Origin of the sequence: Streptomyces sp. NBC_00440, assembly GCF_036014215.1 — a bacterium.
GTDB lineage: Bacteria > Actinomycetota > Actinomycetes > Streptomycetales > Streptomycetaceae > Streptomyces.
In genome coordinates this window covers 4,770,765-5,693,510 of sequence record NZ_CP107921.1, presented here as the reverse complement: position 1 = coordinate 5,693,510, position 922,746 = coordinate 4,770,765, and the positions used below count along the sequence as shown (strand labels likewise).

At 70.3% G+C, this 922,746-nt stretch carries 810 protein-coding genes, 6 tRNA genes, 15 pseudogenes and 1 riboswitch (1 of these 832 cut by a window edge); of the genes and pseudogenes, 351 read left to right on the top strand and 480 right to left on the bottom strand.

Features of this window, described 5'->3' with window-relative positions; translation table 11 throughout:
- Window positions 1–4 precede the first annotated feature (4 nt).
- On the top strand, window positions 5–3,847 hold the full coding sequence (locus OHB13_RS25650) for a multifunctional oxoglutarate decarboxylase/oxoglutarate dehydrogenase thiamine pyrophosphate-binding subunit/dihydrolipoyllysine-residue succinyltransferase subunit (RefSeq protein WP_328378639.1): 3,843 nt from the start codon (window positions 5–7) through the stop codon (window positions 3,845–3,847).
- A 108-nt stretch (window positions 3,848–3,955) separates the two neighbouring features.
- Here the strand turns inward: OHB13_RS25650 and fxsT are convergent, their stop codons facing one another.
- From fxsT to OHB13_RS25615, 7 genes are all read right to left on the bottom strand, one after another.
- Window positions 3,956–6,922 carry an FxSxx-COOH system tetratricopeptide repeat protein gene (gene fxsT, locus OHB13_RS25645; RefSeq protein ID WP_328378638.1) on the bottom strand — a complete coding sequence of 989 codons (2,967 nt, stop codon included), beginning with the start codon at window positions 6,920–6,922 and terminating at the stop codon, window positions 3,956–3,958.
- Window positions 6,923–7,018: 96 nt separating this feature from the next.
- Entirely contained in the window at window positions 7,019–8,200 is a 1,182-nt protein-coding gene (locus OHB13_RS25640) for an FxsB family cyclophane-forming radical SAM/SPASM peptide maturase (RefSeq protein ID WP_266853146.1), read from the bottom strand.
- A complete protein-coding gene (locus tag OHB13_RS25635) occupies window positions 8,197–8,352 on the bottom strand; it encodes a hypothetical protein (protein WP_266853148.1) in 156 nt (51 codons plus the stop codon). Before OHB13_RS25635 ends, OHB13_RS25640 begins: the two co-directional genes overlap by 4 nt.
- The gene (locus OHB13_RS25630; RefSeq protein ID WP_328378637.1) at window positions 8,349–11,687 is read right to left on the bottom strand and encodes an SAV_2336 N-terminal domain-related protein; all 3,339 of its coding nucleotides are present in this window, start codon (window positions 11,685–11,687) and stop codon (window positions 8,349–8,351) included. Before OHB13_RS25630 ends, OHB13_RS25635 begins: the two co-directional genes overlap by 4 nt.
- A gap of 4 nt (window positions 11,688–11,691) precedes the next feature.
- Complete coding sequence (locus OHB13_RS25625) at window positions 11,692–12,747, bottom strand: AAA family ATPase (RefSeq protein ID WP_328378636.1); 1,056 nt, start codon at window positions 12,745–12,747, stop codon at window positions 11,692–11,694.
- A gap of 109 nt (window positions 12,748–12,856) precedes the next feature.
- Complete coding sequence (locus tag OHB13_RS25620; protein ID WP_328378635.1) at window positions 12,857–14,848, bottom strand: VMAP-C domain-containing protein; 1,992 nt, start codon at window positions 14,846–14,848, stop codon at window positions 12,857–12,859.
- Entirely contained in the window at window positions 14,841–15,251 is a 411-nt protein-coding gene (locus OHB13_RS25615; protein WP_266853156.1) for a CU044_2847 family protein, read from the bottom strand. The genes OHB13_RS25620 and OHB13_RS25615 overlap by 8 nt, the downstream gene beginning before the upstream one ends.
- Before the next feature lie 239 nt (window positions 15,252–15,490).
- Here OHB13_RS25615 and OHB13_RS25610 point away from each other — a divergent pair, with 239 nt between their 5' ends.
- On the top strand, window positions 15,491–15,676 hold the full coding sequence (locus tag OHB13_RS25610) for a DUF6104 family protein (RefSeq protein ID WP_164267593.1): 186 nt from the start codon (window positions 15,491–15,493) through the stop codon (window positions 15,674–15,676).
- Between the two features lie 40 nt (window positions 15,677–15,716).
- Here the strand turns inward: OHB13_RS25610 and OHB13_RS25605 are convergent, their stop codons facing one another.
- Entirely contained in the window at window positions 15,717–16,523 is an 807-nt protein-coding gene (locus OHB13_RS25605) for a hypothetical protein (protein ID WP_328378634.1), read from the bottom strand.
- 124 nt (window positions 16,524–16,647) lie between these two features.
- On the opposite strand from OHB13_RS25605, the gene OHB13_RS25600 reads away from it, so the two are divergent.
- Together OHB13_RS25600 and OHB13_RS25595 are read left to right on the top strand one after the other, a co-directional pair.
- Entirely contained in the window at window positions 16,648–17,499 is an 852-nt protein-coding gene (locus OHB13_RS25600) for a DUF4097 family beta strand repeat-containing protein (RefSeq protein WP_328378633.1), read from the top strand.
- Window position 17,500: 1 nt separating this feature from the next.
- Entirely contained in the window at window positions 17,501–18,715 is a 1,215-nt protein-coding gene (locus OHB13_RS25595; RefSeq protein WP_328378632.1) for a PadR family transcriptional regulator, read from the top strand.
- A gap of 73 nt (window positions 18,716–18,788) precedes the next feature.
- On the opposite strand, the gene OHB13_RS25590 is transcribed toward OHB13_RS25595, so the two are convergent.
- The 4 genes from OHB13_RS25590 to OHB13_RS25575 form a co-directional block, all read right to left on the bottom strand.
- A complete protein-coding gene (locus tag OHB13_RS25590; RefSeq protein ID WP_328378631.1) occupies window positions 18,789–19,361 on the bottom strand; it encodes a Clp protease N-terminal domain-containing protein in 573 nt (190 codons plus the stop codon).
- The gene (locus tag OHB13_RS25585) at window positions 19,361–19,570 is read right to left on the bottom strand and encodes a helix-turn-helix domain-containing protein (RefSeq protein WP_328331342.1); all 210 of its coding nucleotides are present in this window, start codon (window positions 19,568–19,570) and stop codon (window positions 19,361–19,363) included. Before OHB13_RS25585 ends, OHB13_RS25590 begins: the two co-directional genes overlap by 1 nt.
- A gap of 450 nt (window positions 19,571–20,020) precedes the next feature.
- Window positions 20,021–20,989 carry a zinc-binding dehydrogenase gene (locus OHB13_RS25580; RefSeq protein WP_328378630.1) on the bottom strand — a complete coding sequence of 323 codons (969 nt, stop codon included), beginning with the start codon at window positions 20,987–20,989 and terminating at the stop codon, window positions 20,021–20,023.
- Between the two features lie 111 nt (window positions 20,990–21,100).
- A complete protein-coding gene (locus OHB13_RS25575; RefSeq protein ID WP_328378629.1) occupies window positions 21,101–22,315 on the bottom strand; it encodes an NAD(P)-dependent malic enzyme in 1,215 nt (404 codons plus the stop codon).
- Window positions 22,316–22,873: 558 nt separating this feature from the next.
- On the opposite strand from OHB13_RS25575, the gene OHB13_RS25570 reads away from it, so the two are divergent.
- Genes OHB13_RS25570 through OHB13_RS25560 form a run of 3 tightly spaced genes read left to right on the top strand, consistent with a single transcriptional unit; the run spans window position 22,874 to window position 25,574 of the window.
- The gene (locus OHB13_RS25570; protein WP_328378628.1) at window positions 22,874–23,824 is read left to right on the top strand and encodes an ABC transporter substrate-binding protein; all 951 of its coding nucleotides are present in this window, start codon (window positions 22,874–22,876) and stop codon (window positions 23,822–23,824) included.
- Window positions 23,825–23,853: 29 nt separating this feature from the next.
- A complete protein-coding gene (locus OHB13_RS25565; RefSeq protein ID WP_266853170.1) occupies window positions 23,854–24,792 on the top strand; it encodes an amino acid ABC transporter permease in 939 nt (312 codons plus the stop codon).
- The gene (locus OHB13_RS25560) at window positions 24,789–25,574 is read left to right on the top strand and encodes an amino acid ABC transporter ATP-binding protein (protein ID WP_323183642.1); all 786 of its coding nucleotides are present in this window, start codon (window positions 24,789–24,791) and stop codon (window positions 25,572–25,574) included. Before OHB13_RS25565 ends, OHB13_RS25560 begins: the two co-directional genes overlap by 4 nt.
- Window positions 25,575–25,749: 175 nt before the next feature.
- Here the strand turns inward: OHB13_RS25560 and OHB13_RS25555 are convergent.
- Window positions 25,750–26,463, bottom strand: a pseudogene (locus OHB13_RS25555) (class I SAM-dependent methyltransferase).
- A gap of 147 nt (window positions 26,464–26,610) precedes the next feature.
- Between OHB13_RS25555 and OHB13_RS25550 the strand changes: the two are divergent.
- A complete protein-coding gene (locus tag OHB13_RS25550; protein ID WP_328378627.1) occupies window positions 26,611–27,240 on the top strand; it encodes a CGNR zinc finger domain-containing protein in 630 nt (209 codons plus the stop codon).
- Here OHB13_RS25550 and sodX read toward each other — a convergent pair.
- Entirely contained in the window at window positions 27,144–27,569 is a 426-nt protein-coding gene (sodX, locus tag OHB13_RS25545; RefSeq protein WP_266853173.1) for a nickel-type superoxide dismutase maturation protease, read from the bottom strand. The two genes, OHB13_RS25550 and sodX, sit on opposite strands and share 97 nt — an antisense overlap.
- A 142-nt stretch (window positions 27,570–27,711) precedes the next feature.
- Between sodX and sodN the strand changes: the two genes are divergently transcribed.
- Window positions 27,712–28,107: a superoxide dismutase, Ni gene (gene sodN, locus OHB13_RS25540; protein WP_266853175.1), complete on the top strand. Its 396-nt coding sequence runs from the start codon at window positions 27,712–27,714 to the stop codon at window positions 28,105–28,107.
- A gap of 103 nt (window positions 28,108–28,210) precedes the next feature.
- Here sodN and OHB13_RS25535 read toward each other — a convergent pair whose 3' ends face one another.
- A complete protein-coding gene (locus OHB13_RS25535; RefSeq protein ID WP_328378626.1) occupies window positions 28,211–28,966 on the bottom strand; it encodes a tyrosine-protein phosphatase in 756 nt (251 codons plus the stop codon).
- A 143-nt stretch (window positions 28,967–29,109) separates the two neighbouring features.
- Here OHB13_RS25535 and OHB13_RS25530 point away from each other — a divergent pair, with 143 nt between their 5' ends.
- Together OHB13_RS25530 and OHB13_RS25525 are read left to right on the top strand one after the other, a co-directional pair.
- Window positions 29,110–29,793: a helix-turn-helix domain-containing protein gene (locus tag OHB13_RS25530; RefSeq protein WP_328378625.1), complete on the top strand. Its 684-nt coding sequence runs from the start codon at window positions 29,110–29,112 to the stop codon at window positions 29,791–29,793.
- A complete protein-coding gene (locus OHB13_RS25525) occupies window positions 29,793–30,578 on the top strand; it encodes an MFS transporter (protein WP_443062968.1) in 786 nt (261 codons plus the stop codon). Before OHB13_RS25530 ends, OHB13_RS25525 begins: the two co-directional genes overlap by 1 nt.
- On the opposite strand, the pseudogene OHB13_RS25520 reads toward OHB13_RS25525, so the two are convergent.
- The 9 genes and pseudogenes from OHB13_RS25520 to OHB13_RS25480 form a co-directional block, all read right to left on the bottom strand.
- Window positions 30,532–31,023: pseudogene (locus OHB13_RS25520) on the bottom strand (DUF1349 domain-containing protein); the annotation flags it as partial. The gene OHB13_RS25525 and the pseudogene OHB13_RS25520 overlap by 47 nt on opposite strands.
- A 93-nt stretch (window positions 31,024–31,116) precedes the next feature.
- Window positions 31,117–31,455 (bottom strand): annotated as a pseudogene (locus tag OHB13_RS25515) (DUF952 domain-containing protein); the annotation flags it as partial.
- 9 nt (window positions 31,456–31,464) lie between these two features.
- Window positions 31,465–31,899, bottom strand: a complete 435-nt coding sequence (locus OHB13_RS25510) for a carboxymuconolactone decarboxylase family protein (RefSeq protein ID WP_266860711.1) — start codon at window positions 31,897–31,899, stop codon at window positions 31,465–31,467.
- Window positions 31,900–32,280: 381 nt separating this feature from the next.
- Window positions 32,281–32,631 carry a GntR family transcriptional regulator gene (locus OHB13_RS25505; RefSeq protein WP_266853205.1) on the bottom strand — a complete coding sequence of 117 codons (351 nt, stop codon included), beginning with the start codon at window positions 32,629–32,631 and terminating at the stop codon, window positions 32,281–32,283.
- Window positions 32,631–33,596: a DUF1648 domain-containing protein gene (locus OHB13_RS25500; RefSeq protein ID WP_328378624.1), complete on the bottom strand. Its 966-nt coding sequence runs from the start codon at window positions 33,594–33,596 to the stop codon at window positions 32,631–32,633. The genes OHB13_RS25505 and OHB13_RS25500 overlap by 1 nt, the downstream gene beginning before the upstream one ends.
- Window positions 33,597–33,820: 224 nt before the next feature.
- Entirely contained in the window at window positions 33,821–34,246 is a 426-nt protein-coding gene (locus OHB13_RS25495) for a DUF6304 family protein (protein WP_266853209.1), read from the bottom strand.
- 242 nt (window positions 34,247–34,488) lie between these two features.
- Entirely contained in the window at window positions 34,489–35,082 is a 594-nt protein-coding gene (locus OHB13_RS25490) for a GNAT family N-acetyltransferase (protein ID WP_328378623.1), read from the bottom strand.
- A gap of 114 nt (window positions 35,083–35,196) precedes the next feature.
- Window positions 35,197–36,237: a family 2 encapsulin nanocompartment cargo protein polyprenyl transferase gene (locus OHB13_RS25485; RefSeq protein ID WP_328378622.1), complete on the bottom strand. Its 1,041-nt coding sequence runs from the start codon at window positions 36,235–36,237 to the stop codon at window positions 35,197–35,199.
- 111 nt (window positions 36,238–36,348) lie between these two features.
- Window positions 36,349–37,755 carry a family 2B encapsulin nanocompartment shell protein gene (locus tag OHB13_RS25480; RefSeq protein WP_328378621.1) on the bottom strand — a complete coding sequence of 469 codons (1,407 nt, stop codon included), beginning with the start codon at window positions 37,753–37,755 and terminating at the stop codon, window positions 36,349–36,351.
- 177 nt (window positions 37,756–37,932) lie between these two features.
- Between OHB13_RS25480 and OHB13_RS25475 the strand changes: the two genes are divergently transcribed.
- From OHB13_RS25475 to OHB13_RS25465, 3 genes are all read left to right on the top strand, one after another.
- The gene (locus tag OHB13_RS25475; RefSeq protein ID WP_328378620.1) at window positions 37,933–38,379 is read left to right on the top strand and encodes an RrF2 family transcriptional regulator; all 447 of its coding nucleotides are present in this window, start codon (window positions 37,933–37,935) and stop codon (window positions 38,377–38,379) included.
- Window positions 38,380–38,574: 195 nt separating this feature from the next.
- On the top strand, window positions 38,575–39,813 hold the full coding sequence (locus tag OHB13_RS25470; protein ID WP_328378619.1) for a globin domain-containing protein: 1,239 nt from the start codon (window positions 38,575–38,577) through the stop codon (window positions 39,811–39,813).
- 67 nt (window positions 39,814–39,880) lie between these two features.
- On the top strand, window positions 39,881–40,774 hold the full coding sequence (locus OHB13_RS25465; protein ID WP_328378618.1) for a 1-aminocyclopropane-1-carboxylate deaminase/D-cysteine desulfhydrase: 894 nt from the start codon (window positions 39,881–39,883) through the stop codon (window positions 40,772–40,774).
- On the opposite strand, the gene OHB13_RS25460 is transcribed toward OHB13_RS25465, so the two are convergent.
- Window positions 40,750–42,348 (bottom strand): Na+/H+ antiporter, encoded by a 1,599-nt coding sequence (locus tag OHB13_RS25460; protein ID WP_328378617.1) that lies wholly within the window; start codon window positions 42,346–42,348, stop codon window positions 40,750–40,752. The two genes, OHB13_RS25465 and OHB13_RS25460, sit on opposite strands and share 25 nt — an antisense overlap.
- A gap of 44 nt (window positions 42,349–42,392) precedes the next feature.
- On the opposite strand from OHB13_RS25460, the gene OHB13_RS25455 reads away from it, so the two are divergent.
- From OHB13_RS25455 to OHB13_RS25445, 3 genes are all read left to right on the top strand, one after another.
- Window positions 42,393–42,653, top strand: a complete 261-nt coding sequence (locus tag OHB13_RS25455; protein WP_266853221.1) for a UBP-type zinc finger domain-containing protein — start codon at window positions 42,393–42,395, stop codon at window positions 42,651–42,653.
- Between the two features lie 299 nt (window positions 42,654–42,952).
- Window positions 42,953–43,366, top strand: a complete 414-nt coding sequence (locus tag OHB13_RS25450) for an anti-sigma regulatory factor (protein WP_327295308.1) — start codon at window positions 42,953–42,955, stop codon at window positions 43,364–43,366.
- Window positions 43,363–44,286, top strand: coding sequence for an RNA polymerase sigma factor SigF (locus tag OHB13_RS25445; protein ID WP_371535369.1), 924 nt, complete (start codon window positions 43,363–43,365; stop codon window positions 44,284–44,286). The genes OHB13_RS25450 and OHB13_RS25445 overlap by 4 nt, the downstream gene beginning before the upstream one ends.
- A gap of 199 nt (window positions 44,287–44,485) precedes the next feature.
- On the opposite strand, the gene OHB13_RS25440 is transcribed toward OHB13_RS25445, so the two are convergent.
- A complete protein-coding gene (locus OHB13_RS25440; RefSeq protein WP_323183646.1) occupies window positions 44,486–44,914 on the bottom strand; it encodes a hypothetical protein in 429 nt (142 codons plus the stop codon).
- Window positions 44,915–44,996: 82 nt separating this feature from the next.
- Here OHB13_RS25440 and OHB13_RS25435 point away from each other — a divergent pair, with 82 nt between their 5' ends.
- Complete coding sequence (locus OHB13_RS25435; RefSeq protein WP_266853225.1) at window positions 44,997–45,965, top strand: diacylglycerol/lipid kinase family protein; 969 nt, start codon at window positions 44,997–44,999, stop codon at window positions 45,963–45,965.
- A gap of 320 nt (window positions 45,966–46,285) precedes the next feature.
- Entirely contained in the window at window positions 46,286–46,543 is a 258-nt protein-coding gene (locus OHB13_RS25430) for a WhiB family transcriptional regulator (RefSeq protein ID WP_004937597.1), read from the top strand.
- 237 nt (window positions 46,544–46,780) lie between these two features.
- Here OHB13_RS25430 and OHB13_RS25425 read toward each other — a convergent pair whose 3' ends face one another.
- The gene (locus OHB13_RS25425; RefSeq protein WP_328380387.1) at window positions 46,781–48,247 is read right to left on the bottom strand and encodes a sensor histidine kinase; all 1,467 of its coding nucleotides are present in this window, start codon (window positions 48,245–48,247) and stop codon (window positions 46,781–46,783) included.
- Between the two features lie 476 nt (window positions 48,248–48,723).
- Between OHB13_RS25425 and nagB the strand changes: the two genes are divergently transcribed.
- Window positions 48,724–49,509, top strand: a complete 786-nt coding sequence (nagB, locus tag OHB13_RS25420; protein ID WP_266853226.1) for a glucosamine-6-phosphate deaminase — start codon at window positions 48,724–48,726, stop codon at window positions 49,507–49,509.
- An 85-nt stretch (window positions 49,510–49,594) separates the two neighbouring features.
- On the opposite strand, the gene OHB13_RS25415 is transcribed toward nagB, so the two are convergent.
- From OHB13_RS25415 to OHB13_RS25400, 4 genes are all read right to left on the bottom strand, one after another.
- Window positions 49,595–51,106: a glycoside hydrolase family 3 protein gene (locus tag OHB13_RS25415; protein WP_328378616.1), complete on the bottom strand. Its 1,512-nt coding sequence runs from the start codon at window positions 51,104–51,106 to the stop codon at window positions 49,595–49,597.
- 9 nt (window positions 51,107–51,115) lie between these two features.
- Window positions 51,116–51,946, bottom strand: a complete 831-nt coding sequence (locus OHB13_RS25410) for a carbohydrate ABC transporter permease (protein WP_328378615.1) — start codon at window positions 51,944–51,946, stop codon at window positions 51,116–51,118.
- Entirely contained in the window at window positions 51,943–52,929 is a 987-nt protein-coding gene (locus tag OHB13_RS25405) for a carbohydrate ABC transporter permease (RefSeq protein WP_266853231.1), read from the bottom strand. Before OHB13_RS25405 ends, OHB13_RS25410 begins: the two co-directional genes overlap by 4 nt.
- A gap of 81 nt (window positions 52,930–53,010) precedes the next feature.
- Entirely contained in the window at window positions 53,011–54,291 is a 1,281-nt protein-coding gene (locus tag OHB13_RS25400; protein ID WP_266853233.1) for an extracellular solute-binding protein, read from the bottom strand.
- Between the two features lie 304 nt (window positions 54,292–54,595).
- Between OHB13_RS25400 and OHB13_RS25395 the strand changes: the two genes are divergently transcribed.
- The 6 genes from OHB13_RS25395 (at window position 54,596) to OHB13_RS25370 (ending at window position 61,594) form a co-directional block, all read left to right on the top strand.
- The gene (locus OHB13_RS25395) at window positions 54,596–55,360 is read left to right on the top strand and encodes a GntR family transcriptional regulator (RefSeq protein WP_328380386.1); all 765 of its coding nucleotides are present in this window, start codon (window positions 54,596–54,598) and stop codon (window positions 55,358–55,360) included.
- Between the two features lie 255 nt (window positions 55,361–55,615).
- Window positions 55,616–55,858: a DUF3311 domain-containing protein gene (locus tag OHB13_RS25390; protein WP_266853235.1), complete on the top strand. Its 243-nt coding sequence runs from the start codon at window positions 55,616–55,618 to the stop codon at window positions 55,856–55,858.
- Window positions 55,855–57,486, top strand: coding sequence for a monocarboxylate uptake permease MctP (mctP, locus tag OHB13_RS25385; RefSeq protein WP_266853237.1), 1,632 nt, complete (start codon window positions 55,855–55,857; stop codon window positions 57,484–57,486). The genes OHB13_RS25390 and mctP overlap by 4 nt, the downstream gene beginning before the upstream one ends.
- A gap of 179 nt (window positions 57,487–57,665) precedes the next feature.
- A riboswitch (cobalamin riboswitch) is annotated at window positions 57,666–57,789 on the top strand.
- 128 nt (window positions 57,790–57,917) lie between these two features.
- Window positions 57,918–60,287, top strand: a complete 2,370-nt coding sequence (locus OHB13_RS25380; protein ID WP_328378614.1) for a ribonucleoside-diphosphate reductase subunit alpha — start codon at window positions 57,918–57,920, stop codon at window positions 60,285–60,287.
- Complete coding sequence (locus OHB13_RS25375; RefSeq protein WP_328378613.1) at window positions 60,287–61,312, top strand: ribonucleotide-diphosphate reductase subunit beta; 1,026 nt, start codon at window positions 60,287–60,289, stop codon at window positions 61,310–61,312. Before OHB13_RS25380 ends, OHB13_RS25375 begins: the two co-directional genes overlap by 1 nt.
- Window positions 61,313–61,372: 60 nt before the next feature.
- Window positions 61,373–61,594: a hypothetical protein gene (locus OHB13_RS25370; protein WP_328378612.1), complete on the top strand. Its 222-nt coding sequence runs from the start codon at window positions 61,373–61,375 to the stop codon at window positions 61,592–61,594.
- A 77-nt stretch (window positions 61,595–61,671) separates the two neighbouring features.
- Here OHB13_RS25370 and OHB13_RS25365 read toward each other — a convergent pair whose 3' ends face one another.
- Window positions 61,672–63,291: an MFS transporter gene (locus OHB13_RS25365; protein WP_328378611.1), complete on the bottom strand. Its 1,620-nt coding sequence runs from the start codon at window positions 63,289–63,291 to the stop codon at window positions 61,672–61,674.
- A 150-nt stretch (window positions 63,292–63,441) separates the two neighbouring features.
- Here OHB13_RS25365 and OHB13_RS25360 point away from each other — a divergent pair, with 150 nt between their 5' ends.
- Window positions 63,442–63,948 (top strand): MarR family winged helix-turn-helix transcriptional regulator, encoded by a 507-nt coding sequence (locus OHB13_RS25360; RefSeq protein ID WP_401601256.1) that lies wholly within the window; start codon window positions 63,442–63,444, stop codon window positions 63,946–63,948.
- Window positions 63,949–63,982: 34 nt separating this feature from the next.
- On the opposite strand, the gene OHB13_RS25355 is transcribed toward OHB13_RS25360, so the two are convergent.
- Complete coding sequence (locus OHB13_RS25355) at window positions 63,983–64,207, bottom strand: hypothetical protein (protein ID WP_328378610.1); 225 nt, start codon at window positions 64,205–64,207, stop codon at window positions 63,983–63,985.
- Between the two features lie 82 nt (window positions 64,208–64,289).
- Here OHB13_RS25355 and OHB13_RS25350 point away from each other — a divergent pair, with 82 nt between their 5' ends.
- Window positions 64,290–65,255, top strand: coding sequence for a helix-turn-helix domain-containing protein (locus OHB13_RS25350; protein ID WP_266853246.1), 966 nt, complete (start codon window positions 64,290–64,292; stop codon window positions 65,253–65,255).
- A 19-nt stretch (window positions 65,256–65,274) separates the two neighbouring features.
- On the opposite strand, the gene def is transcribed toward OHB13_RS25350, so the two are convergent.
- The 8 genes from def to OHB13_RS25310 all read right to left on the bottom strand — a co-directional run bounded on the left by def (window position 65,275) and on the right by OHB13_RS25310 (window position 72,723).
- A complete protein-coding gene (def, locus tag OHB13_RS25345; protein ID WP_266853248.1) occupies window positions 65,275–65,922 on the bottom strand; it encodes a peptide deformylase in 648 nt (215 codons plus the stop codon).
- A gap of 79 nt (window positions 65,923–66,001) precedes the next feature.
- Window positions 66,002–66,985: a tetratricopeptide repeat protein gene (locus OHB13_RS25340; RefSeq protein WP_266853249.1), complete on the bottom strand. Its 984-nt coding sequence runs from the start codon at window positions 66,983–66,985 to the stop codon at window positions 66,002–66,004.
- A gap of 155 nt (window positions 66,986–67,140) precedes the next feature.
- Window positions 67,141–68,430, bottom strand: coding sequence for an HD-GYP domain-containing protein (locus OHB13_RS25335; protein ID WP_266853251.1), 1,290 nt, complete (start codon window positions 68,428–68,430; stop codon window positions 67,141–67,143).
- On the bottom strand, window positions 68,427–69,764 hold the full coding sequence (locus OHB13_RS25330; RefSeq protein ID WP_328378609.1) for an HD-GYP domain-containing protein: 1,338 nt from the start codon (window positions 69,762–69,764) through the stop codon (window positions 68,427–68,429). Before OHB13_RS25330 ends, OHB13_RS25335 begins: the two co-directional genes overlap by 4 nt.
- A gap of 230 nt (window positions 69,765–69,994) precedes the next feature.
- Window positions 69,995–70,309 carry a mycothiol system anti-sigma-R factor gene (rsrA, locus tag OHB13_RS25325; protein ID WP_328378608.1) on the bottom strand — a complete coding sequence of 105 codons (315 nt, stop codon included), beginning with the start codon at window positions 70,307–70,309 and terminating at the stop codon, window positions 69,995–69,997.
- Window positions 70,306–70,962, bottom strand: coding sequence for a sigma-70 family RNA polymerase sigma factor (locus tag OHB13_RS25320; RefSeq protein WP_266853257.1), 657 nt, complete (start codon window positions 70,960–70,962; stop codon window positions 70,306–70,308). The genes rsrA and OHB13_RS25320 overlap by 4 nt, the downstream gene beginning before the upstream one ends.
- Window positions 70,963–71,207: 245 nt before the next feature.
- A complete protein-coding gene (locus OHB13_RS25315; protein ID WP_328380385.1) occupies window positions 71,208–71,861 on the bottom strand; it encodes an alpha/beta hydrolase family protein in 654 nt (217 codons plus the stop codon).
- A gap of 13 nt (window positions 71,862–71,874) precedes the next feature.
- Entirely contained in the window at window positions 71,875–72,723 is an 849-nt protein-coding gene (locus OHB13_RS25310) for an SOS response-associated peptidase (protein WP_328378607.1), read from the bottom strand.
- A gap of 49 nt (window positions 72,724–72,772) precedes the next feature.
- Here OHB13_RS25310 and OHB13_RS25305 point away from each other — a divergent pair, with 49 nt between their 5' ends.
- From OHB13_RS25305 to OHB13_RS25290, 4 genes are all read left to right on the top strand, one after another.
- Complete coding sequence (locus tag OHB13_RS25305; RefSeq protein ID WP_266853261.1) at window positions 72,773–73,459, top strand: M50 family metallopeptidase; 687 nt, start codon at window positions 72,773–72,775, stop codon at window positions 73,457–73,459.
- A gap of 44 nt (window positions 73,460–73,503) precedes the next feature.
- Window positions 73,504–74,844: a 3-phosphoshikimate 1-carboxyvinyltransferase gene (gene aroA, locus OHB13_RS25300; protein ID WP_266853262.1), complete on the top strand. Its 1,341-nt coding sequence runs from the start codon at window positions 73,504–73,506 to the stop codon at window positions 74,842–74,844.
- A gap of 4 nt (window positions 74,845–74,848) precedes the next feature.
- The gene (rsgA, locus tag OHB13_RS25295) at window positions 74,849–75,859 is read left to right on the top strand and encodes a ribosome small subunit-dependent GTPase A (RefSeq protein ID WP_266853264.1); all 1,011 of its coding nucleotides are present in this window, start codon (window positions 74,849–74,851) and stop codon (window positions 75,857–75,859) included.
- A gap of 103 nt (window positions 75,860–75,962) precedes the next feature.
- Window positions 75,963–76,286, top strand: coding sequence for a DMT family transporter (locus OHB13_RS25290; protein ID WP_266853266.1), 324 nt, complete (start codon window positions 75,963–75,965; stop codon window positions 76,284–76,286).
- Window positions 76,287–76,296: 10 nt separating this feature from the next.
- On the opposite strand, the gene OHB13_RS25285 is transcribed toward OHB13_RS25290, so the two are convergent.
- Genes OHB13_RS25285 through OHB13_RS25275 form a run of 3 tightly spaced genes read right to left on the bottom strand, consistent with a single transcriptional unit; the run spans window position 76,297 to window position 80,386 of the window.
- Window positions 76,297–78,456 carry an ABC transporter ATP-binding protein gene (locus tag OHB13_RS25285; protein WP_328378606.1) on the bottom strand — a complete coding sequence of 720 codons (2,160 nt, stop codon included), beginning with the start codon at window positions 78,454–78,456 and terminating at the stop codon, window positions 76,297–76,299.
- Window positions 78,453–79,388, bottom strand: a complete 936-nt coding sequence (locus OHB13_RS25280; RefSeq protein WP_266853269.1) for an ABC transporter permease — start codon at window positions 79,386–79,388, stop codon at window positions 78,453–78,455. The genes OHB13_RS25285 and OHB13_RS25280 overlap by 4 nt, the downstream gene beginning before the upstream one ends.
- A gap of 14 nt (window positions 79,389–79,402) precedes the next feature.
- Window positions 79,403–80,386 carry an ABC transporter permease gene (locus OHB13_RS25275; protein ID WP_266853270.1) on the bottom strand — a complete coding sequence of 328 codons (984 nt, stop codon included), beginning with the start codon at window positions 80,384–80,386 and terminating at the stop codon, window positions 79,403–79,405.
- A 291-nt stretch (window positions 80,387–80,677) separates the two neighbouring features.
- Here OHB13_RS25275 and OHB13_RS25270 point away from each other — a divergent pair, with 291 nt between their 5' ends.
- A complete protein-coding gene (locus tag OHB13_RS25270; protein WP_328378605.1) occupies window positions 80,678–82,369 on the top strand; it encodes an ABC transporter family substrate-binding protein in 1,692 nt (563 codons plus the stop codon).
- A gap of 10 nt (window positions 82,370–82,379) precedes the next feature.
- On the opposite strand, the gene OHB13_RS25265 is transcribed toward OHB13_RS25270, so the two are convergent.
- A complete protein-coding gene (locus OHB13_RS25265; protein ID WP_266853272.1) occupies window positions 82,380–82,988 on the bottom strand; it encodes a TetR/AcrR family transcriptional regulator in 609 nt (202 codons plus the stop codon).
- A 159-nt stretch (window positions 82,989–83,147) separates the two neighbouring features.
- Here OHB13_RS25265 and hisN point away from each other — a divergent pair, with 159 nt between their 5' ends.
- Window positions 83,148–83,948 (top strand): histidinol-phosphatase, encoded by an 801-nt coding sequence (gene hisN / locus OHB13_RS25260; RefSeq protein WP_266853274.1) that lies wholly within the window; start codon window positions 83,148–83,150, stop codon window positions 83,946–83,948.
- Between the two features lie 138 nt (window positions 83,949–84,086).
- Window positions 84,087–84,491 carry a CBS domain-containing protein gene (locus OHB13_RS25255; RefSeq protein WP_266853276.1) on the top strand — a complete coding sequence of 135 codons (405 nt, stop codon included), beginning with the start codon at window positions 84,087–84,089 and terminating at the stop codon, window positions 84,489–84,491.
- A 182-nt stretch (window positions 84,492–84,673) separates the two neighbouring features.
- Here OHB13_RS25255 and OHB13_RS25250 read toward each other — a convergent pair whose 3' ends face one another.
- Window positions 84,674–86,143 (bottom strand): catalase, encoded by a 1,470-nt coding sequence (locus tag OHB13_RS25250; protein ID WP_323183657.1) that lies wholly within the window; start codon window positions 86,141–86,143, stop codon window positions 84,674–84,676.
- 127 nt (window positions 86,144–86,270) lie between these two features.
- On the opposite strand from OHB13_RS25250, the gene OHB13_RS25245 reads away from it, so the two are divergent.
- The 4 genes from OHB13_RS25245 to OHB13_RS25230 all read left to right on the top strand — a co-directional run bounded on the left by OHB13_RS25245 (window position 86,271) and on the right by OHB13_RS25230 (window position 89,704).
- A complete protein-coding gene (locus OHB13_RS25245; RefSeq protein WP_266853279.1) occupies window positions 86,271–86,687 on the top strand; it encodes a Fur family transcriptional regulator in 417 nt (138 codons plus the stop codon).
- Between the two features lie 140 nt (window positions 86,688–86,827).
- Window positions 86,828–87,646, top strand: coding sequence for an ABC transporter ATP-binding protein (locus OHB13_RS25240; protein WP_401601232.1), 819 nt, complete (start codon window positions 86,828–86,830; stop codon window positions 87,644–87,646).
- Window positions 87,643–88,506 (top strand): ABC transporter permease, encoded by an 864-nt coding sequence (locus OHB13_RS25235; protein ID WP_266853281.1) that lies wholly within the window; start codon window positions 87,643–87,645, stop codon window positions 88,504–88,506. Before OHB13_RS25240 ends, OHB13_RS25235 begins: the two co-directional genes overlap by 4 nt.
- Window positions 88,507–88,570: 64 nt before the next feature.
- A complete protein-coding gene (locus tag OHB13_RS25230) occupies window positions 88,571–89,704 on the top strand; it encodes an ABC transporter substrate-binding protein (RefSeq protein WP_328378604.1) in 1,134 nt (377 codons plus the stop codon).
- Between the two features lie 85 nt (window positions 89,705–89,789).
- On the opposite strand, the gene OHB13_RS25225 is transcribed toward OHB13_RS25230, so the two are convergent.
- The 4 genes from OHB13_RS25225 to OHB13_RS25210 all read right to left on the bottom strand — a co-directional run bounded on the left by OHB13_RS25225 (window position 89,790) and on the right by OHB13_RS25210 (window position 95,095).
- Window positions 89,790–89,863, bottom strand: a tRNA-Met gene (locus tag OHB13_RS25225).
- 151 nt (window positions 89,864–90,014) lie between these two features.
- Complete coding sequence (locus tag OHB13_RS25220; RefSeq protein WP_328378603.1) at window positions 90,015–91,811, bottom strand: tetratricopeptide repeat protein; 1,797 nt, start codon at window positions 91,809–91,811, stop codon at window positions 90,015–90,017.
- 228 nt (window positions 91,812–92,039) lie between these two features.
- Window positions 92,040–92,113: transfer RNA gene (locus OHB13_RS25215), tRNA-Met, on the bottom strand.
- Window positions 92,114–92,218: 105 nt separating this feature from the next.
- Entirely contained in the window at window positions 92,219–95,095 is a 2,877-nt protein-coding gene (locus OHB13_RS25210; protein WP_328380384.1) for a UPF0182 family membrane protein, read from the bottom strand.
- 136 nt (window positions 95,096–95,231) lie between these two features.
- On the opposite strand from OHB13_RS25210, the gene OHB13_RS25205 reads away from it, so the two are divergent.
- Window positions 95,232–95,792, top strand: a complete 561-nt coding sequence (locus OHB13_RS25205) for a PPA1309 family protein (protein ID WP_266853286.1) — start codon at window positions 95,232–95,234, stop codon at window positions 95,790–95,792.
- Window positions 95,793–95,891: 99 nt separating this feature from the next.
- Here the strand turns inward: OHB13_RS25205 and OHB13_RS25200 are convergent, their stop codons facing one another.
- The 4 genes from OHB13_RS25200 to OHB13_RS25185 form a co-directional block, all read right to left on the bottom strand.
- Complete coding sequence (locus OHB13_RS25200) at window positions 95,892–96,986, bottom strand: YlbL family protein (RefSeq protein WP_328378602.1); 1,095 nt, start codon at window positions 96,984–96,986, stop codon at window positions 95,892–95,894.
- 69 nt (window positions 96,987–97,055) lie between these two features.
- Window positions 97,056–97,265: a hypothetical protein gene (locus tag OHB13_RS25195; protein WP_266853290.1), complete on the bottom strand. Its 210-nt coding sequence runs from the start codon at window positions 97,263–97,265 to the stop codon at window positions 97,056–97,058.
- A gap of 154 nt (window positions 97,266–97,419) precedes the next feature.
- A complete protein-coding gene (locus OHB13_RS25190; protein ID WP_266853292.1) occupies window positions 97,420–97,878 on the bottom strand; it encodes a molybdenum cofactor biosynthesis protein MoaE in 459 nt (152 codons plus the stop codon).
- A gap of 138 nt (window positions 97,879–98,016) precedes the next feature.
- Window positions 98,017–99,129 (bottom strand): SDR family oxidoreductase, encoded by a 1,113-nt coding sequence (locus tag OHB13_RS25185; RefSeq protein WP_266853294.1) that lies wholly within the window; start codon window positions 99,127–99,129, stop codon window positions 98,017–98,019.
- A 241-nt stretch (window positions 99,130–99,370) separates the two neighbouring features.
- Between OHB13_RS25185 and OHB13_RS25180 the strand changes: the two genes are divergently transcribed.
- Both OHB13_RS25180 and OHB13_RS25175 read left to right on the top strand, forming a co-directional pair.
- Entirely contained in the window at window positions 99,371–100,864 is a 1,494-nt protein-coding gene (locus OHB13_RS25180) for a zinc-dependent metalloprotease (protein WP_266853296.1), read from the top strand.
- On the top strand, window positions 100,861–101,409 hold the full coding sequence (locus OHB13_RS25175; protein WP_328378601.1) for an NUDIX hydrolase: 549 nt from the start codon (window positions 100,861–100,863) through the stop codon (window positions 101,407–101,409). The genes OHB13_RS25180 and OHB13_RS25175 overlap by 4 nt, the downstream gene beginning before the upstream one ends.
- Before the next feature lie 113 nt (window positions 101,410–101,522).
- On the opposite strand, the gene OHB13_RS25170 is transcribed toward OHB13_RS25175, so the two are convergent.
- The 4 genes from OHB13_RS25170 to OHB13_RS25155 form a co-directional block, all read right to left on the bottom strand.
- Window positions 101,523–102,278: an AIM24 family protein gene (locus OHB13_RS25170; RefSeq protein WP_328378600.1), complete on the bottom strand. Its 756-nt coding sequence runs from the start codon at window positions 102,276–102,278 to the stop codon at window positions 101,523–101,525.
- Window positions 102,279–102,294: 16 nt separating this feature from the next.
- Window positions 102,295–102,975 (bottom strand): AIM24 family protein, encoded by a 681-nt coding sequence (locus OHB13_RS25165; protein ID WP_266853300.1) that lies wholly within the window; start codon window positions 102,973–102,975, stop codon window positions 102,295–102,297.
- An 11-nt stretch (window positions 102,976–102,986) separates the two neighbouring features.
- Window positions 102,987–104,687 carry a TerD family protein gene (locus tag OHB13_RS25160; RefSeq protein ID WP_328378599.1) on the bottom strand — a complete coding sequence of 567 codons (1,701 nt, stop codon included), beginning with the start codon at window positions 104,685–104,687 and terminating at the stop codon, window positions 102,987–102,989.
- Between the two features lie 198 nt (window positions 104,688–104,885).
- Window positions 104,886–105,482: a M48 metallopeptidase family protein gene (locus tag OHB13_RS25155; protein ID WP_266853303.1), complete on the bottom strand. Its 597-nt coding sequence runs from the start codon at window positions 105,480–105,482 to the stop codon at window positions 104,886–104,888.
- Between the two features lie 197 nt (window positions 105,483–105,679).
- Here OHB13_RS25155 and OHB13_RS25150 point away from each other — a divergent pair, with 197 nt between their 5' ends.
- A complete protein-coding gene (locus OHB13_RS25150; RefSeq protein WP_328378598.1) occupies window positions 105,680–106,822 on the top strand; it encodes a TOMM precursor leader peptide-binding protein in 1,143 nt (380 codons plus the stop codon).
- A 41-nt stretch (window positions 106,823–106,863) separates the two neighbouring features.
- Complete coding sequence (locus OHB13_RS25145) at window positions 106,864–108,435, top strand: ABC1 kinase family protein (RefSeq protein ID WP_328378597.1); 1,572 nt, start codon at window positions 106,864–106,866, stop codon at window positions 108,433–108,435.
- A gap of 171 nt (window positions 108,436–108,606) precedes the next feature.
- Here OHB13_RS25145 and OHB13_RS25140 read toward each other — a convergent pair whose 3' ends face one another.
- The 4 genes from OHB13_RS25140 to OHB13_RS25125 all read right to left on the bottom strand — a co-directional run bounded on the left by OHB13_RS25140 (window position 108,607) and on the right by OHB13_RS25125 (window position 112,111).
- Entirely contained in the window at window positions 108,607–108,936 is a 330-nt protein-coding gene (locus tag OHB13_RS25140; RefSeq protein WP_266853309.1) for a hypothetical protein, read from the bottom strand.
- A complete protein-coding gene (locus tag OHB13_RS25135) occupies window positions 108,933–109,301 on the bottom strand; it encodes a WhiB family transcriptional regulator (protein WP_266853311.1) in 369 nt (122 codons plus the stop codon). Before OHB13_RS25135 ends, OHB13_RS25140 begins: the two co-directional genes overlap by 4 nt.
- Window positions 109,302–109,432: 131 nt before the next feature.
- On the bottom strand, window positions 109,433–109,711 hold the full coding sequence (locus OHB13_RS25130; protein WP_266860723.1) for a hypothetical protein: 279 nt from the start codon (window positions 109,709–109,711) through the stop codon (window positions 109,433–109,435).
- A 213-nt stretch (window positions 109,712–109,924) separates the two neighbouring features.
- Window positions 109,925–112,111: an ATP-dependent DNA helicase UvrD2 gene (locus tag OHB13_RS25125; protein ID WP_328378596.1), complete on the bottom strand. Its 2,187-nt coding sequence runs from the start codon at window positions 112,109–112,111 to the stop codon at window positions 109,925–109,927.
- A gap of 206 nt (window positions 112,112–112,317) precedes the next feature.
- On the opposite strand from OHB13_RS25125, the gene OHB13_RS25120 reads away from it, so the two are divergent.
- Window positions 112,318–112,575: a mycoredoxin gene (locus OHB13_RS25120; RefSeq protein ID WP_266853315.1), complete on the top strand. Its 258-nt coding sequence runs from the start codon at window positions 112,318–112,320 to the stop codon at window positions 112,573–112,575.
- 142 nt (window positions 112,576–112,717) lie between these two features.
- Here OHB13_RS25120 and OHB13_RS25115 read toward each other — a convergent pair whose 3' ends face one another.
- The 6 genes from OHB13_RS25115 to OHB13_RS25090 all read right to left on the bottom strand — a co-directional run bounded on the left by OHB13_RS25115 (window position 112,718) and on the right by OHB13_RS25090 (window position 121,569).
- Window positions 112,718–113,554, bottom strand: a complete 837-nt coding sequence (locus OHB13_RS25115; RefSeq protein WP_328378595.1) for a M55 family metallopeptidase — start codon at window positions 113,552–113,554, stop codon at window positions 112,718–112,720.
- A 63-nt stretch (window positions 113,555–113,617) separates the two neighbouring features.
- A complete protein-coding gene (locus OHB13_RS25110) occupies window positions 113,618–114,892 on the bottom strand; it encodes an extracellular solute-binding protein (protein ID WP_266853318.1) in 1,275 nt (424 codons plus the stop codon).
- A complete protein-coding gene (locus tag OHB13_RS25105) occupies window positions 114,889–116,028 on the bottom strand; it encodes a hypothetical protein (RefSeq protein WP_328378594.1) in 1,140 nt (379 codons plus the stop codon). Before OHB13_RS25105 ends, OHB13_RS25110 begins: the two co-directional genes overlap by 4 nt.
- Window positions 116,029–116,042: 14 nt before the next feature.
- On the bottom strand, window positions 116,043–117,482 hold the full coding sequence (locus OHB13_RS25100; RefSeq protein ID WP_328378593.1) for a VWA domain-containing protein: 1,440 nt from the start codon (window positions 117,480–117,482) through the stop codon (window positions 116,043–116,045).
- Window positions 117,416–119,755 (bottom strand): serine/threonine protein kinase, encoded by a 2,340-nt coding sequence (locus OHB13_RS25095; protein WP_328378592.1) that lies wholly within the window; start codon window positions 119,753–119,755, stop codon window positions 117,416–117,418. Before OHB13_RS25095 ends, OHB13_RS25100 begins: the two co-directional genes overlap by 67 nt.
- Complete coding sequence (locus tag OHB13_RS25090; protein WP_328378591.1) at window positions 119,752–121,569, bottom strand: trypsin-like peptidase domain-containing protein; 1,818 nt, start codon at window positions 121,567–121,569, stop codon at window positions 119,752–119,754. The genes OHB13_RS25095 and OHB13_RS25090 overlap by 4 nt, the downstream gene beginning before the upstream one ends.
- Window positions 121,570–121,662: 93 nt before the next feature.
- Between OHB13_RS25090 and OHB13_RS25085 the strand changes: the two genes are divergently transcribed.
- Window positions 121,663–121,971, top strand: a complete 309-nt coding sequence (locus OHB13_RS25085; protein WP_266853327.1) for a trypco2 family protein — start codon at window positions 121,663–121,665, stop codon at window positions 121,969–121,971.
- 297 nt (window positions 121,972–122,268) lie between these two features.
- Here OHB13_RS25085 and OHB13_RS25080 read toward each other — a convergent pair whose 3' ends face one another.
- The 6 genes from OHB13_RS25080 to OHB13_RS25055 all read right to left on the bottom strand — a co-directional run bounded on the left by OHB13_RS25080 (window position 122,269) and on the right by OHB13_RS25055 (window position 134,477).
- Window positions 122,269–124,392 carry a glycoside hydrolase gene (locus tag OHB13_RS25080; protein ID WP_328378590.1) on the bottom strand — a complete coding sequence of 708 codons (2,124 nt, stop codon included), beginning with the start codon at window positions 124,390–124,392 and terminating at the stop codon, window positions 122,269–122,271.
- 79 nt (window positions 124,393–124,471) lie between these two features.
- Entirely contained in the window at window positions 124,472–125,377 is a 906-nt protein-coding gene (nudC, locus tag OHB13_RS25075) for an NAD(+) diphosphatase (RefSeq protein ID WP_328380383.1), read from the bottom strand.
- Between the two features lie 181 nt (window positions 125,378–125,558).
- Window positions 125,559–126,953 (bottom strand): dipeptidase, encoded by a 1,395-nt coding sequence (locus OHB13_RS25070; protein ID WP_328378589.1) that lies wholly within the window; start codon window positions 126,951–126,953, stop codon window positions 125,559–125,561.
- Between the two features lie 10 nt (window positions 126,954–126,963).
- Window positions 126,964–130,443 (bottom strand): UvrD-helicase domain-containing protein, encoded by a 3,480-nt coding sequence (locus OHB13_RS25065; protein ID WP_328378588.1) that lies wholly within the window; start codon window positions 130,441–130,443, stop codon window positions 126,964–126,966.
- Between the two features lie 65 nt (window positions 130,444–130,508).
- Window positions 130,509–133,880: an ATP-dependent helicase gene (locus OHB13_RS25060; RefSeq protein WP_443062967.1), complete on the bottom strand. Its 3,372-nt coding sequence runs from the start codon at window positions 133,878–133,880 to the stop codon at window positions 130,509–130,511.
- A 237-nt stretch (window positions 133,881–134,117) separates the two neighbouring features.
- The gene (locus tag OHB13_RS25055; protein ID WP_328378587.1) at window positions 134,118–134,477 is read right to left on the bottom strand and encodes an MGMT family protein; all 360 of its coding nucleotides are present in this window, start codon (window positions 134,475–134,477) and stop codon (window positions 134,118–134,120) included.
- Window positions 134,478–134,698: 221 nt separating this feature from the next.
- Between OHB13_RS25055 and OHB13_RS25050 the strand changes: the two genes are divergently transcribed.
- Window positions 134,699–137,611, top strand: a complete 2,913-nt coding sequence (locus OHB13_RS25050) for a flippase-like domain-containing protein (RefSeq protein WP_328378586.1) — start codon at window positions 134,699–134,701, stop codon at window positions 137,609–137,611.
- 54 nt (window positions 137,612–137,665) lie between these two features.
- On the opposite strand, the gene OHB13_RS25045 is transcribed toward OHB13_RS25050, so the two are convergent.
- The 13 genes from OHB13_RS25045 to OHB13_RS24980 all read right to left on the bottom strand — a co-directional run bounded on the left by OHB13_RS25045 (window position 137,666) and on the right by OHB13_RS24980 (window position 154,555).
- Window positions 137,666–138,175: a hypothetical protein gene (locus OHB13_RS25045; protein WP_328378585.1), complete on the bottom strand. Its 510-nt coding sequence runs from the start codon at window positions 138,173–138,175 to the stop codon at window positions 137,666–137,668.
- Window positions 138,176–138,361: 186 nt separating this feature from the next.
- Window positions 138,362–139,486, bottom strand: a complete 1,125-nt coding sequence (locus OHB13_RS25040) for a PP2C family protein-serine/threonine phosphatase (RefSeq protein ID WP_328378584.1) — start codon at window positions 139,484–139,486, stop codon at window positions 138,362–138,364.
- A 220-nt stretch (window positions 139,487–139,706) separates the two neighbouring features.
- On the bottom strand, window positions 139,707–140,885 hold the full coding sequence (gene moeZ / locus OHB13_RS25035; RefSeq protein WP_266853343.1) for an adenylyltransferase/sulfurtransferase MoeZ: 1,179 nt from the start codon (window positions 140,883–140,885) through the stop codon (window positions 139,707–139,709).
- Window positions 140,886–140,947: 62 nt separating this feature from the next.
- Entirely contained in the window at window positions 140,948–141,766 is an 819-nt protein-coding gene (locus tag OHB13_RS25030) for a spherulation-specific family 4 protein (RefSeq protein WP_328378583.1), read from the bottom strand.
- On the bottom strand, window positions 141,754–142,716 hold the full coding sequence (locus OHB13_RS25025) for an NAD-dependent epimerase/dehydratase family protein (RefSeq protein WP_266853347.1): 963 nt from the start codon (window positions 142,714–142,716) through the stop codon (window positions 141,754–141,756). The genes OHB13_RS25030 and OHB13_RS25025 overlap by 13 nt, the downstream gene beginning before the upstream one ends.
- 181 nt (window positions 142,717–142,897) lie before the next feature.
- Entirely contained in the window at window positions 142,898–144,043 is a 1,146-nt protein-coding gene (locus OHB13_RS25020) for a hypothetical protein (RefSeq protein WP_328378582.1), read from the bottom strand.
- A gap of 403 nt (window positions 144,044–144,446) precedes the next feature.
- Complete coding sequence (locus OHB13_RS25015) at window positions 144,447–146,228, bottom strand: DUF3492 domain-containing protein (RefSeq protein ID WP_328378581.1); 1,782 nt, start codon at window positions 146,226–146,228, stop codon at window positions 144,447–144,449.
- Between the two features lie 209 nt (window positions 146,229–146,437).
- Window positions 146,438–148,156: a dipeptide ABC transporter ATP-binding protein gene (locus OHB13_RS25010; RefSeq protein WP_443062966.1), complete on the bottom strand. Its 1,719-nt coding sequence runs from the start codon at window positions 148,154–148,156 to the stop codon at window positions 146,438–146,440.
- A gap of 11 nt (window positions 148,157–148,167) precedes the next feature.
- A complete protein-coding gene (locus OHB13_RS25005) occupies window positions 148,168–149,157 on the bottom strand; it encodes an ABC transporter permease (protein WP_266860726.1) in 990 nt (329 codons plus the stop codon).
- 2 nt (window positions 149,158–149,159) lie between these two features.
- Entirely contained in the window at window positions 149,160–150,170 is a 1,011-nt protein-coding gene (locus tag OHB13_RS25000; RefSeq protein ID WP_328378579.1) for an ABC transporter permease, read from the bottom strand.
- A 2-nt stretch (window positions 150,171–150,172) separates the two neighbouring features.
- Window positions 150,173–151,906, bottom strand: a complete 1,734-nt coding sequence (locus OHB13_RS24995) for an ABC transporter substrate-binding protein (RefSeq protein WP_328378578.1) — start codon at window positions 151,904–151,906, stop codon at window positions 150,173–150,175.
- 328 nt (window positions 151,907–152,234) lie between these two features.
- Window positions 152,235–153,581: a DUF3152 domain-containing protein gene (locus tag OHB13_RS24985; RefSeq protein ID WP_328378577.1), complete on the bottom strand. Its 1,347-nt coding sequence runs from the start codon at window positions 153,579–153,581 to the stop codon at window positions 152,235–152,237.
- Window positions 153,582–153,589: 8 nt separating this feature from the next.
- Complete coding sequence (locus OHB13_RS24980) at window positions 153,590–154,555, bottom strand: alpha/beta fold hydrolase (RefSeq protein WP_328378576.1); 966 nt, start codon at window positions 154,553–154,555, stop codon at window positions 153,590–153,592.
- Window positions 154,556–154,762: 207 nt separating this feature from the next.
- On the opposite strand from OHB13_RS24980, the pseudogene OHB13_RS24975 reads away from it, so the two are divergent.
- The 4 genes and pseudogenes from OHB13_RS24975 to OHB13_RS24960 all read left to right on the top strand — a co-directional run.
- Window positions 154,763–154,954: pseudogene (locus tag OHB13_RS24975) on the top strand (hypothetical protein); the annotation flags it as partial.
- A 140-nt stretch (window positions 154,955–155,094) separates the two neighbouring features.
- Window positions 155,095–155,736, top strand: a complete 642-nt coding sequence (locus tag OHB13_RS24970) for a TetR/AcrR family transcriptional regulator (protein ID WP_266853360.1) — start codon at window positions 155,095–155,097, stop codon at window positions 155,734–155,736.
- A gap of 141 nt (window positions 155,737–155,877) precedes the next feature.
- On the top strand, window positions 155,878–156,105 hold the full coding sequence (locus tag OHB13_RS24965) for a DUF3107 domain-containing protein (protein ID WP_266853361.1): 228 nt from the start codon (window positions 155,878–155,880) through the stop codon (window positions 156,103–156,105).
- A gap of 196 nt (window positions 156,106–156,301) precedes the next feature.
- On the top strand, window positions 156,302–156,568 hold the full coding sequence (locus OHB13_RS24960; RefSeq protein ID WP_328378574.1) for a hypothetical protein: 267 nt from the start codon (window positions 156,302–156,304) through the stop codon (window positions 156,566–156,568).
- A gap of 44 nt (window positions 156,569–156,612) precedes the next feature.
- Here the strand turns inward: OHB13_RS24960 and OHB13_RS24955 are convergent, their stop codons facing one another.
- Window positions 156,613–157,338 (bottom strand): ferritin-like fold-containing protein, encoded by a 726-nt coding sequence (locus OHB13_RS24955; protein ID WP_266853365.1) that lies wholly within the window; start codon window positions 157,336–157,338, stop codon window positions 156,613–156,615.
- 555 nt (window positions 157,339–157,893) lie between these two features.
- On the opposite strand from OHB13_RS24955, the gene OHB13_RS24950 reads away from it, so the two are divergent.
- On the top strand, window positions 157,894–159,558 hold the full coding sequence (locus tag OHB13_RS24950) for a DEAD/DEAH box helicase (RefSeq protein ID WP_328378573.1): 1,665 nt from the start codon (window positions 157,894–157,896) through the stop codon (window positions 159,556–159,558).
- Window positions 159,559–159,703: 145 nt separating this feature from the next.
- Window positions 159,704–160,561: an alpha/beta fold hydrolase gene (locus OHB13_RS24945; RefSeq protein ID WP_328378572.1), complete on the top strand. Its 858-nt coding sequence runs from the start codon at window positions 159,704–159,706 to the stop codon at window positions 160,559–160,561.
- Between the two features lie 58 nt (window positions 160,562–160,619).
- Here the strand turns inward: OHB13_RS24945 and OHB13_RS24940 are convergent, their stop codons facing one another.
- Window positions 160,620–161,507, bottom strand: coding sequence for an NYN domain-containing protein (locus tag OHB13_RS24940; protein ID WP_266853370.1), 888 nt, complete (start codon window positions 161,505–161,507; stop codon window positions 160,620–160,622).
- A 262-nt stretch (window positions 161,508–161,769) separates the two neighbouring features.
- Here OHB13_RS24940 and OHB13_RS24935 point away from each other — a divergent pair, with 262 nt between their 5' ends.
- Complete coding sequence (locus tag OHB13_RS24935; protein WP_266853372.1) at window positions 161,770–161,922, top strand: hypothetical protein; 153 nt, start codon at window positions 161,770–161,772, stop codon at window positions 161,920–161,922.
- A gap of 82 nt (window positions 161,923–162,004) precedes the next feature.
- On the opposite strand, the gene OHB13_RS24930 is transcribed toward OHB13_RS24935, so the two are convergent.
- From OHB13_RS24930 to OHB13_RS24920, 3 genes are all read right to left on the bottom strand, one after another.
- On the bottom strand, window positions 162,005–162,610 hold the full coding sequence (locus OHB13_RS24930) for a MarC family protein (RefSeq protein ID WP_328378571.1): 606 nt from the start codon (window positions 162,608–162,610) through the stop codon (window positions 162,005–162,007).
- A 204-nt stretch (window positions 162,611–162,814) separates the two neighbouring features.
- Window positions 162,815–163,696, bottom strand: a complete 882-nt coding sequence (locus tag OHB13_RS24925) for a PHP domain-containing protein (protein WP_328378570.1) — start codon at window positions 163,694–163,696, stop codon at window positions 162,815–162,817.
- Between the two features lie 247 nt (window positions 163,697–163,943).
- Complete coding sequence (locus OHB13_RS24920; protein ID WP_266853377.1) at window positions 163,944–164,579, bottom strand: DUF6758 family protein; 636 nt, start codon at window positions 164,577–164,579, stop codon at window positions 163,944–163,946.
- 179 nt (window positions 164,580–164,758) lie between these two features.
- On the opposite strand from OHB13_RS24920, the gene OHB13_RS24915 reads away from it, so the two are divergent.
- Window positions 164,759–165,991, top strand: a complete 1,233-nt coding sequence (locus OHB13_RS24915; protein ID WP_328378569.1) for an MFS transporter — start codon at window positions 164,759–164,761, stop codon at window positions 165,989–165,991.
- A gap of 63 nt (window positions 165,992–166,054) precedes the next feature.
- On the opposite strand, the gene OHB13_RS24910 is transcribed toward OHB13_RS24915, so the two are convergent.
- Window positions 166,055–166,648, bottom strand: coding sequence for a suppressor of fused domain protein (locus OHB13_RS24910; RefSeq protein WP_266853381.1), 594 nt, complete (start codon window positions 166,646–166,648; stop codon window positions 166,055–166,057).
- Between the two features lie 434 nt (window positions 166,649–167,082).
- Between OHB13_RS24910 and OHB13_RS24905 the strand changes: the two genes are divergently transcribed.
- Together OHB13_RS24905 and OHB13_RS24900 are read left to right on the top strand one after the other, a co-directional pair.
- Window positions 167,083–168,198: a magnesium and cobalt transport protein CorA gene (locus OHB13_RS24905; RefSeq protein WP_328378568.1), complete on the top strand. Its 1,116-nt coding sequence runs from the start codon at window positions 167,083–167,085 to the stop codon at window positions 168,196–168,198.
- Between the two features lie 45 nt (window positions 168,199–168,243).
- A complete protein-coding gene (locus OHB13_RS24900) occupies window positions 168,244–168,753 on the top strand; it encodes a hypothetical protein (protein ID WP_328378567.1) in 510 nt (169 codons plus the stop codon).
- A gap of 123 nt (window positions 168,754–168,876) precedes the next feature.
- Here the strand turns inward: OHB13_RS24900 and OHB13_RS24895 are convergent, their stop codons facing one another.
- Window positions 168,877–169,617 carry a hypothetical protein gene (locus OHB13_RS24895; RefSeq protein WP_328378566.1) on the bottom strand — a complete coding sequence of 247 codons (741 nt, stop codon included), beginning with the start codon at window positions 169,615–169,617 and terminating at the stop codon, window positions 168,877–168,879.
- A gap of 195 nt (window positions 169,618–169,812) precedes the next feature.
- Between OHB13_RS24895 and OHB13_RS24890 the strand changes: the two genes are divergently transcribed.
- The 3 genes from OHB13_RS24890 to OHB13_RS24880 are packed head-to-tail and all read left to right on the top strand — an operon-like array spanning window position 169,813 to window position 172,850.
- Window positions 169,813–171,165, top strand: a complete 1,353-nt coding sequence (locus tag OHB13_RS24890) for a magnesium transporter MgtE N-terminal domain-containing protein (protein ID WP_328378565.1) — start codon at window positions 169,813–169,815, stop codon at window positions 171,163–171,165.
- Window positions 171,155–171,673: a DUF1003 domain-containing protein gene (locus OHB13_RS24885; RefSeq protein ID WP_266853390.1), complete on the top strand. Its 519-nt coding sequence runs from the start codon at window positions 171,155–171,157 to the stop codon at window positions 171,671–171,673. Before OHB13_RS24890 ends, OHB13_RS24885 begins: the two co-directional genes overlap by 11 nt.
- A gap of 43 nt (window positions 171,674–171,716) precedes the next feature.
- On the top strand, window positions 171,717–172,850 hold the full coding sequence (locus OHB13_RS24880; protein WP_266853391.1) for an Mrp/NBP35 family ATP-binding protein: 1,134 nt from the start codon (window positions 171,717–171,719) through the stop codon (window positions 172,848–172,850).
- 153 nt (window positions 172,851–173,003) lie between these two features.
- On the opposite strand, the gene OHB13_RS24875 is transcribed toward OHB13_RS24880, so the two are convergent.
- The 5 genes from OHB13_RS24875 to sigE all read right to left on the bottom strand — a co-directional run bounded on the left by OHB13_RS24875 (window position 173,004) and on the right by sigE (window position 178,061).
- Window positions 173,004–173,615, bottom strand: coding sequence for a hypothetical protein (locus tag OHB13_RS24875; RefSeq protein ID WP_328378564.1), 612 nt, complete (start codon window positions 173,613–173,615; stop codon window positions 173,004–173,006).
- An 82-nt stretch (window positions 173,616–173,697) separates the two neighbouring features.
- On the bottom strand, window positions 173,698–174,195 hold the full coding sequence (locus OHB13_RS24870; protein ID WP_266853395.1) for a sec-independent translocase: 498 nt from the start codon (window positions 174,193–174,195) through the stop codon (window positions 173,698–173,700).
- Window positions 174,196–174,297: 102 nt separating this feature from the next.
- Window positions 174,298–175,377 carry a S1C family serine protease gene (locus OHB13_RS24865; protein WP_328378563.1) on the bottom strand — a complete coding sequence of 360 codons (1,080 nt, stop codon included), beginning with the start codon at window positions 175,375–175,377 and terminating at the stop codon, window positions 174,298–174,300.
- 975 nt (window positions 175,378–176,352) lie between these two features.
- On the bottom strand, window positions 176,353–177,291 hold the full coding sequence (locus tag OHB13_RS24860; RefSeq protein ID WP_328378562.1) for an anti-sigma factor family protein: 939 nt from the start codon (window positions 177,289–177,291) through the stop codon (window positions 176,353–176,355).
- Window positions 177,288–178,061, bottom strand: coding sequence for an RNA polymerase sigma factor SigE (gene sigE, locus OHB13_RS24855; protein ID WP_203600723.1), 774 nt, complete (start codon window positions 178,059–178,061; stop codon window positions 177,288–177,290). The genes OHB13_RS24860 and sigE overlap by 4 nt, the downstream gene beginning before the upstream one ends.
- 139 nt (window positions 178,062–178,200) lie before the next feature.
- Between sigE and OHB13_RS24850 the strand changes: the two genes are divergently transcribed.
- Window positions 178,201–178,866 (top strand): O-methyltransferase, encoded by a 666-nt coding sequence (locus OHB13_RS24850; protein WP_266853401.1) that lies wholly within the window; start codon window positions 178,201–178,203, stop codon window positions 178,864–178,866.
- Window positions 178,867–179,027: 161 nt separating this feature from the next.
- Here the strand turns inward: OHB13_RS24850 and OHB13_RS24845 are convergent, their stop codons facing one another.
- Window positions 179,028–179,195, bottom strand: coding sequence for a DUF3117 domain-containing protein (locus OHB13_RS24845; protein WP_003966491.1), 168 nt, complete (start codon window positions 179,193–179,195; stop codon window positions 179,028–179,030).
- A gap of 318 nt (window positions 179,196–179,513) precedes the next feature.
- On the opposite strand from OHB13_RS24845, the gene OHB13_RS24840 reads away from it, so the two are divergent.
- Complete coding sequence (locus tag OHB13_RS24840) at window positions 179,514–180,314, top strand: enoyl-CoA hydratase/isomerase family protein (protein ID WP_328378561.1); 801 nt, start codon at window positions 179,514–179,516, stop codon at window positions 180,312–180,314.
- Window positions 180,315–180,422: 108 nt separating this feature from the next.
- Here OHB13_RS24840 and OHB13_RS24835 read toward each other — a convergent pair whose 3' ends face one another.
- Entirely contained in the window at window positions 180,423–181,016 is a 594-nt protein-coding gene (locus OHB13_RS24835; protein WP_328378560.1) for a DNA-3-methyladenine glycosylase I, read from the bottom strand.
- The gene (locus OHB13_RS24830) at window positions 181,013–181,342 is read right to left on the bottom strand and encodes a DivIVA domain-containing protein (RefSeq protein WP_266853407.1); all 330 of its coding nucleotides are present in this window, start codon (window positions 181,340–181,342) and stop codon (window positions 181,013–181,015) included. Before OHB13_RS24830 ends, OHB13_RS24835 begins: the two co-directional genes overlap by 4 nt.
- Window positions 181,343–181,457: 115 nt before the next feature.
- Between OHB13_RS24830 and folP the strand changes: the two genes are divergently transcribed.
- Window positions 181,458–182,318, top strand: a complete 861-nt coding sequence (gene folP, locus OHB13_RS24825) for a dihydropteroate synthase (protein WP_266853409.1) — start codon at window positions 181,458–181,460, stop codon at window positions 182,316–182,318.
- Window positions 182,319–182,409: 91 nt separating this feature from the next.
- Here the strand turns inward: folP and OHB13_RS24820 are convergent, their stop codons facing one another.
- The 4 genes from OHB13_RS24820 to dapE form a co-directional block, all read right to left on the bottom strand.
- A complete protein-coding gene (locus OHB13_RS24820) occupies window positions 182,410–184,326 on the bottom strand; it encodes an SMI1/KNR4 family protein (protein ID WP_328378559.1) in 1,917 nt (638 codons plus the stop codon).
- A gap of 83 nt (window positions 184,327–184,409) precedes the next feature.
- Complete coding sequence (locus tag OHB13_RS24815; RefSeq protein WP_328378558.1) at window positions 184,410–185,375, bottom strand: phosphatidylinositol-specific phospholipase C; 966 nt, start codon at window positions 185,373–185,375, stop codon at window positions 184,410–184,412.
- A 230-nt stretch (window positions 185,376–185,605) separates the two neighbouring features.
- A complete protein-coding gene (locus tag OHB13_RS24810; protein ID WP_328378557.1) occupies window positions 185,606–186,361 on the bottom strand; it encodes a TIGR00730 family Rossman fold protein in 756 nt (251 codons plus the stop codon).
- A gap of 65 nt (window positions 186,362–186,426) precedes the next feature.
- Window positions 186,427–187,506 (bottom strand): succinyl-diaminopimelate desuccinylase, encoded by a 1,080-nt coding sequence (dapE, locus tag OHB13_RS24805; protein WP_328378556.1) that lies wholly within the window; start codon window positions 187,504–187,506, stop codon window positions 186,427–186,429.
- 38 nt (window positions 187,507–187,544) lie between these two features.
- Here dapE and OHB13_RS24800 point away from each other — a divergent pair, with 38 nt between their 5' ends.
- Both OHB13_RS24800 and OHB13_RS24795 read left to right on the top strand, forming a co-directional pair.
- The gene (locus OHB13_RS24800; RefSeq protein WP_328378555.1) at window positions 187,545–188,483 is read left to right on the top strand and encodes a heavy metal transporter; all 939 of its coding nucleotides are present in this window, start codon (window positions 187,545–187,547) and stop codon (window positions 188,481–188,483) included.
- A 310-nt stretch (window positions 188,484–188,793) separates the two neighbouring features.
- Window positions 188,794–189,213 (top strand): ATP-binding protein, encoded by a 420-nt coding sequence (locus OHB13_RS24795; RefSeq protein WP_266853421.1) that lies wholly within the window; start codon window positions 188,794–188,796, stop codon window positions 189,211–189,213.
- Window positions 189,214–189,346: 133 nt separating this feature from the next.
- On the opposite strand, the gene dapC is transcribed toward OHB13_RS24795, so the two are convergent.
- Both dapC and fdxA read right to left on the bottom strand, forming a co-directional pair.
- A complete protein-coding gene (dapC, locus tag OHB13_RS24790) occupies window positions 189,347–190,459 on the bottom strand; it encodes a succinyldiaminopimelate transaminase (protein ID WP_328378554.1) in 1,113 nt (370 codons plus the stop codon).
- Window positions 190,460–190,544: 85 nt separating this feature from the next.
- Window positions 190,545–190,865, bottom strand: a complete 321-nt coding sequence (gene fdxA, locus OHB13_RS24785) for a ferredoxin (RefSeq protein ID WP_164267011.1) — start codon at window positions 190,863–190,865, stop codon at window positions 190,545–190,547.
- Window positions 190,866–190,978: 113 nt separating this feature from the next.
- Here fdxA and OHB13_RS24780 point away from each other — a divergent pair, with 113 nt between their 5' ends.
- On the top strand, window positions 190,979–192,067 hold the full coding sequence (locus tag OHB13_RS24780; RefSeq protein WP_328378553.1) for a GNAT family N-acetyltransferase: 1,089 nt from the start codon (window positions 190,979–190,981) through the stop codon (window positions 192,065–192,067).
- 17 nt (window positions 192,068–192,084) lie between these two features.
- The gene (locus OHB13_RS24775) at window positions 192,085–192,927 is read left to right on the top strand and encodes a transglutaminase-like domain-containing protein (RefSeq protein ID WP_266853428.1); all 843 of its coding nucleotides are present in this window, start codon (window positions 192,085–192,087) and stop codon (window positions 192,925–192,927) included.
- Here the strand turns inward: OHB13_RS24775 and OHB13_RS24770 are convergent.
- A complete protein-coding gene (locus OHB13_RS24770) occupies window positions 192,920–193,756 on the bottom strand; it encodes a helix-turn-helix transcriptional regulator (RefSeq protein ID WP_328378552.1) in 837 nt (278 codons plus the stop codon). The two genes, OHB13_RS24775 and OHB13_RS24770, sit on opposite strands and share 8 nt — an antisense overlap.
- Window positions 193,757–193,805: 49 nt before the next feature.
- Here OHB13_RS24770 and OHB13_RS24765 point away from each other — a divergent pair, with 49 nt between their 5' ends.
- Window positions 193,806–194,330, top strand: a complete 525-nt coding sequence (locus OHB13_RS24765; protein ID WP_328378551.1) for a DUF2000 domain-containing protein — start codon at window positions 193,806–193,808, stop codon at window positions 194,328–194,330.
- A 341-nt stretch (window positions 194,331–194,671) separates the two neighbouring features.
- The gene (locus OHB13_RS24760; protein ID WP_328380381.1) at window positions 194,672–196,072 is read left to right on the top strand and encodes a glycosyltransferase family 39 protein; all 1,401 of its coding nucleotides are present in this window, start codon (window positions 194,672–194,674) and stop codon (window positions 196,070–196,072) included.
- Between the two features lie 63 nt (window positions 196,073–196,135).
- Here the strand turns inward: OHB13_RS24760 and OHB13_RS24755 are convergent, their stop codons facing one another.
- From OHB13_RS24755 to OHB13_RS24720, 8 genes are all read right to left on the bottom strand, one after another.
- Window positions 196,136–196,741 (bottom strand): response regulator transcription factor, encoded by a 606-nt coding sequence (locus OHB13_RS24755; protein ID WP_401601105.1) that lies wholly within the window; start codon window positions 196,739–196,741, stop codon window positions 196,136–196,138.
- Window positions 196,738–197,901 (bottom strand): sensor histidine kinase, encoded by a 1,164-nt coding sequence (locus OHB13_RS24750; protein ID WP_328378550.1) that lies wholly within the window; start codon window positions 197,899–197,901, stop codon window positions 196,738–196,740. The genes OHB13_RS24755 and OHB13_RS24750 overlap by 4 nt, the downstream gene beginning before the upstream one ends.
- A complete protein-coding gene (locus OHB13_RS24745) occupies window positions 197,898–198,638 on the bottom strand; it encodes an ABC transporter permease (protein ID WP_328378549.1) in 741 nt (246 codons plus the stop codon). The genes OHB13_RS24750 and OHB13_RS24745 overlap by 4 nt, the downstream gene beginning before the upstream one ends.
- Window positions 198,635–199,558, bottom strand: a complete 924-nt coding sequence (locus tag OHB13_RS24740) for an ABC transporter ATP-binding protein (RefSeq protein WP_328378548.1) — start codon at window positions 199,556–199,558, stop codon at window positions 198,635–198,637. Before OHB13_RS24740 ends, OHB13_RS24745 begins: the two co-directional genes overlap by 4 nt.
- 172 nt (window positions 199,559–199,730) lie before the next feature.
- Window positions 199,731–201,773 carry a hypothetical protein gene (locus tag OHB13_RS24735; protein ID WP_328378547.1) on the bottom strand — a complete coding sequence of 681 codons (2,043 nt, stop codon included), beginning with the start codon at window positions 201,771–201,773 and terminating at the stop codon, window positions 199,731–199,733.
- A 164-nt stretch (window positions 201,774–201,937) separates the two neighbouring features.
- Window positions 201,938–202,345, bottom strand: a complete 408-nt coding sequence (locus OHB13_RS24730) for a DUF6113 family protein (protein ID WP_405753748.1) — start codon at window positions 202,343–202,345, stop codon at window positions 201,938–201,940.
- Window positions 202,342–203,283 (bottom strand): N-acetyl-1-D-myo-inositol-2-amino-2-deoxy-alpha-D-glucopyranoside deacetylase, encoded by a 942-nt coding sequence (gene mshB / locus OHB13_RS24725; RefSeq protein WP_328378546.1) that lies wholly within the window; start codon window positions 203,281–203,283, stop codon window positions 202,342–202,344. Before mshB ends, OHB13_RS24730 begins: the two co-directional genes overlap by 4 nt.
- Before the next feature lie 86 nt (window positions 203,284–203,369).
- Window positions 203,370–203,564, bottom strand: coding sequence for a hypothetical protein (locus OHB13_RS24720; protein WP_164263029.1), 195 nt, complete (start codon window positions 203,562–203,564; stop codon window positions 203,370–203,372).
- Window positions 203,565–203,798: 234 nt separating this feature from the next.
- Between OHB13_RS24720 and OHB13_RS24715 the strand changes: the two genes are divergently transcribed.
- The gene (locus OHB13_RS24715) at window positions 203,799–205,958 is read left to right on the top strand and encodes a S9 family peptidase (RefSeq protein WP_328378545.1); all 2,160 of its coding nucleotides are present in this window, start codon (window positions 203,799–203,801) and stop codon (window positions 205,956–205,958) included.
- A 430-nt stretch (window positions 205,959–206,388) separates the two neighbouring features.
- Window positions 206,389–207,549, top strand: a complete 1,161-nt coding sequence (locus OHB13_RS24710) for an ABC transporter ATP-binding protein (RefSeq protein WP_328378544.1) — start codon at window positions 206,389–206,391, stop codon at window positions 207,547–207,549.
- Between the two features lie 29 nt (window positions 207,550–207,578).
- Here OHB13_RS24710 and OHB13_RS24705 read toward each other — a convergent pair whose 3' ends face one another.
- The 5 genes from OHB13_RS24705 to OHB13_RS24685 all read right to left on the bottom strand — a co-directional run bounded on the left by OHB13_RS24705 (window position 207,579) and on the right by OHB13_RS24685 (window position 213,482).
- Window positions 207,579–208,901: an ABC transporter ATP-binding protein gene (locus OHB13_RS24705; protein ID WP_328378543.1), complete on the bottom strand. Its 1,323-nt coding sequence runs from the start codon at window positions 208,899–208,901 to the stop codon at window positions 207,579–207,581.
- On the bottom strand, window positions 208,891–209,868 hold the full coding sequence (locus OHB13_RS24700) for an ABC transporter ATP-binding protein (protein ID WP_266853449.1): 978 nt from the start codon (window positions 209,866–209,868) through the stop codon (window positions 208,891–208,893). Before OHB13_RS24700 ends, OHB13_RS24705 begins: the two co-directional genes overlap by 11 nt.
- Window positions 209,869–209,880: 12 nt before the next feature.
- Window positions 209,881–210,855, bottom strand: coding sequence for an ABC transporter permease (locus OHB13_RS24695; protein WP_266853450.1), 975 nt, complete (start codon window positions 210,853–210,855; stop codon window positions 209,881–209,883).
- Window positions 210,848–211,771 (bottom strand): ABC transporter permease, encoded by a 924-nt coding sequence (locus OHB13_RS24690; protein ID WP_266853452.1) that lies wholly within the window; start codon window positions 211,769–211,771, stop codon window positions 210,848–210,850. Before OHB13_RS24690 ends, OHB13_RS24695 begins: the two co-directional genes overlap by 8 nt.
- Before the next feature lie 79 nt (window positions 211,772–211,850).
- Window positions 211,851–213,482 (bottom strand): peptide ABC transporter substrate-binding protein, encoded by a 1,632-nt coding sequence (locus OHB13_RS24685; protein WP_328378542.1) that lies wholly within the window; start codon window positions 213,480–213,482, stop codon window positions 211,851–211,853.
- Window positions 213,483–213,850: 368 nt separating this feature from the next.
- On the opposite strand from OHB13_RS24685, the gene OHB13_RS24680 reads away from it, so the two are divergent.
- The 8 genes from OHB13_RS24680 (at window position 213,851) to OHB13_RS24645 (ending at window position 225,200) form a co-directional block, all read left to right on the top strand.
- The gene (locus tag OHB13_RS24680; RefSeq protein ID WP_266853456.1) at window positions 213,851–214,885 is read left to right on the top strand and encodes an ABC transporter permease; all 1,035 of its coding nucleotides are present in this window, start codon (window positions 213,851–213,853) and stop codon (window positions 214,883–214,885) included.
- 80 nt (window positions 214,886–214,965) lie between these two features.
- Complete coding sequence (locus OHB13_RS24675; RefSeq protein WP_266853458.1) at window positions 214,966–216,729, top strand: ABC transporter substrate-binding protein; 1,764 nt, start codon at window positions 214,966–214,968, stop codon at window positions 216,727–216,729.
- A gap of 108 nt (window positions 216,730–216,837) precedes the next feature.
- Complete coding sequence (locus tag OHB13_RS24670) at window positions 216,838–217,818, top strand: ABC transporter permease (RefSeq protein ID WP_266853460.1); 981 nt, start codon at window positions 216,838–216,840, stop codon at window positions 217,816–217,818.
- Window positions 217,819–217,877: 59 nt separating this feature from the next.
- On the top strand, window positions 217,878–218,915 hold the full coding sequence (locus OHB13_RS24665) for an ABC transporter ATP-binding protein (protein WP_328378541.1): 1,038 nt from the start codon (window positions 217,878–217,880) through the stop codon (window positions 218,913–218,915).
- A gap of 26 nt (window positions 218,916–218,941) precedes the next feature.
- Window positions 218,942–219,961: an ABC transporter ATP-binding protein gene (locus tag OHB13_RS24660; RefSeq protein ID WP_266853464.1), complete on the top strand. Its 1,020-nt coding sequence runs from the start codon at window positions 218,942–218,944 to the stop codon at window positions 219,959–219,961.
- 478 nt (window positions 219,962–220,439) lie between these two features.
- Entirely contained in the window at window positions 220,440–222,260 is a 1,821-nt protein-coding gene (locus OHB13_RS24655) for a M3 family metallopeptidase (protein WP_328378540.1), read from the top strand.
- A gap of 222 nt (window positions 222,261–222,482) precedes the next feature.
- Window positions 222,483–223,649 carry a HesA/MoeB/ThiF family protein gene (locus tag OHB13_RS24650; protein WP_328378539.1) on the top strand — a complete coding sequence of 389 codons (1,167 nt, stop codon included), beginning with the start codon at window positions 222,483–222,485 and terminating at the stop codon, window positions 223,647–223,649.
- A 282-nt stretch (window positions 223,650–223,931) separates the two neighbouring features.
- Complete coding sequence (locus tag OHB13_RS24645; RefSeq protein WP_328378538.1) at window positions 223,932–225,200, top strand: MFS transporter; 1,269 nt, start codon at window positions 223,932–223,934, stop codon at window positions 225,198–225,200.
- A gap of 21 nt (window positions 225,201–225,221) precedes the next feature.
- Here the strand turns inward: OHB13_RS24645 and OHB13_RS24640 are convergent, their stop codons facing one another.
- Window positions 225,222–225,827 carry a chloramphenicol phosphotransferase CPT family protein gene (locus OHB13_RS24640; RefSeq protein WP_328378537.1) on the bottom strand — a complete coding sequence of 202 codons (606 nt, stop codon included), beginning with the start codon at window positions 225,825–225,827 and terminating at the stop codon, window positions 225,222–225,224.
- Between the two features lie 58 nt (window positions 225,828–225,885).
- Between OHB13_RS24640 and OHB13_RS24635 the strand changes: the two genes are divergently transcribed.
- From OHB13_RS24635 to OHB13_RS24615, 5 genes are all read left to right on the top strand, one after another.
- A complete protein-coding gene (locus tag OHB13_RS24635; RefSeq protein WP_328378536.1) occupies window positions 225,886–226,347 on the top strand; it encodes a GNAT family N-acetyltransferase in 462 nt (153 codons plus the stop codon).
- A 154-nt stretch (window positions 226,348–226,501) separates the two neighbouring features.
- Window positions 226,502–227,221: a response regulator transcription factor gene (locus tag OHB13_RS24630; RefSeq protein ID WP_328378535.1), complete on the top strand. Its 720-nt coding sequence runs from the start codon at window positions 226,502–226,504 to the stop codon at window positions 227,219–227,221.
- On the top strand, window positions 227,218–228,717 hold the full coding sequence (locus OHB13_RS24625; RefSeq protein WP_328378534.1) for a sensor histidine kinase: 1,500 nt from the start codon (window positions 227,218–227,220) through the stop codon (window positions 228,715–228,717). Before OHB13_RS24630 ends, OHB13_RS24625 begins: the two co-directional genes overlap by 4 nt.
- A 204-nt stretch (window positions 228,718–228,921) precedes the next feature.
- Window positions 228,922–229,359: a hypothetical protein gene (locus OHB13_RS24620; RefSeq protein ID WP_328378533.1), complete on the top strand. Its 438-nt coding sequence runs from the start codon at window positions 228,922–228,924 to the stop codon at window positions 229,357–229,359.
- Window positions 229,356–229,592, top strand: a complete 237-nt coding sequence (locus OHB13_RS24615) for a hypothetical protein (protein ID WP_328378532.1) — start codon at window positions 229,356–229,358, stop codon at window positions 229,590–229,592. Before OHB13_RS24620 ends, OHB13_RS24615 begins: the two co-directional genes overlap by 4 nt.
- A gap of 161 nt (window positions 229,593–229,753) precedes the next feature.
- Here OHB13_RS24615 and typA read toward each other — a convergent pair whose 3' ends face one another.
- Both typA and OHB13_RS24605 read right to left on the bottom strand, forming a co-directional pair.
- A complete protein-coding gene (typA, locus tag OHB13_RS24610) occupies window positions 229,754–231,625 on the bottom strand; it encodes a translational GTPase TypA (protein WP_266853476.1) in 1,872 nt (623 codons plus the stop codon).
- 292 nt (window positions 231,626–231,917) lie between these two features.
- On the bottom strand, window positions 231,918–234,128 hold the full coding sequence (locus OHB13_RS24605; RefSeq protein WP_328378531.1) for an ABC transporter family substrate-binding protein: 2,211 nt from the start codon (window positions 234,126–234,128) through the stop codon (window positions 231,918–231,920).
- A 343-nt stretch (window positions 234,129–234,471) separates the two neighbouring features.
- Between OHB13_RS24605 and OHB13_RS24600 the strand changes: the two genes are divergently transcribed.
- From OHB13_RS24600 to OHB13_RS24585, 4 genes are read left to right on the top strand one after another with little or no spacing between them, the layout of a single operon-like run.
- Window positions 234,472–234,786: a hypothetical protein gene (locus OHB13_RS24600; RefSeq protein WP_328378530.1), complete on the top strand. Its 315-nt coding sequence runs from the start codon at window positions 234,472–234,474 to the stop codon at window positions 234,784–234,786.
- 31 nt (window positions 234,787–234,817) lie between these two features.
- Entirely contained in the window at window positions 234,818–235,642 is an 825-nt protein-coding gene (locus tag OHB13_RS24595) for a hypothetical protein (RefSeq protein WP_328378529.1), read from the top strand.
- A 14-nt stretch (window positions 235,643–235,656) separates the two neighbouring features.
- Window positions 235,657–237,693 (top strand): fumarate reductase/succinate dehydrogenase flavoprotein subunit, encoded by a 2,037-nt coding sequence (locus OHB13_RS24590; protein ID WP_328378528.1) that lies wholly within the window; start codon window positions 235,657–235,659, stop codon window positions 237,691–237,693.
- Window positions 237,690–238,460, top strand: a complete 771-nt coding sequence (locus OHB13_RS24585; RefSeq protein WP_266853485.1) for a succinate dehydrogenase/fumarate reductase iron-sulfur subunit — start codon at window positions 237,690–237,692, stop codon at window positions 238,458–238,460. Before OHB13_RS24590 ends, OHB13_RS24585 begins: the two co-directional genes overlap by 4 nt.
- A gap of 63 nt (window positions 238,461–238,523) precedes the next feature.
- On the opposite strand, the gene OHB13_RS24580 is transcribed toward OHB13_RS24585, so the two are convergent.
- Window positions 238,524–239,612 (bottom strand): hypothetical protein, encoded by a 1,089-nt coding sequence (locus OHB13_RS24580; protein ID WP_328378527.1) that lies wholly within the window; start codon window positions 239,610–239,612, stop codon window positions 238,524–238,526.
- Between the two features lie 84 nt (window positions 239,613–239,696).
- Between OHB13_RS24580 and OHB13_RS24575 the strand changes: the two genes are divergently transcribed.
- Window positions 239,697–241,721 (top strand): TPM domain-containing protein, encoded by a 2,025-nt coding sequence (locus OHB13_RS24575; RefSeq protein WP_328378526.1) that lies wholly within the window; start codon window positions 239,697–239,699, stop codon window positions 241,719–241,721.
- On the opposite strand, the gene OHB13_RS24570 is transcribed toward OHB13_RS24575, so the two are convergent.
- The 4 genes from OHB13_RS24570 to OHB13_RS24555 form a co-directional block, all read right to left on the bottom strand.
- On the bottom strand, window positions 241,722–241,928 hold the full coding sequence (locus OHB13_RS24570) for a DUF397 domain-containing protein (RefSeq protein ID WP_328378525.1): 207 nt from the start codon (window positions 241,926–241,928) through the stop codon (window positions 241,722–241,724).
- Between the two features lie 30 nt (window positions 241,929–241,958).
- A complete protein-coding gene (locus tag OHB13_RS24565; protein ID WP_328378524.1) occupies window positions 241,959–242,168 on the bottom strand; it encodes a DUF397 domain-containing protein in 210 nt (69 codons plus the stop codon).
- A complete protein-coding gene (locus OHB13_RS24560) occupies window positions 242,150–242,992 on the bottom strand; it encodes a helix-turn-helix domain-containing protein (protein ID WP_328378523.1) in 843 nt (280 codons plus the stop codon). Before OHB13_RS24560 ends, OHB13_RS24565 begins: the two co-directional genes overlap by 19 nt.
- Before the next feature lie 124 nt (window positions 242,993–243,116).
- Window positions 243,117–244,358 (bottom strand): MFS transporter, encoded by a 1,242-nt coding sequence (locus OHB13_RS24555; RefSeq protein WP_328378522.1) that lies wholly within the window; start codon window positions 244,356–244,358, stop codon window positions 243,117–243,119.
- A gap of 267 nt (window positions 244,359–244,625) precedes the next feature.
- Here OHB13_RS24555 and OHB13_RS24550 point away from each other — a divergent pair, with 267 nt between their 5' ends.
- Complete coding sequence (locus OHB13_RS24550; protein WP_328378521.1) at window positions 244,626–245,519, top strand: LysR family transcriptional regulator; 894 nt, start codon at window positions 244,626–244,628, stop codon at window positions 245,517–245,519.
- An 83-nt stretch (window positions 245,520–245,602) separates the two neighbouring features.
- Here the strand turns inward: OHB13_RS24550 and OHB13_RS24545 are convergent, their stop codons facing one another.
- The 8 genes from OHB13_RS24545 to OHB13_RS24510 form a co-directional block, all read right to left on the bottom strand.
- Window positions 245,603–248,116: a SpoIIE family protein phosphatase gene (locus OHB13_RS24545; RefSeq protein ID WP_328378520.1), complete on the bottom strand. Its 2,514-nt coding sequence runs from the start codon at window positions 248,114–248,116 to the stop codon at window positions 245,603–245,605.
- A 154-nt stretch (window positions 248,117–248,270) separates the two neighbouring features.
- Window positions 248,271–248,675, bottom strand: coding sequence for an ATP-binding protein (locus OHB13_RS24540; RefSeq protein ID WP_266853500.1), 405 nt, complete (start codon window positions 248,673–248,675; stop codon window positions 248,271–248,273).
- Between the two features lie 179 nt (window positions 248,676–248,854).
- Window positions 248,855–249,259 carry a (deoxy)nucleoside triphosphate pyrophosphohydrolase gene (locus OHB13_RS24535; protein ID WP_328378519.1) on the bottom strand — a complete coding sequence of 135 codons (405 nt, stop codon included), beginning with the start codon at window positions 249,257–249,259 and terminating at the stop codon, window positions 248,855–248,857.
- Window positions 249,260–249,339: 80 nt separating this feature from the next.
- On the bottom strand, window positions 249,340–249,522 hold the full coding sequence (locus tag OHB13_RS24530) for an SPOR domain-containing protein (RefSeq protein ID WP_266853503.1): 183 nt from the start codon (window positions 249,520–249,522) through the stop codon (window positions 249,340–249,342).
- Between the two features lie 321 nt (window positions 249,523–249,843).
- Window positions 249,844–250,596 (bottom strand): GntR family transcriptional regulator, encoded by a 753-nt coding sequence (locus OHB13_RS24525; protein ID WP_328378518.1) that lies wholly within the window; start codon window positions 250,594–250,596, stop codon window positions 249,844–249,846.
- A gap of 250 nt (window positions 250,597–250,846) precedes the next feature.
- Window positions 250,847–251,398 carry an isochorismatase family protein gene (locus OHB13_RS24520; protein WP_266853506.1) on the bottom strand — a complete coding sequence of 184 codons (552 nt, stop codon included), beginning with the start codon at window positions 251,396–251,398 and terminating at the stop codon, window positions 250,847–250,849.
- Between the two features lie 8 nt (window positions 251,399–251,406).
- On the bottom strand, window positions 251,407–252,942 hold the full coding sequence (locus OHB13_RS24515; RefSeq protein WP_443062965.1) for an MFS transporter: 1,536 nt from the start codon (window positions 252,940–252,942) through the stop codon (window positions 251,407–251,409).
- Complete coding sequence (locus OHB13_RS24510) at window positions 252,939–253,382, bottom strand: MarR family winged helix-turn-helix transcriptional regulator (protein WP_328378517.1); 444 nt, start codon at window positions 253,380–253,382, stop codon at window positions 252,939–252,941. Before OHB13_RS24510 ends, OHB13_RS24515 begins: the two co-directional genes overlap by 4 nt.
- A 141-nt stretch (window positions 253,383–253,523) precedes the next feature.
- Between OHB13_RS24510 and OHB13_RS24505 the strand changes: the two genes are divergently transcribed.
- Together OHB13_RS24505 and OHB13_RS24500 are read left to right on the top strand one after the other, a co-directional pair.
- Window positions 253,524–253,856 carry a YkvA family protein gene (locus tag OHB13_RS24505; RefSeq protein WP_266853512.1) on the top strand — a complete coding sequence of 111 codons (333 nt, stop codon included), beginning with the start codon at window positions 253,524–253,526 and terminating at the stop codon, window positions 253,854–253,856.
- A gap of 459 nt (window positions 253,857–254,315) precedes the next feature.
- A complete protein-coding gene (locus OHB13_RS24500; protein ID WP_328378516.1) occupies window positions 254,316–255,386 on the top strand; it encodes an alpha/beta hydrolase in 1,071 nt (356 codons plus the stop codon).
- A gap of 205 nt (window positions 255,387–255,591) precedes the next feature.
- Here OHB13_RS24500 and OHB13_RS24495 read toward each other — a convergent pair whose 3' ends face one another.
- From OHB13_RS24495 to OHB13_RS24485, 3 genes are read right to left on the bottom strand one after another with little or no spacing between them, the layout of a single operon-like run.
- On the bottom strand, window positions 255,592–255,861 hold the full coding sequence (locus tag OHB13_RS24495) for a ferredoxin (protein ID WP_328378515.1): 270 nt from the start codon (window positions 255,859–255,861) through the stop codon (window positions 255,592–255,594).
- Window positions 255,861–256,346 carry an aromatic-ring-hydroxylating dioxygenase subunit beta gene (locus OHB13_RS24490; protein WP_266853519.1) on the bottom strand — a complete coding sequence of 162 codons (486 nt, stop codon included), beginning with the start codon at window positions 256,344–256,346 and terminating at the stop codon, window positions 255,861–255,863. Before OHB13_RS24490 ends, OHB13_RS24495 begins: the two co-directional genes overlap by 1 nt.
- 35 nt (window positions 256,347–256,381) lie before the next feature.
- Window positions 256,382–257,656: an aromatic ring-hydroxylating oxygenase subunit alpha gene (locus OHB13_RS24485; RefSeq protein WP_328378514.1), complete on the bottom strand. Its 1,275-nt coding sequence runs from the start codon at window positions 257,654–257,656 to the stop codon at window positions 256,382–256,384.
- A gap of 326 nt (window positions 257,657–257,982) precedes the next feature.
- Between OHB13_RS24485 and OHB13_RS24480 the strand changes: the two genes are divergently transcribed.
- From OHB13_RS24480 to OHB13_RS24465, 4 genes are all read left to right on the top strand, one after another.
- On the top strand, window positions 257,983–258,642 hold the full coding sequence (locus OHB13_RS24480) for an FMN-dependent NADH-azoreductase (protein ID WP_328378513.1): 660 nt from the start codon (window positions 257,983–257,985) through the stop codon (window positions 258,640–258,642).
- 38 nt (window positions 258,643–258,680) lie between these two features.
- Window positions 258,681–260,243: a 4-hydroxyphenylacetate 3-hydroxylase family protein gene (locus tag OHB13_RS24475; protein ID WP_328378512.1), complete on the top strand. Its 1,563-nt coding sequence runs from the start codon at window positions 258,681–258,683 to the stop codon at window positions 260,241–260,243.
- Between the two features lie 164 nt (window positions 260,244–260,407).
- Window positions 260,408–260,899, top strand: coding sequence for a DoxX family protein (locus OHB13_RS24470; RefSeq protein ID WP_266853527.1), 492 nt, complete (start codon window positions 260,408–260,410; stop codon window positions 260,897–260,899).
- Between the two features lie 181 nt (window positions 260,900–261,080).
- Complete coding sequence (locus OHB13_RS24465) at window positions 261,081–261,911, top strand: class I SAM-dependent methyltransferase (protein WP_328378511.1); 831 nt, start codon at window positions 261,081–261,083, stop codon at window positions 261,909–261,911.
- 31 nt (window positions 261,912–261,942) lie between these two features.
- Here OHB13_RS24465 and OHB13_RS24460 read toward each other — a convergent pair whose 3' ends face one another.
- Window positions 261,943–263,505, bottom strand: a complete 1,563-nt coding sequence (locus tag OHB13_RS24460; RefSeq protein ID WP_328378510.1) for an MFS transporter — start codon at window positions 263,503–263,505, stop codon at window positions 261,943–261,945.
- A gap of 358 nt (window positions 263,506–263,863) precedes the next feature.
- On the opposite strand from OHB13_RS24460, the gene OHB13_RS24455 reads away from it, so the two are divergent.
- Window positions 263,864–265,447, top strand: a complete 1,584-nt coding sequence (locus tag OHB13_RS24455; protein WP_328378509.1) for a class I adenylate-forming enzyme family protein — start codon at window positions 263,864–263,866, stop codon at window positions 265,445–265,447.
- On the top strand, window positions 265,435–266,649 hold the full coding sequence (locus OHB13_RS24450) for an FAD-dependent monooxygenase (protein WP_328378508.1): 1,215 nt from the start codon (window positions 265,435–265,437) through the stop codon (window positions 266,647–266,649). Before OHB13_RS24455 ends, OHB13_RS24450 begins: the two co-directional genes overlap by 13 nt.
- 152 nt (window positions 266,650–266,801) lie before the next feature.
- Here the strand turns inward: OHB13_RS24450 and OHB13_RS24445 are convergent, their stop codons facing one another.
- From OHB13_RS24445 to OHB13_RS24430, 4 genes are all read right to left on the bottom strand, one after another.
- Window positions 266,802–268,688 carry an anthranilate synthase family protein gene (locus tag OHB13_RS24445; RefSeq protein ID WP_328378507.1) on the bottom strand — a complete coding sequence of 629 codons (1,887 nt, stop codon included), beginning with the start codon at window positions 268,686–268,688 and terminating at the stop codon, window positions 266,802–266,804.
- Entirely contained in the window at window positions 268,685–269,308 is a 624-nt protein-coding gene (locus OHB13_RS24440) for an isochorismatase family protein (protein ID WP_266853538.1), read from the bottom strand. The genes OHB13_RS24445 and OHB13_RS24440 overlap by 4 nt, the downstream gene beginning before the upstream one ends.
- Before the next feature lie 27 nt (window positions 269,309–269,335).
- Window positions 269,336–270,106: a 2,3-dihydro-2,3-dihydroxybenzoate dehydrogenase gene (locus OHB13_RS24435; protein ID WP_328378506.1), complete on the bottom strand. Its 771-nt coding sequence runs from the start codon at window positions 270,104–270,106 to the stop codon at window positions 269,336–269,338.
- Between the two features lie 74 nt (window positions 270,107–270,180).
- Window positions 270,181–271,383, bottom strand: a complete 1,203-nt coding sequence (locus OHB13_RS24430; protein WP_328378505.1) for a 3-deoxy-7-phosphoheptulonate synthase — start codon at window positions 271,381–271,383, stop codon at window positions 270,181–270,183.
- Window positions 271,384–272,343: 960 nt separating this feature from the next.
- Here OHB13_RS24430 and OHB13_RS24425 point away from each other — a divergent pair.
- The 8 genes from OHB13_RS24425 (at window position 272,344) to OHB13_RS24390 (ending at window position 280,755) form a co-directional block, all read left to right on the top strand.
- A complete protein-coding gene (locus OHB13_RS24425) occupies window positions 272,344–274,095 on the top strand; it encodes an IS701 family transposase (protein ID WP_328378504.1) in 1,752 nt (583 codons plus the stop codon).
- A 41-nt stretch (window positions 274,096–274,136) separates the two neighbouring features.
- Entirely contained in the window at window positions 274,137–275,243 is a 1,107-nt protein-coding gene (locus tag OHB13_RS24420) for an NAD(P)/FAD-dependent oxidoreductase (protein ID WP_328378503.1), read from the top strand.
- A gap of 257 nt (window positions 275,244–275,500) precedes the next feature.
- A complete protein-coding gene (locus OHB13_RS24415) occupies window positions 275,501–276,460 on the top strand; it encodes a hypothetical protein (RefSeq protein WP_266853546.1) in 960 nt (319 codons plus the stop codon).
- The gene (locus OHB13_RS24410) at window positions 276,453–277,571 is read left to right on the top strand and encodes an NAD(P)/FAD-dependent oxidoreductase (protein ID WP_328378502.1); all 1,119 of its coding nucleotides are present in this window, start codon (window positions 276,453–276,455) and stop codon (window positions 277,569–277,571) included. Before OHB13_RS24415 ends, OHB13_RS24410 begins: the two co-directional genes overlap by 8 nt.
- A 131-nt stretch (window positions 277,572–277,702) precedes the next feature.
- Entirely contained in the window at window positions 277,703–278,746 is a 1,044-nt protein-coding gene (locus OHB13_RS24405) for an SAM-dependent methyltransferase (protein WP_328378501.1), read from the top strand.
- Window positions 278,743–279,138: a cupin domain-containing protein gene (locus OHB13_RS24400; RefSeq protein WP_328378500.1), complete on the top strand. Its 396-nt coding sequence runs from the start codon at window positions 278,743–278,745 to the stop codon at window positions 279,136–279,138. The genes OHB13_RS24405 and OHB13_RS24400 overlap by 4 nt, the downstream gene beginning before the upstream one ends.
- A gap of 46 nt (window positions 279,139–279,184) precedes the next feature.
- Window positions 279,185–280,252: a pyridoxal phosphate-dependent aminotransferase gene (locus OHB13_RS24395; RefSeq protein ID WP_328378499.1), complete on the top strand. Its 1,068-nt coding sequence runs from the start codon at window positions 279,185–279,187 to the stop codon at window positions 280,250–280,252.
- Between the two features lie 38 nt (window positions 280,253–280,290).
- Window positions 280,291–280,755, top strand: coding sequence for a VOC family protein (locus OHB13_RS24390; RefSeq protein ID WP_328378498.1), 465 nt, complete (start codon window positions 280,291–280,293; stop codon window positions 280,753–280,755).
- Window positions 280,756–280,852: 97 nt separating this feature from the next.
- Here the strand turns inward: OHB13_RS24390 and OHB13_RS24385 are convergent, their stop codons facing one another.
- The 7 genes from OHB13_RS24385 to OHB13_RS24355 form a co-directional block, all read right to left on the bottom strand.
- Window positions 280,853–281,698 carry a class I SAM-dependent methyltransferase gene (locus OHB13_RS24385; protein ID WP_266853556.1) on the bottom strand — a complete coding sequence of 282 codons (846 nt, stop codon included), beginning with the start codon at window positions 281,696–281,698 and terminating at the stop codon, window positions 280,853–280,855.
- 78 nt (window positions 281,699–281,776) lie between these two features.
- On the bottom strand, window positions 281,777–282,547 hold the full coding sequence (locus OHB13_RS24380; RefSeq protein ID WP_328378497.1) for an O-methyltransferase: 771 nt from the start codon (window positions 282,545–282,547) through the stop codon (window positions 281,777–281,779).
- A 143-nt stretch (window positions 282,548–282,690) separates the two neighbouring features.
- A complete protein-coding gene (locus OHB13_RS24375; RefSeq protein ID WP_328378496.1) occupies window positions 282,691–283,488 on the bottom strand; it encodes an FAD-binding oxidoreductase in 798 nt (265 codons plus the stop codon).
- Between the two features lie 145 nt (window positions 283,489–283,633).
- Window positions 283,634–284,257: a response regulator gene (locus tag OHB13_RS24370; protein ID WP_266853561.1), complete on the bottom strand. Its 624-nt coding sequence runs from the start codon at window positions 284,255–284,257 to the stop codon at window positions 283,634–283,636.
- A gap of 127 nt (window positions 284,258–284,384) precedes the next feature.
- Entirely contained in the window at window positions 284,385–285,848 is a 1,464-nt protein-coding gene (locus OHB13_RS24365) for an MFS transporter (RefSeq protein ID WP_266853563.1), read from the bottom strand.
- A gap of 425 nt (window positions 285,849–286,273) precedes the next feature.
- Window positions 286,274–286,618, bottom strand: a complete 345-nt coding sequence (locus OHB13_RS24360; protein ID WP_328378495.1) for a VOC family protein — start codon at window positions 286,616–286,618, stop codon at window positions 286,274–286,276.
- A 13-nt stretch (window positions 286,619–286,631) separates the two neighbouring features.
- Window positions 286,632–286,805, bottom strand: a complete 174-nt coding sequence (locus OHB13_RS24355) for a CopG family transcriptional regulator (RefSeq protein WP_266853566.1) — start codon at window positions 286,803–286,805, stop codon at window positions 286,632–286,634.
- Window positions 286,806–287,289: 484 nt separating this feature from the next.
- Here OHB13_RS24355 and OHB13_RS24350 point away from each other — a divergent pair, with 484 nt between their 5' ends.
- The 4 genes from OHB13_RS24350 to OHB13_RS24335 all read left to right on the top strand — a co-directional run bounded on the left by OHB13_RS24350 (window position 287,290) and on the right by OHB13_RS24335 (window position 291,961).
- Complete coding sequence (locus OHB13_RS24350; protein ID WP_328378494.1) at window positions 287,290–287,919, top strand: RNA polymerase sigma factor; 630 nt, start codon at window positions 287,290–287,292, stop codon at window positions 287,917–287,919.
- Between the two features lie 200 nt (window positions 287,920–288,119).
- Window positions 288,120–289,265 (top strand): cytochrome P450, encoded by a 1,146-nt coding sequence (locus OHB13_RS24345; RefSeq protein WP_328378493.1) that lies wholly within the window; start codon window positions 288,120–288,122, stop codon window positions 289,263–289,265.
- 297 nt (window positions 289,266–289,562) lie between these two features.
- A complete protein-coding gene (locus OHB13_RS24340) occupies window positions 289,563–290,783 on the top strand; it encodes an MFS transporter (RefSeq protein WP_328378492.1) in 1,221 nt (406 codons plus the stop codon).
- Between the two features lie 131 nt (window positions 290,784–290,914).
- Window positions 290,915–291,961, top strand: a complete 1,047-nt coding sequence (locus OHB13_RS24335) for a class I SAM-dependent methyltransferase (protein WP_328378491.1) — start codon at window positions 290,915–290,917, stop codon at window positions 291,959–291,961.
- Between the two features lie 307 nt (window positions 291,962–292,268).
- On the opposite strand, the gene OHB13_RS24330 is transcribed toward OHB13_RS24335, so the two are convergent.
- Together OHB13_RS24330 and OHB13_RS24325 are read right to left on the bottom strand one after the other, a co-directional pair.
- Complete coding sequence (locus tag OHB13_RS24330; protein ID WP_328378490.1) at window positions 292,269–292,454, bottom strand: tautomerase family protein; 186 nt, start codon at window positions 292,452–292,454, stop codon at window positions 292,269–292,271.
- A gap of 147 nt (window positions 292,455–292,601) precedes the next feature.
- On the bottom strand, window positions 292,602–293,618 hold the full coding sequence (locus OHB13_RS24325; RefSeq protein ID WP_328378489.1) for a ParB N-terminal domain-containing protein: 1,017 nt from the start codon (window positions 293,616–293,618) through the stop codon (window positions 292,602–292,604).
- Between the two features lie 385 nt (window positions 293,619–294,003).
- Between OHB13_RS24325 and asnB the strand changes: the two genes are divergently transcribed.
- The 6 genes from asnB to OHB13_RS24295 are packed head-to-tail and all read left to right on the top strand — an operon-like array spanning window position 294,004 to window position 301,284.
- Window positions 294,004–295,812 carry an asparagine synthase (glutamine-hydrolyzing) gene (gene asnB / locus OHB13_RS24320; protein WP_328378488.1) on the top strand — a complete coding sequence of 603 codons (1,809 nt, stop codon included), beginning with the start codon at window positions 294,004–294,006 and terminating at the stop codon, window positions 295,810–295,812.
- The gene (locus tag OHB13_RS24315) at window positions 295,809–296,855 is read left to right on the top strand and encodes a PrpF domain-containing protein (RefSeq protein WP_266853580.1); all 1,047 of its coding nucleotides are present in this window, start codon (window positions 295,809–295,811) and stop codon (window positions 296,853–296,855) included. Before asnB ends, OHB13_RS24315 begins: the two co-directional genes overlap by 4 nt.
- Complete coding sequence (locus OHB13_RS24310) at window positions 296,834–297,964, top strand: acyl-CoA dehydrogenase family protein (RefSeq protein WP_328378487.1); 1,131 nt, start codon at window positions 296,834–296,836, stop codon at window positions 297,962–297,964. Before OHB13_RS24315 ends, OHB13_RS24310 begins: the two co-directional genes overlap by 22 nt.
- Entirely contained in the window at window positions 297,952–299,343 is a 1,392-nt protein-coding gene (locus tag OHB13_RS24305) for a dihydroorotase (protein ID WP_328378486.1), read from the top strand. Before OHB13_RS24310 ends, OHB13_RS24305 begins: the two co-directional genes overlap by 13 nt.
- A complete protein-coding gene (locus OHB13_RS24300; protein WP_328378485.1) occupies window positions 299,336–300,490 on the top strand; it encodes an FAD-dependent oxidoreductase in 1,155 nt (384 codons plus the stop codon). The genes OHB13_RS24305 and OHB13_RS24300 overlap by 8 nt, the downstream gene beginning before the upstream one ends.
- A 59-nt stretch (window positions 300,491–300,549) precedes the next feature.
- Complete coding sequence (locus OHB13_RS24295) at window positions 300,550–301,284, top strand: class I SAM-dependent methyltransferase (RefSeq protein ID WP_266853588.1); 735 nt, start codon at window positions 300,550–300,552, stop codon at window positions 301,282–301,284.
- A gap of 60 nt (window positions 301,285–301,344) precedes the next feature.
- Here the strand turns inward: OHB13_RS24295 and OHB13_RS24290 are convergent, their stop codons facing one another.
- Complete coding sequence (locus tag OHB13_RS24290; RefSeq protein WP_266853590.1) at window positions 301,345–302,019, bottom strand: LuxR C-terminal-related transcriptional regulator; 675 nt, start codon at window positions 302,017–302,019, stop codon at window positions 301,345–301,347.
- A gap of 532 nt (window positions 302,020–302,551) precedes the next feature.
- Between OHB13_RS24290 and OHB13_RS24285 the strand changes: the two genes are divergently transcribed.
- Genes OHB13_RS24285 through OHB13_RS24270 form a run of 4 tightly spaced genes read left to right on the top strand, consistent with a single transcriptional unit; the run spans window position 302,552 to window position 306,326 of the window.
- The gene (locus tag OHB13_RS24285) at window positions 302,552–303,709 is read left to right on the top strand and encodes an MFS transporter (RefSeq protein ID WP_328378484.1); all 1,158 of its coding nucleotides are present in this window, start codon (window positions 302,552–302,554) and stop codon (window positions 303,707–303,709) included.
- A gap of 7 nt (window positions 303,710–303,716) precedes the next feature.
- On the top strand, window positions 303,717–304,394 hold the full coding sequence (locus tag OHB13_RS24280) for an ArsR/SmtB family transcription factor (protein WP_328378483.1): 678 nt from the start codon (window positions 303,717–303,719) through the stop codon (window positions 304,392–304,394).
- Between the two features lie 37 nt (window positions 304,395–304,431).
- Window positions 304,432–305,631, top strand: a complete 1,200-nt coding sequence (locus OHB13_RS24275) for an FAD-dependent monooxygenase (protein WP_328378482.1) — start codon at window positions 304,432–304,434, stop codon at window positions 305,629–305,631.
- 53 nt (window positions 305,632–305,684) lie between these two features.
- Window positions 305,685–306,326, top strand: a complete 642-nt coding sequence (locus OHB13_RS24270) for an O-methyltransferase (protein ID WP_328378481.1) — start codon at window positions 305,685–305,687, stop codon at window positions 306,324–306,326.
- A gap of 30 nt (window positions 306,327–306,356) precedes the next feature.
- On the opposite strand, the gene OHB13_RS24265 is transcribed toward OHB13_RS24270, so the two are convergent.
- Window positions 306,357–306,758 (bottom strand): MmcQ/YjbR family DNA-binding protein, encoded by a 402-nt coding sequence (locus OHB13_RS24265; RefSeq protein ID WP_328378480.1) that lies wholly within the window; start codon window positions 306,756–306,758, stop codon window positions 306,357–306,359.
- Between the two features lie 233 nt (window positions 306,759–306,991).
- Window positions 306,992–308,080 carry a redox-regulated ATPase YchF gene (ychF, locus tag OHB13_RS24260; RefSeq protein WP_266853602.1) on the bottom strand — a complete coding sequence of 363 codons (1,089 nt, stop codon included), beginning with the start codon at window positions 308,078–308,080 and terminating at the stop codon, window positions 306,992–306,994.
- Between the two features lie 233 nt (window positions 308,081–308,313).
- Between ychF and OHB13_RS24255 the strand changes: the two are divergent.
- Window positions 308,314–308,775 (top strand): annotated as a pseudogene (locus OHB13_RS24255) (DUF6542 domain-containing protein); the annotation flags it as partial.
- A 101-nt stretch (window positions 308,776–308,876) separates the two neighbouring features.
- Here OHB13_RS24255 and ppgK read toward each other — a convergent pair.
- Both ppgK and OHB13_RS24245 read right to left on the bottom strand, forming a co-directional pair.
- Window positions 308,877–309,614: a polyphosphate--glucose phosphotransferase gene (gene ppgK, locus OHB13_RS24250; protein ID WP_328378479.1), complete on the bottom strand. Its 738-nt coding sequence runs from the start codon at window positions 309,612–309,614 to the stop codon at window positions 308,877–308,879.
- Between the two features lie 136 nt (window positions 309,615–309,750).
- Window positions 309,751–310,782, bottom strand: coding sequence for a 4-hydroxy-3-methylbut-2-enyl diphosphate reductase (locus OHB13_RS24245; protein WP_328378478.1), 1,032 nt, complete (start codon window positions 310,780–310,782; stop codon window positions 309,751–309,753).
- A 124-nt stretch (window positions 310,783–310,906) separates the two neighbouring features.
- On the opposite strand from OHB13_RS24245, the gene OHB13_RS24240 reads away from it, so the two are divergent.
- From OHB13_RS24240 to OHB13_RS24225, 4 genes are all read left to right on the top strand, one after another.
- The gene (locus tag OHB13_RS24240) at window positions 310,907–312,277 is read left to right on the top strand and encodes an APC family permease (protein ID WP_328378477.1); all 1,371 of its coding nucleotides are present in this window, start codon (window positions 310,907–310,909) and stop codon (window positions 312,275–312,277) included.
- A 43-nt stretch (window positions 312,278–312,320) separates the two neighbouring features.
- Window positions 312,321–313,565: an exodeoxyribonuclease VII large subunit gene (gene xseA / locus OHB13_RS24235; RefSeq protein ID WP_266853609.1), complete on the top strand. Its 1,245-nt coding sequence runs from the start codon at window positions 312,321–312,323 to the stop codon at window positions 313,563–313,565.
- Window positions 313,566–313,681: 116 nt separating this feature from the next.
- The gene (locus OHB13_RS24230; RefSeq protein ID WP_266853611.1) at window positions 313,682–313,909 is read left to right on the top strand and encodes an exodeoxyribonuclease VII small subunit; all 228 of its coding nucleotides are present in this window, start codon (window positions 313,682–313,684) and stop codon (window positions 313,907–313,909) included.
- A 260-nt stretch (window positions 313,910–314,169) separates the two neighbouring features.
- Window positions 314,170–314,760 (top strand): malonic semialdehyde reductase, encoded by a 591-nt coding sequence (locus OHB13_RS24225; protein ID WP_266853613.1) that lies wholly within the window; start codon window positions 314,170–314,172, stop codon window positions 314,758–314,760.
- Between the two features lie 99 nt (window positions 314,761–314,859).
- Here the strand turns inward: OHB13_RS24225 and OHB13_RS24220 are convergent, their stop codons facing one another.
- On the bottom strand, window positions 314,860–315,468 hold the full coding sequence (locus OHB13_RS24220; protein ID WP_266853615.1) for a DUF4245 domain-containing protein: 609 nt from the start codon (window positions 315,466–315,468) through the stop codon (window positions 314,860–314,862).
- A 126-nt stretch (window positions 315,469–315,594) separates the two neighbouring features.
- Here OHB13_RS24220 and glpX point away from each other — a divergent pair, with 126 nt between their 5' ends.
- On the top strand, window positions 315,595–316,626 hold the full coding sequence (gene glpX, locus OHB13_RS24215; RefSeq protein WP_266853617.1) for a class II fructose-bisphosphatase: 1,032 nt from the start codon (window positions 315,595–315,597) through the stop codon (window positions 316,624–316,626).
- A gap of 70 nt (window positions 316,627–316,696) precedes the next feature.
- Here glpX and OHB13_RS24210 read toward each other — a convergent pair whose 3' ends face one another.
- The gene (locus OHB13_RS24210; protein WP_266853618.1) at window positions 316,697–317,065 is read right to left on the bottom strand and encodes a WhiB family transcriptional regulator; all 369 of its coding nucleotides are present in this window, start codon (window positions 317,063–317,065) and stop codon (window positions 316,697–316,699) included.
- Window positions 317,066–317,234: 169 nt separating this feature from the next.
- Window positions 317,235–317,906 carry a DUF1707 SHOCT-like domain-containing protein gene (locus OHB13_RS24205; protein ID WP_266853620.1) on the bottom strand — a complete coding sequence of 224 codons (672 nt, stop codon included), beginning with the start codon at window positions 317,904–317,906 and terminating at the stop codon, window positions 317,235–317,237.
- A gap of 249 nt (window positions 317,907–318,155) precedes the next feature.
- Here OHB13_RS24205 and OHB13_RS24200 point away from each other — a divergent pair, with 249 nt between their 5' ends.
- The 5 genes from OHB13_RS24200 to OHB13_RS24180 all read left to right on the top strand — a co-directional run bounded on the left by OHB13_RS24200 (window position 318,156) and on the right by OHB13_RS24180 (window position 325,766).
- On the top strand, window positions 318,156–319,820 hold the full coding sequence (locus tag OHB13_RS24200) for a fumarate hydratase (protein ID WP_266853622.1): 1,665 nt from the start codon (window positions 318,156–318,158) through the stop codon (window positions 319,818–319,820).
- A gap of 119 nt (window positions 319,821–319,939) precedes the next feature.
- Window positions 319,940–321,328: a class II fumarate hydratase gene (locus OHB13_RS24195; RefSeq protein WP_328378476.1), complete on the top strand. Its 1,389-nt coding sequence runs from the start codon at window positions 319,940–319,942 to the stop codon at window positions 321,326–321,328.
- A gap of 85 nt (window positions 321,329–321,413) precedes the next feature.
- Window positions 321,414–322,079, top strand: coding sequence for a cytidylyl-2-hydroxypropylphosphonate hydrolase (gene fomD / locus OHB13_RS24190; RefSeq protein ID WP_266853625.1), 666 nt, complete (start codon window positions 321,414–321,416; stop codon window positions 322,077–322,079).
- Window positions 322,080–322,280: 201 nt separating this feature from the next.
- On the top strand, window positions 322,281–324,113 hold the full coding sequence (locus tag OHB13_RS24185; protein ID WP_328378475.1) for a SpoIIE family protein phosphatase: 1,833 nt from the start codon (window positions 322,281–322,283) through the stop codon (window positions 324,111–324,113).
- A 186-nt stretch (window positions 324,114–324,299) separates the two neighbouring features.
- Window positions 324,300–325,766: a catalase gene (locus OHB13_RS24180; RefSeq protein ID WP_328378474.1), complete on the top strand. Its 1,467-nt coding sequence runs from the start codon at window positions 324,300–324,302 to the stop codon at window positions 325,764–325,766.
- Between the two features lie 92 nt (window positions 325,767–325,858).
- Here OHB13_RS24180 and OHB13_RS24175 read toward each other — a convergent pair whose 3' ends face one another.
- Window positions 325,859–328,270 (bottom strand): transglycosylase domain-containing protein, encoded by a 2,412-nt coding sequence (locus tag OHB13_RS24175; protein WP_328378473.1) that lies wholly within the window; start codon window positions 328,268–328,270, stop codon window positions 325,859–325,861.
- Window positions 328,271–328,549: 279 nt separating this feature from the next.
- Between OHB13_RS24175 and OHB13_RS24170 the strand changes: the two genes are divergently transcribed.
- The 5 genes from OHB13_RS24170 to OHB13_RS24150 all read left to right on the top strand — a co-directional run bounded on the left by OHB13_RS24170 (window position 328,550) and on the right by OHB13_RS24150 (window position 335,145).
- Window positions 328,550–329,242 (top strand): ABC transporter ATP-binding protein, encoded by a 693-nt coding sequence (locus OHB13_RS24170; protein ID WP_328378472.1) that lies wholly within the window; start codon window positions 328,550–328,552, stop codon window positions 329,240–329,242.
- Window positions 329,239–331,572 carry an FtsX-like permease family protein gene (locus OHB13_RS24165; RefSeq protein WP_328378471.1) on the top strand — a complete coding sequence of 778 codons (2,334 nt, stop codon included), beginning with the start codon at window positions 329,239–329,241 and terminating at the stop codon, window positions 331,570–331,572. The genes OHB13_RS24170 and OHB13_RS24165 overlap by 4 nt, the downstream gene beginning before the upstream one ends.
- A gap of 65 nt (window positions 331,573–331,637) precedes the next feature.
- A complete protein-coding gene (locus OHB13_RS24160; RefSeq protein ID WP_328378470.1) occupies window positions 331,638–332,162 on the top strand; it encodes a PadR family transcriptional regulator in 525 nt (174 codons plus the stop codon).
- Window positions 332,159–332,845, top strand: coding sequence for an ABC transporter ATP-binding protein (locus tag OHB13_RS24155; RefSeq protein WP_266853637.1), 687 nt, complete (start codon window positions 332,159–332,161; stop codon window positions 332,843–332,845). Before OHB13_RS24160 ends, OHB13_RS24155 begins: the two co-directional genes overlap by 4 nt.
- Window positions 332,842–335,145 carry an FtsX-like permease family protein gene (locus tag OHB13_RS24150; RefSeq protein WP_328378469.1) on the top strand — a complete coding sequence of 768 codons (2,304 nt, stop codon included), beginning with the start codon at window positions 332,842–332,844 and terminating at the stop codon, window positions 335,143–335,145. The genes OHB13_RS24155 and OHB13_RS24150 overlap by 4 nt, the downstream gene beginning before the upstream one ends.
- A gap of 34 nt (window positions 335,146–335,179) precedes the next feature.
- Here the strand turns inward: OHB13_RS24150 and OHB13_RS24145 are convergent, their stop codons facing one another.
- On the bottom strand, window positions 335,180–336,139 hold the full coding sequence (locus tag OHB13_RS24145) for a hydrogen peroxide-inducible genes activator (protein WP_328378468.1): 960 nt from the start codon (window positions 336,137–336,139) through the stop codon (window positions 335,180–335,182).
- 130 nt (window positions 336,140–336,269) lie between these two features.
- On the opposite strand from OHB13_RS24145, the gene OHB13_RS24140 reads away from it, so the two are divergent.
- Together OHB13_RS24140 and OHB13_RS24135 are read left to right on the top strand one after the other, a co-directional pair.
- Window positions 336,270–336,824, top strand: a complete 555-nt coding sequence (locus OHB13_RS24140; RefSeq protein WP_266853641.1) for a peroxiredoxin — start codon at window positions 336,270–336,272, stop codon at window positions 336,822–336,824.
- A 12-nt stretch (window positions 336,825–336,836) separates the two neighbouring features.
- Window positions 336,837–337,370 carry an alkyl hydroperoxide reductase gene (locus OHB13_RS24135; protein WP_266853643.1) on the top strand — a complete coding sequence of 178 codons (534 nt, stop codon included), beginning with the start codon at window positions 336,837–336,839 and terminating at the stop codon, window positions 337,368–337,370.
- Window positions 337,371–337,488: 118 nt separating this feature from the next.
- Here the strand turns inward: OHB13_RS24135 and OHB13_RS24130 are convergent, their stop codons facing one another.
- The 4 genes from OHB13_RS24130 to OHB13_RS24115 all read right to left on the bottom strand — a co-directional run bounded on the left by OHB13_RS24130 (window position 337,489) and on the right by OHB13_RS24115 (window position 342,746).
- Window positions 337,489–338,931, bottom strand: coding sequence for an AI-2E family transporter (locus OHB13_RS24130; RefSeq protein WP_328378467.1), 1,443 nt, complete (start codon window positions 338,929–338,931; stop codon window positions 337,489–337,491).
- A 111-nt stretch (window positions 338,932–339,042) separates the two neighbouring features.
- A complete protein-coding gene (locus OHB13_RS24125) occupies window positions 339,043–339,753 on the bottom strand; it encodes a transglycosylase SLT domain-containing protein (protein ID WP_266853647.1) in 711 nt (236 codons plus the stop codon).
- A 461-nt stretch (window positions 339,754–340,214) separates the two neighbouring features.
- Window positions 340,215–341,537, bottom strand: a complete 1,323-nt coding sequence (locus OHB13_RS24120; protein WP_266853649.1) for a PhoH family protein — start codon at window positions 341,535–341,537, stop codon at window positions 340,215–340,217.
- A gap of 447 nt (window positions 341,538–341,984) precedes the next feature.
- The gene (locus OHB13_RS24115) at window positions 341,985–342,746 is read right to left on the bottom strand and encodes an isoprenyl transferase (protein ID WP_266853651.1); all 762 of its coding nucleotides are present in this window, start codon (window positions 342,744–342,746) and stop codon (window positions 341,985–341,987) included.
- Window positions 342,747–342,947: 201 nt separating this feature from the next.
- Between OHB13_RS24115 and mgrA the strand changes: the two genes are divergently transcribed.
- On the top strand, window positions 342,948–343,985 hold the full coding sequence (mgrA, locus tag OHB13_RS24110) for an L-glyceraldehyde 3-phosphate reductase (protein ID WP_328378466.1): 1,038 nt from the start codon (window positions 342,948–342,950) through the stop codon (window positions 343,983–343,985).
- A gap of 164 nt (window positions 343,986–344,149) precedes the next feature.
- On the opposite strand, the gene OHB13_RS24105 is transcribed toward mgrA, so the two are convergent.
- The 3 genes from OHB13_RS24105 to leuA form a co-directional block, all read right to left on the bottom strand.
- The gene (locus OHB13_RS24105) at window positions 344,150–344,869 is read right to left on the bottom strand and encodes an A24 family peptidase (protein ID WP_328378465.1); all 720 of its coding nucleotides are present in this window, start codon (window positions 344,867–344,869) and stop codon (window positions 344,150–344,152) included.
- A gap of 168 nt (window positions 344,870–345,037) precedes the next feature.
- Window positions 345,038–345,796, bottom strand: coding sequence for a class I SAM-dependent methyltransferase (locus OHB13_RS24100; RefSeq protein ID WP_328378464.1), 759 nt, complete (start codon window positions 345,794–345,796; stop codon window positions 345,038–345,040).
- A 44-nt stretch (window positions 345,797–345,840) separates the two neighbouring features.
- Window positions 345,841–347,586 (bottom strand): 2-isopropylmalate synthase, encoded by a 1,746-nt coding sequence (leuA, locus tag OHB13_RS24095; RefSeq protein ID WP_328378463.1) that lies wholly within the window; start codon window positions 347,584–347,586, stop codon window positions 345,841–345,843.
- A gap of 2 nt (window positions 347,587–347,588) precedes the next feature.
- Between leuA and OHB13_RS24090 the strand changes: the two are divergent.
- Window positions 347,589–348,125, top strand: a pseudogene (locus OHB13_RS24090) (FadR/GntR family transcriptional regulator); the annotation flags it as partial.
- On the opposite strand, the gene OHB13_RS24085 reads toward OHB13_RS24090, so the two are convergent.
- Complete coding sequence (locus OHB13_RS24085; RefSeq protein WP_266853657.1) at window positions 348,083–348,472, bottom strand: STAS domain-containing protein; 390 nt, start codon at window positions 348,470–348,472, stop codon at window positions 348,083–348,085. The pseudogene OHB13_RS24090 and the gene OHB13_RS24085 overlap by 43 nt on opposite strands.
- Before the next feature lie 471 nt (window positions 348,473–348,943).
- On the opposite strand from OHB13_RS24085, the gene OHB13_RS24080 reads away from it, so the two are divergent.
- A complete protein-coding gene (locus tag OHB13_RS24080) occupies window positions 348,944–349,321 on the top strand; it encodes a VOC family protein (RefSeq protein ID WP_328380379.1) in 378 nt (125 codons plus the stop codon).
- Between the two features lie 98 nt (window positions 349,322–349,419).
- Here the strand turns inward: OHB13_RS24080 and OHB13_RS24075 are convergent, their stop codons facing one another.
- Window positions 349,420–350,667, bottom strand: coding sequence for a cytochrome P450 (locus OHB13_RS24075; RefSeq protein WP_328378462.1), 1,248 nt, complete (start codon window positions 350,665–350,667; stop codon window positions 349,420–349,422).
- A 260-nt stretch (window positions 350,668–350,927) separates the two neighbouring features.
- Between OHB13_RS24075 and OHB13_RS24070 the strand changes: the two genes are divergently transcribed.
- A complete protein-coding gene (locus OHB13_RS24070; RefSeq protein WP_328378461.1) occupies window positions 350,928–354,224 on the top strand; it encodes a right-handed parallel beta-helix repeat-containing protein in 3,297 nt (1,098 codons plus the stop codon).
- Window positions 354,225–354,455: 231 nt separating this feature from the next.
- The gene (locus tag OHB13_RS24065; RefSeq protein WP_266853662.1) at window positions 354,456–355,799 is read left to right on the top strand and encodes an erythromycin esterase family protein; all 1,344 of its coding nucleotides are present in this window, start codon (window positions 354,456–354,458) and stop codon (window positions 355,797–355,799) included.
- Between the two features lie 29 nt (window positions 355,800–355,828).
- Here OHB13_RS24065 and OHB13_RS24060 read toward each other — a convergent pair.
- Window positions 355,829–356,080 (bottom strand): annotated as a pseudogene (locus OHB13_RS24060) (PaaI family thioesterase); the annotation flags it as partial.
- 113 nt (window positions 356,081–356,193) lie between these two features.
- On the opposite strand from OHB13_RS24060, the gene OHB13_RS24055 reads away from it, so the two are divergent.
- Window positions 356,194–357,408, top strand: a complete 1,215-nt coding sequence (locus tag OHB13_RS24055) for a S8 family serine peptidase (protein ID WP_328378460.1) — start codon at window positions 356,194–356,196, stop codon at window positions 357,406–357,408.
- 175 nt (window positions 357,409–357,583) lie between these two features.
- On the opposite strand, the gene OHB13_RS24050 is transcribed toward OHB13_RS24055, so the two are convergent.
- On the bottom strand, window positions 357,584–359,407 hold the full coding sequence (locus OHB13_RS24050) for an alkyl/aryl-sulfatase (protein WP_328378459.1): 1,824 nt from the start codon (window positions 359,405–359,407) through the stop codon (window positions 357,584–357,586).
- Window positions 359,408–359,631: 224 nt separating this feature from the next.
- Between OHB13_RS24050 and OHB13_RS24045 the strand changes: the two genes are divergently transcribed.
- On the top strand, window positions 359,632–360,042 hold the full coding sequence (locus OHB13_RS24045) for a DUF3592 domain-containing protein (RefSeq protein WP_328378458.1): 411 nt from the start codon (window positions 359,632–359,634) through the stop codon (window positions 360,040–360,042).
- 35 nt (window positions 360,043–360,077) lie between these two features.
- Here OHB13_RS24045 and OHB13_RS24040 read toward each other — a convergent pair whose 3' ends face one another.
- Window positions 360,078–360,812, bottom strand: coding sequence for an SDR family oxidoreductase (locus OHB13_RS24040; RefSeq protein ID WP_266853669.1), 735 nt, complete (start codon window positions 360,810–360,812; stop codon window positions 360,078–360,080).
- A 141-nt stretch (window positions 360,813–360,953) separates the two neighbouring features.
- Between OHB13_RS24040 and OHB13_RS24035 the strand changes: the two genes are divergently transcribed.
- Window positions 360,954–361,541 carry a TetR/AcrR family transcriptional regulator gene (locus OHB13_RS24035; RefSeq protein WP_328378457.1) on the top strand — a complete coding sequence of 196 codons (588 nt, stop codon included), beginning with the start codon at window positions 360,954–360,956 and terminating at the stop codon, window positions 361,539–361,541.
- A 66-nt stretch (window positions 361,542–361,607) separates the two neighbouring features.
- Here OHB13_RS24035 and OHB13_RS24030 read toward each other — a convergent pair whose 3' ends face one another.
- Both OHB13_RS24030 and eccCa read right to left on the bottom strand, forming a co-directional pair.
- Entirely contained in the window at window positions 361,608–362,186 is a 579-nt protein-coding gene (locus tag OHB13_RS24030; protein WP_266853672.1) for a dihydrofolate reductase family protein, read from the bottom strand.
- 145 nt (window positions 362,187–362,331) lie between these two features.
- Window positions 362,332–366,357 (bottom strand): type VII secretion protein EccCa, encoded by a 4,026-nt coding sequence (eccCa, locus tag OHB13_RS24025; protein WP_328378456.1) that lies wholly within the window; start codon window positions 366,355–366,357, stop codon window positions 362,332–362,334.
- A gap of 218 nt (window positions 366,358–366,575) precedes the next feature.
- On the opposite strand from eccCa, the gene eccD reads away from it, so the two are divergent.
- The 10 genes from eccD (at window position 366,576) to OHB13_RS23975 (ending at window position 402,510) form a co-directional block, all read left to right on the top strand.
- Window positions 366,576–367,964, top strand: a complete 1,389-nt coding sequence (gene eccD / locus OHB13_RS24020; RefSeq protein WP_328378455.1) for a type VII secretion integral membrane protein EccD — start codon at window positions 366,576–366,578, stop codon at window positions 367,962–367,964.
- A 52-nt stretch (window positions 367,965–368,016) separates the two neighbouring features.
- Window positions 368,017–369,522 carry a type VII secretion protein EccB gene (gene eccB, locus OHB13_RS24015; protein ID WP_328378454.1) on the top strand — a complete coding sequence of 502 codons (1,506 nt, stop codon included), beginning with the start codon at window positions 368,017–368,019 and terminating at the stop codon, window positions 369,520–369,522.
- A 119-nt stretch (window positions 369,523–369,641) separates the two neighbouring features.
- Window positions 369,642–369,989 carry a hypothetical protein gene (locus tag OHB13_RS24010; RefSeq protein ID WP_266853680.1) on the top strand — a complete coding sequence of 116 codons (348 nt, stop codon included), beginning with the start codon at window positions 369,642–369,644 and terminating at the stop codon, window positions 369,987–369,989.
- Between the two features lie 73 nt (window positions 369,990–370,062).
- Complete coding sequence (locus tag OHB13_RS24005) at window positions 370,063–370,347, top strand: WXG100 family type VII secretion target (RefSeq protein ID WP_266853682.1); 285 nt, start codon at window positions 370,063–370,065, stop codon at window positions 370,345–370,347.
- 2 nt (window positions 370,348–370,349) lie between these two features.
- Window positions 370,350–370,778 (top strand): hypothetical protein, encoded by a 429-nt coding sequence (locus OHB13_RS24000; RefSeq protein WP_266853683.1) that lies wholly within the window; start codon window positions 370,350–370,352, stop codon window positions 370,776–370,778.
- 123 nt (window positions 370,779–370,901) lie between these two features.
- The gene (locus OHB13_RS23995) at window positions 370,902–372,950 is read left to right on the top strand and encodes a hypothetical protein (RefSeq protein ID WP_328378453.1); all 2,049 of its coding nucleotides are present in this window, start codon (window positions 370,902–370,904) and stop codon (window positions 372,948–372,950) included.
- Window positions 372,950–373,411, top strand: a complete 462-nt coding sequence (locus OHB13_RS23990) for a YbaB/EbfC family nucleoid-associated protein (protein WP_328378452.1) — start codon at window positions 372,950–372,952, stop codon at window positions 373,409–373,411. Before OHB13_RS23995 ends, OHB13_RS23990 begins: the two co-directional genes overlap by 1 nt.
- A complete protein-coding gene (locus tag OHB13_RS23985; protein ID WP_328378451.1) occupies window positions 373,404–373,730 on the top strand; it encodes a hypothetical protein in 327 nt (108 codons plus the stop codon). The genes OHB13_RS23990 and OHB13_RS23985 overlap by 8 nt, the downstream gene beginning before the upstream one ends.
- A 13-nt stretch (window positions 373,731–373,743) precedes the next feature.
- Complete coding sequence (locus tag OHB13_RS23980; RefSeq protein WP_328378450.1) at window positions 373,744–400,866, top strand: EndoU domain-containing protein; 27,123 nt, start codon at window positions 373,744–373,746, stop codon at window positions 400,864–400,866.
- A gap of 90 nt (window positions 400,867–400,956) precedes the next feature.
- Window positions 400,957–402,510 (top strand): hypothetical protein, encoded by a 1,554-nt coding sequence (locus tag OHB13_RS23975; RefSeq protein WP_328378449.1) that lies wholly within the window; start codon window positions 400,957–400,959, stop codon window positions 402,508–402,510.
- 24 nt (window positions 402,511–402,534) lie between these two features.
- Here the strand turns inward: OHB13_RS23975 and OHB13_RS23970 are convergent, their stop codons facing one another.
- The 12 genes from OHB13_RS23970 to OHB13_RS23915 all read right to left on the bottom strand — a co-directional run bounded on the left by OHB13_RS23970 (window position 402,535) and on the right by OHB13_RS23915 (window position 413,091).
- The gene (locus OHB13_RS23970) at window positions 402,535–403,407 is read right to left on the bottom strand and encodes a DMT family transporter (protein WP_328378448.1); all 873 of its coding nucleotides are present in this window, start codon (window positions 403,405–403,407) and stop codon (window positions 402,535–402,537) included.
- A 369-nt stretch (window positions 403,408–403,776) separates the two neighbouring features.
- Window positions 403,777–404,421, bottom strand: coding sequence for an OmpA family protein (locus OHB13_RS23965; protein ID WP_328378447.1), 645 nt, complete (start codon window positions 404,419–404,421; stop codon window positions 403,777–403,779).
- Between the two features lie 3 nt (window positions 404,422–404,424).
- Window positions 404,425–405,018 (bottom strand): hypothetical protein, encoded by a 594-nt coding sequence (locus OHB13_RS23960; RefSeq protein WP_266853697.1) that lies wholly within the window; start codon window positions 405,016–405,018, stop codon window positions 404,425–404,427.
- Window positions 405,019–405,031: 13 nt separating this feature from the next.
- On the bottom strand, window positions 405,032–405,595 hold the full coding sequence (locus OHB13_RS23955; RefSeq protein ID WP_328380378.1) for a pilus assembly protein TadG-related protein: 564 nt from the start codon (window positions 405,593–405,595) through the stop codon (window positions 405,032–405,034).
- A 41-nt stretch (window positions 405,596–405,636) separates the two neighbouring features.
- On the bottom strand, window positions 405,637–405,864 hold the full coding sequence (locus OHB13_RS23950; protein ID WP_266860742.1) for a hypothetical protein: 228 nt from the start codon (window positions 405,862–405,864) through the stop codon (window positions 405,637–405,639).
- Between the two features lie 365 nt (window positions 405,865–406,229).
- Window positions 406,230–407,120 carry a DUF5936 domain-containing protein gene (locus tag OHB13_RS23945; RefSeq protein WP_328378446.1) on the bottom strand — a complete coding sequence of 297 codons (891 nt, stop codon included), beginning with the start codon at window positions 407,118–407,120 and terminating at the stop codon, window positions 406,230–406,232.
- An 18-nt stretch (window positions 407,121–407,138) separates the two neighbouring features.
- A complete protein-coding gene (locus OHB13_RS23940) occupies window positions 407,139–408,077 on the bottom strand; it encodes a type II secretion system F family protein (protein ID WP_328378445.1) in 939 nt (312 codons plus the stop codon).
- Window positions 408,078–408,086: 9 nt separating this feature from the next.
- Complete coding sequence (locus OHB13_RS23935) at window positions 408,087–409,424, bottom strand: CpaF family protein (RefSeq protein WP_328378444.1); 1,338 nt, start codon at window positions 409,422–409,424, stop codon at window positions 408,087–408,089.
- On the bottom strand, window positions 409,421–409,765 hold the full coding sequence (locus OHB13_RS23930) for a TadE/TadG family type IV pilus assembly protein (RefSeq protein ID WP_328378443.1): 345 nt from the start codon (window positions 409,763–409,765) through the stop codon (window positions 409,421–409,423). The genes OHB13_RS23935 and OHB13_RS23930 overlap by 4 nt, the downstream gene beginning before the upstream one ends.
- A 143-nt stretch (window positions 409,766–409,908) precedes the next feature.
- Window positions 409,909–411,519, bottom strand: coding sequence for an AAA family ATPase (locus OHB13_RS23925; protein WP_328378442.1), 1,611 nt, complete (start codon window positions 411,517–411,519; stop codon window positions 409,909–409,911).
- 7 nt (window positions 411,520–411,526) lie between these two features.
- Window positions 411,527–412,240 carry a Flp pilus assembly protein CpaB gene (gene cpaB / locus OHB13_RS23920; RefSeq protein WP_328378441.1) on the bottom strand — a complete coding sequence of 238 codons (714 nt, stop codon included), beginning with the start codon at window positions 412,238–412,240 and terminating at the stop codon, window positions 411,527–411,529.
- On the bottom strand, window positions 412,237–413,091 hold the full coding sequence (locus tag OHB13_RS23915; protein WP_328378440.1) for a hypothetical protein: 855 nt from the start codon (window positions 413,089–413,091) through the stop codon (window positions 412,237–412,239). The genes cpaB and OHB13_RS23915 overlap by 4 nt, the downstream gene beginning before the upstream one ends.
- Before the next feature lie 297 nt (window positions 413,092–413,388).
- Between OHB13_RS23915 and OHB13_RS23910 the strand changes: the two are divergent.
- Window positions 413,389–414,393: pseudogene (locus tag OHB13_RS23910) on the top strand (chitinase); the annotation flags it as partial.
- Between the two features lie 106 nt (window positions 414,394–414,499).
- Here OHB13_RS23910 and OHB13_RS23905 read toward each other — a convergent pair.
- Both OHB13_RS23905 and OHB13_RS23900 read right to left on the bottom strand, forming a co-directional pair.
- Window positions 414,500–414,937, bottom strand: coding sequence for a hypothetical protein (locus OHB13_RS23905; RefSeq protein WP_328378439.1), 438 nt, complete (start codon window positions 414,935–414,937; stop codon window positions 414,500–414,502).
- A gap of 103 nt (window positions 414,938–415,040) precedes the next feature.
- Window positions 415,041–415,868, bottom strand: coding sequence for a S1 family peptidase (locus tag OHB13_RS23900; protein WP_266853708.1), 828 nt, complete (start codon window positions 415,866–415,868; stop codon window positions 415,041–415,043).
- A 240-nt stretch (window positions 415,869–416,108) separates the two neighbouring features.
- Between OHB13_RS23900 and OHB13_RS23895 the strand changes: the two are divergent.
- Window positions 416,109–416,333 (top strand): annotated as a pseudogene (locus OHB13_RS23895) (transposase); the annotation flags it as partial.
- A gap of 80 nt (window positions 416,334–416,413) precedes the next feature.
- Here the strand turns inward: OHB13_RS23895 and OHB13_RS23890 are convergent.
- Window positions 416,414–417,289: a LysR family transcriptional regulator gene (locus tag OHB13_RS23890; RefSeq protein WP_328378438.1), complete on the bottom strand. Its 876-nt coding sequence runs from the start codon at window positions 417,287–417,289 to the stop codon at window positions 416,414–416,416.
- A gap of 93 nt (window positions 417,290–417,382) precedes the next feature.
- On the opposite strand from OHB13_RS23890, the gene OHB13_RS23885 reads away from it, so the two are divergent.
- The 3 genes from OHB13_RS23885 to OHB13_RS23875 all read left to right on the top strand — a co-directional run bounded on the left by OHB13_RS23885 (window position 417,383) and on the right by OHB13_RS23875 (window position 420,743).
- Complete coding sequence (locus OHB13_RS23885; protein WP_328378437.1) at window positions 417,383–418,414, top strand: hydroxyacid dehydrogenase; 1,032 nt, start codon at window positions 417,383–417,385, stop codon at window positions 418,412–418,414.
- A gap of 11 nt (window positions 418,415–418,425) precedes the next feature.
- Window positions 418,426–419,568: a mandelate racemase/muconate lactonizing enzyme family protein gene (locus OHB13_RS23880; RefSeq protein ID WP_328378436.1), complete on the top strand. Its 1,143-nt coding sequence runs from the start codon at window positions 418,426–418,428 to the stop codon at window positions 419,566–419,568.
- Window positions 419,569–419,930: 362 nt separating this feature from the next.
- Entirely contained in the window at window positions 419,931–420,743 is an 813-nt protein-coding gene (locus OHB13_RS23875; protein WP_266853712.1) for a sugar phosphate isomerase/epimerase family protein, read from the top strand.
- A gap of 36 nt (window positions 420,744–420,779) precedes the next feature.
- Here OHB13_RS23875 and OHB13_RS23870 read toward each other — a convergent pair whose 3' ends face one another.
- Window positions 420,780–422,192, bottom strand: a complete 1,413-nt coding sequence (locus OHB13_RS23870; protein WP_266853713.1) for an aminopeptidase P family protein — start codon at window positions 422,190–422,192, stop codon at window positions 420,780–420,782.
- Window positions 422,193–422,335: 143 nt separating this feature from the next.
- Between OHB13_RS23870 and OHB13_RS23865 the strand changes: the two genes are divergently transcribed.
- The 7 genes from OHB13_RS23865 (at window position 422,336) to OHB13_RS23835 (ending at window position 430,874) form a co-directional block, all read left to right on the top strand.
- Window positions 422,336–423,319 (top strand): LuxR family transcriptional regulator, encoded by a 984-nt coding sequence (locus OHB13_RS23865; RefSeq protein WP_328378435.1) that lies wholly within the window; start codon window positions 422,336–422,338, stop codon window positions 423,317–423,319.
- A 404-nt stretch (window positions 423,320–423,723) separates the two neighbouring features.
- On the top strand, window positions 423,724–423,951 hold the full coding sequence (locus OHB13_RS23860; RefSeq protein WP_266853715.1) for a type A2 lantipeptide: 228 nt from the start codon (window positions 423,724–423,726) through the stop codon (window positions 423,949–423,951).
- A 106-nt stretch (window positions 423,952–424,057) separates the two neighbouring features.
- Window positions 424,058–424,864, top strand: a complete 807-nt coding sequence (locus OHB13_RS23855; RefSeq protein ID WP_266853716.1) for an HlyD family efflux transporter periplasmic adaptor subunit — start codon at window positions 424,058–424,060, stop codon at window positions 424,862–424,864.
- On the top strand, window positions 424,861–427,119 hold the full coding sequence (locus OHB13_RS23850; RefSeq protein ID WP_328378434.1) for an NHLP family bacteriocin export ABC transporter peptidase/permease/ATPase subunit: 2,259 nt from the start codon (window positions 424,861–424,863) through the stop codon (window positions 427,117–427,119). Before OHB13_RS23855 ends, OHB13_RS23850 begins: the two co-directional genes overlap by 4 nt.
- A 1-nt stretch (window position 427,120) precedes the next feature.
- Window positions 427,121–429,976, top strand: a complete 2,856-nt coding sequence (locus OHB13_RS23845; protein ID WP_266853718.1) for an NHLP bacteriocin export ABC transporter permease/ATPase subunit — start codon at window positions 427,121–427,123, stop codon at window positions 429,974–429,976.
- 101 nt (window positions 429,977–430,077) lie between these two features.
- On the top strand, window positions 430,078–430,377 hold the full coding sequence (locus OHB13_RS23840; protein WP_266853719.1) for a hypothetical protein: 300 nt from the start codon (window positions 430,078–430,080) through the stop codon (window positions 430,375–430,377).
- Complete coding sequence (locus tag OHB13_RS23835; RefSeq protein ID WP_266853720.1) at window positions 430,374–430,874, top strand: hypothetical protein; 501 nt, start codon at window positions 430,374–430,376, stop codon at window positions 430,872–430,874. The genes OHB13_RS23840 and OHB13_RS23835 overlap by 4 nt, the downstream gene beginning before the upstream one ends.
- A 93-nt stretch (window positions 430,875–430,967) precedes the next feature.
- Here OHB13_RS23835 and OHB13_RS23830 read toward each other — a convergent pair whose 3' ends face one another.
- From OHB13_RS23830 to OHB13_RS23815, 4 genes are all read right to left on the bottom strand, one after another.
- On the bottom strand, window positions 430,968–432,437 hold the full coding sequence (locus tag OHB13_RS23830; protein ID WP_328378433.1) for a GntP family permease: 1,470 nt from the start codon (window positions 432,435–432,437) through the stop codon (window positions 430,968–430,970).
- Window positions 432,438–432,606: 169 nt separating this feature from the next.
- Entirely contained in the window at window positions 432,607–433,017 is a 411-nt protein-coding gene (locus OHB13_RS23825; RefSeq protein ID WP_266853723.1) for a RidA family protein, read from the bottom strand.
- Window positions 433,014–433,808, bottom strand: a complete 795-nt coding sequence (locus tag OHB13_RS23820) for an IclR family transcriptional regulator (protein ID WP_266853724.1) — start codon at window positions 433,806–433,808, stop codon at window positions 433,014–433,016. The genes OHB13_RS23825 and OHB13_RS23820 overlap by 4 nt, the downstream gene beginning before the upstream one ends.
- Complete coding sequence (locus OHB13_RS23815; RefSeq protein WP_443062964.1) at window positions 433,805–434,977, bottom strand: sugar kinase; 1,173 nt, start codon at window positions 434,975–434,977, stop codon at window positions 433,805–433,807. The genes OHB13_RS23820 and OHB13_RS23815 overlap by 4 nt, the downstream gene beginning before the upstream one ends.
- A gap of 29 nt (window positions 434,978–435,006) precedes the next feature.
- Here OHB13_RS23815 and OHB13_RS23810 point away from each other — a divergent pair, with 29 nt between their 5' ends.
- The 4 genes from OHB13_RS23810 to OHB13_RS23795 all read left to right on the top strand — a co-directional run bounded on the left by OHB13_RS23810 (window position 435,007) and on the right by OHB13_RS23795 (window position 439,862).
- Window positions 435,007–436,311: an amino acid deaminase gene (locus OHB13_RS23810; protein WP_328378431.1), complete on the top strand. Its 1,305-nt coding sequence runs from the start codon at window positions 435,007–435,009 to the stop codon at window positions 436,309–436,311.
- A gap of 74 nt (window positions 436,312–436,385) precedes the next feature.
- Window positions 436,386–437,990 (top strand): N-acyl-D-amino-acid deacylase family protein, encoded by a 1,605-nt coding sequence (locus OHB13_RS23805; RefSeq protein ID WP_328378430.1) that lies wholly within the window; start codon window positions 436,386–436,388, stop codon window positions 437,988–437,990.
- A 146-nt stretch (window positions 437,991–438,136) separates the two neighbouring features.
- On the top strand, window positions 438,137–439,348 hold the full coding sequence (locus OHB13_RS23800; protein ID WP_164262923.1) for a pyridoxal phosphate-dependent aminotransferase: 1,212 nt from the start codon (window positions 438,137–438,139) through the stop codon (window positions 439,346–439,348).
- A 127-nt stretch (window positions 439,349–439,475) separates the two neighbouring features.
- Entirely contained in the window at window positions 439,476–439,862 is a 387-nt protein-coding gene (locus OHB13_RS23795) for an SCO4983 family protein (protein ID WP_266853729.1), read from the top strand.
- A 235-nt stretch (window positions 439,863–440,097) separates the two neighbouring features.
- On the opposite strand, the gene OHB13_RS23790 is transcribed toward OHB13_RS23795, so the two are convergent.
- Complete coding sequence (locus OHB13_RS23790; RefSeq protein ID WP_266853731.1) at window positions 440,098–441,930, bottom strand: phosphoenolpyruvate carboxykinase (GTP); 1,833 nt, start codon at window positions 441,928–441,930, stop codon at window positions 440,098–440,100.
- A gap of 296 nt (window positions 441,931–442,226) precedes the next feature.
- Here OHB13_RS23790 and trhA point away from each other — a divergent pair, with 296 nt between their 5' ends.
- The gene (trhA, locus tag OHB13_RS23785) at window positions 442,227–442,904 is read left to right on the top strand and encodes a PAQR family membrane homeostasis protein TrhA (protein WP_266853732.1); all 678 of its coding nucleotides are present in this window, start codon (window positions 442,227–442,229) and stop codon (window positions 442,902–442,904) included.
- Window positions 442,905–442,996: 92 nt separating this feature from the next.
- Here the strand turns inward: trhA and OHB13_RS23780 are convergent, their stop codons facing one another.
- The 3 genes from OHB13_RS23780 to OHB13_RS23770 all read right to left on the bottom strand — a co-directional run bounded on the left by OHB13_RS23780 (window position 442,997) and on the right by OHB13_RS23770 (window position 446,308).
- Window positions 442,997–445,021, bottom strand: a complete 2,025-nt coding sequence (locus tag OHB13_RS23780) for a thioredoxin domain-containing protein (protein WP_328378429.1) — start codon at window positions 445,019–445,021, stop codon at window positions 442,997–442,999.
- 71 nt (window positions 445,022–445,092) lie between these two features.
- The gene (locus OHB13_RS23775) at window positions 445,093–445,839 is read right to left on the bottom strand and encodes a TMEM175 family protein (RefSeq protein ID WP_328378428.1); all 747 of its coding nucleotides are present in this window, start codon (window positions 445,837–445,839) and stop codon (window positions 445,093–445,095) included.
- Between the two features lie 64 nt (window positions 445,840–445,903).
- Window positions 445,904–446,308 (bottom strand): hypothetical protein, encoded by a 405-nt coding sequence (locus OHB13_RS23770; RefSeq protein ID WP_266853741.1) that lies wholly within the window; start codon window positions 446,306–446,308, stop codon window positions 445,904–445,906.
- Between the two features lie 102 nt (window positions 446,309–446,410).
- Between OHB13_RS23770 and OHB13_RS23765 the strand changes: the two genes are divergently transcribed.
- Window positions 446,411–447,445, top strand: coding sequence for a helix-turn-helix transcriptional regulator (locus OHB13_RS23765; RefSeq protein WP_328378427.1), 1,035 nt, complete (start codon window positions 446,411–446,413; stop codon window positions 447,443–447,445).
- A gap of 97 nt (window positions 447,446–447,542) precedes the next feature.
- On the opposite strand, the gene OHB13_RS23760 is transcribed toward OHB13_RS23765, so the two are convergent.
- Window positions 447,543–448,157 (bottom strand): TetR/AcrR family transcriptional regulator, encoded by a 615-nt coding sequence (locus OHB13_RS23760; RefSeq protein WP_328378426.1) that lies wholly within the window; start codon window positions 448,155–448,157, stop codon window positions 447,543–447,545.
- Between the two features lie 135 nt (window positions 448,158–448,292).
- Here OHB13_RS23760 and OHB13_RS23755 point away from each other — a divergent pair, with 135 nt between their 5' ends.
- From OHB13_RS23755 to OHB13_RS23745, 3 genes are all read left to right on the top strand, one after another.
- Entirely contained in the window at window positions 448,293–449,792 is a 1,500-nt protein-coding gene (locus tag OHB13_RS23755) for an APC family permease (RefSeq protein ID WP_328380377.1), read from the top strand.
- A 7-nt stretch (window positions 449,793–449,799) separates the two neighbouring features.
- On the top strand, window positions 449,800–450,681 hold the full coding sequence (locus OHB13_RS23750; protein ID WP_328378425.1) for a carbon-nitrogen hydrolase family protein: 882 nt from the start codon (window positions 449,800–449,802) through the stop codon (window positions 450,679–450,681).
- Between the two features lie 178 nt (window positions 450,682–450,859).
- Window positions 450,860–454,075 (top strand): tetratricopeptide repeat protein, encoded by a 3,216-nt coding sequence (locus OHB13_RS23745; RefSeq protein WP_328378424.1) that lies wholly within the window; start codon window positions 450,860–450,862, stop codon window positions 454,073–454,075.
- 108 nt (window positions 454,076–454,183) lie between these two features.
- On the opposite strand, the gene OHB13_RS23740 is transcribed toward OHB13_RS23745, so the two are convergent.
- Complete coding sequence (locus OHB13_RS23740; RefSeq protein ID WP_328378423.1) at window positions 454,184–454,420, bottom strand: hypothetical protein; 237 nt, start codon at window positions 454,418–454,420, stop codon at window positions 454,184–454,186.
- A gap of 2 nt (window positions 454,421–454,422) precedes the next feature.
- The gene (gene mca, locus OHB13_RS23735) at window positions 454,423–455,304 is read right to left on the bottom strand and encodes a mycothiol conjugate amidase Mca (RefSeq protein ID WP_328378422.1); all 882 of its coding nucleotides are present in this window, start codon (window positions 455,302–455,304) and stop codon (window positions 454,423–454,425) included.
- A 97-nt stretch (window positions 455,305–455,401) separates the two neighbouring features.
- Between mca and OHB13_RS23730 the strand changes: the two genes are divergently transcribed.
- Both OHB13_RS23730 and greA read left to right on the top strand, forming a co-directional pair.
- Window positions 455,402–455,806, top strand: coding sequence for a DUF4307 domain-containing protein (locus tag OHB13_RS23730; protein WP_266853763.1), 405 nt, complete (start codon window positions 455,402–455,404; stop codon window positions 455,804–455,806).
- Window positions 455,807–456,042: 236 nt separating this feature from the next.
- Entirely contained in the window at window positions 456,043–456,540 is a 498-nt protein-coding gene (greA, locus tag OHB13_RS23725; protein WP_266853765.1) for a transcription elongation factor GreA, read from the top strand.
- Window positions 456,541–456,671: 131 nt separating this feature from the next.
- Here greA and OHB13_RS23720 read toward each other — a convergent pair whose 3' ends face one another.
- The 4 genes from OHB13_RS23720 to ilvA form a co-directional block, all read right to left on the bottom strand.
- Window positions 456,672–457,526, bottom strand: a complete 855-nt coding sequence (locus tag OHB13_RS23720; RefSeq protein ID WP_266853767.1) for an ABC transporter permease — start codon at window positions 457,524–457,526, stop codon at window positions 456,672–456,674.
- The gene (locus OHB13_RS23715; protein WP_328378421.1) at window positions 457,523–458,584 is read right to left on the bottom strand and encodes an ATP-binding cassette domain-containing protein; all 1,062 of its coding nucleotides are present in this window, start codon (window positions 458,582–458,584) and stop codon (window positions 457,523–457,525) included. The genes OHB13_RS23720 and OHB13_RS23715 overlap by 4 nt, the downstream gene beginning before the upstream one ends.
- A 230-nt stretch (window positions 458,585–458,814) precedes the next feature.
- The gene (locus OHB13_RS23710) at window positions 458,815–459,672 is read right to left on the bottom strand and encodes an alkaline phosphatase family protein (RefSeq protein ID WP_328378420.1); all 858 of its coding nucleotides are present in this window, start codon (window positions 459,670–459,672) and stop codon (window positions 458,815–458,817) included.
- A gap of 212 nt (window positions 459,673–459,884) precedes the next feature.
- Entirely contained in the window at window positions 459,885–461,114 is a 1,230-nt protein-coding gene (gene ilvA, locus OHB13_RS23705; protein ID WP_266853773.1) for a threonine ammonia-lyase, read from the bottom strand.
- A gap of 168 nt (window positions 461,115–461,282) precedes the next feature.
- Between ilvA and OHB13_RS23700 the strand changes: the two genes are divergently transcribed.
- Genes OHB13_RS23700 through OHB13_RS23690 form a run of 3 tightly spaced genes read left to right on the top strand, consistent with a single transcriptional unit; the run spans window position 461,283 to window position 462,611 of the window.
- Complete coding sequence (locus tag OHB13_RS23700; RefSeq protein WP_266853774.1) at window positions 461,283–461,786, top strand: MarR family winged helix-turn-helix transcriptional regulator; 504 nt, start codon at window positions 461,283–461,285, stop codon at window positions 461,784–461,786.
- 43 nt (window positions 461,787–461,829) lie between these two features.
- Complete coding sequence (locus OHB13_RS23695; protein ID WP_328378419.1) at window positions 461,830–462,363, top strand: sigma factor-like helix-turn-helix DNA-binding protein; 534 nt, start codon at window positions 461,830–461,832, stop codon at window positions 462,361–462,363.
- Window positions 462,360–462,611 carry a hypothetical protein gene (locus tag OHB13_RS23690; protein WP_266853777.1) on the top strand — a complete coding sequence of 84 codons (252 nt, stop codon included), beginning with the start codon at window positions 462,360–462,362 and terminating at the stop codon, window positions 462,609–462,611. The genes OHB13_RS23695 and OHB13_RS23690 overlap by 4 nt, the downstream gene beginning before the upstream one ends.
- Window positions 462,612–462,729: 118 nt before the next feature.
- Here the strand turns inward: OHB13_RS23690 and OHB13_RS23685 are convergent, their stop codons facing one another.
- Window positions 462,730–463,887 (bottom strand): cystathionine gamma-synthase, encoded by a 1,158-nt coding sequence (locus OHB13_RS23685; protein WP_266853779.1) that lies wholly within the window; start codon window positions 463,885–463,887, stop codon window positions 462,730–462,732.
- Between the two features lie 51 nt (window positions 463,888–463,938).
- Here OHB13_RS23685 and OHB13_RS23680 point away from each other — a divergent pair, with 51 nt between their 5' ends.
- The 3 genes from OHB13_RS23680 (at window position 463,939) to msrA (ending at window position 466,046) form a co-directional block, all read left to right on the top strand.
- Window positions 463,939–465,051: a hypothetical protein gene (locus tag OHB13_RS23680; RefSeq protein WP_328378418.1), complete on the top strand. Its 1,113-nt coding sequence runs from the start codon at window positions 463,939–463,941 to the stop codon at window positions 465,049–465,051.
- 151 nt (window positions 465,052–465,202) lie between these two features.
- Window positions 465,203–465,325, top strand: coding sequence for a hypothetical protein (locus OHB13_RS23675; protein WP_266853782.1), 123 nt, complete (start codon window positions 465,203–465,205; stop codon window positions 465,323–465,325).
- 55 nt (window positions 465,326–465,380) lie between these two features.
- Window positions 465,381–466,046 carry a peptide-methionine (S)-S-oxide reductase MsrA gene (gene msrA / locus OHB13_RS23670; protein ID WP_328378417.1) on the top strand — a complete coding sequence of 222 codons (666 nt, stop codon included), beginning with the start codon at window positions 465,381–465,383 and terminating at the stop codon, window positions 466,044–466,046.
- Between the two features lie 234 nt (window positions 466,047–466,280).
- On the opposite strand, the gene OHB13_RS23665 is transcribed toward msrA, so the two are convergent.
- Together OHB13_RS23665 and OHB13_RS23660 are read right to left on the bottom strand one after the other, a co-directional pair.
- Window positions 466,281–466,877 carry a glutamate racemase gene (locus OHB13_RS23665; protein ID WP_328378416.1) on the bottom strand — a complete coding sequence of 199 codons (597 nt, stop codon included), beginning with the start codon at window positions 466,875–466,877 and terminating at the stop codon, window positions 466,281–466,283.
- A 279-nt stretch (window positions 466,878–467,156) separates the two neighbouring features.
- Entirely contained in the window at window positions 467,157–468,641 is a 1,485-nt protein-coding gene (locus OHB13_RS23660; protein WP_328378415.1) for a recombinase family protein, read from the bottom strand.
- Window positions 468,642–468,985: 344 nt separating this feature from the next.
- Between OHB13_RS23660 and OHB13_RS23655 the strand changes: the two genes are divergently transcribed.
- A complete protein-coding gene (locus OHB13_RS23655; RefSeq protein WP_328378414.1) occupies window positions 468,986–469,402 on the top strand; it encodes a hypothetical protein in 417 nt (138 codons plus the stop codon).
- Window positions 469,403–469,572: 170 nt separating this feature from the next.
- A complete protein-coding gene (locus OHB13_RS23650; protein WP_328378413.1) occupies window positions 469,573–470,376 on the top strand; it encodes an SAVMC3_10250 family protein in 804 nt (267 codons plus the stop codon).
- A gap of 289 nt (window positions 470,377–470,665) precedes the next feature.
- On the opposite strand, the gene OHB13_RS23645 is transcribed toward OHB13_RS23650, so the two are convergent.
- Window positions 470,666–471,562 carry an MBL fold metallo-hydrolase gene (locus OHB13_RS23645; protein WP_328378412.1) on the bottom strand — a complete coding sequence of 299 codons (897 nt, stop codon included), beginning with the start codon at window positions 471,560–471,562 and terminating at the stop codon, window positions 470,666–470,668.
- Between the two features lie 174 nt (window positions 471,563–471,736).
- Between OHB13_RS23645 and OHB13_RS23640 the strand changes: the two genes are divergently transcribed.
- Window positions 471,737–472,099, top strand: coding sequence for a MerR family transcriptional regulator (locus tag OHB13_RS23640; protein ID WP_266853787.1), 363 nt, complete (start codon window positions 471,737–471,739; stop codon window positions 472,097–472,099).
- Between the two features lie 156 nt (window positions 472,100–472,255).
- On the opposite strand, the gene dnaN is transcribed toward OHB13_RS23640, so the two are convergent.
- A complete protein-coding gene (gene dnaN, locus OHB13_RS23635; RefSeq protein ID WP_328378411.1) occupies window positions 472,256–473,371 on the bottom strand; it encodes a DNA polymerase III subunit beta in 1,116 nt (371 codons plus the stop codon).
- A gap of 324 nt (window positions 473,372–473,695) precedes the next feature.
- On the opposite strand from dnaN, the gene OHB13_RS23630 reads away from it, so the two are divergent.
- Both OHB13_RS23630 and OHB13_RS23625 read left to right on the top strand, forming a co-directional pair.
- Window positions 473,696–474,928, top strand: coding sequence for a L,D-transpeptidase (locus tag OHB13_RS23630; RefSeq protein WP_266853791.1), 1,233 nt, complete (start codon window positions 473,696–473,698; stop codon window positions 474,926–474,928).
- Window positions 474,929–475,104: 176 nt separating this feature from the next.
- Window positions 475,105–476,607 (top strand): hypothetical protein, encoded by a 1,503-nt coding sequence (locus OHB13_RS23625; protein ID WP_328378410.1) that lies wholly within the window; start codon window positions 475,105–475,107, stop codon window positions 476,605–476,607.
- Window positions 476,608–476,635: 28 nt separating this feature from the next.
- Here OHB13_RS23625 and OHB13_RS23620 read toward each other — a convergent pair whose 3' ends face one another.
- Window positions 476,636–476,983, bottom strand: coding sequence for a DUF1330 domain-containing protein (locus OHB13_RS23620; protein ID WP_266853795.1), 348 nt, complete (start codon window positions 476,981–476,983; stop codon window positions 476,636–476,638).
- Between the two features lie 140 nt (window positions 476,984–477,123).
- Entirely contained in the window at window positions 477,124–478,170 is a 1,047-nt protein-coding gene (locus tag OHB13_RS23615) for an NAD(P)-dependent alcohol dehydrogenase (RefSeq protein WP_266853796.1), read from the bottom strand.
- Between the two features lie 161 nt (window positions 478,171–478,331).
- On the opposite strand from OHB13_RS23615, the gene OHB13_RS23610 reads away from it, so the two are divergent.
- Window positions 478,332–479,192, top strand: a complete 861-nt coding sequence (locus OHB13_RS23610; RefSeq protein WP_266853798.1) for a helix-turn-helix domain-containing protein — start codon at window positions 478,332–478,334, stop codon at window positions 479,190–479,192.
- Window positions 479,193–479,254: 62 nt separating this feature from the next.
- Here OHB13_RS23610 and OHB13_RS23605 read toward each other — a convergent pair whose 3' ends face one another.
- The 5 genes from OHB13_RS23605 to OHB13_RS23585 all read right to left on the bottom strand — a co-directional run bounded on the left by OHB13_RS23605 (window position 479,255) and on the right by OHB13_RS23585 (window position 484,563).
- Window positions 479,255–480,016: a group II truncated hemoglobin gene (locus OHB13_RS23605; RefSeq protein ID WP_328378409.1), complete on the bottom strand. Its 762-nt coding sequence runs from the start codon at window positions 480,014–480,016 to the stop codon at window positions 479,255–479,257.
- 273 nt (window positions 480,017–480,289) lie between these two features.
- Window positions 480,290–480,973 carry an ABC transporter ATP-binding protein gene (locus OHB13_RS23600; RefSeq protein WP_266853800.1) on the bottom strand — a complete coding sequence of 228 codons (684 nt, stop codon included), beginning with the start codon at window positions 480,971–480,973 and terminating at the stop codon, window positions 480,290–480,292.
- Window positions 480,974–481,028: 55 nt separating this feature from the next.
- Window positions 481,029–482,510: an ABC transporter permease gene (locus tag OHB13_RS23595; RefSeq protein ID WP_328378408.1), complete on the bottom strand. Its 1,482-nt coding sequence runs from the start codon at window positions 482,508–482,510 to the stop codon at window positions 481,029–481,031.
- A gap of 165 nt (window positions 482,511–482,675) precedes the next feature.
- Window positions 482,676–483,941: a L,D-transpeptidase gene (locus OHB13_RS23590; RefSeq protein ID WP_328378407.1), complete on the bottom strand. Its 1,266-nt coding sequence runs from the start codon at window positions 483,939–483,941 to the stop codon at window positions 482,676–482,678.
- Between the two features lie 262 nt (window positions 483,942–484,203).
- The gene (locus OHB13_RS23585) at window positions 484,204–484,563 is read right to left on the bottom strand and encodes a hypothetical protein (protein WP_266853806.1); all 360 of its coding nucleotides are present in this window, start codon (window positions 484,561–484,563) and stop codon (window positions 484,204–484,206) included.
- Between the two features lie 111 nt (window positions 484,564–484,674).
- Here OHB13_RS23585 and OHB13_RS23580 point away from each other — a divergent pair, with 111 nt between their 5' ends.
- A complete protein-coding gene (locus OHB13_RS23580) occupies window positions 484,675–484,932 on the top strand; it encodes a hypothetical protein (protein ID WP_266853808.1) in 258 nt (85 codons plus the stop codon).
- A 110-nt stretch (window positions 484,933–485,042) separates the two neighbouring features.
- Here OHB13_RS23580 and OHB13_RS23575 read toward each other — a convergent pair whose 3' ends face one another.
- The 4 genes from OHB13_RS23575 to OHB13_RS23560 all read right to left on the bottom strand — a co-directional run bounded on the left by OHB13_RS23575 (window position 485,043) and on the right by OHB13_RS23560 (window position 489,434).
- Window positions 485,043–486,194, bottom strand: coding sequence for a GGDEF domain-containing protein (locus OHB13_RS23575; RefSeq protein WP_328378406.1), 1,152 nt, complete (start codon window positions 486,192–486,194; stop codon window positions 485,043–485,045).
- A 118-nt stretch (window positions 486,195–486,312) separates the two neighbouring features.
- Window positions 486,313–487,137, bottom strand: coding sequence for an enoyl-CoA hydratase/isomerase family protein (locus OHB13_RS23570; RefSeq protein WP_266853812.1), 825 nt, complete (start codon window positions 487,135–487,137; stop codon window positions 486,313–486,315).
- A 49-nt stretch (window positions 487,138–487,186) separates the two neighbouring features.
- Window positions 487,187–488,362, bottom strand: a complete 1,176-nt coding sequence (locus tag OHB13_RS23565; RefSeq protein ID WP_401601871.1) for an adenylate/guanylate cyclase domain-containing protein — start codon at window positions 488,360–488,362, stop codon at window positions 487,187–487,189.
- A gap of 127 nt (window positions 488,363–488,489) precedes the next feature.
- A complete protein-coding gene (locus OHB13_RS23560; protein ID WP_328378405.1) occupies window positions 488,490–489,434 on the bottom strand; it encodes a biotin--[acetyl-CoA-carboxylase] ligase in 945 nt (314 codons plus the stop codon).
- Window positions 489,435–489,566: 132 nt separating this feature from the next.
- Between OHB13_RS23560 and OHB13_RS23555 the strand changes: the two genes are divergently transcribed.
- The gene (locus OHB13_RS23555) at window positions 489,567–491,150 is read left to right on the top strand and encodes an acyl-CoA carboxylase subunit beta (RefSeq protein WP_266853818.1); all 1,584 of its coding nucleotides are present in this window, start codon (window positions 489,567–489,569) and stop codon (window positions 491,148–491,150) included.
- A 34-nt stretch (window positions 491,151–491,184) separates the two neighbouring features.
- Window positions 491,185–491,391, top strand: coding sequence for an acyl-CoA carboxylase epsilon subunit (locus OHB13_RS23550; protein WP_328378404.1), 207 nt, complete (start codon window positions 491,185–491,187; stop codon window positions 491,389–491,391).
- Between the two features lie 131 nt (window positions 491,392–491,522).
- Here the strand turns inward: OHB13_RS23550 and OHB13_RS23545 are convergent, their stop codons facing one another.
- Window positions 491,523–492,935 (bottom strand): amidohydrolase family protein, encoded by a 1,413-nt coding sequence (locus tag OHB13_RS23545; RefSeq protein WP_328378403.1) that lies wholly within the window; start codon window positions 492,933–492,935, stop codon window positions 491,523–491,525.
- Window positions 492,936–493,089: 154 nt separating this feature from the next.
- Here OHB13_RS23545 and mmpB point away from each other — a divergent pair, with 154 nt between their 5' ends.
- Both mmpB and OHB13_RS23535 read left to right on the top strand, forming a co-directional pair.
- Window positions 493,090–493,218: a morphogenic membrane protein MmpB gene (gene mmpB / locus OHB13_RS23540; protein ID WP_266853824.1), complete on the top strand. Its 129-nt coding sequence runs from the start codon at window positions 493,090–493,092 to the stop codon at window positions 493,216–493,218.
- Between the two features lie 82 nt (window positions 493,219–493,300).
- On the top strand, window positions 493,301–493,903 hold the full coding sequence (locus OHB13_RS23535; protein ID WP_328378402.1) for a Maf family protein: 603 nt from the start codon (window positions 493,301–493,303) through the stop codon (window positions 493,901–493,903).
- 19 nt (window positions 493,904–493,922) lie between these two features.
- Here the strand turns inward: OHB13_RS23535 and OHB13_RS23530 are convergent, their stop codons facing one another.
- A complete protein-coding gene (locus OHB13_RS23530; protein WP_328378401.1) occupies window positions 493,923–495,206 on the bottom strand; it encodes a carboxylesterase family protein in 1,284 nt (427 codons plus the stop codon).
- A gap of 408 nt (window positions 495,207–495,614) precedes the next feature.
- Window positions 495,615–496,070: a hypothetical protein gene (locus tag OHB13_RS23525; protein WP_328378400.1), complete on the bottom strand. Its 456-nt coding sequence runs from the start codon at window positions 496,068–496,070 to the stop codon at window positions 495,615–495,617.
- Window positions 496,071–496,591: 521 nt separating this feature from the next.
- Here OHB13_RS23525 and OHB13_RS23520 point away from each other — a divergent pair.
- Window positions 496,592–498,346, top strand: coding sequence for an acetyl/propionyl/methylcrotonyl-CoA carboxylase subunit alpha (locus OHB13_RS23520; RefSeq protein WP_328378399.1), 1,755 nt, complete (start codon window positions 496,592–496,594; stop codon window positions 498,344–498,346).
- Window positions 498,347–498,503: 157 nt separating this feature from the next.
- On the opposite strand, the gene OHB13_RS23515 is transcribed toward OHB13_RS23520, so the two are convergent.
- Window positions 498,504–499,472 carry a DeoR/GlpR family DNA-binding transcription regulator gene (locus OHB13_RS23515; RefSeq protein ID WP_266853849.1) on the bottom strand — a complete coding sequence of 323 codons (969 nt, stop codon included), beginning with the start codon at window positions 499,470–499,472 and terminating at the stop codon, window positions 498,504–498,506.
- Between the two features lie 134 nt (window positions 499,473–499,606).
- Entirely contained in the window at window positions 499,607–501,046 is a 1,440-nt protein-coding gene (locus OHB13_RS23510; RefSeq protein WP_266853851.1) for an NAD(P)H-quinone dehydrogenase, read from the bottom strand.
- A 226-nt stretch (window positions 501,047–501,272) separates the two neighbouring features.
- Here OHB13_RS23510 and OHB13_RS23505 point away from each other — a divergent pair, with 226 nt between their 5' ends.
- The 4 genes from OHB13_RS23505 (at window position 501,273) to pip (ending at window position 505,637) form a co-directional block, all read left to right on the top strand.
- Complete coding sequence (locus OHB13_RS23505) at window positions 501,273–501,710, top strand: gamma-glutamylcyclotransferase (RefSeq protein ID WP_266853853.1); 438 nt, start codon at window positions 501,273–501,275, stop codon at window positions 501,708–501,710.
- 179 nt (window positions 501,711–501,889) lie between these two features.
- Window positions 501,890–502,720, top strand: coding sequence for a purine-nucleoside phosphorylase (locus OHB13_RS23500; RefSeq protein WP_266853855.1), 831 nt, complete (start codon window positions 501,890–501,892; stop codon window positions 502,718–502,720).
- A 170-nt stretch (window positions 502,721–502,890) separates the two neighbouring features.
- Complete coding sequence (locus OHB13_RS23495; protein WP_328378398.1) at window positions 502,891–504,558, top strand: phospho-sugar mutase; 1,668 nt, start codon at window positions 502,891–502,893, stop codon at window positions 504,556–504,558.
- Window positions 504,559–504,674: 116 nt separating this feature from the next.
- The gene (gene pip / locus OHB13_RS23490; RefSeq protein WP_328378397.1) at window positions 504,675–505,637 is read left to right on the top strand and encodes a prolyl aminopeptidase; all 963 of its coding nucleotides are present in this window, start codon (window positions 504,675–504,677) and stop codon (window positions 505,635–505,637) included.
- A 93-nt stretch (window positions 505,638–505,730) separates the two neighbouring features.
- Here pip and OHB13_RS23485 read toward each other — a convergent pair whose 3' ends face one another.
- The gene (locus tag OHB13_RS23485; RefSeq protein ID WP_328378396.1) at window positions 505,731–506,438 is read right to left on the bottom strand and encodes an SDR family NAD(P)-dependent oxidoreductase; all 708 of its coding nucleotides are present in this window, start codon (window positions 506,436–506,438) and stop codon (window positions 505,731–505,733) included.
- A 101-nt stretch (window positions 506,439–506,539) separates the two neighbouring features.
- On the opposite strand from OHB13_RS23485, the gene OHB13_RS23480 reads away from it, so the two are divergent.
- Window positions 506,540–507,373: a helix-turn-helix transcriptional regulator gene (locus OHB13_RS23480; protein WP_266853864.1), complete on the top strand. Its 834-nt coding sequence runs from the start codon at window positions 506,540–506,542 to the stop codon at window positions 507,371–507,373.
- 118 nt (window positions 507,374–507,491) lie between these two features.
- On the opposite strand, the gene OHB13_RS23475 is transcribed toward OHB13_RS23480, so the two are convergent.
- Together OHB13_RS23475 and OHB13_RS23470 are read right to left on the bottom strand one after the other, a co-directional pair.
- A complete protein-coding gene (locus OHB13_RS23475; protein WP_328378395.1) occupies window positions 507,492–509,042 on the bottom strand; it encodes an ArnT family glycosyltransferase in 1,551 nt (516 codons plus the stop codon).
- Window positions 509,043–509,249: 207 nt separating this feature from the next.
- Window positions 509,250–510,203 carry an SDR family NAD(P)-dependent oxidoreductase gene (locus OHB13_RS23470; protein ID WP_328378394.1) on the bottom strand — a complete coding sequence of 318 codons (954 nt, stop codon included), beginning with the start codon at window positions 510,201–510,203 and terminating at the stop codon, window positions 509,250–509,252.
- A 350-nt stretch (window positions 510,204–510,553) separates the two neighbouring features.
- On the opposite strand from OHB13_RS23470, the gene OHB13_RS23465 reads away from it, so the two are divergent.
- Window positions 510,554–511,321: an alpha/beta hydrolase gene (locus tag OHB13_RS23465; RefSeq protein WP_328378393.1), complete on the top strand. Its 768-nt coding sequence runs from the start codon at window positions 510,554–510,556 to the stop codon at window positions 511,319–511,321.
- Between the two features lie 128 nt (window positions 511,322–511,449).
- On the opposite strand, the gene OHB13_RS23460 is transcribed toward OHB13_RS23465, so the two are convergent.
- Window positions 511,450–511,923: a MarR family winged helix-turn-helix transcriptional regulator gene (locus tag OHB13_RS23460; RefSeq protein ID WP_328378392.1), complete on the bottom strand. Its 474-nt coding sequence runs from the start codon at window positions 511,921–511,923 to the stop codon at window positions 511,450–511,452.
- A 67-nt stretch (window positions 511,924–511,990) separates the two neighbouring features.
- Between OHB13_RS23460 and OHB13_RS23455 the strand changes: the two genes are divergently transcribed.
- Window positions 511,991–512,914, top strand: a complete 924-nt coding sequence (locus OHB13_RS23455; protein WP_328378391.1) for an alpha/beta hydrolase — start codon at window positions 511,991–511,993, stop codon at window positions 512,912–512,914.
- Between the two features lie 61 nt (window positions 512,915–512,975).
- On the opposite strand, the gene OHB13_RS23450 is transcribed toward OHB13_RS23455, so the two are convergent.
- The 4 genes from OHB13_RS23450 to OHB13_RS23435 form a co-directional block, all read right to left on the bottom strand.
- Window positions 512,976–513,569 carry a TetR/AcrR family transcriptional regulator gene (locus OHB13_RS23450; RefSeq protein WP_328378390.1) on the bottom strand — a complete coding sequence of 198 codons (594 nt, stop codon included), beginning with the start codon at window positions 513,567–513,569 and terminating at the stop codon, window positions 512,976–512,978.
- Between the two features lie 95 nt (window positions 513,570–513,664).
- A complete protein-coding gene (locus OHB13_RS23445; RefSeq protein WP_328378389.1) occupies window positions 513,665–514,990 on the bottom strand; it encodes an MFS transporter in 1,326 nt (441 codons plus the stop codon).
- Between the two features lie 124 nt (window positions 514,991–515,114).
- Window positions 515,115–515,753 (bottom strand): hypothetical protein, encoded by a 639-nt coding sequence (locus tag OHB13_RS23440; RefSeq protein ID WP_328378388.1) that lies wholly within the window; start codon window positions 515,751–515,753, stop codon window positions 515,115–515,117.
- Entirely contained in the window at window positions 515,750–516,328 is a 579-nt protein-coding gene (locus OHB13_RS23435; protein WP_266853882.1) for an RNA polymerase sigma factor, read from the bottom strand. The genes OHB13_RS23440 and OHB13_RS23435 overlap by 4 nt, the downstream gene beginning before the upstream one ends.
- 216 nt (window positions 516,329–516,544) lie before the next feature.
- On the opposite strand from OHB13_RS23435, the gene OHB13_RS23430 reads away from it, so the two are divergent.
- Window positions 516,545–517,291: a class I SAM-dependent methyltransferase gene (locus tag OHB13_RS23430; protein WP_328378387.1), complete on the top strand. Its 747-nt coding sequence runs from the start codon at window positions 516,545–516,547 to the stop codon at window positions 517,289–517,291.
- A gap of 143 nt (window positions 517,292–517,434) precedes the next feature.
- On the opposite strand, the gene OHB13_RS23425 is transcribed toward OHB13_RS23430, so the two are convergent.
- The 5 genes from OHB13_RS23425 to OHB13_RS23405 form a co-directional block, all read right to left on the bottom strand.
- Window positions 517,435–518,709, bottom strand: coding sequence for an ABC transporter permease (locus OHB13_RS23425; protein ID WP_328378386.1), 1,275 nt, complete (start codon window positions 518,707–518,709; stop codon window positions 517,435–517,437).
- Window positions 518,706–519,428 carry an ABC transporter ATP-binding protein gene (locus OHB13_RS23420; RefSeq protein ID WP_328378385.1) on the bottom strand — a complete coding sequence of 241 codons (723 nt, stop codon included), beginning with the start codon at window positions 519,426–519,428 and terminating at the stop codon, window positions 518,706–518,708. The genes OHB13_RS23425 and OHB13_RS23420 overlap by 4 nt, the downstream gene beginning before the upstream one ends.
- Window positions 519,425–520,870, bottom strand: a complete 1,446-nt coding sequence (locus tag OHB13_RS23415) for a peptidoglycan-binding protein (protein WP_328378384.1) — start codon at window positions 520,868–520,870, stop codon at window positions 519,425–519,427. The genes OHB13_RS23420 and OHB13_RS23415 overlap by 4 nt, the downstream gene beginning before the upstream one ends.
- On the bottom strand, window positions 520,867–521,805 hold the full coding sequence (locus tag OHB13_RS23410; RefSeq protein ID WP_328378383.1) for a hypothetical protein: 939 nt from the start codon (window positions 521,803–521,805) through the stop codon (window positions 520,867–520,869). Before OHB13_RS23410 ends, OHB13_RS23415 begins: the two co-directional genes overlap by 4 nt.
- Before the next feature lie 153 nt (window positions 521,806–521,958).
- On the bottom strand, window positions 521,959–522,711 hold the full coding sequence (locus OHB13_RS23405) for a DUF3152 domain-containing protein (RefSeq protein WP_328378382.1): 753 nt from the start codon (window positions 522,709–522,711) through the stop codon (window positions 521,959–521,961).
- Between the two features lie 342 nt (window positions 522,712–523,053).
- Here OHB13_RS23405 and OHB13_RS23400 point away from each other — a divergent pair, with 342 nt between their 5' ends.
- From OHB13_RS23400 to OHB13_RS23390, 3 genes are read left to right on the top strand one after another with little or no spacing between them, the layout of a single operon-like run.
- Complete coding sequence (locus OHB13_RS23400) at window positions 523,054–523,740, top strand: response regulator transcription factor (protein WP_266853896.1); 687 nt, start codon at window positions 523,054–523,056, stop codon at window positions 523,738–523,740.
- Window positions 523,737–525,386 carry a sensor histidine kinase gene (locus OHB13_RS23395; protein WP_328378381.1) on the top strand — a complete coding sequence of 550 codons (1,650 nt, stop codon included), beginning with the start codon at window positions 523,737–523,739 and terminating at the stop codon, window positions 525,384–525,386. Before OHB13_RS23400 ends, OHB13_RS23395 begins: the two co-directional genes overlap by 4 nt.
- Before the next feature lie 11 nt (window positions 525,387–525,397).
- Window positions 525,398–525,970, top strand: a complete 573-nt coding sequence (locus OHB13_RS23390) for a hypothetical protein (RefSeq protein ID WP_328378380.1) — start codon at window positions 525,398–525,400, stop codon at window positions 525,968–525,970.
- A 128-nt stretch (window positions 525,971–526,098) separates the two neighbouring features.
- Here the strand turns inward: OHB13_RS23390 and OHB13_RS23385 are convergent, their stop codons facing one another.
- The 3 genes from OHB13_RS23385 to OHB13_RS23375 are packed head-to-tail and all read right to left on the bottom strand — an operon-like array spanning window position 526,099 to window position 527,419.
- Window positions 526,099–526,308, bottom strand: a complete 210-nt coding sequence (locus OHB13_RS23385; protein WP_328378379.1) for a DUF397 domain-containing protein — start codon at window positions 526,306–526,308, stop codon at window positions 526,099–526,101.
- 59 nt (window positions 526,309–526,367) lie between these two features.
- Entirely contained in the window at window positions 526,368–526,583 is a 216-nt protein-coding gene (locus tag OHB13_RS23380; RefSeq protein ID WP_328378378.1) for a DUF397 domain-containing protein, read from the bottom strand.
- The gene (locus OHB13_RS23375) at window positions 526,580–527,419 is read right to left on the bottom strand and encodes a helix-turn-helix domain-containing protein (RefSeq protein WP_266853906.1); all 840 of its coding nucleotides are present in this window, start codon (window positions 527,417–527,419) and stop codon (window positions 526,580–526,582) included. Before OHB13_RS23375 ends, OHB13_RS23380 begins: the two co-directional genes overlap by 4 nt.
- 93 nt (window positions 527,420–527,512) lie before the next feature.
- Between OHB13_RS23375 and OHB13_RS23370 the strand changes: the two genes are divergently transcribed.
- Genes OHB13_RS23370 through OHB13_RS23360 form a run of 3 tightly spaced genes read left to right on the top strand, consistent with a single transcriptional unit; the run spans window position 527,513 to window position 528,254 of the window.
- Window positions 527,513–527,779 (top strand): hypothetical protein, encoded by a 267-nt coding sequence (locus OHB13_RS23370; protein WP_266853908.1) that lies wholly within the window; start codon window positions 527,513–527,515, stop codon window positions 527,777–527,779.
- Complete coding sequence (locus tag OHB13_RS23365; RefSeq protein ID WP_328378377.1) at window positions 527,776–527,955, top strand: hypothetical protein; 180 nt, start codon at window positions 527,776–527,778, stop codon at window positions 527,953–527,955. Before OHB13_RS23370 ends, OHB13_RS23365 begins: the two co-directional genes overlap by 4 nt.
- Window positions 527,952–528,254 (top strand): hypothetical protein, encoded by a 303-nt coding sequence (locus OHB13_RS23360; RefSeq protein ID WP_328378376.1) that lies wholly within the window; start codon window positions 527,952–527,954, stop codon window positions 528,252–528,254. Before OHB13_RS23365 ends, OHB13_RS23360 begins: the two co-directional genes overlap by 4 nt.
- A 438-nt stretch (window positions 528,255–528,692) precedes the next feature.
- On the opposite strand, the gene OHB13_RS23355 is transcribed toward OHB13_RS23360, so the two are convergent.
- The 3 genes from OHB13_RS23355 to OHB13_RS23345 all read right to left on the bottom strand — a co-directional run bounded on the left by OHB13_RS23355 (window position 528,693) and on the right by OHB13_RS23345 (window position 533,375).
- Window positions 528,693–529,751: a phosphotransferase family protein gene (locus tag OHB13_RS23355; protein ID WP_328378375.1), complete on the bottom strand. Its 1,059-nt coding sequence runs from the start codon at window positions 529,749–529,751 to the stop codon at window positions 528,693–528,695.
- Window positions 529,752–529,978: 227 nt separating this feature from the next.
- Entirely contained in the window at window positions 529,979–531,931 is a 1,953-nt protein-coding gene (locus OHB13_RS23350; protein ID WP_328378374.1) for a serine/threonine-protein kinase, read from the bottom strand.
- A 157-nt stretch (window positions 531,932–532,088) separates the two neighbouring features.
- Window positions 532,089–533,375 (bottom strand): amidohydrolase, encoded by a 1,287-nt coding sequence (locus OHB13_RS23345; RefSeq protein ID WP_328378373.1) that lies wholly within the window; start codon window positions 533,373–533,375, stop codon window positions 532,089–532,091.
- Window positions 533,376–533,636: 261 nt separating this feature from the next.
- On the opposite strand from OHB13_RS23345, the gene OHB13_RS23340 reads away from it, so the two are divergent.
- The 5 genes from OHB13_RS23340 (at window position 533,637) to OHB13_RS23320 (ending at window position 538,491) form a co-directional block, all read left to right on the top strand.
- The gene (locus OHB13_RS23340; protein WP_328378372.1) at window positions 533,637–534,284 is read left to right on the top strand and encodes a PH domain-containing protein; all 648 of its coding nucleotides are present in this window, start codon (window positions 533,637–533,639) and stop codon (window positions 534,282–534,284) included.
- 80 nt (window positions 534,285–534,364) lie between these two features.
- Entirely contained in the window at window positions 534,365–534,829 is a 465-nt protein-coding gene (locus OHB13_RS23335) for a hypothetical protein (protein ID WP_328378371.1), read from the top strand.
- A gap of 271 nt (window positions 534,830–535,100) precedes the next feature.
- Window positions 535,101–536,123 carry a deoxyribose-phosphate aldolase gene (deoC, locus tag OHB13_RS23330; RefSeq protein WP_328380376.1) on the top strand — a complete coding sequence of 341 codons (1,023 nt, stop codon included), beginning with the start codon at window positions 535,101–535,103 and terminating at the stop codon, window positions 536,121–536,123.
- A gap of 5 nt (window positions 536,124–536,128) precedes the next feature.
- Window positions 536,129–537,592, top strand: coding sequence for an aldehyde dehydrogenase family protein (locus tag OHB13_RS23325; RefSeq protein WP_328378370.1), 1,464 nt, complete (start codon window positions 536,129–536,131; stop codon window positions 537,590–537,592).
- A complete protein-coding gene (locus OHB13_RS23320; RefSeq protein WP_266853921.1) occupies window positions 537,592–538,491 on the top strand; it encodes an aldehyde dehydrogenase family protein in 900 nt (299 codons plus the stop codon). Before OHB13_RS23325 ends, OHB13_RS23320 begins: the two co-directional genes overlap by 1 nt.
- A gap of 143 nt (window positions 538,492–538,634) precedes the next feature.
- On the opposite strand, the gene OHB13_RS23315 is transcribed toward OHB13_RS23320, so the two are convergent.
- Entirely contained in the window at window positions 538,635–539,015 is a 381-nt protein-coding gene (locus OHB13_RS23315) for a hypothetical protein (RefSeq protein WP_266853923.1), read from the bottom strand.
- A gap of 130 nt (window positions 539,016–539,145) precedes the next feature.
- On the opposite strand from OHB13_RS23315, the gene OHB13_RS23310 reads away from it, so the two are divergent.
- A complete protein-coding gene (locus OHB13_RS23310) occupies window positions 539,146–539,811 on the top strand; it encodes a uridine kinase family protein (RefSeq protein WP_401603203.1) in 666 nt (221 codons plus the stop codon).
- A gap of 31 nt (window positions 539,812–539,842) precedes the next feature.
- Here OHB13_RS23310 and OHB13_RS23305 read toward each other — a convergent pair whose 3' ends face one another.
- Together OHB13_RS23305 and OHB13_RS23300 are read right to left on the bottom strand one after the other, a co-directional pair.
- Window positions 539,843–540,826 (bottom strand): quinone oxidoreductase family protein, encoded by a 984-nt coding sequence (locus OHB13_RS23305; RefSeq protein ID WP_328378369.1) that lies wholly within the window; start codon window positions 540,824–540,826, stop codon window positions 539,843–539,845.
- Between the two features lie 167 nt (window positions 540,827–540,993).
- Complete coding sequence (locus tag OHB13_RS23300) at window positions 540,994–541,605, bottom strand: ATP-binding protein (RefSeq protein WP_328378368.1); 612 nt, start codon at window positions 541,603–541,605, stop codon at window positions 540,994–540,996.
- Between the two features lie 191 nt (window positions 541,606–541,796).
- Between OHB13_RS23300 and OHB13_RS23295 the strand changes: the two genes are divergently transcribed.
- Window positions 541,797–542,033, top strand: coding sequence for a DUF397 domain-containing protein (locus tag OHB13_RS23295; protein ID WP_266853928.1), 237 nt, complete (start codon window positions 541,797–541,799; stop codon window positions 542,031–542,033).
- A gap of 101 nt (window positions 542,034–542,134) precedes the next feature.
- A complete protein-coding gene (locus OHB13_RS23290; protein WP_328378367.1) occupies window positions 542,135–543,046 on the top strand; it encodes a helix-turn-helix domain-containing protein in 912 nt (303 codons plus the stop codon).
- Between the two features lie 234 nt (window positions 543,047–543,280).
- On the opposite strand, the gene OHB13_RS23285 is transcribed toward OHB13_RS23290, so the two are convergent.
- On the bottom strand, window positions 543,281–544,039 hold the full coding sequence (locus OHB13_RS23285) for a SigE family RNA polymerase sigma factor (protein WP_266853932.1): 759 nt from the start codon (window positions 544,037–544,039) through the stop codon (window positions 543,281–543,283).
- A gap of 329 nt (window positions 544,040–544,368) precedes the next feature.
- On the opposite strand from OHB13_RS23285, the gene afsQ1 reads away from it, so the two are divergent.
- From afsQ1 to OHB13_RS23260, 5 genes are all read left to right on the top strand, one after another.
- The gene (gene afsQ1, locus OHB13_RS23280) at window positions 544,369–545,046 is read left to right on the top strand and encodes a two-component system response regulator AfsQ1 (protein ID WP_266853934.1); all 678 of its coding nucleotides are present in this window, start codon (window positions 544,369–544,371) and stop codon (window positions 545,044–545,046) included.
- Window positions 545,043–546,542 (top strand): sensor histidine kinase, encoded by a 1,500-nt coding sequence (locus OHB13_RS23275; RefSeq protein WP_266853936.1) that lies wholly within the window; start codon window positions 545,043–545,045, stop codon window positions 546,540–546,542. Before afsQ1 ends, OHB13_RS23275 begins: the two co-directional genes overlap by 4 nt.
- Window positions 546,539–547,150, top strand: a complete 612-nt coding sequence (locus OHB13_RS23270) for a hypothetical protein (RefSeq protein WP_266853938.1) — start codon at window positions 546,539–546,541, stop codon at window positions 547,148–547,150. The genes OHB13_RS23275 and OHB13_RS23270 overlap by 4 nt, the downstream gene beginning before the upstream one ends.
- Before the next feature lie 115 nt (window positions 547,151–547,265).
- A complete protein-coding gene (locus tag OHB13_RS23265) occupies window positions 547,266–547,814 on the top strand; it encodes a VanZ family protein (protein WP_328378366.1) in 549 nt (182 codons plus the stop codon).
- Between the two features lie 90 nt (window positions 547,815–547,904).
- Window positions 547,905–548,105, top strand: a complete 201-nt coding sequence (locus OHB13_RS23260; RefSeq protein ID WP_164258416.1) for a PspC domain-containing protein — start codon at window positions 547,905–547,907, stop codon at window positions 548,103–548,105.
- Window positions 548,106–548,213: 108 nt separating this feature from the next.
- On the opposite strand, the gene OHB13_RS23255 is transcribed toward OHB13_RS23260, so the two are convergent.
- Complete coding sequence (locus OHB13_RS23255) at window positions 548,214–548,534, bottom strand: ATP-binding protein (protein ID WP_266853945.1); 321 nt, start codon at window positions 548,532–548,534, stop codon at window positions 548,214–548,216.
- Between the two features lie 133 nt (window positions 548,535–548,667).
- The gene (locus tag OHB13_RS23250) at window positions 548,668–549,822 is read right to left on the bottom strand and encodes an adenosine deaminase (RefSeq protein ID WP_266853946.1); all 1,155 of its coding nucleotides are present in this window, start codon (window positions 549,820–549,822) and stop codon (window positions 548,668–548,670) included.
- Window positions 549,823–549,925: 103 nt separating this feature from the next.
- Between OHB13_RS23250 and OHB13_RS23245 the strand changes: the two genes are divergently transcribed.
- On the top strand, window positions 549,926–550,687 hold the full coding sequence (locus OHB13_RS23245) for an alpha/beta hydrolase (protein WP_328378365.1): 762 nt from the start codon (window positions 549,926–549,928) through the stop codon (window positions 550,685–550,687).
- 40 nt (window positions 550,688–550,727) lie between these two features.
- Here the strand turns inward: OHB13_RS23245 and OHB13_RS23240 are convergent, their stop codons facing one another.
- Window positions 550,728–551,681, bottom strand: a complete 954-nt coding sequence (locus tag OHB13_RS23240; protein ID WP_266853950.1) for a LysR family transcriptional regulator — start codon at window positions 551,679–551,681, stop codon at window positions 550,728–550,730.
- A 62-nt stretch (window positions 551,682–551,743) separates the two neighbouring features.
- Between OHB13_RS23240 and OHB13_RS23235 the strand changes: the two genes are divergently transcribed.
- Both OHB13_RS23235 and OHB13_RS23230 read left to right on the top strand, forming a co-directional pair.
- Entirely contained in the window at window positions 551,744–553,054 is a 1,311-nt protein-coding gene (locus OHB13_RS23235) for an MFS transporter (protein ID WP_328378364.1), read from the top strand.
- Between the two features lie 125 nt (window positions 553,055–553,179).
- Complete coding sequence (locus OHB13_RS23230) at window positions 553,180–554,157, top strand: sigma-70 family RNA polymerase sigma factor (RefSeq protein ID WP_266853953.1); 978 nt, start codon at window positions 553,180–553,182, stop codon at window positions 554,155–554,157.
- A gap of 57 nt (window positions 554,158–554,214) precedes the next feature.
- Here the strand turns inward: OHB13_RS23230 and OHB13_RS23225 are convergent, their stop codons facing one another.
- The 12 genes from OHB13_RS23225 to OHB13_RS23170 all read right to left on the bottom strand — a co-directional run bounded on the left by OHB13_RS23225 (window position 554,215) and on the right by OHB13_RS23170 (window position 567,546).
- Window positions 554,215–555,579: an MFS transporter gene (locus tag OHB13_RS23225; protein WP_328378363.1), complete on the bottom strand. Its 1,365-nt coding sequence runs from the start codon at window positions 555,577–555,579 to the stop codon at window positions 554,215–554,217.
- Window positions 555,576–556,583 (bottom strand): hypothetical protein, encoded by a 1,008-nt coding sequence (locus OHB13_RS23220; RefSeq protein ID WP_328378362.1) that lies wholly within the window; start codon window positions 556,581–556,583, stop codon window positions 555,576–555,578. Before OHB13_RS23220 ends, OHB13_RS23225 begins: the two co-directional genes overlap by 4 nt.
- A 203-nt stretch (window positions 556,584–556,786) precedes the next feature.
- Window positions 556,787–557,437 (bottom strand): GNAT family N-acetyltransferase, encoded by a 651-nt coding sequence (locus OHB13_RS23215; RefSeq protein WP_328378361.1) that lies wholly within the window; start codon window positions 557,435–557,437, stop codon window positions 556,787–556,789.
- Between the two features lie 152 nt (window positions 557,438–557,589).
- On the bottom strand, window positions 557,590–558,294 hold the full coding sequence (locus OHB13_RS23210) for a DUF4232 domain-containing protein (protein ID WP_266853961.1): 705 nt from the start codon (window positions 558,292–558,294) through the stop codon (window positions 557,590–557,592).
- A gap of 215 nt (window positions 558,295–558,509) precedes the next feature.
- Window positions 558,510–558,839, bottom strand: coding sequence for an STAS domain-containing protein (locus tag OHB13_RS23205; protein WP_266853963.1), 330 nt, complete (start codon window positions 558,837–558,839; stop codon window positions 558,510–558,512).
- Window positions 558,840–558,870: 31 nt separating this feature from the next.
- On the bottom strand, window positions 558,871–560,148 hold the full coding sequence (locus OHB13_RS23200) for a thymidine phosphorylase (RefSeq protein ID WP_266853964.1): 1,278 nt from the start codon (window positions 560,146–560,148) through the stop codon (window positions 558,871–558,873).
- A 125-nt stretch (window positions 560,149–560,273) separates the two neighbouring features.
- Window positions 560,274–560,663 carry a cytidine deaminase gene (locus tag OHB13_RS23195; RefSeq protein WP_266853965.1) on the bottom strand — a complete coding sequence of 130 codons (390 nt, stop codon included), beginning with the start codon at window positions 560,661–560,663 and terminating at the stop codon, window positions 560,274–560,276.
- On the bottom strand, window positions 560,660–561,949 hold the full coding sequence (locus tag OHB13_RS23190; protein WP_266853967.1) for an ABC transporter permease: 1,290 nt from the start codon (window positions 561,947–561,949) through the stop codon (window positions 560,660–560,662). Before OHB13_RS23190 ends, OHB13_RS23195 begins: the two co-directional genes overlap by 4 nt.
- Complete coding sequence (locus tag OHB13_RS23185) at window positions 561,946–563,076, bottom strand: ABC transporter permease (RefSeq protein ID WP_266853969.1); 1,131 nt, start codon at window positions 563,074–563,076, stop codon at window positions 561,946–561,948. The genes OHB13_RS23190 and OHB13_RS23185 overlap by 4 nt, the downstream gene beginning before the upstream one ends.
- Window positions 563,073–564,746 (bottom strand): ABC transporter ATP-binding protein, encoded by a 1,674-nt coding sequence (locus OHB13_RS23180; RefSeq protein WP_328380375.1) that lies wholly within the window; start codon window positions 564,744–564,746, stop codon window positions 563,073–563,075. The genes OHB13_RS23185 and OHB13_RS23180 overlap by 4 nt, the downstream gene beginning before the upstream one ends.
- Before the next feature lie 194 nt (window positions 564,747–564,940).
- A complete protein-coding gene (locus tag OHB13_RS23175; protein ID WP_266853971.1) occupies window positions 564,941–565,999 on the bottom strand; it encodes a BMP family lipoprotein in 1,059 nt (352 codons plus the stop codon).
- 152 nt (window positions 566,000–566,151) lie between these two features.
- Complete coding sequence (locus OHB13_RS23170) at window positions 566,152–567,546, bottom strand: amidohydrolase (RefSeq protein ID WP_406070277.1); 1,395 nt, start codon at window positions 567,544–567,546, stop codon at window positions 566,152–566,154.
- Window positions 567,547–567,810: 264 nt separating this feature from the next.
- On the opposite strand from OHB13_RS23170, the gene lspA reads away from it, so the two are divergent.
- Window positions 567,811–568,365 carry a signal peptidase II gene (gene lspA / locus OHB13_RS23165; protein WP_443062963.1) on the top strand — a complete coding sequence of 185 codons (555 nt, stop codon included), beginning with the start codon at window positions 567,811–567,813 and terminating at the stop codon, window positions 568,363–568,365.
- A 9-nt stretch (window positions 568,366–568,374) separates the two neighbouring features.
- On the opposite strand, the gene OHB13_RS23160 is transcribed toward lspA, so the two are convergent.
- The 4 genes from OHB13_RS23160 to OHB13_RS23145 all read right to left on the bottom strand — a co-directional run bounded on the left by OHB13_RS23160 (window position 568,375) and on the right by OHB13_RS23145 (window position 573,108).
- Window positions 568,375–569,409, bottom strand: coding sequence for a hypothetical protein (locus OHB13_RS23160; RefSeq protein WP_266853985.1), 1,035 nt, complete (start codon window positions 569,407–569,409; stop codon window positions 568,375–568,377).
- A 52-nt stretch (window positions 569,410–569,461) separates the two neighbouring features.
- On the bottom strand, window positions 569,462–570,385 hold the full coding sequence (locus OHB13_RS23155) for an N-acetylneuraminate synthase family protein (RefSeq protein ID WP_266853987.1): 924 nt from the start codon (window positions 570,383–570,385) through the stop codon (window positions 569,462–569,464).
- Window positions 570,386–570,397: 12 nt separating this feature from the next.
- Entirely contained in the window at window positions 570,398–571,567 is a 1,170-nt protein-coding gene (locus tag OHB13_RS23150) for an acylneuraminate cytidylyltransferase (RefSeq protein WP_328380373.1), read from the bottom strand.
- A gap of 131 nt (window positions 571,568–571,698) precedes the next feature.
- Window positions 571,699–573,108 carry a DUF6716 putative glycosyltransferase gene (locus tag OHB13_RS23145; protein ID WP_328378359.1) on the bottom strand — a complete coding sequence of 470 codons (1,410 nt, stop codon included), beginning with the start codon at window positions 573,106–573,108 and terminating at the stop codon, window positions 571,699–571,701.
- Between the two features lie 187 nt (window positions 573,109–573,295).
- Here OHB13_RS23145 and OHB13_RS23140 point away from each other — a divergent pair, with 187 nt between their 5' ends.
- From OHB13_RS23140 to OHB13_RS23125, 4 genes are all read left to right on the top strand, one after another.
- Window positions 573,296–574,279 (top strand): glycosyltransferase family 2 protein, encoded by a 984-nt coding sequence (locus tag OHB13_RS23140; protein ID WP_266853991.1) that lies wholly within the window; start codon window positions 573,296–573,298, stop codon window positions 574,277–574,279.
- Entirely contained in the window at window positions 574,276–575,649 is a 1,374-nt protein-coding gene (locus tag OHB13_RS23135; RefSeq protein WP_328378358.1) for an alpha-2,8-polysialyltransferase family protein, read from the top strand. Before OHB13_RS23140 ends, OHB13_RS23135 begins: the two co-directional genes overlap by 4 nt.
- A complete protein-coding gene (locus tag OHB13_RS23130; RefSeq protein ID WP_328378357.1) occupies window positions 575,646–576,944 on the top strand; it encodes an acyltransferase family protein in 1,299 nt (432 codons plus the stop codon). The genes OHB13_RS23135 and OHB13_RS23130 overlap by 4 nt, the downstream gene beginning before the upstream one ends.
- A 283-nt stretch (window positions 576,945–577,227) precedes the next feature.
- A complete protein-coding gene (locus OHB13_RS23125; RefSeq protein WP_328378356.1) occupies window positions 577,228–578,316 on the top strand; it encodes a hypothetical protein in 1,089 nt (362 codons plus the stop codon).
- A gap of 52 nt (window positions 578,317–578,368) precedes the next feature.
- On the opposite strand, the gene OHB13_RS23120 is transcribed toward OHB13_RS23125, so the two are convergent.
- Window positions 578,369–579,031 (bottom strand): TetR/AcrR family transcriptional regulator, encoded by a 663-nt coding sequence (locus tag OHB13_RS23120; RefSeq protein WP_266853999.1) that lies wholly within the window; start codon window positions 579,029–579,031, stop codon window positions 578,369–578,371.
- A gap of 38 nt (window positions 579,032–579,069) precedes the next feature.
- Here OHB13_RS23120 and OHB13_RS23115 point away from each other — a divergent pair, with 38 nt between their 5' ends.
- Window positions 579,070–580,497: an FAD-dependent oxidoreductase gene (locus tag OHB13_RS23115; RefSeq protein ID WP_328378355.1), complete on the top strand. Its 1,428-nt coding sequence runs from the start codon at window positions 579,070–579,072 to the stop codon at window positions 580,495–580,497.
- Here the strand turns inward: OHB13_RS23115 and leuE are convergent.
- From leuE to OHB13_RS23065, 10 genes are all read right to left on the bottom strand, one after another.
- Window positions 580,484–581,152: a leucine efflux protein LeuE gene (leuE, locus tag OHB13_RS23110; RefSeq protein ID WP_328378354.1), complete on the bottom strand. Its 669-nt coding sequence runs from the start codon at window positions 581,150–581,152 to the stop codon at window positions 580,484–580,486. The genes OHB13_RS23115 and leuE overlap by 14 nt on opposite strands.
- 194 nt (window positions 581,153–581,346) lie before the next feature.
- On the bottom strand, window positions 581,347–582,945 hold the full coding sequence (locus OHB13_RS23105; protein WP_328378353.1) for an acyl-CoA mutase large subunit family protein: 1,599 nt from the start codon (window positions 582,943–582,945) through the stop codon (window positions 581,347–581,349).
- Window positions 582,946–583,624: 679 nt separating this feature from the next.
- A complete protein-coding gene (locus OHB13_RS23100) occupies window positions 583,625–584,701 on the bottom strand; it encodes a hypothetical protein (protein ID WP_328378352.1) in 1,077 nt (358 codons plus the stop codon).
- On the bottom strand, window positions 584,680–585,339 hold the full coding sequence (locus OHB13_RS23095; RefSeq protein WP_266854009.1) for an RNA polymerase sigma factor: 660 nt from the start codon (window positions 585,337–585,339) through the stop codon (window positions 584,680–584,682). Before OHB13_RS23095 ends, OHB13_RS23100 begins: the two co-directional genes overlap by 22 nt.
- 760 nt (window positions 585,340–586,099) lie before the next feature.
- A complete protein-coding gene (locus OHB13_RS23090) occupies window positions 586,100–586,411 on the bottom strand; it encodes an SCO5918 family protein (RefSeq protein ID WP_328378351.1) in 312 nt (103 codons plus the stop codon).
- A 50-nt stretch (window positions 586,412–586,461) separates the two neighbouring features.
- The gene (locus OHB13_RS23085; RefSeq protein WP_328378350.1) at window positions 586,462–586,869 is read right to left on the bottom strand and encodes a hypothetical protein; all 408 of its coding nucleotides are present in this window, start codon (window positions 586,867–586,869) and stop codon (window positions 586,462–586,464) included.
- 89 nt (window positions 586,870–586,958) lie between these two features.
- Complete coding sequence (locus OHB13_RS23080; RefSeq protein WP_328378349.1) at window positions 586,959–588,473, bottom strand: DEAD/DEAH box helicase; 1,515 nt, start codon at window positions 588,471–588,473, stop codon at window positions 586,959–586,961.
- Between the two features lie 319 nt (window positions 588,474–588,792).
- Window positions 588,793–588,996, bottom strand: a complete 204-nt coding sequence (locus OHB13_RS23075) for a cold-shock protein (RefSeq protein WP_266854017.1) — start codon at window positions 588,994–588,996, stop codon at window positions 588,793–588,795.
- 580 nt (window positions 588,997–589,576) lie between these two features.
- Entirely contained in the window at window positions 589,577–589,915 is a 339-nt protein-coding gene (locus tag OHB13_RS23070) for a MerR family transcriptional regulator (RefSeq protein ID WP_328378348.1), read from the bottom strand.
- A 1,417-nt stretch (window positions 589,916–591,332) separates the two neighbouring features.
- Window positions 591,333–591,902, bottom strand: a complete 570-nt coding sequence (locus OHB13_RS23065; protein ID WP_328378347.1) for a MepB family protein — start codon at window positions 591,900–591,902, stop codon at window positions 591,333–591,335.
- Between the two features lie 121 nt (window positions 591,903–592,023).
- Here OHB13_RS23065 and OHB13_RS23060 point away from each other — a divergent pair, with 121 nt between their 5' ends.
- Window positions 592,024–592,917 (top strand): IS982 family transposase, encoded by an 894-nt coding sequence (locus OHB13_RS23060; protein WP_328378346.1) that lies wholly within the window; start codon window positions 592,024–592,026, stop codon window positions 592,915–592,917.
- Window positions 592,918–592,936: 19 nt separating this feature from the next.
- Here OHB13_RS23060 and OHB13_RS23055 read toward each other — a convergent pair whose 3' ends face one another.
- The 3 genes and pseudogenes from OHB13_RS23055 to OHB13_RS23045 all read right to left on the bottom strand — a co-directional run bounded on the left by OHB13_RS23055 (window position 592,937) and on the right by OHB13_RS23045 (window position 594,099).
- Window positions 592,937–593,191, bottom strand: coding sequence for a Txe/YoeB family addiction module toxin (locus OHB13_RS23055; protein WP_328378345.1), 255 nt, complete (start codon window positions 593,189–593,191; stop codon window positions 592,937–592,939).
- Window positions 593,188–593,316 (bottom strand): annotated as a pseudogene (locus tag OHB13_RS23050) (type II toxin-antitoxin system prevent-host-death family antitoxin); the annotation flags it as partial. The gene OHB13_RS23055 and the pseudogene OHB13_RS23050, both read right to left, overlap by 4 nt.
- Before the next feature lie 309 nt (window positions 593,317–593,625).
- Window positions 593,626–594,099: a winged helix-turn-helix transcriptional regulator gene (locus OHB13_RS23045; protein WP_405943999.1), complete on the bottom strand. Its 474-nt coding sequence runs from the start codon at window positions 594,097–594,099 to the stop codon at window positions 593,626–593,628.
- 236 nt (window positions 594,100–594,335) lie between these two features.
- On the opposite strand from OHB13_RS23045, the gene OHB13_RS23040 reads away from it, so the two are divergent.
- Together OHB13_RS23040 and OHB13_RS23035 are read left to right on the top strand one after the other, a co-directional pair.
- Window positions 594,336–594,977, top strand: coding sequence for an FMN-dependent NADH-azoreductase (locus OHB13_RS23040; RefSeq protein WP_266854025.1), 642 nt, complete (start codon window positions 594,336–594,338; stop codon window positions 594,975–594,977).
- 257 nt (window positions 594,978–595,234) lie between these two features.
- Entirely contained in the window at window positions 595,235–596,728 is a 1,494-nt protein-coding gene (locus OHB13_RS23035) for a methyltransferase domain-containing protein (protein WP_328378343.1), read from the top strand.
- A 137-nt stretch (window positions 596,729–596,865) separates the two neighbouring features.
- Here the strand turns inward: OHB13_RS23035 and OHB13_RS23030 are convergent, their stop codons facing one another.
- Window positions 596,866–597,813 carry an asparaginase gene (locus tag OHB13_RS23030; RefSeq protein WP_328378342.1) on the bottom strand — a complete coding sequence of 316 codons (948 nt, stop codon included), beginning with the start codon at window positions 597,811–597,813 and terminating at the stop codon, window positions 596,866–596,868.
- Window positions 597,814–597,985: 172 nt separating this feature from the next.
- Between OHB13_RS23030 and OHB13_RS23025 the strand changes: the two genes are divergently transcribed.
- Together OHB13_RS23025 and nhaC are read left to right on the top strand one after the other, a co-directional pair.
- Complete coding sequence (locus tag OHB13_RS23025) at window positions 597,986–598,633, top strand: GntR family transcriptional regulator (protein WP_266854031.1); 648 nt, start codon at window positions 597,986–597,988, stop codon at window positions 598,631–598,633.
- Window positions 598,634–598,970: 337 nt separating this feature from the next.
- Complete coding sequence (gene nhaC, locus OHB13_RS23020) at window positions 598,971–600,452, top strand: Na+/H+ antiporter NhaC (RefSeq protein WP_328378341.1); 1,482 nt, start codon at window positions 598,971–598,973, stop codon at window positions 600,450–600,452.
- Window positions 600,453–600,566: 114 nt separating this feature from the next.
- On the opposite strand, the gene OHB13_RS23015 is transcribed toward nhaC, so the two are convergent.
- Window positions 600,567–601,448 (bottom strand): SDR family oxidoreductase, encoded by an 882-nt coding sequence (locus OHB13_RS23015; protein ID WP_328378340.1) that lies wholly within the window; start codon window positions 601,446–601,448, stop codon window positions 600,567–600,569.
- 95 nt (window positions 601,449–601,543) lie between these two features.
- Between OHB13_RS23015 and OHB13_RS23010 the strand changes: the two genes are divergently transcribed.
- A complete protein-coding gene (locus OHB13_RS23010; RefSeq protein ID WP_328378339.1) occupies window positions 601,544–602,122 on the top strand; it encodes a TetR/AcrR family transcriptional regulator in 579 nt (192 codons plus the stop codon).
- Window positions 602,123–602,190: 68 nt separating this feature from the next.
- Here OHB13_RS23010 and OHB13_RS23005 read toward each other — a convergent pair whose 3' ends face one another.
- Together OHB13_RS23005 and OHB13_RS23000 are read right to left on the bottom strand one after the other, a co-directional pair.
- The gene (locus tag OHB13_RS23005) at window positions 602,191–604,212 is read right to left on the bottom strand and encodes an outer membrane protein assembly factor BamB family protein (RefSeq protein WP_328378338.1); all 2,022 of its coding nucleotides are present in this window, start codon (window positions 604,210–604,212) and stop codon (window positions 602,191–602,193) included.
- Between the two features lie 569 nt (window positions 604,213–604,781).
- Window positions 604,782–605,366 carry a helix-turn-helix domain-containing protein gene (locus OHB13_RS23000; protein ID WP_328378337.1) on the bottom strand — a complete coding sequence of 195 codons (585 nt, stop codon included), beginning with the start codon at window positions 605,364–605,366 and terminating at the stop codon, window positions 604,782–604,784.
- 118 nt (window positions 605,367–605,484) lie between these two features.
- Here OHB13_RS23000 and OHB13_RS22995 point away from each other — a divergent pair.
- Window positions 605,485–606,320: pseudogene (locus tag OHB13_RS22995) on the top strand (EamA family transporter).
- A 77-nt stretch (window positions 606,321–606,397) separates the two neighbouring features.
- Here OHB13_RS22995 and OHB13_RS22990 read toward each other — a convergent pair.
- The gene (locus OHB13_RS22990; protein ID WP_328378336.1) at window positions 606,398–607,291 is read right to left on the bottom strand and encodes a dihydrodipicolinate synthase family protein; all 894 of its coding nucleotides are present in this window, start codon (window positions 607,289–607,291) and stop codon (window positions 606,398–606,400) included.
- Window positions 607,292–607,710: 419 nt separating this feature from the next.
- Here OHB13_RS22990 and OHB13_RS22985 point away from each other — a divergent pair, with 419 nt between their 5' ends.
- From OHB13_RS22985 to OHB13_RS22970, 4 genes are all read left to right on the top strand, one after another.
- Entirely contained in the window at window positions 607,711–608,208 is a 498-nt protein-coding gene (locus tag OHB13_RS22985; protein WP_266854043.1) for a sigma-70 family RNA polymerase sigma factor, read from the top strand.
- Window positions 608,193–608,861 carry a hypothetical protein gene (locus OHB13_RS22980; RefSeq protein WP_328378335.1) on the top strand — a complete coding sequence of 223 codons (669 nt, stop codon included), beginning with the start codon at window positions 608,193–608,195 and terminating at the stop codon, window positions 608,859–608,861. Before OHB13_RS22985 ends, OHB13_RS22980 begins: the two co-directional genes overlap by 16 nt.
- 105 nt (window positions 608,862–608,966) lie before the next feature.
- On the top strand, window positions 608,967–610,583 hold the full coding sequence (locus OHB13_RS22975) for a beta-propeller fold lactonase family protein (protein ID WP_328378334.1): 1,617 nt from the start codon (window positions 608,967–608,969) through the stop codon (window positions 610,581–610,583).
- Window positions 610,584–610,610: 27 nt separating this feature from the next.
- On the top strand, window positions 610,611–611,375 hold the full coding sequence (locus tag OHB13_RS22970) for a YcnI family copper-binding membrane protein (RefSeq protein WP_328378333.1): 765 nt from the start codon (window positions 610,611–610,613) through the stop codon (window positions 611,373–611,375).
- A 143-nt stretch (window positions 611,376–611,518) separates the two neighbouring features.
- On the opposite strand, the gene OHB13_RS22965 is transcribed toward OHB13_RS22970, so the two are convergent.
- Window positions 611,519–611,992 carry a lamin tail domain-containing protein gene (locus OHB13_RS22965; protein ID WP_401603290.1) on the bottom strand — a complete coding sequence of 158 codons (474 nt, stop codon included), beginning with the start codon at window positions 611,990–611,992 and terminating at the stop codon, window positions 611,519–611,521.
- 428 nt (window positions 611,993–612,420) lie between these two features.
- On the opposite strand from OHB13_RS22965, the gene OHB13_RS22960 reads away from it, so the two are divergent.
- A complete protein-coding gene (locus OHB13_RS22960) occupies window positions 612,421–613,113 on the top strand; it encodes a TNT domain-containing protein (RefSeq protein WP_266854053.1) in 693 nt (230 codons plus the stop codon).
- A gap of 7 nt (window positions 613,114–613,120) precedes the next feature.
- Window positions 613,121–613,357 (top strand): hypothetical protein, encoded by a 237-nt coding sequence (locus tag OHB13_RS22955; protein WP_328378332.1) that lies wholly within the window; start codon window positions 613,121–613,123, stop codon window positions 613,355–613,357.
- Window positions 613,358–613,417: 60 nt separating this feature from the next.
- Here the strand turns inward: OHB13_RS22955 and OHB13_RS22950 are convergent, their stop codons facing one another.
- The 3 genes from OHB13_RS22950 to OHB13_RS22940 all read right to left on the bottom strand — a co-directional run bounded on the left by OHB13_RS22950 (window position 613,418) and on the right by OHB13_RS22940 (window position 616,409).
- A complete protein-coding gene (locus OHB13_RS22950; RefSeq protein ID WP_266854057.1) occupies window positions 613,418–613,672 on the bottom strand; it encodes a hypothetical protein in 255 nt (84 codons plus the stop codon).
- A 233-nt stretch (window positions 613,673–613,905) separates the two neighbouring features.
- A complete protein-coding gene (locus OHB13_RS22945; protein WP_328378331.1) occupies window positions 613,906–614,553 on the bottom strand; it encodes a hypothetical protein in 648 nt (215 codons plus the stop codon).
- Between the two features lie 257 nt (window positions 614,554–614,810).
- Complete coding sequence (locus OHB13_RS22940; RefSeq protein ID WP_328378330.1) at window positions 614,811–616,409, bottom strand: beta-N-acetylhexosaminidase; 1,599 nt, start codon at window positions 616,407–616,409, stop codon at window positions 614,811–614,813.
- Between the two features lie 232 nt (window positions 616,410–616,641).
- Between OHB13_RS22940 and OHB13_RS22935 the strand changes: the two genes are divergently transcribed.
- The 8 genes from OHB13_RS22935 (at window position 616,642) to OHB13_RS22900 (ending at window position 622,499) form a co-directional block, all read left to right on the top strand.
- Entirely contained in the window at window positions 616,642–617,208 is a 567-nt protein-coding gene (locus OHB13_RS22935) for a 2-oxo-4-hydroxy-4-carboxy-5-ureidoimidazoline decarboxylase (RefSeq protein ID WP_401603628.1), read from the top strand.
- A 168-nt stretch (window positions 617,209–617,376) separates the two neighbouring features.
- Window positions 617,377–617,757, top strand: coding sequence for a succinate dehydrogenase, cytochrome b556 subunit (gene sdhC / locus OHB13_RS22930; protein ID WP_164258559.1), 381 nt, complete (start codon window positions 617,377–617,379; stop codon window positions 617,755–617,757).
- A 7-nt stretch (window positions 617,758–617,764) separates the two neighbouring features.
- Window positions 617,765–618,241: a succinate dehydrogenase hydrophobic membrane anchor subunit gene (locus OHB13_RS22925; protein ID WP_266854066.1), complete on the top strand. Its 477-nt coding sequence runs from the start codon at window positions 617,765–617,767 to the stop codon at window positions 618,239–618,241.
- 26 nt (window positions 618,242–618,267) lie between these two features.
- Window positions 618,268–620,022, top strand: a complete 1,755-nt coding sequence (sdhA, locus tag OHB13_RS22920) for a succinate dehydrogenase flavoprotein subunit (protein ID WP_266854068.1) — start codon at window positions 618,268–618,270, stop codon at window positions 620,020–620,022.
- A complete protein-coding gene (locus OHB13_RS22915) occupies window positions 620,022–620,798 on the top strand; it encodes a succinate dehydrogenase iron-sulfur subunit (protein WP_164258566.1) in 777 nt (258 codons plus the stop codon). The genes sdhA and OHB13_RS22915 overlap by 1 nt, the downstream gene beginning before the upstream one ends.
- 178 nt (window positions 620,799–620,976) lie before the next feature.
- Window positions 620,977–621,384, top strand: coding sequence for a hypothetical protein (locus OHB13_RS22910; RefSeq protein ID WP_266854072.1), 408 nt, complete (start codon window positions 620,977–620,979; stop codon window positions 621,382–621,384).
- A gap of 6 nt (window positions 621,385–621,390) precedes the next feature.
- Complete coding sequence (locus tag OHB13_RS22905) at window positions 621,391–621,783, top strand: thiol-disulfide oxidoreductase DCC family protein (RefSeq protein WP_328378328.1); 393 nt, start codon at window positions 621,391–621,393, stop codon at window positions 621,781–621,783.
- Window positions 621,753–622,499 carry a TetR/AcrR family transcriptional regulator gene (locus tag OHB13_RS22900; protein ID WP_405945315.1) on the top strand — a complete coding sequence of 249 codons (747 nt, stop codon included), beginning with the start codon at window positions 621,753–621,755 and terminating at the stop codon, window positions 622,497–622,499. The genes OHB13_RS22905 and OHB13_RS22900 overlap by 31 nt, the downstream gene beginning before the upstream one ends.
- Window positions 622,500–622,565: 66 nt before the next feature.
- On the opposite strand, the gene OHB13_RS22895 is transcribed toward OHB13_RS22900, so the two are convergent.
- Window positions 622,566–624,119, bottom strand: a complete 1,554-nt coding sequence (locus OHB13_RS22895; protein WP_328378326.1) for an ABC transporter substrate-binding protein — start codon at window positions 624,117–624,119, stop codon at window positions 622,566–622,568.
- Between the two features lie 353 nt (window positions 624,120–624,472).
- Here OHB13_RS22895 and OHB13_RS22890 point away from each other — a divergent pair, with 353 nt between their 5' ends.
- Together OHB13_RS22890 and OHB13_RS22885 are read left to right on the top strand one after the other, a co-directional pair.
- Complete coding sequence (locus OHB13_RS22890) at window positions 624,473–624,715, top strand: SCO4848 family membrane protein (protein WP_266854080.1); 243 nt, start codon at window positions 624,473–624,475, stop codon at window positions 624,713–624,715.
- A 112-nt stretch (window positions 624,716–624,827) separates the two neighbouring features.
- Entirely contained in the window at window positions 624,828–626,198 is a 1,371-nt protein-coding gene (locus tag OHB13_RS22885; protein WP_328378325.1) for a D-alanyl-D-alanine carboxypeptidase family protein, read from the top strand.
- Here the strand turns inward: OHB13_RS22885 and OHB13_RS22880 are convergent.
- From OHB13_RS22880 to OHB13_RS22865, 4 genes are all read right to left on the bottom strand, one after another.
- On the bottom strand, window positions 626,101–627,060 hold the full coding sequence (locus OHB13_RS22880; RefSeq protein ID WP_328378324.1) for a YihY/virulence factor BrkB family protein: 960 nt from the start codon (window positions 627,058–627,060) through the stop codon (window positions 626,101–626,103). The two genes, OHB13_RS22885 and OHB13_RS22880, sit on opposite strands and share 98 nt — an antisense overlap.
- The gene (locus OHB13_RS22875) at window positions 627,048–627,497 is read right to left on the bottom strand and encodes a GtrA family protein (protein WP_328378323.1); all 450 of its coding nucleotides are present in this window, start codon (window positions 627,495–627,497) and stop codon (window positions 627,048–627,050) included. Before OHB13_RS22875 ends, OHB13_RS22880 begins: the two co-directional genes overlap by 13 nt.
- A 33-nt stretch (window positions 627,498–627,530) precedes the next feature.
- Window positions 627,531–628,412, bottom strand: coding sequence for a decaprenyl-phosphate phosphoribosyltransferase (locus OHB13_RS22870; protein ID WP_328380372.1), 882 nt, complete (start codon window positions 628,410–628,412; stop codon window positions 627,531–627,533).
- A 157-nt stretch (window positions 628,413–628,569) separates the two neighbouring features.
- Window positions 628,570–629,058 carry a phosphatase PAP2 family protein gene (locus OHB13_RS22865; protein WP_328378322.1) on the bottom strand — a complete coding sequence of 163 codons (489 nt, stop codon included), beginning with the start codon at window positions 629,056–629,058 and terminating at the stop codon, window positions 628,570–628,572.
- A gap of 422 nt (window positions 629,059–629,480) precedes the next feature.
- Between OHB13_RS22865 and OHB13_RS22860 the strand changes: the two genes are divergently transcribed.
- Together OHB13_RS22860 and OHB13_RS22855 are read left to right on the top strand one after the other, a co-directional pair.
- Window positions 629,481–630,827, top strand: a complete 1,347-nt coding sequence (locus OHB13_RS22860; RefSeq protein ID WP_328380371.1) for an FAD-binding oxidoreductase — start codon at window positions 629,481–629,483, stop codon at window positions 630,825–630,827.
- A 103-nt stretch (window positions 630,828–630,930) separates the two neighbouring features.
- Window positions 630,931–631,686, top strand: coding sequence for a decaprenylphospho-beta-D-erythro-pentofuranosid-2-ulose 2-reductase (locus OHB13_RS22855; protein WP_328378321.1), 756 nt, complete (start codon window positions 630,931–630,933; stop codon window positions 631,684–631,686).
- 112 nt (window positions 631,687–631,798) lie between these two features.
- Here the strand turns inward: OHB13_RS22855 and OHB13_RS22850 are convergent, their stop codons facing one another.
- Together OHB13_RS22850 and trpS are read right to left on the bottom strand one after the other, a co-directional pair.
- Window positions 631,799–632,386 carry a 2'-5' RNA ligase family protein gene (locus OHB13_RS22850; protein WP_266854094.1) on the bottom strand — a complete coding sequence of 196 codons (588 nt, stop codon included), beginning with the start codon at window positions 632,384–632,386 and terminating at the stop codon, window positions 631,799–631,801.
- Between the two features lie 109 nt (window positions 632,387–632,495).
- The gene (gene trpS, locus OHB13_RS22845) at window positions 632,496–633,509 is read right to left on the bottom strand and encodes a tryptophan--tRNA ligase (RefSeq protein ID WP_266854096.1); all 1,014 of its coding nucleotides are present in this window, start codon (window positions 633,507–633,509) and stop codon (window positions 632,496–632,498) included.
- A 253-nt stretch (window positions 633,510–633,762) separates the two neighbouring features.
- On the opposite strand from trpS, the pseudogene OHB13_RS22840 reads away from it, so the two are divergent.
- Window positions 633,763–634,311: pseudogene (locus tag OHB13_RS22840) on the top strand (RNA polymerase sigma factor); the annotation flags it as partial.
- 710 nt (window positions 634,312–635,021) lie between these two features.
- Window positions 635,022–636,227, top strand: coding sequence for an ornithine--oxo-acid transaminase (gene rocD / locus OHB13_RS22835; RefSeq protein ID WP_328378319.1), 1,206 nt, complete (start codon window positions 635,022–635,024; stop codon window positions 636,225–636,227).
- A 16-nt stretch (window positions 636,228–636,243) separates the two neighbouring features.
- Here the strand turns inward: rocD and OHB13_RS22830 are convergent, their stop codons facing one another.
- The gene (locus OHB13_RS22830) at window positions 636,244–637,527 is read right to left on the bottom strand and encodes a glutathionylspermidine synthase family protein (RefSeq protein WP_328378318.1); all 1,284 of its coding nucleotides are present in this window, start codon (window positions 637,525–637,527) and stop codon (window positions 636,244–636,246) included.
- Window positions 637,528–637,581: 54 nt separating this feature from the next.
- On the bottom strand, window positions 637,582–637,890 hold the full coding sequence (locus OHB13_RS22825) for a hypothetical protein (RefSeq protein ID WP_328378317.1): 309 nt from the start codon (window positions 637,888–637,890) through the stop codon (window positions 637,582–637,584).
- 208 nt (window positions 637,891–638,098) lie between these two features.
- On the opposite strand from OHB13_RS22825, the gene OHB13_RS22820 reads away from it, so the two are divergent.
- Complete coding sequence (locus OHB13_RS22820; protein WP_328380370.1) at window positions 638,099–638,953, top strand: hypothetical protein; 855 nt, start codon at window positions 638,099–638,101, stop codon at window positions 638,951–638,953.
- A gap of 50 nt (window positions 638,954–639,003) precedes the next feature.
- On the opposite strand, the gene pdxR is transcribed toward OHB13_RS22820, so the two are convergent.
- Window positions 639,004–640,395 carry a MocR-like pyridoxine biosynthesis transcription factor PdxR gene (gene pdxR, locus OHB13_RS22815; protein WP_328378316.1) on the bottom strand — a complete coding sequence of 464 codons (1,392 nt, stop codon included), beginning with the start codon at window positions 640,393–640,395 and terminating at the stop codon, window positions 639,004–639,006.
- An 82-nt stretch (window positions 640,396–640,477) separates the two neighbouring features.
- On the opposite strand from pdxR, the gene OHB13_RS22810 reads away from it, so the two are divergent.
- Both OHB13_RS22810 and OHB13_RS22805 read left to right on the top strand, forming a co-directional pair.
- Window positions 640,478–640,993 (top strand): carboxymuconolactone decarboxylase family protein, encoded by a 516-nt coding sequence (locus tag OHB13_RS22810; RefSeq protein WP_266854108.1) that lies wholly within the window; start codon window positions 640,478–640,480, stop codon window positions 640,991–640,993.
- 122 nt (window positions 640,994–641,115) lie between these two features.
- Window positions 641,116–641,832 (top strand): isocitrate lyase/PEP mutase family protein, encoded by a 717-nt coding sequence (locus tag OHB13_RS22805; protein WP_328378315.1) that lies wholly within the window; start codon window positions 641,116–641,118, stop codon window positions 641,830–641,832.
- Window positions 641,833–642,005: 173 nt separating this feature from the next.
- Here OHB13_RS22805 and OHB13_RS22800 read toward each other — a convergent pair whose 3' ends face one another.
- From OHB13_RS22800 to OHB13_RS22790, 3 genes are all read right to left on the bottom strand, one after another.
- Window positions 642,006–642,995 carry a malate dehydrogenase gene (locus tag OHB13_RS22800; RefSeq protein WP_266854112.1) on the bottom strand — a complete coding sequence of 330 codons (990 nt, stop codon included), beginning with the start codon at window positions 642,993–642,995 and terminating at the stop codon, window positions 642,006–642,008.
- Between the two features lie 455 nt (window positions 642,996–643,450).
- Entirely contained in the window at window positions 643,451–643,813 is a 363-nt protein-coding gene (locus OHB13_RS22795; RefSeq protein WP_405944011.1) for a DUF3017 domain-containing protein, read from the bottom strand.
- 406 nt (window positions 643,814–644,219) lie between these two features.
- Entirely contained in the window at window positions 644,220–645,074 is an 855-nt protein-coding gene (locus OHB13_RS22790) for a bifunctional methylenetetrahydrofolate dehydrogenase/methenyltetrahydrofolate cyclohydrolase (protein WP_266854114.1), read from the bottom strand.
- Between the two features lie 213 nt (window positions 645,075–645,287).
- Here OHB13_RS22790 and OHB13_RS22785 point away from each other — a divergent pair, with 213 nt between their 5' ends.
- Window positions 645,288–645,911, top strand: a complete 624-nt coding sequence (locus OHB13_RS22785) for an RDD family protein (protein ID WP_266854116.1) — start codon at window positions 645,288–645,290, stop codon at window positions 645,909–645,911.
- Between the two features lie 169 nt (window positions 645,912–646,080).
- Here the strand turns inward: OHB13_RS22785 and purH are convergent, their stop codons facing one another.
- Together purH and purN are read right to left on the bottom strand one after the other, a co-directional pair.
- Window positions 646,081–647,709: a bifunctional phosphoribosylaminoimidazolecarboxamide formyltransferase/IMP cyclohydrolase gene (gene purH / locus OHB13_RS22780; protein ID WP_328378314.1), complete on the bottom strand. Its 1,629-nt coding sequence runs from the start codon at window positions 647,707–647,709 to the stop codon at window positions 646,081–646,083.
- On the bottom strand, window positions 647,621–648,322 hold the full coding sequence (gene purN / locus OHB13_RS22775; RefSeq protein ID WP_401603345.1) for a phosphoribosylglycinamide formyltransferase: 702 nt from the start codon (window positions 648,320–648,322) through the stop codon (window positions 647,621–647,623). The genes purH and purN overlap by 89 nt, the downstream gene beginning before the upstream one ends.
- Window positions 648,323–648,479: 157 nt before the next feature.
- On the opposite strand from purN, the gene OHB13_RS22770 reads away from it, so the two are divergent.
- Window positions 648,480–649,403 carry a hypothetical protein gene (locus OHB13_RS22770; protein ID WP_328378313.1) on the top strand — a complete coding sequence of 308 codons (924 nt, stop codon included), beginning with the start codon at window positions 648,480–648,482 and terminating at the stop codon, window positions 649,401–649,403.
- Window positions 649,404–649,435: 32 nt separating this feature from the next.
- Here the strand turns inward: OHB13_RS22770 and OHB13_RS22765 are convergent, their stop codons facing one another.
- Entirely contained in the window at window positions 649,436–651,472 is a 2,037-nt protein-coding gene (locus OHB13_RS22765) for a cell division protein PerM (RefSeq protein ID WP_328378312.1), read from the bottom strand.
- Between the two features lie 131 nt (window positions 651,473–651,603).
- Between OHB13_RS22765 and OHB13_RS22760 the strand changes: the two genes are divergently transcribed.
- Window positions 651,604–652,656: a DNA-directed RNA polymerase sigma-70 factor gene (locus tag OHB13_RS22760; RefSeq protein ID WP_328378311.1), complete on the top strand. Its 1,053-nt coding sequence runs from the start codon at window positions 651,604–651,606 to the stop codon at window positions 652,654–652,656.
- A gap of 191 nt (window positions 652,657–652,847) precedes the next feature.
- Here the strand turns inward: OHB13_RS22760 and sucD are convergent, their stop codons facing one another.
- The 5 genes from sucD to OHB13_RS22735 form a co-directional block, all read right to left on the bottom strand.
- Window positions 652,848–653,735, bottom strand: a complete 888-nt coding sequence (sucD, locus tag OHB13_RS22755; RefSeq protein ID WP_328378310.1) for a succinate--CoA ligase subunit alpha — start codon at window positions 653,733–653,735, stop codon at window positions 652,848–652,850.
- Between the two features lie 20 nt (window positions 653,736–653,755).
- Complete coding sequence (sucC, locus tag OHB13_RS22750) at window positions 653,756–654,934, bottom strand: ADP-forming succinate--CoA ligase subunit beta (RefSeq protein WP_266854128.1); 1,179 nt, start codon at window positions 654,932–654,934, stop codon at window positions 653,756–653,758.
- 592 nt (window positions 654,935–655,526) lie between these two features.
- Window positions 655,527–656,687, bottom strand: a complete 1,161-nt coding sequence (locus tag OHB13_RS22745; protein WP_328378309.1) for a VWA domain-containing protein — start codon at window positions 656,685–656,687, stop codon at window positions 655,527–655,529.
- Window positions 656,684–659,323 carry a DUF5682 family protein gene (locus OHB13_RS22740; RefSeq protein ID WP_405753605.1) on the bottom strand — a complete coding sequence of 880 codons (2,640 nt, stop codon included), beginning with the start codon at window positions 659,321–659,323 and terminating at the stop codon, window positions 656,684–656,686. Before OHB13_RS22740 ends, OHB13_RS22745 begins: the two co-directional genes overlap by 4 nt.
- Complete coding sequence (locus OHB13_RS22735; protein WP_328378308.1) at window positions 659,320–660,423, bottom strand: ATP-binding protein; 1,104 nt, start codon at window positions 660,421–660,423, stop codon at window positions 659,320–659,322. The genes OHB13_RS22740 and OHB13_RS22735 overlap by 4 nt, the downstream gene beginning before the upstream one ends.
- A gap of 118 nt (window positions 660,424–660,541) precedes the next feature.
- Here OHB13_RS22735 and OHB13_RS22730 point away from each other — a divergent pair, with 118 nt between their 5' ends.
- A complete protein-coding gene (locus OHB13_RS22730; RefSeq protein ID WP_328378307.1) occupies window positions 660,542–661,945 on the top strand; it encodes an SWIM zinc finger family protein in 1,404 nt (467 codons plus the stop codon).
- A gap of 211 nt (window positions 661,946–662,156) precedes the next feature.
- Complete coding sequence (locus OHB13_RS22725) at window positions 662,157–663,761, top strand: DUF5691 domain-containing protein (RefSeq protein WP_328378306.1); 1,605 nt, start codon at window positions 662,157–662,159, stop codon at window positions 663,759–663,761.
- A gap of 464 nt (window positions 663,762–664,225) precedes the next feature.
- Here OHB13_RS22725 and OHB13_RS22720 read toward each other — a convergent pair whose 3' ends face one another.
- On the bottom strand, window positions 664,226–664,639 hold the full coding sequence (locus OHB13_RS22720) for a cobalamin B12-binding domain-containing protein (RefSeq protein ID WP_266854138.1): 414 nt from the start codon (window positions 664,637–664,639) through the stop codon (window positions 664,226–664,228).
- 351 nt (window positions 664,640–664,990) lie between these two features.
- On the opposite strand from OHB13_RS22720, the gene OHB13_RS22715 reads away from it, so the two are divergent.
- A complete protein-coding gene (locus OHB13_RS22715) occupies window positions 664,991–666,004 on the top strand; it encodes an esterase/lipase family protein (RefSeq protein ID WP_328378305.1) in 1,014 nt (337 codons plus the stop codon).
- Between the two features lie 265 nt (window positions 666,005–666,269).
- On the top strand, window positions 666,270–667,877 hold the full coding sequence (locus OHB13_RS22710) for a M23 family metallopeptidase (RefSeq protein ID WP_328378304.1): 1,608 nt from the start codon (window positions 666,270–666,272) through the stop codon (window positions 667,875–667,877).
- Window positions 667,878–667,945: 68 nt separating this feature from the next.
- Here the strand turns inward: OHB13_RS22710 and pcrA are convergent, their stop codons facing one another.
- Complete coding sequence (gene pcrA, locus OHB13_RS22705) at window positions 667,946–670,468, bottom strand: DNA helicase PcrA (RefSeq protein WP_328378303.1); 2,523 nt, start codon at window positions 670,466–670,468, stop codon at window positions 667,946–667,948.
- 565 nt (window positions 670,469–671,033) lie between these two features.
- Here pcrA and OHB13_RS22700 point away from each other — a divergent pair.
- A complete protein-coding gene (locus OHB13_RS22700) occupies window positions 671,034–672,170 on the top strand; it encodes a C40 family peptidase (protein WP_328378302.1) in 1,137 nt (378 codons plus the stop codon).
- A gap of 207 nt (window positions 672,171–672,377) precedes the next feature.
- Here the strand turns inward: OHB13_RS22700 and OHB13_RS22695 are convergent, their stop codons facing one another.
- Window positions 672,378–672,731, bottom strand: a complete 354-nt coding sequence (locus tag OHB13_RS22695) for a hypothetical protein (protein ID WP_266854148.1) — start codon at window positions 672,729–672,731, stop codon at window positions 672,378–672,380.
- Between the two features lie 456 nt (window positions 672,732–673,187).
- On the opposite strand from OHB13_RS22695, the gene OHB13_RS22690 reads away from it, so the two are divergent.
- Window positions 673,188–674,249 carry a C40 family peptidase gene (locus OHB13_RS22690; RefSeq protein ID WP_328378301.1) on the top strand — a complete coding sequence of 354 codons (1,062 nt, stop codon included), beginning with the start codon at window positions 673,188–673,190 and terminating at the stop codon, window positions 674,247–674,249.
- Here the strand turns inward: OHB13_RS22690 and OHB13_RS22685 are convergent.
- On the bottom strand, window positions 674,204–675,379 hold the full coding sequence (locus OHB13_RS22685; RefSeq protein ID WP_328380368.1) for an alpha/beta hydrolase: 1,176 nt from the start codon (window positions 675,377–675,379) through the stop codon (window positions 674,204–674,206). The genes OHB13_RS22690 and OHB13_RS22685 overlap by 46 nt on opposite strands.
- A gap of 362 nt (window positions 675,380–675,741) precedes the next feature.
- On the opposite strand from OHB13_RS22685, the gene OHB13_RS22680 reads away from it, so the two are divergent.
- Entirely contained in the window at window positions 675,742–676,671 is a 930-nt protein-coding gene (locus OHB13_RS22680) for an SPFH domain-containing protein (RefSeq protein ID WP_328380367.1), read from the top strand.
- Window positions 676,672–676,762: 91 nt separating this feature from the next.
- Complete coding sequence (locus OHB13_RS22675) at window positions 676,763–677,035, top strand: hypothetical protein (protein WP_328378300.1); 273 nt, start codon at window positions 676,763–676,765, stop codon at window positions 677,033–677,035.
- 92 nt (window positions 677,036–677,127) lie between these two features.
- Here OHB13_RS22675 and OHB13_RS22670 read toward each other — a convergent pair whose 3' ends face one another.
- Together OHB13_RS22670 and OHB13_RS22665 are read right to left on the bottom strand one after the other, a co-directional pair.
- The gene (locus tag OHB13_RS22670) at window positions 677,128–677,877 is read right to left on the bottom strand and encodes a response regulator transcription factor (protein ID WP_328378299.1); all 750 of its coding nucleotides are present in this window, start codon (window positions 677,875–677,877) and stop codon (window positions 677,128–677,130) included.
- Window positions 677,874–679,160, bottom strand: a complete 1,287-nt coding sequence (locus tag OHB13_RS22665) for an ATP-binding protein (protein WP_266854158.1) — start codon at window positions 679,158–679,160, stop codon at window positions 677,874–677,876. Before OHB13_RS22665 ends, OHB13_RS22670 begins: the two co-directional genes overlap by 4 nt.
- Before the next feature lie 130 nt (window positions 679,161–679,290).
- Between OHB13_RS22665 and OHB13_RS22660 the strand changes: the two genes are divergently transcribed.
- Window positions 679,291–680,580 carry a PspC domain-containing protein gene (locus tag OHB13_RS22660; protein WP_328378298.1) on the top strand — a complete coding sequence of 430 codons (1,290 nt, stop codon included), beginning with the start codon at window positions 679,291–679,293 and terminating at the stop codon, window positions 680,578–680,580.
- A 348-nt stretch (window positions 680,581–680,928) separates the two neighbouring features.
- On the opposite strand, the gene OHB13_RS22655 is transcribed toward OHB13_RS22660, so the two are convergent.
- Together OHB13_RS22655 and OHB13_RS22650 are read right to left on the bottom strand one after the other, a co-directional pair.
- Window positions 680,929–681,471: a DoxX family protein gene (locus OHB13_RS22655; RefSeq protein WP_328378297.1), complete on the bottom strand. Its 543-nt coding sequence runs from the start codon at window positions 681,469–681,471 to the stop codon at window positions 680,929–680,931.
- 194 nt (window positions 681,472–681,665) lie between these two features.
- Entirely contained in the window at window positions 681,666–682,799 is a 1,134-nt protein-coding gene (locus OHB13_RS22650) for a helix-turn-helix transcriptional regulator (RefSeq protein WP_328378296.1), read from the bottom strand.
- A 101-nt stretch (window positions 682,800–682,900) separates the two neighbouring features.
- Between OHB13_RS22650 and OHB13_RS22645 the strand changes: the two genes are divergently transcribed.
- Complete coding sequence (locus OHB13_RS22645; RefSeq protein WP_266854166.1) at window positions 682,901–683,299, top strand: VOC family protein; 399 nt, start codon at window positions 682,901–682,903, stop codon at window positions 683,297–683,299.
- Between the two features lie 69 nt (window positions 683,300–683,368).
- Here OHB13_RS22645 and OHB13_RS22640 read toward each other — a convergent pair whose 3' ends face one another.
- From OHB13_RS22640 to guaA, 3 genes are all read right to left on the bottom strand, one after another.
- A complete protein-coding gene (locus OHB13_RS22640) occupies window positions 683,369–684,652 on the bottom strand; it encodes a hypothetical protein (RefSeq protein WP_328378295.1) in 1,284 nt (427 codons plus the stop codon).
- A 190-nt stretch (window positions 684,653–684,842) separates the two neighbouring features.
- Window positions 684,843–685,733: a class II aldolase/adducin family protein gene (locus OHB13_RS22635; protein WP_328378294.1), complete on the bottom strand. Its 891-nt coding sequence runs from the start codon at window positions 685,731–685,733 to the stop codon at window positions 684,843–684,845.
- A gap of 214 nt (window positions 685,734–685,947) precedes the next feature.
- A complete protein-coding gene (guaA, locus tag OHB13_RS22630; protein WP_266854172.1) occupies window positions 685,948–687,522 on the bottom strand; it encodes a glutamine-hydrolyzing GMP synthase in 1,575 nt (524 codons plus the stop codon).
- 365 nt (window positions 687,523–687,887) lie between these two features.
- Here guaA and OHB13_RS22625 point away from each other — a divergent pair, with 365 nt between their 5' ends.
- Window positions 687,888–688,205, top strand: a complete 318-nt coding sequence (locus tag OHB13_RS22625; RefSeq protein WP_443063006.1) for a chorismate mutase — start codon at window positions 687,888–687,890, stop codon at window positions 688,203–688,205.
- Between the two features lie 696 nt (window positions 688,206–688,901).
- On the opposite strand, the gene OHB13_RS22620 is transcribed toward OHB13_RS22625, so the two are convergent.
- The 7 genes from OHB13_RS22620 to OHB13_RS22590 form a co-directional block, all read right to left on the bottom strand.
- Window positions 688,902–690,737 carry a GMC family oxidoreductase gene (locus OHB13_RS22620; RefSeq protein WP_328378293.1) on the bottom strand — a complete coding sequence of 612 codons (1,836 nt, stop codon included), beginning with the start codon at window positions 690,735–690,737 and terminating at the stop codon, window positions 688,902–688,904.
- A 118-nt stretch (window positions 690,738–690,855) separates the two neighbouring features.
- Window positions 690,856–692,478: a succinic semialdehyde dehydrogenase gene (locus tag OHB13_RS22615; protein ID WP_328378292.1), complete on the bottom strand. Its 1,623-nt coding sequence runs from the start codon at window positions 692,476–692,478 to the stop codon at window positions 690,856–690,858.
- A gap of 188 nt (window positions 692,479–692,666) precedes the next feature.
- The gene (locus tag OHB13_RS22610) at window positions 692,667–694,532 is read right to left on the bottom strand and encodes a protein kinase domain-containing protein (protein ID WP_328378291.1); all 1,866 of its coding nucleotides are present in this window, start codon (window positions 694,530–694,532) and stop codon (window positions 692,667–692,669) included.
- A 244-nt stretch (window positions 694,533–694,776) separates the two neighbouring features.
- Complete coding sequence (locus tag OHB13_RS22605) at window positions 694,777–696,501, bottom strand: serine/threonine-protein kinase (RefSeq protein ID WP_405756036.1); 1,725 nt, start codon at window positions 696,499–696,501, stop codon at window positions 694,777–694,779.
- Between the two features lie 133 nt (window positions 696,502–696,634).
- A complete protein-coding gene (locus OHB13_RS22600; protein ID WP_328378289.1) occupies window positions 696,635–699,712 on the bottom strand; it encodes a protein kinase in 3,078 nt (1,025 codons plus the stop codon).
- A 173-nt stretch (window positions 699,713–699,885) separates the two neighbouring features.
- Window positions 699,886–701,799: a serine/threonine-protein kinase gene (locus tag OHB13_RS22595; RefSeq protein ID WP_328378288.1), complete on the bottom strand. Its 1,914-nt coding sequence runs from the start codon at window positions 701,797–701,799 to the stop codon at window positions 699,886–699,888.
- Window positions 701,800–702,391: 592 nt separating this feature from the next.
- Window positions 702,392–704,101, bottom strand: coding sequence for a glycerol-3-phosphate dehydrogenase/oxidase (locus tag OHB13_RS22590; protein WP_328378287.1), 1,710 nt, complete (start codon window positions 704,099–704,101; stop codon window positions 702,392–702,394).
- A gap of 217 nt (window positions 704,102–704,318) precedes the next feature.
- On the opposite strand from OHB13_RS22590, the gene OHB13_RS22585 reads away from it, so the two are divergent.
- Both OHB13_RS22585 and OHB13_RS22580 read left to right on the top strand, forming a co-directional pair.
- A complete protein-coding gene (locus OHB13_RS22585) occupies window positions 704,319–705,569 on the top strand; it encodes a nucleotide sugar dehydrogenase (RefSeq protein WP_266854183.1) in 1,251 nt (416 codons plus the stop codon).
- A 237-nt stretch (window positions 705,570–705,806) separates the two neighbouring features.
- On the top strand, window positions 705,807–706,301 hold the full coding sequence (locus OHB13_RS22580) for a hypothetical protein (protein WP_328378286.1): 495 nt from the start codon (window positions 705,807–705,809) through the stop codon (window positions 706,299–706,301).
- A 162-nt stretch (window positions 706,302–706,463) separates the two neighbouring features.
- Here OHB13_RS22580 and OHB13_RS22575 read toward each other — a convergent pair whose 3' ends face one another.
- The 4 genes from OHB13_RS22575 to OHB13_RS22560 form a co-directional block, all read right to left on the bottom strand.
- Window positions 706,464–707,588: a GuaB3 family IMP dehydrogenase-related protein gene (locus OHB13_RS22575; RefSeq protein WP_266854185.1), complete on the bottom strand. Its 1,125-nt coding sequence runs from the start codon at window positions 707,586–707,588 to the stop codon at window positions 706,464–706,466.
- A gap of 105 nt (window positions 707,589–707,693) precedes the next feature.
- Complete coding sequence (guaB, locus tag OHB13_RS22570; RefSeq protein ID WP_266854186.1) at window positions 707,694–709,196, bottom strand: IMP dehydrogenase; 1,503 nt, start codon at window positions 709,194–709,196, stop codon at window positions 707,694–707,696.
- 343 nt (window positions 709,197–709,539) lie between these two features.
- On the bottom strand, window positions 709,540–710,127 hold the full coding sequence (locus OHB13_RS22565) for a sigma-70 family RNA polymerase sigma factor (protein ID WP_266854188.1): 588 nt from the start codon (window positions 710,125–710,127) through the stop codon (window positions 709,540–709,542).
- 234 nt (window positions 710,128–710,361) lie between these two features.
- Window positions 710,362–710,973, bottom strand: coding sequence for a response regulator transcription factor (locus tag OHB13_RS22560; RefSeq protein ID WP_003948568.1), 612 nt, complete (start codon window positions 710,971–710,973; stop codon window positions 710,362–710,364).
- 393 nt (window positions 710,974–711,366) lie between these two features.
- Here OHB13_RS22560 and OHB13_RS22555 point away from each other — a divergent pair, with 393 nt between their 5' ends.
- Window positions 711,367–711,690 (top strand): WhiB family transcriptional regulator, encoded by a 324-nt coding sequence (locus tag OHB13_RS22555; protein ID WP_164262592.1) that lies wholly within the window; start codon window positions 711,367–711,369, stop codon window positions 711,688–711,690.
- A 227-nt stretch (window positions 711,691–711,917) separates the two neighbouring features.
- On the opposite strand, the gene OHB13_RS22550 is transcribed toward OHB13_RS22555, so the two are convergent.
- Complete coding sequence (locus tag OHB13_RS22550) at window positions 711,918–712,808, bottom strand: LysR family transcriptional regulator (protein ID WP_328378285.1); 891 nt, start codon at window positions 712,806–712,808, stop codon at window positions 711,918–711,920.
- A gap of 238 nt (window positions 712,809–713,046) precedes the next feature.
- On the opposite strand from OHB13_RS22550, the gene OHB13_RS22545 reads away from it, so the two are divergent.
- Entirely contained in the window at window positions 713,047–713,721 is a 675-nt protein-coding gene (locus tag OHB13_RS22545; protein WP_328378284.1) for an MOSC domain-containing protein, read from the top strand.
- 189 nt (window positions 713,722–713,910) lie between these two features.
- Window positions 713,911–714,684: an SDR family NAD(P)-dependent oxidoreductase gene (locus OHB13_RS22540; RefSeq protein ID WP_266854193.1), complete on the top strand. Its 774-nt coding sequence runs from the start codon at window positions 713,911–713,913 to the stop codon at window positions 714,682–714,684.
- Between the two features lie 113 nt (window positions 714,685–714,797).
- Here OHB13_RS22540 and OHB13_RS22535 read toward each other — a convergent pair whose 3' ends face one another.
- Window positions 714,798–716,423 (bottom strand): right-handed parallel beta-helix repeat-containing protein, encoded by a 1,626-nt coding sequence (locus OHB13_RS22535; RefSeq protein WP_328378283.1) that lies wholly within the window; start codon window positions 716,421–716,423, stop codon window positions 714,798–714,800.
- On the bottom strand, window positions 716,420–718,741 hold the full coding sequence (locus OHB13_RS22530) for a DUF2264 domain-containing protein (protein WP_328378282.1): 2,322 nt from the start codon (window positions 718,739–718,741) through the stop codon (window positions 716,420–716,422). Before OHB13_RS22530 ends, OHB13_RS22535 begins: the two co-directional genes overlap by 4 nt.
- Window positions 718,742–719,011: 270 nt before the next feature.
- Between OHB13_RS22530 and OHB13_RS22525 the strand changes: the two genes are divergently transcribed.
- From OHB13_RS22525 to OHB13_RS22505, 5 genes are all read left to right on the top strand, one after another.
- Window positions 719,012–720,136, top strand: coding sequence for a substrate-binding domain-containing protein (locus OHB13_RS22525; protein WP_328378281.1), 1,125 nt, complete (start codon window positions 719,012–719,014; stop codon window positions 720,134–720,136).
- Window positions 720,137–720,294: 158 nt separating this feature from the next.
- The gene (locus OHB13_RS22520) at window positions 720,295–721,614 is read left to right on the top strand and encodes an ABC transporter substrate-binding protein (RefSeq protein ID WP_328378280.1); all 1,320 of its coding nucleotides are present in this window, start codon (window positions 720,295–720,297) and stop codon (window positions 721,612–721,614) included.
- Between the two features lie 6 nt (window positions 721,615–721,620).
- Window positions 721,621–722,508 carry a carbohydrate ABC transporter permease gene (locus OHB13_RS22515; protein WP_328378279.1) on the top strand — a complete coding sequence of 296 codons (888 nt, stop codon included), beginning with the start codon at window positions 721,621–721,623 and terminating at the stop codon, window positions 722,506–722,508.
- Window positions 722,505–723,362 carry a carbohydrate ABC transporter permease gene (locus tag OHB13_RS22510; RefSeq protein WP_266854202.1) on the top strand — a complete coding sequence of 286 codons (858 nt, stop codon included), beginning with the start codon at window positions 722,505–722,507 and terminating at the stop codon, window positions 723,360–723,362. The genes OHB13_RS22515 and OHB13_RS22510 overlap by 4 nt, the downstream gene beginning before the upstream one ends.
- A 285-nt stretch (window positions 723,363–723,647) precedes the next feature.
- Window positions 723,648–724,676, top strand: a complete 1,029-nt coding sequence (locus tag OHB13_RS22505) for a hydroxyacid dehydrogenase (protein ID WP_328378278.1) — start codon at window positions 723,648–723,650, stop codon at window positions 724,674–724,676.
- Window positions 724,677–724,788: 112 nt separating this feature from the next.
- Here the strand turns inward: OHB13_RS22505 and groL are convergent, their stop codons facing one another.
- Window positions 724,789–726,411: a chaperonin GroEL gene (groL, locus tag OHB13_RS22500; RefSeq protein ID WP_266854206.1), complete on the bottom strand. Its 1,623-nt coding sequence runs from the start codon at window positions 726,409–726,411 to the stop codon at window positions 724,789–724,791.
- A 126-nt stretch (window positions 726,412–726,537) separates the two neighbouring features.
- On the bottom strand, window positions 726,538–726,846 hold the full coding sequence (groES, locus tag OHB13_RS22495; RefSeq protein WP_164262571.1) for a co-chaperone GroES: 309 nt from the start codon (window positions 726,844–726,846) through the stop codon (window positions 726,538–726,540).
- 324 nt (window positions 726,847–727,170) lie between these two features.
- Between groES and OHB13_RS22490 the strand changes: the two genes are divergently transcribed.
- Window positions 727,171–728,403, top strand: a complete 1,233-nt coding sequence (locus OHB13_RS22490) for a THUMP-like domain-containing protein (RefSeq protein WP_328378277.1) — start codon at window positions 727,171–727,173, stop codon at window positions 728,401–728,403.
- A gap of 144 nt (window positions 728,404–728,547) precedes the next feature.
- Here the strand turns inward: OHB13_RS22490 and OHB13_RS22485 are convergent, their stop codons facing one another.
- Complete coding sequence (locus OHB13_RS22485; protein ID WP_328378276.1) at window positions 728,548–728,913, bottom strand: hypothetical protein; 366 nt, start codon at window positions 728,911–728,913, stop codon at window positions 728,548–728,550.
- A 262-nt stretch (window positions 728,914–729,175) separates the two neighbouring features.
- Between OHB13_RS22485 and OHB13_RS22480 the strand changes: the two genes are divergently transcribed.
- On the top strand, window positions 729,176–730,882 hold the full coding sequence (locus OHB13_RS22480; protein WP_328378275.1) for an alpha/beta hydrolase: 1,707 nt from the start codon (window positions 729,176–729,178) through the stop codon (window positions 730,880–730,882).
- A 168-nt stretch (window positions 730,883–731,050) separates the two neighbouring features.
- Here OHB13_RS22480 and OHB13_RS22475 read toward each other — a convergent pair whose 3' ends face one another.
- Window positions 731,051–731,773 (bottom strand): nucleotidyltransferase domain-containing protein, encoded by a 723-nt coding sequence (locus OHB13_RS22475; RefSeq protein ID WP_328378274.1) that lies wholly within the window; start codon window positions 731,771–731,773, stop codon window positions 731,051–731,053.
- Between the two features lie 968 nt (window positions 731,774–732,741).
- Between OHB13_RS22475 and OHB13_RS22470 the strand changes: the two genes are divergently transcribed.
- Window positions 732,742–733,905, top strand: coding sequence for an HNH endonuclease signature motif containing protein (locus OHB13_RS22470; RefSeq protein ID WP_406070175.1), 1,164 nt, complete (start codon window positions 732,742–732,744; stop codon window positions 733,903–733,905).
- 138 nt (window positions 733,906–734,043) lie between these two features.
- Here OHB13_RS22470 and OHB13_RS22465 read toward each other — a convergent pair whose 3' ends face one another.
- Genes OHB13_RS22465 through tsaB form a run of 4 tightly spaced genes read right to left on the bottom strand, consistent with a single transcriptional unit; the run spans window position 734,044 to window position 736,751 of the window.
- Window positions 734,044–734,331: a hypothetical protein gene (locus OHB13_RS22465; protein ID WP_328378273.1), complete on the bottom strand. Its 288-nt coding sequence runs from the start codon at window positions 734,329–734,331 to the stop codon at window positions 734,044–734,046.
- The gene (tsaD, locus tag OHB13_RS22460; protein WP_266854218.1) at window positions 734,328–735,515 is read right to left on the bottom strand and encodes a tRNA (adenosine(37)-N6)-threonylcarbamoyltransferase complex transferase subunit TsaD; all 1,188 of its coding nucleotides are present in this window, start codon (window positions 735,513–735,515) and stop codon (window positions 734,328–734,330) included. Before tsaD ends, OHB13_RS22465 begins: the two co-directional genes overlap by 4 nt.
- The gene (rimI, locus tag OHB13_RS22455) at window positions 735,508–735,987 is read right to left on the bottom strand and encodes a ribosomal protein S18-alanine N-acetyltransferase (protein ID WP_266860771.1); all 480 of its coding nucleotides are present in this window, start codon (window positions 735,985–735,987) and stop codon (window positions 735,508–735,510) included. The genes tsaD and rimI overlap by 8 nt, the downstream gene beginning before the upstream one ends.
- A 17-nt stretch (window positions 735,988–736,004) precedes the next feature.
- Window positions 736,005–736,751, bottom strand: coding sequence for a tRNA (adenosine(37)-N6)-threonylcarbamoyltransferase complex dimerization subunit type 1 TsaB (tsaB, locus tag OHB13_RS22450; protein ID WP_328378272.1), 747 nt, complete (start codon window positions 736,749–736,751; stop codon window positions 736,005–736,007).
- Between the two features lie 107 nt (window positions 736,752–736,858).
- Between tsaB and OHB13_RS22445 the strand changes: the two genes are divergently transcribed.
- Entirely contained in the window at window positions 736,859–737,425 is a 567-nt protein-coding gene (locus OHB13_RS22445) for a hypothetical protein (RefSeq protein ID WP_328378271.1), read from the top strand.
- Between the two features lie 260 nt (window positions 737,426–737,685).
- Here OHB13_RS22445 and OHB13_RS22440 read toward each other — a convergent pair whose 3' ends face one another.
- The 7 genes from OHB13_RS22440 to glmS form a co-directional block, all read right to left on the bottom strand.
- Window positions 737,686–737,850: a hypothetical protein gene (locus OHB13_RS22440; protein WP_266854223.1), complete on the bottom strand. Its 165-nt coding sequence runs from the start codon at window positions 737,848–737,850 to the stop codon at window positions 737,686–737,688.
- A gap of 340 nt (window positions 737,851–738,190) precedes the next feature.
- Window positions 738,191–738,739, bottom strand: a complete 549-nt coding sequence (tsaE, locus tag OHB13_RS22435; RefSeq protein ID WP_328378270.1) for a tRNA (adenosine(37)-N6)-threonylcarbamoyltransferase complex ATPase subunit type 1 TsaE — start codon at window positions 738,737–738,739, stop codon at window positions 738,191–738,193.
- Window positions 738,711–740,117: an alpha/beta fold hydrolase gene (locus tag OHB13_RS22430; protein WP_328378269.1), complete on the bottom strand. Its 1,407-nt coding sequence runs from the start codon at window positions 740,115–740,117 to the stop codon at window positions 738,711–738,713. Before OHB13_RS22430 ends, tsaE begins: the two co-directional genes overlap by 29 nt.
- Before the next feature lie 143 nt (window positions 740,118–740,260).
- Complete coding sequence (alr, locus tag OHB13_RS22425) at window positions 740,261–741,397, bottom strand: alanine racemase (protein WP_328378268.1); 1,137 nt, start codon at window positions 741,395–741,397, stop codon at window positions 740,261–740,263.
- A gap of 429 nt (window positions 741,398–741,826) precedes the next feature.
- Window positions 741,827–743,248: an NAD(P)H-hydrate dehydratase gene (locus tag OHB13_RS22420; protein WP_266854229.1), complete on the bottom strand. Its 1,422-nt coding sequence runs from the start codon at window positions 743,246–743,248 to the stop codon at window positions 741,827–741,829.
- Window positions 743,249–743,435: 187 nt separating this feature from the next.
- The gene (locus OHB13_RS22415) at window positions 743,436–743,804 is read right to left on the bottom strand and encodes a holo-ACP synthase (RefSeq protein ID WP_328378267.1); all 369 of its coding nucleotides are present in this window, start codon (window positions 743,802–743,804) and stop codon (window positions 743,436–743,438) included.
- Window positions 743,805–743,865: 61 nt separating this feature from the next.
- On the bottom strand, window positions 743,866–745,713 hold the full coding sequence (gene glmS / locus OHB13_RS22410) for a glutamine--fructose-6-phosphate transaminase (isomerizing) (protein WP_328378266.1): 1,848 nt from the start codon (window positions 745,711–745,713) through the stop codon (window positions 743,866–743,868).
- Window positions 745,714–745,834: 121 nt separating this feature from the next.
- Here glmS and coaA point away from each other — a divergent pair, with 121 nt between their 5' ends.
- On the top strand, window positions 745,835–746,836 hold the full coding sequence (coaA, locus tag OHB13_RS22405) for a type I pantothenate kinase (RefSeq protein WP_328378265.1): 1,002 nt from the start codon (window positions 745,835–745,837) through the stop codon (window positions 746,834–746,836).
- A gap of 18 nt (window positions 746,837–746,854) precedes the next feature.
- Entirely contained in the window at window positions 746,855–747,805 is a 951-nt protein-coding gene (locus tag OHB13_RS22400) for a DUF389 domain-containing protein (RefSeq protein WP_328378264.1), read from the top strand.
- Between the two features lie 164 nt (window positions 747,806–747,969).
- Here OHB13_RS22400 and glmM read toward each other — a convergent pair whose 3' ends face one another.
- The 4 genes from glmM to OHB13_RS22380 form a co-directional block, all read right to left on the bottom strand.
- Window positions 747,970–749,328: a phosphoglucosamine mutase gene (gene glmM / locus OHB13_RS22395; protein ID WP_266854238.1), complete on the bottom strand. Its 1,359-nt coding sequence runs from the start codon at window positions 749,326–749,328 to the stop codon at window positions 747,970–747,972.
- Window positions 749,329–749,511: 183 nt separating this feature from the next.
- The gene (rpsI, locus tag OHB13_RS22390; protein WP_371535952.1) at window positions 749,512–750,048 is read right to left on the bottom strand and encodes a 30S ribosomal protein S9; all 537 of its coding nucleotides are present in this window, start codon (window positions 750,046–750,048) and stop codon (window positions 749,512–749,514) included.
- 44 nt (window positions 750,049–750,092) lie between these two features.
- Window positions 750,093–750,536, bottom strand: coding sequence for a 50S ribosomal protein L13 (gene rplM / locus OHB13_RS22385; protein ID WP_250299329.1), 444 nt, complete (start codon window positions 750,534–750,536; stop codon window positions 750,093–750,095).
- 365 nt (window positions 750,537–750,901) lie between these two features.
- Window positions 750,902–752,521, bottom strand: a complete 1,620-nt coding sequence (locus tag OHB13_RS22380; protein WP_328378263.1) for an ABC-F family ATP-binding cassette domain-containing protein — start codon at window positions 752,519–752,521, stop codon at window positions 750,902–750,904.
- A gap of 109 nt (window positions 752,522–752,630) precedes the next feature.
- Here OHB13_RS22380 and OHB13_RS22375 point away from each other — a divergent pair, with 109 nt between their 5' ends.
- Window positions 752,631–753,533, top strand: coding sequence for a hypothetical protein (locus OHB13_RS22375; protein ID WP_328378262.1), 903 nt, complete (start codon window positions 752,631–752,633; stop codon window positions 753,531–753,533).
- Between the two features lie 32 nt (window positions 753,534–753,565).
- On the opposite strand, the gene OHB13_RS22370 is transcribed toward OHB13_RS22375, so the two are convergent.
- The 32 genes from OHB13_RS22370 to rpsJ all read right to left on the bottom strand — a co-directional run bounded on the left by OHB13_RS22370 (window position 753,566) and on the right by rpsJ (window position 771,906).
- On the bottom strand, window positions 753,566–754,387 hold the full coding sequence (locus tag OHB13_RS22370) for a polyprenol monophosphomannose synthase (RefSeq protein WP_266854244.1): 822 nt from the start codon (window positions 754,385–754,387) through the stop codon (window positions 753,566–753,568).
- Between the two features lie 114 nt (window positions 754,388–754,501).
- Window positions 754,502–755,356, bottom strand: coding sequence for a tRNA pseudouridine(38-40) synthase TruA (gene truA / locus OHB13_RS22365; protein ID WP_266854245.1), 855 nt, complete (start codon window positions 755,354–755,356; stop codon window positions 754,502–754,504).
- A gap of 150 nt (window positions 755,357–755,506) precedes the next feature.
- Complete coding sequence (rplQ, locus tag OHB13_RS22360; RefSeq protein ID WP_164264461.1) at window positions 755,507–756,001, bottom strand: 50S ribosomal protein L17; 495 nt, start codon at window positions 755,999–756,001, stop codon at window positions 755,507–755,509.
- Window positions 756,002–756,126: 125 nt separating this feature from the next.
- Complete coding sequence (locus OHB13_RS22355) at window positions 756,127–757,149, bottom strand: DNA-directed RNA polymerase subunit alpha (RefSeq protein ID WP_164264460.1); 1,023 nt, start codon at window positions 757,147–757,149, stop codon at window positions 756,127–756,129.
- A gap of 233 nt (window positions 757,150–757,382) precedes the next feature.
- Complete coding sequence (rpsK, locus tag OHB13_RS22350) at window positions 757,383–757,787, bottom strand: 30S ribosomal protein S11 (protein ID WP_125496499.1); 405 nt, start codon at window positions 757,785–757,787, stop codon at window positions 757,383–757,385.
- Window positions 757,788–757,859: 72 nt separating this feature from the next.
- The gene (gene rpsM / locus OHB13_RS22345; protein WP_164264459.1) at window positions 757,860–758,240 is read right to left on the bottom strand and encodes a 30S ribosomal protein S13; all 381 of its coding nucleotides are present in this window, start codon (window positions 758,238–758,240) and stop codon (window positions 757,860–757,862) included.
- A 191-nt stretch (window positions 758,241–758,431) separates the two neighbouring features.
- Window positions 758,432–758,545, bottom strand: a complete 114-nt coding sequence (gene rpmJ, locus OHB13_RS22340) for a 50S ribosomal protein L36 (protein WP_003956441.1) — start codon at window positions 758,543–758,545, stop codon at window positions 758,432–758,434.
- A gap of 62 nt (window positions 758,546–758,607) precedes the next feature.
- Window positions 758,608–758,829 carry a translation initiation factor IF-1 gene (gene infA / locus OHB13_RS22335; protein WP_003956442.1) on the bottom strand — a complete coding sequence of 74 codons (222 nt, stop codon included), beginning with the start codon at window positions 758,827–758,829 and terminating at the stop codon, window positions 758,608–758,610.
- Between the two features lie 216 nt (window positions 758,830–759,045).
- On the bottom strand, window positions 759,046–759,891 hold the full coding sequence (gene map, locus OHB13_RS22330; protein WP_266860776.1) for a type I methionyl aminopeptidase: 846 nt from the start codon (window positions 759,889–759,891) through the stop codon (window positions 759,046–759,048).
- A gap of 114 nt (window positions 759,892–760,005) precedes the next feature.
- Window positions 760,006–760,662: an adenylate kinase gene (locus OHB13_RS22325; protein WP_328378261.1), complete on the bottom strand. Its 657-nt coding sequence runs from the start codon at window positions 760,660–760,662 to the stop codon at window positions 760,006–760,008.
- Window positions 760,662–761,975 carry a preprotein translocase subunit SecY gene (gene secY, locus OHB13_RS22320; RefSeq protein ID WP_266854250.1) on the bottom strand — a complete coding sequence of 438 codons (1,314 nt, stop codon included), beginning with the start codon at window positions 761,973–761,975 and terminating at the stop codon, window positions 760,662–760,664. Before secY ends, OHB13_RS22325 begins: the two co-directional genes overlap by 1 nt.
- A 221-nt stretch (window positions 761,976–762,196) precedes the next feature.
- Window positions 762,197–762,652 (bottom strand): 50S ribosomal protein L15, encoded by a 456-nt coding sequence (gene rplO / locus OHB13_RS22315; RefSeq protein ID WP_266854252.1) that lies wholly within the window; start codon window positions 762,650–762,652, stop codon window positions 762,197–762,199.
- 1 nt (window position 762,653) lies between these two features.
- Window positions 762,654–762,836, bottom strand: a complete 183-nt coding sequence (gene rpmD / locus OHB13_RS22310) for a 50S ribosomal protein L30 (RefSeq protein WP_024491595.1) — start codon at window positions 762,834–762,836, stop codon at window positions 762,654–762,656.
- Window positions 762,836–763,438, bottom strand: a complete 603-nt coding sequence (rpsE, locus tag OHB13_RS22305) for a 30S ribosomal protein S5 (protein WP_164264455.1) — start codon at window positions 763,436–763,438, stop codon at window positions 762,836–762,838. Before rpsE ends, rpmD begins: the two co-directional genes overlap by 1 nt.
- 46 nt (window positions 763,439–763,484) lie before the next feature.
- Complete coding sequence (gene rplR, locus OHB13_RS22300; protein WP_164264454.1) at window positions 763,485–763,868, bottom strand: 50S ribosomal protein L18; 384 nt, start codon at window positions 763,866–763,868, stop codon at window positions 763,485–763,487.
- A 3-nt stretch (window positions 763,869–763,871) separates the two neighbouring features.
- Window positions 763,872–764,411, bottom strand: a complete 540-nt coding sequence (gene rplF, locus OHB13_RS22295; RefSeq protein WP_266854255.1) for a 50S ribosomal protein L6 — start codon at window positions 764,409–764,411, stop codon at window positions 763,872–763,874.
- 21 nt (window positions 764,412–764,432) lie between these two features.
- Complete coding sequence (rpsH, locus tag OHB13_RS22290; protein ID WP_266854257.1) at window positions 764,433–764,831, bottom strand: 30S ribosomal protein S8; 399 nt, start codon at window positions 764,829–764,831, stop codon at window positions 764,433–764,435.
- A gap of 236 nt (window positions 764,832–765,067) precedes the next feature.
- Window positions 765,068–765,253, bottom strand: coding sequence for a type Z 30S ribosomal protein S14 (locus OHB13_RS22285; RefSeq protein WP_024491590.1), 186 nt, complete (start codon window positions 765,251–765,253; stop codon window positions 765,068–765,070).
- A gap of 2 nt (window positions 765,254–765,255) precedes the next feature.
- A complete protein-coding gene (gene rplE, locus OHB13_RS22280; RefSeq protein WP_164264451.1) occupies window positions 765,256–765,813 on the bottom strand; it encodes a 50S ribosomal protein L5 in 558 nt (185 codons plus the stop codon).
- Entirely contained in the window at window positions 765,813–766,136 is a 324-nt protein-coding gene (gene rplX, locus OHB13_RS22275; protein ID WP_164264450.1) for a 50S ribosomal protein L24, read from the bottom strand. Before rplX ends, rplE begins: the two co-directional genes overlap by 1 nt.
- 2 nt (window positions 766,137–766,138) lie before the next feature.
- Window positions 766,139–766,507, bottom strand: coding sequence for a 50S ribosomal protein L14 (gene rplN / locus OHB13_RS22270; RefSeq protein ID WP_003966950.1), 369 nt, complete (start codon window positions 766,505–766,507; stop codon window positions 766,139–766,141).
- 111 nt (window positions 766,508–766,618) lie between these two features.
- Complete coding sequence (rpsQ, locus tag OHB13_RS22265) at window positions 766,619–766,903, bottom strand: 30S ribosomal protein S17 (protein WP_266854259.1); 285 nt, start codon at window positions 766,901–766,903, stop codon at window positions 766,619–766,621.
- Window positions 766,903–767,127 (bottom strand): 50S ribosomal protein L29, encoded by a 225-nt coding sequence (rpmC, locus tag OHB13_RS22260; protein WP_030368408.1) that lies wholly within the window; start codon window positions 767,125–767,127, stop codon window positions 766,903–766,905. Before rpmC ends, rpsQ begins: the two co-directional genes overlap by 1 nt.
- Window positions 767,127–767,546: a 50S ribosomal protein L16 gene (rplP, locus tag OHB13_RS22255; protein WP_164264448.1), complete on the bottom strand. Its 420-nt coding sequence runs from the start codon at window positions 767,544–767,546 to the stop codon at window positions 767,127–767,129. The genes rpmC and rplP overlap by 1 nt, the downstream gene beginning before the upstream one ends.
- Before the next feature lie 5 nt (window positions 767,547–767,551).
- Complete coding sequence (rpsC, locus tag OHB13_RS22250) at window positions 767,552–768,397, bottom strand: 30S ribosomal protein S3 (RefSeq protein WP_266854264.1); 846 nt, start codon at window positions 768,395–768,397, stop codon at window positions 767,552–767,554.
- Entirely contained in the window at window positions 768,397–768,744 is a 348-nt protein-coding gene (rplV, locus tag OHB13_RS22245) for a 50S ribosomal protein L22 (RefSeq protein WP_006604878.1), read from the bottom strand. The genes rpsC and rplV overlap by 1 nt, the downstream gene beginning before the upstream one ends.
- A gap of 41 nt (window positions 768,745–768,785) precedes the next feature.
- On the bottom strand, window positions 768,786–769,067 hold the full coding sequence (gene rpsS / locus OHB13_RS22240) for a 30S ribosomal protein S19 (RefSeq protein ID WP_164264446.1): 282 nt from the start codon (window positions 769,065–769,067) through the stop codon (window positions 768,786–768,788).
- 12 nt (window positions 769,068–769,079) lie between these two features.
- Window positions 769,080–769,916, bottom strand: a complete 837-nt coding sequence (gene rplB, locus OHB13_RS22235; protein ID WP_164264445.1) for a 50S ribosomal protein L2 — start codon at window positions 769,914–769,916, stop codon at window positions 769,080–769,082.
- 39 nt (window positions 769,917–769,955) lie between these two features.
- Window positions 769,956–770,279 carry a 50S ribosomal protein L23 gene (gene rplW, locus OHB13_RS22230; protein ID WP_327295858.1) on the bottom strand — a complete coding sequence of 108 codons (324 nt, stop codon included), beginning with the start codon at window positions 770,277–770,279 and terminating at the stop codon, window positions 769,956–769,958.
- Window positions 770,279–770,932 (bottom strand): 50S ribosomal protein L4, encoded by a 654-nt coding sequence (gene rplD / locus OHB13_RS22225; protein ID WP_164264443.1) that lies wholly within the window; start codon window positions 770,930–770,932, stop codon window positions 770,279–770,281. Before rplD ends, rplW begins: the two co-directional genes overlap by 1 nt.
- 7 nt (window positions 770,933–770,939) lie before the next feature.
- The gene (rplC, locus tag OHB13_RS22220; RefSeq protein ID WP_250299280.1) at window positions 770,940–771,584 is read right to left on the bottom strand and encodes a 50S ribosomal protein L3; all 645 of its coding nucleotides are present in this window, start codon (window positions 771,582–771,584) and stop codon (window positions 770,940–770,942) included.
- Window positions 771,585–771,597: 13 nt separating this feature from the next.
- Complete coding sequence (rpsJ, locus tag OHB13_RS22215; protein ID WP_003948644.1) at window positions 771,598–771,906, bottom strand: 30S ribosomal protein S10; 309 nt, start codon at window positions 771,904–771,906, stop codon at window positions 771,598–771,600.
- Window positions 771,907–772,426: 520 nt separating this feature from the next.
- Between rpsJ and OHB13_RS22210 the strand changes: the two genes are divergently transcribed.
- Window positions 772,427–772,672, top strand: coding sequence for a hypothetical protein (locus OHB13_RS22210; RefSeq protein ID WP_266854270.1), 246 nt, complete (start codon window positions 772,427–772,429; stop codon window positions 772,670–772,672).
- Window positions 772,673–772,764: 92 nt separating this feature from the next.
- On the opposite strand, the gene gdhA is transcribed toward OHB13_RS22210, so the two are convergent.
- The gene (gene gdhA, locus OHB13_RS22205; RefSeq protein ID WP_266854271.1) at window positions 772,765–774,129 is read right to left on the bottom strand and encodes an NADP-specific glutamate dehydrogenase; all 1,365 of its coding nucleotides are present in this window, start codon (window positions 774,127–774,129) and stop codon (window positions 772,765–772,767) included.
- Between the two features lie 814 nt (window positions 774,130–774,943).
- Complete coding sequence (locus OHB13_RS22200; RefSeq protein ID WP_328378260.1) at window positions 774,944–775,072, bottom strand: hypothetical protein; 129 nt, start codon at window positions 775,070–775,072, stop codon at window positions 774,944–774,946.
- 29 nt (window positions 775,073–775,101) lie between these two features.
- Here OHB13_RS22200 and OHB13_RS22195 point away from each other — a divergent pair.
- Both OHB13_RS22195 and OHB13_RS22190 read left to right on the top strand, forming a co-directional pair.
- Window positions 775,102–775,413, top strand: a pseudogene (locus OHB13_RS22195) (galactose oxidase early set domain-containing protein); the annotation flags it as partial.
- Window positions 775,414–775,734: 321 nt separating this feature from the next.
- Entirely contained in the window at window positions 775,735–777,828 is a 2,094-nt protein-coding gene (locus OHB13_RS22190) for a PIG-L family deacetylase (protein WP_328378259.1), read from the top strand.
- Window positions 777,829–777,971: 143 nt separating this feature from the next.
- Here the strand turns inward: OHB13_RS22190 and tuf are convergent, their stop codons facing one another.
- From tuf to rpsL, 4 genes are all read right to left on the bottom strand, one after another.
- Entirely contained in the window at window positions 777,972–779,165 is a 1,194-nt protein-coding gene (tuf, locus tag OHB13_RS22185; RefSeq protein ID WP_266854275.1) for an elongation factor Tu, read from the bottom strand.
- Between the two features lie 157 nt (window positions 779,166–779,322).
- Window positions 779,323–781,452, bottom strand: coding sequence for an elongation factor G (fusA, locus tag OHB13_RS22180; protein WP_266854277.1), 2,130 nt, complete (start codon window positions 781,450–781,452; stop codon window positions 779,323–779,325).
- Window positions 781,453–781,490: 38 nt separating this feature from the next.
- Complete coding sequence (gene rpsG, locus OHB13_RS22175) at window positions 781,491–781,961, bottom strand: 30S ribosomal protein S7 (protein WP_164264073.1); 471 nt, start codon at window positions 781,959–781,961, stop codon at window positions 781,491–781,493.
- 2 nt (window positions 781,962–781,963) lie between these two features.
- Window positions 781,964–782,335 carry a 30S ribosomal protein S12 gene (gene rpsL / locus OHB13_RS22170; protein WP_003948652.1) on the bottom strand — a complete coding sequence of 124 codons (372 nt, stop codon included), beginning with the start codon at window positions 782,333–782,335 and terminating at the stop codon, window positions 781,964–781,966.
- 384 nt (window positions 782,336–782,719) lie between these two features.
- Between rpsL and OHB13_RS22165 the strand changes: the two genes are divergently transcribed.
- From OHB13_RS22165 to OHB13_RS22140, 6 genes are all read left to right on the top strand, one after another.
- Window positions 782,720–783,463, top strand: coding sequence for a Crp/Fnr family transcriptional regulator (locus OHB13_RS22165; RefSeq protein ID WP_328378258.1), 744 nt, complete (start codon window positions 782,720–782,722; stop codon window positions 783,461–783,463).
- A gap of 132 nt (window positions 783,464–783,595) precedes the next feature.
- On the top strand, window positions 783,596–784,489 hold the full coding sequence (locus OHB13_RS22160) for a hypothetical protein (protein ID WP_328378257.1): 894 nt from the start codon (window positions 783,596–783,598) through the stop codon (window positions 784,487–784,489).
- Window positions 784,486–786,663 (top strand): hypothetical protein, encoded by a 2,178-nt coding sequence (locus tag OHB13_RS22155; RefSeq protein ID WP_328378256.1) that lies wholly within the window; start codon window positions 784,486–784,488, stop codon window positions 786,661–786,663. Before OHB13_RS22160 ends, OHB13_RS22155 begins: the two co-directional genes overlap by 4 nt.
- A 47-nt stretch (window positions 786,664–786,710) precedes the next feature.
- Window positions 786,711–787,862: an SPFH domain-containing protein gene (locus OHB13_RS22150; protein ID WP_328378255.1), complete on the top strand. Its 1,152-nt coding sequence runs from the start codon at window positions 786,711–786,713 to the stop codon at window positions 787,860–787,862.
- A gap of 227 nt (window positions 787,863–788,089) precedes the next feature.
- Window positions 788,090–788,617, top strand: a complete 528-nt coding sequence (locus OHB13_RS22145) for a Pycsar system effector family protein (RefSeq protein ID WP_328380364.1) — start codon at window positions 788,090–788,092, stop codon at window positions 788,615–788,617.
- Window positions 788,618–789,128: 511 nt separating this feature from the next.
- On the top strand, window positions 789,129–790,103 hold the full coding sequence (locus OHB13_RS22140) for a M48 family metalloprotease (protein WP_328378254.1): 975 nt from the start codon (window positions 789,129–789,131) through the stop codon (window positions 790,101–790,103).
- A 100-nt stretch (window positions 790,104–790,203) separates the two neighbouring features.
- Here the strand turns inward: OHB13_RS22140 and OHB13_RS22135 are convergent, their stop codons facing one another.
- The 9 genes from OHB13_RS22135 to OHB13_RS22095 all read right to left on the bottom strand — a co-directional run bounded on the left by OHB13_RS22135 (window position 790,204) and on the right by OHB13_RS22095 (window position 802,707).
- Window positions 790,204–794,103 (bottom strand): DNA-directed RNA polymerase subunit beta', encoded by a 3,900-nt coding sequence (locus OHB13_RS22135; protein WP_164264067.1) that lies wholly within the window; start codon window positions 794,101–794,103, stop codon window positions 790,204–790,206.
- 127 nt (window positions 794,104–794,230) lie between these two features.
- Window positions 794,231–797,713: a DNA-directed RNA polymerase subunit beta gene (gene rpoB / locus OHB13_RS22130; RefSeq protein ID WP_266854288.1), complete on the bottom strand. Its 3,483-nt coding sequence runs from the start codon at window positions 797,711–797,713 to the stop codon at window positions 794,231–794,233.
- Between the two features lie 551 nt (window positions 797,714–798,264).
- On the bottom strand, window positions 798,265–798,651 hold the full coding sequence (rplL, locus tag OHB13_RS22125) for a 50S ribosomal protein L7/L12 (RefSeq protein ID WP_266854290.1): 387 nt from the start codon (window positions 798,649–798,651) through the stop codon (window positions 798,265–798,267).
- Between the two features lie 81 nt (window positions 798,652–798,732).
- Window positions 798,733–799,290: a 50S ribosomal protein L10 gene (gene rplJ / locus OHB13_RS22120; protein WP_266854292.1), complete on the bottom strand. Its 558-nt coding sequence runs from the start codon at window positions 799,288–799,290 to the stop codon at window positions 798,733–798,735.
- 560 nt (window positions 799,291–799,850) lie between these two features.
- The gene (rplA, locus tag OHB13_RS22115; RefSeq protein ID WP_164264063.1) at window positions 799,851–800,573 is read right to left on the bottom strand and encodes a 50S ribosomal protein L1; all 723 of its coding nucleotides are present in this window, start codon (window positions 800,571–800,573) and stop codon (window positions 799,851–799,853) included.
- A 79-nt stretch (window positions 800,574–800,652) separates the two neighbouring features.
- Window positions 800,653–801,087 (bottom strand): 50S ribosomal protein L11, encoded by a 435-nt coding sequence (gene rplK / locus OHB13_RS22110; protein ID WP_164264062.1) that lies wholly within the window; start codon window positions 801,085–801,087, stop codon window positions 800,653–800,655.
- A gap of 175 nt (window positions 801,088–801,262) precedes the next feature.
- Window positions 801,263–802,168, bottom strand: a complete 906-nt coding sequence (gene nusG, locus OHB13_RS22105) for a transcription termination/antitermination protein NusG (RefSeq protein ID WP_328378253.1) — start codon at window positions 802,166–802,168, stop codon at window positions 801,263–801,265.
- Between the two features lie 74 nt (window positions 802,169–802,242).
- Window positions 802,243–802,527, bottom strand: coding sequence for a preprotein translocase subunit SecE (gene secE, locus OHB13_RS22100; protein WP_266854299.1), 285 nt, complete (start codon window positions 802,525–802,527; stop codon window positions 802,243–802,245).
- A gap of 107 nt (window positions 802,528–802,634) precedes the next feature.
- Window positions 802,635–802,707 (bottom strand) — tRNA-Trp (locus tag OHB13_RS22095).
- A 293-nt stretch (window positions 802,708–803,000) separates the two neighbouring features.
- Here OHB13_RS22095 and OHB13_RS22090 point away from each other — a divergent pair.
- Window positions 803,001–804,227: a pyridoxal phosphate-dependent aminotransferase gene (locus OHB13_RS22090; protein WP_328378252.1), complete on the top strand. Its 1,227-nt coding sequence runs from the start codon at window positions 803,001–803,003 to the stop codon at window positions 804,225–804,227.
- Between the two features lie 156 nt (window positions 804,228–804,383).
- On the top strand, window positions 804,384–805,400 hold the full coding sequence (locus OHB13_RS22085) for an adenosine deaminase (RefSeq protein WP_266854302.1): 1,017 nt from the start codon (window positions 804,384–804,386) through the stop codon (window positions 805,398–805,400).
- On the opposite strand, the gene OHB13_RS22080 is transcribed toward OHB13_RS22085, so the two are convergent.
- Window positions 805,390–806,013, bottom strand: a complete 624-nt coding sequence (locus OHB13_RS22080; protein ID WP_328378251.1) for a TetR/AcrR family transcriptional regulator — start codon at window positions 806,011–806,013, stop codon at window positions 805,390–805,392. The genes OHB13_RS22085 and OHB13_RS22080 overlap by 11 nt on opposite strands.
- A 115-nt stretch (window positions 806,014–806,128) precedes the next feature.
- On the opposite strand from OHB13_RS22080, the gene OHB13_RS22075 reads away from it, so the two are divergent.
- Window positions 806,129–806,758 carry an NAD(P)-dependent oxidoreductase gene (locus OHB13_RS22075; RefSeq protein ID WP_328378250.1) on the top strand — a complete coding sequence of 210 codons (630 nt, stop codon included), beginning with the start codon at window positions 806,129–806,131 and terminating at the stop codon, window positions 806,756–806,758.
- A 128-nt stretch (window positions 806,759–806,886) separates the two neighbouring features.
- Here OHB13_RS22075 and OHB13_RS22070 read toward each other — a convergent pair whose 3' ends face one another.
- From OHB13_RS22070 to OHB13_RS22035, 8 genes are all read right to left on the bottom strand, one after another.
- A complete protein-coding gene (locus tag OHB13_RS22070; RefSeq protein WP_328378249.1) occupies window positions 806,887–807,942 on the bottom strand; it encodes a UDP-N-acetylmuramate dehydrogenase in 1,056 nt (351 codons plus the stop codon).
- A gap of 95 nt (window positions 807,943–808,037) precedes the next feature.
- Window positions 808,038–809,474 carry an MFS transporter gene (locus OHB13_RS22065; RefSeq protein ID WP_328378248.1) on the bottom strand — a complete coding sequence of 479 codons (1,437 nt, stop codon included), beginning with the start codon at window positions 809,472–809,474 and terminating at the stop codon, window positions 808,038–808,040.
- Between the two features lie 155 nt (window positions 809,475–809,629).
- Window positions 809,630–810,178 (bottom strand): TetR/AcrR family transcriptional regulator, encoded by a 549-nt coding sequence (locus tag OHB13_RS22060; protein WP_266854309.1) that lies wholly within the window; start codon window positions 810,176–810,178, stop codon window positions 809,630–809,632.
- 200 nt (window positions 810,179–810,378) lie between these two features.
- Entirely contained in the window at window positions 810,379–810,816 is a 438-nt protein-coding gene (locus OHB13_RS22055) for a MaoC family dehydratase (RefSeq protein ID WP_328378247.1), read from the bottom strand.
- 2 nt (window positions 810,817–810,818) lie between these two features.
- Window positions 810,819–811,271, bottom strand: coding sequence for a MaoC family dehydratase N-terminal domain-containing protein (locus OHB13_RS22050; RefSeq protein WP_328378246.1), 453 nt, complete (start codon window positions 811,269–811,271; stop codon window positions 810,819–810,821).
- Between the two features lie 168 nt (window positions 811,272–811,439).
- Window positions 811,440–811,604, bottom strand: a complete 165-nt coding sequence (gene rpmG / locus OHB13_RS22045) for a 50S ribosomal protein L33 (RefSeq protein WP_006604855.1) — start codon at window positions 811,602–811,604, stop codon at window positions 811,440–811,442.
- Between the two features lie 85 nt (window positions 811,605–811,689).
- Window positions 811,690–811,762 (bottom strand) — tRNA-Met (locus OHB13_RS22040).
- Between the two features lie 44 nt (window positions 811,763–811,806).
- Window positions 811,807–811,879, bottom strand: a tRNA-Thr gene (locus OHB13_RS22035).
- Window positions 811,880–812,174: 295 nt separating this feature from the next.
- Here OHB13_RS22035 and OHB13_RS22030 point away from each other — a divergent pair.
- The 4 genes from OHB13_RS22030 (at window position 812,175) to OHB13_RS22015 (ending at window position 816,564) form a co-directional block, all read left to right on the top strand.
- Window positions 812,175–813,434 carry an amidohydrolase family protein gene (locus tag OHB13_RS22030; protein WP_266854315.1) on the top strand — a complete coding sequence of 420 codons (1,260 nt, stop codon included), beginning with the start codon at window positions 812,175–812,177 and terminating at the stop codon, window positions 813,432–813,434.
- A gap of 232 nt (window positions 813,435–813,666) precedes the next feature.
- On the top strand, window positions 813,667–815,013 hold the full coding sequence (locus tag OHB13_RS22025; RefSeq protein WP_266854316.1) for an MFS transporter: 1,347 nt from the start codon (window positions 813,667–813,669) through the stop codon (window positions 815,011–815,013).
- Window positions 815,014–815,362: 349 nt separating this feature from the next.
- On the top strand, window positions 815,363–816,019 hold the full coding sequence (locus OHB13_RS22020; protein ID WP_266854318.1) for an SDR family oxidoreductase: 657 nt from the start codon (window positions 815,363–815,365) through the stop codon (window positions 816,017–816,019).
- Entirely contained in the window at window positions 816,019–816,564 is a 546-nt protein-coding gene (locus tag OHB13_RS22015; RefSeq protein WP_328378245.1) for a GyrI-like domain-containing protein, read from the top strand. The genes OHB13_RS22020 and OHB13_RS22015 overlap by 1 nt, the downstream gene beginning before the upstream one ends.
- Before the next feature lie 106 nt (window positions 816,565–816,670).
- On the opposite strand, the gene OHB13_RS22010 is transcribed toward OHB13_RS22015, so the two are convergent.
- Window positions 816,671–816,752: transfer RNA gene (locus tag OHB13_RS22010), tRNA-Tyr, on the bottom strand.
- Window positions 816,753–816,952: 200 nt separating this feature from the next.
- On the opposite strand from OHB13_RS22010, the gene OHB13_RS22005 reads away from it, so the two are divergent.
- The 3 genes from OHB13_RS22005 (at window position 816,953) to OHB13_RS21995 (ending at window position 819,030) form a co-directional block, all read left to right on the top strand.
- On the top strand, window positions 816,953–817,441 hold the full coding sequence (locus OHB13_RS22005; RefSeq protein WP_266854321.1) for a YajQ family cyclic di-GMP-binding protein: 489 nt from the start codon (window positions 816,953–816,955) through the stop codon (window positions 817,439–817,441).
- Between the two features lie 295 nt (window positions 817,442–817,736).
- Window positions 817,737–818,264, top strand: coding sequence for a methylated-DNA--[protein]-cysteine S-methyltransferase (locus tag OHB13_RS22000; protein WP_328378244.1), 528 nt, complete (start codon window positions 817,737–817,739; stop codon window positions 818,262–818,264).
- Window positions 818,265–818,307: 43 nt separating this feature from the next.
- Window positions 818,308–819,030: an alpha-ketoglutarate-dependent dioxygenase AlkB family protein gene (locus OHB13_RS21995; RefSeq protein ID WP_328378243.1), complete on the top strand. Its 723-nt coding sequence runs from the start codon at window positions 818,308–818,310 to the stop codon at window positions 819,028–819,030.
- A 110-nt stretch (window positions 819,031–819,140) separates the two neighbouring features.
- Here the strand turns inward: OHB13_RS21995 and OHB13_RS21990 are convergent, their stop codons facing one another.
- The 14 genes from OHB13_RS21990 to OHB13_RS21925 all read right to left on the bottom strand — a co-directional run bounded on the left by OHB13_RS21990 (window position 819,141) and on the right by OHB13_RS21925 (window position 831,899).
- Window positions 819,141–819,413, bottom strand: a complete 273-nt coding sequence (locus OHB13_RS21990) for a GlsB/YeaQ/YmgE family stress response membrane protein (RefSeq protein WP_266854326.1) — start codon at window positions 819,411–819,413, stop codon at window positions 819,141–819,143.
- A 136-nt stretch (window positions 819,414–819,549) separates the two neighbouring features.
- The gene (locus tag OHB13_RS21985) at window positions 819,550–819,942 is read right to left on the bottom strand and encodes a YccF domain-containing protein (RefSeq protein ID WP_266854328.1); all 393 of its coding nucleotides are present in this window, start codon (window positions 819,940–819,942) and stop codon (window positions 819,550–819,552) included.
- Window positions 819,939–820,802, bottom strand: a complete 864-nt coding sequence (htpX, locus tag OHB13_RS21980; RefSeq protein WP_266854330.1) for a zinc metalloprotease HtpX — start codon at window positions 820,800–820,802, stop codon at window positions 819,939–819,941. The genes OHB13_RS21985 and htpX overlap by 4 nt, the downstream gene beginning before the upstream one ends.
- A gap of 154 nt (window positions 820,803–820,956) precedes the next feature.
- Window positions 820,957–821,415: an MscL family protein gene (locus OHB13_RS21975; protein WP_266854331.1), complete on the bottom strand. Its 459-nt coding sequence runs from the start codon at window positions 821,413–821,415 to the stop codon at window positions 820,957–820,959.
- A gap of 160 nt (window positions 821,416–821,575) precedes the next feature.
- The gene (locus OHB13_RS21970) at window positions 821,576–823,090 is read right to left on the bottom strand and encodes an NADH-quinone oxidoreductase subunit N (protein ID WP_328378242.1); all 1,515 of its coding nucleotides are present in this window, start codon (window positions 823,088–823,090) and stop codon (window positions 821,576–821,578) included.
- Window positions 823,087–824,823 (bottom strand): complex I subunit 4 family protein, encoded by a 1,737-nt coding sequence (locus OHB13_RS21965; RefSeq protein WP_328380363.1) that lies wholly within the window; start codon window positions 824,821–824,823, stop codon window positions 823,087–823,089. The genes OHB13_RS21970 and OHB13_RS21965 overlap by 4 nt, the downstream gene beginning before the upstream one ends.
- Before the next feature lie 27 nt (window positions 824,824–824,850).
- Window positions 824,851–826,851: an NADH-quinone oxidoreductase subunit 5 family protein gene (locus OHB13_RS21960; RefSeq protein ID WP_328378241.1), complete on the bottom strand. Its 2,001-nt coding sequence runs from the start codon at window positions 826,849–826,851 to the stop codon at window positions 824,851–824,853.
- A complete protein-coding gene (nuoK, locus tag OHB13_RS21955; RefSeq protein ID WP_328378240.1) occupies window positions 826,848–827,306 on the bottom strand; it encodes an NADH-quinone oxidoreductase subunit NuoK in 459 nt (152 codons plus the stop codon). Before nuoK (OHB13_RS21955) ends, OHB13_RS21960 begins: the two co-directional genes overlap by 4 nt.
- Complete coding sequence (locus OHB13_RS21950; RefSeq protein ID WP_328378239.1) at window positions 827,306–827,968, bottom strand: NADH-quinone oxidoreductase subunit J family protein; 663 nt, start codon at window positions 827,966–827,968, stop codon at window positions 827,306–827,308. The genes nuoK (OHB13_RS21955) and OHB13_RS21950 overlap by 1 nt, the downstream gene beginning before the upstream one ends.
- Complete coding sequence (locus OHB13_RS21945) at window positions 827,965–828,615, bottom strand: NuoI/complex I 23 kDa subunit family protein (protein ID WP_328378238.1); 651 nt, start codon at window positions 828,613–828,615, stop codon at window positions 827,965–827,967. Before OHB13_RS21945 ends, OHB13_RS21950 begins: the two co-directional genes overlap by 4 nt.
- Window positions 828,615–829,583 carry a complex I subunit 1/NuoH family protein gene (locus tag OHB13_RS21940; RefSeq protein WP_266854342.1) on the bottom strand — a complete coding sequence of 323 codons (969 nt, stop codon included), beginning with the start codon at window positions 829,581–829,583 and terminating at the stop codon, window positions 828,615–828,617. Before OHB13_RS21940 ends, OHB13_RS21945 begins: the two co-directional genes overlap by 1 nt.
- Window positions 829,580–830,920, bottom strand: coding sequence for an NADH-quinone oxidoreductase subunit C (locus tag OHB13_RS21935; protein WP_328378237.1), 1,341 nt, complete (start codon window positions 830,918–830,920; stop codon window positions 829,580–829,582). Before OHB13_RS21935 ends, OHB13_RS21940 begins: the two co-directional genes overlap by 4 nt.
- Window positions 830,920–831,555: an NADH-quinone oxidoreductase subunit B gene (locus OHB13_RS21930; protein ID WP_328378236.1), complete on the bottom strand. Its 636-nt coding sequence runs from the start codon at window positions 831,553–831,555 to the stop codon at window positions 830,920–830,922. Before OHB13_RS21930 ends, OHB13_RS21935 begins: the two co-directional genes overlap by 1 nt.
- Window positions 831,546–831,899: an NADH-quinone oxidoreductase subunit A gene (locus OHB13_RS21925; protein ID WP_266854348.1), complete on the bottom strand. Its 354-nt coding sequence runs from the start codon at window positions 831,897–831,899 to the stop codon at window positions 831,546–831,548. The genes OHB13_RS21930 and OHB13_RS21925 overlap by 10 nt, the downstream gene beginning before the upstream one ends.
- Window positions 831,900–832,272: 373 nt before the next feature.
- Between OHB13_RS21925 and OHB13_RS21920 the strand changes: the two genes are divergently transcribed.
- The 5 genes from OHB13_RS21920 (at window position 832,273) to OHB13_RS21900 (ending at window position 839,265) form a co-directional block, all read left to right on the top strand.
- Window positions 832,273–833,442, top strand: coding sequence for a sensor histidine kinase (locus tag OHB13_RS21920; RefSeq protein WP_266854349.1), 1,170 nt, complete (start codon window positions 832,273–832,275; stop codon window positions 833,440–833,442).
- A gap of 285 nt (window positions 833,443–833,727) precedes the next feature.
- Window positions 833,728–835,062: a sensor histidine kinase gene (locus tag OHB13_RS21915; protein ID WP_328378235.1), complete on the top strand. Its 1,335-nt coding sequence runs from the start codon at window positions 833,728–833,730 to the stop codon at window positions 835,060–835,062.
- Between the two features lie 195 nt (window positions 835,063–835,257).
- Window positions 835,258–835,917 carry a response regulator transcription factor gene (locus OHB13_RS21910; RefSeq protein ID WP_266860782.1) on the top strand — a complete coding sequence of 220 codons (660 nt, stop codon included), beginning with the start codon at window positions 835,258–835,260 and terminating at the stop codon, window positions 835,915–835,917.
- Window positions 835,918–836,201: 284 nt separating this feature from the next.
- On the top strand, window positions 836,202–838,211 hold the full coding sequence (locus tag OHB13_RS21905; protein WP_328378234.1) for a 2-oxoacid:acceptor oxidoreductase subunit alpha: 2,010 nt from the start codon (window positions 836,202–836,204) through the stop codon (window positions 838,209–838,211).
- The gene (locus OHB13_RS21900; protein WP_328378233.1) at window positions 838,204–839,265 is read left to right on the top strand and encodes a 2-oxoacid:ferredoxin oxidoreductase subunit beta; all 1,062 of its coding nucleotides are present in this window, start codon (window positions 838,204–838,206) and stop codon (window positions 839,263–839,265) included. The genes OHB13_RS21905 and OHB13_RS21900 overlap by 8 nt, the downstream gene beginning before the upstream one ends.
- 117 nt (window positions 839,266–839,382) lie before the next feature.
- On the opposite strand, the gene OHB13_RS21895 is transcribed toward OHB13_RS21900, so the two are convergent.
- Window positions 839,383–839,784: a winged helix-turn-helix transcriptional regulator gene (locus OHB13_RS21895; RefSeq protein ID WP_328378232.1), complete on the bottom strand. Its 402-nt coding sequence runs from the start codon at window positions 839,782–839,784 to the stop codon at window positions 839,383–839,385.
- A 116-nt stretch (window positions 839,785–839,900) separates the two neighbouring features.
- Here OHB13_RS21895 and OHB13_RS21890 point away from each other — a divergent pair, with 116 nt between their 5' ends.
- Both OHB13_RS21890 and rarD read left to right on the top strand, forming a co-directional pair.
- Window positions 839,901–840,755: an SDR family oxidoreductase gene (locus OHB13_RS21890; RefSeq protein ID WP_328378231.1), complete on the top strand. Its 855-nt coding sequence runs from the start codon at window positions 839,901–839,903 to the stop codon at window positions 840,753–840,755.
- Between the two features lie 121 nt (window positions 840,756–840,876).
- Window positions 840,877–841,905, top strand: a complete 1,029-nt coding sequence (gene rarD, locus OHB13_RS21885; RefSeq protein WP_266854359.1) for an EamA family transporter RarD — start codon at window positions 840,877–840,879, stop codon at window positions 841,903–841,905.
- A gap of 38 nt (window positions 841,906–841,943) precedes the next feature.
- Here rarD and OHB13_RS21880 read toward each other — a convergent pair whose 3' ends face one another.
- From OHB13_RS21880 to OHB13_RS21860, 5 genes are all read right to left on the bottom strand, one after another.
- The gene (locus OHB13_RS21880; protein ID WP_266854361.1) at window positions 841,944–842,525 is read right to left on the bottom strand and encodes a TetR/AcrR family transcriptional regulator; all 582 of its coding nucleotides are present in this window, start codon (window positions 842,523–842,525) and stop codon (window positions 841,944–841,946) included.
- A gap of 231 nt (window positions 842,526–842,756) precedes the next feature.
- Entirely contained in the window at window positions 842,757–843,752 is a 996-nt protein-coding gene (locus OHB13_RS21875; RefSeq protein ID WP_328378230.1) for an ABC transporter permease, read from the bottom strand.
- Entirely contained in the window at window positions 843,739–844,674 is a 936-nt protein-coding gene (locus OHB13_RS21870) for an ABC transporter ATP-binding protein (protein WP_328378229.1), read from the bottom strand. The genes OHB13_RS21875 and OHB13_RS21870 overlap by 14 nt, the downstream gene beginning before the upstream one ends.
- Before the next feature lie 149 nt (window positions 844,675–844,823).
- Entirely contained in the window at window positions 844,824–846,101 is a 1,278-nt protein-coding gene (locus OHB13_RS21865; RefSeq protein WP_328378228.1) for a LolA family protein, read from the bottom strand.
- A 398-nt stretch (window positions 846,102–846,499) separates the two neighbouring features.
- The gene (locus tag OHB13_RS21860) at window positions 846,500–847,510 is read right to left on the bottom strand and encodes a polyprenyl synthetase family protein (protein ID WP_266854366.1); all 1,011 of its coding nucleotides are present in this window, start codon (window positions 847,508–847,510) and stop codon (window positions 846,500–846,502) included.
- Window positions 847,511–847,687: 177 nt separating this feature from the next.
- On the opposite strand from OHB13_RS21860, the gene OHB13_RS21855 reads away from it, so the two are divergent.
- The 4 genes from OHB13_RS21855 to OHB13_RS21840 all read left to right on the top strand — a co-directional run bounded on the left by OHB13_RS21855 (window position 847,688) and on the right by OHB13_RS21840 (window position 853,228).
- Complete coding sequence (locus OHB13_RS21855) at window positions 847,688–849,202, top strand: peptide MFS transporter (protein ID WP_328378227.1); 1,515 nt, start codon at window positions 847,688–847,690, stop codon at window positions 849,200–849,202.
- 12 nt (window positions 849,203–849,214) lie between these two features.
- Window positions 849,215–851,212: a CocE/NonD family hydrolase gene (locus OHB13_RS21850; RefSeq protein ID WP_328378226.1), complete on the top strand. Its 1,998-nt coding sequence runs from the start codon at window positions 849,215–849,217 to the stop codon at window positions 851,210–851,212.
- 148 nt (window positions 851,213–851,360) lie between these two features.
- Window positions 851,361–852,587 carry a fumarylacetoacetase gene (fahA, locus tag OHB13_RS21845; protein ID WP_328378225.1) on the top strand — a complete coding sequence of 409 codons (1,227 nt, stop codon included), beginning with the start codon at window positions 851,361–851,363 and terminating at the stop codon, window positions 852,585–852,587.
- Window positions 852,584–853,228, top strand: coding sequence for a GOLPH3/VPS74 family protein (locus OHB13_RS21840; RefSeq protein ID WP_266854370.1), 645 nt, complete (start codon window positions 852,584–852,586; stop codon window positions 853,226–853,228). Before fahA ends, OHB13_RS21840 begins: the two co-directional genes overlap by 4 nt.
- Before the next feature lie 267 nt (window positions 853,229–853,495).
- Here the strand turns inward: OHB13_RS21840 and recQ are convergent, their stop codons facing one another.
- The 15 genes from recQ to OHB13_RS21765 form a co-directional block, all read right to left on the bottom strand.
- The gene (recQ, locus tag OHB13_RS21835; RefSeq protein ID WP_328378224.1) at window positions 853,496–855,634 is read right to left on the bottom strand and encodes a DNA helicase RecQ; all 2,139 of its coding nucleotides are present in this window, start codon (window positions 855,632–855,634) and stop codon (window positions 853,496–853,498) included.
- 412 nt (window positions 855,635–856,046) lie between these two features.
- On the bottom strand, window positions 856,047–857,699 hold the full coding sequence (nuoN, locus tag OHB13_RS21830) for an NADH-quinone oxidoreductase subunit NuoN (protein WP_266854373.1): 1,653 nt from the start codon (window positions 857,697–857,699) through the stop codon (window positions 856,047–856,049).
- Window positions 857,696–859,267 carry an NADH-quinone oxidoreductase subunit M gene (locus OHB13_RS21825; protein ID WP_266854375.1) on the bottom strand — a complete coding sequence of 524 codons (1,572 nt, stop codon included), beginning with the start codon at window positions 859,265–859,267 and terminating at the stop codon, window positions 857,696–857,698. The genes nuoN and OHB13_RS21825 overlap by 4 nt, the downstream gene beginning before the upstream one ends.
- A gap of 5 nt (window positions 859,268–859,272) precedes the next feature.
- Window positions 859,273–861,168, bottom strand: coding sequence for an NADH-quinone oxidoreductase subunit L (gene nuoL, locus OHB13_RS21820; RefSeq protein WP_266854377.1), 1,896 nt, complete (start codon window positions 861,166–861,168; stop codon window positions 859,273–859,275).
- A gap of 14 nt (window positions 861,169–861,182) precedes the next feature.
- The gene (gene nuoK, locus OHB13_RS21815) at window positions 861,183–861,482 is read right to left on the bottom strand and encodes an NADH-quinone oxidoreductase subunit NuoK (protein ID WP_266854378.1); all 300 of its coding nucleotides are present in this window, start codon (window positions 861,480–861,482) and stop codon (window positions 861,183–861,185) included.
- A complete protein-coding gene (locus OHB13_RS21810; RefSeq protein ID WP_266854380.1) occupies window positions 861,479–862,363 on the bottom strand; it encodes an NADH-quinone oxidoreductase subunit J in 885 nt (294 codons plus the stop codon). Before OHB13_RS21810 ends, nuoK (OHB13_RS21815) begins: the two co-directional genes overlap by 4 nt.
- On the bottom strand, window positions 862,360–863,040 hold the full coding sequence (gene nuoI / locus OHB13_RS21805) for an NADH-quinone oxidoreductase subunit NuoI (protein ID WP_328378223.1): 681 nt from the start codon (window positions 863,038–863,040) through the stop codon (window positions 862,360–862,362). Before nuoI ends, OHB13_RS21810 begins: the two co-directional genes overlap by 4 nt.
- Complete coding sequence (gene nuoH, locus OHB13_RS21800) at window positions 863,033–864,364, bottom strand: NADH-quinone oxidoreductase subunit NuoH (protein ID WP_266860784.1); 1,332 nt, start codon at window positions 864,362–864,364, stop codon at window positions 863,033–863,035. Before nuoH ends, nuoI begins: the two co-directional genes overlap by 8 nt.
- A 35-nt stretch (window positions 864,365–864,399) precedes the next feature.
- Complete coding sequence (locus tag OHB13_RS21795; protein WP_328378222.1) at window positions 864,400–866,916, bottom strand: NADH-quinone oxidoreductase subunit G; 2,517 nt, start codon at window positions 866,914–866,916, stop codon at window positions 864,400–864,402.
- Window positions 866,913–868,298 carry an NADH-quinone oxidoreductase subunit NuoF gene (nuoF, locus tag OHB13_RS21790; protein ID WP_266854386.1) on the bottom strand — a complete coding sequence of 462 codons (1,386 nt, stop codon included), beginning with the start codon at window positions 868,296–868,298 and terminating at the stop codon, window positions 866,913–866,915. Before nuoF ends, OHB13_RS21795 begins: the two co-directional genes overlap by 4 nt.
- Entirely contained in the window at window positions 868,298–869,110 is an 813-nt protein-coding gene (gene nuoE / locus OHB13_RS21785) for an NADH-quinone oxidoreductase subunit NuoE (protein ID WP_328380362.1), read from the bottom strand. The genes nuoF and nuoE overlap by 1 nt, the downstream gene beginning before the upstream one ends.
- A gap of 53 nt (window positions 869,111–869,163) precedes the next feature.
- Window positions 869,164–870,507 carry an NADH-quinone oxidoreductase subunit D gene (locus OHB13_RS21780; protein ID WP_266854388.1) on the bottom strand — a complete coding sequence of 448 codons (1,344 nt, stop codon included), beginning with the start codon at window positions 870,505–870,507 and terminating at the stop codon, window positions 869,164–869,166.
- On the bottom strand, window positions 870,507–871,229 hold the full coding sequence (locus OHB13_RS21775) for an NADH-quinone oxidoreductase subunit C (protein ID WP_328378221.1): 723 nt from the start codon (window positions 871,227–871,229) through the stop codon (window positions 870,507–870,509). The genes OHB13_RS21780 and OHB13_RS21775 overlap by 1 nt, the downstream gene beginning before the upstream one ends.
- Complete coding sequence (locus tag OHB13_RS21770; protein WP_266854392.1) at window positions 871,226–871,780, bottom strand: NuoB/complex I 20 kDa subunit family protein; 555 nt, start codon at window positions 871,778–871,780, stop codon at window positions 871,226–871,228. The genes OHB13_RS21775 and OHB13_RS21770 overlap by 4 nt, the downstream gene beginning before the upstream one ends.
- 18 nt (window positions 871,781–871,798) lie before the next feature.
- On the bottom strand, window positions 871,799–872,158 hold the full coding sequence (locus tag OHB13_RS21765) for an NADH-quinone oxidoreductase subunit A (protein ID WP_250299117.1): 360 nt from the start codon (window positions 872,156–872,158) through the stop codon (window positions 871,799–871,801).
- Between the two features lie 775 nt (window positions 872,159–872,933).
- Here OHB13_RS21765 and OHB13_RS21760 point away from each other — a divergent pair.
- From OHB13_RS21760 to OHB13_RS21745, 4 genes are all read left to right on the top strand, one after another.
- On the top strand, window positions 872,934–873,749 hold the full coding sequence (locus tag OHB13_RS21760) for a C40 family peptidase (protein ID WP_328378220.1): 816 nt from the start codon (window positions 872,934–872,936) through the stop codon (window positions 873,747–873,749).
- Window positions 873,750–873,990: 241 nt separating this feature from the next.
- Window positions 873,991–874,512, top strand: coding sequence for a nuclear transport factor 2 family protein (locus tag OHB13_RS21755; protein ID WP_266854396.1), 522 nt, complete (start codon window positions 873,991–873,993; stop codon window positions 874,510–874,512).
- Between the two features lie 32 nt (window positions 874,513–874,544).
- Complete coding sequence (locus OHB13_RS21750) at window positions 874,545–875,408, top strand: SDR family NAD(P)-dependent oxidoreductase (protein ID WP_328378219.1); 864 nt, start codon at window positions 874,545–874,547, stop codon at window positions 875,406–875,408.
- A gap of 255 nt (window positions 875,409–875,663) precedes the next feature.
- On the top strand, window positions 875,664–877,100 hold the full coding sequence (locus OHB13_RS21745) for an RICIN domain-containing protein (RefSeq protein ID WP_328378218.1): 1,437 nt from the start codon (window positions 875,664–875,666) through the stop codon (window positions 877,098–877,100).
- 92 nt (window positions 877,101–877,192) lie between these two features.
- Here the strand turns inward: OHB13_RS21745 and OHB13_RS21740 are convergent, their stop codons facing one another.
- The 5 genes from OHB13_RS21740 to OHB13_RS21720 form a co-directional block, all read right to left on the bottom strand.
- Window positions 877,193–878,236: an alpha/beta hydrolase gene (locus OHB13_RS21740; RefSeq protein WP_328378217.1), complete on the bottom strand. Its 1,044-nt coding sequence runs from the start codon at window positions 878,234–878,236 to the stop codon at window positions 877,193–877,195.
- 42 nt (window positions 878,237–878,278) lie between these two features.
- The gene (locus tag OHB13_RS21735) at window positions 878,279–879,196 is read right to left on the bottom strand and encodes a hypothetical protein (RefSeq protein WP_328378216.1); all 918 of its coding nucleotides are present in this window, start codon (window positions 879,194–879,196) and stop codon (window positions 878,279–878,281) included.
- Window positions 879,193–879,465 carry a hypothetical protein gene (locus OHB13_RS21730; RefSeq protein WP_328378215.1) on the bottom strand — a complete coding sequence of 91 codons (273 nt, stop codon included), beginning with the start codon at window positions 879,463–879,465 and terminating at the stop codon, window positions 879,193–879,195. The genes OHB13_RS21735 and OHB13_RS21730 overlap by 4 nt, the downstream gene beginning before the upstream one ends.
- A gap of 11 nt (window positions 879,466–879,476) precedes the next feature.
- Window positions 879,477–881,945 (bottom strand): ATP-binding protein, encoded by a 2,469-nt coding sequence (locus tag OHB13_RS21725; protein ID WP_328378214.1) that lies wholly within the window; start codon window positions 881,943–881,945, stop codon window positions 879,477–879,479.
- Between the two features lie 194 nt (window positions 881,946–882,139).
- On the bottom strand, window positions 882,140–882,859 hold the full coding sequence (locus OHB13_RS21720) for a Crp/Fnr family transcriptional regulator (protein ID WP_266854406.1): 720 nt from the start codon (window positions 882,857–882,859) through the stop codon (window positions 882,140–882,142).
- Window positions 882,860–883,025: 166 nt separating this feature from the next.
- On the opposite strand from OHB13_RS21720, the gene OHB13_RS21715 reads away from it, so the two are divergent.
- The 3 genes from OHB13_RS21715 to OHB13_RS21705 all read left to right on the top strand — a co-directional run bounded on the left by OHB13_RS21715 (window position 883,026) and on the right by OHB13_RS21705 (window position 885,503).
- Complete coding sequence (locus tag OHB13_RS21715) at window positions 883,026–883,766, top strand: hypothetical protein (protein WP_328378213.1); 741 nt, start codon at window positions 883,026–883,028, stop codon at window positions 883,764–883,766.
- Window positions 883,763–884,230, top strand: a complete 468-nt coding sequence (locus OHB13_RS21710; RefSeq protein WP_328378212.1) for a hypothetical protein — start codon at window positions 883,763–883,765, stop codon at window positions 884,228–884,230. The genes OHB13_RS21715 and OHB13_RS21710 overlap by 4 nt, the downstream gene beginning before the upstream one ends.
- Window positions 884,231–884,327: 97 nt before the next feature.
- Window positions 884,328–885,503, top strand: coding sequence for a saccharopine dehydrogenase family protein (locus tag OHB13_RS21705; protein ID WP_328378211.1), 1,176 nt, complete (start codon window positions 884,328–884,330; stop codon window positions 885,501–885,503).
- Between the two features lie 25 nt (window positions 885,504–885,528).
- Here the strand turns inward: OHB13_RS21705 and OHB13_RS21700 are convergent, their stop codons facing one another.
- Window positions 885,529–886,011, bottom strand: a complete 483-nt coding sequence (locus tag OHB13_RS21700) for an ATP-binding protein (protein WP_328378210.1) — start codon at window positions 886,009–886,011, stop codon at window positions 885,529–885,531.
- Window positions 886,012–886,269: 258 nt separating this feature from the next.
- On the opposite strand from OHB13_RS21700, the gene OHB13_RS21695 reads away from it, so the two are divergent.
- The 3 genes from OHB13_RS21695 (at window position 886,270) to OHB13_RS21685 (ending at window position 887,970) form a co-directional block, all read left to right on the top strand.
- Window positions 886,270–887,118 carry a helix-turn-helix domain-containing protein gene (locus tag OHB13_RS21695; protein ID WP_328378209.1) on the top strand — a complete coding sequence of 283 codons (849 nt, stop codon included), beginning with the start codon at window positions 886,270–886,272 and terminating at the stop codon, window positions 887,116–887,118.
- A 10-nt stretch (window positions 887,119–887,128) separates the two neighbouring features.
- Entirely contained in the window at window positions 887,129–887,329 is a 201-nt protein-coding gene (locus tag OHB13_RS21690) for a DUF397 domain-containing protein (RefSeq protein ID WP_328378208.1), read from the top strand.
- A gap of 239 nt (window positions 887,330–887,568) precedes the next feature.
- A complete protein-coding gene (locus tag OHB13_RS21685) occupies window positions 887,569–887,970 on the top strand; it encodes a hypothetical protein (protein WP_328378207.1) in 402 nt (133 codons plus the stop codon).
- Here the strand turns inward: OHB13_RS21685 and OHB13_RS21680 are convergent.
- Window positions 887,927–889,096 carry a Cmx/CmrA family chloramphenicol efflux MFS transporter gene (locus OHB13_RS21680; protein WP_328378206.1) on the bottom strand — a complete coding sequence of 390 codons (1,170 nt, stop codon included), beginning with the start codon at window positions 889,094–889,096 and terminating at the stop codon, window positions 887,927–887,929. The genes OHB13_RS21685 and OHB13_RS21680 overlap by 44 nt on opposite strands.
- 502 nt (window positions 889,097–889,598) lie before the next feature.
- Complete coding sequence (locus tag OHB13_RS21675; protein WP_266854418.1) at window positions 889,599–889,790, bottom strand: DUF1059 domain-containing protein; 192 nt, start codon at window positions 889,788–889,790, stop codon at window positions 889,599–889,601.
- Window positions 889,791–890,158: 368 nt separating this feature from the next.
- Here OHB13_RS21675 and OHB13_RS21670 point away from each other — a divergent pair, with 368 nt between their 5' ends.
- Window positions 890,159–890,839, top strand: a complete 681-nt coding sequence (locus OHB13_RS21670; RefSeq protein ID WP_266854419.1) for a DUF4232 domain-containing protein — start codon at window positions 890,159–890,161, stop codon at window positions 890,837–890,839.
- A 34-nt stretch (window positions 890,840–890,873) separates the two neighbouring features.
- On the opposite strand, the gene OHB13_RS21665 is transcribed toward OHB13_RS21670, so the two are convergent.
- Entirely contained in the window at window positions 890,874–891,482 is a 609-nt protein-coding gene (locus OHB13_RS21665) for a TetR/AcrR family transcriptional regulator (protein ID WP_266854421.1), read from the bottom strand.
- Between the two features lie 92 nt (window positions 891,483–891,574).
- Between OHB13_RS21665 and OHB13_RS21660 the strand changes: the two genes are divergently transcribed.
- From OHB13_RS21660 to OHB13_RS21650, 3 genes are all read left to right on the top strand, one after another.
- Window positions 891,575–892,336 carry an SDR family NAD(P)-dependent oxidoreductase gene (locus OHB13_RS21660; RefSeq protein WP_328378205.1) on the top strand — a complete coding sequence of 254 codons (762 nt, stop codon included), beginning with the start codon at window positions 891,575–891,577 and terminating at the stop codon, window positions 892,334–892,336.
- A 269-nt stretch (window positions 892,337–892,605) separates the two neighbouring features.
- Entirely contained in the window at window positions 892,606–893,883 is a 1,278-nt protein-coding gene (locus OHB13_RS21655; protein WP_328378204.1) for an MFS transporter, read from the top strand.
- 107 nt (window positions 893,884–893,990) lie between these two features.
- A complete protein-coding gene (locus OHB13_RS21650) occupies window positions 893,991–894,992 on the top strand; it encodes a hypothetical protein (RefSeq protein ID WP_328378203.1) in 1,002 nt (333 codons plus the stop codon).
- A 153-nt stretch (window positions 894,993–895,145) separates the two neighbouring features.
- On the opposite strand, the gene OHB13_RS21645 is transcribed toward OHB13_RS21650, so the two are convergent.
- Window positions 895,146–896,429 (bottom strand): geranylgeranyl reductase family protein, encoded by a 1,284-nt coding sequence (locus tag OHB13_RS21645; protein WP_266854427.1) that lies wholly within the window; start codon window positions 896,427–896,429, stop codon window positions 895,146–895,148.
- A gap of 100 nt (window positions 896,430–896,529) precedes the next feature.
- On the opposite strand from OHB13_RS21645, the gene OHB13_RS21640 reads away from it, so the two are divergent.
- The gene (locus OHB13_RS21640) at window positions 896,530–897,054 is read left to right on the top strand and encodes a GNAT family N-acetyltransferase (protein ID WP_266854429.1); all 525 of its coding nucleotides are present in this window, start codon (window positions 896,530–896,532) and stop codon (window positions 897,052–897,054) included.
- 71 nt (window positions 897,055–897,125) lie between these two features.
- On the opposite strand, the gene OHB13_RS21635 is transcribed toward OHB13_RS21640, so the two are convergent.
- From OHB13_RS21635 to OHB13_RS21620, 4 genes are all read right to left on the bottom strand, one after another.
- Window positions 897,126–897,824, bottom strand: a complete 699-nt coding sequence (locus OHB13_RS21635) for a demethylmenaquinone methyltransferase (RefSeq protein WP_266854430.1) — start codon at window positions 897,822–897,824, stop codon at window positions 897,126–897,128.
- A gap of 107 nt (window positions 897,825–897,931) precedes the next feature.
- A complete protein-coding gene (locus OHB13_RS21630; RefSeq protein WP_328378202.1) occupies window positions 897,932–898,444 on the bottom strand; it encodes an imidazolonepropionase-like domain-containing protein in 513 nt (170 codons plus the stop codon).
- 7 nt (window positions 898,445–898,451) lie between these two features.
- A complete protein-coding gene (mqnC, locus tag OHB13_RS21625) occupies window positions 898,452–899,666 on the bottom strand; it encodes a cyclic dehypoxanthinyl futalosine synthase (RefSeq protein WP_266854434.1) in 1,215 nt (404 codons plus the stop codon).
- A gap of 231 nt (window positions 899,667–899,897) precedes the next feature.
- Window positions 899,898–902,837, bottom strand: coding sequence for a BTAD domain-containing putative transcriptional regulator (locus tag OHB13_RS21620; protein WP_328378201.1), 2,940 nt, complete (start codon window positions 902,835–902,837; stop codon window positions 899,898–899,900).
- Window positions 902,838–903,242: 405 nt separating this feature from the next.
- On the opposite strand from OHB13_RS21620, the gene OHB13_RS21615 reads away from it, so the two are divergent.
- The 3 genes from OHB13_RS21615 (at window position 903,243) to OHB13_RS21605 (ending at window position 905,054) form a co-directional block, all read left to right on the top strand.
- Window positions 903,243–904,187, top strand: coding sequence for a Vgb family protein (locus OHB13_RS21615; protein ID WP_328378200.1), 945 nt, complete (start codon window positions 903,243–903,245; stop codon window positions 904,185–904,187).
- Window positions 904,184–904,531: a YciI family protein gene (locus OHB13_RS21610; protein ID WP_328378199.1), complete on the top strand. Its 348-nt coding sequence runs from the start codon at window positions 904,184–904,186 to the stop codon at window positions 904,529–904,531. The genes OHB13_RS21615 and OHB13_RS21610 overlap by 4 nt, the downstream gene beginning before the upstream one ends.
- Window positions 904,532–904,598: 67 nt before the next feature.
- Window positions 904,599–905,054: a VOC family protein gene (locus tag OHB13_RS21605; protein WP_328378198.1), complete on the top strand. Its 456-nt coding sequence runs from the start codon at window positions 904,599–904,601 to the stop codon at window positions 905,052–905,054.
- A gap of 74 nt (window positions 905,055–905,128) precedes the next feature.
- On the opposite strand, the gene OHB13_RS21600 is transcribed toward OHB13_RS21605, so the two are convergent.
- The 3 genes and pseudogenes from OHB13_RS21600 to OHB13_RS21590 form a co-directional block, all read right to left on the bottom strand.
- Entirely contained in the window at window positions 905,129–905,980 is an 852-nt protein-coding gene (locus tag OHB13_RS21600) for an aldo/keto reductase (protein WP_328380361.1), read from the bottom strand.
- Window positions 905,981–906,163: 183 nt separating this feature from the next.
- The gene (galE, locus tag OHB13_RS21595) at window positions 906,164–907,168 is read right to left on the bottom strand and encodes a UDP-glucose 4-epimerase GalE (protein WP_328378197.1); all 1,005 of its coding nucleotides are present in this window, start codon (window positions 907,166–907,168) and stop codon (window positions 906,164–906,166) included.
- A 74-nt stretch (window positions 907,169–907,242) separates the two neighbouring features.
- Window positions 907,243–908,279, bottom strand: a pseudogene (locus OHB13_RS21590) (helix-turn-helix domain-containing protein).
- A gap of 386 nt (window positions 908,280–908,665) precedes the next feature.
- On the opposite strand from OHB13_RS21590, the pseudogene OHB13_RS21585 reads away from it, so the two are divergent.
- The 9 genes and pseudogenes from OHB13_RS21585 to OHB13_RS21545 form a co-directional block, all read left to right on the top strand.
- Window positions 908,666–908,839 (top strand): annotated as a pseudogene (locus OHB13_RS21585) (DUF397 domain-containing protein); the annotation flags it as partial.
- 311 nt (window positions 908,840–909,150) lie between these two features.
- Entirely contained in the window at window positions 909,151–909,804 is a 654-nt protein-coding gene (locus OHB13_RS21580; RefSeq protein WP_328378196.1) for a hypothetical protein, read from the top strand.
- A 14-nt stretch (window positions 909,805–909,818) separates the two neighbouring features.
- Window positions 909,819–910,853 carry a hypothetical protein gene (locus tag OHB13_RS21575; protein WP_328378195.1) on the top strand — a complete coding sequence of 345 codons (1,035 nt, stop codon included), beginning with the start codon at window positions 909,819–909,821 and terminating at the stop codon, window positions 910,851–910,853.
- A gap of 151 nt (window positions 910,854–911,004) precedes the next feature.
- The gene (locus OHB13_RS21570) at window positions 911,005–912,021 is read left to right on the top strand and encodes a hypothetical protein (protein WP_328378194.1); all 1,017 of its coding nucleotides are present in this window, start codon (window positions 911,005–911,007) and stop codon (window positions 912,019–912,021) included.
- 77 nt (window positions 912,022–912,098) lie between these two features.
- Window positions 912,099–912,383: a hypothetical protein gene (locus OHB13_RS21565; RefSeq protein ID WP_266854450.1), complete on the top strand. Its 285-nt coding sequence runs from the start codon at window positions 912,099–912,101 to the stop codon at window positions 912,381–912,383.
- A gap of 392 nt (window positions 912,384–912,775) precedes the next feature.
- Window positions 912,776–913,003 carry a hypothetical protein gene (locus OHB13_RS21560; RefSeq protein ID WP_266854452.1) on the top strand — a complete coding sequence of 76 codons (228 nt, stop codon included), beginning with the start codon at window positions 912,776–912,778 and terminating at the stop codon, window positions 913,001–913,003.
- The gene (locus OHB13_RS21555; protein ID WP_266854454.1) at window positions 913,000–914,235 is read left to right on the top strand and encodes a WXG100 family type VII secretion target; all 1,236 of its coding nucleotides are present in this window, start codon (window positions 913,000–913,002) and stop codon (window positions 914,233–914,235) included. Before OHB13_RS21560 ends, OHB13_RS21555 begins: the two co-directional genes overlap by 4 nt.
- Window positions 914,236–914,258: 23 nt before the next feature.
- The gene (locus OHB13_RS21550; RefSeq protein ID WP_328378193.1) at window positions 914,259–915,074 is read left to right on the top strand and encodes a hypothetical protein; all 816 of its coding nucleotides are present in this window, start codon (window positions 914,259–914,261) and stop codon (window positions 915,072–915,074) included.
- An 11-nt stretch (window positions 915,075–915,085) separates the two neighbouring features.
- Window positions 915,086–915,769: a hypothetical protein gene (locus OHB13_RS21545; protein WP_328378192.1), complete on the top strand. Its 684-nt coding sequence runs from the start codon at window positions 915,086–915,088 to the stop codon at window positions 915,767–915,769.
- 116 nt (window positions 915,770–915,885) lie between these two features.
- On the opposite strand, the gene OHB13_RS21540 is transcribed toward OHB13_RS21545, so the two are convergent.
- The 10 genes from OHB13_RS21540 to OHB13_RS21495 all read right to left on the bottom strand — a co-directional run.
- Entirely contained in the window at window positions 915,886–916,605 is a 720-nt protein-coding gene (locus OHB13_RS21540; RefSeq protein WP_328378191.1) for a hypothetical protein, read from the bottom strand.
- Between the two features lie 32 nt (window positions 916,606–916,637).
- A complete protein-coding gene (locus tag OHB13_RS21535; RefSeq protein ID WP_266854460.1) occupies window positions 916,638–917,330 on the bottom strand; it encodes a hypothetical protein in 693 nt (230 codons plus the stop codon).
- Between the two features lie 326 nt (window positions 917,331–917,656).
- Window positions 917,657–918,343, bottom strand: coding sequence for a hypothetical protein (locus OHB13_RS21530; RefSeq protein WP_328378190.1), 687 nt, complete (start codon window positions 918,341–918,343; stop codon window positions 917,657–917,659).
- Window positions 918,344–918,436: 93 nt separating this feature from the next.
- Entirely contained in the window at window positions 918,437–918,895 is a 459-nt protein-coding gene (locus OHB13_RS21525; RefSeq protein ID WP_266854464.1) for a TadE/TadG family type IV pilus assembly protein, read from the bottom strand.
- Window positions 918,892–919,302, bottom strand: coding sequence for a TadE/TadG family type IV pilus assembly protein (locus OHB13_RS21520; RefSeq protein ID WP_266860796.1), 411 nt, complete (start codon window positions 919,300–919,302; stop codon window positions 918,892–918,894). Before OHB13_RS21520 ends, OHB13_RS21525 begins: the two co-directional genes overlap by 4 nt.
- 107 nt (window positions 919,303–919,409) lie before the next feature.
- Entirely contained in the window at window positions 919,410–919,781 is a 372-nt protein-coding gene (locus OHB13_RS21515) for a TadE family protein (protein ID WP_405944078.1), read from the bottom strand.
- 155 nt (window positions 919,782–919,936) lie between these two features.
- Window positions 919,937–920,182, bottom strand: coding sequence for a hypothetical protein (locus OHB13_RS21510; protein ID WP_164259321.1), 246 nt, complete (start codon window positions 920,180–920,182; stop codon window positions 919,937–919,939).
- A gap of 35 nt (window positions 920,183–920,217) precedes the next feature.
- A complete protein-coding gene (locus tag OHB13_RS21505; protein ID WP_266854468.1) occupies window positions 920,218–921,147 on the bottom strand; it encodes a type II secretion system F family protein in 930 nt (309 codons plus the stop codon).
- Window positions 921,144–922,283, bottom strand: a complete 1,140-nt coding sequence (locus OHB13_RS21500) for a type II secretion system F family protein (RefSeq protein ID WP_328378188.1) — start codon at window positions 922,281–922,283, stop codon at window positions 921,144–921,146. The genes OHB13_RS21505 and OHB13_RS21500 overlap by 4 nt, the downstream gene beginning before the upstream one ends.
- Before the next feature lie 10 nt (window positions 922,284–922,293).
- Window positions 922,294–922,746: the final stretch of a CpaF family protein gene (locus OHB13_RS21495; RefSeq protein ID WP_164259316.1), read on the bottom strand. The gene runs 858 nt beyond the window's last position; the window shows 453 of its 1,311 coding nt (coding positions 859–1,311); its start codon lies beyond the right edge, outside the window — the gene reads right to left on this strand; its stop codon occupies window positions 922,294–922,296.

The following is a 922,746-nucleotide window of genomic DNA, read 5'->3' as shown; positions in this document are numbered from 1 at the left end:
CGCCGTGTCGTCTCAGTCCCCCAGTAATTCGAGCATCTCGACCGACCAGGAGGGGCAGGACAAGAGTCCTGCTGACGCTTTTGGTCCCAATGAGTGGCTCGTCGACGAGATCTACCAGCAGTACCTCCAGGACCCGAATTCGGTTGACCGTGCCTGGTGGGACTTCTTCGCCGACTACAAGCCAGGTTCTGCCGGTGCTCCCACCGCGGGTGCGGACCCGGTGAGCCCGAATCCTCCCCACCAGTCGGGCGTGAGCGGCCGGACGGCCACCGCGCAGGGTGGCGCAGCCGCGGGGGCTGCTCCCACCACGGCCGCGCCCGCCACTCCCAGTACTCCCCCGGCTGCCGCGCCCGCAGCGCCGCAGGCCCCGGCTCCGGCCGCGCCTGCCGCCGCGAAGCCCGCGGCCGCCGCGAAGCCCGCACCGGCCGCCAAGGCCGCTGCGAAGGCCGAGCCCGCCGCCGAGCCCGAGGCGCCCGCCGGCCCCGAGCTGGTCACACTGCGCGGCCCGTCCGCCGCGGTCGCGAAGAACATGAACGCCTCCCTCGAACTGCCGACGGCCACGTCCGTCCGCGCGGTCCCGGTGAAGCTGCTCTTCGACAACCGCATCGTCATCAACAACCACCTGAAGCGCGCCAGGGGCGGGAAGGTCTCCTTCACCCACCTCATCGGCTTCGCGATGGTGCAGGCCCTCAAGGCCATGCCGTCGATGAACCACTCCTTCGCGGTGAAGGACGGCAAGCCGACGCTGGTCAAGCCGGCGCACGTGAACCTCGGCCTCGCCATCGACCTGGTGAAGCCGAACGGCGACCGCCAGCTCGTCGTCGCGGCCATCAAGAAGGCCGAGACGCTCAACTTCTTCGAGTTCTGGCAGGCCTACGAGGACATCGTCCGCCGCGCCCGCGCGAACAAGCTGACGATGGACGACTTCACCGGGGTCACCGCGTCGCTCACCAACCCCGGCGGTATCGGCACCGTCCACTCCGTGCCCCGTCTGATGCCCGGCCAGGGCCTCATCATGGGTGTCGGCGCGATGGACTACCCGGCCGAGTTCCAGGGCACCTCGCAGGACACCCTGAACAAGCTGGGCATCTCGAAGGTCATGACCCTGACCTCGACCTACGACCACCGGGTCATCCAGGGTGCCGCCTCCGGCGAGTTCCTGCGGATCCTCGCCAACCTGCTGCTCGGCGAGAACGGCTTCTACGACGACCTGTTCGAGGCGCTGCGCATCCCGTACGAGCCGGTCCGCTGGCTCAAGGACATCGACGTCTCGCACGACAATGACGTCACCAAGGCCGCCCGCGTCTTCGAGCTGATCCACTCCTACCGGGTCCGCGGCCATGTCATGGCCGACACCGACCCGCTGGAGTACAAGCAGCGCAAGCACCCCGATCTGGACATCATCGAGCACGGGCTCACCCTCTGGGACCTGGAGCGCGAGTTCGCCGTCGGCGGCTTCGCCGGCAAGTCGATGATGAAGCTGCGCGACATCCTGGGCGTGCTGCGCGACTCGTACTGCCGCACCACCGGCGTCGAGTTCATGCACATCCAGGACCCCAAGCAGCGCAAGTGGATCCAGGACCGCATCGAGCGCGGCGCGCACGCCAAGCCCGAGCGCGAGGAGCAGCTGCGCATCCTGCGCCGGCTGAACTCGGCGGAGGCGTTCGAGACCTTCCTGCAGACCAAGTACGTCGGCCAGAAGCGCTTCTCGCTCGAAGGCGGCGAGTCCGTCATCCCGCTGCTCGACGCGGTCATCGACTCGGCCGCCGAGTCGCGCCTCGACGAGGTCGTCATCGGGATGGCCCACCGCGGCCGTCTCAACGTGCTGGCCAACATCGTCGGCAAGTCGTACGCGCAGATCTTCCGCGAGTTCGAGGGCAACCTCGACCCGAAGTCGATGCACGGTTCGGGCGACGTGAAGTACCACCTCGGCTCCGAGGGCACCTTCACCGGTCTGGACGGCGAGCAGATCAAGGTCTCGCTGGCCGCCAACCCGTCCCACCTGGAGACCGTCGACCCGGTCGTCGAGGGCATCGCGCGCGCCAAGCAGGACATCATCAACAAGGGCGGCACGGACTTCACCGTGCTGCCGGTGGCGCTGCACGGCGACGCGGCCTTCGCGGGCCAGGGCGTCGTCGCCGAGACGCTCAACATGTCGCAACTGCGCGGCTACCGCACCGGCGGCACCGTGCACATCGTGATCAACAACCAGGTCGGCTTCACCGCCGCTCCGGAGTCGTCGCGCTCGTCGATGTACGCCACCGATGTGGCCCGCATGATCGAGGCGCCGATCTTCCATGTGAACGGCGACGACCCGGAGGCCGTGGTGCGTGTCGCGCGCCTCGCCTTCGAGTTCCGCCAGGCGTTCAACAAGGACGTCGTCATCGACCTGATCTGCTACCGCCGCCGCGGTCACAACGAGGCCGACAACCCCTCGTTCACGCAGCCGCTGATGTACGACCTGATCGACAAGAAGCGCTCGGTGCGCAAGCTCTACACCGAGTCCCTCATCGGTCGCGGCGACATCACGCTGGAAGAGGCGGAGCAGGCGCTCCAGGACTTCCAGGGCCAGCTGGAGAAGGTCTTCGCGGAGGTCCGCGAGGCCACGGCGGAGCCCGCCGAGGCCACGGTGCCGGTCCCGCAGGCCGAGTTCCCGGTCGCCGTGGACACCTCGATCTCCCAGGAGGTCGTGAAGCGGATCGCCGAGTCGCAGGTCAACATCCCGGACCGGATCACCGTGCACCCGCGGCTGCTGCCGCAGGTGCAGCGCCGGGCCGCGATGATCGACGAGGGCACGATCGACTGGGCGATGGGCGAGACCCTCGCCATCGGCTCGCTGCTCCTGGAGGGCACCCCGGTCCGCCTCTCCGGCCAGGACTCGCGCCGCGGGACCTTCGGCCAGCGGCACGCGGTGCTCATCGACCGCAAGACCGGCGAGGACTTCACCCCGCTGCTCTACCTCTCCGACGACCAGGCGCGTTACAACGTCTACGACTCGCTGCTCAGCGAGTACGCGGTGATGGGCTTCGAGTACGGCTACTCGCTGGCCCGCCCGGAGTCGCTGGTCATGTGGGAAGCGCAGTTCGGTGACTTCGTCAACGGCGCGCAGACCGTGGTGGACGAGTACATCTCGGCCGCCGAGCAGAAGTGGGGCCAGACGTCCGGCGTCACCCTGCTCCTCCCGCACGGCTACGAGGGCCAGGGCCCGGACCACTCGTCCGCCCGCCCGGAGCGCTTCCTCCAGCTGTGCGCGCAGAACAACATGACGGTCGCCATGCCGACGCTCCCGTCGAACTACTTCCACCTCCTGCGGTGGCAGGTGCACAACCCGCACCACAAGCCGCTGGTCGTCTTCACCCCGAAGTCGATGCTCCGCCTCAAGGCGGCCGCGTCGAAGGCGGAGGAGTTCACCACGGGCGGCTTCCGTCCGGTCATCGGGGACGACAGTGTCGACCCGAGCGCCGTGCGCAAGGTCGTCTTCACGGCCGGCAAGGTCTACTACGACCTGGACGCGGAGCGCACCAAGCGCGGCGTCACGGACACCGCGATCATCCGTCTTGAGCGCCTGTACCCGCTGCCGGGTGCCGAACTCCAGGCGGAGATCGCCAAGTTCCCGAACGCCGAGAAGTACCTCTGGGCGCAGGAGGAGCCGGCGAACCAGGGTGCGTGGCCATTCATCGCGCTCAACCTGATCGACCACCTGGACCTGGCGGTCGGCGCCGACGTCCCGCACGGTGAGCGCCTGCGCCGCATCTCGCGGCCGCACGGCTCGTCGCCCGCGGTCGGCTCCGCCAAGCGCCACCAGGCCGAGCAGGCCCAGCTGGTCGCCGAGGTCTTCGAGGCCTAGGCAGTACCGGCAGGTTCATCCCTGGGGCCCGTACGCATCGTGTGATGCGTACGGGCCCCACGGCGTACCGCGGCCGGCTCACGACCGGACCGCGGCCGGCCCCGTGGCTCAGACGAACTGCGGCTCGAAGTCCCAGTACCGCACCGCGCCGTCCCGGATGCTCCGGGTGTGCTGGTGGTCGTCCCCGAGCAGTTCGGTGATCCGGGCCAGCGCCTCCGCGTGCAGCCGGCCGGCGAGCGCCGTATCGCCGGCCGCCCGCAGATCACGGGCGAGCGCGGTCTGGGCGGTGGTGGTCAGCGGGTGTCCCGGGCCGAGCGACCGCACGGACCGGTCCAGCAGGTCGTGTCCCAGCCGTACGGCGCCTTCGGCGTCTCCCGCCCGCTGCCGTGCCGTCGCGGTGTTGAAGGCGCAGCCCAGCGTCCACGGGTGGTCAGCGCCCACCGCGTCCGTCATCTGCTCCAGGGTCTGTTCGGCGAGTTCCAGGGCGCCGTCGTGGTCTCCCGCGTCGCCCTGCAGCAGTGCCAGGTTCGCCCGGGTGCCCACCGCGTACGGGTGCAGCTCGCCGAGTTGCAGCGCGTACAGCGAGGCCGTCTCGTCCGCGAGGTCGTAGGCCTCACGGAACTCGCCCGCCTCGCGCAGCAGCATCGCGAAGTCGGCGCCCGCCCGCAGGGTGTCGGGGTGGCGGCGGCCGCGCCGGGCGACCCGGCGTTTGCGGACGCTGAGCAGCAGCGCTCTGGCCTGGAGGAGCTTCCCGTCGCGGCGCAGGCACAGGGCGAGGTTGTGGTCGGCGTTCAGGGTCTGCCCGTGGTTGCGGTCCAGCTCCTGGCCGTGCAGCCGCGAGTTGTGCTGCTGGATCTCCAGGGCCTCCCGGTAGCGCCCGAGCAGCCGCAGCATGGTCGCGGTGCGCAGCGCCGAGTGCAGGGTGAGCGGATTGCGCCCGCCGAGCAGGGCGACCCGCGCGGTCAGGATGTCCCGGTGCAGGTCCAGCGACGCCTGGTACTTCCCCTGGAGGCCCATCGCCTCGGCCAGGTTGTTCCGTATGGACAGGGTGCGCGGCACCTCGGCGTCGCCCAGCGAGGTGACGGCCTCCCGGTCCGCCTGCTCGAAGAGCGTCCTGGCCTCGTCGTAGCGGCCGAGCGCCAGCAGGGTGCCGCCGAGCCCGTCCCTGGCCCTGATCACTTCGATGGGTTCGGCTCCGGGGCTGCTCAGCAGCCGTTCGAGCACCTCACGTCCGACCGCCTCGGCCTCGGCGTAACGGCCCAGCCTGCGCTCCATGTTGGCGCGCTGGTGGACGGCGACCAGGACGGAAGTGCTGGTGGCGCCGGACACCCGCTCCCAGTGCTCGACGGCCGCCCGGCTGAGCCGCCCGCCCTCCTCGTACTCGCCGCGCATCCGCAGGTACTCGATGCAGTTGAGCACCAGCCTGCGCACGTCCTCGTCGGCCGACTCCAGGGCGCCCGCGATCTCCAGATGCGGAATCAGTTCGGCGTAGCGGGACCAGTTGCGGGACGACGCCGGGTCCCTCGGGTCGGCGGTGACGAGCACCTTGAGCGCGGCCTCGGTCAGCTCCGCCCGCTCACCGGGTGTCTGGGCGTGCCGTACGAAGGAGTGAAAGATCCGGTGCATCCGCAGGGCGGCGACGGTGACGGAGCCGCCCATCCGCGGGACGGGGTCGTACTCCAGCCGCATGGAGGTCACTTCGGAGAGCCGGCGCAGGGCGGAGTTCCAGCTGCTCGGTTCCGGGACGACCCGGTCCAGGGGTTTGGGGAGGTCGGTGGCGCGCGCCGACTGGAGCAGCCGCAGCGGCAGCATCCCCGGGGAGAAGCGGGCGAGCAGATTGAGCAGTTTCCAGGCGCCCGGGTCCTGTTCGCGCAGGCTGCCGAGGGTCCTGGCCCAGGCAATCTGGAAGGACACCGGGTAGTCCTGGGAGGCCAGCACCCCGAAGCGGTCGGGGTTGCTCTCCGTCAGCTCCCTGATGTACTCGGGGATGTCGACGGTGGGGTTGATGTCGAGCCAGGCCGCCGTCTGGTCGAGCAGCAGCGGCAGGTCCTCGACGGCTTCGGCGAGCAGCCCGGCCTCGTACGGGGAGAGCCGCTGGGAGCGGCGGCCCGCGAAGGCCACGGACTCCTCCCGCTCGAAGTGCCCCACCTGGAACAGCTCGGCCAGGGCCGACCACTCCTGGTGGTTGGTGGTGACCAGGATGTCGCCCGCCCCTTCGGGCAGCAGGGCGGCCAGCTTCTCGGGGTCTCCGGCGCCGTCGAGGACGATCAGCCAGCTGTCGCCGGTGGCGCGCAGCTTTCCGGCGGCCGCGGCTATGGACTGGTCGAGCTTGCTGCCGACTCCTGCGCCGAGGGCTTCGGCGAGCGTGCCGAACTGCTCACGGGCGGTGCCGGTGGTGGTCGCGTCCAGCCACCAGACGATGTCGTACTCGCCCTTGAAGCGGTGGACGTACTCCAGCGCGATCTGGGTCTTGCCGATCCCGCCCGGCCCGCACAGCGCGAGTACCGCACCCTCGCCGCGGCCGGCGGCGAAGGTGTCGTGGATGTGGTCGAGCAGGGTTCCGCGGCCGGTGAACCTGCGGTTGCGGCGCGGTACGTTCTGGATGTCCGGCGGGTCGTCGGGGAACCGCGGGACGCGGTCCAGGGTGACCGGGCGGACCGCGCCGTCCGGTGCGCCGGCGACTTCGAGCACCCGCCTGCGGGCCGCGTCGGCGCTCAGGCCGCGCAGCGCGACCGGCCCCAGGGCGATGATGGCCTCGGGCAGCGGGCGGGTGGTGACGCTGACTCCGGCGATCCGTTCGGGGTGGTCGGCGAGCATCTGGCGCAGCGCGTCGGCCCACGCCGTGCGGAGGCCGTCGTCGAACCGCTCGAACCAGTCGTCGATGACGAGCAGGACCCGCCCGGGTGCGGTCAGCATTCCGGTGAGGGCGTCGGCGGTCGGCGAGCTCCGGGCCGGGTTCCAGCGGACCAGGGCGGTGGCGGTCCCCACCTCCGTGAGCTGCCGGGCCATCCAGTGGGCCCAGGGCTCGCTCTGCCCGGCGAAGACCACCGTGACGTGGGGAGTCGGCTCCGCCATCGTCACTCCCTCAACCAGTTGCGTCACTGTCGTGCACCTACCACTCAAGTGTGAACAGAAGTCGCCATGTTGACGGCCAGTCGGCGCCACGATACGTCACGTGACGAAAGCGCTCAGCCGGTGGGCGATATACCGGATGAGGTACTCCAAATCGGCGCAGTAGACGCTGGGGTGCCGGAAGCCGGCCCCGGCCGCGTACCGGTGGACGTAGTTGCCGCCGCCGCACACCCGGAGCACCGGGCAGCGCAGGCAGACTCCGGGGAGCGCCTTCTCACCGAGTTGTCTGGCGGCGATCCCGGGGTGTGCGAGCGCGGTGTCGAAGGGGTCGCTGAAGACGTCGAGGCCGGTCGAAGGGGCTCCCTCGTAGGCGGACTTGAGCGCGTCGACCTGCTCGATGGCGCCGTCGGTGTCCACGACGACGACGGCCAGCGGGGCCAGCCCCACCGCCTCGGCCGCGGCCGGTTCGCCGAACAGCAGGGCGACGAGGGTGTGGAAGAGCCGGATGCGCGGCTGGCCGGGACCGCCGTCCCACCAGCGGTCGAAGACGGTGGCGAGCCAGTGGCCGTACGGGGTGGGGCGCGGCCGGTGCCGGCCCGGTTCCCCCGGCTCGGTCCCCGGTGGCGGCACGGACCAGTTGCCGTGCGGCAGCAGCAGGTCGAGCCCCGGCGGGCGCAGCGCGCGCAGGCTGTCGTACACCTCGACCGGGTCGGCCGCGAGGTCGATGGTGCAGAGGATCCCGGCGTACGTGCCGGGGTGCCGGCACGCGGCGAGCAGCCGGGCGGCCCGGTGGGCGGCGGGCCAGGAGGGCCGGCCCGCGTGGTCCCTGCGGCGGGAGTTGAGCGCCGCGGTGCCGCCGTCGAGGGAGAGCCCGACGCGGATCCGGGCGGCGGCGAGCGCGTCGAGCGTACGGGCGGTCAGCAGGGTCCCGTTGGTCTGCACGGTCGCGGTGACCTCGCACCCCGCGGGCACCGCGTCCCGTACGGCGCGGGCGTACTCGATCACCGGGCCCGGCCCGGACAGTAGCGGTTCGCCGCCGTGCAGTTCGATCCGGATACGCGGGAGCCGGTGCGCGGTGACGTGCTCGGCGATCCGCGCCGCGGTCCTGCGGACGGTCTCGCCGGTGGCGCGGCGCGGGCGCTCCCGCCAGCTGCTGTCCTGGCCGCGGTAGACGTAGCAGTAGGAGCAGCCCAGGTTGCAGCGGCTGTGCACCTTCAGGACGAACTGCCGGAACGGCACGGGGTGTTGAGCGACGGGCCGGTCGCGGACCGCGGGGGTCATGGCGCGTCCTCGTAGTAGGCGATGAGCGGTTCGTGCGGATCGCGCTGCCGGGTCTCGGCGAGTACGGCGGCGAGCACCGGGTGGCCGGTGTCCCACGGCGGGGTCAGCCGGGGCAGCGGGTCGCCGGGCAGTGCTTCTGTGTCGTGGGTCAACGGCCGGCCGCCCCGTCCGTCAGCCGGGCGACGGCGTCCCGGACACCGGCCGCGGCACTGTCCCCTGCGGGCCCGGCGGACTCCAGCAGCGCCAGGGCCGCCCGGTACTCGCGGAGGGCTTCCGGCGGGCCCGCGAGCTCCTCCAGCACAGCGGCGCGCGCCGCCCGCGCCGCACCGGCCCGCCCGTCGTCGTCCACGTCGGTGGCGCGCAGATAGTGCTCGGCGGCCTGCTGGAGCCGGTCGGGGGTGCCGGTGTGCCGGGCGAGGAGCACCGCGATGTCGCCCCGGGCCTGCCAGGCGCGCGAGGCCGCGTACGGGTCGGGGGCCCCGCGCGCGGCGGCTCCTTGGGCCCAGTCGGCCTCGTAGAGGTCGGTGAGCCCGCCGGTGGCCCGGTAGCGCGCCAGATACAGCGCCCCGAGCAGCGCCCGGCGCGCGGCCAGTTCGCGGTCCGACTCGGCCGTCTCGTCGACGGCCTCGCGCAGCCGGCGTACGGCGGCGTCGAGATCGCCGGGCGCGCCGTCCCGCGCCGCACGGTGTCCCAGCGCCCGGCCCAGCCGGGTGAGGAGCCTGGCCGGCCGGTCCGGGGTCCCGGTGGCGAGGGCGGCGGCCCAGTGCTCGATGGCACCGTCCAGATGTGTGCCGGGCCGGGGGGCCGGCCCCTGGCCGTGTCCGGGGGCGCCCCCGTGGGCGCTGTCCGGGCGGGCGCTCTCCCCCCGGCTGCCCTCCGGGCGGGCGCTCTCCGGATGAACGCTGTCCGGATGGGCGCTCTCCAAATGGACACTGTCCGGGCGGGCGGCCGCCGGGAGAGCGGGAGCAGCGGGGTCGATGTGCCCCTGCCAGTGCACGTCCCCCATGCGCAGGTGGCAGTGGTGGCGTACGGCGTCGTCATCGGCGGCCGTCAGGGCCGCGGCGAGCGCGTCCAGCACCTCCCGCCGCCACGACGCGTCGCCGCCCTCCAGGTGGGCCAGCTCCAGCGCACTGGCGATCTTCAGCCAGATGTCGGCCCGTTCGGCGCCCCCGGTGGCCTCGGCGGCGGGGCGCAGCGCCCGGAGCGCACGCAGGGCGTAGTGCCGTACGACGTCGTCACTCACCACGTGGCGGGCCAGATCCAGTTCCAGGGTGCCGTGCAGCACCCGCGCCCCGACCCCGTCCGCCGCGTCCGCCAGCCGCTCGGCGAGCGCCGCCGCCGCGTACAGGGGCGTGGTGTCCACCGCCGGCCCGCCCGCCCTGGACAGCCGCCGCAGCACCTCGATGTGGAGTGCGGCGGCCGCCTGCCACTCCTCCGACGGCCGTACGGCCTCCGTCACCCCGCGGAGCCGGTCGGACGCCGCGGACAGCAGCTCGGCCGCGGTGTCCGCGTCATCGAGAGGGGCGTCGCCGGGGTACGGGCCGCGGACCTCGCGCAGTACCTTCCCGGCCAGCTCCTGGCCGAGTTGCCCTTCATCGGCCGCCACCGCCATGGCGTGCAGCACCTCGGCGGCCGCGAACCCGTCGGAGGACTTCGCGGATTCCCAGGCCTCCGCCAGGTCCTCGTCCAGCGCACGCAGCCGCCAGCGCAGCAGCAGCGCCCGGGACAGCTCCGCCCTGCGGGCCGGCACCGACTCACGGCGCCGCTCCCCTGCCGCGGCCAGGCGCAGCAGCCCGATCGCGCTGTCGAGGTCCCGTACGCCGCCGTACCGCTCGTACCGCTGGATGAACTCGTCCGCCTGCGCGGTGAGTTCGCCCGGGGTGCCGGGGCCGGGCGGCGCGACGGGAGGCCCGCCGCGGCGTCTGATGGTGTCCGCCGCGACCTCGGCGAAGACGCGCAGCCCGGCGGGCATCGCACCGCCGCCCGCCGGGACGGGCAGCCGCTCGCCGAGCGCGACGGCGGCCATGGCGGGGAAGTTGCGCGCGCTGCGGCCGAAGCGCCGCTGGACATAGCTCGAACTGTGCCGCAGCACGAGCCGCTCGTCCCCCCGGTCGAGCCGGGCGGCGAGCAACACCTTCACCCCGTCGAGGAATTCGTAGTACGGACCGTCGGAGGGGCCGATGTCGGGCCGCTCGGCGCGCCGTACGATGCCGCCGAGCAGCACCTCGGCCAGCGCCTCGGGGCCGGTGCCCGCCAGCATCGTGTGCTGGACGAGCCGCATCACCGGCAGCACCAGCGGCACCGCCGTCAGATACTCGGCAAGCCGCTGCGCGGTGGGGGACGCGGTCCGCCGGAACGCGCCGACCCGCTCCTGCCCGGTGAGCGCGGCCTCGGCCCGTACCGGTGCGCGGGAGGGCGGTTGGTCACGGCGCACCCAGGCGGCCGCGGTGGACACCGACTGGCCGGTGCCGCCCGAGACCAGCCCGGCCCAGCCCTCCACGGAGGTGCGCCGCAGCGCGAGCACCGGGACCGGTCTGCCGTCGCGCGGGTCGGAGCCGTGCGGCACTGCGCTGAACTCCAGCCGCCCCAGGGGGCCTTCGTGCCGCCGCAGCACCCCTCCGTACGCGGGCAGATGGGTCCGCCGCCACAGCCGCTGCGGCAGCGGCTGGACGACTGCGACCGGGGTGGTGGCCGACCAGTGGTACAGCAGCCGCTGCAGGACACCGGACCGCCACATGGGTCCTGAGCAGTCCGAGAGCAGCAGGATGATCCGGCGGCCGGTGGGGTCGCCGAGCTGGGCTGCGCGGCGCAGCGGTCCCGCCGGGACGCGTCCGGCCGCGTATCCGGCGCCCGATTCGCCGTCCGGGTGCAGATAGCGCAGCTGGACGTCCTGGAAGACTCCGGCGCCGGCGCAGATGCCGGCCAGCTCCTCCAGTGCGCTCTCCCAGGCGACCGTCGACGTGGAGACGTCCATGAGGAGCAGCAGCCGCGCCTTCTGCCGGCGCGCCGCGCGCAGTACCGGAATGACCAGTCCGGTGTCGGCCGCCCGGCCGGCGGTGGCCTCCTCGTCGAGCCTGCGGCCCGGCGGGATGGCCGGTGACCGGTAGCGGCTCAGCGGCCGTAACGCGCGCTGGAGCGCGTGCGGATCGGCGAGCGCGGGCGCCGCGGGCACCAGGACCGGCGAAGCCTCCACGGCGGCGGGCGCGCCTTCCGGGTCCGGCGCGGTCAGCAGGGCGGCGGGCGCGCCGGGCGTGTCCCCGGGCGGCTCGACGGGGCGGGTGGGGGCGGCCGGCGGAGCGGCGGGGGTCTCCTGCGGGAGACCGGCCGGAAGGCCGGGCCCGGCGGGGGCGGGGGCTCCGGTGCGGGCGGCCAGCCACAGCGCGTCCGCGAGTTCCCGCGCGTCGACATCGCGGCCGGACTCCCGCAGCCGGGCGACCAGAGTGGTCAGTGCCACACCCCGGCCGCTCTCGTCCCGCCCGTCGCCCACCGGGTCACCTGGGCCCGTTGTCGAGGGGCCGCATCAGGAGATCGGCGACGGCCTCCTGGTCCGCGGGGTGGCGGCCCGCGGTGTGCTGGACGAGGTAGATCGCGTTCAGCAGCTGGTCGGTCGGGCGCACTCCGCCGTCCGCCTCGGTACGGACGAACCGGTCGACGAGGCCTATGTACTCGTCGTAGGATCCGGCGCCGAAGTGCGCCTGGACCATGGCGGCGAGCCGTTCGTCCCGGGGCGCCGCCAGGTCGAGGTGGATGCACCGGCGCAGCAGGGGGGCGGGGAAGTCCCGCTCGCGGTTGCTGGTCATGACGACCACCGGGAAGGCCCGGCAGCGCACCCGGCCGCCGGTGACGGGGGCGCGCAGCCCGTCGTCGGTGAGGACCTGGACGGTCTGCTGCCCCGGCCGGTCGGCGACCCGCTCCAGTTCGGGCAGGGTGAACTCGCCCTCCTCCAGCACGTTCAGCAGGTCGTTGGGGAGGTCGATGTCGCTCTTGTCCAGCTCGTCGATGAGCAGCACCCGGGGCCGCTCGGCGGCGAGCAGCGCGGTGCCGAGCGGGCCCAGCCGCAGATAGCGCCCAATGTCCCCGGCCGGGTGCGGTCCGCCGGCCGGACCGTTCCCGCCGTTCCCGCCGCCCTCGCCGTCCTCCAGCCGGGCGAGCTGGGCGTCCTGGAGGCGGCCGATGGCGTCGTAGGAGTAGAGGCCGTCGCGGAGTTCGCTGCGGCTGACGACCGGCCACTGGAGGACGCGGCCGAGGCCGAGTTCGAAGGCGAGGTCGTGGGCGAGCGTGCTCTTGCCCGAGCCCGGCTCTCCGGTGATCAGCAGCGGGCGGCGCAGATACAGCGCGGCGTTGATGAGCCGCAGCGCCTCGCTGCCGGGCACCGCGAGGGGGACGGCCCGGGTACCCAGCCGCCGCGTGGTCGCGGAGTCGGCTTCCGGCACCCGGTAGTCGATGGGCGGGGCGCCGAAGTCACGCCAGGGCGGTGGCGCGGGCCTGCGGTCGATACGCTCCGGATCGGGGTCGCCGGTGCCGCGGTAGATGAACCATTCGCTCATCGCTGGTTCGCTCCTCATCGGCGCCGGGCGTTCCGGGATACGTACCCGTCCGGCGCATCGTCAAAGTCGTTTTCAGGCCATTGCCGTGGAACGGTCCGCGGGGTCCCGGTCACGGGGAGTCCAGGGTGTGTTCGTCATCGGTGGGCAGGGGCCGCCCCGGGTCGTCGTACAGCAGCATCAGCGGTTCCGGCCAGTGGGTCTCGGGGCGCCGGCGGTCGATGTCCTCCCGCAGATGGCGCAGCCGGTCCGGGAGTTCCGCCGTTCCGCCGGCCGCGTCGAACAACTTCTGTACCCGCGCCCGCAGTTCGGCGCAGTCCTCTCCGCAACTGTGCCCGGCACCACGGCCGATGTGCCACAGCGCGATGCCGTGGCCGGCCCGCAGCGTCAGTTCCATGGCGGCGGCTCCGGCGCCCCGGCCCGCGGGGCGGCACAGCACGGGGACGGCGCCGGGCGGAAGCGACTCGTAGTACGCGGGCCGCTGGGCGGTGCCCGGTTCCGGGATCCGCGCCACGGTCAGCCGCTGGGCCCCGGCGGCGGCCTGCCAGCGGGTGTCCCGCCCGGCCTCGTCGTGCCACTGGCCGCGGCGCCCGAGATCGCGCACCACCAGACGTCGCTGCGCCCCCAGGTGGGTGAGCCCGTCCATCGGCGGGGCGTCCTGGAGCTGCCAGCGGTGGACGGGGGTGTCGAACCGGCCGAGCGGCAGGGCGATCTCCACCGGCACCGGACGGTCCCCGTCGGGGTCCTCGGCGTGCAGCACCTCATGGAGCCTGCGCCGCAGCGTCTGGTGGTTGTGCCAGACCGCGTCGCCGCCCTGCGTACGAGGGGCCGGCCCCTCGTACGCGCCGATCTGCTCGCTGCCCCCTTCTCCGCTGAAGAGGTGGATCGTCCACTCGAAGAGCGCGGGGTCGTCGTGCAGCGGATCCATCACGACCGTGACCACCGGCCCCTCCTTGGGGCCCGGGTACGGCAGGACGATGCGTTCCGGACGTACGGGGTCGGGGAGCAGCGCGGAGGGCAGCCCGATCCCGGTGACCAGCTCGTGCAGGAGCGGGTCCGTCACCTGCTCCAGTCTGCGGTCGATCCAGTCGGAGAGCGGGCCCGTCGCGCCGCCGCGCGCGCCGACGTACTGGGCGGCCAGCCGGAGGTAGCTGAGCTGGACGAGCGGGCCGAGCGGCTGCTCGCCGTCGTACAGCAGGCCGTGACCGTCCCGCCAGCCGCGCAGTACGGCCCTGGTCGGAGGCAGCAGATCGCGGGCGGCCTTGCGCGCGAGAACCGCGACGGGCGCTCCGGTGGCGGGGCCGGGCAGTTCGGCGAGGAGCGCCAGCGCATCGCGCCGGTCGCGCGGCGTCCAGTCGCCGCCTCCGCCGGGCCCTGCGGAGGCCGCCACCGGTTGTCTGGCGGTCCAGGTGTGGTGTCCCTTCCGTGCGGCGTGCCAGCGGTCGTGTGCGGCCATCACCTCCCGGTAGCGGTCGCCGAATCCGCGCAGCGCCCCGGCCGCGACGGCGAGGCCACCTTCCTTGTCCTTCCTGCGGGACTTGATGATGCCGACGACCTCGCCGGTGAGCGGGTCGAGGAGCGGGCCGCCGGACACGCCCTTGGGGTATTCGGCACCGGGCTCGATCAGCAGTCCGTGGTCTCCGCTGAGCACGTTGATACCGGCCCTTGCCGTGAAGGACACCGGGCCGCCCCCGGGCGCCGCCTGGGGTTCGGGGCGGTAGCCGTGCACGACGACCGTGTGCATCGGCCGTACGTCACGGTCGGTGAACCAGACGCATTCGTGCTCCGCCTCCGGGTCCAGCAGCCGGACGAGGGCGAGGTCCCGCTCCGGCGGGATCGCGGCCCCCTCCTTCTCGGCCAGCTGCCAGGCCACCACCTCGGCGGGGACGGGGATCCCGTCGTTGAAGTCGTCGCCGCGTACCGCGAGGTGCCCGCCGGGCCCGGCCGGCAGATGCGGGCGCAGCACATGGGCGCAGGTCAGCACCCAGCCGGGGGCGATGAAGAAGCCGCTGCCCCAGAAGTCAGCGGCGGCCCCGCCGGCGGGCAGCAGGTGGACGGTCGCGGCAGCCGTGAGGGAGTTGACGACGGGGTCGGGCTCATTCATCGGCGGGCTGGGGCACGGCGGGCGGAGGCGTGGCGGGCGGAGGCGCGAGGGGCGCGGCTGCGGCGGGCTGCTGCGCGGCGTTCTCGGCGAGTTTCCAGGTGAGGGACACCTGGAGGGCAGTCTTCGCCTCGGCCCCCGCCAGGACGGAGATGACCTTCCCCTCCTTGACGCTGAACTCAAGGCCGAAGGTGACGGTGGCCTCGTCGGGACAGGCGGCGCGCGCCGCGTCCAGCACGGAGCCTCCGACGCCGGCGATCACCCGCCGCAGATCGTCCACCCGGTTCTGCAGCACCTCCGCGACGCCGACGTCCTCGTAGCCGTCGCCGTGCGCGCCGGATGTGGTCAGCCGGGCGTGCACGACCGCACCTCCCGGCAGGACGATTTCCTGTACCTCGGCCGCCATGACTCCCCCGTATCGCTCAAGTCACCTCACGTACAGGTTACTTGGACCATGACGAGGGTACTGGCCCGGCCGGTTGCGGAGGAGGCCGGAACCCGCCACTCAGCGGCCGGTCCTGCGCCGCGCTCAAGACCGACCGGCAATTGGGGGGCGGGTGAAGGAGCGGGGCTGGGGCACGCACCTCGCAATTACCGGTCGGTCTAATCTGAAAGGGACCATCCGGAACGCATCAGGAGCGACACGTGTACTTCACCGACCGCGGCATCGAGGAACTGGAGAAGCGGCGGGGCGAGGAGGAGGTCACCTTCGAGTGGCTCGCCGAGCAGCTGCGTACCTTCGTCGACCTGAACCCGGACTTCGAGGTTCCGGTCGAGCGCCTGGCGACCTGGCTGGCCCGGCTGGACGACGAGGACGAGGACGACGACTGACGCGTAGGGGGCGGCAGGAACGCGGGAGCCGGGCGCCGGCTCAGGCGCCCGCCCGCATCCGGTCGTACGCGAGGCCCAGCACCCCGTGCGCCATCAGCAGGGCGGCCGCCACCGTCCAGCCTCCCCTGCGGCGGCTGAAGCCCCAGAGCGCGAGCGGGACACCGGCGGCCAGCTGCGCCGCGCCGAGTGCGCGGGCCCGCGGGCCGCGCAGCCAGGGGCCGAGCGTGCCGTCCTCGAAGGCGGCGAGTTCCGCCCGCACGGCCTCCCGCAGGCCCGTCGGGTCGATCCGCCCGGTGGCGGGGTGGACCCTGGCCACCTCGCGCAGCCGGTCGGCGGGGTCACCGGGGGTGAGGCCGGTGGGCAGGGCGAGGCCGGCCCGGGCGAGGACAGCGGTGAGTCCGGTCAGCCGGGAGCGTGAGTCGGCGAGCGGGTCCGGGAGGGTGAGCTCGGTCAGCGCCTGGAGGTCCAGTACGGGATCGAGCCGCAGCCGTGCGCCGAACGTGCGCATCGCCCCGTCCTCACCGACCGGCGTGCCGTCCGCGCGCCACACATAGCCGACCGGCCGCCGGAAGCCGGAGGCCAGCGTGAGACCCGACCGGTCGTGGTCCCACCAGAGGGCGAGCACCGGCCAGTCCGACGCGACCGCGAGCGTGGTGACCCAGCCGCCGGCCACCCGGTCGACCGGTTCCTCCGTGTGCAGCCAGGGCTTCGCATCGGGGACGAGCACGCTCCACCGCTCCCCCGCCGGTGCGAGAAGCAGCTGCTCCCCCAGCACCCGGGCCGCGGTCCGTACGGCGGCCGGGTCAGCCCGGCAGAGCAGCAAGGCGCCTGTGGCGTTCTCTGACATGGCCCCACGCTAGGACAGATCCACGCATTCCACCCGCGCGCTTGACTTCACCGATCCGCGATATATCGTGTTCTTCAGAAGACGCGATATGTTGCGTTGTAGCCGACCGGTGGAGGTCAGTTCCATGTCCGAGAGGTCAGTGTCGGAGCCACAGAAACTCTCCTTCGACGAACCCGTGACGGCGCTGAACGTGCGCATCGTCAACGGCACGGTCAATGTCGTGGGCACCGACGACGCCGTACTGAACGAGCAGGGCGGCGCCCGGCTGGAGATCTCCGGGATCGACGGGCCGCCGCTGGTCGTGACGCTGGAGAACGGCACGCTGACCGTGGCCTACGAGGACCTGCCCTGGAAGGGCTTCCTGAAGTGGCTGGACCGCAGGGGCTGGCACCGCAACGCCGTCGTCTCGGTCGCGGTGCCCGCGTCGGCGCGGGTCGAGGTCGGCGTGGTCGGCGCGGGCGCGGTGGTCTCCGGGATCCGGGGGCGTACGGAGGTGCGCGGGGTCTCCGGTGACACCACCCTGGTCGGCCTCTCCGGCACCGTTCTCGCCGGGACCGTGTCGGGGAACGTGGAGGCTCAGGCCGTCAGCGGCGATCTGCGCTTCCACTCGGTCTCCGGGGACCTCACCGTGATCGAGGGGACCGGCTCGTCCGTACGGGGAGAATCGGTCAGCGGCGACATGGTCGTCGACCTCGACGCGACCGGCGGGCCGACCGACATCGCGCTCACCACCGTCTCCGGCGAGGTCGCCATCCGGCTGGCCCAGCTGACGGACGCCGAGGTCAGCGCGAACACCACGAGCGGCGCCGTGTCGAACGCCTTCGAGGATCTGCGGGTCAGCGGCCAGTGGGGTGCCAAGAAGATCACCGGTACCCTCGGCGCGGGCACCGGCAGCCTCCGGGCGACCACCGTGAGCGGGGCCATCGCCCTGCTGCGCAGGCCCGCACAGGACGACATCGCCGAGAAGGTGCTCTGACATGGCCCCCGTTTTCGCACACGGCCGACTGCGGCTCTACCTCCTCAAGCTTCTGGACGAGGCGCCGCGCCACGGCTACGAGGTGATCAGGCTCCTGGAGGAGCGCTTCCAGGGGCTGTACGCACCGAGCGCGGGCACCGTGTATCCGCGCCTGGCCAAGCTGGAGGCGGAGGGACTGGTCACCCACGCTTCGGAGGGCGGCCGGAAGGTGTACTCGATCACCGAGGCCGGCCGCGCCGAACTGGCGGGCCGCAGCGGTGAACTGGCCGACCTGGAGATGGAGATCCGCGAGTCGGTCTCCGAACTCGCCGCGGAGATCCGGGCCGACGTCAGCGGCTCGGCGAACGACCTGCGGCGCGAGATCCGCCAGGCGGCGAAGGAGGCACGCAGGACGTCGGCCGGTGCGGCGGACGGCGGACGGACGGCCGACGCGGGTCCGGACAGCGGTTCGGGTTCGGGTTCGGGTTCCGGCTCGGGGAAGCCGTTCCCCGGATTCCCGGACGCCTCCGACTTCTTCGACGGGAACTGGACCGACAAGGAGGGCTGGCGCCAGGCCAAGGAGGACTTCAAGCGCGCCAAGCAGGAGTGGAAGGAGCAGGCGCGCCGGGCGAAGGACGAGTCGCGCCGCGCCCGCGAGGACGCCCAGCAGGCGCGCCGCCAGGCCAGGGAGGCCCAGGACTACGCCCGCGAGCAGATGCAGCGGGTCGCCGAGCAGGTCCAGGACCACTTCGCACGTGGTGACTGGCCCGCCGGAGTGCGCGAGGGTCTCGCCGAATTCACCCGGGAACTGGGCCGTTTCGGACGGGCCGCGGAGCCGGGGGCGGGAAGCCGTACGGACACGGATTCCGGCGCGCGCACGACGGCCGGCACAGAACCCGGTTCCGGCACGGATCACGATTCCGGCACAGCTCCCGGTTCCGGTACGGGCACAGCCCCCGGTTCCGGTACGGAGACGACCGCCGGCACGGACACCACGGCCCCCGTCGACCTGGGCAAGGGGGACGGCCGCCCGGCGCCCGAGCCGGAGTGGGCACACGAGGAGCCTTCCGGCAATCCGGCCCGCGACCTGGACCGGCTGCTCGACCGTTTCCGCGACGACATCCGGGACGCGGCACGCGATCACGGAGTCACGGACAGCCAGCTCCGGGACGCCAGGCGGCATCTGTCGGCTGCGGCAGCCCACATCGGCGCCGCACTGCGCGACCCCGGGGCGTAACGGCCCCGGGACGAGAGGCCCCAGGCCCGCGCCCGCTCCCCCGGCAACCGCCGGAGGGGCGGGCGCGCTCCCGTCACACGGCGCCCGGCAAACCGTCGCCCCGCCGCCCGCTCCCCCTCAGTACGCGCTCCACGCCCTCGTACGACACCCCGCACGCCGCCAGCGTGTCCGCGGCCACCCCGCGCCGCTCGATGAGGGCCAGCAACAGGTGCTCGTCGCCGAGATGGCGCTCCCGGTGCGCCACCGCGGTCCGCAGGGCGATCCGCAGCGTCTCCTTCGCGCCGGGCGTGAGCGTCCGGCGCAGTGTCCTGACCGTGGCGCCGCCCGCCGCCAGCGCGCCGCGGCCGTGCTCCTCCTCGATCCGCCCGACGATCTCGTCGACGTCGATCCCCAGACCCGCCAGCGCGTCCGTGTCCGCCTGCGACATCCCGCCCCGGCGCCGGGCGTCGGCCAGCGCCCCGGTCAGCTGCTCGCGCCGGCCGGTGACACCGAGCGAGGAGAGCACGAAGGACGCCTTCGTGCCGCGCGCGTCGAGCAGCGCCATCAGCAGGTGTTCCTCGGTGATCCGGGGGTCGCCCGCGCTCCCGGCGTACCCCGCCGCGCCGCTGACCACGTCCCTGGCCCCCTGGGTGAAGCGTTCGAACATCACTGCCTCCCGTGCTTCTTGTGGACCGCCTGCCTGCTGACACCGAGCTCCGCGGCGATGTCCTGCCACGACCAGCCCTGATTGCGGGCACTGCGCACCTGTACGGATTCGAGCCGTTCGAGCAGCCGCCGCAGCGCGGCCACCGCCCGCAGCCCGACTCGCGGGTCACTGTCGCTCGCCCGGGCGGCGAGTTCCGTTGCCTCGGTCATGGTGTCAATTTACGTTGACGCCGCATCCACTGTCAACCTTCATTGACAGGTACGGAGGCGGGCCGCGCAGAAACGCACAGCGCCCCAACGACGAACGGGGCTACGGCGCCGCCGTGATCGACTGCCCCGGTGGAGCCCCCGGTCCCCGGCAGCCTCGATGCCGACCGGCACCGCGGCCGGCCCTCCCCGGAACACGACCTCGCACCGGACACCCGGGTCCACGCCTGTACCGAACACACCCTGCTCCTGCGGCAGAACAAGTCCGTGCACGTCGAAGCGCCCTCCCGCTTCCCGCTGTTCGGGGACGAGAGGGCGCTGCTTCTGGACACCGGCGCTTCGGAGGACGGACGGACAGCCCCCAGGGCGAGTTCATCGTGGTCACCCGCTCCTGACGGTCAGGAGCGGGTAGGACCCAACCCGGCGCCGGTCCGGAGCGGGGCCGGGCCGGAGTCAGGAGCCGGCGGTCAGCACGATCTTGCCGAAGAGTTCGCCCGACGCCATCTTCTCGAAGCCCTCGCGGGCCCGGTCGAGCGGCAGTACCTCGTCGATGACCGGCCGCACCCCGGTGGCCGCGCAGAACGAGAGCAGGTCCTCCAGCTCGTCCTTGGACCCCATGGTCGAGCCGACGACCTTCAGCTCCAGGAAGAAGATCCGGGTGAGCTCGGCCGACACCGGATCGGAGCCGCTGGTGGCACCCGAGATCACCAGAGTGCCGCCCGGCTTGAGCGACTTGACGGAGTGTGACCAGGTGGCGGCCCCCACCGTCTCGATGACGGCGTCCACCCGCTGGGGCAGCCGAGCACCCGGCTCGAAGGCGTCCACCGCGCCGAGTTCGACGGCCCGTCGGCGCTTGGCCTCGTCCCGGCTGGTGGCGTAGACGCGCAGGCCCGCCGCCTTCCCGAGCACGATGGCGGCCGTCGCCACACCGCCGCCCGCTCCCTGGACGAGTACGGAGTCACCGGGCCGCACACCGGCGTTGGTGAAGAGCATCCGGTACGCCGTGAGCCAGGCGGTCGGCAGACAGGCGGCCTCCTCGAAGCTCAGCTCCTTCGGCTTGCGGAGCACGTTCCACTCGGGGACGGTGACCCGCTCGGCGAACGTGCCCTGGTACTTCTCCGTCAGGATGGACCGCCCCTCCTTCGGACCGACCCCGTACCCGGTCTGCCCGATGACGGAGTGCAGGACGACCTCGTTGCCGTCCTGGTCGGTCCCGGCGGCGTCGCAGCCGAGGATCATCGGCAGCTTGTCGGCGGTGAGCCCCACGCCGCGGAGCGACCAGAGATCGTGGTGGTTGAGGGAGGCGGCTCTGACGTCGACCGTCGTCCAGCCCGGCCGGGCCTCGGGGGCCGGACGCTCCCCCAGTTCAAGGCCGTTGAGAGGGTGGTCGCGGTCGATGCGGGCTGCGTAGGCGGCGAACATGCCCCGACCATAGGCGTGGCCGGTTCCGTACGGAACCGGCCACAGGTGTGACGCTGCCTGCACTGGCCGGGGCGGAGGGGCCTCGCCGGCCCCTCACTCCCCGGGGAGGCCTCAGCGCCTGGCCACGCCCTCCGCGCGGGCCGCGGCGGCCACGGCCGCGGTGACCGCCGGAGCGACCCGCTCGTCGAACGGCGACGGGATCACACAGTCCGCGCTCAGCTCATCGGCCACCACGGCCGCCAGCGCCTCGGCCGCGGCGAGCTTCATGCCCTCCGTGACCCGCGAGGCCCGCACCTGGAGCGCCCCGGCGAAGATCCCCGGGAACGCCAGCACGTTGTTGATCTGGTTCGGGAAGTCGCTGCGCCCGGTGGCGACGACCGCCGCGTACTTGGCGGCGACCGTGGGGTGGATCTCCGGGTTCGGGTTGGCCATCGCGAAGATGAACGAGCCCTCGGCCATCGAGGCGACCGCGGGCTCGGGGACCGTACCGCCCGAAACCCCGATGAAGACGTCCGCACCGGACATCGCGGTCTCCAGCGAACCGGTCAGGCCCGCCTTGTTGGTGAAGCCCGCGACCTCCCGCTTGATCTCGGTCAGGTCCTCGCGGTCCGCCGAGACGATGCCCTTGCGGTCGCACACCGCGACATCGCCGATTCCGGCCTCGATGAGGATCTTCGCGATGGCGACACCCGCCGCGCCCGCACCCGAGATGACCGCGCGCAGCTGCCCCAGCGAGCGTCCGGTGAGGGTGGCCGCGTTCCGCAGGGCCGCCAGGGTGACGACGGCGGTGCCGTGCTGGTCGTCGTGGAAGACCGGGATGTCGAGCTGCTCCTGGAGCCTGCGCTCGATCTCGAAGCAGCGCGGTGCCGAGATGTCCTCCAGGTTCACGCCGCCGAAGGACGGGGCGAGCCGCACGACGGTCTCGATGATCTCGTCCGTGTCGGTGGTCGCCAGCGCGATCGGAACGGCGTCGACGCCGCCGAACTGCTTGAAGAGGATCGCTTTGCCCTCCATCACCGGAAGGGACGCCTCCGGGCCGATGTCACCCAGCCCCAGCACTGCCGTACCGTCCGTCACGACGGCCACGACCTGCGACTTCCAGGTGTAGTCGTGGACCAGCTCCGGCTTCTCGGCGATGGCGCTGCACACCTTCGCGACGCCGGGCGTGTACGCGAGGGACAGGTCGTCCCGGTCGCGCACCGGCACCGTGGCCTGGACGGCCATCTTGCCACCGCGGTGCAGCGCGAACACCGGGTCGAAGGTGTCCTCGTCCTGCGAGGGCGTGCTGAAACTTTCGCTGCGAGGATTGACGATCTCCGCTGCCATTGGTTGTTACCCCTTAAGTCTTCATCAGTTGAGGGTGGCCACTCCTGGTTGAGGAGGGGTGGGCGGGCACCGCGTATGTGCCCCGCCCGGCCGGTTGGCCCGGCGGGCGGGGGGAGGTACATACGCGCGGGCGCGCCGCACACGCGCCCTGAGCCCCGGATGAGGGGTGTAACCGTCTGTTCTACCGGATGGACCGCACATCGGACGAGTCCATATCGAGTCCGCACCGACACGGTGAGATGGCTCATAGCGGGATATCCGGGCAGGTGAGCCCGGTACCGCGATTCGAGTCCATCCTTCGAGACGCGCCCCGGAACGGCGCGGGGCGGACCGGAGATCCTCCGGCGGAAGGTGCGTTTGCCAGCAGATGGTCCGGTCGTGCCGTACCGGCCAAGTGGAGAACGGGGGTGACCCGTTACCCGATTTTGACATGCCCAGCCGCCTGTTTGGACCAGTCCGGCTGGCAAGATGCCGTCATCCACACATGGTCGTGGCACCGGAACACCGTGTGCCGCGGCGCCAGCATTCAGCTGTCCGATCCGCCGGAGGACCACCACCATGACCGCACGCTCCACGCGCCGCACGGCCGCAATGAAGTCCCGGACAGCCGCGGTCGGCGCGATCGCGGTCGCCGGCGCACTGCTGCTGACCGGCTGCGGCGACCAGACCAAGAACGGGCCCAAGAGCGACGGCACGGGTTCGGGCTCCGCACCGCTCGCGCATCTGCTGCCGCAGGCCGTCCGGTCCCAGGGCACCATCAAGGTCGGCTCCGACATCGCGTACGCGCCCGTCGAGTTCAAGGACAGTTCGGGCAAGGTCGCCGGGATCGACCCCGACCTGGGCGCGGCGCTCGGCAAGGAGCTCGGGGTGACGTTCCAGTTCGAGAACGGCACGTTCGACACCCTGGTCACCGGCCTGCGGGCCAAGCGCTACGACATCGCGATGTCCGCGATGACGGACACCAAGGACCGGCAGAACGGTGTGGAGAACGGCAAGAAGGTCGGCACCGGCGTCGACTTCGTCGACTACTACTCCGCCGGTGTGTCGATCTACACGCGGAAGGGCAAGGACGAGGGCATCAAGAACTGGGCCGACCTCTGCGGCAAGACGATCGTCATGGAGCGCGGCACGGTCTCCAACGACCTCGCCAAGGCCCAGGCGAAGAAGTGTCCGGCCGGCAAGAAGCTGACCATCCAGGCCTTCGACGACGACCAGCAGGCCCAGACCCGGCTGCGCTCGGGCGGCGCCGACGCCGGTTCCGCCGACTCCCCCATCGCCGCGTACGCGGTGAAGACCTCGGGCGGCGGCAAGGACTTCCAGATCGTCGGCCCGACGGTCCAGGCCGCCCCGTACGGCATCGCGGTCGCCAAGGGGAACGACCAGCTCACCAAGGCCCTCCAGCAGGCGTTGGACGCCATCATCAAGAACGGCACGTACGACAAGATCCTGGCCAAGTGGGGCGCCGAGCAGGGCGCGATCACCGCGGCCAAGGTCAACGGCGGATCCTGACCGGACGCCGGCGCTGAGAGGTATCACCTATGACTGCTGACATGGAAAAGGTGAGCGGCGCGGTCGACGCGCCGCCCACCGGACCGCAGGCCATCAGGGCCATCCCGGTCAGGCACTTCGGACGGTACGTCGCCGCGGTGGTGGCCGTGGCCCTGCTGGCCTCGATCGTCTACGCGTTCTCCCAGGGCAAGATCAACTGGGGTGCGATCCCGGACTACTTCTTCGACCACCGGATCATCCACGGTGTGGGCCAGACGCTGCTGCTCACCGTGCTCTCCATGGCGATCGGCATCGTCGGGGGCATCATCCTCGCGGTGATGCGGCTGTCGAAGAACCCGGTGACCTCGTCGATCGCGTGGTTCTACATCTGGTTCTTCCGGGGCACTCCGGTCCTGGTCCAGCTGATGGTCTGGTTCAACCTGGGCCTGGTCTTCACGTACATCAACCTCGGTCCGATCTACAAGGACTACTGGTCGAGCTTTATGACGCCGCTGCTGACGGCGCTGCTCGGTCTCGGCCTGAACGAGGCCGCGTACATGGCGGAGATCTGCCGGGCCGGGCTGCTCGCGGTCGACGAGGGCCAGACGGAGGCCGCTCACGCGCTCGGCATGAGCCATGCCAGGACGCTGCGGCGCATCGTGGTCCCGCAGGCGATGCGGGTCATCGTGCCGCCGACCGGCAACGAGGTCATCAACATGCTGAAGACCACCTCTCTGGTGGCCGCGGTGCAGTTCTACGAACTGCTGCGGACGGCCCAGGACATCGGGCAGACGTCCGGGGCCGCGGTGGAGATGCTGTTCCTGGCCGCCGCCTGGTATCTGGTGCTCACGACGATCTTCTCCATCGGCCAGTTCTACCTGGAGCGCTACTACGCGCGCGGCTCCAGCCGCAGCCTGCCGCTGACCCCGTTCCAGCGGGTCAGGGCGAACCTGGCTTCCTTCAGCAACCGCTCGGGGGTGTCCGCATGACGGCGACGGTGAAGGCCGGGAAGACGGCGATGGTGAAGGCCGAGGGCGTCCACAAGTCCTTCGGACCGACTCAGGTGCTCAAGGGGATCGACCTGGAGGTCGCCCCGCGCGAGGTGTTCTGCCTCATCGGCCCGTCGGGCTCCGGCAAGTCGACGTTCCTGCGGTGCATCAACCACCTGGAGAAGGTCAACGCCGGACGGCTGTACGTCGACGGGGACCTGGTCGGCTACCGCCAGAAGGGCGAGAAGCTCTACGAGCTGAAGGACAGCGAAGTCGCTCTGAAGCGCCGGGACATCGGCATGGTCTTCCAGCGCTTCAACCTCTTCCCGCACATGACCGCCATCGAGAACGTGATGGAGGCACCGGTCCAGGTGCGCGGTGAGGCCAAGGCCGTCGCGCGCGCCCGCGCCGAGCGGCTGCTGGACCGGGTCGGGCTCTCCGACAAGGCCGGCAGCTATCCGACGCAACTCTCCGGCGGTCAGCAGCAGCGGGTGGCCATCGCCCGCGCGCTGGCGATGGAGCCGAAGCTGATGCTCTTCGACGAGCCGACGTCGGCGCTCGACCCGGAGCTGGTGGGTGACGTACTGGACGTGATGCGCGGCCTCGCGGACGACGGCATGACGATGATCGTCGTGACCCACGAGATGGGCTTCGCCCGGGAGGTCGGCGATGCGCTGGTCTTCATGGACGACGGCGTGGTGGTCGAGTCGGGCCACCCGCGGGACGTCCTGACCGACCCGCAGCACGAGCGGACGAAGTCGTTCCTGTCGAAGGTGCTGTGAGCGGTCGCACCAGGCGTACGTGAAGGGGGGTACGGGCGCGTCGGCCCGTACCCCCCTTCACGTTCCGCACGCCCGCCGGACGCACGCGGGGCCTTCCGCACGCGTACCGGACGCACGCCGGGCCTTCCGCACGCCCGCCGGGCCGTCGGGGACCGTCGGAGCCTCCGGTTCCCGGCTACTTCACGGCGAGCACCAGGGTGTCGGACGGGGAGGCCCCCAGACAGGCCGCGCCTCCGCGAAGCCCGCCGCGCGCCGGGTGTCCGCGTGCCACCGGGCGGACGGCGTGTCCCCCTCCGCGTGCTCGCCGTAGATCCGGTACCGCTCGGCGGTCGGTCCCGCGAGGACGGGGTCCTTGGCGGCGAGGGCCCACCAGTCCGCCCAGTCGAGGGCGCCCGCGGCCCTGGCGCGGTCCATGGCGGCGTGCCGGTGGGCACGCTCGGCCGTGTTGATCCGCGGCGTCCCGTCGTCGGGTCATGTGGTCGGCGTTCATGTACACGCCGCCGTCCACGACGAGGGAGCCGATCTGCCCGTAGAGCGCGGCGAGCGGCTCGGTGTGCAGCCAGTGCAGCGCGGTCGCGGTCGTCACCGGCGAAGCAGCCCTCCGCGATGGCGAGCAGCGCAGGATCGAGATCCACGCCCGTACTGGTGGCTCCGGGGAACCGCTTCAGCAGCCGATCCGTGATACTTCCCGTACCGCATGCGAGATCCAGCACCCGGGGAGCAGGTCCCACCAGCGCCTCGACCTCCCCCATGGCCTTAAGGGCATGGGGGGACCCCCATCCAGCATGACCCGGAACCGCTCCTCGCGGTCGGGCATGTACCACTCCTGCTGCCGGTCCCAGCTCTCCTGCCAGGACTGCCAGTCCGTACCCGCCACCGACTCCGCCACCGCTTCCTCCACTGATCCGAAAACTGATCCGACCGCTGCGAACCCGTCCACAGCACCACTCAGGTACCCAGGTAATACCCTCGAAGGATGAGCAGCCATTACGGCCGCCCGCTCGTCGACACTAGACCGCCTCCGTAAGGACTACAAGTGGAACTGGCCTATTACTCGGACTACGCCGTGCGCCTGGTGAACACCGAGGAGCCGGCCCGCAACAGGGACTCCCTCACCTCGGTCGAAGCGGTACGCGAGCTCTTCGGCGCGAACTCGTCCGCGGCCCGGCGCGCCACGGACGCCGACGTCACCCGCTTCCGCTCGGTAAGGGGCAGGCTGCGCGCCGTGTTCAAGGCGGCGGACGAAGGGGACGAGACACTCGCGGTGGACCTGCTGAACTCACTGCTGCTGGAGTTCCCGGTCTCACCGCAGATCTCGGGCCACGACCACCGGGACGACGACGACCGGCCGCTGTGGCACATGCACCTGGCCGACCACCCGTCCAACGCGACATCCGGCTACGCCGCCATCGCCTCGATGGGGCTCGCCTTCCATCTCACCGAGTACGGGGTGGACCGGCTCGGCCTGTGCGAGGCAGCGCCGTGCCGCAACGCCTATCTCGACACATCGACAAACCGATCCCGGCGCTACTGCTCGGACCGCTGCGCGACCCGCGCCAACGTGGCCGCCTACCGCGCGCGCAAGCGCCTGGAGACGTCACGGTCCGCCAGCACCGGCCGCACCGCCGACGCCAGCCAGGAGAGCAGCACAGCGGCCGAGCGCTGACGGCCCGGCATGATGGGCCGGTACCTGGCCCGCACCCTCCCGAGCAGCAACTCCTCCGGTACGGTGCCGAACGCGCGGCTGTCCACGCCCTCGGCGTGCGTGTTGTCCCCCAGCACCCACCAGCCGCCCTCACGCCGCTCGATCAGCCGCTTCACGATCAGCAGATCCTGCTGCAGCGGATGGCGCAGCACAGCCACGTCGCCCGGCCTGAGCCCGGCGCCGTAATGCACCAGCAGCTGGTCACCGTGGAGCAGGGTGGGCACCATGGACGGCCCCGTCACCTCCGCCACACCCAACGGAGCCCGCGTCTCCCGCCCCTGATCCGTCATCCGGCACCTCCCGGTCCGATCGTCCACCAGTCCCATACTGACCCTGGACTTTTGTCCTAAGCCCCAGGGGGCACTCGCGAAATCGGGCCTCTCACGGAGTAATGTCCCACCCGAGAAGACGATCACGAGGAAGGACAGCTCCATGCTTTCCCGCCTGTTTGCCCCCAAGGTGAAGGTCAGCGCCCACTGCGACCTCCCCTGCGGCGTGTACGACCCGGCCCAGGCCCGCATCGAGGCCGAGTCGGTCAAGGCCGTACAGGAGAAGTACCAGGCCAACGAGGACCCGCACTTCCGGGCCCGCGCCACGGTCATCAAGGAAGAGCGCGCGGAGCTCGCCAAGCACCACGTGTCGGTGCTGTGGAGCGACTACTTCAAGCCGCCGCACTTCGAGAAGTACCCCGAGCTCCACCAGCTCGTCAATGACACCCTCAAGGCGCTGTCGGCTGCCAAGGGCTCGACGGACCCGGCCACGGGCCAGAAGGCGCTTGACTACATCGCCCAGATCGACAAGATCTTCTGGGAGACCAAGAAGGCCTGATCGCGGTGTTCGCACCCGACGGTCCGCAATGCGGACCGGAGCAGAAATCCGTGGGGCCCGACCGGCGCGACCGGTCGGGCCCCACGGTCGTTCAGGATCCCGCTCAAGCGGGCATGCGCTCCGGCCCTGGGGCCGGTTCCAGCAGGTTCCGCCGCAGCGCGGCAACCACCTCGTCCTGGATGTCCAGTTGGTCCGCGATGTAGCCGCGCACGGACCCGTACCGCTCGGTCAGGGCGGCCAGGAAGAGGCGCATCACGTCCTCGGGCGCGCGGCCGTAGCCGGGCCAGATCGGTCCCCGGCCGGGGTGTTCGGCCCGCCAGTCGGCGAGCAGGCGCTCGCTGGCCAGTCCGGTGAGGGTGAAGTCCTCGACGATGTCGGCCTCGGAGACCCCCAGGAGCGTCAGCACGAGCGCCGCCAGCAGGCCGGTGCGGTCCTTCCCCGATGTGCAGTGGAAGACGGCGGGCCGGTCCCCGGCGGCGATCACCTCGATGGCCCGGCTCAGTTCCCTGACGCCGTCATGAGCGACCTCCAGGTACCGCTCGGCGAGGTACGGGCCGGTCGCGATGTCCGGGCCGAGGCTCGGCTGGTCGTAGGGGCGGTGCTCGACGCTGAGGTGGTGGTAGGTGAACGACGGGTGCTCGGGGACGCGGCCCTTGGCGTCGATCTCCCAGGAGTAGCGCAGGTCGATGACGGTACCGATGTCCAGGGTGAGGAAGCGTTCCCAGTCCGCGCCGCCGAGCTTGGCCAGCGAGTCGGCACGGAACAGCCTCCCCGTGCGTACAGTGCTGCCTCCGTCGGCCGAACAGCCGCCCAGGTCACGGAAGTTGTGCAGCCGCTGGAAAGGCAGGGGTGCGTTCATAGCGCGGCAGCCTATGCCGTGGACCACGGGACGGGCGCGGCGGCCGCCAGTCGAGCGGAACGCGAACCGGAACCAGAAGCAGAAGCAGAAGCAGAAGCAGAAGAACTCTTCCGGAACAACTCTTCTGGTTCTACGGTGTCGTCATGGCCGAAGCACCCGCCCCGCCTGCATCCGAGCTGCCGGCACCCGACCCCCTCGCACCCGATCCCGCGCACGACGTCACGCTCGACGCCGCCGCCCTGCGGGTTCTCGCCCACCCGGTGCGGCTCAACCTGCTGAGCCGGCTGCGGCAGTACGGGCCCGCCACCGCCCGGCAGCTCGCCGCGCACTTCGCGCTCGACCCAGGGTCGGCCAGCTACCATCTGCGCCGCCTGGCTGCGGGCGGGCTGATCGAGGAGGACTCCGGCCGCGGCACCCGCCGGGACCGCTGGTGGCAGGCGCGGCACCGGACCTCCTTCCACGATCCCGGCACCAACAGACCGTCGGAGCAGGCGGACAGCCGCGCCTACGCCCAGGCACTGCTGCTCGCCTACAGCGACCAGCTGCGCAGGCTGGCGGGTACAGTGCCGCTGCTGCCCGACGACTGGTACGCCGCCTCGGTCTTCAGCGACTACACGCTGCTTCTGACGCCGGATGAACTCAATGCGATGAAAGCCGAGTTGGCGGACGTCGTCGGACGCTACCGGGAGCTCGGTCACGACAGGCCGCAGCGCGGCGCGGACAGCAAGAACAGCACGGACAGCGCGGACGGTACGGAAGGCACTGGCGGCCCCGTCCCCACCCCCGTCTCGGTCCAGTTGCAGTCGTTCCCGCTGCTCGACCGCTGATGACCGCCGCCCAGCGGGACGCCAACGTCCTGCGCTGGCTGGGGGCCTACACCGCGTCCGTGACCGGAGACGTGACCTACTTCCTCGCCCTGACCTGGGCCGCGACCCGTACCGCCGGCCCCGCGCAGGCCGGTGCGGTGCTGGCCGCCGGAGCTGTGCCGCGGGCTCTCCTGATGCTCGGCGGCGGTGTCGTCGCCGACCGGTTCGGGGCGCGCCGTGTGGTCGTCGTCAGCGATCTGGTGCGGTGCGCGGTCATCCTCACCGCCGCCGCGTTCATCTGGCTCGCGGGCGCCCAGCTCTGGCTGCTCTACGTCCTGGCGGTCGTCTTCGGCACCGTGGACGCGCTGTTCATGCCCGCTGTCGGGGCACTGCCGCCGCAGCTCACAGGGCCGGACCAGCTCGCCCGGGTGCAGGGTATGCGCAGCCTGTCCATCCGGTTCAGCAACGCCGTGGGGCCGATGGCCGGCGCCCTGGTGCTGGCCGCCGGTGGTGCGGCCGGTGCCTTCGGGGCGTCGGGGCTGCTCTTCTGCGGGTCGCTGGTGCTGCTCATCGCCGTACGCGTACGCCCGGTGCCGCACGCCCCGGCCGGGCCCGGCCGCACGACCGCCCGGCAGGACTTCCGGGCCGGTCTGCGCTACCTGCGGGAGAATACGTCCTGCCGTATGTCCCGCACGTCCCGCGCATCCCGCACGTCCTGCTCGCGCCGACAGCCTTCAGCCGCCTCGGTCAGCGGCCCCGTCAGCCGTGCAGCCGCCGGTCGGCGGGGCCGACCGCGAACCGGGTGAAGCGGACCCGCAGTCCCGCACGCTGCGGTGAGCAGCAGTACGGGCCCGCCGACGCCTTCGCTGCGGGGTCGAGCGGCGTCAGCCGGATCATCCGCCACGGGTCGCCGTCGGCGCGCGCCCGTACCGTCACCGCGTCACCCGAGCGGCTGGCCCGGACCGTGACCGGCCGGCCCGACCACTCCGGGACCGGCGCCATGGACCAGTCCGACACACCGCGGGTGGCCACCGCGCCGACCTGCGGTGCGCCGTCCGTCATCTCGACGCCCGCCTTGATCCAGTTCTCCTCGTCGGTGCGGATCAGGACGCCCGCCTGGTCGTAGAGCGTGTCGAAATCGGCCAGGAAGGTCACCTCGACCGCCGATCCCGCACTCAGCTCGGTCAGCAGCGCGTGTCCGTCGTCACGGACGAAGCCGTAGCTGGTCGTACGCCAGAAGTCGGTCCTGTCGCGGGTGGTCACCACCAGCTCCGCGCCGTCCGTCGTGGCGTGTGCGGGCGGGTTGAGCCAGGTCCCGTCCGACCAGTCGAGCGCGTAACCGTCCTGCCAGGGAACGACTTTGGTGACCGCGTCCACCGGGAGCGGCCCGTAGATGTGCGGGAAGGCGTCGGCGCCGGGCGCGGGGACCTCGTAGCGCAGCGGTACGGAGAGCAGCTCGCTGTCGATGACGAGCACGACCAGCTCACCGTGGCCCCTGTCGCTCCCCGTCCCGCCCCCGCCCCCGTAGAGGAAGTCGGCGACCGCGATGAGCTGGCCGCGCGTCGAGCAGTGGATGAAGCCCTCCTCCTGGAGGGTGCGGCCGCGGGTCGACATCTCGTACGTGCCGGCCGCGCGGGCCGCCTCCCACAGGGAGCGCTCGGTGATGTGCAGCAGTTCCGTCATGGTCCAACGCTATGCCTGCCCGGGAACGCCCCGGCCGGGGAAACGCTGCTCCGGAACGCCGTGCGCCGACCCGCCCGGCTTCTCCGGGTCGGTGAGCAGACCGTGTTCGGCGAAGACCTTCTTCGCCACGGCGGTGGCGTTGAGCGCCTTGGGCATCCCGCAGTAGACCGCGGAGTGCAGCAGCGCCTCGACGATCTCCTCCGCACTGAGACCGACGTTGAGCGCGGCGTTGATGTGGACGTCGAGCTGCGGTTCGCAGCCGCCGAGGGCGGTGAGCATCCCCAGGGTGACCAACTGCCGGTCGCGCAGCGCCAGCTGGGGCCTGGTGTAGATGTCGCCGAAGGCCCAGGCGACGATGTGATGCCCCAGGTCGGGCGAGATGTCGGCCAGGGAGTCGATCACCTGCCGGCCGCCCTCACCGACGACGCGGTCGAGCATCCCCATCCCCCGCTGCAGACGGTCCTGCCGGGTCTCGGCAACGGTGTCGGACGAGAGTGCCGTGGCGGCCTCCGGGGTGGCCGGATCGCTCGGGGTACTCATGGCTGCTCCGTTCCGGACTGCCCGTCGGGTATCGGGCAGCCGCGCAAAGTGACCGTACGAAGTAGGTGTACGGGTGGACGCGAACGGGGTGACCGTACGAGATGGCCGTACGGGTCGGCCGTACAAGGTGGTTGAACATTCGCCGTTCGTAGAGAGACGGTAAATGGTGGGCCTTGTACGGGACCCCGCCGGGGCCGGACAGAATGTGCGGGACGGGCAGACGGCAGTGGGTGTACGGCAGCGGGTGTACGGCGCGGCAGGGGTGGTGGTCGCCGCCGCGCAGCCTCAGAGAGCCTCGCGTACGAGGGCCAGTACGGCTTCGTCCGTGAGGCCCAGCTCCCTTGCCTCCGCAGCGAGTTCCCGTACCCGTACGAGCAGTCGCGCCCGCGCCCGGGAGGGCCCGCCGACGACCACCGCGCCCCTCCCCCTGCGCAGTTCGATCAGGCCCTCTTCCCGCAGCCGCTGGTAACCGCGCAGCACCGTATGGACGTTGACCCCGAGCGAGTCCGCGAGGACGCGGGCGGCGGGCAGCCGCTCGCCCGCGTCCACCCGGCCGTCCGCGACGGCGCCCCTGACGCACGCGGCGATCTGGTCCGCGAGCGGGATCGCTGATGACGGGTCGATCCGGAAGAGCATCAGCCGTTCGCCTGCCGCTCGGCCAGGGTGTTGAGCAGCGCGGCGGCGTCGGACGAGCCGTCGATGGTGACGGCGAAGTCGCGGCCGTTCGTGCGCCGGACCACGATGGCCTCCCCCGAGCGGAGGATGAGCCCGGAGCGGCCCGCGCGGAACCGATAGCCCCAGCCGCCGAAGTCCTTCAGGGCGTCTATGTCGCGGCTGGTGGCCTGCTCGACCTGGTCCAGCGGCACCCGGATACGCGGCCACGGCAGCCACCCGGTGGAGATGGTCAGGCCCCGGCGGTCCACGGTGACGTACGGCCTGGCAAAGGCCATCAGCACCAGGCCGACCACGACAGGCGCCACGGCGGCCTGGGGGCCCGAGACGGTCAGCGCGACGGCTCCGGCGACGACGACGGTCACCGCGAGCACCAGAAGCGGGCGGGCGCCCGCGTGGCGCGCCCAGCCGGCGGTCTCGCCTGCCGCGAGGTCGATCCGCTCGACGGGCCCTTCGGCGGGCGGCGGCAGCACGGACGGTACGAAACGGGCCAGCCACCAGCCGGCCCCGCCCGCCAGGACCGCCACCCCGACGGCGGCCGCGACCCGCCAGAACGGGAAGTCGACGGGGGTGTGCAGGTTGGCGTACAGGATCTCGGCCATGAGTGCGCCGATGAAGCCGGCGAGCGCCCAGCCCGTGACGATCAGACCCCGCGCCCCGCGGGCGATCAGCATCCAGATCGCCCCGAGGCCGATCAGGAGCCCGGTGGTGACGAGTACGTACTCCAGGTGCCCCGCCATGTCGTCCGGCCGGCCGCCGCTCCCGAAGTGGCTCGCCAGGCGGTGCGGCAGCCGGTTACGGAGCTGACTGAAGACCGCAAGATCGACGGCGTAGGCGAGCAGGAAGGGCATCCCGGCGACTGTCGCGCGCCGGATACGGCCGGATCGACGGCCGGACCCCATCGCGGCCCCTGTGGTGTTCTCCATCATTCCCGCATTCCCCCGTTCCTCCTATTGTTCGCATGCAAGTAGAATAATGCGCCGACGGGACCGTCAAGAGGAGGGGCGACGGGAATGGGGCGAGGCGAGGTGACAGCGCAGTGGGCACAGTCGTCACAGGGCAGCGGCCCCTCGCCGGCACATGAGGTGAGCATGTGTGCCGATGAGGGGTCGCTTACCGGGAACGGACGGGAGCCGGCCGGAGCTGAAAGACCCTAGACGGCTGCGGAGAAGGGTGCCTGGAGGGTGGAACCGGGCGGAAGTTGCTCCTGGATCAGGGCGACCGCGGCGCCGAAGTCGCCCTGGTCGTTGCCCGATACGTAACTCGTGCCGCCGTAGTGCAGTGTGACGCCGAGATCGGTGGCCGGGCGGCGCAAAGCCAGCAGGCAGCTCAGCGTGGCCTGCTGGGCCGTACTGTCGCCGGCGACGACCGGCAACGGCATGTCCCACTCCAGGACGCAGTCACTCAACGGCTCGGCCCCCTCAGGCACTTCACCCACCGGCTCGAACGAGTCGAACGAAGCTCCGGCGTAGTCGACTCCCCTGATCCGGGTGCGGAGTTGACGCTCTACGGCGCTGATCACTAGGGCATCTGATCCATGGCTGTCCCGGTACCAGCCGGCCCATGACTGTGGTGTCATGAGCGCGACTGTAGCGCCGCCACCAGCTCGGCGTCACCAAGAGTGATCAAGTCCGGAATTACTGGTTCCTGGTGCACTTCGCGCCCGGCATCCCTTTCCTGACGGGCCGAAAGGTCCTGTAACGTACCCGCCCGCACCACCCGACGAGCGCACGTACGAGCGCACATACGAGTGACCGGCCGGACCACCGAACAGGTGAGCCACCACCACGGTCGCCGCACCCCCTCGCCCTGCCCCGTGGATCAGCCGCGCGGCTCGCGCCACATCGGCCACATCTGCGGACCGTCGGGCAGCTGGACCGCGGTACCCATGAACACGAACCCGAGCCGCTCGTAGAGCCCGCGGCTGCGCGCGCTGCTCGCCTCCAGATACGCCGGAACACCTTCCCGGTCGCAGCGCTCCAGTACGGGCGCCATCAGTGCGGTCCCCAGTCCCTCACCCTGCCGTTCCGGCGTCACACCGATCATCAGCAGGTAGACGTGCGCCCGGTCGTGCGGATGGAGTTCGCCCGTCAACCGCCCCACCAGTTCGGCCCGTTCGTTCTCCGGGTCGGCGGCCTCCCGCATCCGGGCGGGTGTGTCGTCCTCCTCCTCCGGTACGCCGGCGGGAATGTCGAGCCAGAGCGCCATCGCCGTGTGGTCCTCGGCGAGGTCGACCCGGCCCTCGGCGAGAGCCACGTCGATGAAGACCCCGAGGAACTTGCCGTGCACCTCCCTGCGGTGGGCTTCCTCCGGGAACACCCATTTGCTCACCGGGTCCCGCATGAAGGAGTCGTCAAGAAGCCGTACGAGCACCTCGCGGTCGGCCTCGCCCGCCTGTCGTATCGCCACGCCCATGGTCCGGTCCTCTTCTCTCGCCGTTCACGTCGCTCGATAACTCGCAGACGTGATCCTAGAGTTGGCCGGACCGGACCATGGGCGTACAGCGGCACAGCGGCACAGCGGTACGGATCAGCGGCTGCGCCGCGTCACATACTCCGCGAGGGAGAGCAGGCCTCCCGCCGCCGCGAGATCGGGAACCGCGCGGGAGAGATGGCCGACGGCTCTGGCCATCCGGTCGGCCGCCTCGGTCTGCGCCCAGTCCCGGCCGCCGGCCCGGTCGACGGCGTCGGCGGCCCGTCTGATGCCGTCCGCGTCGAGCGGGCCGCCGTACAGCTCAGCCAGCTCCGCCGCCGCCGCGGTGCCCGAGCTCAGCGCGGCCACCACCGGCAGCGACTTCTTGTGGGCGGCGAGATCCGCACCGGCCGGCTTGCCGGTGTGGGACGGCTCGCCCCAGATGCCGATCAGGTCGTCGATCAGCTGGAAGGCGAGCCCGGCCTCCCGGCCGAACGCGTCCATCGCCGCCGCTGCTTCGGGTCCGGCGCCCGCGTAGAGCGCACCCATCGCGCAGGCGCAGCCGAGCAGTGCCCCGGTCTTGGCCTCGGCCATGCTCAGGCATTCGTCCAGGGTGACCTCCGCACGGGTCTCGAAGGCGCAGTCCGCCTGCTGTCCCGCGCAGAGCTCGATGACGCAGGCCGTGAGCCGGCCGCTGGCCGCCTTCGCCGCGGGGTGCGGGTCCTCCGCGAGCAACCGCAGGGCCAGTGCCTGCATCGCGTCCCCAGCTATGACCGCGTCGGGTATGCCGAAGACGGTCCAGGCGGTCGCCCTATGCCTCCGGGTGGCATCCCGGTCGATGACGTCGTCGTGCAGCAGGGTGAAGTTGTGCACCAGCTCCACGGCGGTGGCCGCCCGTACCGCCTGCGGGATGTCTCCGTTCAGCGCCTGGACAGCGGCCAGGACGAGCGCGGGTCGGATCGCCTTGCCCGCCTGCCCCGCGGCCGGCGAGCCGTCCGACTGCTCCCAACCGAAGTGGTACATCCCGATGTTCCGCATGGGGCCGGGCAGGGACTCCAGCGCCGAGCGGAGTTCCGGGTCGACGACGGTGCGGGTGTGTTCCAGGAGCGCTGCGGCCTCATGCCCTCCGGTCGCAGCGTCCGTTCTGGTCATGGTCATGGTTCGCTTCCTCTGCGGCGTGCGTACGGCTCGGTCGCCACGAGCGCCCCGGACGCACCGGTCCCCGCAGCGGTCTGGCCGCCGTCCGGGCCGGCCGTCCGGGGCGTCACCTCACCGCCAGCGGCTGACTTCGACGTTCTCCAGCACTCCCAGGGCGTCGGGTACCAGCACGGCAGCGGAGTAGTAGGCCGTCACCAGGTAGGAGATGATCGCCTTCTCGTCGATGCCCATGAAGCGGACCGACAGGCTCGGCTCGATCTCGTCGGGGATGCCGCTCTGCTGGAGTCCGATGACGCCCTGTTCGGACTCGCCGGTCCTCATGCAGATGATCGATGTGGTGCGGGCGTCGCTGACCGGGATCTTGTTGCACGGGAAGATCGGCACCCCGCGCCAGGCGGGCACCTGGTGGCCCCCCATGTCGACGCTCTCCGGTACGAGGCCGCGCTTGTTGCACTCGCGGCCGAACGCGGCGATGGCCTTCGGGTGGGCGAGGAAGAGCTTCGATCCGCGTCGGCGCGAGAGGAGTTCGTCCATGTCGTCCGGGCTGGGCACTCCGTCGTGCGGCTGGATCCGCTGGCCGTAGTCGCAGTTGTTGAGCAGGCCGAACTCGCGGTTGTTGACGAGCTCGTGCTCCTGGCGCTCCCGCAGCGCCTCGACGGTGAGCCGCAACTGGTGCTCGGTCTGGTTCATCGGCTGGTTGTAGAGGTCGGCGACCCTGCTGTGGACCTTCAGCACGGTCTGGGCGACGCTCAGTTCGTACTCGCGGGGCGCGCCCTCGTAGTCGACGTACGTGTGCGGGAGGACCGCCTCACCGCGGTGGTCCGCGGAGAGGTCGATCGCCGCTTCGCCGTAGCTGTTGGTGCGCTGTGCGGGCAGCGAGGCCAGCCCGGCGAGATGGTCGCGCAGCGAGTCGGCGCGCTCCGCGAGGTTCAGCACGTCCGCCCTGGTCAGTTCAAGTGCGACGCACGCGGTGTCGGCGCGGGCCGTGTAGTCCCAGGTCGCATCCTCGTCCAGCAGCGCCTGGTCGCCGAAGTACGCACCGTCGGCCAGCGAACCGAGGACGGTCTCCTCCCCGTAGGGCCCCGTGCCGACCTTCTGGACCCGGCCGTGGGCCAGCAGGAACACCCGGTCCGCCGTGTCGCCCTCGGCGGCCAGCACATCGCCCTCCGCGAACTCCCGCTGAGTGCAGCGCTGCGCCAGCTCGGCCAGGGCCGCCTCGTCCGCGTAGTCCCGCAGGGCGGGCAGCTCACCGAGCTCGGCCGGGATGACCTGGACACGGTCGCCGGTCTGCACGAACGTCACGCGGCCGTCACCGACCGAGTAGCTCAGCCGCCGGTTCACCCGGTACGTACCACCCTGGACCTGGACCCACGGGAGCATCTTCAGCAGCCACCGTGAGGTGATCTCCTGCATCTGCGGCGCGGACTTGGTGGTCGTTGCGAGGTTCCGCGCAGCTGCCGTGCCCAGACTCTGCTGCGGCGGTGCCTGCGTGTCGCGAACCTCTTCACCAACGGACATCTGACGCCCCTTCAATCATCGACTGACGTGCGTTGAAGAGCCTTTCAGCGGAGACCGGCGGCGCGCCATTACACAAAAGAGTGTGACTAATAGGGCTTTGAGGTGGGCACAGGGTCGTTCGTTGCCCAGGACGGTCATAACTTGCATCCTCTATGCAAGTTATCTACCGTGACGCCCATGCGGCTGACCAGATTCACCGACGTGGCACTGCGCGTACTGATGCGCCTCGCCGTCACGGAGGACGGCGAGGCGCCGGCGACCCGGGAGGTCGCGGCGGCCATGCGCGTGCCGTACAGCCACACCGCGAAGATCGTCGCCCGCCTCCAGCACCTCGGCCTGGTCGAGGCGCGCCGGGGTCGCGGCGGCGGCCTCAGTCTCACCGGAACAGGCCGCTCCGCCTCCATCGGCGGGCTGGTCCGTGAACTCGAAGGACCCGGCGACGTCGTGGAGTGCGAGGGTGCCACCCCGTGCCCGCTCCGTTCGGCCTGCCTGCTGCGGGGCGCTCTGAGCCGGGCACAGGAGGCGTTCTACGCGTCACTGGACCCGCTGACCGTGACCGACCTGGTCGCCTCCCCCACCGGACCGCTGCTGATCGGTATCGGCAGCCGCCCCGACGACGGCTGACCGCGCCGGCACCGCACCGCACCGCACCAACTCCGCAACCCTGGACCACCACTCACCGGTACAGCCGCGCAGCCACTCATACGTCGTTCGTAGCCAAAAATACGCATCTCACATACCAATTCAAGAGCGACACCCAGAGCAGGACCCAGAGCCAGAAACCAGAGCAGGAACCAGAGCAGGAACCAGGAGTCCCCGATGCTCAGCGAGCCGTCGACCGCCACCGTCCGAGCCACTCTCCCCGCCGTCGGCGCGGCCATCGGGGACATCGCCGATCTCTTCTACCGCAAGCTGTTCGACGCCCACCCGGAGCTGCTGCGCGACCTCTTCAACCGTGGCAACCAGGCATCCGGCGCCCAGCGGCAGGCACTCGCCGGCTCCATCGCCGCCTTCGCCACCCAGCTGGTGGAGCACCCGGACACCCGCCCCGACGTCATGCTCGGCCGTATCGCCCACAAGCACGCCTCACTCGGGATCACCCCCGACCAGTACGGCGTCGTGCACACCCATCTCTTCGCCGCCGTCGCCGAGGTGCTGGGCGACGCGGTCACCCCGGAGGTCGCCGCCGCCTGGGACGAGGTCTACTGGCTGATGGCCAACGCCCTGATCGCCCTGGAGGCCCGGCTCTACGCGGAGCGGGAGGCCGTCGCGGGCGACGTCTGGCGCGAGTGGGACGTGGTGTCCAGGACCGAGGAGACCGCCGACACCGCCACCTTCCGGCTCCGCCCCGCCGACGGCTCGCCCGCCCCCGGCTTCCGGCCCGGCCAGTACGTCTCCGTCCAGGCCCGGCTCCCCGACGGGGCCCGCCAGATCCGCCAGTACAGCCTCTCCGGCGCCCCCGGCGGACAGCTCCACTCGATCACCGTGAAGCGCGTGAGCGACGACGCTTCCCCGGACGGCGCTTCTCCCCACAGCCGCAGCGCTTCCCCGGACGGCGAGGTCTCGCACCACCTCCACGCACACGTGCGGACCGGCGACCGGCTCCGGGTCTCCCTCCCGTACGGCGACCTCGTCATCGGCCCGGACGCGGCGGACGCCCCGCTCGTGCTCGCATCGGCCGGAATCGGCTGCACCCCGATGCTGGCGATGCTGGAACACCTCGCGGGCGCCGGACACCCCGCCCCGGTCACCGTCGTGCACGGCGACCGCACCCCGGCGGACCACGCCCTGCGCGCCGAACACGCCCTCCTCGCCGAGAAGCTGCCGGACGCCGCCGCGCACTTCTGGTATGAGCACCCCGGGCCGGAGCACCCGGCCGACCGCACCGGTCTGGTCGATCTGAGCGGCCTCCCCTTCGCGCCCGGGACCCACGCGTACCTCTGCGGGCCGCTGCCCTTCATGCGCTCCGTGCGGGCCCAGCTGCTGGCCGGCGGCGTGCGGGCCGCCGACATCCACTACGAGGTGTTCGGCCCGGACCTCTGGCTCGCCGCGAGCTGACGGACGGACCGGACGGACCGGACGGACCGGCCCCGCGCGCCGGACCCCCGGGGCGGACAATGGGCCCATGCCCCCTGGAGACCCCGGCCACGACCGGCTGCGACCGCTGCTGCCGTCGCCGCTGGAGCCGCTCGACGACGAGCGCTTCGCCCGGCACGGCGTACAGCTGCTGCTCAAACGTGACGACCTGATCCACCCCGATCTGCCGGGCAACAAATGGCGGAAACTCGCACCCAATCTGACGGCAGCAGCCGGGCGGACCGTGCTGACGTTCGGTGGCGCGTACTCCAACCATCTGCGGGCCACCGCCGCCGCGGGCCGGCTGCTCGGCTTCCCGACCGTCGGTGTCGTACGCGGGGACGAGCTGGCCCACCGCCCGCTCAACCCGTCCCTCGCGCAGTGCGCGGCCGACGGTATGCGGCTGCACTTCGTGGACCGCACGGCCTACCGGGCCAAGGCGGTCCCGGCCGGTCTCGACACCACCGGGATGTACGTCATACCCGAGGGCGGCAGCAACACCGCGGCTGTGCACGGCTGCGGCGCGCTCGGCCGGGAACTGCACGGGCTCGCCGACACCGTCGCGGTGGCCGTAGGCACGGGCGGCACACTCGCGGGACTGGCGGCCGGCCTCACGGCGGACCAGCGCGCCATCGGTTTCCCCGTCCTGAAGGGCGGCTTCCTCCCCACTGAGGTCGCGACGCTCCAGCAGGCCACTTTCGGGGCCCGGACCGGTGACTGGCGGCTGGACGACCGGTTCCACTTCGGCGGTTACGCCCGCACGCCACCGGAACTCGAAGCCTTCGCCATCGGATTCGAGGAGCGGCACGGAGTCCCCGTCGAGCGGGTCTACGTCGCCAAGATGCTGTACGGGCTGACGGAGCTGGCCGCCGACGGCGCCTTCCCGCCGGGCACCCGGGTGGCCGCCGTCATCACAGGTCAGCCCGTCTCCTCCTCGCGGTAGGCGGCCGCCTCCTCCAGATCCAGCCTGCGCAGCAGCGTCCTGAGGAGTTCGTCGTCGATGCTCCTCCGGTCGCGCAGTTCGACGAAGACCTCGCGCTCGGCGCCGATCATCGCCCGTGCGAGCCGCCGGTAGGTGTCGTCGGCGCTCTCGCCGGTGTGCTCGTTCACCGTGCCGAGCCGTTCCCAGACCGCGTTCCTACGCCGCGCCATCACGGTGCGCAACCGGTCGGCGAGCGGTTCCGGGAGGCCGTTGTCCTCTTCGGCGAGCATCGAGTTCAGCAGGTTCTCGGCCGCCTGCGACGCCTCGTTCTGCGCCTCGGCCTCGGCGAGCGTCTCGGCGTGCGCGTCACGGCCCGGGATCTTCAGCAGCCGGATCAGCGGCGGCAGGGAGAGCCCCTGGACGACCAGGGTCGCGATCACCGTCGTGAAGGTCAGGAAGAGCACCAGGTTCCGGGACGGGAAGGGTGCGCCGTGCGCGGTCAGCGGGATCGAGAAAGCGATGGCGAGCGAGACCACGCCGCGCATTCCCGCCCAGCCGATGACGACCGGCGCGGTCCAGTCCGTATCGGGTTCGCGTTCCCGGATCCCGCTGAAGAGCATGCGCGGCAGGAAAGTGGCGGGAAAGACCCAGACGAAGCGCACCACCACGACGATCACGAAAACGACCGCCGCATACCAGGCGGCCTCCCCTGCACCGTAAGCGCCGAGTCTCCGGAGCACAAAGGGCAATTGCAGGCCGATCAGCGCGAAGACCGTCGATTCCAGAATGAAGGAAACCATTTTCCAAACGGCCTCCTCCTGGAGCCTGGTGGCGAAGTCGACCTGCCAGGAACGGTGTCCCAGATAGAGCGCGACGACCACCACGGCGAGCACCCCCGAAGCGTGCACCCGCTCCGCCGCCGCATAGGCGACGAAGGGAATGAGCAGCGAGAGGGTGTTCTGCAGCAGCGCTTCCTTGAGGTGGGTGCGCAGCCAGTGCAGCGGCACCATCAGGACCAGGCCGACACCGATTCCGCCGACCGACGCCAGAGCGAATTCGCCGAGCCCCTCCGCCCAGGAGACCCCGGCGCCGACCGCGGCCGCCAGCGCCACCTTGTAGGCGGTGATCGCGGTCGCGTCGTTGACGAGCGATTCGCCCTGCAGGATCGTCGTGAGCCGGGAGGGCAGCCCGAGGCGCCGGGCGATGGCGGTGGCCGCCACCGCGTCGGGCGGCGCGACCACCGCACCGAGCACCAGGGCCGCGGTGAGCGAGAGATCCGGCACGATCAGATAGGCGAGCCAGCCCACCACCACGGTCGCGAACAGCACATAGCCGACCGAGAGCAGCGCGACGGGCCGCAGATTGGCCCGCAGATCCAGGTACGAGGAGTCGACGGCCGCGGTGTGGAGCAGCGGCGGCAGCACCAGCGGCAGGACGACCCCGGGATCCAGCGTGTACTCGGGCACCCATGGCAGATACGCGGCGCCGAGCCCGACCGCGACCAGCAGCAGCGGCGCCGCCACCGGTGTCCGGCGTGCGATGCCCGCCACCGCCGCGCTGCCCGCCACCAGTGCCACCAGCGGCAATGCGTCCATGGGTCTCCCCGCCCTCGGTCCCGGTCCGTCGTAACCTGGCAATCATGAGCGAGTGCCAGCATGTTGCAGAACTGCCGCGCCCCCAGCCGGTCCCGTCGAGTGACACCTGTCCCGAGTGCCTGGCCATCGGGAGCCATCCCGTACAGCTGCGCCTGTGCCTGGAGTGCGGGCATGTGGGCTGCTGCGACTCGTCCCCGTACCAGCACGCCACCGGGCACTTCAAGGAGACCGGGCACGCGGTGATGCGGAGTTTCGAGCCGGGAGAGAGCTGGCGGTGGTGCTTTGTCGACGGTTCGATCGTCTGAGCTCTGGGTACGTCAACCGTTCGCTGCGTCTTTCCAGTTGGCCGAAGCACCCCGGGAACCCCGCGGAGCCGCCGGACATTCCGGAGAATCACAGCGCCCGTAATCGGATGTGCACACCCCTGGCGACCGTATGTACTCATGGGCTTACCATGAGTGACAGTCGTGGGGTGGGGGTCCTGGCGACAGGGAACCTTGGATCGCGATAGCGTCACGGCGTCAGGAAGCGACCATGTCACGCACGGTCGCGGGAGCAGAATTTCCCCGACCATGAACGAGCTTGTGCCACCTTGGAGGTGAGGGTGTCCCAGATCGCAGGCGAGCCCGGGACCCAGGACTTCGTGGAAGTCCGGCTGCCCGCTGCGGGTGCCTACCTGTCTGTGCTGCGTACGGCCACGGCCGGCCTCGCAGCACGTTTGGACTTCACCCTCGACGAGATCGAGGATCTGCGCATCGCGGTCGATGAGGCCTGCGCGATCCTGCTTCAGCAGGCCGTGCCGGGCTCCGTACTGAGCTGCGTGTTCCGCCTCGTCGAGGACTCCCTCGAAGTGACGGTGTCCGCACCCACCACGGACGGCCGCGCACCGGAGCGCGACACCTTCGCCTGGACAGTGCTCTCGGCGCTGGCGGGCAAGGTCGAGTCGACGGTGGCCGACGACCGTACGGTCAGCATCAGTCTGTACAAACAGCGCGGCGCTGGACCTGGACCGGCGTGAACGGGGACGGACCGGTGCGGGACGACGAGCGCGGCGCGCGGGCGCTGGGCACGGGGGACATCCCGGAGCAACAGGCCCGGCCGCATCCGGTGGAAGGCCTTTTGGAGTCGGCGGATCAGGCGGGCCTCATGAGCGAGCATCACGAGCACCACGAGCAGCACAACCCGCGGGACCGCAGCGGGGCGCGGGCGCTCTTCATCGAGCTGCGCGAGCTCCCGGACGGTTCGCCCGCGAAGGCCGAACTGCGCAACAGGCTGGTGCGGATGCATCTGCCGCTGGTCGAGCATCTGGCCCGCCGCTTCCGTAACCGCGGAGAGCCGCTGGACGATCTGACCCAGGTCGCCACGATCGGTCTGATCAAGTCGGTGGACCGGTTCGACCCGGACCGCGGGGTGGAGTTCTCCACGTACGCGACACCGACGGTGGTCGGCGAGATCAAGCGGCACTTCCGCGACAAGGGCTGGGCGGTCCGGGTGCCGCGCCGCCTCCAGGAGTTGCGGCTCTCGCTGACCACGGCCACCGCGGAGCTCTCCCAGCAGCACGGACGGGCTCCCACGGTCCATGAGCTGGCGGAGCGGCTGGGCATCTCGGAGGAAGAGGTCCTGGAGGGCCTGGAATCCGCGAACGCGTACTCGACCCTGTCACTGGACGTTCCCGACACGGATGACGAGTCGCCCGCGGTGGCGGACACCCTGGGCTCGGAGGACGAGGCGCTCGAAGGCGTCGAGTACCGCGAGTCGCTCAAGCCGCTGCTGGAGGATCTGCCCCCGCGAGAGAAGCGGATTCTGCTACTCCGGTTCTTCGGGAACATGACGCAGTCGCAGATCGCCCAGGAAGTCGGGATCTCACAGATGCACGTCTCGCGGCTGCTGGCCAGGACACTGGCGCAGCTGCGGGAGCGCCTGCTCGTCGAGGAGTAGACACAGCAGCCGGGGGGCATGGGCGTCGCCTAGGGCCTGTCGTCAAAGTGCCGTCGTTGCCCGAAGGGCGGCCGCGCGGCGTCTGGTGCGTGCGATCGCAAGGCGCCGGAATGTTCTCGTAGCGGAGCTACTAGGGCATTTCGGCAACGCCGCGAGCGTGCCAGACGCCGCGCGGCAGGCGGCACTTTGACGACAGGCCCTACGCCCCCCGCGCTCCCCTGATCCCCAGCGCCTTGGCCGTCGTCGGGTTCACCAGCAGGACGAGCGCCGCCAGGGCCACCACCGCGAGCACCGCACCCGCCGGGATCAGCGCACCCTGCGCGGAGAGCAGCGTCCAGGCCACGGGCAGCGCGATGATCTGGGTGACGATCGCGGGGCCCCGGCTCCAGCTGCGGCGGAGCAGCAGTCCACGGGCAGCGATCAGCGGGATGAGGGCGAGCACGATCAGCGTCAGACCGGCCAGTGCGGACTGCCCGGGGCTGTCGCCGTCGGCGAACACTCCCTGCCCGATCACATAGAGCCCCCCGGCGGCCAGCGCCGCCCCTTCCAGCGCGGCCAGCGCCGCGGCGGCGGTCAGACGGGTGGGGCGGGGTCCGCTGGGCTGCTCTGCGGTCTGGTCGGTACTCACCCCTGCAGGGTAGCGGGCACCGTGGGGGCCGGATCGAGGCCGGGGCTCGGCCCGGTTCCGTGCGGTAGGTAATCTTCTGGTCATGCGCGCACTCCTCGTGGTCAATCCGGCAGCAACCACCACCAGTGCCCGCACACGTGACGTACTGCTCCACGCACTCGCCAGCGAGATGAAGCTGGAGGCGGTCACGACCGAGTACCGGGGGCACGCCCGTGACCTGGGCAGGCGGGCCGCGGAGAGCGACGACATCGACCTCGTCGTCGCGCTCGGCGGTGACGGCACGGTCAACGAGGTGGTCAACGGACTGCTCCACCACGGCCCCGACCTCGAAGGGCTGCCCGGCCTCGCGGTCGTCCCCGGCGGCTCCACCAATGTCTTCGCCCGCGCGCTCGGCCTGCCCAACGACGCGGTGGAGGCCACCGGCGCACTTCTGGACGCGCTGCGTGAGCGCCGCGAGCGGACGGTCGGCCTGGGCCTGGCGGCCGGCACCCCGGGCACGGCGGACGAAGGGGTCCCCTCGCGCTGGTTCACGTTCTGTGCCGGACTCGGGTTCGACGCGGGTGTCGTCGGCCGGGTCGAACAGCAAAGGGAACGCGGAAAGCGGTCCACGCACGCCCTCTATGTGCGTCAGGTCGTCCGCCAGTTCCTCGACGAGCCCAGCCGCAGGCACGGCGCGATCACCCTGGAACGCCCGGGTGAGGACCCGGTCACGGATCTCGTGATGTCCATAATCTGCAACACGTCCCCCTATACCTACCTGGGCAATCGCCCGATGTACGCATCCCCCGAGGCCTCCTTCGACACCGCGCTCGATGTGCTGGGACTGTCGAAAATGTCACCCGCTCATGTGGCACGTTTCGCTACTCAATTGCTCACTTCGACGCCCGAACGAGGCCCCCACGGAAAGCACGCGGTTTCACTGCACGACCTGACCGACTTCTCCTTGCATTCCAAGGTCCGGCTCCCCTTCCAGATGGACGGCGACCACCTGGGACTGCGTACGAGCGTGACGTTCACAGGCGTACGCCGTGCACTGCGTGTGATTGTGTGAGTGGAAGGACCCAAAGTCCTTTAACTCGAACGTTTGGGCTGGGATCCACCCCATGGAAGTACGGCTGTGACCTAGCCGACACCGAGGAATCAAAAAAAACTTTCCAGAAGGGGTTGTATCCGCCGCTGAGGTTTGCGAATCTCTACATGGCGCTCGGGACGGCCCGCAACACCGGCCTCCCTGAAAGCCAGAACCCCTCCTCAACACACAGGACCGCAACCAGGTCATCTGGAAGCCGGCCCTTCACTTGTCGGGGGATTCGTGAAAGCGTTCACATTCACAAGCAACCAGCACGCAACACCCTAAGAGAGGTAGCAGCCATGGACTGGCGTCACAACGCCGTTTGTCGTGAGGAAGACCCGGAGCTGTTCTTCCCCATCGGCAACACCGGTCCCGCGCTGCTGCAGATCGAGGAAGCCAAGGCCGTCTGCCGCCGCTGCCCCGTCATGGAGCAGTGCCTGCAGTGGGCGCTTGAGTCCGGCCAGGACTCCGGCGTCTGGGGTGGCCTCAGCGAGGACGAGCGCCGCGCGATGAAGCGCCGTGCCGCTCGCAACCGGGCGCGTAACGCGACCGCCTGACCACCCTGTTACACGAGCTTGAGCCAGGCGGCGCGCGTACAGCGAGTACGCACCACCGTCGCCCCCGAACCGCAGCGCGCAGTACCCCCGATGCGCACGCAGTAAGAGAACACCGGGAGAGTTCCTCTCCCCCAGCACACAGAGATGAGCCCCGGACCGAAGTGGTCCGGGGCTCATCTCCGTGTGCTGGTTGTGTCGGTGGGCGCTGTGCCGGTGGGGCGCCCGTCCCGGGCGGGCCTACGCGTCGCCCGGGACCGGTATGTCGAGTACCACATGGGTGCCGCGCCCGGGAGCCGGGACCATGTCGAACGAGCCGCCCAACTCCCCCTCCACCAGCGTCCGTACGATCTGGAGCCCCAGGTTCCCCGCCGTCTTCGCGTCGAACCCGTCCGGCAGTCCGCGGCCGTCGTCCTGCACCGTGATGAGCAGCCTGGCGTCCTCGCGCAGCCCTCCCCGGACGGCGGAGACCTCGACGGTGCCCAGCTCGCCCGGCCCGAAGGCGTGCTCCAGCGCGTTCTGCAGGACTTCGGTCAGCACCATGGCGAGCGGGGTGGCGACCTCGGCGTCCAGGATGCCGAAGCGGCCGGTACGACGGCAGTCGACCTTGCCCGGTGAGATCTCGGACACCATCGCGATGACGCGATCGGCGATCTCGTCGAACTCGACGCGTTCGTCCAGATTCTGGGAGAGCGTCTCGTGGACGATCGCGATGGAACCGACCCGCCGCACCGCCTCGTTGAGCGCTTCCCTGCCGCGGTCCGAGTCCATCCGCCTGGCCTGGAGGCGCAGAAGTGCCGCCACCGTCTGGAGGTTGTTCTTCACCCGGTGGTGGATCTCCCGGATGGTGGCGTCCTTGGTGATCAACTCGCGTTCGCGACGGCGCAGTTCCGTGACGTCCCGCAGCAGCACCAGCGAGCCGATCCGGGTGCCCTTCGGGGAGAGCGGGATGGCGCGGAGCTGGATCACCCCGTCGTTCCCCTCGACCTCGGTCTCCCTCGGTGCGTAGCCGCTGGCCAGTTTGACCATGGCCTCGTCCACCGGGCCGCGGGACGGCGCGAGGTCGGTGGTCAGCTGGCCGAGGTGCTGGCCCACCAGGTCGGACGCGAGCCCGAGACGGTGGTAGGCGGAGAGGCCGTTGGGGCTGGCGTACAGCACCACCCCGTCCGCGTCGAGCCTTATCATCCCGTCCCCGACCCGGGGGGACGCGTCCATGTCGACCTGCTGGCCCGGGAAGGGGAACGATCCCGCAGCGATCATCTGGGCCAGGTCGGACGCCGACTGGAGGTAGGTGAGTTCGAGGCGCGAAGGGGTACGGACGGTGAGGAGATTGGTGTTGCGGGCGATCACCCCGAGCACCCGGCCCTCCCGGCGTACGGGGATGGACTCGACCCGTACCGGCACCTCCTCGCGCCACTCCGGGTCGCCCTCGCGCACGATCCGCCCCTCGTCGAGCGCGGCGTCGAGCAGCGGACGCCGGCCGCGTGGAACGAGATGGCCGACCATGTCGTCCTGATAGGAGGTGGGGCCGGTGTTCGGCCGCATCTGGGCCACGGACACATAGCGGGTGCCGTCGCGGGTGGGCACCCACAGCACCAGATCGGCGAAGGACAGGTCGGAGAGCAGCTGCCACTCCGAGACCAGCAGGTGCAGCCACTCAAGGTCGGTGTCACCCAGAGCGGTGTGCTGGCGTACGAGATCGTTCATGGAGGGCACGTGTGTGAGCGTACCCGCCGGATTCTTTCTGCCGTACGCATGGACATGAGCAAATGGTCTAGTCCACAATGTGCGTGCAAAGACTTCCACTCTCCCCGCACAGGAGAGTGGAGACGAGGTACGCGGCGCTCTCTGCCCTGACTGCGCCAAGTCCTCCCCACGGCCGCCGGGCACCGCACACCTGACGGCCGATGCAGCTGAGGGCTGCGGTGCCGTACGGCCGGGCTGAGGGTCCCGACCGCACCGGCGCCGCGGCCCGCAGTCGTTTCCGGACGATGCCCGCGCGCATCGTCCCCCGCCGCCCGCCCGCGCCCGCCCGCGCCCCGCGATCCACATGCGGCCCACGCCCCTTCGGCCGAACATGAGATGAGGGCATGAGGTGAGGGGGGAACCCCTGGCGGGAAGGGCACGCTCTGCTAGATTGGTCTATACCACTTGTTTGCACTCTCCAGATCGGCAGGCTCAGCGTGGAAGTTGTCATCGTCCCGGACGCCAAGGCAGGCGGCGAAGTCATCGCGGAGGCCATGGCCGGCCTGCTGCGCCGCAAGCCCGACGCTCTGCTCGGTGTCGCCACCGGATCGACCCCGCTGCCCGTCTACGAGGCACTGACCGCCAAGGTGCGCGCGCGGGCCGTCGACCCGGGGAGGGCCCGGATCTGCCAGCTCGACGAGTACGTGGGACTGCCGGCCGGGCACCCCGAGTCGTACCGGTCGGTGGTGCTGCGCGAGGTCGTGGAACCGCTCGGGCTGACCGAGGCCTCGTTCATGGGCCCCGACGGTTCGGCCGAGGACATCCCAGCGGCCTGCGCTGCCTACGACAGGGCGCTCGCCGAGGCCGGCGGGGTCGACCTCCAGCTCCTGGGCATCGGTACCGACGGGCACATAGGCTTCAACGAGCCCTGCTCCTCGCTCGCCTCCCGTACCCGGATCAAGACGCTCACCGAGCAGACCCGGGTCGACAACGCCCGGTTCTTCGACGGTGACATCGACCAGGTGCCGCACCACGTCATCACCCAGGGCATCGGGACGATCCTGGAGGCCCGCCATGTGGTGCTGCTGGCCACCGGTGAGGGCAAGGCCGAAGCCGTGGCGCAGACCGTCGAAGGGCCGGTGGCCGCCGTGGTGCCCGCCTCCGCGCTCCAGCTGCACCGGCACGCGACGGTCGTCGTGGACGAGGCGGCGGCGTCCAAGCTGAAGCTGGCCGACTACTTCCGTGCGACGTACGCCTCGAAGCCGGAGTGGCAGGGCCTGTAGCGGGACAGCCGGGCAAGCGGGACGAACCAGAAGGGCCGGGCACCTCGCGGGTGCCCGGCCCTTCTGGTTCGCTCCGCCCGGTCCGTTACCGCCCGGCGCCCGCGATGAACTCGGCCGCCGCACGGCCGCAGACCCGCGCCGCGCCGTGCGTCGCCAAATACAGCGCCCCGCGCGGCTCCGCCCGCGGCACGCCCATCTCGACCACGACGGTGTCGGGCCGGGCCGCGAGCAGCGCGTCCAGCGCGGCCGTCATCCACGGGTGGCGGTGGGCGTCGCGGACGACCGCGACGATGGTGCGCTCCCCTGCCGCCGCGAGCACGTCGGCCGGTGCGCTGTCGGCTCCGTACCCGCCGGTCCCGGTGCCGGGCAGCAGCGCGCCCAGCTCGGCGGCGATGCCCCACGGGGTCTCGTCGCCGACGGCGATGTTCGCCCCCGGGGTGAAGGCGGCGACATACGGGGCCATGGTCAGCGGCGGGTGGTCCGACGGGGTGGCGCGGAGCGCCCTGCGGGCCGCGACCAGCCCGATATCGGTGCCGGGCGCGGTCCCCTCCTGCGACGCCGCGCCCGGCTCCGAAGCCCCCCTGGCCCGGCGTGTCCACCCCGCGAGCGCACGTACGCGCGCGGCGGCGTCCGCCAGCCGTTCCTCGGGCAGTTCGCCCGTCCGTACCGCCGCCACCAGTGCGTCGCGCAGCCGCAGTACGGTGCCCTCGTCCGAGAGGCCGCCGCCCACGCAGATGGCGTCGGCGCCCGCCGCGACGGCGAGGACGCTGCCGCGCTCGATGCCGTACGTCGACGCGATGGCGCGCATCTCCATACCGTCGGTGACGATCAGCCCCTCGTAACCGAGCTCGCGGCGCAGCAGCCCGGTGAGGATCTGCGGGCTCAGCGTCGCCGGGCGCTCACGATCGAGTGCGGGAAGCAGGATATGCGCACTCATGACCGACTTGGAACCTGCGGCGATCGCGGCCCTGAACGGCACGAGTTCGCGGGCGTGCAGCGTCGCGAGGTCCACGTCGATCCGGGGCATCGCGTGGTGCGAGTCGACGGCGGTGTCGCCGTGGCCGGGGAAGTGCTTGGTGCAGGCCGCGACTCCGGCGGCCTGGAGCCCCTCGACGTACGCGGCGGTGTGCCGGGCGACCAGCGCGGTGTCGGCGCCGAAGGACCGTACGCCGATGACCGGGTTGTCCGGATTGGAGTTGACGTCGGCCGACGGGGCCCAGTTGAGGTTGACCCCGCAGTCGGCCAGCCGCCGGCCCAGTTCGCGCGCGACGGCCCGGGTCAGCTCCGGGTCGTCGACCGCGCCGAGCGCGAGATTGCCCGGAAAGGAGGACCCGGTGCGCACTTCGAGGCGGGTGACGTCGCCGCCCTCCTCGTCGATCGCGACGAGGATGTCGTCCCGCTCGGCCCGCAGCTGGGCGGTGAGCGCGGCGACCTGGGGCGCGCTGGTGACGTTGCGGCCGAACAGGCCGACGGAGGCGAGCCCTTCGCCGATCCTGCGCAGCAGCCAGTCGGGGGCCGTGGTGCCGGCGAAGCCGGGCTGGAGGACGGCGAGGGCGTCGCGGGTGAGCTTGTCCGTGCCCGTGGTGGTGGTCGTCATGGAGCGCCGTTATCCCTTCACTGCACCGGAGGTGAGACCACTGACCGCCTTGCGCTGCAAGTAGACGAAGAGGATCAGGATCGGGATGGCGAAGAGCGAGGAGGCCGCCATGGTCGCGCCCCAGTCGTCGCCGAACGCCGTCTGGAACTGGGAGAGCCACAGCGGAAGCGTCTGCGACCCGATGTCCTTGTTGAGAATGAGCACCAGCGGGAACTCGTTCCACGCGGTGATGAAGCCGAAGAGCGAGGTGGCCATCAGTCCGGGGCCGAGCAGCGGGAGGATCACCTTCACGAACGCCTGGGGGCGGGTACAGCCGTCGACCATGGCGGACTCCTCCAGCTCCTTGGGCACCGCGGCCACATAGCCCCGCAGCGTGAGGATCGTGAAGGGCAGCACCATCATCATGTAGAAGACCGTCAGCGGGACCAGGCTGTCCAGCATGTCCGCGTCCCGGACCAGCATGTAGACCGCGATGACCATGACCTCCCAGGGCGCCATCTGCGCGATCATGAAGGTCAGCAGCACCCCGCGCTTGCCCTTGAAGCGCATCCGCGCCATGGCGAACGAGGCGAGCAGCGCGATCACCAGCGACGAGAGCACCGAAATGACGGTGACCAGCACGGAGTTGCGCACCAGCGTCCAGAAGTGGTCCGCGCCGAGGACCTTGCTGAAGTGCGAGAAGGTGAAGTCCGTGGGGAACCACACGGGGGTGTCGGTGATGATGTCGCCGGTCGGCTTGAAGGCCGTGCTGAACATCCAGTAGACGGGGAAGGCGAAGCCCACGAAGAGGATGATCGCCGTCGCGTTGGGCCAGAACCGGCCGAACAGTGAGCGCCTCACAGCTCGTCCTCCTCTTGCTTCAGTACGGTGCGAAGGTAGTAGCCGGTCAGCACGAGCAGCACGATGATCGTCAGGAACGAGATGGCCGCGCCCATGCCGAAGTGCTGGTTCCCGACGCCCTCGACGAAGGCGTACACGGGCAGGGTCTCGGTGAGCCGGTCGGGGCCGCCGCCGTTGATCGCGAAGAGCTGGGCGAAGGACTTGAAGACCCAGATGACTTCGAGGAACGTCGTGGCCAGCAGGAACGGCTTGAGGAACGGGAACGTCACCGAGGTGAAGCTCTTCCAGGCCCCGGCGCCGTCGAGCGACGCGGCCTCGTACAGCTCCTTCGGGATGGTCGTCGACGCGGCGTAGAGGTTGATCGCCACGAAGGGGATCGACTGCCAGACGATCAGCAGCGTCACGACCGAGAAGGTGGAGAGCTGGCTGCCGGTCCAGTTGAAGGCGGCCATCGAGTGCCAGCCGAGGCTGTCCAGTACGTAGTTGACGACACCGAAGCGCTGGGCGAACAGCCACTGGTAGACGGTGGTGGCCGCGATGATCGGCATGGCCCAGGCGAGCACCAGGCCGAGCATCAGGAGCAGCCTCATCTTCTTGCCGAGGCGGGCGAGCAGCAGGCCGATCAGCGCGCCGAGGATCATGATCAGCACGACGTTCGCGGCGGTGAAGAAGATCGACCGCTCGACGACCTTCCAGAAGTCCGAGCCGCCCAGGACGTCCTGGTAGTTGGAGAAGCCGTTCCACTCGGTCAGGTGGAGGATCAGCTGGCGCGGGTTGAGGTTCTGGAACGACAGCATGCCGTTCTTGACCAGCGGGTATCCCAGCAGCACCGCGGTGGCGAGCAGTGCGGGCAGCAGGAGCAGATAGGGCCCCGCGCTCCCGGCTCTCCTCCTGGGCGCCGCCGCCGGGCCGCCGGGCGGCGCGTCTTCCTTGCGGGGGCCGGCCTTGGGGACCGAGTCCGCTTGATCGGTCTGCACTGACATGCTCGCCATCTCTTCTTGGGCCGTACGGTCGAGATCCGTGCGGGGACGCCGGGGGCGGTGGCCCGCCCCCGGCGTCTGCGGTCAGCTCTTCTGCGCCAGGCGCTTGTTGATCTCGCCCTCGACGGAGGCCGCGGCGGCGGCCGGCGACTTCCCGGTGAGGACCGAGGTCATATAGCTCTTGATCGGGTTGGGCTCGTTCTCCACGGCGGCCCACTGCGGGATGAGCGGGGTGGTGCCGCCCGACGTCGCGGCGGCGGGGGCAGCGGCCTCACCGGCGGCGTTGCCCTTGAGGTTGGAGTCGAGCGACGCCTTGTTCGGGACGATGCCGCTCTCCTTGGCGAGCGCGCCCTCGAACTTGTCCCCGAGCGCCATCTTCAGGAACTCCTTGGCGAGGTCCTGCTTCTTGCTGGCCGCGGCCACCGCGAAGTTCGAGCCGCCGAGGAAGACGCCCTCGGGCTTGGCGGCCGTCTCACCGGGGATGGTGAAGTAGCCGATGTCCTTCTCGATCTTCTTGTTGGCCGCGATGGCCGTAGCGGCCTCCCAGCCCATGCCGACGAAGGCGCCGACGTTGCCCTTGGCGAAGACCTCGGCCTGCTGCGGGGTGGCCTCGTCCTTGTCCTTGGGCGCCTTGGAGTACGACTGGTACTTCTTGTAGAGCTCCATGGCGGCGGAGACCTTGGGGTCGGCGAGGTTGGAGACGTACTTGTCGCCTTCCTTCTTGACGAGGTCCGCGCCCTGGCCGATGGTGAGGCCGTCGAAGAAGTACCAGTTCTGGCCGGGCAGGTAGATGGGCTCGGCCTGGCCCTTCTTCTTGATCGCGTCGAGGTCCTTGAAGAACTCGGCGCGGGTCTTCGGGGTGCCGGTGATGCCGGCGTCCGCCCAGACCTTCTTGTTGTAGATGACCACGCGGTCGGCGAAGTACCAGGGCGCGGCGTACGACTTGCCCTGGTAGACCGAGGACTTGCTGAGCGACGGCGTCCAGTCGGCGCCGATCTCGCTCTTCAGGTCGCTGAGGTCGGCGAGGCCGCCGGTCGCCGCGTACGCCGGGGTCTGGGTGTTGCCGACCTCGATGACGTCCGGAGGGGTCGACTCGGAGAGAGCGGTGGTGATCTTCTGCTGGATCCCGTCCCACTTCTGCGTCTGGAACTGGACCGTGGCGCCGGTCTTCTTCTTGAAGGCGGCCTTGAGGTCCTTCGTCCAGCCGGGAGGCGTGGAGCCGTCCATCGCCCAGACGGTCAGGGTCTGCCCCTTGTAGCCGTCGGCCCCCGCCTTCTTGCTGTCCTTACTGTCGTCCGAGCCACAGGCCGCGACGCTTGCCAGCATTGCCGCCACACCGATCGCCGCGATGAGTCCGCGCTTCACGACACCCTCCTCAGGGATGCAAAAAACATTCCCCCCACCACCCGAGAACGCCGTTCTGCCGCAACCAGTGCGACCGGTACTGCCCGTGGGGCTGGGACCTGGTCTTTAATGGTTTAGACCAGTACCGGGAGCTTGGCCTAGACCTATTGGGGTGTCAAGGGTGTATAAGAAAGGCTGTCGTGTCCGTTATCGGACCGACACCTGAGGGAGGGCGTCGTCCCATGACCGGACCGTGCCACCATGTGAGCCGCGACAGACGGAGGAGCCGGTGACGGCAGCAGCGCAGCACTCGGGAAGGCAGGCCATGGGCACCGGCGGGGGGACGACCGAGACGGAGAACGCGGCGCCCGGCCGCACCGCGCGGGTGCCCAAGTACTACCGGCTCAAGCGTCACTTGCTCGACATGACGGAGACGCTGCCGCCGGGCACACCGGTGCCACCGGAGCGGACTCTGGCCGCCGAGTTCGACACCTCGCGCACGACAGTGCGGCAGGCGCTCCAGGAGCTGGTCGTGGAGGGCCGGCTGGAACGCATCCAGGGCAAGGGCACCTTTGTGGCCAAGCCCAAGGTCTCGCAGGCCCTGCAGCTCACCTCGTACACCGAGGACATGCGGGCGCAGGGTCTTGAGCCCACGTCCCAGCTGCTCGACATCGGCTATGTCACCGCGGACGACACCCTCGCGGGACTGCTCGACATCACGGCCGGCGGACGGGTGTTGCGCATCGAGCGGCTGCGGCTCGCGAGCGGTGAGCCGATGGCCATCGAGACGACGCACCTGTCGGCCAAGCGCTTCCCCGCACTGCGCCGCTCGCTCGTGAAGTACGCCTCGCTCTACACCGCGCTGTCCGAGGTGTACGACGTCCGGCTGGGCGAGGCCGAGGAGACGATCGAGACGTCACTGGCCACCCCGCGGGAGGCCGGGCTGCTCGGTACGGACGTGGGGCTCCCGATGCTGATGCTCTCGCGCCACTCGGTCGACGAGCGGGGCGAACCCGTGGAGTGGGTGCGTTCGGTCTACCGCGGCGACCGCTACAAGTTCGTCGCACGGCTGCGGCGGCCGACCGACTGAGGCCGCCTGAGGCCGGGGGTCCGGGGGTCGCCCCCCGGGCAGGCACAGCGTCGCACGGCTGCGGCGGCCGACCGACTGAGGCGAAGGGGACTGGTCCGGTCCAACACCCAGCGGAAACGGCACTCTCCGCCCAAATCCCCCAGGAGGAACGGTGTTGCCGTTCCGGTATGCGGATAGGGCTTCCGCCGCATGAGCATCCTCGCCTAGATTTCCTGCGCGTTGTACCAGGTGCTCAGTGAGGGGACGGACCGCACCATGCCCGAGAAAAGACCGGTGATCACGCCGGTGCGCGTGATCATCGCGGTATGCCTGATCGCACCCTTTGTCGCCATGCTCTGGGTGAGTTCGTACGCGAAGGTGGACCCGGCCTTCATCGGTATCCCGTTCTTCTACTGGTACCAGATGCTCTGGGTGCTCATCTCGACGGCGCTCACGATGACCGCGTACAAGCTGTGGCAGCGTGACCAGCGCTCCCGCAAGGGGGGTGCGTCCGCATGAAGGACGGTGTGAACGGCGTCGCGCTCGGCGTCTTCATCTTCTTCTTCGTGGCCGTCACGGTCGTCGGCTTCCTGGCCGCCCGCTGGCGCCGCGCCGACAACGCGGCCACCCTCGACGAATGGGGCCTGGGCGGACGGTCGTTCGGCACCTGGGTCACCTGGTTCCTGCTCGGCGGCGACCTCTACACGGCGTACACCTTCGTCGCCGTCCCCGCCGCCATCTACGCGGCGGGTGCGGCCGGGTTCTTCGCCGTGCCGTACACGATCCTGGTCTACCCGCTGATCTTCACCTTCCTGCCGCGGCTCTGGTCGGTCTCGCACAAGCACGGGTACGTGACGACGTCGGACTTCGTCCGGGGGCGGTTCGGCTCGAAGGGGCTCTCGCTGGCCGTCGCGGTCACCGGCATCCTCGCCACGATGCCGTACATCGCCCTCCAACTGGTCGGCATCCAGGCAGTGCTCGACGTCATGGGCGTCGGCGGTGAGGGCAGCAACTGGTTCGTCAAGGACCTCCCGCTGCTGATCGCGTTCGCGGTGCTCGCCGCGTACACGTACTCGTCGGGGCTGCGGGCCCCGGCCCTGATCGCGTTCGTCAAGGACGGCCTGATCTACATCGTCATCCTGGTGGCGATCATCTACATCCCCATCAAGCTCGGCGGCTTCGACGACATCTTCGCCAAGGCGGGCCACGCGTTCTCGCAGACCAACCCGGCGACGGGCAAGCCGCGCGGGGCGCTCGCACCGGGCGCGGCGGGCCAGTGGGGTTACGCCACGCTGGCACTCGGGTCGGCGCTCGCGCTGTTCATGTACCCGCACTCGATCACGGCGACGCTCTCCTCGCGCAGCCGCAACGTGATCCGCCGCAACACCGCGATCCTGCCGCTGTACTCGCTGATGCTGGGGCTGCTCGCGCTGCTCGGCTTCATGGCGATCGCCGCGGGCATCAAGGTGAAGAACGGCCAGCTGGCGATCCCGCAGCTGTTCGAGAACATGTTCCCCGACTGGTTCGCGGGCGTGGCCTTCGCGGCCATCGGCATCGGTGCGCTGGTACCGGCCGCGATCATGTCCATCGCTGCGGCGAACCTCTTCACCCGCAACATCTACAAGGACTTCATCAAACCGGGCGCGACCCCTGCCCAGGAGGCCAAGGTCTCCAAGCTGGTCTCGCTCGTGGTGAAGGTCGGCGCGCTGCTCTTCGTGCTCGCCATGGACCCGACGGTGGCGATCAACTTCCAGCTGCTGGGCGGCATCTGGATCCTCCAGACGATGCCGGCGCTGGTCGGCGGGCTCTTCACCCGCTGGTTCCACCGCTGGGCGCTGCTCGCGGGCTGGGCGGTCGGCATGGTGTACGGCACGCTCGCCGCATACGGTGTGGCGAGCCCGACCCAGGCGCACTTCGGCGGCTCCTCCAAGGAGATCCCGGGCATCGGGCAGATCGGCTACATCGGTCTGACGGCGTTCGTGCTGAACGTCGTGGTGACGCTGGTGCTCACCGTCGTGCTCAACGCGGTGAAGGCACCGGCCGGAATCGACGAGACCTCCCCGGAGGACTACACGGCGGACGCCGGTGACGAGGGCGTCCAGGTGGAGCTCCCGCCGGCCACAGAAGCCGCCCCGGCAGCCCACTGAGCCCGCACGCCCACCCACTGAGCCGTAGGGCCTGCCACTGAGCCGCAGGCTCCGCCAGGGGCCGCCGCGCCTCCCTCCCGGGAGCTGCGGCGGCCCCTCGCCATGCCGCCCCCGCCCCTCCCTTCCGTCCTCCACGACACAACATATGGGGGGTGCTTTCCGGCGGGCACCCCACATGTATGCTCATGCTCGCTGTCGCCGCAGGGGAATCCGGTGCGAATCCGGAACTGTCCCGCAACGGTGTGATCAGTGCGCTTTCGCGCACCGTGGAGTCCGAGGACCTGCCGACGGCGCATCCGGCTCGACCGAACCGGATGGGAAACGTCCGGGCCTCGCGGTTGGGCTTGCGGATGCTGTGCGGTGTGCTGCTCTGCTGTGCCCGTACGCACCCGTGCCCCCGCCGGCCCCAGCCGAGCGAGGGAGAGCGCACCGTGACCATCGCGCCCACCGCACCTGTCTCCGAGCAGGTGTCGGATGCCCCGGGAACCGTACTTCTGCGGACCCTGACCGACCTCACCGCCGATCTCACCGACACCGACCCCGGCAAGGTCGCCGCTGCCGCCCTGCGCGGGCGCAACGCGGCGTCGGACGAGGCCGAGTTGCGGGAGCTGGCCACCGAGGCGGCCGCCGGTCTCATCTCCGAGGACCCCGCGTACTCACGGCTCGCCGCCAGGCTGCTCACCCGGACCATCGCGGACGAGGCGGCCGGACAGGGCGCGGTGTCGTTCTCCTCATCGGTCGCCGTCGGACACCGCGAGGGCCTGATCGCCGACCGTACGGCCGACTTCGTACGGCTGCACGCCGAGCGGCTCGACGCGACCATCGACACCGGGGCCGACGACCGCTTCGGATACTTCGGGCTGCGCACTCTCTACAGCCGCTATCTGCTGCGCCACCCGCTCACCCGCCAGGTCATCGAGACGCCCCAGCACTTCATGCTCCGGGTCGCCTGCGGTCTCGCCGCCGACGAGTCCGCGGCCGCACTGGACGAGGTGGCCGCGCTGTACGGGCTGATGAGCCGTCTCGACTATCTGCCCTCCTCCCCCACGCTCTTCAACTCGGGCACCCGCCACCCGCAGATGTCCTCGTGCTATCTGCTGGACTCGCCGCTCGACCAGCTGGACTCGATCTACGGGCGCTACCACGAGGTGGCGCGGCTGTCGAAGCACGCGGGCGGCATCGGCCTCTCGTACTCCCGTATCCGCTCCCGCGGTTCGCTGATCCGCGGCACCAACGGGCACTCCAACGGCATCGTCCCCTTCCTCAAGACCCTCGACGCCTCGGTCGCCGCGGTGAACCAGGGCGGCCGGCGCAAGGGCGCCGCCGCCGTCTACCTGGAGACCTGGCACTCGGACATCGAGGAGTTCCTGGAGCTGCGTGACAACACCGGTGAGGACGCCCGGCGTACGCACAACCTCAACCTGGCCCACTGGGTGCCCGACGAGTTCATGCGCCGGGTCGACGCGGACGGCACCTGGTCGCTGTTCTCGCCCGCCGACGTGCCGGAGCTGACCGATCTGTGGGGCGACGCCTTCGACGCCGCCTACCGCAAGGCCGAGGCCGACGGGCTGGCCAGGAAGACCATCCCCGCGCGGGAGCTGTACGGGCGGATGATGCGCACCCTCGCGCAGACCGGCCAGGGCTGGATGACCTTCAAGGACGCGTCGAACCGTACGGCCAACCAGACCGCCGAGCCCGGCTCGGTCGTCCACTCGTCGAACCTGTGCACCGAGATCCTGGAGGTGACGGACGACGGCGAGACCGCGGTCTGCAACCTGGGCTCGGTCAACGTCGGCGCGTTCGTCTCGGGCGACTCGCTCGACTGGGAGCGCCTCGACGCGACCGTTCGCACCGCGGTCACCTTCCTCGACCGTGTCGTGGACATCAACTTCTACCCGACCGAGCAGGCGGGCCGCTCCAACGCCAAGTGGCGGCCGGTGGGCCTGGGCCTGATGGGGCTCCAGGACGTCTTCTTCCAGCTGCGGCTGCCCTTCGACTCGCCACAGGCGAAGGCGCTCTCCACCCGGATCTCCGAGCGGATCATGCTCGCCGCCTACGAGGCGTCCTGCGACCTCGCCGAGGCCGCGGGCCCCCTGCCGGCCTGGGAGAAGACCCGTGCGGCGCGCGGGGTCCTGCACCCCGACCACTACGCGACCGAGCTGACCTGGCCGGAGCGCTGGGACGCACTGCGCGCCCGGATCGCGAAGACCGGGATGCGCAACTCGCTGCTCCTCGCCATCGCGCCGACCGCCACCATCGCCTCGATCGCCGGGGTGTACGAGTGCATCGAGCCGCAGGTCTCCAACCTCTTCAAGCGCGAGACGCTCTCGGGTGAATTCCTCCAGGTCAACGCGTACTTGGTGAACGAGCTGAAGGAATTGGGCGTCTGGGACGCGCAGTCCCGTGAGGCGCTGCGCGAGGCCAGCGGGTCGGTGCAGGGCTTCAGCTGGATCCCCGAGGAGGTCCGGGCGCTGTACCGCACGGCGTGGGAGATCCCGCAGCGCGGTCTGATCGACATGGCGGCGGCCCGTACTCCGTACATCGACCAGAGCCAGTCGCTGAACCTCTTCCTGGAGACGCCCACCATCGGGAAGCTCTCCTCGATGTACGCGTACGCGTGGAAGCAGGGCATCAAGACCACGTACTACCTGCGTTCGCGTCCGGCGACACGCATCGCGCGGGCGGCGCGCTCCGCCACCGCCGCAGCCACCATCCCCGCACAGCAGGATCCGGCCGCCGCCGACGCGGACGCCATCGCCTGCTCCCTTGAGAACCCCGAGTCCTGCGAGGCCTGCCAGTAATGAGTGACGACACCCTGAAGACCGCGAAGAACCTGCTGGACCCGGGCTTCGAGCTGACCCTGCGTCCGATGCGCTACCCGGACTTCTACGAGCGCTACCGCGACGCGATCAAGAACACCTGGACGGTCGAGGAGGTCGACCTCCACTCGGACGTGAGCGACCTGGCCAAGCTGTCGCCGGGTGAGCAGCACATGATCGGCCGGCTGGTCGCGTTCTTCGCGACGGGCGACTCGATCGTCTCCAACAACCTGGTGCTGACGCTCTACAAGCACATCAACTCCCCCGAGGCGCGGCTGTATCTCTCCCGCCAGCTGTTCGAGGAGGCCGTGCACGTCCAGTTCTATCTGACGCTGCTCGACACCTATCTGCCCGACCCGGAGGACCGCGCGGCGGCCTTCGACGCGGTCGAGGAGATCCCCTCCATCCGCGAGAAGGCGCAGTTCTGCTTCCGGTGGATGGACTCGGTGGAGAAGATCGAACGGCTGGAGACGCAGGCGGACCGCCGCCGCTTCCTGCTGAACCTGATCTGCTTCGCCGCCTGCATCGAGGGGCTGTTCTTCTACGGCGCCTTCGCGTACGTGTACTGGTTCCGCTCGCGGGGGCTGCTGCACGGCCTGGCGACCGGCACCAACTGGGTGTTCCGTGACGAGACCATGCACATGAACTTCGCGTTCGAGGTGGTCGACACGGTCCGCAAGGAGGAGCCCGAGCTCTTCGACGACGCGCTGCGCCAGCAGGTCACCGACATGATGCGCGAAGCGGTCGAGGCGGAGCTGCAGTTCGGCCGGGACCTGTGCGGCGACGGGCTGCCGGGGATGAACACGGAGTCGATGCGCGAGTACCTCCAGTGCGTCGCCGACCAGCGGCTGACCCGGCTGGGCTTCGCCCCGGTGTACGGCTCGGAGAACCCGTTCTCCTTCATGGAGCTGCAGGGCGTGCAGGAGCTGACGAACTTCTTCGAGCGGCGCCCTTCGGCGTACCAGGTCGCGGTCGAGGGCTCGGTCTCCTTCGACGACGACTTCTGAGCCCGTCCGGTCACCGGATACTCCTCACCGGACCCGGCCGGACACCCGGCCGGGCAGGGAGTGCTGTACCACGGTGGGCGCTACTACTTCTCCACCTCCCACGCCGACGACTACGGCACCCTCTACAGCTGGGACGGGAATCCCCGGCACCAGAAGAAGCGCACTCCGTGGGCCAAGGACGCCGAGAACCTGACCTATTGGGGCGGCGGTTCCCTGTGGGGTCTGACCGAACTCCAGGGCCACCGCACCGTGTTCGAGGTGCCCCTGTCGCACTTCTCGTAGCCGGACGGCGCGCGGGCCTCTCTCCCCGGCCCGCGCGCCGATCGGTGTTCGCGGCAGCGGGTGCGCCGACGTGACCGCTACACCGGGCCGGAGCGGCCGTGCACCGGTGCGGAGGATGGTGCCAAGGCACCGCCGGACAGGCCCTGGACACCGGTGTCGGCGGTGGACGCTTCCGTGGGGCGTGGCCGCGGCGCCGGGGCACGGTCCTGGCGCGGGTGGCGCGGGATGAGCACGAGTGCCAGCAGGGCCGCGACGAGGGCGATCCCGGAGCAGGTCAGGAGCATGTCGTTCATGCCATGGACGAAGGCGCCGCGGGTCGAGTCCAGAAGGGCGGCGCTGCCGCTCCGGTGGGCGATCTGCACGCCGGAGGCCGCGCTGTCACGGACGGCACCGGCTGTCCTCGGGGGCAGGTGGCCGACGTCGACGCCACCGCGGTAGCCCGAGGTGAGGACGGTGCCCAGGATCGCGATGCCGATGGTGCCGCCGGCCTGGCGCAGCGCTTGCAGGAGGCCGGACCCCGAGCCCGCGCGTTCGGTGCTCAGCACGCCGAGGGCGGAGTTCATGGCCAGGGGCAGGGTCATGCCCACGCCTGTCCCGAGAGCCGCGGTCCACAGGGCGGTGACGGCGTACGGGGTGTGGACGGTGGTGGTGGCCCCGGCCGCCAGGGCCGCGGCGGCCAGCAGGAGTCCGGCGGTGAGGGCCGGCCGGTCACCGGTACGCCGGGCGATCCGTCCGGCGCACCGGGTGCCGGCGGTCATACCGAGGAGCATGGGCAGCAGCTTGAGGCCGGTGGCCAGGGCGCTGCTCCCCTGGACCGCCTGGAAGTACTGCGGGAGGGCATAGAGCAGGCCGAACAGCGCGAAGCTGGAGAGGGTGGCCATGAGGACGCCGACGTTGAAGGTGCGGCTGCGGAAGAGCGCGAGGTCGATCAGCGGGTGGCTGGTCCGCCGCTGCCATCCGGCGAACGCGGCGAGCAGAAGGGCACCGGCGGCTGCGGGCAGCCACAGGTCCGGGGAGAGCCAGCCGTGCGAGCCGGCCTGGATGAACCCGTAGGTGACGGCGGTGAGTCCGGCGGCCGACAGAGCCGCTCCCGGAAGGTCGACCGGATGGGCGACGGTGCTGCGGGATTCGGGGACGAAGCGCGCGATGGCGAAGGCGCCGAGTGCGACCAGGGGCAGATTGACCAGAAAGACCGAGCCCCACCAGAAGTGGCTCAGGAGCAGTCCGCCGAGGATCGGACCGAGCGGCAGCCCCATGGCGGTGGCGGTCACCTGCAGGGTCCTGGCCCGGGCACGTTCCGCGGGGTCCGGGAAGAGCGCGGGCAGCACGGACAGGGACAGCGGCATCATGAAGGCCGCCGCCGCACCCAGCAGGCACCGGCCCGCGATCAGCAGGGCCGGAGTGGTGGCCACGGCGCACAGGGCCGAGGCCACGCCGAACAGCAGGAGGGCGGCGATGAGGAGCTTCTTGCGGCCGAAGCGGTCGCCGAGACCGCCGGCCGGGATCATCAGGGCGGCCAGCACCAGGGTGTAGGAGCTGCCGGTCCACTGGAGCTGCCCGGAGGTCATGTGCAGGTCGGTGGCGATCTCGGGCAGAGCCACATTGAGAATGGTGGTGTCGAGTCCGATGGTGAGCATGGCGAGCACCAGGGCGCTCAGGGCGAACCAGCTGCCGCGGTGGGTCGTGGTCGTGGACACGGCGGGCCTCCGTTCGTGGGGGCGTGATGCCCTGGGGTGTGCCGCACAGCCCCAGGTACGTAACTCAGGTACCCTTTTATTGGGCACCATGCCCCGCGGTCCGCGGGGTGGATGAGACCAAGCATATACCTAAGGTAGGTAGTTTTCGACATGGCGGATCCGGCACCCGACGATGCGGCTCGGGATGCGCTCATCCAGGAGATGCTCAGCGGCCTGCTGCCGCGGCTCAACAGGCTCAGCCGCGCCATCACCCGCGGCCGTCTGCCGGAGCGGGCGATCGAGGCCACCGGCCTGTCGCTGGACAGGCCGGGCGTGACCGTCCTGCTCACGCTCCACAGCGCCGACGCCCCTCTGCGGGTCGGTGAGATCGCCGACCGTATGCAAGTGGTCGGGCCGCACGTCACCCGTCACGTCACCGCGCTGGAGAAGCGCGGGCTCGTACGCCGCGTCGCCGACCCGAGCGACCAGCGCGCCCGGCTGGTCGAACTGACCGGCTCCGGATCGGAAGCGGCCGACGCCTACAAGCGGAACCTGTTCGGCTGGATCGCCGGCGTTCTGGCCGACTGGCCCGCACAGGACCGCGAGGGCCTCGCACGGCTCCTGGGGCGTCTCGCCGACGACACGGCCGCGCATCTCGACGCGCTCGACCAGGACTGACCGGAGCGCCGCCCCGGCCGTCCGCGCGGCAGGGTCAGGCGCCGCGCATCACCTCGCTCCGGGCCGCCCGGCCCCGGACGGCGGGGCGGTTGAGCGCCCGCCCCTCCGGCTCTCTTGCGGGAGCGCCCGGTTCGGGGTCCCCCCGGCGCTGGGCGAGCTGCCGGTCGATGCGGCGCTCGCGGGCGTGCCAGATCAGTGAGGGCAGCGCCAGGATGACGAAGACGGCGAGCACGGTCAGGTAGTCCAGGAAGGTGTTCATGCCGTCAACTGTGGCGCCGGACGGCCGGAAGAATCAGTGGCAGGACTGACATGCACCGTCGAATTGCTGCCACACTTGGTCCATGATGAAGAACGTCGTCGTGGTCCTGATGAACGGCGTCAACCCGTTCGAACTCGGCGTGGTCTGCGAGGTGTTCGGCCTCGACCGGAGCGACGAGGGGCTGCCGGTGTACGACTTCGCGGTGGCGTCCGCCGAAGGGCCCGTGCTGGAGACGCACGCCGGGTTCACGCTCAGCACCGAACACGGCCTGGAACGGCTCGAAGAGGCCGATCTGATCGCGGTGCCGGCCGCCGAGTCGCGGGGGAACCGCGACTACCCGCCGGCCCTCCTCGACGCGCTGCGCCGGGCGGTGGACCGCGGGGCCCGGGTGCTCAGCGTCTGCTCCGGTGTCTTCGTGCTCGGTTCGGCGGGGCTGCTCGACGGCCGTCGCTGCGCCGCGCACTGGCGCCACGCGGACGAACTGGCCCGTGCCTTCCCCCTGGCCAGGGTCGAACCCGATGTGCTGTACGTGGACGAGGACCCCGTCATCACATCGGCCGGGACAGCAGCCGGCATCGACGCCTGCCTCCACATCGTCCGCAAGGAGCACGGCCCGCACGTCGCCAACAGGATCGCCCGGCGGATGGTGGTCCCGCCCCATCGCGACGGCGGCCAGGCCCAGTTCGTCGAGCGCCCGGTGAGCCCCGAGCGGGCGGACAGCGTCGCCGAAGTCCTCGGCTGGATGGAACAGCATCTGGACGAGGAGCAGACCGTCGAGCAGCTGGCGGCCCGCGCCCTGATGTCACCGCGCACCTTCGCCCGCCGCTTCCAGCAGGAGACGGGGACGACGCCGTACCGCTGGCTGCTGCGCCAACGGGTGCTGCTGGCACAGGAGTTGCTGGAGGCCTCCGACGAGACGGTGGACTCGATCGCGGGGCGGGTCGGCTTCGGTACGGGTGCGGGGCTGCGCCACCACTTCCTCCGTACGCTCGGCACCACCCCGAACGCCTACCGGCGGACGTTCCGGGGCCCGGTCGGCACGGCCTGACCGGGCCCGGCCGGTCAGGTCAGAGGTTGGGGACGGTCTCGTAGCGCGGCGTGCCCTCTTCCATCTGCCGGAGCGCGTCCTTGCGGTCGCGCTTCGACAGGCGGTCGATGTACAGGTAGCCGTACAGGTGGTCCGTCTCGTGCTGGAGGCAGCGGGCGAAGTAGCCGGTGCCGCGCACCTTCACCGGGTTGCCTCCGGCGTCCTGGCCGGTGACCTCCGCGTAGTCCGGGCGGGCCAGCTCGGCGTACGCGGTCGGGACGGAGAGGCAGCCCTCGTTGGACTCGTCGAGCCGGCGGCGCTCGGCCGGGGTCTCGGTGAGCACCGGGTTGCAGACGGCTCCGACGTGGCGCCTGCCGTCGTCGTCGAGGCAGTCGTAGACGAAGACCTTGAGGTCGACACCGATCTGGTTCGCGGCCAGGCCCACACCCTCGGCGGCCTTCTGGCTGGCGAACATGTCGTCGATCAGCTGGGCCAGCTCGGCGTCGAACGAGGTGACGTCCTTGCACTCCCGGTGGAGCACCGGGTTGCCCACGACGGTGATGGGGCGGGCGGTGCCACGGGCGCGGTGGGCCTCCTCGCGCTCCTCGCAGTCCTCGGTGTCCACGACGAAACCGTCATTGACCTGCTGGTCCGTATCGACCTGCTGGTCCGTCTGCTCCTGCGACATGTCCGCCGTACGCCTTCCTCAAAAAAACCTGGAACGATCCCGTACAGCCTAACGGGCTGTTCCACAGGAGGAAGCGGGGTCAGCAGACCTCTTCGAGGTCCCGCCACTCCCGGCTGTCCGGGCTGTCGGCGACCCAGCCGTCGAGCAGTCCGCGCACCAGTCCCGCGGGGGCGGCTATGCCGCACTCGCGCTCCGCGACCCAGAGACCGCCCGCCGTGCGGTGGCCGAGCGGGCCGGGGTGGCCGGGCTCGCTGTGGTCGTGCGGATCGGGGGGCTGCTCGCCTTCGCCCTCGTCGCTCTCCATCTGCGACTCGGAGCAGGCGCGGCAGAGCAGCCGGACGGAGGACGACCAGTCCTCGGCGGCGAACCCGGCGTCGGCCGCCAGCTGCTCCAGGGCGTCCCGGTCGGCCTCGGTCGCCGCTTCGAGCAGCACCACCCAGGTCGGCACCGGCGAGGGCGCCCACAGCTCGATCTCGTCGAAGACGGGGTAGGAGGGCCCGGCGGCGGTGACGCGCTCGCCGTGCGGGACGCCGTCGTGCAGGACGACCTCGCCCCAGCGCCTGCCGGACGACGGCAGCGGGATGGAGAGCACCTCGACGCGGGCGGGGTCGAGCCGGCGGCCCCAGACCACCTCGGCCTCTCCCTCCGGGGAGAGCCGCACGGCGGCGGAGCCGAGGTCCATACCGACCGGCTCACCGCTGGCCGCGGGCTCGCCCGGGACCCGCAGCCCGTACGCCTGCCAGGCCCGGCGGGCCAGCGGCCAGTCCTGCAGCGCGGTGGCCGCGATCCCGACGTTCCACCAGTCGGGGGCGCCCGCCTCGCGGTCCAGGAGCGCCACGGCGCGCAGCCCCGCGGTCCGTGCCCGGTCCCAGTCGTGCCGGAACTTGTGCAGCAGGGCCAGATTGAACCAGGACTCGGACAGCCACGGTTCGAGATCGGCCGCGCGCGTGAGCAGCGCTCCCGCGTCGTCGTACCGACCGTCGCCGATCAGCGTGAACGCGCGGTCCGTGGCCTGCCGCCAGGATGCGGAGGGCCGATGCCGTACCTTCCCGAAGATCCTCACGATTCCCGCCTGCCGGTAGCTGAAAGGTCTCTGCTTCCCGGGCTCCGATTCCCCCGGACGCCCTCTCTTCGCATCCAACCATGCCCGGTCGGAGCGGCGCTCATTACCCACTGGTTACCCGCTCCGGGGCCCGGATTCCGCCCCCCGGGGCAACGTCAGGCGACACCGCCCCGGGAGAGCACACGGGCGAGGGATTCCACGACTTCCGGCTGGTAGTCGTGGCCGGTTCCCAGGCGCAGCCGCTCCAGCGCGCCGAGCGGTCCGCCCGCACCCCTCACTCCTTCACTTTCCCCGGCCAGGTCCTCGTACGCATTGACGGCCCGGACAATCCGGGCGGTGAGCGGCTGCTCCCGATACGGATCCGCCTGCCGCTCCACGATGACGGCGACCTTCGCGTCGACTCCGGTCTGGCGGACCACGGCGCCGCCGAGCAGCGCGATCCGGCGCTGCTCGGCGGGCGGCAGCGGCGCGGTGGCGCCGCCGGGGACCGGGTCGACGAGGGAGAGCTGGCCGATGTCGTGCATCAGGGCCGCGTACTCAAGGACGGTCAGCGCCGGTTCGGAGAGACCCAGCTCCCGGCCGACGGCCCGGCTGAGCCCGGCGACCCTGCGGGCATGGCCGTGCGGGGTGTATCCGGCGATCTCGGTGGCGCGGGCGAGCGAGGTGATGGTCTGGCGGTAGGTCGTGCGTACCAGCGCGTGGCGGCGCAGCGAGAGCTGGGTGAGCAGCAGCGGTACGGAGAAGACGGGCAGCGCCCACAGCCCGGCGACCGCGACGCCCAGCGCCATCACCACACCGGTGGCGCAGACGGCCGAGCCGATGCCGGCGAGTGCGCGCAGTTCGTCGCGGAGCAGCGGCCCGATGGGGACTCCCCCGGTCGGGCGGGACCGAGCGCCAGGGGCGGGGGAACGGGTGCGCGCGTGTGCCATCGCGGCGGCCAGGACGGCGTCGCAGAGGGCGGTGAGGCCGAGCAGCAGGAGCAGCACGACGGCGTACGAGGGGCCGCGCACCGCCCAGGCAGCTGTCCGCCCCGAGCCGCACAGGGGCTGGAAGCAGGCGGCGGCGAAGGCGACCGTGAGCACCCGGCGGGCCAGCTGGTCGGCGGTGGGGCCGCGGCCGCGCGGGACGTGCGGCGCGGTGCCGGCGAGCGTGCCCGCCACGACGACGGCGACGACCTGGGGGGCGCCGTGCACGGTGGGGTGGCCGCCGTTCTGGCCCAGCAGGGCGTAGGCGAGGGCTCCGGCGGCGCCGAGCGGTGCGGGTTCGCGCTCGCTGCCGGGGCCGGTGCGGCGGGTGAGTTCGCCCGCGGCGACGAGTATCCCGAAGGCGAGCGCGGTGTCCCGGTCGCCGACGCCGTGCCAGAGGGTCCAGCCGAGCCCGGCCGCGGCGACCAGGGCGGCGGCGCCGTGGACGAGGCACACGGCGCGGGGGGTACGGGCGCTCACGCGGGGTGCTCCGCGTCGGCGGGCGGGCCGGGCGCAGCGGCCGGGGCGCGGGCGGGCGGGACGGCGGGCGGGCAGGCGTCCGGTTCGTCGGCGGTGACGGCGGGGCGCCAGCCGCTGCGGGCGAGCGCCCGTACGAACGCCTGGACCATCAGCGGGTCGAACTGCGTCCCCGCGCACCGCACCAGCTCCCGGAGGGCGGCGTCGACGGGTCTGGCCCTGCGGTAGGAGCGGGTGGACGTCATGGCGTCGAAGGCGTCGGCGATGGCGACGACCCGGGCGAACTCGGGGATCTGCTGCCCGGAGAGCCCGTAGGGGTAGCCGGAGCCGTCGAGCCGTTCGTGGTGGTGGAGGATGGCGGCCCTGGCCTCGCCGAGGAAGCCGATGCCGCGGACCATCTCGTGTCCGTACTCGGGGTGCAGCTCGATGACGCGGCGCTCGTCGGGCGTCAGCGGCCCGTCCTTCCTGAGCAGCCTGGTGGGCACCCCGAGCTTCCCCACGTCATGGAGGATCCCGGCGAAGCGCAGCGCCTCCAGACGGTCGCCGGCCATGCCCAGCTCGCCGGCGATCATCGCCGACGCCTGCCCCACGCGTTCGCTGTGGCCGCGGGTGTACTGGTCCTTGATGTCGACGGCCTGCACGAGCGCCCGGATCGTCGCCCGGTGGGCGGCACGCTCGCGGTGGTACTGCGCGAAGACCCAGCTGGAGATGTACATGGGCAGCAGGACGAAGAGGGCGGCGGGCGGCCCGAAGGGGCTGCGCCACAGGACCGCCATCATGAGCCCGGCGAGCCCGTGCACGGTGTACGGGGCGAGTGAGCGCAGCAGCGCGTGACCCGCGGTGCGGACGGGCAGCCGCTCGGCGGTGGCCCGTACGGCGCCGTCCAGTGCGGTCAGGGCCAGGCAGAGGACCAGGGCGGCGGCGAGCGCGGGCAGCAGGGCGTACGGCAGGCCGGGTGTCCGGGACGGCCCGCCGAAGAGCGCGGAACCCCCGAGTTCCGCGGCGGCCCGCACCGCGAGGGCGAGCTGCGCGGCGTGCCAGACGCGCCGGATGCCGTACGGAGAGTGCTCGGCGGCGCCGAGCAGCGCCCCGGGCACGGCGGCGATGGCGGCGGCCGCGGGCGGCAGGAGCAGGGCGGCGGCGACGAGTACGGCGAAGAACGCCCCGGCCCCCGGCGATCTGCGGGCGAGCAGCTCGCACCCGGCGTAGACGGCGGCGAGCAGGGCCACGGCCGTCCAGGGCGTGGCGGGGTCGGTGACGGCGGGCAGCACACAGCCGGCGGCGCCCAGGACCGCGCACAGGATGCAGGCACGCGCAGTCCGCGGCAGTGCCCGCATGGCGGCCTCCTCCTCCGGGATCCGCACGGCTCCGGCGTCCGTACAGGTTGGGGAGAATAGGCGCGGGCGGGCGGCCGGGGGGCCGCATCGGCGGATCAGCAGCCCATCGGGTGACAGTCCCGGGGCGAAATCGGGCCGGGTACGGCAAACGCAGCGGGACCGCGGCACGTGCGCCGCGGTCCCGCTGTCTGTGTCTGTGCGCCGGGAGGCCCTGCCGTCCCCGCGGCCGGTCAGTCCTGGGCGGCCGCCGACCGGTCGGTGACGGTGATGTCCTGGTCGGGCACCGCCTGTCCCGAGCGGATCAGATCGATGCGCCCCATGACCTTGGACCGGAGGTCCGCCGGTACGTCGTCACTGCCGCAGCAGCGCTTCACCAGCTTCTTGACGGCCTGCTCCAGGCCGTACTTCTCCAGGCACGGGGAGCACTCCTCGAAGTGCACCTCGAACTTGGTGCAGTCGTTGTCCGGCATCTCGTGGTCGAGGAACTCGTACAGATGGTCCAGGACCTCGGAGCAGTCCGTTTCGTGCGGCTCTCCGCAGCTCATGAGCCCGAACCTTTCGCTTCGTTCGACTCTCCGGCGCCCGCGGGGACCAGCCCGCGGTCGCGTGCGTAGTCCTCCAGCATGCCGCGCAGCTGACGGCGGCCCCGGTGCAGCCGGGACATGACCGTCCCGATGGGTGTCCCCATGATGTCTGCGATCTCCTTGTACGCAAAGCCCTCGACATCGGCGAGATACACCGCGATGCGGAACTCCTCGGGGATCGCCTGGAGCGCGGACTTCACATCCGAGTCGGGCAGGTGGTCGAGCGCCTGCGACTCGGCGGAGCGCAGCCCCGTGGACATGTGCGACTCGGCCCGGGCGAGCTGCCAGTCCTCGATCTCCTCGGCGGCACTGCGCTGAGGCTCACGCTGCTTCTTGCGGTACGAGTTGATGAACGTGTTCGTGAGGATGCGGTACATCCACGCCTTGAGGTTGGTCCCCTCCCGGAACTGGTGGAACGAGCCGTACGCCTTCGCGTAGGTCTCCTGCACCAGGTCCTCGGCATCGGCCGGGTTGCGCGTCATGCGCAGCGCGGCCGAGTACATCTGGTCGAGGAAGCCGAGGGCATCCCGCTCGAAGCGGGCATTGCGCTCCGCGGCCGTCTCTTCCGCATGGCCGTCTTCGGTCCCTGTGTCGGTCCCAGTGACCGGACCCACCTCCTCCAACGCCTTGGCGGATCCGAAAGCGGACCCACTCGAATCGGAGGATAGACGACGATCCGGTCCGCCCGCCGCCCGGGAAGGAGCGCCCTGGGCTGCCGAAAGCACGGTCCACTCCAGGTCAGCGGCGTTCGGGCGGCGCGGGCAGATGGTCGAACCCATGCGACGGACTCCCTCTCCACGTACAAGCTTGTGTGTACCGGTGTCCAGCACCGATGTTCCCCACAACAGCGCTCCCCGACTCAGCATTCCCGCAGCCGCACGGCCCATCTGCCCACCGCGTCCGTGATGGTCCTGAGCGCCTGCTCCTGGCCGGTGGCGGCCCGCTTCGGTACGGCGAAGCCGTGATCGGCGTCCGCCACCTCCACCAGCTCGAAGTCCCCGGCGGTGAACTCGGCTGCGCCCGGGAACTCGGCCGGCCGGCCGAACGGATCCCTGGCGCCCTGTACGACCAGAGTGCTGACCCCGGTCCCGGTCAGCTCCCGCTGCCGGGACTTCTCCGGCTTCCCCGGCGGATGCAGCGGAAAGCTCAGCGCCAGGACACCGCGGGCGCCCAGCTCCCCCGCGGTCCGGCAGGCCACCCGGGCCCCGGCGCTGCGCCCGCCCGCGACCACCGGAAGTCCGGGTCTGCGGAGCGCGGGCCAGACCGCGCGCCAGCCGGTGTCCAGGGTCTTCGGCGCGGGCGCGACCTTCCGTCCCTCGACCCGCCAGGGCTGCTCGACGAGCGCGACGCCGACCCCGAGCGGCGGCAGCGCGGCGGCCAGCGCCTGGAGGTCGCGCGCCTCGATACCGCCGCCGGCGCCATGGCCTAGGGCGATCACGAGGTGCGGGCGGGCAGCGGGATGCCAGGTGATGCGGGCTTCACCGGCGGGGGTGTCGACACTCTCCACGATCATGCTCTGAGTCACATCAGAAGAGTGTGCCCTCCTCGGGTGCCTCCAGTGCGGTCAGCAGCTCCGGGCCGTTGTTGCGAACATTGCTGACCGCCGTGGACACCGGGTACGCCCGTACGAGTCCGGCGGGCGGCGGATCGAGCAGCGGGGCCAGCCGGTGAGGGTCCGTGTGCCCGGGATCCAGCCAGTCGTCCCAGCGGTCCGGGGGCAGTACGAGCGGCATCCGGGGATGGATCGCGGCCAGCGTCCGCGGGGCCCCGGACCCGTCCCCCTCCCCCTGCGCCTGCCCCTGTCCGGCGAGCGGGGTGGTCTCGGCCTCGGTCGTGAGGATCGTGCAGGTCGCCCACCATGCCTGCGGGTGGTCGCCGGGCAGCGCCGGGTCCCGCCAGAACTCGTACAGACCGGCGAAGGCCATCACCGAACCGTCGGCGGGCGTCACGAAGTAGGGCTGCTTACGTGCCCGCTTCTTCTTGCCCTCGACCTCCAGCCGACGCTCGTCCGGTTCCGTCATCCACTCGTAGTAGCCGTCGGCGGGGACGATGCAGCGGCGCGCGGCGAAGGCCCGGCGGAACGACGGCTTCTCCTGGACCGTCTCGGCCCGTGCGTTGATCATCCGGGCGGCGCCCTCGGGCGATTTCGCCCACGACGGCACCAGTCCCCACTTCAGATTCCGCAGCTGGCGAACCGGACGGCGCGATGCCGCGTCTTTCAACGGACGCTCCAGTACGACCTGGACCGTCTTCGTCGGTGCCACGTTCCAGTCGGGGACCACCGTCTCCGACCGGAACGGGGCATCCCCCTTCTCCACCCCGAAGACCCCTGCGAGATCCTCGGGTCCACGACTCGCTGCAAACCGTCCGCACATATGTGCCAGACTGCCACGCCCCCCGTCTCCCGAGGAGCCCCTCCCCACCATGGACCGCGTCTTCGCCGCTCAGTCCGACCCCGACCAGTGGCTGGTGATCGTCACCGGCGTCGTCGCACTGCTCGCGGTCCTCCCGCACCGCATATGGCGGCTCACCCGCAACGCCGTCACCATCGCCCACGAGGGCGGCCACGGGCTGATCGCCCTGGTCACCGGGCGCCGCCTGGACGGCATCCGGCTGCACTCCGACACCAGCGGCCTCACCGTCAGCCGCGGCAAGCCGCACGGCCTGGGCATGATCCTCACCGCGGGCGCCGGATACACCGCGCCGCCGCTGCTGGGGCTCGGCGGTGCCTGGCTGCTCGCCGCCGACCACATCACGCTCTTCCTCTGGGCCGCCTGCGTCCTCCTTCTCGCGATGCTCGTGATGATCCGCAACGCGTACGGGGCGCTCACCGTGATCGTCACGGGCGCCGCGTTCGTCCTGATCTCCTGGCTGACCAGCGCCGAGGTGCAGGCGGCGTTCGCGTACACGGCTGTCTGGTTCCTGCTCATCGGCGGTGTGCGCCCGGCCTTCGAGCTCCAGCGCAAGCGGGTGCGCGGCCATGCGGGCGATTCGGACGCCGACCAGCTCGGCCGGCTCACCCATCTCCCGCCGACGGTGTGGCTGCTGCTCTTCCACGTCGTCTCGCTCTGCTCGCTCATCGGCGGCGGGCGCTGGCTGCTGGGCCTGTGAGACGGGCGGCGCCCCGGTGGTCCGGCCATCAGTAAAGTGAGGCCATGACCGAAAGTTCCGTGCACACCGCTCACTGGCCCGCCCCGTACGCGTCCGGAGGCGTCGACGCGACGGTGACCGTGCCCGGATCGAAGTCGGTCACCAACCGTGGACTCGTCCTGGCCGCCCTGGCCGCCGAACCGGGCTGGCTACGCCGCCCGCTGCGCTCCCGCGACACGCTTCTGATGGCCGACGCCCTGCGGGCACTGGGCGTCCGTATCGAGGAGACCGTGTCGTCCAGCTCCGCCGCGGTGGGCGCGACGGGCGGTACGGGCGAGGCCTGGCGGGTGATCCCGGCGGGGCTGCACGGCCCGGCCACCATCGACGTCGGCAACGCCGGTACGGTCATGCGCTTCCTGCCGCCGGTCGCCGCACTCGCCGACGGTCCCGTCCGCTTCGACGGCGACCCCCGCTCGTACGAACGCCCGCTGCACGGCGTCGTCGACGCGCTGCGCGCGCTCGGTACCCGGATCGACGACGACGGGCGCGGGGCGCTCCCGCTGACGGTGCACGGCGGCGGGGCGCTCGACGGCGGCCGCGTCGAGATCGACGCGTCGTCCTCGTCCCAGTTCATCTCGGCGCTGCTGCTCTCCGCGCCGCGCTTCAACCAGGGCGTCGAGGTACGGCACACCGGAGCCACGCTGCCCTCGCTGCCGCACATCCGGATGACCGTGGACATGCTGCGCGCGGTCGGCGCCCAGGTGGACGAGCCGGAGACGGGCGGCGAGCCGAATGTCTGGCGGGTCTCCCCCAGCGCCCTGCTCGGCCGGGACCTGACCGTCGAACCCGACCTCTCCAACGCCCAGCCGTTCCTGGCGGCCGCCCTGGTCACCGGCGGCCGGGTCACCATCCCCGACTGGCCCGCGCGCACCACTCAGCCGGGGGACGCGCTGCGGGAGATCTTCACCACGATGGGTGGCGGCTGCGAACTGACCGAGAGCGGCCTGGTGTTCACCGGCTCCGGCCGGATCCACGGCATCGACGTGGATCTGAGCGAGGTCGGCGAGCTGACCCCGGGCATCGCGGCCGTCGCGGCCCTCGCGGACTCGCCGTCCACGCTGCGCGGCGTGGCCCATCTCCGGCTGCACGAGACCGACCGGCTGGCCGCGCTGACCGCGGAGATCAACGGGCTCGGCGGCGATGTCAGCGAGACCGCCGACGGTCTGCGGATCCGCCCGCGCCCGCTGCACGGCGGCGTCTTCCACACCTACGACGACCACCGCATGGCCACGGCCGGCGCGGTCATCGGGCTCGCCGTCGACGGCGTAAAGATTGAGAATGTGGCGACAACCGCCAAAACACTCCCCGACTTCACTGAGATGTGGACCGAAATGCTCAAGGCCTGACGCGATGCGCCGATACGGCAAGAACCCCGACGAGGACGACATCCGCGTCCGCCCCAACCCCAAGGGCAACCGCCCCCGTACGAACATCCGCCCCAAGCACGAGGAAGCCGCCGAGGGCATGGTCCTCACGGTCGACCGGGGCCGGCTCACCTGTCTGGTCGACGGGCGCGCGGTGACCGCCATGAAGGCCCGTGAGCTGGGCCGCAAGGCCGCCGTGGTGGGCGATCAGGTCATGATCGTCGGGGATCTCTCCGGCGCCAAGGACACCCTGGCGCGCATCGTGCGCATCCAGCCACGGACATCGGTGCTGCGCCGCACGGCCGACGACGACGACCCGTTCGAGCGGGTCGTGGTCGCCAACGCCGACCAGCTGGCGATCGTCACCGCCCTGGCCGACCCCGAACCGCGCCCCCGCATGATCGACCGCTGCCTGGTGGCCGCGTACGACGGCGGGCTGTCGCCGCTGCTCGTCCTCACCAAGTCCGATCTGGCCTCGCCGGACGAGCTGCTGGCCTCCTACGGGGCGCTCGACATCCCGTACGTGGTGACCAGTCGCGAGGAACTGGCGAAGGGTGAGGCGGCCGACCGGGTCAGGGACTTCCTCAACGACAAGGTCACCGCGTTCGTCGGGCACTCGGGCGTCGGCAAGACGACCCTGGTCAACGCGCTGGTGCCGGAGGACCGGCGGCGCAGCACCGGCCATGTCAACGCGGTCACCGGCCGCGGCCGGCACACCACGACCTCGGCCCTGGCGCTCCCGCTGCCGGACGATCGCGGCTGGGTCGTCGACACCCCGGGGGTGCGCTCCTTCGGACTGCACCATGTGGACCCCTCGCGGGTCATCCTCGCGTTCCCCGATCTGGTGCCGGGTACGGAGGAGTGCCCGCGCGGCTGCAGCCACGACGAGCCGGAGTGCGCCCTGGACGCCTGGGTCGCCGGGGGCCACGCCGACCCGGCGCGGCTGGACTCGCTGCGCAGGCTGCTGGCCACCCGGGAGCGGCGCGAGGGCGACTGATCCACCGGGTTTGCCGCCCGGCCGATCCGGCTGAATGCATAATCGCTGCAACTGAGACCGGACCCGGCATGATCGAACGACAGGCCCTATGGGGAGGCACTGAATGGCGTGGCTGCTGGTCGTGGTCGCGGGACTGCTGGAGACCGGCTTCGCCGTGTGTCTCAAGCTCTCGCACGGATTCACCCGGCTCTGGCCGACGGTCGCCTTCGCCGCGTTCGCGCTGGGCAGCTTCGGGCTGCTGACACTCTCGCTGCGGAAGCTGGACGTCGGGCCCGCCTACGCCGTGTGGACCGGCATCGGCGCGGCGGGCACCGCCATCTACGGGATGGTCTTCCTCGGCGACATCGTCTCGACCCTCAAGCTCGTCTCGATCGCGTTCGTGATCGTGGGCGTGATCGGGCTGCAGATCTCCGGGTCGGCGCACTGAGCACGGCGGCTCACACCACCGCGCGCACCGCGGGGAAGTGACAGGCCGCCACATGGTCGGCCGCGTGCTCCTGGTCCACCGGCACCTCGTTCTCGCAGCGCGCCCGCTCGTCCGCGCCGAGCTCCGCGAAGACGGGGCAGCGGGCCCGGAAGCGGCAGCCCTCGTAGCGGTGGGTGGGGCTGGGCGGGTCGCCGGGCAGCAGGATCCTGGTGCGCTGCCGCTCGCGTTCGCGCACCGGGTCGGGCAGCGGCACGGCGGAGAGCAGGGCCTGGGTGTACGGGTGTCTGGGCCGCTCGAAGACCTCGTCGACCGTCCCGGACTCGACGGTGCGCCCCAGGTAGACGACGCTCACCCGGTCCGCGATGTGCCGCACCACGGACAGGTCGTGCGAGACGAAGAGATAAGCGAGACCCAGCTCGGACTTGAGCCGCCGCAGCAGGTTGAGGACGCCCGCCTGCACGGACACGTCGAGCGCGGAGACCGGTTCGTCCAGGACCAGCAGCTTCGGCCCGACGGACAGGGCGCGCGCGATACCGATGCGCTGCCGCTGGCCGCCGGAGAACTCGTGCGGGAAGCGGGTGGCGTGCGCCGGGTCGAGGCCGACCTGTCCGAGCAGTCCGGGGACGCGTCCGGCCGCGGTCCTGCGGTCCGTGCCCTGGGCGCGCAGCGGCTCGGCGACGATGTCGCCGACCGTCATCCGGGGGTCGAGGCTGGCCATCGGGTCCTGGAAGACGATCTGCACCTGCCCGCGCAGCACCCGGCGGGCGGACGCGCCGAGCCCGCCGAGCGACTGCCCGAAGAGCTCGATCTCGCCGCCCTCGGGGCGGACCATGTTGAGCAGTTCGAAGAGCGTGGTGGACTTGCCGGAACCGGACTCCCCGACGAGCGCCAGGGTCTCGCCGCGGCTGATCCGCAGATCCACCCCGTCGACGGCGTGCACGGTGCCGACCCGCCGCTTGAAGGCGCTGCCCTTCAGCACGGGGAAGGTCTTGACGAGCCCGCGCACACTCAGCACGGTGGCGGCGCCGGTGTCTGCCTCGGCGCCGGCATCGGCCTCGGCGCCGGGGGCAGTGCCGGTGCCGGGCCGGCCGGCGCTCCGGTCCTCTTCGCCTGCGGCGCGGGCCTGCGGGATGTCCGGGACCGGGAACACATCGAGCGGACCCAGCCGCTTCGCCGCGATCTCGTCCGCCCGTACACACGCGACCGCGTGCCCGTCCACGGCCCGCAGGGCGGGCTCCTCCGTCAGACAGGGCTCCCCGGCCAGCGGGCAGCGCGGCGCGAACGGGCAGCCGGGGCCCGTGCTCCCGGCCGTTGGCGGTGAACCGGGGATCGGCACCAGCACCTCACCGGCGGTGTCCAGCCGGGGCACCGCGCCGATCAGGCCCAGCGTGTACGGCATCCGGGGCCGTTCGAAGAGGTCTTCGGCGGACGCGCTCTCCACGATCCGCCCGGCGTACATCACCGCCACCCGGTCCGCCGCGCCCGCGATCACCCCGAGGTCATGGCTGACCAGCACCAGCGCGGCGCCGGTCTCGCGCTGCGCGGTGCGCAGCACATCGAGCACCTGCGCCTGGATGGTGACGTCGAGTGCCGTGGTCGGCTCGTCGGCGAGGATCACGTCGGGGTCGTTCGCCATCGCCATCGCGATCATGGCGCGCTGGCGCATCCCGCCGGAGAACTCGTGCGGATACGACCGCGCCCTGAGCGCGGGCTCCGGGATGCCCACGAGGTCGAGCAGTTCGACGGCGCGCGCCCTGGCCGCGTCGCGCGAAACGTCCTGGTGGGCCCGGACCGCCTCGGCGATCTGGTCACCGATCCGGTAGACGGGGGTGAAGGCGGAGAGCGGGTCCTGGAAGACCATGCCGATCCGGCTGCCGCGCACCGCGGACAGCGTGCGGTCGGTGGCGCCGACCAGCTCCGTGCCGTCGAGCCTGACCGATCCGCGTACGGCCGCGTTCCCGGGCAGCAGTCCGAGGACGGCGAGCGCGGTCGCGGACTTCCCCGACCCCGACTCCCCCACCAGACCGAGCACTTCACCGCGCCGGAGTGAGAAGCTCACACCGCGGACGGCCGGGACACCGTCGAAGTCGACCTCAAGGCCGCTCACTTCGAGCACCGGCGTACCGGGTTCCGCCGTGTCGCGTACCGAGGTGTCGGATACCGAGGTCATCGCTTTGCCCCCTTGCGGCTGCGGCGCCGGCGCGAGGTCGGGTCCAGCGCGTCGCGCAGCCCGTCGCCCACCAGGTTCACCGCGAGAACGAAAATGATCAGAAGCCCCGCTGCGAAGAAGAACATCCAGGGGTAGGTGACGGCCGCCCCCGTCGTGGAGGCGATGAGCGTGCCCAGCGAGACGTCGGGCGACTGGACGCCGAACCCGAAGTACGACAGCGCGGTCTCACTCATCACCGCGCCGCCCACCGCGACGGTCGCGTCGATGATGAGGAAGGAGGCGATGTTGGGCACCACATGGCGCCAGATGATCCGGAACGGCCCGACGCCCATGTACTGCGCGGCGCGCACGAATTCACGCTCCTTCAGCGACAGCGTCATCGACCTGACCACCCGTGCGGTGATCATCCAGCCGAAGACGGCGAGCAGCCCGACGAAGGCGAACCAGCCGCCGTCCTGCAACCGCGGCGAGATGATCGCGATGATGAGGAAGGAAGGGAAGATCAGCAGCAGATCGACGAAGAACATCAGGATCCGGTCGGTCCAGCCGCCGAAGTACCCGGCGCAGGCGCCGGTCAGCGAGGCGAGGACGGTGGAGAACAGGGCCACCAGCAGGCCGATCAGCAGGGACTTCTGGAGCCCCCTGATGGTCTGCGCGAAGACGTCCTGCCCGATGCGGTTGGTGCCCCACCAGTGCCGGGCGCTCGGTCCCTGCCGCAGTGCGGTGTAGTCGATGTGGCTGTAGTCCCAGCGGCTGATCAGCGGGCCCGCGAAGGCCAGCACGAAGAGCAGCAGCAGGACGACAGCTCCGGCGAGCGCACCCCGGTTGTGTACGAAACGGCGCAGCACCACACCGGCGCGCCCGGCGGGACGTATCGGCTCCGCACCCTGGCCGGCCGCGTCGGCGGCGGCGGTCTCTATGACAGCGGTCATGGTGTCCGTACTCCTCAGGCGTTCCGGATGCGCGGGTCGAGCGCGGCGTGCAGGACGTCCGCGAGGAAGCCGGAGAGCAGCACCAGCACGGCGGCGAACACATTGACGGCGACAACCGAGTTGACGTCGTTCTTGCCGATGGAGGAGACGAACCACTCGCCCATGCCGTGCCAGCCGAAGATCGTCTCGGTGAAGGTGGCGCCGGTGAATAGCGCCAGGAATCCGTAGCTGAAGTATGTCGACATGGGGATCAGCGCGGTCCGCAGCCCGTGTTTGAGCAGGGCCGTGCGCCGGGTGAGGCCCTTGGCCCGTGCGGTGCGCAGATAGTCCGAGCCGAGGACGTCGAGCATCGTGGAGCGCTGGTAGCGGCTGTAGCTGGCGATGGTGCCGAGCGCGATGGAGATGGTCGGCAGCAGCAGATGCACCGACCGGTCCTTCAGCACGGCCAGGAATCCGGAGTCCACGCCGGGGGTCTTCTCGCCGGTGAACTCGATGAAGTCGGTGCCGGTCTTCTGGTTGAACCAGATCGCGCCGATCTTCAGCAGCACCGCGAGCAGGAACACCGGTGTGGAGAGCAGTACGAAGGAGATCAGGGTGACCGTGCGGTCGGAGAGCCGGTACTGGCGTACGGCGGTCCAGGCCCCGGCCAGTACCCCGATGACCGTGCCGAGGATGCTGCCCAGGAGCAGCAGCCGCAGGCTGACCCCGATCCGGCGGCCGAACTCCGCGTCCACGGAGGTCCCGTCGATGGTCTTCCCCAGATCACCGCGCAGGGCGTGTCCGGCCCAGCTGGTGAAGCGGGTGAGGAGCGGCGTGCGGTCGTTGACGCCGAGCATGGTCAGGTGGTGGTCGACGGCGCTGGGCGAGAGGGGCGGCTGACGCCCCTCGTAGTACGCGCGCGGATCGAGCGCGAGTGATGCCAGCAGGTACGACAGGCAGATGGCGACAAGCAACAGGACGGCGTAGTAGCCGAGTCGCTTGGCCAGGAAGGCGGCCACAGGTGTTGGTCCTCCGCTGGGGTTCGGGCGCTGGGGATCGTGGTGGGATCACGGCCGCGGCAGGCCCCATCGGTGCCTTTGCCCGGTGTTGATCGGGTTCCGATCATCCGGTGCTGTTCATCGGGTGCTTTTCGTCGGCTTGTTGATCCAGCTTGACCATAAATTGTTGCGTGCACGCAAAGAATGCATAACAGCATCACCGTTGCTCTCCCGCTGGGCAACGGGATCGCCTTACCGTCTCGGAAGCCTGTGGCCTCGATCAGGTCACCTTGAACCGAAGGAAGAACACCGATGCGCAGAACCAGCGTTGTCGCCATCGCCGCAGCACTGTCGGCCACTCTGGCGGTGGCGGGCTGCAGTTCTTCCGACGACGGCGGCGACTCGGCCAAGAAGCAGGCCGCTCCGCAGGCGGACGGCCAGGACATCAACGCGCATCCGGTGAGCGACCTGAAGCAGGGCGGGTCGCTGCGGTTCGGGATCGACCAGTGGATCGACCAGTACAACGTCAACCAGGTCGACGGCCAGCAGAGCGACGGCGCGGACCTCGACGCGGCGATCCTGCCCGACCTGTTCGACCTGGACGCCAAGGGGGTCGGCCACCCCAACCCGAACTTCGTGGTCTCGGCGAAGGTCACGTCCACCAGCCCCCAGGTGGTGACCTACCAGCTGAACCCGAAGGCGAAGTGGTCCGACGGAAAGCCGCTGAGCTGGCAGGACTTCCACGCCCAGTGGAAGGCGCTGAACGGCACCGACAAGGCGTACGAGGCGGCCGACACCACCGGCTACAGCCAGATATCCAAGGTCGAGCAGGGCGCCGACGCGCATGGCGTGAAGATCACCTTCGCCACGCCGTACGCCGACTGGCAGCGCCTCTTCGACCCGCTGTACCCGGCCGCGTACATCGACACGCCCAAGAAGTTCAACACCGGCTGGACGCAGAAGGCCCCGGTCACCGGCGCCGCCTTCAAGGTCGGCTCGTACGACAGGACCGGACAGACCGTCACCCTGGTCCCGGACCCCAAGTGGTGGGGCAACAAGCCCAAGCTCGCCTCGATCGTCTACCGCGTCCTCGACCTCAGCGCGAACACGGAGGCCTACCTCAACAAGGAGGTGGACGAGGCCCCCGCACTGCTGCCCGAGGACTACAAGCGGCTGGTCAAGGACCCGGACACCGCCATCAGGCGCGGGGCGCGCTGGGACGAGGTGCACATCACGCTCAACGGCGGCCGTGGTCCGCTCAAGGACATCCGGGTGCGCCACGCCCTCCAGGCGGCGACCGACCGCAAGGGCATCAACGCGAGCTTCGCCAAGGACCTCGCCTTCGAACTCAAGCCGCTGGACAACCACTTCTACATGCCCAACCAGCAGGGCTACCGGGACAACACCAGCGAGTTCGACAAGTTCGACCCCGAGAAGGCGAAGAAGCTGCTGGACGAGGCGGGCTGGAAGAGCGCGGGCGAGGGCAAGCCGCGCACCAAGGACGGCAAGAAGCTCACCCTCGACTACATCCTGAGCGCGGGCGGCAGTTCGTCGCAGACGGACCAGGCCGAGCTGGTGCAGCAGATGTACGGCGCGGTGGGCGTACGGGTCGAGATCAAGAAGGTCCCGGCCAACGACTACTTCACCAGGTTCGTGGACACCGGCAACTTCGACCTCGTCAGCTTCCGCAATGTAGACGAGGTCTACACGAGCAGGATCTACCCGGTCTTCCAGCAGCCGAAGGGCAAGAACCTCTTCCAGAACTTCGGCTCGGTCGGCTCCCCGAAGATCGACGCACTGATGAAGCAGGCCGGCGAGACCACCGACCACGCCAAGGCCATCAAGCTCTACAACGAGGCCGACGTGGAGATCTGGAAGCTCGGCCACTCGATCGAGCTGTACCAGCGCCCGCAGATCTCGGCCATCCGCAAGGGCCTGGCCAACTACGGCGCGACCGGCCTCGCCGACGTGGACTACACCAAGGTCGGCTGGCTCAAGAAGTAGCCCGCGCCGCTCACGCCGCCCGCACCACGGCGTCGCGCACCAGGTGATCGAGGGTCAGATCACCTGGTGCGACGATGTGCGAGAGCGCAAGGCGTACGGCCACCTCGCAGCGGTACACGAGGTCGGCCGCCTCCGCGTCGAGGTGCCCGGCCGCCAGCACCAGGGCCGCCCGGTGCCGTACCGCCGCGATCAGCTCGCCGGGCGCGGGCGGCCCGGAGTCCGCACGGCGCTGCGCGGGGACGTACGGCCCGGCGGAGTGCCCGGCGCGGTGGGGTGCGGGGCCCGGCGCGGGCAGCCGCCCGGACCAGCAGCCGGTCAGCAGCGCCCGGACCAGCGGGTGCGAACGGGCGGCGGCGACCGTCCACTCGGCGACAGCCACCATCCGCTCGCGCTCCGCGGCCGGCCCGGCCAGCGCCCGGTCCACGCCCTGGAGGTACCGGTCGGCCTCCCGCCGCACCAGGGCGCGGGCCAGGCCGTCCTTGGTTCCGAACTCGTTGTAGAGGGTCTGCCGGGAGACCCCCGCCGCTGACGCCACATCCACCATGCGCACACCGGGCCAGTCGCGGTCGGCGAGGGCCGCGAGGGCGGAGTCGAGCAGGGATTCGCGCGCTGCGGGCATCGTCGCCTCCGGGGGCGGTACGGCTCTGCGCTCAGAGTTGACGGAGGCCGCGGGGGTGTCAATACCCAGCGCCGCGACGGGCCGGGTGGCCCTGGCGCCGCACCGCCGCCGACAGGGCCCTGTGGCTCGATCGGGGGCCCGGTGGATACTGTGACGACCATGCCCGACTACCACGATGATCTGCGCCTCGCCCATGTCCTCGCGGACGCCGCCGACGCGGCGACCATGGACCGGTTCAAGGCCCTCGACCTGAAGGTCGAGACGAAGCCGGACATGACCCCCGTGACGGAGGCCGACAAGGGCGCCGAGGAGCTGATCCGCGGACAGCTCCAGCGCGCCAGGCCCCGCGACGCGATCCTCGGTGAGGAGTTCGGCCTGTCGGGCACGGGCCCCCGTCGCTGGATCATCGACCCGATCGACGGCACCAAGAACTACGTACGCGGGGTCCCGGTCTGGGCCACCCTGATCTCCCTGGCCGTGGCGGGCGACGAGGGCCACGAACCGGTGGTCGGCGTGGTCTCCGCGCCGGCGCTCGGCCGCCGCTGGTGGGCCGCGAAGGGCGGCGGCGCGTACACCGGGCGCAGCCTGACCTCGGCCACCCGGCTGCACGTCTCCAAGGTCTCCAAGGTCTCGGACGCCTCGTTCGCGTACGCCTCGCTGGGCGGCTGGGAGGCGCAGGGGCGCCTCGACGGCTTCCTGGATCTGACCCGGGACTGCTGGCGGACCCGTGGGTACGGGGACTTCTGGCCGTACATGATGGTCGCCGAGGGCTCGGTGGACATCTGCGCCGAGCCGGAGCTCTCGCTCTGGGACATGGCGGCCACCGCCATCGTCGTCCAGGAGGCCGGCGGCGAGTTCACCAGCCTGGACGGGGTGCGCGGGGTCGAGGGCGGCAACGCGGCCGCGTCGAACGGGCTGCTCCACCAGGATCTGCTGGGCTATCTCAACCAGCGCTACTGAACGACGAACAACCGCCCAGGACTTCACCCTCCCGGACCCTTGCCGGGTTCACGAGCTGATGCGACTCTAAGAGTCCCCCCACTTGTGAACTTGTGAATTCAGGCGCATGCTGGATTCCCCCAGGAGGTGGCACTCCCCATGCTCGTCCGCGACGCCATGAGCACGGTGGTCCTCACCATCGGCCCCGCGCACACGCTCCGACAGTCCGCCACTCTGATGTCCGCACGCCGTATCGGCGCGGCTGTCGTCCTCGACCCCGACACCTGCGGGGTCGGCATTCTCACCGAGCGCGACATCCTCAACGCCGTCGGCGGCGGCCTCGACCCCGACCGGGAGACCGCGGGCGCCCACACGACCACGGACGTCGTCTTCGCGGCGCCCTCCTGGACCCTGGAGGAAGCGGCCGCGGCGATGTCGAACGGCGGCTTCCGCCATCTGATCGTGCTCGACGGTGTCGGCCCGGTCGGCGTCGTGTCGGTGCGCGACATCATCCGCTGCTGGGCGCCGGACAGGCGCGAGGCCGCGGCGCTGGTCTCCTCCTGATCCGTCCGACCGACCCGCCCGACGCCACCCGTCCGACCGACCTGCTCGGCTGACCCGTCCGTCCGACGCCGTCAACTCGTCGGCCCGGACGGGTCGATGCAGCCGGAAGGGCCGGACCCCCGCGGGGGTCCGGCCCTCATCCGGCTTGCTGCTCAGCCGGCGCGCCGGCCGGCCACCGCGGTTCAGGCGCGCAGGGCCTGGACCGCCGCCTCCAGCCGCTTGCCGAGGTCACCGTCGGCCTGGCGGAAGTTGTTGACCGCACGCTCGGCGATGTCGTCCCGCGAGACCTGCGAGATGAAGCCGGCCAGGTTCTCGACGAGCCTGCCCTTCTCGTCCTCGGTCATCTGACGGTAGAGGTTGCCGGGCTGGACGAAGTCGTCGTCCTCCGCGTGGCTCGGCGCCGGGTGGTTGCCCGTGGCGCCGCTGACCTGGGTGGACTTCCAGAGCGGCTGGTCCGTCTGGAAGGGGCCGCCGAAGCTGTTCGGCTCGTAGTTCTTGGTGCCCTTGTGACGGCCGTCGTACAGCACGCCGTCCCGGTAGTTGGTGTTCGCCTCGGCGGCGTGCGGGCGGTTCACCGGCAGGTGGTCGGCGTTGATGCCGACGCGGTAGCGGTGGGCGTCGCCGTACGCGAAGAGACGGCCCTGCAGCATCTTGTCGGGCGAAGGACCGATGCCCGGAACGAAGTTGGCCGGCGAGAAGGTGGACTGCTCGACCTCCGCGAAGATGTTCTCCGGGTTGCGGTTGAGCTCCAGCTTGCCGATCTCGATCGGCGGGTAGTCCTCGTGCGGCCAGACCTTGGTCAGGTCGAACGGGTTGAAGCGGTAGTTGGCCGCGTCGGCCGCCGGCATGACCTGGATCTGCACGGTCCAGGACGGGAACTCACCGCGCTCGATGGACTCACGCAGGTCGCGCTGGTGACTGTCGGGGTCCACACCCGAGAGGCGGTTGGCCTCGTCGGTGGTGAGGTTCTTGATCCCCTGGTCGGTCTTGAAGTGGTACTTGACCCAGAAGGCCTCGCCGGCCGCGTTGTTCCACTGGTACGTGTGCGAGCCGTACCCGTTCATGTGGCGGAACGACGCCGGGATACCGCGGTCACCGAAGAGCCACGTCACCTGGTGGGTCGACTCGGGGCTGAGGCCCCAGAAGTCCCAGACGTTGTCGGCCTCCTGCGAACCGGTGTACGGGTCGCGCTTCTGGGTGTGGATGAAGTCGGGGAACTTGATGGCGTCCTTGATGAAGAAGACGGGTGTGTTGTTCCCGACCAGGTCGTAGTTCCCCTCCTCCGTGTAGAACTTCAGCGCGAAGCCGCGGGGGTCGCGCACCGCGTCCGCCGAGCCGAGGTTGCCCGCCACGGTCGAGAAACGCAGGAAGGTCTCGGTCTGCTTGCCGACCTCGGAGAGGAACTTCGCGCGCGTCCACTGCGAGACGTCGCGGGTCAGCGTGAAGGTGCCGTACGCACCGGCACCGCGGGCGTGCACGATGCGCTCCGGGATGCGCTCACGGTTGAAGTGCGCGAGCTTTTCGAGGAGCAGCTGATCCTGAACCAGAACGGGACCGCCGGCGCCCGCGGTCTCGCTGTTCTGGTTGTCGCCTACCGGAGCTCCGGTCTCCGTGGTGAGTGGTCCCTGCGTCACGAGCGCCTCCTGCGTCATACCTGATAGGTCCTGTCCCTTGGCGTGTGCCGTTCCTGATCCTACGATGGACTTTGTCTAAGTCAAGTGATAGTCCAAAGTCACACCAGTTCGGGACTCGACCCTCTCTCCTGTTAGGCTGGGCCTTATGAGTGACCTGTTGGAACGCCTGCGCGACCGCGGCTGGCGGATGACCGCCCAGCGCCGCGTCGTGGCCGAGGTCCTCGACGGGGACCACGTGCATCTGACCGCCGACGAGGTGCACGCCCGCGCCGCGTCGAGGCTGCCGGAGATCTCCCGGGCAACGGTCTACAACACCCTGGGCGAGATGGTCGTCCTCGGCGAGGTGATCGAGGTCTCCACGGACCGCCGCGCCAAGCGGTACGACCCGAACGCACACCGGCCGCACCAGCACCTGGTCTGCGCCCAGTGCGGCTCCATCCGTGATGTGCACCCCGCGGGCAACCCCCTGACGGACCTCCCGGACGCGGAGCGCTTCGGCTTCACGATCTCCGACGTAGAGGTGACATACCGGGGCATCTGCCCGGCCTGCGCCGCAGCCTGACCCACACCCGCACCTCCAGCGAAGCCCCGGGGCGAACATCCCCCGGGGCTTCGTCGTGCGTGCACGCCCCTTCCGGTATCTGACGACCCGTCATATCCTGCGGCGATCATCCGTCCGCACCCTCCGCAAGGAGATATCCCGTGGGAGACCCGCACCCGCCCCCACTCACCCCCGAACCAGCACCCGACCGGTCCGTGAAACTCCACGCCCGGTCCCTCACCCGCGCCTTCGGCCGCGGCCGCACTGCCCTGGACGCCCTCGGACCCATCGATCTGGACATCGCCCCCGGCGAGTTCACCTGCATCGTCGGACCGTCGGGCTGCGGCAAGTCCACCCTGCTGCGGATCGCGGCCGGACTGCTGCGCCCCAGCACCGGTGAGCTGGCCATCCGCACCACGTCCGCCCGCCCGGCCGCGATGATCTTCCAGGACTACGGCATCTACGACTGGAAGAACGTCCTGGCCAACGTCCGGTTCGGCCTCGACATCCAGCGCGTACCGCGCAAGGAGGCCGACCGCCGCGCCCGCGACTGGCTGGCCCGTATCGGCCTTGCCGACTTCGCCGACGCCTACCCCGCGGCCCTCTCCGGCGGTATGCGCCAGCGCGTCGCCATCGCCCGCGCCCTGGCCGTGGAGCCCGAGATCCTGCTGATGGACGAGCCGTTCGCGGCGCTCGACGCACAGCTGCGCACCATCCTCCAGGACGAGCTGCTCGAACTCACCCAGACCACCCGCACCACGGCCCTCTTCATCACCCACAGCCTCGAAGAGGCCATCGTCCTGGGCGACCGCGTCCTGGTGATGTCGGCGCGCCCCGGCCGGATCATCGCCGAGCGCAGGCCGCCGTTCCCCCGGCCCCGGTCCGGCGACATGCGGTCGACGCCCGAGTTCACCGAGCTGAAGTCCGAGCTGTGGGAGCTGCTGCGCGGCGAGGTACGCGGAGAGGCGGTCCCCGCATGAGCACAGCGGTCAAGGTCCCGAAGGACGGGCTGCTGGTCAGACGGCCGGGCCCGCAGGAACTCCACCCCGTGCGCACCCACCGCAGGCGCCGCACCCTGGAGCTGGCACTCGCCGTCGCCGTACCCGTGGTCCTGATCCTGCTCTGGCAGCTGGCGGCGGACCGGTCCTGGATCGACGACCGGGTCTACCCCGCACCGTCCACCATCCTCTCCGACGGCTGGGACCGCGCCGCCCAGGGCGTGCTCTGGCCCGATGTGTGGGCCACGCTCAAGCGGGTGCTCGGCGGCTATGCGATCGGCACCGTTTCGGGGTACGTACTCGGCCTGCTGATGGGCTCGCTCGCACTCGTACGGGCAGCGCTGGAACCGCTGCTCGACGCGCTGTACGTGGTCCCGAAGCTCGCTCTGCTGCCGGTCTTCCTCAACATGTTCGGACTGGGCGAGGGACCGCAGATCGCGCTGGTCGCCGCCACGGTCTTCTTCTTCGTCTGGATCTCCACGATGGCGGCGGTGCTCGCCGTCCCCGCCGGGCACCGCGACGCGGGGCAGGTCTTCGGCGCGTCACCGTGGCAGATGTTCCGGCATGTCCTGCTGCCGGCCTCACTGCCCGCGGTGCTCGTCGGGGCCCGGATCGCGGCGGGGGTGGCGGTGCTCGTCATCGTCGCGTCCGAGCAGATCGCGGCGTCCAACGGCCTGGGGCATCTGATCTTCGACTCCCGCGCGCTCTTCCAGAACGACGTGATGTTCGTCGGGATCGTCTGTGTGGCCGTCCTCGGGGTGCTCTTCTCCGAACTGGTGCGGATCGCCGGCCGGTTGCTCACTCCCTGGGCTCCGCGCGACCGCGGTCGCAGCCAGTCCTGAACACCGGCCCGTCCGCCCGACCGGGTTCATCCGCAGCCCCCATGTCCGTACGTACGGAGGCTCCATGCGTATCAGCACGCTCTGCACGACCCTGTTCGTCGCCGGTTCCCTGCTCGTCTCCGCCGGGTGCGCGAAACACGACAGCAGCGGGCCGGCGCCCGCTGCGAAGCCCCGCCCGGTGAGAGCCGTCGCGGGCTGCGCCAAGGGCTGGACCGACCCGTCCGACCTCGCCCCCGGCCGGGCACCGGCCCGCTGTACGAAGGGCGCGCCCGCCCCCCGGCCGCTGGCGAAGAAACGCAAGCTGGTCGTCGCGACCGGAACACTGGCCGCGGAGTATGTCGCACCACTCGAAGTGGCCGTGGAGAAGGGCGAGTTCAAGAAGGAGGGACTGGACGTCCAGCTGAAGGTGCTGCCGACGCCGGACGGGCTCCCGCTCCTCGCCAAAGGCGATATCGACGCGCAGTGGGCGGCGCCCGAGGCAGCCGTGATGAACGGCATCCGAGGCGGGTTCGACATCAAGTGGGTCGCCGGGAACTTCTCCCCCGACCCGGCGTCCAAGAGCGGCCTGTGGGCGCGGGTGAAGGACGGTGAGTCCCCTTCGTCGGTGACCATGAAGGGCAGCAGGATGGGCACGATGATCGGCAAGGGGTCGGTCGTCACCTACGCGATGGAGAAGGCCCTCCAGAAGCACGGCGGCAGTCTCAACTCGATCGGCTTCCAGCAGCTCGGCTCGGCGGACGTCCTGACGGCGCTGCAGAACGGCGGGGTCGACTCGGCCTGGCTGCTCGACCCGGTCTGGCGCAAGGTCGACGGGAACGCGAAGTACACCTTCCTGGGCGGCCAGCCGCTGGGCGAACCGCTCGGCGGTCTGCTCTTCGGCCCGAATCTGCTGACCAAGGACCCGGACGCGGGTGTCGCCTTCCTGCGGGCGTACATCCGGACCGTGAACACGTACTTCGCCGGCGACTACAAGGCCGACAAGGGCTTCACGGCCTCACTGGCCGAGCTGCTGAAGACCGACAAGTCGGTGCTGACCGCGACACCGTCGCTCCGGATGGACTGGGAGATCCGCAAGGGCACGACGGACCGGCTGCAGAAGGCGTACCGGGACGCCGGGGTCGAGCAGGGCGACCCGCTGCCCGAGAACAAGGTGGTGGACCGCTCGCTCTACGGGGAGGCGGTGGGCCACAAGCCCTGATACGCGCGACGCACGGCTGACAGCCGTACATGCCGAAACATGCCGAAGGCCCGGACTCTTCCGAGTCCGGGCCTTCGGTCTTCAGTAGCGGGGACAGGATTTGAACCTGCGACCTCTGGGTTATGAGCCCAGCGAGCTACCGAGCTGCTCCACCCCGCGCCGTTGTGTTTGTAACCCTACGTGGGGACCGACGACCAGCGCAAATCCGTTCCCGCGGGCAGGACGGGACGGGCGGGGCAGGACGGGGCGGGCGGGACGGGGCCGGCCGGTGACAGCGGCGACCGGCCCCTGCGCACGACCGGCCGCGCTGTCACGCGGTGAGCTCCTGGCGCAGCGCCTCGCTGAGCCGCGCCGCGCGCTCGGCGACCTCGGCGGGGCCGAGCTCCACGGCACGGTTGCACCACTTCTGCCCTTCGCCCAGCTCACCCCGGCGGATGGCGAGCAGCGCGAGGCGCAGGGCGGCCCGGCCGTGCCCGGCGTTGGCTGCTCTGGCCCACCAGAGACCGGCCTCGCGCTCGTTCCCCTCGCGGGCCAGCAGCAGCCCGAGGTTGAAGGCACCGTTGCGGCTGCCCGCCTCGGCCGCCTCGCGGTACCAGCCCGCAGCGGCCTCGACGTCGTTGCGGGAGGCGGCGAGCATCCCGACCCGGACCTGGGCACGGCGGTGCCCCTGCTCGGCGGCGCGCTCGTACCACTCCTCGCACTCGCTCTTCTCGGTGACGGGCTCGCCGAGCACGGGCGGGCCCGGCGGCGGCATCCTGGCGTCGAGCAGCGCGCCGAGCCGGAAGGCCGCCTCGGTGCTGCCGCCGCCCGCGGCGCAGCGCAGGTGGCGCTCCGCGGTGTGCTCCTCGCCGTCCCTGAGCAGCGCTATGCCGACCTGGAGCGCGGCCTCGGTGTGCCCGGCCGCAGCCGCCCGCTCGTACCAGACGAAGGCGCCGCGGTCGTCGTCCCGGCCGGCGTGCAGGATGCCCAGGTTGAAGGCGGCGTCCACGCTGCCCGCCTCGGCCGCCTTGGAGAACCACGGCTCCGCGCCGGCCGGGTCGCCGTTCTGCAGGAGCAGGACGGCGAGCGCGTTGGCCGCCTCCCGGTGCCCGGCATAGGCGGCGCGGCGGTACCACTGCTCGGCCTGCGCCGTCCGCTCCTGGGCGGCGCAGAGCAGGGCCAGGTTGTACGCGCCGTTGACGTCGCCCGCGTCCATGGCGGCCCGGTACCAGCGCTCGGCGGTCTGCTGCTCGCCGCGGGCGGCGTGCAGCGCGCCCAGTGCGTTGGCCGCGTTCCCGTCACCGTCCTGGGCGGCACGCAGCCACCAGACGGCGGCGCTCTCCTCGTCGCCCGCGTCGCGCAGCAGGAAGCCGAGCGCGCAGGCCGCGCGGGCCTCGCCGTCCTTGGCGGACGTCAGGTACCAGCGGCCGGCCTCCTTGAGCTCGCCGCGCTTCTCCAGGATCACGCCGAGGTGCAGCGCGGCCCGGCGGTGGCCGCGCGCGGCGGCCTGCCGGTACCACCGCTCGGCCTCGGCCGCCGGGGCCTTGCCCGCGGCAGCGCGGTCCAGTGCGCGCGCAAGCCGGTAGGCGGCCTCCCGGTGGCCCTGCTCGGCGGCGGCGCGCAGCCAGCGCTCCGCGCCGATGTCACCGCGGTGCTCCAGCAGGTCCGCGAGGGCGTACGCCCCCAGCGCGTGGCCCGACTCGGCGGACTGGCGCAGCCAGTATTCGGCGGCGGGCTCGTCGCCGCGTTCCCGGTGGTGTCTGCCCAGCGCGTGGGCCGCGGCGGCGGAGCCCGCGACTGCGGCGATGCGCCACCAGCCGGCCGCCTCCTCGGCGTAACCGCGCTGGTGCAGCAGCACGCCCAGGTTGTTGGCCGCGGCCCGGTCCCCCTCCCCGGTGGCGGCGCGCAGCCAGCGCTCCGCGCCGTCGAGGTCCCCGCGGCGCAGCAGCAGCGCACCCAGTACGCTCATCGACACGGTTTCACCGCTCTCGGCACCGCTCCGGTGCCGTGCCTCCGTCTCGGCGTCAGCCGTTTCCTCCGCGTCGACGGCGTCGTGGTCGTCCTCGGCGTGCCTCTGCACAAACCGCCCTGTCTCCAACAGAGTTGCCCTGTCCCCCATAAGCACCATCGTCCCACTACGTGCAACTCGCGCACACCTGGTATATCGCAGTCGACTAGGTCACTACAGCGTTTTGTCGACTTCCCGCAGCGCGGTAAGTGAAACATGAACCAGTCCCAACTTCCCGTAGGCAACGCCTTCTTCACAGGAGTCGCACGCACGGGCAACCGGGCAGCCGCTTCGGACACGCATGAAGAAGGCCCGGATCTCTTTCGAGATCCGGGCCTTCGACTTCAGTAGCGGGGACAGGATTTGAACCTGCGACCTCTGGGTTATGAGCCCAGCGAGCTACCGAGCTGCTCCACCCCGCGCCGTTGTGTTGCAACCGTACCACGGCACGGGCGGCCGCTTTACCGCCCCGCGATCGGGCCTGATCAGGGCTTTTCCCCCTGATCAGGCCCGGTCCCGGCTACCGGTCAGCCACTCTTGCCGCTCGGCTTGACCTTGGCCCCTGCGTCGGACGCCCGCTGGAGGGCGTCCTGCAGGTCCTTCTGAGCCTTGCCGTAGGCCGTCCAGTCCTGCGGCTTCTTCGCCAGCGCGGCCTGACCGTCCTCGTACGCCTGCTGGGCGTCGGCGATGGCCTTCTTCACCGTGCCGTTCGCCGGCGGTCTCGTGGTGTTCCCGGTCGACGGCGGGTTCGTCTCCTGCCCGGCCACCCCGAAGACCTTGTCCAGCGCCTGGGGCAGGGTGTCCTCGAACGCCGTGGTGTCTCCGTCCGGTGAGTCGGCGTCCGCGTACGAGACGGCCACCTTCTTCAGCAGCGGATAGTGCGCGTTGTTGCCCTGGGCGTACACCGGCTCGACGTAGAGGAACCCTCCGTCCAGTGGCACCGTGAGCAGGTTCCCGTACTCGATGTCCGAGTCGGCGCCCTTCATGTCCCGGACGAAGTTGCCCACGCTCGCCAGGCCGTTGAGCTTGTTCTGCACCTGTTCGGGGCCCGGCACTTCGGAGTTGACTCTGAGGAGTCTGATCGTGCCGTAGTCAGGGCTCGCGGCGTCCGCGTCCACCGCCATGAAGCCGCCCAGGTTCGGGCGCCCGCTGGGGGTGAACGTCGTGGTGAGCGAGAACTGCTGTTTGTCGCCCTTCTGGCCCGGCATTCTCAGCGACAGATAGTAGGGCGGCACAGCCCTGTTGTCCCTGGTGGTCGGGTCGTTGGGCACCTGCCAGGCATCACTGCCGCTGTAGAACTGCTTCGGGTCCTCGACGTGGTAGAGCGCCAGCATCTCGCGCTGGACCTTGAACATGTCCTGCGGATAACGCAGATGGGCCTTCAGGTCGGCCGGGATGTCCGCCTTCGGCTTGACCGTGTGCGGGAACGCCTTCATCCAGGTCTTGAGGACCGGGTCCTTGGTGTCCCACTGGTATAGCTTCACCTGGCCGGTGTAGGCGTCGACCGTGGCCTTCACCGAGTTGCGGATGTAGTTGACCCGGTTCTGCTGGGCGACCACCGCCCGCTGGTTGTCGGTCAGCGAGTCGGCCGTGCTGTCACCGAGCGTCGTACGGGATGCGTACGGATATCCATTGGTGGTGGTGTATGCGTCGACAACCCACTGGATTTTCCCGTCCACCACCGCCGGATAGGAGTCGCCGTCGATGGTCAGCCAGGGGGCGACCGCCTCGACGCGCTGCTTCGGCGTGCGGTTGTAGAGGATCTTCGAACCCTTGCCGATCGCTCCCGAGTAGAGCATCTGCGGCTCGTTGAAGGCCACCGCGTACGCGGCGCGGTTCAGCGGGTTGGAGATGTCCACCCCGCTCTTGCCCTGGTAACTGGTGTTCTTCTCACCGTTGCTCTCGTAGTCGAGTTCCTTCTGCGGGCCCCCGACGATCGAGTACTGGGTGGTCTTCTCGCCGTAGTAGATCCGCTGCCGGTAGTCGGGGAGAGATCCCGAGGTCGGCAGGCCGGACTCGGTGAAGACCGGGGCTCCGTTGCTGTCCGTGGCCGTGCCCTTGGCCGCGATGGCGCCGTAGCCGTGGGTGTACGTGAAGTGGTCGTTGATCCAGTTGTGCTTCGGGATGCCCGCGATGTTCAGCTCGCGCAGCCCGATCACCGTGTCCTGGCCGTTGTACCGGTCCACGTCCAGCGTCGCCGGGAAGCCGTAGTACTTCCGCTTCTGTTCCTGCTGCTGGAAGGTCGGCGAGACGACGTTCGGGTCGATCAGCCGGTAGCTGGCCGCCGAGTTCGCGTCGTTGCGCTGCTTGGTCGTGTCCTTCGTGTTGCTCTTGCCCGAGTACTGGTCGACCTTGGTGTCGTCGATGTTGTACGCCTGGCGCGTGGCCTTGATGTTCTTCTGGATGTACGGCGCTTCCTTGGCCTGCTCGTTCGGCTGGACCGTGAACTTCTGCACGATCGCCGGGTAGAGCCCGCCGATCAGGATCGCCGAGAGCACCATCAGACCGAAGCCGATCACCGGCAGCTGCCAGGTGCGGCGCCAGAGCGTCGCGAAGAACAGCAGGGCGCAGATGACCGCGATGCAGAACAGGATCGTCTTCGCCGGGAGATAGGCGTTGGCGTCCACATACCGCAGGCCCGTCCAGTTGCCCGTGGCCTTGAAGTCGCTGGACTTGACCGCGAGTCCGTACCGGTCGAGCCAGTACGCCACGGCCTTGAACGCCACGAAGATACCGAGCAGCACCGACAGATGGCCGGTGGCCGCCGATGTGGCGCGCGCGCCGGGGCTCGTGACGCGCAGCCCTCCGTACAGGTAGTGCACCAGCGCGGCGGCGATCAGCGAGAGCACCGCGGCGGCGAAGCCGAAGCCCAGCAGGAAGCGGTACCAGGGCAGATCGAAGGTGTAGAAGGACACGTCCAGCTTGAACTGGGGGTCCTTCTGCCCGAACGGCACACCGTTGACGAACATCAGCCAGGTGCGCCACTGCCCGGAGGCGGAGGCACCGGCGATCAGCCCGACGACCGCCGTCACCCCGAGCAGCAGCCACTTCTTGTACGGGGCGATGCCCATCCGGTAGCGGTCGAGGTTCTGCTGCTCCAGCGACATCGCGCTCAGCGGCGGCCGGAGCCGGTGCGCCAGCCAGATGTTGAGGCCGACGGCGGCCCCCATCAGTACGCCGAAGACGAGGAAGAGCCCGATCTTCGTCCACAGGGTGGTGGTGAAGACGGATGAGTAGTCGACGGATCTGTACCAGAGCCAGTCGGTCCAGAACCCGGCGAACATGATGAACGCCATGGCCAGGACGATCAGCACGCCCAGTGTCATCAGCAGGGTCCGGGCGCCGCGGGACGGCCGTCCCACTCTGATCCGTGGCCCGGTCGGGCCTCCGCCGCGGTCCGGCATCTGGAAAGCCAACGTGCGCACCTCGAAGTTTGCGGTCGTGTGGAGCAGGCCCCGCGATCGTAGAGCCCACTCATGCAACTTACTGAGGCTTTACCCAGTTCCCGTTCCCGGGGTGGAAGAGGGCAGGATATTGCCCATGCCCAACCTTTCTTCGCCCTCAGGCCCTCCGATGGCCGCCAGTCCGCTCACCGTGGCAGTGCTCGAAATCGACGAGTACGCGTCCGGTCTCGGCTGGGACCAGCCCGCCCGACTCTTCGCACTCGTGGACACCGCGAAGCTCCGCACCCAGGAACCGGGCCTGGCCGCCCAGCTCGGTCTCGATGACGGCGAGCCCGCCGCGTCGCTGACCCCCGTCGAACAGGACGAGATCCCGGACACCACCCCGCTCGACGAGTTCCTCGCCACCATCGCCTGGCCCGACGCGGTCGCCGGCTGCGCCATGACAGTGGAGCGGCTGATGCTGCCGCCGTCGGCCGAGGCGTCCGTACCGGACGGGATGGACGAGGCGCAGCTGACGGCCTGGGTGGCCCAGCACCCGGACCGGCAGGAGGTCCGGATGACCGTGGCGGTACTGCGGGACGGCACCCGTGAGTCGGCGCTGCGGCTGCGCGCGAAGGACTCGCCGAACGAGGTGCTCACCGGCTCGGAGCTGGTCCCCGGCCTCGCCGAGGCGCTCTCGGTGACGTTCGAGGCGTAAGCGGCGGGACGGGGCGGCCGGGCTGCTCCGCCACGTGTCCATGCGGCTGTGTGCGTACCGCCTCTTCACGCGCGTACGTACACGAAGACGCCCGCGTGGCTACTTGGCAGAGCAGCTGGGCAGTCCGGCGGTGTCCCCGGAGCGGATCTTGTCCATCGCCTGCTTCGCGTCCTTCATCGCCTTCACCTTCACCAGGGTGAGGCCCGACGGGGTGTCGGCGGCGGCCGCAGCGCAGTTGTCGCTGGGGGTCAGGAAGTACCGGGCGCCCGCCTGACGCGCGGCGACGAGCTTCATCTCGATGCCGCCGATCGGCCCGACCACGCCCTTGTCGTCGATGGTGCCCGTACCGGCGACGAACTTGCCGCCGGTCAGGTCGCCCGGCGTCAGCTTGTCGACGAGGCCGAGGGAGAACATCAGCCCGGCGCTGGGGCCGCCCACATCGGCGAGCTTGATGTCGATGTGGAACGGGAAGGTGTGGTCGGTGCCCGCCTGGATGCCGACGATGGCCCGGCCCGGGTCCGGTGCGGGGGCCTTCTCGGTGACGATGGACACGTTCTTCGTGCCCTTCGGCTCGGCGCCCGCCTTCTCCGCGGCGGCCGCGGTACCGGCCGGCACGACGGTGAAGACGACCGACTGGCCCGGCTTGTGCTGGGTGACCAGCTTCGCCACGTCAGCGGGCTCGGTGACGGCCTTGCCGTCCACGTCCTTGATCACATCGCCCGCGTGCAGCTTGCCCTGCGCGGGGCTGCCCTTGACCACCGTGGAGACCACGGTCCGCGACTTCACGGGGATACCCAGCTCGTCCAGGGCGGCGACCTTGGCGCTCTCCTGGGACTGGCTGAACTCCTCGGCGTTCTGCTGCGTCGACTGCTGCTCGGTCGTGCCCTCCGGGTACAGGGTGTCGTGCGGAACGACCACGCTGTCGTGCGCGAGCCAGCCGTAGACGGCCTCGACCAGGTTCATGCGGTAGTCGGAGCGGGTGACCCTGACGGTCACCATGTTGAGGTGACCGCTCGTCGGGTACGTCTTGCGGCCGGCGATCTGCAGAACCGGCTGGCCGCCCGCCTTGCCGAGCGTGTTCACGGTCGGCCCCGGGCTCATCTCGGCGTACGGGACGGTGAGGAACACTCCGCCGCACAGCAGGGCGATCAGCACGAGAGTGGACGTGAGCAGCGTCAGGGTGCGGCGTGGCATGGAACGACAGTACGGGACCAGTCTGTGGCGCACCGCTCGGGGCCGGGGCCCGGATCAGGTCGGCCCGGATCAGGCCGCGCCGCCCGGTGCCGCGGCACCAGCAGCGTCAGAGGGCGTCTCCGAGTCGGCGCTCTCCTTCTCCATCGCCTCCCGGAACCGGGCGTAGCCGGCGAGTTCGGCTCCGTCACCGGCCGTGCGCTGCCGCGTGGCCCACTTGCCCCACAGGGCAGCTCCCACCGCGGCGAAGAGCGGAATCAGCAACCAGGCGAGCGCACCCATAACCGACCTCCGGACCCCCGTGAACAGTCGCGAACCGACTGATCAGCAGATTAGTCATCTGCTGCTCCAACGCTCACGGCAGGGGTGCGGTTACGCAAATCGATCACATGGCGGAAAGCGTCACCCGATAGAGGCGGCCCGGCCCGGAACGGGGTCAGATACCGACCCACTCCTCCGTGCCGTTCGAGAACGTCTGGTGCTTCCAGATCGGCACTTCGTGCTTCAGGTCGTCGATCAGCATCCGGCACGCCTCGAACGCCTCGTTGCGGTGCGCGCAGGACACCGCGGCCACCACGGCGAGGTCGCCCACCGCGAGATCGCCCACCCGGTGGATCGCGGCCAGCGCCCGCACCGGGAACTTCTCGGTGACCCGCTCGGCGACCCGGCGCATCTCGTCCTCGGCGGAGGGGTGGCAGGAGTAGCCGAGGGCGTCGACGTCGGTGCCGCCGTCGTGGTTGCGCACCGTACCGACGAAGAGCGCCGTGCCGCCGGCCGCCTCGTCACCCACGGCCTTGAACACCTCGTCGATGCTGAGCGGGGTGTCACGGATCGCCAGCAGCCGGATGGGGTCCTGAGCCGCGTGTTCGCCGGGGTGGTCGTCGGTGAGTGCCATGACGTCAATGGTGCCGTACGGGGCCGACAGCACGTAAGGGCGCTTTCGACCGGTAGCGGCGCCTGCCCCTTGGAGCGTCCTACAGGGCCGTGCTGCAGGACGGCCGGCCGCCCGGCCGTGCGGTCGGCCGGGGCACCGTCAGATACGGCCCCGACGCGCCCGGCGGGCCCGGCGCACCAGTGCCGCCGTACCGAGCAGGGCGACCGTCGCGCCCGCCGCGCCCGCGGCAGTGGCGTCCTTGCGGCCGAGCCTGCGGCCCGCGACGGTGTGCCGCCCGGCGACCTCCTCCAGGAGCTCCGCGAGGACGTCCTCGTTGGTCCACCGGGGCCGCCAGCCCGCGTCGTGCAGCCTGCCGACGCTGACCACCCAGGGGTGCATCGTGTACGCCAGGTCACCGGCGGGCGACGGAGTGAGGCCGATCCGGTGCAGCCGGGCGGCGGCGCCGAGGGCGACGGCGGACGGCAGTTCCATCCGGCGGATGCCGCTGAGCTCCTCGACCTCGTCCTGTTCCAGCCAGCCGTCGCAGCCGACCGCGAACTCCCCGTCGACCTTTTCGAGCGCGGCGTACTCCAGCGCGCTGACCAGGTCGTCCACATGGCAGAACTGCCAGGTGGGGCGGGTGCCCGCGACCACGAGCAGCCGGGGGGACTCGAAGTAGCGGGTCAGCGCGGTGTCCGTACCGCCCACCAGGACCGTGGGCCTGACCACGGTGACGTTCAGACCGGGGTGCGCACGCGGCGCGCGGCGGCCGAGCCGCTCGATCTCCAGCAGGTCACTGACACCGGTGGCCTCGGCGGTCGCCCGCAGTTCGGCGTCCTCGGAGAGCGGGATGTCGTTGTCCGGCAGGGCGCCGTAGACCATCGCCGACGTGCAGAGCACGACGCGGTGGACACCGGCGGCAGCGGCGGCCGTCAGGACCGTCTGGGTGCCGCGGACGTTGTAGGCGGAACGGGCGGCCGCGTCGGTCTCCAGATCGAGGTCGAGCGCGAGGTGCACCACGACGTCTGCGCCGCGCAGCTTCTCGGCGATCGCCGGGTCGCGCACGTCAAGGATGTGCCACTGGGCCTCGGCCACGTCGCCGCGCCGCTCGTCCATGGCCACGACCCGCTTGACCTCGTCGGACTCGGCCAGCCGCCGGGTCAGCAGGGCACCGGTACCGGAGGCGGCTCCGGTGACCGCGACGACGGGTCCTCGGGAGGGCTTGGTTGAGAGGTTTCGCGCTGCGCGAACCTGCGGATCTGGGGAACTCACCGGGCGTCTCCAGCGGTTGTCTTCAGTACGTACGCGAACTGACACGTACGGACCAGGTGGCGTCCATCCTGCCGCAGCCCATGCGTCAGCCAAGCACTGAGCCCTCATCGGGTACCGGTGTCTGTGGAGAGCCGCCCGGTCGGACCCGGCCTGACCGGGCGGTCACCCCCTACCCTGGGTGGTGTTGTCGGGCAATCGCTGTCGGCCAGTCGGCCGACGGCCCTACGAGCCGAGGAAACCCGTGAGTGACACTCCATTCGGATTCGGCCTTCCGCCGGAGGAGCCGGAGGACGGCGACGAGGGCAAGAGCAAGGGCAGCCAGGGCGGCGGAAGCTCCCCGCAGAATCCACTCGGGTTCGGTCCCGGCAGCGGTGGTGACAATCCGTTCGCGGCGATGTTCGGTTCGATGAACCCGAACGACCTCGGCGCAGCCTTCCAGCAGCTCGGCCAGATGCTGAGCTACGAGGGCGGCCCGGTCAACTGGGACATGGCCAAGGACATCGCACGGCAGACGGTCGCCCAGGGCACGTCCGACGGCACCAAGGACACCAGTGTGGGCCCGGCCGAGCGGTCGGCGGTCGAGGAGGCCGTACGTCTGGCCGACCTGTGGCTGGACGGCGCGACCTCGCTGCCCTCCGGGGCCACTACGGCCGTCGCCTGGAGCCGTGCCGAGTGGGTCGAGGCGACGCTGCCGGTGTGGAAGGACCTCGTCGACCCGGTCGCGGAGCGTGTCGGAGCGGCCATGGGCGGTGTACTGCCCGAGGAGATGCAGGCCATGGCGGGCCCGCTGCTCGGCATGATGCGGTCCATGGGCGGAGCCATGTTCGGCCAGCAGATCGGGCAGGCGGTCGGTGTCCTCGCCGGCGAGGTGGTCGGCTCCACCGACATCGGTCTGCCGCTCGGCCCGGCCGGCAAGGCCGCGCTGCTCCCGCTGAACATCGAGGCCTTCGGCAAGGACCTGGGCATCGACAAGAACGAGGTACGGCTCTACCTGGCGCTGCGCGAGGCCGCCCATCAGCGGCTCTTCGCACACGTGCCGTGGCTGCGCTCGCATCTGTTCGGCGCGGTGGAGGGGTACGCCCGCGGCATCAAGGTCGACACCTCGAAGCTGGAGGACGTCGTCGGCCAGCTCGACCCCTCGCACCCCGAGCAGCTGCAGGAAGCCCTTCAGCAGGGCATGTTCCAGCCGGAGGACACCCCGGAGCAGAAGGCCGCGCTGGCCCGTCTGGAGACGGCGCTCGCGCTGGTCGAGGGCTGGGTGGACGCCGTGGTCCACGAGGCCGCGAAGACCCGTCTGACCTCGGCGGACGCACTGCGCGAGACGCTGCGCCGGCGCCGGGCATCCGGTGGTCCGGCCGAGCAGACGTTCGCCACGCTGATCGGCCTTGAGCTCCGTCCGCGCCGGCTGCGGGACGCCTCGCGGCTGTGGGCCTCGCTCACGGACGCACGGGGTGTCGACGGCCGGGACGGCCTGTGGGAGCACCCGGACATGCTGCCGACCGCTTCCGACCTGGACGACCCGGACGGCTTCGTCCACCACGAGCACCTGGACTTCTCCGAGCTGGACAAGATGCTCGGTGAGGCCGCCGGCGGCAGCGGCAGGGCGAGCACCGGCAAGACCGATCTGACCAAGGACACCGGCGACACGAGCGCTGCCGGACCGGAGGACAGCACCGGCGGGCAGCCCGGCGCGAAGGACGACAACGACGAGAAGAAGGACGACTCCGGCCAGTGACTCACCAGGGCACCCTCCGGGACGACGCGGTCCGCGTACTGAAGGGTCACCAGGGCCAGGACGAGCTGCGCCAGAGCTATCTGGACCATCTGTCGGCCCACCCGGACGGGATGTGGAAGGCCTGCGGGTCCGGGCATCTCACCGCGAGCGCTCTGGTCCTGGCCCCGGAGCGCGGGCAGGTGCTGCTCACCCTGCACCGGAAGCTGCGGATGTGGCTCCAGATGGGCGGGCACTGCGAGCCGGGTGACGCGACGGTGGCGGGAGCCGCCCTGCGCGAGGCGACCGAGGAGTCAGGCATCGAGGGGCTGACGCTGCTGCCCGGCGGCCCGCTGAGGCTGGACCGGCACTCGATTCCGGCGCCCTGCACCCAGCACTTCGATGTGCAGTACGCGGCCCTGGTCCCGCCGGGAGCGGTGGAACTGATCAGCGACGAGTCGCTGGACCTCCGGTGGTTCGCCTACGACGAGGTGGCGGACGTCGCCGACCTGTCGGTCCGGCAGCTGGTGGACGCCGCCCGCACGGCGCTCGGAAAAGCGACCGTCTGAGCAGCGACGGCAACTGCTGACGGACGGGGGCGGTCTCCGAAGAGACCGCCCCCGTCCGGTTCCGCGCACCGTTCGCGGTGGTCAGTTTGCGCGGTGATCAGTTTGCGCGGTGATCAGTTCCAGACGTTGCCCTGGTTCTGGCCGTGCGCGCCCTGCTGTCCCATGCCGAACTGCGCCAGCACCCCGTCCCCGATGTTCGCGTGCTGAGGCGGCATCACCTCGCTGGGCTGGACCAGTGCGAAACCCTGGCCCAGGAAGCTGAGCTCCCAGCCCTCACCGGTGCTGCCGCGCCGACGCCGCACGCCCGACGAGTGCGTCTGCGCCTGCATCTGCACCCGCAGACCGGACGACCAGGCGACCACCGCGTCCGCATCGGCGTTGATGTACTTGTCCGGCGTGACCTGCATCATCAGCGGCTGGCCCGAGGTCATCAGCGCGACCCTGCCCCGGCCGGTGATGTGGAGCTGGTACTTGCCCGATCCCGAGATGCCGTACTGGCTGTCGACCGCGACGACCGTGTGGTTCAGGCTGGAGTCCATCGCGAGCACATAGGCGCTGTCCACGGTCAGCCCGTCCTGGTCGACGTCGACCAGATGCACGTGCTGCGCCAGGTTGGCGAAGTAGACCGTGCCCTGCCCGTGGCAGCGCATCAGGTCGAGCCCCTCGCCCGTGTACGCCCGCGCGCGCTGCTGCTGGTTCGACTGGTACTCACCGTCGAATTCGATCAGCCCCTGGTACGCGACCATGGCGCCCTTGCGGGCGAGTACATCGTCGTGTCCGGTCAGCGCGACCCGCAGCAACTGCGGGTTCTGCACCGTGTACCGATCCTGGGTCTGCTGTTCCGTGTAGCTGAAAAGCGGGCTCTGCATGGTGTTCTGGCTCCCCTCAGTTCCGGATCCGCAGACGGTCGGTGCTGTCCTCGCTCGGCTGTACGACGACGATGCCCTGCCCGGAGAAGGCCATCTGGTACGCCTCCCCGCTGCCCCGCCCGATCAGCGAACCGGCCTTGAAGCTGCGCTTGCCCTTCACCTTGAGATTCGGCGACCAGGCGACCAGGGCGTCCGGGTCGACATACGTCTCGTCCTCGCCCCTTCCGCAGTCGACGACGATCGGGGTGCCGCGCGAGGTGATGGCGACCCAGCCGCTGCCGGACACCTGGATGTTCCACAGGCCCTGGCCGGCGAACTTCGCCATGCCCTTGACCCGCTCCACCCCCCAGGTGAGGCTCGCGTCGAAGGCGAGCAGATTGCTGCCGTTGACCGACAGCGCGTCGTTGTCGAGGTTGATGATGACGACGTCCGCACCGTAGTCGGCGAGGTAGAGCAGGCCGTCGCCCGAGCACTTCATGAGGGGTGCGCCCTCGCCGGTGATCCAGTCACGGGCGATCTGGCGGACGGCAGGCGGATTCGGCTCGTACTGCACGAAGCCCTCGTACGCGACCATCGAACCGGTCCGTGCGAGCAGGTCCTGTCCTGTCTGCATGGCGACCTTCAGCATCTTGCTGCCGTGGTTCTCCATGCGGGCCGTGACGGGGGTCGGGGCGAAGCCCGCGAGCTGCTGGTTCATGACGGGCTCCCTCAGACCTCGTACGGCTGGACGATGATGAAGTTCCCGGGGGCGCCCCGGAACTGGAGGTTCACGCTCTCGCCGCTGTCGCCCGCATAGGCGTTCTGCCGCAGCCGCACCTGGCTGGAGACGATCACCTGCGAGGCGGACGACCAGGCGACGACCGCGTTGCAGTCGGCGAAGGTGGTCGGGGTGACCGGCAGGACCACCGGCACACCGTGCGTCTTGACGATCACCGTGCCGGTGCCCTGGAACTGCATGGTGAACAGCGCCCCGCCGGGAATGCCGTGGCCCTCGATCCTGCGGACCTCGTACTGCAGGGTCTCGTCGAAGGCGAGCACGTTCTCCGCGGAGACGCAGATGCCGTCGCCCTGGAGCTCGATGGGGTGCAGATGGGTGCTGTTCTCGGCGAAGAAGACCTGACCGCGGCCGGTGCAGCGCATCAGCTGCATCTCCTGGCCGGTGGCATGTCCCACGATCCGCCCGGCGAAGCCGGCTCCCTTGTAGCTGAAGTCGACCTTGCCCTGGTACATCACCATGCTGCCCTGACGGGCGAGGACGGGGGTATCACTGACGGTCAGGTCGGCCCGCATCAGGTACTTGTTCTGCGGGGTCCAGCGCTGCCCTGTGTCCGTTTCGCGGTACTTCTCGAAGGCGGCCTGCAGCCCGGGGCCCGCGAGGGTCGGCTGATGCTGCCCATAGGGGGCGGGCCCACCGTACGGAGCGGGCTGCCCGGGTGGCGGCTGCTGGCCGTAAGGGTCGGGGAGACCGGGCGGGAGGCCGCCGTACGGGGCCGGGGCGCCCGGCGGCTGGGCCTGGCCCGGGAACTGGCCGAACTGCGGCGGCTGTTGCTGCTGCGGAAGCTGGGGCGGCTGTGCGTACGGCGCAGGGGCGGGGGGCGGGGTGGCGGCCCCTTGCAGATGCATCGGCGCGGCCATGGTGGGCGCCGAGTGGATCGGCGGCGGGGTCGGCGCGGGCAGCGGGGGCGGGGTCGCCGCAGGCAGCGGAGGCGGGGTCGCCGCTCCCCCGGACGAGGGCTGGGGCGTCTGAGCCGGCGGGGCCTGGGGCGGAGCGGCCGGTGCGCCGAAGGAGGGGGCCGGGTCGGGAGCGGCGGCGGGCGGAGCGAAAGCGGGCGCGCCGAAAGCGGGTGGGGCGGCGGCCTGCTGCGGTGCGGCGGGCTCCTCTTCGGCGACCTCACCGCCGAAGTTCCTCAGCAGTGCGTCGAGTCCACCGTCGAAGCCCTGGCCTACGGCCGCGAACCGCCAGACGTCCTTCAGATAGAAGTCGCCCAGCATGACGGCGCGCTCCGTGGTGAACTCGGAGCCGGTGAAGGCGTATCTGACGACCTCGTCGCCACCGGCGACGATACGGATGTACCCGGGCCCGATCTGCGACATCTGGCCTGCGCCGTCGAGCGTCGCGGTGAACGAGAGCTTCTGGACGGTCGCGGGGATGCGGTCGAGCGTGACACGGAAGGATTCGGTGTCACCGGCCTGTGCGCCGAGGAGCTGGATCGACTCCTCCGGAGACTTCGGCTGGTTGAAGAAGATGAAATACCGGTCGTCCGAGAGCTGTTCGTCGGCGTCGAGCCCGAAGCAGCTGATGTCGAAGGTCAGTCCGGCGCCCGCGATCTGTACACCCACATACAGATCCGTGCCCGCTGTCAGGTCACTGATCCTGGCCTTGTGGCCGCGTTGGAATTGCCTGGCCATACGTAACGACCGTCCCCCATCCCGAATATGTTCCTTCGCGTCAGGCTAACGGCTGGGACCGACATCCGGCCAAGCCGGGACAGGCCCGGTACGCAGCCGGTACAGAATCGCCGGGGCAGCGGTACGGAGTCGCCCGGGGTCAGTCGCTGATCACGGCGGGTGTCACCCGGCGTCACGGGCGACAGGTGACCGGCGCTGTCACTCGCCGCGGGCGGCGGGCAGCTGCGGCAGCCGCTCGGCGGCCACCACCCCTTCGAGATACCCCCGGGCCCGCTCGGTTCGCGGATACGCCTCCAGGAGCTGCCAGAAGCGGGGGCCGTGCCCGGGCACCAGAAGATGGGCCAGTTCGTGGAGCAGCACATAGTCGACGACGTACTCCGGCATCCCCTGGAGCCGGTGCGAGAGCCGGATACTGCCCTCTGCCGGGGTGCAGGAGCCCCACCGGGTGTTCTGGTTGGTCACCCACCGCACGGAATCGGGGCGGGCCCGGCCCGCGAAGTACTGCTCGGACAGCCGCGCCGCGCGGTCGGCGAGCTCGGTGTCGCCGAGGACCCGCTTGCTCTCCTGGGCGGCGAGCTTGTCGAGCATCACGGTCACCCAGCGCCGTTCCTCGGCGTCCGACATCCGGGCGGGGATGAGCACGATGGTCCGGTCGCCCTCCCGGTAGGCGGAGACCGTTCTGTTGCGCCGGGAGCTCCTGCGGACCTCGACCGGGCTCGTCGCCGGGCCGCGGGGCGGCTGGCTCTTCGCGCTGCGCGGTGGACTTCCGGCGGTGTGCAGAGGGTCGACGGGCACGCCTCGACGTTACCCGCTGTCAGTGGGGGAAGTCCCGTGCCCATGGCGGTTGAACCTTGATCCATTCCACAGAGTGCAGCATTCGAATGATCAGCCCACCGGCCCTGTGGATAACTTTCCGCACCGTCCGCGACCTGAGGGCATTCTGACAACAGAGCCGCCGGGACAGCCCGGCGGACCGTGAACGGGGGCGTGCGATGCATCCGATGGTGAAGCCCGCGCTGCGGCGCGCATGGCGGGACCGGCAGGCCGTGCAGTTCGGGGTGACTCCCGCACAGGCGGTGGTGCTCGGCCCGGTGGACCCGGCGACCGGCTGCCTCCTCGGGCTGCTGGACGGCACTCGCGGGATGGAGCGGCTGCGGGAGGAGGCGCGGGCCATGCGGCTGCCGGACGGCCAGGTGGACAAGCTGGTCGACCGGTTGGCGAAGGCGGGGTTGATCGACGATGCGACAGCCGGGGGTGCGGCGGTCGACGCGTTACGGAAACGGCCCGGCACGCTGGACCGGCTCCGCCCCGATCTGGCGTCACTCTCGCTGGTCCATCCGGAACCGGGCGGCGGTACGGCCCGTCTCGCGGCCCGGCAGGCCATACGGGTCCGGGTGAGGGGCGCAGGCCGGGTCGGGGCCACCGTGGCGGCGCTGCTCTCGGCCTCCGGGGTGGGGCGGGTCGATGTGCTGGACGGCGGCTCTGTCACCTCGGGGGACGTGGCACCGGGCGGCCTTCCGGCGAATGCCGTCGGGGAGCGGCGGGACTCGGCGACGCGCCAGCTGATCCGGCGCGTCGCGCCCGGTCCGCCACCACGCGCCTCGGCCTCCGCACCCGGCGGCGACGGCGGACCGGGGCTGTCACTGATCGTCATCGCACCGCGCGACGGATTCGATGCCTACGTGCCCGACCCGGCACTCTCGGCGGAGTGGGTCGCGTCCGGCACGCCTCATCTCTATACGGGCGTGCTCGAAGGGACGGGAGTGGTGGGGCCGCTCGTCCTGCCGGGAGGCACAGCGTGCTCGGGCTGCCTTGCGCTGCGGCGGGGTGAGCGTGATCCGGGCTGGCCCCGGATGGTCGCGCAGTGGCGCTCGGGCAGACGCGGCTCCGTGCCGGCGTGCGATCTCGGCCTGGCCACAGCGGTGGCGGGGCTGGCGGCAGCGCACGCGCTGGCGTTTCTCGACGGCGAGCTGCCGGCGTCGACGGGGTCGCGGTGGGAGGCGTCCCTGCCGCTGCTCGACTGGCGATCGGCCCGTATCGCACCCCACCCCGACTGCCGCTGTGGTGCGGGTGGGCACACTGAAGGGGAGCGCGCCTCGGCGGCCGGGGCTCCGCACGACACAATGGCCGGGTAACCGCCGTACGCTCCACGGCAGTCTGGGATTTGGAGGGGCGCATGTCTGATCTTCCCCGGAAAGCGGTCACACGTACCGCCAAGCTGGCGGCACTCCCACTCGGTTTCGCCGGCCGCGCCACCTGGGGCCTGGGCAAGCGCATCGGCGGCAGATCCGCGGAGATCGTGGCACGCGAGGTGCAGCAGCGCACGGCCGAGCAGCTCTTCAAGGTCCTGGGCGAGCTGAAGGGCGGGGCCATGAAAATGGGGCAGGCCCTCTCGGTCTTCGAATCCGCCCTTCCCGAGGAGGTCGCGGGGCCCTACCGGGCGGCGCTGACCAAGCTCCAGGAATCCGCCCCTCCCATGCCGGTGCAGACCGTACATGCCGTGCTGGAGGCTCAGCTGGGGACGGGGTGGCGCGAGCTGTTCGTCGATTTCGACGACAAGCCGTCCGCCGCCGCGTCCATCGGTCAGGTGCACCGGGCGGTGTGGCACGACGGGCGCCGGGTGGCAGTCAAGGTGCAGTATCCGGGGGCGGGTGAGGCCCTGCTGTCGGATCTCACCCAGCTGAGCCGCTTCGCCCGGCTGCTCGGGCCGCTGATTCCCGGCATGGACATCAAGCCGCTCATCGCCGAACTGCGCGACCGGGTGTCGGAGGAGCTGGACTACGAACTGGAGGCGGAGGCTCAGCGGGAGCACGCGGAGGAGTTCGCCGGGGATCCGGATGTGGTGGTGCCCGATGTCGTGCACCAGAGCGACCAGGTGCTGGTGACCGACTGGATCGACGGAATCCCGCTGGCCGACGTGATCTCGGACGGCACGGACGAACAGCGGGACCGGGCCGGGCAGCTGCTCGCGAGGTTCCTCTTCTCGGGCCCGGCCCGCACGGGACTGCTGCATGCCGACCCGCATCCGGGCAACTTCCGGCTGCTGCCCGCAGAGGAGGACGGGACCGATACCGACGGGACCGATGAGGACGCGAGCACGGAGGACGGCGCTGAGGACGACGGCACCGTAGAGGGGGCCTCGGCGCAGTGGCGGCTGGGGGTGCTCGACTTCGGGACGGTGGACCGGCTGCCGGGCGGGCTCCCCGCCACGATCGGTCACGCCCTGCGGATGACCATCGAGGGTGAGGCCTCCGCCGTCTACGAGATGCTCTGCGATGAGGGGTTCGTCAAGGAGTCCATCGATCTCGATCCGGAGGCGGTGCTGGAGTATCTGGTACCGATCATCGAGCCGGTGCAGGCAGACGAGTTCACGTTCAGCCGGGGGTGGATGCGGGCGCAGGCGGCGAGGATCGCCGATCCCCGCTCCCCCGCCCACCAGTTGGGCAAGCAGCTCAATCTGCCGCCGTCCTATCTGCTGATCCACCGGGTGACACTGAGCACCATCGGGGTGCTCTGCCAGCTGGGTGCGACCGTGCGGCTCCGGGACGAACTCGAAGCCTGGATGCCCGGGTTCCTGCCGGAGACCACCGAAGCCGAGTTCCCGGACCAGGCCACAGGCCAACTCCCTGAACAGGTCAAGGAACAGGCCAAGGAACAAGTCGGGGAGCAAGCCGAGGAACACGTCGAGGAACGCGTCACGGACGAAGTCCCGGAGGAGGAACTGCCTCCCGCCCAGGCGCGTGCCTGACCGGACCGGTTCTGGTGGCTGCGGGACATGCCCGGGGGCCGGTCGCTCCGACCGGCCCCCGATGTCCTCCGCGCTTTCCGCGCATCCTCTGTGCTGCTGAGCTTGCCCAACTGCCCTGCTGCTCTGTTCCTTCTTCACCGCTGCGTGACGGCTGTTACTGCATGACCGCTGTTACTGCATGACGGCCATGGCGAGCGCACGGCGGGCGCGCAACGACACGCGCTCGGCGCGGCGTTGCATACGGCGGGCGGCCATCAGGCGCAGGGCCTGACGCTCGACGTCGGCCTCCCTGCGGCGCTCGTGCATATGAGCACGAGCCATGGCTTCTGGGATGAGTTGCATCTCACGGGTCCTGTTCTGACGCGACGCGGTCGCGCCGATGGTGGTGACGACTGGTGTGGCGGAGCCGGACGGCTCGCTGGTGGAAGAGGTCATCGGGTCCTGCTTCTGGGGATCGTGCTTGTGGGGGCGGTCAATCGTTCCGGGGCCGGTGAGATTCATGCCGCGACCGGGTTCTTGCGCGGACGTCCACGCGGCCTCTTGCGGGCGACGACGACGCCCTGGACGAAGAGCTCGCCACCCCAGACGCCCCACGGCTCGCGACGCTCCTTGGCGCCGGCGAGGCAGGCCTCGACGAGCGGGCAGGTACGGCAGAGCGACTTGGCGTACTCGACATCGGCCGGGGTCTCGGCGAAGAAGACCTCCGGGTCGTAGGCACGGCAGGGAACGGGCACATCGAGGTTCTCGATGGCGTCGTCGAGAACGGTGAGCGCGGTGAGCGGGAACACGGTGGGATCCTCCGGGGCAACAGGGGGCGAGAGCGTCTGTGAGGGCGGTACGGACGGGGCGTGCGCTTCGATTTGCACGGTGATTTCATTCCTCGTCTGGTCGTTCCGGTCTGTTTGACCGAAGGTCGTCTGGTGGCCCAGTACAAACAAAAGGGCCGCGGATCCCGGGTGGGGTTCCGCGGCCCTGAAGGCGCCTGCCTGATGCTGAATCAGACTGGATCACTCCAGGGTTCGAGCCCACGGAAGGCCCACATCGTGTGATGCTGCGTTGCCTGCGTCCCGAATTCGGCACCGGCTGCCTCAAACGCATAGGACGGCATCCCCGCGTTTGCTACTGCTGCTTCCGGTGCCTGGGTCGGTCGCTCATTACGGTCCCGAATGGGAAGGCCCGCCAGGGAAACAGGGCTGACGGCGGAGACGCCGGACAGACCGGTTCCACGGAGAGAGGAGCCGAGCAGGCAGGTGACGACGACCGAGCGGTCGGTCATTTTGGTCTTCGTGATGGTTGCCACTGGTCTCGCCTCCTCTCGGCGTCTCGGGGAGCTGGGCCCGGGGGCCTCGTCCCATTCGTATGTAGGTCAGGTACAGCTGTAGTGAAGTACAGCACAGAACCAGGGCTTCAGAGAAGTCGCTGTTCCCGTGGTTAAGAACCTAAGGGGGTTCCCGGGGCGTGCGCAAACTATTTTTTCAACGAGTTTCAGTCAGTCTTCTCCGCTGTCGCCCGTAGGCTCCTGACCTGCACAGATCTTCAGCACATCGGCCCCGAACCGCGCGATCTTCCGGGCCGGGACGCCGGCGATCCGCGTCAGCTCGGTCTCGCTGGACGGCACAGCCTCCGCGATGGCCATCAGAGTCTTGTCGGTGAACACGCAGAACGCGGGCTGTCCCGTCTCCGCCGCCTGGACCGAGCGCCACTCGTGCAGCCGCTCGTACAGCGCCTCGTCCATGTCGGAAGGGCAGTCCTCGCAGCGCATCAGTTTCATCTCGCCGCCGTCGGTCAGGCTCTTGCCGCAGACCCGGCACCGCACGGGCCCGCGGTGCTTGCGGCGGGCCGCCGCACCCCGCTCGATCCCGCCCGAGCCACCGGCGCCGCCGGGCAGTCCGGCGACAGGACCACCCGTCGAGCCCGGTCGCAGACCGCTGAGGAAGCGGCTGGGGCGGCGGGAGGCCCTGCCGCCGGGCGACCTGGACAGCGCCCAGGAGAGCGTGAGGTGCAGCCGGGCCCTGGTGACGCCCACATAGAGCAGCCGGCGCTCCTCCTCGACCTGCTCATCGGTCTTGGCGTAGGTGATCGGCATCATGCCCTCGGTCAGCCCGACCAGGAACACCGCGTCCCACTCCAGACCCTTCGCCGAGTGCAGCGAGGCCAGGGTGACGCCCTGGATGGTCGGGGCGTGCTGCGCGGCCGCCCGCTCGTCCAGCTCGGCGACGAGGTCCGAGAGGGTCGCTCCCTCCCTGGCCCTGGCGAAGTCCTCGGCCAGGCGCACCAGCGCGGCCAGCGACTCCCAGCGGTCCCGGACCGCCCCGGACCCGGCCGGGGCCTCCGCCCGCCACCCCTTGGTGCCGAGCACCGCCCGCACCTGGGACGGCAGATCCACCGCGTCGTCGAGCAGCGGGTCGTTGCCGCCGGCCCGGGCGGCTCCGCGCAGCGCGACGCCGGCCTCCCGCACCTCGGGCCGTTCGAAGAACCGCTCGGCGCCGCGCAGCTGGTAGGGCACCCCCGCGTCGGCCAGCGCCTGTTCGTACACCTCGGACTGGGCGTTGATCCGATACAGCACGGCGATCTCGGACGCGGGGACGCCCGCGGCGATGAGATCCCGGATCCGGCGCGCGGTGCCCTCGGCCTCGGTGGGCTCGTCCCCGTACTCCTTGTAGACGGGATCGGGCCCCGGGGAGCGCTGCGAGATCAGCTCCAGGCGGTGCTCGGCGGCGCGGCCGCGGGCCTGGGCCAGCAGCCCGTTGGCCAGGTGGACGACCTGCGGGGTCGAGCGGTAGTCCCGGACCAGCTTGACCACCGTGGCCTGCGGATGGCGGACCCGGAAGTTGAGCAGGTGGTCGGGGGTGGCGCCGGTGAAGGAGTAGATCGTCTGGCTGGCGTCGCCCACGACGCAGAGGTCCTCCCGGTCCCCCACCCACAGTTCGAGGAGCCGCTGCTGCAGCGGGCTGACGTCCTGGTACTCGTCGACCACGAAGTGCTGGTACTGACTGCGGATCCGGTCGGCGATGTCGTGCCGGTCCTGGAGGATGCCGACGGTCAGCAGCAGCACGTCCTCGAAGTCGATCACTCCGCGGTCGCGCTTGAGCTGCTCGTACATCGAGTAGATCTGGGAGATCTCGGCCGGGCTCCGGGGCGCCTCGCGGGCCGACTTCGCGATGACCGCCGGATAGTCGGCGGGCACGGTCTGGGTGACCTTGGACCACTCGATCTCGCCCGTCACGTCCCGCAGCTCGTTGCGGTCGAGCCGGACACCGCAGCGCGCCGCGGCCTCGGCGACCAGCTGGACCTTGCGCTCGACGAGCCGGGGCACCTCGCCGCCGACCGCCTTGGGCCAGAAGAACTGGAGCTGGCGCAGCGCCGCCGAGTGGAACGTACGCGCCTGGACACCGCCCGCGCCGAGCTGGCGCAGCCGCCCGCGCATCTCGCCGGCCGCGCGGTTGGTGAAGGTGACGGCGAGCACCGTGGAAGGCTGCAGGATCCCGGCGCGCACCCCGTAGGCGATGCGGTGCGTGATCGCGCGCGTCTTGCCCGTACCGGCTCCGGCCAGCACGCACACCGGACCGCGCAGGGCCGTCGCGACCTCGCGCTGCTCGGGGTCGAGACCGTCGAGCACCGCGTCGGCGGAGTCCGGAACCTGCGGGAAGAGAGAGGCGTGCGTTGCTGCTGTCACCCCGCCATGCTGCCAGGTCCCACGGGACCGGCGGGTCCGTTGTCCACAGGGGCCCGGTCGCAGTCGTACTAATGCGGGAATGGTGGCCGGGTCACTTACGTTCTACGGCATGTGACTTCCCGGGGCCGCGCCCCGGGAATCCCCATGTATCGGACGAAGCAGCACAGAAGCTGCGGGCGAAGCAGCAGCAGAGGAGCGCGAGAGACATGTCGGGCACTGTGACGATGTACAGCACCACGTGGTGCGGCTACTGCCGTCGGCTGAAGGGCCAGATGGACCGCGAGGGCATCGCGTACACCGAGGTGAACATCGAGCACGACGCCGACTCCGCGGCCTTTGTGGAGAAGGCGAACGGTGGCAACCAGACCGTCCCGACGGTTCAGGTGGTTCCGGCCGACGGTGGCGCCGAGGTCGTGATGACCAACCCGAGCCTTGCCCAGGTCAAGCAGGCGCTCGGCGTCTGACCCGGGAGCGACGCACGAGACCCCGCCCGCCCAGGAACCACGGGCGCGGGTCTCGTCTCTGTCCAGCCGCTCAGCTCTGCCCGGCGGCTCAGCTCTGTCCGGCTGCTCGGCTCTGTCCAGCTGCTCGTCTCTGTCCGGCTGCTCAGCAGTACGGCTGCTGGTCGGTCAGTGACGCCGCCACCCGCATGAAGACACCGAAGAGCCGGTAGAGCTGCGGAACAGCCCCGGCCACCTCGACAGTGCGCGAGTCCCGCAGGCTGACTCCGGGGATCACTTCGAGCTGGCTGGCGACGGTGGCCGACTGCCACCGCACCGCCAAGGTCGCTGCGGCTTCCGTGTACGGCGGCCGTGAGCGGGAGTCGGCACGGCGCACCCCCTCAGTGGCGGCTTCCTCGATGGCCTTGCGCGCTTCGGTCGCAGGCCTCATCCGAGCGCTGAAGCGATCCCTGGCGTACTTGACCGGAGCCGTGACGACCTGGGCGTCCCAGGCCGTCACCTCGTCGCAGGCCGCGTCATCACCGGAAAGCATCGCCACGGGTACCCCGAGTGCAGCGGCCGTGGCATGCGCGAATCCGATCTCGCCCATGGGCCGGCCGTCCAGCCACATGTCCTCGATCTCGTGACCCATATAACTGTGGCTGAGCACGCCCAGGGCACCGGCACGTGAGTGGTAGCCGACGCACAGCACCGCATCGAAGTCACCGTCCAGACCTTCGAGCATCCCCATCCGCTTGGGCTTGCCCCTCACCAACTCCGCCTCGGGGTGCATCTGATCCACCAGCAGGTTCCGCATCGATCCGTGTGCGTCATTGACCAGCACCCTCGTGGCACCGGCCGCGAGCGCGCCACGCACGGCCGCGTTCACGTCCTCGGTCATCATGACCCGACCGTGCTGGTAGTCCTGCCCGCCGATCTGCACGTCCTGGGCGCCCACCAATCCGGTGACGCCCTCCATGTCAGCACTGATGTACACCTGCACGCCGCTGCCTCCGCTCCGGCCCCGGCGACCGCCGAGACCCTGATGATCACCACACTGCCGGTTCTAGGATGCCGGGCTCCCGCACACGCCCGGCAGCAGGTCTGTGCCCGTCAGTCTGCGGCGTTCCTGTTCGAGCTGCGCCAGCAGTCTGTTCCGGGTGGCGCTGTCGGGTGTGCTGAGGAATTTCAGCACCGCGTGCTGGAAGGCGTCGCGCAGAGTGGGCGGCATGGTGTCCGAGGCGTCGAAGCACAGCTCGTGCGTCGGCGCCTCGCTCGTTCCGCCGGTGAGGAGCGTCGCCGCCCGCCGGCCGAGCGGGTCGGTGGGCTGGGGGTCCGACGCGCTGGGGAAGTGCGGTTTCAGCTTCGGTGCGGCCTGTGCCATCCAGATCCTGCGCCCCTCGGGGCCGGCCAGTTTGCTGAGCAGTTGCATCGCCGCCGGGCTGTCGCGGAACACAGCCGCCATGTCCGCCGACACCTCGTACGCGTCCTTGTGGCCGCCCAGCCCCGGAATCGTGTCGGCCGACGGCCTGAAGGTGATGTCGGGGCCGTAGAGATAGCGGATGAAGGTTCCCGCGTGCTCCTCCGTGCAGGTACCGGAGTTGAGCAGCCCCTTGCCGCCCTCCCCGGTGTACGGGATGTCGAGCGCGCTCCTGGTGTTCTGCCCGGCCATCAGCGACGCCCAGGTGCTCCACGCGTCCCGTACCTCGGGGCTGGTCCACGGCAGGACGCCGGTGGCCCACTGCTCGTACCGGTCGGGGCCGGACCTGTGCAGCAGGATGTCCTCGATCCAGTCGGTGCCCGGCCAGCCCGTGGTGGCCTGTGCGCTCATACCGAGGCACCAGCTGTGCGGCCTGACCGGTTGGGTCGTCCTGGTCCACACCAGGCTCTTGATGTCGACCTTGAGCGGGACCCAGTAGGTGTGCCTGGCGCCGTTGACGACCAGTTCGGGGGCCCAGGGCGGGTACGCCCTGCTCGCCAGGTCCCCGGTGAGCGGCGTCAGCGCACCCTCGCGTGCGTACTCCTGGAGCTCGCCCTGGCTGTTGAGGATCGCCACGTCCGGCGGTGCGTCCGCCTCCAGCTGCGCGACCAGCGTCTCGCGCAGCGAGCTGGTGCCCTGGTAGCTGTAGGTGTACGGGGTGCCGTTGTCCAGCAGGTCCAGCGTCCTGGTGAAGGCGGCCGCTTCGTTCCCGGTCCACGGTCCGAGGACGACGACCGTCTGCTTGCCGCCGCCGGAGCAGCCGCCGCCGAGCGCGGCGGCCAGCAGGGTCAGCGTGGCGGCCAGCAGCAGACGCAGCCGGCGCCGACGGCGCGGACCGCTGCCGTGAGTCGTCCGCGTCACTGGAAGTCCTCCCGCCTCGGGACCCGTACGTAGTCGCGCCGGTACGCCAGCAGCGCCCAGCCGGTGACCGCCGCGCCGAGCAGTCCGGCCGGCAGGATGAACCCCGTCACCGCCGCCCAGCCCGCGCAGTGCGCCCGGCGCATGGCGCCGGCGATCCGCTGCTGCAGTTCGTCGATCGAGCCCGGTGCGGCCGCCGTGCCGGCGGTCCGTGACAGCTGGACAGCCGGTGCGGCGGAGGACACCCGGGCCAGCTCCCCGTCCGCGATCCGCCGCACGGCCGCCTGTCCGTGCTGCACCTGCACGGTGCCGAGTACCAGCACCGGCACGGCGAACAGCGGCAGTACGGTCGCTGCCAGCGGCAGGCTCAGCAGCCGGAACCGCGCTTTCAGGAAGGTGAGCGTCCGGAACAGTCCGACCGCCAGCAGGGCGTACGCGACGCAGGCGACGGCGGCGAGGATCACCGGGCCGGTGCCCCAGCCCGCCTCGTGGTCCAGATCCGCGCGCAGGCTCCGCTCCAGCGAGCCGATGCGGTCCTGGATGGTGGTCGCCTCGTAGCCGCGTACGGTGCGGTCGGCGCAGCCCGCCGGGGTGCCCGCGCCGCCGGTACTGCCCGTGCTGCCCGTGCCGTCCGTCGTCTCGCAGAGCATGCTGAGCGCGTACGAGAGATACGCCTTCTTGAGCGTGGGGTCGTCCCTGTTGCGGTCGGCGGTGCCGATGTAGCCGTTGTAGTCGACCACCAGCCCCGACACCACCTGGAGGCCCTGCCGCTGGGCGGCGCTGAGCGCCGGTGACTGGGCGGCCTCGTTGAGGTTCTGGGTGGCCCTGGTGATCAGGGTCGGATAGGTCTGGCCGAGCCCGATCAGTTCCGGCCCCTGGAGGACCGAATCGGCTTCCTTCTGTGCCTGGTCCAGGGCGACTTCGGCCCGGGTCAGCTCCACCAGGGCCGGCCCTGTGCGGTCGGCGATCCGGGAGGAATCGCCGTGCACATCCCCGTACGCCAGGGACAGCGACCCGAACGCGATCACCGTGAGCAGGGGCAGCACGATCAGCCGGTCGCGGAGGAAGGCGGGGCTCTGCCCTGCCGGTACGGGAGCCAGGCAGAGCAGGCGGCGCAGCGCCCCGAGTGCCGGGGTCACCCGGCCCGTGCCTCTCACCGGTGGCTCGTCGTGTAACTGGTGCGGATCCGGGCGGTCTCGATGTCGAACCGTCTGATGCGGGCGTGCAGCTCCACCTCACCGTCCGCACGGGGCTCGACCATTTTCTCCAGGTGCTCCCGCATGGCGCCGTCGCCGACCTCCACCGCGAGTTGCCAGGCCCGGCCGAGGGCCCGGCGGGCGGTCCCGGGGTCATGGGCGCGCAGCGCGGCGCAGCCCTCCTCGAAGTACCGGACCAGGTCCTCCTGGTGCAGGAAGTGGCCGACGTCGGGGTGCACCCTGCTGTACAGCCCGTGGTCGCCCGACCAGCGGACCACCACGGGCCGGGACGGCGGCAGTCCGACAGGCGGCCGGGCGGCGCCGTCGCGCACCAGCTCCACCTCGGTGAGCATCAGCTCCGCGCCCTCGGCCCCGGCGGTGTGCCGGGCGCTGAGCGAGAGCAGGTAGGAGCGGGTCTCGTCGCCCCAGGGTTCGGTGGCGAACTCCCGCAGGAACTCGGTCTCCTCCACCGGCCGCAGCGTCCGCCGCGTCGGGTGGACCTGTGCGAAGGAGCGCAGTTCGGCGTTGTCACTGCGGTAGAGCCGCAGTCGCAGTCCGGTGAGGTCGCGCTCCGCCGCCTGTCTGGTGAGGTCGTGCAGCCTGGCGGGGAGCGGCCCCGTCGGGTCCGTCTCCTCGAAGGCGTGCGCCGTGCCGTTCAGCCCGGTGGTGATCAGGAGCAGTTCACCGGTGTCCCAGCCGTCGCCGATGCCGATCGCGTCGCAGGTGAACTGCCCTGTGCAGGACGCGACTACGGCGGCCAGCTCGTCGCGGGACTCGTAGCCCGGTTCGTTCCTGCCGTCGGTGAGCAGCAGGGCGTGGCGTACGAAGTCGGCGCCGCCGCCGGGGAGTCCGGCGAAGAGCTCCCGGGCCCGCCCCAGCCAGCTGCCGATCGCTGTGCCGCCGCCCGGGTGGCAGGCGCGCAGGGCGTCCTCCGCCGCCCGCCGGGTCACGTCGTCGGCGACAGCGAGGGTGCGGTGCCCGCCGGGCTGCTCCGGGTAGACGGTGGCGGGCCGGTCGCGGCCCGCGACGACCGCGAAGTACGCGCCGTCGGGCACGGCGTGTACGGCGGCGGCCGCCGCGTTCCTGGCGGCCGCCATCCGCGTGGGCGGGTTCACCATCGACGACGAGTGGTCGATGAGGAACACCACGGCGTGGCGCGGTCCCTGGTCCTGCACTGCGGCCGACCGGGCGGCCGGGGCGGTCGGGACAGCCGGGTCGGTCGGGGCAGTCGGGGCAGCCCGGACAGCCGGGCGCCGGACGGTCACGGTGACGACGGCGTACATCCGCGCCTCGTGTCCCGGTTCCGGCACCGGCAGTTCGGGGACCTGGCTCACTTCGAGGAGGACCGCGGGCTCAGCCGGTCCCGGATGCGCTGCCGGTGTGCCTTCCCCAGCCATGGGTGCCTCCTGTCGTGGCGGAAGCCCAGCGGGCGGACGCTGTTGGCCCGGTCGATGAGGGCTTCCGCGATCTCGTTGCTGTCCGGCAGGTCGGAGCGTCTGGCCTGGTCGGCGAGGCCGCGGTAGAGCAGGGAGAGCATCTCGGCCAGCTCCTGCGAGCTCTCCGGGGCGGCGAGGCGGCTGTCGAGCGCCGCGGTGAATTCGGCCAGCGGCCGGTGCGGGACGCGGGCGATGACCGTCTCCCAGAGCTCCGTCTCCAGGCGTTGGCGGCCCCGGTGGTCCGTCAGGCCGTGCTCGTGGAGGAGCGGTCCTAGCCGGTGCAGGGCGTCCTTGAGCGCATCGTCGTCGGGAGGCGAGTTCCGGGCCCGGGCCGCCTTGATGCGGACGATGGCGGTCCGGGCCGCGGTCAGATGGCGCGAGTGCGCCGGGACGAGTTCCAGCGCGGCCAGGGCCCCGGCCAGCCCTGCGCCCCGGTCCGCCGTGCCCGCCGTGCCGGTGCCGCCCTCGGTCCCCGTACCGCCCCCCGGCACGTCGTTCGCCGCGGCCAGCAGCACCCGGGCGCATCCGAAGGCCGCGCCGCCGAGGGAGTGGTTGCGGCGGCGGACCGCGTCGTAGAGCCGCAGCGCCTGCGGCCACTCCCGCCGCCGCTCCGCGCAGTAGCCGAGCGCGATCTTGGGCGCGTACTCGCCGGGGATCGCGTCGTAGATGGCGTCGAACCGCAGCCCCGCGCCATCGGTGTTCCCGGCCGCGAGCGCCAGCAGGCCCAGGTGCCAGTCGATCCGCCAGTCGTACGGGGCCCAGCCCGGGGCGATGAGGCGCCGGGCCCGGCTGATCTCCGCGTACGCCCGCCGCAGCGGCCGGGTGTCGCCGGCTGCGACCGCCAGCGCCAGGTACAGCCGGCAGCGCAGCAGATGGAGTTCGGCCGACGGCTCCCAGCCGCTGGTGCGCTGGAGCAGCGCGGTCGCGTCGTCCTCGGCGAGCCGGCCGAGCCGGGGCGCGTTCCGGTCCTGCGGGTCGGGCTTCGGTACGGGCAGCCCGCAGGCCATCTCGCCCGGTTCGGGCGGTACCGGACCGAGCGGGGCCGGGGGCGCGCCGCTCGCCCAGTGGCCGAGCGGTGGCGGTGAGCCGATCGCGCCGTCGAGTGCGTGGGCGGACTGGACGAAGACGGGGGACGGCTCGAAGGACTCCTGGGACGTACGGAGCGAGCGCAGCTCACGCAGCACCCCGCGGAGCTGGAGCGCCATCTCGTCGGCGGTGGCGAATCTGGCCCTGCGGTCGGCGTGCGTGGCGCGGTCCAGTGCCCTGCGCAGCGACTCGGGCCCAAGACCCTGCGCGGGCGGCGCGGCGGCGCTGAGTTCACGCAGGGTCACACCGAGGCTGAACAGGTCGTCCTGGAAGCGGGACTCCCCGTCCGGGCCGACGCCGGGCGCGAAGTAGCCGGGGGTCACCGGTCCTTCGGCCCGCTCCTGACGGACGCTCCCCACGTCGACGATCTTTATCTCGGTGCCGCAGTGCATGACGTTGTGCGGCTTGAGATCGCCGTACACCTTGCCCTTCTGCTGGTGGAGATAGCTGAGGGCGTTCAGGATCCGGATGCCGTAGCTGAGCACGAACTCGTGGAAGCGCACTCCGCCGAAGGCGCCCGGGTCGTTGACGACGCGGACCCTGACGTCCTCCAGGGTCAGCCCGTTCGCGTATTCGAGCACCAGGAACTCCCCTGCGGGGTCGTGGCTGCCGTAGTTGAACACCCGGATGAGATCCGGGTGGTTGAGGGCCACGAGCTCCTGGCGTTCGCTGCGCATCGCCTTCTCGTTGAGCCTGACCTCGCGGCGCCCGCCGGGCGGGTCCCCGTCGTCGTGCTGCTGGTGCAGGAACTTGACCGCCACGGGGCGGTTCTCCAGGCGGGTGTCCTCGGCGAGATGCACTTCGCCCATGCCCCCGTACCCGATGCTCCGGATCAGCCGGTACTGCCCGGCGAGCATCCGGTCGGGGCCGAGGCCCAGGCTCCGCAGCCGGCCGGTGTCGTACGTGCCGTCCGGCCGCGCCGCCACGGGCCGCACCTCGGGGAGCACCAGCGGGTCGTGGTCCTTCTCCGGGGGTGGGAGCAGCACAGCCGCGGCGGCCGGAGCCGTGGCCTGCTCCCGGCGCGGGCCGGGCGGCCGGGCGGCTCCGGCGTGCTGGCCGGTCGCCGGGTCGACGCGTCTGCCGCTGCGCTGGCAGTACCCGGCGGGGGTGACGCGGCTGCCGCAGCCGGGGTGGGGGCACGGGGTCAACGGGTCCGCTCCTCTCCGGCGACTGCGGCGGCGGCTGCCGCGTCGCCGTCGTCGCCGTTGCCACCGTCACCGTCGTAGCCGTCGCCGCCGTCACCCGGCCGAGGGGCATCTCCGGGGCCGGGGCCGCCGTCCAGCCGCCCGTGCACCGTCGTGACGAACGCCGCGACCGCCTGCTCCACCTCGTCGAGACTGCTCGGCCCCTCCGTCAGCAGCTGCTGCGCCCTCCGGTACTGGCCCGCCGCCACGGTGTCCTCGGCCCGCTGGTGGTCGGCGAGCCGGGCCTGCTCGGCGGCGAGCAGGCCGCGCAGGTCCAGCATCCGGTCGAGGGCGGCGCGCAACCGCTGCTCGACGTCCTCGGCCCGCAACAGCGCGCCCAGGACGGACTGTTCGGCGTACGACAGCATCTGCAGCAGCGCGGCCACGTCCACCCCGCCCTCGGAGCGCAGCGCCTCCTGCGCCTGGCCCAGCGCCCGATCCTGCGCCTGCCGCTGCGTCCGCTCCAGTTCGGCCGCGAGCTGCGTGGTCCACAACTGGGCCCGGGCTCCGTGCGGTTCGGGCGGGGCCGGCAGCCCGGTGACGCGCGGCTCCAGCCTCCGGAACAGGTCCCTGATGGTGCGTTCGGTGCCGGAGAGCCGGTTTGCGCGGTCCGTCAGCCGCTCAAGCCACTGCGCGGGGCGCCCGGCGGGCAGCAGGCCACCGGTGAGTACCGGCGCCGGGCCGTGAAGTACGAGCAGCAGCCTGGCCCCGCGGTCCGCCAGCCGCTGCAGCAGCCCGGCCGTCTCGCCAGGGTCCGCGGCCGCCCGGTCGGGCAGCGAGACGACGACGGAGGTCAACTGCCGTGGTGGCTGCGGTTCCAGGTCCTGGGCGAGCTGCTCCCGGGAACGCCCGGCCGCGGCCACCGCCAGGCTGATGCTGCCGCGGCGCGGGACCGCTGGACCGCCCGGCCGGCTGCTCCCCGTGGTCGAGAGCCCGGGTGAACGCTCCCGGTCGGCCAGACCCAGGGTCGTCCGGAGCGCTACATCGGCCTCCTCGTCGTCCTCGCGCAGGAAGACGGTCTCGATGTCCCAGCTGCCGGCGTCGCCGTTCAGCCAGCAGGTCAGGGTCTGCTGAAGGCCCAGCGGGCGGCCGGTCCGCTGGGATCCCGGTGCCACCGACAGCTGGGGCGGGATGACGTTGGGACCCGTCGTGTGGTGTTCCGCGACGATCGGGAGATAGCCGGCGATGGTCGCGGCCGGGATCATATAGAAGTGGAAGAACGGACTCCGGTCGGCCGGGGTGTCGTACACCGCGACCATGATCCCGAGCAGCCTGCCGGTCCCGGCCTCGGCGACTCCGGCGCCGCTGAAACCGCGGGGGTTCGGGTCGTGGAAGTCGACCGGGTTGATCTGCACCCACTCGTCGCCATGGCCCCCGGGCCCCTTGAGTACGGCGTCCACCCAGAGGCCGCCAGACCGGTACCTGGGGAACCCGTCGACCGTGACCCGGGTGTCGTACGGGGCGGGGGCGCGGTGGAGTACGGCCGTGGAGGTCACCGGGGCGGGCTCGGTGAGCCGCAGCAGCGCCAGATCCCCTTCGTCGCGCCCGTACCGTTCCACCCAGTGGCCTTCGACCACCCGCGCCGAGCGCGACACCCCGTTCGGCTCCCCGGCCAGGACCGGGAACTCGACCCGTACCGGCTCGGTGGGGCCGGGCACCACATGGGCACAGGTCAGCACCAGGTCCCGGCCGAGCAGGACCCCGGCGCCGAGCACGTCCCCCGGCTCGCCCCCGGGCAGCTCCGCACGCAGTCGCAGCCGCCAACTCTGTTGATCCATAAGCATGTTGAGCCGTATCGACTCCCCCTCCATGCTTCCCCACAGTAGGGGCAGGGCGCGACAATGGGACCCGGGCTGCACAAGGGGGAGCAAATGAGTGACGGGACGGGAGCCGCACCAGTGGCCGGTCTTGCGGACCTGATCAGCCAGGTGAGGACCGAGCTGGCCGAGGCGCAGCGCCGGATCGGCGACAGCACGCTGCGCCTCAGCGTGGAGCGGGTGACGCTGGAGATCGCGGTGCAGGTGAGCCGGGAGGTCGACGGCGAGGGGAAGCTGCGGATCGGCGTGGTCACCGTGGGCGGCAGTGGGTCGGTGACCCGGGACAACACGCACCACATCAAGGTCGAACTGCAGCCCCGCAACCAGGACGACACCCCGGGCTGGATCCCGGTGAGCCGCTAGGGCCCGTCGTCAAAGTGCCGTCGTTGCCCGAAGGGCGGCCGCGCGGCGTCTGGTGCGTGCGATCGCAAGGCGCCGGAATGTTCTCGTAGCGGAGCTACTAGGGCGTGTCCGGCCGGTCTTCGTGGATCAGGCCGCGGCGTCCGGTGCGGTGCCTCGCAAGGCGGAGGATCGCCCCCGTACTGGACGTACTGGGGTGACTCCGACAACGCGGCGAGGTGCCGTGCCGGGCGTCGCGGGCCCACGAAGACCGGCCGGACAGGTCCTGGGGTCTTCCGTCTGGATCAGGCCGGGGACCGGTCAGCCGTTGGCCGGGCAGAGCCGCCGGGCCTTCGGCTCGTCCTTCAGTTTCGCGTCCACACAGCCGCCCGGCAGACCGTCGTGCGCCGTGGTGCCGAAGTTGGCCGTCACCGTCAGGGTGCCGTCCCCGAAGACAGAGTGCTGGACGAGGTGATCCTCGGTCAGCCAGTGGAACGCCGTCATCCGCTCGGTACCGGCCGCCTTGTGCAGGGGCGCGAAGTAGTGCTGCAGTGCGGCCATCTCCTTGCCCGTGGAGGCCAGGTTCTGGTCCCCCAGGACGAAGTTGAGCGGCGTGTTGTAGAGGACCGACATCAGCGCACGGTCCTTCTTCTGCGCCGGGAGCTTGTCGTAGGGCATCTCCCAGCGGTCGGTGTTGACCAGCGAGTCGTGCAGTGCGGTCTCGTACAGCGGGACGCGGTAGGCGGGGTCGAACATCGACTTGGCCAGGGACGCGGGGAGCGTGGTCGGGTGGAAGAACTGGCCGGGAGCGTCCGCGGGGTAGTAGGCCCCCCACTTGGTCTTGTCCTTCTGGAAGGCCCACAGGCCGTCGTTGACGGGTGTCTGCGCGCCGTGGTCGAACGCGAGCGCCGAGGCCGACCAGGAGACGGCGGATTCCGACCCGACGACGAAGTGGTCCTTGTCGGCCAGCGTCCGCAGGCGGTCCATCCGGTTGTCGCGGTCCTGCCTCTTCGTCATCGGGTGGCTCCCGGTGAAGTCGCTGAACAGCTCACCCGCGGCATCGACGTCCACGAAGACGCTGTTGGCACCGTTCTTCGTCATCTCCTCCGTGTGCCGAGCCAGGTAGTGCTCGGTGGGCTCGGACTTCGCGAACGCTTCGGAGCTGAGGTAGCAGCCGCGTGCGCCGAAGCCCGTCGCGATGGTGCCCTTCGCGTCGCGCACGCAGAAGTCCGGGTAGACCCTGCCGGGCCACTTGGCGATGGGGGTGTCGGCGGTCTCCGGGTCCTGGCCGTTGTCGTACGAGTCGTACGGGCCGACCAGATAGCCCAGCTTCCTGGCCTCCGCCACCGCATCCCGGCTCATGGGGTGACCGTCGGCGTCGTAGCCGAGCCACAGCCGCGTGTTGCCCTGCTTGCGCAGGGTCCGCACCGCCTCGGCGTCACGGGCTCCGCCCCACAGATAGGCGTGCTCGGCTCCGAGCAGCTTTCCGACCTCGGGGTTCTCGGCGATCTTCTGCTTCAGCGTGTGCAGTTGCCCGTGTTCACCGAGCCAGCGGTGGTAGTCGGCGGCCGGCGCCACGGGAGAGGCGGAGGTGAGGGAGAAGGCGACCGTGTAGTCGAGGGTCCGCTCCCGGCGGGAGAACTCGTGCTTCGCCGTGGCGTTCAACCGCCCGTCGGCGGAGGCGAATCCGAGTGAGGTCCCGATGCTCTCCGGCACGAGGTAGCTGACGCCGTGCCCGTGCGAGGTGTAGCCCCACAGAGGCAAGGTGAGGGAACCGGTGGCCAGATCGTCATCGGTGCCGACAAGACCCGCCTGCCGGGAGTTCCAGAACCGGTCAGCGACCGGAACGGAGAGCCCCTCTCCCCTCGGGATCTGCAGCGAGGCGCCCCGCGCCCCCGTGCCGGCCCCCTTGCCGGTCACCGGCCACGCGAGGGTCCCGTCCTTCTCCGAGCGCACCGTCATCAGCAGCCGCCCGCTCTCGCCCGCCGCGGTCACGCGCAGCCCCCTGGCGGGGTACGACCAGGAGGCGTGCGAGCCGTGCACCTCGACCTTGCCCGGCCGACCGAATCCATCGGCGTCGGCGGCGGCGTCGGAGACCGGAACGGCCGTCCCGTGGCCCGTATGTCCCGTGACGCGCAGGGAGGCCGTGTCGACGGTGGTGGTGCCACCCGCCACGGGAAAGTCGACAGCGCCTGCGCGTACCCGGGGCTTCGTGTACTGCGGAGCGTCCTCCGCCGTTCGGGCGATGGCGGCGTACCCCGCCGAGGCAGTGGTCACGGTGACAGCGATGGCCGCCGCGATCCCCAGGGCCCGGTTGCGACGCCTGCGCGCGGCTCCCCCGGCGTCCCGGTGCCCACGCGGCCGGTCCGGCCCCCGGCTCGGGACGGCGTGCGCAGGCGTGGGCGACTGGCTCTCGGCGCGCGGGGAGTTCTCGGGTTCGTCCATGATCGTGAGGGTGGTGACCACGGATAAGAGGTTTCTAAGAACCCCCGGCGAAGCCGACCGGGAAGGCGCTGATGTCCTGTCAGGCCAGCGGCTTCGGCAGCGGCTTGCCGTACCAGAGCTCCACCAGCCGGGCCGCGATCGAGATGCCGGCCGGGGGCAGCACGTCCCCGGACTCGATCGCCGACCGCAGATCGTCCCGCGAGAACCAGCGGGCCTCGCTGATCTCCTCGCCGTCCACGGTGATCTCGGAGCTCGTGGCCTGCGCCATGAAGCCGAGCATCAGACTGGACGGGAAGGGCCAGGGCTGGCTGGCGATGTACTGCACCGAGCCGACCGTGACACCTGCCTCCTCGAACACCTCGCGCCCCACCGCGGCCTCGATGGACTCGCCCGGCTCGACAAAACCGGCGAGCGTGGAGAACCGGCCCTCGGGCCAGTGCACCTGCCGGCCGAGCAGCGCCCTGTCGTGCTCGTCGGTGACGAGCATGATCACGGCCGGGTCGGTACGCGGGTAGTGCTCCGCCCCGCAGGCCTGGCAGCGCCGGATGTGACCGGCCGCGGCGATGACGGTGCGCTCGCCGCAGCGGGAGCAGAACCGGTGCAGCCGCTGCCAGTTCTCCAGCGCCACCGCGTGCACCAGGAGCCCGGCGTCGAGCGGCGAGAGCAGCAGCCCCGCCTCGCGCAGCCCGGCCGGGCGGGCTGACTGGTCCATCCGGCCCGGGAGGGTGTCCTTCTGGAGCGCGAAGTACCGCACTCCGTCCGTGTCCGTGCCGAGGAAGTAGCGGTGCTCCTCGGTGAGGGGGGCCTCGAAGGACGGGGTCTTGAGCAGCTCGGTACGGCCGTCGGGCGTCTCGTCGATCAGCGCCTGGCCGCCGGAGACCACGAACACCCGGGTCGTCGGGTGGCTCCAGGCCGCCGCGAGCCACGCCTCGTCGAGGCGGTGGTGGGCGGCCCGGTCGACGCCGCTCGGGTCCGTCAGAGCGATCGGCCGGTGCGGATCCGTGGCGGTGCCGGCCCCGGCTGTGCCGTTATCGGCGGTACGGGCGTCGGCGGCCCGGCCATCAGTGGTTCCGCCTTCACTCGCGTGACCTTCGGTGGCATTGCTGAAGTTGCTCACAGGTGCTTCCAACTCCCCCTCATGGACTGGGTGGTTCGGTTCAGCGTTCTCATCGCAGGGCTGCGGCCATGTCGCCCCACAGATGGGCGGTGGTCTCCACACCCTTGAACAGCAGGGCGAGTTCGACCTTCTCGTTCGGTGCGTGCCAGCCGTCGGACGGCACGGAGATGCCCAGGAAGAGCACCGGGGCACCGAGGACGTCCTGGAGATCGGCGGCGGGGCCCGAGCCGCCCTCCCGGGTGAAGCGGATCTTCTCGCCGAACGCCCGGCCCATGGCCCGTACGACCGACTGGAGCGCCGGATGGTCCAGCGGGGTCAGACACGGGCGGGTGCCGGCGCTGAACGTGATCTCCTGGCGGATCCCGGGCTCCGCGCGGCCGGCCGCCCACTCGGTGACCAGCTTCTCGGTCCGGACCGGGTCCTGGCCCGCGACCAGCCGGAACGAGAGCTTCACCATGGCCGACGACGGGACGACCGTCTTGCCGCCCGCGCCCTGGTAGCCGCCGCCGATGCCGTTGACCTCGGCGGTCGGGCGGGCCCAGATCCGCTCCAGCGTGGTGTGACCCCGCTCACCGGCCGCCGCACGGGACTTGGCGGTACGCAGCCACTCGGCCTCGTCGAAGGGCAGCTCCGCGAAGAGCTCGCGCTCGGCGTCCGTGAGCTCCGCGACACCGTCGTAGAAACCCGGGATGGTGACGCGCCCTTCGGCGTCGTGCAGCGCGGCGACCAGCCGGGCCGCCGCGGTGGCCGGGTTCGGTACAGCGCCGCCGAACGAGCCCGAGTGGATGTCCTGGTCGGGACCCTCGAAGGTGATCTCGCACTCGGCGAGGCCGCGCATACCGGTGCAGACGGTCGGGGTCGTCTCGGACCACATACCGGTGTCCGAGACGATCACCACGTCGGCCGCGAAGCGCTCGGCCTGCTGCTCGACCAGCTCCCTGAAGTGCGGGGAGCCGGACTCCTCCTCGCCCTCGATGAGGAGCTTGAGGTTGACGGCGGGAGCGGTGCGGCCGGTGGCGGCGAGGTGGGCCCGGACCCCGAGTGTGTGGAAGAACACCTGGCCCTTGTCGTCGGCCGCGCCCCTGCCGTACATCCGGCCGTCCCTGACGACCGGCTCGAAGGGGTCGGTGCCCCAGCCGTCCTCGACCGCCGCGGGCTGGACGTCGTGGTGACCGTAGACGAGGACGGTCGGCGCTCCCGGGTCGCCCGAAGGCCACTCGGCGAACACCGCGGGGGCACCGGGCGTATCGAGGATCTCGGTGACCGGGAAGCCGGTCTCCCTGAGTTTGGCGGCCAGCCAGTCGGCGCTGCGGCGTACATCGGCTGCGTGATCCGGCTGCGCGGAGACAGACGGAATGCGCAGCCAGTCGGCCAGGTCTTCGAGGAAGGGCTCGCGGTGCTGGTCTATGTACGTGCGGACGGCGCTGTCCGGGGTGTCGCTCATGCCGTCGAGCCTAACCGGCCGGTCGGGGTGGCTCGCCCGGCGGATCACCCAGCAGGATCCGCTCAAGACCGGCCCGGCCCGGCAGCGGTGTGGGCCGGATCACTTCCCCGGTCCGTACGTAGAGGAACGCGGCCGTGACCGAGGTGAGCGGGATGTGGTGCTGCTCGGCCCAGGCCAGGCGGTAGACGGCCAGCTGGAGCGGGTCGGCGGTGTGGGCGCGGTGGGTCTTCCAGTCGACGATCTCGTAGGTGTCGCGGGAGGTGCGGTAGACGGCGTCCATCCGGCCGCGGATCACCCGGCCGGCGAGAGTGAGAGTGAAGGGAGCCTCGACCCGGTGGGGCGTGCGCCCGGCGTACGGGGTGCGCTCGAAGGCCGCCTTCAGTTCGGCCAGATCGCGCTCGTCGGCGATCTCCGGTTCGTCGTCGTCACCGCCGGGCAGCTCGTCGGGGCCGAGCATGGGCAGCGGCAGTTCCTCGAAACGTGACTCGACCCAGGCGTGGAAACGGGTGCCGCGGCGGGCGGCGGGCTGTGGGGGGCGCGGCATGGGCCGGGCCAGTTCGTGCGCGAACGCGTCGGGGTCGCCGGCGAGGCGCAGCAGCTGGGTGGCGGTGAGGGTGAGCGGTACGGGGACGTCGCGCACGGTGCGTCTGGCGCGGAGCAGTTCGCCCGTGAGGGCGTCGAGGTCGCGGTCCCAGGAGGTGATGGTGCGGGCGTCCTCGGGGGCGAGCGGGGACCGGGCGTGCGGCACGGATGGGGAGGCGGGAGCCTGAGTGCCGTGCGGGGTGGGGGCGTCGTGCGGGGCGGGCGCCACGGAGTGGTCCGGCTGGTCCGGCTCCTCCGGCCGGTCCGGCCGGCGCAGGTGATCCTGGTCGGCCATCTCGTTGAGCTGGTCCAGGACCAGTTCGGCCGCTGCCCTGCGGCGGTGCAGGGATGTCTCGTCCAGCGGCAGGGGCCAGGCGTGGTCCGCCGCCGCGTCCCGCAGCGCCGGGTTCTCCTCGTCCTCCTCCGGGGCGTCCGCCCAGACCTCCGTCTCTCCGTACCCCGCCGCGCAGTGCTCCTGGAGCGCGAGCAGGAAGTCCGACGGGCCGCGCGGGCGCTTCTGGCTCGGGCCCCACCAGTGGGCCGAGCCGAGCAGCAGCGAGCGCGGGCGGGTGAACGTGACGTAGCCGAGGCGGAGTTCCTCCGTGTGCTGGTGGGACTTCATCGCCGCCTTGAATGCGGCAAGCCCCTTGGCGTCCCACGCCCCCACCCCGGGGAGCGTCGCCGCGTCGCCGCGCAGCGCGTGCGGCAGCACCTTCGGCTGCGCCGTCCAGGACTCACGGGACTGCTCGCTCGGGAACTGCCTGGCCACCAGGGAGGGGACCGCGACCACATCCCATTCGAGGCCCTTGGACTTGTGGGCGGTGAGGACCTTCACGGTGTTCTCGCCGCCGGGCAGCGCGTTGTCCAGGCCCTTCTCGTACTGGGCCGCCGTCCGCAGAAAGGCCAGGAAGGCCAGCAGGCTCGCCTCGCCGTCCAGCGAGGCGAAGCCCGCCGCTATGTCCAGGAAGTGGGAGAGGGTCTCCCGCCGGCGGGCGGCCAGGGCGTGCGGGGAGGCCGAGAGCTCGACCTCCAGGCCGGTCGTGGCGAGCACCCGGTGCAGTACGTCCATCAGCGGGTCGGCCAGCGAGCGGCGCAGGTCGCGCAGTTCCGCGGCGAGGCGGGCGAACCTCACCCGGGCGTCGGCGGAGAACGGAAGCCCGTCGTCCGCCCGGCCGCCGCCCGGCCCGTCCACACCACCCTGGTCCGCGCCGCCCGCCAGAAACGTGTCCAGCGCGTCCGCCAGCGAGACCACCTCGGCCGGGTCGACCCCTTCGACGGCTTCGGCGAGCCGCTGGTCCGGGTCGGCGCCGTCGTCGCCCGCGCCGTCGTACCGCACGAGGAGCCGCGCCCGGCGGCCCAGCAGCGCCAGGTCGCGCGGGCCGATCCGCCAGCGCGGCCCGGTCAGCAGCCGGACCAGCGAGGCATTGGCCCCCGGGTCCTGGAGCACCTCGCAGACCGCGACCAGATCGGCGACCTCGGGCAGATGCAGCAGCCCCGAGAGGCCGACCACCTCGACCGGCACGTCCCGTGCCACCAGGGCGCCCTGGATCTCCGCGAAGTCACCTGCGGTACGGCAGAGCACCGCGATCTCGCCCGGGTCCTTGCCCGTACGCACCAGATGCGCGATCGAGTCGGCCAGCCAGCCGATCTCCTCCTCGTGCGTACGGAGCAGGGCGCACCGCACCATGCCGTCCCGCTCGGCGCCCGGCGCCGGCCGCAGCGCCTCGACGCCCGCGTGCATCGCACGCAGTGGCGCGGCCAGGCCGTTGGCCAGGTCGAGGAGGCGGCCGCCGCTGCGCCGGTTCTCGCTCAGCGAGAAGCGGGTGGCGGGGCTCCCGTCGGCGTACGGGAAGTGCTCGGGGAAGTCGTCCAGGTTGGCGACGGACGCGCCGCGCCAGCCGTAGATCGCCTGACAGGGGTCGCCCACGGCGGTCACCGCATGGCCGCTGCCGCCCCCGAAGAGGCCGGAGAGCAGCAGCCGCTGGGCGACGGAGGTGTCCTGGTACTCGTCGAGCAGGACCACCCGGAACTCGTCGCGCAGGATGGTGCCCACCTCGGGCCTGGTCAGCGCCAGTTCGGCGGAGAGCGCGATCTGGTCGCCGAAGTCCAGCAGGTCGCGGCTGCGCTTGGCCGCGCGGTAGCGGCTCACCAGGTCGAGCAGTTCACGGCGGGCCCCGGCGGCCTCCGGGACCTTGCGCAGCTCCGCGTTGGAGAGCCGGGCGCCCTCCAGGTCGGCCAGCAGCCCGGTGTCGTACGCGCGCAGCGCCTCCGGGGTCACCAGATGCTCGGCCAGCTCGCCGTCCAGCGCCAGCAGGTCGCTCACCAGCGAGGAGAAGGACTTCGTCAGCGCCGGATAGGGGCCCGGTGCCTCCTTGAGCACCCGCGCCGCCAGCTGGTAGCGGGTGGCGTCGGCGAGCAGCCGGGAGGACGGCTCCAGGCCAATCCGCAGCCCGTGGTCGGTGAGCAGTTGTCCGGCGAAGGCGTGGTACGTCGAGATGCGCGGCTCGCCCGGCGAGTAGTACGGGTCGGCGCTCGCCGTCGGCACGGAGGGGTGACGGACGGATGACGAGCGGTGCGGGCCGGGAGCGTCCGGGTCGGTGACGCCGGCGCGGACCAGTGCCTTGCGGACCCGCTCGGCCAGCTCGCCCGCCGCCTTGTTGGTGAAGGTCAGCCCGAGCACCTGCTCCGGCGCGACCTGCCCGGTCCCCACCAGCCACACCACCCGCGCGGCCATCACCGTGGTCTTCCCCGAACCGGCTCCGGCCACGATGACCTGCGGGGCGGGCGGCGCCGTGATGCAGGCCGTCTGCTCCGGGGTGAAGGGGATACCGAGCAGCTCCTTGAGCTGCTCGGGACCGGTGATGCGTGGGGTGGTCACCTCAGAAAGGCTAACGGCGCCCTGTGACATCCCCGCGTGACATCCCCGCGTGACATCCCCGCCCCGCCCGCTCGCGTACCGCTGTCGTACCGCCGTCACTCGACGATGTGGCGCCCCTCGGGCAGGGCGCTGCAGGAGGCGCGGAACGCGCAGTGCGTGCAGTGGCTGCCCGTCGTCGGGGTGAAGCGCTCGTCCAGCACCTTTCCGGCGGCGGTGGCCAGCAGGTCGCCGACCCACTCCCCCGCGAGCGGCTCCTGGGACTGGACCTTGGGCAGGGCGTCGCCGCCCTCCTTCTTCACGGCGGCCTGCCGCAGCTGTACGAGTTCGGCGCCGCCCGCCTCGGGGCGCCGGCCGCCGAAGACCTCGTCCACCGCGCCCTCGCGCACCGCGAGCTGGTAGACCGCCAGCTGTGGATGGCGGGCCACCTCGTCCTTCGTGGGCGCCTGCTTGCCGGTCTTGAAGTCGACCACGTACGCACGGCCCTCCGCGTCCCGCTCGACCCGGTCCATGGAGCCCCGGATCCGGACCTCGTACTCACCCGCCTCCAGGGTCACGTCGAAGGGGTGCTCGGTGGCGGCCGGGGTGCGGCCCGCGCGGTCCATGACGTGCCAGCGCAGGAAGCGTTCCAGCGCGGCGCGTGCGTTCTCCTTCTCCTGGCCGGACTTCCAGGGGGCGTCGAAGGCGAGCGAGTTCCAGACCGAGTCGAGGCGTTCCATCAGGACGGCCAGGTCGGCGGGGGTACGCCCGGACGCCACCTCGTCCGCGAGGACGTGCACCACGTTGCCGAAGCCCTGGGCGGCGGTGGCGGGCGCGTCCGCCTTCACCTCGCGGCCCAGGAACCACTGGAGCGAGCAGGTGTGGGCGAGCTGGTCCAGCGCACTGCCGGAGAGTGCGACCGGCTGCCCGGGGTCGCGCACCGGGACGGCGGAGTGCGTCGGCTCGTACAGCCCCCACCAGCGGTACGGGTGCGCGGCGGGCACCAGCGGCTGGCCCTCCTCGTCCGTGAGCGCGGCCAGCCGGGCGAGCCGGTGGGCGGCGGCCTCGCGCAGTTCGGGGGACGCCTTCGGGTCGACGGTCGTCGCGCGCAACTCCGCGACCAGCGGGGCCACCGCGAGGGGGCGCCGGGGGCGGCCCGTGACGTCCTTCGGCTCCACCCCCAGCTCGGTGAGGAAGCGCGACGGCTGGTCCCCGTCGTCGGCCGGTGCCTTCACCGCGGTCACGACGATCCGGTCGCGGGCGCGGGTGACCGCGACGTAGAAGAGCCTGCGTTCCTCGGCGAGCAGCGCACCGGGGCTGAGCGGTTCGGCGAGCCCGTCGCGCCCGATCCGGTCCGCCTCCAGCAGGGAGCCGCGCCGCCTGAGGTCGGGCCACAGCCCTTCCTGCACACCGGCGACGACGACCAGGCCCCATTCCAGGCCCTTGGCGCGGTGCGCGGTCATCAGCTGGACCGCCTCGGGGCGCACGGTCCGCTTCGACAGGGTGTCGGCGGCGATGTCCTGGGCGTCGATCTCTTCGAGGAAGTTCAGCGCGCCGCGCCCGCCGGTGCGCTCCTCGGCGCGGGCCGCGGTGTCGAAGAGCGCGCAGACGGCGTCCAGGTCGCGGTCGGCGTTGCGCCCGGCGGCGCCGCCCCGCAGCGTGGCGCGCTCCAGACGCCGGGGCCAGCCGGTACCGCTCCACAGCTCCCAGAGGGCCTGTTCGGCGGTGCCGCCGTTCTCCAGGAGCGCGCGGGTTCTGCTCAGTAGCTTGCCCAGCTGCTGGGCGCCCCTGGCGTACGCCGGGTCGTGCGCGATCAGCCGTGCGGGCTCGGCCAGCGCGCGGGCGAGCAGTTCGTCGGACGGCGCGGGCAGCCGGTTGCCGCCCGCCCGTTCCTCGTCGCGCAGGGCGCGGCCGAGCCGCCGCAGGTCGGCGGCGTCCATGCCGGCGAGCGGTGAGGTGAGGAGCGCGAGAGCCGCCTCGGTGGTCAGCCGGGCCGCGGGGGCCCCGGCCGCCGGGCCCTCGTCGCCGGTGTCCGGGCCGGCACCGGGACTGGTCCCGGTTTCGGTGCCGGGACCGGCGCCGGCACTGCCCAGCGCCGCTTCCGCCACCGCCCGCAGCGCCGTCAGCAGCGGGGTGACCGCGGGCTCGTGGCGCAGCGGTACGTCGTCGCCCGCGATGTCCAGCGGGACCCCGGCCGAGGTCAGCGCCCGGCGCACCGCCGGGATCGAGCGGCCGCCCGCACGGACCAGGACCGCCATGTCGTTCCACGGCACGCCCTCCTCCAGGTGGGCCCGGCGCAGGATGTCCGCGATGTTGTCCAGTTCGGTGCCGGCCGTCGGGTAGGTGTACGCCTCGACCCGGCCCCCGGCCCGTACCGCCGAGAGCTCCCGGTGTGCGCGGACCTTCGCGGCGGGGAGCCGGGGCAGCGGCATCCGCTGGGTGAGCAGCCGGGTCGCCGTCAGCAGGGCCGTGGCGGAGCGGCGTGAGGTGGTCAGCACCTCGACGGGGGCCGGGCGGCCGTCCGTGCGGGCGAACGTGTCGGGGAAGTCCAGGATGCCGTTCACGTCGGCGCCGCGGAACGCGTAGATCGACTGGTCCGGGTCGCCGAACGCGACCAGGGTCCGGCCGCCGCCCGCCAGCGCGTGCAACAGCCTGACCTGCGCCGGGTCCGTGTCCTGGTACTCGTCGACGAAGACCGCGTCGTAGCGGAGGTCGGCGCGTTCGGCCAGCGGCACCGCGCGGTGCACCAGCTCCGCGTAGTCGACGACGCCCTGCGCGTCGAGGACGTCCAGATACTCGGCGAGGAACCCGGCGGCCGCGTGCCAGTCGGGGCGCCCCGTGCGGTCCGCGAACGCGGCCAGGGTCTCCGGGCCGAGGCCCAGCTCCCGGCTGCGGGCGAGCACCGCGCGCACCTCGTCGGCGAAGCCACGCGTCGTCAGGCAGGCCCGCAGCTCGTCGGGCCAGCGGATCCGGCCCAGGTCGAGCTGTCCGGCCAGCAGCTCCCGAACCGCGACGTCCTGCTCGGGCCCCGACAGCAGCCGCAGCGGTTCGGCGAAGAGGTCGGCGTCCTGGTGGGCGCGGACCAGGGCGTAGCAGAAGGAGTGGAAGGTGGTCGCCTGCGGTCCGTACGTGCCGATCCTGGATCCGGCGCCGGACGCCCCGGCATCGGGGATCGGCCCCTGCCCGCCGCCCTGGATCCGTACGGCCATCCGGTCGCGCAGCTCCACCGCGGCCCGGCGGCTGAAGGTGAGGACCAGGATCCGTTCGGGGTCCGTCCCCTCGGCGATGCGCCGGGCCACCGCCTCCACCAGCGTGGTGGATTTGCCCGTGCCCGGCCCGGCCAGGACCAGCAGCGGCCCGGTGCCGTGATCAACCACCGCACGCTGCCGTGCGTCCAGTACGGGTGGATCCACCGTGCCCGGCGGGGTGCGCACCAGTCGGTACGCGCCCGGGGCCCGTTGCCGTACCCGGTGGGAAGTGGAGGTGCTCACGTGGATCGCCGGTCCTGGAAGGGGTGCGTGGATGTGCGGACGGGAAGGGTGGGTGCCGAGTATGTGCCGGGCCCGGCGGCTCCGCCGGGCCCGCGGTGCCCCGCCGACGCTACGCCGTCGGGCCGGGTGACCGGGACGACAGCGGCCGGGACGACAGCGGCCCGGACGGCCGTGCCGGTGGCCTGTACTCCGTACGGGTCTCAGACCACCCGTGGGAGGGCCGAATGGCGGAAGCTGTCAGACATGAGCCCCGTCGCCGCCGTCCCACCGCGCCCGCCGCATGTCCAGGCGCGGCAGGTGGCCGTCCGCTTCCCGTGCGGCCCGCGAGGCGTCCCGCAGCGGGGTGGACTCCGCGCGGTAGTGCTCCAGCGCCCGCAGTTCGTGGCCCGGGAGCAGCGCACCGTCCGAGCGCACCACACGCCACCACGGGGCTCCGCCGCCGTAGAGGGCCATCACCCGCCCCACCTGGCGCGGGCCCCCCTCTCCCAGCCATTCGGCGATGTCCCCGTACGTCATGACGCGGCCGGGCGGGATCAGCTCCGCGACGTCCAGCACCCGTTCCGCGTACTCCGGCAGCTCAGCACTCACCCGGCCCATCCTGCACCACAGCGCCGACAACGCGCCGGGCTCTCCGCAGACCGGGCCATTTTCCGCAAAGGGGCCCTGATGCCCTCCCGCACCGCCCGGACATGCCACCATCGTCCGGGCGGTGGCCGGGCTTCCCGCGAGCAGCGCCCGGCCGCTCTGCCCGCGGGCCCAGCACCCCGAGGTGGAGCGCAGTGATACGAGACAAAGAGGAACCGACGGAGGGGCCAGGCGTGCAGGAGCCACCGGAGGCGGCGAACGCCCCCGACTCCGAAACCCCTCCGGGCGGACCGGAGGCGGGCCCGGGGCCGGGCCGCGGTCCGGTCGCACCGGGCGGCCCTGACGCGGCCCCGGGTGCGGCCGACGGGACGGATTCCGGGCCCGGCTCACACCCGGAGGCGGGATCACAGCCCGCCACCGGATCCCACCCAGGCCCGGACACAGCACCCTCCACCGGATCACACCCCGGCCCGGACACACAGCCCGCCACGGGGTCCCGCCCCGGACCGGACGCAGGACCCGCCACCGGATCCCACCCCGGATCGCAGGAATCACCGCCCGAGTTCGGCGGGGCGACGCCCATCGACCGGGTCTCCGGGGACGAGCCGCTGCTCGCCGCCCGGGTGCACCGCCCGTCCGATCTGCTGCGCCTGCTCACCGGCATCCTGGCCATCGCGCTGGTCCTGGCCATCGCCGCCTTCGCCCACGGCACGACATCGGGGCTCGCCCAGGACATCCACAACGGCACCGTCCAGACACCCGATCTGCTCCTCAAGCTCGCCGGGCTCTTCTCGTCCATCGCCATACTGATCCTGCCGGTCGCCTTCGCGATCGAACGGCTGGTCAAACGGGACGGTCTGCGGATCGCGGACGGCGTGCTGGCCGCCGTACTCGCCCACGGCGCCGCGCTCGCCACCGACCTCTGGGTCGCCAAGGCCGCACCCAAGTCGATCACCGAGGCGCTCACCCAGTCGCTCGCCAACGGCACGCTCACCGACCCCGTGCACGGCTATCTCGCCCCCGTCATCGCGTATATGACGGCCGTCGGCATGGCCCGCAGGCCGCGCTGGCGGGTGGCGCTCTGGGTGGTGCTGCTGGTCAACGCCTTCGCTGTGCTGGTCGGCCGGCAGACCACCCCCTTCTCGATCATCGTGACGATCCTGCTGGGCTGGACCGTCGCGTACGGCACGCTGTACGCCGTCGGCTCGCCCAACGTCCGCCCGACCGGCCGCCAGCTGCTCGCCGGGCTGCGGCACGTCGGCTTCAACCCCGTCAGCGCGATGCGCGCCGAGGACATCCCCGACTCCGCCGAGCAGGGCGACCGCGGCCGCCGCTACTTCGTCACGCTGGAGGACGGCGGGCCGCTCGACGTCACCGTCGTCGACCGGGAGCAGCAGGCGCAGGGCTTCTTCTACCGGGTGTGGCGCCGCCTCACCCTGCGGTCCATCTCCACCGGCCGCTCCATCCAGTCGCTGCGCCAGGCCCTGGAGCAGGAGGCGCTCCTCGCGTACGCGGCCATCGCCGCCGGGGCCAACGCGCCGAAGCTGATCGCCACGTCCGAGCTCGGCCCCGACGCGGTGATGCTCGTGTACGAGCACACCGGCGGCCGCTCCCTCGACTCGCTGCCCGACGAGGAGTTCACCGACGAGCTGATGCGGAACGCCTGGCGGCAGATGCAGGCTCTGCAGTCCCGTCGCATCGCGCACCGCAGGCTCGTCGGCGACGCGATCCTGGTGGACCGGTCGGGCCGGGTGATCCTCACCGATCTGCGCGGCGGCGAGATCGCGGCGAGCGACATCGTGCTGCGCATGGACATCGCGCAGCTGCTCACCACGCTGGGACTGCGGGCCGGGGCGGAGCGCTCGGTCGCGTCAGCCGTGGCGGTCATCGGTCCCGACAAGGTGGCCGACAGCCTGCCGCTGCTCCAGCCGCTGGCGCTGAGCCGGTCGACCCGGGCGACTCTGCGCCAGCTGGCGCGCGAGCGGGCGCAGCGCGAGCGCGAAGCCGTGATCGAGGCGTCGGAGACGGCGAAGCGGGCGAAGGCCGGGCCCGAAGCGCCGGGCGACAGCCGCAAGGCCGCCCGTGCCGAGAAGAAGGCCGAGAAGGAGGCCATCGACGACGCGCTGGACGGGGCACGTGAGGAGGACCTGCTCTCGCAGATCCGCCACCAGGTGCTGCTGATCCGCCCGCAGGCGCACGCCGAACCGGTACGGCTCGAACGCGTCAAGTTGCGCACCCTGTTCACGGTCATCGCCGGGTCCGTCGCCGCGTACTTCCTGCTCTCTCAGCTCGCGAACATCCCGTACCACCAGCTGATCACCACCACCCGCTGGGGCTGGGTCGCCCTGGCGGTGCTGTTCTCCGCGGTGAGTTACGTGGCGGCGGCGATGAGCCTGCTCGGCTTCGTGCCGGAGAAGGTGCCGTTCCTGCGGGCCGTGTCGGCGCAGGTCGCCGGGTCCTTCGTGAAGCTGGTGGCGCCCGCGGCGGTCGGCGGTGTGGCGCTCAACACCCGTTTCCTGCAACGCGCGGGCGTGCGCCCCGGGCTCGCGGTGGCCAGTGTCGGTGCTTCGCAGCTCTTCGGGCTGGCCAGCCACATCCTGCTGCTGATGATCTTCGGCTATGTGACGGGCACCGAGCAGACCCCGTCGCTGACCCCGTCCCGCACGGTGATCGCCGGCCTGCTGACGGCAGCGGTGCTCGCGCTGGTGGTGACGGCGGTGCCGTTCCTGCGGAAGTTCGTTGTCACACGGGTGCGTTCGCTGTTCGCCGGGGTGGTGCCGCGGATGCTGGACGTGCTCCAGCAGCCCCGCAAGCTGCTCACCGGTATCGGCGGGATGCTGCTGCTGACCGGCACGTTCGTGATGTGCCTCGACGCGTCGATCCGGGCCTTCGGCGGCGGCTCGACCATAAGTTACGCCAGCATCGCGGTGGTCTTCCTGACCGCGAACGCGGTGGGATCCGCCGTACCGACGCCCGGTGGGGTCGGGGCCGTCGAGACGGCGCTGACCGGTGCGCTGATCATCGCCCGAGTCGACCCGGGGACTGCTGCCGCCGCGGTGCTGCTCTTCCGGCTGCTGACGTTCTGGCTTCCGGTGCTGCCCGGCTGGCTGTGCTTCAACTACCTGACGCGCAGAGGGGCTCTCTAGGGGCTGCCCCGGCCGGGCGCCCCGGGGATTGCCGGGGATTGACGCCCCCGCCGGTCAGGCGCCCGGCGCTGTCTCCGTACGGGTCCGGCTCCGCTCCAGCGTCCGCAGGATCAGCCACTGGTCGCCCCACGCCATCGCGGTGCCCAGTACGGCCATCACCACGCCGATCACTACGCTGCCGACGGCCGCCCCCACAGCGAATCCGGCGAGCCCCAGCGCACCGCGGACCGCGAACCGCAGCGCGACCAGGCCGACCGCGAGCAGCCGGGTGCGCTTGTTCTTCCAGAGCGCCCGCATGAAGCGCATCCGGGTCCGCAGGACCGTGAGCGAGAGCGTCAGGTTCACCGCGGCGACGACCGGGATCAGCCAGTACGCGACCGGGTAGGCCCGTGCGATGTCGAAGACGCCGGCGAAAGTGCCGACGATCGGGAAGTACCAGTTCGGCAGCGGCTTGATCTCCACCGGGGCCGGCGCGGCGACCGGTTCCGTGTCCTGGGTGGTGCTCCGGACGGTGCTCCGTGCGGTGCTCTGTGCGGTGCTCTGCTCCGTGCTCACTGCGGTCATTTCCGGTTCCCCCTGAGGCTTCGTTTCCGACACGAGAAGCTTCCCGCGCCGGGCACCTCCGGCGGCAGAGCGAAGCGTCCGTACTCCGGCAGGACAAATGTCCCGGCCCCGCGACGAGCGCCGTGCCCGAAGTGCGGCCCGTCCGGGCCCACTTGTGTCCCGCCCCTTCAGCCCGCCCGGACCGGCTCAGCGGGCGGTGATCACCATGATCGCGGCGTCGTCCTGGAGCCGCCCGCCGACGTACCGGTGGAGATCCTGCTCGATCTCCCGCACCAGAGCGGCCGGTTCCAGGCCGGTCCAGCCCTCCAGCCGCCGGGCCAGCGGGTAGAACACCCTGTGGCCGTCCCGGGCCTCCGTGACCCCGTCCGTGAACAGCAGCAGCCTGTCCCCGTACGGCAGTCGCGTCTCCACGACTGCGCGCGCCCGTTCCTCGTCGGGGACCAGGAAGCCGAGCCCCAGCGGCAGTCCCGCCTCCCCCAGAGCGACCTGCCGCGCACCGGAGTCGGAGACCGCGAACGGCTCCAGATGGCCGCAGTTCACCAGCCGCATCCGCTGCCGGTCCGGGGCGAACTCGACCAGCAGCGCGGTGACATGGCGCGGCTCCTGGCCGATGGTCTCGGCGTACACGTTGTAGCGGTCCAGTATGTTCTCCATGCGCCGGGTCAAGTCCGACAGGCCCGGCTCCTCGTACCCCGCCACCCGGAAGGCGCTGAGCACGGCCGCGCCCGCGTTGATGGCGTCGAGCCCCTTGCCGCGCACATCGGCGACGAGCACCCGGGTCCCGAACGGCGACTCGATCAGCTCGTACAGATCGCCGCCCACCCGCGCGTACTCCTCCGCCGCGAGGTAGACCCCGTAGGCCTCGAAGTCCTTGGTACGCAGGGGGAACGGCCGCAGCAACGCGAGCTGGACGGCCTCGGCGGCTCCGCGGGTCCGCTCCAGGAGTGACTGCCGCTGGGAGCCGAGCCGCGCGATGAGCAGCGCGAGCATCCCGACCGTCCAGGTCGAGGCGAGAACGACGGCCATCTGCCCGGGGTTGTGCTCGTGCGGTGCGAACAGGGGGTACGAGACGGCGATGCTGATACCGGCGAGGGTGGCGAGCGCGGCGGTGGCCAGGACGCTCAGCACGAGGGCGCCGACGAGCGGGACCAGACTCGCGAACAGCACCACCCGCAGGTCTCCGGGGGTGACGGACTCCACTCCCACGATCGCGGCCAGCACCACGAGCAGAAACACGAGGAACGCTGCGCGCTCCCTACGCGTCGTGTCCCGCTCCACGAGCAGACGCGTGAGGCTGCGTGCGAGCGGCATGGACAGATCCCATCTGGGCTGATATGCGAGATATGCGGCTTTTGCCGTCCCTCTTTCTCACAGTAGCGCCGTCCCGGCGGCGGCACAGCGGCACGGCCGCGCTCCTGGAGCCCCGGGAGAAGGGCGGGGCCGGAGCTGGAGCGCGCAGAGAAGGGGCGGCCCGCACATCGTGCGGGCCGCCCCTTCTGAGGCAGTGCTCCGGTCCGGCGGACCGGCTTCTCTAGTAGATCGGCTTCTCCGGCTCGATCTGGTTGACCCAGCCGATCACGCCGCCGCCCACGTGGACGGCGTCGGCGAAGCCCGCGGACTTCAGCACGGCCAGCACCTCGGCCGAGCGGACGCCCGTCTTGCAGTGCAGGACGATCTTCTTGTCCTGCGGAAGGTCCGAGAGGGCGGTGCCCATGATGAACTCGTTCTTCGGGATCAGCTTCGCGCCCGGGATCGAGACGATCTCGTACTCGTTCGGCTCGCGGACGTCGATGATCTCGATCTTCTCGTCGGTGTCGATCCACTCCTTGAGCTGCTTGGGAGTGATCGTCGAACCGGCCGCCGCCTCCTGGGCCTCCTCGGACACGACGCCGCAGAAGGCCTCGTAGTCGATGAGCTCGGTGACGGTGGGGTTCTCACCGCAGACCGCGCAGTCGGGGTCCTTGCGGACCTTGACCTGGCGGTACTGCATCTCCAGAGCGTCGTAGATCATCAGTCGGCCGACCAGCGGCTCACCGATGCCGGCGAGCAGCTTGATCGCCTCGTTGACCTGGATGGAGCCGATCGACGCGCAGAGCACGCCGAGCACGCCGCCCTCGGCGCAGGAGGGGACCATGCCGGGGGGCGGGGGCTCCGGGTAGAGGCAGCGGTAGCAGGGGCCGTGCTCGGACCAGAAGACCGACGCCTGGCCGTCGAAGCGGTAGATCGAGCCCCAGACGTACGGCTTGTTGAGCAGCACGCACGCGTCGTTGACCAGGTAGCGGGTGGCGAAGTTGTCCGTGCCGTCCACGATCAGGTCGTACTGGGAGAAGATGTCCATCACGTTCTCGGCTTCGAGCCGCTCCTCGTGAAGGATCACATTCACCAGGGGGTTGATCCCGAGGACCGTGTCCTTGGCCGACTGGGCCTTGGAACGGCCGATGTCGGCCTGGCTGTGGATGATCTGGCGCTGCAGGTTCGACTCGTCGACCTCGTCGAACTCCACAATGCCCAGCGTGCCCACACCGGCGGCGGCCAGGTACATGAGGGCGGGCGAACCGAGGCCGCCCGCACCCACGGCGAGCACCTTGGCGTTCTTCAGCCGCTTCTGCCCGTCCATCCCCACGTCGGGGATGATCAGGTGGCGGGAGTACCTGCGGACCTCGTCGACGGTGAGTTCAGCAGCTGGCTCGACCAGGGGTGGCAGCGACACGGGGACTCCGTTGGTCGGTATCTACGTACGATGGTTCTTCCGTAACACTGCCACGCCCCTTCTCATTCCGAGACACCAGGTCCGATCCGCGAGACGATTTCGTCCCAGTAGCCGGGCAGCGCCTCGAACGGCGCGCTCTCCTCCGGCCGGCCTGCGGCGGAGCCGTCAGTCCCACCCACAGGGTCGTCCCCGCCGGTGCGGTCGGTCCGGTCGGTCCGGTCGGTCCGGTCGGTCCGGTCGGTGAAGAAGATCGTGCCCGCGCCCTGCCAGCGGGCGATCCGGACGGCCTCCTCCAGATGCGTGCGCGGGACGCCGTGCACGAAGTGGGCGAACCGCGACGGGTCGTAATCGGCCGTCCACTCCGCCACCTGCGACCAGCGGTAGTCCGTCCAGGGGCCGCTGAAGGTGACCAACTGGTCGGCGGTCTCGGCGTATCCGGGGTACGGGTGCACACCGTGTCCGAGCACGAGACGGCCGCCGGGTCCCGTCACCGACCTGAGGGCAGCCGCGATCCGCCGGGTCTCGGGCAGGTCGGCGCGGTCGGCCGGGGCCCGGTCGAGGAAGAAGCCGTCGGTGCGGTACCAGTCGGTGAACCGGTGGGCCTCCGCGATCAGCTCCCCGAACGGACGGGTGCCGTGGGCCATGTCGAGATGGCCGAGCACGCGCGTCCCCGCAGTGCGGAGCCGCCCCGCCGCTGCCAGGCAGTGCGGGTCGGGCCGGGCGCCGGGGCCGTTGGCGACGTTGAGGACGACCCAGTGCAACGGCGTTCCCGGGCGCGCCAGTTCGGCCCATTCGACCGGCGCGACCAGCGGGTGCGCGTACCCCGGTACACCGAAGCCCAGCTCGGCCGAGAGGGTCGCGCCCGGGGTCAGATGCGACATGCCGCCTCCATCCAGATGTCGGCGAGCGACTCCTCCAGGTTGATGCGCGGGCGCCAGCCGAGCCGGTCGCGGGCGGTGCGTACGTCCGCCTGCTGCCAGCCGCCGCAGCCGTCCGGGTACGGGGACGGCGCGGCCAGATGGTCCATGACCGGCTCGGAGGGGCGCGGCGAGACCAGGCCCGAGTGGCGGTGCTGGGGCGCGTCGAGCTCGTGGAGCGTGCCGCCGAATCCGGCGACCCTGGCCAGGACGGCGGCGGCGTCGCGCAGCTTCACCGCGTGGCCCGTACCGATGTTGACGACGCCCTGGGCGGCGGAGAGCGACGCGGCGTGCACGGCGCGCGCCACGTCCCGTACGTCGACGAAGTCGCGCTGGACGCCGAGCCCGGAGAGCTTCAGCTCCTTGTCCCCTGCCTGCATCGCACGGCGCATGGCCTCGGCGAGCCGGCCCAGCGGGGAGCCCGCGGGGGTGCCGGGGCCGACCGGTGAGAAGACCCGCAGGACGATCGCGTCGAGCCCCGAGTTGAGCACCAGCTCGCTGGCGGCCAGCTTGGAGACCCCGTACGGACCGCCGGGGCGCGGGACCGCGTCCTCGGCTGTGGACGAACCGGGCTGGCTCGGTCCGTACTCGGCGGCGCAACCGAGCTGCACCATCCGCGCGTTGCAGGTGCTGCGGCGCAGCGCCTCGCAGACGGAGGCGACGGCGACGGTGTTGTGCCGGGTCAGATCGCGGGCGCCGCCACGGGTGGCTCCGGCGCAGTTGATGACGACGCCGGGGTGGACGGCGTCCAGGAAGCGGGTCAGCGCTCCTGGGCTGCCGCTGGCGAGGTCGAAGCGGACGTCGGCGTCGTCGCCGCGTCCGAGGGCCGTGAGGTGCACGGCGGGGTCGGCGAGCAGGCGGTCGGCCACATAGCGGCCGAGATATCCGTTGGCTCCGAGCAGCAGCACCCTCATCGCGCGGCCGCCTCTCGGTACCGACGGGACGGTGCTGGAAGGTCGGGGCTCATTTTTCGTTCTCCTTCTGAGGTGTTACGGGGTGGTCGGCCCGCGGCGTCGGCTCCGCGGGAGTTTCGGGGGCGGCGGTCCGGCGAGTGGCCGGCCGCCGCTTCAGGTGTGCCGCTTCAGGTCCGCCGCTTCAGGTGTGCGCCGAGGCGCGGGAGAGTGCGGCGGTGGCGTGCGCCAGCAGGGCGAGTGCCGCCACTCCGCAGACGACGGCGGATACGGCCGCCGCGCCCAGTGCGTCGACGGGCGCGGCGACGAAGCGGCAGCCGGGGAGGCGGCCGATGAGGACGGACGCCAGGGCGAGCGCCTCTCCCGTGCAGGCGGAGGCGAGCGCGGCGGCCGCGACGGCGGGGAGGCCGTGGACGGTGAGCAGCCGGGAGAGGAGGAGCAGGACGGCGAGGGCCGCCGCTCCCGGGCTGAAGCCGGGGACGAACAGCAGGGCCGCGGGCACCGCCGCGTACAGCAGGGTGACGGCGACCACGAGCGGCCTGGTGTGCGCCGCGAACTCCGCGGTCCCGCGGCTGGCCGCGAGCTTCCGCCCGGCCAGTTGCGCGAAGAGCCGGACACACCAGGCGGCGGGTGCGACGGCCACGGCGAGACCCACGACGGCGATCCCGGACAGCGGCCACGGGCCGTCGGGGCCGCCCCGCACGAACTGGTCGAGGAGCCCGTCCCCGCAGAGCGCGTAGCCGATCAGCCAGCAGACGTACAGGCGCGCGGCCGGCACCGTGCGCCCCCTGGCACGCAGCGGGCCCCGGCGCAGGGTGATCGCGAGGGCGAGTCCGGTGAGGGCTGCCCCGGCCGCTGTGGCCGCGAGCCTGCCGCCGCCCTGGGTCAGTCCGGCGCCGACGGCCGTCGCGACGGCGCAGGCGCCGGGCAGCAGTCCGTCGAAGGGGGCGCGCGGAACGGCGGGCGGAGTGCGCGCCGGTTCGGCGCCGTCGGCCTCCGCACCCCGGGGGACCCTGGCGTACAGCTCGTCGGCGAGCGAGAAGACGTCCCGGTGCCGGAAGCGGGCGGCCGTCCGGTCGGTGATCCCGTGCGCCTCAAGACCTGCGGCGATCTCCAGCGGGTCGACGGCCCGCTCGCACAGTTCGCGGTGGCGGTGCATCAGCGCCCGTACGGGGTCGGCTGGGCCGCGTACGCCTTTGCGCACCGGGGATCCCGGCAGCCCGGCGGCTTCGCCGAGCACGGCTTCGGAGCGGTCGTCCCAGGCGTCGGCAGCGACGGGCGGCCGCGGCCCGTCGAGAGGCTGGGGCTCGTTGGTACGGGGGGTGCTCATACGGCGACCTCTCGGCGCTGGCAGGTGAGTGGGGGCCGGAGACGGAGAACGGGGCCGGTGTGAACACGGGCGGCGGGCCGGGGTCCGGGGCCGGAGGGGTCAGAGGGGCCGGAGGGGCCGGAGGGGCCCGAGCGGCCAAAGGGGGCAGAGGGCCCGGGAACGGCGAACGGGGGTTGCGGGACCGCGCCCGTGCCGGGGTGCGTACCCGGGGCTGAACCCGAGCCGGAGCGTGCGCCGGAGCGGCGGGCAGGGCGGGCGAGGCGGGCAGGGCAGCTGGGGATCGGCTCCGACGGTGCCGCAGCAGCCATCCGTGCCCCGGCGTACGCCCGCGCGCTCGCGCTCTCGCCCCGGGCACCGCCCGGACTCCACCGGGACGCGGCTGCCGACACCGTCCGGCCCCGGCTCACCGGCGCACCTCCCCCGTCGCGGCCGCCGTACCGGCAGCCCGCGACACCGGCACGGCACCGGCCCGCACAACACTGGGCACGGCACCGGCCTGCGCAGCATCCGGCACGGCGCCTGCCCCGCCACCGGCAGCTCCGGCGCCAGAGCTCACCCCCGCACCCGCCGACTCCGGCTCCGCCCAGCTCGGGGTACGGGCGGCGCCTCCGCCCCCCGCCGCCCAGTTCCCCGGCACATGCGATTCCGCCGGATACGCGAACGGCCTGGGCTCCCCGGTGTCGTGCTCCGGCGCACGCCGGACCGGGCAGTGCGAGATCAGGTCGAGGTAAATGCCGTGAAATGCCGCGAGGTTCTGCTCGACCGTGAACAGTTCGAGCGCCCGCGCACGCGCCGCAGCCCCCAGCCGCTCCCGGCGCGCGGGGTCGCGCAGCAGTGCGAGACAGGCGTCGGCCAGGGCCCGGGGATTGCGCGGCGGCACCACGAGCCCCGTACCGCCGATGACTTCGACCACGGCGCCGACATCGGTGGAGACCGTCGCCCGGCCGCAGAACATCGCTTCCACCAGACTCACCGGGAACCCCTCCACCACGCTGGAGAGCACGACGACCGCGCCCCCCGCATAGGCGTCGGCCAGTTCGGGGGTCTCCGGGCCGCCGATCTCGTCGAAGGCGACCGGGTTGGAGCCGACGGCGTGCGCGCCGGCCGCCTCGTCGGGGAACAACTGCGCGGCCAGCGCCCGGCAGTGGGCGAGATAGGCCGCGCCCTCGGGGCCTTCGGCGGGGGCTCCGACGATCCGCAGCACCGCGCCCGGTTCCTCCCTGCGCACCTCGGCGAAGGCGTGCAGCAGCGAGATCAGATCCTTGGCCGGTTCGATGCGCCCGACCCAGACGAGGGTCGCCGGGTCGCCCGCGTCCGTGCCGTCCCCCACGGCGGCGAAGCGTGCGGCCTCCATGCCGGGATAGACCGTGCGCAGCTTCGCGGGGTCGGCGCCGCACTTCTCCTGCCAGCGGCGGGCGTGCGTGTTGCCCGGCGTGATCACCGCGGCCTGTCCGTAGACCTCGGCGGCGAGGGCGCGGTGGAAGGAGGCGAGCAGCGCCCGTACCGGCGCGCTCCGGTCGCCGCCCGCGAGGAAGTGCGAGCGGAGCTGGACCCCGTACTCGGTGACCAGCAGCGGCACCCCGAAGAAGCGTTTGGCCAGCAGCCCCGGCAGCGCGGCGGTGCCGCCCGCCGTGGCATGGCAGAGGTCCACCGCCCCCAGGCCGTCCTCGGTGTACCAGTCGAGGGAGAGCGGCCGCAGCGCGCGTTCGACGAGGCCGGCGAAGGCGAGGTGGTCGGGGACCCCGGCGGCCTGCACGGTGCGGTTGGCCCCGGGCGCACGGCAGGCGGACTCCAGGGTGCGCAGGGCGGTCTCGGAGCGGAGCGCCGTGTGCAGCCCGCCGCGCTCCCTGGCCAGTTCGGCCAGGCCGTAGAGTCCGGCCGCGAAGTCAGGTCCTCCGCCGCAGACGGCGGCCGCCAGTTCGCCGAAGTGTCCGGCGAAGCGGCGCCGGTCGCGGCGCCCGTAGGGGCGGCCCGCCACGGGCTCCGTCCACAGCGGGGCGGTGCGCACCCGCCTTACCTGGGGCGGGAGTTCGACCCGTCCGGCCGCCTCCTGGTGTGCGCTGCGGCTCAGGGCGTAGACATCGAACTCGTGCTGCTCAAGACCGCGCACCAGCCGGTCGCACCAGAGCCGTGACTCACCTGTCGCATACGGATAACCACCGTCCGTAAGCAGTCCTGTCCGCATGAGCACACCCCCGGTCTCCCTTCAGGCAGCCACCGTTGGTGACGGCGACTCGCAGCGGGACGACCGTAAGCGGACAGAGAGGTGGCGCGATGGACGGTTGTCCATCGCGCCACCAGAAGGGGTGAACCGTCGTAACTTTCTCCCCCTGGTAGCGTTCTGTGGCGCTACGGTGCCTCTCGGTCACCCGGGGGTCGGCCCCGTCAGCCCCGTCAGGGCACCACCAGCTCCGTACGGGCCGCGCGGCGCACCGCGGCGAGCACCGGGTCGAGCGTGGGGACCGCGGCCAGCAGCTGCTTGGTGTACGGGTCCTGCGGGGCGCCGTACACGGTGTCCACATCGCCCTCCTCGACGATCCGGCCCCGCCGCATCACGGCGACCCGGTCGCTGACCTGCCGTACCACCGCGAGGTCGTGCGCGACGAAGACCAGGGCGAGCCCCAGCTCCCGCTGCAACTCGGCGAGCAGGGCGGTGACCTGGGCCTGGGTCGTCACATCGAGCGCGGAGACCGCCTCGTCGCAGACGATCAGCTCCGGCTCGGCGGCGAGCGCCCGCGCGATCCCGACCCGCTGGCGCTGGCCGCCGCTGAACTCGTGCGGATAGCGGTCGTACTGGGCCGCGTCCAGACCGACCCGGCCCAGCAGATCGCGGACCCGGTCCCGGATCAGCGTCTCGTCCCGGTCGCCGCGCGCCCGCAGCGGGTCCGCGACCGATTCGCCGATCGAGCGGCGGGGGTTGAGCGAGGCCACCGGGTCCTGGAAGACCATCTGCACCCGGCCGGCGCGGTGCAGGCGCCCCGACGTGGGATCGAGCAGCCCGACGAGCATCCGTCCGAGTGTGGTCTTGCCGCTGCCGCTCTCGCCGACGATGCCCAGGGTCTCGCCGCGGTGGACGGCGAGGGACACCCCGTCGACCGCCGCGAGCGCGGACCTGCCACGGCCGAACACCCGCCGCAGGTCCACGGCTTCGACCAGCGGGGCGTCCCCGGCTCCGGGGGCCACCCGCTCCGGACCACCCGTCCGCGGTGTCTCCGTACGCCGAACCTCCCCGCCCTCCGCACGCCGATCCTCCACGCGCGGTACGTGCACCGGCCGATGAGCCTCCACCCGTGGCACCGCGGCCAGCAGCGCCCGGGTGTACGGCTCGCGCGGTGATCCCAGTACCCCGGCCACCGGACCGCGCTCGACCGCCCGCCCCTCCTTCATCACCAGCACCTCGTCGACCGACTCCGCCGCGACCCCCACGTCATGGGTGACAAGCAGCAGCCCCATCCCCGTCTCGTGCCGCAGCCCGTGCAGCAGATCGAGGATCTGCGCCTGCACGGTGACATCCAGCGCGGTCGTCGGCTCGTCCGCGATCAGCAGCTGCGGCTCGCAGGCCAGCGCCATCGCGATCAGTGCCCGCTGGCGCATCCCGCCGCTGAACTCGTGCGGGCGCGACCTGGCGCGCCGGGCGGCGTCCGGGATGCCCACCCGGTCGAGCACCTCGACCGCCCGCGCACGGGCGGCCCGGCGTGAGGTCTTCACCTGGACCCGGTACACCTCGGCGATCTGGTCGCCGATCGCGTAGTAGGGGTCCAGCGAGGACAGCGGGTCCTGGAAGACCATCGCGGCCTTCCCGCCGCGCAGCCCGCGCAACTCCGGTTCGGACGCGTTCTGCACATCCACCCCGGCCACCGTCACCGACCCGGTGACCTGCGCGCCGCTCCCCCGGTGCAGCCCGAGCAGGGCGTACGCGGACGCGCTCTTGCCGGAGCCGGACTCGCCGACGACGCCGAGCGCGCCGCCCGCCTCCAGCGTGAACGACAGTCCGTCGACGGCCCGTACGGACCCGTCGAAGGTGACCGAGAGGTCCCTGACATCGACCAGACTCGTGACAGGCCGGGAGACAGAACCATCCACGGCAGAACCATTCACGGCAGGCCCCTTCATGACCGGACCCCTCATGACAGGACCACCCGTCGGTCGGCCACCGCGTACAGCACGTCCGCCGCGGCATTGGCGAGCACTACGAAGAAGCCGGTGACCAGCACCATGCCGACCACCACCGGCAGGTCCACCACATTGACGGCGTGGACGAGTTCGCGCCCGATCCCGGGGATACCGAAGAGCGACTCGGTCAGTACGGCGCCCCCGAACATCGAACCGAAGTCATTGGCGTTGAGCGCGATGACGGGAGCGAGGGCCCCGCGCAGCGCGTGCCGCGCGATGATGCGGCGCTCGCTGACCCCGTACGCGCGGAAGGTCCGCACATGGTCGTCGGCCAGCGTCTCCAGCATCGAGGCCCGGGTCAGCCGTGCGTACTTGGCGGACTCGATCAGCGCGAGCGAGAGCCAGGGCAGCAGCAGGTTCCACGCCCACTGCTGCGGGTCGTCGGAGAACGGCACGTACTGCGGATACGGCAGCCAGCCCAGCGTCCCGCACACCACGATCATCAGCACCAGGCCGATGACGAAGACGGGTGTCGCGGTACCGGCCAGGGTGACTCCGGTGAGCAGCCGTTCGGTGGGCCGCCCGCGCCGCCAGGCGGAGAGCACCCCGGTGCCGACCCCGAGGATCAGCCACATCACCATCGCCCCGAGCGTGAGGGAGGCGGTGACCGGCAGCTTGGTGAGGATCAGCTGGGTGACCTGCTGGTCGGTGCGGTACGAGAGGCCGAGGCAGGGGGCCTTGCAGTGCAGCACCGAGGTGCCGGTGGAGAAGTCCCGCCCGGCGAAGATGCCCTGGAGGAAGTGCCCGTACTGCACATACAGCGGGTCGCCGAGGTGCAGTTGCTCGCTGACCTGGTGCACCTGGACCGGTGAGCAGCGCGGACCGCAGGTGATCTGCGCGACGTTGCCCGGTGCGACGTAGAAGACCGCGTAGATGATCACGGAGATCGCGAAGAGGGTGACCACGGCGCCGGTGAGGCGCCGCAGCAGGAAGCCGGCCATGTTCACGCCACCGCCCCCTTCTCCTGCCGGCGCCCGGTCTCGCGCTTGCGTCCGGTACCGATGCGCAGCCGGGAGGCGGCACGCGGGTCGAGTGCGGTCCGTACGCCGTCGCCGAGCACCGTCAGCGAGACGACGGTGAGGAAGAGCATCCCGGCCGGGAGCAGCAGATACTGCGGCGCGGCCTGGTACCAGACATCGGCCGATGTGAGCATCTGTCCCCAGGACGGGGTGGGCGGTTGGACGCCGACGCCGAGGAAGGACAGCGCGGCCTCGGCCGAGATGTTGGCGGGGAAGAGCAGCGCGGCGTAGGTGATGACGGGTGCGGCCAGCGACGGCAGCAGTTCGCGGCGGGCGATCTGCCACTGGTTCCAGCCGCTGAGCCGGGCCGCCGCGACATGGTCGAGCGACTTGAGGCTCAGCGTCGCGGCCCGGACGATCTTCGCCGTACCGCCCCAGGCGACGAGGCCGATGACGAGTGCGACCAGCACCGGACGCGGGAAGGTGTCGGGGACGATCGCCATCAGCGCGAGCGAGAGCACCATCAGCGGCATCGCCACGACGACGTCGGTGATCCGGCTGAGCACGTTGTCGACGAGCTTGTTGCCGAGTCCCGCCGCGACCCCGAAGGCGACGCCGAGCAGCACCTGGACGAGGGTCGCGGCGAAGGCGACGGAGAGTGAGACCCGGGCGCCGTAGACCAGCCGGGCGAAAAGGTCGCGGCCGGTCTGCGGTTCGATGCCGAGCCAGTGGTCCGCGCTCATGCCGCCGAGCGGGCCGACGGGGACGCCGCCGCGCGCCGAGTCGATCAGATCCGGGTGGTAGACGTTGGGATCCTGGCCCTCCAGGGCGGTGAGCAGCGGCGCGGCGAGCGCGGCCAGGACGAGCAGGGCGACGACGACCGCCGCGGTGGTGGCGGCGCGCTGTCCGCGCAGCCGCCGCCAGAACTGACGGGCCCCGGAGACGGGGACCGCGACCGCGACCCCCGCTCCGTCGGCCAACAGGGCTTCGGGCATGGTTACTTGACCGCTGTCTGGGAGATGTCGAGCACACCGGTCCAGTCGCTGATCACGACGTTCTTGATGTCCTGGCCGTAGAGCCGCTTGTAGACCGGGTGGAAGAGCGGCACGGTCAGCGCCCGTTCACCGATCTTCTTGTCGAGCGCGCCCCAGCGCCGGGCCGCCGCCTTCAGGTCGGTCAGCTTGTTGATCGCGTCGATCTCCTTGTTGACCGAAGGGTCGTTCAGGAAGCCGGTGTTGAAGTTGGCGCCGTCCCTGACGATCTGGCGGCCGTCGAAGATCGGGGCGAGGAAGGGCCCGCCGGACGGCCAGTCGGCGCCCCAGTGGGCGAGGAAGAAGCCCGGCTCGGTCTTCGCGTTCTTGGTCTTGTCCTTGTAGTCGTTGTCCTCAAGGCCCTGGAGCCTGACCGTGATGCCTGCCTTCTTCAGGGACTCCTGGAGGGCGGTGGCGATCTCCGGGCTGGTCTCGAAGTCCTTGGCGTTGGAGTGCGTCAGGGTGACGGTCAGCCCCTTGGCGTAGCCGGCCTCCTTCAGCAGCGCCTTCGCCTTGGCCGGGTTGCCCGTCGCGCCTGCCGGGAAGTGGTCGTACGGCGTGTAGCCGAAGGACTTCTGGTCGGGCAGATAGGTGGTGGCGGGCTCGGCGAGCGCGGAGCCGCCCGCCGCGTTGATCACCGACGAGCGGTCCACCGCGTACGAGATCGCCTGGCGCACCTTCGGGTTGTCGAAGGGCTTCACCTCCGGGTTGAAGGCGATGTAGTTGGTGTAGCCGAAGTGGCCGGTGCCGACCCGCGAGGCGAGCTTCTTGTCACCGGTGACCTTGGCCAGTTCGGCCGGGCCGAGGTTGGTGTCGGTGGTCACGGCGGCGGCGTCCGCGCCCTGGGAGCTGGCGAGCCGCTGGTTGATGACCGAGGAGTCGAGTCCGGAGCGGACGTCGATGGTGTCGGGGTAGGCCTTGCGCTCGCTGTCGGTCTTCGCCGACCAGTGGGGGTTGCGCGCGAGCGTGATCCGCTCACCGTCGTTCTCGTTCTTGACGACCTTGTACGGGCCCGACGAGAGCGGGTGCTCCTCGTACTTGGTCCCGGTGTCCTTGGCCTTCGGTACGGGGGTCGTCTGGGTCTGCGTCGCCAGATAGGGGAACTCGCCCTCGGGCTTGTTCAGATGGAAGACGATGGTGCGGTCGTCGGGCGTCACGATCGAGTCGAGGCCCTTGCCCTTCTTCCCGTCTGCCCCCGCCTTGTACGGGCCCTGGTACTGGGCCCCGCCTATCAGCCAGTCGCGCAGGTACGGCGCCCCGCCGGACAGTTCGGCCGCGAAGGACCGCTCGATGCCGTACTTGACGTCGCCGGACGTGATGGGGGTGCCGTCCTCGTACCGCAGCCCCTTCTTGAGGGTGTACGTCCAGACGGTGGCGTCCTTGCTGGGTCTGCCGGTGTCGGTCGCGAGGTCGGGGACGACCTTCGTACCGTCGGCGCCGTTGGCGCGGTGGCGGGTGGTGAGCGTACGGAACACCAGCGAGGGGACGTTGCCACCGCCCGATGTGTAGAGGCGCGCGGGGTCGAAGTCCGTCTGCGGCTGGCTGTTGAGGACGGTGAGCCTGCCGCCCTTGTGGGGCTTGCCCTGGGCTCCGGACGTGGCGCTGCCGCCGTCATCGGGCCCGGCGCAGGCGGCAGCGCCCAGGGCCAGAACCAGACTCGCGGCCGCCACGGACGCTGTGCGTGGGGACAGATGACGCATCGGAAAAGCACCTCTCGGTGTGCTGAACGCGGAAAGTGACAGGGATCCGCACAGGCAGCAGCGCCGGAAGAGAGCACCGGGGAAAACAGAAAATGCCGCGCCCGCGGGGTGGAAGAGGCCCGGGCGCGGCAGGGAAAAGGCCGACACGCGCCGGGACAGGCGGTGTCAGCGACAGAGAATGTCGGCGACGCAGTGCCCGGTCACGCCGAACAGCACCAGCTCAAAGGCGGTGTGATCGGAGGACTCGGGGCAGCGCGGCATGACGAGAAATATGAACGACCCACCGACCGATGTCAACGTGACTGGACGCCGGAACGAGACGGCCGTCTCAGCCGGTGGGATAGACCCAGGGATTGGCCCGGCACTTGATCCCGCCGATGTCCAGCGACTTGGTCTGCTGCTGCATGACCGGCGCGAGCGCACCGGGGGTGCGGCAGGACACATGGTTGTGTCCGAGCCGGTGGCCGACTTCGTGGTTGATCAGCATCTGCCGGTACGGATAGATCTTGCTGTCCCCGTAGGTCTTCGATCCCTGGGCCCAGCGGTAGGCATTGATCATCACGCGGTCGGTGGCCGCCGAATCGCAGGACACGTTCTCTTCGAGTGTGTCGAGACCGGATTTGGCGCACCAGTCGGCGGTGGTGACGGGGCTTGCCAGCGTAATCACGAAATCCGGGTGCCCGGAGGAAATACGCTCGAATGTCTTGGCCCCGTTGTGCGCCCAACTCCGTTTGTCGTTCAGGGTTTTCTGGACCGCGTCGGCGAACAGCGTGCCGTCGAGTCCCATTCCCTTCTCGATATCCACCCGGTAGCGGTATTTGTGCCCCTGGCCCGGCGCCTTCGCCGATCCCCCGACCACGGAGAAATCGCCTGACGCCTTGAGTTTCGGGGAGAGGGGATACAGCTTGGACATCTTCTGCATGTAGGTCAGCGGCACCGGAGCCGCCTTCGGCGTCACCCGGTTGTCGCCGCGCGAGGCGGCCCCTGCGCCGGTCTCCCGCTTGCCCGGGCCCGTGGCCCGGGTGTCGCCGTGGCTGTCGCCCCCGCCCATGACCTGGCCCGCGACCACGACCGCGAGGACGGTGACCACGGCGGCAGCGGCGATCCCGGCGAAGGCACGGCCCTTGCCGCCCTTGCCTCCGGGGCTGTCCTGCCCTGTTCCGGTGTCACTGGTTCCGGTGTCACCGGTTCCGTTGCCGCTGACTCCGGAGCCGTCGAGAGCCTCGGAGGTGTCCAGAGTCCGGGAGGAGGCGACAGGAGCGACAGGGGCGGCGCTGCCGGTCCCCGTCGCCGGGCCGCCGGCGCCGGTCCCGATCGTCGCGGCACCGGCACCGCCGGGACCCGGATCCGTACCGGAGAGGTCCTTGAACGCCTCGACGAACTCCTTGCGGGGGCCGGGGACCTGGGGGCGCCGCTGCTGGACGCCCTGCCAGGGCCCGTACCGCTCGGGGCCCGGCGCGTTCCACTCGGGCTGCTGGGGGTGACCGCCGCGCACCTGCGGCGGCGCCGTCTCCCCGGGGGCCCTCCTGCGGCGTCCGGTGCCCGCCCCGGCGGGTGCCTCGGCGGCGGTGTCCGCACCGTCACCGGCGGTGTCGCCGGAGTTGCCTTCCACACGCCGAGGCGCGCTCTGGGGCGCACCTTGCGGCGCACCGTCCCGACGGCTGTGACGTCCCACTCCCCGGATCAGCTCCCACTGCTGTTGTTGTCGTCCAGCAACTCCCGGAAGGCAGTAGCGACCAGCTCCGGGTACTCCATCATCGCCACATGCCCGGCATCGGGCAGTGACAGCAGCCGGGAACCGCGGAACGCGGCAGCCGCCTTGCGGGCCATACGGTACGAGACGAGCTGGTCCCGGACTCCGTACACCAGCAGCGTAGGGGCCAGCACCCGCTGCGCCTGACGCCACAGCCCGTGCTGCCCGCCCAGTGTGTACGCATCGACGATGCCACGCGCCGACCGGGTCATGGCATCCCAGAAGTACGGCAGCCCCAGGCGCCGTTCCATCTCCTCGACCGCGTTGCGCAGACCCTCGTCGCTGACGCGCGACGGGTCGCCGTAGCAGAGTCCGAGCATCCCGCGGGTGCGCATCTCGGGTGTCCAGTCCTTGGTGAGCCGCTGGAAGAGACCGGCGACACCGGGCACCGCGAGGAGCGCGGTGGGCGCGGCGGTGCGCTGGACGCGCAGGTCGGGCAGTGCGGGCGAGATCAGGGTGAGGGTGCGCACCAGATCCGGGCGCAGGGCGGCGACGCGGGTGGTGACCGCGCCGCCCAGCGAGTTGCCGACGAGGTGGACCGGGCCCCGGCCGCTCGCGTCGAGCATCCGGATCACCGCACGGGCGTGGCCGGTGACCGAGTAGTTCCCGTCGTCCGGCGGCGGCGAGTCGCCGAAACCGGGCAGGTCGAGCGCCTCACTGTCCACGATGTCGTCGATGAGGGGCATCAGCGCCGACCAGTTCTGCGAGGAGCCGCCGAGCCCGTGCACGAGGAGCGCGGGCGGCAGCCCGGCACGCGCCGGGGGCCGGGAGCGCACGGTCAGCGTCAGCCCGGGAAGCGTGACGGTCCGCAGCTCCTCTCCCGCCGCGATCCGTACGGTGCTCACCCCTGTGGCCGGGACGGCAGCCGCGATTCCCGGCAGCTCGGTCGAAGACATAAGGCGATGTTACGAGACGATCACGCGGGCATCTGTGTGTTCGCTGTCACAGACACATCGCGCTCAGGGGCGCGGGCTCCTACTCTCGGTAGGGAGGGAAGGGAAGCAATCATGCCGACCGAGCCGAGCGACAAGGCGGATCCCCGATACTCCGATGCCGGTACCGAGCACCCCGAGAGGGCCGCACACACGGGAAATCCCCGGAAGGACCCGGAGACCGAGAACAGCGAGGCCGTCGAGGACAGCGAGGCCGATCCGGCCGACGCCGCGGAGCAGCGGAAGGACCTCACTCCGCAGGAGGACGACCCGCTGACCGGCATCGATCCCGCGAAGGCCAATGAGGCGGACGCCAGCGAGCAGGCCCGGGTGGTTCCCGTCGACGAGGACGACTACCGCTGAAAGCGCTTCCCCACCGGTCCGGTCCGTGAAATTCTGCGTCCGCACCACACACAGCCGGGTTACCCAAAAGTACGATGGCAGGCAGCGACGCACCAGCGTGTGCTTGTTCAACTGAGCTTGTTCAATCATTGGGAGGCGGCGTGACAGCCATCGAGCAGACCGAGGCAGCGCGTCCGCGGGGTACGCGGCTGCCGCGCCGCGCACGACGGAATCAGCTGCTGGGCGCCGCCCAGGAGGTCTTTGTCGCGCAGGGCTACCACTCTGCGGCGATGGACGACATCGCCGAGCGTGCCGGTGTCAGCAAGCCCGTGCTCTACCAGCACTTCCCGGGCAAGCTCGATCTCTACCTGGCCCTGCTGGACCAGCACTGCGAGTCGCTGCTCCAGGCGGTCCGTACGGCGCTGGCGTCGACCACGGACAACAAACTGCGCGTGGCGGCGACCATGGACGCCTACTTCGCGTACGTCCAGGACGAGGGCGGCGCGTTCCGGCTGGTCTTCGAGTCCGACCTGACGAACGAGCCGGCCGTGCGCGAGCGCGTCGACCGGGTCTCGCTCCAGTGCGCCGAGGCGATCTCGGACGTCATCGCCGGGGACACCGGGCTCTCCAAGGACGAGTCGATGCTGCTGGCCGTGGGACTCGGCGGTGTCTCTCAGGTGGTGGCCCGTTACTGGCTCTCCAGCGATTCCGGCATCCCGCGCGACACCGCGGTGCAGCTGCTCACCTCGCTGGCCTGGCGCGGCATCGCGGGCTTCCCCCTGCACGGCAGCGACCAGAGCTGACCCGGCCGGGCCGCGCCCGGCACAGCTGTGTTCGCTGCGGGCGTGCGGTGCTGACGTCTTACGGGGCGCCGGGCCCGGCTAATGTGTGCTGCGTACGGCGCGGCTGACCGCGCACCGCACGACCGTCGGAGGGACATAGCCGTGGAGGTCAAGATCGGGGTTCAGCACGCACCCCGGGAGATCGTTCTGGAGAGCGGGCAGTCCGCCGAGGAGGTCGAGCGCTCGGTTGCCGACGCGCTGGCCGGCAAGGCGCAGCTGCTCAGCCTCACGGACGACAAGGGCCGCAAGGTCCTGGTCCCTGCGGACCGCATCGCCTACGTGGAGCTCGGCGAGCCCGCGACCCGCCGGGTCGGGTTCGGCGCTCTGTAGGCAGAGCTCCGCAGGCGGCACAGCAGCAGGACGGACGACGGGAACGGCCCGGCGGTCAACACGACCGCCGGGCCGTTCCCGTGCGTGTGGTCCGGCCGCGCCAAGGATTGCGTTCCGCGGCCACCGGGTAGGACCGACATCAGTAAAGGACCGGTCGGTTCACAGCCGGCTCACAGCGGCGCACGGAAGGGACGACATGCTCTGGGAAGCCCTCGCATCAGTACTGCTCGGCCTGGCGCTGGCCTGGTACGCGACACGCAAGCTGCCCACCCGCCTGCCGTCCCGGCACGTGGTCCTGGCCACCGGCCCGGTCGGCGCCCTCTTCGGCGCCTTCCTGACCCGCTCGGCACTCGGCCCCGGCCACGCCACCGTGGTCCTGCTGGGCGCGGTCGTGATCGGAGCGGTGGTGCTCTCCCTGCTGCTCCGCCCGGTCCACCGGATCCGGCGGTCAGCGGCGGTGTAGCCAGGACACCCTCTTCCCCGGGGCCACCGGCCCCGGGAGTCCGGTCAGGCGGCCAGGCCCAGTGCGGCCATCCGCTTGGTGTGTGCCTCGGTGATCCTCGTGAACATCCGGCCGACCTCCGCGAGGTCGAAGCCGTCGGAGACGCCGCCCACCAGCATCGTGGAGAGCGCGTCCCGGTCCGCCACCACCCGCTGGGCCTGGCTCAGGGCCTCGCCCATCAGCCGTCGCGCCCACAGCGCCAGGCGGCCGCCGACCCGGGGCTCCGCCTCGATCGCCGCGCGTACCTTCTCCACGGCGAAGTTGCCGTGGCCCGTGTCGTCGAGCACACCGAGCACCAGCTCGCGGGTGTCGGTGTCCAGCCGGGCCGCGACCTCGCGGTAGAAGTCACTCGCGATCGAGTCGCCGACGTACGCCTTGACCAGGCCCTCCAGCCAGTCCGACGGCGCGGTCTGGCGGTGGAAGTCGTCCAGGGCCTGGGCGAACGGCTCCATGGACGCCGTGGGCTCCACATCGATCGCGGACAGCCGCTCGGACAGCCGCTCGAAGTGGGAGAACTCGGCGGACGCCATCTTCGCCAGAGCCGCCTTGTCACCCAGCGTCGGCGCGAGCTTGGCATCCTCGGCGAGGCGCTCGAAGGCTGCCAGTTCGCCGTACGCGAGCGCGCCGAGCAGGTCGACGACCGCGGCGTGGTACCTGGGGTCGGCCGACGCCGTGTCCCAGTTCTGCGCGGCGATACCGGTCTGTTCCTTGGCGGTGTCAGGCGTCTGCATGGACCGCACAATAGCGCTCCGTCCGCCGGGGACGAATTGCCGAGCAGCAGTCCGAGCGGGATGTGAGCCGGGATGTGAGCGAGGTGTGCGTGCGCCCCGTGAGAATCGGGCGGAGACCGGGCGGGGGCCCTGTGACCGGGGGGAAAGCGGTAGCGGAAGAGACCGCTGCGGGAGCGTTCAACCAGTGTGGCCTTGGTCTCCTGATGAAATCACCCAACGCACCTGCGCGATTTGGGGGTACAGTGGTAATGCGCCTGTCGAATGTTCAGCATGTTCGGTGGGTCATCCGAATGAGGATGCCCGGTCGGTGGCCCGATCGGCTCCACCTGACCGCCCTCACCAATTCGATGTGAGGGGCCCCCTCAGCGGCACGAGCGCTTGAGCGAAGGCAGTGGTCCCGCGCCAGTCGGCACGGTACGACCCCCTTGTTCGCCTCGGTCCGCGTCTCACAGAAGAGGCAGCACCCTGACTACGTTCCGAGACCTCGGTATTCTCACCGAGACCGCCGAAGCCCTTGAGGCCGTCGGCATTACGTCCCCCTTTCCCATCCAGGAGATGACGCTCCCCGTCGCGCTCTCCGGCTCCGACGTCATCGGCCAGGCCAAGACCGGCACCGGCAAGACGCTCGGCTTCGGACTGCCGCTCCTGGAGCGCGTCACCGTCCCCGCGGACGTCGAGGCGGGCCGGGCCAAGCCCGACCAGCTGACCGACGCCCCCCAGGCGCTCGTCGTCGTCCCCACCCGCGAGCTGTGCCAGCAGGTCACCAACGACCTGCAGACCGCCGGCAAGGTCCGTAACGTCCGCGTCCTCGCCATCTACGGCGGCCGGGCCTACGAGCCGCAGGTCGAAGCGCTGAAGAAGGGCGTCGACATCATCGTCGGCACCCCGGGCCGGCTGCTCGACCTGGCGGGTCAGAAGAAGCTCAACCTCGGTCACATCCGCGCACTCGTCCTGGACGAGGCCGACGAGATGCTGGACCTGGGCTTCCTCCCCGATGTCGAGCGCATCATGAGCATGCTGCCGGCACGGCGCCAGACGATGCTGTTCTCGGCGACCATGCCCGGCGCGGTCATCGGACTGGCCCGGCGCTACATGTCGCAGCCCACGCACATCCGCGCCACCTCGCCGGACGGCGAGGGCCAGACGGTCGCGAACATCACGCAGCACATCTTCCGCGCGCACTCCATGGACAAGCCCGAGCTCGTCTCGCGCATCCTCCAGGCGGACGGCCGCGGTCTGGCGATGATCTTCTGCCGTACGAAGCGGACGGCCGCCGATATCGCCGAGCAGCTCGCCACCCGCGGTTTCGCTTCGGGCGCGGTCCACGGTGACCTCGGCCAGGGCGCCCGCGAGCAGGCGCTGCGCGCCTTCCGCAACGGCAAGGTCGACGTTCTGGTCTGCACCGACGTCGCGGCCCGCGGTATCGACGTCGACGATGTGACACACGTCATCAACTACCAGTCCCCCGAGGACGAGAAGACGTATCTGCACCGCATCGGCCGCACCGGCCGCGCGGGCAAGTCGGGTACGGCGATCACCCTGGTCGACTGGGACGACATCCCCCGCTGGAAGCTGATCAACAAGGCGCTGGACCTGCCGTTCGACGAGCCGGAGGAGACCTACTCCACCTCGGCCCACCTCTACGAGCTGCTGGGTATCCCCACCGGCACGAAGGGCGTCCTGCCGCGCGCGGACCGTACGCGCGCCGGGCTCGGCGCCGAAGCGGTCGAGGACCTGGGCGAGACCGGTGGCCGCGGCCGCAAGGCGTCCGTGCCCGCGCCCGCCGTGAAGGAGGAGCGTGCCCCGCGCACGCCCCGCCAGCGCAGGCGCACCCGCAACGGCGCGCCCCTCACGGAGTCCGGCGCCGCCGCACCCGCGGCGGAGGCCGTGACCGAGCAGTCCGCCCCGGCGGACCAGGCCGGCAGCGCCGACGAGGTACGCGCACCGCGCCGCCGCCGTCGTACGCGGTCGGCCGGCGCCGACGCGCGGCCCGCAGACCATCCCGTGGCCGAGGCAGCTGTGGTGGCTCCGGCCGCACCGGTGGCCGAGACCGAGACACTTGCCGCGGTCAAGCCGAAGCGGACCCGGACCCGGACGGCCAAGACCGCCACGAAGGCGGCCGAGGCCCCGGTGGCCGAGGCGGTTGAGCCCGAGGCGGCCGAGGCGAAGCCGAGGCGCCGCCGCACGCGGGCGCCGAAGGCGGCACAGCCCGAGAGCTGAGAACCGACAACAACCGGTGGCCCGGACCCTGCTGAAGGGGTCCGGGCCACCGGTGTGTCCGGCCCGGGGGCTGATCCGAACGACAGGCCACGGGCCTCCCCGGGGACGCTGGGAGTGCCGCCGCGGGAGACGCTAGCCTCGTGACATGAGCAGGCCTCTTACGTTCGCGCCGCCCCCCGGCACCCACGCCGGCCCCCTGCGGACCACCCGCGGCACCTTCGCATCGCTGGTGACTCCCGCCGCCGGGTCCGCAGCCCCGCGCCCCAGGTCCACCGTCCTCCTGCTCCCCGGGTTCACCGGGAGCAAGGAGGACTTCACCGCGATGCTCCAGCCGCTCGCTGCCGCGGGCTACCGGGCGGTCGCCGTCGACGGGCGCGGACAGTACGAGACCCCTGGCCCTGACAGCCAAGAGGCTTACGCTCAGGTCGAGTTGGCCCGGGACGTACTCGCTCAGGCAGCGGCGGTCGGCACCCCCGTACATCTGGTCGGGCACTCGCTCGGCGGCCAGATCGCCCGCGCGGCGGTGCTGCTCGATCCGGCGCCCTTCGCGTCACTGACACTGATCTCGTCCGGTCCCGCAGCGGTCACCACCGCCCAGCAGCAGAAGATCAAGCTGCTGAGCGACGCACTCGGCAAGTGGGGGATGGAGCAGGTGTGGGAGGCGATGCGCGCGATGGGTCCGCCGCAGGACGCCGAAGCGGGCGACGAACCGGCCCTGCGGCGACGCTGGTTGATGCACCATCCGGCCCAGCTCATAGCAACCGGGCGGCAGTTGGCGACCGAACCGGACCGGGTGGACGAGCTCGCCGCCCTCCCGCTCGCGCGGCATGTCGTGTCGGGCGAGAGCGACGACACCTGGCCGGTGCCGCTGCTGGACGAGATGGCCGTACGCCTCGGGGCGGTGCGGAGCGTCATCGCGGGCGCCGAACACTCCCCCAACACCGACCGGCCCGAGCGGACGGCCGAGGCACTGACCGCGTTCTGGGACGGGCACTGCGGCTGACCGGTACTGCGACCGGCCGACACCGCGGCTGACCGGCATCGCGGTACCGATCAGTGGATCAGTACTGCGACTGAAGGTGGTTCCAGAAGCCGTCCCGCAGCGCCCGCCGCAGGTCGCCGTGACCGCGCAGCGACTGCTGGAGCAGCCGTTCCGCGTCGACCAGCAGATCCTGGTCCACCGGCCCCGGCAGATAGGGGCGCCCCGGCAGCAGTTCGGCGAGCGTCTGACGGCCGCGCTCGGAGAGCCAGGTCGCCGCGATCTGCGCACCGACGAAGCGGACGTCCTCCCGGGACGGCGGGGGCGCCCCCTCCTCGTACACCGTGACGGGGCGGCGCCCCACGTACGGCTGCCAGAACTCCAGGTCGAAGGTCCGCTGGCTGTCGACCTCCCAGAGCAGCGGCTCGGCCTGATTGCGGCCCTCCCCCGCCTCGATGCCCCAGAGGTGGACCCGTGCCCCGTACCCCTGGGCGGCCTCGACGGCGGAGACCAGGTCCTCGTCGCCGCCGACCAGCGCGGCATCGCTGATCGCACGGTGCCTGGCGAGCGATTCCAGATCCGTGCGGATCAGGGAATCGACGCCCTTCTGCTGGTTGTTGGCGTTCAGATTACCGAGCCGGACCTTGACGTCCGGGAGCTCGGCGATGGACTGCTGTTCGGGGGTGTGGATACGGCGCCGGGCGCCGTCGTACCAGTACACCCGGAGCAGCCTGCTGTCCGCGAAGATGGTCCGCGCCTTGTCGATGAACGCCTCGATCAGGCCCTCCGCGTCCAGATCGAACGATCTGCGGTCCTCGTTCCCGGTGACCAGCAGGCCGGCCGCCGCGTACACATATCCGGCGTCGACGAAGATCGCGTGCGTGGAGGGTGTCTTGGACACCTCGGAGAGCACACGCTGGAGGAGCGCGTTGGTGCGCTCCAGCTGGGCACTGATATCTGGATCGTTCATACGGGGTTCATTCTCTGTGGCGTCACGGAGTGAGCACAACCTGCGGCCCGACCCATCGGTCGTTAGGCTCGCGAAAATTTTATTTAGCGTAGGGAATGTTTGCCGGGGGCAACTCGTTATCTCCTACGGAACGTGTGTTGCACGCTAACGACGCAATCACCTCTTAACGGACGGGCAACCGTCCGGACTCCGCGCGGGACGAGACTGTGAGAGCCCGCACCAGTAGTTCTCCTAGCAGGAGGATCAGACGAAGGGAGAAGCCTTGCGCTTCGAAATCATGCGACTCGATGATGTCGATGGCTCCGCCATGGACAGCACCGTCGTAGACGCCGCCTCCGTCAACCGGATCGTGCAGCAGGCTGCCGCAATCGGCCAGCGCATCTACATCCGCCCGGCCGAATCGTCGGCCTCGTAACACCGGAAGATTTTCCAGAGGAAGCGCCCCCGTGCAGACGCACGGGGGCGCTGTGCGTCCGGCCGCCGGGCGTGCGGCGCACTCAGCCGGCCTTGATGACCTGCGTGATGCCGTTGATGATCTGCTGCACCGCGATCGCGGACAGCATCATCCCGGCGAGCCGGGTCACCAGCACCACACCGCCGTCCTTGATGACCCGGATGATCAGCAGCGAGTACCGCATGGTCACCCAGAGCACCACGTGCATGGCGGCGATCGCGGCCCACACGGACACCTGCTGCGCCGCGGTGGACGCGTGCTGCACCGCGAGGATCACCGAGACGATCGCACCGGGCCCCGCCAGCAGCGGCATCCCCAGCGGCACGAGGGCGACGTTGACGTCCTTCGTCTGCGTCGGCTCGTCGGTCTTGCCGGTGAGCAGGTCGAGCGCGATGAGCAGCAGGAGCAGCCCGCCGGCGATCATCAGCGCCGGTACGGAGACATGCAGATAGTCCAGGATCTGCTGACCCAGCAGACCGAAGACGGTGATCACTCCGAGAGCCACCGCCACCGCCTGCCCGGCCATCCGGCGCTGGACCTTGGCGGGGCGGCCCGCGGTGAGGGCGAGGAAGATCGGGGTGATTCCCGGGGGGTCCATGATCACGAAAAGCGTGACAAAGAGGGATCCGAAAACGGCGACGTCGAACACAGTGAGGGCCTTGCTTGCGGGGAGAGAGTGAGCGGGGACGGTGGTACCGGAGCGCGGACGCGGCCCGGTACGGAGACGTCACCCGCGGAGCGCCGCCGGAACGCGGCACACCGGAAGGTGACAGAACGGAGGAGAGGGACAGAACGGGAGGGGCGGGCGCCACCTGGCACCGGACCCGCATACGGTCCGGCGGGCGACGCGGCGCTAGGCGGAGTGTCCGCCGGCGCCCGGCACCGGGAACGCCCCGGTCGCGCGCCGGGTGATCTCGCCGTAGACCTCGGGATGCGTCGTACACGCGCCGAGTTCCACGAACTTCCGGCTGCCGTGGTAATCGCTGGAGCCCGTGACCAGCAGTCCCAGATCGGCGGCGAGCCCCCGCAGCCTGGCGCGGGTGGGCTCGTCGTGGTCCATGTGGTCGACCTCGATGCCGTCGAGGCCGCAGGCGGCCAGCTCCGCCATCACGGACTCGGGCACCACCCTGCCCCGCTTGACGGCCTGCGGGTGGGCGAAGACGGTGACGCCGCCGGCCTGCTTGACCAGCCGGACCGCGGTGAAGGGGTCGAGTTCGTGCTTCCCGGCGTACGCGCGGCCACCGTCGGCCAGCCACTCGGCGGTGAAGGCGTCGGACACGGTCTCGACGACCCCCAGCTCCACCAGGGCGGTGGCGATGTGCGGACGGCCCAGCGAGGCGTCACCCGCGATGCGCGCCACCTGCTCCCAGGTGATCGGGACGCCCAGCTCCTGGAGCTTGTGGACCATGGTGCGCGCACGCGGGACCCGGTCGTCCCGTACGAGTTCGCGCTCGCGCAGGAACTCCGGCTCGTCGGGGTCGAAGAGGTACGCGAGCATGTGCAGACCGACGCCGTCGGCCTCCGCGGTGCCGCCGACCCGACAGGAGAGTTCGGCGCCCGTGACGAGGGTCAGCCCCGCGGGCAGTGCCGCGCGGGCCTCCGCGTGGCCGCGGGTCGAGTCGTGGTCGGTGAGCGCGACGACATCGAGTCCGGCTGCGGCCGCGTTGCGCACCAGCTCTGCCGGAGTATCCGTACCGTCCGATGCCGTGGAGTGGGTGTGCAGATCGATGCGCACGACGCGGGACTCCGGAGCTCGGGAACGTAAGACGGTCGGGGACGTAAGACGGTGTCCGCCAGGGGACGCTCAAGGGTAACCGGCATACGGAGCTGTCCGGGCCGGGCCCTTGGCGGCGGGGGATCGCAGCCGCGCCCGGCAGACCTCGACAGCGGGCCCGCTCGCACAAGCCCCGTGCCCACCCCACCGGGGAGCCCGGCCGCGCCACCGGAGAGCCCGGTCGCCCAGGACCGTCAGCCCAGGCCCGTCAGCCCAGGATGCGCGGGGAGAGCGCCCCGCACGGCAGCAGTTCCACTCCCGTGCCCACTTCGCGCAGGTCCGTCAGGACCAGCTCGTCGTACATCAGCAGCCCCGACTGCTCGGGCCAGAGGATCGCCCACAGCCAGAGCCCGCGTGCCTCCCCCGCGAAGACCGCACGGTCGGTGGGCGACTCGATGCGCCAGAGCGGGGTGGGGCGGCCCGCGGCGAGCACCTTGGCCTGCGGGGGTTTGTCCACGTCGATGTACCGACCGGGGTCGGGGCCCTCGATGCCCGCGTACCGCGCGCCGAGCCCGACGCCCAGCTCCTCGGCCACCAGCAGCAGCTCCCCCGGGCCTTCGAGCGGGCCGGGTCCCGAGCAGGCCACGGCGGTCGCACGGCCCCCGCTGCGCTCGTCGCCCGCGCTGACCACGCCGGTGAAGAGCCAGCCGACGGGCAGCGGCCACGGCATCCAGACGGGCACCCGCGCGCGCGAGGCCACCACTTCCAGTGCCTCGACGGTCGGCGGTAGAACCGGCTGCAGCGGATAGACCACGCCGTGCACGTCACACTGCCACGCGTCGGCGAAGAGGCCGGGTGCCCTGACCCGGCCGCCACACTTCGGGCAACTGGGTTCGCCCCTCATACCTCCCAACGGTCCTCCCCGGCGGTCACCACGTCAAGGACGATCACCCGTCCGCCGCGCACACGTGCGGAAACTAGATGCATCTTGCATTTATTAGCCTCACTAATTTATTATGTGTATAACGCAACGATCTGGCGCGACAGTCAGGCGCCAGGACCGACCGAGAGTGAGGGCGTCCCATGCCAGGAGAGGATCCGTTCGACGAAGGTGCCGGAAGCATCCTGCGCCAGCCGATGGCCGTCTGGGCCACGGCGGGAGCTTCGGTCGTGGCCTTCATGGGGATCGGGCTCGTCGACCCGATCCTGCCGTCCATCGCCAAGGGGCTGCAGGCGACACCGAGCCAGGTCTCGCTGCTCTTCACCTCCTACTTCCTGATCACCGCCGTCGCGATGCTGGTCACCGGCTGGGTCTCCAGCCGGATCGGCGGTAAGAAGACCCTGCTGGCCGGGCTCGCCCTGGTCGTGGTCTTCGCCGCCCTCTCGGGCACCTCGGGCTCCGTCGGTGAACTGGTCGGCTTCCGGGCCGGCTGGGGTCTTGGCAACGCGCTCTTCGTCTCCACCGCGCTCGCCGTCATCGTCGGCGCGGCGGCGGGCGGCAGCGCCGCCGCGATCCTGCTGTACGAATCGGCGCTCGGCCTCGGGATGGCCTGCGGGCCGCTGGTCGGCGCGCTGCTCGGAAACGCCAGCTGGCGCTACCCGTTCTTCGGCACCGCGGCCCTGATGGCCATCGGCTTCATCTGCATCTCGTTCCTGCTCAAGGAACAGCCCAAGCCGGCCAGGAAGACATCGCTGCTCGACCCCATCAGGGCGCTCGGCCACGGCGGGCTCGCCTCCGTCGCCGGATCGGCCTTCTTCTACAACTACGCGTTCTTCACGGTGCTGGCCTTCACGCCGTTCGTGCTGAACATGACGCCGTACAAGTCGGGCGCGGTCTTCTTCGGCTGGGGCCTGCTGCTCGCGGTGTTCTCCGTACTCGTGGCGCCCCGGCTCCAGAAGCGCTTCGGCACCCTCAAGGTGCTGGGTGCCTCACTGGTGCTGCTCGCCGCCGACCTGGTGGTCCTCGGCTACGGCAGCCACACGACGGCCATCGTCTGCACGATCCTGTCCGGCGCCTTCATCGGCCTCAACAACACCGTCTACACGGAGCTGGCGCTCGGCGTCTCGGACGCGCCGCGCCCGGTGGCGAGTGCGGGGTACAACTTCGTCCGCTGGTTCGCGGCGGCCGCGGCACCCTTCCTCGCCCCGCACATCGAGGGCTGGACCAACATCCACATCCCCTTCGTGGTGGCCGCGGCCGCCGCGGTGGTCGGTGCGCTGGTCGTCCGGGTACGGCGTACGGCGCTGACCCACGAGGCGGAGGAGCTGGAACCGGTCCACGCGACCGAGGACGGCGTGTCCGCCTTCGTGAACTGAACCGGACGGGCAGTCCAGCAGAACAGAACGGCCGGGTGGTCCGGCGGAACCGAACCGGACCGGTCAGTCCAGCGGAACGGACCTGCGCAGCGGATCGCGCAGGTCCGTTCCGCGTGCCAGCCAGCGTTCCTGGAGTTCCCCGGCGCCGTGCACCCGCTTCCACGCCGCCTCGTTGTCCGTCATCGGCAGCAGCGGCAGAAAGCGGACCGGGTCCAGCGGCGCGTCCAGCTCCAGATCCTCGACCAGCCCGCCGGGCTCGGCGACCAGCACCGAGCTGAACGGCGCGCCGCTCCACAGCGGTTCACCGACGTCGAGCGAGGCGCCCGGAGCCACGATGACGCCCTCCACCTGCGGCGAAGCGGCCAGGACCGCGAGCGGGCGGAGCACCTTGTCGGTGTCGGCGAGTCCGGCACGCACCGAGAGGACCAGCTCCGCGCGCGGCCCCTGCACCGGGTCCGCGAGGGTGGCCGTGGGGTCGGACATGGGGTGTGCGGACATCCCGAGCGTGGCGTAGCGGACGACGGCCGGATCGCGGGCGTCCACGAAGCGCAGCACCTCGATCCGGTCCGTACCGAGGAACGTCACGGCCGCGCGGGCGTCCGGCTCACCCAGCGCCGAGCGCAGTCGGGCTTCGACCAGAGCGAGAACATCTGCCATGAGCCCGAGCATAGAGCGCGTATCGAACGGGCAAAGTGGGGGCTTGACGCTTCAGTCGGCTGATAGTCTTGGCCGCTGGTCAGGGCAGCATCATTGTCCCCCACGGGGGACCGGCCGGAGGAGGTGGGACTGCGATGGATCGAGATCCGAGTCGACCGTGCAGTACAAGCCGCTCTTCCGCGCATTTTCCGTGTTCTCTGTGACCTGAGACCCTGCATACCCGGCCCCAACACCGGGAAACCTCCTGAGTCTCATGGCATTTCGCACGCCGGAAGAGCACCTCGCTTCTGTCTGATCCGTGTCTGTAGCGAACGCCGTCACAGCGACGCCGCGGTTCCGCCCGCTTTGCGGACGTATGAGACCAACACCTCGATACGCCCCCATTCCGGGCAGTGCCACGCCCGCCGACGGCCTCTCCGTGAAGGAGCCCCGCCATGTCGATGATCCGTGACCTGCGCGCAGCGGTCCGTCCCTCCCTGCGCAAGAGCAGCTCCACGCACAGCAATTACGACCCGACCCGCGACCCCTCGGCCAGCAGCGCGGTCGTGGACTGCGCGGTCTACCGGGACGGCGTGCGCGAAGCGGGCAAGAAGTGCCTGACGCCGCGTGAGGCGCTGAAGCGCGCCAACGAGTCCGGCGGTTTCACCTGGATCGGTCTCCATGAGCCGACCGAGGAGGAGTTCTCCGGTATCGCGGCCGAGTTCGGGCTGCACCCGCTCGCGGTCGAGGACGCCGTGCACGCACACCAGCGGCCGAAGCTGGAGCGGTACGACGACACCCTCTTCACCGTCTTCAAGACCATCCACTACGTCGAGCACGCCGAACTCACCTCCACCAGCGAGGTGGTCGAAACCGGCGAGGTGATGTGCTTCACCGGACGGGACTTCGTCATCACCGTCCGGCACGGCGGCCAGGGCTCGCTGCGCGCGCTGCGCCACCGGCTCCAGGAGGACACCGAACTGCTCGCCAAGGGCCCGTCGGCCGTACTGCACGCCATCGCCGACCAGGTGGTCGACGGCTATCTGGCGGTCGCGTCCGCTGTGCAGGACGACATCGACGAGGTCGAGATCGATGTCTTCTCCGAGCCCGCGAAGGGGACTTCGCGCGGCACCGACGCGGGGCGCATCTACCAGCTGAAGCGTGAGGTGCTGGAGTTCAAGCGGGCGGTCTCGCCGCTGCTGCGCCCGATGCAGCAGCTCAGCGAGCGGCCGATGCGGCTCGTCGACCCGGACATCCAGAAGTACTTCCGCGATGTCGCCGACCACCTGGCCCGGGTCCAGGAGCAGGTCGTCGGCTTCGACGACCTGCTCAACTCGATCCTCCAGGCGAACCTGGCGCAGGCGACGGTCGCGCAGAACGAGGACATGCGCAAGATCACCGCGTGGGCCGCCATCATCGCCGTGCCGACGATGATCACGGGCGTGTACGGCATGAACTTCCAGCACATGCCCGAACTCCGCTGGCGGTACGGCTACCCCATGGTGATGGTGGGGATCCTGGCCCTGTGTGTCGGCATCCACCGCACCCTGAAGCGGAACGGCTGGCTCTGAGGAGCCGCACCGTCGGCGCCTGCGCACCGCCCTTACGCTGGGCGCATGACACAGACCTTCCTTGAGCGGGCCCTCGTCGAGGAGGCCACCAAGAAGTCCGGCCTCATCTGGGTGCGGGGCAGCGGGCCGGAGCGGGCGCTCTGGCACGTCTGGCACGACGGCGCCGCGCTGCTCGTCGGGGACGGCCCCGGGGAGCAGCCGCTGCCGGGGCTGGCCGACGGCGCGGCAGCCGAGGTCACGGTGCGCAGCAAGGACAAGGGCGGCCGGCTGGTCGCCTGGAGCGCGGTGACGGCGGAGCTCGCGCCCCGCTCGGACGCGTGGGAGGCGGCCGTCGCCGAGCTCAAGGGCAAGCGGCTGAACGCGCCGGACGGCGAGGCGATGGTGGAGCGCTGGGCGCGGGAGTGCCGCGTGGTGCGGCTCGTGCCGCGCGGGTCGAGCACGGAGCTGCCGGACGGATCGCTCGCCGCCGTCCCCCTGCCCACACCGGCGACGACCCGTCAGGAGATCCCGGCGGGCCTCCCGAAGCTGCTGCTCAAGCGCAAACGCCGCCGGTGACGGGCGCGCCCCCGCGCGTGCCCTGCTGACGGCCCGGCCCGTGACGTCCTTCGCCCGGCCCCGCCACGGCCGGGACCCGGACGCCTCACGCCTCACGACTTACGACTTACGGCCAGGTCCGCCTCACGACGTGGGCAGCTCGTGTCCGTGGTCCACGGTGTCGTCCTTGCCCGGCGCCTTCAGCGTGACGCTCCTGTTCCACTCCGTCAGCCGGAGCGCACCCGCGCCGCCCGCCCGCTCGAACCGCAGCGGGTACGGGGTCCCCTTCAGCGACACATCGAGTGTGCCGCCCTGTCCGCCGCCCCCGGTGACCTGGACCGCCGGGACACCGCCCACCTTGGTCCGGTCGCCCTTGCCCAGCGAGCCGTGCAGCCCCAGCAGCCCGTCGAGCAGCGCGTGCATGTCGGTGAACCCGCGGAACTGCCCGTAGGCGGGGTCCTGCTTCGGCACCTTGACGTATTTGTCGTCGAGCTTGCCCGCGGCGGCGGCGCCGTCCTTGCCGTCGGTCTGCTTCCAGAAGCCCGCGCCGGCCTTCACATAGAGCGCGTCACCGATCCGCAGGAGCGCGAACGTACTGGTCTTCGAGGTGACCGAGCCGGTGCCGCCGTCGGTGGTGAGCCGCATGTTCAGCTGGTACGAGCCGCCCTTGCCGATCAGCGTGCCGGCGACCCGTACCGCCTTGGCCGCGTCCGCCGCCGTGCGCGCCCTGGTCTCGATCTCCTTCGCGGAGAGCTTGCCGACGCCGTTGGTCCCCGCGTCCGGGTCGTCGCCCGAGCAGGCCGCGAGCGAGACCGCCAGAGCGGCGCACAGCGCGCCTGCCAGTCCTGCCCTGCGGGCCCGGGCGGCCGGGGGAAATGCAGCCACGTGCACTGCCTCTCTTACGAGTGTCCTCACCAGGAGACCGCAGCGTACCCGGGTCCGCCGCCCCCACCGGAACAGAGCCATCCGGACCCGCTGCCGGGGCGGCTCGGAGCAGGACGGGCTAACGTGAGGCCCGGACAAGGCGCCGCAACGGCAGCGAAACGGGCACCGTACGGAGCGTACGAAGAGGAGGCGCGGATGGCGGCAGGCGTCCCCCGGATCTTCGTCTCGCACCTCGCCGGAGTCTCCGTCTTCGACCCGAACGGCGACCAGGTCGGCCGGGTGCGCGACCTCGTCGCGATGCTGCGCGTCGGCACCCGCCCGCCGCGGCTGCTCGGACTGGTCGTCGAGGTGGTCGGCCGCCGCCGGATCTTCCTGCCGATGACCCGGGTCACCGGTATCGAGTCGGGACAGGTCATCACCACCGGCGTGGTCAATGTGCGCCGCTTCGAACAGCGCCCCACCGAGCGGCTGGTCCTCGGCGAGCTGCTCGACCGGCGGGTGCGGCTGACCGGCACGGACGAGCAGGTGACCGTCCTCGACGTGTCCGTGCAGCAGCTCCCGGCCCGCCGCGACTGGGAGATCGACAAGGTCTTCGTACGGAAGGGGAAGGCCGGCGCGCTGCGGCGCAAGGGCGAGACCCTGACCGTCGAGTGGTCCGGCGTCACCGGCTTCTCGCTGGAGGAGGAGGGGCAGGGCGCGGAGAGCCTGGTCGCCACCTTCGAGGAGCTGCGCCCGGCCGACCTCGCCAATGTGATGCACCACCTCTCGCCCAAGCGCCGGGCGGAGGTGGCCGCCGCCCTCGACGACGACCGGCTCGCCGACGTACTGGAGGAACTGCCCGAGGACGACCAGGTGGAGATCCTCGGCAAGCTCCAGGAGGAGCGCGCCGCCGACGTGCTGGAGGCGATGGACCCGGACGACGCCGCCGACCTGCTGAGCGAGCTGCCCGAGGAGGACAAGGAGCGGCTGCTGACGCTGATGCGGCCGGACGACGCGGCCGATGTGCGGCGGCTCCTCTCCTACGAGGAGCGGACCGCGGGCGGTCTGATGACGACCGAGCCGATCGTGCTGCGCCCGGACGCGACGATCGCCGACGCGCTGGCCCGCGTACGCAAGGAGGACCTCTCCCCCGCGCTGGCCGCGCAGGTGTACGTGTGCAGGCCGCCGGACGAGACGCCGACGGGCAAGTACCTGGGCGCGGTGCACTTCCAGCGGCTGCTGCGCGATCCGCCGTTCACCCTGGTCGGCGCGATCGTCGACAGCGACCTGCCGCCGCTGCCGCCACAGGCCACGCTGCCGGTGCTGACCAGCTATCTCGCCGCGTACAACCTGCTCGCGGCGCCCGTCGTGGATGAGAGCGGCTCGCTGCTCGGGGTGGTCACCGTCGACGACGTGCTCGACCACCTGCTGCCGAGCGACTGGCGCGAGACCGACTTCCACCAGGAGTCCGGGGTGCCCGACGACCGGCCGGTGGAGGACGACCGGCCGGTGGAGGACGACCGCCCCGCCGAGGACGACCGCCCGGCGGAGGCCGCCGATGACCGCTGAGCCGACGTCCAGGGGCCGTCTCGACCAGCCGCTGCAACCGAAGCGGCGCTGGCTGCCGGAGTACGACCCGGAGTCCTTCGGGCGGACATCGGAGCGGGTCGCGCGGTTCCTGGGGACCGGGCGGTTCATCGTCTGGATGACGGTCGTCATCGTCATCTGGGTGGTGTGGAACACCTGGGCGCCGCACGCGCTGCGCTTCGACCCGTTCCCCTTCATCTTCCTGACCCTGGTGCTCTCGCTCCAGGCGTCGTACGCGGCCCCGCTGATCCTCCTCGCGCAGAACCGCCAGGACGACAGGGACCGGGTCAATCTGGAGCAGGACCGCAACCAGAACGAACGGTCCATCGCCGACACCGAGTACCTCACCCGGGAGATCGCCGCGCTCCGGATGGGCCTGGGCGAGGTCGCCACCCGTGACTGGATCCGGTCCGAACTCCAGGACCTGGTGAAGGACATGGCGGAGCGGCGTCAGATATTCCCGCGGGAAAGTGACGAAGCCGACCACTGACCGCTCTTTCCCGGGCCCGCTGTGGGCGCCGTACCATCGACGCATGGCTATGGAAGACGCGGTGCGTGAAGCACTGGCGACAGTGAACGACCCCGAGATCCACCGTCCGATCACCGAACTCGGCATGGTCAAATCGGTCGACATCGGAGCGGACGGGGCGGTCGCTGTCACGGTCTACCTCACCGTCTCCGGCTGCCCGATGCGCGAGACCATCACCACCAACGTCACCGACGCGGTCGCCCGTGTCGAGGGTGTGACAGCGGTCAGCGTCGAGCTGGACGTGATGAGCGACGAGCAGCGCAAGGAGCTCGCGACCTCGCTGCGCGGCGGCACAGCGGAGCGCGAGGTGCCCTTCGCCAAGCCCGGCTCGCTGACCCGGGTGTACGCGGTCGCCTCCGGGAAGGGCGGCGTCGGCAAGTCGTCGGTGACGGTCAACCTGGCCGCCGCGCTGGCCGCCGACGGCCTGAAGGTCGGCGTGGTCGACGCGGACATCTACGGACACAGCGTGCCGCGGATGCTCGGTGCGGACGGCCGGCCGACCCAGGTCGAGAACATGATCATGCCGCCGTCGGCGCACGGCGTGAAGGTCATCTCGATCGGCATGTTCACCCCGGGCAACGCCCCGGTGGTGTGGCGCGGGCCGATGCTGCACCGCGCGCTCCAGCAGTTCCTGGCGGACGTCTACTGGGGCGACCTCGACGTGCTCCTGCTCGACCTGCCGCCGGGCACCGGCGACATCGCGATCTCGGTGGCGCAGCTCGTGCCGAACGCCGAGATCCTGGTGGTCACCACCCCGCAGCAGGCCGCGGCCGAGGTGGCGGAGCGGGCCGGCTCCATCGCGGTGCAGACGCACCAGAAGATCGTCGGTGTCGTCGAGAACATGTCGGGCCTGCCCTGCCCGCACTGCGACGAGATGGTCGACGTCTTCGGTACGGGCGGCGGGCAGAAGGTCGCCGACGGCCTGACGAAGACCACCGGGGCGACCGTGCCGGTGCTCGGCTCCATCCCGATCGACGTACGGCTGCGCGAGGGCGGCGACGAGGGCAAGCCCGTCGTGCTGACCGACCCCGACTCCCCGGCGGGCACCGCGCTGCGCGAGATCGCCAACAAGCTGAGCAGCCGCCAGCGGGGTCTGGCGGGCATGTCGCTCGGGGTCACCCCGCGCAACAAGTTCTAGGTCCTGTCCGGCCGAAGGGGACACACACGCACACCCGGGGGCGGTCCGCTTCGGCGGCCGCCCCCGGGTGTGTTCCGCAGTCGCGGTGTACGGCCGGCTGTGGTGCGGTTCTGTCTCTTGTCCGGTCTGTCTCGTGTCCGGGCCGCTGTCGCGTCAGACGTACGTGGTGATGTCCTTGACCACGGCGAAGCCCAGCCCGTACGCGCTCATCCCGCGCCCGTACGCCCCCAGGTGGACCCCGGTCGCGGTGGCCCCGGCCAGCACCCAGCCGAACTCGGTCTCCCGGTAGGCGAACGGCGTCGGCACCCCGTCCACCGGCAGCGTCAGCTCCGACCACTCCGGGCCGGACAGGTCGTCCGCCAGCTCGAACGCGGCCTCGGTCTGCTGGTCGAGCCAGTCGTCGCGCAGGGAGTGGTCCAGCTGCGCGGGCCAGGTGCAGGCCAGCAGGCCGGAGCCCGCGAGCCAGGCCGCGGAGGAGACCGTGGTGGCCTCCAGCACGCCCGTACCGTCGCCGCTGCGCCGCACGGGGCTGGACGCGATGGTCACCACGGCTGCGAAGTGTTCCTTGTCCGGTTGTGCGTCCGGTCTGACAGCCGGCTCGTCACCGTGTCCCAGGGAGCCGTGCTGGACCGCGCGGTCCGCCGCGACGCCCACCTGCATCAGCCGCCGCGGGCCGGTGAACGCCTCGTCCAGTCCGTACCAGGAAAAGGGCGCCCTCAGATAGTCGTCGACCGCGTGGGTCCCTGTCCGACTCGTCGTCTCCATGTGCCGGCCGCCTCCTCGATCCTCAGCGTCCGAAGCGGCCCACCCCCACGGGCGCCCTCACTGCCGGACAGATGGAGAATACTCAGGTGGCGTCGGCGTCGAACGGCGGACGCACTTCGGTGTCGACCGTCACACTCTTCTTCTGCAGGTCAGGGCCGCTCTTCTTCAGCAGATCCGGGCCTGTCGATGAGCCATTGGCACTACTCGGGGCGATCTCGGCCGCGGTCTCCGTGTCACTCCCGTCGGCGATCGACCTGCCGTTCACCACGTCGGTGATCTCGGAGATCTCCTTCTTCAGGTCGAAGCTGCTGCGGATCTCCTTGAGCCCGAGCTCATCACTGCCGTCCATGAGCTGCTTGCGCACGAACGTCTTGGGGTTCAGGTCCTCGAACTCGAAGTCCTTGAACTCGGGGCCGAGTTCGGTGCGGATGTCCTCCTTGGCGCTCTCGGAGAACTCGCGGATCTTCCGGATCGTACGAGTGACGTCCTGGATGACCTTCGGCAGCTTGTCCGGGCCGAAAACAATCACGGCGAGGACCACGAGCGTCACGATCTCAAGGGGGCCTACGTCATTGAACACTTTTGCTCCTGGTGTTCTCCGCGGCCCGCAGGTCGGGGTGTGGTCCGGGCCCCGACCACGGTACCCGGCGAAGATGTCCGGACGGTACCTTCCGCCGGTCTTTCATGTGCCGTCGGCCGATCCAAGAGTCAAGGTCACAGGCCGGTCCCGGCCGTCCCGGCGGACGGTGAGGGCCAGCTTGTCGCCCGGCCGGTGCGCCCGGATCCTGACGATCAGATCCGGTGCGCTGTGCACCGGTTCACCGTCCACACCTGTGACGATGTCCCCCGCCTCGATGCCGGCGGCGGCCCCCGCACCCCCCGCTGCCACGGCCGCGCCGCCGTCGTTCGCCCGGTCCGCCACGCGGGCACCGTCACCCGCGTACTTCATGTCGAGTGTGACACCGATCACGGGGTGCGCGGCCCTGCCGTTGTTGATGAGCTCCTCCGCTACGCGCTTCGCCTGGTTGATGGGGATCGCGAACCCGAGCCCGATCGAGCCGCCCTGACCGCTCTCGGAGTCCGAGCTGCCGTCGGCGGCGCGGATGGCGCTGTTGATGCCGATGACCTGGGCCCTGGCGTCGACCAGCGGGCCCCCCGAGTTGCCCGGGTTGATCGGGGCGTCGGTCTGGAGCGCGTCGACATAGCTGACGTCGCTTCCGTCGTTCTTGCCGCCTCCCGAGGTGATCGGGCGGTCCTTGGCGCTGATGATGCCGGAGGTCACCGTGTTGGGGAGGTCGAAGGGGGCGCCGATGGCGACGACCGGGTCGCCGACCTGCACGTTGTCGGAGTTGCCCAACGGCAGCGGGGTGAGCCCGGCGACCCCGCTGACCTTGACCACGGCCAGGTCGTAACCGCTGTCCCGGCCGACGACCTGAGCCTTGGCGGTCTCGCCGCTGCTGAACGTGACGGTGATGTCGCCGGCGGATCCTGCGGGTTCGACCACGTGGTTGTTGGTGAGGATGCGCCCCTCACGGTCGAGGACGAAACCGGTACCGGTGTCCGCCTCGCTGCTTCCCCTCACATGCAGGGTGACGACGCTGGGCAGCGCGCTCGCCGCGATCCCGGCCACGGTGCCCCGCGCGCGGGCGGGGCTCTCCTTGGCGGCCTGCGGGAGCCGGACGTCCGCGAACGAGCCGTTCAGTACGGAGTACGCGCCGAGACCGCCGCCGATGACACCGGTGACCAGCGCGACCACCACCATGACCACGACCGTTCCGCGTCGGCGCCTCTCCCTGACCGGCGGCGGAGGCGGTGACGGGGGCGCGCCCCACGGGTCGTGGCGCAGCCACTGCGAGGGCTGCTGTACGGGGAACTGGACCGGCTGCTGCGCGGGCTGCTGCCCCGGCTGGTGCGGTGGTTGTGAGTGGGGCGGCTGTGGGTGGTGCGGTTGCGAGTGGGGTGGCTGTGGGTGGTGCGGTTGTTGTGGCGGGAGGGGCTGGTGATGCGTCTGCGGTATGTGGTGCTGCGGAGGCTGCACGGCACCCGTGTAGGGCGGTGGGATGTGAGTGCCACCGGCGGGGGTGGGGACGGGCCGCTGGACGGGCGGTGCGGGGGCCCAGGGGCCCGGACCACCGTAGGGCGGGGTGCCATAGGGGTCCGGGTCGTGCAGCGGGCGTGGGCGACCGGCAGGGCCGTCGCTCCGTACGGGCGGCGCGTGGGTACCGCTCGCCGGGGCCTCCGCGGATGGCAGGGGCTCCGCAGGTGCCGGCGGCTCCGCAGGTGCCGGCGGCTCCGCAGGTGCCGGCGGCTCCGCAGGTGCCGGCGGCTCCGCAGGTGCCGGGGCCTTCCCGGATATCAGGCGCTCCGCAGACGCCGGCGGCTCAGCAGATGCCGAGGCCTCATCGGATGCCCGCGGCTCGGCCAGGGGCAGCGGGTGGGCCGGCGACGGCTGGGGCTGGGCGCGAGGTTCGGACTCCAGCGGGGGCAGCGGCTCGCGCAGAGGCGATCCGGCCCCGGATATGTGGGGTGACACGACCCCGGCCGGAGTCCCGTCGGCCGGCGGGTGCGGCAACGGCGGCGCGGGACGTCCCGCCGCAGGGCTGCTCCACCACTTGACGTCCGGCCCGGTGGGCTTCCCGTCGTCCATGCTCTCCCCGCACCTGCCCCGCGCTCCGCGTGCCCTGTGGCGGGCAGCCTTTCAGGGATTCAACCAGGTTTCCAGGTGTCCGGAGCCCGCTCAGTGCCCGGCAGAAGCCGGCAGACCCGAGGCCCCCGGAGCGGCCAGCGGGGCCGGTGGCGGCGTGGTCGTGGGGCTTGCCTGCGCGCTCGGCCGGGCGGGCCCGGGCGGGGTGGCGGCCATCGGAGGACGTATGGCGGACAGCGACGACACGGTGACCAGGGGCGTCGTGAGCGAGTACAGGGACTGCCGGGCCGGACGGGCGCCGGATGCGGACGTCGAGTGCCGTCCGGCGAAGGCGGTGGGCAGGACCGGGGGCCGTCCATCGTTGGTCAGCCGGGCGCCGTCGCCGCTGCGGCGGCGGTTCAGGTCCGTCCCGATGCCGACCGGGTCGGTGGCACTCATCGGGGTCACGTTGTTGGGCGGGCCGTCCGTGTGCACCGGGGCTTCCGCGCCGTCGAACGGCAGCGTGCCGCCCAGTGCGATGGCGGCCAGCGAGAACGCGCTGGCGGCCGCGAACGCGAATCTCCGTCCCCGCCAGGCCGACCGCTCCTGATCGCTGCGGCCCACGGGGTGGACCCGGAATCCGCCGGCCGGGCCGCTGTCCGGAATCGTGGTGGCGTGCGGTCCGGCGGGCACATAGCCGAAGGTGTCGATCCGGGGGTCGGACGAGCGCCCGTCCGACGACCGGGCAGGTCCGAAGATCTCGTCGGCGAAGCGGCCGCCGAAAGGTCCACGCCGACCGGGGTCGTCGGCGCCGGGTCCGCCGGGCAGCCCCTGGAGGCGGGCGAGCAGTCCTTCGGAGGGCGGCGGGGGCGCGGTCTCGGCGAAGACGCTCTTCAGCCGGCGCTGCGCGTCAGCTTCGGTCTTGCACTTCGCGCAGGTGGCCAGGTGCGCGAGCACCCGCTCGCGGGCGTCGTGCTTCAGCTCACCGTCGACCAGTGCGGCGAGCCGGTCCCCGAGGTGCTGCTCGGCCGGGGTCGGACTGGATCCACTCACGCGGTCCCATCCTCTCCATCCAGGCCGGGAGCCACCCCGGCCAGCGCGCGCTGCTCGGCGCGACGGGCCTCGGGCGAACGGTGCTTGAGAGCCTTGCGCAGGTGGGAGCGGCCGCGGTGGATCCTGCTGCGTACGGTGCCGAGCTTGACGCCCAGCGTCGCGGCGATCTCCTCGTACGACAGCCCCTCGATGTCGCAGAGGACCACGGCCGCGCGGAACTCCGGAGCGAGGGTGTCCAGCGCCTGCTGGACGTCCGCGTCGAAGTGGGTGTCGTGGAAGACCTGCTGCGGCGACGGCTCACGGCTCGGCAGCCGCTCGGCAGCGTCGTCCCCGAGGGCGTCGAAGCGGATCCGCTGCTTGCGGCGGACCATGTCCAGGAAGAGGTTGGTGGTGATGCGGTGCAGCCAGCCCTCGAAGGTGCCCGGGGTGTACGTCGACAGCGAGCGGAAGACGCGGACGAAGACTTCCTGTGTGAGGTCCTCGGCGTCGTGCTGGTTGCCGGTCAGGCGGTAAGCGAGCCGGTAGACCCGGCCGCTGTGCGTACTGACGATCTCCTCCCACGAGGGCGGAGTCCATGTCTGCGCGTCCGCGTCTGAGGCGAAGGTCGCGGTCTGTACGGAGTCAGCAGCGCTGGAGCTGTCAGCAATGTCGGTCACGGATTTCGGCTCACCCGCCGACCTGAGAAAGCGCCGCAGCACTCCTCCCCGATCCACAGGCGCAGCCGCACCTCCCCTGTCGGCTCTGGTGGTGTCCAGTGGAGCCCCTACCATAGCCACCTCGCCCGTTAGCTCCGGATAAGCCTGATTGCCGGACTGATTGCCGGAATCCTCGTACATCCGCATCCCCCCTGCCCTCCTACAACGCCCGGTCCCATCTGCGGGTTCCCGGGCGCAGCGGATACAGTCACGAGTGCGCCAACTACGGGGACAGGAGAGGGCCATTACCGCCAACCGGCAGACGAGCTGGGCCTTCGCCGACGCTTTTGTCGCCGAGGACGAAGCCCTGCGCTGGGCCCGTGACCGGGCCCGCGACTCAGGCCTGCCCTCGGTCTCGCCAGGCACCGGAGCGGCGCTGCGGCTGCTCGCCGCCACCACGGACGCGAAATCGGTGGCCGAAATCGGTACGGGCACCGGCGTATCGGGCATCTATCTGCTGCAGGGAATGCGCCCGGACGGCGTGCTGACCACCGTCGACCCGGAGCCCGAGCGCCAGGGCTTCGCCCGGCAGGCGTTCCGCTCGGCCGGCTTCGCGGCGAACCGGTCGCGCTTCATCCCCGGCCGCGCTCTCGACGTACTGCCGCGCCTCGCGGACGGCGGGTACGACCTCGTGTTCTGCGACGGCGACCGGCTGGAGTCGCTCGACGTGCTCGCTGAATCGTTGCGTCTGCTGCGGCCCGGCGGACTGGTGTGCTTCGAGGGGGTCTTCGCGGACGGCCGCACCGTCGACTCCGCCGCCCAGCCCGCCGAAGTGCTGCATCTGCGGGACCTGCTGCGCACCGTGCGCGAGAGCCAGGAGCTGCTGCCCTCGCTGCTCCCGGTCGGCGACGGGCTGCTCTGCGCCGTACGCCTGGGCTGACCCGACGGCCGTCCCGGAAATCCGCCACCGCCGCAGACACCCGGACCGACGCGCCGCGAACACCACGCCGCGGAAGATCACGCCGCGGAAGATCACAGCGCCAAACACCACTGCCCCGGCCGGAGCCGGGGCAGTGGAGAGAACAATGGGGGGCGTCCGCGTCAGCCGACGACCTTCTTCAGCGCGTCGCCGAGTGCATCGGCCTCGTCCGGAGTCAGCTCGACAACGAGTCGTCCGCCGCCTTCGAGCGGAACGCGCATGACGATGCCCCGCCCCTCCTTGGTCACCTCGAGCGGGCCGTCGCCCGTCCGCGGCTTCATGGCCGCCATGCTCGTTCCCCTTCCTGAAACCAGCTCATCGCAGCCGACAACCCAGGTGTCACCGGCATCGAACATATTGCTTCCCAGCCATTATCCCGCATCCCAGGACCCGATGACCAACATCGGTCTGCATCGCTTGCGCAACGCACTTCCCCAAAACCACTCAATTCGGCGTTCCCCCTGCGATACTGCGCCGCCTCGTCCACCATTCTTGACCAGCATTGTTTGACGCAGGTCACATGTTCGCCGCTGATGATCTCCGGCATGCTGAGCTGCGGACGACGAATCAGCACCATCAGCAGCCGACAACCAGCAGCGGAGGGCCCCATGGCGGACACCGTGCTCTACGAGGTGACCGACGGACTCGCGACGGTCACCATCAACCGTCCCGACTCCATGAACGCGATGAACACCGAGGCGAAGGTCGCCCTGCGCGACGCGGTACGGACCGCGGCTGCGGCCTCCGACGTACGGGCCGTACTGCTCACCGCCACCGGGCGCGCCTTCTGCGTCGGGCAGGACCTCAAGGAGCACATCTCCTCGCTGACGGCCGACCGCGAGGCGGGCACCGGGCGCACCATGTCCACCGTGCAGGAGCACTACAACCCGATCGTGCGGGCCCTCACGGAGATGCCGAAGCCGGTCGTCGCCGGGGTCAACGGCGTCGCTGCGGGGGCAGGGCTCGGCTTCGCGCTCGCCGCCGATTACCGGGTCGTGGCCGACACCGCGAAATTCACCACGTCGTTCGCGGGTGTCGCGCTCACCGCGGACTCGGGCGTCTCCTGGACGCTCCCCCGGCTGATCGGCCAGAGCCGCGCAGCCGATCTGCTGCTGTTCCCGCGCTCGTTCGGCGCGCAGGAGGCGTACGAGCTGGGCATCGCCAACAAGCTGGTGCCGGAGGCCGATCTGGCGTCGGAGGCGCTGACCGTGGCCCGCGCGCTCGCCGACGGCCCGACGGTCGCGTATGCGGCGATCAAGGAGTCCCTCGCTTACGGAGCCGGCCACCCGCTCCGCGAGGCTCTGGAGAAGGAGGACGAACTCCAGACGCGTGCGGGGGCGTCGGAGGACCACCTGATCGCGGTCGAGGCCTTCGTCGGCAAGACGAAGCCGCGGTATCTGGGGCGCTGAGCACCGCCGCCGCGGGGCAGCCCTCGGTACGGGCCGGCCGGCCGCGCGGATCAGCCCGCCGGTACGCGCCGGCCGCACCCCCGGATCAGCCCGCCCCCGCCGGCGGTGTCAGCCGCCCGTGGAGGTCCGCCCGGCGAAGCAGTCCGCCAGGTGGTCGTCGACCAGGCCGCACGCCTGCATCAGGGCATAGGCCGTGGTCGGGCCGACGAAGCGCAGGCCGCGTTTTTTGAGTGCCCCGGCCAGCGCCGTGGACTCCGGCGTCACCGCGGGGATGTCGGCGATGCGGCGGGGCGCCCGGCGGGTGGCCGGATCCGGGGCGTACGACCAGATCAGCTCGTCGAGTACGCCGGGCTCCCAGCCGGCGAGCTCCCGGGCGTTGGCGAGGGTCGCGTCGATCTTGGCCCGATTACGGATGATCCCGGGGTCGGCGAGCAGCCGGCCCCGGTCTCCGTCGGTGAACGCGGCCACCGCGGCGATGGAGAACCCGGAGAAGGCCTTACGGAATCCCTCACGGCGGCGCAGGATGGTGATCCACGAGAGCCCCGACTGGAACGCCTCCAGGCAGAGCCGCTCGTACAGCGCGTCGTCGCCGTGGAGCGGACGGCCCCACTCGCTGTCGTGGTACTCGACGTAGTCCACGGTGGACACCCCCCACGGACAGCGCAGCTTCCCGTCGGCTCCCGGGACGGCGTCCGAGGTCATCGCCCCGGGTCCTCGTCGTTGACGGCCGCTGCCCGCGCACCGGCGAGCGCCGCTTCCAGCTCGGCGATCCGCGCGTCGCGCTCGGCCAGTTCGGCGCCCAGCCTGCCCAGCACGTCGTCCACGTCGGACATCCGGTAGCCGCGCACCACCATGGGCAGCCGCAGCGCCTCGATGTCCGCGCGGCCGACCGGGCGGGCGGCGGGCAGCGGATCGACGGGCAGTTCGGGGGAAGCATCGGACAGTACGGCGCCGTCACTGCCGCCGATCACCGCGAGAGTGACCGCGGCGACCACCACGACCATCGCGATCAGCAAGAACCAGAACACGAGTGAGCCTCTCCCCGGATAGCGGAACCGTGCGGATCCGATCGTGCCATGCGTACCTGGCCGTTAGGGTCGCAGGCGACTCAGCGGGTGAATTCAGAGGGTGAGGAGCAGGCGGATGCTGCGGTTGGGACGGCGCGAGTTCGACGCGCACGAACCGGTGATCATGGCGATCGTCAACCGGACCCCGGACTCGTTCTACGACCAGGGGGCGACCTTCCGCGACGAGCCGGCGCTCTCCCGGGTGGAGCAGGCGGTGTCCGAAGGGGCGGCCATCATCGACATCGGCGGGGTCAAGGCGGGCCCCGGCGAGGAGGTGACGGCCGAGGAGGAGGCGCGGCGTACGGTCGGTTTCGTCGCCGAGGTGCGGCGGCGCCACCCCGATGTGGTGATCAGCGTGGACACCTGGCGCCACGATGTCGGTGCGGCGGTGTGCGAGGCGGGCGCGGATGTGCTGAACGACGCGTGGGGCGGGGTCGATCCGGAACTGGCCGCTGTCGCCGCCCGGTTCGGCGCGGGCCTGGTCTGTACGCACGCGGGCGGCGCCGAACCGCGTACCCGGCCGCACCGGGTCACGTACGACGACGTCATGGACGACATCCTGCGGGTCACGGTCGGCCTCGCGGAGCGGGCGGTCGCGCTGGGCGTCAGGCCCGACGGGATCATGATCGACCCCGGCCACGACTTCGGGAAGAACACCCGGCACTCGCTGGAGGCCACCCGCAGGCTGGGCGAGATGACCGCGACGGGGTGGCCGGTGCTGGTCTCCCTGTCCAACAAGGACTTCGTGGGCGAGACGCTCGACAAGCCGGTCAAGGAACGGCTGCTCGGGACGCTGGCCACGACGGCGGTGTCGGCGTGGCTGGGGGCGCAGGTGTACCGGGTGCACGAAGTGGCCGAGACCCGGCAGGTGCTGGACATGGTGGCGACGATCGCGGGCCACCGGGCGCCGGCGGTGGCCCGGCGGGGGCTGGCCTAGGGACTGTCCGTCCTCTGCGACTGAGCGCTCTGCCCGGCCTGTCCGGCCGTGCAGAGCGCTCGGTCCACTCGTCATGTGCGCGGGCCGGACGTCAGCCCATCGTCACCGTCAGGTACGTCTCCCCGGAACCGGGCGGGCGTGTCCAGGACACCGACTCGAAGGAATGCAGTCGGCCCTCGGTCAAGGCGAGGCGTGGCAGTGTGACGCCGTACCCATCCGCGATGGCGTCCAGCGCACGAACCGCTGCGGCCGCATGGGCAGCCATGTCCGGGGGGCCGAAACCCAGGACGGCCGGGTCCAGTTCGGCCGGGATGGCGCCGGAGCTGTCCTCCACAGCTCCGGCCCGCACCGTGAACGCGTACAGCGGCGCCCCGCCCCGGGCGACCGAGACATGGAAGAGCGGGGCGGGCCGGTTCCACTCGCTCCACACCACGATCGCCCGGCCGCCGCCCGCGGAAGCTGCCTGCGCGGGAGAGACGAACCGGTCGCTGGAGAACCTGGCCGGGGACTCCTCCAATCCGAAGCTCCAGCCCGCTCCCGCCCGTCCGACGCTGAGCAGCGCCTTGTCGTCGTAACTGGAGAAACTCCGCTGACCGGGCCGGTGGTGACCGCTGACGTCCCAGCATCTCAGCGGTGGGGAGAGCGCGGTGCCGGGCGACGAGCCGAGGAGTCCGGGCAGCTCGTCCGGGGCGGCCCCTTCGACCAGGACCATGCGGTAGTCGCACGGCGACGACTGCCCCGGTCGCAGTCCTCCGCCGCGTACGAGCCAGGACAGGCCGCCCGGGTCCTGGTCGCGGGCGGGGACCGGAGCCGGCCCCTGCTCGCCGCCGCGCGGGGTTGCCAGCAGCTCCAGTCGCCGCTCGGCGGTGAGCACGGGAGCGAGCACGGGGTCGGCGAGCAGACCCACCGGGGCGATGTGGTCGGGGCCGAGCGGCTCCCACATCGGGACCACGGTGCGCAGGATCCGCCAGGCGGCGTCGGTGTCGCCCCAACGGGCCAGTTCGCGGGCCTCGTCGACCGCCTCGCCGAACGCGCCGCCCGGCCGGTAGCGGAACGTCCCCTCGGCCATCTCGCGCAGGATGTCCGCCGCGGCCCGCGCGGTCTCGGGGAAGCGGTCGGCGTCGGCGAAGGACAGGCCGTCCACGGAGCGGTGGCTGCCGAGCAGGTCGGCGGCGTGCAGGGGGAGCAACTCGGTGAGGAAGCGGGGGTCGCTGGGGTACGGTGGCCGCCGGCCCGCCCCGTACGGCCCGCCCAGCTGTCCGATCTGGTGCAGCAGCTCGGTCGCGCGCGGCCGGCCGTACCGCTGGGCCTCTCTCAGCAGTCCGGCCGCCTCTCCGTAACGGCCGCGCAGCGCCGCGATCCGGGCCCGGTCCACAGCGGCGTCCTGGGCGCGCGTCGTCCCGTTGACGAAGGCGGCGGCGCCCCGCTCCCCGTCCCGGCCTGCCTCCAGGTGGTGGAACTCCTGGTGCATGGCGACCATGAAGTCCGCGAACGACGGGTACCGCTCGGGGTCCGAGGCCCGCCAGGACGCCCACACCCGCACCGCCCACTCGCCGTCCGGCCCGACGTCCTCCGGGTCGAGCAGCACATAGGTGGCGTCCGACTGGACATCCAGCTGGAGCGCGCGGGACCACAGGCCGACCTGCGCGCGCGTCTCCTCCGGGTTGTCCTCGTCGCCCCAGAACTCGTCGTGGTCCTCACCGAGACCGCTCGCGTCCTCGTGCCAGTGGGCCTCGCGGGTGCCTGCCAGCATCCAGACGAAGCCGCCCGCATGCCGCCAGCCGTCACTGACCCGTAAGAACTCCCGGTAGGACGGCGGTATTTCGCATCCGAGCCGCGCCTCCATGCGGGCGATGTCCGTATCGGTGGCGGGCGCGGCCCCGAGCCATCTGCGCTGTTGGTCCTCCAGGTCGTCCGGGCTCAAGTCCACCGAGCTGCCCTGGGCGTCGGCCCACTCCTCGCTCCACCGGGTGAGGAACTGCCGCCAGTCGAAAGTCTTCGCATCCATGCCGGTGAATGCTTCCACCGGGCACTGACAGTCGGCCTGGCCGGCGTTCCGCGTACCCCACCGCGCGGTGCGGGAGCGTGCTGTCAGTGCCAGTTCCAGTCGATGAGGGTGCGCAGCGTGTCCGAGTGGAAGTCCGGGAAGTCCATGGGGACGACGCCGAGGTGCGTGGTGTCCGACAGCCGGCCGTTCAGATAGCTCTGCACTCCGGGCATGATCGCGTCCGCGTTGGTCTTGGGCCAGCCGCCGCCCGCGTAGCTGGTGAAGTTGATGTACATCAGCGCCGAATTCTGGTCGCCGGTGGCGTTGTCGAACTGCTGGGTGACCTTCGCGGTCTTCCGGGACGGCAGGGACAGCCCCTGGTAGATGTCCTGGAGCGAGAACCACTGGTTGGACAGGAAGTCGTTGTCGCCGCCCGGCCATTGCAGGATCGGCAGGTCGTTGTCGAACTGGGCGATCAGGACGATGCGGCCGCGCGCCTCGCCGAGCGTCGGCGCCCGGTCGGTGAGGAGGAACCAGGGGCGCCAGCCCTTGGTGTCGAGGTAGCCGTTCAGGACGTCCTTGAAGCCCGCGCCGACATCGTTGTTGGTGCCGTCCTCCTTCTTCAGCCGCATCACGATCGTCTCTCCGGGATGCTGCTGAAGGAAGTCGCGGCACTGGGTGAGCACCCCGTCGAAGGTGATGCCCTGGTAGAACCCGGCGTGGTAGATCCCGAACGAGTCGCCCATATGGTCCTGGAGGCCGTTGGCCCGGATGTCCAGGAACCGTATGCCGCGCTGGAGTTGCTCGGCGATCCCCCAGTTCTGGGTGTGCGACCACTCGGTGCCGTTGGCGGGATCGGTACAGCAGGAGTCGTGAGTACCGGGGATCGTCATCCGCAGCAGGGACAGCGCGTCGGGCAGCGCGCCCATCCAGTCGGCGGGAACCGCACTGCCGGTGGCGGCGGCCGCGTGCCGGGCGGTCGCGGCGTGCGCGGTGCCGCCGCCGGTCACGAGGGCGGCGGTGGTGACAGCGGCGGCGGAGCGTATGAGGGAGCGACGGCTCAGTGTCATGGGGCGGTTCCTGCCCCGCCGGAAGGCGTTCGCAACATCGGGCCGCGTTTGTTGCGCCTGCCCGCCGCTCAGGTCCTGTCCGGCCGGTCCTCATGGGCCGCGACCCGGCCTTCGGCACCGCGGTCCCGGCGCCCCGTTGCCTCGGCGCTCCGCGGCCGGCAGGCCGGGTCCGCGAAGTCGCTCCTGGCTCACGACTTTCGCGGACCCGGCCTGCCGGGAGGAGGAGCGGGCTACAGCCCCGTCTCCTTGGTCACCAGGGCCACCGCCTCGTCCACGTCGTCCGTGACGTGGAACAGCATCAGATCGCGTTCCGATGCCTTGCCCTGGGCGATCACCGTCCCGCGCAGCCAGTCGACCAGGCCGCCCCAGTACTCCGTACCGAAGAGCACGATCGGGAACCGGGTGACCTTCCGGGTCTGGACCAGGGTCAGTGCCTCGAACAGTTCGTCCAGGGTGCCGAGGCCGCCCGGCAGGACCACGAAGCCCTGCGCGTACTTCACGAACATCGTCTTGCGGACGAAGAAGTAGCGGAAGTTCACCCCGATGTCGACGTGCTGGTTGAGGCCCTGCTCGAAGGGCAGCTCGATCCCGAGCCCGACCGAGACGCCGTTGGCCTCCCTGGCGCCCTTGTTCGCCGCCTCCATCGCACCGGGGCCGCCGCCGGTGATGACCGCGAAGCCCGCGTCGACCAGCGCGCGGCCGATCCGTACCCCCGCCTCGTACTCCGGTGAACCCGGCGCGGTGCGGGCCGACCCGAAGACGCTGATCGCGCTGGGCAGTTCGGCCAGTGCGCCGAAGCCCTCCACGAACTCCGACTGGATGCGCATGACCCGCCAGGGGTCGGTGTGCAGCCAGTCGGCCGGGCCCTTCTCCGTGGTGTCGAGCAGCCGCTGGTCGGTGGTGCCGGGCTGGACCTGGTCCCGGCGGCGCACCACCGGGCCGAGCCGCTGTTCCTCCGGCGCCGGTGCTCCCTCAGGGTTGCCCATGTTGTGCTCCCTCCGCTGTACGTGTTCACACAGCCTAGGTCTGCACGTGTGACGAATGAGGAAATTCAGGCCGTCAGCCAGGCGCGGAGTCGTTCCTCGGTGTGCGAGATCCTGGTGATGTCGACCCGCTCGTCGCGCTTGTGCGCGAGCAGCGGGTTGCCGGGGCCGTAGTTCACCGCGGGGACCCCGAGCGCGCTGAAGCGCGACACGTCCGTCCAGCCGAACTTGGGGCGGGCCTCGCCACCGACCGCCGCCATGAAGGCCGCCGCCGCCGGGTGCGAGAGGCCGGGGAGCGCGCCGCCGGTGTGGTCGTCGACGATGAACTCGTCGATGTCGCAGTCGGCGAAGAACTCCTTCACGTACGCCAGTGCCTGCTCCTCGCTGCGGTCGGGCGCGTAACGGAAGTTGACCACCACCGTGCAGGCGTCCGGGATGACGTTGTTGGCCACGCCCCCCTCGATCCGTACGGCGTTGAGGCCCTCGTGGAACTCCAGGCCGTCGATCACCGGCCTGCGCGGCTCGTACGCGGCCAGCTTCGCCAGGATCGGGGCGGCGGAGTGGATCGCGTTGGACCCCATCCAGGCGCGCGCCGAGTGGGAACGCTCGCCCTTGGTGCGCAGGATGACCCGGAGCGTGCCCTGGCAGCCGCCCTCGACCTCGCCGTCGGAGGATTCGAGCAGGACGGCGAAGTCCGCCGCGAGCCAGTCGGGGTGCGCCTCGGACACGTGCTTGAGGCCGTTGAGTTCGGCCGCGACCTCTTCGTTGTCGTAGAAGACGAAGGTGAGGTCCCGGTTGGGCTCGGGCACGGTCGCCGCGATCCGCAGCTGTACCGCCACGCCCGACTTCATGTCACAACTGCCGCAGCCCCACAGGACGCCGTTCTCGTCGAGCCGCGACGGGACGTTGTCCGCGATCGGCACGGTGTCGAGGTGTCCGGCCAGCACGACCCGCTCGGCGCGGCCGAGGTGTGTCCGGGCGACGACGTTGTTGCCGTACCGGTCGACGGTCAGGTGCGGCAGCGCCCTCAGCGCCTCCTCCACAGCGTCGGCGAGGGGCTTCTCGGTGCCGCTCACGGACGGGAAGTCGACCAGCTGTGCGGTCAGGGCCGGGGCATCGAGTGCGAGGTCAAGCGGGGTCTCTGACATGGTTCTGACCCTAACCCGGCTCCAGTACGGTGGGCCTCGTGTCCCAGCCCACTGCCGCGCCACGCCGCGGCCGCTTCTTCCGGATCGTGGCCGCCGTCGCCGTGCTGCTGGCGCTGGCGGGCTATGTCCTGGTGCAGTACATCAGCGGTGGCGGCAGTGGTCCGCGCTGCACGGCTCAGGGCGGCGACGGGACCAGCTACCGGCTGAGCCCGGAGCAGGCCGTCAACGCGGCGACGATCTCCGCAGTGGGAACCTCGCGCGGAATGCCGGAGCGCGCGGTGACCATCGCGCTGGCGACCGCGCTCCAGGAGTCGGAGCTGCACAATCTCGACCACGGCGACCGCGACTCGCTCGGCCTCTTCCAGCAGCGGCCGTCGCAGGGCTGGGGCACGGCCAAGCAGGTCATGGATCCGGTCTACGCGTCGGGGAAGTTCTACGAGCACCTCGGGAAGATCCACGACTACTCACGGCTGCCGCTGACGGTCGCCGCGCAGGAGGTGCAGCGCAGCGGCTTCCCGCAGGCGTACGCGAAGCAGGAGCCGGACGCCCAGCTGCTCGCGGCCGCACTGACCGGCCGGTCGCCCGCCTCGTTCTCCTGCGCGGCGACGAAGAGCAGCCTGGCGGGCGATCCGGCCGCGGTGCGCGCCGCGCTGAAGCGGGACTTCGGGTCCGGGGTGCTGCCCTCCGGGAAGTCGGCGCAGCCGTCGGAGGTCCGGCTGCCGGTCCGTACGACCACGGCGCGGGCCGTCGGGGCGCCAGGCACCGGGTCCGTCCAGCAGCGCGGCTGGGAGCTCGCGTACTGGGCGGTGGCCAACTCGGCCGCCCTCCACATCCAGCAGGTCTCCTACGCGGGCCAGGAGTGGACCGCGGCGACAAACCACGCACCATGGCGCAGAACGGACACCACGCAGACCGTTTCGACGGGGCGGAGTGCGGGCCAGGGCGCCACCGAAGTCCGTATCGCCCTCACGAAATAGCGCCGGAAACGGACTCGTACGGGTACGCGATCCGTCACCCGGAAGCGGCTCCCCCGGCCCGCCGGGGGCGCCTTTCGCGGCCCCTCCGGGCGTTCTCGGCGAGCCTCCGGGGACCCCGTGGGAGGCAAGGGGAGTGACGGTTCAGCAGCCCCGCCGACGGGCCTCCGTTTGTCCGTTTTTATCCGAAACCGATAATGCGACGCATTGCAGACTCTTTACCTTGGTGCACCGCAACTTCCCCCTCCCCCTGAGCGGTTGTCACAGCGTCCGAACGCCGGACAGTCCAGTCCCCTCCCGCTCAAGGAGCACCATGTCCCTCTCCCTGACCCGTCGGATCGCCCGTACCGCGCTGCTGATCGCGGCGGGCGCGGCCCCCGTGGTCGGTGCGGCCGGCGTCGCAAGCGCCGCGGAACTCCCGCAGACCCCGAACCTGGGCGGCGTGACCGCCCTCGACGGCGCCGGCCTGGGCAACTCCGTCGACAGTGCGGCCCGGACGACCACCGGTATGGCCGGTGACACCGGCAGCAAGGCCGTCAAGAAGACCGTCCCGGCCGCGGGCAAGACCGTCGGCGCCGTCGGCAAGACCGCCGCTCCGGCCGCCCAGAAGGCCGCGGGCGACACCGCGGGCAGCGCGGGCACCCTGGTCGGCGGCACCGCGCAGAGCGCCGGCGGCACCCTGCCGTCCGCGGGCAAGCTGCCGGTCAACGGCGGCCTGCCGCTCGGCCAGTAGGACCCGGCCGGCATTCGGCCGGCAGGACCGGCCAGTACGACTCGGCCGACAGCAAGGGGCCCCGGGGAGTTCACAGCTCACTCCCCGGGGCCCCTTCCGCGTACGGACCGCGCTCTCGCAGCCGGCGGGCTGCTCAGTCGGTGGACTGCTTCTCGCCCAGCCGCTTCACCGCGGCGGCCACCCGCTCGTCCGTGGCCGTCAGTGCGACGCGGACGAAGCGCTCGCCCGCCACGCCGTAGAAGTCACCGGGCGCCACCAGGATGCCCAGCTCCGCGAGGTGGGCGACGGTGTCCCAGCACTCCTCGTCGCGGGTCGCCCACAGGTAGAGGCTGGCCTCGCTGTGCTCGATCCGGAAGCCGTGCGCCTCCAGCGCGGTCCGCAGCGCGGTGCGCCGGGCCAGGTACCGCTCCCGCTGCTCCGTCACATGGGCGTCGTCGCCGAGCGCGGCCACCACCGCGGCCTGTACGGGCGCGGCCGTCATCATCCCGCCGTGCTTGCGGATCTGGAGCAGCTCGCCGAGTACGGCGGAGTCGCCCGCGATGAACGCGGCACGGTAGCCGGCCAGGTTGGAGCGCTTGGAGAGCGAGTGGACGGCGATCAGACCCTCGTACGTACCGCCGCAGACATCGGGGTGGAGCACGGAGACCGGTTCGGCCTCCCAGCCCAGCTCGAAGTAGCACTCGTCGCTCGCGATCAGGATGCCGTGCTCACGCGCCCAGGCCAAAATCCGGACCAGCTCGTCCCGGCCGAGTACCTGGCCGGTCGGGTTCGACGGCGAGTTGAGCCAGAGCAGCCTGAGCCCCTCGGGGTCCAGCTCCGTCGGGTCGTCGTACACGACCGGCTCCGCGCCGCAGAGCCGCGCGCCCACCTCGTACGTCGGGTAGGCAAGCCGCGGGTACGCCACCCGGTCACCGGCGCCCAGGCCGAGCTGCGTGGGCAGCCAGGCCACCAGCTCCTTGGAGCCGACGACGGGCAGCACGTTGGTGTGCGCGACCTCGCTCGCGCCGAGCCTGCGCTCGCACCAGCCGCTGATCGCGTCCCGCAGCTCGCGGGTCCCCCACACCGTGGGATACCCCGGCGAGTCGGCCGCCGCGACGAGCGCCTCGCGCACGATCAGGGGGACCGGGTCGACCGGTGTGCCGACGGAGAGGTCCACGATGCCGTCCGGGTGGGCGGCGGCCGTCGCCTTGTACGGCTCCAGCTTGTCCCAGGGGAAGGCGGGGAGGCGCGATGAGAGTGCGGACACGGGCTTTCACTTTCTCGTACGGGCGGACAGCGAATGCCGCGGTCCCGTACGGCGAGAGTGCCGTACGGGACCGGGTCGCTACGGGTCAGCCGTTCTGCGGAGGCAGCGCCGCGATGAAGGGGTGGTCGCGCTCGATCAGGCCGAGCTTGGAGGCGCCACCGGGCGAGCCGAGCTCGTCGAAGTATTCGACGTTCGCCTTGTAGTAGTCCTTCCACTCCTCCGGGGTGTCGTCCTCGTAGAAGATCGCTTCCACCGGACAGACCGGCTCACAGGCACCACAGTCGACGCATTCGTCCGGGTGGATGTACAAGGACCGGGAGCCCTCGTAGATGCAGTCGACGGGGCACTCCTCGATGCACGCCTTGTCCTTGACGTCGACACAAGGCTGCGCGATGACGTAAGTCACGCTGTCGTTCCTCCTCGGTAGGGCTGCTCTGCGCGGGAGCGCGGCGTCGTCGATGCCCGCACCTAGTATCTCCGTTCCTGGGCGCGATCCGAACAGGAGGGGCGGAGAGAGCTGTGGAATTCACTACCGGCGGACGGCTCAAGGTCCGAATTACACCTGTTGACGTGGGCAAACGGGTATCAGTCAGGCAGCTGGCCAACGAGGCCGCACCAGGTGCGAAGTTCACCGACACGGTGGGTGTTCTCACATCATGGGACGACGGTGTGCTGTCCATCACACAACGGTCGGGCGTGTCGGTCCGCATCCCGGAATCGGCGCTCGTGGCGGGGAAGACGGTGCCCCCCGCGCCCGCGCGCCGGCGGGGCCCGTCGGCGACCTTCCCCGAACTGGCGCGGGCGGCGGCCCGCGCCTGGCAGCCGGTGGAGAGCGAGCAGCTCGGCGACTGGCAGCTGCGGGCCGCAGTCGAGGAGGTGCCGAGCGAAGCGCGTCGTCGGGGGGCGGAGGTCGGGCGACGGGAGGGATTCACCCGCCGCGCCAACTCCGTACTGCCGCTCGGCGATCCGGGCCGGCCGCTGGACGAGGCGCTGGAGCGGGTGACCGCCTGGTACGCGGAGCGCGGCCTGCCCGCGTACGTCCAGGTCTCCACCGGGCACGAGGGCACCCAGGAACTGCTCGCCGCCGCCCTCGAACAGCGCGGCTGGACCCGTGAGGTGAGCGCGCTCGTCCGGATCGGCGCACTGGCCCCCATCGGCGATCCGGTCCGCCCGCTGGACGATGCGGTCTCCCGGGTCGCGCTCTCCCGGACCTTCGACACGTCCTGGCTCGCCCGCTACCAGCGCTTCGGGACCGCGGATTCCGGGACCGCGGATCCGGCCGTCGCGAAGGTGCTCGGCAGCGGCCCTTCGACCTGGTTCGCCTCGGTCGCCGGTCCCGGCGATGTGCCCGCCGCCATCGGCCGCTGTGTGGTCGACGGGCGGTGGGCGGGGTTCATGGCGGTGGAGGTGGACCCGGCAGCCCGCCGCCAGGGGCTGGCGAGCGCCGTCATGACCGCACTGGCCCGCCGGGCGCTCGACGAGGGCGCGTCGGCGGCCTGGCTCCAGGTCGAGGAGGACAACACCGGGGCCCGCGCCCTCTACGACGGTATGGGCTTCCGGACCCACCACAGCTATCACCACTACCGGCAGCACATCCCCACGGCATAGGCGGGTACGAGACCGATATGGACGAGCAATCCACCGACTGGCGCCAGCAGTTCGCCGAGGAGGCCCGCGCCGAGCGGCCCGATCTCGCCCTGCTCTGCCTGCTGGTGGGCACGGAGGCCGATCCCTCACTCGGCCAGGTCGGCATCGACACGGCCCAGATCGAACTGGACCGGCTGGCCGGGATGGTGCCGTACGGGGTGACCGGTGCCCGCGCCTGGGCCACCGCGCTCGGTGAACTCCTCGGCGTACAGCACGACTTCAGAGGTGGCGCCGCCGACTACCAGCGGCTGGAGTCCTCGCTGCTGCACGAGGTGCTGCGGCGCAGGCGCGGGCTGCCGATCCTGCTCTCGGTGGTGTGGACCGAGGTCGCGCGGCGGGCCGGGGCCCCGGTGTACGGGGTGGCGCTGCCGGGCCACTTCGTGGTCGGCTTCGGCGATCCGTCGGGCCCGCCGGACGAGCAGGTGCTCGCCGATCCCTTCGGCGGCGGCCGGCTGCTCAGCGGCGAGGACGCGGGGGCCCTGGTAGCCGGAGCGACGGGGGCGCCCTTCGACCCGTCCATGCTCGCCCCGGCGGGTCCACTGGAGATCATCCTGCGGGTCCTGAACAACATCCGCGCCTGGGCGGCGGCCCGTCCGGAGCGCACGGACGTCCAGCTCTGGGCGATCGAACTCTCCCTGCTGCTGCCCGCCCACCCGGCGCGGCTGCGCTTCGAGCACGCCCAGCTGCTGGTCGAGCGGGGCGAATTCGTGCGCGGCGCGGTGGAGATGGAGGAGTACGCGGAGGTGGTCGCCGCGATCGACCCGGGAACGGCCGAGGCGGTCCGCGGGCAGGCGAGGTCGGCCCGCGCGATGCTCAACTGACGGTGGCCCGGGCCTTTCGTCCGGATGAGGCCGGTCCGTTACGGGCGTAGCGGCCCGGCGCGATGCCCACGACGCGCTTGAAGTGCCGGGTCAGATGGGACTGGTCGTAGAACCCGGTGGCCACGGCCACCTCACCGGGCTGCTGCCCTTCGAGCAGCAGCCCCCGGGCCCGGTCGACCCGGCGGGACGTCAGGTACTGGTGCGGGGTGATGCCGAAGGCGGCGCTGAACGCCCGTACCAGATGGGCGGGGTGGGCATGCACCTCCGCGGCTGCCTCCTGCAGCGTCACCCCCTGGACCAGCCGTGCGTCGAGCAGCTCCCGCAGCCGGTCCGCGACGGACCTGCCGTCGTCCTCCCGGCGGCGGGCCGCGGCGCCGGGCGCCAGGTGTCCGCGCAGCCGCTCGCTGATCAGGGCCAGCCGGCTCTCCGCCTCCAGCTCGTCGCCCCGGGAGGCCAGGGACATGTGCAACCGGCCGACGCGGCTGCGCAGCACCGGGTCGACGAGGTCGGGCCGGTCGACGGCGGCGCCGATGTACCCGGCGCCCAGCTGTGTCATGTCCAGATAGAGCACCCGTTTGCGGAAGCCCCGCGGGGTGGCGGGCGAACCGTTGTGGGGCACGTGCGGAGGCAGCAGCGAGACGGTGTCGTGCGGGGTGCCGTGCTCATGGCGGTCGAGGTCGTACCGCACCGCCCCGTCGTCGACGATCAGCAGGGTCCAGGCGTCATGGACATGCATCGGGTAGGCGTGCTCGGTGAAGTGCGCATGGAAGACCTCCACGACACCCGCCACGGGCGGGCGCCATGCGGAGACCTCCGGCCCGGACACCATGCAAAGAACGTACAAGACGGCGCGCGGGACCGGTCGGCAGTCTCGGAGCATGAGAACCGAGACCGCCCCCGACCGCGCCGTCCCCGGCCACACCACTCCCGACCCCGCCGTGCCCGGCCCCGCCGCCGACAGCCTCACGGGCAGCGCCCGCGACGGCGCACCGGTCCGCTTCGACACCAAGATCGCTGTACTGCTGCACGAGGACCTGGAGACCTGGCAGCGGCTGAATGTCACCGCGTTCCTGGTCAGCGGCCTGGGCCTGACGGTGCCCGAGGTGGTCGGCGAACCGTACGCCGACGCCGACGACACCGCCTATCTGCCGATGTTCCGGCAGCCCGTGCTGGTCTTCGAGGGCACTGGCGCGACGCTGACCACCGCGCACTCCCGGGTCCTGTCCCGCGCACTCCCCCGGGCCGTCTTCACCCGCGATCTGTTCCGTACGGGCAATGACCGGGACAACCGGGCGGCGGTCCGGGCGGTCGGGCGTGACCAGCTCGATCTGGTGGGGCTCGCGGTGTACGGCCCGCGCAACGCGGTGGACAAGGTATTGAAGGGGGCCCGGATGCACCCGTGAGCCGCTTCTCCGGTCCGTAGCGCCGGACAGGGCAGGGCCGTAGCGCCGGACAGGGCAGGGCCGTACTGCCGGGCAGGGCCGGACTGTACTGCCGGGCAGGGCCCGGGGCTTGTCCTCACAGGCGCCGCACAGGCGGATATCGCGGTTGCTTACGATGCGTGTCGGTGAGGCGCCCTCGCGGCTCCGACCCTCCGTCCTGTGCCGCAGCCGCTCCGGAAGCCTCCTTCATGTCCCTTGCCCACATATCGCGTCCGTCGCCCTGCTTCCCGGAGGCCGGACCGACGTCCGCCGCCGCTCCGGCCGGCCCGGACCGCCGCCGCGTTCTCGTCTGGTCGATACCGATGCTGTGGACCTTCTGTCTGGGGCTGTGGGGGCTGTCGCGACAGGGCAGTGTGTGGCGGGACGAGGCCGCGACCTGGCAGGTGGCCCAGCGCTCCACGGCTGAGATATGGCACATGCTGGGGAACGTCGACGTCGTGCACGGGTGCTACTACCTGCTGATGCACTGGCTGTTCGAGTGCTTCGGACCCAGCACCACCACGCTGCGGCTGCCCTCGGTACTGGCCACCGGGGTGGCGGCGGCCTGTGTGGCGGTTGTCGGCCGCCGGCTGGCCGGTATGTGGGCCGGCCTGGCGGGCGGGATGGCCTTCGGGCTGCTTCCGGCCGTGCAGTTCTATCTCCAGGAGGGTCGGCCGTACGCACTGGTCGCGGCCGGGGCCGGGATCTCCACGGCACTGCTGGTGACCCTGTTGCAGGGGCGGGGCCGGACGGCGTACTGGGCGGCCTACGGCGGCACCGTCCTGCTGGGCGGGCTCCTGAACTGGCTCTCGCTCATGATCCTCCCGGCCCATCTGGCGACTCTGGCCTGGAGCCGGGCCGGCCGCGCGGTGTGGAAACGCTGGGCGGCCGGCTCCGTGGCCGCCACGGTCTGTGTGCTGCCGTTGATCCTCTTCAGCCGGGGCCAGGCCGCGCAGGTGTCCTGGATACCGCCGCTGACCTGGCACATGATGATCGGCCCCGCCGTGCTGCTGGTGATCGGCGGAGTCTGCGTACTGTTCGACCGCCCCCGGGCGAGCCGGCTGTCGGTGACAGCCGTCGGGCTGCCGCTGCTGGTGGTGCCGCAGCTCGGCCTCATCGGTCTCTCGCTGATCCAGCCACTGTTCCTGGACCGGTACATCCTCTTCAGTCTGCTGGGTCTCGCGCTGCTGATCGGTGCGGGGATCGGCTCGGCGATACGGGCGGTGAGACCACGGCACCCGAGAGCGTCGATATGGGTCCTGCCCGCGGTGATCGCCGTGGCGACGGTGGCGTTACTGCCGCAGTCGCTGGCCAAGCGGTCCCCGTCGAGCCGGGTGGACGACGTCATGGCGGTGGCCTCGGACGTACGGCGGCTGAAGCAGAACGGGAACGCGGTGCTCTTCGTCCCGTCGGCGCGCCGGGACACCAAGTCCGTTTCCCCGAGCGCCTTTTCGGGGCTGCGGGACATAGCTCTGGTGCAGAGCCCGGAGAAGTCCGGGACCCTGAAGGGCCTGGAGGCCGACCCCGGCCGCATACGTGCGGCGATGTTGGCCCAGCAGTGGATCCTGCTGGTGACGGACACACCGGAGGTGGCGAAACCGGTGGCCGGCGAACGGGACAGGACGAAGACCGCCGTGCTGAAGAAGTACTTCAGGGCCGTTGCCGACCAGCAGGTCCATGGGCGCCGGGTGACGGTGTACGAGCGGCGGGCGACGGCTCACTGAGCCGCGGCTCCGGGGCCGTCCGGGCAGGCGACACCGCACTTCGCCACGACGGCGGAACAGCCCTCAGAGCCAGCCCTTCTCACGGGCGATCCGCACCGCCTCGGCCCGGTTGCGGGCCGTCAGTTTCTGGATCGCCGTCGAGAGGTAGTTGCGGACGGTCCCCTGCGACAGGTGCAGCGCCGCCGCCAGTTCCGCGTTGGTCGAGCCGTCCGCAGCCGCCCGCAGCACGTCGCGCTCGCGGTCCGTCAGCGGGTTCGCACCGTCCGAGAGGGCCGCGGCCGCCAGGGTGGGGTCGATGACCCGCTCGCCGTCGAGCACCTTCCGTACCGCGGTGGCCAGTTGGGCCGCCGGTGCGTCCTTGACCAGGAAGGCGTGGGCGCCCGACTCCATGGCCCGGCGCAGATAGCCGGGGCGGCCGAAGGTGGTCAGGACGACGACCTTGAGCGCGGGCAGTTCACGGTGGAGCTGGGCCGCGGCGTCGATGCCGGTCATGCCCGGCATCTCGATGTCGAGCAGCGCGACGTCCACGGAGTGGGTCCTGGCCGCGGCCAGGACCTCGTCGCCGCGGGCCACCTGGGCCACGACCTCGAAATCCGGCTCCAGGCCGAGCAGCGCGGCAAGGGCCTCCCGGACCATGGCCTGGTCCTCGGCGAGCAAGAGCCTGATCATGCCCCGGATCCTATGGGGACGCGGGCGGTGAGGGTGAAGCCGGGACCGGCCCGCGTATCGAGCGTGCCGCCGGCCTGGGCGAGGCGCTCGGCCAGGCCGGTGAGCCCGTTCCCGCGCGGTCCGGCCACGGCGTGCCTGCCGTCGTCACGCACCATGAGTTCGAGGCGGCGGCCGTCCAGGGTCTGCCGGGAGCTGAGCGCCACCGTGCAGTGGCGGGCCGCGCTGTGCCGGACGACGTTGGTGATGCCCTCGCGCAGCGCCCAGGCCAGGGCGGCCTCCTGGTCCTCGTCCAGGTCGCCGGTCCGGCAGTCCTCCGGCACATCGGTGGGCACATCGGCCGCGATGCCCGCGGCCGCCAGCGCGGTGCGGGCGCCCGCCAGTTCACCGGGCAGGGTGGGGCGGCGGTAGCCGGTGACCGCTTCCCGTACGTCCGCCAGCGCCTGTCTGCTGACCTGCTCGATGTCCGCGACCTGGGCGGCCGCCTGCCCCGGCCGGTCGGGGAGCATCCGGCCGGCCAGCTCGGACTTGAGGGTGATCAGCGACAGGGAGTGGCCGAGGAGGTCATGGAGGTCGCGGGCCATCCGCAGCCGCTCCTCGTTGGCGGCGAGCTGGGCGACCGTGGCGCGGGCCTGCTTCAGCTCGACCGTCGTACGGATCAGCTGCCGCACCCCGGTCATCGCGAACCCGCCGAGCAGCGCCGGGATGAGCAGTGGTCCCGCGAGCTCCAGCGGATGGTCGTCGCGGAGCGAGAGGAGGCACATCAGCGCCGTGGTCCCGAGGATCCCCCAGGTCGCCCTGCGCAGGGGCAGGACCGCACCGCAGTTGACCGCCACGTACACGAAGAGCACGAGCCAGGGGGAGCCGAGGGTGAGGTTGAGGCCGATGGCGAGGGCGCCGAGGACGGCCAGGGTGAGGTGGATCGTCCTCGTCGGGAGCGAGCGGCTGGTGTTGCGGAAGACCATGACGAGATACAGGCCGACGAAGACGGTCAGCCCGGTCCAGCCGAGCGCCTGCTCGGCAGCCGAGTAGCGGCCGTCGAGCAGCGCGTTCAGCGGGGTGCTCAGGAAGATCAGCCAGATGCCGATCCAGACCATCTTCCTGGCGGCCTCCCGGCGGTTCTCGGGTACTTTTCCGATACCGACCGCTCTTTCCTCGTTCACGCCTTCAGTGTGTCCTTCCGGTACAGCCAGGCGGCGCCGCCTGCGAAGATCACGAAGTACACGAACAGGATGGCGACGTCCTTGATGTGCGGGGCGTTGCCCACCTCGATGGCCTGGCCGAGGCCGGCGTACGCATGGGTGGGCAGCCACTCCGCGATGTTCTGCAGCCACTGCGGGAAGGACGTCGTGGGCAGCCACAGGCCGCCGAGGATCGACAGGCCGAAGTAGATGATCATCGTGATCGGGCGGACCGCGTCACCGCTCGCGATGTACCCGATGGCGACCCCCAGCGCGGCGAAGACCAGGCTGCCGGCCCAGATGACTCCGGTCAGGGCCAGCCACTGCCAGGCGTCGAACCGTACGTCCTTGGCGAGCGCCGCGACGATGAAGACCACGACGATGCAGGGCAGGGTGACCACCGCCGCACTGCCGATCTTCGCGAGGACATAGCCGCGGCCCGGCAGCGAGGTGAGGCGCAGCTGGCGCACCCAGCCCTTCTCGCGCTCCTTGGCGATGCGCTCGCTGTTGCCCATCAGGACTGCGGTGAGCGCGCCGAAGGAGGCCATCGCGACCACGTAGAAGTTCTGCAGCGTGAGGTTGGTGCCGCCCACCTTGTCCGACGAGGACGCGCCGCTCGCGATGATCAGATAGAGCATCGACGGGTAGAGGATCGAGAAGAACATGAACTTCTTGTTCCGCAGGGTCCGGGTGATTTCGAGCTTGACCAGGGTACTCATACTGCTTTGGCCTCCTCGGCCTCGGTGATGGCGACGAAGGCCTGCTCCAGGCCGAGCCCTGAGACTTCGAGGTTGCGGGGGAAGAGCCCGAGTCCGTACAGCGCGTGGACGGTGGCGTCGGCGTCGGACGACTGGATACGGACGGTGCGGCCCGAGACGTCGAAGGCCGTCAGGAACGGGAGACCGCGCAGCACGCCGTCGTCGATGGCGCCCTCCAGGTCGAAGGCGATCCGCCGGGCACCGGCCTTGGCCTTGATCTCGGACGCGGTCCCGTCGGCGAGCAGCCTGCCCTTGTGGAGGACCAGGACGCGGTCGGCGATGGCGTCCGCCTCCTCCAGGTAGTGCGTGGCGAAGAGGACCGTACGGCCCTGGTCGGCCTGTTCACGCATGGTGGCCCAGAAGGCGTGCCGCGCGGAGACGTCCATCCCGGTGGTCGGCTCGTCGAGGACGATCAGGTCGTTGTCCCCGGCCGTCGCCAGCGCGAAGCGGACGCGCTGCTCCTGGCCGCCGGAGAGCTTGTTGACCATGCGGTCGGCGATCTGTGTGATGCCCGCGCGGTCCAGTACGTCGGCGACCGGGCGCGGGTGGCGGTGCAGGTCGCAGGCCAGCTGGACCAGCTCGCGGACCTTGACGTCCTCCATCAGGCCACCGCTCTGCAGCATCGCGCCGACCCGGCCGTCCCTGATGGCCTGCTCGGGGGTGGTGCCGAAGACCCGGACGGTGCCCGAGTCGGCATTGCGCAGTCCGAGCAGCAGGTCGAGCGTCGATGACTTGCCCGCCCCGTTGGGGCCGAGGAGTGCGACGGTCTCGCCGGGGTGCAGGTCAAGGGTGAGACCGGCTACGGCGTGTACCTCGCCGTAGCTCTTGTTCACGTTCTCGAAGCTCACCACGGTGGTGGGCGGTGCTGTCGTCTTCGTCATGAGAACAGCGTCGCTCACCGGGCTGTGCGGCGGCAGAGCCGCCTGTCGTGAATCGTCGATGACAGATGTCATAGCGGGGCCCATGACACGGCCCCCGCCGATGTGGTGACGCCGCCGGTCGGCGTCAGGTGGTCGGCGGGGGCCGGGCGGTCCTGGTCGGACGCGGCTGCGGTCAGCTCGGGTTGAGGTTGATCGTGGCGACGCGCTCCGCCGGCGTCTTGCCGAGCAGCGCGGTCTGCATGGCCTGCGCCACGTCCGTCGCCGAGACCGGGTGCTTCTGCCCGTCGCCCTTGGTGATCATCACGCCGTCGAAGACGCCTTCCAGGAGCTGCGTGATGGCGGTCCGGTTGTAGACCTGTTCGAGCCGGCCGTTGACGGGCTTCATGGAGAGGATCTTGGGGAGCGACTTCTCCGGCCCGAACTGGATCTGCTTGCCACCCGCCTTGATCGTGATCAGACCGGACATCGCGGGCTGCGCGAAGTCCTTCATGGCCCGGTCGATCTCGGTCTGGGTGATCGTCGGCTGCCTGGCGGCGACGGGGAGTTGCACGGTGTGCGGCTTCCCGGTCTGGACCTGCGCGCGGAACGCGTCCCGGACGGCGACCATCGACTTGTTGACGTCCAGTGTCTTGCCCGCCTTGCCCGGTACGGCGACGGCCTTGCCGGGCTCGAACTTGATCGTGCCGTCGGACGCGGAGCCGGAGACACCCGCCAGATCGGTCAGCGCGACACCGAGCTTCTCGTTGTCGGTGGGCAGGACGGGCTCGACCTGGCGCCGGTCGCCGAAGAGCGAACCGATCACCGAGACGGGGTTGTAGTCGCTGCCCGCGGCACCGCGGACGGTCGCCTGGGTGTCCAGGGTGAGCCCCGCCGTGGCCGGCCTGAGCTCGGTCCTGCGGCCGTCGACGCTCAGCTGGATCGGGGAGTTGACCCGGGTGCCGAGCGTGCTGTCGAGCTTGTTGACGGCCTCGTCCCGGGTGCCGCCGCCGATGTCGACGCCGAGCACGGTGGTGCCCTTGGGCACGTCGGAGTGGTTCATCAGCAGTCCTGCGCCGTACGCCACACCGGCGAGCACGACGATACCGACGCCGATGAGGCCCAGCTTCGAGCGGCCCTTCCTGGCCGGTGCGGCCGGGCGGACCGGGGCCGGCGCCGGGGTGGGGACCACGCCGGGGTGCTCGGACGGGCTGTACGGAGAGGGGCCGCCGGAGAGCCGCGGCCCGTCGGGACCGTCCGTACCGGGACCCGGACCGCCGCCGGGACCGGGCGGGAACGGCGCACGGCGATCGGACGGGGCCACCGGGACCCCGCTGCTGAGCGTGGAGCCCGAGACGTTGCCGCCGGCCGGCGGGCCGCTCTGGCCGCCGGGGCCGGTGCCGAACTCCGGCGCGGGCTGCTGCGGTGTCAGTACGGCGGTGTCGTCCGACAGCGGCGTCCCGGCGCCCCCCAGAGGGGACGGGGCGTCGCCGAGCGGCGGAGTCAGCGGGCTGGTGCCGGTGACGGGTCCTGTGGTCGGCCCGGAGGGGCCGGCGAGCCCGGCGGCACCGAGCGGCCCGAGCGAGCCGAGGGCCCCAGGAGGACCGGGAGGACCGGAGAGACCTGATGTGCCGGGCGCACCGGGTCCGCCGGTGTTCCGCTGCGGCGGCTCGGAGAAGTAGGGCAGGTCGGAGCGTGGAGCGCCGCCGTCCTGCGCTCCGGATCCGCTCGGGGCGGACGGCCCCGACGCCCCCGGCAGGCCCGACAGCCCCGAGGATGCGGCGGAACGCGGCGCTCCGACCGCTCCGTTGGCCCCGGCCGGGGCAGAAGACGCGGAAGGCGCGGCGGGCTTGCGCGGCGCGAACCAGTCGCTGGTCGGCCGCTCGGCCGGCGGCTCATCGGCCTCCGGCTCAGGACCGGGCTCGGGCGGCAGCTGCATCGCCGCGGTGCGCTCCTGGTCGGCGCCACCGGCACCGCCGGCGCCACCGTTGATGGGCTCGCTCTCGCCCATCGGTGTCCGCATGACGACCGGCGGAATCGGCCGCGAGCCAGGGATGTTGATCCGGATACGCGTCGTCAGCGTGGTCTCGGTCCTGGGCTCGTCCGGCTGCGGCTCGGGGGCCGGCGCTGCGGCCTCCTCCGGAGACTGGCGGGTTCCGTACGGCGGCGTGCCCGAGGGGTACGCGGCCCCGCCACGCCCCTGGGGACCGGTGGACGAACTGTCAGTTTCACGACTCAAGGCAGGTTCTCCCGGTTGGCTCCGCCGCCCGTTCTTACTTGTGCGGGAGGTTCGGCGGCGCGCACCACCATACTGGCCACGGCGCGATCGCACCCCCCACCCAGTGGAATGCGAGGTTCCGACAACCCCGCAGCCGCGCCCGGTTCACCGGGCGAAGCGGCACATCACTTGCCAGGTCGGGCGGAATCCGGCTCAGGCCGCGGCACCTTGCGCACGGTGGCACAGATCACAGCGGCCGCCATCCCGCCCAGCAGGAAGACGTACGAACCCGTTCCCGCGCCGAAGACGAAGTCGCCCTCGGGGCGGGTGGCGGTCAGCAGTATGACGGCGACCAGCCAGCCGACGGCGGCGGCACCTGCCCCGATCGCCGTGCCGGTCGCCACCCGGCCGCCGTAGAAGACCGCCGCCGCGCCCAGCAGGGCGAGCACCAGGCCGCCGGGGAACCAGCCGGCCTGTACGAGCGCGCCCGCGAGACCGGTGAGCGCGCCGAGGACGGCCAGCCCGAAGTAGGCAGCGATACGGCGGGGGTTCGGCGGTGCCGCCATGCCCGTATAGCCCTGGTTCATACTCATTCGTCCGCTCCTGCAGTGCTCGTCGTGCTGTCCGCCGGGATGCCCGCGAAGAGGTCCGTCTCACGCTCGCCGGCCGGCGCTCCCGGCGTGCCCCGCACCAGTTCGTAGTACTCGCGCGTGAAGAGCGGCTGGCCCAGGTCGTTGGAGAGCGCGAAGAACGGGCCGTCCACCGCGATCTGGCTGGCGTGCGCGCGCATCGCGGCCGACTTGGCGGCGGCGTACGCGGTGCCGTCGATCTCCGCGGTGATGACCGCGTCGTCCACGACCCCCGGCACATCTCCGATGTCCGCGACCCCCGGGAACCCAGCACCGGCCGCCCGCAGCCGGGCGAAGCCCTCCTCGGCCACTGACCGCGGGACCCGGTTCCAGTAGATTTTCGCGATCGTGTGCGGCTCGCCGAGGTCCGCCCGGAAGGCCTTCTCGGCGGCGAGTTCGGCGGCGCGCATCGCGACACGGTGCGCCTGGATGTGGTCGGGGTGGCCGTAGCCGCCGTTGGTGTCGTACGTCACCAGGACCTGCGGCCGTACGGAGCGGATCACCTCGACGAGATACGCCGCCGCGTCATCCACCGCCGTGTTCCAGAAGGCGCCCTCGCGGTGGTTCTGCGCGACGCCCATCATCCCCGAGTCCCGGAAGCGGCCGGGACCGCCGAGGAAGCGGTGGTCCGTGACGCCCAGCTCCCGCATCGCGGCGGCCAGTTCGCCGATGCGATGGGCGCCCAGACCGTCCTCGCGGTCGGACGCCAGATGCGCGAGTCCGGGCGGGATGACCTCGCCCTCCTCGCCGAGAGTGCAGGTCACCAGGGCGACGTGGGCACCCTGGGCCGCATACGCGGCCATGGTGACGCCGTTGTTGATCGACTCGTCGTCGGGGTGCGCGTGCACCAGGAGCAGGCGCCGGCCGGGGAGGTCCGTCGGCCGGCCGGGAAGGTCCGTCATGGGAACAGCCTACGAGCCGCGCCCGCTCCCGGAGCCGCCCACCCGCTGCCTCCGGTGTCTCCGGTGTCTCCGGTGTCTCCGGTGTCTCAGAACTTGATACCGCCGATCATTCCGGCCACATTGGTCGTGAGCGAGTGAATGGTGGGCGCCACGGACGAGCTGGCCAGATAGAAGCCCAGGAGCGCACAGACCACCGCGTGCCCCGCTTTGAGCCCCGACTTCCTGACCATGAGCACGACGATGATCGTCAGCAGCACCACCGCCGAGATCGAGAGCGCCATGACGGTTCACCTCCACTTGCGTACGGTCCAGGGGCATGCCACAACTGCCGGTAGCGTCATACCCACCTAGCGCTACGGATCATAACTATCCGGCGGCGTGCATGATCGATGCACGGCAGCACGAGGGGCGCATGGACGTACGCCCCCGGCAGAACCGGTCGGCACATGCCCGCCGTCGGGGGCACTCCGCAGCACCTCCTCCGGTCCCGCCGGTCCCGCACTAGGTTCAGGCGCATGACATCGAACGAACACTCCTTTCCGCGCCGGTTCGCCAGGACCCAGCGCTTCACGCTCGGTGCCCCGCGCGCCTTCACGGTGTCGCCCGACGGCAACCGGGTCGTCTACCTGCGCTCCCCCACCGGAACGGACCGCGCGAACCGGCTCTGGGTGCTCGACCTCGCACAGGGCGCACAGGAGCGCGTCGCCGCCGACCCGGAGGCGCTGCTCGGCGGTGCGGCCGAGCAGCTCTCGGCCGGGGAGCGGGCCCGCCGTGAACGGAGCAGGGAGGGCTCGGCGGGCATCGTCGGGTACGCGGTCGACGGCGCGGCCGAACTGGCCGTATTCGCCCTGTCCGGGCGGCTGTTCACGGCCGGGCTGCGGACCGGCCCCGGCCCGAGCACCCGGGAGATCCCGGTGCCGGGGCCGGTCATCGACCCCAGGCCGTCCCCGGACGGCAGCCTCATCGCCTATGTGACCGGCGGCGCGCTGCGCATCGTGGGGGCGGACGACTCGGCCGGTACGGACGACAGGGCGCTCGCCGAGCCGGAGGACACGCACATCACGTACGGGCTCGCCGAGTTCGTCGCGGCCGAGGAGATGCAGCGCTCACGCGGCTTCTGGTGGGCGCCCGACTCGCGGAGCCTGCTGGTGACGCGGGCCGACGACAGCGCCGTACAGCGCTGGTGGATCGCCGATCCGGCGCATCCGGAACGGGAACCGGCGCAGGTCGGATATCCGGCGGCCGGCACCCCCAACGCCGAGGTGCGGCTCTTCCTCTACGCCCTCGACGGGACACGCACCGAGGTGGTCTGGGACCGCGCCCGCCACCCGTATCTGGCGGCCGTGCACTGGTCGTCCGACGGCGCCCCGCTGCTGCTCGTCCAGGCCCGTGACCAGCGCAGCCAGCGCTATCTGGGGGTCGACACGGAGTCCGGTACCACCAGGACCCTCCATGTCGACGAGGACCCGGTGTGGCTCGACCTCTTCCCCGGGGTGCCCGCCAGGTCGCCCGCGGGCGGTCTGGTCCGGATCGCCGACGAGGGCGGTGCCCGGGTGCTCGCGGTCGGCGACCGGCTGCTCACCGGACCGGAGTTGCACGTACGGGCGGTGCTGGACATCTCGGTTGACGACGTGCTGGTTTCCGCGTCGGCGGGCGAGGCTGCGGCCGACCCCGAGACCGGCGAAATCCACGTCTACCGGGTCAACGAGCTGGGGGTCGAGCGTCTTTCGGCGGGGCCCGGCGTGCACTCGGCGGTGCGCTCGGGCGGTGTCACGGTGCTCCTGTCGGCCCGTACGGAGCGGCCGGGCACGGACGTCCGGGTGCTGCGGGACGGCAAGGAGGTGGCGACGATCGCCTCCTACGCGGAGACGCCGGGCCTCACCCCCCGCGTGAAGTTCGCCGAGGGGGGCGCACGGAAAATTCCGTGCGCCGTCCTGCTCCCCAGCGGCCACCGGGAATCCGACGGCGCGCTCCCGGTGCTCCTCGACCCGTACGGCGGCCCGCACGGCCAGCGGGTGGTCGCGGCGCACAACGCGCACCTCACGTCACAGTGGTTCGCGGACCAGGGATTCGCGGTGGTCGTCGCGGACGGCCGGGGCACCCCGGGCCGCTCCCCCGCGTGGGAGAAGGCGATCAGGGACGACTTCACGCTCACGCTCGACGACCAGATCGACGCCCTGCACGGCCTGGCCGGCCAGGGCTTCCCGCTGGACCTGGACCGGGTGGCCATCCGCGGCTGGTCGTACGGCGGCTATCTCGCCGCGCTCGCGGTGCTGCGCCGCCCCGATGTGTTCCACGCGGGTGTCGCCGGCGCCCCGGTCACCGACTGGCGGCTGTACGACACGCACTACACCGAGCGCTATCTCGGCGACCCGGCCGAGCAGCCCGAGGTGTACGCGGCGAGCGCGCTCGTCACCGACGACGGCCTCTCGGCCCCGGAGAACCCCGCCCGGCCTCTGATGGTGATCCACGGACTGGCGGACGACAACGTGGTCGCGGCCCACACCCTGCGGCTCTCGTCGGCGCTGCTCGCCGCGGGCCGTCCGCACGAGGTGCTGCCGCTCTCCGGTGTCACGCACATGACGCCGCAGGAACAGGTGGCGGAGAATCTGCTGCTGCTCCAGGTCGACTTCATCAGGCGGTCCCTGGGCCTGGCACCGCGACAGGACCGGTGACCGACCGGTTGCACGACCGGCCGGGGCGACACCTCGCCCCGGCCGGTCCACGGCACCCGCACGCCGTACGCTCTTCAGTCTGATGGTTCCGCATATCGGTCTCACGACAGGCGAGTTGCCGCCTCGTTAAGGAATTCGATCGCGCTTTGTCGGCCTTTGTCGCCCGACCGGACAACACGTCAAGCACGTCCGCGCGTCAGTCTGCAAAACCTTCACCCAAGAAGCGCGGGGACTGCGCCCCGGACGCCGCCAGGCCCTTGACTCGCGTCGTCGGGCCGGGCCACGCTCCGCTCAGCTGCGATGATTCCGGACAGCGGGGGCGGAGCAACGAAGAGCCCATATCGCACCGCTGGCAAGGGAGTTGATGGATCAAGCCACGGCCGGACCCACCGGCCGGGGCCAGGGCACCACACCTAGGAAGCGATACGACATGGCGCACGAGGCCACCATTCCCGCTCCCCGCGACAAGGCGCCCCGCCAGGGTGAGGTTCTGCTCTCCGCCGAGGGGCTGACCAAGCACTTCCCCATCATGGGCGGCTTTCCCTTCAAGCGCAGGATCGGCGCCGTCCAGGCCGTCGACGGTATCGACCTCTCGTTGCACACCGGCGAGAGCTTCGGCCTGGTGGGCGAGTCGGGGTGCGGAAAGTCCACCACCGGACGGGTGTTGACCCGGCTGCTCGAACCGACCGCGGGCCGGCTGGTCTACCGGGGCCAGGACATCACCCGCGCGGGCCGCAGACAGCTCGCGCCGATCCGCCCCGAGATCCAGATGATCTTCCAGGACCCCTACTCGTCGCTCAACCCCCGTCAGACCGTCGGCAAGATCATCGGCGGGCCGATGGAGATCAACGGCATCCACCCCAAGGGCGGCCGGGAACACCGGATCCGTGAGCTCCTGGAGATCGTCGGCCTCAACCCGGAGCACTACAACCGCTTCCCGCACGAGTTCTCCGGCGGCCAGCGCCAGCGCATCGGCGTAGCCCGCGCCCTCGCGCTCGAACCGAAGCTCATCGTCGCCGACGAACCGGTCTCCGCGCTCGACGTCTCCATCCAGGCCCAGGTCGTCAACCTCCTCCAGGAGCTCCAGCGCGAGCTGGACATCGCGTTCCTCTTCATCGCCCACGACCTGGCGATCGTCCGGCACTTCTCGGACCGGGTCGCCGTGATGTACCTGGGCAAGATCGTCGAGGTGGGCGACCGGGACTCCATCTACCAGCAGCCGCGCCACCCGTACACGCACGCCCTGCTCTCGGCGGTCCCGGAGGCCGCGCTCGTCAGCGACGAGGAGCGCGCGGCCCATCAGCGCATCCGGCTCGCGGGCGATGTACCGTCCCCGATCTCGCCGCCTTCGGGCTGCCGCTTCCGTACCCGCTGCTGGAAGGCGCAGGACAAGTGCGCGGCCGAAGAACCCCCGCTGGTACGGATCGACGGCAGCCGGGACGGGCACCTGACGGCCTGCCACTTCCCGGAGGACCCGACGACCGAGCGCGAGGCGGAGATCATCCTCGACCCGGCGCTGCGGGACCTGGAGGATCTGGAGGACCAGACCGGTCCGGGCGCACCCGGGGTGGAGGCCCAGGGCCCCGCATAAGAGCCCAGGGCCCCTCGTAGGGACGGGCCCTAGGCGGGCGTCGCCCCGGACGGGGGCCCGGCCTGCCCTGTCGGCGTAGCGCCCGTGGCCGGTGCTGCGGGCGTCGCGCCGGTGGGCCCCGGCGTGCCACCGGACGGGCCCGGCGTGCCGCCACCGGAAGGCCCCGGGGCACCGCCCGTCGGCCCTGCCGGGCCGCCCTCGTCCGGTCCGCCGCCCGTGGTGTCCGGCACGACCTGGATCTCTTCGGCGAAGTGGCAGGCCGAGTCGTGGTGCACCGGTCCCTGCACGGTCCGGAACAGCGCGGGCACCGCGAGCGCCGGCACCTCCTGCGCACACCGCTCCTGCGCCTTCCAGCAGCGGGTACGGAAGCGGCAGCCTGACGGCGGGTTGGCGGGCGACGGCACATCGCCGGCCAGGATGATCCGCTCGCGCCGGTCCCGCGCCTCCGGGTCGGGCACCGGCACCGCCGAGAGCAGCGCCTGTGTGTACGGGTGGGTCGGGTGCTCGTAGATCTCCGCGTCCGAGCCGACCTCGACGATCCGCCCCAGATACATCACGCCGACCCGGCTGGAGATGTGCCGGACGATCGACAGATCGTGCGCGATGAACACGTACGCCAGGTCGAACTCCTTCTGGAGCCGCCCCAGCAGGTTGATGACCTGTGCCTGCACGGACACGTCGAGGGCCGATACCGGCTCGTCGGCCACGATGATCTCGGGGTTGAGGGCGAGGCCGCGCGCGATGCCGATGCGCTGGCGCTGGCCGCCGGAGAACTGGTGCGGATAGCGGTTGATGTACTCCGGGTTGAGCCCGACGACGTCCAGCAGGTCCTGGACCTTCCGGCGCCGGTCGCCCTTGGGCGCGACCTCGGGGTGGATCTCGTACGGCTCCCCGATGATGTCGCCGACCGTCATCCGGGGGTTGAGCGAGGTGTAGGGGTCCTGGAAGACCATCTGGATGTTCCGGCGTACGGCCTTGAGGGCGCGCCCGGACATCTTGGTGATGTCCTCGCCCTTGTAACGGATCGAACCGTGCGTCGGGGCCTCCAGGTTGACCAGCATCCTGGCCACGGTCGACTTGCCGCAGCCGGACTCGCCCACGATGCCGAGTGTCTCGCCCTGAGTGAGCGCGAACGACACCCCGTCGACGGCCTTGACCGCACCGACCTGCTTCTTGAACAGGATTCCCTGGGTGAGCGGGTAGTGCTTGACCAGGTCGCGGACTTCGAGGATGGGCTCCTTGTCGTGGAAGGCCATCTCCGCGTGCGACTTCTCCATCAGGTCGCGTTCCGCCTCGGCCTCCTCACGTGCCGCGTCACGTGCCGCGTTACGCCGCGAGTGGTCAGCGTGCATTGAGCGTCTCCTTCCAGAAGTGGCAGGCGCTCCGGCGCTCCGGGGACACTTCGTACAGCGGCGGCACGTCGGTGCGGCACACCTCCTGGGCCAGCGGGCAGCGGGGGTTGAAGGCGCACCCGGGCGGGATGTGCAGCAGGTTCGGGGGCAGGCCCTTGATCGCGTAGAGCTCCTGGCCCTTCTGGTCGAGGCGCGGGATCGATTCGAGGAGGCCCTTGGTGTACGGGTGCGCCGGGGCCTTGTAGATCTGGTGGACCGGCGATGTCTCGACGATCCTGCCCGCGTACATCACCGCGATCTTGTCCGCGACGTCCGCCACCACGCCCAGGTCATGGGTGATCAGGATCAGCCCCATGTTGAACTCCCGCTGGAGTTCGGCGAGCAGGTCCATCACCTGGGCCTGGACGGTCACATCCAGAGCGGTGGTCGGCTCGTCGGCGATGATCAGGTCGGGCTCCAGGGCCAGCGCCATGGCGATCATGATGCGCTGGCGCATCCCGCCGGAGAACTGGTGCGGGTACTGGCCGACCCGCTCCTTGGCCGCCGGGATCCGTACCGTGTCCATCAGCTCGACGGCCTTGGCCTTGGCCTCCTTGCGGGACATGCCCCGGTGGACGGTGAACATCTCACCGAGCTGCTCGCCCACGCTGAGCACCGGGTTGAGCGAGGAGAGGGCGTCCTGGAAGATCATCGCCATCCTGGCGCCACGGATCTTGCGCCGCTCCTCCTCCTTGAGCTTCAGCAGGTCCTGCCCCTGGAAGAGGATCTCGCCGCCGGCGATCCTGCCCGGTGGCACATCGAGGATGCCCATGATGGCCTGGGCGGTCACCGACTTGCCGGAGCCCGATTCACCGAGGACGGCGAGCGTCTCGCCGGAGTCCACCGTGTAGTCGACACCGTTCACCGCCTTCGCGACCCCGTCGCGGGTGTGGAACTCCACGTGCAGATCGCGTACTTCGAGCAGCATGGTCCGGACTCCTCAGCGCAGCTTGGGGTCGAGGGCGTCGCGCACCGCGTCGCCGAGCATGATGAAGGCGAGCACCGTGATCGCCAGCGCGCCGGCCGGCCAGAGCAGCATGTGCGGGGCGTTGCGGATGTACGGGGAGGCCGCGGAGATGTCGATGCCCCAGGAGACGGTGGGGGGCTTCAGGCCTACGCCGAGGAAGGACAGGGTCGCCTCCAGCGAGATGTACGTACCGAGTGCGATGGTCGCCACGACGATCACCGGGGCGACCGCGTTCGGCGCGATGTGGCGCAGCAGCATCCGGGAGTTGGAGGCGCCGAGCGCCCGCGCGGCCTGGACGTAGTCGTTCTGTTTGGCGGTGATGACGGAGCCGCGCGCGATCCGCGCGATCTGCGGCCAGCCGAGGAGCACCATGAAGCCGATCACCGGCCAGACGGTGCTGCTGGTGACCACGGACAGCAGCACCAGACCGCCGAGCACCACCGGGATGCCGAAGAAGATGTCGGTGACCCGGGAGAGGACCGCGTCGCCCGCGCCGCCGAAGAAGCCGGCGAGACCGCCCAGGACACTGCCGATGAGGGCCACTCCGACCGTCGCGCAGACACCGACCGTCACGGACTGCCGGGCGCCGTAGACCGTACGGGTGTAGACGTCGCAGCCCTGTCCGGTGAAGCCGAAGGGGTGGCCGGGCTGGGGGCCCTCCTGGGCCTTGTCCAGGTTGCAGGCGAGCGGGTTCTGGGTGGCGATGAGCTGGGGCCAGATCGAGATCACCACGAGGAAGATGATGATCAGCCCCGAGATGATGAAGATGGGGTTGCGGCGCAGGTCGCGCCAGGCGTCGGACCAGAGACTGCGGGCCGGTTCGTCGGGGCCGGGTCCGCCCCCGTCCTGCGGGTTCTCCAGCGTGACGCCCTCGCCCATGGCGAGGTCGGTGGCGCCGCCGGCCCCCGCGGCGGAGATCGCTTCGTCGGAATTCTGCGGCTCAGGCATACCGGATCCTCGGGTCGAGAACGGCGTAGAGGAGGTCGACGATGAGGTTCGCCACCAGGAAGACGATGACGAGGACGGTGACGAAGCCGACGACGGTCTGGCTGTTCTGGCGGACGATGCCCTGGTAGAGCTGGTAGCCGACGCCGTGGATGTTGAAGATGCGCTCGGTGACGATGGCACCGCCCATCAGGGCCCCGATGTCGGTCCCGATGAAGGTCACGACGGGGATCAGCGAGTTGCGCAGCAGGTGCCGGACGATGATGCGGCGCTTGCGGAGCCCTTTGGCGGTGGCCGTTCTGACGTAGTCGGCGCGTCGGTTCTCCGCGATCGAGGTCCTGGTCAGCCGGGTGACGTACGCGAGTGACACGGACGCGAGCACCAGCCCGGGAAGGATCAGCTCGTTGAACGGGGCCGCCGGTGAGACCGCGGGTTTGATGAGCCCCCACTGCACCCCGAACAGCAGCTGGGCCAGCAGGCCGGTGACGAAGGTCGGCACCGAGATGACGACCAGGGTGAGCAGCAGGACGGACGAGTCGACCGGATGTCCGCGCTTGAGCCCCGTGATCACACCGAAGGCGATGCCGATGATCACCTCGAAGATGATGGCGACGATGGTGAGCCGGATGGTGACCGGGAAGGCGCTGCCCATCAGGTCGGTGACCTTCTCACCGTTGAACGCGGTGCCGAAGTCGCCGGTGAAGACGTTGCCCATGTAGGTCAGGTACTGCTGCCACACGGGCTTGTCGAGGCCGAACTCGCTGCGCAGCTGGGCGGCGGTCGCCGGGTCGCAGGCGCGGTCGCCGCAGAGTCCCGCGACGGGGTCGCCCATCACGTTCACCATCAGGAAGATCAGCAGCGTCGCGCCGATGAAGACCGGGATCATCTGCAGCAGACGCCTGATCACATAACGTCCCATGAGGGGCTCCGGGGGTCGTCGTTCCGGGAAGGTGTGCGGCCCGGCGCGCTCGGCGCGCGGGGCCGTGCCTCCTCAGGCGTCAGTGGACCTTGATCTCGTTGTAGACCGGCACGCTGAACGGGTTCAGCGCGACGTTCGAGACGCGGTCGGAGTAGCCGGCGCTGCCGTTCTGGTACCAGAGCGGGATGGCCGCCATGTTGTCCCGGACCACACCTTCGGCGTCCTGGAACTTCTTGACGGCTGTCGCTTTGTCGGTCTCCGCGTTGGCCTGGTTGACGAGGTTGTCGAACGACTTGTTGGTCCAGTGGCCGTCGTTGGACGAGGCGTTGGTGTAGTACAGCGGCTGCAGGAAGTTCTGGATCAGCGGGTAGTCCATCTGCCAGCCGGCCCGGAAGGGGCCCGTCATCTTCTTCGCCGTGATCTGGTTGCGGAAGTCGGCGAAGGTACCGATCGGGTTGCCGACACACGCCTTGTCGTTGCCGAGGGTGTTGTTGATGTTGTTGCAGATGGCGTCGATCCACTCCTTGTGCGAGCCGGTGTCCGCGTTGTACGAGATCTTCAGCTGGCCGCCGGGGATGCCGCCGCCCTCCTTGACCAGCTTCTTCGCCTGGGTGGGGTTGTACGTGCAGGAGGCACCGCACAGGCCCGCCTTGTAACCGCCGGCGGCGCCGAGGACCGGGGACGTCCAGTCGGTGGCCGGGGTCCTGGTGTTCTGGAAGATCGTCTTCGTGATCTGCGGGCGGTTGATCGCCATCGACAGCCCGATCCGCACCTTCTTGGCGCCCGCGGTGTTCCACTCGGGGCGGTAGAAGGGGAACGCGAGTGTCTGGATGATGCCCGCGGGGGTGTTGATGTAGCGCCCGTTCAGGTCGGCCTTGACGTTCTTGAGCTGCGCGGCGGGGACGTCGTCGACCAGGTCGAGGTTGCCCGCGGTCAGGTCGGTGTAGGCGGTGTTGTTGTCCGTGTAGACCTTGAGGTCGACGCCGCCGTTCTGGGCCTTGTCGGGGCCCGGGTACTTGTCCCACTTGCGCAGGCTCATCTGCGAGCCCTTGGTGTACGACTTCACGGTGTACGGGCCGTTGCCGACCGGCTTGGACAGCCAGGCGGAGTGGTTCTTGTAGAACGCGGTGGGCAGCGGGGCGAAGGCCGGGTACCCGAGGGTGTCCGGGAAGGTGGAGAACTTCTGGTTCAGCTTCACCGTGAAGGTGTTGTCGTTGACCACCTTCAGCCCGGAGAGCGTGGAGGCCTTGGCGCTGCCGGAGTCCGGGTGGACCTTGTCGTAACCGTCGATGTAGGCGAAGAAGTAGGCGTCCTTCTGGTTGTGCTTCAGATCCGCGCCGTAGTTCCAGGCGTCGACGAAGGACTTGGCGGTGATCTTCTCGCCGTTGCTGAACGTCCAGCCCTTCTTGATCGTGATCTTGAAGTTGACCGAGTCGCTGGTCGTGACGCTGGAGGCCAGCATGTTCTCGGCCTTGCCGGTCTTCGGGTCGTACTTCTTGAGGCCCCGGAAGATCATGTCGAGGACCTTGCCGCCCTGGACCTCGTTGGTGTTCGCCGGCTCCAGCGGGTTCTGCGGATCACCCCAGGAGGAGCTGAGGACCCCGTTCGCCCCGCCACTTCCGCCACTGCTTCCGCCGCCGCCGCAGGCCGTCGCCGCGAGGGCGACGGCGACCGCGCATGCGGCCCACTTGGCGTGTGTGGCTCCGCGCATGGAGTGCCTCCTCTAGGTCCTAAATCCCACTTAGGGCCCAATATCACTGGATAGCACCACCAATGCACCTTCTCTGCGGCCGTCTGTGTCCATCCGTCACCAGAAACGCCCGGATGCCCCGCATAACGAAATGGACACACCTTTGACCGGACGCAGCTGTCCGTGATCACACGATTTGCGGTTTTCGGAAATCACCTGTCCACCTTGAGGACACCTTTTCTTTCCCAAGGCTGGGTCAAGAACCTAAAGACCAGGTGTGGAGTTGCTACGCGCATTGACCGTTGTCAACTCGATTGATTGGGTCCGTTCCAACCCCTTAGCTCCTCCTGCCCGGAGGATGCCGCTTTCCGTACGGGGACAGGAGTTCGATGACCACGCCATCCCCGGCCCCCCTCGTTCCGGTGGACACCACTTCCATCGGCATCGTTGAGGAGTCCCGGCAGCCCGACAGCCCCAACAAGGGCGCCGAAGCCCGGAGCCCGAGCCAACTGGCTTGGCGGCGATTCAAGCGCGACAAGACAGGCTTCGTGTCCGCCTGCATCGTCGTGTTCTTCTTCGTGATCGCCCTTGCCGCACCGCTGATCGCCAAGCTGTACGGGAAGAACCCGTACGACACGTACGGCCAGGACACCCCCGGGCTGCTCAACGGTTTCGGCTATCCGGTGAAGCCCAACGGCGGTATCAGCAGCGACTTCTGGTTCGGTCTTGAGCCGTCGCTCGGGCGGGACGTCTTCACGTTCCTGCTCTACGGGATACGCACCTCGCTGATGATCGCCAGCGCGATCACGATCCTCCTGACCCTCGTCGGTGTGGTCGTCGGCGTCACGGCCGGTTATCTGGGCGGCAAGACGGACTACTTCATCGGCCGGATCATCGACATCCTGCTGTCCTTCCCGTCGACGCTGTTCTTCATCGCCTTCATGCCGGTGATGTACGGGCTCTTCGTCGGCCCGGACGACGACATCCCGACCTCGCTGCGGGCGATCTCGCTGATCCTCGTCCTCGCGGGCTTCGGCTGGGCATCGATGGCACGTCTGCTGCGCGGTCAGGTACTGGCCCTGCGTGAACGTGAGTTCGTGGAAGCAGCGAAGGTGACCGGTGCGTCCCCCGCCCGGATCATCTTCAAGGAACTGCTTCCGAACCTCTGGACGCCGATCCTGATCCAGTCCACCCTGGCCCTGCCCGCCATGGTGACGGCAGAGGCGGGCCTCGCCTTCCTCGGTGTCGGCATGATCGACCCGACCCCGGACTGGGGCGTCATGATCGCGCGCGGTTCGTCCTACTACACGAACGACATCACCTTCATGCTCTTCCCGGGCATCTCCATGGTCATCTTCGTGCTCGCCTTCAATCTGCTCGGCGACTCGGTACGCGACGCGCTCGACCCCAAGTCGAGGCGCTGACCCTCCGCTCCAACAGCCCGGCCGCTGTGGTCCGGCCTGTCGCACCTGCCTCGTCCACCGATCCCAAGGACCGATACGCCATGTCTTTCTCCCGTAGAAACTTCCTCATCGCCACCGGAGTAGCAGCCGCCAGCTCCTCCGTCCTCAGCGCATGCAGCAGCGGCGGCGGTGGCGGCGACGGCAGCGACAAGGGCGCCCCGAACGTCAGCAAGGGCAAGGCCAGCAAGATCGTCATAGGCACCAAGGCCGACTCCGTCGGTCCCGCCCCCGAGGTTCCGGGCGCGGTCAAGGGCGGCACGATCTGGACGATGGACCAGCTCGACTGCGACCACCTGGACCCGGCGCAGATCTGGTCCAGCTACGAGGGCTGGATCACCCCGCTCTTCATGCGCGGTCTGGTCGGCTACAAGGTCTCCGCCGACGGCACGTCCACCCTGGTGGGCGACCTCGCCACGGACGCCGGCACGATGAAGGACGGCGGCAAGACCTGGTCCTTCACGCTGAAGGACGGCGGCAAGTGGGAGGACGGCTCCGACGTCACGATCGAGGACGTCCGCCACACCTTCGAGCGGCTCTTCGCCACCTTCATCACGTACGGTCCGCGCTACCCGCAGCAGTGGCTGGTCGGCGGCAAGGGCTACAAGGGCCCGTACGAAGGCAAGCACCTCGACTCGATCGAGATCAGCGGCAACACCGTCACCTTCCACCTCAACACGGCCCGCGCCGACTTCAACCTGTGTCTCGGTATGCGCGCCTTCTCCCTCGTGCCCAAGAAGCACGACACCAAGGCGGAGTACGACAAGAAGCCGTTCTCCTGCGGCCCGTACAAGATCGACGCCCGCCAGCCCGGCAAGTCGATGTCGATCTCCCGCAACCCGCACTGGGACCCGAAGACGGACCCGATCCGCAACGCGTACCCGGACAAGTGGCAGCTCCAGTTCGGCTTCCAGCTGCTCGCGTCCACGGACCGCTACATCGCCGACCAGGGCAACGACCAGCACACCGTGTCGATGTTCAACGAGGTCGCCCCCGAGCGCATGCAGAAGGTGCTCAGCGACCCGGCGATGAAGAAGCGTGTCTTCACGCACCTCGACAACGCGACGTACTACTACGCCATCAACACGACGCGGATCAAGGACGTCAAGGTCCGCCAGGCGCTCAACTACGCGTGGCCGTCGCAGCAGTGCCAGCTGATCCGCGGTGGCACCGCGTCCTCCGAGATCGCCACCACGATCATCAGCCCGCTCACCCCGGGCCACACCGACTTCGACCTCTACGGCAAGCGGAAGAAGCCGACCGGAGACCCGGAGAAGGCCAAGGCCATGCTCAAGGAGGCCGGCAAGCTCGGCCAGAAGGTCGTCATCGCCTTCCAGGCGTCGGACTACGCCGTCAAGACGGCCGTGGCCATCAAGAACGCCCTCACCAAGGCGGGCTTCAACCCGATCACCAAGCAGGTCGACAAGACGACCTTCTACACTCAGATCGCCCAGATCGACAACACCTACGACATGTTCGCGGCCGGCTGGTCCGCCGACTGGCCGGGCGGCTACACCGCCCTGCAGCCCACCTTCGACGGCCGCGTGATCGCCAACGGCGCCTCGAACTGGCCGCAGCTGAACAACGCGAGCGTCAACAAGGCCATCGACGCGGCGGCCCTGATCACCGATCAGAAGAAGGCCGACGCGGCCTTCGGCGCCATCGACCGCCAGATCATGGAACTCGCCGCGGTCGTCCCGGACTACTGGCCGATCCGTAACTGGTTCCACGGCTCCAAGGTCGGCGGCATGTTCTACGACGCCGGCGCGACCGGTATGGCGATCTGCAAGATGTACACCACGGCGTAGCACGTCACCCGGGGGCGGGCGGCCCGATCGGCTGCCCTCCCCCGGCCCCGGCCCTCCCCCGCTCCCTACACCTCGGCGACGGCGCCCCACCCGGAAAGTCACGACCCCATGCTTCGATTTCTTCTCCGCCGCGTGACCGGCGCTATCGTCATCCTGCTGGTCATCAGCGCCATCGTCTTCTACCTCTTCTACGCGATCCCCCGTGACCCGGCGCGCCTGGCCTGCGGCAAGACCTGCACGCCCGAGCTGCTCAAGCAGATCCGGCTGAACCTGGGGATAGCCGACCCGATGCCCGTCCAGTACTGGCACTGGCTCGAAGGCATCTTCATGGGGCGTGACTACGGCAACTACGGCCACTGCCCGGCCCCCTGCCTCGGTTACTCCTTCACCAACCGCCAGCCCGTCCTCGGCACGATCCTGGACCGGCTGCCGCTGACGATCTCGCTCGCGCTGGGCTCCGCCGTCTTCTTCCTGGTCATCGGCGTCGGCGCCGGCATGATCGCCGCCGTCAAGCAGGGCAAGGCGCTCGACAAGATCGCCAGCTCGATCTCGCTGCTCGGCTCCTCGCTGCAGATCTACTTCGTCGGCTACATCGCGATGTTCATCCTGGTCCAGCAGATGGGGCTGCTCGACCAGCCCTCGTACACACCGCTGACGGAGGACCCGGTCAAGTGGGCGTCCGGACTGCTGCTGCCGTGGCTGGTGCTCTCGATCATCTTCACGGCGAACTACACCCGTATGACCCGCTCGCAGCTGGTCGAACAGCTCACCGAGGACTACGTCCGCACAGCGCGTGCCAAGGGACTCTCCCGGGCCTCGGTCTTCTTCCGCTTCGCCTGGCGCGGTGCCATGGGACCGATCGTCACCATCTTCGGCATCGACCTGGGCACGCTGATCGGCGGCGCGATCATCACCGAACAGGTCTTCAGCATCCAGGGGATCGGCCGGCTCGCGGTGCAGTCCGTCGACACGAGCGACCTGCCCATGCTCCTCGGTGTCACGCTCGTGGCGGCCGCGGCGATCGTCTTCTTCAACATCTTCGTGGACGCCATCTACGGCCTCATCGACCCGCGGATCCGTCTCGCCTGACCCGCTCCCGCCGTCTCCGCCCCACCCCCGATCCCCGCAACACTTCCTGGAGCGTCCTCGTGACGAGCACCGATCAGCAGCCCTTCCTCTCTGTCAGGGACCTACAGGTCCACTTCTCGACCGAGGACGGCACAGTCAAGGCCGTCGACGGCCTCTCCTTCGACGTGGAGAAGGGCAAGACTCTCGGCATCGTCGGCGAGTCCGGCTCGGGCAAGTCCGTCACCAACCTGACGATCCTGGGCCTGCACGACCGGGAACGCACCCAGATCAACGGTGAGATCACGCTCGACGGCAAGGAGCTGCTCGGCGCCACCGAGCGGGAGCTGGAGCGGCTGCGCGGCAACAAGATGGCGATGATCTTCCAGGACGCCCTGGCCTCGCTGTCGCCGTTCCACACCGTCGGCCGGCAGATCAGCGAGACGTACCGGAAGCACACCGGCGCCTCCAAGCAGGAGGCCCGGAAGCGGGCCATCGAGATGCTCACCCGGGTCGGCATTCCGCAGCCGGACCTGCGGGTCGACGACTTCCCGCACCAGTTCTCCGGTGGTATGCGGCAGCGCGCGATGATCGCGATGGCGCTGGTCTGCGACCCCGAGCTGCTGATCGCCGACGAGCCGACGACCGCCCTGGACGTCACCGTCCAGGCGCAGATCATGGACCTCCTCAAGGATCTCCAGCAGGAGTTCGGCACGGCCATCGTCTTCATCACCCACGACCTCGGCGTGATCGCCGACATCGCGGACGACGTGCTGGTGATGTACGGCGGCCGCTGTGTGGAGCGCGGCACCAAGCGCGAGGTGCTGCGGGCGCCCCAGCACCCGTACACCTGGGGACTGCTCGGCTCGATGCCGAGCCTGACGGGTCCGGTCGACATCCCGCTGATGCCGATCCCGGGCACGCCGCCCAGCCTGCTGAACCCGCCGACGGGCTGCCGCTTCCACCCCCGGTGCACCTTCAAGGACCAGGTCGAGGGCGGCATCTGCTCCTCCGAGCAGCCGCCTCTGGAACTCGCCGCGGGGCGCGGTTCCGCCTGTCACCTCAGCCCAGCCCAGAAGAAGGACATCTTCGCCGACCAGATCCAGCCCCGGCTGAGCTGACCCAGAGCCAAAGGGAAAGAACGAACATGACCACCGACACCCCCCTGCTCGAAGTCACCGGCCTGACCAAGTACTTCCCGGTGATGGGCGGATTCCCGTTCAAGCGCAAGGTCGCGGACGTCCAAGCGGTCGACGGCCTCGACTTCGCCGTCCACCAGGGCGAGTCGCTCGGCCTGGTGGGCGAGTCCGGCTGCGGCAAGTCCACCACCGGACGGCTCATAACCCGCCTGATGGAGCCGACGGCCGGCAAGATCACGTACCAGGGCCAGGACATCACGCACGCCTCCCGCAAGGAACTGGCGCCGGTCCGCTCCGAGATCCAGATGATCTTCCAGGACCCCTACTCGTCGCTCAACCCCCGTCAGACCGTCGGCAAGATCGTCGGTGGTCCGATGGAGGTCAACAACATCAACCCCAAGGGCGGCCGGGAACACCGGATCCGTGAGCTCCTGGAGATCGTCGGCCTCAACCCGGAGCACTACAACCGCTTCCCGCACGAGTTCTCCGGCGGCCAGCGCCAGCGCATCGGCGTAGCCCGCGCCCTCGCCCTGGAGCCCAAGCTCATCGTCGCCGACGAGCCGGTCTCCGCGCTCGACGTCTCCATCCAGGCCCAGGTCGTCAACCTCCTTCAGAAGCTCCAGAAGGAGATGGGGATCTCCTTCCTCTTCATCGCCCACGACCTGGCGATCGTCCGGCACTTCTCGCACCGGGTCGCCGTGATGTACCTCGGCAAGATCGTCGAGATCGCCGACCGCGAGACGCTCTACAGCGCTCCGCGGCACCCGTACACGCGGGCGCTGCTCTCCGCCGTCCCGGAGGCCACGGTCTCCGACGAGGGCACGGAGAAGGAGGACACCCGCATCCGGCTGGTCGGTGACGTCCCGTCGCCGCTGAACCCGCCGAGCGGCTGCCGGTTCCGTACGCGCTGCTGGAAGGCCACCGAGAAGTGCGCGACCGACGAGCCGCCGCTCGTCCAGCTGACGGACAGCAAGCCCGGTCACCTCACGGCGTGCCACTTCCCCGAGGAGCCCCCGGCCGCTGCCTGACCCTCCTCCGCCCTGCACCCGGCCCTGCCCGGACCGCACGCGCGTCCTGGCGGCCCTTCCCGGCCACTCCCACAGCGCCCCGCACCCACCGTGCGGGGCGCTGTGCTGTGCTGTCGCCACACGGCTCACAAGCGCTGGGCCCGGCCAACTGCCCGGTCCCTCGCCGATCGGCCGGCATCCCTCGCCGTATGGCTGACACCGGCCGTTGCGGCACTACGTTCCGCAGTCAGAATACGGACATCCGGGAGATTACTCGCGAGGTATGACACTCGGTGAAATCAAAAGCCGGGCCATTGCAACCGGTCCAAGCCTTTCCGTGACGGGCACTTGACGCCCGCACAGACCGCTGCCTATTGTCCTCCTGCCGCCGGTTGATATTTCGGACACTCGTGCGGAGATCCTCCAAGTCACTCTTTTTGTTCTTCTGTTCTCGGCAATCGTCGGACGACCAGCACGGACAGGCTTGAAAGGAGGATCGATGTCGACGCACGGCAAAAAGACCCCGCTCGCCCAGGAATCCCTGCCGGATTCCGCTGTGCCGCGCTGGGACGTCTCATCCCTCTTTCCTGACCCGCAGTCCGCCGCCGTGGACGCATTACTCGACGGCCCGCTCCGCGAGGCGCGGTGCATGGCCGACGACTACGCCGGCACGCTGGCCGGCCTGGACGCGGAATCCTTACGGACCGCCATCCAGCGGTACGAGCACTGCGTCGCACGGATCCAGGAGGCCTCCTGCTACGGCGAGCTCCTGCGGACGGACGTCGAGCTGCGCCCACGAGCGATGGCCCTGCTCTCCCGCTGCGACCGGACCTGGGCGGAACTGGCCTCCACGCTGGCCTTCTTCGAAACGGAACTGGGCACCCGGGGACCCGAGGCACCGGACGGCCTGGGCCCCTACGCGAACTTCGTCGGCAAGGTGCGAGCCGGATCCACCGGACACCTCCCTGACGTGCAGGAATCCATTCTCGCCCAGCTGCTTCCGACGGGCGGGGAGGGCTGGGAACGGCTCTCCCAGCAGCTGCTGCACGACATCTCGGTCGACCTGAACGGCGCCTCGCACAGCATCGCGGAGACCGTCCCGGGTCTGTACGAGGCGGACCGCGACGCCCGGCGGGCGACCCACGCGGCCATCGGAGCCGCCCTCGCCGGCCAGGCCGGGCTGCGCGCCTTCGCCCTGTCGATGACGGTGGCGGACAGCGAGACCAGGGCCGGGCTCCGGGGGACGGACTGGCTGCGTGAACGGCTCCTGTTCGACCAGGTGACCCCGGCAGAGCTCGACGCGCTGCTGGCGGCATCGGATGAATGTCTTCCGCTTGTCCACTCCTATTACGCCCTGAAGCGAGAAATCCTGGGAGTCGGCGACTTCGCGGACTACGACAGGTACGCGCCCGTCGTAACGACCCCGCCCGAAATATCATGGCCGGCAGCCAAGAACACAGCCATAGCAGTCATGGAATCCATATCGCCGACGGTCGCCGATCTTTCCCGCACCATGTTCGACAGCGGAAGAATCGATGCGGCACCTCGCCCCGGAAAGGCCAGAAGCGCCTTCACCCAGGCAATTCCGGGACAGCTCCCCTGCATTTCCATGAATTTCCGCGGAAAGCCGAGGGACGTACTGACCCTCGTCCACGAGCTGGGGCACGCCGTCCACCTTCAGCTCGCTGCGGAGCAGCCCTACCTGGCGGCCACCCCGGCTCCCGTGATGGCCGAAACCTTCGCCTTGTTCTGCGAAGGGCTGGCCGTACGGCAGCTGCTGGCCGGCACCGCCGCCCCCGGGGCGCGGTTGCAGTGGCTGGCGCGCTGGCTGGAGGACCAGATGGTCGCGATCGGCCGGCATGCGGCGCTGCACCGGTTCGAGGTGGCCCTGCACGACCGGGCGCGCGACGGGCAGGCCCTCGACGCGGCGCACATCGGCGAGGTGTGGACCGAGGGGCAGCGCCGGCTCTACGGTCCCGCGGTGCGGCTGACCGAGGGGTACCGCCTGTGGTGGAGCTATCTGGATTCGCTCTTCACCGCCCCTGGTTCGAACTACGCCTATGTGTACGGCCAGTTGTCCGCGCTCACCCTGCTGCGCCACTTCGAGGCCGATCCGCAGGGCGTCGGCGCACGGCTGACGGCGACGCTGCGGCTGGGCGACACCCGGAAGCCGGCGGACCTGCTGACCCTGGCCACCGGTGACCCCGGCCGTACCTGGCACGACGCGGTCGCACAGCTCACGCTCTCCCTGGACGAGCTGCGCGGCCTCACAGACTTCCGCTCCCCGCATCTCGCGGGCAGCGGGAAATCCACGCCCTGAGGGGCCCCGAGGAGGTGATCACTATGTCCGTTGCCATGACGACCCGTAAGGCCAGCATCGCCGGCCAGGCGAACGAGGGCTGAGCCCTCGCGTAAGGGGCACCTGACCCCTTGCCGTACGCGACTCCGCGGGTGGGCGCGCCAATCGCCCACCCGCGGAGGTCCATTGGACGGTCCGGCAGCCGGTCCGTCCCAGCATCAGTATCGCGGAAGGAAGACGACCATGCCCCCCGCCGAGACACGCAGGCCCCAGCTCAAGCACACCTCGCCCACCTTCGGCTCGGGCGACACGGTCTTCATCGGCGGCTACGGCGAGGTGACCGAGATCGCCGACCCGACCGGAGCCATCCGCCGGCTGCTCGATCTGCTGGACGGCACGCGTACCACCGGCGAGGTGCATCAGGCGCTGACAGCCGACTTCCCCGAGGTCACGCGCCAGGACGTCGAAGAAGCGGTGGCCCAGTTCGACGAGGCACAGTTCCTGCTGGACGCCCAGCAGACCTCGGACGGTGTGCTCGAAGCACATGAACTGAAGCGCTGGGAACGCAATATCAACTTCTTCGGTTCGTTCGCGCGGATGGACGACAACAAGTACGACCAGCAGCGCAAGCTCCGCGACTGCCGGGTCACGCTGCTCGGCCTGGGCGGCCTGGGCTCCCACATCCTGCTGGACATGGCCGCGATGGGGATCGGGCATGTGCGGGCGGTGGAGTTCGACCGGGTGGAGCTGTCCAACCTCAACCGGCAGATCCTGTACCGGGAGGAGGACATCGGACAGCAGAAGCTGCACCTGGCGGTCGAGCGGGTGAAGCAGTTCAACCCGCACATCGACATCGAGCCGGTCGACATGAAGATCGGCTCCGTCGAGGACGTCATACGTGTGCTGGACGGGTCGGACGTGGTCATCTCCGTCGCGGACCGGCCCAAGATGGAGATCGCGAACTGGGTGAACGAAGCCTGTGTGCGCACCGGGGTACCACTGATCACCGGCGGTCTCGAAACCCAGCGCGCGGTGTACTTCACCATGCTGCCGGGCCGGACCGGCTGCATCGAGTGCTGGCGGCGCCAGACCTTCGCATCCGACGCGGTCGCCGGGCAGCTCCTTGAGGAGAAGCGGGAGCGGCAGATCGGCGGGGACAACGCGGCGTTCTGCCCGCTCGTCACGATGACCACCGGGTTCCTGATCGGTGAACTGACCAGGCTTGTCACGGGGATCGCTCCGCCGGTCGCCGCCGGGCGGCTGATGGAACTGCGGTTCGCGGACTACGCCATGGGCGAGAGCGAGCGCTGGGAGCGGCAGAGCGACTGCCCGGTGTGCGGCACGGCGGCCGACTCCGGTGCGCAGGGTACGCAAGGTGCGCAGGCGGCCGGTCTGACCGTATCCGGCTGAGCCGCCGTCCGCTCCCGACCCGACCGGTTCCTCAACCACCGTGTAATTGAGCCCTGTTGTCCCGCCCGTCCGCCGCGCCGTACAGGCGGCCCCGCTGCTCCCACTGCCGCAGCGGGCTGCCCTGGAGAGGGCCTTTCACCGCTGCCGGCGCCCGGAAAAATATAGAGTGTCGCCCGGCCCTCGCCGTCAGTTACCGCGGACGGGGCCCGGCTTCCCTGCCCAGAACTGGCTCAACCTCCTGCGCATCGGCGCCGATTCGACACGGACTCTGGAGAAGCGCCTGTGGGAAGTCGTTACTACACCCTGCTGACTGCCTACATCACGTCCTCGCTCGGCAACTGGCTCTACCGGCTCGCCCTGCCCCTGCTGGTGCTCAAACTCACCGGTTCGGCGCTCAGTACCGGCGCGGTCTACGCGATCGAGTACATCCCCTTCTTACTGCTGTCCCTGCCCGGCGGTGTGTTCGCCGACCGCTTCGACCGCCGCAAGATGCTCATCTTCGGTGACCTCACCGCGGCCGTCATCGCCACCGGGCTCGCCCTGGTGGTCTCGGCAGGCAGCCACGCCCTGTGGCCCATCTACCTCACGGCGTTCCTGCTGGCCTGCGTGGAGCCGGTCTACCACCCGGCGTTCCAGAGCTTCCTGCCGGAGATCGTGCCCGCTGACCGGCTCGGCCCCGCCAACAGCTGGATGCAGTCCGGCGACAACATCATGAGCATGATCGGCCCGGCCGCCGCGGGCGGTCTGGTGATGTTCCTCGGTTACGAGACCACGATCTACGTCAACGCGGCGACGTTCGTCGTCTCGGCGGGCGCCATCCTGCTCATCCGGAACACCGCGACCCCGGGCGAACGGCAGCAGCCGCCCCGCAAGGCCACCTTCGTCCAGGACATCCGGGTGGCCCTGCGCTATGTGTTCCGGCGGAACCGGGTGCTCGCCGCCGGCTCGCTGATGTTCACCGGCACCAACTTCGCGATCTGGCTGATCCAGGCGAACTTCGTCTTCTACCTGACCACTTACCGGCATCTGAGCCCGCAGGTGATCGGGGTGGTGCTGGCCGCCCAGGGCGTCGGCGCGGTGCTCGGCGCGGCGGTCGCGGGCCGTCTGGTGCAGAAGTTCCCGCCCGGCCGGATCCTGATCACCACCACGGCGCTGGCCGGTCTGGCCACCCTGCTGCTGATCCCACTGCGCGGAGCCTTCGCCATCGGAGTCGTCTGGGGGGTGCTGTACGCGCTGGGCTCCATCAACCCGGTGGCCTGGTTCACCCTGCGCCAGAAGATCGTTCCACGGGAACTGCTCGGCCGGGTGGTCGCCACCACCCGAATGCTGGCCTTCGCCTCCATCCCGGTCTCCGCCCTGCTGGCTGGCGCCCTGGAGTCCGCCTTCCACGACATGTATCTGATCATCGCGGTCGGCGCGGTGCTCCGCCTGGGCATCGCCGGGCTCGCGTATCTCTCCCCGCTGCGCACCCCGGTCGAGGGCGTGATCGAGGCCGACGGCACCGGCCCCCGGTCGGCGGCGGGAGCGGCGGGCGCGGAACAGGCGTCCTGACAGGGCAGGAGGGCTGCTGCGTCAGTGCTCGTAAGGACCGCGCCGGTCCAGCAGCCTCCGGAAGGCGGTCGGGCGCGGGCGGACCGGCAGGAGGTCCCTGATCCGCTCCGCGCACTCCAGTGGGGTCAGCACGCTGGTGTCGCATTCGATGTCGTAGACGCCGTGGGCGTGGACCTGGGCGAACTGCATCGCCGCCTGCCCCGGTGTGCGGTCCCCGCGCTCCCGCTCGCGCCGCTCCAGTTCGGGGAGCGGGCAGCGGACCCCGACGAGCAGGACGTCGTCCGGGGCGAAGACGGAGAGGCAGTCGTCCAGCCGCCAGCTCCGGCTGAGCACATGGTCCACGACGATGTCGTTCCCGCCGGCCGCCATGCCGGCCGCAGCGCGGTGGAAACCTCGGGCGGTGCTGTCGATGACGTCCTGGAGCTCGTGCGGCAGGATCTCCCGCTCCGAACGCATCGCGTGGAAGGCGTCCACCGGGAAGTGGAAGTACCGCCCGTCCAGGATGCACAGCAGCTCGGTGGCGATGCTCGACTTGCCCGAACTGGACGTCCCGTTCAGGAAGATGACGGTGCCGCCGGGTGGCGCGTGCGTACGGCCGGGGTTGCGCTGATCGATGCCGCTGTTCATCCGCTCACCCAACAGGGCGGGCTCCGGCCCCGCAAGCCGTCTGTGTTTCGATGCTCCGATGACTGCTCACATCCGCCTGCGCCGGGACGCGGACCTGGCTGCCTGCGTCCGGATCCTCACCGACGTACACACCAGGGACAGCTACCCCCTCAACTGGCCCGCCGACCCGGCCGGCTGGCTCACGCCGGACGGCCTGCTCGGTGCCTGGGTGGCCGAACTCGGCGGAGAGGTGACGGGGCACGCGGTGCTGTCACCGGGCGACGAGGCGGGCACCTGCCAGGTGAACAGGCTCTACGTGTCCCCGGCCGCACGCGGCCACCGCGTGGGTGAGCTGCTGATGGACCGTGTCACCTGCGCGGCAAGGAAGTCGGGGCTGCGCCCGGTCCTGGACGTGGTCACCACCAACACCGCGGCGGTCGCGCTCTACGAACGCCTGGGATGGATCCGTACGGCCACCGTGCACGCGCCCTGGAGCCGGGACCCGGCGGTCATGGTGCATCTGTACCGGAGCCCGGCCTGACGGGGTCCCAGACGGAGGCCGCCGGGGCCGAAGGTGCCTGGATCGCTGTCGCTACCCTTCGCGTAGGGACCGGCTTCCGGCGGCACGGGAAGCCGACGGGCCAGGTGCGCCGGCTGCCTTTCGGTGGTCGGTACGGCGGCGGGCGGAGGCGGTAATGGGTACGGCAGCCGGCTGTGGGCGGGTTCTGCTGGTGGACGACGACATCTCGATCCGGCGGTCGCTGGGGCGCGGCCTGCGGTTGAACGGGTTCACCGTCGACCTGGCGGACGGTGGCCGGAGCGCGCTGGCCAAGGTGGCGGACGAGACTCCGGATGTCGTGGTCCTGGATATCTCAATGCCGGACCTCGACGGCATCGAGGTCTGCCGGCATCTACGGACGGCCGGCAACGACATACCGGTGCTGATGCTCTCCGCCCTCGACGAGGTGGCGGACCGGGTGGCCGGCCTTCAGGCCGGCGCAGACGACTACCTCGTCAAGCCGTTCGCCCTGGATGAACTGGTACTGCGACTGCACGCGCTGCTTCGCCGCCGGCCGCCCGGCGCCACCGACTCCGTACGCGTCGGTGGCCTGCTGCTCGATGCCGCCGCGCGCACGGCCAGTCTGGACGGCAGGCCGGTGGAGCTGACCCGGCGAGAGTTCGAACTGCTCGAAGTCCTGGCCCGTAACGCCGGTCTGGTCCTCTCCCGCGAACAGCTGCTGGACAGGGTGTGGGGCTACGACTTCGAGGTCCGCAACGACGCGGTGGACACCTTCGTCAGCTATCTGCGCCGCAAGCTGGAAGCGGGCGCACGCCCTCGCATCGTGCACACCGTGCGGGGCGTCGGCTTCGTGCTGCGGGACAACGAGAACAGCGGGAAGAGGAACGGGTCGTGAGGCTGTCCACCCGGATCGCGATCGTGGTGGGTGCTGTGGTGCCGCTCCTGGTGGCGGCAGCGGGCTGGGTGCTGGTGGGCCTGGTCGGCCGGGATCTGCACGCGCAGGCCGACCGCCTGCTCAGTGAGCGTGCGCACAGTGTCGCGTCGGCGGCACGCGGTCTGCTCCGCGCCACCTCCAAGGACCATCCGCGCGCCGAACAGGCCCGCCAGCACGCGCTGTTCACCTCGGCTCTGGACATTGGTATCCGCCTGACCGGCCCGGACGGCACGGTCACGGACGGCCCGCAACCCGGCCCCGCCGTGCACCTGCCGGCCCCGACAGGCCATCCCGTCACGGTCCGCTCCCACGGCAGGACTTGGCGCGCCCTGACGGTCCCCGTGGCCGCCCCCCAGGACGGCGTCCGCGGAACACTGTGGCTCTTCTCGCCCGAAGCCGCGAGCCAGCGGCAACTCCAGCTCGTACGCAGCCGGGTGATCACCGTCTCGCTGCTCGCCGCCCCGCTGTCCGCGGCCCTGGCATGGGCGCTGGCCGCCGGAGCCGCGCGGCCGCTGCGGCGCCTTCAGCAGCGCACCAGCGGCCTTGACCCGCATTCCAGTGCTGCCCGCCTGGAACACACACCGACCCGGATCACCGAGGTCGATGAACTCGCGCGCACGCTGCAGACGTTTCTCGCACGCTACGACGAACAGGCGGCCCGCACCGCGGAGGCACTGGCCACAGCGCGTTCGTTCTCCGCCGCCGCGTCCCACGAGCTGCGGACCCCGCTGATGAGCATGCAGACCAACCTCGACATCCTCGACACGTTCCAGTACCTCGATCCCACCGACCGTGCCGAGACCGTGGCGGAACTACGGCAGGGGCACGCACGGTTGCTGGGCCTGCTGTTGATGCTGCGGGCCCTCGCTCAGGGAGACCTGGTCGAGGCGGACGCATTCACTCCGGTCGACCTGGCCGAGCTGACCGACGCGGCCGTGTCCGACCTGCGCCGCACGCATCCCGAGGCGGATGTGACGTTCGAGAGCGGTACGGGCCTGACGGTGCAGGGATGGCAGCCCGGGCTGCGTTCACTGCTGGACAACCTGCTCGCCAACACCCTGGTGCACGGCCGGTCCGCGGACGGCAGCGCACACGTGGCCGTGGCGCTGCGGGCAGCCGGTGACAGCGGCGCCCCGACGGTCGTTCTCACGGTGGACGACCAGGGGCCCGGCGTGCCGCCCGAGCAGCGGAAGGCGATCTTCCAGCGCTTTCACCGTCGCTCCGACAGCCCGGGGTCGGGTCTGGGCCTGACGTTGGTTGCCCAGCAGATCGACCTGCACCGCGCGCGTCTTGCGGTGCTGGACGGCCCCGACGGCCGCGGGGCCCGATTCGAGATCGCCTTTTCCCTCGCCCGCCCCGACGGGCCCGGCACGGTGGTGCCGCAGCGCCGGGACTGGTTGTCGGGCAGCACCACGGCGGGATCGGGAGCGGAGTGCGCGCAGCGACGCCCGGCCTGAGGCCGGCCCGGCCCGCCCCGCCCCGCCCCGCCCCGGGGATTCGCGGGCCCGGGCCGTGCCGGGCCTCCGGTCTGGAACTGATCCGGCTCACAAAGAAACCACAAGAACCGCTCCTACCTTCGCTCTCACGCAGCCCGCCGCTGTGTCCCACACCTGGGGCGGGCTCGGCCGTATCCGGGCAGTTGAAGAGAGTGGAGCCATCTCATGCAGCGTCGCACAGCAACCATGACCGCGGCCTTCGCCGGCCTCGTACTCGCCACGACGGCAGCCGCGGCGCCCTCGTACGCCGCCGGCAGCGCGGCCCCCGCCACGACGGGTTCCGCCGCCGCGCACGCCAAGGGCCCCAAGGGTGACGGGGCGAAGAAGCTCTGCCGTCGGGTCCCCCGGCTGGAGAAGCGGATCGACAAGCGCATCAAGCGGATGGAGGGCGCCGTCGGTACCCGCGGTTCCATCTCGTACCTGGAGCAGCGCATCGCCGATGCCAAGAAGGACAACCACACAGCCATCGCCAAGCTTCTCGGCGACCGCCTCACCACCCGCAAGGGCCTTCTGACGACCCTCAAGGAGAAGCAGCCCGACCTCAAGTCCGTCGCCACCTGGTGCGCGGCGAACAACGGCGGCAAGGCAGCACCCACCGCATGAACCGCCGACGTCTGTCCGTCCTGGTGACGGCTGCCGCCGTCGCGGTGCCGCTCCTGGCCACCACGGCCTGCTCGTCCGCCACCACACCGGTCAAGGCGGCCCCAGCCGCCTCCAGCAGCAGTACCCCGGCCGCTGGGGACCAGCTCCCGCAGATGCGCAAGAAGGTCGACGACGCCGAGCACGCCGCCGCTTCGGCCGACGCCAACGGCGACGCCGACAACTCCGGAAACTGACACCTGCCGCACCACCCGAACACGACGACGGCCTGTGTGCCCCCCCCCAACGGGGTCACACAGGCCGTCGTCACGTGGGCCCCGGAGCAACCGCCGCTGCGGACGCGGTGGGGGCGGGGCGAGGATCCGGCGCGGGCCGGATCCCCCTACGGAAGCAGGTGTCAGCGCTTGGCGCGCGAGGCGCTGCGGCCGCGCTCCTTCTGGTCCAGGACGACCTTGCGGATACGCACGGTCTCCGGGGTCACCTCGATGCACTCGTCGTCGCGGCAGAACTCCAGCGACTGCTCCAGCGACAGCTTCCTGGCCGGCACCACGTTCTCCGTGGTGTCCGCGGAGGCGGCACGCATGTTGGTGAGCTTCTTCTCCTTGGTGATGTTCACGTCCATGTCGTCGGCGCGCGAGTTCTCGCCGATGATCATGCCCTCGTAGACCTCCGTGGTGGCCTCGGTGAAGATGACACCGCGCTCCTGGAGGTTGACCATCGCGAACGGCGTCACGACGCCCGCGCGGTCCGCGACCAGCGAGCCGTTGTGGCGGGTGCGCAGGTCACCGAACCACGGCTCGTGGCCCTCGAAGATCGAGTGCGCGATGCCGGTGCCACGGGTCTGGGTGAGGAACTCCGTACGGAAGCCGATCAGGCCGCGGGACGGCACGATCCACTCCATGCGGACCCAGCCCGAACCGTGGTTCGTCATGGTCTCCATGCGGCCCTTGCGGGTCGCCATCAGCTGGGTGATGGCGCCGAGGTGCTCCTCGGGCGAGTCGATCGTCATGCGCTCGATCGGCTCGTGCGTCTTGCCGTCGATCTGCTTGGTGACGACCTCGGGCTTGCCGACGGTCAGCTCGAAGCCCTCGCGGCGCATCTGCTCGACCAGGATGGCCAGCGCCAGCTCGCCACGGCCCTGGACCTCCCAGGCGTCGGGGCGCTCGGTGTCCAGGACGCGGAGCGAGACGTTACCGACCAGCTCGCGGTCCAGACGGTCCTTGATTTGCCGGGCAGTGACCTTGTGGCCCTTGCCGCCCTTGCCGACGAGCGGCGAGGTGTTCGCACCGATGGTCATCGAGATGGCCGGCTCGTCCACCGTGATCAGCGGCAGCGCGATCGGGTTCTCGGGGTCGGCCAGGGTCTCGCCGATCATGATGTCCGGGATACCGGCGATGGCGCAGATGTCGCCGGGACCGGCCTTCTCGGCCGGCTTGCGGGTGAGCGCCTCGGTCATCAGCAGCTCGGTGATGCGGACGTTGGCGATCGTGCCGTCGCGCTTGATCCACGCGACGGTCTGCCCCTTGCGCAGCTCGCCCTGCTCGACGCGGCAGAGCGCGATACGGCCGAGGAAGTTGTCCGCGTCGAGGTTGGTGACGTGCGCCTGGAGCGGGGCGTCCTCGTCGTACTCCGGCGCCGGGACGCTGGAGAGGATGGTGGAGAAGAACGGCTCCAGGTTCTCGCTGTCCTGCGGGACGGTGCCGTCGTCGGGCTTGGTCAGCGAGGCGACGCCGTCACGGGCGCACGCGTAGACGATCGGGAACTCGATCTGGTCCTCGTCGGCGTCCAGGTCGAGGAAGAGGTCGTACGTCTCGTTGACGATCTCGTCGATCCGGGAGTCCGGGCGGTCCGTCTTGTTCACGCAGAGGATGACCGGCAGCTTGGCGTCCAGGGCCTTGCGGAGCACGAAGCGGGTCTGCGGCAGCGGTCCCTCGGAGGCGTCGACGAGGAGAACGACCGCGTCCACCATCGAGAGACCGCGCTCGACCTCACCACCGAAGTCGGCGTGGCCGGGGGTGTCGATGATGTTGATCGTGATGACGTCGCCGCCATCCTTCGGGTGGTACTTCACGGCCGTGTTCTTGGCCAGGATCGTGATGCCCTTCTCACGCTCCAGGTCGTTCGAGTCCATCATGCGGTCGTCGAGGTGCTCGGCGGCGTGCGCGGCGAAGGCGCCGGCCTGCTTGAGCATGGCGTCGACCAGGGTGGTCTTGCCGTGGTCGACGTGGGCGACGATGGCTACGTTACGGATGTCGTGGCGCGTGGGCATGGGTGGCTTGCGCTTCTCTCAGCTCGTGGGATGCGGCGTCTGTCCTGGTACGCCCGCCGGGCGGACGCGCCACGGCCAGTCCCATGGTACGGGGCCTGCGCGCCCGGGGCTTCCCGGGCGATGGTTACCGGCCCCCGGCCCTTGCGTACCAAGGGTCGTACGGGGGCGGGACGGTTTTCCCGGCGGCCTGTGAGGCGGCCTGCGGCGCGAGAACCCAGCTTGCCCGCCGACAGGGCCGGCGGGCAAGTGGAGGGGTTTGCTCCGGTAGGTGCTCAGGACCTCTTGTAGGTGCTCAGGACCTCTTGGCGGACTTCAGGAAGCCGATGTCCTGGTAGACGGGGGCGGCGAAACCGAAGGCTCCGGCGTTCGCGACGCCCCGCTTGGCCGCGACGAGTTCCGGGCGCTGATAGAGCGGAATCGATCCTGCGGTGGCCCAGATATGGGCGTCGGCCTGCTTCACCAGATCCCGCTCGGTCTTCTGGTTCAGCTCGCCCGACGCGCGGTCGAAGAGCTGGTCGATGCGCTCGGTGCCGACCCGGGTGTAGTTCTGGTCGACCAGGAGCGAGCCGTCGGACGCGACGGCCGGCTTGGCGTAGATCGGCCGGGCGTCGGTGGCCGGGTAGGCGCTGGCGGGCCAGGAGTAGAGGGCCAGGTCGTAGTCGCCGGACGCGATGTGGTCCTTGAAGTAACCGGCGCTGTCGACCTTGCTGACCACCGTGCGGATACCGACGGCGTCCAGCTCCTGCGTGATCTTGGCGCCGACGCTGTTGATCACCTCCGAGCCGGGTCCTGAGGGCAGCACGAACCGCAGGGTCAGCGACTTGCCGTTCTTGCCGAGCGCGGCGGCCGGTGCGGCGGCGGCCGGAGCCGCGGTGCCCTTGGGGGCGTACGCACCCGCCACCTGGTGCTTCTCGTCGCCGGACGCGGCACCGGACTTCGAGTCGCCGGACGTGGCACCGGGCTTCGAGTCGTCGAGGGAGCCCGCCGCGGGCTTGGCCGAGGCGTCGGACTTGGCGGACGCCTCGGGCTTGGCGGACGCATCCGGCTTCCCCGAAGCCTCCGGCTTGCCCGAGGCGGCAGGCTTGCCGGACGCATCCGGCTTGCTTCCCGCCTTGGTGCCCTGGTCCGTTTCGCGCGCGCCCTGGGCCGTCCAGCCCGCGTCGGCCAGCAGCGCCTGGGCCTGCCGCGCGTCATGGCCGCCGACGGCCCCGCTGTTGTCCGCGTAGTCCTCCTGGCCCGCCAGCGCCAGATGGCTGCCGGGCGGCAGGGCGGGCAGCCCCAGCGGCTTCAGTACGTCGGACGCGATCTCCTTGCGGTCCAGCGCCCTGGCGACCGCCCGGCGCACCCGCTCGTCCTGGAGCGGGCCCGAGCTGCCGTTCATGGCCAGCTGGGTGAAGGCCGGCTCCAGGGACTTGCGGACCACATAGCCGTGCAGGGCCGCCTGCTGCCGCGCGTACTCCTGGCGGTCCTTGCGGGTCTGCTCGGCGGCCCGGCTCGCGGCCTCCTGGGCCTCCGGGCCGTCAGCGCCGTGCGCCGCGGCCCAGTTCAGCAGGGCGTCGGCGGGCTGCACATCGCTGCCGGGGCCGTGGGTCAGCGGCTGCCCGTTGTGCCCGTCCTTGCCCGCGAGGGTGATCCGGCCTGCGGCCTGTCCGTCGATGTCCGCCAGGTCCAGGGACCCTGCCGTGAGGGCCGCGGTGCGCTCCTCGGCCGGTACGGCGGTCAGGACGAGCGAGTCGAGCTTGGCCTCCCGCCCCCACCAGTGCGGGTTGCGGACCAGCTTGACCTGCTTGGCGTCCGTGTCCACGCTCTTGATGCTGAACGGCCCCGCCGTCGCCGCGAGCGTCTTGCGCGCCCCGTCGTTGAAGGTGTCCGGGGTGCTCATGACCTCCTTCGGATACAGCGGCGTGAAGAGCGAACGCCAGTCCGCGTACGGCTTGTTGAAGGTGACCTGGACCTCCAGGTCGTTCTTGCCCTTCTCGATCTTCTCGATCCGGTCGTACCCGGCGTTGCGCGCGGTCCAGAACCCCGAGTCCCTGCCGCTGAGCGCCCGCCACTGGGCCACGAAGTCGGGCGCCCCGATCTCCCGGCCGTTGCTCCAGACCGCCTTCTGGTTGATCCGGTAGCGGACCACCTGCTTCGGCTCCTGCTTGATGACGTCGGCCGACTCCAGGTAGTCGCCGTTCAGCTTCGGCCGCCCCGAGCGGTCGAGCGTGAACAGCGAGGGCAGCGTCGCGCCCGCGATCCGCGAGGTGGACGCGTCGGCGTCGGCCTGGAAGGTGTTCAGCGTGGCGGGCATCGCGTCGACCGCCCAGCGCAGGGTGCCACCGTCGGCCACCCGGGAACGCGACGCCGTACCGATGTCCGGCGCCACCGCCTTCGCGTTACTGCTGTGGTCATCACTCGAACCGCACCCGGCCAGCACGGGCAGCGCGAGTACACCGGTGGCGAGGAGCGCGACGCTGCGACGCTTCGCTCTCCCGTGTGGGACGCCGACGTGGGACATGGCTGATACCTCCGGGGCCGACCCCCGCCCATCCCTGCTGGGAATTCCATCCCTGCTGCGAATGAACGTGGATCTTCGGGTTTGGTGGCATTTCATGTTGATCACACCTATGACCCCTTCACTGAAGGGGAGGCCCCGCAGCGTCCGTGGGAGACACGTCGGGACACCGCCCGAACCCCACCCGTGCGGAGCAATGGGGGGCGCTCGCCGGGGCCCGCGCCACCCGGTCGCACCCCTGACTCCTGGCGGATCCGTCCGTATCCCTTCCCAAGCGTGATGTGACGCGCGACACTCTCCGACGCGCGATCGTTTGCCGTCCGCACCGGCGGAAGTGAGGCAAGTCATGCCCCTGCACGACGATTTGACCGCCGCTCAGCGCTCTCTCGATGAGCTGGTCCGCTCGCTCGGTCTGCTGGAGGAGCGGCTCGGCAGCGGCCTGGAGGTCCGCCGGGTCCGCACGGACGCCGGCCATCTGCGCGAGAGCCTCGCCCTGCTGCGTGCAGCCGTACCGGCCGCCCGCCCCGCGGCCGGACCCGATCTGGTCACCATCTCCGACACCCCGTACGACACGGCCCTCTGGTCGTCCGCCGCGTCCTCCGCGACCGACGACTACGTGGACGACGAGGGGATCGGCGCTCGCGACCGGCACGCCCCCTGATCCCAGATCGGCCGACGAAGTGGAGTCCCCGTTGGCAACAGGTACGGAACCCCGGCCCCGTCCCGGCACGGGCGTGCACGACGCATCGCGCGCCGCCATCGCCGCCCGCCATCTGCGGACCGACCGCTGGTGGCTCTCGCCCGCGGCCACCGCCGCCGGACTGCTCGCCTTCGTCGTCTACTCGACCTGGCGGGCCTTCGCGAACGCCGACTACTACACGGCGCCCTACGTCTCGCCCTTCTACTCCCCCTGCCTGGCGCAGAAGTGCGTGCCCATGCGGCACGGACCGAACTGGGACCTCTTCGGCAGCTGGTGGGGCATCTCCCCCGCCATCCTGATCCTGGTCTTCCCGCTGGGCTTCCGGCTGACCTGCTACTACTACCGCAAGGCCTACTACCGGGGCTTCTGGGCGTCCCCGCCGGCCTGCGCGGTCGCCGAACCGCACAAGAAGTACAGCGGCGAGACCCGCTTCCCGCTGATCATGCAGAACATCCACCGGTACTTCTTCTACGCGGCCGTGGTCATCGCCGGGATCCTGACGTACGACACCGTGATGACCTTCCGCGACGAGCGGTACCACTGGGGCCATATGGGCCTCGGCTCCGTGGTCTTCCTGGTCAACGCCGCGCTGATCTGGGCGTACACCGCCTCCTGCCACTCCTGCCGGCACATCGTGGGCGGCCGGCTGAAGCACTTCTCCCGGCATCCGGTCCGCTACCGGCTCTGGGGCTGGGTCAGCGCGCTGAATGCCCGTCATATGCAGCTTGCCTGGGCGTCGTTGGTCAGCATCGCGGTCGCCGACTTCTACGTCTATCTGGTCGCTTCCGGTGTCTTCGACGATCCGAGGTTCTTCTAGATGAGGTTTTTTGGATGACGACTCAGCTCGACCGGCAGCAGTGGGACGTCGTGGTCGTGGGCGCGGGCGGCGCCGGGCTGCGCGCCGCCATCGCCGCCCGCGAACAGGGCGCCAGGACCGCCGTGATCTGCAAGTCGCTCTTCGGCAAGGCCCATACGGTCATGGCCGAGGGCGGGATCGCGGCCTCCATGGGCAATGTGAACTCGGGCGACAACTGGCAGGTGCACTTCCGCGACACCCTGCGCGGCGGGAAGTTCCTCAACCAGTGGCGGATGGCGGAGCTGCACGCCCAGGAGGCCCCCGACCGGGTCTGGGAGCTGGAGACCTGGGGCGCGCTCTTCGACCGGACGCCCGAGGGGAAGATCTCCCAGCGCAACTTCGGCGGCCACGAGTACCCGCGGCTCGCCCATGTCGGCGACCGGACCGGCCTTGAGCTCATCCGTACCCTCCAGCAGAAGATCGTCTCGCTCCAGCAGGAGGACGCGCGCGAATTCGGCGACCCCGAGGCGCGGTTGAAGGTCTTCCAGGAGTGCACGGTCACCCGCATCCTCACCTCGGCGCCGGACGGCGGCACGCCCACGACCGCCCCGGACGCCGCCTCCGCGGCCACGCCGGACGGCGGCTCCGCCACGGGCGAGCGGGTCGCCGGCACCTTCTGCTACCAGCGCGAGTCGGGCCGGTTCTTCGTCCTGGAGGCGCCCAGCGTGGTCCTCGCCACCGGCGGCATCGGCAAGTCCTTCAAGGTCACATCGAACTCCTGGGAGTACACCGGTGACGGCCACGCGCTGGCGCTGCTGGCGGGCGCACCGCTGCTGAACATGGAGTTCGTGCAGTTCCACCCGACCGGGATGATCTGGCCGCCCTCGGTGAAGGGGCTGCTTGTCACCGAGTCGGTGCGCGGCGACGGCGGGGTGCTGCGCAACAGCGAGGGCAAGCGGTTCATGTTCGACTACATCCCCGATGTCTTCAAGGAGAAGTACGCGGAGTCCGAGGAGGAGGGCGACCGCTGGTACGAGGACCCGGACAGCAACCGCCGCCCGCCCGAGCTGCTGCCGCGCGACGAGGTCGCCCGTGCCATCAACTCCGAGGTCAAGGCGGGCCGCGGCTCACCGCACGGCGGGGTCTACCTCGATGTGTCGACGCGGATGTCCGCCGAGGTCATCAAACGCCGACTGCCGTCGATGTACCACCAGTTCAGGGAGCTGGCCGATGTCGACATCACCGCGGAAGCGATGGAGGTCGGTCCGACCTGCCACTACGTGATGGGCGGTATCGCGGTCGACTCGGAGACCGCGGCCGCGCTCGGGGTGCCGGGGCTCTACGCGGCGGGCGAGGTCGCGGGCGGGATGCACGGGTCCAACAGGCTCGGCGGGAACTCCCTCTCCGACCTGCTGGTCTTCGGCCGCCGCGCCGGGCTCCACGCGGCGCGGCACTCGGCGTCGCTCACCGTACGGCCGCAGGTCGACGAGGAACGGATCGACGCGGCGGCCGCCGAGGCGTTGCGGCCCTTCAGCGCCGAGAGCCCCGATGCGGGGAGCCCGGACGCCGGTAGCGGGCCGGCAGCGGCGGCGGAGAACCCGTACACCCTCCACCAGGAGCTCCAGCAGACCATGAACGATCTGGTCGGCATCATCCGCCGCGAGGCCGAGATGGAACAGGCCCTGGAGAAACTGGCGGCGCTGCGGGTACGGGCCCGCCGGGCCGGGGTCGAGGGGCACCGGCAGTTCAACCCGGGCTGGCACCTCGCGCTGGACCTGCGGAACATGCTGCTGGTCAGCGAGTGCATCGCGCGCGCCGCGCTGGAGCGGACCGAGAGCCGCGGCGGGCACACCCGCGAGGACTGGCCCGCCATGGAGCGCACCTGGCGCGGGATCAATCTGCTGTGCCGGCTGGCCGCCCCGGCGGCGGCCGATCCGGCCCCGGCCGAGCCGGACACGGGCCAGATCGTGCTGGTCCGCAAGCAGACCGTGCCGATCCGTCAGGACCTGCTCGCCCTCTTCGAGCGGGATGAGCTGGTCAAGTACCTCGCCGAAGAGGAGTTGTACGAGTGAGTTCGTACGAAGCACGCTTCAGGGTCTGGCGCGGGGACACGGACGGCGGGGAGCTGCGGGACTTCACCGTCGAGGTGAACGACGGCGAGGTGGTCCTCGACATCATCCACCGCATCCAGGCGACCCAGGCATCCGATCTGGCGGTTCGCTGGAACTGCAAGGCCGGCAAGTGCGGTTCGTGCAGCGCGGAGGTGAACGGGCGGCCGCGCCTCATGTGCATGACGCGGATGTCCGTCTTCGCGCGGACGGACACGATCACGGTGACCCCGCTGCGGGCGTTCCCGGTCGTCCGGGACCTGGTGACGGACGTGTCCTTCAACTACGCGAAGGCCCGGGAGGTGCCGGCGTTCGTACCGCCGGAGGGGGTGAAGCCGGGCGAGTACCGGATGCAGCAGGTGGATGTGGAGCGCTCGCAGGAGTTCCGCAAGTGCATCGAGTGCTTCCTCTGCCAGGACACCTGCCATGTGGTGCGCGACCACGAGGAGAACAAGGCGGCCTTCGCAGGCCCGCGGTTCCTGATGCGGGTCGCCGAGCTGGACATGCACCCGCTGGACGCCGCGGCCGAGGCGGGGCTCGACCGGAAGCGGACCGCGCAGGAGGAGCACGGCCTTGGCTACTGCAACATCACCAAGTGCTGCACGGATGTCTGCCCCGAGGGCATCAAGATCACCGACAACGCCCTGATCCCCCTGAAGGAGCGGGCCGTGGACCGGAAGTACGACCCGCTGGTCTGGCTGGGAAACAAGATCGGCCGCCGCCGCGAGTGAGCGGGGTCCGGGGCCGGTGCCCGGGTCAGGCACCCGGGCGCAGACCCGCAGGCCCGGCGCCCCTCAGTTCCAGCCCTTCCGGTACGCCGTCCAGTCGGCCTCGGTCGCCGCGAAGTCGACGTACAGCGCGACCCCGAAGTGCTCCCGGTCGCGGTCCTGCCTGCCGAGCGCGAGCCGCACCCCGCGCACCGCTGCCGCAATCGTCTCCGCGGACGCCAGATGACCGGGCTTGGTCTCGTGGTAGAAGGGCAGCCCCATCAGCAAGTCCGTTGATTCCGGGGTGACTTCGAGGGCCAGCGTGGTCTGCTCGGCGACATACCCGCCGTACAGGCTCTGGAGCGGCAGCGCGGTGTCGTACGACATGACGGCTATCTGGTCCACCCGGCGGGCCACCTCGCCGAAGTACTTCTGCGACCAGTACTTGGGGTGCCCGGTGAGTGTGCCCGCGACGGTGTGCAGGGCGGGCAGCGGGTCGATCTGGTGGGAGGCCACCGAGAGCAGGACGCCCCGGTCCCTGGTGAGTGTGCGCAGGCGGTCGAGAAGTGCCAGATAGTCGCGGTCGCCCGAGTGCAGCGGCTCCAGGTCGAAGTGCGTCCCTTCGAACCCCGCGTCGATGATCCCCCGCGCGGAGCCGACGATGGCGCTGCGGGACGCGGCCCGGGTGAGGTCGAGGCCGTCCGGGGTCTCGGTGTTCAGCTGGTCGCCCAGCCAGGCCTGGACGCGTACGCCGGGGAGCTCGCGGTGCACGGCGGCGATGAGCCACTTCGCCCCGGCGTAGCGGGCGGGCGGCAGCGTGCCGTCGTGCTCCAGCGGGCCCGCGTGCACATAGAGGTCCCGCAGGCCGGTCCCCCGCAGCCGGGCCGCGAGTGCCTGCACGTCGGTGTCCTTCTTCCGGCCGTCGACCCAGGCGTGGCCGAGCCAGATGGCGTCCCGGCCGCGGGTGCGGGTGCCGTCGTGGTAGTCGCCCGCGTAGTTCGCGCGCAGGGCGACGCCCGCGGTGAGCGCGGGGACGAGAAGGAGTAGGGCGACCCCGAGTGCAGACCGCTTGAGCCAGGTGAGCCAGGTGCGGCTGGGTCCTCGCGGCGTTCGTCTGCTCCGGACGGCCCAGTTCCGGATGGCCCAGTTCCGGCCGCCGAAGTGTCGTACCTGCACCCATGCCCCCCACGAGCTCGTACGGTAGGCCCCACAGAGTAGCTGCGGTCGCGGGGCGCCCAGGACGGCCATACGCTCCCCCATGTGACGCCGCACGAGCCATCCGCACGGCCGCACACCGCCGTCATCGCCACGCTGGCCGCGGCGCTCACCGCGGTGTTCCTGCTGGTGGCCCCGGTACCGGCCGCGCGCGCGGCCGACCCGCCCGTCCTCTCGGCGAAGGGGCAGATCACCGACCAGGTCAACGCGCTCGGCGACCGCAGGGGCGCGGTGGCACGAGCCATCGACGCGCTGTACGAGAAGCGGCACATCCAGCTCTTCGTCGTCTACGTCGGGGACTTCTCCGGGCGGGCCGCGCAGGACTGGGTTCGGGCCACGGCGAACCGCAACGGCCTGGGCCAGGACGACATCCTGCTGGCGATCGGCACGCAGGCGCGCCAGTACGCGTACACGGGGCAGAGCGGCACCACCAAGTTCACCAATGCCCAGCTGGAGGCCGTCGCCCGTACGGCCATCGATCCGCCGCTCGCCCAGCACGACTGGGCGGGCACCGCGATCGGCGCAGCGAACGGATACAGCGCGGTCGTCGCCGGGCAGCCCGTCCCCACCCCGGCCATCACTCCGGGTGCGTCCGATCCCGGCGGCCACCACACCGTCGGCATGGGCAACGGCGCCCTGCTGGTGCCGCTCGCGCTGGTGGTCGTGGTCGGCGGCCTGGCGATCTACGCGTACACCCGCAGAAGGCGGCGCGCCGAGAGCAGGACCACCCCCGCGGGCAGCGCACAGCAGCAGGGCTGGAGCGGCGAGGCCGAGGGGATCGCACTGGCCCAGCTCGACACGGAGGCCGGGAAGCTGCTGGTCACCACGGACGACGCGGTCCGGACGAGTACGGAGGAGCTGGGCCTGGCCGCCGCCCGGTTCGGGGACGGAGCGGTGGAGCCGTACACGGCGGCGCTGACGTATGCCAGGAGCGAGCTGGCCACGGCGTTCCGGCTCCGCCAGCAGCTCGACGACTCGCATCCCGGGGACGAACCGGCCCGGCGGCAGATGCTGGAGGAGCTCGTCGCCCGGTGTACGGAGGCCGGCCGGCGCCTGGACGAGGAGTCCGAGGGCTTCGACCGGCTGCGCGCCCTGGAACAGGATGCCCCGCAGGCACTGGCAGCGGCGGAGACGGCCTTCCGGGCAACCGCCGGGCGTACCGGAGCCGCCGAGTCCACGCTTACGGCGCTGCGTGAGCGGTACGCGGAACAGGCATCGGCGCCGGTCGCCGGGAACGTCGAACAGGCCAAGGACCGGCTGCTCTTCGCGACGAACGCCCTCAACCGGGCCCGGCAGGCAGCGGACATCGGGGAGCACGCGGAGGCCGCGCTGTACGTACGGGCCGCGGAGAGCGCGGTGGGCCAGGCGGCCACGCTCATCGACGCGGTCGACCGGCTGGCCCGGGAGGTGGCCGAGGCGGAGGTCCGGCTGACCGGTGCGCTCACCGAGACGGAGGCGGACCTGACTGAGGCCCGCGGCCTTCCCGAGGCCACCGCCGCAGGGGCCGCGGGGGCCGATCTCCAGGGCCGGATCGCGCGCGCGGAAACGGTCACGGCCGGTGTACGGCAGGAGCAGCGGACGGGCCCGTACGATCCGGTCGACGCGCTGCGCCGGGTCGGGGAGGCCGACGCCTCACTGGACAAGGCGCTGGCGGGCGGGGCGCCCGGGACGGGCCCCCGCCGGGCCGCCGAACTCCTCGAAGCAGCCACCCTGACGGCACGTTCCACGACGGGGGTGGCGGCCGACTTCATCACGACCCACCGCGGCGCGGTCGGCAGCCAGGCCCGCACCCGGCTGGCGGAGGCCCAGCGCCATCTGGAGGAGTCCGGCACGCTCGCCGCCGCCGACGCCCGGCAGGCTCTGTCCGCCGCCCGGCAGGCCGACTCGCTGGCCGGACAGGCCCAGTACCTGGCCGAACAGGACGTACGGACTTACGGAAGCCACCACGCCGGGGACCCGGTCGGCGCGGCCCTGGGCGGCATCATCCTCGGCGGACCGCTCGGCGCGGGCGGCGTCCCGGGCCGCTTCGGCGGCGCCGGAACCCGCGAGCGGATGCGCGGCGACCGGTGATCAGGCGGGCAACTCGCCGTTCCTGACGGCGGAGACGAACGACGCCCAGCCACCTGCGGCGAACGCGAGCACCGGACCATGCGGGTCCTTGCTGTCGCGGACCGGCACGACTGCGCCGGAGCCCTCGGCGACCTCGACGCACTGGCCGCCGTCCGAGTTGCTGTAGCTGCTCTTGCGCCATGCAGCGGCGCTCAGGTCGGATCGCACGGCACTACCTCCAACACGTGCAGGATGCGGTCAGGCCCTCAACTCGCCGTCCCGCAGGGCGGATACGAACGACGACCAGCGGTCCGCAGCGAACGTGACCACAGGACCGTCCGGGTTCTTGCTGTCGCGGACCGGCACGAGTGCGCCACAGCCGTCGGCAACCTCAACGCACTCGCCGCCATCCTGATTGCTGTAGCTGCTCTTGCGCCATGCAGCGGCGCTCAGCTCGGTGGATCGCACGGCAGCTCCTCCAACATGCGCAGGATGAATTTCCGCGACTCGGCTGGTGTCAGGGCCAGGTCACGAACGGAATCGTACCTGAGCTGCAAGTTCTCAACGGTGCTGATTTCCTCGATGAGTTCGCCACCCAGCCCGTTCTCGACGTACGCAACCGTACGCCCCTCCGGCAGCCGGAGGAACATCACCGTCATGTTCGCCAGACCGTGCAGTCCGGCGCTCATCGGCAGCACCTGGAGCGCCACTTTGGGCCGCTCGGCCACCTCGGCCAGGTGCTCCAGCTGCTCCCTCCAGGCCTGCGCATCGCGGCATGGCGTACGCAGGACGACCTCGGAGAGAATCGTGCGGAACGGAGGGGCGACGGCTCCTTCCAGCAGGTCCTGCCGCCCCATCCGGGCCGTCACCTGTTGTTCCAGATCGCTGCCCCCGGAGCCGCCGCTCTCCAGAAGCTCGATGGCGTACCCCTGAGTTTGCAGAAGCCCCGGAACCACGCCCGGTGCGTAGTGCCACAGACTGCTCGCATCCGACTCCAGCGCCATGTACTGCCGGTACCGCTCCCGGAACTGCGTACGGTCCTTCATGGCCAGTTCCCACAGGACGAGCAACATCCCCTGAGTGCCGAAGTAATGGTCCAACGCCTGGACCACTTCGGGCCCACCCAGCGTCTCGCCCTTCTCCATCTTGCCGAACAACGAGTAGTCCCAGCCGAGCCGTTCACCGAGCTGCCGCAGGTTGACCCCACGCTGGGCGCGCAGTTTCCGTAACTCTTCTGCGAACCGCTGACGCGGCTCCTGGCTGCGGCTGGTGACAAGGCGTCGTTGCGGCATGGCGCTCCTTCCGGGGCGCCCGTCCCACCCGGACGGTTCTTCCCGTAACGCCCCGGCTACGCAGCGTAGTTCATGGCGGGAGGGGCCGTCAGCGGAACCGCGCAGCACCCGCGCCCGGACGGCGTCACCCGGGAAGGCGGACAGCGAGGGCGAGGAGCAGCAGCACACACATCGCCATGCACGCGGCCCCGGCGACCGCCCACAGTGCCCTCAGCCGGGGCTGACCGCGCCACCACTGCTGCACCTTGCTGGTACTGCACGCCCACACCAGGAACAGCAGGGAGGCCATCACGGCGCCCAGCACGCACACCCCGTTCCATCCGGCGTGCGCGTGGACCGTGCCGACCAGGGCCGAGCCGAGCGCGCCGCCGACGAAGTAGCACGTCATGTAGGCGGAGGTGATACGGCCACGGGAGTCCGGCCGCAGGGCGTAGATCAGTGACTGGTTGGTGATGTGTACGCCCTGGTGCGCCAGGTCGAGCAGCACGATCCCGGCGATCAGCGCGGCCAGGCTGTGGGCCCCCAGGGCCAGCAGCCCCCAGGAGCCGAGCAGCAGGAGGGCGCTCGCCACCGTGGTCAGGGTGGTCCGTCCGCGGTCGGCCAGCCGCCCGGCCAGCTGAGCGGCGATCGCTCCCGCCGCGCCTGCCAGGCCGAGCAGGCCGATCTCGGCGTCCGACCAGCCGTAGCCGGGCCCGGACAGCAGAAAGGCGAGGGACGTCCACAGCGCGCTGAAGCAGGCGAACGCCAGCAGTCCGATCAACGCCCGTGCGCGCAGCACCGGTTCGTCCGCGAGAAGGCGGGCGGTGGAGCGCAGCAGCTGTCCGTAGTTGAGGCCTGCGGACCCCCGGTACTGCGGGAGCGCCCGGTGGAGTGCCGCGGTCAGTACGAGCATCGCCAGGGCGGCGACCCAGTACACCGTGCGCCAGCCGCCGACCTCGGCCAGCGCACCGGACGCGGTGCGGGCGAGCAGCATCCCCAGGACCAGGCCGCTCATCACCGTGCCCACGGCGCGGCCGCGCTGGTGCGGGGCGGCCAGGTCCGCGGCGAACGGCACCAGGACCTGCGCCGTCACCGAGAGGAGCCCGGTGAGTGCGGTGCCCGCCAGGAGCAGTCCGGTGTTCGGCGCGATCGCGGTCAGTGCCAGCGAGCACGCCGTCGCCAGGGTCAGCCCGCAGACCAGCCGGCGGCGTTCCAGCAGGTCGCCCAGTGGCAGCAGCAGGACGAGGCCCAGGGCGTAACCGACCTGGGAGACCGTCACCACGAGCGAGGCACCGGTGGACGACAGGTGCAGATCGCGGGCGATGGTGTCGAGGAGCGGCTGGGCGTAGTAGTTGCTCGCCACGCACAGTCCCACGGCCACGGACATCAGCAGGAGCATGCCGCGTCCGGCGCCACCGGCGGTGTCCGTGCCCGGACGGAGGTCCTGAGTGCCTGACGGGGAAATCGGTTGCGGGGTCGGGGAGGAAGCTGGGGAGGAAGCCACGTCCGTTTCCTTCCGGGAGTGCTCGTACGCGGGCCCTCTCGGAGCACCTGCGGAGCGGGGCGGTTCCGGCTCCCGTTCATGCTGGCTGAGCAGTGTGCATGAGTCCAACAGATGGTTGCCATCACAGCGATCTCGTATCACGATGAATCCATGGAACTCCGCCAGCTCGCCTACGCCGTCGCCGTCGCCGAGACCGGCAGCTTCACCCGCGCGGCACACCGTTGTTTCGTGGTCCAGTCCGCGCTGAGCCACCAGATCGCCCGGCTTGAGGACGAGTTGGGAACCCGGCTGTTCGAACGCACCAGCCGACGGGTGCAGATCACTCCGGCCGGCGAGGTGTTCCTGGGCCCTGCCAGGGAAGCGCTGGCGGCCGTCGAGCGGGCGCGCAGCGAAGTGATCGCGTGCGGCAGCGAGGTGCGCGGCCGGCTGAGCATCGGCACCATCACACCGCTGGCCGCGGTGGACCTGCCGGACCTGCTCGGCGCCTACCGTGACCGGTATCCGGCGGTACGCGTCACACTCCGCGCCCGTCTGGTCAGGGACCTGCTGCGGGAGGTGCGCGAGCACGCCTGCGACATCGCCTTCGTCGACAGCAGGCCGGAGAGCACGGCCGGGCTCGCCGTGCGTGTCCTGGCGCACGAGGACCTGGTCGCGATCGTCCCGCGCGGGCACCGGCTGGCCGGGGCGGACCGGGTGGCTCCGGCCCGGCTGGCGGAGGAGCACATGGTCGACATGCCGCCCGGCTCCGGCCTCCGCCGCCACAACGACGCCGCTTTCGCCGCGGCCGGTGTCCCCCGCACGGTCGCTTTCGAGGCCGACACCATGGCGCTGCTGGAACAGCTGGTGGCACGCGGCTTCGGCATCGGACTGATCTCGGCGCCGACGGCCGCCGGGATGCCCGCGGTGAGCACGGTGGCGCTGACCGATGTGCCTCCCCGGACGGTCCAGGCGGTGTGGCGCGCCTCCGGGGCCTCGCCGGCGACGCGGGCCTTCCTCCAGCTCCTGCGGGAACGGACACCGGACGCGCCGGAGGTGTCGGAGTAGCGGCGGGGGCCGACCCGCCCGAAGGCCCCGAGGGGCCCTGCCCGCGCGGAACCCCTCTCCGTATCAGTACATGCTTCTCCGTCTCAGTACATGCTCAGCAGCTGCTCCACGCTCAGCTCCGGCGCCGACGCCCCGTCCGGCAGGGCCAGTTCGAACCAGACCGTCTTCCCGCGCGGAGTCCGCCGGGAGCCCCAGGCCGCGCTGAGCATTCCGACCAGCTGAAGCCCCCGGCCCCCCTCGTCCGTGTCGCGGGCGCGGCGCCGGCGGGGCTGGATCAGGCCCGCGTCCCAGACCTCGCAGACCAGGGTGCGGTCGAGCAGCAGCCGGAGCCTGATCTCACCCTCGCCGTACCGCAGGGCGTTGGTGACCAGCTCGCTGACCAGGAGTTCGGTCGTGTCGACCAGATCCTCCAGGCCCCAGGAGATCAGCTGCCCCCGGGCCAGTTCGCGGGCCCGGCCCACCGAGCGTGGTTCGCGGGGCAGTTGCCAGTCGCCGACCGCTTCGGACGGCAGGCCCTGGATACGCGCCATCAGCAGGGCGATGTCGTCCTCACCGTGCGAGGTGTCCAGCGTGTTGAGCACGTGGTCGCAGACGTCTTCGAGCGGGCGCTCCGAGTGGGCGAGGGCGTCGCGGAAGGCGCTCAGGCCCTCGTCCAGCGGATGTTCGCGGGACTCGACCAGGCCGTCGGTGTAGAGCGCGAGGAGTGCGCCCTCGGGGATCTCGACCTCGACCTCCTCGAACGGTTCGCCGCCGACGCCCAGCGGCATACCGGGCGGCACGTCGAGCAGCAGCGCCGGTTCGCCCGGTTCGACCAGGACGGGTGGCAGATGCCCGGCGTTGGCGAAGGTGCAGCGCCGGGTGACCGGGTCGTACACCGCGTAGACGGCGGTCGCGAGATAGACCTCGGAGAGGTCGGCCTCACGTGTCTTGTGCGCGGCGCGCGAGGCCTGCTGGGTACCGCTCGGGGTACCCAGGCCGCGGGCGATCTCGTCCAGCGCTTCGAGTACTTCGGCGGGCTCCAGGTCCAGCAGGGCCAGCGTCCGTACGGCGGTGCGCAGTTCGCCCATCGCGACGGCGGCCCGCAGCCCGTGGCCCATGACGTCGCCGACGACCAGCGCGGTGCGGTGACCGGGCAGCTCGATGACGTCGAACCAGTCGCCGCCGACCTCGCTCGCCGTGTTGCCGGGCAGATAGCGGCAGGCGATGTCGAGCCCGGCCGCCTCGGGGTCGCCGGGCGGCAGCAGGGAACGCTGGAGTATCAGGGCGCGTTCGTGTTCGCGCCGGTACAGCCGGGCGTTGTCCATACAGACGGCGGCGCGGGCGGCCAGCTCCACGGCCAGCGAACGGTCCCGCTCCCCGAACGGCTCGCTCCCCTTCGTACGGGAGAACTGCACCAGACCGACCACCGTGTCATGGGCCACCATCGGCACGGCGAGGGTGGACTGTACGTGGCTGCCCTGGGAGCCCGGTACGGAGCGCACCTTGCCGGTACGCAGGGCGCTCGCGCACGGCGAGTGGAAGGCGTAGCGGTGGACGGCGCCCAGCGCTGGACCGTCGTCCGCCTCCTTCAGCAGGACGTCGGAGACAGCGCTGGCATAGGCGACGCGGCGCAGCTCGGCGCTGCCGTCCGCGCTGCCCTTCGGGGACTCGTCACCGGCCAGCAGGCCCTGGTACAGGTCGACGGACGCCAGGTCGCAGAAGCCGGGGACGGACACGTCGAGGAGTTCCCGGGCGGTGGTCTCCAGATCGAGCGAGTTCCCTATCCGGGCGCCCGCCTCGTTGAGCAGGGCGAGATTGCGCCGGGCGTTGGCGGCCTCGCGGGCCGCGACATGACGGCGGGTGACATCGGTCCCCAGACCGGCGACACCGATGGGGAGGCCCGCCCCGCTGTGCACGCGGTAGAGGTTGACCGACCAGTGCCTGCGCTCGGAACTGCCCGGCGCCGAGCCGATCAGCTGGAGGTCGGTGACGGGACGTCCGGACTCCAGGACCCGCTTCAGCGCCGCCGTCATCCGGTCGGCCTCGGCGCGGGCGAGATAGTCGTGGACCGTACGGCCGCGGTGCTCCGCGACCTCGTCCCCGAAAAGCTCCGCGAACCGCTTGTTGACCCGGCGCACCGTGAGGTCGGTACCGAACAGCAGGAAGCCGAAAGGAGATTGGCCGAATATGGCCTGCGAGGACGCGAGGTCGGTTTCGATCCGGCGCAGCACCCTGACGTCAACGATGATGCAGACAGCGGCCCTTCCACCGTCGGCCGTCTCCGTGGGCATCACATAGAGCTCGGCGAGCCCCTGTGTCTCCGGCCGGTCCGGCATCCGGAAGGGGACCAGACCGGTCCACTCCTTGCCGTCGAGGATTTCGGTGACCGCGCCGTGCCCTCTGCCGCGCAACTCCACGGGCAGGAAGACCTCGACCGGGTCCACGCCCACGGCGTCGCGTGCGTCCACCCCGAACAGCTCTTCGGCCCGCTTGCTCCACTGCTCCACCAGCCCGTCGGCCCCGATCGAGAACGACGCAACCCTGATGTAGTCATAGATCGAACCGGGCGGACTGCTCTGCCATACGACATCGCCCGTCGCACCGGATATATCGCTCACGCGACCGTCCCCTCCAGCTCACCACGCACCGAACCGACCAAGGTGGCACCCGCAGTATTCAGCACTACGGACCCCAGCGACACGGCGTTCACGATCACAGCACGGTCTCAGTCACTTTCGGACACTTCGACCGCGATCGCGTCCCACCCTTCTCCTAACCAGGCTGGGCCAGCTCGAACCACACCGTCTTGCCCGATCTGCCGCGCGCCGTCCCCCAACGCTTCGCCGAACAGGCCACGAGCTGCATTCCCCGGCCACTCTCGTCGTCGGGCCCTGCCGTCCTCTCGCGGGGCGGATCCGGAATCGGATCGGAAACCTCCACCCGCAGCGTGGCTTGATCCAGTCGCGCGACCCTGACACCGATCGGGCCGGACGCGTGCCGCATGGAGTTGGTGACCAGCTCACTCACGAGCAGCGTGGCGACGTCACCGAAGGCACCGTCGAGCTCCCAGGTGCGCAGAGTGTCCCGAACCGCCCGGCGCGCGACGCGTACGGCATCGGGCTCGGCGGGGAAGGTCCACTCGGCGCATCCGCCTTCGGTGCCGATCAAGCCGATCACTTCCCCAGGCCGAGCACGGACATGCGTACTGCCGAAAAGGTACTAACCAGCACATACCCTGTATTACGCGCAGATATCGACAATGCCGTGCCATATGCCCTACAGGGCCACTAACGGCGCACATCGGCGCGCACCTACGCGCACCTGTCGGGCGCGGTACGCGCGGCTCCGTCCGCGCGTCACTCGTGGAGCCCGGCCCTCAGGCGGCGCGCCGCCTCGGCCACCGCGGGGCGGTCCTGGTCCAGCCAGTCCACGGTGCCGATCTCGTCCGGCCCGAGCCACCGCAGCTCGTCATGGTCCTCCAGCGGACGCACCTCACCGGAGATCAGCCGCGCGGTCCACACATGCAGCACGAAGCCCCGGCCGAGCGGCCATTCGCCGGGGATGCGCTCCAGCGGCTCCGTCTCGACGCCCAGTTCCTCGCGCAGCTCACGCACCAGCGCCTGCCCGGCACTCTCGCCCGGCTCCAGCTTCCCGCCGGGCAGCTCCCAGCGGCCCGCGAGCTCGGGCGGCGCGCTGCGGCGCGCGGCGAGCAGCCGCCCCTGGTCGTACAACGCTCCACCCACGACGACGCGATCAGCCATGGGGCGAGCCTACCGAGACCCCGGCGGGCGCCCCCGGCCCACCAGGGCCCGAACACCCGCCGCGGGGCCGCTACCGCGCTCTACTGCACACTCTGGCCGATGCGTTCGATCCAGTACATCTGCCGGTGCCCACGGGCACCGAGGGTGTCGGCGGTCTGCTGCGCCTCGTCCCTCGTCGCGTACCTTCCGACGCGATAGCGATTGCCGTTGTCGTCCTCTCGTATGACCTGCCACGGGAGCATGGCGTTCCCGCTGTCCGTCATCGCGTGCCCCCGTCGTACGCCGGCGTGCAGGCCATCTCTAATCCCCAGGAAACCGCAGTCTGCATATGCCCGAGCGTACGCCTGACCCTTACTGAGCGAATACGTGTTTTCACAAAGAGGTACGCATCAAGCCACTCTGCAATCTCCATTGAGTACACGACGGAGCACCAGGCACCGCCGGGCGCCCGCCCCGGGGCGCACCGCGGACACCCTTCAGTTACCCAAGAGAGCAGGTGCCGCAACGGATTCGGGCACGGCTCCGCCCAACTCCCGTTCAGGGAGCGGCATCCCCGGCCCGGCGGCGTCAACCGCCGCGGCGGATCACTTCACCGGCAGGTGGTACGCGACGCGGTAGCGGTCGGCCGGGACGACGATGTCCGCGGTCTCCACCGCACGCCCCGACGCGTAGTACGTACGGGAGATGACGACCACCACATGACCGGGCACCCCGCCGAGTGTCAGCAGTTCCTCGGCCAGACCGGGCCGGGCGCCGACCTCCTCGACGACGTTGTCCACGACGATGTCGATCGCGGCCATCCGTTCGACGACGCCGCAGCCGCCGAGCGGGCCCTCCTCGGGGAGCATCACCGGTGTGCGCCCGGTGATCCCCAGCGGCTCCCAGGAGGTGGACAGCATCATCGTTTCGCCTGCGTCGCGGTAGACGTACCGCGTGCGCATCACCCGCTCGCCCGGCGGGATGGCGAGCCGCAGGGCGATGTCGGTGTCCGCGACGTCCTGCTCGCTGCTGGACTCCCAGGTGCCGCGCACGCTCTCGTCGGCCTGCTCCTGACGGAACGGCGTCGCGCCCTCCGGCAGCCGGTAGCCGGAGCGGGCGATACGGCGCGGGACGAGCCGCTCCCGGACATACGTACCCGAACCGGAGCGGCCCTCGACCAGCCCCTCGGCCATCAGCACCTTGCGCGCTTCGAGAGCCACCGTGTCGGAGACCCCGTACTCCTCGCGGATGCGGGCCTGTGAGGGCAGTCTCGTGTGCGGTGGCAGCGAACCGTCGGTGATCTTCTGCCGAAGATCACTCGCGACGCGCAGATAGGCCGGCTGCTCACCGAAAGTCACTGGCCACTCCCCATGCAGGTTGACAGACCGCAACAGCGTGACAACCGTGGGTTGTTGGCCGCAAGCAGGGGCCAGGGTTTCACCCGAAGTGATGAAGGGTGCCCGGCGAAACCCGCCACCAGCACGACGGATGCGGCTGCGGCGCACGGCTCCCGGCCCCGGCTTCCGTACCGGGCGGGAAGAACAGCCGTGCGCCGCAACGGCGGTGAACGCCGGTGCGCCGTCACCGCGGCAGGTGAGCGGCAGGCGATCAGCCGAGCAGCTTGATGACCGCGTCCGTGGTGTCCGTCTCGCCGAGGCGCGGGAAGATCCGCTCGACGGCGTTGCGGTGGGCCTCCGGGTCCATGTCGGTGACGGCGTCGGTGGCGACGGTCACGTGGTACCCGTGCTCCTGCGCCGAGCGGGCCGTCGACTCGACGCCGATGGCCGTGGCGATCCCGGCCAGGACGACCTGGGTGATGCCCCGGCGACGGAGCTGCATGTCGAGGTCGGTTCCGTAGAAGGCGCCCCAGGTCTGCTTGGTGACGACGATGTCACTGTCCTGCTGGTTCAGCTCGGGGACCAGATCGGCCCAGTCCGCCGGGGGCGTGCCCTGCCCGGCGGGCGACTCGTTACGGCCGGGCGCACCGCCCGTGACGCGTACGAGGACGACCGGCAGGTCGTGCGCGCGGAAGGCGTCGGCCAGCCGCGCGGCACGCTCGACGATCTCGGCGGCGGGGTGCGCGGTCGGCAGGCCGACGATGCCCTTCTGGAGATCGACGAGGATCAGCGCGGTCCGGGTGTCGAGGGTGGTGGCTGTCATGGAGTGGCTCACTTTCGGTTACGGGCACGGAGCGCCCGGTCGGAGACGGTCAGTGCGACGAGCACCAGACCGAGGACAACGGAGACGGCGGCCATCAGGTGTAGTCCGCCGTCGCTCGCCCGCTGCCCGTAGGCGAGGGCGATGAGGCTGGAGGCCGTGATGGCGCCGATGTACTGGGCGGTCCGCTGGAGGCCGGCGGCCGAGCCGACTGCGTCGGCGGGGGCGTACTGATAGACGGCGGCCTGGTTACTGGTGCCGATCAGCCCCTGCGGGATGCCGAAGCAGGCGCCGGTGAGCAGCAGTACGGCGACCGGGGTGGCGCCGGTGGCGAGGATCAGCAGGGCGCTGCCCGCCGTGACCAGGACGGCGGCGGTGATGAGCGGGGCCCGGATCCCCTTCGTACGGGCTCCGAGCAGCGAACACACCAGCGCGGCCACCGACATGGGAAGCATCAGCAGACCGGTGTGCAGGGAGGAGAAGCCGCGGCCCTCCTCCAGCCACTGGGTGAATCCGTACATCACGCAGTAGATGACGAGATAGCTCAGGCCGTGGCGGAGGTAGGTGCGGGCGAGTGCGTGGTTGCGGCCGAGCATCCGCAGATCGATGAAGGGGTTCGGGCACCGCAGCTGCCACCAGGCGAGGGCGGCGGCGAGGACGGCGACGGGGCCGAGCAGCCACCACACCGGGTGGGCCAGGTCGAGGAGGAAGAAGACCAGGGCGGTGAGGGTGCCGGTGAAGAGCACGATGCCGAGCGGGTCGAGCCCGGCGGGTTCGCGCGTCGCGCGGTCGCCGGTGCCCGCGACCGCCCGCCGGCCGTCGTCCTTCGGGATCCACCACATGGCACAGACGAACGCGACGAACGCGAGCGGCACATTGACGGCGAAGATCGCCCGCCAGCCCCAGGTCGCGACGAGCAGCCCGCCGAGGGTGGGACCGACCGCCGCGCTGCCGAGCGCGGCGAAGGAGAGGCGGCCCAGGACGGTACGGGGGGTCGGGCGCCCGAGCCTGCGGGACTCGGAACGCAGTACGGCCATGGCAGCCGGATAGGCGGCGGACGTGCCGATTCCGAGGAGCAGCCGGGAGGCGATCAGCCAGCCGAAGCCGGGCGCGAAAGCACCGACGAGCCCGGAGGCGGCAACGACGGCCAGCCCGGCGAGGAACACCCTGCGCGGGCCGATCGAATCGGCGAGTCTGCCGAGCACGGGCTGGGCGACGGCGCTGGCCAGGTAGAGCACGGACACCAGCCAGACGGTGCTGGATGCGCCGATCCCGAAGTGGTGGCCGATCGACACCAGCGCGGTGGAGATCATGGTGGTGTTGAGCGGATTGAGCAACGAGCCGAGCAGCAGGGGGGCGGTGAGGCGGGCCCCGAACCCGGCTTCGGCGGCCGATCCGGTGGCGGCGGCCAATCCTGTGGCGGGGACCGGCCCGGTGGCTCGACGGGTGTCCGTGTCCGCGCCGGTGACTGCGTCCGTGCCTATGTGCGCATCGCCTGTGTCCGCATCGCCTGTGTCCGTGTCCGCGCCCATGTCCGCATCCGTCACCTCTGCACCAGCCGTTCGAGCAGCGCGACGGCGTCGGTGAGCGTGCGTCGCTCTGCCGGGTCCAGTTCGTCGCTGATGGCGAGCGCGAGCCAGCCCTGCTTGTCGGCGCGTACGCCTTCGAGCGTGCGGCGGCCGAGATCGGTGAGCGACATGACGGACTGCCGTCCGTCCCTCGGGTCGGGGGCGCGCCCCACCAGTTCCCGGGCCTCCAGGGCGGCGATGGTCAGTCGCATGGACTGCGGCCTGACCAGTTCGGCGCGCGCCAGTGCGGCCGTGGTCATCGGCCCCTCCCGGTCCAGCAGGGAGAGGGCCGACCGCTGCGAGTGCGTCAGCTCAAGCCCGGGCGACGTCTGCCGCAGCCGCCGTGCGACGTGCCCGAGAACGACCGCGAGTTCGGCTGCGATCTGCTCGGAGCTGGGGTCGTCGTGGGAGGTGGCCATGGCATCACCGTAAAAGATAGACAGGTAGCCTTGCAAGTTTCCCTGCCCATCTACTTCTGCCCATCTACTTCTGTCCACCTCGGCGCCCACCGCAGCACCCGCAGCAGCGTGGCGTTCCGGCCGCCGGGTACCCGTACCCCCATGGACTTCCACTCGAAGGCGCTGCTGGCACTCGTCGCGCTCGTACTCCTGGCAACGCTGGCAGTCACGGTCGTCCTCGCCGTACGCCTGTTCCGCGCCCGGCGCTTCCTGCGCGACGCGGGCATCCCCCTCCAGAACAAGCTCGCTTTCTGGGGTGCGCTGATCTACACCATCAGCCCGGTGGACCTGCTCCCCGATCCGGTCTACCTGGACGACATCGGCGTCCTGCTGTTCGCGCTGCACTCACTGGAGCGGGCGGCCCGCCGGGGAGTGCAGCGGAAGCCCGGACACCCGGCTGGAGAATTCGGCCCGGCAGGGCCGCAGGCCCCGTAACCGAACGACGGCCGGGCCTTCGCGGCCCCCGAGTTCGAGGTCATCGGCGCAGGAGCGCGGTACACGGGGCGCGGCACACCTGGTGCAAGCGGCGTCGGGTGCAGGCGCGTCGGGAATCCCGCCGGTCGGAATTCGTCCGCTGGAAAGGGTATCCGGGCGCGACATCGGGCGATTATGCTCGCGCAGTATCGCAGGCCCGATTGCGGCCGTCCCAGGGGGGATTCAACGCGTGCGCGATCCCATTTCCCCGTTCCTGCTCGCCAGCAGACCGACGCAGCACGAACGGGTTTTCGCGCCGACGCTGTGAGACTCGGTACCGGAAATGGACTTCCGGATACCTCCCTCCCTTTCTCCGAATACGGAACAGCGATATCGGCAATGGCCGGATCGATCCGGCCAGTCCGATCGGTCCGATCAGTCCGATCGGCACCTGCCGCCAGTCCCGACAGATTCGACTAAGTGAGGACGAACTCGATGAAGAAGCGGACGGTCTCCGCATTACAGCGCGTCGCGGCGCTATCTGCCGCGGTGACGCTTCTCTCGATCGGCGTCGCGGGTTCCGCTCCCGCCTCCGAACCCACCGCCCCCAACTGCCAGGCCACCACCGTCGACGTCCCGCTGGGCTCGGGCACCGGGCAGATGTGGGGCGAGCTGTGCCGTCCGGCCGGGACGTCACCGAGCACCGTGGTGACGATGGTGCACGGCGCCACCTACAACCACAACTACTGGGATTTCCCTTATAAGCCGGACACCTACTCGTTCAGCCGGATGCTGAACCGGGCCGGGTACGCCACCTTCGTCGTCGACCGGCTCGGCGCCGGCAAGAGCACCGTCCCGCCGAGCTCCGAGTTGAACCTGACCGTCGAGGCCGGCCAAATGCACAAGGTCGTACAGGACTTGCGGGCCGGCCGAATAGGCGGAACCGGCTTCAGCAAGGTGGTGATGGGCGGTTACTCCCTCGGCTCCGCGGTGTCGGAGATCGAGGCATCCACGTTCCACGACGTCGACGCGTTGCTGGTCACCGCCCTGGGCCACTACAACAACCCGGCGGGCACGCAGGCGATCATCGAGAACGGGCAGGACCCGAACACCGACCCGGTGACCGGTGGACGGCACCAGTACGACGCCGGCTACGCCACCACCAAGCCGGGCAGCCGCAAGACCATCTTCTACGCCGACCAGCCGATGGACGCGGGTGTGCTCGCCACGGACGAACTCACCAAGGACGCCAACGTCTTCGGTGAGGCGGGCGACCCGCTCATCTTGGATCCTTCGGTCAGCAAGGCGATCAACGTCCCGGTCATGTTCGCCCTCGGCGACCACGACCCGCTGATGTGCGGTGCCGGCTACGAGGACTGCACGTCGACGGCGGCTCTGCGCGCCCAGGAGGCGCCGTTCTGGAGCTCCGCGCCCAGCTTCGACGCACTGCTGCTCCCGCACTCCGGACACGGCCTGAACCTGGTGCCGAACACCGGCGTCTACCAGGCGGCGGCCAGGTCCTGGCTGGACCGAGTCGTCGGACACGGCTGACAGCCGGCCGGCCCCCGGAGCGCACGGGGAGCCCGCACGGAACAGCAGCCCCCGGTCCGCCGTGCCCCGAGGCGCGCGGCGGACCGGGGGCTTCGGTGCGGGCCCGTGCCGGATGTACGCGTGCCCGATGGCCCTCGTAGGGGCGCCATCGGGCACGCGTACGTCCGCCGGCTTCGAGCGAAGCTCAGGCAGCGGGGTCACCCGCTCAACCGGGCGGCCCGTCTCCGTCCGGGTCCGGCGGTCCGTCCTTGAACAGGAACACCGCGTTGGCCGGGCAGACCCGCGCCGCTTCGCGTACGGAGTCGGCCAGTTCGGGTCCGGGCCGGGGCCGCAGCACTTCGGCGACCTCCGCGACGTCGCTCATCCGGAAGACCTCGGGAGCGGCATCCACACAGTGGCCGTACCCCGCGCAACGGGTCAGGTCCACCTCGACGCGCGCCACCCGTCGCTGCCCGCCCTCCCGGCGCAGCGGCATCAGAGCAGCACGCCCATGTTGCCGGGCAGGGTCTCGGCGTCGAGGACGACGCGGTGCTCGACGAAGCGGAGCCCGCTGTCCGTCCGCGTGAGGAGGTCGTCGTAGCGACCGCAGACGTGGAAGCGGGACATTTCGATGCGGTCGGTGACGTACAGGACGACATACGCCTCGGCCTTGATCCGGCCGTCCTCGGTCTCCCGGGCGCGCACGTTGGTGACGGTGTGCAGGGTCCGGGTCGGGTTGTGGCGCAGATAGCCGTTCATATAGGCGGCGCGCTCCTTCAGAGCGCCCAGGCCCCGGTCGGTGTACCACCACATGCCGGTCGTCGAGACATTGTTGTGCGTGCCGACGGCGTACAGCCCGGTGCCGAGGAACAGGCCGACCCAGTCATTGGGGCGCTTGTCGTCCATCGTCAGGGCGTAGGACACGTAATGGTCCTCGACCTCGCTGCGCAGGCCGGGTGGGGTCGTGACCACTGTGGACATAGCGGCGTCGTGCCTTCCTTCCGTCGTCCGGCTGCTCACGACTCGTCCTGGAGGTACTGCTGGTAGACCCGGAAGAATTCGCGCTGCGAGTACTCGTCCCGTACGTCGGCGCCCTCACCGCCACGGCCGGGCTCGACCCCGCGGGTGAAGAGGTTGTACCGGCCGCCCTCGCCGCGCACGCCGATCTGGCAGCGGGCCGCCGCCTCGGTGTCGTCACAGCTGAGCTTGCCCCACGAGCCCTGGGTGTCGGCGAGGTTCTCCAGCAGTTCCTGCCGCGTCGCCTCGTCGTCCTCGATGTCCGAGTAGACGGTGATGTCGACGCGGGCGCGAGCGACGCTGATCGGGGTGACCGTCTGGATGTACCCCGCCTTCATGCCGCGCGGGGTGTCCTTGGGGCCGGGCTGGACGTCGAGGTTGGGGAAGAGCGCGAGCACTTCCTGCCGGATCTCCGGCGGTTCGCCGCCCTCGAAGCCCTCGGGCGGGCCGGGCGGCCCCTGGGCGAGCATGCTGCTCCAGCCGACCGGCATGGTGCCGTCCGAGAAGTCCACCCCGCTGAAGCGCTGCAGGGCGCGGGCGTACTTCGGCGGGTCGAGGGGCGGGAAGGCCCACTGGAGGACCGAGTGCCCCGGCGACGCACCCCAGTTCCAGCCTTGCGCGGTGGTGCCGGCCAGCAGGTCGCGGATGCTGCGGTGGGTGAATTCGGCGTGGTAGTCGTCCTGGAAGTTCTCGTGCCAGAACTTCCAGTTGCCCTCGTATATCCAGCTGTTGCGGCCGATCGGCTCGATGCCCTGCACATATGGCGCGAGGTGGTCGGTCATCTCGCCGAGGAAGTCGGTGAGTGACGGCACCGCCGGCCGGAGCGCGACGAAGACCAGGTCGTGGAAGGTGTCGCAGTGCACCGGCTTCAGACCGTGGGCGCCGCGGTCGAAGTCCGGTCCGTAGCCCTCCTCGTAGGGCACACCGGTGAGGTCGCCCTTCAGGTTGAACGACCAGGCGTGGTACATGCACTTGAGGACCTGACCCTGGTTGCCGCACCGCTCGCCGGTCAGGACCGCGCCGCGGTGGGTGCAGGCGTTGTGGAACGCGCGGATCTCCCCGTCATTGCCCCGCACCACGAGCACCGGCTGGTCGGCGATGGAAACCGTGAAGTAATCGCCGGGCTTTTTCAGATCGCGGGTCAAGCAGGCATAGTGCCAACTCCGGGCGAATATCCTGTCTTTCTCCAGCGCGAAGATCTTCTCGCTGGTGTAGATTTCCCGGTCCACCACCCCCGTGGCGAGATCGGTGCGAAAATCCGGGCTCAACTCCATGGTGCGACCTCCATATGGGCACGCGAACGTCGGCATACCCGCACAAGATTCGTGACGATTGTGGCAACCGCGTGAGTTCATCGTCAATGATCAGCGAAGCAGCGGCCCCCCTTGTCCGACTGGGGAAATTCCCCAGTCGGACAACTCCCTGGAACATTTCCCCTCTTCATTGACAGGCGACGGATTCCCGATGACCCTCGGACACGGCATCGACCTGCGCGGGAAAACACTGACCAGCCGTCTCCAGCCGTTCGAGGGCGCCGCCCGCAGGGGCGGGGGCTGATGTTCCCGGCGCGCCCGCACACACCCGACCTCCGGAGTACGTGATGTCTCTCTTCCGGCTGGACACCAGCATCCTCGGCACCCGGTCCAGCACCAGCACGCTCGCCGACCTCGTGGAGCAGGAGTGGCGCGCCGCGACCCCGGACGCACCGGTGGTCCGGCGCCACCTCGGTGAGGCCCCGCTGCCGCCGACCGCCTGGGCCGCCGCGGTCGCGACCCAGTTCGCTCCCCCGGACCGGCACACGCCCGAGCAGCGGGACGCCGTGGCGCTGGCCGCGTCGCTGGCCGACGAGCTGATCGCTGCCGACGCCGTGATCCTCGCGGCGCCGCTCTACAACTTCGGTGTCTCCCAGCACCTGAAGACCTGGGTGGACCTCGTCATCACCGATCCGAGGATGGCCCCGGGCGGGGAGAAACCACTGACGGGCAAGCCGGCGGTGCTGCTGACCGCCCGGGGCGGCGCCTACGGGCCGGGGACCCCGCGGGATGGCTGGGACCACGCCATCGGCTGGATGCGCCGCATCTTCAGCGATACCTGGAACCTGCAACTCACCGTTGTTGAGCGCGAGTTGACCCTTGTTGGTTTCGATCCGGCGCTGGACCGGTTCGCCGAGCCGGCCGCGCGGTCCCGGATCGCCGCCGAGGAACAGGCCCGCGCGGCCGGCCGGGACCTCGCCCTGCGCGAGAGCGCCTCCCTCAGCTGAGCCGCAACTCCCACCCACCGCCCGACAAGGAGGACATCGTGCCCGCACGCACGGGGAAGCAGTACCTCGACAATCTGAAGTCGCTCGACCCCGAGATCTATCTCAACGGCCGCCGCATCGCACACGTCACCGAGGAGCCGGTCTTCGCCGGTCCGCTGCGGACCGTCGCGGAGCAGTACGACCTCCAGCTGGACCCGCGGTACGTCGACGTATGCACCTATGTGTCCCCCACGACGGGTGAACGGCTTTCGCGCTCGTTCCAGCCGTGCCGGAGCAAGGAGGAACTGGTCGCCAAGCGGCGGCACTTCCAGCTCCGCGCCGGCCACACCTTCGGGATGATGGGCCGGACCCCGGACTTCATGAACGCCTTCGTCCTGGGCTGGAACACCAACGCCCCGGTGTTCGGTGAACTGGACGAGCGGTTCGGCGAGAACGCACGCCGCTACTACGAGCGGGTGCGGGACAACGACCTCTTCCTGACGCATGTGCTGATCAACCCGGCGATCGACCGGTCGAAGACCTCGTCCCAGCAGGAGGACCCGTTCCTGCACCTGGGGAAGGTACGGGAGACCGACGAGGGAATCGTCGTCCGCGGCGCGAAGATGCTCAGCACCATGGCGCCGTTCGCGGAGGAGCTCGTGGTCGTCCCCTTCGGGGGCATCGCCCCGGGCGACGACGACTACGCGGTGGTGTTCGCGATCCCCATCGACACACCCGGCCTGAAGTTCATCTGCCGCGAGCCGGTGGCTCCGGCCGGCCGGACGGAGTTCGACCACCCGCTCAGCAGCCGGTTCGAGGAGATGGACTGCATCGCCGTCTTCGACGACGTGCTGGTCCCGTGGGACCGGGTCGTCGTCGACGGCCGGCCCGGCAGCCGTGACCTGGTCAACCGGGTGCTCGGCAGTGACCCGAGCGTCCTGGTGGTCAACGGCGCCCGGAGCCTGGCCTCGCTGGAACTGCTCTGCGGCATCGCGACGAAGATCGCCGACGCGACCGGGATCGACACCTTCCTGCATGTCCAGGAGAAGCTCGGCGACCTGATCTCCCGGCTCGAAACCCTGCGGACGCTGTTCCACGGCGCCGAAGCCATGGCCGCGCCCCTGCCGGACGGCACCTGGGTGCCGTACCTGCCGGGGATCATGGCCTTCCATATGCAGACCGCGCCGACGCACCGCCGGATGGTCGAGGTCATCCAGATCCTGGCGGCGGGCAACTTCTTCTACGCGCCGTCCGGCGGGGACTTCGCCAACGAGGAGCTGCGCCCGTTCATCGACCGGTTCGTCCGGGGCCGTCCGGGCGTCCCGGCCGAGGAGCGGGTCCGGCTGTTCAAACTCGCCTGGGACGTGGCCGGCGACGGGTTCGGCCAGCGGCTCATGCAGTACGTGAACTACTACAGCGGCGATCCGGTGCGGCTGACCGCCGGGCTCTACCTCGGCGCGGACAAGACGGAGATCCACCGGGCGGTCGACCGGGCACTGGCCGGCTCGGACCGGAGCCTGGACATCCCGCTCCCGCCGGAGGTTCTGGAAATGGCGCCCCCTCCCCCGCCGACCAGGCCTCTCACCGGGATGTACCCGGCGAAGAGCCAGCCGTCGTCGTAGCGGCCGTGGCGGTGTGCGAGCGGGGAATCTCCCCACTCGCACACCGGGATCACCAGGCACTCCGGAGGCCGGAGGGCTAGCATTTACAGCCTCCGGCCCCTTCCCGGCCGGCGCACGGCGGACACCTCGATTCCCGGCGCGGCCGGGGACACGGAAGGACGACGATGGCGAGCACGGGCCGGTTGATCATCAGGGGCGTCGTCGGCGGACTGGCCATCGGCTTCGGCGGCCGGAAGCTGTTCGGCTGGTTCGGCGGAGCGGGCCATGAGCGGACGGCGGAGACCTTCGAGTCGTTCGGGTACCGCAACGGCCGGGTGATGGCCACCCTGGCCGGAGCCACCGAACTGGCCGCGGGCGTGGGCCTGGTGACCGGGACGGCCACCCCGCTGGCCGCGTCCGCCCTCATCGGGGAGATGGTCAACGCCGCGGCCGTGCACCGGCGGCAGGGCCTGTGGGCCGAGAACGGCGGCTACGAGTACCCACTGGTTCTGGCCACAGCCGCGGTCTGCCTGGCCTGGGACGGCCCGGGGCCGCTCTCCGTCGACAGCGCGCTCGGCCGCGAGCGGACGGGCCCCGCCTGGGGGCTGGGCGCTCTCGCGCTCGGCGTCACCACCGGAACGGCCGTGTGGCGCCTGTTCCGCGACGAAGAGAAGTGATCTCACGCGGCTCGGCTCCCGCACCGGAACCGAGCCGCATCATCCCATCGGGTGAACGCGGCACGGTGGTGCGGGCCGGCGGAACACCGGCCGGGCAGGGTGGGTCCGCCCCCTCACGGACGGCGCGGGCGCAGTGCCTGCCCTGACGTGATCGGTGACCCGAACCGAGAGCGAGTACGTCATGCCTGCCCAGCGAACAGTCGCGCCCGAGTCGACAGCCGCGCGAGTGGCCCTCTGGCGGGCCATGCACGTCCAGGTCGACGAGCCCCCGCATGTCCTTGAGGACGAGATCGGCCTGGAACTCGTCGCGCCGGGTGAGAACTGGCGCCGCCGTCCCGACATGGGCAAGAACGCCACCAGCGGGTTCCGCGCGGGCGTCGTCGCCCGGGCGCGGTTCGTGGAGGACCTGGTCGCCGAGCGGTTCGCCGACGGCGTGCGGCAGTACGTGATCCTCGGCGCCGGTCTGGACACCTTCGCCCAGCGGCATCCGGAACGCGCCGCCGAGATGCGGGTGTTCGAGATCGACCAGTACGGCCCGCAGGAGTGGAAGCGGAAGCGGCTGGACGAGCTCGGCTACGGCATGCCCGAATGGCTGCGGATGGTACCGGTCGACTTCGAGGCGGACGAGGACTGGTGGGAGCGGCTGGTCGAAGCCGGCTTCGACCAGGACCGGCCGGCGGTGCTGGCCAGCACCGGAGTCAGCATGTACCTCACCAAGGACGCGGTCGCGGACACCCTGGCCAAGGCGGCGAAGACGGCGCCGGGCTCCGCCTTCGCCATGACCTTCCTGCTGCCGCCCGACACGGTCACCGCCGGTGGCGAGAAGCCGCGCCACCCGATCCGGTTCCGCAGCTGCTTCACCGCCGACGAGATGCTGCAACTGGCGCGCGAGTCCGGGTTCCGCGAGGTCCGGCACCTCTCGACGGCGGACCTCACCGAGCGCTACTTCGCCGGGCGCCCGGACGGGCTGCTGCCGGAAGTCGGCGAGTCGTTCCTGCTGGCTGAGAGCTGAGGGCTGTCCCGTAATCCCTTGCGGGCAGCCCTCAGCGACCACCTGACACCCCGGTGCCCGGACGCTCCGCCGGTTCCGCCGGTGGCGGCTGGGGGGCGGCGAAGTCCCGGCTGCGGATCAGTACGGTGGCCAGCGCGCCGCCCACCAGCGCCAGCAGGCCGGCCGCGAGCAGCACGGCGTTGAGGGAGTCGGCGTATCCGGTACGGATCGCGTCGGCCAGCGCGCCCCGGACGTCCGGCGGCGCCAGTGCCACCGCCTGATCGGCGGCTCCCTGGTGCACCGCGCCAGTGATCTGCTCGACCCGGCCGCGCAGCGCCGGTACGCCGGCCAGCCGCTGCCGGAGCGTCGTGTGCAGGGACGCCACGAAGATGGTGCCGTAGCAGGCGACCCCGACCGCGATACCGATCTGCCGGAAGGTCTGGTTGGCTCCCGAGGCCATCCCGGACCGCTGCGGCGGCACAACGCCCACTGCCGTCGAGGCGAGCGGAGGGTTGACCAGACCGGCGCCGATACCGGAGACGACAAGCCCGGGGATCAGATGGGTCCAGTCGGACCCGGCGGTCAGGCCCCGCATCAGCAGCAGGCCGGCGCCCACCAGGCCCAGACCCGGGCCTATCAGCCACCGCACCGGGACCCGGCTGGTCAGCCGGCCCGCGGCGAAGGCGGCGACGAAGGTGAAGGCGGAGCCTGCCAGCAGCCGGACGCCGGTGGCCGTCGGGCTGCCACCCAGGCCGTTCTGGAGATAGAGCACGAGATAGAGGAAGACCGCGTACAGCGAGGCATTCATCGCGAAGGCCGCCACCGAGCCGCCGAGAAAGGTCGGGATGCGCAACAGCGACAGGCTGAACATCGGCTCCGGAACCCGCCGTTCGACCACCGCGAACGCCACCAGGCAGAGCACCGCCAGGCCGAGCCAGAGAGGCACGCCGTGTCCGCCCCAGCCGGCCTCGCTCGCCGTGATCAGCCCGTAGACCAGGCTGAACAGCCCGGCGGTCAGGGTCACCACACCCGGCCAGTCGATCCGGCCGCCCCGCGGGGCGCGGGACTCGTCCACCCTGCACACCGTGACGACCAGTGCGGCGATACCGACCGGCACGTTCACCAGGAAGATCCCCCGCCAACCGACGCTGCCGGTGAGCACGCCGCCGAGCAGCGGACCCAGGCCGGTCGCGATGCCCGCGACGGCGCCCCAGACGCCGAAGGCCACCCCCCGCTGCCTGCCCTGGAAGGAACCGGCGAGCAGGGCGAGGGAGGTGGCCGACAGGATGGCGCCGCCGATTCCCTGCACCGCGCGGCACAGGACCAGCACCGACGCGTTCGGCGCGAGGCCGCAGAGCAGTGAGCCACCGGTGAAGACCACCAGTCCGATGGCGAACACCCGCCGCCGGCCGTACTTGTCGGCGAGGAAACCTGCGGTGAGCAGCAGCGCGGCCAGCGTGAGGGCGTAGGCGTCCGTCATCCACTGCAGGCTGCCGAAGCTCGCGTCGAGCGCGTGCTGGATGTCCGGCAGGGCGACGACGACCACGTTGACGTCGATCAGCAGCATGAACATCGCCGCGCACACCACCAGCAGCGTCCACCATCGGCGTTCCATCGGGCGGCCCCCTCGATTCGCTCGCAGTAGCTGCCGCGCCGTGGCCGCGGCGATGTCCGGGATCAGCCGCTCGCCGCCGTAGTGCATCTCTTCAGGTGACCCGATTCGTCGGCACGGGCAGCGGCACCCTGCCGATTCTGGCACCGGCGCACCGCACACGGGAAAACAGCCTGAGGCTTCGTCAACTCGTATGGACAGCTCCGACTTGACGCACCCAGGGTCCCTGCTTTGACTGCGGGCGCCACCCCCGCGAAATTCAGAACCATGACCCCAACGAACACCGAGAGCCCGCTGTTGTGCGATGTCCGGGCGCGAACGCAGGCCGCCGAGAAGGCATGACCGGGAGGAGGGACGGAACATGCTGCTGCAACGAGTGGGAAATCGCGGAATCCGGCTGGGCACGCTTTTCGACCGGGCGGCCGCCCGCCACCCGGCCAACGTCGTGGCCCTCGACCACGATCTGGACCTGGCACCCGATCTGGGCCGCCGGCTGACCGTCGCTGAAATCGCGGACCTGGTCGCCGACTTCGCGTCCCGGCTGTGGGCGGCCGGGGTCCGCCCGGGGGACCGGGTGGTCGTCTACAAGACGAACAGCTTCGACATCACCCTGCTGGCATGTATGGCGTCCCGCATCGGCGCGGTGCCGGTACTGCTGTCGCCGAAGCTCGACGGCACGACCGTCGCCGAGCTGGTGCGCCGGGTCGACCGGCCGTATCTCATCACGGACCAGGCCAAGTTGGACGGCGAGCTGCCCGCCGCGGTCTTCGGCCATGCGCGCCGGGTGCTGCTCGCCGCGGGCGACCACCCCGACGCCCTGCGGCTGCACGACCTGGCCGGTGCGCCGCGGGTGGCCCCGGTCGCCATGTCCGCCCACCACCCGACGCTGATCACTCACACGTCCGGCACCACCGGCCTCCCGAAGCTTGCCGTGCACACCGGGTGGACACTGCAGGCCCGTTACCGGCCACAGGCCGCTGCGGTCGCCCCGGTCCGCAAGCGCCGCCCGGTGGCGATGCATGTGTCCTTCGTGCACTCCCGGCTCTTCACCGCGGTGGCCATCGCGCTGCTGCGCGGCTTCCCGCTCGTCCTGCTGGCCGACGACGACCCGCGGCGGACCGCCGACCTGTTCGCACGGCTGCGCCCGGGGGTGGTCGAGGCCCACCCCAACACGTTCATGCGGTGGGAGGAGCTGGTGGACGACCCGCGGCGGCCGCTGGCCCAGGTGAAGTACTTCAGCAGCACCTTCGACGCCATCCACCCCCGGACCGTGCAGCGGATGCTGCGGGCCTCCCGGCACCGGATGCCGGTCTTCGCCCAGCTCTACGGCCAGAGCGAGGCCGGGCCTGTGGTCGGTCGGATCTTCACCCGCTGGCGCGGCAAGGGCGCCGACGGCCGCTGCGTCGGGCATGCGTTCCCCGGCATGACCACGGTCCGGGTGGTCAGCCAGGACGGGCAGCCGGTGTCCGAGGCATCCCCCGGATACATCGAGGTCCGCACCAACGGCAGGGTCCTGACGTACCTGGGCGAAGCCGAGCGGTACGCGAGGCAGGAGCACGACACCTGGTGGCGGATGGGCGACGTGGGCTACCGCACCCGGTGGGGCTGTCTGCACCTGCTCGACCGCGAGGTCGATGTCATCCCCGGCTTCGGCAGCACGCTGGCCGCCGAGGACGCCCTCTTCTCCGCGCTGGACGAGCTGGTGGAGGTCATCATCGTGCCCGGCCCGGACGGCGCGCCGGTCCCGGTGGTGTGCACCCGGGACAACAAGCCGCTCGACATGGTCGCGTGGGCCCGCGCCACGGCCGGTCTGGCCCCGATGTCGGAGCCTGTCCAGTGGAGCCGGGCCGACCTGCCGCAGACCGCCACCACCAAGATCAAACGGCTGGAGCTGGCCGAGGCTCTGAGCAACGGGACCCGGGACCGGCAGACATGGCGAAGGTAGTGATCGCCGGCGGCGGCATCGGTGGGCTGGCCGCCGCGCTGAGCATCGCGCGACGGGGCCACTCCGTGGTGGTACTCGAACGCGGCGAGCACTTCGCCGAACTCGGCGCCGGACTCCAGCTGGCGCCGAACGGAATGCACGCCCTCGCCCGCCTCGGACTGGGCGCCGAGGTCCGGGCCCACGCGGTGCACGTCGACGAGCTGCGGTTCATGGACGGCGTCACCGGCGAGCACGTCACCAGCGTGCCTCTCACCGAGGGCTACCGGCAGCGGTTCCGCAACCCGTACGTGGTCGTGCACCGCGGCGAACTCCACGGGCTGCTGCTCGCGGCCTGCCGCGACACCGCGCGGATCGAGCTGTGCCCGAGCCGGTCGGTCGCCGGATACGAGCAGGACGGCACAAGTGCGACGGCCGTCCTCGACAACGGCGAGCGGATCACCGGCTCCGCGCTGATCGGGGCGGACGGCATCCACTCCGCGCTCCGCCGGCAGCTGGTCGGCGACGGTCCGCCGCGCGTCTCCGGCATCACCGTCTACCGCGCGGTCATCCCGATGGACCAGGTGCCGGAGCGGCTCCGGTGGAACGCCGTGACGTGGTGGGCAGGACCCAGGTGCCACTTCGTGCACTACGCGATCGCCGGGGGCAAGTACCTCAACCTGGCGGCCAGTTACGACGGTGGTGCCACCCGGGCGCTCGCCGGCGTCCCGGTGGGAGAGCACGTCATCCGTGACCTGTTCATGGTGCTCGACGAGACGCCGCGGCAGCTCCTCGGCCTCGGTGAGCAGTGGAAGTCCTGGGTGCTGATCGACCGGGCACCGGTCGACGACTGGACCGACGGCCCGGTCGCCCTGCTCGGGGACGCGGCCCATCCGATGCTGCACTACGCGGCCCAGGGCGCCTGCCAGGCGCTTGAGGACGCGGTGGTACTGGGCGACCTGCTGGACGGCAGCGGAACGGATTTCGCCCGGTGCTTCGCGGCGTACAACCGGCTGCGGCGCGACCGCACCGCCGCGGTGCAGCGGATCTCCCGCGCGAGCATCGCGCTGTGGCACCCGGCCGGGGCGGCGGCAGCGGCCAGGAACGCGGCGCTGTCCGGGATGTCGCCGACCGACCTGCACGACCAACTCGCGTGGATGCACGGTGCACGGGACTTCACCACGGACGTCCCGCCCGCCCTCCCCCACCGGGAAGCGGCACGGTGACCGGCCGGCGCCTGGGGCTGCGCGTCATCGAGGCCGGTCCCCCGCGGTCCGTCCGTCCTGGAGCGGCTGTGCGCCCGCGCCCGGCGTGATCCAGGACAGGGGCCCGCCTCGGCTCCCTTGCCGGGGCGGGCCCCTGCTGCTGTCTTCCTGCGTCACTGGCCCAGGACTTCACCGATCCGGTCGGCGGTGATGCGGACGCCGTCGACGGTGAGCACCGACTCCGCGTGGAACTGCACCGATGCGAACCGGGGCCCGCGCAGCGCGTGTACCTCCCCCGTCGCCGGATCGCGGCTGATCTCCACCACACCGGTCCCCGGGTACTCGATCTTGTCGTCGTCGCTGCGGGCGGCGAAGGAGTTGTAGAAGCCGACCCGTTCCGGGCGGCCGAACAGGTCGATCTCCCGCTGGAGGCCCTGGTTCGGCACTTCCTTGCGTATCACCTCCAGCCCGAGCCGGGCGCTGAGCACCTGGTGGCTGAGGCACACCGCGAGGAACGGCCGTCGCTCAGCCAGCAGCCGGTCGATCGCGTGGCGCAGCCGGTCGATCTTGGGGTGTCCGGCATCCAGCGGGTCACCGGGCCCCGGGCCCATGACGACCAGCTCGTATCCGTCGAAGGTGTACTGGTCGTCGAACCGGCGGACCGTCACCTCAAGGCCCAGAGCGCCGAGCTGGTGGTACAGCATGGCGGTGAAGGTGTCCTCGGCGTCGATGACCAGCACCCGGCGGCCGCGCATCGCGGGCCGGGGGCTCTTCCGCCGGTCCGCGTGGGTCAGCCAGAAGTCGGCGATGCCGGTGTTGCGGCGGGCCAGCGCGGCCTGGACGCGCGGGTCGTCGGCGAGGCGCGCGGGCCGGTCGGCCTGCAACGCGGCGAGCAGCCCCGCGGCCTTGGCCCGCGTTTCGGCGACCTCCGACGCCGGGTCGGAGTGGCGGACCAGGGTCGCCCCGACCCCGATCCGGAGCCGGCCGGCCCGGTCGATGTCGGCGGTGCGGATCAGGATGGCGGAGTCCAGCGTGCGGTCGCCGCCGGCGTCGCGGCCGATGAGCGCGACGGCCCCGCTGTAGTACCCGCGGCCTGCCGGCTCGTACCGGCTGATGATCCGGCAGGCGTTCTCCAGCGGGCTCCCGGTCACGGTGGGGGCGAACATCGTCTGCCGGAGGATCTCGCGCGGGTCGCGGTTGGTGCGTCCCTCGATGAAGTACTCGGTGTGCGCCAGCCGGGCCATCTCCTTGAGGTACGGGCCGACGACGCGGCCCCCGCCGTCGCAGATCCCGGCCATCATCTTGAGCTCCTCGTCGAGGACCATGTAGAGCTCGTCGGTCTCCTTGCGGTCGTCGAGGAAGGAGAGCACCTCCGGCAGGGCCGGGCCGCTCGGCGGGTAGCGGTAGGTGCCGCTGATCGGGTTCATCACGGCGGTGCCGCCGTGCACGCTGATGTGCCGCTCCGGGGTGGCACCTACGAACGTCCGGTCGCCGGTGTGCACGATGAACGTCCAGTACGCGCCGCTCTCCTGCTGGAGCAGCCGGCGGAACAGCGACAGGCCATGCCGGGGCGTGTAGTCGGTGATCTCCGCGACGTAGGAGCGCTTGAGGACGAAGTTGCCGCCCTCGCCCCGGCCGATCTCCTCGGTGACGACCGTCCGCACCAGGTCGGCGTAGGCGTCGTCGGAGATGTCGAAGTGCTGGCCGGAGAGCCCGGTCGGCAGGTCGGGCAGCTGTTCCAGCGCCTCGTGGCAGTCCACCGCGGCCTGTGCGGTGATGGTCATCGCCAGCAGCGGCTCGCCGTCGTCGGGGCAGGCGAAGCCTCGCTCGGCGAGCTGCCGGAACGGCACCATCACCAGCACGGAGTGCCCCGCGCCTTCGGCCCGTTCGGGCAGCGGAATGTCGGCCAGGGCGGCCACCTCGGACACCTCGCCGACGAGGACGTCCAGGACCGGGCCGCCGGTCCGCTCCGGGCGGTGGATCAGCGCGAACGCCGGTGGCCGCGGCGACAGGACCAGGTCGAGCAGGTCCGGCGCCGCGGGCGTGGTGGGCTCGGTCATGGGCAGATCTCCTTGACCGTGGTGACCACCGCGCAGCGCTGGGCGGCGTAGCTGAGGGTGAGCCGGTGGTGCTCCGCTGAGAAGTCCCCGATCGCGTCGGCGACGAGGAACGTCTGGAGGTCGTGGGTGAACGCCTCGACCGCGGTCATCAGCACCCCGACGTGTCCGTACACACCGCAGATGACGAGTTGGTCGCGGCCGTGCCGCGCCATGCGTTCGCGCAGGTCCGACCGGAAGAAGGCGCTGTAGCGCCACTTGGTGAACTGCCAGTCGTCCGGGGCCGCCGCCAGTTCGTCGACGATCCGGCGGTCGGCGGGGTCGACCTGCATACCGGGTCCCCAGAAGTCCTTGAGCAGGCCGCGGTCGTCGTCGGTCATCCCGCCCGGCTGGGCGGTGTAGGCGACCGGGATGCCGAGGCTCACGCAGTGCTCCCGGAGCTGCGCCGTGTTGCGCACCAGTTGTTTGCGGACGGTGTCCGGGAACGGGCGCAGGAAGTAGCGCTGCATGTCGTGGATGAGCAGCACCGCCCGGTCCGGGTCGGCTTCCCACCCGGCGACGTTCTCGGGCAGGTCGCCCGCGGCCGGCATCGGGTAGGGCTCAATGGGGGGTATTCCTGCCATGACCATCTCCTTCACGCCCAAGGTTCCTCACACGCCCAGAGTGGCGCCGCCGTCGACGGTCAGGTCGTGCATGGTGATGTGCCCGGCCTGTTCGGAGAGCAGGAAGACCACGGCGTCCGCGATGTCCGCGGGCCGGGCCAGCTTGCCCAGCGGGATGCCCAGCTTGTAGGCATCGGGCCGGCCGTCGATCGTCGCCTGCGGGCCGGACTCGTCGTGCCACATGGACCGGAGCATCGCGGTGTCGGTGGAGCCGGGGGCGACGACGTTGCAGCGGATGCCGTGGCGGGCTACTTCCAGGGCCAGGCACTTGGTGAACATCGTCGCCGCGGCCTTCGACGCGGCGTAGGCCGCCATCTCCGTACGGGGCGTACCGGCCGCGTTGGACGCCACGGTGACGATGGCGCCGCGGGAGCGCGGCACCATGCGTTTGACCACCGCGCGCGACACCTGCATCACGCCGGTGGTGTTGACGGCGAAGGTCGCGGCCCAGTCCTCGTCGGCCAGTTGGCTCACGGGGCTCATGCGCAGCACACCGGCGGCGTTGACCAGGTGGTCCACCGGCCCCAGCGCGCTCTCCACGCCGTCCACCAGTTCTTCCACCTCGGCGGCGCTGGTGACGTCGGCGGGGAACGCCTCGACGGAGTGTCCGTCGGCGACCATCTTGCCCACCACCTCGTCGAGCCGACCGGCGTCCCGGTCCACCGCGGCCACTCGCATGCCACGCCTGCCCAGCGCGCGGACGACGGCGGCGCCGATACCACCCGCTGCCCCGGTGACCAGGGCGATTGCGTCCTCCATTGTTCAGACCTCCATTGCTGGGTGGGCACGGATAAGTTCCGGTTCCTGCGGGCCTGTTGCGAGCCGGCCGGTGCTCACGCCCGCCATGCCGAGACCACCTCGACGGCCTGGTCCGGGTTGAGGCGCGGATCGCAGAGGCTGGTGTACTTGTCACCGACGTGCGGGATGTCCTCCCAGGTCCGGGCACATTCCGTGACGTCGTCCGGGGTGGTCTCAAGATGCAGGCCGCCGGCGATGCCGCCGCCGTCAGCGACCGCGTCCTGGAAGCGGGTCACCTCCTGCACGATCCTGTGCAGGAGCCGGGTCTTGAACCCGTCCGGTGTGGCGAAGGTGTTGCCGTGCATCGGGTCGCAGAGCCAGATCACCGGGTGCCCTGCGGCCCGCACCGCCGCGACGAGGGCGGGCAGCCGGCCACCGATCTCGTCGGCTCCCATCCGGGCGATCAGGGTGAGCCGGCCCGGCTCCCTGTGCGGGTCGAGCCGTGCGCACAGGGCCAGCAGCTCCCCGGTCGTCATGGTGGGGCCGACCTTGCAGGCCACCGGGTTGACGACCTGGGCGAGCAGCGCGACATGGGCCCCGTCGACCTGCCGGGTGCGCTCGCCGATCCACGGCCAGTGCGTGGACGACAGCCACGCCCGGCCCGACGCCGAGCGGCGCACCATCGGCAGCTCGTAGTCGAGCAGCAGGGCCTCGTGGCTGGTCCACACCTCGGGTGCGGTGCGCGGGCGCGTGCCCCGGTCTGCCCAGCCCAGGTACCGCATGACGGCGTCGGCGAGCCGGTAGCCGGAGAGGATCCGGGTCGGATCGGGGCGCCGGCGCTCCGGGGTGGGCTCCGGGCCGTTCACCATGTGCCCGCGGTACGGGGGCAGTTCGAGGCCGCCGACCTGTTCGGTCCGCACGGAACGGGGCTTGGCGAACTGGCCGGCCAGCCGGCCGGCCCGCAGCACCGGCCGGCCGGTGTTCTGCTCCATCCGGACCGCGAGGAGTTCCAGCAGATGGGACTTGCGGGCGACGTCGGCAGGGGTGCAGTCGGCGGGATCCTCCGCGCAGTCACCGGCCTGGACCACCTGGGCCGCACCGGTGGCGACCGCGGCGAGCCGGGTGCGCAGCGCGAGCACCTGCTGGGCTTCGAGGAGCCCCGGGAGGGTGGCCAGTTGGCCGCGGACCCGCCGGACGAGTGCCGCGTCGGGCCACTGGGGCTGCTGCCTCGCCGGACCCAGCTCCAGGTCGCATGCGGCGGCGGCCGGTGCGTCCTTGGGTGATGAACGAGTGAGCACGGTGATCTCCCGGACTTGCTCGACGGATGTCCGGCTGCGCGGGGGCAGCTGACATGTGGCCCGCACACGGCCACCCGGCGGCGGGAGGCGCACACGGTCTGATGGGGATGGACGGCATGGGGCGCCGGCGAAATCCACCTCGCCGGCGGGGCTACCCGGTCGATCTCCGTCGATCGGGCGGCCGGCTGACTGCGCCTCAGTCTTATGGCCCGTTCACGGCGGGGCCAATGTCCGTCGGGGAACTGTGTCAGGTGAGGTGCTTCCACATCAGGTCGGCCGCAGGCTGCGGATCCGGGGGGGGGCCGACAGGGAATCCGGGGGGGTGCCCGGCCGCCCCGATCGCCGTTCCGGAAATACTGCCGGGCTGTCCGGGCCGCCGCCCGACCTGGTTGCGGGCGGGGCCGGGCCGACGTAGCGTCCGGGACGGCGACCGACCGCCGCCGCACATTCCGTGGATTCAACATCTCCCGTCCGACTGGGTATTCAGGCACTCCGTCCGACTGGGGAGAAAAAAACCAGCAGCGCGCTCGACGCGGTGATCAACTCACACACTTGTTGTCCATCGAAGGCCTGTATAGCCTGACGACAATATCTGCTTATTCAGCATGAGCCGGGGATCCGACGGGGGAATCTCTCGAAATCCGTTATCGCGTGCCTGAGTTCCCTCGCGCGGCGGGTGTTCTGCACACCGGCCGGCCACCCCACCATGACGTTTTCTCCAGGTACACCGACACGGATTTACTGGATGAGGGGACACCGATGCGCTGGGAACAAGCTGCGGTCACTCAAGTCGACAGCCCGGGTGAGGCCCTTTCGCCACCCGAGCAGCCAACGGCCCTGCAGACCTGCACCATTCCCATTCGCATTCTGCGGCACGGGGAAAACCTCAGAGCGCGCGGGGAGAACAAAGAATACGTCACCACCCTGGCTCTTTCACCGGTCAAACTCCCGCCCATCTTCGTGCACCGCAAGACCATGCGGATCCTGGACGGAATGCACCGGCTGAAGGCCGCGGAACTACGCGGCGACCAGTCGATCGAAGTGGTCTTCTTCGACGGGGACGAGGAGGACGCGTTCGTCGCCGCGGTGTCGTCCAACGCCCGGCACGGAATGCCCCTCTCCTTCGACGACCGCACCGCGGCGGCCACCCGGATCCTCAACTCGCGCCCGCACTGGCCGGATCCCACGATCGCCGCGGTGACCGGACTCGACCCGAGGACCGTACGTGCGCTCCGCGGCCTCCTGGACGTCCCCGACCCGCAGCCGACCAATCTGGTCCCGCTGCAACGCCCCCGCCCGGCGGCGCCGCCGCGGTACACCGGACTCCCCGGGAAGACGCCGGCCTCGCGGCTCTCCACCCCGGTCCACCAGGTTGCGCAGGAATTCGAACTGGAGCCGCGCACCGTCGTCGACGTGCTGAACCGGCTGCGCCGGGGCCTGCGCGAGGTACCCGAAGTCCCTTACGGCGCCGGGCCGGAGAGCCCGTCCGTGGCACTGCCCGCCCCGGCGGCGCCGGCACCGCGCACCCCGGGCGACCGGCCGCCCCTGCTGGGGCACACCGGCCTGTCCGACGCGACGGAGATCCTCCTCGACCGGGTCTGCGACGAGTTGTTCGCCACCCTCACCCGGCGCGACCAACGGCTGAGGGCCCGCCAGTACCTGCGGGGGCTGCTGGGCACGCCCGGCCGGAAGAGCATCCGGAACATCGCGGCCTCCGTCGACGACCCGGGGATCGACCAGCGGTTGCACCACTTCATCAGCGACTCCACCTGGAACTGGGAACCCGTCCGCACCGCGCTCACCCGCTACGTGGCGCGGACCATGGAGCCCGAGGCATGGGTGATCCGCCCGGTGCTCATCCCCAAGGCGGGCCAGCAGGCGGTGGCGGTGAGCCGGCGGTTCTGCCCGACCCGGGGGAAGGCCGTCAACGGCCAGCAGGCGGTCGGCGTCCTCGCGGCGTCCGAGACGGCCAGCACCCCGGTGAGCTGGCGCCTCCAAGTGCCCAAGGACTGGGTCGAGGACCCGCACCGGCGCGGGCGGGCGGGGATGCCCGACGACATCAGCGCCGAGTCCCTCGGCGAGTGCACGGCCCACGCCCTTCTGCACGTACTGGCCCGCACCGGGGGCCCCGACCGTCCGGTGGTGCTCGACGGGCGCGACATGGAACACGTCCAGATCCTCCGGCCGCTGCACGCCGCGGAAGTGCCCCTGCTCGTACGGATCCCGGCGGCCATGCCCTTGCAGATCAACGACCCGGCGCTGGCCGGGCACCGCTCGCACGGGCCGCTCACCGCGCGCCGGATCGTGGAGGTGGCCCGGTTCCGCCGCCGGCCGGTCGACGGCCCCGATCCCGCGGTCGAGAAGGGCCACTTGATCACCACCGTCGGCGTCCAGTGGCCCGCCGGCTCCCAGCACCTCCACCCGGGCGCGGAGGCGCCGCTGCGGCTGATCGCGGTCAGCCCGGTGGGGGAGAACGTGTGCGAGGAGTTGTGGCTGACGACCTTGACGACGGTGCCGGCCGCGACCGTACTGAAATTGTCCAGGCTCGTGCGCCGGGTGGACCGAGATCTGGATTCGGTTTCCCAGCACGTCGGAATCTGGGATTTCAGCGGCCGGTCCTTTCCCGGCTGGCACCGGCACGTCACGCTCGCCTCCATTGCGAATCTCGTGCGTTTGCTGGCCCGGACCGATTACCGGGCCGACCTTGCGTAACACCATTGCACGGGGAAATTCTCATCGACAGGGGAGGGCATATGCCTCGCCAGGGGAACACCACTGACATGCTCATCGTCGGCGGCGGAGTGACGGCGCTTTCGATCGCATATCACTGCGCACGGGCGGACATCGATGTCGTCCTGCTCGGTCCTGACGCCGAGACCGCCGCCGCGCCGGCCGCCCGCCCGGTACGCACCTATCAACCGGGGAAGGTCCACAACTCCGAGCTGACGGTACGCAGCCTCGCGGACTACCGTGCGTTCACCCCGGCCGGGGGCGCCGACCTGGTGCTCTCGGACGTCGGGTGGCTGGTCGTGCCGAACGGCCGGCGGGAAGCCGCCGGGCTGGAGCGGGAGTTGACGGCCCAGCGCGCCGCAGGCGTGGAACTGGAGCCGCTGACCGCGGACCGGGCCCGCGCGTACAACCCCTGGCTGGACCCGGCCGGCGACGGGTCCGCGATCTGGTGCCCGCAGTCCTACCTCCTCGACGTGGACAAGGTGATGCGGGGCTATGCCGCCGGCGCGCGGGAACACGGCGCCCGGCTGCTGACCGGCCATACGGTGACCGGGCTGGACGCGAAGAGCGGCCGGGTCACCACCGCCCGCGGCGAGTTCACCGCGGAGACCGTCGTCCTCGCGGCCGAGGCCGGCAGCGGCGAACTCGCGGCCTCGGCCGGGCTGGAACTCCCGCTGTGGGCGCAGTCCGCCGAGCTGTTCCGCACCGACCCGGTCCTCGCCGACGGAGAGCTCGACGTCCCCTTCACCGTGCACCCGGCGACCGGGCTGAAGACGCTGGGCGCCGGCCGCTCCTTCCTGGTCGGTCTGGAGCGCATCTCCCGGCGGCAGGACATGCGGGACGTGTGGTTCAAGGAGGCCGCCGGTGAGCTGGCCACGCGGTATCCGAAGCTCAAGGGCGTCGGACTGCACACCGTGTGGACCGGGACGGTGGACGTCACCCCGGCCAGGACGGCGTGCATCGGCAGAGCGAGCGGCGTGCACGAGCGGATCTTCGTCGCGGCCGGGTACACGGGCCAGGATCTCGGCCAGGCGCCCGCCACCGGCCGGATCATCCGCGATCTGTACCTCGGCCGCTCCCCCGGTGTCGACCTCACGCCGTTCGCGCTCACGCCGTCCGCGCCGAATTAATCCGGTCCCGCCTGTGTCAGGTCGGCCCCCGAAATACCGACAAAGGCGCAGCGGAGCCCGGCAGACTGACAAACACCGAGTTTATCGCCGAGATATCGACGTGACAAAGTCAGCAGCTCTTCGGTGGTGTGGGCCTGTTTTCCCTACCGTGCGGTTCCGGCCGCTGATAACGTCCCGATGTCACTATCCGACCGACCCTCCAAACCTTTTGAACACATGCACGTAATTGGAGGAACGAGGAGAACGGGGTAGGAATAATGCGCCAAATTGAGATCGCCTGGCAGTCGATCGGCGCCAGGGTACGCATCACTCTGGACGAAGGCCGCAATGCCCAGATCGTCGAGCCGCTCTGGGCGTCACTTCCGTATCGGACCTTGCAGGGCCACGCACTCGTGGCCGGTGACTGCATTTATCACGTCCCGCCGGCGCACGACCTCCTCCATGCCGTGCCGGACTACAAGGTCGACCGCAAGATCCAGCCCGACGGCACGGTGTTCTGCTCCGCGGTGCAGCACCTCACCATCAAGTACGGCGACCTGACAGAACCGATGCCCACCGCGCCGATCGGTTCCGTCGTCCCGGAGGACCTCGACGCGCTGCCGAAGATCGGCCAGATGGTCTGGGACGCCGTGCACGGCAACGGCGCCCCGATCCTCGCGCAGGTGCGGCGGGTGGGCGGCGAGGCCGGCCACGCGGTGCGGCGTATGCCGGCCGAGTCCGCCCGGGCGCGCGACCTGATCGAGCGGATCGCCGCGGAGACCGAGCGGGTCCTGATCGAGCCGCCCGAGGAACTGATCGCCGCGCACGAGGGCCGCTTCGACAGCGGGGCCGGGACCAAGGGCTCGGTACTGACCTCGCTCGTCTGCATCAACGGGGAGACCCGGCCGCTGGGTTATGTGTCCCACACCGGACTGGTGCGGGCCGCCCGGCTGACCGATGTGCCGTTCTCCGCGCTGGTCGAGATGGCCAGGATCCTGCTCGTCAAGCCCACCGAATTCCTCGGCTACTGCGGGCTGAACACGCTGTGGGACCTCACCCGGGAGGTGGTCGCCGTCATCGAGGAGACCACCTCCAAAGAGGACTTCATCGCGCTGCTCTCCCACATGGCCACCTACACCAACGCCCTCGGTGCCTGGAACCTGCAGCTGTTCCCGTGGGAACTGGGGGGCGACACCTGGACGTTCCGTCCGACCATCACGAGGAGTGCGCATGCCTGACCGGAAGAACTCCACCGAACTGCTGATCATAGGCGGCGGCGTGATCGGCGTGTCGATCGCCTACCACTGCGCCAAGGCCGGCATCGACGTGCTCCTGCTGGAGAAGGACCAGTTCGGCACGGCCACCACGTCGCAGACCGCGCGGGCGTTCCGCACCTACTTCCCGAAGAAGCCGCACGACACCGAACTGGCCGTCCGGAGCCTGCCCGACTTCAACTCGTTCGCGGCGACGATGAACACCGACCTCGGGATGAAGCGCCTCGGGCTGCTCACGATCCTGACCAGCCCCGAGCAGACGGCCGAGATCGAGGCGCTGCTGCCGGCCCACCGCGAGGTGGGCGCCGACGTCCAGCTGCTCACCCCCGCCCAGGCCGTCGAGTACAACCCCTGGCTGGACGCCTCCACCATCGAGGCCGCGGTCTGGTCCCCGGAGTGCTACCGCATCAAGCCGGAAGCGATGGTCAAGGGGTACGCGGACGCGGCGACGAAGCTCGGCGCCCGGCTGCTGACCGGCACCGAGGTGACCGGCATCGATGCCCGTACCGGTGAAGTGACCACCACGGCAGGCGAGTTCACGGCGGACGCGATCGTCATCGCGGCCGGGCCGTGGGGTGGCGACGTCGCCAAGCTCGCCGGCATGGAGCTGCCGGTGTGGGGCCAGTTCGCCGAACTGCTCTACACCGACCCGATCTCCGACCAAGAGGTCGATACGCCCTTCACCTTCCACCCCGTCTCCGGCCTGAAGACGATGGGGCGCGGCAACGGCTTCCTGGTCGGCCTGGAGCGCATCTCCAAGCAGAAGGGGTTGCGGGACCTCTGGTTCGAGGCGGCCGTCGATGAGCTGCCGAAGTGGTACCCCAAGGCGGCGGGCGCCAAGCTGCACAGCGCCTGGACCGGGACACTGGACGTCACCCCGACGAAGTCGGCGCTGATGGGCCGGGGTGAGGGCGAGCACGAGCGGATCCTCTTCGCGGCCGGCTTCACCGGTCACGGCCTGGCCCACGCCCCGACCGCCGGCCGGATCGTCCGCGACCTGCACCGCGGCGTCAAGCCGGAGGTCGATCTGACCCCCTTCTCCCTCGCCACCAACCTGGCGCAGAAGCCGGCCTGAGCACGTTCCCGTGGCGGGCGGCCCATGCTGCCCGCCGCTCCCCCAGCCGCGGGACGGCGCCGGCGGGGGCGGGCCTCGGCACCGCCCCCGCCGCTGCACCGGTATCCGCGGTGAGATCTGAGAGGTGTGAATTGTCGTCGGCATACGCACTCCCTGCGGAATGGCAGGGCCAGGCGCTGACCCCGTTGAATCCGGACACCGCGTTCAACGGCTATATCTGCGCACACGTGGTGCACGCGCTGGAACAGCTCGGAGTTTTCCAGCAGTTGGCAGCTGACCGGACGCTCGACATTTCCTCGTTCTGCGAGAAGAACGCACTGGACGGCGCCGTTTTCCGGTCGCTCGTCCAGGCCGCGGAATCGTTCGGGTACCTCGATGTCCACGGTGACCGGGTCCAGGCGACCACCGTCAGCGAGGACATCGCCCGGGCCCTGGGTTTCTTCACCTGGGGCGTCGGCGGCTACCACGACGTGTTCGCCAACGCGGCGCCCCTCGCCCGCGGCGACCGCCGGTTCGGCGCCGATCTGCACCGCGACGAGGCCATGGTCGCGCTCGGCTCCGCCCAGGCCGACACCGCGCTGATGCGCCACATCCTCGACGAGGAGATCGCCGGCATCGACTTCCGTACCCTGGTCGACCTCGGCGCGGGCGTCAGCGAGCGGGTCTCCCGACTGGTCAAGAACCGGCCCGGCAGCCGTGGGGTCGGCATCGACATCAGCCGGCCCGCCACCGAGCTGGCGCACCGGACGGTCGCCAAGTACGGCCTGGACGGCACCGTGCAGCCGGTCTGCGCGGACGTACTCGACATCCTCTTCAAGGAGCACGAGGTCGACGGCAGCGGCGCGGCCGACATCGTGATGAGCTTCATGTTCCTGCACGACCTGCTGGCCGATCCGAAGCGCCGCGAAGAGGTCATCCCCCGGCTGCGCAAGGCGTTCCCGCAGGCGCACACCTTCCTGCTGGCCGACACCACGATCCGGCCGCGCAGCGACGGCGAGGACTCCCGGCTGCCGGTCTTCTCCAGCGGTTTCGAACTCGCCCACGCGCTGATGGGCGTGCCCATCTACACCCGCGAGGAGTACGAGCAGCTCTTCCAGCGCGGCGGGATGCAGTTGCGCCGCACGGTGCCGTTCGGCGCTCCGCACACGTATCTGTTCGTCCTGGAGGCGTCGTGACGGTACAGGACCCGTCGACCGCTGCGGATGCGGAGATCATCACCGCACTGCCCATCCCCCTCGCGATCGCCGGGCATCACCGGCCCGCGCCCTTCTACGTCACCGCGGACATGTTCGGCGGGCTGCCGGTGCAGCTCGCCGGCGGCGAGCTCAGCAAGCTCGTGGGCCGGCCCGTCGCCGCTCCGCACACCCATGACGTCGACGAGCTCTACTTCCTGGTCTCACCCGAGCCCGGCCAGGCCCGTATCGAGGTCCAACTCGACGGCGTGCGCCACACGCTGGCCTCACCGGCGGTGATGCGGATACCGGCCGGCAGTGAGCACTGCTTCCTCACCCTGGAGGCAGCGGTGGGGAGTTACTGCTTCGGGATCCTGGTGGGAGATCACCTGTGAGTTCCCCGGACCGGCCGCCCCGGCGTCAGGACAGGAGCGCCCGTCCATGAGCGCTCCGGCCCGGCAAGCGGCCCAGACCTACAACACCAGTGTGCCGTCGGCGGATTCGCTGGTGCGGTTGCACCTCAGCGAGAGTCCGTTCGGCGCGAGCCCGGCTGCGGTCGTGGCAGTGACCGGGGAACTGGACCGGATCAACCGCTATCCGTCGCCGGAGCGCGAGGGGCTCGTCCAACGCCTCAGCAGGTACTGGGAGGTTCCCGAGGAGCAGATCGCGGTGGCCAACGGCAGCGACGAGCTGGTGCTGGCGACCGCGCTCACCCTCGGCGACCTGGAGCGCCCCGGTCTCGTCACCGCCGGCACCTTCCCCGGCTACCCGGCGGCGCTGGAGCGCATCGGCCGGGGCGCCGTGCAGGTACCGCTCGACGGTCCCCGGATCGACTCCGCGGCGTTCGCGGAGCGGCTCCCCGAATGCGGCATCGGCTATGTGTGCAACCCGCACAACCCGTGCGGCACCGCGCTGCCTGGGTCTGCGCTCGACACGCTGGTCGCCGCGGCGCGCAGCAGCGGCACCCCGCTCGTTTTCGACGAGGCGTACCACGAGTTCTGCCCGCCGGACCAGCCGCAGGCCAGGAGCCGGCTGCGGGACGGCACCCCGGTGCTCGCCCTGCGCACCTTCTCCAAGGCCTACGGTCTCGCGGCCCTGCGCGTCGGCTATGCGCTCGGTCCCGCCGAGCTGATCGCCGAGGTGCGCCGGACGCTGACGGTGCTGCCGTTCAGCGTGAACCGTGCCGCGCAGGCCGCGGCGGTGGCGGCCCTCGCGGACCAGGAGTTCCTGGACCGCGTCCGGCAGGAGAGCACGGAGCGGCGCCGCTGGTTCTGCGCCGAGCTCGACCGACGCGGTTACCGCTATCTGCCCTCGGTCACCAACTTCGTTGCTGTCACGGTCGCCGCATCCGGCAAGGCCCAGGACATCCTTGCCAGGGACCACGGCATCCTCGTGCGCGACACCGGGATGTTCGGCTTCCCCGGTCATCTGCGGGTCTCCCTCGGCACCGAGGAGGAGCTGCGGACGTTCCTCGACGCGCTCGACCAGGTCACCGCAGGCGCGCGGTAGCCGCGCCCCAGCATCCGATCCATCTTTGGAGGTCAACCGTGGTCAAGCCGATTCCGGACGGCTACGCCGAACTGACGGCGTATCTGTCCGTGGCCGACGCGGACGAGGCGATCGCCTTCTACACCCGGGCTTTCGGGGCGAAGGAACTACAGCGGTACACCGCGCCCAACGGCACGGTGCCGCACGCGCAGATCCAGATCGGCGGCACCGTCGTGATGCTGTCCGACGAGTCCCCCGCGGCCGGACTGCCCGGCCCCAGGGCCCTCGGCGGCACGCCGGTCACCCTGTACCTGTTCGTGGCGGACGTGGACGCCGCCTTCGACCGGGCCGTGCAGGCCGGGGCGGAGGAGAAGCGCCCGGTCGAGAACCATTTCTTCGGCGAACGGACCGGGCAGGTCGTCGACCCGTTCGGCCACCGCTGGACGCTCGCCACCCGTATCGAGGACGTGAGCCCGGAGGAGTTCGAACGCCGCGCGAACGCGTACGTCCAGGGCAGGAGCTGACACCCCACCCTCACCCCCACAGACTCCGGGCCCGCCGCATCCGCGCGGCAGGCCCGGAGTCGTCTGCCGCACCCCGCAGGCCCGGCAGCCGTGCAGTTCAGGTGGTGGCGAGCAGCAGTTCCTCGATGGTCGACGGCCGGAGGCCGTCGGTCCGGCCGGCGAAGTAGCGCGCGGCGAGATCGCCCGCGGAGACATGCTCGGCGTCCCGGAACCCGGCTTCCTTGGCCAGCGCCAGGATGTCGTCCGGGCCGAAGAAGCTGTGGAACGGCGTCCCGTCGGCGCGCGCGGCGCGCTCCACGCCTTCCCGGGCGGCCCGCTCCTCCGGGTCGACCAGGCCGGCCGGCTGCATGAACGTGATGGCCACGGCGGAACCCTCGGCGAGGGCCGCGGCCTTGCGGAGTGTGGCGGCCACCGCGTCCCTGGTGAGGTACATGGTGACCCCGGAGCAGGCCAGCACCGCCGGCCGGCCGGGGTCGAAGCCGTTCTCGGTCAGGCGCTGCCACCAGTCGTCGTCCGCCTCGAAGTCGACAGGGACCATGCGGAGCCCCTCGGGGATCCCGTAGCCCAGCTCGTTCAGCCGCGCCCGCTTCCACGCCTGCGTCTCCGGCTGGTCCACCTCGAAGACCCGTACTCCCCCGGCGCCCTCCGGCCGCCGCTGCGCGAAGGTGTCGAGCCCGGCGCCGAGGATGACGTACTGGTCGATGCCCCGGGCGGCCTGCTCGACGACCAGGTCCTCGGTGAACCGGGCCCGGGCCACGATGGATGCGCGCGCCCGGGCGCTGCGCACCGGGTCCATGTCCGGCCGGGACCGCCAGTCGCCGCCCGGCGCCACCAGCCGTGCGCCGAGTTCGTCCTCGAAAACATGCGGCCCGGGATCGGCCTGGACGTGCAGAGCCCGCCACAACGCGGTCCGAATCGCGGTCTTGTCCGCCGTCGCCGTCACTGGTGGTTCCTTTCCGTTGGGGCCCGTCCGGGCCTCATGGTCGCGAGCTCCCGGTTGCGGCCGGGAGTCAGTCCGTCATCACGCGGGTGTGGGGCCGGTGCCGCCGGTTCCGGCGGCAACCTCGGATGGCAGGTACTCCGACTCCAGCACCAGGTCCTTGACCCACGACTGGTATTCGACGTGGGTGTGGCGCTCACGGGTGCGCCACTCCGTGCCCTCCCGCTCGCGCAGATACGCGCGGTAGCGCGGCGCGCCGGGCACCTTCATGTTGTCGGCGAGCACGGTCGAGCCCGGGTGCAGCCACCGCTGGCCGAGGATGCGTTGCAGGTCCGGCAGATAGGCCCGGGCGATGTGGTCGACGAAGACGAAGTCCAGCCGGCCGGGGCCGAAGCCGTGCTCGGTGGTGAGGCGCTCGATGGTGCGGCCGTCGTCCCCGAGCGTGCCGTGCAGCACGCTGACCCGGTCGCCCAACCCGGCGTGCTTCCAGATGCGTTCGGCCACCGAGGCGTTCGCCGCGCTGAACTCGATCGAGCAGAGTCGGGCCTCCGGCGGCATCACCCGGGCCATCCGCAGGGCGCTGTACCCGCAGTACGTACCGAGCTCCAGCAGCAGCCGGGGCTTGACCCGCCGCACCGCGGCGTCCAGCAGCAGCCCCTTCTCGTCGCCGATGTTGATCAGCGAGGCCTGCTGGTAGGCGTACTTGTCGATCAGCCGGATCGCGTCGTCGACGTCCCCGGGGACCGCGTGCGAGAGCACATAGTCGGCGAGCGCCTCCTCCCGCCCGTCACCGACCTGACCCGTCCGGGTCAGGTGCCCCATCCGCATCAGCATTCGCAGCCGTTTCGCCATCACCGATCTCCGATCCGGGTCCGCTCATAGGGGTACATGCCATCAGCGGCGGTGCGGGACGTCGCCGCCCGCCGGGCCGGCGGCTCGGCGTCACCGCGCGAGGTCCGCAGGAATCCGCACCGCGCCGGTGGTGGGCATACGCGTCAAGGCAGCATCATCTGAAGGCTTTTGACGCTCCGTGATGTCAGCGCCGACGGATCTCCGCCGGGCGACGGCTCCGGGAACGCAGTGCGGTTCGGCAGTCGGAATTGTTCCAGGTGGGTCCGCTCACGGGGAACCCCCAGCGCAGCCAGGGCGTCGACCGCACCGGCCACGAACGGCTCCGGGCCGCACACAAACGCGTCGCGGTCGCGGAACGGTGCGGCCGGCGCCCGCAGTCCGGCGGCGTCCGGCAGCCCGTGCCGGGACTCCAGCCAGTGCCGGAGGGTGAACCGGTCCGGATGGGTGGCGGCCAGTCCGGCCAGCTGCTTCCCGAAGATCACCGAACGCTCGTCGCGGTTGGCGTAGATCAGGGTGAGCCGGCCGGAACCGGCGGCCAGTACCGACTTGATGATCGACATCACCGGGGTGATACCGCTTCCGGCAGCCAGGAAGAGGAAGTCGCCGTCGAGCGAGGCAGGGGTGAACCGACCCTCCGGCGGCTGGACGTGCACCACACTGCCGACGCGCACGCCGCTGAGCAGCCAGTCGGAGCCGCGGCCGGCCGGCGTCCGCTTGACCGTCACCATCAAGGGATCCGCGGTGTGCGGTGAACTCGACAGCGAATAGCAGCGGGGGACGGACCCGTGCTCGGCATCGGGAATGCGCACCGTGAGGAACTGCCCAGGCCGGTAATGGAATTCCCCGGCGAGGTCGTCGGGAACGTCGAACACCAGCGAGCGGGCGTCCTCCGTCTCGACGATCACGTCGGCCACCCGTAACGCGTGGAAACGCTGGTTCATCGCCGTGCTCCTTCGTGAAGTGCGACGAGAAAGTGCTGGCAACGCTACCGTGCACGCCCCTGGCCGCGTACGCGTGTCCGACCGGGGATTCCGCCCAGTCGGACACCCGGATTTCCCGCTCGGCGTTCGCTTTCCGCCCCGTCCGTCAGAGCCGGTTGACGGGCTGGGCCCCGACTCGCGCGGGCGTACGGCGAGCGCCGGGAAGCCGGGATTCCGCCGACCCGGCCGGATCGGAGTGCCGGACCAGCCGGGGCAGGTCGTACCGGCCGCTCTCCGGCGCGGGGTAGCGCGCTCCGGACGACAGCGGCCGGCTGAGGTGTTCCAGCACCCACTCGGAAGCGCAGGAATCGAAGACCAGCCCGCCCGCGCGCACCATCTCCACCCCGAGCACCAGGTCCTGCCAGCGGGCGCCGTTGAGCAGATAGCCGCGGGCCCCGGCGCGCATCGCGGAGAGCAGGGCCTCCCGTTCGTCGAGCGGGCTGATGATGAGCACGGCCGTGTCCGGGCAGGAGCCGGTGATCGGGGTGATCACCTCGGCGATGCTCTGGCCCGGCTGGACGATGTCCATCACTACGACCTGGGGGCGCAGAGTGTGCGCCATCGCCACCGCGTCCGAACCCGTTCCGGACTCACCGACGACGTGGAACGACTCCACCTCGTCGAGCAGCATCCGCAACCCGGATCGGTAGATCGGGTGGTCACCTGCGAGCAGCACGGTGGTGCGCGTGACACCAGGTGGATTACGCGTGACGCCAGGTGAATTCAACATCGCTGTCCTGATCACCATTCTCCCGCGAACTAGTCGGTCGACAGTTGCCTTGCTGCCCGCCGCCGGGGGATGCGCGAGGCCCGGCACTCGGGACCGGGAGACGGTCCCCGGCGGCACAACGGCTCCGCTACAGACGGCTCTTGCGGCCCGTGCCACGGAGGGCCGAGAGGATCGCCGCGAGGATCATGATCCCCATCATCGTGTAGAAGGCCGCCCTGAGGCCCTCGGCGAAGGCGACCGCCAGCCGGCCGTCCAGCTTGCTGGTGCCGACGAAGATGGCGAACGCCATGTTCCGCGGGATCGAGTGCGAAGCCACGAGCATGGCCGTGGTGAAGGAGAAGACCATGCCGATGCTGGAGAAGGTGCGCAGCACACCGGAGGCGATACCCAGCCGGTCGGGCGGGGCCGCCTTCATCACGGCGGTGCTGTTGGCCGGGAAGAAGAAGCTGCCCCCGATCATGATCACGAGGTTGCCGATGGCGGCCAGCCACAGGCTGCTCGTCGCGGTCATCTGAGCGAAGATCGCCATCGCGACGACCGAGATGCCGAGCCCGATGGTCGCGGGGACGACAGAGCCGAGCTTGTCGGTGAGCCGCCCGGAGTAGGGCCCCACCACCGCCCCGACCACATAGCCCGGGACCAGCAGCAGCGAGGCGTCGATCGGATCCATCCCGCGGGTGCCCTGGAGATACATGATGACCAGGAAGAGCACCGCGAAGCTGCCGACGCCCTGGAGCATCGAGGCCAGCAGCGAGGGTGCCATCGTCGGGATGCGGAACAGGGACAGATCGAGGGTCGGCTCCTTCTGCTTCAGTTCGACGAAGACGAAGGCCACCAGGAGCACGATGCCGCCGACCAAGTATCCGATCAGGGTTCCGTCGAGCGGGTGGGACGCCAGTCCGGTCATCGCCCAGAGCACCCCGAAGAGGCCCAGGCCCAGCGTGATCATGCCGGCGAAGTCGAACTTCCGGCGCTGCCGCTCGCCGTGGTCGCGCAGCACCCGCTGGGCCAGCACCAGCGCGACGACGCCGATCGGCACGTTGATCCAGAAGATCCACTGCCACGACACATAGGTCACCACGACGCCGCCGAGCAGGACACCGAGGACCGAGCCGAACGAGAAGCCGAAGGCGTTGAAGCCGTAGGCGCGGCCGCGTTCCTGCGGCGGATAGAGCTCCGAGATGATCGCACCGCTGTTGGCCGCGATCAGTGCGGCGCCGACGCCCTGGACGAGCCGGAAGCCGATGAGGCTCGGCGCGTTCCAGGCCACCGCGCAGAGCACCGAGCCGATGGTGAACACCAGGAAGCCGGCTTTGTACATGCGCACCCGGCCGAACATGTCACCGAACCGGCCCAGCTGTGTGGCGAGCACGGTGACCACGAGCAGATAGCCGACGACCACCCACGTGACGGCGGCCAGGGTGATGTTCAGGTCCTCTTCGATCGCCGGCAGGGCGAGTACCACGATCGTGCCGTCGACCGCGGAGATGAGCACTCCGATCATCACGACGAACATGCCGAGACCACGCCGCGGCGGTGGGGACGGCGCCGAGGCGTCCGCCGCCCTGGTCGAGATCTTTTCGCTGACCATCGATAACCCCGCATCTCGTTTCGTGACTACTTCCCTAGATTGCTAGCATCCTCGCACAGAAGGGGCCACGCAACACAAGGTCGATAGTCGGCCATTTCCAGCGGTCCGCTTCCCGCGGTTTCCGCCGTTCCCGCCGTTCAGAAAATTCGCCAGCCCGTTCGAGAGCTTTCCGTTACGGATAAGCACCGAAAGGGGGCACCGCGCCGGTGGGCCGGGTTCGAAGCACAATGCTCGCAGCGCATTGCTTGCAGCGCATTCAGCGAATGCCGCCGCCGTTTCGGCCCTTTTCAGGGGCCGGAAAAAGGGAACGCCCCCGACCTCAGAAGGAATCGGGGGCGTTCGGCGAGACGGGAGCGCGCCGCACGTCAGGGGATACCACCGGGAGCCGGCGGCCGGCGGCCGCTCCCGCCTCGCGACAGACCCGCTCAGCCCTTGAGCGGCGCTTCGATGCTCCATTCGCGCCCGTCCGGGTCGCGCACCACCATCCGCTGGGTGCCGTAGTGGGTCTCCTCGAACGGGGAGACCACCTCGACGATCGGGTCGGGCTTGAAGGCCTCCGCGTCCTCGACGCGGAGGACGAGCTGCACCTGCGGCTCACGGTCCTCGGGGATCTCACCGACGACGAAGTACGGCCCGTCGTCGTTCTTGAGCATCCCGGAGCCGTGCTCGGTCGCGAACTCGACCTTGTAGCCCAACGACTCCAGGAATTTGGCCGTCTTCCCCCAGCTGCGGGTCTCAACGTAGACGCCTTCGACACCACGGGTCGTCATATCAGAACTCCTCTCACGAAACGGTTCCGTCTTGATCCTGCCTCGGGCGCTCGTCGAGATAAGCACGCAGCGCCTCGGCAACCAGCGCCGACAATGACAGTTCGCGGTCGATGGCGTGATGCTTCACCTGCCGAATGAGCTCTACCGGCAAGTAGACGTTGAACTGCCTAACCTCCTCAGCAGTCATGCTAGCAATCTAGCAGCCAGGGGGCAGGTTGCCAACCACCGCGTGCGGGGTGGCGGCGAAAGCCCTGACGACCGGGGGCAGGGGCCCTGACGACCGGGCGCCTCTCTCGCCGGTCCCGTACGTCCGCGCAGAGACCGGTTGAAATCGCCGCACCGACACGGGAGACTCCGGGTCGGCCGCGGTCGGCCCCGGAGCAGCGTTTCCCCCGCTGCCGGAGTCCGCGTGGTCCAATGTCCGCTCGGCACAAGCCCGTTGACACCCACGGGACACCGCACCCCGGGTTGCCGCGAGCTCTGCCGTGCCGGCCCCGGCTCCTTCCCCTTCACTCGGCTCGGGCCGCTCCGCGTGCCGGTGCGGCGCCGCCGCCGTGCAGCGGGCGCGCGTGACGCGCGCCCCGACCACCGCCGACAACCTTCGCTGACAGGCGCATTCGAGAGCACACAGCTGAACCGACTTCCGGCCCACAGGCCAAAAGGAGGCTCCCATGGGAGGCGGCAGGACTGGTCAGGCCGAGAACGTGGAAGGGGGCGGCGCGGGGATTACGGAGCAGCGCGCCACGACGGACCTCGATGCGCTGGTGGGCCGTTGCCGCGAACGCGACGCCGCCGCGTGGGAACGCCTCGTCCGCCTCTGCAGCCCTGTGGTGTGGACGGTGGCGCGCTCGCACGGCCTCAGCCACGCGGACTCGGAGGACGTCTGCCAGTTCACCTGGCAGCGCCTGGTCGAGCACATCGGCAGCCTCAAGCAGCCCGGCCGGGTGGCCTCCTGGCTGGTGACCGTGGCCAAGCGGGAGGCCATCCAGCACTCCCGGCAGAGCCGCCGCACCCTGAGCGTGTCCGACCCGGCCGAACTGACCGTGGCCGCCGCGCTGACCCCCGCGTCGCCGGAGGAACAGGCGCTCGCCCGGGTCGACAGTGCCCGGCTACGGGCCGCCGTCCGGAGCCTGCCGGACGACCACAAGGTGCTGCTGGGGCTGCTCTTCGCGGAGCCCGCGCTCAGTTACGACGCCATCGCCGCGGCGTCCGGGATGGCCCGCGGCTCCATCGGGCCGACGCGCAGCCGCATTCTGGCGAGCATCCGCGCCACGTTGAAAGCGCAGGCGGATCCCGATTAGGGGCTGTCGGGCCGCCTGGTGGTCAGCCGCAGGACGGGCCGCGGGTCGGCCCGCAGGACGGGCCGCGGGACGGCCGGGCCGGGAAAAGAAAATCCGCCCCTCGTGTATCCAGCGGCGCTCCCGCCCCTCTGTTCAGGCAAGAACGCGGCGCCACCACGAGGGGCTGCTGCGGGGAGCGACACGGGAAGGGAGCCAGACACATGGCCGGCGCCACCATCTGGAGTTTGCTCGAACCAAGTGCGCTGCTGAACCCTCACCCCATCTACCGCGAATGGTACGGACGTTCGCCAGTGCTGTGGGACCCGGACATCGAAGCCTGGCTCATCACCGGCTACGACGAGGCGTTCACCGTGCTGCGTGACGCCGACCGGTTCTGCCAGGACTGGCGCCGGGTGGGAGTGGACACCCCGCCCTCCCTGCTCAGCCTCCAGACCCTCGACCCGCCCGAGCACACCCGCATCCGCCACCTGATGCTGGAGGGGTTCAGGACCGCGGGCCTCGACGGCGTCGAACAGCGCACCCGGGCCAGGCTCGACGAGCTCCTCGCCGAGGCCGAGGGGGCCGCCGGCTTCGACTTCGTCACGAGGATCGCCGAACCACTCACCCTGTACGCCGTCACCGGGCTGCTCGGCGTCCCGGACATCGACCCCGCCTGGTTCGTCCCCCGCTCGCACACCATCGTCGACAGCATGGACTCCAGCCTGCGACCCGAGTGCTACGAGCCCGGAGTGGCGGCGCGCGCCGAACTCTCCGCGCTGGTCGGCGCATGGATCGACGCACCGCTGCCCGAGGGCTTCACCGCCCACGTGGTGCGCCGCGCCAAGGAGGTCGGCGTCGAACGGGACATACTGCACAACTCACTGCGTGTCGTGCTCCAGGCCGGGTTCCAGACCGCGAGCCGCTTCCTCACCACCGGACTGCACGCGCTGCTGCGCCTGCCGCCGGAGCAGCGCGGACCGGTCGACAACGATCTCGCCGTCAACGAACTCGTCCGCTACGCCGGCCCCGTGCACGTCGAGAGCCGCGCCTGCGTCGAGGACACCGTGCTCGGCGGCCGGCAGATCCGCAGGGGCCAGATCGTGTCCATGTTCCTCGGTGCCGCCAACCGGGACCCGAGGACGTTCGACGACTCCGCCACGGTGCGCTGGGACCGCACCCCCAACCGCCATCTCGCCTTCGGCCGCGGACCGCACGCCTGTCTGGGCGCCCAGGTGGCCACCGTGATCGCCCGGACCGTGTTCGGCACCATCGGACACCGCTACCCCGGCGCGCGCCTCCTCGCCGAGCCGCGCCCCCGGCCCAACGTCACCGAGCACGGGATGTTCGAGCTCCATGTGGCGCTCTGAGCCCCGGCCGCATCACCCCGAGTCTCGTCACGGGACCTCGTCCTCCGAGCAGGTCCCGCGGCGATGTCCCTGCCGCTCACACAGAGAGGAGACCATCATGCGTCACGCCCACTGACTCCACTGACGTCCGGGACGGCCCCGATGCCGGACCCGGACGGAAGCGACCGAGCACCGCTCGGCGCACCGCAACACCAGCACCAAGCACCACCCCCGAGCACAACCCGGGGAACACCTCGTGGGGCCCGGCGAACGGAGCCCCACGAGGCACCCCACGGACCCACCACAAGGGGCAGACACGTGGCCCGGACGCTACCGTCCACCCGGCGCACCACCGGAATGAGCGCGGTGCTGCGCGTCCCCGGTATGCCCGTCGTCCTCACCGCTCACGCGGTGTCCATGGCCGGCACCCTGGCCGCCGAAGTCGCCCTGTCCATCCTGATCTTCCAGCGCACCGGCTCCGCGTTCCTCTCCGCGCTGGTGCTGGTCTGCTCCTTCCTCCCCTACGCGGTCGGCGGCACCCTGCTGTCCTCCCTGGCCGACCGGTTCCCGCCCCGCCGCCTGCTGGTCTGCTGCGATCTGCTGAGCGCCGCCTGCATCGCCGCCATGCTCGTCCCCGGCCTGCCGGTTCTCGCACTGCTCGGGCTGCTCCTCGTCACCGGGTTCGTCGCCCCGCTCTTCCAAGGGGCCCGCGCGGCCAGCCTGTCCCATCTGCTCGACGCCGACCTCTTCCCGGTCGGCCGCTCGCTGCTGCGCACCATCAGCCAGACCGCCGTGGTCTCCGGCTTCGCCCTCGGCAGCGTCCTGGTCGCCGCCGTCGGCCCGCTGTGGCTGCTGGCAAGCGACGCGGCCAGCTTCCTGCTGTCCGCCGCGCTCATCGGCTGGGGCACCCGGGCCACCCCGGCCGCCGACCCCGACGGCGAACGCACCCTCCGTACCGTCGTCCGCGCCTCAGCCGACGGGCTGCGCCACCTGTGCGGCAACCCACCACTGCGCCGCCTCATCCTGCTGACCTGGGCCGTCCCCGGATTCTCCGCGGTGGGCGACGGGCTCGCCGTCGCCTACACCGCCCAGGCACACGCACCGGTCAGCACGGCAGGCGTCCTCTTCACCGGCTACGCGGTCGGCACGGTACTCGGCGAACTGCTCGTCGCCCGGCTGCGCCCCGAGACCCGCGGCCGTCTCGTCCTGCCTCTCGTACTGCTCTCCCAACTCCCCTTGCTCGTCTTTGTGTTCGCCCCGGCCCTCCCCCTCGCCGGAGCCCTTCTGCTGCTCTCCGGCGCCGGGTTCGCCTGCAACCAGGGCATCGACCCACTGATCCTCAGAGAGAGCGAACCGGCCCTGCGCGGACGGCTGTTCACCGTCCAGACGAGTGGGCTGATGACGGTCCAGGGGGTGGTCATCGCGGTGTCCGGGGCGCTGGGATCCCACGCCCGTCCGGGGCTCGTCATCGCCGCCTTCGGCGCGCTCGGCGCGTGCACCGTCCTCTGGCTGGCATTGCACAGCCCGGTGACCGAATAGGGGGGATCTCCCCCTGTCACGCGGAAATACGTGGCGGAAATGAAAGGGATAGCGCGAACAACCGCGCACAGAACGGCAATTCACCGACTCCATGAGTTACCCGGCAGGGCACCCCACGTTATGCTCGGACCATGCGATTCGGCTTAATGGCAAGCAATCCACTTGAATGGCTGCTGGTCAAGTTCAATTTGATCGCGCGGCCCGTCCTCGACACCCAGGTAGCGGGCACGTACGTCCACGTCATCATGGCGGCCGTCAAGGTCGGCCTGTTCGACGCACTGGCCGACGGCCCCGCCACCGCCGAAAAGATCGCGGCCGGCTGCGGCACCCACCCCGACAGCACCGCGAAACTACTGCCCGCGCTGGCGGCATCGGGATATCTGCGCGCCAGGGGCGATCAGTACGAGCTGAGCCCGCTGTCCCGCAAATGGCTGGTCACCACGAGCCCGCACGCGGTGAACGACAAGCTGCTGCTGCAGTTCTACGAGCTGGGGCTGATGCAGCGGGCCGACGAGTACCTGCGCAGCGGGAAGCCGCTGGACTTCCATACAGGTATGAGCGATGACGTGTGGGACTCCTACCAGCGCGGCATGAAGTGCCTGACGACAGGTCAGACCGATCTGGTGGCCAAGGCCATTCCGGTCCCCGAAGGGGCCACCGACATGCTCGACATCGGCGGTTCGCACGGGGCCTACTCGGTCGCGCTGTGCCGCCGCCACCCGTCGCTGAGCGCCGTCGTCCTCGACCTGCCCGACGCGGTGCGGCACGCCGCGCCGCTGCTGGCCGAGGAGGGGATGGGCGACCGGGTACGGCACCGTGCCGGGAACGCACTGACCGACGATTTCGGCGAGGAGTGCTACGACGCGGTGGTGATCATCGGTGTGGCGCACCACTTCAGCGACGAACAGAACCGCGAACTCGCCGCCAAGGTGGCCCGGGCGCTGCGACCCAACGGGGTCTACACGATCGCCGAGTTCCCCGCCGCCAGCGGCGGGGGAAAGACCCAGCAGCTGGCCGCGCTGCGGGACTTCTACTTCGCGCTGGCCAGCGAGTCCGGCACCTGGTCGCCTTCGCAGATGGCCTCCTGGCAGCGCGCCGCCGGCCTCCGGCCCGCCAAGACGGTACGGCTGGCCGCCGGCGGCGGCCTCAACGTCCAGTCGGGCCGCAAACCCCGGTGATATGACAGTTCCTGGCCCGGTCTCCACACGAACGGAGACCGGGCCAGGAACATGTCGCGGGGTGGGGATATCTCCCGGCCGGACAGGGGAATTCATCCCGGCCCGCCGGAAGACGGCATGTCGAAAGAGCCGTCGGAACAGTGGCCAACAGCCAGTTCCATTTATGTATGGCGCAGTTGACGGCCGTCAGGACAGAAGGGCTGAAGAAAAGCCCGGCTGTCCGACTGGGGAATCTTCCCAGCCCATCGGTGACTGCCGGGAAACGGGGGCGGAACGGCCGGACCGGGGGGGCGGCCCGGCCGCTCGATCAGAGGTCGGAGGCCAGCGTTCCGCCGCGGCCCCAATGGTCCGTCTCGACATCGTTGATGATCACGGTGACGGCGACCTCGGGACACTTCGCGATCCGCGCGACCGATTCCGTGACCTCTTCGACGAGCTGACGGCGTTCGGCCGCTCCGACGCCCTTCCACCAGTTCACTTGTACCAGGGGCATTGCTGCTTCCTCTCTGTTCGGTCCCGCTGTCCTCGCGGCGGCCGGCGCCATTGCCGACCGCCGCACCTGTCGGCGTCGCGGACGGTCCGCCCCGCCAAGATGTATGTGCCGGACCCCGGCCCTGATTCACCCGAAGGGCCCCGGTCCCTACGCCTCCACCGCCTGCCGCTGCTCCACCGCGGCCGCGAAGTTCTGCCATATCCGGCCGCACTCCCGGGCCAACTGCGCGATGTCGGAAGCCCGGTGGGCGGGCAGATCCCCGCTGATCCGGGCCCAGTCGTCCGGGTCCAGTGCGTACAGGTCCAGCAGGCGCAGCAGGATGCGCCCCGATTCGGAGAACCGCAGTGAGGGATCGCTGCGCAGGCTGCGCACCAGCATGGACCGGTCCGCCGGACCGGACGGCTGGATCCGTACGCAGGCGCTGGTCCGCTTGGGCGCCTCCTGCCGCTCGTGGTCCGCGCCCGGCACGCTCCGGGGTTCGGGCGCCGTCAGGGTCTCGGCACGGCGCGAGTCGTCCCGCACGTTCCGCACGGTGTCCGGGCTGACCCCGGCCTCCCTCGCGATTTCGCGCAGCGAAGCGCCCTGCCGGTCGGCGAGCAGGCTGCTCACTCTGGCCCGGGCCGCGGCACCGTTGACCGGCCGCAGTCTGCCGTCCCTGCCGCGGCGATGGGTGACCGGCTCGGAGTCCTTGCTGAAACGCCGGCGGATCGACCCCACCGTCTTGTGCGAGAGCCCCACGACCGCGGCGACCGCACGGTCGGACCACTCCGGGTAGGCGCCGAGGATCCGCTCGGTGGCCGCCGTCCGTTCGGCCCGCGACAGCGGCAGCCCGTGCGTCGCGTTCTTCTCGACGGCGAGTACGAACGCCTCGTCGTTGTCGCATTCGCAGAAGTCGACGTCGATGGACTCCTGGCCACGCAGTTTCGCCGCCAGGAGGCGATGGGCGCCGTCGACGACGCGCATCGTGCAGCGGTTGACGAGGATGGGCGGCAGCGCGGCATCGGAGTTCGCCAGCAGACGGGCATGCTCGTCGTTGAGTCCGGACAGGCGAGGGGAATCAGGCTGCAAGATGTCGGTGAGCGGCAGCCGGGTCAGGGCCGCCGAGGGCACGGACTCTCCACCATCACTCTTCTCGACCGCGCCGACAACGGGCTGAGCGTTCACATTGAGGCCTTCCTGCTCGAAGCGACCGGCGCTGCTGATGCAGCTGGTCCTGCGGACTTCCTGACTCGGTGAGCGGTGCTGCGCCTGCTGAATCTCCTTACCTCCGCTGTCGGTTCGCCCGGTGCGCTCCCTCCGCGGGAGCCGGATGCGCCGGCGCACGCCGGTGCCAGTGGGCGACGAGCGGCCTGATCGTCACCGACCTTCCCAGCACGCTGCCAGGTGAGTTGTCCTATCGCCATGAGTCAGATATCCCGACCCCTCCCGGGTCCTATGGGATTCATGGCGGGCCCGGAGTTCCCACGCCGCCCGGGCCAGATGACTCACGACACCGCGGCGCCACGCCCGGTTCGATGGCCACCGTGCCTACCGGACAGGAGGTAGCGGAATGTGCCGTATCTACGGCTCTTTCAACTCAGTTGTGCCGTCGGACGACCTGGCCCGAGTCAGCGAGCTGCAACGTCACGGCGGCCCCGACTCGCAGGGCTGCTCGACCGGCCCCACCTGGGCGCTGGGCAGCAACCGGCTCGCCGTCATGGATCCCGCCGGCGGACGCCAGCCCTACCGCTCCGCGTCCGGGGCCGTCCACGTCGTCCTCAACGGCGAGATCTACAACCACGCCGAACTGCGCAGCCGGCTGGGCGCGTTCGGCCACCGGTTCACCGACCACTGCGACGGTTCGGTCCTTCCGGCGCTCTACGAGCGGTACGGGGACGCGTTCGTCGACCACATCGACGGCATGTACGCCATCGCCGTCCTGGACCTGCGCGCCGAACCGCGGCTGGTGCTGGCCACCGACCACCTGGGCATGAAGCCCCTCTTCTACCACTGGGACGAGCGCCGGAGCGCGCTGTACTTCTCGTCCGAGATCCCGGCACTCCTCGCGTTCCCGCACGTGTCCACCAGCATCTGGACGCCGGGCCTCGATTCCTACCTCGCGACCAGGACGCCGTTCGGCGAACAGACGATGTTCCGGGATGTCGCGGTGCTGCCGCCTGCCGTCACGGCGGTCTTCGACCGCGCGGGAGGGCTGCGCGTCCACCGCCGCCCGTCGCCCGGTCCTGAGGCCGGCCACCGGCCCGGCGACCTGCGCGCGCTCCTGCACCGGGAGGTCGACGGGCTGCTGGAGGCGGACGTGCCGGTCGCGTCGATCACCTCCGGGGGCCTGGACTCCAGCCTGGTGACCACCCTCGCCACCGGCAAGGCGCCGGGGCTGCACACGTTCAACATGGCCTACACCGGCTCATGGCCCGACGACGAGCGGCACTTCGCGCGCCAGGTATCCGACCACGCAGGGACCCGGTACCACCAGGTCGAGCTGGATCCCGATGAGTTGCCCGAGCTGCTGCCGCGCGTCGTGTGGCACCTGGGCCAGCCCAACGCCGATCCGATCACGGTGAGCAGCTACGCCCTGTTCGCCGCGGTGCGGGAGGCCGGTTTCACCGTGGCGCTGACCGGAGACGGCGCGGACGAGGTGTTCGGCGGGTACCGGCGTATGCGGGCTGCGGCGGAGGCCGCCGAGATGGGCAAGGACTGGTACGAGGCGTATCTCGACGAGTTGGCCGTCCTGCCCGCCGCGCAGCGCAAGCGGCTCTACACCGCGGACTACGCCGCCGCTGTCGGCTCCGCGCCCGCGCTGCCCGAGCCGGCGACCGACGCGCTGCGGTCCGGGCCCGGCACCGTACTCGACCGGATCACCGCGTTCGAGATCGGCTACCGGCTCCCTGCGTACCACCTCCGGCGGGTCGACCACCTCAGCATGGCCAGCGCCGTCGAGGTCCGGCTGCCGTTCTGCCAGCAGAGCGTCGTCCGGCACGCGGTGCGGCTGCCCGACCGGGACCGTATCCACGGCGGGGCGGTCAAGCGCGCCCTGTACGCCGCCGCGCGCGGCCTCCTCCCCGATGCCGTAATGGCCCGCGAGAAGCAGCCGTTCACCCTGCCGGTCGCGGCCATGCTGACGCCCGGCCTGCGGCTCTGGGACTACGCCAGGGATCTGCTGGCCACCGACCGATTACGGCAGGCCGGCCAACTCGACCCCCGCGCGGTGGACCGGCTCTTCGCGGACCAGGCCGCCCGACCGGGCAACACCACCGCCGTCGCCCTGTGGGCCCTGCTGGTCCACGAGATCTGGCGCGAGCAGTTCAACGTCGCGCCGCCCGTCTCACCGCCCCGGGAACCCAAGGTCGTGGCGTCATGATCGGGCACGTCGTCTACGCGCACGGGAGCCCGTGCCCCACCCTCGTCCTCGACGCGCGCCGTCTGCCGCGCACCGACGACGCGCTGCTCGACCGACTCGCCGTGGCCCGGAAGTGGCTCGACGACATCGGCGCCGGGCACATCCTGAAGTTCGCGCTGGTCGAGCCCGCCGAGCACCCGCTGTTCGACCTGGACTACCGGTTCGTACAGGCGCTGCCGGCGGGGCCGGGCGCGTTCGACCTGCGCGGCTCGTGCGGGCACTCCATCCTCGCGTCCATCGTCGCCGGTGCCGAGTCGGGGTCGCTGCCGCGGCTGAGCCCGGGTCTGCGGGTGCGCGTCATGGTCCGCAACAACGGCGACCACATCGTGTGCGAGATCACCGAGGCCGGCCGGGATTCTGCGCTGTTCGACATCCACTTCGTCCAGCCGGCGCCGAAACCGCTCAGCGAACTGCTGCTGGCCGGCGCGGCCACCACGACGGTCGAGGTGGACGGCAGGCCGATACCGGTCTCGCTGGTGTCCATGGGCAATCCGTACGCCTTCGTCGCGGCCTCCACCCTGGGGCTGTCCCGCACGGAGGACCTGTTCGCCGATGACCAGGGGATGTTCGACCGGCTGGTGCGGATCAGGCGGGCGACCGCCGCTCTGCTCGGCTGGCCCGCCGACGGCGCCTTCCCCAAGGTGGCCGTGGTCATGGCCGCGGAGAGCGGCCGGCTCGCCGTCCGCGCGATCTCGGTGCCCACCTGGCACCCGACCATCGCGCTGACCGGGGCCGCCTGTCTCGCCGCGGCCGTCCGGATCGAGGGCACCGTGCCCTGGGTCGCCGCGCAGCAGGCAGGCGTGCCCGACGGCGCGGTCGACATCGTCACCTCCGGTGGAAGCTCGCGCGTCACCTCCACGGTGCGCGACGGCGCCGACGAGCCGGAACTCACCTGGATCACGGTCCGCGGCAAGCGCACCACCACTCTCGGTTCGTTTCCGATCGAGCCCCTCGCCGGCCTCCAGTCGAAGGAGATCACCGCATGTCTGTCGCTCTACAGGTGATCGACCCCGAAGGCGCGCTGCCGGCCGCTCTCGTCGAGCGCCTCGACGCGTCGGCGACACGCAGCGCGTCCAACGGCAGGCCCGACGAGACGCTCCTGGCCGAGCTGGACCAGACCGGCCTGCTCGGCATCGCCGTCCCCTCCGCGTACGGCGGGGCCGGCGGGGACGCCACGCTGACCAATCACGTCGTCGCCCAGGTGGCCCGGGTCAACCCGTCCGCCGCGATCATGCTGTTCCAGCACTACGCCGTCAGCGCGCGCATCGCCGAATGGGGCGACGCGGCACAGCAGGCCCGGTTGCTGCCCGCACTGGCCAAAGGCGATCTGCTCGCCGCGTCCGGGTGGAGCGAACCCGGCGCGGGCGCGGCCAAGAAGCGCCTGAACACCACCGCGGTCCGGCTGCCGGACGGCCGCTGGCGGCTCAACGGCGCCAAGTCCTTCACCACCAGCGCCGGCGTGGCAGGGCTCTACCTCATCCTCGCGCGGACCTCCGACAGCGTGGCCGAGCCGAGCGGCGGCTACGGCTCGGCCGGCCAGACGTTCTTCCTCGTACCGGCCGGCATCGAAGGGGTGCGCCCCGACCAGAGCCTCGACCTGATCGGTATGCGCGGCTCGGCGACCGGGTTCGTGTCACTGCATGACTGCGTCGTCGGCGACGAGGACCGGCTCGGCCCGGTCGGTGAGGCCACCCGCCTCATCGCCGGGGTCCGCCGGACCGGGGCGACGCTGGGCGCGGTCTCCCTCGGCATCGCGTCGGCGCTGCTGGACCTCGCGGTCGAACAGGTACACCGCCGTTCGCAACCACCCGACGCGGTCACCCGCTTCCGGCTCGTCGACCTGGCCACCCGGATCGAGGCGACGCGCGCCGTCATCGACCGGTCCGGACGGCGGGACGCGGCCGATCCGGGCCTGGCCACCCTCCACAGCAAGCTGTTCGCCTCGGAGACCGCCGAGCAGGTGGGCGTCGAGGTGGCGCGCCTGCTGGGTTCCGCGGGGTACGTGGTCACCAACGGCATCAACCGGCTGATGGCCGATGCCCGCGCGGTCGCCCACATGGGCCCCACCAACGACCTGTGCCGGGAGCTGGTGAGCGCCACATGGCTCGGGTGAACGTGCAGCTCGCGGTGGTCAACGGGCGTCTGGTGACCCCGTCCGGCGTTCGCCCGGGCGTGGTGCTCGTCGCGGACGGACGGATCCTCCGGATCGCCGACTCCGCGCCCGGCCACGTCCCCGTCCTGGACGCGGCGGGCCGGTATGTGCTCCCCGGGCTGATCGACTCGCACGTCCACTTCCGCACCCCCGGTCTGGAGCACAAGGAGGACTGGGAACACGGCAGCCGCGCCGCGGTCGCCGGTGGCGTGACCACCGTCATGGATATGCCGAACACGGTGCCCCCGGCCCTCCGTCCGGACGCGGTGGTCGCCAAGGCACAGCAGATCGCGAGCCGTTCACTGGTCGACTTCGCCTTCCACATCGGCGCGGACCCGCTGCACCCGGAGGTCCTGGCCGGCCTCGATCCGGCGATCGCCCGCAGCGCCAAGGTGTTCATGGCCGGGCATCACACCGCGCCCACGGTCTTCAGCGATCCCGCTGCCCTCGACACGGTGTTCGCCACCGCGGCCGCCTCCGGTGTACGCCTCGTCCTGCACGCGGAGGACCAGCGGCTGCACGACCTGCTGGATGCCTGGCGAGGCGGTCCCCCCAGCTCCTACCGGGATTACGAGCGGTGGCGGCCTCGCAGCAGTCCCATCTCGGCGGTCGTCCGGGTGCTGGAACTGGTCCGGCGCCACGGCACCATGGCGCACATCCTGCATCTGTCGAGCGCGGAGGAAGCCGACCTGGTAGCGGCGGCCGCCGCCGACGGACTCCCGGTCACCTTCGAACTCACCGCCCACCACCTCTCGTTCACCGACGCCGACACGGTGCGGGGCGGCGCGCGGACCCGGCTGGCCCCGGCGATCCGCGGTCCGCACGACCAGGACCGGCTGTGGGCGGCCCTGCGGGCGGGAGAAGTGGCCACGCTGGGCAGCGACCACGCGCCGCACACCAAGGCCGAGAAGGAACTCCCGGTCGCCGACGCGCCGCCGGGGCTGCCCGGTGTGCAGGAGCTGGCGACCGCGGTGTGGACCGGGATGCGGCGGCGCTGGCCCGACGAGGACCAGGACACCGCTGTCCGCCGGCTGGTGCGCCACCTGGGGGAAGTGCCGGCCGATCTGTTCGGGCTGACCGGCAAGGGACAGCTGGTCGCCGGGGCCGACGGCGACCTGGTGGTCTTCGACCCGGACCGCCGCTGGATGCTGTCCGCGCCGGACATCGCATCCAAGTGCGGCTGGTCCGCCTACGAGGGCTGGACGTTCACCGGCCAGGTGCAGGTGACGGTCAAGTCCGGGCAGATCGTCTACGACCGGGAGCGGGACATGTTCGGTGCCCCGGTGGGGCGTTGGCTGTCGCCGCTCGACCGACAGAAGGGACGCACCGGCAATGGCTGAACAGTCCGTGGTCATCGCGGGCGGCGGTATCGGCGGCCTCGCCCTCGGTATCGCACTCCGCCGCGGGGGCATACCCGTGACGGTCATCGAACGGACCGCGGCCCTGCGGGACGCGGGCGCGGGCCTCGTGCTGTACCCGAACGCGCTGCACGCACTGGCGGAGATCGACACCTCGCTCGCCTCGGCGGTGCGGGCCGCCGGGTACGTCCCGGAGGCGGACGAGGTCCGCCCGATCGTCAACACCCGCGGCGTGGTCGTCACCACCGACCGGGTGGGCGAACTGGCCCGGAAGTTCGGCGCGCCACAAGTGTCGCTGCTGCGCACGGCGTTGCAGTCCCTGCTGCTGCGGTACGCCTGCGAAGCCGGAGTGCGGATGCGGCGCGGGACCAGCGTGACCGGCTGCACCGACCTGGGTGACAGGGTCGAGGTCGGTCTGTCCGACGGGAACACGACGACGGCGGCGGCCCTCATCGGCGCGGACGGGCTGCATTCCGTGGTGCGGCGGTACCTGCTCGGCGTGGAGCCTCCCCGCTACTGCGGATACACGACCCTGCGAGGCCGCTCCCCCGCACCGGCGTTGTTCCCGCACGGGTTCATCGTGACCGCGGACGGCATCGGCGTCTTCGCCGCCCCGACCGGCTCCGGACGGCTGTACTGGACGGCGAAGGTGGCCGCACCGGCCGGCGTCTGGCCCGCCAAGTCCCCGAAGGAGGCATGGGCCGATCTTCTGACCCTGCTCAGCGGTTGGCACCCGGCGCTCGTGGACGTGGTGCGGTGCACCGATCCCGACGCGCCGGTCGTGGTCACCGACATCAACGACCGGGAACCCGTCACCGACTGGAGCCGGGGCCGGGTCAGCCTCCTCGGCGACGCCGCGCACCCGATGTCACCGGGTGCCGGGCAGGGGGCGGGCATGGCGCTGGAGGACGCGGCCGTACTGGGCGGACTGCTGTCCCGCACCGCGAACATCCCTGATGCCCTGAGGAGTTACGTCAGACACCGGGCGCCGCGGACCGCCGTCGTCGTCAACCAGTCACGCCACCGCGATCACGTCGTACGCGACGAGCGGGGCGAGTTCAGCACGCATGACACAGAACTGACCGATCTGTTCGGCTGGCGCGCGGATTTCGGCCAAGCCACTGAGTGACGCAGCGACCGCACCGGACCGGCACGGACACGTACCGGACGAATGAAGGGTGGACCGTTATGGCATCGGACACGACTCACTGGAACAACGTCAAGATCGACTACGACAAGGTACTCAGCACCGACGCGTCCAATGTGGCCCTGCTGTCCGCGGCCGTGGACCAACTGCCGTCGGACACCGCCGACATCCTGGACATCGGCTCGGGCACCGGGCGGCTCACCTCGCTGTGCCGCACAGCGCTGCCCAAGGCCAGGATCGTCGGGGTCGACCCCGCCCCGGCCATGGTCGAGGAGGCGGTGGCCAAGTTCGCCGCCGACCCGCTGGCCTCCTTCCAGGACGGAGTGGCCGAGGACCTGTCTGCCTTCCCCGACGAGAGCTTCGATGTGGCCATCAGCAGCTTCGCGCTGCACCACCTCGAACTCGACACCTACCCGAAGGCCGCGGCGGAGCTGCTGCGCGTGCTGCGCCCGGGGGGCGTGTTCATCAACGCCGACCAGTTCTGCCGGGTGATGGGGCCGGCCGGCAGCAAACCGCGGGCCACCGACGTCCTGGAGCTGCTGACCGACAAGGCCAAGTACTACATGCGGGAGGCGAGCTTCGAACGCATGCTGCTCCAGCTCGATCTGCTGCCCCGGTTCCTGCGGGAGGACGGGGAAATCCTCACCACACCGGAGTTCTGGCGCGACTGTCTCCTCGACGCGGGCTTCGACCGGGCCGAGATCGTCGCGACCGAACCCGAGGAGCTGTACAACCGGGTGATCGTGGCGCGGAAGGCACCCCGCGCGGATTCCTGACCGGCCGGCCGCGGTGGTGGGTGTCACCGGTGGACCCCCACCACCACGTCGCCGTCCGGTTCAGTGGCCGAGACCGGCCTGTCTGGCCCGGACTGCGGCTTCGGCACGGTCGACCAGGCGGAGCTTGGCGAATATTCGCGACAAGTAGTTGCGCACTGTCTTGATGGACAGGCCGAGCTGATGGGCGATCGCCGCCGTACCCAGGCCGTCGGCGACGAGTTCCAGCACTTCCAGTTCCCGGTCGGTCAACTCGGGGAACGGCTTGACCACCCTCGCGGGCTGGGCCAGATGCTCGGTGACCCACTCCGACGTGCTGGAGTCGAAGACCAGGCCGCCGGACTGGACGATCCTGATGGCCAGCACGAGATTTTGAGGGGGTGCGCCCCGGGACAGATAGCCACGTACGCCTGCTCGCATGGCGGCGAGGAAAGTCTCCCGGTCATGGGCGATGCTCACGATCAGCACGGCCGTATCCGGGCAGTGTCGCGCAATGGAGGTGATCATTTCGACAGTGGCGGCGCTCGACGGGGCCACGTGCAACAGCACCACGTCCGGGCGTAAGCGGTGAATTGCGGCCACCGTATCGGGCCCCGTGTCGACATCCTCGACCACTTCCAGTGCGTCGACACCGTCGAGCAGACTTCTCAGACTCGCTCTGTATACCGGTCGGTCTCCCGCGATCAGTACGGCGACTGAATCTGTGCGAGCAGACTTCATAGCCACTTGATCGAACACGTCAATCCCCCTGATGACAGCTCAGATAGCAGCCATCACAGTACCAAAGCAGGTTGCGCAGCACCGCTGATAAATACAACACAATCGAACATGATATTTCGGGCACTCAAAGACCTTGTCAAAAAAAGCACTTGCCTTCGAACTCGGACTTCCTGAACACCCCTTCATAAATCCCCCCGCAGTCATCCGCCACAACGACAGGAGCGGCGCACCCCCGAGCGGATTCCTCAGGTCACACCCGGCCCGGCCCCGCCCGTCGGGTGCCCGGCAGCTCACCCACCCGCCCTCCTTCCAAAAAAGGAGCCACACCATGCCGTACCTGGATAAATCAGCCGGGCGCACGGGGCGGCACATCCGCCGAAACCGTCAGCCTGTCGCCACTCCAGGGGTAGCCTTCTCATATTCCAAAGTCCTATAGAACTTGGGAGTGGTGAATGTGACGTCCCAATCTCGAACTCCGGCTTTATCCCCAGCGGCACTGGACGAACCCGCGTCGCGGGGGCGGCTGTGGTGGCTGCTGGCCGCGCTGGTCGTGGTTTCCCTGAATCTGCGGGCCCCGATCTCGGCGGTATCCGCACTCCTGACCCCCATCGCGTCCGAGCTGGGCCTTTCCGGCCTGAGCCGGACAGGTCTGACCGTGCTGCCCACGGTCTGTCTCGCCCTGTTCGCCTTCGCCGGGCCCGCGCTGGTCCGCCGGATGGGCGAGGAACGCCTGGTGGCGACCGGCCTGGTGGTGCTGCTCGTCGGCAACCTGGTCCGTACGGTGCGGAGCGAGGCCGGGCTCTTCCTCGGCACACTGCTGGCGGTCGCCGCGATCGGGGCGATCAATGGCACCATCCCCGGCCTGATCAAGCGGAGGTTCAGCAGCCGGCTCGCGCCGGTGATGACGCTCTACACGATCGTCCTGACGCTGGGCGCGGCAGGCGCCTCCGCGCTCGCCCCCCGGCTGAGCGGCGGCGGGGGTACGCACTGGCTGGCCTCGCTCGCCTGGATCACCGTCCCGGTGGCGGTCGTCGCCTGCGTGGCCTGGCTGCCCGTCCTGCGGCAGCGCACTGCGGCCGCCGGGCGGGCCCGGATCCCTGCCGCACTGTGGCGGGACGGGCTGGCCTGGCAGGTCACCGCCTTCTTCGGATTCATGGGCCTGTCCTTCTACTTCGTCCTCGGCTGGCTCCCCACGATCTGCCACCAGCGGGGCATGACGCTCGCCGAGGGCGGTCTTGTGCAGGCGGTCACCTCCCTGATCCAGGTGGCCGGCTCGCTCGCGGTTCCGGTACTGATCCGGCGGCTGCCCGACCAGCGGGGCATCGCAGTCGTCGTCGCCGTGCTCAACGCCGGCGGGCTGATCGCGCTGGTGCTGGCGCCGGTCTCCGCCGGCGCGTGGATCGCCGCGGTACTGCTCGGCCTGTCCCAGGGGGCCGGGTTCGCACTGGGGCTGACCTTCATCGGGCTGCGCGCCAAGGACGCGGACACAGCCGTCGGCCTCTCGGGCATGGCCCAGGGCGTCGGCTACCTCATCGCCATCCTGGGACCACTGATCGGCGGGATGCTGATCACCGCATCCGCCGGCCTCCCGGCAGCGCTCGTCCTGCTGCTCGTCGTCACGGCCGGTGAACTGATCGCCGGCCTGGGCGCCGGGCGCAACCGTCACGTCCTCGAACCGGCCGTGCCCCGGTCCGGCACCACACGATAGGTCTGTCATGTCCGAGCTGAACACGCAGAAGCTGAGCGCCCCGATCTACACCGAGCTGTCCCGGGTCGGCAAGGTGCTGGCCAGCCCCGTCCGGCTCCGTCTGCTCGACCTGCTCGACGGGCGCGAACGCACCGTCGAGCAGCTCTCCCAGGAGTCCGGCGTCCCGTTCAAGAACACTTCGGCCCAGTTGCAGCAGCTCCGTTCGGCCCACCTGGTCAGCAACCGGAAGGACGGCACCCGCGTCCTGTACCGCCTGGCCGACGACGAAGTGGCCCGGTTCATCGGCGTGTTCCAGGAGTTCGCCGAACGGCGCCTGGCCGACCTGCGCGACGTCATCAACGACCAGCTCGGCGACCTGAGCGAGCTGGAGCCGGTGACCGTGGACGAGCTGACCAGCCGGGTCGGCGGCGGGGCGCTGGTCGTCGACGTCCGCCCGAGCGACGACTACGCGATGGGGCACGTGCCCGGCGCTTTCTCCCTCCCGTCCGACCAGTTGCTGAGCAGACTCGGCGAACTACCGGACGACGCCGAGATCATCGCCTACTGCCACGGGCCCTTCTGCGTGACCTCGGCCGCATGCGTCCAGCTGCTCCGGGAGCAGAACCGCAACGCGCGTCACCTCGTGGGTGGCTTCACCCGCTGGCACCGCACCGGACACCCCGTACACACCGAGACCAGACCGTAGGGCCGAGCCGTTACGTCCCACCGAGGAGAGGGCAACCATGCGCATACGAGGAAGTCGGGTCGCCGTCGTGGGCGGCAGTATCGCCGGCTGTGCCACGGCCGTCGCCCTGGCGCGGGCAGGCTGCGAGGTCACCGTGCTGGAGCGCAGCCGGGGCGGCCTGCGCGACCGCGGCGCCGGGATCACGCTCCCTGCTTCGCTCTACGGTGAGCTGCTCGACGCGGGATACCTCGCTCCCGATATGCGGGTGCTGCAACGTCCCGAGCTGATCTGGCTCACCCGTGCGGGGCGGTCGGCCGAGGGCCGGGTGGTCGGCCGACAGCCGTACCCGTCGATCATGGCGAGCTGGGCACTGGTCTGGCGAGGGCTGCGCGGACAGGTACCCGACCGCGATTACCACGAGGGCGCGACGGTCACCGACGTCCGGCAGCGGGAGGACGGCGTCGGGCTCCGGATCAACGGCCGTCCCGCCGGAACGTACGACGCCGTCGTCGGCGCCGACGGCTATCGCTCCACGGTGCGTCCGGTCGTCGCACCGGAGGCCGCCGTGCAGTACGCCGGGTACGCCGTGTGGCGCGGCGACTACCCCGCCGACCGGGGGGCTGACGGCCCGCAGTCCCCGTTGCTCGACGACTTCGTCGCGGTGGGCTTCCGCGGCGGCCACGCCGTGTTCTACCGCATTCCCGACGCCGGCCCCGGCGGCTTCCGGCAGAACTGGGCGCTGTACGGCAGCGTGCCGCAGGACCTCTACCCGGGCGGGGCCGCCCCGATCCCCCGGGGGCAGGTCACCGAGACCGCCGCGGCCTACCTGGACGAGCTCATCGCCCGCGAACTGCCGCCCCTGTGGACCGACGCGATGCGGCGCACCGAGCGGCACGAACTGTCCATCAACCCCATGTACGACACCACGGTCTCCCGCTACGCCAAGGGCACTCTGCTGCTGGCCGGTGACGCCGGGGCGATCGCCCGCCCGCACACCGGCGCCGGCGCGGTGAAGGCGATCCAGGACGCCTGCGCCCTCGAACACGCCTGCCGGGAACACGGGACATGGGCGGAGGCACTGGCCGCCTTCGACACCGCGCGGCGCGGCGCCGGCAACGCCCTCACCGAACTCGGCAAGCACCTCGGAAGGATGCGCATCGCGGATTCCCCCGACTGGGCCGCCCTGACTCCGGCCGACTTCGATTCCTGGCTGCACGCGAACACGTACGGCTGGCAGAGCGCGTACGACCCGACCTGACCCGCCTGACCGCCCATAAGGAACGACGTCCACCACCCACCCAGGAGGAAGAGATGTTCACCCTGCCACCCATCACCCTGCCCGGCATCGACGAGTACGCGGAGGCCCACTCGGCCCCGGACCCGGCCCAGTTGGCCGGCGTCACCGGGAACGACCTGGGCATGGGCCACTTGGTCAGCGGCCAGCTCGTGAGCGGTCTGCTGCGGATGTTCATCCACACCCTCCAGCCGAAGCTGATCCTCGACATCGGCACCTTCACCGGCTATTCGGCGCTGTCCATGGCCGTCGCCCTGCCCGAGGACGCCCGGGTGATCAGTTGTGAGATCGACCCGGAGCGGGCCGAGGTCGCCCGGAAGAACATCGCGGAGGCCGGCTACGCCGACGTCGTCAGCGTGCGGGTCGGTCCCGCGCTCGACACGATCGCCGGGATCGAGGAGCCGCTGGACCTGGTCTTCATCGACGCGGACAAGCCGAACTACCACACGTACTACTCAGCGACGCTGCCCAAGCTCGCCCCCCGGGGACTGATCGCGTGCGACAACACGCTGTGGCGCGGGGAGATCATCGATGCGGACAGCACCGATTCCGATGTCCGGGCGCTCCGGCAGTTCAACGACGCCGTCGCCGCCGACCCGCGGTGCGAGTCCGTGATGCTCACCGTCCGGGACGGTGTCACGCTCATCCGCCGCGTCTGAGGCGGGTCGAACGGTCGTGGGCGACGGACCTCACGCCTCGCCCAGGCCGTCCACCAGCTTCCTGGGCGCGATGAGCCGGTACGCGTCGACAACGAGCTCGCGCACTTCCGCCCAGTCGACCGGCCCGTCGAGGTAGACGCCGACCCAGTCGCGTCCGCCGTAGGGCGGTGAGAAGAACCGGTCGGGTTCGGCGGCGACCATCGCCTCTTTGGCACCCGCCGGAGCCGGTACCCAGAAGCTCCGCCGCCCGGCCGGGTGCCGTTCCGAGATCTGGGCCAGGGTCCGCCGCCGGATCCGCCACGACGGCTCACCGTGGTGGTTGGTCCCCTCGACCACCTCCGGCAGGCCCAGACAGACTGCGCGCAGCCGGTCCTCCACCTCGTCCACATCGCCCTTGTCCATACTGTGTTCGTCACTGTGTTCGTCGGCCATACGTATTCGTCCCCTCTCCGCCACGACCGTTACCGCACACTTCCGGCCATTCCCGCGCCGGCGGCGCACGGGGTTCTGGACTTCCACCAGTTGTGTACCCGTCACTTCGGTCGGAGAGTATAAGCAGCGCACACCTCCGGAACCGCTCACCGCAAAAGGGGCCCGTCTCGAAAAGACGGACCCCTTTTTGGCCTGCACCTTCGCAGGGCGTTTCGCGTTAAGTTTAACTTTAATTAAACGTTGAAGCGGAACTCCACGACATCCCCGTCCTGCATCACGTACTCCTTGCCCTCCATCCGGGCCTTGCCCTTGGCCCGGGCCTCGGCCACCGAGCCCATGTCGACCAGGTCGGCGAACGAGATGACCTCGGCCTTGATGAAGCCCTTCTGGAAATCGGTGTGGATCACACCGGCCGCCTCCGGGGCCGTGGCGCCCTTCTTGATCGTCCAGGCGCGGGACTCCTTCGGGCCGGCCGTCAAGTAGGTCTGGAGGCCCAGCGTGGCGAAGCCGACACGGCCGAGGGTGGCCAGGCCCGGCTCCTCCTGGCCCATCGACTGGAGGAGTTCCAGCGCCTCCGCGTCGTCGAGCTCGATCAGTTCGGACTCGATCTTGGCGTTGAGGAAGATCGCCTCCGCCGGGGCGACCAGGGCGCGCTGCTCGTTCTTGAAGTCCTCGTCGACCAGTTCGTCCTCGTCGACGTTGAAGACGTACAGGAAGGGCTTGGTGGTGAGCAGGTGCAGCTCGTGGAGGAGGCGGCCCTTCTCGGTGTTGGCCGTGATGCCCGCCGCGAACAGCGTGGTGCCCGCTTCGAGGATCTTCTGGGCCTCCTCGACGGCCGCCAGCACCGCGACCTTCTCCTTCTGGAGACGGGACTCCTTCGTGAGGCGCGGGACCGCCTTCTCCACCGACTGGAGGTCGGCGAGGATCAGCTCGGTGTTGATCGTCTCGATGTCGTCCTTGGGCGAGACCTTGCCGTCGACGTGGACGACGTTCTCGTCCTTGAAGGCCCGGATGACCTGGCAGATCGCATCGGACTCGCGGATGTTGGCCAGGAACTTGTTGCCGAGCCCCTCGCCCTCGCTCGCGCCCCGGACGATGCCCGCGATGTCGACGAAGTCGACGGTCGCCGGGATGACCTTCTGCGAGCTGAAGACCTCGGCCAGCACGGCCAGCCGGCTGTCGGGGACCCCGACGACGCCGACGTTCGGCTCGATGGTGGCGAACGGGTAGTTGGCCGCCAGCACGTCGTTCTTGGTCAGGGCGTTGAACAGGGTCGACTTGCCGACATTCGGCAGACCGACGATTCCGATCGTGAGCGACACGTTGGCGACTTCCCGTAGCGAGAGCTGATGTAGCGGCCCGGGGGTGGGCCGATCCCCCAGTTTACGGGCGTGTCGTACGGGTCCCGGCGCCCCGTCGGGTCGAACTGATCGCCAAGCTCGCCCAAAGCGCGTGTCCAACGCCGGATTCCTCCCGCCTTGCGACCTACTTTGGTCACGTGGAGCAGCGACCCAGGATTCGTACGACTCAGGCCGACGGTCCTCCCGAGAGCAGCATCGCGGCGCCCGCGCCGGCGACCGTCTACCGGGCGGCCCCGGTACGGGCCGCCCGCCCGGCGCCGCCGGTGGTGATCGCGCTGCGCCGGTTCCCCAACCCCCGGCTGACCGGTCTCGGCGGCGGGATCTTCAGCGCGGCGGTGATGTTCCTGCTCGGCTGCCTGGACTCGCTGCTGTTCGACGGCGGGCCGCTGATGTACGGGCTGCTGTTCCTGCCGGTCGCGGCGCTGACCGCTCTCTGGGTGCGCCCCGCCGACCTGGTGACCGCGCCGATCAGCGTGCCGATCTCGTTCGCCTTCGGCTCGCTGCCGATCGCCGGGGGCACCGGCGGGACCGGCGGCCGCATCGTGGCCGTGATCACGACACTCGCGCTGAATGCCGGCTGGCTGTACGGCGGAACGCTCGTCGCCGGGGTGATCGCCACCGTACGGAAGATCCGGATGATCCGGCGGCGCTACCGCTGACCCTGGCGCCGGCCCGGGCGGGGAGGCCTGCTGCGGCTGACGGGGCGGGCGCCAGGGTCAGCGGTAGCGCCGCCCCGCTCCCGCCCCCACCTCCGTGCTCAGCGGCTGGACGCCGCCATCGCCGCGCCCACGATGCCCGCGTTGTTCTCCAGTTCGGCCGGCACGATCTCGGCCCGGACCCCCTCGATCAGGGGCAGGAACTTGTCGGCCTTGCGGCTCACGCCGCCCCCGATGATGAACAGCTCGGGCGAGAACAGCATCTCGACGTGCTCCAGGTACTTCTGCACCCGGTGCGCCCAGTGGTGCCAGCTCAGATCCTCGTCCTCCTTGGCCTTCGTCGACGCGCGCGTCTCGGCGTCGTGGCCGTGCAGTTCGAGATGGCCCAGCTCCGTGTTGGGGACCAGGCGGCCGTTGCGGAAGACCGCCGAACCGATACCCGTACCGAAGGTGAGCAGGATGACCGTGCCCTTGCGGTCCCGGCCCGCTCCGAAGGTCATCTCCGCGATGCCCGCGGCGTCGGCGTCGTTCAGCACGGTCACCGGGAGACCGATTCTGCCGCCGATCAGCGTGGCGGCGTCGACGTCGATCCAGCTCTTGTCGACATTGGCCGCGGTACGGACCGTGCCGTCGGTGACCACGCCGGGGAAAGTGATCCCCACCGTGCCCGACCAGTCGAAGTGCTTGACGACGTCGGCGACCCCGTCGGCCACACCGTCGGGCGTGGCCGGATGCGGGGTCAGCACTTTGTGGCGCTCCTGCGCCAGGTCTCCGCGGTCCAGGTCAACGGGAGCGCCCTTGATCCCGGATCCGCCGATATCCACACCGAAGATCTGCATGACTCCACGTTACGGCGTGGAGCCCTCCGTCACTTGTCGGAGCGGCTTCCGGGGCGCAGGAGCGTGAAAGCCCCCGGATACAAGCCCCTGGACACGAGCCCCCGGACGCTCCCGGACGCCCCCCGCTCCGCTGCGGCTAGTTGCCCGAACGGTCGGCGGCCTCGGCGCGCAGGTCGCGGCGGAGCTCCTTGGGCAGCGAGAAGGTGATCGACTCCTCGGCCGCCTTCACGATCTCCACGTCGCCGAAGCCCCGGGCGGCGAGCCACTCCAGTACGCCGTCGACCAGGATCTCCGGGACAGAGGCACCCGAGGTCACGCCGACCGTGGTGACGCCCTCCAGCCAGGCCTCGTCCAGTTCCTCGGCGAAGTCCACCAGGTGGGAGGCGCGGGCACCGGCGCCGAGGGCGACCTCGACCAGCCGTACCGAGTTGGACGAGTTCTTGGAGCCGACGACGATGACCAGGTCGGCGTCCGCGCCCATCTGCTTCACGGCGGTCTGGCGGTTCTGCGTGGCGTAGCAGATGTCGTCGCTGGGCGGCGAGATCAGCTGCGGGAACTTCTCCTTGAGCGCGTCGACCGTCTCCATCGTCTCGTCCACGGAGAGCGTGGTCTGGGAGAGCCAGACGACCTTGGACTCGTCACGCACGGAGACGTTGGCGACGTCCTCGGGGCCGTCGACGAGCGTGATGTGCTCGGGCGCCTCGCCGCTCGTGCCCACGACCTCCTCATGGCCTTCGTGGCCGATCAGCAGGATGTCGTAGTCGTCGTTCGCGAAGCGGACGGCTTCCTTGTGGACCTTCGTCACCAGGGGGCAGGTGGCATCGATGGTGGCGAGACTGCGCTGGGCGGCCTCGTCGTGGACGACGGGGGCCACACCGTGCGCGGAGAAGACGACGATGGAGCCCTCGGGGACCTCCTGCGTCTCGTCGACGAAGACGGCGCCCTTCTTCTCCAGGGTCTGTACGACGTACTTGTTGTGGACGATCTCCTTGCGGACGTAGACCGGCGCGCCGTACTGCTCAAGGGCCTTCTCGACGGCGATCACGGCGCGGTCCACACCCGCGCAGTACCCGCGCGGGGCGGCCAGCAGGACACGGCGGGCGCCGCTGCCCCGCGCGGCGTCTCCGGTCGGGGTGGCGGCGGGTGACGGGCTGGGCGTAGCAGTCATGCGGTCCATCGTAACGGCCGGGCCTGCGGCAGGCGGCGGGTCGGCGGGCCCACCGCCCGCAAGGGGGAACGCGCTGGGCCGTGTCAGGTGGGACGGGGTCCGCAGTTGTGGGAAGACTGATGCCATGACTTCTGACGAGACGGCTGCGGGCAGTGGTGTGAAGGCGCCTGAACTACACCGGAATCTAGGGTTCCGGGACCTGGTCGTGTACGGGCTGCTCTTCATCGCCCCGATGGCCCCGGTCGGCATCTTCGGCACCCTCGACGCCAAGTCGCACGGCGCCGTCGTACTCGTCTACATCGTGGCGACGATCGCGATGGGCTTCACCGCCTTCAGTTACGCACAGATGGTGCGGGTCGTCCCGCTGGCGGGATCGGTCTTCGCGTACGCGCGCAAGGGGCTCGGCCAGGGGCCCGGGTTCATCGCCGGGTGGATGGCGATGCTCGACTATCTGCTGATCCCGGCCGTCGCGTACCTCTTCTCGGGAATCGCGATGAACTCGCTGGTGCCCTCGGTCTCGCGGTGGGTGTGGACCGCGCTGGCCGTGGTGGTGACCACGGCGCTGAACCTGTGGGGCGTACGGGCGGCGGCCCGGGTCGGCTTCGCGGTGCTCTTGCTGGAGATCGCGGTCCTGGGGGTGTTCGTGGTGGCCGCCGTCGTGGTGCTCGTCCAGGACGGCTCGCAGCGCGGCTGGCTGACGCCCTTCACCGGCGACGGCGGATTCTCGCTGACGGCGGTGCTCGGGGCGGTGTCCGTGGCGGTGCTGTCCTATCTGGGCTTCGACGCGATCGCCTCGTTCGCCGAGGAGGTCACCGGCGGGTCGGCGAAGGTCGCCAGGGCGGTGCTGTTCTGCCTGGTGCTCGCGGGTGTGCTCTTCATCGTGCAGTCGTATCTGGCGGCGGTCCTGGAGCCGATGTCCTCCGCCCAGCTGGCCGCGAAGCCCGCCGCGCAGGGTTCGGCCTTCTACGACACGGTGGACGCGTCGGTCGGCAGCTGGCTGCACGACCTGGTCGCGGTGAGCAAGGCGATCGGTGCCGCCTTCGCCGCCCTCGCGGGTCAGGCGGCGGCGGGCCGGCTGCTCTTCGCGATGGGGCGCGACCGGCGGCTGCCGCACGTCCTGTCCAGGGTGAACGGCCCGTCCGGGGTGCCGCGGCTCGCGGTGCTGCTCGCGGCGGTGGTGACGCTGATCGCCGCGGTGTGGGCGGCGCGCCGCGACGACGGCCTGGACCGGCTGGTTTCGGTGGTCGACATCGGAGCGCTGACCGCGTTCCTGCTGCTGCACGCGTCGGTGGTGGGCTGGTTCGCGGTACGGAAGGCGGAGGGGCCGCCGGTCTGGTGGCGGCATGTGCTGATGCCGGTGCTGGGCGCGGCGGTGACGATCGCGGTGATCGTGGAGGCGACGAGCACGGCCCAGTGGGTCGGGCTGATCTGGCTGGTGGCGGGGCTCATGGTGTTCGGTGTGCAGCGGAGCCGCCGCGCCGACAGCGAGGTGTGAAACCGGCGGCCGGACTGTCAGTGGCACGGCTTAACCTGCGTACATGGCTCTGAATACGAGTGCGGACGCGCCGCTGCCCGTCGGCGAGGTGTCACGGCTCATCGGGGGGTGGATCGACCGGCTCGGCGCGGTGTGGGTCGAGGGGCAGATCACCCAGCTCTCGCGCCGGCCGGGCGCGGGGGTGGTGTTCCTGACGCTGCGCGACCCCTCGTACGACATCTCGGTGTCCGTGACGTGCTTCCGCCAGGTCTTCGACGCGGTCGCCGACGTGGTGTCGGAGGGTGCACGGGTCGTGGTCCACGCGAAGCCTGAGTGGTACGCGCCGCGCGGCCAGCTGTCGCTGCGGGCCGTGGAGATCAAACCGGTGGGAATCGGTGAACTGCTCGCGCGCCTTGAGCAGTTGAAGCGGACACTGGCCGCCGAGGGGCTCTTCGCCCCGGACCGCAAGAGGCCCGTCCCGTTTCTGCCGCAGCTGATCGGTCTGGTGACCGGCCGCGCGAGCGCGGCGGAACGGGACGTCCTGGAGAACGCACGGCGGCGCTGGCCCGCCGTCCGGTTCGAGGTGCGGAATGTGGCGGTGCAGGGGGTGCACGCGGTGCCCCAGGTGGTCGACGCCGTGCAGGAGCTGGACCGGCTGCCGGACGTGGACGTGATCATCGTGGCGCGGGGCGGGGGCAGCGTGGAGGACCTGCTCCCCTTCTCCGACGAACAGCTGATCCGCGCAGTGGCCGCGTGCGGTACGCCGGTGGTGTCGGCGATCGGCCATGAGCCGGACTCACCGCTGCTCGACCTGGTGGCCGATGTCCGGGCGTCCACACCGACGGACGCGGCGAAGAAGGCCGTACCGGACGTCGGGGAGGAACTGGAGCGTGTACGGCTGCTTCGGGACCGTTCCCTGCGGACCGTGCAGGGGCTGCTCGACCGGGAGCAGCGCGGGCTGGCCGCCGCGCTCGCCAGACCGTCGATGGAGCGGCCGCAGCGGATGGTCGAGGAGCGGGAGGAAGCCGTCGACGCCCTCGTGGAGCGCAGCCGGCGGACCCTGCGGCATCTGCTGGACCGCGCGGACTCGGAGCTCTCCCACACCCGCGCCCGCGTCGTGGCGCTCTCCCCGGCGGCGACGCTGGAGCGGGGGTACGCGGTGCTGCAACGGGAGAACGGGGCGGTGGTGCGCGCACCCGGCGAGGTCACGGACGGGGAGCCGCTGCGGGCCAGGGTCGCCGGGGGCGAGCTGGGCGTGACGGTGAGCCCGCAGCCTCCGCAGCCCCGGGAGCCCGAAGAGCCGCAGTAGCCGCAGCAGGTTCAGCGGCTTCCGGGCTTCCGGGGCTTGCTTCCGGGGCTTCCGGAGTGGGATTCAGTGTGGATGCGGCCCGAGTGAATGAGGCCGACGAGATCAGGGTGGATGAGATGGCAGAGGCGAAGACGGACGGAACGGCCCCCGGGTACGAGCAGGCGCGCGACGAGCTGATCGAAGTCGTACGGCGGCTGGAGACCGGGGGGACGACCCTGGAGGAGTCCCTGGCACTGTGGGAGCGAGGCGAGGAGCTGGCCAAGGTGTGCCGCGGCTGGCTGGAGGGGGCGCGGGCCCGGCTGGACGCGGCACTGGGGGAAGGTACGGAACCGGGCGAGGGGTGAGAGGCCGCCCGGCGCGACCCCTGCCGGCTCGATCCCTGCCTGCGCGATCCCTGCCTGCGCGATCTCCACGGCCCACATGCCGTCCCGGCCCGCTCACTGTCCCGGCCCGCATGCCGTGAGGCACAGATCGCTCACTGTGAGGCACGGCCCGCACGCTGTGAGGACGATCACGTCGGGCCAGATTTAGTTGAAACTTAATACATCCTGGTCGTACAGTCGGAGCATCCCTTGATCCACTGCATGTCCGGAAGGTACGAAAGATGTCGCTCGTTCTCGACCCCGCCGCCCAGGACCTCCTCTTCCGTGAGGCCCGCACCGCGAACACCTTCACCGACGAGCCGGTGACCGAGGAGCAGGTGCAGGCGATCTACGACCTGGTCAAGTACGGGCCGACCGCCTTCAACCAGTCGCCGCTGCGCATCACCCTGGTCCGCTCCCCCGAGGCCCGTGAGCGCCTGGTGCAGCACATGGCCGAGGGCAACCAGCCGAAGACCGCCACCGCCCCGCTGGTCGCGATCCTCTCCGCGGACAACGAGTTCCACGAGGAGCTCCCGCAGCTGTTCCCGCACTTCCCGCAGGCCAAGGACGCGTTCTTCTCGGAGCGCCCGGCCCGCGAGCAGGCCGCCCACCTCAACGCCACCCTGCAGGCCGGTTACTTCATCGTCGGCGTGCGCGCCGCCGGTCTGGCCGCGGGCCCGATGACGGGCTTCGACTTCGCCGGTGTCCAGAAGGAGTTCCTGGACGACGACCACACCCCGCTGATGATCGTCAACATCGGCAAGCCGGGCGAGGACGCCTGGTTCCCGCGCTCCCCGCGCCTCCCGCTCGACGAGGTCATCACGACCGTCTGAGCCACCCGCACGGCACATGGAGAGGCCGCCGCACCCCGAGGGGTGCGGCGGCCTCTCCATGTCTCCCGGGCCACGGGCCACTCGGACCCCGGGCCACGACTACGTCGCGGAACTCCCCGACTTGGCGGGGGTCGGCTTTGAGGAGCCCTCCGGCTTCGAGGAGTTCTCCGGCTTCGCGGGGGTGTCCGGCTTCTCGGCCTTCAGCGCCGCAGCCATCTGCGCCAGCTGCCCGTACGGCGCCGTCCCCGTCACCGCCGTCGTCGAGCCGTGGTCCCGGCGTACGAGCGCGTTGTACTTGGGGCCCTTCCAGCGCTGCCAGGTCTCGCCGCCCACCTGCTGGGTCTGCGACGTCTTCGACGCGCCCTTGCTGACGGTCGTGACGAACCCGCCCGAGGGCCCGGTGCTCTGCTCCACCGCGACGTACTGCTCCTCCGGGTCCAGGAACCCCAGGTGCCACGCATGGCCGCTGTCCTGGTCGTACGAGACCGAGGTCGCCTTCCAGCCCTTCGGCAGCCCCACCGGCGCCTGTACCGGATACGGTGCCGCGCGCTGCGCGGTGAGCTGTTCCACGCGGTAGTCGACGGTCTTCACCGGCTCCGAAGTCCCACCGTGCGGAACGAACACGTAGATGACCGCGACGGCGGCCAGGATGACCACCATCGACTGGATCATTCCGCGCACTGTCTGCTTGCTTCGCGTACCTGCCACGGACCCATGGTCTCAGGTGGCCGCGCTGCTCATGCGTGGGCCCCGGTGCTCATTTTGTCGACCGGACGATAGAATCGAACGAACCCTCTACATACGGCCGTCGTCGTATCAGAAAGGTGCGTGCCGATGACCGAGCATCATCTCCCTTCCCAGCTGGAGGTCTCCCCGGAGGCCCCCGACCGCAACCTCGCCCTGGAGCTCGTCCGGGTCACCGAGGCCGCCGCCATGGCCGCCGGCCGTTGGGTCGGGCGCGGCGACAAGATCGGCGCGGACGGTGCCGCGGTCAACGCGATGCGTACGCTCGTCTCCACCGTCTCCATGAACGGCGTCGTCGTCATCGGCGAGGGCGAGAAGGACGAAGCCCCGATGCTCTTCAACGGGGAGCACATCGGCGACGGCACCGGCCCGGAGGTCGACATCGCCGTCGACCCGATCGACGGCACCACGCTCAACGCCAAGGGCATGCCGAACGCCATCGCCGTACTGGCCGCCGCCGACCGCGGCTCCATGTTCGACCCGTCCGCCGTGTTCTACATGGACAAGCTGGTCACCGGCCCCGAGGCAGCCGACTTCGTCGACATCAACGCCCCCGTCTCGGTCAACATCCGCCGGGTCGCCAAGGCGAAGCACTCCTCGCCCGAGGACGTGACGGTGGTCATCCTCGACCGCCCCCGCCACGAGGGCATCGTCAAGGAGATCCGGGAGACCGGCGCCCGGATCAAGTTCATCTCGGACGGCGACGTCGCCGGCTCGATCATGGCCGTACGGGAAGGGACCGGCGTCGATCTGCTGATGGGCATCGGCGGTACGCCCGAGGGCATCATCAGCGCCTGCGCGATCAAGTGCCTCGGCGGCACGATCCAGGGCAAGCTCTGGCCCAAGGACGACGCCGAGCGCCAGCGCGCCATCGACGCGGGCCACGACCTGGACCGGGTGCTCTCCACGACCGACCTGGTCAGCGGCGACAACGTGTTCTTCGTGGCCACCGGCATCACCGACGGTGAACTGCTGCGCGGGGTGCGCTACCGGGCCGAGACCGCGACGACCCAGTCGCTGGTCATGCGCTCCAAGTCGGGCACGATCCGTCAGATCGACTCGACGCACCGGCTGTCGAAGCTGCGCGCCTACAGCACGGTGGACTTCGACCGCGCCAAGTAGGCCCGGGCAGGACCAAGCAGGAAGGGGCGCCCCCCGTGTGCGGCTGGGGGCGCCCCTTCCGTGTGCCCGGTCAGCCCGCCTGTGCCATCGGATCCTGGACCGTGCTCCTGAGCTCCACCTCGCGGCGCCTGCGCCGGGCCAGGACCACGCGGCGCTCGGCGGCCGTCAGCCCGCCCCAGACCCCGTACGGCTCGGGCTGCACCAGCGCGTGTTCGCGGCACTCCACGAGCACCGGGCAGCGGGCACAGACCCGCTTCGCCGCCTCTTCGCGGGCGAGTCTGGCGGCTGTCGGCTCCTTGGACGGGGCGAAGAAGAGCCCCGCCTCGTCCCGGCGGCACACCGCCTCCGAATGCCAGGGCCCTGCCTGATCCTCCCGTGCCGGAGCGCGCTGCGGCGGCACGGCAGCGGCCTGCAAGGACTGATGCGGCGGATGCAGCACGGTCTACTCCTGACGACGGATTCGCGAGCGAGAGACGATGCTGCAGTCCCTACCCGCTGTGCGCACGCCTATGCACTGAGTTCCGGCCGTCACGAACCCGTCCGCGGCGCCGGTATCGGCGCGCGCCCGGCCCGAAGCGCCCGGGCGGTCCCGGGCTGCCCGGCGCGTGCTACCCGAGGTGCTTGCGCAGCTTCTTGTCGACCATGGAGCGCAGGTCCGCCACCAGCTTGCCCCGCTTCGGCTTGGCCTCGATGTTGCTGAAGACCGCGCACCCGTTCACCACCACGACCGGTGCCTCCGGGTTCTCCGATTCGAGCGTGCTGACCTCGAAGTTGCCGAAGATCCCGGTGCCGCTGCCGCGCAGAGTGACGTTCTCCGGGACCTTGACCTCGATGTTCCCGAAGATCGCGGTGGCGTTGATGACGGTCAGCCGCTGCTCGAACAGCGCCTCGGTGAGGTCGATCTCGACAGAGCCGAAGAGCGAGAAGGCGTTCGTCCTGCGGCCGACGCGCCAACGGCCCTTCCGGGTCGAGCTGGAGAAGACCGCGACCAGGTTGTCCGCGGTGACCGGAGTGTCCGGGTCGTCCGCGACCGCGTACGCCGCTGCGCCCGGGTCGGGACGGCTCCCGGTGGTGGCGGCCGGCAGATCCTGCACCAGCGGCTCCAGCTCGGCGAGGGTCTTCGCGCGGTAGACCGACTCGATCCGCTCGGAGTGCTCATCGGCGTCGAGGCGCCCCTCTGCCAGGGCGTCCCTGAGGATGTCCGCGATCCGGTCGCGGTCGGCGTCGGACGCGCGGATGCCGACGGGCTGCGGCTGCTGGGGGTGCTTTTCGAGGTCCACCGGCCCAGCGTACCCAAACGCGATAGATCGCGACTAGTGCACGGGCCGCGCAACTCCGCCCCGGGCGCGGGGAAACCGCCGCCCCGGGGCCGGGAAAGCCGCCGCCCCGCGCGGGACGGTGCCCGGGTACGGCCCCTTCGCGGGAGGTGAGTCCTACCTCACCACCGCGGGCCCCTCCCGTGGTTCTACGCTGGTGAATGCTGTGCCGATGGAGGCCAGCCCGCGTCTGCCGAGTGAGGAATGGCCGTCATGCCAGAGTTTGCGTACTCCGATCTGCTTCCCGTGGGAGCGGACACCACGCCGTACCGGCTGGTGACCGCCGAGGGCGTCTCCACCTTCGAAGCCGACGGGCGTACGTTCCTCAAGGTCGAGCCCGAGGCGCTGCGCACGCTCGCCGCCGCGGCCATGCATGACATCTCGCACTATCTGCGCCCGGCCCACCTCACCCAGCTGCGCAAGATCATCGACGACCCCGAGGCCTCGTCCAACGACAAGTTCGTCGCGCTCGACCTGCTGAAGAACGCCAACATCGCGGCCGCGGGCGTCCTCCCGATGTGCCAGGACACCGGCACCGCGATCGTCATGGGCAAGCGCGGCCAGAACGTGCTGACCGCGGGCGGCGACGAGGAAGCCCTGTCCCACGGCATCTTCGACGCGTACACCAAGCTCAACCTGCGGTACTCGCAGATGGCCCCGCTCACCATGTGGGAGGAGAAGAACACCGGCTCGAACCTGCCCGCGCAGATCGAGCTGTACGCCACCGACGGCGGCGCGTACAAGTTCCTCTTCATGGCCAAGGGCGGCGGCTCCGCCAACAAGTCGTTCCTCTACCAGGAGACCAAGGCCGTCCTCAACGAGGCGTCCATGATGAAGTTCCTGGAGGAGAAGATCCGCTCGCTGGGGACGGCCGCGTGCCCGCCGTACCACCTGGCGATCACCGTGGGCGGCACGTCGGCCGAGTTCGCGCTGAAGACCGCCAAGTACGCCTCCGCGCACTACCTGGACGAGCTGCCCACCGAGGGCTCCCCGACCGGGCACGGCTTCCGTGACACGGAGCTGGAGCAGAAGGTCTTCGAGCTGACGCAGAAGATCGGCATCGGCGCGCAGTTCGGCGGGAAGTACTTCTGCCACGACGTCCGCGTAGTCCGGCTGCCCCGGCACGGCGCCTCGCTGCCCGTCGCCATCGCCGTATCGTGCTCGGCCGACCGGCAGGCCGTCGCGAAGATCACCGCCGAGGGCGTCTTCCTGGAACAGTTGGAGACCGACCCGGCGCGCTTCCTGCCCGACACCACGGACGAGCACCTGGAGGACGGCGACGTCGTATCCGTCGACCTGAACCGGCCGATGGACGACGTCCTCGCCGAGCTGACCAAGTTCCCGGTCAAGACCCGGCTCTCGCTGACCGGGCCGCTGGTCGTGGCGCGCGACATCGCGCACGCCAAGATCAAGGAGCGGCTGGACGCGGGCGAGGAGATGCCGCAGTACCTGAAGGACCACCCGGTCTACTACGCGGGCCCCGCCAAGACCCCCGAGGGCTACGCGTCCGGCTCGTTCGGCCCGACGACGGCGGGCCGGATGGACTCGTACGTGGAGCAGTTCCAGGCCGCGGGCGGCTCCAAGGTGATGCTCGCCAAGGGCAACCGCTCGAAGCAGGTCACCGACGCGTGCGGCAGCCACGGCGGCTTCTACCTCGGCTCGATCGGCGGCCCGGCGGCCCGGCTCGCCCAGGACTGCATCAAGAAGGTCGAGGTCCTGGAGTACGAGGAGCTGGGCATGGAGGCCGTGTGGAAGATCGAGGTCGAGGACTTCCCGGCGTTCATCGTGGTGGACGACAAGGGCAACGACTTCTTCCAGGCGCCCGCCGAGTCCCCGACCATCCTCAGCATCCCGGTCCGCGCCCCCGGCCAGGCGTAGCAGCGGCAGCAGATCACGGATCACCCCCTCACGGCCGGACGGCGGTGAGGGGTGATCTTCTCTCCGGGGCCGGGAACACCTCTCCGTCAGACGTTGCTGTCCGATGTGGAGGTACGACGATGACTGAGCAGTACCGGATCGAGCACGACTCCATGGGCGAGGTACGGGTGCCCGCCGGCGCCAAGTGGCGCGCCCAGACCCAGCGGGCCGTGGAGAACTTCCCCGTCTCGGGCCAGACCCTGGAGCGGGCGCACATCGAGGCGCTGGCCCGGATCAAGGCGGCGGCCGCGAAGGTCAACGCCGGGCTCGGGGTCATCGAGGACGATCTCGCGCAGGCGGTCCAGGACGCGGCGGCCGAGGTCGCCGACGGGCGGTGGGACGGCGAGTTCCCGGTGGACGTCTTCCAGACCGGGTCCGGCACGTCCTCCAACATGAACATGAACGAGGTCCTGGCCACGCTCGCCACCGAGCGGCTGGGGCGCCCGGTGCACCCCAACGACCATGTGAACGCCTCGCAGTCGTCCAACGACGTATTCCCGTCGTCGATCCACATCGCGGCGACGGCGGCCGTCACCCGTGATCTGATCCCGGCGCTCGACCACCTGGCAGAGGCGCTGGAGCGCAAGGCCGCGGAGTTCTCGGACGTGGTCAAGTCCGGGCGTACGCATCTGATGGACGCCACACCGGTGACGCTCGGCCAGGAGTTCGGCGGGTACGCGGCGCAGATCAGGTACGGCGTCGAGCGGCTCAACTCCTCGCTGCCCCGCCTCGCCGAACTGCCCCTGGGCGGTACGGCGGTGGGCACCGGCATCAACACCCCGCCCGGCTTCTCGGCCGCTGTCATCGCCGAGGTGGCCGGGGCGACGGGGCTCCCGCTGACCGAGGCCCGCAACCACTTCGAGGCGCAGAGCGCCCGGGACGGGATCGTCGAGACGTCCGGCCAGCTGCGGACGATCGGAGCCGGGCTGACGAAGATCTCCAACGATCTGCGCTGGATGGCCTCGGGCCCGCGCACCGGCCTCGCCGAGATCTCACTGCCCGACCTCCAGCCCGGTTCGTCCATCATGCCCGGCAAGGTCAATCCGGTGATCCCGGAGGCGGTGCTGATGGTGGCGGCGCAGGTCACGGGCAACGACGCGACGGTCGCCGCGGCCGGGGCCGCCGGCAACTTCGAGCTGAACGTGATGCTGCCGGTCATCGCCAAGAACGTCCTGGAGTCGGTGCGGCTGCTGGCCAACGTCTCCCGGCTGCTCGCGGACCGCACGGTCGACGGGATCACCGCGCACCCGGAGCGGGCCCGGGAGTACGCGGAGTCCTCGCCGTCGGTCGTCACGCCGCTGAACAAGTACATCGGGTACGAGGAGGCCGCGAAGGTCGCCAAGCGGGCGGTGGCCGAGCGCAGGACCATCCGGGACGTCGTGCTGGACGAGGGGTATGTCGAGCGGGGCGATCTGACGGCGGAGGAACTGGACGCGGCGCTGGACGTCCTGAGCATGACGCGGCCGTGAACAGCGGCCGTGAACAGGCGGTCACCCGGACATCCGGGTGACCCGCATCGCTGCGCCGCACCGTCCGTACTCCTAAGATCTCCGCATGACAGGTGCAGGAGGAACACAACGCTGGAAGCCCGGGGACCACATTCTCTGGCGTTACCGCGGCAACGCGTCCGACCACCTGCACATCTGCCGCCCGGTGACCGTCGTGCAGGACACGGACGACCTGCTCGCGGTCTGGCTGGCACCGGGTACCGAGTGCATGAAGCCCGCGCTCGCCGACGGGACCCCGGTGCACCGGGAGCCGCTCGCCACCCGGTACACCAAGCCGCGCACCGTCGTGCGGGACCACTGGTGGGGCATGGGTGTGCTGAAACTGGTGCGGCCCCGTGAGCCCTGGTCCGTATGGCTGTGGTGGGACCGCGGCTGGCACTTCAAGAGCTGGTACGTGAATCTGGAGGAACCGCACCTCCGGTGGGCCGGCGGCGTCGATTCCGAGGACCACTTCCTGGACATCTCGGTGCTGCCCGACCGCAGTTGGCAGTGGCTGGACGAGGACGAGTTCGCCCAGGCCCAGCAGGTCGGCCTGATGGGCGCCGGTCAGGCGCGGCGCGTGCGGCGGGCGGGCCGGGCGGCGGTCGGGCTGATCGAGTCCTGGGGGTCGCCGTTCACCGACGGCTGGGAGGCCTGGCGGCCCGATCCGCGGTGGACCGTGCCCGTCCTTCCGGACGACTGGGACCGCACGCCCGCGCACGTGCCGTCGTGAGACCCTTGATGCGCCCCCGGGGATCAAACGTAGGATCGTCCTCCGCAAGGCTGCGCCCTACAGCGATCCCATGACAACAAACCCGTGCAGCAGTTGAACTGACCGAATGTCACTACAGGGGGGTGCAGCCATGACAGCGGGTATACGACCCCTCGAAGCGGTTGCATCGCACACCTGCCTCGGACGGACGGAATCCCTCGCGTGACGGAGCACACCACCTCCCACGAAGGCCGGCAGCCCACAGCTGCCCGGCCGCACGAACCCACTCGCCCCCGGCAGCAGGACGCCGACGTGGCGGCCGCGGGGGCCATCCCCGCGCCCCCACCGGCGCCCGCGGTCTCACCCGGACGCAGCGAGGGCGACAGACTCCGGTTCGTGGGGGCTGCCACCCGGCGTATCGCCCGGGGCATAGACCTGGACGAGATCGTCCTCGGCCTGTGCAGAGCGACCGTGCCGACGTTCGCCGACGCGATACTCGTCTTCCTCCGCGATCCGCTGCCGGTGGGCGACGAGCGGCCGGTGGTCCCGTTCGTGCTGCGGCTGCGCCGCACCGACCGGCTCCGTTTAGTGGACGAGGAAGCCTCCGACGAGCAGCCGGAACCGCTCGCCGCCCAGCTGTGCGAGGTGGCCTCCGGGGGCGCACTCGCCGAAGTACTCCGGGGCGTGCGCCCGGTCTTCGGGGACTCAGCCGCGGCCCGCGCCGCGCTGCCCGAACTGCTGGGCCCCGACCGGACCGTACCGAACGGGCACCGCACGATCCTCGCCCCGCTGCGCGGCAGACGCCGGGTGATCGGCGCCGCCGTCTTCGTCCGCCGCCCCGACCGGTCCACGTTCGAGCCCAACGACCTGCTGGTCGCGGCCCAGCTGGCCACCCACACCGCGCTGGGCATCGACAAGGCCGTGCTGTACGGGCGCGAGGCGTACATCGCCGACGAGCTCCAGCGCACCATGCTGCCGGACTCGCTGCCCCAGCCGACCGGCGTCAAGCTGGCGTCCCGCTATCTGCCGGCGGCCGAGACCGCCCGGGTCGGCGGCGACTGGTACGACGCGATTCCGCTGCCCGGCAGCCGGGTCGCGCTGGTGGTGGGCGATGTGATGGGGCACTCCATGACATCGGCCGCGATCATGGGCCAGCTCAGGACGACGGCCCAGACGCTGGCGCAGCTGGACCTGCCGCCCGCCGAGGTGCTGCACCATCTGGACGAGCAGGCCCAGCGGCTCGGCTCGGACCGGATGGCGACCTGCCTGTACGCCGTGTACGACCCGGTGGCGCACCGGATCACCATCGCCAACGCGGGCCATCCGCCGCCCGTGCTGCTCCATCTGGGCGGCCGTGCGGAGGTCCTGGTGGTCCCGCCGGGCGCCCCGATCGGGGTGGGTGGCGTGGACTTCGAGGCGGTCGAGCTGGACGCGCCCGCCGGTGCCACCCTGCTGCTCTACACGGACGGACTGGTCGAGTCACGGCTGCGGGATGTCTGGACCGGGATCGAGCAGCTGCGGGAGCGGCTCGCGGCCACCGCCGAGCTCACGGGTCCCGACCACTCACCGCCGCTCGAAGCCCTCTGCGACGACGTGCTGGACATGCTGGGTCCCGGCGACCGGGACGACGACATCGCGCTGCTCGCGGCGCGCTTCGACGGGATCGCGCCGAGCGACGTCGCGTACTGGTTCCTCGACCCGGAGGAGCAGGCCCCGGGCCGCGCCCGGCGGCTGGTGCGCAGGGCGCTGGAGCGCTGGGGCCTGGAGGAGATGTCGGACGCGGTGGAGCTGCTGGTCAGTGAGGTCGTGACCAACGCCGTGCGGTACGCGGAGCGGCCGGTGACGCTGCGGCTGCTGCGTACCGACGTACTGCGCTGCGAGGTCGGTGACGACTCCCCGCAGCTGCCGCGCCAGCGCCGGGCCCGGGACACCGACGAGGGCGGCCGTGGCCTGTTCCTGGTGAACCGGCTGGCCCGGCGGTGGGGGGCGACCCGGCTCTCCACCGGCAAGGTGGTCTGGTTCGAGATCCAGGTGCCGGCCGCGCCGCCCGACTAGGCGCGGCGAGCAGGCCCGGCCACTGAACCCGGTGGGCCCCCGGAAGCTCCGGGGCCCCACCGGGTTCAGTGCTGTCCGGGCCCGTACCCCCAACGGAACCAAATGTTGCCGACCGGGTGTCGGGGCGGTTCACTGGGGCACGCGGACGAAGCGACCTCAACCCCCTCGAACGATGGGAAGACGCTCGTGAGCGAGGCATCCCAGAAGGCCACCTACACCACCACCAACGCGGGAATCCCGGTGGAGAGCGACGAACACTCGCTCACTGTCGGCGCCGACGGCCCGATCCTGTTGCAGGACGCCTATCTGATCGAGAAGATGGCGCAGTTCAACCGGGAGCGGGTCCCCGAGCGGGTGGTGCACGCCAAGGGCTCCGGCGCGTACGGGACCTTCGAAGTGACCAACGACGTCAGCCAGTTCACCAAGGCCGACGTCTTCCAGCCGGGCAAGCGCACCGAGATGCTGGCCCGCTTCTCGACGGTCGCCGGCGAGATGGGCTCCCCCGACACCTGGCGCGACCCGCGTGGTTTCGCGCTCAAGTTCTATACGGAGCACGGCAATTACGACCTGGTCGGCAACAACACGCCGGTCTTCTTCGTCCGTGACACGATCAAGTTCCAGGACTTCATCCGCAGCCAGAAGCGCCGTCCGGACAGCGGGCTGCGCGACAACGACATGCAGTGGGACTTCTGGACGCTCTCGCCCGAGTCCGCGCACCAGGTGACGTGGCTGATGGGTGACCGGGGCATCCCCAAGACCTGGCGCCATATGAACGGCTACGGCTCGCACACCTATATGTGGGTGAACGGCGCGGGCGAGAAGTTCTGGGTGAAGTACCACTTCAAGACCGACCAGGGCATCGACTTCCTGACGCAGGCCGACGCCGACGCGATGGCCGGGTGCGACACGGACTACCACCGCCGGGACCTCTTCGAGTCGATCAAGTCGGGGAACGCCCCTACGTGGACGCTCAAGGTCCAGGTCATGCCGTTCGAGGACGCCCCGGACTACCGCTTCAACCCGTTCGATCTCACCAAGGTGTGGCCGCACAGCGACTACCCGCTGATCGACGTCGGCCGGATGACGCTCGACAAGAACCCGGACGACCACTTCGTCCATATCGAGCAGGCGTCCTTCGAGCCGTCGAACATGGTGCCCGGCATCGGACCGTCGCCGGACAAGATGCTGCTGGGCCGGCTGTTCTCGTATCCGGACACGCACCGCTACCGGATCGGGCCGAACTACATGCAGCTGCCGCCCAACAGGCCGCGCTCGCCCGTCAACTCGTACGCGAAGGACGGGCCCATGCGGTACGAGCCGTCCGCGGCGTCCAGGCCGTACGCCCCCAACTCGTACGGCGGCCCGGCGGCCGACACCGCCCGCTACGGCGAGCCCGCCGGCTGGCAGACGGCTGCGGGCGAGATGGTCCGAGAGGCCTACACGCTGCATAGCGAGGACGACGACTGGGGCCAGCCGGGCACGATGGTGCGCGAGGTCCTCAACGACGAGCAGCGCGCACGGCTCGTCGACAATGTCGTCGGCCATCTGGCGCAGGGCGTCTCGGCTCCGGTCCTCGACCGGACGCTGCAGTACTGGCGCAACATCGACCAGGCGACCGGTGACCGGATCGCGGCGAAGGCCAAGCCGGCGTAGCCGGCAGCAGAGACGACGGAGCAGGACCGGCGAGGCCGGTCCTGCTCCGTCGTTGTCCGTCCTGCTCCGTGGTCCGTCCTGCTCCGTCGCCGTCAGTTCTGCCAGTCCAGCGGCCCACCGTTGGTGGTGCCGTTGTTCGTGCCGGCGTTGGTGCCGGCATTGGTGCCGGCGTTGGTACCGGCGTTCGTATTGCCCCCGGCAGCGTTGCCGCCTCCACCGCCCGTCGACGGCCCGGCGTTCGAACTGCCCCCGGCGGCGTTGCCGCCTCCACCGTCCGACGACGTACCGGCGTTCGAACTGCCCCCGGTGGACGAGTTGCCCCCTCCCCCGTCCGTCGTGCTGTGGCCCGGATCGGGGCTGCCCGGCGGAGACGCCGGCGGTGACGACGGCGGCGGGGCCGCGGGGCTGGACGGCGGCGGGGTCGACGGGGGCGGCGGCGTGTTCGAGGGCGGCGGAGCGGTCGGTGCGACCGCCGCGCCCTGGTCGGTGTCCAGGCTGAACTTGCTCGGCTTCATATCGAGACCGAAGGTGTACGCGGCCCAGATCTCGGCCGGGAAGCCACCACCGTTGACCCGGGTGCCACTGCCGGCCGCGCCGCTGATGGTGACCTGGGCGCCTGCCTGGACCTTCTTGCCGTCCTCCACGTGCGCCTTGGCAGCCTCACCGAACATGCCGACCGAGGTCACCAGGTTCGGGGTGTAGCCGGTGAACCAGGCGGACTTGTTGTTGTCCGATGTACCGGTCTTGCCCGCGACCGGCTGTGCCTTGTTCTTGACGACGGTGCCGGTTCCCTGGTCGACCACACCGGTCAGGACCGAGGTGACCGCGTCCGCCGTCTGCGGGCTGATCACCTGGTCGCCGATCGCCTTCTGCGGCTTGAACGGCTCCAGTCCGGGGTGCGTGGCCGACTTCACGATGGTCGGGGTGACCTTCTTGCCGTGGTTGTCGAAGGTCGCGTAGATCCCGGCCATCTCCATCGGGCTCGCGCCGTAGGAACCGAGGGTCATCGCGGGCACCGCCGGGGCGTTCTTCAGGGAGCTCATGCCCAGGTCGACACCGAGCTGCTTGACCTTGTCGAGGCCCACGTCCACGCCCATCTGGGCGAACACCGAGTTGACCGAGTTGTTCATGGCGGTCTGGACGTTGATCTGTCCGTAGCTCTGGTTGTCCTCGTTGGGCGGTGCGAAGCCCACCTTGTTGCCGTTGCTGTCGACCACCGGACGGCGGCTGTCACCGTCGTACATGGTGCTCGCCTTGATCGGCTGGTCCTCCTGCGTCTTCGCACCGGACTCCAGGGCGGCCGCCAGGATCAGCGGCTTGAAGGTGGAGGCGGGCTGGTAGTCGACGCGCTTGGCGTTGCTGTACTCGTGCTTGAGGTAGTCCTCGCCGCCGTAGAGCGCCTCGATGGCGCCGGTGTGCGGGTTGACCGAGACCGCGCCCGCCTGGGTGTCCGCGTCGACCGTACTGGTCTTGGGGTGCAGTTTGCTGGTCAGCTGCTGCCGCAGCGTCTTCTCCAGCTGGGCCTGCTTCTTCGGGTCGATGTTGAGCGTGACCGTCCAGCCGCCGGCGTCGATCTGCGCCTCGGAGATGCCCTGCGCCTCAAGCTCCTGGTTGGCGGCCTTGACCAGATACCCGGTCTGGCCCTTCAGGCCGCTTTCGGGCTTGGGCTTCTGCGGGATCGGGAACTTCTGCTCGGCTCGCTTGGTCGGGTCGATCCACTTCTTCTCGACCATGTTGTCCAGGGTGTAACCCCAGCGCGCCTTGACCAGCTTCTTGCCCTCGGCGGTCGCGGACGACCAGTCGTACTGGCTCGGCGCCTGGAGCAGCGAGGCGAGATACGCGCCCTGGCTCACATTCAGGTTCTTGGCGTCGATCCCGTAGTACGCCTGGGACGCGGCCTGGATACCGAAGGCGCCCCGGCCGTAGTAGCTGGTGTTGATGTACCCGGCGAGGATCTGCTGCTTGGAGAACTTCTGGTCGATCTTGAGGGAGACCACCAGCTCCTTGAGCTTCCGGGTGACCGTCTGGTCGGAGCTGAGGTAGTAGTTCTTCACGTACTGCTGGGTGATCGTCGAGCCACCCTGCTTCCGGCCCTGGACCGTGTTGTAGAGCCCTCGGGCAGTGCCCTTGAAGTCGACTCCGTGGTCCTGGTAGAAGGTCTTGTTCTCGGCGGCGACGAAGGTGTGCTGGACGTCCAGGGGGACCTCGGAGAGGTCGACCTTCTCCCGGTTGACCTTGCCCGTGCGGGCGATCACCTTGCCGTTGCTGAGCTTGTAGACGTTGCTCTGGAGCTCCGCGTCGGCGTTCGCCTTCGGCACCGGCACGTACATGTAGAACACGACGAACGCGCCCATCAGCAGCAGGCAGAAGACGAAGAACCCGCCGAGGACCTTCTTCCAGGTGAAGAGCCTGCGTATCCCGCTCTTCCCGCTCTGCTTGCTGTTCGTTGATTTGCCCCGGCGCGCCCCGCGCTGCCGGGCTCGTCGATCGTCCGCACGGCCCATCGCTCTGTGACTCCGCCTTCTCTCACCCAGTCCAGCTGTCGAAAGCTAACACCGCTTCCTGAGCACCTTTGGACAGGGACCACTCCCAAGGGGCCCTTTCCACACGTGACAATCAGCACCTGTGTCATAGGGAACCGACGAGCAGGAAGCCCACAAGGTTGCCACTCCCGGACGATCTCCCTCTCAAGTCGCCCTGATTGCCCGTGAATGTCATGATTCTGCGGCACTATGCACCCCGGGTATACACAGTGGGTATACGTAGTGCGTATAGTCCCGGTCATGCCATCCCAGTCTCCGTTGCTCAGCGCAACAGACCTTCACAAGGTCTACGGACCGACCCCCGCCCTGGCCGGCGCGGACTTCGCCATCGCATCCGGCGAGATCGTCGCGGTGATGGGCCCGTCCGGGTCCGGCAAGTCGACACTGCTGCACTGCCTGGCCGGAATAGTGAGCCCCGACACCGGCACCATCCGGTACGCGGACCACGACCTCACCGCGATGAACGACATGGGCCGCAGCGCTCTGCGCCGTACGGACTTCGGCTTCGTCTTCCAGTTCGGCCAGCTCGTACCCGAACTGTCCTGTGTGCAGAACGTCGCACTGCCGCTGCGGCTCAACGGCGTCCGGCGCAAGGAGGCCGAGCGCAGGGCGCTGGAGTGGATGGAGCGCCTGGAGGTCGCCGAGCTGGGGCACAAGCGCCCCGGCGAGGTCTCCGGTGGGCAGGGCCAGCGCGTCGCCATCGCCCGCTCGCTGGTGACCGGTCCGCGGGTGCTCTTCGCCGACGAGCCGACCGGCGCGCTCGACTCCCTCAACGGCGAGCGCGTCATGGAACTCTTCACCCAGGCCGCCCGCTCCACCGACGCCGCCGTCGTCCTCGTCACCCATGAAGCGCGCGTCGCCGCCTACTCGGACCGTGAAGTCGTCGTACGCGACGGCAAGTCCCGCGACCGCTTCGCGCAGAGCGCCGCATGAGCCGCGCGAGCCGCATCGACGACCTCGCCATGGGGGTCCGGTTCGCGGTGACCGGCGGCCGGGAGAGCTGGGTGCGCACCACGCTCACCGCCGTCGGTGTCGCGCTCGGGGTGGCGCTGCTGCTCGCCGCGTCCGCACTGCCCAACGCGGTGAGCACCCAGTCGGCGCGCGGAGCCGCCCGCACCTTCTCCGCAGCGGGGAATCCGGTCCCGCGCAGCGACACGACCCTGCTGTACGGGCAGGCCGGGAGCGAGTACCACGGCAACAGCCTGAACGGCTATCTGCTCCGCCCCGACGGCGGCCACCCGGTCGTCCCGCCCGGCATCGGCGCGATCCCCGCCCCCGGCACCATGGTGGTCTCGCCCGCCCTGAAGGACCTGCTGGGCTCGGCCGGCGGCAAGCTGCTGCGCGAGCGCCTTCCGTACCGGATCACCGGCACCATCGGCCAGTCCGGGCTGAGCGATCCGGGCGAGCTGTACTACTACGCGGGCAGCTCCACCCTCACTGTGGCGACCGGTGCCCACCGGATCGCGCACTTCGGCGGCGGTCCGCTGAGCCCGCCGCTCTCCTCCGCGCTCGTGGTGCTCACCATCCTGGGCTGTGTCGTCCTGCTCACCCCGGTGGCCATCTTCATCGCCACCGCGGTCCGCTTCGGCGGCGACCGCCGCGACCGGCGGCTCGCCTCGCTGCGGCTGGTCGGCGCGGACATCCGGATGACCCGGCGGATCGCGGCGGGCGAGGCGTTCGCGGGATCCGTCCTGGGGGTGCTGCTCGGCTGGGCGGTCTTCCTGGCCGGCCGGCAGTTCACCGGCGGAATCCGGCTCTGGAAGATGTCCGCGTTCCCGTCCGACCTGGCCCCGGTTCCCGCGCTGGCGGCGCTGATCTCGCTGGCCGTGCCGTTCTCGGCGGTGCTGGTCACCCTGTTCGCGATGCGGTCGGTCACCGTCGAACCGCTCGGTGTCGCCCGGCAGGGCGCCACCCGCCCCCGCCGCCTCTGGTGGCGTCTGGTGATGCCGGTCGCCGGCCTCGGCCTGCTGCTGCACACGGGCCGGATCACCGGCACGGCCGTCTCCGTCAATCCGTACCCCATCGCGATCGGCGCGATCCTGGTGCTGGCCGGGCTGACCACGCTGCTGCCGTGGGTCGTCGAGGCGGTCGTCGCCCGGCTGAGGGGCGGCCCCGTCCCGTTCCAGCTGGCCACCCGCAGACTCCAGCTGAGCAGCGGATCGGCTGCCCGCGCGGTCAGCGGCATCACGGTCGCCGTCGCCGGGGCGGTCGCGCTCCAGATGTACTTCGTCGGGCTGCACGACGACTTCGACAAGAACACGAACCAGGACCCGAGCCGCGCCCAGATGCACATCGACGCGGACTACCCCAGCGCCGCACGGGCCCGGCAGATGATCCACGCGTTCCAGGGCACCAAGGGCGTCGAGGCGGTCATCGGCACCATCGAGTCCTACGCCGACAAGCCCGGCGGCGACCCCGATCCGAACGCGATGGGCCCCTGGCCCACCACCATGATCACCATGGGTGACTGCCCGACCCTGCGCGAGCTGGCCCACCTCCCGTCCTGCGAGGACGGCGACACCTTCGTCGCCCACGTCGAGGGGCAGAAGGGGATGAACGCCTGGGTGGACAAGACCGTACGGCCGGGCGGCAAGCTCAACGTCGGCCGGGACGCCAAGCCCGTGCTGTGGACGCTCCCGAAGGACTCGCCCACGGTCATGGCCCGCCCCGACCCGATGGGCGAGAAGCGCAACGGCATCCTCGTCACACCGTCCGCGATCAGCGCGGACCGGCTCCCGCAGGCGCAGACCCGCGCCCTGGTCAAGGTCGACCAGTCAGTGCCGGACGCCGCCGAGTACGTACGGAACACCGCCGCCCGCATCGACCCGGCCATGCGCGTGTGGGACCTCACCCTGGTCGACCGCGACAAGCAGTACGCGAGCATCGAGAACGGGCTGCTCGCGGGCGCCGTCGCGACCATGGCGCTGATCGCCGCCTCCATGCTCGTGTCGCAGCTGGAGCAGCTGCGCGAGCGCCGGAAGCTGCTGTCGGTCCTGGTGGCCTTCGGCACCCGCCGGCCCACCCTGGGCTGGTCGGTGCTCTGGCAGACCGCGGTCCCCGTGGTCCTCGGCCTGGCGCTCGCCGTCGCCGGCGGTCTCGGGCTCGGCACCGCGCTGCTGTGGCTGGTCGGCAAGTCCGTGACGGACTGGTGGGGTTTCGTCCCGCTGGCCGGTGCCGGGGGCGCGCTGATCCTGCTCGTCACCCTGCTCAGCCTTCCTCCGCTGTGGCGCATGATGCGCCCCGACGGCCTCCGTACCGAGTAACACCGTCCGGCCCGAACAAGGCCGGCCGGCCCCACACGACCGTCCGGCGAAGAAAGGTCCTCCTCATGTCCATCGGTCACACCCTGCTCGGCATCCTGGAGTCGGGGCCGCGCCACGGTTACGACCTCAAGCGCGCCTTCGACGAGAAGTTCGGCCACGACCGGCCGCTGCACTACGGGCAGGTCTACTCGACCATGTCCCGGCTCCTGAAGAACGGTCTCGTCGAGGTCGACGCGATGGAGGCCGGGGGCGGTCCCGAGCGCAAGCGGTACGCGATCACCGACGCCGGCATCAGCGATGTCGACCAGTGGCTCGCCACACCCGAGAAGCCCGAGCCCTACCTCCAGTCGACGCTCTACACCAAGGTCGTCCTCGCGCTGCTCACCGGCCGCCCCGCGGCCGATCTGCTGGACACCCAGCGCGCGGAGCATCTGCGGCTGATGCGCGTCCTCACGGACCGCAAGCGCCGCGGGGACCTATCGGACCAACTGATCTGCGACCACGCCCTGTTCCACCTCGAAGCCGATCTGCGCTGGCTCGAACTGACCGCGGCGCGCCTCGGCCAGCTCGCCAAGGAGGTAAGCCCGTGACCCCCGCCGGTTCACTGCTGTACGCCGACGACCTGCACAAGGCGTACGGCCCGACCACCGCGCTCGACGGCGCCGCGTTCTCCGTCCACGCGGGCGAAGTGGTCGCGATCATGGGGCCTTCGGGCTCCGGCAAGTCGACGCTGCTGCACTGCCTCGCCGGTATCGTCCGCCCCGACTCGGGCTCCATCACGTACCAGGGGCAGGAGCTGTCCGCGCTGCCGGAAGCCGAGCGGAGCGCTCTGCGCCGTACGGACTTCGGCTTCGTCTTCCAGTTCGGTCAGCTCGTACCCGAGCTGACCTGCACGGAGAACGTCGCGCTGCCGCTGCGGCTCAACGGGACCAAGCGCAAGGAGGCGGAGCGCAGGGCGCTGGAGTGGATGGAGCGCCTGGAGGTCGCCGAGCTGGGGCACAAGCGCCCCGGCGAGGTCTCCGGCGGACAGGGCCAGCGGGTGGCCGTGGCACGGTCGCTGGTGACCGGCCCGCGGGTGCTCTTCGCCGACGAGCCGACCGGCGCACTCGACTCCCTCAACGGCGAGCGCGTCATGGAACTCCTGACCCAGGCCGCCCGCTCGACCAACGCCGCTGTCGTCCTCGTCACCCACGAGGCGCGCGTCGCCGCCTACTCGGACCGTGAAGTCGTCGTACGCGACGGCAAGTCCCGCGATCTGGAGCACCTGGTATGAGCTGGACCCAAGACCTCACGATGGGCATGAAGTTCGCTGTCGGCGGGGGCCGCGAGGGCTGGACCCGCACACTGCTGACCGCGGTCGGCGTCGGCCTCGGGGTGGCGCTGCTGCTGTTCACCACCGCGATACCGAGCGCGCTCGCCGCCCGCGACGCGCGGGAGGACAACCGCAACGACTTCGGCGCGACGATGATCGACAAGCCGGGCGACAACACGATGCTGCTGGGCGTCGTGGACACCGTGTACAAGGGCACCGATGTCCGCGGCCGGCTGGTCCGCGGCGAGGGCCCGAGAGCGCCGATACCGCCCGGCACGTCCGCACTGCCCGGCGACGGCGAGATGCTGGCGTCGCCGGCGCTGCGCAGGCTGCTGGGGTCGGACAAGGGCGCACTGCTGCGTGAGCGCCTCCCGTACCGGATCACCGGCACCATCACCGACGCCGGTCTGACCGGCCCGAACGAACTGGCCTACTACGCGGGCGACAAGCACCTCGCCCTGGACGAGACCGGCATGGTGCGGCGCATCACCTCCTTCGCGCATCTGCCGCCCCGCGAGGCCATGGACCCGGTCCTGAGACTGCTCGTCGTCATCATCTTCGTGGTGCTGCTGATGCCGGTGGGTGTCTTCATCGCGGCGGCCGTGCGCTTCGGCAGCGACAGCAGGGACCGCAGGCTGGCCGCACTGCGGCTGGTCGGTACGGATTCCCGGATGACCCGCCGTATCGCGGCCGGCGAGGCGCTGGCGGGCTCGCTGCTCGGGGTGCTCTTCGGCGCGGGTTTCTTCCTGATCGGCCGGGCGTTCGTCGGCGACATCGACGTGGCGGGGATCAACCTCTTCCCCGCTGACCTGGACCCGAGTGCGGTGCTGGCCGTCCTGGTCGCACTCGCGGTGCCCGCGGCGGCCATCGCGGTCACCCTGCTCGCCATGCGCGGTGTCGTCATCGAGCCGCTCGGTGTCGTCCGCACCTCGGTCCCGCGCCGCCGCCGGATCTGGTGGCGGGTGCTCCCGCCGGTCGCCGGACTCGCCCTGCTGGTGCCGATGCTGGGCAAGGGCCGCGACTCGGGCCACTTCAACAGCACGCTGGTGATCGGCGGCAGCGTGCTGCTGCTGGTCGGCGTGACGGCGCTGCTGCCCTGGCTGATCGAAGCCGTGGTGAACCGTCTGGGCGGCGGCAGCACCGCCTGGCAACTGGCCGTCCGCAGGCTCCAGATGACAAGCGGCACCGCCGCCCGGCTCGTCAACGGCATCGCCGTCGCGGTCGCCGGCGCCATCGCGCTCCAGATGCTGTTCGCGGGGATCGACGGCGACTACAGCAAGGAGACCGGGGCCGACACCTCACGTGCCCAGATGATCGTCCAGAGCGACCTCACGAAGACCCGGATGGTCGAAGCGCTGCGCTCCACGCACGGTGTGCGGAAGGTGCTCACGTTCGGCCGGGCCACCGCCGGGGGGACGAAGAACGCTGAGGAGACCAGCGACATGTACACCGGCGACTGCGCGTCGCTCCGGGTCCTGGCCGCGCTCCCGTCCTGCGAGAACGGCGACGCGTTCATCGCCACCGGTGGGTGGGACGAGAACCTCACGAAGATCGCCGCGCCCGGCAAACGGCTGTTCATCAAAGCGCCCTTCGGTGACCGGCAGGACCGCACCCTCACCTGGACCGTCCCGGCCAGGACCCACACGGTGCAGGTCCTGGCCGACCCGGCCGGCGGCCCCGCCTCGGGGGGCATCCTGCTCACACCGGGGGCCCTCCCCGCGCTGCGGCACCTCGCCCTGGTCAACACGGACTACATCTCGCTCGACCCTTCGGAGCCGGACGCCGTCGACCTGGTCCGTAACAGTGCGGCGAAGGTCACTCCGCTGACCTCGGTCGACGCCCTGCACGAGACACGCGAGGACAACCGCTTCGCGAGCGTCCGCAAGGGCCTGTACATCGGCGCCGCCGCGGTGCTGCTGCTGATCGGCGCGAGCCTGCTCGTCTCGGTCCTGGAGCAGCTGCGCGACCGCCGGAAGCTGCTGGCCGCCCTGACGGCCTTCGGCACCCGCCGCTCCACGATGAGCTGGTCGGTGCTGTGGCAGACGGCCGTCCCGGTCGCCCTGGGCCTGCTGCTCGCCACCGTGGTGGGCCTTGGGCTCGGCTCGGTCCTGCTCGACATGGTCGGCCACTCGGTCTCGGTCGACTGGACCGCGGTCGCGGCGATGGCCGGTATCGGCGGCGGCGTGGTCGTCCTCGTCACACTGCTGAGCCTGCCGCCGCTGTGGCGGCTGATGCGGCCGGAGGGACTGCGCACGGAGTAGCGGGGAGGGCTCCTGACGGTGCGGGCCCGCACCGTCAGGCCAGCCAGACCGGCAGCGGCCGGACCCCTTCCCGCAGCGCCGCGGCGAACGCGGTGAACTCCCCCTGGCGCGCCGCCCCGGCCCGCATCGCCAGTGCGATCCGCCGCATCGGCGCGGGCTCCGCGAAGTACGCCGTGGCCAGCTGCTCGTTGCGCCCGGTCTCCACCCGTACCGCCGTACGCGGCAGCAGCGTCACCCCGAGCCCGCCGGCCACCAGCTGGACCAGCGTGGAGAGCCCGGCGGCCGTGGTCGTCACCGGCACACCGCCGGCGCGCCCGGCCTCCCGGCAGATGTCCAGCGTCTGGTCCCGCAGGCAGTGCCCCTCGTCGAGCAGCAGCAGATCCAGCTCGCGAAGGGCGTCACGCGGGATGTCGGTGCGCCCGGCCAGCCAGTGCTCGCGCGGGGTGACCAGGACGAACTCCTCGTCGAACAGCGGCAGTTCCACCACCCCGGGCATCCCGAGCGGCACCGCGAGCAGCAGCAGGTCGAGCCGCCCCGCGGTCAGCCCGTCGAGGAGCGAGGACGTCTGCTCCTCGTGCACCTGGAGGTCGAGATCCGGGTACTCGCGGTGGACGAGCCGCAGCACGGTCGGCAGCAGATAGGGGGCGACGGTGGGGATCACCCCGAGCCGCAGCACCCCGGTGAAGGGCGCCCGTACCGCGTCGGCCTCGTCCATCAGCGCGCCGACCGCGTCGAGGACCGCCCCGGCCCGCGCCGCGAGCCGCTCCCCGGCGGGCGACAGCAGCACCCTGCGGGTGGTCCGCTCCAGGAGCTGTACGCCGAGGGCGTCCTCCAGCGCCGATACGGCACCCGACAGAGCGGGCTGGCTCATGCCGATCGCCGCCGCCGCGTCCCGGAAGTGCAGATGCTCCGCCACGGCCGCGAAGGCACGCAGCTGCGACAGAGTGGGCTGCTTCCCCTTGTGGACGGTTCCGCCCGTATATACGTGGGTCACTGATAGGTACCTCCGATCACGACAAGCAAGTCTAGCTATTTCTGTGATCAATAGATCCTGTGTCACTCTGTAACCCGTCCAACCCCCAGGAACGCCCCAAAAGGGAATTCCGCAGCTGCAAGGAGAGTACGTGCTCACTGTCGGTGACCAGTTCCCCCAGTTCGACCTGACTGCCTGTGTGTCGCTGGAGAGCGGCAAGGAGTTCGCGCAGATCGACCACAAGACCTACGAAGGCAAGTGGAAGATCGTCTTCGCGTGGCCCAAGGACTTCACCTTCGTGTGCCCGACCGAGATCGCCGCCTTCGGCAAGCTGAACGAGGAGTTCGCCGACCGCGACGCCCAGGTCCTCGGCTTCTCCGGTGACTCCGAGTTCGTGCACCACGCCTGGCGCAAGGACCACCCGGACCTCACCGACCTGCCCTTCCCGATGCTCGCCGACTCGAAGCACGAGCTGATGCGCGACCTCGGCATCGAGGGCGAGGACGGCTTCGCACAGCGCGCCGTCTTCATCGTCGACCAGAACAACGAGATCCAGTTCACGATGGTGACCGCCGGTTCCGTGGGCCGTAACCCCAAGGAGGTCCTGCGGGTCCTCGACGCCCTGCAGACCGACGAGCTGTGCCCCTGCAACTGGACCAAGGGCGAGAACACCCTGGACCCGGTCGCGCTCCTCTCGGGCGAGTGAGCTGATTCCACGATGTCACTCGACGAACTGAAGTCCGCAATACCGGACTACGCCAAGGACCTGAAGCTGAACCTCGGTTCGGTGATCGGCAACAGCGACCTGCCGAAGCAGCAGCTGTGGGGCACCGTCCTCGCCTGCGCCATCGCTTCGCGCTCCCCGCTGGTGCTGCGTGAGCTGGAGCCGGAGGCGAAGGCGAACCTCTCCCCCGAGGCGTACACCGCGGCCCGGTCCGCGGCGGCCGTCATGGCGATGAACAACGTCTTCTACCGGACCCGGCACCTGCTGTCGGACCCGGAGTACGGGACGCTCCGCGCCGGTCTGCGGATGAACGTGATCGGCAACCCCGGTGTGGAGAAGGCCGACTTCGAGCTCTGGTCGCTCGCCGTCTCCGCGATCAACGGCTGCGGCCAGTGCCTCGACTCGCACGAGCAGGTGCTCCGCAAGGCGGGCGTGGACCGCGAGACCATCCAGGAGGCCTTCAAGATCGCCTCCGTGCTGCAGGCGGTCGGCGTGACACTCGACGCCGAGGCCGTCCTGGCCGAGTAACGGTAACGGCATCCACGAAAGCCCCGGTGATGTGCGGAAACGCACCACCGGGGCTTTCTGCTGCCGTTGTGGGGCCGGCGGAGGACAGCTGTTCCTGACGCCGCCTCCGCCCCGGCTGTCACTCGGGCAGCTCGGTCCCGAGTGCCGGGCTCCCGACGTCGGGCTCCGGACCGGGCTCGGGCTCGGACTCCGGGGGCGCCGGAGCCTGAGCCGCTGCCTGGGGCGCTGTCCGGTCCGCTGCCTGAGCCGCCGCCTGGGCCTGGGTCTCCTTCTGCTGCTGGGGTGCGGCCCGCAGAGCGGTCTCCATGCTGTACGCACGGAGGTAGCCGACCACCGTGTTGGTCACCGCCACCAGCGGAACCGCCACCACCGCTCCGCCGATTCCGGCGATCATGCCGCCGGCGGCCACCGAGAGGACCACCGCCAGCGGATGGACCCGCACCGCTCGGCCGAGGATGAACGGCTGGAGCACATGGCCCTCGATCTGCTGTACGGCCAGTACCACGATCAGGACCATCAGCGCCGTGAACGGGCCCTGGGTCACCAGCGCGACGACCACCGCGAGCGCACCGGACATCACCGCGCCCACCAGCGGGATGAACGCGAACAGGAAGATGAAGACGGCCAGCGGCACGGCCAGCGGCACATCGAGGAAGAACAGCCCGAGCCCGATGAAGATCGCGTCGATCAGCGCCACTATCACCGTGCCGCGCACATACGCGGTCAGCGTCCGCCAGGCACGCGGCCCGGCGCCCGCCACCCCCGGACGGGCCTGCGCCGGGACGAGCTTGAGCATCCACTGCCAGATGCGCGCCCCGTCGTACAGCAGGAAGAGGGTCGAGAACATCGCCAGCAGCATCCCGGTGAGGAACTCCACCATGACCGTGACCCCTTGGAGGCCGGCCGACGTGATCTCGTTCGTGTTGGTGCCGACGGTGTCGCTGAGGTTCTTGGCGATCTCATTGATCTGCTTGTCCGTCACATGGAACGGGCTGTGCAGCAGCCAGCGCCGCAACTCCTGGATGCCCTCCTGGACCCGGCTGGAGACCGTGTCCAGGTTCTCCATCACCTGCCAGACCACGAACCAGCCGACCAGGCCCATGATGACGAAGCCCAGGATCGCGGTCAGCGCGGTGGCCAGCCCCCGTGGCAGGCCGGCCCGCCGGAGCCTGGCGACCGTCGGCTGGAGGAGCGCGGTGACGAGCAGCGCGCCGACGAACGCGAGGACGACCAGCTGGATGGTGCTGATGACCCGCATCAGCACCCAGAGGGTCCCCGCGAGGACGAGGAGACGCCAGCCCGCCTCGGCGGCCACCCGCATCCCCCACGGCACGGCGGCCACCGGGTCGGGGCGGGCCGCGACGGCCGGCGCGTAGTCCGGGGGCGGCGGCACCTGACCGGGCGCCGGATGGCCGGGCCCGCCGGGTCCGCCGTGCGACGCGGTCCCCGTTCCGTCGGCGGCGCCGTCCGCATCGTCCGCGGAACGGCGTTCCTCCAACCTTTCACCCATGTGGGTGAGTTCAGAGCCCACGCGTCCGAGCCAGTCCGGCAGTTTCGACATCCTTTTCCTCTTCCCCCGAACGCGCGCCCCATCCGGAGCCGACCGTACACGCATGGAGCCCCCCACCGAAGGACGGCGGGGGGCTCCATGGAGTTGAGCGGACAAGCCGCTCTAATACCAGCTGTTGGCCTGCCAGAACGACCACGCACCACAGGGGCTCTGGTAGCGGCTGTTCATGTAGTTCAGGCCCCACTTTATCTGCGTGGCCGGATTGGTCTGCCAGTCGGCACCCGCGCTCGACATCTTCGAGCCCGGGAGAGCCTGCACGAGACCGTAGGCGCCGGAACCGGGGTTGGTCGCCTTGTAGTTCCAGCCGGACTCATGGCTCACGATATTGCTGAAGCACTGGAACTGGTCGGACGGCATCATCTGCCGTGCCATGGCCTGGACCTGTGCGGCCGTGTACGAGCCCTGCGACGAGAAGCTGCTGGCGTCACGGACAGAAGAGCGGCTGGATTCCAGCTTCTTCTGCTCGGCACGCTTCTTCGCGGCCTCCTTGGCCTTGGCAACTGCCTCGTCAGCAGCTTCCTTCTTGGACTTCGCGTCCTTGGCGGCCTGGATACGGGCCGACTCCTCCGCGGACTTCTTCGCTGCCGCGTCGGCCTGCACCGCCTGGGTGTCTGCCTGCTCCGTCAGCGACGCGACCTGGGCCTGCTGACCATCAGGAATGTCTGCGAGAGTCGTCGTGTCCGCGGCGGAGGCTGCATCGATGTTGTCGCCTGCGGGCATCGTGCTGCCCGATGCGACGCCGACAACTGCTCCTACGGTGGTGACCGCAGTGGCTGACGCCACCGCGAATCCCCGGACCGAAATCCGGCTCACACGGTTTCCTTCCAGCAGCGACCGCTCGTGACCTCGCGGACGCAATCGTGCCCCTGGCGCGGGCCTCCCTGGCGTACAGGTCACGGGAGGCACTGACCCGGTGGGCAACTCCCTTACGGAAGTGCCGCGTGGTGCTCGGGCGGCATACGGCGGCAAGTGTTGAGTTGTGTGGTGCTACACCCCTGAGGGTGGACGTGTGCCGTATGCGGGGCCTGACGGAAGCAAGACTCTGCCCGAAGCCCACGCTTCAAGGCAAACGTCGGCCGAGTGTTAAAGCTCACACCCCGTTTGGCGCACGAGTTTTCTGGAGAACGCTGCGCAACAGAGAACCGCCCGGCTAGGCTCCTGCGCCTTGCCGGGCGGCTTCAACTGACCAGTACCGTACGGGCCGGTGTCTGGCAATACCTACTGGCCACACCTTCTGCCCATACCTTCTCCGGCCGTACCTTCCGGCAGTCCCTCTAGAGCTGTCCGTCCTCCAGCATTTCGGTCACCAGCGCGGCGATCTGCGAGCGCTCGGACCGGGTGAGGGTGACATGGGCGAAGAGCGGATGCCCCTTCAGTTTCTCCACTACAGCGACCACTCCGTCGTACCGGCCGACCCGCAGGTTGTCCCGCTGGGCGACGTCGTGGGTCAGTACGACCCGCGAGTTCGAGCCAATCCGGGAGAGCACCGTCAGCAGGACGTTCCGCTCCAGGGACTGGGCCTCGTCCACGATGACGAACGCGTCGTGCAGTGAGCGGCCCCGGATATGAGTGAGCGGCAGGACTTCGAGCATGCCCCGTCCGACCACTTCCTCGATCACGTCCCGGCTCGTCACCGAGGAGAGCGTGTCGAAGACCGCCTGCGCCCAGGGCCCCATCTTCTCGGACTCGGAGCCGGGCAGATAGCCGAGTTCCTGCCCGCCGACCGCGTACAGCGGACGGAAGACCATCACCTTCTGGTGCTGCCTGCGCTCCAGGACGGCCTCAAGCCCCGCGCAGAGCGCCAGTGCGGACTTGCCGGTGCCGGCCCTGCCGCCCATCGAGATGATGCCGATGTCCGGATCGAGGAGCAGATCGAGCGCGATGCGCTGCTCGGCGCTGCGACCGTGCAGCCCGAAGGCCTCGCGGTCGCCCCGTACGAGTTTCACATTGCCCTCGGCCGTGATCCGGCCCAGCGCCTTGCCGCGCTCGGACTGGAGCACCATGCCGGTGTGTACGGGCAGTTCGGCGGCCTCCGGTACATACAGGGTGTCCTCGGAGAAGAGCAGGTCCACCTGGTCGGGCGAGAGGGTCAGTTCACTCATCCCCGTGTAGCCGGAGTCCGTGATCGCCAGTTCGGCGCGGTACTCCTCGGCGAGGAGCCCCACGGACGAGGCCTTGATGCGCAGCGGCAGGTCCTTGGAGACGACGGTGACGTCGAATCCCTCGGCCTGGAGGTTGCGCGCGACCGCGAGGATGCGTGAGTCGTTGTCCCCGAGCCGGTAGCCGGCCGGGAGCACGCTGGGATCCGAGTGGTTGAGTTCGACACGGAGGGTCCCGCCGAGTTCGCCCATGGGAAGAGGGGCGTCGAGACGTCCGTACCTCACCCGGAAGTCGTCCAGCAGGCGCAGCGCCTGCCGGGCGAAGTATCCGAGCTCCGGATGGTGCCTCTTGGCCTCCAGTTCCGTGACCACGACGATCGGGAGCACGACCTCGTGCTCGTCGAACCGGGTCATGGCGTTGGGATCGGCCAGCAGGACGCTGGTGTCAAGAACATAAGTGCGCCTGTCGGGCATGCGGCGCTTAGTGCTGGTCACCACGGAAGGACGTACCCCCTTTGGACACAAGCCTGAGGTCGGGGAGCGACGGCGTCGCGGGCTGCTGGGACCGGGGCGGGCCCCCACCAGCGCGGAGGCCGGACCCGGCCCTCCACGTCGCCCGCGCTCACCGCACGGTCGTCCTGGTGCAAAGGGCCTCCCGGGCGAGCGGACCGGGCCGCTCACTGAGATACGACATCCGTGGACCGGACGTCGACCTGGAAGGGGTATTCCCGCGAACGCCCGTTGCCATGCCAAGGCGTACGACCGGTTCCTGCCAGCGGCGGTGCGTAACGGGAGGTTTTCATCCGGCCGTCACCCTTGGCTGACCGGCGCGACGTCTGCGCGCCACCGGGTGTCCACCCTCGGAAAGCGCATAGTTCAGGCCATAACCCGAAAGGGTGCAAAGAGAGCGCGAACGGGGGTGCGGCGGGCGCGGGCCGGGGAGGCTCAGGCGCCGTAGCGCCGGTGGCGGGCCGCGTAGTCGCGCAGCGCCCGCAGGAAGTCGACCTTGCGGAAAGCGGGCCAGAAAACTTCGCAGAAGTAATATTCGGAGTGCGCGCTCTGCCAGAGCATGAACCCGGAGAGGCGCTGCTCCCCGCTGGTGCGGATCACCAGATCCGGATCGGGCTGGCCGCGCGTGTAGAGGTGTTCCGAGATGCGCTCGACGTCGACGGTCTCGGCCAGCTCCTCGAAGGAGGTGCCCTTCTGGGCGTGCTCCAGCAGGAGCGAGCGGACCGCGTCGGCGATCTCCTGGCGCCCGCCGTAACCGACCGCGACATTGACGAGTATCCCGGTGTTGCCCGTGGTCGCCTCTTCGGCTTCCTTGAGGACGGCCTGGGTGTGCCCGGGGAGCAGGTCGAGCGCACCGACGTGGTGGACCCGCCAGCGGCCGTCCGCCGCGAGGCCCCTGACCGTGTCCTCGATGATGCCGAAGAGCGCGGTCAGCTCCTCCTGCGGGCGGTCGAAGTTGTCCGTCGACAGCAGCCAGAGCGTGGCGACCTCGACCTCGGTCTCGGCGCACCAGCCGAGGAACTCGGTGATCTTGTCGGCCCCGGCCTTGTGGCCCTCCGCGGCAGTGCCTCCGGACGCCTTGGCCCAGCGCCGGTTGCCGTCCAGAATGAGTCCGATGTGCTTGGGCACCTGGTCGTGGTCGAGGCGGCCTTCCACCCGACGTGCGTAGAGCCCGTACACCAGGTCGCGCAAGTTCACTGCGATTCACCTCGCGATGTCGTGCCGGACGCCCTGCCCGACGTGCTTTTCGGCTGGGGTCCCGGGAGGCGTACCCCCAGGACGGCACAGCACTGAGTCCGGACCTCCGTGCGGTGGCAATCGCCCGAGCCGCCACAGTACTGCGCAGGGGTCATGACAGCCCAACCCGGCCTGTCACAAGTCCGTGATAAGGAGGGGCCTGTGACTGATTCTCTTCGTTATTCCGCCGCTGATGACCGATACGACTCCATGGAGTACCGGCGCAGCGGTCGCAGCGGGCTGAAACTCCCCGCTGTCTCGCTCGGCCTGTGGCACAACTTCGGCGACGACCGGACGCTCGACTCGCAGCGTGCGATCCTCCGCCGCGCCTTCGACACCGGTGTGACCCATTTCGACCTTGCCAACAACTACGGCCCGCCGGCCGGCTCCGCCGAGCTCAACTTCGGCAAGCTCTTCGCCCAGGACTTCACCCCCTACCGGGACGAACTGGTCATTTCGACCAAGGCCGGCTATCTGATGCACCCCGGCCCGTACGGCGAGTGGGGCTCGCGCAAGTACCTGCTGTCCTCGCTGGACGCCTCGCTCACGCGAATGGGTCTCGACTACGTCGACATCTTCTACTCCCACCGCTTCGACCCGGACACTCCTCTTGAGGAGACGATGGGCGCGCTGGCCTCCGCCGTGCAGCAGGGCAAGGCGCTGTACGTCGGGGTCTCCTCGTACAACAGCGAGCAGACCGCGGAGGCCGCCCGCATCCTCAAGGAGATGGGCGTCCCCGCCCTGATCCACCAGCCCTCGTACTCCATGATCAACCGCTGGACCGAGGACGACGGGCTGCTCGACACCCTGGAGACGGCCGGAATGGGCTGCATCTCCTTCGTGCCGCTCGCGCAGGGCCTGCTCACCGGCAAGTATCTGAAGGGCATCCCGGAGGGTTCGCGTGCCACTCAGGGCAAGTCGCTCGACCCGGACCTGCTCTCGGACGAGGTCGTACGCCGGCTCAACGGGCTCAACGAGATCGCGAAGCGGCGGGGCCAGTCCCTGGCGCAGCTGGCACTGAACTGGGTGCTGCGCGATCCGCGGATGACCTCCGCGCTGATCGGCGCCTCCAGCGTGAAGCAGCTGGACGAGAACGTCGCGGCGCTCGCGGCGGCTCCGCTCTCCGCCGAGGAGCTGACCGAGATCGACTCGTTCGCCGTCGACACCGCGGGCACCAACATCTGGGCCGGCCGGAGCTGACCCCCGGAAGCGGCGCGGGGCGGGAAAGCGCGGCGCCGGGAATCGGGGCATAAAAAAACGGGCCGGTCCGTGGGGGGGGATACGGACCGGCCCGAGGGGGGGTTTCCACCATAACCCTTCATAAGTCGTGCTGGGGCCACGCCGTGCCCCCCGGCGCTCCGGGATTACGCTCCGAAGCCGCCGAGCAGCAGACCGGTGAGCGCGCCCGCCACCATGAAGGGGCCGAACGGCATCGCGGTCTTGCGGCCCGCGCGCCCCCGCAGGATCAGGCCGACGCCGTAGAGCGCGCCGTAGACGAACCCGGCGAAGGTGCCGAGCAGCAGCACCCCCCAGCCGTACCAGCCGAGGGCCACCCCGAGACCGGCCGCCAGTTTGACGTCGCCGAAGCCCATGCCGTTGGGGTTGATGAGGAAGAGCACGAAGTAACCGCCGCCCAGGGCGAGTCCGCCGAGCAGGGCGCCCGTCCACGAGCCCCGCGCGCCGGGCAGCAGCGCCGCGGCTCCCAGCAGGGCCGCGGTCGCCGCGACGATGGGCAGGGTGAGGACGTCGGGCAGCCGCTGCACGGCGCGGTCCACCAGGGCCAGCAGAACGAGGGCGGGCGCGAGCAGCACCCAGACGGCCGCTTCGGGGACCGGCCCCGCCGCCGCGGCGAGCGCGGCGCAGCACAGGGCGGTGACCGCGGCGGTCACCGGTGTACTGGGCCCGTACCAGCCGTCGGTCCCGCGCGCCGGGCCGAGCCAGCCGGCGATGGGCTGCCCCGACGGGGTGGCCCCGTGCCAGGGAGTCCCGGGGGCCACCGCGAGGCGGTAGGCGGGGCGCGGCAGCAGAGTCCCCACGGCGGCGCCGAAGCAGGCGGCGAGTACGACGATCAGCGCGGCAGACACCCGGCCGAGTTTAGACCGGCCGGGGGAACGGGGTCCGGGTCATGCGCCGCCCTCCCGGAAGGGGCGGGCACGGGCCGGGGAGGGGCGTGCGGGCGTGCGTGCGGGCGGGCGGGCGGGCGGGCGGGCCACTACAGCCGGTGGACACCGGGCCAAGGGATCAAAGGGGGGTCACTGCGGCTTGCGGGCCTCGATGAGGAAGCGCGTCGTGTGCGCGAGGAACGGTCCCTCGGCCTCGATCCGCTCGTGCAGGGCCCGGAGCTGCGGCAGATACGCCTCCGTGGTGAAACCGGGCACCATCCAGATCACCTTGCGCAGGAAGTAGATGACAGCGCCGATGTCGAAGAACTCGGTGCGCAGGCTCTCCAGCCGCAGATCGGTCACCTCCAGCCCCGCCGCCCGCGCCGCGGTGCGCGCCGCCTCCGGGTCGCGTCCCTTGCGCGCTTCGGGCTGCGGGCCGAGGAAGTACTCGACGAGCTCGAAGACGCTGGCCGGGCCGACCTCCTGGGAGAAGTACGTACCGCCGGGGGCCAGTACCCGGGCGATCTCCTCCCAGTGGGCCTTCACCGGATGGCGGCTGACGACCAGGTCGAAGGCCCCGTCAGCGAAGGGCAGCGGCGGCTCGTCCGGGTCGGCCACCACCGCCGCACCCAGCGGATGCAGCAGGGCGGTGGCCTTGGCCACGTTCGGCGGCCAGGCCTCGGTGGCCACCGCCAGCGGCGGCAGTTTCGCCACCCCGGCCAGCACCTCCCCGCCGCCGGTCTGGATGTCGAGGGCGGCCGATGCCCGGCCCATCCGCTCCCCCATCGCACGGGCGTACCCCCACGACGGGCGCTCCTCGGTGGCACGCCCGTCCAGCCAGGAGAAGTCCCAGCCGTCGACGGATACGGAGTCGGCCTCGGCCACCAGCTCTTCAAAGGTCCTAGACATGGGACCCGAGTCTGGCAGGCCCGGTGGCGGGCCCGCCGGCGCGTTTACGCCCTGGCGGGTTGCGGCGCGGCGCGGTTCACCGCGGCGAGCACCGCGCGCACCGATGCCGTCAGGACAGAGGTGTCCCGTCCCGCGCCCCAGTACGTCCGTCCGCCCACCCGGCACTCGGCGTACGCGACGGCGGGGCTGTCCGGGCCGGCGCCGGTGGCGTGCTCGGTGTAGTGCAGGATGCCTGCCTCCGTCCCCGCGTCGGCGAGGGCGGCGGTGAAGGCGGAGAGCGGCCCGTTGCCGGTGCCCCGGTACGGCACCCCGTTCAGGGTGCAGCTGAACTCGTGCTCTCCCCCGCCCACTTCGGCCGTACGCCAGTCACCGAGCACCAGCGGCCCGTCCTCACCCGGTGCGAGGTACACCGTGCTGAACAGCTCCCACAGCTGCTTGCCGCTGATCTCCTCGCCGCTGTCGTCGGTCTCGCGCTGGACCACCGACGAGAAGTCGATCTGGAGGCGGCGCGGCAGGTCGAGCCCGTACCCGGTCTGCAGCAGATACGCGATCCCGCCCTTGCCCGACTGGCTGTTGACCCGGATGACGGCCTCGTAGTCGCGGCCCACGTCGGCCGGGTCGATCGGCAGGTACGGCACGGTCCACAGCTCGCGGCCCGACTGGTGGGCCATCCCCTTCTTGATGGCGTCCTGGTGCGTACCGGAGAAGGCGGTGTAGACGAGATCGCCGCCGTACGGGTGGCGCTCGTGCACCGGGAGGCGGTTGCAGTACTCGACGGTGCGCCGGATCTCGTCGATGTCCGAGAAGTCCACCATCGGGTCGATGCCCTGGGCGTGCAGATTGAGGGCGAGGGTCACCAGGTCGACGTTGCCGGTCCGTTCGCCGTTGCCGAAGAGGCACCCCTCGACGCGCTGCGCCCCGGCCAGCACGGCCAGCTCCGCGCAGGCGACGCCGGTGCCCCGGTCGTTGTGCGGGTGCACGGAGAGGACGACCGAGCCGCGCCGCTCCAGGTGGCGGTGCATGTACTCGATCTGGTCGGCGTAGACGTTGGGGGTGGCGATCTCCACGGTGGCCGGGGGGTTGTGGATGACCGGCCGGTCCGGCGAGGCGTCCCACAGCTCGGTCAGGCCGTTGCAGATCTCCAGGATGAGGTCCGGCTCGGTGAGGTTGAAGACCTCGGGCGAGAACTCGAACCGCACGGAGCCGGCGGATGCGTCCGCGATGCGGGCCATCTGCTCGGCCGACTTCCGTACCAGCGCGACCAGTTCGCCCCTGGTCCGCCCCAGGACGATGTCGCGCCAGACGGGAGCGGTGGCGGTGTAGAGGTGCACGACGGCGCGCGGCAGCCCCTCGATGGAGGCGAAGGTCCGCTCGATGAGGTCGGGGCGGGCGGCGGTGAAGACGACGACAGTGACGTCTTCGGGGACGGCGCCGGGCTCCGCGAGCTGCCGTACGAAGTCGAAGTCCGTACGGCTGGCCGACGGGTAGCCGACCTCGATCTCCTTGAACCCCATGGTCACCAGCAGGTCGAACATCCGGCGCTCGCGGGCCGGGTCCATGGGTTCGGCGAGCGCCTGGTTGCCGTCGCGCAGATCCACGGGCACCCAGAGCGGAGCCTGCTCGAACCGGCGGGAGGGCCAGCCCCGGTCGGCGTCGGCCAGCGGCACGGAGACCCGCTCGTGTGCGGACCGGTAGCGGTGGGACGGCATGGCGCTGGCGCGCTGCGGGTTCCAGCCGGGGGCGCCGGGCGGCACCGGGCCCTGCGGCGTGCGGAGGGTGGGGAACTGCATGCCGGGAGGCGGTGCGCGCGCTGGCCGGGTCGGGGCTGCTCAGGTCCCGGCAGGGCGCGGGGGTCTTCGTCATCGCCACCGAAGCCGCGGAGGACTGGCCGGCACGGCTGCGCAGGGCCGCCGTCGCGGATGTGTACGAGGTCCGGTCGATGGTCGAGGTCCACGCGGCCCGGCTGGCCGCGGCCCGGCGTACGGACGGTGATCTGGCCGCGATGGACACAGCCCTGGAGGGCCGCCGGGCCGCGGCCTCAGGTGCGGACGACGCGGCTTTCGTGGACGCGGACATCGCCCTGCACGCGGCGGTGGTCGCCGCCGCGCACAACCCCGTGCTGACGGATCTCTTCGACCGGTTCGTCCCCGTGCTGCGGGAAGGGCTCATCGAGCTGGTGGCGCTGCTCGGCCTGCGCAGCCATGACCCGAACCACGGCGACGAACCGCACACCGCACTGGTGGCGGCGGTCCGCCGGGGCGACGCGGACGCCGCGGGCCGGATCCTTCAGGCCGAGATCTCGGCCACGGTGGGGCTGCTCGGGAAGTAACCGGCCAGGCCGGTGACCCGCAGCATCCGCAGATGCAGCGCGCGGGTGCAGACCAGGTCGATGGAGCCGCCGCGGTCGAGCACCCGCCGTCTGGCGCGGCAGAGCAACCCCAGCGCCGCGCAGTCGATGAAGGTCGCGGGGCGGAGGTCGACGATCACGCGCGCGCCCTGGGGCGCGGTGGCGGCGTCGGTGCACTCACGGATGTGACCCGCCGCGAGGAGATCGATCTCGCCACGCAGCTCGACCACGGTGAAACGGCCCGCGGTGTAACTGCGGGCGGCCGGGCCCGACGGCTCCGTGCGCTGTGACTTCTCTGTGTGTTCCGTGTGCTCGTCCTTCGTATCCATGACGGACCCCCGTTCGGTCGCTGTGGCATCGGTCCGGTCGGCGGCAACGGGCCGGCCTGCGAGGGCCTGGGCGACGTGACACACCTTAGGAAGCGCCGCGGTGCAGAAACGTGCATGCTTGCCCTGATTCACCTGGCTGGGTGAAGCAGCCGGTGAACCGCCGCCCGCCCGAGCCGAGTTGTCCGCACAGGTCCGAGTCCATGGGTGGCGCGAATGACCCCGTGCGGGTGGGCCGGACACGCCCTAGGGTGGTCCGTACGGCATCGCGCGTCGGTCACCGGCCGGGTGAGGCGTGGAGGTGGCCCGTGAGATGCCCGTTGGAGGCATTCCACAGTGTCGGAATCAGAAGCAGCAGCAACAACAGAAGCAGCAGTAGCGGTGGAGGAAACAACAGCGGGGCCAGGGGCAGTGGTACCGGGATCAGCATCACAGCCCGGGGCCGATCCGGCATCCCGGCCCTTCCCCGTCGAGCTGAACCACACCATCGTTCCCTCCCGGGACAACCGGGAGTCCGCCGAGTTCCTGGCCACCGTGCTCGGTCTGCGGGCCGGGGCCGAATGGGGCCCCTTCGTCCCGGTGGAGCTGAGCAACGGCGTGACCCTGGACTTCGCGACCGTACCGCCCGGGTCGCCGCTCCCCGTCCAGCACTATGCCTTCCTCGTCCCCGAGGAGGCTTTCGACGGGATCTTCGCCAGGATGCGGGCCACCGGTACGGACTTCTACGCCGACCCGTACAAGAAGCAGCCCGGCGAGATCAACCATCTGCACGGCGGCCGCGGGGTCTACTTCATGGATCCGTCGGGGCACGCCATGGAAGTCATCACCCAGCCTTACGGCAACGCGGGCTGAACCGCGCCCGCCGGCGGCCGGCCCACCGGGGCCGGTGAGCCGGCCACCGGTGAGTCGACCCCGGTGGGCGGGCCCCCGGTGGGCGGGCCGCCTGATGGTCAGGCGCCGTACCGTACGCGGACCTCCCGCGGCCCCCGGGTGAACACCCCCTGCTCGACGGGGACATAACCGTCCTCGAAGCGCATGTCCGGCAGGGCGTCCAGGAGTTGGCCGACCCCGGTCGACACCTCCGCCCTGGCGAGCAGGGCGCCCACACAGAAGTGCCGGCCCAGCGCGAAGGCCAGATGGTCGGCCGCCGCCGAGAACGCGGTGGCCGACGTCAGGTCCGTACGGAAGATGTCGAACGTGTCGGGGTCGGCGTACCGCTCGCCGTCGCGGTTGGCCGAGCCGATCAGACAGGTCACGGTGGCGCCTGCCGGGACCGTGCCGCCGCTCAGGGTGACCTCCTTCGCGGTCTGCCGCATGATCATGTGAACGGGCGGGGTGAAACGCAGGGTCTCGGCGAAGGCCCGGTCGATGAGGGCGCGGTCGGCCCGTACCGCGGCGAGCTGCTCCGGGTGGGCCAGCAGATTGGCGAAGATGCTCGCGATGGCCTTGTCGGTGGTCTCGCCGCCGGCCGCGAGGAGCAGGCTGCAGAAGGCCTTGATGTCCTCGTCACTCATCCGCACCCCGTCGACCTCGGCAGCGCAGAGCGCGGAGAGCAGGTCGTCGCCCGGGTGCTCCCTGCGGTGCTGGATCACCGGGATCATGTACGCGGCGAACTCCTGGCGGGTGCGCTCGCCCGCCGCAGCGACCTCCGGGTCCCCGGTCAGGTTCCCGAGGAACGCGATCACCGACGTGTACCAGCCGTGGAACTTGGCGTGGTCGGCCTTGTCCAGACCGAGCATGTCGGCGATGACGTTGACGGGGAAGCGCGTGGCGAACCCCTCCACGAGGTCCGCGGTCCCCGACCCTGTCCCCGGAGCGGCCCCGTCGAGCAGCGTGTCGATCAGCTCGCGGGCGTTGCGCTCGATGACCGGCAGGAACTTCTGCTCCAGGTCGCTGCCCCGGAAGGCCGGCGCGACCAGGGCCCGGCGGACCGCGTGCTCACGCCCGCTGAGCTGAAGAATCGTCCGGCCGTGTACCGGTTCGAGCTGCCAGTCGTAGTTGTCCGTGGCGAAGGCGGCCTCGCGGTCCTTGAAGACCCGCTCCACGTCCTCGTACCGCGAGACGACATAGCTCTGCATGGCCTCGTGCCAGAGCAACGGCTTGTGCTCGCGCAGAGCGCGGTAGACGGGGTACGGGTCCGCAGCGAACTCCGGCGAGAGGATGTCCGGGATGTTCGGGGTGTCCTGGGCGGTGGACATGGCACTCCTCGGGTGGGCGGACTCCCGGTCCGCGAGAGCGGGTCACCAGCACGGTAGTTGAAGGGCCGGGTCACGCTCAGGGGTGTCTCAGGACTGACCCGGAGCCGGGCGCAGGGCCGGGCTCGGGGCTTGTCATCGGATGGTCCGCGCCGGGCTCCGGCGGGTGCGGGCCGGAGATCACCCCGTCCGGTCCCTTGGCATGATGGTCTCCGGTCGGGCGGCCGTCGGCCGACCGGAGTACCGAGCATGAGGGAGCCCCTGTGGCGCGCCATCTGATCGTCGTGGACCCGGCAGGCGCGGGCGACCACCGCACCATCGGCGAGGCGCTGAACGCGGCGCGCGGCGGCTCGGTGATCAGCGTCAGGGCCGGGCGGTACGACGAGAACCTGGTCGTCACGAAGCTGGTCACCGTCGTGGCCCACGAGCCGGGCGGCACGGTCGAGATCGCACCGCGCAGCGGCAGCGCCGTACAGGTGCTCGCCGAGGCGGTGAAGCTCTCCGGGCTGCGGCTGGTCGCGGGCGGGGGCGGCGACGAGGACGAACCGGTGGTGGATGTGCCGCACGGTCAGGCGGCCCTGGAGGAGTGCGAGGTGTTCGGCAACTCCTGGGCCGCGCTGCTCTCCAGGGACGAGGGTTCGCTCGCCATCCGCGACACCACCGTGAGCAATCCGGCGGGCGCGGGGATCGTCGACCTGTCGTCGCGGACCAGCGTCGTCGAGGGCTGTGTGCTGGAGCGGCTGGGCAGTTCGGGCATCGTGCTGGGCGAGGACGCCGCTACCGAGGTGCGCGGCTGCACGGTCCGGGACGCCGGGGGCAACGGCGTCCTGGCCAACGGCCGGGCGCGCGGCTCGTTCACCGATGTCACCGTGGAGCGGACCGTCAAGCCCGGTGTCGCCGTGGAGGAGAACGCCACGACCAGGTTCACCGGTGTACGGGCCGTCGACTGCGTGATCGGCTTCCACATATCGACGGCCGCGCAGACCGTACTGACCGACTGCGCGGCCACCGGGTCCACCACCCACGGCGTCACCCTGTCGGGCGCCACGGATCCCGAGCTGACCGGGCTGCGGGTCGACCGGCCCGGCGGCCACGGCATCGCGGTCACCGGGCGCTCCCGCGGCACGTTCACCGACGCCCGTGTCACCGGGGCCCGTTCGGCCGGCGTACTCGTCCAGGACGGTTCGTCCACCGTGCTGGTCCGCACCGAGGTGGCCGAGGGCGCGGCGGACGGCATCCTGCTCACCGGCGCCAGCACCGCACGGCTTGACCGGGTCACCGTGACGGGGGCGGCCGGGCACGGGATCGTCGTCACGAACGGTGCGGATCCGGTGCTGCGCCGGGTCGAGGTGACGGACACCGGCGGGCACGGCATCGACGTACGGGACGGGGCCCGCGGGAAGGCCGAGGCGTGCACGGTCACGTCGGCGGGCGGCTGCGGCATCCGCGCCGGGGAGGCCAGGCCGTCCTTCCAGGGCACGGTCGTACGGTCCGCGGCACGGGCCGGTGTCTCGGTCCTGGCGGGCGGCGCAGTCACGCTCGTCGACTGCGAGATCGGGACACCCGGCACCGACGGGCTCGAAATGGAGGGCGCGGGGGCCGAGTTGACGGCCGTACGGGTACGGGTGCGCGGTGCGGGCCGGCACGGGGCGAGCATCGGGGCGGACGCGAGCGCCGAGCTGACCGAGTGCGTGTTCGCGGCGGGTGGCGGGGACGGACTGCGGACGGTGAGCGGGCTGCGGGTGCGCGCCGCCGGGTGCACGGTCACCGGGAACAAGGGCGCGGGCGTACGCCGCGGGTCCACCGCGGGCGAGCTGGTGCTCGACCGGCTGACCAGCGAGGAGAACGGCGAGCCCGACATCACGGGCGAGAGCGACGGGCAGGAGGGCGCCCCCGGTGACCCGCGCGGCCCGCTGGCGCGGTTGGACGAACTGGTCGGTCTGCGCGCCGTGAAGGAGCAGGTCGCCACCCTGGTCAACCTCAACCGGCTGGCCGAACGGCGCCGCGAGGCGGGGCTCCCCGTCCCGGCCACCGCCCGCCATCTGGTGTTCGCGGGCCCGCCCGGCACCGGCAAGACGTCGGTGGCCCGGCTGTACGGGAGCATCCTCGCGACGCTGGGGGTCCTGCGGTCCGGCCATCTGGTCGAGGTGGCCCGCGCCGACCTGGTGGCGAAGGTGGTCGGCGGTACCGCGATCAAGACCACCGAGGTCTTCGAAGAGGCCCTGGGCGGTGTGCTGTTCATCGACGAGGCCTATGCGCTGACCCAGGGCGGCCCTTCGGGCGGCGGCGCGGACTTCGGGCGGGAGGCCGTCGACACGCTGGTGAAGCTGATGGAGGACCACCGGGACGACGTGGTGGTCATCGCGGCCGGCTACTCCTCCGAGATGCACACCTTCCTGGCCTCCAACCCGGGCCTGGCGTCGCGTTTCAACCGTACGGTCGAGTTCGAGAACTACACGGTCCCCGAGCTGATCACCATCGTCCGGCTGCTGTGCGAGCAGAACCGCTACACGGTGGGCGAGGAGACCGAACGGGCGCTGGCCGTGCACTTCGAGCGGATGCACAAGGACACGTCGTTCGGCAACGCGCGCGCGGCCCGCAAGGTCTTCGAGGAGCTGATCGACCGGCAGGCGCTGCGGCTCGCCGTCATGCCTGAGGTCTCCGAGGAGGACCTCACGACGCTGCTCCCTTCGGACGTGGGCGAGCAGGCAGCGGCGGCGATCGGCGCGGGCGAGAGCGAGCCGGCCGACGCCGCCAGGCTCGACGCGATCATGGCGGAACTGGCCTCGCTGGTGGGTCTCGACGACGCCAAGTCGCAGGTGCAGGACCTGGTCAATCTGCTGGCGACGGCGCGCAGACGGCGGGCGGCCGGGCTGCCTGCCCCTTCGGTCGGCCACCATCTGGTCTTCACCGGCCCGCCCGGCACCGGCAAGACGTCGGTGGCCCGGCTGTACGGGGAACTGCTCGGTGCGCTCGGGGTGCTGCCGCGCGGCCAGCTGATCGAGGTGGCGCGGGCGGACCTGGTGGGCCGCTATGTGGGGCACACCGCCCAGCTCACCCAGGAGGTCTTCGCGCGGGCGCGCGGCGGTGTGCTCTTCGTCGACGAGGCGTACGCGCTGACCCCGGCGGGCGGCTCGGGCTCGGACTTCGGCCAGGAGGCGGTCGACACCCTGGTGAAGCTGATGGAGGACCACCGGGACGACACGGCGGTGGTGGTCGCGGGTTACGAGCGCGAGATGGACCGCTTCCTCGGCTCCAACCCCGGTCTGGGCTCGCGCTTCTCGCGCCGGGTGACGTTCGGCGCGTACTCGGCGGAAGATCTCGTGGAGATCGTGCGGCGCCAGTGCGAACGCGACGGGTACGACTGCGCACCGGAGACGGTGGTGCGGCTCGGGCGGCACTTCGACGAGGTGCCGCGCGACGCGAACTTCGGCAACGCGAGGTACGCGCGGCGGGTGCTGGAGTCGATGATGACGCGGCAGGCGGGCCGGCTGAGCGGGATGCCGGAGGCGGGGCCGCGGGAACTGCGGCTGCTGCTGCCGGAGGACCTGGTGGTGTGAGCTGATCCGGCCCGCCGCGAGCGGCAGCCACCTGTGATGGCGCATGAGGAAGCCCGGGACAGGACACTCCCGGCCCGCTCCTCCAGGGCCCAGGGCGCCGCACGCTGAATCCCGGGTCGGGGGGCTAGCCCCCGGGAAGGTGTCGGGCCGGCCCCAGCGCGCCCGGGCCGCTGCACGCGCGACGATCTTCTCGGCAGCGCTCGACAGCAAACACCTTGGGAGTGATCACACATGATCGGCAACGGGAAGCGGCTCGCGGCAGCGGCTCTCGCCCTGGCCGCGACGCTGGCCCCCGCGGCGGCCGCGTACGCAGCGCCGGCGGCGTCCGCACCGGCCGTCGCGTCGGCCCCCGTCCGCGCACTGGACCGGATCGCCCATCCGCTGCGGTCGACGGAGCCGGGCGCCGGCACGGCCGACCTGCACGCCCTGGGGGTGATGGCCGGCGACGCCAAGGTGGTCGGCGTGGGCGAGGCCACGCACGGCTCGCACGAGTTCTTCGCCCTGAAGGACCGGGTCTTCCGCTACCTCGTGGAGCAGAAGGGATTCACCACCTTCGCCCTGGAGATCAGCTGGTCGGCGGGTATGCGGATCGACGACTACCTCCAGCACGGCGACGGTGACCGCGACGCGCGGCAGGTCGTGCACGAGGTGATGGCCGGATCTCCCTGGGACCGCGAGGAGTTCGTGACCCTCGTCCGGTGGATGCGCGACCACAACCGCCGGCACCCCGACCGCCCGGTCCACTTCCTGGGCGACGACATCGGTGCGCCCAAGCTCGACGAGCAGGTCTTCGACAGCGTCACCGACTACGTACGGCGGACCCGTCCGGAGTCCCTGCCGCGCCTGAACGAGATCCTCACCGGTCTGCGCCCGCTCGACGACGCCATCGCCTATCTGAACCGGCCGCTCGCGGAGCGGCAGCAGAACGCGGCCAAGGCGCGGCAAGTACTCGAACTCGTACAAGGCCAGAGGTCGGGGGGCGGCGACAACTACGAGTTCGCCCTGCAGAACGCCCGTAACATCGCCCAGACCTACACCTTCCTGACCGTCGACCCCGGCGACCAGGAGTCGTTGACCGCCATGGAGCGCTACCGCGACCAGGTGATGGCCGAGACCACGGCATGGTGGCAGCGGCACACCGGCGGCAGGATCCTGCTGTCGGCCCACGACGACCACGCAGGCTACGTCGCCTCCGACCCCACGACGTACCCGAAGACCCAGGGCTCGTTCCTCCGCGACACCCTGGGCGCGGACTACCTCGCCATCGGCACCACCTTCGACCGGGGCGCGTTCCTCTCCAAGGACGAGGCGCTCGGCGGCGAGTGGAAGAAGTTCACCGTCGGCCCGGCCGGCCCCGGCACGAACGAGTACACGCTCGACCAGGTCCGGTACCGCGACTACTACGCCGACCTGCGCAAGGCCCCTGCCGCAGCCCGCAGCTGGCTGGACATCTCGCGGCCGACATACAACGTCGGCACGCAGTACCCGAACGACAAGACGCCCGAGATCGCCGTCGGCAGGGCCTACGACGTCCTGGTCCACCTCCACACCGTCCGGGAGGCAGGCAAGCTGTAGCGCCCCGGCGCGAACGGGGCGTCAGCCGGTCACCGGGCGGGCCGGCCGACGCCCATCAGCGTCTGCTGCCCGTTCGCGACGAGCTGGCGCGTACCGTCACCGTGCACGCCGTACACCTCCAACTGGCAGACGGTCAGCGTGCGTCCGGACTTCAGCACCGTCCCGATGGCCTCGATGTGCTCACCCACGGCGGGCGCCGGCAGGTTGATCTTGTACTCGACGGTGAGGATCTCGCTGTCCTCCCGCAACAGGGTCAGGCCCGCGTAGCCACCGGCCGGGTCACGCGGGCAATTCGTCCGCCGTCCACCGGGCGTCCACAACGGAGAGGCCGGGTGCGGCCCGGACCGCGGGACGCAGCACCGGCCCGCGCCGCACGGTCGATAGGATCACGCACATGCCGCCCCGCCTCGCTCAACTCCCGGCCACAGCCGCCCTCGTCACGCTCCTCGCGGGCGCGGCCACCGTCGCGGGGACGGCCGCTCCCGCGGTGGCCGACGACTCCCCGACGCTGCCCGCCGTCTCGTCCGCGCCGCCCGCGGCGGGCGGTTGTGTCCGGCCGTCGAAGAAGCACTCCGACCTGACTCCCTGGCCGCAGCGGTACATCGCGCCCTCCCGGGCCTGGCCCTCCGCGCGCGGCGCCGGGGTGACCGTCGCCGTGGTCGACACCGGGGTCGATGCCGGCGGGGCACCCGCGCTGGCGGGGCGGGTGACCGCCGGGCCCGATGTCGTGTCGGGCGGGACCGCGGGCAAGGACTGCGTCGGGCACGGCACCTTCGTGGCGGGGATCGTCGCGGCCGGGCAGAAGTCCGGCGTCGGGTTCGCAGGGGTCGCGCCCGACGCGCGGATCCTGGCGGTCCGGGTGACCGGCGCGGACGGGTCGGCGACCGCCGACAAGGTGGCCGCCGGAATCCGGGCGGCGGTGGCGGGCGGGGCCCGGGTGGTGGATGTGCCGCTCGCGCTGAACCGCGGCAGCGCCTCGCTCACCTCGGCGGTACGGGATGCGGTGCGGCACGACGCACTGGTCGTGGCCCCGGCGTACGGGCCGAGCAACTCGTCCGGGGAGGCGGCACCGGCCGCCTATCCGGCAGCGCTGCCGGGCGTGCTGGCCGTCGCCGCGCTCACCCCCGGGGGTGGCCCCGACCAGAGGGCCGCGCCCGCGACGGCCCCCGGCATCGCGGCCCCCGGCACCAGTCTCATGAGCATCGGCCCGGGCGGAGGCGGGCACTTCAGCGGCAGCGGCGCCGACCTGGCGACCGGTTTCGTGGCGGGTACGGCCGCACTGGTGGACAGCTACCGTCCCGGCCTGACCGCCCAGCAGCTCACGGACCGGCTGACGTCGACGGCGTACCCGGGGGCGGCTGGCACCCGGTCGCTGACGGGCGCCGGAACGGTCGACCCGGCGGGCGCGGTGACAGCCGTACTGCCCACGTCGGCGCCCCGCCCCGCACGCCCCGAACCCGCACCGCAGCTCGCGGCCAGTACCGGGCACAGCGCCCACGCGGGCGCGGTCGCTGTGGCCGGTGGCGCGGCGGGGCTCATCGCGCTGACGGCGTTCTTCGCGGTGGTGCTCCCGCGTGCACGGCGCCGGGGCTGGCGCGCGGGGGTCTGACTCCGGGGCCGCAGGGCTCCTGTACCCAGCCGTCCCGGGGCTGTCGTCCCGGGGGCCTGCCGTGCACGTGTCTGCCGTGCACGGGCCTGCCGTGTGGTCGCCGCGACCAGGTTGATGAGAGTGCCCCCGCCGGTGAATGCGAAAGATCCGAAACCGAGGGGGCCCACCGCGCCGGTCACGGCGTGACGATGGCGAAATCGGGGTCGGGGGTGTCGAGCAGGCCGACCAGGGTCGCGAGGACCTGGGGATCACCCTGGACGTGGACGCCGTCCAGTCCCTTGCCGGCCAGGACGGCGAGGAGTTGCGGTTTGGTCAGGGTCAAGGTCAGGTCGGCGGCCGGGACCGGGTCGCTCGCCTCCGGGCCGGTGCTGCGGTAGGTGAGGGCTCCGTTGGACAGCAGCAGGTGCCAGGTACGGCCCTCGTCCGTGACGTTCCAGCTCATCGTGAGCTTCTCGTTCCACGCGCGCGGGCCGTCGACGCGGATGGCGAGGGAGTCGATGAGCATGTCGACGGTGAGCGCCATCGCCATCTCGGGGTTGGTCGTCTCCAGCGCGGTGTGCGCGACGGTGCCGCGCAGTTCCTGGGCGCCCATCAGGTAGAAGTTGCGCCAGGTGCCGTTCTCCGCGCCGTAGCCGAGCTTTTCGTACACCGCGGCCAGTGCCTGCGTGGCGGTGGCGTCGTCGGGGGCGGCGAAGACGGCGTGCCCCAGCAGGGTCGCGGCGAAGCGCAGGTCCCCGGAGGCCGCGTACTCCTGGCCCTTGGCGACCAGCGCGGACACGCCGCCGTAGTCGGCGGCGAACCGCTTGGCCTGCTCGACCGGCGGGTGCTCCCACAGGTGGGCGGGGTTGCCGTCGAACCAGCCCATGTAGCGCTGGTAGATGGCCTTCACGTTGTGACTGACCGAGCCGTAGTAACCACGGTTGGCCCACCGGTTCGCGATCGCCGGCGGCAGCTCGATCCGCTCGGCGATCTCCATGCCGGTCAGTCCCTGGTTGGTCATGCGCAGGGTCTGGTCGTGCAGGTACGCCCACATGTCCCGCTGCCCCGCCAGATGTTCGACGATGCGGTCCCGGCCCCAGGTGGGCCAGTGGTGGGAGGCGAACGCGACCTCCGCCCGGTCGCCGAACAGGGTGATCGTCTCGCCCAGGTAGTGGGCCCAGATGCGGGTGTCGCGGACCACCGCGCCGCGCAGGGTCAGGATGTTGTGCATGTTGTGGGTCGCGTTCTCCGCCATGCACAGCGTGCGCCGGTCGGGGAAGTAGAAGTTCATCTCCGAGGGGGCCTCGGTGCCCGGCGTCATCTGGAAGACGATCCGCACCCCGTCGAGGGTCTCTTCCTGGCCGGTGCGGGTGATGTCCACCGTCGGCGGCACGAGGGTGATCGTGCCCTTGGACGTCGTCATCCCCAGCCCCGCGCCGATATGCCCGGCGGGGCCCTTGTCCAGTTCGGCGCCGTACATGTAGACCGCGCGGCGGGTCATCGCACCGCCCGCGTACACGTTCTCCGCGACCGCGTGCTCCAGGAACCCGGCCGGGGCGAGGACAGGCACCGGCGGGTGGCCGTGCGGCAGGATCCCGCGGGAGCCGCCGAAGTGGTCGCCGTGCGAGTGCGTGTAGATCATCCCCGTGACCGGGCGCTTCCCGCGGTGCTCGCGGTACAGGGCGAGCGCGGCGGCCGCGGTCTCGGCGGAAATCAGCGGGTCGATGACGATGACCCCGGTGTCGCCCTCGACCAGGGTCATGTTCGACAGGTCCAGGTTGCGGACCTGGTAGATCCCCTCGGTGACTTCGAACAGGCCCTGTTTGTTGCACAGTTGACTCTGCCGCCACAGGCTGGGGTGCGCGGTGCCGGGGCAGTCATCGCCGAGGAACGCGTACGCGTCGCTGTCCCAGATCACCCGGCGGTCGTCCGCCCGGACGACCGCCGGGGTGAGGGCGGCGACGAAGCCCCGCTCGGCGTCCTCGAAGTCGGACCTGTCTGCGTAGTCGAGTTCATCCATGGACAATGAATAGCCCAAAAGGCACATTTTTCCCCGTACGTGCGTCTCGCGCGCCATGCGCCCGCCGAAGCCGAGGAGGCCGCGGCGGACGGCGGCCTGCCGCTGCGGTCCGGGGCCGGTTGTGGAGAACCATGCATTCCGGTACCGCGTCTGTTCTTGGTGAGGGACCGGAACGGTCCCGGACCGATCCGCGCGGAACGCAGCCGAGAGGGAGATGAGAGTTCATGGGTCCAGAACAGGGGTCGATATCCGTCATGGCGTTCGGCTTGCTCTTCGGGGCCGTGGGCGGCGCGAGCCTGTTCAAGGCGCGTTGGCTGCGACGCCACGGGGCGCGGGCGTACGGCACCGTCATCCGGCTGGCCAGGACCTCCGGTGAAGGCGGGTCGAGCTACCACCCGGTGGTGCAGTATCAGACCGCCAACGGCCAGGTGATGGAGGTCAGGTCCTCGCAAGGGAAAAGCCGGCGGAGCAGCCTTCGAGCCGGCTCGCCTGTCACCGTCCACTACGACCCGGCCAAGCCGCAGCGGATGGCCATCGACGGCCACTCCGGCGGCGGTGGCATGGTCGTCTTCTGTGTCTTCGGAGCCGTGATCTTCCTGATTGGCGCGCGGGTGCTGTTGTCGACGGTGGCGTGACGGAGCGCCCCGTGTCCGGCGGGTGATCCGGCGAGCTAGCTCTGCGCCGTGGGGCGGACGACGATGTCGCCCACGTCGACACTGTCCGGCTGCTCGATGGCGAAGGCGATCGCGCGGGCGATGGCGTCCGGCGGGATGGCGATGTCGCCCATACGGGCCAGGGTTTCGGCCCTCATCTCCGGAGCCATGGAATCCGAGAACTCCGTGCGCGTGAACCCGGGCGAGACAACGGTGACGCGCAGACTGCCCCCGGCCTCCTGGCGCAGCCCCTCGGAGATGGTGCGTACGGCGTTCTTGGTGCCGGCGTACACCGACTGGAGCGGCACGATGCGCAGCCCGGCGGTGGAGACCGTGTTCACGAAGTGCCCGAAGCCCTGCTCCCGGAAGACAGGCAGCGCTGCGGCGATCCCGTACAGGACCCCCTTGAGGTTGACGTCGATCATCTCCTCCCAGTCCTCGACGCGCAGTTCGTCCAGCGGGGAGATCCGGCCGACCCCGGCATTGCTGACGAGGACATCGACCTTGCCGTAGCGGTCACGGGCCAGCGCGACCAGACCGGTCAGGTCCTCCCGGCGCTTCACGTCCGTGCGTGCGTGCGCGGCCTGGCCGCCGGCCTGCTCGATGCGGGCGGCCAGCGCCTCAAGACGCTCCGGCCGACGTGCGCCGAGCACCACTTTCGCCCCCCGCTCGGCCAGCAGCAGCGCGGTCGCCTCGCCGATCCCGCTGCTGGCGCCCGTGATCACAACGACCTTGCCTTCGATTCCCGACATGAGATCCTCCGAAGCTCCGACAGGGGCATGAGTACAGCGCACCGTCCACAGCGTCTACAGTGGAAGTGGAGGCGCCGCCGGTTAGCTGCACTGTAAGTGGACACGCCTCCACTTCGCAAACAGGCATGAGGGAGCGAGCCATTGACGGCACGGGATGCGGGACGGCCGCTGAGGGCTGACGCACAGCGCAACCGGGACAAGATCCTGGCCACCGCGGTGCGGGTGTTCACCGAAGAGGGACTGGACGCCCACCTCGAACGGATCGCCAGGGAGGCGGGCGTGGGGACCGGCACGCTCTACCGCAACTTCCCGACCCGGGAGGTCCTGATCGAGGCGGCCTACCGCAACGAAGTGGCGCGGCTGTGCGACGCCGTCCCCGAGCTCTTGGCGACGATGCCGCCACATGAGGCCCTGCGCGCCTGGACAGGTCGTTTCATCGACTACGTCACCGCCAAACTCGGCATGGCCGAAGCCCTGCGCGCCGTCGTCGCCTCGGGAGGCGACCCGTACGGCCACAGCCGCGACATGATCCAGGCCGCCATCACGACCCTCATGGAAGCCGGTACCGCCGCCGGCGCCCTGCGCTCCGACATCCGCCCGACCGACATGTTCGCCGCCCTCGCCGGCATCGCCGTCACTTCGGCGAAACCCGAGCAACGGGACCAGGCCGAACGTCTCCTCGACCTCATCCTGGACGGGCTGAAACCGCCACAGCACCCCGAAAGCTGACGGCACGCATCGCGGGCCTCGGTTCAGTACGGCCCGCGTCGTGAGGTCGGCTCCGTGCCCGCTGCGTCAGACATGCAGGGTGGGGCGGTAGGTGAGTTCCTGGATATGGCTGTCGAGCGTTCGGGACTCGATCAGTTCCAGGTCGAAGTCGGCCGCACCCCGGAAGATCGGGTTCTCTCCGGTGCGTCCGGTGACCACAGGGAAGAGCGTCACCTGTACGCGGTCGACCAGACCGGCGGCCATCAGCGCCCGGTTCATCGACAGGCTGCCGTGCGAGCGCAGCGGCACCCCGGACTCCTCCTTGAGCCGGGCGACGACGTCGACGGCGTCTCCGGCCACGACGGTCGCGTCCGGCCAGTCGAGGGGGCCTTCCAGAGTGCTCGACACCACCGTTGCGGGCAGGCTCCTCATCCGTGTCACCCAGGGGTCACGTACGTCCGACTCCTCGCTGCTCGCGGCCAGCAGCTGTGCGAACGCCCGGTAGGTGTTGGCCCCGAGGACCATCCGCTGCTCCTCGGCGTACAGGGCGAGGCGATGGGCCAGAAGCTCGGGGCCCTGCTTGCCCCAGTAGCCGCTCCACCCGCTGCTCGCGGTGCCGAAGCCGTCGAGGGTGGAAAAGACGTCGAAGGTGTAGGCAGCGGTCATGATGCGCTCCTCAGGTGCGGCCGATCGCGTGGTGGGGTGCCGAGGTTAGGGGCGCGGCGCCGCGCCTGCCGGTAGACCCGCAGGGCCGTTCGGATCGCGGCCCGCGGACTCCGGAGTCAGCCCCCACCTCGGCATCCCGCTCCGCCTACTCCCCCGCTTCCCGCTCCGCCCGCTCGTCGCGCAGCGCCGTCTGTACCTGCACCGTGCTGCGGCGCGTGATGTACAGACCCCGGCCGGGCGGGAGCAGCCTCGGCTTGGTGCCGGTGATGATCTGCCCCTCGGTGGGCGGGCAGGACAGCTGGAGCACCGGCGTGTTGGCCTCGACGAGGCGGCGCAGCAGCTGGTCGGTCATCATCGAGCGGGACGCGCCGTTGGCGCTGCGGGCCACGATGACGTGCAGCCCGACCTCGGTGCCCTGCGCCAGATACGGCAGCAGCGGGGCGAACGGGTCGGGTCCACCGCTGCCGATCAGCTCGTAGTCGTCGATGACGACGAACAGCCGCGGGCCCTTCCACCAGTCGCGCTTCGCCAGCCGCTCCGGTGCGATGTCCGGGCCCGGCACCCGGTCGGCCATGGCGCGGGCGGAGCCGCTGACCATCTCCTGGAGCTGGGCCGGGCCGACGGCGTACCCGAGGCGGTAGGGCTCCGGTACGGCTCCGGCCAGGCGGCGGCGGTAGTCGGTGACCATGACCCGGGCCTCGCCGGGGCCGTACCGCCGGGTGACGGCTTCGCAGACCATGGCGAGCAGGTTGGTCTTGCCGGACTCGGCGTCGCCGACCACGACCAGGTGCGGGTTCTCCTCGAAGTCGTGGCGGAAGGTGTCCAGTTGGACGTCCCGGAGGCCGATCGGGACGCGCAGGTCACCGTCCGGTTCGGGCAGTTCGGACGCGGGCAGGGTGAGCGGCAGCATCCGTACGGGCGGTGCCTTGGGCCCGTCCCAAGCGGCGGCCGTCTCGCGGACCAGGGCGTCCACGCCGTCCGAGAGGGTGTCGACCGAGGGTTCTCCGTCGATACGGGGCAGCGCGGCCAGGAAGTGCAGCCGCTCGTCGGTGAGCCCCCGGCCGGGGATCTTCGGCACGGTCGCGGCGGCCCGCATGTTGATCGCGGAGTCGACCGGGTCACCGAGCCGCAGTTCGAAGCGGGTGCCGAGCTGGTCGCGCAGGGCGCTGCCGATCTCGCCCCAGCGGGTGGCGGCGATGATCAGGTGGACGCCGAAGTTGAGCCCGCGGGACGCGATGAGGGTGAAGGTCGGCACCAGGTCCATGAAGTCCTGGCGGATCGTGCTCCAGCCGTCGACGACGAGGAAGACGTCACCGTAGGCGTCGTCGGCGAACTCACCGGCCGCACGCTTGCGCCGGAAGTCGGCCATGGAGGCCAGGCCGTGATCGGCGAACTGCCGCTCACGGCGAGCGATCAGCGCGGTGATCTCGGCGACGGTGCGGAGCAGCCGCTCCGGGTCGAGACGGCCGGTGACACCGCCGACGTGCGGGAGTCCGGAGAGCGCGGAGAGCCCGCCGCCTCCCAGGTCGAGGCAGTAGAACTGCACCTCGCGCGGGGTGTGGGTGCGGGCGACGGCGGTGATGAGCGTACGGACGAGGGTGCTCTTGCCGCTCTGCGGGCCACCCGCGATGCCGACGTGCCCGCCCGCACCGGAGAGATCCGCGGTCAGCTCGTCGCGCCGCTGGTCGAACGGCCGGTCCACGATGCCGACCGGCACGGTGAGCGGGCGGCGCGCTTCGGGCGATCCGGGCGGGGGCAGCAGCAGATCGAGCGTGGGCGGTTCGGCGAGCGGGGGCAGCCACACCTGGTGGGCGTGCGGGCCCGAGTCCTCCAGGCGCTCGACGGCGATGGTGAGCAGACTGGCGGTGGCCTCGTCGGCCGGAGCCGTCTCGGCGGGCGCGCCTTCCGGCTCGACTTCACTCTTCGGCAGTTGCCTCGGCGGAACCCAGCCGGCCTGGAACGGCACGACCTGTCCGGCGACGACCGCCTGGCGTACCGCGGGGCGGACGACCCGGTAGGGCCCGGAGACGAAGGCGGCCTTGAACCGGGTGAGCGTGCCGACGTCGTTCTTCAGCAGGCCGCTGCCCGGCTGCGGCGGCAGCTCGTAGGCGTCCGGGACGCCGAGCACGCCGCGGCTCTCCATCGCGGAGAAGGTCCGCAGCCCCACCCGGTAGGAGAGATGGGACTCCAGCTGGTGGATGCGGCCCTCGTCCAGGCGCTGCGATGCCAGCAGCAGATGCACCCCGAGGCTACGGCCGAGCCGTCCGATCATGACGAACAGGTCGAGGAAGTCCCGGTGGGCGGCGAGGAGTTCACTGAACTCGTCGACGACGACGAAGAGCGTGGGCAGCGGCGCGAGATCGGCGCCGCCTTCGCGGGCCTTCTCGTACTCAAGGAGCGAGGCGTAGTTGCCCGCCCTGCGCAGGAGTTCCTGGCGGCGCATCAGTTCACCGTGCAGGGCGTCCCGCATACGGTCCACGAGTGCTACCTCGTCGGCGAGGTTGGTGATGACGGCGGAGGTGTGCGGCAGCCGGTCGAGACCGAGGAAGGTCGCGCCGCCCTTGAAGTCGACGAGTACGAAGTTGAGCGTCTCGGACGAGTGGGTGAGCGCGAGGCCGAGCACCAGGGTGCGCAGCAGCTCCGACTTGCCCGATCCGGTGGCGCCGATGAGCATCCCGTGCGGGCCCATGCCGCCCTGCGCCGACTCCTTGATGTCCAGGACCACTTGGCTGCCGTCGGCGGCGAGACCGACGGGGACGCGCAGCCGGTCGCCGGACGCACGCCGTTCGTGCAGCCGGGTGAGGTCGGCGGAGTGCAGATCGTGGATGCCGAGCAGACCGGTCAGCTCCATGTCCTCCTGGAGCGGCTGCTCGGAGCGGGCGGTGGCGCCCAGCCGGTACGGGGCCACGGCCGCGGCCAGTGCGCGCGCGGCACGCGGGCCGAGGGTCTCGGGGCGGCCCACGGGCGTCTCAGCGGTCTTGCCGTCCGGGTCGGTGGTGACCATCGAGAGTTCGTCGGGGGTGACGCGGAAGCGTAGTGTGCCGCGCGCGGAGGCCCCGTCGAGGGCCCCGCGTACGTCGAGGACCAGGGCGTTGCGGTAGCCGGGCCCGGCTATCCGCGCGCCGGCGGGGACGGCGGCGGTGTCCAGGACGATGACGGTGTACGGCTCGTCGCGGCTCGGTTCGGCGCCCGGCTCGAACGCCGGGCGCCCGCCGAACTCCTCGCCCAGCAGCGGCTCCAGCTCGGAGACGGCCTCGGCGACGAGGCGGGAGGTGCCCGCGCCGTCGGTGTCGGACGGGTGCTGGGCGTGCGGCAGCCACTTCACCCACTCCCAGTCCGGGATCGCGCCGCCGTCGGCGACGACCACGACGGCGAGATCCTCCGGTGCGTGCAGCACGGCGAGCTGTCCGACCATGGCGCGGGCGGCGCCGCGGGCGGTCTCCAGATTGCGCGCGGCCGTCGCGGCGGCGTCCGCGCCATGGGGTCCGGTCTCCTCCCCGGCCTTGCTGCCGGACAGCAGGATCACCCGGGCGAAGGAGCGCATCCGGACGGCGATCGGCTGCCCCGGCACCGTCGAGTACGCCCGGATGAAGCGGCGCAGCGCGTGTGCGCAGAGCGGTTCGAGGTCTTCGACGGGCTTGGTGGAGAGCGGGTTGAGGGTGAGCGCGAGCTGACGGGTGCCGGTGGCGACCCGGATCTCGGCGAAGTCCTCATGAGTGGTGCGGCGTTCCCAGAGCCGCCCGCCGCGCACCAGCGAGACGAGCGAACCGGGCTCGGGGTGGTGCCAGGCATCGGCGCGCCGCTGCTCGTCGATGGCCTTGCGGATACGGCGGCGGCTGGTGGCCAGGTAGCGCAGGTAGTCGCGCCGTTCGCCGCGCAGCCGCCGTTTGCGGTCTCCGGCCGCGCGGATGAACTGGCTGATGAGCATGCCGACCGCGGACAGCAGCATCATCCCGATGGCGACCCACATCAGGATGCCGCTGCTCTCGCCGGGCCTGATGAAGATCAGTACCATGCCGAGCGAGCTCAGCGCCATGGGCAGATAGGTGATGACGCCGCTCATGGCGCTCTGGGACTCGGGCAGTGCGGGTGGTTCCTGGAGGGTCAGCTCGCCCTGCGGCAGCTGCGGGCCCGGCCGGCGCGGGGGGCGCCTGAACGTGACGGTGCTCAAGAGGGCAGGGCCTTCCTGGTCCAAGGAGACAGAGTTGAATTACCTGTGGGTTAACGGACGGATAAGAAACAGTTGTCCGTTGTGCCGCAGGAGAATTTCATCAACCACCCACCATTGACGGCCAGGTAGTTGATCCGATGATCGGTTCGAACTCACGATAGTGTTCGCCCCGTTCCCGGGTCGACCCGCACCCCCGGACGGGAGAGAATCGAAACGCCGTGAGCGACACCACCGTCGGATTGTGCCGAATAGCCGTAAGAGCGCCTGAAAATTCCTATGAGTTGGGCGTACCGGTCGACGTACCGCTGGCCGACCTCATCCCCGTCCTCGTCGAGTACGCCGGCGGGGAGCCGCACGAGCAGGGCGCCGCCCATGGCGGCTGGACCCTCCAGCGGCTGGGCGCCGCCCCCCTGGACGAGGAAGGGACCCCGCAGTCGCTGGAGTTGCGCGACGGCGAGACGCTGTACCTGCGGGCCCGTCACGAGACGCTTCCCGAAGTCGACTTCGATGATCTGGTCGACGGAATCGGCGAGACGCTGCGGGCCCGGCCCGACACCTGGCGTCCCGCGCTGACCAGACGGCTGCTGATCGGTCTTGCCGTGGCCGGTCTGACGGCGGCTCTGTTCACCGTCGCGCTGCCCGGCCCCACCGGCTGGCGGGCCGCCGCTGCCGCCGTACTCGCCGTACTGCTGCTCGCCGGGGCCACGGCCGCGTCGCGCGCTGTCGGGGACGCGGGGGCGGGCGCTGCTCTCGGGCTGATGGCCGTGCCCCATCTGGCGCTGGCCGGGGCGCTGTTGCCGACCGCCGGGCACGGCGAGTCCGTGTTCGGGCCGCGGCTGCTGGCAGGCGGCGCTGCCGCGGCGGGCGCCGCGGTCCTCGCGCTGGCCGCGGTCGGCGCGTTCGCCCCGCTGTTCCTGGGGGCCTTCACCGTCGCCCTGTTCGCTGCGGTCGGCGGCATCGTCTGCGCGGGCGGTGTGCCGCTGTCGCACACCGCCGGCTATCTCGCGGTGGGCGCGGTCGCCACCGGAAGCTTCGTACCGGGTCTGGCCTTCCGCCTGGCCGGGCTGCGGCTGCCACCACTGCCGTCCAGCGCCGACGAACTCCAGGAGGGCATCGAGCCCTTCGAGGCCGAGCGGGTCCGGGTGCGTGCCCGGTCCGCCGACGCCTACGCCACCGGCTGCTCCGCCGCGCTGGGGCTGATCCTCGCGGGCTGTGTGACGGCGCTGCTCACCGGGCCCGAATCCGACGGCTGGCCGGCGCCGGTCCTCGCGGTGACGCTCGGCCTGCTGCTGCTGCTGCACACCCGGACCGTCGGCGGTGCCTGGCAGCGTCTGGTCATGGCGGTGCCCGGGGCGTACGCCCTGGTACTCGCGGCCTGCACGGACGCGGTCGGTACCGGCCTGCCGGGGCGGCTGGAGGTCACCGGCATCCTGACGGCCGCAGCGGCGGTCACGGTGATCGCCGCCTGGACCGTGCCCGGCCGCAGGCTGGTGCCGTACTGGGGGCGCGCGGCCGACATGCTGCACAGCCTGACGGCGCTCGTGCTTCTGCCGCTCGCACTGCTGCTGGCCGGGGTGTTCGGCACGCTGCGCGGCATCTGGGGCTGACGGCCCCGCTCACGATCAGCACACTGAGGAAGCAGAGCAGTGAGGAACACCCATGCAGTCCAGGCGTGACCAGGTCCAGGCCCATTTGTTCGTCATGGGCCGGCTCTCCTCCGGTATGCAGCGCGCCGAACCGGACGCACCCGACACCCCGACCGCCCGGACCTGGCGCGGGATCATCTGGGGCCTGCTGGCCGCCTGTCTCGCCGCGCTGGTCACGACGTTGTACGGCCTGATCTCGCCCGGCGGCGCGACGTCCTGGCGCACCGACGGCGCACTGGTGGTGGTCAAGGACTCGGGGGCCCGGTACGTCTACGTCGGCGGCACGCTGCACCCCGTACTGAACGAGGCGTCGGCGCGGCTGCTGGCCGGGGACAAGCTGTCCGTCCAGCAGGTCGCAGCGGCCTCCCTCGGGGACACTCCGCGCGGGACGCCGCTCGGCATCGTGGGTGCGCCCGACGGGCTGCCGAAGGGCTCGCTCGACCGGGGCACCTGGTCGGTCTGTGCGGGCCGCAAGGACACCGGAACCGGCGGCACCAGCACGGTCACCTCCGCGGTGATCGGTGCCGAACCGGGCGGCAACGGACTGGGCGCCAAGGACGGCGTACTGGTGTCGTCACCCCATGGAGGGGTCCAACTCCTCTGGCAGGGAAGGCGGTTCGCGGTCGACACCAAGCACGGTGCGGCTGCGGCGCTCGGCTGGGCGGGGACCACCGCCCCGTACCCGGTCGGCGACGCCTTCCTCGCCTCGCTGGTGGCCGGGCCCGACCTGGCGGCCCCCGAGGTGCCGGGCCGTGGCGGGGCGGGTCCGCGGCTGGCGGGTGCGGCGAGCCGGACCGGCCAGCTGTTCACCGGCGACGGCGGCCAGCACTATCTGCTGCGCAAGGACGGGCTCGTACCGCTGACGGACACCCTGCACCGGCTGCTGCTCGGCGACCCGCGCACCCAGGCGCAGGCGTACGGCGGCGCCGCAGTGCGCGAACGCGCGGTGGGCCCGGCCGACCTGGCCGCCCATCAGGTCCCGGCGTCGGCAGGTGCGGCGCTCGCCGCCGACCTGCCCGCGACCGCACCGCATCCGGTGTCGGCCACCGCAGGTCAGGACGTGTGCGCCCGGGTCGCTCCCAGCGGCTCCGGGCACACCACGACGGTGGCACTGGTCGACGCCACACAGGTGCCGGGCGGGGCGCCGGACGCCGAACCGGGTGTACGAGCCGGGTGCCTGGCCGCGGACCGGGTCTGGGTGCGACCGGGCTCGGGCGCCCTGGTGACGGCCCACTCCACGGCGGGCACCGGTTCCACCCGTTATCTGGTCACTGATGCGGGCGCCGCGTACCCGGTGCCCGGCGACGATGCGCTCAAGCAGCTCGGCTACCCGGTGAGCGAGTCGGTACAGCTGCCCGCGCCGCTGCTGGACCTGCTGCCGACCGGACCGAGTCTCGACCCGCAGGCGCTGGCGCGGGGCGGAATAGTAGGGGCCGGCCAGCCCACTGCGGAAGGTACCGGTAAGGAAAGAGTTGCAGGCACCCCGAATCAATCCAATGAACGATGCAGCAACAATTGACGTCAAAGCTCAAGCGAAGATCAAATGTTGATCCAGCAGGGTCAGTTGAGCGCTTCTCATGAGTATCGTGACGACACATGTCCGAATCCTGATGTGACCTGATGTGAATGGGGCCGACCATGAGCGATAACGCGCCTGGACTGTTCAACCGGCAGCAAGTAGACGTCGACAAGGCCCGTACGGCCCTGGAGAACCACGTGGCCACCATGGCCCGCGCGGGTGCCACGGTATCGGCGATCCACGACGACGTACGGATGGCGTACGTCGCCGACTCCTCCAGCATCTTCAGCAGCAAGCTCCAGCAGTGGATGCAGTCGTACAACGACATCAAGGGCAAGGTCGACGCTCTGCACTCCTCGCTGACGGCGGCCGACTCCATCCACAACACCAGTGAGATGGACGCCTCCCAGTACGCGAGCGCCTGGGACGGCGGCGGCAGCGGCTACTACCAGGCCCTCTCCGGCTGATCCACGGCCAACTCGCCCACCAGCACGGCCCCTTCCCCTCCCTCTCCCACATCTCCCGAAAGGACGACCGGACATGGCGGACGTCACACTCGAAGTCCAGCGTGCCAACGCGGCCATCGACGACATGGTCAAGGCCAACACGGACATGGTGAACGCGCTCCAGGAACTGCTCAGTCAGCTCGGCCCGCTCAAGGCGTCCTTCTCCGGTCAGACCGCGGCGGTGTACGAGGACTTCCAGAACCAGGCCAACACCGCCATCCAGACGATGAACGCCCAGTTCGGCACCGGCCAGCAGGCCCTGAAGGAAATGGTCGACGGGCAGGTCGCGGGTGACAAGCGCGGCTCAGGGATGTTCTGACCATGGCCAAGGACGACGGCGACGACGGGGACACCGGCACCTTCAAGGTGACCGAGGGCTGGCTCAAGGGTGAGGCCCGTACCAGGGTCCTCGGGCTCCAGGGCTGGCTCCAGTCGGGCCCCGACTACGCGACGCTGGGCGAATACGCAACCGAGTCGGGCGTCCACAAGGGACTCCTCGCGGGCTCGGGCACCCTGGGCGCCGACGCGACTCTGCACAAGGTGTTCACTCAGCTCTGCTCAAGCCTCAAGACGCAGCTGGACGTCATCGGGGACGGTTTCACCACCCTGTCGATCGACATGGCGACCGTCGACACCATTCTCCAGAACAGCGAGGACGACGCCGCCCTGACGGCGGCGGAGATGGACATGGAGCTGGCGAACGCCCTCAAGGAGTTCGGCGGCGCTCCCACCGCTCCTCCCAGCCCGTAACTCCGGTACGCGGCACCGGCACCGTCCGACGCCAGCGTCGGGCGGTGCCGGACCGTCCTGCGCCTCCACCGCTCAGCCTCCGCACTGCGCAACTGTCTGCTTCACACCCGTAAGGAACCCGCCATGGCCACCCCCTCGAAGCCGGAGGACTCATTCCCCGACCGGAAGTGGGAGGACGCACTCGCGTTCGTCGCCCCCAAAGACGGCGATCTGGCCAAGGTGACCAACCGCACGGATGTGACCAAGGATCCGTGGTTCAAGACCGATCACGTGGCAGTCTCGGATACCAACGGCGACGCCGGCCCTCCCTCAGGTTATGACTACGGCTGGTCGCAGGGCTGGGCGGCCAGTGGCGGCAGCAGGTACACGTACCAGATCGGGTTCAGCCTGACGCCCGAGGTCGGAGATAACGGCTCGGACACCGCGCTGTCCAAGTTCATCCACGAACCCTGGGCCATCATCGGGCCGCCGTTGAACACCCTGATCGGCAACTCCTCGATCAGCGTCGGCAGTTTCGACGACGGGGCGATGATGCTGCGCAACGTTCTCAATCACATGGATTTCCTGGAGAACGACATCAAGGCGTGGGTCAAGGACATCAACGTGCCGGACTCCGAGATGCAGGGCACGGCGGCCGGGGCCTTCAAGCGGGTCCTCGTGGCCGTGCAGCAGCAGGTGGCGTACCTCCACCAGGAGGTGGTGAACCGCGGGGACATCCCGACTCTCATGGACAGTGCGCGTGTCAAGCTCCACGATGCGATGGCCGCGTTGGTCAACGCGGCCGACACCTTCCGCAACGCCCCGGGCGGCTGGCCCGCCACCCATGTCCACGACATTTTCTTCAACGCCATGGCCGGCGCGACACTCACGTTCAGCGCGGACAGGGGTTCCGTCACTCTCGACGTCCCAGGACTCGGAAATCCAGTCAAGCCGGAATTCTGGTCCACGCTGGAGCAGCAGTCGAAGGACGCCTGGTTGAAGGGGGTGGCGGATGTGCTGGACATCGTCGCCAAGCCCCAGATGGGCTACGTGCAAACCGCCTACCAGGCCGCAATCGACGTGATCCCGGCGGCCGCCCTCACCAAGCCGCCGTACCGCGATCTCAACGCACCGAAGCCGCCGGGCGACGACACCAACTCCGGCGACAAAAAACCCCCCGGCGACGACACCGACACCGGTGACAAAAATCCGCCCGGCGACGACACCGACACCGGCGACAAGAAGCCCCCCGGGGACGACACCAACACCGGTGACAAGCCGCCGGGTTCGGGCATCACCGGGCCGCCGAAGACCGAATCCAACGTCCCGCCCCCGCCGCCGCAGTCGAAGACGACCGGCCCCCCGCAGACCAACGAGGGTAACGGCGCCGGCAACACGCTGCTCGACAAGAACAACCAGTCGATCAAGGACTCGAAGGGCAACGAAACCCAGATCCCGCCCGGGTCCCACATCAACAAGGACGGCACGATCACCGGGCCCGACGGCAAACTGCTGTTGGGCGCCGACAAGAAGCCCCTCATGGCTCCGCCGAACTCCCACATCGGCCCCGGTACGACGACCGGCAACAGCAATAGCAACAGCAAGACCGGCCAGCAGCAGCTGAAGGAGCAGCAGGAGCTGGCGGAGAAGCAGATCAAGCAGCAGAAGGTCAACCAGCAGCAGCAGCTGAAGGACCAGCAGGATCTGCAGGAGAAGCAGCTCAAGCAGCGGAAGGCGCAGGAGGCCCAGGAGGTCGAGCAGGAGAAGGCCTACCAGAAGGCCCTCTCCCAGATTCGCGGTGACGCCCGTACCGAGACCAGCGGCAACGGGTACGGGAACAAGACCGGAGGCGGCGGCAAGAACAAACTGAACCTGGAGGAGCTGCCGCCCCGGGGCAACGAGCGGCTCCCCAACAGCCGGAGCATCGGCGACCCCAAGACCTCGGTCTCGGACCGCGTCCGGACCCGCACCTCGGCCGACGAGCCCAATCTGGCCGCGGAGGAGTCCGCGGTCAGGCAGTCCTCCGCGATGAACCGCACGTCGTCCAACGGCCAGCCGATGATGCCTCCCATGGGTGGCGGAGGCGGCGGCGGGGGCGGCGGCGAGCGGGACCGTGAGCGCCGCACCTGGCTGGCAGAGGACGAAGAGACCTGGGGCACCTCCCAGGCAGCAGCACCGGGAGTGATCGGCTGATGGGTAACGGATTCCAGGAACAGCTCGACGAGATGATGGGAAAGCTCGCCGAGCACCGCGATTCCCTCCTCGCGACCCAGCGGGAGCTGGCCAAGTACACGGTCACCGTGCAGTCGAAGGACCGGTTGCTGACGGTCGTCGCGGGCGCCCAGGGCGACGTGCGGGAGATCAAGTTCCATACGGACGCGTACCGCGACATGGCGCCTGCCGAGTTGGGCGCGGCGTTGGTCGAGGTCATCGGCAAGGCCAGGGAGCAGGCCGGGCAGAAGGTCCGCGAGACCATGTCGCCGTTCCAGGGGGCGGGCGCCGCCATGCGCAAGTCGATGACGGGCGGCAGCGAATTCGACGACCTGATGGGTCCGTTGCGGGAGATGTGGCCGGGCCCCGAGGGGCCGGGCGGCACACCGGGCGCCGGGCGGAACGGCACGGGCAAGGGGAAGGGCGGTACCTCGGGTGGCTGAGAAGATCACCACCATCGACCAGCTCAAGCAGCAGTTCGCCCAGTACCCGCAGATCGGGCAGCTGATCAAGCAGATCGGCGACTACCTGGCCCAGATCGACAAGATCAATATCGATGGCGGCGGCAAGGACGACGAGATCGCCAAGCAGTACCACGAGACCATCGACCCCGGTATGAAACACCTGCATGACCTGCTGACCCTGCTCAAGACCCTGGTCGAGCAGGTCGGGTACTCGGGATCCGACGTGATGGCCCTGTTCGACCGGGTAGAGGACGAAGCCAAGTCACTCGCGACCAGTTGGTCGAACGACTCCAAGTGATGAGAACCCACGGATGCTGACGCCCTCCCCCGCGATCGAGTGGATCATGCATGCCCTCACGGGCATGAAGTGGCCACAGGCCAACGAGGACGAGCTCCGCAACGCAGCGGATCTCTACGACTCCGTGGGCAACGACTACAAGCAGCTCGACGACCAGCTCGTACAGCTGCTCCAGAGCATCCGGCAGAACTTCGAGGGCGACGCGGCCACCGCGTTCCTCAATCTGGGACAGGTCATCGCGGGCGGCGACAACTCGTTCCTCGATGCGGCGGCGGAGCAGTCCCAGCAAATGGCGAAGACCGCCCGGGACACCGCGAACCAGGCCGAGTACACGAAATGGATGATGCTCGCCCAGCTCATCGAGCTGCTGGCCGAGTTCATGTACGCCATGGCGTTCTCGTGGGTGCCCGGCTTCGGTGAAGCACTGCTGGAGGGGCTGAGCTGGCGCACGCTCTTCACCCGGGTGTTCCTCAAGATGCTGATCAAGGAGCTGCTCAAGAGGATCGCCCAGCACGTCGCCCTCGGGGTCGGCATGGGCATCGCGATGGACCGCATCATCCAGCTGGTCCAGATCGGCCAGGGCAACCGGGACAAGTTCGACAACAAACTACTGCTGGACGCGGTCAAGTTCGGCGCGATCCAGGGCCTGGTCACCGGGCCGCTCAGCCTGCTCGCCCCGGGGATCGGCAAGTGGCTGGGCAACAAGCTCGGCAAGGGTCTGTCGAAGCTCCTCACCACGGAGCTGACGACGCTCTTCAAGACCCTGGAGAAGGTCGGGGGCAAGGGCGGAGCCAGTGACCTGGCCAAGAACGTGGCCAAGCTGCTGAGCGACCACGACCTCAGCCTCACCAAGGGCTTCACCAAGCTCGGTGGGAAGGAGGGCGCCAAGGCCACGACCGAGAACTTCATCAAGAACATGGGCAAGGAGTTCGCCAAATCCCCCATCAACGGGCTGACGAAGGAGGAGTCCCGTCAGATCGGCAAGACCTGGGCCAAGACCGTCACGGAGCACTGGTCGGGCCCGGCCAAGGGGGCGGCGGAAGCACTCAGCAAGGAACTCACCAGGGAACTGGGCAGCACGCTCGACAAGAACGCGCTGAAGGTGCTCGCCCACGACATGCCCCAGACCCTGATGCACATGGGTTTCCAGGGCAACAAGCGCTTCCGGCTGGGCATGGTCGGCAGTGGGCTGCTCGTCGAGTCCATAGGCCAGAACCTCGGTGAGGGTTTCTACAACCTGATCTACCAGGACGGCTTCTCCACGTCGTGGGACACCTTCGTCGCGGGCATGCTGACCGGCGGACTGAGTCACGGCGGGCACGTCTATCTCGTCCACCCCGTCGTGCATGCCATGTCCCACCACTTCGACACATCGGGACTCGACGGCGGGTTCGACAAGGGCCTGGACAAGAACTTCGACCTGGACCCGCCCAAGGGCCTGGACAAGAACCTGGACGGGCAGCTGGACGATCACCTCGACCATCTCGATGTGAGCGACACGGAGTCGCTGTACAGCCACAGCGACACCGACTCGCTGTACAGCAACACCACCGACGACACGTCCCATGACTCGGTGACGCCGGTGACACCTGTGCCGACGAGCTCCTCGAACACGACGGTCCACACGGTCAACCACTCGAACGACGTTCAGCACACGAACACTTCGGACTCCCGGAACGAGTCCGAGGCCCCGGTGACGCCGATCGCTCCCGTCTCGCAGGCAGCACCGGCCCCTTCCGTGCCCCACGCCAACACGGCATCGACCACCTCGCCGAACCTGTCGTCCACACCCTCGTCATCGCCCCACCTCCCCAATGCGGCGCCCCCGCCCCGCCGTCCGAACCAGTCCCCCCTTCTGCCGAACAACGGCGAAGGAAGCAGCAGTATCGAGCTGAAGCCCCTGCCGCGCCCGACTTCGACCCAGACCACTTCCACCGACTTCGACTCGTCGCTCACGCCGAACAACGAATTGGTCACGGCCCCGGAGTCGACGGCGAACAACGTCACGGAGACGGTGACCGAGACGGTCCATGTCAACGAGACGGTTGACGAGACGGTCTCGGAGACGCCCCCTCCGAGGCCGCTGTCCCACACCAACACCGTCTCCACCGAGCACCAGAACAACTCGGCACTCGACACGGATCAGCTCCAGAACAACCAGCACACCGATCAGCAGAACAACGACCAGGCCAACAACCAGATCACCGAACAGAACACCCAACAGGTCAATCAGCAGGTCAATCAGCAGGTCAATCAGCAGGTCAATCAGCAGGTCAATCAGCAGAACAACGAAGAAAGCCCGGCCGGCGGCCCCGAGCACGACGACACCCTGACGCCCCCCACCCCCGCGAACAGGCCCGGAGAGACCACCGCGGGCTCCCCCCGTCCTCCGCTCTGGCAGCATGACGTGAGTCAGTACGTCAAGCCGAACGCCACGCATCCCCGCCCCGCTGAGCGTCCGCTCCCCACCGGCTCCACCGCAGGCCACAGCAGCACCAAGCTGCTTCAGCCGGGCGGCAGGAGCATCGGTCGCACGCTCCACGACAAACTCAACGCCGCGCTCAATCTCAAGCGCACCGGCGACCGGGCCGATGAATCCGTGATCAAGGAGATCGACGACGAACTGGCCCGGCACCCGGGCTCGTTCCTCGGCGACGGCCGCCGGTTCGTCGTCAAGCACAGCGTCCCCTTCCTCGGGACGAGTCTCACCAAGGCGAAGCGGACCGTGATGACCGTCACGGCCGTCCCGTACGCCGACAGGTGGACCCACCACCCGGATTCCGACGCCCGCGACCCGCACAAGCTGGACACCTCCCAGCAGCTCCAGCAGCAGACCGGTACGAACACCGGCACGTCCCGGGGCACCGGTCTCCAGCTGGGACTCGCCGCCGGGGCGCTGCCCTCCGACGCCCGGATGCTGTTCGACCTCCGCGGGAGCGCCAGTCACAACCAGAAGCATGTGATCGGCAGCCACGACCAGCGTTCGTTCCAGCGTGAGACGCGCACGACGGGCGGCAGCGAGTCCTTCCACCAGGACGTCTACTACAAGGTCGAGTTCCACCCGGACGAGCGGATCGACGCCTTCGGAACGGGCGTCAAGAACGGGATGACGACCCGGGTCTCCAAGGACTCCGCCGTGCCCAAGGAGTCGGAGCTGCGCGTACCGCACAACTTCACCCCGCCGCCCGGCGCGCGCCCCGGCTCGCCGAGCACCGAGGGCTTCGGGCCGGTGAAGTCGGTCTTCGACTGGGCGGTCCAGAAGCTCGACGCCAGGCCCGGCGGGTACAAGCACAAGCAGCTCAGCGACTACTTCAGCTCGGACCACTTCCACAGCAGGTCCGACGAGATCGCCCGCGGACCGCTGGCACCACTCGACGTGCGCAGGCGCAACGGCCAGTCCGCAGGCACCTTCCAGGTGGGCAAGGCGATATCCGGCGAGCACCATCTGATCGAGGTCGTGGGCGACGCCGAGATGCGCATCACGGATGCCATCACCGTGAAGAACGAGGTCCTGGTCCAGGACAACCGGCGTTACGTGGTGGCCTTCTTCGGCGGTTCGCGGTTCGCCATCCCGACCGATCAGGCGCCGCACATCTTCATGCAGCTCGGGCTGACCCTGCACTACAGCCACGACTCCAGCGAGGTCTCGCTCCAGGGCGGCAACGTGGGCCGCAAGATCACCGGGCGGGTGAAGGGCAGCGACACGGCCCTCTACCTCCAGGAGCTCCAGGTCCCCGTCACCTTCGAGGGCGAGACGCACACCCTCGACACCTGGAGTCTCGTACGGCTGCCGGTGCGCGAGGCGCGCGAGCGGGCGGGCTGGGACCCCGACACGCATACCCGTCCCGAGGGGAGCGAGCCGCCGCTGCCCGCGCACTGGCGCAACGGCGACTACGACCTGACGCACACCAGGGCCACCGACCTCGTCATCGACAACACTCACGCCACGGACCCGACGTCCCCGAACGTACTCGTCGACCGGGTACTCGACTGGATCAACCGGACGCACGGCGACTCGGTGCTGGTCGCCCCGCGTCCGGACGGGAACAGCGCCGATCCACGCGGCCAACTGACGAAGTTCCTGCAGGCCATCAGCGGCGAACGGAGCCGGGCGCAGGCCAACACCCGCATCATCATGGCCAAGTTCGACGAACGGAACCTGGCGACGACGCTCAACGAACTCGCCCACGACGGGCTGTCCGTCAAGTTGTTCGGCCGCAACCTCACCAAGGAAAACCTCTTCTCGCTGAACCTGAAGGCCGAGCTCGACCGGCCGGTCTACCAGGGCACCGACCGTGACCGGATGACCCGCCAGAACAACAACGCCGGTGAGCGCGTGGGCAACGCCCACAGCACCACGCACACCTTCGGGGCCCAGGCGGGCGGCACTGTCGAACTGCGCTCGAACGAGACGTTCCGTAAGGGCACGCCGGACCATATCGGCGTGCTGGGGGCCAGGGCGGGGGCGAGCCGCCAGCACACCCGGAGCAACGGCACCGTGTTCACCGCCGGCCGCGAGGACGTGACGGCCTCCCCGGCCGGGGTGCATTCCTTCTCGGCGACCGGCCGGTTCACGGCCGAGCTGGTGGGTGTGCACCAGTGGCACGCGACGTACCGGGCCCTCACACTCGGCCGAGCGGGGCGCAAGATCCACGAGCCGGTCACCGTGGGCGGCCCCGGGGCCACGCTCGGGGACTTCAGCGTGATGCTCCATCTGTCGGAGCAGTACATGCCGAAGGTCGACCCGCATGCGGAGGGCGCGGCCAACCCGTACGCCGTCGAACACGCGACCACCACCAGGGAGCTGACACAGGACGAGACCGAGGACCTGTGGGCGCCGTCGGCGTGGCAGCGCGCGGACACGCTCAAGAACATCCCGGTGATCACCCAGTACGTGCCGACGGACCATCACATCCAGGAGGCGGGGCCGCTGGTCGCGAACCGTGCGACCCGCGGTGAGTGGTCGCTGACGACCGAGGGGACCAGCCAGCACCAGCGGATGAAGAACGCCCTCGGCTCGATGTCGCTGACCGCTGACTCCGACCAGGTGTTCTCCCCGACGGGCAAGCAGCTCAACGACGTACGCGCCCCCGGATTCCTGTACGGCGCGACGGGCGACATCCGCCTCGTCGGACGGCGTGGGAACCCGACCGCCGTGGGCGGCCCCGTCGATCTCAAGCCGGAGCTGAACAACAGCCTGGACCTGGCGGTGTCGGGAGGGGACGGCAAGGGCTGGGTGCTGTCGTTCGACCTGAACGCCGGGCACTTCCCCGCGCAGCACACGAGCGTGCCCACCACGACGCGTTACGGCTTCGGTGCCACTCCGTACTCGCGCTCCAGCATGACCTCGACGGGCGGCGGCCGGACCAACAGCCGGTCCGTCAACATCGTCCCGGAGAACGGTCAGTGGGTGCCGGTCGCTGCGAACGCCGAGTACCGGGTCGAGATGTCCGCCGACAAGCTCGGCGCCCTCACCCCGTTCCGCTCGAAGCTGCCCGCATGGACCGGGCAGCTGGTGGACAAGGCGAATGGCTGGCGCGGACTGGTCTCCGAACAGGCGGCCCACGCGCTGAACCTGTTCAACACCGGTATCGCGCAGGTGCCCAGGCTCGCCGAAGGGGCCGGGGCCTGGTCGCACTCCTCGTGGTTCAAGGAGAGTCCGCTCGGGGTCGTCCCGGTGTCGGCGCCGAGCGGTCCGGACGCGAACCGTGCGCAGTTCATGCGGAGCCTGCGCAATCTGCGGTTCACCCGCAACAGCCTGGAGTCCATCAGGACACTGCTGTCCGAACGACACGGGCAGGCCATGGTCGAGTCCGGTATTCCGCAGCAGTACCGGGGCCGTGCGCCCTGGCGCGGTTTCACCGAGAGTCTCCCGCTCGGGGGCAAGGAATACCGGGTGACGGTGAAGCAGGTCCCCGGCGCGCGGAGCGTCGAGGACTTCGGCTTCGGCGATGTGGAGAGCGGTCAGTCCGTCACCACCAGCACCACCGATTCGCGGGGCGTCACCCGTTCCCGCGGCCTTTCCGCGAACATCACCGAACGCATCACCGGGCCGAACGGTTCGTCGGGCGGCCCGCTGGGCAACTCCAGCGGCTCGACGGGAACGAGCGGTGGCCACAGCAGCTCGGAGTCGGACACCGTGGCACAGGTGACGGTCATCCCCGGCCCGCTCGCCACCGTCTCCACCTCGTACGACGTCGTGGTCACGGTCCTGGACAACAAGGGCGATGTCGTACTGGAACACACCTGGCCCGCGGGCAGCGCGAGGAGCCAGGAGCCACTGGCGCTGCTCAAGCCGGGCGGGGAGACCGAGGGCGATGTGTACACACCGCCGCCCGCCTCCGTGGACGTGTGGCAGTCGGCCAACGCGACGCCTGACAGGATCAGCCGGCACCTCGCCCAGCACGTGTCCGGCGACAACCGCCCCGCCGGGCTGGTCCCCAGCAACGGGGTGCACTTCACACGGGTACTCGGCTCGGAGAATGTCGAGGCGCTGGCTCACATCACCCTGGCGAAGGCCCAGACCCCGCACCTCAACGGCGGTCACGCGGGCAAGGGCCCGGAGACCCACGGGGTACTCACCGGTGACCAGCTGGCCCAGGCCCGCGCCAAGGCCGCGAACGTCAAGCTGCTGTCGCCCGGCAAGGGCGGCGGCGACACCCTGACCGCCGGCACCAACGAGCTGTCCCTGACCGGTTCGCTCATCGACGGTTCGGCACTCGGCGAGAACGGCTACCAGCCGCTCGGTCTGGTCGACGACACCCTCATCAGCGGCTCCACGGGCTCACTCCAACTCCACCCGGCCTTCGACCTGTCGGGGGCCAAACTGCTCGCGACGGCCGATGTGCGGATGGAGTTCGCCACCGGCACCGGTGAGAGCTTCGACGTGGGTGAGGGGCAGGTCCACGGCAAGAACGGCGGGCTGGGCGGTGACGCCATCGGGGCCGACTCGCACAACACGACCTACCAGATCACCCCGGTCATCGCGCCGGGCGTCGGCTCGTCGGAGGAGTACAAGTTCAACGAGGCGACCGCCGCCAAGATCAATATGAAGCCGGACACCGGGCGGGCCTTCCTCTTCTCCGTACCCACGAAGTGGCTGGCCGTCGCCGGGGTGCACCGCCACTTCAAGGACAGCTCGTTCGGCCAGGTGGCCACTCGCGGGCTGACCTGGGAAGGCTACGACCCGCCGGGCCTCCAGGCCGGTGAGACGGACACCGATGTGCTCGCCTGGATCCGCGAGGACGTGGCCCGGGATCTGGGGCTCATCACCGACCAGAACCACCCCGCGGCGCTGTCCAGCCAGTGGGACGACGTGGCCAAGGGGTGGAAGACCTGGAAGGCCAACCACGACGCGTACTGGAGCACCTACCGCCCGCTGACCGACCTGGCCTTCGTGGTGCAGGACGCGCAGCACCGGCTGGACGTGGCGACCACCCCCGAGGCCCGGCAAGCGGCCCAGCAGGCGCTGGACACGGCGAACGCCGAGCTGAACGCGGCACGGGAGACGGTCCGGCCGAAGCTGGAGTCGCTGACCCAGAAGCTGCGGGACGCGGGCGAGCACTACCGCAATCTGCGGTCGGCCGCCGACGCCCTCAACGACTGGCACCGGCTCCCGGAGAACGAGCGCACCGGCACGGCGCCCGAGTCGCTGGCGTACGACGCGACCGTGGAGCACGACCACGGTGTGGAGAAGCCCGAACACGGCGCCGAGTACGAGGAGTTCACGAACGAAGCCGGTGAAGTCACCAGCCTGAAGAACGTGGTGTCCGGGGAGATCCACGAGGTCGGTCCGACCACGAAGGACGGCAACGGCTTCTTCCACCACCTGGCCGCACACCTGGTCCGGATCGATCCGGACCTGCTGACCACGCAGGGCATCACCGTCCCGAAGGGCCACGATCTCACCGATACGGTGAACGAGCTGCGCACGCTGTTCGGCAAGAACCTCCGCGAGGACAGGGACAGTCCCGACCCCCTGGCGGACTACATCCACCCGGACCTCACCGACAAGTTCGAGCCCGACGAGATCCGAGCGGCCGGGCTGGACACCCTGCTGGACAGGTCCACCCCGCAGGGCCGGGAGTACACCGAGGGCAAGTGGATTCCGCACTCGGCGGGCCGCCCGACCGAGAACCACCGTGCGGTACTGACCCCGGAGCAGCGGACCTCGCTCGCCGCGTCGCAGACGACGCGGCCCGCCAACGAGGAGTCCGCTGCCAAGGACAGCGCGGGTGACCTGTATCCGCCGCTGGCTGCCCAGCTGTTCGGGGTTCCGGTGACGGTGATGGTGGGCGGCAGACGTCATACGTTCATGCCCAACGGCAGCGAGGCGACGGGCAACCCGGGCAACCGCGGCGTCGAACTGCTGCTGAAGGACGGCCACTACCGCTATGTGGACCAGACCCAGGACCTGAGGCCGCCACAGGACCCGCCGTCCGACAACGACTCGGTCTCCGACAACGACTCGGTCTCCGACGACGGGTCCGACCTCGAACCCGTGCCGGGTACGCCCCGCCCGGTGGTCAAGGTGCCGGACGACGGCTATTCGCAGCTCACTTCGCTGCTGGTCAGCGCGCCCTCGGCAGTCGCTCCGAAGCTCCCCCACCTCGGTCAGAAACTGCGGAACCTGGTCGGCTCCCCGGACGAGCTGCGCGCCACTGCCTCGGCCGCGTCCGGCGTCGAGCACCACCAGGACCTGCACACGCTGGTGCTCGGCATGAAGGAGGCCGTGCACGCCCATGTGGTGGAGCTGGGCGCCCGCGGGCTCGCCATGCGGATGCCCCACCTCGTCCCGCAGTTCACCCAGGGCAACCGACGCGCCATGTACCGGGCCGTGAACCTCATGTTCAAGGAGGTGAAGACGGCCGTCGCCGCGTGGGAACACAGCGGGGACTCCCCCTGGTCCCAGAGCTTCCTGCCGCTGCTGGCCGATACCTTCGGGGTGGACCTCACCGTGCACACCGCGCCGTCCGGCGGTAACCCCGGCGGGTCGGACCGGTTCCGGCCCCCGCCCGGGGGTGGTGCACCGCTCTCCGTACACCTCCAGCAGAACGGCTCGCACTTCGACGGGACGACGGAGCCGACCGCCCGTCCGCGGACCGAATCGTTCCGTGTCCCGGGTGCCTCGCCGAACGCCCCGCTCCACACGCGGCACACCGGCCCGCTGGAGGCCCCGGCACCCGTTCCCCTGCACAAGCCTGCCGCCACGCCCACGCTCACCGCCGACTACTCCGTCGTCGAAATCCCCCCGCACCGCTCGGCCACGGCCCCCCATCCGGTCGCCGACGTCAGTTCGCTGGGCACGGCCGAGATCCTGCCGCCCAGTGACCGGACCATGGACGAGGGCGGGGCCGCCGCGTCCGTCTGGGAGCGCGGGTTCGCCGTGGAGCGCACCCTGCTCAGCGACGGCAGTGTGCGCTCCGACGTCACGGTGCGCATCCATCTGGACGTACAGCCGGGTGCCAACGCGAACCACGTGGCGAACGCCAAAGCAATGGCGAAGCGCGGCATCGACACGTACTACAACGACCCGAAACACCGTCTCCCGAACGGTGATCTGCTCCAGGTGAAGCTGGAGTTCGTCTTCGATCCCGCAGACGCGCACCGAAAGGTGAAGCTGCACCCGGACCCGGGCGGCACGGGCCGCGACAACAGCGCCACCTGGTACGTCTCGGAGGGCGGGGCGGGCTCGATCGACAAGTCGTACGTCATCGCGCACGAGACCGGCCACCTCCTCGGCTTCCAGGACCAGTACCGCGAGGCCAAGCAGGGCCGTCCGTTCCGGCCGGTGTACGACGACCACTCGCTGATGTCCGGTTACGGCATCGACGCATCGGGACGCGTGCAGTTCGACATGGACCACATGACGTCCGACCACACCCTCTCGCCGTCGCTGCGGATCATGCCGCGAGATCTGCTGCTGCTCTCCACGGCCGTGGACGCCGCCTGGTCGCACACTCCGGGCGCGGGCGCGGCCCCGCACGACAAGGCCAGGGCACACATCCCGCTCGACGTACGCGAACGAGTGCTGCGTGGCAATGCCGGCACCGGCGCCAACGGTCTGCTCGCCCCACGCGGCCCGTCCGGACGCTTCCGCCCCGAAGCCACCGGACCGCTGAACCCCAACGGCACCTACCGGGCGGGCAAACGCCCCGACGGCACCGTCCAGACGATGTTCCCGGACCACTGGAGCCGCGACGAAGTCCTCCACGCGACCCGCCAGGTGTACCTCGACCATGTCAGGACCGGCAGCCTGAGGACGGACACCGAACGCTCAGGCCGCCAGACCTTCGACGGTGTGTACCAGGGCGTACGCATCAAGGGCACCGCCGACGCCATCGGCACCATCATCGACTTCGCACCCCACCCCGACCAGAGCGGCCTTCAGCCGCCCACCCACCTCGAACCGCCACCGCCCCGCAAGCTCACCGACGAGCCCGCGTTCAGCGACGCCTCCATGCGCTTCATGCTGCGCGGCGACGTCCCGACGCTGACCGGGGTGCAGTACGCGCACAGCGAGGACCGGCGCGAGCTGGCCCAGACGGACCGCGGAATCATCTTCGAGAAGCTGACGGACCCCGATTTCAACGGCGTGCGCCGGGCCGAGGTGTGGTTCCGGAACCCGCCGACGGGACCCGGGCCGAAGACTCTGAAGGTCGGCGACGGCGACTCGCCCGACGGGGTCGGCCAGGACGGCTGGGGCACCAATCCGCGGATGCTGTTCCCCGAGGAGTGGGCCCCCGGTGATCTGCGCGAGGCCGTACGGGACGCGCACAACAACGCCCTGGCCAACGGCCTCTTCGAAGTACTGCCCGACGGCGGCTACCTGTGGGAGGGCTCGGCGGGCGGCGTCCGGATGCAGGGGGTCGTGAAGGACGGCGAGCACCGCTGGTTCCGTCCGACCCGCTTCCAGCCGCACCCGGAGTGGGACGCGCACGACATCGCGGCGACCACCTCCGAGACCCCGATGACGTTCACCAGGGCGTCCGGCGGACTTGCCGAGTTCCGTGCGTCGCACGTGGTGTTCACCAACGGCGACCGCGGGCTGAACCTCACCCGGGTCGTCCGGTATTCGAAGGGCATGGACCCGGGGGCCCTCACCGAACTGCGCGAGAAGCTGTCCGACGTACAGGATCACATCGACGACACCTACAACTCCGGGGAGGAGAGCAAGGAGAACGGCCGGCTCCCCAAGACCCGGTTCACCGTGGAGCTCCGGCCGACGAGCAGGAACAACCCGTCGGAGGACGGCGCCGACATCGGAACGCTGTCCCTGCACAGCGCCGAAGACGCCGCGGCCCGGCTGCTGGGCTTCGACGTGGACCCGGACGCGGGCCGCCAGGACCTCGTACGCCAGGTCCTCGAACACCGCCGCCCGACGCCCCGGTCCACCCACTCCTGGAATCCCCCGAACCAGCAGCAGGGCGGGACACCGAGCCCGCTGCTCACAGCGGACGTCGAAGCCGCGCTGCGCCGCAACACGCACGCCGGGCTCTTCGACGAACCCGGTGTACTGGAACTGCTGGCCGCCCGCCGGTCCCAGGACCACGCCCCGCACGTCACCAAGGAATCGACCGAGGCAGCGCTCGCCGCCCTTACCGAGGGCGAATTCGCGCCCGGCTACACCCGGACCCCGGACGACCAGCTCCCGGGCGGTTGGACCCCGGACCGACTGCGACTGGCCGCACTGCGGGCAGCCCGCAGCAGCGCACCACGCACCCCCGACCCGCACCAGCCGGGCGCACTCACCATCGTCACCACGCCCGAACCGGGCGTACAGCTCACCACCCGCGTCAGCAGCACCTCGCTGGTCGTCCTCGGCGCCGAGATCGTCAGGGTGCCGCAGCCGGCAGCCCCGGCCGGGCACCCGCAGGCCCCGGCCCCTCAGCCGGGCAACCACGCCCCGGTCGACCTGAACAGCAACGTCACCCCGGTCAACCCGGTTTATCTGGCCGCCATATCAGGGGCGTTGGGCCTGCACCCCACATATCTGCGCAGCGTTCTGCCCGTACTGCACCAGTCCGCCACGCCGAGCGAGGCGCTGCACACCCTGCAAACGCTGGCGACGCGGCTCGACGCGGGACCGCAGCTCGGCGAGTTCGTCCGGCGGATGTCGGAACTCGGGGTCTCCGCCGACGACTGGTGGGACCTGTCGACCTTCCAGCACAGCCAGGGCGAGAGCATGCGCAGCCTGCTGGGCCCGGACCTGCAGCAGAGCCGGCAGCGCATCGACGAGTGGCAGCGCACCGAGGTGGTGGACACCGACGCCGTCACCGACGCCACCGCCCACGAGCTGGGCGTACATCCGCTCGCCCTGACCCGGCTCGCCGACGCCCTTCGGCTGTACTCCCCTTCGGACATCACCCGGCTGAACATGGACGCCGACTTCTGGCAGCGCCCCGCCACCCCCGAGGAACTGGCGCTGGAGTATCTGGCCGGGCACCGCACGGAGATCGAGGAGCTCCGCGCCGAGATCGACCGGGAGCGGTTCGACGAGATCGCCGACGACCTCCTCGGCGAGGACCGTAACGAGACCGGCGATCCCGACCTCGACTACCACGGCTTCCTGCACTGGAGCAGGATGTCTCTCGAAGGTCTGCGGCACTTCACGACAGCCGAGCTGGACTTCCTGATCGGCAACTGGTCGGCGGTCAGGGACATCGTGCCGCCCCCGCCCGGCTTCGATCTCGCTGACCACCGGAGCGAGCTGTACGAGGTGGAACACCAGCGCAACATGGCCGAGTTCGCGGTCATCAGGGCGAACCGGGCCCAGGACCCGGTGGCGCTCAGCAGCGCGCAGGAACGCCTGGCTCAGCTGGATCCCTACGTCACGGACCACCGCGCCGAGAGGGAGCAGCGGCTCGCCCAGCTGTGGTCCGAGAACCCCATGACCCCCGCCACTCCGGGCGCGCAGACCCCTTCCTCCCACCCGGCAACGCCGACGCACACGGTCTTCGACGAGGACATCGTGATGGGCGATGCCGACCAGATGGACTGGGACGGGGACATCGTGATGACCCCGAGCCCGCACCGGCCCCACTCGTCCCCGCACCTCACCACCCTGCACGAGACCACTGCACCCGTCCACGCCCCGGCACCCGGCGTCGACTACTCCGTCGCCGAGATCCCCCCGCGCCCCTCCGCCTCGGTCCCCCGCCCCGAAAGTTCCCTGGGCACGGCCGAGATCGAGCGGCCCAGTATGCGGACCATGGCGAAGGGCGGGGTCGCCGCGTCCGTCTGGGAGCGCGGTTTCGCCGTCGAACGCACCAAGCTGAGCGACGGCAGTGTGCGTTCCGACATCACGGTCCGTATCCATCTGGACCTCCAGACCGGTGCCAACGAGAAGCACGTCGCGAACGCCAAGGACATGGCGAAGCGCGGCATCGACACGTACTACAACGCCCCGAAACACCGTCTCCCCAACGGTGATCTCCTGCACGTGGAGCTGGAGTTCGTCGACAACGCCGCGCAGGCACACCGCAAGGTGGCGCTGCATCCGGACCCGGACGGCACGGGCCGCGACAACAGCGCCACCTGGTACGTGTCGGAGGGCGGGGCGGGCTCAGCCGACAAGTCACACGTCATCGCGCACGAGACCGGCCATCTCCTCGGCTTCCAGGACCAGTACCGCGAGGCCAGGACAGGCCGTCCGCTCCGACCGGTGCACGACGACCACTCGCTGATGTCCGGATACGGCACCGACGACGCGGGACTCATCCAGTTCAGCATGGACCACGGGATCCACTCCACCCATCCCCTCTCGCCGACGCTGCGGATCGTGCCGCGGGACCTGCTGCTGCTCTCCACCGCGGTCGACACCGCCTGGTCGCACGCCCCCGGCGTGGGCGCGGGACCGCTCGACAAGGCGAGGGCACACATCCCGCTCGAAGTACGGGACCGAGTCCTGCGCGGCAACGCCACCACCGGCGCCACCGGCCTTCTCGCCCCACGCGGTCCCTCGGGACGCGTACGCCCTGAGCCCACCACACCACGCAACCCCAACGGCACCTACCAGGCGGGCAAGCGCCCCGACGGCAGCGACCAGACGATGTTCCCCGACCACTGGAGCCCCGAAGAGGTCCTGCACGCCACCCGCCAGGTCTACCTCGACCACGTCAGGACCGGCAGCCTGACCACCGACCGCGAACGCTCGAACCGCCATACCTTCGACGGCGTCTACCAAGGCGTACGCATCAAGGGCACCGCCGGCACCACCGGCACCATCATCGACTTCGCGCCCCACCCCGACCAGAGCGGGCTGCTGCCCCCCACCCACCTCCAACCGCCACCGCCCCGCAAGCCCACCGACGAACCCGCGTTCGGGGACGTCGCCACGCGCTTCCTGACCTACGGCTCCACCGCCGACAGAACCGGCGTCCACTACACGCTGCCCGGCCCGAACGGGGTCCTCGCGCAGCGCCATCACGGCGTCTTCATCGAACCGCTGTGGCCCGCGCACCCGAACGGCACCCAGTGGGCCACCGTCTGGTTCAAGGACCCGAACCTGCGGGAGCAGACGGTACGGGCCCTCGCCAACGGCACCCCGCCGCCGCCCGCATTGCACCGCGGTGACCGGGAGAACGACGCCATGGTCGGCGTCGACGGCGAGGTGGCCACGCCCCATCTGCTCTTCCCCTCCGACTGGTCGACGCCCCAGCTCTTGGACTCGATCGTCGAGGCCCACCGCAACGCGCGCGGCAACGGTTCATGGGTGGAGGTCCCGGAGGGCGGCTACCTCTGGGAGGGCGTGCACGACGGCGTACGGATACACGGCCACGTCCGCGACGGCGAACACCTGTGGGCCCGGCCCTCGACGGACCAACCACCGTCCCCGGACCACTCGCCCAAGGTGTTCGCGGTCACCGCCCCGGTAGATTTCGAGATGCCCAGGCCGGGCAACACACCGGCACCGTTCCGTGTCCAGCGGGTAATCCACCTGGACGGCTCCCTGGGGATGCGCATCACCCGGGTGCTGTCGCATCCGGCGTTGTCCCCGGAGCAGAGCAACGAACTGGCCGGGCCGCTGCGCGAGGTACAGCTGCAAGTGGGCGCCGAACTCAACCGGCCCGACCCACTCGCACACCGCGAACTGAGCCTGATCACCTTTGCCGTGGAGCTGTCGCCGACGGACGACCCGGCGATGACCGAGTACAGCCCGGAGCTGTCGAACATCGCGACGGACTTCTTCAATCCGAACATGGTGCAGGACCTGATGGTGCTCGACCTCAACGACCAGGAGGCCGTGAACACCTTCCTGCGCGAGGCCGCCGACCGGCTGCCGCCGGTGTCGGAGCTACCGGCCGGCTGGCAGGGCCCGCAGGGGCAGCCGCACCACGAGCAGGACCCGGCCTGGACGTCGGACGTGACGACTTCGGTTCGCCGCAACACCCTGGCCGGACTGCTCGACGAGCCCGGAGTCAAGGCGTTGTTGGCGCAGCACCGAGGCCAGGAACCGCCCAGCCCGCTCACGAACACAGACACCAACACCACCGACACGGGCGCAGACACACACACCGTCGGCGCGGACGCGGGTGCAGGCACACACACCGACCGCATGGCCGCGGTGGCCGACGCCCTCGGACTGCAACCCTCCGACCTCACCAGCATCGAGAGCGCCCTGAAGGGCTCCGCCCTCATCCGCCCGGCCCTCGACGCACTCAACCAGCTGGCGGCCCGACTGGATGCCGGGCCCACAGGCCCCTTCGTGAAGCGGATGACAGAACTCGATGTGCCGCTCTCCGAGTGGTGGGACTTCTCCTCGTATCTGCACACCAAGAGGGCCTCGATGTCCGACATGGTCGCCCTGGACCGGACATGGGTCCAGCCGGTGCTCGACGACTCACGCGCCCATCCAGTGCCGAACGTCTCGGCCGAGACGTCGGACCAGGCGCACGCACTGGGCGTGCATCCGCGCTATCTCACGCGGTTGGCCGACGCCCTCAAAGTAGGCACGGAAGACGTCGCCCTCCTGGGCAAGCGCAAGCCTTTCTGGCAGCAACCCCTGTCACCCGAGACCCTGGGACAGAAGGTCCGAGCCGAACTCGACAGCGAGCGCGAAAAGCGGGAAGACGCCCGCCTGGCCCGTGACCACAGACGCTTCGACGACGCCGCCGACGAGCTGCTGGGCAGCCGATCCACCCGCACCGAGGAGGAGTTCCGCTCCTTCATGCACTGGTCCACGGTCGCGCACCTGGGCCTGGACGTCCTCCCGGATCAGCGACTGCGAGAGTTGGTGGGGCACTGGCGTCTGGAAACGAATGACGGCACCGACCCGGTGCCCGCGGACTTCGACCCGCGCAAGGCGGGGAAGCCCCAGGCCGAGCTGCTCCATATGGTGGCACTCGCCCATCGGTCGGGACCGCTACCCCAGAAACTGGAGAAGGCCCTGGCCAGGCGCGACGCGGACATCAAGGCGCAGTTGACGCTGCTGGACTTGTGGCACGAGGGGGACGTGCATCAGGACGACGGCCCGCCCGTGACGCTGCCCACGGCCCCGAACCCCGCCCAGTCGTCCTCCACTCAGCAGCACGCCTCGCAGAACGTCCCGCTCCGCACGCCGCACGCCAGCCCGCACAGGGCCCCGGCACCCACGCCCACACCCGCCGCCGTCCACGCCGTCACCGATGTCCCCACGGCCCCCGTCGCCCCGACCCCCATCGCCGAGATCCCCCCGCACTCCTCCGCCTCGGTCCCCCGCCCACCGGTCACCGACGTCCGTTCGCTGGGTACGGCGGAGGTGCTCCCGCCCAGTGACCGGGTCATGGACCTGGGCGGGGCCGCCGCGTCCGTCTGGGAGCGCGGGTTCTCCGTCGAGCGCACCGAGCTCAGCGACGGCAGTGTGCGCTCCGACATCACGGTCCGTATCCATCTGGACCGCCGGCCCGGCGCCACCGAGAACCACGTCGCGAACGCCAAGGACATGGCGAAGCGCGGCATCGACACGTACTACAACGCCCCGAAACACCGTCTCCCGAACGGGGATCTGCTGCGGGTGAAGGTGGAGTTCGTCGACACTCCCGCGCAGGCGCACCACACGGTGGAGCTGCACCCGGACCCGGACGGGGACGGCCGCGACAACAGTGGCACCTGGTACGTCTCCGAGATCGGGAAGGGCGCGGAGGACAAGTCGTACGTCATCGCACACGAGACCGGCCATCTCCTCGGCTTCCAGGACCAGTACCGCGAGGCCAAGGCGGGCATCCCGCTCCGACCGGTGCACGACGACCACTCGCTGATGTCCGGTCCCGACATCGACGAGTCGGGGCTCATCCAGTTCGACATGAACCTGCCTCCCTTCGATCGGCTCTCGCCGAACCTTCGGGTCGTGCCGCGGGACCTGCTGATGCTTTCCACGGCGGTCGACGCCGCCTGGGCACACACTCCCGGCGTGGGCACGGGCCCGCACGACAAGGCCAGGGCACACATCCCGCTCGACGTACGGGACCGGGTCCTGCGCGGCAATCCCAGCACCGGCGCCGCCGGCCTCCTCGCCCCGCGCGGCCCCGCCGGGCGGTTCCGCCCCGAAGCGACCGGACCGCGCAACCCCAACGGCACCTACCGGGCGGGCAAACGGCCCGACGGCAGCGACCAGACGATGTTCCCCGACCACTGGAGCCCCGAAGAAGCCCTGCACGCCACCCGCCAGGTCTACCTCGACCACGTCAGGACCAACAGCCTGACCACCGACTCCGAACGCTCAGGCCGCCAGACCTTCGACGGCGTCTACCAAGGCGTACGCATCAAGGGCACCGCCGACGCCATCGGCACCATCATCGACTTCGCACCCCACCCCGACCAGAACGGCCTTCAGCCGCCCACCCACCTCGAACCGCCACCACCCCGCAAGCCCACCGACGAACCCGCGATCGGGGACGTCGCACTGCGCTTCCTGACCTACGGCTCCACCGCCGACAGAACCGGCGTCCACCACTCGCTGCCGGAGGAGGCCGGGACCTTCGCGCAGCGCCATCACGGCGTCCACATCGAACCGCTGTGGCCCGCACACCCGAACGGCACCCAGTGGGCCACGGTCCTGTTCAAGGACCCGAACCTGCGGGGGCGGACGGCGCAGGCCGTCGCCAAGGGCTCCCCGCCCCCTCTCGAATGGCAGCTCGGCGACCGGGAGAACGGGACCGTGTTCAACCCCGACGGCTTGACCGCCGCCGGTCAGCTTCTCTTCCCCCACCACTGGTCGCTGCCCACTCTCCGGGACGCGATAGCCGGAGCCCACCGCACCGCGCGCAACGCCGGTTCGTGGGTGGAGGTCCCGGAGGGCGGCTACCTCTGGGAGGGCGTGCACGACGGCGTAAGGATGCACGGATACGTCCGCGACGGCGAACACCTGTGGGCCCGGCCCTCGACGGACCAACCGCTGATCTCGGCCATGTCTGCCAAGGTGCTCGCGGTCACCGATCCCGTACGGATCTCCTTGAACACACCGGACGGCACGCCGCTGCCGTTCCACGTCCAGCGGGTGATCCACGAGGACGGCACCCTGGGGCTCCACATCACCCGGGTCCTGGAGCGTCCCCCGCTGGCCGACGAGTTCCACGAATACCTGCGCGACGAGATGCTGCCGGACCTGCGTGAGCAGCTGGCCGCCGACTTCAATCGGCTCTCCCCCTACAGACACCGCGAGCTGAGCCTGGTCACCTTCGACATAGAACTGTCACCGACCGAAGACCCCGCGATGGAACTCGGGGACGACTCCGAGCTGGTCAAGATCGCACAGAACGACGGGGACCTGAGCTCCCTCCTGTCGGACCTGATGACGGTCGACTCCATCGACGAAGCGGGCATGGACGCCCTCCTGCAAAGCGTTCGAGGCATGCTGCCGCCGGTGTCGGAGCTACCGGCCGACTGGCAGGGCCCGCAGGGGCAGCCGCAGCACGAGCAGAACCCGGTCCTGAAATCGGTCTGGGAGTCGGACGTGACGACTTCCGTGCACCGCAACACCCCGGCCGGGATACTCGACGAGCCCGGCGTACGGGCGTTGTTGGCCCCATACCGAAGCCAGGAACCATCCAGCCCGCTCACGAACACCGGCACGGACACGGTCGTAAGCCCCCATCGCCTGGCGGCAGCGGCCGGGGTCCTCACACTGCGGCCCTCCGACCTCACCAGCATCACGGCCGCCCTGCAGGGGACCACCCCCCTCCGCACGGCCCTCGACTCACTCAACCAGTTGGCCGCCCGACTGGGCCTCGGGAGGTCCACGCGCCAGCTCGTGAAGCAGATGACGGACATTGGTGTGCCGCTCTCCGAGTGGTCGCACTTCTCGTCGTATCTGCACACCAAGGGGCACACGCTGTCCAGGGTGGCCTCCATGGATCCGGCCAGGGCCAAGAAGCTGTACGCAGACTCGCGCGCCCACCCGATGCCGCGGGTTCCGGACGACACACGCTTCTTCGCCTACACCCTGGGCATGCACCCGACCTATCTGCAACGGCTGGCCGACGCCCTCCACGTGCATCCGTCGGATGTCCTCAATCTGGGCGAGTACGAGACGTTCCGGCAGCAGCCCCACGCCCCTGAGGCCCTGGCGCGGAACTACTGGCTCGACAACCACCAGACGCTGGAGGATGTCCGCTTCGCCCGCAGTCACACACGGTTCAACACGGTCGCCGACGAACTGCTGGGCAGCGACCCCGACCTCGCATACGCGAGGTTCCGCTCCTTCATGCACTGGTCCGGGGTCGCGAGCGAGGGGCTGCACATCTTCACCGACCAGCGCCTGCGGGAGTTGGTGGGGCACTGGCGGGTGGAAACGAATGACGGCACCACCCACGTGCCCGAGGACTACGACCCGTTCGTGGAACGGGAGCAGCATGCCGATCTGCTCCATCTGGCCGACAAGTCGGCACCCCTGCTGGACCCGGCACGGGAGGAGGCCCTGGACAAGTACGAGCGGCACATACAGACCCGGCTGACCCAGCTGGACGAGCAGTACCCGGGGGGCGTGTCCCAGGGCGACGGGCCGCCCGTAACACCGTCCACGGCCCCGCCCGCGACTCAGCAGCCCGCGGCCCCGCGCCCGCACCTCCAGTCACCGCCCACCGTCCTCCCGCAGAGCCCCGCGAACCCCCCGCAGTCCTCTGCCGCCCCGCATGCCCCTGCCGCTCCACAGACCCCCGCCCCCACCGCCAGTTCCACTCCGGGCAGTGTCGAGATCCCCCGGCCCACCGCCGCCTTCAGGAACAGCGCGGGCTACACCGGACCCATCTGGATGCGCCAGTTCAGCGCCCGGCGCATCGAGCTGCCGAACGGTGTCAGCCGCTCGGAGATCACCGTACGCATCCACCTGGACGCCAAGGACGGTGTCACCCCGGAGGACATCGAAGCCACCAAGGACGTCACGGCCCGCAGCCTCACCAAGTACTTCAACGCGCCGCGCCACCGTCTGCCGAACGGCGATCTGCTGGTGGTGAAGGCCGAGTTCACCGACGACCCGGCCCAGGCGCACCACACCGTCGTGCTGCACCCCGACCCCAACGGCAACGGCCCGGACGACGCCGGAAACTGGTACGTCTCCGCGCAGTCCATCGAGTCCAAGCCGCACATGCCGGCCCACGAGATCGGCCATCTGATGGGCCTGTGGGACTACTACCGGCGCCACACCCCGGGGCTTGCCCACTGGCCGGTCTACGACGACCACGCGCTGATGGGCGGCAACTACGCCGACCCGCTCTTCGGCCGGATCTCGGTCGACAACCACTTCCCGCGCCCGATGACGTTGTCGCCGCATCTGCGTGTCATGCCCCGCGACCTGCTGGTGCTGGGCACCGCGATCAAGTCGGCGATGCCGCACGCGCCGTGGGGCACCGCCGACATCCCGCTCGACGTACGGGAACGCGTCCTGCGCGGCAACCCCCGCACCGGCACCCCCGGCCTCCTCGCCCCACAAGGCGCCACCGACCGGCTCCGCCCCACCCCCACCACAGAACGCAACCCGAACGGCACCTACCAGGCAGGCACCCACCCCGACGGCAGCGCACGGACCATGTTCCCCGACCACTGGACCCTCGAAGAGGCGCTCTACGCCACCCGCCAGGTCTACCTCCGCCAACAGAGCACCGGCGGCCTCGTGCCCACCACGGAAACCCCCGGGATCGAGCCGGGAAGCCACCACTTCGACGGTTACTACCAGGGCGTACGGATCAAGGGCACAGCCGACCTGACCGGCACCATTACGGACTTCGCGCCGCACTCCGACCAGGCCGACATCGTGCCGCCCGACCATCTCGTCATGCCGGCCCCGACCAGCAACGAGCCCGCGATCGGGGAAGGCACGCTGCGCTTCGTGACGTACGGCTCCACCCACAGCAGGACCGGCGTCCACTACGCGCTGCCCGGCCCGGACGGGGCCGCCGCGCAGCGTGGCCAGGGCGTCCAGATCGACCCACTGTGGAGCGCCCACCCGAACGGCACCCAGTGGGCCACGATCTGGTTCAAGGACCCGAATCTGCGCGGTCACACGGCACACGCGGTCGCCAACGGCGCCGCGCCCCCGCGCCCCTTGAAGCTCGGCGACGCGGAGAACGGGACCGCGCTCGGCGCGGACGGCACGGGGATCACCGCCCATCTGCTGTTCCCCTCCGACTGGTCGCCGCGCAAGCTCTGGACCGCGATGGTCATGGCTCACCGCAACGCGCTCGACACCGGTTCGCTGGTGCAGGTCCCGGAGGGCGGATACCTGTGGGAGGGCGTGCACGACGGCGTGCGGATGCACGGACACGTCCGCGACGGCGAACAGCTGTGGGTCCGGCCCTCCACCCACCAGCCGCCGGTCCCGCACAGCTCGCCCGAGATACTCGCGGTCACCGCTCCCCTGCAGGTCGGCGCGGCCAAACCCGATGGCTCGACGGCGCTGTTCCATATCCAGCGGGTGATCCACCAGGACGGCAACCTGGGGATGCGCGTCACCAGGGTCCTGCCGCATCCGCCGATGCTTGAGGAACGGCAGACCGAGCTGACCGAGCACCTGCTGCCTGAGGTCCGGAAGCAGCTGGCCGCCGGCTTCAACCGGCTCAGCCCGCAAGGACACCGGGAACTGAGTCAGGTCACCTTCGACGTGGAGCTGTCACTGACGGACGATCCGACGATGGTCGCGTTCAGCCCCGAGCTGATGAACATCCTGATCGGCTCCTCGGACACGAGCATCCTGAAGGACCTGACCCTGCTCGACCCCACCGACCAGCAGGGCCTGGACACCTTCCTGCACAACGTGGTCAACCTGCTGCCGCCGGTACCGCGGAAACCGGCCGGCTGGCAGCGACCGCAGGGGCTGCCGCACCACACACGACGCTCGGTCTGGGAGTCGGACGTGGCGACTTCGCTGCACCGCAACACCCCGGCCGGAATACTCGAAGAGCCCGGCGTGAAGGGGCTGTTGGAGCAGCACCGAAGCAGCCAGGACACGCCCGGCCCGCTCACCGACGCGGACGCGGGCGCGGACGCGGGCGCGGACGCGGGGACGGGCGCGGGGACGGGCGCGGGGACGGGCGCGGGGACGGGCGCCGACGGGAAGACAACAGCGAAGGCGAGCACGAGCACAGACACAGAAGCAGGCGCAGAAGCAGACACAGGCGCAGGCGCAGGCGCCGACCGTATGGCCGCGGCGGCGAAGGAGCTCGGCATACCCTCCTCCGCTCTCGCGAGCATCAAGGTCGCCCTGCGGGGCTCCACCCTCCTGGGCCCGACCCTCACCGAACTCGACCAGCTGGCCGCCCGCATGGAGGCCTGGAAGCACTCCACGGGCGCGCTCGTCCGGCGGATGACGGAACTCGGTGCGCCGCTCCCCGGGTGGTGGGACTTCTCGTCGTACCTGCACTCCAAGCAGCTGACGATGAACGACATGCTCGACATGGATCTGCCCCAGGCCTGGAAGCTGTACAAGGATTCGTTCGCCAACCCGCTGCCGCGCATCCCGCACGGGACGGCGGAACAGGCCTACGCACTGGGCGTGCACCCGGCCTATCTGCAACGGCTGGCGGACGCCCTCCAGGTGGACCCGGCGGACATCGTCGAACTGGGCGAGGACAAGTTCCGCTGGCAGCAGCCCCTCTCACCCGAGGCCGTGGCGCTGGACTACCGGATCAGCAAGCAGCAGAAGGTGGCGGATCTCCACTTCACCCGCGACCACGCACGGTTCGACAAGGTCGCCGACAGACTCCTCGGCAGCGACCCCACCGTCACGGAGCAGCGGTTCCGCTCCTTCATGCACTGGTCCACGGTCTCGGACGTGGGGCTGCACATCTTCACGGACGAGCGCCTGCAAGAGCTGGCCGAGCACTGGCGTGAGGACACGGAGGACGGCACCGACCCGGTCCCCGAGGACTTCGACCCGCGCAAGGAACGGGAGAAGCATGCCGCTCTCCTCCATGAGGTCGACCTCGCCGAGCAGTCGGGACACCTGTCCAAGGAACTGACGGAGACGCTGAACAAGTACAAGCGGTACATCCGGTCCAAGACGGAGCTGCTGGACCTCTGGTACGAGGGGGGCGTCGCCAAGGACGCCGTCCCGGGGGGCGTGGCCAAGGACGCCGTCGTGCCCGTGACACCGTCCACGGACCCGCACCCGCCCCACCGGTCCGCGCCCGCCGTCCTCCCGCAGCGGCCCACAACCCGCGGCCGGTCGGATTCGGCACCGCCTCCGCTCCCCGTCCCCCCGCAGACACCCGTGGACGCGAGCCTGCCGCATCCCGTAACGCCGCCCGCCCCTGCGCAGCCCAGCGCCGAGATCCCCCGCCCCTCGGCCCCGTTCATGAACAGCTCGGGCCACACGGGGCCCGCCTGGGAACGCAAGTTCAGCGCCCGGCGCACCGTGCTGCCGGACGGGGCCACCCAGGCGGAGATCACCGTACGCATCTACCTGGACCCGCAGGCCGGTGTCACCCCCGAGGTCGTCCAGGCCGCCAAGGACACGGCGGTCGGCGGTCTCAAGAAGTACTACAACGACCCGGACCACCGTCTGCCGAACGGCGATCTGCTGCGGGTGAGGGCCGAGTTCACGGACGACCCGAAACAGGCGCACCACACCATCGCGCTGCACCCCAACCCGGATGGCAACGGCCGGTCGAACAGCGCGAACTGGTACCTCTCCATGGAGACCATCGAAGCCCAGTCGCAGATGCCGGCCCATGAGATCGGTCATCTGCTGGGCCTGTGGGACTACTACCGGGATCACACCCCGGGGCTCGCCCACTGGCCGGTCTACGACGAGCACGCGCTGATGGGCGCCATCTACGCCGACCCGCTCTTCGGCCGGCCGGCGGTCGACTCCCAATTCCAGCGGCCGTCGGTTCGGTCGCCCTATCTGCGGATCATGCCCCGCGACCTCCTGGTCATGGGCACCGCGATCGGGGCGGCGATGCCCGGGGCGCCGCGGGCCACCGTCGACATCCCGCTCGACGTACGGGAACGCGTCCTGCGCGGCAACCCCCGCACCGGCATCCCCGGCCTCCTCGCCCCGCAAGGCACCACCGACCGGCCCCGCGCCATCGCCACCGAAGAACGCAACCCGAACGGCACCTACCAGGCAGGCACCCACCCCGACGGCAGCGCACGGACCATGTTCCCCGACCACTGGACCCTCGAAGAGGCGCTCTACGCCACCCGCCAGGTCTACCTCCGCCAGCAGAGCACCGACGGTCTGGTGCCCACCACGGGCGCCCACGGTATCGAGGCGGGCAACTACCACTTCACCGGCGACTACCAGGGCGTACGGATCAAGGGCACGGTCGACGGCAAGGGGACCATCACCGATTTCGCGCCGCACTCCGACCAGACCGGGCTCGTGACGCCCGTCCACCTCAGAACGCCCTCCGTTCCCGAACTTCCCCCTTATTTCGCCCATCTCGCACCGCCGCCCGGAGTCACCGGCGAACCCGCGATCGGGGAGGGCACGCTGCGCTTCGTGACGTACGGCTCCACCCACAACAGGACCGGCGTCCACTACGCACTGCCGGACCGGGCGGGGGTCGAGGCACAGTACGACCAGGGCGTCCTGATCAACCCGCTGTGGAGCGCCCACCCGAACGGCACCCAGTGGGCCACGGTCTGGTTCAGGGATCCCAACCTGCGGGGGCTGACCGAACAGGCCGCCGCCAAGGGCACCCCGCCCCCGCGCGAATGGCAGCTCGGCGACCGGGAGAACGGGGCCGTGCTCGGCGCCGACGGCACGGCGACCATCGGCCAGCTGCTCTTCCCCTCCTCCTGGTCGACGCACCAGGTCTGGGAAGCGATGGTCGTGGCCCACCGCAACGCGATCGGCTCGGGTTCGTGGGTCCAGGTCCCGGAGGGCGGTTACCTGTGGGAGGGCGTGTACAACGGCGTGCGGATGCACGGACACGTCCGGGGCGGCGAACAGCTGTGGGTCCGGCCCTCCGCGTACCAGCCGCCGGTCCCGCACAGCTCTTCCGAAGTGCTCGCGCTCACGGCTCCCGTGCATACCCAGGTGAACAAGCCGAATGGCACGGCGGCACAGTTCGCGGTCCGGCGCGTGATCCACCAGGACGGGGCGCTGGGGATACGCGTCACCCGGGTCCTGCCGTATCCGCCGCTGGACCCCGCGGAACACAGCCGTGTGACCGATGAGCTGCTGCCGCAGATACGTGCGCAGCTGACCGCCGGATTCCAGCACCCCGACCCCGCCGGACGCCGCGACCTGAGCCGGGTCACCTTCGACGTGGAGCTGGCACCGGCGGCCGACCCGACGATGAAGCTCACACGTCGCTCCGACATCTTCACAGTCCTGATGGGCGACGTGGACAACAGCACCCTGCCGGATCTGATGGCGGTCGACGCCTCCGACCCGTCAAGCCTGTACCACTTCCTGAACACCGTCGCCCCCACGCTGCCGCCGCTGTCCGAGCTGCCGGCCGGCTGGCAGGGCCCGCAGGGGCAGCCGCACCACGAGCAGGACCCGGTCTGGACGTCGGACGTGACGGCTTCGGTACGCCGCAACACCCCGTCCGGGCTGCTCGACGAGCCCGGCGTACGAGGGCTGTTGGAGCAGCACCGGAGCCTGGAGCCGACCGGCCCGCTCACGGACGCGACCACGAGCCCGAGCCCGAGCACGGACACGCATCCGGGCGGGACCGAGAACACCGGCACAGGAACCGGCACGAGCACCGCTGCCGACACCGGTACCGGCCTGGACCGTACGGCCGCGGCGGCCCAGGCCCTCGGACTGCACCCCACCGCCCTCGCCAGCATCAAGGTCGCCCTCCAGGGACCCGCCCCTCTCCGCTCCGCCCTCGACGCACTCGACCAACTGGCCACCCGGCTGGAAGCCCGGCCGCACACCACGAGCGCGCTCATCCGGCGGATGTCGGAGATCGGCGCGCCGCTCTCCGAGTGGTGGCACTTCGCGTCCTATCTGCACACCAAGCAGGGCCTGATGTCCGACGTGATCAGCATGGACCGGGCCGGGGCCCAGAAGCTGTTCAACGACTCGCGCATCCATCCGCTGCCGCAGGTCCCGAACGAGACCGAGCTCCATGCCTACGCGCTGGGCGTACACCCGAGATACCTGACACGGCTGGCGGACGCCCTCCGGGTGCCCACGGCGGACATCATCTCTCTGGGCGAGGACAAGTCCTTCTGGCAGCAGCCCCTTTCGCCCGAGGCGGTGGCGCAGAAGTACCGGGACAACGAACGTCAGCGGCAGGAAGAGGCCCGCATCGGCCGCGACCGCGCACGGTTCCTTGCCGCGGCCGACGAGCTGCTGGGCAGCGAACCCGGCCTCGCGGAGCAGCGGTTCCGCTCCTTCGTGCACTGGTCGGCGGAGGCGCAGCACCTGGGCCTGAACGTCTTCACGGATCAGCGCCTGCGAGAGTTGGTGGGGCACTGGCGCAGGAAGACCAACGACGGCACCGATCAGGTGCCTGCGGACTTCGACCCGCGCGAGAAGGGGAAGTTCCAGGCCGATCTGTTCCTGACAGTGGACCTCGCCCGGCGATCCGGGCCGCTGCCCACCAAGCTGGCGGAGGAACTGGCCCTCTACGAGCAGTTCGTCCAATTCCAGCTGACGCAGCTCAACGTGCGGTACCCGGGGGGTGTGTTCGAGGACGACGGTCCGCCCGTGACACTGTCCACGGACATCTTCGCCGCGCTGTCCGGCGCGGGCGACTGACACGCACCACTGCCGTACACGGCTGACGTACACGAACGAATGCACATGAGCAGTAAGAGCAGTACGAGAAGCAGGAGAGGCGAGGTGGCCATGGCGAGCACGGAACCCGAGTCGAACAGCGAGGTGTCCGCTGCTGCGGACACGTCCGATGAGGCGGCGCCGGGAGAGGGTACGCAGACCGGGACGGAGAAGGTGACGGAATCCGGCGGGGCTTCCCCGAAGGACGTCGCCGCGACGCTCGCCGGTGGCGTGATCGGTGCGGAGGTGCCTGCCGCCACCCGCGTGACGGAGAGCAAGGCAACGACGCTCGAATCGGCACCCGAGGCCGTGGCCGCCGAGAAGGCCGAGCCGCAGAAGGCCGAGAAGCCCCAGAAGCCCGAACCGGCCCCCGAACCGGCCTCGGAACCGGCTTCGGAACCGGCTTCGGATGCCACGGCGGCCCCCGCAACCGAGCCGGAAACCACGGCCACCCCCGCCAGCGCCACCGCGACCTCGACCTCGACCTCGACGGCCGCAGCCTCAACGTCCCGTGGGATACCGGCACTCACCGCCGTACTGGGCAGCCTCACCCGGAGCCGTACTCGCACCCGTACCTCCTCCGATGCCACCGCCGCCGTGAGCACCGCGGGCGGGAACGGCCCCGGCGGAACCGGTACGGAGGAGGAGGACTCGGCACCCGGCAAGGTCTCCCGACCGATGGTCGCGGCGGCCGCGATCGGGGGCGTGGTGCTGCTGTCCCTCCCGTTCGTCGTCGCCTCGTTCACCGGCGGGGACGGACCCAAGCACAACACCAGGAACGCCGCCGCCGGATACACCGACCCCGGCGCCGGGGCGGACGGCTACGTACCGCAGTCCGACGCCTCCAAGGCACCACTGGGCAAGGGCGGTTCGAAGGGGACCGGCGGATCGGGCCCGGCGGGCGGCGTGAACGCCCCGCCCATCCACGAAGCCGCGTCGGCGGACAGCGCCGACGGCCCCGGGGACACCAAGACGGACAGCCATCCCGGGAAGGGCACGACCGACTCGGACTCCTCCACGGGCAAGGGGAAGACCGACACCAAGACGGACTCCTCGTCGGGCAGCGGCGCCACCAACACGGCGAACAAGACGTCGTCCTCCCCCAAGGTGCTCTACTCCGCGATCGGCGGAATGCACTGCTCCAACAGTTCGGTCACGTACACCGAACGCGGCAAGTACACCGACGACCAGAAGGGCTGGACCACCCACGACGGCGCTTACGCCTCAGGTGGCTGCTCGGGCTGGTACCGCTCGATTCCCATGTCGGGCGACTCCAACGACAGCGACAACAGCGCGGTGTGGAACTTCCGGACCGGTGACGTGAAGTCCGGCAGTTGCAAGGTCAGCGTCTACATACCGAACGACAGCAACGTCGGACACGTCGGCGGCCAGCCCACGTACTACACCGTCCACGACGGCACCAGCACCGCGGGCTCCACCCAGCTCGGCCATTTCACGATCACCCAGGTGAGTCACCGCGGCGAGTGGATAGCAGCCCCCTCGTACAAGATCAACTCAGGTGTGCTGAGCGTGAAGCTCCACGACCGCGGCGACGACTGGAGTTCGTCGTCACGGGAGAACGCACACAATGCCTCGTCCGCGATCCGGGTGGAGTGCACGGCGTAACGCCCAACGGACCCGGCCCGCCGTTTATTTCACCCTGGACGGCGGGCCGGTGCTGCCGGAGGCCAGCGGGGAGCGGGCCAGCTCGACACAGCCGAGGCCGACCAGGGCGAGCGCGGCCAGCTCAGGCACCAGCCACCAGCCGGTGCGCAGCGTCTCACCGAACAGGGTCACGCCGTACAGGATGCTGATGAGCGCGTCGCCGAGGGTGAGCATCGGCTGGACCGCGACCAGGGTGCCCGCCTGGAGGGCGTTCTGCAGCAGGAAGAGCGAGCCCACGCCGGCTGCGGCCGTGCCGTAGAGCTGCCAGGACTTGAGGAGTTCCACCCATCCGTCGGCGTCGCTGAGCCGCGCCATGGCGTCCTTCATGAGTGCGGCGGTGAGTGCGTAGCCGCAGGCGGCGGCCAGCCCGAGGAGGGCCCCGCGGGAGTTGCCACGGGTCTTGAGGGCCGCACCGATCAGGACCGTCTCGAAGATCCCGGTGAGGATCAGCGCCGGGATCCACCGCAGCCCGTCCACGGTCTCGCCACCGCCGCCCGGAGCCGCGGTGGCCATCCCGAGAGCGAGGCCCACGGTGACGGCGGCCACGCCGTACCAGACTGTGCGGGGCAGCCGTACGCGCATGAGGTAGCCGGCGAGCAGCAGGGTCGCGGGGAGTTCGATGACGAAGATCGGCTGCACCACGGCGATCGGTCCGGTGGCCAGGGCGACGGCCTGGCAGACGGCTGCGACGATCACCAGACCGACCCCGGCCAGCCACACCCGCTGGCGGATCAGGTGGCCGAAGAGGGACACATGCATCGCCTCGGCGTCGGGCACCTTCGCGGCGGCACGGCGCTGGAACACGGATGCGGCGCCGTTACTGAGCGCGGTGAGCACGGCGAAGAGGACACTGATCACCGGTCCATGATGAAGGCCGGGGTATACGAAACGGGGATCTCCCCCCGTCCGGGCCGCGCCGCCGTGGCCCCGGGCGGCACGGGCCGGGCCGTGGAGCGCGGGGGTCCGGCCCCACCCCCGTAGGCGCAGGACCCCCGCACGACGCGGGTCGCCCGCCCAGAACGCACGTCTCGCATCGCGCGCCCCGGAACGCACGCCCCGGAGCCGAATGGCCTCGCGACACAGTGCCCGCACGCCCGTACGCGGGGCAACCGAATTCGGCCACCAGCAGAAGCCGTTGCTGCCGCGCCCCGGCGGAGCCAGATCGTCGTGTCCGGTCCTGTCCTGTCCTGCCCTGCCCTGCCCTGCCCGGTCCTGTCCTGCCCGGTCCTACGAGGCGGAGCCGGACCCGGGCTTCTCGCCACGGGGGAAGGAGATCTCGACGCGGCGGTTCTTCGTACGGCCCTCTTCGGTGGCGTTCGAGGCGATCGGGTAGTCCTCGCTGTATCCGCGGATGTCGAACGTGACATCGGAGCCGAGCGACTTGGCCAGCTCCTCCTGCACGGAGTCGGCGCGCCGCTTGGAGAGGACCTTGCCGTGCTCGTACGAGCCGAGGTTGTCGGTGAACCCGAAGACCCGGACCTTGGTGGCGTGCTGGGCGAGGGCTTCGTCGGCGATGGCCTTGATGCGCGCCCTGGCCTCCGGATTGAGCTTGGGGCTGTCCTTGGGGAAGAGGACTTCTGCCTGGAGCGCGAACGTCACATCGGCGTTGGTGTCCTCACGGCGCTCCTCACCGCCGAGGTCCTCGACGACGGACTTGATGTCGAGGACATGGGAGGGCGCGAGCGTCGCCCCGTCGCCGAGCCGGAGCCCGGGGGCGGCGGGGTCGATGGCGGGCGGTGGCGAGGACGTCGTGCTGTCCGGGGGCGCGCTGGGGCCGGGGCTGGGACCGGCGGCATGTGCCCCGGTGACGGTCAGCCCGGTGAGCAGGAGGGTGGCGGCGAGGGTGGCCGCGGGGCGGCGTGGTCGTCTCATCGGTCACTGCCCGTCGGAGATGTCGATGGTGGCAGGAGGCATGTCGCCGATCTGGAACTCCACGGACTTGGTACTGGCGGGCGGGGCGGGGAACTGGGCGTAGAACGGCTTCTCCTCGTCCGCCTGGATCCCGCCGCTGAACTTCGTGCAGAGGCAGCGTCCGTCGGTGTCCCGCAGGATGAGGTACTTCTTCTTGCCTGCCTGGTCGACGAGCGCGGCCCCGGCCATGGACGTGGAGTTGGCGGCCAGTTCCTTCTCGTCCCCCGCCCAGCTGGGTTCGAGCCAGTACTTGCCGCTTCCGTTCTTCACCGTTCCGCTGACGGTGAGGAAGCCACCGGTGTCGCGCACCGCCGAGGTGATGGTCAGGGTGATGTCAGCCCCGCCCTTGACCTGTGCCAGGGTCTTGTCGGCCGACGCGGACGGAGCCGGCTGTGCGGTGTCGCCGCTCCCCTTCGCACCGGCCGCGGGGGGCGACGCGCTCCCCTTGTCCGTTCCCCCGCCGTCGCCTCCGCAGCCCGCCACGGTGAGCGCCAGGCCCGCTGTGACTGCCACAGTGGCCAGCGCCCTGCGGGCCCTCAAGGTGCGACGCATGTTCATCTACTACTCATCCTCACTCGGCCAGGTGGACAGCGAACAGGTCCTTCGGCTGGGGCAGTTCAATCGTGTCCAGCTTCTTCGGGTCGATCTCCCAGTGCCGGCCGTCACAGTCGAATTCGACGAGCTTCGGGTCTCCGGACGGCGTGACAGAGCAGCGCGGCTCGATCATCGCGACGGCATGGGCCTTGGCGTGCCTGCCCTCCGTACCGGGGATGACGGACTTGCCGACGGTGAACCGGGTGGTGATGCTCGCCTCGAAGGCGGGATACCCCTTGACCGTCGTCGGCGCGAGCCCGTCGAGGGTGGCGTCGTTGTCGCCCGCGAGCCGGGCCGCTGCGGCACTCCCCGTACCGGCGACAGGGTGGTCGCCGAGCAGCCAGCCCGCCCATGCGTCCTTCTGCCCCAGCGAGCCGGTCAGGCCGTCGGCCATCTGGTCCCGGACGTCCTGGGCCGCCGCGAGTGCTGCGGCGTCCGCGGCCGACTGGGCACCGTTGCGGGCCACGGCGGCTTGCGCGAAGGCGAAGTAGGCGAAGGCCAGAAAGAGCAGTCCGCCCACCACGACGACGTAGATGAGGATGGTCTGGCCCCGGTCGTCCCCGGCGCGGGGCGCCCTCGCCCTCAGCCCCCGGTGATGGAGTTGACGGCAGTACCGATCGCCTTCGAGATGATGTTCTGCAGCCCCAGCCCCCGCACCGCCACCACGATCAGCGCCACGATCACCAGCAGCCCGCCGTACTCCACGATGCTCGCGCCGCTGTCGCCCGCGCGCCTCCGCATCCGGGAGACGACCGTGTCGCGCCAGGTGCCGAACGCCAGATACGCCTTGAGCGTGATGTCCTTCGCCATGCTCTGCCCCTTCGGGAACGTACGACTCCGTCTCTGCGGCCGGGCTGCCGTGCGCGGCGCCCCGCCTCCCCTCACCGCGCAGGGATTCAGCCATGGCGGCCGGGCTCCCGCGCGGACGTTCCCAGCCATATCGCTTCCGCTGTAAGGCTGTTGGTGCTGGTTCGGATGCTGCTGGCAGCGGCGAACTGCTGGTCGCTCCTGCCGGAGGCGGTACGGTGCATGACCTCCGCCTCCCTCGGACTCGGCCCGAAGTCATATCCCTGGGGAGAGGGTGGCACAAAGGGTTGCGGCCTCGAAGCAGCTGACAGAAAGTGGCCGGATCCCACCCTCCGTATCAACAGCCGCGCCCTCCGTGGTCTCATCGCTCAGTTCCCGAACAGCGAGCCGAAGTCGGTGGTGGAGCCCAGGAACATGTTCGTCACGATCAGGATGAGCGTCGCCGGGACCATGGTGATCAGCGTGACCACTGTGGCCTGCGGGATCGCCTTCGCCGCCCGGCGGCGGGAGTTCTGCGCGTCGGTACGTCGCATGTCGTTGGCGATCTGTATGAGGGTGTCCGCGATCGGCGCGCCCAGTTCCTCGCCCTGCTGGAGCGCGCTGACGAACTGCGAGACCTGCTCGGACTCGTTGCGCCTGCGCAGTTCGTCGAACGCCTGGCGGCGGCTGACACCCATGTCCATCTGGCGCAGGGTGATGCGCAGTTCGTCGGCCCAGGGCCCCTCGTACTTCTCGGCGACCCGCTCCAGTGCCTGCCGGAAGCCGAGTCCCGCACTGACGACCACGGCCAGGACATCCAGGAAGTCGGGCAGGGTCCGCTCGATGATGTCCCGGCGCTTGCGGATGGCCTGCCAGATCGTCGCGTCGGCTGCGAACGCCCCGTAGGCGAAGGCGAAGACAGCGAAGATCCAGCTGCCGTTGGTGAGGAGCGCGAGGCCCGCGAGGCCGCCGAAGATGCCGTACACCGCGCGGCGGGCCGCATAGCGGTCGACGGTCAGGCCGCCCGGATTGCCCGCCGAGTCGATCCTGCGGCGCTTCTTCTCCACCGCCCGGGGGCCCATCGCCCTCAGCACGGCGGGCGCGAAGCGCATCCCCGCCCGGTCGACCGCCGCCTCGGCGCCGCCCACCCGGGTGGCGCCGACTTCGAGTGCGACGGCGAGGTCGCTGGGAACCTTCACATCGGAGCGGTACATCCGGACGCCCAGGAACATCCCGGCGACGGCCGCGCCGAGTGCCAGTGCGAGCAGCAGTCCCACCATGGCGGTTGTCCCGTCCCCTCAGACGTCGATCTTGCCGAGGCGCCGCATCCCGATGAACCCGACGGCGTACAGAGCGAGGGCGATCAGCACGGCCGCCTGGCCCAGCGGGTGGCCGGTCATCCGGGCCAGCGAGCCGGAGTCCATCGAGTTGAGCATGATCATGGCGCCCAGGCCGAGCAACGGCAGCGTGTACGCGGTGGCGTTGACCTCGGAGAGCATCGTCACGACCTCGCGCCTGGTCTCCTTGCGCTCCTCCAGGGTCTCGGTGAGGTTGCGCAGGCTGCCGACGACCGTGCCGCCCGCACGGTTGGAGAGGACCAGGGTGGTGACGAGGACGACCAGTTCCCGGGAGGGCAGCCGGGCCGCCAGCTCGCCCAGGGTCTCGTCGATCGACCTGCCCAGCGCCAGCTGGGCGGTGACCGTGGCCAGTTCCTCGCCTGCGGGTGCCTCCAGCTCCTCCGCCGCCATGCCCAGTGCGGTACGGAGAGCGAGCCCGGCGGCCGTCGCGTTGGCCAGGATCCGGGACAGCTCGGGGAGCTGGTTGATGAACGCCTCGATGCGCTTCTGGCGCTGCCAGTTGAGGAAGGTGTTGCCCGCCCACAGGGCGACCAGGCCGGCGACCGGGCCGAAGAACGGGGCCAGCGCCGCGGAGGCGATCAGCCAGAGTGCGGCGAATCCCCCGACGACGTACACGGTGAACTCGCCCGCCGTCAGATCCAGTCCGGTCGCGGCCAGCCGCAGCTGGAGCCGCTTGCCGAAGGCCGTCCCGCGGAGCCTGCGGTCGACTCCGCCGAAGCGGCGGACGCGCAGCCCCTGCGGACGCGGTCCGCTGTACGAGAGCCGGTCGACCAGGGCTTCGCGCTGCGCCTTCCCGGTGGCGTACGTATGGATACCGGCGACGGCGAGCACACCGCAGAGCAGCGTGCCGCCGATCGCCAGCAGAGCGATGTTGGTCATGGTGCTGCCCTACCTCGCCTCTCTCGTGTTGAGCGGGTCGACGCCTTCCACCACACCGAACGCGGGCGGCAGCGCCTCGTTCGCGAGGTACAGCCGCTCCGCGATCCTGCGCGGCAGCGGCAGGTGCTCGAACCGGCCGTGCACGACCCGGTCCGCGGTCATCGGCCGGGCACGGAACCGCGAGACCGTGGAGATCTGGAAGCGCTCGCGCCCGTGACTGACGAGCAGCACCAGCTCGCTGACCTTGCGGGAGCCGTCGGCGTGCCGGGCCAGCTGGACGATGACATCGACCGCGCTGTTGATCTGGTCGCGCAGCGCCTCGAAGGGGATCTCCACCTCGGACATGGACCCCAGGGTCTGGAGTCGCATCAGCGCGTCCTCGGCGCTGTTGGAGTGCACGGTGGCGAGCGAGCCGTCGTGACCTGTCGACATCGCCTGGAGCATGTCGAGCGTCTCGCCGCCGCGCACCTCGCCGACGATGATCCGGTCGGGGCGCATCCGCAGCGAGTTGCGGACGAGGTCGCGGATGGTGATCTGGCCGTTGCCCTCGACATTGGCCGGCCGGGTCTCCAGGCGTACGACATGGGCCTGCTGGAGCTGGAGTTCGGCCGCGTCCTCGACGGTGATGATGCGCTCGTGGTCCGGGATGAGGCCGGAGAGCGCGTTGAGGAGCGTGGTCTTCCCCGATCCGGTGCCGCCGGAGACGATCACGTTGAAGCGGGCCCGGACGAACGCGGTGAGCAGCAGCAGCATCTGCTCGTCGAGCGTGCCGAGCGCGATCAGTTCCTGGAGGCGGTACGCGCGGGGGAAGCGGCGGATGGTGAGGGTGGGGCCGGTCAGGGAGAGCGGCGGGATGATGACGTTGACCCGTTCGCCGGAGGGCAGGCGGGCGTCGACCATCGGATTGGACTCGTCGACCCGGCGGTTGACGGTCGACACGATGCGCTCGATGGTCTGCATCAGCTGCTCGGTCGAGGCGAAGCGCATCGGGAGCTGCTCGACGCGTCCGGCCCGTTCCACGAAGATCGAGTCGGGGCCGTTGACCATGATCTCGGTGATGGACGCGTCTTCGAGGAGCGGTTCCAGTACGCCGAGGCCGAGCGCCTCGTCCACGACCCGGCGGATCAGCTGGGAGCGCTCGGCGGTGGAGAGTACGGGGCCCTCGCGGCTGATGATGTGGCCGAGTACGCGCTCCAGCCTGGCGCGCCGGTCGGCGGCGGCCAGCGAGGACATCTCCGCGAGGTCGATCTCCTCCAGGAGCTTGGCACGGTAGACGGCGACCTGGTGGCCGTCCTCCCGGCCGCCGCCGTGCTCCTCGGGGGCGGCGATGCGGGCCCGCAGACTCATGGTGCCTCCCTGTCGTTCCCGGCTGTGGCACTCGCGGCTGTGGTGTCGTTCGGCATGACGACGGTGCGGTGGACCGGGCCGAAGAGGTGGAAGCCCGGCAGCACGGACGGGACGGCGATGGTGGCGGTCGCGCTCACGGTGTCGCCGCCGCTGACACGGACGGTGGTGTTGCCCTGGAGCCAGCCGGACACGGCGTCCTGTCCGGCGGCGCTCCCCGTACCGGCCTCCAGGGCTTCGGTGCGGGCGGCGGCGCGGGCCGCGGTGCCTGCCTGGTTGGCGGTGTAGCCGACGATGCCGAGCTGGATGGCGGCCATGCCGATGAAGAGGAGGATCGGGAGCATGCCGGTGAATTCGAGGATGGCGGTGCCACGGTCGTCGCGGCGGCGGATGCGGGTTTCGGGGGCTCCGCCCCCGGACCCCCGGTCCTCAATTGCCCCCGGACTTCGTCCGGGGGGACCCCCAGGACGGGCTTGTTCTTGCCGCTTCATCCCCCGTCCCCCTCAAGCGCCGCCCCCGCGCTCCCGTCCACCGGCCACGGAAAGTTTCCGGCCCCCGGGAAGAGCACCGGGGTGCGCAGGTGGACCGTCGCCTTCATCAGGTTTCCCGACGCGCCGCAGGACACCGTCGCCGCCCCGCGCCAGTTGGCCGGCAACCGTTTCAGGCCCGCCTCCCGGCAGCCCGCCGTCGAGCCGTCGACCGCGTACGAGGACGTGGCCGTCCGTGCCGCCTCGTCCGCCGCGTTGCCCGCCAGGGAGAACGTGTAGCCCCACAGCACGCACTGCCACATCGCCACCAGGACGAAGGCGATCAGCGGGGCCATCCCGGCGAACTCGACCAGCACCGCGCCCCGGTCGCTGTCGAGCTTGCTGCCCCGGACGCGCAGCCGGCCTCCCCGGGCGCCCCTGCCGTGCGAGGCCGACGCGGGCGCCTTCACCAGGCCGAGTTCCCCGGCCAGGCCCCACATGGCCTGCTTGACCGTGGAGCGGCTGTCCAGGTCCTGCATCCGGCCCGCGTCCACCGCCCCCTGGAGTTCCTTGAACCCGGCCGGGATCGCGGCGCGGGCCGCCTTCGTGCCGGTGATGCGCTCCACCAGCGGCGGCTGGATCTCGGCGCTCCGGGTGGCCCGGTTGACGACGGTGACCGTCTCCTCCGCCTTGCGGACCTGGAGCCGGTCCCACATCCGCACCATCCGCTTGGCGGCCCGGACGGCCACCACGTCGGGGGTGACCAACAGCAGCGCGTGGTCGGCCATTTCGACCGCCGCCGCGTTGGCGCCGGTCAGCTGGGTGCCGCAGTCCACGACCACGATCTCGTACCGGTTGCGCAGCGCGCCGATCGCCTGCCGGGCGACCCGGTCGGTGACCTCTTCGCCGCGTTCGCCGTCGCCCGGCGCAAGCAGCAGTCCGATCCCGGTCGGGTGCGCGTACACCGCGTCCTGGATGACCCGGGGCGAGATGTCGGCGATGCCCGCCAGGTCGGCGATGGAGCGGCGGAACTGTACGTCGAGGTAGGAGGCGACGTCACCGGACTGGAGGTCGAGGTCGACCAGGGCGACGGACCTGCCGGACGCCTGGGCGGCCAGCGCGAGCTGGACCGCGGTGACGGTGGCGCCGACCCCGCCCTTCGCCCCGGTGACCGTGACGACCGTGCCGCCGGGTCCGGCGGCCGGGTCGGGCCCGCCGCCGAGGTGGCGGCGTACGCCGGTGGACCAGGAGGCCGCGTTCTGCACCCGGGCCGCCAGCTCCTCGTAGCCGAGGGGCAGTCCGATGAGGCCGCGGGCGCCCGCGTCCATCGCCGATGTGTAGAGCAGCGGGCTGATGTCGGCGGTGATGAGGACGACGCCGACCGCCGGGAAGCGCAGCGCGACCTCCCTGATCAGTTCCAGCGCGGGGGCCGGGCCGATCCGTTCGTGGACGAGGACGACCTCGGGCAGCTCGTCGAGCGACTCGGCGGCCAGCCGGGCGAGCAGGTCGAGCAGCGAGGTCGAGTCGGCGACCGGCGGGAAGGGTTCCGCGTCGGGGAGCTGGCTGAGCAGGGTGATCACCGCGCGCGCCGCGTCCGGGTCACCGGCCACGGGGAGGATACGAGTCGTCATCGGTCCCTCACTTGTCGCCGTCGAGGGTGTAGGTGCGGTCGCGCTGCGGGACGGCCGGGCTGCCGCCTGCCGCGACGAGCGCCAGCCGGACATGGGTCGCGAAGGACTCCGCGTACGCGACGCGCTGGGCGTCGAGCGTCTTGAGGGCGAAGGTGATCGGGACGGCGTCGGTGGCCTGCCGGGAGCGGTCGCTCTCGTTCTGACCGGGGTCGAGGGCGGTGAGCTTGCCGACGTCCACGACGCGCGCGTTGGAGACGATGACCTTGGAGGTGTCGGGGACGCCCTTGTCGTCGCCCTTGAACGTCGCGTAGATGTTGACGTCGGAGCCCGGTGTGATCTTGCCCGCCACCCCGGTGGAGGCGTCGATCATGATGGCGATCTCCTGCTCGCCCGCGCCGAGTTCGGGCTGCTGGACGATCATGTCGCTCTGCAGCAGTGAGCCCTTGCGCAGCTGGGTGACGGCGATCTTGCCGCGCACCTGGGCGAGATCGGTCACCGCGTTGCCGGAGAGCCACTTCCGTGGCATCCGCGTCTCCTCGAAGTCGCCCGGGGTGAGCTGCTTGTACGGGGCTATGTCGCTTCTGACGCGGTACGCCGTGACCTCGGGGCCGACTTTCGCATTCACGTCGCGGATGACCGAGAGCACACCGATGATCGCGGCGACGGCGCAGACGGCCGACAGGATCAGCAGGACGACGCCGCGGCGCTGGCGGGAGTTCACTGGGCGGGCCTCTCAAGCTGGGCGTGCGGATCGGCGAACGGCGCGGAGCAGAACCCGCAGCGGTCTCCTATGAGTTCGAGCCCGCACCAGCGGCACAGCTCGCGGCGTACGGAGGAGACCAGCTGGTGGAGGACGGAGAGCTCGGGGATGGCCGCGGCGAACTCCACGAGCCGGGGTGTCGCCCACCAGCCGGCCGAGTCGGCGGGCAGCGCGGTCTCCAGATGGCCCTGGACCCGCCAGGCCGGGGCGAGCACCGTGGTCACCCAGTCGGACTGGAGCTGGCCCCTGGCCACGAGCAGCCGGGTCGCGAACGACGGCCCTTCGAGCAGGCCGGGTTCGGCGCCGGTCACCTTGGCCAACTGCGGTACGGGCGAGGCCAGTACGGCGAACTGGGAGCCCGGCAGCCAGGACTTGGCGTGCGCCGTCAGGGAGACCGGTACGTGGTCGAGCCGGGTGACCGTCGGCAGCAGCGCCCCCGCGTAGATGTAGTGGGCGAGCAGCCGGGCCGCCGACGCGAGGACACCGGGGCTGAAGTCGCAGACGGAGAGCTGGCGCAGCTGCCGGACGAGCACCGCGACACCGAGCGGCGGCAGGTCGACGGGCAGCAGGGCGATGCGGTCGCTCTCCAGGACCGAGCGGACGGCGTGCAGCCGCTGGACGCAGTGCGCGGGCAGCGCCGCCGCGTACGGCACGATGACGTAGCCGTGCTGTTCGAGAAGCGCGTGCAGGTCGGCGACGGCGGCTTCGAGCGACTGCGCGGACGGCGGCTGGAGCACGGCGGCGAGCGGGGTGTGCCGGTCGGACGACGGCAGCACGAGGTCGCCGCTGGTGACAGCTATGGCGGTCGGCACGTCGTGGTCCCCCGTTCACAGCGAGTTGCTCCTGCCTCAGCACTGTATCCAGGGGACACGCCGGAAGAACCACAACTGCCCAAGATTCATTGGATCTTGGCCGGCGGGCAACCGGCCCGGAAGACGGAGAAACGGTGGAGAAGATGCCGCCGCCCGGACAGATCCCTTGACATTGCAATTGGTCTGGACCAGCTTGGTGGCATTCAGCGGTGGCCACCGTTCCGTATCCCAGCCCCCACCCCCCACACCTGGAGGCCGTACGTGAAATCCAGACGATCCACCCGCGCCTGGCTGGGCACCGCCGTAGCAGCGCTCGCGGCAGCAGCCCTCTCCTTCGCCGGGACGACGGCCCAGGCCGCCACCAACACGGCGGGCAAGGCTGCCACTTCCACCACGACCGCCCGGGTCGCCACAGCCGCCCCGCCCGCCCACGCCGTCACGGGCTACTGGCAGAACTTCAACAACGGCGCCGCCGTCCAGAAGCTCAGCGACGTACCGGCGGACTACGACATCATCGCGGTCGCCTTCGCCGACACCGGCAGCTCGCCGGGCGCCGTCACCTTCAACCTGGACTCGGCCGGGCTCGACGGCTACACCCCCGACCAGTTCAAGGCCGACATCAAGGCCAAGCAGGCGGCGGGCAAGTCCGTCGTCATCTCGATCGGCGGTCAGAACGGCACCGTCTCGGTCAGCGACTCGGCGTCGGCCGACAACTTCGCCAACTCCGTCTACGCGCTGATGCAGGAGTACGGCTTCAACGGCGTCGACATCGACCTGGAGAACGGCCTCAACTCCACCTATATGTCGCAGGCACTCAAGTCGCTCGCGTCGAAGGCCGGTTCGGGCCTGGTCGTCACGATGGCCCCGCAGACCATCGACATGCAGTCGACCTCGAACGAGTACTTCAAGACGGCGCTCGCCATCAAGGACATCCTGACCGTCGTCAATATGCAGTACTACAACAGCGGCTCCATGCTCGGCTGCGACGGCAAGGTCTACTCGCAGGGCACGGTGGACTTCCTCACCGCGCTCGCCTGCATCCAGCTGGAGGGCGGCCTCGACCCCTCGCAGGTCGGTCTCGGCGTCCCCGCGTCGTCGAGTGCGGCGGGCAGCGGCTATGTCGCACCGAGCGTCGTCAACAACGCGCTCGACTGCCTCACCAAGGGCAGCAACTGCGGCTCCTTCAAGCCCTCGAAGACCTATCCCGGACTGCGCGGCGCGATGACCTGGTCCACCAACTGGGACGCCACGGCCGGCAACGCCTGGTCCGGCGCGGTCGGACCGCACGTCCACAGCCTGTAGCCGGAACAGCCCGCAGCGATCGCAGCCCGTATCGACCGCTGCACCCAGCACGGCAGCGCCGCCGCTCCCCCGGCGGCGCTGCCGCCGTGCGTACGGGACCGGCCGGCTACTGCGGCCGTCCGCCGAGGTAGTACCCGAGCACCGGGGCCAGTTCGACGAACCACTGCTGAAGCGTGGCGCCGTTCCGGGCGTCCACGGCGCACTCGTAGTACAGGCCGTCGGCCAGCACCACCGCCACCATGAGCGTGGTGCCCCCGTAGGAACCCTTGTAGGGCACCGCCCGGATGTGGCTCCAGGCGAAATCGGCCGTCCGGCCGCCCCGTTCGAAGGAGACGCCTTCACTGTCGACGACCACGGCGTTCCGCCGGTCCGTGGCGAGGAAGTCGGGGCCGCCGTCCGCGAAGGACGCGGAGCCCGCGGGTTGTTGAGGCACGGGTGGCGGCGCCGGAGCGTACGGCGGGGGCGGCGGCCCGAAGCCCTGCGGCTGCTGGGCCGGGGAGTACGGCTCCGGGGCCGTGCCACCGTACTGTCCGGTCCCTGACATGTGCGGGCCCCCTCCTGCTCTCGGTTCACCGCCCAGTATGACCGGGCGCACGACGGCGCCCGCCGGTCCCCCGGCGGGCGCCGTCACCGATGCGGCCGGATCCCTACGGCTTGGGCAGGGTGCAGCCCGAGCGGCTCAGGTCGATCTTGCTGCCGGCGCCGACGCACGGCACGATCCCGTACGTCTCCTCGGCGTAGTTGATGCCCTGGTGGATGGTGACGTTGCCGTTCTCGTCCACCTCGCACGGGTTGTTCTCCGTGCAGCGCTCGCCGTCCTCGTTACCCGTGTTGTTCACCGCGACGACCTTGCCCGTCGCGGTGTCGACCACCGGCGATCCCGAGGTGCCACCGATGGTGTCGCAGGCCGAGGTGTAGCGGACCGAGTCCTTCCAGGTCCAGTCACCCTCCTTGAGGCGGTAGACGAAGCCGTCCACGTTGCAGCTGTAGATCTTCTTCCAGTACCCGGAGACCACACTGATCGCCGTGCCCTGCGTGGGATGGGCGGCGTTCAGCTCCAGCGCCGAAATCCCGTACTTGCTCTGTATCTGCGCGTACGTGGAGGTGAGCTGGTACAGCGAGATGTCCGTGTCGGTCATCGTCGCGTAGGCAACCTTGCTCGCCTTGAGCGTGGCGACCGAACTGCCCGCGGCATTGAGCAGCGAGAAGGTACGGCTGGACGGCTGGTCGGTGATGACCTGTCCGGCGGCCGGGAAGCCGGTCTCCAGGCAGTGACCGTTGGAGAGCACCAGCGCGGGGTCGTCCGGCTGGGAGTCCGGCGTGCGGACGACGGAGCCCGAGCAGTTGCTCAGCGCCACCGTTCCCGCGAAGTCGGCTGCTTTGACCGTGGGGCGGCTGGTGGCCGCCACCGCGGGTGTCGCTGCCGCGCCCATGAGGAAAAGGGCGAGCAGTGCGCCGACGAGAGGCTTCTTCATGTGGGGGGTCCCCTCTGTGACCGAAGTTCTTCCGGTTTGACATGCGCATTCTTAACGCAAGAGGGGGTTACGGGGAAGAGCACACCCCTGGGGACAACCCCCACCACCCGGTCCAGACCCCGCTCCATCACCCGCCCCCATTTGCCGGTCGGTCCGAGGACTGGCGTCATGCCGTGTTGCTTCAGGGGGAGTTGGGGGTGCGAGACGGCTACTGGAACGGTCAGGCGCAAGCCATAGGAGATGGGGGACGCGCTGTGGGAGCGGGTCGAGCCACTGCGGCCGGTGGTGGCGCGGCGTTTCCGTTACCCCGGTCGCAAGCGACTCGACCAGCGGAAGGTCAGGTGCGGGATCCCGTTCGTGCTGTACACAAGGATCCCGTGGGAGTTCCTGCCGCAGGAGCTGGGCTTCGGCTTCGGCTTCGGCTTCGGCTCAGGCATGACGTGCTGGCGGCGGCCGAGGGACTGGAGGGGCGGGAAACGCGAAACCGTCACGTAGACGGGTGGCGGGGCTTCGGTCGAGGTGGCGTGGCCGGTTTGCGGGTCCGGCTATTGCTCGCGCAGCGACTCCGCCAGCCGCTGCAGCGCCGGGTTCGGGTTGTCGGGGCTCCAGCAGGCATGCAGTGTCACCGAATGTGCTTCGGCTGTGTCGAGTTCGCGGTACCGGACACTCTCGACCTTCATCGCCGTGATCGACCGCGGGATCAGCGCGCATCCCAGTCCGGCCCGCACCAGCGCGAGCATCGTCGGTACTTGTGACGCCAGTTGGCTCACGGCGTACCGGTCCATCCCGATCATCGCCGCGCAGATGTCGTGCAGGTACTGGGATCCTTCCGGGCTGTACCCGATGTAGTCGTCGGTGACGTCGGTCAGCGACACCGGCCCCTCGCCGGACGCCAGCGGATGGGAGTCCGGTACGGCGAGCACCAGGTCCTCCGAGTGCACCAGCAGCGACTCGAACTTCTCCGGGATCGGCGGCCGCACCAGCCCGAGATCGATCTCGAGATTCGCCAGCGCCTCGAACTGCGCCGGACTCACCAGCTCCGTCAGCTCCGCCGTCACGCCCGGCGTCCGCTTGCCGACCATGGTCAGGAAATCCGCGAGTACGGCGTAGGCGCCGATCGCGGTGAACGCGAGCCGCAATGTCCCGGTCGTCCCGTCGGCCGCCCGCCGGGTCGCCTCCGGAGCGACCTCAAGCAGCGCGAGCACGCGGCGGGCGTGCTCCAGGAACACCGCGCCGGCCGCGGTCAGCCGGACACCGCGGCCGAGGCGGTCGAACAGGCGGACACCGAGTATCCGCTCAAGTCCCTGGATCTGCCGGGTCAGTGGCGGCTGGGTCAGGTTCAGACGCTGCGCCGCCCGCCCGAAGTGCAGTTCTTCGGCGACGGCGACGAACCCACGGAGTTGCTGAAGCGTGAAATCCATGCGCACACGGTATCGGTTGATGCGAAATCGGGCTTGGACCTGCATGACGGAGTGCACCTACCGTCAGATTCACGCCAACCCGAAGGAGTTCCCGTGCCGAATCCCAAACTCGCCGCCCTCATCTCCCCCGAACGTGCCGCTGAGGTCGTCGACGCCGGCACGCGACGGCTTCTCGAGGAACGTTTCGAGGTCGTCTGGGCGGAAGCCGGGCACGCGGCGGGTCCGGCCCAGCCGGGCCGGCCTCCTGCTCTCGACCCGGCCACCCTGCCCGAACTGGTCGCCGGCGCCGACGTCCTGCTGACCAGCTGGGGTACGCCGAAGCTCGGCAACGAGCTGTGGGCCGACGGCCAGGGCCCGAAGGTGGTCGCACACGCGGCCGGCACGGTGAAGCACCTGATCGACCCGGTCATCCTCGACCACGGCGTCGGCGTCTTCTCAGCCGGCCGGCGGATCGCGTGGTCGGTCGGCGAGTACTGCCTCGGCGCCCTGCTGACCCTCGCCCGCCGGCTTCCCCGGTTCGACGGCGCGATCCGCTCCGGCGGCTGGAAGCAGACGGAGTACCGCGGTCACGAGCTGGCCGGCGCCAAGGTCGGGATCATCGGCGCGAGCAGCACCGCCCGCGCACTGATCGCCATGCTCAAACCGTTCGGCTGCGACCTCGCCGTCTACGACCCGTACCTGTCGCACGCACACGCGCAGGAACTCGGCGTACGGACGACGACGCTCGAGGACGCCGCACGCAGTGCGCTCCTGAGCATCCACGTCCCGAACGTGCCCGAGACGAAAGGCATGATCACCCGCGAGCTGATCGAGACCCTGCCCGACGGCGCGGTCGTGGTCAACTCGTCGCGCGGCCCTGCGGTCGACCAGCAAGCACTCCTGGACCACGCGCTGGGTGGCCGGATCTACGCGGCCCTGGACGTCTACGACCCCGAGCCCTCGACGTTCGACGCGACGATCCTCCAAGCCCCGAACCTCCTGTTCACCCCGCACATCGCGGGCGACACCGCCGAAGGTCACCTCGCGCTCGCGGGCTATGTGCTGCGCGACGCCCTGCAGTGGTTGGCCGACGGCACCCGCGGACCGAGCTTCGTCGAGCCGGCCGCCTGGTCGATCACCGCCTGAAAGGACCACCGATGTCCCGCATCACCCAGGTCGAGGTCTTCCCGGTCGCCGTACCGTTCGCCCGCCGGTTCGTGCTCGGCAGCGGAGCTGTCGGCGCACCCGACGCCGCGCCGGACCAGTCCGCGGCGGTGATCTTCGTCAAGCTGACCACCGAGGACGGCGTGGTCGGCTGGGGAGAACAGCGCGCGCTCCCGAGCTGGAGCTACGAGACCGCCGAGACGATGGCCGTCATCATCCGCCGCCACCTCGCGCCGATCCTGCTCGAACTCACACCGTTCGATGTCGAGCTCTTCCAACGGCGCGCCGCCCAGCGCCTGAGTCCCGCGGTCTCGAACGGCTTCCCGTTCGCCCGCGCGGCGGTCGACGTCGCGATGCACGACGCGGCCGGCAAGCTCGCGGGCGTCCCCGTGCACGCGCTGCTCGGCGGCAAGGTGCACGACGAGATCCCGCTCTGCTCGGCGATCGGGGTCGGCGACCAGGACGCGGTCCGTGAGCACGCACTCCAGTCGTCGGACTATGCGGCGTACAAGATCAAGATCGGTGGTGATCTGGACGCCGACACGGCGGCGATCGAGACCGCCGCGGAAGTTGCCGGCGACAAACCGCTGTGGCTCGACGCGAACCAGTCGTACCGCCCGGCCGCCCTCAAGCGACTCCGCGACCGGACGGCGCACGTCCGCACGATCCACTGCGTCGAGCAGCCCGTGCCGAGCACCGACACGCTGGCGATGGGCCGGTTGCGTGAGCTGATCGACCTGCCGATCGCGATCGACGAGGGCAGCTTCTCCGCGCAGGACCTGGCGCGCGCGATCCGGCTGGACGCGGCGGACCTGGTCGTGATCAAGGTCTGCAAGTCCGGCGGACTGCGCAACGCCCTGAAGACCGCCCAGACCGCGCTGGCCGGCGGTCTCGAGATCCTGGCCAGCGGCCTCACCGACTGCGGAATCGCGTTCGCCGCCGCACTGCACGTCTTCAGCCAGCTCGAACTCGCCCTGCCCGCCGAACTCAACGGGCCGGAGCTGCTGACGGATCTGTACGTCGACGGGCTGACCATCACCAAGGCCGTCGCAACGGTCCCCACAGCCCCTGGACTGGGCGTCGAGGTCGACGAGGAGCGTATCCGGGCCGAGTCGCTCAACCTGCTCTATCGCTGAGGAGAACCATGATCAGCAAGTGTCCCGCCGCAGCTTCGTCGAGCTCAGCTCTTCGCCTGTTTCCTGGTCACCGCGGTCACGCTGATCATCTTGTTCTTCCTCACCCAACGCTGGTTCGTCCGCGGAATCACCATGAGTGGCCTGGGAGGCCGCTGATGCCGAATCCGCGGCCTTCACCAAACCCTGGGCGGCACTGCCCGGTGACCAGGCCGGGCGGCTGATCGCCGGGACCGGATCCGACACCGCCCAGGTGCCGGCGCCCGCCACGGCGTACCGCACGCTCGCGGACGGACGAACTGCCCACCCGCCTCGCAGTTGCGGAGTCAACCGCGCCGTGCCCCTTGAGAGAAAGGCAGCGCCAGATGCAAACGGTCCTGTTCACCAAGCTGTTCGGCGACCGCGAAGTCGCCGAGGTCGCCGACACGAGCGCCGATCTCGGCTTCGACGGCGTCGATCTCCTCATCCGGGACGGCTTCACCGCCTCCCCGACGAGCCCTGCCGACATCTCCACCGCGGTCTCCCGCTGCCGCGAAGGCGGATTGTCGGTGCCGCTGGCGACGACCGACCTCAGCGATCCCGCGGCCTACCCGGCCCAGTCCGTGCTCGACGCCTGCGCCGCGGCCGGGATCGGCACGGTTCGGCTCGGCTTCTGGAAGTACGACCCGCACACTCGGGTCACCGAGCAGATCGACCGAGCCAGGCGCGATCTCGACGTATTGGGCGAGATCGCAGAACGGGCCGGTGTCCGGCTCGCGCTGCAGCTGCACGGCGGCACCGTGCACAGCTCCGGCGCGCTCGCGCACCGGCTCCTCGACGGGCGTGATCCGGCCACGTTCGTCGCCTACCCGGACCCCGGGAACCAGGTGGTGCAGGAAGGCCGGGAGGACTGGCGGTTGACCTTCGACCTGCTGGCGACCTGGCTCGGCTGCGTGGGGGTGAAGAACGGCGGCTGGTACCCGGCCGCCCTCGACCCGAGCGGCCGGCGGGCATGGGCCTCCGACTGGTTCGGACTCGCCGACGGCATGGTCCCGTGGCCTGCGATCATCGCCCACCTTCGAGCAGCGGACTTCGGCGGCGTACTCACCCTGCACAGCCCGTACGCGCTGCCCTACGCCCAGGTGCTCGACCGGACCCGGACCGACGCGGCGTACATCCGGCGGCTGATGGCCGGATGAGCATCCCACCTTCACCGCAGGGCCCGCTGAGCGCACTCAGCCGGCGAAACGGGCCATCCACGCCTCGACCTCGTCCGCCGACCGGGGCAGACCGTCCGACAGGTTCTCGTTGCCGTCGTCGGTGACGAGCAGGTCGTCCTCGATGCGGACGCCGATGCCGCGCCACTCCTCGGGCACGGTGAGGTCGTCCGGCTGGAAGTACAGGCCGGGCTCGACGGTGAGCACCATGCCCGGCTCCATTACGCCGTCGACGTACTCCTCCTGCCTGGCCTGCGCGCAGTCGTGGACGTCCAGACCGAGCATGTGACCGGTACCGGCCATGGTGAAGCGGCGCTGGAGGCCGAGTTCGTACGCGCGGTCGGCCGGGCCTTCGATGAAGCCCCACTCGACCAGCCGGGTCGCCAGGTGGCGCTGCGACGCCTCGTGGAAGTCGCGGTACGCGGCGCCCGGCTTGACGGCGGCCATGCCCGCTTCCTGGGCCTCGTACACCGCGTCGTAGACCTTGCGCTGCACGGGCGTGAAGGTCCCGTTGATCGGGAGGGTGCGCGTGACGTCGGCCGTGTAGAGGGTGTTCGTCTCGACGCCCGCGTCGAGCAGGAGCAGGTCGCCGGGGCGCACCGGACCGTCGTTGTCCGTCCAGTGCATGATCGTGGCGTGCTCGCCCGCTGCGCAGATCGAGCCGTAGCCGACGGCGTTGCCCTCAAGGCGTGCGCGGCGGAAGAACGTGCCCTCGATCCACCGCTCGGACGACGCGATCGCCGTGGAGAGTTCACCGATCACATCGGTGAATCCGCGCACCGTGGAGTCCACGGCCTTGCGGAGCTCCGTGATCTCCCACTCGTCCTTGACGAGCCGGAGATCGCTGAGCGCCTCGTCGAGTTCGGCGTCGCGCACCTCATCGGTGGTGACGGCGGCCGTCAGGGCCGGGTCGACACCGCGGACGATCCGGGTCGGCGCGGCGGGGGCGGCGGCCAGGTCGTCGGCGGCCGTGCGGATGTCACGGCAGGGCAGGCCGAGCACGAGCTCCGACTCGGCGAGGGAGCGGCGGCGGCCCATCCACAGCTCGGCCGTGGGGCCGGTCCAGAACTCGTCGTTGTCCCTGCTGTCGCGCGGCAGCTGGTAGCAGTAGGCGTCGTGGCCGCCGTCCGCACGGGGTTCGAGGACGAGCGCGCCGTCCCGGACCTGGTCTCCGGTCATGTGCACATAGCCCGAGTACGGCCGGAAGGGGTAGGTGTCGTCGTTCGAACGGACCTTGAGGTTCCCGGAGGGAATCACGAGGCGTTCGCCCGGAAAGCGCGCGGAGAGCGCCGCTCGGCGGCGGGCCGCGTGCGGGGACTGCTCGGCGAGCGTCAGGTCGTGCCGCTCGGTGTCCGCCCAGCCCGTCCGCATCAGAGCGGACAGCTCATCGGAGATCCCTGAGTAGAGACCGTTCCTCCGGCCTTTCGCCACGTCGTACACCTTCCTCTGGATGGATCCCGCAGCCACTCGGCGGCTCCCGGACGCTACCTCGCACCGCGCGCGTTCGGGGCGGAAGAGTGCCAGTGGCACAGATCGGACAGACACCCCGGCGGGAGCCACCGATAATGGGGCATATGACGAACGCGAAGCTCGGTGAGGCCCTGCGGCTCCTGGGAATCGATCACTCGGCGGTCCGGGTCTATCTGGCGCTGCTCGAACTGGCCCCGGCCCCGCTGAGTGCTGTCGGCGCCGCGGCCGGTCTGGACGGTGCGGAACTGACCACGGCTTACGGCGCACTGGTCGACGCCGGTCTGGCCAGTGCCGCCGGGTCGGGCGGGGACGTGGTGGCGCCGGTTCCGCCGACCGCCGGTCTGGAGATCCTCGCCAGACACCGGGCGGCCGAGGTCGAGGAGTCGCGCATCAGCGTCGGGGGCGCGTTCGAGTCGTTCCGGCGTCAGCGGCTCGCCGCGTACAACGACCACCTGGTCGAGGTCGTGACCGGCGAGGCCGTCGGACCCAGGATCCGCCAGGCGTGGGCGAGCGCCCGCGAACAGATCCGGCAGTTCGAGTCACCGCCGTACTTCCCGCTGTCCGGCGCCACGGACGACGCGCTGGCGACGCTGGCCCGCGGTGTGACACAGCGTGTCGTGTACTCGCGGGCGTCGCTGGAGCACCCGGGCCATCTGGAGGAGGCCGTCGAACCGTGCATCAAGGCCGGTGAGCAGGCGAGGGTGCTGCCGTCGGTGCCGGTCAAGCTCGTGATCATCGACGAGGCGTACGGGCTCGTGTCGCTGTCGATCAAAGAGGCCGACGTGCACAACACGATGCTGGTCGTGCAGCCGTGCGGCCTGCTCTCCGCGCTCATGGCACTGTTCGAGCAGTCCTGGCAGAACGCCCTGCCGTTCCACGGCCGCACCGCCCGCCCGGGCGGCCTGCCGCCCGCCGACCGCCGGCTGCTGTGGCTCCTCGCGGGCGGCACGAGCGACGACGTCATCGCCCGCGAGCTCGGAATCAGCCGCCGCACGCTCTTCCGCCGCCTGCAGATCCTGATGGCCCAGCTGGGCGCCGCGAACCGCTTCCAGATGGCCTTGCAGGCACAGCGCTCCGGATGGCTGTGATCGGAGCGCTGTGAAGCGGGACCGAGCAGCCGGGAACCCCACCGGCCCCGGCCGCCCCATGAGCATCTCCAGTGAACCTGCACACCGACTGCGCAGTCCGGTCACTGCGTCCCGAGAACACGCACAACCCGCAGAATTGACGTTGGTCATTAATGCGGGAGTGTCCACTTTGGTGAATGTCACAGCGCCCCGGGTAATGCGAACCTATCGATCCCGTGAAGGGGCTGTCCCGGGTCGGTGAACAGACCTGCACTCCGCCGCAATTCTGTGACCACACAGCCCCTGAGCGGGGACGCTCCGAGTGGATGTGCGAGGGGCCATCGTGCTTTGATCCTCCGCACCGCGGGAGTTGCACCACTGATTCCCGTTTTCTCGAATTACCCCTGAGAAAGGCCGCTCACATCATGAACTCCGTCCCCCAGGTTCAGACCCTTGAGATCTCCGACGCCGACCTCGACAACGTCTCCGGCGGTCTCGTCGGTGGCCTCGTCAGCAACGTGACCGGCACGGCCGACTCCATCGCCCCGGTCTCGGGCCTCGTCGGCGGCGTCGCCGGCACGGTCGCGGGTCTGACCGGTGTCAACACCGGCGCCGTCACCGGCACGGTCACCGGCCTCATCGCCGGCGCCTGAGCCACGGCTCCACACAGGCCCCGGAACCTTCCCCAGGGTTCCGGGGCCTGACGGCGCCGTCAGGGCCTGTCGGTCCACCGGCTCCGCAACGTAAGGGAAGAATGTCGTGCAGTTCCGCCAACAGGCCCTGTCCAAGCTGCAGTCGCCCGAGGAACTCGACCTTCCCGTGCGGCTCGCCAGACCGCAGGGACTGCTCGCCCTGGTCGTGACGGTCGTCGTGATGGCCGCCGCGTCCGTGTGGGCGGTCACCGGGTCGGTGTCGTCGACCCTCCGCGCACCCGGCATCCTGACGCACGCGCAGGGCAGTTACGTCCTCCAGAGCCCCGTCACCGGTCAGGTCACGGGCGTGCTCGCCAAGGAAGGACAGCGCCTGGCCGCCGGCGCGCCCGTCCTCAAGGTCCGTACGGAGCAGGGCGACCGGCTCGTCCGCGCCATCGACGCGGGCCGGGTCACCACACTGTCGGCCGGGATCGGCACGGTCGTGACCACCGGCGCCGATGTCGCCACCGTGGAGAAGACCCGCAGCGCCGGGGATCCCCTCCTCGCCATGGTCTACGTCCCCGCGGACAGCGCGGGGACCGTGCCGGTCGGCGCTGACGTCGATCTCACCGTCCAGTCGGCGCCGGAACAGCAGTACGGGATGCTGCGGGGCCGCGTACAGGCCGTGGGGCACGGCGCGCAGACCCAGCAGCAGATAGCCGGCTTCCTCGGTGACAAACAGCTGGCCGGGCAGTTCACGAAGGGCGGCCCGACGGTCGCGGTCCTCGTGAAGCTGGTCAAGTCCTCCGCCACGAAGTCGGGTTACGCGTGGTCGTCCGCCGGCGGACCGCCGTACGCGCTCGACTCCATGACCCCGGCCTCGGGCGCCGTGCACCTCGCCGGGCAGCACCCGATCGATTGGCTGCTTCCGTGAGCCCCTCCCCCGCCGCCCAGCAGCAGCTGCCGCCGGCCGGCCACGGCCGCCGCAGGGCACGCCCCGCGCCCGCGCCGCAGCGCCGCCGCCACCGGACGGTCCGGACGCCCACCGTCCTCCAGATGGAGGCCGTCGAGTGCGGCGCCGCGTCCCTGGCCATGATCCTCGCCCACCACGGCCGCCATGTCCCCCTCGAAGAGCTCCGCATCGCCTGCGGCGTCTCGCGTGACGGCTCGCGGGCCAGCAGTCTCCTGAAAGCGGCGCGGAGTTACGGCCTGACCGCCAGGGGCATGCAGATGGAGCCGGCCGCCCTCGCCGAGGTCAAGGCGCCCGCGATCCTCTTCTGGGAGTTCAACCACTACGTCGTCTACGACGGCATGGGCCGGCGCTTCGGCCGGCGCGGCGTACACATCAACGACCCGGACAAGGGCCGCAGGTTCGTGCCCGCCGAGGACTTCGACACCAGTTTCACCGGCGTCGTCCTCGTACTCGAACCGGGCGAAGGATTCCGCGAGGGCGGCCGCAGGCCGGGCGTCCTGAGGGCGCTGCCCGCGCGCCTGCGCGGCACCACGGGCACGATGCTCGCCGCGCTCCTCGCCAGCCTGCTGCTGGTCGCGACCGGCGCGGCGCTGCCCGCGCTCAGCCGCACGTACATCGACATGTTCCTGCTCGGCCATCAGACATCGCTCCTGGGCGCGCTGTTCGCCTCGATGGCCACGATGGTGGCGCTCACCGGCGTCCTCACCTGGCTCCAGCAGGCGAACCTGCTGCACGGGCGCATCATCGCTTCGACGCTCAGCAGCGCCCGCTTCCTGGGGCATCTGCTGCGGCTTCCCGTGACGTTCTTCGCGCAGCGCAGCCCGGCCGACCTGGTGCAGCGTCTCCAGTCGAACGACGCGGTCGCCGAGACCCTCGCGCGCGATCTGGCCGCCGCCGGAGTCGACGGTGTGGTGGTGCTGCTGTACGCGGCGCTGCTGTGGACGTACGACCCGCAGCTGACGCTCGTCGGGGTGGGCATCGCGCTCGGGAACGTCGTCGCGATGCGGATCGTGATCCGGCTGCGCGCCACGCGTACGCAGAAGCTGCGCGCGGACACCGCCCGGCTCACCAACACCTCGTACACGGGCCTTCAGCTGATCGAGACGATGAAGGCGACGGGCGGCGAGAACGGCTACTTCCGGCGCTGGGCCGGGCAGCACGCCACCACGCTTGAGGAGCAGCAGCGCCTCGGGGTGCCGAGCGCGTGGCTGGGCATCGTGGCGCCGACCCTGGCGACGCTGAACAGCGCGCTGATCCTGTGGATCGGCGGTCTGCGCGCGGTCGAGGGGCATCTGTCGGTGGGGCTCCTGGTGGCGTTCCAGGCGCTCGTGGTCCGCTTCACCGCGCCGGTCACCCGTCTCAACGGCGTCGCGGGCCGCATCCAGGACTTCGCCGCCGACGTGACGCGGCTGAAGGACGTCGAGAACTTTCCGGTGGACTCCCTGTACGCCCGTTCCGACGATGCCCCGTCCGGAACAGCCGGGAGCACGCGCCGTCTGAAGGGGCACGTCACGCTGGACGACATCACGTTCGGCTACAGCCCGCTCGACAAGCCGCTCCTGACGGGTTTCTCGCTGACCGTCGGACCGGGGCAGCAGGTCGCCCTCGTGGGCGGTTCGGGCAGCGGCAAGTCGACGGTGTCGCGGCTGATCTCCGGTCTGTACACCCCCTGGGAGGGCACGATCCGGATCGACGGGCAGCGTCTGGACGACATCCCGCGCGGCGCGCTGACCGCGTCCGTGTCCTTCGTCGACCAGGACGTGTTCCTCTTCGAGGGCACGGTCCGTGACAACGTCGCGCTGTGGGATCCGTCGATCCCCGACGAGGCGGTCGTCGACGCGCTCAAGGACGCGGCGCTGTACGACGTGGTGGCGCGCAGGCCCGGCTCCATCCAGGGCCGTGTCGAGCAGGACGGACGGAACTTCTCCGGCGGGCAGCGCCAGCGGCTCGAAATCGCGCGTGCCCTGGTCCGGCGGCCGAGCGTCCTCGTGCTCGACGAGGTGACCAGCGCCCTGGACGCCGAGACCGAGCAGATCATCATCGACAATCTGCGGCGCCGCGGCTGCGCGTGCGTGGTGATCGCGCACCGCCTCAGCACGGTCCGCGACAGCGACGAGATCGTGGTGCTCGACCACGGCCAGGTCGTGGAGCGCGGCCGCCACGAGGAACTGGTCGCCGCCGGGGGGCCGTACGCCGACCTGGTCAGGGAGCACTGACGTGACGTACCCGCACCAGGAGCACACCGCGGGCGACCAGGTGACCGCCGCGTTCGGCGCGCTGGGCGTGCCGGTCGACTGCACCGGCCTGCGCAGCCTGCCGCTGGAGGGGCCGCAGGTCCTGTGGCTCGTCGTCGGGGGCGCGCTCGACCTGTTCGCGGTGGACGCCGCGGCGCAGGGGCACTGGCACTTCCTGGGCCGGCTGGAGGCGGGGACCCTGCTCCTCGGTCCGGTCGAGGGGCCGCAACACACGCTGGTGGGGCGGCCGTTGCAGGGCTGCGCGCTGCGCCGGATCGCGCTGCGGGAACTGCAGGGCCCCGACCACGGCGACGGCTCGTGGGCGTACGACCAGCAGTACCTCAGCCAGTACGACACCCAGGACGCGGCGCTGAGCCTCCTGGAGCACGCGTTCGCGCTGGGCGTGGGCCGCAGTCAGCGGGTGCTGTTCGAGGCCCCGCTCGACGGCAGGACCGCCGGCGACGACTCCGTGGGCGACGACGACATCCTGTGGCTGCCGGTCATGCCGGGCAGCGTGCAGTACGGGGCGTCGTACAGCGCGGACGCGGCCGGCGACCTGCTGGTCGACGGGTCGATGTGGCAGCGCATGGTCAACCAGCAGTTCCGGCTGCTTTCGGCCCTCGACCGGTGGATCGAGCGCCTGGAGAGCGCGCACGAGACCCGTACGGCGGCCGGTATCAAGGCGGGCGAGACCGTCCGCGAGAACGCCGACCGGACACTGCTCGCGTCCATCGGCAGCCAGAGCAGGGGAAGTTCACGGCGTACGTCCTCCGGATACGGTGACGACGCGACGTACGCCGCGTGCAAGCTGGTCGCCGACGCGGCCGGGATCACGCTCACCGAGCCCGCGCGCAGCGGCGCGGTCAGCGACCGGATCGACCCGGTCGAGCAGGTCGCGGTCGCCTCGCGGATCCGCAGCCGCGCGGTCCGGCTCGACGGCCGCTGGTGGCGCGAGAACACCGGCCCCCTGGTGGGACACCGGGCCGCGTCCGGCGCCCCGGTCGCGCTCCTGTGGCGGCGCGGCGGGTACGAGGCGGTGCACCCCTCCAGCGGACGGCCCACCCGGATCGACGAGGACAACGCGGACGAGTTCGAACCGCGGGCCGTGATGCTGTACCGGCCGCTACCCGACCGGCCGCTGAGCCCGCTGCGGCTGCTGCGGTTCAGTGCGCGCGGCACCAGGGGCGATCTGCGGAACCTGCTCGGCGCGGGCCTGGTGACGGTCGCGATCGGCGCCCTGGTGCCGGTGGCGACCGGGCGGGTCCTGGGCGAGTACGTGCCGAACGCCGAGTCGGACCTCATCGTCCAGGTGTCCGTCGCGGTGATGGTGACGAGCATCGTGTCGGCGGCGTTCATGCTGCTCCAGAACCTGACGATCCTGCGGATGGAGGGCCGGATCGAGAGCGCGCTCCAACCGGCCGTGTGGGACCGGCTGCTGCGGCTGCCGACGCGCTTCTTCGCCTCGCGCTCCACCGGCGAACTGGCCAGTGCGGCGATGGGCATCAGCTCGATCCGCCGGCTCCTGTCGGGGGTGGGCCCCGTGGTGGTGCAGGCGGGCACGGTCGGCACGCTCAACCTCGTCCTGCTGCTCTGCTACAGCGTGCCCCTCGCCCTGGCCGCTCTCGGGATGCTGGCGGTGATCGCGGCCGTGTTCCTCGCCCTCGGGCTGTGGGAGCTGCGCTGGCAGCGGCGCCTCGTGGTGCTCGGCAACAAGCTCAACAACCAGGCGTTCCAGACCCTGCGCGGACTGCCGAAGCTGCGTGTCGCGGGCGCGGAGAGCTTCGCGTACGCCGCGTGGGCCGGGGAGTTCGCGCGCAGCCGGGAACTCCAGCGGCGCGCGGGACGCGTCAAGAACCTCACCACGGTCCTCAACTCCGTCTATCTGCCGCTGTGCTCACTGGTGATGTTCATGCTGCTCGCGGGCCCGGCGCGGGGCAGCATGTCGGCGGGCGACTTCCTGACGTTCAGCACCGCGGTGACGATGCTGCTCACCGCGGTCACGCAGCTCACCGGCGCGGCGCTCTCGGCGGCGGCGGTCCTTCCGATGTTCGAGCAGATCAAGCCGGTGCTCGACGAGGCGCCCGAGGTACGCGCCGCCAGCACCCAGCCGGGCGCCCTGACGGGGGAGATCGAGGCGCGCGGGGTGTCCTTCCGGTACACGGACGACGGCCCGCTCGTCCTGGACGACGTGTCGCTGTCCGTCCGTCCTGGCGAGTTCGTGGCGGTCGTCGGCCCGAGCGGCTGCGGCAAGTCGACGCTGCTGCGGCTGCTCATCGGCTTCGACCGGCCGGTCTCGGGGGGCGTCCTGTACGACGGCCAGGACCTCACGGCACTCGACCAGGCGGCGGTGCGCAGGCAGTGCGGGGTGGTGCTGCAGAACGCCCAGCCGCTGACCGGTTCGATCCTGGACTGCATCTGCGGTGCTGAGGTGTTCACGCAGGAGGAGGCGTGGGAGGCGGCGGCGATGGCGGGTCTGGCCGAGGACATCAAACAGATGCCGATGGGCCTGCACACGATGATCGCCGGCGGCGGCGCGATCTCGGGCGGCCAGCGCCAGCGCCTGATGATCGCGCAGGCGCTGATCCGTCGCCCCCGCATCCTGTTCTTCGACGAGGCCACGAGCGCACTCGACAACGAGACCCAGCGCACGGTCATCGACAGCACGCGCGCACTGAACGCGACCCGGATCGTCATCGCACACCGCCTGTCGACGGTCATGGACGCGGACCGGGTGGTGGTCATGGCGGACGGCCACATCGTCCAGCAGGGCCCCCCGGCCCAGCTCCTCGCGGACACGGACGGCCGCCTGCACGAGCTGGTACGGCGGCAGATGGCATAGGGGCGGCCGGCCGGAGCAGGGCCGGCCTGGACTGCTTCCCCGGCACCTGAGGTCACGCGGTCGCACCCCATGGCCGTAACACGCAGTGCTACGCTTCTGTCATGGCGCCCAAGGAACGCTTCAGCATCAGCATGGACCCTGACCTCAAAGCCTCGCTCAAGGAGCACGCACGGGCGGCGGAGCTCGATGTGACGCGCTATGTGACCCTCGCCGTTCAGAAGCAGATGCAGGAGGACGCCGTCATCGCCCGTCGCTTCGCGACGATCGATGCGGACATCGCCGCGACCGAGGCCCTGCCCGCTCCGGAGGGCGCGGAGCTCGGGATCGACGACGCCGAGATCGCGGCAGCGCTCGCGGGTATCGCCCACGCTCTCGCACCTTCGTCGGAAGAAGCGGCGTGAGCCACCCGGCCTTCGTCTACGACGCAGGCATGCTCATCGCGCTCGACCACCAGGACCGCACAGCACACACCTTCCACCAGGCACTGATCCGGCTGGACCATCCGCCCGTGGTGCCCCTCCCGGTGCTGGCCCAGGTCTGGCGCCCGGGACGCTGGACACCGCTGAGCCGGTGTGTGCCCCAGTGCACGGTCTTCGGCACCCGGGAGGCCCGGGTCGCAGGGTGCGGCCCCTGCGACGTGGGGCATCTCGAAAGCGACGCGAAGCGCGCCGGGCAGCTGCTCGCGCTCGCCGCCATCCCCGCCGAGAAACGCCCCGACGCGGTGGACGCCCTCGCCATGGTCATCGCCGCCCGCCATGTCAGCAGCGTGGTCGTGACCTCGGACGTACGCGACCTCGTGGCCTACCGGGATGCCCTGCCCCAGGCGGAACAGAGCGTCCGCGTCCTCCCCGTCTCGGGCCTCGCGGAATTCATGTCCGGCAAGCGCGTCACTGTGTGATCCGCCTGCGGTCGACCGCGGTCGCCCACCGCTGCGTTCCCCGCCCCGAAACCCCGGCAGCGGTCACCGAGCACGTTGCCGGGGCGCGACCTGCTAGATCACCAGGCTGAGCAGCGCGGCGACCACGAAGCCCGCCACCGACAGGACCGATTCCAGCACCGTCCAGGACTTCAGCGTGTCGCGTTCCGATATGCCGAAGTACTTGGCGACCATCCAGAACCCGCCGTCGTTGACGTGCGAGGCGAAGATCGAGCCGGCCGAGATGGCCATGATGATCAGGGCGAGGTGGGGCTGCGAGAGGTGCTGGCCGTCGACCAGGGGCAGGACGATGCCCGCCGTGGTCACGATCGCCACCGTCGCGCTGCCCTGGGCCACCCGCAGCACCAGCGAGATCAGGTAGGCCAGCACGATGACCGGCAGACCCACGTCGTTGAAGGTCTTGGACAGGGCGCCCGCGATGCCGCTGCCGCTGAGGACCGCGCCGAAGATGCCGCCGGCGCCGACCACCAGCAGGATGTTGCCGACCGGCTTGAGCGAGGCGGTCGAGACCGCCTCCAGGGACTTGCGCGACCAGCCGCGGCGGATGCCCAGCAGGTAGTACGAGAGGAAGAGCGCGATCGTCAGGGCGACGAAGGGGTGGCCGAAGAACTCCAGGACCGAGCGGAGCGTCGAGGGGTCCAGCGCGATCGAGGAGAACGTCGCCAGCAGGATCAGGATCAGCGGGGTACCGATGATCGCGAGGACCGTGCCCAGCGGGACCGGCTTCTCCTGCGGCTCGACCCCCAGGGCCTGCTGCTCGGCGACGACCGCGGCCTTGGCCTCCTCGGCGGCCTCGACCATGTCCTGCGGCACCGGGACGAAGAGGCGCTTGCCGATCCACGCCGCGTACACCCAGGCGGCCAGCACGGCGGGGATACCGCAGGCGGCGCCGATCAGGATGACCCAGCCGAGCGAGACGTGGAAGAGCGCGGCGGCCGCGACCGGGCCGGGGTGCGGCGGCAGGAACGCGTGGGTCATCGACAGGCCCGCGAGCAGCGGCATCGCGTACAGGACGATGGACTTGCCGGACCGCTTGGCGGCCGCGTAGACGATCGGCGCGAGGACGAAGATGCCGACGTCGAAGAAGATCGGGATACCGAAGATGAGGCCGGTGAGACCCATCGCGAGCGGGGCGCGCTTCTCACCGAAGAGGTTCAGCAGCCGGGAGCTCAGCACCTCGGCGCCGCCCGAGACCTCAAGGATCGAGCCGAGCATCGTACCGAGGCCGATGATGATCGCGATGTGCCCGAGGATGCCGCCCATGCCCGACTCGATCATCGAGACCGACGACGACTTCTGGACCGTGCCGAAGAGTTCGGTGACGGAGAGTCCGGCACCGAGGCCGACGGCTATGGAGACGCCGAGCAGCGCGACGAACGGCTGCAGCCTGACCTTGATGATCAGGAAGAGGAGCAGTGCTATGCCCAGGACGGCGACGGTCAGCAGACCGGTGGTGCCGCCGACGACGGCGAGCAGTCCGCCGGTGTGGGGTGGCGCTGCGGGGGTGTCAGCGGCGAAGTACATGGGGGAACTCCGTTGTTTCCTCGGGGACTTCAGGGGCGGGGGGGCTGCCGGTGCACAAGGGGAGACTTCAGTGCACGGGAGATGCAGGGGTGCGGCGGAGCAGGGTGGTGCGCGGCACGGCGCCCCGGAAGGGGGAAGGGGCGCCGTGCCGGGTCGGGGTGAGGCGGTGTCAGCCGAGTACGGCGAGCGCGTCGATCTCGATGAGCAGGCCGGGCGGCAGGCCGACGTAGACGGTCGTACGGGCCGAGGCGGGCTGGGTGAGTCCCTGCTCCTCGAAGTACGCGTTGTAGATCTCGTTCAGCTCGGCGAAGTGCGCGACGTCCGTGAGGTAGACGCGCATCATCATCACGTCGTCCCAGGTCGCGCCACCCTCCTCCAGGATCGCCTTGACGTTGGCGAAGGTCTGGAGGGTCTGCTCGCGCAGGGTCGGGCCCGCCGGGGTGGGCGCCTGGCCCTCGACGGCCGGCAGGAAGCCGACCTGGCCGGCGACCTGGAGGATGTTGCCCTTGCGGACGCCGTGCGAGAACTTCGCGGGCGGCGTGGTGTGGGTGGCGGGGGTGAGAGCGGTCTTCTCGGTCATGCCCTTGCTTCCTTCGGGGGGTGGTGCGGGGAAACGGTCTTCGGCTGCGGTGCGGTGCCCGCGTACTCGCCGCTGATGGCGTCGGCCGTGCGGCGCACCAGCGGGAGCAGGGTGAGGAGTTCCTCTGCGGTCACGACCACATTGGGCGCCGACATCGACATGGCGGCGACAACCCGGCCGTCCACGCCCCGGATGGGGGCTCCGACGCAGTTGATGGACTCCTCGTGGCCACCGAGGTCGGTGGCCCAGCCCTGTTCGCGCACCGTGGCCAGCTCCTTGAGGAAGGCGCCGGCGTTCGGAGTCGAACGGGCCGTGTATGTGGGGTAGTCGAGCCGTTCGGCGACGCTGCGCCGCTCCGGCTCGGGGAGGTCGGCGAGCAGCAGTTTGGCGACGGCCGCCACGGTGATCGCGACGGGCCTGCCGATCCGCGAGTACATCCGGACCGGGTAGCGGCTCTCGACCTTGTCGATGTAGAGGACCTCGTTCTCCTCGTACACCGCGAGGTGCACGGTGTGCCCGCACTCCTCGTTGAGCCTGGCCAGATGGGGGTGCGCGATCTCCCGTACGTCGAGGTTCTCGACGGCCTCCTGGGCGAGCGCGAAGAGGCGGGTGCCCAGCCGGTAGCGCTGGTCCTGCTGGCGGTAGACGAGCCCGTGCTCGTGGAGGGTGCGCAGCAGCCGCAGCGCGGTCGACTTGTGGACGCCGAGGCTCTCCGAGACCTGGCCGAGGTCGGCCGGCCCCCGGGCGAGCAGCGGCAGGATGGACAGCGCGCGGTCCACGGTCTGGCTCATGGCGTACATGCCTCCTCTTCGGCGCCGGTCACGTCGGACACGGTCTCGGTCCAGCCGGGGCCGATGCGAAGTGTGCCCCAGGCGGTGTCGTCGAGAGCCGCGAGGCGGTCGGCCACACAACGGGACGGCGGGTCGGCCAGGTCGCCGTGGACGGTGAGGGCGGCGGCGGCCATCAGATGGCCGTGCCGGACGCGGTCGCGGACCGGGAGGCCGCGCAGCGTGCCGGAGAGGAAACCGGCGGCGAAGGCATCGCCCGCGCCCACGGGGGCCACGACGTCGACGCGCAGCGCGGGGACGGTGGTGACGGTGTCGCCCTGCGGACCGCCGGCGAAGACCGTCGCCCCCGCCGCCCCCCGCTTCACGACCAGCACGGCGGGCTCCGGCAGCGCCGCCCGGATCGCGGCAGCGCCCCGTACGTCCCAGGCCGCCGCCGCCTCGTCCTCGCCGACGAACACCACGTCCGCCCCGCGCGCCAGCTCCAGCAGCACCCGGGGGCCGGTCTCGTCTGCGTCGTCGCGCCACAGCCCCGGCCGGAAGTTCACGTCGAAGGAGACCAGCGGGCGGCCGGGCGCCGGCGCGGTCAGTTCGCGCATCAGGGCCAGGCAGCCGGGCGAGAGCGCGGCCGTGATCCCGGAGAGGTGGAGCACCTGCCCCGACCACAGCGCGGCGCGGTCCATCACGCCGGGCGCCATCGCGCTCGCGGCGGACCCGGCCCGGTAGTAGATGACCTCGTGGTGGTCGGCGTCACGGTCGTCGGCGGTACGGAAGTAGACACCGGTGGGCCGGTTCGGGTCGCGCTGGACGGCCGAGGTGTCGACCCCGTACGCCCCGACGGCCTCGGTCAGGTGGTCGCCGAAGCCGTCGGCGCCGACCCGGCTGATCCACCGCGCGGAGTGCCCGGCGGCGGCCAGCGCGCAGGCCACATTGGACTCGGCGCCGCCGATGCCCCGGTCGAAGGAGGGCACGTCGGCCAGTCGGCCGGGGCGGGAAGGCAGGAAGGTGACCATGGACTCGCCGAGACAGACGACGTCCACTGGGGGCCCTGGGGTGTACTGGGCGGTCACGATCGCTCTCGCTCCTCGGTGGTGGGTGGCCGGGGACTCCGTTGACCCGGCGATGGCTCGGATGTTAGACAGCGGTGAGCGATATACGCAATGAGCGTTGCGCATGTTGCAACGCACACTCTCTGGGAGGTTCCATGGCGGGCGCGGCAGGTACGGCGGGCGCGGCGAGTGCGGCGGACGCACGCGAGACCATCGGCGCGGAGGTGGCCGACCACCGCTTCAAGGGGCTGCCGCCCGGCGCCGACGGGCTGACCCTGGCCGCCCTCGCGGCGGAACGCCGCAACCTGTTCACCGGCGGGTTCACCACCCCCGTACTCGCGCTCTCGGCCGAGTCGGTCGAGCACAACCTCGCCCTCATGGAGACGTACTCCACACAGCACGGCCTCGCCTTCGCCCCGCACGGCAAGACGTCGATGGCCCCGCAGCTCTTCGACCGGCAGACCGAGCACGGCGCCTGGGGCATCACCCTCGCCGTCCCGCACCAGGTCCGCGTCGCCCGCGCCTTCGGCGTGCAGCGGATCTTCGTCGCCAACGAGATCGTGGACGCCCCCGCCCTCCAGTGGATCGCCGCCGAACTGGCCGCCGACCCGGACTTCCGCTTCATCTGCTACGTCGACTCCGTACGCGGGGTCGAGCTGATGGACGAGGCGCTGCGCGGCTCCGCCCGCCCGCTCGACGTGGTCGTGGAGCTGGGCGCGGGCGACGGCGCCCGGACCGGCGTACGGACCCCGGCCGATGGCGCTGCCGTCGCCGGAGCGGTGGCCGCGACGGACACGCTGCGCCTGGTCGGCGTCGCCGGTTACGAGGGCGAGGTGCCCGAAGCCGACAGCGAGCGGGTGCACGCCTGGCTGCGCCAACTGGTCGCGCTGGCCGCCGGACTCGACCGCGACGGCCACTTCGCGGGTCTGGACGAGATCGTGCTGAGCGCGGGCGGCAGCGCCTGGTTCGACGCGGTGGCCGACGTCTTCGCCGAGATCCCCGCGCTCTCGGCCCCCGTGCTGAAGCTGCTGCGCTCCGGCGCCTATGTCTCGCACGACGACGGCCACTACAAGCATCTGACGCCGTTCAACCGGGTGCCGTCCGAGGGCGCGCTCCAGCCGGCCTTCCGGCTCTGGGCGCAGGTCGTCTCGCAGCCCACCGGGGAGCAGGCGTTCGTCAACGCGGGCAAGCGGGACGCGGCGTACGACCTCGACCTGCCGCAGGCGCAGGTCGTCCGCGACGCGCGCACCGGCGAGGTACGCCCAGCCACCGGCATCACGCTCACCGGCCTCTCCGACCAGCACGGCTGGCTGCGCACCACGGCCGACGCGCGCCTCGAAGTCGGTGACTGGGTGGGGCTCGGGCTCTCGCACCCCTGCACCTCCTTCGACAAGTGGCAGCTGATCCCGCTCGTCGAGGCGGACGGCACGGTCACGGACTACATCCGTACGTATTTCTGACACAGCTTTCCGACACAGCGCCGGGCAGCGCCGGGAACAGGGCCAGAGGGAACAGGGCAAGGGAGCAAAGAGTCATGGATCTCGTCATCCGCGACGTCCGCGTCGTGGACGGGACCGGCGGGGCCTCGTACCGCGCCGACGTCGCCGTCGACGGCGGCCGCATCACATCCATCGTCCGCGAGGGTTCCGGCCAACGGCCGAGCGCTCCACGGGTGGTGGAGGCACACGGGCTCGCCCTGTCGCCCGGCTTCATCGACATGCACGCCCACTCCGACCTGGCGCTGCTGCGCGACCCCGGCCACGAGGCGAAGGCCGCGCAGGGCGTGACGCTGGAAGTGCTCGGCCAGGACGGCCTGTCGTACGCGCCGGTCGACGACCGCACCCGTACCGAGGTCCGCCGGGCCATCACCGGATGGAACGGCGACGGTTCGGACATCGACTTCGACTGGCACACCGTCGGCGGCTATCTGGACCGGCTCGACCGGGGCATCGCGGTGAACGCGGCGTATCTGATCCCGCAGGGCACCCTGCGGATGTACGCGATGGGCTGGGACGACCGGCCCGCCACCCCGGCCGAGACCGAGCGGATGAAGCAGCTGGTGGCCGAGGGCATGGAGCAGGGCGCCGTCGGCATGTCGTCGGGGCTCACCTACACGCCGGGCATGTACGCGGACGACGCCGAACTCACCGAACTGTGCCGGGTGGTGGCCTCCTACGGCGGCTACTACTGCCCGCACCACCGCAGTTACGGCGCGGGCGCGCTCCAGGCGTACCAGGAGATGATCGGCCTCACCCGGGCCGCGGGCTGCGCGCTCCACCTCGCCCACGCCACCATGAACTTCGGCGTGAACAAGGGGAAGGCACCCGAGCTGCTCGCCCTCCTCGACGAGGCGCTGGACGGCGGTGCGGACATCTCCCTCGACACCTACCCGTACACCCCGGGCTGTACGACGCTCGTCGCCATGCTGCCCAGCTGGGCGAGCGAGGGCGGGCCCGACGCGATCATGGGGCGGCTCAGGGACGAGGAGACGGTCCGGAAGATCCGCCAGGTCATGGAGGTCGAGGGCGCCGACGGCTGTCACGGGGTGCCCATCGAGTGGGACGCCATCGAGATCTCCGGGGTGTCCGATCCCGCGCTGAGCGGCTATGTCGGCCGGACCGTCGCGGCCAGTGCGCGCGAGCGCGGCGAGGAGCCGTGGGCGACCGCGCTGCGGCTGCTGATCGAGGACCGGCTCGGTTCGACGATCCTCCAGCACGTCGGCCACGAGGAGAACGTCCAGCAGATCATGCGCCACCGGGTGCACACCGGCGGCAGCGACGGGATCCTCCAGGGCGACAAGCCGCACCCGCGCGCGTACGGCACCTTCCCGCAGTACCTCGGCCGGTACGTACGGGAGCTGGGCGTGCTGTCCCTGGAGGAGTGCGTGGCGCATCTCACCTCGCGCCCGGCGGCCCGGCTGCGGCTGCCGGACCGCGGTCTGGTCCGCGAGGGCTACCGCGCCGACCTGGTGCTCTTCGACCCGGAGACGGTGGCGGCGGGCTCCACGTTCGAGGTCCCGCGCACCCTGCCGACCGGTATCCCGCATGTCCTGATCGACGGCCGCTTCGTGATCGAGGACGGCCGGCGCACGGATGTGCTCGCGGGGCGCTCGGTCCGCCGTACACCCGGCCGGCCCTGAGAGGCTCACCACTCTCCGGGACCGGGAGTCCCACCGGAACCGCGGCCCATCCTGCTTCCCCCGGCAGGGCGGGCCGCTTCCGTGCCGCTCCCCCTGTGGGGGAAAACACCAGGCCGTCCCCGTTATGTGACCGTAAGGTTGCGGACATGCAGGTGATCCAGTCAACGAAGCTCGCCAACGTCTGTTACGAGATCCGGGGCCCGGTTCTCGATGAGGCAATGCGGCTGGAGGCAGCAGGTCACCGCATCCTCAAGCTCAACACCGGCAATCCGGCCGCCTTCGGTTTCGAGTGCCCGCCGGAAATCCTGGAGGACATGCTCCGCAACCTCGGCGACGCGCACGGCTACGGCGACGCCAAGGGGCTGCTGTCCGCGCGCCGCGCGGTGATGCAGCACTACCAGACCAAGGGCATCGAGCTGGGCGTCGAGGACATCTACCTCGGCAACGGCGTCTCCGAGCTGATCCAGATGTCGATGCAGGCGCTGCTCGACGACGGCGACGAGGTGCTCGTACCCGCCCCGGACTATCCGCTGTGGACCGCGTCGGTCTCGCTGGCGGGCGGCACGGCCGTGCACTACCGCTGCGACGAGCAGGCGGACTGGATGCCGGACCTCGCCGACATCGAGCGGAAGGTCACCGACCGCACCAAGGCGATCGTGATCATCAACCCGAACAACCCGACGGGCGCGGTGTACGACGACGAGCTGCTGCGCGGCATCGCGGACATCGCCCGCCGCCACTCCCTGACCATCTGCTCGGACGAGATCTACGACCGGATCCTCTACGACGGCGCCACGCACACGCCGACGGCGGCCATCGCCCCCGATCTGATGGTCCTGACCTTCAACGGCCTCTCCAAGAACTACCGGGTGGCCGGGTTCCGCTCCGGCTGGATGGCGGTGTGCGGGCCGAAGGCGCACGCCTCCTCGTACATCGAGGGCCTGACGATCCTGGCGAACATGCGGCTCTGCGCCAACATGCCCTCGCAGCACGCGGTGGCCACGGCGCTCGGCGGGCGGCAGTCGATCGAGGACCTGGTGCTGCCGGGCGGGCGCATCCTGGAGCAGCGCGACACGGCGTACGAGCTGCTGACGCAGATCCCGGGGGTGACCTGCGTCAAGCCGAAGGGGGCGCTGTATCTCTTCCCGCGGCTGGACCCGAAGGTCTACAAGGTGAAGGACGACCGTCAGATGGTCCTCGACCTGCTGCGCGCCGAGAAGATCATGGTGGTGCACGGCACGGGGTTCAACTGGCCGGAGCCGGACCACTTCCGCATTGTGACGCTGCCCACGGCGAAGGAGCTGGAGGACGCGGTGACGCGGATCGGGACCTTCCTGGACGGCTACTCCCAGCGGTAGCCGGAGCCGCCGGGAGGCCGGACCGGCGGGGTCACGCCGTCGGCACATCGCGACCCGGCTCAACTTTAGACAGAATCTAATATAGGACGCTAGGATGGAGTCCTGCCCGCGAGGAGGAGGCCATCCCATGTACGAACCGATCCGCACCAAGTCGGTCCACACGGTGGCCGAGGAGTCCGCAGCCGCCGGCTACCCCCGCCGCAGCCGCGACGAGGAGCTGGACATCCAGCTCGCGGGCCATCTGGCCGCACTCCTCGCGGTGACGGACGAGCTGGGCCTGGCGGCCGAGGGCGACCGCATCGCGGAGCAGGTGGCCAGGTTGCGCGGCACCCCGCCGACCCGGCACGCGGGCCTCAGCAACGCCTCCCCCGCCGACCTGCACGCACGGGCCCACCACCTCGCCGGCCGCGCCCTTCTGGTGGCGGCCTCCCGCGCGGACACCGCGGTGGCGATCCTCGCGGCGGAGCGGATGGACGCCCACCAGGCAGCCCGGCACCTCGCCGGCGCCCACTGACAGGCCCCGGTTCGCGGGCCGCGGAGGCGCGCGGACCGGGTGCCATCAACCCACGCCGCTCCTCACGCGGACGAAGGGCTCCTCACGCAGACAGATGGCCCGGCCCCCGAAGCCGGATCTGGCTTCGGGGGCCGGGCCGTTACGCGGCGGGCCTGGGATGACCCCACAGGTCAGGGCGGATGTCGGGTGGACCCGCCGCGTGGCTTCAGCTCGGCTCCGGACGGAGCCGCCGGGATCAGCCCAGCCGCTTCACCAGCGACCGGTACTCGTCCCACAGCTCCTTCGGCGCGTGGTCGCCGAACGTGTTGAGGTGCTCGGGGATCAGCGCCGCCTCCTCGCGCCAGACCTCCTTGTCCACCGTGAGCAGGAAGTCCATGTCGGCCTCCGAGACGTCCAGGCCGTTGGTGTCGAGCGCACCCTTGGCCGGCAGGACGCCGATGGGGGTCTCGACGCCCTCGCCCTTGCCCTCCAGGCGCTCGACGATCCACTTCAGGACGCGGCTGTTCTCGCCGAATCCGGGCCAGACGAACTTGCCCGCGTCGTTCTTGCGGAACCAGTTGACGTAGTAGATCTTCGGCAGCTTCGCCGGGTCCTTGTCAGCACCGACCTTGACCCAGTGGCCCATGTAGTCGCCCATGTTGTAGCCGCAGAACGGCAGCATGGCGAAGGGGTCGCGGCGCAGCTCGCCGACCTTGCCCTCGGCGGCGGCCGTCTTCTCGGACGCGACGTTCGCACCGAGGAAGACGCCGTGGTTCCAGTCGAAGGACTCGGTGACCAGCGGCACGGCCGAGGCGCGGCGGCCACCGAAGAGGATCGCCGAGATCGGCACGCCCTTCGGGTCCTCCCACTCGGGCGCGATGATCGGGCACTGCCCGGCCGGGGTGGTGAAGCGGGCGTTGGGGTGGGCGGCGGGGGTGCCGGACTCGGGCGTCCAGTCGTTGCCCTTCCAGTCCGTGAGGTGCGCGGGCGTCTCCTCGGTCATGCCCTCCCACCAGACGTCGCCGTCGTCGGTCAGCGCGACGTTGGTGAAGACGGAGTTGCCCCACAGCGTCTTCATGGCGTTGGCGTTGGTCCGCTCGCCCGTGCCGGGCGCGACTCCGAAGAAACCGGCCTCCGGGTTGATCGCGTACAGCTGGCCGTCCTCGCCGAAGCGCATCCAGGCGATGTCGTCGCCGATGGTCTCCACGGTCCAGCCGGAGATCGTCGGCTCCAGCATGGCCAGGTTCGTCTTGCCGCAGGCCGAAGGGAACGCGGCGGCAACGTATTTGGACTCACCGCGCGGCGGCGTCAGCTTCAGTACGAGCATGTGCTCGGCCAGCCAGCCCTCGTCCCGCGCCATCACGGACGCGATGCGCAGCGCGTAGCACTTCTTGCCGAGCAGGGCGTTGCCGCCGTACCCGGAGCCGTAGGACCAGATCTCCCGGTCCTCGGGGAAGTGCGAGATGTACTTGGTGGAGTTGCACGGCCACGGGACGTCGGCCTCGCCCTCGGCGAGCGGGGCGCCCAGGGTGTGGACGGCCTTCACGAAGAAGCCGTCGGAGCCGAGCTCGTCCAGGACGTCCTGGCCCATGCGCGTCATCGTGCGCATCGAGACGGCGACGTAGGCGGAGTCGGTGATCTCCACGCCGATCGCGGAGAGCGGCGAGCCGACCGGGCCCATGCAGAACGGCACGACGTACATCGTGCGGCCGCGCATCGAGCCGCGGAAGACACCGCCCTGGCCGCCGGAGCCGGAGAAGATCTCGCGCATCTCCGCCGGGGCCTTCCAGCGGTTCGTCGGGCCGGCGTCCTCCTCCTTGGCGGAGCAGATGAACGTACGGTCCTCGACGCGCGCGACGTCCGACGGGTCGGATGCGGCGTAGTAGGAGTTCGGGCGCTTGATCGGGTCGAGTTTCTTGAACGTCCCCTTGGCCACGAGCTCGCCGCACAGGCGCTCGTACTCGGCTTCGGATCCGTCACACCAGACCACACTGTCCGGTTGCGTCAGCTCGGCGATCTCGTTGACCCACGAGATCAGTTCCTGGTGCTGGGTCGGGAGGACAGGGGGAGCCGCGATGTCGCGCGCCACGATTGCTCCAATGCACGTATGTGAAGGACTGAGGGTTGGTTTGCCCCTTGGGGGCTACGGCCCGGATGCTTCGTAGCCGCTCATCCGGTGCCGCTCGCACTCATCTGATGATCCGCGCAATCCGCCCATCTGTCCAGGGGGTCTCTCACGTGAGCGTCGCCACTCTCACCGCCGGCCTCGGCATCACTGCCGTCACTGCCGTCACTGCCGTCACTGCCGTCACTGCCGTCACTGCCGTCACCGGCCCGGCCTACCGCGCGGCCGGGAACCTACGGGTACGTAGGTAGCATCGCCATATGACTCCCGCCGCACCGGAAGCGACCGCGCTCACCCCGGAGAACATCCAGCCGGTGAAACCGCTGCTGCGCGGCTGGCTGCACGCCGGAATGTTCCCGGCCGTGATCGTCGCGGGGCTCGCGCTCGTGGCCCTCGCCGACTCCACCCGCGCCCGTATCGCCTGCGCGATCTACATCCTCACCGCCTGCATGCTCTTCGGGGTGAGCGCGGTGTACCACCGCGGCACCTGGGGCCGCACCGGCGAGGCCATCCTGCGCAGGCTCGACCACGCGAACATCTTCCTGATCATCGCGGGCACCTACACACCGCTGACGCTGCTCCTGCTCCCCGGGTCGACGGCGGCGCCGCTGCTCTGGGCGGTCTGGGGGGCGGCGTTCGCCGGAATAGCGTTCCGGGTCTTCTGGGTCGGCGCGCCGCGCTGGCTGTACACGCCCTGCTACATCGCGATGGGTTGGGCCGCGGTCTTCTTCCTGCCCGACTTCATGCGGGTGGGCGGGGTGGCCGTCCTCGTCTGCGTCGTCGTCGGCGGGCTGCTCTACAGCGCGGGCGGCGTGATCTACGCGCTCAAGCGCCCGGACCCGTCACCGCGCTGGTTCGGTTTCCACGAGGTGTTCCACTCACTGACGCTGGCCGCTTTCATCACGCAGTACGTGGCGATCTCGCTGGTCGCCTACTGACGGCCCGCACCGCACACGGCAGTGGCCGGGACCCGCCTCCTTCGCTCCGAAGGGGACGGGTCCCGGCCACAGTTGTCGCTACGCGTCTGCCGCTACGCGTCCTGCTGCGCACCGCCCAACTGCTCGGCCAGCACGGCCGGATCGGGAGTCGGCGCGCTACAGGTGAAGTTCCGGCAGACATACGCGGCGGCGCGCCCGTCGAGCAGCGGCCGGTCCACAAGCAGCGGGAACTCGTCACTGCCGCTCTCCCCCGCGGCGACCACCGCGCCCGGGGCGGTGGCCAAGAGCGCGGTGCGGTGCAGGGCCGACGTACCGGCGTCACCCGCGGGTCCCACGACCGCCACCTCGCGCGGCCCGTCGAGGGCGGCTTCCGCCACCGCCAGCCCCCAGCCGATGAAGCGCGGCGCACGCGGGCCGAGCGCCTTCACCACACCGAGCGCCCGTTCGGCGGCGCTGCGATGGGCCTCGGAGCCGGTGTGCGCGGCGTACGAGAGCAGCGCTCCGGCGGCGGCGGTCCAGCCCGAAGGGGTCGCGGTGTCCGTCGGGTCCTGGGGGCGGCGGATCAGCGGCTCGGCGTCGTGCGCGGTGTCGTAGAGCGTGCCGTCCGCACCGGTGAACTGGTCGAGTACGAGATCGAGCAGGAACCCGGCGAACTCCAGCCAGACCCCTTCCCCGGTGACCCCGGCCAGGGCGAGGAACCCCTCGGCGACATCGGCGTAGTCCTCAAGGACACCGGAGTTGGCGCCGGCCCGGCCGTCCCTGGACGTACGGGTGAGCCGGGCGCCCTCGTCCATGTGCAGCCGCACCAGCAGGTCGGCGGCCTCGGTGGCGCGCTCGACCAGGTCGGGGCGGTCGAAGTAGGCACCCGCCTCGGCGAGGGCCGCGACGGCCAGGCCGTTCCACGCCGCGACGACCTTGTCGTCCCTGCCCGGCCGGGCCCGCAGGCTCCGGGCGGCGAGCAGCCGTTCGCGCAGTTCAGCGGGTACGTCGTCGCCGGGCAGCTGGAGGACGGATGCGCCCTCCTCGAAGGTCCCCTCCTCGGTGACCCCGTACAGCTGCGCGGCCCGCTCGCCGTCCTGCTCGCCCAGCACCTCGCGCAGCTGGGCCGGGGTCCAGACGTAGTAGGCGCCCTCGACGTGCCGGCCGTCCGCGTCCTCGCTGTCGGCGTCCAGCGCGGAGGCGAACCCGCCCTCGGGGGTGCGCAGTTCGGTGGCGATGAAGTCGGCGGTCTCCAGGGCCACCCGGCGCGCCAGATCCGATCCGGTGGCCCGCCAGAGGTGCGCGTACACCCGGCAGAGCAGGGCGTTGTCGTAGAGCATCTTCTCGAAGTGGGGCACTCGCCACTCCCGGTCCACGGAGTACCGGGCGAACCCGCCACCGAGCTGGTCGTACATCCCGCCGCGTGCCATCGCCCCGCAGGTGTCGGCGGCCATCTGGAGGGCGCCGTCGGAGCCGGTACGTGCGTGGTGGCGCAGCAGGAACTCGACGGCCATGGACGGCGGGAACTTGGGCGCACCGCCGAACCCGGCGTTCTTGGCGTCGTATTCGCGGGTCAGCGCGAGCAGCGCCCGCGCGAGGTCGTCCGCGGCGGGTGGACCGGCCGCTTCGTGGGTGAGGGAGCGGCCGGCCAGATCCTCCACCACCTTGGCGGCGACCTCGTCCACCTCGCCGCGCCGGTCGGTCCAGGCACCCGTGACGCCTTCGAGCACCTGCCGGAAGGAGGGGCTGCCGTGCCGGGGCGCGGGCGGGAAGTACGTACCGAAGTAGAAGGGCTGGGCCTCGGCGTTGAGGAACACGGTCATGGGCCAGCCGCCCTGTCCGGTGGCGGCCTGGACGGCCTCCATATAGACGGCGTCGATGTCCGGGCGCTCCTCCCGGTCGACCTTGACCGGGACGAAGTGCTCGTTGAGGTAAGCGGCGGTCGGCCCGTCCTCGAAGGATTCGTGCGCCATGACGTGGCACCAGTGGCAGGACGAGTACCCGACGCTGAGCAGCACCGGCACCCCGCGCCTGCGCGCCTCCTCGAAGGCCTCGGCCGACCAGGGCCACCAGTCGACCGGATTGTCGGCGTGCTGGAGAAGGTAGGGGGACGTCTCGTGGGCCAGGCGATTCGGCATGGGGCCAACCCTCCCACGTCCCTCTCAGCAGCCCGGCGATTCAGGCCTCGGACAGCGAAAACGCCCGGCCGTCAGCGGGCGGTGCGCCGGCCTCGCAGACGCGCCAGCCTCGGCAGGACGGCGAGCAGCAACAGGCTGTAGTACTGCAGGACGGGTACGGCGAGCGCGATGGCGAAGGCGATGACCAGGGCGAGGACGTTGAGACAGCTCTCGGTGTACAGGTCCTCGGTCCTCCGGCGGGCCGCCTGGCCGTCTTCCTCCAGGAGTGCCGGGGTGGTTTTCAGGATCCTCAGCATCGCGAACCGGCAGACCATGCTGGTCAGGAGGGTCGAGTAGTAGAACGCCCCCACGAATCGGTCGCGGCCGAAGGCGCCGAGCATCTCCGTCGGCAGAGGAAGTACGACGACGGAGAGCAGCCACCCCATGTTCCACACCATCAGGGAGCGGGTGAACGTCGCGACCGATGAGAAGGTCCGGTGGTGCTCCCGCCAGATGTTCGCGATGACCGCGAAGCTGAGCAGGAAGCTCCAGATCTGGTCGAGGTGACCGGTGATCACCTCGCTGGCGCCCTCGTGGGCGGACGCGGCTTCCGGGACGAGGTCCACCAGCGGCAGGATCAGCAGGGTGATGGAGATCGCGGTGACCGCGTCGGTGAAGAGCACCAGGCGCTCCCCCGAGACGCCCCCCTCGATCCTGTCCGGCGCGGGAACCGACGGCTCTGCCGGGTCGGCCCCAGCTGTCTCGGTCCCTTCCTTCTCGGTCCCTTCCGTCTCGGTCCCTTCCGTCTCCGTCCCGTCGATGACGCCACTGGCATCCATGTGTTTGCACCTTCCCTTTGTCGTGTCCGCCGCGCCTGCGGACGCTCAGGGCTTGGGTCAAGTACTAGACCAGTGGCCTGCGTTCGGGCCACCACCGCTGGACGGCCTCGACGGTTGTCGATGGGCTCACGTTGAAACAGAGCTTCGCACCGGGTGCCAGTTCATGGGTGGTGTCCACCAACACCTCGAAGAGCGGGGTCAGCGCCGGGTCCAGCCGGATGCCGGCGCCGATCACCACGATGTCGTAGTCCTTCCTGGACAGCGCGGCGCGGTAGACCGCCTCGGCCGTGCGGCCGTAGTCGAGCGGGCAGACGTCGACCGCGAAGCCGAGTTCCTTGAGCCGGGCCCGCCCGGCGGCCACGCCGGCCCGGACCGCTTCGGCGTCGATCTCGGGGAACGCCGCCCGCGACGAGGGCGCGTCGTCCACCAGCGCGGGATCAAGCCCGACGATGAGCATGGACGGGGACATGCCGCGATACCTCCTGTGCTTTTGCCTTCCGCTTTCCGGACCGAGGGTAGCCACCGGGGCAACTGCCCGGCCCTCCCACACTTCTGGGGTATCGTCCGGCCGGTGAGTTCCCCGGTTGCCCAGCGCGAGACCGTGCGTGACATCGAGGCGATCTGCCGTCTCGACCTCGGCTCCCGGGAGCTGCGACGCCGGATCGCCGAGCGGCTGACGCGGCTCGTCCCGGCCGACTCCTACTGTTTCGGCACGATCGACCCCGCAACGTTGCTGATCACCGACGACGTGAGTGCCGGGCTCACGCCGGCCGCGGCCGCATCCGCCGCGCACAACGAGTACCTGGTGGACGACGTACTGAAGTTCGCGGCGCTCGCCCGTTCCGAGATGCCCGCAGGCACGCTCGGTGCGGCCACCGGCGGTGACCCGGAGTCCAGCCACCGGTACCGGGCCGTGCTCCCGATGATCGACGCGCGGCACGAGCTGCGGGCGAGCTTCGTGGTGGACCGCCGGTGCTGGGGCGCCATCGCCCTGTTCGGCGGCGGTGGGCGGCCCGACTTCACCCCGGCCGACGTCGACGTGCTGCGGCGGCTGTCCGCCCCGGTGGCTGCGGCCCTGCGCCGGGCCGTCCACCGGGCACCCGCCGACGCCGCTCCCGGCCCGGCCGAGGCAGGTGTGCTCCTGCTCGATCAGGACTTGCGGCTGCTCTCGGAGAATCCGGCCGCGAAACTCTGGCGGGACGAACTGGCCTCGTCCGGTTCGGAGCTGCCCATCGCGGTCCTGGAGGTCGCCGCGCGAGGGAGAGGCGCGGCGCTGCCGGCCTACGGGCGGATCCGTGGCCGGTCGGGCCGGTGGCTCTCGGTCCACGCCTCGCCGATGAGCGGTGGCCCGTACCCGGCGCCCGTCGCCGTGACGGTGCACCCGGCGCCGGCCGCCGACGTGGCCGAGGTGCTGCTGCTCGCGTACGGGCTCACGCCGCGCGAGCGGGACGTCCTGGCCCGGGTCGTCGCCGGCCTGCCCTCGCGGGCCATCGCCATGGAACTGCATATCACCACAGCCACCGTGCAGGACCACCTGAAGAGCGTCTTCGCGAAGGCCGGTGTCCGCAGCCGCCGCGAACTGGTGGCGACCATCCTGGACCTGTGAGCGAACGGTTTCCACGGTTCGGCTTGCCACGGCCCAACTCGCCTGAATCCTCCCCGTCACCGCGGACCTGGGAACCATCTGGCCGGTTGGTCAGTACTCAGCGCTCAGTGCCGCCGGCCAGGTCGTGGCCGGTGACGGCCCGTGCGTGGGCGTGCAGGGCGGTGATCACTTCGGCGCGGGTGCGGCGGCCGGCGAGAACCTCCATCTGATAGCCGTCCTCCATGGCGACGAAGTTGGCGGCGACAAGGCGGGGCGGGTCCTGGAGGGCGAAGTGGCCCTGGGCCTGGCCCAGCACCAGGATGCCTGCGTAGACAGAGATCTGACGTTCGGTCAGTGCACTGTCCAGGGCCGCGGCCCTGGCATCCCGCAGGCAGCGCGGCCAGTACTCGTAGAGCAGCCGGGTCAGAGCGTCGTCGGGGCCGCTGGCGACGCCGTTGTCGATGCAGGAGCGGAGCTTCTCGCGGGCGTCCGTGAAGCGGTCGGCGGCCTGCTCGCGCTCCTGGCTGTACCGCTCGATGGCCCGCTGATAGGTCTCGTGAACCAGGGCGTCCAGATCGCCGTAGTAGAGCACCGCGGCGGGTGTGACGCCGGCTTCCTCGGCGATGTCGCGCAGGCGCAGACCGTCCAGCCCGCGCGTCAGCAAGGCGCGCTGCACCGCTGCGCCCAGCTCGGCACGGCGGGCTTCCTTCCCGCCGCCCTTCTTCGCCGCCATGGTGTCCCCTTTCCCCGGTCCTGATCTCTCGCCGAGTTTAACAAACATCGACGCAGGCCTTGACGGTTCTGGCACAGCGCTCTTAAATCCAAATTTAACAACAGCCGTGCCCGTGTCAGGAGCGCCACCGTGACGATGAACCCGACCGACACCGCCGAAGCAACCGGCAGCCCGCCCCCTTCCACCGGTAAAGGGCTGCGATCGGGCTCGGTCGGCCTGCTCGCGGCCGTCGCCCTCGGTCTGTCCTCGGTGGCCCCGGCGTACAGCATCGCCGTCACACTCGGCCTGGTCACCCTGGTCGTCGGACACCTCGCCCCGGCCGCACTGCTGCTCGGCTTCGTGCCGATCCTGCTCACCGCCTTCGCCTTCCGCGAACTCAACCGGCAGATGCCGGACTGCGGAACCACCTTCGTGTGGACCACCCGCGCCTTCGGCCCCCTGACCGGCTGGCTCACCGGCGGCTGGGTGGTACAGATCGCCACCCTGATCGCGATGACGGCACTGTCCCAGGTCGGCGCCACCTACCTGCTCCAGGCGCTCGGCCTGCACGCGCTGGAGCAGAGCACCACCGCCGTGACCGCCACGGCCGTCCTGCTGCTGGCGGCCCTCACCGCTGTGGCCCGCAGGGGCCTGCAGATCGCCGCCCCGCTCCAGTACGTCCTGCTGGGACTGCAGCTCACCGCCCTGTTCGGGTTCGGCGCCGCCGCCCTCCTGCGGCATCACGCCGCCACCCCGTCCCTGGCCTGGCTCGACCCCCTGGCCTTCGGGGGCTTCGGACCCTGCGCCCAGGCGGTGCTGCTGTGCCTGTTCATCTACTGGGGATGGGACGCGCTGATCACCGTCAACGAGGAGACCAGCGACAGCGACCGCGTCCCCGGGCGGGCTGTGCTCGTCTCCACCTTCGTCCTGCTGGGCACCTACCTGTTCACCGCCTTCGCCGCGATCAGCTTCGCCGGCACCGCCCGCACCGGCAACGGACTGGGCAACCCCGCCAACGCCACCGACATCCTGGCCACCCTCGCCCCCTCCGTGCTCGGCACGGCCCTGACCAAGGCGGTCCAGCTCGCCGTCTGCCTCTCCGCCCTCTCCGCCCTGCTCACCAGCCTCATCAGCAGCTCCCGGGCCACCTTGTCCATGGCCTCGCACGGCGCCCTGCCCGCCCCGTTCGCCCGTATCCACCCGCGCCATCGCACACCCGCCTTCGGAACCGTCTTCTTCGGCGCCACCACCGCGGCCCTGCTGGTCATGCTCCAGCTGCTCTCGGCGAGGTTCCTGGGCGATGCCATCCTCTCCGTCGGCCTGCTGATCGCCGGCTACTACGGCACCACGGCGCTGGCGTGCGTCTGGCACTTCCGCAAGCAGTTGCGCGACTCGCCGCGCGACCTGTTGATGAAGGGTCTCTTTCCGCTGCTGGGCGCCGTGATGATGCTGGCGGCCTTCGCCCGGAGCGCCCACGACATGTACGCGCCCACCTACGGCAGTACCTCCTTCCACGGCGTGGGCGGGGTCTTCCTGCTCGGAGCAGGCTCCATCGCCCTGGGCGTGGCGGCCGTACTGATCGCCCGTTCCCGCTTCCCCCGCTTCTTCCGCGATGGCCGCACCGCCGTCGCCCGGCTCACCATCACCGAGGACTGACAACCCCATGCGCACACTCGCCGTCGCCGCACTCCAGACCGTCCCCGTTCCCCACGACCTCGAAGCCACCTGGCTCCGTTTCGCCGATCAGGTCCGCGCCACCCGTGACCTGTTCCCCCACGTCCAGCTGGTCACCGTTCCCGAACTGCACCTCGCCGCCGAAGGACCGCTGCTGGGGCCGGCGCCCGACGACTGGATGGAACAGGCCGCCGTCACCATCCCCGGCCCACTCACCGACCGGCTCCGCGCCCTCGCGGTGGAGACCGGGCTGTGGCTCGTCCCCGGCAGCGTCTTCGAACGCGCCGAGGACGGCCGTATCCACAACACCGCGCTCGCGGTCTCTCCCCAGGGCGAGATCGCAGCCCGCTACCGCAAGGTCTTCCCCTGGCAGCCGTACGAGAAGGCGGCCCCCGGGACGGGTTTCACCGTCTTCGACATCCCCGGGGTCGGCCGGGTGGGTCTGGCCATCTGCTACGACGGCTCCTTTCCCGAGACCGTGCGCCAACTCGCCTGGATGGGCGCCGAGATCGTCATCCAGCCCACGCTGACCACCACCCGGGACCGTGAGATGGAACTCGTCTGCGCACGCGCCAACGCCTGGACGAACCAGCTGTACGTCCTCAACGTGAACGCCGCCGACCCGGCCGGCGTCGGCACCAGCGCGTTGGTCGACCCGGAGGGCATCGTCCGCCAGCAGGCCGGGAGCGGTGAGGAGATCCTCGTCGACGTCCTGGACCTGGACACGGTCACCCGGGTGCGCCGTTACGGTTCCGCCGGGCTCAACCGCCCCTGGGCCCAGCTCGCCCGGTACGGATCGGCCATCGAACTTCCCATGTACGGCGGCACGTTCCACACTCCGCCCTGGCTGAACGACGAGAGCGCACAGTAGCCGCCCGGTACACCGCTCGTGCCGTCCGGATGTGGCCGGGTTCCTGTCACTGGGTCGCCACTTCGGACCCGTGCGGAACCGGTGCCGTTTCCCGGTACACGGCCCGGTTCCCTCGCGTTCGGGCGCCCCGCGCAGGACACTTGCATTCCGAACGGAGTATCCCGGAGGGGGAATGCATATGCGGGACGGCCATCGGGCGGAAGCAGAGCGGCTGTTGGCGCGCGCCGTGGAGGAAGAGGTGCGGCGGGCGGGCGGCCGGGCCGATGCGGGGACGCTGCTGGCGCGCGGGCGCGGTGCGCTCGATTCGCTGGCCGGGAGCGCCGCCGACGAGTACGCCGCGTACACCCGCGCACTCGACGCGGCGGAGGCCGAACAGCATCCGCTCTCCGCGCACTTCAACCGCGCGTCCCTCGCAACACCCGCACTGGTCACCGTGGTTGCCGCCATCGCCGCGTGCGGTGCGGACCTCGCCCTCGGCACCGGCGGCGGGACCGCGGTCGGGTCGGGCGTGGTCGTCGCCGTGGCCGGGGCCGCCGCCACCGTCGCCAGGGTGACCGCCGCGCACTGGCCCGCGGCCCACCGCAGAGCCGGGGCCCAGGGGCAGCCCGGCGGGACCGAGCAGCTGCGGCTCCAGTGGCTGACCGCGCTGGAGGTACGCGGCATCCGCCCGTACCTGGACCAGCAGCGGATGCTCGCGGTGCCCCAGAACCAGAAGAAGGCCAAGAGCACCGTGCCGCCGCAGTTGCGCGGCACCGACAAGAGCGCGGCGGCGCGCAGGCGGTCCACGCTCGACCAGTCGTTCAGCCATCTGCCCGAGGCGGACGGGCCGTTCGCGGGACGCCGGGCCGAGCTGGCGCAGATCGCCCAGTGGGTGCACGCCGCCCGCGCCTCCACCGAGACCCGGCCGACGGTCGTGGTGCTGCACGGTGCCCCCGGCTCGGGGCGCACCACGCTCGCCGTCCGCGCTGCGCACCAGCTCAAGGACCAGTTCCGCGGGGCCTGCGTGGTCGATCTGCGCGGCGCGACCCGCGACGAGGCCCTCCTGTCGACCAGGGACGCGCTGCTCCATCTGCTGAACCGGCTCGGTGCCCCGCGCGAGCAGCTGCTCTTCCGGGAACGCTCGTCGCCGGAACAGCAGTTGAAGCGGCTGAGCGAGTTGTACCACCAGCATCTGACCGAGCTGGCCGTCACCGTCGTACTGGACGACGCGTCGGACCCGGCGCAGGTGCGCGCCCTGGTGCCGGAGCGCTCGGACAGCCTGGTCCTGGTGACGTCGGGCGCCCCGCTCGAACTGCCCGGCGACATCCGGGCCTGGGTGCACCAGCTGCCGGTGGAGGCGCTGGACGCGGCGGGTGCGGAGGAGCTGCTGCGGGAGACCGCGGAGGAGCCGGAGAGCCCGTACGACGCCGAATCGACCGATCGGGTCACGGAGTTGTGCGGCGGACTGCCGCTGGCGCTGCGGGTCGCGGGCTCCTCGCTCGGCCGCCGCTCCACGCGTGAACTCGCCGCGCACCTCGGTACGTACCGGCAGCTCGACCCGGTGGAGCGGGCGCTCGCGCTGCGCTACAGCGACCAGCCCGATGAGGGGCGGCGGCTGCTGCGCCGGCTCGCGCTGGCCGGGCGCGCCAGCCTGGGCGCGGCCGCAGCGGCGGCGCTGCTGGGCGCCGACGACCAGGAGGCGCGGCGGCTGCTGACCCTGCTGTCCCGGGCCGGCCTGATCGACCACGTACGCGGCAGCCGCTACCGGCTGCACGACACGGTGCGCACCTTCGCGCAGGCCCGGCTGGAGGACGAGGAGCAGCCGCAGGAGCGCACGGCCGCGCAGGAGCGGCTGATCCAGAGCTACGCCGAGCTCGCGGACGCGGTGATCCGGCTGGTGGACGGCAAACTCTCCACCCGGGCGGGCCAGTTCGGGCCGCACGGCTTCGCCTCGCTGGACGCGGCGCTGCGCTGGCTGGACGAGGAGTCGAGCTTCATCACCTCCGCGCTGCGCCAGGCGGAGGGCGTCGACCAGGACGTGGTGCTGCATCTGCTGGGCGCCCTCTGCGACTACTGCCTGCTGCGCGGCGACCTCTACCGGCTGGGTGAGATCAGCGAGCTGACGCAGGCCGTCGGGAAGGGGCTGCTCGCCAGGTCGGTGCAGTGGCGTACGGGGATCGCGGCCCGCCAGCTCGGCGAGCTGGACAAGGCCCGCACGACCCTGACCTCGGTCGTCGACCTCTACCACGAGGCGCAGCACGGCGCGGGCGAGGCGCTGGCACTCTGCTCGCTCGGCATCACCCTGCACCACCAGGGGAATCTGACGGAGGCGGCGGCGCGGCTGCGGGAGGCGATCGCACTCCAGGCGGCGCCGGAGCTGGCCGCGGACCGCGCCTGGTCGCTGCACGCGCTGGCGGCGGTGGAGCGCGACCTGGGGAATCTGACGGAGGCACTGACACTGCTCTCGACGGCGCTCACCCTGCACCAGGAGAGCGACTCGCTGCACGGCGAGGCATGGACGCACTTCCAGCTGGGCCAGCTCTGCCTGCGCCTGGGCGAGGTGGTCCGGGCGGACGAGGAGCTGCGGACGGCGCTCGACGCGTACGGGCAGACCAGGGACGGCCGGGGCGAAGCCTGGGCGATGACCCAGCTGGCCCGGGCCAGGCTGGTCGAAGGTGACGCGTCGGTCGCGGTGGACCAGCTGCGCCAGGCGCTCTCCCGCCACCGGGACAACGAGGACGCCCGGGGCGAGGCCTGGACGCTCTACTACCTGGGCCAGGCCCTGGAGGAGCGCGGCGCCCGCGACCAGGCGGTACGGGAGCTGGAGCGGGCCCGGACGATGTTCTCGCGGATGCGCGACGGGTACGGGCTGGCCTGCGCCCGACACCACTCGGGGCGGGTCACCCGCGACCAGCGCGCGGCGCAGACGGGCAACCTCCGCAACAGCGGTTTCGCCCGCCAGCTGCTGGTCGACGCGCGCACCGACTTCCACCGGATCGGGGTGGCGCACGGCGAGGCGTGGACCTGTCTGGAGCTGGCCCTGATCGACGCGGGCAACGACCGCGCGGCCCAGGCGCTCCAGCTCTGCGACGAGGCGGCGGCGCTCTTCGCGACGTACGACGACGGGCGGGGCGGCGACTGGGCCCGTTTCCTGCGCTGCACGCTGCTGCCGTACGCGTCGCCCGGCGGCTCGGAGGTGGGCACCGCGGTGGCGGCGGAGGAGCTGTCCCGGCTGATCCGGGCGGAACACCCGGCCCGCGACCCCGGTCTCGCCGAATGCGCGGAGGCGTACGCCCTGATCCTGGAGCGCGGGGTGTCACTGGACGACGGCTGGCAGGCCTGGCTGCTCGGCATGGTGCCGGGCCGGAACGCCCGCGAGATCATGGGCGTACCGGTGCCGGTGGCACGGCCGTAGGCAGCGCGGCGCCACCGGACGGCGGCAGCCCGCTGGTGCGTACGGCCCGAGCCGTACGCACCAGCGGCCGTGCGCCCGCTCCGGGGCCGGGACGCGGCCCCGGAGGCGTCAGCCCTGCTTGCTCTCGGACCCGGACTGCCGGGCGGCGGGCTCCGGCTTCTGCTGCGGCTCCGGGGCCTCCTTGAAGGCCACCCGGCCCATGTGCCGGCTCATCGACTTCATCAGCAGCCACACCCCCACGGCCAGGGCCGCGAAGACGAGGAAGCCGAGAAGCCCGGGAGTCACCTTGTTGTCGTCGACCTCGGCCAGAGGGACGAGGTGCGTCAATGCCTGGCTAGCGCTCATAACTAGGCATTGTCGCGGATGCCCGCAAAGAGGTCGTCCTCGGGGAGGGATGTCGGCACGAGAGACTTCGCGAGCTCGTACTCCTCGGTCGGCCAGACCTCCTGCTGGATCTCCATCGGGACGTGGAACCAGCCGCCGTCGGGGTCGATCTGCGTGGCGTGCGCGATGAGCGCCTTGTCCCGGATCTCGAAGAAGTCCGCGCAGGGAACGTGCGTGGTCAGGGTGCGTTCGGCGCGCTCGAACGTCTTCCAGCGCTCCAGCCACTCCGCGTACGGCGACTCCAGGCCGCGCGCCAGCAGCGCCTCGTGCAGCGCCACGGTGCGCGGCTTGTTGAAGCCCTGGTTGTAGTAGAGCTTCTGCGGCTGGAAGGCCGGACCGAACTCGGCCTCGGGGTACCTCTCGGTGTCCGCCGCCGCATCGAACGCCACCATCGAGACCTGGTGGGTCATGATGTGGTCGGGGTGCGGGTATCCGCCGTTCTCGTCGTACGTGGTGATGACCTGCGGCCGGAATTCCCGGATCAGCCGCACCAGCCGTCCCGCGGCCACATCGACGTCCTCCAGTGCGAAGCAGCCCTCGGGCAGCGGAGGCAGCGGGTCGCCCTCGGGCAGGCCCGAGTCGACGAAGCCCAGCCAGGCCTGGTCGACCCCGAGGATCTCGCGCGCCTCGTCCATCTCCTTCTTGCGGACTTCGTGAATGTTCTCCTCGATGTAGGCGTCACCCTGGAGTTTGGGATTGAGGATGGAGCCGCGCTCGCCTCCGGTGCAGGTCACGACCAGCACGTCCACCCCCTCGGACACGTACTTGGCCATGGTCGCCGCACCCTTGCTCGACTCGTCGTCGGGGTGGGCGTGGACGGCCATCAGGCGAAGCTGCTCAGTCAAGACAGGATCCTCAGTGATTCGTCGCAATCGGCGGCTTCTATAGTGACCGACTGAGGGGACGGAAAATTCCGGGATCCCCTGCACTGGAGGAACGATCATGACGGCGGTTGGCGAACAGCTTCCCGAGGGCCGCTACGGCCGCTCCGCGGACCAGCGCGCGGACCGCAAGCTGAAGATCATCGGCGCGGTGCTCGGCGCCGTGGTGATCGGAGTCGTCGGCTGGTTCGGTTACCAGTCCGTCGGCGGCAAGTCCGTCAGCGGCGAGGTCATCGCCTGGGACATCGCGTCGGACCACGCGGTCGACGTCCATCTGGAGGTCCGCAAGGACGCCGGACTCCACGGGACCTGCACCCTGCGCCTGCGGGCCACCGACGGTGACGAGGTCGGCCGCAAGGACGCCAGGTTCGACGAGAAGAAGACCCGGATCGACCAGGTCGTCACCGTACGGACCACGTCCAGGGCCACCAGCGTCGAGCTCGTCGGCTGCCAGACCACCACCTGACCCGCCCGGCGGGTGCCTGCCTGCCGGACCAGCTCCTGCCCGGCCCGGCAGCCGGACGCGGCGCCCGCGGAGACGGCGCGGCACGCGGTTCCGGATCCGCCGGTGCACCTTCCTGACGCTTCGGTCCTCCCCCTTCGGCTCTTGAATTGTTAGGCTCGTGGTTTCGCCCGCCCCTGGAGGCACATCCTTCTGGGTAGGGCGATGCTTTGTATTTCCGGTACCTACGAGGAGCACCAGTGACCCAGACCAGCGAAAACGTCACCTGGCTGACCCAGGAGGCGTACAACCAGCTGAAGGCTGAGCTGGAGTATCTGTCGGGTCCCGCACGCTCGGAGATCGTCACCAAGATCGCGGCCGCCCGCGAGGAGGGTGACCTGCGCGAGAACGGCGGGTACCACGCGGCCAAGGAGGAGCAGGGCAAGCAGGAGCTGCGCGTACGCCAGCTGACCCAGCTGCTCGAACACGCGAAGGTCGGCGAGGCCCCCGCGGCCTCCGGCGAAGCGGCTCCCGGCATGGTCGTGACCATCGCCTTCGACGGCGACGAGGACGACACGATGACGTTCCTGCTCGCCTCCCGCGAGTACGCGAGCTCGGACTTCGAGACGTACTCCCCCCAGTCCCCACTGGGCACTGGTGTGATCGGCAAGAAGGTCGGCGAGAACGCCGACTACGAACTGCCGAACGGCAAGACGGCCACGGTGAAGATCCTCAAGGCCGAGCCGTTCCAGGGCTGACCCCGACCCGGACACACAGCACCGCATGAGCCCCCGGCCGCGCACCGCGGCCGGGGGCTCAGAGGTTGTGGGCTCAGAGGTTGTGGGCTCAGAGGTTGTGAGATCAGAGACTGTGGGCGGCCTGCCCGGTGTCAGGCCGCTGCCGAGCGGTACTTGCGGACCGCCAGGGTGCGGAAGATCGCGAAGATGACCAGCGACCAGATCAGCGAGGCCCAGACCGGGTGCTGCATGGGCCAGGCGTCCGACGTCGACACACCCGGGTTGCCGAAGAGGACGCGGCAGGCCTGGACGGTCGCGCTGAAGGGGTTCCACTCGGCGATCGGCTGCAGCCAGCCCGGCATCATGGACGTCGACACGAACGCGTTCGAGACAAAGGTCACCGGGAAGAGCCAGACGAGCCCGCCCGATGTGGCCGCTTCCGGTGTGCGGACCGAGAGGCCGATCAGCGCACCGATCCAGGAGAAGGCGTACCCGAGCAGCAGCAGCAGTCCGAAGCCGCCGAGCACCTTCCCGATGTTCTCGTGGGTGCGCCAGCCGACGAGCAGCGCCACGATCGCCAGCACCACCAGGGTGAGCGCCGTCTGGACCAGGTCGGCGATCGTACGTCCGGTGAGCACCGCGCCCCGGGCCATCGGCAGCGAGCGGAACCGGTCGATCAGGCCCTTGTGCATGTCGTCGGCGATACCGGCGCCCGCACCGGCCGTGGCGAACGTCACGGTCTGGGCGAAGATGCCCGCCATCAGGAAGTTGCGGTAACCCACAGCGCTGGTCGAGCCGTTGACGACCAGGGACCCGCCGAAGACGTAACTGAAGAGCACCACGAACATGATCGGCTGGACCAGGCCGAAGACCACGATCTCGGGGATGCGGGTCATCCTGATCAGATTGCGTTTGGCGATGACCAGGGAGTCGTTGACCGACTGGATGATCCCGCCGCGCGGCCGCGGGGCGAGCGGCTTGGGTGCGGCCTCCGTGACGGCGCTCATTCGCCGGCCTCCTCGGTGCTCGTGGTTGCGCTGCTGGTGGTTGCGGTGCCTGTTGTTGCGGTGCCTGTGGTCGCGGTGCCTGTGGGGGTGCCGCCACCGGCGTCGGGGTCGGCCTCCGCCTCGGCCACATGGCCGGTGAGTGAGAGGAACACGTCGTCGAGCGTGGGGCGGCGCAGCCCGATGTCGTCGATCTCCACGCCTCGCCCGTCCAGGTCCCTGATGACCTCGGCGAGCAGCTTGGCGCCGCCCGTCACCGGGACGGTCAGTTTCCGGGTGTGTTCCGCGACGGCGACCTCGCCCTTGCCCAGAGCGGCCAGCACCTCGCGGGCGGGGCCGATCTGGCCGGGCTGGTGGACGACGACCTCGACGCGCTCGCCACCCGTGCGGGCCTTGAGCTGGTCCGACGTACCGCGGGCGATGACCTTTCCGTGGTCGATGACGCAGATGTCATGGGCCAGGTGGTCGGCCTCTTCGAGGTACTGGGTGGTGAGCAGCAGCGTCGTACCCCCTGCCACCAGGTCCTGGATCACCTCCCAGAGCTGCTGACGGTTCCGGGGGTCGAGCCCGGTGGTCGGCTCGTCCATGAACATCACGGGCGGCGACACGACGAGGGCGGCGGCGAGGTCGAGCCGCCTGCGCATCCCGCCTGAGTACGTCTTGGCGGGGCGGTCGGCCGCGTCGGCGAGGTGGAAGCGGTCGAGCAGCTCGACCGCACGCCGCTTCGCGTCGCGTGCGGACATCTGGTAGAGCTGCCCGACCATCTGCAGGTTCTCCCGGCCGGTGAGGTACTCGTCGACCGCGGCGAACTGCCCGGACAGACCGATCGACCTGCGTACCTCCGTCGGGTGCGTGAGCACGTCGATCCCGGCCACGACCGCCCGCCCGGTGTCGGGCTGCAGCAGGGTCGTCAGGACCCGGACGGCCGTCGTCTTGCCGGCGCCGTTGGGCCCGAGCAGGCCGAGGACCGTGCCTTCCGGCACATCGAGATCCACGCCGTCCAGTGCTCGTACGTCGCCGAAGGTCTTCACCAGACCCTCGGCATAGATGGCGCCAGGCATGTGCGCTCCCCCATGTTGCATTTTTGGGTACTTTTACGGACACATCGTAGATTTGCCTCAGCCACACCGCCCCCCGGCGAGTGACGCAGGCCACACACTAACGCGATGTATCGCGTCTTCGCAGGGGGTTCCGCGAATCGGTGTCCGGGGCCCCGCATGACCACGGGCCGGCGGAGTCGCTCCGCCGGCCCGTGGTCATGCGTCGTACGCAGTCGCGATCAGGTGATGTCTCACGAGGTCCAGACGCCGCTGATGTCGGACGCCGAGGCCGACTTGCCGGCGTGCGGCAGGCCGTACATGTCCTCGACGCTGTGCAGCAGGTCGTAATGGCTGTACCGGGCCGACGAGCTGCTGCCTGCGGTGACCGGCTGGCCGTAGAGGACCGTCGGGATGTTGTTGCTGGTGGTGCCCTCGTCCTCGTCGGTGGTGATGGCCAGCACGCTGTTGTGGGTCTTGGCCCAGGTCGCGTACGCGCCGAGGTTGTTCCGCAACCAGGTGTCGCCCTGTTTCACGGTGCCGTCGTGCATGTCGTTCTGCAGGTTCGGGATGACGAACGACACCTGCGGCAGCTTCGTGAAGTCGGACGGGAACTGGGCGAACGTGTCGGCGGTCGAGGCCGGCACGTTGCTGAAGCCGAACCACGGGTTGTGCTTCTGCGCGTACGAGCCGCTTTTGCAGGTGGTGCTCCCCTGCGCCGGCAGTGACTCGTTGTAGCTGCCCCAGCTCCTGCCCGCGGCGATGAGTTCGGAGCCGAGGTTGTGCGCCGCGCTGAAGCCGGGGGTGACACAGGAGTCGTCGGTGATGCCCTGGGTGTCGCCCGAGAAGAGCGCGTAGTAGTTCGGCTGGCTCGGGTGGGTCTCGGCGTGCATGTTCGTCAGGTTCGCCCCACCGGCCACCAGAGAGTTGATGTATGGGGCGTCCGGGCTGCCGATGATCTGGTCGTACCCGTGGTTCTCCAGCACCACCACGATGACGTGGTCGGGAGTGGGAACGCCGGCGGCCTGCGCCGGGGTGGCTCCGGCCCAGGCGGCAGCGATGCCCACGGCGGATGCCAGGGCGACGAGGGTGCGGCGGGTGGTACGGAGCATGGTTCCAGGCACAGCGGTCCTCCGATGAGTGGGGGAAGTACGCGTGGTGCGGAGCCTCGCAAGAGTAGGAACCCGGCTGTCCCGTGGTCTGTCGTTGGACGGTGAACGTTCAGGGAACATTCTGGCCCCATGGTGACCACCCGGCCAGGCGTCGCCGCCCTCATGTGCCACCAGGCCTCATCCGCCACGCCTCACGCCCCAAGTCCCACACCTCACCCGATGGCGGTGTACCCCGCGTCCCGCAGCGCGGCGCTGACCTCCGTGCAGTGCTCGGGGCCCTTCGTCTCCACATGCAGCTCCACCTCGACCTCGGTCAGGCCGAGCCGCGGATCCGTCCGCACATGGCTCACATCGAGCACGTTGGCGTCGGCCGCCGAGAGCACGCGCAGCAGGGTCGCGAGCGCACCCGGGCGGTCGGTCAGCCGGAGCCGCAGCGACAGGAAGCGGCCCGCGGCCGCCATCCCGTGCGTGAGGATGCGCTGCATCAGCAACGGGTCCACATTGCCGCCCGACAGCACCGCGACCACCGGCCCCTCGAACGCCCCGGGGTCGCTCAGCAAGGCGGCGACCGGGCTGGCGCCGGCCGGCTCCACGACCATCTTGGCCCGCTCCAGGCAGAGCAGCAGCGCGCTGGACAGCTCGTCCTCGGAGACCGTGCGGACCTCGTCCACCAGCTCCCGGATGATCCCGAACGGCACGTCTCCGGGGCGGCCCACCTTGATGCCGTCGGCCATCGTCGCCTGCGCCTCGACCGACACCGGGCGCCCCTCGGCGAGCGAGGGCGGGTACGCGGCGGCGTTCGCCGCCTGCACACCGACCACCTTCACATCGGGCCGCAGCGCCTTCACCGCGACCGCGATGCCCGCGGCAAGACCCCCGCCGCCGATCCCGACGACGATCGTCCGCACCTCGGGGCACTGCTCCAGGATCTCCAGGCCCACCGTGCCCTGCCCGGCGATGATGTCGGCGTGGTCGAAGGGGTGGATGAAGACGGCGCCCGTCTCCTGCGCGTACTCCTGGGCGGCGGCGAGCGTCTCGTCGACGACCTGCCCCTGCAGCCGGACCTCGGCGCCGTACTCACGGGTCGCGGCGACCTTCGGCAGCGGGGCGCCCATCGGCATGAAGACCGTGGAGCGCACCCCCAGAAGGGACGAGGCGAGGGCGACGCCCTGCGCGTGGTTGCCCGCGCTGGCCGCGACGACCCCGGCGGCGCGCTCCTCGGGAGTCAGCCCGGCGATCCGGACATAGGCGCCGCGCAGCTTGAACGAACCGGTCCGCTGGAGGTTCTCGCACTTGAAGCGGACCGGTGACCCGACGAGACGCGAGAGATGTCTGCTGCCCTCGACAGGCGTCATCCGTGACACTCCGGAGAGCATCTTCTGCGCTCCGAGGACGTCGTCAAGGATCAGCGGCGGCAGGGGGTGTGACGTACCGAAGCTCATGGCGCCAAGTCTCGCAGCTCGGCGCCGTCCTGGCCGCCGGAGCCGACGGACAGGCAACGGCTGGACCGTCATGTTCACAACGGTTGAAGCAGCGCAGGTACGGGCCCGCTCCGGGCCGCGTACTCTGTCCCCCACTGTCCGCCCACCGTACGAAGAGAGCCCCCGGCCATGCCCCTTTCTCAGGACATGACTTCTGATATCGACCCCGGCTTCCTCGATGCCCTCCAGCACCAGGTGGCCCTCTTCGCCCGCCGCGCCGAGCAGACCCGGATGGGAGGCGTCGGCCAGGCGCGCAACTCGATGGACCGCGCGGCCTATCTGCTGCTCAACCGGCTGGACCGGGAGGGCCCGATGGGAGTGAAGGCCCTGGCCGCGAGCATGGGCATCGACTCCTCGACGGTGACCAGGCAGGTCGCCCCGCTCGTCGACACCGGGCTGGTCAAGCGCACCTCGCACCCCGAGGACGGGCGTGCGGTCGTCCTGCAGCTCTCCCCGCGCGGCCAGACCCGCCTGGAAGAGGTGCGCTCCTCACGGCGCGAGCTGATGGTCCAGGTCACCGAGGGCTGGACGCAGGAGGAGCGCGAAACCTTCTGCGCCCTGTTGACCCGCTTCAACTCGTCGCTCCCCACCCGTACGGCAGGCACCCAGGAGCCGGGCGCGCCGACCTCTTGACCGGGTGCCGCGGCCTGCTCTCAGATGAGAGCAGGGAGGCACTGTGCGGGAGCGGACAGCAGCACGGGAACGCCGCCGCGACGAGGAGTTCGAATCGTTCGTCGCGGGTGCGGCCGGACGGCTCCTCCATGCGGCCGTACTGCTGACGGCCGAGCCCACCGGAGACTCCCCACGGGCGCAGCGGCTGCTGCTGGCGGCGCTCTCCCGTACGTACGCGCACTGGGACCGGCTGCGCGGCGACGATCCGTACGAACACACCCGTCAGGAGCTGGCGGCCCACTTCGCCCACAGCGCCTGGCGCCACCACCGGCCGCAGCTGCCGGGCCGGCCGGGACGGACGGCAGGCGCAGGCCGTCCCTCGAACCCGGCGGGCGGCGGCGTACTGGGGCGGCTGACCCCGCAGGAGCGCCTCATCGTGGTGCTGCGGCTGTACGAGGGGATCCCCGAGGAGCAGGTCGCGGCGGCGGTCGGCCTGCCGGCGGAGCGGGTCCGTGCGATCTGCGGCCATGCGACGGCGACCCTGCGCAGCACCCCGCCGGAGGCCGCGCCCCGGCGGCCCGAGGTGGCGACGCCGTGAGCCTGCCGGACCGCAAGGAGGAGATGGTCCGCCGGATGCTGAAGGGCCCGCATCCGCCGGTCCCCGCCGACCTGGCGGTCCGTGCGGCGGAGCGCGGCACCCGGATACGGCGTCGCCGCACGGCGGGCCGGAGAGCGGCGTGGCTGCTGCTGGCGGCGGTGCTCGTGGGATTCGTGGTGTGGGCGACCCTGACCCAGCCGTGGGCGCCGCCCCCGGCCCGGATCACACCGCCGGTGGAGGGCTACTGAGCGGCGACGGATGACTGCGAGCCCGTCCGCAGCCATCCGCCGCCCCGACCGGACGGGCCTCAGCCCGGTTCTCGGCCCAGCCGTCAGCCCAGTTCCCGGTCCAGTTCCGGCCCGGCCGTCAGCCCAGCGCCTGCTGCAGATCCGCGAGCAGGTCGTCGGCCGACTCGATGCCCACCGAGAGCCGCACCAGATCCCCCGGAACCTCCAGCGCCGAACCGGCCACCGACGCGTGCGTCATCCGCCCCGGGTGCTCGATCAGCGACTCCACCCCACCGAGCGACTCACCCAGCGTGAACAGCTTCGCCCGGTCGCAGACCGCGACCGCCGCCTCCTCGCCGCCCCGGACCCGGAAGGAGACCATCCCGCCGAACGACCGCATCTGCTTGGCCGCGATCTCGTGGCCGGGGTGGTCGGGCAGCCCCGGGTAGAGGATGCTGCTGACCTTCGGGTGCCGGGTCAGCATCTCCGCGATCCGCGTGGCGTTCTCGCTGTGCCGGTCCATCCGTACGGCCAGCGTCTTGATCCCGCGCAGCACCAGCCAGGCGTCGAACGGCCCGCAGACCGCGCCCATCGCGTTCTGGTGGTACGCCAACTCCTCACCGAGGTCGTCGGAGTTGACGACCAGCGCACCGCCGACCACGTCCGAGTGGCCGCCCATGTACTTGGTCATCGAGTGCACGACGACGTCCGCGCCGAGCGCGAGCGGCTGCTGGAGGTAGGGGCTGGCGAAGGTGTTGTCGACGACGAGCTTCACGCCCGCCGTGCGCGCCACGTCGGCCACCGCCGCGATGTCCGTGATCCCGAGGAGCGGGTTGGAGGGGGTCTCCACCCAGATCACCTTGGTACGGGGCGTCATGGCGGCCCGCACCGATGCCGGGTCCGTGGTGTCCGCGACCGACCACTCGACGCCCCACCGGGACACGACCTTCGCGAACAGCCGGAAGGTGCCGCCGTACGCGTCGTTCGGGATGACCACGTGGTCCCCGGGCGTCAGCAGCGTACGGAGCAGGCAGTCCTCGGCGGCGAGGCCGGAGGCGAAGGCGAGCCCGCGCCGGCCGCCCTCCAGGGCCGCCAGGTTCTCCTCAAGGGCGGTACGGGTCGGGTTGCCGCTGCGGCTGTACTCGTAGCCGCCGCGCAGCCCGCCCACGCCGTCCTGCTTGTACGTGGAGACCTGGTAGATGGGGGGCACGACCGCGCCCGTGAGGGGGTCAGCGGTGTTGCCCGCATGAATCGCGAGGGTCTCGAAACTCTGGTGCACGCTGTGCTCGTCGCTCATGGGAACCGAGCGTAGTGGTCAGATGTCGGTCGTGTCTGGTTCGCTTGACTCATGGAGATTCTCTGGTTCCTGCTCGCGGTTGGCATGTTCGCGGCAGTGCTCGGCCCGTTGCTGCTGCGCAGACGCGGCGGCATCCACCAGGTGCTGCCCGGTTCCCCGGACGCCGCGGACCCCGATGACTACGGGTTCCTGCGCCAGGAGGAACTGGACATACGGCTGCCGGGCCCGGACCAGGATCTGCTCGATGTGCTGGAGGTGGTGCAGCACACCCAGAACTGGCGGCCCGCCGCCCAGCTGCTCGCCGGTACGCCCCGGCAGGGCGAGCTGCGCTGGCAGCGGGTGCAGGCCTTCGCGGGGGCGGCCTCACTGGAGCTGTCGCAGCGGCCGGGCGTCGGCGGGGCCTGGCTGCGCAACTGGCGCTCCGAGTCCCCCAAGGACGCGGGCGCGGCCCAGGTGCACGCCGCGTTCCTGGTGCAGCAGGCGTGGCGCTCCGAGTCGCCGGACGGCGCACGGACCGACGATTTCCGGATCATCCTGGAGGAGGCGCGCACCGTCTGCGGCGAAGCGGCGCTGCTCGCCCCGGGCGACCCCGTCCCGTACATCGTGGAGCTGGCCGTCGGACGTGGACTCGCCTACCCCGAGCCGCAGTTCGAGGAGTTGTGGGCGAAGGTGATCGACCGCGCGCCCGAGCACATGGGGGCGCATCTGGCCGCGCTGCACTACTGGTGCGAGAAGTGGCACGGGTCGCGCGACCGGGCGGACGAGTTCGCGCACGCGGCGGCGGCCCGCGCACCCCGTGGCTCGCTGCTCGCCGCGCTCCCGCTCTTCGCCGTGTACGAGCACCTGCCCGAGGTCACACTGGTGCGCAGCTTCTACCAGAGCGTCGTCGTCACCAGGGCGGTGGAGGGGGCGATGCACGCGGTGCACACGGCCCGCGCCGACGACCCGGTGCTCGCGCACGTACGGCATCTGCTGGTGCTCTTCCTGGTCCGGTCCGAACGCTGGTCGGAGGCGATGAACCAGCTGGTCCGCATCGACGGCCATGTGGGGGCGCTGCCGTGGACGCTCGACGAGGATCCGGCCGGGGTGTACGCGGTGTACCGGGCGCTGGCGGTCGCGGGGTACGAGGCGAACGGCGGCAGCCCGGCCACCCTGCCCCGTTGAACCCGCCGAGCCCGCCGAGCCCGCCGAGCCCGCTGAGCCCGCTGAGCCCGCTGAGCCCGCTGAGCCCGCTGAGTAGGCTGGCGGCACACCGCACGGCACCCCCGCACCGCATCCCCGCGGGCGGGAACCCGAAGAGGAACGAGCGAGCCCGATGACACGCCTCATACCGCTGGTCCTGATCGGCTTCGGCGCCTACTTCTGGCTCCGGTCCAGGAGGAAGACGGCGGCGTGGCTGGAGCGCCGGACGTCCTCCGGGGACCAGCAGGAATCCTGACCGGGACCCGTGCGTTGCACGGGGTGCACCCATACTCCCCGAGGAGCCGCAGCCGATGTTCCTGAACCGCACCCCCCAGCTCCCCACCCCGGACCAGGCCCTGAAGGGCCGGGACACCCCGGAATTCGAGCTGCCCGCCCGCCACACGGTCCTGGGCAATCCGCTGGCCGGCCCGTACCCGGCGCAGCTGGAGACCGCCGATTTCGCCCTGGGCTGTTTCTGGGGCGCCGAGCGCATCTTCTGGCAGACGGAGGGCGTCTGGACGACGCTCGTCGGCTACCAGGGCGGCTCCACGGTGAATCCGGCGTACGAGGAGGTCTGCTCGGGCCTCACCGGTCACACGGAGGCGGTCAGGGTGGTCTTCGACCCGGAGGTCGTCCCGTACACGACCCTGCTCAAGATCTTCTGGGAGTCCCACAACCCGACCCAGGGCTTCCGCCAGGGCAACGACGTGGGCACCCAGTACCGCTCGGCGATCTACACCCACTCCCCGGCCCAGGAAGCCGCGGCGACCGCGTCCCGCGAGGCGTACCAGCAGGTCCTGACGGGCTCGGGGTACGGCACGATCTCGACGGAGATCCAGCCGGCCGAGGGCCGCGAATTCTACGCCGCTGAGCCGTATCACCAGCAGTACCTGGACCGCAACGTTAACGGCTACTGCGGGATCGGCGGGACGGGCGTCTCGTGCCCGATCGGTGTGGCCCAAGCCGACGACGAATAAGCCCCCGGCTTCGCTGGAGTAGTCGTCGAGGCGCGTGTTGCGGCGGTGATGAGAATGTCGCGGGGCACCCATGCTGTTGCAGCAAGGGCACGACCCACCGGGTAGGCGTGGGCACCATCTGGGAGTGTTCCGCGGCGGCCGCTGACCACCACGTCGATGGAGCCCGTGGAACTGCGCGATTCCGTGGTCCGGCCCAATCGCCGCAGGGTCTGGCGGGCTACTGCTTCCGCACTGTCATACGGGCACGGTTCCGGCAGGCAGCCTCTGCAGAATCTCTGGCGCCACCAGGGGGTAGTGCGTGCATCCCAGCACCATGGAGGTGCATTTCTGGGTAGTGCGCTCGGCTGCGTCGGCGATCGCCTCCGCTGCTGCGGCCGTACCTCCGTGGTCGATAGCCTCGGCCAGTCCGGGGCATGCGACCCGTGCGACAGGCCGACCATTCGCGAAGTCTGCGATCAGGCGATTCTGGTAGTCACTCGCCGTGGTCCGGACGGTTGCCCACACTGCGAAGTCCTGGTCGGCCACGGCGTCGGACTTCACGGCGGGAACGGTCCCGATCACAGCCACGCCGGGTTCGAAACTCTCACGCAGAGCGTCGATCGCGGTGACGGTGGCGGTGTTGCAGGGGACCACGATGGCCTCCGCGCCACGCTGGACAGCCAACTGGGCGGCGCTGAGCAGGCGGTCCGTGACGAAGGAGGACGTTCTGGACCCCCAGGGGGCGCCGTCAGGGTCCAGAAGGAGAAGCAGATCGAGTTCCGGGGCGAGGGATCGAAGCCATCCTGCGGTCGAAAGGAGGCCAAGCCCTGAGTCGATCAACGCCACCGTCATGGGTGCCAAGCTACCGGCGGGATCACTGGCACGGACTGCGGTCCGTCACGTTCAACGTGCCGCCTCTGACGTGCCTGAAGGGGTGCCTTCTCGCCCTTGTGCTTCGATGCGGCCGTGCAAGGTGATCGGCAATCGCTCGGCGGAGCAACCGAACTGCAGGAGGTGCGGCAACTCCATGAAGCCCACTCGGTCGCGGTCGCCACCCACTCGGCTGGCGATAATCGCCCGAAGCACGGCGCCGGCCATTCAGCCGACGCCCCCGTATGCGGACTCAACTGGTCAGTCCCGCCACTTCGGTACCAGTAGATCAGGATTGAAGGGTCGCCTACCTCCGCCTCCCACAGGAAGCACAAGCACCGCTTGCAGTACCTCCCTGATCAACGTGCGCTTTTGTGCCAGGTCCAACCTGCCCGAGGTCCAGCGTTCGCGTACATCGCCAGTGACTTCGGCGGCCCGCTGCTGACTCAGGGCGTGACGCGTTCTGTCCGCTCGGAGTTCCTTGACGCGCGCCTCCATCCTCTGATTCTCAGGGAAGAACAGCTCATCCGAGACCTGGTCTTCCTGCCACGCCTGGAGAAGCTTGCGCTGCTTGGCCATCAGGCGGGCCAGCTCTTCCTCCCCTCCCCACACCGCATCGGCGCGCGTCTTCCCTGCCGCCCTCTCTTCCAGCTTCGAGAGCACGGCCTCCGTGATGGATTCATCGATCTTGGCACCGTTCCGTCCAGTGCCCCCACACCCGCCCATCTCTTTGCTGGGGCACTGGTAGAGATAGCCTCCGGAGAGGTCCGCTCTTGCGGTTGCCCTGAGGGGCGAGTTGCAGATCTGACCGTCCTCACGAGGCTTTCCGCACCGAAGGATTCCCGTCAGCAGGTACGAGGGAGTGCGGTAGTCCGTGACCGATCCGTCAGCCTTCGTGTTGGGACCGACACGGGCCGAGAAGATGGCGTCGATGGCCATCCATTCCTTGGGTGTGATGACGGTCTCCCAGAGACCAACAATCGGAATGCCGTTGGCATCACGCACCAACTCGCCATTGTGCTTCCGCCAGCCGCACAGCCGCGGGTTCCATAACGCGAGCTTGAGCGAACGGCTCGCCCATTCCTTGTCGTTGACCGTGCGGACGCCTGCCTCCCGCCACTCCCGGAGGATCGAGTGCAGGGACTTGCCCGCGATCACCTCGCGGGCGCCCTTCGCCAGCCACTCCGCTTCCTCGGGCTCCAGCCTGAGCTTGTCGCCCTGCCAGCCGAACGGACGCTTTCCACCGACCGGGATGCCCAGCTCCGCGCGAGCGCGATGCGAGCGGCGTGCACGCCGCTGCATCTTACGCACCTCCATCTTGGAGATAACGACGCCGAAGAGCCCCATGGACTCCACGTCCTCGCTGTAGAGGTTCTTCGAACCCCTGGCATCTGCGTACAGCCGCCCTTCCTCGTACGTGAGCGCGTCCACGAAACGCTCGTAGTCGCCCGCCCGGCGCGTGAGCCGGTCGTCGGCGACCACGATGACGCCGCGTACGAACTGCCCGTCCGGCATATGGCCCGACTTGAGCGCCTTCACCATCGCCTCGAAGTCCGGACGCACCACCGCCGCCTTTGCCGCCGACAGGTCGTTGTCGGTGTAGCGGTGCACGATCGTCCAGCCGAGACGGGCCGCCGTCTCCCGGTTCGCCTTGTGCTGGTCCTCGACGCCATGACCGTCCCTGGCCGTGTCGGCGGAGATACGCGCGTATGAGACAACCGGGATCACCGGTGCCGCTTCGTTCACTTCCCACCCCTTTACGAAGGGTAACTAATCCTACGCAAAAAGAATGAGTGCCACCAGCAATACCTGGACAAGAACCCGGCAGGATACTGCAGCATCGACGGGACGGGGGTCAAGCCAGGTGACCCCTTCGAGGCGAACTGGGGGCCGTCCCGCCCGAAGGAATCGCTCCGTCTCCGGAAATGGGCAAGAAGCCGCTGACTACCTCAGTAACCTCTGTGGCCATGGCCCCCACCCTGGGCCACAGCGGGTTGTCCGACATCGCTCATCGGCCACCTTCAGGTCCTTTTCAGCCAGGAAGCCAGGGCGGGCCGCTGGGACGCACACGTCTCGTCACGATGGAGACCATGGCGACTTCGGGGGCGAGAAGCAGTCGACTCGGCGGCTTGGGGCAATGGTGGGGCATTATCGCGGCGGTCTTGCTGATCGCCGCATGGATCAACAAGGCAGCGGGGCCGACGGTTGTCGCCACTCTGTCAGCTCTGGTCCTGATCTGGTCACTCTTCCAAGCGCCAGCGACATGCGGCGCCCCCGTCAGAGGACGGGAAGATGGTTGCCGCAACAACGCGGCCGGACTCCTTATGGGCTGCCACATCCGCCAGCATCGTTGGCAGAAGCTCAAGATGCTGATCTTGCGACGCCAGGTCCGCACCTTCTGCTCAGGACTTTTCACAGATGGCAAGGCCGCCCTCGTGACGCTAGCTGCGATCGGCAGCTTCCTCTCCGGCCTCGTGGCCTTCATCCCCAGTGCGGCTCTCAATTGAGCACAGCCGTGGCCACCCAACAGTTACTAGCGAAGCGCAACGGGTCGCGTGGGGGTGCAGGCTCACAGTTCCCCAAACAAATGCCTAGCTCAACGAGACTACAATTAATCGCCGAGAATGAGCACGAAATCCGTTAAATCTCAGCGAGAACGACTCAGAGGCTTAATAACATGCCAGACCTCGTATACATATCGGAGCGCAAGATCCGCGACGAGCTCTGTCGAGTTGGATTACCCACTTCAACACGATCTACATCTGGTGAACTTTCCCTGACTCCCAAGATCACCTTTTCCAAGGCTCCAGGGAAACCCGAAGATGCGGGCCTGCCAGAGCTCTTCAATCAAGCCCTCCGGTCTGTGAAGGAACTTGCCAAACCCTTCACGGATCCCGTGGTCGAACACCCGGGCTGGATCAGTTTTGATCTACCCATGGGCTACTCAACGGGTGGGCGAGATGGCCGCGTACCTGCCGTCCAGGACATCGCTCTCTTTGCGGGAGTAATGCCCGGGGAGACAGTAGGCCAGGACAAGCCTGTGAAGTTGCTCCTTTGCGGTGATGCGCGCCACCTGGTCGTCGGCGGTTGCAAGCCTGTCAGCCCTGGCGACCCGCTGGGGGCTGGCTGGATGGGCTCTGGCACCTCATGGCTTTACAAGCTCATCCGTCAGATCGAGGACTCAGACAGGTCCGGGAATGACGATCTGCCCCCGGTCCTTGGCAGCCCCGAAATCCACCGGTCAGGACTCAACGACCCCGAGCAGGTCTGCCAGTGGGTCTATCGACACATCGCTCGCGAGCATCCCGCTGAACAAGAGGGACGCCTCAGGGGACATGCGCGCGTGCTTCTCAGTACCCAACGAGAGTGGTCAGAGAGACTGATTTTAGCGACACCGCTGTACGTCGAGCGCTCGCACCGACGGCCCGATTCGTGGCTCGCACGCAGGCGCGACCGAACCTACCGACGCCAAACAGCCTAAGACCGCAACCTCTCTGCCGATAGATGCCCGCCGTGGGGGCACACGGCACCACAGGCTCGGCGGCACGGGCGTGAGCTGCCGATCCGTGTGGCCAAGGCCGACCGGCCGGCTACCCCGCGATGCGGGCGTGAGCAGGCTGGCTCCCCCACGACTGGCCTTCTCCTGGCAGCGTGTCGGGAGCCTCGTTTACGCCAGAGCGTCGATGCCCTCGCGCAGGTAGCGGTGGCCGGTGGCCCGGGAGATCCCGACGTCACGTGCCAGGCCACACAGCCGCCGCTACCGGGCTCGACTACCGGGCTCGATCGTGGCGTTCGTGCCCAGCGGTCCGCGGCTCGTTCTGCCGGCAGCGGTCAAGTTCGACCGGATCATGGGCGGAGAAGATGTCGATCTGATCGCCATGGTCTCTGGCCAGTTCGCGCAGCCGGGCCTGGTTGCGGTGGCGGGCCGGGCCGTCGGCCTGGACCAGGGTCTGGAAGAGGGCCAGTCCCGGGGTGGAGCGTGGAGCGAGTGGGTCGATCTCGCCGGGGGAGAAGTAGGCGTCCCCGGCGTGCAGCAGCCATTGGGGGCCGGTCGCGCTCTCCGTTCCCTCGTGGCGGCGCACCGCCACACCGGCGTGGCCGCGGGTGTGGCCGGGCAGCGGTATCAGCGCGATGTCGGCGGATATTCCCCGGAGTTGCCGTACGGCCTCGAAGCCGAACCAGCGGTCTCCGCCGGTGGGGTCGTAGGTGACCCAGTCGGGTCCATGGGCCAATTGACCGGCTCGGTAACGGAATCGTTCAGCCCGTGCGGTGGTTCCCATCGCGGCTCGGTGCTCGGTCGCGTGGAGGTGGACCTTTGCCTTGGGGAAGTCGGGCAGCCCGCCGGCGTGGTCGAGGTCGAGGTGGGTCAGGATGATGTGCCTGACGTCGTCGGCCGAGTATCCCAGCCCGGTCACTTGACGCACCGCTGTCTCGGCGAGGTCGAGGCGCGGACGGGTGAGGAACAGGAATTCGCGGCCCAGGGATCGCCTGGGGTCGGCGATGTCGCGCAGGCCGATCCCGGTGTCCACCAGCACCAGTCCCTGGTCGGTCTCGATCAGCAGGCAGTGGCAGATCATCCGGGCGGTCCGGAACGGCAGCCGGTTGCCGTTGATGAGCCGGCCGCCGACCGGCTGCATCGTGCCGCAGTTCAGGTGATGGATGCGCATCAGGTTCCCCTCCAGATATGCGGTTCGGGATCGGTGACGAACAGCCGGTTCGCGGCGCGGTGGGCCGCGCACCGGGTCACCGAGCGGACCGCGGTGGCGTCGTGCTGGGCAGCAACGCTTCACGCTAAACAGTGGAGTACGCTCCAAGGTCAAGCCGCGATCCGACGGAGGGGCATGCGTATCGGAGAGCTGGCCGCACAAGCGGGCGTCACGAAGGACGCCATTCGGTTCTACGAGAAGCTCGGCCTCGTCGCAGGCCGGCGGCTGGCCAACGGCTATCGCGACTTCCCGCCCGAGACGGTGACCTGGCTGCACTACATCCGCACCGCGCAGGCGCTCGGATTCTCACTGGCGGAGGTCGCACGGCACGGCGAGGCACTGCGCGACGCGCCGGATACCGCGGAAGCACTGTCCGCGTTGTTCGAGGAGAAGATCCACGTCATCGACGCGCGCATGGCCGAACTCGCCGCCCTGCGAGCCGATCTTGAGGTGCGCGTCGGCACCGGATGCCCGTTGCAGGCGGCTGATGGAGAGTAAGAGAAATTGCCAGACCCTGTGGATCGTGTGTTCTGCGATCCCGGGATGAGCGCTGAGCTTCCGCCGCGGTGCGCTCGACGGGCCGACCGCGTTCGGAGCGGGCACCGGGGCGGACCGGGGCGGTGCTCCGGACGCCGTACCGCCCCGCCCTTCCGCTCACATCAGCGGCTTCACCGACATCAGCAGATGCCGGTGGGACGGGTCCGGTTCGGCGTCCGGGGTGGACAGGCCGGTCAGCAGGGCCCGCTGGCCGGGGCCGAGCAGATCGAACCGTACGGAGTGGCTGTCCATGGCGCTCAACGCATCCGTCAGATAGGCCGGGTTGAAGGCGACCATGATGTCGTCGGCGCCTTCCAGGCGGGATGGCAGGCGCTGTGAGGCCACGTCGTCCTCGTACCCCGCGTGCAGGTGGACCGCTTCGGGTGAGAAGTCCAGGCGTACGGGGCTGTCGCCCTCGGCGACCACCGCGACGCGTCTGACCGCCTCCAGCAGCGGGGCCCGGTCCGTCACCGTGACGACCGGGCTCTCCATGGTGAACAGCTTGTCGTGGCGCGGCAGTCGGCCGTCGAGAAGACGCACCGTCGTCCGCATCCCGGCGTTGCCGAAGCCGATGGAACCGTCGCCCAGGGCCACCCGAACCATCCCCGTACGGCTGAGGGAGCGGGCGATCTCGGCCAGGCGGCGGGCCGGGACGACGACGTCGGCCGGGCCGGCGCCGGAGTCCGGCTTCCAACCGAGCGTGCGCACCGCGAAGCGGTAGCGGTCGGTGGCGGCCAGCGTCATCGTGCCGCCGTCCAGGCTCACCCTGATCCCGGTCAGCACCGGCAGGGCGTCGTCGCGGCCGGCGGCCACCACGACATGCGCGACCGCCGCCGCGAACTCGCCCGCGTCCACCGCCCCGCGCAGCTCGGGCAGGTCCGGCAGGGCCGGATAGTCGTCGAGCGGCAGCAGGGAGAGCCCGAAACTGGTTCCGGCACCGGTCACCGTGAAGCGGGAGGCCTCGATCGCGCACTCGACCGGCCCCTCGGGCAGCACCCGGCAGATGTCGAGCAGCCTGCGCCCCATGACGAGGGCCTTCCCCGGCCGCACGGTGTCCACCGGCACTTCGATGCACGCCGACGCCTCGTAGTCGAGGCCGGAGACGCGCAGCGTGGAGCCTTCCGCCGCCAGGAGCAGCCCGCCGAGCACGGGCATCGGCGATCTGGCCGGGAGCACCCGGGCCGCCCAGGTCACGGTCTCGGCGAATGTGCTGCGGTCGGTGCGGAACTCCATGGCGGGGCGCCTTCCTTGTCGGTGATGCGGGGCTCGTTCGGGCTGGCCGGGCCGGTCCGGGCCGGTCGGGCCCGTTGCGGTGGCTGGGCCGGCGTGCGCCCGAGGATCCGTGACCGTACCGGCTGCCACTGACAATCCGGCCCGTCACCGGCAGCCCCGCCCGGCCCCCGCACCCCCCGGTAAGCGCAATCAGAAGTGTCACTCCGCGTCGGCTGCCGCAGACTGCAGACAGAAAGCCAGCCGAAAGGCGACCGAACACCGACAGGACGTGCCAAGGCCGGGCAATCCGCCTGGCCCTTCCTCGTCGCAGTGGAGGCGAGAGCTTTGATACCGATCAGCCGCATTCGGATCCGATGGGCCGTCCTGCTGGCCCTGCTCAGCGTCGGGGCGCTGGCACTCGCCGCCTGCTCCGCGGGGTCCGGCGGCGGCAGCGGCGGTACGAAGACCCCGGTGCCCACCAGTACGAGTACGCCCCGGGCCCGGCTCACCACCACGCCCGGGGACGGCGCCAAGAACGTCGGCATCAACACCGGGGACATCCGGGCCGCCGTCGAGAACGGCACCCTGACCTCGGTCACTCTGACGGACCAGAACACCGGCCGGGCCGTGCCGGGTGCGATGGCCGGGTCCAAGGTCTCCTGGCGGCCGGACAAGGGCCTGGAGCGCGGCACGCCGTACGTGCTCACCGCGAAGGCCAAGGACCCGGGCGGCAAGACCCTGGCGAAGATCGCCCACTTCACCACCGTCTCCGAGGCCAATTCGGTGATCGCGTTCTTCACCCCGGAGGCCAGCACCAAGGTCGGTGTCGGCATGGAGGTCTCCTTCAACCTCGACAAGCCGGTGAAGAACGAGAAGGCCGTCGAATCGGCCGTCACCATCACGTCGAGCGGCGGCGAGCAGGCCGTGGGCCACTGGTTCAATCCGCAGCGGCTGGACTTCCGGCCGAAGGCGTACTGGACACCCGGGTCGGTCGTGGAAGTGCGGCTGAATCTGGCCGGCGTCGAGGTCTCCCCCGGTGTGTTCGGGGTGCAGGACAAGACGTTCACGTTCACCGTCGGGCGGTCGCAGATCTCCACGGTGGACGCGGCGAAGCAGTCGATGACCGTGGTGCGCGACGGCAGCCCGCTCAAGACCATCCCGGTCTCCAGCGGCTCCCCCGCCCACGGCACCTACAACGGCACGATGGTGATCTCGGAGAAGTACCAGCAGACCAAGATGGACAGCACGACGGTCGGGCTCGGCAGCGAGTACAACATCCCGGACGTGCCGCACGCGCAGCGCCTGACCCGTTCGGGAACCTTCATCCACGGCAACTACTGGGCCGCGCCGAGCACGTTCGGCGCGCAGGCGACCAGCCACGGCTGCGTCGGGATGCGGGACGCGCAGGGCGGTACGGACACCTCCACCCCGGCCGGCTGGTTCTACACCAACTCACTGATCGGTGACGTGGTCATCGTGAAGAACTCCGCGGGCGGCGGCAATGTCGCCCCGGACAACGGCATCAACGGCTGGAACCTCTCCTGGGACAAGTGGACGGCCGGCAGCGCCCTGAAGTGACCCGGAAACACTGGGGCTCGGCCTGCCGCACCCCCTAGGGTTTCCCCGTGGGGATGACTGAGAGCGTTGTTCGGCTGCGCGCCGGGGGGAACATACGGTCCGGACAGAGTTCCGGACAGAACTCCGGGCTCCGGTCCGGGCGGATATCCGGCCGGATATCCGGACGATGGTGGTTCGTGCCGCTGGTGGCCACCGGCTGCGTCCTTCCGCTGTACGCGGTGTGGGCGGCCGTGCTGGCCACCGGGGGCGGGGATCTGGCCGCCCAGTTCGCCTGGGCCGGTTTCGCGTCCCGGCATCCGGCTTCGGCGTACAACCTGTTCTGGTACGGCGGGACCCACACCGCCAACTACAGCCTGCTGACGCCGTATCTGATGGCCTGGTGCGGTGCCAGGACCGTCTCCGTACTGGCCGGAGCCGGCGGGACCTGGGTGCTCTCCTTTCTCGTCGTGCGCACCGGCGTGCGGTGGCCGCTCGCGCCCGCGGTGCTCGGTGCGCTAGCGCTCTGGTGCGACGTCGCGTCCGGCCGGACCACCTTCGCGGTGGGGGTGGCGATCGGCCTGCTCGCCGTGCTGTGGCTGGAACGCCGGGTCGCGGCGCCCGTGTGCGCGGCGCTGACGACCATGGCGAGTCCGGTGGCCGGGCTGTTCCTGCTGGTCATCGCGGGCGCCCTGCTGCTCGACCGGCAGTGGCGCCGGGCCCTGCGGCTCGCGCTGCCGCCGTGCGTGGTGGTCGGCGCGACGACGCTGGTCTTCCCGTTCCAGGGTGAGCAGCCGATGGCGGCCGGGAAGCTCTGGATGCCGCTGGCCGCGTGCGCCGCGCTGGGGATCGCCGCGCGGCCCCGGATCGTCCGGTACAGCGCGCTGGTGTACGGCGCCGGCGTCGTCCTGACGTATCTGATCCCCTCCCCCATCGGGACGAACGTGGAGCGGCTCGTCGGTCTGGTGGGTCCGGTCGTGCTGCTGGTCGCGGTCCTCTCCGAGCACGCCCGGATGCGGTGCGCGCTGCTCGCCGCCGCGCTCTGCCTGAACTGCTACTGGCTGGCCGACAAGACCGCCGACGATCTGCGGGTCTCCACCACCGTGCCCGCCTGGGCCTCCGACACGAAGGGCGTTGTGACCGCGCTGGACGGGCTGCGCGCCGACCGCACCCGGGTCGAGGTGGTGCCCGCCCGGAACCACCGCGAGGCCACCCTGCTCGCCCCGCACGTGAACATGGCCCGCGGCTGGAACCGCCAGCTCGACGTGGAGCGCGGGCGGCTCTTCTACGACGGGTCGCTGACGCCCGCCACGTACCGGGCGTGGCTGGACCGGTTCGCCGTCGGTTACGTCGTGCTGCACGACGGCCGCCCCGACGGCCCGGCGGAGGGCGAGGCCGCGCTCGTACGGTCGCGGCCGCGCTGGCTCCAGCCGGTCTGGCACGACGCGCACTGGCGGATCTACCGGGTACGCGGTGCGACGCCGCTGGTGGAAGCACCCGCGAGCGTCGTGAGCGGCGGCGACGCACGGCTGGTGGTGCATGTGCCGCGGCCGGGGACGGTGACGGTACGGATCGCGTACTCGCCCTGGCTGCGGTCGAGCGGCGGCGGGTCGGTGCACCGGAGCGGGAAGTGGACCGGGCTGACAGTGCGGCACCCGGGCGACTACCGGCTCGGCTCCGGATACCGCGCGCTGGTGGAGTGAGCGGGCCCGCCAGGGACAGAACAGGGCTCTACTTCTCCGCCGCGGCCCGGTAGCCGGCCGCTGTCGCTGCCGCGTCGTATCCGGGTGCCACACCCTCCACGAGTACGACGTCGCCCGGGATGTGGTCGGCGCGCAGCGGTATCAGCTCCCGGTAGGCCGGGGAGTCGTACCAGGCACGGGCCTCCACGATCCCGGGGAAGCCGATCATCACCAGTGCTCCCGGCCACTGGCCCTCGCGGACCTCCACCTGGGCGTCGTGGACGAGGAAGCGCCCGCCGAACGGGTCGAGGGTCGACTGGATCTTCTCGATGTAGACGAAGACATCCTCGACGAGCTGGTCGGTGGGGCGCAGATGGGCGACGGCGTACGCGGTCATGGGGGCTCCTCGGCAGGATCAGGCGCGGGTGGCGGATCGCGGTGGGCGATGCGCTCTGTGCCCGATCCTGCCGGGGTGGCGGCCAGGCGTCGATTACCCCGGAGGTAGTGGCCGGAGTGAGAGGGAAGCCCGACGACGCCTCAGATGGTCGCGGTGTCGATCACGAAGCGGTAGCGCACATCGCTGCTGATCACACGCTCGTACGCCTCGTTGATCCGGTCGGCGCCGATCACCTCGATCTCCGCGCCGAAGCCGTGCTCGGCGCAGAAGTCCAGCATCTCCTGGGTCTCGCGGATACCGCCGATGCCGGAGCCCGCGAGGGTCTTACGGCCGCCGATGACCGAGAACAGGTTGAGCGAGACGGGCTCCTCGGGGGCGCCGACGTTGACCATGGCGCCGTCCGTCTTGAGCAGGCTCAGATACGAGTCGAGCGGGAGCGGCGCGGAGACCGTGGAGACGATCAGGTCCAGGGTGCCCCGGAGCTCGTCGAAGGTCTTCGGGTCGCTGGTGGCGTAGTAGTGGTCGGCGCCCAGCTTCAGCCCGTCCTCCTGCTTGCGCAGCGACTGGCTCAGTACGGTCACCTCGGCGCCCATCGCGTGCGCGATCTTGACACCCATGTGACCGAGGCCGCCCAGGCCGACGATGGCGACCTTCTTGCCGGGGCCGGCGTTCCAGTGGGCGAGCGGCGAGTAGGTGGTTATCCCGGCGCAGAGCAGCGGCGCGGCCACGTCGAGCCCGATGCCCTCGGGGATGCGCAGGGTGTAGTTCTCGTCGACCACGATGTGCGTGGAGTAGCCGCCGTAGGTGGGCTCGCCCTGCTTGTCGAGGGCGTTGTACGTGCCGGTGTTGCCCTGGGCGCAGTACTGCTCAAGGCCGGCCTTGCAGTTGTCGCACTCCCGGCAGGAGTCGACCATGCAGCCGACACCGACCCGGTCGCCGACCGCGAACTTGGTGACCCCGGGGCCGACCTCCGCGACGATTCCGGCGATCTCGTGGCCGGGGACCATCGGGAAGATGCCCTCGCCCCAGCCGTCGCGGGCCTGGTGGATGTCGGAGTGGCAGATACCGGCGAACTTGATGTCGATCAGTACGTCGTGCTCGCCGACCGGCCGGCGCGGCACGGTGGTGCGCTCCAGCGGAGCCTTCGGTGCGGGGGCGGCGTACGCGGCGACGGTGGTGACAGTCATCCGGAAACGTTCTCCTCAGAAAAAAATGGGGTGGTCGCTCCAGCCTGCCTGATGGTTCAGCGTTCACACACCGTGGGCCGTCTCCCTGCTGTGCCTACGTCCACTGTGCGTACCACTGGCAGGGTCAGGATGGTCCGCGTACGACCACGGATACTGGACGTATGGACCAGCGTGCCGAACTCAGTGAATTCCTCCGTTCCCGCCGGGCCCGCCTCCAGCCCCAGGACGTGGGCCTGCCGGACCTGGGCAGGCACCGCAGGGTCCCCGGGCTGCGGCGCGAGGAGCTGGCGCAGCTCGCCGGGGTGTCCGTGGCGTACTACACCCGGCTCGAACAGGGTCACGGCAGCAATGTCTCCAGCGGGGTCCTGGATTCCGTGGCGCGGGCGCTGCGGCTCTCGGACGCGGAGAGCGCGCATCTGACGCACCTGGCGGGTCCGAAGCCGCGGAAGAAGCGGGCCGCCGCGGCCAGGCCGCAGCGGATGCGGCCCGAGCTCCAGCATCTGATGGACGCGATGGACAGTGTGCCGGCGTACGTCCTGGGGCGGCGGATGGACGTCCTCGGTTCGAACCGGCTGGCGCGGGCGCTGTTCGGCGACTTCACGGCGCTGCCGGCCGAGGAGCGCAATATGGCGCGGATCGTGTTCCTCGACCCCAACTCCCGTGACCTGTTCACCGAGTGGGAGTGTGTGGCCGCGGAGGTAGTGAGCACGCTCCGGCTGTTCGCGGGCTGCTTCCCCGACGATCCGCAGCTGTCCGCGCTGGTGGGTGAGCTGTCGGTCAAGAGCGACGAGTTCCGGGTGCTGTGGGCGGCGCACACCGTGCGGGACAAGGGCCACTGTGTGAAGCGGCTGCACCATCCGCTGGTGGGCGCGCTGACGCTGACGTACGAGACGCTGAATCTGCCGGGCGACCAGGATCAGAGCCTGATCGCCTACCACGCGGAGCCGGGCACGGACTCGGTGGAGGCGCTGCGGCTGCTGGCGTCCTGGGGTGTGGACGAGACGCCGCGCCTCACCCGGTAGGCCCGGCAGCGGGCCACCACAGGGCTGGAGGCCGCACCGCGACCGGGTCCGTGCGGCCCGGCTCACGGCTGGTACGGCGGCGCGGCCCCCCAGCCCCAGTGCGGTACGGGTGCGCGGCGCGGCGGTTCGGCGCCCGGCGCGGAGTTGGCGACGGCCAGCCGGGTGCCCCACTCGATATAGGCGGCGAACGCCGACCTGAACTCGGGGTCGTCCGGCAGCCCCACCTCGTCGGCCGCGTCCATCAGCAGCGAGACCCAGCGGCGGCGCTGCGGCTCGCTGATGTTCCGGCCCACGTGGTGGCCGAGCATCGCGGGGTAGCCGCCGTGGTGTTCGGTGTACTCGGCGGGGCCGCCGAAGACCTCACCGAGCCAGAGGGCCACATGGGCGGGATGGTCGGCGGACATCCCGGCGAAGAGGGGGCCGATGAGCCCGTCCTTGAGCACATGCACGTAGAACGCCTCGGTCAGCCGCCGCAGCGCCTCGCCACCGCCGGCCCACGCGTAGAGGGTGGGCACCGCGGCGCCCGTGCCGTGCACCGCCGTCGGCTCGTAGTGGCGCATCTCCTCGATCTGCTCGACGTAGGGCCGGATCTCGGCGAAGAAGGCCCGGAACTCCTCGCTTCCCCGGAAGCGGTCGATGTGGTCATCGGCCGAGGTCCAGGTGATGCGCAGGACGTAGGCGGCCGGCTCCTCGCTGCAGCGCGTCAGTTCGTAGTCGGTGCAGTACACGGACCGGGCGAGCGGGACGGCGGCTCGCGCGTAGGCCGCCTCGAACCCGGCGGTCCGGTCCTCGGGAATCAGGTAACGGATGTACTCGACGGTCATGCGACTCTCCCGGGCGGGTGCAGCAGCTGCGAGCGGATGCGGGGCCCCGCGCGCGGCCGGGCCCGCCGACACACTAGGTCCGGGGCGCGGGCGGAGGCCGGACCTGCCGCGCCGCCACGCGGACCCGGCCCCCGCACCCACGCCGACCCGGCCTGCGCCGCCACGCGGACCCGGAGCCCTGCCCGCACTCCGGACCGGACCGGAGCGCGGCCGCCGTGCTGGGGCCTTTCGTTCGGATCAGGCGCGAGCCCGGCCCGATCCGAACGAAAGGCCCTACGCCGCCGCGTTCTCGGTGATGGTGACCTTGCCCTTGCGGATGGTCGCGACCCGGGGAGCCCTGCGGGCGAGCGCCGTGTCGTGGGTGACCATGATGAACGTCAGCCCGTGCTCCTTCCAGAGCACTTCCAGCACCTCCATGATCTCGTCGCGCATCCCCTCGTCGAGGTTGCCCGTCGGCTCGTCGGCGAGCAGCACCTTGGGGTTCTTGACCAGCGCGCGGGCGATGGCGACACGCTGCTGCTGACCGCCGGACATCTCCGACGGGAGGTGCCCGAAGCGTTCGGCGAGGCCGACGGATTCCAGGGCGTCGGCGGCCCTCCCGCGCCGTACGGACGGCTTGAGGCCGAGCGGGACGAGCGCGGTCTCGACGTTCTCCTGGGCGGTGAGCGTCGGTATCAGGTTGAAGGACTGGAAGACGAAGCCGATGTTCTGGGCGCGCACCTTGGTGAGCTTGGCCTCGCTGAGCTTCCCGAGGTCCACCCCGTCCAGCACGACGCTGCCCCCGGTCGGCCGGTCGAGGCCGCCGAGCATCTGGAGGAGGGTGGACTTGCCACCGCCGGTGGGGCCCTGGATGACCAGCCGGCCGCCGTCCTCGATGGTCAGGTCGACGCCTGCGAGCGCGTCGATGGTCTTCTTGCCGCGCTGGTAGCGCTTGGTGACTCCGCTGAGTTCGTACATGGAACGGTCTCAACTCCTGCTGTACGGAGGGTGGATGGGGGTGGCGGCGGCGCTGCTACTCGACGCGGCGCAGGGCATCCGCGGGGCGCAGTCGTGCGGCACGCCAGCCGCCGAAGCCGCCCGCGATGAGCCCGCCGGCCACGGCGAGGGCGACCGCGAGGCCGATGACGGAGACCGAGACGGGCGCGGTGAGCGCGATGTCGAGGGCCTTCGACGCTGCCTGCCTGCCGCCGCCGAAGCCGCCCCTCATGCCGCCGCCGAAACCGCCGCCCCCGAAGCCGCCCCGCGCTCCGCCGGACGACGATCCCACCGATGCGGACAGGGTCGGGCTGATGGCGGTCACGATGTAGGCGCCCGCCAGCCCGAGCGCGATCCCGATGACACCGCCGAGCAACCCGTTGACCAGCGCCTCGCCGACGACCTGGCGGGTGACGCGGCTGCTCTTCCAGCCCAGCGCCTTCAGCGTGCCGAACTCCCGCACCCGGCGGCTGACGGCCGACGAGGTGAGCAGACCGGCCACCAGGAAGGCGGCGATCAGGACCGCGATCGACAGCCACTTGCCGACGTTGGTGGCGAGGTTGGATGCGGTGGACAGCGAGCCGGACACCGTGTCCGCGAGGTCGGCGGAGGTGGTGACCGTGGTGCCGGGGACGTTCTTCTGGATCGTCGACTTGACGCCGGAGATCTGCTTCGAGTCGGTGGCCTCGACGTACACCGTGGTGACCTTGTCCTTGGCACCGGCGAGCGTCTGGGCCTGCTTCAGCGGCAGATAGAGGTTGGCCGCCGAGTCCCCGCTGTCGGGGGTGGCGATGCCCACGATCTTGTACGTGACCGAGGAGATGGTCACGGTGGAGCCGACCTTGAGCTTCTTCTTCTTGGCGTAGGAGGCGTCGGCGACGGCGACCTTGGCGTCGGTCTCCGCGCTGGTGAACGTACGTCCGCTGCTGATCTTCGACGAGGTCAGCGGGCCGAGGCCGAGGTGGGCCACGTCCGTGCCGTACACGGTGTACGAGTCGACGTCGAAGTTGGCACCGCCGCCCTGGACCTCGCCCTGCGGGGCTCCGCCGCCCCCGCCCCGACGGCCGGTGGCGCCGCCGCCCGCCCGCTGCTTGTACTCGCCGCGCTTGAACTGGCCGTTGACCTTCAGCACGTTCAGGCTCAGCCCGCCGACGGCGCTGGAGACGCCGCTCTGCTCGCCGACCTTGCCGACGGTCGCCGACGACAGGGTCTGGAAGCCCTGCACCATCACCCGGTCGCTGCTCTGCTTGGAGTCGTCGCTGCTGCCCTTCGCACCGAACTGGAATTTGGGCCGCGCGTTGCCCCCGGTGGTCCCGGCGGGGGCCTCGGCCTTGGTGACGGTCATGTCCGTACCGAGGCCGTACAGGGACTGCAGGACCTTGTCCTGCGCCTGGCCCATCCCTGCGGAGACCGAGCTGACGACGATGACCAGCGCAATCCCGAGGGCCAGCCCGGAGGCGACGACGAGCGCCGCCTTTCTGCGTCGGCGCAGCTCGCGCCGGAGGTAGGTGAAGAACATGCGGTGAAACTAGGACCCGCCCGTGATGGCGGGATAAGGCCGGCGTGAGAGCCGGATGAGAAGGCCCCGGTGGGACCTGCGGTGCGCCGGAACGCCGACGGCGGCCCGTCCACAGGGGAGGGGCCGCCGTCGTACGGGGACGGGGTGGGCTCGCGCCCGGTCCGGTCAGGCCTGCGAACCGGCCTTCCACGCCGACCAGTTCATGTTCCAGCCGTTGAGGCCGTTGTCGGGCTGGATCGTCTTGTCGTGGGAGTTCTTCACCACGACCACGTCACCGATGAGCGAGTGGTTGTAGAACCACGCGGCCGAGGTGTTCGGGTCGTTGGCGCCCTTGGTGTCGGAGAGCCCCACACAGCCGTGGCTGGTGTTCGACGAGCCGAAGAGGGACTTGGCGCCCCAGTAGTTGCCGTGGATGAAGGTGCCGGAGCTGGACAGCCGCATGGCGTGCGGGACGTCCTTGATGTCGTACTCGCCCTTGCCGTCGGCGTTGGTGAAGCCGACCGTGGAGCCGTCCATCCGGGTCTGCTTGTACTTCTCCGAGATCACCATCTGGCCGTTGTACGTGGTGTGCTCGGGGGAGCCGGCCGAGATCGGGATGGTCTTGATCGTCTTGCCGTCCTGGGTGACCTTCATCGTGTGCGTGGCTGCGTCCACGATGGAGACCTGGTTGCGGCCGATCTTGAAGCTGACGGTCTTGTCCTGGACGCCGGTGACGCCGCTGGCGCCCTCGACCCCGTCCAGGGCCAGCTTCATCGTGACGGTCGACCCTTCCTTCCAGTACTGGTCGGGGCGGAGGTCCAGGCGGGTGGAGCTGAACCAGTGGCCGACGACCTGCTGGCCGCTGCTCGACGTCACCTTGACGGCGTCCTCGACGGCCTTCTTGTTGGTGATCGGCTTGTCGAAGTTGATCGAGACCGGCATACCGACGCCGACGGTCGAACCGTCCTCGGGCGTGAAGTTGCCGATGAAGCTGTGCGCAGGCGAGACCGTCGTGAACGACGAGTTCTCGTGGGCCTGCCGCCCCTTGGCGTCCTTCGCCGTGACAGCGATCTTGTACGTGGTCGAGCGCTCCAGCGGGGCGTCCGGCTTCCAGCTGGCGCCGTCGGCCGAGATGGTGCCCTTGACCGTGGTGCCCGTGGTGCTGGTCATCGCGACCTGGGTCAGCTTGCCCGAGGTGACGGCGACCTTGGCGTCCTTGTTGATGCCCGCGTTGTCGGCACCGCTCTTGGGCGTGATCGCTATTCGGGCGTCGGATGTGTCCTTCGCCGCGGCCTCGTCGACCGCACTCTGCGAGGACTTCGCACCGTCCGGGCCGCCGGCCTTGCTGTCGCCACCACTGCAGGCCGACAGCACCAGTACGCCGCCGAGCAGAGCGGACGCAGCCATCAGGCCCTTGCGCCGCCTACTTACCGTCATCACACGCTTCTCCATCGTTGCCGAATACCCCGAAAATCCCCGAGCAGGTCACCTTGAGCGCCGGGACTGTGTGCCCGCACTGTGCCCGTACCGCTCTTCAAGAACGTCTGCCCTTTAAGAACATCTGGACCGATGTGTCGGTTCCCCATCCAGTGAAGATGTGTGAAACAACACGTGCAGATCTGTGGTCCCCGCGGCCCCCGGAGTGCGGTGCCCGCACTCCGGGATCCCGTTCCACCGCCGTGTTCCCCCGTGGATGCCCTGTCACACAACGGAGTTACGGAGTCACTTCCGCCCCGTCGTCGTCCAGCTCATCCTCCTCGTCCAGGTCCCATTCCAGCGAATCGGGGTCGTAGTCGATCTGCTCGCTCGACCACCCGGCCTGGACGAGCTCGACCCCTGGCACATCGCCGAGCAGGTCGAGCGGGTCCACCAGGTGGGCGACCGCTTCTGCAGCGTCTTCCCTGACCGCGGCGTCGGCATGCACACGGTCCTCACCGAGCATGCCGGGCTGCGCCCCTTCCGCGTCGTCAGCGATCCGTTCGAGCGCGGCCTCACGGAGCGCGGGAGCGTCGTGCACCTCCAGCACCAATTCGACCTTCAGGCGCACATAGCGGGATGTTTCTTCGTTGGTCATGCGACGGAGCGTAAGGCTCCGCACGTCCACGACTTTCCTGCGACCCGCTGCTTTCACTAGCATCAGCGCGCAGAGCGCCAATTCACGTTTGCAGTAAGGGAGATCGATCCTGTGTCAGCCCGCCGGCCGCTGTTGACCGCCGCATCGGCGGGGGCCCTCCTCTGCGCCCTGTGGTTCGTGCCGTCGGCACACGCCACAGGCGATCAGCGGACCGGCGGCGCCCCCGCACACCAGGGTCAGCGGCACACCGCCGCTCTCCCGGCGACGGCCGGGAGAGCGGACACCACCGGGTATGTGGTCGGTGGATCGCTGTTCCTGGGACTCGGCGCGGCCTCCGTCGTCTACGCGCGCCGGACACACACCGGCTGACCTGCGGCCTCTCGTCCGGATCAGGACGGGGTGGGCCCCCTTGGCGTAAGGGCATCCGGCCGCGTATGCAGGTACGGGAATCCGGCCGTGTACCGGAAATCAGCCGCTTATCACGTACGGGAGTCCGGCCGCTTGCCCCGGAGGTGGCGCCGGTCGCCGGTCGGCGGAGGCGTGTCGGCGAGCCGCATCACCGCACCGTCCCGCCCCGCCACCACCGGCTTCACCGACCGTGCGGCCTTCGCCCGGTACTGCGCGGCGTCCGCCAGCCGGAACAGCCGGCGGGCGGACTTGAGCGGCCCGATCGGATCACCCGTGGACGCGACCCCGCACGCCACCCCGTCCCCGAGCTCCAGCTCGGCCGCCCGCACACAGAGATCGTCCGCGACCGCGATCACCGCGTCCGCCGAAGGGCCCACCGAGAGCAGGCAGAACTCGTCACCACCGAGCCGGGCCGCCAGCGCGCCGGGCAGCATCGCGCCGCAGACGGAGAGGACCGAGCCGAAGCGTTCGAGGAGGCGGTCGCCGGCCGCGTGGCCGTGGGTGTCGTTGACGCGCTTCAGGCCGTTGAGGTCGCAGACCATCAGGCTGACGACCGTCCCGTCGGCCAGGAACCGGTCCACCGCCGCATCCAGTCCGATGTCGACCGCGCGCCGGTTGGCGAGCCCGGTCAGCGGGTCCGTGAAGGCCAGCTTCCTGACCTCCTCCAGGCGCTCGGTCTGCGCGAGACCGGCCGCCACCACCGCGGCCAGCACGGTCGCGAAGTCCGCGTCGGACCGGTCGAAGACCGGCGTCCCCACCGGCCTGGCCACGTACAGCTCGCCCCAGGCCCGGCCGCGCAGCACTATCGGCGCGACCACACAGCTGCCGCGCCCCCGCCTGCGCAGCGCGGCCACCCGCTGGTGGCAGTAGCCGGCCGATGCCGCCGACGACTCCGCGGGCCCGTCGGCCGTCTCGACCCAGGCGTTGGGCTCGCCGCCGCTCGCCCACCGCTCGTGCAGGAATTCGGCGATCTCCGGGAAGTGGTTCACCGGGTAGGTCTCGGCATCGGGGAATTCGGCCTCGTCCTCGACCCGCTCCCCCACGTTGGCGAGCACCTTGAGCCGGCCCAGCTCCCGCTCCCAGACCGAGAGCGCGGCGAAACTGCCGCCCAGCGCCTCACAGGCACCGAGCGTCGCCGCCCGCCAGGACGCACGCGGCGTGTGCGCCGCAGCCATGCCCTGCGCCAGCGTCACCACGGCCCGCAGCCGCACATCGTCACCCATTGCTTCAGCTTAAGGACGATGTGCGGCTTTTGAGTAGTTATGTGTTACAGGCTGTGACATGCAGGCGTACGGATCCGGCCCCGGAGGCCCTCACCCTGGACGCCTGTGCCGGTCGGTCCTACTCCCCCGGCCACTGCGGCTTCCGCTTCTCGTTGAACGCCGCCACACCCTCCGCCCGGTCCCCGGAGAAGGCCACCGAACGCCAGGCCGCGTCCTCGACCTCAAGACCGGCGCGCAGATCAAGACCGTGCCCCAGCCGCAGCGCCCGCTTGGCCGCCCGCAGCCCGACCGGCGAGTTCGCCGCGATCCGCCCCGCGAGCTCCAGCGCCCCGGTCCTGGCGTCGTCGGCCAGGATGTCGATCAGGCCCAGCTCCCGCGCCTCGGCCGACTCCACCCGCCGGGCGCTGAACACCAGCTCGGCCGCGCGGGCTGCGCCGACCCGGCGCGGCAGCAGCTGCGTACCACCGCCGCCGGGGATCACACCGACGGACACCTCGGGCAGCCCCACCACGGCGGTGGCGTCGGCGACGATCAGATCGCAGGCCAGGGCCAGTTCGAAGCCGCCGCCCAGCGCGAAGCCGTGCACGGCGGCCACGGTGGGCATCGGCAGCTCCAGTACGCCGGTGTACGCGGCGCGCGCCGTGGGGCGCTGGCGCACCAGCTCGGCGTCCGTGAGGGAGTTGCGCTCCTTGAGGTCGGCGCCCACACAGAAGGCCCGGTCGTGGGTGGAGGTCACCACCACGGTCCGCGCCGACGGGTCGGCCGCCAGCGCGTCGCAGGCCGCCGCGATCGACCGTGCCATCGCGGTCGACACGGCGTTCATCGCTTTGGGCCGGTCCAGGACCAGTTCGGCGACATGGCCGTGCCGGCGCACGACGACGTACTCGCCGAACCGCTGCCCGGCCGCCGCGCCCGTTCCACTATCTGAGATTTCTGAGGTCATCCGCGCACGATAGCCAGCGGATCCGGCGGGCGTCAGCCCCCCGCAGCGGTCAGCCGGGTGCGCCCGTCGTACGGCGGGTGAGCAGCCACGGTTCGACCACGCCGAGCCCGCGCACCGGCCGCTGCCACATCGGCTGGAGGGCGAAGCGGTAGACGGGCGGCTCCTCGCCGCTCTTCTCGGCGCGCTCGGTCTCCGCCGCCGCCTCCGACTCGGAGACCGGGGCGTCACCGTGGCGCCCCAGCTCCTCGGCGAGCGCGCCGTCCACCAGGACCGTGTCCTTGGGAGCTATCGAGGTGAGCCGCGACGCCAGGTTCACCGTCGTGCCGAACACGTCGCCCATCCGGGTCGTGACGGTGCCGAAGGCGATGCCGACCCGCAGTTCCGGCATGGTCTCGTCGTTGCTCATGGTCTCGATGAGCCGCAGCGCGATCTCGGCCGCCGTGCCCGCGTCGTCCGCCGCGTACAGCACCTCGTCGCCGAGGGTCTTGATGAGCCGGCCGCCGTGCGCGGCGACCAGGTCGGCGCAGGTCGTCTCGAAGGCCTCGACCAGCTCGCCGAGCTCCTCCTCCTCCAGGCGCCGGGTCAGCCGGGTGAAACCGACGAGGTCGGCGAAGCCCACCGCGAGCCTGCGGTCGACCATCTCCTCGTCGTCGGCGGCCTGCACGACCCGGCCGGTGGCGGCCGCCAGCTGGCGCCGCCACACATAGCGCAGGAACTCCTCCAGCTCCGGCAGCAGCAGCTCCACCAGGGGGTACGTGACCTCGGTGCGGGTCATCCCCGGCTCGGGCGGCTCGGTCAGACCGGCCAGGAAGGAGTCGATCTGCCACTCGGCGAGCCGGGCGGTGGTCTGGCCGGTGGACCGCGCGACCTGTACGGCCATCGGCTCGCTCAGCAGCCCCGCCTCGACGAGTCCCGCCAGCCGGCGCAGCGCGAGGACGTCCGCCTCGGTGAGCGCCTTGGCCTGGCCGATGTCCGGGAAGCCCATCGCCCGCCAGAAGCGGGAGGCGAGCTCCATCGAGACGCCTGCCGTACGCGCGGCCTGGAAGGGGGTGTAGCGGCGGTCGGCGCCGAGGATCAGCTGCTCAAGGCGGATGGCGAGCGGATCGTTGGTCGGCTCCGCGGTGTGATCGACCTCATGGTGGGGGGTGCGGTACGGAGAGGAAGGGGGCTCCTCGTCCGCGCCCGACGAGATGTTGTCGACGGTCACCTGCCGCCTCCTGCCCATTCCCTGCGCACTGCCCTGCCGATCTGGCTGACGCTCCGTGCTGATCTGCCCGCGGATCGCCTCAACCATACGGCAGGTGTGCCGTAGCTCACGTGCCTGCCGCGGTTCGGACCCGCGCGGACGGGTCTCAGACCGGTCGCAGATGCACGATGTCACCGGCGCCGACCGGCTGCACCCCGTCCTCCGTGGCCAGCACCAGCCGGCCGTCACTGTCGACGGCGACGGCCTCCCCGGTCATCGAGGTGCCGCCGGGCAGCTCGGCCCGGACGGTGCGGCCCAGGGTCGAGCAGCCCGCCGCGTACGCCTCCTGGAGCCGTGAGGCGGCCGGGTCGCCCTCCGCCGCGCGCCACTCCCCGTACCACTGTTCGAGCGAACGCAGCACGGCCCGCAGCAGCGGGTCCCGGTCGGTGGAGACCGCACCGGCGAGGGCCAGCGAGCCCGCGGTGGGGACGGGCAGTTCCTCCGTGCGGAGCGAGACGTTGAGGCCGACACCGACCACGACCGCGCCGTCCGCGGTGCGTTCGGCGAGGATGCCGCCCGCCTTGCGCTCGGCGCCGGACGGGGCCTCCCCCGGACGGAGCCAGTCCGAGTCCTTGGGGTCCTCGGGCTCCTTGGGCTCCTTGGGCTCCTTGGGGTTCTCGGGCTCCTCGGGGACCGTGACCAGCAGGTCGTTCGGCCACTTCAGCGCGGTGTCGACGCCCGCCGCCCGGGAGAGACCGGTGGCCACGGCGACGCCCGTCAGCAGCGGCAGCCACCCCCAGCGCTCGACCGGGACCCGCGGGGCGGGCCGCAGGAGTACGGAGAAGAAGAGCCCGGAACGCGCGGGCGCCGACCATGTGCGGTCCAGCCGCCCGCGCGCCGCGGTCTGTTCCTCGGCGACCAGCACCGCCCCCTCGTCCAGTCCGGCGGCCCGCCCCACGAGGTCGGAGTTGGTGGACCCGGTGGTCGCGACCACGTCGAGCGAGGTCCACAGGGATTCCGGCCGCACCAGCGCGCGGCGCAGGGCCGTCGCGTTCAGCGGCGGGCGCTCCAGGTCCGACCAGCGGTTCTCAGGTACATCGGATGACGTCATGCAACCCACAGTAGGTGTGGCAAACGACGCACTGCCGAGGCGCACCCGCGCCGATACGCTTACGTGCCAGTAGCCGAACCAGTAGCCGAAACGCCCTGTCAGACGCCTGCACACCCAGGGAGCCGCATCCCGATGTCCGAGCCGGAAGAGATCAACGTCCACACCACCGCGGGCAAGCTCGCGGATCTCCAGCACCGCATCGAAGAGGCGACACACGCCGGTTCGGCGCGCGCGGTGGAGAAGCAGCATGCCAAGGGCAAGCTGACAGCCCGTGAGCGGGTGGAACTGCTCCTCGACGAGGGGTCGTTCACCGAGCTGGACGAGTTCGCCCGGCACCGCTCCACCAACTTCGGCATCGAGAAGAACCGCCCGTACGGCGACGGCGTGGTGACCGGCTACGGCACGGTCGACGGACGCCCGGTCTGCGTCTACTCGCAGGACTTCACCATCTTCGGCGGCTCGCTCGGCGAGGTGTACGGCGAGAAGATCATCAAGGTCATGGACTTCGCCATGAAGACCGGCTGCCCGGTCATCGGGATCAACGACGGCGGCGGCGCCCGAATCCAGGAGGGCGTGGCCGCGCTCGGCCTGTTCGGCGAGATCTTCCGCCGCAACGTGCACGCGTCGGGGGTGATCCCACAGATCAGCCTGATCGTCGGCCCGTGCGCCGGCGGCGCCGTGTACTCCCCCGCGATCACCGACTTCACGGTGATGGTCGACCAGACCTCGCACATGTTCATCACCGGGCCCGACGTCATCAAGACCGTCACCGGTGAGGACGTGGGCTTCGAGGAGCTGGGCGGCGCCCGGACGCACAACTCCACGTCCGGTGTGGCGCACCACATGGCGGGCGACGAGAAGGACGCGATCGAGTACGTCAAGTCGCTGCTCTCCTACCTCCCTTCGAACAACCTCTCCGAAGCGCCCGCCTTCCCGGAGGAGGCGGACCTGGAGACCTCGGACCTGGACCGGGAGCTGGACACGCTCGTCCCGGACTCCGCGAACCAGCCGTACGACATGCACACGGCCATCGAGCATGTGCTGGACGACGGTGAGTTCCTGGAGACCCAGGGCCTGTTCGCGCCGAACATCATCACCGGTTTCGGCCGGGTCGAGGGCCACCCGGTCGGCATCGTCGCCAACCAGCCGATGCAGTTCGCGGGCTGTCTGGACATCAACGCGTCGGAGAAGGCCGCCCGGTTCGTCCGCACCTGCGACGCGTTCAACGTCCCGGTCATCACCTTCGTGGACGTGCCCGGCTTCCTGCCGGGTGTCGACCAGGAGTACGGCGGCATCATCCGGCGCGGCGCCAAGCTGATCTACGCGTACGCGGAGGCCACGGTCCCGCTGATCACGGTGATCACCCGCAAGGCGTTCGGCGGCGCGTACGACGTGATGGGCTCCAAGCACCTGGGCGCCGATCTGAATGTCGCCTGGCCCACCGCGCAGATCGCGGTGATGGGCGCGCAGGGCGCGGTGAGCATCCTGCACCGCCGCACCATCGCGGCTGCGGACGATGCCGAAGCCACCCGCGCCGGGCTGATGTCCGAGTACGAGGACACGCTGCTCAACCCGTACGTGGCGGCCGAGCGCGGCTACATCGACGCGGTGATCATGCCGTCGGAGACCCGGCGGCACATCGTGCGGGGGCTGCGTCAGCTGCGTACGAAGCGGGAGTCCCTGCCGCCCAAGAAGCACGGCAACATCCCGCTGTAGACCGGGCTTCCGCCATCCCACGAAGGGCTCGACGATGATCAAGGTCGTACGGGGAAACCCGACCCCGGAGGAACTGGCCGCCGCACTGGCGGTGGTGCAGGCGCGGGCCGCCGCCGCGGTCTCCGCACCGTCAGGACCGCCGCTGCCGCCCGAGGAGTGGTCCGATCCGGCGCGTATCGCCCGGCACCGGATACAGCAGCCGGGACCGCGCGCGTGGGCGCGCACCTACTGGCCGGCGTAGGTCCTGTCCGGGCGCGGGGACTTCAGACCGCGGCAGGGTGCTCATCGGCGGGCGCCGATGAGCACCCTGCTGCCGCCCGGCCAGTCCCCGCCGCGGCGGCGGCCCTGCGGGGTTCGCCCGGACCGCGCGGGTCAGGCGGCGCGTACGTGCGCCGCGGCCCGCTCCGCTGCGCGGACCACCCGCTCGGTGTCCACGTTCACCAGCTCGCCGCCCGACTTGCGCAGACAGCCGTCGATGAAGACCTCACTGACGTTCGGGGGCTGGCCGTTGAGCACGATCTGGCTGATCCAGTCGAAGCGCGGCGCGAAGTTGAGGGTGCCGGGGTCCAGGACGAGGACATCGGCGCGCTTGCCCGGCGTCAGCGACCCGACCTGGTCCGCCATCCCGATGCACTCGGCGCCGCCCATCGTCGCCAGCCGCAGCACGGCCGGGATGGTCGGATGGATCTCGGCGTCCTGGTGGAGCGCCCGCTGCAGTCCGACGGCCGCTTTCATCACGTTGAACATGTCGGACGTGTCGTTGGTACCGCCGTCGTGGCCGAGCCCGGCCTTGACGCCGTGCCGGTGCATCGCGGGCAGCGGCATGATGCCGGAGGCCAGCCGCATGTTGCTGAGCGGGCAGTGCGCCACCCGCACATCGTGGTCACCGGTCAGCGCGATCTCGTCGTCGGTGAGGTGGATCGCGTGGTTCATCAGCAGTTGGGGGCCGAAGGCGCCGACCTCGCGCAGGGCGCGGATCTGCTCGTCCTTGCGGTCGGTCGCGGCCTCCAGCACATGGGAGTTGATCATCAGGCCGAGATCGCGTGAGACCTCGTGCAGCAGCCGCAGGTCCTTGATCCCGGACATGGCCGCGTGCACCGCCACCTGGGCGGAGGCCAGCGGCAGCGGGTCCAGGAAGTCCTTCTTGACCTCCGGGATCAGATGGCGGTCGGCCCCGCTCTGGGTCATCGCGTAGACGAACCGCAGTCCCGAGTCGTGCAGCGCCCTGACATAGCGCTCGCTGGTGTCGTACGGGATGGGGTGCACCCAGTCCACGACGGTGGTGACACCGGTCTGCAGGGCGTCGAGGGCCGCGAGGTGGACGAAGCCGTACATGTCCTGGGCGTCGATCTTCGGCAGGACGGCCCGGTTGCAGGCATCCAGCCAGCCGGTCACGTTCTGGTCGGAGCAGCCGCCGCGGATGCTCGACTGCCAGAGGTGGTTGTGGATGTCGACGAAGCCCGGCAGGACCAGCCTGCCGGTGGCGTCCACCACCCGCGCGCCGTGCGGCACGTCGAGCCCCTTCCCGACAGCGGCGATCTTCCCGTCCCGCAGCAGGACGTCGGTGCCGCCCTCCATCGTGCCGAGCACCCCCTTGCCGATGGCGGGATCCATCGTGAGGACGAGGTCGGCGCCGCGCAGCACCGTGGTCCGCCGCTCACCCGGGTTCTCGCTGTGGCCGCCCGGCCGTTCGCGGGCGGCGGCCGGTAACCCGGCGGCTGCCGCCAGCGGAACACTGCCCAGACCTGCGAGAACGCTGCGCCGGCTCATTTTCGGAAAGTTCATTCCATTTTTATACCGTGGCAACAACACGGCGCAGCAAGGCGGCTTCCGGCCAACTGACGGATCGTCACATACCGTCGGAGACCCGGATACGCCCGGCCGGCCTGAGTACCCGTACTCAGGCGCCGGACCCCTTCCCGGCCGCACCATCGAGTGCATGCTGTGGTCCGACCCGGAGAACAAACCGCCCAAGGAGCTGCGAGACGTACAGGCGATGCTGCGCCGTGCCGGTCTCGTGCTCGCCGCGGCGATGATTCTCGTGATGGCGGTCCTGAGCCTGCGTTGAACCGAGCCCGAGCTGAACGGGCCTGCGCCGAACCGCCCCGCACCGGTCCGGGCGCGCCGGGGCGCGGTCATACGATGACCCCATGACTGCTCAGCGCCGGCTCGTTCTCGGTTCCGCATCGCCCGCCCGTCTCGGACTGCTCCGCAACGCCGGTCTCGACCCCGAGGTGATCGTCAGCGGCGTGGACGAGGACGCGATCAGTGCGCCCACCCCCGCCGAGCTCGCTCTCGTACTGGCCGAGGCCAAGGCGCGCTCCGTCGCCGCCCGCGACACCGCGGCCGGCGCCCTCGTCATCGGCTGCGACTCCGTACTGGAGCTGGACGGTGAGGCGCTCGGCAAGCCCGCCGACGCCGAAGAGGCCACCGCACGCTGGCTGTCGATGCGCGGCCGGGCGGGCGTCCTGCAGACCGGCCACTGCGTCATCGACACCGCGAACGGCCGCAGCGCGTCGGCCACCGCCTCCACCACGGTCCGCTTCGGCGAGCCGACGGACGCCGAGATCGCCGCGTACGTGGCGAGCGGCGAACCGCTCCATGTCGCGGGGGCGTTCACCCTCGACGGCCGCTCGGCGCCGTTCATCGACTCCATCGAGGGCGACCCCGGCAACGTCATCGGCCTCTCACTGCCACTGCTGCGCAAGCTGCTGGCGGGCCTCGGCGTATCCCTGACGGACCTCTGGGTCTGACGGGTCCGAACTGCGGCGGTTACCGGCCCGGTACCGGCCCGTCGGAGCAGTGCAGCGGGCCGGGCGCCGCGCCGGGAACTCCGGTCCGTACGAAGCCGAGCCAGGTGGCGCGCAGTGCGGCGCCGAGCGCGTCGACCTCGTGCGAGGGCGTGCTGCCCAGCATCGGGGCACCCTGCCAGGCCGCCCTGCCGCCCAGCAGCAGCGGCAGTTCGACGCAGTGCGTCGCGCCGAATGCCGAGCCCGCCGGGCGCCAGTCGAGGCGGTAGGCGTGCACGCGGGCACCGGCCCGTACGAGCCGTTCGCCCAGCTCCGCGAGCGGGGCGGCGTACATCCGCGCGGTGAGTTCCGCCGGATCGCCCTCCACGCCGGGGAAGGCGGTCATGTCGTCGGCGTTCCAGCCGTACAGGACGTCCAGGCCGCGGACGTTCTCCGCGAAGGCCGCACCGTTCCGGGCGAGCACGCCGTCGACCGGGCTGAACGGAGGCTCCATCGCGCTGCCCGACCTGAGCAGATGGGCCACCGCGGTCTCCCGCTGCGCCTCCAGGAGCGCCGCGTGGCCCGCCGTCGAAGGGGACTCGCCCCGCGCGGCGAGGTGGTCCGCGAAGATCCGGCCGAGCTCAGCGGAATCGTCGCGGGACCGCTCAGTGAGCGCCAGCGGGGCGCTCTGCAGGATCGCCCGGCCGAAGAGCCCGCGGGCCTCGTCCATCTCCATGAGCAGCCGGATCGAGATCCCGCCCGCCGACTGGCCGAACACGGTGACGCTGCCGGGGTCGCCCCCGTACTCCGCGATGTGCTCCCGCACCCAGCGGAGCGCTTCGAGCTGGTCGTACAGGCCGAGGTTCCCCTCGCTGACACCGTCGAGGCAGAGGTAACCGAGGGCCCCGACACGGTAGTTGACGCCGACGACCACCACGTCGCCCTGGGCGGCGAGCGCGCTGCCGTCGTACCAGTCCATGAGCCCGGCACCACTGCTGAACCCGCCGCCGTGGAACCAGACCATCACGGGGCGCGCCCCGCCGTCGGCGGCCGGGGTGGTGACCGTCAGATTCAGGCAGTCCTCGCCCTGGGGGCGGCTGTCATGGGGCGGACCCATCACCGCGTCGAGCCGGGACGGCGGTTGCGGGCAGATCTCGCCGCTGGAGGGGCGGGTGTCACCCGCCGCCACGGGGCGCGGCCGCCCGAAGCGTTCGGCCGTCGCATAGCGGATGGGACCCGTCCGGACCGGCTCGGTGCCGGTCCGTCCTGCGCCGGCCGGTCCTGCGTCCGGTCCGGTCCGGGTCAGCCCTGCGCCGGAGCCCGTCATCTCGTACCTCCTGTATCGGTCACCGGCGGTCAGCCGGTGAGGGAGTCCGCGGCAACAGTGTCCGCCGGTTCCACCGTGGCGGGCGTGGACGTGGTGGCGTCGTCCGGGCTCTCCGCAGGGCGTGCCTGGTCCACAGGGAGTCGGTTCAAAGGGGGGTTCACTGGGAGGATGGGCCGACCGGATCAAGGCCCGCCTTCGGCGAGCGCGCGCGAGGCCCTGACGACCAGCTCGACCGACTCGTCGTGCAGCTTGCGGCGCACGGTGCGCTCGTCGGACGGTACGGTCAGCCGCCCCGCGACGAAGTCGACGCGCCCGGCGTCCAGTTCGAGGAGCAGGGTCTCAGGTGACGCCTCCCGGCCGACCCCAGGCCCCTTCGGACAGCGTTCGCCCGTCGGACATATGGCGGTGTCAGACAGCCGCGGGGGCGCCTCCGGACACGTCCGGCTCGCCTTCGGCCGCCTCCGGTTCCGGGCGGTCCCTGTCGTACGCCACCAGGGTCAGGACGATCAGCCCGAGCACCACGATCATCACGACGAAGGCCGGCCAGCCGACCAGGCCCCAGGTGAGCGCCCCCAGGACGCCGTGCACCACGGCGCAGGTGATCAGGAGGATCCGGCCGAAGCGGCCGGGCGCCCGGTCCGTGATCCCGGCGCGCAGCGGGAAGAACGCACAGAGCAGCAGATAGGCGCCGAAGACACCCCCGGCCACCCAGGAGCCGGTGCTTATCGCGCTCGGTTCCAGGCCCGCCATGGACATGTTCTGGTTGTCGGCGACCTTGCCGAGTATCAGGTTCACGAAGGCGATCCCGAACGCCTCAAGGAAGAGGACGATCGCGGCCACCAAGGCCACCGGCCTGCGCGCCATGAGCCACCCCCAGTCAGATGCCAGTCGGACCCCGGTCGGACCCCGGTCGAATCCGGTTCGGATCCCAGCCGGATCCGGGTCGAATCCGAGTCGAGTCCCTGTCAGATTCCGCTTGTTACCGCAAGTATGTGCGACACCGCGCAGGCTACTAACGGGTAGTCGCCGGGACAAGGGGTCTGAACGGTCCGAACGGGCGGCAAAAAAATCACCCGTCCGTTCGTAGGGACCCCACAAAGAAACGCGAGCCGCAGCGGTCCCGACTGACAGAGACCTAACCCGCATGGCGGGGCTACTGTGGGTTCTGAGAACCCTCCGTACCGTGGTGTGACAAGGGAATTCGCGGCACTGCCGAAGCTCGTGTCACACCGCGTGTGGGGAAGCTCACCTATGGGGACAGGTCGAAACGCGGTGTCGGCAGTCCCTAAACTCAGCTTGTTTCAGCGAACTCTTCGGCACGATGACCTGCCGAGTAAACCCGGCTCGGGTGCGAGCGGGGAAGACACAGCAAGGAGGGAGCCATCGTGCACAAGGTGCTCATCGCCAACCGTGGCGAGATCGCTGTCCGTGTCGCACGGGCCTGCCGGGACGCCGGGATCACGAGCGTAGCCGTCTACGCCGAGCCGGACCGGGACGCACCGCACGTACGCGCGGCCGACGAGGCGTTCGCCCTGGGCGGTGACACCCCGGGCACCAGCTACCTGGACATGGGCAAGGTCCTGCAGGCCGCGAAGGACTCGGGCGCCGACGCCATCCACCCCGGATACGGCTTCCTCTCCGAGAACGCCGAATTCGCCCAGGCCGTCCTCGACGCGGACCTCACCTGGATCGGCCCCCCGCCTCAGGCCATCCGCGACCTCGGCGACAAGGTCGCCGCCCGCCACATCGCGCAGCGCGCCGGCGCACCCCTGGTCGCCGGCACCCCGGACCCGGTCGAAGGCTCCGCCGAAGTCGTGGCGTTCGCCCAGGAGAACGGGCTGCCGATCGCGATCAAGGCGGCCTTCGGCGGCGGCGGGCGCGGCCTCAAAGTCGCCCGCACCCTCGAAGAGATCCCCGAGCTCTACGACTCCGCCGTACGCGAGGCCGTCGCCGCGTTCGGGCGCGGTGAGTGTTTCGTCGAGCGCTACCTCGACAAGCCCCGGCACGTGGAGACCCAGTGCCTGGCCGACCAGCACGGCAACGTCGTCGTCGTCTCCACCCGTGACTGCTCCCTCCAGCGCCGCCACCAGAAGCTCGTCGAGGAAGCCCCCGCCCCGTTCCTGAGCCAGGCGCAGAACGCCGAGCTGTACGCGGCGTCCAAGGCGATCCTCAAGGAAGCCGGCTACGTCGGCGCGGGCACCGTGGAGTTCCTGGTCGGCGTCGACGGCACGATCTCCTTCCTGGAGGTCAACACCCGCCTCCAGGTCGAGCACCCCGTCACCGAAGAGGTCTCGGGCATCGACCTGGTCCGTGAGATGTTCCGTATCGCCGACGGCGAGGAACTCGGCTACGACGACCCGAAGCTGCGCGGTCACTCCTTCGAGTTCCGTATCAACGGGGAAGACCCCGGCCGCGGGTTCCTGCCCGCCCCCGGCACCGTCACCACCTTCGCCCCGCCGACCGGCCCCGGTGTCCGCCTCGACGCGGGCGTCGAGTCCGGCTCGGTGATCGGCCCCGCCTGGGACTCCCTCCTCGCCAAGCTCATCGTCACCGGCGCCACCCGCCAGCAGGCCCTCCAGCGCGCCGCCCGCGCCCTGGAGGAGTTCACCGTCGAGGGCATGGCCACCGCCATCCCCTTCCACCGCGCGGTCGTCACCGACCCCGCCTTCACCTCCGACCCGTTCCGTATCCACACCCGGTGGATCGAGACCGAGTTCGTCAACGAGATCCCGCCCTTCGCCCCCGCCGGCGGCGACACGGACGAGGACGAAGCAGGACGCGAGACGATCGTCGTCGAGGTCGGCGGCAAACGCCTGGAAGTCTCCCTGCCCTCCTCGCTGGGCATGACCCTGGCCCGCACCGGTCTGGCCGCGGGCGCCAAGCCCAAGCGCAGGGCCGCGAAGAAAGCCGGCTCCGCCGCGTCCGGCGACTCCCTCGCCTCCCCCATGCAGGGCACCATCGTCAAGGTCGCCGTCGAAGAAGGCCAGGAAGTCAAGGAAGGCGACCTCGTCGTCGTCCTCGAAGCGATGAAGATGGAACAGCCCCTCAACGCCCACCGCTCCGGCACCATCAAGAGCCTCACCGCCGAAATCGGCGCCTCCGTCTCCTCCGGCGCCACGATCTGCGAAATCAAGGACTGACGCAGACAGGACCGACGCAGACAAGACCGACGCAGACAGGACCGGCCGGCCACGGAAGTGGCCGGCCAACAGCTACGGAGCGAGCCCCCGGCCGGACACACACCGGCCGGGGGCTCGCTCCGTGTACGGGCTTGCAAAGCCCTGGCGTCGGCAGCCTCTAGCGCCGGCGCATGTCGGCCACCCGCGCCTGCTGTTGCTGCTCGGCGAGCGAGACCGCGCTGCGCAGCGGCTGCGGCCCCGGTCCGCCCGGGTGCGTACGCCGCTGCCCGGGGAGCGGCATGTCCCTGCGGGGCGGTCGCCCGGCAGGGGTGGTCTCACCGCCCGCTCCGGAGCCCGCGCCACCTCCCGGCCCGGCCACCGCGATCTGCACGCCCTGGTCGGCCAGCGCCTGCAACTCCGTTGCCGCACGGTCGTCCTGGGCGGACGGCTCGTCGGTGACCAGCCGGGTGATCACATCTGTCGGCACGGTCTGGAACATGGTGTCGGTGCCCAGCTTGGTGTGGTCCGCGAGGACGACGACCTCCGCGGCGGCCTGGACCAGCGCCCGGTCGACGCTGGCCGAGAGCATGTTGGAGGTGGAAAGGCCGCGCTCGGCGGTCAGCCCGCTGCCGGAGAGGAAGGCGCGGGAGACCCGCAGCCCCTGGAGGGACTGCTCGGCTCCGCTTCCCACCAGCGCGTAGTTGGACCCGCGCAGCGTGCCACCGGTCATCACCACCTCGACCCGGTTGGCATGGGCCAACGCCTGGGCCACCAGGAGGGAGTTGGTGACCACCGTCAGTCCGGGGACGCGTGCGAGCCGGCGGGCCAGCTCCTGTGTGGTCGTCCCCGCGCCCACCACGATGGCTTCGCCTTCTTCGACGAGCCCGGCGGCGAGATCGGCGATGGCCGTCTTCTCGGCGGTCGCGAGATGGGATTTCTGCGGAAAGCCGGACTCTCGCGTAAAACCACCCGGCAGTACCGCACCGCCATGGCGGCGGTCGAGGAGTCCTTCTGCCTCCAGTGCCCGCACGTCCCGCCGTACGGTCACTTCGGAGGTCTGGACGACACGGGCGAGCTCACGGAGCGACACGGCCCCGTTGGCACGCACCATTTCAAGGATCAATTGGCGACGTTCAGCAGCGAACACGAAACAGACAGTAACCTGACCGGCCGATAGTTCTCAGCACTTTGCGCCGAAAAACAGAAGTTGCGCACAGATGGGGTCAGCAAGTGGTATAAGGGGCGCGGTCGCCGGCCGACCGACCACCGGCGCCCCTCGCGTCAGGCCTCGCCGGCCATCTTCCGGGTGTGCAACTGCCGTGCCACTTCGGCGATCGAGCCGGAGAGCGACGGGTACACGGTGAAGGCGTTCGCGATCTGCTCCACCGTCAGGTTGTTGTCGACCGCGATCGAGATCGGGTGGATCAGCTCGCTGGCCCGCGGGGACACGACCACCCCGCCGACCACGATGCCGGTACCGGGACGGCAGAAGATCTTGACGAAGCCGTCCCTGATGCCCTGCATCTTGGCGCGCGGGTTGCGCAGCAGCGGCAGCTTGACGGCCCGCGCCTCGATCTTGCCCGAGTCGACGTCGGCCTGGGTGTAACCGACGGTGGCGATCTCCGGGTCGGTGAAGACGTTGGAGGAGACCGTCTTGAGGTTCAGCGGCTGCACCGCGTCACCGAGGAAGTGGTACATCGCGATGCGGCCCTGCATGGCCGCGACCGAGGCGAGAGCGAAGATCCCGGTGACGTCACCGGCCGCGTAGACGCCGGGGGCGCTCGTACGGGAGACCTTGTCGGTCCAGATGTGGCCGGACTCCTTGAGCCGGACCCCGGCCTCGTCCAGGCCCATGCCCGCGCTGTTGGGGATGGCGCCGACCGCCATCAGGCAGTGCGTGCCGGAGATGACCCGGCCGTCGGCCAGGGTGACCTCGACCCGGTCCCCCACCCTCTTGGCGGCGGCGGCGCGCGAGCGGGCCATCACGTTCATGCCCCGGCGGCGGAACACGTCCTCCAGGACCGCGGCGGCGTCCGGGTCCTCGCCGGGGAGCACCCGGTCACGGCTGGAGACGAGCGTGACGCGCGAGCCGAGCGCCTGGTAGGCGCCCGCGAACTCGGCGCCGGTGACACCGGACCCGACCACGATGAGCTCCTCGGGGAGCTCGTCCAGGTCGTACACCTGTGTCCAGTTCAGGATGCGCTCGCCGTCCGGCTGCGCGTCCGGGATCTCCCGGGGGTGGCCGCCGGTCGCGAGCAGGACCGCGTCGGCCGTCAGCGTCTCCTCGGTGCCGTCCGCGGCGGTGACGACCACCTGGCGGGAACCGTCCATCGCCTGCTGCCCGACGAGCCGGCCGCGGCCGCGCATCACCCGGGCGCCGGCCCTGGTGACCGATGCGGTGATGTCGTGGGACTGGGCGAGCGCGAGCCGCTTGACCCGCCGGTTCACCTTGCCGAGGTCCACGCCGACCACCCGGGCCGCCTGTTCCAGCGGCGGGGTGTCGTCGGCGACGATGATGCCCAACTCCTCGTACGAAGAGTCGAAGGTCGTCATCACCTCGGCCGTGGCGATCAGAGTCTTGGAGGGCACGCAGTCGGTGAGCACGGATGCCCCGCCGAGACCGTCGCAGTCGACGACGGTCACCTCCGCGCCGAGCTGGGCGCCCACCAGGGCAGCCTCATATCCGCCAGGTCCGCCGCCGATGATCACGATCCGGGTCACGAAAAATCCGCCTCGCGTTGTCACCCCGGCCGCACTGCCGCCCCGGCCGGGGGTCCGGGGGGTGCCCCCGGGGAATGCAGTACGTGCCTCATTGTCCCGCACTCTTCAAGATGCTTCACCCCCGGGGGCACCCCGGCCCGTCGGACGCGCCCGGGGGTGCCCTTCCGGCCGGCTGTCGCGGCGAAGTGACCCGGCCCCGAAATGCCACTGTCGTACCCTCGACAGCATGTCGCTCTACGCCGCGTACGCCGGCAACCTCGACGCGCGGCTGATGAGTCGCCGCGCTCCGCACTCCCCCCTGCGCGGCACCGGCTGGCTCAACGGCTGGCGGCTGACCTTCGGCGGGGAGCAGATGGGCTGGGAGGGCGCGCTCGCCACGCTGGTGGAGGCCCCGCGCTCGCAGGTCTTCGTCGCTGTGTACGACATCGCCCCGATGGACCAGGACTCGATGGACCGCTGGGAGGGCGTCGGCCTCGACATATACCGGCGGATGCGGGTCCGGGTGGACACCCTGGAGGGCGAGGAGCCCGCCTGGATCTACGTACTGAACGGGTACGAGGGCGGGCTGCCGTCGGCGCGGTACCTGGGCGAGCTGGCCGACGCGGCCGAGTCCGCCGGCGCGCCGCACGACTATGTGATGGAGCTCCGCAAGCGCCCCTGCTGAGGGCCGCGGGGCCGCCCCGCACGGGCTCCCACCCGGCTCTCACCTGGCGCCCGCCGGGCGTCCGCCGGGCATTCGTGGGCTGTCCGCCGGGCATTCGTCGGAAACGACAAGACAACGATCCCAAGTCCGTCCACCGAGACATCTACGCGCGTAGGCCCAGAACGGTTACCCTCTTCGGCGTGAACGCTTCAGTTAACCCGGACATCCAGGGCGCCGCCGACAACCCCACTGTCGCCGCCGACGCCGCCGCCACCCGCCTCCGTGAACTCACCGGCGCAGAGACCCACGATGTGGCCCTCGTCATGGGCTCCGGCTGGGCGCCGGCCGTCGACGCACTGGGTACGCCCGTGGCCGATTTCGCCGTGACCGAACTGCCCGGGTTCCCGCCGCCCGTCGTCGAGGGCCACGGCGGCCGCATCCGCTCGTACGCCGTCGGAGGCAAGCGCGCGCTGGTCTTCCTGGGCCGTACCCACTACTACGAGGGCCGCGGTGTCGCCGCCGTCTCGCACGGCGTGCGTACCGCCGTCGCGGCAGGCTGCAAGACCGTCGTCCTGACCAACGGCTGCGGTGGTCTGCGCCCCGGGATGCGCCCCGGCCAGCCGGTCCTCATCAGTGACCACATCAACCTGACGGCCACCTCGCCGATCATCGGCGCCAACTTCGTGGACCTCACCGACCTGTACTCGCCGCGGCTGCGCGCGCTCTGCAAGGAGGTCGACAACACGCTGGAAGAGGGCGTGTACGTCCAGTTCCCCGGCCCGCACTACGAGACGCCCGCCGAGATCAACATGGTCCGGGTGCTCGGTGGCGACCTGGTCGGCATGTCCACGGTGCTGGAGGCCATCGCCGCACGCGAGGCCGGCGCCGAGGTGCTCGGCATCTCGCTGGTCACGAACCTGGCGGCCGGACTGACCGGCGAGCCGCTCAACCACGAAGAAGTACTGCAGGCCGGGCGGGACTCCGCCACGCGGATGGGTGCGCTGCTCTCGCAGGTGCTGGAGCGGATCTGAGGCACCTGTTTCCCTGTGGCCTCGATCTCCCCCAGCTACCGCTGGGAGGTGCCCCCAGGGGGCTGGATTCTGCCGACGCCGGGCACCTGTTCAGCCCCTCCGGCAATTGAGGAGCGGGGGCCCGGGGGCGGAGCCCCCACCCACCGTGAGGAACGAAAGGCAGAACCACCGTGCAGCAGGACCTGATCACCCGCGCCAAGACCTGGCAGGCGGAGGACCCCGACACCGACACCCGCGACGAGCTGGCACGGCTCATCGAGGCCGCCGCCTCCGGGGACACCGCCGAGCTGGCGGCGCGCTTCAGCGGCACCCTCCAGTTCGGCACGGCCGGTCTGCGCGGCGAGCTGGGCGCGGGGCCGATGCGGATGAACCGCGCCGTCGTCATACGCGCCGCGGCCGGCCTCGCCGCGTACCTCAAGGCACAGGGCCGGGCGGGCGGCCTGGTCGTCGTCGGTTACGACGCCCGCTACAAGTCCGCGGACTTCGCCAGGGACACCGCGGCCGTGATGACCGGCGCGGGTCTGCGCGCCGCCGTGCTGCCCCGCCCGCTGCCCACCCCGGTGCTCGCCTTCGCCGTCCGCCACCTCGGCGCGGTCGCGGGCGTCGAGGTCACCGCGAGCCACAACCCGCCGCGCGACAACGGCTACAAGGTCTACCTCGGGTGGGGGGACCCCGGGACGGAGTCTGGGGGAGGTTCACAGATCGTGCCGCCCGCGGACACCGAGATCGCCGCGCAGATCGACGCGGTGCGGAGCCTGCACGACGTACCGCGCCCCGAGAGCGGCTGGGAGATCCTCGGCGAGGACGTCCTGGAGGCCTATCTGGCCCGTACGGACGCCGTGCTGACCCCCGGCTCCCCCCGCACCGCCCGCACCGTCTACACGGCGATGCACGGCGTCGGCACGGAGACCCTGCTCGCCGCGTTCGCCAGGGCCGGCTTCCCGGAGCCGGTGCTCGTCACCGAGCAGGCCGAGCCCGACCCGGCGTTCCCGACGGTCGCCTTCCCCAACCCGGAGGAGCCGGGCGCGATGGACCTCTCCTTCGCGACCGCCCGCCGCGCCGCCCCCGACATCGTCATCGCCAACGACCCGGACGCGGACCGCTGCGCGGTGGCCGTCCCGTACGAGGGCGACTGGCGGATGCTGCGCGGCGACGAACTGGGCGCGCTGCTCGCGGCGCACCTGGTCCGCCGCGGGGTGACGGGCACGTTCGCCGAGTCGATCGTGTCGTCGTCGCTGCTCGGCCGGATCGCGGAGGCGGCCTCGCTCCCGTACGAGGAGACGCTGACCGGCTTCAAGTGGATCGCCCGCGTCGAGGGCCTGCGGTACGGGTACGAGGAGGCGCTCGGCTACTGCGTCGACCCCGACGGCGTACGCGACAAGGACGGCATCACGGCGGCCCTGCTCGTCGCCGAACTGGCCTCGGTGCTGAAGGCCGAGGGCCGCACACTGCTCGACCTGCTCGACGAACTCGCCGTCCAGCACGGGCTGCACGCGACGGACCAGCTCTCGGTGCGCGTCGAGGACCTGTCGGTGATCGCGGACGCGATGCGCCGGCTGCGCGAACAGCCGCCGACGGAACTGGCGGGCCTCAAGGTCACCAGCGCCGAGGACCTGTCCAACGGCACGGAGCACCTCCCGCCCACGGACGGCCTGCGTTACCACCTGGAGGGCGCCCGGGTGATCGTCCGCCCGAGCGGCACCGAGCCGAAGCTCAAGTGCTACCTGGAGGTGGTCGTCCCGGTGGACTCCATCGGCGAGGTCCCGGCAGCCAGGACCCGGGCGGACCGGGTCCTGACGGCGATCAAGGCGGACCTGTCACGGGCGGCGGGACTGTAGGAACGGGGATCCGGGTGGGGCGGGCCGGAGGGCCCGCCCCACCCGGCGAACTCCGGGGGCCATACTGCTTCTTGTTGCCAGGAGGCCGGGAAGCCAGCAGGCCAGGGGGTCCGGGAATGGGCGAGCTGTACGCACCGATCGAGCCGTACGACAAGGGAATGCTCGACGTCGGCGACGGCAACCTCGTGTACTGGGAGGTCTGCGGCAATCCGGCCGGGAAGCCGGCACTCGTCGTCCACGGCGGGCCGGGGTCGGGGTGCGGCCCGCAGGCACGCCAGTTCTTCGACCCGGACCGGTACCGGGTCGTCCTGTTCGACCAGCGCGGCTGCGGACGCAGCACACCGCACGCGAGCGACCCCGCGACCGACATGCGGCACAACACCACCCAGCACCTGATCTCCGACATGGAGCGGCTGCGCGAACACCTGGGTGTCGACCGGTGGTTGCTGTACGGCGGCTCATGGGGCTCCACGCTGATCCTGGCCTACGCCCAGGCGCACGCCCAGCGGGTGTCGGAGATCGTCATCCCCGCTGTCACCACCACCCGGCGTTCCGAGGTCGACTGGCTGTTCCGGGGCGTCGGCCGCTACTTCCCCGAGCAGTGGGAACGCTTCCTGGCAGGAGCTCCCGGCACACCGCGGGACGGCGACGTCGTCGCGGCCTACGCACGCCTCGCCGAGGACCCGGACGCCGCCGTACGGGAGAAGGCGACGGCCGACTGGTGTGCCTGGGAGGACACGGTCCTGTCCGGGGAGACGAAGGGCGCGTCCAACCCGTACGGCGACCGCCCGGCGGCAGCCCAGCTGGCCCTGGTACGCATCTGCTCGCGCTACTTCTCCCACGGCGCCTGGCTGGAGGAGGGGACGTTGCTGCGCAACGCCCACCGCCTGGCCGGTATCCCCGGCGTACTGATCCACGGCAGGCTGGACATGGGCGGCCCGCTCGACACGGCGTGGGAACTCGCGCGCGCCTGGCCCGACGCGGAGCTGATCGTCGTCAGCGACGCGGGCCATCTGGGCAGCGCGACCACACGCGGCCACATTCTCGAAGCCCTCAACCGGTTCGCCCGCCAGGAATGAGCCCGGTCCGCGCTCTCGGAGTCCGGACCGGACCGCGGACCGAGCCGCAGACCGGGCTGGAAACCGGCCCGGGGACTCGACCGCCCACCGGATCTACCAGGGCAGGGTGCCCTCGGCGTCGAAGAATCCCCCCGTCGGGCCGTCCGGCCCCACCTGGGCCATGCGCACGATGATCTCGGCGCCCTGCTCGACGGTCTGGGTGCCCGTGTTCCCGTTCAGGTCGGTCTTGGTGAAGCCGGGCTCCACCGAGTTGATCCGCAGGTCCGGGAAGGCCTTCGCGTACTGCGTGGTGAGCATGTTGACCGCCGTCTTCGACGCCGGGTAGGCGACACCCGGGTACGCGTACGCAGGGTCGTCCGGGGTGCTGACCCGGGTCAGTGAGGCAAGACCGCTGCTCACGTTGACCACCACCGGGGCAGCCGAGCGGCGCAGCAGGGGAAGGAAGGCGTGCAGGACCCGCACCGGACCGAAGACGTTCGTCTCGAACGTGGTGCGCATCGCGTCGGCTGTCACGTCCGCGGGGCCGAGCACGGTGTTGTTCTCGCCGCGCGTCTCGATCCCGGCGTTGTTGACCAGGACATCGAGCCCTCCCCCGGCCTCGACGACCTCGGCCGCTGCCGCCACGGACGCGTCATCGGTGACGTCGAGCTGGACGGCCCGCGCGCCCAGTTCCTCGGCGGCCCGGCGCCCGCGTTCGGCATTTCGGCTGCCCAGGTAGACGGTGTGGCCCGCGGCGATGAGGCGGCGGGCGGTCTCGTACCCGAGACCCTTGTTCGCTCCGGTGATCAGTGTTGTCGTCATGCCTCCACGATGCGGCGCGGGCGGGCGTACAGCCAGGCGTCCCGCCTTCCTGTGACTGCCAGTACCAGGACGATCCACGCGGGTGGGGGCACAGTGGTGGCATGGCGACCACGGAGTTCGGACAGGCGGTGCGGCGCTGGCGCGACCGGGTCTCCCCGGAGGCGGCCGGGCTCCCGGTCGGCGGCCACCGGCGCGCGGCCGGGCTCCGCCGCGAGGAGCTGGCCCTGCTGGCCGGAATCTCGGTCGACTACGTGACCCGCCTCGAACAGGGCCGGGCCGCCAACCCGTCGCTACAGGTCGTCGAGGCCCTGGGCCGGGCACTGCGCCTGTCCGGAGCCGAGCGCGAGCATCTGTTCGGCGCCGCCGGGCTCGTACCGCCGGGGCGGGGCACAGTGCCCGCGTACATCACGCCCGGCGTCCAGCGGATGCTGGACCGGCTGACCGGCACACCGGTCGCGGTCTACGACGCGGCGTGGACGCTGCTGCTGGCCAACCCGCTGTACACGGCGCTGATGGGCGAGTGGCACGGCAAGGACCGCAACGCGGTGTGGCGCAACTTCCTCGGCTCGGGCACCCGCGCCCGCCACACCCCGGAATCCCGGCACGCACTGGAGATCACGCAGGTTGCCGGGTTGCGTGCGACGGCGAGCCGGTATCCGGCGGACCAGCGGCTGCGGCGCCTGATCGCGGAGCTGCGCGCCGGGAGTGAGCGCTTCGCGGAGTTGTGGGATTCCGGGGCGGTGGATCAGCACGACGCGCCGCACAAGACCATCGATCACCCGCAGGTGGGCGAGCTGACGCTGGACTGCGACCTGCTCAGCGTCTCGGGCAGCGACCTGCGCATCATGATCTACACGACCGAACCGGACACCCCGGACGCCGAGAAGCTCGCGCTGCTCGCGGTCCTGGGTACGCAGGCGCTGGCCGGTCCGTGACCGAAGACGGTCACCGGGGCAGCGGTGTGATCGGGCCCGCGTCACAAGGCGGGGCACGTCACAAGGCGGGGCGCGTCACAAGCGGGCCCGCGTCACAAGGCGGGGGCGCGGCGGGGCGTCACCCGTAGTGGCGCAGTTCGGGCCACATCGTGCCCCAGGGGCGGCGTGGGCCGGTGCAGACGTAGACGTGGCCGCCCCATTCGACGTTGTGCACGCCGTCGGGGTTGGAGAGGGTGGCGGCCACGCGGACGTGCCGGAAGTACCGGCGCAGATGGGCGGTGTACCCGGGGGCGTGGTCGGGGCCAGGGGCGATGGCCACCACGGTCGTGGCGTGCGGGTTGCCGGGACCCCACCACCAGTCGGTGTTGTGGGCGCTCACGGCGGTGGGCAGCCCGGTACCGCGGCCGAGTTCGTTGACGGCGCCGGCCTCGCCGTAGTCATCCGCGAAAATCACCGCGTCGGCACGCTGCTCGGGCGGGAGCCCGGTCCATATCTGCCGTACGGTGCCGACCAGTTGGGGCCAGCCCAGGGTCTCCCCCGAATTCGCGCTGATGCCGTACGTCCAGGCCACGTCCGAGGGCGGCAGCACCGGCAGCACGATCACGGCGAACATCGCGGCCGAGACAGCGGTTCCGATCATCAGGTCGCGCAGCCGGCCCCGGCGGGAGTACAGCCACCCGTCGAGTCCCACCGCCCCGGCCGCCAGCAGGCACACGTACAGTCCGCCCAGGTAGTACACCTGCGCTCCGGTCGTCACGGCGAACAGCACGAACAGCACGGCGTACGCGGTCACCAGGCACCGCCACAGCGGCCGGCCGGACCGCCGGAGGAACCGCAGGCCCGCCACCCACAGAACCGTCATCACCAGGCAGGACATGCCGAGCTGCCCCACGATCCAGGTGGGGACGTTCCCCAGGCCTCCGTTCTCTCCGTTCAGCGCCCGCGTCATCGCGAACATGGCCCAGCCGTGCCGCGCCTGCCACCACACGTCGGGCAGCACGAGCAGCACGGCGATCGCTGCGCCCGCGAGCAGCCGGCGATCGGCCACGGTCCGCCGGGCCGGGCCGAGCAGCACGGCGGCCAGCAGGACGATCCCGAAAAAAGCCGCGAGGTGGTTGAATTCCGAGCCGAGGCCGACCAGCGCTCCCACGGCGAGCCACCACCGCGTGTCGCCCGTGCGGTCGATCCGCACGACCACGAGCGCGATCGCGGCCCACGCCAGCACCTCGTACGACGTGGTGTTGGCGACGTGCGCGCCGCCCAGCAGCACGGGCATGGTGCCGGTCGCGATCGCCGCGAGCAGCTGGGCCCGCCGCGCGCCGCCGAACTCCCGCGCGGTCAGCCCGCCCACGACCACCGTGCCCGCGGCGGCCAGCGCGGGCCACAGCCGCAGGCCCGCCTCCGAGACCCCGAACAGTGACAGCGAGACCCTGGCCAGCAACGGCGCCAGCGCAGGCTGGTCCACATAACTCGCCTGGAGGTGCCGGGCGGAGTCGAGGAAGTACAGCTCGTCGATGTGGAAGCCGTAGCGCGGGGACAGCGCCATCAGCACGGCGAAGACCGCCCCCGCGACGACGAACAGTCTCCGGTCCAGCGGTGCGATCCGCCCGTCGGCCTCCCCGGCCTCCCCGGCCTCGTCCGCACGTCCTGTGTCAGTCTTGTCCGCCATCCCCGCCGCCCCCGGTCTCTGCCCATCGGTCGCGCCGTCCGCACGGCCGGTGCGGCCGGTGTGCACGGCTCCTCCCGGGCCGCTCGTACCTTATGCACCCGGCCCGCGGGCAGCAACGCACCCCGGGCGGTGGGTTCGTGGCGGACCGGGACGGGCGGGGAGCGGCCGGGCGCTGAGCGCGAGGACGGTATCCCCGGAGCTCCGCGCCTACCGGAAGCCGAGGTGCGGATCGGTGCCGGTCAGCTCGCCGCTGGCGGCCCACAGACGAGCGGCGACGGCCCGGTCGGCCATGTGGGAGGGGACCGGCTCACGCCGTGGTGTGCCCCGCAGGCCGAAGACCCTCGGCCCCCACAACTGCCCTCCCCGCACCGCCGGATCGAGGGCGGCACGCACGGCGGGCCATGCTCCGGCGTCCTTGCCCTGCACCAGGAGCCCGGCGGGCAGGGCGCGCAGCCGCTCGCCGGGCGGTGTCACGCGTACCGGCGGGCGGGACGGGGTGAGGGAGTCCAGTGCGCCGCCGGGGTGGGCCACCACACTGAGCACCGTGCTGTCGAGGGCGCGCAGACGCCGGTCGAGTTCGAAGGCGAAGCTCATCTGCGCCAGTTTCGACCGGCCGTAGGTGCGCTTGGGCCGGTAGTCGTGGGCCGACTGCAGATCGTCCAGGTCCAGCCGCTCGGACCGCGCCGCGAAGCTTCCCACCGTTACGATGCGGCCGGCCGGCGCCGCGGACAGCAGGGGGGCCAGCCACTGGGTGAGAGCGAAGTGGCCGAGGTGGTTGGTGCCGAACATCAGCTCGTGGCCGTTCTCGGTTTCCCGACGCGGCGGGTCGTCGAGCGCGACCCCTGCGTTGAGGACCACCGCGTCGAGATGACCGAGGTCCAGCCTGTCCACGGCGGTTTTCAGCGAAGCCAGGTCGGCGAGGTCCAGTTGAAGGTGCCGTACGTGTGCTCCGGCGACGCGCGAGTGGATCGAGGCCATCGCGGCTTCGGCCTTGGCGGCGTCCCGGCTGCCGAGTACGACGAGGGCGCCCGTGGCGGCGAGCTGCTCGGCGACGAAGTAGCCGATCCCGGCGTTGCCCCCGGTGACCAGGAAAGTCCTGTCCTCGGCAGATGGCAGCCGGTGAACGTCCCACTGCGGTCGGCTCTGGGATACGGAAGACACGATGACGGGCTCCTTGTGCTGGGCGTTCCGGGCCTTACGGCGGCCGCGTGCTCACGGCGAGCACCGACCCGTTCAAAGTCGCAGCCTCCACCGACATTCCGCTGACAGCTCACGGTCACCGCCGACAGGCTTCCGACACCCGCTTCCGACACCCCTCCTCAGAAAAGGGCTGGACCGGACGATGCTCCGGCTTGTAGCTTGCGCTTGCTGACCGCGACACCGCCCAAGGAGGTGAGACCCATGAACGCTGTATCGATGTGGGTGCTCCCCCTTTCCGTCACGGTCGGGCGATTGACGTAGGTATCGCCGGGAGCGCCTCGACAACAAGGCACTCCCGAAAGGCAACACCTATGCACTCTCTGCAGTTCACCGCCGAGTCGTCGTCGAACGGCATGGTCGAGCGCGACTTCACCGTGGGCGGGGTCCCCGGCGTTCTCTGGTCACCGGCCTCCGATGCGGCCGAGCGCGCGCCCCTGGTCCTGATGGGCCACGGCGGCGGCGCCCACAAGAAGCATCCTGCGATGGCCGGCCGGGCACAGCGCCTCGTGACCGGCTGCGGCTTCCATGTCGCCGTCATCGACGCGCCCGGTCACGGCGACCGGCCGCGCACCGCGCACGACGAACAGGAGATCGCCCAGCTGCGCGAGGCGCAGGCGGCGGGCGAGCCGGAAGGCCCGATCGTCGTCCGTTACAACGCCCGCCTGGCGGAGCTCGCCGTGCCCGAGTGGCAGGCGACCCTGGACGCCCTTCAGGGACTTCCGGAGATCGGCGCCGACGGTCCGGTGGGCTACTTCGGCATCGCCCTGGGCACCGCGCTCGGGGTGCCGCTGGTGGCCGCCGAGCCCAGGATCACGGCCGCGGTCTTCGGCCTGATGTGGCCCGATGCCCTGGTCGAGAAGGCGAAGCAGATCACCGTCCCGGTCGAGTTCGGCCTGCAGTGGGACGACGAGCGGATCCCGCGTGAGGCCTGCCTCGCGCTGTTCGACGCCTTCGCATCGAAGGAGAAGACGTTGCACGCCAACGCGGGCAAGCACTTCGACTTCCCCAGGTTCGAGGCCGACAGCGCGGTCCGGTTCTTCGCCCGGCATCTTGGCCGGGCGGCGACCTCAGCGGCCTGAAGGTGAGCGGTAGCGGCGTCCGGTGTGTCCATCGGACGCCGCTGCCTTACTTCTGTCTGCTCTGCCTGCTCCTGCTTCCTTCAGACCGAAGGCAGCCAACGGGCAGTCGCACGGGACGCGCAGGCCGGTCAGCCTGTGGGCAGGCCGATCTGGTCGCGTTCGAGCACGGAGCGCAGCTCCGAGAAGACCTGTACGGCCGCCGGTCCTGAGGGACCGCCGAGGACGTCCGCGGTCAGCTCGGCCAGTGTTCTGGTGAAGGTCGCCTCCGCCGCCTCGACCAGTTCCAGGCCTCCGGCGGTCAGGTCCAGCAGTGAGGAACGGCGATCCGATGGATTGGTCTGCCGTATGACCCATGCCTGCTTCTCCAGGCGGTCGATGCCCTTGCTGGTCGCGCCGATCCCGATGGCGAATTCGGTGGCGAGGTCCGCCACCCGGGACCCGGGGTGGTCGCGCAGGAAGCGCAGGGACTCGAACTGCGAGGTGACGATCCCGTGCCGCTCGCGAAGGCGGTCGTTCAGCGCGTTGTAGAGCCGTGTCTCGCAGCGGACGAGATCGGCGAAGAAGCCCGGGAGGTCGATCGGGCCACGCGACTTGGATGCCATGGCATATAGTCTAACCTAGATTCCAAGGCATATAGTTCTTTGGCATGCATCTGTGATGGAGGCGGCAATGAGCAGGCAACAGCGCGCGGAGATCGACGCGATGGTCCGACAGCCTCACCCGGAGGGCCCCCGGTCGGTGGAGGAGCTCCGCGCCGGGTTCAGGGCGATGATGGGGAAAATGATCGTCCCGGCCGGTATCCGCACCGGGACTGCGACGCTCGGCGATCGGCCCGCGGTGCTCGTCGAGCCGGCCGGCACTCCGAAGGCCGGGACGATCCTCTACTTTCACGGTGGCTCCTACGTGATCGGTTCACCCGAGACGGCGATGTCGCTGACGGGGAACCTGGTGACCAGAACCGGGTTCAGGGCGTTCTCGCTGGACTACCGGCTTGCCCCTGAGTACCCGTTCCCGGCCGCGATCGAGGACGCGCTGAGCGCCTACCGTGCACTCCTCGACAGCGGCGAAGACCCTTCGGCGATCGTGTTCGCCGGAGACTCCGCCGGTGGCGGCCTCACGGTCACGACCTGCCTCGCCGCCCGCGACGCGGGCCTGCCCATGCCCGCCGCCATCGTGGCGTTCTCCCCCGGACTCGACGCGACCCGGACAGGCGAGAGCATGGACACCAGGGCGAGCGCCGACCCGTTCTTCACCCGCGAGGGCCTGGAACAGACCGGAGCCATGTACCGCGCGGGACAGGACCCCCATCAGCCCATGCTCAGCCCCGCCACCCTCGCCGACCTGACCGGCCTCCCCCCGATGCTTCTGCAGGCGGGCACCAACGAAATGCTTCTGGACGACTCCGTACGCACCTCCGCGCGCGCGAGGGACGCCGGGGTGGACGTCATCCTGGACATCACCGCTGACGTTCCCCATGTCTTCCAGGCGTTCGCCGGCGTCCTGGACGAAGCCGACGAGGCACTGGACCGCGCCGCTCTCTTTCTCAGCCAGCACATCCGCACCAGGGACACGGCACGCACGCCGGCAGGCTGAAGCAAGCCGACAGCGAAGGGGAGTTCGCCGATCCGTACCTGCCGGTCGGCGGGGGCGCGGCTCACGCCTCGGCGGATGCGCCCGTCGCCGCCGCGATCAGGGCGGCCGCCGCCGCGTGGGAGGTCGCGGCCACCGTGGAGTCATGGTCCATCAGGGCGGAGATACCGGCGCCGTCGTAGAGGAGTTGGAGCTGGTGGCCCAGGGCGTCGGGGTCGGCGGCGCCGGCCTCGGCGGCGAGTCGGGTGAAGAGTTCGCGCATCCAGCCGCGGAAGGCGTCCGCCGCTTCCTGGACCAGCCCGCCGGGGCCGGCCTCGGAGCCGGCGCGGATGAAGGCGCAGCCGTGGAAGTCGGGCCGGTCGAACTGCCGCCCCTGGGACTCGAAGACCGCCAGCATCTGCTCGCGGGGCGTGTCCCGCTCCGCGATCGCCCGGGTGATCCGGTCGACGGTGCCCGCGTGCCGGGTGTCGAGGTAGGCCCGTACGAGCTGCTCCTTGCCCCCGAAGGTGTTGTACAGCGACGCCTTGGCCACGCCCGCGTGCTCGATGACCCGGTCGATCCCGACGCTCTGCACGCCCTCGGCGTAGAACAGCTCGTTCGCGGCGGCGCGCAGACGCTCACGCGCCGACGGCTTCGCGGTGCTCTGCACACTCGCCATGACGGTCACTCCTTCAGACAGATCTGTCTACCATTATGCCCCGGTTGCGCCCCTCTGACCGAGGCCCCACCGAGTCCCCCATCGGAGGCCACCCCTCAGGCGCTGCCGCCGACCCGCTCGCCCGGCAGGACCGCCGCACCGTCCCGGCCGCCGCGCAACAGCCCCAGCAGCGCGAACGCCGCGAGGACGATCACGGCGACGCCGTACTCCTGCGCGGTGGCAGTCAGCCCGCCCGCGTGGACGACGAGGAACCCGGCGATCACGGCGGGCACCCCCATGCCCAGATAGGAGACGACGAAGAGCAGCGACAGCACCCCGGAACTCTCGTGCGGCCGGGCCAGCGGCATGACCGTACGGATGCCGCCCTGGAAGCCGCTGCCGAAGCCGACGCCCGCGATGGCGGTGCCGGCGAAGAAGCCGGTGGCGGAGGAGTGGCGGATCGAGACGAGGGTGAGGGCCACCCCGGCTATCAGCGCGAGGATGCCGGTGAGCATGACCGTGCGGGTCGCCGCCTTCCGCAGGACCAGCACCGAGACGGCGGCCACCCCGGCGAGCACGAACAGGCTCAGCCCGCCGATGACTTCGGACCCGGAACCGGTCAACTGCCGTGCGAGGGACGGACCGAGCGACCCGTAAAGACCGGCCAGCGCCCAGACGGCGAACAGCACCGGCGCGGCCACCAGCATCGGACGGCGTACGGCGCGCGGCAGCTTGATCTCCGGCGCCAGACTGGCCAGCGCCCCCGGCTTACGGGTCACCGTCTCCGCCATCAGCGCGACGGCGAGGGCCTGGAGGGCGAAGACCGCCAGCAGCCCGAGGTAGACCAGATGCGTGGGGGCGGGCAGGAACTGGACGACGAGGCCGGAGACCAGCGCGCCGGTCGCCGTGCCGATGCCCGGGACGACCGCGTTGGTGATCGTGCCGCGCGGCCGGTCGATGTCCATCATCCCGGCCCCGATCGCGCCGAGCGCGGCGCCGGTCGACAGCCCCTGGACGATCCGGGCCACCATCAGCCCCGGCACGCCGCCGGCGGTGGCGAACACGACCATCGAGATGGCCTGCGCCGCCAGCGCGGCCAGCAGCACCGGCCGCCTGCCGACGTGGTCGGAGAGCTTGCCCATGGTGAGCAGCCCGAGCAGTACGGCCACCGCGTAGACGCCGAAGACCACGGTGGTGGTGATCGGGTCGAAGCCCCATTCGGCCTGGTAGACCGCGTAGAGCGGGGTCGGCGCGCTGGAGGCCGCCAGGAACGAGATGGTGATCGAGGCGAGTACGTACAGTGCCACGTTCGGCGGCAGCCGCCGGCTCCGCGCGGATACGGCAGCGGACCCGGAAGCGGAGTTGGAAGCGGATCCGGCGTCGGGCGCCGTATCCGAGGTGCGCGCCGGTTTGGGTGCCGGGACGACCGAGAGATTCGTCATGACCATTCCCGTCCGAAGGATGAGTAGACCTGTCTGTCTAATCGGCGTACATCAGATTAGACAGACAGGTCTACTCAGGTCAAGCGGGAGAGGGAGGGGCGGACGCCGCTCGGGAATCGATCAGCTAGTTGGCCGGGATACAGCTGGGCACCTGGTGCACCAGCCTGGTGGCCAGCACCCCCGGCGGGTTGCTCTCCGTGGCCGCGATGAACAGCAGGTGGTCCCCGGGCTGGATGGCACTGGGCTTGATGTCATGGACCCCGTTGCTGTGGAAGCCGGACTGCGGCATCACCTTCAGGAGGCTGCCGTGCGGTGTGCTGCCGGGGTGGCCGGTGGTGTGGCAGGAGGCCGAGGGCGCCAACACCTTCGCGGGGATGCCGGCCTTGTCCAGCGCGGCCTGCAGACCGGGGATGCCCTTCACGTTGAACAGCTGCACGGAGACCATGCCGCCCGGCTTGGACCGCACGGCGTAGTCGGCGTTCACGATGTTCAGTCCGGTGTTCGGGACGCTGTGGGTGCTCGGGGTGTTCTCGGTGCTCCGGGATGCCGGCGCGGCCTGCTGCGCCCCGTTCGACCCGGACACCATCGGGACGGCGACAGCCACAGCGGCAGCCGCCGCAGCAAGACCCACGGTGAGCGCCAGCCCTCGGCGCGGCGCGCGGAACCGGAGCAGAGTCCGGTGGCCGGCGGGGGCGGACAGGGCTGTCGCGCGGACGTTCAGCTCGTCGGCGAGCTGCTGCTTGAAGTGCACGGGGGCGTTCACTGGGCGGCCTCCAGAAGGGTGTCGTGGGTGGCGGCGTGGGTCTGGCCGGCGGTGCGCAGGACCTTGCGGGCGCGGTGCAGTCGTACGCGGGCGGTGGTCGAGCTGATGCCCAGTGCCTGCGCCGCCTCGCGGACCGTGAGCCCGTCCAGGACGACCAGGTCGAGCACCTGACGCAGTGGTTCGGAGAGCGCGGCGTGGGCGGACGCGAACTGCCGGACGGTGCGGTCCGCGTCGATGCGTGCCTCGATGGCGCTGACGTCCGCGTCGTCCAGCAGCCGCCGCCCGCTGATCCGGGCGACCGCCTGCTGCTCCCGGGCGGCGCCGTGGAAGTGGGCGTTGATGACGTTGCGGGATATGCCGTAGAGCCAGGCGACGGGTGCGCCGCGCCGGGCGTCGTAGGTGTGCGCGCCCTCCAGGGCGGCCACGAAGATGTCCGCCGTCAGGTCGGCGGCGAGGTGCGCGTTGTCGACGCGCCGGGTGACGAACCCGAGCACAGCGTCGAATTGCTGCTCGTAGAACGCGGCGAACCCGGCCGGGTCCCGCGTAGGTGGTGCTGTCGGATGCTCCGCTGGCACGGACGGCTCCTCAAGACAGGTCAAAGGTGCGATGCCTTACACCCGGTACTAGTCCGAGGCGCTCCAAAGCGTTACATCCGCAGTCCGCCCGCGTTCGTGCGGCCAACGCCCTGACCACCCGATCTTTGGAGCTTCTGCCAGTACGGGCTCACTGCCGCGTGTGGAGAGACTGTCGGTGTCCGGGAGACATGGACACCACAACGGGAGGGGTGCGCGATGAGCGCGCAGCAGACGTACGACGAGATCGGTGAGGCCTTCGAGGGCTTCAAGGCCCTGCCGCTTGCCCAGTACGTGGAGGCGCCCAGCTTCCTCGGCATGGTCGGGGACGTCACCGGCAAGAGAGTGATCGACCTGGCCTGCGGCACCGGCTTCTACAGCCGCGAGCTGAAACGGCGCGGCGCGGCGGACGTGTTCGGCGTCGACATCTCCGGCGAGATGATCGCCGCCGCAGAGGGTATCGAGAAGACCGGCCCGCTGGGTGTGCGCTACCAGGTCGGCGATGTGGCGGACCTGTCACTCGCGGACGAGCGATTCGATGTGGCGACCGCGGTGATGCTGCTCAACTACGCGGAGACAGTCGAGGAGTTCCAGCACCTGTGCCGCAAGGTGCACGAGAGTCTGAAGAGTGGTGGCGAGTTCTTCATGCTCCACCAGACGCCGGACTACGACTTTTCCGGTCCGTCGCCCCGCCCGTACGGGTTCCTCACCGAGCTGACGGGCGAAGAGTCCGGTACCGGGCCCCGGGTGAAGACCACCGCGCTGCTGGAGGGGGTGCCGATCTCGTTCACCTCCGGCCTGGCGCGCCGCGAGGTGTTCGAAACATGCCTGGCCAAGGCGGGGTTCAGCGAGATCACCTGGGTGCCGACCGAGGTGTCGGCCGCCGGGATCGCCGCGTACGGTGACGAGTTCTGGGCGGACTACCGCACGAACCCGTCGTTCGAGATGCTGCGCTGCCGCGCCTGACGCCGGATCAGGCGGTCAAGGACGGCCCGGCCTCCGGGACTTGCCCGTACCGGCCGGGCCACCGTCACATGCCGAGGCCGGCGAGGAGCCTCCCCAGCCGTGCCGCGAACCCGGCTGGGCCCGGCCTACCCGTGGGGGCACGGCTACGAGCGCAGGGCTTCGACCGGTTCCATACGGGAGGCCCGCAGTGACGGGTAGAGGCCGGCCAGGAGCCCTACCAGGGCTCCGGCGACCGGGGCTCCGAGGGCGAGGCGGACGTCCAGGACGGGAGTCCACTCCCTGACGGCGGAGACGATCACCACCACGACCATGCCCAGGGCGGCGCCCACGACACCGCCGAGGAGTCCGATTGCCGTCGACTCCACCAGGAACTGGCCGGCGACCTGGCGCCGTGAGGCCCCGAGGGCGCGGCGCAGTCCGATCTCCCCGGTCCGCTCCATGACCGTCACCAGCGTCACATTGGCGATACCGATGGCCCCGACCACCAGCGATACCAGCCCGAGGACCAGGAACAGGCCGTTGACATCGCCCTGCACTCCCTTGCGGGCCTTGGCCGGATCGGGCGGTGCCGTCACGGTCAGGGAAGCCTCGGCACCGGGGGCCAGTGCGATCGGCGCCTGGCGGGCGACCTGGTTCGCCGCGCCGAGTGAGGTGTTGATCAGTACCCGGGTCACGGTTCCCAGCCCCATCCGGTCCGAGGCCGTCGTGGGCGGCAGGATCACCGCGGTGGCGAGCTGCTGTTCCCGCTCCACTCCGCCGAGTATCCCGATCACCGTGTACGCCTGCCCCTTCAGGAAGACCGCGGGAGCGTCCTCGACCGAGCTGATACCGAGGAGCCGCGCCGCCTGGTCGCCGAGGACCGCCAGCCGGCCGTGGCGGGCGATGTCCCCGTCGTCGAAGAAGCGCCCGGCGGTCATCCCGCCCCGTACCGCGGCCGGCAGCGCGGAGGACGCGGCGACGACCGCCATCGTCTGGCCGCTGACCGCGCCGGGAGCGACCACGTCGTTGGAACGCACCTCGACGCTCGCGGTCTCCTGGGAGTCCGCGATCGCCGCCACCGACTCGACCCCGGCCAGCCGGCGCACCGCGTCGACACCCGACCAGTCCACCAGCGGACCGGAGTCGGCCGATGCCGCGGAGGGCACCCCCACCGTGACCGAGGTGGCGGTGAGGGCGTCGAACCGGCCCACGATCTGGTTGCCCGCCGTGGACGAGATCCCGATGGTGATGACCAGGGTGGTGATGCCCAGAACGGTGCCCAGCGTGGTCAGGGCGGAGCGCATCGGCCGGGCGAGCACCCCCGCCAGCGCCTCGGACCACAGGTCCCTGAGGTCCATCCAGGGGCGCTCGGCGGCGGCCCTGCCCGGTGCTGTGCTCACGGGAGCCGCGGCTTGCACGTCGCGTGTCCTGGACCTCATCGGCGCTCCTCGACGAGACGGCCGTCGCTGATCCTGACCCGCCTGTCGGCCCGCCGGCTGACCGCCTCCTCGTGCGTGATCACCACCAGGGTCATGCCCTGCTCCCCGAGTTGGCCGAAGAGGTCCAGCACCGACTCGGTGTTCTCACTGTCGAGGTTGCCGGTCGGCTCGTCGCAGAGCAGCAGGGCGGGCTCGCTCATCAGCGCCCGGGCGATCGCCACACGCTGTCTCTCACCACCGGAGAGCCGGTCCGGCCGGAAGCCGGCCCGGTCTGCCAGACCCACCCGTTCCAGGGTCTGCTCGGCCCTGGCGGCGCGGCCCGCCCGGCTGCGCCCGGGGCGCGGCCGGCGGTAGGTCTCGGCCAGCATGACGTTCTCGTCCACGGTCCGGTACGGCAGCAGGTGGAAGGACTGGAAGACGAACCCGATCCGGCTGCCGCGCAACGAGGTGCGCTCCAGGTCGCCGAGCGCGTTGGTCTCCACCCCGTCGAGCCAGTAGGTGCCCGAGGTGGGACGGTCCAGCAGCCCCAGGGTGTTGAGCAGTGTCGACTTGCCGGAACCTGACGGGCCGACGATCGACAGGTGCTCACCGCGCCGGACGGTCAGGTGTACGTCCCGCAGGGCATGGACCGGCGGTTCGGAGTCGAAGGTCCGGTCCACGGCGGTCAGTTGGATGACGGTGTCCGCGTCGGGCACGGCGCAGGACGGCAGAGCGGTCATCGCCCGACCACCACCTGGTCGCCGGCCTTCAGCGCGACACCGGACGACGGAGTGACCTCCACTTGGCCGTCCGCGGAGAGGCCGGCCTCGACGGGGAGATCCACCACCTTGCCGCCCCGCAGGACCTGCACCCGGGCCTTTTCGTCGGCGGAGGTGTGCAGCGCGGCGACAGGCACCGTCAGCACCTTGCCGTCCGACGAGCCCACCTCAATAGTGACCTTCGCTGATTCGGTGGCGTTCTTGGTCAGTTTCCCCGCCGGCACGGAGATCTGCACCGGTACGGGAGCCGAGGTGCCCTCGCTCCCGCCGTCCGAGGTCCCCTGCTGCTTGCCGGAGTCGGTCGAATCGTCCTTCGGTACGTCGTCGGCGAGTGCCACGACTTCTCCGTCCACCGTCGTGCCGTCGGTGGTCTCCACCCGGGCCCGCATGCCCTTGTGGAGCAACTTGGCGTCCTGGGCCGGGACCACGGCCTGCACCACGACCTTGGAGCTGGTCACCGTGGCGACCGGTCCGGAGGGGGTGTCTCCAGTCTTCGCGGTCGCCTTGTCCAGCCGGGCCGGGAGGTCCGGCAGGAAGGCCACCTCACCGGCGGGGACCTTGGTTCCATAACCGGCCTGGAAGGCGGAGAGCGCGGCGTCGGCCGCGTCCAACTGCTGCTGCGCCGACTTGAGTTGCAGCTTCGCGGTGTCCCCTCCTGCGCCCGCGCCGCCGCCTGAACCGCTGCCGGTTCCCTTGGAGCCGCCCGTACCCTCGGAATCGCCGCCCGGGTTCTGTGCCGCGAGGAGGGCCTGCTGGGCGGTGGTCACCGCCGCTTCGAGCGTTCCCAGCTGCTGCTTGTCGGCGACGGTGGGCTCCATGGCGCGGTAGCCCTTGCTCTTGTACCAGCGGCTCACCGCCGCGGCGTCCGACTGCCCGTACGTCCCGTTGGCCGGGCCGGGGTTGAAGCCCAGCCGGGTCAGCGCCTGCTGGAGCTGCCTGACATCGTCCCCGGAGGCGCCGGGGCCGAGCGTGCGGTACATCGGCACGGTGCCCCTCAGTACCAGGACCGGCCGCCCGCTCACCTGCATCAGTACATCCCCCTCCTTCAGCTCCACTCCGGCGGCCGGTGCCTTGGTGACCCGCTGGGCGACGTCGTCACCGACCCCCGGATTGCCGGACCCGGAGCCGGAGTCCGGAGAGCCGACGAGGCCGGCCAGGGTCACTTTCCGCGGCGATCCGAACCCCACCGAGCCCTGGGCCACCACACTCGCGGTCAGCGCGCGCCGCTCGACCGTGACGGTGACCGGACGAGCCTTCGGTGGCTGGTGCGCGGCGGCGGCATCCGCAGGCGACTGCATCAGCGATCCGGCGAACCAGCCGCCCGCTCCGACCAGCGCCACCGCGGCGACGACGACCGTCAGCTGTCCGGGACGGGTGCCGATCAGCCTGGGGCGCTTCCTCACCCGGCACCGCCACCGCTCGTCGGGGCCTTGAGGAACTTCGGGAAGTAGGCGGCCCTGAACGCCTTGCCGCACTGCAGGTCCTGCATCGCCAGTTCGATGTCCTTGGTGAGCAGAGGGAGAGCGTCCTTCTTGCTCAGCGACTTCCCGGTGTTCCCGTCCTCGCCGACCGGGGAGACACCGCCGGCGCCCGCCGGAGCGGACCCGAGCGCCTGGAGCCTGACCATGTCCCCGATGCCGGTCGGCTGCGTGGTCGTCACGGAGACGCCTTCCTTCCTCAGACACGAGGCGTACGACTGCGCCAGCGCCACCAGCTTCGGATCGCCGTTGAGTGCTTGTGCGTTGGCCTGGTTCTGGCTCGCGGTCCTGGTGCTCCGGTCCTGGGCCGAAGCGGAGCCGTAGGCCACCTTGTTGGCGTCTCCCTGACAGCCGGTCCAGTTCTTCTCTCCGGTCTTCGGGTCGGGGGGAGTGCCCAACGCCTTGTTGTACGAGGTCTTCTGATTGGGCGTGAGCGTTTCCACGTAGGCCGCGTTGGGCGTCTTTCCGGAGTCCTTCCGGGCGCCCGCACTGCCCGGCGCACCGGCGTCGTCGGGGTAGACGATTCCCGAGAAGATCCCGAATCCGTACTTCTGCCGGTACTTCTTCGTCAGCGCGTAGTCCGCCCCGTCGGTGGCCCAGGAAGCGGCGGGATCCTCGGGGGCCACGGGGGTGTAGGTGAAGCCCTGCTTCTTCATGCAGGCCGCGATCGCGTTCTCCAGGAGGTACTGCTTCCTGAGATCGGCGTTCGCGTCGGCGGGAACGTCGAGTTGCCCCGACGATCCGGCCGTGGTCTTCCCTCCGGTCGCCGAGTGGGAGTGCGTGCCGGAGCCGCAGGCCGCCAGCAGCGGCAGCAGGCTCACCGCCGCGGCCAGACTCCGGACAGCGCGGGATCGATTCATTGGCTTCCATCCGATCGAGAGGGGGTTCTGCCTGTGGGGCGCGAAGCACGCGGAGTTCACAGTGGCGCCGGCAGTTCATGGCCATGGGTTCGGCACATGACCGAGCCGTAACGGCCGCCCGCCGTGGCTGCCGGCCCCGGCGACCGGCGCCGGTCATGCGGGCGGCCCGGTGACGAGGTCACCGTTCTTGTCATAGGGCCAGGCGTTGGCGACACATCCGTGCAGGCCCTTGATCTGCTGCATCATCACGGGGGCCAGTCGTCCGGCACCCCCGCAGGTCACGTGCGAGTAGCCGAGGAAGTGCCCCATCTCGTGGTTGACGATCAGCGCCCGGTAGTCATGGATGGGCCCGTCGAAGGTGGGCGAGCCCTTGACCCAGCGCTTGAGGTTCACCACCACCCCGCCGGGCACCTCGCAGTTGTACTCACCTCCGGTGGACTGGTGGATGCCCGCCCAGCACAGGGAGTCCGCCGTCCCCGGTGTCGCGATCTTCACCGTGAGATCGTGCGGTGCTCCGGCGCTCACCAGCTCGAACGCGTAGTGCGGATTGTGGGTCCAGCCCCGCGGGGCGGCGAGTATCCCGGCGATCTCTTTCGCCGCCTGGGACGCCGAGATGTCCAGGCCGGTCTCGACCTCCACGACGTAGCGCAGCGGGTGGGAACCGCTGCCCGCCTTCGCGCCACTGGCCTGCGCCGTGACGAACGTCCCCCTGCCCGTCGAGGGGACGTCGATCCCGGTCCGGCTCGGGGTGGGGGTCGGCGTGGGGGTGGGGGTCGGCGTGGGAGTCGGCGTCGGAGTGGGAGCGTGAGTGACGTATGTGCTCGGCGGGTGCGGCGCCCCGTTGGACGCGTCGCTCCGCCCGCCCCCGAGGAAATACGTCGCCGGGCCCAGCAGACCGACGGCCACCAGCGCGCCGATCAGCAGGCTCCGGCCCCGGCTGCGCGGACGCCCCCGGCGGTGGGAGGTCCGGCGCCGACGACCGCCGCGGCGAACGGACGCGGTGCTGCCGGCAGGGGGTGCGGATGGTCGCCGTCGTGCCGAATTCATAACAGCTCAAAGTGGCCGGGCCAGTTGACCACCATGAGCCGGAGACATCACGAAATGGTGACGACGCGCGGTTCATGGCGGCTTCCGCCGATTCTGACCGGAAGACCCGCATCCCAGGCCCGTTGTGATCGTTGTGTAACGGCACTCGGTGCGGGTCCTCCACAGGACAGCCACCTCATCCGAGCTGCTTACACTGTCGAAATGCCACGGATTCTGATCGTCGAGGACGACCACGATGTCCGCAGGGCCGTCCAGTTGGGCCTGCGGCATCAAGGGCACGAAGTCCTCGCCGTGGAAACGGGTGAAGAGGGCCTGGAGCAGCTCCGCCCCTTCCGGCCGGACGTCGTCGTACTCGATCTCATGCTGCCCGGCATCTCCGGCCTGGACGTGTGCAGCCGGATCAGGGACCGCGACCAGGTGCCGATCATCATGGTGACGGCCCGGGGCGACGACATCGACGTGGTCGTGGGACTGGAGGCTGGCGCGGACGACTACGTGGTCAAGCCCGTGCAGGCGCGGGTGCTCGACGCACGCATACGGGCCGTACTGCGCAGACAGGATGCGTCGGTACCGGACGGCGCCCGGCCCCGGGTGGAGACGCACGGCGAGCTGGTCGTCGACCGGGCCGGCCTCGTGGTGACCTACCGCGGCGGCCCCGTCGCCCTGGCCCCATCGGAACTGCGGCTGCTGCTGACCCTGTCGGCCTCGCCCGGCCAGGTGTTCAGCCGCCAGCAGCTGCTGGAAGCAGTCTGGGAACACAGCTACCACGGCGACATACGGCTGGTGGACGCCTGCGTGAAGCGACTGCGCAACAAGCTCGGCGAGGGCAGGAATCCCCGCTACGTGCAGACCGTACGCGGATTCGGCTACCGCTTCGGCACCCCATGAGCGGCCCGCCATCCACGCGGACTCGGAAGACCACGCCGACGCGGAGAACCGTGCGGGCACGCAAGGACGAGCACCAGGACGAGACCGGCACGGCCGACGAGGGCCGCGCCGCCGTACGGGGAGCCGGCCCCCTGCGGTTCCTCCGGACGACCCTGGCGCGCATCCCGCTCCCCCTGCGTGGTCTGCGCCCTCGCCTGCTGGCGGCCTTCGTCCTGGTAGCCATGGCCAGCGCCCTGGGCACCGGCCTCCTCGCCTTCCGCGAGGCGCGCACGGGGGTGCTCCAGCAGAGCCAGGACTCCGTCATCCACCAGTTCCGTACGAGCGTCGACGCCGTCGCGCCCTACCTCACCACTGCACCGCGCCGGTCGGATCTCCAGTCCGCGGTGAACCAGGTGCTGTACGCGAACCCGTCGTCGGGGTGGCGGGTCATGGGCACCTACGGACGCCTCCGCGCCTATGCGCCGAGCGCTGATTTCGACGAGCCGAGCCCCGCACTGCTCCGGTCCGTGCGGGAGAGACGTGCCGCGGTGTTCCAGCGGGTGAACATCGGCGGGCATCCTCGTCTCGTCGTCGGCATGCCCGTCACGTACTCCTCCGGCGAAGGCACGGAGCCCAGGCTCTCGGGGATCGTGATGTACCTGGAGGTGCCGCAGAACGCCGAAGAGGCGTACGTCAAGGCCATGGTCAGCGGCGTCGAGCGAGCCACCTTGGTGGCCCTCTGCCTCGCCGTCGTCCTGGCGCTGCTCGCCGCGAGCGGCGTACTGCGTCCCGTACGGGCGTTGCGCGGGGCGACGCGCCGGATGGCCGCGGGGCACCTCGACGTACGGCTGGCCGTCACCGGCTCCGACGAACTGGCCGACCTCTCGCGCTCCTTCAACGAAACCGCAGCCGAACTGGAGCGGACCGTCACTGAGCTGCGCCGCCTGGAAGCCCAGGCGCGCCGCTTCGTGGCGGACGTCTCCCACGAGCTGCGCACCCCGCTGGCGGCGATGTCGGCGGTCACCGACGTGCTGGACGAGAACGCGCTGAGTACGGGAGGGGAGACCGGCGACGCCCTGCGGCTCATCAGCGAGGGAACGGGCCGGCTGAGCGGACTGGTGAACGACCTGATGGAGATCTCCCGCTTCGACGCCGGGGCGGTCGAACTCAACCGGGACGAGATCGATTTGGCCGAATCCGTACAGCGCACCCTCGCCTCCCGGGGGTGGCAGGGGCAGGTGGAGACCCGGCTGCCCGGGCCGGGTGTGCTCCGCGCACGCGTCGATCCGCGCCGGCTCGATGTGGTGACGGCCAACCTGGTCGGCAACGCGCTGCGGCACGGGGCGCCGCCCGTATGGCTGACCGTGGGGGTGCGGGAGGAAGGTGCGGGCCCGGCGTGGGCCGTCATCGAGGTGACCGACAACGGACCAGGGATCACCGATGAGGCCATGCCGCACGTCTTCGATCGGTTCTACAAGGCGAGTACCTCCCGGACCAGGAGCGAGAGCAGCGGGCTGGGCTTGGCCATAACTGCGGAGAACGTGCGTCTGCACGGAGGGCGCATCCGGGCGGCGAACTCGCCTCATGGCGGCGCGGTGTTCACGGTCGAACTCCCGCTGCGGCTGGACGACACCGATACCGGCGGCGTCGGCGGGGGTGTCCGGTGAGGGGCTCGCGGGTGGCGGCGCTGCTGCTCGGGCTCACGTCCGCGGTCACGCTCACGGCGTGCGGAGTCCCCCCGTCCGGTGCCATCGAGGCCGGTGAACCGGCGAGCGGCATCGTCTCCACCAGCGCGCCACCCTCGGCGCCTCCCACCGTCTCCCTCTTCTTCCTGCACGACGGAGACCTGACGGCCTACCCCCGCCGGACCGACGACACCGGGGACCTCGGAGCCGTTGTCCGCCTGCTGTTCGAGGGGCCGACCGCGAGCGAGTCCGCGACGGCCACCACGGAGCTGCCTCACCTGACGGACGCGATTCGGGTGTCGACCGGCAAAGACGGTTCATTGTCCGTCCAACTCCCCGGTGTCGCGGCCCCGCTGAGCCATCAGGCCATGCTCCAGCTGGCGTGCACGGTGGCTCCGTCGCTTGCGACCACCGCCCCCCTCCCGAAAAGCGAAGCAGTCGGTGGTTCCGCGCGCACCGCGTCCACGCACAGCAGCGTCCATGTGCTCGGGGACGGGTGGACGATGACGCAGGCGCACTACGCGTGCCCCGTCGCGAACCAGCCGCAGGAGGCGCGGAAACACTGACCCCACTGCGGCGCCCGGCACCCCGCCGATCTGCGCCCCGCGCGCTGGGGGCACTTCAGCGAGAAGCCCCACCGTGCACCGCCGCACGATGGGGCAACTCCGAGCCGGTACGCGTGGGGCCGGGGCGGTCAGACGGCGCCGAACTCTCCGGCCTTGACACCTGCCACGAAGAAAGCGAACGAACCAGCGGTGAGACCCAGGACCGGGCCGGCCGGGTTCTTGGAGTCACGGACAGGGACGACGCCGCGCGGGGCGACGAGGTTGGTGGCGACCTCAACGCACTGGCCACCGTTGTTGCTGTACGAGGGCGTGAACCAACGGGGAGCTTCGGTCGTCATGGGGTGCCCTTTCGCAACTGGTTGATCACTGCCGCTGATGCCGCCTGCGGGCGGATTGGTCAGACGGCGCCGAACTCTCCGGCCTTGACACCTGCCACGAAGGAAGCGAACGAACCAGCGGCGAGGTCCAGGACCGGGCCACCCGGGTTCTTGGAGTCACGGACGGGGACCACGCCCCGCGGGGCGACGAGGTTGGTGGCGACCTCGACACACTGGCCACCGTTGTTGCTGTATGAGGACTTGAACCAGCGGGGAGAGTCGGTCGTGGTCGTCACGGGGTGCCCTTTCGTACCTGTTCGATCATGGCCACGGATGCCGCCTGGGAGGGCGATTCGGCCTGTAACTGATGGTAGGCCGTCAACATGGGAAGTACCGCGGTACTTTCTCGTTCGAGATGACCCCGCTGGGAGGACTCGGCGTACGACATCAGCGAGCGATCCGGCATCGTCAGCACCGTTACCGGAAGGTCGAAGGGTCGGTGCGCCCCCAAGTCGAACGGGGCGACCTGAAGCATGGTGTTCGGCTGCCCGGCGAACTCCACCAGCCGCGTCAACTGTGCGTCCATAGCAGCAGCATCACCGATGGACCGGCGGATACAGCTCTCGTCCAGCACCACCATGAGCACTGGAAGGGTCGGCCGAAAGAGCGCCGCTTGCCGCTCCGCGACGAGCGTGACCCGTTCGTCGGCCTGCTCAGCCGTGATAGCTCCGCGCCGTACGGCGTTCGCGGCAAGCACCGACGCGTACTCGGGGGTCTGGAGCAGACCGGGGACGATGCCAACTTCGTACAACCGGATCTCCACGGCCCGGCCTTCGTGCCCGACGTACTGCGGGAAGCCCTCCAGCAGCGACCCATGCCGGATCTCACGCCACTCGCGCTCGAACGAATCAGCAGTGTCGGCGATCCCGAACGCAACATCAGTACTGCGTGTGAAACGCAGAGTTGGAGGTTTGCGGCCGGTTTCAATTGCCGAAATATGCCTGCCCGTGTAACCGACCAGCGCGGCCAGTTCGTCCTGAGTCCAACCGCGCGCCTCGCGTAATCTGCGTAAACGCGCCCCGAAAGCCGCTTCCGGGCTTGCTTCAGGATTCAACTCCTTGCGGTTTACCAATGTGCCCTCCGCTGGCGCAACGTTGAAGACTGACTCGACTGTAGGTCACGCTGAGCCCGCTTGGTAGTGGAATGGCTACGGAGAGGAGCGGTGGTGCTCGCACAGAACACCCCGAATGGGCAGGAACCTTCCTACGTCCCGGACCTCGGCACGCTCATGGTCGATACGGGGCACGGCAATCAAACCGGGGAATTCCGGGGGCTCGCCGGCCCGTACTGGTCACTGCGGCCGGTCAACGGCGGCGCCGAATGGGAAGCCGTCCCCGAGCAGGTTCGGACCCCAACTCGCATAGAGCTTCTTGCCGCTGAGATCGCACGCATCAACGCCCGGAGCCGGAGCCGCAGGAGGCTGGAATCGTGACCCCCACCGGCACACCATCACCCGACAAGAACGATCACGAGTCCTGCCGGGAGTGCGAGCAGTACGACCTCGCGGAGGCGGTCGCCAAAGCCGAAGGCGACGCGAGCAGAGAGACCGACTGCCGGGTGCTGCGCAAGCGCCACCAACAGGCCGAGCACGGCGGGCAGCAGAGGTGACGCTCCCGCTGATCCGGCTGGTCTTCGCCGCAGGCGTCGTACAGGCCCGCTTACGCCGGTACCTGCCCCGCCTCACCCGCATACTCGCCCCGCAACCGCCCGGCCTGCCCGCCCTGTTCGCCGAACTCCAGCGCATCGAATCGGACCTCGCCTACCGCACCCGGTTCTTCGCGGGCCTCAACGCCGCCGTCGCCGAACGCAACGCAGAACGCATCGCCGAACTCGAAGCACTCCGAACCGCACTCGACCAGCTCCAGAACCTGGTCTCCCCGGCAACAGCGAGCGTGCCGTACGACTGACAGCTCCCCCAGGATCGAGGTGTGAGAGCGCCGCCGCCCGGGCTCAGCCCCGTTCATCAGCCCTGGACTCGGAAGATCCGACATCGAGCGAGGTATCGCGATGGAATCCGGCTGTTATGACGAGATCGATCTTCAGATCCTCCACGCTCTGCACCTGGACGCACGGGCGCCTTCTTCCGGATCGCCTCCGTCATCGACGTCTCCGACCAGACCTGGCCCTCGTCCTGGCACTCCTCCGCAAGCCTCACTGTTTCGCGACACACGACAGCCCCGGCGGGGTCCAGTACGAGGACCGCCCCGCCGGGGCTGTGATGTCACGTCATCTCAACTGCCAGGTGGGGCAGGACTGTCAGGTGGGTCCGGTCTCCCACCCCTGGCGCAACTGGCTCTCCGACGACGGCGTACGAGCCGCCCGCCTGCCCGCGCTCGGCACGCACCCTAGTACCAAGGGCGGGTGTCGGGTGCGGGCAGCGGCCGCAATGTTGGCCAGCATTCCAACAGGCGCACGGCCAGGGTGGAGCTGAGGCGGCCCACGGCGTGCAGGAGGTCGTGGTCGCGGGTCATGTCAGCGACCACGCCGAGGCGGTGAACGAGCCGCTCGCGGGCGGAGATGTAGCCCCACTCGAAGTCCTCGGTGGGTACCCGAGCGAGCTGGTCGACCGTCCCGCGGTGGGCCCGCTCGACGAGCGCGTCTCCCTGGATCAGCCAGCCGGCGCACGCATCGGCGAGGTCGCCCGGCACATCCCTGCCGGTAAGGCCGTGCCAGGTGGTCCGGTAGATGTCCTCGACCTCCGCGAGCGGGGCCGCGGTGACCGACATCGCGCACCAGCAGGTGGGGAAGCCGATGCGGAAGTACGCGAGCTCGACCAGTCCGTTCCCAAGCGAGGCCCGTTCGAAGTCGACGAAACGGACACCGTCGGTGGTGCGCAGGTCGTTGCCGGGGCACGGGTCGCCGTGCAGCAGCGCATGATGCGGAGTGGGGTCCAACCGGTCCAGGAGAGCGGTGAGTTCATCGAGAACCGCGGACGGGACGGACACGTCGAGCGCCCGGGCCAGGGCGAGGAAGGACTCCGCGTCGGCGGCCGTGGGCCCCGACCAGGCCGGGAGTGCGCCCGCGTCGGCGGGTCCGGTCAGGGCGTGCAGGCGGGCGAGCGATTCGGCGTACCCCGGCATCCAGTCGTCCGTCTTGCCGAGGTCGTCCAAGTGATCGAGGACCATCACCCGCGAGGGCAGGTCCGTGGCGAGCACCGCGGGAGCCACGGTGGGCCCGATCGCCCGTCCCGCCAGGCGCAGCCCAGCGACCTCCCGCGCGAAGCGCGTGTCCGCGTCGGCACCCGTGTCCCCGCCGTCAGTGATCTGCTTGACGATCACCAGACTCCGGTCGGCCAGCCGCACCCGCCACACCCGTGACCGCGGACTGCTGTCCAGGAGCTTGCTCCGCTTGGGGATGCCTACGGTGGAGCGCAGCGCTTCGTCGAACGGAAGCCGGTTCAGCATGCGGATGAGCCTAGCCTTGGCTCCGTACGCATGCGAGAGCCATGACCTGGGCCGATCCCCATTCTGAAACGCGCCCCAGGACGTGACGGCACGCCGCCCATGGGGCCGGAGCGGCCGGCTGCCGCGCTCAGTCACGCCGCGCGCCTCACACCAGACCCCCGCTCGAATTCCGAGCTGGACAAACGGTCTGCCCGGGATCGAACAGCAGGCACTCAGCCACTGGTCGCTCAGGTGTTGGACCACTGCTGGGCTGTGTTGGAGGAGCTACAGGGGGCGAGGACCAGGCCGTACATCTTGTCGGCGGTGATGCACTGACCGTAGGTCGGGTTGCGGAGCTCGTGTCCGGACGGGCCGACCGTCCAGCGCTGCGCGTCACCCACGCCACAAGGACCGGCTCCGATCACCGAGCCCGCGGTGCCGTCCACAGTGAGACAGCCTGTCATCGTGCCGTTGTTGTACACCTCGAAGCCGCCGCCCGAGAGGGACTTGTAGCCCCACACCTGATCCGAAGCGGAACTGCAGGCGACGGTTTCGGCGCGGCCGTTTCCGTCGTTGCGGAGGCACTCGCCGTTGGAGGCAGTGCGGAGGCGGTGGCTGCCCTTGGGGGTCAGCACGCCGCCACTGGAGCCACCGGAGCCGGAGGAACCTCCGCCGGAAGAACCCGACGACCCTGACGATCCCGATGACCCCGACGCCCCCGCAGCGCCCGATGTCCCCTTGGAGCCGGACCCACCGCTGGTGCCGGTGCCGCCATCGGCCGAGCTGCTGCCGCCCGACGATTTCTTCGGGCTCCCGTCGCTCCCCTGGGGCTTCGGCCCGCCCTTGTCGTCACCCCCGCCCTTCTTCTTCGCGCCCTTGGACTTGGAAGGAGAACTGCCGGGCTTGCTGGGCGAGTTGCTGCCGGATGGGGTGACGCTCGCGCTGACGGCCGGTGGCTGGGCGTGCGTTCCGTGCCCGCCGCTGCCCTGGACGTAAGGGATCAGGGCGAACGTGCCGCCGCCGGCCGCGAGTACGACGACGATCGGCAGCCCGATGAGCCTGCCGCGTCGGCGGGGCCGCCGTTCCGGTTCCCGCACCGGGGCGTCGGCGCCCGCAGGCGCGGGGACAGCACCCGGAGCTCCGGCTTGTGGCCGCAGGCCGACCGTCGCCCGGTCCACGGCCCCTTCGCGGGGCCCCGCTGCCGCCTCGCCGGGCTCGGGCTCCTCACGCAGCGGCGCCGCCTCGACGTCGAGCAGCCGTGCGGACCGTTGCGCGAGGTGCGCGATGACATCGCCGGGCAGCCAGGGCCCCGCGGCGGCCCCCGGCCGTACCCGCTCGGGATCGTCCAACAGGGCCTCCACATCGGGCCGTTGCCCGGGATCCTTGTCCAGGCACCGCGTGATGAGCGCCCGCAGCGCCGGATCCTCCACGCCCTCCAGGTCCGGCTCGTCGTGCGTGATCTGGAACATGACGGCGTGCTGGTTGCTCGCGCCGTGCCCGAAGGGCAGCCGCCCCGTCGCCGCGTACATGAGCACGCACCCGACGGTGAAGACATCGCTCCTGGTCCCGGCCTGCTGTCCCCGGATCTGCTCCGGTGACATGAAACCGGGCGACCCGATGACCATCCCCGTGCTGGTGAGCAGCGACTCGACGGAGGTCGTCAGGGCGCGCGCGATGCCGAAGTCGATGATGCGGGTGCCGTCCACGGTCAGCATGACGTTCGACGGCTTCAGGTCGCGGTGCACGATCCCGGCGTCGTGGATGTCCTTCAGGGCGCGCAGCAGCCCGTCCGCCAGGGCGTGCACCGCCTCGGCGCGCAACGGCCCGTACCGCCGCACGACCTGCTCCAGGGAGAGTCCGGGGACGTACCCCGTGGCGACCCAGGGCGGCCTGGCGTCCGGATCGGCGTCGAGCACGGGCGCTGTGTAGCGCTCACCCACCCGCCGCGCCGCGTCGATCTCCCGCCGGAACCGCGCCCGGAACTGTGCGTCGGAGACATGCTCCTCGTGCACCACCTTCACCGCGACGGTACGCCCGCCCTCCGACCGTGCGAGGAACACCCGCCCCATGCCGCCGGCACCGAGCCGCCCGAGCAGCAGGTACGGTCCGATGCGGGTCGGATCGAAGGCGGTGAGGGGCTTGATGCCACCCTCGTCCTGCCCGTCCCCTTCCCCGTCCTGCTCCCCGTTCGTGCCGCTCATGGTGATATGGCCCCCGGTCTTCCTGCTGCCGCCTGATCATCGGCGCAAGTCGGCGTAACTCGTTGGAGAATACGCCCGGTTGAAGCGCACGGTGAAGGTGGACAAGGCTGGTGGGGCGGGTCACCTACTGCCTCACCCGTCCCGCGTCCGTACCGCCTCAGCCCCGCCCGCCCGGCGATTCCGCCGCCCCCAGCCACTCCAGCGCCGCGACCGTCAGCGCCGCCACGCCCGTGTCCAGGGTCGGCTGCATCACCGGGGCGAAGTGCGGGCTGTGGTTGACCGGGATGTCCTGGGCCACCGTGTTCTTCCTGACCGCGTCCGCGTACTTCTCCGGGTCCGCACCGCCGAACCCCCAGTAGGCGAACGGCGCGTCGAAGGCGCGCGGGATCTGGCTGAAGTCCTCGCTGGCCGTCTGGAGTTCGATCGTGCCCGCGTCGTCGCCGAAGTGCGCCGCGAAGGCCTTCGCCAGCCGGTCCGCCACATCCGCGTCGTTCACCGTGGCCGGGAACGAGGTGATGTGCTCGATGGCCGGCTCCTTCGGTGCGTTCGATGCGGTCGCCTCCGCCCTGACGCAGCGTTCGATCGCGTCCAGCACCTGGCGGCGGGTCGTCTCGTCGTACGTGCGGACGTTCAGCAGGATGACGGCGCTGTCGGGGATGACGTTCGGGCTCGCACCCGCCTGGATACTGCCGACCGTCAGCACGGCGGGCGTGGTGGCGGCCAGTTCGCGGGATACGACCGTCTGGAGCCTCACCACGCACAGCGCCGCCAGCACCACCGGGTCGACGGCGAACTGCGGCATGGAACCGTGGCCGCCGCGCCCGTACAGCGTGATGCGCAGACTGTCCGCCGCCGACAGGAACGAGCCGGGGCGCACCCCCACATATCCCGCCGGATACGGCAGCACATGCTGGGCGAGAGCCACGTCCGGGCGCGGGATCCGGTCGGCGAGACCGTCGTCGACCATCGCGTCGGCGCCGTCGCCGTTCTCCTCCGACGGCTGGAACAGCACGGTCAGCGTGCCCCGCCACGCCTGCGGGGCAGCGGCCATCAGCCGGGCGAAGCCGAGCAGGCAGGTGACATGGGTGTCGTGTCCGCAGGCATGCATCACCGGCACTTCCGCACCGTCCGCGTCCGTGGTGGTCACCGTCGACGCGTACGGCAGCCCGGTGTCCTCCCGGACCGGCAGCGCGTCCATGTCCGCGCGCAGCAGCACCGTGGGGCCGTCGCCGTTGGCCAGGACGCCGACCACGCCGGTGCCGCCGATTCCTTCCGTGACCCCGTACCCCCACTCCCGCAGCCGCTCGGCCACCCGCGCCGCGGTCCGCCGCTCGGCCAGGCCCAGCTCGGGATGGGCATGGAGGTCCCGGTAGAAGTCCTCAAGATCGTCGCGGATGCCGTCCAGACCGCCGAGGATGTCGTCGGCGCGGGAGGTGCTGGTCATGGGGATCCTTCCCGAAGCGTGGGGATACTTCCCGGGGCACAGGGATCCGAGATCCCTCACGAAGGCCGGGAGCAGGTGCGGGACCGGTTCACGGCCGGTGCGGGACCGGTGCGCGGCCGGTGCGAGACCGGTTCACGGCCGGCACGGGACCGGTGCGGGACCGGCGCCCCCACCATCGTGGCCAGCCCCGGGCGGGCTGTCACCTGCGGGCTCAGCGACCGCCGTGCCGCCCCCGCCGGGCCCGTCAGGCAGAATCGGTGCATGACCCCTGAGCACCCCACACCGAAGCCCCCCGACCCGGTCTACGCCGACCGTGTCTACCGGTCACTCGCCGGGCTCGCGGGTGGCGTGCTGCTGCTCGCCCTCGCTCTCTGGCTGGGTATCGACGCCCTCGTCAACGGCCACGGGAACACTCCCTGGCTGGCCCTCGCCGGGCTGGTCCTCGTGATTCCGCTGGTGGTCGCCTTCACCTTGCGGCCCGCCGTGTACGCCAACGACGACCGGCTCAGGATCCGTAACCCCTTCCGTTCGATCACCCTGCCCTGGGCGTGCGTCGACGACATCCGCGCCGCGTACTCCACCGAGGCGTTCGTGGGCGGCAGCAAGTACCAGCTCTGGGCCGTGCCGGTCTCGCTGCGCCGCCGCAAGCGGGCCAACATCCAGCAGATGCGGGCTGCCGCGCCCGGTGCCGGGCAGCGCCAGAACCGCAATCCGTTCGCCCAGGGCGCGGACGCGGATCAGGGCCGCGCGCCGGCCGACCAGTCGGTCATCGAACTGCGCGAGCTCTCGGAGCGCGGCAGCGACCGGCCGACGGCACAGGGCACCCCCGAGGTCCGCTGGGCCTACGAGATCATGGCCCCGGCCGCGGCGGGCGCCGTCCTGCTCGCCGTGCTCCTCGCCGTGGGCTGACCCGGCGGATTCCCGGGGCCCGGAACCGGGATGGGCCCAAGTCCGGCGGGATCAGCTCCACTTGTGCTGGAATCTGGGCCATGACCGATGCTTGCGAGGGGGCCGGGACGGCCTCGTTCAGCGACCCGTCCGGTGGCCCGGCGTGCCGGCTGCTCGCCGAGTCCGAGCGGTTGCGCAACGAAGCACACCGGAAGACGACTCTCGCCGACCGACGAGCCGCGTTCTGGGCGGTCGCCGATATCGTCCTGGGCTTCCCTGCCGCCCTGCTCGCCGCGGTGTCCGGCGCGGCGGGTCTGACCACGCCGGATGCACGCACCCCTGCGGCGCTGCTGGCCTTGGCCTCTGCGGGGCTGTCGGCAGGGGCCGGGTTCCTGCGCAGCGACACACGACGAATAGGCCACAAACGCGCCCGGAAGGCGTGGGCCGCCCTGGAGGGCGAGGCCACCGTTGCGCTGACGCGGGAGCATCTGGATCAAGAATCCCTCCGCCGCCTGTTCGAGATGCGCCAAGCCGCGCTGGCGGCCTACGAAGGTGACGACGCCTGATCGCAGAGCTGATCGCTGGTCGCAGGACTGTCCGCGGGCGTGATCGCAGGTCTGACCGCAGAGCTGATCGCGGGCCCGACCGCGGGCGCCCTGCGAAGGGGGCCGGGGCCCTGTGCGGCCGAGGGAGGCGCGCGGCACAGCGGCGGATGCGTTGTCCCCCATGCCCGCACTCCGCGGCACCTCAGCACACGGAGGCACCCCGCCCCCACCAGGAGGTTCACCGGCCCCCTGTACAGGTCGCTACGCGCGTAGATATGCTCATCTGGTGACCATGCCCACCACCGCCCCCTCCCCCGGCACCCCCGGCGAAGGACCCGCCTCCCGCCCGGGAGACGCACCCTCCGCAGGCGGCCTCGCCGACGTGACCGCATCCGACAGCGCGCTGCGCCGCTTCCTGCACGGCCTGCCCGGCGTCGACGCCGTCGGCCTCGAAGCGCGCGCCGCCGCCCTCGGCACCCGTTCGATCAAGACCACGGCGAAGGCGTACGCCATCGACCTGGCCATCTCGATGATCGACCTGACCACGCTCGAAGGCGCCGACACCCCGGGCAAGGTCCGGGCGCTCGCCGCCAAGGCCGTCCACCCCGACCCGACCGACCGCACCACCCCGATGACGGCCGCCGTCTGCGTCTACCCGGACATGGCCGCCACCGCGAAGGCCGCGCTGAACGGCGCGGACGTGAAGGTCGCGTCCGTCGCCACCGCCTTCCCGGCGGGCCGGGCCGCGCTGCCGGTGAAGCTCGCCGATGTGCGGGACGCCGTCGCGGCGGGGGCCGACGAGATCGACATGGTGATCGACCGGGGCGCGTTCCTCTCCGGCCGCTATCTCTCGGTGTACGAGGAGATCCAGGCCGTCAGGGCGGAGTGCGTGCGGCCCGGGGGCACCGCAGCACGGCTGAAGGTGATCTTCGAGACCGGCGAGCTGTCCACGTACGACAACATCCGCCGCGCCTCCTGGATCGGCATGATGGCGGGCGCGGACTTCATCAAGACGTCGACCGGCAAGGTCGCGGTCAACGCCACCCCCGCGAACACCCTGCTGATGCTGGAGGCGGTCCGCGACTTCCGCGCGCAGACCGGCATCCAGGTCGGCGTGAAGCCCGCGGGCGGGATCCGCTCCACGAAGGACGCGATCAAGTTCCTGGTGCTGGTCAACGAGACCGCGGGAGCCGACTGGCTGGACAGCCACTGGTTCCGCTTCGGCGCCTCCAGCCTGCTGAACGACCTGCTGATGCAGCGTCAGAAGCTCAGCACCGGCCGCTACTCCGGTCCCGACTACGTGACGGTGGACTGATCACCATGGCACTCTCATCCGCATTCGAGTACGCACCGGCTCCCGAGTCGCGTTCGGTCGTCGACATCGCCCCGTCCTACGGGCTCTTCATCGACGGCGAGTTCACCGAGGCGGCGGACGGCAAGGTCTTCAAGACCGTCAGCCCCTCCACCGAGGAGGTCCTGTCGGAGGTCGCCCGCGCCGGCACCGCCGATGTGGACCGCGCCGTGCAGGCGGCCCGCAAGGCGTTCACGAAGTGGTCGGCGCTGCCCGGCTCCGAGCGCGCCAAGTACCTCTTCCGTATCGCCCGGATCATCCAGGAGCGCTCGCGCGAGCTGGCCGTCCTGGAGACCCTGGACAACGGCAAGCCGATCAAGGAGACCCGCGACACGGACCTCCCGCTGGTCGCCGCGCACTTCTTCTACTACGCGGGCTGGGCCGACAAGCTCGACCACGCGGGCTTCGGCGCGAACCCCCGGCCGCTGGGCGTCGCGGGCCAGGTCATCCCGTGGAACTTCCCGCTGCTGATGCTCGCCTGGAAGATCGCCCCGGCCCTCGCCACCGGCAACACCGTGGTGCTCAAGCCGGCCGAGACGACCCCGCTGAGCGCGCTGTTCTTCGCGGACATCTGCCGCCAGGCGGGCCTGCCGAAGGGCGTCGTCAACATCCTCCCCGGATACGGGGACGCGGGCGCCGCACTGGTCGAGCACCCGGACGTCAACAAGGTGGCCTTCACCGGCTCCACCGCCGTCGGCAAGGCCATCGCCCGCTCCGTCGCGGGTACGGAGAAGAAGGTCACCCTGGAGCTGGGCGGCAAGGGCGCGAACATCGTCTTCGACGACGCACCCGTCGACCAGGCCGTCGAGGGCATCGTCACCGGCATCTTCTTCAACCAGGGCCAGGTCTGCTGCGCGGGTTCACGACTGCTGGTCCAGGAGTCGGTGCAGGAAGAGGTGGTGGACGCGCTGAAGCGGCGGCTCGCCACGCTGCGCCTGGGCGACCCGCTCGACAAGAACACCGACATCGGCGCCATCAACTCGGCCGAGCAGCTCGCACGTATCCAGAAGCTCGCGGACACGGGCGAGGCGGAGGGCGCCGAACGCTGGTCGCCCGCGTGCGAACTCCCCACGTCCGGCTACTGGTTCGCCCCGACGGTCTTCACCGGTGTCACCCAGGCGCACACCGTCGCGCGCGACGAGATCTTCGGCCCGGTGCTCTCGGTGCTGTCGTTCCGTACGCCCGACGAGGCCGTCGCCAAGGCCAACAACACGCAGTACGGCCTGTCCGCCGGCATCTGGACGGAGAAGGGCTCGCGCATCCTCGCGGTCGCGAACAAGCTCCGCGCCGGTGTGGTGTGGGCCAACACATTCAACAAGCTGGACCCGACCTCGCCCTTCGGCGGCTACAAGGAATCGGGCTACGGCCGCGAGGGCGGCCGGCACGGCCTGGAGGCGTACCTCGCCCCGTCGAGCCCGGAAGGCAAGCGCTGATGAGCACCGTTGAGCAGCAGAACCGGCTGAGCGTCTTCAAGACCTACAAGCTGTACGTCGGGGGCAAGTTCCCCCGCTCCGAAAGCGGGCGCGTGTACGAGGTGACCGACTCCAAGGGCAACTGGCTGGCCAACGCCCCGCAGTCCTCCCGCAAGGACGCGCGGGACGCGGTCGTCGCGGCGCGCAAGGCGTTCGGCGGCTGGTCGGGCGCGACCGCGTACAACAGGGGCCAGGTCCTCTACCGCGTGGCCGAGATGCTGGAGGGCCGCCGGGACCAGTTCGTACGCGAAGTGGCGGACGCCGACGGCATCTCCAAGCAGAAGGCCGGCGCCGTGGTGGACGCGGCGGTCGACCGCTGGGTCTGGTACGCGGGCTGGACGGACAAGATCGGCCAGATCGTGGGCGGGGCGAACCCGGTCGCGGGTCCGTTCTTCAACCTCTCGACCCCCGAGCCGACGGGTGTGGTGGCGGTCGTCGCCCCGCAGGACTCGTCGTTCCTGGGTCTCGTGTCGGTCGTCGCCCCGGTCATCGCGACCGGCAACACGGCGGTCGTCATCGCCTCCGCGAAGTCCCCGCTGCCCGCGCTCTCGCTCGGCGAAGTGCTGGCGACGTCGGACCTGCCGGGCGGTGTGGTCAATGTGCTGTCCGGGAAGACGGCGGAGATCGCCGCGCCGCTCGCCGCGCACCAGGATGTCAACGCCATCGACCTGACAGGTGCGGATGCCGAGTTGGCACGCGACCTGGAGATCGCCGCTGCGGACAACCTCAAGCGGGTACTGCGTCCACAGGCTGTGGACTTCACGGCCACGCCCGGCACGGAGCGGCTCACGGCGTTCCTGGAGACGAAGACGGTCTGGCACCCGACGGGCGCCCTGGGCGTGTCGGGCTCGTCGTACTGAGCCTGGCACTGAGCCCGGACCGGCGGGCCGCCGCCCGCCACGGGGACGGCTGTACGGGAGGCCCCCGCCGCCGCTGAATGTCGAGTTCAGCGGCGGCGGGGGCCTCTCCGGTACGCGGCCGCGGTGGACCCGCTCTCCGGTCTTCAGCGGCCGGGCAGCAGGTCCTTGAGCGCACCGCCGCTGGTCAGCGGGGAGGTGAGCACGGCCGTCGAGACGGGCTTGAAGTCCGCGACCTGGGTGCCGACCGCGTTGTCCAGCGGGTCGACCCCGGTCTTGGCCAGCGGGTCGAGCTGGAGGGCCGCCACCGGAGCGGTGGCATGGCCGACCGCACCGGTCAGCACCTGGACCGGCGACGGGCCGAGGCTGCCGAGGACCGCGGTGGGGCCGCCCGAGCCGGTGGCCGCGGGCGTGGCGGCCTGTGCGGCCGCACCGCCCATACCGAGCGCCGCACCGGCCACGGAGACGGTGAGGCCGATACGGAGCAGGGAGTTCCGCCGGGGCTTGGGGGCTGCATGTGATGCCATGGGATTCCTGACTCGCAGAGTAAGCAGATGAGCACAAAGAGTAGTTGCTGTGCGGTCTCCGCTCCAAAGACCGCAGCAACCTCACTCCTGGGAGTAGCACGGACCGCTGAATGCGGGAGAATGTTCTTCCGTGAGTTCCTCCCGGTCCATCCAGCCCATACCGGCCCGTGTCGTCCTGCTCGCGGGCCCCTCCGGATCCGGCAAGTCGTCCCTCGCCGCGCGCTCGGGCCTGCCCGTGCTGCGCCTGGACGACTTCTACAAGGAGGGCGACGACCCGACGCTGCCGCAGGTCCTCGGCAGCGCGGACATCGACTGGGACTCACCGCTGTCGTGGGACGCGGACGCGGCGGTCGCCGCGATCCAGGAGCTGTGCCGGACGGGCCGTACCGCCGTGCCCGTGTACGACATCTCCGCCAGCGCCCGCGTCGACCGCGAGACGTTCGACACCGGCGGGGCACCCGTGTTCATCGCGGAGGGCATCTTCGCGGCGGACATCGTGCGGCGGTGCGAGGAACTGGGCGTACTGGCGGACGCGCTCTGCCTGCGCGGGCGGCCTTCCACGACGTTCCGGCGACGGCTGCTGCGGGATCTGCGCGAGGGACGGAAGTCGGTGCCGTTCCTGCTGCGGCGGGGGTGGCGGCTGATGCGGGCCGAACGGGGCATCGTGGCACGGCAGTCGGGCCTGGGCGCGTACCCCTGCGACAAGCAGGAGGCACTGGACCGCCTGGCGGCGGCCTGCGCACCGGCCGGCTCCCTGGCCCCCGCCCGTCGGGCCGGGTCGGCCCGGCCGGTCTGACTCTGCCGGAGCACGGCGGGTCAGGTGCGGGTCACCGTGCCGCGACGGCGAGCACGAGCTTGCCTGTGGTCATACCCGACTCGATGCGGCGGTGCGCCTCAGCGGCCTGGTCCAGTGGCAGAGTCTCCACCTGAACCCGCAGCTCCCCCGCGGCCCCGGCGGCCACCGCGCGGCGCAGTGCCTGGCCGGTCTCCTCGGGGAAAGCGGCGGAGAAGGCCGCCAGGTTGAAGCCCGAGACGGTCTTGTTGGTGAACCACAGTTCGTTGGCCGGGATGCCGACGTCCTCGGCTCCTGAGGCGTTGCCCATCACCACCAGGCGTCCCATCGGGGACAGCTGGTCGAGGCCGGCGCGGCGGGTGGGACCGCCGACCATGTCGACCACGATGTCGAACTCGCCGGCGTCCGCGGCCTGGTCGCGCAGGATCACCTCGTCGTAGCCGAAGCCCTTGGCGATATCGATCTTGGATTCGCTGCCGACGGTTCCGACCACACGGCCCGCGCCCAGCAGGCGAGCGGCCTGGCCGAGCTGGCTGCCCACGCCGCCGGCCGCCGCGTGGACCAGAACGCTCTCTCCGGGCTCGATCCGGGCCACCCGGTCGAGCACCAGGAACGCGGCGGTGCTGTTGGACGGCAGCGCCGCGGCGACGTCGAGCCCGACACCGGAGCCGTCCAGCGGTGCGACCAGGCTCGCGGAGGTGAGCACCACCTCGGCATAGCCACCACTGTCGACGATCGTGAGTGCCGCCACCGGCTGCCCGACGCGCAGGTCCGCGACGCCGTCGCCCAGGGCTCGGATCCGCCCCGCCACCTCGATGCCGGGCACGAAGGGGAGCGGCACGTCGACGACGCCCCGCCGGTAGAGGATCTCGGCGAAGTTGGCTCCCGCGTACGCCACATCGATGGCGACCTGGCCGGGCCCGGGTTCGGGGACCGGCACTGTGGCGATGCGGAGCACCTCGGCTTCGCCGAACTCGGGGATGGTCACTGCCTTCATCTGCGCGCTGCTGCTGTTCATGTCACCGATCCTGCCGCCACGACGGCAGAGCGGGCAGTGCCTCCTCATCCTGGGTGTGGCACCACCAGGCTGTACGGCCGCACCGGCGTCTCCTCCCGCTGCCGGGTACCGGCACCGGAAGGAGGTGGGCTGCGCGGGATCAGGGTGTGACCAACCCCCGCCCGACGCTAGACGGTTCGCCGTATGGCGAATGGCCGGACGGCGGCCACCGGCCGTGTGTCGGCACGTGAGTTGTCCGGGACACCCGGTGCGGCAGGGCACGAGACCGCGGCCCAGACCGCCTTGCCGTCGTTGTCGGGAGTGGTCCAGCCCCAGGTCTCGCTCAGGCAGTCGATGATGTGCAGACCGCGGCCCGACTGGGCCATGAAGTCCGGTTCCTTGACCCGCGGAACGGCGGTGCTGGAGTCGCAGACCGCGAACAGCACGGTCCCGCGTCTGCGCAGCATCCCCAGCCAGACCGCCGGACCGGGGGCGGACCGGGCCGGCAGGGCCCCGAGTCCGTACCGCAGGGCGTTGCTGAGGAGTTCGGAGACGATGAGCGCCGCGTTGTCGACGAGGGGGCTCAACGCCCAGTCGCGCAGCAGGGATCCGCTGAAACGGCGGCCCTCACCGACCGCCTGGCCCCCGGCCGGCAGTGCGCAGGCCGTGAAGCGGACGGACGCGGCGTCTGTCTCCTCGTGCCCCTCGTGCCGGAACGCGTCGCACAGCGCACGGCCCAGCAGTCGGTGGACGGTCGGCCCGGGTAAGGCGCCAATTGGTCCGGTCGAGCGGGATGTCATCGCGATCTCCGAGGAGCAGCCAGACGTCACGAGCGGTTGATCGGCTGCCACTATCCCCCTCCGAGGGATGGTGCCGCAACTGCATCTGCAATTACAGTTCCGGCTGACGCAATTGCCGCAGCAAGTGCAGCTGCAATTGCATCTGCATGATGCCTGGTCAGACGTGCGCACCACGACGAGGAGTGATCAAAATGCAACAGATTGCGAACGGAACACAATCCGACTTGATCGACAATGCGCACTGGAAGAAGAGTCGGCACAGTGCTCCCGGAGGCAACTGCGTGGAGGTCGCCGCGCTCCCCGACGGCAGCGTCGCGATGCGCAACTCCCGTCATCCGCAGGGTCCCGCGCTGGTCTACACGCGTGCGGAGATCGCCGCGTTCATCGCCGGGGCCAAGGACGGCGAGTTCGACGCACTGTCCATCTGAGGCCATCGGTAGCGGCGGGCACCGCCCTGCTGTACGCGCCCCGGGGGCAGATGGAACACTGGCACTCTTCGTGTCCGTCCAGTCGCCTTACGGGAGTTGGCATGACCGCCATACAGCGGCCGAGCAGGGAACAGCTTTCGATAAGGCGGTACCTGGACCACCAGCACATCGGTCCGACCGCCCTGCGCATCCTGCTGGGGGCACGGCTGCGGCGGCTCCGGCAGGACCGCGGTGTCTCGCGGGTGGACGCGGGCAGGGCGATCCGGGCGTCGGACGCCAAGATCACCCGGCTCGAACGCGGTCAGGTCGGATTCAAGCAGCGCGATGTCATCGACCTGCTGACCCTCTACCGCGTACTGGACGAGGAAGTCCGGGCCGACTACCTGGAGATGACCCGGCAGGCCAACCTGCCGGGGTGGTGGCACCGTTACAACGACGTGCTGGAGAACTGGTTCGAGCTGCACGTCGGCCTGGAGGAGGCCGCGTCCCTCATCCGTACCTACGAGGTCCAGTTCCTCCCCGGTCTGCTCCAGACACCTGAGTACGCCCGGGTCATCACCCGCCTCGGCTACCCGAACGCTCCCGAATCCAAGGTGAGCCGCCTGGTCGAGCTCCGCATGGAGCGGCAGAAGCTGCTCACCCGGCCGGATGCGCCGACGCTGTGGACGGTCGTGGACGAGGCCGTCCTGCGCCGCCCCTTCGGCGGGGCCGATGTGATGCGCGGACAGCTCGAACATCTCCTCGAAGTGGCCGAACTGCCCAATGTCACAGTACAGATCGCCCCGTTCAGCGTGGGCGCGATGGCGGCGGCCGGCACCCCCATCACCATCCTGCGGTTCAACGAACCGGACCTGCCGGACAAGGTCTACCTGGAGCAGCTGACCGGCGCGGTCTACCTCGACAAGCAGGACGAGATCGACCACTACTCGCTGATCATGGACCGCCTGGTCACCGAGGCGGACCCGCCGCAGGACGCCGCCCCGTTCATCAAGCGGCTCCTCGACCGGGCATAGCCCGGCCGCGGTCGGCCACGGAGCGCCGCACGCGGTGAGGCCGCGGTCGGCCACGTATCGCCACGTATCGCCACGGGCCGGCCGCAGACCAGCCGCGGACCGGACACGGGAAGAGGGCCGGACAGGCCACCCCCGGCCTGTCCGGCCCTCTTCCGCTTCCCCCGGGCTCCCCCGAACCCCGCCCCCATCAACGCCCGCCGTTTCCCCCCGGAACGGCGACCCTCCCCCGATCCCTCAGGCGACGAGTTCGCCGAAGGACTCCTGCTCGTCACGGCCGAAGCTGAGGACGTCGTCCTCGCGCAGCCGGCGCAGGGAGCGCCAGATGCTGGACTTCACCGTGCCGACACTGATGTCGAGAATCTCCGCGATCTCGGGATCCGTACGGCCCTCGTAGTACCGCAGCACCAGCATCGTGCGCTGCGTCTCGGGCAGCCGGGCCAGCGCCTGCCAGAGCACCGCGCGCAGCTCCGTGCCGCGCATCGCGTCCGTGTCGCCCACCGTCTCCGGGAGCTGCTCGGTCGGGTACTCGTTGAGCTTGCGCCGGCGCCAGGCGCTGATGTGCAGGTTGGTCATCGTGCGGCGCAGATACCCGCCCACGGCCGCCTTGTCGCTGATCCGGTCCCAGGCGCGGTACGTCGAGAAGAGCGCGCTCTGGAGCAGGTCCTCGGCCTCGAAACGGTCGCCGGTCAGGTGGTAGGCGGTGGCGTACAGGGAAGCGCGGCGCTCCTGTACGTAGGCGGTGAATTCCGCCTCCGACGCGGAGGGCCCCTCCTCCGGGGTCTCCCGGCGCACCACCGGCTGGCTCGGCACGGCCGCCTTCGCGACCGGCGCGGGTGCGTCAACCACCGTCATGTACGCCGGGTGCTGACGCCCGGTGCCACGAGAGCACCCCCGCCCTCCCGCGGCACCGGACTTCTCGATGTTGCGTGCGGTCACCACGTCGTGGAGCCGCGTGATTACTGCGCCGGAGTTGTTGCTGTGCAGTGTGTTCATCTCGCGCCCCCCGCCGTGGAGTCGTGCTTCGGTCTGTTGATGAAGAGCTTGCCTCCGCAGTTTCATGGGGTTGTCTGTCGACTGTCACAGGCGCGTCACAAGGGGCGGGGCGGGAGGTGATGTGAGTGACAGCAGAGGCGACAGAGGCGGCAGGCCAGGGGCTCTGCCCGCGGCCCCCGGAGCGCCTGCGGCGGGGCTCTCGGCGGGTTCCGGGAGCCGTCCCCGGGAGGTTCGCCGCGCGGTGACGGAGGCCTCCACGCAGAGTCACGGCAGCCACGTAACCGCTCCAGAGGTCGAACTCCCCTGTCCCATGGGCCAGAATGGCCCCCGTGCCTTTCCTGTTGCTGATTGAGGACGACGACGCCATCCGTACGGCTCTTGAGCTGTCTCTGTCACGCCAGGGGCACCGGGTGGCCACAGCCGCCACCGGCGAGGACGGTCTTCAGCTGCTGCGCGAGCAGCGGCCCGACCTGATCGTGCTGGATGTGATGCTGCCCGGAATCGACGGATTTGAGGTGTGCCGGCGGATCAGACGCACCGACCAACTGCCGATCATCCTGCTGACCGCGCGCAACGACGACATCGACGTGGTGGTCGGCCTCGAATCCGGTGCCGACGACTATGTGGTGAAGCCGGTGCAGGGGCGGGTGCTCGACGCCCGTATCCGCGCCGTGCTGCGCCGCGGGGAGCGCGAGTCCACCGACTCCGCCGCCTTCGGGAGTCTCGTCATCGACCGTTCGGCGATGACCGTGACGAAGAACGGCGAGGATCTCCAGCTCACCCCGACCGAGCTGCGCCTGCTGCTGGAACTGAGCCGCAGGCCCGGACAGGCGCTCTCCCGCCAGCAGTTGCTGCGGCTGGTCTGGGAGCACGACTACCTCGGTGACTCACGGCTGGTCGACGCCTGCGTGCAGCGGCTGCGCGCGAAGGTGGAGGACGTGCCGTCCTCACCGACCCTGATCCGTACGGTCCGCGGCGTCGGCTACCGGCTGGACACGCCTCAGTGACTCGTCCGTCCCTCCACGGGCTGCGCCTGACCAGCCTGCGGCTGCGCCTCGTCGTCGTCTTCGCCCTGGTCGCGCTCACCGCAGCCGTCTCCGCCTCCGGCATCGCGTACTGGCTCAACCGCGAGGCGGTGCTGACCCGTACCCAGGACTCCGCGCTCAAGGACTTCCGCCAGGAGATGCAGAGCCGGGCTGCCCCGCTGCCGCTGAAGCCGACGCAGAACGAGCTGCAGACCACGGCGGCGCGGATGGCCGCGTCCAGCAACCCCGGTTACAGCGTGCTGCTGGTCGGTGAGCGCGCCAAGGGCAAGCCCGTCATCGGCTACTCCGACCTGGACACCTTCACGCTCGCCGATGTGCCGCACCAGCTTCAGGAAGCGGTGGCCAGGCAGCAGAAGGTCGGCTCGGACGAGCACTCCACGTACCACCTCTTCTGGCAGCGCATCACGCTGCGCGGGAAGCCGTACCTGGTGGGCGGTGCGAAGGTCATCGGGGGCGGGCCCACCGGCTACATGCTCACCTCGCTCGACCAGGAGCGGCAGGACCTCAGCTCCCTCGCCTGGTCGCTGGCCATCGCCACCGCGCTGGCCCTGATCGGCTCGGCGCTGCTCGCCCAGGCCGCGGCGACGACGGTGCTCCGGCCCGTGCAGCGCCTCGGCGAGGCGGCGCGGCGGCTCGGTGAGGGCAAGCTCGACACCCGGCTGAGGGTCTCGGGCACGGACGAGCTGGCCGAGCTGTCCAGGACGTTCAACAAGACGGCCGAGGCACTGGAGAAGAAGGTCAGCAACATGAGCGAGCGGGAGGAGGCCAGCCGCCGCTTCGTCGCCGACATGTCGCACGAGCTGCGGACGCCGCTGACCGCGATCACCGCCGTCTCGGAGGTTTTGGAGGAGGAGGCGGACAGCCTCGATCCGATGATCGCGCCGGCCGTGCAGCTGGTGGTGAGCGAGACCCGCAGGCTGAACACCCTGGTGGAGAATCTGATGGAGGTCACCCGCTTCGACGCGGGAACGGCCCGGCTGGTGCTCGACGACGTGGACATCGCCGACCAGATCACCGCGTGCATCGACGCCCGCGCCTGGCTCGACGCGGTGGAGCTGGACGCGGACCGCGGCATCATGGTGCGCCTCGACCCGCGCCGTCTCGATGTGATCCTGGCGAATCTGATCGGGAACGCGCTGAAGCACGGCGGTTCACCGGTCCGGGTGGCCGTGCGGATCGAGGGCGAGGAGCTGGCCATCGCGGTGCAGGACCACGGCCCCGGCATTCCCGAGGACGTACTCCCGCACGTATTCGACCGCTTCTACAAGGCGAGCGCGTCCCGGCCCCGTTCCGAAGGCAGCGGGCTCGGCCTCTCCATCGCGATGGAGAACGCGCACATCCACGGCGGCGACATCACCGCGTCGAACGCGCCGGACGGCGGCGCGGTCTTCGAACTGCGGCTGCCGCGCGACCCGGTGGATCCGGCCCGCGACGCCCAGGAAGGCGACGGCGCATGAGGGCCGGACGAACGAAACCCGCAGCGATACTGATGGGCCTGGCCGCTCTGTGTGCCCTGACGGCCGGGTGCGGCATCCGGGACACCTCCGTACCGGTGGACGCCGGCGCCGCGCCGTCGCGGGTGCCGTGCAACCTCCCCGCGGACGGTGACACGGCGCAGGCGCCGCAGGGCATCCCGGTCCGGGTCTATCTGGTCTGCGGGAGCCGGCTCGTCCCCGTCGACCGCACGGTGCAGATAGCGGAGGGCCGCACCCTCTCCGACGGTGTGCGGGTCGCGGAGAAGCTCCTCGACGAGCTGCGCGAGAAGCCCACCGTGACCGAGAAGGAGGCCGGGTTCAGCACCGATGTGCAGGACTCCCTGTCCGTGAGCGAGGGGCGCAAGAGCGACCCCGCGGGTGCGCTGCGGCTGAGCCGCGACCCGGCGGACCTGCCGGCCAACGCGCTGGCCCAGATCGTCTGTACGTACGCGGAGAGCGCGGCGGCGGAGACGGACGGCTCGGTGGTGCTCGGCGGCCCGGACGGGGATCCGCCGCGCGCGTACTCCTGCACCCAGCAGCTGAAGACCCGGCCGGACGCCGACCCGGAGCTGGGCGACCTGCGGCGGTAGTGCCGCAGTGCCCCGCCCCGCGCCCGGTACCGGTGCGGGCCCAGTGGGGATTCGGTGACGGCACGGTGACAAAGTCAGCGGAACCGATCCCACCGGTAGCCGCGTCCTGTGTGGTGTGCGTCAAGGTACGGGCGGTCGCTCCGTCATCCGTTTTCGCGTCGTGGGGGTTGTCCTCCTCGCCGCGCATCTTCTGATTGTCGGCTGGCTGACCCTGCGCCCGCTGGACGTGATGTGGGTGACCGCCTCGAACTTCACGCCGTTCGCCGGCATCAGAGCGGATCTCGCTCTGGGCGCCCTGCAGGCGACCCGCAGGATCGGTGAGGCGCTGCTGCTGCTCGCCCCGCTGGGGGTGCTGCTGCCGCTGGCCGGCGGCCGGCTGCGGGTGTCGCCCTGGGCCTCGCTGGCCCGCACGGTCGCGGCGGGCGCGCTGATCTCGCTGGCCATCGAGCTGCTGCAGACCGGAGTGCCCGGGCAGGTGGTCGATGTGGACTCGCTGCTGCTCAACACGGCGGGCGTCGCCGTGGCGCACGTACTCGTGGTGCCCGCCGTGCGGTGCCGGCTGCGGCGCCGGGGGGTGGAGCGCTCGGAACGGGCCGCCGTCCTTCCGGATGAGCCCCTTCAGGGAGCCACCCCGACGATTCCCAGGGTCGGGATCGCACCGTAGAGCGATGCTCCTTCCACCACGGCGCGTCATGATGGATGTACAGGGAGCGCGACGGAGCCGCTCCCGCAACGCTTCGCGAAGGAGCCCCACATGTCCGCACTTGCCCGCCCCCGTGAAGGCCGTGTCCTCGGCGGAGTGTGCGCAGCGCTGGCTCGGCGCTTCGGCACCTCTGCGACCACCATGCGCGTGATCTTCGTCGTCTCCTGCCTGCTGCCGGGGCCGCAGTTCCTGCTGTATCTGGCGCTGTGGATCCTGCTGCCCGGCGAGAAGTCGCCGTCGGCGGCCTGGTAGTCCGGAGCCCGCCCGGCGGTCCGGGACCCGTACACGACAGACGGGGCGCACACCCCTGGGACGGGTGTGCGCCCCGTCTTCGGCTGTGCCGGGGGGGGCTGCCGGGTGTCAGCGGCCGATGCTGCCCACCGCGTCCGTCACGGTCCCGGTCGGCAGACCGCCGAGGAGGCCCTTGTTGCCGCTACTGCCCTGGAGCGCCCGCTTCGCACCGCCGACCGTGTGCTGTCCGGACTGCACGGAGTTCCCCTTGCCGGCCGGGATCTTCGACGTGACCTGGTCCAGCGGGAGCGTGCTGGTGACCGAACCCAGCGTGCCCGTCACGTCCGGAGTGACCGGTACGACGGACGCAGAGGCGGTACCGGCGGCGGTCGCGGCGAAAGCGGCACCGAGAACGGCGACACCGAGGGTCTTGGCAGCAGACTGCTTCATGAGGAGAACGTCCTTGTGATGCGAGGGGAGGGGGAATTGAGCGGCTACGCAAGGTAGCCAGCCCGGCACGCCCCCCGCAAACGCGGCGAAGCGGCCGGGAAAGTCGCTCCCGGCCGCCCGTTCGACGGTATGGTCAGCGCGCCCCAGCCGCGGAACCACTGGTCACAGCGGTCTGACGGAAGAGCCACTCGGCCTTGAGCTCCGCGTATCCGGGCTTGATGACGTCGTTGATCATGGCAAGGCGTTCATCGAAAGGAATGAATGCGGATTTCATCGCATTGACCGTGAACCACTGCATGTCGTCGAGCGTGTAGCCGAACGCGTCGACCAGGTGCTCGAATTCATGGGTCATGGTGGTACCCGACATCAGCCGGTTGTCCGTGTTGACGGTGGTCCGGAAGTGCAGCTTCCGCAGCAGCCCGATGGGGTGCTCGCCGTACGAGTCGGCGGCGCCGGTCTGCAGGTTCGAGGTGGGGCACATCTCCAGCGGGATCCGCTTGTCCCGTACGTACGAGGCGAGGCGCCCCAGCTTCACCGTGCCGTCGTCGGCGACCTCGATGTCGTCGATGATCCGCACCCCGTGCCCGAGCCGGTCCGCGCCGCACCACTGGAGCGCCTGCCAGATCGACGGCAGCCCGAAGGCCTCACCCGCGTGGATGGTGAAGTGGTTGTTCTCCCGCTTCAGATACTCGAAGGCGTCCAGGTGACGGGTGGGAGGGAAGCCGGCCTCGGCGCCCGCGATGTCGAAGCCGACGACGCCCAGATCCCGGTAGCGGTTGGCGAGTTCGGCGATCTCCAGGGCGCGGGCCGCGTGCCGCATCGCGGTGAGCAGGGCGCCGACCCGGATCCGGTCGCCGTTCTCCCTGGCCAGCCGCTCGCCCTCGCGGAACCCCTCGTTCACGGCCTCCACGACCTCTTCGAGGGTGAGACCGCCCTCCAGGTGCTGCTCGGGGGCGTACCGGACCTCGGCGTACACGACGCCGTCCTTGGCGAGGTCCTCGGCGCACTCGGCGGCGACGCGCACCAGCGCCTCGCGGGTCTGCATGACGGCGCAGGTGTGCGCGAAGGTCTCCAGATACCGCTCCAGCGAACCGGAGTCGGCCGCTTCGCGGAACCAGACGCCGAGCTTGTCGGCGTCCGTCTCGGGGAGAGCCGTGTACCCGGTCGCGCGGGCGATCTCGATGATCGTGCCGGGGCGCAGGCCCCCGTCGAGGTGATCGTGCAGGAGCACCTTCGGAGCTCGGCCGATCTGATCCGTGGTGGGCGATTGCATGGTCTGGCTCGTCATCTGGGCACTTTAGCCCCTACGCGCGTAGATCGTGCCCCGTCGATATGTAACAGTGACCGTTCGGAAGGGTGGAGTACACCTCCGCTTCTGAGACTGTTCCGTTATGGCACAGCAAGCACCAGCCCCGCCGGAAGCCAGGCTGGGACGGGCAGTTGGGGCAGGCGGGACACAGTCCGCGGTCAGCGGTGTGGTCCTGCTGCTCCCCGACGGCGACCCGGTCTCCCGGCGCCGCTCCTCCCCCCTGCCGTACGCGTCCCTGCGCCCGCCGGCCCGCAGGCTGGCCCGCGCGGGCCGGGGCGACGGGCTCGCGGCCCATGTCGTGCGCTACCGCTTCCGCGGCTGGAACGGTACGGACGCACACCTCGCCGAGGACGCGTCCTGGGCGGTGGACGAGGCGCTGCGGCGGTACGGCGACGTCCCGGTCTGCCTGGCGGGCCACGGCATGGGCGGCCGCGCCGCGCTGCACACCGCGGGCCACCACGCGGTCACCTCGGTCCTGGCCGTCGCCCCGTGGCTGCCCGACGACGACGTGGCCGCCGAGCCCGAACCGGTGAAGCAGCTGGTGGGGCGGCAGGTCCTCATCGTGCACGGCACCACGGACGCCCGCTCCGACCCCGAACTCTCCTACCGGCTCGCGGAACGCGCCAAGAAGACCAACCGCGACACCTGCCGCTTCGAGGTCCACTCCGACGGGCACTCCCTGCGCCAGCACCGGTCCGAAGTGGTGGCGCTGGCTTCGGACTTCGTACGGGGGGCGCTGTTCTCGCACGCGTACGCGCGGCCGGTGGTGGACGCGTTCGCGGCGCCGCCGCCGCTGGGGCTGCGGATGCCGCTCGCCGCGGGGTTCGGCCGGACGCTCCAGTAGCGGGGCGTCGGGGGGTGGGGGCGGCGGGGCGTTCCCGGTGCTACTCCGGCAGCAGCCGCCCCCGCCGCGCCAGCAGGAACTGCTTGAACGCTGCCACCGGGGCCGTGTCCGGATGTCCGTCCAGCCATGCCACCCCGATCTCCCGCACCGCCCGCGGCGCGGTCACCGCCAGCTCCACCACGCCCGGCCTGGCCACCGCGGGCGGTGGCAGCAGCGCCACTCCGAGCCCTGCGGCGACCAGCCCGCGCAGCGTCTCCGCCTCCTCGCCCTCGAAGGCGATCCGCGGGGTGAATCCGGCCTCGGCGCACAGGTCGTCGGTGATGCGGCGCAGCCCGAACCCCGGCTCCAGCGTCACGAAGGCCTCGTCGGCGGCCTCGGCGAGCCTGACCCGTCTGCGCCCGGCGAGCCGGTGGTCGTCCGGCACCACGAGCCGCAGCCGTTGCTCGTCCAGACGCCGGGCGACCAGATCGGGCGCGTCCGGCACCGGGGAGGTCAGACAGAGGTCGAGCTCCCCGGCGCGCAGCCGTTTGATCATCGCCTCGCCGTAGTTCTGGACGAGCTGGAACCGCACCCTCGGGTGGTCGGCCCGGAAGGCGCGGATCAGCCCGGGCACGGTCTCGGGGCCCAGGGTGTGCAGGAAGCCGAAGGTGATCCGGCCGGAAGCGGGGTCGGCGTCCGCCCGTACGGAGTCCGCGGCCCGCTCGACCTCCGTGAGCGCCCGCTCCACGGTCGACAGGAAGGTCCGGCCCGCGGGCGTCAGCGAGACGGAGCGGCCCCGGCGCGCGAACAGCGCCACGCCCAGGTCCGTTTCGAGTCTGACCATGGCACGCGACAGTGTGGACTGCGGGACCGACAACTCGTGTGCGGCCCGGGTGACATGCTCGTGACGCGCGACCGCCGCGAAGTACGCCAGCCGGGGCGCGAGCAGGAGCTGGATGTCTTCTTCGTAACTACTGGGTGACAGCCGCGGCTGTGAGCTGTGCTGATGCGCCATGGGAACGATTATGGCCAGTCCATGCATTGGACGCATGAGAACCCCGGACCTATGTTCGGGGTATGCCTCCTGCCAGTACCGGGGCACTCACCACCGTGAGTGCCTCCGCCGCGCCGTCCCTGCCCGAGCAGCTCACCCCCGGCCGCCCCGGCTACCGCCGCATGAGTTTCGCGCTCTTCTCCGCGGGCATGGCGACCTTCGCCCTCCTCTACTCGACCCAGGCACTGCTGCCCGCGATCAGCTCCGGCCTCGGCGCCACGGCGGCCCAGGCCAGCTGGACGGTCTCGGCGGCGACCGGCGGGCTCGCCGTGTGCGTGGTGCCGCTGAGCGCGCTGTCCGAGCGGTTCGGGCGGCGGACGATGATGACGGCGTCCCTCTCGGTCGCCGTGGCCATCGGCCTGCTGGTGCCCTTCGCGCCGAACGTGAGCTCGCTGATCGTGCTGCGCGCCGTGCAGGGCGCCGCCATCGCCGGGCTCCCGGCATCGGCGATGGCTTTCCTCGCCGAGGAGGTGCGGCCCAAGGCGCTGGTCGCCGCGATCGGGCTGTTCGTCGCCGGGAACTCCATCGGCGGCATGAGCGGGCGCATCCTGGCCGGCTGGGTCGCCCAGGCCTGGGGCTGGCGCGCGGCGCTCGGCGCGCTCGGGCTGATGTCGGTCGTCTGCGCGGTCGTCTTCCGGCTGATGCTCCCCCGGGCCCGGAACTTCACCGCGGCCCCGCTCGACCCGCGCGCCCTGGGCCGCACCGTCGTCACCCACATCGGCGACCCGCTGCTGCGCAGGCTGTACGCGATCGGCGCGCTGTTCATGACGGTCTTCGGCGCCGTCTACACGGTGATCGGCTACCGGCTGGTGGGCGCCCCGTTCAACCTGCCGCAGGGGCTGGTCGGCTCGGTCTTCCTGGTCTATCTCGTCGGTACGGTCTCCTCGGCGACGGCCGGCCGGCTCGTCGGCCGGCTGGGCCGCCGGGGTGCGCTGTATCTGGCGGTGTCGACGGCCGCGGCGGGGCTGCTGCTCTCGCTGTCCGACTCGATCGCCGCCGTGCTCCTGGGCCTCGTCCTGATCACCGCCGGGTTCTTCGCCGGGCACGCCGTCGCGTCCTCGTCGGTGAGCCGTACGGCGAAGACGGGCCGCGCCCAGGCGTCGGCGCTGTACCAGGCGGCGTACTACCTGGGCAGCAGCGCGGGCGGTGTGCTCGGAGCCGCCGCCTTCCACGCCGGGGGCTGGGCGGGCACCGTGACGCTGGGGCTGCTCGCGCTGGCCGGCGTGCTGGCGATCACGCTGTACGGGGCGCACAGCGCGCGGGCGGCCGCACGGCGGACACCGGTGGGTGTCTCCCCGGCGGCGGGTTCCCCGAAAAGGTGGCCCGTCGGCTGATCCGTGTGCCGTTGTCAGTGGCCCCCTGTAGTTTCGGAATCGCTGGTGCGATCGGGACCGAGCCCGGAATCAAGCCCGGAATCAAGCTCGGAATCAGGCTCGGGAAACAAGCAGGGGGCACCCTTATGAGCGACCTCGCGACAACAGACCTCGACGCGCGTCTTGAGGGACACCGGACGGAGCTCGCCGGTTACTGCTACCGGATGCTCGGTTCGTCCTTCGAGGCGGAGGACGCCGTGCAGGACACGATGGTCCGCGCCTGGCGGAGCTTCGACCGGTTCGAGGGCCGTTCGTCGCTGCGCTCCTGGCTCTACCGGATCGCGACCAACGTCTGTCTGGACATGCTGAACGCGGGCAACAAACGGGCCCGCCCGATGGATCTGAACGAGCCCACCCCGGTCGCGCAGGCCGCGCTCAACGCGCAGCCCGAGGCGGCCTGGCTGGAGCCGGTGCCGGACGGCCGGGTGCTGCCGTCCCTGGTGGACCCGGCGGAGAAGGCGGTCGAGCGGGAGACGATCCGGCTCGCCTTTGTCGCCGCGCTCCAGCATCTGCCGCCCAAGCAGCGGGCCGTGCTGATCCTCCGCGAAGTGCTCGCCTGGAAGGCGAGCGAGGTCGCGGAGCTGCTGGAGACCACGGTCGCATCGGTCAACAGCGCGCTGCAACGGGCCCGTTCGACCCTCGCCGCGTGCGCACCGGCCGAGACCGACGCGGCAGATCCCCTGGACGAGGAGCAGCAGAAGCTGCTCGCCCGCTATGTCGCGGCCTTCGAGGGGTACGACATGGAGGCGCTGACCGCTCTCCTCCATGAGGACGCCACGCTCTCCATGCCGCCGTACGACCTGTGGCTGCGCGGCCACGACGACATCGTCGGCTGGATGCTGGGCGTCGGCTCGGTCTGCCGCGGCTCGCGGCTCGTCCCGACGGTGGCCAACGGCACCCCGGCCTTCGCCCATTACCACCCGAGCGAGTCGGGCAAGGGGTTCGACCCCTGGGCGCTCATGGTCATCGAGATCACGGACGGCCGGGTCGCCGGGATCACCTCGTTCCTGGACACGGAGCGCTGGTTCCCGCTCTTCGATCTGCCCAAGCGCCTGGAGGAGTAGCGGCGGGCCCCGCTCCGGGCTCCGGGTGGGCCGGGGGGAAGCCGCGGGGAGCCGCCCTCAGGCCTCCGCGGCCAGGTGGCGTGGCGGACGCCGGTGGCGGCCCTCGGGCTCCGGTGCGAGGGCGATGCTGACACGCGGCACGCGCCGTGCGACCAGCGACACCGACATCGCACGGAACGCCGTCATCACCACGACGATCACCGCGACGGCCAGCGTCACCGCAGCCCCGCCCCACGCGATCGCCGGACGGGGCCCCCAGGTCTGCGCCACCCAGGTCGCGGCCAGGGTGCCCAGGAACCAGCCCGCGCGGTAGACGAGTTGGAAGATCGCCATCACCCGGCCGCGGAACTCCGGCAGCGTCTGGAGCTGCGCCAGGCTGAGCAGGCCCGCCCGCAGGATGAGGGAGACCATTCCGACCGGCAGCAGCACCAGGCCGAGGGTCAGCAGGGACGGCATGGCCGCGGTGACGAGTTCGAGGATCCCGAGCAGGAGACTGCCCACCAGCACCGTGCCCAGCACGATCTTGGTCCGCCAGGTCAGCCAGGCCCCGATGAGGGAGCCGACGGAGATGACGGCGAGCAGAATGCCGTACGCCCCGGCCTGCCCGGTGAGTTCGCTGGACGTCAGCAGGAGCAGCAGCGAGGGGAGACTCGTGCCGAAGAGGCCGACGGTGCCGATGACGAGCAGCAGGAGCACGAGGCCGGGACTGTGCCGCACATATCCCCAGGCGCCACGCACCCGGGGGCGCCCGCCCGTCCGCGGGGGACGGGCGTGGAGTTGCGCCGGGCGGACGAGGAGGAGCGCTGTGAGCATCGTCAGGTAGGAGAGCCCGTTGAGCAGGACCACCCCGCCCAGGCCCAGCGCCCCCATGAGGGGGCCCGCCAGGGAGGAGCCGACGACCAACGACAGGTTGAGGATGACGTTGTTGAGCGTGACCGCCCGCCTGAGCAGGGCGTCGCCCGCGACTTCCGAGACGAAGACCTGCTCCGTCGGCAGACCGATCGCGTTGATGCTGCCGACACAGAGCGCGCTGACCACGAGGTGCCACACCGCGAGCGATCCGCTGTACGCCAACAGGCCCAGCAGCAGGGCCAGCAGAGCGAGCAGGGAGTGGGTGCACAGCAGCACCCGGCGGGGCGGGAAGCGGTCGGCGGCCAGCCCGCCCACCTGGCTGAACAGCAGCATCGTGAAGATCGGTGCCGCGGTGACGACGCCGAGCACGATGGCGTTGTGGCTGAGTTGGTAGGTGAACCAGCCCAGGGCCACGAGCTGTGTGTTGGTGCCGATCTGGGAGACGATCAACCCGGCGTAGTAGAGCCGTGGATTACGGGACGCGAGAAGCCCGGGCGACGTTCCGACCGTCCCGTCCGGGGCCGCGTCGTCCGTTCCCCCCGCTGTTCCGCCTGTTGTCCCGTCCGTCATCCGGCGACCTGTGCGTACAGGTCGGACACGCCCTCCATGAAGGCGTCGGCCGACAGCCGTTCCTCCGCCAGCGTTCGCACCGCCTGCCGGTCGCTCTCCAGTGCCTCGCGGATGTCCGCCATGACGAGGGACGGGTGGCGGTCGCTGTCGGCGCCGGTGAGGTTGTAGCGCAGGAGGGAGTCGATGTTGTCCGCCGTGATGGGGCCGGCGTAGTGGTGGCCCGCGCAGAGGGTCGGAATACCCGTCGCCATGGCCTCCATCGCGCCGCGCCCGAGCGAGATCACCACGTCCATCTCCCCGAGGAGGTTGGGGATCGACTGGCACGGCACGTGGTTGATGAGGATGATCTCGCTGCCGAAGCGGTCGCTGATGTCCCAGAACCCGGGGCCGTCGCCCGCCACGTACACGAGGAGTTCCTCGCGGTCGATGTTCTCGATGATCCGGCCGAGGAGGGCCTCCCGCCCGGAGTCCAGCCGGCAGTAGAGCAGGACCCGCGGTCGCCGCGCGCCGCTCCTGTCGAGGACGGCGGGGAAACGTTCCAGGTCGACGCCCTGGTGGGCGAGGACCGCCCGGTCCGGGGGGAGGTACCTGCGCTGCAGTGACAGCGCGTTCTCCGTCATGCACAGGAAGCGCTCGCAGCGCGAGACGAGGTAGTCGGACGAGCGGCGACCCGCGTGGTGGACGATCCTGAACGCCGGTATCTGCTCGTCGAACTGCATCAGCATCTCGTCCGGCACCTCGTCGACCAGGATCAGATCGGTCTTGCCCGACGGATCCGTCTCCTCCGTCACGGTGACGGCGTCCATGCCGCGGAACGTCGAGGTCAGGGCGAAGCTGGCGGGGGTGTCGACGACGAGCCGCACGGTGTGGCCCGCTCTGCTCATGGTCCGGATCAGGTCGAGGACGAAGCTGTGCTGGCCGTAGGTGTGGAAGCGCCCGTGCCGGCTGTACTTTCCGTCGTAGATGGCGTTGCTGCCGGTGGCGAGCAGGTAGGTGATGTGCACGCTTCCTCATCGGGTCGCTGAGTGGGGGGGGCGGGGCGTGGACCATGCCCTGATGCCGGACAATGCCGGACACGCCTAGGGGCGGCGGCTCCATGCGGAGCCGTCGCTCTTTCAAGGCAGTTGGTGGCGGGGTGACCTGACGGCGGACGTGCGCCGGCCGTGCTGTGTGGGCAGATGGCGCGGCGCGTGGGCGAAGGGCGCGGTCAGGCGACCTTCGGGTACTGCTCGAAGCCGAAGCGCCGGTCGAACTCGGCCTGGCGGTCCTCGTCGAAGAAGCGCACCATCTTGACCATCGGTCCCCAGCGTTCGTCCAGGCTCATGCCCTCGATGCTGAAACCGTGCTTCAACTGGAAGATCATCGCGGTGCGGTTGCTCGGGTGGTGCTCGGACGTCACCCGCTCGTATCCGACGGCCTGCAGGTACTCCAGCAGCTTGACGTAACAGAGGGCGGCGACGCGCTGCGCGCGGTATTCGGGCAGCATTCCGCTGGTGCCCAGGTAGAAGGTGTCGGGGTCGGCCATCCGGCCCTTCAGCCACCCCATCACCTTTCCGTCGCCGTCCTCCATGAGGATCCGCTCCTGGTGGAGCGACCGGTATTCGGTAACCAGCTCTTCCGACTTGGGGCGGTACGGGTAGGCGTCCCGGTCGGGGAAGACGGACGCGTAGATCTGGCCGACCGCCTCCCGGAACGTCGCTTCGTCGACGCACCGGCCGACTCCGCTGCCCGCGCCCGGGAGCCGCACGGGAAAGAAGCGACGGCGTATGTCGTCGATGGTTTCGGCGGTCTCTGCGGGTTGTGCGGTCGCTGCGGCTTCGAAGGTGTTGGGGGTGTCGAGGGTGGCGGAAGAAGGCATGGAGTTCACCTGAGTCTGTTCTGTGTCATGTACGGGCGGCACGAACGAGGCCCCTTGCTGTTTTTCGCATCACAGGATTCGATGATCGACCCGGTGGAAAAGTTCCCCAACCGGGCGGAACAGTCCCGCAGTCCCGTTCCCGGGCGGGCGGGTCAGCCGCCCTGGCCGGCGCTGCCGATCGGGCCGACCTTTACCGGGGCACCGGAGCCGTCCGTGACGGGCAGCGAGCGGGCGCCCGGCCAGTTCAGGGTGACCGTCTTCGTCTCGTTCGGCGGGGTCACCAGCAGCCCGGTGATGCGGACGCCGGTGCCGCCCGTCTTGTTGAAGGGGTAGCTGATCGCGAAGGACACCGACTCCCCGCTCTTGAGGGTGCCCGGGTCGGGCTTCTGACCAGTGCGCTCCGCGGAAATGGTCCCCGCGTTGGTCTTCAGGTCGACGCCCGCGTACCCGGACATCACGCACTCCTGGCCGCCGACGTTCTTCAGCGTCACCGCGACGGTGCCATCGGGGTCGCCGGAGATCGTGTTGTCGATCGCCGTGATCTTCAGCTGGTCGGTGGCACACCTGCCGAGCTTGCCGTTCCCCGCGGAACCGTTCCCACTGGAGCCGGACCCGGCGGCGGCCGTGCCCTGCGTACCGGAACTCTTCCCTGCGGAGCCCTGCCCCGCGGATTCCTTCCCGCTGCCCTGAGCGCTGTCCGTCGCCGAGTCGGACCCGGTGACCGCATCGCCGGACTGCGAGGTGGACGAAGAGTCCTGCGCGGCGCCCGAGTCGGTGTCCTGACATGCCGTCATCAGCATGGCCCCGCCGACGAGCACTGCGGAGGCAAGAATGGCCCTGTGACGGTTGCCGGACATGAAAGACCCCTTGGTATCCAGTAGTTGAAGCCGGAGCGGTTTACGGCTCCTCGGTGCTTGCTTGATCACTATGAGGGAGCTGTGGACCGAGGGGATACCCGCGTCGTCGTTCCACGACAACGCTGTCGCAGACCGGTGACATGGTTACGGAGAGAGGAACGCAAGGAACAAGGGGCAGTCCGGTACACCCCGTTCGGCGCTGCGGGGCACGTCGGCTACCGGGGCTCCGCGAGGCCGGCGAGGGACAGCAGCTCGGTCAGCTCGGGCGGCGCGTTGCGGAGCCGTAGCCGGCCGCCGTGCCGCAGAGCGGTGAGCCGGAGCCCCGCGACCGCCTCCACGGCGGCCAGGCCGGGGCGGACGAGACCGCCCATGTCGCAGTCGACCGGGACCGCCGCCCGCCCGGCCGCCCCGGCGCCGCGCAGCAGCAGCCGCAGCTCCTCGCACAGGCGCGGGACATCGGCCCGGCCGACCGGGCCGGTGACCACAAGGACGAGCGGGTCGGTGACATCCACATCAGGGAGACCGGCGCGGCGCCCGGAACTCATCGCCGCTGCCGGTCCCGGCCCGTCCGGACGGTCAGGCGATGCGGTCCAGGACGATCGGGCTCGCGGTGAACGCGGTGCCCGCAGGAGCGATGTCGTACGCGGCGGGCAACGACTCCAGCGCGTACGCGAACCGCTCCGGGGTGTCCGTGTGCAGGGTCAGCAGCGGCTGGCCCTCGGTCACCGTGTCACCGGGCTTGGCGTGCAGCTCGACGCCCGCGCCCGCCTGCACCGGGTCCTCCTTGCGGGCGCGGCCCGCACCGAGACGCCAGGCGGCCACCCCGATGTCGTACGCGTCGAGCCGGGTCAGCACCCCGCTCGACGGGGCGGTGACGACGTGCTGCTCGCGGGCGACCGGCAGCGCCGCGTCCGGGTCGCCGCCCTGCGCGGCGATCATCCGGCGCCAGTGGTCCATCGCGGAGCCGTCTGCGAGCGCCTTCGCCGGGTCGGCGTCCTTCAGGCCGGCCGCGTCCAGCATCTCGCGGGCCAGCGCCAGGGTCAGCTCCACGACGTCCGCGGGGCCGCCGCCCGCGAGGACCTCGACGGACTCGCGCACTTCTAGGGCGTTTCCGGCGGTCAGGCCGAGCGGGGTCGCCATGTCGGTGAGCAGCGCGACCGTACGGACACCGTGGTCGGTGCCGAGTCCGACCATCGTCGACGCGAGTTCGCGGGCATCGTCCAGGTTCTTCATGAAGGCCCCGGAGCCGACCTTGACGTCCAGGACGAGCGAACCGGTGCCCTCGGCGATCTTCTTGGACATGATCGAGGAGGCGATCAGCGGAATCGCCTCGACGGTGCCGGTGACATCGCGCAGCGCGTACAGCTTCTTGTCCGCGGGGGCCAGACCGTCGCCCGCCGCGCAGATGACCGCGCCGACCGAGTCCAGCACGTCCATCATCTCGGCGTTGGAGAGCAGCGCGCGCCAGCCGGGGACGGACTCCAGCTTGTCGAGCGTGCCACCGGTGTGGCCGAGACCGCGGCCGGACAGCTGCGGCACGACGGCCCCGCACGCGGCGACCAGCGGAGCGAGCGGCAGCGTGATCTTGTCGCCGACGCCGCCGGTGGAGTGCTTGTCGGCGGTCGGCCGGGACAGCGCCGAGAAGTCCATCCGCTCACCGGAGTTGATCATCGCGGCGGTCCAGCGGGCGATCTCGGTGCGGGTCATGCCGTTGAGCAGGATCGCCATCGCCAGCGCCGACATCTGCTCGTCGGCGACCGCGCCGCGGGTGTAGGCGTCGATCACCCAGTCGATCTGCTCGGGGCTCAGCTCGCCCCGGTCCCGCTTGGTGCGGATGACAGAGATGACGTCCATGGAGTTGGCGTTCCTTCCGGCAGGGGGTTCGTGGCGTGATGCGTAACGCGCGACTCTACGCGCATAGAGAGATCAGGGAAAAGAGGCCGGGGCCCTCCCGCGGGTGCGGGTGGACCCCGGCGCGCTCAGTTCAGATGCTGCGGGCCGAACGCCTGCGGCAGCATCTCGGAGAGCGGCAGCACCCCGTCGGGGGTTTCGAGCAGCAGCTCGGGCCCGCCGAACTCGTACAGCAGCTGCCGGCAGCGCCCGCACGGCACGAGCACCGCGCCCGCGCCGTCGACACAGGTGAAGTGGGTCAGCCGGCCGCCGCCGGTCGCCTGGAGCTGGGAGACCAGACCGCACTCGGCGCACAGCCCGATGCCGTACGAGGCGTTCTCGACGTTGCAGCCGATGACCGTGCGCCCGTCGTCCACCAGCGCCGCGACACCGACGGGATACTTCGAGTACGGCGCGTACGCATGGGACATCGCGCCGCGCGCGGCCTCCCGCAGCACGTCCCAGTCGACCTCTGTCACTTGCCCTGGCCCTTCCGGTAGCGCATACCGTCCGCCTTGGGCATCCGCAGCCGCTGCGCGGAGAGCGAGAGCACCAGCAGGGTCACCACATACGGGGTGGCGCCCACGAAGTCGGACGGGACATCGTCGGTCAACAGGTACCAGACCAGGATGAGTACGGCCATGACCGCGCTGATCGCGCCCTGGAGCACGGCCTTGCGGTAGAGCTTCCACCCGGCGAGCAGGACGAGCAGCACCACGATGAGCAGCAGCAGCGCGTGGACGGTCTCGCCGCCGTTGCGCAGCTGGAGCGCGTCGGAGAAGCCGAACAGGCCCGCGCCCATGGCGAGTCCGCCGGGACGCCAGTTACCGAAGATCATCGCGGCCAGACCGATGTAGCCGCGGCCGCCGGTCTGGTTCTCCAGGTAGATGTGCGTGGGGACCATCGCGAGGAAGGCACCGCCGAGCCCGGCCAGACCGCCGGAGATGGCGACCGCCGCGTACTTGTACGTGTAGACGTTGACGCCCAGCGACTCGGCGGCGATCGGGTTCTCGCCGCAGGAGCGCAGCCGGAGGCCGAACGCGGTCTTCCACAGCACCCACCAGGTGCCGATGAAGAGCAGCACGGCGATGATCGTCAGCACCGACACATCGGTGACCAGGCCGCCGAGTACACCGGCCAGGTCGGAGACGAAGAACCAGTGGTGCTTCTCGACGGAGGACAGCCCGTCCGAAAGACCCGGCACCGTGAAGTTCGGCATCGAGTCGACGGGTGGTGACTGCTTCGGGTTGCCGCCGGCGGCTTCGGCGGCACCGTGGTTGAAGAAGATCTTGGCGAGGTACTGGGTGATGCCCAGCGCGAGCAGGTTGACCGCCACACCGGAGACGATGTGGTCGACGCCGAAGGTGATGGTGGCGATCCCGTGGATCAGCCCGCCGAGCATCCCGAAGGTGATGCCCGCGAGCAGCCCGAACCAGGGGCTGGACTGCCAGCCGATCCAGCCGGCCCCGAAGGTGCCCAGGATCATCATGCCTTCGAGGCCGATGTTGACCACACCGGCCCGCTCGGACCAGAGGCCGGCGAGACCGGCGAGGCCGATCGGCACGGCGAGCCCGAGCGAGGCGCTGATCTGCCCCTCGGAGGTCAGCTGGTCCGCACCGGTGACGATCCGGACCAGCGAGAGCAGGGCCAGCGCGACCGCGACGATCAGCAGGATCTTCGGGAGCGAGAGCCGGGAACGGCCGGACGTGGCGTTCGCCGCCTTGGGAGCCGCTGGCGGCGGAGTCTCGGTCATGGTCGCGGTCATGCCGTCACCTCCTGCTGGTTCGAGTGGGCGGCGGCCTGCGCGGCGAGTTCGGCGCCGACCTTCTGCTGCTGGCGCTTGAGTCCGTAGCGGCGCACGACCTCGTAGGCGATGACGACGCACAGGACGATGACGCCCTGGATCACGCCGAGGATCTCCTTGTCGTACCCCATGAACTCAAGGTGGTTGGTGGTGCGTTCCAGGAAGCCCCAGAGGAGCGCGCCGAGCGCGATGCCGACCGGGTGGTTGCGGCCCAGGAGCGCGATGGCGATCCCGGTGAAGCCGATGCCCAGCGGGAAGTCGTTGCTGTACATGTGGCTGTCGTTGAGCAGCGTCGGCATACCGATCAGACCGGCCATGGCACCAGAGATGATCATGCTGGTGGCGACCATCTTCTTGACGCTGACACCGCTCGCGGAGGCCGCGGACTCGGACTGGCCGACGGCCCGCAGGTCGAAGCCGAAGCGGGTGCGGCCCAGCACGAACCAGTACGCCACACCGGCCAGCGCCGCGATGAAGATGAAGCCCCAGAGCATTCCGGCCGGGCCGGTGTTGATGGAGAAGAACCAGGAGGACTGCGGCAGTGGCTTGGTGGAGACGAGCGTGCCCGCGTCGTCGAGCTGGCCGAGCCTGCCGGGCTGCATCAGATACGCGATGACCGCGGTGGCGATCGAGTTCAGCATGATCGTCGAGATGACCTCGCTGACGCCCCGTGTCACCTTCAGTACGCCCGCGATACCGGCCCACATCGCACCGACCAGCATGGCCGTGACGATCATCAGCGGGACCGAGACGATGCCGGGCAGCGTCAGCGCGCCACCGACGACGGCGGCGAAGAAGGCGGCCATCCGGTACTGGCCGTCGACGCCGATGTTGAAGAGGTTCATCCGGAAGCCGACGGCCACCGCGATACCGGCGAGGTAGTACGTCGTCGCCTTGTTGAGGATGTAGATCTGGCTGTCACTGGCCGAGCCGTACGTCAGCATGTCGCTGAACGCGGACAGCGGGTTCTTGCCGGTGGCCAGGATGACGAGCGCGGTGACGACGAGGGCCGCCACCACCGCGAGCAGGGGCGCCGCTATCGCGAGGATCAACCGCTCACGGTCGATGCGCGAGGTGTACTTCTTCATCGGTCCTCTCCCCCGGCTTCGCCGCCGGCAGTGTCCGGGGTCTCCAGGGCCCTGCGCGGCTCCGGGACCCCCGGCTTCTTGGGGGCATCCGGAGTCTTCGGGGCGCCCGCGCCGCCCGGAGCGGCGTCCCCGCCGTGCTCCAGGTGGCCGGTCGCGGCGCCCGTCATCGCCGAGCCGAGTTCCTCGGGGGTGATCGTGGCGGGGTCCGCGTCGGCGACGAGCCGGCCGCGGTACATCACCCGCAGGGTGTCGGACAGGCCGATCAGCTCGTCCAGGTCGGCGGAGATCAGCAGGACGGCCAGCCCTTCGCGGCGGGCCTCCTTGATCTGGTCCCAGATCTGCGCCTGCGCGCCGACGTCCACGCCCCGGGTGGGGTGCGCGGCGATCAGCAGCTTGGGGCGGTGGCTCATCTCGCGGCCGACGATCAGCTTCTGCTGGTTGCCGCCGGAGAGGGAGGCCGCGGTGACGTCGATACCGGGCGTGCGCACGTCGTAGTCCGCGATGATCCGCTCGGTGTCGGCGCGGGCCGCCTTCGCGTCGATCAGCCCGTGCCGGGAGTTGGGCCGCTCGGTGACATGGCCGAGGATCCGGTTCTCCCAGAGCGGGGCTTCCAGGAGCAGGCCGTGCCGGTGGCGGTCCTCGGGGATGTAACCGACGCCGCTCTCGCGGCGCTTGCGGGTGGGCGCGTGCGAGATGTCGGTGGTGTCGAGCGTGATGACACCGCCGTCGGGGTCGCGCATCCCCATGATCGCTTCGACCAGTTCGGCCTGGCCGTTGCCCTCCACGCCCGCGATGCCCAGGACTTCACCCTGGTGGATGGTGAAGGAGATCCCGGAGAGCACTTCCCGTACGACACCGTCGGTGTCGACCGCGGTGAGCTTCAGACCGTCGAGGGTGAGCATGGGCGCATCGGTGACCGTCGACTCGCGCGTCTCGGGCGAGGGCAGCTCGCTGCCGACCATCAGCTCGGCCAGCTGCTTCGACGTGGTGGTCGCCGGGTCGGCGGTGCCCACGGTCGTGCCGCGCCGGATGACGGTGATCTCGTCGGCGACGGAGAGCACTTCACCGAGCTTGTGGGAGATGAAGATGACCGTCAGGCCCTCGGACTTGAGTTCACGCAGGTTGTCGAAGAGCGCGTCGACCTCCTGCGGGACCAGGACCGCGGTCGGCTCGTCGAGGATGAGCGTGCGGGCACCGCGGTAGAGGACCTTGAGGATCTCCACGCGCTGGCGGTCGGCGACACCGAGGTTCTCGACGAGTGCGTCCGGGCGGACGTTCAGGCCGTACGCGTTGGAGATTTCCTGCACCCTGGCGCGGGCCTTGGTTCCGATGCCGTACAGCTTCTCGCCGCCGAGGACCACGTTCTCCAGGACCGTGAGGTTGTCGGCGAGCATGAAGTGCTGGTGCACCATGCCGATGCCACGGGCGATGGCGTCGGCGGGACTGGTGAACACGGCCTGGTCGCCGTCGATGGCGATGGTGCCCTCGTCCGGCTTCTGCATGCCGTAGAGGATCTTCATCAGGGTCGACTTGCCGGCCCCGTTCTCACCGCACAGCGCGTGCACGGTGCCCTTGCGGACGGTGATGTCGATGTCGCGGTTGGCGATGACACCGGGGAATCGTTTGGTGATGCCGCGCAGTTCGACGGCAGGAGGGCTGGACGCGTTGATGGCGCACTCTCCTCGGGAGAAGGAGCGGTGGAGGCTCCTCGGAGAAGGAGCAGTGGAGGGGCCCCGGCGGAGGCAGGGGGCGATGGAGTGACGCTAGCGCGTCAACTACGCGCTACACGCGTAGAGTTGACACATTGTTATGGGCCCGGCAGAGGGATGGAACCCCTCTCACCGGGCCCAAGGGACACGGTAGGTCAGGGGGTGGTCCTGACCTTGACCGCGCCATCGGCGATCTTCTTCTTCGCCTTGTCGAGCTGCGGCTTGATGTCGTCGATGAAACCCCCGCTGGTGGACAGCGAGACGCCGCCCTTGGCGAGCGAGTAGGTGTTGGTGCCCGTGACGGGCTTACCGTCGTGGACCGACTTGACCAGGTCGTAGACGCCGATGTCGACGTTCTTCACGACCGAGGTCAGGATCGAGGACTTGTACTTCGCCAGCGACGGGATCTTGTACTGGTCCGAGTCGACGCCGATCGCCCAGGCGCCCTTCTTGCCGTTGACGGCCTCGATCGCGCCGTTACCGGACGAACCGGCCGCGGCGAAGACCACGTCCGCTCCCTTGTCGAGCATGCCCTGCGCGGCTTCCTTGCCCTTGTCGGGGCTGGCGAAGCCAGAGGTGTCCGAGCCGTGGCTCAGGTACTGCCGGTCGATCTTGATGTTCTTGTTGGTGTCCTGGACACCCTGGACGTAACCCGCCTCGAACTTCTTGATCAGCGGGATGTCCACACCACCGATGAAGCCGACATGCTTCGTCTTGGTCTTCAGCGCCGCGGTGACACCGGCGAGGTAGGAGCTCTGCTCCTCCGTGAAGACGATGTTGTCGATGTTCTTCGCGTTGACCGCGGCGTCCACGAGGCCGAAGGTGACCTTCGGGTACTTCGCGGCAACCTTCGCCATCGAAGGCGCGTAGGAGTAGCCGATACCGACGATCGGGTTGTAGCCCGCGTCGGCCAGGTCGGTGAGCCGCTGCTCGCGGTCCGCTTCGGTGTCGCTGGTCTTCGCGGTCAGTTCCTTGACGCTGCCGCCGAACTCCTTCTTCGCCTTGTCCATGCCGCGGGCGGCGGAGTCATTGAAGGAGTGATCGCCGCGGCCACCGACGTCGTACGCGACGCCGACCTTGACACCACCCTTGGATGAGCCGGACGACGAAGAGCTGGAGTCTTCCTGAGTCGACGTGCTGCCACAGGCGGAGACGGAGAGAGCGAGAGCGGCGGTGGCTATGCCAGACGCAGCGATCTTGGTTACCCGGCGCAAGAGGAGGTCCCTTCAAACCAAACCTGGAGCGCCTCTTCCGGCGCTGGTTTTCGCGAGGATCGTAACGCGCGTAGATGTCAGGTAAAGGCCCGTTCGGAACCTGTTATCGGATCGACGCGAACGGGGCCGGGCCGGTCCGGTTACCTGTCCGCCTACAGCCGGTGTCCATCCAGCAACGCGGCAGCGGTGAACAGCTCCACGCCCACCTCGACCGACGCCTCGTCAGGGTCGAAGTCCCCCCGGTGCAGGTCGCCCCGGGCGCTGTCACCGGGGGTCCGCACGCCGAGCCTGGCCATCGCACCCGGCACATGCTCCAGATACCAGGAGAAGTCCTCACCGCCCAGGCTCTGCTCGGTGTCCTCGATCGCGTGCGGTCCGCGGCGTGCGGTCATGGCGTCGCGCAGCAGCTCGTTCATGGCGCTGTCGTTGACGACGGGCGGCACCCCGCGTACGTAGTTGATCACCGACTTGGCCCGGTGCAGGTCGGCCACTTCGGCGATGGCCGCGTGCACCAGGTCGGGGGCGTCCCGCCAGGTGTCCAGGTCCAGGCAGCGCACAGTGCCGGAGAGTTCGGCGTGCTGCGGGATGACGTTGCAGGCGTGGCCGGCCTCGATCCGCCCCCAGGTCACGGCGAGCCCGGCCCGGGCGTCGACCCGCCGGGCCAGCAGCGCGGGCACCTCGGACACGACCTTGGCGGCGGCGGTCACCAGATCGGTGGTGAGGTGAGGGCGCGCGGTGTGCCCGCCGGGCCCGTCCAGGCTGACTTCGAGCCGGTCGCAGGCGGAGGTGATGGCCCCGGTCCGCAGCGCGACCCGCCCGGCGTCGACCTTGGGGTCGCAGTGCACGGCGAGGATCCGGCCGACCCCTTCGAGCACTCCGGCCTCGATGGCGTCGGGGGCGCCGCCCGGGAGCACTTCCTCGGCGGGCTGGAAGATCAGCCGCACGGGGTGCGGCAGCTGCCCGGCGCGGTGCAGCCGGGCGAGCACCAGACCGGCGCCGAGCACGACGGTGGTGTGCACGTCGTGCCCGCAGGCGTGCGCCATACCGGGCACGGTGGAGCGGTAGTCGCAGTCGGTCTTGGTGTCGGGGATGGGCAGCGCGTCGATGTCGGCACGCAGGGCGAGCATGGGGCGGGGGGCGGAGAGCGGGGCCCCGACCCCGTCCGCACTCTCCGTGCTCTCCGTGCTCTCCGTGCTGTCCGTGCTGTCCGTGCTGTCCGTGCTGTCCGTGCTGTCGATGCCGATGTCACAGATGAGGCCGGTCCCGGTGCTGAGCACGCGGGGCGCGAGCCCGGCCAGCTCCAGCCGCGCCTTGAGGGCGGCGGTAGTACGGAACTCCTGATTCCCCAGCTCCGGGTGCCGGTGCAGATCACGGCGGAAGGCGATCAGTTCGGCGCGGAGGTCGGCGGACAGCACACCGGGCAGAGCCGCACCGGCCGCACCGGCAAGGACGGGGACCCCGGCGCCGGCGCTTCCGCTGGCATCACTGGCGCCGTCGGCGTCACCGGGCTGGTCGGCATAGGACTCACGGGACATCAACTGGTTCACCCGTTCAAGGGTAGGCCCCTTCACTGCTCAACTAACCACCGATCAACAAAAGTTCAGCCGCTTAGGCGAAAGAATCTTGGCGCGCCGGGCTTGGAGCGAGGGTTCCGTGGGTATTGCGGTGTGCCGCCGCGGTTGCCGAATCCCGGCGGCGGCGCCGCACCCACCTGGACCCGGGCGGTCGCGGGGCGGTCCATAGGCTGGCGGTGAGGCGGGTCCCGTACGTGGGTCCGTGAGCGCGAGCCGGGACACGACCGGGTGGCAGACATGAGGTGGCTGAACGTGACGAATCCGGTGCCGGACGTGGAGGCGGAGGGCAAGCGGCGGACCCCGCTGCTGCTCGGCGTGGCGGCGATCGCGTACGCGCTCGACCTGGGCAGCAAGCTGGCTGTGGTCGCGAAGCTGGAGAACCACGCCCCCGTCAAGGTGCTCGGGGACTGGCTGGAGCTGCGGGCGATGCGGAACCCCGGTGCGGCGTTCGGTATCGGCGGGGCGACGACCATCCTGTTCACGCTGATCGCCGTGGTCATCGCGCTGGTGATCATCCGCATGGCGCGGAAGCTGTACAGCGGACCCTGGGCGATCGCGCTGGGGCTGCTGCTGGGCGGCGCGCTCGGTAATCTGACGGACCGTCTCTTCCGTTCACCCGGAGGTCTGCGAGGGGCGGTCGTCGACTTCATCGCGGTCCGCGATTTCAGCGTGATGAACCTCGCCGACTGGGCCATCTCCTGCGGCGGCGCCCTGATGGTGATCCTCGCCTTCCGCGGCCGGGGGCTGGACGGGAGCTACGGCAAGCCACAGCCGGAAGCCGACGCCGGCTGACCTGGCATCTCACACCCCCGGTGCCAGCCGCTGCACGTCGCGGGCCGTTCCCGTCACCCCCGCCAGGAAGCCCTGCGCCCGCGGTGACGCCGTGTCCGTGAGCCAGGCGGGGTCGATGTCGCAGACCGCCACCCGGACCTCCGTGCCCGCCAGGGCGAGCGGGAGGGTGTGGACCACCGTGGACGGGAAGCTCACGATCGTGCGGCCGATCGGGCCGCGGCGGGCGATCAGTTCCAGGGGGAGGTCCGGGCGGACGATCTCAAGACCCGTCTCCGCGTGGAGGCGGTGCAGCTTCTCGGTGGATTCGCGGCGGTGGGCGAAGTACCGCGTCACCTGGTGGGTCCGGGCCAGGCCGGTCACTGCCGCGATGTAGCGGTCCTGGTCCACCACCCCCGTCTCCACGAGCGAGGTGCCCACCAGGTCGGAGGTGCGGGTGATCCTCGGCGGGCCGAAGCGGGAGCGGGTCCAGGCGAAGTCATTGGTGGTGACCGTCAGCCCGGGGGGCGCGTCCGTCACCGGCATCGAGCTGAAGACCTCGACCGCGCGCCGGTCCGACGGGGTGAGGCGGCGGCGGGCCGCCGACGACATGGGGGCGAACAGCAGGTCGCGGGGGCCGCGACGGCCGCGTCTGTGCCAGCGGACCAGGGGCTCCTTCGCGGCGAGTTGGGCGATGAACTCCATGGTGGCCGTGCCGTCGTCCACCACCGTCAGGTCCCGGGCGCCGGCCAGCGCGAGGAGGAGCTGCACGTACCGCGAGAAGGGGTCCCCGATGACGATCCGGCCGGCCCCGCGCAGCAGGGGTGTCAGCCCGCCGATCGTCTGGAACGGCGCCGCCACTCCCCCACGCGCCTCCTCCCAGCGCACCGTGATCCCCTCGCCCCGGGCCAGTTCGGCCATCCGGCGCAGCTGGCCGCGGGACATGGGGTCGAGCGGTGAGAGGACGACCACGGTCAGGTCCATGGTCGTCGTGTGGGCCCACTCCAGCAGGTTGAGCAGCTGGACGGGGCTCTCCACGAAGGCGAGCGTGGCGGGGGCGCTCTTCACAGTGGCGGTTCTCCTCCTGGAGCAGTCTTCTCCGGCTGTCCTTGCCGCCGGATCAGACCGACGCGGGCTCGCGGTCCGCGCCCTCGGCGACGACGCCCGTGACACGGCGCAGTTTCTTCATCGGGGCCAGCTCCGATTCGTAGACCTTCTTGACGCCGTCACCGAGCGACGCCTCGATGGTGCGGATGTCGCGGACGAGGCGCGTGAGGCCCTGCGGCTCGACGGACGCCGCCTGGTCGGAGCCCCACATGGCGCGGTCCAGGGTGATGTGGCGCTCGACGAACGCCGCGCCGAGCGCGACCGCGGCCAGGGTGGTCTGGAGGCCGGTCTCGTGGCCGCTGTAGCCGATCGGGACGTTCGGGTACTCCCCCTGGAGGGTGTTGATGACGCGGAGGTTCAGCTCCTCGGCCTTCGCCGGGTACGTCGAAGTGGCGTGGCAGAGCAGGATGTTGTCGCTGCCGAGCACCTCGACCGCGTGCCGGATCTGCTTCGGGGTCGACATGCCGGTGGAGAGGATCACCGTACGGCCGGTGGCACGCAGCGCGCGCAGCAGCTCGTCGTCGGTGAGCGAGGCGGACGCGACCTTGTGCGCCGGTACGTCGAACTTCTCCAGGAACGCGACGGCCTCGGTGTCCCACGGCGATGCGAACCAGTCGATGCCGCGCTTGGCGCAGTGATCGGAGATGGCCCGGTACTCGGTCTCGCCGAACTCGACGCGGTGCCGGTAGTCGATGTACGTCATCCGGCCCCAGGGGGTGTCGCGCTCGATGTCCCACTGGTCGCGCGGGGTGCAGATCTCCGGCGTGCGCTTCTGGAACTTGACCGCGTCGCAGCCGGCTTCGGCGGCGATGTCGATCAGGGCGAGGGCGTTGTCCAGCTCACCGTTGTGGTTGATGCCGATCTCGCCGGTGATGTAGACGGGGTGGCCGGGGCCCGCGGTCTTGGTGCCGAGGGTACGGAGGCGGGTGGTGCTCATGAGGGGGATTCCTTACTTGTTGAGGGTGGGGCCCAGGAGCCAGGCGGCGATCTCGCGGATCGCGCCCTCGCCGCCGGGGGTGGTGGTGACCGCGCGTGCGGCGCCGCGTACGGCGTCGTGGGCCTGGGCGACCGCGACGGGCCACCCGACGAGGCCGAAGCACGGCAGGTCGTTCACGTCGTTGCCGACGTAGAGCACGCGCTCGGGCGCGACACCCTGTTCTTCGCACCACTGCTTGAGTGCGAGGTCCTTGCGGTCGATGCCGTGCAGCACGGGCACCCGCAGCTTGCGGGCGCGTGCCGCGACGACCGGGTTCTGCTCGGTGGAGAGGATCAGGATCTTGAGGTCCGTGGTGTCGCGGAGCGCCGCGATACCGAGGCCGTCGCCGCGGTGGACGGCGACGATCTCGTGGCCGTCCGAGTCGATGAGGACGCGGTCGTCGGTCTGGGTGCCGTCGAAGTCCAGGACGACGGCGTCGACGTCGTCGCGGCCCGGCAGCGTACGGACGTCCAGGAGCGGCGCGAGGGCGCGGGCGCGGGCCAGGTCGTGCGGGTCGTCAATCTCCAGGACGCGGGCCGGGTCGGTACGGACCAGGGCGGTCTCGCCGAAGAAGCGGTGCCGGGCGGCGCGGAAGCCGCCGGCGTTCATGGCGTAGGCCGCGCCGGTCTCCAGGTAGTCCTGCGGGCGGTCCTGGCGGCGGGGGCGGAACGCCTTGTCGTGGTTGACCCCGGCGGTGTCCGTGCCGCCGCCGTCGGCGTCGGCGCGCTGCTCCTCGCGCCAGATGAAGCCGTGTGTGGGGGCGACGGTGAGCGCGGTGTCCGCGCCGCCTCCGGCGACCGCGGCCGCCACTCCGTCGATCTCCTCGCTGGTGAGGAAGGGGCTGGTGCACTGCACGAGCAGCACGACATCCGTTCCGGGGTACGCGTCGAGCGCGTGCAGCACGGCCGCCTCGCTGGTCGCGGTGTCCCCGGCGATCTCGGCGGGGCGCAGCACCACGTCGGCGCCGGCCTCGCGCGCCGCCGTCGCGATCCGCTCGTCGTCCGTCGACACGGCGACGTCGGTGACCTGGCGGGCGCCGAGGCAGGCGCGGACCGCGCGGGCCACCAGTGGTACGCCGCCGACCGCTTCGAGGTTCTTTGCGGGCACGCCCTTGGATCCCCCGCGAGCCGGGATCACGGCCAGGACCCGGGGAGCCCTGGCCGGGGTTGCGGGGTGTGCGGGCCGATCGGTCCTGGCCGGCCCGGCCGGTTCAGCGGCCCCGGTGGCTCCAGTGGTTTCAGCGACTTCAGCGGCTTCAGCGGCTTCGGTGGGCATCACAGTTCTCCCATGCGGCGGATGACGGGGGCCACGCGCTGGACTCCGTGGCGGTACGCCCCGCGCGCCGCGTCCCGCACGGCGTCGCGCACCACTCGCCGTACACCGCCGGTCTCGGCGGCCGGGGCGGCGTCCAGGCGGTAGCGGGCGAGGATGCCGGGGAGGTATCCGGGCGCGGTGACGTGGGTGTAGTAGGGCTCGATCGGCGGGAGTTGAGGCGCCAGGAGCAGCCGCGCGATCCGTTCGCGTACGGCGTCGAAAGCCGTGTCGTACGAGCCGCCCCCGGAGGCGGGACCACCGGCTGCCACCCCCTGGCGGGCCAGCCAGGCGGGATCGGCCGCCGGGCTCGCGCCGGAGTCCAGCTGGTCCCAGGAGGCGAAGCAGCCCGAGCCGAGGAAGTGGTGGTTGCCGAGCGCCTCGCGGATACCGAGGTCGGTGAGGACTGCGGTGGGGATCCCCCGGTGCAGGGACTCCAGGGCCGCGGTCGAGGAGACCGTGACCAGCAGGTCCGTGCGGTCCAGCACATCGCCCATGTGCCCGTACACCAGACGGAAGTTGGCGGGGAGTCCGCCGGGGAGCTTCTCGGCCAGCTTCTGGTAGGGCAGTTCCTCGATGTGCGTGGTGTGCTCGCCCGGCTGGGAACGGAGCTTGAGCAGCACCTCGCGGTCCGGGTGCAGCCGGGCGTGTTCGACCAGGCGGCGCAGCAGATAGGTACGGCCATCGCGGGAGGCGGGGACGGAGGGCTGGGCGGCGAAGACGACGGTCTTCAGCGCGCCCCCGGCGTACGGCGCCCCGCCCAGGAAGGGCAGCGCGCTCCCGGTCACGGCGGACGCGTCGGCGCCCACTCCCTCGTACACCGCGCGGAACCGTTCCGCGTCGTGCAGCGAGTTGGCGAGGACCACGTCGGCGCCATGCCGCAGCAGGAGTCCGTCGGCCAGCTTCTCGTAGACCACGCCGACATAGCCGGTGACGACGACAGGGCGCCGCGCCGACTTACTGACTGCGGCGGTTCCGGCCGCGGAGGTTCCGACTACGGAGGTTCCGGCCGCGGAGGTTCCATCTGCGGCGGTTCCGGCTGCGGCCCCCGGGCTCCCGAGCGCGGCGAGTCCGTGCAGCATCGCCTGGACGGCGCCGCCGACGAGCGCGAGGACCACCACGTCGTAGCCGTCCTGCTCGACGGCCCGGAGGAACTCCGCCCCCGTCACCTCCCGGACGGCGGCCGTGTCCACACCGGCGCCGACCTCGGCGAGCTGGCGCGGGGTGGGCGTGGCCCGGCCCCGCAGCAGAAAGCCGCTGAGCTCGGCCTCCCCCACGGAGAGGCGGCGTGCGGTGAGCGCGCCCCATTTCCAACGGGTGTCGGAATCGGCGATCACGGCAACGCGGAGAACATCGCTGGTACTTGCTTGCACAACGACGAAGGTAGAAAGGCATTCGGTTCGGCGGCCCAACTCAGCCGCAACAAAGGGTTAACAGCGGGCCGACAGCGGGAGAAACGGCGAACGGGGCCGACCGGTTCACTGTTCCGCCATATTCAGTTCACCTGCCATCCCACCGGGCTTCAGGGCAAATGCCGGGGAGCCTCTTAGCGTCACGCAGGTGGTCAAGCTCTCCGTCATCGTGCCGTTCTACAACGTGCAGACATACGCCCCCGACACCCTCAGAAGCCTGCGCGCGAACGCACGCGACGACTTCGAGTTCCTGCTCGTCGACGACTGTTCGACGGACGGGACCCCGGAGATCCTCGAACGTGCGGAGCGCGAGCTTCCCGGGGCCGTCCTGCTGAGACACCGGGAGAACGGAGGACTCGCCACCGCCCGCAACACCGGGCTCGACGCGGCGAGCGGCGAATACATCACCTTCCTGGACGGCGACGACTGGCTCGCTCCCGGGTACTACGAGCGGCTGCTCGCCGGCATGGAGGCGCTGGGCTGCGACTTCGTCCGCACCGACCATGTGCAGTGCACGGGCAGCACCCGTACGGTCCACCGGGTCCCGTACGGCAGGCGCGGCGAGGTGACCGCTCCGCGCGAGGTGATTCTGCCCGCCGACCGCTCCACCCCGGTCGACTACGCGTACGCCTGGGCCGGTATGTACCACCGCAGGCTGCTGGACCGCGGGCTGCTGCACTTCACCCACGGGCTGCGCACCGCCGAGGACCGCCCGTGGATCTGGCGGCTGCACAGGGAAGCGGAGTCATTCGCCGTACTCGGGCTGCTGGGAATGTTCTACCGGCGCGGTGTCGCCTCGTCCCTCACACAGATCGGCGATGTGCGCCAGCTCGATTTCATCCGCGCATTCGACCAGGTTATCGACGACACATCGAAAGACCCGGAAGCCGATCTCCTTCTTCCCAAGGCCGTGCGCACCTATTGCGCCATTATTTCGCACCACTTGGGCTCCATCGAAAGGTTCGAACCAGCTGTGGCACGTAAATTGCGGACGCTCAGCGCGGCCGCGCTGAAACGGATGCCGCAGGATCTGCTGAGCGACGCGCTCGACTCGATGGACACCGCGCGCGCCTCGCGGCTGCGGCGGCTGCGCCGCCGTCCGGCCCCGCTGACGACGGAGGCCGCAGCGTGACGTCGACCGCCGCTCCTGAGATCAGCGCCCCCGGTACGCCCCGTACGACGCAGATCTTCTACGCCTCCACGCTGTACGGCGCCGCCACCCTGGCCGCCGCGCTCGACAGCGGCTGCTTCGACGCCGCCGACCGGCGGCTGCTGCTGGTCAGCAACAACGCGGCGATCCCGGAGACCACTCCCGCACTGGACGCGATGCCCGGCTTCGCGTCGCTGCGCGACCGGTTCGACGGCGTGCTCTCCTGGAACGACACCATCGACCCGCTGCACCCGGGCGGCTGGTCCCCGCGCACCGACGATATCCCGCTGTGGGAACGGCAGTTGAGGCTGCTCTGGGACCTCGGTGACGACCGGATCGAGCTGGCGGTCGAGTCCGTCCAGGTCAACCCGGCGCAGGCGCTCGCCCTGCTCTTCCAGGACGCGCCGGTCACGGTGTACGCGGACGGGCTGATGTCGTACGGCCCGACCCGCAACAAGATCGATCCGCTGATCGGCACCCGGATCCGGCGGCTGCTCCATCTGGATCTGGTGCCGGGCCTGAAGCCGCTGCTGCTCGCCGAGTTCGGGGTCGAGCCGGAGATCGTGCCGGATGCCGCCTTCCGCAAGGTCCTGGGCGAGCTGGCCGCGTCCGCGACGGGCCTGCCCGAGTGCGCGGAGCCGCCGGCGCTGCTGCTCGGCCAGTACCTCTCGGCACTGGAGATCCTCACTCCGCAGGAGGAGGAGGACCTCCATGTACGGATGCTGCGCGGGGCGGTCGCGCGCGGCCACCGCACGGTCGTGTTCAAGCCGCACCCGACGGCGCCGGCCCGCTGGTCGCGGCTACTGGAGCAGGAGGCGGAGCGGCTGGGCGCCGAACTGACCGTGGTGACCGAACCGTTGCTCGCCGAGACACTGTACGAACGGACGCGTCCGGCGCTGGTGGTCGGCTGCTTCTCCACCGCGCTGCTGACGGCGAGCGCCTTCTACGGGATCCCGGTCGCCCGCACCGGTACGGAGCTGCTGCTCGACCGGCTCGCCCCGTACCAGAACAGCAACCGTGTCCCGGTGACCGTCGTCGACGCGCTGCTGCCCGGTCTGGAGGAGCCCGGCGCCACGACCGGGACCGCGCCCGCCGGCGATCTGCCGGGGCTCGTCGCCGCCGTGGGCTTCGCGATGCAGCCGCAGTTGCGGCCCGATCTGCGGCCGGCGGCCGAGGCGTATCTGAGCCGCCATCTGGACGCCCACACCTGGCGCTACTTCAAGCGCCGCCGGCTGACCGTGCTGGGGCTGCCGGGCGCGCTGCCGGCCCAGCTCGCCTTCATCCCGCGCAACGCGACGGTACGGCGGGTGGCCCGGCGGGCCCGTTCCCTCAAGAGAGTCGCGCTGGGATGACGCCCGGTCCGGCCTCCGTGCCACTCCCCGCCGCTGTCCCGGCCGCTGTCTCCGCGCCGGGGTCCGCGGTGGTGTCCGCGGCGGTCCAGGACCAGGGACCGGGGTCCGCCGCCGCGCCCGGCTCCGGCGAAGCGCCGCTGCCGATACCGGACTCGCCCGCACCCGACGCGCCGCTGCCGATACCCGCCGCGCGTACGGGCCATGGACGGCCCGTACGCGCGGGCGGCCGGCTGCGCGCGCTCGACGGTCTGCGGCTGGTCGCCGCCCTGATGGTCGCCGCGTACCACTACGGCGGCCGGGACGGCGACATCAGCCGGGCCTGGGGCGGGTCGCCCCGCCACCAGTTCCCGACGCTCTCCGAGTGGTTCGCCTACGGCTGCCTCGGGGTGCAGATCTTCTTCGTCATCAGCGGTTTCGTGATCTGCATGAGCGGCTGGGGCCGGCCGCTGCGCTCCTTCTTCGCCTCGCGGGTCTCCCGCCTCTACCCGGCGTACTGGGCGGCGATCGTGATCGTCACGGCGACGTTCGCGCTCCCCTGGGTCGCGTACCGGACGGTCTCGCCCAGCGACGCGCTGGTGAACCTCACCATGCTCCAGCAGCCGGTCGGCGCCGACCGGGTCCTCGGTGTGTGCTGGACCCTCTGGGCCGAACTGCGCTTCTACGCGCTCTTCGCCCTCTGTGTGGTGCTGCCCGGCGCCAACCGGCAGCGCGTCCTCGTCTTCTGCGGGGTGTGGACCCTGGCCGCCGCGATCACCGACGCGGTGCACCAGCCGGTGCTGAGCATGGTGCTGATGCCGGAGTACGCGCCGTTCTTCATCGGCGGGATCGGTCTCTACCTCCTGCACCGCGACCGGCGGGACGTCATCGCCTGGGGCGTGACCGGCGTCAGCTGGGCGATCGGCCAGCACTACGCGGTCACCGGCCTGTGGCACCGGGCCGACCCGGCGTTCTTCTCCTACCGGCACACCGCGGTGATCGTCACCGTGGTCACGCTGGGCTTCGTGCTGGTCGGCGCGGTGGCACTCGGCTTCTTCCGCTGGGCCGACTGGCGCTGGCTGACGGTCGCCGGGGCACTGACGTACCCCTTCTATCTGGTGCACGAGCATCTGGGCTGGGTGGTGGTGGCCGTACTCCACCGGAAGCTGGGGATCCCCTCGTACGGGACGCTCGTCCTGACCGTCGCGCTGATGCTGGGGCTGGCCTGGCTGCTCAACCGCTACGTCGAGAACCGGCTGACGCCACTGCTGCGCGCCGCGCTGTCGAGGAGGGTTGCCGGTGCACCGGGGAGCCGGTGAAGGCCAACCGGGCTGAGCCAACTACGTTGATGCGGAAGCCTGGTTGGCGGACAGCCCGGCGAGCCGACGTGGCGTCACGGTGACGCGAGCCGCGCCTTTACTTATCCGGGGGCACGGGTGAAACTGATACGCCTCGTACGGCCCGGCTCACGCGTGCCGCCCCACATCTCACCGCGCAAGCCATCGGTCCGTACGTGCACCAAGTAGGTACGGACTTACCCTGCTACGCCCGTTCCGCGAGACGGTTCCCCACCCCGGCTCCACTGCCCCGGTGAGGACACCGATGCGACGCTCCACCCTGATCACCCGCGCTCTCGGCAGCGTGGCCCTGGCCTGCGCGGCAGTCGCCCTGGCTCTGGTCTTCGTACATTTCGACGCGCCTGCCCCGCGCTGGGACATCCTGTCGGCTCTCGGAGCGGCCGCCGTCGCCGCCGGGGGATGGGTGCTTGCCTGTCTCGCGGCACCTCGCTTCACCAGGGCGCGCTCAGCGGGACGGCCGTCCGCGGTGCCTCCGCTGCCGGGCCGGCTCCCGCTCCCCGCCCGGGACACGGGCCGTACGACAGGGGCGATCATCCTCCTGCTGACCCCGCTGTCGCTCGCCCGGCTGTCCGCCGGGGCCGGTGGTGTGCTCTCCGGGGTCGTGGTCCTCGTTGTCATCGTGGTGACCCTGAAGGCGCTCCTGTTCGCGCGCCGGCAGGTGAGCGAGGCCGAGACGCGCCGCAAGTTCCGGGTACTGACCGCTGACGCCGGCGGGGGCGAACTGCACGCCGCGCGGGTCCTGGTGGGGGAACCCGTCCGGATGCGTTTCCTGAATCGGGGCGACAGGCCGGGCGAGCAGGACGTCACGCAGTACCACTGGCTCGTCCTCCGCGACGGCGGACACGAGTTCAGGTTGTCCGGTCCTCCCGAGGAGGTCGGCCGGGCGGCCGTGCGCTTCGCAGGCCAGGAAGGGTGGATCTGCTGGCCGCGGCGGTGGAAGCTGATCGAGGGGGAACTCCCCGCGGCGTTCGTCGCGGACAGCGGAGAGGTGTTCATGGGCCTCGCGGATCCGGACGAGGCACGCCGGTATCTGACCGCCACCCAGCCGCTCCGTGCCGACCGCACCGCCCGGCGGCTGCCCCGTACCGCCAAGTTCTCCGCGCCTGTGCACGCCCGGATCCTCGGCGGCGCCCTGCTGGCCGCGCTGATCGTCTCCCCCGTCCTCTACTGGGGCCCCGCCCATCTGCCCGGCGTGGTCGACTGGCTCCTCTGCACGCTGGCTGCGGTGGCGGTCGGCATATCCGCTCTGAAGGGCACCGGAGCAGCGAACCAGGCCCTCCCGGACGGACCGTCCTGGACGGTGAGCGAGGAGTCGGATCCGTCGATCGCCTGAGCCGGAGTGCGACAGCCGGCGCGTGGCGGTGAGTGCGACAGCGGGTCCGCTCTCAGCCGCCGTCCGGCCGGTACGTCGCCTCGATGCCCGCGACGATCAGCCGCAGCCCCTCCTCGAAGCGCCGGTCGTAGTCGGTGAAGATCTCCCAGCCCGCCGCCGCGGTGAGCGGGTAGTCGGCGAACAGCTGGGCGCGCTCCGCCATCTCGTATCCCTCGCGGCGCTCGTCCGGCATCGGCTGGACGCCCTGCTCCTCGATGACGAAGCCCACCGTGTACGAGTACGCCGTGGTCCCGGCCCGGACCGCCTGCGCCAGGCCGAACCCGCGTGAGGTCATCTCACCCAGATGCCGTTCCATCGACTCCGCGTGGTCGGTGCCGGTGAACCGGGCGCCGCTGTAGACCCTGGCGCCGTCGCGGTGGCGCAGCAGCATGGCGCGCAGGGCGCGGTTGTGGGCCAGCAGCCCGTCCTGCCAACTGCGGCCCGCCGCCCGGGGACCCGTATCCGGCAGATCCTCGGCGATCATCCGCCGGTACATCAGCGTCGCCATCTCGTCGAGCAGCGACTGCTTGTCCTTGAAGTGCCAGTAGAGCGCCGGCGCCTTGACGTCCAGCTCCTTGGCGATGGCACGCAGCGACAGACCGTCGAGCCCCACCTCGTTCAGCAGCCGCAGCGCCGTTTCCGCGACGCGCGCGCGATCGATCTTCGTCGTTCCCACCTTGACAATTTAACAGCGTTAAGGGCACTCTCGAAACCATGGAACTTAACAGCGTTAAGGAACCTGACGGACTGGCCGGCGCACGGGCCGATGTGCTGATCGTCGGCGCGGGTCCCACCGGGCTCGCGCTGGCCACCGATCTGGCCAGGCGCGGAGTGCGTACGACCGTGATCGAGAAGGCGGACCGGCTCTTCCCCGGCTCCCGGGGCAAGGGCCTCCAGCCCCGCACCCTTGAGGTCTTCGACGACCTCGGCGTGATCGGCGAGGTGCTGGCTTCGAGTGCGCCGGCCCCGGTCCAGATGATCTGGCAGGACGGCGAGCGGCAGGGCGAGCACCATATGTTCGACCCGGTCGAGACGACCACGGCGGCGCCGTACGCGGGAACGCCGCGCATCATGCCGCAGTGGCGCACCCAGGAGATCCTCTCCGCGCGACTGACCGGTCTTGGCGGCGAGGTCTCGTTCGGCAGCGCTCTGACGTCCCTCACCCAGGACACGTCCGGAGTGACCGCGACACTCTCCACCGGCGCCACCGTCCGCGCGGCGTACGCGGTCGCGGCCGACGGGGGCCGCAGCACGGTACGCGCCGCGCTCTCCATCGCGATGACCGGCGAGTCCGTCGACCCCTCGTCCATGCTGGTGGCCGATGTGCGCGTCCCGGCCCTGGACCGGCTCAACTGGCATGTTTTCCCGGGCGACGCGGGCTTCCTGGTGCTCTGCCCACTGCCCGGCACCGAGGACTTCCAGCTGGTCGCGCGCTTCCCGGACGGGGAACGCCCCGACCTCTCCGCCGACGGCGTACGCGCTCTGATCGCCGCCCGTACGCATCTCGACGCGGCCGATGTCACCGAGGTGCTCTGGTCGTCGGACTTCCGGCCGCGTGCGGCCCTCGCCGACCGGTTCCGCGCGGGCCGCGTCTTCCTGGCGGGCGATGCCGCCCATGTCCACTCGCCGGCCGGCGGCCAGGGACTCAACACCAGCATCCAGGACGCGTACAACCTGGGGTGGAAGCTCGGCCGGGTGCTGCGCGACGGAGCTCCCGAGTCACTGCTCGACTCGTACGAGGCGGAGCGGCGCCCCAACGCGGCCGAGATGCTGGGCCTCTCCACCCGGGTCCACCGCGGCGAGCAGCGACGCGGCTCCGCCACCCAGCAACTGGGCATCGGGTACCGCGGCGGGCCGCTGTCCGAGGGCGCCGCGGGCGCGCTGGAGGCGGGCGACCGCGCACCCGACGGACCGCTCGACGGCGGGCGGCTCTTCGACGCCTTCCGCGGCCCGCACTTCACGCTGCTCGCGGTGGGCACCGACGCGGAACTGCCACCGCTGGACCCCGGTGCGGTCCATGTCCACCGGCTCGACGCCTACGAGCCGTACGGCAAGGGGCTGTTCCTCGTCCGGCCCGACGGATACATCGGCTGGGCCGGCGACGACGCCACCGGGCTGACCGGCTATCTCACACGCTGCTGAGCGAGAGCTTCACCGCGAAACCCAGGAAGAGCGCGCCCGGCGCCGTCGTCACACCGGCGGAGAGACGCCTGCGGCGGCGGAAGGCGGCGGCCAGGCGGGTGCCGCCGAATATCAGCAGGGTGAGGTAGAGGAAGCTCGCCAGCTGCGCCAGCCCGCCGAGCACCACGAAGGAGAGTGCCGGGTAGGCGTAGTGCGGGTCGACGAACTGCACGAAGAAGGAGATGAAGAAGAGAATCGCCTTCGGGTTGAACAGGCTGACCACCAGGGCCCTGCGGTACGGCCGCTCCGCCGCGGCCGCCGGCTCGTCGGTGGTCTCCGCGGCCCCCTCGCTCTGCTCGCTCCGGTCGTTCCGGTCGCGCCAGAGCGCGCGGGCCGTGCGGACCATGCCGAACGCCAGATACGTGAGGTAACCGGCGCCCGCGTACTTCACCAGGCCGAACAGCAGCGGGTTGGCCTGGAGCAGCGAGGCGACTCCCGCGGCGGAGAGTGTCATCAGCACGGTGTCCCCGCAGAACACCCCGGCAGCCGCCGTGTATCCGGTGCGGACGCCGCGCCGGGCGGCAACCGAGAGCACATACAGCGAGTTGGGGCCCGGCAGCAGAATGATCAGCGCCAGGCCGGCGAGGTAGGTGGGGAGATCCGTGACACCGAGCATGAACCGAGTCTCGCACGCGGGTACGACAGCCCGGGAGTGACCCTCAGCACCCCGGGCCGCCTCGCCAACTGAGGAGGGGCCCCGACAGCTCAGAAGGCATCGGCAGCTCAGGAGGCATCGGCAGTTCAGAAGGCATCGGCAGTTCAGAAGGCCCGGCAGTTCAGGGGCATCGACAGTTCAGGAGCATCGGCAGTTCAGAAGGCGTCGACCGGCACGTACGTCCCCCACACGTCCCGGAGCGCGTCGCAGACCTCGCCGACCGTGGCCCGTGCCCGCAGCGCGTCCTTCATCGGGTACAGGACGTTGTCCGTGCCCCCGGCCGCCTGCTTCAGCGCGGCGAGCGCCGCGTCCACGGCCGGCTGGTCGCGGTCGGCGCGCAGCGCGGCCAGCCGGGCCGCCTGCTGGGCCTCGATGGACGGGTCGACGCGCAGCGGTTCGTACGGTTCCTCGGTGTCGAGCCGGTAGCGGTTGACGCCGACCACGACCCGTTCGCCGCTGTCGGTCTCCTGCGCGATCCGGTAGGCGCTGCGCTCGATCTCGCTCTTCTGGAAGCCGTTCTCGATAGCGCTCACCGCGCCGCCCAGGTCCTCGACCCGTTCCATCAGTGCGAGGGCCGCCGCTTCCACGTCGTCGGTCATCGCCTCCATCACGTACGAGCCGGCGAAGGGGTCGACGGTGGCGGTGACATCGGTCTCGTACGCGAGGACCTGCTGGGTGCGCAGGGCCAGCCGGGCGGACTTGTCGGTGGGCAGGGCGATGGCCTCGTCGAAGGAGTTGGTGTGCAGCGACTGCGTACCGCCGAGCACCGCGGCGAGCCCCTGGACGGCGACGCGCACCAGGTTGACCTCGGGCTGCTGGGCGGTGAGCTGGACGCCCGCGGTCTGCGTGTGGAAGCGCAGCATCAGCGATTTGGGGTTCTGCGCGCCGAACTCCTCGCGCATCACCCCGGCCCAGATCCTGCGTGCCGCACGGAACTTGGCGACCTCTTCGAGAATCGTCGTGCGGGAGACGAAGAAGAAGGAGAGGCGGGGTGCGAAGTCGTCCACGTCCATCCCGGCGGCGACGGCGGTCCGTACGTACTCGATGCCGTCGGCGAGCGTGAACGCGATCTCCTGCGCGGGCGAGGCCCCCGCCTCCGCCATGTGGTACCCGGAGATGGAGATGGTGTTCCAGCGGGGGATCTCGGCCCGGCAGTACTTGAAGATGTCCGCGGTCAGCCGCAGTGAGGGCTTGGGCGGGAAGATGTACGTCCCGCGCGCGATGTACTCCTTCAGGACGTCGTTCTGGATGGTCCCGGTCAGCCGGTCGGCGGCTACGCCCTGTTCCTCGCCGACCAGTTGGTACATCAGCAGGAGCAGCGCCGCCGGGGCGTTGATCGTCATCGATGTGGAGACCTGGTCCAGCGGGATCCCGCCGAACAGCACCCGCATGTCGTCGACCGAGTCGATCGCGACCCCGACCTTCCCGACCTCGCCGGACGCGATCTCCGCATCGCTGTCGTGGCCCATCTGCGTCGGCAGGTCGAACGCGACGGACAGCCCGGTCGTTCCGTGCGCGATGAGCTGCTGGTAACGGGCGTTGGACTCGGTGGCCGTACCGAAACCGGCGTACTGGCGCATGGTCCACGGCCGGCCCGTGTACATCGACGGATACACACCCCGGGTGAAGGGGTACGCGCCGGGCTCGCCCAGCTTCTCGGCCGGATCCCAGCCGTCCTGCGCTTCGGGGCCGTACACCGGCTCGATCGGAAGTCCGCTCTCGGTGAGCCGGTCGCCGCCGGTTTCGTGTGCCATCTGCTGCTGCCTCCCGCGTGGAAAGGTTGCCCACCAGAAAAGCCACCCGCCATGAACCGGCACGAAGGCGACCTGGCAGTAAGTCCGACCCCCGCGACGGACTGTAGCGGTGGGCGTGGCGCGGGTGGAGACGCACACGCTGGGACCGCGCGCACAGCATTGGCTTTCGCGACGCCCGGAGGGGAAACACGCGGATCCCGGTGGGGGGGGTTGGGGCGGCACGAGAGCCCCGGGAGGGACGGGAGGGATTGGGGGCGCGGGTGGGTCCGGGGGAACGTAACCCACCCGCGCCGGGTGCGCGGAGCCGCAGGTACGGGGGGAACCCCGGCTCACACGCGGCCGATGACCAGTCGGCTCACTCTCTACTGCGCCGGGCCCCCGGAAAGTGTCACACCTGCGGATCGAACCCAGTGGCGGAGCAGCTCGGTCACGGCAACGGAGCGGGTCCGGCACGACGGCGGAGGGCATCCGGTACGGCGACGGAGAGGGTCCGGTACGGCGGCGGAGGGCATCCCGCACGGCGGCCGAGCGGGTCCGGTAAGGCGGCCGGGCGCATCCGGTACGGCGACGGAGGGGCCGGCACGGTAGCGGAATGAGTCCGGCACAGTGGCGGAATGAGTCCCGCACGACGGCCGAGCGGACTGATCACAGCGGCGGAGCCGGTTCCGGTGAGCGTCCGTCAGCTGTTCGCCACTGCCGCTGCCGCCGCGCCGTTCCTTCCGCCCGGTGAGGGCGAGGCCGGCAGGTTGAACGTCGGCGAGGGCGAGGGGCCGGGCGACAGGGAGGGCGCGGGGGCGGGAGACGTGGCGGGGGCGGCAGGGGTGAGCGGGGACGAGGGCGTGAACGAGACCCGGTGGCCGTCGGAGTTGCCGGTGCCCAGCACCCGTCCGCAGAACTTCTCGACGTTCGCCGCGCCGCCGGCCTTCGACTCCAGGGCCCGTCTGCGCTCACCGTCGACCCGGCCCGCGCGGTAGTCGCGGCAGGCCTCGGCCAGCTTGTGCAACACCCCGGCACCCAGGCGGTGACCGCCTTCGGACGGCGTCGGCCTGTGCTGGTTCCCGGCGCCGGACTCCCGCCCGGTGCCTCCGGCCTTCGTCCCGTGCGTGCTGCCCTCTCCGCTGCCGCTGTCCCCGCCGCTCGCGTCGCCGCCGGGCTCGCTCGCCGGGGGCGAGGTCCGCGGGTGGTGCCGTCCCGGGCCGGGTTTCCCGCTGCCGTGGCTGCTGCTGTCCGGCCCCGGCGAGGAGCTGGTGGGCGTATCGGAGGGAGTTCCGGAGATGAGCGGCCGCGGTGTCGCGGCGGATGACACGGACGAGGCGGGCATCGGTGCGCTGCGGCCGAAGGGCGAAGGCAACATGCCGGTCCCCGCGGCGACCGCCACCCCGCTCAGCGCGCAGCCTGCCACCAGGGCGGCGACGCTGAACCGCACCGGTCGGCACCAGCGGCCGCCGGCCGTTGCCGGGGACTGCGCCGGTTCCTGCGCCTTCGCCGTACGCCGCACCGGTCCGAGCGCGTCCGCGCCGCCGTCCCTGGCCAGCCGGAAGGCCTCCAACGCGGCTTTCTCACCGGGGAGTTCATCGGTCCCGGCCCAGGAGGCCGCCGGAGCCGCACCGTCCAGCGCGGCGTGCAGCCGCGCGGCCTGCGCCCTCGCATGATCGTCGACGGCACCGACAGGCCCACCGCTCAGCAATCGCTCAGCCGTGTCCTTGTCAAGCCATTCGCACCGCTCGTCGGCCATCACATGTCCTTCTGCGTCCACGGACGCGAATGCGTCACACCGACCGCGTCTTTCGTCCCCTCGTGCGAGGAGCGCTGCGTGGGTACGGCGTCGAGTCCGTGCGGGCCCGCGTCGGGGCCCAGCAGTTCGGCCAGCTTCTTCAGCCCGCGGTGCGCGGCGGTCCGCACCGCACCGGGCCGCTTGCCGAGCGCTCGCGCCGCGCTCTTCGCGTCCAGTCCCACGACGACCCGCAGCACCACCGCTTCGGCCTGATCCTGCGGGAGCTGGGCGATGAGCCGCATCGTGCGTCCGGTGGCCAGGGCCTCGATGGCTTCTCCCGCGGTGTCCGAGTCGCCCGGCTCCGCCACCAGTTCGGACTCGTCGCCGCCGCCCGCGGGGCGCCTGCCCCGCATCCGTATGTGATCGAGCGCACGGTTACGGGCTATCCGGGCCGCCCAGCCGCGGAACCGGTCCGCGTCGCCGCTGAACCGCTGGAGGTCGCGGGCGATCTGGAGCCACGCCTCGGACGTGACGTCCTCGGCGTCCGGATCGCCCACCAGCGTCCGTACATACCCGAGCAGTCGCGGGTGCACCGCACGGTACACAGTCCGGAAGGCGTCCTCGTCCCCGTCCTGCGCCGCGAGCACCGCGGTGGTCAGCTCCGCGTCGTCCCCCAGCACTTCCTCAACCTGTCCTGCTGCACCGCTCCCCGCTGTGCAGCTGGTCGCCACTGCCGCGCCGCTGTGCGCAATCCGTCACGCTACGGCCTGTGCCCGGCCCGCGTCCACGTCTTGTACGACCTGCGACAACGCGCTGACTCTGCGCGGTGTGACAGAAAACGCACGCCCGGCGCTGAGAGAGGTACGGGGCCGTACCGCGGCTCCGGCGGACGGCGACCGGGGCCTCTCCTGTGGGGGGTGGCGGCCCCGGTCGTCCTCCCGTCTTTTACCGCCTTGACCTGCGGTTATGTCGTACAGATAGCGCCCATGCGACCAACGGCGTGACCAACGCGCCAGCCGGTTCATGTGAGCTTCCCCCGAACCGACGCGCTGCGCCGTCCCCGAAGCCGGCTTGTGAGCCCCCTCGACTCGGCGCTTGCCGTACTGGAACATCGTGCAGCCCGGAGACTGGTGCCGTTCGTGACACCCGACAGGATGTTGTGGATATGGCGAACGGACTTGGCCCCCAGCGGCTTCCCCCTGTTCGATCACCCCTTCAGGCAGTCTCCGCCGGGCTCGGCCACCCAGGCGCCGTCGCGGACCTCGCCGCCGGCTCGACGGCCGGCGTCCAGGCGCTTGGACCATGGGCACCTTCAGCTGCTCCGACCTGAATACACCGCTGCGCGCTGACAAGCCCCTCGGTATGTGGTGAGGGCCCGACCGGTGCCTGCTGGTCGGGCCCTCGCTGTTGTTCTGGTGGCGGCTCGCGCCTGCCCCTCGGTCAGACGGCGGCAGGGGCGCCGAGCGTCGCGGAAGCCCGCTGGAACGGGGTGGGCGCGTGCTTGGGCGCGGCGGTGTGGGGGAGGCCGGGGCAGGTGAAGCCGAGCTGGGTCATGGCCCGGATGATTTCACCGGCGCTGAAATCGCGACGGTCCTGGCGTGTGATGACCTGCCCGACCTGCTTGATCGGGTAGGTGCGGCGGCCGATGATCACGGACTCGCCGACGACCTGTTCGGGCTTGACGCCCTTCATGGATTCCAGAACGCCGCTTTTGGTGAGGTCGAACGGGAACCGGGCGATGACACAGCGCATGATGCCTCACAGGGAGAAGGAAGAAGGGGACGGTGCGGCGGTGAAGCGGTTCAGCGAGCGAGGGCGAGGACGCCCGGCGCGCTGCCCTGCCCATCGACGACCGGCAGGGCGGCGGGCCGACGACCGCGCACTGCCTGCCTGGCTTCTTCGGCGATCGTGGTCACGGGTGAGGTGAACGGCCCGCGGTGGCCGAGCATGTCGCGCAGCTGGGCCCGGTCCGTGTCCGCGGAGCTGTCACGGACCGCAGCGAGCTGAGCCTGGGTGGCCTGTTGCGCGCACAGGCCGTCGTGGTCGCAGACGAGCAGGTGCCCGGCGCGGGCACTGACCATGACGGGCAGGGCCACCTCGATGGTCATGTCGTCACCGGCCTGCGATCCAGCGGTGTCCGTGGCGTCGGCCACCGTCCCGTACACGGTTGCGGCGCTCGCAGGGCGGGGTTGCATCTGAACCAGTGCCAAGATGTGCCTCCTGCAGAGATGGGCCAGTTTCCGGATCAAGGGTTCTAGGGCCTGTCGTCAAGGTGCCGCCTGCCGCGCGGCGTCTGGCCCTAGGCCGCCGCGTCGAAGGAGGACTGACGCACGGTGACACGCCGGGCAGCTGATGCGGGGCTGCGACGGCCGCGAGAGGCCGTGTTGCGGGTGCGCTCACGCCGTGCGGCCACCGGCGCGGTGATCGTCACGGGAATGCCCGAGGGTGTCCGGGCGCCGGTGATCCGGCTGAGTGCCTCTTCCCCGGAGCGGACCGGGGTGGTCTGGGGGACGATGCCTGCGGCTGCCATGAGCCGGGTCATGTCGCGGCGCTGGTTGGGGGTGACCAGGGTGACGACACTGCCGGACTCGCCGGCCCGCGCGGTACGGCCGCCCCGGTGGAGGTAGTCCTTGTGATCGGTCGGCGGGTCGACGTTGACGACGAGGTCGAGGTTGTCGACGTGGATCCCGCGTGCCGCGACGTTCGTCGCGACGAGCACGGTGACGTGCCCGGTCTTGAACTGGGACAGGGTCCGGGTGCGCTGCGGCTGCGACTTCCCGCCGTGCAGGGCAGCGGCCCGCACTCCGCTGTTGAGCAGGTCCTGGGTGAGCCGGTCGACGGCGTGCTTGGTGTCCAGGAACATGATCACCCGGCCTTCGCGCGCGGCGATCTCCGTGGTCGTGCGGTGCTTGTCGGCGCCGTGGACGTGCAGGACGTGGTGCTCCATCGTGGTGACCGCGCCTGCGGACGGGTCGACGGAGTGGACCACGGGGTCAGTGAGGTAGCGGCGGACCAGGAGGTCGACGTTGCGGTCGAGGGTGGCGGAGAACAGCATGCGCTGGCCCTCCGGGCGTACCTGGTCCAGGAGCGCGGTGACCTGGGGCATGAAGCCCATGTCGGCCATCTGATCGGCCTCGTCCAGGACGGTGATCGCGACCTGGTTCAGCCGGCAGTCCCCCCGGTCGATGAGGTCCTTGAGGCGCCCCGGCGTCGCGACGACGACTTCGGCACCACGGCGCAGTGTGCTGACCTGCCTGCCGATCGGCATTCCGCCGACAACCGTGGCCAGACGCAGCCTGACCGAACGGGCGTAGGGAGTGAGTGCGTCGGTCACCTGCTGTGCCAGCTCACGCGTCGGCACGAGGACCAGGGCCAGCGGCTGGCAGGGTTCGGCGCGCTGTCCTGCTGTGCGGGCCAGCAGGGCCAGGCCGAAGGCGAGGGTCTTGCCCGATCCGGTGCGCCCGCGACCGAGGACGTCGCGGCCCGCGAGGGTGTTGGGCAGGGTCGCGCCCTGGATCGGGAACGGGACACTCATGCCCTGCGCGGTGAGCGATGCCAGCAGCCGCTCGGGCATGTCCAGATCGGCGAACGCCTCGACGGCGGGCAGCGCAGGAGTGATCGTCTTCGGCAGAGCGAACTCGCCCGAGGCCGCCGAGGGCCGCCGGCCATGGCCGCCCTGGCGGCTCGGCCCTGCGGAACGCCGCGGGGCGGGCGAGCCGGAGCGGTCGCTCCGGTGCGAACCGGTATCGGAGCCAACGGCGGGGCCACCGGTACGACGGCGGGAGGAGCGGTTGTTCGTACGTGAGGGGTTCATTGGAACCTTCCTTGACACGGCACGTATCAAGGAATTCTCGCAGCAGAACAACAGCGCGGGGAATCACAAGAACGGACCGAACGAAATGTAAAATAGGATCTGGCCTGCGGCGAATTCGGCGCGAGTGCAGGCGATAAAACGGCGACGTCATGTCGGCAGAAAACGCAGGACGTCCACCGGTGCGGTTACAGAGAGGTCCGCATTCCTGAGGAGGAATTCGCGGGCGTCGTTGCCCCGCGGGCGGAGTCCCGGGAAATGCCCGTAGCTGGGGCCCGCACCCCGAGGGATGCGGGCCCCAGCTACGAAGTACGCGTCGGCGTCAGACGGGAACGATGTTCTCGGCCGTCGGGCCCTTCTGGCCCGCCGCGATGTCGAAGGTCACCTTCTGGCCTTCGAGCAGCTCACGGAAGCCCTGGGCGGCGATGTTCGAAAAGTGGGCGAACACGTCGTCGCCGCCACCGTCCTGCTCGATGAAACCGAAACCCTTGGCCGCGTTGAACCACTTCACAGTGCCGGACGCCATGTCATATCTCCTTGTGGGGCAGTACGCCGGGATCCGCAAGCCACGGATACCGGGTCGCCGAGATGATGCCCCGCCCGGAGAGTAGCCGGAAATACAAAACGCTTCCTGTAGCTTAAATACCGGCGGAAGCGTTGAAGTTTTTGGGAACCACGACTGCAACTGAGATCGACAGTAGCATGCGGTAGTGACCTGCGTACGATTAACAAATCCACTCTGTTCGCTGCGGTAAACACACTGTCCGCGCGGCACATTGAACTCTCGTCTCGCGGTCATAGATATTGACCCACCCGCAACGCAACGTTCCAGCAAGAGCGCTCGTACATTACGGCTCAGAGGGCATAACTGTCGCTGTGGCACCCCCTGTCCGGACCGCGGCCCATCAGCCCGTATGCCGGTACTGAAGTAGATCAAGACCGCGCAGCGCTGCTGCTGCGCGGCCTGTCGCAAGTGCCCGGATCCCACCGCCATCGCCTGACGGCCGGCGCCCACCGTTCGTGGCGAACCGGTCGAAGAGCAGCCTGCCGGGGCAGCTACACGCCCCACAGTGCGGGCCGTGATGGCAGGGCGGGCACTCTGCGCCTCAGCCTGCGGTCGTCGGGTTCTCCGACTCGGAGGCGCGACGGTATTCGGCGTTGATGCGCTGGGCTTCTTCGAGCTGGTCTTCGAGGATGACGATGCGGCAGGCAGCCTCGATAGGGGTGCCCTGGTCGACGAGTTCCCGTGCTCGGGCGGCGATACGCAGCTGGTAGCGGGAGTAGCGACGGTGGCCGCCCTCGGAGCGCAGCGGGGTGATGAGGCGGGCTTCACCGACAGCGCGGAGAAAGCCCTGCGTGGTACCGAGCATCTCGGCGGCCCGGCCCATCGTGTAGGCGGGATAGTCATCGTCATCGAGACGGCCGAACGAGTCGTCTGCTGTCATTTGCACCTCTCTATGGAACGCGTGGAGGGGCCCGGGTGCCGTATGGCACCCGGGCCCCGAAGGAACTGCTACACCACCTGTCGGCCCTGGTACTGCGCCGACCTTCTGCTTCCGCTGACCCGACCTGGAAGTTGTCGGGGTTGCGGGGATCGCGGTTGCTTGACCGGAGACCACCTCACTATCGATGTCCTGCGGTACCCGGGCTCAAGACTCCGCCCGGGCGATCCTGATGGCGCCTGCTCCTCCGTTCTTCCCTCTGGGATCAATCACTTACCTACTGCTGATACCGCCGTCCTGCGCCCTGCTCTGTGGCCTGTGGCAGCGCCACTCTTCGACAGCCAGCCCCGTCGCCCGTCCTGCGTCTGCTCCGGCTTAGAACCCCACTGCCGAACCTCCCGGTGCGCGCGTCCGCAGCCGACGCCTTCACCGAGGTGCTGCTCACTCAACTTCGCTGCTGGATACCGCTACTGCGTGACCTGCGGTACTGCTCGTGGCGGCCCCTGATCACTGCGGGCCACCCGGTCCGGTCGTCAGTCCCGTCGCCGTCCTGCAACAACTCTGGCTTCGAAACTCCACCACCGCACCGTCCTGCGAACTGCAACTGCGGATACCGCTCCCCGGCAGTTCGTTTCTGCCGGGCCCTGCTGTCTCTCTGGGCTACGAGAGAAACCATAACCACACCACCACCCAATGTCTACTCCGGCCGACATAGATTTCCGTGACCCGGGTGGAGAGATAGTCGGCCTCGGCCACGGGGCGGGTACGTGGCCGTGTCGTTCCAGTCAGGCTTGCCCACTCCGACCTGGCCGTTGGGCCGGCCTCGACGCCGCGCATGCCGCAGCCGCCCCGCCTGGGGCTGTGCGGATGACCGCTCAGGACACGTGCCACAGCCGGCGTCCGCGCGGTTGACACCTCGCAGGCCGGGCACAAGCACCGCCAGGCAGGACCTGCGTGATCATCCAGAGACCAGGGTGATCCGGTGGACACCATGAGCGTCAACGTGGGAGCGGCCGAGACAGCCGACAGCGCGATCCTCGTCGTCTCGCGAGTTCGTCACCAACGCCCTGCGCCATGGCGGCGGCATCCGCGCATCCGGACAGCATCGAGGTGGCGGTGCACGACCGCAGGACATGCCCAACCGTTGCCCACGTGACCAACGCATCCGGGCGCCCTTCCCACTGACACCATCGCCGGCACCGAAGCGGCCTCCCTCGCCCGTCTCTCCTCGGCATGCAAACCGTCCGCCCTGGCGGCCTACGCCGACGCCCCGTTCCCGTCCGGAGTCGGTCGTGCCGATGTGCGCAACGTCTTCTGCGTGCGGTTCAAGGCCCGCAAGCCTGGCAGCTGGACGAGTCATTCCAAATGATCAGTGATCGCGTGACGGGCTGGCTCTTCTTGTGGTTGTGCCAGCGCCGTCCTATGGGCGGTAGAGCTCTTGGGCACGGGCGGAGTCGATGGACGCGTCCTGGGGCAGATGCAGGAAGTAGTCCAGCTGCCACGCCTGCGCCATGCTGGCCTGGCGGTTGGTGGTGGTCACCCAAGGCGGGTAGACGCGGAAGGCTCGTTTCCCACCGGAACCGTTTGCCGACACGACACCGTGCCGACGGAGCGCGTCCATGGGAATGACGAACTGGCCGAGGTAGTGCTGGTCGCGGGTGCTGATGACGAAGAGGTCGACGGGGTCCGTTACGTCGAAGGGCTGGATGGGCCCGCCCGGGGCTCTCTTCCATACGGTGACGAACTGGCCGACCTTGGTGGGGGTCGTCTTGGCTGCGCGGAATCGGATGGAGAGTCCGTCAAGGGTGAATGCGTGGGCGGCGTACGCGGCACTCTCGGCTTCGGGGACCGGCTGCGAGCAGGTGAACCCGCAAGGGTCGTAGACGAGGGCTTTCGCCGCAAGGAGATCGCTGTGGGCCGGGGCGGTGTCCGGCCACGGTGTGAATCCGGTGGGGTGGAGATCGGATGAGTCCTCGCGGTTCGTCGCCATTCGTTCACCCTGTCACGAATGCTTGGACGGTCACCGACTCAACTGGGGGCGTATCTCTCGTCGAGTCATTTCGACTGCTGACGGTGTTCAGGAGCACGGACAGGGCGTCCAAGATCGTTGTGTGACGAACAACCTGGACGCCCTGCTGACCGCACTGTCCGTGAAGATCGATGACGAGATCGGAGGAACCAGATGGTTGGGCAGGCCGCCCCGGTTGACGGACTCCGAACTCATTTGCCTCGCCGTCGCGCAGGCGCTGCTTGGCTTCACCTCGGAGTCGCGGTGGCTGCGGTTCGTGGACTCCCGTCTGGGCGCGATGTTCCCGTACGTGCCCAAGCAGCCGGGCTGGAACAAGCGGCTGAGGACCGCGTTGCCGCTGGTCAAGAAGGCGATACGGCTGTTAGCGGTGGACACGGACTTCTGGTTTGCCCCGCACTGGATCGTCGACTCCACGCCGGTGGAGTGCGGTCGCTCACGCCCGACCGTGAAGCGGTCGGACATGGCAGGCTGGGCCGGATACGGGTACTGCGCTTCGCACTCGCGGTTCTTCTGGGGCCTGCGCCTGTTCCTGGTGTGCACCCCTACCGGCATGCCGATTCTGTGGGCGCTGGCGAACCCGAAACTCGACGAGCGCGAGGTACTGACCGCAATGCTCGACCGTGAACAGGAGACGGTCACCGGTCGGCCGGGGCTGCTGATGATCTCCGATAAGGGCTTTGCCTCCAAGGAGTTCGAGACCGATCTGGCCTTGCGGGGCGCCGAGTTGCTGCGGCCGTCGTTCAAGCGAGAGAAGAATCGCAAGGGCGAGAGCCTCCTGAAATCGGTGCGACAGCTGATCGAATCGGTCAACGACACCCTCAAGGGCCAGCTGGACCTGGAACGGCACGGCGGCCGGATCTTCGAAGGCGTCGCCGTCCGCGTTGCTCAGCGCATCCTCGCTATGGCCGCAGCAATCTGGCACAACCACAAGACCAGACAGCCGATCACACGCTCCCTCATCGCCTACGACCACTGATCACATCGGAATGACTCGTCTAGTAGCGGTAGCGGGCAGCGAGGATGACGATCTCCTTGTCCGTGACCAGGCAGACAAGGCGGTGCTCGTCGTCGATCCGCCTCGACCACGCCCCAGGCAAGTGGTACTTGAGTGGCTCGGGTTTGCCGATTCCTGTGAAGGGATCACGCTTGACGTCTGCGATGAGCCTATTGATCCGGGCGAGCATCTTGCGGTCGTTCTTGAGCCAGGACGTGCAGTCCTCCCAGCCCTGATCCTCGAAGACGAGCCTCACGCAGCATCCACAGCAGGGCCCGTGACATCCGGATCGATCAGCTCGCGCTCCGATACGTTGATGTCGCCCAGAGCGTTCTCGTACGCCTTGAGCAGACGCCGTGCATTCGCAGGCGAGCGCAGGAGATCGGGGTCGGGCCCCGATCACCCTCCCGACTTTTCCGGTTCGAAACTGCGGTTGCGTCGCCTACATACCAACCGCATGCCCAGCGCGCCAACCAAATCCATCCGGGCCTCCCCGGAGCGATGCGTTCTTGCGCCGCGCCCGTCACGGCTGCCGTCGTCGCGGCGGGGTCGGCGTCCGGCAGGACCAGCGTTGCGCATCAGCCGTTTCCGCACGCCCCGGACGGTGCAGGTCAGCCGGAACCGTCGGCCGTCCTCACTGGGACGAAACGCCCTTTCAGGAACAGTCGCAGTTCGTGACCCAGGTCCGGTTCACCGCTTCGCCGAAGCGTCGGTGGCTGCGGCTTTGGCTGTGGCTGTGGCTGCGGCTGTGGCTCGCGACCGGGATGAGGTGGCGCCGGCACGGTCGCGGTTGAGACGGATCTCGTCGTGATGGTCGGCGGCCCAGCCGATCAGCTGCATGACGATCTCGTGCAGGCCGCGGCCGAGCGGGGCGAGGGCGTACTCCACACGCGGCGGCACCTCGGCGTAGGCGGTCCGCGTGATCAAACCGTCCTCCTGGAGCTGGCGCAGGGTGTGGGTGAGCATGCGCTGGGAGATGCCGGGGATCTGGCGCTGCAGGTCGGTGTAGCGCAGTGGGCCGCCCTCCAGGACGCCGACGATCAGCATGCTCCACTTGTCGCCGACCCGGTCCAGGACCTGCCGGATGAAGGCCATGTGGTCGGCGGGGATGCTCGCGCACGGCCCGATCGCCGCCGCCATATCCGTACCTGCGCTGTCCTGCATGGCGCCCATTCCTCTCCGTCGCGCACACAGGTGTGCCTTTTGTAACGCCTTCCATACTGGCGCATCATGGCGTTACGAACAAATAAGAGGAATTGGAGGTCAGGCCATGAAGGTAGAGATCTGGGCCGAGATCACCTGCCCCTGGTGCGGACTCGGCGGCTGCGCCGTCCCGGCCCGCCCCTGACCCGTCACCCCCCCACTCACCCGTCTCGTTCTCCTCGAAAGGCACAACCACCATGTCGTACCTGCTCCACATCGACTCCTCCTCGCTCGGCGAGGCCTCCGTCTCCCGTCAGGTCGCCCAGTCCTTCCGCGACCAGTGGCAGGGCCCTGTCGTCCACCGCGACCTCGCTGCCGCCCCGGTCCCCCACCTGACGGCGGCGGGCATCACCGCCCGCATCACCGACCCCGGCCGGCACACCCCCGAGCAGGCCAAGGCCGCAGCTCTCCAGGACGAGTTGATCGAGGAGTTCCTCGGCGCCGGCACGTACCTGTTCACGGTGCCGATGTACAACCTGTCGATGCCGTCGGTGTTCAAGGCGTGGCTGGACCAGATCATCATCAGCGAACGCACCCTGAGCCTCACCGGCCCTTCCCCCGCCGCGGGCCGCCCTGCCCTGGTGATCTCGGCCCGGGGCGGTGGCTACGGGCCCGGCACCCCCAGGGAGGGTCTCGACTACGTGGTGCCCACGCTGGAAGCCGTGCTGGGCCGTGCCGTCCTCGGCCTGGACGTCACCACCGTGATACCCGAACTGACCATGGCCCCGGTCGCTCCGGCCCTGGCCCCTCTCCTCCCCTTGCACGAGGCGTCCATGACGGCCGCCCACGACAAGGCCCGCACCCTCGCCACGACCTTCGGCACGGCGGCTGCCGCCTGACGTATCTCTCCAGGTGATCCAGACCCCGGCCGGTGTCGAACTGATCCAGGGCAGCCCGCGCCTGACACACAAGTCGGCGCAACCACCGCCCTGTCCGCAGTAGTTGGAGGAGATGTCCAAGGTCCTCGTGTCTTCGGCGCCGGCGCCGACCTGTCCGCCCCCCGAGGAGATCCGGGGGCGGCCGGGGCCCAGAGCGTCACACCCGGCCGCCCCCTGTGCGCCCTCGTTGAGTCCACCATTGGCGGGAAGAACCCCTCATGTTCAGTACACAGGACGAATGGAACACCGGCTACGCCGAAGGCAGCCGCTATCGCCGGCTCAGCGACAGTGAGCGCTCGCTGTTGGCTGCCCATGCCCCGGCGCCGGCCGGCGGAAGAGCTCTGGACGTCGGGTGCGGGGTCGGTGAACTCGCAGCCCACTTGGCCGTCCTCGGCTACACCGTGGACGCCGTCGACTGGTCCGAAGCCGCCCTCGCCGACGCCGGCACCCACCATGGCGAGGCAGCCCGATGGCTTCGCCTCGACGTCGAAAGCGGCGACTGGGCATCCCTCGCCGACGGATACGACCTGATCACCCTGCGGTTCGTGGCTCCGTTCCTCACGTGCCGCGACCGCACGCTGCATGCCCTGGGGGGCCGTCTGCGCCCGGGGGGCGCCCTCGTGGTCATCACGCCGCTCGCCGCCGATACCCCGGCCGAGCGGCGTGGGATCGCACTCGACGAAGACGAACTCACCGCGCTCCAGGCCCGCTGGTCCACCTCCGAGCGCCACAACACCGAAGGGCTTGCCTTCCTGATCCTGCGCGGCCCGGGTACGGACGAAGCCCCCTTGCAAGGCAGTCCCCCGGCCTCCGGAGCGCAGAGCAGCCTGCCCGACACCGGGAGTCTCGGTGCTGCCGGGTCCACGTCGTCGCGGCGGCATGACTTCCACCTCTCGGGGCGGCATTACGGGCAGGTGGAGTCGGGCCGAAAGACGATCGAGGTACGCGTCCGCACTCCCACGACGGCGGCCGTCGAAGTCGGGGACACAGTCGTCTTCCACAACCAGGACAGCGGTCGGGAACTCGACATCATCGTGAAGCGGGTCACCCCTTACGCCTCGTTCGAGGAACTGCTCAGCGCGGAGGACCCCGCCCGCATCGATCCGGACGGACTGCGCGAGGACCTGCTGACCGGACTTCGCACCGGCTGTCCGGCGGCCGAGGCGTCTCCCGGTCCCCTCGCCTTCGAGTTCGACCACCGCCCCGCTCAAACCGGCCGCCCCATGCCGATGACACCCACGGAGTACGCACAGACCGTCCCCCACCACACCGTGTACGGCTGCCTGTACGTACGTGACGCGTACGACCGGCCGGTACAGCTGCGCTCGGTCTACGGATCCCGGCTCTGGCAGTTCCCTGGCGGCAACCTCGACACGCTGGGGGAAGACCCACTGCAGACCGCCCGCCGCGAAGCCGTGGAGGAGACCGGCCTCGAACTCGGCCTGGACACACCGCGGCTGCTCCTGACGCACTTCCTGCACGCCGGCCCCCGGGCGCCCCTGAACAAGGTGGGTCTCATCTTCGACGGAGGCCGGCTCAGCGCGGACCAGCTCCGCCGGATCCGCCTTGATCCCGTCGAGCACGACATGTGGGCCGTCCACGACCTCGCCGACTGGCGGGAGTTGATGGCGCCCCGGGGCTTCGTCCGTCTCGACGCCGTCGAACGAGCCCGGCTCGGCGAAGGCCCCGCGTACCTCATCACGCACACCTGACCGCGTCGATGACCGCGTCATGTACCGGGGAAGACGCGGGCCGCCACCCGCCGTTGGGATCCGCCGCGTGACCCACCGGCCGGCACCTCACGCGAACCTCTCCGGACCAAAGCGGCGGGAGAACGGGCCCGCTGCCGTCAGAACGCGGGGCGGACGGCCCCGACCGGCTCGCCGTGGCCGAGGACCGGTGCGGTGGCGAGCGCGGTGAGCGTGTCGTCGCCGTCCACGTCCACTCCGAGGCGGCGCAGCGCGGCGACCATGACCACCGGGCGGGACCGCTGGGAGCCGTCAGCGATCTTGAGCGCCACCGCGGACCCGTCCGGCAGGCCGAGCGCGTACACGCCCTCGGCACCGTCCTTGGCGACGGCCCCGGGCAGGGCGCCCATGATCCGCGTCACGTCCCGGCCGGTGCCGCCGACGTACCGCGGGTGGGTGTTCATCGCGCGGGCCACGCGGTGTTCGAGACTGCCCTCCGGCGCCGAGGCCAGGCGGCCGAACGCCCGGGCCAGGCCCCGCAGACTGATGGCGAACAGGGGCGCGCCGCACCCGTCGATGCCCGTGGCCGCGATCCTCTCGCCCGCCAGCTCCTCCAGGGTCTCGCGCAGCACCACCTGGAGCGGGTGTTCGGGGTCGAGGTACGTGGCGGTGTCCCAGCCGTTCACGACGCAGGTCGCCAGCATGGCGGCGTGCTTGCCCGAGCAGTTCATCGTCAGGGGGGTGGGCTGCCCGCCGCCCGCCAGGTAGGCGCGCAGCGCGCCCTCCCCGATCGGGAGGGCAGCCGTGCAGCGCAGCGCGTCCGTGCCGAGCCCGGCCGAGCCGAGTATCGCCCGCACACCCTCCAGGTGGATGTCCTCGCCCGAGTGGCTGGCGCATCCCAGTGCCAGGAGTTCGCCGTCAAGACCGAGCCCGGCACGGAGCATGCCGAGTGCCTGGAGGGGCTTGTTCGACGAGCGCGGATACATCGGAGCGTCGACGTCCCCGATCCGCAGGACCTCCGCACCGTCCGGGCCGGTCGCGAGGACCGTCCCGTGGTGCACGGACTCCAGGAAATCCCCACGCCAGACCTCGGCCACCACGGTGTGCATCAGTTATGTCCGCCTCTCCAGTCTCTCCTGTTTCGGTCAACTGTTGACAGTTACCACTTGGCGACGAGCATGTCGAATGTGCGGCCGATTTCGTGGACACCCCTTGACACCTGCGGAAACACGCCTGTCAACTGGCAACTGTCAACACCTTGGTCCAGAGGAGGCGTCATCCGTGAGTGAGACACTGCAACGAGGCCTCGCCGTCCAGGTCGCCGAGGTGCTGCGCGAACGTCTGCTCGGCGGCCACCTGCGACCGGGAACCAGGATCAACGAGGTGGTGCTCGCGCGGGAACTCGACATCAGCCGGGGACCGTTGCGCGAGGCCGTGCGGCAACTCGTCAGCGAGGGCCTGCTCGTGCACAGCCCCAACCGCGGTGCCACGGTGTTCACGGCGGAACCGGACGACGTAAGAGCCCTGTTCGAACTCCGTACGGCGCTGGAGACAGCGTCCGCCCGGCTGGCTGCGGAGCGCCGCGACGAGAAGGACATCGCTGCGCTGCGTTCGGCCTGCGCCCGGGCGCGGAAGACCATCCAGGGCGGGCGGCGCTTCGTCCACCGGCTGGACCTGGACTTCCACCGGACCCTGACGGACACCGCACGAAGTCCGCGCGTCGCGGAACAGTTGTGGCGGGTGCAGCAGCAGATCATCCTGCTGCGCAGTCCGCTGGACGTCCCGGCGGCTCACACGGCCGATTCCCTGGACGACCACGAGGAGATCGCCGCCGCCGTCGCCGACGGTGACGGGGAGCGGGCCGCGGCGCTCATGGACCTCCATCTCGGGCGGGTACGGGCCCACATGACGGGCTCCCCGACCGGCTGACCCTGCCGACCGACCTCACTGGGTGACCCCACCGGCTGGCCCTGCCGGACCGATCCCACCGGCCGACCCCACTGGCTGACTCCACCGGCTGACCCTGCCGGTCGAACCCCGCCGGCCCACCCCATGGCCGACCCCACCGGCTGGCCCTGCCGTCCGAACCCACCGGCCGACCCTGCCGGACCGATCCCGGCACAGTGGCGCGGGTGCGTCCGTACCCCCGGAACCGGCTCCGCATGCCGTCGCGCCTCCGCCTCCGCCGCGGCGTCCCCAGCGGCCGGCTCGCCCTTCCCCCACACCGTCCGACCGCCCGGCCCCGCCGGGCCACTGGAGTACCCGAATGACCGACTCCTCCACCGCGGCCGCGCCCCCACGCGAGCGCCGCACCCCCGGACTGCTCGTCGCCGCACTGCCCGTGGTGCTGATGCTGATCGTGATGATCGCGGGCACCGTCTGGCTCGGCCTCGACCCCGTGGTCCTCCTCGTCGCGTCCTGCGCCGTCACCGGCCTCATCGCCCGGTGGCTCGGCGTGACCTGGGACGAGATGCTCACGGGCATCCGGTCGAAGATCGACGCCGCGATGCCGGCGCTGCTGATCCTGATCTCCATCGGCATGCTCATCGGCACCTGGACGCTGAGCGGCACGATACCCATGATCGTCGACTGGGGGCTCAAGGCCATCCAGCCGTCGTGGATCGTGGTGCTGTCGTTCCTGATCACCATGGTCGTCTCGACGGTGACCGGTACCTCCTGGGGCTCCGTCGGCACCGTCGGTGTCGCCCTGATCGGCGTGGCCGGCGGACTCGGCGTGTCCCTGCCCATGACGGCGGGCGCCATCATCTCGGGCGCCTACTTCGGCGACAAGATGTCCCCGATGTCGGACACCACCAACCTGGCTCCCGCCGTGGCCGGTTCGAGCCTCTTCGAGCACATCCGGCACCTCCTCTACACGACGGGTCCTGCGGCGGTCCTCTCCTGCGTCCTGTACTTCTTCCTGGGCCGCGCCCAGCACGCCGACGGGCAGGCCGCCCGGCGCACCGACGCCCTCCGGGGCGTGCTGGAGCAGGGATTCCATTTCAACCTGCTGCTCCTGCTGCCTCCGGCAGTGGTGCTCGTGGGCGCGATCGCGAAGAAGCCGCCGCTGCCGACCATCATCGTCTCGTCGGCGGTCGCGGGGATCCTGGGCGGTGTCTTCCAGGGCTTCTCCCTCCAGCAGATCGGTTCCTCCGCCTCGACCGGTTTCACCGTGTCGATGCTGAGCGGCCACGGAGGCGTCGACCCCCAGCACCTGTCCGCCGCGGCCGGCACGCTCCTCAACCGCGGCGGCATGGCATCGATGGCGTCGACCATGCTGATCGGCCTCGCCGGCTTCGCCTTCGCGGGCATCCTGACCGAGACCGGCTGCCTGGACGTCCTGATGCACCGGCTGCTCGCCAAGGTCCGCAGGACGGGCGGGATCATCCTCGCCACCGCGCTGACCTCGGTGGGCACCGCGCTCTCCATGGGGGTCTCGTACCTGACGATCATTGTGCCGGGCCAGGCGTTCCGGGACATCTACCCCGAGCGCGGCCTCGCCCCGAAGAACCTGTCGCGCACGCTGGAGGACTCCGGCACGGTCTTCGTGCCCCTGGTGCCGTGGACCGAGGCCGCCACCTACATGTCCACGACCCTGGGTGTCGCCACCATGGCGTACGCGCCGTACGCGTTCCTGAACTACTTCGGCGTGATCATCGCCGTGATCTGCGGCTACACCGGTTTCGGCATCGCCCGCCAGGAGCCGGTGCGCCGGACCGCCGTGGAACCCGCTCCGGCCGCCGTCTGATGCACGTCCCGCCGGAAGGCCGCTGTCTGATCCGTGTCCCGCCGGAAGACCTCGGACTGATGCGCGTCCCGCCGGAAGACCTCGGGAACCATGCCCGCTCTTCCCTGTCGCCGGTCAGGGCTGGATGTTCTCCAGGTCCTCCAGAAGGCCGGGCTGCTTCGGTTCCCAGCCGAGCACCTGCCGGGTGTGCGCACTGGACGAGGGCTGGTCGGTCGCGAAGATCGGACCGAGAGGACCGTAGGTCTCCGCCGGCACGGATTCGACCGGCAGGTTCAGCCGTCGGCCGATGACCGCGGCGATGTCACGCACCTCGTCCCCCTCGTCGGCCACGGCGTGCCAGGAGCTGCCGGCCGGCGCGTGCTCCAGGGCGAGCCGGAAGAGAACGGCCGCGTCGAGTGCGTGCACGGCCGGCCAGCGCTGTGCGCCGTCGCCCGGGTAGCCGGACACTCCCGTCCGGCGTGCGATGCCGGTCAGCATTCCGGCGAACCCGCCCGCGCCCCGATGGTGAACGGTGCGCGGCAGGCGTACGGCCGCGCTCCGGACTCCGCGCGAGGCCAGGCCCAGGGCCGCCGTGACCGCGCGACCGCGGCCGCCGACCGGCCCGTCGGTCGGCACCGGGTCGGCCTCGGTGGAGGCGCGGCCCGGCACAGCGGGGGTACCCGAGACGGTGACGAACGGGCGGTCGCTGCCGACGAGTCCGTCCCCGAGGGCCGCGAGGGCGGCACTCTCCTCGGCGACCGCCCGCGCGAGGGCTTCGGGGCTGCTGAAGTCGTTGCTGAACGCCAGGTGGATCACCCCGTCGGCCTGGTCAGCGCCGGCGCGAAGGACGTCCAGATCGGCGAGGCCGCCCCGGAGCGGCTCCGCGCCGGCCGCCTCGACGGCCAGCGCGGAAGCGTCCGAGCGGGCGAGCGCGAGCACGGCGTGACCGTTGCCGAGCAGTTCGGCGACGACTGCGGACCCGACCAGGCCGGTGCCACCGGTGACGAAGACACGCATGAGACTCTCCCTAAGCGATGGGACTCTTGTCCCATCACCATAACAAAGTAATGGGACAAGAGTCCCGTCACATGCGGTTCACCTACGATGGGCTCATGGGTCGATGGGAACCAGGTGCACGCGAACGCCTCGTCGTGGCTGCCGTCGACCTGTTCACCGAGCAGGGGTACGACGCCACCACGGTCACGCAGATCGCCGAGCGCGCCGGAGTCACCAAGAGCACCTTCTTCCGGTACTTCCCCGACAAGCGCGAGCTGCTGGTGGCGGGGCAGGAGACGCTGTGCCGGCTGCTGACCGAGGGGATCGCCGAGGCCCCCTGTGACGCCGGCCCGCTGGAGGCGGTCGCTGCCGGTCTCGTGCGCGCCTCAAGCGCGATGGGCCCCATGAACCGCGAACTCGCCCCCCGCCTGAAGGCGGCTGTCACCGCCAGCACCGAACTTCAGGAGCGTGACGCCCTCAAGAGCGTCAGCCTCGCGGCGGCGGTCACAGCCGCCCTGGTCGCCCGCGGCATACCTGAACCGACCGCGGCTCTCGCGGGCGAGCTGGGCGTCCTCGCCTTCAAACGGGGCTACGCCGAATGGTCCGACGGCGTCCGCGACACCGAGGACGGCCTCGCCGAGCACACCTTGGCGGCCCTGGACGAGCTGCGTGCGGCGAGTGCGTCGCTGCGCTGACCGGACCGCCTTCACCCGCATCCGGTGAAGCGGTGGAGTTCACGTACTGAGGCGAGTACGGCGAGTACTCAGTGCGCCGGCCGGTCGTCCACCTCGACGAGGTTGTGGCCGCGCAGCGTGTAGAGCCTGCCGTCGTGGGCGTTGACGTGCGGTTCGCTGTACCAGACGCCGTTGATACCGGCGACGACGGTGCTGACGGCGAACGTCTTCGGGTGGAAGCGGAAGAGCGTGGTGGCCGAGACGCCGTAGACCGTGCCGCGATTGGTGACCAGAGCCGCGTAGCCGCGGCTGACGCTGCTCACGTCCGCGGTGTGCAGCAACTGCCGGGTGTGCAGGTCGATGACGAACAGCACGCCCGCTCTGGTGAGTCCGTAGAGGTGGCGGCCCTGCACCGCGAGGGCCGCCACCCCTGCCTTCTGCCGCGTCTCCAGGCGCCACCGCTCGCGGCCGGTGACCGGATCGACGGCGACGACCGTGCCACGCGGTCCCGTGCTTGCCGCGTTGTCACCGCCCAGGTAGGCGACGCCGTCCCGGTTCGCCACCGCCCCGACGAGCTGGACGCTGTCGATCGGGTTGACGTACGAGGCCGGCTTCCCGGTCCTCGGGGAGTACGTCCACAAGGCTCCGCCGCCCTCGGTGTCGCACTGCACGCCGACCAGAAGCAACTCGTTGACCCGGTCCCAGGAGGTGTCCATCGGCCGGTTCTGCACACTGGGGAACTGCGCGGCCTGGTGCGGTTGCCCGCCTGCGGAAGGGTCGTACTCCCAGATGCCCTGCGCGTCGTACTGACCGGTGTACAGACGTCCGTCGATCACCTCGGCGTCCTTGGCCTCGCCGGGCGCCCGCAGATTGACGACCGCCCCGCTCCGCAGACTGTGCCGGGCGATGGTGCCGGTGCCGCCGACGTAGACGTACCCGCCGCCGACCGCGATCCCCATGCCTGCCTCCGCGTCCACGGGAGCGCCTGCCGTGCCCAGGTCGGTGATCACGGAGGTGCGGGCGGCCAGATCGATCTCGGCGACGAACCCGTAGGCCGAGACGACCTCCAGCTTCCCGTCGGTGTAGTCCACGCCCCAGATCTCTCCGAGGTCCGGTCCGGCGAACTCCACGGATGAGACCGTCTTGTCGGCTGTCGAGTAGGACTGCAGTCCCGTATCGGTGGCGAAGTAGATCCGGTCCGCATCGGCGGTGAAGCACTTGGCAGTCGTGCCGTGCACGCTCACCACGGTGTACGAGGAGAGGTCGGCCAGGTCCATCACGGCGAACTTCGCGGGATCTCCGCCCGAGGTACTGACCACCAGGTTCCCGCCGATGACGGCGAGGCACCGCAGGCTGGGGTCCTGCTCCATCTCCGTGGGCACCACCGAGGTGAACGTGCGCTTGGCCCGGTCGAACGCGTACAGCGACGCCTTGCTCGCGCCGCCTCCGCCGACGAGGACGCTGCCCGAACCGAAGAAGACGGTGGTGTCGGTGGCCGCGACCGCCGCGGCCTCGGTGGCATTCGGATTGGGGACGCCCAGGTTGGTGACGGCACCGGTCGCCGGGTCGTACTCCCACAGCGCGGGCGCCTTCCCCGGCACACCGCCCACGGCGTACACCGTGCCGTCGGGGGCGACCGCCAGAGCACGGATGTCGCGGTCCTCCCCGGTCCTGCCGATGTCCACGGCAGGCTTGTCCGGCGTCGTCAGGTCCCACCGGAAGAGGTTCGGCTTGCCCTGGTCACCCTTGAGCAGCACGCCGATGTAGAGGTACCGCCCGGCGGGGTCCACCGCGAGTGCCTGGATGGAGGGATCGGGTCCCGCGTCGAGTTCGGTGAGCGAGACCACCTTCCGGGTCGGCAGGTGGAACCCGGCCACCCGGGCGGGGTTCAGGTTGCGCGACCCGATGTAGACGGTGTCGCCGACCAGCAGCCCGCTCATCAACGAGAACTGCACCACTCCCGGTCCCAGATCGGTCACCACCGTGCTGGGCGCGCCACCGGTCGCGGCGGCAGCCGGGCCGGCCGTCACGGACCCGCCGGCCACCGCCAGCCCGAACGCGCCACCGGCCTGGAGCAGCCGGCGCCTGCTCAGGAAAGAACTGTCGGTCATCTGTGTCTCCTTGAAGTGCCGATTCCGTGACTGCCCGTCAGGACAGCTCGAAGACGCGCCGGTCCGCCGTAGAGGTTCGGGCCCGGACCGGCTCCCCGGCTCCCCGGGAGTGGTCGAACCCCGGAACGGGCTCTCGCGCTCCGGCATGCTGGCACAGTTACGAGTGATATCGAAAGACTGGCGACACGATATTTTCGGTCATACGATATCGAGTGACAGTGTCACGCGAGCTTCCGAAAGCCCATCGCGCTCCCCCGCTGACGCCATGGAGCTGCAGGAACTGCGCACGCCGGGGCCGCCCACCGGCGCCCGCCAGGCCGTGGCAAGAACGCGGGCGCCGCCCACGACGAGGCGTACGGCCGCGTGTTCGGTGGAACCGAGGCGTGAGCTACGAGGTCATCCGGGAGCCCGAAGCCCTCACCCAGGCAGGGCGGTTCGCCAGGGACGACAGCCGCAGGAGCCCGGTGAGCCTTCGGGTGCACGCCGGTTCGGGTCTGCACCGCCCACTGCGCCAACAAGGTCGCACTGACCGGAGTTGAGCGTCGCAGGGACCAGCCGGAGTGCCCGGTTCAGGCAGTGGCGGCGGGACCGGGCGGCAGGTGGACGGTCATGATCAGGTGGCAGGTGGCATCGCCTGATCCCCGGTAGGCGTGCGGGGCGTCGCCGTCGAAGGTGGCGGTCTGCCCGGCCTCGACCGGGTGCTCCGCTCCGTCGACGACCAGCATCATCCGCCCGGCGGTGACACTGACGGTCTCCACGACCCCGGCCTGGTGGGGGTGGCTGGGGTACTCCTCGCCGGGCTGCAGGCGCCAGCGCCACACCTCGACCGGTGCGGGACCCGATGTCGTGAGCATGAGCCGGGCCTCACCGCCCTGCTCGCCCGCCCACAGCGGCATCACGGCATCGGCCGAGACCACCCGGACACGCCCTTCGGCCGGCCCTTCCAGCAAGGCGGAAACCGAGACGCCGAGCGTGTCGGCCAGCCGGATCAGGGTGGCGAAGTTCGGGTTGCCCTGGGCCTTCTCAAGTCCGACCAGGGCTCCCTTGCTGACCTTGGCGCGACGGCCGAGCTCATCCAGGGACAGACCCGCGCGGGTGCGGGCAGCCCGGACGTTGTGCGCGAGTGTGCGCAGCGCCGCCTCTGTCTCGGCCACCTGATCACCAACCCCCATGACGTACCAGCGGAATGCACCACCCGGTCGGTTGATTGGCCCGAGGCGGTCGTTTCGCTGTACCGTTCAGTCGTTCCATCGTAACAGAGGGGATCGACCCGTGATAGCTCTGCTGCTGGCCCTGGGCAGCTCTCTGGCCTACGGATGCGCCGACTTCCTCGGCGGCCTGGGCGCCCGGAAGGCGCACGTGCTGCGCACCATCATGGTCGCGGCACCGGCCAGTCTCGCGGTCGAACTGCTTCTGTGGCCCGTCCTGGGTGCCTCGTTCAGCCCGGCCGCTCTCGGCTGGGGCGCCGCGTCCGGTGTGGCCTCGGCCGCGGCCTTCGCCCTGCTCTACAGGACCCTGGCCATCGGCCCGATGAACGTTCTCTCGCCAGTGACCGCGCTGGTGTCCGCCGCGCTGCCGGTCACGGTGGGGCTGTTGCAGGGCGAGCGGCTGGGAATGGCCGGCCTGCTCGGACTGCCGCTCGCGCTGGCGGCGGTGGTGCTGGTCAGCGCCGGACAGGGCGCGGGCTCCTCCCGCCCCTCCCGGACGGCGCTGCTCCTGGCCTTCGGCGCGGGGGGCGCCATCGCCCTGCAGCTGATCTTCCTGCACCAGGCGCCGTCGGACAGCGGGGTCGCCCCGCTGATCATCGGCAGGGCGGTCTCCTCGGCCGTCACCCTGGCCGCGGCCGGGGTCATGCACCGCAGGCTCGGCCCGAGAAGCCCGCCTACGCCATGTCGGTCACTGCCGGCGTGCTGGACTCGCTGGCGAACCTGCTGTTCCTGCTCGCCGCGCGCAGCGGAGACCTCACCGTCGTCGCCGTGATCACCGCCCTCTACCCGGCCGGAACCGTCCTGCTCGCCCGCAGCGTGCTCTCCGAGCGCCTCCACCGCGGCCAGCTCATCGGCCTGGGCACCGCCGCCGTCGCCGTCAGCCTCCTCGCCCTCACCTGAGCGCCCCCGGGGCGACGAAACCGATCAGCGCAGATTCCCGCAGCGCCGGCGCGGCGCGGACCCGCCCAGACACGCCGTCAGTCGGTGAGCCCCAGTGACGTCATGACCGCTGCGAGTTCCTGGCGCGCCTGTGGCGTCAGTCCGCGCAGGGGGCGCGGGAGATTGGGGCCGTCGACCAGGCCGAGGTGTTCGGCGGCGGCGGACATGACGCGCAGGCCGCCATACCTGCGCAGCAGCTGCCACAGCGGCTCCATCCGCTGCGACATGGCGGTGGCCCGGGCGGCGTCGCCGGCCTGCGCGGCGCGGGTGAGGGCGAGGGCCGTCGCGGGGAACAGGCCGCCGACGACCGAGTACCACACGTCGCATCCGGCGTTCAGTCCGGTGGCCGCCGTCCAGTCGCCGCTGACACCGATCGTGACCGTCGCCGGGACCAGCGCCCGCAACGCTTCGACGCGCAGCTTCGCGGCAGTCGGGTCGTCGGGGACCGGGGGGATCTTGATGGCGGCGACATTCGGCAACTGCGCGACGCGGGCGTGGAGTTCATCGGTGAACTTGACGTGGGTGGTGCCGGGGTTGTCGTACACGCAGAGCGGCACCGAGAGCTCGCGGGTGACGTCCTCGTACAGGCCGAACACCTCGTCATCCGTGAGGGCCTGGTACGTCATCGGGGCGAGCAGGACCGCGGACGCGCCCGCCTTCTGGGCGTCCTCGGCGAGCGCGAGAACGTGCGAGGTCCGCAGGGCGCCGATGCCGACCATGACCGGGACGCCGTCGGCGGCCCCGACCGCGAGGGTCGCCACACGGGCGCGCTGCTCGCGGGTGAGGTAGGCGTAGCCGCCGGTGGAGCCGAGGGCGCCGATGGAGCCGACTCCGGCGGCGGCGAGGCGGGCGACGAGGGTGCCGAACGCGTGCTCGCCGATGCCGCTCTCGGTGGTCGGCGTGAGGGGGAAGGCGCTGAGGCCGCGGAACATGGCTGTCTCCTCGGGGACGGGGAAATGTGTGATGCCGTATCAGAGGTCGAGGTCGGGTCGGAGGACGAGGACGAGACGTGGGCAGGCCCGCGTGGGAGATGCAGATCATCATTGTGCCGTGAGCGGCCCCGCCCCTCGGGAGTGAGTACGGAATTGGGTGAGTACGGAATCGCCGTGGTCGACGGCGCCTTCGAGCGGGCCGACGCACCCCTGCGATCTTCTGGGCCCGGTCTTCAACACTCGGCGGAGCAAGCGCGTATCCCCTTGTGTGACGCCCACTGAGACGAGGACCGAGATGCCGCTGTGCGGCCACGCGGACACACCCGGACGCACTGGTGGCTAGCGCGCTGCAATGGGTGCGCCGCCGGCAGAACAGAGGCGCACACCGGGATGCGAACCCCTTCGCCACCGACAGTGGCGTGCAGCGTGCCTACGAGCTGTACGGGGGAGAGCTGTTCGGCTATGTGTACAACGCGCTGCGGGACCGGCAGCTGGCCGAGGACGTCGTCCAGGAGACGTTCATCCGGGCCTGGAAATCATCCGGCGGATTCGATCCCCGCCGTGGCAGTCTGCGTACCTGGCTGTTCTCGATAGCCCGCAACGGCGCGATCGACGCCATGCGCCGGCGCGGCGTCCGGGACGCGGTCGGGGTGGACTTCCGGGAAGCGCTGGCCGAGGAACCGGCGCGCCATGACCCGGTCGAAGTCCTGCTGGAACACATCCAGTTGGACGAGGCGCTGAACCGGCTGAGCGCCGAACACCGGCAGACCGTGGTCAGTGTCTACTACGGCGGCCGTACCTGCGCCGAACTCGCCGCGGAGTGGGGCATCTCGGCTTCCACGGTCCGCAGTCGGCTGTATTACGGCGTACGCGCGCTGCGCCTGGTGCTGGAGGAGAACGGATGGCTGGCGCCATGAATCCGGACTGTGCGGCAATCCGCCCCGTGATGACCGAACACCTGATGCTCGGGATGCGTCTGCCCGCGGAGGTCTGGGGTCATCTGACCGGCTGCACCGCCTGCGCCCACGAGGCCGCCGAAATCGGCGATGTGGTCAGAACACTGGCACGAGCCGAGAACGGTGTACACCGCACCGGGAGACCTCGGGCCACACCACAGGTGCCACCGGTCCGAGCGGTGGACATGCCCCCTCCGCGCACCGCCGGCAGCCGCCGGGGCCTGCGTCGGCGCCTCGTCCAGGGCGCGAGCGTCGCGCTGCTGACCGCCGCCGCACTCGCCGCCCCCTTCGCTCTCCATGACCGGGGCCAGGGCTCACCGGGCACCGTCTCGATCGCACGTCAGGGCCGGATGATCAGTCAGCCCTGGGGCACCGAGGTGCCGGTGGCGCTGAACGGGCTGCGGCGCGGGGAGACGTACCGCCTGATGGCGGCGGACTTCACGGGACTCCGCGTCCCGGGCGGCAGCGTGCGGACGATGACCGGCGAGCCGGTGCACGCCCAGGTGATGACCGCGCTGAGCCGCGAGGCGATCAAGGAGGTCATCGTGGAGGACACCCACGGCCGCGTGGTCGGCCGCGTGTCCACGACCGGGCCGCCCCCCACAACTGCCTGAGCCGTAAGACCTCTTCACCGGTCGGCGCATCCGCGCCACCGGGCGAACCGCGACGTCCGCGAAACCGCGAAGACGTCCCTTTTCCATGGATATGGAGCATTCCTCATGCTGTCAAAACAATGGGCCGGGTGGCTCCTCGCGGCCACCCTGGGGCTGGGGGGCTTCGGCATCGCCGCCGCGTCCGTGGCCGACGCGCACTCGGGCCACGTCGACCCCCGGCCGGCCGCCGCGAGTCCCGGCGCCGCCCGGGCGGCGGCCCGCTACGGCGGCGGGGCCGGCCACAGCGCCCCGAAGCCGATCCCGGTGTCCGGCAAGGACCGGGTCTACACCGCGGACCAGACGTCCAACACCGTCAGTGTGATCGACCCGTCGGCCAACAGAACGCTCGGCACGATCGCCCTCGGCGACCAGCGGCTCGGGGCCGGTCTCAGCCCGCAGTACACCGGCGACGTCGACGTGCACGGACTGGCCTTCTCGCCCGTCACCAAGCGGCTGGCGGTCGTCAGCATCACGAGCAACACGGTGGACATCGTCGACACGGCGACCAACAAGGTCGTCAACCACACCGATGTGGGCCGGGCGTCGCACGAGGGCAGCTTCACCGCAGACGGCAAACAGTTCTGGGTCGCCGACCGCGGCCGCGACACCGTCACCGTCGTCGACGCCGTGCACGGCGGAGTGCTCGCCAACATCCCGGTGGGTGCGGGGCCGTCCAAGGTGGTGATGAGCCCGGACGGAAAGCTGGCCTATGTCAACCACATCAGCCTCGCCGAAGTCACCGTCGTCAAGGTCGCCACGCACCGCCCGGTGGACCACATCACCGGACTCGGCGACGCCTTCTCCTCCGACGAGGCGATCTCGCCCGACGGCAAGGAACTGTGGGCGGTCCACAAGCGGGTCGGAAAGGTCAGCGTCATCGATCTGACGCATGACAAGGTCACATCGGTGCTGACCACCGGCCCGGACTCCAACCACCCGCAGTTCGCGGACACGCCCCGGGGCAAGTTCGTCTACCTCACCGTCGGCGGCCTGGACGAGACGCTGTCCTTCCGCCGTACGGACAGCGGCGTCCCGGACGCGACCACCGCCCCCGCCACCGTGATCCACGACAACGGCCATGCCCCGCACGGCATCTGGCCCAGCGGTGACGGCAGCCGTCTCTACGTCGGCCTGGAGAAGTCCGACAAGGTGGACGTCATCGACACCGCGACCAACAAGGTGACCGGCACCATCCCGATCGGCCAGGAACCGCAGGCCGTCGTCTACGCACCGCTGGCAGCGCCGGCCGGTTCAGCCGCCAACCTCGGCAGCCAGGGACTGGACGAGCAGGCACGCAACGTGCCGACCACCCTCCCGGACGGCACCGCGGGCGAGACACTCGACCCGGTCAAGGGCCGCGCCCTGGAGGCCACGGTCCGCCCGGTCAACGGGCTCGACATGATCCAGCTCCAGGCGCGGGGCCTGAAGCCGAAGACGACCTACCAGGCGTTCTCGGCAGGGGCGGACAGCCGAAAGGCCGCGGTCGTGTCGTTCAGCACCGACGCGAACGGCAACGCCCCCATGGTGCTGGCGTTCAGCGCCTTCGACGGCCGGAGCATCTCGCTGGCCGTGAAGAACGCCGGAGTCGCCAAGGCCACGTCCTTCCAGCTCAACCGGATGCACAGCGGCAGCGCCAACGGTGCCGTCACCGCCACCGACCTCCTGTACTGCGACTGCTGCTGACAGCCCGGCCCACCTGAGGAGTTCACCATGCCCCACCGCACCGGACGCCGCTCCGCACCTCTCGCTCTCGCCGCTGCCGGTGCGGTCGGGGCGGTGTTCCTCCTGGCCGCTCCGGCCTCCGCGCACGTCCGGGTCATCTCGCAGGACGCCGAACCGGGGGGTGCCGCGAAGCTGGAGTTCCGGGTCCCCAGCGAGGAGGCCGATGCCACGACCGTCCGCCTTCAGGTCAGGCTGCCGGCCGGCGTCCACCTCGCCTCGGTGCTACCGGTCGAGGGCTGGCAGGAGCAGACCGCCGCTCCGGCGTCCGACGGCTCGGTGTCGCTGACCTGGACCGCCATGGCCGGGCACGACATCAAGCCCGACGAACACCAGTACTTCGGCATCAATGTCGGCCCCCTTCCCGATGATCGGCCCACGCTGGGCTTCAGTACCGTGCAGACCTACTCCGACGGCTCCGTCGTCAACTGGGACCAGCGGCAGACCGGCAGCACGGAGCCGCCGTTCCCCATCCCGCTGCTGGTCCTCGATCCCACCGCCGCATCCCGGGCACCGGACGGCGGCACGGGGGCCGCTCCGAAGGCCGGCGCCGCGCCCGCGGCACCTTCACCGACCGCCTCCGCGAGCCCGGCCGCGCCGTCGGTCACCACCGCCGCCACCACGAGCGGCTCCGGTTCCAGTTCCGGCTGGGTGCCCTCTGCGGTGGCCGCCGCTCTGCTGGCGCTGTCGGGCGGTACCGCTCTGGCGACCGCACGCCACCGCAGGAACAAGAACCGCGGCCGCGTGGCCTCCTGAGTTCACCGGCGATGAGCGAGAACCCGGAGCTCGGCCCCGGTGTCGCATCAGCTGCCCGGCGGCGCGCTGCACGAATGGGCACACGACACAGCAGTGCGCCGCGAGCGGGCCCACTCGCGGCGCACCTGATGTCACCTCAGCCGTCAGTGGTGACGGTGCCCCAGACGCTCGACGTCCACCACGTGGCCGCGCGCGTCGCGCAGGGTCGCGGTGTCGACGCGGTCCCAGATCGGCGCGCGCCGGTTCTGGTAGACGTCGTTCCAGGTGTCACGGCCATGGCCGGTGTGGACCTTGACCGACTTGTGTGCGCCGAGCCGCAGCGCGTGGAAGCGGTACGAGTGGTGCTGAGCGTCACTCAGCGTCCAGCCGCGCAGCTCCACGGGCCTGCGGGAGTTGTTGGTGACGGTGATCCACTCCGCGTCCACCCGGTTGCCGCGGTGGTGCCCGCGGCCGTGGCTGTCGATGTGGTGGACGGCGCCCACCACCACGGCCGAGCGCTCAGGGCGCGAGGCGGGGTGGTGGTGGTCGGCGGCCGCTGCCGGGAAGGCGGCGGCCAGCAGGGCCCCGGAGGCCAGTACAGCTGCGGCGAGACGGGAACCTGAAGACAAAGACGACATGGAACCCCCAGATCAGGGCATGCGTGCACCGGTCGGCCCACGCATGGTGCAGATGAACTTCCGGCTCTGTGCCGGACCACCACACTCTGAACCGAGCGGGTTCCGATGTCCGGATAACCTTCACCACTTTGCCAAAACCGGACAAAACACACACCGTCAGATCATCCGGCGCATACGCCCCCGCGCACCTCGACAGGTAACGCGCTCCCCACGGACACCGGCCCGCGCGGCGGCCCTTCCCCTGACCGGACACCTGAACGGATTCCCTCCCGTACCCCGGAAGGTGAGCCCGGACCAGCTCCACGACCACCCCAGCACCCGACTGCCGCACAGCGGGCAACTCCGCCATCCGGACCCGCAGATGGTGACTGGTCCGCTACTGTGCGTGATAAAGCCCAGTCGGGTTTCAGGACACAAGGGGACCTTGAGTGAACCGAATTCGCACCGTTCTCGCAGCGCTGACCGTCACCGCGGCGACCGCGGCGGCACCCGCAGCCGCGAGCGCCGATCCGCAGCAGCACCCGGACCGGTCAGCGGCCTCCGAGCCGCAGCACGCCCCCTGCTCGGGGGAGTTCCAGGGCGACGCCAGGCTCGGGCCGCAGTGGCTCCCCTCGAAGCACGAGAAGCCGGTGGGCCCGCTGCTCAAGGGCTACCACCGGACCGGGAAGCTGTCGTCCGGGGACTTCCTGAAGAAGTACTGGGAGGGGCCCGCGGATTCGGGCAGTTGGAAGTACCCGCCGAACGACGGGTTCAAGGAGGTCAACGGGCGGGTGGACAAGGAGCCCGAGAAGCTGCGCACCGGCGAGCGCCTGGACCGCTTCGGCTCCGAGTACGGCTCCTACCTGGCGCCCGCCGGCGACTCGTACGCCAAGCGCGCGCTGCCCCCGCAGAGCCTCAACACCCGTGACGCCGCGGTGCCCTGCGACTATCACGTCTACCGGGTGGCCAAGCCGTTCTGGGTGTGGCAGGGCGGCATCGCGCCGTGGTTCGAGCAGCCGGGCAACGGGCAGCAGATCAAGCTCGATCCGGTATTCCTGAGCCCGGGTGAGGGCCAACGGCTGAACGTGAAGTGGCTGCTCGACCACCACTACCTCGCTCAGGCCGCCCGAGCCGGCGAGTAGCACACCCATGGACCGCCACGAACTGCGTGCCGCGCTGCGCGACGCCGGGGTACCCGACGGCTACTACCGGATCGAGGGGGTCCATGAACCGTCCCCCGCGCCCACCGACTTCCTGTATATGAAGCGGACCGAGGACGGCACGGCGTGGGAGACCGGTGCGTACGAACGCGGCCTGTCCGAGGTCATCGGCCGGCACGAGACGGAGCCGGACGCCTGCGCGCACCTGCTGCGGCTGCTCGTCTGACGCCGACCGGAATCACCGGCAGGCAAAGGCAGTCGGGGCCGCGGCCACCGGCGGCAACGGCTACTGGTCGCCCACGTCCCGCCGGTTCGACAGGGCCGACTCCGCGAGGGACGACAAACCCTCGACGTAGACCGTGCCGTCCGGCGCGGGCCGTACGACGAGCCACCCACGCGCACCCAGGCTGCGCACCTGCCCCCGCACCTCGTCGCCGAGCTCGGCCGCGAGGTCGTCCTCGCGGGGGGTGCTGCCCGCGTGCAGATGCTCGCGGATCCGGAGGAGCAGCGCCTCTTCCTGCGCGGTGATGTTGAAGTCCATCCCTGGACGCTACGGCCCGCCGGGCGGCGCCGCGCGCGGAGGGGCCGAACTCGCCCCGGACCCGCCCCGCCTCCACCCCGTATCCGCACTCCGCGACCGGACCGGACGCACCGGCTCGGACGCACCGGACCGGACGCACCGGCATGGAGAGGCGCCCGCGGGCGCCCTCGCAGGGCGCCCGCGGGCCTCTCACATGCGGGCTCGGTCCGCTCACTCAAGTGGGCACGGGCCGGTCAGGCGCCCGGCGTGGCCGGCAGCTGGGCGACGCCCGGCACCGTCGGAAGCGCCGGGAGGCCCGGCAGGTTCGCGGCCGGGAGACCGCCGCCGAGCAGGATGGCGACCAGGACGTTCACCTGGGCGGTGAGTACGGCCTGGACCGCCGCCGCGACCTCGGTGGGCTTGCCGGTGGTGACCGCCTTGACGAGGGCGTCGACCTTGGCCTGGAGGTCGGCCGCCGCCTTCGCCTTGAGCGCGGCGCCCGGGTCGGGTGCGGCGGGCGCGCCGGACACCCCGGTCGCACCGCCGGGGATGCCGGGGGCCGCGGGCGCCGCAGGCGCGGCTTCCGTGACCTTCGCCAGGGCGGCCTTGACGGGGTCGGCCAGCTTGGTGGCGTCCGCGGCGGGAAGCTTGCCGTCGGGGGCCTTCAGTACGGCGTTGACCAGGTCCGTCACCGGCTTCAGGACACCGCCGGCGTCGCCCAGCAGCTTCGCCTGACTCGCGAGCTTGTCGGCACCCGGCACCGGGACGGCCGGGGCGCTCGCGGGGCGTGCCGCGGGGGCGTCGCCGACCGCCGCGTAAGCCGCCGGGCCCGCTATGCCGAGGGTGAGGGCGCCGCAGACGGCGGACGAGACGAGGAGGCCGGCCTTCGGGGACATGCGCATGGAAAGCGTTCCTTTCGGAAGTGCGGGAAGTACTCACCGCCACCGTGCAAACGCTTGAATACGGCGCGCAATCGCTGAGTCACTTGGCGTAACCCGCGACCGGTCGCCCAAAGCAGCTCTGACCTGCGCGTCTGCCGAACGCCCGGGGGCCGGGCCGATGCATCCGTTAGGGGGAGCGCACCCGGGCCGCCGGACACCGCGTACGGACACGGCTGCGGCCCCCGGGACGGGTCCCGGGGGCCGCAGTCACGAGGCGGTCAGTCCAGCTTCGCCGCCAGCGACTGGAACTGTGTCCACGTCAGCTTCGGCTTGCCCGGGTCCCAGAGCTTCTGGGCCGTCGCCGCCAGCGGCATCCGGATGCCCGCGGCGACCTGCGCCGGGGTCTGGGCGTTCGGGAAGTCGCCCCAGACCGCGAACCCGCCGCCGTCGATGAGGTGCGCGTACTTAGCAGGGACCGCCTTGGTGCCGCGCACCACCAGCGGGGTCCACTGCTCGTAGATGCGCTTGCCGGTGGGATAGGTGAAGTTGTTGGGCTGGCCGAGCACGTAGTACAGGTACTCGTCGTTGAGGTTCACCACCCGCTGCCCCGCGGCCAGATACTCCTCGGGCGGCCGGACCCCGAACTCCTTGCCCGTCCAGTACTCCACCTGGATGTTCTTGTCGGGCTTGGCCACCCCGCCGCGGAAGAACCCGTCGTTCCACGCCTGCGGCGTCCTGCCCGCCTTGGTGATGACCGCGGCCCGGTCGTTCAGCCAGGCCACCGCCAGGTCCTGGACGGTGCCCTTCGCGCCGTACTTCTTCCGGGCCAGGGCGGCCAGCTGCGGGAAGGACGCTTCCGGGTTCTTCACCGTCAGCGCCTGGTACTCGTCACCGCCGACGTTCCAGTACGGGCCGGGGAAGAGCTTCATGTACTCGCGCAGCAGCGAGTCGACGATCTGCGCCGCCTTCGGGTTGGACACGTCGACCGCGCCCTTGACGGGGGTGCCGTCGGCCGTCTTCAGCTGGAGGTCCGGGTGCGCCTTGATGACCGCGCCCAGGTGTCCGGGCGAGTCGATCTCCGGGACGACAGTGATGTGCAGGCTGGAGGCGAGCGAGACGATCCGGTGGACCTGCGCGATGGTGAGGTGGTCGGGAGAGACCACCTCGGGGTGCGACGTGGACTCGATCCGGAAGCCCTGGTCGTCCGAGAAGTGCAGCCCCAGCTGGTTCAGCTTGAGGTCGGCCATCTCGTGCAGCCGGTCCTCGATCCAGGCGGCGTCGAACGGTTTGCGTGCGATGTCCAGGTTGAACCGCCGCTGCGCGCTGGCCGGCTCGTCGTGCACGACGCCCTCGGGCACCTTCCCGTCGGCCCGCACGGACTGCTTGAGGGTCCGGGTGCCGTAGAACACCCCGGCCTCGTCGGGACCGGTGATCGTGACCCGGCTGTCGCGGGCGCTGAGGGTGTACGACTCGCGCGGGGCCTTCTTGTCCGGCTTCAGCGCGAGCTCGATGTCGCCCGCGCGGGCCGTGCCGCCGTACGCGTAGCCGATCTTCAGTTCGTGCGAGAGGAGCTTGCCCTCGTCGGTGAGGCCCTTGCACCCCTTGTCCACCAGGACCCGGGAGCCCTTCTCCGGGCGCCAGCCGGGACCGCGCGCCGGGCCGTGTTCGCGTACCGCGGGGATGGCACGGGGCGCCGCCGAGAGCGGGTAGTTCGTCGCCGACGGGTCGGACGAGGGGGCGGTCACCGCCGAGCCGCGGCCCGCGGGGCCGCTTCCGCCGTACGTGTCGTCGTCCGGCCAGACCGTGACGGCGAGCGCGACGGCGGCAACCGTGGCGGTCAGGCCCACGGCAAGAACCGGTGCGTTGAGTCTTTTCATCAGTCCGAAACCTCCCGTGCACGGCTGGGCGAGGGTGAAAGCGAGGGTGAAATGCCGGCCAATTCGTCCATCACGCGCCTTGAAACTCTCCCTTCCGGGTGAAAATCGCGCATCCGTCGGACACTTAACTCCCCGCATCGATAGCGTTGCGGCTCATTCACCGCCGTCATCCGACCCTCCTGTCGTGTTCGAGGAGCCCACGCTGTCCAGCGAGTCCCACGCCGGCCCTCCGATGCGACCGCCGTCACTTCACCACAGAACGGACGGCCCGGCACGCCCAGCCATACCGGCGCAGAACCGTGGCCCGTCCGGCCTCCACCGGTTCAACTCTGCACCCGCCGGCAGCGCCGAGAGCGCACTGCTCGGCTGCTGCGGCAGCCCCCGCTGGGCCCGGCGGCTGGCCGCACACCGCCCCTACCCCGATCTGACGGCGCTGCTCGCCGCATGTGACGAGGCGAGTTACGACCTGTCCCCGGCCGAGCTCTGCCAGGCCCTGGCGGGCGAACCGGCGTCCGGGCCGCTCCACGGCCGGGCCCCGCGGGCCGCCCACACCGCGCTGAGCGCCGCGCACGCCGCGTACGAGAGCCGCTTCGGCCACCCCTTCGTGATCTGCCTCGACGCCTTCCGCCCGTCCGAGCACCTCGACCAGGTGCTGGCGAGCATCCGTTCCCGGCTCTCGCACGAGCCCGACGAGGAGCGGGCGGTCGCCGCCGACGAGCTGCGCCGACTCGCCCGGGGGCGAATCACCCGTCTTGTGGCGGATACGGGCCACGCCGGTAGCCCGTCCGTGGCTGTTTGATTGCCTGTTTGATCACACCGGAACCCCCCGCGCGAAGGAACCGACAAGTCGTCGCTACGATGGCCAGGGCCGGTGGACCGTACCCGGCCGGGCCAGACCGACACAGCTCCTCTCAGCGAGAGAAGCTGGCGGCATGACCCCCGTCCCCCGCTCCCGGAGGGTTTTTCCGTGCCGGCTGGAACGCTGTACCGCGGCCGGGAAGGTATGTGGTCCTGGGTGGCTCATCGAGTCACCGGCGTCCTCATTTTCTTCTTCCTGTTCGTACACGTCCTGGACACTGCTCTCGTCCGTATCTCCCCCGAGGACTACGACAAGGTCATCGCTACTTACAAGACGCCGATCGTGGGCGTCCTTGAGTACGGCCTCGTCGCAGCGATCCTCTTCCACGCTCTGAACGGCCTGCGCATCATCGCCGTGGACTTCTGGTCCAAGGGCCCGCGCCACCAGAAGCAGATGCTGTGGTCGGTCGTGGGCATCTGGGTCCTGCTGATGATCGGGGCGATCTACCCCGTACTCGGCCACGCCGCACGCGAACTGTTCGGGAGCTGAGGACTGAATGTCTGCTGAGACCTCCGCCGCTGTCGGCCCCGTCGAGGGCGTCTCCCTCTTCGACGCCGATCACCCCGCGCCGCTCATCGAGGCCCCGCGCCAGCGCACCAGGAAGACGCCGAAGACCACACGCGGCAACTTCGAGATGTACGCCTGGCTCTTCATGCGCCTGTCCGGGATCGTCCTGGTCGTCCTGGTCCTCGGCCACCTGCTGATCCAGCTGGTGCTCGACGGCGGTGTGACCAAGATCGGCTTCGCCTTCGTGGCGGGCCGCTGGGCCTCGCCGTTCTGGCAGGGCTGGGACCTCACCATGCTCTGGCTGGCGATGCTTCACGGCGCCAACGGCCTCCGTACCGTCATCAATGACTACGCGGAGCGCGTCGGCACGCGCCTGTGGCTCAAGGGCCTGCTGTACACCGCCACGGTGTTCACCATCCTGCTGGGCACGCTGGTGATCTTCACCTTCGACCCGAACATCTCCTAGAAGCCCGGGACCGAGGCGCTTTCATCATGAAGATCCACAAGTACGACACCGTCATCGTCGGCGCCGGCGGGGCCGGTATGCGCGCGGCCATCGAGTCGACGAAGCGCAGCCGCACCGCCGTGCTGACGAAGCTCTACCCGACCCGCTCCCACACCGGCGCTGCCCAGGGCGGCATGGCCGCGGCCCTCGCCAACGTCGAGGAGGACAACTGGGAGTGGCACACCTTCGACACGATCAAGGGCGGCGACTACCTGGTCGACCAGGACGCCGCCGAGATCCTGGCGAAGGAGGCCATCGACGCGGTCCTCGACCTGGAGAAGATGGGCCTGCCGTTCAACCGGACGCCCGCCGGGGAGATCGACCAGCGCCGCTTCGGCGGCCACTCGCGCAACCACGGTGAGGCCCCGGTCCGCCGTGCGTGCTACGCCGCGGACCGCACCGGCCACATGATCCTCCAGACCCTCTACCAGAACTGCGTCAAGGAGGGTGTGGAGTTCTTCAACGAGTTCTACGTCCTGGACCAGCTGCTGGTCGAGGTGGACGGCGTCAAGACCTCCGCGGGCGTCGTGGCCTACGAGCTGGCGACCGGCGAGATCCACGTCTTCCAGTCGAAGTCCGTGATCTACGCGTCCGGCGGCACCGGCAAGTTCTTCAAGGTCACCTCGAACGCACACACCCTGACCGGTGACGGCCAGGCCGCCTGCTACCGCCGCGGTCTGCCCCTGGAGGACATGGAGTTCTTCCAGTTCCACCCGACGGGCATCTGGCGCATGGGCATCCTGCTGACGGAGGGCGCCCGTGGTGAGGGCGGCATCCTCCGCAACAAGGACGGCGAGCGCTTCATGGAGAAGTACGCGCCGGTCATGAAGGACCTCGCGTCCCGTGACGTCGTCTCCCGCTCCATCTACACGGAGATCCGGGAGGGCCGCGGCTGCGGACCCGCCGGTGACCACGTGTACCTCGACCTGACGCACCTCCCGCCGGAGCAGCTGGACGCCAAGCTCCCGGACATCACGGAGTTCGCGCGTACGTACCTGGGCATCGAGCCGTACACGGACCCGATCCCGATCCAGCCCACCGCGCACTACGCCATGGGCGGCATCCCGACCAACGTCCAGGGTGAGGTCCTCGCGGACAACACCACGGTCGTGCCCGGCCTGTACGCGGCCGGCGAGGTCGCGTGCGTCTCGGTGCACGGCGCCAACCGCCTGGGCACCAACTCGCTGCTCGACATCAACGTCTTCGGGCGCAGGTCGGGCATCGCGGCCGCCGAGTACGCGGCGAAGAACGGCTACGCCGAGCTTCCCGAGAACCCTGCGGCGCAGGTCGAGGCCCAGGTCGAGCGGTTGCGTGACGCCACAGGCACCGAGCGGGTCTCCGTGCTGCGCACGGAGCTCCAGGAGTGCATGGACGCCAATGTGATGGTGTTCCGCACCGAGCAGACGATCAAGACGGCCGTCGAGAAGATCGCCGAGCTGCGCGAGCGCTATCTGAACGTGTCGGTCCAGGACAAGGGCCGCCGCTTCAACACCGACCTCCTCGAAGCGATCGAGCTGGGCAACCTGCTGGACCTCGCCGAGGTCATGGCGACGTCCGCCCTGGCGCGCAAGGAGTCCCGCGGCGGTCACTACCGCGAGGACTTCCCGAACCGCGACGACGTCAACTTCATGCGCCACACCATGGCGTACCGCGAGGTGGGCGACGACGGCTCCGAGTCGATCCGGCTCGACTACAAGCCGGTCGTCCAGACCCGCTACCAGCCGATGGAGCGTAAGTACTGATGGCTACCCCGACCATGGACAAAGCCGAAGCGGCCGGCAAGCCGGAGGCCGGCTTCGCCGACACCCCGTTCATCACGGCCACCTTCCGGATCCGCCGGTTCAACCCGGAGATCTCGGACGAGGCGCAGTGGCAGGACTTCGCGGTCGAGATCGACCCGAAGGAGCGTGTGCTCGACGCCCTCCACAAGATCAAGTGGGAGCTCGACGGCACGCTGACCTTCCGCCGCTCGTGCGCACACGGGGTCTGCGGTTCGGACGCGATGCGGATCAACGGCAAGAACAGGCTCGCCTGCAAGACGCTGATCAAGGACATCAACCCTGAGAAGCCGATCCTGATCGAGGCCATCAAGGGCCTCACGGTCCTCAAGGACCTCGTGGTCGACATGGACCCGTTCTTCCAGGCGTACCGCGACGTGATGCCCTTCCTCATCACCAGCGGCAACGAGCCGACGCGCGAGCGTCTGCAGTCCGCCGAGGACCGCGAGCGGTTCGACGACACCACGAAGTGCATCCTGTGCGCCGCGTGCACGTCGTCCTGCCCGGTGTTCTGGAACGACGGCCAGTACTTCGGCCCGGCCGCGATCGTCAACGCGCACCGCTTCATCTTCGACTCGCGTGACGAGGGCGGCGAGCAGCGCCTGGAGATCCTCAACGACAAGGACGGCGTGTGGCGTTGCCGCACCACGTTCAACTGCACGGACGCCTGCCCGCGCGGTATCGAGGTCACGAAGGCGATCCAGGAAGTGAAGCGCGCACTCATCACCCGCCGCTTCTGACCTTTCGGCCACCCTTTCAGGCCACTTCACGAGGGCCCCGTTCTCCCGGTTTCCGGGCGGCGGGGCCCTCGTGCATTTCCGGGTGCATCCGCGCCCGGGCAACCGTATTGAACATGTTCAAAAGAAGGTCTAGAGTCCATGACATCAGCTTTTGAACGCGTTCAAAGGAGGGTGGGGCATGGACCTCACAGTTGTCGCGTACGTCATCTACCTGGTCATCAGCGTCGCGCTGACCGTCTGGGTGGCCCGGACGCTCAGCCACCACGGGCGGGTCTTCCTCGCCGATGTACTCAAGGGGAACGAGAAGCTCGCCGAGGCCGTCAACCACCTGCTGGTGGTGGGGTTCTACCTGGTCAACCTGGGCTTTGTGGCCCTGTATCTCCAGGACGGCAGCACCGTCACCGACGCCAGGGGGATCTTCGAGGCGCTGTCGACGAAGCTCGGCGTCGTCCTGCTCGTCCTCGGCGCGATGCACCTCGGCAACGTCTACGCACTCAACAAGTTCCGCCGGCGCGGCATCATGGAGCGCGAGCAGACTCCGCCGGTCCCGCCGCAGGGCTGGGTCGCGCCGACTGCCGGGGCCTGAACCGCGATGAGCGACACCGCCGTCAGGAGACTGACCGTGCTGTACGACGCCCAGTGCCCGCTCTGCGTCCATCTGCGCCACTGGCTGCTCGGGCAACGCCAGCTCGTACCGCTCGACCTGGTACCGGCCGCGTCCGCCGCGGCCGTGGAGCGGTTCCCCGGCCTCGACCACGGAAGCACCCTGGAGGAGATCACCGTGATCGGCGACCAGGGCCAGATCTACCGGGGACCGGCCGCCTGGATCGTCTGCCTGTGGGCGCTCGCCGCCCACCGGCCCAAGGCGTACTGGCTGGCCACCCCGGCGGGCGCGCCCTTCGTCAGGGCCGCGATGCTCACGGCGGCCAAGTACCGCGACGTCACAGCGCCGCCCTGCGGCGAGCGGTGCGCGGTCCCCGGTTAGGCTCAGGCACCGTGACTGATGTGAAGCCTGCCAAGAGCGAGCAGACCCGGACGCTCATCCTCGAAACCGCGCTCCGGCTCTTCCAGGAGCGCGGTTACGACAAGACGACGATGCGGGTCATCGCCCGGGAGGCCGGTGTCTCCGTCGGGAACGCGTACTACTACTTCGCCGGCAAGGAACACCTGATCCAGGGGTTCTACGACCGCATCGGCGCGGAGCACCGGGCGGCGGTGCGCCACGTGCTCGACCACGAGACCGATCTGGAGAAGCGGCTCGCGGGGGTGCTGACGGCCTGGCTCGATGTCGCGGCGCCCTACCACGAGTTCGCCGCACAGTTTTTCAAGAACGCGGCCGACCCCGAGAGCCCGCTCAGCCCCTTCTCGGTGGAGTCGGAGTCCGCACGCGAGACGGCCATCTCGATCCACCGTGAGGTGCTGGCGGGCGCCAAGGCCAAGATCCCCGGCGAACTGGCCGACGTACTCCCGGAGTTGATGTGGCTGTCCCAGATGGGACTGGTCCTGTACTGGGTCTTCGACCGGTCGCCCGAGCGGGAACGCAGCAGGCGGCTCGCCGGGCGCGGGGCCCGGCTCACCACCAGGGGCATCGCGCTGGCCCGCTTCAAGGCGCTGCGCCCGCTGGTCCACGAGGTGCACGAGCTGTTCACGGACTTCCTGCCGGGCATGGCCGAAACGGCGACGGCCCGCAAACGGTCCTGACCGGCGGGGCCACCCGCTCCCCCGCCGCGCGGCCCCGCAGGCCCGCTATGCAGTCCCGCAGGCCCGCTACAGCCAGCCGAGTTCCCAGATCCGCCAGACGCCCGTCCCGTCGGACAGGTACTGCCCGCCCGAGACGTCGTCGCTGGTCAGTACGTAGTCCTTGCGCTGCCAGAGCGGGATCAGCGGCACGTCCTGCGCGACGTCGTCCTGCAGCGCCTTGAAGTCGTCGGCGGTCCTGCCCCGGTCGGTGTACTGCTGGGTGCGGCCGATCAGCCGGTCGACGTCCTTGCTGCTGTAGCCGTTGTAGAGGCTGTTGCCGGTGCCGACCAGCGGCTGCGCGTAGTTGTCGGCGTCCGGGTAGTCCGCGATCCAGCCGACGGCGTACGCGTCGAACTTGCCGAGCCGGTAGTCGTCCTGGAACTTCGTCCAGTCCGTCATTCCCTTGAGCTTCACCTTGAAGAGGCCGCCCTTCTCCAGCTGCGTCTTCAGCGTCCGGGCCTCGTCGTCGGTGACGTTCGTGCTGGAGTACGCGTAGGTGAAGGTCACCGGGGTCTGCACACCGGCCAGCTGGAGCAGCTGCCTGGCCGCCGCCACATCGACCTTCGGGTAGGCGTCGAAGAACGCGGTGTTGTGACCGGTGAACCCCTGCGGGATCAGCGAGTAGAGCGGTTCGACCGTGCCGTTGTAGACCTTCTCGGACAGCTGGGCGCGGTCGACCAGATCGGCCGCGGCCCGCCGCACCCTGGTGTCCGCGAGCGCGGAGTTCTTGCGGACGTTGAAGACCAGGTTGCGGACCTCGCTGCCGGTCGACTCGGTGACCTGCGCGTCGGGGTCACTGGGCGAGAGCGTCGCCAGCGTCGCGGGGGTCATCACCCGGTGCGCGACGTCGATGTCCTTGCGCTTCCAGGCGGCGTCGAGCTGGGCGGGCTGCTTGAAGTAGCGGATCTCGATCGGTACGCCGGTCTTCTTGATGACGCCCTTGTACTTCGGGTTCGGTTCCAGGAGGGCGCTGACGCCGCTCCTGTAGGACTTCAGCACGTACGGCCCGGAGCCCACGACCGTACTGCCCTTGCGCCCCTTGTTCGCCGGGTACGCGGTGTGGTCGACGATGGCACCGCCGCCCGTCGCGATCTTCGAGGCGAAGGTGGCGTCGCGGGACTTGAGGTGGAAGACGACCTTGTTGCCCGACGCGTCGACGTTCTTGAGCGTGGGGTACAGCGGCGCGGGGCCGTTCCCCTTCATGCGCAGGACGCGGTTGAAGGAGAACGCCGCGTCCTCCGCCGTGACCTTGTGGCCGTTCGAGAACGTCAGGTCGTCACGCATGGTGCAGCTGAAGGTACGCAGCGCGTCATCGGTGAATTCACAGCTGCTCGCCGCATCGGGGACCGGGGTGGAGGAACCGACGTTGAACGACATCAGCGACTGGTAGAGCGAGCTGTAGAGGGCCCACGAACCGGCGTCGTACGCCTGGGCCGGGTCCAGGGAGGAGACGACGTCGGTGGTTCCGATGACGATCGGCTTCTTCTTCCCGCCGCCGTCCGACAGCAGCTGCCAGGCACCGACACCGGCACACACCAGAACGACGCATATGACCAGAATCCGCATGCGGATCGAACGCATTGTGCTGTTCCCCTCAACCCACCCTGTGGACGCGCGGACCGGCGCGCGTCAGACCCAAGTCGGCGCCAACCCAACCACACGACATTCACAAGTGGAAGAGAAAATCTTCACGTGGGCCAAGTTGTTAGGCAACCTTCATAAGGGGCCGTCGCACGCCTCCGGCCTGCATGTCCGCGCTCCGGAAGGGCTCAGGGAAGGGCTCAGGGAAGGCCCGGAAAAGGGCTCGGGAAGGGTTCGGGAAAGGGCTCCGGAAAGGGATACGTGCCGCGGAGCGCACCCCCCTCGGCAGGCCGCACAGCAGGGGTCACATACTGGCAGGAACGCCCCCCACCGGCTTCGAAGGACGACGACCCATGAAACTCAACCGCACCGCCTCCTGGTTCCTGACAGCGTTCGGCGTGTGGTCGTGGGTGGTCTGGGTCACCTTTGCGAAGAACCTCTTCAAGGACGCGAGCGGCCTCGCGTTCGACGGCGGCAAGCCCACGGCCTATCTGTGGATCCACCTGACGCTGGCCATTGTCTCGTTCATCCTGGGCACGGTCATCGGCGCGATCGGCCTCCGGGGCGTCCGCGCCCACCGCCGCGCCGCCCAGTAGGGACGGCCCAGCAGGGGCGACTGCGCCCGGGGCCACAGCCGCGGCCCGGCGGCAGCCCGGCGGGCCACCCCGCACTGTCGGTCCACCGTGGCCTGCCTGTACTTTCACCACCGTGCCTGCCGTTGAGAAGACCGCGAAAAGGACCGTACTGACGGTCATAGCCGCCGCGTTGCTGCCCGCCCTCTGCGCCGTGCCCGCGTCGGCCGCGACCACGACGGGCCCGAAACCCTCCGCCGCCGAGTCCGCGAATACCGCCAAGTCGCCGGAGAGCTCCGAAACTTCGAAGTCCTCCGAGCACTCGAAGAGCCCGGGGAAGACCTCTGGGCCCTCGAAGCCCGCACGGTCGCAGATCGGCGGTGCACGTCTCGGCCGTACCGGCACCCAGGTGCAACTCGGCCCCGGCGCACCCGTGTTGCCGAAGGACCTCTCCGGGGAGTCCTGGATCGTCGCCGACGCCGAGTCCGGTGATGTCCTCGCCTCGCACGACGCGCACCGGAGACTGGCCCCGGCCTCCACGCTCAAGATGCTGCTCGCGGACACGCTCCTGCCGAAGTTCCCGGCGACCGAGACCCACAAGGTGCTGCCGTCCGACCTCGCGGGCATGGGCGAGGGAAGCAGCCTGGTCGGCATCAAGGAGAACCTCACCTACACCGTCCACGACCTGTGGCTCGGGGTGTTCCTGCGCTCCGGGAACGACGCGGTGCATGTGCTGTCCGCGATGAACGACGGCGTGCCGAAGACCGTCCGCGACATGCAGGCACACGCCGACGACCTCCAGGCGCTCGACACCCATGTGGTGTCGCCCGACGGGTACGACGAGCCGGGCCAGGTCTCCAGCGCGTACGACCTGACGCTCTTCGCCCGCAGCGGCCTGCAGAAGAAGGACTTCCGCACCTACTGCTCGACTGCGACCGCGCAGTTCCCCGGCATGAAGAAGAAGGGCAAGAAGCGCGAGACCTTCGGGATCCAGAACACCAACCGCCTGCTGACCGGCGCCGACGGCGTCACCCAGTACAAGGGCATCGCGGGTGTGAAGAACGGCAACACCACGCACGCCGGCGCCACCTACACGGCGGTCGCCGAGCGCGACGGTCATGTGCTCCTCGTCACCGTGATGAAGCCCAGCTCGACCGAGAGCCAGGCGGTCTACAAGGAGGCGGCGCGGCTGCTCGACTGGGGCTTCGCCTCGGAGGGCAAGGTCACGCCGGTCGGTGAGCTGGTCGCTCCGGCCAGTTCCGCGGCCGGGTCCGGCGGGAAGGCGAAGAGCGGCGGAGCCACGCAGGACGGCAAGGACGGCGCCGGTGCCACCGGGAAGGACAAGGCCTCCGCGCCGGCCGCCGCGTCGCAGAAGGGCGGCTCCAGCGGGGTGGGCACGGCCCTGGCGATCAGTGCAGGGGCGTTGCTCCTGTTGGCGGCCGCGGTGTTCCTGGTGAACCGGCGCTGGCCGCTGCCGGGTCTGGTACGACGTTCTCCACGTCGCTGATCTCTTCCTCGTCGGCGTGCGCGGTCGCGGTCCAGGCCGCGCAGTAGAGCAGCAGCTTCACGGTGAAGCTGATCCACAGCAGCAGCGCGACGGGCACGCCGAAGGCGCCGTACATGCTCTTCGAAGCGACGCCCCGCATATAGCCGCTGAGCAGCAGCTTGAGCAGTTCGAAGCCGAGGGCGCCGATCAGCCCCGCCGTGATCAGCCTGCGGCGGGGAGGCTCGACGCCGGGCAGCAGCGTCAGTACGTACAGGAGCACCAGGAAGTCCGCGAGGACGGCCAGCGCCAACGCCACGCCCTGGAGGAGCGCGCCGCCCCAGCCGGTGTCCTCGATGCCGAGCTGCCCGGCCGTCCAGCTGACCGCGCTCGAACCGACGGCTGACGCGCCGGCCGAGACGAGCACGGCACCGCCCGTCCCGAACAGGATCACGCCGTCCTTGAGCTTGCGCACGACGGCGTTGCCCTGGTCCGCGTTGTCGAGTTCCCACACCGCGCGCAGGCAGTCCCGCATCGAGCCGATCCAGCCGATCCCGGTGAAGAGCAGCAGCGCCCCGGCGACGACGCCGACCGTGCCCGCGTTCTGTACCAGCGTGTTGAGGTCCAGCTGATCGGAGATGCCGGGCACCTGGCGGGTGAGCGCGTCCTGCATGGCGTGCAGTTGGGACGGGCTGAGCAGGGCGGCGCCGATCGCGGCGGCGACGGTGATCAGCGGGAAGAGTGCCAGGAAACTGACGAAGGTGATCGCGGCCGCGAGCCTGCTCCAGTGCACCCGGCCGAGGGTCTCGTACGCGCGCCAGGCATGCGTACGCATCAGCCGGGCCACCCAGGGCCCGATAGCGGGGAGCTTCGTCAGCCAGTCCATGGCGTACGCCTACCCTCGGAGCGGAATACCAGCCTCCGTGTCCCCCAGAAGCGCAGGCAGGTGCCGAGTGCCATGCCGACGACCGCCCCGGAGACGGTGTCAGCGCGCGCGGACGTCAGCCCGAGGCCGTAGTGCGACACGGCCAGGCAGAGCAACTGGACGGCCGCACCCGCGACGTTCACCCCGAAGAAGACGGTGTACCCGCGCCAGCCGACCCGCCGCCCCCGGTACGTGCCGAAGGCGTTGCCGAGATAGGCGACCGTGCAGCCGGCCAGGAAGGACACCGACTTGGAGCTGATCGGGCCCCAGCCGGCGCCGCCGCGCAGCCAGACGAAGAGACCGAGGTCGGCGGCGTACGCGCAGATCCCGGCGAGCGCGAAACCAGCGATCTCACGGCGGCTGATGGCCACGGCCGGCCCTCCCGTATCGCCTCTCATCCGTCACTGGTCACCCTTCGCCCGCCGCCGCCCTCACAGTTGGGCGACCGCGAGGCCGTACATGGCGATCCAGACGACGCCGATCACGGCGAGCGCGCGGTCGCCCAGGATGACGTCCTCCGGGGCGCCGGCGGTGCCGCGGTCGGCGAAGACCGCGTACCGGAGGATGGACAGGATGAACGGGACCATCGACAGCTGCCGCCAGGGCAGCAGTCCGGCGCCGGGCGGGCCACTGCTCTCCATGGCCCAGAGGCAGTAGGCGAGCACGGCGACACCGGCGGCCAGCTGCCAGACGAAACGCAGATATCCGGTGGTGTACTCGGAGAGCAGCGCGCGGGTCCGTCCGTCGCCCTCCATCTGGACGGCTTCGGAGTAGCGCTTGGCGCCGACCATGAACAGCGCGCCGAACCCGGCGGTGATCAGGAACCAGCGCGAGAGCGGGATACCGAGCGCCACCCCGCCGATCATCGCGCGCATCAGGAATCCGGTGGTCACCACGGTCAGGTCGATGACCAGGACATGCTTCAGACTGATGCAGTAGGCGAGTTGCATGGCGATGTACGCGGAGAGCAGCGCGGCCGTCATGTCGTTGCAGAGGACGACAGCGGTGGCGGTGGTCGCCACGGCGAGCAGCGCTCCCGCGGCGTACGCGACGGGGACGGGCACCTGCCCCGCCGCCACCGGGCGCCGGCACTTGACCGGGTGGGCCCGGTCGGCCTCGGCGTCCCGGGCGTCGTTGACCAGGTACACGGCGGACGACGCGGCCGTGAACAGCACGAATATGAGCCCCAGTTGGGCGACCGCGCCCCGGGAGAGCGGTTCACCGGCGGCGGCGGGCGCGGCGGCGACCAGGACGTTCTTGACCCATTGACGGGGGCGGGCGGTCCTGAGCAGTCCCAGCGGCAGCGCGAGCATCCCGTGACCGCCGCTGTACCCGTCGCCTCGTCCGTCGCCGCGCTCGTCGCCGGGAACAGCGAGCGGCGGGGGTCTCGGCGGCCCCTGGGGGGCGGCACCGCGCTCGGGCAGCGGGGGGAGCTGGGTGATCCGGGAAACGTCGGAGAGAGGGGAAACGTCAGAGAGATCGGACATGGGTGCCTCGCATCCATTTCGCGCCGAGCCCGGCGGTGACCCCGCCGAGCAGGGCGCCGGCGGCGACATCGGTCGGGTAGTGGACGCCTGCGACCAGCCGGGACACACACATCGCGGCGGCGAGGGGCGTGACGAGAAGGCGGCCGGCCGGGCGCAGCGCGCCGAAGGCGACCGCTGCGGCCACCGCCGACGCGGCGTGCGAGCTGGGGAAGGAGTGCCGGCCCGCGGTGCGTACGAGGGGGAGCCGGGCGGCGAGCCGGGGGCGGGGGCGGCGCACCACCCGTTTGATGCCCATGCTCGCGAGATGGGCCGTGCCGATCAGCGCGGTGGCCCGCAGCCAGGCGGCGCGCCGCTCGCGGTCGGCGACCGCGCCGGTGATCCCGGCGGCGAGCCAGAGCGCACCGTGTTCACCGCTGAGGGAGAGGACGCGCGCGGCGCCGCCCACCCGTCGATCCGTACCGAAGTCGCGCATCGCCGACAGAAGCCGGCGATCGGTTCCTATGGACCGCGCTGCCGCTATGGACCGCGCTGTTCCCACGGGCCGCGCCGCGTCTATGGACCGCACTGCTTCTCTGGACCGCACTGATCCTGTGGATCGCACTCCCTCACTCCTCTCCGCTGCTCTGTGCACGGCTCTGCTGGTCTGTGCTGCTCCACGCTGCTCTGTGCACGGCCCTCGCCACGGACGGGAAGGCTCTTATATGACATTGCCCGATAATCACGGCCATACTGGTTGACACTCCCTCAATCACCCATTTCCCCGCGTATTCGGGCGATACGGTCTACTCCATGTCTGCCGAAACCACCGCGTCACTGCGCGGCACCACGCCCGTGAGCACGGCGGGCCCCGTGATTCCGGTGCGCTCCGCGAGTCCGGTGCGTTCCCTGCGTGCCATGAGTTCCGTGGGCTCGGTGACGGGCTGGGGCCGCACCGCCCCGTCGACGTCGCTGCTGGTCCGCCCGCGTACGTACGAGGAGGCGGTGGCAGCGGTGCTCGGATGCGGGGCGCGCGGCTCGATCCCCCGCGGCCTGGGCCGGGCGTACGGCGACGCCGCGCAGAACGCGGGCGGCGCGGTGCTCGACATGACCGGCCTCGACCGGATCCGCTCCATCGACGCGGACGCCGGGGTCGTGGTCTGCGACGCGGGGGTGAGCCTGCACCGGCTGATGGAGGTGCTGCTGCCGCTGGGCTGGTTCGTGCCGGTGACCCCGGGCACCAGATACGTCACGGTGGGCGGCGCGATCGGTGCCGACATCCACGGCAAGAACCACCATGTGTCGGGCTCCTTCTCCCGCCATGTGCGCTCGCTGGAGCTGCTGACGGCGGACGGCACCGTGCACACGACCGTCCCCGGCACCGCGCTCTTCGACGCGACGTCCGGCGGGATGGGACTGACCGGCGCCATCCTCAGCGCCACGGTCCAACTCCTGCCGGTGCGGACGTCCTTGATGTCGGTGGACACCGAGCGGGCCACGGACCTCGACGACCTGATGGCCCGTCTCACGGCCACCGACCACCGCTACCGCTACTCGGTGGCCTGGATCGACCTGCTGGCACGGGGCGCAGCCACCGGGCGCTCGGTCCTGACCCGGGGCGACCACGCGCCGCTGGACGCGCTCCCCGCACGCCTGCGGCGCGCACCGCTGGCCTTCCGCCCCGCCACACTCCCCGCGCCCCCGCCCTTCATCCCGGAGGGACTGCTGGGCCGCACCTCCGTCTCGCTCTTCAACGAACTCTGGTACCGCAAGGCGCCACGGCTGCGGACCGGGCAGATCCAGCGGCTCGCCACCTTCTTCCACCCGCTCGACGGGGTCCCGCACTGGAACCGGATCTACGGGCGCGGCGGCTTCGTCCAGTACCAGTTCGCCGTCGGGTACGGGCAGGAGGAGACCCTTCGCCGGATCGTCCGGCGCATCTCCCGGCGCGGCTGCCCCTCGTTCCTGGCGGTGCTGAAGCGCTTCGGCGAGGCCGACCCGGGCTGGCTCTCGTTCCCGGTGCCGGGGTGGACGCTCGCTCTGGACATCCCGGCGAACCTCGGCGGACTCGGGGCGTTCCTCGACACCCTGGACGAGGAGGTGGCGGAGGCGGGCGGCCGTGTCTACCTGGCGAAGGACTCCCGGCTCCGCCCGGATCTGCTGGCCGCGATGTACCCCCGGCTTGCGGACTTCCGGGCGCTGCGCGCCGAACTGGACCCGGGCGCGGTCTTCACTTCGGACCTCGCCCGCCGCCTCGGCCTCTGACGGGCCGCGCCCGCCCGGGAGGAGACCGCTCCCGGCCGGCACCCCCGCTCCCCATCCCGTTCCCCTCCCGATTCCCCAAACCCCCGACCCCGAGGAAGCAGCCATGAAAGACGCTTTCGGTGCCCCCCAGTCCCTGCTGATCCTCGGAGGTACGTCCGAGATCGCGCTCGCCACGGCCCGCCGCCTGGTGACCCGCCGCACCCGGACGGTCTGGCTGGCCGGACGCCCCTCCCCCGCGCTCGAAGCGGCCGCCGCCCACGTCCGCACCCTGGGCGCGGAGGTCCGTACGGCCGCCTTCGACGCCCTGGACCCGGACTCCCACGAGGAGACACTGGGCAAGGTGTTCGCGGAGGGCGACATCGACATGGTGCTGCTGGCCTTCGGCCTGCTGGGCGATCAGGCCCGCGACGAGAGCGCCCCGCTGTCGGCGGTCCGGGTCGCGCAGACCAACTACACCGGGGCGGTCTCCGCGGGCCTGATCTGCGCCAAGGCGCTCCAGGGGCAGGGCCACGGTTCGCTGGTGGTGCTCTCGTCGGTGGCCGGCGAGCGCGCCCGCAGGGCCAACTTCATCTACGGGTCGAGCAAGGCGGGCCTCGACGCCTTCGCCCAGGGGCTCGGCGACGCGCTGCACGGGACCGGCGTCCATGTGATGGTGGTGCGCCCCGGCTTCGTACGCTCGAAGATGACGGCCGGGCTGGAGGAGGCTCCCCTGGCCACCACGCCGGAGGCGGTGGCACTGGCCATCGAGACGGGGCTGCGCCGCCGGTCGGAGACCGTCTGGGTGCCGGGCACCCTGCGGGTGGTGATGTCGGCCCTGCGGCACGTCCCGCGGCCACTGTTCAGGCGGCTCCCGGTCTGATCCGGGGGCCCCGTCTGGTCCAGGGACTCCCGGTCCGGTCCGGTCCAACCCAACCCAACCCAACCCAACCCAACCCAATCCGGTCCGGTCCGGTCGAGAGGGTCGAGAGGGTCTAGGGCAGGGACGGCGCCGTGGGTGCTTCGCGGGACACGCTCGGTCCGGGGACGACGCCGCCCCCGCCGCCGAACGCGTACTCGCGCAGCTTCCGCCACACGCCGTCCGCCCCCTGCTCGTACAGCGCGAAGGAGCCGCAGGTCCACGTCGCCTCGAAAGCGGCGAGCGCCTCGTACGCCCGGTCCATCTCCTCGTCGGAGATGGCGTGCGCGACCGTCACATGCGGGTGATACGGGAACTGGAGCTCGCGCACCAGCGGCCCCGAAGGGTCCCTGATCTGCTGCTGGAGCCAGGAACAGGCCGAACCACCCGTCACGACCTGGACGAAGACGACCGGCGAGAGCGGCCGGAACGTTCCCGTCCCGAACAGCCGCATGGGGAAGGCCCGGTTCGCTGCCGCGACCGAGGCGAGATGGGCCTCGATCGCCGGCAGGGACGCGGAGTCGGCCTCCGTGGGCGGGACAAGAGTGACGTGGGTCGGGATGCCGTGCGCGGCCGAGTCCCCGAAGCCCGCGCGCTGCTCCTGGAGCAGGCTGCCGTACGGCTCCGGGACCGCGATCGAAACGCCGAGCGTTACGGTCCCCACGTCGTTCTCCTCCGCTGTCGGATGCTTACGGATGCCTGCCCGACCATTATGCGAGCAGTGTGGCGGCCCCCCGTCCGCCTGGCCAGAGTCCAAGGTCACAGACCCCGGGTCAGTGCTTGGCGGGCAGGAACCCCAACCGCTCGTACGCCTGGGCCAGGGTCTCGGCGGCGACCGTACGGGCCTTCTCCGCACCCTTGGCGAGGAGGGAGTCCAGCGTCTCCGGGTCGTCCAGATACTCCTGGGTGCGGGTCCTGAACGGTGTGACGAAGTCGGCGACGATCTCGGCGAGGTCGGTCTTGAGCGCGCCGTACATCTTGCCCTCGTACTGCTGTTCCAGGTCGGCGATGCTCGTGCCGGTGAGCGTCGAGTTGATGGTCAGCAGGTTCGACACGCCGGGCTTCGCCACCGGGTCGTAGCGGATCACCGTGTCGGTGTCGGTCACCGCGCTCTTGACCTTCTTCACCGAGACCTTCGGCTCGTCGAGCAGGCTGATCAGGCCCTTGGGCGAGGCCGCCGACTTGCTCATCTTGGCCGAGGGGTCCTGGAGGTCGTAGATCTTTGCCGTCTCCTTGAGGATGTACGGCTCCGGAACCGTGAAGGTCGTACCGAACCGGCTGTTGAACCGGTCGGCGAGGTCGCGGGTCAGCTCGACGTGCTGGCGCTGGTCCTCACCGACGGGTACCTGGTTGGCCTGGTAGAGCAGGATGTCGGCGACCTGGAGGATCGGATACGTGAAGAGGCCGACGGTCGCACGGTCGGCGCCCTGCTTGGCCGACTTGTCCTTGAACTGGGTCATCCGGCTGGCCTCGCCGAACCCGGCCAGGCAGTTCATGACCCAGCCGAGCTGGGCGTGCTCGGGCACATGGCTCTGCACGAAGAGCGTGCAGCGCTCGGGGTCGAGGCCGGACGCGAGGAGCTGGGCGGCCGCGAGCCGGGTGTTGGCCCGCAACTCGGCGGGGTCCTGCGGGACGGTGATCGCGTGCAGGTCAACGACCATGTAGTACGCGTCGTGCGACTCCTGCAGGGCTACCCACTGGCGCACGGCGCCGAGGTAGTTGCCGAGGTGGAACGAGCCTGACGTGGGCTGGATCCCGGAGAGCACCCGGGGACGGTCTGAGGCCATGTACAGCATTCTCTCAGGTGCGGAACCGATCTCCGTCGCGCGGTGTATGAAAGATGTGAGAACGCGGGAGGGGAGCCACGTCGCGGTTGCCGACGGGGCCACAGACGGAGACACGACGACAGCCACTGCTACGGCTACGGCTACGGCTACGGCTACGGGGACAGCCTCGGCGAGAGCCACGGGGGCAGCCCCACACACGGACACGGCCATAGCCATAGGCGGAGCCACGGGCTCGGCGGCGGGTGAGGCCGGCGTGATCGCGCGTGTGCGGGCGGGAGATGCCCAGGCGTACGCCGTACTGGTGCATGCGTACACAGGAATCGCACTGCGCGCGGCGGCTGCCTTCGGGGCCGGTCCGGACGCGGAGGACGTGGTGCAGTCGGCCTTCTTCAAGGCCTACCGGGCACTGGACCACTTCAAGCCGGGCGCGTCGTTCCGCCCCTGGCTGCTGCGGATCGTCATGAACGAGACACGGAACACCCTGCGCTCGGCGGTCCGGCAACGGTCCGCGGCAGGACGTGAGGCCGCCCTGGCAGAGGCCGAGCCGCTGATACCGGAGTCGGCGGATCCTGCGGTGGCCGCGCTGCGGAAGGAGCGCAGGGCGCTGTTGCTGGCGGCGCTGGACCGGCTGAGCACCGAGCAGCGGCTGGCTGTGACGTACCGCTATCTGCTGGAGATGGACGAGGCGGAGACAGCGGAGGCGCTGGGCTGGCCACGCGGCACGGTGAAGTCACGGCTGAACCGCGCCTTGAAGAAGCTGAGCAAACTGCTTCCGCCGCCGGACGGCAGTCAGTCGCCGGAGTCGGACGAGGGCGGGACCACGAGGGCTACGAGTGCTACGAGTGCTACGAGGACCACGAGCAGTGTGAAGGGTGAGGCAGGACATGCGCGGTAAGGGCGAGTGGGGTAGGCGCGAGCACCCCCGGCGTGATCCGGATCCACGGCTCCCTGCAGAGCTGCGGGCCCTGGGCCGCGCGCTCGACGGCGAGGGCTGGAGCGGAGAGCGGGGCGGGCCGGCCGGGCTGGTCGAGCCGGCTGGGCCGCCAGGCTCGGAGCCGTGGTCGACGTCGGGGTGGCCCGCGTCGGAGTGGGGGTCGGGATCAGGGTCAGGGCCAGAGTCCGGGTCTGGGTCTGGGCCTGAGTCCGGGTCCGGGTCCGGGTCCGGGCAGTCGATGGCCGAACGGGTGCTGGCGCAGATCCTGGCCGAGGGGATGCCGGCTCCTACCGAGGACCCGGCACGGTCTCCGGAGCCGGGCCGGTTCGAACGGGCCCGCGCCTGGGCGCGCAACCGGCTCGACTGGTTCGAGGGATGTGGCGGGGCGGACACCGACGGAATCGACGTGCGGTACACCCCTGCGCCGCATGCCCACCCGGCACGCCGGTCCACAAGGTTTCTTCCTGCCCGCCGTGGCCGACGATAGGAATGAGCACACGATGACCCGAACACCGTAGGACCCGCGCCCGTATGGCCCGTACGCCGTAAAAGCCGTACGCCCTAAGAACGGAGAACCCGTGTCAGTTACGGAAACATCGATCTCCTCCGCCGAAGCGCACAGCGCGCACAACTACCATCCGCTGCCCGTTGTAGTCGCATCTGCGGACGGCGCATGGATGACCGATGTCGAGGGGCGCCGCTACCTCGACATGCTCGCCGGTTACTCGGCGCTCAACTTCGGTCATGGGAACCGCCGGTTGATCGACGCCGCCAAGGCCCAGCTGGAGCGGGTCACGCTCACCTCCCGGGCCTTCCACCACGACCGGTTCGCCGACTTCTCCACTCAGCTCGCCGAACTGTGCGGCATGGAGATGGTGCTGCCGATGAACACCGGGGCCGAGGCGGTCGAGACCGCGGTGAAGACCGCCCGCAAGTGGGGATACAAGGTCAAGGGCGTACCGGACGGACAGGCGAAGATCGTCGTCGCGGAGAACAACTTCCACGGCCGGACGACCACGATCGTCAGCTTCTCGACGGACGCCGAGGCCAGAGCGGACTTCGGCCCGTACACCCCCGGTTTCGAGATCGTGCCGTACGGGGATCTGGCCGCCCTGGAAGCAGCGTTCGACGCCAACACCGTGGCCGTGCTGCTCGAACCCATCCAGGGCGAGGCGGGGGTGCTGGTGCCACCGGCCGGCTATCTGCCGGGCGTACGGGAACTGACGCGCGCCAGGAACGTGCTGTTCATCGCCGACGAGATCCAGTCCGGGCTCGGCAGGACCGGGAAGACCTTCGCCTGTGAGCACGAGGGTGTCGTGCCGGACATGTACGTCCTGGGCAAGGCGCTCGGCGGCGGGGTGGTGCCGGTGTCGGCGGTCGTCTCGTCGGCGGAGGTGCTCGGTGTCTTCCGGCCCGGCGAGCACGGATCCACCTTCGGTGGAAACCCGCTGGCGTGCGCCGTCGCCCTGGAGGTCATCGCGATGCTGCGGACCGGCGACTTCCAGCAGCGGGCGACCGAGCTGGGTGATCATCTCCACCGTGAACTGGGGCTGTTGGTGGGGAGCGGGGCGGTGGATGCCGTGCGCGGACGGGGGCTGTGGGCCGGGGTGGACATCGCCCCGGCGCTCGGCACCGGCCGGGAGATCTCGGAGAAGCTGATGGATCTCGGAGTGCTGGTGAAGGACACCCATGGATCCACCATCCGGATCGCCCCGCCGCTGGTGATCAGTAAGGAGGATCTGGACTGGGGGCTCACCCAGCTCCGGAGCGTGCTGAACATCTGAGGCGGCGGCCCGGCTGCTACAGGATGATGTGGGGCAGGAAGCGGGCGTACTCGTCCGTCACCGGCCCCGCTGACTCCCGGATACCGAGCCCCGCCGCTTCGTCCTCGACGACCCAGGCGCCGAGCACCACCCGGTTGCCGTCGAAGTCGGGCAGCGGGGCCAACTCCTGGTAGCAGCAAGCCTCGTCGGCCCGAACGCCGACGGCACCACTGGCCCCGGAACCGCCAGCAGCCCCGGAACCACCACGGGCACCACCACCATCAGCACCGGCACCATGGCCCGGCCCCGGCCCCGGACCCGCGCCCGCGCTCGGCTCGTGGAGCAGGACCCCCGCGCCCTCGCGGCCGAGCAGGGGCTTGGAGACGTACCCCTTCGACAGGGCGAGTTCGCGCGGTCCGTCCAGGTAGGCGGGCAGCAGATTCGGGTGCCCGGGGTACAGCTCCCAGACCACGGCGAGCAGTGCCTTGTTGGAGAGGAGCATCTTCCAGGCGGGCTCTATCCAGCAGGTGGAGCCGGTGGAACCGCCGTTGTCGAGCGTGTCCAGGACGTGCGGACCGAAGCTGTCCGTCGTCAGCCATTCCCAGGGGTAGAGCTTGAAACAACTGCGGATGAAGCGCATCCGCTCGTCGACGAACCGCCCGGACAGCGGGTCCCAGCCGATCCGTTCCACCGAGAGGGCCTCGGTCTCGATCCCTGCCTGCTGGGCGGTCTCCCGCAGATAGGCGGCCGTCATCAGATCCTCGCCGAGTTGGTCGGCTTCGGAGTGCACGAAGTGCAGGGGGCCCGGCGGCAGTAGCGGGGCCTGCCGTTTCCAGGCGGCGACGAGGCGTTCGTGCAGGGAGTTCCACTGGTCGGCGTCCGGGAAGCGGTCCTCCATCCAGAACCACTGGGGGCTGGCGGCCTCCACCAGGGAGGTGGGGGTGTCGGCGTTGTATTCCAGCATTTTCGCCGGACCGCTGCCGTCGTACCGGAGGTCGAATCGTGCGTAGACGGACGGCAGTTCGTCCCGTCGGCGCCAGGATTCGCCGACCAGCCGGGCCAGCCGGGGATCGGTGATGCCGAGCTCCGCGAAGCGGTCGTGGTCGACGATGTGGGCGGCTGCTGCCAGACACATCGTGTGCAGTTCTTCGACCACCTCCTCCAGCGCCTCGACCTCGGAAAGGGAGAACGAGTAGTACGCGCTCTCGTCCCAGTACGGGCGCAGGGAATCGTCGGGATAGCGGGTCAGTGGATAGACCAGACCCTGCTCCTCGACGATCTGCTGCCAGCCGGGGCGCGGTTCTGTGGTGTGCCGCTGCATGATGTCCGCCTGTTCCCGTTCCCGTACGTTCCGCGGTTCCGGCGCGTACCCGGCTCAGCCGCCGCTGGAGTGGAATCCGCCGCCGGAGTGGGAGCCACCGCCCGAGTGGGACCCGCCGCCGAAGCCGCCGCGGTGCACCGAGGGCTTGCTGAAGCTGCCGCCCGAGATCTTGCCGTGCTTGGACGAGCCGCCGTAGTAGTACGTTCCGTGGCCGGTGCCGTTGGTGCACTCGTACTTCGGCAACTGCTTGTGCGTAGCCGGATCGACGCACCGCTTGTCCACATCGGAGCCGCAGGCGGCGAGTGTCGCGGCCAGCATCCCCATTCCCCCGAGCACCACAGCACCCGACCTCATCTTGCGCATACGTTGACCTCCCCGTCAGTACAGCCCTGTGCAGTACAGCCCTGTGCAGCCCCGTACAGCCCTCCAGTGGCGCCTGTCGGTGTACAGACTAGATGTCATGCCTGCGGATGGCCGGTGTGGGCCCTTCTCCGCCCAAGTCTCCGGCCGGCCCCCGGCCGACTCACCGCCCAACTCTCTGCCCAACTAGAGTCCTTTCGTGCTCCTTGGAATGATCTGCGCCCTCGGTTCAGCGGTCTGCTTCGGTACGGCCTCCGTGCTCCAGGCCGCCGCGGCCCGGGCCTCCGCACCGGGAACCGGCTCCGGTGTGGACGCCGCGCTGCTCCTGCGCGCCCTGCGCCAGTGGCGCTACATCGCGGGGCTCGGCCTCGACGGGCTCGGCTTCGTACTCCAGATCATCGCCCTGCGCACGCTCCCCATCTACGCGGTCGGCGCCGCACTCGCCGCGAGTCTCGCGGTCACCGCCGTGGTGGCATCCCGCATCCTCGGCGTCCGGCTCTCCGGTACCGAATGGGGCGCGGTGGCCGTCGTCTGCGCGGGCCTCGGGATGCTCGGCCTCGCCTCCGGAGCCGAAGGCCACACGGGCGGGTCGTCGGCGCTGCGCTGGTCGTTGCTCGGGGTCGCGCTCGCGGTCCTCCTGGTCGGCACGCTGGCCGGCCGCCTCAAGGGCAAGGCGCGGGCGCTGGTGCTCGGTCTCGGTTCCGGAGTGGGCTTCGGGGTGGTCGAAGTCGCGGTGCGCCTCATCGACTCCGTCGACTTCACCAACCCGGCGCTGTACGCACTGCTCGTCGGAGGCGGTTCTGCCTTCCTGCTGCTCACCTCGGCGCTGCAGCGCGGTTCGGTGACCACAGCCACAGCGGGCATGGTCATCGGCGAGACGATCGGCCCTGCCCTTGTCGGCGTGGTCTGGCTCGGAGACCGTACGAGGGAAGGTCTGGCCCCGCTGGCGGTGGCAGGCTTCGCGGTGGCCGTCGCGGGCGCGCTCGCACTGGCGCGGTTCGGAGAGGCCCCGGCCACACCGACCCCGGCCGAGACCTGTGACCCGGGGCCGACCGCCCGGGGCTGACGGGCGCACCCCCACGGCAACACCCACTGCAACACCCCACGGCAGCACACCTACGGCAGCACCCGGCACAGCGCCTCCAGCGCCCCCGCCCACGCGCTGTCCGACGGCGTTGCGTACCCGACGACCAGCATGTCGCGCCCGTCCCGGACGTCCGCGTGCCGGAACTGGGAGCCCCCGTACAGCGCGAGGCCCTGCCAGGCCGCCGCCTGCACGACCGACTGCTCGGTGCCCGGGGGCAGTTCCAGTACGGCGTGCAGCCCGGCCGCGATCCCGGACACCCTGATGCCGGGGGCCCGTTCGGCCAGGGCCCGCACCAACTGGTCGCGTCGCCGCCGGTAGCGCAGCCGCATCGAGCGGACATGCCGGTCGTACGCACCCGAAGCGATGAACTCGGCCAGCGTCAGCTGCTCCAGCGAGCTGGACATCCAGTCGGAGTTCCCCTTCGCCTCCGTCACCTCTGCCACCATCGAACCGGGCAGCACCAGCCAGCCGAGCCGCAGCCCGGGAGCGATGGACTTGCTGGCCGTTCCGCAGTAGACGACCCGCTCGGGATCCAGCCCCTGGAGCGCCCCGACGGGCTGCCGGTCGTAGCGGAACTCCCCGTCGTAGTCGTCCTCCAGAATCACCCCGCCCGTGCTTCTGGCCCAGTCGACGGCAGCCGTGCGCCGGTCCGGGTGGAGCGGGACGCCCATCGGGAACTGATGCGCCGGTGTCATCAGCACCGCACCCTCCCGCCGCAGCTCGTTCGTACGTGAACCGAACCCGTCCAACGGCAGGGCCCGCGTGCGCAGCCCGGCGTCGACGAGCAGGTTCCAGTGCAGATCGAGCCCGTACGACTCGACGGCCACGTCCCGTACCCGCCTCCCCCGCAGCACCTTCCCCATCAGCATCATCGCGTGGGCGAACCCGGCACAGACCACGATGCGGTCCTGGTCGGCGTGGACACCGCGCGCCCGCGCCAGATAGTCGGCCAGCACGGTCCGCAGCTCGGAACGGCCCCGCGGGTCGCCGTAGCCGAACGCCTCGTGGGGCGCCGCGGTCAGCGCCTTCCGCGCCGCCCTGAGCCACTCCGCGCGCGGGAACGACGCGAGGTCGGGCAACCCGGGTCGGAGGTTGTACTCGGGCGCGCTCCGCCGCGACCGCCGGACAGCGGCCGGCTTCGGCTCCCCGCGCGGTACGGTCCGCGGGGCCACGCGCGTCCCCGACCCCTGCCGGGCGGTCAGCCAGCCCTCGGCCACCAGTTCGGCGTAGGCGTCGGCGACCGTGTTACGGGCCACACCCAGATCGACGGCGAGCGTACGCGAGGAGGGCAGCCGGGTCCCCGGCGCCAGCCGCCCCGTGCGGACGGCTTGGCGCAGCGCGTCCGTGAGGCCGACCCGCAGCCCGGGCCCGGTGAGTTCCAGATGCAGGTCTACGCCGAAAGTGGCCCAGGAATCCGTCACAGAAATGGACCATACCTCTGCGCCATGTCCCACGTAGCGTCGTAGTCACACACCGGACAAGGGCATGAAGGGCAGAGAAGACATGACGGACACAGCAGCTTCGGCAGACAGCGCGTACCTCCCCGAGCACACCCCCCGCCTCCATATGGCGAAGCTCGCCCCCGAGGTCTACAAGGCCATGATCAATCTGGATGCGGCGGCCCGGCAGGGAGTCGACCCGGTCCTGCTCGAACTGGTGAAGATCCGGGCCTCCCAGATCAACCACTGCGCGTTCTGCATGGACATGCACTCCAAGGACGCTCTCGCAGCGGGCGAGTCGGTCGAGCGAATCGTGCAGCTGAGCGGCTGGGAGGAGTCGAAGCACTTCTACACCGCGAAGGAGATCGCGGCGATCGAGCTGACCGAGGCCATCACGCTGCTCACCGACGGATTCGTACCGGACGAGGTCTACGCACAGGCCGCCGAGCACTTCGACGAGACCGAGCTGGCCCAGCTGATCGCGTCGATCACCGTGATCAACTCCTGGAACCGCATCTCCGTCACCGCCCGCATGGTGCCGGGCCACTACACACCGGGCTCCGTCGCCCACCGCCACTGACCGACCCGGCGCGACTGACCCGGCCCGGCGTCACTGACCGACCCGCGACCACTGACCGACCCGGCGCCGCTGACCCGGCCCGGCCCAATCCGCCGCCCGATCCGCCACTGAAGGGCTCCGCCATGACGGACTTCCGCAGTCTCCACCTGGGCCGGTCCCCCGGCGATCCACTGGTGCTCCCCGGCCCGTGGGACGCGGCCAGCGCACGCGTCTTCGCGGAAGCCGGGTTCCCGGCGCTCGCCACCCCGAGTGCCGGAGTATCGGCCGCACTCGGATACGCGGACGGGGACGCCCCGGCCGACGAGATGTTCGCCGCGATCAGCCGGATCGTCCGGGCGGTCGAGGACTTCGGCGTGGCCGTTTCGGCGGACATCGAGGCCGGGTACGGCCTGCCGCCGGACGAACTCGCCGGGCGGCTGCTCGACACCGGCGCCGTCGGCTGCAATCTGGAGGACTCCTCCGGCGGAGTCCTCGACGACCCGCAGCAGAACGCGGACCGGCTCGCCGCATTCCGCGCGGCGGCGGGAGACGGCCTGTTCATCAACGCCCGCGTCGATACGTACATCCGGGGCGTACACGATCCGGCGCAGACCATCGACCGCGGCCTCCGCTACCTGGCGGCCGGCGCCGACTGCGTCTACCCGATCACGGCGCCGCCGGACCACCTGCCGGGCCTGGCGTCCGGGATCGGGGCGCCGCTCAACGCGCTCTTCCGGCCGAACGGTCCGTCGCCACAGGAACTGGGCAAACTGGGCGCCACCCGCATCACGTTCGGCGGCGGCCAGCACCGGCAGTCGATGGAACGGCTGCGCCAGGACGCGAACGCCCTGAAGAGCTGACGCGCTGACGCGCTGACGCGCTGACGGCCGACCGAACCGGCACGCCGCAGCACCTGCCGCACCCGCAGCACCCGCCCGACGACACAGAACGCCCCCGGCGACCACATGGTCACCGGGGGCGTTCCTGCAAGCAACAGGCCTGCAAGCAGCAGAGCGGACAAACGGGGTCCGGCTCAGATCAGGCCGAGCTCGCGGACCGCGTCGCGCTCCTCGGAGAGCTCCTTCACCGACGCGTCGATGCGGGCGCGCGAGAAGTCGTTGATCTCCAGGCCCTGGACGATCTCGTACTTGCCGCCCTTCGTGGTGACCGGGAAGGACGAGATGAGGCCCTCGGGGACACCGTAGGAGCCGTCCGACGGGATACCCATCGAGGTCCAGTCGCCGTCCGCCGTGCCGTTGACCCAGGTGTGGACGTGGTCGATGGCGGCGTTCGCGGCCGAGGCGGCCGAGGACGCGCCGCGCGCCTCGATGATCGCCGCGCCGCGCTTGGCGACGGTCGGGATGAAGGTGTCGGCCAGCCACTTCTCGTCGTTGACGGTCTCGGCGGCGTTCTTGCCCGCGACCTCGGCGTGGAAGATGTCCGGGTACTGCGTGGCGGAGTGGTTGCCCCAGATCGTGAGACGGCGGATCTCGGAGACCGGAACGCCGGTCTTCTGCGAGAGCTGCGAGATCGCGCGGTTGTGGTCGAGGCGGGTCATCGCGGTGAAGCGGTCGGCCGGTACGTCCGGGGCCGAGGCCTGCGCGATGAGCGCGTTGGTGTTGGCCGGGTTGCCGACGACCAGGACCTTGATGTCGTCCGCGGCGTTGTCGTTGATGGCCTTGCCCTGCGGGCCGAAGATGCCGCCGTTGGCCGCGAGCAGGTCACCGCGCTCCATGCCCTTGGTACGCGGGCGGGCGCCGACCAGGAGCGCGACATTGGCACCGGCGAAGGCGACGTTCGGGTCGTCCGTGATCTCGATGCCCTGAAGCAGCGGGAAGGCGCAGTCGTCGAGCTCCATCGCAGTGCCCTCGGCGGCCTTGAGCCCCTGCGGGATCTCCAGGAGACGCAGCTTGACCGGCACATCCGAGCCGAGCAGGTGGCCCGAGGCGATGCGGAAGAGCAGCGCGTAGCCGATCTGGCCGGCCGCGCCGGTGACGGTGACATTCACAGGAGTGCGGGTCATGGCGTTCTCCGTAAGACAGCTGGCGGTGGGGGTCCCTGCCCCTGGTGCGGGAAATCTCGGAGACTCACACCATGAACTGAATCTTGATGTGAAGAGACTTCCGACGTCAGGCTATCCGACCCCGCACGCCACCAACCCCCGCCCCCGTGTGGCACGCCGCACACCGGCTCCGTACACCCCGTACAGGAGCGCGCGTTGACCCTGGGGACCACCCCTCATTCACGGGCGGAACAGCGCGGCGTACGGGGGCCGACGGGCCCGCAAACCTGCAGCGGCGGTGGCCGCCGGCGTCAGGGGGGGGGAGAGACGCGGGCAGCCACCGCCGGGTGCAAGCACCCGTGGGGGGATAGCCATCGCCTGCCCCGGGAATCACGGGCCACTCCCCCCGATTCTTTTTTTATTTTCCGGTGGCCGTACGGGCGGTCAGCAGCCCGCCGTCGCAACGGAGTTCCGCGTCACCTCACGGTGAACCGCATCAGCCCTTCGAGGAACGGCACCTGCAGCCACGGTTTGGGCTGCACCATGAGCGCGAGCAGGGTGATCAGGAATCCCAGCACGCCGTACGTCAGCATGTCCGTGAAGCGCGAGCGCACCGCGAGCATCCCGACGGACCGCACGCACCAGCGCATCACGGCGCCGCCGAGCAGAGCGAGCCCCACCAGCAGCAGCCCCACCCGTGTCACGTCGAAAGCGACGAGCAGCAGTCCGACGCCGATCGTGACGAGCACCGTGAGCAGCGGCCACTGTCTGGCGGGCGCGGGCGCGTCACCGGGAGCCGCCCGGCCACCGCCCTCGGGACGCGCGGTGTCCCGCGTCACGGAGGGGAAGCGCCGGGTCGTCCGGACCGGCTCACCGTCGGGGCCCGGCGCACTGACGGCGTCCTCCCCATCGGGCGCGCCAGGCTCCTCGGCCTCGGCAGGCTTCTCCGACTCCGACTCCGGCTCCGGCTCCGGCTCCGGCTCCGGCTCCGGCTCCGGCTGAGACTGGGCCTGGGAATCTGACTCCGCGCCCTCGACCTCCGCCGGCTCCTCGGGTCCGGAAGCCCCCGCCGACTCCTCCGGTCCGGAAGCCCCCGCCGACTCCTCCGGTCCGGAAGCCCCCGTCGGCTCCTCGGGTCCGGAACCCGCCGCAGCACGCGCAGCCCGCGCGGACCGTCCGGTCCCCGCGCCCTTGCTCCGCGCTCCGGGCCTTCCCGGCTCCCCGGGCCCCGTCCGTGCGGCCGCGTCAGCCGACACTGCGCTCCGCCGCCTCCACGACGTTCACCAGCAGCTGCGCGCGGGTCATCGGGCCCACACCGCCCGGGTTCGGAGAGACCCAGCCGGCCACCTCCGCGACGCCGGGGTGCACATCTCCGGCGATCTTGCCGTTCTCGTCCCGGCTGACGCCGACATCGAGGACAGCGGCGCCCGGCTTGACGTCCTCGGGGTTGATGATGTGCCGGACACCGGCAGCGGAGACGATGATGTCCGCCTGCTTGAGCATCGCGGGAAGGTCACGGGTGCCGGTGTGGCACTGCGTGACGGTCGCGTTCTCGGACTTACGGGTCAGCAGCAGCGGGATCGAGCGGCCGACGGTGATACCGCGGCCGACGACCACGACATGCGCCCCGTTGATCTCCACACCGTGGTGACGGAGCAGCTGGATGATGCCGTACGGGGTGCAGGGCAGCGGCCCCTCCTCGTTCAGCACCAGCTTGCCGAGGCTCGTCGGGTGCAGCCCGTCGGCGTCCTTGGCCGGGTCCATCAGCCCCAGGACGCGGTTGGTGTCGATGCCCTTGGGGAGCGGCAACTGCACGATGTATCCGGTGCATTCGGGGTTCTCGTTGAGCTCCCGGACGACCGCCTCGATGTCCTCCTGCGTTGCGGTGTCGGGGAGTTCGCGCTGGATGGACCCGATACCGACCTCGGCGCAGTCGCGGTGCTTGCCGTTGACGTACCACCGGCTGCCCGGGTCGTCACCGACGAGCAGGGTGCCGAGACCGGGGGCCACCCCCTTCTCCTTGAGGGCCGCCACGCGGACGGTCAGATCGGACTTGATCGCGGCCGCGGTGGCCTTGCCATCGAGAATCTGGGCTGTCATACGAGCCATTCTTCCAGGGGGCGTCATGATCGCCCAAGTTGCACTTGCACAACACATAGGGACTGCGACTGGACAAACTTACGCGCCATTTAGAAGCATGTGGTCCGCAGTGCCGCGGGCCGGTGTCGGGGGGCAGACCGCTCTGACGTTTCTTTCACCAATCCTCCGCTCGAACCGCGACGTCCCCGCATGAACCAACGGAGGAATTCAGCCATGAGCTTCGGCGACCCGAACCCGAACAACCCCTACGGCCCGCCGCCGGGGCAGCCGCAGGGCCAGCCCCAGCAGCCGCCGCAGCCGGGTTACGGATACCCGCAGCAGGCCCCGCAGGGCGTGCCGCAGCAGCCGGGCTACGGCTACCCGCAGGCCCCGCCGGTCCAGCAGCCCTACGGTGGCGGCTACCCGCAGCAGCCCGGTTACGGCGGCGGCCGGCCCCCGTACGCGGGCTGGTGGAGCCGGTTCGCCGCCCTCCTGATCGACGCGATATGCATCTCCATCCCGTACGGCATCCTCATCGGCATCGGTGGCGCCGTGGGCGGCGGCGTGGGCTCGACCGTCGCGGTGCTCGGCATCCTCGTCGGCATCGGGCTCGGCCTCTTCAAGATCTACAAGGAGGGCACCACGGGCCAGTTCCTCGGCAAGAAGGCCCTCGGTATCAGCCTGCTGCGCGAGGCCGACGGCCAGACCCTGGGCTTCGGCATGGCGTTCGTCCGCTACCTCGCCCACTTCGTGGACAGCATCGCCTGCTACCTGGGCTGGCTGTGGCCGGCGTGGGACTCCAAGAAGCAGACGTTCGCGGACAAGATCTGCTCGACCGTGGTCGTCAAGGTCGGCTGACCCGCACCCTGCTGGACCCGGGGGCCGTAACCCGGCGCGTATCGCGCCGAGTTACGGCCCCCGGCCGTATCCCGTACGGCCGGCCCCGCACGGAGCGCCCCACATGGAGAGCCCCGTACGGACAGCCCTGTACCGGCAGCCCAGTACCGGCAGCCCTGTAACCGGCGGCTCAGTGGAAGAAGTGCCGCGTACCCGTGAAGTACATCGTCACGCCCGCCTTCTTGGCAGCCTCCACGACCAGCTCGTCACGGACCGAGCCGCCCGGCTGCACCACAGCACTGACCCCCGCGTTCGCCAGGATCTCGAAGCCGTCGGGGAACGGGAAGAAGGCGTCCGAAGCCGCGTACGCCCCCCGCGCCCGCTCCTCACCCGCGCGCTCGACGGCGAGCTTCGCGGAGTCGACCCGGTTGACCTGCCCCATCCCGACGCCGACGGACGCGCCGTCCTTGGCGAGCAGAATCGCGTTGGACTTCACCGCGCGGCACGCCTTCCAGGCGAACGACAGCTCGGCCAGCCCGGCCGCGTCGAGCGCATCGCCGGACGCGAGCGTCCAGTTGGCGGGGTCGTCACCGTCGGCCTGGAGCCGGTCGGCGACCTGGAGCAGCGCGCCGCCGTCGATCTGCTTGACCTCGGCCGCGGCCGAGGGGGCATCCGGACAGCGCAGCACCCGGATGTTCTTCTTGCGTGCCAGCACGTCGACCGCGCCGTCCTCGTACGCCGGAGCGACGACGACCTCGGTGAAGATGGGGGCGATCTGCTCGGCGAGCGCCACGGTGACCGGGCGGTTGACGGCGATCACACCGCCGTACGCGGACACCGGGTCACAGGCGTGCGCCTTGCGGTGGGCCTCCGCGAGGTCGGCGCCGATCGCGATGCCGCACGGATTGGCGTGCTTGATGATCGCCACGCAGGGCTCGATGTGGTCGTACGCGGCCCGGCGCGCGGCGTCGGTGTCCGTGTAGTTGTTGTACGACATCTCCTTGCCGTGCAGCTGCTCGGCCTGGGCGAGGCCGCCCGTACCGGAGACGTACAGCGCGGCGCCCTGGTGCGGGTTCTCGCCGTAGCGCAGGACGTTTCCGCGCTCGTACGTGGCGCCGAGGAACTCGGGGAAGCCGCTGTCGTCGGCGGCCGCATAGTCATCGGCGAACCACCCGGCGACCGCCACGTCGTACGCGGCGGTGTGCCGGAACGCCTCGGCGGCGAGCCGCTTGCGGGCGGTCAGGTCGAAGCCGCCGCCGCGGACGGCGGTGAGGACGTCCGGGTACCGCTCCGGGCTGGTGACGACGGCCACCGACGGGTGGTTCTTGGCCGCGGCCCGGACCATCGAGGGGCCGCCGATGTCGATCTGCTCGACGCACTCGTCGGGCGTGGCACCGGACGCGACGGTCTCGGTGAAGGGGTAGAGGTTCACCACGACCAGGTCGAAGGGCTCCACCTCCAGCTCGGCGAGCTGCCTGCGGTGGTCCGCCAGGCGCAGATCGGCGAGGATCCCGGCGTGCACACGGGGGTGCAGCGTCTTGACGCGGCCGTCGAGGCACTCCGGGAAACCGGTGAGCTCCTCGACCTTGGTGACCGGCACACCGGCGGCGGCGATCTTCGCCGCGGTGGATCCGGTGGAGACGAGCGTGACGCCCGCCTCGTGCAGCCCGAGGGCCAGCTCCTCCAGACCCGACTTGTCGTAGACGCTGACGAGCGCGCGCCGGATGGGCTTAACGGTGTCCGTGTTCTCGGTGTGCACCGACCTGAACCTTTCGTCCCTCAATGCGGTAGCCGTTACGGGCCAGACGCCCCACGACATCGACGAGCAGCTTCCGCTCGACTTCCTTGATCCGCTCGTGAAGAGCGCTTTCGTCGTCCTGCTCCCGGATCTCGACCACACCTTGCGCGATGATCGGTCCGGTGTCGACGCCGTCGTCGACGAAGTGGACGGTGCAGCCGGTGACCCTGGCCCCGTACGCGAGCGCGTCGCGCACTCCGTGGGCGCCGGGGAAGGCGGGCAGCAGCGCCGGATGCGTATTGACGATCCGGCCGCCGAAGGCCGCGAGGAACTGCTTCCCCACGATCTTCATGAAACCGGCCGACACGACCAGGTCGGGTGCGTAAGCGGCGGTGGCCTCGGTCAGCGCCGCGTCCCACGCGTCGCGGTCCGCGTACTCCTTCACCTTGCAGACGAAGGTCGGCAGCCCCGCGTCGCGTGCGCGGTCGAGTCCGGCGATGCCGTCGCGGTCAGCGCCGACCGCGACGATTTCGGCTCCGTAAGCGGCCGGATCGCCGGCGATTGCGTCGAGCAGGGCCTGCAGATTGGTTCCGGAACCGGAAATCAGCACGACCAGGCGGGCGGGAGAAGGCGGCGAGGCCACAGCGGGGCCCTTTCTGGATACGACTTGTGCGGTCGTACGAATAGATCGCATCCCCCGATACGGGGAACTCTACGAACGCGCCGACCGTCGGCAACGATACCGGCACACCGAACGGCCCCCACGGGACGGGGGCATGGCCGAGAGGTAGCGTCTGGGGACAGGACCTGTCTCCCGGGCAGGAACCGAATGAGGGGAAGACGTTCACCAGATGCAGGACCGACGCCACCGCGCGACTCTCCGCACCCAGCCGTACGGGCAGGGTTCACTTCTGCTGCGGGAACGCCGGCCCTCTTCGACGGAGCCGGACGACGACAACCCGTTCGCACCGCCGCCCGCGGACCGGCCGGAACAGCCCTGGCGGCCCCGGCAGCCGCAGCACCCGGCGGGCAGCGACGGCAACGGTGACGGAAACGGCGACGGGGGCGGCGACGGGGACGACTCGTCCTCGTCGCCGTCGTCCCCCGGGGGCAGCCAGTGGAGCCCGGTCCAGCCAGGCCGGCACGACGGCGGGTTCGGCGGTGGTCCCCAGCGGCCGGCGGGCGGCCCCAACGACCCGGGAAGCAGGCGGAGCGGCGGCCAGGGCGGCCCCGGTCCGAGCCTGCGCTGGGATCCGAAGGACCCGGCACAGCGCCGGGCGCGCTACGCGCTGCTCGCCGGAATGTGGGCCTTCTTCTTCTCCCTCTTCAACCTGCCGGAGATCGGCCTGCTCCTCGGCGCGCTCGCGCTGTACTGGGGCATCAGCACCCTGCGCGCGAAGCCGCAGCCGGAGGCCGGCGGCGGCAAGGGCGCCGCGGCCCGGACGGCGCCGCAGCAGCCGGCCGCCCCGACCGACGGGCCGCCGCCGGGCCCGGGTGTTCCCCCGGCACCGACGGCGCCGCCCGCCCCCGGCCCGTACGCGCGTCCGTACGCCGGTGCTTCGGCCTCCGCATCGAAGCAGCAGATCACCGCTGCGGTGAGCGGCCTGGTGACCGCGGGGCTCGCGCTGCTGATCGTGATCCTCACGTTCTCGGCACAGCTGGTGTACCGGGACTACTACACCTGCGTGAACGACGCACTGACGAAGCAGGGCCAGATCGCCTGCAACAAGAAGCTGCCGCACTCGCTGGTTCCGGTTCTCGGCACGCAGAAGTAGAGCTGAAGCAGCCACGGGGCGGGCGGGCGGCCTCAGTCCTCGTCGGCGTAGGGCATGGGCGGCCAGATGTCCGGCCCGGCACCGGCCGGCTGCGACGGAAGACCGCTCTTGCTGTCGGCGGGATCGTGATGGTCAGGCCTGTCGGCGTCCTGGTCCGGCGCCGTATCCACGGCGGGATCCGCGGCGGGCGCGGCAGCCTCGACGGGCACGGCGGGCGCAGCAGGCACGGCAGCCTCGGCGGGCGCAGTGGGAACTGCGGGCGCCGGAAGATCTCCCTTCTGTTCGGGGTGTTCGAGGTGTTCGGGGTGTTCGGCCTGAACGAGGTGTTCGGGGTGAGCCGCGGCGGCGCTCTCAGCAGTCCCAGCGCCCTCCCCGGGCGGGAGCGATGACGCGGGAGACGCCGGATCCGCGGGAGACGCTGGACCCACGGGAGACGCTTGAGCCACGGGAGACGCCGGAGGCTCGGTCAGCACGGGTGACGAGCCCCTGTCCTGCTCATCCGTGAGGGGGAACTTCGCCAACAGCCTCCTGGAATAGGCCCGCAGCGCGGCCCACCGCCCCACCTGCGCTCCACTGTCTGCTCCGTCGTCGTTCCTGCTGTCCTCCCCGCTGTCTTCCCTGCGGTCGTCCCCGATGTTGTCCACGGTGTCGTGCGTCTCCGGTTCCGCCACGGCCGGAGCTTTCGCCGGTGCCGGAGCTTTCGCCGAGGCCGAGGCCGCAGCCTTCACCGGGGCCAGGACCTCCACCGGCACCGCGGCGTCCACGGCGGGCGCCACCGGGTCGGGCCTGCTGCTCCGCAGCGCCCGCCAGCGACGGGCCAGTGCCACCAGAAGTCCCGTTCCCACGGTCCAGGCGAGGGTGGCCACGCTCGTCTGCCACCACACCGGGCCGAAGGACGTCAGCCTCCCGGTGCCGAGCGGCCCGCCGGACAGTGCAGCCAGAACGGCCACCGCCGCCGCACAGACGACCGCCCCCGACACCGCCATGAGCGCGGTCACGCCGAGGGTCTCGGCCCGGTCGTCCTCCCGTACCCGCGTCACGAACCAGCCGACGACAGCACCCGCGGCCAGCGGCACACCCGCGACCGCCCAGTTCAACGGCGAACCGCCCCCCGGCCCCGGCAGAGCGGCCAACAGCGGGAAGTAGGGCAGCGCGGCATTGCCGGTGACCATGAGCGGCGTCACCACCGAACCGGTACCGAGGGTGAAGCCGGGACCGAGCGCGTACGAAGCACCCCACAACGCCGCGTTCGGTACGAGTGCGGCGGCCAGCAGCAGGACCGTGAACCGCCCCGACCAGGCACCGGTCAGCCGCAGGAACGACTCCTGCGCGGCGCCCCCGTGCCACACCAGCGAACCGCCGACCAGCAGCGCACCCCCACCGACCAGCACGGCAGCTCCGGCGGCACCGGCCCTGAGCGCGGTCGGCACCCGGGGGTGGGCGAAGGCACGCCGTACGCCGGCGGGAAGCGCCCTGCCACCGGGAAATCGCATGCGCCCCCAGCCGCTGTGCGGCTCGCGCGGGAAGGCGCGCGCCCGCCACACACCCACCGCGGCCGCGGCACCGGCGACGAGCGGCAGATGCCACAGCGCGCTCAGCGGTACGACGGACAGCGGCCCGCCCGAGGCGTACGCCGTGACGGCGGCGGCGACCAGCAGATAGCCGCCGGTGACCGCGCACAGAGCGCCCGGCACCGATGGTCCCGGGCGGCCGTTCGCGGGGTCGAACGCTTCACGCGCGGCCCGCTGGACCAGCCAGATGGGCAGGACGACCAGCAGCATCGGCACCATGCCCAGCGGGGCGGGCACGCCGGAAGCGGTGTCCTGCCTGGTCAGCTCCGTGCCGTGGGCCAGCAGCCACAGCGCGGCGGCGACATGCAGCGCGCCGCCCGGACCGCTGTCGGGATAGGGCGAGCTGATCCACAGCAGCATCACCAGCACGGTGAGCAAGCCGAGTCCGAGCGCCGCCGCGAGCCCGCCTCGCAGCACGCAGTCGGCCAGCACGGCGGATCGGCTCCGTACGGGGGCGAGCGACGGACGGCGATCGGTCATCAGGGTCACGCGGGCCATGCTGCCAACGACACGCGCTTTCACCGCGTAACAGGCGAAGAGCGGTCGGGTCACTCAATATACGTTTTATGTACTTTTCGGACTGGCGTCCCGCGGTGAGCAGCGCTACGACAGCCCCTGGGGGGCACCTCATGACGGAACTGCGCTCGCCGAAGAAGCGGCGCCGAGTACGCGAGGCGAAGTCGCCGAGCGCCGGGCAGGCAGCGGAGGACCGGTGCGAAGCGACAGCACCGGCAGAAGCGGCACCCGCACCGGACCCGCAGGAAGCACCCGCGGAACAGACCACACAAGAAGTGCGGGAAGTACAGGGCGCGGAGGGCGCGCAGGGGTCTGGAGCCCCGCAGGCTTCACCCGACGCCTCGCCCGACCCCGAACAGCCACCGGGTGTCACCCCCGCCGAGGCTTTCGACATGCTCTACGCGCGGGCCGCGTCCGGTCTCGTCCACCAGACGTATCTGCTCACCGGCCGCCACCGGCTCGCCGGGGAGTCGGTCGAGCGCGCGTTCCACCTGGCGTGGCAGACATGGCCGGAGGTCGCGACGGACCGCGACCCGGAGGGTTGGGTACGCGCGGCGGCGTACGAGTACGCGATGTCGCCCTGGCACCGGCCGAGCCGCAGGCGCAGGCGTCGCGACCGCCGGGGCGTCGATCCGGCGCAGCTGCCGCTGCGGGACGCCGTACTCCGTCTGCCGCCCGCCTACCGGCGCACCCTGCTGCTCTACGACGGGCTCGGTCTCGACCTCCCCGAGACCGCGGCCGAGACGGAAGCGAGCACACCGGCGGCTGCGAACAGGCTGCTGTACGCGCGGGCTGCCGTGGCCCGCGCCCTGCCCGATCTGGAGGAACCCGGGCTGCTCCAGGAGCATCTGGGCGCCCTCGCCCTGGCCGGTGCCGAAGCCACCCTCCCGGAGCCCCGCGCCGTCCGGACGAGGAGCGAGCGGCGTACCCGTTTCTGGACCCGGCTCACCATCAGCTGCGCCGTCCTGCTCACGGCCGTGACGACGTTCACCCTGGTCACTGCTCCGACCCACTACGCACGGCCGACCGGCCCGCCACATCATGTGCAGGGCGTCCCGCCGCGCGGGGGCCCGCAGCGGCTGACCGCCGAGGACAAGAAGCTGCACCGGAAACTCCAGGCCCTCCCGGCCAACGGCCCGGAACGCCTGGTACCGCAACTGCGCTGACCCCGATCCGATCCCGATCCGGTCCGGTCCGGCCCGGTCCCGTCCGGAGCGCCCTGCCGCGTCACACGTGAGCGGGCCCGCACCCCCTGAAACCAGGAGGAACGGGCCCGCTCCGCACTGCTCGATCCACCGGCGCTCGGCGCACCGGCGCTCGGACTACCAGTGCCGGGACTGCCGGAAGAACCGGTCCGCTACGCGCCGACGAGGATCGCCCGGGCCAGCTTGGCCGTCTCGGTCGGCGTCTTGCCGACCTTGACGCCCGCAGCCTCAAGCGCTTCCTTCTTCGCCTGGGCGGTGCCGGAGGAGCCGGAGACGATGGCGCCGGCGTGGCCCATGGTCTTGCCCTCGGGCGCCGTGAAGCCCGCGACGTAGCCGACGACCGGCTTCGTCACGTTCTTCGCGATGTAGTCGGCCGCACGCTCCTCGGCGTCGCCACCGATCTCACCGATCATCACGATGAGGTCGGTCTCGGGGTCCGCCTCGAACGCCGCGAGGGCGTCGATGTGCGTCGTACCGATGACCGGGTCGCCACCGATGCCGACGGCCGACGAGAAGCCGATGTCGCGCAGCTCGTACATCATCTGGTAGGTCAGCGTGCCCGACTTGGAGACGAGACCGATACGGCCGGGCTTGGTGATGTCGCCCGGGATGATGCCGGCGTTGGACTGGCCGGGGGTGATCAGGCCGGGGCAGTTCGGGCCGATGATCCGGGTCTTGTCGCCCTTGGACTTGGCGTACGCGTAGAACGCGGCCGAGTCGTGGACGGCGATGCCCTCGGTGATGACGACGGCGAGCGGGATCTCGGCGTCGATCGCCTCGACGACGGCGGCCTTCGAGAAGGCCGGCGGCACGAAGAGGACCGAGACGTCAGCGCCGGTCTTCTCGATGGCCTCGGCGACCGTGCCGAACACGGGAACCTCGGTGCCGTCGAAGTCGACGGACGTGCCGGCCTTGCGGGGGTTGACGCCGCCGACGATGTTGGTGCCGTCAGCGAGCATGAGCTTGGTGTGCTTCATGCCGGTGGCGCCGGTCATCCCCTGGACGATGACCTTGCTTTCCTTGGTCAGGAAAATAGCCATGGTGTTGGTGACCTGTTCCCTTACTTCGCAGCCGCGAGCTCGGCGGCCTTGTCGGCCGCGCCGTCCATGGTGTCCACACGCTGCACGAGCGGGTGGTTGGCGTCCGACAGGATCTTGCGACCCAGCTCCGCGTTGTTGCCGTCGAGGCGGACGACCAGCGGCTTGGTGACCGCTTCGCCCTTCGACTTGAGGAGCTCAAGCGCCTGGACGATGCCGTTGGCGACCTCGTCGCACGCGGTGATGCCGCCGAAGACGTTGACGAACACGGACTTGACGTCCGGGTCGCCGAGGATGATCTCCAGGCCGTTCGCCATGACCTCGGCGGAGGCGCCGCCACCGATGTCGAGGAAGTTGGCGGGCTTCACGTTGCTGTGCTTCTCACCGGCGTACGCGACGACGTCGAGGGTGCTCATGACGAGCCCCGCACCGTTGCCGATGATGCCGACCTCGCCGTCGAGCTTGACGTAGTTGAGGTTCTTGGCCTTGGCAGCAGCCTCGAGCGGGTTGGCTGCTGCCTTGTCCTCAAGAGCCTCGTGGTCGGGCTGACGGAAGTCGGCGTTCTCGTCGAGCGAGACCTTGCCGTCCAGGGCCAGGATCCGGCCGTCCTTGGTCTTCACCAGCGGGTTGACCTCGACGAGGAGGGCGTCCTCGGCGACGAAGGTGTCCCACAGGGTCACCATGGCCTCGGCGACACCCTCGGCCACGTCGGCCGGGAACTTCGCCTGGGCCACGATCTCGCGGGCCTTGACGATGTCAACGCCGTCGACGGCGTTGACCGGGACCTTCGCGAGAGCCTCGGGGGTCTTCTCCGCGACCTCCTCGATCTCCATGCCGCCCTGCACCGAGGCCATGGCCAGGAAGGTGCGGTTGGTGCGGTCGAGGAGGTACGAGACGTAGTACTCCGCCTCGATCTCCGGCGACAGCTCGGCGATCATCACCTTGTGGACCGTGTGGCCCTTGATGTCCATACCGAGGATGTCCGTCGCGCGAGCGACCGCCTCGTCCGGGGTCGCGGCCAGCTTCACGCCGCCGGCCTTGCCACGGCCGCCGACCTTCACCTGAGCCTTGACGACGGACTTGCCGCCCATGCTCTCAGTGGCCTTGCGCGCCGCCTCAGGCGTGTCGATGACTTCACCGGCCAGCACCGGTACACCGTGCTTGGCGAAGAGGTCCCTCGCCTGGTACTCGAACAGGTCCACGCGCGTCCGTCTCCCTTTGCTTTAAATCGTCGTCGCAGTAGTGATCGCGGTTACTTGTCTGCGTGGGCGTGCCGCGAAGGGCAACGTGACTGCGCTGTCACTAGGGAGGCGTAGACGGTGTCCGAGTACGCGGCATGTCCGTCTCGCAGGTTATCCCCGTGGGCGCCGGGTCCCTAAATCGCGGATCACACCTGCGCGGTGATTACGGTCACAAGACCCCTGCACGGGCCAGGCGGCTCCCCTGCATCGGGGAAACGCCCGGTGAGCTGCGCCGACGCGCTCGGAGCGCGGTCAGGAGAGCGGCTGAACGCCGGTGGCCTGCGTGTCCGCCACGTCGCCCGGGGTGACCGATTCCACAACGGCCCAGGCACCGGAAACAGCGTGTCCGACGGCGGGACGCGCGGCGCCGGGCCCCGACGGTGCCGAGGCTCTTGGCCGAGCTCCGGGCCACGCGGTGGGCCATGTACAGGGCCAGGCTTTGGGGGCCAAGGGCTTCACCTGCACGTGCGCGGTTGCCACGGGCGGCGGAACGCTCTTTGCACGAGCATCGGGGGCGGCCAGTCGGGCAGGGCCCCTGGTACTGGCGCACCGCTTACTGGCGCACCGCCATGTCCGGTATGGGCAGGGGTCTTCTCTCGATCGCCGCCGCCATGACGTCCGGGAAGAGGTCGGGCGTACAGGCGAATGCGGGGGCTCCCAGCGCGGCCAGGGCCTCCGCGTGGGCGTGGTCGTACGCGGGCGCGCCCTCGTCGGACAGGGCGAGCAGCGTGACGAACTGGGTGCCCGACGCCTTCATCGCCGCGACGCGCTTCAGCATTTCGTCCCGTATCCCTCCCTCGTAGAGGTCGCTGATCAGGACTACGACCGTGTCGGTCGGCCGGGTGATCTGCGACTGGCAGTACGCCAGTGCCCGGTTGATGTCGGTGCCACCGCCGAGTTGGGTGCCGAAGAGAACATCGACCGGATCATCGAGTTGTTCCGTCAGATCGACAACGGCAGTGTCGAAGACGACAAGACGGGTGGAGATGGACCGCATCGAGGCGAGAACCGCGCCGAACACCGACGCATAGACCACCGAGGCCGCCATCGAGCCCGACTGGTCGACGCAGAGTATGACGTCCTTCTTCACCGACTGCCCGGCGTGACCGTAGCCGATGAGGCGCTCCGGAACGACCGTGCCGTACTCGGGCAGATAGTTCTTCAGGTTGGCGCGGATGGTGCGGTCCCAGTCGATGTCCCGGTGGCGCGGTCTGCTGATCCTCGCGGAACGGTCCAGTGCTCCCGTAACAGTGGCCCGTGTCCTCGTCGAGAGCCGTTTCTCCAGCTCCTCGACCACCTTACGGACCACGGCGCGGGCTGTCTCCCGGGTCGTTTCGGGCATCGCCTTGTTGAGCGAGAGCAACGTCCCGACCAGGTGCACGTCCGCCTCGACGGCTTCCAGCATCTCCGGCTCCAGCAACAGCGCGGACAGACCGATCCGTTCGATGGCATCGCGCTGCATCACCTGGACGACGGAGCTCGGAAAGTACGTACGGATGTCGCCCAGCCAGCGCGCGACGGACGGCGCGGACGCCCCGAGACCCGCCGACCGGTCGCCGCTGCGTCCGCCTCCCTTCCCTCCCTTGCCGTACAGCGCACCGAGCGCCCCGTCCATCGCTGCGTCCCGGCCTCCGAGTGAGACCCCGGTGGTCTCTGCCGCATCGCCCCCGAGGACGAGCCGCCAGCGCCGCAGCCGTTCACCCATCGCGTTCATCCGCCCGCCCCCATCAGATCGTTGACGCCCGGCCTCCCGATGAGCAGCCGCAGCACCGGCAGGACCGCGTCGGCACGCTCCACGTCGAGCCCGGCCCCGAACCCGGGCACCGACTCCTCAACCCTTCCTGGCCCCTCACCAGCCCCCGGAACACCACGAATCCCAGAAGTCCCGCCCACCCCATAAGCCTTGCCGGCCCCGCCGGCCCCAACTCCGCGCCTGACGAGCTCGCCGAGCGTGCGGCGTACCCCCGGCTCGTACGCCGAGAACGTACGGCGCAGCAACGGCAGTACCTCGGTGAACGCCTCCGGCGCCACGCCCGCCAGCCATGCGTCGACCAGCCCGAGCAGCCGCTCGTCGTGCACCAGGAGCGTCCCCGCCCCGGACGCCCCACCGATGAAGCCTTCGATCCAGGCGGCCGCGTCGGCGGGCAGCGCGCCCGGCGACAGGGCGAGGCCCATGAGCCGTGCTGTCTCCTCCTCCGCAAGCTGTCCGTCGTCGAGCAGGAGCCGGACAGCCCGCCCGCGTATCAGCCCGGCGACGGAGTCCCGTCCGGACAGTCTGCGCAGCACCTCGCTCCACCGCTCACGCAGCCCTGCGGCGTCCGGCAGCAGTCCGATCGCGGTGTGGACCCCCTCCACATGGCCCCGCATCTCGTTCGCACCGTCCGCGTCCAGTCCCGTACAGGCCGGCGGCAGGCCGACGCAGATCCGCTCGGCCAGGCCCGCGGCGACCTCGCCGAGCGCCGCCGTACCGGTGGAGCGAACATCTCCGTACCGCAGCGAACGGGCCAGCGCGGGCAGCGCACCGGCAAGATGGCCGACGTCGGTGTCGAGCGCGGCGCGGTCGGCCAGGGCACGCATCACCACCGGGAGCGCATCGGGCAGTTCAGCCAGCAGGCACTGCTCGGCGAGCGCGGTGACGGAGGCGAGCGCGGTCGCGGACACGGCCTGCGACTCGGCTCTGGCGGTGGCGGCGGAGAGCACGGTCGTCCCCCACATCCCGGCCTCCGCGACCCGCAGGGACAGCTCCGGCTCCCAGCGGAGCCGCCAGCTCTCCCGGAAGGTGCCCGTACTCGCCCGGCCGCGGCCCGGCTCACCCCAGCCGACCCCGAGAAGCCGCAACCGGTGCAGCAGCCGGGACCGCGCGGAGTCGGTCTCCTTGCGCAGATCGAGGTCCAGGTCCCTTTCCGCTGCTTCCGGCCTGAGCCGGAGCGTGCGCTGAGCCCGGGTCAGATCACGCTGGAGCGGCACGGCGGGGGCGGCGTCCGGGACCTCGCCGAGCACCTCGCCGACGACAAGCCGGTCGTGGACGAGCATGAGCGGTACGTCGGAGCCGTCGCACATCACCGCTTTCACGGCATCGGTCGTCTCCGCCAGCCCGGGCAGCGGGCGCCCGCGCAGAGCGGCGAGTGTCCCCGCGAGCCGCACCGCTTCGATGACATGGGCGGAGGAGACCATCCGGTCCTCATCCCGCAGCAGCCGTGCGACCTTGGTCATCCAGCGCTCGACCGGGCGGTCGTCGGCACTGAACAGGTGCCGGTACCAGCCGGGCGACTCGATACCGGCTCCGTACCCGCTGCGCCGGGCGAGCCTCCGGTGCGTCCAGGGCACCCAGGTCATCTCGGCCTTCACCTTGGGCAGCGCCTTGAGCAGGGCACGGTCCGCCGCGACAGTGGTCTTCACAGCCAGGGCAGGGACGTGCCAGGCGCCGCAGACCACTGCCACCGGGCCGCTGAATTCCTTCCGGGCCGACCGTAGTTGGATCCTCATGAAGGCCTCGCGCACCCGGTCCCGGGGAAACCCCGCGTCACCGTAGGTCTCGCGGAGGGCCGCCATGGCTTCGGCGAGTGCGGCGAACAGCGCGAGCGGGTCCTTTCCCGAGCCGGGAGCGCCGGGGCCACGGTGCTCGACGACGTCCTCCCACCAGCGCTCGGCGTCGTCGTACCCAGCGGTTTCGGCCAGCACGCCGATCGGGTCGATCCGTACCGCAGCCGACGCCCCCGGGGGCTCGCTGTCACCAGGCACACCCGTGCCGGAGCCACTGCCGTCCGGTTCGCTCCCGCCGGGCGGCCCGCTGTCTCCGAGACGTTCAGGCCCGTCCTCCGCCCCCTCCCGCTCCCCGGACTCCTCCGCAAGCAGCTCCGCGGGGTCCTCCTCGGCCATCGCGAGGGAGTGCGCCGCAGGCAGATCGATGAATCGGACCGGCACGCCGTGGCGCTGCGCCCAGCGGATCGCCACCCACTCCGGAGAGAACTCCGCCAGTGGCCAGAAAGCGGCCCGGCCCGGATCGCCCACCACATGGGCAAGCAGTGCGACCGGTGGCGTCATCTCCGCGGCCGCGGCGAGCGGCAGCAAGGCGTCACCCTCGGGTGGCCCCTCGATCAGCACGGCATCGGGCACTGCTGCGTCCAGCGCGGCCAGCACCGCACGGGCCGAGCCGGGACCGTGGTGCCGCACGCCGAGCAGCAGAGGGTCAGCTGCCGCAGGGCGGGTGGCGGGCGCGGACGGTGTGGCTCGGGACGAAGGAAGGCCCTGGCCGGCGGGAGCGGGCTGTCCAGGAGCGGGCTGCCCGGCGGGAGTGGGCTCCCGCACCGAGGGCACATCGGATACGGGACAAGCCGTGGATCCGGTCATACCGAGACCTCCCGGCAGGCCCGGTAGAAGTCCTTCCAGCCGTCCCGTTCCCGCACCACGGTCTCCAGATATTCCTGCCAGACCACCCGGTCGGCCGCTGGATCGCGTACGACCGCGCCCAGCAGGCCGGCGGCGACGTCGGCCGACCGGAGCACCCCGTCGCCGAAGTGCGCCGCGAGAGCAAGCCCGTTGGTGACGACGGAGATCGCCTCGGCTGTGGAGAGGGTGCCCGACGGGGACTTGACCTTCGTCCGCCCGTCAGCGGTGACCCCGCCGCGCAACTCACGGAAGACGGTCACCACCCGGCGGATCTCGTCCATCCCTTCGGGCGCGGCGGGAAGATCGAGCGAACGACCGATCTGATCGACGCGCCGGGAGACGATGTCGACCTCGGCATCGGCGGTGGACGGCAGCGGCAGAACCACCGTGTTGAACCGCCGACGCAGCGCGCTGGACAGCTCATTGACCCCGCGGTCGCGGTCGTTGGCCGTGGCGATCAGATTGAATCCGCGGACTGCCTGCGTCTCCTGGCCCAGCTCCGGGACGGGCAGCGTCTTCTCGGACAGGATCGTGATCAGAGTGTCCTGCACATCGGCGGGGATCCGGGTCAGCTCCTCGACGCGTGCCGTCATGCCGTCCGCCATGGCCCGCATGACGGGGCTGGGCACCAGGGCGTCACGGCTGGGTCCATGGGCCAGCAGCTGCGCGTAGTTCCAGCCGTATCTGATCGCTTCCTCGGGCGTCCCGGCCGTGCCCTGGACGAGCAGGGTGGAGTCACCGCTCACGGCCGCGGCGAGGTGCTCGGAGACCCAGGTCTTGGCGGTGCCGGGAACACCGAGCAGCAGCAGTGCACGGTCGGTCGCGAGCGTGGTTACGGCGACTTCGACGATACGGCGCGGTCCGACGTATTTCGGTGTGATCACCGTGCCGTCGGGCAGCGTGCCGCCCTGGAGATAGGTGGCCACGGCCCACGGCGAGAGCTTCCAGCGCTCGGGGCGCGGCCGGTCGTCCGCGGCGGCAAGTGCCGTGAGCTCGTGGGCGAATGCGTCCTCGGCGTGCGGCCTCAGAACCTGTGCACCGGTGTTTTCGGACGTGGTCATGGATCCCCCTCCAGATCGTTCGACCGGATGTGGTTCCCACCGTGCACCATGGCACTGACAATCGACCGTTTCCGCAGCTCAGGGCCGATTGTCAGTGGTGGCACGTACCTTCGGAGCCATGAATCAGCAGGGGGTTCGGCAGGAGGGTCGGCAGGGCGGTCGGCAGTGGGCGCGCTGGTCTGCTGACCAGGTGCTGGCACTGGCTCCTGACGCAGCGTCACGCACGGCGGGGAGCAGGCTCGGCGGATCGTCCGGGTCGTGGTCGGAAGCGGGGTGGGCGGGCGGCTCGGGCGCCGTGTGGGGGCTGTGCAGCGGAAGCGGTGGCAAGCCGTACCGGACTGTCGTCGATACAACAGGGGTGGCGTACAGGTGCAGTTGTCCCAGCCGGAAGTTTCCGTGCAAGCACGCGCTGGGCCTGCTGCTGCTCTGGGCGGCTGCGGACGAGGCGGTGAAAGACACACCGACGCCGCCGGAGTGGGTCGCCGAGTGGCTCCAAGGACGCAGGGCGGCCCGGTCCGAGGGGAGTTCGGCGGGTGTCCCTGGTTCCGGTCCTGGGAAGGCGGCGGATCCGGAAGCGGCCAGGCGGCGGGCGGAGCGCCGGGCCGAGCGGGTCACCGCCGGCGCCACGGAGCTGGAACAGCGCCTCGACGACCTGCTGCGTGCCGGTCTGGCCGGGGCGGAGCAGTCGGGGTACGCGCTGTGGGAGGAGACCGCAGCCCGCATGGTCGACGCACAGGCCCCAGGACTCGCTTTCCGGGTAAGGGAGTTGGGCGCCATCCCGTCGTCCGGCCAGGGCTGGCCGGTGCGGCTCCTGGAGGAGTGCGCGATGCTGCATCTGCTGGACAGGGCCTGGCTCGGACGTGAGCTGTTGCCGGACGCACTGGCCACGACGGTCCGTACCCGCGTCGGCCTGCCCGTGTCAGCCGAGGGTCCACCCGTCCGGGACCGGTGGCTGGTTCTCTCGCAGCAGGACTCCAGCGACGGGAAACTCACCACTCGTCGCATCTGGTTGCACGGAAGCCGGTCGGGGCGCACCGCACAGCTGCTGGACTTCGGCGCGGCGGGCAGAGCACCGGGGGTGGCTCTGCCCGTGGGCCTGACCCTGGATGCGGACCTGATGCCGTATCCGGGTTCCGGACAGCTACGGGCCGCGCTGGGCGAGCGGTTCGGCCCGCCGGAACGGTCGGACGGCCCGCCCGAGGGGATATCGACCTGCGCCGCCCTCAGCGCGTACGGACAGGCCCTGCGCGACGACCCCTGGCTCGGTTCCTGGCCGGCGACCCTGTCTTCCGTCATACCGGTGCCCGGTGCCGGCGGAAGCAGCGGCTGGCAACTGGCCGACGCCGAGGGAGGGTCCGCTCTGCCCATCACCCCGGACGCGTCGGCCAGGACAGGACTGTGGAAGCTCACCGCGCTGTCCGGTGGGAGCCCGGTCACCGTATTCGGCGAGTGCGGCCACCGGGGATTCACCCCGCTGACGGCCTGGACACCAGGCACGGCCGAAGCCGTTCCGCTGACCTGAACTGGCCTGACGTGGCCTGGGTCCTCCGGCCGATCTTCGTGGGCCCGGACCTAGCCGAGGTCTCCCCTGCCCGGTCCGCCCTGGCCTGATATGGCTCGGCCTGGTCCGGTCTGGCCGACACCGTGGCTGACCGCCCGCCCGACCAGGGAATCCACTGCGCTCACGTTCAGTCAGCTTTACGTTCACGTCTGCACGCTCACGGAGGGAACCGATGACCAGCACCCGCACCACAGCCTGGCAAGAGCTCGTCACCTCGGCTCTGCTCGGTACCGACCGCAGGCCGGCGCCGACCGAGGGCGTTCCCCTGCTGGACGCGGCCGCTCTGCACACCGTACGGCGCAGGGCAGGGCTGCTTCCCGCTGCCGCAGCCGCGCTGCCCTCCCCCGCTCCGGACGATCCCCGGCCCGAGCCGCCCGAGCCGGCCGGACGAAGACTGGCTCAACTGCTGGCCGACCGATCCGGGCCCCCCGGATCGGGCGGACGACGCGGTGCGGCGCCCGATCTCACCGAGTTGCTGCCCCAGTGGCTCGCGGCAGCTCTCCGGCACGGGTACCGCGCGCCGGCCTCGCAGTTGGACGCGCTGCTCGACGCGGCGCGGGCACGTACGGATCTGCGGCCGCAGGCACTCGCCTTCGCCGGAGCACGCGGATTGTGGCTCGCCCGGATCAACCCTGAGTGGAAATTCGCGCTGCGCAGCACGTCGGGGGGCGCGGCGCTGCCCGCACCCAGCGACACGGAAGCCGTTCAAAGCCTCTGGGAGGAAGGTCTGTTCGCCGAGCGCATGGCCCTCCTCACCACCGTACGGACGGAGGCACCGGCAGCCGGGATCGACCTGCTCGCCACGACGTGGTCCACGGAACGGGCCGAGGACCGCCTGCTGTTCCTCGACTCGTTGCGCACCGGACTCACGGATGGGGACGAGCCCTTCCTGGAACGGGCCCTGGCCGACCGGAGCCGTAAAGTCCGCTCCACCGCGGCAGAACTGCTCTCCGCACTGCCCACGTCCGCGCTGGCCGGGCGGATGGCCGACCGCGCGATGACGTGCGTCAGCCTGGACCTGTCCGAGAACCAGGTCCGGGTATCGGTCGAAGCACCGCACGAGTGCGATGCGGCGATGCAGCGCGACGGCGTGTCCGCGGTGCCACCGGCGGGACGGGGCGAGCGGTCCTGGTGGCTGGGCCAACTGCTGGAGGCGACCCCGCTCGGCGTCTGGACCACCAGGTTGCGGGACCGCACACCCGACGCAATCGTCACCCTGCCGGTGGCGGACGGCTGGGGCGAGGAACTGCACGCCGCATGGTGCCGGGCCGCAGTGCGGCAGCGGGACACCGAATGGTCACGAGCGCTGCTCGCAGGCCCCGGCACGACGTCCCTCGCCGAGCGCGCCAAACTGCTGGCCGCGCTACCGGACGACGAACGGGCATGCTGGGTAGCCGAGTTCATCGCGGGACACGGGTTGTCGGAAGCGTTCCAACTGCTGGCCGTCTGCGACGTCCCCTGGGCGGAACCGCTGGGCCGGGCCGTGGTGGACGCACTGGAAATCGCGAGGGATGCGGGCAGTTACCCCTGGAGCTTCAGCGGCGTCATGGGACTGGCCGAACGGTGCCTGGACCCCACCGAAGCACCACACCTCGAACTCCTCACCGCGATACCGGACGAAGAAGAGGGGGCGTCGCCGGGGGCAGGCGGGTACTGGTCGGAGGCATTCCAGCGGCTGGTGTCGACGTTGAGGCTGCGGGCTGCGATGGCCGCCGAACTGGCAGGGGAACCGACAGGGGAGGCGCGCTCGGCAGAAGCGATGGAACCGCGGGCGTGATGGTGCGTGGCCGGCTCACACAGCAAGGCTCCGCACGACCCGCCGCGAACCCGGACGTGCTACCGCGTTACGCGCTCCCCGAAGCACGCAACGGCGAGGCACGCAACCGCAAAGTTGCGGCCCTGGGCGGTGGGAGTTGGGAGGCGGGAGGCGGTCGCGGCTGCCGACTGCGGGCCGCCGCCAGGCCAGCCGGAGGCAGGCGGGTCCGGCCCCTGGTGCCCGGACCGCCCTGCCTCCTGCTGCCAGGCGGTCCAGGTGGTCCAGACGTCCGGGTGGTCCAGCCGTCCAGGTGGCCCAGGCGTCCGGGTGTCGGGACCCAGGAATCAGGCCGTCATGAGGGCGGCCGGCCCGAAGGTGCCACCAGTGAGGAGGTGTCCCCCGCCAGGAGGTGCGGCAACAGCCAGGAGGTGCGGCAACCAAGATGTAGGGCAGCCCGGAGGTGGGTCGGCCGGGGAATCGATCGGTCAGGCGCCCGCGGGCTGGCGTACGTTCGCGTGGACCCAGTCCACGATGGATGTCGTGGTCGCGCCCGGGGTGAAGATCTCGGCGACACCCAGTTGCTTCAGCGGTGCGATGTCCGCTTCCGGGATGATCCCGCCGCCGAAGACCTTGATGTCCTCCGCGTCGCGCTCCTTCAGCAGCTCAAGGACCTTCGCGAAGAGCGTGTTGTGGGCGCCGGACAGGATGGAGAGCCCGATCGCGTCGGCGTCCTCCTGAATGGCGGTGCCCACGATCTGCTCGGGCGTCTGGTGGAGGCCGGTGTAGATGACCTCCATACCGGCGTCCCGCAGCGCACGCGCGATGACCTTCGCCCCTCGATCGTGCCCGTCGAGACCCGGCTTCGCGACCACTACGCGGATCGGACCGACCACACCCATCACTGCCTCCATGCACGATGCGAACGAACGTGAACGAACGTTATCCACAGCATCCCGCAACCAGCCGTTTCACGGTGGTCAGGGAGGGGGAAATCACACATGGGACACATTCACTACGCGTCACACCCCGCGCCGGGCCGGAAATCCGGATGCCGGCTCCGCGCCAGGCATACCGGGGTGCCGCGCGACGGGAGCCGCAGGCGAGAGCGCCGCATCACCCGTACCATCGACTACACGGTGGATGGCACGGATACCGACATGCCAGTTATGTCGGCCAGGGACTCTTCCGTGGCACCCATGAGTGCGTGTGGGGACAAGGTCGCCCCCATACGCCGTTCGGGAGGTCGCCCCATGAAGGTGCTGCCGGATTTCCTCTCCCCCCAATGGCTGCTGCACCAGCTCCAGATTTCCTCCGTGCCACTGCGCGCCACAGCCCTCGACCTCGCGATCCTGGCCGGGCATGTGCTGCTCTACCCGTCCGGCATCGCGGATGAGCGTCGGATCGATCTGCCACTGAGCGCACCGCCCGGTGAACCCGCGGGTGTGCGAAGCGACGACGGACCCACGTCGACCGGACAGCCGACCGAACACACGTCGACCAAACGCTCAGGACCGACTGCCGGCGAAACTCCCGACACCTCCCTCCGTAACCCGCACGGGCGGTCGCTCGGGCACCCACGCGCCGGGGAGTCCACGGTCGAGCACCTCCCCCCTCCCGGCCAGGGGCACCGGCCCGTCGTACTGCTCCACGGCTTCGTGGACAACCGCTCCGTCTTCGTGCTGCTGCGCCGCTCCCTCCTGCGGCACGGGTGGCAGCACCCGGAGTCGCTCAATTACTCGCTGCTGACCTGCGACATCCGTGCAGCGGCCGAACTGCTGGGGCAACACATCGAGGAGATCTGCGCCCGCACGGGACACCAGGACGTCGACATCGTCGGACACAGCCTCGGCGGCCTGATCGGCCGGTACTACGTACAGCGACTCGGTGGCGACAGGCGGGTGCACACCCTCGTCACACTCGGCACGCCGCACGAAGGAACCCAGATCGCTCAATTGATGAGCGCCCATCCACTCGTCCGGCAGATGCTCCCCCACTCGGACGTGATCGAGGAATTGCGCAGGCCCGCACCCGGCTGCCGCACCCGGTTCGTGAGTTTCTGGAGCGAACTCGACCATCTGATGATCCCGGTCGAGGCGGGCTGTATCGACCACCCCGACCTGATCACGACGAATGTGCGGGTCAGCGGCATCGGGCACCTCGCCCTGCCGGTGCACCCGGTCGTCGCCGCCGCCATCAGGGAGGCACTCGACGCATCCGACGAGACGGCCGCCGGCTCCGTGGAAAGCGTCATCTCGGTCGCCTGACGAGTGGCCGGAAAACGCGGGAATGAACGACTGAAAGAAAGGGAAGCGAGAACGGTCAAAGGCATTGATACGTCGAACGCTTCCCGAACGCCGGGCCAAGGCTGCGCCCATAACCCCTCGAAAGACAGCCGAATGCCCGTTTCCCACGCGTCCGATACCTGCCGAAGATTGTCGCCGCCACGTACTGCCGGGTACAGTCGCGCCACTGCTTCCACCGGGGGTGCCCCCGACGCAGGGCCCTGCTGCCGAGGCGAGAGAGACGTTGGTGAACGACCAGCAAACCCACGCCGGGTATGTCGGAAACGACGATTACTCCGCCGGCAGCCCCACCGGTACTTTTGCCGTCGACCCGCTTTTCGGCGATATGCCGGGCGGATACACGGCCCAGCCGCACGAAGCCCACCAAGCAGGACACAGCGGAGAGCACGACGCCACTCAGTGGGACGCGGGCTCCCCGGACACCGGTTCCCACGGAACTCTCGGATACGGCACGCCGTACCAGCCGACCGGCCAGTGGCCAGTCCAGCCACAGGGACAGGCACCGGCACCGGCACCGGCACCGAGTTACGGCTATGCGACGCAGGTCGTCGACGGTCATGACACGGCCGGGTACGACACCACGGGCCAGTGGGACGCCCGGGCCTGGAACTCCAACACCGGGAAAATCACCGGCCAGTTCGAGAATGCCGACGCCACCCAGCAGTGGCTCGCACAGCCCGATGGCGCCGCCCCGTACGACACCGGTACGTACGACACACACCTCTACAACACCGGCACATACGGCACCGGCGCGTACGGCACCGACACCGGCGCCCATGACGCCGCCGCCTGGAACTCCGCCGGTGAGGCGACTCCTCACGCCACCCAGCAGTTCGCCGCCGTCGATCTCCCGGATGTCACCCAGCCGGAACACACCGCGGAATTCCCGGCGTTCGCCGACCACGACGGACTGGCCGAGTTCAGTGAGCCCGAGCTGCTGCCGGACGGGCCCGACTACCCAGACGAAACACACGGCACAGGCGACACAGACAACACAGCTGGTTCCTCCTCGGACGGCACCGCTCCCACCGCATCGCACCCGGCCCCCCACCCGGCATCCCACCCCGCCGCGCGCCGTGCCTCGGGTGGCCGGGGCGGGCGTCGCCGTACACCTGCCAAGCGTTCCGCGCTGCTGACCATTGCCGTCCCCTCCGTCTGCGTGATGGGGGTGGCCGGAGTTGCCGCTGCGAGCGTCGGAGGGATCGGGGAGAGCGGCAAGGACAGCGACACGGCCACGCAGGCCGCCGCCGATCCGTCGTCCGTCAAGCCGGTGGCCGCCAACAGCAAGCTGGACAGCCAGCTCGCCGATCTCAGCCACGAGGCCGACGACTTCGCCGACCGCGCCAGCCGTACGCAGGAGCGCATCGACCTGAAGCAGCGGCAGGCCACAGCGAAGAAGAAGGCCGAGGAGGAAGCCGCGCGCAAGGAAGCGGCCCGGCCGAAGTTCGTCCTGCCGGTGAAACAGAAGGGGCTCAGCGCCTACTTCGGCCAGGCCGGGGCCAACTGGATGTCCGTCCACACCGGTATCGACTTCCCCGTCTCCTACGGAACGCCCGTCATGGCCGCCACCGACGGAACCGTCCGTACGCAGTGGAACAGCGCCTACGGCAACATGGCCATGGTGACGTCGCCCGACGGCACCGAGACCTGGTACTGCCACCTCAGCAGCACCAAGATCCGCTCGGGCTCCGTCAAGGCGGGCCAGGTCATCGCGTACTCCGGGGACTCCGGGAACTCGACCGGGCCGCACATGCACTTCGAAGTACGGCCCCACAGCGGCGCGGCCATCGACCCGCTGCCGTGGCTCCGCAGCCACGGCCTCGACCCGACGTAGACGACGTAACCGACTGACCGGCGTAGCCGGCGTGAACCGACGTAGCCGGCGTGAACCGGCCGGGGCGCCTACAGCTTCTCGACCGGTGCGTAGCGCAGCAGCAGCTTCTTCGGGCGTTCGTCGCCGAAGTCCACCGTGACCTGGGCATCCGCGCCCGACCCCGTCACCTGCATTACCGTTCCCAGGCCGAATTGGTCGTGCGTGACGCGGTCCCCCACGTTCAGCGTGATCACCGGCTTGTCGCCGGCCCGCCGCGTCGCGAATCCCGAAGCTCCGCCGGAGCCCGCACGTGAACGGGAAGAGGACAGCGAGGACGACAGCGACGAGGTGATCCCCGACGTCGGGCCCGCCGGGGCCGCCATCGCGCCCAGGCGCTTCCACTCCAGGTGCTGGGCGGGAATCTCCTCAAGGAAGCGTGAGGCAGGGTTGTACGAAGGCTGGCCCCATGCGCTGCGCAGCGTCGAGCGCGTCAGATAGAGCCGCTCGCGGGCGCGCGTGATCCCCACGTACGCCAGCCGCCGCTCCTCCTCCAGCTCCTTGACCTGCCCGAGTGCACGCATGTGCGGGAAGACGCCGTCCTCCATGCCGGTCAGGAACACCACGGGGAATTCGAGCCCCTTGGCCGTATGGAGCGTCATCAGGGTGATGACACCGGAGCCGTCCTCGTCCTCGTCGGGGATCTGGTCCGAGTCGGCGACCAGGGCGACCTTCTCCAGGAATTCGGCGAGCGTGCCCGTACCCTCCTCGTCGCCGCGCTCCTGCTCGAACTCCAGGGCGACAGCGGCGAGTTCCTGAAGGTTCTCGATCCGGGTCTCGTCCTGCGGGTCGGTGGATGCCTGCAACTCCGCCAGATAGCCGGTCCGTTCGAATACGGCCTCCAGCACCACGGCGGGCCCCGCGCCCGACTCGACGATGGTGCGCAGCTCCTCCATCAGGACGTTGAACCGCTTCACCGCGTTGGCCGAGCGGGCCGCCATGCCGTACGCCTCGTCGACCCGGCGCAGCGCCTGCGGGAAACTGACCTTCTCGCGCTGCGCGAGTGCGTCGATCATCGCCTCCGCACGGTCGCCGATACCGCGCTTGGGCACGTTGAGGATCCGACGGAGCGGGACGGTGTCCTCGGGATTGGCCAGGACCCGCAGATAGGCCAGCACATCGCGGACCTCCTTGCGCTCGTAGAACCGCACCCCGCCGACGACCTTGTACGGCAGGCCGACCCGGATGAAGATCTCCTCGAAGACACGGGACTGGGCGTTCGTCCGGTAGAAGACGGCGACGTCGCCGGCCTTCGCGTCACCCGCGTCGGTCAGCCGGTCGATCTCGTCGGCGACGAACTGCGCCTCGTCGTGCTCGGTGTCCGCGACATAGCCAATGATCTTCGCGCCCTCGCCGGCCTCGGTCCAGAGGTTCTTGGCGCGGCGGTTCTCGTTGCGCTCGATCACCGCGTTGGCGGCGGAGAGGATCGTCTGGGTGGAGCGGTAGTTCTGCTCCAGGAGGATCGTCGTCGCGTCCGGGTAATCCTCCTCGAACTGGAGGATGTTACGGATCGTGGCCCCGCGGAACGCGTAGATGGACTGGTCCGCGTCACCGACGACGCACAGTTCGCCCGGCGCCCTGTCCTCACCCGACGGGCCGACCAGTTCGCGTACCAGCGTGTACTGGGCGTGGTTGGTGTCCTGGTACTCGTCGACCAGGACGTGCCGGAAGCGCATCCGGTAGTGCTCGGCGACGTCCGGGAAGGCCTGGAGCAGATGGACCGTCGTCATGATGATGTCGTCGAAGTCCAGCGCGTTGGCCTCGCGCAGCCGCGCCTGGTAGAGCGCATACGCCTCGGCGAGGGTCTTCTCAAAGCCTCCCCCAGACTCCGTCTGGGAGGTGCCCCCAGCCGCCTGCCCGGCGAAGGTCTCCTCGTCGATCAGCTCGTTCTTCAGGTTCGAGATCTTGGCGCTGAAGGACTTCGGCGGGAACTTCTTCGGGTCGAGGTCCAGATCGCGGCAGACCAGCGCCATCAGACGCTTGGAGTCGGCGGCGTCGTAGATCGAGAACGACGAGGTGAAGCCGAGCTTCTTCGACTCGCGGCGCAGGATCCGCACGCACGCGCTGTGGAAGGTCATGACCCACATCGCCTGGGCGCGCGGGCCTACCAGCTCCTCGACGCGCTCCTTCATCTCACCCGCGGCCTTGTTGGTGAAGGTGATCGCGAGGATCTGGCCGGGGTGCACCCCGCGCGAGCCGAGCAGATGCCCGATCCGGTGGGTCAGCACCCGGGTCTTGCCGGACCCGGCACCGGCCACGATGAGCAGCGGGGAACCGGCGTGCACGACGGCGGCGCGCTGCTCGGCGTTCAGCCCTTCGAGCAGCGCCGCGGGGTCCACGGCGGGGCGCGGGGCGCCGTCGCGGTAGTACCCGTCACGCCGGGGCGGCTCCCCTTCCGTGGCGGGCCACGCACCGGCGAAGAGGTCGTGCGGAACCTCCTCCGGGGGCTGGCTCCCTCCGGCGTGGCCGCCGGCGGAGTCCTCTGCGGGCGGCGGGGGCTCTTCCTCCGGGGGCTGGAGGTTCGCCAGGAAGCTGTCATCAAAGAGGCTGCTCATCGTTCACCGAGTCTAGGCCGAGCCAGTGACAGTCCGGGGCCGTACGTCCGACCGCCGTGGTCACCACGTGAGCGACCGGTCGGCCTTGTGCATCCGCCCGGCCCCGTGCACCCCGGCCTGGCCGCGTGCGACCGGCTGCCCACCCGCTGCCCGGCCCCGGTCCGGGTCCGGGGCCGGGTCCGCGACAAGGTCACGGAAATGTATCGGGCATATCGAACATCAGTCTTCCCACCCGTCACAGGAGTTGGCTATCTTGCTCGCTCAGGACCGCACGTACCCCCCTCGGCGAACCGCGCCGGAGCGAGCGGTCCGCGCCGAGTCCGCTCTGCCGTACGACGTGCGATGCGATGCGATGTGTGACGTACGACGCGTGGCAGATGGAGCCGGGACCCACCAAGCACCACCGGGGTGAATCGGTCCGCACCACCCAGCATCCCCCCATCCACAGACACGGACCGTAGGGCGGCCTTCCGGACGAGCCCGAACCCTCCCCCAGGGCCTGAACTGCCTGGGAGGGGCCCCCACCGCCAACCCGGTAGGCGGTCCACGGAAGGAATTGCCTGTCTTGGCAACGCACAGAAAACCGCGTTCCCGTGTGCGCAATACCGCTCCCGCCGTCGGTATCACCACCGCGGCCCTCGCTTCTGTCTCGCTGTTCGCCCAGGGAGCCAGTGCCGCACCGGCGCCCACCGCGAAGGCGAAGCCGAGCATCGCAGAGGTGCAGAAGAAGGTCGACGGGCTCTACCGCCAGGCCGGCACCGCCACTCAGCAGTACAACCAGGCCCAAGAGGCCACGGCCACCCAGCGCAAGACGGTCGACACCCTCCTCGACCAGGTCGCGGAGCGCACCGCGAAGCTGAACGACTCCCGCCGCACCCTCGGCAACTACGCCGCGGCCCAGTACCGCGAGGGCACCCTCTCCACCACCGCCACCCTGCTCCTCGCCGACAACCCCCAGTCGTACTTCGACCAGGACGAGCTGATGAAGCGGCTCGGCGACCGCCAGGAGAAGGCCGTCTCGGACTACCGGGCTCAGCAGCGGTCGGCGGCCAGGAAGCGCGGCGAGGCGGCGCGCAGCCTGGAGGGTCTGACCGCGTCACAGGCGGCGCTGAAGACGAGCAAGGAGTCCGTCCAGTCGAAACTCGCCGAGGCGCGCGGGCTGCTCTCCGAGCTGACGTCCGAGGAGAAGGCGCGGCTCGCGGCGCTGGAGAAGAAGAAGGAAGCCGAGGCCAAGCGCAAGGCCGAGAAGCTGGCGCAGGAGCAGGCCGCGGCGGAGAAGAAGCGCGAGGCGGCGGAGAAGACGAAGGGCAGCGGAAGCGGCACCGGTACGAGCACCGGCTCCGGTACGTCGTCGAGCAAGGCCGCCGCAGCCCTGGCGTTCGCCCGCGCGCAGATCGGCAAGCCGTACGTCTGGGGCGCCACCGGGCCCAGCTCCTATGACTGCTCGGGTCTCACCCAGGCCGCCTGGAAGGCCGCGGGCGTCAATCTCCCGCGGACCACCTGGGACCAGGTGAAGACCGGCACCCGGGTCGCGACGAAGGATCTGCGCCCCGGTGATCTGGTGTTCTTCTACGACGACATCAGCCACGTCGGGATGTACATAGGCAACGGGATGATGATCCACGCCCCGCACCCCGGCGCGTACGTGCGCGAGGAGTCGATCTACTACATGCCGATCTACGGCAGTGTGCGGCCCGGATAACAACAGGTCTCGGCAGGTCTCAGCAGGTCTCAGGACGTCTCAGCAGGTCTCAGCACGCCTCAGCAGGTCAGCGGGGGCGGAGCGGATCAGGTCCGCTCCGTTCCCCGGACCGGACCGCGGCGGACCGCCCGCACGAGCCGCCGCTCAGGTCCGCAGCACCCACGCTCAGATCCAGAGACACCGCGCTCAGCTCCCCAGCACCCGCACTCAGGTCCAGAGCACCGCGATGAAGATATTGACGACCGTCAGGCCGCCGACCGCCCCGAAGAGGCCCTTCTCGATCCGCTCGTCGTCACGCTTCACATAGACGAGGCCCAGGATCACCACCAGGACCGCCAGCTTGATCCCGATCTTGACGGTGTTGATGGTGTTCCCCTGGGCCTGGTTCAGGCCGACCAGCGCCACACCGGTCACCAGCATCGTCAGCGCGCCGTGCAGCATCGCGGGCCCGAACCGGGCGTCGCCGGTGCGCATCGCCTTCATCTGTGTCAGGAAGCCGCCGAGCAGTGCGGCGATACCGATGATGTGCAGACCGACGAAGGCATTGATGAGTACGTCCATGGGATTCGACCTTAGCCACCGCCTCCCGGGCCCCTCCCACCGGTGGTCCCCACCGGCTCCCGCAGCGCACCCCCTCCTTTCCCGCAGCCCACCCCCGCTGCGCGAACCTGGAATCGGGCCCGCGCACCCCAAGAACCAGTCCCATACGGTCATCGGCGGCCACATAGAGCGGACACAAAGCAACGCAGCAGCCAGATTCGACCACTATGTCCCATGAGGTCTCGGTCCCATAACCCCAGGTTTAGCGTTCTTGCTCAGGTGACCGGCTCCCCACCGCCTCCCGTAGCCGGGCGGCCGTCGGTCATCACCGCCGAGAGATCCGGCGGCGGCCCGCTCCCCCTGTGCGGGCCGCCGCCGGACACGTATCCGCTCCGCCCCCTCCCCGAATACGGAAAGGGCCTGCGGATACGGCACGGCGGACACGGCCAGTACGTACGGAAGGACGTGAACGCCCTCGTGGCCGCTCACCGAAAGCCCAGGCAGCGCCCGCTCACCGGCCCCGCGGCCCGGACCGCCGCGACGCTCACCCTCGCCGGAGCCGCCTCCGCCACCGCCTTCCAGGGCGTCGGCCACGCGGCACCGCGCCTCACACCCGCACAGGTCAAGACCCAGGTCGACAAGCTGTACCAGGAGGCGGAGACCGCCACCGAGAACTACGACGGGGCCAAGGAGAAGGCCGCGGCGTCGGAGAAGTCACTGCGCTCCCTGCGCGACCAGGCCGCCCGCCGGACGGAGCAGCTCAACACGGCGCGCTCCGCGCTCGGTTCGACGGCTTCGGCCCAGTACCGCGACGGCGCCATCGACCCGTCGCTACAGGTGTTCCTCTCCTCAAGCCCGGCGCAGTACCTGGACCGGGCCGCTTACGTGGAGCGCGTCGGCGACCAGCAGGCCGCCGAGGTCACCGGGGTGCGCCGGCAGATCGGGCAACTCTCCCAGCTGCGCTCCGAGGCGGACTCCACCCTCAGCGGGCTACGGACCCAGCAGGCGGTCCTGAAGAAGCAGAAGACCACCGTGCAGAGCAAGATCCGCGCGGCCGAGGCACTGCTCTCCCGGCTGTCGGCGCCCGAGCGCTCGCAGTACGAGTCCCAGGGCGCCGGCAGGTCCGCCACCCCGCAGGCCGCCGACCGGTCGGCCGTGCGCGGCCCGGTCGCCGCCCCCGATCCCCGGGCGGCGCGGGCGGTCGCCTTCGCCTACAGCGCGCTCGGCAAGCCCTACGTCTGGGGGGCCACGGGACCCTCGTCCTTCGACTGTTCGGGCCTGACCCAGGCCGCGTACCGCTCGGCGGGGGTTTCACTCCCGCGCACCACGTACACCCAGATCAACTCCGGACAACGGGTGAACCGCTCCGAACTGGCCCCCGGCGACCTGGTGTTCTTCTTCTCCGGGATCAGCCACGTCGGCATCTACGTGGGCAACGGCATGATGATCCACGCCCCGCACCCCGGCGCCCCGGTCAGGCTCGCGCCGATCGGTCAGATGCCCTTCGCCGGTGCGACGCGGCCGGTGGCGGGCACCTGACCGATCGGCGCACCTGAGCGGACCCCCGGTCTGAACTGAGCACTCAGCCAGGTGAAGACGTCAGGCACCTGCTTGCTCCAGACCGCCAGACTGTGTCCGCCCGTCACTGGGATGACCTGCACCGATGTCGGCGGCTTGGCGGCGGCGCGCAGGGCCAGACCGTCCCGGTAACCGTCGTGCGGCGCACCGGAGATGAAGAGCGAGACGCGCGGCGGGGTCTTGGCATGGCGCAGGATCCACAGCGGGTTGTTCGTACGCCGCAGCATGGGGTCCTTGGCGGTGATGGAGGCGCGCTCGGCCGCCGGATCGTTGTACCCGGAGAGCCCGGCCGCCGCGCGGTACCGGTCGGGGTGCGCCAGCGCGAGCTTCACCGCGCAGTGCGCCCCCGCCGAGTAGCCCGCGACCGCCCACCCGGCAGCTCCGTGCTTCGCCCGGAAGGTGTCGGTCACCATGCGCGGCACGTCAACGCTCAGCCAGGTGTCCGCGTTGATCACCCCGGTCACATTGGCGCAGCCGGTGTCCTGGCTGCCCAGGAGTGAGGTGCGCGGCGACACCAGGATGAACGGTGCGACCTCACCCCGCTTCATCATCGGCGCCAGCTGCTTCTCGGCACCGAGACTGGAGAACCAGGCCTTCGCCGTGCCGGGGAACCCGGAGAGCAGCTCGACCACCGGGAAGGAGTGGTGGCGGTAGGCGGGTTCGTTGTACTGGGGCGGCAGCCAGACGTACACCTCGCCGCGTACCCCCGACACCTGCCCGGTCAGCACCGTGCTGCGCACGCCGTGCCCCATGCGCGGGTCGGCCACCGGCTTGAACACGGCCCGCTGATGCGGTTCGGAGGCCAACTGCCGCCCGCCCAGGCCGTCGGCGCCGAGATCGGGCGCGGCGACCACGTGATTGCCGGTGCCGAGCAGGTCGGCCCAGTTGTCGTACAGGCCGTTGCTGTTGTTCACCGCCACGAAGACGACCAGCACCGCGGTCGCCTGCGCGAACAGCACCATCACCAGCCGGGCCGCACCGCGTACGGCCGCGGGGCCGACGACGCGCCCCCACAGCAGCAGGGGCAGCAGCACCGCGACACCCATCATGGCGATCGCGGTGAGGAAGAACGGGGTTCCCGTCAGGCTCATCACGTGGGGAAAGATGCCCTATTGGCGCCGGGGGTTACCTGTTTTGCACCCTTTTTACGTCGTCACGTACGGCAATGGCTCAACACGTACGGTATACGGTCATTCTCTGCCTGGCGCTGGCCGACTCTGCCCGTACCTGCCCATACCTGTACGCACCCACCGCGCCGGTCGCCGCGGGCGCGAGAAGGGGCGGGTGGCGTGATTGCCCGCCCTCCGGTGCCGTGCTTAAATTAGATATCACTTTGATTAACCGTAGACATCAGAGTTGAACAGGGGCCAACCCGCCCACGAGGGAGAACGCCATGACTGGAACACCCGGACAGGACCCCGCGTCCACCGGCAGGCCTGCGACAGGCAACGCCATGACCACAGCGGCCGGGCTGGAGGCGGACGCCCCTGACATGCCGGCCCCGCATGTGCACGAGACCCAGGCGCGCGGCATCGCGGGCGGTGCCGCGCTGCTGCTGACCCTGTTCGGCGCGGTGGTGGGGCTGGCACTGCTCGTCGGCGGGGGTATTGCCGTCGACGGCCTGGGCGTCACCCTGGTCGTGGTGGGCATCGTCGTACTGCTCGGCTCCCTGTTCTGCATGACCGGCGTGAAGATGGTCGCTCCGGGCGAGGCCCGGGTCATCCAGCTGTTCGGCCGGTACGTGGGCACGATCCGCCAGGACGGGCTGCGCTGGGTGAATCCGCTGACCAGCGCCCGGAAGATCTCCACCCGGGTGCGGAACAACGAGACGCCGGTCATGAAGGTCAACGACGCCTACGGCAACCCGATCGAGCTCGCGGCGGTCGTGGTGTGGAAGGTCGAGGACACCGCGCAGGCGCTGTTCGAGGTGGACGACTACCGCAAGTTCGTCGCGACCCAGACCGAGTCGGCGGTCCGGCACATCGCCATCGAGTACCCGTACGACGCACACGACGACGACGCGCTGTCCCTGCGGGGCAACGCGGACGAGATCACAGAGAAGCTCTCGCTGGAGCTGACCGCACGGGTCCGTGCCGCCGGGGTCCGGATCATCGAGTCCCGGTTCAGCCACCTCGCGTACGCACCGGAGATCGCCTCGGCGATGCTCCAGCGCCAGCAGGCCGGGGCGGTCGTGGCGGCCCGTCAGCAGATCGTCGAAGGGGCGGTCGGTATGGTCGAGCAGGCCCTGGTCCGGATCAGCGAACAGGGCATCGTGGAACTGGACGAGGAGCGGAAGGCCACCATGGTCAGCAACTTGATGGTGGTGCTGTGCGGTGACCGCGCCGTCCAGCCGGTCCTGAACACCGGTTCCCTCTACCAGTGAGCGCGGAGGGGCCCGTGAATACAGAGGGGCCCTTGAGTGCGAGAGGGCCCGGGAACGCGGAAAGGCCCGTGAGTGAGAGGAGGGGCGGCCGGTGAGCGAGGAGAGCGCCGGCGCCCCGGATCCTTCCGGCCCGGCACCGCGGCGGGCGGCCAGGGCGCGCAAGCAGGTGCTGCTGCGGCTGGACCCGTCCGTGCACGACGCGCTGGCTCGCTGGGCGGCGGACGAACTCCGCAGTGCCAACGCCCAGATCGAGTTCCTGCTCCGAAAGGCCCTCTCCGACGCCGGACGGCTGCCGCGCGACGCGGGCGCACTCCCCCGCCGCGGCAGGCCCCCGAATCCGGACCGCGGCGACGGGGCGGGCTGAACCGGTCGAACCGTCAGACAGAGCTGCCGGACCGAGCTGCCGGACCGAGCTGCCGGACGGAGCTGCCGGACACAACCGTTCAGACAGAACCGTCAGACCAGCCGGCGCGCCGTCGCCCACCGGGTCAGTTCATGGCGGTTCGACAGCTGGAGCTTGCGCAGCACCGCCGAGACGTGCGACTCGACCGTCTTCACCGAGATGAAGAGCTGTTTGGCGATCTCCTTGTACGCGTATCCGCGTGCGATGAGGCGCAGCACCTCCCGCTCGCGCTGCGTCAGCCGGTCCATGTCCTCGTCCACGGGCGGTGCGTCCGTGGAGGCGAAGGCGTCGAGGACGAACCCCGCGAGACGGGGCGAGAAGACCGCGTCGCCGTCCTGCACCCGGAAGATCGAGTCGACCAGGTCGGTGCCGGTGATCGTCTTGGTGACGTAACCGCGGGCGCCGCCCCTGATGACACCGATCACGTCCTCCGCGGCGTCCGACACGGACAGGGCGAGGAAGCGGACCGGGTTCTCCGTGTCGGACATCAGCGCGGCCGAGCGGCGCAGCACTTCGACGCCGCCGCCGCCCGGCAGATGGACGTCGAGGAGGACGACCTCGGGGCGGGTGGCCTTGATGACGGTGACCGCCTGATCGACGTCGGCCGCTTCGCCGACGACCTCGACACCCGTCGACTCGGTGCGGCCGATCTCCGCCTGCACCCCCGTACGGAACATCCGGTGGTCGTCCACGAGGACGACCCGGACCCTGCGGTCAGTGGGTGCGGTGCGCTCGGTTCGGTCAGTGGGCGCGGTTCGGTCGGTGGGCGCGGTGCGCTCGGTTCGGTCGGTGGGCTCGGTCATGCTCGCTCCATCTCCAGTTCCACTACGGTGCCGCCGTCGGGAGCGGAACGCAGGCTTGCCGTACCGCCGTTGCGCTGCATACGGCCGATGATCGATTCTCTGACGCCCATCCGGTCCCCGGGCACCGCGTCCAGATCGAACCCGGGCCCCCGGTCCCGTACCGACACGAAGACCGTACGGCCTTCGACTTCCGCGTACACCTGTACGGCCCCGCCCTCGCCACCGTACTTGGCCGCGTTGACCATGGCCTCGCGTGCCGCCTGCATCTGCGCCGCCAGCTTCTCGTCCAGCGGGCAGTCCCCGACGACCACCACTTCGAGCGGCACCCCGTGCTGGTCCTCGACCTCGGCTGCGGACTGCTTGACGGCTTCGGCGAGGGTCTCGGGTTCGTCGTCCTTGTCCTTGCCCGTGCCCTCGGGCCGGTAGAGCCAGGCGCGCAGTTCGCGCTCCTGGGCGCGGGCCAGCCTGCGGACCTCGCCCGGTTCTTCGGCGTTGCGCTGGATCAGGGTGAGCGTGTGCAGCACCGAGTCGTGAACGTGGGCCGCGACCTCCGCGCGCTCCTGGGCGCGGATGCGCATCAGCCGCTCCTGGGAGAGGTCCTGGGTCATCCGGATGAGCCAGGGGCCCACCAGCAGGGCGATTCCGGCGACCACGGCGAGTGCGGCGGTCAGGACGTTGCCGAGCTGCGCGGACGAGCCGCGGATCACGATGAACGCGGCGAGCCCGGCGCCGACCAGCACGACACCCGCCAGCGCACGGCCCAGCGGGAGCAGCCTGCTGCTGCGGCCGACCTCCGCCCAGTGCGCGCGCCGTGTGTTGTCCGCCTGGCGCCAGACGAGGACGACACCGGCGCCGATGAGCAGGACGGGCCAGATGTACGGGCTGGCGTCGCCGCCGATGTCCACGTTCCCGATGAAGGCCGCCACGCCGATGATCAGCGCGATGAGGGCGACGATCTGGCCCCGGTCGGGCTTGCGCAGTCTGCGGCGGCCGTCCGGGGACTCCTCGAACGGCGACTGCACGCCGTGCTGCTCGACCCCGCCCGCGCCGAGCGGCACGACGAACCAGAACGCCGCGTACAGCAGTGCCCCCAGTCCCTCCAGGGCGAAGAGCGCGATGAACGCGGCCCGCACCCAGGAGACGGGCACCCCGAGGTGTCCGGCGAGCCCGCGCGCGACGCCGCCCAGCATCCGCCCTTCGGCGCTGCGGTACAGCTTGCGCGGCGCGGGCTCGTCCGGGGTTTCGGATGCGGCACCTGCGGCGCGGGGCGGGGCGACTGGCATGGATCGATCGTCACATGGACGGACCGCCGCGGGCATCAGGGAAAACCCCCTGGTTCCGGGGGCCGAAATCAGGGATCGGCCAGGGTCGTCGCGGTCCCCGGCCGCGGGGGACGACCGTCACCATGGGGGTATGACAACCCCGCCGCCGCAGAACGAGCCGCGACCGCACCTGCGGCGCCACCGGAGCAACAGGTTGGTCGCCGGGGTCTGCGGAGGTCTCGGCAGGCACTTCGACCTGGATCCGGTGATCTTCCGCGTCGTTCTCGGTGTCCTGGCGGTGACCGGCGGTATCGGGCTGATCTTCTACGGGTTCGCCTGGCTGCTGATCCCGCTGGAGGGCGAGGACGAGAACGAGGCGCGCAGGCTGCTGACCGGCCGGGTCGAGGGCGCGTCCATGGCCGCGGTGCTCTTCGCGCTGGGCGGCTGCGGGCTGTTCCTGTCGATGCTGCACTACCTGTCGGTGCTGGTCTTCGCCGCGCTGCTCTCGCTGGCCACTGCGGGCTCCGCGGTCTGGTCGGAGCGGCGCCGGCTCGCCACCCCCGAGCCGCCGGAACCCGCTGCCGGGCAGCGGCAGGCCGCGCAGAAGCCCGCCGGGCAGAAAGTGGCGGACGCGCCACCGGAGACGAAGGCCCCGCCGGCGCCGGGCGGCCCGTCCTGGTGGCGGGACCCGATCATCAAGGACGGCACCACCGGACCGGTCGGCTCCGGCTATCTCTGGGGCCCGTCGGACACCACACCGGATCCGCCGCCGTCCCACAGGTCGGCACGGTCCACCCCGGCCGCGAGCCGGGGGCCGCGCGGGATCGGCGGCCGGCTGTTCCTGCTCGCCCTGGTCGCTGCCGCACTCGGTACGGGGCTCTCCCGGCACAGCCAGCCGGTCGCCACGAGCCTGCAGATCGGACTGGCCTGCGCGCTCGCCGTCTTCGGGCTCGGCATCCTGCTCAGCTCGTTCGCCGGGCGTACGGGATCCGGCACGATCTTCCTGGTGGTGCTCACGACGGCACTGCTGGTGGGCGCGAGCGCCCTGCCGAAGACCGTCACCACGCACTGGGTGCGTACGGAGTGGCAGCCCGCTTCGGTGTCGGCGGTGCACCCCCGGTACGAAGTGGGTACGGGGGTCGGCACGCTGAACCTCCGGCGTCTGAGCGTTCCGCCGGGCACGTCCGTCCGTACCCATGTGGAGGTCGGCGCGGGCCGGGTGTCGGTCGTCGTACCGAAGAACGTGACGGTGCGGCTCCATGCCGAGGTGGGGCTCGGCGACATCCAGCTGCCCGGTGAGAACCAGAAGGACATCGATATCTCGCCGGCCCGGGAGAGAACGGTGACGCTCGCCCCGCAGAGCGGTGGCAAGGCCGGAGGCACGGTCGACCTCCACCTGGAGGTCGGCCTGGGACAGGCGGAGGTGACCCGTGCACGGTGACGGAGCAGGGACGGGCGGAACCGGTCCCTGGGAAACACGATCGGACGGGGCACCGGCGGGCGGGGCGCAGCCTGACGGAGCCCGGCCCGATGGACTGTGGCCCGGCGGGGCGCGGCCCGACGGACCGCAGCCCGGTGGGGCGCATCCGGCCGGCCCGTCGCGCGGTCGGACGCACCGCTCGTTCCTGCACGAGTTCCGGCCGGGAAAGGCGGTCGCGGGTCTGGTGCTGCTGGGCATCGCAGCCGTCTACCTCGGCGACGCGGGTGGCCTCTGGCGGACACCGCCACCGGCCGCACTGCCGATGCTCGCCGCCGGGCTCGTACTGGCGGGGATCGCCAGCACCATCGGTTACGGCATTCGGCGGCGGTCGGCCCGGAGGGCGTCCACCGAGAGCAGCGGCGACCCGGCGAGCAGGAGCGGCAGCCAGGCCATGAGGTAGGCGAGGTCGTTGCCGTAGTAGTACGGGGTGGACTGCCAGCTCATGGTCAGCCACAGGCTCAGCGAGATCAGGGCGCCGCCGAGCGCCGCGACCCGGCCGTACAGCCCCAGCAAGGTGCCGATACCGACGGCGAGTTCACCGATGGCGATCGCGTAGCCGAAGCCGGCCGGGCTCTTCAGGGCCAGGTCCACGAGCGCCGGGAAAGCGGCGGAGCCGCGTACGGAGTGCATGAGCTCGCCGATGGAACCCGTGCCGGTCGCGTGCAGGAAGGCGGAGTCGGTGAGCTTGTCGATACCGGCGTAGAGGAAGGTGACACCGAGGAAGATCCGCAGCGGCAGCAGCGAGTACCGCCGGGCGGTGTCCTTCCAGCCACCGTTCCGGCTCCGCACACTGCCGCCGAGTCCGGTGCCGCCGAGTCCGATGGGTGTGCCCGTCCGGTATCCCTGAACCATGGCCTGGTCCTGCCTCTCCGATTGCCCCGTGGCGCGTGCCGGTGTGGCGGACGCAGTCACGATTTTGCGTCCTACGGCGACGCGCCCTGCGGACGGGGTGCCCCTGCCGGGGGTGCCTCTGCCGGGGTGCCCCTGCCGGGGGCTCACATCGCGCGGGCCGGTTCGCGGGGCGGGTAGGGCGCACGTCTCACACATCAGGCTCGCCGGGCGCAGGACGCGAGGCGGTCGGCGAGCGCGGTGACGAGGTCGCGAAGTTCGTCGGGGCGCTCGATGACGAACGGCCGGTCGAGCGAGGCCAGTACCGCCGGCAACCAGTCCAGCCGCTCCACCCGCAGCTCGACACGCAGCCACCCCTCGGCCGCCGGCTCCGCTCCATCGCCCGCACCGGGCTCGCCCGCGCCGGACCCGGCCCTGGACGCGGACGCGGACCCGGCCCTGGACGCGGACGCGGACCCGGACGCGGCCCCGGACACGGCCCCGGACTCGGCCCCGGACTCGGCCCCAGCCCCAGCCCCAGGATCAGGACCGAACTCAGCGTCCGTCACGCTCGCGACGGAGGCGGGAAGGCGGGCGCGGATCTGGTCGACGGTCGCGTGGATCCGCAGGACCACCTCGTACCGGTAATCGGCCGTGGCGAACCCCGACAGCACGCGCTGTGCCGGATCAGGTCCGGCGGGCTCGTCGAACGAACCGGGCAGGGTCCTCGCGTCCGCGATGCGGTCGAGCCGGAAGGTCCGCTCCTCGCCGATCCCGGGGTCCGCGCCCGTGACGTACCACCGGCCCGAGTGGGCGACGATCCCGTAGGGATGCAGCGGCCGTTCGCTGCGCCGGCCGTCACGGTCGGTGTACCTGATCGAGACCGGCCGCCGGTGGCGCACCGCATCGGCGACGGTGAGCAGGACATCGGCGTCCGGGGTGGCGAACTCGCCGGGCGGCGTCGTGAACGCGAGGGATTCCAGGACCGTGTCGAGCCTGCGGGCCAGGGGCGCGGGAAGCACTCTGCGGATCTTGGCCGCTGCCGTCTCGCTCGCCGTGTCCGCCGTCGTCAGCCCCGCCCGGCGGCCGGCGACCAGGCCGAGCAGCACGGCGAGCGCCTCGTCGTCGCTGAGCATGAGGGGAGGCAGCCGGTACCCGGAGGCGAGCCGGTACCCGCCGTACCGGCCTCGTACCGCCTCCACGGGCAGGTCGAGGTCGACCAGCTGGTCCACGTACCGCCGCACGGTGCGCCCGTCGACGCCGAGCCGGTCGGCGAGTTCGGCCACCGTCCGGAGGCCGCCCGACTGCAGCAGTTCCAGGAGCGTCAGCACCCGCGCGGTAGGTCGAGACATAGTGCGGAGCCTAGCCCGCATACCGGACCGATTCTGTCCTCTATTGGTCCTAGCCTTCGGAGCAAGCACACCACCACAGCTCGTCAACCAGGGAGAACACCATGGACTTCGTCTCGGTCCGCATCATCACCGGCGACGTGGCGCGCCTCGTCGAGTTCTACGAGAAGGCCACCGGGTTGCAGGCGGCCTGGGCCACCGAGGACTTCGCCGAGCTGCGCACCGCCCACGCCACCCTTGCGATCGCGAGCACACGCACCGTTCCGCTGTTCGCTCCGGGTTCGGCCCGCCCGGCGGACAACCACAGCGTGATCACCGAATTCCTCGTCGACGACGTGGACCGCGTGCACCGGAACCTCGGCGGCCTGGTGGCCGACTTCGTCACCGAGCCCACCACGATGCCCTGGGGCAACCGGTCACTGCTCTTCCGCGATCCCGACGGCAACCTGGTCAACTTCTTCACCCCGGTGACCCCGGCCGCCATCGAGAAGTTCGCCCGCTGACGCGGACACAGCCACACCGACCCGACCCGGCCAAGCACCAAGCGCTGAGCGCTGAGCGCTATTGGTCCATCAGTCCGTCACGTCGATCTCGCACGCCGCCGTCTCCACCCCGGCCGCCGTCACCACGCGTACCTCCACCCGGCCCGGCTCGACCTCCACCGGTACGGGCACCGTGAGCACCGTGTCCGACGGGTTGGCGAAACCGCCCGGCACCGGGACCAGTGGCACATGGACGTGCACCGTGCCGATCCGCACCACCATCCGGGCCAGCCGGTCCGGGGTCCCCGCCCCCGGCGGTACGAAGCCGGCACCCCGGATCTCGATGTCGTCGCCGGTACGGACCGGGGCATCCAGGTCCCCGGCCTCCCGCGACCGGACCACCGAGAGCACCACCGGTCTGCCGCCCTCCGCGTACTTGCCCGCGAAGTACGTCGCCGCCGAGACCACCACCAGGAGCGCCAGCCCCCACGGGAGGTCGGGCAGCTGGTCGGGACGGCGGGCCAGGCGTACGGCTGCGAACAGCGCCGCGGCCGAGCTGACCAGGACGTACTGCACGTCCGCGAAGCTGCCGCGCCCCGAGTCGTCGGTGAGCAGATCGGCGGCGCGGGGGCGGTCGGCGCGCACCTTCTGGAGCTTCTGCGCCAGGACCCGCAGCGCGACCACGCGCCGCACCACCACCGCCACGGCGCAGACCAGCGCGAGCACGGTCACCACGCCCGCGCCCCGGGCCAGGCCGAGGCCGGCGATCAGGGCGTCGCGCCTGCCGTGGCCGGACGCCCCGGCCAGCTGGAGCGAGAGCACCAGGACGGAGAAGACGACCAGCAGCACCCACGTCCCGGCGACCGCGCGGGAGGTGGAGAGCCGGTTGTCCTCGCCGATCACGGGGGCCAGCAGTCCGCCGCGCGCCCGGTGGGTGCGGGCGGCTCCGGTCAGCAGGGCGGCGGTGAGCACCGCAGCGATCAGCCCGGCGGTACGGGCCGTGCTCCAGCCCGCACCGATCGCGGTCACCGCCTCGACGAGCAGGAGGACCACCGCGCTCCCCCACACCACCAGCAGTGTCCGCACCCACACCTGCTGGAACCAGGCTTCACCGGCCTCCCGGCCGCGTTCGGCCACCGCACGTGCCGACTCCGTCAGTTCGTCGGAGACCCACTGCCGCGACGCACCTGCCGAGTGGGCGACGCCGGCGGGCAGTCCCTCACCGGCCGCCAGCCCGTCCCGCTGGGCGAGGAACGCGGCAACGGCGCGCCGGTGCCCCTCACGTGCGCCGTGCGGGCAGTCCTGGCAGGTGCACCCGCCGCCGTGCGCTCCGGCGTGCGGACCGTCGCCGTGTCTTGCTTCCTGTACCGCCACGCAGAACGCCGCCCTTATCCCGCCCCGTTGACTTCCCTGCACACCCTTGAACTTCCTTGCAGTTCAAGGGGATTGTGTCGCACTCGCGGAGCCGCACGGGCAGCAGGTCAGGTCAGGCAGGGTGATTGACAGCACGTCAGGTTGACGGACGTCGACAGAAGGCACGGGGAAGCGCTCGTACGGGTGCCGTTCACGCCTCCGCGCCGGGTCCGGTTCCGCTGATCTGACGCCACAGCGGCTGGTAGTTGATCCAGGCCACCAGGTCGCTGCCCAGCTGCTCCCGGGTGGCGACCGCGTTCCTGTGGTCGATCAGTACGGGCTTCCCGGCGGCCCGCGCGGCGAGCTGGACCTGACAGGAGCGCTCCAGGGTGATGAACCACCAGGCCGCCGCGTCGACCGAGTCGCCCACGGTCAGCAGCCCGTGGTTGCGGAGGATGACCGCCTTGCGGTCGCCGAGCGCGGCGGCGATCCTGCGGCCCTCCTCCTCGTCCACGACGACGCCGGTGTAGGAGTCGTAGAGCGCGAGGTCCTCGTAGAAGGCGCAGGCCTCCTGCGTGATGGGGTCCAGGAGTTCGCCCAGCGTGGACAGCGCCCGCCCGTGCAGCGAGTGGCTGTGCGCGACCGCGACGACGGCGGGCCTGGCCCGGTGCACCTGGGCGTGTACGGCGAAGGCGGCCTGGTTGACGTGGTGGCGGCCCTGGACGACCTGCCCCTCGCCGTTGACCAGGATCAGATCGTCCGCCCCCAGTTCCGCCAGCGGCGCCCCGAAGGGGTTCACCCAGTAGCAGTCGGGATATCCGGGGTCGCGGGCGGTGATGTGGCCCGAGACGCCGTCCTCGTACCCGTACCGCGCGAAGAGCCGCAGCGCCCCCGCGAGCCGCGCCTTGCGGTACTGCCGCTCCTCCGCCAGGGTCTCGTGGACCGGCGGCATCGCGAACCGGAGCTGATCGACCGGTACGGGCTCGGGCGCGGCGGCCGGCCCGGCGACGGGAGCGGAGTCGGCGTAGGGAGCAGAGGTGGGAAAAGGGGTGGGAACAGAGCCGGGGGCAGAGGCCGGTATCGGGGCTGGCATCTCAGTCATGGCCGGAAGCTACCGCGCGTTACCGCAGGTGAACAGAGTCATGCGGTGAACGAATCATGCCCGCCGGATGAGTGCCTCCGGCAGGGCTCCCAAGACGCTCCGACAGCGGCGCTACAGCGAAGCGCCGCTGCACCGGATGTCCGGTACAGCGGCGCTCGTTCAGCTGCGGAGACGGAGCCGGGGCCCGGCGGCGGCCGGGCCTACTCCCACTCGCCTACTCCCACTCGATGGTGCCCGGGGGCTTGCTCGTCACATCGAGCACCACACGGTTCACATCGGCGACCTCGTTGGTGATGCGGGTCGAGATCTTCCCCAGCACCTCGTACGGCAGACGCGTCCAGTCCGCCGTCATGGCGTCCTCGGACGAGACGGGCCGCAGCACGATCGGGTGGCCGTAGGTGCGGCCGTCGCCCTGGACGCCGACCGACCGGACGTCCGCGAGCAGCACCACGGGGCACTGCCAGATCTCGCGGTCCAGACCGGCCGCCGTGAGTTCCTCACGCGCGATGGCGTCGGCCTCGCGCAGCAGGTCGAGCCGTTCCTTGGTGACCTCTCCGACGATACGGATGCCGAGGCCGGGGCCGGGGAAGGGCTGGCGCTGGACGATCTCGTCCGGCAGGCCGAGCTCCTGGCCCACCATCCGGACCTCGTCCTTGAAGAGCTGGCGCAACGGCTCGACCAGCTTGAACTCGATGTCGTCGGGGAGCCCGCCCACATTGTGGTGGGACTTGATGTTGGCGGTGCCGGTGCCGCCGCCGGACTCGACGACGTCCGGGTACAGCGTGCCCTGCACCAGGAACGCGACGTCCTCGCCCGCGTCGGCGATGATCTCGGCCTGGGCCTGCTCGAAGACCCGGATGAACTCACGCCCGATGATCTTCCGCTTCTCCTCGGGGTCGGAGACCCCCTTGAGCGCGGTCAGGAAGCGGTCCTCGGCGTCGACCACCTTGAGCTGGACACCCGTGGCGGCGACGAAGTCCTTCTCGACCTGCTCCGTCTCACCCTTGCGCATCAGCCCGTGGTCGACGTACACGCAGGTCAGCTGGGAGCCGATGGCCTTCTGCACCAGGGCGGCCGCGACGGCGGAGTCGACGCCGCCGGAGAGCCCGCAGATCGCGCGCTTGGTGCCGACCTGCTCGCGGATCAGGGCGACCTGCTCGTCCACGACATTCGTCGTGGTCCAGGACGGTTCGATGCCCGCGCCCCGGTAGAGGAAGTGCTCAAGGACCTGCTGGCCGTACGTGGAGTGCAGCACCTCGGGGTGGTACTGGACGCCGTACAGCTTCTTCTCGTCGTTCTCGAAGGCCGCGACCGGTACGACGTCGGTGGACGCGGTGACCGTGAACCCCTCGGGGGCGGCCGAGCAGGCGTCGCCGTGCGACATCCACACGGACTGCTCGGCCGGGGTGCCCTCGAAGAGCGTGGAAGCCGGCTTGGAGACGCTGAGCGCGGTCCTGCCGTACTCCCGGGCGCCGTTGTCGTCGACCGTGCCGCCGAGGGTGGTCGCCATGAGCTGGAATCCGTAGCACATGCCGAAGACGGGGACCCCGGCCTCGAAGAGCGCCCGGTCGAGGATGGGCGCGCCCGGCGCGTACACGGACGACGGGCCGCCCGAGAGGATGATCGCCTTCGGGTTCTTCGCCAGCATCTCGGCCACCGGCATGGTGGACGGCACGATCTCGCTGTAGACCCGCGCCTCACGGACGCGACGGGCGATGAGCTGGGCGTACTGCGCGCCGAAGTCGACTACGAGGACGACCTCGGGGGCGGCGGGGGGTGCTGCTGGCACGGGGCGGCCTTCCGGCGGGAAAGGAGGGGTCTTGTATGTCGATTCTAACGGGGCTGGGGGAACCGGCTTGTCTCTCCCTCCGAAGGCCGTCCATACTGGCCCCATGCATCATCAGCTGACCTTCGTCTTTACCTATGGCACCGGCCCGTCCGGCTGCCATGGTCGTGCTGCTTGATCATCCACTGATCAGTACTTCCCCAGGCGCCCCGGACCGGCAAGGTCCGGGGCGCCTGTGCATTCCGGACCGTGCCGCGCCGGGGGACCGCTCCCCCTTCAGGTACAGGAGTTCCGGACACATGCGCACCGACATCAGCACCGAGACACACAGCACCAGCACGCACAGCACCGGTCTGCCCACCACCGGTCTGCCTACCACCGGGACACACAGCACGGGGACACACAGCACCGACCTGCGCATCACCGGCGCGCACAGCAGTGAGGCGGCGGGCGTGATCACGGGCGCGCGTGAGCGCATCGACAGCCTCGACGACCGGATCATCGGCCTGATCCAGGAGCGGATGGCGGTGTCCGCCGTCATCCAGGACGCCCGGATGACATCCGGCGGGCGCCGGGTGAACCTCTCCCGCGAGATGGAGGTCCTCGGCCACTACAGCGAGGCGCTCGGCAAGCCGGGCACGGGACTCGCGATGACCGTGCTCGAACTGTGCCGGGGGCTCATCTGAGACCGCCGGGGACAGCCCGTATCTGAGTTCGGGCCCGCTCTCACCCGTACGGCGCGTGACCGGTCCCGGCAGCTCTTCGTTGGTCCAGGCGTCCGTGTCAGCCAGGGGCGGCCTGTTGGAAAGAGAAAACCACGCGTGGCTTCGCTGGGGCGTGTGACGTACTGCAGGTGCGTCGTGGGACCACATCTCAGCGCGTGTGACCGGGCGGCAGGGGACAGCGGCCCGGTCACCCACGGCCGTCGGTTCCGGGGACGCCCGGAGCCGGCAGCCCGGAGCCGACAGCCCAGTCCCGAACACCCTTCGCGAGCCGGGCGGCCACCCGGCTCCACCCTCTTCGCGGCGCACACCCCCCGGCGCCGCCGCCCGGCACCGGTGCTGCCCTGACGCCGGTGCCGAAGCCAGGGGCCCGTGGAATCACTTCCACGGGCCCCTGGCTTCGTACTGCGCCCGTGACGCAGGTCACATGAGGAATCCGTGGGTCCGGAAGCAACCATTCAGCGGGCCGGTCGGTCATCCATGCGTACCCACCAGTGGCCCCACACCTGTGCACGAACAACACAGCAGGGCCGGTCGGCACGGACTCGGGAGGGCTGCACTCGGAGGGGGGTGCAGCCCTTCCGCCGCGTGCGAGGACCGGGGTGAGGGGAACAGAGGACCCGGGCAAGGGGAAAAGGGGAAGGGGCCAGAGGGGGCAGGCTATTTCCGCGGTTCCGCCGGATCCGCGCCGCCCGTCCGCTTCGGCGGGACCTCGGGTATCCCCAGGAACGGCAGCCTGAGCGCACCGAAAGCCGCCGCCGGTACGGCCGGCGCGGTCGGTTCGACGGCGGCGAGACGCTCGTACGCCTGCCCCTGCTCGGGCCGCGGGTCCGCGTCCCCCTTGTTGGGCCAGTACGACATGGCGCGCTCCGCCTGAGCGGTGATGGTCAGCGAGGGGTTGACGCCGAGGTTCGCCGACACCGCCGAGCCGTCGACCACCGAGATGCCCGGATGTCCGTACAGCCGGTGGTACGGGTCGATCACCCCCTCCTCGGCGGACGCGCCGATGGGGCAGCCGCCCAGGAAGTGGGCGGTCAGCGGAGTCCCCATCAGCTCGCCCACGTTCGAGCCGGCGAAGCCGTTGATCTCCTCGGCGATCAGCGTCGCGGCCCGGGTGCCCTCGGCGATCTGCTTCGGGTTGGGCGCGCCGTGGCCCTGCCTGGCCGTGAGCAGACCCCGGCCGATCCCGCCCGGTTTCCGGTACGTGGTCAGGGAGTTGTCCAGCGACTGCATCACCAGACCGATGATGGTCCGCTCGGACCAGCGCCGGTTGGAGAGCGAACGGGCTGTCAGCCAGGGGTGCTTGGCGACGTTGCCGAGCCAGCCGAGGACCCGCCGCGAGCCGAACGGCACCTGGATGATGGACATGGCGCCCATCGCGTTCGACCCCTTGCCGTACCGCACCGGCTCGATATGGGTGTCCGCGTCCGGGTGGATCGACGAGGTGATCGCGACGCCCTGGGTGAAATCGGCCTTCGGCGTGCCGTGTTTCCTTCGGTAACGGCGGTCCGTGGTCTGCGAGCCCACCAGCGCCTCGGAGTTGGTACGGGTCAGCTCCCCGAGCTTCGGTGAGATACGCGGCAGCAGCCCCTGGTCCTTCATGGTGTGCAGCAGGGTCTGCGTCCCGTACGTCCCCGCGGCGACCACCACCTGCCGGGCACGCAGCACACGCGGACCCTTCTTGCGGGCGTCGGTCGCGACCGTGGTGACCCGGTATCCGCCCTCGCCGTGCTCCGCTATCGCGGTCACCGAGGTCAGGGGGTGAATGACCGCGCCCGCCTTCTCCGCGAGGTAGAGGTAGTTCTCGGTGAGGGTGTTCTTCGCGCCGTGGCGGCAGCCCGTCATGCACTCGCCGCACTCGGTGCACGCCTTGCGGGAGGGCCCCGCCCCGCCGAAGTAGGGGTCGTCGACGGCCTTGCCGCGCTCCGTCACCGTGCCGTCCGAGTCCTCCCCGTCGCCGAAGAAGACCCCGACGGGCGCCATGTGGAAGGAGTCCCCCACGCCCATCGCCTCGGCCGACGCCTTCAGATGGACGTCCGACGGTGTCATCGTCGGGTTGAGCCGCACGCCGAGCATCCGCCGCGCCTGGTCGTAGTACGGCGCCAACTCGGCCTGCCAGTCGGTGATGGACGCCCACTGCCGGTCCTGGAAGAACGGCGCCGGAGGGACGTACAGCGTGTTGGCGTAGTTGAGGGAGCCGCCGCCGACCCCCGCGCCCGCCAGCACCATCACATTGCCGAGGAGGTGGACACGCTGGATCCCGTAGAGGCCGAGCGCCGGGGCCCACAGGTAGTTCTTGATGTCCCAGGAGTTCTTGGGGAGGGTGCCCGGGGTGAAACGGCGGCCCGCCTCCAGGACTCCGACCCGGTACCCCTTCTCGGTGAGCCGCAGCGCGGTGACCGACCCGCCGAAGCCGGACCCGACCACCAGGACGTCGTAGTCGTACGGTGCGTCGGCTCCGTCGGCCTCACTGCGGACAGAGTTCTCCTGTGACATGGACTCTCCTCAGAGAAGGAAGGGGCGGAGGCGGAGGCGCAAGGAATCGGAGGGACGGGGCGGCGGGGGTCAGGCGGGGCGGCGGGAGGCGGGGCGGCGGGAGGCGGGGCGGCGGGGGTCAGCGCAGGCGCAGGACCTTCATCGCCTTGAGGCTGCGGCTCATGAACGCGGCGTACTTCTCGTCATCCATCCCGAAGGACGGCGCCATCGGCATGACCCGCTGGTGCGCGACGGTCTGCGCCTCCGTGTACTTGAGGATGCCTTCCGAGCCGTGCCTGCGGCCGAGCCCCGAGTCCTTCATGCCGCCCATCGGGGACTGCACGCTGCCGTACGCGGGCGCGTACCCCTCGTTGATGTTGACCGTGCCGGTCCGCAGCCGGGCGGCGACGGCGTGGCCGCGGCTGCCACTCCTGGTCCAGACGCTCGAATTGAGGCCGTAGGGCGTGGCGTTGGCGGTCGCGACGGCCTCGTCCTCGTCCTTGAAGCGGTAGACCGAGACCACCGGGCCGAATGTCTCCTCGGTGCAGACGGCCATCGGGGCCTCGACGCCGTCCAGGATGGTCGGCTCGTAGAAGAGCGGACCGATGTCCGTACGGTGCACACCGCCCGCGACCAGGGTGGCGCCCTTGGAGACGGCCTCCTCCACGTGTCGCCGTACGGCCTCCAGCTGCCGTTCGCCGGCGAGGGAGCCCATGTCGGCGCCGTATGCGAGGGAGCTGCCGAGGCGCATCGCCTTGGTGCGCGCGGCGAAGCGTTCCAGGAACGCGTCGGCTATCGACTCGTGGACGTACAGCCGCTCGATGGAGATGCAGAGCTGGCCCGCCGACGAGAAGCAGGCACGGACGGCGCCCGCGGCCGCCTTCTCGATGTCCGCGTCCTCCAGGACCAGCATGGCGTTCTTGCCGCCGAGTTCGAGCGAGACGCCGACCAGCCGGTCGGCCGCGCCCCGGGCGACCTCGCGGCCGGTGCGGGTCGAGCCGGTGAAGGAGACGAAGTCAGCGTGTTTGACCAGCTCGGGGCCGATGACCGGGCCCTCCCCCAGGACCACCTGGAAGACCTCGGCGGGCAGTCCGGCCTCGATGATCAGGTCGCGGGCCCACAGCGCGGTCAGGGCGGTCTCGGTGTCGGGCTTCATCACGAGGGCGTTGCCGGAGACCAGGGCGGGCAGCGCGTCGCCGATGGACAGCTCGAAGGGGTAGTTCCAGGGGGCGATCTGACCCACCACACCGCGCGGCTGGCGCAACTCGGTGACCTTGGTGAACGTGGGGATCGCGCCCGTGTGGCCCTTGGGCTTGAGGTACGAGGGCGCCTTGCGGCCGTAGTGGCGCGCGGCGACGGCGACGGCCTGGACCTCTTCGTGGGCGTGCAGCCTGGCCTTGCCGGTCTCCAGCTGGATGAGGTCGAGGACCTCGGCCTGCCGGGAGAGCACCAGGTCGTGGAAGCGCAGCAGGACGGCGGCCCGGGTCCGGGCGGGGGTCGCGGCCCACGCCGCCTGGGCCATGCGGGCCCGCTCGAAGGCGGTCGCGACGTCCTCGGGGCTCGACTCGGGCAGATCGGCCAGCTTCCCGCCGGTGAAGGGGGTGTGGTTGGCCGTATGTCCGGAACCCACCACGCCGCGTGTCAGGTGAGCGACCACTTCGGGGGTGACCACGTCGGCCGCGGTCCGCACACCGGAGGGAGTGGGGGCTATCGGGTTCGTGCCGTGGGGGGCCGTGGCGGTGGGAGCCTGCGAGTCCGTCATGAGGGGAGGCTATGCCCCGGCGAAGAGTTTCGGTACCCATGAGTAATGCCTTTTCACCGTCCCTACATATACCGCCAGTGATCGCTGGCGACACAACCCCTGATCAGGCGGGTTGGCCGCCCCGGATCCCGCCGGCCCCGCTGTTCCCGCGCCGTTCCCCGCCGTCCGGGTCGTTCCCGCTGTACCGGTCAGCGGTGGTCTCCGGTGCCGCCCGCGGACGGCACTGCCGCAGCCCCCGAGGCCGACGCCGAGAAGGTGCCGATGGCCGTGGCGAAGTGCCGTTGCGCGGTGTCGAGGCCGCCGACCGGCGCCGACACCCAGACGTCGTAGAGACGCCCGTCCTGCTCCCAGCAGAGGTCGTACGTATGACGGGCGCCCTCGCCCTTGGAGTAACCGTTCCAGGTGAACTCCCAGAGCGCCGCGTCATGTCCGTCGTGCGTGGTCGCGGTGACCACGCCGTCCCGGTAGCCGGGATTGGTGCGGGGACCTGCCGAATCCGATGCGCGCTGTGTCGCCATCGGACCGCCGCCGGGGCTGCTGTGGATCCGGACACCGATACGGAAGACCTGGCCCGGGGTCATGTAGTAGACGCGTTTGTCGTCGGTGGAACGGGTGGCATCGGCCGGGACGGCGAGGGAGAAGCCCCCGGGGTCGTCGACGACCCGGTACCCGGACGGTGCCGGTGACGCCTGATGGGTCAGCGTCACGGTGGGGTTGACGTCCGGGCCAGGTGCAGCAGCGCGAGGGGGCTTCTGCTGCGGTCCGCGGTCCGGGGTGGCCGTGGATGCCGCGGTCGGCGCGGAGGTCATGCTCGCGGACGGCGCGGCGTTGTCCGTACGGCCCGCTCCCGCACCGCCAACCGCGTACAGGACGAGCCCCGCACCTGCGGCCGCGGCGACCAGCACCCCCGCGACGAGGGAGGCCCGCCGCAGCACGGGACGCGGGGACCGGGGCGGGGAATCGGCTGGCGGCGAATCGGCGGGCGGAGTGGCTCCGGCAGGCGGTGCGACCCCGGCGGGGGTAGTGGCTGCGACGAGCGGTGTGGCCCCGGCAGGCGGTGCGACCCCGGCAAGCGGAGTGGCTGCGACGAGCGGTACGGCCCCGGCGAGCGGAGTGGCTCCAGTCGTTGGTGCGCCTCCGGCGGTGGGGACGGGCGGGTGGTCCGGTACCGATACGGAGGCGGGGACACCAGCACCGGCGCCTTCTGCCCCGCCCCCGCGCTCCCCACCGGCACCCCCCGTGGCGCACGCAGCCAGATACGCGCCCAGCAGCCGCTCCGCCTCATCCACCCCCATCCTGCGCACCGCATCCCGTTCGAGCAGGCCCAGGACGACGGGCAGCAGCGGTTCGGCCTCGGCCGGCGGGCGGATCTCGTCGGCGACCACCGCGTGCAGCACCCCGCCCAGCGAATCCCGGTGGAAGGGCGACTCCCCGCTCACCGCGGCACACAGCAGCGCACCGAGCGACCACAGATCGGACGCGGGCCCAGCCTCTTCAGCCTGCATCCGCTCCGGCGAGGTGTACTCGGGCGAACCGACGAACGCCCCGGTCTCACTGATCGTGGTCGCCCCGGCGAGCCGCGCGATCCCGAAGTCGGTGAGGACCACCCGGCCGTCGTCCTCCAGCAGGACGTTCGCGGGTTTGATGTCCCGGTGCAGTACGCCCCTGGCATGCGCAGCCCGGAGCGCTCCCAGCAGCGCCAGCCCGATCCGGGCGGCTTCACGGCCGTCCACGGGGCCGCGCTCGGAAAGGCGGGCCGCCAGGGAACCGCCGACCACCAGCTCCATGACGATGTAGGGGCGTTCGTCGTCCTCGACGACCACGTCGTGGACGACGATCACCTGCGGATGCTTGATCTGGGCGACCGCGCGCGCCTCACGCAGCGCCGACGCCGTGGCGGCGCCGGTCTCCGGGTTCAGCTCCTTGACGGCGACCTCCCGCCCGAGCAACTGGTCGGTGGCCCGCCAGACCGTACCCATGCCGCCCCGGCCGATCCGGTCTCCGAGCAGATAACGTCCGGCGATCAGACGGCTGTTACGCGGATCCTGTGCCACTGGCGCTCCCCCTGCGTCCCCCTGGGCCCATCATGCCGCACGGCGACCGCAGCCGGAGCGTGTACCGGACGTACGCTGCGTCAGCCGATGGACCGCTACCGCAGTTCCACACGGCAGCCAGGTCCAGACCGAAGTCAGTTCCGGATCGCAGCCAGTTCCGGATCGCAGTCAGTTCCAGATCGCAGTCAGTTCCGGATCGCAGTCAGTTCCAGATCGCAGTCAGTTCCCGACGGCAGACGGCGGCTCAGTGCGCGGTCGAGTTCGGCGGCTGCCAGTAGCGCAGGACCGTGTCGAACCGGCTGCGGTCCCAGTCCTTGGCCGGGCCGCCCATGTAGATCGCGTACTCGGCCTGCCCGTGATCCACGTTGTACATCTGGTCTATGGCACGGCGTCGCCCCGGCTGCCCCTTGGTCTCGGTCCAGGTGAACTCCCAGAGCGCGGCGTCCTGGTCCCGGAAGTTGTTCACGTGCAGCGTGATCCGCCGGTAGTCGGGGAGCCGCTTGAGCTGCGGTTCGAGAGCCAGTTCATGCAGATACGGGGTCGCGTAGTCCGGGTCGTTGTCGATACTTATCCGAATGAAGTGGACACCGTCGTCCGGCGTGTAGTCGATTTCGTTGGAACCGTCCATCTGGCGCTTCCAGCCGTTGGGCAGAACCAGGCTGTAACCCTCGGGCTCGCTGACGCGGTGCCAGCCCTTCGGCACGCCGTCGCGCTGCTTGTTGCCGCCGCCACCGCCACCGCTACTGCCCGGTCCGCCGGAACCTGACGCCGAGCCACCACCGGAACCTGTCTGCCGGTTCTCGTACTTCATGACGCCGAAACCGACTCCGGCACCGACGATCACGGCCAGAGCCAGAACCAGTGCGCCGGTCCGCTTACGGCCACGTTTCCGTCCGGCGGGAGCCACGGCGGGCGCCCCGTCCCCGGAAGCCGGTACAGGAGCCGGCACCTGTGCCGGTGCCTGCGCCTGGGCCGGTACGGGAGCCGGTGCCTGCGTCTGGGCCGCTACCTGTGCCTGCTGCTCGGGTATCTGTTCCGGTCCGGGCGGGGCCGTCGCTGATGTCACGGGCGCACCGGAGGAGCTGATCCGGCTCGTGGGCGTCGCGTCCTGGAGCATCCCCTCGGACACCAGCTGCGTCGGGACGTACGCCTCTGCCTGCCGGGGCTTGCGCCCCTCCATCGCATCGAGCAGCATGCGCTCCACCTCGGCGGGCCCCGGCCGTTCGGCGGGGTCCTTGCGCAGCAGTCCGGTGATGACCGGAGTGAGCGGCCCCGCCCTGGTGAGCTTCGGCGGCTCGTCGTTCACGACGGCCTGGAGCGTGGAGATCGGCGATGTGCGGCGGAACGGCGAGCGCTCCTCGACGGCGGTGAAGAGCGTGGCGCCCAGCGACCAGAGGTCGGAGGCGGGGCCGGGAGCCTCGCCGTAGACCCGCTCCGGCGCGAGGTAGTCGATGGAACCGACGATCTCGCCGGTCCGGGTGATCTCCGAGTCGCCCTCGATGGCGGCGATACCGAAGTCGGTGATGAGGACACGGCCGTCGTGGGCGAGCAGGACATTGCCCGGCTTCACATCCCGGTGGAGCACCCCCGCCGCGTGCGCGGCGCGCAGAGCTCCCAGAACGTGCAGTCCCACCCGGGCGGCCTCACGGGGGTCGAGCGCCCCCGATTCCTTGACCGCGTCGGCAAGTGAGGGACCGTCGATGTATTCCATGACGATCCACGGCCGGTCGTCGAACTCGATGACGTCATGAACCGTCACGACCCCGGGATGGTTGATGCGCGCCGCGGCGCGCGCCTCCTTCTGCGTTCTCGCGTGCAGTACGGCCCGGTCGGCCTCCGACACATACAGACCGGCCGTCAGTTCCTTGACGGCGACGGTCCGGTGCAGCACCTCGTCGTGAGCCCGCCAGACCTTGCCCATGCCGCCGCGACCGATGAGTTCGCCCAGCCGATAACGACCGGCGAGCACCAAGTCCGCGCTGTGAGTGTGTTCCACGTGCCCCTGTCCGTTCCCTCGACTGCCAGATTACGGACGGACATTCAGTCGTGGAACCTCGGGGCGCGCCGTGATACCGCACTGTGACGGGAATCGCCCAGTCCGCTCACGTCACCGTTCGGTAGGTGGCAACGGCCTGTTCATAGATTTCGGTGACCTTGTCCCGCTGCGCTTCGGGGCCGATGACCTGCACGATGTGGTAGCGCCCTGCGATAATCATGGCCACATTGCGGACGTACACCTCGCGTCCGCTGCCGTCCTGCCAGGTGAACTGCCCTTCGGCCATGGCCTGCTTGCCGACGTCGATGCGGCGCAGCCCGGAAGCGGACGACCACGTGGAGTCACGGAACGGTTTGAGTTCCCGCTCCTTGTCGCGCTGGTACGCCATGGGATCGGCGCCTTCGTCCTTGACGCTGTCGCGGCCGGGAACGACGACGAGCTCGAAGTCGCCGCCGAGAAAGCGCACCTGGTCGGCGTCGTTGACGGGACGGCGCTCCCAGTCCTTGGCCACCGCCACCTGAAACCCCTCGGGATCCTTGCGGATGGCGTAACCGGCCGCCGGTCCACCGCTGTCGGGCTCCGTACCCTGCGGCGACTGGGGCGTCCCGGCCGACCCGGGCTGCTGGGACTGTCCGGACCCGCCGGACACCGGCGAGTTCGGCTGCCCGGACGCGGAGGCGGTCGGCACCGACGCGGGCGCACCGGTGTTGCCGTGCCCGGAGTCGTCGGCCTTCGGCATGAACTTCAGCGCGTACACGAGGGCGGCGACCAGGACGACCAGGATGACGACGAGCAGGGTCCGGCCCAGGGAGCGCGGCTTCGCGTCCGGCCCGGGACGGCGGCCCGCCGGTTCGGACCAGTCGGGCGGGCCCGCCGCCACAGAGTGCACCGGCTGCACCGACTGCGCGGACTGCACCGGTCGCGCGGATCCGGCCGGGCCCTGCTCTCTCCGGCGGCCGCCCTTCCGCTGCTGGCGGTGACGGCCGTGGACGCCATCACCGCCGGAGGTGCGACGACGCCGCCGGACGAGCTCGCCCCTGCGCCGTACGATCGGCAGCCGCGTGGCGTCGACCGGCGGGACGGGGACGATCCCCTGCCCGGCGTCGGGCTCCGGCGCCGACCGCACCAGCGAGCGCAGCCAGCCGCGCAGTTCCTCTATGTCCGGCCGCTCCGTGGGGTCCTGACGCAGCAGCGACTCGACCACGGGCCGCAGCGGGCCACACTCCTCCGCGAACGCGGGAGGTTCGGCGCACACCAGCTGGACGAGTTCGGCGGCGCTCTCCTCCGGGTACGGGGCGTGGCCCTGGACGGCCCGGAAGAGCAGCGCCCCCAGCGCCCACAGATCGGTGGCGGGCCCGACCGGGGCGGCCAGCTGCCAGTTGCCGTGGACGGGGCCCGCCTGCTCGGGCGCCCACCGTTCGGTGACGGCGCCCACGACGGTGATACGCGCCTGCCGGGCCCGCTCGGCGGCGAGCGCCGTCCCGGGCCCCCGGCGTGCGGGCGCCGCGGACCCCGCCGAGTCCTCATCCCACCCGTCCGGCACGGCAACGGCCGCACGGGGGCCGGGGGTGCCGGGGGCGTGGGCGGTCCGGTCGTGGGGCTGCTGGTGAGCGGCCCGGTCGTGGGCGCTGTACTGGTTGGTGCTCTGCCCGTGAGCGCTCTGCCCGTGGGCACCGTGCTCATGGACACTGTGCTCGGGGGCACTGTGCTCGGGGGCACCGGGCAGGCCGTCGGCCTCCCGGTCCTGGGCGCTCCGGCTCCGTGCTGCCCGTTCCTGAGCCTCCCGTTCCTGAGCCTCCCGGTCGTGGGCACCGCGCAGGTCGTCGGCGCGCATGCCCTCCCCGGCGCCGGAACGCGACTGTGCTCCGTGCCGGAACCCGGCCGGTTCCTGCCGCCCTGGCTGCGAAGACCCGGACGCCGGTCGCTGGACCGGAAAGGCCCCGGCGTCGGTCCCCTGCTCGTTCCCGCTGACACGTGCCGCAGCCCGTGCACCCGCACGGTAGGCGGCGATGGCACCGGCCCGGGCGGCACGGACGTCCCCCGCCGAAACCCCGCCGCCACCGCTGGCGGCGGGCAGTCCGGGCTCCGGACCTGCGGCACCGGGCGCGTCCTGCAGCTGGTCGTACATCTGCCCGCCCGGCTGCCCGCGCCGCTCGTCCTGGGTGTAGCCGGGCGGCAGCGCAGGCCCGGCCGGAAGCGCCTGCTCGGCACCCGGCCGCAAGTCTCCACTGACCCGGCCCAACTCCCCGCCGGCCGGCCCACCCACAGCCCCCGGCGCATCCACCCCGTACGGCCCCTCAGTCCCGTACGCGTACGCCCCGCCCGCCCCGTGCGAATCCTCTGCCCCGTGCGAATCCCCCGCCCCGTGCGAATCCTCCGCCCCGTACGGCTCCTCTGCCTCGTACGCCCCACCCGCCCCGTACGGCCCCTCCGCCCCATCCACTTCTGGCGCGGCCGGAGAATCGAACCCGAGGTCCCCGCCCGCTTCAACGCCTGGCTGCGATAACTCCGCGGCCGGCACCGGGTCGTAACCGCACAGCGCCTCCTCCGCCGCTCCTGCCGCCAGCCCGGTCAGGACCACCCGGCCGTCGTCGCAGACCAGTACGGTCCGGGCGGTGATGTTGCGGTGGGTCCACCCATGGGCGTGCAGCACGCGCAGAGCAGTGAGCACGTCGGAGGCGATCTCCGCCGCGCGGTACGGGTTCAGGGGGCGCTCGGCGAGCATCGCGGCCAGCGGGGTGGCTTCGACGAGTTCGCTCACCACCCAGAGCGATCCGCCCTCCGCGAAGACATCGAAGACCTGGTCCAGCCGGGGGTGGTCGGGAATCTGCGCCGCGGACTGCGCCGCCTCCATGGCCCGCCGCACAGCGGGTTCGGCAGGCCTGCGAGTGGTACGGGCCGACGCGCGCCGCGCCTGGGAAACCCCGGCGCCCGGCCCGCCGTCCGACCGGCCGTCCGATCCCCCGTGCAATCCCCCGGCCGGCCCGCCGCCGAAGCCCGTCCCCGCGCCGCTCTCATCGAGCATCTCCGCGTCCACGACCTCAGGCAGCGGCACCTGCCGGACGAGGACTTCCTGCCCGCTGTAGGTGTCGAACGCGCGGATCTCCGCAGGCTCGAACTCGTCGCCGGGCAGCAGCGGAAGGCGGTAGCGGTCGGCAAGGACCCTTCCCGCGTACTCGTCCACGACGCCTCCCCGGAGCGCGCTGTTCCCTGGTCTCAGGGACCACATCAAGCCGTATCGATCAACATCGACCCGTATTAATCCGTGTTAATCCGCATCAATCCGTCAAATACGGTCGATTACAGGCCTATTGCGGCTGCGTACGGTCCGCGTCCTCTCACAATACGTGTCCTGGGTCACTTCTTGGGAGCGAACGTCTTGAACGCCGTATTACGCAGAGTGGTGCAGTCGTCGCCGTTCCAGTCGCTCGCCTTGCAGGTGATCATGATGGAGTAGCCGCGCTGGGCGTCCACCTTGAATCCCCGGTTCAGCACCCGGACCCGCTGGCCGTTCTGGTCACGCTCGAACGACCAGTCAGCGACGGTCGGATAGCCGTTGTACTCGACCTTGTGTATGCCGAGGTGCTTGTAACCGCCGACGCTGGCCGACAGCCCACCGACCGCTGCCTGCCAGGCGGCGGCCGCGTCGTCCTTGGGCGAGTCGTTGAAGTCGATCTGGACGCGCGGGAAGCCACCCCTGGACTTGTTGTAGATCCCACCCGAGCTCACACCCGCTATGGCTGTGCGGTGGAACCCGGCGGGCATGGCCATCGTGAAGCGGAACCTACCGTCCGTCACCTTCTTGTACCCGCTGGGCAGTGCGTCGGCGGCAGGCTGTGTGGACGCCTTGCCGTCGGGCGATGGCGACGCGTTCTCGCCGCCCTTCCCCTTGCCCTGATCGTCGTTCTTCCCCTGGTCGCCCGTCTTCCCCTTGTCCGTTCCCTTGCCGTCGTTCTTGCTGTCGCCCCCGGCCGTCGCACCACTCGAAGCGCTCTTGTCACCCTTGGACTTGCTCTGATTACCCTTGTCCCCGGGCCCGTTGAGAGCGAAGGCGAGGACCGTTCCGAGCACCGCGAGTGCGACAACGGCCGCGATTATCACCAGGGTGCGGCGCGGTACGACATCGGTGAGCGGTGCCCTGACCCGGGCGGGCGGCCCGCCCGGCGCGGTGGCCGGCTTGGCCGGAGCGGACTCGGACCTGGCGTTCCGTACGGAGTTCAGCGCGCTGCGCACCCGGTCGGCCGCAGCGGTGTCCCTGACCTTCTGAGGCCTGGGCGTCTTGGCGGGCCTGGGCTCCTTGGCCGGCTTGGGCGCCCTGACGGGCTTCGCGGGTCTGGACTCCGGGGCGTCCCCGGGCTCGTCGGGAACCGGCGGCAGCGGCACGACCCGCGTCGCGTCGGCCGCGACCGGCTCGGCAGCGGCTTCCGGCTCCGGAGCGTGGATCACGTCGTTCAGCAGGCGGCGGGCGCCCGCGTCGTCGAGGCGCTGGTCCGGGTCCTTGGCGAGCAGACCGTAGATGACCTCCGACAGGGCTCCCGCGTTCTTCGGCGGGTCCACCGGTTCGGTCATCACCGCGGTCAGGGTCGCGATGGCCGACCCCTTGTCGTACGGCGGCACGCCCTCGGTGCTCGCGTACAGCAGCCCGCCCAGCGACCACAGGTCGGCCGGCGGGCCGGGCTTGTGGCCGCGGGCCCGCTCGGGCGAGATGTACGAGGGCGCGCCGACCAGCATCCCGGTCGAGGTCACCGACGGGTCGCCCTCGACCTGGGCGATCCCGAAGTCGGTCAGCACGACCCGGCCGTCCTCGGCGATCAGCACATTGGACGGCTTCACATCGCGGTGCAGGATGCCCTCACGGTGCGCGAGGCGCAGCACATCGAGAATGGCGAGGCCCACCTCGGCCGCGCGTACCGGCGTGAGGACGCCTTTCTCCCGTACCAACTCGGCCAGCGAGCAGCCCTCGACGAGCTCCATGACGATCCACGGCCGGTCGTCCTCGTCGACCACGTCGTAGACAGTGACCGCTCCGTTGTTACGGATCCGGGCAATCGCCTTGGCCTCGCGCAGCGTACGCGTCACGAGTCTGCGCTTCTCGTCCTCGTCGATGGCCGAGGGGAAACGCAGTTCCTTCACCGCGACGGTGCGGCCGAGCGTCTCGTCCACAGCCCGCCAGACGGTGCCCATGCCGCCCTTGCCGAGCACACCCCCGAGCCGGTACCGCCCAGCCAGGAGGCGCCCCTCGGTGTCCTTCGCCTGCTCCGCCTCCGACATGCGTCCCCTCTGCATTCAACCCGCCCTGGCAGAGCGTCCATTGTCTCTCACTCCGGCACCGATGATGGTGCCGGGTCCGTGGGCGACCATCATGGGCCATGCGGGAGGCGTTTCCTGCCACGCCGGTGTCGCACCTGCCGCTCGCCACCGCGGCCGATCCCGGTACCGCTTGCCGGCACCACCCAGTCCCTGCCCGGAGAACCCGAGGTCAAGCAGGCGTACGGCGCCCTCCCGCTTCGTATACACCACTGCCCCCGGCCCCCGCCCTGCTCGGTCCAACTCGTCCCGGCTCGGCCTCCTACCTCGAAACGGCCGTCCCCGATGAGGAGTTCCACCTGCGCCGGCCGGGACCCGCTTCGGCCGGGACCCTGCCGAAGCAGGTCCCGACCGGCTGGGCCCCGCATCCCGGCGGCCGACCACACACCGGCGGCCGACCGCACAACCGTCCCGGCGGGACCACCCTCCCAACCGGACCACCACCCGGGCCGGCCGGCCATCCACTGCCGGAGCCCACCCCGGCCCCGACCCCACCCGCTCACCCGCTCACTCCCCCACCTACCGGCTCACCGACTCCCCCACTCACCCCAGTTGCTCATTCCAGCGGCACGATGTCCGGCGCCCCCAGCCGCGCGGCGTCCGCCGTCAGGTCGTCCGGCTGGCGCTGGGACTCCCGTTCTGCCTCGACCCGCTTCTCGTAGTGCTCGATCTCCGCCTCGACGCGGTTCTTGTCCCAGCCCAGCACCTTGGCCATCAGCTCGGCGGCCTCCCGTGCGCTGCGCGTGCCCCGGTCGAACGTCTCGATCGAGATGCGCGTGCGCCGGGTGAGTACGTCGTCCAGGTGCCTGGCCCCCTCGTGCGAAGCCGCGTAGACGACCTCCGCCCGCAGGTAGTCGTCGGCGCCCCCGAGCGGTTCACCCAGCGACGGGTCCTCGGTGATGAGGTCGAGGATCTCCTGGGTCATCGCACCGAAGCGGTTCAGCAGGTGTTCCACCCGGGCCACATGCAGACCCGTCCGCTTGGCGATGCGCGCCCGCGCGTTCCACAGGGCGTTGTACCCCTCGGCGCCGATCAGCGGCACATTCTCCGTGACGCACTCGGCAACCCGCTGGTCCAGCCCGTGCACCGCCTCGTCCACCGCGTCCTTCGCCATCACACGGTAGGTCGTGTACTTGCCGCCCGCGACGACCACGAGCCCCGGAACCGGATGCGCCACCGTGTGCTCCCGCGAGAGCTTGCTGGTCGCGTCGGACTCCCCGGCCAGCAGGGGCCGCAGGCCGGCGTACACACCCTGCACGTCGTCGCGCGTCAGCGGCACGGCGAGCACCGAGTTGACGTGTTCGAGCAGGTAGTCGATGTCGGCGCTGGACGCGGCCGGATGCGCCTTGTCGAGGTCCCAGTCGGTGTCCGTGGTTCCCACGATCCAGTGGCGCCCCCACGGGATCACGAACAGCACCGACTTCTCGGTCCGCAGGATGAGCCCGGTCGTCGAGTGGATCCGGTCCTTCGGTACGACCAGATGGATCCCCTTCGACGCCCGCACATGGAACTGCCCGCGCTCGGCGATCAGCCCCTGGGTGTCGTCGGTCCACACCCCTGTGGCGTTGACGACCTGCTTGGCGCGGATCTCGTACTCGCCACCGCCCTCGACGTCCTGCACCCGCGCGCCGACGACCCGCTCGCCCTCCCGGAGGAAGCCGGTCACCTTCGCCCGGTTCGCCACCAGTGCCCCGTAGCTCGCGGCCGTCCGCGCCAGCGTCGCCACATAGCGCGCGTCGTCCATCTGCGCGTCGTAGTACTGCAGGGCGCCGACCAGTGCGTCCTTCTTCAGCGCCGGCGCGACCCGCAGCGCGTGCTTACGTGTCAGATGCCGGTGCATCGGGAGCCCGCGGCCGTGTCCCGAGGAGACCGACATGGCGTCGTACAGCGCGACACCGGAGCCCGCGTACCAACGCTCCCAGCCCTTGTGCTGCAGGGGGTAGAGGAAAGGCACCGGCTTCACCAAGTGGGGTGCCAGCCGCTCAAGAAGCAGCCCGCGCTCCTTCAGCGCCTCCCGTACGAGTGCGAAGTCGAGCATCTCCAGATAGCGCAGGCCGCCATGGATGAGCTTGCTCGACCTGCTCGACGTGCCCGATGCCCAGTCCCTCGCTTCGACCAGGCCCGTCACCAGCCCGCGCGTCGCGGCATCCAGCGCCGTCCCCGCGCCGACCACACCGCCCCCCACGACCAGTACGTCCAGTTCACGCTCGGCCATCCCGGCGAGCGCCTGTGCGCGCTCCTCGGGCCCCAGTGTCGCTGTCCTCACTGCTGCCTCCCGTTGATCAGGCCGCCGAAGCGGTGTCCGGTGCACCCTCGATTCTGTCCGCGATCTCCCACTTCAGCCACCGCCTGTGGACAACACACGGACACCCAGGCCCGCCCAATACCGCAAATCGGTCATATTTACTCCTAACCTGACATTGCGCTGTCCACAGGACTTGCGCACTCGTCCCCCTCCGGCTATTGGGAAGGACGGATCACCCATGCCCGCAGATCTCGCCGTGATCGGACTCGGCCACCTCGGCCTGCCGCTCGCCCAGGCCGCCGTCGCCACCGGTCTCGTAACCATCGGTTACGACACCGACCCGCGCCGTCTGCTGCAACTCGCCGCCGGCCACACCCCCGTCGACGGCTCCCTCAGCGCGGCCGACATCCGCCGGATGCTCTCGGGGGGCTTCCGGCCCGTCACCGATCCGGCCGAACTGGGCCGGGTCCGTACCGCCGTCATCTGCGCGCCCACCCCACTGGGCGAGGACCGGGCACTCGACCTGGCACCGGTCACCGACGCGACCCGCGCACTCGCCGCCAGGCTCCGCCCGCACACCACGGTCATCATCGAATCGGCCGTCTACCCCGGCACCACTGAGGAAATCCTGCGCCCCCTGCTGGAGGAGGGCTCAGGGCTGCGGGCCGGCCGGGACTTCCACCTCGCGTACTCCCCCAGCCGCCTCGACCCCGGCAACCGGACCCACCCGTACGCGGCGACCCCCAAGGTCATCGGCGGACTGACCCCCGCCTGCACCGAATCCGCTGCCGCGTTCTACGGCCGGTTGAGTGACAAGGTCGTACGGGCACGCGGCCCCCGCGAGGCCGAAATGACCAAACTGCTCGAAACCAACTACCGGCACGTCAACATCGCTCTGGTCAACGAGATGGCCGTGCTCTGCCACGAGCTGGGCGTCGACCTCTGGGACGTCATCCGCTGCGCCGAGACGAAACCCTTCGGCTTCCAGCCCTTCCGGCCCGGTCCCGGTGTCGGCGGCCACGGCGTCCCCGTCGACACCGCGGGCCCCCCGCACACCGTCCGCCCGCTGCGCATGGTCGAACTCGCCCAGCAGGTCAACGACCGGATGCCGCAGTACGTCATCCAGCGCTGCGCCACCCTCCTCAACGAACACGGCAAATCGGCGCGCGGCGCCCGCGTGCTGCTCCTCGGCGTCACCTACAAACCCGACCTCGCCGACCAGCAGAACTCCCCGGCAGGCGAGATCGCCCGCCGACTGATGGACCTGGGCGCGTCGGTCAGCTACCACGACCCGTACGTCCCGGACTGGCGCATCCGCGATGTGCCGGTGCCCCGCGCGGACTCCCTCTACGAGGCGGCGGCGGGAGCGGACCTGACGGTGCTGCTCCAGCACCACCGCACGTACGACCTCCAGGGCCTCGCGGTGAAGGCCCAACTCCTGCTGGACACCAGGGGAGCCACCCCGGTGGGAGCCGCCCACCGGCTGTGACGGCGCAAGCCGGCTGTGACGGCCCAGCCGGCTGCGTAGGCCGACTGACTGGGCAGGCGAACGGGCCGACTGCTCAAGCCGGTCGGCCGTCCGTGAAGACCATGCGCGGACATCACGGGTGGACATCACGGGTGGACGTCGTGTGTGAATGTCACGGGTGGATGTCGGCGCGGACTGCTAGCGTGCGGCGTTCGCTTCTCGCACAGCCGTGCGTATTTGTCCCAGGGGGGGACCACCATGACCCAGCCCGTGCCACCGCCCCAGCCACCGGACCCGTCCTCGTACCGGCCGCCGGACTTCGGCTTCCCGATGGCTCCGCAGGCCGCCCCGCCGAAGGTCAACATCGCGGGTGGCATCGTGACCGCCGTGATCACCGCTCTGGTGGTGGGCGCGGCATACGGGGGCATCCTCGGCGCCACCAAGCACGAGTTCGGTTACGCGGCCGTCGCCGTGGGATTCATCATCGGCTTCGCCGCGGGCAAGGTGGGCGGCGACCATGTCGGACTCGCGGCCGTGGGGGCCGTCCTGTCGCTGGCATCCGTCTACTTCGGGCAACTGCTCGGCGAGGCGATCATCGCGTCCAAGCAGCTCCCGGTCTCCGTCCCTGAGCTGTTCTTCCAGCACTTCGGCCTGCTCAACGACGCCTGGCGGGCCGATGCGGACTTCCTCAGCTACCTCTTCATCGCGATCGCCGCGGGGGCGTCCTTCGCGGGCATGAAGCGGGCCCTCTGATGACAACGGCCGGGGGGACACAACCGTCCTCGGCACCCAGCACGAAGCCCGGACCGCAGCTGCGGTCCGGGCCTGTGTTTGCGGGTCCTGTGTTACGGCGCGACGCGTGCGATACCAGCCCGGTACCGCCCGTCCGCTCGGCGTCAGCGCTTGTGCTGGGCGTCAGCGCTTGTGCTGAGCGTCCGCCACCGTCACCTCGACGCGCTGGAACTCCTTGAGCTCGCTGTACCCCGTCGTCGCCATCGAGCGGCGCAGCGCCCCGAAGAAGTTCATCGAACCGTCCGGGATGTGCGAGGGGCCGGCGAGGACCTCCTCGGTGGTGCCGACGATGCCCAGGTCCACCAGCTTGCCGCGCGGCACGTCCTCGTGGACGGCCTCCATGCCCCAGTGGTGGCCCTTGCCGGGCGCGTCCGACGCGCGGGCGAGCGGCGAGCCGATCATGACCGAGTCCGCGCCGCAGGCGATGGCCTTCGGCAGGTCGCCCGACCAGCCGACGCCACCGTCCGCGATGACGTGCACATAGCGGCCGCCGGACTCGTCCATGTAGTCGCGGCGGGCCGCGGCCACATCGGCGACCGCGGTCGCCATCGGGACCTGGATGCCCAGCACGTTGCGCGTGGTGTGCGCGGCGCCGCCGCCGAAGCCGACGAGTACGCCCGCCGCTCCGGTACGCATCAGGTGCAGCGCGGCGGTGTACGTCGCACAGCCGCCGACGATGACCGGCACGTCCAGCTCGTAGATGAACTGCTTCAGGTTCAGCGGCTCGGCGGCACCGGAGACGTGCTCGGCGGAGACCGTCGTACCGCGGATGACGAAGATGTCGACGCCCGCGTCCACGACCGCCTTGGAGAACTGGGCGGTGCGCTGCGGGGACAGCGCGGCGGCGGTGACCACGCCCGAGTCGCGCACCTCCTTGATCCGCAGGCCGATCAGGTCCTCCTGGATCGGGGCCGCGTAGATCTCCTGGAGGCGCCGCGTCGCGGTCTCCTCGTCGAGCCCGGCAATCTCGTCGAGCAGCGGCTGCGGGTCCTCGTACCGCGTCCACAGACCTTCGAGGTTCAGGACTCCGAGGCCGCCCATCTCACCGATGCGAATGGCGGTCTGCGGGGACACGACCGAGTCCATCGGAGCGGCCAGGAACGGCAGCTCGAATCGGTAGGCATCGATCTGCCAGGCGATCGAGACCTCCTTCGGGTCCCGGGTGCGCCGGCTCGGCACGATGGCGATGTCGTCGAACGCGTACGCCCTGCGGCCGCGCTTGCCGCGCCCGATCTCGATCTCAGTCACGATGTGTGGCCTTTCCCTCTACGTCTGCCGTTCCAGTATCCCCGACGCGCGCGCGGAAGCCCGCGGGCCGTCCGGCCCGCGGGCTTCCGCGGTGGTACGTACGCCTCAGCGCCGTGCGTAGTTCGGCGCCTCGACGGTCATCTGGATGTCGTGCGGGTGGCTCTCCTTGAGCCCCGCCGACGTGATCCGGACGAACCGGCCCTTGCTCTCCATCTCGTCGACGCTGGCCGCACCGACATACCCCATCGTCTGGCGCAGACCGCCGACGAGCTGGTGCAGGACGTTGCCCAGCGGGCCCCGGTAAGGCACCTGGCCCTCGATGCCCTCGGGCACGAGCTTGTCGTCGGACGCCACATCGGCCTGGAAGTAGCGGTCCTTCGAGTACGAGCGGGCCTGGCCGCGCGTCTGCATCGCGCCGAGCGAGCCCATGCCTCGGTACGACTTGAACTGCTTGCCGTTGATGAACAGCAGCTCACCGGGCGACTCCTCGCACCCCGCGAGCAGGCTGCCCAGCATCACGCTGTCGGCACCGGCGGCCAGCGCCTTGCCGATGTCGCCGGAGTACTGGAGGCCACCGTCGCCGATCACCGGGACGCCCGCGGCACGCGCGGCGAGCGCGGCCTCGTAGATCGCCGTGACCTGCGGGACCCCGATACCGGCGACCACGCGGGTGGTGCAGATCGAGCCGGGTCCGACGCCGACCTTGACGCCGTCCACACCCGCGTCGACCAGCGCCTGGGCGCCGTCGCGGGTGGCGACGTTCCCGCCGATGACGTCCACGGAGACGCCCGACTTGATCTTCGCCATCCAGTTCAGGGCGTTGCTGTTGTGGCCGTGCGAGGTGTCGACGATCAGGAAGTCGGCTCCGGCCTCGGCCAGCGCCTGGGCGCGGTCCAGCGCCTCCGGGCTCGCCCCGACGGCCGCGCCGACGAGCAGCCTGCCCTCGCCGTCCTTTGCCGCGTTCGGGTACTTCTCGGCCTTGACGAAGTCCTTGACCGTGATCAGGCCCTTGAGGATGCCCGCGTCGTTGACCAGCGGAAGCTTCTCGATCTTGTGCCGGCGCAGCAGCTCCATGGCGTCGGCACCGGAGATGCCGACCTTGCCGGTCACCAGCGGCATCGGGGTCATGACCTCGCGCACCTGGCGGTTCCGGTCGGACTCGAACGCCATGTCACGGTTGGTGACGATGCCGAGCAGCTTGCCCGCGGGGTCGGTCACCGGGACACCGCTGATACGGAACTTGGCGCACAGCTCGTCGGCCTCGCGCAGCGTCGCGTCGGGGTGCACCGTGATCGGGTCGGTGACCATGCCGGACTCGGAACGCTTGACCAGATCGACCTGGTTGGCCTGGTCCTCGATCGAAAGATTGCGGTGCAGAACACCGACGCCGCCCTGCCGGGCCATCGCGATGGCCATCCGGGCCTCGGTGACCTTGTCCATGGCGGCGGACAGCAGCGGGATGTTCACGGTGACGTTCCGCGAGATCCTGGACGAGGTGTCGACGGCGTTCGGGAGCACTTCAGATGCGCCCGGCAGCAGCAGCACGTCGTCGTATGTCAGCCCGAGCGTCGCGAATTTCTCGGGCACTCCGTCGACGTTTGCAGTCATGACACCTTCCCCAAATGGCCTTGATCGGTGCGGATGTCCATGCTAACGGGCCGGAGAGGCGTCTCATTCCACGATCGGCCCGATCGGGCATCCTTGGATGTTCCTACTGCCAGGAGTGGTATCGGGAGCCCGGCCCGCCGGTGGCCGTGTGCGGCTGCCGGTGCTTTGCCGAGGGCTGCCGAGCGGCGGGGGAGCGACCCGCCCGGTGGCTGCGGGGCTGGGGGCGGCTGTGACGAATGTCCCTGCGGGGGAAGGGCACCCGCGCACCGGGCCGGGAGCTTGTGTGTAGCCGTCCCTACTGGCCCGCGCTTACTGGTCCGCCGCGCCTCATGCCGGCCCGTGCCTACTGCTCGGCCAGTGCCCGCAGTCTGCTCAGTGCGCGGTGCTGAGCAACCCGTACAGCCCCCGGTGACATCCCCAGCATCTGCCCGGTCTCCTCGGCGGTCAGCCCGACGGCGACCCGCAGCACCAGCAGTTCGCGCTGGTTCTCCGGAAGGTTGGCAAGCAGTTTCCTGGCCCAGGCGGCGTCGCTGCTGAGCAGTGCGCGCTCCTCGGGGCCGAGCGAGTCGTCCGGCCGCTCGGGCATCTCGTCCGACGGCACGGCCGTGGATCCGGGATGGCGCATGGCCGCCCGCTGGAGATCAGCGACCTTGTGGGTGGCGATGGCGAAAACGAAGGCCTCGAACGGCCTGCCCGTGTCCTTGTAGCGCGGCAGCGCCATCAGGACGGCGACACAGACCTCCTGGGCGAGATCCTCCACGAAGTGGCGGGCGTCGCCGGGCAGCCGGTTCAGCCGCGTACGGCAGTAGCGCAGGGCCAGTGGGTGGACGTGCGCCAGCAGGTCGTGCGTGGCCTGCTGGTCTCCGTCGACAGCGAGGTGGACGAGCGCGCCGATGGCCCCATGGGCATTCGCAGCCTCGTCGTCGCGCATCGGTCCATGGTGCCTCGGCACCGAACCATCCGCTTCACCGCGCTCGTAGTTGTGCACTGAAGCGTTATGAGCAGGTGCGCCGGAACTCATCCGCTGCGCCCTCCCCTCCCGCTCGAACGACTCGTCCCCGAGGAACTCCACACCCTCAAGGATGCGGCATCGCGCGGGAAACAGAGTTGGGGCGTCCGCCACCCCGTCCGCCACTGAGCGGACGGGGGTCCTGCCGGTCATTCTCTAACGAACCAGGCCCCAGCGGAAACCGAGTGCCACCGCATGCGCGCGGTCCGAGGCACCGAGCTTCTTGAACAGCCGCCTGGCGTGCGTCTTCACCGTGTCCTCGGAGAGGAAGAGCTCCCTGCCGATCTCCGCGTTCGACCGGCCGTGACTCATCCCTTCGAGTACCTGGATCTCACGCGCGGTGAGCGTCGGAGCCGCGCCCATTTCGGCCGAACGGAGTCGCCGTGGGGCGAGCCGCCAGGTCGGATCGGCGAGCGCCTGCGTGACCGTCGCACGCAGTTCGGCGCGCGAGGCGTCCTTGTGCAGATAGCCGCGGGCACCGGCGGCGACCGCCAGTGCGACACCGTCCAGATCCTCGGCGACCGTCAGCATGATGATCCGGGCACCGGGGTCCGCCGAGAGGAGCCGGCGCACCGTCTCCACACCACCCAGACCGGGCATGCGTACGTCCATCAGAATCAGGTCCGAACGGTCGGCTCCCCAGCGGCGGAGGACTTCCTCGCCGTTGGCCGCCGTCGTCACACGCTCGACGCCGGGCACCGTCGCGACCGCGCGACGGAGCGCTTCTCGGGCAAGCGGGGAATCGTCGCAGACGAGGACGGATGTCATGACCGCCCTCCGCAGCTGATGCGCGTCACCTTGAGCCTCCAGGCTGGGTACGAATCGTCACCTGTGCGGTCGACGCCTCTCGGACATGTGCCCGAGCGCTTCTTGTTTCAACCGCCCACGCACTCTCAACGATGGTCACTCGAAAGAGTTACGGGCCGGACGGCCGCCTTCGACACTCTACGTGAGGGAACAGTCGCGGAGGAGAGTTCCACGCCCCATTTGTCTAGTTTGAAAGGTAATGACCCGTTCAGCTGCTTTTCTTCCATTTTGCTGGTGTCTATGACTAGATTCGTAATGAGTCATATTTACATCTACTTACATCGTGGATGTACGGTCGCGGGTGCGGTCGACATCACCGCCCCCGCCTCAGCAACGGCTTTGAGGGGACAAGCAATGGCAGATTTCTCCCGCCTTCCCGGACCCAATGCCGACCTATGGGACTGGCAGCTCCTCGCGGCCTGCCGCGGGGTGGACAGCTCGCTCTTCTTCCATCCCGAGGGCGAACGGGGCGCAGCGCGCAGCGCGCGCGAGACCTCGGCGAAAGAGGTGTGCATGCGCTGCCCGGTCCGCGCCGAGTGCGCGGCGCACGCACTTGCCGTACGCGAGCCCTACGGGGTGTGGGGCGGCCTCACCGAGGACGAACGCGAGGAGCTGATGGGGCGCGCCCGCAACCGGCTGATCACCGCGGCGACCCCGAACGGGTCCGGGCCCGCTTAGCGACTCAGCATCGGAAACCTTGAGAGGAAACGTTCCTGCACGCCCACCTCCTGCACGCTCGCCTCCTGGGGCGCCCGTGCTGTTCTGCACGCCCAGCTCCTGCGCGCCCACCCCCCTGCACGCCTACCGCCTGCCTGCGTGCCTGCCTCCTGAACACAGTGGCCGGCAGGGCAGTGGCGAGGCGAGGCGACAGCAAGGCGTTGAGGCGGCCGCGGCCGTGATCAGCGTCAGCGCGTGGCTGCCCAGGCGAGCCGGTCCAGGGTCGCCGCTACGGCGGGGACCTGGGCCAGGTCCGGAAGGGTCAGTGCGACGATCTCGCGCTGGACCGCCGGTTCCACCGATACCGTTCTGGCCCCCATGGGCCGTACGGACTCGATCGCCAGCTCCGGCAGCACAGCGACCCCGAGACCCGCACCGACCAGGCCGATGACCGCCGGGTAGTCATCCGTAGCGAAGTCGATCCGGGGTGTGAAGCCCGCGCTCTCACAGACCTCGACCAGCTGGCGGCGGCAGCGCGGGCAGCCCGCGATCCAGGACTCGTCGGCCAGGTCGCCCACGGTGATGGCATCCGCGTCGGCCAGCCGGTGCCCGTCCGGGACCAGCCCGACCATGCGGTCGGTGAGCAGGGGCCGTACGACCAGGTCGTCCCACTCGTCCGTGGCGGGCCCGTAGCGGAAGGCGAGCGCCACATCGCAGTCCCCGTCGCGCACCATCTCGACGGAGCGCGGCGGCTCCCCCTCGACCAGGGAGACCCGGGTGCCGGGGTGGGCGGCCCGCAGCGCGGCCAGGGCCGTGGGCACCAGTGTCGAACTTCCGCTGGGGAACGACACCAGCCGCACCCGGCCCGCCCGCAGCCCGGCGATGGCGGCGACCTCCTCCTCGGCGGCCGTGAGCCCGGCGAGGATCCCGCCCGCGTGGCGGACCAGGGCCTCCCCCGCCTGCGTGAGGCGCATTTCACGACCCGTACGGATCAGCAGCGTCGTGCCCGATGACGCTTCAAGGGCCTTCATCTGCTGACTGACCGCCGGCTGGGTGCAGCCCAGCTCACGGGCGGCAGCGGAGAAGGATCCGGTGGCGGCGACGGCTCGCAGGACGCGGAGATGACGGGCCTCAATCATGAAGCGAGCATAAGCGATTCTTGGGGCAGCCGCGGATTATCGCGTACCGACTATGACGAACGACGGGGTGGCGATGCGGTGACGAGGCCCGGCAGAGCAGCGGGCAGAGCACTGGACAGAGCAGTGGACAGACGCTCGGCAGCGCGTTGGGTGGAACACTGGGCCGAGCACCGCTCCCTCTCCCCCGGGGCCGGTCCTGGACAGAGACACTGTGTCAACAAGCCTCTAGCCTCTCCTCATGAGACTTCTGTCAGTGAATGTGGGGCGCGCCAGAACCGCCGCGTACACGGACGCCGCGGGTGGGCGCACCGGTGTCGACAAGCGGCCGGTCGACGGGCCCGTACGGGTTTTCCAGCCGGGCCCCAAAGGTGTTGGCGCCAGCGGGGTCGAGGGTGACTCGGTCTGCGACCTGCGCTTCCACGGCGGCAATGACCGTGCGGTGTACGCCTTCGCGCGCGAGGACCTGGACACCTGGGAGCAGGAGCTGGGGCGCCCGCTCGCCGACGGCTCGTTCGCCGAGAACCTCACCACCAGCGGTGTCGATGTGAGCGGCGCACTCATCGGTGAACGGTGGCGTATCGGCCCCGACGTCGTCCTGGAGGTCACCGGCGGTCGCATTCCCTGCCGCACTTTTCAGGGGCACGTGGGCGAGCCGGGATGGGTCAAGCGTTTCACTCTGGCCGGCGCTCCCGGAGCGCTGCTGCGCGTGATCCGGCCGGGCGCTTTCCGTGCGGGCGACCCCGTCGAAGTCGTACGCCGCCCGGAGCACGACATCACGGTGGCGCTCCTCTTCCGCGCGGCGACCATCGAGCGCGAACTGCTGCCCCGAACGCTGGTGGCGGCGGAGTGGATGGAGTCGGAGCTGCTGGGCGTCGCACGTGACTACACGGACAAGCACGGGAGTTCGGACTGACGGGCCGCCGGCCGGATGGATGGATGGACGGATCGGCTGACCGGCCGGCGGACGCACGGCCGACTGGCTGACTAGGTGACGGACTGGCTGGCTGGCTGGCGGAGAGGCTGACTGACGAACTGTCTGGCCGGCTGACGGCTGGATCTGCGGTCGTCACGGCTGCCGGGCGGGGGCACTAACGTTCCGCCCATGACGACAGCACTGATCACGGGCGCGACCGCGGGAATCGGAGCCGCCTTCGCGCGGCGGCTGGCCACGGACGGGCACAACCTCGTACTGGTGGCACGCAATACCGAGCGGTTGCAGGAGCAGGCGACCGAGCTGCACGACCGGCACGGCATCGAAGCCGAGGTGCTGACCGCCGACCTCGGCACCGAGGACGGCATCGCCCTCGTAGAGAAGCGCCTCGCGGACTCCCGGAACGCGATCGACCTGCTGGTCAACAACGCCGGGTTCGGAAACAAGGGCCAGTTCCTCGACGTTCCGATGGCCGAGGAACTGACCATGCTCAAGGTCCACTGCGAGGCCGTCCTGCGGCTGACCTCCGCCGCGGTGCCGGGGATGCAGGCGCGGGGCCGCGGCGGCGTCGTCAATGTGGCGTCGGTGGCGGCGTTCCTGCCGCGGGGGACGTACGGCGCTTCGAAGGCCTGGGTCGTGCAGTTCACCCAGGGTGCTGCCAGGGATCTGGCGGGCTCGGGGGTGCGGCTGATGGCGCTGTGCCCCGGCTTCGTGCGTACGGAGTTCCACGAGCGGGCGGGCATGGGGACGGACAACATCCCCGGGTGGATGTGGCTGGACGCCGACAAGCTGGTGGCGGCGGCGCTCACCGATCTTTCGCGCGGAAAGTCGCTGTCGATTCCCGACCCCCGGTACAAGGCGCTGATGGGTGTCGCGAAGCTGGCGCCGCGCGGCCTGCTCGGAGGCATCACCTCCAAGACAGGCCGCAAGTACGGTCCTCAGTAACGGTCCTCAGTAGCGGCTGGCAGCAGTAACGGCCGGGAGCGGTGCGGGAGCAGTAACGGCCGGGAGTCACGGCCATCGTCAGCGGGTCTCAGCGTTCGCGGCAGAGGCCCTGGTCAGCGGGCGGTGCCCGGCCCTGCGTAGGCGCCGATGTTGGGAGCGCCCGGCTTCAGCTTGTTGCCGAAGTAGTCCTTGCCGCCGTTGTCGGGGATGGCCGTTCCCGCGCCGATGGCAGGTGAGCCCTCGGACAGCCGGAAGTCGTCACGCAGCAGCGGGTCGGAAGTGATGCCTCCGGGGTTGGGGCGGGACATGTCGATCCCGTAGAACGCGTTGTGGTCGAGCGCCAGGCCGGCCGTCGGGTTGGAGAAGCCGTAGCCGCCGGTCCCTCCGCTCACGAAGATGTTGTTGCGGATGTGTTGCTCGTGCTGGGTGGTGGCAGGGCTGCTGTTGTCGTCCTGGACCAGATACCCGGGGATCGTCTCCTTGTTGGAGAAGGAGTTGTTGTAGATCTGGGTGTTCAGGATGGGGCCCGCGCAGTTCTGGAGCAGCCGGGTGCCGTCGTTGTGGCTGACGTTGTACCGGGCGACCGTGTCGATCGTCTTCGCCCCGCTGTACGGGCAGACCAGCAGGAAGCCGCCTTTGTTGTCGTGGCTGTAGTTGTACTGGAAGACCGTGTGGCTGGAGGCGCCGTCCGCGTCGAAGGACATGCCGTCGTGACTGTTCCCGCCGCCCGAGACCTCGTTGTGCTGGATCAGGGTGTCATCGGTGTTGAACGTCCAGATGCCGGCGTTGGCGGAGGGCGAACGCAGCTGGAATCCGTCGACCCGGTTGCGTTCCACGACCGCGCCGCTGGTGGTGTCCAGCTTCATCCCGTCGCCGCCGATGGACTTCAGGGTGTTGTCGTGGACGCGTACGCCGGTGGACGGGGTCCAGGCGCCGGGATAGACGTTGGGGTCCTGTTGCTGGCCGACCAGATCGCGCTTGGAGAACGTCGACTTGAAGTAGATGCCCTCGCGGTCGACGTTCTCGATGCGGTTGTGGTGGATGTCCAGGCCGTCGTAGCTGCTGGCCTTCGCCGTGCCCTCGACGTCGATGTGGATGGCGCTGGAACCGGTGAGGGTCTTGGCGTCGCCGCCCCGTACGTCGTGGATGTAGAGGTGGTCGATCTCGAAGCCGTGGGCAGTGCCGTAGTCGGTGAGGCGGAGCCGGACGGCGTTGCGCTCGCTGCCTGGCTCCGCGGCGTTGGTGATCTCCAGTCGGGACAGGTGGACGTACTGGGTGTTGGAGAGCAGTACGGCGTCGTGGGCGCCCGCACCATCGATCACGGCGCGGCCGTTGCCCGGACCGTAGTCGGCGATGGTGAAGGGGGCGTGGGACGATCCGGCTCCCTTCGGGGTGAGGGAACCTGTGCACGTCGCGCCTCGTTTGAAGAGGAGACGGTCACCGGGGCCGTAGGTGTGGGCGTTGGCCTGGGCGAGGGTGGTCCAGGGGTGGCGCGCCGAGCCGTCGTTCGTGGCGGGGGCTGCGGGGGCTGGGGCGGCCGCGCAGTCGACGTGGAAGGTGGCTCCGGGGTGGGGAGCCGCCTGCGCGGGGGTGGCCAGTCCAGTCACTGCCAACCCGGGCACAGCCAGCCCGGTCACTGCCAGCCCCGTCACAGCCAGCCCCGTCACAGCCAGTCTGGTCACTGCGAATGCGGTGAGGGACGCGGTGGTCAGAGGGGTGTGCGCAGGGCGAAGTCTCATCGTTCCTCCGGGGGTTGTGGGAGCTGCGGGAGCTGCGGGAGCTGCTGATGTCCCGGGGGGTGTGGGAGCTCCGGGAGGTGCAGGACGGTGGCGGTGCTGTCCTGCCAGGTCACGTTGATCGTGCGGGGGTCGCTGACATGAATGTCCGCGAGCGCTGCGGCGGGCGCGGGGTCCGGCTCGGCGGTGAGCGAGGCGAGGCTGACGAAGAGCGACTCGGGGGCGGTGGTGACGCCGTCGAGCGCGAGGATCCGTGAGGCCGGACCGAACAGGGTCGACCCTGCACCGAGTTGGCGTGCCCTCCCTGTGTAGCCGTGGACGGGGTGGAGCTGGGCGGTGAGGTCGGTAGGCAGCTGGGAGGCGGTCGGTCCGGCTGGGGCGGGAGGGGCGAGCGCGGTCTGTGGGGTGGCCTCGTCCGGTGTGGCGGTGGGTGTAGCTCCTGTTCCGGTGGCGGTTGCCGTCGTGGTGGCAGCGCCGGATGCGCTTGTCGTGGCGATGGCCCAGCCGGTCTGACATACGGGGGTACCGGCGTCCGCTCCGACGACCAGATGCGCACGGAGCTCTGCACGGCCGTGGACCACTGTCGCGGAGACAATCCGTACGCCGGGGAGCGGTTCTGTCACGGACGCCACCCAATCGGGCCCGGAGGCAAGTGGTGCGGCGGGGCCACGAGGGGTGGGTTCACCGTCGATGACCAGTGCGAAGTGGTTGTCGCACGGTGAGGCCGGGGGGCCAGTGGGGGCAGTGGGGAGGGCGGAACTCGCAGGGGCAGCGGAACTCGCGGGAACGGTAGAACTCGCCGGGGCCGCGGAGCTTACGGAACCGGTGGGACGACCCGTATCCGTGCCGGTACGGACGGCGCTCGTGAATCCGGCGCTTGTGAATCCGCGGCTCGTAAATCCGGTGCGGGTGGAGTACGCGTAGCGGGAATACCCCGGGTCGTCGCCCTCGCCGACGTGGTTACTGCCGTGATTGTGGAGACGTACGAGCCCGTCCGTCGCGGTGGACTGGATCAGCATGGCGGGCGGATCAAGCACGGTCACGGCATCTGCCGTCTCGGCGGGCAGCGGCTCCTCCGCCGCTGTCCAGACCGGATGGCCGGGTGGCATCAACAACCCGAGGAACCCCTTGGACGCCCAGTAGGGCGATGCGGGGCCCGAGTACGGCTGGATGATCGGTTCGTACGGGCCGTGCCAGCCCAGAGTGAGCAGTCCGTGTTCGTCGGTCGTGCCGGTCGTGCTGGTCGCGCGACGGCGAGCCAAACGGCTGGGGACGGCCGGGGCCACCGGAGTTACTGGGGCTACCGGGGCCAACGGGCCCCGGCCAGCTTCCGGGTCCGCATCCCGATCCAGGAAGTACCGCAGAGTTCCGGAGGCCAGGCGGCGGGTGGCCCCGGGTGTCAGCGGGGTGTGGCCGGTCATGGCGCCGAGCCAGGGGGCGGCCGCGGCGGCGAAACGGTAGCTGAGCGAGCGGCCGTACGGCATCGGCGCCCCGTCCGCGCCGAACATCCGCGTGTACGCGTCCAGGTGGGCATGCAGCCGGGGCCCGTACCGGGCGAGCAGTTCCTTGTCCCCGCCCAGATGGGCGTGCAGGACCGGGTAGAAGTGCATTGCCCAGGCGTTGTAGTGGTCGAAGGAACGGTTGGGGCCGTCGCTGTACCAGCCGTCGCCGAGCCACCATTCCTCGATGCGTTCCAGTGCACGGTCGATCGTCTGCCGCGCCCGGTCGGTCTCGATTCCGGCGTCCTGCAGAAAACCGGCGACAGTGAGGCCGAAGAGCCACCAGTTGTTGTTCACGGGCGACGGGCCGAGCGCGGGCAGCAGCCAGTCGACGGCCTGCTGCTGTGTGCGGCTGTCGAGGGTCTCCCAGAGCCAGGGCCGTGTGAGGCGCAGACCGAGCGCGACGGATGCGGATTCCACCAGGGCCTGCGGGGTTTCTGTTATCCGGGGCCAGCGGTCCGCGTCGCCCGGGCCCGCCTCCTCCGCACTGGGCGACGTGCCCGCCGTGAGGCCCTCGGCATAACGCGGGAGGAAGCCGTGCGGATCATCGCCCTCCGCACCGGCGACCCGGAAGGCGGCAAGGAGCCAGGTGCGGGCGTACCCTTCAAGGCCGTCGGAGCGCGGGCCCGACCAACTGGGCCGGTAGCCGGGGAGATTGATCAGACCATGACGGGGCGAGGCGTAGGGCCGCACGGCCAGCAGCAGTTCATCGGCCGCACCCTCCCATGTGGCACGGTTCCAGCCGGTGTACGGGCTGAGCCGGCTGGTCGGGACGGGCCGGCCCGGTGGACTGGTCCGGCTCGACAGGTTCGGGCTCAGCATGATGCTCCCTGGAGGCGGACTTCGTCGTCGCCCGGCATCTTGAACCCACGAATGATCGAACGTCAATGCATGAGTGACGAATGATCGAAACTCCCATCGTTCGATCAAATTGCACTAGGGTCTGGCCGTGGCGGCCGGCCCTGCCGAGCCGGCCGCCACACATCCGTCCATCACACATCCATCCATCACGCATCCGCCCACCACACAGCCGTCCACCACACAGCGACCCACCAGACAGCCACCCACCAGACCGCGAGGGGGACCAGCGCCGTGCGCGAGAGTGCCGACGAACGCCATGACCGATTGCTTGAGTTCGTACGGGAGCAGGGATCGGCCCGCGTCTCCGATCTCGCGGCGCAGCTCGGCGTCTCCCCCGTCACGGTCCGGCGGGACGTCGAGACACTGGCGGAACGCGGGCTGCTCGACCGGGTGCACGGCTCGGTCTCCTGGCCGCGGTCCGCGGCAGCCACGGCCGGAACAGCGGCACCGCCCGGAGGCAGCGGCCTGGTCCTCGGGCTGCTGGTCCCCTCGGCGACGTACTACTTCGCCGAAGTGATCAGAGGTGCCCACGACGCGGCCGCACAGGCCGGCGCACGGCTGATCCTGCGGATCTCCGACTACCGCCCCAAGGAGGACAAGGCCCGCGCCGAGGGCCTGCTCGCGGCGGGCGCCGAGGGCCTGCTGATCGCGCCGGGCTGGCAGGCCGCGGGCGACCGGGCGGCGTACGGCGACTGGATGTCGGAGCTGCCCGTACCCGCCGTACTCCTGGAACGGCAGCCCGCACTGGGCAGCCCCCTAGACGACATGGACCGGGTCTGTTCCGACCACCGGCACGGGGTGCTGCTGGCCGTGCGCCATCTGATCCGCCTCGGTCACGGCGCACCGTTGCTCGTCGCTCGCACGGACAGCCCGACCGCGCTCGCGGTACGGACCGGCTACGACGAGGCACTGGGCGCGCTGGGCCTGGAACAGCCGCGCCCCGTGATCGATTCGGTCCCGGCCGAACTCGACCGGAGCCGCTTCGAGGAGGCCGTACGGGCCGTGCAGTCCGCGGTGGCCACCGGGGGCGTGACGGCGGCCCTGGTTCACAACGACGTGGATGCCATCCATCTGGTGCAGCGCCTGGCCGAGCTGGGCGTACGCGTGCCGGAGGACCTGGCCCTGGTCGCCTACGACGACGAGGTGGCCGCCCTGGCGGACACTCCGCTCACCGCGGTGGCTCCGCCGAAACGCCAGGTCGGACTGCACGGGACCCGGATGCTGGTCGAGCGGCTGGGCACGGGACCGCGCAGCCGGACAGCGGAACGCCAGGAGCAGGAGGAGCCAGGCCGGCATCTGGCGCTGCTGCCCAGGCTGCACGTACGGATTTCCTGCGGGGCCGCCGCACCTCGGTAGAGGCGCCGCCGCACCCCGTGAAGGTGCCGACTCCCGTCCGGATTCGATAACACTCTGATCTTTTTTCGATCATTCAATCTTTCGCTCTTGACTTCGGTCATTGCGGGGCCAAGGATCACGGCCAACGTCAATGTCGCCGCTAGCTCAGGAGTCTCGCTGTGAGCCGCAGTTGGAGCAGAACGACCCTTTCCATAGCCGGCGCCGCCACTGCCCTGGCCGTCCTCACGGCCTGCGGCAGCAGCGGCGACGACTCCGCGAAGGGCACGGACGGCAAGCCTGTGACCATCACGTTCTGGGGCTGGGCCAAGGGCTCCAAGGAGACCGTGGACGCGTTCAACGCCTCGCACAAGAACATCCACGTGAAGTACGAGGAGATCCCGTCCGGCAATGCCGGCGGCTACGCCAAGATCTCCAACGCGGTCAAGGCGGGCAACGCCCCCGACCTGGTCTCCATCGAGTACCCCCAGCTGCCGGAGTACGTCAGCCAGGGCGCGCTCCAGGACATCAGCAAGTACATGACCGACGACGTCAAGAAGAAGTTCCTGCCGCAGGCCGTTGAGCAGACCACGCTGGGCGGCAAGAACTGGGCTGTCCCGTTCGACGCGTCGCCGCAGGCCTTTTACTACCGGAAGGACCTGTTCAGCAAGTACGGGATCGCGGTACCCAAGACCTGGGACGACTTCCGCAAGGCCGCGGAGAAGGTCAAGAAGGCCGACAAGAAGGCCCGCATCGGCACCTTCTTCCCTGATGACCCGACCACGTTCGAGGCGATGGCCTGGCAGGCCGGCGCCCAGTGGTTCAAGGCGGACGGGGACACCTGGAAGGTCAACACCACGGACTCCGCCACCAACAAGGTCGCCGGCTACTGGCAGGGGCTGATCAAGGACGACCTGATCCGCTCGCAGGCCTCCTTCAGCCCGGAGTGGACCAACTCCCTCAAGAACGGCGGCACCATCGGGTACCTCGGCGCCGCCTGGGGTGCCGGAGTCCTGAAGTCCACGCTGCCCGAGCAGAAGGGCAAGTGGGCCATCGCCCCGATGCCGACCTGGGACGGGCAGGCCGCCAGCGGCATGCTCGGTGGCTCCACCTGGGCCGTGACCAAGGACAGCAAGCACGCCGACGCGGCAGTCGAGTTCGCCAAGTGGATGTCGACCACACAGGACGGCATCAAGGCCCGTATCTCTTCGGGCACTTCGAGCGCCTATCCGGCCGCGACCGAGCTGCTGCCCGCCGCGAAGAAGGCCTTCGACGCCTCGTACTACGGCGGCCAGGACATCTACCAGCTGTTCGGCACCGCAGCAGCCTCGATCAAGCCGGGCTGGACCTGGGGCCCGGCGACCGGCACCACGAACACCGCGATCAAGGACCAGTTCGGCAAGGTCGCCAGCGGTGGCGCCACGGTCAGCGGGTCGGTCAAGGCCGGCCATGACGCGACCGTCCAGGAACTGAAGAAGCGCGGCCTGAAGGTCGAGGGCTGACCGGTTATGAAGGCCCGCACCCGCGCCGCCGTGATCCTGCTGACCCCGTTCTACGTCCTGTTCACCGCTGTGATGCTGGTGCCGATCGGATACGCGGTCTGGCTCAGCCTCTTCACCGAGAAGCAGTCGGGACTGGGGTTCGGCGGCTCCGAGTCCGTGTTCTCGGGTCTCGACAACTACGCGGCGGCGCTGGGTGACCGGGCTTTCCGTGAGGGCTTCGGCGTACTGCTCGGATACTGCGTCATCTACATCCCCCTGATGGTCTGCGGCGCCCTCGCACTCGCACTGCTGCTGGACTCCGCGCTGGCCCGCGCCAAACGCTTCTTCCAGCTCGCGCTCTTCCTGCCGCACGCCGTTCCCGGCATCATCGCGGCGCTGATCTGGGTCTACCTCTACACACCGGGGCTGAGCCCGGTGGTCTCCGCGATGCACTCGGGCGGCATCGGCTTCGACTTCTTCTCCTCGTCGGGCGCTCTCCCCTCCGTCGTCAACATCGCGCTGTGGGAGTGGCTCGGCTACAACATGGTGATCTTCTACGCCGCCCTGCAGGCCATCGACCGCTCGGTTCTCGAAGCGGCCACGGTGGACGGCGCCGGGGGCTGGCGCACAGCCGTCAGCATCAAGCTCCCGCTGATCCGTGCTTCCGTGGTGATGGTCGCGCTCTTCACCATCATCGGTTCGCTCCAGCTGTTCACCGAGCCGCTGATCCTCAACAGCGGCGCCGGGTCCGCCGTCTCCTCCACCTGGACACCGAACATGTACGCGTACACCGCCGCCTTCTCCCGCAACGACTACGGGCTCGCGGCGTCCGCCTCCGTGCTCCTGGCTCTCACCGCCGCACTGCTGTCGTTCCTCGTCACCCGCTTCACCGGCCGTAAGGGGAAGAACGCATGAGCCCCCGCCCGGCACCGAAGAACCGCTGGCTCTCGAAGACCGCGGTCAACGGCGCGCTGGTCCTCGCCGTCGTCTACATGCTCTTCCCCCTCATCTGGCTGGTCACCGCCTCCACCAAGGACACCGGCGGGCTGCTCTCCGGCAACGCCTTCTCGTTCAAGGGCTTCAACCTCGGCCAGAACATCTCCGACCTGGCCTCCTACGGTGGCGGCGTGTACTTCCGCTGGTACGGGAACAGCCTGCTGTACGCGGGTGTGGGTGCCGTCCTCTGCTCACTTATCTGCGTCGCCGCCGGGTACGCCTTCGACAAGTACGAGTTCCGGGGCAAGGAGAAGCTCTTCGGGCTCGTCCTGCTCGGCGTGCTGGTGCCCACCACCGCACTCGCGCTGCCGATGTATCTGCTGGCCAGCAAGATCGGCATCGTCAACACCTACTGGTCGGTGCTGATCCCGGTCCTGGTCAACCCCTTCGGCGTCTACCTCGCCAGGGTCTTCAGCGCCGGCTACATCCCGAATGAGGCGCTGGAGGCAGCCCGTATCGACGGGGCCGGTGAGCTGCGGACCTTCTGGTCCATCGGTATGCCCATGATGATGCCGGGGTTCGTGACGATCTTCCTCTTCCAGTTCACGGCGATCTGGAACAACTTCTTCCTCCCCCTGGTCATGCTCTCGGACCGCGATCTCTTCCCCTTGAGCCTCGGCCTGTACTCGTGGAACACCAACACCCATGGCGAGCCGAGCTTCTATCCGCTCGTGGTCACCGGCTCCCTCCTCGCCGTCATCCCCCTGATCGTCGCCTTCGTCTCGCTCCAGCGGCACTGGAAGGCCGGTCTGACCGCCGGAAGCGTCAAATGACCACCGCCGAACGGCCACCGCCCATCACGGTCCGGTCCCGACCGGTTCGGGCCGACGCGGACGAGGCCAAGCAGGACCAGGCCACCGCACGCCAAGCCGACGCAGACCAGGCCACCCCAGACCAAGCCACCCCAGACCAAGCCATCCCAGACCCAGCCACGTCAAACCAAGCCGACTCCGACCCGGCCGACACAGACCATGCCACCGCACACCAGGCCGGCACAGACCGGGCCGACTCCTACCGGGCTGCGCCCGAAGCAACCGAGAAGGAGCACTGGAACCACCATGCACCACGCCACTGACAATCGGCCGGGCGTCCTGCTTGCGATGGCTCCGGGCATCGTGGAGCGCCTCTTCGCCGAGCGCCATCACGTCCGGCTCACCACCCTGGCGCGTACGGACAGCCGACTCGTCGCTCACGACCTGGCGAGACCCACGGCCGAGGTCGCCGCGGCTCTCGCCGGGGCTGAAGTCCTCTTCACCTGCTGGGGCGCGACCCCGCTCACCCCCCGGATCCTGGACTCCGCACCCCGGTTGCGCGCCGTCGTCCACGCGGCCGGCTCGGTCAAGCACCACATCACCGAGGCATGCTGGGAGCGCGGCATCACCGTCGCTTCGGCCGCCGCGGCCAATGCGCTGCCCGTGGCCGAGTACACCCTCGCCACGATCCTGCTCGCCAACAAGCGTGTCCTGCAGTCCGCCTACCGGTACCGCGCGATGCGCGGCGACCACGACTGGCGGGACGAGCTGGACGGCGCGGGCAACTACCGGCGCACCGTCGGCATCATCGGCGCCTCCCGGATCGGCCGACGGGTGATCGAACTGCTGCGCCCCTTCGATCTGCGGGTCCTGCTGTACGACCCGTACGTCGATACGGCAGAAGCCGCCGCGCTCGGTGTGGAGCCGGTGCCGCTGGACGAACTGTGCGCCCACAGCGACATCGTCAGCGTGCACGCCCCGCAGCTTCCCGCCACCCGGCACATGATCGGGGCCCGCCAGCTGGCCGCGATGCCGGACGGGGCGACGCTGATCAACACGGCCCGCGGTTCGCTGATCGACGAGGACGCGCTGGTTCCGGAACTGGTGGGCGGGCGGCTGCACGCGGTGCTCGATGTGACGGAGCCTGAGACCCCGTACGCGGAGTCACCGCTCTACGACCTGCCGAACGTTCTGCTGACCCCGCACATCGCCGGGTCGCTCGGCGGCGAGCTGCACCGGATGGCGGACCAGGCTCTGGACGAGCTCGAACGGTACACGTCGGGGCAGGAGTTCGCGGATCCCGTGCTTCCGTCGGACCTGACGCACTCGGCCTGACCGGACCCGGTCACGGCCCCCGGCTCCCGGCTCCCGCCCCCCGTAAACACCGAGGCCCGGCACCCCTTCCAAGTGAAGGGGTGCCGGGCCTCAGGCGTGCGTCGTGTCAGCCTCAGTGCGAGTGGCCGTGGCCGTGGCCCGCCTCGGGCTCCTCCTCCGCCGGCTTCTCGACGACCAGGGTCTCGGTCGTGAGCAGCAGCGAAGCGATGGACGCGGCGTTCTCCAGCGCGGAGCGGGTGACCTTGACCGGGTCGATGACGCCGGCCTTCACCAGGTCGCCGTACTCGCCGGTCGCGGCGTTGAAGCCGTTGCCCTTGTCGAGCTCGGCGACCTTCGAGGTGATGACGTAGCCCTCGAGGCCGGCGTTCTCGGCGATCCAGCGCAGCGGCTCGACAGCGGCACGGCGGACGACCGCGACACCCGTGGCCTCGTCGCCGGTCTTGCCCAGGTTGCCTTCGAGCACCTTGACGGCGTGCACCAGAGCGGAGCCACCACCGGAGACGATGCCCTCCTCGACCGCGGCGCGGGTCGCGGAGATGGCGTCCTCCAGACGGTGCTTCTTCTCCTTGAGCTCCACCTCGGTGGCGGCACCGACGCGGATCACACACACGCCGCCGGCCAGCTTCGCAAGGCGCTCCTGGAGCTTCTCGCGGTCCCAGTCGGAGTCCGTGGACTCGATCTCGGCCTTGATCTGGTTGACGCGGCCCTGGACCTCGTCGGACTTGCCACCGCCGTCGACGATGACGGTGTCGTCCTTGGTGATGGTGACGCGGCGGGCGGTGCCCAGCACGTCGAGACCGGCCTGGTCGAGCTTGAGTCCGACCTCCTCGGCGATGACCGTGGCACCGGTGAGGGTGGCCATGTCGCCGAGCATCGCCTTGCGGCGGTCGCCGAAGCCGGGGGCCTTGACCGCGACCGCGTTGAAGGTGCCGCGGATCTTGTTCACGACCAGGGTCGACAGGGCCTCGCCCTCGACGTCCTCGGCGATGATCAACAGCGGCTTGGAGCCACCCGCCTGGATGACCTTCTCAAGGAGCGGCAGCAGGTCCTGGATCGAACCGATCTTGCCCTGGTGGATCAGGATGTACGGGTCGTCGAGGACGGCCTCCATGCGCTCCTGGTCGGTCACCATGTACGGCGAGAGGTAACCCTTGTCGAAGGCCATGCCCTCGGTGAAGTCCAGGTCCAGACCGAAGGTGTTGGACTCCTCGACGGTGATGACACCGTCCTTGCCGACCTTGTCCATCGCCTCGGCGATGAGCTCGCCGACCTGCTTGTCCTGCGCGGAGAGACCGGCGACAGCGGCGATGTCGGACTTGTCATCGATCGGGCGGGCGGTCGCGAGGAGCTCCTCGGACACAGCCTTGACCGCGGCGTCGATGCCCTTCTTCAGGGAGGCGGGGGAAGCGCCGGCGGCGACGTTGCGCAGACCCTCGCGGACCAGCGCCTGGGCCAGCACGGTGGCGGTGGTGGTGCCGTCACCCGCGATGTCGTTGGTCTTGGTCGCCACCTCCTTCACCAGCTGCGCGCCGAGGTTCTCGTACGGGTCGTCGAGCTCGACCTCGCGGGCGATCGTGACACCGTCGTTGGTGATGGTGGGAGCGCCGAACTTCTTGTCGATGACGACGTTGCGGCCCTTGGGGCCGATCGTCACCTTGACCGTGTCGGCAAGCTTGTTGACGCCGCGCTCAAGGGCGCGACGGGCGTCCTCGTCGAACTTCAGGATCTTCGCCATGGAGCTGATTCAGTCCTCTCAAAAACGAACTGCGCCCCCAGTGCCCGTCACTCATTGTGCGAACACACGTGTGCGAACACAGAAGATGCGGGGCCAGGGGCGCAGATCAAGAAATACGTCGGTGAATTACTTCTCGACGATCGCGAGAACGTCGCGAGCCGAGAGGACGAGGTACTCCTCGCCGTTGTACTTCACCTCGGTGCCGCCGTACTTGCTGTACAGCACGACATCGCCGGCCTTGACGTCAAGCGGAAGACGCTCGCCGTTCTCGAAGCGGCCCGGGCCCACGGCCAGGACGACGCCCTCCTGGGGCTTCTCCTTGGCGGTGTCCGGAATGACCAGGCCGGAGGCCGTGGTCTGCTCGGCGTCGAGCGGCTGGACCACAATGCGGTCCTCGAGCGGCTTAATGGCAACCTTGGAGCTGGTTGTCGACACGATCCGGTCTCCCCCTTCGGAGATCTCACGGGGTGAACTGTCTGAGTGGCGACCGGTTGGATCCGTCGTCGCGGGTGCCGGACCGGCCCGTCGCCATATTTGGCACTCTCCCGTGGGGAGTGCCAGAACTGAGACTAGGACGGCAGTTAGCACTCGGTCAAGCGGAGTGCCAATCTGCCGGGCCATGTCGCCTTCCTCCCGCGCCTCCCCGCGTATCCGCCCCTCCCCGCCGCGTACCCGCCCCTCCCCCTCCGGGACGGACTGACGGACACAGTCGAAACCCGCAAGGGGGAGCGCTCGCAGCCGATCACCCACAATGGACGGGTGACCGATCTCGACGCCTTCACCGCACTGTTCACCGATGAGGGCGCCGCCCTGCTCGCATCCCTGCGGGAGTACGACCCCGCACAGGAACTGGCCGTCGCCACCCGGTTGCGCCGCTCGTATCCCACCGAACTGGTATCCGCCGCCCTCGCCCAGGCTCGGCTGCGGCAGCGAGCGGTGCCGAAATTCGGCGCGGACGACGCGTACCGGATGTTCTTCACACCCAACGGCGTCGAGCAGTCCACCCGTAAATCCGTCGCTGATCACCGCGCCCGCCGCTTCGCCGAGCTGGGGGTACGCAGCGTCGCCGACCTGTGCTGCGGCGTCGGCGGGGACGCCCTGGCGCTCGCCCGCGCCGGGATCTCCGTACTGGCGGTCGACCGCGATCCGCTGACAGCCGAAGTCGTACGGGCCAACGCCGGCGCCCTCGGGCTGAGCAGCCTGATCGAGGTGCGGTGCGCGGATGTGGCGGAGGTCTGCACGGACCCGTACGACGCGGTCTTCGTCGACCCGGCACGGCGTGGCGGTCGCGGTCGGATCTTCAACCCCGAGGCGTACTCACCGCCGCTGTCCTGGGCTACCGGTGCGGTGGCCGACCGCCCGGAGTCCGGCCCGTCACCCCGGGGAGCAGCGGGAGCAGCGGGAGCAGCGGGAGCCATCAAGATCGCTCCGGGTATCCCGCACGAGATGATCCCCGGCAGCGCCGAGGCCGAGTGGATCTCCGACGGCGGTGACGTCAAGGAAGCGGTGCTCTGGTTCGGCACGGATCCGGGGCTGCGCCGCGCCACACTGCTCCCTTCCGGGGCCACCCTCACGGGCCGCGGACTCCCCGACCCCGCGGTCCGCACACTGGGCCGGTATCTGTACGAACCGGACGGCGCCGTCATCCGCGCCCATCTCGTCGCCGAGGTCGCCGAGGAACTCGGCGGCGGGCTGATCGACGAGACCATCGCCTACGTCACGGCGGACGAGCTGCGCCCCACCCCGTATGCGACGGCCTACGAGATCACGGACGAACTCCCCTTCGGCCTGAAAAAGCTGAAGGCCCTGCTGCGCGAGCGGGAAGTCGGCAACCTCACCGTCAAGAAGCGCGGCTCGGCAGTCGAACCGGAAGAGGTACGACGCAGGGTCAAGCCGCAGGGGCCGAACGCGGCCACCGTGATCCTCACCCGCGTCGCAGGCGCGCCGACGATGCTGATCGGACAGCCCGCGGGCCACCTTTCGAGCCCGTGACATCGAGCCCATGACTTCGAGCCCATGACTTCGAGCCCATGACGTCGAGCCCATGACGTCGAACGCCTGACGAAGCCCGGCCCTGCTGTTGCGTACCTCTTTGCTCGCCCTCTTCCCTGGCCCCCGCTTCCCTTGCCCTGTCCGTCAGGCCAGGTCCGTCAGCTCGTCCGCGTACACCTGGGACAGCGGCTGCGGTCCCACGTACTGCTGGCAGTTGCAGACCCCGGGCTCGAAACTCAGCGGCTTCTTGTTCTCGTCCCAGGATGTCGGCACCTCAACGGTCTCGTGGCACTTGCCCTGCCGGTCGTGCTTGGCGAGGTGATGCGTGCAGCCACAGACCGGCTCGGGCGGTTTGTGCGCCGCCTCGATCTCCCTGCGCTCCCGTTCGGCCGTCTCCAGCCGCTCCATCCGGCGCTCATGGCGCGTGCGCAGCGCGGTGCGGCCCGTATCGGCGACCCAGCCGAAGCCGCCGACCATGAAGAAGATGAATACCCACCAGAACCAGCTCACTTGCGGCCCCTTCCCCCTGGCCCGTGCGTCCTGGATTTCAAGGTTACGCGTACGTACGGACACCGGGTGCCGTATGGCCGGAGGATAATCCTGGCCCGGATTGCTGGGGGGGGAGGTGTGGGCTGAGGAGGTGTGCGCTGAGCGGGTCGGCGTGGGCTGAGGGAGCCCCGGACTGGGTGACCGGGCTGGGTGATCGGCCCGCCGTCCCCCGTACGGACCTTGCGCCGGGCGGGATCCGACGGTCCGTCAGAGACTGATCAACATGACGCCTCGTAAGCCGTCGCGCCCGTCGGCGCGTTTGTCGCTCCGTTCGTCCCGCTCGTCCCTCCCCGTGGCGTTCCGTACGCCGCCCGGTACGCCCCCCGGTGAGCCGTCCCGTAAGGCATGGGCCGGCGTACCCCGTAAAGCCGTCGGCCGTGCCGTGGGATGCGCCGCTGCCGCTTCTCTGCTGCTCGGCGGGCCCGCGTTCGCCACCGCCCCGGCCCCGCCCGCCGTCACTCCGCCGGCAGCCGCCGGCGCGGGCGCGGCACCACCGGCTCAGGAACGGCCGACGTGGACCAGGTGCCCCGCGCCCTCCCAGGCGCAGGGCGGCGGCAAGGCCCCCGGCACCGGCTGGGCCTGCGCCACTCTGAACGTCCCCCTCGACTACACCAAGCCCGGAGGGAAGACGATTCCGCTGGCGCTGATCCGGCATCGCGCGACGGGTCCCGGCAAACGCATCGGCTCGCTGGTCTACAACTTCGGCGGTCCCGGTGGCTCGGGCGTCGACACGCTGCCTGCCTTCACGCCGACGTTCGCGAAGCTCAACACCCGCTATGACCTGGTGAGTTTCGATCCGCGCGGAGTCGGCAACAGTGCACCCGTCAACTGCCTCACCGGCCCGGAGACCGATGCGCTCAACGCCGTCGACTCCACCCCGGACACCCCCACCGAGGTCCGGCGGTGGATGGACGCGACCCGTGACTTCGCGGCGCAGTGCGAGAAGAAGTCCGGCCCTCTCCTGCCGTATCTGACGACCACCAATGTGGCCAGGGACCTGGACCGGATCCGCGCGGCGGTGGGCGACAGGAAGCTGAACTACTACGGCTTCTCGTACGGTACGGAGCTCGGCGCGACCTACGCCCATCTCTTCCCACAGAAGGTCGGCCGTGCGGTGCTCGACGGCGTCATGCACCCCGACAAGGACTTCACACAGGGGGCCTTCTACCAGCTGAAGGGCTTTCAGCTGGCCCTGGACCACTTCGCGCGCTCGTGCGTCGCGGCCACGTACCTCTGTCCGCTGCACCGCTCCACTCCCGAAGGGGTCGAGAAGGTGCTGACCGGCCTCGTGGCCGGTCTGGAGAAGCACCCCGCGGCCGCAGCGGGGGGCCGCACCCTCAACGACTCGCTCGCCCTGACAGCGATCGAAGGTGCGCTGTACTCGCCGGATTCCGGCTGGCCGCGGATGGCGAGCGCGGTCGCCGGGTACCTCCGTACGCACAACCCCGCGGCGCTGCTCACGATGGCCGACAGCATGACGGGCCGCGACGCCAAGGGGCACTACTCGAACAGCAACAACGTCTTCTCGGCGACCAGTTGCGCCGACTCCGGCGTACCGGTGCAGAAGGCCGAGATCGAGCGCCGGCTCCCCGCTTACCGCAAGGCGTCGCCGCTGTTCGGCGCGCAGTTCGCGTGGGCGCTGAACCAGTGCACGTACTGGCCCGTCAAGGGGGCCACGAAGCATATGGAGGTCAGCGCGAAAGGAGCCCCGCCCATTCTGGTCATCGGCAATACGGGCGACCCCGCCACCCCGTACGGCGGGGCGAAAGCGATGGCGCGGCGGCTCGGGAAGGGGGTCGGGGTACTGGTCACCTGGAAGGGCGGCGAGGGGCACTGCTCTTACGGGAACGGCAGCGCGTGCATCGACGGCACGGCGAACGCGTATCTGCTGGACGGGAAGGTACCGGCGTACGGGACCAGCTGTTCCTGACCGGTGATCCCGGGGGGGGCTCCGCGGAGTTGTGGGGCAGCCAGGCGCGGGGCCCCGGGGGGCTCGGGGTTCCAGGGAGCCGGTGTTCGGGGTTCCAGCGATCAGCCGCGCTCCGAACTGCAGCTGCTGTCGCTCCTTGCCGTAGCTGTCAGGCCCTCGATGTAACTGTCACCCCTCCAGCAGCTCCGCCGCGAGACGTTTGACCTGGTCGGCGAGGGGGCGCTGAGCGGGCTCGTGCTCGGCGGCGGCGTTTGCGAGCCGTACGACGTCCGCACGCCACCGACCGCTCGCCGACCCGCCGGCGCCGATCCGGCGCAGGCCGCGCTCCAGCAGCCCCACTGCCACCTCCGGCTGCCCGCGCAGCACCGCCTTGACGACAGCCACAGCATTGGCGAGTGCACTGGCCGCGAGAGACCACTCGGGATCCCCCACCCCCTCGGGGCCGCCGTCCTCCTGCGCCCGGCCCCCGCCGAGGCCCGCACCCACCGGGCCCACCGGACCGGACGGGCCGGCCGACCCGTCGGAAACTGCCAGGATCTCCAGATCCAGCCGCCAAAACAGCGGCATATCCCGGAAGGCGAGGAACAACAGCTTCCGACTGCATGGACGTTGAGAATCTCGTTGAGAATCCGGATCGCTTCGCAGCGAGACGACCGCTCGCACCGCACCCAGGCAGGGCCCGACGGCAGCCACACAGGCCTCGAACTGCGCATCGGGCACAGTCCAGGCAAGATCGATGTCGCTGTACGGATCCGCAGTGCCCCGGGCAAGCGAACCACGCAGCGCGGTTACCGATCCGGGGCACTGCGCCGCGAGCGCGTCCCGCAGTTCCTGAGCGAAGACGGCCCGACGGGCGGGGTCGAGGTCCATGGCGGGCGGGGTGGGGGACATGGCACCACAGCGTAAGGCAGGCCGGGACAGACCGGACCCTCTCCCGTGGACGCTACGGGAGAACTCGCTACCTCACCGGTCCTGCGAAATCCGTACCGCGCCCGCCCGCATCCGAACCGGTAGCTGCTCCAGCACCCTTGTCTACTCCAGGTTCCGTGGCACACGTAAGCGCACTGTTCCTGCCGGGTGGTTGACGGTGATCAGGATGAGCGAGATCGAGGCCAAGTCCGCTGCAGGGCAAAGATGTTGAGTTCCATGTTCCGGATCTGCCATTCATACGAGTGAAACTGCATCACGACCTGGCGTTACTACGGAGAGTGAGCAACGATAGGGGTGTGACTCGCCGGGGAGATGGCGAGCAAGAGTTGAGGCCAATCACGGGGGTGTGGGCCATGACCATCCAGACTGATCAGACGAACCGAATGGCAGCGGCCAGCCAGGCAGCGCAGTCCAGCCGGGCAATCCAGTCCATCCAGGCAGCCCGGATCAGCACCGACCGGGCGACGTACGTAACCCGGACCGCAACCCAGACCGCTGTGCTGGACAGAAATGAGCCTGAGCCACGGGCTTCGTCCAGCCCGCCCGGCCCACCTGGCGCGCCGGAGGGGGCGGGCGGGCTGGACGGACTGGACAAAGACTTCCAACACCAGTTGCCCGGTGCATCCGCAGTCCCCGATCCACCAGCTCCTTCGGGCCCCTCAGGCCCCTCAGGCCCCTCAGGTTCTTCAACTCCAGCAGCTCCAGCAGCTCCAGCAGCTCCAGCAGCTCCAGCAGCTCCAGCAGCCCAACCGAACACAGCCGGCCCTCAGACACCGGACGACTGGGCTGCCCACCTACGGGAGGCAGCTCCCTCAGCCCAGACTGCTGCGCTCCTCGGAGCCCTGGAGTCAAAGAAGCTGTCGCCGCGCGGACGTATCGACGCTCTGGCCGTACTGGAGCGCCACGCAGCATGGTTCGCTGCCCGGCAAGTGCATCTACTGGCGGACATCGCCGCACATGCCGAGTCAGCACCGCCCTCCAGCGAACGCGATATCGACACCCAGCTCCTGAACAACGGGGACTACGCGACCGAAGAGGTGGCCTGTGCCCTGCGCATCAGCAACGCGACCGCCACCGAGCGGCTTCAGATCGCCAAGGAACTGGCCGGCCACTACGCCAACACGCTCGGCCTGCTCGAAGGCGGAGAGATCTGCTACATGCAGGCCAGGAATCTGGCCAACGCCTGCCGGGTCCTCGAACCGAAGGCAGCCGCCCGAGTCGAGACCGCCATGGCGACGAGGATGCCCACCCAAGCAACTGGCCAGAGCTCCCGAGCGCTGCGCCGCCAGGTAATCAAGGCGGACCCGGAGGGCTACCAGCGTCGGCTGGAACTGCGGACGAAAGAGCGGGAGATCGTCCGTTATCCACAGGACGACGGCATGATCACCTGGGGTGCCACGGTGCCGGCAGACCTCGGCGCCCGTTTCGATCAAGCAGTCGACGCCCATGCCACGACCCTCGTCGTGGACGGCCGCACCCTCAGCCAGCGCCGAGTGGATGCTCTGGCCGATCTCATCCTCAACCGACCTGCCCTGCCGAGCGGTTCCTCCGCTTCTGCGGAATCCGAGGCACCCCAAGGCCTCTCTCGGCGACCCACCACCGCACTCGTGCACGTGACCGTGCCCCTCGACGTACTGATCGGCGTGAGCGAGGATCCGGCAGAGCTGAAGGGTTACGGCCCCATCACCGCCACGCAGGCCCGCACCATCGCCTTCGCCGAGGGCACGATCTGGCGTCGCTTGATCACCCACCCCAAAACAGGCCTGCTCATCAAGACCGACCCCGCCACCTACAGCCCCACCGCCGAAGCCGAACGACATGTCATCGCCCGGGACCAGCAGTGCGCCTTCCCTTCCTGCCGCATGCCCGCACAGCGATGCGATCTCGACCACGTCAAGGAGTTCGATCACGACCATCCCGAGTCCGGCGGTAAGACAGTCCCGGAGAATCTCATCCCGATCTGCCGTCGCCACCACCTGATGAAGCACCGCGGTAACTGGACGGTCACGCGTGATGCAGTCACCGGAATCACCACCTGGGTCAGTCCGACCGGCCACATCTACCTCAATACGCCGCGTAACTACGCGGAATAGCAGAGGCGATGGGCACCCTCCACGACTAGCTACCGATCCAGGTCCAGCGCAAGCAACAGCGAAGCAGCCGGGCACGAAGACCAGCGGGCAACGTGTGCGTGGACAATCCAGGAAACAGAGCCACAGCCCTCAGCCGGCCTACTCCACCCAGACCGATTCAAAGCGCCACCGGTGTACCGCGCGGGTGATCAAGTCGGCTTCGGGCTCGGGAAGTTCGGGCAGATCCGCATCATAGGGAGCGTCCCACCAGGTGAGGACCAGCACCCGGTCCTGCGGAGCACGCAGAAACTCACGGCGCAGAGGGCCCCGCGTACCGTCCGCGGCCGCCCTGGAAACCTCTGCCTGTGCCTGCTGCCGCGCCCACTCCAGCAACTCGCAGCCCCGGCCGTCGGCCGCGCGGGCCTCCCACATCAGCGCGACGGTCATGAGTAGAGGTTGCCCTTGCTGATTTCGTGGACATGGTCGTGATCATGTACGAGCCCGCCACCAAGCCCCTGGCCACCCGCCTGACCATGCCCCGGCCCGTCCACATCAGCATGGCCAGGCCCCTCCCCATGGTCCCGTGCGATACCGGGCACATGCGGGTCCGTGACCGGCAACGACGAGTCCGCAGACAGCTCCCAGTCCGATGCCGCCCTGTTTCGCGCCACCATTTCCGCACCGAGCGCCGCGACCATCGCGCCGTTGTCCGTGCACAGTCCGGGACGCGGCACCCGCAGTCGGATACCGGCCCGCTCGCACCGCTCCTGGGCGAGTGCGCGCAGCCTGGAGTTGGCGGCGACACCGCCGCCGATCATCAGGTGGTCGACGCCCTCGTCCTTACACGCACGGACGGCCTTGCGCGTGAGTACGTCGACGACCGCCTCCTGGAAAGACGCCGACACATCGCGCACGGGGACTTCCTCGCCCGCCGCCCGCTTCGCCTCGACCCAGCGGGCCACTGATGTCTTGAGCCCGGAAAACGAGAAGTCGTACGCCGCGTCACGCGACCCCGTCAGTCCGCGCGGGAACGCAATCGCCTTCGGGTCTCCCTCCCGTGCCAGTCGGTCGATGACCGGACCGCCCGGGAAGCCGAGGTTCAATACCCGCGCGATCTTGTCGAAGGCCTCACCGGCCGCGTCGTCGATCGTCGCACCCAGGGGCCGGACGTCCGCCGTGATGTCGGGTGCCAGCAACAGCGACGAGTGTCCGCCCGACACGAGCAACGCCATGGTCGGCTCGGGCAGCGGCCCGTGCTCCAGCTGGTCCACACAGATGTGGGAGGCCAGATGGTTGACGCCGTACAGCGGTTTGCCCAGCGCGTACGCGTACGCCTTGGCCGCCGATACGCCGACCAACAACGCCCCCGCGAGACCGGGCCCCGCCGTCACGGCGATGCCGTCGAGGTCCTTGGCGGCGACCCCGGCTTCCTTCAGCGCACGTTCAATGGTCGGAACCATCGCTTCCAGATGCGCGCGCGAAGCGATCTCCGGCACGACTCCGCCAAAGCGGGCGTGCGTGTCGACGCTCGATGCGACGGCGTCGGCGAGCAGCGTCGTACCGCGGACGATGCCGACCCCCGTCTCGTCGCAGGAGGTCTCGATACCGAGTACGAGAGGTTCGTCAGCCATGGATCTCTGTTCCTTGTGCGAGGCCCATTTCCGGGCGCAGTTCGAGGCGCATGACGAGCGCGTCCACATTGCCCGGCTGGTAGTAGCCCCGGCGGAAGCCGATGGGCTCGAAGCCGAAGCGTTCGTAGAGTTTCTGGGCGCGGATGTTGTCGACCCGTACTTCGAGGAGGATCTCGCCGCACTCGAAGGCGGTGGCGTGTCGGAGGAGATCGCTCAGGAGTTCGGCGCCGAGGCCTGTGCCCCACTGATCCCGGGCCGAGGCAATCGTCTGTACGTCGCCCATGCCGCCGACAGCCGCAAGACCCGCGTAGCCGACGATCCGCTCAGCGGTCTCCGCGACCACATAGCGCCGGGTCGCGGCCGGTCCGCGCGCGTGGGCGAGCTCGGACCAGAACATGCCCTCGGACCAGGCATCATCAGGGAACAACTCGTGTTCGAGCTCCAGCACGGGCGTGATGTCCCACCAGCGCATCTCCCGTAGTACGACCGTCACTGCGGGGTGACCACCTTGTAGTTCTTCGGCACCTGGGCGTCGGGGCGCCGCAGATAGAGCGGTGTGACCGGAAGGAACCCTTCAGCGATCACCACGTCACCCCGCTCATTTCCGGCCCCGTCACCATTGCTGCTGTCGGCACTGGTTCCGGCGGAACTGGTTCCGGCGGCATCGATCCCCCGTGCCAGCTTCTCGGCCGCCAGTGCCGCGAGGGCCCCAGCCGATACGTGTTCGGGAGCTCGCGCGTCGAGGAAGGTATCGGGATAGAGCAGCGCGCCTGCCCCCACCGCAGGCAATCCCGCGACCTGTGTGGCGATGTCCCCGGGCCGGTCCACGGCAGGTTCGCCCAGCCGGGTCCGGAATCCGTCGTACCGCGCCCAGTAGACCTCCTTGCGCCGCGCGTCCGTCGCGACGACGAAGGGGCCGTCGAGCCCGGACGCGTAGGCGAGGCCGTCCAGCGTGCACAGCCCGTACACGGGCACACCCAGAGCGGACCCGAACGTGGCGGCCGTCACCAGCCCCACGCGCAGTCCGGTGTAAGGTCCCGGGCCGACGCCGACGACGATGCCCGTGAGGGCGTCCAGTTTCAGCCCGGCTTCGGCAAGGACATGATCGACGGCGGGCAGCAGCAACTCCCCATGACGGCGGGCATCGGTCCGACTGGACTCGGCGACCACGGATGTTCCGTCGTGGAGGGCGGCAGTGACGGCGGGCGTGGCGGTATCAACGGCGAGCAGGAGCACACAAACAGCCTACGGCTCCTGCGGCGGGGGCACGGCGCCCCATCCCGTCAGCCCGCTGCTGCTAACGTCACCGAGAATTCGTACGTACGAGAAATGGGGAGCCTCAGGTGTCAAGGAGCAGCTCGGGAATCGTGGCCGGGCTCACCGGGGCAGCGCTCGCCGTGGTCGGCTTCCTCGCCTACCAGGCGTCGGCAAACGCCCCCGCCAACCTCGCGGCCCCCAAGCCCTCGTCCTCGGCGTCCTCCTCGACCAACCCGTCGGGCACCCCGGCGAAGCCGGGAAAGCAGAACAGCCACGCGGTGCCGCTGCACTCGGGGGCCGGCTCCCGCGTCGTGTACTCGCTCGGGGCGAAGCGGGTGTGGCTGGTGAGCGACACCGGGGTCGGCGTGCGGACCTTCGAGGTCATGCCGAGCGCGGTGAATCCGCGCCCGGGAACGTACCAGGTGACTTCGCGCACAGGCAGCACGATGGGCTCCGACGGGGTGCCGATCGAGCACGTGGTGCGGTTCGCGAGCGTCAACGGGGTGACGGTCGGGTTCAGCGCCGCCACGGACAACTCGATGTCGAGCCCCGACCCGCAGCAGAAGACCGGCGGAATCCGGATGAAGCGCGCGGACGGCAACGCGATGTGGCCGCTCGCGACGTTCGGCACGAAGATCGTCGTCGTCCCTTAGCCGCCCCGCGGCTCCTGCCTGCTCATGCAGCGCCCGCGGCTGAGGCCCTGGCGCACGCACGATCTCGCATGGCTCGCGCGGGGGCCTTCCGTCTGACTCGCAGCGCTTCCGTATGGCCCGCGCAGGTTCCCGTACGACTCAATCTCGGAACCCGGCAGAACCCGGCAGCCCCGCATACACTCGCGCGGCTCCTGTGCGCCCGCCGCTCTGCTCTGCCGCCAGGCTGTAATCCATACGGATTGCGCGGCAACCCATACGGATTACGCGGCGTCGCGCTCTTCCTCAGGCTCCCCGGTGACGGCGGTGGGCTCAGGCGCGGGGGCGCGCGGTGGTGTGGACACGGCGTTCGCCGCCTCGCAGGAGGCGAGCAGATCGCGCATCGACATGGGGGACGGCGACTGCGCTTCGGTCTCCGATGCGGACATGGCTGCCTCCTCGGTCAGGCATGGTTAGGTAGACCTAACCAGGTCTTGGTATCCATGTCACCACGCCCGGTGGGATCTGTGCAACACCTTACCGACGGCTTGTCGGAAAGTACGGGGTGAATTTCCGGATGCGCATGCGAACTGCTCAGGCAGCCCCGTGGCACCCAGGCCTCCTCCTCCCGGCCTCTCGGAGCATCGCGAAGCCCTCAGGCCTTCCGGGAAACTCCCCCGGGCCCGTCCCGAACCTCCACCGAACCCCCGTCAGGCCCCCGGGCCCTTCCAGACCTGCTGCGATCCCCTCAAAGCCCCTGTGGCCTCCCTCAGACCGGAGAGAGCCCCCTCAGGCCTCCCCGAGCTCCCGGAGACCGTCGAGGTCCGTGCGCTGTTTCTCTGCCGCCCAGCGCGCCCCGAACCCGCTGACCGTCACCACGCGGCGCTCGTCGTCCGTGTCGCCCACACCCCGCTCGATGACCACCCGGAGCCGGTCGTCCGACAGTTCCTCGACCTTCCCGTCCCCCCACTCGACCACGATCACCGAGTCGGGCAGCGAGACGTCCAGATCGAGGTCCTCCATCTCGTCGAGCCCACCGCCCAGGCGGTACGCGTCCACGTGCACCAGCGGGGGGCCGTCGCCCAGCGGCGGATGGACACGGGCGATGACGAAGGTCGGGGACGTGACCGCTCCGCGCACGCCGAGGCCCTCGCCCAGGCCCCGGGTGAGGGTGGTCTTGCCCGCGCCGAGTTCACCGGAGAGCATCACGAGATCGCCGGGGCGCAGCAGTACGGCGAGGCGACGGCCCAACTCCTGCATATGGTCGGGGGAGTCGATGGTCAGGCGGGTGGCGAATGCGGCGGCCGTGTCAGCTGCCGGGCTGTGCGGGGCTTCCATACAGGCCAACGTTAGCGTCTACCGGTACCGCACCCGCCCTCGCCAGCAGTTCGGTCAACCGGCCGGTCACGGTCTCCGGATGTTCGAGCATGACCAGGTGCCCGGCGTCGGGAACGATGACCAGTTCCGCCGTGGGCAGCAGATCGGCGATGATCTGGCTGTGCGCACTTGGTGTCACCAGGTCGTTCTCGCCGGCCAGGATGAGTGCGGGCACCTCGGCGAAGACCTCGGCCAGCGCGTCCGCCTTGTCGTGGTCGGTGAAGGCCGGATAGAACTCCGCGACCACATCGATCGGTGTGCCCTCGATCAGCCGCTCCGCGAACCGGGCCACGCCGGGGTCGACGTCCTTCGAACCGAACGAGTACCGCTTGACCAGCCCGGCGAACAGGTCCGCCGTGGCCCGCCGCCCCCGCTCCACCAGCTCCGTCTGGGACCCGAGAGCCTTCAGCACGCCGGGAAGCACGCGCCGCACCGCGTTCACGCCCGCCACCGGCAGCCCGAAACTGACCTCGCCGAGCTTCCCGCAGGAGGTGCCGACGAACGCGGCACCGACGACCCGGTCTCTGACCAGTTCGGGGAACTGTTCGCCGAGCGCCATCATCGTCATGCCGCCCATCGAATGTCCCACCAGCACCAGAGGTCCCTCCGGTGCTGCCGCGTCGATGACTGCTTTCAGATCGCGGCCGAGCTGGTCGATGGTGAGCGGTACGCCATCGGCCTGCGCCTGACCGCGCTCCGAGCGGCCGTGGCTGCGCTGGTCCCAGTGGACGGTCCGGACGACGCCGCGTAGCGCCGCACGCTGGAAGTGCCAGGAATCCTGGCTGAGGCAGTAACCGTGTGAGAAGACGACCGTGACGGGCTGAACCGTCCGGCGCCCGGACGACCGCCGCTTACGCGCCCCGGCTGTCCCGTCTTTGGCTGTCCCGTCTTTCGCAGCTTCCCCGGCCGCCCGGCGGCCGCCGGCCGTCCCGACGGTCCCATCCGCTCCCGCAGCACCTGAAGCACCTGAAGCACCCGAAGCTGCACCAGCCGTCCCAGCTCCACCCGGCTCTGCTCCGACACCCCGCGCCCGCGCACCACTGAGCGACCCCGGCGGGTAAGCGTCGACCTCGTCGACCTCGTAGTAGATCCCGGTCCCGTCATCGGCGGCCGCCCGGCCCGGGACACCGCGCAGTGAGCCGTACGGGCCCGATGCGTCGAGGGCGAGCCGCGCCTTCTTGCGCATGCCGCGGCCGACGGTCAGACGCTCGACCGCCACGCCCGCCGCCGCACCGGCCGCGAGCACACCGATCGCGGCGCCGGCGAAGCCACCGGCCCTGCGCCAGTTGGCGCCCGCCGCGGCGGCCTGGGCCACATTCGCGCTGGTGCTCTCGCTCACCGTGCCGCTCTCCTACTGGTCGTCGTCCGGCTACTCGTCGTCGTCCGGTTACTCGTCGTCCGGCTGCTGGTTCATCCCATCACCGGCGGTTCGGCTGCTGCCTGTCCGGTCGTGACCGTCCGGACTGCTGCCCGTCGGACGGGTTACTGCTCACCCAGTCCCTCATTCACGTACACGCGGTCCACTCGCGACCCGATCCGGGTGACGATCTCGTACGCGATCGTGTCCGCGGCCCGGGCCCAGTCCTCGGCGGTCGGTTCGCCCCGGTCACCCGGCCCGAACAGCACCGCCTCCGCACCCGGAAGGAGTTCGTCCCCCTCCAGGTCCACGACGAACTGGTCCATGGCGATCCGGCCCGCGACCCGCCGCAGTCGCCCGCCGATCAGCACAGGTCCCTTACCCGAAGCGTGGCGCGGGACACCGTCCGCGTACCCGAGGGGAACCAGGCCGAGTGTGGTCTCGGCCGGGGTGACGTAGTGATGGCCGTAGCTGACGCCGTGCCCCGCCGGTACGTGTTTGACCAGGCCCAGGCGGGCGCTGAGCGTCATGACCGGACGCAGGCCGAAGTCGGCGGCGGTGCCGAGCTGCGGTACGGGCGAGATGCCGTAGAGCGCGACGCCCGGACGGATCAGGTCGTACTGCGCCTCGGGCAGCGTCAGCACGGCAGGCGAGTTGGCGATGTGCCGGACCTCGGGGCTGAGCCCTGCCTTCTCGGCGTACGCGATGGCCTCGTCGAAGCGGTCCCGCTGCGCGGCGATGGACGGATGGCCGGGTTCGTCTGCGCACGCGAAGTGCGACCAGATCCCGGTGACATCGGCCAGCCCCTCGGCCTCAGCGGCGACCGCGGCGCCGACGAGTTCGGGCCAGTCGGCGGGCTGGCAGCCGCCGCGCCCGAGACCGGTGTCGGCCTTGAGCTGGATACGGGCCGTACGGCCGCTCGCCCGGGCCGCATCCAGTACCTCGTCGAGCGCCCACATACCGCCCACGGACACATCGATATCGGCCTCGATCGCCTCTCGCCACGGCCCGCCGGGCGTCCACAGCCAGCAGAGCAGCCGGGTCCGGATACCCGCGGCGCGCAGTGCGAGCGCCTCCTGCGGGGTCGCGGTACCGAGCCAGTCGGCTCCGGCCTCAAGTGCGGCCCTGGCGCAGGGCAGCATGCCGTGGCCGTACGCATCCGCCTTGACCACTGCCATGAGCTGGGCACGGGGCGCACGGGCGCGCAGCGCGCGCACATTGGCACGCAGCGCGCCAAGATCGATCTCCGCACGCGCTCGCATGAGTGCCCCGGTTGTCCCGGTCCCCCGGTCACCGCGCCCGGCTGTCCCGGTCCCCCGGTCATCGCGTGTCCCAGCCGTCCCGGTGCCCCGGTCGCCGCATGCCCCGTCCGTCTCGGTGCCCCGCTCGCTACGAGTCCCGGTCATCTACGTGCCTCAGTCATCTGTCTGTCCCCGTCATCGCGCCCAGTCTCTCAGAGCGGGCTTCCGCTCCCACTCCCTCGCAGAGCGCGTGCGCCCGCCCCGCTGGCGCCCAGCCCTGTGCCCAGCCCTGTGCCCGAGCCGGGCGCAGGGCTGGACAGCCACCCAGGGCAGCCGGGCACCGGGGGTGAGGCAGCCACCCCCGGCCAGGACGGACCGAGACACGAGCGAGGAAGTGGCCAGGACGGACACCTCAGCGCCCCTCACTCCTCGCCCCCTCACCTCACCCCCTCACCCCCCGCAGACGTCCCGCCAGGCCGCCGCGATCCCGTCCGCCACGTCCTGGGCGACCACAGCCGCCCCGCCGGAAGCCCGGCGGGCGGCCAGGCCGTGCAGATAGGCCGCGACGGAGCCTGCGTCCCTGGCGTCCAGTCCTGCCGCCAGCAGTGAGCCAGCCAGGCCCGACAGGACGTCGCCGCTGCCCGCCGTGGCCAGCCAGGGGGTTCCGGTCGGGTTCACCCGGACCGGTGTGTCGCCCGAAGGGGCCGCGACGAGGGTGGTCGAGCCCTTGAGCAGGACGGTCGCCCCGTAGCGCGAAGCCAGCGCCCGTACCGACGCGAGCCGCGCCCCCTCGACCTCCTCGCGTGACACGTCGAGCAGGGCAGCCGCCTCGCCCGCGTGCGGGGTGAGCAGAGTCGGCGCCGAACGGTCCTGTACGGCCGACGCGTCCAGCAGCCGCAGCCCGTCCGCGTCCACGAGCACCGGCACGTCGGATGCCAGTACGTCGTCGACCACCGACCTGTCGTCCCCGAGGCCGGGGCCGACGACCCACGCCTGAACACGTCCCGCCTTCGCCGGCGGCCCGGCGTGCACCAGCGTCTCCGGGAACCGTGCGATCACCGCGTCGGCGGCAGGCCCCACATACCGCACTGCCCCTGCCCCGCCCCGCAGCGCGCCCGCCACGGCCAGCACGGCCGCTCCCGGATAGCGTGCGGATCCGGCGACGACGCCGACGACGCCCCGCCGGTACTTGTCGCTCTCCGCCGAGGGCATCGGCAGCAGTTCCGCCACGTCCGCGTACTGGAGCGACTCCAGGTCCGGTACGACGGGCAGGTCGAGCCCGATGTCCACGAGCCGCAGGGCCCCCGCGTACTCGGCGGCCGGATCGATGAGAAGTGCAGGCTTGTACGCGCCGAACGTCACGGTCGCGTCCGCCCGCACGGCCTCACCGACGACCTCGCCCGTGTCGGCGGACACCCCGCTCGGCAGGTCCACGGCGACCACCGGCACCGCGTCGGACACCGCCCAGAGGGCGGCCACCGCATCGGGCCGCAGCCCGCCCCGGCCGCCGATACCGGTGATCCCGTCGACCACCAGGTCGGCCCGGCCGACCACCGATACGTCGTCGACCCGCCCGCCGGCCGCGAGCAGCGCCCGCAGGCCGCCCTGGTGGGCCCGGTCGGGGGCCAGCAGCACCGCCGCCACCCCCGCGCCGCGCCGGGCCAGGCGGGCGCCCGCGTACAGGGCGTCTCCCCCGTTGTCCCCGCTCCCGACGAGCAGCACCACCCGGGCGCCGTACACCTTCCCGAGCAGATCCGCGCAGGCCGCGGCGAGGCCGGCGGCGGCCCGCTGCATGAGGGCGCCCTCCGGCAGCCTGGCCATCAGTTCGCGCTCGGCGGTCCGTACGGTCTCCACGCTGTAAGCAGTACGCATGCCTCAACCCTCCACTGTCGCCCCGCCGCTCTCAACCGCCCGCGACCCACGCCACGCCGACCTCACCCGGCCGCCACCAGTCAGGCCGGACCTCAGCCCTCAACCCTCAACCCTCAGCCCGACAGCGACCAGCCACCACTGACCACCCGTCACACCACCCCTAAGCGATCACCCCTCAGATCAGAGATCACCCCTCAGCGATCACGACGGCCGAGGCCACCCCCGCGTCATGGCTGAGTGAGACATGCCACGACTGCACGCCCAGTTCGGCGGCCCGTGCCGCTACCGTGCCGGTCACCCGCAGCCGGGGCCGGCCGCCGTCCTCCACGAACACCTCGGCGTCCGTCCAGCGCAGCCCACCGGGCGCGCCGAGCGCCTTGGCCAGCGCCTCCTTGGCCGCGAACCGGGCGGCCAAGGAGGCGATACCCCGCCGCTCACCGCCCGGAAGCCGCAACTCGTCCGACAGGAAGAGCCGTTGCGCCATCTCGGGGGTCCGCTCCAGCGCCGCGGCGAACCGTTCGATCTCCGCGACGTCGATCCCCACGCCGACGATCACTCGGCCACCCCCCGCTGCCCGAAACGCCTGTGCGCCCGGCCGGACCCCGCTCCCACGACCATCACTCCACCGTCACCGACTTCGCGAGGTTGCGCGGCTGGTCGACCTCGTTGCCCCGCGCGGTCGCCAGTTCGCAGGCGAACACCTGGAGCGGAACGGCCGCGACCAGGGGCTGCAGCAGGGTGGGCGTGGCCGGGATGCGGATCAGGTGGTCGGCGTACGGTACGACCGCCTCGTCGCCCTCCTCCGCGATGACGATGGTCCGCGCACCGCGTGCCCGGATCTCCTGGATGTTCGACACCATCTTCCCGTGCAGCACTGACCGCCCGCGCGGCGAGGGCACGACGACGACCACCGGCAGATCCTCCTCGATCAGCGCGATGGGACCGTGCTTGAGCTCACCCGCCGCGAATCCCTCCGCGTGCATATAGGCGAGTTCCTTCAGCTTGAGCGCACCTTCCAGCGCGACCGGATACCCGACATGCCTGCCGAGGAACAGCACGGTGTCCTTGCCGGCCAGCGACCGCGCCAACTCCCGTACCGGCTCCATGGTTTCCAGCACCCGCTCGACCTGGCAGGAGATCTCGGACAGTTCCCGGATGACGGCCCGGATCTCGTCCGCCCACTTCGTCCCGCGCACCTGCCCCAGATAGAGCGCGACGAGGTAGCAGGCCACCAGCTGCGTCAGAAAGGCCTTGGTCGACGCGACGGCCACCTCGGGTCCTGCGTGCGTATAGAGCACGGCGTCCGATTCCCGCGGAATGGTCGAACCGTTGGTGTTGCAGATGGCCAGCACTTTCGCGCCCTGCTCGCGGGCATGGCGCAGCGCCATCAGGGTGTCCATGGTCTCGCCGGACTGCGAGATGGCGATCACCAGCGTCTGCTGGTCGAGGATCGGGTCCCGGTAGCGGAACTCGCTGGCGAGCTCGGTCTCGCAGGGAATCCTGGTCCAGTGCTCGATGGCGTACTTGGCGATCATCCCCGCGTGGAAAGCGGTCCCGCAGGCCACGATCACGACCTTGTTGACCTCGCGCAGCACCGCGGCGGGAATCCGTACCTCGTCGAGCGTCAGCAGCCCGCCGGTATCGATACGCCCCAGCAGAGTGTCGGCGACAGCCTTCGGCTGCTCGGCGATCTCCTTGAGCATGAAGTAGTCATAGCCCCCCTTTTCTGCCGCCGATGCGTCCCAGTCGACGTGGTACGAACGGACGTCGGCCGGTGCCCCGTCGAAGTCGGTGACGAGCACGCCGTCCCGGCGGAGCTCCACCACCTGGTCCTGCCCCAGCTCGATCGCGGACCGCGTGTGGGCGATGAACGCGGCCACGTCCGACGCGAGGAAGGACTCACCCTCTCCAACGCCCACCACCAGCGGTGAGTTCCGCCGCGCGCCGACCACCACGTCCGGTTCGTCGGCGTGCACCGCGACCAGCGTGAACGCCCCGTCCAGCCTTCGGCACACCTGCCGCATCGCCTCCGCCAGGTCCCCGCACGAGGAGTACGCCTCGGCCAGCAGATGCGCCGTGACCTCCGTGTCGGTCTCGGACGCCAAGTCGTGCCCGCGTCCGGCCAGTTCCTCACGCAGGGCGGCGAAGTTCTCGATGATCCCGTTGTGGACGACAGCCACCCGGCCCGCGTTGTCCAGATGCGGGTGCGCGTTCTCGTCGTTGGGCGCCCCGTGCGTGGCCCAGCGGGTGTGCCCGATCCCCGTCGCTCCGGCCGGCAAAGGCCTCTCGACCAGCTCCTTCTCCAGATTGGCGAGCTTCCCGGCCTTCTTCGCGGCCGCCAGCCCGCCGTCGGCGAGCACCGCCACGCCGGCCGAGTCGTAGCCCCGGTACTCCAGCCTCTTGAGACCCGCGATGACAACATCAAGCGCCGACTGCCCGCCGACGTACCCCACGATTCCGCACATCCCGGCAGCCTACGGCGGAGCCGCCCGCAGAGTCCGCAGCGGTCGGCCCTCCGGGACGCCGCCGCCCCCTAGTGACGCACCCCACCCGCCACCCGGGCCACACAGCCGCCACAATGAACAGGTGATCTCTCCGGTCTCCCCGCCGCCGCGGAGCGCCCACCGGCCCAGGCCGGAGGCGACTCCCTACGTCGACCTCACCCGTACCGAGTGGAGCGCACTGCGGGAGAAGACGCCGCTGCCGCTCACCGCCGAGGAGGTCGAACGGCTCCGCGGACTCGGGGACGTCATAGACCTCGACGAGGTACGCGACATCTACCTCCCGCTGTCCCGGCTGCTCAACCTCTACGTCCAGGCCTCGGACGGACTGCGCGGAGCACTCAACACCTTCCTGGGCGACGCGGGCAACGGCCACGGCACCCAGCACGGCACCCCCTTCGTCATAGGGGTCGCCGGGAGCGTCGCGGTGGGCAAGTCCACCGTCGCCCGGCTCCTGAAGGCGCTGCTCGCCCGCTGGCCCGAGCACCCGCGCGTCGAGCTGGTCACCACCGACGGGTTCCTGTACCCGATGGAGGAGTTGAAGCGGCGCGGGCTCACGGGCCGCAAGGGGTTCCCCGAGTCGTACGACCGCCGTGCCCTCACCCGGTTCGTCGCGGACGTGAAGTCCGGCAGGGACGAGGTCACCGCGCCCGTCTACTCGCACCTGATCTACGACATCGTGCCGGGCGAGCGGCTGACCGTGCGCCGCCCGGACATCCTGATCGTGGAGGGGCTGAACGTGCTGCAGCCCGCGCTCCCCGGCAGCGACGGCCGCACCCGGATCGGTCTCGCCGACTACTTCGACTTCTCCGTGTACGTGGACGCGCGCGCCGATGACATCGAGAGCTGGTACCTCAACAGGTTCAGGAAGCTGCGCGCGACCGCGTTCCAGGACCCGTCCTCGTACTTCAGGAAGTACACCCAGGTCTCCGAGGACGAGGCGCTGGAGTACGCACGCACCATGTGGCGGACCATCAACAAGCCGAACCTGGTGGAGAATGTGGCACCGACGCGCAGCCGTGCCACCCTCGTCGTGCGCAAGGGACCGGACCACAAGGTCCAGCGTCTCTCGCTGCGCAAAGTCTGACCTTCCTGGAGTGCCCGCGTGCTGCATCTGCGCCTGATCGTGCCCGCCGACCGTACGGACGAGGTCCTGCACCTCATAGGCCACACCGTGGGCACCACGCACCTGGTGGTGATGCCCGGCGCGGCCCGCGATCCGCAGGGCGATGTGGTGATGTGCGATGTGGCGCGCGAGGCGGGCGACGATCTGATCGGTGCGCTGCGCGGGCTCGGCATCGACCGGTCCGGTTCGATCGCCGTCGAGAACACGGATCTGACACTCTCCGCGTACGCCGACAAGGCGGAGGCCGACGCGCCCGGTGAGGGCTCGGACGCGGTGCTGTGGGAGGAGCTGACACGGGCGACCGACGAGGAGTCCACGTTCAGCGTCACCTATGTGGCGTTCATGGCCGTCGCGACGATGCTGGCCGCCTGCGGTGTGATGCTCGACAACGCGATCCTGATCGTGGGCGCGATGGCGGTGGGACCCGATTTCGGGCCGCTGGCGGGGATCTCGACGGCGCTGGTGCAGCGGGCTCCGCGCCTGGTGGGGCGGTCGCTGTGGGCGCTGACCGGAGGGTTCGCCATCGCGATGGTGCTGACGGCAGGATTCGCCTGGCTGATGAACACCTTCGGGCTCTTCACCATGCACATGGTCGAAGCGGCCCGGCCCAACACGGCGTTCATCTGGCAGCCGGACTGGATGTCGTTCGTGGTGGCGTTCCTCGCGGGCATCGCGGGGACGCTCTCGCTCACTTCGGCGAAGTCCGGGGCGCTGATCGGTGTGGCCATCTCCGTGACGACCGTACCGGCTGCGGCCAATGCGGCGGTGGCGTTCAACTACGGCGACTACAGCCAGACTTGGGGTTCGGTCAGCCAACTGCTTGCGAACCTGGGCGGGATCGTGCTCGCGGGCACGCTGACCCTGCTGGTGCAGAAGGCACTGCTGTCGGTACGCCGCCGCCGCGCACTGGAGCACGCTGGAGCGCACTGAAGCGCACTGCACGGAACGCGCTGACTGAAACGGCCGGCCGGCCCTGGCTACCTTGCCCTGACGCCGACGCCCCGCGGTGTGCGTACGGCGTCACCCCGGACGCCGCACGCACCACGCATCACGCATCACGCATCACGCAACAGCCTCTGACCCGGCGGCGGCCGCTACCCCAGCGCGGACTTCACCACGTCGGCCAGCCGGGCCGCCACCGTCTTCGCCTGGTCGATGTCCGCAGCCTCGACCATGACCCGCACCAGCGGCTCCGTGCCCGAGGGGCGCAGCAGTACGCGGCCGGTCGAGCCCAGTTCACGCTCGGCCTCGGTCACCGCAGCCCTCAGCTCGGCCGATGTGGCGACCCGCGACCTGTCCACGTCCGGCACGTTGACCAGGACCTGCGGCAGCCGCACCATCACACCCGCCAGCTCGGCCAGCGTCCGGCCGGTGGCAGCGACCCGGGCGGCCAGCATCAGTCCGGTGAGGGTGCCGTCGCCGGTCGTCGCGTGGTCCAGGACGATGACATGGCCGGACTGCTCGCCGCCCAGCGCGTAGCCGTGTTCCTTCATCGACTCCAGGACATAGCGGTCACCGACCGCCGTCTGGACCAGCTCGATGCCCTCGCGCTCCATGGCCATCTTGAACCCGAGGTTGGACATCACGGTGCCCACCACGGTGTTTCCGCGCAGCGTGCCCGCCTCGCGCATGGCGAGGGCCAGGACGGCGAGGATCTGGTCGCCGTCGACCTCCTCGCCCGACGCGTCCACGGCGAGGCAGCGGTCGGCGTCGCCGTCGTGCGCGATACCGAAGTCGGCGCCGTGTTCGACCACGGCGGCCTTGATCAGCGCCAGATGGGTCGAGCCGCAGCCGTCGTTGATGTTCAGCCCGTCGGGCTCGGCGCCCAGGGTGACGACCTCGGCCCCGGCCCGGGTGAACGCCTCGGGCGAGACGCGGGACGCCGCGCCGTGCGCCTCGTCGAGGACGACCTTGAGGCCGTCGAGCCGGTTGGGCAGGACGCCGATGAGATGGGCGACGTACTGGTCGAAGCCCTGGTCGTACGTACGGACCCGGCCCACGCCCGCGCCCGTCGGGCGCTCCCACGGCTCGCCGGTGCGGTGCTGGTCGTAGACCGTCTCGACGCGGTCCTCCAGCTCGTCGGCGAGCTTGTGGCCGCCGCGCGCGAAGAACTTGATGCCGTTGTCCGGCATGGCGTTGTGGCTGGCGGAGAGCATCACGCCGAAGTCGGCGCCCAGCGCACCGGTGAGATACGCCACCGCCGGGGTGGGCAGCACACCGACGCGCAGGACGTCCACGCCCGCGCTCGCGAGGCCCGCGACGACGGCGGCCTCCAGGAACTCTCCGGACGCACGCGGATCGCGCCCGACCACCGCTTTCGGCCGATGGCCCTCGAATGTGCCCGCTTCCGCGAGTACGTGCGCCGCGGCGACCGAGAGACCGAGCGCGAGCTCCGCCGTCAGGTCCACGTTGGCGACACCGCGCACACCGTCCGTGCCGAAGAGTCGTCCCACTGTTGTCCTCCGAAAGATGCTCCGAGAAATTCCGAATACCCAATACCCAGGTCTCTGAGCGTTGTGAACGTCTTGTGCCGTTATACGCCGGAGGACCTGATAAACGAACGCCCCGGCAGCACAGAAGGTGCCGCCGGGGCGAACGTACAAACAGGGTCGTGCATGCAGCCCTGCAAGCCGTGATTAGCGCTTGCTGTACTGCGGGGCCTTACGGGCCTTCTTGAGACCGGCCTTCTTGCGCTCGACCGCACGGTCGTCGCGGGAGAGGAAGCCGGCCTTCTTCAGCGTGGCGCGGTTGTTGTCCACGTCCGCCTCGTTCAGCGAGCGGGCCACGCCGAGGCGCAGGGCGCCGGCCTGACCGGACACGCCGCCACCCGAGATGCGGGCGATGACGTCGTAGCGGTTGTCGAGTTCGAGCACCTTGAAGGGCTCGTTGACTTCCTGCTGGTGCACCTTGTTGGGGAAGTAGTCCTCAAGGGTACGACCGTTGATCTTCCACTTGCCGGTGCCCGGAACGATCCGGACGCGGGCAATGGCGTTCTTGCGGCGGCCCAGGCCGGCCGCCGGCTGCGGGTCGCCGAAGCGGCCCGCGAGCGACTCGCTGGTGTACTCGCCCTCGACCGGAACCTCGGACTCGAAGGTGGTCACCTCGGCGAAGGTCTCTTCGCCCTCGGTGCCCGCCACGTCGTCGGTGGGGGTCTCTGCAGTGGTCTCGGCCACGATTCTCCTCAGATCTTTCTTTACGTCTTAGGGGGTGGCCGGAACTACTGCGCGACCTGGGTGATCTCGAACGGGACAGGCTGCTGGGCAGCGTGCGGGTGCTGGTCTCCCGCGTAGATCTTCAGCTTCGAGAGCACCTGACGGCCCAGGGTGTTCTTGGGAATCATGCCCTTGATGGCCTTCTCGATGGCCTTCTCGGGGCTCTTCTCAAGCAGCTCGTCGTAGCGGACGGAACGCAGGCCACCCGGGTAACCGGAGTGGCGGTACGCCATCTTCTGGGTCTTCTTGTTGCCGGAGAGGTGAACCTTCTCGGCGTTGATGATGATGACGAAGTCACCCATGTCCATGTGCGGGGCGTAGATCGCCTTGTGCTTGCCCCGCAGGAGGGTGGCGGCGGTCGTCGCCAGACGGCCCAGGACGATGTCCTGCGCGTCGATGATGTGCCACTGGCGAGTGACATCGCCGGGCTTGGGGCTGTACGTACGCACTTCGTAGCCTTCGCTTCTTCAGTGGATGGGGTCCAGACACACGGCACCCCTGAAGCGATCTGCAGCTGGGGCTCACAATGCCGGGGACGCTGCCCGTATGCGAGCCACTGGTAACTGCTCCAGGGAACCTACGTAAGGGCCCTTCGCGTGAGAACGACGAAGCCAATACGTATAACAAAAGCCGAGACTACCCGCGCCGCCCCGGATGGGTCAAAACAGCTGGTCCGGGCCCGGGATCACGGGCCCGGACGACGGTACAGCCACCGGACCGGCTGCCCCGGCCGCCGCACCCGTCACGCCTGTCATGCCAACCGCACCCGTCACACCTGTCCCGCCCGTCACGCCCACCGCACCGTCCGCCTCGCCTACCGCACCCGCTCCACGCGCCGCTCGTCCCACACCGGCTCGGCCGTCTCCCGTACGACGCCGTCCGAGCCGAAGACCAGATACCGGTCGAAGGACTTCGCGAACCAGCGGTCGTGGGTGACCGCGACCACCGTGCCCTCGTACGCCTCCAGACCCTCCTGGAGCGCCTCGGCCGACTCCAGGTCCAGGTTGTCCGTCGGCTCGTCCAGGAGCAGCGCGGTGGTGCCCGCCAGCTCCAGGAGCAGGATCTGGAAGCGCGCCTGCTGGCCGCCCGAGAGCCGGTCGAAGAGCTGGTCGCCCTGGCGCTCCATCTCGTACCGGCGCAGCACGCCCATGGCCGCCCCCCGGTCCTTCGCGTGCTCCGTCCACAGGATGTCGACGAGCGTGCGGCCCAGCAGCTCCGGGTGCGCGTGGGTCTGGGCGAAGTGGCCGGGCACGACACGGGCGCCGGTCTTCCACTGGCCGGTGTGGGCGACGTCTCCGCCGGCCAGCAGCCGCAGGAAGTGGGACTTGCCCGACCCGTTGGAGCCGAGCACCGCGACCCGCTCGCCGTAGAAGATCTCCAGCGAGAAGGGCTTCATCAGGCCGGTCAGCTCAAGGTTCTCGCAGGTCACGGCCCGTACGCCGGTGCGGCCTCCGCGCAGCCGCATGCTGATCTCCTGCTCGCGCGGCGGCTCGGGCGGCGGCCCGGCCTCCTCGAACTTCTGGAAGCGCGTCTGCATGGCCCGGTAGCGCGATGCCATGTCGGGGCTGCTCGCCGCCTGGTTGCGCAGCCGCAGCACCAGCGCCTTCAGCCGGGCGTGCTCCTCGTCCCAGCGCCGCTTGAGCTCCTCGAACCTCGCGAAGCGCTCCTTGCGGGCCGCGTGGTACGTGTCGAACCCGCCGCCGTGCACCCAGACGTCCGAGCCGGCCGGACCGGGCTCCACACTCACGATCTTCTCGGCGGCCCTCGACAGCAGCTCCCTGTCGTGCGAGACGAAGAGCACCGTCTTGCGGGTCTCCTTCAGCCGCTCCTCCAGCCAGCGCTTGCCCGGCACGTCCAGGTAGTTGTCCGGCTCGTCGAGGAGCAGCACCTCGTCGGGCCCCCGCAGCAGCGCCTCCAGGACCAGCCGCTTCTGCTCGCCCCCGGAGAGCGTCCGCACCTCGCGGAACTGCGCCTTGTCGTAGGGGACGCCGAGCGCGGCCATGGTGCACATGTCCCAGACGGTCTCGGCCTCGTACCCCTGCACCTCGGCCCAGTCGCTCAGGGCCTGCGCGTACGTCATCTGCGCGGCCTCGTCGTCCACGGTCATGATCAGGTGCTCGGCGGCGTCCACCGCCCGGGCCGCTTCGCGGATGCGCGGCTGTGCGACCGAGACGAGCAGGTCCCGGACCGTACGGTCGTCACGGACCGAGCCGACGAACTGCCGCATCACTCCGAGGCCGCCGCTCACCGAGACCGTCCCGCCGTGCGGCTGGATCTCCCCCGCGATCAGCCGCAGCAGGGTGGTCTTGCCGGCGCCGTTGGCACCGACCAGGGCCACGACCGCGCCGTCACCCACCCGGAACGAGGCATCACCGAGCAGCACCCGCCCGTCCGGCAAGTAGTACTCAAGATGACCCGCTTCAAGATGTCCCATGCACCGGATTGTCGCCCACACGCACCCCCGGGAGGCAACCGGATTCCGGCGCCCCATTCCGGCGCCCCTGGGGGCTCGGGCCCGGCGAAGCCGGATTAGTATGCGCGCCATGAGCTTCGGGCAAGGGGGGCCCTCCTGGGGGCCGGGGGATTCACAGCGGAACAACGCCAACGGCGGGGACGGCCGGTGGCAGGCCCCGGGCGGGCAGACGCCCGGCGGGACGCCCGACTGGGCGGCGCTGGCCGACGAGAGCGCCGCACGCGGCAAACGCAAGAAGCTGCTGCTGATCGGCGGCGGGGTACTGGCCACCGCCGTGGTGGGGGCTCTCGTCGCGGCCGTGGTCGTGGCGGCGGGCAGCGGATCCGACACGGCCGGCAAGAACCTCCCCTCCCCCGAGGCGCTGCCGAGCAAGAGCAGTGAGGCCCTGCCGTCCTTCACGCCGAAGGCCCCGGCGCCACCGCCCGACCCCAAGGACTTCATCTCCAGCTCGAAGAAGGACACGGCCCCGCTCAGCGCCGCCACCCTCTTCCCCGGCGCGACGATCGCGGTGGGCGACCACACGTACAAGAAGGCCGCCACCCACCGCACCACGGCCTGCTCGTCCGTCACCCAGGGTGCGCTCGGGTCAGTGCTGGTCAACAACGGCTGCGGGCAGGTCATCCGGGCGACGTTCAGCAAGGGAGGCATCGCGGTCACCATCGGTGTCGCCGTCTTCGACACCGAGGCGCAGGCCCAGAAGGCGATGAAGCAGTCGGCCGGAGGCGTCGCCTCGCTCAACGGCGCGGGCGTCCCCACCTTCTGCCGCAACGGCTCGGTCTGCCGCAGGACCGCCAACGCCTATGGCCGCTATGCCTACTTCACGGTCGGCGGTTTCACCAGCGGCAAGAACGTCACACAGTCCGACGCCGACGTCTTCACTGCGGGCGACGACGTGGCGGAGTTCACCTTCCGCCAGATCGTGGCGCGCGGCCAGGCCCAGGCGTCGGCGGCTGCCACCGCTCCGGCGAGCTGAGGCCGCCCCGCCCGCTTCTGTCCCTGCCCGGCTCAGCTGCGGCCGCTGCCGCCCCGGTGGCGCAGCCGCAGCCGCAGGGGCAGCAGCGCGGACTCGATCTGCGTCGCCAGGTCCATCTTCGACACGCCTTCGGTGCGCTCCTCGAAGCGAATCGGGATCTCCACACCGCTGTAGCCGCGGCGTACGGCCAGGAACTTCAGCTCCACCTGGAAGCTGTATCCGGCGCTGCCCAGCGTCGTCAGGTCCACCGCGCGCAGCGTCTGCGCGCGCCACAGGTTGAAGCCCGCGGTGATGTCGCGGATCCGGGTGTCCAGGATGGTGCGCGCGTACTGGTTGGCGAAGCGCGACAGCAGCTTCCGGTGCAGGCCCCAGTCCTCGTCCAGCGAGCCGCCGTCGACGTACCGGCTGCCGACGACGAACCCGGCGTCGGTCGCCAGCGCGGTCCCCAGCAGCTGCGGCACGACGTGCGCGGGGTGGCTGCCGTCGGCGTCCATCTGTACGACGTAGTCGGCGCCCTCGTCGAGCGCGGCCAGCATCCCGGCGGCGTAGGCGCGCCCCAGGCCGTCCTTCTCCGTGCGGTGCAGCACGGTCATCCGCGGCCGGGCCCCGACGGCGCCCACTGTGCCGTTCCGGGCCGCGTTGTACTCGGCGGCCAGCTCGTCGGCCAGCCGGCCGGTGCCGTCGGGGCTGGCGTCGTCCACCACCTTCAGCTGGAGGCCGGGCAGCGGCAGGGCCAGCACGGCCTCGGCGGTGCGCGGCAGGCTGGCGGCCTCGTTGTACGTCGGCATCACCACGGTCAGCGGCAGTGCACCCCACTCCTGGGGGAGCTGCCCGGTCGTGGAGGGCTGAGGCATGGGATCTCCGTACGTCGGCGATGTGCGCTTCCCTGCGGGCCACCGGGCCGCGGCGGCGATCGCCCCCCGGCCGGCCTCGGATCCGGCCCTTCGGACTCGGCCTCGGACTCGGCCTCAGCAGCAGCCGGCGGCCCCCGGCAGGGTCCGCATATTACGTGCCTCGCGGCTCCTGGCCGCGAGCAACTCGTCGGCGGGGTAGCCCACTTCCTCCAGCGTCAGCCCATGTGGGCGCACCACGCGCACCGAGGAATCGCGCACCGCGACGGCGAGCACCTTCCCCGGCCACTCCACCGGCCGGTGCCCGTCGCCGACGGAGAGCAGCGCACCCACCAGCGAGCGGACCATGTTGTGGCAGAAGGCGTCGGCCCGCACGGTTCCGGTGACGATCCCGTCGGTGCCGCGCTCCCAGATCAGCTGCTGGAGGGTGCGGATCGTGGTCGCGCCCTCGCGCTTCTTGCAGTACGCGGCGAAGTCGTGCTCCCCGATGAGGGCCTGCGAAGCGGCGTTCATCGCCGGGAGGTCCAGCTCCCGGTCGTGCCAGAGGACGTGCCCGCGCAGCAGCGGATCGACCCCGCCGGGCCGGTCGCTCACGCGGTAGGCGTACCGGCGCCAGATCGCCGAGAACCGGGCGTTGAAGCCCGGCGGTGCCTCGGCCACCCGCCACACCCGTACGTCCTGGGGAAGCCGCCCGGACAGCCGCCGCAGCAGCATCTCCCGGTGCTCCTCCCACACCTCACGGGGGAGGTCGACCTGCGCGACCTGGCCACGGGCGTGCACCCCGGCGTCGGTGCGTCCGGCGACCGTCAGGTCGTACGTCGTGGCCGAGCGGGTCACGGTACGGATGGCCGACTCCAACTCGCCCTGCACCGTGCGCCGTTCGTTCTGCTTCGCCCAGCCGGAGAAGTCCCTGCCGTCGTACGCAAGGTCCAGCCGCACCCGTACCGAACCGGGCTCCACCTCATCACTCACCAGCGCATCCTCTCAGCCTCACGCGCCCCACCGCACCGCACGATTCACCCACCACACAAAGAAGAACGGACCCGCACCGCCCCGGAGGGAGATACGAGCCCGTTCAGCTGTCTTCAGAACGTTGTCCTCAGAACGCTGCCCTCAAAAGGGTCAGGCGTCCTTGGACTCCGCCTCGACCGGCTTCGCGTCCTCGACGACCTCGGCCGGGGCCTCGGTCTTCGGGGCAGCGTCCTTGGCGGCACGCTTGGTCGCGGCCTCGGCCTCACCGGTGGCCTCCTGGGCCACGGTCAGCGCCTCGACCAGCTCGATGACCGCCATCGGGGCGTTGTCGCCACGACGGTTGCCGATCTTGGTGATGCGGGTGTAGCCACCGGGGCGGTTCTCGTACCGGGGGGCGATCTCGGTGAAGAGCGTGTGGACGACGCCCTTGTCCGTGATCGACTTCAGCACGAGGCGACGGTTGTGGATGTCGCCCTTCTTCGCCTTGGTGATGAAACGCTCCGCGACCGGACGCAGGCGGCGAGCCTTGGCCTCGGTCGTGGTGATGCGGCCGTGCTCGAACAGCGACTTCGCGAGGTTCGCGAGAAGCAGACGCTCGTGCGCGGCGCCGCCGCCCAGACGGGCACCCTTGGCAGGCTTCGGCATGGTGTTTCTCCTTGTGATCTGCACCGGCCGTATCAGGTACCGGTGTCAGTAACCGGCGGGCTGCTGCCCGCCGGAAGTCCACGGCCGGGACCCCGGACATTCCCGGGGTCCCGGCCGGAGGCGTATCAGTACTGCTCGGTCTCCACGAAACCGGCGTCCGCGTCGTCGTCCGCACCGAAGGCGTCGGCGGCGGCGGTCGGGTCGAATCCGGGCGGGCTGTCCTTGAGCGCGAGGCCCATGCCGGCCAGCTTCGCCTTGACCTCGTCGATCGACTTCGCACCGAAGTTGCGGATGTCGAGCAGGTCGGCCTCGGACCGCGCCACGAGCTCACCCACGGAGTGGATGCCCTCGCGCTTGAGGCAGTTGTACGAACGGACGGTGAGCTCAAGCTCCTCGATCGGCAGCGCCAGATCGGCGGCGAGCGCGGCGTCCGTCGGCGACGGGCCCATGTCGATGCCCTCGGCGTCGATGTTGAGCTCGCGGGCCAGACCGAACAGCTCGACCAGGGTCTTACCGGCCGACGCCATGGCGTCACGGGGACGCATGGCCTGCTTGGTCTCGACGTCGACGATCAGCTTGTCGAAGTCGGTGCGCTGCTCGACACGGGTCGCCTCGACCTTGTACGTGACCTTCAGCACCGGGGAGTAGATGGAGTCGACCGGGATGCGGCCGATCTCCTGGCCCAGCTGCTTGTTCTGCACGGCGGAGACGTAGCCGCGGCCGCGCTCGACGGTCAGCTCCATCTCCAGCTTGCCCTTGCCGTTCAGCGTGGCGAGGACCAGGTCGGGGTTGTGCACCTCGACACCGGCCGGCGGGGCGATGTCAGCAGCGGTGACCAGGCCGGGGCCCTGCTTACGCAGGTACATCACGACCGGCTCGTCGTGCTCCGAGGAGACGACCAGCTGCTTGATGTTGAGGATGAGGTCGGTCACGTCCTCCTTGACGCCCGGCACGGTGGTGAACTCGTGCAGGACACCGTCGACGCGGATGCTGGTGACAGCGGCGCCGGGGATCGAGGAGAGGAGCGTGCGGCGGAGCGAGTTGCCGAGGGTGTAGCCGAAGCCCGGCTCCAGCGGCTCGATCACGAACCGCGAGCGGTACTCGTCGACGACCTCTTCGGTCAGCGACGGACGCTGAGCGATAAGCATGTGGTGATCCTTCAGTCGTGGGCGCCCACTATTTGACGCCCCCAAGGTCTTGCTGTCGTGCGGTGCTGCTGTGGTGCGGTGCTGCTGCTGTGCGGTTCTGCCGGTGCACAGGCACAGGAATCGCGTGCCGCACACGTACTACAAGAGTACGAGTCCTACAAGGGTACGGGCGGTACGCCGAAAAGAGGCCGTACCGCCCGCATAACCCTGTGGAACAGTCCGACGCCGGAGCGTCAGACGCGACGCCGCTTCGGGGGGCGGCAGCCGTTGTGCGGGGTGGGGGTGACGTCCTGGATCGAGCCGACCTCAAGGCCGGTGGCCTGGAGGGAGCGGATCGCGGTCTCACGGCCGGAGCCGGGACCCTTGACGAAGACGTCGACCTTGCGCATGCCGTGCTCCTGCGCGCGACGGGCGGCCGACTCGGCGGCCATCTGCGCGGCGAAGGGGGTGGACTTGCGCGAGCCCTTGAAGCCGACGTGGCCGGCGGAGGCCCAGGAGATCACGTTGCCCGAGGGGTCCGTGATCGAGACGATCGTGTTGTTGAACGTGCTCTTGATGTGGGCATGCCCGTGAGCGACGTTCTTCTTTTCCTTGCGGCGCACCTTCTTGGTAGCACCCTGACGGCCCTTAGGAGGCATGTCTTACTCCCGGTGGAGTGGAGGTGATCGGTCCTACAGCGAAGACCGCTGAACAGCGTCCCTAGCTGAGGACTACTTCTTGCCCGGCTTCTTCTTACCGGCGATCGCGCGACGCGGGCCCTTGCGGGTACGAGCGTTCGTGCTGGTGCGCTGGCCGTGGACCGGAAGCCCACGACGGTGACGCAGACCCTGGTAGCAGCCGATCTCGACCTTGCGGCGGATGTCGGCCTGGATCTCGCGGCGGAGGTCACCCTCGGTGCGGAGGTTGGCGTCCACGTACTCGCGGATCTTGACCAGGTCCTCTTCGGCCAGATCACGAACGCGGGTGTTGGGGTCAACACCGGTGGCGGCCAGGGCCTCCTTGGACCGGGTGCGCCCGATGCCGAAGACGTAGGTGAGGGCAACCTCCACGCGCTTTTCGCGCGGGATGTCAACACCTGAAACGCGTGCCATTCAATGGCTCCTGTTGATATCGGGGGTCTTCCGCAGAGCCTGTCCCAGACGAAAGTGCCTGCGTTGTGCAGGCACTATTCCGGGTCCCCGGCCCCCGCCGGAGGTGTCGCCCGCTGTGTCAGCTGGGCGGGCCCTGCGTATGTACGTATTTACGTGCGTCGCGCGAAGAACTGCGAGGTGCAGGTCGTGCGTCAGCCCTGGCGCTGCTTGTGGCGCAGGTTGTCGCAGATGACCATGACCCGACCGTGACGGCGGATCACCTTGCACTTGTCGCAGATCTTCTTGACGCTCGGCTTGACCTTCATGGGATGTCAGGTTCTCCGGGTCGGTGCCACCACCACGCCGTGAAGCGGGGTGCGGGCAAGATCTACTTGTAGCGGTAGACGATCCGACCACGCGTCAGGTCGTACGGAGACAGCTCCACGACGACCCGGTCATCCGGGAGGATACGGATGTAGTGCATCCGCATCTTGCCGCTGATGTGCGCTAGGACCTTGTGACCGTTCTGAAGTTCCACCTTGAACATTGCGTTCGGGAGGGACTCGATCACGGTGCCCTCGATTTCGATGGCACCTTGCTTCTTGGCCACGCTTCGCCCTTCGAATCGGCTACCTTGATCGACTCCGTACAGCACGCATGTCGACATGACATGCATGAAGACATACGGGTATACGCGAGCCGACGAGTCAGTCTACGTCAGGGCATCCATAAAGACGAATCCGGGAAGACTGCCCTGCTGTCAAGATCCTTAAGCCACTCGGCCGCACAGTCGGCCGTACACGCGCCCGCGTGCGCGGGCGCGCGGTCAGCCGAGCGGGTCGGGGGCCGTCGTCACGCCGAGCTCCGCCAGTTTCGCCTTGCCGCCGTCCGGCGCCGTCAGCACGATCAGCCCCTCGTCGGTCAGCGCGATCGAGTGCTCCCAGTGCGAGGACCAGGTCCCGTCGGTCGTGATGACCGTCCAGTCGTCCTCCAGCACCTGGGTGCGGGGCGTGCCGAGCGAGACCATCGGCTCGATCGCCAGGCAGAAGCCGGGAACCAGCTTCGGGTTGTGCCGGCCGATGAGGCGGCGCTTGTCGACGTAGTTCAGCAGATGCGGGTCCATGTGCATCTCGGAACCGATGCCGTGGCCGCCGTAGTCCTCAATGATCCCGTACTTGCCGGAGGACGGGCGGGGCTGGCGGCGGATGTAGCCCTCGATCGCCTTCGACACCTCGGCGAGCCTGGCGCCCTTCTTCATCGCGGCGATCCCGGCCCACATCGACTCCTCGGTCACCCGGGAGAGCTCGACCAGCTCCGGGGCGTGCCCGGTGCCGACGAACGCGGTGTAGGCGGCGTCGCCGTGCCAGCCGTCGATGATCGCGCCGCAGTCGATCGAGATGATGTCGCCGTCCTTGAGGACGGTCTTCTCGTCCGGGATGCCGTGGACCACGACCTCGTTCACCGAGGTACAGATGGTGGCGGGGAAACCGCCGTAGCCGAGGAAGTTCGGCTTCGCGTTGTGGTCGGCGAGCACCTTGCGGGCGACCTGGTCCAGGTCGTTCGTGGTGGCCCCGGGTACCGCGGCCTCACGGGTCGCGGCGTGGATCGCGGCGACGACCAGTCCCGCCTCACGCATCTTCGCGATCTGCTCGGGAGTCTTGATCTCCACCATCGAAATTGCCTTCCGCATCGAACCGGATCTGTCTGCTCAACAATGATCTATCTGCTCAACAGTACGGCCGCGGCGTCCTGGGGACACCGCGGCCGTGCGTACACGTACTGCCTGTCAGACCTTGTCGGCCTGCAGGGCCTCCATCGCCCGCTCGGTCACCTCGGTGACCTTGCCGAGCGCGGAGATCGTCGACACCAGGCCCTGGGCCTTGTAGTGGTCGATGATCGGCTCGGTCTGCGTGTGGTAGACCTCCAGCCGGGTGCGCACCGTCGCCTCGGTGTCGTCACCGCGCTGGTAGAGCTCGCCGCCGCAGATGTCGCAGACGCCCTCGTGCTTCGGGCGGCTGTACTCGACGTGGAACACATGACTTGAGTCGTTGCGGCAGATACGCCGGCCGGCGATCCGCTTCACGACCTCGTCCTCGGGGACCTCAAGGTCCAGCACCGCATCCAGCTTCTGTCCCTCGGCGCTCAGCCACTCGTCGAGTGCCTGGGCCTGGGCGACGTTGCGCGGGAAACCGTCGAGGAGGAAACCGCCCTCGGCGTCGGGCTGGGACATCCGGTCCTGCGCCATCCCGATGGTGACCTCGTCCGGAACCAGCTCACCGGCGTCCATCAGCGCCTTGGCCTGCTTGCCCAGCTCCGTACCCTGACTGATATTGGCACGGAAGAGGTCGCCCGTGGAGATGTGCGGGATGTCCAGGTCCTTGGCAAGGTACGCGGCCTGCGTTCCCTTGCCCGCCCCGGGCGGTCCGACGAGGACGATACGCATCAGCGGAGGAACCCTTCGTAATTACGCTGCTGGAGCTGGCTCTCAATCTGCTTCACGGTCTCCAGACCCACACCCACGATGATCAGGATGCTCGTCCCGCCGAACGGGAAGTTCTGGTTCGCGCCGAAGCCAACCAACGCCATCGTTGGGACAAGAGCGATCACACCCAGATACAGCGACCCCGGCCAGGTGATCCGGTTGAGTACGTAGCTCAGATACTCAGCGGTCGGTCGGCCAGCCCGGATGCCCGGGATGAAGCCACCATACTTCTTCATGTTGTCGGCGACTTCCTCGGGGTTGAACGAGATCGCCACATAGAAGAAGGCGAAGAACACGATCAACAGGAAGTACGTGATGATGTAGGCCGGGTGATCGCCCTTGACCAGGTTGTCCTTGACCCAGGTCGCCCAGCCGGCGGTCGAACCGCTGAACTGCACGATGAGGCCCGGGATGTAGAGCAGCGACGAAGCGAAGATGACCGGAATCACACCGGCCTGGTTCACCTTGAGCGGGATGTAGGTGGACGTACCACCGTAGGACTTCCGGCCGATCATGCGCTTCGCGTACTGGACGGGGATGCGGCGCTGGGCCTGCTCCACGAAGACGACGAGGCCGACCATGGCCAGACCCACCAGGATCACCGCACCGAACTCGATCCAGCCGCCCGCCAGCTTGCCCTGCTGCTTGACGGCCCACAGCGCGCCGGGGAAACCGGCCGCGATGGAGACGAACATCAGGATCGACATTCCGTTGCCGATGCCGCGGTCGGTGACGAGCTCGCCGAGCCACATGACCATGCAGGTGCCGGCGACCATGCAGACCACCATGGTGACGGTGGTGAAGATCGACTGGTCGGGCACGATCTGGTTGGCCACGGGGCAGCTGCCGAAGAGCGCGCCGGTCCGGGCGGTCGCCACCAGACCGGTGCCCTGGAGGACCGCGAGCGCCACGGTCAGATAACGCGTGTACTGCGTGACCTTCGCCTGACCGGACTGCCCTTCCTTCTTCAGCGCTTCCAGCCGCGGGATCACCACGGTCAGCAGCTGAAGGATGATGCTCGCCGTGATGTACGGCATGATGCCGAGCGCGAAGATGGTGATCTGCAACAGTGCGCCACCACTGAACATGTTGACCAGACCGAAGAGACCCTGGTTGGTCTTCGTCTGGTCAAGACACTGCTGGACGTTCGTGTAGCTGACCCCGGGGATCGGGATGTGCGTTCCGAGCCGGTAGATCACGATGATGGCGAGTGTGAACAGCAGCTTCTTGCGCAGGTCGGGCGTCTTGAACGCTCGGGCGAACGCGGTGAGCACGGTGCCTCCTGCGACCCCCGCGCGTCTGCGTAGAGGTGACGGTCTTGAGAATTCGACGATGGACGGTATGCGTATCGGTCAATAGCCGTACCGATACACCACGCTGAGTACAGACAGTGCAGCGCCACCATACCGGCGACCCTGCCCCCCTTGGAACGACCAACCGGGGATGCCCTTTCAAAAAGGCATCCCCGGTTGGGTGTTCAGGTCATCGAGTCGTCTCAGACGAGCTCGGTGACGGTGCCGCCCGCGGCGGCAATCTTCTCCTTGGCGGAGCCGGAGACGGCGTCAACCGAAACCGTCAGCGCCACCGAGATCTCGCCCTGGCCCAGGACCTTGACGAGGCTGTTCTTACGTACCGCGCCCTTGGCGACCAGTCCGGCCACCGTGACCTCTCCACCCTCGGGGTAGAGCTCGCCGAGCTTGTCCAGGTTGACAACCTGGAACTCGGTGCGGAACGGGTTCTTGAAGCCCTTCAGCTTCGGGAGGCGCATGTGGAGGGGCATCTGCCCGCCCTCGAAGCGCTCCGGAACCTGGTAACGGGCCTTCGTGCCCTTGGTACCACGACCTGCGGTCTTACCCTTGGACGCCTCACCACGACCCACACGGGTCTTGGCGGTCTTGGCGCCCGGGGCGGGCCGGAGGTTGTGGACCTTCAGCGGGTTGTTCTCCGCCATGTCAGTCGACCTCCTCAACCGTCACGAGGTGGCGGACGGTGTTAGCCATTCCGCGGAACTCGGGGCGGTCCTCCTTGACAACCACGTCGTGCAGGCGCTTGAGCCCGAGCGAACGCAGGGTGTCGCGGTGGTTCTGCTTGCTGCCGATGTACGACTTCGTCTGCGTGATCTTGAGGCGAGCCATTACGCACCCGCTCCCGCACGCGCACGGAGCAGAGCCGCGGGGGCGACGTCCTCAAGGGGCAGACCACGGCGAGCCGCGATCTCCTCGGGACGCTGCAGGCCCTGGAGGGCCGCCACGGTCGCGTGCACGATGTTGATCGCGTTGTCGGAGCCGAGCGACTTCGACAGGATGTCGTGGACGCCGGCGCACTCCAGAACGGCGCGCACCGGGCCACCGGCGATAACACCGGTACCGGGGGAAGCAGGCTTGAGCAGAACGACGCCCGCAGCCTTCTCGCCCGTGATCGGGTGAGGGATGGTGCCCTGGATACGCGGGACCTTGAAGAAGCTCTTCTTCGCCTCTTCGACGCCCTTGGCGATGGCCGCGGGAACTTCCTTGGCCTTGCCGTATCCGACACCTACGGTGCCGTCACCGTCTCCGACCACGACGAGCGCGGTGAAGCTGAAGCGACGACCACCCTTGACAACCTTGGCAACGCGGTTGATCGCGACTACGCGCTCAACGTAAGCGGTCTTCTCGGCGGCAGCGCCACCGTCGCGACCCTTCCGGTCCCGCCGCTCGCCGCCACCGGCACCGCTTCCGCGGCGCTGGGGTCCAGCCATTGGATTTACCTCTCTCTGTTACGTCCGTTAGTCCCGGAACCGGGGCTTAGAACTTCAGCCCGGCTTCGCGGGCGGCGTCAGCCAGAGCGGCAATGCGCCCGGCGTACCTGTTGCCACCACGGTCGAACACGACAGCCTCGACACCCGCGGCCTTCGCGCGCTCGGCGACGAGCGCACCGACCTGCTGTGCCTGGGCGCTCTTGTCGCCCTCGCCACCGCGGATCGAGGTGTCCAGGGTCGACGCCGAAGCGAGCGTGTGGCCCGCGATGTCGTCGATGACCTGCGCAACGATGTTGCGGTTGGAGCGCGTCACGACCAGGCGCGGACGCTCCGGCGTGCCGGAGACGTGCTTGCGGACACGGACGTGGCGGCGCTTGATGGCAGCGCGCTTGTACGCGTCACCCTTGGCGATCTTTACACCGTATGCCATGGCTTACTTACCCGCCTTTCCGACCTTGCGGCGGATAACCTCGCCGGCGTACTTGACGCCCTTGGCCTTGTACGGGTCGGGCTTCCGCAGCTTGCGGATCTTCGCCGATACCTCGCCGACCTTCTGCTTGTCGATGCCCTCGACGCTGAACTTCGTGGGCGACTCGACCTTGAAGGTGATGCCCTCAGGGGCCTCGATGGTGATCGAGTGGCTGTAGCCCAGGGCGAACTCCAGGTTGGAGCCCTTCGCCTGGACGCGGTAACCGACACCGCTGATTTCGAGCGCCTTGGTGTATCCCGTGGTCACGCCGGTGATCATGTTCGCCACCAGCGTGCGGGACAGGCCGTGAAGGGCCTTGTTCTGACGCTCGTCGTTAGGACGGACGACGTTGAGCACGCCGTCCTCGCCCTTGGTGACCTCGATCGGCGCGGCAACGGTGTGCGAGAGGGACCCCTTGGGGCCCTTCACCGCGACCGTGCGGCCATCGATGGTGACGTCCACACCGGCGGGAACCTGGATGGGGAGCTTGCCGATTCGCGACATGAGCTTTTCCTCCGTTCCCGACTACCAGACGTAGGCGAGGACTTCCCCACCTACGCCCTTCTTGCTTGCCTGCTGACCGGTCAGGAGGCCGTAGGACGTGGAGATGATCGCCACGCCCAGGCCGCCGAGAACCTTCGGCAGACTTGTGGACTTCGCGTACACACGCAGACCCGGCTTCGAGATCCGCTTGATGCCTGCGATCGAGCGCTCGCGGTTCGGGCCGAACTTCAGCTCGAGAACGAGGTTCTTGCCGACCTCGGCGTCCTCGGTCTTCCAGCCGGTGATGAAGCCCTCCTGCTGGAGGATCTCCGCGATGTGCGACTTGATCTTGCTGTGCGGCATCACGACGGAGTCGTGGTACGCCGAGTTTGCGTTACGCAGACGCGTGAGCATGTCTGCGATGGGATCAGTCATGGTCATGAATTGGCCTTCGGCCTCTCTCGCCGGGGTTTCCTGTATGCGCCATCCCTCTCCCCACTCAGTGGCGGGACGGGTGCGGTGCGGGGACCTACGGCGTAGTAAGCGTTTTGTCAGCGGGCTTGGCCCGCGGGCGGTCGGGCGGCAGAGGCCCAACCCCGCAAGCCTACGGCATGCGGAGGAGGGCTTCTGCCGACCTGATGCTTACCGAGAGCCTCCGATAATTCCCGGAAAGGGAATTACCAGGAGCTCTTGGTCACGCCCGGCAGCTCGCCGCGGTGGGCCATCTCACGAAGGCACACACGGCACAGGCCGAACTTGCGGTAGACGGAGTGGGGCCGGCCGCAGCGCTGGCAGCGGGTGTACCCGCGGACGCCGAACTTCGGCTTGCGGGCGGCCTTAGCGATCAGGGACTTCTTCGCCACGGTCAGTTCTCCTTGAACGGGAAGCCGAGGTGACGAAGGAGGGCACGACCCTCGTCGTCATTGGTCGCCGTGGTGACCACGGTGATGTCCATGCCCCGGACCCGGTCGATCTTGTCCTGGTCGATCTCGTGGAACATGACCTGCTCCGTGAGACCGAAGGTGTAGTTGCCACGGCCGTCGAACTGCTTCGGCGACAGGCCACGGAAGTCACGGATACGCGGAAGCGCGAGCGACAGCGTACGGTCCAGGAACTCCCACATCCGGTCACCGCGGAGGGTGACGTGGCAGCCGATCGGCTGCCCCTCGCGCAGCTTGAACTGCGCGATCGACTTGCGGGCCTTGGTGACGGCCGGCTTCTGACCGGTGATCGTGGTGAGGTCCTTGATGGCACCGTCGATCAGCTTGGAGTCGCGGGCGGCGTCGCCCACACCCATGTTGACCACGATCTTGACGAGACCGGGGATCTGCATGACGTTCTCGTACGAGAACTCCTCACGCAGCTTGCCGGCGATTTCCTCGCGGTAGCGCGTCTTCAGACGCGGCGCAGTGGTGGCAGTCATCAGATGTCCTCACCGGTCCGCTTGGCAACGCGGATCTTGTTGCCCTCGTCGTCAAAGCGGTAGCCGACGCGGGTGACGACCTTCTTGCCGTCCTTCTCCACCACCAGCTGAACGTTGCTGACGTGGACAGGGGCTTCGGTCGTCACGATGCCACCGGTCTGCGAACCACGAGCGGTCTGGCCGGCCTTGGTGTGCTTCTTGACCCGGTTGACACCCTCGACGAGGACACGGTTCTGCGTGGGGTAGGCAACGATGACCTTGCCCTGCTTGCCGCGGTCCTTACCGGTGATGACCTGAACCAGGTCGCCCTTCTTGATCTTCATGCTTACAGCACCTCCGGCGCGAGCGAGATGATCTTCATGAACTTCTTCTCGCGCAGCTCACGGCCCACCGGGCCGAAGATACGGGTGCCGCGGGGGTCGCCGTCGTTCTTCAGAATGACGGCGGCGTTCTCGTCGAAGCGGATGTACGAGCCGTCCTGACGACGACGCTCCTTGACGGTGCGAACGATGACCGCCTTGACGACGTCACCCTTCTTCACGTTGCCACCGGGGATCGCGTCCTTGACGGTGGCGACAATGACGTCACCGATACCCGCGTAGCGGCGACCCGAGCCACCGAGAACACGAATGGTGAGAATTTCCTTCGCACCCGTGTTGTCGGCGACGCGAAGTCGCGACTCCTGCTGGATCACGTCTATCTCCTGATCGTCTGCCGGTTCCCGGCGGGGGACTTACGCAAGTGACTTACGCGAGTCCCCCACCGAGCCTGGCGGAACTGACCTGAGCGATGAGCTCAGGGATTCTTACTTGGCCTTCTCGAGGATCTCGACGATGCGCCAGCGCTTCGACGCCGACAGCGGCCGTGTCTCCATGATGACAACACGGTCGCCGACACCGGCGGCATTGGCCTCGTCGTGCGCCTTGAGCTTGTTGGTACGGCGGATGACCTTGCCGTACAGCGCGTGCTTGACGCGGTCCTCGACAGCGACGACGACGGTCTTGTCCATCTTGTCGCTGACGACGAGACCCTCACGGGTCTTGCGGAATCCGCGCTGCTCAGTCGTCTCAGTCACATTCTTCTCGCTCATCAGGCGCTCTCCACCGTCTCGATGCCCAGCTCGCGCTCACGCATCAGGGTGTAGATCCGGGCGATGTCCTTACGGACGGACTTGAGCCGACCGTGGTTCTCGAGCTGTCCGGTCGCCGCCTGGAAGCGGAGGTTGAACAGCTCTTCCTTGGCCTCACGCAGCTTGGCGACGAGGTCCTCGTCGTTCAGCTCACGCAGCTCGGTCGCCTTGATACCGGCCGCCATCACGACTCACCTGCCTCGCGCCGCACGATGCGGCACTTCATCGGAAGCTTGTGGGCGGCGCGGGTGAGCGCCTCCTTAGCGACCTTCTCGTTCGGGTAGGACAGCTCGAACATCACCCGGCCGGGCTTGACGTTCGCGATCCACCACTCCGGGGAGCCCTTACCCGAACCCATGCGGGTCTCGGCAGGCTTCTTGGTGAGGGGACGGTCCGGGTAGATGTTGATCCAGACCTTGCCGCCACGCTTGATGTGGCGGGTCATCGCGATACGAGCAGCCTCGATCTGGCGGTTCGTCACGTACGCCGGCGTCAGAGCCTGGATGCCGTACTCACCGAATGCGACCTCAGTGCCACCCTTCGCCATACCACTGCGCTTGGGGTGGTGCTGCTTGCGGTGCTTGACCCTACGAGGGATCAGCATGTCGGTCAGGCCTCCGTTCCAGTGCTCTCAGCCGGAGCAGCGGCTGCGGGAGCGTCGGCCTTGGGGGCCTCGGCTGCCGGCGCGGACTGCTGCGGCTTGCGGCCACGGCCGCCACGCTCGCCGCCACGGCCACCACGGCCGCCGGCTGCCGGACGGTCACTGCCGCCACCACGGGCCGGGCGGTTACCCGCACGGGCCGCGGCGTTCTCGGCACGGACCTCGGCGATGTTCTTGACATTGCCCTTGTAGATCCAGACCTTCACGCCGATACGGCCGAAGGTCGTCTTGGCCTCGAAGAAGCCGTAGTCCACGTTCGCGCGGAGCGTGTGCAGCGGCACACGGCCCTCGCGGTAGAACTCCGAACGGGACATCTCGGCGCCGCCGAGACGGCCACCGCACTGGATCTTGATGCCCTTGGCGCCCGCCTTCATCGTCGACTGCATGCTCTTACGCATGGCGCGACGGAAGGAGACACGCGAGGAGAGCTGCTCGGCGACGGCCTGGGCCACCAGCTGAGCGTCCACCTCGGGGTTCTTGACCTCAAGGATGTTGAGCTGGACCTGCTTGCCGGTCAGCTTCTCCAGCTCGCCGCGGATGCGGTCGGCCTCGGCGCCGCGGCGGCCGATGACGATGCCCGGACGAGCGGTGTGGATGTCGACGCGGACGCGGTCGCGGGTGCGCTCGATCTCAACCTTCGAGATGCCGGCGCGCTCCATGCCCTTCGTCATCATGCGACGAATGGCGACGTCTTCCTTGACGTAGTCCTTGTACAGCTTGTCGGCGTACCAACGGGACTTGAAGTCCGTGGTAATGCCGAGTCGGAACCCGTGCGGGTTAACCTTCTGGCCCATTACCGGGTTCCTTCCTTGCTGCTGACGACCACGGTGATGTGGCTGGTCCGCTTGCGGATCCGGTAGGCACGGCCCTGGGCGCGCGGACGGAACCGCTTCAGGGTCGGGCCCTCGTCGACGTATGCCTCGGAGATGACAAGGCTGCCGGCGTCGGTGTGGTCGTAATTGTGTGCAGCGTTGGCGATGGCGCTGTCAAGCACCTTGCCAACCGGCACGCTCGCGGCCTGCGGGGCGAAACGCAGGACCGCCTGAGCCTCCGTGGCATCCATGCCACGGATAAGGTCCACCACGCGGCGGGCCTTCATGGGCGTGACGCGGATGTACCGCGCCTGGGCCCTGGCTTCCATGGTTGTCCCTTCGGTGTCGTTCATAGTCTTCGCACCCCGCCTTAGCGGCGCTTCGACTTGCGGTCGTCCTTGACGTGGCCGCGGAAGGTGCGGGTCGGCGCAAACTCGCCGAGCTTGTGGCCGACCATCGACTCGGTGACGAACACCGGGACGTGGATCTTGCCGTTGTGCACCGCGATGGTGTGTCCCAGCATGTCCGGGATGATCATCGAGCGCCGGGACCAGGTCTTGATGACGTTCTTGGTGCCTGCTTCGTTCTGTACGTCCACCTTCTTGACAAGGTGTCCGTCGACGAAAGGCCCCTTCTTGAGACTGCGCGGCATCTAAACCCGCTCCTAGCGCTTCTTGTTCGTCTTGCGGCGGCGGACGATGTACTTGCTCGAAGCCTTCTTCGGCGAGCGAGTACGACCCTCCTTCTGACCCCACGGGCTGACCGGGTGGCGACCACCGGAGGTCTTGCCCTCACCACCACCGTGCGGGTGGTCGACCGGGTTCATCGCGACACCGCGGACGGACGGGCGGACGCCCTTCCAGCGCATACGGCCGGCCTTGCCCCAGTTGATGTTCGACTGCTCGGCATTGCCGACCTCGCCGATGGTGGCGCGGCAGCGGATGTCGACCAGACGGACCTCGCCCGACGGCATACGAAGGTGCGCCATGGCGCCTTCCTTCGCGAGCAGCTGGACCGAAGCACCCGCGGAACGGGCGATCTTCGCTCCGCCACCGGGACGCATCTCGATGGCGTGGATGGTCGTACCGACCGGGATGTTGCGCAGCGGCAGGTTGTTGCCCGGCTTGATGTCGGCACCCGCGCCGTTCTCCACCCGGTCGCCCTGGCCGAGCTTGGCCGGGGCGAGGATGTAGCGCTTCTCGCCGTCTGCGTAGTGCAGCAGCGCGATGCGCGCGGTGCGGTTCGGGTCGTACTCGATGTGCGCGACCTTGGCCGGCACGCCGTCCTTGTCGTGACGACGGAAGTCGATCACACGGAAGGCGCGCTTGTGTCCGCCACCCTGGTGGCGAACGGTGATCCGGCCGGTGTTGTTACGGCCGCCCTTGCTGTGCAGAGGGCGAACCAGCGACTTCTCCGGCGTGGACCGCGTGATCTCGACAAAGTCGGCGACGCTGGAGCCACGACGGCCCGGGGTCGTCGGCTTGTACTTGCGGATACCCATTTCTCAGTCCTCGTCCGATTCCGGACGACTCGGACTCCGTTAGGAGACCGGGCCGCCGAAGATGTCGATACGGTCGCCCTCGGCAAGGGTCACAATGGCGCGCTTGGTGTCAGCGCGCTTCCCGAACCCGGTGCGGGTGCGCTTGCGCTTGCCCTGGCGGTTGATCGTGTTGACTCCGGTGACCTTGACCGAGAAGACCGCTTCCACGGCCTGCTTGATCTGGGTCTTGTTGGAGCCCGGCGCGACGATGAACGTGTACTTGTTCTCGTCGAGCAGCGCGTAGCTCTTCTCGGAAACAACCGGCTTGACGAGGACGTCGCGCGGGTCCGTGAAGGTCTTGCTGGTAACGGTCGCCTCAGCCATCAGACGTCGCTCCCTTCGGTCTCAGTGGTGGCCTTGGGGCCAGACACGAAGGACTCGAAGGCGGCCTTGGTGAAGACCACGTCATCGGAGACGAGCACGTCGTACGTGTTCAGCTGGCCCGGCTCCAGGAGGTGCACCTGGGGCAGGTTGCGGGCGGAGAGCCACGCGGCCTCGTCCGAACGCTCGGCGACCAGGAGCACGTGCTTGCGCTCGCTGACCTTGCCCAGCAGGGACTTCGCGGCCTTCGTGGAGGCAGCGCCCTCGACCACGCCGGAGACGACGTGGACGCGAGCGTTCTGCGCCCGGTCGGTGAGGGCACCGCGCAGAGCGGCGACCTTCATCTTCTTCGGGGTGCGCTGCGAGTAGTCACGCGGCTGCGGGCCGTGGACGACGCCACCGCCGGCGAACTGCGGCGCACGGGTCGAACCCTGGCGCGCGCGGCCGGTGCCCTTCTGGCGGTAAGGCTTCTTACCGCCACCGCGGACTTCGCCGCGACGCTTGGTCTTGTGCGTGCCCTGACGGGCCGCGGCCAGCTGTGCGACAACGACCTGGTGGATCAGCGGGATGCTGATCTTGGCGTCGAAGATCTCCGAGGGGAGTTCGACGGTCCCGGCCTTGTCGCCTGCCGGCGAAAGGATGTCAATGGTGCTCATCGGTTCCTCAAGCCCCCTTGGCCGCGGTACGGACCAGGACGAGGCCGCCGTTCGGACCGGGGACCGCGCCCTTGATGAGCAGCAGACCCTTCTCCGCGTCAACGGCGTGGACGGTCAGGTTCTGGGTGGTGACCCGCTCGTTGCCCATGCGGCCCGCCATGCGCATGCCCTTGAAGACACGGCCCGGGGTGGCACAGCCACCGATGGAGCCAGGCTTACGGTGCACGCGGTGGGCACCGTGGGAAGCCTTGCCACCCTTGAAGTTGTGGCGCTTCATGACACCGGCGAAGCCCTTGCCCTTGCTCTTGCCCGTGACATCAACCTTGATGCCGGACTCGAACACCTGGGCGGTGATCTCCTGGCCCAGCGTGTACTCGCTGGCGTCAGGGGTGCGGAGCTCCACCAGGTGGCGGCGCGGAGTCACGTCGGCCTTGGCGAAGTGACCCTTGAGGGGCTTGTTCACCTTGCGAGGGTCGATCTCGCCGAAGGCGATCTGGACCGACTCGTAGCCGTCGATGTCGTTCGTACGGACCTGCGTCACGACGCACGGCCCGGCCTTGACGACGGTCACCGGGACAACCCGGTTGTTCTCGTCCCAGACCTGGGTCATGCCGAGCTTCTCGCCCAGGACGCCCTTGATGTTCTTAGTCATCTCGCGCGTCACCTCAGAGCTTGATCTCGATGTCGACGCCCGCCGGCAGGTCGAGACGCATCAGCGAGTCAACCGTCTTCGGCGTGGGGTCGAGAATGTCGATGAGGCGCTTGTGCGTGCGCATCTCGAAGTGCTCGCGCGAGTCCTTGTACTTGTGCGGCGACTTGATGACGCAGTACACGTTCTTCTCAGTGGGCAGCGGCACCGGGCCTGCGACCGACGCACCAGTTCGCGTCACCGTCTCGACGATCTTCTTTGCCGAAGAGTCGATGACCTCGTGGTCGTAGGCCTTGAGCCGGATGCGGATCTTCTGTCCCGCCATGGCTACTCAGTAGTCCTGTCTCTCGTAACGCTCTGGGACCCGGCAGGTCCTGCATCCGCCTCCGACCCACGCGGTCGGGCGTGTCGCATTCCCTCTACGAAGATCTCCCGAAGGATTTCCCAACCAAGGGGTGCGGGCCAGTGACCGCGAGCCGGGGGACGAACACCCACCGGGCGCCTGGTCGGCACCCCGCTGACGCTTCCCGGAAGATTCCCGTACGTCCGCCTCAGCGCTGCCTTACGGCAGTTGGGGCGACGAGTACTGTGGGACTTGCTTCCAGTCCTCCCGACGGGAGGCGCGCAGCATCGGCACTCAACCGAGCAACCCCGATAGTCTGCCATACGGGTCACCACGGACGCCAATCGCGGCCGGAGACTGTACCCCAGCACTCCCCCGGCCGGACGCGGGCCACCTGTGAGGCCGTACGGGGCGGTCGCGGGGCGGGGCCCCTCTTCACCTCAACGGGTGAATACAGACTGATCTGCATATGCCATGGGGATATGCCCGGTAGCCTGAACTCATGGCCGCCGACCTCTCCTTCTTCCGTTCGGAGACCTCCCAGCGTCTGCGGGCGGAGGGCCGTGCAGAAGGTGAAGCGAAGGGCGAGGCGAAATCCGTTCTGCGGATCCTTGACCGGCGCGGTATCGCGACCACTCAGGAAGTGATCGACCGGATCACCGCCTGTGCCGACCCGGACACCCTCCTGAGCTGGCTCGACCGGGCGCTCACCGCCACCACGGCGGACGACCTCTTCACCGAGGACTGACCGGCCCGGCTCGCCGCAACGCCGCACAGCAAGCCGGCCCCGCTCCAGCAGGAGCGGGGCCGGCCATTACCACGGGTGTTTCAGCGGGCCTCTCAGATGACGCCCTGCGCCAGCATCGCGTCCGCGACCCGTTCGAAACCGGCGATGTTGGCGCCGGTCACGTAGTTGCCGGGGGCGCCGTAGCGCTCGGCGGTCTCGTAGCAGGTGTGGTGGATGTCGCGCATGATCCGCAGCAGTTCGTCCTCGACGCGCGCGGGCGTCCAGGTGTCACGGGCCGCGTTCTGCTGCATCTCCAGGGCGCTGACCGCGACCCCGCCCGCGTTGGCCGCCTTGCCGGGGCCGAAGGCGACTCCCGCCTCGTGCAGGACGTCCACGGCCTCCAGGGTGGCCGGCATGTTGGCGCCCTCGGAGACGGCCTTGACCCCGTTGCGTACGAGGGTCGCCGCGGCGTCGGCGTCGAGTTCGTTCTGGGTGGCCGAGGGCAGTGCGATGTCCGCGGGCACGTCCCAGACGCTGCCGCCGCTGATGTACCGGGCGGACCCGCCGCGGCGCTCCGCGTACTCACTGATGCGGGCGCGTTCGACCTCCTTGACCTGCTTCAGGAGTTCGACGTCGATGCCCTTGTCGTCGATGACGTAGCCACCGGAGTCCGAGCAGGTCAGAGCGTTGGCCCCGAGGGCCTTGAGCTTCTCGATGGTGTAGATGGCGACGTTGCCCGACCCGGAGACCACCGCGGTCTGACCCTGCAGGTCCTCGCCGCGGCGGCGCAGCATCTCGGCGGCGAAGTAGACGTTCCCGTATCCGGTCGCCTCGGGCCTGATCGCCGAGCCGCCCCAGGAGGCGCCCTTGCCGGTGAGGACACCGGACTCCCAGCGGTTGGTGATGCGCCGGTACTGGCCGAAGAGATAGCCGATCTCGCGGCCTCCGACGCCGATGTCACCGGCGGGCACGTCGGTGTGCGCGCCGATGTGCCGGTGCAGTTCCGTCATGAAGGACTGGCAGAAGCGCATGACCTCGGAGTCGGAGCGGCCGTGCGGGTCGAAGTCGCTGCCGCCCTTGCCGCCGCCGATGCCAAGACCGGTCAGCGCGTTCTTGAAGACCTGCTCGAAGCCGAGGAACTTCACGATGCCGATGTTCACCGACGAGTGGAAGCGCAGACCGCCCTTGTACGGGCCGAGCGCGCTGTTGAACTCCACCCGGAAGCCGCGGTTGACGTGAACCCTGCCCCGGTCGTCCTGCCAGGGCACCCGGAAGATGATCTGCCGCTCCGGCTCGCAGAGACGTTCCACCAGGCTCGCCTGCGCGTAGTCGTCCCGCACGGCCAGCACCGGCGCCAGGCTCTCCAGTACTTCGTGAACTGCCTGGTGGAACTCGGGCTGGGCCGGGTTGCGGTGCTCGATCTCGGTGCGCAGGGCAGCGAGCTTGTCCTTCGAAGAACTCGTGGTTGGCGGTGTCACAGGTGTCCCTTCCGGTCGGGCGCAGACGACGGCCGCCCGTGTGCGGCGGGCGGTCGTCGGCCCCAGTGTCTCCCCTCCACGATCGTCCCGGCGAGAACGCCTGCGCCCAGCCGTCCGGCTATTGAGACGGCCGGTGGGCCGGCGGCCCCCGCGCGGCGGCATGCACGGCGGCGATGGCGAACGGTTTTCCCGACCATTTCGCGCAGATTCGTTTTGTCGGGCGTCGAGCGAGTGAACGTGCCCGCAGGCCCGCCGTATCCGGGCCGGCAGCCGACCAGGAGGTGCAGGAAGCCGGACGTCCGCACCACGACCGGCTCGGAGAACCGCTCGTCGACGAGCGGAAGCTGGGCGTGACACCCAAGGGGAAGCCCGAGCGGCTCGCGACGTACCCCGGTGTCTACGTACTGCCCAGGGGCGAGCACGGCACCGTCGTGGCGATGGCGGAGTCCAACAGGGGCCGGCAATACGCGTACGACCCCGCGCCGGGAGCAGCCGGTCCGCTCAAGCCGGGCGGCTATTACCCGATGCTCAACAAGGGTTCACGCTCGTACCCCACCTACGGCTCCCAGGTCCTGCTGCCGCTCACGCCGTGCAGGCCCGGAGCGACGGCCCGGGTGCTGGTGGTCGGCGGGCAGGGGGACGCCGGTCCCGACCACCGTTCGCTCAGCCCCGGGCAGCGGACCACGAACACCGCGGAGATCCTGGAGATCGACACCGCCCGGCCGCTCGATGCCCAGCCCAAGTGGCGTGCGCCCAAGGGGAATCCGGGGCACCTGGCGCACTCCAGGGTGCTGTGCGGTACGACGCTGCTCGCCTACGGCACGGTGCTGGTCAGCGGGGGCGCCGCCAACCGCTGGGACGACCAGAACCGCGTACCGGTGAACGACGCCGAGCTCTTCGGCCCGGCGACCGAGACGTTCACCCCGGCGGCGAAGGCGGCCACGGACCGGCGCTACCACTCGACCGAGCTGCTCCAGCTCGACAGAACGGTGCTCAAGGCAGAAGGAGTTCACGGTCACCGTGTCGGGCGCCACCGTCGGCAAGGTCCCCGGCAGGGCGCGCCTCGCGATCGTCCGGCTGGGCTCCGCGACCCACGGCAACGACACGGACCAGCGCTACGTCTGGCTGCCGCCGGCGGGATGGGCCGCCACGGGGAAGGACTGGAGCATCACCGCCAACGCGCTCGGCAACCCGGCCGCCGCGCCTCCGGGCTACTACCAGCTCATCGCCGTGGACGCCGCGGGCACGCCGTCGCCGGGCCGGATGGTGCGGGCCACCGCGTAGCCCCCGGGTTTCGTCAAAGCCTCGTCAGGGTTTCGTCAGCGCCTCGTCCGTGACGCCCGCCGCCACGGACGGGCCCGGGGCGGCGGGCGCCACGGAACCCCCGCTCCACCGCCCCTACCTCCCGTAACAGCGTCCGGCCCGGAGGCAACCTCCGCTCCGGGAACCCCGTCAAGCAGACCGGGAGAGCACGGGAGGGCCCGTGCAGGGGAGCGGACGGAGCACCTTCACATGGGGATATCGCGCATCGGGATATCGCAGAGGGGGATATCCCGGGAGATATCACGCAAGGGGAGATCGCACGGAGGAGTACCGAGCAGGGGGATGCCGGAGGGGCCCGGCCCCGCACACCAGGGTTCCGGTCCCTCCCGCAGGTTCCTGCTCGCCGGGATCGGTACGGCCGCCGCGTCCGCCGCGCTCAGCGCCTGCTCCGTGCCCGCGTCGCCGCGCCGCACCACCAGCACCGCCGACCCGATGCCGGGCAAGGCGATATCCGTAGCCAGGCACGACCGGCTCATGCAGATACTGGCCCACCCCGACGACGACATGTACTTCATGAACCCGGACACCCAGCGGATGCTGGACTCCGGAACGCCCCTGGTCTGCGTGTACGTCACCGCAGGTGAGGCCACCGGCATCAACGTCATCGCGGGCCAGCCGCACCCCGTCCCCGACAAGCCCGCCTACTCGTCGGCCCGCCACCAGGGCCTGCGCCAGGCGTACGCGGTGCAGCTGGGCCTCCCCCCGTTCACGGAGTGGCAGAAGGACGTCGTCACCCTCCGCGGTGGCATCCGCGCCGAGGTCGACACGCTGGTGCGGGGCACTCGCCGGGTCGAACTGGTATTCCTCAACACCGCCATGCACACCGCCCACGGGCGGCTCGGCCTGCCGTCGCTCTGGACCGACCGGGGGCTCAGCCTGCGGACCGTGGTCGCCGAGGGCTCCCCGCTCCAGGAGGCGGACGCGTACACGTACGACGCCATGGTCGACGTGCTCACCGGGCTGATGGCGCAGTACCGCCCGACCGTCATCCACACCCTCGACCCCGACCCGGACATCCAGCACAGCCCGACCGCCGTCCGCCGCAAGGACAGCGAGCAGGTCGGCTACTCCGACCACGCGGACCACACCGCCACCGCCTCCTTCAGCTGGGCGGCGATGATCCGCTGGGTCGCGGAGGCTACACAGGGGAAGGGCGAGGTGCCCGCCTTCGTCGCCACGGCCTACCGGGGCTACTACAACCGCCACTGGCCGAAGAACCTGTCGCCGAAGGTGCTCGCCCAGAAGGCCGCGAACCTGCTCCCGTACGGCGGCAACGAGGCCTGGAACTGCGGGAACCCGGGCGGCTGCGGCGACTACAACGTGGGCGTCGGCCGGCCGCTGACCAACAAGAAGGGGTGGGTGCGCTCGACCCACTACCGCTATCCGGGCCCGCGCCCCGTCCTGGCCACCGAGCAGGACGGGCGCCTCGTCGGGTACGGGGTCCTCGGCCTGCGCGCGGTGCGCTGGCGGGAGACGGCGCCGGGCAGCGGACAGTGGGGGTCGCCGCACGACCTGGGCGGCGGACCGCTGGCCCCGACGCTCGGTGCGGCCGCGCTCAAGGACGGCCGGCAGCTGCTGTTCGCGCTGCGGTTCGCTTCGATAGCCGGGCACGGCTCGACCAACACGCGGGAGATAGTGCTGCTCCAACAGAGCACGCCCGGTGGGAAGTTCGCGGCCTGGACCGGGCTCGGCAACCCGGAGAGCGACCCGGACCGGGGCCGTCGAATAGGCGCCCCCGTCGCGGTCACCGACCGCGCGGGGCACGTGCACCTCTTCATACGCGACGCCGCCCAGGGCATCAGCACCCGGGTCCGTTCCACCGCGGGGAGCTGGTCCCCCTGGCGGAGCCTGGGTGGCGGCCAGATCCAGGACGGACTCTCCGCCACGGTCGACTCGGCGGGCCTGGTCCATGTCTTCGCCTCGGGCCGGGACACCGTGCACCACTGGGCCCAGACCGTGGCGGGCGGGCCTGTGGAACTGCACCCGGACCCCCTCCTGCCGCTGCCCGGCGACTTCCCCACCGCGACCGCCGCGCCGGACGGCGGCGTGGATGTGTACTACCGCAGGCCCGCGACGGCCGCGACCACCCATGTGCACCTGGGCGGCACCCGGCCCGGCGCCCGCGCCGGAACCCGCGCCGACTCCCGCGCCGCGGAGCCCGCGCTGCTCGGCCAGGACGACCGGGGCCGCATCCAGCTCCTGCTGAACGGGAAGGTGCTGCGGCGCACCGACGGCGTCGTACCGCTCTCGGGGGCCACCTTGCTGGCCGAGGGTGCCACGAGCGCCGGGACCGCCGGGGACTCTTCCGGACCCACCGTGGCGGGTATCGGCCCGGGAGCACTCCCCTGGCTGTGGCGGCCGGTCCGGGACGTGTAGCCGTACCGGCGCACCGCGCTCACCTCATCGCTCACCGGACGGGCAACACAGAAGGGCCCCCGGTCCGCCGCGAACGGCGGGCCGGGGGCCCTCTGCTGTTACCAGGTGCTCTGTGTGAGCGACCAGGTCAGACCATCAAGTGATTACTTGAGGATCTTCGTGACCTGGCCGGCGCCCACGGTCCGGCCACCCTCACGGATGGCGAACTTGAGGCCCTCTTCCATGGCGACGGGCTGGATCAGCGAGACGCTCATGAGGGTGTTGTCGCCCGGCATGACCATCTCGGTGCCCTCGGGAAGGGTCACAACGCCCGTTACGTCCGTGGTACGGAAGTAGAACTGCGGGCGGTAGTTGTTGAAGAACGGGGTGTGACGGCCACCCTCGTCCTTCGACAGGATGTAGGCCTGGGCCTCGAACTCGGTGTGCGGCGTGACCGAACCGGGCTTGATGATGACCTGGCCGCGCTCGACGTCCTCGCGCTTGATGCCACGGAGGAGCAGACCGACGTTCTCACCGGCCTGGCCCTCGTCGAGCAGCTTGCGGAACATCTCGATGCCGGTGACCGTGGTGGTGGTCTTCTCCTGCTTGATGCCCACGATGTCAACGGTCTCGTTGACCTTGAGGACACCACGCTCGATACGACCGGTGACGACGGTGCCACGACCGGTGATCGTGAAGACGTCCTCGATCGGCATCAGGAACGGCTTCTCGACGTCACGCTCGGGCTGCGGGATCGACTCGTCGACGGCCTTCATCAGGTCGAGGACGGTCTGGCCCCACTCCTTGTCGCCCTCAAGGGCCTTGAGCGCCGAGACCTTGACGACCGGAAGGTCGTCGCCCGGGAACTCGTACTCGGAGAGGAGCTCACGGACCTCAAGCTCGACGAGCTCCAGGATCTCCTCGTCGTCCACCATGTCGGCCTTGTTCAGCGCGACAACGATGTACGGAACGCCGACCTGGCGGGCCAGGAGCACGTGCTCCTTGGTCTGCGGCATCGGGCCGTCGGTGGCCGCGACCACGAGGATGGCGCCGTCCATCTGCGCCGCACCCGTGATCATGTTCTTGATGTAGTCAGCGTGACCCGGGCAGTCGACGTGCGCGTAGTGACGCGACTCCGTCTGGTACTCGACGTGCGCGATCGAGATCGTGATACCGCGCTGGCGCTCCTCGGGAGCCTTGTCGATCTGGTCGAAGGCCGAGGCCTCGTTCAGGTCCGGGTACGCGTCATGCAGCACCTTGGTAATGGCGGCCGTGAGGGTCGTCTTACCGTGGTCAATGTGACCGATGGTGCCGATGTTGACGTGCGGCTTAGTCCGCTCGAACTTCGCCTTCGCCACTGGGTCCTCCTGGAGTGGTTCTGTACGCCTTGCTTCATCGGCGCCAGGTGATCTTTGCTGGGATGCCGGGGCCCGGGGCACCCGCCGCATTGCTTGCGCTCTGCGTCGAATGCCCCAGTGGCTCCGGTGATAAGCCTAAAGCGTGGACTCGGAAGAGTTACTCGCCCTTGGCCTTCGCGATGATCTCCTCGGCGACGTTCCGCGGAACCTCGGCGTAGGAGTCGAACTGCATCGAGTAGCTTGCGCGACCCGAGGTCTTGCTGCGGAGGTCTCCGACGTAGCCGAACATCTCCGAGAGGGGCACGAGGCCCTTCACGACGCGAGCGCCGCTGCGCTCCTCCATGGCCTGGATCTGGCCACGGCGGGAGTTGAGGTCGCCGATGACATCGCCCATGTAGTCCTCGGGCGTGGTGACCTCGACGGCCATCATCGGCTCAAGGAGCACGGGGGACGCCTTGCGGGCACCCTCCTTGAACGCCTGCGAACCGGCGATCTTGAAGGCGAGCTCCGAGGAGTCCACCTCGTGGTAGCCACCGTCGAGAAGGGTGATGCGGACACCCACCATCTCGTAACCGGCCAGGATGCCGAACTTCATGGCTTCCTGCGCGCCCGCGTCCACCGAGGGGATGTACTCACGGGGGATGCGGCCACCGGTGACCTTGTTCACGAACTCGTAGGTCGCGTCGCCGCCCTCGATGGGCTCCATCGCGATCTGCACCTTCGCGAACTGGCCGGTACCACCAGTCTGCTTCTTGTGCGTGTAGTCGATACGGTCGACGGTCTTGCGGATCGTCTCGCGGTACGCGACCTGGGGCTTGCCGACGTTCGCCTCGACGCGGAACTCGCGCTTCATGCGGTCGACGAGCACCTCAAGGTGAAGCTCGCCCATACCACCGATGATGGTCTGGCCGGTCTCCTCCTCGGAGTGGACCTGGAAGGAGGGGTCCTCCTCCGAGAGCCGCTGGATGGCGACACCCAGCTTCTCCTGGTCACCCTTGGACTTCGGCTCGATGGCGACCTCGATGACCGGCGCCGGGAAGTCCATGGACTCCAGGATCACCGGCTGCTTGTCGTCGCAGAGCGTCTCACCGGTCGTGGTCTGCTTCAGCCCCATGACGGCGATGATGTCGCCCGCGCCCACCGACGCGATCTCCTCACGCTTGTTCGCGTGCATACGGTAGATCTTGCCGATGCGCTCCTTCTTGCCCTTGACCGAGTTCAGCACCGCGGTGCCGGCCTCAAGGCGGCCCGAATAAATCCGGACGAAGGTGAGCTTGCCGAGGTGCGGGTCGCTCGCGATCTTGAACGCAAGACCGGAGAACGGCTCCTCGTCGGACGGCCGACGCTTGACGACCGTCTCGGGGTCCTTGACGTCGTGGCCCTCGATGGCCTCGACGTCCAGGGGGGACGGCAGGTAGCGGACGACCGCGTCGAGCAGGGGCTGGACGCCCTTGTTCTTGAAGGCCGTGCCACAGAAGACGGGAGTGACGGTGACGGAGTCCGCAGAGCCCTTGGAAGCAAGGGTGATACGGCGGATCGCCGCGTAGAGCTGCTCCTCGGTGGGCTCCTGGCCCTCCAGGTACAGCTCCATCATCTCGTCGTCGTTCTCCGAGACGGCTTCGAGCAGCTTGCCGCGCCACTCGTCGGCCGCCTCGGTGTGGGTCTCCGGGATGTCGACGACGTCGTACATCTCGCCCTTGGTCGCCTCGGCGGACCAGACAAAGGCCTTCATCGTCACGAGGTCGACGACGCCCTTGAAGTCGGCCTCGGCGCCGATCGGGAGCTGCATGACCAGCGGCACCGCACCGAGGCGGTCGACGATCATGTCGACGCAGCGGTGGAACTCGGCACCGGTACGGTCCAGCTTGTTGACGAAGCAGATACGCGGAACGCCGTAGCGGTCCGCCTGACGCCAGACAGTCTCGGACTGCGGCTCGACGCCCGCGACACCGTCGAACACGGTGACAGCGCCGTCGAGGACGCGGAGCGAACGCTCCACCTCGACGGTGAAGTCGACGTGACCCGGGGTGTCGATGATGTTGATCGTGTGATCGACATCGTTGAGCGGCCAGTGGCAGGTCGTCGCGGCCGACGTGATCGTGATGCCGCGCTCCTGCTCCTGCTCCATCCAGTCCATCGTGGCTGCGCCGTCGTGGACTTCACCGATCTTGTAGCTCACACCGGTGTAGAAGAGGATCCGCTCAGTGGTGGTCGTCTTGCCCGCGTCGATGTGGGCCATGATCCCAATGTTGCGGACCTTGGCCAGGTCAAGCGAAGTGGTGGCCATAAGGCTCAATCTTCTCTCGGTCTCGATGTGGGTAGCGACTACCAGCGGTAGTGCGCGAAGGCCTTGTTGGACTCGGCCATCTTGTGGGTGTCCTCACGCTTCTTGACGGCAGCGCCAAGACCGTTCGAGGCGTCGAGCAGCTCGTTGGTGAGCCGCTCGGTCATCGTCTTCTCGCGACGGGCGCGGGAGTAGCCGACGACCCAGCGCAGCGCGAGGGTGGCGGCGCGACCGGGCTTGACCTCGATCGGCACCTGGTAGGTGGCGCCACCGACACGGCGGGACTTGACCTCAAGAGACGGCTTGACGTTCTCAAGCGCGCGCTTCAGCGTGATGACCGGGTCGGCGCCGGTCTTCTCGCGAAGGCCCTCCATGGCGCCGTACACGATCCGCTCGGCGGTGGAACGCTTGCCGTTCAGCAGGATCTTGTTGATCAGCGAGGTGACAAGAGGAGAACCATAGACCGGGTCAATGATGACCGGGCGCTTCGGGGCGGGGCCCTTACGAGGCATTCTTACTTCTCCTTCTTGGCGCCGTAGCGGCTGCGGGCCTGCTTGCGGTTCTTGACACCCTGGGTGTCGAGCGAACCGCGGATGATCTTGTAGCGAACACCGGGCAGGTCCTTCACACGGCCACCACGCACGAGCACGATCGAGTGCTCCTGCAGGTTGTGTCCCTCACCCGGGATGTAGGCCGTGACCTCAATGCCGGAGGTCAGACGAACACGCGCGACCTTGCGGAGCGCCGAGTTGGGCTTCTTCGGGGTGGTCGTGAAGACACGGGTGCAGACACCACGACGCTGGGGCGAGCCCTCGAGCGCGGGAGTCTTGTTCTTCTCGACCTTGTCCTGCCGGCCCTTCCGGACCAGCTGCTGGATCGTAGGCACTACTTCTCCGGTTTCTGTGTGCCGTGTAGAACTAACCTGGAACCACTCCGACCCACGCGGTCGGGTGTGTCGAATACTGCAGACCCCCGCCGAAGTGGCGGGAAGGGCACAGATTGCGGTGGTCACTTACAGCTCGTCATGCGGTTGAAGACACGCACAGGAGCCAGGGCACACCCCAGGCACAAGGTCAGAGCGTACCTACCGCATCGACTGCGGTCAAAACAAATGCCCCGGGCCGTGACGCACCGGAGATGTCACCCCTCCGCCGCGGCCCCTCCCGCGGCCCGGACCTGCCGGTTCGGAGATCATCCCGGCCCTCCCGGACCCGGAGCACCGCTCCGTCGGCTACGTTGATCGATCCGCTGTGCTGATTCGGGGGCCGATATGACAGCAGCGTACTTACCCGCCGACGGAGGACTGGACGACCGCGTTCCGTTTCTGGCCCGGCTGGAGAGCGAGGACCGGGCGGCGCTGCTCGCGCTCGGCCATGAACTGGCCTTCGCACCCAGAGTCACCCTGCTCCACCAGCGCGAGCCGTCCTCCCATGTGCTGTTCGTCCTGACCGGCTGGACGAAGGTCACCGCCTCGGCTGCCAACGGGTACGAGGCCCTGCTCGCCCTGCGCGGCCCCGGCGACGTCATCGGCGAGTCCGCCGCGCTGACCGGCCGCCCGCGCTCGGCGACGGTGACCGCGCTGGAGCCGGTCCGCGCCGTGGCCGTCGAGCACGAGCGCTTCACCGGGCTCCTCGGCCGCTCCCCCGCCATCTCCTTCGCCCTCCTCGGGCTGGCGTCGGACCGGACCCGCGCCGCGGACCGGCGCCGGCTCGAATTCGCCTCCATGGCCGTGCGGGAACGCTTCGCCGTGCTGCTGCTCGACCTCGCACGTACGCACGGCCGGCGCACCGAAGAGGGAATCGAGCTGACCGTCCCGCTGAGCAAACAGGAGCTCGCGGGCTCCGTGGGCGCCTCACGGGAGATGGTCCAGCGGCTGCTCAAGGAGTTGCGGGAGCGCGGAGCCGTGGTCACCGGGCGACGGACTCTGCTGATCACCCGGCCGGATGTGCTGCGCCTGATCACGCGCGCCGGACAGCCCGCCGTGGACGGCCGGCGCACGGGAACCGCTGACTGAGAGTGAGCGTCCGTTCATCCGGAGCGACTCTGTGCACACGGTCACACTCCCAGTGCGTCAGGCGCCCTCACCACCGCGGCCTCGCAGAGCCCAAGCTGCTGCCCACGCCGGAAAACCACCCGAGAGGTGACCATGAACGATCCCGTGAGCCGGACGATCCTGCTGCTGGACATCGAGAAGTACAGCGACCGGGACGACATCGAGCAGGCGTACCTGCGGCGCATGCTGTACGGCATCGCCGACCGTGCCCTGGAGAGCGCCGGCATCGACGAGACGTACCGGCTGCGTGCCGACCGCGGTGACTCCGTGATGGAACTGATCGATGCCAACGCCTCGGTGACCGCGCTGCTGCGGGCGCTGCTGACCGAGGTGCCGGCCCAGTTGCGCGCGGTGAACCGGATGGCGTCCCGCTCGGCGCAGATCCGGCTGCGTGCCGTGGTCTCCACCGGGTACGTCGCGATCGACCAGCACGGCTGGGTGGGCGCCGACCTCAACCACGCCTGCCGGCTGCTCGACGCGGAGGTGCTGCGAGCCGCCCTGCGGGAGCGCTCCGACGACTTCGCGCTCTGTGTCGCGCAGAGCGTGCACGACGGGATCGTCCGGCACGACCACCCCGGCATTCCCAGGAACGCCTTCCACGCCATCACCGCGGCCAGCAAGAACGGGCCGCTGGCGGCCTGGCTGCACGGGCCGGTGCCAAGCACCGGGCTTGGCGGGACGGCAGGGCCCGGCACGGCAGAGACTCCGGCGCCGGACGGATCGGGGGACCGCCCGGCGCCGGACCAGGACCCCGCGTCCCGGCCCGGCGAGACCACTCAGGGCACAGCCAGCACAGCGAGCCCGGGAAGCCCAGTGAGCGCCGGGAGCGCGAGGAGCGCCGGCGCCGTCTTCAACTTCGGTGCGGGCGCTCCCCGGTTCGGCGGCAGCCTGGTCGGCGGTGACCAGCACGGGGTCTCCGGCGGCACGGTGACCGGCGACGTACACCTCGGTGGCAGGGGCGAGCCGGAGGGGACCGGGCGACCGTGAGCACAACAGCACCGCCGCCGCCCGTCCCCGGCCCGCAGCGCGCGGCCGCACCGGACGCACCGCAGCCACCGCCCGGCGACAGCCGCCCCGCCGGGCCCGCGCAGCCCACCGAACCCGGCGAGCCGGAGGAACGGTCCCAGGAGGCACGCGCGGCACAACGCGAACTCTTCGCCCACGCACCGGAGTTCATCCTCGGATCGGCGGCTTCCTTCGGCGGCTCCCTGGTCGGCGGGGCGCAGCACGGTGTATCCGGTGGCCAGGTCGCGGGCGACGTCTTCCTGGGCGGCAAGACCGAGATCCACCACCACACCTCAGCGGCCGGCGGTTCCGTCCACTCCGCCGGGGAGATCCCCCGCACGGAACTGGACCGCCTGTCCGGCGACTTCGTCGAGGGCCCGTCCTTCGCGGCCGCCCTGGAGCGCCTGCGCACCGAGCGGGTCCTCGTACTGTCGGGTCAGCACGCGACCGGCCGCCGGACAGCGGCGCTGATGCTGCTGGACCGGCTGGGCGTGCCCACCGTCCGGGCGCTGCAACCGGAGACCGGCCCTTCGGCGCTGCCCGCCCAGCTGACCGGTTCCGGCGGGCATGTGCTGTGCGACATGCCGCTGAGCCGCAACAGGCCGCTGCGGGACGCCCATCTGTACGCGGCGGCGGACCGGCTCAAGCAGTTCGACGACGGCTATCTGGTGATCACCGTCGAAGCGTCCCCGTACCTGCCGGGCGTCACGCCCTTCTGCTGGGAGCCGCCGCCCGCCGAGGAGGTGCTGCGGGCCTTCCTCGCCGCGCGGAAGACCGGCGGCGCGGAGACCGAGCGGCTGCTGACGCTCGACCCGGTGCGGGAGTTCCTGGCGCACGGCCATCACCGGTGCGCCGAGGCCGCCGAATTCGCCGGAAGGCTGGCCGAGTACGACGGCACCGCGGCGGCGCTCGCAGGGCTCGCGGGTTTCAGTCTCAGCGCGGTGGAGAAGCAGTGCCGCGACTGGCTGAGTGCCCCGGACAGCGAACTGGGGCTGCGGGACAAGGCATTCCTGATCTCACTCTCCGTGTTTGACGGCGCTCCGTACGTCCTGGCCGCCGAGCTCGGCGACCGGCTCTTCGTCAACCTCCAGCGGCTCCAGCATCCCGAGCAGGAGCCCGCGATCCCCGTCTTCGGACCGTCGGCGTCCGACCGGCTCGCCCTGGCCCGCGCCGAGGGCGTGACCCGTAACGAATCGACCGACTGGGGGCCCGTCCCGCAGTATCTGGCGCACTTCCGGGAGCCGCGGACCGCGCACACCCTGCTCACCGAGGTGTGGACCGGTCACCCCTCGGCGCGCCCCGCCCTGGTGGACTGGCTGAAACAGCTCGCCAGGGACGGCCGTCCGATGGTCCGCACCCGGGCGGCGGCCGCGGCCGCGATGCTGGCGGCCGCCGATCTGCCGTCGGCGATGGCGGCCCTGGTCGACGGGTGGGCGCTCTCCCGCTCCTTCGGCCCCCGGGTGACAGCGGCGAACGCCCTGACCCTGGCCCAGCTGTTGGAAGCGCCGGCGATCCTGCGGCTGCTGACGCAGTGGTGCGGCGACGCGCACTGGGCCCGCCGCTGGACCGCCATCCGGGCGTTCGCGCTGCTCGCTCCGGTGCGCCCGGACCTGGCGGCGCCGGCGCTCCAGGCGCTCGCGGCCCGCGCCAGAGCCGAGGACAGCAGCCCGGCGGAGAGCCGCAATCTCACGGAGTCCACCGCGCTCCTGCTCTCCGGCGGAAACCGCGGCGAGATGCTCGCCGAGCTCGTCAGGCTGCTCCAGGACACCGCTCCGGTCCGCGGGCTCGCCCTCGCCGCCTTCGTGCGCGCCTGCGAAAGCGACGAAGAGGGCAGCCTGGTCGACTGGTACGCCGAGTCCGGCAGCTACGACGCGGGCCCGGCCCGCGACCTGGCCATGCTGTGGCGCACCGCCCTGGGGGACCGCGCACACACCAAGGCGGCGCTGGACGCCCTGCGGACCTGGCTGTACGCGGGTGAGCGCCGGCCCGACGCCGGACAGGCGCTGACCCTGCTGCTTCCGGAGCTGGTCACCACGGCCGCCGACCACGGCAGGCTGGACCACCTGCTGCGCACGCTGCGGTCCGCGGACGGCTCACCGGAGCGTCCCCGGATCGCCGACCGGTTGCTGTCGGTCCTCAATCCGCGGAGTGCCTGAGCCGGGATGTCCGTCTTTCCATCAGATCCATCGAGGAGTTGACCCGCATGGCGGACTTCCGCCGTCAGCCGGAGTGGCAGCAGAACGCCGACCGGCACAGCCATCTGATCGACCCCGTGCTCACGTACCGGCCCATCTCGCGGTTCGACTACACGGCCCGCAGGACGATGACCGCGATCGACCACGCGCTGGTCTTCACCACGGCGAAGGGTGAGTACGACGCCTTCCTGCCGCCGCACCGGCCCACCCGCTCGGAGGCCGCGAGCCGCCGCTACACCTCGGTGTACGAAGTGGACACGGGCAGCCACAGCGTCCAGCTGGAGGTGCAACTGCCCAGCGATGACGACGCGTTCTCGTTCGGTGTGAGCGCCGATCTGACCTGGCGGGTCGCTGATCCGGTCCGCTTCGTGACCTCCGGCGAACGCGATGTGCCGGCCCGGCTCACCAGGGAGCTGCAGCAGCTCACCCGGCCGGTCGGCCGCCGGTACCCGATCGAGGACAGTGCGGGGGCCGAGGCCGCCGTGCAGAAGGAACTGCAGACGGTCGACTTCGCCGCCGGTATCGGCATCCAGGTCACCTGCACGGTGAGGATGCGCCAGGACGAGGAGGCGATCGCCCACCGCCGCCGCAAGCGGGATCTGCGGTACGAGAACGAGATGCTCGCCCCGGAGCACGAGTACCGGATGCGGCTGGCGCAGCAGGAACACGAGTTGCAAGCGATGCAGCTGCGCAATGAGCACGAACTGATGGCCAAGAAGATCGAGTTCTACCAGTTCCATCTTCAGCACGGCGGGGTGGCCGCCTGGGCTCTGCACCTCGCCCAGCATCCGGAGGACACCCAGGCTGCCACCAGCGGGATCCGCCACGACCAGCTCTCTCTCATCCAGAGCCAGCTCGAACTGATCGGCGGGGACGCCCTGGAGGACTACCAGAAGGCGGAGTCGGCCAAGTACGCGCTGCGCGTGGTGAACAATCTCATCCGCCAGCAGGTGGGGCCGGGCATGGCCCCACCGCCCATGCCCGGCGAGGCACAGGCGCTGCCGACCGGGGAGGATTCCAGGCCGACCTACGGCACGCCGGAACCGGACAGCCCCCAGGACGCACCGCCGGCCCCCGGCGCTCCCGGCACGTACGGGCGCGAGACACCCCCGGCACCTCCCATGCCCCCGCACCCCCCTTCGGGAAGTGCCCCGGTATGACGTCCCCCGAGACCCGTCCGGCTCCGCGGGGCCCCCGGGACGGCGACGGCGCCAGGCCTGCCACAGCGCCTGGCTCCTTGCCCTTACCCGAGCCCGGTCTCTTACCCTCACCCTCACCCGAGCCCCAGCCTGTCCCGTCACCCGAGCCTGTCCCCGCACACGCACCCTCACCAGAGCCAGAGCCCGAGCCCATACCCGGACCGGGCCCTGGCCCGTCCCCCGGTCCCCTGCCGGACACGCCCGTCCCCGCCTCCGGCGCCCCGTCCGCAGAGCAACTGCCTGCGGAGCGGCTCCTCGTGGAGCTGCGGGCGGAGATATCACGCGCCGACAACAAGGCAGCCGTGCTGGTGGCAGCGCTGGGCATGACCGCGGGTGTTTTCAGCGCGCTGTTCGCCGGGCGCGGCTGGACGCCGAACGCGCTGTCGGCGCCGGCAGCCTTCTTCTGGTGGTCGGGCGCAGCGGCGCTCGCCCTTTCGCTGTTCGCCCTGCTGCTGGCCGTGCTGCCGCGCTACCGCACCCGCGACTGGGCCCCGGGGCAGCCGCTCAGCTACTTCGGTGACATCCAACAGGCTGTCCGGGCCGGCCAGTTGGAGACCGCGCTCGCGGACACCGCCCGGAATCCGGCTGCCGTGTTCACGGCGGCCCTCACCGAGACCAGCCGGATCGCCGCCCGGAAGCACCACTGGATCCGTACCGGCCTCATCGCGTTCTGCGTCGGCACCGCGCTCCTGCCCGCTTCACTGCTCATCGGCTGACGTCACGCCACTCCGAAGGAACATCGCCATGGTCCAGCCGCCCGATCCTGCCCAGCCCCCGGCACCGCCCACCGGGAACACCCCGGCCCCACCGGCGTACCCCCGAGCACCCGACACCCCCGTACCACCGCAGTACCCCGGCACAACCGAAACTCCCGCACCACCGCCACCCCAGTACCCCCAAACACCCGACTCCCCCGCACCACCGCAATACCCCGGCACAACCGAAACTCCCGCACCACCGGCGTACCCCCAAGCACCCGGCACCCCCGCACCACCGCAATACCCCGGCACAACCGAAACTCCCGCACCACCGCCACCCCAGTACCCCCAAACACCCGACACCCCCGCACCACCCCGGTACCCGGCCGATACGGCGTTCCGGGCCTCCGTACCACCGCAGTACGGCGGCCCGCCTCCGGCGGCGCCTGCCCCGGCTCCCGTTCCGCCTCCGCCTCCGGCTCCGCAGCCCCCTGTCCATCCGCACCACATCAGCACCGCCCAGCGCCGCGTGCACATCGCCGCCCACCAGCGTGGGGCCGACGCCGCGGCTGTCGGGAATCTGCTGCTGCACCTCCCGAACCTGCTGTGCAGCCTGCTCGTCATGGTGCTGCTCTCCGCGTTCTTCGGCGGGATCGGCCTGATTCTCGTACTGATCTGGCTGGTCAGTGGAGTTCTGATCTTCCATCGCCCGACCGAGAGCGCTCTGGCCCGTCACGTCCTGCGGCTGCGCTACCCCACTCCGGACGAACGGGCCCGGCTGGAGCCCGTCTGGCGCGAGGTCATCGCACGCGCGGGCGTCGAGGACCGCACGTACGAACTGTGGATCGAGGACAGCACCAGTCTCAATGCGGTGGGGGCGGCCGGCCATATCGTCGGCGTCACCCGGTTCGCCCTGGACAACCTGCCCAACGGTGAACTCGCCGCGGTCCTGGCTCACGAACTCGGCCACCACGTCGGAGGCCACACCTGGTCGTCGCTGCTCGGCTACTGGTACGCACTGCCCGGCAGGCTCGTGTGGCGGGCGTTGCGCGGCGTTGCCTCGGGCGTCTTCCGTGCCTCACGGGCCTGCTCGTGCTTCCTCGGCGGAATCCTCGCCCTGGTATTCGGAGGCTTTGCCATCGCCACGCTGAGCAGCCTGTACGGAATCCCGCTGCTGCTCCTGGCCGTGCCGTACGCCCTGGCCGCCGTCAACCGGCGCGCCGAAATCCGCGCCGACCAGCACGCCGCGGCCCTGGGATTCGCCCCCATGCTCGCGGCCGTACTGAGCAAGCTGCACTACGCACAGGAGCAGCAGAAAGCGGCCGCCGCCCAGGCGGCCCAGTACGCGCAGTACGCACAATACGGACCGTACGGACCGTACGCCCAGCAAGGGGCTGTGCCGCCCCCGAAGGAAGAAGGCCGGCTCGGCAAGCTGCTCTCCTCCCACCCCGACTACCACACCCGGCTGCACCATCTCCAGCCGTACCTCCAGCAGCACCCCTGAGAAGGACGGGCGCGGAGGACAGCACCGAGAAGGACAGCACGCCGGTACGCCGAAGGGCGGCCACCCCACAGGGGTGACCGCCCTTCGTCAGACATGCGCCTTACTGGTTGTACGGACCGTAGTCGTAGTCCTCCAGCGGGACGGCCTGGCCGGAGCCGGTGCCGAACGGCGAGTAGTCGATGTCGTCGTAGCCGACGGCCGAGTACATCGCGGCCTTGGCCTCCTCGGTGGGCTCCACCCGGATGTTGCGGTAGCGGGCGAGGCCCGTACCGGCCGGGATGAGCTTACCGATGATGACGTTCTCCTTGAGGCCGATCAGGGAGTCCGACTTGGCGTTGATCGCCGCGTCGGTGAGGACCCTGGTCGTCTCCTGGAAGGACGCCGCCGACAGCCACGACTCGGTGGCCAGCGAGGCCTTGGTGATACCCATCAGCTGCGGACGGCCGGAGGCCGGGTGGCCGCCTTCCGTGACCACACGACGGTTCTCGGTCTCGAACTTCGAGCGCTCGACGAGCTCGCCCGGCAGCAGTTCCGCGTCGCCGGACTCGATGATCGTCACGCGGCGCAGCATCTGCCGGATGATGATCTCGATGTGCTTGTCGTGGATCGACACGCCCTGCGAGTTGTAGACCTTCTGGACTTCGCCGACCAGGTGGACCTGGACCGCACGCTGGCCGAGGATACGCAGCACGTCGTGCGGGTTGGTGGCACCCACGGTGAGCTTCTGGCCCACCTCGACGCGGTCGCCCTCGCCCACGAGCAGACGGGCCCGCTTGGAGATCGGGAAGGGCGTCTCCTCGCTGCCATCGTCCGGGGTGACGACGAGCTTCTTCGTCTTCTCGGTCTCCTCGATGCGGACGGTGCCCGCGGCCTCGGAGATCGGCGCGACACCCTTGGGTGTACGGGCCTCGAAGAGCTCGACGACACGCGGCAGACCCTGCGTGATGTCGTCACCGGCCACACCACCGGTGTGGAAGGTACGCATCGTCAGCTGGGTACCGGGCTCACCGATGGACTGGGCGGCGATGATGCCGACCGCCTCACCGATGTCGACCAGCTTGCCGGTGGCCAGCGAACGTCCGTAGCAGAAGGCACAGGTGCCGACCGCGGACTCACAGGTCAGGACCGAGCGGGTCTTGACCTCCTCGACACCGGCGCCCACCAGGGCGTCGATCAGGACGTCACCCAGGTCGACATTGGCCGGCGCGATGACCTTGCCGTCGATGACGACGTCCTCGGCGAGCATGCGGGCGTAGACCGAGGTCTCGACGTCCTCCGTCTTGCGGAGCACACCGTCCTCGCCCTTGACCGCGATCTTGAGCTTCAGACCGCGCTCGGTGCCGCAGTCCTCCTCGCGGATGATCACGTCCTGCGAGACGTCCACCAGACGACGGGTCAGGTAACCCGAGTCGGCGGTACGCAGGGCGGTGTCCGCGAGGCCCTTACGGGCACCGTGCGTGGAGATGAAGTACTCCAGTACGGAGAGACCCTCACGGAACGACGCCTTGATGGGACGCGGGATGGTCTCGTTCTTCGCGTTCGACACCAGACCACGCATACCGGCGATCTGCCGCATCTGCATCATGTTTCCTCGGGCACCCGAGTCAACCATCATGAAGATGGGGTTCGTCTTGGGGAAGTTCGCGTTCATCGCCTCGGCAACCTCGTTGGTCGCCTTGGTCCAGATCGCGATGAGCTCCTGCGTGCGCTCGTCCTTGGTGATCAGACCGCGCTCGTACTGCTTCTGGACCTTCTCGTCCTGAGCCTCGTAGCCCTGGACGATGGCCTTCTTGGCCTCCGGGACGACGATGTCCGAAACGGCGACGGTGACGCCGGAACGGGTCGCCCAGTGGAAGCCCGCAGCCTTCAGGTTGTCGAGCGTCGCCGCCACGATGACCTTGGGGTAGCGCTCGGCCAGGTCGTTGACGATCTCGGAGAGCTGCTTCTTGCCCACCGAGTAGTCGACGAACGGGTAGTCCTCGGGCAGCAGCTCGTTGAAGAGCGCGCGGCCCAGGGTCGTACGCAGCCGGAAGGTGTCGCCCGGCTGGTACTCGGGCTCGCCCGGCTCGGCGACCGGCGGCACCCAGCCACGCGGCGGGATGGTGCCCACCGGGAAGCGGATGTCGACCTTCGCCTGCAGCGACAGCTCGCGGTTGTCGAAGGCCATGATCGCCTCGGCCGCGGAACCGAAGTTCCGGCCCTCGCCGATGACCTTGCGCTCCGCCTCGTCGGTCGTGAGGAAGAACAGTCCGAGCACCATGTCCTGGGTCGGCATGGTGACGGGACGACCGTCGGCCGGCTTCAGGATGTTGTTCGAGGACAGCATCAGGATGCGGGCCTCGGCCTGCGCCTCTGCCGACAGCGGCAGGTGGACGGCCATCTGGTCACCGTCGAAGTCCGCGTTGAACGCGGTGCAGACGAGCGGGTGGATCTGGATGGCCTTGCCCTCGACCAGCTGCGGCTCGAAGGCCTGGATGCCCAGGCGGTGCAGGGTCGGCGCACGGTTCAGCAGCACCGGGTGCTCGGCGATGACCTCTTCGAGGACGTCGTACACCACGGTGCGGCCGCGCTCGACCATGCGCTTGGCCGACTTGATGTTCTGCGCGTGGTTCAGGTCCACCAGGCGCTTCATCACGAACGGCTTGAAGAGCTCCAGCGCCATGGCCTTCGGCAGACCGCACTGGTGCAGCTTGAGCTGCGGGCCGACGACGATCACGGAACGCGCGGAGTAGTCCACGCGCTTGCCGAGGAGGTTCTGACGGAAACGGCCCTGCTTGCCCTTGAGCATGTCGCTCAGGGACTTCAGGGGACGGTTGCCGGGACCGGTGACCGGGCGACCGCGGCGGCCGTTGTCGAACAGCGCGTCGACGGCCTCCTGCAGCATCCGCTTCTCGTTGTTCACGATGATCTCGGGGGCACCGAGGTCAAGGAGACGCTTGAGGCGGTTGTTGCGGTTGATCACACGGCGGTACAGGTCGTTCAGGTCGGAGGTCGCGAAGCGGCCACCGTCCAGCTGCACCATCGGACGCAGGTCCGGCGGGATGACCGGTACGCAGTCGAGCACCATGCCCTTGGGCTTGTTGCTGGTCTGCAGGAACGCGGAGACGACCTTGAGGCGCTTGAGCGCACGGGTCTTCTTCTGGCCCTTGCCGGTACGGATGATCTCGCGGAGGCGCTCGGCCTCCTCGTCGAGGTCGAAGGACTCCAGGCGCTTCTGCAGGGCGGCAGCGCCCATGCAGCCGTCGAAGTACGTGCCGAAGCGGTCACGCAGCTCGCGGTAGAGCAGCTCGTCGCCCTCCAGGTCCTGGACCTTGAGGCTCTTGAAGCGGCTCCACACCTCGTCGAGACGGTCGATCTCGCGCTGCGCACGGTCACGCAGCTGCTTCATCTCGCGCTCGGCGCCTTCGCGCACCTTGCGGCGGACGTCGGCCTTGGCGCCCTCGGCCTCCAGCTCGGCCAGGTCGGTCTCAAGCTTCTTGGCGCGGGCCTCCAGGTCGGAGTCGCGGCGGTTCTCGACCTGCTGGCGCTCGACGGAGACGTGTGCCTCCAGCGAGGGCAGGTCGCGCGTCCGGCGCTCCTCGTCCACAAAGGTGATCATGTACGCGGCGAAGTAGATGACCTTTTCGAGGTCCTTCGGCGCGAGGTCGAGCAGGTAGCCCAGACGGGACGGGACACCCTTGAAGTACCAGATGTGGGTGACGGGAGCGGCCAGCTCAATGTGGCCCATCCGCTCACGACGCACCTTGGCGCGAGTGACCTCGACGCCGCAGCGCTCGCAGATGATGCCCTTGAAGCGGACACGCTTGTACTTGCCGCAGTAGCACTCCCAGTCCCGGGTGGGACCGAAGATCTTCTCGCAGAAGAGTCCGTCCTTCTCGGGCTTGAGGGTGCGGTAGTTGATGGTCTCCGGCTTCTTCACTTCGCCGTGGGACCAGGTCCGGATGTCGTCCGCGGTGGCGAGGCCAATCCGCAGCTCGTCGAAGAAGTTGACGTCGAGCACTTGTCGTCAATCCCTCTTTCGGGGGTTCGAGCCCCTCGCGTCAGCGAGAAAAATGGGCACTTCAGCAATGGTCTGAACGGGTCCGGGGAGAGCCGGCCGCCTCAGAGCGAGGCGGCCGGCCAACCCGTCAGACCTCTTCGACGCTGCTCGGCTCTCGCCGGGACAGGTCGATACCGAGCTCCTCCGCTGCACGGAAGACGTCCTCGTCCGTGTCGCGCATCTCGATGGACATGCCGTCCGAGGACAGCACCTCCACGTTGAGGCAGAGCGACTGCATCTCCTTGATGAGCACCTTGAAGGACTCGGGAATGCCGGGCTCGGGGATGTTCTCGCCCTTGACGATGGCCTCGTAGACCTTCACGCGGCCGGTCACGTCGTCGGACTTGATCGTCAGCAGCTCCTGGAGGGCGTACGCGGCGCCATAAGCCTCCAGCGCCCACACCTCCATCTCACCGAAGCGCTGTCCACCGAACTGAGCCTTACCACCCAGCGGCTGCTGGGTGATCATCGAGTACGGACCGGTCGAACGCGCGTGCAGCTTGTCGTCGACCAGGTGGTGGAGCTTGAGGATGTACATGTACCCGACCGAGACCGGGTCCGGGAAAGGCTCGCCGGAGCGGCCGTCGAACATCCGGGCCTTGCCGGACGGGAGGACCATGCGGTCACCGTCGCGGTTCGGGATGGTGGACTCGAAGAGACCGGAGATCTCGTCCTCGCGCGCACCGTCGAAGACCGGGGTGGCGACGTTGGTGCCGGGGGCGACATCGTCGGCGCCGATGGACTTGAGGCGCTCCATCCACTCCTCGTTGCCCTCGACCTTCCAGCCCTGGCTGGCGAGCCAGCCGAGGTGGATCTCCAGGACCTGGCCCGGGTTCATTCGGGACGGGACACCCAGCGGGTTGAGGATGATGTCGACCGGGGTGCCGTCCTCCAGGAACGGCATGTCCTCGATCGGCAGGATCTTCGAGATGACGCCCTTGTTGCCGTGACGGCCGGCGAGCTTGTCACCGTCGGTGATCTTGCGCTTCTGCGCGACGTAGACGCGGACCAGCTGGTTCACGCCCGGCGGCAGCTCGTCGCCCTCTTCACGGTCGAAGACGCGGACGCCGATGACCTTGCCGATCTCACCGTGCGGCACCTTCAGCGAGGTGTCGCGCACTTCGCGCGCCTTCTCACCGAAGATCGCACGGAGCAGGCGCTCCTCCGGGGTGAGCTCGGTCTCGCCCTTGGGCGTGACCTTGCCGACCAGGATGTCACCGGCGACGACATCGGCACCGATACGGATGATGCCGCGCTCGTCGAGGTCGGCGAGGACCTCTTCGGAGACGTTCGGGATGTCCCGGGTGATCTCCTCCGGGCCGAGCTTGGTGTCACGGGCGTCGACCTCGTGCTCCTCGATGTGGATCGAGGAGAGGACGTCGTCCTGCACGAGGCGCTGCGACAGGATGATCGCGTCCTCGTAGTTGTGACCCTCCCACGGCATGAAGGCGACAAGAAGGTTCTTGCCGAGCGCCATCTCGCCGTTCTCGGTCGCGGGACCGTCGGCCAGCACCTGGCTCTCGATCACCCGGTCGCCCTCGTTGACGACGACCTTCTGGTTGACCGATGTGCCCTGGTTCGAGCGGGAGAACTTGGCGATGCGGTACGTCGAGTACGTGCCGTCGTCGTTGGCGATGGTGATGTAGTCCGCGGATACCTCCTGGACCACACCGTCCTTCTCCGCCTTGAGGACGTCACCGGCGTCGACCGCGCAGCGGTACTCCATGCCGGTGCCGACCAGCGGCGCCTCGGACTGGATCAGCGGCACGGCCTGACGCATCATGTTCGCGCCCATGAGGGCACGGTTGGCGTCGTCGTGCTCAAGGAACGGGATCATGGCGGTCGCGACCGACACCATCTGGCGCGGCGAGACATCCATGTAGTCGACGTCGTCGCCGGGGATGTAGTCGACCTCGCCACCACGGCGGCGGACCAGGACGCGCGGCTCGGTGAACCGCATGTCCTCGGAGAGCGTCGCGTTGGCCTGGGCGATGACGAAGCGGTCTTCCTCGTCGGCCGTCAGGTAGTCGACGTCGTCGGTGACGACACCTTCGACGACCTTGCGGTACGGCGTCTCGACGAAGCCGAACGCGTTGACCCGGCCGTAGGAGGCGAGCGAACCGATCAGACCGATGTTCGGGCCTTCGGGCGTCTCGATCGGGCACATGCGTCCGTAGTGGGACGGGTGCACGTCACGGACCTCGAAGCCGGCCCGCTCACGGGAGAGACCACCCGGGCCAAGAGCCGACAGACGGCGCTTGTGGGTGAGACCCGACAGCGGGTTGTTCTGGTCCATGAACTGGGACAGCTGGCTGGTGCCGAAGAACTCCTTGATGGAGGCGACGACGGGCCGGATGTTGATCAGGGTCTGCGGCGTGATCGCCTCGACGTCCTGGGTCGTCATGCGCTCACGCACGACGCGCTCCATCCGGGCCAGGCCGGTACGGACCTGGTTCTGGATGAGCTCGCCGACGTTGCGCAGACGGCGGTTGCCGAAGTGGTCGATGTCGTCGGTCTCGACGACGATCTGACGGCCGGACTCGCCCACCGTCTCGGTCTCGCCGGCGTGCAGCTTGACCAGGTACTTGATGGTGGCGATGACGTCGTCGCTGGTGAGGACACCGGCGTCGAGCGGCTCGTCGGCGCCGAGCTTCTTGTTCACCTTGTAGCGGCCGACCTTCGCGAGGTCGTAGCGCTTCGGGTTGAAGTAGAGGTTCTCAAGCAGCGTCTGAGCAGCCTCGCGTGTGGGCGGCTCGCCCGGACGCAGCTTGCGGTAGATGTCGAGCAGTGCGTCGTCCTGGCCCTGGGTGTGGTCCTTCTCCAGGGTGGCGCGCATCGACTCGTACTCGCCGAACTCTTCAAGGATCTGCTCAGTGGTCCAGCCGAGAGCCTTGAGGAGGACGGTGACGGACTGCTTGCGCTTGCGGTCGATGCGGACACCGACCATGTCGCGCTTGTCGATCTCCATCTCCAGCCAGGCACCCCGGGACGGGATGATCTTGGCCGAGAAGATGTCCTTGTCGGACGTCTTGTCGATGGAGGAGTCGAAGTAGACACCGGGCGAACGGACCAGCTGCGACACCACGACACGCTCGGTGCCGTTGATGACGAACGTGCCCTTGTTGGTCATGAGCGGGAAATCGCCCATGAAGACCGTCTGAGACTTGATCTCACCGGTCTCGTTGTTGGTGAACTCGGCCGTGACGAAGAGCGGCGCAGCGAACGTGAAGTCGCGGTCCTTGCACTCGTCGATCGAGTTCTTCGGGGGCTCGAAACGGTGGTCGCGGAACGTCAGCGACATCGACCCCGAGAAGTCCTCGATCGGCGAGATCTCTTCGAAGATCTCTTCCAGACCGGACTTGGTGGGAACGTCCTGTCCGCTCTCGAGAGCGGCCTCGACGCGACCCTTCCAAGCGGCATTCCCGAGCAGCCAGTCAAAGCTCTCGGTCTGCAGCGCAAGGAGGTTCGGAACCTCAAGGGGCTCCCTGATCTTTGCAAAGGAGATGCGCAGCGGGGCGGTGCTGGCGCCGTTGTTCGTATTGGAGGTCGAGGCGTTGCGCGAGGCGGCCAAGAGGGGGTCCTTCCGAGGGCTCGGACTCACTACGCGCGTACCGGTCCCAAGCGGGGCACAGAGGCAGACATCCCTGGTCAGGGAGGGCAGTCATCGATGCTCAAGCGTGGGCATGCCCCTGGTGACGGGCAGGAGGCAGCTAACAGGCAGCGCAAAGGGTCAGTGTAGCCACTGGGCTCACTGATGTCCAGAGCGGGTTCTGGGAGACCCTCATTCTTCTTCTCAACACCTGCGTCAAAGCTTCCCTCTTCGTCGCCGATCCATGCCTCGGATACGGATCGATGTGACGACGCGTCCTGAGAATTGCGCGCTCCGTGCGGTTCGTCAAGGCCCCCCACCCCTCGGGGGTCGCCACCGGCCGCGCTGCGGGAGCGAGAGAAGCCACCTGGCCCGGCGCGCAACGAAGATCACCATACTCGTCACGGCGGGAAGAGCAAGGCAGGCAGGAGGGGCGTCAGGCACGCGGAAGGGCGACCACCCGGATGGGTGATCGCCCTTCGCTGTGCAGGTGTACGCCGAGGGCGTACGAGGGAGTCCGGAGACTCCCGGAATTACTTGACCTCGACCGAGGCGCCGGCGCCCTTGAGGGACTCGGCGGCCTTCTCAGCGGCCTCCTTGGCGACCTTCTCAAGGACGGGCTTCGGGGCGCCGTCCACGAGGTCCTTGGCCTCCTTGAGACCCAGCGAGGTCAGCTCACGCACGACCTTGATGACCTGGATCTTCTTGTCGCCGGCACCCGTGAGGATGACGTCGAACTCGTCCTGCTCCTCAGCGGCCTCAGCGGCACCGGCAGCGGCACCACCGGCGGCGGCAACGGCGACCGGGGCGGCAGCCTTGACGTCGAACTTCTCCTCGAAGGCCTTGACGAACTCGGAGAGCTCGATGAGGGTCAGGGTCTCGAACTGCTCAAGCAGCTCGTCCTGGGACAGCTTCGCCATGATGGCGTCCTTCCACTTTTTCGGCAGGTGCCGGATGTATATGACGGCGGGCGTACGGGCCCGCTGCGACGCGAAGCCGAATTACTCGGCGTCGGCCTCGGCGGGAGCCGGCGTACCGGCACCGCCCTGCTCGACCTTGGCGCGAAGGGCGTCCGCGGTACGGACGAACTCCGACAGCGGGGCCTGGAAAGTCGCCGCGGCCTTGGCCATCGACGCCTTGATTCCACCGGCCACCTTGGCGAGCAGAACCTCGCGGGACTCAAGGTCCGCGAGCTTCTTGATCTCATCCGCGGACAGCGCCTTACCATCAAGGACACCGCCCTTGATGACGAGGTTGGGGTTCTCCTTGGCGAAGTCACGAAGACCCTTCGCCGACTCCACCGGGTCACCGGTGACGAAGGCAACCGCCGTCGGACCTGCGAACAGGTCGTCCAGCGTGTTGATCCCGGCCTCGTTGGCCGCGATCTTGGTCAGCGTGTTCTTCACCACGGCGTACTGGGCGTTCTCACCGAGCGAACGGCGCAGCTGCTTGAGCTGGGCCACGGTGAGACCCCGGTACTCGGTCAGCACAGCGGCGTTCGAGCTGCGGAACTTGTCCGCCAGCTCGGCTACCGCGGCAGCCTTGTCGGGCCTTGCCATAGAGCGTCGGCCTCCTTCCGGGTGATGAGGACCGCTCAGAAGGGGCTGGACAGACGAAACGCCCCGGCACAGGTGCACGGGGCGCGAGCTCGACCGGACGGATCCGGGAGCACTTCCACGATCACCTGCGCGAGTCGCCCGCTTCCAGCGGATCCTTCGGCCACCGCGCCCTCTTACGAGCACACGGCAACGACCAGCGGTCTTTGGCTTCGTCGGAAGAGTACGTGAACGGGGGCACGCCGAGCAAATCCGTTCCCGGGCGGCTGATTGATCCTCCGGTTCGGGGGTAGAGGACGGCGTCCTCCCGCCGCTTCGGCCCGTACCTCCACGCCGTAGCCGGAGCAGCGCAGGATGACGCCGTACGTGGTCCCGTCGCGCCGCCGGAGGCCCCCAGAGGCCGGAGGTACGGGCGTACGGAGGTACGGGCGTACGGAGGCGCGGGGGCCTGGACGCGCGGAGCGGCGCGGGAAACGCGAAGGAGCCGGGCCCCGCACCTCCGGAGAGGTGCGGGGCCCGGCTCACAGCACGCGTGTCCCGCGGCTGCCTACCGATCCGGAGGATCAGACGGCGGCCGGGTCCTCCTCGACGAGGAGGTTGCGGGTGCGGTTGGCGTCCAGCGGGATGCCGGGGCCCATCGTGGTGGCCAGCGTGGCCTTCTTGATGTAGCGGCCCTTGGCGGCCGACGGCTTCAGACGGAGGACTTCCTCCAGTGCGGCGGCGTAGTTCTCGACCAGCTTGGTCTCGTCGAAGGAGACCTTGCCGATGATGAAGTGCAGGTTCGAGTGCTTGTCGACGCGGAACTCGATCTTGCCGCCCTTGATGTCCGTGACAGCCTTCGTTACGTCCGGGGTGACCGTTCCGGTCTTCGGGTTCGGCATGAGCCCACGCGGACCGAGCACGCGGCCGAGGCGGCCGACCTTGCCCATGAGGTCCGGGGTGGCGACGACGGCGTCGAAGTCCAGACGGCCCTTCGCCACCTCGTCGATGAGCTCGTCGGCGCCGACGATGTCGGCTCCGGCGGCCTCCGCGGCCGCAGCACGGTCACCGGTCGCGAAGACCAGGACCCGGGCGGTCTTGCCGGTGCCGTGCGGCAGGTTCACGGTGCCGCGGACCATCTGGTCGGCCTTGCGCGGGTCAACGCCCAGACGCATGGCGACCTCGACGGTGCCGTCGAACTTGGTCGCGGAGGTGTCCTTGGCGAGGCGGACGGCTTCGAGCGGGGCGTACAGCTTGTCCGCGTCGACCTTGGCGTCCGCAGCGCGGAGAGTCTTGCTGCGCTTCACTTCTGCTCCTAGATGGGGAGTGGGAGTCGTGGTGCGGGCCGGCGCTGGCCCTACCACTGTGGTGCGGAGGGGGGCTTGATCAGCCCTCGACCGTGACGCCCATGGAACGGGCGGTGCCGGCGATGATCTTGGCCGCGGCCTCGATGTCGTTGGCGTTCAGGTCGGGCATCTTGGTCGTGGCGATCTCGCGGACCTGCTCGCCGGTGAGCTTGGCGACCTTGGTCTTGTGCGGCTCGCCGGAGCCCTTCTCCACGCCCGCGGCCTTGAGGATCAGCTTCGCGGCCGGCGGGGTCTTGGTGATGAAGGTGAAGGAGCGGTCCTCGTAGACCGTGATCTCCACCGGCACGACCATGCCACGCTGCGACTCGGTCGCGGCGTTGTAGGCCTTGCAGAACTCCATGATGTTGACGCCGTGCTGGCCCAGCGCGGGGCCGACCGGCGGAGCCGGGTTGGCCGCGCCGGCCTTGATCTGGAGCTTGATAAGCCCCGTGACCTTCTTCTTCTTGGGAGGCATTGCTCTCTCCGGGTCCTAGTGAGAGTGTTTCGCCGCCATCCGGTCATCCGGACGGAGGCATACCGCGCAACGATAACGGGTATAGCTGCGCGACCAAAAACCAAGCAGGTCAGACGGCTACGGGAGCCGGTCTGACCTGCTTGGAAGGCGTGTGCGCCAGAAGCCCTGAGAGGTACTAGTTCTTCTGGATCTGGTCGAAGCTGAGCTCGACCGGGGTCTCGCGGCCGAAGATCTCGACGAGGCCCTTGACCTTCTTCGAGTCGGCGTTGATCTCGTTGATCGTCGCCTGGAGCGTCGCGAACGGCCCGTCGGTGACGGTGACCGAGTCGCCGACCTCGAAGTCGAGCACCTGGACCTCGACCTTGCGGGCCGGAGCCGGCTTGCCCTCGGCCTCGGCGGCCTCACGGGCGGCCTTCTCCTCGGCCTCCGGGGCGAGCATCTTGACGATCTCGTCCAGGGTCAGCGGGTACGGGTCGTAGGCGTTGCCGACGAAGCCGGTGACTCCGGGGGTGTTGCGGACGACGCCCCAGGACTCGTTGGTGAGGTCCATGCGGACCAGGACGTAACCGGGAAGCTTGTTCTGGCGGACGTTCTTGCGCTCGCCGTTCTTGATCTGGACGATCTCTTCCTCGGGCACTTCGGCCTGGTAGATGAACTCCTCGACGTTCAGCGAGACGGCGCGCTGCTCCAGGTTGGCCTTCACACGCTTCTCGTAACCGGCGTACGTGTGGATGACGTACCACTCGCCGGGCAGACCGCGGAGCTCCTGGCGCAGGGCCTCGACCGGGTCGACCGGGGGAACGTCGGCGGCCTCTTCGGCAGCCTCCTCGTCCTCGGCCTCTTCGGCGGCGTCCTCGACCTCGTCCACGGCCTCGGCGTCCTCGTCGGTCTCCGCGACGGCCACCGCTTCGTCCTCGGTGTGCACAGTTGCCTCTTCGGCGGGCTCACCGGCGACGGCGTCGGCAGCTTCGGCCTGGTCCGGCTTCCCAGCGTCCGCCGCCTCGACGATGTCGAGCTCGTCCTCTGCGGACTCGAAGCTCTCGCCCGGCTCGACGGCCTCGTTCAGGTTCGGGTCAGACACTGTGGCTGCTTCTTCCTGGATACAAATCGGGTGGAACATGCGAAAAAGACGCCGCTCCCGGCGCCTTTCGCGGATCAGCCAAAGACGTACTTGGCGGCCTGGTTGAACCCATAGTCAATCACGGTCACGATGCCGATCATGATGACGACGAAAACGATCACCACGGAGGTGTAGGTCGAGAGCTGGCTACGAGTCGGCCAGACAACCTTGCGCAGTTCCGCGACGATCTGGCGGTAGAAGAGTGCGAGGCGGCCGAAGGGGCCCTTCTTGCCGCGCTTCCCGCCCTTGCGTGCCTTCTTCGACTCCGGCGCTTCATCCTGCGCATCAGGCACGTCGATGGAGCCGACGGCGTCCGTCACGATCTCTCACCTGATTCCGGGTCGTGGCCGTGCCGCGCCCGGTGGAGCCGCACGGCGGTGCATAGATGTACGTACATGCGCACACAGCCTGGCGAAGGTGTGTGTAGCAGGGCCGGAGGGACTTGAACCCCCAACCGCTGGTTTTGGAGACCAGTGCTCTACCAATTGAGCTACGACCCTTTGTGGTTCCCCCAACCTACCGCATCCGACCGGGTGCACGGAGTGCGCTCGGCGGGACGGTTGGTGGAGGCCAACGACGAGTGAGTGTACGTGGTCGGGGGCCTGACGTCGAACAGCTTCGGCCGGGACGGTGCACGGCCGGCCCGTGTCTTCCGGTTCCGGCCCGGTTCCCGCTCGGTGTACGGCCGTTGCCCAGCTCGGTGTACGGCCGTTGCCCGGCCCGGTGTCCGGCCGGTGTCCGCCCATCGAAACCTGTGTGCCGAGTCCGTTTGCGGTCTGGGACCATGGGCCCCATGAGCGCCGCAACTCCTCCGACCGAGCGCAGGGTCTCCGCCCGCATCGGTGCCATCTCCGAGTCCGCCACCCTGGCAGTCGACGCCAAGGCGAAGGCCCTGAAGGCCGCCGGGCGTCCGGTGATCGGCTTCGGTGCCGGTGAGCCCGACTTCCCCACGCCCGGCTACATCGTCGAGGCCGCGATCGAGGCCTGCCGCAACCCGAAGTACCACCGCTACACGCCGGCCGGCGGGCTCCCCGAGCTCAAGGCCGCCATCGCCGCGAAGACCCTGCGCGACTCCGGTTACGAGGTCGAGGCCTCCCAGGTACTCGTCACCAACGGCGGCAAGCAGGCCATCTACCAGGCGTTCGCCGCGATCCTCGACCCGGGCGACGAGGTCATCGTCCCGGCTCCGTACTGGACCACGTACCCCGAGTCGATCCGGCTCGCGGGCGGTGTCCCGGTCGAGGTCGTCGCCGACGAGACCACCGGCTACCGGGTCTCCGTCGAGCAGTTGGAAGCCGCCCGTACGGAGCGGACCAAGGTCGTCCTCTTCGTCTCGCCGTCCAACCCGACGGGCGCCGTCTACAGCCCCGCCGACACCGAGGCCATCGGCCGCTGGGCCGTCGAGCACGGTCTGTGGGTGCTGACGGACGAGATCTACGAGCACCTGATCTACGGCGACGCGAAGTTCACCTCGCTGCCCGCCGTCGTGCCCGATCTGCGCGACAAGTGCATCGTGGTCAACGGCGTGGCCAAGACGTACGCCATGACCGGCTGGCGCGTGGGGTGGATCGTCGGCCCGAAGGACGTCGTGAAGGCCGCGACCAACCTCCAGTCGCACGCCACCTCCAACGTCTCCAACGTCTCGCAGATGGCCGCGCTCGCCGCGGTGTCGGGGAACCTGGACGCGGTCGACGAGATGCGCACCGCCTTCGACCGGCGCCGCAGGACCATCGTGCGGATGCTCAACGAGATCGACGGCGTGCTCTGCCCGGAGCCGGAGGGCGCGTTCTACGCGTACCCCTCGGTCAAGGCGCTCATCGGCAAGCAGATCCGCGGCAAGCGCCCGCAGAGCTCAGTGGAGCTGGCCGCGCTGATCCTGGACGAGGTCGAGGTCGCCGTGGTGCCCGGTGAGGCGTTCGGCACCCCCGGATACCTGCGTCTGTCGTACGCGCTCGGCGACGAGGACCTGGTCGAGGGCGTCTCCCGGATCCAGAAGTTGCTGGCCGAGGCGACGGACTGACCGACTGGTCCGGACGGCTCGGCGCCGTCCGCACGCCCCGTACAGGCAGGAACGGGCCTCCGGTTCTCCACCGGGGGCCCGTTTCTTCGTTCGGTCGCCTCCTCGTTGGGGGAAAGTGGCTACCGGTGCGGCGGGTCCGTACGGCAGGATCCTTGGATGGAGCGAGTACGTGACATCCGGCTGCTGCCCAAGGCCCATCTGCACCTGCATTTCACCGGGTCGATGCGGCCCTCGACCCTGCTGGAGCTGGCCGGCAGATACGGCGTGCACCTGCCTGAGGCGCTGACCGGCGGTGAGCCGCCGAAGCTTCGGGCCACCGACGAGCGCGGCTGGTTCCGCTTCCAGCGGCTGTACGACATCGCGCGTTCCTGTCTGCGCACGCCGGAGGACATCCAGCGGCTGGTGCGCGAGGCCGCCCAGGAGGATGTCGCGGACGGCTCGCAGTGGCTGGAGATCCAGGTCGACCCGACCTCGTACGCCCCGTTCCTCGGCGGGCTGATCCCGGCGCTCGAAGTCATCCTGGACGCCGTGGACTCAGCCTCGCGCGACACCGGGCTCGGCATACGCGTGGTGGTCGCGGCGAACCGGATGAAGCACCCGCTGGACGCGCGGACCCTCGCTCGCCTCGCGGTGCGCTACGCGGACCGCGGTGTGATCGGTTTCGGGCTCTCCAACGACGAGCGCCGGGGCATGGCGCGGGACTTCGACCGCGCGTTCGCCATCGCCCGGGAGGGCGGTCTGCTGGCCGCGCCGCACGGCGGGGAGCTCAGCGGGCCCTCGTCGGTGCGGGACTGCCTGGATGATCTGCACGCCGCGCGGATCGGGCACGGGGTGCGGGCCGCCGAGGATCCCCTGCTGCTGGAGCGGCTGGCCGAGCGCGGGGTGACCTGTGAGGTCTGCCCGGCGTCGAATGTGGCGCTCGGCGTCTACGAGAAGGCGGAGGACGTACCCCTGCGAAAGCTGTTCGAAGCCGGGGTGCCGATGGCGCTCGGCGCGGACGACCCGCTGCTGTTCGGGTCGCGGCTGGCGGCGCAGTACGAGCTGGCGCGGGCCCAGGGGTTCAGCGACGCCGAACTGGCCGAGCTGGCACGGCAGTCGGTGCGCGGCTCGGCGGCGCCCGCGGACGTCCGGCGGAAGCTGCTCTCCGGCGTCGACGACTGGCTCACCGGCTGACTCCTCGTACGACCCCCCGCAGGAGCGTGCGGGCGAGCCCGGCGGCGAACTCGTCGAGCGGCTGCGGGGGCCTGCCGTCCTCGGTCATGTCGTACGCGAAGGCCCGCTGGGCGCAGGCGCCGAGCAGCAGGGATGCGGCGGAGTAGGTGTCGGCTGCGCTGTCGATCCGGCCCGCGTCCCGCTCGGCGCGCAGATAGGTGTCGACGCCGCGGATGGGCATGTGCGGGCCGGTGCCGAGTTCGCGCATGGCCGCTTCGTGGCGCCGCTTGAGCGGTGGGTCGGCGTAGAGCGAGGCGGCGATCGGGAAGCTCTGCTCGTAGAAGAGGGCGGCCCTGCGGGCGATCTCGGTGAGGTTCTCCTCGACGCTGTGCCGCTGCGGTTCGGCGGCCAGTTCGTCAAGGAGCGGGGTCAGCCTGGGCAGCCGTTCCCTGAGAACGGTCACGAACAGCTCTTCCTTGCTCGCGAAGTGCTTGTAGAGCGCCGCTTCCGAACAGCCGGCCGCCCTGGCGATCTCCTTGGTGGTGGTCCGGGCCAGGCCGATGGTCAGCATGAGACGGTGCGCGGCGTCGATGATCCGGCCGCGGGCGGGCTTCTGCTGCGCGGGTGGCTGCACGGGCGCTCCTACCAGGCTTGACGGAGGGGTGAGTGACTGCCCACTCTAGAGGTGAGTGAATACTCACCCACTACTGCTTACCCACCACTGCTTACCCACCTCGGGAGGGTGCGCGATGAGGCTCACAGTGTTCGGTGCGACCGGCGGTATCGGCGGTCAGATCGTCCGGCAGGCGCTGGCCGCGGGCCACCAGGTCACGGCCGTGGTCCGTGATCCGGCACGGCTCACGGCGACCGGGGCGGGTCTCGATGTGGTCCGCTCGGATCTCGGCGACCCGGAACCGCTGCGCGCGGCGGTGGCCGGGCGGGACGCGGTGCTCTCCGGTCTGGGCGCGCGTGGCCGCAAGGACGCGGGCATCACCCAGGTGCTGACCCGGCCGGTGCTCGCGGCGATGGAGGCGGAGGGCGTACGGCGGCTGCTTGTGGTGAGCGCGGCGCCGCTGGCACCGCCCGGGGACCAGTCGTTCGCGGACCGCGCCGCGCTCGGTGTGATCGGCGTGATCCTGAAAGCGGTCTACGAGGACCTGCGGGTGATGGAGGCCGAGGTCGCACGCAGCGCCACGGACTGGACGTCGGTCCGGCCGCCGAAGCTGACGGACAAGCCGGTGACCGGCAGGTACCGGACCGTCGTCGGGGGCAATCCGCGCGGCGGCCGGAGCATCTCGCGCGCCGATGTGGCGCACGCGATGCTGGCGATGATCGACGACCCCGCGACGGTGAAGCAGGGGGTCGGGGTCGCGTACTGAATCTCGCGCTGGGGGTGGGGACAGTTGCGCGATCGGTGGCCGACCTTGTGAACCAGGGCCGGTCACAGCGCGATCGGCCCTGGTTACGAGGCGGGTCACAGCGCGATCGGCACCGGTTGCGGGGCCGGTTACAGGCTGACGCCGACCGTCACCGGCTCATTGACCAGCGTCACACCGAACGCCTCGTGCACACCGGCGACGACCTCGCGGGCGAGCGCGAGCAGGTCGTCGGTGGTGGCCCGGCCCCGGTTGGTCAGGGCCAGCGTGTGCTTGGTGGAGATGCGGGCCGGCCCCGTTCCGTAGCCCTTGGTGAAGCCCGCACGGTCGATCAGCCAGGCCGCCGACGTCTTGGTCAGCCCCTCCCCCGCCGGGAACGCGGGCGGCGCGGTCTCCGCTCCGAGCCGCTCCCGCACCCGGGCCAGGAACGCGGCGAACTGAGCGTCGTCGAGGATCGGGTTGGTGAAGAAGGAGCCGGCCGACCAGGTGTCGTGGTCTTCGGCGTCCAGCACCATGCCCTTGCCGGCGCGCAGCTTCAGCACGGTCTCGCGGACCGTCGCCGCCGGCACCCGGTCGCCCGCCTCGACACCGAGGACACGGGCCGTCTCCGGGTACTTGACCGGTGCCGAGAGGCCGCCCGCGTCTTCGAGCTGGAAACGCACCCGCAGCACCACGTAGCGGTCGGGTTCGGCCTTGAAACGACTGTGCCGGTACGAGAACCGGCACTCGGCGTTCGAGAGGGTGACCGTCTCCCCCGTGGTCCGGTCGTATGCGACGACCTCGCTGAGGGTCGACGAGACCTCCTGGCCGTACGCCCCCACGTTCTGGATCGGGGTGGCGCCGGCAGAGCCGGGGATCCCGGCCAGGCATTCGATGCCCGCGAGCCCGGCCTCGACGGTACGGGCCACCGCGTCGCTCCACACCTCTCCGGCCGCGAGTTCGAGCGCGGTACCGGAGAGCGAGAACCCGCGTGTCGCGATCCGCAGGGCGGTGCCGGCGAACCCCTTGTCGCCGATGACCAGATTGGAGCCGCCGCCGATGATGAGCAGCGGGGTGTCGCTCTCGTCGGCCTCCCGGACGGCCGCGGTCACTTCGGCGTCGGTCTCCGCCGTGACCAGCCGGGTCGCGGGGCCGCCGAGGCGGAAGGTGGTCAGGGGGGCGAGTGGGGCTTCAAGGAGTTCCTGCACGGGCCCAGCGTACGAGAACGGCCCCGCCGGTCGGGCGGGGCCGTTCTCGTACGGAAGATCATTCACGTACGGAAGACCGTTCGCGTACGGGTCACTCAGGCGGAGACCATCTCGCGGTCGGTCTCGGCCTCCGGTGCCGGGTCCGCGGGTCCCGGTGTGCCGCGCCGCGGGATCAGCAGCGCGACGAGCGCCGCGACCGCGACCACGGCGGCGCCGATCCACAGCGCGGGGACGGTGCCGTCGGTGAAGGAGTCGGGCGACTCGTAGCCGCCGCGGGCGGCGAAGACCGCGCCGAGCACCGCGATACCGAGCGCGCCGCCCACCTCGCGCAGCGCGTTGTTCGCGCCGGAGGCGATGCCCTGTTCGGCGGGGCGGACGCTGGACATGACCACGCTGGAGGCGGGGGCGAAGTACAGCGCCATCCCGGCCCCGCCGAGGATCAGGGCCGGAAGAATCGTGGGGTACGACACGTCCGGACCGATGAGCAGCGCGAAGAGCGCGAGCCCGGCCGCCTGGAGGGCGAGACCGGCGGCGACGACGGGCCGACCGCCTATCCGGTCCGAGAGGATGCCCGCGAACGGCGCGATGATCAGCGGCATCCCGGTCCAGGGCAGCATCCGCAGTCCGGCCTGGGTGGGCGAGTAGCCCAGGACGCCCTGGAAGAACTGACTCAGCAGGAATATCGAGCCGAACATCCCCAGGAACATGAGCAGCGACGCCCCGTTGATCCCGGCGAAGGCGCGGTTACGGAAGAGCCGCATGGGGAGCATGGGGTGGGCGCTGTGGACGCCGTGGAGAACGAACCCGGCCAGGAGGGCGACACCGGCGAAGAGGCTCGTGAGGATCCGCGCGCTGGACCAGCCGTCCGCCTGCCCGTTGACGAGGGCGTAGACGACGCCGAAGAGTCCGCCGCTGACCAGGAGCGTGCCGGGGATGTCCAGGCGGGCGCCGGGCCCACGCGACTCGGCGAGGCGCAGCCCGGCGAGCGGGAGCAGGACGAGGCCGATCGGCACGTTCAGCCAGAAGATCCACTGCCAGGACAGGTGCTCGGTGAGGGCGCCGCCGATGAGCGGCCCGCTGGCTACGGCAAGGCCGGTGACGGCGCTGAAGATCCCGAGGGCCGCGCCCCGGCGGGCGGCGGGTACGGCCGCGGTGAGCAGGGTCAGGGTGAGCGGCATCATGATCGCGGCGCCGACGCCCTGCACCGCGCGGGCCGCGATGAGCGGGGCGATCCCCGAGGCGAGGGCCGCCGCGGCGGACGCACCGGTGAATACCGTGAGGCCGGCGATGAAGAGCTTGCGCCGGCCGAACCGGTCGCCGAGGGCCGCACCGAACATGAGCAGGACGGCGAAGGTGAGCGTGTACGCGTTCACCGTCCACTGAAGGTCTTCCAGCGCGCCGCCGAGATCCTCGCGGATCGAGGGCAGCGCCGTGGTGACGACGAGGTTGTCGAGAGCCGCCATGAAACCGGCGACGCTGGTGATGATCAGAGCCCAGGTGGCGCCTCCGCGCCGGGCCGTCCGCTCGTTCACTGCTTCCCCCTGCTGGTTGTAACGCTGCTGGTTGTACCGCTGCCGGTTGCACAGCGTTGATTAGTTATTGATGACTAACTTCTGTGGGCAACAGACGTGCGCTCCCCGGAGGCGAATCCGCCCGCGGGCCGTTCACTCACCGGCCGCCCGCCCGCTCACTTCTTCGGCTGTGCCGACTCGTAGAAGCCGGTCCACACCCGGTGCTCCGGGGCGAAGCCCAGCGACACCAGCGTGTTGATCAGCATCCCGTACGCCAGGAACGACGTCGTCTCGTCGGCGTCCGCACCCAGGGCCAGGTGGGCCGCGTCGTACAGCCTCATCCACGCGGCGCGCACGGCCCGCCCGAACTCGCGGTCCCCCGACGCCGCGGCGGAGGCCACCGCGACATAGACCTGCATCTGCATCAGGAGCTTGTCCGGGTCCTCGGCGATGAGCGACTGGTAGGCCTGCCCCATGGCTTGGTGGGCCTCTTCGCCCTGCAGACCGTCGGCCGCCGTCACGAGCACGGTCGACGTCTCCTCGACGCAGCGCTCGGCGGCCGCGAGGAAGATGGCCCCCTTGTTCGGGAAGAGCCGGAAGAGATACGGCTGGGAGACACCCACCCGCTTGGCGATCACCTCGGTGGAGGTGCCGTGATAGCCACCGCGGGCGAATTCGACCATCGCCGCACGGATGACGCTCTCGCGCCGCTCCTCTGCGCTCATCCTGACCATACGAGAAAGTTAGTGGCTGATTACTAACCAAGTCAAGTCCAAGCACACACGACTCCAAGCGCATACGAGCAAGGGGCGCCCGCCTGCGCGAACGCCCCTTGCCACCAAGTCCTGCCGCTACCGCCCCGCCGACGCGCAGCAGACCCACGCAACCGAGACCGACGCGGCAAAACCGCACGGCCACGACGCCCTCAGGCGAGGCGGACCACCGCGCGTGACATGCCCAGCACCTTCTTGCCGTCGCTCATCGCCGTGAGATCCACCCGCACCGTCTTGTCCTCGGGCTCGCCGACGACAGCTGCGACCTTGGCGCTGACCTCGATCAGCGCCCCGTCGGCGTCGTTCGGAACGACCACCGGCTTGGTGAAGCGGACGCCGTACTCCACGACCGCGCCCGGGTCCCCGACCCAGTCGGTCACCACCCGGATCGCCTCGGCCATGGTGAACATCCCGTGCGCGATGACGTCGGGCAGCCCGACCTCCAGCGCGAACTTCTCGTTCCAGTGGATCGGATTGAAGTCGCCGGACGCACCCGCGTACTGCACCAGCGTCGCCCGCGTCACGGGGAAGGACCGCGCCGGCAGCTCCGTGCCGATCTCGACGCTCCCGTAGGAGATCTTCGCTGTCACCGTCACGCCTCCCCGGCCGCGCGCGCGACCAGCTTCGTCCACGCCGTCACGACGTGCTCGCCGGACTCGTCGTGGACCTCACCGCGAATATCAATGATGTCGTTCCCGGCCAGGGACTTGATCGCCTCGATGGTCGAGGTGACCGTCAGCCGGTCCCCCGCCCGGACCGGGCGCCGGTAGGCGAACTTCTGATCACCGTGCACCACTCGCGTGTAGTCGAGACCCAGCTGCGGATCCTGGACGACAACGCCGGCGGCCTTGAAAGTGATCGAGAAAACGAACGTCGGCGGAGCGATGACATCGGCATGGCCGAGGGCCTTCGCCGCATCCACATCGGTGTACGCGGGATTCGCGTCACCCACCGCGTCGGCGAACTCGCGGATCTTCTCCCGGCCCACCTCGTACGGCGCGGAGGGCGGATAGGTCCGCCCCACGAAGGACTGGTCGAGCGCCATGGCTCACTACCTCCTGGTGGAGTGCCGGGAATCGGAAAGAATCACAATAACTGCGAGTAACCGCAGAAATGACGCGAGGCCGCCCCCCGGTAAGGGGACGACCTCGTGCCTGTGCCTGTGGAGAGTTGCGCTTGTGCAGAACTGTTCTTGTGGAAAGAACGGCCTGGGTCAGCGCGTTTCGCGGTGCGCGGTGTGCGAGTTGCAGCGCGGGCAGTGCTTCTTCATCTCAAGACGGTCCGGGTCGTTACGCCGGTTCTTCTTGGTGATGTAGTTCCGCTCCTTGCACTCCACGCAGGCCAGCGTGATCTTCGGGCGGACGTCGGTGGCAGCCACGTGAGTGCTCCTTGGACGGATGGACGGATGAACGCATAAAAGAGTAGCCGATCGAAGGACCGAGCCCACCATCGGCTACCGTGTGTAGCGGTGACCGGACTTGAACCGGTGACACAGCGATTATGAGCCGCTTGCTCTACCGACTGAGCTACACCGCTTTGCTACGGAATCCCTCACCCGAAGGTGAGGGCTCCCGCACCAGAGCCCCAATACGGAATCGAACCGTAGACCTTCTCCTTACCATGGAGACGCTCTACCGACTGAGCTATTGGGGCGAGCGATGAAGACATTACACGGTCCTTCGCCGTCACCCAAATCCTTATGAACGCCCCTCCCCGCCCCTCCCGGCCCCCCTCTCCGCACCCCCTTCTCCGCCGCGTCGTCCCGCCTCCCGCTCGGCTCCCACCAGCCTCTCCTGCCGCCGTTCGGCCCACGGGACCCATCGGCCACAGGAGTCACTCCCGGTACGACTAATCCGCCCCTCCTCGAAGCAGGACCGGCTTTCCCCATAGGCTCGCTTCACGCTGTGTGACCTCGTACGTCATGCCCGGCCCAGCACCCAGGAGCGCGATGCCCGACAGCCAGCCGCGGCCTCCCGAAGGAGCCACCGCAGACACCACCGCGCTCCTCCTCCGCGGGGCCCGCCTGGCCGACGGCCGCACCGTGGACGTCAGCATCAGCGACGGGCTCATCGAAGCCGTCGGCACCGCAGGCAGCCTCACCGCCCCCGGCGCCCGCGCCTCCGTCTCCCGTATCGAACTCGACGGCTATCTGCTGCTCCCCGCGCCCGCCGAACCCCACGCCCACAGCGACACCGCGCTGACCGCCGGTGCCGGACCGGGACCGGGCCCCGCCACCACCGGCTCCGTCCCCGACATCCAGCGCCGCGCCACCGAAGCCGCCCTCCTCCAGCTCGGACACGGTGCCACCGCCCTGCGCTCGCACATCCGCATCGGCGACGTCCAGGGCCTCGGCGCCATGGAGGCCGTACTCCAGGCCCGGCGGTCGCTGCGCGGACTCACCGACCTCACCACCGTCGCCGTGCCCCGGCTGCTCACCGGCGTCGCCGGCGCCGATGGCCTCGCCATGCTGCGCGACGCCGTGAAGATGGGCGCCACCGTCGTCGGCGGCTGCCCCGACCTCGACCCCGATCCGACCGGATACACCCAGGCCGTCCTCGAAGTCGCCGCAGAACACGGCTGCGCCGTCGATCTGCACACCGAGGGTGACGACCCCGCCCGGCTCGCCCGGCTCGCCGCCATGTCCGGCGGGCTGCGCCCCGGCGTCGCCATCGGCCCCTGCGGCGGACTCTCCCGGCTCCCGCACGACACGGCGGTCCGCGCCGCCGGGCGGCTCGCCGCCGCGGGCGTCACCGTGATCTGCCAGCCCCAGGGCGGTTGCGGCGGGGTGGAGAGCCGCGGGACCGCGCCCGTACGACTGCTCCGCACAGCCGGCGTACGCGTCGCCGCGGGCAGCGGCGCACTGCGCGACCTGGCCAACCCGGTCGGCCGCGGCGACCCCCTGGAGGCCGCGTACCTGCTCGCGTCGCAGAGCGGCCTGCGGCCCGACGCCGCGTACAGCGCGGTCAGTTCGGCGCCGCGCGAGGCCATGGGGCTCCCCGAGGTACGGGTGGAGGCGGGCTTCCCCGCCGAGCTGCTCGCCGTACGCGGGGAGCAGCTCTCCGCGGTGCTCTCCCTCGCGTACAGCAGGATCGTGATCCACCGCGGACGGGTCGTCGCACGGACCAACGCGGTTCGCGAGTACTGCGACTCGACCGCCCCCAGCGCACTCGAACTGCCGCGGCAGGGACGGGCCGGCGCCGGGCCCTGAGGGTTGGCGGCACCGCCCCGGGCCGGTGGCCCCGGAGCGCCCCGGAGGCCATCGCGTCAGCTCCGCGCGCCCACCCCCGCCGGCGGCAGGGCTGCCGGGTCCGGCGAAGAACAACGGGACCGCGCAGTGATCGCGCCGACAGAACGGAGCCGGTGACGTGCCCTTCGCCCAGTCGATCGGTGGTGACGGACCCGGGCGCCCCCGACCGGGCCCGACGGCCCCAGGGCGCTCTGTGGCACCGCTGCTGGCCGTGTGTGCGGGCTACTTCATGGTCATCCTGGACGTCACCATCATCAACGTCGCTGTGCCCGTGGTGGGCCGGGACCTGTCGGCCTCACTGACCGGCATCCAGTGGATCACGGACGGGTACACCCTGGTCTTCGCCGGGTTCCTGATGACCGGTGGCGCACTGGGCGACCGGCTGGGCAACCGCCGCATCTTCTGTTCGGGCGTGGTGGTGTTCACGGCGTCCTCTGCCGCGTGCGCCTTCGCGCCGAGTGACTCCTTCCTCGTCGTGGCGCGCCTCGCGGAAGGACTCGGCGCGGCGCTGATCGTCCCCGGCTCCCTCGCTCTGCTCCAGGAGTCCTACCAGGTGCAGGCGGCACGCTCACGTGCCTTCGGGCTGTGGGGGGCGATGGCGGGCGTCGCCGCCTCCGCCGGGCCGCTGCTGGGCGGGCTGCTGGTGTCCACGGTGGGCTGGCGGTGGGTCTTCCTCATCAATCTGCCCGTCGGAGCGGCCTGCCTGCTGCTGACGCTGCGTCACGTCGCACCCTCGCCGCGGCACCCCGGCCGCCCCCTGGACTGGCCTGCCCAGTGCGCCGTGGTGGCGGCGGTGGCCCTGCTGATCGCCGGGCTGAACGAGGCCGGACGGCGTGGCTGGTCCGATCCTGCTGTCCTCGCCGGCCTGGGCCTGGCCGTAACGGCGGTCGCAGCGTTCGTGATCCGAGAGCGGCTCGCCCGGTCCCCCGTCCTTCCCCTGTGGCTGCTGCGTTCACCCGCGATGAGCGGCGGGGCCGCCATCGGCCTGCTGTTCAACTTCGCTTTCTACGGCATGGTGTTCACCGCCAGCCTCGACTTCCAGCACCAGCGCGGCTTCACCGCCCTTGAAACCGGGTTGGCGTTGTTCCCGGCGGTGGCGATGACGATGTTCGCCTCCGTCCTGTCCGGGCGGCTGAGCCGCCGCACCGGTGACCGCCCTCTGGTGGTCTGCGGCATGCTCCTGGGCGCCATCGGGCTGGCCGGCTGGGCCGCGGCGGGCTCGGATCCCGCTTACCCGCTGCTGGTGGCCCCGATGATGGCTACCGGATTCGGTACGTCCTTCGCGCTCACCGGTTCGACCACCACGGTGATGGGTGCGGCGCCCCCGGCGTACGCGGGGGCCGCCTCCGCCTTGTTCAACACCACCCGCCAGATCGGCAGCGCCACGGGGGTGGCACTCGGAGGCAGCCTGCTGGCCACCAGTACCGGCTACGGGGCCGGGCTGCGCGGCAGCATGGCCATCGGGGCCCTCGCCTACCTGACCGCAGCGGCTCTCGCGTGGCTGTGCGTGCCGGCCGGGGCGCACAGGGACGGTGAGTGACAGTGACCACGGGCCGCCCTCCGGTCGTCCGGCTGGCTGTCCGGCTGTCCGGCTGTCCGGCTGTCAAGCAGGCGGAAGGCGGGGCCGGTTGCTGCCGTACGCCATCCTGGCCGGCGCCTCGCGGGGCTGCTGGAGCCCTTCCCGTGCCGGGCCGCACATCCGGCGTTCTCCAGCCGCTTTCTTCATCTTCTTCATCGGGCGCCTTGATCGGGCACCTTCATCGCGCTTCTTCATCGCGGCCCCGGCACCCGGGACGCTCAGCGGGCAACTACAGGACCGAGTCACACGAACACCTTCAGCAACGGGCATTCCTGAGCGCGCGGGGCCGCCGGAGCGTACCGTCAGAAACATGCGCATTGTCATCGCAGGTGGACACGGTCAGATCGCGCTGCGGCTGGAGCGGCTGCTCGCCGCGCGCGGCGACGAGGTCGCGGGCATCATCCGCGCCGCAGGACAGGCCGACGACCTGAGATCCGCAGGCGCCGAACCGGTCGTCCTCGACCTGGAGTCGGCCACCGTGGACCAGGTGGCCCAGGCCCTTTCGGGCGCCGACGCAGTGGTCTTCGCGGCAGGTGCGGGCCCCGGCAGCACCGTCGAACGCAAGGACAGCGTGGACCGCGACGCGGCGGTCAAACTCGCGGACGCCGCCGAGCAGGCAGGTGTACGCCGCTATCTCATCGTCTCGTCCATGGGCGCCGACAGCACCCACCGGGGCGACGAGGTCTTCGACGCCTATCTGCGGGCCAAGGGTGCGGCGGACGACGCCGTACGGGCCCGGCGCACCCTGGACTGGACGGTGCTGCGCCCGGGCGCGCTGACCGACGACGCGGGCACCGGACACGTGCGCCTGGAGGCCCGGACCGGCCGGGGCCAGATCCCGCGCGACGACGTGGCGGCGGTGCTCGCCGAGCTGGTCGAGACCCCGGCGACCGCGGGTCTGACCCTGGAGCTGATCGGCGGATCGGTGCCGGTGTCGGTCGCCGTGAAGGACGTGGCGGGCAACTGATGCAGAACCCACCAGTGGCCGTCGAGCGGGCGGCGCAGCCGTACGCGGCGATCCGGGAGACCGTCACCATGGACACGTTCCCGGTGATCGCCGACCGGCTGGCGGAGGTGTTCGGCCGGCTCGCCGAACGCGGGATCGAACCGGCTGGGCCGCCCTTCTTCCGGTACGACGTCATCGACATCGAACGCGGCATGGAGGTCGAGGCGGGTGTGCCGGTGGCTGAGCCGCTGGGGGCCGCGTTCGACGCCGATGTCAACGAGGCCGACGCCAACGCGGGTGAGGTCTTCACCGGCACTCTGCCGGCGGGCCGGTATCTGACGGTCACCCACATCGGGCACCCTGACGAGCTGTTGGGGGTCACCGCGGGCCTGCTGGAGTACGCGGCGGCCCGTGGCATGGAGTGGGACATGGAGAAGGCCGACGTCGTCGAGGAGTGGGGCTGCCGGCTGGAGATCTACAAGACGGATCCACGGGAGGAGCCGGACATGTCCAAGTGGGAGATGGAGCTGGCCTTCCGGCTCGCGGACCCCGGCTCGCGGCCATAGCCGGAGCGGCAGCGGCAGCGGCAGCCATCGGACAGAAGACCGGTCGCACAGGGCCGGGAAACCAGAAAGCCTCTGACCAGAAATGCTGGTCAGAGGCTGATTCCAGTGGCGGCGCCAGGGTTCGAACCTGGGTAGGCTGAGCCGGCAGATTTACAGTCTGCTCCCTTTGGCCACTCGGGCACACCGCCGGGGTTTTGTCGCTGCGGATCCGCGTGCTGCGGGAGTCCGTGGCAACGACGTAAACGATACCTGATGACAAGGGGTGCTTCGCCACCCGATTGATCAGGGACGGGCGGGGGCGGCCGTGGCGCAGCCCTTAGGCTTGCGCGCAACAGGCCGGGACACCGGTCGTACCCCACACCACACCCGATACAAGGAGCCACAGGACATGGCCGACTCCAGTTTCGACATCGTCTCGAAGGTCGAGCGGCAAGAGGTCGACAACGCCCTCAACCAGGCCGCCAAGGAGATCTCGCAGCGTTACGACTTCAAGAACGTCGGCGCCTCCATCGACTGGTCGGGCGAGAAGATCCTGATGCAGGCGAACACCGAGGAGCGGGTCACCGCGATCCTCGACGTCTTCCAGACCAAGCTGATCAAGCGCGGGATCTCGCTCAAGGCGCTGGACGCGGGCGAGCCGCAGCTGTCCGGCAAGGAGTACAAGATCTTCGCCTCCATCGAGGAGGGCATCTCGCAGGACAACGCCAAGAAGGTCGCGAAGGTCATCCGCGACGAGGGCCCCAAGGGCGTCAAGGCGCAGGTCCAGGGCGAGGAACTGCGGGTCAGCTCCAAGAGCCGGGACGATCTGCAGGCCGTGCAGGCGCTGGTGAAGGGCAAGGACTTCGACTTCGCGCTGCAGTTTGTGAACTACCGCTAAGCAGCTGGCCCGACCTGCACGGACGCCGGACGCCGGCAGGCAGACTTCGCAGACTTCACGGGCACGACGGGGGCACATCGCCGGGGCCGCTTCGACGGCGGCCCGCGTTGTGCCCTCGCCGTCGGGCCACGAGGCGCGACAGGCAGCGCGGCGTGGCATCGGTATGGAATGTGGCGCGATATATGGCGTGACATGTGACGTCCGAAATCCGCCGGTCCGGATGGTCCGGGTATCGCAGACTCGTAGGTGTCCCGGTGGAACAGCCGTCGGAACGCTGCGAGGAAGGGAGCGACCGATGACGGTCTGCGCGACGGTCTGGACAACGGCTGGCAGTCCGCTCGGTGAGCTGCTGCTGGTGGGCGAGGAATCGGCGGACGCGCGGGGCGGTGTGGCGCTGGTCTCGCTGTCGGTGCCGGGCCAGAAGGGCGGTGTGTCCGCCCAGGACGCCGCCGGCGCGGGGTGGCGCCGGGATCCGGCTGCGTTCACCTGGATCACCGACCAGCTGCGGGCCTATTTCGCCGGTGAGTCGACCCGGTTCGAGATCGACTACGCGGGTGGTGGAACCGACTTCCAGCAGCGGGTGTGGGCCGCGCTGGACGGTCTCGCTTACGGCACCACGGTGTCGTACGGGGAGCTCGCGGGGCGCATCGGGCTCTCGGGCGCCGGAGTGCGGGCCGTGGGCACCGCGATCGGGCGCAATCCCCTGCTGGTCGTACGGCCGTGCCACCGGGTGATCGGCGCCGACGGAGCGCTGCGCGGGTACGCGGGCGGGCTGGAGCGCAAGCAGTGGCTGCTGGGGCTCGAAGGGACGCGCGCGTCGTGACGGGGCGGTGCGCCGGCCGGGGCCGCGGGGCGGGTCCAGCCGTATGACCGGGCTGTTCCCGCGGGACCGGGTGGAGGTCGCGCCCGGTGCGGTGCATGTTCCGGAGTGGCTGTCGGTGGAACGCCAGCAGGAGCTGGTCGCCGCGTGCCGCGAGTGGGCGCGGGGTCCTGTGCCACTGCGGCACACGCAACTGCCGGGCGGGGGCGTGATGTCCGTACGGACGGTGTGTCTCGGGTGGCACTGGCAGCCGTACCGGTATGCGCGTACCGCCGACGATGTGAACGGTGCGCGGGTGGCTGAATTCCCGGGCTGGCTGGCGGAGTTGGGGCGGTCCGCGGTGACCGAGGCGTACGGGGGCGCCGGAGCTGCTCGATGGGCCCGAGATGCGGGCGGTGCGGGAGATGCCGGAGGCGCCGGTGCCGTGTACGCGCCGGATGCGGCGCTCGTGAACTTCTACGACGGTGACGCGCGGATGGGCATGCACCAGGACAAGGAGGAGCGGTGCGCAGCTCCTGTGGTGTCACTGAGCCTGGGCGACACCTGCGTCTTCCGTTTCGGGAACCCGGAGGGGCGGGGGCGGCCCTATACGGATGTGCGGTTGGCGTCCGGGGATCTGTTTGTCTTCGGAGGACCTTCGCGGTTCGCGTACCACGGTGTCCCGAAGGTCCTTCCGGAGACGGCTGATCCTGCGGTGGGGCTGCGGGGCGGGCGGTTGAACATCACGCTGCGGGAGACGGGGCTCGGCGGCCCTGACCGCCGCGGGTGATCAGGGTGATCGCGGGTGATCAGCGGCGGCCGCGGGCGAGTGGTGGTGGCCCGGGCCGCCCGACACCGCCCGGACATACGGGTGGGTGTGCGATCAGCGCGATTGCGCGGTCAGCGGTGTGAGCGGGAGTTGCCGAAGAGCAGCCGGTAGAGAACCAGCAGGACAAGCGCGCCCACGATGGCGGAGATCCAGGTCGCGCCGTCGTAGAAGTGCTTCGCCACCGGGTGGTTGAAGAAATGCGAGGCGCCCCATCCTCCGACGAAGGCGCCCACGATGCCTATGAGGGTGGTGCCGACGAGCCCTCCCGGGTCACGGCCGGGGAGCAGGAACTTGGCGATGGCCCCTGCGAGCAGTCCGAGGATGATCCAGCTGATGATTCCCATGAGCAGAGCCTGCCTTACGTTCGGTGTCTTAAACAGAGACGTTGAGGCGGCACTGCTTGGTTGCGTCGCTGGTCGCAGAGGCGTGGTGGCAGGGATCAGTGATGCGGGTGTGGTGGGAGTCGCCGTCCGGGCCGGTTCAGCGGGCGGCGAAGGGCTGGTCCGTGGGGACGATCTCCTTGCCCAGCGGCATCAGCGAGACGGGGATCAGCTTGAAGTTCGCGATGCCCAGGGGGATGCCGATGATGGTGATGCACAGGGCGACGCCGGTGAAGATGTGGCCGAGTGCGAGCCACCAGCCGGCGAGGACCAGCCACAGGACGTTGCCCACGCAGGACGGGGATCCGGCGTCGGAGCGGTCCACCGCCATGTAGCCGAAGGGCCAGAGCGCGTAGACACCGATACGGAACGCGGCGATTCCGAACGGAATGCCGATGATGGTGATGCAGAGCAGCGCGCCCGCGAGAAGGTAGCTGAGGAACATCCAGAAGCCGCACAGGACGAGCCAGATGATGTTGAGGATGGTCTTCATGTCCGGGGACCTGCCATCTGTTCGAGTCGGGAGATGCGCTCCGCCATGGGCGGGTGTGTGGAGAACATCTTGGACAGTCCCTGACCGGGACGGAAAGGGTTCGCGATCATCATGTGGCTCGCGGTCTCGATCCGGGGCTCGGGGGGCAGTGGCAACTGTTTCGTACCGGCCTCCAGCTTGCGCAGCGCGCCTGCGAGGGCGAGCGGGTCGCCGGTGAGCTGGGCACCCGACGCGTCGGCCTCGTACTCGCGTGAGCGGCTGACGGCCAGTTGGATGAGGGATGCGGCCAGCGGGCCCAGGATCATGATCAACAGCATACCGATGAGGCCGGGTCCCTCGTCGTCGTCGGAGCGGCCGACCGGGATGAGCCAGGCGAAGTTCACCAGGAACATCACGACGGAGGCCAGGGCGCCGGCGACCGAGGAGATCAGGATGTCGCGGTTGTAGACATGGCTGAGTTCGTGGCCCAGGACCCCGCGCAGCTCGCGTTCGTCCAGGATCTGGAGGATGCCCTCGGTGCAGCAGACGGCGGCGTTGCGCGGGTTCCGCCCGGTGGCGAAGGCGTTGGGCGCCTGGGTCGGCGAGATGTAGAGCCGGGGCATGGGCTGGCGGGCCGCGGTGGAGAGCTCGCGGACGATGCGGTAGAGCGCCGGGGCCTCGAATTCGCTGACGGGCCGGGCCCGCATGGCGCGCAGGGCGAGCTTGTCGCTGTTCCAGTAGGCGTACGCGTTGGTGCCGAGCGCGACGACGAGCGCGACGATCAGGCCCGTACGGCCGAAGAAGCTGCCGATGACGATGAGGAGGGCTGACAGCCCCCCGAGGAGGACAGCTGTCCTCAGCCCGTTGTGCCGGCGGTGCACGGTACGCCCTCCAAGTCGTGCGGCAGGGGAACCTTCGCTCAGTGGCTCAGTCCACTGGTCACTGTCCAGTGGACCCTCCCTCACTGGTCAACGCCAGGCGAGGGAGGCTAGTTCCCTTGTGCGCGCGGCCCGTGGTGTGCGCCGTACGGGTGGGTCAGCCCTGAGCGGGGACCTTCACCAGCGCCAGGGCCTCGGGCACGGGCTCGACCTGGCTGGTGCAGTGGGCGCAGCGGGAGGCGACGGCCGGGATCTCGGTGTAGCAGTACGGGCAGTCGCGGAGGGCCGCCTTGATGTCGACGGGCTTGTCGGCGGTGAAGCGGGACTGGATCTTGGCCAGCGGGACGACGACGCAGAAGTAGAGGACCGCGGCGGTCACGAGGAAGGCGACTCCGGCGTTGATGAGCAGGCCGTAGCGGAAGTGGGCGCCGTCGACGGTGAACTCGGCCTTGCTGAAGTCGCCCATGGCGGAGCTGGTGGCGAGGCCGATGAGGGGCGTGATGAAGGCGGTGCTGAGTGCGGTGACGACTGCCGTGAAGGCGGATCCCACGGCGAGGCCGATGGCCAGTGAGATGACGTTCCCGCGGAGGATGAAGTCTTTGAACCCGCTCAGCACTGGTTGCTCCTTGATTCGGTGGTTTCGGTGGCTTCGGTAGTCCTGCGCGCTGCTCCGGCGCGCCTTCGGTGCCGCTCTCCGGCGTCGTACTGCCTCTGCCCCGGGGCGTGCGCCGGAGCGCCGTCCGTGGTGTGCGCCCGGCCGAAGACCGTAGCAAAACTCAGAAGAGGCTGCCGGACGCGAAGTGCAGGACCAGCTGGGGGTCGACGGAGAGTACGGCTCCGGCGGCGGCCGCGAGTGCGACGGTGAGGGTGAGCGGGACGGGGATGCGCAGGCCGGGGCGGGTGTCGCCGGTCGCGGGCCCGGCCGGGGCCGTGTCGGTCCGGGGTGTGCGGAACAGCACAGCCGTCCAGCGGAGGTAGTAGTACAAGGCGATGACGACGTTGACGGCCATGATGACGGCGAGCCAGCCGAGGCCCGCGTCGACCGCGCTCTGGAAGACGGTGACCTTGGCGAAGAGGCCGATGATGCCGGGGGGCAGTCCGGCCAGGCAGAGCAGGAAGAAGGCGAGGGCCAGGGCGGTGAAGGGCCGCGTGGCGCAGAGGCCGCGGTAGTCGCTCAGGCGTTTGCCGGGGCGGGAGCGGGCGACGAGGGCCACAGTGGCGAATGCGCCGAGGTTCACTACGGCGTACATGAGGGCGTACGCGACGGTGGAGCCGATTTCGCGGTCCGAGGTGTAGCCGGCGGCGGCGATCGGTACGAGGAGGTATCCGGCCTGGCCGATGGAGGACCAGGCGAGGAGCCGGACGGCGCTGTGGGCGCGGGTGGCCTGCTGGCGCAGGGCGGCGGCGTTGCCGACGGTCATGGTGAGGGCGGCCAGCACGGCGATGGCCGGGCCCCAGATGTTGGCGTACCCGGGGAACGCGACGACGGTCACGAGGATGAGCCCGGAGAAGCCGACGGCCTTCCCGATGACGGAGAGGTACGCGGCGATGGGCAGGGGTGCGCCGACGTAGGTGTCGGGTACCCAGAAGTGGAAGGGCGCGACGGCCGTCTTGAAGGCGAAGCCGACGAGGGTGAGGACGACTCCTGCCTCGGCGAGGGTGTTGAGCTGCGGGTCGACCTGGGCGGTGGCGATGCCGGTGAGGTGCAGGGTGCCGGTGGCCGCGTAGACGAAGCTGACGCCGAGCAGCGTGACGGCGGTCGCGGTGACCGAGGACAGGAAGAACTTGAGGGCCGCCTCGGAGGAGAGGCGGTTGCCGCGCTTGAGGCCGACGAGGGCGAAGGCGGGCAGCGAGGCCACTTCGAGGGCGACGACGAGCGTGGCGAGGTCCCGCGATGCGGGCAGCAGCGCGGCTCCGGAGGCGGAGGCGAGCAGCAGGAACCAGAATTCGCCGGCCGGGAGGCGGTCGCCGCCGGTCTCGCTCATCGAGAGCAGTGCGGTGAGCAGGGCGCCGCCCAGTACGAGCAGCTGGATGGCGAGGGTGAAGTGGTCCGCGGTGTAGCTGCAGGCTCCGTGGCCGGTGGTGAGGCAGAAGGTGGAGCGGCTGCCGTGGCGCAGGGGCAGGAGCATGAGGACGGCGGCGGCGAGTCCGGCGACCGCGGTCCAGCCGAGGAGCGGCTTGCGGTGGTCGGGGACGAAGAGGTCGGCGACAAGGATGATCAGCGCGGTCGCGGCGACGATGACGGGCGGGGCGATCGCGAGCCAGTCGACGGACTGGACGAGGGAGCTCATGCCTTGCCTCCTGCGAGGAGCTTCTGCACGGCCGGGTCGGTCAGGCCGAGGAGGGCCGCGGGCCACAGACCGGCGAGGACGGTGAGGGCGACGAGCGGGCTCCAGGTGGCGAGCTCGTAACCCTGGACGTCCTGGATCTCCTGGCTGCCCTTGATCTCCTGGACGTCCTGGATGCCCTTGGGCCCGTGGCCATCGGCGTGCCGGTCCTCGTGGCCCTCGGCATGCCGGCTGCTGCCGGGTGCGGGGGCCGCGGCGGCTGCGGGTGGCTCGGCGGGGGCGGGCTGGGGTTGCCGGGGTTCTCGGGATTCCTGTGCGTCGCCTGCGTCGGGTGTGGTCTGCGGGGCGCTGCCCATGCAGACGCGGCGTACGACGAGGAGGAGGTACGCGGCCGTGAGCAGGGTGCCGAGGGCCGCGAGCGACATGAAGGTGAGGAAGGCGGGGCGGCTGAGCCCCCTGGCCGGGTCGAAGGCGCCGAACATGGTGAGCATCTCGCCCCAGAACCCGGCGAGTCCCGGCAGGCCGAGCGAGGCGACGGCGGCGAAGGCGACGAGGCCGCCGAGCCGGGGTGCCCGGCCGTAGAGGGCGGCGCCGGTGGCGCCGGCGAGCGTGTCGAGGTCGGCGGTGCCGTACCGGTCCTTGAGCGCGCCGACGAGGAAGAAGAGCAGCCCGGTGATGAGGCCGTGGGCGATGTTGGCGAAGAGCGCGCCGTTGACGCCGGTGGGGGTCATCGACGCGATGCCGAGGAGTACGAAGCCCATGTGGCCGACGGAGGAGTAGGCGATGAGGCGCTTGAGGTCGCCCTTGTTTCCTCGCCGGGCGAGCGAGAGGCAGGCGAGCGATCCGTAGATGATGCCGACGACGCCGAAGGCCGCGAGGTAGGGGGCGAAAGCGTGCATGCCTTCGGGTGCGATGGGCAGGGCGATGCGGACGAATCCGTAGGTGCCCATCTTGAGCATGACGCCGGCGAGGAGGACCGAGCCGGCGGTGGGCGCCGCGGTGTGGGCGTCGGGGAGCCAGCTGTGCAGCGGCCACATCGGGGTCTTCACGGCGAGGCCGATCGCGATGGCGAGGACCGCGATGACCTGGGTGGTGTGGGTGAGGTCGCGGCCGTTGTCAGTGGCGAGTGCCACCATGTCGAGTGTGCCGCTCTTCACGCCGATGAGGAGGATGCCGAGCAGCATGACGACGGAGCCGAGCACGGTGTAGACGATGAACTTCCAGGCGGCGGCGGTGCGTTCGGCGCCGCCCCAGCGGGCGATGAGGAAGTACATCGGGATGAGGACCATCTCGAAGGCCAGGAAGAAGAGCACCAGGTCGAGGGCGGCGAAGGTGGCGAGCGTCCCCGATTCGAGGAGGAGGACGAGAGCGACGAACGCCTTGGGGGACGGGCCCGCGGGGGGCTTGAAGCAGGAGTAGAGCGCGCAGAGGAAGGTCAGCAGCGCGGTCAGTACGAGAAGGGGGAGCGAGATGCCGTCTGTGCCCAGATGGATCCGGACGTGGAGTGCCGGGATCCAGCTGATGTCGGTGGTGGCCTGCATCTTCGACGGGTGGTCGCGGTCGAAGCCGAGCGCGAGGACGATCGCGGCGATGAGCACGGTGCCGGTGACGATCACACCGTGGCGGAGCACGGCCTGCTGGGGTGTCCTGCCCCGCAGCCCGGGGGGTGCGGGCAGCAGTGCGGCGACGGCGCCGATGACCGGGGCGGCGACGATGAACGCCAGAAGGAACTGCATCACGGATGCGCTGATATCGATCACGGCTCACGATCCGGCGTAGGCGTTGGCAAGGGCGACGGCGGCGATCACCAGGACGACGGATCCGGCGAGCAGGGCGCTGAGGTAGGTCTGCAGGTTGCCGGTCTGGGCCCGGCGGAAGGCGGCCCCCAGCCAGCGGGGTGCCGCGCTCGCACCGCGTACGTAGGTGTCGATGACCTCGCGGTCCAGGAAGCGGACCAGTTGGGCTGCGGCGAGTACGGGGCGTACGAAGGCTGCGGTGTAGAGGGCGTCGAGGTGGAAGCCGTTCGCCGCGTGGCGGTGGAGCGGGCCGAGAAGCAGCCTGCCGGGGTCGAGGGGGTCGGGGGCCGAGGCGATGCTGCCGTAGACGGAGCGGTGGGTGGCGATGGCTTCGGCTTCGACGGTGCCGGGGTCTGCGTCCGGGTGGGCGGTGACGGCGCCGATGGGGGGCTGCTGGGCCATGGCCGTGGTGTGGCGCCAGGTGCCGTAGGTGACGAGGCCGCCGACGAGGGCGACGCCGGTCCCGAGGACGGAAGTGGTGAGGGTCGGGGCGAGGCTGTGGCCGTCGAACCAGTCGCTGAGGCGGCCGGCGGTGAGGCCGAAACCGATGGTGGGGATGGCGAGGAGCCAGAGCACACCGTTCATGGCGAGGGGCTGCTTGCCCTGGTCGGGGGCTTCACTGCCCTTGCCGCGGAAGGCGAGGAGCCAGAGGCGGGTGGCGTAGGCAGCGGTCAGCAGGGCGGTGACGAGGCCTGCGATCAGCACGGTCCAGCCGGCGCCCGCGGGGGCGATGGCGCTGTCGCCGAGCGCGGTGTTCTCGGCGGCGCTGAGGACGGACTCCTTGGAGAAGAATCCGGCGAAGGGCGGGATGGCGGCGAGTGCGAGCAGGGCGATGGTCATCGTCCAGAAGGCGTCGGGGATGCGCTTGGGCAGGTTGTCCATACGGCTCATGGCGGCCAGGGAGTTGGTGCCCGCGGCGTGGATGACCACGCCGGCGCCGAGGAAGAGGAGTGCCTTGAACGCGCCGTGCGAGAGGAGGTGGAAGACGGCGGCGCCGCGATCGCCGACGGCCAGGGCGCCCGACATGTAGCCGAGTTGCCCGATGGTCGAGTAGGCGAGGACGCGTTTGATGTCGTCCTGGGCGAGGGCGGCGAGTGCCGATCCGATCATGGTGATCGCGGACATGGCAGCGAGGACGGTCATGGCGGCCCCGGATGCCGCGAAGACGGGCAGCAGCCTGGCGACGAAGTAGATACCGGCGGCGACCATGGTGGCCGCGTGGATCAGGGCAGATACGGGGGTGGGGCCCGCCATGGCGTCGGGCAGCCAGGTGTGCAGCGGGAACTGCGCGGACTTTCCGGCGACGCCGGCGAGCAGCAGCAGGGCGATCAGCGTGGGGTGGTGGAGCCCGCCGTCGGAGACGGTCCGCAGGATGCCGGTGATGCGGAACGTTCCGGCGTCGGTGGCGAGCGCGAACAGGCCGATCAGGAAGGGGACATCACCGAGTTTGGTGACCAGGAAGGCTTTGAGGGAGGCGGAGCGGGCTTCGGCGGTCTCCCAGTAGTGGCCGACGAGGAAGTACGAGCAGATGCCCATGACTTCCCAGCCGACGAGCAGCACCATCAGGTCGCCCGAGTAGACGACGAGCAGCATCGCGGAGGTGAAGAGCGAGACGATCGCCGCGTACGAGGGGTAGCGCGGGTCGTCGCGCAGATAGGCGGTCGAGTAGATCTGCACGCATCCGGCGACGGTCACGACCAGGACGGCGACGAGAGCGGCGAAGCCGTCGACGTACAGGGACAGGTCAATGGGTACGGAGCCGGTCGGGGTGAGCCGGGTGGCAGCTTCGATGGCCTGGCCGCCGCCCTGCCGGACGGCCACGGTGATCGCGAGTGCGGCTGCGGCGAGCGTCGGGAGGATGGCCAGCGGGCGGACGAATCCGGGCGCGATACGGCCGAGCAGGAGTCCGGCCACTGCTCCCAGGAAGGGAAGGAGCGGAACGAGGACGGCGAGGGTCGTCGTGGTCACGCGGCAGCCTCTGCCTTCTCCTCGCGGTCTTCGGGTCCGTCGGGGTCGTCCGGGTCGTGGGGTCCGTGCGGGTCATCGGGGCCGTGCGGGTCATCCGGACCGTGCGGGTCGTCCGGGTCTTCCGGGTCGTGCGGGTCGTCGGGGTCCGGTGATTCGGCGGTGTCGCGGAGCTTGTCGATGTCCGTCGTACCCCGGTTCCGGTGGACCGCCAGGACGATCGCGAGGCCGATGCCGATCTCGGCGGCGGCGATGGCGATCGTGAAGAGGGTGAGCGCCTGCCCGGAGTGGAGCTTGTCGCGCAGCCATACGTCGAAGGCGACGAGGTTGAGGTTGACGGCGTTGAGCATCAGCTCGACGGACATCAGGATCAGGATGACGTTGCGGCGGGCGAGGACTCCGTACAGCCCGGTGCAGAAGAGGAGGGCTGCGAGCACGGCGGGATAGACGAGATGCATCAGCGCTGCTCCCTGTTGTTCCGGGCTGCGCCGTTCTCGGTTGCGCTGGTCCCGGCTGCGCTGTTCTGGGCTGCGCGGTTCTCGGCTTGGCTGTTCTCGGCTGCGCTGTTCTTCCGGGACAGGACGATCGCCCCCACCAGGGCGGCCAGCAGGAGCACGGAGAGCGCTTCGAAGGGCAGGACCCAGTTGCGGAAGAGGCTCTCGCCGGATGCCTTGGTGGAGCCCTGTACCGGTCCGTGGAGGTTGATCCAGGTCGTACGGAACGCGTCGACGACCACCCAGACGAGTGCGGCGGCCGCGGCGACAGCGACGGCGAGTGCCACCCAGCGGTTCTCCGAATCGGCGTCCGGAGAGCGGCCGATGGGGGCCTTGGTGAGCATCAGTCCGAAGAGGAGGAGAACGACGACGGAGCCGACGTAGATCAGAACCTGCACCCAGGCGATGAACTCGGCCGTCAGCAGCAGGTATTCGATGGCGAGACCGCCGAGGGCCACGATCAGCCACAGTGCGGCATGTACCAGCTGCCGGGTCGTGACGGTGATGACCGCCGCGCCGAAGGTGGCGATGCCGACGAGGAGGAACGCGATCTCGACGCCCGTCGGGGACAGGAACCCGGGGTGGGCTGCGGCTGCGAAGGCGACCGCGTCTGCTGCGCGACTCACGCCTCCCCCTCCTGCTCCTGCTGGTTGCGCGGGTGGCTCTGCTCGCCCGGTGCTGCTTGCCCGGTCTGCGCTGCTTGCCCGGTCTGCGCTGCCTGCTCGGCCTGTGCGGCTTGCGCTGCCTGCTCGGCGGCTTCGAGTTTGTCCGCCGCCTTGCGTGCGGCGGCGATCTCCTTGGGCTCTTCGGCGGCCGGGTCGAGCGCGGGGGGCGCCGGCACGGTCCACATCCACTCGCGGAGCTTGTCGCGCTCGTGGGTGAGTTCGTGGATGTCGGTCTCCGCGTACTCGAACTCCGGGGACCAGAACAGCGCGTCGAAGGGGCACACCTCGATGCAGATACCGCAGTACATACAGAGCGCGAAGTCGATCGCGAAGCGGTCGAGGACGTTGCGGCTGCGCTCGCGTCCGCCCGGCGCGGCCGCCGGGAGCGTCTCCTTGTGGGAGTCGATGTAGATGCACCAGTCGGGGCACTCGCGGGCGCAGAGCATGCAGACGGTGCAGTTCTCCTCGAACAGCCCGATGACACCGCGGGAGCGGGGCGGGAGTTCGGGCTGGACGTCCGGGTACTGCGCGGTGACCGTCTTCTTGGTCATGGTGCGGAGCGTCACGGCCAGGCCCTTGGCCAGACCGGAACCGGGAACGGGAGGCATCAGCTGATCGCCACCTTCACAATGCCGGTGAGCGCGATCTGCGCGAGGGCCAGCGGGATGAGTACGGTCCAGGCCAGCTTCTGGAGCTGGTCCTCACGGAGCCGCGGATAGGTCACACGGAGCCAGATCACTCCGAAGGCCAGGACGGCCGTCTTGAGGAGCATCCAGACCCAGCCGAGTCCGTCGCTGCCCCAGGGGCCGTGCCAGCCGCCGAGGAAGAGCACAGCGGTGAGACCGCAGAGGATGACGATGCCCGCGTACTCGGAGAGCAGGAAGAGCGCGAAGCGCAGCCCCGTGTACTCGGTGTAGGCGCCGAAGATGATCTCCGAGTCGGCGACGGGCATGTCGAAGGGCGGGCGCTGGAGTTCGGCGAGCCCCGCCGTGAAGAACACCAGGCCACCGACGATCTGCCACGGGATCCACCACCAGGCGAACGCGTCCAGGATGCCGGGCAGGGAGACCGTTCCGGCCGCCATCGCTACGGAGGCCGCGGCGAGCAGCATCGGCAGTTCGTACGCGAGGAGCTGCGCGGCGGTACGGATTCCGCCGAGGAGCGAGAACTTGTTGGCCGACGCCCAGCCCGCCATGAGCGAGCCGAGTACACCGACGCCCATCACGGCCAGCACGAAGAAGATCCCCGCGTCGACGACCTGCCCGACGGCGCCCTCGCCCGGCCCGACCGGAATGACCAGCAGGACGAGCAGGTACGGGAGCAGGGCGACGGCGGGGGCGAGTTGGAAGATCCGCCGGTCGGCATCCGCCGGGACGATGTCCTCCTTCTGCGCGAACTTCACCCCGTCCGCGACGAGCTGGGCCCAGCCGTGGAATCCGCCCGCGTACATGGGGCCGAGGCGGCCCTGCATATGGGCCATGACCTTGTGCTCGGCCTGCCCCACGAGCAGCGGGAGGACGAGGAAGGCGACAAAGACGATGACCAACCGGATGGCGACGTCGAGTACGTCGTTCACGCGGCATCGCCTCCGGCGGGGGTATCGGGACGAGGGGTGTCGGGACGGGGGCCGGGACGGGTGTTGGGGTCGGTCCCGGGTGCGGTTTCGGACTTGGGCGCGGTTTCGGGCTCTGCCGCGGGCTCAGGGCCGGTTTCGCGTTCGGGCTCGGGCTCGGGCTCTGTCTCGCGCTCTGTCTCGGGCTCGGGCTCTGTCTCGGGCTCGCGCTCAGGTGCCTTCTCGGTGGTCGACCCGTCCTCCGTCGACCCGCCCTCCGCGGCCGAGGCCTCGGTCGCCGGGGCCCCGCTGGGTTCCTCCCCCGTGGCCGGCCCCTGCGGCGGCTCGAAGGCCGGGCGGGCGTTGCGCCAGGGCGCGTCGTCGCTGCCCGCCGGGGCGGGTGGGGCCGCCGGGGGCGTGGGCTCGGCCGCCCGCTGGGATGTGGACCCCTCGGACACGCTCCGGCTCCGCCGAGGACCCGCCGGTGTGCGCCCGGCGGGCGTCCTCCCAGCAGGTGTCCCGGGGGACGAAGCGGGAGTCTCCGCCGCAGTCGCCGGTGCCGTTCCCCCGGCCTGGACCTGACCGGGAGTCGGGCTATCGGCCGGGCCTTGGGCAGTTGGGGCCTGGGCCTGGGGCTCCCCGTTCCCCGCCGTGGCCGGTGACTGGCTTGTGGAGCCCTCGTTCACGCTGCGGGCGCGCCGGGCCGGGCGGTCGCCCGCCGCGCGTGCGGCGCGTGCCGGGCGGGCCGGGGCCGGGGGGAGCTGGCCCTTCTGCGGGCCCCACTCGTTGGGGTCGGGGACGCCCGGCGGCAGCATCTGGCGGCGCTTCGCACCACCGGCTCCCGCGCCGTGCCCGGCCGTGGACTCCCCCGGCTCCTTCGCGCCCGGCCAGGCCTTCACGACGCGGGCCGCGAGGACGAAGTCCTTGCGCAGCGGGTGGCCTTCGAAGCCCTCGGGCAGCAGGAGCGGCACCAGGTGCGGGTGGTCGGTGAAGGTGACGCCGAACATCTCGTGCGTCTCGCGTTCGTGCCAGCTCGCCCCCGCGTAGACCGCGACGGCGGACGGCAGGACCGGTGCGGTGTGCGGGACCGTGGTGCGTACGAGCAGGCGGCGCACCGTACGGCCTTCGAGTGCGACGACGTGGGCGCAGACCCGGAAGCCGGTGTCCGGTTCGTCGACGGCGGACAGCCAGTCGAAGTACGTGCACCCGAGCCGGTCTCTGGCGGTCTCCAGGGCGGCGAGCCAGGAGGCGGCCGGTACGTCGACGGTGAGCAGGTCGTAGCTGTGCCCGGCGGTGGCTTCCTCGCCGAAGAGTTCGGTGGCGGCTTCGGGGAGCCGGTCGTACGGGTGCGTCACCTGCATCACCGTCCCGCCCCCGGTACCGGCGGCGGGCTGATGAGGCCGCTGGTCAACTGGGCGGTGGAGGGCGCGGAGTAGCGCTCGCCGAGCGACTCCCTGGCGATCTTCTCCTGGAGCTTCAGGATGCCCTGGAGGAGCGCTTCGGGGCGGGGCGGGCAGCCGGGTACGTACACGTCGACGGGGATGATCTGGTCGACGCCCTTGGTCACGGAGTACGAGTCCCAGTACGGGCCGCCGCAGTTGGAGCAGGCGCCGAAGGAGATGACGTACTTCGGCTCGGGCATCTGCTCGTACAGCCGCTTGACCGCGGGGGCCATCTTGTCCGTGACCGTGCCGGAGACGATCATCAGGTCGGCCTGGCGGGGGCCCGGCGCGAACGGGATCACGCCGAGCCGGATGAAGTCGTGCCGGGCCATGGAGGCCGCGATGAACTCGATGGCGCAGCAGGCGAGGCCGAAGTTGAAGACCCACAGGCTGTAGCGGCGGCCCCAGTTGAGGACCACCTTCATGGGTTCGGGGGCCAGCCGGGAGAGCACGCCCAGCCGCTGCGGGCCGGCGGCTTCCGGCAGCTGGCCGGTCTGCGCCTGGCTGCTGGGCAGCTGCGGGTCCGGCAGATCGACGGGGTTCGTCACGTCCATTCGAGGACGCCCTTCTTCCATGCGTAGAGCAGTCCCACGGCCAGGAAACCGAGGAAGATGAACATCTCCACCAGCGTCGCCGACCCGTATCCGTCGGCCGCGAAGACCGTCGCCCACGGGAAGAGGAAGATCGAGTCCACCGCGAAGATCACGTAGAGGAAGCCGTAGACGTAGTAGCGGACCTGGGTGTGCGCCCAGCCCTCGCCGACGGGGTCGACGCCGCACTCGTACGTCAGCAGCTTCTCGGGGGTCGGCACCACGGGCCGCAGCAGCCGTCCGGCGCCGAAGGCCACGGCGACGAAGAGCACGCCGACGACCGCGATGACACCGACGACCGAGTACATGTGGAAGTAGTCCGAGTACCCGGAGCTCTCAGCGTGGCCCGCGTAATCTGCATACCTTGCGTGCCCCACGTGACTCGCATGACTTGCGTGGCCCGTCTGGCTCGCGGCGAGAACCGCTCGGCCCGCCGCGGCAACGGTCGGTCCCGGCACGTCCGGCCCTCGCTCCCTGCGCCCTTTTCGTCGCCTCGTCCGTCACATTCGCCACGTTCGACGATCCGTACGCACGGGAGTCTAGGCCCTGATAAACACTTGGTAAGCAGCCGGATCCGGCACAGCGCTCGGCACCGGGCCCGCCGCATGGTGGGGTTATCCCTACTTCATCCCACCCAGCCGCCCCATGGCATCCGCCCCGGGGGCCCGGCACTCTTGGCGCATGACCGCGATCAACTCCCGTCGGCTCGACTCCGACCGGCCACCGCCCGCGCGCTTCGCGTTCGACCGGTTCACCTGGAAGGAGATCGCCCATCTCCTGACGAACCTGCCGGCTGCGATCGTCGGCTTTGTTTACGTCCTGTTCATGATTGCCCTGGGCGGCGGTCTGGCCGTCACCGTGGTGGGTCTGCCGCTGCTCGCGCTCGGGCTGCTCGGGGCGCGGCAGCTCGGCCGGTGGGAGCGGTCCCGGGCGCGGGGGCTGCTGGGCGTCCGGGTGGAGGAGCCGAGCCCGCTGTTCGTCAAGCGCGGTGGCAGCTTCTTCACCAGGCTGTGGATGAGCCTCAAGGACCCGGTGGGCTGGCGCGCGATGCTGTACGGGTTCATCCGTCTGCCGTGGGGCGTGCTGACGTTCTCCCTGGTCCTGCCCAGTCTGTTCGTGCTCTGGCCGGTGCTGCCGTTCATCGCGCGGGGTCTGACCAACGTCGACCGGGCCATGGTCCGCGGGCTCCTCTCCCCCTCCGACGAGCTGGAGCGCCGGATCGCCGAGCTGGAGTCGGACCGCGGGGTGGTCGTGGACACGGCCGCGGCGGATCTGCGCCGCATCGAACGGGATCTCCACGACGGGGCACAGGCCCGGCTGGTGGCGCTCGCCATGGGGCTCGGCCTGGCCAAGGAGAAGCTCCTGGAGGATCCGGACGCGGCGGCCGTGATGGTCGGCGAGGCGCACGGTGAGGTCAAACTGGCCTTGCAGGAACTGCGTGACCTGGCCCGCGGTATCCACCCGGCGGTCCTGACGGACCGCGGGCTCGACGCGGCGCTCTCCTCGATCGCGTCACGGTGCACGGCCCCGGTGAAGGTCCGTGTCGATCTGGCGGAGCGGCCGGCCGAGGCGATCGAGGGCATCGCGTACTTCACGGTCTCGGAGCTCCTGCAGAACGTCAGCAAGCACGCCCAGGCGCGCTCCGCTTCGGTGGAGGTGTGGCGCTCGGCCGACCGGCTGCTGATCCGCGTCGAGGACAACGGGCGCGGCGGGGCGCGGCTCGACGGCGGTACGGGCATGGCGGGGCTCGCCGACCGGCTGGGCGCGGTCGACGGTCTCTTCGTACTGGACTCCCCGGTCGGCGGACCCACCACGGTGACGGCGGAGCTGCCCTGGCGCGACCGCGGCTGACGCCGGGGCGGGCACTGCCGGAACGGACGCTTCCGGCAGGGACGCTGTCCTGCGGGGCACTGTCTTCACTCCGGGGGTAGGGAAAACCCCCGGTCGAAGACGGTGCCCCTCCTCATGGTCGACGGCGGTCCGGGGCGGGAGCATGGACACAGGCAGGCAGGGACACCGGCAGGCAGCCGGGCGGACAGCCCGCCCGCAGCCAACCAACCACGCGGCCGATCAACCCCGCAGCCAGTCAACTGACCAACCGGCACACCGAGAAGACGAAGAGAAACGGACACCGCCATGGCCACGGATCACGGCATCACCACCCGGGACCACCGCGTGCCAGCGGTGCTGCGTGCGCCGTTCGAGGGGCGTACCTGGCGCGAGTTCGGATATCTGCTGCTCTCGCTGCCCATCAGCATCGTGCTCTTCACCTTCGGGATCACGATGTTCTCGCTGAGTGCGGGCCTGCTGGTGACCTTCATCGGCATCCCGCTGCTCGCTGTGGGCCTGAGCGTGTGCCGGGGCTTCGGGGCGATGGAACGGGCCAGGGCGCGGGCGCTGCTCCGGGTCGACATCGCGGACCCGGCGCCGGCACGGGGCAGGACCGGCGGCATGATGTCGTGGGCGGGTGCCGTCCTGAAGAGCGGGGCGTCCTGGCGCCACCTGCTCTACTCGCTGGTGCACTTCCCGTGGGCCGTCTTCGCCTTCTCGGTGTCGGTGGTGCTGTGGACGTTCGCCTGGTCGATGCTGACGTACCCGCTGTGGCAGTGGGTCTTCCCGGCCTACTCGAACACGAGCGGCATCCAGCTGTACGGCGACGCGACGCACAGCGTCTACCTCGACAGCCCCTTCGAGATCACCCTGACCAGCCTGAGCGGTCTGGCCTTCGTCCTCGCCACCCCCTGGGTGATCCGGGGGCTGGCCGGAGTCGACCGGATGATGGTGCTCGGGCTGCTCGGCCCGTCGCGGCTGGACACCCGGGTCACCGAGCTGGAGTCGGACCGCGGAGTGGTCGTGGACACGGCGGCGGCGGATCTGCGCCGCATCGAACGGGATCTGCACGACGGGGCACAGGCCCGGCTGGTCTCCCTCGCCATGGACCTCGGTCTGGCGAAGGAGAAGCTGACGGCGGACCCGGAGGCGGCGGCCCGCATGGTCGACGAGGCACACGGCGAGGTCAAGATCGCGCTTCAGGAGCTGCGCGATCTGGCCCGCGGTATCCACCCGGCCGTTCTGACGGACCGCGGGCTCGACGCCGCACTGTCCTCGATCGCCTCGCGCTGCACGGTGCCGGTGCAGGTGGAGGTGGATCTGCCGGCCAGGCCGGCCGCCGCCATCGAGGGCATCGCGTACTTCACCGTCTCGGAGCTCCTCCAGAACGTCAGCAAGCACTCCCGGGCCACTCGCGCGTCTGTGGACGTCTGGCGGGTGGAGAACCGCATCATGCTCCAGGTGACCGACAACGGCCTGGGCGGCGCCACGGGGCCCGGCGGCGACCTCGCCGCGGGTACGGGCGGCGGCGGTCTTGCGGGGCTCGCGGAGCGGCTCGACGCTGTCGACGGGCTGCTGGTCGTGGACTCGCCGGCCGGAGGCCCGACGACCGTCACCGCCGAACTGCCCTGGCGCGACTGAACGCACCCCGGCTTGCGCACAACTCCCGCCCGGCAGCCCGAACTCCCACCCGGCAGCCCGAACTCCCGCCCCGGTGTGACCCGAGCTCCCGCCCGATAGTCCGGCTCCCGCCCGTTCGGCCTCCGATGCTGGGATGCTGGTGTGCGCAGGCAGGAATATCACCAAGTGGGGGGCTTCAGCGTCGTGGAGGACAGAGTGCGAGTGGTCATCGCCGAGGATTCAGTGCTGCTGCGGGAGGGCCTGACCCGGTTGTTGACCGACCTCGGTCACGACGTCGTCGCCGGTGTCGGTGACGCGGAGGCGCTGATCAAGACGATCGGGGACCTGGCGGGGCAGGAGGCGCTGCCGGATGTGGTGGTCGCGGACGTACGGATGCCGCCCACCCACACCGACGAGGGGGTCCGGGCTGCCGTACGGCTCCGCAAGGACTACCCGGGGATCGGCGTGCTGGTCCTGTCGCAGTACGTGGAGGAGCAGTACGCCACCGAACTGCTGGCCGGATCGAGCCGGGGCGTCGGCTATCTGCTGAAGGACCGGGTCGCCGAGGTCAGGGAGTTCGTGGACGCCGTGGTCCGGGTGGCGCAGGGCGGGACCGCCCTCGACCCCGAGGTCGTGGCGCAGCTGCTGGGCCGCAGCCGCAAGCAGGACGTGCTGGCCGGGCTGACTCCGCGCGAGCGCGAGGTGCTGGGGCTGATGGCGGAGGGGCGTACGAACTCGGCGGTGGCCAGGCAGTTGGTGGTCAGCGACGGGGCGGTGGAGAAGCACGTCAGCAATATCTTCCTGAAGCTCGGCCTCTCTCCGAGTGACGGGGATCACCGTCGGGTGCTCGCCGTGCTGACCTATCTGAACTCGTAATTACCTGACACCCTGTCAGATAGCGAGGTCGGGGCCGTCTCGCGGGAGCGGCCCCGAGCAGGACCTAGATCCAAAGGATGAGCACCCAGCGCAAGCGTCTGATGACACCGAAGGGCCAGGAGGGGCGGTTTTAATGGCACTAAATCCGGGCAATTCGATGTCTCAAAAAGGCGTCCACCATATGAGCCTTCCAGGGAAGGCCACCCTTACCGTCGTAGGGTGGGTTCCGGTGTGCCCGGGCAGCCGGGCGCATCCGAGCAGCCGCCCGAGGGAGGTCCAGTTCAGTGACCAGCCAGGTCAGTAGCCCAGCCGAGCAGGCCGACGGATCCGATGAGGCCGTTGTCGGGGAACAACGAGCCCTTCTGATCGACAACGAAGCCCCCGGCCTGATCGACAAAGAGGGCAGGGTCGAAGAGGGCAGCGCTGAGAAGAGCACCGGCGCCAAGGAAGTACGCCGGCTGAGCCGGGTGATCATCCGGTTCGCAGGGGATTCGGGTGACGGGATGCAGCTCACCGGGGACCGGTTCACTTCGGAGACCGCGTCGTTCGGGAACGACCTCTCGACGCTGCCGAACTTCCCCGCCGAGATCCGCGCGCCCGCAGGCACCCTGCCCGGGGTCTCCTCGTTCCAGCTGCACTTCGCCGACCACGACATCCTCACCCCCGGCGACGCGCCCAACGTCCTCGTCGCGATGAACCCGGCCGCCCTCAAGGCGAACATCGCCGACGTACCACGCGGCGCCGACATCATCGTGAACACCGACGAGTTCACGAAGCGCCCGATGGCGAAGGTCGGCTACCTGACCTCGCCCCTGGACGACGGGTCCCTGGACGCCTATCAGATCCACCCCGTACCCCTGACGACGCTGACCATCGAGGCGCTCAAGGAGTTCGGGCTCTCCCGCAAGGAGGCCGAGCGCAGCAAGAACATGTTCGCGCTCGGGCTGCTGTCGTGGATGTACCACCGGCCGACGGAGAACACGGAACAGTTCCTGCGGACGAAGTTCGCGAAGAAGCCGGAGATCGCGGAGGCGAACGTCGCCGCGTTCCGGGCCGGGTGGAACTTCGGTGAGACGACGGAGGATTTCGCCGTCTCGTACGAGGTCGAGCCGGCCGCCGCCGCGTTCCCGGCCGGGACCTACCGCAACATCAGCGGAAACCTGGCCCTGTCCTACGGGCTGGTCGCCGCAGGCCAGCAGGCGGACCTGCCCCTCTACCTCGGCTCCTACCCGATCACTCCGGCTTCCGACATCCTGCACGAGCTGTCGAAGCACAAGAACTTCGGCGTGCGGACCTTCCAGGCCGAGGACGAGATCGCCGCGATCGGCGCGGCCCTGGGCGCCTCCTTCGGCGGGTCCCTCGCGGTGACCACCACATCGGGCCCCGGCGTGGCGCTCAAGTCCGAGACCATCGGTCTGGCCGTCTCACTGGAACTGCCCCTGCTGGTCATCGCGATCCAGCGCGGCGGCCCCTCCACCGGCCTGCCCACCAAGACCGAACAGGCCGACCTTCTGCAGGCCATGTTCGGCCGCAACGGTGAGGCCCCCGTCCCCGTCGTCGCACCCCGGACCCCCGCGGACTGCTTCGACGCCGCCCTGGACGCCGCCCGCATCGCGCTGACGTACCGGACGCCGGTCTTCCTGCTCTCCGACGGCTATCTCGCCAACGGATCCGAGCCCTGGCGCATCCCGGAGACCAGCGAACTCCCCGACCTGAACGTCCGGTTCGCGACCGTGCCCAACCACGAACTGGCCGACGGCACCGATGTGTTCTGGCCGTACAAACGCGACCCGCAGACCCTGGCCCGCCCCTGGGCGGTGCCCGGCACACCCGGGCTCGAACACCGCATCGGCGGGATCGAGAAGCAGGACGGCACCGGGAACATCTCCTACGATCCCGCCAACCACGACTTCATGGTCCGCACCCGCCAGGCCAAGATCGACGGCATCGAGGTCCCCGACCTGCACGTCGACGACCCGGACGGCGCACGCGCCCTGGTCCTCGGCTGGGGATCGACCTACGGACCGATCACCGCGGCGGTGCGCCGGCTGCGCCGGGACGGTGTCCCGATCGCCCAGGCCCATCTGCGCCACCTCAACCCCTTCCCCGCCAACCTCGGCGAGATCCTGAAGGGTTACGACAAGATCGTGATCCCGGAGATGAACCTCGGCCAGCTCGCCCTCCTCATCCGGGCGAAGTACCTCGTGGACGCCGTCTCCTACAACCAGGTCAACGGCATGCCGTTCAAGGCGGAACAGCTCGCGACGGCACTCAAGGAGGCCATCGATGCCTGACACCAACGAACTCCTGAACCTGGTGCCCAAGGCCGAGGCGAAGCAGTCCATGAAGGACTTCAAGTCCGACCAGGAAGTCCGCTGGTGCCCCGGCTGCGGTGACTACGCCGTCCTCGCCGCCGTACAGGGCTTCATGCCCGAACTCGGCCTCGCCAAAGAGAACATCGTCTTCATCTCCGGCATCGGCTGCTCCTCCCGCTTCCCGTACTACATGAACACGTACGGGATGCACTCCATCCACGGCCGCGCCCCCGCCATCGCCACCGGCCTCGCCACCTCCCGCCGCGACCTGTCCGTCTGGGTCGTCACGGGCGACGGCGACGCCCTTTCCATCGGCGGCAACCACCTCATCCACGCCCTGCGCCGCAACGTCAACCTCAAGATCCTTCTCTTCAACAACCGGATCTACGGGCTGACCAAGGGCCAGTACTCGCCGACGTCCGAGGTCGGGAAGATCACCAAGTCGACGCCGATGGGCTCCCTCGACTCACCGTTCAACCCCGTCTCGCTGGCCATCGGCGCGGAAGCCTCCTTCGTCGCACGCACCATCGACTCCGACCGCAAACACCTCACGAGCGTGCTGCGCGCGGCGGCCGACCACCCCGGAACGGCGCTGGTCGAGATCTACCAGAACTGCAACATCTTCAACGACGGCGCCTTCGACGCCCTCAAGGACCGCGAACAGGCCCAAGAGGCCGTCATCCGCCTGGAACACGGGCAGCCCATCCGCTTCGGCACCCCCGAAGCCCCCAAGGGCGTCGTCCGCGACCACACCACCGGCGACCTCGAAGTCGTGGACGTCACCCCGGAGAACGCATCACGGATCCTGGTCCACGACGCGCACGCCACGTCACCGACCACCGCCTTCGCCCTCTCCCGCCTCGCCGACCCGGACACCCTTCACCACACCCCCATCGGCGTCCTCCGCGACACCCAACGCCCCGTCTACGACACCCTCATGAGCACCCAGCTCGAAGCGGCAGTCGAACAGCACGGCAAGGGCGACCTCGCGGCGCTCCTCGCCGGCAAGGACACCTGGACCGTCGCGGGCTGAGTGCGATCGAGCACGCGGTGAGCACGCATTGAATACGGATCGCGTACGGATGTGCGTACGGGTTCTGCGTACGGATCAGGCGTCAACAGGCGCCGCCCGGGGCCCGGTTCTGCTGTGTCAGGACCGGGCCCTGTCGTATGCCTCGCGGGCCGTGGCCACCTCGTCGATCCGCTGCTCGGTCCACCGGGCGAGCCCCCACACCTGCTCGGCGGCCTCCCTGCCGAGCGGCGTGAGCGAGTAGTCGACGCGCGGCGGGATGACGGGTTTGGCGTCGCGGTCCACGAAGCCGTCCCGCTCCAGTGTCTGCAGCGTCTGGGCGAGCATCTTCTCGCTGACCCCGCCCACCTGCCGGCGCAGCTCGCTGAAGCGGTACGACCGTTCCAGGAGCGCGGCGAGGACGAGCACACCCCAGCGGCTGGTGACGTGCTCCAGGATCAGGCGCGAGGGACACATCGCCCGGTTGACGTCGGCCGCAGGCCGGGCCGTCACCTGGTCTTCCACCACTTCACTTACGTCCATACCAGTACCTTACTTCAAAGTGGGTACTTTCCCATAGTTAGTACCGACCGTAGGGTGAGCTTCAGAACAGAGCAGGGAACCACACAGACCACCCGAACCCCAGGGAGCATCACCTCATGAGCATCGTCGTCACCGGAGCCACCGGGGCCCTCGGCCGCCTCGTCATCGACGAGCTGCTCGCCAAGGTCCCGGCGGACCAGATCGCCGCCGTCGTCCGCAACAAGGAGAAGGCCGCCGGCCTGGCGGCGCGCGGCGTCGAGCTGCGCATCGCCGACTACAACGACCCGGCGAGCCTCGACGGGGTGTTCCGCCCGGGCGAGCGCGTGCTCCTCATCTCCGGAAGCGAGGTCGGACGGCGCGTGCCGCAGCACACCGCGGTCATCGACGCGGCGAAGGCGGCGGGCGTCTCCCAGCTCGCGTACACGGGCATCCTGGGCGGCCCCGACGCCGACTTCCAGCTGGCCGCGGAGCACAAGGTGACCGAGCAGCTGATCCTGGACTCCGGGCTCCCGTACACCTTCCTGCGCAACGGCTGGTACAGCGAGAACTACACCCAGAACCTCGCGGCGGTCCTGGAACACGGCGCGGTCGTCGCCAGCGCGGGCGACGGCCGGGTCTCGTCGGCCGCCCGCGCGGACTACGCGGCGGCCGCCGCTGCCGTCCTCGTGTCGGACGGCCACCTGAACCGGGTCTACGAGCTGAGCGGCGACACCGCCTGGTCGTTCGCCGAGTACGCGGCCGAGGTCGCGAAGGCCTCCGGCAAGGAGATCGCGTACCGCAACGTCCCGGCGGCCACACACCAGGAGATCCTGATCGGCGCGGGTCTCCCGGAGGCGTTCGCGGCGGTCCTGGTGGACGTGGACGCCGCCATCGAGCGCGGCCTGCTGGCCGCCACGAGCGGCGACCTGGCCCGGCTGACAGGGCGCCCCACCACCCCGGTCGCCACCTCCATCGCGGCCGCGCTGGCATGACCGTACGGCTGTCATGACCGTTTGCCGGAACGGGCATGACAGCCGGGCCCTCCTCCCGTTACCTTCGACTCCGTACGCCTCATGCCTTCGACGGGTGTCGGACGAATTCAGGGGAGGGCCCGTGAAGGGCACCAGTGAGCAGCGGACAGGGGTCCTGAACGGCGCTGCGGCGTATGTGCTGTGGGGGCTCGTCCCGATGTTCTGGCCGCTGCTCAAGCCGTCCGGCGCCATGGAGATCCTGGCCCACCGCATGGTGTGGTCCCTGGGCGTCGTCCTGATCGCGCTGCTGGTGATGCGGCGCTGGGCCTGGCTCGGCGAGCTGCTCCGTACGCCCCGCAAGCTGGGGCTCGTGGCCATCGCCGCGTCGGTCATCAGCGTCAACTGGGGCGGCTACATCTGGGCCGTGAACAACGGTCAGGTCGTCGAGGCCTCGCTCGGCTACTTCATCAACCCGCTGGTCACCATCGCGATGGGTGTCCTGCTGCTCGGTGAACGGCTGCGGCCCGCCCAGTGGGCCGCCGTCGGCACCGGCGCGGTGGCCGTGCTGGTCCTGGCCATCGGATACGGCAAGCCGCCGTGGATCTCACTGATGCTGGCCTTCTCCTTCGCGACGTACGGGCTGGTCAAGAAGAAGGTGAATCTCGGCGGTCTGGAATCGCTCGCGGCTGAGACAGCGGTGCAGTTCCTGCCGGCGCTGGCGTACCTGGTATTCCTCGCCGCACGTGGCGAGTCCACTTTCGGCTCGCCCGCCCACGGAGTGCTCCTCGCGTCCACGGGTCTGATCACCGCGATACCGCTGATCCTCTTCGGCGCGGCGGCGATCCGGGTACCGCTCTCGACACTGGGACTGCTCCAGTACCTGGCGCCGGTCTTCCAGTTCGGTCTGGGCATCCTGTACTTCCACGAGGCGATGCCGCCGGAGCGGTGGGCGGGTTTCGCCCTGGTGTGGCTGGCGCTGACGCTGCTCACCTGGGACGCCCTGCGGAACGCGCACCGTACCCGGGCACGCGCGGTACAGCTGACGGCCGAGGCGCTGGAGCGGGAGCAGGCACGGGCTCAGGTGCGCGGACACCGGCCCGGACAGGCCGCCGGGCCGGACACCGCAGGACCGGCAGCCAGTGAGCCGACGGCCACCGGGCCCACCATCTGACCGACCCCGGTCCGACCCTGCGTTTCCGTTTCCCGCTCTCAGCCGCCCAGCGCCTTCAGGACATGGGCGATCAGCCGGGTGATCTCCTCCGCGTCGTACGGAGGTCTGCGCAGGCAGTGCCGGTAGTAGAGCGGCCCGTAGAGCAGCTCCACCCCCAGGTTGAGATCGGCGTCCATGGGGAGCACGCCCTGCTCCTGGGCGCTGCGCAGCCGGCCCGTGGCGCCCTTGACCCGCGGATCGATGAACTCCTCCTGCACGGTCCTGGCAAGGTCGTCGTCGTACTGGATCTCGGTGAGGATCCCGGCGTACGCGGGGCCGAGCGGCGGATGTGCGAGGAGCCGCACCACTCCGGTCATCTGGGAGTGGAGATCGGCGGCGAGGTCGCCGGTATCGGGGAAGGGACGGGTCCGGATGACCGCGTGGTCCAGTGCTTCGAGCACCAGGGCGCCCTTGGACGGCCACCAGCGGTAGATCGTCTTCTTGCTCACACCGGCACGGGCGGCGATCGCCTCGATCGTGACACGGGCGTACCCCCGCTCGATACAGAGGGCGAGAGCGGCCGCGAGAATCGCCTGCTGTGATTTCTCACTGCGGCGCGCTGGATTGGGCGTGAGGTTCACCGCTTGAGTGTATTCACCGGTCACAGCCGGGGACGATACGTAGCGTCTTGACAGCGGATGGTGGACGTCCGAGAATATCGGCGGGGAAACGGTACGTGTCGTGTCGAGCCGCGTCGGGGGACGGCTTCTCGGTACGGCACGTGCCCTCCCTTGTTACTTTCCGCCGGGGCTCTCTTTCCGCCGGGGCTTTCTCCGTGCTCCTGCCCTGTTCCGCTCAAGCCGCTGTCCTGCTCAGGCCGCGATGTCCTTCGTGGTGAACCGCGCCCAGGCCGCCGAGCCGAACACCACGGCGTACAGGCCCTGCAGGCCCAGGTTCTTGAGGATCTCGTCCCAGTAGACCGGCGCGCGCAGCAGGTCCGCGAAGGACAGCCAGTAGTGCGGGAACAGATACGGCTGGATCGCGTGCAGCTGCGGGATGCCGTCCAGGATCTGCACGGTGATCACCAGGCCGACCGTCGTCGCCATCGCGGCGATTCCGCTGCTGGTGAGGGTGGAGACGAACAGGCCGACGGCCGCGACTCCGACGAGCGAGGCAGCGACGACGGCCGAGATCAGCGCCGCCCGGCCGAGACCGTCGCCGAAGGAGACCTGGGTCCCCGAGATGGTCGTGACATCGCCGAGCGGGAAGAGCAGCGCCCCCACCGCCAGCGCGGAGGCCGCCACGACCAGGGTCGCTGCCAGGCAGAAGGCCACGGCGCAGACGAACTTGGCGAGCAGCAGCCGGGTCCGGCCGGCCGGGGCGACCAGCAGATAGCGGAGTGTCCCCGCACCGGCCTCGCCCGCCACGGAATCGCCCGCGATGACACCGATCGCCATGGGGAGGAAGACCGGGAGGGTCGCGGCGAGCGCCGCGAAGACCAGGAACAGGCCGTTGTTGGTGATGTCCGTGAGGAAGGCGGGGCCGTTGCCGCTGGGGTCACGGGCCGTCGAGCCGTGGTCCGTCTCCAGCTTGACGGCGATACCGATGAGGACCGGGACCGCGGCCAGTACGGCGAGCAGAGCGAGGGTGCGCCAGCGGCGGAAGGTGACGGTCAGCTCGGAACGGAAGAGGCCGAGCTGACGGCGCGGATACAGCGCGACGCGCGGCGCCCCTGCCGGTCCCTGCGCTGCGGGGCCCTGTGCCGATCCCTGTGCTGCCGGTCCCTGCGGTGAGCCGTCCGCGGTCCGGTCCGGCGCCTCCGCCCGTCCGTGCGGCAGTTCCTGCCGGTCCGTCTCAGCCTGCGACATCGAAACCCTCTCCGGTGAGTGCGACGAAGGCGTCCTCCAGGGAGGCCCGTTCGACGCCGAAGGACCTGACCCGGACGCCTTCCCGTACGAGAGCGGTGTTGAGGTCCGCCACGTCGGTTTCGGCCGACGGGATGTCACCGGTGACCCGGTCCCCCGTCACGTCCACGCCGGTGATCCCCAGCTCCGTGAGCACGCGGGCGGCCACGGCCGGGTCCGGTGTGCCGACGGCGAGACGGCCGCGGGTCGCGAGATCCACGACCCGGCCCTGGGCGAGCAGCGTGCCCCGGGCCATCACGGCTGCGTGGGTGCAGACCTGTTCGATCTCGTCCAGGAGATGGGAGGAGAGGAAGACCGTGGTGCCCTCGTCCGCCAGTTCCCTGACCAGGGTTCTGATCTCCCGCATCCCCTGCGGGTCGAGCCCGTTCGTCGGCTCGTCCAGTACGAGCAGTCCGCGCGGCTGGAGCAGGGCCGAGGCGAGGCCGAGCCGCTGCTTCATGCCGAGCGAGTACGCCTTGGCCTTCTTGGCGGAGGCGTGCGCGAGCCCGACCCGTTCGAGGGCGGCGTCGACGCGGGCGCGCCGGGTGCGGGGGTCGGCCCGCGGGTCGGCGGAGTCGTAGCGCAGCAGATTGTCGCGGCCGGAGAGGAACCCGTACAGCGCGGGGCCCTCGATGAGCGCGCCGACGCCCGGCAGCACGCTGTGGGCGGCGCGCGGCATCGGCTGTCCGAGCAGGCTCGCGGTGCCGGAGGTCGGGGCGATGAGGCCGAGGAGCATCCGGATGGTGGTGGTCTTGCCGGAGCCGTTGGGCCCGAGGAAGCCGAAGACGCTGCCGCGCGGGACGGTGAGGTCCAGGCGGTTCACCGCGAGTTGGCCGCCGCGGAAGCGTTTGGTCAGGGCATGGGTTTCGATGACGGCTTCAGGCATGGCGATGGTCCCGTCGTTCGGCGCACCGTGCGGTCCAGGCTAACGGGGCGCGGAGAGGGCGGAGCGCTACGCCCCGGGGCCATGGCCACCCCTGACAGCCGGACGGGTCCGGACGGGCTCCTGGGAGCCGTCCGGACCCGCCACCGTTCCTACTTGGCCGCGTCGGCCGCCTTGACCAGCGCGCCCTTGTCGACCGTGCCGACAAAGACCTTTCCGTCGTCCGTCATCAGCGCGTTCACCAGCCGGGTGTGGAACACGGTGCCCGAGCCGAACGAGCCCGTCACCCTGTCGCCCAGCGAGCTGAGGAACTTCTGCGCGTCCACCGGGGCACCGCTCTTCTGCGCGGAGCCGCCCATCGCGCCGATGCCCTTGCCGCTGCCGGTGTCGATCCTCGCCACCGAGGTCCAGCCCTCGCCGATGATGTTCAGGCCCTTGAAGTCCTCGGGCGATGCGGACTTCAGGTCCTTCGGGCTGCCCTGCGGAGCCAGGTGCCCACCGGCCTTGGGAGCCAGGTGCCCACCGGCCTTCGGGGCGGCGCCCTCCGTCACCTTCGCGCCCTTGGGCGGAGTGAAGGAGAAGGTGGAGGCCGCGGGCCTGCCGAAGTCGACCTTGGTGAAGCCCACGTCGATGGCGGCCTTGCCACCGCTGCTCGGCGTGAGCGTGAACTTCAGCGGGGTGCCGGTCTTCGAGTCCACCGCGACCCGGATGGCACCGATCGTGGAACCGGACTGCTTCGGCTTGATGAGCAGCTGGTACGCATCGCGGCCCGCCACCTGCGCCGTGCCGTCGACACTGACCGAGGTCGTCGGGCCGACGGCCTTCAGCGCCTGCTGGGCGAAGTCCTTCGGGGTGGCGGGCAGCTTGTCGGTGCGGTCCTTACGGGCGTCGGCGGAGGCGCCGGTCTTCGCGTGGTAGACCTCGTTCGACTTGCTGTCGTACGCCCAGACCTGCCGGTCGTTGTGGATCAGGCTGTACTCGGCGGCGTTGTCCAGGATGGACACCCGCTGCTTGTCGGGGCCGTCGGCAGCCACCCGCAGGGTGTGCGTACCCGAGGCCAGTTCCATCAGCTTGGAGTCGGGCGCCACGCTCGACCCGTCCTTGCCGCCGCTGCCGCTGCCACCGCCGAGCGCGCCGCCGCCCAAGGAGCCTGCCAGACCGCCCAGTGACGGGATGCCCAGGTCCGAGCTGACCTTCACCGTGCCGGACAGCTGCTGGGTGTCCGATGCGGCCATCTTCTCGATGAGCTGCTGCGCCGAGATCTTCGGCAGGCTGGGGTCTCCCGAGCTGGCGAGCGCCGGCACGAGACCGATCGTCACCGCCGCCACCCCCGCCACTCCGACCGGGAGGAGATAACGTGCCGCCTTCCGGCGGCCCGCGGCGGAAGGCCCGGCCTCTCCGGTGCCCTGTGCACTGTCGTTCGGTGCCATGTGTGCCCTACCTCCGTGATCGGCGGCGATCCGTACGGTTGCGCTCGTCCACCCCGCGCCGCCATTCTCACCCGAATTGGTGGGGTGTGGTGCAGTCCATCTCACCAAATTCCCGGGACGTACGCGTCAGCCCCCGGGAGCAACTCCGCCTAGTACTGCGGTATGACAGGCCGCACCGGCAGCCCGTCCGGCCCCGTAGGGGAAGCGGCCGTCCGGGGAGGGCCACCCGTCCGAAGGACCCGGCCCGCGCGAGCGGCCCAACGAGCGGGCCGGGGCGGCTCAACGAGAAGAAGGACCCGCCCGCAGAGGTACGCGGCACGGGTCCCAACAAACAGCTCGGCAGGTTCAGCAGGCCAGAAGCTCAGCGGTCGGCAGGCACCGGGCCTGCCCGGCCCGCCTCACCCCACGCGGTGCACCACCGCGCCGCACAGCTCCTCCAGGGCGGTCTTCGCGAAGCACTCCGGCAGCGGCGCCAGCGAGGCGCGGGCCTCCTCCGCGTACCGCACGGTGTCCTGGCGGACCTGCTCCAGGGCCGGGTGCGCCCGCATCAGCCGCAGCGCCTCGGCGTGCCGGGCGTCGTCCGTCAGATCGCCCGACAGCAGCTCGACCAGGGCGAGATCGTCCGGGCGGCCGTGCTCGGCGGCCTGGGCGCGCAGCCGCAGCACCGGCAGCGTCGGAATGCCCTCACGCAGGTCCGTACCCGGGGTCTTGCCGGACTCGTGGCTGTCGCTCGCGATGTCCAGTACGTCGTCGGCCAGCTGGAACGCGGTGCCGAGCCGCTCGCCGTACTGCGTGAGGATGTTCACGACGGTCTCGTCGGCGCCGGACATCATCGCGCCGAACCGTCCGGAGACGGCGATCAGGGAGCCGGTCTTGCCCGCGATGACGTCGAGGTAGTGGCTGACCGGGTCGCGACCGTCGCGCGGGCCCGCGGTCTCCAGGATCTGGCCGGTGACGAGGCGTTCGAACGCCTCCGCCTGGATACGTACGGCCTCCGGGCCCAGGTCGGCCAGGATGTGCGAAGCGCGCGCGAAGAGGAAGTCGCCGGTCAGGACCGCGACCGAGTTGTCCCAGCGCGCGTTGGCGCTGGCCACCCCTCGGCGTACGTCCGCCTCGTCCATCACGTCGTCGTGGTAAAGCGTCGCCAGGTGGGTCAATTCGACCACTACGGCAGAAGGTACGACTCCGGGCGCATAAGGGTCACCGAACTGGGCAGCGAGCATCACAAGAAGCGGACGAAAGCGCTTACCCCCGGCCCGTACGAGATGCTGCGCGGCCTCCGTGATGAAAGGGACCTCGCTCTTGGTGGCATCGAGCAGCCCGGCCTCGACAGCCGCCAATCCGGCCTGGACATCGGCCTCAAGTGCCTGGTCCCGCACGTTCAGCCCGAATGGCTCGACGACGGTCACGAGGGGATCTCCTGTCTGCTGACGATCACACGGATTGTCGATGTGTCGCTGTCCGCACTCAAGTCAGCGTATCCGGTCCTCTTTCGATCACCATGAGCGCCTGCCCGCCCACCCCGAGCACATACCGAACGTGACCGGTATGTTCAAAACAAGTCGATTTGAATTGGAGCAGTACCTTTGTCCGGAACAGAGCCGCAGCCGGGACAGGCACCACCGTCCCAGCCCCCGCCGCAGCCGGGCGACGACCATTCATTCTTCGGCCAGCCACGCGGTCTGGCGACCCTGTCGGGCCTGGAGATCTGGGAGCGGTTCTCGTTCCTCGGGATGCAGGCCATCCTCGTCCTCTACTTCACAGCTGCGGTCAACCAGGACGGCCTCGGCATGTCGCCGGGAGCGGCGGCGTCCATCTCCGCCGCGTACGGCACGCTGGTCTATCTGGTCTCGGTGGCGGGCGGCTGGCTGGCCGACCGCATCCTCGGTTCGTACCGCGCGGTCCTCGGCGGCGGCATCCTCATCGCACTCGGCCACTACTCGATGGCGGTCCCGACGGCCTCCATGACCTGGGTCGGCCTGGGGCTGATCTCGCTCGGTACGGGGCTGCTGAAGCCGAACGTCGCCACGCTGGTCGGCAAGTTGTACCGCACCGAGGACGAACGCCGCGACGCCGGTTTCGCCCTGTACTACATGTGCATCAACATCGGCGCCTTCCTCGGTCCGCTGATCACCGGCTGGCTCGGTGACCACAAGGGCTGGCACTGGGGCTTCTCGGCCGCCGCCGTCGGTATGACGCTGGGTCTGATCCAGTACGTCCTGGGGCGCCGCACCATCGCGGGCCGCACCGACGCCGCCGAGCAGGCGCTGCCGCCCGCCGTGATGCGCCGCGCGGTGAAGATGATCGTCGGCGGGGCGCTGGCCGTCGCCGTGATCGCCGTGATCCTCGGGCTCTCCGGCTGGCTGACGCTGGACCGCACCGTCGACGCGCTGACCATCATCTCGGTGCTCGCGCCGATCGTCTTCTTCGCCGTGATGTTCCGCAGCCCACGGGTGACCAAGGCCGAACGTGGGCATCTGCGCCCCTACATCGTGCTGTTCCTCGCCTCGGTGGTCTTCAACTTCATCCTCTTCCAGGCGTACTCGACGATGATCCTGCTCGCGTCGACCAACGCCAGGACGGAGATCTTCGGCTACCACTTCCCCGCCAGCTGGTACGCGTCGGCGCTCGGCGCCTTCGAAGTGGCGCTGGCCCCCGTGGTCGCGGCCGTCTGGGTCCGGATGGGCAAGCACCAGCCGCACGCCTCCAACAAGATCGCCATCGGCACCATCCTCGGCGGCCTCTCCTTCCTGATCATGGTTCCGGCCACGTCCGGCCGTACCGGCAGCGACTGGCTGATGTCCGTCTGGTGGATCGTCGGCTCCTACGCGCTGCTGGGCCTCGGCGACATCCTGGTCGAGACCTCCGGCATGTCCGCCACCACCAAGCTCGCGCCCGCCGCCTTCGCCAGCCAGACGATGGCGCTCTGGTTCCTTTCCCTTGCCCTCGCCAACGGCATCCAGGCGCAGATCGTGAAGTTGTACGGCCAGGTCTCCGACCCGGCGTACTTCGGTGTCAACGGCGCCATCGCCGTCGTCGCCGGACTCGCGGTCGTCGCCGCCGCCCCCTGGCTCAAACGCACCATGCACCCCGTCCACTGAGGAGCGCCTGCCGTGGCTCGAATCCGCACCGAATTCCCGTACGAGACCCGCCGCGAGGACGTCTGGATCCCGCTCCCGGACGGCACGCAGCTGTACGCCAGGATCTGGCGTCCGGTCAACGCCGCCGCACCGGTCCCCGCCCTGCTCGAATACCTTCCGTACCGCCTGAGCGACTGGACGGCGCCGCGGGACTCGCAGCGGCACCCCTGGTACGCGGGCCACGGATACGCCTCCGTCCGCGTCGATGTGCGCGGGCACGGCAACTCGACCGGGATGCCCGGTGACGAGTACGACGCCCAGGAGCTGGCCGACGGCGTGGAGGTGGTGAACTGGCTGGCCCGGCAGGACTGGTGCACCGGCAAGGTCGGGATGTTCGGCATCTCCTGGGGCGGCTTCAACTCGCTCCAGATCGCGGCCCTCGCCCCCGAGCCGCTCAAGGCGATCGTCACGGTCTGCTCCGCCGACGACCGCTACGACAACGACGTCCACTACATGGGCGGCTCGGTGCTCGCCGTCGACATGCACGCCTGGGCGGCCACGATGCTCGCCTTCGTGTCGCGGCCGCCGGACCCGGCCCAGGTCGGTTCGGTCTGGCGGGACATGTGGCTGAGCCGGCTGGAGGCCGTGGAGCCGTTCATCCATACCTGGCTCGCCCACCAGACGCGCGACGACTACTGGAAGCACGGCAGCGTCTGCGAGGACTACCCGGCCATCAAGGCGGCCGTCCTGACCGTCGGCGGCTGGCACGACCCGTACCGGGACACCGCCCTGCGGCTGGTCGGGAATCTGGACCCGTCGCGGGTGCGGGGGCTGATCGGCCCGTGGTCGCACCAGTACCCGGACCGGGGCCTGCCGCCCGGCCCCGGCATCGGCTTCCTCCAGGAGACCCTGCGCTGGTGGGACCACCATCTGAAGGGTGAGGACAACGGGGTGATGGACGAGCCGCTGCTGCGCTCGTGGATCAGCGAGTCGCACCCGCCGGCCACCGTCTACCCGGAGCTGCCGGGCCGCTGGGTCGGTGACACGGCCTGGCCGTCGCCGCACGTCACACCGGTGTCGTACGCACTCCAGGGCGACCCGATGGAAGTCAGGTCGCCGATGCAGACCGGTCTGGACGCCGGGCGGTTCTTCCCGTTCGGCAACGACTCCGATCTGCCGCCCGACCAGCGCGACGAGGACGCGAAGTCCGTCTGCTTCGAATTCCCGGTCCGCCAGGCCGCCATCGAGATCCTGGGCCGCGCGAAGGTGCATCTCTCGGTGCGCTCCGACGTCCCCACGGGACAGGTCGTCGCCCGGCTCTGCGACGTCGCACCGGACGGCTCCTCCACCCTGGTCACCCGGGGCGCGCTCAACTTCTCGGCGCGCCACGGCCGGGACCGGTCGGACCCCTGGAAACCGGGCACCACCGAGTCGCTCACCTTCGAGCTGAACGGCATCGGCCACACCTTCCCGCCCGGCCACCGCATCCGCCTCTCGGTCTCGTCGGCGTACTGGCCGTGGATCTGGCCGCAGCCCGACTCGGCGCACGGCTGGATCCTGGACCCGGCGGCCTCGACCATGGAACTCCCGGTCCGCGCGCACACCGAGGACGACATCGCCTTCGAGGAGCCGGAGCAGTCCGAGCCGCTCGCGGTGGAGTATCCGGATAATCCGGACGAGCGTCCGGAGCGGCTGGTCGTACGCGATGTGGCCAAGGGCGACTGGCGTCTGGAGGTGGACCCCAGGTACGGGGGCACCCGGATCTACCCGGACGGCCTGGAGTTCAGCGAGGACGCGTTGGAGACGTACACGATCAACGAGGCGGACCCGCTGTCGGCGCACACCCGCTCGGACTGGTCGATCCGCCTGCACCGCCCCGAGACGGGCTGGGACGCCCGGGTGCGGACCCGCTCGGAGATCACCTGCGACGCCCAGGACTTCATCACGACGAGCGAAGTGGTGTGCCAGGAGGGCGAAGAGGTGGTGTTCCGGCGGAGCTGGGAGAAGCGCATTCCGCGCACGGCGGGGTAGTGCGGGGGTAATGCGCCGGGTACGGCGGGGGCGGGTTCGAGGACCCGCCCCCCGGGCAGGACACCGCGAACGTTTCACCAGCTGACGCGGCCCGCCCCGCCCCCGTACCGTGGGTCTGTCCACAGACCTGAAAGCGAGGCAGCACCCCATGCCTGAGCAGAGCCCGCTCGACCGGGCCGAAGGCGATCCCTTCGGCCCGCACAACCTGCCGTACGGAGTCTTCTCCACCCCTGAGGATCCCGACCGGCGCCGGGTGGGCGTGCGGATCGGCGGCCATGTACTCGACGCGGGGGCGGCGGCGCTCGCGCTCGGCTCCCCGTACAGCAAGCTGCTCGCCCACCCCACGCTCAACCCGCTGCTCGCGGCGGGCCGTACGGCGTGGCGCGATGTGCGGCGCGCGCTGACCGCCTGGGTCACTGTCCCCGCGCACCGCCCGGTCATAGAGCCGCTGCTGCGTCCGGTGGCGGACGTCACGATGCATCTTCCGTACGAGGTCGCCGACTACGTCGACTTCTACGCCAGCGAGCACCACGCGACGAACGTCGGCAGCATCTTCCGGCCCGACTCCGCGGCGCTGACCCCCAACTGGAAGCATCTGCCGATCGGTTACCACGGCCGTTCCGGCACGGTCGTCGTGTCGGGCACCGATGTCGTACGTCCTTCGGGGCAGCGCAAGGCGCCGTCGGACCCGGCGCCGGTCTTCGGACCCTCGGTCAAGCTCGACATCGAGGCGGAGGTCGGCTTCGTCGTCGGCGTCCCGTCCGCGCAGGGCGACTCCGTTCCGCTGTCCGGCTACCGGCACCACGTCTTCGGCCTCCAGCTGCTCAACGACTGGTCGGCGCGCGACATCCAGGCCTGGGAGTACGTCCCGCTGGGTCCCTTCCTCGGCAAGTCCTTCGCCACCTCGGTCTCGGCCTGGGTGACACCGCTGGAGGCTCTCGACGCGGCGCGGACCGCCCCGCCCGCCCGCGAACTGCCCCTGCTCCCCTACCTCGACGACGCGTCGGCCGAGGAACCTGGCGGCCTCGACCTGCGGATCGCGGTGTCCATCAACGGGCAGCCGGTCTCCGAGCCGCCCTTCGCCGGGATGTACTGGACGGCCGCCCAGATGCTGGCCCACACGACCGTCAACGGCGCCTCGCTCCGTACCGGGGACCTCTTCGGTTCGGGCACGGTCAGCGGGCCGTCGCCCGGGCAGTGCGGCTCACTGCTCGAAATCACCTGGAACGGGACCCGGCCCCTCGAACTCGACGGCGGCAAGCGGACGTTCCTGGAGGACGGCGACGAGGTGACACTCACCGCCTGGGCACCGGGGCCCGACGGGACCCGGGTCGGCCTCGGCGAAGTGACCGGAAGGATCGTGCCCGCACGATGAGCCAGGAAGCGCCGACGCTCCCGGAGGAACTGCTGCTGCTCGCGCTGGACCCGCGCCGGGGCAAACCGTTCTGCCGGAACCGCTATCTGGAGTTCGGCATGGCCGGTGCGGCCCTGGCCGAACTGGAGCTGCAGGGCCGGATCTCCGAGTCGCGCGGGAAGGTGACGGTGGATCAGCCGCTGCTGCCGCACGACCCGGTGCTCGCACAGGTGCTGGAGCTGCTGCCGGCCCCGGACAAGCGGAAGTCCGCCGGGGGCGTCGGCGCGCGGTACTGGATCCGCCGGACCGGCCGCACGGTGGAGGGGCTGTACCTGGACCAGCTGGTGGACGGGGACGTACTGACCCGTGAGACGCGGCGGTTCGCGGGGCTGCTGCCCTACTACCGCCACCCGGCGGGCCCGCGGAACTGGTCCGCTCAAGCCCGCGACCGCTTCCTGACAGCGGAGGCGGCCGGCTTCCCGGACCCGCGGAGCCGCGCACTCGGGGCGCTCGTCGCGGCGGTGGGCCTGTCCCGGATCGTCGCCCGGGACGGCGGGACGTCCCGCGCCTCGATGCGTCAGCTGATGCACGAGGAGTGGACCGCCCACGCGGTGCACCGCAACGTCCAGATCGACCGGGCGAACCGGAGCGGCGGAGGCTGAGCTCCGGGGGGGGGCTGCCTGCCTCATGGCGGGGCGCGGGGGCCTGCCTGCCCCATGGTGCGGCGCGGGGTGAGCGCGGGGCCTGCCCCATGGCAGGGCGCGGTGTGAGCGCGGGTCCCGCCGCTTTTGCGCTGCGGGTCCCGCGGCCGTGCGCTGCGGGTCCCGCCGGTCTTACGCTGCGGGTCCCAGCGCGGGTCCCGCCGGTCCTGCGCTGCGGCTCCCCGCCGTACGCTCCCCCGTACCGCCCGGGTCAGTCGGGCCCCAGCCCTACGCCTCCGGGTCCTCGGGGTAGTCCGAGAAGTCCGGCTCGTCCCAGGCTCCCGGGTCGTCCGGCTCGCCCTGCGCGGGCACCCGGGCCGGGGCCGACGAGGCGGGCCGGCCAGTCCGGGCAGGCTTGGCGGTCTGCGCGCCGGACTGGGCGGTCCGGCCGCCGGACTGGGCCGGCTGGCCGCCGTCCCGGTCCGCTGTGCCGGCCTGCTGGTCCGGTGCGGTCCCGCCCGCACCCGCCAGCTCGCCCAGCACCCCGAGCACGCCCTCCCCGTACGTCGCCAGCTTCTTCTCGCCGAGACCGCCGATGCCACCCAGCTCACCGAGCGTGGCGGGCCGCACCGTGGCGATCTCCCGCAGTGTCGCATCGTGGAAGATCACATACGCCGGGACGCCCTGCTCCTTGGCCTGCTTGCCGCGCCAGGTCCGCAGCGCCTCGAAGACCGGCACCGCTTCCGCGGGCAGATCCGCTGCCGCCACTGCCGCCCTGGCCTTCTTCTCGCCCTTGGCCGCCCGGGCCACCACGGCCTTCTCCGGCTCCTTGCGCAGCCGGACCCCGGTCTCTCCCGAGAGCACCGAGCCGCTGGTGCCGGTCAGGACCAGCGTGCCGTACTCCCCCTCGACCGCCAGCAGCCCCTGCGCCAGCAACTGCCGCACCACACCCCGCCACTGGGCCTCCGGCACGTCCTCGCCGATGCCGAAGACGGAGAGCTGGTCGTGGTCGAACTGGATGACCTTGGCCGTCCTGCGGCCGAGCAGGATGTCGACGATCTGGCCGGCGCCGAACTTCTGCCTGCGCTCGCGCTCCAGCCGTACCACCGTCGACAGCACCTTCTGCGCCGCCACCGTGCCGTCCCAGGTCTCCGGCGGGGTGAGGCAGGTGTCGCAGTTCCCGCAGGCGGGGGCCACCGCCTCCTGGCCGAAGTACTGGAGCAGCTGGGCGCGGCGGCAGTCGGCCGTCTCGCAGAGCGCCAGCATCGCGTCGAGATGGGCCGCGGCCCGGCGCCGGAACGCCTCGCCGCCCTCGCCGCTCTGGATCATCTTGCGCTGCTGCACGACGTCCTGGAGTCCGTACGTCATCCACGCCGTGGACGGCAGCCCGTCCCGCCCGGCGCGCCCGGTCTCCTGGTAGTACCCCTCCACCGACTTGGGCAGGTCGAGGTGGGCGACGAACCGGACGTCCGGCTTGTCGATCCCCATCCCGAAGGCGATCGTCGCGACCACCACCAGGCCGTCCTCCCGCAGGAAACGCGACTGGTGGACGGCGCGGGTGCCCGCGTCGAGCCCCGCGTGGTACGGCACGGCCTCGACACCGTTCTTGCAGAGGTACTCGGCGGTCCGCTCGACGGAGGCACGGGAGAGGCAGTAGACGATTCCGGCGTCCCCCGCGTGCTCCTCCTTGAGGAAGGCGAGCAGCTGCTTCTTGGGGTCGTTCTTGGGGACGATCCGGTACTGGATGTTGGGCCGGTCGAAGCCCGCGACGAAGTGCCGCGCGTCCGGCATCCCGAGCCGCTCGGTGATCTCCTGGTGCGTGGCGCGGGTGGCGGTGGCCGTCAGGGCGATGCGCGGGACGTCGGGCCAGCGCTCGCCGAGCAGCGAGAGCGCCAGGTAGTCCGGGCGGAAGTCGTGTCCCCAGCTGGCGACACAGTGCGCTTCGTCGATCGCGAACACGGAGATCTTCGCGCGGCTCAGCAGACCGAGCGTGGCCTCGACCCGCAGCCGCTCGGGCGCCAGATAGAGCAGGTCGAGCTCTCCGGCGAGCAGCTCGGCCTCCACGGTGCGGCGCTCGTCGAAGTCCTGCGTGGAGTTCATGAAGCCCGCGCGCACACCGAGGGCGCGCAGCGCGTCCACCTGGTCCTGCATCAGTGCGATCAGTGGGGAGATCACCACGCCCGTACCCGGCCTGACCAGGGCGGGGATCTGGTAGCAGAGGGACTTTCCGCCACCGGTCGGCATCAGCACGACGGCGTCCCCGCCGTCCACCACCTGCCCGATGATCTCTTCCTGCTCGCCGCGGAAGGCGTCGTAGCCGAAGACCCGGTGCAGGGTGCTGAGCGCCTCGCTCTCCGCGCCCCGCGCGTGCGTGGTCCGCTCTGCCTGCTCCGTACGCTCGGCCACTGCCTCGCCACTGCCCTTCATCGTTCCGTCCTGCGTTGTGCCGTCCTGCGCCGTTCAGTCCTGCGCCGTTCAGTCCTGCGCCGTTCAGTCCTGCGTTGTTCCGTCGCGCGTCTCATCGTTCCGTCCCCCGTCGCGCTGGTCCCTCGCCGTACCGCCGGTCGCTGCCTCTCACTCCTGCCACGATAGGGTCCCGCACCGACATCCCCGGACACAGCGGCGCATCCCGGGGTGCGCCCGCGACGGTACGCGCCCCCGGCCCACACCGGGACAAGCCGGGGCACGCCGGGAAACCCCAGGTCAACGGCGTACGAAAGCCGTCGGGCGGACCGGGGACACCCGGCCCGCCCGACGGCGGAGATCGTACGGCGGAGATCGTTACCGCGGAATTCGTACGACTGAGTTCGTACCGCTGAGATCCTTTGGAGAAGCCCGGCTACCGGGCGAAGACCCCCGCCTGGCCCGCCAGGTCCAGGAAGTACTGCGGGGCGAGCCCCAGCACCAGCGTGACCGCGACACCCACGGCGATCGTCGTCATCGTCAGCGGCGACGGGACGGCGACCGTCGGGCCGTCCGCCTTCGGCTCGCTGAAGAACATCAGCACGATGACCCGGATGTAGAAGAACGCGGCGATGGCGGACGAGATCACACCGACCACGACCAGACCGCCGGCCCCGCCGTCGGCCGCCGCCTTGAACACGGCGAACTTCCCGCTGAACCCGCTGGTCAGCGGGATGCCCGCGAAGGCCAGCAGGAAGACGGCGAAGACCGCGGCCACCAGCGGTGAACGCCGCCCGAGCCCCGCCCACTTGGAGAGGTGCGTGGCCTCGCCGCCCGCGTCCCGTACCAGCGTGACCACGGCGAAGGCACCGATCGTCACGAACGAGTACGTCACCAGGTAGAAGAGGACCGAGCTGACGCCCTCCGGTGTGGTGGCGATGACACCGGCCAGGATGAACCCGGCGTGCGCGATGGACGAGTAGGCCAGCATCCGCTTGATGTCGGTCTGCGTGATCGCTACGACCGCGCCGCCCAGCATCGTGATGATCGCGATGGCCCACATCACGGGCCGCCAGTCCCAGCGCATCCCCGGCAGCACCACGTACAGCAGCCGCAGCAGCGCGCCGAACGCGGCGACCTTGGTGGCCGCCGCCATGAAGCCGGTGACCGGGGTGGGCGCCCCCTGGTAGACGTCCGGGGTCCACATGTGGAACGGCACGGCGCCGACCTTGAAGAGCAGCCCGAGCAGGATCATCGCGCCGCCGATGAGCAGCAGTGCGTCGTTGCCCATCGTGTTGGCGAGCGCCGGGTCGACGTTCTGCACGGTGCCGTTGACGACGTCGGCGATCCGGGCGTACGAGACGGAGCCCGCGTACCCGTAGAGCAGGGCGATCCCGAAGAGCAGGAACGCCGAGGAGAACGCCCCGAGCAGGAAGTACTTCACGGCCGCTTCCTGCGACATCAGCCTCTTGCGGCGGGCGACGGCGCAGAGCAGGTAGAGCGGCAGCGAGAAGACCTCCAGCGCCACGAAGAGCGTCAGCAGATCGTTGGCCGCGGGGAAGACGAGCATCCCGCCGATGGCGAACAGCGCGAGCGGGAAGACCTCGGTGGTGGTGAACCCGGCCTTGACCGCTTCCTGTTCGCTGTCGCTGCCCGGTACGGCGGCGGCCTGCGCGGCGAAGGAGTCCGTACGGTTGCCGTGCACCTCCGGGTCGAGCCTGCGCTCGGCGAAGGTGAAGACCGCCACCAGCGAGGCCAGCAGGATGGTGCCCTGCAGGAAGAGCGCGGGCCCGTCGACCGCGACCGCGCCCATCGCCGCGATGTGCGCCTTGGTCGAGCCGTAACCGCCGGCCGCCAGCGCGACGACCGCCGCGAAGGAGGCGACGACCGCCACGACACTGAGGAACACCTGGGCGTGGTAGCGGACCCTGCGCGGCACGAAGGCCTCGACGAGGACGCCCAGCATCGCCGCACCGAGAATGATCAGCACGGGTGAGAGCTGCGCGTACTCGATGTGCGGGGTCGGGATCTTGCCGATGGGGCCCGCCGCCCCCGTTGTCCACAGGCTGTGGACAGCTGTTGCGCTCACTTCGCGGCCTCCACTGTGGGCTTGGGGTCCTTCTTCTGGACGTCGGACATGGTGTGCTTCACGGCCGGGTTGACGATCTCCGTCAGCGGCTTCGGATAGACGCCGAGGAAGACCAGCAGCGCGATCAGCGGCAGCACGACGACCAGTTCACGGACCTTGAGGTCCGCCATGCCCTGCACCGTCGCCCTGACCGGGCCGGTCATGGTGCGCTGGTAGAGGACCAGGACGTAGAGCGCGGCCAGCACGATGCCGACCGTCGCGATGATCCCGGCGGCCGGGTACGCGCTGAATGTGCCGACCAGGACCAGGAATTCACTGACGAACGGCGACAGGCCGGGCAGCGACAGGGTGGCGAGACCGCCGATCAGGAAGGTCCCGGCCAGCACTGGGGCCACCTTCTGCACACCGCCGTAGTCGGCGATGAGCCGCGAGCCGCGCCGCGAGATCAGGAACCCGGCCACCAGCATCAGGGCGGCCGTCGAGATCCCGTGGTTGACCATGTAGAGCGTCGCGCCCGACTGGCCCTGGGTGGTCATCGCGAAGATGCCCAGGATGATGAAGCCGAAGTGCGAGACCGACGCGTAGGCGATCAGCCGCTTGATGTCGCGCTGGCCGACCGCGACGAGCGCGCCGTAGACGATGCTGATCAGCGCGAGCACCAGGATCACCGGGGTGGCCCACTTGCTCGCCTCCGGGAAGAGCTGGAGGCAGAAGCGCAGCATCGCGAACGTGCCGACCTTGTCGACCACGGCGGTGATCAGCACGGCGACCGGGGCGGTCGCCTCACCCATGGCGTTCGGCAGCCAGGTGTGCAGCGGCCAGAGCGGCGCCTTCACCGCGAAGGCGAAGAAGAAGCCGAGGAAGAGCCAGCGCTCGGTGCTGGTCGCCATGTGCAGCGAGCCGTTGGCCCGCGCGGCGACGATCTCCTGGAGGGAGAAGTTCCCCGCGACGACGTAGAGGCCGATGACTGCGGCCAGCATGAGCAGGCCGCCGACCAGGTTGTAGAGGAGGAACTTGACTGCCGCGTACGAGCGTTGGGTCGCCGCCGCCTCGTCGCCCCCGGCGTGCGCCCGGTCCCCGAAGCCGCCGATGAGGAAGTACATCGGGATGAGCATGGCTTCGAAGAGGATGTAGAACAGGAAGACGTCGGTGGCCTCGAAGGAGAGGATCACCATCGCCTCGACGGCCAGGATCAGGGCGAAGAAGCCCTGGGTGGGCCGCCAGCGCGAGCTGTGCGTCTCCAGGGGGTCGGCGTCGTGCCAGCCGGCCAGGATGACGAACGGGATGAGCAGGGCGGTCAGGGCGATCATCGCGAGCCCGATGCCGTCCACCCCCAGCTCGTACCGCACGCCGAAGTCCTTGATCCAGGCGTGCGATTCGGTGAGCTGGTAGCGGGCGCCGCCGGGGTCGAACCGGACGAGCTGGACGGCGCCCAGGGCGAGCGTGCCGAGCGAGAAGAGCAGCGCGAGCCACTTCGCCGCGGTGCGCCGCGCGGCCGGGACCGCGGCGGTGGCGACCGCACCGACCGCCGGGAGCGCCGCGGTCACCGTCAGGAGAGGAAAGGACATGGTGATCAGACCGCCCTCATCAGCAGGGTCGCGGCGACGAGGATCACTGCGCCGCCGAACATCGAGGCCGCGTAGCTGCGGGCGTAGCCGTTCTGCAGTTTGCGCAGCCGTCCCGAGAGCCCGCCGACCGAGGCGGCCGTGCCGTTGACGACGCCGTCCACCAGGGAGTGGTCGAGGTAGACCAGCGACCGGGTGAGGTGCTCGCCGCCGCGGACCAGGACCACGTGGTTGAAGTCGTCCTGGAGCAGGTCGCGCCGGGCGGCGCGGGTGAGCAGCGAACCCTTGGGGGCCACCGCGGGCACGGGCTTGCGTCCGTAGACGAGCCAGGCGATGGCGACGCCGATCACCAGGACCACCATCGTCCCGGCGGTGACGGCGCCCGCGCTGACCGGCGAATTGCCCTCGGAGTGGCCGGTGATGGGCTCCAGCCAGTGCAGGAAGCGGTTACCGATGCCGAAGAACGCACCGGCGAAGACCGAGCCGAAGGCCAGGATGATCATGGGGATGGTCATCGTCCTGGGCGACTCGTGCGGGTGCGGCTCGTGGCCGTCCGCGTCCGGCACCCAGCGCTTCTCGCCGAAGAACGTCATCAGCATGACCCGGGTCATGTAGAAGGCCGTGATGCCGGCGCCCAGCAGGGCCGCGCCGCCGAGGATCCAGCCCTCGGTGCCGCCCTTCGCGAAGGCCGCCTCGATGATCTTGTCCTTGGAGAAGAAGCCGGAGAGGCCGGGGAAGCCGATGATCGCCAGATAGCCGAGGCCGAAGGTCACGAACGTCACCGGCATGTACTTCCGCAGGCCGCCGTACTTTCGCATGTCCACCTCGTCGTTCATGCCGTGCATGACCGATCCGGCGCCGAGGAAGAGCCCGGCCTTGAAGAAGCCGTGTGTGACGAGGTGCATGATCGCGAAGGCGTACCCGATCGGGCCGAGTCCCGCCGCCATGATCATGTAGCCGATCTGCGACATGGTCGAGCCCGCGAGGGCCTTCTTGATGTCGTCCTTCGCACAACCGACGATCGCCCCGAAGAGCAGTGTCACCGCGCCGACCACCACGACGGCCAGCTGCGCGGTGGGAGCGGCGTTGAAGATCGCGCCGGAGCGGGTGATGAGGTAGACGCCCGCGGTCACCATCGTCGCCGCGTGGATCAGGGCCGAGACCGGGGTCGGGCCCTCCATCGCGTCACCGAGCCAGGACTGGAGCGGCACCTGCGCCGACTTGCCGCACGCGGCGAGCAGGAGCATCAGGCCGATGGCGGTGAGCTTGCCCTGCGAGGCGCTCCCCACGGAGTGCAGGACCGGGCCGAAGGCGAAGGTCCCGAAGGTGGTGAACATCAGCATGATCGCGATCGACAGGCCCATGTCACCGACGCGGTTGACGATGAAGGCCTTCTTGGCCGCCGTCGCCGCGGACGGCTTGTGCTGCCAGAAGCCGATCAGGAGGTACGAGGCGAGGCCGACGCCCTCCCAGCCGACGTACAGCAGCAGGTAGTTGTCGGCGAGGACCAGCAGCAGCATCGCCGCGAGGAAGAGGTTCAGATAGCCGAAGAAGCGGCGGCGCCGTTCGTCGTGCTCCATGTAGCCGATCGAGTAGATGTGGATCAGCGTGCCCACACCGGAGATCAGCAGGACGAACGTCATCGACAGCTGGTCGAGCTGGAAGGCGGCGTCGGCCTTGAAGCCGGCCACCGGGATCCAGCTGAACAGGTACTGGTGCAGGGTGCGGTGGTCCGCGCTCTTGCCCAGCATGTTCACGAAGAGGACGGCCGCCAGCACGAAGGACGCGGCGGCGAACAGCGTGCCGAGCCAGTGGCCGGCACGGTCGAACCGCCGCCCACCGCAGAGCAGTACCGCCGCTCCGAGCAAAGGCGCTGCGATCAGCAGCGCAATCAGGTTCTCCACTGTTCAGCGACCCCTTACAGCTTCATCAGGCTGGCGTCGTCGACCGAGGCCGAGTGGCGGGAACGGAAGAGCGACACGATGATCGCGAGCCCGACCACGACCTCCGCGGCGGCAACGACCATCGTGAAGAAGGCGATGATCTGGCCGTCCAGGTTTCCGTGCATACGGGAGAAGGCGACGAACGCGAGGTTGCAGGCGTTGAGCATCAGCTCCACGCACATGAAGACCACGATGGCGTTCCGCCTGATCAGCACCCCGACCGCGCCGATGGTGAACAACAGCGAGGCGAGATACAGATAGTTGACCGGATTCACTTCGCCTCCTCCTCTTCCCGGTCGAGCCGGTCGGAGCGGTCGGACCGAGTGCTCCCGGGCCGGTCGCTCTCACCGGCGATCCCGGCGTCGTGGCCGTGTCCCGACGTACGGCCCAGCCGCTCCTCGGAGCGCTGCTCCAGCGCCCTGAGGTCCGCCAGGGCCTGGCTCGACACATCGCGGATCTGGCCGCGCTGACGCAGCGTCTGCATGACGGTGAGCTCCGCCGGGGTGCCGTCCGGGAGCAGTCCGGCGACATCCACGGCGTTGTGCCGGGCGTAGACACCGGGGGCGGGCAGCGGCGGGACCTGCTTGCTGCGTACGCGGTCCTCGGACATCTGCCGCTGGGTCCTGGCCTGTTCGGTGCGCTCCCGGTGGGTGAGCACCATCGCGCCGACGGCCGCGGTGATGAGCAGCGCGCCGGTGATCTCGAAGGCGAAGACGTACTTGGTGAAGATGAGGGCGGCGAGGCCCTGCACATTGCCGTGGGCGTTGGCCTGGCCCAGACCCGTGAAGCTCTTGAGCGAGGCGTTGGCGATACCGGCGATCAGCAGGATGCCGAAGCCGAGCCCGCAGAGCACGGCCAGCCAGCGCTGCCCCTTGATGGTCTCCGTGAGCGAGTCGGCCGCGGTGACGCCGACCAGCATGACCACGAAGAGGAAGAGCATCATGATCGCGCCGGTGTAGACGACGATCTGGACGATGCCCAGGAAGTAGGCGCCGTTGGCGAGGTAGAACACCGCCAGGATGATCATGGTCCCGGCGAGGCTCAGCGCGCTGTGCACGGCACGCCGCATCAGTACGGTGGAGAGCGCGCCGATCACGGCGACCGTGCCCAGCACCCAGAACTGGAAGGCCTCACCGGTGGAGGTCAGGTAGTTCACGCCTGCGCCCCCTCGTTCGGCGCCCCGGCCCCGGCCGGCGGCTCGGCCGTCTCACCCTTGGAGAACGCGGTCTGGCGGACCGTGCCGGGGGCGGCTTCGGTCACCAGGCCCCGGTAGTAGTCCTGTTCGTCGGTACCCGGGAAGATCGAGTGCGGCGAGTCGACCATGCCCTCGTCCAGGCCGGCGAGCAACTGCTCCTTGGTGTAGATCAGGTTGGCGCGGCTGCTGTCGGCGAGCTCGAAGTCGTTCGTCATCGTGAGCGCCCGGGTGGGGCAGGCCTCGATGCAGAGTCCGCACAGGATGCAGCGGGCGTAGTTGATCTGGTAGACGCGGCCGTACCGCTCGCCCGGGGAGTAGCGCTCCTCCTCGGCGTTGTCCGCGCCCTCCACATAGATCGCGTCCGCCGGGCAGGCCCAGGCGCACAGCTCGCACCCGATGCACTTCTCCAGTCCGTCCGGATGCCGGTTGAGCTGGTGCCGCCCGTGGAAGCGCGGCGCCGTCGTCTTCTCCTGCTCCGGGTACTGCTCGGTGAGCCGCTTCTTGAACATGGCCTTGAAGGTCACGCCGAAGCCGGCCACCGGGTTCTGCCACGGTGTCTTCGGGGTCTCGGGTGTCCCGGGGGTGTCGTCCCCGGAAGACCCGGAGGACCCGGAAGCCCCTGTAGAGCGGTCAGGCATCGTCAGCCTCCTTTCCATCACTCACAGTGTCCACGCCACCACTGACAATCAGCTCCCGCTCCGTGCGTGAAGGCCGCCTGGGTACGGGTGGAAGGGTCTGTCCCGGCAACGGTGGTACGGGGAAGCCGCCCGCCATCGGGTCGAAGGCCGGCCCGGGGCCCGCGGCTTCCTCGGCGGCCCGCTCCTGCTTCTCCTGCTTGTCGCGGAAGATGTCGTAGACGAAGGAGAGCAGCAGGATCGCCACGACGGCCCCGGCTCCGTAGAGCACGATCCGGGAGTAGTCGTAGTTGTCGTTGCGCAGCGCCCGCACGGTCGCCACCAGCATCAGCCAGACCACGGAGACCGGGATGAGGACCTTCCAGCCGAGCTTCATCAACTGGTCGTAGCGCACGCGGGGAAGCGTGCCGCGCAGCCAGATGAAGAAGAAGAGGAGGAGCTGGACCTTGATGACGAACCAGAGCATCGGCCACCAGCCGTGGTTCGCGCCCTCCCAGAAGGTGGAGATCGGCCACGGGGCCCGCCAGCCGCCCAGGAAGAGCGTCGCGGAGACCGCCGAAACGGTGACCATGTTGACGTACTCGGCCAGCATGAACATCGCGAACTTGATGGACGAGTACTCGGTGTTGAAGCCGCCGACCAGGTCGCCTTCGGACTCCGGCATGTCGAACGGGGCGCGGTTGGTCTCACCGATCATGGTGACGATGTAGATGATGAAGGAGACCGGCAGCAGCACGATGAACCAGCGGTCCTTCTGCGCGTCCACGATCGCCGAGGTCGACATCGACCCCGAGTAGAGGAAGACGGAGGCGAAGGCGGCGCCCATCGCGATCTCGTAGCTGATCATCTGCGCGCAGGAGCGGAGTCCGCCGAGCAGCGGGTACGTCGACCCGGACGACCAGCCGGCCAGGACGATGCCGTAGATGCCGACCGATGCGACCGCGAGGATGTAGAGCATCGCGATCGGCAGGTCGGTGAGCTGCATCGTCGTACGGTGGCCGAAGATCGACACCTCGTTGCCGGAGGGGCCGAAGGGGATCACCGCGATCGCCATGAAGGCGGGTACCGCGGCGACGATCGGCGCCAGCACGTAGACCAGCTTGTCCGCCCGCTTGACGACCAGGTCCTCCTTCAGCATCAGCTTGATGCCGTCGGCGAGCGACTGGAGCATTCCCCAGGGGCCGTGCCGGTTGGGGCCGATGCGCAGCTGCATCCAGGCGACGACCTTGCGCTCCCACACGATGGAGAAGAGCACGGTGATCATCAGGAACGCGAAGCAGAAGACGGCCTTGATGACAACCAGCCACCAGGGGTCCCGTCCGAACATCGACAGGTCCTCGGTCGCTGCGAGGTAGTAGTTCGTCACGCCTCCACCTCCGTCGTGGCCGCGGGTGCGGCGGGTGCGGCCGGCGCGGCGGAGATCCGCACCGGTTCGCCGGGGCGGGCGCCGGTGTCGCGCAGGACGCCGCCGCCCGTCGAGTTCATCGGGAGCCAGACCACCCGGTCGGGCATCTCGGTGACCTGGAGCGGCAGCCGTACGTCGCCCGCGGGGCCGGTGACGGCGAGGACGTCGCCGTCCTTGACGCCCGTCTCCTCGGCGGTCGTCGCCGACAGCCGGGCGACCGCCGCGTGCCGGGTGCCGGCCAGCGCGTCGTCGCCCTGCTGGAGCAGGCCCAGGTCGAGCAGCAGCCGGTGGCCCGCGAGTACGGCCTCGCCCTCGGAGGGGCGGGGCAGTGGAGCGACCGTGCCGGCCGGGTCGCTCGCGTGCTGCCCGGTCCACGCGCCCAGCCGGTCCAGCTCGTTGCGTACGGAGGTGATGTCCGGCAGCGCGAAGTGGACGTCGAGCGCGTCGGCGAGCATGTGCAGCACCCGTGAGTCGGCCGGGGCCAGGGTGCGCGTCATCTGCTCGGGCTTGAGCGATGCCTCGAAGAGCCGTGCCCTGCCTTCCCAGTTGAGGAAGGTGCCCGCCTTCTCGGCGGCGGCGGCCACCGGAAGGACCACGTCGGCCCGGTCGGTGACCGCGCCGGGCCGCAGTTCGAGCGAGACCAGGAAGCCGACCTTGTCGAGGGCCTCCTCGGCCCGCGCCGGGTCGGGGAGGTCCGCGGTCTCGACACCCGCGACGAGCAGTGCGCCCAGTTCGCCGGTCGCGGCTGCTTCGAGGATCTGTCCGGTGTCCCGGCCGAAGCGGTGCGGGAGTTCGCGTACGCCCCAGACCGCGGCCACCTCCTCGCGGGCCCGCGGATCGGTGGCGGGGCGGCCGCCGGGCAGCAGCGCGGGGATCGCGCCCGCCTCGACCGCGCCCCGCTCCCCGGCCCTGCGGGGCACCCAGACCAGGGCGGCGCCGGTGGCGGTCGCGGTGCGTACGGCCGCGGTGAGCGCGCCGGGTACGGCGGCGAGCCGTTCGCCGACGACGATCACCGCGCCTTCCGTACGGAGGGCTTCGGCGGCCTGCTGCCCTTCGGAGTCCAGGCCGACCCCGCCCGCGATGGCGTCCAGCCACTCGGTCTCGGTGCCGGGTGCGGCGGGCAGCAGCGTGCCGCCCGCCTTCGCCAGGCCGCGGGTGGCGTGGGTGGCGAGGGAGAAGGTCCGCTGCCCGTGCGTGCGGTGCGCCTTGCGCAGCCGCAGGAAGATGCCGGGGGCCTCCTCCTCGGACTCGAATCCGGCGAGCAGGACGGCCGGGGCCTGTTCCAGCGAGGTGTTGGTGACTCCCGTGCCGTCGAGGTCCTTGCCGCGGCCCGCGACCCGGGCGGCCAGGAAGTCGGCCTCCTCGGCCGAGTGCACCCGGGCGCGGAAGTCGACGTCGTTGGTGTCGAGGGCGATGCGCGCGAACTTGGCGTACGCGTAGGCGTCTTCGACGGTGAGGCGGCCGCCGGTCAGCACACCGGCCCGGCCGCGCGCCGCCGCGAGACCGTTCGCGGCCCGCTCCAGCGCCTCCGGCCAGCTGGCCGGTTCCAGGACGCCGTCCTCGTTCCGTACGAGCGGGGTGGTGAGCCGGTCCGGGCGCTGGGCGTAGCGGAACCCGAAGCGGCCCTTGTCGCAGAGCCACTCCTCGTTGACCTCAGGGTCGTTGTCGGCGAGCCGCCGCATGACCTTGCCGCGCCGGTGGTCGGTGCGGGTCGCGCAGCCCCCCGAGCAGTGTTCGCACACCGAGGGCGACGACACCAGGTCGAAGGGGCGGGAGCGGAACCGGTAGGCCGCCGAGGTCAGCGCGCCGACCGGGCAGATCTGGATGGTGTTGCCGGAGAAGTACGACTCGAACGGGTCGCCCTCGCCGATGCCGACCTGCTGGAGCGCGCCGCGCTCGATCAGGTCGATCATCGGGTCGCCGGCGATCTGGTTGGAGAAGCGGGTGCAGCGGGCGCAGAGCACGCACCGCTCGCGGTCGAGCAGCACCTGGGTCGAGATCGGTACGGGCTTCTCGAAGGTCCGCTTCTTGCCGTCGAACCGGGAGTCGGGGTTGCCGTGCGACACCGCCTGGTTCTGCAGGGGGCACTCGCCGCCCTTGTCGCAGACCGGGCAGTCCAGCGGGTGGTTGATGAGGAGCAGCTCCATCACACCGTGCTGGGCCTTCTCGGCGACCGGCGAGGTGAGGTGCGACTTGACGACCATGCCGTCGGTGCAGGTGATGGTGCAGGACGCCATCGGCTTGCGCTGGCCCTCGACTTCGACGATGCACTGGCGGCAGGCGCCCGCGGGGTCGAGGAGCGGGTGGTCGCAGAAGCGCGGGATCTCGATGCCGAGCTGTTCGGCGGCGCGGATGACCAGGGTCCCCTTCGGGACCGAGATCGCGATGCCGTCGATGGTCAGCGACACCAGGTCCTCGGGCGGCACTGCTGCCTCACCGCCCCCGGAGGGAGCGCTGTTAGTCGTCACTGTCATGCGTTCACCTCCGAGATGTGGCGGGGCTCGTCGGCCCAGACGGTCGACAGGTCCGGGTCGAGCGGGCAGCCCTTGCCGGTGATGTGCTGCTCGTACTCCTCACGGAAGTACTTGAGCGAGGAGAAGATCGGCGACGCGGCGCCGTCGCCGAGCGCGCAGAACGACTTGCCGTTGACGTTGTCGGCGATGTCGTTGATCTTGTCGAGGTCGGACATCTGGCCCTTTCCGGCTTCGATGTCGCGGAGCAACTGGACGAGCCAGTACGTCCCTTCGCGGCAGGGCGTGCACTTGCCGCAGGACTCGTGCGCGTAGAACTCGGTCCAGCGGGTGACGGCCCGCACCACACAGGTCGTCTCGTCGAAGCACTGGAGCGCCTTGGTGCCGAGCATCGATCCGGCGGCGCCCACGCCCTCGTAGTCCAGCGGGACGTCGAGGTGCTCGTCGGTGAACATCGGGGTCGAAGAGCCGCCCGGCGTCCAGAACTTGAGCCGGTGGCCGTGCCGCATCCCGCCGCTCATGTCGAGCAGCTGGCGCAGGGTGATGCCGAGCGGGGCCTCGTACTGGCCGGGGCTGGTGACGTGCCCGCTGAGCGAATACAGCGTGAACCCGGCGGACTTCTCGGTGCCCATCGATTTGAACCAGTCCTTGCCCCGGTTCAGGATCGCGGGAACCGACGCGATGGATTCCACGTTGTTCACCACAGTGGGACATGCGTAGAGCCCGGCGACAGCAGGGAAAGGAGGCCGGAGCCTGGGCTGGCCGCGGCGGCCCTCCAGGGAGTCGAGGAGTGCGGTCTCCTCACCACAGATGTACGCGCCCGCCCCCGCGTGCACGGTGACGTCCAGGTCGAGTCCGCTGCCCAGGATGTCCTTGCCGAGGTATCCCGCCTCGTACGCCTCGCGTACGGCCTCGTGCATCCGCCGCAGTACGGGGACGACTTCACCCCGGAGATAGATGAAGGCATGAGAAGACCTGATCGCGTAACAGGCGATCACGATCCCCTCGATGAGGGAATGCGGGTTGGCGAAGAGGAGCGGGATGTCCTTGCAGGTCCCGGGCTCCGATTCGTCGGCGTTGACAACTAGATAATGCGGCTTTCCGTCGCCCTGCGGGATGAACTGCCACTTCATCCCGGTGGGGAAGCCCGCGCCGCCTCGGCCGCGCAGGCCCGAGTCCTTGACGTAGGCGATGAGGTCGTCGGGCGCCATGGCGAGGGCCTTCTTCAGCCCCTCGTACCCGTCGTGCCGTTTGTACGTCTCCAGGGTCCAGGAATCCGGCTGGTCCCAGAAGGCGGAGAGGACCGGGGTGAGCAGCTTCTCGGGGCTGGACTCTCCGTCGCCCTCGCCGTTCCCGCTGCCGTTGAGCTCGGTTGCCACGCTCATCACTCCCCCTCCTCTGATACGGGGCCTGCCGGGTGCTCCGGGTCTGACGCCGAGGTCTGCTGCGGTGCGTCGTGCGAGCTGAGGTGCTCGGAGCCCGGCTGGGCAGGAGCCTTCGGGGATCCGCCGCGCGGGGACACCACACGCGGCTGCGGTGCCTCACCCTTCGCGAGCCGCAGGCCCACCAGGGACGCGTGCCCCGCGCCGCCGGTCGACTCGACCGCTCCGTCCCGCTCGTCGGGGAAGCCGGCCAGGATCCGGGAGGTCTCCTGGAAGGTGCAGAGCGGCGCGCCCCGGGTCGGGGTGACCTGCTGTCCGTCCCGGAGGTCGTCGACGAGCCGTTTCGCGGACTCGACGGTCTGGTTGTCGAAGAACTCCCAGTTGACCATCAGGACGGGTGCGAAGTCGCAGGCCGCGTTGCACTCGATGTGCTCCAGCGTGACCTTGCCGTCCTCGGTGGTCTCGCCGTCGCCGACGTCGAGGTGCTCACGCAGCGCGGAGTAGATGGCGTCGCCGCCCATCACCGCGCAGAGGGTGTTGGTGCAGACACCCACCTGGTAGTCACCGCTCGGCTTGCGCCGGTACATCGAGTAGAAGGTGGAGACCGCGGTGACCTCGGCGGTGGTCAGCTCCAGCGCCTCCGCGCAGAACCGGACGCCGGTCCGGGTGACGTACCCCTCCTCGGCCTGCACCAGGTGCAGCAGCGGGAGCAGCGCCGACCTGCTGTCCGGGTAGCGGGCGATGATCTCCTTGGCGTCCGCGTCGAGCCTGGCGCGTACGTCGGCCGGGTAATCGGGGGCGGGGAGCTGGGGCATGCCCAGGCTCGTCGGGGCGGCCGATGCCGCCGGAGCCGCCGAATGAGCTTCCGTCATCGGTCGACGCCTCCCATCACGGGGTCGATGGACGCGACGGCGACGATGACGTCGGCGACCTGGCCGCCCTCGCACATCGCCGCCATCGCCTGGAGATTGGTGAAGGACGGGTCGCGGAAGTGGACGCGGTAGGGGCGGGTGCCGCCGTCCGAGACCATGTGGACGCCCAGTTCGCCCTTGGGTGACTCGACAGCGGTGTACGCCTGTCCGGCCGGGACCCGGAACCCCTCGGTCACCAGCTTGAAGTGGTGGATCAGGGCTTCCATGGAGGTGCCCATGATGTTCTTGATGTGGTCCAGCGAGTTGCCGAGTCCGTCCGGGCCGAGCGCGAGCTGCGCGGGCCAGGCGATCTTCTTGTCGGCGACCATCACGGGGCCCGGCTCCAGCCGGTCCAGGCACTGCTCGACGATCCGCAGCGACTGGCGCATCTCTTCGAGGCGGACCAGGAAGCGGCCGTACGAGTCGCAGGTGTCGGCGGTCGGCACGTCGAACTCGTAGTTCTCGTAACCGCAGTACGGGTCGGTCTTGCGCAGGTCGTGCGGAAGGCCCGCGGAGCGCAGGATCGGCCCGGTCGCACCGAGCGCCATGCAGCCGGCCAGGTCGAGATAGCCGACGTTCTGCATACGCGCCTTGAAGATCGGGTTGCCGGTGGCGAGCTTGTCGTACTCCGGCAGGTTCTTGCGCATCGCCTTGAGGAACTCGCGCAGTTGGTCCATGGCGCCGGGCGGCAGGTCCTGGGCCAGTCCGCCGGGCCGGATGAACGCGTGGTTCATCCGCAGTCCGGTGATCAGCTCGAAGATGTCGAGGACGAGTTCACGGTCCCGGAAGCCGTAGATCATGATCGTCGTCGCGCCCAGCTCCATGCCGCCGGTGGCGATGGCCACCAGATGCGAGGAGAGCCGGTTGAGCTCCATCAGCAGGACGCGGATCACCGAGGCGCGGTCGGGGATCTGCTCCTCGATGCCGAGCAGCTTCTCGACGCCCAGGCAGTACGCCGTCTCGTTGAAGAACGGCGTCAGGTAGTCCATGCGCGTGACGAAGGTGGTGCCCTGGACCCAGGTCCGGTATTCGAGGTTCTTCTCGATGCCGGTGTGCAGATAGCCGATGCCGCAGCGGGCCTCGGTGACGGTCTCGCCGTCGATCTCCAGGATGAGCCGGAGCACACCGTGGGTGGACGGGTGCTGCGGTCCCATGTTGACGACGATGCGCTCGTCGTCGGCCTTGGCCGCGGACTGGACGACCTCGTCCCAGTCGCCGCCGGTGACTGTATATACAGTCCCCTCTGTCGTCTCGCGGGCCGAGGCGGCCGAGGCGCGGGGAGCTTCGCTGGAAGTGGTCATCAGGTGTACGACCTCCGCTGGTCCGGGGCAGGGATCTGGGCGCCCTTGTACTCGATGGCGATCCCGCCCAGGGGGTAGTCCTTGCGCTGCGGGAAGCCCTGCCAGTCGTCCGGCATCATGATCCGGGTGAGGGCGGGGTGGCCGTCGAAGATGAGGCCGAAGAAGTCGTAGACCTCGCGCTCGTGCCAGTCGTTCGTCGGATAGACGCTGACCAGGGACGGGATGCGCGGGTCCGCGTCGGGCGTGCCGACGTCCAGCCGGATCAGCCGGCCATGGGTGATCGAGCGCAGGTGGTAGACCGCGTGGAGTTCGCGGCCCTTGTCACCCGGGTAGTGCACGGCGCTGACACCGGTGCAGAGCTCGAAGCGCAGGGCCGGGTCGTCGCGCAGTGTCGTCGCCACGGTCAGCAAGTGCTCGCGGTCGATGTGGAAGGTGAGTTCGCCCCGGTCGACGACCGTCTTCTCGATGGCGTTCTCCGGGACGAGCCCCTGTTCCTCCAGTGCGCCCTCCAGCTCGTCGGCGACCTCGTCGAACCAGCCGCCGTAGGGGCGGTTCGCGGCTCCGGGCAGGGCCACGGTCCGTACGAGACCGCCGTATCCGCTGGTGTCCCCGCCGTTGCGGGCGCCGAACATCCCCTTGCGTACGCCGATGACCTCACCGGCTTCGCTGCGCTGGGCGGGCGCCGCGCCGTTGTTGTCGCGCTGCTCTTCGTCGCCGCTCACCGCAGCAGCCCCTTCATCTCGATCGTCGGGAGCGCCTTGAGGGCCGCCTCCTCCGCCTCGCGGGCCGCTTCCGCCTGATTGACCCCGAGCTTGGAGCTCTGGATCTTCTGGTGGAGCTTGAGGATCGAGTCCATCAGCATCTCGGGACGCGGCGGGCAACCGGGCAAATAGATATCAACCGGGACGATATGATCTACACCCTGAACAATTGCGTAATTATTGAACATACCGCCCGAAGACGCACAAACCCCCATGGAAATGACCCACTTGGGGTTGGGCATCTGGTCATAGACCTGCCGCAGGACGGGCGCCATCTTCTGGCTCACCCGCCCTGCCACGATCATCAGGTCCGCCTGTCGCGGCGAACCGCGGAAGACCTCCATGCCGAACCGCGCGAGGTCGTAGCGGCCGGCACCCGTCGTCATCATCTCGATGGCGCAACAGGCGAGGCCGAACGTGGCCGGGAAGACGGAGGACTTCCGCACCCAGCCGGCGGCCTGTTCGACGGTGGTCAGCAGAAATCCGCTCGGCAGCTTCTCTTCGAGTCCCATGGTGTGCTCCTCAGCCCCTCAGTCCCATTCCAGACCGCCGCGCCGCCACACATACGCGTAGGCGACGAAGACGGTGAGCACGAAGAGCAGCATCTCGACGAGCCCGAAAAGCCCCAGGGAGTCGAAGGTGACCGCCCAGGGGTAGAGGAAGACGATCTCGATGTCGAAGACGATGAACAGCATCGCCGTCAGGTAGTACTTGATGGGGAAACGGCCGCCTCCGGCCGGCGTGGGTGTCGGTTCGATACCGCACTCGTAGGCCTCTAGCTTCGCCCGGTTGTAGCGCTTGGGACCGATAAGCGTGGCCATGACCACGGAGAAGATCGCAAACCCTGCCCCGAGGGCGCCGAGCACGAGGATGGGCGCGTAGGCATTCACGCTCCTCGCTCCTTCCAGTCGTCCTTGACCGTTGGACCGCATCGGGCCGGCTCGTCCGCCTCGCTCCCCCGCCGTCCTGACGAAGATCGCGAATATGTGAAGCAGGTCACAAGCCCGACTGCCCCGCATCCTATGCCCGCCGGTCTGTGATCTGCGACACGGGGTGCGACAACGCCTTTGTGATCTCCACCACCTGACGAAGGATCATCAAGTCGGATGACCGGTGATCTTCATACGTGAAGCGCCCGAGTGGTCACGAGACGTGACATCTCACTGCGTCAGCGCTGGTCGAGAGCGTGCGTCACTATCAAGTAGTGGCTCGTACATGCAAATTGGCGATGGACACGGATGGGTGATATCGACCCCTCGGTCCTCCAGGGGGAGGCATCCGGCGGCCGCGAAACGGTGCGTGCACACGTTCACGAGCACCCCCGGGGACCCTCCGGGAGTGCCCCCGAAAGGGGGGCGTCCACGACTCCGGTCGCGGACGCAGCGCCGCCCCCCTCCGGTTCACAGCGGTCATGTGACCTGCCTCACGCAGGATGGGTGCCGAAGAAACAGGGCTTGGCCAACCTCGTGAACGGATGGTAGGCGTCGGGCAATTCGGGCGTATTGCAGAAAGCCCATGATCACGCCCTTGATCGCCCACGCCCGTATTGCCCGTTTCGGCGTCAATAAAGGCCGCAGGCAACCGGAATGAACTGTTCCAGTCGTAACTGTGGCGCAACACACGTTTGTTGAAGCCACCCCGGAATGCCTGATAGCGGTAGTGCTCATGTCCCACACCGCTCACATACCCAGCCACCGGAAGCCCCGTCGGAGCAGCGCCGCCAGGACCGCGCTCCGTGCCGGAGTTGCCGGTGGCGTTCTCAGCACCATCGCAGTGGCGGGTGCAGCTGGTTCGGCGAACGCGGCCGAGCCGGTGAACGAGAGCACCATCCAGATGCCCACCCTCAGCGCGGCCCAGGTCGCCGACGTCACGGAGCAGGTCGCATCCGACCTGCAGCAGCAGGCCCAGCAGGACACCGCGGCCCAGGACGCCGCCAAGGCCGCCAAGAAGGCCCACACCGAGGCCGTGCACAAGGCGGAGGCCAAGAAGAAGGCCGAAGCGAAGGCCAAGGCCGAGGCCAAGGCGAAGGCTGAGGCCGCCGCACGCGCCTCGCGCTCGTCCGCCCGTACGGCGCTGCACGCCGTCACCACGGCCGCGAGCACGTCCTCCAGCTCCTCGGTCGGCTCCGGCTCCGTCGCGTCCATCGTGAGCTTCGTGAAGTCCCACATCGGCGACGCGTACGTCATGGGTGGCACCGGCTCCAGCTCCTGGGACTGCTCGGGTCTGGTCCAGGCCGCGTACAAGAACGTCGGTGTCGACCTCCCCCGCGTCTCGCAGGGCCAGTCGACCGCGGGCACCCAGGTCTCGCTGAGCAACCTGCAGCCCGGCGACATCCTCTACTGGGGCAGCTCCGGCAGCGCGTACCACGTGGCCATCTACGTGGGCGGCGGCCAGTTCGTCGGCGCGCAGAACCCGAGCACCGGTGTGGTCGAGCGCCCCCTGAGCTACGACCAGCCGACCGGCGCGGTCCGCGTCCTCTGAGTCCGGGTCTGAGTCTGAGTCTGAGTCTGTGGTCTGAGCCTCCGGGCATCTGAGCACCGTTTGCCTCTGGCCGAAGGGCCGTCACTTCCCCCGCTCGGGAGTGGCGGCCCTTCGGCGTATCCAGGAGTCGCCCGCCCCCGGCATCCGTTTCTCCCGCTGACAGGGAAACCACCGTGGCCTCCGCCCGTATCCGGCGCCTACCGTCGCGGCCGGCCCATCCGTCCGCCGAGAGGAGCCAGCGATGCCGTCACCGTCCGCCGCCCTGCCGAGCCCGAGCCTTGCCGAGCGTGTTGCCCGGTTGGAGGCGCGGCAGGAGATCGAGGAGCTGAAGTACCGCTACCTGCACGCCTGCGACCACAAGGACCCCGAGGAGTTCCGCGCCTGTTTCATCCGTGAGGGCGCCGACATCGACTACGGGGAACTGGGCGCCTTCGCCACCGTCGATGACCTCGTCACCCTCTTCAGCCGGATCGCGCTGGCGCGCGGCGGCGAGGGCGGCCACATCGTCCTGGACATGCACCACGGCCTGCACCCACAGATCACCTTCCACTCACCCACCGAGGCAAGTGGCCGCTGGACGCTGCGCTTCCGGCAGGTCAACATCGCCGAGGAGACCGAGCGGGTGATGTGCGGTGAGTACGACGACCGGTACGTCGTCGAGGACGGCGCATGGCGCCTGGCCCAACACCACTTCCGCACGCTGTGGTCACTGACCCGCCCACTGCCCCAGGGGTACGCCGTCGACGAGGGAGGGTTTCAGTGACTGAAGTGACCGAAGCGACTGAAGTGACCGAAATGACTGAAGTGACCGAGGGGACCGACAAGTCCGCCAAGACGGCGGCGCGCGTCGCGCTGGTCACCGGCACCGGCAAGGGCGTCGGCCGGGGCATCGCCGCCGCGCTCGGCGCGCAGGGCTGGACCGTCTACGTCACCGGCCGGGGCGAGCCGGGCCCGGACAGCCCGCAGGCGGAGACCGCCCGCCGGGTGACGGAGGCCGGCGGCGAGGGCGTCGGCCTGCGCTGCGACCACCGCGACGACTCACAGATCGAGGCACTGATCGCGCGGATCACGGCCGCGCGAGGCCGACTTGACCTGCTGGTCAACAACGTGTGGGCGGCACCCGACGGCATGGCCGGGTTCGACGAGCCGTTCTGGACGCGGCCCGTCTCCGACTGGGAACCGCTGGTCGGCATCGGGCTGCGCGCCCACTACGTCGCCTCGGTGCACGCGGCCCGTCACATGGTGGCCCGCGGCAGCGGTCTGATCGTCAACATCTCCTCGTTCGGCGCCCGGGCACCGCTGCACTCGGTGCTCTACGGCATCTCCAAGGCAGGTCTGGACAAGATGGCCGCCGACATGGCGCACGAGCTGCGCGCGGCGGGGGTGTCGGCGCTCTCCCTCTGGCCCGGCCTGGTGCGTACGGACGGACTGGTCGAGGCAGGCGTGAAGGAGGTGGCCGGGTTCCAGTTGGCGGACGCCGAGTCACCTGAGCTCGTCGGCTCCGTCATCGCCCGCCTCGCGGACGACACCCGGCTGCCGGAGCGCAGCGGGCACACCTATGTCGTTGCCGAACTCGCCGAGGAGTACGGAGTGACCGAACCCGACGGCCGACGCGCCGCGTCGCACCGCGCGGCCTTCGGCGGCGGCCCGCTGTACTGACGGCCCCGGTCGGCCCGCTGTGGAGCACCGGCATGAGCAGTGCGTTGACGGTTGACGCCGGAGGCTCAGGTGGCAGCGGGCCGTCGGGCGCCGGGCGCTGAGTGCCCCAGTGCAGGTCAACGTGGATCAGCTGGGTCTCCACGGTGCGATTCGGACAGGGCGGCACGAAGGGCAGCCGGAGAGGCCGCCCGGGGCAACGGCCGTGCCCCGTAGTCTGGTGACACCGGGTCATGATGCTGACTAGTGTTCGACACAATGAGCATCTGGACTTCTCTGGAGCCGGCGTCCACCACAGTGGACCCCGGCAGTACGGCCACCGTGCGGCTACGGCTGCGCAACACGGGCGACGTCGTCGACGAGTACCGGTGCGTACCCGTCGGTGACCTCGCCCCGTACGTGACCGTCGAACCACCGACCATCCGACTCTTCCCCGGCACCACCGGCACCGTGGACCTCACGTTCGCCCCGCCGCGCACCCCCGACGCCATCGCCGGACCCAACCCGTACGGCGTCCAGGTCATCCCCACCGAACACCCCGAGGCGACCACCGTCCCCGAGGGCAACGTCACCATCACCCCGTTCTCCGAAGTCCGCGCAGAACTCGTACCCCACACCGTCAAGGGACGCTTCCGCGGACGCCCCAAGCTCGCGATCGACAACCTCGGCAACACCAAGCTCACCGCATCGATCAACGGCAGCGAGAACGGCGACCAGCTCTCGTACGAGATCCTCCCGGCCAACGTCCAGATCGAACCCGGCCGCGCCGCCTTCGTACGCGCCACCCTCCGCCCCCGCCAGATCATCTGGTTCGGCCGCAAACAGGACCGCCCCTACAAACTCGCCATCCAGCGCTCCGGCACCAAACCCCTCGACGTCGACGGCACCTACGTCCAACGCGGAGTACTCCCCCGCTGGCTCGCCACCGTCTTCGCCATCTTCATGGCCATCGCCATCGTCTTCATCATGGCCTGGTTCACCCACAAACCCACCGTCGCCACCCGCGCCACCGCCAAGGTCGCACAAGCCGGCGACATCCCCGCCCCCACCCCCACACAGAGCCTCCCGACGCCCGCGGCCAGCGTGCCCCCGCCGCCCACGCCGTCAGCTCCGAACCCGGACACCGGCAACAGCGGCGGCGGCAGTGGAGGCGGCGGAGGCGGCGGCGGAGGCGCTCCCAAGAAGAAGCCCGACCCGGCGAACCAGAAGCGTGTACTGATCAAGAACTCGGTCACCCACCTGTGCGCCGAACTCCCCGGCAGGGACAACGGCCAGATCGGCGGCCCGGTCCAGGAGAACGACTGCAACCCCACGGACCAGGACAACCAGATCTGGGACCTTGAGGTCCAGCACCCGCACGGCGGCCCGAACAACAACAGCCTCTTCCAGATCCGCAACATCAAGGACCGCCTCTGCATGGACCTGCCGGAGGGGGGCAGCCAGCCGATCGGGGCCCTGGTGTCCGAGTCCACCTGCGCCGGCACCAATCCCGACAACCAGCTGTGGTGGCTCGCCAAGCAGGACGACGGCCACTACTGGTTCCGCAACCAAGCGAGCAACGGACTCTGCCTGAACGTCGACGGGTTCAGCCCGCCCGGTAAGCCGGTTACCACCAAGAACCGGCTCACGCTCCAGAAGTGCGCCAACAATGACGACCGGGAGTGGGACATCATCAAGGTCCCCGAGGACATGTAGTCCGGTCCAGGACCCGGCGTTGACACGGTGTGGACCGGCCTGGCCTGATTTCGCGGCCGGCCGGCCACCCGAGGCCGTGCTGGGCGTGCGCCTCAGCCAGCAGGTCCGCTGCTCGCATCGGACTGCGTGAGGATCCGCCGAAGCCAGTGGGTACGGGCGTCTCGGGCGTCCCGGCTGAGAGTTGCCCGTGGCGCGATGCTGTCGAAGCCGTGGAAAGCTCCGGGCCATACGTGCAGTTCGGCTTGGCCACCTGCCTGCCAGATCGCCTGGGCGTAGGCCACGTTCTCGTCCCTGAGGGTCTCGGCCGACCCGACATCTATATAGGCCGGGGGCAGCTTCGACAGGTCCTCGGCACGCCCGGGAGCCGCGTAGGGCGACAGGTCCGATGCCCCGTACCGTGCGCCCAGCAGCGCCTGCCACCCGGTGGCGTTGGAGGTTCGGTCCCAGGTGTCGATTCCGGCCATCTGGTGGCTGGAGGCGGTGTTGTTACGGTCGTCGAGCATCGGGCACAGGAGCAGTTGCCCGATCGGCGCGGGCCCGCGCCGGTCACGGGTGAGCAGGGCCAGGGCAGCGGCGAGTCCGCCGCCGGCACTCTTTCCACCGACAATGATGCGATCCGTGTCGATGCCCAGCCGGTCCGCGTGCGCGGCCACCCAGACGAGTCCGGCGTAACAGTCCTCCACCGGCCCCGGGTACTGCGTCTGCGGTGCCAGCCGGTACTCGACAGAGATGACGGCCAACTTCAGTCCGAGAGCCCAGTCGCTGAGCAGCTTCGGAAGCACGGACCACGCGTTACCCATGATCATTCCGCCGCCGTGCATGTAGTACAGCAACGGCAGCGGCCCGGCGATCCCGGCGGGCCGTGCGCTCACGAGCGTGAGGTCCTGACCGTCCGCCGCTCCCGGCACACACAGCTCATCCACCTCGAACCGGCCGTCGGCCCGGAGGTCTCGGACCGTCGGCCTGGGCCGGGCGGCAGCATCCCGCCGCTGCCGGGCCGCAAGGTTCTCCGGGGTGAGCGGCTCCCTCGCCCCGTCCCCCGAAGCCGCCAGCGCCAGGCTCAGTTCGGGGTCGAAAGGGGGCGCAGCCCCAGCCGTCGGGACAGGGCCGCCTCGCTCGGCGGGATGGCCTGTCATGAGTGCAGGAACGCTCGCGCGAAGTCCATGCGCCCCAGTCAATCACTCGCGGGGAGGAAGCGTGAACGCATAGGAGCGCTGCGCTGCGCATCCCTGGCAGATACCGGTGAACCGGGAGAGGAGGTGATCGTCTGCCGGGGTGAGGATGTTGCACCAGAAGCACCGGAACTCCCCGCATACACAGGGCCGTTGGGCGACATCGGCGAACGCGCTGGTGTTGGAGTCGTGGCCGTCCTCGGCCGGCGGCTGTGGCCAGGCGTCGCTCCGGTCGGCAGCAGGCAGTCCGTACTGCTTCCGCTTCCACGACACCGCATCGGAGGTGAGGAAACCCCGCCCGGCGCATTCCACACACTTGCCGGGCCCCGCGTTGTTTCCGGCACACGAGCACCGCCCGTAGCCGCCGCTGCCGCCGCTGTAGGCCCTGCCTTCGCAGAGCAGGCACACCCCCCAGCCGTGACAGTCGTCGCACAACACACCAGTGGCCGTGGTGAGGGTGAAGAGCGGCTGGCCCAACTGCCGTTCGGTGTACACGACCGGTGTCCAGCCGGTGAGCGACAGGATTCCGGGCCCGTCGCCCTCGTAGACCTTGACCTCGAACTCTTCGCGCCGGGCCGTCGCCCAGCTCTCCCCGGGGTGGCCGGAAGACCGTCGGTGCACGTTCCAGCCGGCCACGGTGAAGGCGTTCAGGACGTCGTCGAAACCGGCAGACGAGGGCGGATCGCCCCCGCTGACGCAGACGAGGAACAGGAAGCGATGACCGACCGGTGCGGGGTCGCGCAGCCGTACCGGGTCAGTCCACTCACGGACCACCACGGGTCGGCGGTCCGGGTGCAGCGCGGAAGCGATCTCCAGCAGCTGCCCTTTGAGCCACACCGCACTGGCAGGGACGGCAAGCGCGCCCCCGTGCCCCGGTTCATCGGTCGTACCGGACGTACTGGACGTACTGGACGTACCGGTCATTGTGGGTATCGTCCCTCTCCCCCGTCCTGGTGGATGTGCATGTCGCCGTTGGTGACGGCATAGACAGTGCCGTGGCCCTTCGCCGTGTTGGTCTGGGTCGACGTCGCAGGGTCCGGTTCTGGCACGGGTGGGGTCGCGGGGGCGGGTTGGTGCACTTCGACGTGGTTGTCGTGGCCGACGACGACGGGGCCGGACACGTCGCCGCCGATCCGGACGGTGAACTCGTCGCCCGGCGACGACGGCGGCGGCGGCGAAGGTGACGGTGACACGATGATGGCTCCTACGAGTAGCAGAGATCGGTCACCGCGGATGCGTCGTCGCCGGTGGCGTCCACATACTGGTCGATGGCCGCCAGGTCATCGCGGGTGATCGCGCTCGCGAGAGATGCGTGATCCGACGACTCCTTCTGGATCGCCGACTTGATCGATGGGTCGGTCGCGGCCCCGGCCGCCGCCGCCAGGTCCTCTGAGAGCTGCTGCTCGTTCGCGGCCCACGCTTGATCAGCGGCGGGGTTCGTGATCGGTGCCGTTGCCCCGGCCTCATCGGACTTCTGCTTCGCGTCGGACTGCTCTTCACACCCCGCCGGATCCTCAAGAGGATCGTCAGTGGGCGTCGAGGTATCTGTCAGCTCCGACGGGAGGGAGAACGACGGGGTCGGCAGCGCCTCGTTGCGCGCGTCACTCGATCGCGACTGTCCGTTGTGGGAACTTGACGAGCTGATGGCGTAGCCCACGCCCGCGACCAGCGCACAGGCGATGACCAGGGAGACGAGGGTCACGGCCAAGGTGCTCAGGCCCGCACTCGCCGCTCCCACCGCCGTCGCCGTTGTCGCTGCCGTCGTTGCTGTCGTTGCCGTCGTTGTCGTCGCGGCACCGGACGACGCTGTCGTGGCGCCACCCCAGGAACCGCCACCGGCACCCGCCGAGTGCGCGGCCGCACCGGATGCCCCGCCGTGGCCCGTGAGACCCGAGGCGCTACCGCCACCGTGGCCCGTGAGACCCGAGGCGCTACCGCCACCGTGCCCCGAAGCTACAGACGCACCGCCACCGCCGTGCCCCGAGGCCGATGCACCGGCACTTCCATGGCCCGGGGCCCCGCCCCAGGAGCCTGCCCCTCCGGAGCCCACCGACGGCTGGGCCAGGGCGCCATGACCGGCGGAAGCACCTGAGTGGGCCGACCCGAAGCCGTGCTGACCCATGTAGTGGTGGACGTCGAAGGAAGGTTGCCCACCGCTCGCGTGGGCCCCCGCCCCTCCGGCTGCACCGCTCGCGTGGGCCCCCGCCCCTCCGCCGGCACCGGTCGCCGACCCGGCGGCCAGTTCATGCCCGAGCCACGCCGCGTGAGCCAGCAGCGCCGCGTACACGACCCGCTTGCCGATCAGCAGGGCCCGGACGGCCTCCTCGTGAAGGAAGTACGCCTCGGCCTGACGGTCGTCCGCGGCGCGCGACGCGGCCCAGCCACGGCCGAGCAGCCGCCCCCACACACCGAACCGGAGCGAACGGGCCAGCCCGGGCGACGTGGCCCGTGCGAGCCGCACTGCCAGATCCGGGTGGCCCGAGGACTCGGCCACCTCGGCCACCTTCTCCAGCACCCTGCCGTGGGCTGCCAGCTCCTGCGGCGTGGTTTCCCGGAGCGCCGCCCACCGAGTGAAGTGGTCGCACAGCCGCTCGGCCGGGAACGGCGCGGGGAACCGCGCTCGCACCACCGGCACCGTGTCGGCAACGGACGCGTAGCCGTACTCGCCGAGACACGCCAGCCCCAGGCGCACCAGCCGGTCGCACACCGCGCCGGGCTCCGCCACCTCCGTCAGCGCCCCCACATGTACGGCCGCCACCTCCGCCCCGTCGAAAGTGGCGAGCAGGTGCAGCACCCCCATCACCGACTCGTCGTCGGCCAGTTGGGCGAGCAACGCCGGGAGCAGGTCCGCGACTTCGCCGACGCGCGGGAGCCTGCCCTCGCCCTCCGGGCCGGAGCGCGCCACGGCAGCCGCCCGCAGCAGTGGCAGCGGCAGACCACCGGCGGCCCGGCACAGAGCGGCGGCGGCCTCGTGGTCCGCGTCCGCCAGCGGACCGCCCAACTCCCGTTCCAGAAGCTCACGTCCGGCGGATTCCGAAAGACCGCACAGCTCCAGTGCCGTGCCGCCGCTCCACAGCGTCCGCTCGGCACTGGCGAAGACGAACGTTGCCTGCGGGGCCATGTCCATCAACTCAAGCAGCTGGTCGGACGTCAGGTCGGCGTCATCCACGTACACCGTCACCCGCATACCGGTCATCAACCGTCGCAGTTCCGCCCGGTTCGGCGCATACCCGGGGGCCTCGTAGCAGGCCTCGAACACGTCCTGGGCGAGATCCTCGATGTCGCGATCGGCCCCGCCCAGGAACACCGTCCCGTCCGGCCCGGGAGGCAGCAACCGCGCGGCGTGCCGCAACAGCGTGGTCTTGCCGACCCCCGGCAGCCCCCACAGCTGCACCGGCCCTCCGTCTCGGACCGCCGCCGCCAGCGCCTGCGCCGCCTCCTCCCGGCCCACCGGCTCCGGCAGACTCCGGGGCAGAACCTCGGCCCGCTCCCGGCGCTGAGGGCGGGGCCGTTCGGGGCCGACCAGCACGGTGACCTGTGAGCCCTGCTGCGCGTCGACGACCACATTGTGGTTGCCCGCGATCACGGAGCCGGTGACGCTGCCACCGACGTCGATCCGGTGCGTCGCGCCCGGCCCGTCGGGTGTCCGCGTGTTGTCATCCGTGTCTGGCATCGCTCCCCCTGTGCCGCCCGGTCATCCACTGCCGTCGTCCCTGTCGCGAGACATCAGGCCTCATCCCCGTCTCCCCGTTCAGGAGGTCTCCCCGTTCAGGAGGCGGTCCGCCCGCTGTCACGCTAATGGCCCGCTGCCGCCCGAATACCGTCCTACGACGGCTTTCCGACGACCGCTCGGTGCCTTGATGGACTTCAGGCACAGGCGAGTTGACGCAGCTGCGCGAGATTCTCGACGCAGAAGGTGCGGTAGCCGGTGGACACCACACCAGCTTCACGGAGCCTTCGCAGCGCCTTCTGCACGGTTGGCTCCGCCGCACCGGCGAGAGTGGCCAGTTCGGGCTGGGTGATCGGCCAGCGGATGATGGCGCCCGCGCCGGTGCGCTCTCCGTAGGTCATGGTGATCTGGTAGAGCACCCGGGCCAGCCGGGTCGGGGCGTCGCAGCCGGTGAAGTCGATACGGTGGCCCGTCGCGACCCGCAGTTTGGCGACGATCGACTCGTTGACCGCCTGGGCGATCCGCCGGTCGTGCCGCATACAGTCGAGGAAGTCGGCGCGGGTCACGACGCGGGCGATGACCGGCCCGCACGTCGTCACCGTCGCGGACCGTGGCTGCCCGTCGACGGCGGCGAACTCGCCGACGAGGTCGCCACCCATACGGACGGCCAGGAGAGCATCCCGGTGGTCGTTGGTGCGTCCGGTCGCCTTGACCACACCGTCGAGCAGGATCAGCATGAACGTGCTCTCCTCCGCTTCACGGATCAGCACCCGGCCGCCCGGGTAGCGCACGAGGGCCCCCAGCGCGAGCAGCCGGTCGCGCGCCGCCCGCGGGAGCCCCCCGAGCACGCTCGCCGATGGCCACGCCCATGACTCGCGCGGTCTCCGCCCGGCCCGCCGCTCCGCAGAATTCACCACGGCATCAGTGTGCACCCGGGTGGACCGCCGGTCATGGCCCCCAACAGCCCCCGTGCGTCAACGACTTCGTCGAACTTCGGCGGATTCCGTACTGGGACGGGATCTCCGGCACACGCCTGGTGCACAGTGGGCGGGCGAGGCTGGACCGGCGGGACCGGAGGAACGCATGGACGCAGTACTGGAGTACCGGCCCCTGATGGCTGTGGACATCGAACGTTCAGGGGGCCGGGGCGACGTGGCCCTGCTGCGCATCCGCGAGGTGCTTCTGAACACGCTTCAGGAGGCGCTGAAAGAGAGCGGAATCGACTGGCAGGACTGCCGGATCAACGACCTCGGGGACGGCCTCCGGATCGTCGCCCCGGCGTGGGCGCCGAAGTCCAGGTTGATCCACCCGCTCTTCCACGAGCTGGTGGTCCGGCTGCACGCGCACAACCGGACGGCCGCAGGGCCGACCCGGATCCGCCTCCGGGTGGCGTTGCACGCCGGTGACGTGTGGCTCGGACGGGCCGGGGTCGCCGGGGGGCCGCTGGAGGTGCTCGCCCGGCTGCTCGACGCCAGCCCGGCCCGGGAGGCGTTGGCCGGGGCACCCCTCACGGTGCCCGCGTCGCTCCTTGTCTCCCAGCACTTCTACGACGAAACGGTGCGGCACGGCTACCCGGGCATCGATCCCGAGTCCTTCCGGCGGGTTGACGTCACAGAGAAGGAGTACTCGGCGAACGCCTGGCTGCACCTCCCCGGGGCAGCCGCTCCGACGGGGGGAGCGGCTGCCCCGGACCAGGCCGTCGAACCGCACCGGCGGGACCGCCCGGCGGGCCTGTCGAAGATGATCAACAAGGCTTCGGGACACGGCGTCGTCTACGCCACGCAGAACGGCAACCAGAACATCAACGGACGCCCGCCCGAATGAGGAAGGGAAGTTACGTGGAGGACGAACTGGCCACACTCGCGGCAGCCGGAGCGACCACCCTGGTCACCGCGATGACCACGGACCTGTGGCAGACCGTGCGCGACGGCGTGGCCGACCTGTTCCACCGGTCCGGCCGGCGGCGCCGGGAGATCGCGACCCGGCTCGACAGCCACGCCGCGCTCGTCGAGGGGGCTGCGGCCCCCGACGTCGCACGGCAGGCACTCCTGGGTTCCTGGGAAATGGAACTCCAAGCCCTGCTCCGCAGCGAGCCGTCCTGCCGTGAGCCGCTCGCGCACCTGGTGGAGGCGGTACGCCGCACGATGCCGGACAACCACCGGGAGGCCGCCCACGCACACCTGGAACAGACCAACACCGCCCATGGATCCGGCACGGTCTTCGCTGTCCAGGGCGGCGACCAGCCGGTGCACTGGCCGGGACGGGGTGACACGACCGCACCCCAGTGAGCGGCACGGTCCGGCCGGTGTCGTGAGCCGCTCGCTTGTCGCGCCCCCACTTGGTCCCTACCGTTGGGTAACCGCAAGCTGAGGAGAGTGCGAGACCATGGATCGTGCGTACGACATCGTTCTCGTCGGTGCGACCGGCTTCGTCGGCGCCCTGACCGCCGACTACCTGGCCCGCAACGCCCCCGAGGGCTGCCGATGGGCACTCGCCGGACGCAATGCCGAGGCCCTTCGCGCGCTGCGGAGCCGGCTCGCGGAGACCGTGCCCGCGGCGGCCGGGGTTCCCCTGCTCCACGTCGATGTGCACGACCCCGCCACCGTGAGGGAACTCGCTCACTCCACCCGGGTCCTCGCCACGACGGTCGGCCCGTACGTCCAGCACGGCATGGGCACCGTCGCCGCCTGCGCCGACGCCGGGACGGACTACGTCGATCTCACTGGCGAGCCGGAGTTCGTCGACATCGCCTACGTCCGGCACCACGCCCGCGCCCTGGAGACCGGAGCCCGGCTGGTGCACGCCTGCGGCTTCGACTCCGTCCCGCACGACCTCGGTGTCCAGTTCACCGTGGAGCAGTTGCCGCAGGGCGTGCCGCTGCGGGTCGACGGTTACGTGCGCACCAGCGCCGCCCCCTCCGGCGGCACTCTCGCCTCCACCCTGACCGCGCTCTCCCGGGGGCCGCAGATGGTCCGCGCGGCGCGTGACCGCCGTAACGTCGAACCCCGGCCGAGGGCTCGCCGGATCTCCACCCGGGCCGGGGCGAGGTTCGCTCCGGAGGTCGGGGCCTGGGCTCTCCCGCTGCCCACCATCGACCCGCAGGTGGTGTCGCGCTCGGCGGCCGCCCTCGACTCCTACGGCCCGGACTTCCGATACCGCCATTACGCGGCGGTCCGGCGGCTGCCGGTCGCTCTCGGCGCGGTCGCAGGGGTGGCCGGGGTGGCGGCTGCCGCGCAGCTACCCGCCGCCCGGCGCTGGATCTCCGGCCGGCTCGCTCCGGGCGACGGCCCGTCCGATGAGCGCCGGGCCCGCAGCTGGTTCAGCGTCCGGTTCGTCGGCGAGGGCGGAGGCCGACGCGTCTGCACCGAGGTGTCGGGCGGGGACCCGGGCTACGACGAGACCGCGAAGATCCTCGGCGAGTCCGCGCTCAGCCTCGCTTTCGACGAACTCCCCGCCCTGGCGGGCCAGCTCACCCCCGCTGTCGCCATGGGCCCGGCGCTGCGGGCACGGCTGCTGCGCGCCGGGCTGCGCTTCAGGATGGCCGATCGGCGAGGGGTATGAGCCGGGCCGGGGAGCAGCACTCCGTTCAATGAGTGGGGGCGAACGGCGGGATGATGCATTCGGTGACACTGACGAGCGTGAACCAGACGGACTTGGACTCCGGTACGGGCTCCCCGTTGGCCCGGGTCCCCCAGCGGGCCGCGAGGGCTTCCACGAGGACGAGGCCGCGGCCGTGCTCGGCGCAGGGAATGTGTTCCCCGTGCGCGCGCCAGGGCAGCGACGCCGGGTCGTCGTCGGTCACGTACACCGTCACCCGCTTCGGGTTGACTCTGACATCCACCCTGACGAGTGGCGAGCGGGTGTGGCAGTACGCGTTGGTGACGACCTCGCTCACGCAGAGACGCCCGTCCTCCACGAGACCCGGGTGCCCGGTGGCCCGCAGCAGCGTGCCGAGGAAGTCCCGCACGATCCCGGGCGCGGTCGGGCTGTTGGGCGCGATCAGCCGGTAGCGGGCGCCGCGCTGCGGGAGGGGCGGGCGGGGTGCTCGACGGGCGGTGGCAGGGGTCATCTCATGGTCTCCCTTACGTGATCCGGTCTCGGCCGCAGCGCGTATCGCCGTCCATAACCCGTGGCATCGGCCACCCCTCATGCCGTCAACTGGCATGTGGATGGCTGCACTTCGGGCCTCGTGACGCTCCGTGCGGCGCAATGGACGCTAGGGCACAATTATGGGACGGCGCAACAATGGGACGGCTGTAGCACCCATACGAGTGGACCAGTGGCACAGCGAGGCGGCACACTCGTACCGCACGAACAGGAGGGGTCGATGCCGCCAAGGAGTTACCCGACCGCCAGGCAGAAGCGCCTGGGCGCAGAACTTCGCAAACTGCGCGAGCGCGCGGGTGTGTCCGGGAATGACGCAGCCGCATACCTGGGTGGCGAACGAGCCCAGATCAGCCACATCGAATCAGGCCGGTACGGGGTAAGCGACCAGCGGGTGCGACGACTCGCAGCCCATTACTCGGCGAACGACAAGCACCTCGTGGACGCGCTCGCGGCAATGGCCGAGGAGCGCACCAAGGGGTGGTGGGACGAGTACCGCGGAATACTGTCACCCGGATTCCTGGATCTGGCGGAACTGGAACACCGGGCGACCTATATCCGCTCGATTCAGATGCTGAACATTCCCGGCGTCTTCCAGACGGAGGCGTATGCGCGAGATCTCATCCGAAGCGGTGTGACCGATCTCCCGACAGCCGAGCTGAATGCCCGAGTCGAGCATCGGGTACGGCGACGCGACATTTTCGACCGGCCCACGCCAACTCCGTTCGAGGCCTTCATCCACGAGGCCGCCCTCCGCATGAGGTACAGCGACACCGGAACCATGAGAGACCAACTCGGCTTCCTGCGCACGGTCTCCACCTGGCCATCCGTCACAATCCGCGTGATCCCGTTCACCGAACAGATCACCGGCTCGGTGCATTCAATGCTCTACGCCGGGGCCAGCATCGCGGCACTCGACACCGTCCAGATCGACAGCGCCTTCGACGCGGGGTTCCTGGACGCCGAGGCTCAACTCGCCAGGTATCGAGAGCTGCTTGGTTCCGTCGAATCAATCTCGCTCAGCCCGAAGAAGTCGGCCCAATTCATCCACCGCATCGCACAGGAAATGTGAGTCAACCGGCATGACCGACGCAATCAACTGGCAGAAGTCCTCATTTTCGGGAGCAGACAACAATCAGAGCTGCATCGAGCTGGCACCCGTTGACGGCTCGATCAAGATGCGTGAGAGCGACGACCCCGCTGTAGTGGTAACGACCAGTGTCGACAAGCTGCGCGCCTTCGTGCTCGGCGTGAAGGCCGGCGAGTTCGACCACCTGATCTGATCAGCAGCCGGAACGCCCTCCGCCAAGCCGGTGGAGGGCGTTCGGCATGAAGCGGCACAACTTAGGGACGTCACATTGTTGCGCCGCACGCGCCGGTAACGCTACCGTCACCGTACGTCGCCGCCACGGCCGCAGCAGTAACCGAGCCGCGCCCTGGAACGCGTAACCACCCCTGCCTGCAATCCAGTTGAGTCAGCAACGCCAGGCTTTCCCCAGACGCTGCGATCGGACGGTCGGCCATGCGTACGTCACCCCACACCGCTCCCCACACTCTCACCGAGGCCCGGGTCGAGCACGGTTTCCGGTTAGAGGTGCTGCGGTACGGGCCCGCGACCGGATTCCGGCCCGAGCCCATCGATCTGAGGATCGTCCCCACCCCGCGCGAGGCCATCCGCGTGATCCGTACTCAGCTCCGCGCCAGCCATGTGCTCAGCCTGCCACCGCGCGAGACCGCCCGCGCCCTGCGCTGGTCCGAACACGGCGGCTGGCTGCCCGCGCTCGCCGCGCTGCACCGCGCCGAGCCCTGCGGATTCATGCTGCTGCTCCGCAAGGGGCGCCACATCGAGTGGACCGTACGCCCCCTGCGCTACCTCGTACTCACCCCGTCGCCCGGATCCGCACCCGCCGCGCCCCGGCCGTGAGCAGGGCGAGCCCCATCAGCGCACCGCTCACCCAGACCGGCGCCCGGTAGCCGAATCCGGCGTCCAGGGCCAGGCCGCCCGCCCAAGGGCCCAGCGTGGCGCCCAGGTTGAAGGCGGTCGTGGAGAACGCCCCCGCGAGGCTCGGGGCTTCGGGGGCCTCGTCGAGGACGCGGGCGATCAGCGCCGTGCCCGTACCGAAGGCGAACATCCCCTGCACCAGGATCAGGGCGAGGGCCACGGGCGGGCTGCCCGCCGTCAGGGCCAGGGCGCTCCAGCCCAGGGCGAGGGCGACCATGCCGGAGGCGATGAGGGCCGTGGGGCGGCGATCGGCGAACCGTCCCGCGACGGTGACGCCGATGAACGAGCCCACACCGAAGAGCGCGAGGGCGGCCGGAACCCATCCGGCGCTCAGACCGGTCTCCCGGGTGAGGAACGGTTCCAGATAGGAGAACGTGCAGAAGGTCGCCCCCTGAACCAGCGCCATCGTCAGCAGGGTGAGCCGGAGGCGGGAGCGGCTCAGGACACCCAGTTCGGTGCGTACGGGTACAGGTACAGGTACAGGTGCGGTTTCCGCGTCGGGCCGCCCCGCCGGGACATTCCGTACGAGCGCCAGGACCGCCGGTACGCAGACCAGGGCGACCGCCCAGAACGCCGACCGCCACCCCCACCGCTCCCCCAGCACCGCACCGGCCGGTACCCCGACCACGCAGGCAACCGTGACCCCGCCGACCACCACGGCCGCCGCCCGCGCCTTCAACTGCCCCGGCACCAGAGAGACAGCCGTCGTCAACGCCACCGCCCAGAAGCCCGCGTTGGCGACGGCGCCGGCGAAACGGGTCGCGAGGAGCACTCCGTAACTCGGGGTGAGCGCCCCGATGACGTGCACGGCGACGAACACCGCGAGGAACAGCAACAGCGCGCGGCGCCGGGGCCAGGTGCGGGCGAAGAGCGCCATGAGGGGCGCGCCGACCACCATCCCGACGGCGAAGGCCGAGGTCAGCAGACCCGCTGCGGCGAGGGAGACGTTCAGGTCAGTGGCGATGCCCGAGATGAGCCCGGACAGCATGAACTCCGATGTGCCCTGAGCGAAGACCGCGAGCCCGAGGACGTAGACAGCAAATGGCATGGGAGGCGCACCCCTTGGGACGGAAGTGTCGACGAAGCCGTCATGGACAGACAGACCGGTGTGCGGGGATGCGGGCCGCGCCCGTCGTACGCGCGGGGAATCCGGCATACGTGACGCCGTGACGCCGTGACGCGGAAGAATGCCCGGCTGAGAGCAGCGGGGCATGACTCGGGGAGCAGCGATTCAGCGCTCGGCCGAGGAGGAAGCGGCCCGTACCCGCGGTGATCCGGCGGCGACGGAGCCGTGCGAAGAAGTGCCCATGACCCTGCGGGTCAACCAGCCTCAGTCAGCAGGAACTCGGCCACCGGCGCACCGGTGGCCTCGGTCTGTCGGACTCGGGGGAGGACATGGAGGGGACGGTATCCGGCCGGGTGGTCGCGATGCCAGTGATTAAAGGTGTCATCGCCGTTGGGTCCGGCCCTTTGGGTCCGGCCCACGTTGCGGCGACATCCAGGCGGCCCGTTTCCACGTCGAACGCCGCGCCGCCTGAATCGCAAGGGGGTCACACGTGCTGCGGGGCTTCGTCCTTCAGCATGCCGCGGACCTGCTCGCGCAGCTCACTGCTGTCCGTGTGTCCGTGGACCGAAGCGGCGTGCTCGGACGCCGCGCGTACGACTTCTTCCTCCTCGCCGCTGATGGTCAGCGTGCAACCGGATTCGCTGGGCATGTCCCGGCAGTCGGCGACCTTACGCATGACAAACCTCCAGTCAGCCCCGCCCCCGTACCGCCGGCCTGCGGGCACCGAAGCCATAGGCCATGGGGCAGACACTGGGGCTACATGGGCCATATACCACAAATATAGGTATTACTTACCAAGAACACCAGCTTGCGGTCGTTCTCCCAGGTCGCTGCGCCGGACCCCGCCGGACAGCTGCCGCCATGGAACGGGACCGGACTGTCCCACTTCCTCCGCCTTCCTGTCACAGCGAGTCGACTCGCATGTCACAGCGGTGTCTTGATGGAACTCCGCTCGGAACAACCAGCCCAGCTGTCGGAATCCTATGAACAACAACGCCCGCTCAACCGGAGCGAGCGTGAAGACACCGCTTCCCTGGAGTACCGATGCGCGTCAAGAAGATCTCCGCTCTCGCCCTCGTCGTCGCCGCTGCCGGCCTCTCGCTGACCGCGTGCGGCAGCAGCGACGGATCGAACGCTTCCGCCGCCAACAACAGCAGCAGCACGTCCACCGCCGCGAGCGGCTCGACCGGCAGCAAGGGCTCGACCTCGGGCTCCTCGGCGTCCGGTTCCTCGTCGTCCAGCTCCTCCAACGGCTCCGGCACGAACGGCAAGGTCGCCACCAAGAGCGAGTCCGCGGGGTCGGGCGCTCGCTGCGACGCCGACCACCTCGCCCTCAGCGCCGCCTCCGCGGGGGTCAAGAACCAGCTGGTCATCAACATGAAGAACACCGGCTCCAGCACGTGCAGCATGCACGGCTTCCCGGGCGTCCAGCTCATCGGCCCCGACGGCCTGGGCGACACCGGCCCCGACGCCGCCCGCACCGACGCCTCGGGCTCCACCATGACCATCGCGCCCGGCGAGGAGACCCGCTTCCTGCTCCACTACATCCCGGACACCAGCGGCAACGGCAAGACCTACACCCGGCTCGCTGTCACCCCGCCCAACGAGCGGGTCTCGGAGATCGTGAACCTCAACAAGCTGGCCATCACCGTCTCCCCCTCCACCGGCAACGCCCCCGACGTCTACGTCGACCCGATCGGCTACCACACCGGCTCCGGCAAGTGAGCCCAGCAGCACCGAGTTCACCCCGGAACGGCCGTCACACGGGCGGCCAGTTCCGCAGGGCCGCGTCGGCCACCCGCTGGAGGTCGTCGCGGCTGGTGCCACCGGCGGCCTGGACGGCGATGCCGTTGGCCACGGCCATGAGGTAGCGGGCGAGCACTCCGGGATCAGCGTCCGGGGGCAGGTCGCCTTCGTCGACGGCTTGCCGGAACCGGTCCCGGAAGCGGGAAGTACCGCCGTTGCGCCAGTCGTTGAGAGCGGTGCGGGCGGCGTGCCCGGAGGCGCCGGAGGCGAGGGAGCCCTGAACGCCCAGGCATCCGGCGGGGCAGTCGGGGCGGGTGGTGGCCCGGACGGTGCCGTTGAGAAAGGCGGCGGCCACCTGCCGGGCGGTCGGCTCCTCAAGTGCCCGGGTGCCGTGCGCCGCAGGACCTTCGGCATAGCGCTCCAGCGCCCTGCGGAACAGCTCGTCCTTGTTGCCGAAGGCCGCGTACATGCTGGTGCGGGTGATGCCCATGGCGCTGGTCAGGTCGGTCAGGCTGGCGCCTTCGTAGCCCTGTTCCCAGAAGACCCGCATGGCGCGTTCGAGGGCCTCCTCCGCGTCGAAACCTCGCGGTCGGCCGATCGGCGCCTTCTGGTGAATCTCCATGCCCTCAACCGTACCGCTTCCGCACCGATCGGTACGGAAGTGCTACGGTCTATTTCAGTACCGATCGGTACCGAACTGCGTGGAGGTCAGTCATGGTCGTTCGTACGGGACAGCTCGAAGGCAAGACAGCGGTCGTCACCGGAGGCAGCACCGGCATCGGTCTGGCCACCGCCGTACGGCTGGCCGCCGAGGGCGCACACGTCTTCATCACCGGCCGGCGCAAGACCGAGCTGGACGCGGCCGTCGAGACCATCGGCCGGGCAGGGGCCACCGCAGTGGCGGGCGACGTCTCGAACCTCGCCGACCTGGACCGGCTGTACGAGACGGTCCGCGCCCGGGGCCAGGGCCTGGACGTGCTGTTCGCGAACGCGGCGATCGGCTCGTTCGCGACGCTGGAACAGACCACGGAGGAGCACTTCGACCAGACCTTCGGCGTCAACGTGCGAGGCATGCTCTTCACCGTGCAGAAGGCGCTGCCCCTGCTCAACGACGGCGCCTCGGTGATCCTGAACGCCTCCACCGCCGCCGATCGCGGCGCGGAGGCATTCGGTACGTATGCGGCGTCCAAGGCCGCGGTCCGGACCTACGCGCGGACCTGGGCCAACGAACTCACGGGCCGGGGCATCCGGGTCAACGCGATCTCGCCGGGCCCGACCGACACCCCCGGAATCACGGGCCTCGTCGGCGACGAGAACACTGCCGACGCCAAGGCGAACCTCATCGCGGGCGTGGCGATGGGGCGGATGGGGCGCCCGGAGGAAGTCGCCGCGGCCGTGACGTTCCTCGCCTCCGAGCAGAGCAGTTTCGTCCTCGGCGCGAATCTGTACGTCGACGGCGGTGAGAACCAGATCTGACCCGAGCGTCGCCGAGCGTGCGTAACAAGACGCGCACCGGCCCACTCCCCCGCTCCCCCTGCTCTCCCCGATCCAGCCCTGCGTACAACGTGCTGTTGTGACCTCGGACGCGTCGGTTGTTTGACCGCAGGTGTACCGCTCGATTTGATCTCGGGGGTCAACGCCAGGTAGTCCGGACGGGAAATCAGGCGGGACATCCGCCCGGAAAACCCGCAGGACATCCGGCGGGACCGGGCCGGAGAGCAGAGTGAGCGGGAGGTGCGCTGAGCGTGGTGTCCAGGCGGTCGCTGGGGCGGCAGTTCGGGTGGCTCTGGGCGGCGTACGGGGTCAGCACGCTCGGTACGTTTCTCGCGTTCGACTCGTTCTCGCTGATCGCGATCCTCGCGCTGCACGCCGGGACGGCCGAGGTGTCACTGCTGTCCGCCGCCGGTCTTGCGGTCGGTGCGGTGGTGGCCGTGCCGCTCGGCCCGTGGGTGGAGTTCCGCCGCAAGCGGCCGGTGATGGTCGCGATGGACCTGATCCGGTTCGCCGCGCTGATGACCATCCCCGCCGCCTACGCGCTCGGCGGGCTCAGCTTCGCCCAGCTGCTGGTCGTGTCGGTGGTCGTCGGCGCGGCCGACATCACCTTCACCGCGGCGAGCGGGGCCTGCCTCAAAGCGCTCGTACGGCCGGAGGACCTGCTGATCGCGAACGGCCGGTTCGAGTCCACGGCCTGGACCGCCACCATGCTCGGACCACCGCTCGGCGGGGCCGCGATCGGGATGTTCGGCCCGGTGCTGACCGTACTCGCCAACGCGGTCAGCTATCTGCTGTCGGCCGTGGGGATCCGCGCGATCGGCGGCGAGGAGCCACGCCCCGAGCGGGCCGCCGCACCGAGGCTGCGCGCCGGTGACCTGCTCGACGGGTGGCGGTACATCCTCAAGCACCCGACGCTGCGCCCGCTGTTCTTCAACTCGATCCTGAACAACGCCCTGATCATGGCGGCTCTGCCGCTGCTGGCCGTGCTCATGCTCAGCCACCTCGGGTTCGCCCCCTGGCAGTACTGCATCGCCTTCGCGGCGCCCTGCGTCGGCGGTCTGATCGGCTCACGGGTGGCCCGCCGCCTCGTCACGCGATTCGGCCAGCACAAGGTGCTGCTCGCCGCCGGGACACTGCGGGCGTGCTGGTCGATCGGGCTGGCCTTCATCGGGCCCGGCGTTGCTGGGCTGGTACTCGTGATGGCCGTCGAGCTGGGGCTGATCACCTGCTCGGGCGTGTACAACCCCGTCCTCGCCACCTGCCGGCTCGCCCAGACCGCACCGGACCGGGTCGCCCGTACCCTGTCCGCGTGGTCGGTCACCAGCAAGGCCACCATCGCGGCCGTGACGGCCCTGTGGGGCCTGCTGGCCGCGGCGACCGGGGTCCGTACCGCGATCGCGATCGCCGGTCTGCTCCTCCTGGCGACCCCGCTGCTGCTGCCACGCCGCGACCCCTCAGCACGGCCCGGACCGGAAGCGGAGCCGGAGGCGGGGCCAGGAGCTGAACCGGCCCAGCCCCAGCTGTCGTAATCGGACAAGAGCTGGGCAAGGATGTTCGTTTTGATTGACTCCCCGATCTGACATGAGCATGGTTTCTGCGTACTCCTCGGTCCCCCACCTCTGAGAGGACGCACCCCGTGAGACGTATGAAATCCACGGCAGCCGCGCTCGGCGCCACCGCTGTTCTGCTTCTGGCCTGCGGTGTCGGCAGTGCCACCGCCACCGCGGCACCCGCCCACGGCCGCGCTGCCGCCGCCCGGCAACAGGCCGCCGACGTCTGCGCGTCCGCCGGCGCCGACTCCGGCCGTACGGTCCGCGGGGCACTCTCCCGCGACGAGGTCCACCATCAGCTCGCCGGCCTGACCGGTCCCCAGCGTGCGGCCCGCGGCTACCCCAACTCCGCGAACAAAGCCGACACCTCAGGGATAGCCGACAAGGGTCCGCTGGGCGGCGGCGGCCCCGGCCGCGGGCTGCTGACGGACATACACCCGGCCCAGGGCACCTCCTTCAAGGAGATCAGCGGCAGCGACGGCTCCTGCGCCACCCAGTCGGTGTCCACACAGCTGACCGTCCAGGACGGCTCTACGACGATCTACACCCCCACGATGTACCCGGCGGGCGGCTCATGCATCGAGCTGGTCACCGTCTACACGGTGTCCGGCCGCTCGGTCTCGGCCTGGGACTGGTGCGACAGCGTCGCCTTCGAGGCGTCGGTGCCCATCGACAGCGCCTTCCTGAGCACCTACACGGACGGCACCTCCAGCGCGTACACGGGCCGTGTCGTCAAGACCGACGCAGCCACCAACTCCTGGACCGCGGGGCTCTACAACTACCGGACGGGTGCCTGGGACACCCTCTTCACCCAGTCGGGCCAGAACCAGTCGGGCCGCAACACGGGCTGGGACATCAACGAGCTGTACTCCCAGGTCGGCACCTCGGGCCGGTCCGCCGCCTGCGATGCCATGGCGGGCCAGACCTTCGAGTCCAGCAACATCACGGTCCGGATCAACGGCAGTTGGACCCCGGCGTCGCCGGACAACTCCGACACCACCTATGACTCGCCGGCCGGTTCCTTCTACTGCCCCGACCGCACCTACCAGATGGTCAGCGCGTACGACCACTGGAAGGCCGTGGGCTGAGGCTGTAGGCTGACGGACCGCCGTCGCACGTGAACCGTCCCGGCGCCCTGACGCGCCGGGACGGTTGGACGCCGGGACGCCGGGACGCCGGAGCGCCGGAGCGCCGGAGCGCCGGAGCGCCGGAGCTCCAGGGGAGCAGGAGCCCAGCTCCCGTCAGGAGTTGGGTGCCACCTTCGAGAGCCCGTTGATGATCCGGTCCATCGCGTCCCCGCCGGTCGGGTCGGTCAGGTTCGCCAGCATCTTCAGCGTGAACTTCATCAGCACCGGGTGGGTCAGGCCGCGCTCGGTGATGAGCTTCATCACCTTCGGGTTGCCGATCAGCTTCACGAACGCGCGGCCCAGCGTGTAGTAGCCGCCGTACGTCTCCTTGAGGATCTTCGGGTAGTTGTGCAGCACCATCTCGCGCTGGGTGGGCGTCGCCCGCGCGGTGGCCTGGACGATCACGTCGGCCGCGATCTGGCCGGACTCCATGGCGTACGCGATGCCCTCGCCGTTGAACGGGTTGACCATGCCGCCCGCGTCACCGACGAGCAGCAGGCCCTTGGTGTAGTGCGGCTGGCGGTTGAAGGCCATCGGCAGGGCGGCCCCGCGGATCGGCATCGTCATGTTGTCGGGGACGTAACCCCAGTCCTCCGGCATCGACGCGCACCACGACTTCAGCACCTCGCGCCAGTCCAGCTCCTTGTAGGCGGCTGAGGAGTCGAGGATGCCGAGGCCGACGTTGGAGGTGCCGTCGCCCATACCGAAGATCCAGCCGTACCCGGGCAGCAGCCGGTCCTGCGCGCCGCGGCGGTCCCACAGCTCCAGCCAGGACTCCAGGTAGTCGTCGTCGTGACGCGGCGAGGTGAAGTACGTACGGACCGCGATCCCCATCGGCCGGTCGCTGCGCCGGTGCAGGCCCATGCCGATGGAGAGGCGGGTGGAGTTGCCGTCGGCGGCGACGACCAGCGGGGCGTGGAAGGTGACCGGGGTCTTCTCCTCGCCCATCTTGGCGTTGACGCCGGTGATGCGGCCGGTGCGCGGGTCGGTGATCGGGGCGCCGACGTTGCAGCGCTCGTACAGCCGGGCGCCCGCCTTCTGTGCCTGGCGGGCCAGTTGCTCGTCGAAGTCGTCGCGCTTGCGGACCAGACCGTAGTCCGGGTACGAGGCGAGATCCGGCCAGTCCAGCTGGAGGCGCACGCCGCCGCCGATGATCCGCAGGCCCTTGTTCCGCAGCCAGCCCGCTTCCTCGGAGATGTCGATCCCCATGGAGACCAGCTGCTTGGTGGCGCGCGGGGTCAGTCCGTCGCCGCAGACCTTCTCGCGCGGGAAGGCGGTCTTCTCCAGAAGCAGGACGTCGAGTCCGGCCTTGGCCAGGTAGTACGCGGTCGTGGAGCCGGCAGGGCCTGCCCCGACGACGATCACATCTGCGGTGTGCTCGGAGAGGGGCTCGGTCACGGCGGGAACTCCGGAAGACTCGATTTCATGTGCCACGCGGCACTGGACAGGTGCAGTCTATGGGGACCTCCTGATCGATCAGCTGAAGGGTTGGAACGAAGTGAACAAGCCTGCGCCGGTCGTCCGGCTGCGCGTCCCCACCGAGGAGGACGCCTTCGCCTGGCACCGGGTGTTCGACCATCCGGACGTCATGGAGTTCCACGGGGGTGCATCGAAGGAGTTGTCGGAGTACGAGGAGTTGACCGCGCGGCAGCGCAGACACGACGCCGAGCGGGGCTTCTGCCTCTGGACGGTGCTCGACGGGGACGGCGAGGTGATGGGTTTCACCGGCGCGCAGCCCTGGCCGCAGGAGAACTTCGGGCCGGTCGGCCAGATCGAGATCGGCTGGCGGCTCGGGCGGAAGTACTGGGGCCACGGGTATGTGACGGCCGCCGCCCGCACGACCCTGGAGCGCGTACGGGCGGCCGGTGTCGATGAGGTGTTCGCGATGGTCGACGCCGAGAACGAGCGGTCGGTCGCGGTGACGCGGCGGCTCGGGATGGAGCTGCACGAGACCTTCATGACACCGGTGTCGAAGCGGAAGGGCCACTGCTTCCGGCTGGACCTGCGGGAGGGGACCGGCTGAGGGCGATGGAGACGGGTGGGGGCGCGACTCCGCCCCCACCCGTCCCCTCCCCCTGGTTCAGTCCACCTGGTTCAGTCCGTCCGCTTGAAGCCGCGGTGCAGGGCCACGATGCCGCCGGTCAGATTCCGCCAGGCCACGTCCGCCCAGCCGGCCTGCTGGAGACGGGCGGCGAGCGCGGGCTGATCGGGCCAGGCGCGGATCGACTCGGCGAGATAGACGTACGCGTCCGGGTTGGACGAGACGGCGGTCGCCACCGGGGGCAGCGCCCGCATCAGGTACTCGGTGTAGACGGTGCGGAACGGGGCCCAGGTGGGCTGCGAGAACTCGCAGATCACGACCCGGCCGCCGGGCTTGGTGACCCGGTACAGCTCCCGCAGCGCGGCGTCCGTCTCCTGGACGTTGCGCAGCCCGAAGGAGATCGTCACGGCGTCGAAGACCCCGTCGCGGAACGGCAGTTTCGTCGCGTCGCCCGCCGTCAGCGGGAGGTGCGGATGCCGCTGCTTGCCGACCTGGAGCATGCCGATCGAGAAGTCGCAGGGCACGACGTACGCACCGGTCTGCGCGAACGGCAGCGAGGACGTAGCGGTCCCGGCGGCCAGGTCGAGGATCTTCTGCGCGGGGCGGGCACCGACGGCCTTGGCCACCTCCTTGCGCCACAGCCGCGCCTGCCCGAGGGACAGCACGTCATTGGTGAGGTCGTAGTTCGCCGCCACGTCGTCGAACATCGAGGCGACTTCGTGCGGCTGCTTGTCCAGGGATGCTCGGGTCACCCGTCCATTGTGTCGTGCGGCCCACCGGAGCCCGCCCACAGGGTCGCGGCCCGCGTGGCCCGGGGGAGGGTGTGGGGCGCCCTTCCTTGACTCGCCGGTTGTCGGCGTCACCGCGCCCGGTGCACCATCCGCCCGGCGATGCACGTCACCAGGCAGTTCCCGTCGTCGCCGTACACCGCGAAGTCGGCCCGCCCGGACACGGCGAGGGTACGCGGCGCGGAGAGCACCGAAAGCACGGAGAGGCCCGACCGCTCGACAGCCGTACGGACGGCCGCCCGTGCGAACGGTCCGGCGAGCGACGTCGTTCCCGCCGCGAGGAGCCGTTGCAGCCCGCGCCGGGCGCTCGCGCCCCAGCGGACCTCGGTCATCCCGAGCGCGGCCAGCGCCTCGCCGGTCAGCGGGTCGGAGCCGAGGTCCTCGCGGGGGTCGGGCCAGTAGGCCGCTTCGAGGAGCGCGGGCGCGTCCGGTTCGTGGCGGCCGGGGGTCAGCACCCCGTCCCAGCTGCGCAGCCGGGCCCGTTCGCCGTACGCCGCGTCCAGCTCGTCGTACGGTCCGAGCGCCGCGATGCGGTCGCCGTCAATGACGACCGCGTCCGCACCGGCCCGGTGAAGGGTCAGCAACGCGGCCTCAGTTGGCGTCGAGGAGCTTCAGCTCGGGGTGGGCCGTGCCGCCCTCGATCGCCGTGGACGAGATGTGCGAGACGACGCGGTCGTCGACCGGGTCGTTCGCCGGGTCGTCGTGCACGACGAGGTGCTCGTACGTCGTCGCGCGCTGCGCGGGAACGCGGCCGGCCTTGCGGATGAGGTCGATGATCTCCATCCGGTTCGACCGGTGCCTGGCACCGGCCGATGAGACCACGTTCTCCTCCAGCATGATCGAGCCGAGGTCGTCGGCGCCGTAGTGCAGCGACAGCTGGCCGACCTCCTTGCCGGTCGTCAGCCAGGAGCCCTGGATGTGGGCGACGTTGTCGAGGAAGAGCCGGGCGATGGCGATCATGCGCAGGTACTCGAAGAGGGTGGCCTGCGTCCGGCCCTTCAGGTGGTTGTTCTCGGGCTGGTAGGTGTACGGGATGAAGGCGCGGAAGCCGCCGGTCCGGTCCTGTACGTCGCGGATCATCCGCAGGTGCTCGATGCGCTCGGCGTTGGTCTCGCCGGTGCCCATGAGCATGGTCGACGTGGACTCGACACCGAGGCCGTGCGCCGTCTCCATGATCTCCAGCCACCGCTCGCCGGACTCCTTGAGCGGTGCGATGGCCGTGCGCGGCCGCGCGGGCAGCAGCTCGGCGCCCGCACCTGCGAAGGAGTCGAGCCCGGCGGCGTGGATCCGCGAGACGGCCTCTTCGACCGACACCTTGGAGATCCGCGCCATGTGCTCGACCTCGGAGGCCCCGAGGGAGTGGATGACCAGCTCCGGATACGCCTTCTTGATGGCCGAGAAGTGCTCCTCGTAGTACTCCACACCGAAGTCCGGGTGGTGCCCGCCCTGGAACATGATCTGCGTACCACCGAGCTCGACGGTCTCTGCGCAGCGGCGCAGGATGTCGTCGAGGTCGCGGGTCCAGCCCTTCTCGGTGTCCTTCGGGGCCGCGTAGAAGGCGCAGAACTTGCACGCCGTGACGCACAGGTTCGTGTAGTTGATGTTGCGCTCGATGATGTACGTGGCGATGTGCTCGGTCCCGGCATACCGCCGCCGGCGCACGGCATCAGCGGCCGCACCCAGCGCGTGCAGCGGGGCGTCGCGGTACAGCACGACCGCTTCCTCGGGAGTGATACGCCCGCCTGCGGCGGCACGGTCGAGGACGGCTGCGACATTTACAGACGTAAGGTCGGCGTTCTCGGTCACCGGGCGGGTCCTTCCCAAGGGGCTACTGACGACCGATCCAGCCTACGCCAGGGGCTGACACGAAAGATTGCGCCCCCTTTGTCTGGTTTCCATGGAGGGCAACGCCGGCCACACTCAAGCCCGTCCTGGGGGCACCTCCCAGCGGTAGCTGGGGGAGATTGAGGACCGGGGTCCGGGGCGGAGCCCCGAAAAGGCCCGCACCCCCACACCCCGCACCGCCACCGCGTACGGTCACCCCGCCGCCGCAACTCCCCCACGCCACCCCGGAAGCAGCTCATCCAGCAACGCCTCCGTACGCGGCGGCACCCCCCGGTCCCCGCCCCGTACGGTCAGATCCGCCGCAAGCTCCCGCAGCCGCGCCTCGTCGCCGGTCGCGTGGGTCGCGCGCAGCATCTCGTTCCACAGCCGCTCGTCCGCCGAGGATCCGGACACGGCGGCCCGCAGCGCGGCGATCGCCTTCTCCGGATGCTCCTGCTCCAGGTGGTGCGCCGACAGGGCCAGCGCGACATCGGCCACCAGCAGCGGCAGCTGCGTGTCGATGATCTCGTGGGTCAGCCAGGTGTAGCGGCCCTCCGTACGGTCGGCGAGCAGCGGCCCCCGTACCAGCCCGAGCGCGTCGGTGAGCAGCCGCTCCCGCACCGAGGCGCGCCGCGCGCCCCGGCCCTCGGTCGCCTCGTGGTGGAGCGAACGGAGCACGTCCAGGTCGGACACCACGGACGGGGCAAGCGTGAGCCGCCCGGTGCTGTCCGTACGGAGCCGGGCCGAGCCGTCCTCGTCGGTGCCGAGCCACAGCCGCAGCCGCTCGATGAGCGCGTCGCACACCTCCGGGGTGACTCCGCGCGGCCACATGGCCGAGGCGAGGACCCGCGGGTGGACGCCCTCACGGTGCAGCAGGAGCAGGGCGAGCGCTTCGTGCAGCAGGGCGCTGCGTTCGCTGTCCGGGGTGTCGAGGCCGATGATCTCGTACGGTCCGACCAGTCGCGCGTACACCGCGGGGCGGCCCTGCTCGGTGATGTCGACCAGGAACGGGCGGGCCGGTTCGGGGCCGTCGCCCTCCGGGGCGGCGTCGGCGAAGAGCCGTACGACCGCTTCGTGCTGCGCCTGCGGCAGCAGCTGCGCGTCGAGTTCGAGGCCGAGCAGCGGCGCGAGCAGCCTGCCCTCTCCCGTGATCTCCAAGTCCCAGGTGGCACCCGGCAGTTGCCCGGCCGAACCGGCCCCGATCAGACAGCCGATGCCCAGCCGTCCCGAGTCGGCGGTGAGTTCGGCGAGCGCGGTGGCCTCGTCGGCGGTCGGTTCGTCCGCGACGAGCACCAGGTGCGGGGCCCAGCGGGTCTGCTGGGCCGGGCCGGTCCGCCCGGTGAGGACCGAGTCGTGGCCGGCCGCACCGAGCGCGCTGCGGCGCTGCCCGATCTCCGCGCCGAGCGTCTCGATGAGTTCGTCGACGGAGCCGAGGTGGCGCAGCCGTGTCGGGGCCAGCGGGCTGAGCTCCGCGCCGAATCCCACGACCGTGACGGTCATCCGGTCCGACCAGCCGTTGGTGGCCAGTTCGGCGGCGACGGACGAGAGGACGGCTGCGCGGTCGGGGTCGGCCCCGGTGAGGGCGACGAGACCGGGCACGGCCTCCAGGTTCAGCAGCAGCCGCGCGTCGTCGCGGGTGCCGAGGCTCACGAGCCCCGGGTACGGGGCGGCCGAGCTCTCCGGGTCGATCCCCTCGTACGTCGCGACGGCCGACCGCTCAAGCCGCCAGAACGTCTGGTCCTGGCCCAGCTCCCAGGGCGCCGGCGGCGTCCCCGACGGCTGCGCGAGCTGGAGGTGCAGATCGTCGTCGGTGAGCCAGGCCGCGTACACGACGGGCAGCGGACGGCTCTCCCCGCCGAGCGAGGAGGAGAGGCCGCGGAGGGCCAGGTCCAGGAAGCGGACGGCGTCGGGGTCGGCCCCGACCAGCAGCGCGTCGTGCACATCGGCCTCGTCGCCGGTGGGGACCGGCGGCTCCATACCGCGCCGGCCGGCCACCGCGGTCATCGCCGACTGCCACAGCGCCATCCGGCGGCGGCGGCCCAGCGCGCCGAGGATTCCGGCGGCGAGCAGCGGGGCGCCGATGAGAGCGGCGGAGAGGCCGAGTCCGGAGTCGGAGCTCTGCGAGGGCGCCTCGGCGACCGCACCCGATCCGGCGCCGGAGCCCGTGGTGGGCGCGTTCGGGAGGCGCTGTTCCGGTACGGAGATCTGCGCCGTCGGGTTGTCACCGCGGCTGCCGCCCTGGTGCTGCGCGGGCTGCTCCTGGTGGTTCCCGGACTTGGCGTACTCGTCGATCTGGTGACGTACCTGCTCGGAGACGCTCGGCGCCTGGTCGGGCATCTGCACGACCTCGCCGCCGTGGGCGTCGGCCGGCATCTCCATGATCCAGCCGGGCCGGATCAGACTCGCCTCGGAGAGCTTCGTGCCGTCCGGCTGCATCCGGTCCTTGTTGAGCTGGTAGATCTCCTTGTACCTGCGGCCGTCGCCCAGGTGGCGCTGGGCTATCTCCCACAGCGAGTCGTGGTGGCGGCCCTCGGGCGGGCTGATCCGGTAGAACTTCGTCGCACCCTCGGTGCCGGTCTTCGCGTTCGCCTGCTCGGCGTGTGCCTGCGCGTCGGCCTGCGAGGCCACGGCGGCCTGCGCCTGCTGCGCGACGCCGACCCCGGGGGCCTGCTGCGCGGCGGCGACCGTCGGCTTGTGCGTCGACTCCAGGGACTGCCCGAACTGCGCGATCCCGGGTGCGAAGCTCGCGGCGGTGGCGCTGACCAGGAGCAGCGCGGCGATCAGCTGCCGGGCCAGCATCTGGCTGGGCCCCGCACCGGGAATGTGCGAGGGCATCCCGACGCCGGAGACCGCGGCCTTGACCTCCACGAGGACGCACGCGGCGAACTGCGCCCAGGCCAGCCAGACCACGCAGATCAGGATGTTCACGAACGTGTCGACGGTGATCTGCTGCTGCACCATGTCGAAGGACGGCATGCCGTGCGGCAGCGGCCAGCCCTGCGTGGACAGGGCTAGCGGCACGGCGAGCAGCAGCCCCGCGAGCGCGAGAAACGCGAAGAACGCCTTGGCGAAGTCACCCGCGGTCCGTTGCCGGGGCAGAGGCTGAGGCGTCCGGTTGGTCGGGCCCGTCGAGCCGGGAGTATTGCGCGCCATGGCGGGTGTCCTGTGTGGAGGGAGCGGGTTCGGGATCGTCGGGGTCGCTGGTCGTCAGTCGTCGGAAGTCGTCGGAGCCGGTCGGAAGCCGAGGGGGGTGGACCGAGCCTACCGAGATGGTACGGACGGTTTCGAAAGACAGACAGGGCCCGGGGGACACAACGTGCCCGAAATGGCACCCCTGTTGATACTTGCCCTGATTAGTCGCTGGCGGGCCGGAGAACTGGAGGCCCAGCCGTAACCGGTACGGTCGCTGGACCGGCGGAGTGACTCAACTGCACGCCCCTGAAAGTCCGTTGCTCCGGGTGCGCCCCAGCCTCCATGCTGTGCCGACCGCCGCCGATCCGATCGGCGGACCCATGATCCGTCATCCCATGGTCCGGAGCATCCGGAGAAGGAGCGTTGATGCCCCAGGCCGTCGAGGAGTACGTCGTGTCCGGCCCCGACAGCGGCCCGTACGCGATCACCACGGGCCCGGACGGCGCTCTGTGGTTCACCATGGTGCACACCGGCAGGATCGGCCGCCTGGTTCCCGGGCAGAAACCGACCAGCCATCAGCTCGACGCCGACAGCGGGCCGACGGTCATCACGGCCGGCCCGGACGGCGCGCTGTGGTTCACCGAGTACCGGGCGCACCGGATCGGACGGATCACGACGGCAGGCCAGGTGACGGAGTTCGCCCTGCCGACCGCGGAGTGCGGCCCGTTCGGTATCGCCACCGGCCCGGACGGCGCACTGTGGTTCACCGAGACCGCCGCCGACCGCGTGGGGCGCCTCGCCACCGACGGGAAGGTCACGGAGTACGCACTGCCGAGGGCCGGAGCGTTCCCCTCCGCGATCGCCGCCGGACAGGACGCGATGTGGTTCACGATGAACCAGGCCAACGCCATCGGCCGCATCGGCATGGACGGCACTGTCACGGTGCACGACCTGCCCACCGAGGCTGCCGCACCGGTGGGGATCGCGGTAGGGCGGGACGGAAACGTCTGGTTCACCGAGATCGCCGCCGGCCAGATCGGCCGGATGGCACCCGACGGCCGGATCACCGAGTACCCGCTCCCCGACCGTTCCGCCCGGCCCCATGCCGTCACCACGGACACCGGTGACAGGCCGTGGTTCACGGAGTGGGGCGCCAACCGCGTCGGCTCGATCGCATCCGACGGCACCGTCTCCGTCCATGCCCTGCCCACCCCGGCATCCGAACCGCACGGCATCGCCGTGGGCCCGGACGGCGCCCTGTGGACGGCTCTGGAGACGGGTGCACTGGCGCGCGTAGCCCCGACACAGGCACCGACACCGGCCAGCACCAGCACCAGCACCAGCACCAACGATCAGAGGAACGGCTCATGAAATACGCACTCGTGGTCTTCGAGACGGATGCATCACGCGCACAGATCCAGGCCGACCGCGACGCCTACCGGAAGGCATACGAGACCTGGATCGGCGAGACCGCAGCGGCGGGCAAGCTGGTGGGCGGCGACGCGCTGGAAACCGAGCACCAGGGCCCCGTCACCGTACGCAAATCGGCGAACGGGTCCCCGACCGTGACCGAGGGGCCCGTGCACGCGGGCGAGGAGACCCTCGGCGGCTGGTTCGTACTGGAGGTGGCCGACCATGCCGAAGCGGTTGAACTGGCCCGCGGCTTCCCCACCCCGGAGGCACTCGAAATCCGCCCGCTCCTCGAATCCGCCTGAGCGGCACCAACCCCTGAACGGCAGCAGCCGATGGGGTAGTTGAGACGACGCGTCCGATGATGGGTGGATGACTTCCTCCTATCACGTGTGCTTCGTCGTCCCGGACATCGAGCGAGCCATGGCTGACTTCCGGCGGTCGGCCGGAGTCGAGTGGAGTGATCCCGCTTCCGAACGAATGGGTGAGTGGGACTACCTGATCGCCTTCACGACGGGCGGGCCGCCGTTCATCGAGCTGATCGAGGGCCCCGAGGGCAGTCCGTGGGACGCGTCGGCGGGAGCCCGGTTCGACCACCTCGGGTTCTGGACGAGCGACATCCAGCAAGGCTCGTCGCGCCTCGAACGGGAAGGGCTGCCCGTGGAATTCTCCGGCTGCCCGCACGGCCGGCCGTTCGCCTATCACCGTATGGACAGCGTCGGCGCGCGTATCGAACTCGTCGACGCCGGCCGACAGGCCACTTTCCTCAGCCGGTGGCACCCCGACGGCGCCCCGATGCCCGCCATCGACGAATCGCAGAGGAGCTGACAGAAGACCTCACCGGCATCAGGGGCGCCGCCGACGCGCGCCGCCGATGCGCGGCGCTGTCGTCGCCCCGCCTCTCAGCTCCCCGTGGCCTGAAGAAGATCCATGTCATCGGCGGCGAGGTGCAGCGCCCCGGCGGCCACGTTCTCCTCCAGGTGGACAGGGTTGCCGGTCCCCGGGATAGCCAGGACGTGCCGGCCCTGTTGCAGCGTCCACGCCAGGCGGACCTGGGCCGGGGACACCCCGTGGGCCTCGGCGATGTCGCGTACGTGCGCACTTTCACCGCCGTTGGCCCTGGCGCCCTCGTCCCGGCCCTCTCCGGCGATCGCGTAGAACGGCACAAACGCGATGCCCTGCTCCCCGCAGGACCGCAGCAGTTCGCTGTTCCTCCGGACGTCGAGGCTGAACTGGTTCTGCACGCACACCACCGGCGCGATGGCCTGCGCCTCCGCCAAGTGCTTCGCCCTGACGCTGGATACGCCGAGGTGCCGGATCAGCCCCGCATCACGGAGGTCGGCGAGAGCGCCGAAGTCCTCGGAGATCGAGTCCTGGGACATGCGGCGCAGGTTCACCACGTCGAGGTGGTCGCGGCCCAGCTGGCGCAGGTTCTCCTCCACCTGGCCGCGCAGCTGGTCGGGGGTGGCCGTGTACCACTCGCCCGAGGGGTCGCGGCCGGGTCCGACCTTGGTGACGATGACCAGGTCCTCCGGGTACGGGGACAGGGCGGTGTTGATCAGCTCGTTGGCCGAGCGCAGGCGTGAGAAGTAGAACGACCCGGTGTCGATGTGGTTGACGCCGAGCTCGACGGCGCGGCGGAGGACCTTGACCGCTACGTCGCGGTCACCGGGTTCACCGAGGTCGAACGCGCCACTGCCGGTGAGGCGCATCGCTCCGAGGCCGATCCGGTTCACGCTCAGGTCGCCCAGCATCCAGGTCCCGGCCTCGGATGCATGGGCGCTCGTCGTGGTGTGGTGCACGCCCTCGTTCACAGTGCTGTTCACGGCGTTGTTGTTCGCGGCGTTGTTGTTCACGGCGTTGTTAACGGAGTTGTTCACGGTCCTGCTCCTGCTTCCCTGAGTCGCGCATCGGCCCCGCAACGCACACGGACTTCGTCAACCGGCCACCTGTGCAGCCCACTTCGCACGCCAGGCCAGCGCGTCGCGTACACCTTCCACCGTGCTCTTCCGGGCGCTCCAGCCCAGGAGTTCACCCGCACGGTCGCCGGCGGTGTAGCAGCCGATCACATCACCGGGACGCGGTCCGGCCTCACGGACGTCAAGGGTCTCTCCCACCGCCTCCTCGAAGGCCGTGACGAGTTCCCGCACGGTGGTGCCCTGACCGGTGCCGACATTGATGACCTCGTACCGGTCATCGACACCGGGTTTCAGGACCTCGTCGAAGCGCGTGAGGGCGGCAACATGCGCAAGGGCGAGGTCCCAGACATGGATGTAGTCGCGGATACCGCTGCCGTCGCGGGTGTCCCAGTCCACTCCGGTGATCGTGAACGGAGTTCCCTCGGTGTGCGCCTCGATGAGCTTTCCCAGCGCGTGGGACGGATTCAGGTCCTGCAACCCCGTACGCATCTGGGGGTCGGCCCCGATCGGGTTGAAGTACCGCAACGCGATGACGCGGACGGGGGCCGCCACAGTCCAGTCCTGGAGAACCTGCTCCATCATCTGCTTGGTACGGGCGTAAGGACTCGATGCGGCCACCGGGCAGGTCTCATCCGCACGGGCGTCGGCGGTGGGCGCGTAGATGGAGGCGGAACTGCTGAAGACGACGCGCTCGCAGCCGTTGCGCTGGAGGGATTCCAGAAGGTCGACGGTCTTGGCGACGTTCTCCCGGTAGTAGTGCAGCGGCCGGTCGACGGACTCGGGAACGACGATCTTGGCGGCACAGTGCAGGGTCACGTCGATGTCGGGATGCTCGGCGAACACCTTGTCCAGCAGGGCCTGGTCGGCGATATCACCCTGGTAGAAGACGCGGTCGCGGACGAACTCGCGCCGCCCCTTGGAGAGATCGTCGAGGATGACCGGGGTGATCCCCTGATCGATGAGAGCGGAAGCGACAGTACTGCCGATGAATCCGGCACCGCCGGTGATCAGAATCTTGTTCATACGCGCGATTCTCCCCCCAGGCTCGTTCGTCCCCCGGCCTCACTTCTCCCCCGAGACCCCCTCCTCCCCCGGCCTCACCGCTGCCGCCCGGCCCTGCAGTCGCGGCAGCGGCCGGGCCCGGGTGACCGGAACGCGTGGTCGCAGGCGTCGCAGTTCTGAAGCGGATCCGGCCGCCCGGCCCCTTCCCGGGTACGGAGAGCGGGCAGCGGGGGCGGCACCAGGGCGGCGAGCCGGTGGGCGAGAAGGGCTGCGGGGTGTCTCAGGCGACCGGGCAGATCGGCGGTGAGGACAGCGCGTACGGCGTCGGGCCGGGCATCGCGTTCGAGCCAGGCCCAACGGCCGGGGCCAGGCGCCGGACGTCGGTCTCGGCCAGCAGCACGGGCTCGTCGCGGCGCAGGCCGGAGAGCAGATCGATGGCCGCGCGGTGGCGTTCGGGGCCGGGCACGAGCGGCTGGGGAAGCACGCCGGCCGGGCGCGGCCCGTGGACGCCCGCTCGGGGCAGTGGCTGCGGTGGTGGCTGTGAACGCAGCTGTTGCTCGGCCGCGGGTACGACGGCAGGGGGCACGGGCGCCGCAGCCGCAGGGGCGACAGGCACGGCCGAGGCCACAGGGGCGGCGGCCGGCGGGACGGCGCCAGGCGGGACAACGCCGGGGCTCACATCCGTACGTGGCTTGCCCGGCTGGTTGTACGAGACCGTGCGGGTGACGACCCGGCCGTTCGGGAGGCGTTCCCGGGTGCGGCACAAGTAGCCGTGCGCCTCCAGCTCGCGCAGTGCGGCGGCCACCCGGGCCTCGCTCTCCGGGAAACGGTCGGCGAGGACCTTGACACCGATCCGGGCTCCGGCGGGCAGCGACTGGATATGAACGGCCAGCGCGATCGCGACGAGGGACAGCCCGGGGTGCTGGGCGAGATGGTTGCCGACGACGGTGAAGCGGGCAGTATGCCGCGAGTTGATGTGCACGACACCGGAGGGCACGGGCCCGGAAGGCATAACGCGGGAAGGCATGTCACGGGAGGCAACGTCGCGGGAGGGCGTGACGCGGGAGGGCACGCCGCCCCGGGAATCGCGGGACGGGGCGCGCGAGGGCGCGCTAACCTGCTGGGTATCCATCGGGAAGCCTCTGATCTTCCTCGGTGGTCAGGCCCTCGGATCAGGATTTGCCGTCCTGCCGGGGGCCGTCACATGTCTTGGGTTGTTGGTCGCGGCGAGCATATGCCGACCAACCAGCCCTAAATCCAGCCCGGTTGGCGAACCTCACCCGTGTGGGTGACGGGCCGCGGGGTGAGGTCGGGTGGGGTGGGGAGGTTATTTCCCCTCAGTACTTGAGAGTTCTTATGTCGCGGGAGACGGCGTCGCGGCCCACCGGGTCGCGGGGATCCGCGACCCGGTGAAGACGGCCACGGTGTCGACGTAAAGAGCCCGGGCGGTCACGGTACGAGATCGAGTTCCGCCCAGACCGTCCAGCGCGGGACAGGGCCGGGCGTAGCCCCCCAGCGATCCGCGGGCGCCTCGACGTCAAGAGCAGCTACAGCACCAACGACGGCCCCGAATGCGTCGAGATCACAGCGGCGGCAAGCACCGTCCACGTCCGTGACTCGAAGAACATCCCGGGCCCGCAGCTCGGCTTCACGCCGGACACATGGACGGACTTCGTGACGTACACGTCCGGCACGTCCGGAAACTACCCCCTGAGCACTCGCACCCCGAGCCCGGCCGACCCGGGCATCGGGGCGCACTGCTGTCACAGCACCCGGCATCACTCCAGTCGCCACCACATCGCACGCGCACACGGCCACCAGGAGGCGCACACAACACCCCACCCGCGACAGATTCATCCCGCCCAGGCAGCTCTTCCCGTACATGGCACGGAATCCCCCGACCGTCCTCTGCTGCCCTTTACACGCGGCTGGTAGCTTCGAATGCCCTGAACGTTTACAGTCCGGCCTGCTGGCCTGCTGTCGCCAACCGGGGGAGAACACTCGTGGCCCGCCGCACTCCAGCCATCGCCGCCGCACTCGCTGTCAGTGCGGCCCTGCTACTGACCGCTTGCGGAGGCAGCAACAACGACGCCTCCAAGGACAAGATCAAGGGGGCGGACGAGGGGACGAAGAGCCCGTCTGCTTCGGCCTCCACCTCTGCGGCGCCGGGTGCGGCGCGGCCGGAGATCACGATCCCCCACTCCTTCCAGCTGAATTTTCAGGGTTGGAACAGCAGCGACCCCAACGAGCAGGCCGTTCTCAACGACGGCAAGGAACAGGTCCGCGCCGGGTACGCGGCGATCATGGCCAACGCTCCCGATGCCGAGTATCTGAAGTTCTACGACACAGCGGCCGGTCTCTCCCAGGACCAAGAGTGGATCAAGACCTACACAGATAAGAACCTGACGCTCATCGGCAAGGCGCCGGTCTATGACGCCAAGGCGAGCATGCTCGGAAGCAATAAGACACGAGCGATCCTCAACTACTGCATGGACGAGACCAAGGCATATACAAAGGGTCGCAAGACGGGCAAAGTCGAGGGAAACCCGGCGGGTACGGATCCCAAGGTGTACTACACGTCCACTCTGCAGAAGAGCTCACAAGGCGTCTGGCAGACCGTGTCCACCAACTCCAAGAGGGGTGGCTGCCCGTCGTGAACTCACGTCGCAGGATGACAGCGCTCACCGCGGCCTCGCTCGCAACGGTCGCTCTCGCCTCCGGCCCGGCCCACGCCATCGGAGGTGGCGGCACAAAGGGCGGCTCCGACGGTCGGAGCGTCAGCGCCTCCGCCACCCACTCCCAAATCCGGCTCAGCTATCCCAAGGGAGGCGGCGGGAGCGGCAAAAAGGGCAACCTGGCTGCGATCGATCCCAACTGGAAACCGCCCGCTTGCTGGTACGAGCCCGTCTTCACACCCGAAGGCTTGAAGAGTTTCGTGAAGTCGTCCGGCGGCGACGGCGATGTGGGTATCCACGAGTCCTGGTTCGGCACTGGCCTCTGGACCGACCACTACAAGGACGGCAAGCCCGAAGCCAACTTCGACGACCCCAGCTCCATGGCCGATGGCTACAAGAACTACAACATCGGCAAGGGCGGCTACTTCTGGCGGAGCGTAGCGCCGGACGAGTCGGATCCCGATTCATGGCAGTGCGGCCGCATCATGTTCTGGCAGCCGGCCGGCCAGGTCCCGAAGATCCCGCACGCGCCCACGCCGAAGATGCTCGCCGAGTACGCGTACAACAAGGTCAAGGTCCCCGAGACCAAGATCGAGCTGAAGCCGCAGACCAAGTCCACCGTGAACCTGCCCACCTGGGTCTGGCTGGACAAGGGCACCTTCAAGGACGTCGTCGTACGCGCCGAACTCCCCAACACCGGGCTCTGGGCCGAGACCACCGCGAAACCCGTGAGCCTCCACCTGGACCCGGGCACGGACGACGCGGACACCTTCCCCTCCTCCGGCACCTGCACGTTCAACAAGGACGGCTCCATCGGCACGCCGTACAAGGCAGGCGACGCCAGCCAGAACCCGCCGTGCGGCATCAACTACCTGCACGCCACCGACGGAAGCCCGTACCAGCTCAAGGCGTCCATCACCTGGAAGATCAGCTGGAGGGGCACAGGCGGAGCACATGGCGACCTCCCCGACGGAACCTTCCAGACCACCCAGGACATGAACGTCCAGGAAATCCAGACGATCAACCGCTGACAAAGGGCCGCGAACGGACACCGTTCGGTACCTCCAGCTGTCACATCGCGCCCCGACGCACAGCCGCCGCGGGATCACATGTGCGTACTGAGCGAAGGGTTCAGCCGTGAGGCGAAGCGTTAAGACATACCTGTCGGCCGGGATGGCCCCGATGGTCCTTCTCGGCCTGGCAGCCTGCGACGGCAAGCCGGGAAACACCTGGAAGGAGCCCGCCAAGGGGCAAGCCGTGGCCGTTCTCCGGACCGATGCGGACAACAAGGCCCAAGAGGTTGCCTACGACGGGTTCGGAGGCACCCCGGAAGGGGTTGCCTACGGCCCCGACGGCCTGGTCTACGGCCTGGGGACATCCCTCGTCGCCATCGCCAAGGACCACAAAGCGAAAGTCGTTCTCGACGACCAAATCGAGGGCATGGCAGGACTGGTAGCACTGCCCGGCGGAAAGTTCCTGACAAGCGCCGATTCACAGCTCATTGAACTGGGGCCCGGCGGCCGTAAAGCGGCTCTCGCAGGAGTCGCGGGAAAGAACCGAAAACTACGGGACCCTGCCCCGAAAACCGCATCGGCAAGCCAATACCGCTTCGCCGCCAGCCAACCCGTCCCGTTCGCGACAGAGCCCGACGGCTCGATCATGATCGCCGACTACAACGTTATCTGGCGACTCAAGGACGGACACCTCACCCGTATCTACCAGGTGCCAGGTCGAGGCCCAGTCAAGGACTGGCCGGCTATCTCCCCCGGTGGCGCGGTGAGTGGCACGCACACGGTCTACGTTTCCCCCAGCACCAACGGCCCTTCGCAGGTCCGCGGCATAACGGCCATCAGCGCAGACGGTTCCTCGCGCACTATAGCCTTGCCCCGGCATATCGACGGAGTCCCCGGAGACCCCGCCTCCCTCAAAGTTCGCTGGATGAGCGACGACGGTGCGGACGGCATTTACGTCCACGCGGGAAACTCATCGGGCTCCTACGTGCTCCACCTGGCTACCAAAAAGACCGAACTCGTGGCAAGGCACTCATCGAAAAACGAGTCGGGTTCCACATGCAAGCCAGGGAAGCCAGTTGACGCAAAGAATATTCCCTGCGAGATACCAACATCCCTGGCCTACTCATCGGGCAGCCTCATCATGGCAGGGCTCACTTCCGCCGTACTGAAGATCTCAACAAAATAACGGTCACCCAAGGCGGTGCTGTTGCAGAAGTCCCCCGCAGTCGCACTCCGCAAATACGCCCAGCAAAGGAGTACTTCATGGGCATTCCCGAGCAGGACCGTCTCGACTACGTGTGCCGGCAGGACATGAATGAGATCGAGAGGGCGGTGACGGACATAAAAGCGGCCATGAAACGCGTCGACGCCATGATGCCGCATACCTGGATCGGCAAGAAGGCCGACACATGGCGTACCGATCACGAAGGGCGCATGAAGCGGCTGAAGACCCTCTTCGATTCGTTCCCGGCAGAGGAGAACCGGCTGGTGGATGAAGCCCAGAAAAAACAGTCCGCCCAGGACAGGAAGATGCACGGCGCGAGTTAGCGTCCGTTGATTCCGCACGCCGCCGACCTGAGCATCGGCACAGAGACCGGTGAACTCTGCCCATCCCCGCACGAAGGCTTCCGAGTACCGGCGCGCGCTGTCTGGCACTGAGCACCTCGAAGGGGCCGGTCCCCGCCACGGAAGCCGGACGCGGGGCCCCGCCCGCAACCTTTTCGTCAGGCCACACAATTGCAAAGTTCCGCTCACCGCCCGGCCAAGAGTGGGCGATGCACCCCTTCCGGCGTTGACTGCGAACGGCCCCGCCAAGCACCGTCTGAGGCTGAGGTCAGGGCTGCGACGGATCAGCCGGGCCCGGGTACCGAAAACGGGGTGTGGGATCAGTGGGCTACCGGGGTGGTGACGCCGAGCACATACAGGCGTCGGCTTCATCCATGAAATCGGTCGTTACCTCGGCCAACAGTCATTCCAAGGCCGGAACGGCGGCCGGCAAGCAGGCAGCCGGCGCCGCCGGGGACCACCGGGTGGCCTCGGCGATCAGCTCGCTGGCCGGTGCAATCGCGAAGGCAGCCGGTGATACCGGCACCTCCGTCAGTGATCTCGGTGACGTCGCCCAGACGACCGCCACCAACCTCAAGAAGGCAGGCGGAGGCGGCAAATGACGCCTCCCACCTACACCGTTCCGTCCGGGGATCCAGAAACCCTGCGGACCGCCGCCGGCCGGTTCAAATCGCTGGCCCATGACCATTCCACGCTGCTGACGACGTTCCAGCGGCATGTCGAAGCCGTACTCAAGGGCTGGTCCGGCCCGCTGTCCCAGCAGTATCGGACAGCGGCCGAAGGTGTGTACCCGCGCTTCAAGGCCGTCCATGTGGCCGCGGGCGCCGCGTACTCCGCGCTGCACACCTACGCCGGGGCGCTGGAGAGCGCGCAGAAAGCGGTGAAGGGCGCCAACACCACTGCCGACAGCCACTCCCATGCCTCCAGCCATGCGCCGACCGCGCCGGGCCAGTCCCCCAAAGCACTCGGCCAGAAGGTCAGCGACGCGAGTTCCGACCTGAACCGCGCCGCGGGTACGTGTGCGACCGCGCTCAGCAACGCGCAGACGACGCTCGCCAAGACCTGTCCTGACACCCTGTCCGCCAAGCAGCTCAAGGAGCAGGTGGCGAAGGCGGGCGAGGAGCTGAAGGAAGAGAACCCGGGGCTCTGGGAGAAGCTCTTCGGCCCTGAGGGCGAACTGCGGAAGTGGGACGAAAAGCTGCACGCCGTACCGGCTCCGTACGCCGACATGGTCCTGCTCAAGCTGATGAGCGGTGCGGAGGGCGCGGAGGAGAGCGTCAAGACCGCTGAGGAGTTCGCGGCGCGGATCCCCGAGCTGATGGAGGCCGACTTCCCGAAGATGGCCCGTCCGATCATGAACGCCATGAGCAGCGGTGCGGCCACCGAAGCCGATCTCGCCCAGGCGATCGAGGACTTCGCCAAGGACTGGGACGCGATCGGCAAGTGGAACGAGGGCACGAAGCTCGCCAACCTCGGGGAAGCGGCCCGGCTTCCGTGGCTGCGCGGGGCCAGTGTCGGGCTGAACGGGCTGGCCATCGCCGGCGACCTCTACACCATGTGGAAGCCCGAGGACAAGGGCGCGATGGGCTGGGTTGACCGCGGCGCCGCCGGGGTCAACGCGGGACTTGCCACGTGGGACACGCTCGCTCTCCTCACCCCCTTGGATGCCGTCCCCGGCGTGGGCGAAGTCGTTATGGTCGGCACCGGCCTGTACCTGGGGGGCACCTACCTCTACCACCACTGGAAACCGTTCAAGAACGTGTGCAACGCCACCGGTCACGCCGTGGCATCGGCAGCCAAGAGCACCTGGCATGCGGTCACCAGTTTTCTCTGAGCAGCCGATGGAGGCAGCACACCATGACGGGTGACCCCCGACAGGCGGACGTCGAAGCATCACAGGCGTTGCTGGATCAGGTCGACCGGGACGACGCGGTTCAACTGCCCGCCCTGTCGACTGCGGAGCTGTGCGTACTCGGAGCCATGCAGGCCACACTCGTTGACGAGGACGCGTGGTCATGGTGGTCCGGCAAAGCCGAGGCGGAACGGTTCGAACTCTCGGCCATGGCGCTGAAGTTCCTTGTCCACCGTGGGCTGCTGGCCGAGCCGGAAACCGGGCCTGCCGAGCAGGATCCCGGGCCCGGTGACGAATCCGGAGCAAGCGCGACGGAGGACGCCCCCGGCGAGAGCGTCGGCCTTCCGGTGCGCCCGCTGCTCGCCATGATCCTGGCAGGCCGCACCCAGCCGTCATTCATCGTCGTCCGCCGCGAGGGGGCCAAGGCCGAGCCCGACCGGATACGGCTGTACGGAATCGCCGAGGAGGGGCGCGGTCTGCGAGCAGTGCTGGCAGAGGAAGCCACCGGCAACCATGTCTCACGGTTCGGACCGGCCTACAAGTACGTACTCGCCAGCCCGGCGGAAGCTGTCAGATCACTGCTGCGCTGGGTCGACCGCCCTCCAGCCGGGCACCGATTCGGCCGGCGCCCCTCCAAAGTGATCGACGTGTATCAGCCCAACAAGGGCATGGGCCCTGACCTGGACCGTTTCGAAGTTCGACGGAGTTCCGCCGGGCTGAGCGTCGAACGTAACCAGGACGGCACCCCGATCGACTGCGACGAAGAAACCCTCGGCCGCCACCTGAGCGAGCTGCTTTCCGGACCTGGATCTGCCGCGTGAACCTGCCTGCGATGAGCGAACCCGTCCACTACACCGAGGAGCGCTGCGCGCTGCGCTGGCCGCTGGTGTTCCACGGCTTCTTCTGGCCGCTGCTGCTGATCGGCTCGTTCGTTGCCCTGCTGTTGACCGACAATTCATCGGTGTTCATGCCCGGAGTGATCCTGGGCATCTTCGGATCCGTGAGTCTCGGAGGTCTCCACCTGGCGGAGGACCGGCCGATCGGGATCCGTGTCGACGCGGCCGGTATCTGGATCGGCGGCATTCAGCGGACGGAGCGCCTGAAAGCTCGCGGTAGGACCGGAGGGAAGAAGCTGCCCCGGGCGCGGGCGCACCGGCGACAGGTCTTCTTCTGTCCCTGGGACGCGGTCCAGCGCGTCGAAGTGGTCAGTGATCACCAAGAGATCCGGAAGATCGCCAAGGTCGGCCGCGATGTGGGATCGTCCCGCCTGGAGACTGCCACCGGCACCATCAAGCTCGGGTTGCTGACAGCTCCCTACATGCGTGCGGCGATCGTCATCAACGTCGATCTCACCGCCGCGAGTGTTCCCGAATTCCGCCCTCCCGAGCAGCGGTCCTTCTGGAAGACCTCGGCACCACAGCAGTTCGCGGCTTCCCCCGTCTGGTCGGCCCCGACCCGCCACCCGGAGAAGCTGCGCGCGGCGCTGGAGCAGGCGGGGTCGCAGGCACGGCGCTGACACGAACGGCACCAGTCTTCACGTACGGTTCCAGGCCCGGGCCCAGCGCGAAGAGGCCCGGAAGAAACCGACGGACAACCGCTGCCCGTCGGCGGCGGCAGCCTGCCCACGTACGGTCAGCCCTCCCGCAGTACCGCCAGCGCGAACACCAGCCGCAGGTCCAGCCAACCGGCCTTCGGCATATAGGTCCTGACCCCGCGGTCCGTGTGATCGGACGTGAGGGCCACTTCGTCCTCGCCCGCCCGCCAGGTCACCGGCTTGCGGATGTGGTTGCTGCTTTGGCCGCCGCTGTCGTCACCACCGAAGATCAAGGAATCCACGACGCTTTCGGCCAGGCTCCCCGCCTGCCGCGCCACAGCCGCCTTGCCCCGCGCCGCGACCTCCTTGGCACTGCCCTTGGCCCAGTGGTAGCGGGCCACGACGTCCGGGTGACCGGGCTGCCGGAGCCACCAGGTGTGCTGGATCGTGCGTTTCGCGGCGACGGTCCGGTGCGCGGCGCCGATCTCCTGCCCCGCTCCGTCCGCGACCCGGTACTGCTCGCCACCCTTCCCGCCGGTCACGGGCGCGAGCGCACAGATCTGTTGACGGGGATCCCGGGCCGCGTAGAACTCGTACGCCTTGATCTCCGGGTCGGGCTGTACGACAAACACGGCGGGCGCGAAACACCGTACGGGCCCGCCGACCGACCGCACACGTATCGCCCGCGGTCCGGTCACCGCTTTACGGCGGAACGTGGCCGGCTGCTCCACCTCGCTGACCACGAACCAGGAGATGCCCTCCCAGGGCATCGGCTCGACCGGCGGCTCCGGGGCACGCCGCTGTCTTCCGAATGCCATCGTTCGCTTCTCTCCTCAGGTGGCGCGGGCGTTCAGCGGTTGACCGACTGGATCTCCTGAACGGCGACGTCCTTCGTGTCCCCGTAGGTTCCGTTGGGCAGGCTGTCGCCCTCGCCCGTGGTGCTGGTCCAGTTGATCTCCCAGGTGAGCGTCGCCCGCAGCGGATACGTGCCCCCGCCGGACGAGCGCTCGTACGTCACGCCGCAGGACGGGGTCCGGTCGGCGGAGCCCTTGGTGTACGGGGTGCCGATCGACTTGTCCGCGTTGAGCGGGCAGTCGCCGCTCGCCGGATAGACCTCCGCGTCGTCCGTACCGGGGTCCAGGTGGAGGGCGACGGGCGTGGCGGTCGTCGTCGCGGAGAGTCCCGTGCCGGGCAGCGAGGCGGTCACCGAGACCGGCTTGAAGCGGGCCTTGTCCAGCCAGACCCAGGTGGGCAGGTTGACTGTGGACTTGCCCGCCGGGGCTGCCTCGATCTGCGTTTCGGGGACGGGGAGTTCGTCGTACGCGTACTCGGCGAGGATCTTCGGGCTCACGGCGAGGGGCTCGTGCGGGGTGGTGTTGTTCGGCACCCAGAACGGCATCCTGTCGCAGGCCGTCGCGCCCGGTTCGTCCTTGCGCTTGGGGTTTACGACAGCTGCCCAGAACTTTCCCTTGCCCTGCTGGTCAAGGTTGTAGTTCTTGTACTTGCCGTCCTTGTAATAGCTGTCGAGTACATTGCCGATCACATCGCCGATCCCGAAGATCCCGACGGCCCGCCACTCTTTGACGCTGGCCTGAATCTCCTTGGGCGAGAAGGCCGGTTCATACCAGCAAGCGGGGGGTGTCCAGTTGCTGTCCGCAGGAGACAGCGAGCCGGTCTTCGCCGATCCGGGGTCGCCGTTGGTGGTCGTCCGGATACGAGTCTGGACGGTAATTTTCCCGTTGCCCGACCCGCCCTTGGCGCTCCCCTGTTGGGCAGTGTCATGCCTGTTGCCCGCATAAGCAGGTGATGCCAGAGCCGAGACCGATACCAATACTGCGCCAAGTGCGAGAACACGACCAGCCGTCCTATTCAACGCTGGCACGCCTTCGCTCCCCCGTCAGATGTGATCACAACCGTCTGCCATACGCCCTTGGTGTTCTTCTTGAGCTGCGTGTTGTAGAGGATGTAGTCGTCGGACGAAGGCGTGCCTTTCTCCACCTTGCCGGTTTTACGGTCCTTCGTGTACGCCGTGGTTTCATCGGCGCAGTACGTCACGGATGCCGCACCAGTGTTCTGGAGCTTGACGTGCTGGTTGTAATAGCGGGCCGTCCCCGAGAAGCTCTGCCCTGCCTTGTAGAACGAGGCGATGTACTGGTATGCGTCCAGCAACGCCGCGTCCTTCGTATAAAAGTCGACAGCGGGGAACTTCTTCGTCTGGGGAGTCCCCTCGGTGACGGCAGCGTCGATGGCGTTGATGTGCCTGCGGCTGTCCGCCAACACAGCGTCTTGCTGAGGGTCGCCGGTCTGCCAGCCCTCGAAGACGTTCTTTACGTCCTTGGGCAAGGTGATGTCCGGCCGCTCGATCCCGTCCGCAGAAGCCGAAGCGGAAGGCGCCGCCGTCTTCGTACCGGTGTCCGCTCCCGGCACCTTGTCCGCCTTGTTGGAGGACGCCGAGTCACCACCGCCGCACGCCGACAGCAGCAGTGCCGCCGCGACCACCAGCGACGCCGCGCCGGCCCCCCGGCGCACGGGACGTGAGGGGAATGTGTCATGCATGAGGGTGTGTGCCTTTCCATCTGAAACGGGGCCCGCAGCCGCGCGCACATGCTGCTCTGCCTGCCCGGGGATACCCCAGCGAACGGATCGCCATCAGCCCGTCACGGACTCGGCGACCGAAGAACCATGCACGGTTATCGAGTGGCTGTAGAACAGGCCCGTCAGCACCGGCTGGTACGTCAACTGCACTGTCACCTCGACCCGTTGTGCGTTGGCCGCCGTGCAGTGCGAAGCACCGATGTCCTGCCCGGACATCCCCATCTCGACCGCGAAGGCGTGCACGCGCGCGTTGCAGTTCTGGTAGTTGATCGGCGCGGGTCCGCCCTGGTTGTCGTACAGGGCCTCCCGGTCTATGTCCTGTGCCGCGTACCGTGCGGCCTGCTCCGCGATGTCCGCGGCACGTTCCCGCTGCGAGATCGACAGCCCGCCGTCCACCACGAACGCGGCCAGGGCCAGGAACACGAACGCGAAGATGATGACCGCCGCGGCGCCCGACCCCCGGTCGTCCAGCTGGGCCCGGCGGGACTCGATCCATCCGGTGAGCGCGTTCACTGCGTCCTCCGGTACGGGTCGATCGGCGAGGTGAAGTGCCCGCTCAGGGTGGTGGGGATGTTCAGGCCGAGCATGGCGAGGCCACGGATCTGGCAGCTCACGTCGACGGTGAAGAAGCCGCCCTTGACGAACCCCTTGGCCGTGACGGACACCGGGCCGGAACAGACGTCGGTCAGATCCGCGTCGGCGGCCCTGCGCGCCTCGGACATCGCGACGCCGTCGTCCTTCTGGATCGAACCCGCACGGGCGGCGTCCCGCGCCGCGCTGTCCACGGCGCCGCGCCCCTCGACCAGCTGCCCGAAGCCGACCAGCACCAGAATGAAAAGGATCATGATGGGGGCCAGGATGACCACTTCGATGGTCGACAGACCGCGGTCGGCCCCGACTCCCGCGCGGTCCAGCCGCATCCGTACGGCACGCGACGCGCACCTCACACCCGTATCCACACTCGCCACACCCGCACGGGCACATACACCCGCGAACACCTGCCGCCCCGCCACCCGTTGGCCTCTCATCAGTCCCGCACGAACCGTTCGACGGGCCCCCGCGACTGCGCGTGCACCGTGAGGCCCAGGCCGGGGAAGACATTCGGGACCCGTGCGGTGATCTCCACGCCGACCGTGTCCTTGTCCGGCTGGAGCATCGTCACGTTCGGGCCCAGCACCAGCTTCGAGCCAAGTTGCTGGATGTAGCTCTGTACGACGTCGCCCGCGTCCCCGCGCCAGCCCCCGGGGTTCGCGTCCGCCTCGGCCCGTGCCTTGCGCGCACCGGCCTGCGCGGCGGCCTGCGCCACGTGGTCGGCGAAGAAGTACAGCGCGAACTGCACCGTCGCGAAGATCATGAAGAACAGGACCGGCGTCAGGAAGACGAACTCGATCGCGGTCATGCCGGAGTCACCGCGGGCGGAGGCTGCCTCCACCCTGCGGCGTACGAACGCTCTGATCCTCTGACGCACCAGCACCGACTCAGTGACTCGATCGATCGGACTCGTAAATGAACAGTGGACCCGGAAGGGTCCCGGAAGGTCCCGAAGGGCCCGGCTCAGCAGGTGCCGCTCGCGCTGGCTCCCTTGATGCAGTTGCCGACCTTGTTGGCGCCGTCACTCAGCGCGGAGTTGATGATCGCGGCGACCACACCGACGATCGCCACGACGACCGCCGAGATGATGACCCACTCCACGGCTGACGCGCCGCGGTCGGTGTCTTCGGAGCGGGCACGCTCGACGCGTGCCTGCAGGAACGTGATCAGGAAGTCGACAGTCGGGTGACTGAAGCGGCGTCCGAACATGGGATGAAATCCTCTCAAGAGAAGGGGAAGCGGGATCAGACCTGGAAGACGCGCATCGCGGCCGGATAGATGAGGAAGACCAGGAACCCGGCGCAGAGAAGCAGCTGGGCGACAAGCATCGACTGCGACTTCTCACCAGCCGCTCCCTCGATCTCGGCCATTTCGCGGTGCCGCATCGTCTCGGCCCTGGAGGCCAGCGACTCACGTACCTTCGCCCCGTCGTCGGCGACGAGCGCCAGCGACGACGACAAGTCCTTCAGTTCCTCGATACCCAGATCCTCGCCGAGCCTGCCGAGCGCGAGCCACTGGCTGGTACCGGTGATCCGGGCGTCCGCGAGCGCGTTGCGGATCCGGCGCAGTGCCCAGCCTTCGCTCACCTCGGCGGCGGCCATCAGCGCCTCGGGCAGACCGCGCCCGCCGGCCAGGTTCATCGAGACCAGGTCCAGATACGCACCGATGACGCGGCGCAGGTCCTTGCGCTTGTCCGTCGCGTCCCGGCGTACTTCGAGGTCCGGCAGGAAGAAGAAGAGCAGCCCGCAGACCAGTGCGAGCCAGACCGGGATGATCGGGCTCTTGCCGAAGCCGATCAGCACGGCGATGGCGAAGAGCATCGGGCCGAAGATCAGGCCGACCACGCCGAGCAGCACCTTGGTCGCCAGGAACCCTTCCCAGCCGCGGTCGAGGACCGCCAGGTCGGAGCGGAGCGAGCGCTGCTCCCAGCCCTGCTGGAAGTAGAGGTCGGCGATCCGCACCCCCACCCGCGCACGCAGCGAGCCGAGCCGCCCGTCGTGGGAATCGTGGTCGCCCGGCCGCTCGTACCCGGAACCGGCCGCCCGCAGCGCGTCGATGCGCTGCACCTGCGAGACCGCGGAGCGCCTCGTACGCGACAGGGCCCGTACGAGGACGAAGACACCGAGGCCCAGTACGGCCCCGATCAGTACCGGTGCGGTGAGAATGTCGATCATCGCGGCGCCCCCTGGCCATGGTTGAACGGCGAGGCCTGCGGAGGAGTCTGCTGCTGTCCGCCCGGATTCGCCCCGCCGGGATACTGGCCACCGGAGTACTGCCCACCGGGAGCCTGCTGGCCACCGGGAGCAGGCTGCCCGCCCGGAGCCTGGTGCCCGACAGGAGCCTGGTGCCCGACAGGAGCCTGCTGCCCGCCCTGCTGCTGGGACCCGTGCTGGGACGCGTCGGGCCGTACGAACCGGACCTCGGGTTCGGCGCGGATCAGGAAGCGCTCCGGCGTCTCGATCACCGACAGCTTGCGCAGCCACCAGAAGCCGAGCGCGAACAGACCGCACACCCCGGCCAGCACCAGCTGGCCCATCGGTGAACCGTACGGGGAAACGAAGCTCCGGTTGAACACGGCGAGTCCGAGTACGAACGCCACCGAGACCACGACCACGATCTGCACGCTGCGCCGGGTCGACGAGCGCTGTGCCATCACCCGGTGCCGCATGTCGATCTCCTCGCGCGCCGACTTGGAGAGCGCGCCGAGCACCTGGCGCAGACCGGGTCCGCGCAGCTTGGCGTTGAGGATGAGCGCGGCCACGATGATGTCGGCGGACGCGTCGTTGATCTCGTCGGCGAGGTACTGGAGGGCCTCCGGCAGCGGCATCCGGGCGCGGAGCCGGTCGACCAGCGCGTCCAGGTGCGGGCGCAGGGCGGGGGCGGCGGCGCGTGCGGAGGCCGGGATGGCCTGTTCGAGGCCGACGGCGCCCGCGATGGTGTCACGGAGCGACTCGGTCCAGCCCGCGAGGGCCTCCACCCGGCGCATGGCGATCTTCTCCTGGGCGGCGCCGCCGAAGAGGCGGTCCCAGAAGAAGACGAGCAGCCCGGCGGCGACTCCGGCAACGGTCCAGCGGGTCAGCAGCAGGACGACGAGTCCGACGCCGACGGCGATGGAGCCGCGCCGCCCGATGAACTGGACCAGTTCCCTGGCCCGTTCGCCGCGCTCGGCCTTCACATGGCCGGGCTTGGGCTCGACACCACGGATCGCGACGATCAGCAGCGCGAGACCGCCACCCGCCGCGACGCCGCACCCGAGTCCGAGCAGCAGCTGCGGATCGAAGAACCCGCCCAACGAGGAGATTCCATTCATACGGTCTCCTTCACCCCCAGGCCCCTGAGGGGCGATAGCCGTGTACGGCGAGGTCGTCGAGGCACGCCACCGGGGCGTGCGGCAGGACACGCCCGTCGGGCGTCTCGGCGAAGACCTCACTGGAGAGGACGCGGCCGTCGACGCCGTTGACCTCACGGACCGAGGTGACGGCACGCTGGAGGCGGCCGCCGCTCTCGAAGTTGTTGCGGCGCTGCACGAAGACGACGAAGTTGACGGCTCCGGCGATGAGCATCTGGCTGGCCTCGATGGGCAGCCGCTCGTTGGCCTGGAGCGCGTAGGTGGAAATACGGTTGAAGACTTCGCTCGAACTGTTGGCGTGGATCGTGGAGAGCGAGCCGTCGTTGCCCTGCGACATCGCGTTGAGCATGGTCACGATCTCGTCGCCGAGCACCTCACCGACGATGACGCGCGAGGGGTTCATACGGAGCGAACGGCGCACCAG

Coding starts and splice junctions, on each gene's coding strand:
- trhA (WP_266853732.1), top strand. CDS start 442,227: ATGACTCCCGCCGCACCGGAAGCGACCGCGCTCACCCCGGAGAACATC.
- OHB13_RS22480 (WP_328378275.1), top strand. CDS start 729,176: ATGACGCCTCGTAAGCCGTCGCGCCCGTCGGCGCGTTTGTCGCTCCGT.
- OHB13_RS21875 (WP_328378230.1), bottom strand. CDS start 843,752: ATGTCGCAGGCTGAGACGGACCGGCAGGAACTGCCGCACGGACGGGCG.
- OHB13_RS23815 (WP_443062964.1), bottom strand. CDS start 434,977: ATGCGCAACGCTCATTGCGTATATCGCTCACCGCTGTCTAACATCCGA.
- OHB13_RS23335 (WP_328378371.1), top strand. CDS start 534,365: ATGACCGATGCTTGCGAGGGGGCCGGGACGGCCTCGTTCAGCGACCCG.
- OHB13_RS22825 (WP_328378317.1), bottom strand. CDS start 637,890: ATGCGCAAGATGAGGTCGGGTGCTGTGGTGCTCGGGGGAATGGGGATG.
- pcrA (WP_328378303.1), bottom strand. CDS start 670,468: ATGAGCAGCCTCTTTGATGACAGCTTCCTGGCGAACCTCCAGCCCCCG.
- OHB13_RS24160 (WP_328378470.1), top strand. CDS start 331,638: ATGTCCATCGGTCACACCCTGCTCGGCATCCTGGAGTCGGGGCCGCGC.
- OHB13_RS25510 (WP_266860711.1), bottom strand. CDS start 31,899: ATGGGGATGCTCGACCGCGTCGTCGGTGAGGGCGGCCGGCAGGTGATC.
- OHB13_RS24670 (WP_266853460.1), top strand. CDS start 216,838: ATGCTTCGATTTCTTCTCCGCCGCGTGACCGGCGCTATCGTCATCCTG.
- OHB13_RS24495 (WP_328378515.1), bottom strand. CDS start 255,861: ATGCCGCTGCGCCGGGAGGGCGGGCAGCGACGGGTGGCGCGCGTCGAG.
- glpX (WP_266853617.1), top strand. CDS start 315,595: ATGACCGAGCATCATCTCCCTTCCCAGCTGGAGGTCTCCCCGGAGGCC.
- aroA (WP_266853262.1), top strand. CDS start 73,504: ATGACCGAAAGTTCCGTGCACACCGCTCACTGGCCCGCCCCGTACGCG.
- sodX (WP_266853173.1), bottom strand. CDS start 27,569: ATGACGGATCAGGGGCGGGAGACGCGGGCTCCGTTGGGTGTGGCGGAG.
- OHB13_RS25500 (WP_328378624.1), bottom strand. CDS start 33,596: ATGATGGAGAACACCACAGGGGCCGCGATGGGGTCCGGCCGTCGATCC.
- OHB13_RS21890 (WP_328378231.1), top strand. CDS start 839,901: ATGAGCATCGTCGTCACCGGAGCCACCGGGGCCCTCGGCCGCCTCGTC.
- OHB13_RS23270 (WP_266853938.1), top strand. CDS start 546,539: ATGAGGGCCGGACGAACGAAACCCGCAGCGATACTGATGGGCCTGGCC.
- OHB13_RS22785 (WP_266854116.1), top strand. CDS start 645,288: ATGAGCTTCGGCGACCCGAACCCGAACAACCCCTACGGCCCGCCGCCG.
- OHB13_RS23810 (WP_328378431.1), top strand. CDS start 435,007: ATGGCGGGCGCGGCAGGTACGGCGGGCGCGGCGAGTGCGGCGGACGCA.
- OHB13_RS24310 (WP_328378487.1), top strand. CDS start 296,834: ATGTCTGTCGCTCTACAGGTGATCGACCCCGAAGGCGCGCTGCCGGCC.
- OHB13_RS21565 (WP_266854450.1), top strand. CDS start 912,099: ATGGGCATTCCCGAGCAGGACCGTCTCGACTACGTGTGCCGGCAGGAC.
- OHB13_RS22090 (WP_328378252.1), top strand. CDS start 803,001: ATGAGCGCCGCAACTCCTCCGACCGAGCGCAGGGTCTCCGCCCGCATC.
- OHB13_RS22695 (WP_266854148.1), bottom strand. CDS start 672,731: ATGGACGTACTCATCAATGCCTTCGTCGGTCTGCACATCATCGGTATC.
- OHB13_RS22655 (WP_328378297.1), bottom strand. CDS start 681,471: ATGGTTCAGGGATACCGGACGGGCACACCCATCGGACTCGGCGGCACC.
- OHB13_RS23830 (WP_328378433.1), bottom strand. CDS start 432,437: ATGTACTTCGCCGCTGACACCCCCGCAGCGCCACCCCACACCGGCGGA.
- OHB13_RS23775 (WP_328378428.1), bottom strand. CDS start 445,839: ATGGATGCCAGTGGCGTCATCGACGGGACGGAGACGGAAGGGACCGAG.
- rplO (WP_266854252.1), bottom strand. CDS start 762,652: ATGGCGGAGAACAACCCGCTGAAGGTCCACAACCTCCGGCCCGCCCCG.
- OHB13_RS23210 (WP_266853961.1), bottom strand. CDS start 558,294: ATGTCCGGCAACCGTCACAGGGCCATTCTTGCCTCCGCAGTGCTCGTC.
- OHB13_RS25560 (WP_323183642.1), top strand. CDS start 24,789: ATGACGGCGACGGTGAAGGCCGGGAAGACGGCGATGGTGAAGGCCGAG.
- OHB13_RS25025 (WP_266853347.1), bottom strand. CDS start 142,716: ATGAGGGTGCTGCTGCTCGGAGCCAACGGATATCTCGGCCGCTATGTG.
- rplV (WP_006604878.1), bottom strand. CDS start 768,744: ATGGAAGCCAGGGCCCAGGCGCGGTACATCCGCGTCACGCCCATGAAG.
- OHB13_RS23585 (WP_266853806.1), bottom strand. CDS start 484,563: ATGACCAACGAAGAAACATCCCGCTATGTGCGCCTGAAGGTCGAATTG.
- OHB13_RS24370 (WP_266853561.1), bottom strand. CDS start 284,257: ATGTTGAATTCACCTGGCGTCACGCGTAATCCACCTGGTGTCACGCGC.
- OHB13_RS25460 (WP_328378617.1), bottom strand. CDS start 42,348: ATGGACGCATTGCCGCTGGTGGCACTGGTGGCGGGCAGCGCGGCGGTG.
- OHB13_RS22420 (WP_266854229.1), bottom strand. CDS start 743,248: ATGCGTACTGCTTACAGCGTGGAGACCGTACGGACCGCCGAGCGCGAA.
- OHB13_RS21895 (WP_328378232.1), bottom strand. CDS start 839,784: ATGGACGTAAGTGAAGTGGTGGAAGACCAGGTGACGGCCCGGCCTGCG.
- OHB13_RS21760 (WP_328378220.1), top strand. CDS start 872,934: ATGTCCCACACCGCTCACATACCCAGCCACCGGAAGCCCCGTCGGAGC.
- glmS (WP_328378266.1), bottom strand. CDS start 745,713: ATGTGCGGAATCGTGGGGTACGTCGGCGGGCAGTCGGCGCTTGATGTT.
- OHB13_RS24045 (WP_328378458.1), top strand. CDS start 359,632: ATGGGTCCAGAACAGGGGTCGATATCCGTCATGGCGTTCGGCTTGCTC.
- OHB13_RS22915 (WP_164258566.1), top strand. CDS start 620,022: ATGGCTACCCCGACCATGGACAAAGCCGAAGCGGCCGGCAAGCCGGAG.
- OHB13_RS24200 (WP_266853622.1), top strand. CDS start 318,156: ATGCCAGAGTTTGCGTACTCCGATCTGCTTCCCGTGGGAGCGGACACC.
- tsaE (WP_328378270.1), bottom strand. CDS start 738,739: ATGGAAGCCCCGCACAGCCCGGCAGCTGACACGGCCGCCGCATTCGCC.
- OHB13_RS24075 (WP_328378462.1), bottom strand. CDS start 350,667: ATGTCCACCGCCCAGGACACCCCGAACATCCCGGACATCCTCTCGCCG.
- OHB13_RS21735 (WP_328378216.1), bottom strand. CDS start 879,196: ATGACCGGTACGTCCAGTACGTCCAGTACGTCCGGTACGACCGATGAA.
- ppgK (WP_328378479.1), bottom strand. CDS start 309,614: ATGCAGATCTTCGGTGTGGATATCGGCGGATCCGGGATCAAGGGCGCT.
- sdhA (WP_266854068.1), top strand. CDS start 618,268: ATGAAGATCCACAAGTACGACACCGTCATCGTCGGCGCCGGCGGGGCC.
- OHB13_RS23185 (WP_266853969.1), bottom strand. CDS start 563,076: ATGAAGAAGTACACCTCGCGCATCGACCGTGAGCGGTTGATCCTCGCG.
- OHB13_RS24765 (WP_328378551.1), top strand. CDS start 193,806: ATGAGAACCGAGACCGCCCCCGACCGCGCCGTCCCCGGCCACACCACT.
- OHB13_RS24560 (WP_328378523.1), bottom strand. CDS start 242,992: ATGCCGCAACGACGCCTTGTCACCAGCCGCAGCCAGGAGCCGCGTCAG.
- OHB13_RS22515 (WP_328378279.1), top strand. CDS start 721,621: ATGAAGGCCCGCACCCGCGCCGCCGTGATCCTGCTGACCCCGTTCTAC.
- mctP (WP_266853237.1), top strand. CDS start 55,855: ATGAAGGACGGTGTGAACGGCGTCGCGCTCGGCGTCTTCATCTTCTTC.
- rpsH (WP_266854257.1), bottom strand. CDS start 764,831: ATGACCATGACTGATCCCATCGCAGACATGCTCACGCGTCTGCGTAAC.
- OHB13_RS23945 (WP_328378446.1), bottom strand. CDS start 407,120: ATGGTGGGACTGCTGCTCGCACTGGCACTCGGCGCGGCCGTCGCCGGG.
- OHB13_RS25245 (WP_266853279.1), top strand. CDS start 86,271: ATGAGTGACCTGTTGGAACGCCTGCGCGACCGCGGCTGGCGGATGACC.
- OHB13_RS24885 (WP_266853390.1), top strand. CDS start 171,155: ATGACCGCTGAGCCGACGTCCAGGGGCCGTCTCGACCAGCCGCTGCAA.
- OHB13_RS25580 (WP_328378630.1), bottom strand. CDS start 20,989: ATGTTCGCCGCCTACGCAGCCCGCATCGACCGCGACCACCCTCTCAAC.
- OHB13_RS25150 (WP_328378598.1), top strand. CDS start 105,680: ATGCATCCGATGGTGAAGCCCGCGCTGCGGCGCGCATGGCGGGACCGG.
- OHB13_RS23235 (WP_328378364.1), top strand. CDS start 551,744: ATGCCTCCTGCCAGTACCGGGGCACTCACCACCGTGAGTGCCTCCGCC.
- OHB13_RS23745 (WP_328378424.1), top strand. CDS start 450,860: ATGCGGGACGGCCATCGGGCGGAAGCAGAGCGGCTGTTGGCGCGCGCC.
- OHB13_RS24245 (WP_328378478.1), bottom strand. CDS start 310,782: ATGACTGCTACGCCCAGCCCGTCACCCGCCGCCACCCCGACCGGAGAC.
- OHB13_RS24730 (WP_405753748.1), bottom strand. CDS start 202,345: ATGAGTATGAACCAGGGCTATACGGGCATGGCGGCACCGCCGAACCCC.
- OHB13_RS23350 (WP_328378374.1), bottom strand. CDS start 531,931: ATGAGCGGCACGAACGGGGAGCAGGACGGGGAAGGGGACGGGCAGGAC.
- OHB13_RS22020 (WP_266854318.1), top strand. CDS start 815,363: ATGCGCATTGTCATCGCAGGTGGACACGGTCAGATCGCGCTGCGGCTG.
- OHB13_RS21690 (WP_328378208.1), top strand. CDS start 887,129: ATGACCGACGCAATCAACTGGCAGAAGTCCTCATTTTCGGGAGCAGAC.
- OHB13_RS22935 (WP_401603628.1), top strand. CDS start 616,642: ATGCGACCGCCGTCACTTCACCACAGAACGGACGGCCCGGCACGCCCA.
- hisN (WP_266853274.1), top strand. CDS start 83,148: ATGCCCGACTACCACGATGATCTGCGCCTCGCCCATGTCCTCGCGGAC.
- OHB13_RS24980 (WP_328378576.1), bottom strand. CDS start 154,555: ATGTCTTCGACCGAGCTGCCGGGAATCGCGGCTGCCGTCCCGGCCACA.
- OHB13_RS22510 (WP_266854202.1), top strand. CDS start 722,505: ATGAGCCCCCGCCCGGCACCGAAGAACCGCTGGCTCTCGAAGACCGCG.
- OHB13_RS23005 (WP_328378338.1), bottom strand. CDS start 604,212: ATGACCGACAGTTCTTTCCTGAGCAGGCGCCGGCTGCTCCAGGCCGGT.
- rplB (WP_164264445.1), bottom strand. CDS start 769,916: ATGGGTATCCGCAAGTACAAGCCGACGACCCCGGGCCGTCGTGGCTCC.
- OHB13_RS23010 (WP_328378339.1), top strand. CDS start 601,544: ATGGGTCGATGGGAACCAGGTGCACGCGAACGCCTCGTCGTGGCTGCC.
- fomD (WP_266853625.1), top strand. CDS start 321,414: ATGACAGGTGCAGGAGGAACACAACGCTGGAAGCCCGGGGACCACATT.
- OHB13_RS24195 (WP_328378476.1), top strand. CDS start 319,940: ATGACTGAGCAGTACCGGATCGAGCACGACTCCATGGGCGAGGTACGG.
- OHB13_RS25390 (WP_266853235.1), top strand. CDS start 55,616: ATGCCCGAGAAAAGACCGGTGATCACGCCGGTGCGCGTGATCATCGCG.
- OHB13_RS22075 (WP_328378250.1), top strand. CDS start 806,129: ATGAGGCTCACAGTGTTCGGTGCGACCGGCGGTATCGGCGGTCAGATC.
- OHB13_RS25565 (WP_266853170.1), top strand. CDS start 23,854: ATGACTGCTGACATGGAAAAGGTGAGCGGCGCGGTCGACGCGCCGCCC.
- OHB13_RS22190 (WP_328378259.1), top strand. CDS start 775,735: ATGCCGGAGGGGCCCGGCCCCGCACACCAGGGTTCCGGTCCCTCCCGC.
- OHB13_RS22820 (WP_328380370.1), top strand. CDS start 638,099: ATGATCTGCGCCCTCGGTTCAGCGGTCTGCTTCGGTACGGCCTCCGTG.
- OHB13_RS21990 (WP_266854326.1), bottom strand. CDS start 819,413: ATGGGAATCATCAGCTGGATCATCCTCGGACTGCTCGCAGGGGCCATC.
- OHB13_RS24995 (WP_328378578.1), bottom strand. CDS start 151,906: ATGCGTCATCTGTCCCCACGCACAGCGTCCGTGGCGGCCGCGAGTCTG.
- OHB13_RS25220 (WP_328378603.1), bottom strand. CDS start 91,811: ATGGTGCTTATGGGGGACAGGGCAACTCTGTTGGAGACAGGGCGGTTT.
- OHB13_RS21695 (WP_328378209.1), top strand. CDS start 886,270: ATGCCGCCAAGGAGTTACCCGACCGCCAGGCAGAAGCGCCTGGGCGCA.
- OHB13_RS24150 (WP_328378469.1), top strand. CDS start 332,842: ATGAGCTGGACCCAAGACCTCACGATGGGCATGAAGTTCGCTGTCGGC.
- OHB13_RS23395 (WP_328378381.1), top strand. CDS start 523,737: ATGAGCGGCCCGCCATCCACGCGGACTCGGAAGACCACGCCGACGCGG.
- def (WP_266853248.1), bottom strand. CDS start 65,922: ATGTCGCAGGAGCAGACGGACCAGCAGGTCGATACGGACCAGCAGGTC.
- OHB13_RS22715 (WP_328378305.1), top strand. CDS start 664,991: ATGAAGGTGCTGCCGGATTTCCTCTCCCCCCAATGGCTGCTGCACCAG.
- OHB13_RS25015 (WP_328378581.1), bottom strand. CDS start 146,228: ATGCGGACAGGACTGCTTACGGACGGTGGTTATCCGTATGCGACAGGT.
- OHB13_RS25455 (WP_266853221.1), top strand. CDS start 42,393: ATGAGCGAGTGCCAGCATGTTGCAGAACTGCCGCGCCCCCAGCCGGTC.
- OHB13_RS21555 (WP_266854454.1), top strand. CDS start 913,000: ATGACGCCTCCCACCTACACCGTTCCGTCCGGGGATCCAGAAACCCTG.
- OHB13_RS23190 (WP_266853967.1), bottom strand. CDS start 561,949: ATGACCGCGACCATGACCGAGACTCCGCCGCCAGCGGCTCCCAAGGCG.
- OHB13_RS22650 (WP_328378296.1), bottom strand. CDS start 682,799: ATGTCTCGACCTACCGCGCGGGTGCTGACGCTCCTGGAACTGCTGCAG.
- OHB13_RS21610 (WP_328378199.1), top strand. CDS start 904,184: ATGAAATACGCACTCGTGGTCTTCGAGACGGATGCATCACGCGCACAG.
- OHB13_RS23780 (WP_328378429.1), bottom strand. CDS start 445,021: ATGCCGAATCGCCTGGCCCACGAGACGTCCCCCTACCTTCTCCAGCAC.
- OHB13_RS23800 (WP_164262923.1), top strand. CDS start 438,137: ATGCAGGTGATCCAGTCAACGAAGCTCGCCAACGTCTGTTACGAGATC.
- OHB13_RS23465 (WP_328378393.1), top strand. CDS start 510,554: ATGCACTCTCTGCAGTTCACCGCCGAGTCGTCGTCGAACGGCATGGTC.
- OHB13_RS23455 (WP_328378391.1), top strand. CDS start 511,991: ATGAGCAGGCAACAGCGCGCGGAGATCGACGCGATGGTCCGACAGCCT.
- guaB (WP_266854186.1), bottom strand. CDS start 709,196: ATGACTGCAAACGTCGACGGAGTGCCCGAGAAATTCGCGACGCTCGGG.
- OHB13_RS25570 (WP_328378628.1), top strand. CDS start 22,874: ATGACCGCACGCTCCACGCGCCGCACGGCCGCAATGAAGTCCCGGACA.
- OHB13_RS21670 (WP_266854419.1), top strand. CDS start 890,159: ATGCGCGTCAAGAAGATCTCCGCTCTCGCCCTCGTCGTCGCCGCTGCC.
- OHB13_RS24605 (WP_328378531.1), bottom strand. CDS start 234,128: ATGTCCCACGTCGGCGTCCCACACGGGAGAGCGAAGCGTCGCAGCGTC.
- OHB13_RS21825 (WP_266854375.1), bottom strand. CDS start 859,267: ATGTCCTTTCCTCTCCTGACGGTGACCGCGGCGCTCCCGGCGGTCGGT.
- OHB13_RS21560 (WP_266854452.1), top strand. CDS start 912,776: ATGAAATCGGTCGTTACCTCGGCCAACAGTCATTCCAAGGCCGGAACG.
- OHB13_RS21505 (WP_266854468.1), bottom strand. CDS start 921,147: ATGATCGACATTCTCACCGCACCGGTACTGATCGGGGCCGTACTGGGC.
- OHB13_RS25305 (WP_266853261.1), top strand. CDS start 72,773: ATGGACCGCGTCTTCGCCGCTCAGTCCGACCCCGACCAGTGGCTGGTG.
- OHB13_RS21700 (WP_328378210.1), bottom strand. CDS start 886,011: ATGACCCCTGCCACCGCCCGTCGAGCACCCCGCCCGCCCCTCCCGCAG.
- OHB13_RS21685 (WP_328378207.1), top strand. CDS start 887,569: ATGCGTACGTCACCCCACACCGCTCCCCACACTCTCACCGAGGCCCGG.
- OHB13_RS24755 (WP_401601105.1), bottom strand. CDS start 196,741: ATGATCAGGCTCTTGCTCGCCGAGGACCAGGCCATGGTCCGGGAGGCC.
- OHB13_RS22870 (WP_328380372.1), bottom strand. CDS start 628,412: ATGCTCGCGCTGCCGCTGGGACTGCTCAGGACCGCCCGCCCCCGTCAA.
- OHB13_RS25120 (WP_266853315.1), top strand. CDS start 112,318: ATGTCGGGCACTGTGACGATGTACAGCACCACGTGGTGCGGCTACTGC.
- OHB13_RS24130 (WP_328378467.1), bottom strand. CDS start 338,931: ATGTCGAAACTGCCGGACTGGCTCGGACGCGTGGGCTCTGAACTCACC.
- OHB13_RS24945 (WP_328378572.1), top strand. CDS start 159,704: ATGAGCAGGCCTCTTACGTTCGCGCCGCCCCCCGGCACCCACGCCGGC.
- OHB13_RS24940 (WP_266853370.1), bottom strand. CDS start 161,507: ATGAACGATCCAGATATCAGTGCCCAGCTGGAGCGCACCAACGCGCTC.
- OHB13_RS21710 (WP_328378212.1), top strand. CDS start 883,763: ATGAGGAAGGGAAGTTACGTGGAGGACGAACTGGCCACACTCGCGGCA.
- OHB13_RS23565 (WP_401601871.1), bottom strand. CDS start 488,362: ATGGGCAGGAGGCGGCAGGTGACCGTCGACAACATCTCGTCGGGCGCG.
- OHB13_RS24675 (WP_266853458.1), top strand. CDS start 214,966: ATGTCTTTCTCCCGTAGAAACTTCCTCATCGCCACCGGAGTAGCAGCC.
- OHB13_RS23285 (WP_266853932.1), bottom strand. CDS start 544,039: ATGAACACACTGCACAGCAACAACTCCGGCGCAGTAATCACGCGGCTC.
- OHB13_RS23710 (WP_328378420.1), bottom strand. CDS start 459,672: ATGCTCCGTACCACCCGCCGCACCCTCGTCGCCCTGGCATCCGCCGTG.
- OHB13_RS21675 (WP_266854418.1), bottom strand. CDS start 889,790: ATGCGTAAGGTCGCCGACTGCCGGGACATGCCCAGCGAATCCGGTTGC.
- OHB13_RS25270 (WP_328378605.1), top strand. CDS start 80,678: ATGCGCAGAACCAGCGTTGTCGCCATCGCCGCAGCACTGTCGGCCACT.
- OHB13_RS22050 (WP_328378246.1), bottom strand. CDS start 811,271: ATGGCGCTCGACCAGTCCTTCGTGGGGCGGACCTATCCGCCCTCCGCG.
- OHB13_RS23030 (WP_328378342.1), bottom strand. CDS start 597,813: ATGCACACCGTGGTGGCCGAGGTCTGGCGTGGGGATTTCCTGGAGTCC.
- OHB13_RS24910 (WP_266853381.1), bottom strand. CDS start 166,648: ATGGCAGATGTTCTCGCTCTGGTCGAAGCCCGACTGCGCTCGGCGCTG.
- rplD (WP_164264443.1), bottom strand. CDS start 770,932: ATGAGCACCATTGACATCCTTTCGCCGGCAGGCGACAAGGCCGGGACC.
- OHB13_RS21965 (WP_328380363.1), bottom strand. CDS start 824,823: ATGCAGTTCCTTCTGGCGTTCATCGTCGCCGCCCCGGTCATCGGCGCC.
- OHB13_RS22585 (WP_266854183.1), top strand. CDS start 704,319: ATGCCCGCAGATCTCGCCGTGATCGGACTCGGCCACCTCGGCCTGCCG.
- OHB13_RS23675 (WP_266853782.1), top strand. CDS start 465,203: ATGACACGCCTCATACCGCTGGTCCTGATCGGCTTCGGCGCCTACTTC.
- OHB13_RS23960 (WP_266853697.1), bottom strand. CDS start 405,018: ATGAACATGCGTCGCACCTTGAGGGCCCGCAGGGCGCTGGCCACTGTG.
- OHB13_RS24030 (WP_266853672.1), bottom strand. CDS start 362,186: ATGACCGCTGCCTACACCTTCGACGTCTTTTCCACCCTCGACGGCTTC.
- OHB13_RS25640 (WP_266853146.1), bottom strand. CDS start 8,200: ATGACCCCCGCGGTCCGCGACCGGCCCGTCGCTCAACACCCCGTGCCG.
- OHB13_RS24100 (WP_328378464.1), bottom strand. CDS start 345,796: ATGTCTAGGACCTTTGAAGAGCTGGTGGCCGAGGCCGACTCCGTATCC.
- OHB13_RS23450 (WP_328378390.1), bottom strand. CDS start 513,569: ATGGCGAGTGTGCAGAGCACCGCGAAGCCGTCGGCGCGTGAGCGTCTG.
- OHB13_RS22790 (WP_266854114.1), bottom strand. CDS start 645,074: ATGACAGCCCAGATTCTCGATGGCAAGGCCACCGCGGCCGCGATCAAG.
- OHB13_RS22060 (WP_266854309.1), bottom strand. CDS start 810,178: ATGAGCGCAGAGGAGCGGCGCGAGAGCGTCATCCGTGCGGCGATGGTC.
- OHB13_RS23410 (WP_328378383.1), bottom strand. CDS start 521,805: ATGAATCGATCCCGCGCTGTCCGGAGTCTGGCCGCGGCGGTGAGCCTG.
- OHB13_RS24275 (WP_328378482.1), top strand. CDS start 304,432: ATGCGCATACGAGGAAGTCGGGTCGCCGTCGTGGGCGGCAGTATCGCC.
- OHB13_RS23680 (WP_328378418.1), top strand. CDS start 463,939: ATGGAGATTCTCTGGTTCCTGCTCGCGGTTGGCATGTTCGCGGCAGTG.
- OHB13_RS25255 (WP_266853276.1), top strand. CDS start 84,087: ATGCTCGTCCGCGACGCCATGAGCACGGTGGTCCTCACCATCGGCCCC.
- OHB13_RS23320 (WP_266853921.1), top strand. CDS start 537,592: ATGAGCACCGTTGAGCAGCAGAACCGGCTGAGCGTCTTCAAGACCTAC.
- OHB13_RS23975 (WP_328378449.1), top strand. CDS start 400,957: ATGGCGAGCACGGAACCCGAGTCGAACAGCGAGGTGTCCGCTGCTGCG.
- OHB13_RS24815 (WP_328378558.1), bottom strand. CDS start 185,375: ATGACACTGAGCCGTCGCTCCCTCATACGCTCCGCCGCCGCTGTCACC.
- OHB13_RS23115 (WP_328378355.1), top strand. CDS start 579,070: ATGGAACTTAACAGCGTTAAGGAACCTGACGGACTGGCCGGCGCACGG.
- OHB13_RS24590 (WP_328378528.1), top strand. CDS start 235,657: ATGACGACTCAGCTCGACCGGCAGCAGTGGGACGTCGTGGTCGTGGGC.
- OHB13_RS24305 (WP_328378486.1), top strand. CDS start 297,952: ATGGCTCGGGTGAACGTGCAGCTCGCGGTGGTCAACGGGCGTCTGGTG.
- OHB13_RS23225 (WP_328378363.1), bottom strand. CDS start 555,579: ATGACGGACGGGACAACAGGCGGAACAGCGGGGGGAACGGACGACGCG.
- OHB13_RS25585 (WP_328331342.1), bottom strand. CDS start 19,570: ATGACCGAGGCAACGGAACTCGCCGCCCGGGCGAGCGACAGTGACCCG.
- OHB13_RS24240 (WP_328378477.1), top strand. CDS start 310,907: ATGACTTCTGACGAGACGGCTGCGGGCAGTGGTGTGAAGGCGCCTGAA.
- OHB13_RS22160 (WP_328378257.1), top strand. CDS start 783,596: ATGAACGATCCCGTGAGCCGGACGATCCTGCTGCTGGACATCGAGAAG.
- OHB13_RS22875 (WP_328378323.1), bottom strand. CDS start 627,497: ATGAGAGGCGATACGGGAGGGCCGGCCGTGGCCATCAGCCGCCGTGAG.
- OHB13_RS23035 (WP_328378343.1), top strand. CDS start 595,235: ATGTTCAGTACACAGGACGAATGGAACACCGGCTACGCCGAAGGCAGC.
- OHB13_RS25620 (WP_328378635.1), bottom strand. CDS start 14,848: ATGAATGAGCCCGACCCCGTCGTCAACTCCCTCACGGCTGCCGCGACC.
- OHB13_RS21550 (WP_328378193.1), top strand. CDS start 914,259: ATGACGGGTGACCCCCGACAGGCGGACGTCGAAGCATCACAGGCGTTG.
- OHB13_RS24490 (WP_266853519.1), bottom strand. CDS start 256,346: ATGTCCACAGTGGTCACGACCCCACCCGGCCTGCGCAGCGAGGTCGAG.
- OHB13_RS21985 (WP_266854328.1), bottom strand. CDS start 819,942: ATGAAGACCATCCTCAACATCATCTGGCTCGTCCTGTGCGGCTTCTGG.
- OHB13_RS24950 (WP_328378573.1), top strand. CDS start 157,894: ATGACGCTCCCCGTCGCGCTCTCCGGCTCCGACGTCATCGGCCAGGCC.
- OHB13_RS23385 (WP_328378379.1), bottom strand. CDS start 526,308: ATGACGACCGAAGCTCCCCGTTGGTTCACGCCCTCGTACAGCAACAAC.
- OHB13_RS23995 (WP_328378453.1), top strand. CDS start 370,902: ATGGCCACCCCCTCGAAGCCGGAGGACTCATTCCCCGACCGGAAGTGG.
- trpS (WP_266854096.1), bottom strand. CDS start 633,509: ATGGCCTCAGACCGTCCCCGGGTGCTCTCCGGGATCCAGCCCACGTCA.
- OHB13_RS23505 (WP_266853853.1), top strand. CDS start 501,273: ATGTCGCTCTACGCCGCGTACGCCGGCAACCTCGACGCGCGGCTGATG.
- OHB13_RS21600 (WP_328380361.1), bottom strand. CDS start 905,980: ATGCTGGGCGACCTGAGCGTGAACCGGATCGGCCTCGGAGCGATGCGC.
- OHB13_RS22210 (WP_266854270.1), top strand. CDS start 772,427: ATGGCCGCCGACCTCTCCTTCTTCCGTTCGGAGACCTCCCAGCGTCTG.
- OHB13_RS23600 (WP_266853800.1), bottom strand. CDS start 480,973: ATGTACGAACTCAGCGGAGTCACCAAGCGCTACCAGCGCGGCAAGAAG.
- pip (WP_328378397.1), top strand. CDS start 504,675: ATGGGCGAGCTGTACGCACCGATCGAGCCGTACGACAAGGGAATGCTC.
- OHB13_RS25130 (WP_266860723.1), bottom strand. CDS start 109,711: ATGACCGACCGCTCGGTCGTCGTCACCTGCCTGCTCGGCTCCTCTCTC.
- OHB13_RS23720 (WP_266853767.1), bottom strand. CDS start 457,526: ATGAGCGCCGTCACGGAGGCCGCACCCAAGCCGCTCGCCCCGCGGCCG.
- OHB13_RS24415 (WP_266853546.1), top strand. CDS start 275,501: ATGCGCCAAATTGAGATCGCCTGGCAGTCGATCGGCGCCAGGGTACGC.
- OHB13_RS22440 (WP_266854223.1), bottom strand. CDS start 737,850: ATGTCCGCATCGGAGACCGAAGCGCAGTCGCCGTCCCCCATGTCGATG.
- OHB13_RS23685 (WP_266853779.1), bottom strand. CDS start 463,887: ATGAGCGACGAGCACAGCGTGCACCAGAGTTTCGAGACCCTCGCGATT.
- rplF (WP_266854255.1), bottom strand. CDS start 764,411: ATGTCGCGAATCGGCAAGCTCCCCATCCAGGTTCCCGCCGGTGTGGAC.
- OHB13_RS23425 (WP_328378386.1), bottom strand. CDS start 518,709: ATGAGGTCCAGGACACGCGACGTGCAAGCCGCGGCTCCCGTGAGCACA.
- sigE (WP_203600723.1), bottom strand. CDS start 178,061: ATGGTAGGGGCTCCACTGGACACCACCAGAGCCGACAGGGGAGGTGCG.
- OHB13_RS25000 (WP_328378579.1), bottom strand. CDS start 150,170: ATGCCCGAAGCCCTGTTGGCCGACGGAGCGGGGGTCGCGGTCGCGGTC.
- OHB13_RS23645 (WP_328378412.1), bottom strand. CDS start 471,562: ATGCGCATCCATCACCTGAACTGCGGCACGATGCAGCCGGTCGGCGGC.
- OHB13_RS22980 (WP_328378335.1), top strand. CDS start 608,193: ATGGCTGGCGCCATGAATCCGGACTGTGCGGCAATCCGCCCCGTGATG.
- OHB13_RS25505 (WP_266853205.1), bottom strand. CDS start 32,631: ATGCTCTTCCGGATCGACCCGTCATCAGCGATCCCGCTCGCGGACCAG.
- OHB13_RS22685 (WP_328380368.1), bottom strand. CDS start 675,379: ATGAGCCTGACGGGAACCCCGTTCTTCCTCACCGCGATCGCCATGATG.
- OHB13_RS21870 (WP_328378229.1), bottom strand. CDS start 844,674: ATGCCTGAAGCCGTCATCGAAACCCATGCCCTGACCAAACGCTTCCGC.
- OHB13_RS25005 (WP_266860726.1), bottom strand. CDS start 149,157: ATGGCCGGCTTCCTGCTGCGGCGCCTCACCGGCGCCGTGGTCACCCTC.
- OHB13_RS24795 (WP_266853421.1), top strand. CDS start 188,794: ATGTCCCTCTCCCTGACCCGTCGGATCGCCCGTACCGCGCTGCTGATC.
- OHB13_RS24510 (WP_328378517.1), bottom strand. CDS start 253,382: ATGGCCACCTCCCACGACGACCCCAGCTCCGAGCAGATCGCAGCCGAA.
- OHB13_RS21935 (WP_328378237.1), bottom strand. CDS start 830,920: ATGCAGGTGACGCACCCGTACGACCGGCTCCCCGAAGCCGCCACCGAA.
- OHB13_RS25210 (WP_328380384.1), bottom strand. CDS start 95,095: ATGCCGGACCGCGGCGGAGGCCCGACCGGGCCACGGATCAGAGTGGGA.
- OHB13_RS24810 (WP_328378557.1), bottom strand. CDS start 186,361: ATGGGCAACCCTGAGGGAGCACCGGCGCCGGAGGAACAGCGGCTCGGC.
- OHB13_RS25285 (WP_328378606.1), bottom strand. CDS start 78,456: ATGACCTCGGTATCCGACACCTCGGTACGCGACACGGCGGAACCCGGT.
- rplJ (WP_266854292.1), bottom strand. CDS start 799,290: ATGGCAAGGCCCGACAAGGCTGCCGCGGTAGCCGAGCTGGCGGACAAG.
- OHB13_RS25495 (WP_266853209.1), bottom strand. CDS start 34,246: ATGACACCACAGTCATGGGCCGGCTGGTACCGGGACAGCCATGGATCA.
- OHB13_RS22465 (WP_328378273.1), bottom strand. CDS start 734,331: ATGACCGTCGCGCTGATGTGGGAGGCCCGCGCGGCCGACGGCCGGGGC.
- folP (WP_266853409.1), top strand. CDS start 181,458: ATGCTGCGGTTGGGACGGCGCGAGTTCGACGCGCACGAACCGGTGATC.
- OHB13_RS24865 (WP_328378563.1), bottom strand. CDS start 175,377: ATGGTGGTGGTCGCGCTGGTCACCGGTGTCATCGGCGGCGGTCTCGGC.
- OHB13_RS25415 (WP_328378616.1), bottom strand. CDS start 51,106: ATGACGACCACCACCACGGGCACGGACAAGCTCACCCGCGACGCCCTC.
- OHB13_RS25160 (WP_328378599.1), bottom strand. CDS start 104,687: ATGGCCAGGCAATTCCAACGCGGCCACAAGGCCAGGATCAGTGACCTG.
- OHB13_RS24315 (WP_266853580.1), top strand. CDS start 295,809: ATGATCGGGCACGTCGTCTACGCGCACGGGAGCCCGTGCCCCACCCTC.
- OHB13_RS24740 (WP_328378548.1), bottom strand. CDS start 199,558: ATGACGAAGACGACAGCACCGCCCACCACCGTGGTGAGCTTCGAGAAC.
- OHB13_RS25030 (WP_328378583.1), bottom strand. CDS start 141,766: ATGTCGCATCTGACCCCGGGCGCGACCCTCTCGGCCGAGCTGGGCTTC.
- OHB13_RS25065 (WP_328378588.1), bottom strand. CDS start 130,443: ATGTCACAGGGCGCCGTTAGCCTTTCTGAGGTGACCACCCCACGCATC.
- OHB13_RS24520 (WP_266853506.1), bottom strand. CDS start 251,398: ATGACAGCCACCACCCTCGACACCCGGACCGCGCTGATCCTCGTCGAT.
- OHB13_RS25480 (WP_328378621.1), bottom strand. CDS start 37,755: ATGTCCGTTGGTGAAGAGGTTCGCGACACGCAGGCACCGCCGCAGCAG.
- OHB13_RS23080 (WP_328378349.1), bottom strand. CDS start 588,473: ATGAACCCCTCACGTACGAACAACCGCTCCTCCCGCCGTCGTACCGGT.
- OHB13_RS25205 (WP_266853286.1), top strand. CDS start 95,232: ATGCCCAACCTTTCTTCGCCCTCAGGCCCTCCGATGGCCGCCAGTCCG.
- OHB13_RS24460 (WP_328378510.1), bottom strand. CDS start 263,505: ATGGAACGCCGATGGTGGACGCTGCTGGTGGTGTGCGCGGCGATGTTC.
- OHB13_RS24655 (WP_328378540.1), top strand. CDS start 220,440: ATGTCGACGCACGGCAAAAAGACCCCGCTCGCCCAGGAATCCCTGCCG.
- OHB13_RS22990 (WP_328378336.1), bottom strand. CDS start 607,291: ATGTTCCGCGGCCTCAGCGCCTTCCCCCTCACGCCGACCACCGAGAGC.
- OHB13_RS23105 (WP_328378353.1), bottom strand. CDS start 582,945: ATGGCACACGAAACCGGCGGCGACCGGCTCACCGAGAGCGGACTTCCG.
- OHB13_RS22965 (WP_401603290.1), bottom strand. CDS start 611,992: ATGTCGTCTTTGTCTTCAGGTTCCCGTCTCGCCGCAGCTGTACTGGCC.
- OHB13_RS24890 (WP_328378565.1), top strand. CDS start 169,813: ATGGCGGCAGGCGTCCCCCGGATCTTCGTCTCGCACCTCGCCGGAGTC.
- OHB13_RS22970 (WP_328378333.1), top strand. CDS start 610,611: ATGCCCCACCGCACCGGACGCCGCTCCGCACCTCTCGCTCTCGCCGCT.
- groL (WP_266854206.1), bottom strand. CDS start 726,411: ATGGCGAAGATCCTGAAGTTCGACGAGGACGCCCGTCGCGCCCTTGAG.
- rpsQ (WP_266854259.1), bottom strand. CDS start 766,903: ATGAGCGAGAAGAATGTGACTGAGACGACTGAGCAGCGCGGATTCCGC.
- OHB13_RS24085 (WP_266853657.1), bottom strand. CDS start 348,472: ATGGATACGAAGGACGAGCACACGGAACACACAGAGAAGTCACAGCGC.
- OHB13_RS22620 (WP_328378293.1), bottom strand. CDS start 690,737: ATGTCACAGGAGAACTCTGTCCGCAGTGAGGCCGACGGAGCCGACGCA.
- OHB13_RS24225 (WP_266853613.1), top strand. CDS start 314,170: ATGTCGCTCGTTCTCGACCCCGCCGCCCAGGACCTCCTCTTCCGTGAG.
- OHB13_RS24620 (WP_328378533.1), top strand. CDS start 228,922: ATGCAGCGTCGCACAGCAACCATGACCGCGGCCTTCGCCGGCCTCGTA.
- OHB13_RS24695 (WP_266853450.1), bottom strand. CDS start 210,855: ATGCCTGAGCCGCAGAATTCCGACGAAGCGATCTCCGCCGCGGGGGCC.
- OHB13_RS25315 (WP_328380385.1), bottom strand. CDS start 71,861: ATGATCGTGGAGAGTGTCGACACCCCCGCCGGTGAAGCCCGCATCACC.
- OHB13_RS23530 (WP_328378401.1), bottom strand. CDS start 495,206: ATGACGGGCTCCGGCGCAGGGCTGACCCGGACCGGACCGGACGCAGGA.
- OHB13_RS25600 (WP_328378633.1), top strand. CDS start 16,648: ATGTCCGAGAGGTCAGTGTCGGAGCCACAGAAACTCTCCTTCGACGAA.
- OHB13_RS22925 (WP_266854066.1), top strand. CDS start 617,765: ATGTCTGCTGAGACCTCCGCCGCTGTCGGCCCCGTCGAGGGCGTCTCC.
- OHB13_RS24960 (WP_328378574.1), top strand. CDS start 156,302: ATGCTCTGGGAAGCCCTCGCATCAGTACTGCTCGGCCTGGCGCTGGCC.
- OHB13_RS22810 (WP_266854108.1), top strand. CDS start 640,478: ATGACGGACACAGCAGCTTCGGCAGACAGCGCGTACCTCCCCGAGCAC.
- OHB13_RS25485 (WP_328378622.1), bottom strand. CDS start 36,237: ATGACCATGACCAGAACGGACGCTGCGACCGGAGGGCATGAGGCCGCA.
- OHB13_RS22475 (WP_328378274.1), bottom strand. CDS start 731,773: ATGTCCCCCACCCCGCCCGCCATGGACCTCGACCCCGCCCGTCGGGCC.
- rplQ (WP_164264461.1), bottom strand. CDS start 756,001: ATGCCGAAGCCTGCCAAGGGTGCCCGTCTGGGCGGCGGCGCCGCGCAC.
- purH (WP_328378314.1), bottom strand. CDS start 647,709: ATGTCGTGGGGCGTCTGGCCCGTAACGGCTACCGCATTGAGGGACGAA.
- OHB13_RS24055 (WP_328378460.1), top strand. CDS start 356,194: ATGCCGCCCCGCCTCGCTCAACTCCCGGCCACAGCCGCCCTCGTCACG.
- OHB13_RS21575 (WP_328378195.1), top strand. CDS start 909,819: ATGACAGCGCTCACCGCGGCCTCGCTCGCAACGGTCGCTCTCGCCTCC.
- OHB13_RS23940 (WP_328378445.1), bottom strand. CDS start 408,077: ATGACCAACATCGCTCTGCTGGCGATCGGCGGCACGCTGCTCTGCGGT.
- OHB13_RS23755 (WP_328380377.1), top strand. CDS start 448,293: ATGAACCCGACCGACACCGCCGAAGCAACCGGCAGCCCGCCCCCTTCC.
- OHB13_RS23865 (WP_328378435.1), top strand. CDS start 422,336: ATGACGAACGCGAAGCTCGGTGAGGCCCTGCGGCTCCTGGGAATCGAT.
- OHB13_RS25355 (WP_328378610.1), bottom strand. CDS start 64,207: ATGAACACCTTCCTGGACTACCTGACCGTGCTCGCCGTCTTCGTCATC.
- OHB13_RS23740 (WP_328378423.1), bottom strand. CDS start 454,420: ATGAGCGCTAGCCAGGCATTGACGCACCTCGTCCCTCTGGCCGAGGTC.
- purN (WP_401603345.1), bottom strand. CDS start 648,322: ATGCGATCTATTCGTACGACCGCACAAGTCGTATCCAGAAAGGGCCCC.
- nuoE (WP_328380362.1), bottom strand. CDS start 869,110: ATGCCCCAGCTCCCCGCCCCCGATTACCCGGCCGACGTACGCGCCAGG.
- typA (WP_266853476.1), bottom strand. CDS start 231,625: ATGCCCACGCGCCACGACATCCGTAACGTAGCCATCGTCGCCCACGTC.
- OHB13_RS23130 (WP_328378357.1), top strand. CDS start 575,646: ATGACGCCCGGTCCGGCCTCCGTGCCACTCCCCGCCGCTGTCCCGGCC.
- OHB13_RS25070 (WP_328378589.1), bottom strand. CDS start 126,953: ATGAGCGACACCCCGGACAGCGCCGTCCGCACGTACATAGACCAGCAC.
- OHB13_RS25490 (WP_328378623.1), bottom strand. CDS start 35,082: ATGGGCGTGGCGATACGACAGGCGGGCGAGGCCGACCGCGAGGTGCTC.
- OHB13_RS23485 (WP_328378396.1), bottom strand. CDS start 506,438: ATGACGACAACACTGATCACCGGAGCGAACAAGGGTCTCGGGTACGAG.
- OHB13_RS24900 (WP_328378567.1), top strand. CDS start 168,244: ATGACACAGACCTTCCTTGAGCGGGCCCTCGTCGAGGAGGCCACCAAG.
- OHB13_RS25090 (WP_328378591.1), bottom strand. CDS start 121,569: ATGGATCAACAGAGTTGGCGGCTGCGACTGCGTGCGGAGCTGCCCGGG.
- OHB13_RS22005 (WP_266854321.1), top strand. CDS start 816,953: ATGGCCGACTCCAGTTTCGACATCGTCTCGAAGGTCGAGCGGCAAGAG.
- nuoH (WP_266860784.1), bottom strand. CDS start 864,364: ATGTTCGGACGGGACCCCTGGTGGCTGGTTGTCATCAAGGCCGTCTTC.
- OHB13_RS24840 (WP_328378561.1), top strand. CDS start 179,514: ATGGCGGACACCGTGCTCTACGAGGTGACCGACGGACTCGCGACGGTC.
- OHB13_RS23215 (WP_328378361.1), bottom strand. CDS start 557,437: ATGCCTTCTTCCGCCACCCTCGACACCCCCAACACCTTCGAAGCCGCA.
- OHB13_RS23230 (WP_266853953.1), top strand. CDS start 553,180: ATGAGCGACCTCGCGACAACAGACCTCGACGCGCGTCTTGAGGGACAC.
- OHB13_RS23200 (WP_266853964.1), bottom strand. CDS start 560,148: ATGGACGTCATCTCTGTCATCCGCACCAAGCGGGACCGGGGCGAGCTG.
- rpsG (WP_164264073.1), bottom strand. CDS start 781,961: ATGCCTCGTAAGGGCCCCGCCCCGAAGCGCCCGGTCATCATTGACCCG.
- OHB13_RS24280 (WP_328378483.1), top strand. CDS start 303,717: ATGTCCGAGCTGAACACGCAGAAGCTGAGCGCCCCGATCTACACCGAG.
- OHB13_RS22000 (WP_328378244.1), top strand. CDS start 817,737: ATGACGGTCTGCGCGACGGTCTGGACAACGGCTGGCAGTCCGCTCGGT.
- fahA (WP_328378225.1), top strand. CDS start 851,361: ATGCCTGAGCAGAGCCCGCTCGACCGGGCCGAAGGCGATCCCTTCGGC.
- OHB13_RS24065 (WP_266853662.1), top strand. CDS start 354,456: ATGATCGGCAACGGGAAGCGGCTCGCGGCAGCGGCTCTCGCCCTGGCC.
- OHB13_RS24880 (WP_266853391.1), top strand. CDS start 171,717: ATGGCTATGGAAGACGCGGTGCGTGAAGCACTGGCGACAGTGAACGAC.
- OHB13_RS25530 (WP_328378625.1), top strand. CDS start 29,110: ATGGCCGAAGCACCCGCCCCGCCTGCATCCGAGCTGCCGGCACCCGAC.
- OHB13_RS21705 (WP_328378211.1), top strand. CDS start 884,328: ATGGATCGTGCGTACGACATCGTTCTCGTCGGTGCGACCGGCTTCGTC.
- OHB13_RS25040 (WP_328378584.1), bottom strand. CDS start 139,486: ATGCCGCTCGCACGCAGCCTCACGCGTCTGCTCGTGGAGCGGGACACG.
- OHB13_RS25265 (WP_266853272.1), bottom strand. CDS start 82,988: ATGCCCGCAGCGCGCGAATCCCTGCTCGACTCCGCCCTCGCGGCCCTC.
- OHB13_RS25100 (WP_328378593.1), bottom strand. CDS start 117,482: ATGGCTGGGGAAGGCACACCGGCAGCGCATCCGGGACCGGCTGAGCCC.
- xseA (WP_266853609.1), top strand. CDS start 312,321: ATGGCTCTGAATACGAGTGCGGACGCGCCGCTGCCCGTCGGCGAGGTG.
- OHB13_RS22680 (WP_328380367.1), top strand. CDS start 675,742: ATGACCACAGCGGCCGGGCTGGAGGCGGACGCCCCTGACATGCCGGCC.
- rpsC (WP_266854264.1), bottom strand. CDS start 768,397: ATGGGCCAGAAGGTTAACCCGCACGGGTTCCGACTCGGCATTACCACG.
- OHB13_RS24680 (WP_266853456.1), top strand. CDS start 213,851: ATGACCACGCCATCCCCGGCCCCCCTCGTTCCGGTGGACACCACTTCC.
- OHB13_RS23545 (WP_328378403.1), bottom strand. CDS start 492,935: ATGAACTTTCCGAAAATGAGCCGGCGCAGCGTTCTCGCAGGTCTGGGC.
- OHB13_RS23795 (WP_266853729.1), top strand. CDS start 439,476: ATGTACGAACCGATCCGCACCAAGTCGGTCCACACGGTGGCCGAGGAG.
- OHB13_RS24230 (WP_266853611.1), top strand. CDS start 313,682: ATGGCAGAGGCGAAGACGGACGGAACGGCCCCCGGGTACGAGCAGGCG.
- OHB13_RS23550 (WP_328378404.1), top strand. CDS start 491,185: ATGATCAAGGTCGTACGGGGAAACCCGACCCCGGAGGAACTGGCCGCC.
- OHB13_RS23255 (WP_266853945.1), bottom strand. CDS start 548,534: ATGAAGCAGTCTGCTGCCAAGACCCTCGGTGTCGCCGTTCTCGGTGCC.
- alr (WP_328378268.1), bottom strand. CDS start 741,397: ATGCGAGCGCGTGCGGAGATCGATCTTGGCGCGCTGCGTGCCAATGTG.
- OHB13_RS23355 (WP_328378375.1), bottom strand. CDS start 529,751: ATGCTGAACCGGCTTCCGTTCGACGAAGCGCTGCGCTCCACCGTAGGC.
- OHB13_RS24615 (WP_328378532.1), top strand. CDS start 229,356: ATGAACCGCCGACGTCTGTCCGTCCTGGTGACGGCTGCCGCCGTCGCG.
- OHB13_RS23935 (WP_328378444.1), bottom strand. CDS start 409,424: ATGAGTCTGCGGGCCCGCATCGCCGCCCCCGAGGAGCACGGCGGCGGC.
- OHB13_RS23900 (WP_266853708.1), bottom strand. CDS start 415,868: ATGAAGAAGCCTCTCGTCGGCGCACTGCTCGCCCTTTTCCTCATGGGC.
- OHB13_RS21780 (WP_266854388.1), bottom strand. CDS start 870,507: ATGACCACTTCCAGCGAAGCTCCCCGCGCCTCGGCCGCCTCGGCCCGC.
- OHB13_RS22665 (WP_266854158.1), bottom strand. CDS start 679,160: ATGCCAGTCGCCCCGCCCCGCGCCGCAGGTGCCGCATCCGAAACCCCG.
- OHB13_RS21755 (WP_266854396.1), top strand. CDS start 873,991: ATGCCGTCACCGTCCGCCGCCCTGCCGAGCCCGAGCCTTGCCGAGCGT.
- OHB13_RS23880 (WP_328378436.1), top strand. CDS start 418,426: ATGTCCCGCATCACCCAGGTCGAGGTCTTCCCGGTCGCCGTACCGTTC.
- rplL (WP_266854290.1), bottom strand. CDS start 798,651: ATGGCGAAGCTGTCCCAGGACGAGCTGCTTGAGCAGTTCGAGACCCTG.
- OHB13_RS25235 (WP_266853281.1), top strand. CDS start 87,643: ATGAGCACAGCGGTCAAGGTCCCGAAGGACGGGCTGCTGGTCAGACGG.
- OHB13_RS23315 (WP_266853923.1), bottom strand. CDS start 539,015: ATGGCATCACATGCAGCCCCCAAGCCCCGGCGGAACTCCCTGCTCCGT.
- OHB13_RS23290 (WP_328378367.1), top strand. CDS start 542,135: ATGACCGCCATACAGCGGCCGAGCAGGGAACAGCTTTCGATAAGGCGG.
- OHB13_RS25475 (WP_328378620.1), top strand. CDS start 37,933: ATGCGGCTGACCAGATTCACCGACGTGGCACTGCGCGTACTGATGCGC.
- OHB13_RS24775 (WP_266853428.1), top strand. CDS start 192,085: ATGGACGAGCAATCCACCGACTGGCGCCAGCAGTTCGCCGAGGAGGCC.
- OHB13_RS23575 (WP_328378406.1), bottom strand. CDS start 486,194: ATGGGTGACGATGTGCGGCTGCGGGCCGTGGTGACGCTGGCGCAGGGC.
- OHB13_RS24135 (WP_266853643.1), top strand. CDS start 336,837: ATGTCACTCGACGAACTGAAGTCCGCAATACCGGACTACGCCAAGGAC.
- OHB13_RS23125 (WP_328378356.1), top strand. CDS start 577,228: ATGCGACGCTCCACCCTGATCACCCGCGCTCTCGGCAGCGTGGCCCTG.
- OHB13_RS22940 (WP_328378330.1), bottom strand. CDS start 616,409: ATGAAAAGACTCAACGCACCGGTTCTTGCCGTGGGCCTGACCGCCACG.
- rplK (WP_164264062.1), bottom strand. CDS start 801,087: ATGCCTCCCAAGAAGAAGAAGGTCACGGGGCTTATCAAGCTCCAGATC.
- recQ (WP_328378224.1), bottom strand. CDS start 855,634: ATGAAGGGCAGTGGCGAGGCAGTGGCCGAGCGTACGGAGCAGGCAGAG.
- OHB13_RS24435 (WP_328378506.1), bottom strand. CDS start 270,106: ATGGAGGACGCAATCGCCCTGGTCACCGGGGCAGCGGGTGGTATCGGC.
- OHB13_RS22770 (WP_328378313.1), top strand. CDS start 648,480: ATGCAGGACCGACGCCACCGCGCGACTCTCCGCACCCAGCCGTACGGG.
- OHB13_RS25465 (WP_328378618.1), top strand. CDS start 39,881: ATGCCCCCTGGAGACCCCGGCCACGACCGGCTGCGACCGCTGCTGCCG.
- OHB13_RS22565 (WP_266854188.1), bottom strand. CDS start 710,127: ATGCGCGACGACGAGGCTGCGAATGCCCATGGGGCCATCGGCGCGCTC.
- OHB13_RS23640 (WP_266853787.1), top strand. CDS start 471,737: ATGCGTATCGGAGAGCTGGCCGCACAAGCGGGCGTCACGAAGGACGCC.
- OHB13_RS23400 (WP_266853896.1), top strand. CDS start 523,054: ATGCCACGGATTCTGATCGTCGAGGACGACCACGATGTCCGCAGGGCC.
- OHB13_RS24600 (WP_328378530.1), top strand. CDS start 234,472: ATGCCCCTGCACGACGATTTGACCGCCGCTCAGCGCTCTCTCGATGAG.
- nuoF (WP_266854386.1), bottom strand. CDS start 868,298: ATGAGCGTGGCAACCGAGCTCAACGGCAGCGGGAACGGCGAGGGCGAC.
- OHB13_RS24770 (WP_328378552.1), bottom strand. CDS start 193,756: ATGGTGTCCGGGCCGGAGGTCTCCGCATGGCGCCCGCCCGTGGCGGGT.
- OHB13_RS24395 (WP_328378499.1), top strand. CDS start 279,185: ATGAGCGCTCCGGCCCGGCAAGCGGCCCAGACCTACAACACCAGTGTG.
- OHB13_RS25145 (WP_328378597.1), top strand. CDS start 106,864: ATGTCTGATCTTCCCCGGAAAGCGGTCACACGTACCGCCAAGCTGGCG.
- OHB13_RS21510 (WP_164259321.1), bottom strand. CDS start 920,182: ATGTTCGGACGCCGCTTCAGTCACCCGACTGTCGACTTCCTGATCACG.
- OHB13_RS24440 (WP_266853538.1), bottom strand. CDS start 269,308: ATGGCAGGAATACCCCCCATTGAGCCCTACCCGATGCCGGCCGCGGGC.
- OHB13_RS25170 (WP_328378600.1), bottom strand. CDS start 102,278: ATGCAGAGCCCGCTTTTCAGCTACACGGAACAGCAGACCCAGGATCGG.
- OHB13_RS23950 (WP_266860742.1), bottom strand. CDS start 405,864: ATGGCGAAGGACATCACGCTCAAGGCGTATCTGGCGTTCGGCACCTGG.
- rpmD (WP_024491595.1), bottom strand. CDS start 762,836: ATGGCTCGCCTCAAGATCACGCAGACGAAGTCGTACATCGGCAGCAAG.
- OHB13_RS21615 (WP_328378200.1), top strand. CDS start 903,243: ATGCCCCAGGCCGTCGAGGAGTACGTCGTGTCCGGCCCCGACAGCGGC.
- OHB13_RS23930 (WP_328378443.1), bottom strand. CDS start 409,765: ATGCTCCCGATCCTCCTCTTCATCGGCATGGCCGCCATCCAGCTCGGC.
- OHB13_RS24760 (WP_328380381.1), top strand. CDS start 194,672: ATGCTGTGGACCTTCTGTCTGGGGCTGTGGGGGCTGTCGCGACAGGGC.
- OHB13_RS23965 (WP_328378447.1), bottom strand. CDS start 404,421: ATGAGACGACCACGCCGCCCCGCGGCCACCCTCGCCGCCACCCTCCTG.
- OHB13_RS23560 (WP_328378405.1), bottom strand. CDS start 489,434: ATGACGTCATCCGATGTACCTGAGAACCGCTGGTCGGACCTGGAGCGC.
- leuA (WP_328378463.1), bottom strand. CDS start 347,586: ATGCAGTTCCCCACCCTCCGCACGCCGCAGGGCCCGGTGCCGCCCGGC.
- OHB13_RS24470 (WP_266853527.1), top strand. CDS start 260,408: ATGGCGAGCACGGGCCGGTTGATCATCAGGGGCGTCGTCGGCGGACTG.
- rpsM (WP_164264459.1), bottom strand. CDS start 758,240: ATGGCACGCGTTTCAGGTGTTGACATCCCGCGCGAAAAGCGCGTGGAG.
- OHB13_RS24170 (WP_328378472.1), top strand. CDS start 328,550: ATGCCATCCCAGTCTCCGTTGCTCAGCGCAACAGACCTTCACAAGGTC.
- OHB13_RS23340 (WP_328378372.1), top strand. CDS start 533,637: ATGACCCCTGAGCACCCCACACCGAAGCCCCCCGACCCGGTCTACGCC.
- OHB13_RS23240 (WP_266853950.1), bottom strand. CDS start 551,681: ATGGCGCATCAGCACAGCTCACAGCCGCGGCTGTCACCCAGTAGTTAC.
- OHB13_RS23070 (WP_328378348.1), bottom strand. CDS start 589,915: ATGACAGCAGACGACTCGTTCGGCCGTCTCGATGACGATGACTATCCC.
- OHB13_RS24040 (WP_266853669.1), bottom strand. CDS start 360,812: ATGTCGGGAATCGAAGGCAAGGTCGTTGTGATCACGGGCGCCAGCAGC.
- OHB13_RS25575 (WP_328378629.1), bottom strand. CDS start 22,315: ATGGCAGCGGAGATCGTCAATCCTCGCAGCGAAAGTTTCAGCACGCCC.
- OHB13_RS21665 (WP_266854421.1), bottom strand. CDS start 891,482: ATGGAGATTCACCAGAAGGCGCCGATCGGCCGACCGCGAGGTTTCGAC.
- OHB13_RS23155 (WP_266853987.1), bottom strand. CDS start 570,385: ATGAGCACCACCCGCCTCCGTACCCTCGGCACCAAGACCGCGGGCCCC.
- OHB13_RS21770 (WP_266854392.1), bottom strand. CDS start 871,780: ATGGGACTCGAAGAGAAGCTGCCGAGCGGATTTCTGCTGACCACCGTC.
- OHB13_RS22760 (WP_328378311.1), top strand. CDS start 651,604: ATGACGGAACTGCGCTCGCCGAAGAAGCGGCGCCGAGTACGCGAGGCG.
- OHB13_RS22670 (WP_328378299.1), bottom strand. CDS start 677,877: ATGACCGAGCCCACCGACCGAACCGAGCGCACCGCGCCCACCGACCGA.
- fxsT (WP_328378638.1), bottom strand. CDS start 6,922: ATGGCGGAGCCGACTCCCCACGTCACGGTGGTCTTCGCCGGGCAGAGC.
- OHB13_RS22560 (WP_003948568.1), bottom strand. CDS start 710,973: ATGACATCCGTCCTCGTCTGCGACGATTCCCCGCTTGCCCGAGAAGCG.
- OHB13_RS24165 (WP_328378471.1), top strand. CDS start 329,239: ATGAGCCGCGCGAGCCGCATCGACGACCTCGCCATGGGGGTCCGGTTC.
- OHB13_RS23925 (WP_328378442.1), bottom strand. CDS start 411,519: ATGACGACTCGTATCCTCCCCGTGGCCGGTGACCCGGACGCGGCGCGC.
- OHB13_RS22975 (WP_328378334.1), top strand. CDS start 608,967: ATGCTGTCAAAACAATGGGCCGGGTGGCTCCTCGCGGCCACCCTGGGG.
- OHB13_RS24915 (WP_328378569.1), top strand. CDS start 164,759: ATGCCAGGAGAGGATCCGTTCGACGAAGGTGCCGGAAGCATCCTGCGC.
- OHB13_RS25535 (WP_328378626.1), bottom strand. CDS start 28,966: ATGAACGCACCCCTGCCTTTCCAGCGGCTGCACAACTTCCGTGACCTG.
- OHB13_RS24550 (WP_328378521.1), top strand. CDS start 244,626: ATGGAACTCCGCCAGCTCGCCTACGCCGTCGCCGTCGCCGAGACCGGC.
- OHB13_RS22800 (WP_266854112.1), bottom strand. CDS start 642,995: ATGACCCGCACTCCTGTGAATGTCACCGTCACCGGCGCGGCCGGCCAG.
- OHB13_RS22895 (WP_328378326.1), bottom strand. CDS start 624,119: ATGCGTTCGATCCGCATGCGGATTCTGGTCATATGCGTCGTTCTGGTG.
- OHB13_RS23980 (WP_328378450.1), top strand. CDS start 373,744: ATGCTGACGCCCTCCCCCGCGATCGAGTGGATCATGCATGCCCTCACG.
- OHB13_RS21540 (WP_328378191.1), bottom strand. CDS start 916,605: ATGGCATTCGGAAGACAGCGGCGTGCCCCGGAGCCGCCGGTCGAGCCG.
- OHB13_RS21745 (WP_328378218.1), top strand. CDS start 875,664: ATGAGCATCTGGACTTCTCTGGAGCCGGCGTCCACCACAGTGGACCCC.
- OHB13_RS22325 (WP_328378261.1), bottom strand. CDS start 760,662: ATGCGTATCGTCCTCGTCGGACCGCCCGGGGCGGGCAAGGGAACGCAG.
- OHB13_RS24555 (WP_328378522.1), bottom strand. CDS start 244,358: ATGTCCGTGGCCGTGGGACTGTGCGTGGCGAGCAACTACTACGCCCAG.
- OHB13_RS23820 (WP_266853724.1), bottom strand. CDS start 433,808: ATGAGCCAGACCGTGGACCGCGCGCTGTCCATCCTGCCGCTGCTCGCC.
- rpsK (WP_125496499.1), bottom strand. CDS start 757,787: ATGCCTCCTAAGGGCCGTCAGGGTGCTACCAAGAAGGTGCGCCGCAAG.
- OHB13_RS24455 (WP_328378509.1), top strand. CDS start 263,864: ATGCTGCTGCAACGAGTGGGAAATCGCGGAATCCGGCTGGGCACGCTT.
- OHB13_RS24265 (WP_328378480.1), bottom strand. CDS start 306,758: ATGGCCGACGAACACAGTGACGAACACAGTATGGACAAGGGCGATGTG.
- rplR (WP_164264454.1), bottom strand. CDS start 763,868: ATGGCATACGGTGTAAAGATCGCCAAGGGTGACGCGTACAAGCGCGCT.
- OHB13_RS24905 (WP_328378568.1), top strand. CDS start 167,083: ATGTCGATGATCCGTGACCTGCGCGCAGCGGTCCGTCCCTCCCTGCGC.
- OHB13_RS23650 (WP_328378413.1), top strand. CDS start 469,573: ATGCCAGACCTCGTATACATATCGGAGCGCAAGATCCGCGACGAGCTC.
- OHB13_RS23045 (WP_405943999.1), bottom strand. CDS start 594,099: ATGCAGGACAGCGCAGGTACGGATATGGCGGCGGCGATCGGGCCGTGC.
- OHB13_RS23770 (WP_266853741.1), bottom strand. CDS start 446,308: ATGTCCCCGTCCATGCTCATCGTCGGGCTTGATCCCGCGCTGGTGGAC.
- OHB13_RS24835 (WP_328378560.1), bottom strand. CDS start 181,016: ATGACCTCGGACGCCGTCCCGGGAGCCGACGGGAAGCTGCGCTGTCCG.
- OHB13_RS24660 (WP_266853464.1), top strand. CDS start 218,942: ATGACCACCGACACCCCCCTGCTCGAAGTCACCGGCCTGACCAAGTAC.
- OHB13_RS21920 (WP_266854349.1), top strand. CDS start 832,273: ATGACCGCGATCAACTCCCGTCGGCTCGACTCCGACCGGCCACCGCCC.
- rpsS (WP_164264446.1), bottom strand. CDS start 769,067: ATGCCGCGCAGTCTCAAGAAGGGGCCTTTCGTCGACGGACACCTTGTC.
- OHB13_RS25055 (WP_328378587.1), bottom strand. CDS start 134,477: ATGGGCCGGGTGAGTGCTGAGCTGCCGGAGTACGCGGAACGGGTGCTG.
- rplX (WP_164264450.1), bottom strand. CDS start 766,136: ATGAAGATCAAGAAGGGCGACCTGGTTCAGGTCATCACCGGTAAGGAC.
- rsgA (WP_266853264.1), top strand. CDS start 74,849: ATGCGCCGATACGGCAAGAACCCCGACGAGGACGACATCCGCGTCCGC.
- OHB13_RS25045 (WP_328378585.1), bottom strand. CDS start 138,175: ATGACCGCAGTGAGCACGGAGCAGAGCACCGCACAGAGCACCGCACGG.
- OHB13_RS24050 (WP_328378459.1), bottom strand. CDS start 359,407: ATGGATGAACTCGACTACGCAGACAGGTCCGACTTCGAGGACGCCGAG.
- OHB13_RS21865 (WP_328378228.1), bottom strand. CDS start 846,101: ATGGCACCGAACGACAGTGCACAGGGCACCGGAGAGGCCGGGCCTTCC.
- OHB13_RS24530 (WP_266853503.1), bottom strand. CDS start 249,522: ATGACGGACAGCGGGAACGCCATGCTCCCGTGGCAGGTCATACGAGAG.
- eccB (WP_328378454.1), top strand. CDS start 368,017: ATGCAGTCCAGGCGTGACCAGGTCCAGGCCCATTTGTTCGTCATGGGC.
- rsrA (WP_328378608.1), bottom strand. CDS start 70,309: ATGAGCTGCGGAGAGCCGCACGAAACGGACTGCTCCGAGGTCCTGGAC.
- lspA (WP_443062963.1), top strand. CDS start 567,811: ATGAGGTGGCTGAACGTGACGAATCCGGTGCCGGACGTGGAGGCGGAG.
- OHB13_RS24715 (WP_328378545.1), top strand. CDS start 203,799: ATGACATCGAACGAACACTCCTTTCCGCGCCGGTTCGCCAGGACCCAG.
- rplC (WP_250299280.1), bottom strand. CDS start 771,584: ATGACTAAGAACATCAAGGGCGTCCTGGGCGAGAAGCTCGGCATGACC.
- OHB13_RS21605 (WP_328378198.1), top strand. CDS start 904,599: ATGACTTCCTCCTATCACGTGTGCTTCGTCGTCCCGGACATCGAGCGA.
- OHB13_RS23595 (WP_328378408.1), bottom strand. CDS start 482,510: ATGTTCTTCACCTACCTCCGGCGCGAGCTGCGCCGACGCAGAAAGGCG.
- dapE (WP_328378556.1), bottom strand. CDS start 187,506: ATGTCAGAGACCCCGCTTGACCTCGCACTCGATGCCCCGGCCCTGACC.
- OHB13_RS25195 (WP_266853290.1), bottom strand. CDS start 97,265: ATGGGTGCGCTCGCCTGGTTGCTGATTCCGCTCTTCGCCGCGGTGGGA.
- rpmJ (WP_003956441.1), bottom strand. CDS start 758,545: ATGAAGGTCAAGCCGAGCGTCAAGAAGATCTGCGACAAGTGCAAGGTG.
- OHB13_RS23860 (WP_266853715.1), top strand. CDS start 423,724: ATGAACTCCGTCCCCCAGGTTCAGACCCTTGAGATCTCCGACGCCGAC.
- OHB13_RS23615 (WP_266853796.1), bottom strand. CDS start 478,170: ATGACTGTCACCACCGTCGCCGCGTACGCCGCCCCCGCACCGAAGGCT.
- OHB13_RS21945 (WP_328378238.1), bottom strand. CDS start 828,615: ATGCCTCCCGTTCCCGGTTCCGGTCTGGCCAAGGGCCTGGCCGTGACG.
- OHB13_RS21660 (WP_328378205.1), top strand. CDS start 891,575: ATGGTCGTTCGTACGGGACAGCTCGAAGGCAAGACAGCGGTCGTCACC.
- OHB13_RS22535 (WP_328378283.1), bottom strand. CDS start 716,423: ATGAGACTTCGCCCTGCGCACACCCCTCTGACCACCGCGTCCCTCACC.
- OHB13_RS21725 (WP_328378214.1), bottom strand. CDS start 881,945: ATGCCAGACACGGATGACAACACGCGGACACCCGACGGGCCGGGCGCG.
- OHB13_RS22550 (WP_328378285.1), bottom strand. CDS start 712,808: ATGATTGAGGCCCGTCATCTCCGCGTCCTGCGAGCCGTCGCCGCCACC.
- OHB13_RS25140 (WP_266853309.1), bottom strand. CDS start 108,936: ATGAATCTCACCGGCCCCGGAACGATTGACCGCCCCCACAAGCACGAT.
- OHB13_RS22530 (WP_328378282.1), bottom strand. CDS start 718,741: ATGCTGAGCCCGAACCTGTCGAGCCGGACCAGTCCACCGGGCCGGCCC.
- OHB13_RS23325 (WP_328378370.1), top strand. CDS start 536,129: ATGGCACTCTCATCCGCATTCGAGTACGCACCGGCTCCCGAGTCGCGT.
- OHB13_RS23610 (WP_266853798.1), top strand. CDS start 478,332: ATGGACCAGCGTGCCGAACTCAGTGAATTCCTCCGTTCCCGCCGGGCC.
- OHB13_RS24335 (WP_328378491.1), top strand. CDS start 290,915: ATGCGATTCGGCTTAATGGCAAGCAATCCACTTGAATGGCTGCTGGTC.
- OHB13_RS23075 (WP_266854017.1), bottom strand. CDS start 588,996: ATGGCGTCCGGCACTGTGAAGTGGTTCAACGCGGCCAAGGGTTTCGGT.
- OHB13_RS22860 (WP_328380371.1), top strand. CDS start 629,481: ATGAGTTCCGTGGGCTCGGTGACGGGCTGGGGCCGCACCGCCCCGTCG.
- OHB13_RS23730 (WP_266853763.1), top strand. CDS start 455,402: ATGACGGCGGTTGGCGAACAGCTTCCCGAGGGCCGCTACGGCCGCTCC.
- OHB13_RS22830 (WP_328378318.1), bottom strand. CDS start 637,527: ATGCAGCGGCACACCACAGAACCGCGCCCCGGCTGGCAGCAGATCGTC.
- OHB13_RS21680 (WP_328378206.1), bottom strand. CDS start 889,096: ATGCCATTTGCTGTCTACGTCCTCGGGCTCGCGGTCTTCGCTCAGGGC.
- OHB13_RS24485 (WP_328378514.1), bottom strand. CDS start 257,656: ATGGAGTTGAGCCCGGATTTTCGCACCGATCTCGCCACGGGGGTGGTG.
- OHB13_RS25590 (WP_328378631.1), bottom strand. CDS start 19,361: ATGTTCGAACGCTTCACCCAGGGGGCCAGGGACGTGGTCAGCGGCGCG.
- OHB13_RS22910 (WP_266854072.1), top strand. CDS start 620,977: ATGGACCTCACAGTTGTCGCGTACGTCATCTACCTGGTCATCAGCGTC.
- OHB13_RS25605 (WP_328378634.1), bottom strand. CDS start 16,523: ATGTCAGAGAACGCCACAGGCGCCTTGCTGCTCTGCCGGGCTGACCCG.
- OHB13_RS23905 (WP_328378439.1), bottom strand. CDS start 414,937: ATGTCAGGGACCGGACAGTACGGTGGCACGGCCCCGGAGCCGTACTCC.
- OHB13_RS24355 (WP_266853566.1), bottom strand. CDS start 286,805: ATGACTGCTGAGGAGGTTAGGCAGTTCAACGTCTACTTGCCGGTAGAG.
- OHB13_RS23590 (WP_328378407.1), bottom strand. CDS start 483,941: ATGGAGAAGCGTGTGATGACGGTAAGTAGGCGGCGCAAGGGCCTGATG.
- OHB13_RS25290 (WP_266853266.1), top strand. CDS start 75,963: ATGGCGTGGCTGCTGGTCGTGGTCGCGGGACTGCTGGAGACCGGCTTC.
- OHB13_RS21970 (WP_328378242.1), bottom strand. CDS start 823,090: ATGAGCTCCCTCGTCCAGTCCGTCGACTGGCTCGCGATCGCCCCGCCC.
- OHB13_RS23535 (WP_328378402.1), top strand. CDS start 493,301: ATGACTGCTCAGCGCCGGCTCGTTCTCGGTTCCGCATCGCCCGCCCGT.
- OHB13_RS25625 (WP_328378636.1), bottom strand. CDS start 12,747: ATGAGCGAATGGTTCATCTACCGCGGCACCGGCGACCCCGATCCGGAG.
- OHB13_RS22375 (WP_328378262.1), top strand. CDS start 752,631: ATGAGCTTCGGGCAAGGGGGGCCCTCCTGGGGGCCGGGGGATTCACAG.
- OHB13_RS25435 (WP_266853225.1), top strand. CDS start 44,997: ATGCGCGCACTCCTCGTGGTCAATCCGGCAGCAACCACCACCAGTGCC.
- rpmC (WP_030368408.1), bottom strand. CDS start 767,127: ATGGCGGCCGGTATCAAGGCGACCGAGCTGCGTGAGCTGAACGACGAG.
- OHB13_RS24175 (WP_328378473.1), bottom strand. CDS start 328,270: ATGGGCCGTGCGGACGATCGACGAGCCCGGCAGCGCGGGGCGCGCCGG.
- leuE (WP_328378354.1), bottom strand. CDS start 581,152: ATGCTCGGTGTCACGGATCTCCCCACCTACCTCGCCGGCCTGGCGCTG.
- sodN (WP_266853175.1), top strand. CDS start 27,712: ATGCTTTCCCGCCTGTTTGCCCCCAAGGTGAAGGTCAGCGCCCACTGC.
- OHB13_RS25310 (WP_328378607.1), bottom strand. CDS start 72,723: ATGTGCGGACGGTTTGCAGCGAGTCGTGGACCCGAGGATCTCGCAGGG.
- OHB13_RS25330 (WP_328378609.1), bottom strand. CDS start 69,764: ATGCGGGCACTGCCGCGGACTGCGCGTGCCTGCATCCTGTGCGCGGTC.
- OHB13_RS24450 (WP_328378508.1), top strand. CDS start 265,435: ATGGCGAAGGTAGTGATCGCCGGCGGCGGCATCGGTGGGCTGGCCGCC.
- nuoI (WP_328378223.1), bottom strand. CDS start 863,040: ATGCCTGACCGCTCTACAGGGGCTTCCGGGTCCTCCGGGTCTTCCGGG.
- OHB13_RS24685 (WP_328378542.1), bottom strand. CDS start 213,482: ATGCGCGGAGCCACACACGCCAAGTGGGCCGCATGCGCGGTCGCCGTC.
- OHB13_RS23555 (WP_266853818.1), top strand. CDS start 489,567: ATGTCCGAGCCGGAAGAGATCAACGTCCACACCACCGCGGGCAAGCTC.
- OHB13_RS23345 (WP_328378373.1), bottom strand. CDS start 533,375: ATGACCAGCACCTCCCGCGCCGACGACATCCTCGGCGGTCTGGACGGC.
- OHB13_RS22370 (WP_266854244.1), bottom strand. CDS start 754,387: ATGCCTCAGCCCTCCACGACCGGGCAGCTCCCCCAGGAGTGGGGTGCA.
- OHB13_RS22645 (WP_266854166.1), top strand. CDS start 682,901: ATGGACTTCGTCTCGGTCCGCATCATCACCGGCGACGTGGCGCGCCTC.
- OHB13_RS23305 (WP_328378369.1), bottom strand. CDS start 540,826: ATGAACAGCAGCAGCGCGCAGATGAAGGCAGTGACCATCCCCGAGTTC.
- OHB13_RS22720 (WP_266854138.1), bottom strand. CDS start 664,639: ATGGGTGTGGTCGGTCCGATCCGCGTAGTGGTCGCGAAGCCGGGTCTC.
- OHB13_RS23715 (WP_328378421.1), bottom strand. CDS start 458,584: ATGCCTGGCGCCATCTATGCCGAGGGTCTGGTGAAGACCTTCGGCGAC.
- OHB13_RS23570 (WP_266853812.1), bottom strand. CDS start 487,137: ATGACCTCAGAAATCTCAGATAGTGGAACGGGCGCGGCGGCCGGGCAG.
- OHB13_RS24380 (WP_328378497.1), bottom strand. CDS start 282,547: ATGGCGAAACGGCTGCGAATGCTGATGCGGATGGGGCACCTGACCCGG.
- OHB13_RS22805 (WP_328378315.1), top strand. CDS start 641,116: ATGACGGACTTCCGCAGTCTCCACCTGGGCCGGTCCCCCGGCGATCCA.
- OHB13_RS24720 (WP_164263029.1), bottom strand. CDS start 203,564: ATGGCGCTCTCGATCTCGGCGGTGGTGCTGCTGACGATCATCGTCGTG.
- OHB13_RS21750 (WP_328378219.1), top strand. CDS start 874,545: ATGACTGAAGTGACCGAGGGGACCGACAAGTCCGCCAAGACGGCGGCG.
- OHB13_RS24410 (WP_328378502.1), top strand. CDS start 276,453: ATGCCTGACCGGAAGAACTCCACCGAACTGCTGATCATAGGCGGCGGC.
- OHB13_RS23665 (WP_328378416.1), bottom strand. CDS start 466,877: ATGACGGTGGCGTTGATCGACTCAGGGCTTGGCCTCCTTTCGACCGCA.
- OHB13_RS23475 (WP_328378395.1), bottom strand. CDS start 509,042: ATGGCGGACAAGACTGACACAGGACGTGCGGACGAGGCCGGGGAGGCC.
- mshB (WP_328378546.1), bottom strand. CDS start 203,283: ATGACGGACCTTCCCGGCCGGCCGACGGACCTCCCCGGCCGGCGCCTG.
- OHB13_RS22745 (WP_328378309.1), bottom strand. CDS start 656,687: ATGAACGCGATGGGTGAACGGCTGCGGCGCTGGCGGCTCGTCCTCGGG.
- map (WP_266860776.1), bottom strand. CDS start 759,891: ATGGTGGAGATCAAGACTCCCGAGCAGATCGCGAAGATGCGTGAGGCG.
- OHB13_RS24330 (WP_328378490.1), bottom strand. CDS start 292,454: ATGCCCCTGGTACAAGTGAACTGGTGGAAGGGCGTCGGAGCGGCCGAA.
- OHB13_RS22150 (WP_328378255.1), top strand. CDS start 786,711: ATGGCGGACTTCCGCCGTCAGCCGGAGTGGCAGCAGAACGCCGACCGG.
- OHB13_RS21545 (WP_328378192.1), top strand. CDS start 915,086: ATGAGCGAACCCGTCCACTACACCGAGGAGCGCTGCGCGCTGCGCTGG.
- OHB13_RS22950 (WP_266854057.1), bottom strand. CDS start 613,672: ATGGACTTCAACATCACCGCGCAGGAAGAGGCGCTGCTCCTCCGGATC.
- OHB13_RS21515 (WP_405944078.1), bottom strand. CDS start 919,781: ATGACCGCGATCGAGTTCGTCTTCCTGACGCCGGTCCTGTTCTTCATG.
- OHB13_RS25280 (WP_266853269.1), bottom strand. CDS start 79,388: ATGACCGCTGTCATAGAGACCGCCGCCGCCGACGCGGCCGGCCAGGGT.
- OHB13_RS23245 (WP_328378365.1), top strand. CDS start 549,926: ATGGCACAGCAAGCACCAGCCCCGCCGGAAGCCAGGCTGGGACGGGCA.
- OHB13_RS24360 (WP_328378495.1), bottom strand. CDS start 286,618: ATGACGACCCGTGGTGTCGAAGGCGTCTACGTTGAGACCCGCAGCTGG.
- OHB13_RS24465 (WP_328378511.1), top strand. CDS start 261,081: ATGCCTGCCCAGCGAACAGTCGCGCCCGAGTCGACAGCCGCGCGAGTG.
- OHB13_RS23460 (WP_328378392.1), bottom strand. CDS start 511,923: ATGGCATCCAAGTCGCGTGGCCCGATCGACCTCCCGGGCTTCTTCGCC.
- OHB13_RS22725 (WP_328378306.1), top strand. CDS start 662,157: ATGACCAGCACCCGCACCACAGCCTGGCAAGAGCTCGTCACCTCGGCT.
- OHB13_RS24005 (WP_266853682.1), top strand. CDS start 370,063: ATGGCGGACGTCACACTCGAAGTCCAGCGTGCCAACGCGGCCATCGAC.
- OHB13_RS21840 (WP_266854370.1), top strand. CDS start 852,584: ATGAGCCAGGAAGCGCCGACGCTCCCGGAGGAACTGCTGCTGCTCGCG.
- OHB13_RS23420 (WP_328378385.1), bottom strand. CDS start 519,428: ATGACCGCTCTGCCGTCCTGCGCCGTGCCCGACGCGGACACCGTCATC.
- OHB13_RS21900 (WP_328378233.1), top strand. CDS start 838,204: ATGCCTGACACCAACGAACTCCTGAACCTGGTGCCCAAGGCCGAGGCG.
- OHB13_RS25615 (WP_266853156.1), bottom strand. CDS start 15,251: ATGGCGGCCGAGGTACAGGAAATCGTCCTGCCGGGAGGTGCGGTCGTG.
- OHB13_RS23840 (WP_266853719.1), top strand. CDS start 430,078: ATGGCGCCCAAGGAACGCTTCAGCATCAGCATGGACCCTGACCTCAAA.
- OHB13_RS24480 (WP_328378513.1), top strand. CDS start 257,983: ATGTCTCTCTTCCGGCTGGACACCAGCATCCTCGGCACCCGGTCCAGC.
- OHB13_RS23875 (WP_266853712.1), top strand. CDS start 419,931: ATGCAAACGGTCCTGTTCACCAAGCTGTTCGGCGACCGCGAAGTCGCC.
- OHB13_RS24845 (WP_003966491.1), bottom strand. CDS start 179,195: ATGGCGGCCATGAAGCCGCGGACGGGCGACGGCCCGCTCGAGGTGACC.
- OHB13_RS23760 (WP_328378426.1), bottom strand. CDS start 448,157: ATGGCGGCGAAGAAGGGCGGCGGGAAGGAAGCCCGCCGTGCCGAGCTG.
- OHB13_RS24710 (WP_328378544.1), top strand. CDS start 206,389: ATGGCGCACGAGGCCACCATTCCCGCTCCCCGCGACAAGGCGCCCCGC.
- mmpB (WP_266853824.1), top strand. CDS start 493,090: ATGCTGTGGTCCGACCCGGAGAACAAACCGCCCAAGGAGCTGCGAGAC.
- OHB13_RS25200 (WP_328378602.1), bottom strand. CDS start 96,986: ATGCCACGCCGCACCCTGACGCTGCTCACGTCCACTCTCGTGCTGATC.
- OHB13_RS22855 (WP_328378321.1), top strand. CDS start 630,931: ATGAAAGACGCTTTCGGTGCCCCCCAGTCCCTGCTGATCCTCGGAGGT.
- OHB13_RS21620 (WP_328378201.1), bottom strand. CDS start 902,837: ATGGCGCGCAATACTCCCGGCTCGACGGGCCCGACCAACCGGACGCCT.
- sucD (WP_328378310.1), bottom strand. CDS start 653,735: ATGGCTATTTTCCTGACCAAGGAAAGCAAGGTCATCGTCCAGGGGATG.
- OHB13_RS22955 (WP_328378332.1), top strand. CDS start 613,121: ATGGACCGCCACGAACTGCGTGCCGCGCTGCGCGACGCCGGGGTACCC.
- OHB13_RS22380 (WP_328378263.1), bottom strand. CDS start 752,521: ATGGGACATCTTGAAGCGGGTCATCTTGAGTACTACTTGCCGGACGGG.
- OHB13_RS24000 (WP_266853683.1), top strand. CDS start 370,350: ATGGCCAAGGACGACGGCGACGACGGGGACACCGGCACCTTCAAGGTG.
- OHB13_RS24420 (WP_328378503.1), top strand. CDS start 274,137: ATGCCTCGCCAGGGGAACACCACTGACATGCTCATCGTCGGCGGCGGA.
- OHB13_RS23805 (WP_328378430.1), top strand. CDS start 436,386: ATGGATCTCGTCATCCGCGACGTCCGCGTCGTGGACGGGACCGGCGGG.
- OHB13_RS25360 (WP_401601256.1), top strand. CDS start 63,442: ATGGCGGATCCGGCACCCGACGATGCGGCTCGGGATGCGCTCATCCAG.
- OHB13_RS24635 (WP_328378536.1), top strand. CDS start 225,886: ATGACTGCTCACATCCGCCTGCGCCGGGACGCGGACCTGGCTGCCTGC.
- OHB13_RS21500 (WP_328378188.1), bottom strand. CDS start 922,283: ATGAATGGAATCTCCTCGTTGGGCGGGTTCTTCGATCCGCAGCTGCTG.
- OHB13_RS23750 (WP_328378425.1), top strand. CDS start 449,800: ATGCGCACACTCGCCGTCGCCGCACTCCAGACCGTCCCCGTTCCCCAC.
- OHB13_RS24630 (WP_328378535.1), top strand. CDS start 226,502: ATGGGTACGGCAGCCGGCTGTGGGCGGGTTCTGCTGGTGGACGACGAC.
- OHB13_RS22595 (WP_328378288.1), bottom strand. CDS start 701,799: ATGTCGGAGGCGGAGCAGGCGAAGGACACCGAGGGGCGCCTCCTGGCT.
- OHB13_RS23015 (WP_328378340.1), bottom strand. CDS start 601,448: ATGCGTGTCTTCGTCACCGGTGGCACCGGCCTGGTCGGGTCCGCAGTC.
- OHB13_RS22580 (WP_328378286.1), top strand. CDS start 705,807: ATGACCCAGCCCGTGCCACCGCCCCAGCCACCGGACCCGTCCTCGTAC.
- rpsE (WP_164264455.1), bottom strand. CDS start 763,438: ATGGCTGGACCCCAGCGCCGCGGAAGCGGTGCCGGTGGCGGCGAGCGG.
- OHB13_RS24700 (WP_266853449.1), bottom strand. CDS start 209,868: ATGCTGCTCGAAGTACGCGATCTGCACGTGGAGTTCCACACCCGCGAC.
- OHB13_RS23480 (WP_266853864.1), top strand. CDS start 506,540: ATGGCGACCACGGAGTTCGGACAGGCGGTGCGGCGCTGGCGCGACCGG.
- OHB13_RS21995 (WP_328378243.1), top strand. CDS start 818,308: ATGACCGGGCTGTTCCCGCGGGACCGGGTGGAGGTCGCGCCCGGTGCG.
- OHB13_RS25250 (WP_323183657.1), bottom strand. CDS start 86,143: ATGACGCAGGAGGCGCTCGTGACGCAGGGACCACTCACCACGGAGACC.
- OHB13_RS21740 (WP_328378217.1), bottom strand. CDS start 878,236: ATGACAGGCCATCCCGCCGAGCGAGGCGGCCCTGTCCCGACGGCTGGG.
- OHB13_RS24295 (WP_266853588.1), top strand. CDS start 300,550: ATGGCATCGGACACGACTCACTGGAACAACGTCAAGATCGACTACGAC.
- OHB13_RS23250 (WP_266853946.1), bottom strand. CDS start 549,822: ATGACGAGCCAGACCATGCAATCGCCCACCACGGATCAGATCGGCCGA.
- OHB13_RS22545 (WP_328378284.1), top strand. CDS start 713,047: ATGAGACTTCTGTCAGTGAATGTGGGGCGCGCCAGAACCGCCGCGTAC.
- OHB13_RS21530 (WP_328378190.1), bottom strand. CDS start 918,343: ATGCATGACACATTCCCCTCACGTCCCGTGCGCCGGGGGGCCGGCGCG.
- OHB13_RS24010 (WP_266853680.1), top strand. CDS start 369,642: ATGAGCGATAACGCGCCTGGACTGTTCAACCGGCAGCAAGTAGACGTC.
- OHB13_RS22905 (WP_328378328.1), top strand. CDS start 621,391: ATGAGCGACACCGCCGTCAGGAGACTGACCGTGCTGTACGACGCCCAG.
- OHB13_RS22730 (WP_328378307.1), top strand. CDS start 660,542: ATGAATCAGCAGGGGGTTCGGCAGGAGGGTCGGCAGGGCGGTCGGCAG.
- OHB13_RS24345 (WP_328378493.1), top strand. CDS start 288,120: ATGGCCGGCGCCACCATCTGGAGTTTGCTCGAACCAAGTGCGCTGCTG.
- OHB13_RS24705 (WP_328378543.1), bottom strand. CDS start 208,901: ATGCACGCTGACCACTCGCGGCGTAACGCGGCACGTGACGCGGCACGT.
- OHB13_RS21925 (WP_266854348.1), bottom strand. CDS start 831,899: ATGTACTCGGTCGTCGGTGTCATCGCGGTCGTCGGCGTGCTCTTCGTC.
- OHB13_RS22165 (WP_328378258.1), top strand. CDS start 782,720: ATGACAGCAGCGTACTTACCCGCCGACGGAGGACTGGACGACCGCGTT.
- OHB13_RS22030 (WP_266854315.1), top strand. CDS start 812,175: ATGCCCGACAGCCAGCCGCGGCCTCCCGAAGGAGCCACCGCAGACACC.
- OHB13_RS23700 (WP_266853774.1), top strand. CDS start 461,283: ATGCCCCTTTCTCAGGACATGACTTCTGATATCGACCCCGGCTTCCTC.
- OHB13_RS23300 (WP_328378368.1), bottom strand. CDS start 541,605: ATGACATCCCGCTCGACCGGACCAATTGGCGCCTTACCCGGGCCGACC.
- OHB13_RS24445 (WP_328378507.1), bottom strand. CDS start 268,688: ATGACCGAGCCCACCACGCCCGCGGCGCCGGACCTGCTCGACCTGGTC.
- OHB13_RS23260 (WP_164258416.1), top strand. CDS start 547,905: ATGTCCGCACTTGCCCGCCCCCGTGAAGGCCGTGTCCTCGGCGGAGTG.
- fusA (WP_266854277.1), bottom strand. CDS start 781,452: ATGGCCACCACTTCGCTTGACCTGGCCAAGGTCCGCAACATTGGGATC.
- OHB13_RS25425 (WP_328380387.1), bottom strand. CDS start 48,247: ATGAACGATCTCGTACGCCAGCACACCGCTCTGGGTGACACCGACCTT.
- rimI (WP_266860771.1), bottom strand. CDS start 735,987: ATGCGCTGGTGGGACATCACGCCCGTGCTGGAGCTCGAACACGAGTTG.
- OHB13_RS21915 (WP_328378235.1), top strand. CDS start 833,728: ATGGCCACGGATCACGGCATCACCACCCGGGACCACCGCGTGCCAGCG.
- dnaN (WP_328378411.1), bottom strand. CDS start 473,371: ATGGAGTTCCGCACCGACCGCAGCACATTCGCCGAGACCGTGACCTGG.
- OHB13_RS24350 (WP_328378494.1), top strand. CDS start 287,290: ATGGGAGGCGGCAGGACTGGTCAGGCCGAGAACGTGGAAGGGGGCGGC.
- OHB13_RS24505 (WP_266853512.1), top strand. CDS start 253,524: ATGGACTTCCACTCGAAGGCGCTGCTGGCACTCGTCGCGCTCGTACTC.
- galE (WP_328378197.1), bottom strand. CDS start 907,168: ATGAACAAGATTCTGATCACCGGCGGTGCCGGATTCATCGGCAGTACT.
- OHB13_RS23605 (WP_328378409.1), bottom strand. CDS start 480,016: ATGACCGTCGAGTACATCCGTTACCTGATTCCCGAGGACCGGACCGCC.
- OHB13_RS23525 (WP_328378400.1), bottom strand. CDS start 496,070: ATGGCGCGCAGGCCGGTGGCCTTGGTGGCCGCGATCGTCCTCTTCCTT.
- OHB13_RS24955 (WP_266853365.1), bottom strand. CDS start 157,338: ATGCAGACGCCTGACACCGCCAAGGAACAGACCGGTATCGCCGCGCAG.
- rplE (WP_164264451.1), bottom strand. CDS start 765,813: ATGACTGCCACCACTGCGCCGCGTCTGAAGACGCGCTACCGCGAGGAA.
- OHB13_RS25010 (WP_443062966.1), bottom strand. CDS start 148,156: ATGAAGGGGCCTGCCGTGAATGGTTCTGCCGTGGATGGTTCTGTCTCC.
- OHB13_RS22635 (WP_328378294.1), bottom strand. CDS start 685,733: ATGACTGAGATGCCAGCCCCGATACCGGCCTCTGCCCCCGGCTCTGTT.
- OHB13_RS25470 (WP_328378619.1), top strand. CDS start 38,575: ATGCTCAGCGAGCCGTCGACCGCCACCGTCCGAGCCACTCTCCCCGCC.
- OHB13_RS25430 (WP_004937597.1), top strand. CDS start 46,286: ATGGACTGGCGTCACAACGCCGTTTGTCGTGAGGAAGACCCGGAGCTG.
- OHB13_RS25395 (WP_328380386.1), top strand. CDS start 54,596: ATGGGCACCGGCGGGGGGACGACCGAGACGGAGAACGCGGCGCCCGGC.
- OHB13_RS22660 (WP_328378298.1), top strand. CDS start 679,291: ATGACAACCCCGCCGCCGCAGAACGAGCCGCGACCGCACCTGCGGCGC.
- OHB13_RS22735 (WP_328378308.1), bottom strand. CDS start 660,423: ATGACCACGTCCGAAAACACCGGTGCACAGGTTCTGAGGCCGCACGCC.
- OHB13_RS24300 (WP_328378485.1), top strand. CDS start 299,336: ATGGCTGAACAGTCCGTGGTCATCGCGGGCGGCGGTATCGGCGGCCTC.
- OHB13_RS23620 (WP_266853795.1), bottom strand. CDS start 476,983: ATGACCGCGTACGCCGTCGCCCATCTGCGCCCCACCGACCAGCTCGTC.
- tsaD (WP_266854218.1), bottom strand. CDS start 735,515: ATGGCTGACGAACCTCTCGTACTCGGTATCGAGACCTCCTGCGACGAG.
- OHB13_RS25165 (WP_266853300.1), bottom strand. CDS start 102,975: ATGAACCAGCAGCTCGCGGGCTTCGCCCCGACCCCCGTCACGGCCCGC.
- OHB13_RS23825 (WP_266853723.1), bottom strand. CDS start 433,017: ATGACCGAGAAGACCGCTCTCACCCCCGCCACCCACACCACGCCGCCC.
- OHB13_RS25375 (WP_328378613.1), top strand. CDS start 60,287: ATGAGTGACGACACCCTGAAGACCGCGAAGAACCTGCTGGACCCGGGC.
- msrA (WP_328378417.1), top strand. CDS start 465,381: ATGTTCCTGAACCGCACCCCCCAGCTCCCCACCCCGGACCAGGCCCTG.
- OHB13_RS21520 (WP_266860796.1), bottom strand. CDS start 919,302: ATGCGGCTGGACCGCGCGGGAGTCGGGGCCGACCGCGGTCTGTCGACC.
- OHB13_RS22880 (WP_328378324.1), bottom strand. CDS start 627,060: ATGGACTGGCTGACGAAGCTCCCCGCTATCGGGCCCTGGGTGGCCCGG.
- OHB13_RS22765 (WP_328378312.1), bottom strand. CDS start 651,472: ATGGCCCGCGTGACCCTGATGACCGATCGCCGTCCGTCGCTCGCCCCC.
- ilvA (WP_266853773.1), bottom strand. CDS start 461,114: ATGAGCTTCGGTACGTCACACCCCCTGCCGCCGCTGATCCTTGACGAC.
- OHB13_RS22555 (WP_164262592.1), top strand. CDS start 711,367: ATGGCAGATTTCTCCCGCCTTCCCGGACCCAATGCCGACCTATGGGAC.
- OHB13_RS22865 (WP_328378322.1), bottom strand. CDS start 629,058: ATGCGCGACTTCGGTACGGATCGACGGGTGGGCGGCGCCGCGCGCGTC.
- OHB13_RS23090 (WP_328378351.1), bottom strand. CDS start 586,411: ATGCGCTGTGTCATCGCCCGGTTCCCGTTCGACCTCACCAAAAGCGGC.
- deoC (WP_328380376.1), top strand. CDS start 535,101: ATGCCCACCACCGCCCCCTCCCCCGGCACCCCCGGCGAAGGACCCGCC.
- OHB13_RS25525 (WP_443062968.1), top strand. CDS start 29,793: ATGACCGCCGCCCAGCGGGACGCCAACGTCCTGCGCTGGCTGGGGGCC.
- rpsJ (WP_003948644.1), bottom strand. CDS start 771,906: ATGGCGGGACAGAAGATCCGCATCCGGCTCAAGGCCTACGACCACGAG.
- nhaC (WP_328378341.1), top strand. CDS start 598,971: ATGACCGACTCCTCCACCGCGGCCGCGCCCCCACGCGAGCGCCGCACC.
- OHB13_RS25190 (WP_266853292.1), bottom strand. CDS start 97,878: ATGGCACTCACCGACGACCACCCCGGCGAACACGCGGCTCAGGACCCC.
- OHB13_RS22355 (WP_164264460.1), bottom strand. CDS start 757,149: ATGCTTATCGCTCAGCGTCCGTCGCTGACCGAAGAGGTCGTCGACGAG.
- OHB13_RS24820 (WP_328378559.1), bottom strand. CDS start 184,326: ATGGATGCGAAGACTTTCGACTGGCGGCAGTTCCTCACCCGGTGGAGC.
- OHB13_RS25405 (WP_266853231.1), bottom strand. CDS start 52,929: ATGTCAGTGCAGACCGATCAAGCGGACTCGGTCCCCAAGGCCGGCCCC.
- asnB (WP_328378488.1), top strand. CDS start 294,004: ATGTGCCGTATCTACGGCTCTTTCAACTCAGTTGTGCCGTCGGACGAC.
- nuoK (WP_328378240.1), bottom strand. CDS start 827,306: ATGCATCTCGTCTATCCCGCCGTGCTCGCAGCCCTCCTCTTCTGCACC.
- OHB13_RS24365 (WP_266853563.1), bottom strand. CDS start 285,848: ATGGTCAGCGAAAAGATCTCGACCAGGGCGGCGGACGCCTCGGCGCCG.
- OHB13_RS24640 (WP_328378537.1), bottom strand. CDS start 225,827: ATGAACAGCGGCATCGATCAGCGCAACCCCGGCCGTACGCACGCGCCA.
- OHB13_RS24745 (WP_328378549.1), bottom strand. CDS start 198,638: ATGAGTACCCTGGTCAAGCTCGAAATCACCCGGACCCTGCGGAACAAG.
- OHB13_RS25080 (WP_328378590.1), bottom strand. CDS start 124,392: ATGGACGAACCCGAGAACTCCCCGCGCGCCGAGAGCCAGTCGCCCACG.
- OHB13_RS22740 (WP_405753605.1), bottom strand. CDS start 659,323: ATGACCGGATCCACGGCTTGTCCCGTATCCGATGTGCCCTCGGTGCGG.
- rplW (WP_327295858.1), bottom strand. CDS start 770,279: ATGGCTGAGGCGACCGTTACCAGCAAGACCTTCACGGACCCGCGCGAC.
- OHB13_RS24690 (WP_266853452.1), bottom strand. CDS start 211,771: ATGGGACGTTATGTGATCAGGCGTCTGCTGCAGATGATCCCGGTCTTC.
- OHB13_RS24375 (WP_328378496.1), bottom strand. CDS start 283,488: ATGAACCAGCGTTTCCACGCGTTACGGGTGGCCGACGTGATCGTCGAG.
- OHB13_RS22085 (WP_266854302.1), top strand. CDS start 804,384: ATGGAGCGAGTACGTGACATCCGGCTGCTGCCCAAGGCCCATCTGCAC.
- OHB13_RS23040 (WP_266854025.1), top strand. CDS start 594,336: ATGTCGTACCTGCTCCACATCGACTCCTCCTCGCTCGGCGAGGCCTCC.
- OHB13_RS23890 (WP_328378438.1), bottom strand. CDS start 417,289: ATGGATTTCACGCTTCAGCAACTCCGTGGGTTCGTCGCCGTCGCCGAA.
- OHB13_RS23065 (WP_328378347.1), bottom strand. CDS start 591,902: ATGGCGACGAACCGCGAGGACTCATCCGATCTCCACCCCACCGGATTC.
- OHB13_RS22015 (WP_328378245.1), top strand. CDS start 816,019: ATGCAGAACCCACCAGTGGCCGTCGAGCGGGCGGCGCAGCCGTACGCG.
- OHB13_RS24920 (WP_266853377.1), bottom strand. CDS start 164,579: ATGAGGGGCGAACCCAGTTGCCCGAAGTGTGGCGGCCGGGTCAGGGCA.
- OHB13_RS24875 (WP_328378564.1), bottom strand. CDS start 173,615: ATGGAGACGACGAGTCGGACAGGGACCCACGCGGTCGACGACTATCTG.
- OHB13_RS22890 (WP_266854080.1), top strand. CDS start 624,473: ATGAAACTCAACCGCACCGCCTCCTGGTTCCTGACAGCGTTCGGCGTG.
- OHB13_RS22540 (WP_266854193.1), top strand. CDS start 713,911: ATGACGACAGCACTGATCACGGGCGCGACCGCGGGAATCGGAGCCGCC.
- OHB13_RS22615 (WP_328378292.1), bottom strand. CDS start 692,478: ATGACGGACTCGCAGGCTCCCACCGCCACGGCCCCCCACGGCACGAAC.
- OHB13_RS25085 (WP_266853327.1), top strand. CDS start 121,663: ATGAGTGACGGGACGGGAGCCGCACCAGTGGCCGGTCTTGCGGACCTG.
- OHB13_RS22505 (WP_328378278.1), top strand. CDS start 723,648: ATGCACCACGCCACTGACAATCGGCCGGGCGTCCTGCTTGCGATGGCT.
- OHB13_RS23655 (WP_328378414.1), top strand. CDS start 468,986: ATGGCGACTTCGGGGGCGAGAAGCAGTCGACTCGGCGGCTTGGGGCAA.
- OHB13_RS24270 (WP_328378481.1), top strand. CDS start 305,685: ATGTTCACCCTGCCACCCATCACCCTGCCCGGCATCGACGAGTACGCG.
- OHB13_RS25020 (WP_328378582.1), bottom strand. CDS start 144,043: ATGAGCACCCCCCGTACCAACGAGCCCCAGCCTCTCGACGGGCCGCGG.
- OHB13_RS21715 (WP_328378213.1), top strand. CDS start 883,026: ATGGACGCAGTACTGGAGTACCGGCCCCTGATGGCTGTGGACATCGAA.
- OHB13_RS21570 (WP_328378194.1), top strand. CDS start 911,005: ATGGTCCTTCTCGGCCTGGCAGCCTGCGACGGCAAGCCGGGAAACACC.
- OHB13_RS23445 (WP_328378389.1), bottom strand. CDS start 514,990: ATGACGAATCTCTCGGTCGTCCCGGCACCCAAACCGGCGCGCACCTCG.
- OHB13_RS23990 (WP_328378452.1), top strand. CDS start 372,950: ATGGGTAACGGATTCCAGGAACAGCTCGACGAGATGATGGGAAAGCTC.
- OHB13_RS23295 (WP_266853928.1), top strand. CDS start 541,797: ATGCAACAGATTGCGAACGGAACACAATCCGACTTGATCGACAATGCG.
- rplP (WP_164264448.1), bottom strand. CDS start 767,546: ATGCTGATCCCTCGTAGGGTCAAGCACCGCAAGCAGCACCACCCCAAG.
- OHB13_RS21930 (WP_328378236.1), bottom strand. CDS start 831,555: ATGGACGTGACGAACCCCGTCGATCTGCCGGACCCGCAGCTGCCCAGC.
- OHB13_RS22945 (WP_328378331.1), bottom strand. CDS start 614,553: ATGCGCATGTCCCCGAAGGCCGGCCTCCTCGTCTCGTCCGCCGTCTGC.
- OHB13_RS25230 (WP_328378604.1), top strand. CDS start 88,571: ATGCGTATCAGCACGCTCTGCACGACCCTGTTCGTCGCCGGTTCCCTG.
- OHB13_RS24535 (WP_328378519.1), bottom strand. CDS start 249,259: ATGGCTGATCGCGTCGTCGTGGGTGGAGCGTTGTACGACCAGGGGCGG.
- OHB13_RS23205 (WP_266853963.1), bottom strand. CDS start 558,839: ATGAGTTCCGGGCGCCGCGCCGGTCTCCCTGATGTGGATGTCACCGAC.
- OHB13_RS25595 (WP_328378632.1), top strand. CDS start 17,501: ATGGCCCCCGTTTTCGCACACGGCCGACTGCGGCTCTACCTCCTCAAG.
- OHB13_RS25350 (WP_266853246.1), top strand. CDS start 64,290: ATGATGAAGAACGTCGTCGTGGTCCTGATGAACGGCGTCAACCCGTTC.
- OHB13_RS23430 (WP_328378387.1), top strand. CDS start 516,545: ATGAGCGCGCAGCAGACGTACGACGAGATCGGTGAGGCCTTCGAGGGC.
- OHB13_RS21795 (WP_328378222.1), bottom strand. CDS start 866,916: ATGACAGTGACGACTAACAGCGCTCCCTCCGGGGGCGGTGAGGCAGCA.
- OHB13_RS24650 (WP_328378539.1), top strand. CDS start 222,483: ATGCCCCCCGCCGAGACACGCAGGCCCCAGCTCAAGCACACCTCGCCC.